Source organism: Bacillus sp. BD59S, from assembly GCF_007363175.1.
GTDB lineage: Bacteria > Bacillota > Bacilli > Bacillales > Bacillaceae_G > Bacillus_A > Bacillus_A pacificus.
In genome coordinates, this window is sequence record NZ_CP034686.1 from 3,016,516 (window position 1) to 3,939,261 (window position 922,746).

The 922,746-nt window shown below is 35.6% G+C and carries 943 protein-coding genes, 30 pseudogenes, 7 riboswitches and 2 other annotated features (1 of these 982 only partly in view); of the genes and pseudogenes, 223 read left to right on the top strand and 750 right to left on the bottom strand.

The features are described from left to right. The 9 genes from gntK to EKQ63_RS17705 form a co-directional block, all read right to left on the bottom strand. Nucleotides 1-1,449, bottom strand: partial view of a gluconokinase gene (gntK, locus tag EKQ63_RS17665; protein WP_087954830.1) — the 5' portion only. Its footprint begins 93 nt before the window's first position; only the first 1,449 of its 1,542 coding nucleotides appear in the window; its start codon is at nt 1,447-1,449; the stop codon falls past the left edge of the window. 131 nt (nt 1,450-1,580) lie between these two features. Further along, nucleotides 1,581-2,906 (bottom strand): gluconate permease GntP, encoded by a 1,326-nt coding sequence (gene gntP / locus EKQ63_RS17670; RefSeq protein ID WP_143881352.1) that lies wholly within the window; start codon nt 2,904-2,906, stop codon nt 1,581-1,583. Between the two features lie 396 nt (nt 2,907-3,302). After that, the gene (gene fsa, locus EKQ63_RS17675; protein ID WP_000667676.1) at nt 3,303-3,971 is read right to left on the bottom strand and encodes a fructose-6-phosphate aldolase; all 669 of its coding nucleotides are present in this window, start codon (nt 3,969-3,971) and stop codon (nt 3,303-3,305) included. Between the two features lie 51 nt (nt 3,972-4,022). Next, nucleotides 4,023-4,916, bottom strand: a complete 894-nt coding sequence (gene gnd, locus EKQ63_RS17680) for a phosphogluconate dehydrogenase (NAD(+)-dependent, decarboxylating) (RefSeq protein ID WP_001195912.1) — start codon at nt 4,914-4,916, stop codon at nt 4,023-4,025. A gap of 112 nt (nt 4,917-5,028) precedes the next feature. After that, nucleotides 5,029-7,023 carry a transketolase gene (gene tkt, locus EKQ63_RS17685; protein WP_143881353.1) on the bottom strand — a complete coding sequence of 665 codons (1,995 nt, stop codon included), beginning with the start codon at nt 7,021-7,023 and terminating at the stop codon, nt 5,029-5,031. A 39-nt stretch (nt 7,024-7,062) separates the two neighbouring features. Beyond that, complete coding sequence (gene zwf / locus EKQ63_RS17690; protein ID WP_087954824.1) at nt 7,063-8,547, bottom strand: glucose-6-phosphate dehydrogenase; 1,485 nt, start codon at nt 8,545-8,547, stop codon at nt 7,063-7,065. Between the two features lie 351 nt (nt 8,548-8,898). After that, the gene (locus tag EKQ63_RS17695) at nt 8,899-9,447 is read right to left on the bottom strand and encodes a glucose-6-phosphate dehydrogenase (protein WP_088328110.1); all 549 of its coding nucleotides are present in this window, start codon (nt 9,445-9,447) and stop codon (nt 8,899-8,901) included. A gap of 89 nt (nt 9,448-9,536) precedes the next feature. Continuing rightward, a complete protein-coding gene (locus tag EKQ63_RS17700) occupies nt 9,537-10,490 on the bottom strand; it encodes an NADP-dependent oxidoreductase (RefSeq protein WP_088328111.1) in 954 nt (317 codons plus the stop codon). A gap of 13 nt (nt 10,491-10,503) precedes the next feature. Further along, on the bottom strand, nt 10,504-11,457 hold the full coding sequence (locus EKQ63_RS17705) for an LLM class oxidoreductase (protein ID WP_143881354.1): 954 nt from the start codon (nt 11,455-11,457) through the stop codon (nt 10,504-10,506). Between the two features lie 419 nt (nt 11,458-11,876). Between EKQ63_RS17705 and EKQ63_RS17710 the strand changes: the two genes are divergently transcribed. Beyond that, complete coding sequence (locus tag EKQ63_RS17710; RefSeq protein WP_143881355.1) at nt 11,877-12,872, top strand: zinc-dependent alcohol dehydrogenase family protein; 996 nt, start codon at nt 11,877-11,879, stop codon at nt 12,870-12,872. Between the two features lie 251 nt (nt 12,873-13,123). Here the strand turns inward: EKQ63_RS17710 and EKQ63_RS17720 are convergent, their stop codons facing one another. From EKQ63_RS17720 to EKQ63_RS17800, 17 genes and pseudogenes are all read right to left on the bottom strand, one after another. Continuing rightward, on the bottom strand, nt 13,124-13,918 hold the full coding sequence (locus EKQ63_RS17720; protein ID WP_000551097.1) for an SDR family NAD(P)-dependent oxidoreductase: 795 nt from the start codon (nt 13,916-13,918) through the stop codon (nt 13,124-13,126). Nucleotides 13,919-14,541: 623 nt separating this feature from the next. Further along, the gene (locus EKQ63_RS17725; RefSeq protein ID WP_087954815.1) at nt 14,542-15,141 is read right to left on the bottom strand and encodes a nitroreductase family protein; all 600 of its coding nucleotides are present in this window, start codon (nt 15,139-15,141) and stop codon (nt 14,542-14,544) included. Nucleotides 15,142-15,528: 387 nt separating this feature from the next. Further along, the gene (locus tag EKQ63_RS17730) at nt 15,529-16,602 is read right to left on the bottom strand and encodes a WD40/YVTN/BNR-like repeat-containing protein (RefSeq protein ID WP_087954814.1); all 1,074 of its coding nucleotides are present in this window, start codon (nt 16,600-16,602) and stop codon (nt 15,529-15,531) included. A 420-nt stretch (nt 16,603-17,022) separates the two neighbouring features. After that, nucleotides 17,023-17,280: pseudogene (locus EKQ63_RS17735) on the bottom strand (tautomerase family protein); the annotation flags it as partial. Nucleotides 17,281-17,322: 42 nt separating this feature from the next. Further along, nucleotides 17,323-17,832 (bottom strand): heme-degrading domain-containing protein, encoded by a 510-nt coding sequence (locus tag EKQ63_RS17740; protein WP_140421311.1) that lies wholly within the window; start codon nt 17,830-17,832, stop codon nt 17,323-17,325. Nucleotides 17,833-18,049: 217 nt separating this feature from the next. Continuing rightward, complete coding sequence (locus EKQ63_RS17745; RefSeq protein ID WP_087954810.1) at nt 18,050-18,472, bottom strand: STAS/SEC14 domain-containing protein; 423 nt, start codon at nt 18,470-18,472, stop codon at nt 18,050-18,052. A 106-nt stretch (nt 18,473-18,578) separates the two neighbouring features. Next, nucleotides 18,579-19,898: an aromatic amino acid transport family protein gene (locus tag EKQ63_RS17750; protein ID WP_001014170.1), complete on the bottom strand. Its 1,320-nt coding sequence runs from the start codon at nt 19,896-19,898 to the stop codon at nt 18,579-18,581. A gap of 1,013 nt (nt 19,899-20,911) precedes the next feature. Next, nucleotides 20,912-21,595 carry a DUF3888 domain-containing protein gene (locus tag EKQ63_RS17755; RefSeq protein WP_140421312.1) on the bottom strand — a complete coding sequence of 228 codons (684 nt, stop codon included), beginning with the start codon at nt 21,593-21,595 and terminating at the stop codon, nt 20,912-20,914. Nucleotides 21,596-21,689: 94 nt separating this feature from the next. After that, on the bottom strand, nt 21,690-22,025 hold the full coding sequence (locus EKQ63_RS17760; RefSeq protein WP_000950600.1) for an IDEAL domain-containing protein: 336 nt from the start codon (nt 22,023-22,025) through the stop codon (nt 21,690-21,692). A gap of 127 nt (nt 22,026-22,152) precedes the next feature. Next, complete coding sequence (gene saiR, locus EKQ63_RS17765) at nt 22,153-22,566, bottom strand: Rrf2-family transcriptional regulator SaiR (RefSeq protein ID WP_087954807.1); 414 nt, start codon at nt 22,564-22,566, stop codon at nt 22,153-22,155. 164 nt (nt 22,567-22,730) lie between these two features. Then, nucleotides 22,731-22,865: a BA3454 family stress response protein gene (locus EKQ63_RS17770; RefSeq protein WP_000573534.1), complete on the bottom strand. Its 135-nt coding sequence runs from the start codon at nt 22,863-22,865 to the stop codon at nt 22,731-22,733. 47 nt (nt 22,866-22,912) lie between these two features. Then, a complete protein-coding gene (gene spxA / locus EKQ63_RS17775; protein WP_087996296.1) occupies nt 22,913-23,308 on the bottom strand; it encodes a transcriptional regulator SpxA in 396 nt (131 codons plus the stop codon). Nucleotides 23,309-23,669: 361 nt separating this feature from the next. After that, nucleotides 23,670-24,407, bottom strand: a complete 738-nt coding sequence (locus tag EKQ63_RS17780) for a GntR family transcriptional regulator (protein WP_000146304.1) — start codon at nt 24,405-24,407, stop codon at nt 23,670-23,672. Between the two features lie 32 nt (nt 24,408-24,439). Then, complete coding sequence (locus EKQ63_RS17785) at nt 24,440-25,501, bottom strand: oxidoreductase (RefSeq protein ID WP_087954801.1); 1,062 nt, start codon at nt 25,499-25,501, stop codon at nt 24,440-24,442. 218 nt (nt 25,502-25,719) lie between these two features. Then, entirely contained in the window at nt 25,720-26,892 is a 1,173-nt protein-coding gene (locus tag EKQ63_RS17790; RefSeq protein ID WP_088328116.1) for a cyclopropane-fatty-acyl-phospholipid synthase, read from the bottom strand. Nucleotides 26,893-27,203: 311 nt separating this feature from the next. Then, a complete protein-coding gene (locus EKQ63_RS17795; protein ID WP_000816333.1) occupies nt 27,204-27,530 on the bottom strand; it encodes a winged helix-turn-helix transcriptional regulator in 327 nt (108 codons plus the stop codon). 189 nt (nt 27,531-27,719) lie between these two features. Next, nucleotides 27,720-28,061, bottom strand: coding sequence for a winged helix-turn-helix transcriptional regulator (locus EKQ63_RS17800; RefSeq protein ID WP_000860823.1), 342 nt, complete (start codon nt 28,059-28,061; stop codon nt 27,720-27,722). 419 nt (nt 28,062-28,480) lie between these two features. Here EKQ63_RS17800 and EKQ63_RS17805 point away from each other — a divergent pair, with 419 nt between their 5' ends. Continuing rightward, the gene (locus EKQ63_RS17805) at nt 28,481-29,491 is read left to right on the top strand and encodes an aldo/keto reductase (protein ID WP_088328117.1); all 1,011 of its coding nucleotides are present in this window, start codon (nt 28,481-28,483) and stop codon (nt 29,489-29,491) included. Between the two features lie 80 nt (nt 29,492-29,571). Then, nucleotides 29,572-29,988, top strand: coding sequence for an SRPBCC family protein (locus EKQ63_RS17810; RefSeq protein ID WP_087954795.1), 417 nt, complete (start codon nt 29,572-29,574; stop codon nt 29,986-29,988). A 44-nt stretch (nt 29,989-30,032) separates the two neighbouring features. On the opposite strand, the gene EKQ63_RS17815 is transcribed toward EKQ63_RS17810, so the two are convergent. From EKQ63_RS17815 to EKQ63_RS17830, 4 genes are read right to left on the bottom strand one after another with little or no spacing between them, the layout of a single operon-like run. Then, a complete protein-coding gene (locus EKQ63_RS17815) occupies nt 30,033-30,599 on the bottom strand; it encodes an SGNH/GDSL hydrolase family protein (RefSeq protein ID WP_088328118.1) in 567 nt (188 codons plus the stop codon). Between the two features lie 15 nt (nt 30,600-30,614). Further along, nucleotides 30,615-31,442, bottom strand: coding sequence for an MBL fold metallo-hydrolase (locus EKQ63_RS17820; RefSeq protein ID WP_088328119.1), 828 nt, complete (start codon nt 31,440-31,442; stop codon nt 30,615-30,617). Nucleotides 31,443-31,467: 25 nt separating this feature from the next. Beyond that, nucleotides 31,468-32,025, bottom strand: coding sequence for a DUF7010 family protein (locus EKQ63_RS17825; protein WP_087996307.1), 558 nt, complete (start codon nt 32,023-32,025; stop codon nt 31,468-31,470). 27 nt (nt 32,026-32,052) lie between these two features. Then, on the bottom strand, nt 32,053-32,901 hold the full coding sequence (locus tag EKQ63_RS17830) for an aminoglycoside phosphotransferase family protein (RefSeq protein WP_143881356.1): 849 nt from the start codon (nt 32,899-32,901) through the stop codon (nt 32,053-32,055). Nucleotides 32,902-33,058: 157 nt separating this feature from the next. On the opposite strand from EKQ63_RS17830, the gene EKQ63_RS17835 reads away from it, so the two are divergent. After that, complete coding sequence (locus EKQ63_RS17835) at nt 33,059-33,268, top strand: hypothetical protein (RefSeq protein WP_000801653.1); 210 nt, start codon at nt 33,059-33,061, stop codon at nt 33,266-33,268. A gap of 178 nt (nt 33,269-33,446) precedes the next feature. Here the strand turns inward: EKQ63_RS17835 and EKQ63_RS17840 are convergent, their stop codons facing one another. From EKQ63_RS17840 to EKQ63_RS17870, 7 genes are all read right to left on the bottom strand, one after another. Next, the gene (locus EKQ63_RS17840) at nt 33,447-34,346 is read right to left on the bottom strand and encodes a PhzF family phenazine biosynthesis protein (protein WP_143881357.1); all 900 of its coding nucleotides are present in this window, start codon (nt 34,344-34,346) and stop codon (nt 33,447-33,449) included. Between the two features lie 11 nt (nt 34,347-34,357). Next, on the bottom strand, nt 34,358-35,134 hold the full coding sequence (locus tag EKQ63_RS17845) for a GNAT family N-acetyltransferase (protein ID WP_140421356.1): 777 nt from the start codon (nt 35,132-35,134) through the stop codon (nt 34,358-34,360). Next, nucleotides 35,131-35,835 carry an SDR family NAD(P)-dependent oxidoreductase gene (locus tag EKQ63_RS17850; protein ID WP_088328298.1) on the bottom strand — a complete coding sequence of 235 codons (705 nt, stop codon included), beginning with the start codon at nt 35,833-35,835 and terminating at the stop codon, nt 35,131-35,133. Before EKQ63_RS17850 ends, EKQ63_RS17845 begins: the two co-directional genes overlap by 4 nt. Further along, nucleotides 35,832-36,395 carry a GNAT family N-acetyltransferase gene (locus EKQ63_RS17855; RefSeq protein WP_088328297.1) on the bottom strand — a complete coding sequence of 188 codons (564 nt, stop codon included), beginning with the start codon at nt 36,393-36,395 and terminating at the stop codon, nt 35,832-35,834. Before EKQ63_RS17855 ends, EKQ63_RS17850 begins: the two co-directional genes overlap by 4 nt. A gap of 159 nt (nt 36,396-36,554) precedes the next feature. Next, nucleotides 36,555-37,103, bottom strand: a complete 549-nt coding sequence (locus EKQ63_RS17860; protein WP_087954784.1) for a GNAT family N-acetyltransferase — start codon at nt 37,101-37,103, stop codon at nt 36,555-36,557. A 166-nt stretch (nt 37,104-37,269) separates the two neighbouring features. Beyond that, a complete protein-coding gene (locus EKQ63_RS17865) occupies nt 37,270-38,772 on the bottom strand; it encodes a class I adenylate-forming enzyme family protein (protein WP_140421355.1) in 1,503 nt (500 codons plus the stop codon). Between the two features lie 134 nt (nt 38,773-38,906). Beyond that, entirely contained in the window at nt 38,907-39,440 is a 534-nt protein-coding gene (locus tag EKQ63_RS17870) for an NAD(P)H-dependent oxidoreductase (RefSeq protein WP_140168670.1), read from the bottom strand. A gap of 124 nt (nt 39,441-39,564) precedes the next feature. On the opposite strand from EKQ63_RS17870, the gene EKQ63_RS17875 reads away from it, so the two are divergent. Next, the gene (locus tag EKQ63_RS17875) at nt 39,565-39,888 is read left to right on the top strand and encodes a winged helix-turn-helix transcriptional regulator (protein ID WP_087996320.1); all 324 of its coding nucleotides are present in this window, start codon (nt 39,565-39,567) and stop codon (nt 39,886-39,888) included. 245 nt (nt 39,889-40,133) lie between these two features. On the opposite strand, the gene EKQ63_RS17880 is transcribed toward EKQ63_RS17875, so the two are convergent. From EKQ63_RS17880 to EKQ63_RS17900, 5 genes are all read right to left on the bottom strand, one after another. Continuing rightward, on the bottom strand, nt 40,134-40,400 hold the full coding sequence (locus EKQ63_RS17880) for an ArsR/SmtB family transcription factor (protein WP_000661864.1): 267 nt from the start codon (nt 40,398-40,400) through the stop codon (nt 40,134-40,136). Between the two features lie 173 nt (nt 40,401-40,573). Further along, complete coding sequence (locus EKQ63_RS17885; protein WP_303393757.1) at nt 40,574-41,995, bottom strand: anti-sigma-I factor RsgI family protein; 1,422 nt, start codon at nt 41,993-41,995, stop codon at nt 40,574-40,576. Beyond that, nucleotides 41,988-42,710: an RNA polymerase sigma factor SigI gene (sigI, locus tag EKQ63_RS17890; RefSeq protein WP_143881358.1), complete on the bottom strand. Its 723-nt coding sequence runs from the start codon at nt 42,708-42,710 to the stop codon at nt 41,988-41,990. Before sigI ends, EKQ63_RS17885 begins: the two co-directional genes overlap by 8 nt. A gap of 581 nt (nt 42,711-43,291) precedes the next feature. After that, a complete protein-coding gene (locus EKQ63_RS17895) occupies nt 43,292-44,053 on the bottom strand; it encodes a glycosyltransferase family 2 protein (RefSeq protein ID WP_087954779.1) in 762 nt (253 codons plus the stop codon). Between the two features lie 156 nt (nt 44,054-44,209). Beyond that, nucleotides 44,210-44,689: a GyrI-like domain-containing protein gene (locus tag EKQ63_RS17900; protein ID WP_087954778.1), complete on the bottom strand. Its 480-nt coding sequence runs from the start codon at nt 44,687-44,689 to the stop codon at nt 44,210-44,212. 110 nt (nt 44,690-44,799) lie between these two features. On the opposite strand from EKQ63_RS17900, the gene EKQ63_RS17905 reads away from it, so the two are divergent. Next, entirely contained in the window at nt 44,800-45,762 is a 963-nt protein-coding gene (locus EKQ63_RS17905) for a helix-turn-helix transcriptional regulator (RefSeq protein ID WP_087996328.1), read from the top strand. Between the two features lie 85 nt (nt 45,763-45,847). Here the strand turns inward: EKQ63_RS17905 and EKQ63_RS17910 are convergent, their stop codons facing one another. The 8 genes from EKQ63_RS17910 to EKQ63_RS17945 form a co-directional block, all read right to left on the bottom strand. Next, a complete protein-coding gene (locus tag EKQ63_RS17910; RefSeq protein WP_087954776.1) occupies nt 45,848-46,219 on the bottom strand; it encodes a DUF805 domain-containing protein in 372 nt (123 codons plus the stop codon). Nucleotides 46,220-46,511: 292 nt separating this feature from the next. Further along, nucleotides 46,512-47,261: an ABC transporter permease gene (locus EKQ63_RS17915; protein ID WP_143881359.1), complete on the bottom strand. Its 750-nt coding sequence runs from the start codon at nt 47,259-47,261 to the stop codon at nt 46,512-46,514. Beyond that, nucleotides 47,262-48,023 (bottom strand): ABC transporter ATP-binding protein, encoded by a 762-nt coding sequence (locus EKQ63_RS17920; protein ID WP_143881360.1) that lies wholly within the window; start codon nt 48,021-48,023, stop codon nt 47,262-47,264. 154 nt (nt 48,024-48,177) lie between these two features. Beyond that, nucleotides 48,178-48,519 (bottom strand): DUF1048 domain-containing protein, encoded by a 342-nt coding sequence (locus tag EKQ63_RS17925; protein WP_001969217.1) that lies wholly within the window; start codon nt 48,517-48,519, stop codon nt 48,178-48,180. Between the two features lie 75 nt (nt 48,520-48,594). Further along, complete coding sequence (locus EKQ63_RS17930; RefSeq protein ID WP_000429483.1) at nt 48,595-48,915, bottom strand: PadR family transcriptional regulator; 321 nt, start codon at nt 48,913-48,915, stop codon at nt 48,595-48,597. Between the two features lie 454 nt (nt 48,916-49,369). Continuing rightward, nucleotides 49,370-50,656, bottom strand: coding sequence for a hydroxylamine reductase (hcp, locus tag EKQ63_RS17935; RefSeq protein ID WP_143881361.1), 1,287 nt, complete (start codon nt 50,654-50,656; stop codon nt 49,370-49,372). Nucleotides 50,657-51,402: 746 nt separating this feature from the next. Then, nucleotides 51,403-52,176 (bottom strand): BcII family subclass B1 metallo-beta-lactamase, encoded by a 774-nt coding sequence (gene bla2, locus EKQ63_RS17940; protein ID WP_087954773.1) that lies wholly within the window; start codon nt 52,174-52,176, stop codon nt 51,403-51,405. 143 nt (nt 52,177-52,319) lie between these two features. After that, the gene (locus EKQ63_RS17945) at nt 52,320-52,601 is read right to left on the bottom strand and encodes a MazG nucleotide pyrophosphohydrolase domain-containing protein (protein ID WP_087954772.1); all 282 of its coding nucleotides are present in this window, start codon (nt 52,599-52,601) and stop codon (nt 52,320-52,322) included. 115 nt (nt 52,602-52,716) lie between these two features. On the opposite strand from EKQ63_RS17945, the gene EKQ63_RS17950 reads away from it, so the two are divergent. After that, on the top strand, nt 52,717-53,007 hold the full coding sequence (locus EKQ63_RS17950; RefSeq protein ID WP_087995715.1) for a DUF3784 domain-containing protein: 291 nt from the start codon (nt 52,717-52,719) through the stop codon (nt 53,005-53,007). A 29-nt stretch (nt 53,008-53,036) separates the two neighbouring features. Here the strand turns inward: EKQ63_RS17950 and EKQ63_RS17955 are convergent, their stop codons facing one another. Continuing rightward, nucleotides 53,037-53,318, bottom strand: a complete 282-nt coding sequence (locus tag EKQ63_RS17955) for a hypothetical protein (RefSeq protein ID WP_087954770.1) — start codon at nt 53,316-53,318, stop codon at nt 53,037-53,039. Between the two features lie 132 nt (nt 53,319-53,450). On the opposite strand from EKQ63_RS17955, the gene EKQ63_RS17960 reads away from it, so the two are divergent. Together EKQ63_RS17960 and EKQ63_RS17965 are read left to right on the top strand one after the other, a co-directional pair. Then, nucleotides 53,451-53,645, top strand: a complete 195-nt coding sequence (locus EKQ63_RS17960) for a hypothetical protein (RefSeq protein WP_087995713.1) — start codon at nt 53,451-53,453, stop codon at nt 53,643-53,645. A 110-nt stretch (nt 53,646-53,755) separates the two neighbouring features. Then, nucleotides 53,756-54,793 carry a serine hydrolase domain-containing protein gene (locus tag EKQ63_RS17965; RefSeq protein WP_143881362.1) on the top strand — a complete coding sequence of 346 codons (1,038 nt, stop codon included), beginning with the start codon at nt 53,756-53,758 and terminating at the stop codon, nt 54,791-54,793. Between the two features lie 35 nt (nt 54,794-54,828). Here EKQ63_RS17965 and EKQ63_RS17970 read toward each other — a convergent pair whose 3' ends face one another. The 3 genes and pseudogenes from EKQ63_RS17970 to EKQ63_RS17980 all read right to left on the bottom strand — a co-directional run bounded on the left by EKQ63_RS17970 (nt 54,829) and on the right by EKQ63_RS17980 (nt 56,162). Continuing rightward, nucleotides 54,829-55,077, bottom strand: coding sequence for a hypothetical protein (locus tag EKQ63_RS17970; RefSeq protein WP_087954767.1), 249 nt, complete (start codon nt 55,075-55,077; stop codon nt 54,829-54,831). A 162-nt stretch (nt 55,078-55,239) separates the two neighbouring features. Then, nucleotides 55,240-55,425 (bottom strand): annotated as a pseudogene (locus EKQ63_RS17975) (oxidoreductase); the annotation flags it as partial. 44 nt (nt 55,426-55,469) lie between these two features. After that, nucleotides 55,470-56,162 carry a cyclic nucleotide-binding domain-containing protein gene (locus EKQ63_RS17980; RefSeq protein ID WP_087995710.1) on the bottom strand — a complete coding sequence of 231 codons (693 nt, stop codon included), beginning with the start codon at nt 56,160-56,162 and terminating at the stop codon, nt 55,470-55,472. Between the two features lie 108 nt (nt 56,163-56,270). On the opposite strand from EKQ63_RS17980, the gene EKQ63_RS17985 reads away from it, so the two are divergent. The 3 genes and pseudogenes from EKQ63_RS17985 (at nt 56,271) to EKQ63_RS17995 (ending at nt 57,709) form a co-directional block, all read left to right on the top strand. After that, the gene (locus EKQ63_RS17985) at nt 56,271-56,717 is read left to right on the top strand and encodes a DMT family transporter (RefSeq protein WP_060631700.1); all 447 of its coding nucleotides are present in this window, start codon (nt 56,271-56,273) and stop codon (nt 56,715-56,717) included. A 13-nt stretch (nt 56,718-56,730) separates the two neighbouring features. Then, nucleotides 56,731-57,195: a DMT family transporter gene (locus EKQ63_RS17990; protein ID WP_087954764.1), complete on the top strand. Its 465-nt coding sequence runs from the start codon at nt 56,731-56,733 to the stop codon at nt 57,193-57,195. A gap of 89 nt (nt 57,196-57,284) precedes the next feature. Beyond that, nucleotides 57,285-57,709, top strand: a pseudogene (locus tag EKQ63_RS17995) (hypothetical protein). A gap of 40 nt (nt 57,710-57,749) precedes the next feature. Here the strand turns inward: EKQ63_RS17995 and aiiA are convergent. Then, nucleotides 57,750-58,502 carry a quorum-quenching N-acyl homoserine lactonase AiiA gene (gene aiiA, locus EKQ63_RS18000; RefSeq protein ID WP_143881363.1) on the bottom strand — a complete coding sequence of 251 codons (753 nt, stop codon included), beginning with the start codon at nt 58,500-58,502 and terminating at the stop codon, nt 57,750-57,752. Nucleotides 58,503-58,689: 187 nt separating this feature from the next. Between aiiA and EKQ63_RS18005 the strand changes: the two genes are divergently transcribed. Continuing rightward, a complete protein-coding gene (locus EKQ63_RS18005; RefSeq protein WP_087954761.1) occupies nt 58,690-59,709 on the top strand; it encodes a zinc-binding alcohol dehydrogenase family protein in 1,020 nt (339 codons plus the stop codon). A gap of 48 nt (nt 59,710-59,757) precedes the next feature. On the opposite strand, the gene EKQ63_RS18010 is transcribed toward EKQ63_RS18005, so the two are convergent. Both EKQ63_RS18010 and EKQ63_RS18015 read right to left on the bottom strand, forming a co-directional pair. Next, nucleotides 59,758-61,149, bottom strand: a complete 1,392-nt coding sequence (locus EKQ63_RS18010) for an amino acid permease (protein ID WP_001284419.1) — start codon at nt 61,147-61,149, stop codon at nt 59,758-59,760. A gap of 573 nt (nt 61,150-61,722) precedes the next feature. Beyond that, nucleotides 61,723-62,922 (bottom strand): multidrug effflux MFS transporter, encoded by a 1,200-nt coding sequence (locus EKQ63_RS18015; RefSeq protein ID WP_143881364.1) that lies wholly within the window; start codon nt 62,920-62,922, stop codon nt 61,723-61,725. 363 nt (nt 62,923-63,285) lie between these two features. On the opposite strand from EKQ63_RS18015, the gene EKQ63_RS18020 reads away from it, so the two are divergent. Then, nucleotides 63,286-63,852, top strand: a complete 567-nt coding sequence (locus EKQ63_RS18020) for a DUF5823 family protein (protein WP_143881365.1) — start codon at nt 63,286-63,288, stop codon at nt 63,850-63,852. A 66-nt stretch (nt 63,853-63,918) separates the two neighbouring features. Here EKQ63_RS18020 and EKQ63_RS18025 read toward each other — a convergent pair whose 3' ends face one another. After that, nucleotides 63,919-64,143: a hemolysin XhlA family protein gene (locus EKQ63_RS18025; RefSeq protein ID WP_000390462.1), complete on the bottom strand. Its 225-nt coding sequence runs from the start codon at nt 64,141-64,143 to the stop codon at nt 63,919-63,921. A 317-nt stretch (nt 64,144-64,460) separates the two neighbouring features. Beyond that, nucleotides 64,461-64,739, bottom strand: coding sequence for a hypothetical protein (locus EKQ63_RS18030; RefSeq protein WP_071679909.1), 279 nt, complete (start codon nt 64,737-64,739; stop codon nt 64,461-64,463). Between the two features lie 700 nt (nt 64,740-65,439). Between EKQ63_RS18030 and EKQ63_RS18040 the strand changes: the two genes are divergently transcribed. Further along, nucleotides 65,440-66,183: an SDR family NAD(P)-dependent oxidoreductase gene (locus EKQ63_RS18040; RefSeq protein WP_143881366.1), complete on the top strand. Its 744-nt coding sequence runs from the start codon at nt 65,440-65,442 to the stop codon at nt 66,181-66,183. Between the two features lie 112 nt (nt 66,184-66,295). Here the strand turns inward: EKQ63_RS18040 and bshB2 are convergent, their stop codons facing one another. Further along, complete coding sequence (bshB2, locus tag EKQ63_RS18045; RefSeq protein WP_000439461.1) at nt 66,296-66,958, bottom strand: bacillithiol biosynthesis deacetylase BshB2; 663 nt, start codon at nt 66,956-66,958, stop codon at nt 66,296-66,298. A 15-nt stretch (nt 66,959-66,973) separates the two neighbouring features. After that, a complete protein-coding gene (locus tag EKQ63_RS18050; protein ID WP_000407039.1) occupies nt 66,974-67,324 on the bottom strand; it encodes a YojF family protein in 351 nt (116 codons plus the stop codon). 251 nt (nt 67,325-67,575) lie between these two features. On the opposite strand from EKQ63_RS18050, the gene EKQ63_RS18055 reads away from it, so the two are divergent. After that, the gene (locus EKQ63_RS18055; RefSeq protein WP_087954757.1) at nt 67,576-68,901 is read left to right on the top strand and encodes an ArsB/NhaD family transporter; all 1,326 of its coding nucleotides are present in this window, start codon (nt 67,576-67,578) and stop codon (nt 68,899-68,901) included. Nucleotides 68,902-68,972: 71 nt separating this feature from the next. Here EKQ63_RS18055 and EKQ63_RS18060 read toward each other — a convergent pair whose 3' ends face one another. From EKQ63_RS18060 to EKQ63_RS18075, 4 genes are all read right to left on the bottom strand, one after another. Further along, nucleotides 68,973-69,200, bottom strand: coding sequence for a coiled-coil domain-containing protein (locus EKQ63_RS18060; RefSeq protein WP_001047304.1), 228 nt, complete (start codon nt 69,198-69,200; stop codon nt 68,973-68,975). Nucleotides 69,201-69,445: 245 nt separating this feature from the next. Then, entirely contained in the window at nt 69,446-70,354 is a 909-nt protein-coding gene (locus EKQ63_RS18065; protein WP_087954755.1) for an iron-hydroxamate ABC transporter substrate-binding protein, read from the bottom strand. Between the two features lie 21 nt (nt 70,355-70,375). Further along, the gene (locus EKQ63_RS18070; RefSeq protein ID WP_087954754.1) at nt 70,376-71,392 is read right to left on the bottom strand and encodes a FecCD family ABC transporter permease; all 1,017 of its coding nucleotides are present in this window, start codon (nt 71,390-71,392) and stop codon (nt 70,376-70,378) included. Beyond that, nucleotides 71,393-72,427 carry a FecCD family ABC transporter permease gene (locus EKQ63_RS18075; protein ID WP_143881367.1) on the bottom strand — a complete coding sequence of 345 codons (1,035 nt, stop codon included), beginning with the start codon at nt 72,425-72,427 and terminating at the stop codon, nt 71,393-71,395. A gap of 275 nt (nt 72,428-72,702) precedes the next feature. On the opposite strand from EKQ63_RS18075, the gene EKQ63_RS18080 reads away from it, so the two are divergent. Next, on the top strand, nt 72,703-73,470 hold the full coding sequence (locus tag EKQ63_RS18080; RefSeq protein ID WP_143881368.1) for a DUF817 domain-containing protein: 768 nt from the start codon (nt 72,703-72,705) through the stop codon (nt 73,468-73,470). 255 nt (nt 73,471-73,725) lie between these two features. Here the strand turns inward: EKQ63_RS18080 and EKQ63_RS18085 are convergent, their stop codons facing one another. After that, on the bottom strand, nt 73,726-75,936 hold the full coding sequence (locus EKQ63_RS18085; RefSeq protein WP_176364519.1) for an MMPL family transporter: 2,211 nt from the start codon (nt 75,934-75,936) through the stop codon (nt 73,726-73,728). A 391-nt stretch (nt 75,937-76,327) separates the two neighbouring features. Between EKQ63_RS18085 and EKQ63_RS18090 the strand changes: the two genes are divergently transcribed. Next, complete coding sequence (locus EKQ63_RS18090; protein WP_143881369.1) at nt 76,328-76,843, top strand: TetR/AcrR family transcriptional regulator; 516 nt, start codon at nt 76,328-76,330, stop codon at nt 76,841-76,843. Nucleotides 76,844-77,085: 242 nt separating this feature from the next. Here EKQ63_RS18090 and EKQ63_RS18095 read toward each other — a convergent pair whose 3' ends face one another. Beyond that, a complete protein-coding gene (locus EKQ63_RS18095; RefSeq protein WP_143881370.1) occupies nt 77,086-77,544 on the bottom strand; it encodes a DinB family protein in 459 nt (152 codons plus the stop codon). Nucleotides 77,545-77,749: 205 nt separating this feature from the next. On the opposite strand from EKQ63_RS18095, the gene EKQ63_RS18100 reads away from it, so the two are divergent. Together EKQ63_RS18100 and EKQ63_RS18105 are read left to right on the top strand one after the other, a co-directional pair. Further along, nucleotides 77,750-78,238 (top strand): DinB family protein, encoded by a 489-nt coding sequence (locus EKQ63_RS18100; protein ID WP_087954750.1) that lies wholly within the window; start codon nt 77,750-77,752, stop codon nt 78,236-78,238. Nucleotides 78,239-78,466: 228 nt separating this feature from the next. After that, entirely contained in the window at nt 78,467-79,015 is a 549-nt protein-coding gene (locus tag EKQ63_RS18105; RefSeq protein WP_087995686.1) for a GNAT family N-acetyltransferase, read from the top strand. Between the two features lie 98 nt (nt 79,016-79,113). Here the strand turns inward: EKQ63_RS18105 and EKQ63_RS18110 are convergent, their stop codons facing one another. The 3 genes from EKQ63_RS18110 to EKQ63_RS18120 all read right to left on the bottom strand — a co-directional run bounded on the left by EKQ63_RS18110 (nt 79,114) and on the right by EKQ63_RS18120 (nt 81,316). Beyond that, nucleotides 79,114-79,590 (bottom strand): DUF2690 domain-containing protein, encoded by a 477-nt coding sequence (locus EKQ63_RS18110; protein WP_087995684.1) that lies wholly within the window; start codon nt 79,588-79,590, stop codon nt 79,114-79,116. A gap of 17 nt (nt 79,591-79,607) precedes the next feature. Continuing rightward, nucleotides 79,608-80,120, bottom strand: a complete 513-nt coding sequence (locus EKQ63_RS18115) for a DUF2690 domain-containing protein (protein WP_000473757.1) — start codon at nt 80,118-80,120, stop codon at nt 79,608-79,610. Nucleotides 80,121-80,422: 302 nt separating this feature from the next. Then, the gene (locus tag EKQ63_RS18120) at nt 80,423-81,316 is read right to left on the bottom strand and encodes a LysR family transcriptional regulator (RefSeq protein ID WP_087954747.1); all 894 of its coding nucleotides are present in this window, start codon (nt 81,314-81,316) and stop codon (nt 80,423-80,425) included. Between the two features lie 122 nt (nt 81,317-81,438). Between EKQ63_RS18120 and EKQ63_RS18125 the strand changes: the two genes are divergently transcribed. Beyond that, complete coding sequence (locus EKQ63_RS18125) at nt 81,439-82,404, top strand: quinone oxidoreductase family protein (RefSeq protein ID WP_143881371.1); 966 nt, start codon at nt 81,439-81,441, stop codon at nt 82,402-82,404. A gap of 264 nt (nt 82,405-82,668) precedes the next feature. Here EKQ63_RS18125 and EKQ63_RS18130 read toward each other — a convergent pair whose 3' ends face one another. The 5 genes from EKQ63_RS18130 to EKQ63_RS18150 all read right to left on the bottom strand — a co-directional run bounded on the left by EKQ63_RS18130 (nt 82,669) and on the right by EKQ63_RS18150 (nt 88,204). Then, nucleotides 82,669-83,451 (bottom strand): putative protein N(5)-glutamine methyltransferase, encoded by a 783-nt coding sequence (locus tag EKQ63_RS18130; RefSeq protein WP_087995670.1) that lies wholly within the window; start codon nt 83,449-83,451, stop codon nt 82,669-82,671. A 275-nt stretch (nt 83,452-83,726) separates the two neighbouring features. Then, nucleotides 83,727-84,437, bottom strand: a complete 711-nt coding sequence (locus EKQ63_RS18135; RefSeq protein ID WP_143881372.1) for a histidine phosphatase family protein — start codon at nt 84,435-84,437, stop codon at nt 83,727-83,729. A 161-nt stretch (nt 84,438-84,598) separates the two neighbouring features. Then, nucleotides 84,599-85,123, bottom strand: coding sequence for a GNAT family N-acetyltransferase (locus EKQ63_RS18140; RefSeq protein WP_074603168.1), 525 nt, complete (start codon nt 85,121-85,123; stop codon nt 84,599-84,601). 6 nt (nt 85,124-85,129) lie between these two features. Next, a complete protein-coding gene (locus tag EKQ63_RS18145) occupies nt 85,130-87,031 on the bottom strand; it encodes an endonuclease MutS2 (protein WP_143881373.1) in 1,902 nt (633 codons plus the stop codon). A gap of 453 nt (nt 87,032-87,484) precedes the next feature. Next, complete coding sequence (locus EKQ63_RS18150; protein ID WP_143881374.1) at nt 87,485-88,204, bottom strand: hypothetical protein; 720 nt, start codon at nt 88,202-88,204, stop codon at nt 87,485-87,487. A 234-nt stretch (nt 88,205-88,438) separates the two neighbouring features. Here EKQ63_RS18150 and EKQ63_RS30590 point away from each other — a divergent pair. Then, nucleotides 88,439-88,525, top strand: a pseudogene (locus EKQ63_RS30590) (exosporium leader peptide); the annotation flags it as partial. Nucleotides 88,526-88,619: 94 nt separating this feature from the next. Here the strand turns inward: EKQ63_RS30590 and amyS are convergent. Further along, nucleotides 88,620-90,161, bottom strand: coding sequence for an alpha-amylase (gene amyS, locus EKQ63_RS18155; RefSeq protein WP_087954741.1), 1,542 nt, complete (start codon nt 90,159-90,161; stop codon nt 88,620-88,622). 203 nt (nt 90,162-90,364) lie between these two features. On the opposite strand from amyS, the gene EKQ63_RS18160 reads away from it, so the two are divergent. Both EKQ63_RS18160 and pepF read left to right on the top strand, forming a co-directional pair. Continuing rightward, nucleotides 90,365-91,156, top strand: coding sequence for an arylamine N-acetyltransferase family protein (locus EKQ63_RS18160; protein ID WP_087954740.1), 792 nt, complete (start codon nt 90,365-90,367; stop codon nt 91,154-91,156). A 117-nt stretch (nt 91,157-91,273) separates the two neighbouring features. After that, nucleotides 91,274-93,061 carry an oligoendopeptidase F gene (gene pepF, locus EKQ63_RS18165; protein ID WP_143881375.1) on the top strand — a complete coding sequence of 596 codons (1,788 nt, stop codon included), beginning with the start codon at nt 91,274-91,276 and terminating at the stop codon, nt 93,059-93,061. 48 nt (nt 93,062-93,109) lie between these two features. Here the strand turns inward: pepF and EKQ63_RS18170 are convergent, their stop codons facing one another. The 7 genes from EKQ63_RS18170 to EKQ63_RS18200 all read right to left on the bottom strand — a co-directional run bounded on the left by EKQ63_RS18170 (nt 93,110) and on the right by EKQ63_RS18200 (nt 100,690). Then, on the bottom strand, nt 93,110-94,156 hold the full coding sequence (locus tag EKQ63_RS18170; protein ID WP_143881376.1) for an agmatine deiminase family protein: 1,047 nt from the start codon (nt 94,154-94,156) through the stop codon (nt 93,110-93,112). Between the two features lie 230 nt (nt 94,157-94,386). After that, nucleotides 94,387-95,208, bottom strand: coding sequence for a MerR family transcriptional regulator (locus tag EKQ63_RS18175; RefSeq protein WP_087954737.1), 822 nt, complete (start codon nt 95,206-95,208; stop codon nt 94,387-94,389). Nucleotides 95,209-95,246: 38 nt separating this feature from the next. Next, a complete protein-coding gene (locus tag EKQ63_RS18180) occupies nt 95,247-96,224 on the bottom strand; it encodes an agmatine deiminase family protein (RefSeq protein WP_143881377.1) in 978 nt (325 codons plus the stop codon). A 196-nt stretch (nt 96,225-96,420) separates the two neighbouring features. Next, nucleotides 96,421-97,359, bottom strand: a complete 939-nt coding sequence (locus EKQ63_RS18185) for a bestrophin family protein (RefSeq protein ID WP_087954735.1) — start codon at nt 97,357-97,359, stop codon at nt 96,421-96,423. A gap of 179 nt (nt 97,360-97,538) precedes the next feature. Next, nucleotides 97,539-97,958, bottom strand: coding sequence for a phosphate-starvation-inducible protein PsiE (gene psiE, locus EKQ63_RS18190; RefSeq protein WP_087954734.1), 420 nt, complete (start codon nt 97,956-97,958; stop codon nt 97,539-97,541). 169 nt (nt 97,959-98,127) lie between these two features. Next, a complete protein-coding gene (locus EKQ63_RS18195) occupies nt 98,128-99,285 on the bottom strand; it encodes an agmatine deiminase family protein (RefSeq protein ID WP_143881378.1) in 1,158 nt (385 codons plus the stop codon). A gap of 277 nt (nt 99,286-99,562) precedes the next feature. Then, complete coding sequence (locus EKQ63_RS18200; RefSeq protein ID WP_087954733.1) at nt 99,563-100,690, bottom strand: serine hydrolase domain-containing protein; 1,128 nt, start codon at nt 100,688-100,690, stop codon at nt 99,563-99,565. Between the two features lie 258 nt (nt 100,691-100,948). Between EKQ63_RS18200 and EKQ63_RS30330 the strand changes: the two are divergent. After that, a pseudogene (locus tag EKQ63_RS30330) lies at nt 100,949-101,179 on the top strand (hypothetical protein). Between the two features lie 194 nt (nt 101,180-101,373). Here the strand turns inward: EKQ63_RS30330 and EKQ63_RS18210 are convergent. Continuing rightward, entirely contained in the window at nt 101,374-102,612 is a 1,239-nt protein-coding gene (locus EKQ63_RS18210) for an MFS transporter (protein ID WP_143881379.1), read from the bottom strand. A gap of 85 nt (nt 102,613-102,697) precedes the next feature. Between EKQ63_RS18210 and EKQ63_RS18215 the strand changes: the two genes are divergently transcribed. From EKQ63_RS18215 to EKQ63_RS18225, 3 genes are all read left to right on the top strand, one after another. Then, nucleotides 102,698-103,549, top strand: coding sequence for a LysR family transcriptional regulator (locus tag EKQ63_RS18215; protein ID WP_143881380.1), 852 nt, complete (start codon nt 102,698-102,700; stop codon nt 103,547-103,549). Next, nucleotides 103,542-104,051, top strand: coding sequence for a DUF3916 domain-containing protein (locus EKQ63_RS18220; protein WP_087954731.1), 510 nt, complete (start codon nt 103,542-103,544; stop codon nt 104,049-104,051). The genes EKQ63_RS18215 and EKQ63_RS18220 overlap by 8 nt, the downstream gene beginning before the upstream one ends. Nucleotides 104,052-104,143: 92 nt before the next feature. Next, complete coding sequence (locus EKQ63_RS18225; RefSeq protein WP_143881381.1) at nt 104,144-104,821, top strand: YdcF family protein; 678 nt, start codon at nt 104,144-104,146, stop codon at nt 104,819-104,821. Between the two features lie 48 nt (nt 104,822-104,869). Here the strand turns inward: EKQ63_RS18225 and EKQ63_RS18230 are convergent, their stop codons facing one another. Both EKQ63_RS18230 and EKQ63_RS18235 read right to left on the bottom strand, forming a co-directional pair. Next, the gene (locus EKQ63_RS18230) at nt 104,870-105,814 is read right to left on the bottom strand and encodes a glycerophosphodiester phosphodiesterase (protein ID WP_087954729.1); all 945 of its coding nucleotides are present in this window, start codon (nt 105,812-105,814) and stop codon (nt 104,870-104,872) included. A 387-nt stretch (nt 105,815-106,201) separates the two neighbouring features. Further along, complete coding sequence (locus tag EKQ63_RS18235; RefSeq protein ID WP_143881382.1) at nt 106,202-107,821, bottom strand: FAD-dependent oxidoreductase; 1,620 nt, start codon at nt 107,819-107,821, stop codon at nt 106,202-106,204. A gap of 507 nt (nt 107,822-108,328) precedes the next feature. Here EKQ63_RS18235 and EKQ63_RS18240 point away from each other — a divergent pair. The 5 genes and pseudogenes from EKQ63_RS18240 to EKQ63_RS18260 all read left to right on the top strand — a co-directional run. Further along, a pseudogene (locus EKQ63_RS18240) lies at nt 108,329-108,670 on the top strand (ArsR/SmtB family transcription factor); the annotation flags it as partial. Nucleotides 108,671-108,843: 173 nt separating this feature from the next. Further along, nucleotides 108,844-109,842 carry an NADP-dependent oxidoreductase gene (locus EKQ63_RS18245; protein ID WP_143881383.1) on the top strand — a complete coding sequence of 333 codons (999 nt, stop codon included), beginning with the start codon at nt 108,844-108,846 and terminating at the stop codon, nt 109,840-109,842. A gap of 177 nt (nt 109,843-110,019) precedes the next feature. Further along, nucleotides 110,020-111,486 carry a protein adenylyltransferase SelO gene (locus EKQ63_RS18250; RefSeq protein WP_143881384.1) on the top strand — a complete coding sequence of 489 codons (1,467 nt, stop codon included), beginning with the start codon at nt 110,020-110,022 and terminating at the stop codon, nt 111,484-111,486. A gap of 257 nt (nt 111,487-111,743) precedes the next feature. Next, on the top strand, nt 111,744-112,838 hold the full coding sequence (locus tag EKQ63_RS18255; protein ID WP_001102715.1) for a Rap family tetratricopeptide repeat protein: 1,095 nt from the start codon (nt 111,744-111,746) through the stop codon (nt 112,836-112,838). After that, on the top strand, nt 112,835-113,023 hold the full coding sequence (locus EKQ63_RS18260; protein ID WP_000592021.1) for a Phr family secreted Rap phosphatase inhibitor: 189 nt from the start codon (nt 112,835-112,837) through the stop codon (nt 113,021-113,023). The genes EKQ63_RS18255 and EKQ63_RS18260 overlap by 4 nt, the downstream gene beginning before the upstream one ends. Before the next feature lie 308 nt (nt 113,024-113,331). On the opposite strand, the gene EKQ63_RS18265 is transcribed toward EKQ63_RS18260, so the two are convergent. The 6 genes from EKQ63_RS18265 to EKQ63_RS18290 all read right to left on the bottom strand — a co-directional run bounded on the left by EKQ63_RS18265 (nt 113,332) and on the right by EKQ63_RS18290 (nt 117,943). Continuing rightward, complete coding sequence (locus EKQ63_RS18265) at nt 113,332-113,937, bottom strand: FMN-binding negative transcriptional regulator (RefSeq protein WP_087954724.1); 606 nt, start codon at nt 113,935-113,937, stop codon at nt 113,332-113,334. A 134-nt stretch (nt 113,938-114,071) separates the two neighbouring features. Then, a complete protein-coding gene (locus EKQ63_RS18270) occupies nt 114,072-114,599 on the bottom strand; it encodes a GrpB family protein (RefSeq protein WP_071722740.1) in 528 nt (175 codons plus the stop codon). Nucleotides 114,600-114,622: 23 nt separating this feature from the next. Beyond that, nucleotides 114,623-114,970: a DUF4260 domain-containing protein gene (locus EKQ63_RS18275; protein ID WP_071722738.1), complete on the bottom strand. Its 348-nt coding sequence runs from the start codon at nt 114,968-114,970 to the stop codon at nt 114,623-114,625. A 38-nt stretch (nt 114,971-115,008) separates the two neighbouring features. Further along, nucleotides 115,009-115,977, bottom strand: coding sequence for a bile acid:sodium symporter family protein (locus EKQ63_RS18280; protein WP_087954722.1), 969 nt, complete (start codon nt 115,975-115,977; stop codon nt 115,009-115,011). A gap of 4 nt (nt 115,978-115,981) precedes the next feature. Then, entirely contained in the window at nt 115,982-117,373 is a 1,392-nt protein-coding gene (locus tag EKQ63_RS18285) for an FAD-binding oxidoreductase (protein WP_143881385.1), read from the bottom strand. 171 nt (nt 117,374-117,544) lie between these two features. Continuing rightward, nucleotides 117,545-117,943: a DUF2871 family protein gene (locus tag EKQ63_RS18290; protein ID WP_087954720.1), complete on the bottom strand. Its 399-nt coding sequence runs from the start codon at nt 117,941-117,943 to the stop codon at nt 117,545-117,547. A gap of 255 nt (nt 117,944-118,198) precedes the next feature. Here EKQ63_RS18290 and EKQ63_RS18295 point away from each other — a divergent pair, with 255 nt between their 5' ends. Further along, nucleotides 118,199-118,702 (top strand): GNAT family N-acetyltransferase, encoded by a 504-nt coding sequence (locus tag EKQ63_RS18295; protein WP_087954719.1) that lies wholly within the window; start codon nt 118,199-118,201, stop codon nt 118,700-118,702. 62 nt (nt 118,703-118,764) lie between these two features. Here the strand turns inward: EKQ63_RS18295 and EKQ63_RS18300 are convergent. The 4 genes and pseudogenes from EKQ63_RS18300 to EKQ63_RS18335 all read right to left on the bottom strand — a co-directional run. Beyond that, nucleotides 118,765-119,891, bottom strand: a pseudogene (locus EKQ63_RS18300) (transposase); the annotation flags it as partial. 47 nt (nt 119,892-119,938) lie between these two features. After that, complete coding sequence (locus EKQ63_RS18310) at nt 119,939-120,241, bottom strand: hypothetical protein (RefSeq protein WP_000717614.1); 303 nt, start codon at nt 120,239-120,241, stop codon at nt 119,939-119,941. A gap of 1,263 nt (nt 120,242-121,504) precedes the next feature. Further along, nucleotides 121,505-122,899 (bottom strand): annotated as a pseudogene (locus EKQ63_RS18330) (IS4 family transposase). 161 nt (nt 122,900-123,060) lie between these two features. Continuing rightward, nucleotides 123,061-124,049: pseudogene (locus tag EKQ63_RS18335) on the bottom strand (ketoacyl-ACP synthase III). 146 nt (nt 124,050-124,195) lie between these two features. On the opposite strand from EKQ63_RS18335, the pseudogene EKQ63_RS30335 reads away from it, so the two are divergent. Both EKQ63_RS30335 and plsY (EKQ63_RS18345) read left to right on the top strand, forming a co-directional pair. Continuing rightward, nucleotides 124,196-124,387, top strand: a pseudogene (locus EKQ63_RS30335) (3-hydroxyacyl-[acyl-carrier-protein] dehydratase FabZ); the annotation flags it as partial. Nucleotides 124,388-124,504: 117 nt separating this feature from the next. Next, on the top strand, nt 124,505-125,137 hold the full coding sequence (gene plsY / locus EKQ63_RS18345) for a glycerol-3-phosphate 1-O-acyltransferase PlsY (RefSeq protein WP_087954715.1): 633 nt from the start codon (nt 124,505-124,507) through the stop codon (nt 125,135-125,137). A 644-nt stretch (nt 125,138-125,781) separates the two neighbouring features. Here the strand turns inward: plsY (EKQ63_RS18345) and EKQ63_RS18350 are convergent. The 6 genes from EKQ63_RS18350 to EKQ63_RS18375 form a co-directional block, all read right to left on the bottom strand. Then, nucleotides 125,782-126,267, bottom strand: coding sequence for a hypothetical protein (locus EKQ63_RS18350; protein WP_143881386.1), 486 nt, complete (start codon nt 126,265-126,267; stop codon nt 125,782-125,784). Between the two features lie 58 nt (nt 126,268-126,325). Then, the gene (locus EKQ63_RS18355) at nt 126,326-126,808 is read right to left on the bottom strand and encodes a tungsten formylmethanofuran dehydrogenase (RefSeq protein ID WP_143881387.1); all 483 of its coding nucleotides are present in this window, start codon (nt 126,806-126,808) and stop codon (nt 126,326-126,328) included. A 383-nt stretch (nt 126,809-127,191) separates the two neighbouring features. After that, on the bottom strand, nt 127,192-127,548 hold the full coding sequence (locus EKQ63_RS18360; RefSeq protein WP_087954712.1) for a hypothetical protein: 357 nt from the start codon (nt 127,546-127,548) through the stop codon (nt 127,192-127,194). 31 nt (nt 127,549-127,579) lie between these two features. Then, nucleotides 127,580-128,032, bottom strand: coding sequence for a helix-turn-helix transcriptional regulator (locus EKQ63_RS18365; protein WP_087954711.1), 453 nt, complete (start codon nt 128,030-128,032; stop codon nt 127,580-127,582). Nucleotides 128,033-128,690: 658 nt separating this feature from the next. Then, entirely contained in the window at nt 128,691-129,623 is a 933-nt protein-coding gene (locus EKQ63_RS18370) for an NAD(P)-dependent oxidoreductase (RefSeq protein ID WP_143881388.1), read from the bottom strand. A gap of 117 nt (nt 129,624-129,740) precedes the next feature. Beyond that, nucleotides 129,741-130,106 carry a MerR family transcriptional regulator gene (locus EKQ63_RS18375; RefSeq protein WP_143881776.1) on the bottom strand — a complete coding sequence of 122 codons (366 nt, stop codon included), beginning with the start codon at nt 130,104-130,106 and terminating at the stop codon, nt 129,741-129,743. A gap of 676 nt (nt 130,107-130,782) precedes the next feature. Between EKQ63_RS18375 and EKQ63_RS30340 the strand changes: the two are divergent. Then, nucleotides 130,783-130,932: pseudogene (locus EKQ63_RS30340) on the top strand (transposase); the annotation flags it as partial. Between the two features lie 162 nt (nt 130,933-131,094). On the opposite strand, the gene EKQ63_RS18385 reads toward EKQ63_RS30340, so the two are convergent. From EKQ63_RS18385 to EKQ63_RS18405, 5 genes and pseudogenes are all read right to left on the bottom strand, one after another. Further along, nucleotides 131,095-132,459 carry an MFS transporter gene (locus EKQ63_RS18385; RefSeq protein WP_143881389.1) on the bottom strand — a complete coding sequence of 455 codons (1,365 nt, stop codon included), beginning with the start codon at nt 132,457-132,459 and terminating at the stop codon, nt 131,095-131,097. After that, the gene (locus EKQ63_RS18390) at nt 132,456-133,028 is read right to left on the bottom strand and encodes an isochorismatase family protein (RefSeq protein WP_088327636.1); all 573 of its coding nucleotides are present in this window, start codon (nt 133,026-133,028) and stop codon (nt 132,456-132,458) included. The genes EKQ63_RS18385 and EKQ63_RS18390 overlap by 4 nt, the downstream gene beginning before the upstream one ends. A 22-nt stretch (nt 133,029-133,050) precedes the next feature. Then, nucleotides 133,051-133,503 (bottom strand): MarR family winged helix-turn-helix transcriptional regulator, encoded by a 453-nt coding sequence (locus EKQ63_RS18395; RefSeq protein WP_088327635.1) that lies wholly within the window; start codon nt 133,501-133,503, stop codon nt 133,051-133,053. 380 nt (nt 133,504-133,883) lie between these two features. Then, a pseudogene (locus EKQ63_RS18400) lies at nt 133,884-134,081 on the bottom strand (IS4 family transposase); the annotation flags it as partial. Beyond that, nucleotides 134,050-134,364: pseudogene (locus EKQ63_RS18405) on the bottom strand (histidine phosphatase family protein); the annotation flags it as partial. The pseudogenes EKQ63_RS18405 and EKQ63_RS18400, both read right to left, overlap by 32 nt. A gap of 11 nt (nt 134,365-134,375) precedes the next feature. On the opposite strand from EKQ63_RS18405, the pseudogene EKQ63_RS30735 reads away from it, so the two are divergent. The 4 genes and pseudogenes from EKQ63_RS30735 to EKQ63_RS18420 form a co-directional block, all read left to right on the top strand. Beyond that, a pseudogene (locus EKQ63_RS30735) lies at nt 134,376-134,522 on the top strand (IS4 family transposase); the annotation flags it as partial. Between the two features lie 134 nt (nt 134,523-134,656). Next, nucleotides 134,657-136,192, top strand: a complete 1,536-nt coding sequence (locus EKQ63_RS18410) for a spore germination protein (protein ID WP_087954705.1) — start codon at nt 134,657-134,659, stop codon at nt 136,190-136,192. Between the two features lie 4 nt (nt 136,193-136,196). Beyond that, nucleotides 136,197-137,297, top strand: coding sequence for a GerAB/ArcD/ProY family transporter (locus EKQ63_RS18415; protein WP_087954704.1), 1,101 nt, complete (start codon nt 136,197-136,199; stop codon nt 137,295-137,297). Continuing rightward, nucleotides 137,294-138,403 carry a Ger(x)C family spore germination protein gene (locus EKQ63_RS18420; RefSeq protein ID WP_087954703.1) on the top strand — a complete coding sequence of 370 codons (1,110 nt, stop codon included), beginning with the start codon at nt 137,294-137,296 and terminating at the stop codon, nt 138,401-138,403. Before EKQ63_RS18415 ends, EKQ63_RS18420 begins: the two co-directional genes overlap by 4 nt. Before the next feature lie 379 nt (nt 138,404-138,782). Here the strand turns inward: EKQ63_RS18420 and EKQ63_RS18425 are convergent, their stop codons facing one another. Further along, nucleotides 138,783-139,727, bottom strand: a complete 945-nt coding sequence (locus EKQ63_RS18425; protein WP_143881390.1) for a helix-turn-helix transcriptional regulator — start codon at nt 139,725-139,727, stop codon at nt 138,783-138,785. 89 nt (nt 139,728-139,816) lie between these two features. Between EKQ63_RS18425 and EKQ63_RS18430 the strand changes: the two genes are divergently transcribed. After that, nucleotides 139,817-140,254 carry a hypothetical protein gene (locus EKQ63_RS18430; protein WP_087954701.1) on the top strand — a complete coding sequence of 146 codons (438 nt, stop codon included), beginning with the start codon at nt 139,817-139,819 and terminating at the stop codon, nt 140,252-140,254. Nucleotides 140,255-140,446: 192 nt separating this feature from the next. Then, nucleotides 140,447-141,327: pseudogene (locus EKQ63_RS18435) on the top strand (IS4 family transposase); the annotation flags it as partial. A gap of 292 nt (nt 141,328-141,619) precedes the next feature. On the opposite strand, the pseudogene EKQ63_RS18440 reads toward EKQ63_RS18435, so the two are convergent. The 5 genes and pseudogenes from EKQ63_RS18440 to EKQ63_RS18460 form a co-directional block, all read right to left on the bottom strand. Continuing rightward, a pseudogene (locus EKQ63_RS18440) lies at nt 141,620-142,068 on the bottom strand (Tn3 family transposase); the annotation flags it as partial. Next, nucleotides 142,064-143,443: an aldehyde dehydrogenase gene (locus tag EKQ63_RS18445; RefSeq protein WP_143881391.1), complete on the bottom strand. Its 1,380-nt coding sequence runs from the start codon at nt 143,441-143,443 to the stop codon at nt 142,064-142,066. The gene EKQ63_RS18445 and the pseudogene EKQ63_RS18440, both read right to left, overlap by 5 nt. A 265-nt stretch (nt 143,444-143,708) precedes the next feature. Then, on the bottom strand, nt 143,709-145,553 hold the full coding sequence (locus EKQ63_RS18450; RefSeq protein ID WP_143881392.1) for an FtsX-like permease family protein: 1,845 nt from the start codon (nt 145,551-145,553) through the stop codon (nt 143,709-143,711). Between the two features lie 15 nt (nt 145,554-145,568). Then, on the bottom strand, nt 145,569-146,330 hold the full coding sequence (locus EKQ63_RS18455; RefSeq protein ID WP_087954698.1) for an ABC transporter ATP-binding protein: 762 nt from the start codon (nt 146,328-146,330) through the stop codon (nt 145,569-145,571). A gap of 42 nt (nt 146,331-146,372) precedes the next feature. Next, complete coding sequence (locus tag EKQ63_RS18460; protein WP_087954697.1) at nt 146,373-146,720, bottom strand: YxeA family protein; 348 nt, start codon at nt 146,718-146,720, stop codon at nt 146,373-146,375. Nucleotides 146,721-147,013: 293 nt separating this feature from the next. Here EKQ63_RS18460 and EKQ63_RS18465 point away from each other — a divergent pair. Continuing rightward, nucleotides 147,014-147,909: pseudogene (locus tag EKQ63_RS18465) on the top strand (Rpn family recombination-promoting nuclease/putative transposase). Between the two features lie 830 nt (nt 147,910-148,739). Beyond that, the gene (locus tag EKQ63_RS30345; RefSeq protein WP_223290762.1) at nt 148,740-149,027 is read left to right on the top strand and encodes a hypothetical protein; all 288 of its coding nucleotides are present in this window, start codon (nt 148,740-148,742) and stop codon (nt 149,025-149,027) included. A 286-nt stretch (nt 149,028-149,313) separates the two neighbouring features. On the opposite strand, the gene EKQ63_RS18480 is transcribed toward EKQ63_RS30345, so the two are convergent. From EKQ63_RS18480 to EKQ63_RS30595, 7 genes are all read right to left on the bottom strand, one after another. Beyond that, a complete protein-coding gene (locus tag EKQ63_RS18480) occupies nt 149,314-149,565 on the bottom strand; it encodes a SunI/YnzG family protein (RefSeq protein ID WP_087954693.1) in 252 nt (83 codons plus the stop codon). Nucleotides 149,566-149,834: 269 nt separating this feature from the next. Beyond that, nucleotides 149,835-151,250, bottom strand: coding sequence for a homocitrate synthase/isopropylmalate synthase family protein (locus EKQ63_RS18485; RefSeq protein WP_143881395.1), 1,416 nt, complete (start codon nt 151,248-151,250; stop codon nt 149,835-149,837). Further along, nucleotides 151,250-152,311 (bottom strand): alpha/beta hydrolase, encoded by a 1,062-nt coding sequence (locus EKQ63_RS18490; RefSeq protein WP_088328220.1) that lies wholly within the window; start codon nt 152,309-152,311, stop codon nt 151,250-151,252. The genes EKQ63_RS18485 and EKQ63_RS18490 overlap by 1 nt, the downstream gene beginning before the upstream one ends. Nucleotides 152,312-152,325: 14 nt before the next feature. Continuing rightward, a complete protein-coding gene (locus tag EKQ63_RS18495; RefSeq protein ID WP_042514318.1) occupies nt 152,326-152,763 on the bottom strand; it encodes a DUF441 family protein in 438 nt (145 codons plus the stop codon). 14 nt (nt 152,764-152,777) lie between these two features. Next, nucleotides 152,778-153,644 (bottom strand): HesA/MoeB/ThiF family protein, encoded by an 867-nt coding sequence (locus tag EKQ63_RS18500; protein WP_087954689.1) that lies wholly within the window; start codon nt 153,642-153,644, stop codon nt 152,778-152,780. Between the two features lie 13 nt (nt 153,645-153,657). After that, on the bottom strand, nt 153,658-154,506 hold the full coding sequence (locus tag EKQ63_RS18505) for a HesA/MoeB/ThiF family protein (RefSeq protein WP_087954688.1): 849 nt from the start codon (nt 154,504-154,506) through the stop codon (nt 153,658-153,660). A 242-nt stretch (nt 154,507-154,748) separates the two neighbouring features. After that, nucleotides 154,749-154,985 carry a hypothetical protein gene (locus tag EKQ63_RS30595; RefSeq protein ID WP_373605219.1) on the bottom strand — a complete coding sequence of 79 codons (237 nt, stop codon included), beginning with the start codon at nt 154,983-154,985 and terminating at the stop codon, nt 154,749-154,751. A gap of 728 nt (nt 154,986-155,713) precedes the next feature. Here EKQ63_RS30595 and EKQ63_RS30355 point away from each other — a divergent pair. Further along, on the top strand, nt 155,714-158,773 hold the full coding sequence (locus tag EKQ63_RS30355; RefSeq protein ID WP_223290763.1) for an NPP1 family protein: 3,060 nt from the start codon (nt 155,714-155,716) through the stop codon (nt 158,771-158,773). 857 nt (nt 158,774-159,630) lie between these two features. Here EKQ63_RS30355 and colA read toward each other — a convergent pair. Beyond that, entirely contained in the window at nt 159,631-162,546 is a 2,916-nt protein-coding gene (colA, locus tag EKQ63_RS18530) for a collagenase ColA (RefSeq protein WP_087954686.1), read from the bottom strand. A gap of 203 nt (nt 162,547-162,749) precedes the next feature. After that, nucleotides 162,750-163,427: an MgtC/SapB family protein gene (locus EKQ63_RS18535; RefSeq protein WP_087954685.1), complete on the bottom strand. Its 678-nt coding sequence runs from the start codon at nt 163,425-163,427 to the stop codon at nt 162,750-162,752. A gap of 291 nt (nt 163,428-163,718) precedes the next feature. On the opposite strand from EKQ63_RS18535, the gene EKQ63_RS18540 reads away from it, so the two are divergent. Next, a complete protein-coding gene (locus EKQ63_RS18540) occupies nt 163,719-164,237 on the top strand; it encodes a GNAT family N-acetyltransferase (RefSeq protein ID WP_087954684.1) in 519 nt (172 codons plus the stop codon). After that, entirely contained in the window at nt 164,234-165,151 is a 918-nt protein-coding gene (locus EKQ63_RS18545) for a GNAT family acetyltransferase (protein ID WP_087954683.1), read from the top strand. The genes EKQ63_RS18540 and EKQ63_RS18545 overlap by 4 nt, the downstream gene beginning before the upstream one ends. Before the next feature lie 21 nt (nt 165,152-165,172). Here the strand turns inward: EKQ63_RS18545 and EKQ63_RS18550 are convergent, their stop codons facing one another. The 5 genes from EKQ63_RS18550 to EKQ63_RS18570 form a co-directional block, all read right to left on the bottom strand. After that, a complete protein-coding gene (locus EKQ63_RS18550) occupies nt 165,173-166,081 on the bottom strand; it encodes a VOC family protein (protein WP_087954682.1) in 909 nt (302 codons plus the stop codon). Between the two features lie 74 nt (nt 166,082-166,155). Further along, nucleotides 166,156-166,947 (bottom strand): amino acid ABC transporter substrate-binding protein, encoded by a 792-nt coding sequence (locus EKQ63_RS18555; RefSeq protein ID WP_087954681.1) that lies wholly within the window; start codon nt 166,945-166,947, stop codon nt 166,156-166,158. 11 nt (nt 166,948-166,958) lie between these two features. Further along, nucleotides 166,959-167,720, bottom strand: coding sequence for an amino acid ABC transporter ATP-binding protein (locus EKQ63_RS18560; RefSeq protein ID WP_173602117.1), 762 nt, complete (start codon nt 167,718-167,720; stop codon nt 166,959-166,961). A 19-nt stretch (nt 167,721-167,739) separates the two neighbouring features. Further along, nucleotides 167,740-168,408, bottom strand: a complete 669-nt coding sequence (locus tag EKQ63_RS18565; protein ID WP_087954679.1) for an amino acid ABC transporter permease — start codon at nt 168,406-168,408, stop codon at nt 167,740-167,742. Between the two features lie 69 nt (nt 168,409-168,477). Further along, nucleotides 168,478-168,584: riboswitch (SAM riboswitch) on the bottom strand. Nucleotides 168,585-168,912: 328 nt separating this feature from the next. Beyond that, entirely contained in the window at nt 168,913-169,824 is a 912-nt protein-coding gene (locus tag EKQ63_RS18570) for a VanW family protein (RefSeq protein ID WP_000488987.1), read from the bottom strand. A gap of 376 nt (nt 169,825-170,200) precedes the next feature. Between EKQ63_RS18570 and EKQ63_RS18575 the strand changes: the two genes are divergently transcribed. Beyond that, entirely contained in the window at nt 170,201-170,527 is a 327-nt protein-coding gene (locus tag EKQ63_RS18575) for a hypothetical protein (protein ID WP_143881396.1), read from the top strand. Between the two features lie 116 nt (nt 170,528-170,643). Beyond that, nucleotides 170,644-171,735 (top strand): DUF3900 domain-containing protein, encoded by a 1,092-nt coding sequence (locus tag EKQ63_RS18580; protein WP_000345047.1) that lies wholly within the window; start codon nt 170,644-170,646, stop codon nt 171,733-171,735. 280 nt (nt 171,736-172,015) lie between these two features. Here the strand turns inward: EKQ63_RS18580 and EKQ63_RS18585 are convergent, their stop codons facing one another. The 5 genes from EKQ63_RS18585 to EKQ63_RS18605 all read right to left on the bottom strand — a co-directional run bounded on the left by EKQ63_RS18585 (nt 172,016) and on the right by EKQ63_RS18605 (nt 175,515). Then, nucleotides 172,016-172,363, bottom strand: coding sequence for a hypothetical protein (locus EKQ63_RS18585; protein ID WP_142391922.1), 348 nt, complete (start codon nt 172,361-172,363; stop codon nt 172,016-172,018). 340 nt (nt 172,364-172,703) lie between these two features. Further along, a complete protein-coding gene (locus EKQ63_RS18590) occupies nt 172,704-173,549 on the bottom strand; it encodes an exonuclease (RefSeq protein WP_143881397.1) in 846 nt (281 codons plus the stop codon). A gap of 190 nt (nt 173,550-173,739) precedes the next feature. Then, nucleotides 173,740-173,940: a cold shock-like protein CspB gene (gene cspB, locus EKQ63_RS18595; RefSeq protein WP_001179150.1), complete on the bottom strand. Its 201-nt coding sequence runs from the start codon at nt 173,938-173,940 to the stop codon at nt 173,740-173,742. A gap of 215 nt (nt 173,941-174,155) precedes the next feature. Next, nucleotides 174,156-175,055 (bottom strand): WD40/YVTN/BNR-like repeat-containing protein, encoded by a 900-nt coding sequence (locus EKQ63_RS18600; protein ID WP_061183438.1) that lies wholly within the window; start codon nt 175,053-175,055, stop codon nt 174,156-174,158. Nucleotides 175,056-175,071: 16 nt separating this feature from the next. Further along, a complete protein-coding gene (locus tag EKQ63_RS18605) occupies nt 175,072-175,515 on the bottom strand; it encodes a flavodoxin (protein ID WP_001062754.1) in 444 nt (147 codons plus the stop codon). A gap of 274 nt (nt 175,516-175,789) precedes the next feature. Here EKQ63_RS18605 and EKQ63_RS18610 point away from each other — a divergent pair, with 274 nt between their 5' ends. Beyond that, a complete protein-coding gene (locus EKQ63_RS18610; protein ID WP_061183480.1) occupies nt 175,790-176,887 on the top strand; it encodes a phosphodiester glycosidase family protein in 1,098 nt (365 codons plus the stop codon). Nucleotides 176,888-176,927: 40 nt separating this feature from the next. On the opposite strand, the gene EKQ63_RS18615 is transcribed toward EKQ63_RS18610, so the two are convergent. From EKQ63_RS18615 to EKQ63_RS18625, 3 genes are all read right to left on the bottom strand, one after another. Continuing rightward, nucleotides 176,928-177,548 carry an acetate uptake transporter gene (locus EKQ63_RS18615; RefSeq protein WP_000070938.1) on the bottom strand — a complete coding sequence of 207 codons (621 nt, stop codon included), beginning with the start codon at nt 177,546-177,548 and terminating at the stop codon, nt 176,928-176,930. An 86-nt stretch (nt 177,549-177,634) separates the two neighbouring features. Further along, nucleotides 177,635-178,030 (bottom strand): NUDIX hydrolase, encoded by a 396-nt coding sequence (locus EKQ63_RS18620; protein ID WP_087954675.1) that lies wholly within the window; start codon nt 178,028-178,030, stop codon nt 177,635-177,637. Continuing rightward, a complete protein-coding gene (locus EKQ63_RS18625; protein ID WP_087954674.1) occupies nt 178,027-178,368 on the bottom strand; it encodes an ASCH domain-containing protein in 342 nt (113 codons plus the stop codon). The genes EKQ63_RS18620 and EKQ63_RS18625 overlap by 4 nt, the downstream gene beginning before the upstream one ends. A 110-nt stretch (nt 178,369-178,478) precedes the next feature. Here EKQ63_RS18625 and EKQ63_RS18630 point away from each other — a divergent pair, with 110 nt between their 5' ends. Then, entirely contained in the window at nt 178,479-179,036 is a 558-nt protein-coding gene (locus EKQ63_RS18630; RefSeq protein ID WP_143881398.1) for a CatB-related O-acetyltransferase, read from the top strand. 47 nt (nt 179,037-179,083) lie between these two features. Here EKQ63_RS18630 and EKQ63_RS18635 read toward each other — a convergent pair whose 3' ends face one another. Beyond that, complete coding sequence (locus EKQ63_RS18635; RefSeq protein WP_143881399.1) at nt 179,084-186,556, bottom strand: DUF7507 domain-containing protein; 7,473 nt, start codon at nt 186,554-186,556, stop codon at nt 179,084-179,086. A 116-nt stretch (nt 186,557-186,672) separates the two neighbouring features. Here EKQ63_RS18635 and EKQ63_RS18640 point away from each other — a divergent pair, with 116 nt between their 5' ends. Beyond that, entirely contained in the window at nt 186,673-187,422 is a 750-nt protein-coding gene (locus tag EKQ63_RS18640) for a (S)-benzoin forming benzil reductase (protein ID WP_087954671.1), read from the top strand. Nucleotides 187,423-187,457: 35 nt separating this feature from the next. Here EKQ63_RS18640 and EKQ63_RS18645 read toward each other — a convergent pair whose 3' ends face one another. The 6 genes from EKQ63_RS18645 to EKQ63_RS18670 all read right to left on the bottom strand — a co-directional run bounded on the left by EKQ63_RS18645 (nt 187,458) and on the right by EKQ63_RS18670 (nt 193,966). Beyond that, a complete protein-coding gene (locus EKQ63_RS18645; RefSeq protein ID WP_143881400.1) occupies nt 187,458-188,291 on the bottom strand; it encodes a GNAT family N-acetyltransferase in 834 nt (277 codons plus the stop codon). Between the two features lie 67 nt (nt 188,292-188,358). Continuing rightward, nucleotides 188,359-189,867, bottom strand: coding sequence for an argininosuccinate lyase (argH, locus tag EKQ63_RS18650; protein ID WP_143881401.1), 1,509 nt, complete (start codon nt 189,865-189,867; stop codon nt 188,359-188,361). A 101-nt stretch (nt 189,868-189,968) separates the two neighbouring features. Continuing rightward, on the bottom strand, nt 189,969-191,078 hold the full coding sequence (locus tag EKQ63_RS18655; protein WP_087954668.1) for a serine hydrolase: 1,110 nt from the start codon (nt 191,076-191,078) through the stop codon (nt 189,969-189,971). Nucleotides 191,079-191,195: 117 nt separating this feature from the next. Beyond that, complete coding sequence (locus tag EKQ63_RS18660) at nt 191,196-192,128, bottom strand: nucleoside hydrolase (protein WP_087954667.1); 933 nt, start codon at nt 192,126-192,128, stop codon at nt 191,196-191,198. A 122-nt stretch (nt 192,129-192,250) separates the two neighbouring features. After that, on the bottom strand, nt 192,251-193,684 hold the full coding sequence (gene panF, locus EKQ63_RS18665; protein ID WP_143881402.1) for a sodium/pantothenate symporter: 1,434 nt from the start codon (nt 193,682-193,684) through the stop codon (nt 192,251-192,253). A 3-nt stretch (nt 193,685-193,687) separates the two neighbouring features. Next, nucleotides 193,688-193,966, bottom strand: coding sequence for a YhdT family protein (locus EKQ63_RS18670; RefSeq protein ID WP_000800722.1), 279 nt, complete (start codon nt 193,964-193,966; stop codon nt 193,688-193,690). Between the two features lie 272 nt (nt 193,967-194,238). On the opposite strand from EKQ63_RS18670, the gene dhaS reads away from it, so the two are divergent. After that, entirely contained in the window at nt 194,239-195,723 is a 1,485-nt protein-coding gene (dhaS, locus tag EKQ63_RS18675; RefSeq protein ID WP_000080304.1) for an aldehyde dehydrogenase DhaS, read from the top strand. A 50-nt stretch (nt 195,724-195,773) separates the two neighbouring features. Here the strand turns inward: dhaS and fabG (EKQ63_RS18680) are convergent, their stop codons facing one another. After that, nucleotides 195,774-196,514: a 3-oxoacyl-ACP reductase FabG gene (gene fabG, locus EKQ63_RS18680; protein WP_143881403.1), complete on the bottom strand. Its 741-nt coding sequence runs from the start codon at nt 196,512-196,514 to the stop codon at nt 195,774-195,776. Between the two features lie 133 nt (nt 196,515-196,647). Between fabG (EKQ63_RS18680) and EKQ63_RS18685 the strand changes: the two genes are divergently transcribed. Beyond that, a complete protein-coding gene (locus EKQ63_RS18685; protein WP_001035808.1) occupies nt 196,648-196,797 on the top strand; it encodes a YfhD family protein in 150 nt (49 codons plus the stop codon). A 72-nt stretch (nt 196,798-196,869) separates the two neighbouring features. Here EKQ63_RS18685 and EKQ63_RS18690 read toward each other — a convergent pair whose 3' ends face one another. From EKQ63_RS18690 to fdhF, 17 genes are all read right to left on the bottom strand, one after another. After that, complete coding sequence (locus tag EKQ63_RS18690; RefSeq protein ID WP_143881404.1) at nt 196,870-198,723, bottom strand: terpene cyclase/mutase family protein; 1,854 nt, start codon at nt 198,721-198,723, stop codon at nt 196,870-196,872. 99 nt (nt 198,724-198,822) lie between these two features. Beyond that, the gene (locus tag EKQ63_RS18695) at nt 198,823-199,248 is read right to left on the bottom strand and encodes a divergent PAP2 family protein (protein ID WP_000447815.1); all 426 of its coding nucleotides are present in this window, start codon (nt 199,246-199,248) and stop codon (nt 198,823-198,825) included. Between the two features lie 79 nt (nt 199,249-199,327). Then, on the bottom strand, nt 199,328-200,269 hold the full coding sequence (gene rarD, locus EKQ63_RS18700; RefSeq protein ID WP_087954663.1) for an EamA family transporter RarD: 942 nt from the start codon (nt 200,267-200,269) through the stop codon (nt 199,328-199,330). 92 nt (nt 200,270-200,361) lie between these two features. Continuing rightward, nucleotides 200,362-200,610, bottom strand: coding sequence for a DUF1294 domain-containing protein (locus tag EKQ63_RS18705; RefSeq protein ID WP_000871349.1), 249 nt, complete (start codon nt 200,608-200,610; stop codon nt 200,362-200,364). A 137-nt stretch (nt 200,611-200,747) separates the two neighbouring features. Then, the gene (locus EKQ63_RS18710) at nt 200,748-201,146 is read right to left on the bottom strand and encodes a hypothetical protein (protein ID WP_087954662.1); all 399 of its coding nucleotides are present in this window, start codon (nt 201,144-201,146) and stop codon (nt 200,748-200,750) included. Nucleotides 201,147-201,188: 42 nt separating this feature from the next. Continuing rightward, nucleotides 201,189-201,413, bottom strand: coding sequence for a group-specific protein (locus EKQ63_RS18715; protein ID WP_087954661.1), 225 nt, complete (start codon nt 201,411-201,413; stop codon nt 201,189-201,191). A gap of 13 nt (nt 201,414-201,426) precedes the next feature. Continuing rightward, the gene (locus tag EKQ63_RS18720) at nt 201,427-202,476 is read right to left on the bottom strand and encodes a P-loop NTPase (RefSeq protein WP_088327568.1); all 1,050 of its coding nucleotides are present in this window, start codon (nt 202,474-202,476) and stop codon (nt 201,427-201,429) included. Between the two features lie 130 nt (nt 202,477-202,606). Continuing rightward, nucleotides 202,607-202,843 (bottom strand): molybdopterin converting factor subunit 1, encoded by a 237-nt coding sequence (gene moaD / locus EKQ63_RS18725; RefSeq protein WP_087954659.1) that lies wholly within the window; start codon nt 202,841-202,843, stop codon nt 202,607-202,609. A 4-nt stretch (nt 202,844-202,847) separates the two neighbouring features. Next, the gene (gene moaE / locus EKQ63_RS18730; RefSeq protein WP_000531876.1) at nt 202,848-203,312 is read right to left on the bottom strand and encodes a molybdopterin synthase catalytic subunit MoaE; all 465 of its coding nucleotides are present in this window, start codon (nt 203,310-203,312) and stop codon (nt 202,848-202,850) included. Further along, on the bottom strand, nt 203,293-204,600 hold the full coding sequence (glp, locus tag EKQ63_RS18735) for a molybdopterin molybdotransferase MoeA (protein ID WP_143881405.1): 1,308 nt from the start codon (nt 204,598-204,600) through the stop codon (nt 203,293-203,295). Before glp ends, moaE begins: the two co-directional genes overlap by 20 nt. A gap of 18 nt (nt 204,601-204,618) precedes the next feature. Continuing rightward, on the bottom strand, nt 204,619-205,635 hold the full coding sequence (locus EKQ63_RS18740) for a molybdopterin-synthase adenylyltransferase MoeB (protein WP_143881406.1): 1,017 nt from the start codon (nt 205,633-205,635) through the stop codon (nt 204,619-204,621). 24 nt (nt 205,636-205,659) lie between these two features. After that, nucleotides 205,660-206,439 (bottom strand): formate channel, encoded by a 780-nt coding sequence (locus EKQ63_RS18745; protein ID WP_087954655.1) that lies wholly within the window; start codon nt 206,437-206,439, stop codon nt 205,660-205,662. Between the two features lie 200 nt (nt 206,440-206,639). Beyond that, nucleotides 206,640-207,656, bottom strand: a complete 1,017-nt coding sequence (moaA, locus tag EKQ63_RS18750) for a GTP 3',8-cyclase MoaA (protein ID WP_087995624.1) — start codon at nt 207,654-207,656, stop codon at nt 206,640-206,642. A 20-nt stretch (nt 207,657-207,676) separates the two neighbouring features. Continuing rightward, nucleotides 207,677-208,474: a formate dehydrogenase accessory sulfurtransferase FdhD gene (gene fdhD / locus EKQ63_RS18755; protein WP_087954653.1), complete on the bottom strand. Its 798-nt coding sequence runs from the start codon at nt 208,472-208,474 to the stop codon at nt 207,677-207,679. Between the two features lie 16 nt (nt 208,475-208,490). Next, the gene (locus tag EKQ63_RS18760; RefSeq protein ID WP_000039582.1) at nt 208,491-208,835 is read right to left on the bottom strand and encodes a Na-translocating system protein MpsC family protein; all 345 of its coding nucleotides are present in this window, start codon (nt 208,833-208,835) and stop codon (nt 208,491-208,493) included. Between the two features lie 115 nt (nt 208,836-208,950). Next, nucleotides 208,951-209,433, bottom strand: a complete 483-nt coding sequence (locus tag EKQ63_RS18765; RefSeq protein WP_087954652.1) for a helical membrane plugin domain-containing protein — start codon at nt 209,431-209,433, stop codon at nt 208,951-208,953. Between the two features lie 12 nt (nt 209,434-209,445). Further along, nucleotides 209,446-212,385 (bottom strand): formate dehydrogenase subunit alpha, encoded by a 2,940-nt coding sequence (gene fdhF, locus EKQ63_RS18770; protein WP_143881407.1) that lies wholly within the window; start codon nt 212,383-212,385, stop codon nt 209,446-209,448. Nucleotides 212,386-212,833: 448 nt separating this feature from the next. Between fdhF and gerSA the strand changes: the two genes are divergently transcribed. The 3 genes from gerSA to gerSC are packed head-to-tail and all read left to right on the top strand — an operon-like array spanning nt 212,834 to nt 216,603. After that, complete coding sequence (gerSA, locus tag EKQ63_RS18775) at nt 212,834-214,372, top strand: spore germination protein GerSA (RefSeq protein WP_087967323.1); 1,539 nt, start codon at nt 212,834-212,836, stop codon at nt 214,370-214,372. Beyond that, nucleotides 214,369-215,466, top strand: coding sequence for an endospore germination permease (locus EKQ63_RS18780; protein ID WP_087967322.1), 1,098 nt, complete (start codon nt 214,369-214,371; stop codon nt 215,464-215,466). The genes gerSA and EKQ63_RS18780 overlap by 4 nt, the downstream gene beginning before the upstream one ends. Then, the gene (gene gerSC / locus EKQ63_RS18785) at nt 215,467-216,603 is read left to right on the top strand and encodes a spore germination protein GerSC (RefSeq protein WP_087967320.1); all 1,137 of its coding nucleotides are present in this window, start codon (nt 215,467-215,469) and stop codon (nt 216,601-216,603) included. A 78-nt stretch (nt 216,604-216,681) separates the two neighbouring features. On the opposite strand, the gene EKQ63_RS18790 is transcribed toward gerSC, so the two are convergent. The 5 genes from EKQ63_RS18790 to EKQ63_RS18810 form a co-directional block, all read right to left on the bottom strand. Continuing rightward, complete coding sequence (locus EKQ63_RS18790; RefSeq protein ID WP_001116178.1) at nt 216,682-216,816, bottom strand: hypothetical protein; 135 nt, start codon at nt 216,814-216,816, stop codon at nt 216,682-216,684. A 57-nt stretch (nt 216,817-216,873) separates the two neighbouring features. Then, complete coding sequence (locus tag EKQ63_RS18795) at nt 216,874-220,236, bottom strand: tubulin-like doman-containing protein (protein ID WP_143881408.1); 3,363 nt, start codon at nt 220,234-220,236, stop codon at nt 216,874-216,876. A gap of 78 nt (nt 220,237-220,314) precedes the next feature. Next, nucleotides 220,315-222,414, bottom strand: coding sequence for a vWA domain-containing protein (locus EKQ63_RS18800; protein WP_143881409.1), 2,100 nt, complete (start codon nt 222,412-222,414; stop codon nt 220,315-220,317). Between the two features lie 257 nt (nt 222,415-222,671). Next, on the bottom strand, nt 222,672-223,010 hold the full coding sequence (locus EKQ63_RS18805; RefSeq protein ID WP_143881410.1) for a VOC family protein: 339 nt from the start codon (nt 223,008-223,010) through the stop codon (nt 222,672-222,674). 71 nt (nt 223,011-223,081) lie between these two features. Then, entirely contained in the window at nt 223,082-223,417 is a 336-nt protein-coding gene (locus EKQ63_RS18810; RefSeq protein WP_088327580.1) for a hypothetical protein, read from the bottom strand. A gap of 133 nt (nt 223,418-223,550) precedes the next feature. On the opposite strand from EKQ63_RS18810, the gene EKQ63_RS18820 reads away from it, so the two are divergent. After that, nucleotides 223,551-223,946 carry a hypothetical protein gene (locus EKQ63_RS18820; protein ID WP_087954642.1) on the top strand — a complete coding sequence of 132 codons (396 nt, stop codon included), beginning with the start codon at nt 223,551-223,553 and terminating at the stop codon, nt 223,944-223,946. A 41-nt stretch (nt 223,947-223,987) separates the two neighbouring features. Here the strand turns inward: EKQ63_RS18820 and EKQ63_RS18825 are convergent, their stop codons facing one another. The 11 genes from EKQ63_RS18825 to EKQ63_RS18875 all read right to left on the bottom strand — a co-directional run bounded on the left by EKQ63_RS18825 (nt 223,988) and on the right by EKQ63_RS18875 (nt 237,021). Continuing rightward, nucleotides 223,988-224,707: a class I SAM-dependent methyltransferase gene (locus tag EKQ63_RS18825; RefSeq protein WP_088327581.1), complete on the bottom strand. Its 720-nt coding sequence runs from the start codon at nt 224,705-224,707 to the stop codon at nt 223,988-223,990. Between the two features lie 111 nt (nt 224,708-224,818). After that, the gene (locus EKQ63_RS18830; protein WP_087954640.1) at nt 224,819-226,525 is read right to left on the bottom strand and encodes a peptide ABC transporter substrate-binding protein; all 1,707 of its coding nucleotides are present in this window, start codon (nt 226,523-226,525) and stop codon (nt 224,819-224,821) included. A 303-nt stretch (nt 226,526-226,828) separates the two neighbouring features. Then, a complete protein-coding gene (locus EKQ63_RS18835) occupies nt 226,829-228,535 on the bottom strand; it encodes a peptide ABC transporter substrate-binding protein (RefSeq protein WP_087954639.1) in 1,707 nt (568 codons plus the stop codon). Between the two features lie 376 nt (nt 228,536-228,911). Continuing rightward, nucleotides 228,912-230,624 (bottom strand): peptide ABC transporter substrate-binding protein, encoded by a 1,713-nt coding sequence (locus EKQ63_RS18840; protein WP_140421244.1) that lies wholly within the window; start codon nt 230,622-230,624, stop codon nt 228,912-228,914. Between the two features lie 348 nt (nt 230,625-230,972). After that, entirely contained in the window at nt 230,973-232,241 is a 1,269-nt protein-coding gene (locus EKQ63_RS18845) for a dicarboxylate/amino acid:cation symporter (RefSeq protein WP_088327600.1), read from the bottom strand. Nucleotides 232,242-232,438: 197 nt separating this feature from the next. Continuing rightward, complete coding sequence (locus EKQ63_RS18850; RefSeq protein WP_087997378.1) at nt 232,439-233,476, bottom strand: LCP family protein; 1,038 nt, start codon at nt 233,474-233,476, stop codon at nt 232,439-232,441. A 17-nt stretch (nt 233,477-233,493) separates the two neighbouring features. Then, nucleotides 233,494-234,492, bottom strand: coding sequence for an anti-sigma factor (locus tag EKQ63_RS18855; RefSeq protein ID WP_087954637.1), 999 nt, complete (start codon nt 234,490-234,492; stop codon nt 233,494-233,496). Between the two features lie 12 nt (nt 234,493-234,504). After that, a complete protein-coding gene (locus EKQ63_RS18860) occupies nt 234,505-235,038 on the bottom strand; it encodes a sigma-70 family RNA polymerase sigma factor (protein WP_088327584.1) in 534 nt (177 codons plus the stop codon). Between the two features lie 131 nt (nt 235,039-235,169). Beyond that, nucleotides 235,170-235,274 carry a VOC family protein gene (locus tag EKQ63_RS30740; RefSeq protein WP_223290764.1) on the bottom strand — a complete coding sequence of 35 codons (105 nt, stop codon included), beginning with the start codon at nt 235,272-235,274 and terminating at the stop codon, nt 235,170-235,172. A gap of 54 nt (nt 235,275-235,328) precedes the next feature. Next, entirely contained in the window at nt 235,329-236,135 is an 807-nt protein-coding gene (locus tag EKQ63_RS18870; RefSeq protein WP_143881411.1) for a DUF2705 family protein, read from the bottom strand. Continuing rightward, complete coding sequence (locus tag EKQ63_RS18875; protein WP_088327586.1) at nt 236,128-237,021, bottom strand: ABC transporter ATP-binding protein; 894 nt, start codon at nt 237,019-237,021, stop codon at nt 236,128-236,130. The genes EKQ63_RS18870 and EKQ63_RS18875 overlap by 8 nt, the downstream gene beginning before the upstream one ends. 156 nt (nt 237,022-237,177) lie before the next feature. Here EKQ63_RS18875 and EKQ63_RS18880 point away from each other — a divergent pair, with 156 nt between their 5' ends. After that, nucleotides 237,178-237,780, top strand: a complete 603-nt coding sequence (locus tag EKQ63_RS18880; RefSeq protein WP_223290765.1) for a TetR/AcrR family transcriptional regulator — start codon at nt 237,178-237,180, stop codon at nt 237,778-237,780. 92 nt (nt 237,781-237,872) lie between these two features. Here the strand turns inward: EKQ63_RS18880 and EKQ63_RS18885 are convergent, their stop codons facing one another. Then, nucleotides 237,873-238,817 (bottom strand): helix-turn-helix transcriptional regulator, encoded by a 945-nt coding sequence (locus EKQ63_RS18885; protein ID WP_143881413.1) that lies wholly within the window; start codon nt 238,815-238,817, stop codon nt 237,873-237,875. An 82-nt stretch (nt 238,818-238,899) separates the two neighbouring features. Here EKQ63_RS18885 and EKQ63_RS18890 point away from each other — a divergent pair, with 82 nt between their 5' ends. Then, nucleotides 238,900-239,343 (top strand): VOC family protein, encoded by a 444-nt coding sequence (locus tag EKQ63_RS18890; protein WP_143881414.1) that lies wholly within the window; start codon nt 238,900-238,902, stop codon nt 239,341-239,343. Between the two features lie 51 nt (nt 239,344-239,394). Here the strand turns inward: EKQ63_RS18890 and EKQ63_RS18895 are convergent, their stop codons facing one another. The 8 genes from EKQ63_RS18895 to EKQ63_RS18930 all read right to left on the bottom strand — a co-directional run bounded on the left by EKQ63_RS18895 (nt 239,395) and on the right by EKQ63_RS18930 (nt 250,303). Then, a complete protein-coding gene (locus tag EKQ63_RS18895) occupies nt 239,395-240,426 on the bottom strand; it encodes an oxidoreductase (RefSeq protein WP_088327589.1) in 1,032 nt (343 codons plus the stop codon). A gap of 169 nt (nt 240,427-240,595) precedes the next feature. Further along, a complete protein-coding gene (gene parC / locus EKQ63_RS18900) occupies nt 240,596-243,019 on the bottom strand; it encodes a DNA topoisomerase IV subunit A (RefSeq protein ID WP_087954629.1) in 2,424 nt (807 codons plus the stop codon). 1 nt (nt 243,020) lies between these two features. Then, on the bottom strand, nt 243,021-244,985 hold the full coding sequence (gene parE / locus EKQ63_RS18905; RefSeq protein WP_087997377.1) for a DNA topoisomerase IV subunit B: 1,965 nt from the start codon (nt 244,983-244,985) through the stop codon (nt 243,021-243,023). 376 nt (nt 244,986-245,361) lie between these two features. After that, nucleotides 245,362-245,775: a CoA-binding protein gene (locus EKQ63_RS18910; RefSeq protein WP_000972424.1), complete on the bottom strand. Its 414-nt coding sequence runs from the start codon at nt 245,773-245,775 to the stop codon at nt 245,362-245,364. A gap of 79 nt (nt 245,776-245,854) precedes the next feature. Next, a complete protein-coding gene (locus tag EKQ63_RS18915; protein ID WP_087954627.1) occupies nt 245,855-247,096 on the bottom strand; it encodes a S1C family serine protease in 1,242 nt (413 codons plus the stop codon). 202 nt (nt 247,097-247,298) lie between these two features. Beyond that, complete coding sequence (locus EKQ63_RS18920) at nt 247,299-247,976, bottom strand: response regulator transcription factor (RefSeq protein WP_143881415.1); 678 nt, start codon at nt 247,974-247,976, stop codon at nt 247,299-247,301. An 18-nt stretch (nt 247,977-247,994) separates the two neighbouring features. Beyond that, nucleotides 247,995-248,447 carry an anaerobic ribonucleoside-triphosphate reductase activating protein gene (gene nrdG / locus EKQ63_RS18925; protein WP_087954626.1) on the bottom strand — a complete coding sequence of 151 codons (453 nt, stop codon included), beginning with the start codon at nt 248,445-248,447 and terminating at the stop codon, nt 247,995-247,997. Then, nucleotides 248,444-250,303 carry an anaerobic ribonucleoside triphosphate reductase gene (locus EKQ63_RS18930; RefSeq protein ID WP_087954625.1) on the bottom strand — a complete coding sequence of 620 codons (1,860 nt, stop codon included), beginning with the start codon at nt 250,301-250,303 and terminating at the stop codon, nt 248,444-248,446. The genes nrdG and EKQ63_RS18930 overlap by 4 nt, the downstream gene beginning before the upstream one ends. 225 nt (nt 250,304-250,528) lie before the next feature. Between EKQ63_RS18930 and plsY (EKQ63_RS18935) the strand changes: the two genes are divergently transcribed. Next, on the top strand, nt 250,529-251,125 hold the full coding sequence (gene plsY, locus EKQ63_RS18935; protein WP_143881416.1) for a glycerol-3-phosphate 1-O-acyltransferase PlsY: 597 nt from the start codon (nt 250,529-250,531) through the stop codon (nt 251,123-251,125). 108 nt (nt 251,126-251,233) lie between these two features. Next, nucleotides 251,234-251,524 (top strand): HesB/YadR/YfhF family protein, encoded by a 291-nt coding sequence (locus tag EKQ63_RS18940; protein ID WP_001054449.1) that lies wholly within the window; start codon nt 251,234-251,236, stop codon nt 251,522-251,524. Between the two features lie 26 nt (nt 251,525-251,550). Here the strand turns inward: EKQ63_RS18940 and EKQ63_RS18945 are convergent, their stop codons facing one another. Then, nucleotides 251,551-251,970, bottom strand: coding sequence for an acyl-CoA thioesterase (locus tag EKQ63_RS18945; RefSeq protein ID WP_087954624.1), 420 nt, complete (start codon nt 251,968-251,970; stop codon nt 251,551-251,553). 109 nt (nt 251,971-252,079) lie between these two features. On the opposite strand from EKQ63_RS18945, the gene EKQ63_RS18950 reads away from it, so the two are divergent. Then, nucleotides 252,080-253,372 carry a glycoside hydrolase family 18 protein gene (locus tag EKQ63_RS18950; RefSeq protein WP_087954623.1) on the top strand — a complete coding sequence of 431 codons (1,293 nt, stop codon included), beginning with the start codon at nt 252,080-252,082 and terminating at the stop codon, nt 253,370-253,372. A gap of 28 nt (nt 253,373-253,400) precedes the next feature. On the opposite strand, the gene tlp is transcribed toward EKQ63_RS18950, so the two are convergent. The 3 genes from tlp to EKQ63_RS18965 form a co-directional block, all read right to left on the bottom strand. Further along, entirely contained in the window at nt 253,401-253,598 is a 198-nt protein-coding gene (gene tlp / locus EKQ63_RS18955; protein ID WP_001133509.1) for a small acid-soluble spore protein Tlp, read from the bottom strand. Between the two features lie 99 nt (nt 253,599-253,697). Continuing rightward, entirely contained in the window at nt 253,698-253,832 is a 135-nt protein-coding gene (gene sspN, locus EKQ63_RS18960; RefSeq protein WP_000527987.1) for an acid-soluble spore protein SspN, read from the bottom strand. Between the two features lie 43 nt (nt 253,833-253,875). Continuing rightward, nucleotides 253,876-254,019, bottom strand: coding sequence for an FbpB family small basic protein (locus EKQ63_RS18965; RefSeq protein WP_001254697.1), 144 nt, complete (start codon nt 254,017-254,019; stop codon nt 253,876-253,878). A 588-nt stretch (nt 254,020-254,607) separates the two neighbouring features. Here EKQ63_RS18965 and EKQ63_RS18970 point away from each other — a divergent pair. Further along, complete coding sequence (locus tag EKQ63_RS18970) at nt 254,608-255,105, top strand: DAPG hydrolase family protein (RefSeq protein ID WP_087954622.1); 498 nt, start codon at nt 254,608-254,610, stop codon at nt 255,103-255,105. Between the two features lie 248 nt (nt 255,106-255,353). On the opposite strand, the gene EKQ63_RS18975 is transcribed toward EKQ63_RS18970, so the two are convergent. Both EKQ63_RS18975 and EKQ63_RS18985 read right to left on the bottom strand, forming a co-directional pair. Next, complete coding sequence (locus EKQ63_RS18975) at nt 255,354-256,301, bottom strand: 3'-5' exonuclease (protein ID WP_087997373.1); 948 nt, start codon at nt 256,299-256,301, stop codon at nt 255,354-255,356. Between the two features lie 117 nt (nt 256,302-256,418). Further along, nucleotides 256,419-256,994 carry a TlpA family protein disulfide reductase gene (locus tag EKQ63_RS18985; protein WP_087954620.1) on the bottom strand — a complete coding sequence of 192 codons (576 nt, stop codon included), beginning with the start codon at nt 256,992-256,994 and terminating at the stop codon, nt 256,419-256,421. A gap of 252 nt (nt 256,995-257,246) precedes the next feature. Between EKQ63_RS18985 and EKQ63_RS18990 the strand changes: the two genes are divergently transcribed. Next, nucleotides 257,247-257,504 (top strand): hypothetical protein, encoded by a 258-nt coding sequence (locus tag EKQ63_RS18990; protein ID WP_087954619.1) that lies wholly within the window; start codon nt 257,247-257,249, stop codon nt 257,502-257,504. 23 nt (nt 257,505-257,527) lie between these two features. On the opposite strand, the pseudogene EKQ63_RS18995 reads toward EKQ63_RS18990, so the two are convergent. Next, nucleotides 257,528-259,244 (bottom strand): annotated as a pseudogene (locus EKQ63_RS18995) (ABC transporter ATP-binding protein). Nucleotides 259,245-259,295: 51 nt separating this feature from the next. Then, nucleotides 259,296-262,019: an aconitate hydratase AcnA gene (acnA, locus tag EKQ63_RS19000; RefSeq protein WP_087954617.1), complete on the bottom strand. Its 2,724-nt coding sequence runs from the start codon at nt 262,017-262,019 to the stop codon at nt 259,296-259,298. 291 nt (nt 262,020-262,310) lie between these two features. Between acnA and sspO the strand changes: the two genes are divergently transcribed. Then, nucleotides 262,311-262,460 carry a small acid-soluble spore protein SspO gene (gene sspO, locus EKQ63_RS19005; RefSeq protein WP_000518052.1) on the top strand — a complete coding sequence of 50 codons (150 nt, stop codon included), beginning with the start codon at nt 262,311-262,313 and terminating at the stop codon, nt 262,458-262,460. Nucleotides 262,461-262,501: 41 nt separating this feature from the next. Here sspO and pdaB read toward each other — a convergent pair whose 3' ends face one another. After that, on the bottom strand, nt 262,502-263,227 hold the full coding sequence (gene pdaB, locus EKQ63_RS19010; RefSeq protein ID WP_123805654.1) for a polysaccharide deacetylase family sporulation protein PdaB: 726 nt from the start codon (nt 263,225-263,227) through the stop codon (nt 262,502-262,504). A gap of 44 nt (nt 263,228-263,271) precedes the next feature. Beyond that, nucleotides 263,272-263,535, bottom strand: a complete 264-nt coding sequence (locus EKQ63_RS19015) for a hypothetical protein (protein WP_001146295.1) — start codon at nt 263,533-263,535, stop codon at nt 263,272-263,274. A 121-nt stretch (nt 263,536-263,656) separates the two neighbouring features. On the opposite strand from EKQ63_RS19015, the gene EKQ63_RS19020 reads away from it, so the two are divergent. Further along, nucleotides 263,657-263,779: a small acid-soluble spore protein P gene (locus EKQ63_RS19020; protein WP_000517649.1), complete on the top strand. Its 123-nt coding sequence runs from the start codon at nt 263,657-263,659 to the stop codon at nt 263,777-263,779. 124 nt (nt 263,780-263,903) lie between these two features. Beyond that, complete coding sequence (locus EKQ63_RS19025) at nt 263,904-264,290, top strand: Hsp20/alpha crystallin family protein (RefSeq protein ID WP_000516732.1); 387 nt, start codon at nt 263,904-263,906, stop codon at nt 264,288-264,290. A gap of 94 nt (nt 264,291-264,384) precedes the next feature. Here EKQ63_RS19025 and EKQ63_RS19030 read toward each other — a convergent pair whose 3' ends face one another. Continuing rightward, the gene (locus EKQ63_RS19030) at nt 264,385-265,623 is read right to left on the bottom strand and encodes an MDR family MFS transporter (protein WP_087954931.1); all 1,239 of its coding nucleotides are present in this window, start codon (nt 265,621-265,623) and stop codon (nt 264,385-264,387) included. A gap of 65 nt (nt 265,624-265,688) precedes the next feature. Beyond that, entirely contained in the window at nt 265,689-266,096 is a 408-nt protein-coding gene (locus EKQ63_RS19035; RefSeq protein ID WP_000965140.1) for a hypothetical protein, read from the bottom strand. 137 nt (nt 266,097-266,233) lie between these two features. On the opposite strand from EKQ63_RS19035, the gene EKQ63_RS19040 reads away from it, so the two are divergent. Then, nucleotides 266,234-267,436 (top strand): alanyl-tRNA editing protein, encoded by a 1,203-nt coding sequence (locus EKQ63_RS19040; protein WP_176364570.1) that lies wholly within the window; start codon nt 266,234-266,236, stop codon nt 267,434-267,436. Between the two features lie 44 nt (nt 267,437-267,480). Here EKQ63_RS19040 and EKQ63_RS19045 read toward each other — a convergent pair whose 3' ends face one another. Continuing rightward, the gene (locus EKQ63_RS19045; RefSeq protein ID WP_087954614.1) at nt 267,481-267,924 is read right to left on the bottom strand and encodes an NUDIX hydrolase; all 444 of its coding nucleotides are present in this window, start codon (nt 267,922-267,924) and stop codon (nt 267,481-267,483) included. A gap of 104 nt (nt 267,925-268,028) precedes the next feature. Between EKQ63_RS19045 and EKQ63_RS19050 the strand changes: the two genes are divergently transcribed. Beyond that, a complete protein-coding gene (locus EKQ63_RS19050) occupies nt 268,029-268,610 on the top strand; it encodes a DUF6434 domain-containing protein (protein WP_087997370.1) in 582 nt (193 codons plus the stop codon). 12 nt (nt 268,611-268,622) lie between these two features. Here EKQ63_RS19050 and EKQ63_RS19055 read toward each other — a convergent pair whose 3' ends face one another. From EKQ63_RS19055 to EKQ63_RS19090, 8 genes are all read right to left on the bottom strand, one after another. After that, nucleotides 268,623-269,714 carry an acetyl-CoA C-acyltransferase gene (locus EKQ63_RS19055; protein ID WP_087954930.1) on the bottom strand — a complete coding sequence of 364 codons (1,092 nt, stop codon included), beginning with the start codon at nt 269,712-269,714 and terminating at the stop codon, nt 268,623-268,625. Next, nucleotides 269,707-271,170 carry an acyl-CoA synthetase gene (locus tag EKQ63_RS19060; RefSeq protein WP_143881417.1) on the bottom strand — a complete coding sequence of 488 codons (1,464 nt, stop codon included), beginning with the start codon at nt 271,168-271,170 and terminating at the stop codon, nt 269,707-269,709. Before EKQ63_RS19060 ends, EKQ63_RS19055 begins: the two co-directional genes overlap by 8 nt. Before the next feature lie 65 nt (nt 271,171-271,235). Next, complete coding sequence (locus EKQ63_RS19065; protein ID WP_087997368.1) at nt 271,236-271,811, bottom strand: biotin transporter BioY; 576 nt, start codon at nt 271,809-271,811, stop codon at nt 271,236-271,238. Between the two features lie 123 nt (nt 271,812-271,934). Beyond that, entirely contained in the window at nt 271,935-273,548 is a 1,614-nt protein-coding gene (locus EKQ63_RS19070; protein ID WP_049111932.1) for a long-chain fatty acid--CoA ligase, read from the bottom strand. Between the two features lie 136 nt (nt 273,549-273,684). Further along, nucleotides 273,685-274,335 (bottom strand): ABC-2 transporter permease, encoded by a 651-nt coding sequence (locus EKQ63_RS19075; protein ID WP_087997367.1) that lies wholly within the window; start codon nt 274,333-274,335, stop codon nt 273,685-273,687. Continuing rightward, the gene (locus tag EKQ63_RS19080) at nt 274,336-275,187 is read right to left on the bottom strand and encodes an ABC transporter ATP-binding protein (protein ID WP_088327594.1); all 852 of its coding nucleotides are present in this window, start codon (nt 275,185-275,187) and stop codon (nt 274,336-274,338) included. Between the two features lie 58 nt (nt 275,188-275,245). Beyond that, nucleotides 275,246-276,034, bottom strand: a complete 789-nt coding sequence (locus EKQ63_RS19085; protein WP_143881418.1) for a helix-turn-helix domain-containing protein — start codon at nt 276,032-276,034, stop codon at nt 275,246-275,248. A 449-nt stretch (nt 276,035-276,483) separates the two neighbouring features. Further along, entirely contained in the window at nt 276,484-276,687 is a 204-nt protein-coding gene (locus EKQ63_RS19090) for a hypothetical protein (protein WP_000810212.1), read from the bottom strand. Between the two features lie 152 nt (nt 276,688-276,839). Here EKQ63_RS19090 and EKQ63_RS19095 point away from each other — a divergent pair, with 152 nt between their 5' ends. Further along, nucleotides 276,840-277,652, top strand: coding sequence for a GNAT family N-acetyltransferase (locus EKQ63_RS19095; RefSeq protein WP_087954608.1), 813 nt, complete (start codon nt 276,840-276,842; stop codon nt 277,650-277,652). Between the two features lie 171 nt (nt 277,653-277,823). Further along, entirely contained in the window at nt 277,824-278,027 is a 204-nt protein-coding gene (locus tag EKQ63_RS19100; protein ID WP_000160408.1) for a CsbD family protein, read from the top strand. A gap of 79 nt (nt 278,028-278,106) precedes the next feature. On the opposite strand, the gene EKQ63_RS19105 is transcribed toward EKQ63_RS19100, so the two are convergent. From EKQ63_RS19105 to EKQ63_RS19160, 12 genes are all read right to left on the bottom strand, one after another. Continuing rightward, complete coding sequence (locus tag EKQ63_RS19105; RefSeq protein ID WP_087954607.1) at nt 278,107-279,093, bottom strand: HoxN/HupN/NixA family nickel/cobalt transporter; 987 nt, start codon at nt 279,091-279,093, stop codon at nt 278,107-278,109. After that, a complete protein-coding gene (locus EKQ63_RS19110; RefSeq protein WP_000185992.1) occupies nt 279,080-279,712 on the bottom strand; it encodes an AmiS/UreI family transporter in 633 nt (210 codons plus the stop codon). The genes EKQ63_RS19105 and EKQ63_RS19110 overlap by 14 nt, the downstream gene beginning before the upstream one ends. Before the next feature lie 18 nt (nt 279,713-279,730). Continuing rightward, the gene (locus EKQ63_RS19115) at nt 279,731-280,552 is read right to left on the bottom strand and encodes an urease accessory protein UreD (RefSeq protein WP_000841917.1); all 822 of its coding nucleotides are present in this window, start codon (nt 280,550-280,552) and stop codon (nt 279,731-279,733) included. Then, on the bottom strand, nt 280,549-281,166 hold the full coding sequence (gene ureG, locus EKQ63_RS19120) for an urease accessory protein UreG (RefSeq protein ID WP_000594924.1): 618 nt from the start codon (nt 281,164-281,166) through the stop codon (nt 280,549-280,551). Before ureG ends, EKQ63_RS19115 begins: the two co-directional genes overlap by 4 nt. Nucleotides 281,167-281,180: 14 nt before the next feature. Beyond that, on the bottom strand, nt 281,181-281,879 hold the full coding sequence (locus tag EKQ63_RS19125) for an urease accessory protein UreF (RefSeq protein WP_087954606.1): 699 nt from the start codon (nt 281,877-281,879) through the stop codon (nt 281,181-281,183). Continuing rightward, nucleotides 281,857-282,312 (bottom strand): urease accessory protein UreE, encoded by a 456-nt coding sequence (locus EKQ63_RS19130; RefSeq protein ID WP_087954605.1) that lies wholly within the window; start codon nt 282,310-282,312, stop codon nt 281,857-281,859. Before EKQ63_RS19130 ends, EKQ63_RS19125 begins: the two co-directional genes overlap by 23 nt. An 18-nt stretch (nt 282,313-282,330) precedes the next feature. Then, nucleotides 282,331-284,043, bottom strand: a complete 1,713-nt coding sequence (gene ureC / locus EKQ63_RS19135; protein WP_087954604.1) for an urease subunit alpha — start codon at nt 284,041-284,043, stop codon at nt 282,331-282,333. Nucleotide 284,044: 1 nt separating this feature from the next. Continuing rightward, complete coding sequence (locus EKQ63_RS19140; RefSeq protein ID WP_087954603.1) at nt 284,045-284,374, bottom strand: urease subunit beta; 330 nt, start codon at nt 284,372-284,374, stop codon at nt 284,045-284,047. 14 nt (nt 284,375-284,388) lie between these two features. Next, nucleotides 284,389-284,691 carry an urease subunit gamma gene (locus tag EKQ63_RS19145; protein WP_001241327.1) on the bottom strand — a complete coding sequence of 101 codons (303 nt, stop codon included), beginning with the start codon at nt 284,689-284,691 and terminating at the stop codon, nt 284,389-284,391. A gap of 137 nt (nt 284,692-284,828) precedes the next feature. Continuing rightward, the gene (locus EKQ63_RS19150) at nt 284,829-285,080 is read right to left on the bottom strand and encodes a DUF2164 domain-containing protein (protein WP_001994665.1); all 252 of its coding nucleotides are present in this window, start codon (nt 285,078-285,080) and stop codon (nt 284,829-284,831) included. A gap of 17 nt (nt 285,081-285,097) precedes the next feature. Continuing rightward, a complete protein-coding gene (locus tag EKQ63_RS19155) occupies nt 285,098-285,550 on the bottom strand; it encodes a peptidoglycan recognition protein family protein (RefSeq protein ID WP_087954602.1) in 453 nt (150 codons plus the stop codon). Between the two features lie 14 nt (nt 285,551-285,564). Next, nucleotides 285,565-286,386 (bottom strand): protein phosphatase 2C domain-containing protein, encoded by an 822-nt coding sequence (locus EKQ63_RS19160; protein WP_140421245.1) that lies wholly within the window; start codon nt 286,384-286,386, stop codon nt 285,565-285,567. A gap of 126 nt (nt 286,387-286,512) precedes the next feature. Between EKQ63_RS19160 and EKQ63_RS19165 the strand changes: the two genes are divergently transcribed. Next, nucleotides 286,513-287,322, top strand: a complete 810-nt coding sequence (locus EKQ63_RS19165; protein ID WP_000251336.1) for a YitT family protein — start codon at nt 286,513-286,515, stop codon at nt 287,320-287,322. 20 nt (nt 287,323-287,342) lie between these two features. Here EKQ63_RS19165 and EKQ63_RS19170 read toward each other — a convergent pair whose 3' ends face one another. Beyond that, entirely contained in the window at nt 287,343-287,714 is a 372-nt protein-coding gene (locus EKQ63_RS19170; protein ID WP_087954600.1) for a VOC family protein, read from the bottom strand. A 235-nt stretch (nt 287,715-287,949) separates the two neighbouring features. On the opposite strand from EKQ63_RS19170, the gene EKQ63_RS19180 reads away from it, so the two are divergent. After that, nucleotides 287,950-289,482, top strand: a complete 1,533-nt coding sequence (locus tag EKQ63_RS19180) for a BA3702 family sensor histidine kinase (RefSeq protein WP_087954599.1) — start codon at nt 287,950-287,952, stop codon at nt 289,480-289,482. 55 nt (nt 289,483-289,537) lie between these two features. On the opposite strand, the gene EKQ63_RS19185 is transcribed toward EKQ63_RS19180, so the two are convergent. From EKQ63_RS19185 to hutP, 12 genes and pseudogenes are all read right to left on the bottom strand, one after another. Next, nucleotides 289,538-290,149: an alpha/beta hydrolase gene (locus EKQ63_RS19185; protein WP_087954598.1), complete on the bottom strand. Its 612-nt coding sequence runs from the start codon at nt 290,147-290,149 to the stop codon at nt 289,538-289,540. A 24-nt stretch (nt 290,150-290,173) separates the two neighbouring features. Beyond that, a complete protein-coding gene (locus EKQ63_RS19190; protein ID WP_087954597.1) occupies nt 290,174-291,112 on the bottom strand; it encodes a ring-cleaving dioxygenase in 939 nt (312 codons plus the stop codon). 384 nt (nt 291,113-291,496) lie between these two features. After that, a pseudogene (gene putP, locus EKQ63_RS19195) lies at nt 291,497-292,975 on the bottom strand (sodium/proline symporter PutP). 296 nt (nt 292,976-293,271) lie between these two features. After that, complete coding sequence (locus EKQ63_RS19200) at nt 293,272-293,760, bottom strand: CcdC protein domain-containing protein (protein WP_087997361.1); 489 nt, start codon at nt 293,758-293,760, stop codon at nt 293,272-293,274. 112 nt (nt 293,761-293,872) lie between these two features. Continuing rightward, a complete protein-coding gene (locus EKQ63_RS19205) occupies nt 293,873-295,447 on the bottom strand; it encodes an FMN-binding glutamate synthase family protein (protein ID WP_087954595.1) in 1,575 nt (524 codons plus the stop codon). A 67-nt stretch (nt 295,448-295,514) separates the two neighbouring features. Next, nucleotides 295,515-296,642, bottom strand: a complete 1,128-nt coding sequence (locus tag EKQ63_RS19210) for an alkene reductase (RefSeq protein ID WP_087954594.1) — start codon at nt 296,640-296,642, stop codon at nt 295,515-295,517. A 591-nt stretch (nt 296,643-297,233) separates the two neighbouring features. After that, nucleotides 297,234-297,695 carry a CarD family transcriptional regulator gene (locus tag EKQ63_RS19215; protein ID WP_172796753.1) on the bottom strand — a complete coding sequence of 154 codons (462 nt, stop codon included), beginning with the start codon at nt 297,693-297,695 and terminating at the stop codon, nt 297,234-297,236. A 261-nt stretch (nt 297,696-297,956) separates the two neighbouring features. Continuing rightward, the gene (hutG, locus tag EKQ63_RS19220) at nt 297,957-298,928 is read right to left on the bottom strand and encodes a formimidoylglutamase (protein WP_087954593.1); all 972 of its coding nucleotides are present in this window, start codon (nt 298,926-298,928) and stop codon (nt 297,957-297,959) included. Further along, the gene (hutI, locus tag EKQ63_RS19225) at nt 298,907-300,178 is read right to left on the bottom strand and encodes an imidazolonepropionase (protein WP_087954592.1); all 1,272 of its coding nucleotides are present in this window, start codon (nt 300,176-300,178) and stop codon (nt 298,907-298,909) included. The genes hutG and hutI overlap by 22 nt, the downstream gene beginning before the upstream one ends. A 12-nt stretch (nt 300,179-300,190) precedes the next feature. Then, nucleotides 300,191-301,849: a urocanate hydratase gene (gene hutU, locus EKQ63_RS19230; protein WP_143881419.1), complete on the bottom strand. Its 1,659-nt coding sequence runs from the start codon at nt 301,847-301,849 to the stop codon at nt 300,191-300,193. A gap of 23 nt (nt 301,850-301,872) precedes the next feature. Then, nucleotides 301,873-303,390, bottom strand: a complete 1,518-nt coding sequence (gene hutH, locus EKQ63_RS19235) for a histidine ammonia-lyase (RefSeq protein WP_087954590.1) — start codon at nt 303,388-303,390, stop codon at nt 301,873-301,875. Between the two features lie 104 nt (nt 303,391-303,494). Then, nucleotides 303,495-303,935, bottom strand: coding sequence for a histidine utilization transcription antiterminator HutP (gene hutP / locus EKQ63_RS19240; protein WP_000926516.1), 441 nt, complete (start codon nt 303,933-303,935; stop codon nt 303,495-303,497). Nucleotides 303,936-304,129: 194 nt separating this feature from the next. Here hutP and EKQ63_RS19245 point away from each other — a divergent pair, with 194 nt between their 5' ends. Beyond that, nucleotides 304,130-305,077 carry a class I SAM-dependent methyltransferase gene (locus EKQ63_RS19245; protein WP_140168778.1) on the top strand — a complete coding sequence of 316 codons (948 nt, stop codon included), beginning with the start codon at nt 304,130-304,132 and terminating at the stop codon, nt 305,075-305,077. Nucleotides 305,078-305,090: 13 nt separating this feature from the next. On the opposite strand, the gene EKQ63_RS19250 is transcribed toward EKQ63_RS19245, so the two are convergent. Together EKQ63_RS19250 and EKQ63_RS19255 are read right to left on the bottom strand one after the other, a co-directional pair. Continuing rightward, nucleotides 305,091-305,663 (bottom strand): DJ-1/PfpI family protein, encoded by a 573-nt coding sequence (locus EKQ63_RS19250; RefSeq protein WP_087997358.1) that lies wholly within the window; start codon nt 305,661-305,663, stop codon nt 305,091-305,093. Then, nucleotides 305,660-306,247 carry an AAA family ATPase gene (locus tag EKQ63_RS19255; protein WP_143881420.1) on the bottom strand — a complete coding sequence of 196 codons (588 nt, stop codon included), beginning with the start codon at nt 306,245-306,247 and terminating at the stop codon, nt 305,660-305,662. Before EKQ63_RS19255 ends, EKQ63_RS19250 begins: the two co-directional genes overlap by 4 nt. A gap of 245 nt (nt 306,248-306,492) precedes the next feature. On the opposite strand from EKQ63_RS19255, the gene EKQ63_RS19265 reads away from it, so the two are divergent. Together EKQ63_RS19265 and EKQ63_RS19270 are read left to right on the top strand one after the other, a co-directional pair. Continuing rightward, a complete protein-coding gene (locus tag EKQ63_RS19265) occupies nt 306,493-306,789 on the top strand; it encodes a hypothetical protein (protein ID WP_000262403.1) in 297 nt (98 codons plus the stop codon). A 103-nt stretch (nt 306,790-306,892) separates the two neighbouring features. Further along, nucleotides 306,893-307,324: a DUF2621 domain-containing protein gene (locus EKQ63_RS19270; RefSeq protein WP_000889382.1), complete on the top strand. Its 432-nt coding sequence runs from the start codon at nt 306,893-306,895 to the stop codon at nt 307,322-307,324. A gap of 131 nt (nt 307,325-307,455) precedes the next feature. On the opposite strand, the gene EKQ63_RS19275 is transcribed toward EKQ63_RS19270, so the two are convergent. The 3 genes and pseudogenes from EKQ63_RS19275 to EKQ63_RS30745 form a co-directional block, all read right to left on the bottom strand. Then, complete coding sequence (locus tag EKQ63_RS19275; RefSeq protein WP_001028639.1) at nt 307,456-307,962, bottom strand: CcdC family protein; 507 nt, start codon at nt 307,960-307,962, stop codon at nt 307,456-307,458. A gap of 90 nt (nt 307,963-308,052) precedes the next feature. Further along, nucleotides 308,053-308,760, bottom strand: a complete 708-nt coding sequence (gene ccdA / locus EKQ63_RS19280; RefSeq protein WP_087954585.1) for a cytochrome c-type biogenesis protein CcdA — start codon at nt 308,758-308,760, stop codon at nt 308,053-308,055. A 16-nt stretch (nt 308,761-308,776) separates the two neighbouring features. Then, a pseudogene (locus EKQ63_RS30745) lies at nt 308,777-308,920 on the bottom strand (peptidase T). A gap of 326 nt (nt 308,921-309,246) precedes the next feature. On the opposite strand from EKQ63_RS30745, the gene EKQ63_RS19290 reads away from it, so the two are divergent. Further along, nucleotides 309,247-310,155, top strand: a complete 909-nt coding sequence (locus EKQ63_RS19290) for an EamA family transporter (RefSeq protein ID WP_143881421.1) — start codon at nt 309,247-309,249, stop codon at nt 310,153-310,155. A gap of 87 nt (nt 310,156-310,242) precedes the next feature. After that, nucleotides 310,243-311,388 carry a M20 peptidase aminoacylase family protein gene (locus tag EKQ63_RS19295; RefSeq protein WP_087954583.1) on the top strand — a complete coding sequence of 382 codons (1,146 nt, stop codon included), beginning with the start codon at nt 310,243-310,245 and terminating at the stop codon, nt 311,386-311,388. A 37-nt stretch (nt 311,389-311,425) separates the two neighbouring features. Here the strand turns inward: EKQ63_RS19295 and EKQ63_RS19300 are convergent, their stop codons facing one another. The 5 genes and pseudogenes from EKQ63_RS19300 to alsR form a co-directional block, all read right to left on the bottom strand. After that, on the bottom strand, nt 311,426-312,370 hold the full coding sequence (locus EKQ63_RS19300) for an ABC transporter permease (RefSeq protein WP_046198981.1): 945 nt from the start codon (nt 312,368-312,370) through the stop codon (nt 311,426-311,428). Beyond that, the gene (locus tag EKQ63_RS19305; RefSeq protein ID WP_000180642.1) at nt 312,363-313,274 is read right to left on the bottom strand and encodes an ABC transporter ATP-binding protein; all 912 of its coding nucleotides are present in this window, start codon (nt 313,272-313,274) and stop codon (nt 312,363-312,365) included. The genes EKQ63_RS19300 and EKQ63_RS19305 overlap by 8 nt, the downstream gene beginning before the upstream one ends. A 124-nt stretch (nt 313,275-313,398) precedes the next feature. Beyond that, a pseudogene (locus tag EKQ63_RS19310) lies at nt 313,399-314,406 on the bottom strand (RNA-guided endonuclease InsQ/TnpB family protein); the annotation flags it as partial. 121 nt (nt 314,407-314,527) lie between these two features. Further along, on the bottom strand, nt 314,528-315,103 hold the full coding sequence (locus EKQ63_RS19315) for an FtsX-like permease family protein (protein ID WP_087954581.1): 576 nt from the start codon (nt 315,101-315,103) through the stop codon (nt 314,528-314,530). A gap of 231 nt (nt 315,104-315,334) precedes the next feature. Then, the gene (gene alsR / locus EKQ63_RS19320) at nt 315,335-316,240 is read right to left on the bottom strand and encodes an acetoin biosynthesis transcriptional regulator AlsR (protein ID WP_000423226.1); all 906 of its coding nucleotides are present in this window, start codon (nt 316,238-316,240) and stop codon (nt 315,335-315,337) included. 152 nt (nt 316,241-316,392) lie between these two features. On the opposite strand from alsR, the gene EKQ63_RS19325 reads away from it, so the two are divergent. Together EKQ63_RS19325 and EKQ63_RS19330 are read left to right on the top strand one after the other, a co-directional pair. Next, entirely contained in the window at nt 316,393-316,758 is a 366-nt protein-coding gene (locus EKQ63_RS19325; protein WP_000872364.1) for a CidA/LrgA family holin-like protein, read from the top strand. Then, a complete protein-coding gene (locus EKQ63_RS19330; RefSeq protein ID WP_000578958.1) occupies nt 316,755-317,432 on the top strand; it encodes an LrgB family protein in 678 nt (225 codons plus the stop codon). The genes EKQ63_RS19325 and EKQ63_RS19330 overlap by 4 nt, the downstream gene beginning before the upstream one ends. Before the next feature lie 12 nt (nt 317,433-317,444). Here EKQ63_RS19330 and EKQ63_RS19335 read toward each other — a convergent pair whose 3' ends face one another. Beyond that, nucleotides 317,445-317,858, bottom strand: coding sequence for an NUDIX hydrolase (locus EKQ63_RS19335; RefSeq protein ID WP_143881422.1), 414 nt, complete (start codon nt 317,856-317,858; stop codon nt 317,445-317,447). A 141-nt stretch (nt 317,859-317,999) separates the two neighbouring features. On the opposite strand from EKQ63_RS19335, the gene EKQ63_RS19340 reads away from it, so the two are divergent. Next, entirely contained in the window at nt 318,000-318,200 is a 201-nt protein-coding gene (locus EKQ63_RS19340; RefSeq protein WP_087954580.1) for a DUF3903 domain-containing protein, read from the top strand. Between the two features lie 417 nt (nt 318,201-318,617). Here EKQ63_RS19340 and EKQ63_RS19345 read toward each other — a convergent pair whose 3' ends face one another. The 14 genes from EKQ63_RS19345 to EKQ63_RS19410 all read right to left on the bottom strand — a co-directional run bounded on the left by EKQ63_RS19345 (nt 318,618) and on the right by EKQ63_RS19410 (nt 334,010). Then, nucleotides 318,618-318,764: a BC1881 family protein gene (locus EKQ63_RS19345; protein WP_000644411.1), complete on the bottom strand. Its 147-nt coding sequence runs from the start codon at nt 318,762-318,764 to the stop codon at nt 318,618-318,620. 163 nt (nt 318,765-318,927) lie between these two features. Further along, on the bottom strand, nt 318,928-320,655 hold the full coding sequence (locus tag EKQ63_RS19350) for an S-layer homology domain-containing protein (protein WP_087994744.1): 1,728 nt from the start codon (nt 320,653-320,655) through the stop codon (nt 318,928-318,930). Nucleotides 320,656-320,870: 215 nt separating this feature from the next. Beyond that, the gene (locus tag EKQ63_RS19355; RefSeq protein ID WP_087954579.1) at nt 320,871-321,437 is read right to left on the bottom strand and encodes a hypothetical protein; all 567 of its coding nucleotides are present in this window, start codon (nt 321,435-321,437) and stop codon (nt 320,871-320,873) included. Nucleotides 321,438-321,443: 6 nt separating this feature from the next. Continuing rightward, a complete protein-coding gene (locus EKQ63_RS19360; protein WP_087954578.1) occupies nt 321,444-322,463 on the bottom strand; it encodes a nuclease-related domain-containing protein in 1,020 nt (339 codons plus the stop codon). Between the two features lie 140 nt (nt 322,464-322,603). Beyond that, a complete protein-coding gene (locus tag EKQ63_RS19365; protein WP_088307134.1) occupies nt 322,604-323,650 on the bottom strand; it encodes a GH25 family lysozyme in 1,047 nt (348 codons plus the stop codon). 131 nt (nt 323,651-323,781) lie between these two features. Further along, entirely contained in the window at nt 323,782-325,545 is a 1,764-nt protein-coding gene (locus EKQ63_RS19370) for an ABC transporter ATP-binding protein (protein ID WP_087954576.1), read from the bottom strand. Next, nucleotides 325,545-327,296 (bottom strand): ABC transporter transmembrane domain-containing protein, encoded by a 1,752-nt coding sequence (locus tag EKQ63_RS19375; RefSeq protein WP_087994735.1) that lies wholly within the window; start codon nt 327,294-327,296, stop codon nt 325,545-325,547. Before EKQ63_RS19375 ends, EKQ63_RS19370 begins: the two co-directional genes overlap by 1 nt. A gap of 123 nt (nt 327,297-327,419) precedes the next feature. Next, a complete protein-coding gene (locus tag EKQ63_RS19380) occupies nt 327,420-327,641 on the bottom strand; it encodes a YneF family protein (RefSeq protein ID WP_001123317.1) in 222 nt (73 codons plus the stop codon). Nucleotides 327,642-327,719: 78 nt separating this feature from the next. After that, nucleotides 327,720-328,160, bottom strand: a complete 441-nt coding sequence (gene sirA / locus EKQ63_RS19385) for a sporulation inhibitor of replication protein SirA (RefSeq protein ID WP_000860645.1) — start codon at nt 328,158-328,160, stop codon at nt 327,720-327,722. A gap of 156 nt (nt 328,161-328,316) precedes the next feature. Further along, on the bottom strand, nt 328,317-330,317 hold the full coding sequence (gene tkt, locus EKQ63_RS19390) for a transketolase (RefSeq protein ID WP_087994736.1): 2,001 nt from the start codon (nt 330,315-330,317) through the stop codon (nt 328,317-328,319). A gap of 303 nt (nt 330,318-330,620) precedes the next feature. Next, a complete protein-coding gene (gene phnE, locus EKQ63_RS19395) occupies nt 330,621-331,424 on the bottom strand; it encodes a phosphonate ABC transporter, permease protein PhnE (RefSeq protein ID WP_143881423.1) in 804 nt (267 codons plus the stop codon). Continuing rightward, a complete protein-coding gene (gene phnE / locus EKQ63_RS19400; protein WP_087954572.1) occupies nt 331,424-332,218 on the bottom strand; it encodes a phosphonate ABC transporter, permease protein PhnE in 795 nt (264 codons plus the stop codon). Before phnE (EKQ63_RS19400) ends, phnE (EKQ63_RS19395) begins: the two co-directional genes overlap by 1 nt. Continuing rightward, nucleotides 332,215-332,988 (bottom strand): phosphonate ABC transporter ATP-binding protein, encoded by a 774-nt coding sequence (gene phnC, locus EKQ63_RS19405; RefSeq protein ID WP_087954571.1) that lies wholly within the window; start codon nt 332,986-332,988, stop codon nt 332,215-332,217. The genes phnE (EKQ63_RS19400) and phnC overlap by 4 nt, the downstream gene beginning before the upstream one ends. An 83-nt stretch (nt 332,989-333,071) precedes the next feature. After that, nucleotides 333,072-334,010, bottom strand: coding sequence for a phosphate/phosphite/phosphonate ABC transporter substrate-binding protein (locus EKQ63_RS19410; protein ID WP_087954570.1), 939 nt, complete (start codon nt 334,008-334,010; stop codon nt 333,072-333,074). A gap of 184 nt (nt 334,011-334,194) precedes the next feature. Between EKQ63_RS19410 and EKQ63_RS19415 the strand changes: the two genes are divergently transcribed. Next, nucleotides 334,195-335,793: a bifunctional metallophosphatase/5'-nucleotidase gene (locus EKQ63_RS19415; RefSeq protein WP_143881424.1), complete on the top strand. Its 1,599-nt coding sequence runs from the start codon at nt 334,195-334,197 to the stop codon at nt 335,791-335,793. 23 nt (nt 335,794-335,816) lie between these two features. Here EKQ63_RS19415 and EKQ63_RS19420 read toward each other — a convergent pair whose 3' ends face one another. Together EKQ63_RS19420 and EKQ63_RS19425 are read right to left on the bottom strand one after the other, a co-directional pair. Next, nucleotides 335,817-336,056, bottom strand: a complete 240-nt coding sequence (locus tag EKQ63_RS19420; protein WP_000948565.1) for a DUF896 domain-containing protein — start codon at nt 336,054-336,056, stop codon at nt 335,817-335,819. Between the two features lie 45 nt (nt 336,057-336,101). Then, nucleotides 336,102-336,758: a YneB family resolvase-like protein gene (locus EKQ63_RS19425; RefSeq protein WP_087954568.1), complete on the bottom strand. Its 657-nt coding sequence runs from the start codon at nt 336,756-336,758 to the stop codon at nt 336,102-336,104. 141 nt (nt 336,759-336,899) lie between these two features. Between EKQ63_RS19425 and lexA the strand changes: the two genes are divergently transcribed. Then, entirely contained in the window at nt 336,900-337,520 is a 621-nt protein-coding gene (gene lexA / locus EKQ63_RS19430; protein WP_000413738.1) for a transcriptional repressor LexA, read from the top strand. Nucleotides 337,521-337,606: 86 nt separating this feature from the next. Here lexA and EKQ63_RS19435 read toward each other — a convergent pair whose 3' ends face one another. From EKQ63_RS19435 to EKQ63_RS19455, 5 genes are all read right to left on the bottom strand, one after another. Then, entirely contained in the window at nt 337,607-338,413 is an 807-nt protein-coding gene (locus EKQ63_RS19435) for a DUF4097 family beta strand repeat-containing protein (protein ID WP_143881425.1), read from the bottom strand. Beyond that, nucleotides 338,414-338,956, bottom strand: coding sequence for a DUF1700 domain-containing protein (locus EKQ63_RS19440; RefSeq protein ID WP_087954566.1), 543 nt, complete (start codon nt 338,954-338,956; stop codon nt 338,414-338,416). Next, the gene (locus EKQ63_RS19445; protein WP_001102622.1) at nt 338,949-339,272 is read right to left on the bottom strand and encodes a PadR family transcriptional regulator; all 324 of its coding nucleotides are present in this window, start codon (nt 339,270-339,272) and stop codon (nt 338,949-338,951) included. The genes EKQ63_RS19440 and EKQ63_RS19445 overlap by 8 nt, the downstream gene beginning before the upstream one ends. A gap of 792 nt (nt 339,273-340,064) precedes the next feature. Then, nucleotides 340,065-340,214 (bottom strand): Phr family secreted Rap phosphatase inhibitor, encoded by a 150-nt coding sequence (locus EKQ63_RS19450; RefSeq protein ID WP_000721300.1) that lies wholly within the window; start codon nt 340,212-340,214, stop codon nt 340,065-340,067. Then, nucleotides 340,211-341,299, bottom strand: coding sequence for a response regulator aspartate phosphatase (locus tag EKQ63_RS19455; protein ID WP_087954564.1), 1,089 nt, complete (start codon nt 341,297-341,299; stop codon nt 340,211-340,213). Before EKQ63_RS19455 ends, EKQ63_RS19450 begins: the two co-directional genes overlap by 4 nt. Nucleotides 341,300-341,872: 573 nt before the next feature. Here EKQ63_RS19455 and EKQ63_RS19460 point away from each other — a divergent pair. The 6 genes and pseudogenes from EKQ63_RS19460 (at nt 341,873) to EKQ63_RS19485 (ending at nt 345,740) form a co-directional block, all read left to right on the top strand. Further along, nucleotides 341,873-342,205, top strand: coding sequence for a hypothetical protein (locus EKQ63_RS19460; protein ID WP_049106735.1), 333 nt, complete (start codon nt 341,873-341,875; stop codon nt 342,203-342,205). Nucleotides 342,206-342,486: 281 nt separating this feature from the next. Next, nucleotides 342,487-343,734, top strand: a complete 1,248-nt coding sequence (locus EKQ63_RS19465; RefSeq protein ID WP_143881426.1) for a WXG100 family type VII secretion target — start codon at nt 342,487-342,489, stop codon at nt 343,732-343,734. Between the two features lie 37 nt (nt 343,735-343,771). After that, on the top strand, nt 343,772-344,122 hold the full coding sequence (locus EKQ63_RS19470) for a hypothetical protein (protein ID WP_000873112.1): 351 nt from the start codon (nt 343,772-343,774) through the stop codon (nt 344,120-344,122). Between the two features lie 171 nt (nt 344,123-344,293). Next, nucleotides 344,294-344,920: pseudogene (locus EKQ63_RS30605) on the top strand (pre-toxin TG domain-containing protein); the annotation flags it as partial. 17 nt (nt 344,921-344,937) lie between these two features. Beyond that, nucleotides 344,938-345,246, top strand: a complete 309-nt coding sequence (locus EKQ63_RS19480) for a hypothetical protein (protein WP_000534160.1) — start codon at nt 344,938-344,940, stop codon at nt 345,244-345,246. A 236-nt stretch (nt 345,247-345,482) separates the two neighbouring features. Further along, nucleotides 345,483-345,740 (top strand): hypothetical protein, encoded by a 258-nt coding sequence (locus EKQ63_RS19485; protein ID WP_143881427.1) that lies wholly within the window; start codon nt 345,483-345,485, stop codon nt 345,738-345,740. Nucleotides 345,741-345,793: 53 nt separating this feature from the next. Here EKQ63_RS19485 and EKQ63_RS19490 read toward each other — a convergent pair whose 3' ends face one another. The 20 genes and pseudogenes from EKQ63_RS19490 to EKQ63_RS19590 form a co-directional block, all read right to left on the bottom strand. Then, nucleotides 345,794-346,849 carry an N-acetylmuramoyl-L-alanine amidase gene (locus tag EKQ63_RS19490; RefSeq protein WP_143881428.1) on the bottom strand — a complete coding sequence of 352 codons (1,056 nt, stop codon included), beginning with the start codon at nt 346,847-346,849 and terminating at the stop codon, nt 345,794-345,796. Next, on the bottom strand, nt 346,846-347,085 hold the full coding sequence (locus EKQ63_RS19495) for a hypothetical protein (protein WP_000461737.1): 240 nt from the start codon (nt 347,083-347,085) through the stop codon (nt 346,846-346,848). The genes EKQ63_RS19490 and EKQ63_RS19495 overlap by 4 nt, the downstream gene beginning before the upstream one ends. Next, on the bottom strand, nt 347,085-347,321 hold the full coding sequence (locus EKQ63_RS19500; protein WP_000398740.1) for a hemolysin XhlA family protein: 237 nt from the start codon (nt 347,319-347,321) through the stop codon (nt 347,085-347,087). Before EKQ63_RS19500 ends, EKQ63_RS19495 begins: the two co-directional genes overlap by 1 nt. A 38-nt stretch (nt 347,322-347,359) precedes the next feature. Next, nucleotides 347,360-353,557, bottom strand: a complete 6,198-nt coding sequence (locus tag EKQ63_RS30365; protein ID WP_223290766.1) for a phage tail spike protein — start codon at nt 353,555-353,557, stop codon at nt 347,360-347,362. Continuing rightward, complete coding sequence (locus EKQ63_RS19515; protein ID WP_143881429.1) at nt 353,554-355,026, bottom strand: distal tail protein Dit; 1,473 nt, start codon at nt 355,024-355,026, stop codon at nt 353,554-353,556. The genes EKQ63_RS30365 and EKQ63_RS19515 overlap by 4 nt, the downstream gene beginning before the upstream one ends. Before the next feature lie 41 nt (nt 355,027-355,067). Beyond that, nucleotides 355,068-357,497 carry a phage tail protein gene (locus tag EKQ63_RS19520; protein ID WP_143881430.1) on the bottom strand — a complete coding sequence of 810 codons (2,430 nt, stop codon included), beginning with the start codon at nt 357,495-357,497 and terminating at the stop codon, nt 355,068-355,070. Between the two features lie 255 nt (nt 357,498-357,752). Continuing rightward, nucleotides 357,753-358,967 (bottom strand): annotated as a pseudogene (locus EKQ63_RS19525) (hypothetical protein); the annotation flags it as partial. Between the two features lie 227 nt (nt 358,968-359,194). Further along, nucleotides 359,195-359,557 carry a hypothetical protein gene (locus tag EKQ63_RS19530; RefSeq protein WP_143881431.1) on the bottom strand — a complete coding sequence of 121 codons (363 nt, stop codon included), beginning with the start codon at nt 359,555-359,557 and terminating at the stop codon, nt 359,195-359,197. A 4-nt stretch (nt 359,558-359,561) separates the two neighbouring features. Next, nucleotides 359,562-360,155 carry a major tail protein gene (locus EKQ63_RS19535; protein WP_001293690.1) on the bottom strand — a complete coding sequence of 198 codons (594 nt, stop codon included), beginning with the start codon at nt 360,153-360,155 and terminating at the stop codon, nt 359,562-359,564. Beyond that, complete coding sequence (locus EKQ63_RS19540; RefSeq protein ID WP_000172073.1) at nt 360,156-360,485, bottom strand: hypothetical protein; 330 nt, start codon at nt 360,483-360,485, stop codon at nt 360,156-360,158. After that, nucleotides 360,482-360,838 (bottom strand): HK97 gp10 family phage protein, encoded by a 357-nt coding sequence (locus EKQ63_RS19545; RefSeq protein ID WP_000065124.1) that lies wholly within the window; start codon nt 360,836-360,838, stop codon nt 360,482-360,484. The genes EKQ63_RS19540 and EKQ63_RS19545 overlap by 4 nt, the downstream gene beginning before the upstream one ends. After that, nucleotides 360,831-361,130, bottom strand: a complete 300-nt coding sequence (locus EKQ63_RS19550; protein ID WP_136997368.1) for a phage head closure protein — start codon at nt 361,128-361,130, stop codon at nt 360,831-360,833. Before EKQ63_RS19550 ends, EKQ63_RS19545 begins: the two co-directional genes overlap by 8 nt. After that, nucleotides 361,127-361,399, bottom strand: coding sequence for a head-tail connector protein (locus EKQ63_RS19555; RefSeq protein WP_000979030.1), 273 nt, complete (start codon nt 361,397-361,399; stop codon nt 361,127-361,129). Before EKQ63_RS19555 ends, EKQ63_RS19550 begins: the two co-directional genes overlap by 4 nt. Nucleotides 361,400-361,401: 2 nt before the next feature. Further along, on the bottom strand, nt 361,402-361,692 hold the full coding sequence (locus EKQ63_RS19560) for a hypothetical protein (protein WP_074569694.1): 291 nt from the start codon (nt 361,690-361,692) through the stop codon (nt 361,402-361,404). 36 nt (nt 361,693-361,728) lie between these two features. Continuing rightward, on the bottom strand, nt 361,729-362,892 hold the full coding sequence (locus EKQ63_RS19565; RefSeq protein ID WP_136997370.1) for a phage major capsid protein: 1,164 nt from the start codon (nt 362,890-362,892) through the stop codon (nt 361,729-361,731). Nucleotides 362,893-362,905: 13 nt separating this feature from the next. After that, complete coding sequence (locus EKQ63_RS19570) at nt 362,906-363,490, bottom strand: HK97 family phage prohead protease (RefSeq protein ID WP_143881432.1); 585 nt, start codon at nt 363,488-363,490, stop codon at nt 362,906-362,908. Then, nucleotides 363,456-364,667, bottom strand: a complete 1,212-nt coding sequence (locus EKQ63_RS19575) for a phage portal protein (RefSeq protein WP_078400380.1) — start codon at nt 364,665-364,667, stop codon at nt 363,456-363,458. The genes EKQ63_RS19570 and EKQ63_RS19575 overlap by 35 nt, the downstream gene beginning before the upstream one ends. A gap of 15 nt (nt 364,668-364,682) precedes the next feature. Continuing rightward, nucleotides 364,683-366,371, bottom strand: coding sequence for a terminase large subunit (locus EKQ63_RS19580; protein WP_143881433.1), 1,689 nt, complete (start codon nt 366,369-366,371; stop codon nt 364,683-364,685). Then, a complete protein-coding gene (locus EKQ63_RS19585) occupies nt 366,368-366,739 on the bottom strand; it encodes a hypothetical protein (protein WP_000985226.1) in 372 nt (123 codons plus the stop codon). Before EKQ63_RS19585 ends, EKQ63_RS19580 begins: the two co-directional genes overlap by 4 nt. Before the next feature lie 166 nt (nt 366,740-366,905). Further along, a complete protein-coding gene (locus EKQ63_RS19590) occupies nt 366,906-367,202 on the bottom strand; it encodes an HNH endonuclease (protein WP_143881434.1) in 297 nt (98 codons plus the stop codon). 332 nt (nt 367,203-367,534) lie between these two features. Between EKQ63_RS19590 and EKQ63_RS29950 the strand changes: the two genes are divergently transcribed. Further along, on the top strand, nt 367,535-367,696 hold the full coding sequence (locus EKQ63_RS29950; RefSeq protein WP_000352022.1) for a hypothetical protein: 162 nt from the start codon (nt 367,535-367,537) through the stop codon (nt 367,694-367,696). A gap of 271 nt (nt 367,697-367,967) precedes the next feature. Further along, nucleotides 367,968-368,390, top strand: a complete 423-nt coding sequence (locus EKQ63_RS19595; protein ID WP_143881435.1) for a type II toxin-antitoxin system HicB family antitoxin — start codon at nt 367,968-367,970, stop codon at nt 368,388-368,390. Nucleotides 368,391-368,476: 86 nt separating this feature from the next. Here the strand turns inward: EKQ63_RS19595 and EKQ63_RS19600 are convergent, their stop codons facing one another. From EKQ63_RS19600 to EKQ63_RS19655, 12 genes are all read right to left on the bottom strand, one after another. Next, nucleotides 368,477-368,902: a hypothetical protein gene (locus tag EKQ63_RS19600; protein WP_046957652.1), complete on the bottom strand. Its 426-nt coding sequence runs from the start codon at nt 368,900-368,902 to the stop codon at nt 368,477-368,479. 120 nt (nt 368,903-369,022) lie between these two features. Further along, nucleotides 369,023-369,301, bottom strand: a complete 279-nt coding sequence (locus tag EKQ63_RS19605) for a helix-turn-helix transcriptional regulator (RefSeq protein ID WP_143881436.1) — start codon at nt 369,299-369,301, stop codon at nt 369,023-369,025. A gap of 239 nt (nt 369,302-369,540) precedes the next feature. Next, nucleotides 369,541-369,675 (bottom strand): hypothetical protein, encoded by a 135-nt coding sequence (locus tag EKQ63_RS30500; RefSeq protein ID WP_001086026.1) that lies wholly within the window; start codon nt 369,673-369,675, stop codon nt 369,541-369,543. A 506-nt stretch (nt 369,676-370,181) separates the two neighbouring features. Continuing rightward, nucleotides 370,182-372,380, bottom strand: a complete 2,199-nt coding sequence (locus EKQ63_RS19615) for a P-loop NTPase fold protein (protein ID WP_143881437.1) — start codon at nt 372,378-372,380, stop codon at nt 370,182-370,184. 289 nt (nt 372,381-372,669) lie between these two features. Further along, nucleotides 372,670-373,173, bottom strand: a complete 504-nt coding sequence (locus EKQ63_RS19620; RefSeq protein ID WP_143881438.1) for a sigma-70 family RNA polymerase sigma factor — start codon at nt 373,171-373,173, stop codon at nt 372,670-372,672. 633 nt (nt 373,174-373,806) lie between these two features. Continuing rightward, nucleotides 373,807-374,283 carry a Pycsar system effector family protein gene (locus EKQ63_RS19625; RefSeq protein WP_143881439.1) on the bottom strand — a complete coding sequence of 159 codons (477 nt, stop codon included), beginning with the start codon at nt 374,281-374,283 and terminating at the stop codon, nt 373,807-373,809. 53 nt (nt 374,284-374,336) lie between these two features. After that, nucleotides 374,337-375,743, bottom strand: a complete 1,407-nt coding sequence (locus tag EKQ63_RS19630; RefSeq protein WP_143881440.1) for an NUDIX hydrolase — start codon at nt 375,741-375,743, stop codon at nt 374,337-374,339. Between the two features lie 3 nt (nt 375,744-375,746). Continuing rightward, the gene (locus tag EKQ63_RS19635) at nt 375,747-376,286 is read right to left on the bottom strand and encodes an ImmA/IrrE family metallo-endopeptidase (RefSeq protein WP_143881441.1); all 540 of its coding nucleotides are present in this window, start codon (nt 376,284-376,286) and stop codon (nt 375,747-375,749) included. Between the two features lie 175 nt (nt 376,287-376,461). Then, a complete protein-coding gene (locus tag EKQ63_RS19640) occupies nt 376,462-376,692 on the bottom strand; it encodes a hypothetical protein (RefSeq protein WP_143881442.1) in 231 nt (76 codons plus the stop codon). A gap of 175 nt (nt 376,693-376,867) precedes the next feature. Beyond that, the gene (locus tag EKQ63_RS19645) at nt 376,868-377,563 is read right to left on the bottom strand and encodes a hypothetical protein (protein ID WP_143881443.1); all 696 of its coding nucleotides are present in this window, start codon (nt 377,561-377,563) and stop codon (nt 376,868-376,870) included. Nucleotides 377,564-377,681: 118 nt separating this feature from the next. Beyond that, nucleotides 377,682-378,056 carry an ArpU family phage packaging/lysis transcriptional regulator gene (locus EKQ63_RS19650; protein WP_143881444.1) on the bottom strand — a complete coding sequence of 125 codons (375 nt, stop codon included), beginning with the start codon at nt 378,054-378,056 and terminating at the stop codon, nt 377,682-377,684. 4 nt (nt 378,057-378,060) lie between these two features. Beyond that, nucleotides 378,061-378,348, bottom strand: coding sequence for a hypothetical protein (locus EKQ63_RS19655; protein ID WP_143881445.1), 288 nt, complete (start codon nt 378,346-378,348; stop codon nt 378,061-378,063). Between the two features lie 136 nt (nt 378,349-378,484). Here EKQ63_RS19655 and EKQ63_RS19660 point away from each other — a divergent pair, with 136 nt between their 5' ends. Then, nucleotides 378,485-378,697, top strand: a complete 213-nt coding sequence (locus EKQ63_RS19660; protein WP_001032092.1) for a hypothetical protein — start codon at nt 378,485-378,487, stop codon at nt 378,695-378,697. Between the two features lie 103 nt (nt 378,698-378,800). On the opposite strand, the gene thyX is transcribed toward EKQ63_RS19660, so the two are convergent. Then, on the bottom strand, nt 378,801-379,547 hold the full coding sequence (gene thyX, locus EKQ63_RS19665; protein ID WP_143881446.1) for an FAD-dependent thymidylate synthase: 747 nt from the start codon (nt 379,545-379,547) through the stop codon (nt 378,801-378,803). Nucleotides 379,548-379,982: 435 nt separating this feature from the next. Here thyX and EKQ63_RS19675 point away from each other — a divergent pair, with 435 nt between their 5' ends. Next, a complete protein-coding gene (locus tag EKQ63_RS19675; protein ID WP_080773562.1) occupies nt 379,983-380,246 on the top strand; it encodes a hypothetical protein in 264 nt (87 codons plus the stop codon). A gap of 374 nt (nt 380,247-380,620) precedes the next feature. Beyond that, nucleotides 380,621-381,094, top strand: a complete 474-nt coding sequence (locus EKQ63_RS19680; protein ID WP_143881447.1) for a CDI toxin immunity protein — start codon at nt 380,621-380,623, stop codon at nt 381,092-381,094. Between the two features lie 50 nt (nt 381,095-381,144). On the opposite strand, the gene EKQ63_RS19685 is transcribed toward EKQ63_RS19680, so the two are convergent. The 14 genes from EKQ63_RS19685 to EKQ63_RS19750 form a co-directional block, all read right to left on the bottom strand. Continuing rightward, nucleotides 381,145-381,717, bottom strand: coding sequence for a dUTP diphosphatase (locus EKQ63_RS19685; protein ID WP_143881448.1), 573 nt, complete (start codon nt 381,715-381,717; stop codon nt 381,145-381,147). Nucleotides 381,718-381,811: 94 nt separating this feature from the next. Continuing rightward, the gene (fbpA, locus tag EKQ63_RS19690; protein ID WP_309252108.1) at nt 381,812-381,961 is read right to left on the bottom strand and encodes a Fur-regulated basic protein FbpA; all 150 of its coding nucleotides are present in this window, start codon (nt 381,959-381,961) and stop codon (nt 381,812-381,814) included. Continuing rightward, complete coding sequence (locus EKQ63_RS19695) at nt 381,937-382,566, bottom strand: hypothetical protein (RefSeq protein WP_143881449.1); 630 nt, start codon at nt 382,564-382,566, stop codon at nt 381,937-381,939. The genes fbpA and EKQ63_RS19695 overlap by 25 nt, the downstream gene beginning before the upstream one ends. Further along, nucleotides 382,563-382,733 carry a hypothetical protein gene (locus EKQ63_RS29955; RefSeq protein WP_088065475.1) on the bottom strand — a complete coding sequence of 57 codons (171 nt, stop codon included), beginning with the start codon at nt 382,731-382,733 and terminating at the stop codon, nt 382,563-382,565. Before EKQ63_RS29955 ends, EKQ63_RS19695 begins: the two co-directional genes overlap by 4 nt. A gap of 17 nt (nt 382,734-382,750) precedes the next feature. Then, nucleotides 382,751-383,581: an ATP-binding protein gene (locus tag EKQ63_RS19700; protein WP_143881450.1), complete on the bottom strand. Its 831-nt coding sequence runs from the start codon at nt 383,579-383,581 to the stop codon at nt 382,751-382,753. After that, complete coding sequence (locus tag EKQ63_RS19705) at nt 383,517-384,281, bottom strand: conserved phage C-terminal domain-containing protein (protein ID WP_143881451.1); 765 nt, start codon at nt 384,279-384,281, stop codon at nt 383,517-383,519. Before EKQ63_RS19705 ends, EKQ63_RS19700 begins: the two co-directional genes overlap by 65 nt. Then, the gene (locus EKQ63_RS19710) at nt 384,278-384,550 is read right to left on the bottom strand and encodes a hypothetical protein (protein WP_113711009.1); all 273 of its coding nucleotides are present in this window, start codon (nt 384,548-384,550) and stop codon (nt 384,278-384,280) included. Before EKQ63_RS19710 ends, EKQ63_RS19705 begins: the two co-directional genes overlap by 4 nt. Nucleotides 384,551-384,563: 13 nt before the next feature. Continuing rightward, the gene (locus EKQ63_RS19715; protein WP_143881452.1) at nt 384,564-385,235 is read right to left on the bottom strand and encodes a DUF1071 domain-containing protein; all 672 of its coding nucleotides are present in this window, start codon (nt 385,233-385,235) and stop codon (nt 384,564-384,566) included. After that, entirely contained in the window at nt 385,232-385,714 is a 483-nt protein-coding gene (locus tag EKQ63_RS19720) for a siphovirus Gp157 family protein (RefSeq protein ID WP_143881453.1), read from the bottom strand. Before EKQ63_RS19720 ends, EKQ63_RS19715 begins: the two co-directional genes overlap by 4 nt. A 14-nt stretch (nt 385,715-385,728) precedes the next feature. After that, nucleotides 385,729-385,893: a hypothetical protein gene (locus EKQ63_RS30370; RefSeq protein WP_223290767.1), complete on the bottom strand. Its 165-nt coding sequence runs from the start codon at nt 385,891-385,893 to the stop codon at nt 385,729-385,731. A 70-nt stretch (nt 385,894-385,963) separates the two neighbouring features. Continuing rightward, complete coding sequence (locus EKQ63_RS19730; protein WP_143881455.1) at nt 385,964-386,281, bottom strand: hypothetical protein; 318 nt, start codon at nt 386,279-386,281, stop codon at nt 385,964-385,966. A gap of 150 nt (nt 386,282-386,431) precedes the next feature. After that, nucleotides 386,432-386,698 (bottom strand): hypothetical protein, encoded by a 267-nt coding sequence (locus tag EKQ63_RS19740; protein ID WP_000483547.1) that lies wholly within the window; start codon nt 386,696-386,698, stop codon nt 386,432-386,434. A 19-nt stretch (nt 386,699-386,717) separates the two neighbouring features. Next, nucleotides 386,718-387,428 (bottom strand): Rha family transcriptional regulator, encoded by a 711-nt coding sequence (locus EKQ63_RS19745; RefSeq protein ID WP_000517004.1) that lies wholly within the window; start codon nt 387,426-387,428, stop codon nt 386,718-386,720. Next, complete coding sequence (locus tag EKQ63_RS19750; protein WP_143881456.1) at nt 387,428-387,673, bottom strand: helix-turn-helix transcriptional regulator; 246 nt, start codon at nt 387,671-387,673, stop codon at nt 387,428-387,430. Before EKQ63_RS19750 ends, EKQ63_RS19745 begins: the two co-directional genes overlap by 1 nt. A gap of 137 nt (nt 387,674-387,810) precedes the next feature. On the opposite strand from EKQ63_RS19750, the gene EKQ63_RS19755 reads away from it, so the two are divergent. From EKQ63_RS19755 to EKQ63_RS19765, 4 genes are read left to right on the top strand one after another with little or no spacing between them, the layout of a single operon-like run. Further along, a complete protein-coding gene (locus EKQ63_RS19755; RefSeq protein WP_000579782.1) occupies nt 387,811-388,239 on the top strand; it encodes a helix-turn-helix domain-containing protein in 429 nt (142 codons plus the stop codon). A gap of 22 nt (nt 388,240-388,261) precedes the next feature. Then, on the top strand, nt 388,262-388,690 hold the full coding sequence (locus EKQ63_RS19760) for an ImmA/IrrE family metallo-endopeptidase (protein ID WP_143881457.1): 429 nt from the start codon (nt 388,262-388,264) through the stop codon (nt 388,688-388,690). Between the two features lie 15 nt (nt 388,691-388,705). Then, nucleotides 388,706-388,873: a hypothetical protein gene (locus EKQ63_RS29960; protein WP_071742730.1), complete on the top strand. Its 168-nt coding sequence runs from the start codon at nt 388,706-388,708 to the stop codon at nt 388,871-388,873. 41 nt (nt 388,874-388,914) lie between these two features. Further along, nucleotides 388,915-390,060 carry a site-specific integrase gene (locus EKQ63_RS19765; RefSeq protein ID WP_000135915.1) on the top strand — a complete coding sequence of 382 codons (1,146 nt, stop codon included), beginning with the start codon at nt 388,915-388,917 and terminating at the stop codon, nt 390,058-390,060. Between the two features lie 114 nt (nt 390,061-390,174). Here EKQ63_RS19765 and glnA read toward each other — a convergent pair whose 3' ends face one another. The 4 genes from glnA to hflX all read right to left on the bottom strand — a co-directional run bounded on the left by glnA (nt 390,175) and on the right by hflX (nt 394,661). Beyond that, a complete protein-coding gene (gene glnA, locus EKQ63_RS19770) occupies nt 390,175-391,509 on the bottom strand; it encodes a type I glutamate--ammonia ligase (RefSeq protein WP_000135331.1) in 1,335 nt (444 codons plus the stop codon). 48 nt (nt 391,510-391,557) lie between these two features. Continuing rightward, on the bottom strand, nt 391,558-391,947 hold the full coding sequence (gene glnR / locus EKQ63_RS19775) for a transcriptional repressor GlnR (RefSeq protein WP_000656783.1): 390 nt from the start codon (nt 391,945-391,947) through the stop codon (nt 391,558-391,560). A 175-nt stretch (nt 391,948-392,122) separates the two neighbouring features. After that, nucleotides 392,123-393,394 (bottom strand): methionine gamma-lyase family protein, encoded by a 1,272-nt coding sequence (locus EKQ63_RS19780; protein WP_087954561.1) that lies wholly within the window; start codon nt 393,392-393,394, stop codon nt 392,123-392,125. After that, nucleotides 393,387-394,661 carry a GTPase HflX gene (gene hflX / locus EKQ63_RS19785; RefSeq protein ID WP_140168509.1) on the bottom strand — a complete coding sequence of 425 codons (1,275 nt, stop codon included), beginning with the start codon at nt 394,659-394,661 and terminating at the stop codon, nt 393,387-393,389. The genes EKQ63_RS19780 and hflX overlap by 8 nt, the downstream gene beginning before the upstream one ends. Before the next feature lie 92 nt (nt 394,662-394,753). On the opposite strand from hflX, the gene EKQ63_RS19790 reads away from it, so the two are divergent. Both EKQ63_RS19790 and EKQ63_RS30505 read left to right on the top strand, forming a co-directional pair. Then, nucleotides 394,754-395,377, top strand: a complete 624-nt coding sequence (locus EKQ63_RS19790) for a trimeric intracellular cation channel family protein (protein WP_000312262.1) — start codon at nt 394,754-394,756, stop codon at nt 395,375-395,377. Nucleotides 395,378-395,476: 99 nt separating this feature from the next. Then, entirely contained in the window at nt 395,477-395,611 is a 135-nt protein-coding gene (locus EKQ63_RS30505) for a hypothetical protein (protein WP_000181496.1), read from the top strand. Nucleotides 395,612-395,643: 32 nt separating this feature from the next. Here EKQ63_RS30505 and spoVK read toward each other — a convergent pair whose 3' ends face one another. After that, nucleotides 395,644-396,600 (bottom strand): stage V sporulation protein K, encoded by a 957-nt coding sequence (gene spoVK, locus EKQ63_RS19795; protein WP_000438184.1) that lies wholly within the window; start codon nt 396,598-396,600, stop codon nt 395,644-395,646. A gap of 113 nt (nt 396,601-396,713) precedes the next feature. Between spoVK and EKQ63_RS19800 the strand changes: the two genes are divergently transcribed. Then, nucleotides 396,714-397,679, top strand: coding sequence for a tyrosine-type recombinase/integrase (locus tag EKQ63_RS19800; protein WP_087954559.1), 966 nt, complete (start codon nt 396,714-396,716; stop codon nt 397,677-397,679). Nucleotides 397,680-397,792: 113 nt separating this feature from the next. Then, nucleotides 397,793-399,791, top strand: a pseudogene (locus EKQ63_RS19805) (Gly-Xaa-Xaa repeat protein). A gap of 80 nt (nt 399,792-399,871) precedes the next feature. Here the strand turns inward: EKQ63_RS19805 and hfq are convergent. Continuing rightward, nucleotides 399,872-400,096, bottom strand: a complete 225-nt coding sequence (gene hfq, locus EKQ63_RS19810; protein WP_000813896.1) for an RNA chaperone Hfq — start codon at nt 400,094-400,096, stop codon at nt 399,872-399,874. 21 nt (nt 400,097-400,117) lie between these two features. Continuing rightward, the gene (miaA, locus tag EKQ63_RS19815) at nt 400,118-401,071 is read right to left on the bottom strand and encodes a tRNA (adenosine(37)-N6)-dimethylallyltransferase MiaA (RefSeq protein WP_000504943.1); all 954 of its coding nucleotides are present in this window, start codon (nt 401,069-401,071) and stop codon (nt 400,118-400,120) included. A gap of 182 nt (nt 401,072-401,253) precedes the next feature. Here miaA and EKQ63_RS19820 point away from each other — a divergent pair, with 182 nt between their 5' ends. Further along, entirely contained in the window at nt 401,254-401,499 is a 246-nt protein-coding gene (locus tag EKQ63_RS19820; protein ID WP_087954557.1) for a hypothetical protein, read from the top strand. Between the two features lie 62 nt (nt 401,500-401,561). Here the strand turns inward: EKQ63_RS19820 and entD are convergent, their stop codons facing one another. From entD to gabP, 8 genes are all read right to left on the bottom strand, one after another. Next, nucleotides 401,562-402,494, bottom strand: coding sequence for a cell wall-binding protein EntD (entD, locus tag EKQ63_RS19825; RefSeq protein WP_087954556.1), 933 nt, complete (start codon nt 402,492-402,494; stop codon nt 401,562-401,564). A 468-nt stretch (nt 402,495-402,962) separates the two neighbouring features. Further along, nucleotides 402,963-404,822 (bottom strand): PTS fructose transporter subunit IIABC, encoded by a 1,860-nt coding sequence (locus EKQ63_RS19830; protein ID WP_087954555.1) that lies wholly within the window; start codon nt 404,820-404,822, stop codon nt 402,963-402,965. A gap of 13 nt (nt 404,823-404,835) precedes the next feature. Further along, nucleotides 404,836-405,747, bottom strand: a complete 912-nt coding sequence (gene pfkB, locus EKQ63_RS19835; RefSeq protein WP_087954554.1) for a 1-phosphofructokinase — start codon at nt 405,745-405,747, stop codon at nt 404,836-404,838. Next, nucleotides 405,744-406,496 (bottom strand): DeoR/GlpR family DNA-binding transcription regulator, encoded by a 753-nt coding sequence (locus EKQ63_RS19840; RefSeq protein WP_087954553.1) that lies wholly within the window; start codon nt 406,494-406,496, stop codon nt 405,744-405,746. The genes pfkB and EKQ63_RS19840 overlap by 4 nt, the downstream gene beginning before the upstream one ends. A 158-nt stretch (nt 406,497-406,654) precedes the next feature. Continuing rightward, entirely contained in the window at nt 406,655-407,818 is a 1,164-nt protein-coding gene (locus EKQ63_RS19845; protein WP_143881458.1) for an iron-containing alcohol dehydrogenase, read from the bottom strand. Between the two features lie 119 nt (nt 407,819-407,937). Then, the gene (locus EKQ63_RS19850; RefSeq protein ID WP_087954551.1) at nt 407,938-408,477 is read right to left on the bottom strand and encodes a DUF420 domain-containing protein; all 540 of its coding nucleotides are present in this window, start codon (nt 408,475-408,477) and stop codon (nt 407,938-407,940) included. 317 nt (nt 408,478-408,794) lie between these two features. After that, entirely contained in the window at nt 408,795-409,133 is a 339-nt protein-coding gene (locus EKQ63_RS19855) for a hypothetical protein (RefSeq protein WP_016718270.1), read from the bottom strand. Between the two features lie 123 nt (nt 409,134-409,256). Beyond that, complete coding sequence (gabP, locus tag EKQ63_RS19860) at nt 409,257-410,651, bottom strand: GABA permease (protein ID WP_087954550.1); 1,395 nt, start codon at nt 410,649-410,651, stop codon at nt 409,257-409,259. A 414-nt stretch (nt 410,652-411,065) separates the two neighbouring features. On the opposite strand from gabP, the gene EKQ63_RS19870 reads away from it, so the two are divergent. Further along, nucleotides 411,066-412,148 carry a chitinase gene (locus EKQ63_RS19870; RefSeq protein ID WP_087954549.1) on the top strand — a complete coding sequence of 361 codons (1,083 nt, stop codon included), beginning with the start codon at nt 411,066-411,068 and terminating at the stop codon, nt 412,146-412,148. Nucleotides 412,149-412,260: 112 nt separating this feature from the next. On the opposite strand, the gene EKQ63_RS19875 is transcribed toward EKQ63_RS19870, so the two are convergent. Further along, entirely contained in the window at nt 412,261-413,154 is an 894-nt protein-coding gene (locus tag EKQ63_RS19875; RefSeq protein WP_143881459.1) for a metallophosphoesterase, read from the bottom strand. 194 nt (nt 413,155-413,348) lie between these two features. Here EKQ63_RS19875 and EKQ63_RS19880 point away from each other — a divergent pair, with 194 nt between their 5' ends. Both EKQ63_RS19880 and EKQ63_RS19885 read left to right on the top strand, forming a co-directional pair. After that, nucleotides 413,349-414,164: a formate/nitrite transporter family protein gene (locus EKQ63_RS19880; protein WP_087954547.1), complete on the top strand. Its 816-nt coding sequence runs from the start codon at nt 413,349-413,351 to the stop codon at nt 414,162-414,164. A 141-nt stretch (nt 414,165-414,305) separates the two neighbouring features. Continuing rightward, the gene (locus EKQ63_RS19885) at nt 414,306-414,578 is read left to right on the top strand and encodes an HU family DNA-binding protein (protein ID WP_001043904.1); all 273 of its coding nucleotides are present in this window, start codon (nt 414,306-414,308) and stop codon (nt 414,576-414,578) included. 19 nt (nt 414,579-414,597) lie between these two features. Here EKQ63_RS19885 and EKQ63_RS19890 read toward each other — a convergent pair whose 3' ends face one another. The 11 genes from EKQ63_RS19890 to EKQ63_RS19940 form a co-directional block, all read right to left on the bottom strand. Further along, a complete protein-coding gene (locus EKQ63_RS19890; RefSeq protein WP_087954546.1) occupies nt 414,598-415,077 on the bottom strand; it encodes a GNAT family N-acetyltransferase in 480 nt (159 codons plus the stop codon). Between the two features lie 169 nt (nt 415,078-415,246). Next, nucleotides 415,247-417,664, bottom strand: coding sequence for a heavy metal translocating P-type ATPase (locus EKQ63_RS19895; protein WP_088327970.1), 2,418 nt, complete (start codon nt 417,662-417,664; stop codon nt 415,247-415,249). Between the two features lie 95 nt (nt 417,665-417,759). Further along, on the bottom strand, nt 417,760-417,966 hold the full coding sequence (copZ, locus tag EKQ63_RS19900) for a copper chaperone CopZ (protein WP_000436973.1): 207 nt from the start codon (nt 417,964-417,966) through the stop codon (nt 417,760-417,762). A 202-nt stretch (nt 417,967-418,168) separates the two neighbouring features. Further along, complete coding sequence (locus tag EKQ63_RS19905; protein ID WP_000509876.1) at nt 418,169-418,471, bottom strand: metal-sensing transcriptional repressor; 303 nt, start codon at nt 418,469-418,471, stop codon at nt 418,169-418,171. A gap of 290 nt (nt 418,472-418,761) precedes the next feature. After that, nucleotides 418,762-418,989 carry a hypothetical protein gene (locus EKQ63_RS19910; protein ID WP_087954544.1) on the bottom strand — a complete coding sequence of 76 codons (228 nt, stop codon included), beginning with the start codon at nt 418,987-418,989 and terminating at the stop codon, nt 418,762-418,764. A gap of 318 nt (nt 418,990-419,307) precedes the next feature. Next, a complete protein-coding gene (locus EKQ63_RS19915; RefSeq protein WP_087954543.1) occupies nt 419,308-420,135 on the bottom strand; it encodes an alpha/beta hydrolase in 828 nt (275 codons plus the stop codon). 15 nt (nt 420,136-420,150) lie between these two features. Next, the gene (locus EKQ63_RS19920; RefSeq protein ID WP_143881460.1) at nt 420,151-420,972 is read right to left on the bottom strand and encodes an ABC transporter ATP-binding protein; all 822 of its coding nucleotides are present in this window, start codon (nt 420,970-420,972) and stop codon (nt 420,151-420,153) included. Between the two features lie 14 nt (nt 420,973-420,986). Next, nucleotides 420,987-422,009: a FecCD family ABC transporter permease gene (locus EKQ63_RS19925; RefSeq protein ID WP_087954542.1), complete on the bottom strand. Its 1,023-nt coding sequence runs from the start codon at nt 422,007-422,009 to the stop codon at nt 420,987-420,989. Beyond that, entirely contained in the window at nt 422,002-423,009 is a 1,008-nt protein-coding gene (locus tag EKQ63_RS19930; protein WP_087954541.1) for a FecCD family ABC transporter permease, read from the bottom strand. The genes EKQ63_RS19925 and EKQ63_RS19930 overlap by 8 nt, the downstream gene beginning before the upstream one ends. Before the next feature lie 27 nt (nt 423,010-423,036). Continuing rightward, on the bottom strand, nt 423,037-424,002 hold the full coding sequence (locus EKQ63_RS19935) for an iron-hydroxamate ABC transporter substrate-binding protein (protein ID WP_087954540.1): 966 nt from the start codon (nt 424,000-424,002) through the stop codon (nt 423,037-423,039). A gap of 300 nt (nt 424,003-424,302) precedes the next feature. After that, on the bottom strand, nt 424,303-425,061 hold the full coding sequence (locus tag EKQ63_RS19940; protein WP_000767600.1) for an exodeoxyribonuclease III: 759 nt from the start codon (nt 425,059-425,061) through the stop codon (nt 424,303-424,305). A gap of 154 nt (nt 425,062-425,215) precedes the next feature. On the opposite strand from EKQ63_RS19940, the gene adaA reads away from it, so the two are divergent. Genes adaA through EKQ63_RS19955 form a run of 3 tightly spaced genes read left to right on the top strand, consistent with a single transcriptional unit; the run spans nt 425,216 to nt 427,231 of the window. Further along, the gene (gene adaA / locus EKQ63_RS19945; protein WP_143881461.1) at nt 425,216-425,806 is read left to right on the top strand and encodes a bifunctional transcriptional activator/DNA repair enzyme AdaA; all 591 of its coding nucleotides are present in this window, start codon (nt 425,216-425,218) and stop codon (nt 425,804-425,806) included. Further along, nucleotides 425,793-426,323 (top strand): methylated-DNA--[protein]-cysteine S-methyltransferase, encoded by a 531-nt coding sequence (locus EKQ63_RS19950; protein WP_044791632.1) that lies wholly within the window; start codon nt 425,793-425,795, stop codon nt 426,321-426,323. Before adaA ends, EKQ63_RS19950 begins: the two co-directional genes overlap by 14 nt. Beyond that, on the top strand, nt 426,320-427,231 hold the full coding sequence (locus tag EKQ63_RS19955; RefSeq protein ID WP_048550006.1) for a DNA-3-methyladenine glycosylase family protein: 912 nt from the start codon (nt 426,320-426,322) through the stop codon (nt 427,229-427,231). Before EKQ63_RS19950 ends, EKQ63_RS19955 begins: the two co-directional genes overlap by 4 nt. Before the next feature lie 37 nt (nt 427,232-427,268). On the opposite strand, the gene pepT is transcribed toward EKQ63_RS19955, so the two are convergent. Further along, entirely contained in the window at nt 427,269-428,501 is a 1,233-nt protein-coding gene (gene pepT / locus EKQ63_RS19960) for a peptidase T (RefSeq protein WP_087954538.1), read from the bottom strand. A 195-nt stretch (nt 428,502-428,696) separates the two neighbouring features. Here pepT and EKQ63_RS19965 point away from each other — a divergent pair, with 195 nt between their 5' ends. After that, nucleotides 428,697-429,335: a YczE/YyaS/YitT family protein gene (locus tag EKQ63_RS19965; protein WP_087954537.1), complete on the top strand. Its 639-nt coding sequence runs from the start codon at nt 428,697-428,699 to the stop codon at nt 429,333-429,335. A gap of 91 nt (nt 429,336-429,426) precedes the next feature. Here EKQ63_RS19965 and EKQ63_RS19970 read toward each other — a convergent pair whose 3' ends face one another. From EKQ63_RS19970 to EKQ63_RS19985, 4 genes are all read right to left on the bottom strand, one after another. Then, nucleotides 429,427-429,744: a hypothetical protein gene (locus EKQ63_RS19970; RefSeq protein ID WP_044791624.1), complete on the bottom strand. Its 318-nt coding sequence runs from the start codon at nt 429,742-429,744 to the stop codon at nt 429,427-429,429. Between the two features lie 323 nt (nt 429,745-430,067). Further along, entirely contained in the window at nt 430,068-430,643 is a 576-nt protein-coding gene (locus tag EKQ63_RS19975) for a histidine phosphatase family protein (RefSeq protein WP_087954536.1), read from the bottom strand. Nucleotides 430,644-430,677: 34 nt separating this feature from the next. Next, entirely contained in the window at nt 430,678-431,493 is an 816-nt protein-coding gene (locus tag EKQ63_RS19980) for an alpha/beta fold hydrolase (RefSeq protein ID WP_087954535.1), read from the bottom strand. Between the two features lie 208 nt (nt 431,494-431,701). Then, nucleotides 431,702-432,091, bottom strand: coding sequence for a VOC family protein (locus EKQ63_RS19985; RefSeq protein ID WP_087954534.1), 390 nt, complete (start codon nt 432,089-432,091; stop codon nt 431,702-431,704). Between the two features lie 421 nt (nt 432,092-432,512). On the opposite strand from EKQ63_RS19985, the gene EKQ63_RS19990 reads away from it, so the two are divergent. From EKQ63_RS19990 to EKQ63_RS20000, 3 genes are all read left to right on the top strand, one after another. Continuing rightward, complete coding sequence (locus EKQ63_RS19990; RefSeq protein ID WP_140421290.1) at nt 432,513-435,236, top strand: sensor domain-containing phosphodiesterase; 2,724 nt, start codon at nt 432,513-432,515, stop codon at nt 435,234-435,236. A 145-nt stretch (nt 435,237-435,381) separates the two neighbouring features. Then, nucleotides 435,382-436,548 (top strand): DUF2515 domain-containing protein, encoded by a 1,167-nt coding sequence (locus EKQ63_RS19995; RefSeq protein WP_087954532.1) that lies wholly within the window; start codon nt 435,382-435,384, stop codon nt 436,546-436,548. Then, a complete protein-coding gene (locus EKQ63_RS20000; RefSeq protein WP_173601311.1) occupies nt 436,511-436,924 on the top strand; it encodes a CBO0543 family protein in 414 nt (137 codons plus the stop codon). Before EKQ63_RS19995 ends, EKQ63_RS20000 begins: the two co-directional genes overlap by 38 nt. 22 nt (nt 436,925-436,946) lie before the next feature. Here the strand turns inward: EKQ63_RS20000 and EKQ63_RS20005 are convergent, their stop codons facing one another. The 8 genes and pseudogenes from EKQ63_RS20005 to EKQ63_RS20045 all read right to left on the bottom strand — a co-directional run bounded on the left by EKQ63_RS20005 (nt 436,947) and on the right by EKQ63_RS20045 (nt 443,663). Then, nucleotides 436,947-437,372 (bottom strand): YfmQ family protein, encoded by a 426-nt coding sequence (locus tag EKQ63_RS20005; protein WP_087954531.1) that lies wholly within the window; start codon nt 437,370-437,372, stop codon nt 436,947-436,949. 21 nt (nt 437,373-437,393) lie between these two features. After that, nucleotides 437,394-438,065 (bottom strand): LrgB family protein, encoded by a 672-nt coding sequence (locus EKQ63_RS20010; protein WP_087954530.1) that lies wholly within the window; start codon nt 438,063-438,065, stop codon nt 437,394-437,396. A gap of 23 nt (nt 438,066-438,088) precedes the next feature. Further along, nucleotides 438,089-438,445 carry a CidA/LrgA family holin-like protein gene (locus EKQ63_RS20015; RefSeq protein ID WP_087954529.1) on the bottom strand — a complete coding sequence of 119 codons (357 nt, stop codon included), beginning with the start codon at nt 438,443-438,445 and terminating at the stop codon, nt 438,089-438,091. A 33-nt stretch (nt 438,446-438,478) separates the two neighbouring features. Next, entirely contained in the window at nt 438,479-439,912 is a 1,434-nt protein-coding gene (locus EKQ63_RS20020; protein WP_143881462.1) for a MocR-like pyridoxine biosynthesis transcription factor PdxR, read from the bottom strand. A 186-nt stretch (nt 439,913-440,098) separates the two neighbouring features. Next, nucleotides 440,099-440,290, bottom strand: coding sequence for a hypothetical protein (locus tag EKQ63_RS20025; RefSeq protein WP_000006463.1), 192 nt, complete (start codon nt 440,288-440,290; stop codon nt 440,099-440,101). A gap of 214 nt (nt 440,291-440,504) precedes the next feature. Next, a pseudogene (locus EKQ63_RS20035) lies at nt 440,505-440,618 on the bottom strand (GntR family transcriptional regulator); the annotation flags it as partial. Between the two features lie 31 nt (nt 440,619-440,649). Beyond that, nucleotides 440,650-441,639, bottom strand: a complete 990-nt coding sequence (plcA, locus tag EKQ63_RS20040) for a phosphatidylinositol diacylglycerol-lyase (RefSeq protein ID WP_087954526.1) — start codon at nt 441,637-441,639, stop codon at nt 440,650-440,652. A gap of 182 nt (nt 441,640-441,821) precedes the next feature. Beyond that, a complete protein-coding gene (locus EKQ63_RS20045; RefSeq protein WP_143881463.1) occupies nt 441,822-443,663 on the bottom strand; it encodes a S8 family peptidase in 1,842 nt (613 codons plus the stop codon). Nucleotides 443,664-443,953: 290 nt separating this feature from the next. Here EKQ63_RS20045 and EKQ63_RS20050 point away from each other — a divergent pair, with 290 nt between their 5' ends. The 3 genes from EKQ63_RS20050 (at nt 443,954) to EKQ63_RS20065 (ending at nt 448,703) form a co-directional block, all read left to right on the top strand. Next, nucleotides 443,954-444,751, top strand: coding sequence for a cell wall hydrolase (locus tag EKQ63_RS20050; RefSeq protein ID WP_143881464.1), 798 nt, complete (start codon nt 443,954-443,956; stop codon nt 444,749-444,751). A gap of 265 nt (nt 444,752-445,016) precedes the next feature. Then, on the top strand, nt 445,017-446,354 hold the full coding sequence (locus EKQ63_RS20055) for an NAD(P)/FAD-dependent oxidoreductase (RefSeq protein WP_087954523.1): 1,338 nt from the start codon (nt 445,017-445,019) through the stop codon (nt 446,352-446,354). Nucleotides 446,355-446,783: 429 nt separating this feature from the next. Then, on the top strand, nt 446,784-448,703 hold the full coding sequence (locus EKQ63_RS20065) for an LTA synthase family protein (protein ID WP_143881465.1): 1,920 nt from the start codon (nt 446,784-446,786) through the stop codon (nt 448,701-448,703). Nucleotides 448,704-448,802: 99 nt separating this feature from the next. Here the strand turns inward: EKQ63_RS20065 and EKQ63_RS20070 are convergent, their stop codons facing one another. Next, nucleotides 448,803-451,586, bottom strand: coding sequence for a dynamin family protein (locus EKQ63_RS20070; RefSeq protein WP_143881466.1), 2,784 nt, complete (start codon nt 451,584-451,586; stop codon nt 448,803-448,805). Nucleotides 451,587-452,168: 582 nt separating this feature from the next. Here EKQ63_RS20070 and EKQ63_RS20075 point away from each other — a divergent pair. Next, a complete protein-coding gene (locus EKQ63_RS20075; RefSeq protein WP_000461128.1) occupies nt 452,169-452,354 on the top strand; it encodes a hypothetical protein in 186 nt (61 codons plus the stop codon). 360 nt (nt 452,355-452,714) lie between these two features. On the opposite strand, the gene EKQ63_RS20080 is transcribed toward EKQ63_RS20075, so the two are convergent. The 89 genes from EKQ63_RS20080 to EKQ63_RS20530 all read right to left on the bottom strand — a co-directional run bounded on the left by EKQ63_RS20080 (nt 452,715) and on the right by EKQ63_RS20530 (nt 552,456). Then, entirely contained in the window at nt 452,715-453,701 is a 987-nt protein-coding gene (locus EKQ63_RS20080) for a choloylglycine hydrolase family protein (protein WP_087954520.1), read from the bottom strand. A 265-nt stretch (nt 453,702-453,966) separates the two neighbouring features. Beyond that, a complete protein-coding gene (gene mutL, locus EKQ63_RS20085; RefSeq protein WP_087954519.1) occupies nt 453,967-455,910 on the bottom strand; it encodes a DNA mismatch repair endonuclease MutL in 1,944 nt (647 codons plus the stop codon). Between the two features lie 8 nt (nt 455,911-455,918). Beyond that, nucleotides 455,919-458,591 carry a DNA mismatch repair protein MutS gene (gene mutS / locus EKQ63_RS20090; protein WP_087954518.1) on the bottom strand — a complete coding sequence of 891 codons (2,673 nt, stop codon included), beginning with the start codon at nt 458,589-458,591 and terminating at the stop codon, nt 455,919-455,921. Between the two features lie 181 nt (nt 458,592-458,772). Then, nucleotides 458,773-459,315 carry an outer spore coat protein CotE gene (gene cotE / locus EKQ63_RS20095; RefSeq protein WP_001288800.1) on the bottom strand — a complete coding sequence of 181 codons (543 nt, stop codon included), beginning with the start codon at nt 459,313-459,315 and terminating at the stop codon, nt 458,773-458,775. A gap of 125 nt (nt 459,316-459,440) precedes the next feature. Continuing rightward, a complete protein-coding gene (locus tag EKQ63_RS20100) occupies nt 459,441-459,872 on the bottom strand; it encodes a YlbF/YmcA family competence regulator (protein ID WP_000870462.1) in 432 nt (143 codons plus the stop codon). Nucleotides 459,873-459,875: 3 nt separating this feature from the next. Continuing rightward, nucleotides 459,876-461,405, bottom strand: coding sequence for a tRNA (N6-isopentenyl adenosine(37)-C2)-methylthiotransferase MiaB (gene miaB / locus EKQ63_RS20105; protein WP_087996546.1), 1,530 nt, complete (start codon nt 461,403-461,405; stop codon nt 459,876-459,878). Nucleotides 461,406-461,832: 427 nt separating this feature from the next. Beyond that, nucleotides 461,833-462,699: a 2-oxoacid:ferredoxin oxidoreductase subunit beta gene (locus EKQ63_RS20110; RefSeq protein WP_000190154.1), complete on the bottom strand. Its 867-nt coding sequence runs from the start codon at nt 462,697-462,699 to the stop codon at nt 461,833-461,835. After that, nucleotides 462,686-464,443 carry a 2-oxoacid:acceptor oxidoreductase subunit alpha gene (locus tag EKQ63_RS20115; RefSeq protein ID WP_087954517.1) on the bottom strand — a complete coding sequence of 586 codons (1,758 nt, stop codon included), beginning with the start codon at nt 464,441-464,443 and terminating at the stop codon, nt 462,686-462,688. The genes EKQ63_RS20110 and EKQ63_RS20115 overlap by 14 nt, the downstream gene beginning before the upstream one ends. A gap of 227 nt (nt 464,444-464,670) precedes the next feature. Then, the gene (locus EKQ63_RS20120; RefSeq protein WP_143881467.1) at nt 464,671-465,594 is read right to left on the bottom strand and encodes a dipeptidase; all 924 of its coding nucleotides are present in this window, start codon (nt 465,592-465,594) and stop codon (nt 464,671-464,673) included. Nucleotides 465,595-465,652: 58 nt separating this feature from the next. Next, entirely contained in the window at nt 465,653-465,913 is a 261-nt protein-coding gene (gene spoVS / locus EKQ63_RS20125; protein ID WP_000404341.1) for a stage V sporulation protein SpoVS, read from the bottom strand. 149 nt (nt 465,914-466,062) lie between these two features. Next, nucleotides 466,063-466,857, bottom strand: a complete 795-nt coding sequence (locus tag EKQ63_RS20130) for a TIGR00282 family metallophosphoesterase (RefSeq protein WP_001221095.1) — start codon at nt 466,855-466,857, stop codon at nt 466,063-466,065. Between the two features lie 162 nt (nt 466,858-467,019). After that, the gene (gene rny / locus EKQ63_RS20135; RefSeq protein ID WP_046198515.1) at nt 467,020-468,585 is read right to left on the bottom strand and encodes a ribonuclease Y; all 1,566 of its coding nucleotides are present in this window, start codon (nt 468,583-468,585) and stop codon (nt 467,020-467,022) included. A 481-nt stretch (nt 468,586-469,066) separates the two neighbouring features. Beyond that, nucleotides 469,067-470,098 (bottom strand): recombinase RecA, encoded by a 1,032-nt coding sequence (gene recA / locus EKQ63_RS20140; RefSeq protein WP_001976711.1) that lies wholly within the window; start codon nt 470,096-470,098, stop codon nt 469,067-469,069. A 144-nt stretch (nt 470,099-470,242) separates the two neighbouring features. Continuing rightward, a complete protein-coding gene (gene cinA, locus EKQ63_RS20145; RefSeq protein WP_042514732.1) occupies nt 470,243-471,481 on the bottom strand; it encodes a competence/damage-inducible protein CinA in 1,239 nt (412 codons plus the stop codon). 20 nt (nt 471,482-471,501) lie between these two features. Continuing rightward, the gene (gene pgsA / locus EKQ63_RS20150; protein WP_001052965.1) at nt 471,502-472,080 is read right to left on the bottom strand and encodes a CDP-diacylglycerol--glycerol-3-phosphate 3-phosphatidyltransferase; all 579 of its coding nucleotides are present in this window, start codon (nt 472,078-472,080) and stop codon (nt 471,502-471,504) included. Nucleotides 472,081-472,143: 63 nt separating this feature from the next. Continuing rightward, nucleotides 472,144-473,055, bottom strand: a complete 912-nt coding sequence (locus EKQ63_RS20155) for a helix-turn-helix domain-containing protein (RefSeq protein ID WP_087954514.1) — start codon at nt 473,053-473,055, stop codon at nt 472,144-472,146. Nucleotides 473,056-473,076: 21 nt separating this feature from the next. Then, nucleotides 473,077-473,862 carry a DUF3388 domain-containing protein gene (locus EKQ63_RS20160; RefSeq protein WP_000574107.1) on the bottom strand — a complete coding sequence of 262 codons (786 nt, stop codon included), beginning with the start codon at nt 473,860-473,862 and terminating at the stop codon, nt 473,077-473,079. 139 nt (nt 473,863-474,001) lie between these two features. Continuing rightward, nucleotides 474,002-474,250, bottom strand: a complete 249-nt coding sequence (locus EKQ63_RS20165; RefSeq protein ID WP_000114454.1) for a DUF3243 domain-containing protein — start codon at nt 474,248-474,250, stop codon at nt 474,002-474,004. A 75-nt stretch (nt 474,251-474,325) separates the two neighbouring features. Further along, nucleotides 474,326-475,039 carry an elongation factor P 5-aminopentanone reductase gene (gene ymfI / locus EKQ63_RS20170; protein ID WP_143881468.1) on the bottom strand — a complete coding sequence of 238 codons (714 nt, stop codon included), beginning with the start codon at nt 475,037-475,039 and terminating at the stop codon, nt 474,326-474,328. A 103-nt stretch (nt 475,040-475,142) separates the two neighbouring features. Continuing rightward, entirely contained in the window at nt 475,143-476,429 is a 1,287-nt protein-coding gene (gene yfmH / locus EKQ63_RS20175; protein WP_087996542.1) for an EF-P 5-aminopentanol modification-associated protein YfmH, read from the bottom strand. Further along, nucleotides 476,430-477,695, bottom strand: coding sequence for an EF-P 5-aminopentanol modification-associated protein YfmF (yfmF, locus tag EKQ63_RS20180; protein ID WP_143881469.1), 1,266 nt, complete (start codon nt 477,693-477,695; stop codon nt 476,430-476,432). 198 nt (nt 477,696-477,893) lie between these two features. Further along, on the bottom strand, nt 477,894-478,853 hold the full coding sequence (locus EKQ63_RS20185; RefSeq protein WP_000008842.1) for an ABC transporter permease: 960 nt from the start codon (nt 478,851-478,853) through the stop codon (nt 477,894-477,896). Next, the gene (locus EKQ63_RS20190; protein ID WP_029439576.1) at nt 478,854-479,912 is read right to left on the bottom strand and encodes an ABC transporter permease; all 1,059 of its coding nucleotides are present in this window, start codon (nt 479,910-479,912) and stop codon (nt 478,854-478,856) included. Continuing rightward, nucleotides 479,905-481,437: an ABC transporter ATP-binding protein gene (locus EKQ63_RS20195; RefSeq protein ID WP_087954511.1), complete on the bottom strand. Its 1,533-nt coding sequence runs from the start codon at nt 481,435-481,437 to the stop codon at nt 479,905-479,907. Before EKQ63_RS20195 ends, EKQ63_RS20190 begins: the two co-directional genes overlap by 8 nt. Nucleotides 481,438-481,545: 108 nt before the next feature. Beyond that, a complete protein-coding gene (locus EKQ63_RS20200) occupies nt 481,546-482,613 on the bottom strand; it encodes a BMP family lipoprotein (RefSeq protein WP_087954510.1) in 1,068 nt (355 codons plus the stop codon). Between the two features lie 90 nt (nt 482,614-482,703). Continuing rightward, the gene (locus EKQ63_RS20205; RefSeq protein ID WP_000114176.1) at nt 482,704-483,429 is read right to left on the bottom strand and encodes a GntR family transcriptional regulator; all 726 of its coding nucleotides are present in this window, start codon (nt 483,427-483,429) and stop codon (nt 482,704-482,706) included. A gap of 233 nt (nt 483,430-483,662) precedes the next feature. After that, nucleotides 483,663-483,764, bottom strand: a riboswitch (purine riboswitch). A 203-nt stretch (nt 483,765-483,967) separates the two neighbouring features. Next, nucleotides 483,968-486,349 (bottom strand): DNA translocase FtsK, encoded by a 2,382-nt coding sequence (locus EKQ63_RS20215; protein WP_087954509.1) that lies wholly within the window; start codon nt 486,347-486,349, stop codon nt 483,968-483,970. A gap of 210 nt (nt 486,350-486,559) precedes the next feature. Continuing rightward, complete coding sequence (locus tag EKQ63_RS20220) at nt 486,560-486,763, bottom strand: YlzJ-like family protein (RefSeq protein ID WP_087996539.1); 204 nt, start codon at nt 486,761-486,763, stop codon at nt 486,560-486,562. Further along, nucleotides 486,760-487,509: a translocation-enhancing protein TepA gene (gene tepA, locus EKQ63_RS20225; RefSeq protein ID WP_087954507.1), complete on the bottom strand. Its 750-nt coding sequence runs from the start codon at nt 487,507-487,509 to the stop codon at nt 486,760-486,762. Before tepA ends, EKQ63_RS20220 begins: the two co-directional genes overlap by 4 nt. A gap of 103 nt (nt 487,510-487,612) precedes the next feature. Then, nucleotides 487,613-489,283: a ribonuclease J gene (locus EKQ63_RS20230; protein WP_000823084.1), complete on the bottom strand. Its 1,671-nt coding sequence runs from the start codon at nt 489,281-489,283 to the stop codon at nt 487,613-487,615. 747 nt (nt 489,284-490,030) lie between these two features. After that, complete coding sequence (gene dapA, locus EKQ63_RS20240) at nt 490,031-490,909, bottom strand: 4-hydroxy-tetrahydrodipicolinate synthase (RefSeq protein ID WP_087954506.1); 879 nt, start codon at nt 490,907-490,909, stop codon at nt 490,031-490,033. A gap of 11 nt (nt 490,910-490,920) precedes the next feature. Then, nucleotides 490,921-492,153: an aspartate kinase gene (gene dapG / locus EKQ63_RS20245; protein ID WP_087954505.1), complete on the bottom strand. Its 1,233-nt coding sequence runs from the start codon at nt 492,151-492,153 to the stop codon at nt 490,921-490,923. A gap of 23 nt (nt 492,154-492,176) precedes the next feature. Next, the gene (gene asd / locus EKQ63_RS20250) at nt 492,177-493,223 is read right to left on the bottom strand and encodes an aspartate-semialdehyde dehydrogenase (RefSeq protein WP_000414855.1); all 1,047 of its coding nucleotides are present in this window, start codon (nt 493,221-493,223) and stop codon (nt 492,177-492,179) included. A gap of 150 nt (nt 493,224-493,373) precedes the next feature. After that, nucleotides 493,374-493,973 carry a dipicolinate synthase subunit B gene (gene dpaB, locus EKQ63_RS20255; protein ID WP_001049480.1) on the bottom strand — a complete coding sequence of 200 codons (600 nt, stop codon included), beginning with the start codon at nt 493,971-493,973 and terminating at the stop codon, nt 493,374-493,376. Next, nucleotides 493,970-494,872, bottom strand: a complete 903-nt coding sequence (gene dpaA / locus EKQ63_RS20260) for a dipicolinic acid synthetase subunit A (RefSeq protein WP_087954504.1) — start codon at nt 494,870-494,872, stop codon at nt 493,970-493,972. The genes dpaB and dpaA overlap by 4 nt, the downstream gene beginning before the upstream one ends. Nucleotides 494,873-495,110: 238 nt before the next feature. Further along, the gene (locus EKQ63_RS20265) at nt 495,111-495,362 is read right to left on the bottom strand and encodes a YlmC/YmxH family sporulation protein (RefSeq protein ID WP_001239749.1); all 252 of its coding nucleotides are present in this window, start codon (nt 495,360-495,362) and stop codon (nt 495,111-495,113) included. Nucleotides 495,363-495,492: 130 nt separating this feature from the next. Beyond that, complete coding sequence (locus EKQ63_RS20270; protein WP_000592994.1) at nt 495,493-496,734, bottom strand: M16 family metallopeptidase; 1,242 nt, start codon at nt 496,732-496,734, stop codon at nt 495,493-495,495. 86 nt (nt 496,735-496,820) lie between these two features. Then, nucleotides 496,821-497,720, bottom strand: a complete 900-nt coding sequence (locus EKQ63_RS20275; RefSeq protein WP_087954503.1) for a polysaccharide deacetylase family protein — start codon at nt 497,718-497,720, stop codon at nt 496,821-496,823. Nucleotides 497,721-497,871: 151 nt separating this feature from the next. Further along, entirely contained in the window at nt 497,872-500,010 is a 2,139-nt protein-coding gene (pnp, locus tag EKQ63_RS20280) for a polyribonucleotide nucleotidyltransferase (RefSeq protein WP_086421443.1), read from the bottom strand. 160 nt (nt 500,011-500,170) lie between these two features. Continuing rightward, nucleotides 500,171-500,440: a 30S ribosomal protein S15 gene (gene rpsO / locus EKQ63_RS20285; protein ID WP_001229392.1), complete on the bottom strand. Its 270-nt coding sequence runs from the start codon at nt 500,438-500,440 to the stop codon at nt 500,171-500,173. Nucleotides 500,441-500,540: 100 nt separating this feature from the next. Continuing rightward, nucleotides 500,541-501,512 (bottom strand): bifunctional riboflavin kinase/FAD synthetase, encoded by a 972-nt coding sequence (gene ribF, locus EKQ63_RS20290; protein ID WP_000766719.1) that lies wholly within the window; start codon nt 501,510-501,512, stop codon nt 500,541-500,543. Nucleotides 501,513-501,555: 43 nt separating this feature from the next. Beyond that, nucleotides 501,556-502,479, bottom strand: a complete 924-nt coding sequence (gene truB / locus EKQ63_RS20295; RefSeq protein WP_061131602.1) for a tRNA pseudouridine(55) synthase TruB — start codon at nt 502,477-502,479, stop codon at nt 501,556-501,558. Between the two features lie 86 nt (nt 502,480-502,565). Then, nucleotides 502,566-502,922, bottom strand: a complete 357-nt coding sequence (gene rbfA / locus EKQ63_RS20300) for a 30S ribosome-binding factor RbfA (protein WP_000776443.1) — start codon at nt 502,920-502,922, stop codon at nt 502,566-502,568. A gap of 15 nt (nt 502,923-502,937) precedes the next feature. After that, nucleotides 502,938-503,219: a DUF503 domain-containing protein gene (locus EKQ63_RS20305; protein WP_000582364.1), complete on the bottom strand. Its 282-nt coding sequence runs from the start codon at nt 503,217-503,219 to the stop codon at nt 502,938-502,940. Further along, nucleotides 503,216-505,276: a translation initiation factor IF-2 gene (infB, locus tag EKQ63_RS20310; RefSeq protein ID WP_000036341.1), complete on the bottom strand. Its 2,061-nt coding sequence runs from the start codon at nt 505,274-505,276 to the stop codon at nt 503,216-503,218. The genes EKQ63_RS20305 and infB overlap by 4 nt, the downstream gene beginning before the upstream one ends. 4 nt (nt 505,277-505,280) lie before the next feature. Continuing rightward, the gene (locus EKQ63_RS20315; protein WP_001286523.1) at nt 505,281-505,592 is read right to left on the bottom strand and encodes a YlxQ family RNA-binding protein; all 312 of its coding nucleotides are present in this window, start codon (nt 505,590-505,592) and stop codon (nt 505,281-505,283) included. Next, nucleotides 505,593-505,865, bottom strand: coding sequence for an RNase P modulator RnpM (gene rnpM, locus EKQ63_RS20320; RefSeq protein ID WP_000071128.1), 273 nt, complete (start codon nt 505,863-505,865; stop codon nt 505,593-505,595). An 11-nt stretch (nt 505,866-505,876) separates the two neighbouring features. Then, on the bottom strand, nt 505,877-506,983 hold the full coding sequence (nusA, locus tag EKQ63_RS20325; RefSeq protein WP_000102609.1) for a transcription termination factor NusA: 1,107 nt from the start codon (nt 506,981-506,983) through the stop codon (nt 505,877-505,879). A 17-nt stretch (nt 506,984-507,000) separates the two neighbouring features. Beyond that, nucleotides 507,001-507,471 (bottom strand): ribosome maturation factor RimP, encoded by a 471-nt coding sequence (gene rimP / locus EKQ63_RS20330; RefSeq protein WP_000359097.1) that lies wholly within the window; start codon nt 507,469-507,471, stop codon nt 507,001-507,003. Nucleotides 507,472-507,803: 332 nt separating this feature from the next. Further along, nucleotides 507,804-512,105 (bottom strand): PolC-type DNA polymerase III, encoded by a 4,302-nt coding sequence (locus EKQ63_RS20335; RefSeq protein ID WP_087954502.1) that lies wholly within the window; start codon nt 512,103-512,105, stop codon nt 507,804-507,806. A gap of 124 nt (nt 512,106-512,229) precedes the next feature. After that, nucleotides 512,230-513,930, bottom strand: a complete 1,701-nt coding sequence (locus EKQ63_RS20340; RefSeq protein ID WP_087954501.1) for a proline--tRNA ligase — start codon at nt 513,928-513,930, stop codon at nt 512,230-512,232. A gap of 109 nt (nt 513,931-514,039) precedes the next feature. Further along, nucleotides 514,040-515,296 (bottom strand): RIP metalloprotease RseP, encoded by a 1,257-nt coding sequence (gene rseP, locus EKQ63_RS20345; RefSeq protein ID WP_139866977.1) that lies wholly within the window; start codon nt 515,294-515,296, stop codon nt 514,040-514,042. Nucleotides 515,297-515,312: 16 nt separating this feature from the next. After that, nucleotides 515,313-516,455 carry a 1-deoxy-D-xylulose-5-phosphate reductoisomerase gene (gene dxr, locus EKQ63_RS20350; protein ID WP_087954499.1) on the bottom strand — a complete coding sequence of 381 codons (1,143 nt, stop codon included), beginning with the start codon at nt 516,453-516,455 and terminating at the stop codon, nt 515,313-515,315. Between the two features lie 23 nt (nt 516,456-516,478). Further along, a complete protein-coding gene (gene cdsA, locus EKQ63_RS20355) occupies nt 516,479-517,270 on the bottom strand; it encodes a phosphatidate cytidylyltransferase (RefSeq protein ID WP_000813584.1) in 792 nt (263 codons plus the stop codon). A 17-nt stretch (nt 517,271-517,287) separates the two neighbouring features. Beyond that, a complete protein-coding gene (gene uppS, locus EKQ63_RS20360) occupies nt 517,288-518,064 on the bottom strand; it encodes an undecaprenyl pyrophosphate synthase (RefSeq protein ID WP_046198502.1) in 777 nt (258 codons plus the stop codon). An 85-nt stretch (nt 518,065-518,149) separates the two neighbouring features. Next, entirely contained in the window at nt 518,150-518,707 is a 558-nt protein-coding gene (frr, locus tag EKQ63_RS20365) for a ribosome recycling factor (RefSeq protein WP_000531503.1), read from the bottom strand. A 2-nt stretch (nt 518,708-518,709) separates the two neighbouring features. Then, the gene (gene pyrH / locus EKQ63_RS20370) at nt 518,710-519,432 is read right to left on the bottom strand and encodes a UMP kinase (protein ID WP_000042663.1); all 723 of its coding nucleotides are present in this window, start codon (nt 519,430-519,432) and stop codon (nt 518,710-518,712) included. 66 nt (nt 519,433-519,498) lie between these two features. Then, nucleotides 519,499-520,386, bottom strand: coding sequence for a translation elongation factor Ts (tsf, locus tag EKQ63_RS20375; RefSeq protein WP_001018581.1), 888 nt, complete (start codon nt 520,384-520,386; stop codon nt 519,499-519,501). A gap of 103 nt (nt 520,387-520,489) precedes the next feature. After that, the gene (gene rpsB / locus EKQ63_RS20380) at nt 520,490-521,191 is read right to left on the bottom strand and encodes a 30S ribosomal protein S2 (RefSeq protein WP_000111483.1); all 702 of its coding nucleotides are present in this window, start codon (nt 521,189-521,191) and stop codon (nt 520,490-520,492) included. Between the two features lie 348 nt (nt 521,192-521,539). Continuing rightward, entirely contained in the window at nt 521,540-522,319 is a 780-nt protein-coding gene (gene codY, locus EKQ63_RS20385; protein WP_000421288.1) for a GTP-sensing pleiotropic transcriptional regulator CodY, read from the bottom strand. Nucleotides 522,320-522,396: 77 nt separating this feature from the next. After that, nucleotides 522,397-523,788, bottom strand: a complete 1,392-nt coding sequence (hslU, locus tag EKQ63_RS20390; protein ID WP_000550082.1) for an ATP-dependent protease ATPase subunit HslU — start codon at nt 523,786-523,788, stop codon at nt 522,397-522,399. A 22-nt stretch (nt 523,789-523,810) separates the two neighbouring features. Beyond that, complete coding sequence (gene hslV / locus EKQ63_RS20395; RefSeq protein ID WP_000526272.1) at nt 523,811-524,353, bottom strand: ATP-dependent protease proteolytic subunit HslV; 543 nt, start codon at nt 524,351-524,353, stop codon at nt 523,811-523,813. A 42-nt stretch (nt 524,354-524,395) separates the two neighbouring features. Beyond that, entirely contained in the window at nt 524,396-525,295 is a 900-nt protein-coding gene (gene xerC / locus EKQ63_RS20400; RefSeq protein ID WP_087954498.1) for a tyrosine recombinase XerC, read from the bottom strand. A gap of 65 nt (nt 525,296-525,360) precedes the next feature. Continuing rightward, a complete protein-coding gene (trmFO, locus tag EKQ63_RS20405; protein ID WP_002028254.1) occupies nt 525,361-526,665 on the bottom strand; it encodes an FADH(2)-oxidizing methylenetetrahydrofolate--tRNA-(uracil(54)-C(5))-methyltransferase TrmFO in 1,305 nt (434 codons plus the stop codon). A 50-nt stretch (nt 526,666-526,715) separates the two neighbouring features. Further along, complete coding sequence (gene topA, locus EKQ63_RS20410) at nt 526,716-528,794, bottom strand: type I DNA topoisomerase (RefSeq protein WP_046198501.1); 2,079 nt, start codon at nt 528,792-528,794, stop codon at nt 526,716-526,718. 144 nt (nt 528,795-528,938) lie between these two features. Then, the gene (gene dprA / locus EKQ63_RS20415) at nt 528,939-529,808 is read right to left on the bottom strand and encodes a DNA-processing protein DprA (RefSeq protein WP_087954497.1); all 870 of its coding nucleotides are present in this window, start codon (nt 529,806-529,808) and stop codon (nt 528,939-528,941) included. 87 nt (nt 529,809-529,895) lie between these two features. Next, entirely contained in the window at nt 529,896-530,798 is a 903-nt protein-coding gene (gene sucD, locus EKQ63_RS20420; RefSeq protein ID WP_000115178.1) for a succinate--CoA ligase subunit alpha, read from the bottom strand. A 19-nt stretch (nt 530,799-530,817) separates the two neighbouring features. Next, nucleotides 530,818-531,978 carry an ADP-forming succinate--CoA ligase subunit beta gene (gene sucC / locus EKQ63_RS20425; RefSeq protein WP_001020785.1) on the bottom strand — a complete coding sequence of 387 codons (1,161 nt, stop codon included), beginning with the start codon at nt 531,976-531,978 and terminating at the stop codon, nt 530,818-530,820. Nucleotides 531,979-532,171: 193 nt separating this feature from the next. Next, complete coding sequence (gene rnhB, locus EKQ63_RS20430) at nt 532,172-532,945, bottom strand: ribonuclease HII (protein ID WP_087954496.1); 774 nt, start codon at nt 532,943-532,945, stop codon at nt 532,172-532,174. A gap of 52 nt (nt 532,946-532,997) precedes the next feature. After that, entirely contained in the window at nt 532,998-533,888 is an 891-nt protein-coding gene (gene ylqF, locus EKQ63_RS20435) for a ribosome biogenesis GTPase YlqF (protein WP_000236700.1), read from the bottom strand. A gap of 20 nt (nt 533,889-533,908) precedes the next feature. Beyond that, the gene (lepB, locus tag EKQ63_RS20440; protein WP_000711857.1) at nt 533,909-534,460 is read right to left on the bottom strand and encodes a signal peptidase I; all 552 of its coding nucleotides are present in this window, start codon (nt 534,458-534,460) and stop codon (nt 533,909-533,911) included. A 101-nt stretch (nt 534,461-534,561) separates the two neighbouring features. Beyond that, nucleotides 534,562-534,906, bottom strand: a complete 345-nt coding sequence (rplS, locus tag EKQ63_RS20445; protein ID WP_001186516.1) for a 50S ribosomal protein L19 — start codon at nt 534,904-534,906, stop codon at nt 534,562-534,564. Nucleotides 534,907-535,052: 146 nt separating this feature from the next. Then, a complete protein-coding gene (gene trmD, locus EKQ63_RS20450; RefSeq protein WP_000686892.1) occupies nt 535,053-535,787 on the bottom strand; it encodes a tRNA (guanosine(37)-N1)-methyltransferase TrmD in 735 nt (244 codons plus the stop codon). Next, nucleotides 535,787-536,302 (bottom strand): ribosome maturation factor RimM, encoded by a 516-nt coding sequence (gene rimM, locus EKQ63_RS20455; protein ID WP_000170268.1) that lies wholly within the window; start codon nt 536,300-536,302, stop codon nt 535,787-535,789. The genes trmD and rimM overlap by 1 nt, the downstream gene beginning before the upstream one ends. Nucleotides 536,303-536,423: 121 nt before the next feature. After that, nucleotides 536,424-536,651 (bottom strand): KH domain-containing protein, encoded by a 228-nt coding sequence (locus tag EKQ63_RS20460; RefSeq protein ID WP_000737398.1) that lies wholly within the window; start codon nt 536,649-536,651, stop codon nt 536,424-536,426. 14 nt (nt 536,652-536,665) lie between these two features. Beyond that, nucleotides 536,666-536,938 carry a 30S ribosomal protein S16 gene (rpsP, locus tag EKQ63_RS20465; RefSeq protein WP_000268750.1) on the bottom strand — a complete coding sequence of 91 codons (273 nt, stop codon included), beginning with the start codon at nt 536,936-536,938 and terminating at the stop codon, nt 536,666-536,668. A 100-nt stretch (nt 536,939-537,038) separates the two neighbouring features. Beyond that, nucleotides 537,039-538,388 (bottom strand): signal recognition particle protein, encoded by a 1,350-nt coding sequence (gene ffh, locus EKQ63_RS20470; protein ID WP_087954495.1) that lies wholly within the window; start codon nt 538,386-538,388, stop codon nt 537,039-537,041. Between the two features lie 12 nt (nt 538,389-538,400). After that, nucleotides 538,401-538,733 (bottom strand): putative DNA-binding protein, encoded by a 333-nt coding sequence (locus EKQ63_RS20475; protein ID WP_000891062.1) that lies wholly within the window; start codon nt 538,731-538,733, stop codon nt 538,401-538,403. A 133-nt stretch (nt 538,734-538,866) separates the two neighbouring features. Then, nucleotides 538,867-539,856, bottom strand: coding sequence for a signal recognition particle-docking protein FtsY (gene ftsY, locus EKQ63_RS20480; protein ID WP_087954494.1), 990 nt, complete (start codon nt 539,854-539,856; stop codon nt 538,867-538,869). A gap of 15 nt (nt 539,857-539,871) precedes the next feature. Next, nucleotides 539,872-543,441, bottom strand: coding sequence for a chromosome segregation protein SMC (gene smc / locus EKQ63_RS20485; RefSeq protein ID WP_087954493.1), 3,570 nt, complete (start codon nt 543,439-543,441; stop codon nt 539,872-539,874). 147 nt (nt 543,442-543,588) lie between these two features. After that, nucleotides 543,589-544,326, bottom strand: a complete 738-nt coding sequence (rncS, locus tag EKQ63_RS20490; RefSeq protein WP_001146876.1) for a ribonuclease III — start codon at nt 544,324-544,326, stop codon at nt 543,589-543,591. A 58-nt stretch (nt 544,327-544,384) separates the two neighbouring features. Further along, nucleotides 544,385-544,618 (bottom strand): acyl carrier protein, encoded by a 234-nt coding sequence (acpP, locus tag EKQ63_RS20495; protein WP_000786062.1) that lies wholly within the window; start codon nt 544,616-544,618, stop codon nt 544,385-544,387. A 69-nt stretch (nt 544,619-544,687) separates the two neighbouring features. Then, on the bottom strand, nt 544,688-545,428 hold the full coding sequence (gene fabG / locus EKQ63_RS20500; protein WP_016718306.1) for a 3-oxoacyl-[acyl-carrier-protein] reductase: 741 nt from the start codon (nt 545,426-545,428) through the stop codon (nt 544,688-544,690). Next, nucleotides 545,428-546,372 (bottom strand): ACP S-malonyltransferase, encoded by a 945-nt coding sequence (gene fabD / locus EKQ63_RS20505; RefSeq protein WP_087954492.1) that lies wholly within the window; start codon nt 546,370-546,372, stop codon nt 545,428-545,430. The genes fabG (EKQ63_RS20500) and fabD overlap by 1 nt, the downstream gene beginning before the upstream one ends. A 14-nt stretch (nt 546,373-546,386) precedes the next feature. After that, nucleotides 546,387-547,379, bottom strand: coding sequence for a phosphate acyltransferase PlsX (gene plsX, locus EKQ63_RS20510; protein WP_000684108.1), 993 nt, complete (start codon nt 547,377-547,379; stop codon nt 546,387-546,389). After that, on the bottom strand, nt 547,376-547,969 hold the full coding sequence (fapR, locus tag EKQ63_RS20515; RefSeq protein WP_000747352.1) for a transcription factor FapR: 594 nt from the start codon (nt 547,967-547,969) through the stop codon (nt 547,376-547,378). The genes plsX and fapR overlap by 4 nt, the downstream gene beginning before the upstream one ends. An 88-nt stretch (nt 547,970-548,057) precedes the next feature. Further along, nucleotides 548,058-550,106, bottom strand: coding sequence for an ATP-dependent DNA helicase RecG (recG, locus tag EKQ63_RS20520; protein WP_087954491.1), 2,049 nt, complete (start codon nt 550,104-550,106; stop codon nt 548,058-548,060). Between the two features lie 288 nt (nt 550,107-550,394). Further along, the gene (locus EKQ63_RS20525) at nt 550,395-552,071 is read right to left on the bottom strand and encodes a DAK2 domain-containing protein (protein WP_087954490.1); all 1,677 of its coding nucleotides are present in this window, start codon (nt 552,069-552,071) and stop codon (nt 550,395-550,397) included. Nucleotides 552,072-552,093: 22 nt separating this feature from the next. Further along, the gene (locus EKQ63_RS20530) at nt 552,094-552,456 is read right to left on the bottom strand and encodes an Asp23/Gls24 family envelope stress response protein (RefSeq protein WP_000021109.1); all 363 of its coding nucleotides are present in this window, start codon (nt 552,454-552,456) and stop codon (nt 552,094-552,096) included. Between the two features lie 378 nt (nt 552,457-552,834). Between EKQ63_RS20530 and rpmB the strand changes: the two genes are divergently transcribed. Beyond that, on the top strand, nt 552,835-553,023 hold the full coding sequence (rpmB, locus tag EKQ63_RS20535; protein WP_000124776.1) for a 50S ribosomal protein L28: 189 nt from the start codon (nt 552,835-552,837) through the stop codon (nt 553,021-553,023). Nucleotides 553,024-553,096: 73 nt separating this feature from the next. Here rpmB and spoVM read toward each other — a convergent pair whose 3' ends face one another. The 17 genes from spoVM to EKQ63_RS20620 all read right to left on the bottom strand — a co-directional run bounded on the left by spoVM (nt 553,097) and on the right by EKQ63_RS20620 (nt 571,090). After that, nucleotides 553,097-553,177 (bottom strand): stage V sporulation protein SpoVM, encoded by an 81-nt coding sequence (gene spoVM / locus EKQ63_RS20540; RefSeq protein WP_001213599.1) that lies wholly within the window; start codon nt 553,175-553,177, stop codon nt 553,097-553,099. A 66-nt stretch (nt 553,178-553,243) separates the two neighbouring features. Continuing rightward, nucleotides 553,244-553,924 (bottom strand): thiamine diphosphokinase, encoded by a 681-nt coding sequence (locus EKQ63_RS20545; protein ID WP_143881470.1) that lies wholly within the window; start codon nt 553,922-553,924, stop codon nt 553,244-553,246. Nucleotides 553,925-554,023: 99 nt separating this feature from the next. After that, the gene (rpe, locus tag EKQ63_RS20550; RefSeq protein WP_000589966.1) at nt 554,024-554,668 is read right to left on the bottom strand and encodes a ribulose-phosphate 3-epimerase; all 645 of its coding nucleotides are present in this window, start codon (nt 554,666-554,668) and stop codon (nt 554,024-554,026) included. Nucleotides 554,669-554,670: 2 nt separating this feature from the next. Continuing rightward, on the bottom strand, nt 554,671-555,552 hold the full coding sequence (gene rsgA / locus EKQ63_RS20555) for a ribosome small subunit-dependent GTPase A (RefSeq protein WP_001113936.1): 882 nt from the start codon (nt 555,550-555,552) through the stop codon (nt 554,671-554,673). 268 nt (nt 555,553-555,820) lie between these two features. Next, nucleotides 555,821-557,794 (bottom strand): serine/threonine protein kinase PrkC, encoded by a 1,974-nt coding sequence (prkC, locus tag EKQ63_RS20560; RefSeq protein WP_087954488.1) that lies wholly within the window; start codon nt 557,792-557,794, stop codon nt 555,821-555,823. 8 nt (nt 557,795-557,802) lie between these two features. After that, on the bottom strand, nt 557,803-558,555 hold the full coding sequence (locus EKQ63_RS20565; protein ID WP_000648696.1) for a Stp1/IreP family PP2C-type Ser/Thr phosphatase: 753 nt from the start codon (nt 558,553-558,555) through the stop codon (nt 557,803-557,805). 4 nt (nt 558,556-558,559) lie between these two features. Beyond that, the gene (rlmN, locus tag EKQ63_RS20570; protein ID WP_000450543.1) at nt 558,560-559,648 is read right to left on the bottom strand and encodes a dual-specificity RNA methyltransferase RlmN; all 1,089 of its coding nucleotides are present in this window, start codon (nt 559,646-559,648) and stop codon (nt 558,560-558,562) included. A 4-nt stretch (nt 559,649-559,652) separates the two neighbouring features. Then, nucleotides 559,653-560,987 carry a 16S rRNA (cytosine(967)-C(5))-methyltransferase RsmB gene (gene rsmB / locus EKQ63_RS20575; RefSeq protein WP_087954487.1) on the bottom strand — a complete coding sequence of 445 codons (1,335 nt, stop codon included), beginning with the start codon at nt 560,985-560,987 and terminating at the stop codon, nt 559,653-559,655. Next, a complete protein-coding gene (fmt, locus tag EKQ63_RS20580; RefSeq protein WP_048550510.1) occupies nt 560,984-561,928 on the bottom strand; it encodes a methionyl-tRNA formyltransferase in 945 nt (314 codons plus the stop codon). Before fmt ends, rsmB begins: the two co-directional genes overlap by 4 nt. Before the next feature lie 23 nt (nt 561,929-561,951). Then, nucleotides 561,952-562,422, bottom strand: coding sequence for a peptide deformylase (gene def, locus EKQ63_RS20585; protein WP_000279468.1), 471 nt, complete (start codon nt 562,420-562,422; stop codon nt 561,952-561,954). An 11-nt stretch (nt 562,423-562,433) separates the two neighbouring features. Then, nucleotides 562,434-564,839, bottom strand: coding sequence for a primosomal protein N' (priA, locus tag EKQ63_RS20590; protein WP_143881471.1), 2,406 nt, complete (start codon nt 564,837-564,839; stop codon nt 562,434-562,436). Then, nucleotides 564,836-566,041 (bottom strand): bifunctional phosphopantothenoylcysteine decarboxylase/phosphopantothenate--cysteine ligase CoaBC, encoded by a 1,206-nt coding sequence (coaBC, locus tag EKQ63_RS20595; protein ID WP_087996526.1) that lies wholly within the window; start codon nt 566,039-566,041, stop codon nt 564,836-564,838. Before coaBC ends, priA begins: the two co-directional genes overlap by 4 nt. A 172-nt stretch (nt 566,042-566,213) precedes the next feature. After that, nucleotides 566,214-566,426, bottom strand: coding sequence for a DNA-directed RNA polymerase subunit omega (rpoZ, locus tag EKQ63_RS20600; RefSeq protein ID WP_000933969.1), 213 nt, complete (start codon nt 566,424-566,426; stop codon nt 566,214-566,216). Nucleotides 566,427-566,428: 2 nt separating this feature from the next. After that, nucleotides 566,429-567,046 (bottom strand): guanylate kinase, encoded by a 618-nt coding sequence (gene gmk, locus EKQ63_RS20605; RefSeq protein WP_001257738.1) that lies wholly within the window; start codon nt 567,044-567,046, stop codon nt 566,429-566,431. Nucleotides 567,047-567,059: 13 nt separating this feature from the next. Then, on the bottom strand, nt 567,060-567,323 hold the full coding sequence (gene remA / locus EKQ63_RS20610) for an extracellular matrix/biofilm regulator RemA (protein ID WP_001251458.1): 264 nt from the start codon (nt 567,321-567,323) through the stop codon (nt 567,060-567,062). Between the two features lie 67 nt (nt 567,324-567,390). Next, the gene (locus EKQ63_RS20615) at nt 567,391-568,266 is read right to left on the bottom strand and encodes a YicC/YloC family endoribonuclease (RefSeq protein ID WP_087954484.1); all 876 of its coding nucleotides are present in this window, start codon (nt 568,264-568,266) and stop codon (nt 567,391-567,393) included. 100 nt (nt 568,267-568,366) lie between these two features. Continuing rightward, nucleotides 568,367-571,090, bottom strand: a complete 2,724-nt coding sequence (locus EKQ63_RS20620; RefSeq protein ID WP_143881472.1) for a calcium-translocating P-type ATPase, SERCA-type — start codon at nt 571,088-571,090, stop codon at nt 568,367-568,369. 105 nt (nt 571,091-571,195) lie between these two features. Between EKQ63_RS20620 and EKQ63_RS20625 the strand changes: the two genes are divergently transcribed. Both EKQ63_RS20625 and EKQ63_RS20630 read left to right on the top strand, forming a co-directional pair. Then, nucleotides 571,196-572,905 (top strand): Rqc2 family fibronectin-binding protein, encoded by a 1,710-nt coding sequence (locus EKQ63_RS20625; protein ID WP_087954482.1) that lies wholly within the window; start codon nt 571,196-571,198, stop codon nt 572,903-572,905. Between the two features lie 344 nt (nt 572,906-573,249). After that, nucleotides 573,250-574,320, top strand: coding sequence for a M24 family metallopeptidase (locus EKQ63_RS20630; RefSeq protein ID WP_087954481.1), 1,071 nt, complete (start codon nt 573,250-573,252; stop codon nt 574,318-574,320). Nucleotides 574,321-574,438: 118 nt separating this feature from the next. Here the strand turns inward: EKQ63_RS20630 and EKQ63_RS20635 are convergent, their stop codons facing one another. Next, nucleotides 574,439-574,807, bottom strand: a complete 369-nt coding sequence (locus EKQ63_RS20635; RefSeq protein ID WP_087954480.1) for a YoqO family protein — start codon at nt 574,805-574,807, stop codon at nt 574,439-574,441. A gap of 15 nt (nt 574,808-574,822) precedes the next feature. Continuing rightward, on the bottom strand, nt 574,823-575,254 hold the full coding sequence (locus EKQ63_RS20640; RefSeq protein ID WP_143881473.1) for a YoqO family protein: 432 nt from the start codon (nt 575,252-575,254) through the stop codon (nt 574,823-574,825). Nucleotides 575,255-575,349: 95 nt separating this feature from the next. Here EKQ63_RS20640 and EKQ63_RS20645 point away from each other — a divergent pair, with 95 nt between their 5' ends. The 3 genes from EKQ63_RS20645 (at nt 575,350) to EKQ63_RS20655 (ending at nt 577,857) form a co-directional block, all read left to right on the top strand. Next, nucleotides 575,350-576,735, top strand: a complete 1,386-nt coding sequence (locus tag EKQ63_RS20645; RefSeq protein WP_143881474.1) for a hypothetical protein — start codon at nt 575,350-575,352, stop codon at nt 576,733-576,735. A gap of 167 nt (nt 576,736-576,902) precedes the next feature. After that, nucleotides 576,903-577,157, top strand: coding sequence for a YbeF family protein (locus EKQ63_RS20650; protein WP_087954478.1), 255 nt, complete (start codon nt 576,903-576,905; stop codon nt 577,155-577,157). A gap of 22 nt (nt 577,158-577,179) precedes the next feature. Then, complete coding sequence (locus tag EKQ63_RS20655) at nt 577,180-577,857, top strand: HAD family hydrolase (RefSeq protein WP_087954477.1); 678 nt, start codon at nt 577,180-577,182, stop codon at nt 577,855-577,857. Nucleotides 577,858-577,896: 39 nt separating this feature from the next. Here EKQ63_RS20655 and pyrE read toward each other — a convergent pair whose 3' ends face one another. The 39 genes from pyrE to panE all read right to left on the bottom strand — a co-directional run bounded on the left by pyrE (nt 577,897) and on the right by panE (nt 621,671). After that, nucleotides 577,897-578,529 (bottom strand): orotate phosphoribosyltransferase, encoded by a 633-nt coding sequence (gene pyrE, locus EKQ63_RS20660; RefSeq protein WP_000711446.1) that lies wholly within the window; start codon nt 578,527-578,529, stop codon nt 577,897-577,899. Continuing rightward, nucleotides 578,526-579,242 carry an orotidine-5'-phosphate decarboxylase gene (gene pyrF / locus EKQ63_RS20665; RefSeq protein WP_143881475.1) on the bottom strand — a complete coding sequence of 239 codons (717 nt, stop codon included), beginning with the start codon at nt 579,240-579,242 and terminating at the stop codon, nt 578,526-578,528. Before pyrF ends, pyrE begins: the two co-directional genes overlap by 4 nt. Next, nucleotides 579,227-580,156, bottom strand: coding sequence for a dihydroorotate oxidase B catalytic subunit (gene pyrD, locus EKQ63_RS20670; RefSeq protein ID WP_001081057.1), 930 nt, complete (start codon nt 580,154-580,156; stop codon nt 579,227-579,229). The genes pyrF and pyrD overlap by 16 nt, the downstream gene beginning before the upstream one ends. Continuing rightward, a complete protein-coding gene (gene pyrK / locus EKQ63_RS20675; protein ID WP_000983358.1) occupies nt 580,153-580,932 on the bottom strand; it encodes a dihydroorotate oxidase B electron transfer subunit in 780 nt (259 codons plus the stop codon). The genes pyrD and pyrK overlap by 4 nt, the downstream gene beginning before the upstream one ends. Further along, complete coding sequence (gene carB, locus EKQ63_RS20680; protein ID WP_001126108.1) at nt 580,929-584,147, bottom strand: carbamoyl-phosphate synthase large subunit; 3,219 nt, start codon at nt 584,145-584,147, stop codon at nt 580,929-580,931. The genes pyrK and carB overlap by 4 nt, the downstream gene beginning before the upstream one ends. Continuing rightward, complete coding sequence (locus EKQ63_RS20685; protein ID WP_000828682.1) at nt 584,132-585,229, bottom strand: carbamoyl phosphate synthase small subunit; 1,098 nt, start codon at nt 585,227-585,229, stop codon at nt 584,132-584,134. The genes carB and EKQ63_RS20685 overlap by 16 nt, the downstream gene beginning before the upstream one ends. After that, nucleotides 585,226-586,512: a dihydroorotase gene (pyrC, locus tag EKQ63_RS20690; RefSeq protein WP_029439620.1), complete on the bottom strand. Its 1,287-nt coding sequence runs from the start codon at nt 586,510-586,512 to the stop codon at nt 585,226-585,228. The genes EKQ63_RS20685 and pyrC overlap by 4 nt, the downstream gene beginning before the upstream one ends. Next, nucleotides 586,496-587,410: an aspartate carbamoyltransferase gene (pyrB, locus tag EKQ63_RS20695; RefSeq protein ID WP_143881476.1), complete on the bottom strand. Its 915-nt coding sequence runs from the start codon at nt 587,408-587,410 to the stop codon at nt 586,496-586,498. Before pyrB ends, pyrC begins: the two co-directional genes overlap by 17 nt. A 148-nt stretch (nt 587,411-587,558) precedes the next feature. Beyond that, a complete protein-coding gene (gene uraA / locus EKQ63_RS20700) occupies nt 587,559-588,842 on the bottom strand; it encodes a uracil permease (RefSeq protein ID WP_000435929.1) in 1,284 nt (427 codons plus the stop codon). Between the two features lie 146 nt (nt 588,843-588,988). Further along, nucleotides 588,989-589,531 carry a bifunctional pyrimidine operon transcriptional regulator/uracil phosphoribosyltransferase gene (gene pyrR, locus EKQ63_RS20705; protein WP_001156491.1) on the bottom strand — a complete coding sequence of 181 codons (543 nt, stop codon included), beginning with the start codon at nt 589,529-589,531 and terminating at the stop codon, nt 588,989-588,991. A 202-nt stretch (nt 589,532-589,733) separates the two neighbouring features. Then, the gene (locus EKQ63_RS20710; RefSeq protein WP_000005835.1) at nt 589,734-590,642 is read right to left on the bottom strand and encodes an RluA family pseudouridine synthase; all 909 of its coding nucleotides are present in this window, start codon (nt 590,640-590,642) and stop codon (nt 589,734-589,736) included. Nucleotides 590,643-590,646: 4 nt separating this feature from the next. Then, the gene (gene lspA, locus EKQ63_RS20715; RefSeq protein ID WP_000642177.1) at nt 590,647-591,105 is read right to left on the bottom strand and encodes a lipoprotein signal peptidase LspA; all 459 of its coding nucleotides are present in this window, start codon (nt 591,103-591,105) and stop codon (nt 590,647-590,649) included. 124 nt (nt 591,106-591,229) lie between these two features. Continuing rightward, complete coding sequence (locus EKQ63_RS20720) at nt 591,230-591,559, bottom strand: TraR/DksA C4-type zinc finger protein (protein ID WP_001004664.1); 330 nt, start codon at nt 591,557-591,559, stop codon at nt 591,230-591,232. Nucleotides 591,560-591,715: 156 nt separating this feature from the next. Beyond that, entirely contained in the window at nt 591,716-594,481 is a 2,766-nt protein-coding gene (ileS2, locus tag EKQ63_RS20725) for an isoleucine--tRNA ligase (RefSeq protein ID WP_143881477.1), read from the bottom strand. A gap of 71 nt (nt 594,482-594,552) precedes the next feature. Further along, nucleotides 594,553-594,777 (bottom strand) — a binding site (T-box leader). Between the two features lie 51 nt (nt 594,778-594,828). Beyond that, entirely contained in the window at nt 594,829-595,335 is a 507-nt protein-coding gene (divIVA, locus tag EKQ63_RS20730) for a septum site-determining protein DivIVA (RefSeq protein ID WP_001131612.1), read from the bottom strand. 89 nt (nt 595,336-595,424) lie between these two features. Beyond that, nucleotides 595,425-596,192, bottom strand: a complete 768-nt coding sequence (locus tag EKQ63_RS20735) for a YlmH family RNA-binding protein (protein ID WP_087954474.1) — start codon at nt 596,190-596,192, stop codon at nt 595,425-595,427. A 15-nt stretch (nt 596,193-596,207) separates the two neighbouring features. Further along, the gene (locus tag EKQ63_RS20740) at nt 596,208-596,471 is read right to left on the bottom strand and encodes a YggT family protein (protein WP_000450919.1); all 264 of its coding nucleotides are present in this window, start codon (nt 596,469-596,471) and stop codon (nt 596,208-596,210) included. Between the two features lie 6 nt (nt 596,472-596,477). Continuing rightward, nucleotides 596,478-596,948, bottom strand: coding sequence for a cell division protein SepF (locus tag EKQ63_RS20745; protein WP_000119138.1), 471 nt, complete (start codon nt 596,946-596,948; stop codon nt 596,478-596,480). 19 nt (nt 596,949-596,967) lie between these two features. Further along, nucleotides 596,968-597,642, bottom strand: coding sequence for a YggS family pyridoxal phosphate-dependent enzyme (locus tag EKQ63_RS20750; protein WP_016718318.1), 675 nt, complete (start codon nt 597,640-597,642; stop codon nt 596,968-596,970). Then, entirely contained in the window at nt 597,639-598,457 is an 819-nt protein-coding gene (pgeF, locus tag EKQ63_RS20755; protein WP_087996512.1) for a peptidoglycan editing factor PgeF, read from the bottom strand. The genes EKQ63_RS20750 and pgeF overlap by 4 nt, the downstream gene beginning before the upstream one ends. 118 nt (nt 598,458-598,575) lie before the next feature. Then, on the bottom strand, nt 598,576-598,860 hold the full coding sequence (locus EKQ63_RS20760) for a YlmC/YmxH family sporulation protein (protein ID WP_048550538.1): 285 nt from the start codon (nt 598,858-598,860) through the stop codon (nt 598,576-598,578). 167 nt (nt 598,861-599,027) lie between these two features. Next, nucleotides 599,028-599,807: an RNA polymerase sporulation sigma factor SigG gene (gene sigG / locus EKQ63_RS20765; protein ID WP_000197753.1), complete on the bottom strand. Its 780-nt coding sequence runs from the start codon at nt 599,805-599,807 to the stop codon at nt 599,028-599,030. Between the two features lie 157 nt (nt 599,808-599,964). Then, nucleotides 599,965-600,684 carry an RNA polymerase sporulation sigma factor SigE gene (sigE, locus tag EKQ63_RS20770; protein WP_000976948.1) on the bottom strand — a complete coding sequence of 240 codons (720 nt, stop codon included), beginning with the start codon at nt 600,682-600,684 and terminating at the stop codon, nt 599,965-599,967. Between the two features lie 19 nt (nt 600,685-600,703). Then, nucleotides 600,704-601,621 (bottom strand): sigma-E processing peptidase SpoIIGA, encoded by a 918-nt coding sequence (spoIIGA, locus tag EKQ63_RS20775; RefSeq protein ID WP_140421291.1) that lies wholly within the window; start codon nt 601,619-601,621, stop codon nt 600,704-600,706. A gap of 460 nt (nt 601,622-602,081) precedes the next feature. Then, nucleotides 602,082-603,236: a cell division protein FtsZ gene (ftsZ, locus tag EKQ63_RS20780; RefSeq protein ID WP_000888991.1), complete on the bottom strand. Its 1,155-nt coding sequence runs from the start codon at nt 603,234-603,236 to the stop codon at nt 602,082-602,084. A 39-nt stretch (nt 603,237-603,275) separates the two neighbouring features. Continuing rightward, nucleotides 603,276-604,583, bottom strand: a complete 1,308-nt coding sequence (gene ftsA / locus EKQ63_RS20785) for a cell division protein FtsA (protein ID WP_001087553.1) — start codon at nt 604,581-604,583, stop codon at nt 603,276-603,278. 400 nt (nt 604,584-604,983) lie between these two features. Beyond that, nucleotides 604,984-605,754 (bottom strand): cell division protein DivIB, encoded by a 771-nt coding sequence (gene divIB, locus EKQ63_RS20790; RefSeq protein WP_000798232.1) that lies wholly within the window; start codon nt 605,752-605,754, stop codon nt 604,984-604,986. A 98-nt stretch (nt 605,755-605,852) separates the two neighbouring features. Continuing rightward, nucleotides 605,853-606,758, bottom strand: coding sequence for a UDP-N-acetylmuramate dehydrogenase (murB, locus tag EKQ63_RS20795; RefSeq protein WP_048550540.1), 906 nt, complete (start codon nt 606,756-606,758; stop codon nt 605,853-605,855). Nucleotides 606,759-606,819: 61 nt separating this feature from the next. Then, nucleotides 606,820-607,914 carry an undecaprenyldiphospho-muramoylpentapeptide beta-N-acetylglucosaminyltransferase gene (murG, locus tag EKQ63_RS20800; RefSeq protein ID WP_001265415.1) on the bottom strand — a complete coding sequence of 365 codons (1,095 nt, stop codon included), beginning with the start codon at nt 607,912-607,914 and terminating at the stop codon, nt 606,820-606,822. A 105-nt stretch (nt 607,915-608,019) separates the two neighbouring features. Then, on the bottom strand, nt 608,020-609,111 hold the full coding sequence (gene spoVE, locus EKQ63_RS20805; RefSeq protein ID WP_000753510.1) for a stage V sporulation protein E: 1,092 nt from the start codon (nt 609,109-609,111) through the stop codon (nt 608,020-608,022). A gap of 90 nt (nt 609,112-609,201) precedes the next feature. Next, nucleotides 609,202-610,554, bottom strand: a complete 1,353-nt coding sequence (gene murD / locus EKQ63_RS20810; protein ID WP_087954469.1) for a UDP-N-acetylmuramoyl-L-alanine--D-glutamate ligase — start codon at nt 610,552-610,554, stop codon at nt 609,202-609,204. Further along, on the bottom strand, nt 610,555-611,529 hold the full coding sequence (mraY, locus tag EKQ63_RS20815; RefSeq protein ID WP_000893058.1) for a phospho-N-acetylmuramoyl-pentapeptide-transferase: 975 nt from the start codon (nt 611,527-611,529) through the stop codon (nt 610,555-610,557). It lies immediately after the preceding gene. Between the two features lie 22 nt (nt 611,530-611,551). Next, a complete protein-coding gene (gene murE / locus EKQ63_RS20820; RefSeq protein WP_087954468.1) occupies nt 611,552-613,027 on the bottom strand; it encodes a UDP-N-acetylmuramoyl-L-alanyl-D-glutamate--2,6-diaminopimelate ligase in 1,476 nt (491 codons plus the stop codon). 208 nt (nt 613,028-613,235) lie between these two features. Further along, nucleotides 613,236-615,152: a stage V sporulation protein D gene (locus EKQ63_RS20825; RefSeq protein WP_001266227.1), complete on the bottom strand. Its 1,917-nt coding sequence runs from the start codon at nt 615,150-615,152 to the stop codon at nt 613,236-613,238. A gap of 81 nt (nt 615,153-615,233) precedes the next feature. Further along, nucleotides 615,234-617,333 (bottom strand): penicillin-binding protein, encoded by a 2,100-nt coding sequence (locus tag EKQ63_RS20830; RefSeq protein WP_143881778.1) that lies wholly within the window; start codon nt 617,331-617,333, stop codon nt 615,234-615,236. 72 nt (nt 617,334-617,405) lie between these two features. Beyond that, complete coding sequence (gene ftsL / locus EKQ63_RS20835; protein WP_000067081.1) at nt 617,406-617,768, bottom strand: cell division protein FtsL; 363 nt, start codon at nt 617,766-617,768, stop codon at nt 617,406-617,408. 15 nt (nt 617,769-617,783) lie between these two features. Further along, a complete protein-coding gene (rsmH, locus tag EKQ63_RS20840; protein ID WP_000481789.1) occupies nt 617,784-618,716 on the bottom strand; it encodes a 16S rRNA (cytosine(1402)-N(4))-methyltransferase RsmH in 933 nt (310 codons plus the stop codon). Nucleotides 618,717-619,084: 368 nt separating this feature from the next. Then, nucleotides 619,085-620,701: a bacillithiol biosynthesis cysteine-adding enzyme BshC gene (gene bshC, locus EKQ63_RS20845; RefSeq protein ID WP_087954466.1), complete on the bottom strand. Its 1,617-nt coding sequence runs from the start codon at nt 620,699-620,701 to the stop codon at nt 619,085-619,087. Between the two features lie 79 nt (nt 620,702-620,780). Beyond that, on the bottom strand, nt 620,781-621,671 hold the full coding sequence (gene panE, locus EKQ63_RS20850; protein WP_087996506.1) for a 2-dehydropantoate 2-reductase: 891 nt from the start codon (nt 621,669-621,671) through the stop codon (nt 620,781-620,783). A gap of 297 nt (nt 621,672-621,968) precedes the next feature. Between panE and EKQ63_RS20855 the strand changes: the two genes are divergently transcribed. Then, entirely contained in the window at nt 621,969-622,442 is a 474-nt protein-coding gene (locus EKQ63_RS20855; RefSeq protein WP_000506708.1) for an N-acetyltransferase, read from the top strand. A 35-nt stretch (nt 622,443-622,477) separates the two neighbouring features. Here EKQ63_RS20855 and EKQ63_RS20860 read toward each other — a convergent pair whose 3' ends face one another. The 3 genes from EKQ63_RS20860 to EKQ63_RS20870 all read right to left on the bottom strand — a co-directional run bounded on the left by EKQ63_RS20860 (nt 622,478) and on the right by EKQ63_RS20870 (nt 623,849). Beyond that, nucleotides 622,478-622,984 (bottom strand): RsfA family transcriptional regulator, encoded by a 507-nt coding sequence (locus EKQ63_RS20860; protein WP_087954464.1) that lies wholly within the window; start codon nt 622,982-622,984, stop codon nt 622,478-622,480. A 129-nt stretch (nt 622,985-623,113) separates the two neighbouring features. Continuing rightward, complete coding sequence (gene rpmF / locus EKQ63_RS20865) at nt 623,114-623,287, bottom strand: 50S ribosomal protein L32 (protein ID WP_001984764.1); 174 nt, start codon at nt 623,285-623,287, stop codon at nt 623,114-623,116. 61 nt (nt 623,288-623,348) lie between these two features. After that, nucleotides 623,349-623,849 carry a YceD family protein gene (locus EKQ63_RS20870; protein ID WP_000872145.1) on the bottom strand — a complete coding sequence of 167 codons (501 nt, stop codon included), beginning with the start codon at nt 623,847-623,849 and terminating at the stop codon, nt 623,349-623,351. Between the two features lie 153 nt (nt 623,850-624,002). On the opposite strand from EKQ63_RS20870, the gene EKQ63_RS20875 reads away from it, so the two are divergent. Beyond that, entirely contained in the window at nt 624,003-625,244 is a 1,242-nt protein-coding gene (locus EKQ63_RS20875) for a nucleotidyltransferase (protein ID WP_176398074.1), read from the top strand. Nucleotides 625,245-625,272: 28 nt separating this feature from the next. On the opposite strand, the gene EKQ63_RS20880 is transcribed toward EKQ63_RS20875, so the two are convergent. Both EKQ63_RS20880 and EKQ63_RS20885 read right to left on the bottom strand, forming a co-directional pair. Continuing rightward, nucleotides 625,273-626,295 carry a SepM family pheromone-processing serine protease gene (locus tag EKQ63_RS20880; protein ID WP_088327857.1) on the bottom strand — a complete coding sequence of 341 codons (1,023 nt, stop codon included), beginning with the start codon at nt 626,293-626,295 and terminating at the stop codon, nt 625,273-625,275. Continuing rightward, complete coding sequence (locus EKQ63_RS20885; RefSeq protein WP_000662598.1) at nt 626,288-627,079, bottom strand: patatin-like phospholipase family protein; 792 nt, start codon at nt 627,077-627,079, stop codon at nt 626,288-626,290. The genes EKQ63_RS20880 and EKQ63_RS20885 overlap by 8 nt, the downstream gene beginning before the upstream one ends. 113 nt (nt 627,080-627,192) lie before the next feature. Between EKQ63_RS20885 and ylbJ the strand changes: the two genes are divergently transcribed. Continuing rightward, entirely contained in the window at nt 627,193-628,422 is a 1,230-nt protein-coding gene (gene ylbJ, locus EKQ63_RS20890) for a sporulation integral membrane protein YlbJ (RefSeq protein WP_087954461.1), read from the top strand. On the opposite strand, the gene coaD is transcribed toward ylbJ, so the two are convergent. Beyond that, entirely contained in the window at nt 628,414-628,905 is a 492-nt protein-coding gene (gene coaD, locus EKQ63_RS20895; RefSeq protein WP_000200598.1) for a pantetheine-phosphate adenylyltransferase, read from the bottom strand. The genes ylbJ and coaD overlap by 9 nt on opposite strands. Further along, nucleotides 628,902-629,468, bottom strand: coding sequence for a 16S rRNA (guanine(966)-N(2))-methyltransferase RsmD (rsmD, locus tag EKQ63_RS20900; RefSeq protein WP_061685628.1), 567 nt, complete (start codon nt 629,466-629,468; stop codon nt 628,902-628,904). The genes coaD and rsmD overlap by 4 nt, the downstream gene beginning before the upstream one ends. 503 nt (nt 629,469-629,971) lie before the next feature. Here rsmD and EKQ63_RS20905 point away from each other — a divergent pair. Beyond that, the gene (locus tag EKQ63_RS20905) at nt 629,972-630,361 is read left to right on the top strand and encodes a DUF7147 family protein (protein ID WP_000616011.1); all 390 of its coding nucleotides are present in this window, start codon (nt 629,972-629,974) and stop codon (nt 630,359-630,361) included. 54 nt (nt 630,362-630,415) lie between these two features. On the opposite strand, the gene EKQ63_RS20910 is transcribed toward EKQ63_RS20905, so the two are convergent. From EKQ63_RS20910 to EKQ63_RS20935, 6 genes are all read right to left on the bottom strand, one after another. Next, nucleotides 630,416-630,682, bottom strand: coding sequence for a YlbG family protein (locus EKQ63_RS20910; protein ID WP_002080814.1), 267 nt, complete (start codon nt 630,680-630,682; stop codon nt 630,416-630,418). 119 nt (nt 630,683-630,801) lie between these two features. Further along, on the bottom strand, nt 630,802-631,254 hold the full coding sequence (locus tag EKQ63_RS20915) for a YlbF/YmcA family competence regulator (RefSeq protein WP_000634351.1): 453 nt from the start codon (nt 631,252-631,254) through the stop codon (nt 630,802-630,804). 115 nt (nt 631,255-631,369) lie between these two features. Beyond that, nucleotides 631,370-631,942 (bottom strand): histidine phosphatase family protein, encoded by a 573-nt coding sequence (locus EKQ63_RS20920; protein ID WP_033692458.1) that lies wholly within the window; start codon nt 631,940-631,942, stop codon nt 631,370-631,372. A gap of 82 nt (nt 631,943-632,024) precedes the next feature. Then, nucleotides 632,025-632,270, bottom strand: a complete 246-nt coding sequence (locus tag EKQ63_RS20925) for a YlbE-like family protein (RefSeq protein WP_001200990.1) — start codon at nt 632,268-632,270, stop codon at nt 632,025-632,027. An 11-nt stretch (nt 632,271-632,281) separates the two neighbouring features. Beyond that, a complete protein-coding gene (locus tag EKQ63_RS20930) occupies nt 632,282-632,725 on the bottom strand; it encodes a YlbD family protein (RefSeq protein ID WP_087954459.1) in 444 nt (147 codons plus the stop codon). Nucleotides 632,726-632,866: 141 nt separating this feature from the next. Next, a complete protein-coding gene (locus EKQ63_RS20935) occupies nt 632,867-633,901 on the bottom strand; it encodes a CAP domain-containing protein (protein WP_087954458.1) in 1,035 nt (344 codons plus the stop codon). A gap of 207 nt (nt 633,902-634,108) precedes the next feature. Here EKQ63_RS20935 and EKQ63_RS20940 point away from each other — a divergent pair, with 207 nt between their 5' ends. Further along, nucleotides 634,109-634,474, top strand: a complete 366-nt coding sequence (locus EKQ63_RS20940; protein ID WP_001160939.1) for a YugN family protein — start codon at nt 634,109-634,111, stop codon at nt 634,472-634,474. A 46-nt stretch (nt 634,475-634,520) separates the two neighbouring features. On the opposite strand, the gene EKQ63_RS20945 is transcribed toward EKQ63_RS20940, so the two are convergent. From EKQ63_RS20945 to ctaB, 7 genes are all read right to left on the bottom strand, one after another. Beyond that, nucleotides 634,521-635,519, bottom strand: coding sequence for a formamidase (locus EKQ63_RS20945; protein WP_143881478.1), 999 nt, complete (start codon nt 635,517-635,519; stop codon nt 634,521-634,523). Between the two features lie 227 nt (nt 635,520-635,746). Next, the gene (gene ctaG / locus EKQ63_RS20950) at nt 635,747-636,652 is read right to left on the bottom strand and encodes a cytochrome c oxidase assembly factor CtaG (protein ID WP_087954456.1); all 906 of its coding nucleotides are present in this window, start codon (nt 636,650-636,652) and stop codon (nt 635,747-635,749) included. Between the two features lie 81 nt (nt 636,653-636,733). Then, the gene (gene ctaF, locus EKQ63_RS20955) at nt 636,734-637,066 is read right to left on the bottom strand and encodes a cytochrome c oxidase subunit IVB (RefSeq protein WP_000985703.1); all 333 of its coding nucleotides are present in this window, start codon (nt 637,064-637,066) and stop codon (nt 636,734-636,736) included. 3 nt (nt 637,067-637,069) lie between these two features. Beyond that, a complete protein-coding gene (gene ctaE, locus EKQ63_RS20960; RefSeq protein ID WP_000557861.1) occupies nt 637,070-637,693 on the bottom strand; it encodes a cytochrome c oxidase subunit III in 624 nt (207 codons plus the stop codon). Then, nucleotides 637,693-639,528 carry a cytochrome c oxidase subunit I gene (gene ctaD, locus EKQ63_RS20965; RefSeq protein WP_011040617.1) on the bottom strand — a complete coding sequence of 612 codons (1,836 nt, stop codon included), beginning with the start codon at nt 639,526-639,528 and terminating at the stop codon, nt 637,693-637,695. The genes ctaE and ctaD overlap by 1 nt, the downstream gene beginning before the upstream one ends. A 60-nt stretch (nt 639,529-639,588) precedes the next feature. Then, on the bottom strand, nt 639,589-640,638 hold the full coding sequence (gene coxB / locus EKQ63_RS20970) for a cytochrome c oxidase subunit II (RefSeq protein WP_087954455.1): 1,050 nt from the start codon (nt 640,636-640,638) through the stop codon (nt 639,589-639,591). A gap of 93 nt (nt 640,639-640,731) precedes the next feature. Next, entirely contained in the window at nt 640,732-641,655 is a 924-nt protein-coding gene (gene ctaB, locus EKQ63_RS20975; RefSeq protein WP_001015058.1) for a protoheme IX farnesyltransferase, read from the bottom strand. 498 nt (nt 641,656-642,153) lie between these two features. Between ctaB and ctaA the strand changes: the two genes are divergently transcribed. Then, the gene (gene ctaA / locus EKQ63_RS20980) at nt 642,154-643,089 is read left to right on the top strand and encodes a heme A synthase (protein WP_001188737.1); all 936 of its coding nucleotides are present in this window, start codon (nt 642,154-642,156) and stop codon (nt 643,087-643,089) included. Nucleotides 643,090-643,165: 76 nt separating this feature from the next. On the opposite strand, the gene pyc is transcribed toward ctaA, so the two are convergent. The 3 genes from pyc to EKQ63_RS21000 all read right to left on the bottom strand — a co-directional run bounded on the left by pyc (nt 643,166) and on the right by EKQ63_RS21000 (nt 648,535). Continuing rightward, nucleotides 643,166-646,612: a pyruvate carboxylase gene (gene pyc, locus EKQ63_RS20985; protein WP_143881479.1), complete on the bottom strand. Its 3,447-nt coding sequence runs from the start codon at nt 646,610-646,612 to the stop codon at nt 643,166-643,168. 331 nt (nt 646,613-646,943) lie between these two features. Continuing rightward, entirely contained in the window at nt 646,944-648,122 is a 1,179-nt protein-coding gene (locus EKQ63_RS20995) for an FtsW/RodA/SpoVE family cell cycle protein (RefSeq protein WP_087954453.1), read from the bottom strand. Between the two features lie 125 nt (nt 648,123-648,247). Continuing rightward, entirely contained in the window at nt 648,248-648,535 is a 288-nt protein-coding gene (locus EKQ63_RS21000; protein WP_000135695.1) for an Fpa/YlaN family protein, read from the bottom strand. A 150-nt stretch (nt 648,536-648,685) separates the two neighbouring features. On the opposite strand from EKQ63_RS21000, the gene EKQ63_RS21005 reads away from it, so the two are divergent. Further along, nucleotides 648,686-649,183, top strand: coding sequence for a molybdopterin-binding protein (locus tag EKQ63_RS21005; protein ID WP_087954452.1), 498 nt, complete (start codon nt 648,686-648,688; stop codon nt 649,181-649,183). Nucleotides 649,184-649,214: 31 nt separating this feature from the next. Here the strand turns inward: EKQ63_RS21005 and EKQ63_RS21010 are convergent, their stop codons facing one another. Further along, entirely contained in the window at nt 649,215-650,543 is a 1,329-nt protein-coding gene (locus EKQ63_RS21010; RefSeq protein WP_000358083.1) for a PhoH family protein, read from the bottom strand. Nucleotides 650,544-650,789: 246 nt separating this feature from the next. Continuing rightward, nucleotides 650,790-651,245 carry a pyridoxamine 5'-phosphate oxidase family protein gene (locus EKQ63_RS21015; protein WP_000024588.1) on the bottom strand — a complete coding sequence of 152 codons (456 nt, stop codon included), beginning with the start codon at nt 651,243-651,245 and terminating at the stop codon, nt 650,790-650,792. A 145-nt stretch (nt 651,246-651,390) separates the two neighbouring features. Here EKQ63_RS21015 and EKQ63_RS21020 point away from each other — a divergent pair, with 145 nt between their 5' ends. Further along, nucleotides 651,391-651,591, top strand: coding sequence for a YlaI family protein (locus tag EKQ63_RS21020; protein ID WP_001995040.1), 201 nt, complete (start codon nt 651,391-651,393; stop codon nt 651,589-651,591). Nucleotides 651,592-651,627: 36 nt separating this feature from the next. Here EKQ63_RS21020 and EKQ63_RS21025 read toward each other — a convergent pair whose 3' ends face one another. The 3 genes from EKQ63_RS21025 to typA form a co-directional block, all read right to left on the bottom strand. Then, nucleotides 651,628-651,903, bottom strand: a complete 276-nt coding sequence (locus EKQ63_RS21025) for a hypothetical protein (RefSeq protein WP_087954451.1) — start codon at nt 651,901-651,903, stop codon at nt 651,628-651,630. A gap of 13 nt (nt 651,904-651,916) precedes the next feature. Next, entirely contained in the window at nt 651,917-652,219 is a 303-nt protein-coding gene (locus EKQ63_RS21030) for a YlaH-like family protein (RefSeq protein WP_000893666.1), read from the bottom strand. A 158-nt stretch (nt 652,220-652,377) separates the two neighbouring features. Next, nucleotides 652,378-654,222 (bottom strand): translational GTPase TypA, encoded by a 1,845-nt coding sequence (typA, locus tag EKQ63_RS21035; protein WP_000914763.1) that lies wholly within the window; start codon nt 654,220-654,222, stop codon nt 652,378-652,380. A 140-nt stretch (nt 654,223-654,362) separates the two neighbouring features. Between typA and EKQ63_RS21040 the strand changes: the two genes are divergently transcribed. Further along, entirely contained in the window at nt 654,363-654,542 is a 180-nt protein-coding gene (locus EKQ63_RS21040; RefSeq protein ID WP_000400127.1) for a DUF5325 family protein, read from the top strand. A gap of 196 nt (nt 654,543-654,738) precedes the next feature. Here EKQ63_RS21040 and EKQ63_RS21045 read toward each other — a convergent pair whose 3' ends face one another. Both EKQ63_RS21045 and EKQ63_RS21050 read right to left on the bottom strand, forming a co-directional pair. Then, nucleotides 654,739-655,530: an inositol monophosphatase family protein gene (locus EKQ63_RS21045; protein ID WP_087954450.1), complete on the bottom strand. Its 792-nt coding sequence runs from the start codon at nt 655,528-655,530 to the stop codon at nt 654,739-654,741. An 88-nt stretch (nt 655,531-655,618) separates the two neighbouring features. Further along, a complete protein-coding gene (locus EKQ63_RS21050; RefSeq protein ID WP_001250168.1) occupies nt 655,619-655,807 on the bottom strand; it encodes a hypothetical protein in 189 nt (62 codons plus the stop codon). A 206-nt stretch (nt 655,808-656,013) separates the two neighbouring features. Here EKQ63_RS21050 and EKQ63_RS21055 point away from each other — a divergent pair, with 206 nt between their 5' ends. Then, nucleotides 656,014-656,640: a YktB family protein gene (locus EKQ63_RS21055; protein ID WP_143881480.1), complete on the top strand. Its 627-nt coding sequence runs from the start codon at nt 656,014-656,016 to the stop codon at nt 656,638-656,640. Between the two features lie 80 nt (nt 656,641-656,720). Here the strand turns inward: EKQ63_RS21055 and EKQ63_RS21060 are convergent, their stop codons facing one another. Beyond that, nucleotides 656,721-656,990: a UPF0223 family protein gene (locus EKQ63_RS21060; RefSeq protein ID WP_087954449.1), complete on the bottom strand. Its 270-nt coding sequence runs from the start codon at nt 656,988-656,990 to the stop codon at nt 656,721-656,723. Nucleotides 656,991-657,356: 366 nt separating this feature from the next. Here EKQ63_RS21060 and speA point away from each other — a divergent pair, with 366 nt between their 5' ends. Together speA and EKQ63_RS21070 are read left to right on the top strand one after the other, a co-directional pair. Continuing rightward, on the top strand, nt 657,357-658,829 hold the full coding sequence (speA, locus tag EKQ63_RS21065) for an arginine decarboxylase (RefSeq protein WP_000084887.1): 1,473 nt from the start codon (nt 657,357-657,359) through the stop codon (nt 658,827-658,829). A 75-nt stretch (nt 658,830-658,904) separates the two neighbouring features. Further along, nucleotides 658,905-659,735 (top strand): protein-glutamine gamma-glutamyltransferase, encoded by an 831-nt coding sequence (locus EKQ63_RS21070; protein WP_000635351.1) that lies wholly within the window; start codon nt 658,905-658,907, stop codon nt 659,733-659,735. A 34-nt stretch (nt 659,736-659,769) separates the two neighbouring features. Here EKQ63_RS21070 and EKQ63_RS21075 read toward each other — a convergent pair whose 3' ends face one another. The 4 genes from EKQ63_RS21075 to EKQ63_RS21090 all read right to left on the bottom strand — a co-directional run bounded on the left by EKQ63_RS21075 (nt 659,770) and on the right by EKQ63_RS21090 (nt 660,753). Further along, the gene (locus EKQ63_RS21075) at nt 659,770-659,898 is read right to left on the bottom strand and encodes a GapA-binding peptide SR1P (RefSeq protein ID WP_087954448.1); all 129 of its coding nucleotides are present in this window, start codon (nt 659,896-659,898) and stop codon (nt 659,770-659,772) included. A gap of 45 nt (nt 659,899-659,943) precedes the next feature. Beyond that, nucleotides 659,944-660,072, bottom strand: coding sequence for a GapA-binding peptide SR1P (locus tag EKQ63_RS21080; RefSeq protein ID WP_000536805.1), 129 nt, complete (start codon nt 660,070-660,072; stop codon nt 659,944-659,946). Between the two features lie 59 nt (nt 660,073-660,131). Then, complete coding sequence (locus EKQ63_RS21085) at nt 660,132-660,260, bottom strand: GapA-binding peptide SR1P (RefSeq protein ID WP_000536778.1); 129 nt, start codon at nt 660,258-660,260, stop codon at nt 660,132-660,134. A 196-nt stretch (nt 660,261-660,456) separates the two neighbouring features. Next, complete coding sequence (locus tag EKQ63_RS21090; protein WP_011040622.1) at nt 660,457-660,753, bottom strand: DUF3055 domain-containing protein; 297 nt, start codon at nt 660,751-660,753, stop codon at nt 660,457-660,459. 127 nt (nt 660,754-660,880) lie between these two features. On the opposite strand from EKQ63_RS21090, the gene EKQ63_RS21095 reads away from it, so the two are divergent. Further along, nucleotides 660,881-661,273, top strand: a complete 393-nt coding sequence (locus EKQ63_RS21095) for a DUF1885 family protein (RefSeq protein ID WP_087954446.1) — start codon at nt 660,881-660,883, stop codon at nt 661,271-661,273. Here the strand turns inward: EKQ63_RS21095 and EKQ63_RS21100 are convergent. From EKQ63_RS21100 to pdhA, 5 genes are all read right to left on the bottom strand, one after another. Next, nucleotides 661,270-661,503, bottom strand: a complete 234-nt coding sequence (locus tag EKQ63_RS21100; protein ID WP_087954445.1) for a hypothetical protein — start codon at nt 661,501-661,503, stop codon at nt 661,270-661,272. The genes EKQ63_RS21095 and EKQ63_RS21100 overlap by 4 nt on opposite strands. Before the next feature lie 236 nt (nt 661,504-661,739). Then, a complete protein-coding gene (gene lpdA, locus EKQ63_RS21105) occupies nt 661,740-663,152 on the bottom strand; it encodes a dihydrolipoyl dehydrogenase (protein ID WP_000260111.1) in 1,413 nt (470 codons plus the stop codon). A 5-nt stretch (nt 663,153-663,157) separates the two neighbouring features. Then, a complete protein-coding gene (gene pdhC, locus EKQ63_RS21110) occupies nt 663,158-664,447 on the bottom strand; it encodes a pyruvate dehydrogenase complex dihydrolipoyllysine-residue acetyltransferase (RefSeq protein ID WP_000863427.1) in 1,290 nt (429 codons plus the stop codon). A 92-nt stretch (nt 664,448-664,539) separates the two neighbouring features. After that, nucleotides 664,540-665,517 (bottom strand): pyruvate dehydrogenase complex E1 component subunit beta, encoded by a 978-nt coding sequence (gene pdhB, locus EKQ63_RS21115; RefSeq protein ID WP_000068166.1) that lies wholly within the window; start codon nt 665,515-665,517, stop codon nt 664,540-664,542. Between the two features lie 3 nt (nt 665,518-665,520). Continuing rightward, nucleotides 665,521-666,636 carry a pyruvate dehydrogenase E1 component subunit alpha gene (pdhA, locus tag EKQ63_RS21120; protein WP_000536893.1) on the bottom strand — a complete coding sequence of 372 codons (1,116 nt, stop codon included), beginning with the start codon at nt 666,634-666,636 and terminating at the stop codon, nt 665,521-665,523. 513 nt (nt 666,637-667,149) lie between these two features. Here pdhA and EKQ63_RS21125 point away from each other — a divergent pair. After that, the gene (locus tag EKQ63_RS21125; RefSeq protein WP_000274562.1) at nt 667,150-667,296 is read left to right on the top strand and encodes a YjcZ family sporulation protein; all 147 of its coding nucleotides are present in this window, start codon (nt 667,150-667,152) and stop codon (nt 667,294-667,296) included. 167 nt (nt 667,297-667,463) lie between these two features. Further along, a complete protein-coding gene (def, locus tag EKQ63_RS21130) occupies nt 667,464-668,018 on the top strand; it encodes a peptide deformylase (protein WP_046197916.1) in 555 nt (184 codons plus the stop codon). 61 nt (nt 668,019-668,079) lie between these two features. Here the strand turns inward: def (EKQ63_RS21130) and EKQ63_RS21135 are convergent, their stop codons facing one another. Then, nucleotides 668,080-668,853, bottom strand: coding sequence for a Cof-type HAD-IIB family hydrolase (locus EKQ63_RS21135; RefSeq protein WP_000998288.1), 774 nt, complete (start codon nt 668,851-668,853; stop codon nt 668,080-668,082). Nucleotides 668,854-669,400: 547 nt separating this feature from the next. Here EKQ63_RS21135 and EKQ63_RS21145 point away from each other — a divergent pair. Further along, the gene (locus EKQ63_RS21145; protein ID WP_000576444.1) at nt 669,401-669,613 is read left to right on the top strand and encodes a DNA-dependent RNA polymerase subunit epsilon; all 213 of its coding nucleotides are present in this window, start codon (nt 669,401-669,403) and stop codon (nt 669,611-669,613) included. A 4-nt stretch (nt 669,614-669,617) separates the two neighbouring features. Then, nucleotides 669,618-671,285 carry a ribonuclease J1 gene (gene rnjA, locus EKQ63_RS21150; protein ID WP_000670368.1) on the top strand — a complete coding sequence of 556 codons (1,668 nt, stop codon included), beginning with the start codon at nt 669,618-669,620 and terminating at the stop codon, nt 671,283-671,285. A 38-nt stretch (nt 671,286-671,323) separates the two neighbouring features. Here the strand turns inward: rnjA and EKQ63_RS21155 are convergent, their stop codons facing one another. The 10 genes from EKQ63_RS21155 to EKQ63_RS21195 all read right to left on the bottom strand — a co-directional run bounded on the left by EKQ63_RS21155 (nt 671,324) and on the right by EKQ63_RS21195 (nt 678,300). Then, entirely contained in the window at nt 671,324-671,989 is a 666-nt protein-coding gene (locus tag EKQ63_RS21155; RefSeq protein ID WP_000504032.1) for a potassium channel family protein, read from the bottom strand. A gap of 84 nt (nt 671,990-672,073) precedes the next feature. Continuing rightward, nucleotides 672,074-672,940: a cytochrome C oxidase assembly protein gene (locus EKQ63_RS21160; RefSeq protein WP_087954444.1), complete on the bottom strand. Its 867-nt coding sequence runs from the start codon at nt 672,938-672,940 to the stop codon at nt 672,074-672,076. Between the two features lie 254 nt (nt 672,941-673,194). Then, a complete protein-coding gene (locus EKQ63_RS21165; protein ID WP_087954443.1) occupies nt 673,195-674,325 on the bottom strand; it encodes an N-acetyldiaminopimelate deacetylase in 1,131 nt (376 codons plus the stop codon). Nucleotides 674,326-674,386: 61 nt separating this feature from the next. Further along, the gene (gene dapD, locus EKQ63_RS21170; RefSeq protein ID WP_000783248.1) at nt 674,387-675,109 is read right to left on the bottom strand and encodes a 2,3,4,5-tetrahydropyridine-2,6-dicarboxylate N-acetyltransferase; all 723 of its coding nucleotides are present in this window, start codon (nt 675,107-675,109) and stop codon (nt 674,387-674,389) included. A gap of 71 nt (nt 675,110-675,180) precedes the next feature. Further along, nucleotides 675,181-676,065, bottom strand: a complete 885-nt coding sequence (locus EKQ63_RS21175; protein WP_087954442.1) for a transcriptional regulator CcpC — start codon at nt 676,063-676,065, stop codon at nt 675,181-675,183. Between the two features lie 142 nt (nt 676,066-676,207). Further along, entirely contained in the window at nt 676,208-676,651 is a 444-nt protein-coding gene (gene cbpB, locus EKQ63_RS21180; RefSeq protein WP_000623566.1) for a cyclic-di-AMP-binding protein CbpB, read from the bottom strand. Between the two features lie 170 nt (nt 676,652-676,821). Next, nucleotides 676,822-677,013, bottom strand: coding sequence for an antirepressor AbbA (abbA, locus tag EKQ63_RS21185; RefSeq protein ID WP_000817794.1), 192 nt, complete (start codon nt 677,011-677,013; stop codon nt 676,822-676,824). 107 nt (nt 677,014-677,120) lie between these two features. Further along, the gene (locus EKQ63_RS21190) at nt 677,121-677,639 is read right to left on the bottom strand and encodes a ribonuclease H-like YkuK family protein (RefSeq protein WP_000896650.1); all 519 of its coding nucleotides are present in this window, start codon (nt 677,637-677,639) and stop codon (nt 677,121-677,123) included. 74 nt (nt 677,640-677,713) lie between these two features. After that, nucleotides 677,714-677,863, bottom strand: a complete 150-nt coding sequence (locus tag EKQ63_RS29965; RefSeq protein WP_000440538.1) for a hypothetical protein — start codon at nt 677,861-677,863, stop codon at nt 677,714-677,716. Nucleotides 677,864-678,063: 200 nt separating this feature from the next. Then, nucleotides 678,064-678,300 carry a YkuJ family protein gene (locus EKQ63_RS21195; RefSeq protein WP_000055151.1) on the bottom strand — a complete coding sequence of 79 codons (237 nt, stop codon included), beginning with the start codon at nt 678,298-678,300 and terminating at the stop codon, nt 678,064-678,066. 233 nt (nt 678,301-678,533) lie between these two features. Here EKQ63_RS21195 and EKQ63_RS21200 point away from each other — a divergent pair, with 233 nt between their 5' ends. Next, nucleotides 678,534-678,770, top strand: coding sequence for a glutaredoxin family protein (locus tag EKQ63_RS21200; RefSeq protein ID WP_000717880.1), 237 nt, complete (start codon nt 678,534-678,536; stop codon nt 678,768-678,770). 109 nt (nt 678,771-678,879) lie between these two features. Here EKQ63_RS21200 and EKQ63_RS21205 read toward each other — a convergent pair whose 3' ends face one another. The 3 genes from EKQ63_RS21205 to fadH all read right to left on the bottom strand — a co-directional run bounded on the left by EKQ63_RS21205 (nt 678,880) and on the right by fadH (nt 681,788). Beyond that, complete coding sequence (locus EKQ63_RS21205; RefSeq protein WP_001233820.1) at nt 678,880-679,368, bottom strand: DUF3993 domain-containing protein; 489 nt, start codon at nt 679,366-679,368, stop codon at nt 678,880-678,882. A gap of 182 nt (nt 679,369-679,550) precedes the next feature. Beyond that, a complete protein-coding gene (locus tag EKQ63_RS21210; protein ID WP_000564304.1) occupies nt 679,551-680,768 on the bottom strand; it encodes an EAL domain-containing protein in 1,218 nt (405 codons plus the stop codon). Between the two features lie 255 nt (nt 680,769-681,023). Continuing rightward, nucleotides 681,024-681,788: a 2,4-dienoyl-CoA reductase gene (fadH, locus tag EKQ63_RS21215; protein WP_143881481.1), complete on the bottom strand. Its 765-nt coding sequence runs from the start codon at nt 681,786-681,788 to the stop codon at nt 681,024-681,026. A gap of 242 nt (nt 681,789-682,030) precedes the next feature. Here fadH and EKQ63_RS21220 point away from each other — a divergent pair, with 242 nt between their 5' ends. Together EKQ63_RS21220 and EKQ63_RS21225 are read left to right on the top strand one after the other, a co-directional pair. Next, the gene (locus tag EKQ63_RS21220) at nt 682,031-682,888 is read left to right on the top strand and encodes a metallophosphoesterase (RefSeq protein ID WP_087954440.1); all 858 of its coding nucleotides are present in this window, start codon (nt 682,031-682,033) and stop codon (nt 682,886-682,888) included. Nucleotides 682,889-682,985: 97 nt separating this feature from the next. Further along, complete coding sequence (locus EKQ63_RS21225; RefSeq protein ID WP_000283744.1) at nt 682,986-683,222, top strand: hypothetical protein; 237 nt, start codon at nt 682,986-682,988, stop codon at nt 683,220-683,222. 159 nt (nt 683,223-683,381) lie between these two features. On the opposite strand, the gene EKQ63_RS21230 is transcribed toward EKQ63_RS21225, so the two are convergent. Continuing rightward, on the bottom strand, nt 683,382-685,490 hold the full coding sequence (locus tag EKQ63_RS21230; protein ID WP_087954439.1) for a polyphosphate kinase: 2,109 nt from the start codon (nt 685,488-685,490) through the stop codon (nt 683,382-683,384). Nucleotides 685,491-685,597: 107 nt separating this feature from the next. Further along, nucleotides 685,598-687,136, bottom strand: a complete 1,539-nt coding sequence (gene ppx / locus EKQ63_RS21235; protein ID WP_087954438.1) for an exopolyphosphatase — start codon at nt 687,134-687,136, stop codon at nt 685,598-685,600. Between the two features lie 177 nt (nt 687,137-687,313). Here ppx and EKQ63_RS21240 point away from each other — a divergent pair, with 177 nt between their 5' ends. Then, nucleotides 687,314-687,772 (top strand): YkyB family protein, encoded by a 459-nt coding sequence (locus EKQ63_RS21240; RefSeq protein ID WP_000804871.1) that lies wholly within the window; start codon nt 687,314-687,316, stop codon nt 687,770-687,772. Nucleotides 687,773-687,803: 31 nt separating this feature from the next. Here the strand turns inward: EKQ63_RS21240 and EKQ63_RS21245 are convergent, their stop codons facing one another. Next, nucleotides 687,804-688,466 (bottom strand): YkyA family protein, encoded by a 663-nt coding sequence (locus tag EKQ63_RS21245; protein WP_087954437.1) that lies wholly within the window; start codon nt 688,464-688,466, stop codon nt 687,804-687,806. Between the two features lie 623 nt (nt 688,467-689,089). Then, nucleotides 689,090-689,731, bottom strand: coding sequence for a diguanylate cyclase domain-containing protein (locus tag EKQ63_RS21250; RefSeq protein WP_000680842.1), 642 nt, complete (start codon nt 689,729-689,731; stop codon nt 689,090-689,092). 164 nt (nt 689,732-689,895) lie between these two features. On the opposite strand from EKQ63_RS21250, the pseudogene EKQ63_RS21255 reads away from it, so the two are divergent. Continuing rightward, nucleotides 689,896-690,125 (top strand): annotated as a pseudogene (locus EKQ63_RS21255) (hypothetical protein). A 31-nt stretch (nt 690,126-690,156) separates the two neighbouring features. Here the strand turns inward: EKQ63_RS21255 and EKQ63_RS21260 are convergent. After that, nucleotides 690,157-690,657 carry a hypothetical protein gene (locus EKQ63_RS21260; protein ID WP_087954435.1) on the bottom strand — a complete coding sequence of 167 codons (501 nt, stop codon included), beginning with the start codon at nt 690,655-690,657 and terminating at the stop codon, nt 690,157-690,159. A gap of 425 nt (nt 690,658-691,082) precedes the next feature. On the opposite strand from EKQ63_RS21260, the gene EKQ63_RS21265 reads away from it, so the two are divergent. The 3 genes from EKQ63_RS21265 (at nt 691,083) to metE (ending at nt 696,230) form a co-directional block, all read left to right on the top strand. Next, nucleotides 691,083-692,624, top strand: coding sequence for an MDR family MFS transporter (locus tag EKQ63_RS21265; protein WP_087954434.1), 1,542 nt, complete (start codon nt 691,083-691,085; stop codon nt 692,622-692,624). A 91-nt stretch (nt 692,625-692,715) separates the two neighbouring features. After that, nucleotides 692,716-693,306, top strand: coding sequence for a PadR family transcriptional regulator (locus EKQ63_RS21270; RefSeq protein ID WP_087954433.1), 591 nt, complete (start codon nt 692,716-692,718; stop codon nt 693,304-693,306). A 319-nt stretch (nt 693,307-693,625) separates the two neighbouring features. Beyond that, nucleotides 693,626-693,814: riboswitch (cobalamin riboswitch) on the top strand. Between the two features lie 127 nt (nt 693,815-693,941). After that, on the top strand, nt 693,942-696,230 hold the full coding sequence (gene metE / locus EKQ63_RS21275; protein WP_087954432.1) for a 5-methyltetrahydropteroyltriglutamate--homocysteine S-methyltransferase: 2,289 nt from the start codon (nt 693,942-693,944) through the stop codon (nt 696,228-696,230). A 37-nt stretch (nt 696,231-696,267) separates the two neighbouring features. Here the strand turns inward: metE and comJ are convergent, their stop codons facing one another. Both comJ and nucA read right to left on the bottom strand, forming a co-directional pair. Beyond that, on the bottom strand, nt 696,268-696,657 hold the full coding sequence (gene comJ / locus EKQ63_RS21280) for a competence protein ComJ (RefSeq protein ID WP_000424015.1): 390 nt from the start codon (nt 696,655-696,657) through the stop codon (nt 696,268-696,270). A gap of 35 nt (nt 696,658-696,692) precedes the next feature. Next, the gene (gene nucA / locus EKQ63_RS21285) at nt 696,693-697,127 is read right to left on the bottom strand and encodes a DNA-entry nuclease (RefSeq protein WP_087954431.1); all 435 of its coding nucleotides are present in this window, start codon (nt 697,125-697,127) and stop codon (nt 696,693-696,695) included. Nucleotides 697,128-697,363: 236 nt separating this feature from the next. Here nucA and EKQ63_RS21290 point away from each other — a divergent pair, with 236 nt between their 5' ends. After that, the gene (locus EKQ63_RS21290) at nt 697,364-698,113 is read left to right on the top strand and encodes a DUF3967 domain-containing protein (protein ID WP_087954430.1); all 750 of its coding nucleotides are present in this window, start codon (nt 697,364-697,366) and stop codon (nt 698,111-698,113) included. A 53-nt stretch (nt 698,114-698,166) separates the two neighbouring features. On the opposite strand, the gene kinB is transcribed toward EKQ63_RS21290, so the two are convergent. Further along, the gene (gene kinB, locus EKQ63_RS21295) at nt 698,167-699,441 is read right to left on the bottom strand and encodes a sporulation sensor histidine kinase KinB (RefSeq protein WP_087954429.1); all 1,275 of its coding nucleotides are present in this window, start codon (nt 699,439-699,441) and stop codon (nt 698,167-698,169) included. A gap of 309 nt (nt 699,442-699,750) precedes the next feature. Here kinB and EKQ63_RS21300 point away from each other — a divergent pair, with 309 nt between their 5' ends. Both EKQ63_RS21300 and EKQ63_RS21305 read left to right on the top strand, forming a co-directional pair. Continuing rightward, nucleotides 699,751-699,951 (top strand): hypothetical protein, encoded by a 201-nt coding sequence (locus tag EKQ63_RS21300; RefSeq protein WP_000929285.1) that lies wholly within the window; start codon nt 699,751-699,753, stop codon nt 699,949-699,951. Nucleotides 699,952-700,074: 123 nt separating this feature from the next. Continuing rightward, nucleotides 700,075-701,238: an aminotransferase A gene (locus tag EKQ63_RS21305; protein WP_048550590.1), complete on the top strand. Its 1,164-nt coding sequence runs from the start codon at nt 700,075-700,077 to the stop codon at nt 701,236-701,238. A gap of 14 nt (nt 701,239-701,252) precedes the next feature. Here the strand turns inward: EKQ63_RS21305 and malR are convergent, their stop codons facing one another. The 4 genes from malR to EKQ63_RS21325 all read right to left on the bottom strand — a co-directional run bounded on the left by malR (nt 701,253) and on the right by EKQ63_RS21325 (nt 706,024). Next, on the bottom strand, nt 701,253-702,275 hold the full coding sequence (gene malR, locus EKQ63_RS21310; protein WP_087954428.1) for a maltose operon transcriptional repressor MalR: 1,023 nt from the start codon (nt 702,273-702,275) through the stop codon (nt 701,253-701,255). Between the two features lie 280 nt (nt 702,276-702,555). Further along, nucleotides 702,556-703,398 carry a maltosaccharide ABC transporter permease MalD gene (gene malD, locus EKQ63_RS21315; protein WP_087954427.1) on the bottom strand — a complete coding sequence of 281 codons (843 nt, stop codon included), beginning with the start codon at nt 703,396-703,398 and terminating at the stop codon, nt 702,556-702,558. After that, on the bottom strand, nt 703,399-704,700 hold the full coding sequence (gene malC, locus EKQ63_RS21320; RefSeq protein ID WP_001194989.1) for a maltosaccharide ABC transporter permease MalC: 1,302 nt from the start codon (nt 704,698-704,700) through the stop codon (nt 703,399-703,401). It lies immediately after the preceding gene. Nucleotides 704,701-704,764: 64 nt separating this feature from the next. Then, nucleotides 704,765-706,024 (bottom strand): extracellular solute-binding protein, encoded by a 1,260-nt coding sequence (locus tag EKQ63_RS21325; RefSeq protein WP_087954426.1) that lies wholly within the window; start codon nt 706,022-706,024, stop codon nt 704,765-704,767. Nucleotides 706,025-706,348: 324 nt separating this feature from the next. On the opposite strand from EKQ63_RS21325, the gene EKQ63_RS21330 reads away from it, so the two are divergent. Beyond that, complete coding sequence (locus EKQ63_RS21330) at nt 706,349-708,109, top strand: alpha-glycosidase (protein WP_087954425.1); 1,761 nt, start codon at nt 706,349-706,351, stop codon at nt 708,107-708,109. Between the two features lie 39 nt (nt 708,110-708,148). On the opposite strand, the gene malL is transcribed toward EKQ63_RS21330, so the two are convergent. After that, nucleotides 708,149-709,825 (bottom strand): oligo-1,6-glucosidase, encoded by a 1,677-nt coding sequence (gene malL / locus EKQ63_RS21335; protein WP_087954424.1) that lies wholly within the window; start codon nt 709,823-709,825, stop codon nt 708,149-708,151. Between the two features lie 261 nt (nt 709,826-710,086). Here malL and EKQ63_RS21340 point away from each other — a divergent pair, with 261 nt between their 5' ends. Beyond that, nucleotides 710,087-711,187 (top strand): ABC transporter ATP-binding protein, encoded by a 1,101-nt coding sequence (locus tag EKQ63_RS21340; protein ID WP_000818928.1) that lies wholly within the window; start codon nt 710,087-710,089, stop codon nt 711,185-711,187. 55 nt (nt 711,188-711,242) lie between these two features. On the opposite strand, the gene EKQ63_RS21345 is transcribed toward EKQ63_RS21340, so the two are convergent. The 3 genes from EKQ63_RS21345 to EKQ63_RS21355 form a co-directional block, all read right to left on the bottom strand. Then, complete coding sequence (locus EKQ63_RS21345; protein ID WP_000218416.1) at nt 711,243-711,752, bottom strand: SDR family NAD(P)-dependent oxidoreductase; 510 nt, start codon at nt 711,750-711,752, stop codon at nt 711,243-711,245. A 64-nt stretch (nt 711,753-711,816) separates the two neighbouring features. Further along, nucleotides 711,817-711,915, bottom strand: coding sequence for a flagellar motor protein (locus tag EKQ63_RS21350; protein ID WP_087954423.1), 99 nt, complete (start codon nt 711,913-711,915; stop codon nt 711,817-711,819). A gap of 176 nt (nt 711,916-712,091) precedes the next feature. Continuing rightward, the gene (locus EKQ63_RS21355) at nt 712,092-712,547 is read right to left on the bottom strand and encodes an RDD family protein (RefSeq protein ID WP_048550602.1); all 456 of its coding nucleotides are present in this window, start codon (nt 712,545-712,547) and stop codon (nt 712,092-712,094) included. 132 nt (nt 712,548-712,679) lie between these two features. Here EKQ63_RS21355 and EKQ63_RS21360 point away from each other — a divergent pair, with 132 nt between their 5' ends. Beyond that, entirely contained in the window at nt 712,680-713,111 is a 432-nt protein-coding gene (locus EKQ63_RS21360; protein ID WP_048550603.1) for a DUF3997 domain-containing protein, read from the top strand. 46 nt (nt 713,112-713,157) lie between these two features. Here EKQ63_RS21360 and EKQ63_RS21365 read toward each other — a convergent pair whose 3' ends face one another. After that, complete coding sequence (locus tag EKQ63_RS21365) at nt 713,158-713,922, bottom strand: hypothetical protein (RefSeq protein WP_087954422.1); 765 nt, start codon at nt 713,920-713,922, stop codon at nt 713,158-713,160. Between the two features lie 36 nt (nt 713,923-713,958). Continuing rightward, the gene (locus EKQ63_RS21370) at nt 713,959-714,687 is read right to left on the bottom strand and encodes a DUF4184 family protein (RefSeq protein ID WP_087954421.1); all 729 of its coding nucleotides are present in this window, start codon (nt 714,685-714,687) and stop codon (nt 713,959-713,961) included. A gap of 148 nt (nt 714,688-714,835) precedes the next feature. Here EKQ63_RS21370 and EKQ63_RS21375 point away from each other — a divergent pair, with 148 nt between their 5' ends. Next, nucleotides 714,836-715,105, top strand: coding sequence for a hypothetical protein (locus tag EKQ63_RS21375; protein WP_088326813.1), 270 nt, complete (start codon nt 714,836-714,838; stop codon nt 715,103-715,105). A 10-nt stretch (nt 715,106-715,115) separates the two neighbouring features. Next, nucleotides 715,116-715,868 (top strand): AAA family ATPase, encoded by a 753-nt coding sequence (locus EKQ63_RS21380; protein ID WP_087954420.1) that lies wholly within the window; start codon nt 715,116-715,118, stop codon nt 715,866-715,868. Nucleotides 715,869-715,898: 30 nt separating this feature from the next. On the opposite strand, the gene EKQ63_RS21385 is transcribed toward EKQ63_RS21380, so the two are convergent. The 3 genes from EKQ63_RS21385 to EKQ63_RS21395 all read right to left on the bottom strand — a co-directional run bounded on the left by EKQ63_RS21385 (nt 715,899) and on the right by EKQ63_RS21395 (nt 718,065). Then, entirely contained in the window at nt 715,899-717,074 is a 1,176-nt protein-coding gene (locus tag EKQ63_RS21385) for an acetyl-CoA C-acetyltransferase (protein ID WP_087954419.1), read from the bottom strand. 139 nt (nt 717,075-717,213) lie between these two features. Continuing rightward, entirely contained in the window at nt 717,214-717,663 is a 450-nt protein-coding gene (locus EKQ63_RS21390) for an NUDIX hydrolase (RefSeq protein ID WP_000540524.1), read from the bottom strand. 108 nt (nt 717,664-717,771) lie between these two features. After that, nucleotides 717,772-718,065: a DUF3928 family protein gene (locus tag EKQ63_RS21395; RefSeq protein ID WP_087954417.1), complete on the bottom strand. Its 294-nt coding sequence runs from the start codon at nt 718,063-718,065 to the stop codon at nt 717,772-717,774. A 173-nt stretch (nt 718,066-718,238) separates the two neighbouring features. Here EKQ63_RS21395 and EKQ63_RS21400 point away from each other — a divergent pair, with 173 nt between their 5' ends. Further along, entirely contained in the window at nt 718,239-718,856 is a 618-nt protein-coding gene (locus EKQ63_RS21400) for an ImmA/IrrE family metallo-endopeptidase (protein ID WP_087954416.1), read from the top strand. A 15-nt stretch (nt 718,857-718,871) separates the two neighbouring features. Here EKQ63_RS21400 and EKQ63_RS30610 read toward each other — a convergent pair. The 4 genes and pseudogenes from EKQ63_RS30610 to EKQ63_RS21420 all read right to left on the bottom strand — a co-directional run. After that, nucleotides 718,872-719,048 (bottom strand): annotated as a pseudogene (locus EKQ63_RS30610) (DNA-binding protein); the annotation flags it as partial. A gap of 89 nt (nt 719,049-719,137) precedes the next feature. Continuing rightward, nucleotides 719,138-719,899, bottom strand: coding sequence for a DUF1129 domain-containing protein (locus tag EKQ63_RS21410; RefSeq protein ID WP_087954415.1), 762 nt, complete (start codon nt 719,897-719,899; stop codon nt 719,138-719,140). A gap of 16 nt (nt 719,900-719,915) precedes the next feature. Further along, nucleotides 719,916-720,680: a DUF1129 domain-containing protein gene (locus EKQ63_RS21415; protein ID WP_087954414.1), complete on the bottom strand. Its 765-nt coding sequence runs from the start codon at nt 720,678-720,680 to the stop codon at nt 719,916-719,918. Next, the gene (locus tag EKQ63_RS21420) at nt 720,680-721,012 is read right to left on the bottom strand and encodes a PadR family transcriptional regulator (protein ID WP_143881482.1); all 333 of its coding nucleotides are present in this window, start codon (nt 721,010-721,012) and stop codon (nt 720,680-720,682) included. The genes EKQ63_RS21415 and EKQ63_RS21420 overlap by 1 nt, the downstream gene beginning before the upstream one ends. 195 nt (nt 721,013-721,207) lie before the next feature. Between EKQ63_RS21420 and EKQ63_RS21425 the strand changes: the two genes are divergently transcribed. Next, complete coding sequence (locus tag EKQ63_RS21425; protein WP_087954412.1) at nt 721,208-721,984, top strand: 3-hydroxybutyrate dehydrogenase; 777 nt, start codon at nt 721,208-721,210, stop codon at nt 721,982-721,984. Between the two features lie 29 nt (nt 721,985-722,013). On the opposite strand, the gene EKQ63_RS21430 is transcribed toward EKQ63_RS21425, so the two are convergent. From EKQ63_RS21430 to EKQ63_RS21445, 4 genes are all read right to left on the bottom strand, one after another. Further along, nucleotides 722,014-722,175 carry a YvrJ family protein gene (locus EKQ63_RS21430; protein WP_087954411.1) on the bottom strand — a complete coding sequence of 54 codons (162 nt, stop codon included), beginning with the start codon at nt 722,173-722,175 and terminating at the stop codon, nt 722,014-722,016. A 75-nt stretch (nt 722,176-722,250) separates the two neighbouring features. Continuing rightward, on the bottom strand, nt 722,251-723,306 hold the full coding sequence (gene mtnA / locus EKQ63_RS21435) for an S-methyl-5-thioribose-1-phosphate isomerase (protein ID WP_087954410.1): 1,056 nt from the start codon (nt 723,304-723,306) through the stop codon (nt 722,251-722,253). Next, nucleotides 723,303-724,484, bottom strand: coding sequence for an S-methyl-5-thioribose kinase (gene mtnK / locus EKQ63_RS21440; protein ID WP_087954409.1), 1,182 nt, complete (start codon nt 724,482-724,484; stop codon nt 723,303-723,305). Before mtnK ends, mtnA begins: the two co-directional genes overlap by 4 nt. Nucleotides 724,485-724,575: 91 nt before the next feature. Beyond that, nucleotides 724,576-724,717, bottom strand: a riboswitch (SAM riboswitch). A gap of 72 nt (nt 724,718-724,789) precedes the next feature. Then, nucleotides 724,790-725,569: a carbon-nitrogen family hydrolase gene (locus EKQ63_RS21445; protein WP_087954408.1), complete on the bottom strand. Its 780-nt coding sequence runs from the start codon at nt 725,567-725,569 to the stop codon at nt 724,790-724,792. A 99-nt stretch (nt 725,570-725,668) separates the two neighbouring features. On the opposite strand from EKQ63_RS21445, the gene EKQ63_RS21450 reads away from it, so the two are divergent. From EKQ63_RS21450 to EKQ63_RS21475, 6 genes are all read left to right on the top strand, one after another. Next, a complete protein-coding gene (locus tag EKQ63_RS21450; protein ID WP_087954407.1) occupies nt 725,669-726,847 on the top strand; it encodes a pyridoxal phosphate-dependent aminotransferase in 1,179 nt (392 codons plus the stop codon). A gap of 64 nt (nt 726,848-726,911) precedes the next feature. Next, nucleotides 726,912-727,017: riboswitch (SAM riboswitch) on the top strand. A 64-nt stretch (nt 727,018-727,081) separates the two neighbouring features. Further along, a complete protein-coding gene (mtnW, locus tag EKQ63_RS21455; protein WP_143881483.1) occupies nt 727,082-728,326 on the top strand; it encodes a 2,3-diketo-5-methylthiopentyl-1-phosphate enolase in 1,245 nt (414 codons plus the stop codon). After that, a complete protein-coding gene (locus tag EKQ63_RS21460) occupies nt 728,323-728,982 on the top strand; it encodes a 2-hydroxy-3-keto-5-methylthiopentenyl-1-phosphate phosphatase (RefSeq protein ID WP_087954405.1) in 660 nt (219 codons plus the stop codon). Before mtnW ends, EKQ63_RS21460 begins: the two co-directional genes overlap by 4 nt. Continuing rightward, nucleotides 728,979-729,617, top strand: coding sequence for a methylthioribulose 1-phosphate dehydratase (locus EKQ63_RS21465; protein ID WP_087954404.1), 639 nt, complete (start codon nt 728,979-728,981; stop codon nt 729,615-729,617). The genes EKQ63_RS21460 and EKQ63_RS21465 overlap by 4 nt, the downstream gene beginning before the upstream one ends. Continuing rightward, a complete protein-coding gene (locus tag EKQ63_RS21470) occupies nt 729,595-730,107 on the top strand; it encodes a cupin domain-containing protein (protein WP_087954403.1) in 513 nt (170 codons plus the stop codon). The genes EKQ63_RS21465 and EKQ63_RS21470 overlap by 23 nt, the downstream gene beginning before the upstream one ends. Before the next feature lie 306 nt (nt 730,108-730,413). Then, the gene (locus tag EKQ63_RS21475; protein ID WP_087954402.1) at nt 730,414-730,689 is read left to right on the top strand and encodes a hypothetical protein; all 276 of its coding nucleotides are present in this window, start codon (nt 730,414-730,416) and stop codon (nt 730,687-730,689) included. Nucleotides 730,690-730,731: 42 nt separating this feature from the next. On the opposite strand, the gene EKQ63_RS21480 is transcribed toward EKQ63_RS21475, so the two are convergent. The 4 genes from EKQ63_RS21480 to EKQ63_RS21495 all read right to left on the bottom strand — a co-directional run bounded on the left by EKQ63_RS21480 (nt 730,732) and on the right by EKQ63_RS21495 (nt 734,475). Further along, nucleotides 730,732-731,064, bottom strand: coding sequence for a DUF3909 family protein (locus tag EKQ63_RS21480; RefSeq protein WP_048550633.1), 333 nt, complete (start codon nt 731,062-731,064; stop codon nt 730,732-730,734). Between the two features lie 5 nt (nt 731,065-731,069). After that, nucleotides 731,070-731,948 carry an NAD(P)-dependent oxidoreductase gene (locus EKQ63_RS21485; RefSeq protein WP_087954401.1) on the bottom strand — a complete coding sequence of 293 codons (879 nt, stop codon included), beginning with the start codon at nt 731,946-731,948 and terminating at the stop codon, nt 731,070-731,072. A gap of 4 nt (nt 731,949-731,952) precedes the next feature. Then, complete coding sequence (locus EKQ63_RS21490; RefSeq protein ID WP_140168686.1) at nt 731,953-733,092, bottom strand: serine hydrolase domain-containing protein; 1,140 nt, start codon at nt 733,090-733,092, stop codon at nt 731,953-731,955. A gap of 90 nt (nt 733,093-733,182) precedes the next feature. Continuing rightward, a complete protein-coding gene (locus EKQ63_RS21495) occupies nt 733,183-734,475 on the bottom strand; it encodes a GGDEF domain-containing protein (RefSeq protein ID WP_140168694.1) in 1,293 nt (430 codons plus the stop codon). A 330-nt stretch (nt 734,476-734,805) separates the two neighbouring features. Here EKQ63_RS21495 and EKQ63_RS21500 point away from each other — a divergent pair, with 330 nt between their 5' ends. The 3 genes from EKQ63_RS21500 (at nt 734,806) to EKQ63_RS21510 (ending at nt 736,598) form a co-directional block, all read left to right on the top strand. Then, complete coding sequence (locus EKQ63_RS21500; RefSeq protein WP_087954399.1) at nt 734,806-735,423, top strand: nitroreductase family protein; 618 nt, start codon at nt 734,806-734,808, stop codon at nt 735,421-735,423. A gap of 394 nt (nt 735,424-735,817) precedes the next feature. Further along, entirely contained in the window at nt 735,818-736,036 is a 219-nt protein-coding gene (locus EKQ63_RS21505) for a hypothetical protein (protein ID WP_000100487.1), read from the top strand. Nucleotides 736,037-736,232: 196 nt separating this feature from the next. Continuing rightward, complete coding sequence (locus tag EKQ63_RS21510; RefSeq protein ID WP_000468015.1) at nt 736,233-736,598, top strand: DUF3915 domain-containing protein; 366 nt, start codon at nt 736,233-736,235, stop codon at nt 736,596-736,598. A 97-nt stretch (nt 736,599-736,695) separates the two neighbouring features. Here EKQ63_RS21510 and ptsP read toward each other — a convergent pair whose 3' ends face one another. The 4 genes from ptsP to glcT form a co-directional block, all read right to left on the bottom strand. Beyond that, complete coding sequence (gene ptsP, locus EKQ63_RS21515) at nt 736,696-738,408, bottom strand: phosphoenolpyruvate--protein phosphotransferase (protein WP_000174221.1); 1,713 nt, start codon at nt 738,406-738,408, stop codon at nt 736,696-736,698. After that, on the bottom strand, nt 738,408-738,671 hold the full coding sequence (ptsH, locus tag EKQ63_RS21520; RefSeq protein ID WP_000411079.1) for a phosphocarrier protein HPr: 264 nt from the start codon (nt 738,669-738,671) through the stop codon (nt 738,408-738,410). Before ptsH ends, ptsP begins: the two co-directional genes overlap by 1 nt. Before the next feature lie 135 nt (nt 738,672-738,806). Further along, the gene (gene ptsG, locus EKQ63_RS21525) at nt 738,807-740,870 is read right to left on the bottom strand and encodes a PTS glucose transporter subunit IIABC (RefSeq protein WP_087954398.1); all 2,064 of its coding nucleotides are present in this window, start codon (nt 740,868-740,870) and stop codon (nt 738,807-738,809) included. A gap of 339 nt (nt 740,871-741,209) precedes the next feature. After that, a complete protein-coding gene (gene glcT, locus EKQ63_RS21530) occupies nt 741,210-742,058 on the bottom strand; it encodes a glucose PTS transporter transcription antiterminator GlcT (RefSeq protein ID WP_087954397.1) in 849 nt (282 codons plus the stop codon). A gap of 165 nt (nt 742,059-742,223) precedes the next feature. Between glcT and EKQ63_RS21535 the strand changes: the two genes are divergently transcribed. Next, on the top strand, nt 742,224-743,030 hold the full coding sequence (locus tag EKQ63_RS21535) for a Cof-type HAD-IIB family hydrolase (RefSeq protein ID WP_000594235.1): 807 nt from the start codon (nt 742,224-742,226) through the stop codon (nt 743,028-743,030). Between the two features lie 70 nt (nt 743,031-743,100). Here EKQ63_RS21535 and phnF read toward each other — a convergent pair whose 3' ends face one another. The 6 genes from phnF to scpA all read right to left on the bottom strand — a co-directional run bounded on the left by phnF (nt 743,101) and on the right by scpA (nt 748,361). Beyond that, on the bottom strand, nt 743,101-743,832 hold the full coding sequence (gene phnF / locus EKQ63_RS21540) for a phosphonate metabolism transcriptional regulator PhnF (RefSeq protein WP_002194085.1): 732 nt from the start codon (nt 743,830-743,832) through the stop codon (nt 743,101-743,103). After that, nucleotides 743,762-744,550: a glucosamine-6-phosphate deaminase gene (nagB, locus tag EKQ63_RS21545; RefSeq protein WP_001024206.1), complete on the bottom strand. Its 789-nt coding sequence runs from the start codon at nt 744,548-744,550 to the stop codon at nt 743,762-743,764. Before nagB ends, phnF begins: the two co-directional genes overlap by 71 nt. Nucleotides 744,551-744,554: 4 nt before the next feature. Beyond that, complete coding sequence (gene nagA, locus EKQ63_RS21550; protein ID WP_011040636.1) at nt 744,555-745,697, bottom strand: N-acetylglucosamine-6-phosphate deacetylase; 1,143 nt, start codon at nt 745,695-745,697, stop codon at nt 744,555-744,557. 208 nt (nt 745,698-745,905) lie between these two features. Beyond that, nucleotides 745,906-746,808: a ComEC/Rec2 family competence protein gene (locus tag EKQ63_RS21555; protein ID WP_087954396.1), complete on the bottom strand. Its 903-nt coding sequence runs from the start codon at nt 746,806-746,808 to the stop codon at nt 745,906-745,908. Nucleotides 746,809-746,886: 78 nt separating this feature from the next. Then, the gene (gene scpB / locus EKQ63_RS21560; protein ID WP_000376224.1) at nt 746,887-747,459 is read right to left on the bottom strand and encodes a segregation/condensation protein ScpB; all 573 of its coding nucleotides are present in this window, start codon (nt 747,457-747,459) and stop codon (nt 746,887-746,889) included. A gap of 158 nt (nt 747,460-747,617) precedes the next feature. Then, on the bottom strand, nt 747,618-748,361 hold the full coding sequence (gene scpA, locus EKQ63_RS21570; RefSeq protein ID WP_001199762.1) for a segregation/condensation protein A: 744 nt from the start codon (nt 748,359-748,361) through the stop codon (nt 747,618-747,620). 169 nt (nt 748,362-748,530) lie between these two features. On the opposite strand from scpA, the gene EKQ63_RS21575 reads away from it, so the two are divergent. Together EKQ63_RS21575 and EKQ63_RS21580 are read left to right on the top strand one after the other, a co-directional pair. Beyond that, on the top strand, nt 748,531-748,626 hold the full coding sequence (locus tag EKQ63_RS21575; protein ID WP_000510194.1) for a YjcZ family sporulation protein: 96 nt from the start codon (nt 748,531-748,533) through the stop codon (nt 748,624-748,626). A gap of 99 nt (nt 748,627-748,725) precedes the next feature. After that, entirely contained in the window at nt 748,726-749,244 is a 519-nt protein-coding gene (locus EKQ63_RS21580) for a DUF309 domain-containing protein (RefSeq protein WP_087954395.1), read from the top strand. A 20-nt stretch (nt 749,245-749,264) separates the two neighbouring features. Here EKQ63_RS21580 and ribT read toward each other — a convergent pair whose 3' ends face one another. The 3 genes from ribT to EKQ63_RS21595 all read right to left on the bottom strand — a co-directional run bounded on the left by ribT (nt 749,265) and on the right by EKQ63_RS21595 (nt 750,540). After that, nucleotides 749,265-749,633, bottom strand: a complete 369-nt coding sequence (gene ribT, locus EKQ63_RS21585; protein WP_088326688.1) for a GNAT family N-acetyltransferase RibT — start codon at nt 749,631-749,633, stop codon at nt 749,265-749,267. A 68-nt stretch (nt 749,634-749,701) separates the two neighbouring features. Beyond that, complete coding sequence (locus EKQ63_RS30380; protein WP_087954393.1) at nt 749,702-749,884, bottom strand: hypothetical protein; 183 nt, start codon at nt 749,882-749,884, stop codon at nt 749,702-749,704. A gap of 218 nt (nt 749,885-750,102) precedes the next feature. Beyond that, nucleotides 750,103-750,540, bottom strand: coding sequence for a peptidylprolyl isomerase (locus EKQ63_RS21595; RefSeq protein WP_000853783.1), 438 nt, complete (start codon nt 750,538-750,540; stop codon nt 750,103-750,105). 187 nt (nt 750,541-750,727) lie between these two features. On the opposite strand from EKQ63_RS21595, the gene EKQ63_RS21600 reads away from it, so the two are divergent. Beyond that, on the top strand, nt 750,728-751,594 hold the full coding sequence (locus EKQ63_RS21600) for a DUF1002 domain-containing protein (protein WP_000850502.1): 867 nt from the start codon (nt 750,728-750,730) through the stop codon (nt 751,592-751,594). 31 nt (nt 751,595-751,625) lie between these two features. Here the strand turns inward: EKQ63_RS21600 and EKQ63_RS21605 are convergent, their stop codons facing one another. The 14 genes from EKQ63_RS21605 to dacF form a co-directional block, all read right to left on the bottom strand. Beyond that, nucleotides 751,626-752,429 (bottom strand): Cof-type HAD-IIB family hydrolase, encoded by an 804-nt coding sequence (locus tag EKQ63_RS21605; protein ID WP_143881484.1) that lies wholly within the window; start codon nt 752,427-752,429, stop codon nt 751,626-751,628. Between the two features lie 96 nt (nt 752,430-752,525). Next, on the bottom strand, nt 752,526-753,998 hold the full coding sequence (spoVAF, locus tag EKQ63_RS21610) for a spore germination protein SpoVAF (protein WP_087954392.1): 1,473 nt from the start codon (nt 753,996-753,998) through the stop codon (nt 752,526-752,528). Beyond that, nucleotides 753,985-754,554 carry a stage V sporulation protein SpoVABEA gene (locus tag EKQ63_RS21615; RefSeq protein ID WP_001254414.1) on the bottom strand — a complete coding sequence of 190 codons (570 nt, stop codon included), beginning with the start codon at nt 754,552-754,554 and terminating at the stop codon, nt 753,985-753,987. The genes spoVAF and EKQ63_RS21615 overlap by 14 nt, the downstream gene beginning before the upstream one ends. Nucleotides 754,555-754,559: 5 nt before the next feature. Continuing rightward, nucleotides 754,560-754,910, bottom strand: a complete 351-nt coding sequence (spoVAE, locus tag EKQ63_RS21620) for a stage V sporulation protein AE (RefSeq protein WP_000345905.1) — start codon at nt 754,908-754,910, stop codon at nt 754,560-754,562. A gap of 3 nt (nt 754,911-754,913) precedes the next feature. Then, nucleotides 754,914-755,930: a stage V sporulation protein AD gene (spoVAD, locus tag EKQ63_RS21625; protein WP_087954391.1), complete on the bottom strand. Its 1,017-nt coding sequence runs from the start codon at nt 755,928-755,930 to the stop codon at nt 754,914-754,916. A 13-nt stretch (nt 755,931-755,943) separates the two neighbouring features. After that, nucleotides 755,944-756,402 (bottom strand): stage V sporulation protein AC, encoded by a 459-nt coding sequence (gene spoVAC / locus EKQ63_RS21630; protein WP_087954390.1) that lies wholly within the window; start codon nt 756,400-756,402, stop codon nt 755,944-755,946. 14 nt (nt 756,403-756,416) lie between these two features. Continuing rightward, nucleotides 756,417-756,833, bottom strand: a complete 417-nt coding sequence (gene spoVAB / locus EKQ63_RS21635) for a stage V sporulation protein SpoVAB (RefSeq protein WP_087954389.1) — start codon at nt 756,831-756,833, stop codon at nt 756,417-756,419. Further along, nucleotides 756,826-757,446 (bottom strand): stage V sporulation protein SpoVAA, encoded by a 621-nt coding sequence (spoVAA, locus tag EKQ63_RS21640; RefSeq protein WP_087954388.1) that lies wholly within the window; start codon nt 757,444-757,446, stop codon nt 756,826-756,828. Before spoVAA ends, spoVAB begins: the two co-directional genes overlap by 8 nt. A 116-nt stretch (nt 757,447-757,562) precedes the next feature. Continuing rightward, nucleotides 757,563-757,661, bottom strand: a complete 99-nt coding sequence (locus EKQ63_RS21645) for a methionine/alanine import family NSS transporter small subunit (RefSeq protein ID WP_000016826.1) — start codon at nt 757,659-757,661, stop codon at nt 757,563-757,565. Further along, nucleotides 757,661-759,187: a sodium-dependent transporter gene (locus EKQ63_RS21650; protein WP_087954387.1), complete on the bottom strand. Its 1,527-nt coding sequence runs from the start codon at nt 759,185-759,187 to the stop codon at nt 757,661-757,663. The genes EKQ63_RS21645 and EKQ63_RS21650 overlap by 1 nt, the downstream gene beginning before the upstream one ends. A 133-nt stretch (nt 759,188-759,320) precedes the next feature. Further along, the gene (sigF, locus tag EKQ63_RS21655) at nt 759,321-760,079 is read right to left on the bottom strand and encodes an RNA polymerase sporulation sigma factor SigF (RefSeq protein ID WP_000350734.1); all 759 of its coding nucleotides are present in this window, start codon (nt 760,077-760,079) and stop codon (nt 759,321-759,323) included. 12 nt (nt 760,080-760,091) lie between these two features. Further along, complete coding sequence (spoIIAB, locus tag EKQ63_RS21660; protein ID WP_001243400.1) at nt 760,092-760,532, bottom strand: anti-sigma F factor; 441 nt, start codon at nt 760,530-760,532, stop codon at nt 760,092-760,094. Next, on the bottom strand, nt 760,533-760,883 hold the full coding sequence (gene spoIIAA, locus EKQ63_RS21665) for an anti-sigma F factor antagonist (RefSeq protein WP_000059133.1): 351 nt from the start codon (nt 760,881-760,883) through the stop codon (nt 760,533-760,535). 170 nt (nt 760,884-761,053) lie between these two features. Beyond that, nucleotides 761,054-762,244 carry a serine-type D-Ala-D-Ala carboxypeptidase DacF gene (gene dacF, locus EKQ63_RS21670; protein ID WP_000831992.1) on the bottom strand — a complete coding sequence of 397 codons (1,191 nt, stop codon included), beginning with the start codon at nt 762,242-762,244 and terminating at the stop codon, nt 761,054-761,056. A gap of 166 nt (nt 762,245-762,410) precedes the next feature. On the opposite strand from dacF, the gene EKQ63_RS21680 reads away from it, so the two are divergent. Genes EKQ63_RS21680 through EKQ63_RS21695 form a run of 4 tightly spaced genes read left to right on the top strand, consistent with a single transcriptional unit; the run spans nt 762,411 to nt 765,808 of the window. Continuing rightward, a complete protein-coding gene (locus tag EKQ63_RS21680) occupies nt 762,411-762,830 on the top strand; it encodes a GntR family transcriptional regulator (protein WP_087954386.1) in 420 nt (139 codons plus the stop codon). Beyond that, a complete protein-coding gene (locus EKQ63_RS21685) occupies nt 762,796-763,677 on the top strand; it encodes an ABC transporter ATP-binding protein (RefSeq protein WP_087996459.1) in 882 nt (293 codons plus the stop codon). The genes EKQ63_RS21680 and EKQ63_RS21685 overlap by 35 nt, the downstream gene beginning before the upstream one ends. Beyond that, nucleotides 763,667-764,731 carry an ABC transporter permease gene (locus tag EKQ63_RS21690; protein ID WP_087954384.1) on the top strand — a complete coding sequence of 355 codons (1,065 nt, stop codon included), beginning with the start codon at nt 763,667-763,669 and terminating at the stop codon, nt 764,729-764,731. The genes EKQ63_RS21685 and EKQ63_RS21690 overlap by 11 nt, the downstream gene beginning before the upstream one ends. Nucleotides 764,732-764,743: 12 nt before the next feature. Further along, nucleotides 764,744-765,808 carry an ABC transporter permease subunit gene (locus EKQ63_RS21695; RefSeq protein ID WP_087954383.1) on the top strand — a complete coding sequence of 355 codons (1,065 nt, stop codon included), beginning with the start codon at nt 764,744-764,746 and terminating at the stop codon, nt 765,806-765,808. A 24-nt stretch (nt 765,809-765,832) separates the two neighbouring features. On the opposite strand, the gene EKQ63_RS21700 is transcribed toward EKQ63_RS21695, so the two are convergent. Beyond that, nucleotides 765,833-766,378 (bottom strand): hypothetical protein, encoded by a 546-nt coding sequence (locus tag EKQ63_RS21700; RefSeq protein WP_087954382.1) that lies wholly within the window; start codon nt 766,376-766,378, stop codon nt 765,833-765,835. Between the two features lie 102 nt (nt 766,379-766,480). After that, nucleotides 766,481-766,900 carry a MarR family winged helix-turn-helix transcriptional regulator gene (locus tag EKQ63_RS21705; RefSeq protein ID WP_001003315.1) on the bottom strand — a complete coding sequence of 140 codons (420 nt, stop codon included), beginning with the start codon at nt 766,898-766,900 and terminating at the stop codon, nt 766,481-766,483. A gap of 159 nt (nt 766,901-767,059) precedes the next feature. On the opposite strand from EKQ63_RS21705, the gene EKQ63_RS21710 reads away from it, so the two are divergent. Next, nucleotides 767,060-767,731, top strand: a complete 672-nt coding sequence (locus tag EKQ63_RS21710) for an SIMPL domain-containing protein (protein WP_087954380.1) — start codon at nt 767,060-767,062, stop codon at nt 767,729-767,731. A gap of 134 nt (nt 767,732-767,865) precedes the next feature. Then, nucleotides 767,866-769,155, top strand: a complete 1,290-nt coding sequence (locus tag EKQ63_RS21715) for an NCS2 family permease (RefSeq protein ID WP_000676248.1) — start codon at nt 767,866-767,868, stop codon at nt 769,153-769,155. A 34-nt stretch (nt 769,156-769,189) separates the two neighbouring features. Here the strand turns inward: EKQ63_RS21715 and corA are convergent, their stop codons facing one another. From corA to spoIIM, 9 genes are all read right to left on the bottom strand, one after another. Then, nucleotides 769,190-770,152, bottom strand: a complete 963-nt coding sequence (gene corA, locus EKQ63_RS21720) for a magnesium/cobalt transporter CorA (RefSeq protein WP_001998197.1) — start codon at nt 770,150-770,152, stop codon at nt 769,190-769,192. Between the two features lie 62 nt (nt 770,153-770,214). Next, nucleotides 770,215-771,519, bottom strand: coding sequence for a pyrimidine-nucleoside phosphorylase (locus EKQ63_RS21725; protein WP_001243081.1), 1,305 nt, complete (start codon nt 771,517-771,519; stop codon nt 770,215-770,217). Nucleotides 771,520-771,526: 7 nt separating this feature from the next. After that, nucleotides 771,527-772,348, bottom strand: coding sequence for a purine-nucleoside phosphorylase (locus tag EKQ63_RS21730; RefSeq protein ID WP_001078446.1), 822 nt, complete (start codon nt 772,346-772,348; stop codon nt 771,527-771,529). A gap of 12 nt (nt 772,349-772,360) precedes the next feature. Beyond that, entirely contained in the window at nt 772,361-773,545 is a 1,185-nt protein-coding gene (deoB, locus tag EKQ63_RS21735; RefSeq protein WP_001046083.1) for a phosphopentomutase, read from the bottom strand. A gap of 425 nt (nt 773,546-773,970) precedes the next feature. Further along, a complete protein-coding gene (locus EKQ63_RS21740; RefSeq protein WP_001993299.1) occupies nt 773,971-774,714 on the bottom strand; it encodes a FixH family protein in 744 nt (247 codons plus the stop codon). Nucleotides 774,715-774,857: 143 nt separating this feature from the next. Then, a complete protein-coding gene (gene xerD, locus EKQ63_RS21745) occupies nt 774,858-775,748 on the bottom strand; it encodes a site-specific tyrosine recombinase XerD (RefSeq protein WP_000390084.1) in 891 nt (296 codons plus the stop codon). A gap of 6 nt (nt 775,749-775,754) precedes the next feature. Further along, nucleotides 775,755-775,985, bottom strand: coding sequence for a YqzK family protein (locus tag EKQ63_RS21750; protein WP_001250432.1), 231 nt, complete (start codon nt 775,983-775,985; stop codon nt 775,755-775,757). A 103-nt stretch (nt 775,986-776,088) separates the two neighbouring features. Then, nucleotides 776,089-776,544, bottom strand: a complete 456-nt coding sequence (locus EKQ63_RS21755) for a ferric iron uptake transcriptional regulator (protein ID WP_000392655.1) — start codon at nt 776,542-776,544, stop codon at nt 776,089-776,091. A 106-nt stretch (nt 776,545-776,650) separates the two neighbouring features. Then, the gene (gene spoIIM / locus EKQ63_RS21760) at nt 776,651-777,268 is read right to left on the bottom strand and encodes a stage II sporulation protein M (protein WP_223290769.1); all 618 of its coding nucleotides are present in this window, start codon (nt 777,266-777,268) and stop codon (nt 776,651-776,653) included. Nucleotides 777,269-777,423: 155 nt separating this feature from the next. On the opposite strand from spoIIM, the gene EKQ63_RS21765 reads away from it, so the two are divergent. Then, nucleotides 777,424-777,975: a GNAT family N-acetyltransferase gene (locus EKQ63_RS21765; protein ID WP_000803491.1), complete on the top strand. Its 552-nt coding sequence runs from the start codon at nt 777,424-777,426 to the stop codon at nt 777,973-777,975. A gap of 24 nt (nt 777,976-777,999) precedes the next feature. On the opposite strand, the gene EKQ63_RS21770 is transcribed toward EKQ63_RS21765, so the two are convergent. Then, nucleotides 778,000-778,539, bottom strand: a complete 540-nt coding sequence (locus tag EKQ63_RS21770) for an NUDIX hydrolase (protein ID WP_087954378.1) — start codon at nt 778,537-778,539, stop codon at nt 778,000-778,002. A gap of 74 nt (nt 778,540-778,613) precedes the next feature. On the opposite strand from EKQ63_RS21770, the gene mciZ reads away from it, so the two are divergent. Together mciZ and lolS are read left to right on the top strand one after the other, a co-directional pair. Further along, nucleotides 778,614-778,742: a Z-ring formation inhibitor MciZ gene (mciZ, locus tag EKQ63_RS21775; RefSeq protein ID WP_061183924.1), complete on the top strand. Its 129-nt coding sequence runs from the start codon at nt 778,614-778,616 to the stop codon at nt 778,740-778,742. Between the two features lie 53 nt (nt 778,743-778,795). Next, nucleotides 778,796-779,710, top strand: coding sequence for an aldo/keto reductase (gene lolS / locus EKQ63_RS21780; protein ID WP_087954377.1), 915 nt, complete (start codon nt 778,796-778,798; stop codon nt 779,708-779,710). 29 nt (nt 779,711-779,739) lie between these two features. Here the strand turns inward: lolS and EKQ63_RS21785 are convergent, their stop codons facing one another. The 3 genes from EKQ63_RS21785 to EKQ63_RS21795 all read right to left on the bottom strand — a co-directional run bounded on the left by EKQ63_RS21785 (nt 779,740) and on the right by EKQ63_RS21795 (nt 781,554). Next, the gene (locus EKQ63_RS21785) at nt 779,740-780,567 is read right to left on the bottom strand and encodes an aldo/keto reductase (RefSeq protein ID WP_087954376.1); all 828 of its coding nucleotides are present in this window, start codon (nt 780,565-780,567) and stop codon (nt 779,740-779,742) included. 129 nt (nt 780,568-780,696) lie between these two features. Continuing rightward, nucleotides 780,697-781,221 (bottom strand): GrpB family protein, encoded by a 525-nt coding sequence (locus EKQ63_RS21790; protein ID WP_087954375.1) that lies wholly within the window; start codon nt 781,219-781,221, stop codon nt 780,697-780,699. Nucleotides 781,222-781,290: 69 nt separating this feature from the next. After that, nucleotides 781,291-781,554 (bottom strand): YqkE family protein, encoded by a 264-nt coding sequence (locus EKQ63_RS21795; protein WP_001976363.1) that lies wholly within the window; start codon nt 781,552-781,554, stop codon nt 781,291-781,293. Nucleotides 781,555-781,754: 200 nt separating this feature from the next. On the opposite strand from EKQ63_RS21795, the gene EKQ63_RS21800 reads away from it, so the two are divergent. Then, the gene (locus tag EKQ63_RS21800) at nt 781,755-783,344 is read left to right on the top strand and encodes a bifunctional metallophosphatase/5'-nucleotidase (RefSeq protein WP_071716089.1); all 1,590 of its coding nucleotides are present in this window, start codon (nt 781,755-781,757) and stop codon (nt 783,342-783,344) included. Between the two features lie 123 nt (nt 783,345-783,467). On the opposite strand, the gene EKQ63_RS21805 is transcribed toward EKQ63_RS21800, so the two are convergent. Next, the gene (locus tag EKQ63_RS21805; RefSeq protein ID WP_000151911.1) at nt 783,468-783,944 is read right to left on the bottom strand and encodes a ribbon-helix-helix domain-containing protein; all 477 of its coding nucleotides are present in this window, start codon (nt 783,942-783,944) and stop codon (nt 783,468-783,470) included. Nucleotides 783,945-784,065: 121 nt separating this feature from the next. Between EKQ63_RS21805 and EKQ63_RS21810 the strand changes: the two genes are divergently transcribed. Further along, nucleotides 784,066-785,064, top strand: coding sequence for an alpha/beta fold hydrolase (locus EKQ63_RS21810; protein ID WP_087954374.1), 999 nt, complete (start codon nt 784,066-784,068; stop codon nt 785,062-785,064). Nucleotides 785,065-785,195: 131 nt separating this feature from the next. Then, nucleotides 785,196-786,515 (top strand): Na+/H+ antiporter family protein, encoded by a 1,320-nt coding sequence (locus EKQ63_RS21815; protein ID WP_000994827.1) that lies wholly within the window; start codon nt 785,196-785,198, stop codon nt 786,513-786,515. Between the two features lie 12 nt (nt 786,516-786,527). Here the strand turns inward: EKQ63_RS21815 and EKQ63_RS21820 are convergent, their stop codons facing one another. Next, nucleotides 786,528-787,397, bottom strand: a complete 870-nt coding sequence (locus tag EKQ63_RS21820) for a LacI family DNA-binding transcriptional regulator (RefSeq protein ID WP_087954373.1) — start codon at nt 787,395-787,397, stop codon at nt 786,528-786,530. 102 nt (nt 787,398-787,499) lie between these two features. Continuing rightward, complete coding sequence (locus EKQ63_RS21825; RefSeq protein WP_143881485.1) at nt 787,500-787,979, bottom strand: GNAT family N-acetyltransferase; 480 nt, start codon at nt 787,977-787,979, stop codon at nt 787,500-787,502. An 81-nt stretch (nt 787,980-788,060) separates the two neighbouring features. Between EKQ63_RS21825 and EKQ63_RS21830 the strand changes: the two genes are divergently transcribed. Continuing rightward, the gene (locus tag EKQ63_RS21830) at nt 788,061-788,984 is read left to right on the top strand and encodes an alpha/beta hydrolase (RefSeq protein ID WP_087954371.1); all 924 of its coding nucleotides are present in this window, start codon (nt 788,061-788,063) and stop codon (nt 788,982-788,984) included. 10 nt (nt 788,985-788,994) lie between these two features. On the opposite strand, the gene EKQ63_RS21835 is transcribed toward EKQ63_RS21830, so the two are convergent. Next, the gene (locus tag EKQ63_RS21835) at nt 788,995-789,240 is read right to left on the bottom strand and encodes a DUF2552 family protein (RefSeq protein WP_087954370.1); all 246 of its coding nucleotides are present in this window, start codon (nt 789,238-789,240) and stop codon (nt 788,995-788,997) included. A gap of 139 nt (nt 789,241-789,379) precedes the next feature. Here EKQ63_RS21835 and EKQ63_RS21840 point away from each other — a divergent pair, with 139 nt between their 5' ends. The 5 genes from EKQ63_RS21840 (at nt 789,380) to ribH (ending at nt 793,653) form a co-directional block, all read left to right on the top strand. Beyond that, on the top strand, nt 789,380-789,586 hold the full coding sequence (locus EKQ63_RS21840) for a CDGSH iron-sulfur domain-containing protein (RefSeq protein WP_001151582.1): 207 nt from the start codon (nt 789,380-789,382) through the stop codon (nt 789,584-789,586). Nucleotides 789,587-789,776: 190 nt separating this feature from the next. Beyond that, a riboswitch (FMN riboswitch) is annotated at nt 789,777-789,920 on the top strand. A 308-nt stretch (nt 789,921-790,228) separates the two neighbouring features. Beyond that, entirely contained in the window at nt 790,229-791,341 is a 1,113-nt protein-coding gene (ribD, locus tag EKQ63_RS21845; RefSeq protein ID WP_143881486.1) for a bifunctional diaminohydroxyphosphoribosylaminopyrimidine deaminase/5-amino-6-(5-phosphoribosylamino)uracil reductase RibD, read from the top strand. Beyond that, nucleotides 791,323-791,967 (top strand): riboflavin synthase subunit alpha, encoded by a 645-nt coding sequence (ribE, locus tag EKQ63_RS21850; RefSeq protein WP_087954367.1) that lies wholly within the window; start codon nt 791,323-791,325, stop codon nt 791,965-791,967. Before ribD ends, ribE begins: the two co-directional genes overlap by 19 nt. 12 nt (nt 791,968-791,979) lie before the next feature. Beyond that, on the top strand, nt 791,980-793,173 hold the full coding sequence (gene ribBA, locus EKQ63_RS21855) for a bifunctional 3,4-dihydroxy-2-butanone 4-phosphate synthase/GTP cyclohydrolase II (protein ID WP_087954366.1): 1,194 nt from the start codon (nt 791,980-791,982) through the stop codon (nt 793,171-793,173). 18 nt (nt 793,174-793,191) lie between these two features. Continuing rightward, the gene (gene ribH / locus EKQ63_RS21860; protein WP_000230889.1) at nt 793,192-793,653 is read left to right on the top strand and encodes a 6,7-dimethyl-8-ribityllumazine synthase; all 462 of its coding nucleotides are present in this window, start codon (nt 793,192-793,194) and stop codon (nt 793,651-793,653) included. Nucleotides 793,654-793,677: 24 nt separating this feature from the next. Here ribH and EKQ63_RS21865 read toward each other — a convergent pair whose 3' ends face one another. From EKQ63_RS21865 to EKQ63_RS21900, 8 genes are all read right to left on the bottom strand, one after another. After that, nucleotides 793,678-793,998 (bottom strand): hypothetical protein, encoded by a 321-nt coding sequence (locus EKQ63_RS21865; RefSeq protein WP_000549777.1) that lies wholly within the window; start codon nt 793,996-793,998, stop codon nt 793,678-793,680. 179 nt (nt 793,999-794,177) lie between these two features. Next, nucleotides 794,178-795,176 carry a biotin synthase gene (gene bioB / locus EKQ63_RS21870; RefSeq protein ID WP_087954365.1) on the bottom strand — a complete coding sequence of 333 codons (999 nt, stop codon included), beginning with the start codon at nt 795,174-795,176 and terminating at the stop codon, nt 794,178-794,180. A 1-nt stretch (nt 795,177) separates the two neighbouring features. After that, a complete protein-coding gene (gene bioC / locus EKQ63_RS21875; RefSeq protein WP_087954364.1) occupies nt 795,178-795,987 on the bottom strand; it encodes a malonyl-ACP O-methyltransferase BioC in 810 nt (269 codons plus the stop codon). Then, nucleotides 795,953-796,693, bottom strand: coding sequence for an alpha/beta fold hydrolase (locus EKQ63_RS21880; protein WP_087954363.1), 741 nt, complete (start codon nt 796,691-796,693; stop codon nt 795,953-795,955). Before EKQ63_RS21880 ends, bioC begins: the two co-directional genes overlap by 35 nt. After that, nucleotides 796,690-797,877 carry an 8-amino-7-oxononanoate synthase gene (gene bioF, locus EKQ63_RS21885; RefSeq protein ID WP_087954362.1) on the bottom strand — a complete coding sequence of 396 codons (1,188 nt, stop codon included), beginning with the start codon at nt 797,875-797,877 and terminating at the stop codon, nt 796,690-796,692. The genes EKQ63_RS21880 and bioF overlap by 4 nt, the downstream gene beginning before the upstream one ends. Next, nucleotides 797,843-798,571 carry an ATP-dependent dethiobiotin synthetase BioD gene (gene bioD / locus EKQ63_RS21890; RefSeq protein ID WP_143881487.1) on the bottom strand — a complete coding sequence of 243 codons (729 nt, stop codon included), beginning with the start codon at nt 798,569-798,571 and terminating at the stop codon, nt 797,843-797,845. The genes bioF and bioD overlap by 35 nt, the downstream gene beginning before the upstream one ends. Then, a complete protein-coding gene (bioA, locus tag EKQ63_RS21895) occupies nt 798,571-800,004 on the bottom strand; it encodes an adenosylmethionine--8-amino-7-oxononanoate transaminase (RefSeq protein ID WP_140168693.1) in 1,434 nt (477 codons plus the stop codon). Before bioA ends, bioD begins: the two co-directional genes overlap by 1 nt. Nucleotides 800,005-800,081: 77 nt before the next feature. Then, the gene (locus EKQ63_RS21900; protein ID WP_140168685.1) at nt 800,082-800,438 is read right to left on the bottom strand and encodes a hypothetical protein; all 357 of its coding nucleotides are present in this window, start codon (nt 800,436-800,438) and stop codon (nt 800,082-800,084) included. Between the two features lie 141 nt (nt 800,439-800,579). After that, nucleotides 800,580-800,800, top strand: a binding site (T-box leader). Between the two features lie 277 nt (nt 800,801-801,077). On the opposite strand from EKQ63_RS21900, the gene nhaC reads away from it, so the two are divergent. Then, nucleotides 801,078-802,451: a Na+/H+ antiporter NhaC gene (gene nhaC / locus EKQ63_RS21905; protein ID WP_087954358.1), complete on the top strand. Its 1,374-nt coding sequence runs from the start codon at nt 801,078-801,080 to the stop codon at nt 802,449-802,451. 49 nt (nt 802,452-802,500) lie between these two features. On the opposite strand, the gene cpdB is transcribed toward nhaC, so the two are convergent. Then, nucleotides 802,501-804,843 carry a bifunctional 2',3'-cyclic-nucleotide 2'-phosphodiesterase/3'-nucleotidase gene (gene cpdB, locus EKQ63_RS21910; protein WP_143881488.1) on the bottom strand — a complete coding sequence of 781 codons (2,343 nt, stop codon included), beginning with the start codon at nt 804,841-804,843 and terminating at the stop codon, nt 802,501-802,503. A gap of 356 nt (nt 804,844-805,199) precedes the next feature. Between cpdB and EKQ63_RS21915 the strand changes: the two genes are divergently transcribed. Together EKQ63_RS21915 and EKQ63_RS21920 are read left to right on the top strand one after the other, a co-directional pair. After that, nucleotides 805,200-805,979 carry a GDSL-type esterase/lipase family protein gene (locus tag EKQ63_RS21915; protein WP_087954356.1) on the top strand — a complete coding sequence of 260 codons (780 nt, stop codon included), beginning with the start codon at nt 805,200-805,202 and terminating at the stop codon, nt 805,977-805,979. A gap of 73 nt (nt 805,980-806,052) precedes the next feature. Continuing rightward, nucleotides 806,053-806,499 (top strand): MarR family winged helix-turn-helix transcriptional regulator, encoded by a 447-nt coding sequence (locus EKQ63_RS21920; RefSeq protein ID WP_000445823.1) that lies wholly within the window; start codon nt 806,053-806,055, stop codon nt 806,497-806,499. 24 nt (nt 806,500-806,523) lie between these two features. Here the strand turns inward: EKQ63_RS21920 and EKQ63_RS21925 are convergent, their stop codons facing one another. The 7 genes from EKQ63_RS21925 to argC all read right to left on the bottom strand — a co-directional run bounded on the left by EKQ63_RS21925 (nt 806,524) and on the right by argC (nt 812,696). Then, complete coding sequence (locus tag EKQ63_RS21925) at nt 806,524-806,730, bottom strand: hypothetical protein (RefSeq protein WP_087996443.1); 207 nt, start codon at nt 806,728-806,730, stop codon at nt 806,524-806,526. Nucleotides 806,731-806,788: 58 nt separating this feature from the next. Further along, a complete protein-coding gene (locus EKQ63_RS21930) occupies nt 806,789-807,349 on the bottom strand; it encodes a DUF2062 domain-containing protein (RefSeq protein WP_087954354.1) in 561 nt (186 codons plus the stop codon). 176 nt (nt 807,350-807,525) lie between these two features. Then, complete coding sequence (gene argF, locus EKQ63_RS21935; RefSeq protein ID WP_087954353.1) at nt 807,526-808,476, bottom strand: ornithine carbamoyltransferase; 951 nt, start codon at nt 808,474-808,476, stop codon at nt 807,526-807,528. Between the two features lie 12 nt (nt 808,477-808,488). Beyond that, nucleotides 808,489-809,649 (bottom strand): acetylornithine transaminase, encoded by a 1,161-nt coding sequence (locus EKQ63_RS21940; RefSeq protein WP_143881489.1) that lies wholly within the window; start codon nt 809,647-809,649, stop codon nt 808,489-808,491. Then, nucleotides 809,646-810,413, bottom strand: a complete 768-nt coding sequence (gene argB / locus EKQ63_RS21945) for an acetylglutamate kinase (protein WP_087954351.1) — start codon at nt 810,411-810,413, stop codon at nt 809,646-809,648. Before argB ends, EKQ63_RS21940 begins: the two co-directional genes overlap by 4 nt. 11 nt (nt 810,414-810,424) lie before the next feature. Next, the gene (argJ, locus tag EKQ63_RS21950) at nt 810,425-811,648 is read right to left on the bottom strand and encodes a bifunctional glutamate N-acetyltransferase/amino-acid acetyltransferase ArgJ (protein WP_140168684.1); all 1,224 of its coding nucleotides are present in this window, start codon (nt 811,646-811,648) and stop codon (nt 810,425-810,427) included. A 10-nt stretch (nt 811,649-811,658) separates the two neighbouring features. Beyond that, the gene (argC, locus tag EKQ63_RS21955) at nt 811,659-812,696 is read right to left on the bottom strand and encodes an N-acetyl-gamma-glutamyl-phosphate reductase (protein ID WP_087954349.1); all 1,038 of its coding nucleotides are present in this window, start codon (nt 812,694-812,696) and stop codon (nt 811,659-811,661) included. 223 nt (nt 812,697-812,919) lie between these two features. Here argC and EKQ63_RS21960 point away from each other — a divergent pair, with 223 nt between their 5' ends. Next, nucleotides 812,920-813,105, top strand: a complete 186-nt coding sequence (locus tag EKQ63_RS21960) for a YqzH family protein (protein ID WP_016086378.1) — start codon at nt 812,920-812,922, stop codon at nt 813,103-813,105. 181 nt (nt 813,106-813,286) lie between these two features. Here the strand turns inward: EKQ63_RS21960 and EKQ63_RS21965 are convergent, their stop codons facing one another. Together EKQ63_RS21965 and EKQ63_RS21970 are read right to left on the bottom strand one after the other, a co-directional pair. Beyond that, the gene (locus EKQ63_RS21965) at nt 813,287-814,081 is read right to left on the bottom strand and encodes an SDR family NAD(P)-dependent oxidoreductase (RefSeq protein ID WP_143881490.1); all 795 of its coding nucleotides are present in this window, start codon (nt 814,079-814,081) and stop codon (nt 813,287-813,289) included. 9 nt (nt 814,082-814,090) lie between these two features. Next, on the bottom strand, nt 814,091-815,044 hold the full coding sequence (locus EKQ63_RS21970) for an MBL fold metallo-hydrolase (RefSeq protein ID WP_000125139.1): 954 nt from the start codon (nt 815,042-815,044) through the stop codon (nt 814,091-814,093). Between the two features lie 165 nt (nt 815,045-815,209). Here EKQ63_RS21970 and proI point away from each other — a divergent pair, with 165 nt between their 5' ends. Continuing rightward, complete coding sequence (gene proI / locus EKQ63_RS21975; protein ID WP_087996438.1) at nt 815,210-816,049, top strand: pyrroline-5-carboxylate reductase ProI; 840 nt, start codon at nt 815,210-815,212, stop codon at nt 816,047-816,049. Between the two features lie 50 nt (nt 816,050-816,099). Here the strand turns inward: proI and sdaAA are convergent, their stop codons facing one another. The 4 genes and pseudogenes from sdaAA to rnz all read right to left on the bottom strand — a co-directional run bounded on the left by sdaAA (nt 816,100) and on the right by rnz (nt 819,294). Continuing rightward, on the bottom strand, nt 816,100-816,978 hold the full coding sequence (gene sdaAA / locus EKQ63_RS21980) for an L-serine ammonia-lyase, iron-sulfur-dependent, subunit alpha (protein ID WP_000489463.1): 879 nt from the start codon (nt 816,976-816,978) through the stop codon (nt 816,100-816,102). 18 nt (nt 816,979-816,996) lie between these two features. After that, the gene (gene sdaAB / locus EKQ63_RS21985) at nt 816,997-817,656 is read right to left on the bottom strand and encodes an L-serine ammonia-lyase, iron-sulfur-dependent subunit beta (protein WP_087954346.1); all 660 of its coding nucleotides are present in this window, start codon (nt 817,654-817,656) and stop codon (nt 816,997-816,999) included. A 79-nt stretch (nt 817,657-817,735) separates the two neighbouring features. Continuing rightward, nucleotides 817,736-817,993, bottom strand: a pseudogene (locus EKQ63_RS30385) (hypothetical protein). 377 nt (nt 817,994-818,370) lie between these two features. Beyond that, nucleotides 818,371-819,294 carry a ribonuclease Z gene (gene rnz / locus EKQ63_RS21990; RefSeq protein ID WP_000397447.1) on the bottom strand — a complete coding sequence of 308 codons (924 nt, stop codon included), beginning with the start codon at nt 819,292-819,294 and terminating at the stop codon, nt 818,371-818,373. A gap of 189 nt (nt 819,295-819,483) precedes the next feature. On the opposite strand from rnz, the gene EKQ63_RS21995 reads away from it, so the two are divergent. From EKQ63_RS21995 to EKQ63_RS22005, 3 genes are all read left to right on the top strand, one after another. Further along, the gene (locus EKQ63_RS21995; protein WP_000656492.1) at nt 819,484-819,735 is read left to right on the top strand and encodes a DUF3932 family protein; all 252 of its coding nucleotides are present in this window, start codon (nt 819,484-819,486) and stop codon (nt 819,733-819,735) included. Nucleotides 819,736-819,922: 187 nt separating this feature from the next. Beyond that, nucleotides 819,923-820,088: riboswitch (M-box (ykoK) riboswitch) on the top strand. 331 nt (nt 820,089-820,419) lie between these two features. After that, entirely contained in the window at nt 820,420-823,125 is a 2,706-nt protein-coding gene (gene mgtA / locus EKQ63_RS22000) for a magnesium-translocating P-type ATPase (RefSeq protein WP_143881491.1), read from the top strand. Between the two features lie 75 nt (nt 823,126-823,200). Beyond that, nucleotides 823,201-823,902 (top strand): MgtC/SapB family protein, encoded by a 702-nt coding sequence (locus EKQ63_RS22005; protein WP_140168682.1) that lies wholly within the window; start codon nt 823,201-823,203, stop codon nt 823,900-823,902. Between the two features lie 41 nt (nt 823,903-823,943). On the opposite strand, the gene EKQ63_RS22010 is transcribed toward EKQ63_RS22005, so the two are convergent. Continuing rightward, a complete protein-coding gene (locus EKQ63_RS22010; RefSeq protein ID WP_048550729.1) occupies nt 823,944-825,182 on the bottom strand; it encodes a DNA polymerase IV in 1,239 nt (412 codons plus the stop codon). Nucleotides 825,183-825,323: 141 nt separating this feature from the next. Here EKQ63_RS22010 and EKQ63_RS22015 point away from each other — a divergent pair, with 141 nt between their 5' ends. Further along, a complete protein-coding gene (locus EKQ63_RS22015) occupies nt 825,324-825,524 on the top strand; it encodes a hypothetical protein (protein ID WP_087954341.1) in 201 nt (66 codons plus the stop codon). A gap of 44 nt (nt 825,525-825,568) precedes the next feature. Here EKQ63_RS22015 and EKQ63_RS22020 read toward each other — a convergent pair whose 3' ends face one another. Next, nucleotides 825,569-826,687, bottom strand: coding sequence for a tripeptidase T (locus EKQ63_RS22020; protein ID WP_000609808.1), 1,119 nt, complete (start codon nt 826,685-826,687; stop codon nt 825,569-825,571). Nucleotides 826,688-826,814: 127 nt separating this feature from the next. Further along, nucleotides 826,815-827,360 carry a GNAT family N-acetyltransferase gene (locus EKQ63_RS22025; protein ID WP_139866734.1) on the bottom strand — a complete coding sequence of 182 codons (546 nt, stop codon included), beginning with the start codon at nt 827,358-827,360 and terminating at the stop codon, nt 826,815-826,817. 190 nt (nt 827,361-827,550) lie between these two features. Here EKQ63_RS22025 and prli42 point away from each other — a divergent pair, with 190 nt between their 5' ends. Beyond that, nucleotides 827,551-827,643, top strand: a complete 93-nt coding sequence (gene prli42 / locus EKQ63_RS29970) for a stressosome-associated protein Prli42 (protein WP_000549038.1) — start codon at nt 827,551-827,553, stop codon at nt 827,641-827,643. A 72-nt stretch (nt 827,644-827,715) separates the two neighbouring features. On the opposite strand, the gene EKQ63_RS22030 is transcribed toward prli42, so the two are convergent. The 18 genes from EKQ63_RS22030 to EKQ63_RS22130 all read right to left on the bottom strand — a co-directional run bounded on the left by EKQ63_RS22030 (nt 827,716) and on the right by EKQ63_RS22130 (nt 846,054). Next, a complete protein-coding gene (locus tag EKQ63_RS22030; RefSeq protein ID WP_070806812.1) occupies nt 827,716-827,955 on the bottom strand; it encodes a DUF3894 domain-containing protein in 240 nt (79 codons plus the stop codon). 66 nt (nt 827,956-828,021) lie between these two features. Continuing rightward, nucleotides 828,022-828,582, bottom strand: coding sequence for a L,D-transpeptidase (locus EKQ63_RS22035; RefSeq protein ID WP_087954339.1), 561 nt, complete (start codon nt 828,580-828,582; stop codon nt 828,022-828,024). A gap of 16 nt (nt 828,583-828,598) precedes the next feature. Next, on the bottom strand, nt 828,599-829,567 hold the full coding sequence (locus EKQ63_RS22040) for an aromatic acid exporter family protein (protein WP_087954338.1): 969 nt from the start codon (nt 829,565-829,567) through the stop codon (nt 828,599-828,601). Between the two features lie 100 nt (nt 829,568-829,667). Then, nucleotides 829,668-830,390, bottom strand: a complete 723-nt coding sequence (locus tag EKQ63_RS22045; RefSeq protein WP_087954337.1) for an amino acid ABC transporter ATP-binding protein — start codon at nt 830,388-830,390, stop codon at nt 829,668-829,670. After that, the gene (locus tag EKQ63_RS22050; protein WP_087954336.1) at nt 830,383-831,042 is read right to left on the bottom strand and encodes an amino acid ABC transporter permease; all 660 of its coding nucleotides are present in this window, start codon (nt 831,040-831,042) and stop codon (nt 830,383-830,385) included. The genes EKQ63_RS22045 and EKQ63_RS22050 overlap by 8 nt, the downstream gene beginning before the upstream one ends. A gap of 36 nt (nt 831,043-831,078) precedes the next feature. After that, nucleotides 831,079-831,858, bottom strand: coding sequence for a transporter substrate-binding domain-containing protein (locus EKQ63_RS22055; protein WP_087996434.1), 780 nt, complete (start codon nt 831,856-831,858; stop codon nt 831,079-831,081). A 499-nt stretch (nt 831,859-832,357) separates the two neighbouring features. Continuing rightward, nucleotides 832,358-832,771 carry a BrxA/BrxB family bacilliredoxin gene (locus EKQ63_RS22065; RefSeq protein WP_001979317.1) on the bottom strand — a complete coding sequence of 138 codons (414 nt, stop codon included), beginning with the start codon at nt 832,769-832,771 and terminating at the stop codon, nt 832,358-832,360. A 129-nt stretch (nt 832,772-832,900) separates the two neighbouring features. Next, the gene (locus EKQ63_RS22070; protein WP_087954334.1) at nt 832,901-833,374 is read right to left on the bottom strand and encodes an NUDIX hydrolase; all 474 of its coding nucleotides are present in this window, start codon (nt 833,372-833,374) and stop codon (nt 832,901-832,903) included. Between the two features lie 69 nt (nt 833,375-833,443). Continuing rightward, nucleotides 833,444-834,148, bottom strand: coding sequence for a DUF421 domain-containing protein (locus EKQ63_RS22075; protein WP_143881492.1), 705 nt, complete (start codon nt 834,146-834,148; stop codon nt 833,444-833,446). A 105-nt stretch (nt 834,149-834,253) separates the two neighbouring features. Next, on the bottom strand, nt 834,254-835,432 hold the full coding sequence (locus EKQ63_RS22080; RefSeq protein WP_016718455.1) for an FtsW/RodA/SpoVE family cell cycle protein: 1,179 nt from the start codon (nt 835,430-835,432) through the stop codon (nt 834,254-834,256). A gap of 340 nt (nt 835,433-835,772) precedes the next feature. Then, nucleotides 835,773-837,092 (bottom strand): dihydrolipoamide acetyltransferase family protein, encoded by a 1,320-nt coding sequence (locus tag EKQ63_RS22090; protein ID WP_087954332.1) that lies wholly within the window; start codon nt 837,090-837,092, stop codon nt 835,773-835,775. Between the two features lie 15 nt (nt 837,093-837,107). Beyond that, nucleotides 837,108-838,091: a 3-methyl-2-oxobutanoate dehydrogenase subunit beta gene (gene bfmBAB, locus EKQ63_RS22095; RefSeq protein WP_000290076.1), complete on the bottom strand. Its 984-nt coding sequence runs from the start codon at nt 838,089-838,091 to the stop codon at nt 837,108-837,110. Nucleotides 838,092-838,104: 13 nt separating this feature from the next. Further along, on the bottom strand, nt 838,105-839,106 hold the full coding sequence (gene bfmBAA / locus EKQ63_RS22100) for a 3-methyl-2-oxobutanoate dehydrogenase subunit alpha (protein ID WP_000852554.1): 1,002 nt from the start codon (nt 839,104-839,106) through the stop codon (nt 838,105-838,107). Between the two features lie 27 nt (nt 839,107-839,133). Next, nucleotides 839,134-840,555: a dihydrolipoyl dehydrogenase gene (gene lpdA, locus EKQ63_RS22105; RefSeq protein WP_087954331.1), complete on the bottom strand. Its 1,422-nt coding sequence runs from the start codon at nt 840,553-840,555 to the stop codon at nt 839,134-839,136. Between the two features lie 4 nt (nt 840,556-840,559). Further along, a complete protein-coding gene (buk, locus tag EKQ63_RS22110) occupies nt 840,560-841,663 on the bottom strand; it encodes a butyrate kinase (RefSeq protein WP_048550744.1) in 1,104 nt (367 codons plus the stop codon). Nucleotides 841,664-841,750: 87 nt separating this feature from the next. Continuing rightward, nucleotides 841,751-842,851, bottom strand: a complete 1,101-nt coding sequence (locus tag EKQ63_RS22115; protein ID WP_000171362.1) for a leucine dehydrogenase — start codon at nt 842,849-842,851, stop codon at nt 841,751-841,753. A gap of 35 nt (nt 842,852-842,886) precedes the next feature. Next, nucleotides 842,887-843,786, bottom strand: coding sequence for a phosphate butyryltransferase (gene yqiS, locus EKQ63_RS22120; RefSeq protein WP_143881493.1), 900 nt, complete (start codon nt 843,784-843,786; stop codon nt 842,887-842,889). A gap of 195 nt (nt 843,787-843,981) precedes the next feature. Then, nucleotides 843,982-846,054: a sigma-54 interaction domain-containing protein gene (locus EKQ63_RS22130; RefSeq protein ID WP_048550748.1), complete on the bottom strand. Its 2,073-nt coding sequence runs from the start codon at nt 846,052-846,054 to the stop codon at nt 843,982-843,984. A gap of 136 nt (nt 846,055-846,190) precedes the next feature. Between EKQ63_RS22130 and EKQ63_RS22135 the strand changes: the two genes are divergently transcribed. After that, entirely contained in the window at nt 846,191-846,424 is a 234-nt protein-coding gene (locus EKQ63_RS22135) for a DUF2627 domain-containing protein (RefSeq protein ID WP_001190188.1), read from the top strand. A gap of 49 nt (nt 846,425-846,473) precedes the next feature. On the opposite strand, the gene EKQ63_RS22140 is transcribed toward EKQ63_RS22135, so the two are convergent. Next, entirely contained in the window at nt 846,474-847,202 is a 729-nt protein-coding gene (locus EKQ63_RS22140) for a glycerophosphodiester phosphodiesterase (RefSeq protein WP_143881495.1), read from the bottom strand. A gap of 51 nt (nt 847,203-847,253) precedes the next feature. Between EKQ63_RS22140 and EKQ63_RS22145 the strand changes: the two genes are divergently transcribed. Further along, nucleotides 847,254-847,400 carry a YycC family protein gene (locus EKQ63_RS22145; RefSeq protein WP_001247671.1) on the top strand — a complete coding sequence of 49 codons (147 nt, stop codon included), beginning with the start codon at nt 847,254-847,256 and terminating at the stop codon, nt 847,398-847,400. Between the two features lie 267 nt (nt 847,401-847,667). Here EKQ63_RS22145 and spo0A read toward each other — a convergent pair whose 3' ends face one another. The 14 genes from spo0A to accB all read right to left on the bottom strand — a co-directional run bounded on the left by spo0A (nt 847,668) and on the right by accB (nt 862,196). Beyond that, nucleotides 847,668-848,462 carry a sporulation transcription factor Spo0A gene (spo0A, locus tag EKQ63_RS22150; RefSeq protein WP_014297988.1) on the bottom strand — a complete coding sequence of 265 codons (795 nt, stop codon included), beginning with the start codon at nt 848,460-848,462 and terminating at the stop codon, nt 847,668-847,670. Nucleotides 848,463-848,749: 287 nt separating this feature from the next. Beyond that, on the bottom strand, nt 848,750-850,048 hold the full coding sequence (gene spoIVB / locus EKQ63_RS22160; RefSeq protein ID WP_002028467.1) for a SpoIVB peptidase: 1,299 nt from the start codon (nt 850,046-850,048) through the stop codon (nt 848,750-848,752). A 118-nt stretch (nt 850,049-850,166) separates the two neighbouring features. Further along, nucleotides 850,167-851,906 (bottom strand): DNA repair protein RecN, encoded by a 1,740-nt coding sequence (gene recN / locus EKQ63_RS22165; RefSeq protein ID WP_000947752.1) that lies wholly within the window; start codon nt 851,904-851,906, stop codon nt 850,167-850,169. Between the two features lie 267 nt (nt 851,907-852,173). Next, a complete protein-coding gene (argR, locus tag EKQ63_RS22170) occupies nt 852,174-852,623 on the bottom strand; it encodes an arginine repressor ArgR (protein WP_001032581.1) in 450 nt (149 codons plus the stop codon). 142 nt (nt 852,624-852,765) lie between these two features. Beyond that, nucleotides 852,766-853,605 carry a TlyA family RNA methyltransferase gene (locus EKQ63_RS22175; protein WP_143881496.1) on the bottom strand — a complete coding sequence of 280 codons (840 nt, stop codon included), beginning with the start codon at nt 853,603-853,605 and terminating at the stop codon, nt 852,766-852,768. 3 nt (nt 853,606-853,608) lie between these two features. After that, entirely contained in the window at nt 853,609-855,501 is a 1,893-nt protein-coding gene (dxs, locus tag EKQ63_RS22180; protein WP_000366448.1) for a 1-deoxy-D-xylulose-5-phosphate synthase, read from the bottom strand. 303 nt (nt 855,502-855,804) lie between these two features. Then, nucleotides 855,805-856,695, bottom strand: a complete 891-nt coding sequence (gene ispA / locus EKQ63_RS22185; RefSeq protein ID WP_000150362.1) for a (2E,6E)-farnesyl diphosphate synthase — start codon at nt 856,693-856,695, stop codon at nt 855,805-855,807. Beyond that, nucleotides 856,695-856,925: an exodeoxyribonuclease VII small subunit gene (xseB, locus tag EKQ63_RS22190; RefSeq protein WP_099683055.1), complete on the bottom strand. Its 231-nt coding sequence runs from the start codon at nt 856,923-856,925 to the stop codon at nt 856,695-856,697. Before xseB ends, ispA begins: the two co-directional genes overlap by 1 nt. Beyond that, complete coding sequence (gene xseA / locus EKQ63_RS22195; RefSeq protein ID WP_000415266.1) at nt 856,915-858,273, bottom strand: exodeoxyribonuclease VII large subunit; 1,359 nt, start codon at nt 858,271-858,273, stop codon at nt 856,915-856,917. The genes xseB and xseA overlap by 11 nt, the downstream gene beginning before the upstream one ends. Before the next feature lie 26 nt (nt 858,274-858,299). Then, nucleotides 858,300-859,160: a bifunctional methylenetetrahydrofolate dehydrogenase/methenyltetrahydrofolate cyclohydrolase FolD gene (gene folD / locus EKQ63_RS22200; RefSeq protein ID WP_000226737.1), complete on the bottom strand. Its 861-nt coding sequence runs from the start codon at nt 859,158-859,160 to the stop codon at nt 858,300-858,302. Between the two features lie 23 nt (nt 859,161-859,183). Further along, a complete protein-coding gene (nusB, locus tag EKQ63_RS22205) occupies nt 859,184-859,576 on the bottom strand; it encodes a N utilization substance protein NusB (RefSeq protein WP_087954329.1) in 393 nt (130 codons plus the stop codon). A 347-nt stretch (nt 859,577-859,923) separates the two neighbouring features. Further along, nucleotides 859,924-860,316: an Asp23/Gls24 family envelope stress response protein gene (locus EKQ63_RS22210; protein ID WP_000807630.1), complete on the bottom strand. Its 393-nt coding sequence runs from the start codon at nt 860,314-860,316 to the stop codon at nt 859,924-859,926. A 22-nt stretch (nt 860,317-860,338) separates the two neighbouring features. Further along, entirely contained in the window at nt 860,339-861,691 is a 1,353-nt protein-coding gene (gene accC / locus EKQ63_RS22215) for an acetyl-CoA carboxylase biotin carboxylase subunit (protein ID WP_000592876.1), read from the bottom strand. A gap of 16 nt (nt 861,692-861,707) precedes the next feature. Continuing rightward, on the bottom strand, nt 861,708-862,196 hold the full coding sequence (accB, locus tag EKQ63_RS22220; RefSeq protein ID WP_000472870.1) for an acetyl-CoA carboxylase biotin carboxyl carrier protein: 489 nt from the start codon (nt 862,194-862,196) through the stop codon (nt 861,708-861,710). A 471-nt stretch (nt 862,197-862,667) separates the two neighbouring features. Here accB and EKQ63_RS22225 point away from each other — a divergent pair, with 471 nt between their 5' ends. Continuing rightward, on the top strand, nt 862,668-862,862 hold the full coding sequence (locus tag EKQ63_RS22225; RefSeq protein ID WP_046957516.1) for a hypothetical protein: 195 nt from the start codon (nt 862,668-862,670) through the stop codon (nt 862,860-862,862). 124 nt (nt 862,863-862,986) lie between these two features. Here EKQ63_RS22225 and EKQ63_RS22230 read toward each other — a convergent pair whose 3' ends face one another. From EKQ63_RS22230 to EKQ63_RS22270, 9 genes are read right to left on the bottom strand one after another with little or no spacing between them, the layout of a single operon-like run. Next, the gene (locus EKQ63_RS22230) at nt 862,987-863,643 is read right to left on the bottom strand and encodes a SpoIIIAH-like family protein (protein WP_000914702.1); all 657 of its coding nucleotides are present in this window, start codon (nt 863,641-863,643) and stop codon (nt 862,987-862,989) included. 15 nt (nt 863,644-863,658) lie between these two features. Continuing rightward, complete coding sequence (gene spoIIIAG, locus EKQ63_RS22235; protein ID WP_000368876.1) at nt 863,659-864,321, bottom strand: stage III sporulation protein AG; 663 nt, start codon at nt 864,319-864,321, stop codon at nt 863,659-863,661. Next, nucleotides 864,311-864,943 carry a stage III sporulation protein AF gene (gene spoIIIAF, locus EKQ63_RS22240; RefSeq protein ID WP_087954328.1) on the bottom strand — a complete coding sequence of 211 codons (633 nt, stop codon included), beginning with the start codon at nt 864,941-864,943 and terminating at the stop codon, nt 864,311-864,313. The genes spoIIIAG and spoIIIAF overlap by 11 nt, the downstream gene beginning before the upstream one ends. Before the next feature lie 12 nt (nt 864,944-864,955). Further along, nucleotides 864,956-866,128 carry a stage III sporulation protein AE gene (gene spoIIIAE / locus EKQ63_RS22245; protein WP_000943695.1) on the bottom strand — a complete coding sequence of 391 codons (1,173 nt, stop codon included), beginning with the start codon at nt 866,126-866,128 and terminating at the stop codon, nt 864,956-864,958. Between the two features lie 10 nt (nt 866,129-866,138). After that, nucleotides 866,139-866,522: a stage III sporulation protein AD gene (spoIIIAD, locus tag EKQ63_RS22250; RefSeq protein ID WP_077317075.1), complete on the bottom strand. Its 384-nt coding sequence runs from the start codon at nt 866,520-866,522 to the stop codon at nt 866,139-866,141. A gap of 23 nt (nt 866,523-866,545) precedes the next feature. After that, entirely contained in the window at nt 866,546-866,749 is a 204-nt protein-coding gene (spoIIIAC, locus tag EKQ63_RS22255; RefSeq protein ID WP_000020914.1) for a stage III sporulation protein AC, read from the bottom strand. 14 nt (nt 866,750-866,763) lie between these two features. Further along, nucleotides 866,764-867,279, bottom strand: a complete 516-nt coding sequence (gene spoIIIAB, locus EKQ63_RS22260) for a stage III sporulation protein SpoIIIAB (RefSeq protein ID WP_087954327.1) — start codon at nt 867,277-867,279, stop codon at nt 866,764-866,766. Beyond that, nucleotides 867,273-868,199 (bottom strand): stage III sporulation protein AA, encoded by a 927-nt coding sequence (gene spoIIIAA, locus EKQ63_RS22265; protein ID WP_087954326.1) that lies wholly within the window; start codon nt 868,197-868,199, stop codon nt 867,273-867,275. The genes spoIIIAB and spoIIIAA overlap by 7 nt, the downstream gene beginning before the upstream one ends. Nucleotides 868,200-868,227: 28 nt before the next feature. Further along, nucleotides 868,228-868,509, bottom strand: a complete 282-nt coding sequence (locus EKQ63_RS22270; protein ID WP_000816054.1) for a YqhV family protein — start codon at nt 868,507-868,509, stop codon at nt 868,228-868,230. 188 nt (nt 868,510-868,697) lie between these two features. Here EKQ63_RS22270 and EKQ63_RS22275 point away from each other — a divergent pair, with 188 nt between their 5' ends. Then, the gene (locus tag EKQ63_RS22275) at nt 868,698-869,276 is read left to right on the top strand and encodes a GNAT family N-acetyltransferase (protein WP_087954325.1); all 579 of its coding nucleotides are present in this window, start codon (nt 868,698-868,700) and stop codon (nt 869,274-869,276) included. Beyond that, nucleotides 869,257-869,559, top strand: coding sequence for a hypothetical protein (locus EKQ63_RS22280; protein ID WP_088326694.1), 303 nt, complete (start codon nt 869,257-869,259; stop codon nt 869,557-869,559). The genes EKQ63_RS22275 and EKQ63_RS22280 overlap by 20 nt, the downstream gene beginning before the upstream one ends. Nucleotides 869,560-869,597: 38 nt before the next feature. On the opposite strand, the gene efp is transcribed toward EKQ63_RS22280, so the two are convergent. From efp to EKQ63_RS22300, 4 genes are read right to left on the bottom strand one after another with little or no spacing between them, the layout of a single operon-like run. Beyond that, entirely contained in the window at nt 869,598-870,155 is a 558-nt protein-coding gene (gene efp, locus EKQ63_RS22285; RefSeq protein ID WP_000626508.1) for an elongation factor P, read from the bottom strand. Between the two features lie 21 nt (nt 870,156-870,176). Continuing rightward, complete coding sequence (gene pepQ / locus EKQ63_RS22290) at nt 870,177-871,238, bottom strand: Xaa-Pro dipeptidase (protein WP_143881497.1); 1,062 nt, start codon at nt 871,236-871,238, stop codon at nt 870,177-870,179. A gap of 4 nt (nt 871,239-871,242) precedes the next feature. Beyond that, on the bottom strand, nt 871,243-871,683 hold the full coding sequence (gene aroQ / locus EKQ63_RS22295; RefSeq protein WP_000757082.1) for a type II 3-dehydroquinate dehydratase: 441 nt from the start codon (nt 871,681-871,683) through the stop codon (nt 871,243-871,245). Nucleotides 871,684-871,735: 52 nt separating this feature from the next. Next, complete coding sequence (locus EKQ63_RS22300; protein WP_140168625.1) at nt 871,736-872,224, bottom strand: YqhR family membrane protein; 489 nt, start codon at nt 872,222-872,224, stop codon at nt 871,736-871,738. 247 nt (nt 872,225-872,471) lie between these two features. Between EKQ63_RS22300 and EKQ63_RS22305 the strand changes: the two genes are divergently transcribed. Beyond that, nucleotides 872,472-873,392, top strand: a complete 921-nt coding sequence (locus EKQ63_RS22305; RefSeq protein ID WP_000807112.1) for a DUF1385 domain-containing protein — start codon at nt 872,472-872,474, stop codon at nt 873,390-873,392. 79 nt (nt 873,393-873,471) lie between these two features. After that, the gene (locus EKQ63_RS22310) at nt 873,472-873,873 is read left to right on the top strand and encodes an SA1362 family protein (RefSeq protein WP_014893520.1); all 402 of its coding nucleotides are present in this window, start codon (nt 873,472-873,474) and stop codon (nt 873,871-873,873) included. On the opposite strand, the gene EKQ63_RS22315 is transcribed toward EKQ63_RS22310, so the two are convergent. The 3 genes from EKQ63_RS22315 to splB form a co-directional block, all read right to left on the bottom strand. Beyond that, the gene (locus EKQ63_RS22315) at nt 873,870-874,532 is read right to left on the bottom strand and encodes an HAD family hydrolase (RefSeq protein ID WP_140168624.1); all 663 of its coding nucleotides are present in this window, start codon (nt 874,530-874,532) and stop codon (nt 873,870-873,872) included. The genes EKQ63_RS22310 and EKQ63_RS22315 overlap by 4 nt on opposite strands. A 53-nt stretch (nt 874,533-874,585) precedes the next feature. Beyond that, nucleotides 874,586-875,014 (bottom strand): transcriptional regulator MntR, encoded by a 429-nt coding sequence (gene mntR / locus EKQ63_RS22320; RefSeq protein WP_001143075.1) that lies wholly within the window; start codon nt 875,012-875,014, stop codon nt 874,586-874,588. Between the two features lie 144 nt (nt 875,015-875,158). Continuing rightward, complete coding sequence (splB, locus tag EKQ63_RS22325) at nt 875,159-876,184, bottom strand: spore photoproduct lyase (protein ID WP_143881498.1); 1,026 nt, start codon at nt 876,182-876,184, stop codon at nt 875,159-875,161. Between the two features lie 156 nt (nt 876,185-876,340). Between splB and EKQ63_RS22330 the strand changes: the two genes are divergently transcribed. From EKQ63_RS22330 to EKQ63_RS22340, 3 genes and pseudogenes are all read left to right on the top strand, one after another. Then, on the top strand, nt 876,341-876,685 hold the full coding sequence (locus EKQ63_RS22330) for a PadR family transcriptional regulator (protein ID WP_087995615.1): 345 nt from the start codon (nt 876,341-876,343) through the stop codon (nt 876,683-876,685). Then, nucleotides 876,663-877,324: pseudogene (locus EKQ63_RS22335) on the top strand (hypothetical protein). The gene EKQ63_RS22330 and the pseudogene EKQ63_RS22335 overlap by 23 nt, the downstream one beginning before the upstream one ends. 200 nt (nt 877,325-877,524) lie before the next feature. Then, nucleotides 877,525-878,373 (top strand): hypothetical protein, encoded by an 849-nt coding sequence (locus tag EKQ63_RS22340; RefSeq protein WP_048550780.1) that lies wholly within the window; start codon nt 877,525-877,527, stop codon nt 878,371-878,373. Nucleotides 878,374-878,401: 28 nt separating this feature from the next. Here the strand turns inward: EKQ63_RS22340 and EKQ63_RS22345 are convergent, their stop codons facing one another. Then, complete coding sequence (locus EKQ63_RS22345; RefSeq protein ID WP_087954316.1) at nt 878,402-879,238, bottom strand: lipoate--protein ligase family protein; 837 nt, start codon at nt 879,236-879,238, stop codon at nt 878,402-878,404. Between the two features lie 170 nt (nt 879,239-879,408). Between EKQ63_RS22345 and EKQ63_RS22350 the strand changes: the two genes are divergently transcribed. Further along, nucleotides 879,409-879,792 carry a rhodanese-like domain-containing protein gene (locus EKQ63_RS22350; RefSeq protein ID WP_000108655.1) on the top strand — a complete coding sequence of 128 codons (384 nt, stop codon included), beginning with the start codon at nt 879,409-879,411 and terminating at the stop codon, nt 879,790-879,792. 39 nt (nt 879,793-879,831) lie between these two features. On the opposite strand, the gene EKQ63_RS22355 is transcribed toward EKQ63_RS22350, so the two are convergent. Beyond that, nucleotides 879,832-880,368, bottom strand: coding sequence for a DNA polymerase III subunit delta (locus EKQ63_RS22355; RefSeq protein ID WP_140168628.1), 537 nt, complete (start codon nt 880,366-880,368; stop codon nt 879,832-879,834). Nucleotides 880,369-880,685: 317 nt separating this feature from the next. On the opposite strand from EKQ63_RS22355, the gene EKQ63_RS22360 reads away from it, so the two are divergent. From EKQ63_RS22360 to EKQ63_RS22380, 5 genes are all read left to right on the top strand, one after another. Beyond that, nucleotides 880,686-881,663 (top strand): LacI family DNA-binding transcriptional regulator, encoded by a 978-nt coding sequence (locus EKQ63_RS22360; protein ID WP_143881499.1) that lies wholly within the window; start codon nt 880,686-880,688, stop codon nt 881,661-881,663. Nucleotides 881,664-881,759: 96 nt separating this feature from the next. After that, entirely contained in the window at nt 881,760-882,341 is a 582-nt protein-coding gene (locus EKQ63_RS22365) for a TetR/AcrR family transcriptional regulator (protein WP_003267456.1), read from the top strand. Between the two features lie 71 nt (nt 882,342-882,412). Continuing rightward, the gene (locus EKQ63_RS22370; RefSeq protein WP_000312349.1) at nt 882,413-882,745 is read left to right on the top strand and encodes a DMT family transporter; all 333 of its coding nucleotides are present in this window, start codon (nt 882,413-882,415) and stop codon (nt 882,743-882,745) included. A gap of 1 nt (nt 882,746) precedes the next feature. Next, nucleotides 882,747-883,061 carry a DMT family transporter gene (locus EKQ63_RS22375; protein WP_000312623.1) on the top strand — a complete coding sequence of 105 codons (315 nt, stop codon included), beginning with the start codon at nt 882,747-882,749 and terminating at the stop codon, nt 883,059-883,061. Nucleotides 883,062-883,076: 15 nt separating this feature from the next. After that, complete coding sequence (locus EKQ63_RS22380) at nt 883,077-883,334, top strand: DUF3975 family protein (protein ID WP_088326701.1); 258 nt, start codon at nt 883,077-883,079, stop codon at nt 883,332-883,334. Between the two features lie 16 nt (nt 883,335-883,350). Here the strand turns inward: EKQ63_RS22380 and EKQ63_RS22385 are convergent, their stop codons facing one another. The 12 genes from EKQ63_RS22385 to gcvT all read right to left on the bottom strand — a co-directional run bounded on the left by EKQ63_RS22385 (nt 883,351) and on the right by gcvT (nt 892,411). Continuing rightward, nucleotides 883,351-883,536 carry a hypothetical protein gene (locus EKQ63_RS22385; protein WP_071726690.1) on the bottom strand — a complete coding sequence of 62 codons (186 nt, stop codon included), beginning with the start codon at nt 883,534-883,536 and terminating at the stop codon, nt 883,351-883,353. 251 nt (nt 883,537-883,787) lie between these two features. Then, nucleotides 883,788-884,414, bottom strand: a complete 627-nt coding sequence (locus tag EKQ63_RS22390; protein ID WP_139304125.1) for an ABC-2 transporter permease — start codon at nt 884,412-884,414, stop codon at nt 883,788-883,790. Further along, entirely contained in the window at nt 884,398-885,021 is a 624-nt protein-coding gene (locus EKQ63_RS22395; RefSeq protein ID WP_088326705.1) for an ABC-2 transporter permease, read from the bottom strand. The genes EKQ63_RS22390 and EKQ63_RS22395 overlap by 17 nt, the downstream gene beginning before the upstream one ends. 32 nt (nt 885,022-885,053) lie before the next feature. Next, nucleotides 885,054-885,686 (bottom strand): ABC-2 transporter permease, encoded by a 633-nt coding sequence (locus EKQ63_RS22400; RefSeq protein ID WP_001186557.1) that lies wholly within the window; start codon nt 885,684-885,686, stop codon nt 885,054-885,056. A 14-nt stretch (nt 885,687-885,700) separates the two neighbouring features. Beyond that, entirely contained in the window at nt 885,701-886,369 is a 669-nt protein-coding gene (locus tag EKQ63_RS22405) for an ABC-2 transporter permease (protein WP_087954309.1), read from the bottom strand. Further along, nucleotides 886,350-887,222, bottom strand: coding sequence for an ABC transporter ATP-binding protein (locus tag EKQ63_RS22410; protein WP_143881500.1), 873 nt, complete (start codon nt 887,220-887,222; stop codon nt 886,350-886,352). Before EKQ63_RS22410 ends, EKQ63_RS22405 begins: the two co-directional genes overlap by 20 nt. 3 nt (nt 887,223-887,225) lie before the next feature. After that, a complete protein-coding gene (locus EKQ63_RS22415) occupies nt 887,226-887,600 on the bottom strand; it encodes a GntR family transcriptional regulator (protein WP_001021351.1) in 375 nt (124 codons plus the stop codon). A 116-nt stretch (nt 887,601-887,716) separates the two neighbouring features. Continuing rightward, nucleotides 887,717-887,908 (bottom strand): hypothetical protein, encoded by a 192-nt coding sequence (locus EKQ63_RS22420; protein ID WP_000535935.1) that lies wholly within the window; start codon nt 887,906-887,908, stop codon nt 887,717-887,719. A 70-nt stretch (nt 887,909-887,978) separates the two neighbouring features. Continuing rightward, nucleotides 887,979-888,182, bottom strand: a complete 204-nt coding sequence (locus EKQ63_RS22425; protein ID WP_000262495.1) for a DUF3929 family protein — start codon at nt 888,180-888,182, stop codon at nt 887,979-887,981. A 292-nt stretch (nt 888,183-888,474) separates the two neighbouring features. Beyond that, complete coding sequence (gene gcvPB / locus EKQ63_RS22435) at nt 888,475-889,950, bottom strand: aminomethyl-transferring glycine dehydrogenase subunit 2 (RefSeq protein ID WP_000795696.1); 1,476 nt, start codon at nt 889,948-889,950, stop codon at nt 888,475-888,477. Beyond that, nucleotides 889,947-891,290 carry an aminomethyl-transferring glycine dehydrogenase subunit 1 gene (gcvPA, locus tag EKQ63_RS22440; protein WP_143881501.1) on the bottom strand — a complete coding sequence of 448 codons (1,344 nt, stop codon included), beginning with the start codon at nt 891,288-891,290 and terminating at the stop codon, nt 889,947-889,949. The genes gcvPB and gcvPA overlap by 4 nt, the downstream gene beginning before the upstream one ends. A 20-nt stretch (nt 891,291-891,310) precedes the next feature. Beyond that, on the bottom strand, nt 891,311-892,411 hold the full coding sequence (gene gcvT / locus EKQ63_RS22445) for a glycine cleavage system aminomethyltransferase GcvT (protein WP_000631771.1): 1,101 nt from the start codon (nt 892,409-892,411) through the stop codon (nt 891,311-891,313). A gap of 391 nt (nt 892,412-892,802) precedes the next feature. On the opposite strand from gcvT, the gene EKQ63_RS22450 reads away from it, so the two are divergent. Next, a complete protein-coding gene (locus EKQ63_RS22450) occupies nt 892,803-894,485 on the top strand; it encodes a DEAD/DEAH box helicase (protein ID WP_087954306.1) in 1,683 nt (560 codons plus the stop codon). Continuing rightward, on the top strand, nt 894,472-895,266 hold the full coding sequence (locus tag EKQ63_RS22455; RefSeq protein ID WP_088326711.1) for a YqhG family protein: 795 nt from the start codon (nt 894,472-894,474) through the stop codon (nt 895,264-895,266). The genes EKQ63_RS22450 and EKQ63_RS22455 overlap by 14 nt, the downstream gene beginning before the upstream one ends. A 36-nt stretch (nt 895,267-895,302) precedes the next feature. Here the strand turns inward: EKQ63_RS22455 and EKQ63_RS30510 are convergent, their stop codons facing one another. Both EKQ63_RS30510 and EKQ63_RS22460 read right to left on the bottom strand, forming a co-directional pair. Beyond that, entirely contained in the window at nt 895,303-895,434 is a 132-nt protein-coding gene (locus EKQ63_RS30510) for a hypothetical protein (protein ID WP_000064669.1), read from the bottom strand. Between the two features lie 96 nt (nt 895,435-895,530). Continuing rightward, complete coding sequence (locus tag EKQ63_RS22460; protein WP_000032699.1) at nt 895,531-895,758, bottom strand: hypothetical protein; 228 nt, start codon at nt 895,756-895,758, stop codon at nt 895,531-895,533. A gap of 73 nt (nt 895,759-895,831) precedes the next feature. On the opposite strand from EKQ63_RS22460, the gene EKQ63_RS22465 reads away from it, so the two are divergent. Both EKQ63_RS22465 and EKQ63_RS22470 read left to right on the top strand, forming a co-directional pair. Further along, complete coding sequence (locus tag EKQ63_RS22465; protein WP_003279814.1) at nt 895,832-895,948, top strand: hypothetical protein; 117 nt, start codon at nt 895,832-895,834, stop codon at nt 895,946-895,948. A gap of 139 nt (nt 895,949-896,087) precedes the next feature. Further along, nucleotides 896,088-896,720: a VC0807 family protein gene (locus EKQ63_RS22470; RefSeq protein WP_087954304.1), complete on the top strand. Its 633-nt coding sequence runs from the start codon at nt 896,088-896,090 to the stop codon at nt 896,718-896,720. 68 nt (nt 896,721-896,788) lie between these two features. Here EKQ63_RS22470 and EKQ63_RS22475 read toward each other — a convergent pair whose 3' ends face one another. The 5 genes from EKQ63_RS22475 to EKQ63_RS22495 all read right to left on the bottom strand — a co-directional run bounded on the left by EKQ63_RS22475 (nt 896,789) and on the right by EKQ63_RS22495 (nt 899,149). After that, nucleotides 896,789-896,989 (bottom strand): YqzE family protein, encoded by a 201-nt coding sequence (locus EKQ63_RS22475; protein ID WP_000106081.1) that lies wholly within the window; start codon nt 896,987-896,989, stop codon nt 896,789-896,791. Between the two features lie 38 nt (nt 896,990-897,027). Further along, a complete protein-coding gene (aroK, locus tag EKQ63_RS22480; protein WP_088326713.1) occupies nt 897,028-897,525 on the bottom strand; it encodes a shikimate kinase AroK in 498 nt (165 codons plus the stop codon). A gap of 118 nt (nt 897,526-897,643) precedes the next feature. Next, nucleotides 897,644-898,294, bottom strand: a complete 651-nt coding sequence (locus tag EKQ63_RS22485) for a 2OG-Fe(II) oxygenase (protein ID WP_142385804.1) — start codon at nt 898,292-898,294, stop codon at nt 897,644-897,646. 175 nt (nt 898,295-898,469) lie between these two features. Then, entirely contained in the window at nt 898,470-898,841 is a 372-nt protein-coding gene (comGG, locus tag EKQ63_RS22490) for a competence type IV pilus minor pilin ComGG (protein ID WP_087954301.1), read from the bottom strand. Then, nucleotides 898,838-899,149, bottom strand: coding sequence for a ComGF family competence protein (locus EKQ63_RS22495; RefSeq protein ID WP_143881502.1), 312 nt, complete (start codon nt 899,147-899,149; stop codon nt 898,838-898,840). Before EKQ63_RS22495 ends, comGG begins: the two co-directional genes overlap by 4 nt. Before the next feature lie 466 nt (nt 899,150-899,615). Here EKQ63_RS22495 and EKQ63_RS22500 point away from each other — a divergent pair, with 466 nt between their 5' ends. Next, nucleotides 899,616-899,969: a YolD-like family protein gene (locus EKQ63_RS22500; protein ID WP_143881503.1), complete on the top strand. Its 354-nt coding sequence runs from the start codon at nt 899,616-899,618 to the stop codon at nt 899,967-899,969. Nucleotides 899,970-900,060: 91 nt separating this feature from the next. After that, nucleotides 900,061-900,435 (top strand): hypothetical protein, encoded by a 375-nt coding sequence (locus EKQ63_RS22505; RefSeq protein ID WP_143881504.1) that lies wholly within the window; start codon nt 900,061-900,063, stop codon nt 900,433-900,435. Between the two features lie 164 nt (nt 900,436-900,599). On the opposite strand, the gene EKQ63_RS22510 is transcribed toward EKQ63_RS22505, so the two are convergent. The 24 genes and pseudogenes from EKQ63_RS22510 to EKQ63_RS22620 all read right to left on the bottom strand — a co-directional run bounded on the left by EKQ63_RS22510 (nt 900,600) and on the right by EKQ63_RS22620 (nt 922,587). After that, the gene (locus EKQ63_RS22510; protein WP_143881505.1) at nt 900,600-901,664 is read right to left on the bottom strand and encodes an N-acetylmuramoyl-L-alanine amidase; all 1,065 of its coding nucleotides are present in this window, start codon (nt 901,662-901,664) and stop codon (nt 900,600-900,602) included. Continuing rightward, the gene (locus EKQ63_RS22515) at nt 901,661-901,900 is read right to left on the bottom strand and encodes a holin (RefSeq protein WP_123805348.1); all 240 of its coding nucleotides are present in this window, start codon (nt 901,898-901,900) and stop codon (nt 901,661-901,663) included. Before EKQ63_RS22515 ends, EKQ63_RS22510 begins: the two co-directional genes overlap by 4 nt. After that, entirely contained in the window at nt 901,900-902,136 is a 237-nt protein-coding gene (locus EKQ63_RS22520; protein ID WP_000398738.1) for a hemolysin XhlA family protein, read from the bottom strand. Before EKQ63_RS22520 ends, EKQ63_RS22515 begins: the two co-directional genes overlap by 1 nt. 38 nt (nt 902,137-902,174) lie before the next feature. Next, nucleotides 902,175-907,019: a phage tail spike protein gene (locus tag EKQ63_RS22525; RefSeq protein ID WP_143881506.1), complete on the bottom strand. Its 4,845-nt coding sequence runs from the start codon at nt 907,017-907,019 to the stop codon at nt 902,175-902,177. Beyond that, on the bottom strand, nt 907,016-908,497 hold the full coding sequence (locus EKQ63_RS22530) for a distal tail protein Dit (RefSeq protein ID WP_143881507.1): 1,482 nt from the start codon (nt 908,495-908,497) through the stop codon (nt 907,016-907,018). The genes EKQ63_RS22525 and EKQ63_RS22530 overlap by 4 nt, the downstream gene beginning before the upstream one ends. Nucleotides 908,498-908,538: 41 nt before the next feature. After that, nucleotides 908,539-910,965: a phage tail protein gene (locus EKQ63_RS22535; protein ID WP_143881508.1), complete on the bottom strand. Its 2,427-nt coding sequence runs from the start codon at nt 910,963-910,965 to the stop codon at nt 908,539-908,541. A gap of 257 nt (nt 910,966-911,222) precedes the next feature. Then, a pseudogene (locus EKQ63_RS22540) lies at nt 911,223-912,431 on the bottom strand (DUF2207 domain-containing protein); the annotation flags it as partial. Between the two features lie 230 nt (nt 912,432-912,661). After that, nucleotides 912,662-913,018: a hypothetical protein gene (locus EKQ63_RS22545; RefSeq protein ID WP_143881509.1), complete on the bottom strand. Its 357-nt coding sequence runs from the start codon at nt 913,016-913,018 to the stop codon at nt 912,662-912,664. Nucleotides 913,019-913,024: 6 nt separating this feature from the next. Next, nucleotides 913,025-913,612, bottom strand: coding sequence for a major tail protein (locus EKQ63_RS22550; protein ID WP_073543549.1), 588 nt, complete (start codon nt 913,610-913,612; stop codon nt 913,025-913,027). Next, complete coding sequence (locus tag EKQ63_RS22555; RefSeq protein ID WP_143881510.1) at nt 913,613-913,942, bottom strand: hypothetical protein; 330 nt, start codon at nt 913,940-913,942, stop codon at nt 913,613-913,615. Then, entirely contained in the window at nt 913,942-914,283 is a 342-nt protein-coding gene (locus tag EKQ63_RS22560) for an HK97 gp10 family phage protein (RefSeq protein WP_143881511.1), read from the bottom strand. The genes EKQ63_RS22555 and EKQ63_RS22560 overlap by 1 nt, the downstream gene beginning before the upstream one ends. Before the next feature lies 1 nt (nt 914,284). Beyond that, nucleotides 914,285-914,638 (bottom strand): phage head closure protein, encoded by a 354-nt coding sequence (locus tag EKQ63_RS22565; RefSeq protein ID WP_033693390.1) that lies wholly within the window; start codon nt 914,636-914,638, stop codon nt 914,285-914,287. A 1-nt stretch (nt 914,639) separates the two neighbouring features. After that, nucleotides 914,640-914,933: a hypothetical protein gene (locus tag EKQ63_RS22570; protein ID WP_143881512.1), complete on the bottom strand. Its 294-nt coding sequence runs from the start codon at nt 914,931-914,933 to the stop codon at nt 914,640-914,642. Between the two features lie 12 nt (nt 914,934-914,945). Further along, nucleotides 914,946-916,109 (bottom strand): phage major capsid protein, encoded by a 1,164-nt coding sequence (locus tag EKQ63_RS22575; RefSeq protein ID WP_143881513.1) that lies wholly within the window; start codon nt 916,107-916,109, stop codon nt 914,946-914,948. Between the two features lie 19 nt (nt 916,110-916,128). After that, nucleotides 916,129-916,911 carry a head maturation protease, ClpP-related gene (locus tag EKQ63_RS22580; RefSeq protein ID WP_143881514.1) on the bottom strand — a complete coding sequence of 261 codons (783 nt, stop codon included), beginning with the start codon at nt 916,909-916,911 and terminating at the stop codon, nt 916,129-916,131. Then, nucleotides 916,895-918,001 (bottom strand): phage portal protein, encoded by a 1,107-nt coding sequence (locus EKQ63_RS22585; RefSeq protein WP_050511386.1) that lies wholly within the window; start codon nt 917,999-918,001, stop codon nt 916,895-916,897. Before EKQ63_RS22585 ends, EKQ63_RS22580 begins: the two co-directional genes overlap by 17 nt. A gap of 65 nt (nt 918,002-918,066) precedes the next feature. After that, nucleotides 918,067-919,725 carry a terminase TerL endonuclease subunit gene (locus tag EKQ63_RS22590; RefSeq protein ID WP_143881515.1) on the bottom strand — a complete coding sequence of 553 codons (1,659 nt, stop codon included), beginning with the start codon at nt 919,723-919,725 and terminating at the stop codon, nt 918,067-918,069. Then, nucleotides 919,722-920,057 carry a P27 family phage terminase small subunit gene (locus tag EKQ63_RS22595; protein WP_143881516.1) on the bottom strand — a complete coding sequence of 112 codons (336 nt, stop codon included), beginning with the start codon at nt 920,055-920,057 and terminating at the stop codon, nt 919,722-919,724. The genes EKQ63_RS22590 and EKQ63_RS22595 overlap by 4 nt, the downstream gene beginning before the upstream one ends. 152 nt (nt 920,058-920,209) lie before the next feature. Next, nucleotides 920,210-920,545, bottom strand: a complete 336-nt coding sequence (locus EKQ63_RS22600; RefSeq protein WP_143881517.1) for an HNH endonuclease — start codon at nt 920,543-920,545, stop codon at nt 920,210-920,212. After that, nucleotides 920,542-920,757, bottom strand: coding sequence for a hypothetical protein (locus EKQ63_RS22605; RefSeq protein WP_073543712.1), 216 nt, complete (start codon nt 920,755-920,757; stop codon nt 920,542-920,544). Before EKQ63_RS22605 ends, EKQ63_RS22600 begins: the two co-directional genes overlap by 4 nt. Beyond that, nucleotides 920,758-920,982 (bottom strand): hypothetical protein, encoded by a 225-nt coding sequence (locus tag EKQ63_RS22610; protein WP_143881518.1) that lies wholly within the window; start codon nt 920,980-920,982, stop codon nt 920,758-920,760. After that, a complete protein-coding gene (locus EKQ63_RS29975) occupies nt 920,979-921,152 on the bottom strand; it encodes a hypothetical protein (protein ID WP_190240621.1) in 174 nt (57 codons plus the stop codon). Before EKQ63_RS29975 ends, EKQ63_RS22610 begins: the two co-directional genes overlap by 4 nt. Nucleotides 921,153-921,191: 39 nt before the next feature. Further along, nucleotides 921,192-921,557: a hypothetical protein gene (locus EKQ63_RS30390; RefSeq protein WP_223290770.1), complete on the bottom strand. Its 366-nt coding sequence runs from the start codon at nt 921,555-921,557 to the stop codon at nt 921,192-921,194. Between the two features lie 391 nt (nt 921,558-921,948). Further along, nucleotides 921,949-922,587, bottom strand: a complete 639-nt coding sequence (locus EKQ63_RS22620; protein WP_143881519.1) for a hypothetical protein — start codon at nt 922,585-922,587, stop codon at nt 921,949-921,951. Between the last annotated feature and the right edge of the window lie 159 nt (nt 922,588-922,746).

Sequence of the window (922,746 nt, forward strand, 5' to 3'; positions counted from 1 at the left end):
CTTTTCCACACTTTCCATGTTTGGTTCATGGTGGAAATTCGCACCTACCATTTCAGAAACTACATGCAACGTATCTACTTCACCTAAACTATATAAACCGAGGATGGCAGCTCCTAAGCAAGAGCTTTCAAAACTTTCCGGAACATATACGTCTTGATGGAAAATATCTGCCATCATCTGCCTCCAAAGTTCCGATCTTGCAAAACCACCTGTCGCTTGAATTTTTTTCGGTTCACCAATTAGCTCTTTTAAAGCAAGAAGAACGGTGTATAAATTATAAATTACTCCTTCTAAAACAGCACGGATAAGATGTTCTTTCTTATGATGCAATCCAAGTCCAAAGAAAGATCCTCGCGCATTTGCATTCCATAAAGGAGCTCTTTCTCCTGCTAAATACGGGTGAAATAATAAACCGTCGGACCCCGGACTCACTTTTGCTGCTATTTCAGTAAGCACTTCATATGGATCTTTTCCTAAACGCTTTGCAAGCTCAATCTCTGAAGTGCCTAATTGATCACGAGCCCACCTGAAAATCATACCACCGTTATTAACTGGTCCACCAATTACCCAATGGTCTTCAGTTAAGGCATAACAAAAAATTCTACCTTTCGGATCTGTTACAGGGCGATTTGTTACAGCACGTATCGCACCACTTGTACCAATTGTAACAGCCACAACACCAGGATCAATTGCATTTACACCTAAATTGGATAGTACTCCGTCACTCGCTCCTACTATAAAAGGAGTAGAAACAAGTACATTCATCTCTTTGGCAAGCTCTTCATCTAATCCTGTTAAACTGTGCGTTGTTGGAACGAGTTTAGAAAGCTTGTCATCTGTAATTCCCGCAACATGTAAAGCCTCTTCATCCCATTTTAAAGATTTCAAATTAAACATCCCTGTTGCTGATGCTATAGAATAATCAATTACATACTCTTTATATAACTTGTAAAAAACATATTCCTTAATAGAAATGAACTTATAACTTTTTGCGAATAATTCTGCCTGTTCATTCTGTAACCAAACTAATTTCGAAAGTGGTGACATCGGATGAATTGGTGTTCCCGTACGCAAATAAATTTCATGACCATTCATATTACTCTTTATTTTCTCAGCCCAGCTTGCACTTCTATTATCTGCCCAAGTGATACATCTCGTTAACGGCTTTCCTTTTTCATCTACAGCAATGATACTATGCATTGCCGAACTAAAAGAGACACAAAGAATATCATTCGGCTGTACATTACTTACTCGTACAGTTTCTTTAATCGTATGTATTACTGCATGAAAAATTTCTTCTGGGTCTTGTTCTGCTATTTCAGGCGTAGGAGAATATAAAGGATATTCAATTCCATGACTTGCAATAACAGATCCATCAGTAGAAAATAGAACCGATTTTGTACTAGTTGTCCCAATATCTACACCAATCATATATTTTGAGCTCACCATTTCTTCCTCCTAACAAAAAATTGCTACAGTATCCTAATCATATAAGAACCATAAAAATATATTTATTTTATCTATTCATAACGTTATGCGCTAAAGTTATCTCTCTCAATTCATATAAAAATATCCTTATTTTAAACAAACATATCGAGTAGTAAAACTCCTCCAAAAGCGATAAATGAAAGTAACGTTTCTAATACTGTCCATGTTTTAAATGTTTCTTTCACTGTTAAACCTAAGTATTCTTTTACCATCCAGAACCCAGCGTCGTTTACGTGTGAAAACATTAATGCTCCTGCACCTGTTGCAATGACGAGCAACTCTAAATTCACACCTGTCGTATTTTCAACGATTGGTGAAACGATGCCCGCTGCTGTTGTTAAAGCGACTGTCGCTGACCCTGTCGCAATTCGAATCAATCCTGCTACTATAAATGCTAATACAATTGGAGATAATGCTAAATGCTCAGACATTTGAGCAATAGCATTGCCTACGCCACTATCGATAAGAATTTGCTTAAATCCCCCGCCAGCACCAATAATCGCAACAATTGAACCGATTGGTAATAAGCTATCTTCTGTTACCTTCTTAATAGCCTTTTTATCGATACCTTGACGAAATCCAAGAAAATAAAACGCTGCAAAACATGCAATCAATAGCGCAATGATAGGACTACCGATTAATGTAACAGTCTTCATCAAAGTAGTAGAAAGAGGCAAATAAGGAGCTGCTGCAGCTAAAACCATTAACATAACAGGTAACAAAATAACTAAAAATGAAACTCCTATTCCTGGTAATTTCGTTGATTTTGTATTTACACGAATCAATTCTGGCTCATTTTCAGGAATTACACGTTTGTGAATCCATTTAGCGAATATAGGACCTGCAATAATCGCTGCAAAAAATGTAATAATGAGTGAATACAATAGTACCTTCCCAAGATTCGCTTTATAAATACCAATTGCAACGATTGCCCCTGGATGTGGAGGAACAAGGCCGTGTACGACAGATAGCCCAGCAATTGCTGGTAACGCTATCAATAAAATATTTTGTTTCGTAGTTTTATGAATTGAAATGACTAACGGCAATAATATTAAAATACCTACTTCAAAAAACACCGGAATTCCAATAATAAAACCTGCAATTAACATTGCCCACGGTAAGTTTTTTATCCCAAAGGATTTAATAAAGAACTCTGCCACTTGCATTCCAGCACCTGACTCTGCCATCATTTTCCCTAAAATTGTACCTAATACTAAAATACCTACTAAATGCCCAAGAACACTGCCAACTCCCGTTTCATAAGCACTCACTATTTTATCCATTGGCATTCCAGACATAACTGCTAAAAACAAACTTGCAACCGTTAAACTAATAAACGCATGCCATCTCCACCACGACACCCCTAAAATAACAATTACAATTGATAATAATGTAATCATTAAAAGGTACATATTCATACTTAATCCCCCTTTATGTAAACCCTTTCAAAAATGCTGTATAATGAAAAGAACCTATATAGTTCTTACTTGATTAAAAGATAGCTTTACATATTGATATGCACTTAAATGCATCCTCACATTATAATGATTTATACAAAAAGAATCTCCCTTATCAGAGATACACTTTAACTCATCTCTCTAATAAGGGGATTTCTCTTTCATCATTATAATGTTATTATGGTAAACGCTTCGCGTAAGCAAATTTTCCTTCTTTAAAAGTGAATGACGCTTTCTTCTCTTGCCGTTTTCACGTCGTAAGACTACAAACTCGGGATCCATTTTAAACGATGAAGTTACTTAGGATTTGTCCTCTCATGAAAAGCAATTTTCGGAAAGCCCCCTCACTTTCATATATTATAATTTAGGAGCTTTCGCCCAATCCGCAGCAAACTTCTCAATACCTTGATCTGTTAATGGGTGCATAGCAAGTTGTTCAATTACTTTATAAGGGATTGTTGCAATGTGAGCACCTGCCATCGCTACACGAGTTACATGATCTGGGTGTCTAACAGAAGCCGCAATAATTTGTGTATCTAATTGATGAACATCGAATAATTCAGCAATTTTAGCAACTAATAATACGCCATCTTCAGAAATATCATCTAAACGTCCTAAAAATGGAGAAACATACGTTGCACCTGCTCTGGCAGCTAAAAGAGCTTGGTTCACAGTGAAAATAAGTGTAACGTTCGTTTTTACACCTTTTTCAGTAAGATAGCGACAAGCTTCTAATCCTGCTAGCGTCATCGGAAGTTTTATTGTAACTTTCTCATCGCCGCCGTTAATCTTAATCAACTCTTCTGCTTGAGCAATCATTTCTTCAGCTGTAACAGCATCTGGCGTTACTTCTGCCGAAACTGATTCAACTTTAGGCACTGCCTGACAAATTTCTGCAATACGGTCTTCAAACTTAATGCCCTCTTTTGCTACTAAAGACGGGTTCGTTGTAACACCAGCTAAAACTCCAAGTTTATATGCTTTTTTTATGTCCTCAAGATTTGCAGTATCAATAAAAAACTTCATGATCTATTCCCTCCATTTTTTAAACGTTAACGAGTTATAATTGTAAGATGTTTATTTCTTTTCTACTGCATGTCCGCCAAATTCATTGCGCAGAGCTGCTACTACTTTTCCTGTAAATGTATCATTGTCTAATGAGCGGTAGCGCATTAATAAAGACATTGCGATAACAGGAGTTGCTGTTTGAAGGTCTAATGCTGTTTCTACTGTCCATTTTCCTTCACCAGAAGAATGCATAACACCCTTAATTTCATCTAATTTTGCATCTTTAGAAAATGCATTTTCTGTTAATTCCATTAACCAAGAGCGAATGACTGAACCATTGTTCCATACTCTTGATACTTTTTCATAATCGTAGTCAAATTCACTTTTCTCTAGAATCTCAAATCCTTCACCAATAGCAGCCATCATGCCGTATTCAATTCCGTTGTGAACCATTTTTAAGAAGTGACCACTACCAGCTTTTCCAGCATATAAGTATCCATTTTCTACAGCAGTATCTCGGAAGATAGGTTCAACGATATCCCAAGCTTCTTGATCTCCTCCGATCATGTAACAAGCACCATTACGAGCGCCTTCCATTCCGCCAGAAGTTCCTGCATCCATAAAGTGAATACCATCTTTCTTTAATTGCTCATATCGGCGAATTGACTCTTTATAATGTGAATTACCCGCTTCAATTAAAATATCTCCTTTTGATAAAAGTGGTGTAACCTCATCAATAACAGAATCAACAACAGCGTGTGGTACCATAACCCAAAGAATTCTTGGTGATTGTAATGACTGAACAAGTTCACTTAAACTAGATGTACCTGTAGCCCCGTACTCTTTCATTTCTTCCACTGCACTTGCATTTAAATCAAATGCTGCTACTTCATGTTTATGATCCATTAAATTTTTCCCTAAATTTAATCCCATTTTACCTAACCCAATTAATCCTACTTGCATAATATAATTCCTCCTCAAATTATCTTTTATTAAAAATTCATATCACTACAATCTGGAATACCTTTCAGCACTGAAATGTTAGTATGTACAGAAAGGTATTCACAGTCATAGCTTAAGAATTCAACACATTTTTTGTAATTTGAACAACATTTTCTGTCGTAAATCCAAATAGATTCATGACTTCAGCCCCAGTGCCTGAAGCTCCAAATGTTTCAATTGATAGTACTTTTCCTTCTTGTCCTACATAACGCTCCCACCCGAGAGATACACCCATCTCAAGAGATACTCGTTTCGTTACAGAAGACGGAAGAACGGATTCTTTATATTCGTTCGATTGACGATCGAATAACTCCCAGCTTGGCATTGCAACGATACGAACAGAAACTTGATCTTCTTCTAATTTCGCTTTCGCACTAGCAGCTAAAGAAACTTCAGAACCTGTCGCAATGAAAATTACATCCGGATTTTCATTTGTTTGTGTTAATACGTAAGCTCCTTTAGAGAGATTCTCTATGTTCGCTTTCGTTTCATGAAACACCGGTAAATTTTGACGGCTCAGTACTAAAACGACTGGACCATCCGTTTGCTGTAATGCATACGCCCACGCACTCGCTGTTTCATTTGCATCTGACGGGCGGATAACTGTTAAACCAGGAATTGCCCGAAGAGCTGCTAAATGTTCAATTGGTTCATGCGTTGGACCATCTTCTCCTACAGCAATCGAATCATGTGTAAATACGTACGTAACAGGTAACTTTTGCAAAGCAGCCAGTCGAATCGATGGACGAAGATAGTCATTAAATACAAAGAATGTACTCACGAACGGTTTTACTCCTCCATGAAGAGCCAGTCCATTTGCTGCCGCGCCCATTGCATGTTCACGTACACCGAAGTATATATTGCGGCCAGCATACGATTCTACTGCATACACTGCTTCACCTTTTATATCTGTCATCGTAGAATGAGAAAGATCCGCACTTCCACCGAAAATAGAAGGAATCGATTTCACATAATGGTTAATAGCTTCCCCACTTGCAACACGAGTAGAAATCGTTTTTTCAGTATCAAAGGATAGAATGTCTTTCGCTTCGATTAAAACCTCACCTGTAATCGCTTTTTCTAATTCATCTGCTAGTGCAGGGTTTGACTCTCTGTATACGTTGAACTGCTCATTCCATTCATTCTCTTTTTCAATACCTTTTTGTTTCAGTTCATTAAAATGAGCTGTTACTTCTTCAGGCACAAAGAAGTCTTCCTCATAATGCCAACCATACACTTGTTTTGTCGCTGTCGCTTCTTCTACTCCAAGTGGATTACCATGGGCTTTGTTCGTTCCAGCAACTTTTGGACTTCCATAACCTATAATGGTTCTAATTTCTATAAGAGTAGGTTGATTCGTATTGTCTTTCGCTAATTGAATCGCTTTTGTAATCGCATCAACATCGTTTCCATCCTCAACTCTTACATATTGCCAATGTGCAGATTCTACTCTTTTCTGAATATCTTCAGAAAAAGCAATGTTTAATTCACCATCGAGTGAAATTTCATTTGAATCATACAGTACAATTAACTTGCCAAGTTTCATGTGCCCTGCCATTGACATCGCTTCATAAGCGACACCCTCCATTAAGTCACCGTCTCCAACTAAAGCGTACGTATTATGATTTATAATAGAGTGACCATCCTTATTGAACTTCGCTGATAAATGCGCTTCTGCCATTGCCATTCCGACAGCATTCGCAATCCCTTGTCCTAACGGTCCTGTAGTCGCTTCAACTCCAGAAGTGTGACCAAACTCCGGATGTCCTGGTGTTTTACTATTTAACTTTCTAAAGCTTTTCAAGTCATCAATTGAAACGTCATATCCAGCTAAATGAAGTAAGCTATACAGTAGGCTCGATCCGTGTCCCGCTGATAAAACGAATCGATCACGGTTAAACCATTTCGGATGATTAGGATTGTGATTTAAATGATTCGCCCATAATGCATAAGCCATCGGTGCTGCTCCCATTGGAAGACCTGGATGACCTGAATTTGCCGCATTAATAGCATCAATTGATAACGTACGAAGTGTATTCACTGCTAATTGATTTATGTTTTGTGTCATAGTAATCGTCCCCCTAAATGCTTTCATGAAAGAAAGTACTTATTTTTCCGTTTCTTGATCTAACCACCATTTAAATCCACTTTCTTGCAATAATTCATTCGACGCATCTGGACCATATGAACCAGACTCATATTCATGAAGTGGTAATAAGTTCTCCTCGAATGCTTCAAGAATTGGTTGTACCCATTCCCATGACAATTCAACTTCTCTCCAATGTGCAAAGAATGTAGCGTCTCCACTCACAGCATCATGAATGAGTCTTTCATACGCTTCAGGTACTCCCACATCCGCTTGCTCACAAGTAAAGTTAATACGCATCGGTTCAATCTCTCCATTTTTCAATGGATTTTTACTATTTAACTGTAATGAAACATTCTCACCTGGGCTAATTTCAATTATTAACAAGTTAGGTTCTGCATTTGGATTATTATCTTGATATTGCTGTTTTAACGTATTTTTAAATTCAATTACAATACGAGTAGACTTTTCTTTCATTCGTTTACCTGTTCGTATATAAAATGGAACGCCAGTCCAAAACGGATTATCGATCCACAATCGAGCAGCAACAAATGTGTCTATGTTAGAAGAAGGATTTACTCCTGGTTCCTCTTTATATGCTACAACTTGCCCGCCATTTATCTCACCTGCACCATATTGTCCGCGAATGATATGGTTTTGAACGTCTTCTTTTTTCACTTTACGAAGCGTCTCCATTACCTTTCGCTTTTCCTCTCGAATTTCACATGCATTAACCTTTTCCGGCAGATTCATAGCAGTCATCATTAATATTTGTAACATATGATTTTGAACCATATCTCGAATGGCTCCTGCCTGATCATAATAGCCTGCTCTTTCTTCAACCCCAACTGTTTCACTAGCTGTAATTTGTACATTCGCTATATGTTCTTTGTTCCAAATCGACTGGAGAACAGGATTTGCAAATTCTAGTGCTTCAAGGTTTTGAATCATCGGCTTACCTAAATAATGATCAATACGGTATATCTCATCTTCTTCAAACGTGCGACTAAGCTTATCATTCAGCTCACGAGCAGATTTGAGATCGTGCCCAAACGGTTTCTCAATCATTAGGCGTTTCCATCCATCCGTTTTATCAAGTCCGCTTTCCTTAATATTTAAAGCAATTGTCTCGAAAAATTCAGGAGCAACGGAAAGATAAAACATTCTATTACCTTTTATATGTAATTCTTCTTCCCTTTCACGAACGACTTGTAATAATCTCTCATAGTCTTCCGGCTTACTCACATCTAATGGACAATAGCGAAAATTATCTAAAAAACCTTCGAGTTCTGGAGTACCTTCTTCTCTATGACGGGAAAACGTCTCTATTGATTCTTTTATTCTTTCTTGAAAATCTTCATGAGATACTTGACGTCTCCCAAGCCCGATAACGGATATTTGCTTTGGAAGCTTTTGATCTCTATATAAGTTATATAGTGCGGGGTAAATTTTGCGTTTCGCTAAGTCCCCTGTCGCTCCAAATAAAACAAAGGTCATTGATTCCAATTTCAGTCCCCCTCTTGTTGTATAATCCTTGTCAATATTTTAAAAATGAATTGTACAGAAACCCGTGTTTTTATAAGAAAACAAAGAGTTATCAAATTCCAATTCCTTTTATACCTTTCGCTTTCTAATTGTCCCCAATATTAATAGTGGCAATTCAAAGCATTTCTACCACAGATTGCTTATTTATCGAACTTAACAAACAAATGTATATTCGATTACTTTTAGTAATTAAATAATCTTATGTCTAGTATATTAACCATATAAATTATTATCGTCAATAAAAATGTCTTGCATTACATACTATTTATTTCGTAATGCTTTTCTAAGTGTATTCCTAATTACCATTCATTTTCAAAGATAATGATTGATATAACAAATGTCAGTTTCATCAAAATATTCAATTATTTTTTCGTTAAACTCACGAGCAGACGTTACATGATAACCAAAAGGCTTCTCTATAATAAGACGGTTCAATCCTTTTGTAGCCCACAATCCACTTTCCTTAATATTTAAAGCAATGACATCAAATACTTCTGGTATAACAGATAAGTAAAACATGCGGTTTTCAGGAATGTTTAATTCTGTTTCACGCCTCTTTACAAGACGCAACAAATCTTGATAGTCCTCTATATTCGCTGTATTTAATTGACAATAACGAAATGTACTAATAAATTCTTCTACTCCTGATTCGTCATCAGTAGATATTCTAGAAAATGTAGCAAGGGATTGTTCTACCTTTGTTTGAAATTCCACATCTGACATTACCCTTCTGCCGATACCGATAATCGAAATAGATTGTGGTATATTTTGATTGCTAAATAGCTTATATAAAGCAGGATAAATTTTGCGTTTCGCTAAATCCCCTGTCGCTCCGAATAAAAGAAATGTCATTGAATCCATTTGTTCTCTCCCTTTTAAAACAATTGCTAGAATAGAATATATAAGTTCATTCGCTACTTAGCACAATACTATCTCTAAAACCTCATACTTTACCAATGTTTCTTCAATACAATTTTCCCAAGAGCACGTTCTGACTCACTTATGTGGTGTGCTTTTTTTACACCTTCTACATGTAAAGGCAACACATGCGTGACAACAGGTTTAATCTTCCCGCTCTCAATTAATTCTGTAATAAGAGAAAGTTCATATCCGTTAGGTTCAGTAAATATATGGTCACTCTCAATATTTTTCTCTCTTGATATCTCGGTTTGCGGAATTTCCATACCTTTCGGACCATAAATAGACGCTAACTTTCCATTTGGTGCAAGTACTTTATAACTATTCTTTAGTACATCCCCACCTAACACATCAAATACAATATTGTAATTATGCAAAAGCAAAGAAAAGTCTTCCGTTTTGTAATCGACGACAGTATCAGCGCCTAGATCCTTTACAAATTGCATGTTTTTCGTACTAGTCGTAGTTGCAACATGTGCACCGAAACTTTTCGCTAGTTGAATAGCAAACGTACCAATCCCGCCAGATCCAGCATGAATTAAAACCTTATTACCTTTTTGAACATTTGCGAACTTCACTAAGCTTTGCCAACTTGTCAAACCTACTAGAGGGATTGATGCCGCTTCTTCAAAGGATAGATTTCTCGGTTTTTTCGCCACATATTTTTCATCTACAGCCACGTACTCTGCGTACGTGCCGTTTCGTTCAATATCTGGCCGACTATATACTTCATCCCCCACTTTACATACTGTTACGTTTTTTCCTATAGCAGCAACTACACCTGCAACATCCCATCCTAAAACGAGCGGGAAGTCATAAGAAATTACGTCTTGAAGTAAACCCTCACGTATTTTCCAATCCACAGGATTTACACCAGCTGCATATACTTCAATCAGTACATCGTTGTCTCCCAATAGCGGTGTCTGCATTTTAATCTCTTGTAGTACGCTTTTATCTCCATATTGCATAAGTCCTATTGCTTTCATTCTTTTCACTCCTTTACAATGCTGGGAAATGCGGTAGTACTTCTTCTCCTAGCTCATCCAATACTTCGTCAGCTGGACGTTGACCATCAAATAGAGCAAGGAATAAATGATTCACACCAATACTTTTATATACATCAAGTAATTCAATTAGTGCCTTACGCCCTGTACGGTAACCTAAACGTATCGGTGTAGGACGTTCATTTGGATCTTCAGATAAATCTAAATGCATCGGTTGGATAAATGGTTTGAATACATCTGGATAATAATCCTCTACTCGTTCTCTCCATTGTCCAATTGCTGCTGCCTGATGCACTGGACTACGTGGATAATACATCCATCCATCTCCATGTTCAGCGAACCAGTCCATATTTTGCTGACTAAAACCTGTAATAAAGGTTGGAACACGTTTAGACGGTTTTGGGACTAAATTTGCACCATGCACTTCTCCTAGCGTCGACTGAATAGACGGGAAGTTTTTATACAAAATCTCTTCCAAGTAAGCAAACGCTTCTCTAAACTTTTCACCTCGTGTTTCATGACTAACACCTAACGCTTTAAAATCTGCACGTCGGTCACCAGATGAAACGCCGAGCATAATTCTTTCCGGAAACAGTTGATCCAATGTCGCAATTTCTTTCGCCACACGTAATGGATGACGAAGCGATAATACAGTTGCCGACGTTCCAAATGCGATTTTCTCTGTTTTGCTTGCTAAATACGTTAAATAAATCATCATATCGTAAATTTGACCTGTTGCAGGATCGCCAAAGTCAGGGTCTTGCAGCAAAACATCGCGAAGCCATACACCTGTAAAACCATATTGTTCTGCTTTTTGCACTAACTCTACTTGTTTTTCCATCGTTGGAGCATGAAACTGATAATTTTCAATCGGAATGTGGACTCCTAATGTAAGCTGATCTTTCGCAAACATACGATTATATCCAAAATGATTCGCAAACTTTTCCATGTGTTTCACTCACTTTCCTTTATTCATATAAATCTATACTTTTTGTATTTCTTCTCAAAATTCATAAACGATACTGTAACACCACATTGTTGCCGATTGTCATCGTTATAACTTTCTTTGTGCTACGAGTGTTATTATAAATCGGTCATAACATGAATAACAGTACGTACTTTAAAGTGATGTAGGCACTTTTAAGTACCTATACTAAGTGAGTAATAATAAACATAATGAATAAATTATGCTGCAAAAATCACATCTATCCTTTCTTCAAAAAGCTGTACTGTTGCTTTTGCAAATACGTTACATTATTTCACGTACTTTCCCTTTCTTTATATAAAATTGTTACTAACCAAATTCAAAATATTATACTTATTTTTCGTACTTTGCTATGCTATAACCACAAACAGGAGGTATAAACAATGAAAGCACAAATTATCCATTCTTTTGGGGATTCATCTGTATTTCAATTAGAAGAAGTTTCAAAACCGAAACTTTTACCAGGTCATGTTCTAATCCATGTAAAAGCAACAAGTGTAAATCCAATCGATACAAAAATGCGTAATGGTGCCGTTTCAGCAGTCGCTCCTGAGTTTCCAGCTATATTACATGGAGATGTAGCTGGTATTGTTATTGAAGTAGGAGAAGGTGTTTCGAAATTCAAATCTGGGGATGAAGTATACGGTTGTGCTGGAGGTTTTAAAGAAACTGGAGGTGCACTTGCAGAATTTATGCTTGCTGATGCACGACTGATTGCTCACAAACCTAAAAACCTAACAATAGAAGAAGCTGCTGCTCTACCATTGGTTGCAATTACAGCTTGGGAATCTTTATTTGATCGTGCAAATATTAAACCTGGTCAAAATGTTCTCATTCATGGAGCTACTGGTGGCGTAGGACACGTAGCCATTCAATTAGCTAAATGGGCAGGTGCTAAAGTTTCCACAACAGCTTCTCAGCAAAACAAAATGGAAATAGCTTATCGTCTAGGAGCCGACATAGCTATTAATTATAAAAAGGAATCTGTTCAAGAATATGTGCAAAAATATACGAATGGCAACGGATTTGAAGTTATATTTGATACGGTAGGTGGCAAAAATCTCGATAACTCTTTCGAAGCTGCCGCAGTTAATGGAACTGTCGTAACAATTGCAGCTCGTTCAACCCATGACCTCTCTCCTTTACACGCAAAAGGACTTACTCTGCACGTTACTTTTATGGCGTTAAAAATATTACATACAGATAAACGTGACGCTTGCGGGGAAATTTTAACTAAACTAACGCAAATAGTAGAAGAAGGAAAACTTCGTCCATTGCTAGATTCGAAACCTTTTACGTTTGATGAAATTGCACAAGCACATGAATATTTGGAATCAAATAAAGCAATAGGGAAAATAGTGTTGAAAAACGTTTGGTAATTTTCACAAAATAATACAAATAACAGCAGGGTCGCTTCGTCTTATCTTTTTCTTAAGAAATGCCACAACGCTAAAAGCTTTCCATCCTTTACAACAAGTAAAAAAAGAACAGCCGAATTTTTCTTATAGTAGAAAATCCGGCTGTTTTCTTATCACAATTTGCTTTTTGTATATTTCTATTAATGAGTAAAATACAACTTATTTGTCTTACCATCTTATCTTCAACAGTATACTATGTTGTTTTTAATTTATTAAAATACACTACGTACTAATCCCCCGTCTATTCGCAACGCGGAACCATTAATCGCTGAAGAAAGTGGGCTGCTTAAGAAAGTGACAAGATTGGCAATTTCTTCTGGTCGAATAAGTCTTTGAATAATAGAGGTTGGTCGATTCTCTTTCATAAATCGCTTCTCAGCTTCTTCTATTGTCAATTGCTCATTAGGATAAAGACTATTTAACATAGTCTCCACTCCTTCCGTTAAAGTCGAACCAGGCATTATAGTATTAACAGTCACATTCGTTCCTGTCGTTAGCTCAGCCAAACTGCGAGAAAGTGAGAGTTGCATCGTTTTAGTCGCACTATAGTGAGCCATTTCTTGAGACGGCATAATAGCTGCTTCGCTAGCAATAAAGATAACTCTTCCTTCTTTTCTTTCAATCATTTTTTTCAAGTACGAGCGAGTAAGTCGAACACCACTCATAATATTGACTTCAAACAATTTAAACCAATCTTCATCAGGGATATCAAAATATTCTACAGGTTCAAAAATTCCTAAGTTGTTAATAAGAATGTCTACTTCAGGGTACTTTTCAATCACATTTTGGCACCCTTGTTCTGTTCCTAAATCAGCTACTACAGGTTGAAGGATAGCCTCCGGATACTGCGCTCGAATTTCGTTTATCGTTTGATTAACATTTTCTTCACGGCGTCCATTAATAAGTACAGTAGCTCCTTCCGCTACTAATGAAGTGGCAATTGCTTTTCCAATGCCTGCCGTAGATCCAGTAACCAATGCTGTTTTTCCTTTTAATTGCATATGCATATAGATCCCTCCAAATTCATGTGCTACATGATTGACTTACGTTGGAATAAATAATTACATTTATATTGTGGTTCACTTCTCTTATCTTTAACAGAAAATAAGCTGATCCACCCTTTTTTCGAAAGAGTATAAACGAAAATTATGTAGCTATTGGACTCTGTACTGAATTAAAAATCGAAATTATCATCATTTAGATCTACTCGATAATTCTGATTCTAATCATTGTCATGTTAAAAAATCACATCAACAGCAGAGTAAAGCTAAAACCAACTAATAAATACCATTATGATATATATTAACGATAAAGAAAATTACGCACTTTAAAGTTCCATAGGAACAAAAAAGTGCCCTATAAACCATAATTTCTAACCTTTTATATTTACTAAAATAGTATCTTTTTCTATCATAGAAAAGGTTGTAAAATCACACATTCTTACATACAGTTATAGGATTATTTTTATCCTAATTAACTAAAAACCATTATACTCCTTTATCACTTTCAAACATGAACAAAAAAACACGAAGACTTTAAAGTCTTCGTGTTTTTTAATATACATATTGCTACATTTGTGATCGAATTCATAACTAGGATCTTTTTACTCATTCCTTATGAATAACGTTTATTACTTATGAAATTTCACACGTTTTTCAAGTGGTTGGAATTCTTTTTCTCCTGGTGCAGCTGTTGGATTACCAAATGGCATTTGTGCAATGAGTTTCCAGTTAGCAGGAACATTCCATTCTTGTTTTACCTCATCATCAATTAATGGATTATAATGTTGTAAAGATGCTCCTAATCCCTCTGCTTCTAAACCTGTCCACACGACTAATTGGTGCATACCTGATGCTTGGTGTGACCAAATTGGGAAGTTTTCAGCATATGCAGCAAATTTTTCTTGAAGCGATTTAACGATAGCTTCATCTTCAAAGAATAGTACTGTTCCATAACCAGCTTTAAAAGAATCCATTTTTTGTTGCGTTCCTGAGAAATCTCCATCTCCAACTACTTTTCTTAATGTTTCAGTTGTAATATCCCATAATTTATCATGAGCTTCACCAAACAATACAACTAATCGCGCAGTTTGAGAATTGAAAGCGGATGGAGTATATTTCACAGCAAACTCCACGATTTCTTTAATTTTTTCATCTGATACTTGTACCTCTTTATTAATCCCATAGTAAGTACGTCTTTCTTTCAGTGCAGTATAGAAATCTTTTGTCATAATTCAATTCCTCCTGAGTTCTAATATTCTTCAAAATGATACATCTCAAAGATAATATGCGTTTAAATGAGTTCATTTTTGAATCATTGAACTCCATAACACCAATTTGCCATTCATTCTAAATCTAACTAAACAGCTGCATTTAAACCACTTCAGTTTACCTAAAAAAACGTCTTATAACATCATTGATACAATCTAGTGACCATTCGATACTATTTTACCCATTCTCTATTCATATATCCTGCGTGTTTCATATTTACACAAATATAACTTTAACCAGCAAAAAAGCCAGGTAGCATGAATAATGCATTACCTGGTTTTTTACATTTTTAATTTAAATTCAACTAAACATTACCAATGAATAGTAGTAATAACTATATCCATCACTTATTTAATGATTAACATCTCATAAGGATGTTGTTCCATAAATCTATTCTCCCAAGGAATCTCTAATGATATCCAATTTGAACCACCATCTACTGACTGATACACTCCTTTATTGCTAAACAGATAGAACGTTCCATCACTTGTTGCCTTTAATACTGGTATGATTGTGCCTTTAGGAGTTGGTAAACCTGTATTCATTTCTGCCCAAGGCTGATCTTTTTCTTTCTTATAAATAAATGATTCACAATTTCCATTATTGTAATCATGCGCTACGTGTGGATTTGAAGATGTCGCGATAATAATATTTTCTGGATCATTTGGGTTAACTGCCATTTGATATGCATAATGATGCTTGAGTCCACTACACATATAGTTCCAAGTCTTACCTCCATCATTACTCTCCGCATACTCTTGACCTGGTTCTTTCAAGAATGAATCACCTAACACCCCGTATAAACGATTTGGAGCATTGCGATGTGATGTAAGAATGTGAATATCTTGAGGATAGTTCCCCTCTTTTTTCTCAGTCCAGGTCTTACCTCCATCTACACTTTTAATTAATCCCCCAACCTCAATCGTTGTATATATAGTTTCTGGATTATTAGCATCAATTTCAATATGTTTTACGTGGTGCGTATATGTTCTTTGAGGAAAGAACCATGATGAATACGATGGCATTTGTCGATAATCCGTTAGCAATTCAAAACTGTCTCCTCCATTTTTGGATACAAACATTGCGCTCGGTTCAGTTCCTACATATACGATACCGTTACCGTCATCACCCTTCACTGAAGATACAGAAACTGCTGTAATAGCTCTCATATGAATAGCATTAGCTCGGAACACTTCACCAAAAGAAGGTAAATTTCCAATCGCTTCCCAAGAACTTCCTCCATCTTTACTTCTCCATAATCCTCTATCAAAAGTACCACAATACATTCTTTCTGGATCGTATGGATCTGAAGCTAACGCAACTGGATTCGCACCTGCAAACTGTGATTGGACACTCCATGTTGAGTCTTTTTTTTCTGCAATTACAAGTTCTCTATCAAACGCTAATATGAATTTTCCCATAACTAAAATCTCCTCGTTTCATAATATATCTACTGTATTATTTAAATTTTCTCCATTACAATTTAAGAGGCGGATTTTATATGCTATAGCATATAAAAGATAAAATTTATAAGCAATATGTGATTAAAAACTTACATTATATAATTTGTTAATTTCACATCAGTACGATGAACAAGATGTCCTGTTAACTCATATAAGTCCATATGCCACCTCCAAATAACTTGCAATATACATGCTATAGCATATATATATTATCGAATGCATGATTACATGTCAAACTTTAATACTGTCTTAAAATCCGTTCTTTAGATCTCCTAAAGTAATTTAAAAGTCATAATATAAACAGAAACATTTTATTAAATAGACAATAAAAAAAGAGTGTAATTTTGCACTCTTTTTACTCATTCTTTAATCTTAGAAATCAACGTTACCAGACGGTGTATCGTAAGACTGTTTTGTCTTCCAATTGGACACCCTACTTTTCTCAGCAAAGGTAGCATCACTTGCTACAGCCCCAGCTTTCCCCCAATTTTCTTTCTCAAGTTCCATTATCAACACTTAAATTTTGTCAGGGACAATTTTTAATCGTTTTATTGTAAGTTCCGTTACATTATAAATGAATTCCTTCTTTTCTTCTGTTGACATGGTTGGCCAAGTATTTAGTTCAATTAATGGCATAGTATTGCCCCCTAAAGTTAATTATTTATTCACTAACTACAACTATTGGTTCAAATGATTTTTAACTGCTCTTACTACCAATTCGTGATCTACTTCTGGCGGCAACCCTGAAACTGTTATCATTCCAATAACCCCTACGTTTTTTATTCTAATAGGAAAGCATCCACCAAACGCAGCATATTCCGAAGTATCTAAAAGATATTTTTCATTATATGAAATTCCAGTTATTTCACTTTGTATCTGCATATAATACGAGCTACGATCATGCAGGGAAACAACTCGTTTTTTACGCTCAATCCATTTCGTATTTTCCGCATTTGTCCCTGTCATCTTGAAATGAAATAATTGCACACCATTTTTCGTTATATCAACAGCAATCAATTTTCCCTCTCGCTTTGCTGTTTCAACGATAAATAAACCTAGTTGCAAGGCATCTTCATTTGTAAAAGAGGAAAATTGAAGTGTTTCCTCCTCTTTTAAAATTTGTTTACTTATTTCATTCAAATTTGAAGTACTCATATCTTTATCCCCCTTACTCACTTTATGCCACATGGATATTTTTAAATTTATGTGACTCTATCCTGCGACCTTTCAATATTACTAGTACTCTCTTCCTCTTGGTGCTAATAAGAATTATATTTAACGCATTCAAAATGTATGTCCCTTAAAATAAAATGCTGCTATACACACTAAACATTTCGTATAGAGACATCAACAACATTACAAGCTAAAAAAACCAATTGCTTAAGCAACTGGTTCGCTAAAATTTTCATATGGGATATTCATTCAACCAAAGGAATGCTTGTCTATAATCATCAAAAAACTTTATGGATTCTTTCGTATTGGATTGTTGTAAATAATTCATGATCTGGCCTTCTTCAAGGAGAAAAGCAATTGCCTTACTGTGATTCAAAATCGTTTCATTAAAAAACTTCTCTTTCCATACTTTTTGAACCGAAAAATGATCTGGTATGTAGCCTTTTCTATCTACCAACAATTTGTATTTCCGTCCCTCGGAAATGAATTGCTGACAAACTTGCTCGAAACCATTAAACCATTCATAAACATCATCTGTTTTAATCTTGCCGATAAGACGAGTAACAATTATATCTCCCGAAACCGTTGTTCTAATATTCAGTTTACTCAATCTGAAATCATCTCCCTTAGCTATAATTATGCAGAAATATCTCATAAAATCAACAAGATAAACTGTAACGCATTAAAAAGGGACAGACCCTCCAAACCGAGAAGCCTGTCCCAAAATCGTTCTATTTTTCATTCGAACTAACAATCGTAAATTAGAATAATGACTTAATACTTGCTAAAACAGTAAGGACACCTACAATAATAACAAATACGTTACTCATTTTCCCTTTGTACTTAGCTAATACCGGTACTTTTTGAATCGCATACATCGGTAATAGACATAAGATAGCAGCAACTAATGGACCGCTTAGAGAATCAATAAGTCCAAGAATACTTGGATTTGTATAAGCAACAAACCAGCATGATAATACAACAAAAGTAAGGATTATTGTCTTAATTGTTTTTTCTTCAATATCTTTTCCACGTGATTTACCAAACTTAATAATCATGTCACGCATTACTTCAAATGCTCCGATATAATGGCCAAGGAATGACTTTGTAATAGCCACAAAAGCAATGATTGGAGCTGCAATCGTGATTACAGGCGAATTAAGCTCATTCGCAAGATATGAAAGAATTGATAAGTTTTGTTCTTTTGCCATTTTTATATCCTCTGGAGTCAAGCTCAATGCGCTACTCCAAACGAAGAACATAACAACAGCGAATGTCATGATATAACAAACCTTTTGTATTTGCGCACATTTCGCATCAGTGGCTTCGATTCCATACGTAGCTCTCTGTTTCACAACAAATGATGAAATCATAGGTGAATGATTAAATGAGAATACGATGATTGGTAGAATCATCAATATCGTCCCAAAATAGCCTGTTCCTGTTGAAGCAGTTGAAACAGCTGAAAAACTAAGCATTGACGTATTCCACTGTGGAATTAAAGATATTGCGATAAAAAGTAGAGAAACTATGAAAGGATACACTAGCATACTCATTACCTTTACAGTAATATCTTGACCAAAATTCAGTATAGCGATAAGACCAAGAACTAATACAAGTGATAAAATAGCTCTTGGAGGTTCTGGCATGTGCAATTGATGCACGATAAAACTACTTGCAGTGTTTGTAAGCGCAACCGAATACATTAGTACGATTGTATAAATTGAACCGAAATATACGATGTTAAAAATGATACTCGCTTTATTTCCGAAATACTCTCTAATTGTACCTGTGATCCCCTCATCAGCAGAATTAGAAGCGTATATCATTTTAGCAAGTGCCCTATGTGAGTAATACATAACTGGATATGCAAGCAATGTAATTAGTAGTAATGATAATAAACCACCTGAACCTGCATTAATCGGTAAAAAGAGCACCCCTGCTCCAATTGCAGTTCCAAATAGACTCAGTGCCCATGTAGTATCCTGCTTATGCCACTTTTTCGGATCTGCATATTGCTCATTTTTTAGTGCGGTATTTTCAGCTTGAACTTCTATTTTCTTTGCAGTATTCCCGTTCATATAATAACTCCCCCTTGTATCTATTCCTGCCTCTCTCTTAATAGCTACCGAATATTTTCCTTTTTGGGAAAATGAATTCCTTACAAGTTGCCCCACATTGTATGTCCTTCATCATAATGAAACCCAATTGAAACATTCGCTAGTTAGCGTCCTAATATAATTGTTAGCGTTCACAAAAAAGTTTACTCGTAATATCCGCTCTTTATATAAAGACCCCTTAAAAGAACAATATGGAATAGACTTCATAAATACGTTGCAACATTTCTAATAACAGTGTATTACTTTAACGGTTTCTCTTTTTTACTTTTAACAGTAATTTTAGCTAAACCAGCCTCTCTTCATTTGCGAGGCATTTCTTTCTCAATTCTATACATTACTTTCATAACTTCGGCAGCACTGATGATATTGCTTACACAAGCCACTGAAGTACTTTACATACATTTCGCCTCTAATCACACACCTTTCTTACTAATAATCGCATTTTTTATATTTTCTCCAGAGACAATAAAATTTCTCTCGACGCCCTCATTATAACGTGTATATTTATAAAATTAATATTTTTATATTTTCAGAAATATTTAGCGAACAAAATTTTATATGGATAATATTTTACAGTTCGTACACAACCCTTATTCCTATCGCTTAAAACTGAATGAATTAGAATAAAATACCTTCATACAATACTTACCAAAGTTACTCATTTTAAAAATACTTATATTCTTTTCTGTCAATAAAATTTGTTTTAATCAAAAAAGATATTCCAATAAATAATTAACGTGGTTAAAAAGAAATATCTTTTTGAATTTGCAAACAAATTTCCAGGATATATATTATCAACATTGCATTCATATACATTTTTAGGAAAAATACTTTTTTAATTCATAGCAATAAGAGGACCGCTAACATTTTACAAAAACCTACGCTACACGAAAAAATAAAATGAGCTGCCCATATTAGGCAGCTCATTGACATAATTATCATTATCAGGAGTGGGCAAACAAATCATTTCAAAGTCATCTTAATTCGAGTTTTTTCAACTCTTCTTCAGGAATATCTCTATGTTTGTAATGAATCGTTTTTACATCATTTCCTTTTATACGAAAAGTAATCGTGTCTTCTCCATAAGGAGGATTGTGTGCGCCCTCAAAGGTTTGAATTTGAACAGTTACATAGAAAATATTATTTGTTTTATCTGTTTTTATTTCAAGTATTTTTTCAGAACCTCGATCCCATAGTTTTGGTTCCTTATAATAGTTTTCAACTTCTTTACTTATCGGTTCTAATAAGAGATTCATGACTACTTCTTTTAAAAACTGTTTTGGTACAGGTATTCTGTTAATTTCCTTTCTTTTCACATCTATAATTTTCCAAAAATCACCGCTCTTTTCAACGGTATAAAGAACATTCGTACCATCAGCTTTCCAAAGATGAAAATAACCTTTATTTCCCTTAATATATAATCGTGGTTCATCAATCCACTCACCTTCTGTTTGGACTATCCCTAGAAACAGTTGAGTAAGTGGTGTTATCTTATAACCTAATTGATTAAAATCACCAAACGAATAAAGTTCATAACCGGTTAAATCTATGTCAAAGCTTTCATTTCTATTATTTTCCATTTTTACAATTGCTTGAGCGGAGATACAGGGTAATAAAAAACTCAGAAAACATATGATGCTAATTATTTTTATTTTCATACAACCAATCACCTCTTTTATTAAAATGCAACAAAAGAGATGATATTATTGATTATTGTACGATTCAACCTATTAAAAGCAAATCATGTAATCTCTAAAACCTCTCGTTAACTAGCTCTTTTATCGAGTTTAATTTTGAAGAAAGCTCGATAAACCATTCTTCGTCTCCTGTTAATAATGCAAGGTCTATAAGATAAAGGATTTGCTCCTTATTGATTACCTTTGATTCAGGGAGTTTGTTAACATGTTTACTAAAGAGTAAAATCGCTTCGTTTTTTGTGTACTTATCGTCCCGTTTCACAATGCTAACTGTAACTACATCTTCCACTTCATCAAGTGATACAATGTAACCAACTATGAATTCGCCCTCATTTGATATTCCACGAACCCAATCTCCTACTTTTAAAACATGGTTATTATTTGACAACATACTTTTTCACCTTCTTATAAATATTTTTTGTGGCGATAAAAAAGAAATAAAAACGAAATCAAACTGTAATATTTTCCATTACATTTAAATAGTAAGAACTTACGGCTCTATATAACAAGTAAGCCGCTTAACGTTCTTGATTGATAAGATCAACAACTTCTTTCATTGTATAGTTCTTTAAGTATTCACCTAGTTGTTCTTCCGCACCTATGAAAATAGCGAAAAGAACTTTTCGCATGTTTGAACCTACAATACACTGATTATTTGACTCAGGACACTTAGGCTGCAACGCACCTTCAGAGGTTATCTGATATATATGCCAAAGGTTAACTTCACTTAAATCTCGAGCAAAAATAAAACCGCCACCAGTCCCCTCTTTCGATTGTATAAACTTATGTTTTTTTAACAAACTTAGCACTTTGCGAATGCGTACTGGGTGAACACCTGCACTTTCTGAAATAGCGTTACTTGTTGACATCCGGTCTGGCTGTAAAGCTAAATAAGTTAAACTGTGTATGGCCAAGGTAAAGTCGCTGCTCATTATTTTCCTCCTACGATCCCAAAAAATTATTTCTCCTATATTCACATACTGTAGCTATAAACATTACAGATAGATTAGCCAAACGTTAAAATATATAAGAACCACTCTTAGCATAAAGAAATAGATTCCATAACTTCATTTAGCTTTTTAAGTTAAACATACATTTAAAGACTCCATTGTTTCTTCACTTGCTCTTCTGCCAACTGTTTAATTTTTTTCCACACTGTATCTTTGCTTACAATAACATTTGTTTGATAATTTCTATCGTTATAATTGACTGTAACACATACTTCAATCATCTTCTGCTTCCTCCTTTCAAAAAACTTTTCTTAAAAAATATTACTTGTTAATTAGCCAACTTTTGCAGTTCAATATTTAAAAATGTTCGAACGCTACGTGGTAAAAATTTACGAATTTCTTCGTCATTAAAACCAATCTGTAATCTTTTCTCATCCAGCATAATTGGGCGACGCAACATTAGCGGATGCTCAATTATTAATTTATAAAATTCATTCAGCGAAAGCTCATCTATATTTATATTTAAGTCTTGAAAAGTTTTGGATCTAGTTGAAATAATTTCAGTAGCACCCTCTTCCGTTAAACGAAGAATGGATTTAAGTTCATCCACTGTCATAGAATGGGATACGATATTTTTTTCAGTATAATCAATTTGATTCTCCTCCAGCCATGCTTTCGCTTTTCGGCATGAACCGCAGCTTGCTGTTGTATATAAAACCACCATATTTCACTCACTCCTTTAATATTTTTTATGAAACTTCAATTTTAAATATCGGTCATTTAAATGTATTAAAAAAAATTACAGTTCAGAATCAAATTCACGTAATGTTATTTATTCGGCAATGTTTCATTTATCTCTATTATTCATTTCTTTTAAAATGCTTCTTCTATACATTTGTTGAAACTACATTTTACAGACGATGACAACTCACTTCTAAAAATCTTACTGTAATTTTAAACCTTACAGTTCAATTAATCAAATGTGAAGTCTTGGAGTAATTAATCATTTTTTTATGTGCATTTCCCCCATAGCGTTATTGAAGACACAAAAATAGGTTGAGGCAATACGTGCCCCAACCTATTTTTTATACCTCTTTATAACTTTTTGCAGTAATAACTGTTTCGAATTCAAAGGTTTCCGGCAAGTGATCGGCGTAAGAGTATTCAAAAGTGCGTCCATCCGTTAAGTAGGCCACCTGTTCCACTCTCATTAGGAAATCTTGATTTGTTAAGTTCATAAACTGCTTTTCTTTATCATCCGGGCGAATTCCTTTAACCCTAACAACGGATGTTCCCACTTGAAGCCCTAGTTTATTTTGAATGTGGGAGTAGATTGATTCCTCTAAAACAGAAACATCAACACCTGGAATGACCGAAATCGGCATCCATGTATGCTCCATAATCGTTGGAATACTGTGAATGATACGGAGGCGAATGATTTTATATACAAAATCCCCTACTGAAATACCCAATTTTTCAGCAATGACTTCATCGGCACCGACAATCGTAAACTCAATAATTTTACTTTCTACCTCACTGCCATAAACAGCTTTCGTACCTGTTAAAGTTTGAATCATTCGCGCCTTTTCTTGCTGACGCCAATCTTGAACGACCGTTCCACTTCCGCGCCGGCGAATGATGTAGCCGTCTCTCACTAACAGATCCAGCGCTTTTTTTATAGTAAGGACAGAAACATCAAATTCTTCAGCAAGGACGGGGCTACTTGGAATTTTTTCGTTAATCTTATATTCGCCGTCTAAAATTTGCTGTTTCATTTTTTGATAAATGCCGAGGTATTTTACTTGTGTGGATCCGCTTGCCATTTCCATACCTCCTTTATGCTGAATTCCCTCTTCTATTCATTTAAGTTTAAAGCCTCAAGTTTGTAAACGGAAGGTGATGGCGCAGCAAATCCGTTTTCTAAGATTTCAATATTCGTTACCGCTTCTTCGTCTTTCACAAGCTTTGGTGCACCATTTACGATTGTTTCATACGCTGCATCATAAAAACGACCGTAATCACCAAGCGGCGTTTTAATTTGTTTTTCAATCCAATCACCGTTTGCATTGCGATATTTCGCAATTCCATAGTACATCGGTGAATCTTCACCAAATCCTGCACTCTCAGGCATGATACTCGCTTTCAGATCATTTTCCTGCTGATCTTCACCGTATTTAATAAACGATCCATTTGTTCCATGAACGATAAAGCGTGGATAATCTTTTGCTACAACATGGTTCGTTTTCAGTTTAATTTTCAGCCTATTTCCGTAATGTAGTCCAACATCAAAATAATTATCAACCGCACCTTCCACTTCATTATTACGAATATCGTATGTCACCGTATCTGGACGGCCAAATAGTGAAATCATACGGTCCATCGTATGAATACCTAAACTATAAAATGAACCTTCTTCTTTCGGACCTTCGCGAGTGATTGAACCCGGACGGAAATAATCAATATGTGATTCAATCTCGACAATATCACCAAGGAATCCTTGTTCCACAACTTGCTTCACCGCTAAAAAATCACCATCAAAACGGCGGTTTTGATACGGCATAACTACTACACCTTTTTCTCGCCCTAAAGCTAACAATTCTTTCGCATGTTCTACTGTATCGCAAAATGGTTTTTCAACGATAACTGATTTTCCAGCTAGTATAACTTTTTTCGCTAATTCGTAATGCGTATGTGCTGGCGTACAGACCGTCACCACTTGAATGTCTTTATCATTCAACAATTCGTCCAAATTAGTAGTGAAACTAACACCTTTTTCCTCATATGGAGCTGCTAATTCTTCATTTATTTGACGTACAAAAATCGTTTTTATTTTTATATTATTACGTGTGTTTACATAAGGTAAGTGATAGCGGTTAGCTGATTTTCCAAATCCAATAAAGCCCATTGTTAATGTCATGTTCTTCAACTTCCTTGCTCATATATTTTTGTTTCTATACTTATTATATATTTTCATTATCAAAAGTATATAGTTTTAGTTTTAAAATTATATATCAAAAAAGTCGAGATGGAAATCATTTTCTGATTCACATCTCGACTTTACGTTATAGACTTATGTCCTACCATCAGTTTTATTTACATTCGATGACTAGTAGATAGCTACTTGGTTACATACTCTTATTCATACATATAAGAACGTGTCATCGGAATTGTATCGTTAATACCTTTTGTAAATACAAATTGATGTAGATCAATATTACCTGTAAAGAACGAAGCTGCACATGCATTTAAATATAAGCGCCACATACGAATGAATCGCTCATCTTTCGTTTTGCGAACTTCCTCCAGTACGTTTTCAAAATTCCGAGCCCAATGTTGTAATGTTTTCCCGTAATGTCTACGTAAGCTTTCCACATCAACAATGAAAAATTGTTCGTTTGTCATGTTCGTGATTAATTCGTTAACAGCAGGAACATATCCGCCAGGGAATATATATTTTTCAATCCAACCATTCGTAGCACCACCATTGGCCGGAGAAGTAATACAATGAAGTAGAGAAATTCCCCCATCATTTAGTAGTGTGTTCACTGTTTCAAAGTATTGCGTAATGTTGTCTTTTCCTACATGTTCAATCATACCTACACTAACAATTTTATCAAATTTACGATTCTTAATATCGCGGTAATCAAGTAAAGATACTTCAACTAAATCCGTAAGCCCCTCTTGTTTAATTCGCTCGGAAGTCTTAGCATATTGTTCCTCACTTAACGTTACTCCCATCGCTTTCACACCGTACTGTTTAGCGGCAGCTGTAATGAGTTCACCCCACCCGCAACCTATATCTAATAATGTATCACCTTTTTGAAGGTTCAACTTTTTCAAAATATGATTCACTTTATTATGCTGAGCTGTCGTTAAAGAATCTTGCTCATTTTGGAAATACGCACAAGAATATGTCATTGTTTCATCAAGCCACAATTTATAGAAATCGTTCCCAATATCGTAATGATGAGCAATATCATCTTTATTTTTTTGTTTTGAGAAATTCCATTTACTTTTGAAATATTGCAACTTACTATCACCTAAAAAGCTATCCTGCCTTTTATAAATTGATTGAATTGCTTTTTCAAGATTCCCTTCTATTTCAAGGTCTCCATTCATATATGCTTCACCGAATGCAATAGAAGGATCCTTAGCAATCTCTTTTTTTGAAAGAGGCTTATGGAACGTTACATGAAATTGAGGTTCCCCTTCTCCATATTGTATTGTTTCTCCATTCCAAAGTGTAATTTGAACTGGATCTGAAAAAAGATTTTTAAGTATTTTTTTATAAAAAAGTTCTTCAACCATATAAACATCTCCTACTAAAGAAATTGAACAAAAAACTATACTAGTTAATAAATCTTTTTGAACATAGCTTAAAACCGTTATGACTTCTTGCTACGAGTGTCATTATAAAACGGTTATATTATGAAGCATAGTACGTACTTTAAAGTGATGAAGGCACTTTTAAGTACCTATGAAAACTTTAATCCATTATTCATCACGGCTAAAACAGTTGTTAATATCGTATAGATCCTTACTTTCTAAATTTTTATACTAAAAAAATCACCACCTCGTCATTAGGTGGTGTTTTCAATATTACATATAGAGATTTCATTTCACTTAACTTTACTATTTTTTCTATCTATGCATCGTTCTCCCCATACGGTCAATTGATTTAATACATTTTGCAAAGACCACCCATAATCAGTTAAGGAGTATTCTACTCGGGGTGGAATTTCTTTATAGATTTCACGTGTAATCACACCATCATCTTCTAGCTCACGTAATTGTTGCGTCAACATTCTAACAGAAATTTCAGGAATTAGACGCTGCAACTCGCTCGTTCGCTTCGTTCCTTTCGTTAAGTGACATAAAATGACGACTTTCCACTTTCCCCCGATAATTTCTAAAGTTGCTTCTATCGGTATATTGTATTGTTTCACGCGATCTCCCTCCTTTTTTCTAAATTTCTTCTCTATTGTTACGTAAAAACAAATAATTTTCTATACGGCACATTTTAGTTCCTACAGCACAAAAAAGTACCTATATTACCAAATAGTAATTATGCCACTTAAAAATCTTCCTATAAACAAAAAGAAAAACGAACGTATTCTCGTTCGTTTTTTTCTTGTTTATTCTGCTGTAATGAGCATAGACGTGTTGCCATTCTTTTCAAGATGATGTTCTCCCCAGTTACAAAGAGAATCGAGTATAGCATCTAAAGAATGACCGTATTCCGTTAACGAATACTCTACTTTTGGCGGCACTTGGTTATACACTTTTCTCTCGATTACACCGTCTTCTTCTAATTCACGTAATTGCTGCGTTAACATCTTTTGTGTAATACCAGACATTAATTGTTTTAATTCGCACGTTCTCTTTTTGTCTTTCTTTAAATGACAAAGGATTACTACTTTCCACTTTCCACCGATAACCTCTAAAGTCGCCTCTACAGGAATATTGTATGTTTTCATATGAAAATCTCCTTTAATAATGTTATAAGGCAATTAAGCTAAAGATTTAAATATTACTTTTAAGTATCTATAGCACCTTAAAATACGTACTTTTTACCCTGTTAAACATGTTTCATAATAGCATACGTAAACAGCAGATGAGTAGTACGGCACTAAAAAGTACCTGTATTACTTTTTAGTATCTATATTACTTTAAAGTACGTACTTTTCATTATGTAAAATACATTTCATAATAGCATTTGTAAGAGTTGAGTGAGTCATGCAGTGTTAGAAATTACCCATGTTATCTTTTAGTGCTAACGTACTTTTTTAACTGTTTATATACTTTTATCATGCCTTTTGTCAGACGACGAAATGACATATATGGATTTTCACAATCATTAATTAATTTTCAAATATATTTTAGGAGGATATGTATAATGAGTAAATTACTAAAAGAAAAAATCGGTTTTGGTACAGCACCACTAGGAAATATGTATCGTAATATTCCAGAAGAAGAAGCAATCGCTACAGTGGATGCGGCTTGGGAGAATGGCGTTCGTTACTTTGATACAGCTCCACTTTATGGATCTGGCTTAGCGGAAATTCGTCTTGGTGAAGCACTGTCAAAAAGAAATCGTGATGATTACTTTTTAAGTACGAAAGTAGGTCGAACGATTTCAGATGAACTAGAAGATCCATCTGCACGTGATTTAGGTGAAAAAGGCGGACTTTTCGAATTTGGCCGTAAAAATAAAATGATCAATGATTATAGCGCAGATGCAACACTTCGTTCTATCGAGCAAAGTTTGAAACGTTTAAAAACAGATCGTCTAGACTTTGTTTTCATTCATGATTTAGCACAAGACTTTTATGGTGATGAGTGGATTTCACAATTTGAAACAGCTCGAACAGGAGCATTCCGTGCACTAACACGTTTACGTGAAGAAGGTGTAATTAAAGGCTGGGGGCTTGGAGTAAACAAAGTAGAATCAATTGAACTTATGCTTGATTTAGAAGAAGCGAAGCCAAATATATCCCTATTAGCTGGTCGTTATTCATTATTAGATCACGAGCGTGCCTTGCAACGAGTAATGCCCGCAGCTGTTAAGCATAATATGGATATTGTTGTTGGTGGCCCATATAGCTCAGGTATTCTTGCTGGAGGTGCTCACTTCGAATATCAAAAAGCATCACCGGAAATTATTGCAAAAGTTGAGAAAATCAAAGCTATTGCAGATCGTCACGCAATTAGCATCAAAGCTGCTGCATTACAATTTTCATTAGCAAATCCAGCAGTTGCTGCCGTTGTTCCTGGTGCAAGTAAACCGGAACGAATTGTAGAAGACCAAAACGCCTTAAATACAGTAATTCCAGCAGCATTCTGGGAAGAAATGCGCGAACAAAAACTAGTAGCATCTAATGCACCACTACCAATCAACGTAAAATAATAATGAAACTTTAATCAGTGGGAGCATCCCCCACTGATTATTTACCCGTAAATACCGGAATGAAAAGGAGCATAATGAATATGGCACACACTACTACATCTATGGAAATTTTCGGTTCACCTGAACAAGTATGGCAATTAATCGGAGGTTTCAACTCCCTTCCAGACTGGTTACCTTATATACCTAGCAGTAAATTAACGGAAGGCGGTCGTGTACGTCACCTAGCTAATCCAGATGGTGACACGATTATAGAACGATTAGAAGTATTCAATGATAAAGAACGATACTACACGTATTCAATCATGAATGCACCGTTCCCAGTCACTAATTATCTATCTACAATCCAGGTGAAAGAAGGTACTGAAAGTAACACATCGGTAGTAGAGTGGTCTGGTACGTTCACTCCTGTTGAAGTTAGTGATGAAGAGGCAATAAACCTATTTCATGGCATTTACAGTGATGGACTGAAAGCATTGCAACAAGCATTTCTAGATTGAGCTATTAAAAACAATGAAAAGCAAAGCGATATCGCTTTGCTTTTTTATAAAATCCCTTTTAACTTTTCACCAATTAACTTCGCTACATACTTATAGCCTTCTGGTCCAAAGTGTAATCCATCTTTTTCATCATTTTCTACAAACCTTTTATAATTCCGTTCTTGAATCATTTCAGCATACAAATTTAGAAAATAGCTTCCTGTTTCTTTCGCCACTTCCTCTACCACGTCTGCATACTGACCGAGTACTTCATTTGTTCTATTATGCTGTCTTTCTTCATCAACTGGTGCAGGACTAATCAGTAGTACTTTATCTGATGAAACTTGGTTCACAATCTTCTCTAAATTTTCTTTATATGCTTGTAATGACACTTGAGAAAAAGAAACTGCATCATTCGTACCAAGAAAAACTGTTACGAAATCTGGTTTATATGATATTACATCTTCTTCAATCCTATTTAACGCATCGAATGTATTATCACCTGGAACACCTGCATTCACTACTATCCAATTCGGAAACACCTCTTGCAAACGTGGTGTTAATCTCGGCATTCCATCAAAAAATGTTTCATCAGCTGTAATACTATCTCCAAAACATACTAACGTTTTCATTAAGCTACTCTCCTTTTACGTATGAAACAACTTTCCTTCTATTGCTTTTATATATCTTTCAGCAGAACGTTCAACTGCCTCATTTGCATTTTCTTTTACTACTCGATGAAAAGCGTTGTATAAACGATTAAACTGTAACGGCTTCACTCGATTCACCATTTCTTCCACTTTTCTCGCTGGTAATGGAATTAAGTTTGGATAGCTGTACATAAAGCTTACCCATCTCTCATCCACTACAACTTGAATAATATCACCTGTTAACAAAATTCCTTTCCCATCATTACCTTCTTCCCAATGTAAGACAGATCCACCTTTAAAATGACCTCCTAAACGATGAATGACCAATCCATCAGCTAATTGTAAAGACTCACCAGACCAATAAATAATACGACTACTCGGGCGCATCACCCACTCTTTATCATCTTCGTGTATATAAATTGGTACATCAAATGTCTCTGCCCATTCTACTTGCGTTGAATAATAATGAGGATGAGACAAGGCAATTGCATCTAATCCGCCAATCTCTTTTATTTTCGCAATTGTCATTTCATCTAAATAAGTAATGCAGTCCCATAGTAAACGATATGATTCTGTTTTCACTACAAATGCTGTTTGACCGATCGCAAACCCTGGTTTTGTCGTAATACTATAAAGCCCGTTTTCTTCTTCAATTATTTCATTTTTATATGTATCACTTATTTGCAAGTTTTCTAAAGTCGTCCAAGACTGCCCTTTCGGATTCACATATTGCCTTTCTTCATCACAAATATGACAACTCACCGGTTCTTCTACACCCGCTGCATACTGTACACCACATGTTGTACAAACGTAATTTTTCATCATAATTCCCCCTATCCCTATATTTTTATTAAGCAGATTTTTTTTGATAATGTTCTGCTTTTTTATTTTCAATTAATAAACTGATAAAAGTAAGTAAATAAACAGCTGTAACCGATAATGGAATCACCGTAAATCCTTTTTCCGCAAAAAGAATCCCGCAAACTGACGTTACGAATACAGTCCCTACTGATAATAAACCATAACTTTTGCTTTCATAAATCCATACGTACGGGATAAAATGAACACCTATTAACATTGCTACTACAAAAGGTAACCATTCTGGAAATTGAAAATAGGCAAGTAATACAAGCGGAATATTCAGTACATTTATCCCACCAATTAATCCTGCCAAAATCCCTAATGGATTTCCTTTCGCAAACATATCAATTTTCAATATAGCAGCTATCATTAAGCCGAAAGGAAACACACATCCCATACCGATTAAATATACCCACACCACTTGTTTTTCAGAAAGAACAAAGCCCGTTATACTCATAACTATCCAAAATAAAACACCAGCTAATATAATCGGTAATCCTCTCTTCGTTTTGATTGCTAAATCCTTTTTCGCTTCTGCAACATTCATCTCACTATCTCCCCCAAAATATTTGTACTATAAAGTCGCCTCAACCTCGTCCATCCAATAACTCCAAGCTGCTAAATAATCTTCTAAATCTTTCGGGTGGTGCCGTAAACACGTATCTATACGCAAATATAATCCTATGACTATTTCTTCATATAAATCACGGTCTTTTTTATGAAATACACATTGTTTCATCGCATAATCAATCGTTTCTTTCGTTAAATCTTCCGGGGTTGAACAGAACGCATAAATTAAATCGTATATAGGATCTCCTAGCACTGGTAGGGGATCAATTACACCATGTAGCATATTTCCTTGAAATATAAAATTATGAAATCCAAAATCACCATGCAATAAAAATGGCTGATTTATTCCAGTCCCCCTACTTGGACTATTTGCTAACGTAAGAACTTTTCTATACTCTTCCTCACTTATGTACGATCTTACATTTTTATGAGCTTCGATCACATTTGTCGTTAAAAATTCATTCCAAGATTGAACCGGGCTTTCTTTCCATCCCCAGCCATCTATACGTGCAACTATTGCATACTTATTAATAACTTCTTTTACTAGGGTACTAAGGGTAATTCGTTTATTTCCTTGTTCGTAAGAAGTACTACCTTCAAGAAAAGAATACACAATATATGTATGCAAGGGGTCCTTATACAAAAGCTTTGAAAACAACGTATTCCCCTCATAAAAAGAGAGAAAATTAGCTTCTTCACGTATTACTTCTGCTTCATTTAGCTTTACAACGTATTTTTCTTCCAACAAATATACAGTACTTGTCGTTCCTCCGTTTAACACTTTTACACTATTTGGATAATGTGAAATCACTTTCTCCTTAACTAGTTGTGTAGCGATTACTGAAATGTCCATTCCCTCACCCTTCAATTCAAAAGACAACTTTACTATTATTTGACAAACAAATGTTAAATCCCTTCAAAAATCTTAATATAACAAAAAATCACTTACTTTTATATTTCAAAAATAAGGAAATACTAACAACAACGTTACATACATATAGGAGGACAATATGAAACCTGAATTTTTAAAAGCTGTACATGATGCCATCGGAAATGTCGAACACATTCATATAGAGGAAAGCGGTGCTGACAGCTTACTTATCCATCATGATGATGCACAGCAGTTACAACAAGTCGCTAAAACGCTAGAAAATAACAATTTTCGCTCTGCTTTAAGAACAACTGGAGATGCTTCGTATATTGAAGTGTTGAACAGATAATGAAAGTCCGGATGTATGCCGAGCTTTCTTTTTTATCCCGCATTAGCAGGCAGTAAGACCCTCACCTCAAAATTCAGCGGAAGCAGAGAAGTTAGGTGGGGGATCAACTGCCAGTAAAAGCCCGATTGGTTCAACTAATAATCAGTGGGGATGACCCCCCACTGATTAAAGTTTCACTTTATATTAAAACTTCAAACTCTTTCACATATACTGCTGTTCCCGCAATATCTATTTGTAAACTCTCATTTTCTACATCTTTTGTTACATAAACCGTTACACGACCATCTTTATGTATTTCCTGTCCTTGTTCAACAATTAACTCCGTTTCATGGTCAAGATCTTTTTCCAAATACGTCGCATAATACGCGCCCATTACACCTGAAGCTGTTCCTGTCACTGGGTCTTCAATCGTTCCAGCATAAGCTGATGAAAAATGACGCCCATGCATATGTACCTTTTCGTTATAAGTTTCTAAACAAACTGGATGAATAGAAGCGTTAGGTATTTCTTTTAATACCGATGGAAACACCTCATTGTTAGGTTTCATTCTCTCACACGCATCTAGATTTTTAATCGGTACAATTACAGTCCAATTACCAGTACTTCCATATACAATCGGTAAAGTTACATCTAAATCATTTACTTCTAAACCGATACTATGAGCTAATTCTTCTGTTGAACCTGTAAATTCTTTAAACTGAGGTGCTGCCTGCCTCATTTTAATAAAGGCTTCTCCATTTTCTTTTACACCTATTTGTATCGGTAAAATCCCAGCCTTGGTTTCAATCGTAAGGTTATTTTTCTCTTCTAATAACCCTCTTTCACGCAAAGCAAATATTGTTGCAACTGTCCCATGACCACATAAATCCATTTCAAAACCAGGTGTAAAATAGCGCATTCTTATATCTCCTACTTCTGAGGAAAGAACAAAAGTTGTTTCGTTATATCCAACTTTTTCAGCAATAATTTGCATTTCCTCTTCCGTTAATCCATCTGCTTCTAATACAATACCTGCTGGATTTCCCTTATTTGGTTTATTCGTAAATGCATCATAATGAACTATGTTTATAGTCTTCATTTTCTTTTCTCCTAACCTTCTTTAAAAATTTTACAATACAGCTCTATCTCCGTTTTCAACGGACAATTATTTCTCCAAAATATCCTCTGCATCTTTTCATTTGAAGTATGTGTGCTTCCGATATAATAAGTAGCGCCCATTTCCTTTAACATATGTAAAGATTGAAGGTGCAGTTGGGAAGAGATTCCTTTCCCGCGATAATAAGGCATTACCCCAAAATAAAATAATCGTCCTTCACTTTCTGTTCCAGTTTCTATATGGGGTATGGACATACCAATTGGCTCAGTTTTATCATAAAAAACAATACATGACTTTTCCCATCCCGTACCTAACTCTGTTTGCACTGAATAAAAATGCTCATCAATAGTTAAAATTGAAGTTTGATTCCCTGAACCCGATATACATTGTTCCCAAATATATTTAAATTCTTTTTCCGATAACGTTCCTTCTGCTATTGATCGATATGTATATTGTCTTTCAGGTCCTTCTACATTGTTCAATTCTCTACATACTTCTATCTTTGCGGCATACAAAGAAAAACCGGCATCAAGTAACACTTTCACACTTGAGTTATAACTACTAAACCTTTTGTTTAATACAATACTCGCTCTTTTTAACTCCCAATTAAAACAAACTTCTTCAAATCTACTTATCTTTTCTTTATAAGTTTGTACATCATAAAGAACATTCTCTTCTATCTCTTCAATCGTTACTGCATTTGGTAAGCCATTTAATACTTTTTTAGAAGGGCCAAATAGATTCTGAATGATTGCAAGATCGTATATCACCACTTCAATTCCCCCACACCAGGCTCAATAAACTTCCCTGAAATATCCTCATTTGAATCTATTACCCAATCATATATATTTTTTGCTCCTTCAGCCGAAGTCATATTCGCATCAAAGGCACCAATATCAGTTTTTAATTTTCCTGGGTGAATGGCAGTTACACAAATTCCTTTATCCTCAAATTCTTGTTGTAAGCAGAGTGTTAACATATTTTGTGCAGCTTTAGCAATTCGATATGAATATGAGAACTGTCCTTGTGGAAACTCTTTGTTCGCCATTTTATGCAATGAACCTAATCGAGAGGACACATTTATGATTCTCGGATAATCCGATTTAGCTAACGCCACATATGTACCTTTTACAGCTCGAATTACACCTAAGCAATGAATATTAAATAAGTCCGTTAACTCTTCTGAATTTGTATGTAAAACCTCAGTCTCCTTCCCAGTAATTCCTGCGTTATTGATAACTAGATCTATATACTCTGTATATTCCTCAAGCTGGTTTTTCATTTGCTCCGTACTCTCATCAATCGATAAGTCTGCCAATATAGGAAAACATCTGCAACTAAACATTTTCTTCAATTGTGTTAACGCAACCTCAGTTCTAACTAACGGATAAACGATATGTCCATTTTCATGAAACACTTTTACTAACTGTAACCCTAATCCGCGATTTCCACCTGTAATTATAACTCTCATATATTCATCTCCTTATTTTTAAAATAAATAAGAAAATCCATCCACTTACCATTCTCTAATGAAAACGCCTCTCTCTTGCATTCAAAAGAAAAACCTGTTCTTTCCGCAAGACGTACTGATGGCTCATTATCAACACGTATATGTAACTCGATTCTATGAAAATGAAGACGATTAAAAAATAACGGTAACGCGGCTTTTACACTTTCTATCCCATATCCATTTTTCCAATATTGATTATGAATAGAGTAGCCCATCATTGCCCACTGATAGTCCATACGTAAAATTTTTATAAGCTCTAACTTACCAATATTAGCTCCGTCTTCTTTACGAAAAATACCTAATACGTACATCTCATCTCGATGTGCTGCTTCATCAAAGCCTCTTATCCATTCTGTGAACCATTCTTTTGTTGCTGATGCCATAACTTGATAACCATCGTCATATTTATACTGCGATGGTAACCTCTTACTAAATCCATCTAACCAACTTTCATAATCATCATTTTGGAACGGACGGACCATGAGTCTCTCTGTCTCTATCTGTAATAGCGGCAGCTTCATTTATATCTCTTCCCTTGATTAATGTTCGAATATTCTTTATTATCTTACACAAAATACAAAATCTAGTAAATTATTATGTTTTTGATAAACATGGTTCTATTAAAATACAAAAGGAAACCCTGTTACAAAGGGTTTCCTTTTGTTATCACACTACCAAACTTATCTGTAATTTAAAACGTTGTATTCTGTCTTTAATATTCCATACACATCAACATCTTCATATGTATTTAATAACAGTCTATTTTGTCTTAATGTGCCTTCTTTACGTAAGCCCGACTTCTCTAACACCTTAATCGATGATTGGTTTCTAGAAATGGCAGATGCCCAAATTTTATTTAAACCTAATTCGATAAAGCCAAAATGAATCATCCTGTTTACAGCCTCAGTTGCAAAACCCTTTCCCCAATAATTCTTACCAATCCAATAACCAAGTTCACCTCTATTGTTACCCTTGTCAATTCTTAATGTAATTGTACCTACAATCTCTCTTGATTCTTTAGAAACAATTCCTAAAGGGTATTCGATTCCTTTCCTTATAAGTTCTGGTTGCATATCAACCCAATCTTGCGCGAACTCCAATTTATATGGGTGCGGAAGTCCAAGAATATTAGCTAATTCCTTGTCATTAGCTAACTCTTTAATTCTAAACACATCATCATTGGTAAAAGGTTCTATACATAAATGCTCAGTTTCTAATTTTATAGACATATTCTCTCCACCTTGTACTGAAATTGGTTAACTCCCTTTATTGTCAATATTACACTAAAAAAACACAAAAATTTTAAAATTTTCACAATATCCATCGACAGAACTATAAACAAAAAATCCAGTTATGTTTTATACATAACTGGATTCCTCATCATCTAATCGCTTTTTATTTTACAAGTACATCTTCTCTTAATTCCCTCTTCAACACTTTTCCTAAAGCATTTTTCGGTAATTTGTCCATAAATACAACTTCTGGTATTTTATAACTTGCCAGTTTTTCTTTACAATGCTGTATAATTTCTTCTTCCGTTAAAGACGTTTGCATATCTTTTACAATATACGCTGTCGGAACCTCTCCCCAAAAGTCATCTGGAACCCCAACTACTGCAACTTCTAAAACACCATGTATTTCATGAATAACATCTTCTACTTGGTCTGGATATACATTGTCACCACCACGTATAATAACGTCTTTATATCTTCCCATTATGTGCAGGAATCCGTCTTCATCTATCATACCTGCATCACCCATGTTAAACCAATTATCTTTTACTACCTTCTTTGTCGCCTTTTCATTATTCCAATACCCTTTAAACATGTATGGACTTCTTACATGAATCTCTCCAACTTCATTTGTTTTTAGTTCATCGCCTGTTTCTGGATGAACAATTTTTACCTCTACATTTTTCAATGTTTTTCCTACAGAAGACATCTTTTCTTTTCCCATCATTGGATGCCATGAAGTTACAACCCAACCTTCTGTACTACCATAGCCTTGCACCATATAGATTCCTTTTTCCATATATTTTTGAATGAGCGTTTCTGGCACTTTTGTTCCACCGCTTTGTGCTACTTTAAAGGTTGAAATGTTACGTTCTTTTTTATTTAGTTCATCAAGCATATAGCTATAAACAGCCGGGAATGCAAGCATCGTAGTAATCTTCTCGTCTTCAATCTTATCCCAAATAAGAGTAGGATTCGAATCAGCTAAGAAAATCATCGTAACACCATGATAAATACAATTTAAAATAGAAAGCACGCCACTCATATGAAATAATGGATGCACGGATAAAAAGCGCTCACCTGCTGGAATTTCTCTTTGTCCTGCAATCTCAGCAAAATAATGATGTAAGTTTTTATGTCCAATTACGCATGCTTTTGCCTGTCCAGTCGTTCCTGAAGTAAATAAGTAAATGGCATCGTCTTCTTCATGAACTTCTACGTTCGGTTCTGTCATTGGCTGTTTTTGCAACTCTAATTCAAATGAACCAAAACCTTCTTTTGTCGTTTGAATTACATAAGGAATTTCTTTAACAGCATCAACCTTTAATAACACTTCACTAAATTCTTCATCAATAACTAACACTTTTAATTTCGCTTCTTTTACAATCGTTTCTAATTCATACACAGTAAGCTGATGATTTAGCGGAATACATACCGCTCCAATTTTTAAACTTGCCATCATAACGCTTGGAAACGGATGATTATTTTTGCATAGTATTCCTATACGATCCCCTCTTTGCACACCATTACGTAACAAATAATGTGCAAGCTGATTTACTCGTTCATTATACTGCTGAAACGAATATCTTTTCCCTCCGCCTACAAGCGCTTCCAAATTTGGTGATTGCATTGCTCTTTTTTGTAATAATTTTTGCATCGTTCTCAAGTAAAACTCCCCTTTATATATGTTAGGGTTTTTATTTTACCAGATTAACTATTAATTTACTAAAGATTACACTTAGTGAATATAATAAGAATATAAAATAGCCATTTACTTCACAAGTAAATGGCTATTTTTTATTATATATTAGAATACTTCTTGTTCATTACATATTGCACATACTCAGGTGCACTTTTATTAATCTCTTCATCACTTAGTTTGTATTCTGCACCATATAAATAAAATGAAGGTATAAATTCCATACCTGTATATAGACATGTAGCTTGGAATGGTTTCGTCAACTCATCCATCGTAATTCCGCTATTTTCATAATCGTTTTCTAATCCACCTATAGAAATAGCTACACCAAACTCTTTTCCCTTCACTTTATCCCCTTTTGATCCGTACGCAAATCCATATGTTAATACATCGTCAAACCATTTTTTTAATAATGGCGGTGTGCTGTACCAGTATAGCGGGAATTGAAATATATATCTGTCATGTTCTACTAGTAACTTTTGCTCTTCTTCAATATTAAACTCCCAGTTTGGTGCCACTTTATATAATTCATGCACCGTGATTTCATCTGAATGTTTCTCAAGTTCTTCTATCCATCTTTTATTAATTTTTGATTTTTCAATATGAGGGTGTGCTACAATTACAAGTGTTCTCATCATTTTCCATCCCCTTTATAAATGAATCAATCCTTTACATATTAGTATGAATGCATTACATATAATTGAAAAGTACGTACTTTCAGGTGCTATAGGAACCTTGAGGTACCTTTGGAGGTGTAATATGAATCAAAATGATAACTGCCCAATTGCAACGACACTCGATGTAATCGGCGGAAAATGGAAAGTTCATATTTTATGTGTTTTGATGGATGGAAAAATGCGTACAAATGAAATCCGGCGAGAAATCCCAAACATTACGCAAAAAGTTCTGACTCAACAACTTCGACAACTTGAGGCTGATGGGATTATCCATCGTGCTGTATATCAAGAAGTACCACCAAAGGTTGAGTACACAATAAGTGACTACGGGAAATCTTTAATACAAATTATGGATGAATTATGCGAATGGGGAAAAGATCATCAAATAAAAAAATTACATGACTAAAAAACCTACCAACTTCTTTGCATACTGTTGGGAACGGCACATCACTATCAAGCTAACAAAAAGACCTTAATAAAAAACTTTCATGTTTATAGTCCATTTAAGAATTAGCTTGATAGTGATACGGCAAGACCCAAATAAAGAAGTATATGAAACAAATTAACAACAAAGCACGGCTGATGTTAATAAGAAAATTATAGTCGCTGAATGTCTTTCTTACTTCATTTTGAAGTTTAAACAATTATCCATTAAGCCAAGCTTAATAATATCGCTTTTGTACGATTATCCGTTACTTCATAATAAATTTCTAACCCTTTTCGAGTACCTGTAACGACTTTAGTAGCTTTTAGTTTAGATAAATGTTGACTAATTGTACTTTGAGGCATTTGTAACATTTCATACATTGTCGTTACGTTAATAGGACCTTTTGCAACCATTATTTTTACTAATGATAAACGGACAGGATGTGCTAATACCTTCAATACTTCAGTGATTTCTTCATACATTTCTTTCATATTTTTTCTCCCCTTTTACATAAATATTAATGATATCCATATATATAATTCGAAAGGATATACGATTTTGTGTCCGTCATTTTAAAAAATCTTTTCAGATGGAAAGAATCCCTCCTCTGTTCAATATTCTATACATTTTTCTTTTACTCGATATTATGTGGTAAGAACTTTCCTTACTGCGATCCTCTTCCATTGTTTTCTTGCTTATGTCCACTATTCCCTTGAGAACCTCTTCCATTATTCTCTTGCTGATTCCCATTATTCCCTTGCGATCCTCTTCCGTTGTTTCCTTCCTGATTCCCATTATTTCCTTGGGACCCTCTTCCGTTGTTCTCTTGCTGGTGCCCAGTATTCCCTTGGGACCCTCTTCCATTGTTTCCTTCCTGATTCCCATTATTCCCTTGCGATCCTCTTCCGTTGTTTCCTTCCTGATTCCCATTATTCCCTTGCGATCCTCTTCCGTTGTTCTCTTGCTGGTGCCCAGTATTTCCTTGGGACCCTCTTCCGTTGTTCTCTTGCTGGTGCCCAGTATTCCCTTGCGATCCTCTTCCGTTGTTCTCTTGCTGGTGCCCAGTATTTCCTTGGGACCCTCTTCCGTTGTTCTCTTGCTGGTGCCCAGTATTTCCTTGGGACCCTCTTCCGTTGTTCTCTTGCTGGTGCCCAGTATTTCCTTGGGACCCTCTTCCGTTGTTCTCTTGCTGGTGCCCAGTATTCCCTTGCGATCCTCTTCCGTTGTTTCCTTGCTGCAATTCTCTTCCGTTGTTCTCCTGTTGATTTCTATTATTTTCTTTTATTTGCTTCGGTTGTTGTGCCTTAGATTGCTGTTGTTCTATATACTCTCCCTTCTCGTTGCTTTCTTCTTTTACAGGAGATGCGTCCGATGATACATCAGAAGATGACTTTTGCTGTTCTTGATGAGACGGCGGTGCAGGTGGGGTAAGCAACTTTTTCTTCTCATTTTCTTGTTTTATATAAACACCCGTTCCAACTCCTGCTTTCTTGGCATCCTCCCGCATTTGCATCGTACTGCTTTGATATTCGACTGTAATATGTTTGAACTCATATTCTTTCTTTAATTCCAGCATAGCCTTTTCCAACTGTGGTTCTAACGACTTGTCCTTTGCAATAGCTGTTAGCATAACTTGCTTATCATTCGTTAAATATTTATCCTCTTGACTTTGCTTTATAATAGTGCGTATCACATCTTGCAGATGCTTATTTTCCCACCGTTTCATTTCTTTTAAAATACGCCTTCCGTCATCATTACAAGCCCGCAAATCTATAACACGAAGATCCTTCGTAACGCTCGCCTCTAAACTTGGATTTATATCAACTGAGACGTAAGCAAACACCTTTTCTTCTGGTTGATTGTAGAAAAATAACAGCCCACATAGAAAACAAGCAGCAAGTAATGATGCCGGCTTTAAGAAATAAGGGATTGAAAAACGAGATGCTCTTTGTTCTTGTTCTTCAAACGAGATTTCCTCTCCAATCATGCAAGAATCCCCTTTTCTTTTACACGTAATAAACTCTCCATTTGGTGTTAAAACAACTACGCTATGCTTTTTTATATCCATCACAATTCCTTTATTCATCATGCTTTTCTCCTCTTATGTAATCAAGAATATATGTATAGTTGTTTGCAAAAATAATACACATTGCAATAATGTATTTTCTATGTCTTTCCAACGTTTTACGACTTACCCTCACACGTGGTTCAATACGTTTAAGCGGTAACTTTTTCTTTCGGAACAGCTCTTCCATCATGTCCTCTTCTTTTATAATAATCTTTACAATTTCTATTACATGCTCACGCGTGTCACGATGCTTAGGAGATTCTTTCGCAAGCTCTGAAAATGTGATTTTAAACTCAGCTAACACACTTTGAAAATGAAGAATTTCCTCCTTACGGTTACTATTGTCCATCTCTTTCATATACTCCGTAAGCGATACTTGCTTTTCTAACATTTCCTCTTGCTCATCTTCTTTTAAAAAGACACGGTTATGCTTAGACTCCTTGCGTATATAGTCAATTACATCTCTTTTTATAAGAAGATCAGCAAACGCTAGAAAAGATTTCCCTTTTTTATATGAATACTGTTCAATTGCTTCGTTAAACGCAAACAATCCAATACTATATTCATCATCCTGTTCTGTAATATATCGGCGGCAGACAGACGAAATTGATTTTCTAACAAACGGCTGATACTGAACGATAAAGGCTTCCTTATCTTCTCCGTTGTTTTGTATGTTACATACGATATCTTCTATTTTCGGTTTTCTTAAGATCTTCATTACTAAACTTAACACTGGTGATCTCTCAGCCTCCTTCTGCTTTAAATAGAAAAATGGTCACTAAACAAGCGACCATTTAACCACATTTTGGTAGTACTTTTCTTTGGTCTTTTCTTCTTGCTGTTGGTTATATTTTTCAAGTCTAACTTTTCCCAACGTTTTCTCTCGGTACTAAAGTTAATCCTATATTTTAAGGTACTTTCTTATTTTCTACCGTTCGTTTTTCTTATTCTTTTTCTATTTTATAGGCAATCCTTAAATAACTCTTCTCTATATCATTGGTAATTTCATCCTTTTATTTTGGATGTTCAACTTAATCTAGTAATTTTTATTAATACTTCAATATTCTTTCATAATCATTTTTCTTCTATTTTATTTTTCCACTATATATATTCGGAGGAATACATCGTTTTATGGGGGTCAAAAAATATTTTTTATAAAAAATAGATATTTATTTCAAAAATAAAAACCATTAATTTGAAGAAGAGCTAATCAAATTGATGGTTTTTTTGTAGTATCTATTAAATTAAGTTGTGCTCTCATTATATATTAGAAAATCAGCTGTTCTCACTATTTCCTACCGATTTTCTCAAGCGTTACCTTTCTTGATTATCATAATATGTCTTATCTGCATATTTTCTATCATTTCCTTTTAGATAAGCTAAGATTACTTTTGGATTTTTAAGTAAGGCCCAGTCTCCATATGTATCAAATCTCCTGCATGAAGTTATCATTCCATTTTTAATGGTACCGAATTTCTTATTATTCCGCTTTCCCCATTCTTTTAACCGTTTAGCAAAATCTGCATCTTCTGCCATCAGCATGTTTTCATTAAATCCGTTAATTGCCATGAAATCTTTTTTATAGCACCAAAAAATCCCTACAGATATAGCTCCGTATTTAAAAAGTAAGGGGATTATTATTAACATTGCGGACAGAAATATTCCTAAAGATATTCTTTCGAACTTCCCATTTACCCCACCACCAATGTATTTACCTGAAGCTAAATATGTATCTACATTAGACAACATAGACTCTGTCATTATGGTATCAGCGTCTATAGTAACGATTATTTCTCCACTAGCTATTTCAGCCCCTGCATTTCGAATTTTAGATAAGTTTTTATCATTATTTTTTAATGTAATACAATGATAAGATTTTGCTATTTCCTCTGTTTTATCGGTGCAACGATTTAAAACAACTATAACTTCCGTTTGCTCTTTATATGCCTCTGATGCCTTTACAATTGAATCTAAACATTTTCCAATGTACTTTTCTTCATTATGTGCAGGAATTATAATAGAAAATTTCACATCTTTTTTCAAATTGCCTCCTGAAGGTTCGTTTGTCTCAGTCATAATATCCCCCTTATTTCATAAGATAAATATCTGTTATACATAACGTATATTAAAATTTATTAAGTTATATTATTAAAAAAGTAATTAAAACAATATGGACATCAAAAAGGCCAACAATGCAAAATTGTTAGCCTCTACTTTTCATATTCGTACCCTTTACTTCCTAACAACTGGAATCCACATTTCACCAAACACTAAACCATTTCTTTTTCCCATCTCAACCGTTGTATTTGGCCCACCAACATAGGCAAAATCTTTTGCATCTGGTAAAGCTTGACCAAAGGCGATGCCAGTCAGCTTATTGCTTAGCTCTTCAGCCGTTTTGTCTTCACCCTTCACTACTAAGTATTCTCCCTTAGGAAACTGAATCACTCTAGATTCTTCTTCTATTTGCGCTTCTGTCATAACACCAGCATAATACATCATCTTGTTATTCACCGCTTCGCTCACAGAAAAAATGTATTCATTTGTAGCTAAGGCTTTTAAATTATCCAGTCTTCCATCTTCTTTAACGGCCGACCAAAAGTCTTCCTTTTCTTTATTTATTCCCACAAAGTCTGTATAGTCACTTTTAATTTCAGTTCCAATACCTAGCACAATAAAGCTATCTTTTTCTTCAATCGTATAATTTTTCATATTCAAAACCTTCCTTTTTTTTAAATGAATCAAACAATTTATCTTTTCATCTGATACGTTTATAATACCTTTAAACCATGTCAAAAAATGATACTGTTTAGGAGACCAAAATGAAAAAAGTTGAACGGATTAATACAATTATGCGGTATATCAATAACCGCTCCCACTTTACAATTTCAGAAATCATACGAGAATTTAACATATCACGATCAACAGCTATTAGAGACATTAGAGACATAGAAGCTATGGGCATGCCACTTGTCGCTGAAGTTGGGAGGTCTGGTGGATATTTTGTCATGCATAATTCTATCCTACCCGTTGTTCGCTTTACTGATAACGAAGTGAAAGCTCTTTTTATTGCCTTTATGGCTACAAGAAATCAACAACTTCCCTATTTAAAGAGTCGGCAATCTTTAGCGGAAAAGTTACTAGGACTCATCTCTGAAACCCAGCAAGATGACCTTGTTCTTTTAAATCAACTTTTGCTTTTTGAAGGGACTAACCCTCATAATCCCGATCTCCTTGAGCTTTCTGACCTCCCCCATCCGATGTTAGAAAAACTCATTCAAATGCTTCTTTTAGATAGACATTTATTGATTACCATTAAAGAAGAGAAAGAAATCAAGTCTTATTCCATTTATCTATTACACCTGTATCAAGAAAAAAGCCAATGGATCATTGAAGGGTTTGACTTAAAAGAGGAAAAGAAGAGGATGTTTCCTGTCGATTATCTCATCCATATCGAACCATACGCGACGAAAAAAAAGCTAAATAAGAAAAAGATTTTAGAAAAACTAAGTAAGAAGGATGAAGCGATTAACCTTGTACTTGAACTTGGTCCAAAAGCAATTGCCCAGTTCAAAAAATACCACCCTTTCAAAATTTCAATATCTTATACAAATCCTTACCAATCCACAGCCATTTTAAAAACATTTATCAATGTTAACAATTCGGATGAAGTAACGGAAATAGCAAATTGGCTACTTTTCCTAGGTAAAGATATTACAATTAGAGAAATGCCTGAAGAAGTATTAAAAGATTTACAAGAGCGATTATGCTTATCCACTTCTTAACGAGGCTTCTATGAATAATACAACAAAAAAGGTGTGAACTAACTTTTAGTCCACACCTTTTATATTAGAGTTTCCTATACATACATTAAATTGCTTGTTTAAGATTTGAATGTGGATTTGGTCCATACTTATTCTCACCTTCATCACTTTCAATGATACAAAACACAAGTAGAACCGCTCCTCCAAATGGCACCAAATTTAATAGCTGCCACCATCCTGTTTTTCCACTATCATGTAATCGTCGAGCTTCCACTGCCAGAGTAGGAACGATAAAAATTGCTATATATAGCAAGGTAATATTGGCTCTTAAATAGAAGACAGACGGAGAATATGAGGCAAAATATATTAATGACCAAAACGTAACCTTATTAACTAAAGTAAAAATCCAGTACTCTTTTCTCGTAGCTCTCCCACTAAATTTCGCATAGTTTTTGAGAGTATATAAATACCACTTCATTCAAACCTCTCCCTTTTCCATCCCCTAAACAATTAGGTTATACATTATATACCTTATAAGTATAAATATAACATCTTTAACCTCTATTTTTATATAGAATATTCCGTTTATTTTTAAGTTATTTTTGTGAAGCGTTACATACCATACTTCAAAGCATGTGTATTCGATTTATTATTCTCCTATTTACTTTAAAACTACTACAATTAAGCGAAGTATAAATGTATGATTAAAGCACGGAAAATCTTCCCGTGCTTTTTCAAAAATATATATGATTTCGGACGATTTATTTCACTTACCCTAACTGACGTTTAAATGCTTTACTAGCGAAAAAGTAAGAAATGATCATGATACCTACGCACCAAGCGAGCGCAATCCAAATATCGTTACCAACAGTTCCTTCATATAATAAAGCACGAATCGCATTCACGATTGAGGTTACAGGCTGATTCTCAGCAAATGCACGAACAATTTTTGGCATCGTTTCAGTAGGTACGAAGGCTGAACTGATAAATGGAAGAAAAACGAGTGGGTACGAGTATGCTGTCGCTCCTTCCATAGACTTCGCTTTCAGCCCTGGAATGATAGCTAGCCATGTTAGCGATAACGTAAACATTCCTAGTATCCCAGCTACTGCAAGCCAATCTAGCATATTCGCACTGGAACGAAATCCCATTAAGAGTGCAACAAGAATAACCACCACGATAGTAAGTACATTAGCAACAAGAGAGGTTAATACGTGAGCCCACAATATCGATGAGCGCTTAATAGGCATCGTAATGAAACGTGCCATCAGCCCACTCTTTACATCCGTAAATAGTCGAACGGAAGTGTAAGCTACACCGGATGCGATAGCCATTAGCAAAATTCCCGGCAATAAATAATTTACGTAGTTTTCCGTTCCTGTTTTTATTGCGCCGCCAAACACGTAGACAAATAATAGCATCATCATAATCGGTGTAATCGCTACCGTAATAATTGTATCCGGACTACGCATAATGTTACGCATTAAACGACCTAGTAATACCCCTGTTTTGCTTTTCATTTACATCTTCTCCTTTTTACCGATAATAGCAAGAAAAATCTCTTCCAATGTCGGCTGCTTCTCGATATACTCCACTTTAGCTGGTGGGAACATCTCTTTCAGTTCAATAAGAGTACCTGTCGTAATAATTTTTCCGCCATGTAAAATAGCGATACGGTCCGCCAGTTGTTCTGCTTCCTCCAAGTACTGAGTCGTAAGCAAAATCGTTGTGCCGCTACCAGCAAGTTCCTTCACTGTATCCCAAACTTCAATCCGCGCTTCCGGATCAAGCCCTGTCGTCGGTTCGTCAAGAAAAATAACTGCTGGCGCCCCAATCAAACTCATGGCGATATCAAGCCGGCGCTTCATCCCTCCTGAATACTGATCTGTCCTTTGGTTGGCCGCATCTGTCAGGCTAAATCTGTCAAGCAAATTGTCAGCAACTTGAGCAGGATTGGAAACACCACGTAACCTAGCGATCATTACTAAGTTTTCTCTCCCAGTTAACATGCCGTCTAAAGCTGCGAACTGCCCTGTCAAACTGATACTTTGACGAACATGATCTGGTTGACGCTGAATATCAAACCCGCAAATACTTCCTTCACCACCATCTTGTTTCAGTAGCGTCGAAAGGATGTTGACCATTGTCGTCTTTCCCGCTCCATTTGAGCCTAGCAGCGCGAAAATTTCTCCACGCTGCACCTCAAAATCCACTCCCTTTAAGACTTCTTTATCTCTAAAAACTTTTTTTAACCCTTTTACAGAAATCGCTGCATTACTCATACTTTTTCCCCCTTATTAAAATAGGTTACCTACACCTCTATTTAGTATCACTGATAATCCGTATTACTTAGTAGTGGTTTAAAAATATAACTGAATAGCGATGGCGGCAGTTCACAATTGTAACCAGCTAATCAGTCGGTATTACTTATTGCATTCATTTTTTTCTCAATTTCTTCATAATACTTTCATTTAAATCTTCACGATACTTAGAGACATACGTTTTAGCGTTTGCCACTAGTTCATCAGCAAAGGATGCTACGTCCTCCCCAGTAATGTCAAGCACTTGTCTTCCTTCCGCTGCACCCGCTTCGAACAAATCAATTAATTCATACTGTATGTGTAACATATCCATCCCGTTACCCGCTGAGAAATTCCACATGTAGTTTTGAATTTTCTTAAATACAAATTGGTAGTCCTCTGGCAGAGCCTCAACTCGTGCCATCATCATTTTGTACTCTTTTTTATCACCAATTAACTTTTTGAACATTTCCAACATCTTATTTTCCTCCTTTTTTATAAAGCAGAACAAGAAACTCTCCAAATATGAGCCGGAACATTTTATATTATGAAGCTAGTTTGACTTCAAGACGTTAATTTTTGACGATACAAAATCCCACTTTTTCCAAAACAATTCAAGTTCCTGACGTCCAGCTTCATTTAATGAATAAAACTTACGAGGCGGTCCCATATCTGATGGTTTCTTTTCAATATTTACAAGCTTTTTCTTTTCCAACCGCACAAGGATCGTATAAACCGTCCCTTCCACGACTTCGGTAAACCCAAGATCATTCAGGTGGCGAGTAATCTCATAGCCATACGTTTCACGGCGGCTAATGATTTCCAGCACACACCCTTCCAGTGAACCTTTCAGCATTTCAGTTAAATTTTCCATGTTCTGATCCTCCTTTACCCCCTATTCTGTCTGACTTATATTCAGTATTACAGAGTACTAAGGCGAATTTTTTACCGAATAGTTTTTGTTAATCCGAACTATTCCGTATCACTTATTACATCTACATTGTATGACTAAGTAGTTGTAGATGTCAACTGATTTTCAAAATTTTTCTAAAATACGCTATTACCTATTGTCTACTGAAAATTTTTGAGAAACAACACTACTCAGTATTACCTATTACAACTACATTGTATGACTAAGTAGTTGTAGATGTCAACTCGATTTTTATATTTTTCTAAAATCAACTGATACAGTCGATTTTTTTTTAAAAGAAATTTCATCACATACCTATCCCTAGAAAAGAAAATACCCCAAAACAAATATGCTACATTTTGTTTTGGGACGCTATAGACTAGCGATTCTTATTCATAAAGATAGATTATCCTTTTTGTTACGATAACATCATATCCATATCTTCTGCTGCAGTTGTAATTAGTTTTAAACCGAATGTTTCTTGTAATACATCAAGTACGCCAGATGAAATAAATTCAGGCGCCTTTGGACCGATGCGAATATCTTGAATACCAAGACTAAATAGTCCAAGTAAAATGGCAACCGCTTTTTGTTCAAACCATGATAGGACAATACTTACTGGCAATTCGTTCACTTCACATTGGAAAGCATCAGCTAATGCAGCCGCTATTTTCACTGTAGAAATGGAATTATTACATTGTCCTAAATCAATGTAACGTGGAATCCCCGTACCAGGTACAACACCGTAATCCACATCATTAAAGCGGAATTTCCCGCAAGAAGTCGTTAAAATAACCGTTTCTGGAGGAAGTGACGTTGCTAATTCACGATAGTATTCCCCACCTTTCCCTGGTGCATCACAACCTGCAATAACAAAGAAACGCTTAATCTTTCCTTCTTGTACTGCCTCAATAATTTCTGGGGCTAATGATAATACTGTATTATGATGAAACCCTGTTACTAACTGCTCCTCCGACTCCATATGTACTTCTGGAAGTTCTAACGCTTTTTGAATCAATGGTGCAAAATCATCATTTTCAATTTTTTGTACACCTTCTAAACCTGCAATATCATATGAAAAGAATCGATCAGAGTATGATCCTTTAATTGGCATTACACAATTCGTTGTCGCTAATATGGCGCCTGTAAATTTTTCGAAAAGACGTCTTTGATCATACCATGCCTTACCAATGTTCCCTTTTAAATGCTTATATTTTTTCAGCTGCGGATAACCGTGCGCTGGTAACATTTCAGAATGCGTATAAATATTAATTCCTTTTCCTTCCGTTTGCTTTAATAGTTCTTCTAATGCAAATAAATTATGGCCTGTAACTACAATAGCTTTACCCTCTACATGGTTTTGTGTAATTTGAACAGGCTCTGGCACACCAAAGTGATTCGTATGTGCCTCATCTAACAACTCCATTACTCGTAAAGCTGATTTCCCAACTTTCATAGCCATATCAATATGCTCTTGTTCATTAAAATTAGAATTTGTTAATGTCATGTACAGTGCTTCTTGCGTCGTAGCATCTACAAAAGCATCTGTATATCCTAGCTGAGCAGCATGCGTACGATAGGCAGCAATTCCTTTTAATCCAAACACAATCGTATCTTGTAAACTTGCAATTATTTCATTTTTACCGCAAACACCTATTACTTTACATCCACCTGTTGGCGTTTGTTCACATTGATAACAAAACATATCATCCCACCCTTTCCCAATCATTCATTACACCTTAAGCATAATACCCATTGAAAAAAAGTGATGTGATATCAATCACAATAATATATAAAGATTTGTGACAGTTCATATTGTTGACATAATATTTTTATTGACATCCGAAAAATATACATTAGTGTGCACACATCTTTCGATACTTTTAAATAGCTAAATAATTAATTTGGAGAAATATATACAACGAAAAAATTTTTTGAATCCCTTATACAAATAGTTGCAATTCATCACATATGAAAATAGACATACAAATACGCTATTCTTTCTATCATTCAATAGAAAGAATAGCGTATTTTTTATTTTAAGGAACTATGATTTTTTTATTAAAGCCTTTATTGTAAACCTCTTTCTTCACAATACATTTACATTATCTTAACATTATTTACATTATTTATATGATATATTTATATAGAATCTACTTAAGAAATTTCATGTACATTGTAATCTTTATAATCTCTTATCTAATTAATAAGAGATTATGTTTATATTTTTATACCAGGGGTGAATGAGGATGACTGAAACTTTAAAAACACTTATAATGCTTGATGCTACTTACGTTGTTATAGCAATTATGACGGTACTGGTATTTGTATACTTGGAATTAAAATCTCAGTAATATATGCTGACGTAATCAACAGATTCAGCATTTAAATATAGTTAGAAGAAAGAGAGGAGAAAATTATTTCTCCTCTCTTTTGTATTTCTACAATTTCTTATTTTAATAAATCTAATGTATGTAAAAGTAATCCCCTGTCCCCTACTTCTCCATGACCAGGTACTACCAAATTTATATTTCTATATCGCTTCAGCACATTCTCAATCGATGTAGACCATTCATTTACATAAGCATCAGCAACGTTTCCTAAATCTTTGGCATCTGCAGATTTTACTAAACAACCTCCAGCTAAAATGTTATATTGCGGTAACCACACGACGATATTATCTCCTGTATGTCCTTTCCCTGGATAAAATGTTTCTACTTTCATATTTCCAAACTTCAAATTTGTAACGGTTTGTAAGTCTCCAAGTGGTTCTTCATATCTATTTTTCTTTGCTAGTGCTGCAGTTAGTGCTGTACTATGCGCTTTAATGCCTCTTTCTTTCAACGTTTTTATTCCGCCAATTCGATCAGCGTGTGCATGTGTAATAATGACATCCGTTACGCGCTTCTTAAATTTATTTTCTACCATCTCTATTAATTCCTTCGTTAACTTATCATCCCAAGAAGAGTCGACAAGTACTAACCCTTTAGAAGTAGTAAGAACTAGACCGTTCGAAGGAACTGCTTCCCCGTTAAAATAACCTACCCCCGTATGAACCCATACATTTTTGTTTAACTGAGAAATTGAAATAGTTCCTGTCTCATTTTTTATTACTTTTTGCTCTAGCTTTTGTTCCGCTTTCACAGAAGAAATTGTACTAACAAATTGAGTTGTTCCTAGTAAACTAACACATACCCCTAATTTTAATAATGTATTCTTTTTCATTTTCTCCACCCTTTCTTTCAAACGAAATAGTTATTACCTATAATAGACAATTCATCTTCAGTGTTTGTTCCATCTTTTCTTACATATTTTTCATAACATAAATAAAAAGCGCACAAAATTTTGTGCGCTTTTTAACTTCCCTTTTACCATTCACGTTTTTTATTTATCATCATTTTTTCTTCAAACGCCTTCTCCAAATCAATTTCTAACTTGTTTGCTAAATCACATATATTCCAAATTACATCAAACATTTCTAAACCGATTTCTCTTTTTGCATCTTGTATTTTATCGCGCTTTAATATAACTTCCGCTAATTCCCCTAATTCCGCCATTGTATACATTGTACGCTCTTCAATTGTTGTATCTTGAAATCCTTTTTCTTTACTGAAATTTGATACATATCTCTGGAATTCCACAATATTCATACTTAATCCCCCTTCATGATACATACTCCATTTTCTATTACACTTAAATCTATTTTGTTAAATTATAACATTCATACTATAATTTATTTATAACTCTTTAACGGAGGTGTTTTCAATGACTCTCTTCGCCTCTCCATCATTATTCATACTTGCAATCATTTCATTTGCACTAGCTTATTTCATCGGAGTAAAACAATACACTTGGCTCTTATCAGGATTCAACGAACGCCTGGTGCTTAATAAAGTGAAGTTATCAAAAATAGTTGGTCTTTATAATTTAACTGCCGGTGTTATCGCCACAATTGGTAGTGTCTTCTCTACTCCTAATGTCAAAATCTTAGTTCCTATCATTATAATTGGCCACGTTATAATCGCTACTTATGTAAACACACGTATGGTGCATTGAAAAAAGATCACCCAAATGGATGATCTTTTTTATAATCTATCAACATATTGCTTCGCTTCTAGTAAAGAAAACCCAAAAGCTTCTCTTACTCTCTTAACTGCTGTAACTGTTTTTCCTTCTTCCATAAGCTGACGTAACTCTTTATTAATTTCAGGTTCTCTATCTATAATTCCCATTTCTTTCGTAATTAACTGTAGTCTATCTTCCATCCTCTTTAAACGCGCATCCGTTTTCTTTTCAATTTTATTTAATTTTTCAACGATATAAATAAACCCAAAGACAGCTATCGGTATGATCATCCAAAATTCCATGACTATCTCTCCTCATTAGCTTTCATTTGTTTTATTTCACTAACTTATGTAAATTTTACCACAAAACACATTTAATGTATAATAGTAATATACAACATTGTTGATAAAACCTTTTATTTTAGGAGGCACTTCATGAAAAGATTTTTTAAGACGTTACTACAATTTGTAGTTCTTTCAATTGCACTACATGTATTATTTGATATAGTTGGTTGGCTTGTTTTCAATGCACCAATTAAAAACAAACAAATCATTATTTCTTTAATTACAACCTCATGGCTTATGTACATGTACCGAGATAAATTTTTTAAAACATTCACTTCGAATTAACTAAAAAAACTTCATCGATAAAAGATGAAGTTTTTTCTTTTCTATCATCCTCTCTATTAAATACTATATAATAGAACTAATATTCTGTCTCTTACAAGAAAGGAGTCACTATGAACTTAAAAAGTAACAATATACACGAGAAAATGAACCAATATTCCGTTGCAGGTTTAAGTCTTGCCGTTATACGCGACGGTAAACTAGACGAAGCGATTGCTTTCGGAACACTTGAATCCGGAACAACTAGAACGGTAACTACGAATTCTATATTCAATTCTTGCTCAATTAGTAAATTCATCACTACAATGCTCGTAATGACATTGTCAGATCAAGAAATCGTGCATTTAGATGAAGACATAAATGATAGACTCACATCTTGGAACATACCTACCAATCTACTTACCTCACGGAAAAAAGTCACATTGCGAAACTTATTAAGTCATCAATCTGGAATGATTGATCCTCCTAATAGTTTTGAACATTATACACTTACACAAGGGCAACCAAACATGTCTGAACTCCTTGCCGGTAAAACATTATATTGCTCCGTACCTATTGAAGTAACTTATAAACCAGAAAGTGAATTTCACTACTCTGATGCAAACTTTTGTATTATCGAACTACTACTTGAAGATATAACTGGAAAATCATTTAACCTTTTACTAGAAGAATATATATTTCAACCACTGCAAATGAAGAATAGTACAATCTTCTCTCCTGAAGACATAGGTAAAACCAATGCTTTTGCTTGCGGGCATAATAAAGATGGCACCGTTACAAATGAGAAGTATCCATTTTATCCATTCGCAGCTGCTTCAGGTATTTGGACAACACCAACTGACCTATCAACTTTATTAATTGAAATTATTCATTCCTTACAAGGAAAGGGTAAACTAAAACTTTCTCAAAAAACAGTTCAAGATATGATTTCTCCTCAAGGTTGCTCAAAATGGACTGGACTAGGTGTTTTTCTAGATGATTCAAATGAAGACTTACAAATATATTCACTTGGATGGGGCGTTGGATTTCAATGTATGATGGTAAGCTACCCATACCGAGGTAATGGCGCTATTATAATGACAAACACTGAATTAGGTGTCCATCAAATGGAAGGGATCATTGGCGAAGTTGTAAAAATGTTATCCTTATAATGAAAAGAAAGAAGCTGTTCCTTTCAGCTTCTTTCTTATATAACATTTTTCGCAACAATTTTTATATGTTCCGGTGCGATAATCTCCGTTATACTTTCTTGGAAATCTTCCTGCAACATTTCTTCAATATGTTCTAGCTGCACTTCAACATGTGTGCATTCCAAATTATGTATATTCAATAATCCATAATGATCTTTTTTCTTAATTACTAAATATTGATTTTCCTCTGTTACAAGTACAGAACCTAATCGTACTCCTAGTAGACGTTGATCATCAAACTTCATAATTACCTCTCCCTCCTTCACATAGATGTAATTAACATTATTACAATCACATTTATGGAAATACGTATCCTTTAGACTATATCATAATCTATTATAATAAAGTTAATAAATGTTTGACCTCTCCTAATTCATGTACATATGGATGATCAGTAGCTGCTGTTGCTACTGATCTATTTTTTTGATTTCAGAAAGCAAATATGCTGCATCCTTTCCTACACCACAAATAAGTGCAGAACCCCTTTGAGATTGCCATGGCAAGCCGATATAATTTAATCCTCTTACTGGACTTATTCCCTTTACATAATTAGGCAATCCATTCTCATTCACTGCCTTTTCTATTTCAATCCATATCAAAAATTCTAAATATAGGTGTTATCATTTATACTCTCCTCCTATTTATAAACATCCGCCGCCAATTCCCTCAAAACATCCACATTCACTACTTCAAAGCATCCATCGTTCTTCTTTATTATCTCTTTATCACAAAAAACATTTAATGTGCGCAACAAATGCCGATAACTCGTCCCTAACAATTCCGCTGTTTCCGTTAAATTCCCACTAAACACAATTCTATTTCCATGCTGTACTGCCCGTTCTCCTGCTGCTAACATATAACTCGCAAGTCTATTTTCAAGTGGATATAGTAAATTAATGGTACTATTTTTTGAAAGTCGATTTAACTTATGTGCTAACGATCCGCAAATACATCTTAAAAATTTCGCATCATGAAATAGCTGGTTTCTCACTTTTCCTAATGGTAAACCAACACAATATGAATCTGCCATTACTTGTACGTTTGAAGTGATCCTTTGAGAATGAATTAACTCCACATCTCCAAGTAACTGCAAACTATCATAAAAACACAGTAATACGGATTTCCCGTTACTTAATGTGTTAAACGCTTTTGCTTTTCCTTCTACAAAGAAATATAAATAGTTTATTTCTTCATTTTCTCTACAAATAAACTCATTCTTCTTAAAAAATATAAGTTCCATGTATGGTTTCATATCATTAGTAAAAAATGAATCAATGTTATTTTGTTTCATATACTCTGCTAGTTTAATTGAATTACATATTTTCTTCATAGTCCCCCGCCTTTACAACTCATCCCCATTGTAATCAAAATTTTCTTCTTCCACTATGACATATGTCATAGTAATACACAATTTCAGCATGATACAGTCATTACAAATATGAAATATAAAGGGGATATTACATTGTATAACTTTCTTTCTGTCTTTATTGGTGTGCTCATCGCCGTTATGCTTCCATTGAATGGAATTTTATCTGAGTTAATTGGCAAGTATACAGCAAGTGTTGTCATTCACCTTGTCGGTTTAATTGCAGTTATTTTCGTTTTAATCATAAACAAACATAAAATCCATTTTGATAAAAGCATTCCACTTTTTTTATATAGCGCTGGAGCGATTGGGGTCTTCACTGTTCTTTTTAACAATATAAGTTTCTCTGTCCTTGGTGCCTCTATTACGATCGCATTAAGTTTACTCGGTCAATCCATTGCTTCCATCGTTATTGATCATTTCGGTTTATTAGGAATGAAAGTTGTTAAATTTGAAAAGAAAAAACTAATTGGATTATGTTTCATCTCTTCTGGAATTATAATCATGACAATTTATTAATGGAGGCAAGAAAATGTTATATGTTACGATCGCTATTTTAGCTGGTGTTTCTATCGTCGTTGCTAGAATTATTAACGCGAATTTAGCAAAGAAAATTGGCAATTGGGAAGGTACATTTTTTAATTATATTACTGGCTTATTTTTCTCTATGTTATTTTTAATTTTCAGTTCAGATTCATTGTATATTCCAATGCATACGTTACACTCCATACCTATCGCTGTATATTTAGGGGGATTAGTAGGCGTTATCGTTATTTCATTATCGAACTATATTACTCCTAAAATATCAGCATTTTATTTAACGTTACTCATCTTTATCGGACAGTTATTTGCAGGGACTATCATTGATTTCTTCCTAACAAATGAACTCTCAACTGGAAAGATTATCGGCGGTGTTTTCGTATTAATTGGGCTTACTTACAATTTACTCGTTGATCGCCCCCTTAAAACTGTTAAGAATAGCCACGTTCAACTATAATACTTTACGCTTACCTATCATATATTAATAGAAAAGCTCTTCATACGAAGTAATAGAGAGGAGAATATTCTATTAAGAAAATTATTTTACTGCTTTGTAGCACATTGATTATTTGTGGAATCGTATGGTTTGTAAACTCTGGAAAGTCTATTCAAGACTTCTATACAGAAAATAAACCAAAGAAGAAAATATACATGTCGAATCCATTAAAACAAAAAAAGATATCTTCCTCACAAAAACAGATGAATTAAAAACGTTTATTAATAGTATGGATACCGCAAAAAAAGGAAAATTAACATTAGATGAAGAAGGATCAGATTTAGTAGATTGTGATATGTGGATTACTTTTGAGGATGGAACTTATAAAAAATATTTCATATGGGTAGTTGATCATCACAGTAACGAAGTGATGATTGCTCAGCAAGATACTCCTGATGATGTAAACCTCAAGTACTATCAATTAAATGAAGATAGCTCAAAAAAGGTTTATAACTTATTCAAAAAAATTATTTAACCGAAAAAGTCATGAGCACGTAAGCTCATGACTTTTTGCACTATATATATTCCGGGAACACTTTACAACCCTTTTCCTGCTCTATATCATGGCCAAAGAAAATAATTGGTTTCTCTTTCGCCACAACTTCTTTTAAACGTTTAATTGAAGATAAAGCTAATTCTGAATTAAACCCTGCGAACGGCACTTCATCTTCAAAATTCTCTTTCGTGTACGATGCATCAATCGTTAATAATACAGGACCGGTTTTTTCCGTCTCAATTAATAATGACTGATGTCCTGGAGAATGTCCTGGTGTATACAATAACCGAACACCAGATACCGCTTCATAGTCACCTTCAATAATTTTGTAGTTTAAATTTGGCAGTATACACTCTTTCAAATATTCCTCTCTATACTGTGCCGCCTCGTATTCAGCACGCTGTATAATGATTGGCGTATTCAAAAAAGCACCGTTTCCTCCTGCATGATCAAAATGCAAGTGCGAACTAATAATATATAGGAGATCATCTGGCTCATACCCTACACGTTTTAATATATTCACGATTCTATCTTCTTCAGTCATTTTCGGTAAAATCTGCCCTTCAACAAATGTACCTTTAAAAAGCCCTTCATTATTAACTGCACTTTCTGGCATACCTGTGTCTACTAAAATAGGACCTTCTTCCGTCTCCAAAAGATAACACCAAACCGGCAAATTTAATAGTTTTCCCGGTGTTAACGCACTGTTAACAGACGAATGATCCAACATACAACGACCTGCTGGGATGAAATAAAGCTTCTTTACTGTCATTATGTATCCACCTTTACATTTAGTTTGGGATAAAGTAATACAGTAAAAAATTCTTCTTTTTAGAAATAAACTCCTTCTAGACTATCAGTACAGCTTACATAAAAAAGAGGGTATTTTTTTACATAGCAGTATTTCACCATCTATAATATAGAAGTAAAGAATTCTTACTTTAATGGAGGGAATATAAATGAAAGCAATTGGTTTACATGAATACTTACCTATTGAAGAAGAAAACAGTTTAATTGATATGGAAGTTGAAAGACCTGTTGCTACAGGGAGAGATATACTCGTTAAAATTAACGCTATTTCCGTTAATCCAGTTGATACAAAAGTTCGATCTCCAAAAGAGAAAAAAGAAGATGTAGCGAAAATACTTGGCTGGGATGCGAGTGGTGTTGTCGTACAAACCGGCGAAAATTGTACGTTATTTAAAGAAGGCGACGAAGTGTTTTACGCTGGAAGCATTACGAGACAAGGTACATATAGTGAATACCACCTAGTTGATGAAAGAATCGTTGGTAAAAAACCAAAAACGTTAAGTGATGCTGAATCTGCAGCACTTCCGTTAACAGCTATTACAGCTTGGGAAGGTTTGTTCGAACGTTTAGGTATTGATTATAATAAGAAAGATACGAACTCCTTTAAAAACATTTTAATTATAGGCGGTGCTGGTGGTGTAGGTTCAATTGCCATTCAACTTGCAAAATGGGCTGGACTGAATGTTATCACAACTGCATCCCGCAATGAAACGATACACTGGGTTGAAAAATTCGGTGCTGATTATATCATTAACCATCACCAACCTTTACAAGATCAAATATTAGAGTTCGGGCTAAAAGATGTAGATTATATTTTCTGTTTAAACAATACAGATCAACATTGGCAAGCAATGTGTGACCTCATTAAACCACAAGGAAAAATTTGCTCTATCGTAGAAAATGAGCACCCTCTTGAGATGGGTATTTTAAAAAGTAAAAGTGCTACACTCGTTTGGGAGTTTATGTTTACAAAAGCGATGTATGAAACTGGAGACATGATCACGCAGCACGAACTATTAAATAAAGTAAGCGAACTACTAGATGAAGGCATTTTAAAGACTACTTTAAATGAAACATTTACACCAATTAACGCTGAAAACGTAAAGAAAGCACATGCACTACTTGAAAGCGGAAGTACAATTGGGAAGATCGTTTTAGAAAAGTTTTAATAACAAAAAGTCCGATTTCCAAATGAGAAATCGGACTTTTTACTATCTTTATTTACTTGAAATCTCTTGATCATTTTGAACGTCTAACGGAGTTCGCTTTCCTATTCCGAAAGCATAGAAACTAATTGTAACGATAGCTAAGAAAATAATACCTACAACTAATGAAATGCGCGTATCATCGTTAAACCACATTCCGATTAATACCATAATTAAAAAGGCAATTGTTAAATAGTTTGTAACAGGAGCAAATGGCATTTTGAACGGATGATCCTTCATCTCTGCCCCTTTTTCTTTTCTAAAATTAATTTGACTAATTAAAATAACGAACCATGGTACCATACCAGGAAGTACACTCGCACTATATACATAGACGAATAAGTTTTTCGGTGCAATATAGCTTAATACAACACCGACCGCTAAACCGATGATTACGCCAACTGTACCGAATAAAGGCACACCATTTCCAGAAAGTTTCGTGAAATATTTCGGTGCTTGTCCATTTACACCTAACGTATACAACATACGACCCGCACTATAAATACCACTATTACAACCAGACATCGCTGCTGTGATAACAACAAAGTTAATAAGTCCAGCTGCTGCCGTAATACCAACCTTCGCAAAAGTTGCTACGAACGGGCTACCAATTGTACTTAATTGATCCCACGGATACACAGTTACAATAACGAAAATTGCACCGATGTAGAAAATTAAAATACGCCAAATTGTACTTTGAATCGCTCTTGTAAGTGTCTTCTTCGGATCCTTCGCTTCACCAGCAGTAATACCGATTAATTCCACACCTTGGTATGCACCAACTACAAGTGATAAAGCAAAGAAGAATCCTGAGAAACCACCTGTAAAGAAACCACCATTTGACCAAAGATTTGATATACCAATTGCTTCTCCGCCGTTACCAATCCCAAAGAAAATAAGTCCAAATCCCGCAATAATCATTAATAGAATCGTAACGATTTTAATCATCGCAAACCAAAATTCAAATTCACCAAATGACTTAACAGAAATTAAGTTAGCTGCCCCAAGAATAACCATTGCAATTACACCTGGTATCCAAGCTGGTAAGTCAGGGAACCAATATTGCATATACGCCCCAACCGCGATAATCTCTGACATCCCAACGATAACCCACTGGAACCAGTTACTCCACGCTGTCATGTAACCAGCTAGCGGGTGAATATACTTATGACCGAACGTTGCAAATGATCCTGTACTTGGCTCCATATACAACATTTCTCCCATGGCACGCATGATGAAGAAGATAAAAATACCTGCAATTGCATAAGCAAGCATTACTGACGGACCTGTCCATTTAATCGTGCTGGCTGAACCCATAAACAAACCAACACCAATTGTTCCGCCTAAAGCAATCATTTGAATATGACGTGCTTCTAAACCTCTTTTCAATTCTTTGTTTGCCACTTCACTTCCCCCTCTTAGATGATTCATAGCCGCATTTTAAACCAAGATGCTTTCCCCTAATTCCTTTCGGCCCTGAAAATGATGAAGCAAACGTCATTTTACACTAGCTTTAAAGCTATCCTAAAATCGTTTTGTGCTCCTAATAAAATTCTCAAAACCTTTCATCTTCCAATATTCTATAAATCTTAAAATTACTTACCTTATATTAATTCATTAATCTGAAAAATTCAATTATTTTTTCAATAAATTATTATACATAAGTCTGATTAATTTTTAACTAAATTAACAATAAAATACATCTATTCAATATGATTCCGGCATGTATATTATTACAATATAAATAACCGAGGAGAGCATTTTTTCCTCGGTTTCACATCTCATGTACTTCAATCGTTATAGTTGATAACGTAATTTCCCACGCGTCCGATTCATATACCAACCAGAAATTTAATATATTAATAAACTACTAACTTTTTTAATCTAATTTTGAGGCAGGAATCTTACTGCCTCAAAACAGCGGGATAAAATATAAAAGAGTCTCATTTTTAATGAGACCCTTTTACCATTACATATTTAAATCGTTTTTGAAGTTTGTTTACCTAAAATAAACACTTTAGTAAACACTATCATGATAACGACTATGGCCAGAAAATAAAGTGGCATCACTAGTAACGAGCCCGTATGCAGCTGACTCATCCCCAAAATTGTCATCGTTACAATTACATAATATCCTAAACTAAACAATGCTCCGGCTGTACCAATAACATCTTGAAAATCTACTAACGCTAAACTTAAACAGTTAGGCAACGCTACTCCAATTCCTAATAGCAATATAAACATCGCTACTAAAAATCCAATCATATATATTATGTTTGGATTTAATCCAACAAACGTAATAACAGACAAAAGAATAGCTCCCCCTGTCATTACAAGACAACCAATATATATAATTTTCTCTGGTTTATAAGTAGCCAGCAATCGTTTTGAAACTTTCGCTCCAACAATAGAAGCAGACGCAACAACAATTCCTAGAAATCCATACATACTAGGCGATAGCTGAAAATATTCAATAAAGATAAATGGTGCTTCTGCATAATAGCTAAATAAAACACCATTCGCACCTCCAATTAATAGCCCATATGTTACAACTTTCGGATTTGTCATTAACCTCTTCAAGACTGAAAACACATTTATCTTATTCGTTACTGAGTCCGTTTTTGTTTCTGGAAGAGAAACAAACGTATACAGAAAAATACCGATACTCATAACTACTAAACTTAAAAATACGATTTTAAATCCAAACATTTGATCAAGAAATCCACCAATTAACGGTCCTATCGCTGGTGTAAAAGCAATAACTGCCGAAATTTGAGCAAACATAACGTGGCGCTTATGCCCCTCTACACTTTCACGTAGAATCGTTTGTGTCACAACAGAACCGGCACTTGCTCCAAACGCTTGAATAAAACGACTTACTAATAAAACTTCAATGGAATTTGTAATAAAGCATAAAAAACTCCCAACGCCATATACGACAATTCCAAATAACATTGCTGGGCGACGGCCAATTATATCTGATAACCATCCAATAAAAAATACACCTAAAGCAAATCCAGCAAAATACACACTAAGTGTTAACTGTACCTCATTATTACTTACATGTAACGCCCTTGAAATATCAGGCAAAGACGGTGTGTAAATCGTTTCACTAATTTGCGGAAATGCGACAAGAATGATCATTAACAAAAGTGATGGTACTGAGACTTTTTTCATTTTTCATACCCTCCTATAACTTTGAAAATCTCAGAAATAAAAAGACTTTCCTTAGCTACGGAACAGGAGGGGCCATTATAGAAATTCGATCATAAAACAACAAAGAAAACACCTCAATTACGTATGTTAATACTTATAGGAGGGTAATATTAACATCGATTTTTAAATATACTTTTTCAATTATATTACATATTGCGGTTCTTTTTCTAGTGCTCCGCCTTGGAGGATTGTTAAAAAAGATAACTTGATGAATCCACCTTTTTACGGAATAATTAGAAATAGTTTGAATTCATAAGTTTAATTATTAAATGATAGACTAGCATATTTTAATGTCACAAGCTTACAAACAGGAGGCCTTTTGTAATGATTGAAATTTTAAGGACAGTAATAAATTTCCTAATCTCTCTATTCTCAGGAGAATTACCACTTGTCTATTATGTGTGGATTATCGCTCTATTTATCATGCAAATAATCCAGACTACTCTCAGCTATAAGCTCTTTAAAAAGAAAGATAATTTCAGCACTTATATATCGGAAGGATTACTCGCTTTTATTATTTTATTGTTTGGAGGAATATTAGTATCTAAGTTACTTGCCTACATAATAGACGATCCTACTATTAGTATGACGAATGTAACACATTATTTTGTTTCTCTTATCATATTAACTATATTTATCGTAATAACCTGTGTTAAAGACTTTATAGAGACATCTATAAAGAATAAAAATATATCTCTTTTGAGCTTTTTAGTAATTTCCTTAATAACAAGTATACTTTCATTCAAGTTTTTATCACCTTTAATTGAAGGTTCTTTTTCTCTTTCTAAATCTTTTATAACTACTTTAATCATTCTAGTAACCGTATCCATTCCTCTATTAATTTCTTTAGAGGAGAAATATGCAAGTGAAGAGGAAACGGAAAATTTATAGCTTCTCATTTACATAAAAGAAAGAGGGAGCTCCCCTCTTTCTTTTATATCGTTCTATTTCACAAGACTAAATCATTCCTTTTAATATCAATCCTAAAACTGACATTATTATCGCGCTAATAATAATTCGCAAAATCCAAGTTGTGTTTGTACTTATTTTTTCTAATTGCTTATTGATTGTTGCTATGTCTTTCTCATTAATAGTAGTACGCGTTTCTAAATTTCGAATGTCTCTCATAATTTCTTTTTGCTCCGCCTTGAGACTGTCAATTTTAGCGTAAACATCTTCCATATATTCACACCCTCTGTTCATCTTAATAGAAAAATCTATATATATTATGAGACAACCCTCTTACCTGTGAATACATTGCGTATATCCGCGTACCAAATTATTTGTACAATCTAATTGAATTACTCACATGTTTCCATTCTTCTATTTATAAATTAGCGTTAAGATACATTAAAATTTTAAAAGGAATCCCTTGTTTATTTAACAACAAACAAGGTGCAATCCAACATTCTGAAACACCTACGATAATTTCTATTGTTTTCATATTTACACTCAATATAATCAGTATGATTTTCTGAAAAAGTCACTTTTTGAACTGCTTAAAGTATACTAATATGAATACGAAATAGCTGTATTGATAAACTCTCTAGAACAATAAATATACTGGCTGACACGGATCTATATCCGATATTTTTTCCAGTAACATGAATGTTTATTTCTGATAAATGCGTTTGTATATCATTGTTTTCAAAAATTTCATCCTCAACCTTTACAATATCTGCTTCACAATCTACTTCTTTAAAAGTTTTCAATAATTTTGTTTCCAATAAACTACAATCAAAATTCTCATCTTTTATTACGGCAAATTTAACCTTCATATCGATTTCCCCATTTTTAACAAACCAAAATCATTAAATCAATATAAATATATATTATTCTATTAAATAATTCAAAATATACGCTTCTTATATACATTATTAAAAATCAGTTCTAAAGAATTAAATGCAAAAAGAAATTACATATACAAATCCCCTATTTCAACTGAACTTTGTGTAATAATGCATATTTCAAATACATTATTTCCTTTCACTCATATTTTTATCTTTGAGTTTTTATTCACAAATTCGTAACACATATATATATGAGTTATTATGCTAAAATTTGTTTATTCACAAGAAGAAGTTATTCTTAATAAATCAATCATTTTTAATACCCTGTTTAAAGCCTTGCCCCCCTGCAAGGCTTTTTCCTATTTAACTAGAGTAGTAGTTTTCGTTATGCATCTCTCCCCTTTGTTCCTTACCCTACAAATAATACTGAATGTTTATTTTACTTTTTCAACCTCCTTACTCGCTCTGTTCGAGAGCTCTTTACCAAATATTCAATCTAATGATAAAATTGACCAAATTAATATTTTCGTCCATAACTGTATCAAAAGTACACTAAAGAAAAAATAGCACTCTCACGATTAAGTAAACGCGAGCTTTTTTCTTCTATCTACTTACTATTTTAGGTTAATAGTTTAGTAACAAGATTTAAAAATTCGACTTAAATTCATTAATGAATGGAGAGGTTTATATGAAATTAAAAGACAAAGTAGCAATCATAACTGGTGGTGCAAGTGGAATTGGCGAATCTACTGTTCGTCTTTTTATCGAAGAAGGTGCAAAAGTAGTTATTGCTGACTTTTCTGAACGTGGAAAAGAACTATCAGATGAATTGAATGCACATGGATATAATACGTTATTTATTAAAACCGATGTAACAAAAGAGGCAGATATTAAACAGCTAATTCATGAGACAGTAAGTACATACGGGAAATTAGATATTATGTATGCCAATGCCGGCGTTGCTGATGATGCATCGGCAAACGAATTATCCTATGAAAAGTGGAAAAGAACTATTGATATTAATTTGTCTGGGGTATTCCTTTCTGATAAATATTCGATTGAACAATTTCTTAAACAAGGTACAGGTGGTGTCATCATTAACGCTGGTTCGATTCATAGTTTTGTTTCATTACCTACCCCAACAGCATACTCCTCTGCAAAAGGTGGTGTGAAACTATTAACTCAAAATTTATGTACTGCCTACGCTAAATATGGAATACGTATTAACGCGGTGTGCCCTGGTTATATTGACACCCCTTTACTAGGTAGTGTTAATCCTCAACAGAAAGAATATTTAGCTTCACTTCATCCACAAGGCAGACTTGGAACACCAGAAGAAGTCGCTAAAGCTGTCTTATTTTTAGCAAGTGATGATGCTAGTTTTGTTAACGGCACAACACTTCTTGTTGATGGAGGCTATACTGCACGTTAATTTAAAAATTTTGAAGCACCCTAAAAAATATATAGTCTTCAACAAGAAAAAGCACCCTCACAAATGACGGTGCTTTTTCTATGTAAGAGCTACTAGAAGATACCCTTCTAGCCTACTCCCATTTATAAGTCCAAAATTGTTCAAGTTGCAACCATTTTAATGTTGCTGCATCTTTGTTTTTGATTTTCGCGTGTGTTTCTTCAAGCATCGCTTCTGTTTGCGAACGGTGCGCACCTAGTGCAGCTAATTTATGCTCAAATACTTCACTAATATTATTTACAACATCCGGCTCACCGAGTACAGCTTCGCGATTTTTCGTAATCGCAACCGCATGAATAACTGGACGTTCTTCTTTTGACATACGTGATACGGCGCGAACTACAGCGCGGCCAAATGCATCATGATCTGGATGTACGCCGTGCTCTGGATAAAATGTAATAATTCGAGATGGATTTACTTCTTGAATAATCGCTTCAATTTTGTCTGCAACGAAATCAACATCTTCAAATTCTAACGTTTTATCATGGAAACCAAGCATTCTTAGATCTTTGATTCCCATCGCTTCACATGCATCTTTTAATTCTTTTTCACGGATATTCGGAATCGTTTCACGGTTAGCAAATACGTTCTTACCCATGTTACGTCCCATTTGTCCTAGCGTACCACACGCATACGTTACAGGTACTCCTTGATCTGTTAATAAGCGAATTGTTCCTCCTGCAGCAAATGCTTCATCATCTGGATGCGGAAATACAACAAGTACATGTCTCTCCATAAGTTTCCCTCCTTCTTACTTAAATGGCGTTAAGCTTAACTCAAGTGCAACTGCTAAGCGGCCTTGATTATCGTGCCCTGCTAGTAATAAACGCTCTTTATCGTCTACTTCCCAGTGCGTAATACCTTCTGCATATACCCAGCCATGATCCATCTTTAGACCAACTCGGTATGGGTTTGTTCCAGTAATCTTTCCGCGCTCAAAGCGAATAATTGCATTTCGAATGAATGCTCCAACTGTCATCATCTTTTCATTAAAGTGTGACGCGTACGCTCCGTTCGTCGTTTCTAAATGAATATATACATCTTTATTTACAAAACGTTCAATTTCATTTTGAATAAGAGAACTATCTTTTACTATTTCCATCGGAATTCACCTCTTTAAACCATTTTACGCAAAAATAATGTAAATTGCTATCTCTATATTAGAGGACAACTCTCACTTTTCCTAATAATTTGCACTGTGTTTCTTTATTTTTTTATATCATATGTAAAAAACACATTTTTTCCTTCACTTTGTTAAATAGTTTTCTTTCTTTTTTGAATTTGCTACAATATAAATTATGCAGAAGGATGCATGTTTACAATTGAATACATACTTTAAAGAAGGTGACATGATTGGAACAATCAGCACATGAAGTAGCAAATTGGCAATATTATTTTGCAATTGCCGTATTTTTAGTCACGTACGGATTTATTATTTCTGAGAAATTGAATCGTGCTGTAATTGCACTATTCGGTGCTGCTATTATGATTATTTTTGGAATTGTAGATTTACATACCGCTTTCACATCACATATTCAATGGGAAACAATCACCCTTTTAATTGGGATGATGATTCTCGTACATATTACGAGTCAATCAGGCGTTTTTGAATTTGTGGCCATTAAAGCAGCGAAGGCAGCTGGCGGAAAACCAATCCGCATTTTATTATTGCTATCCCTATTAACTGCTGTCGGTTCAGCATTTTTGGACAACGTAACAACCGTCTTATTAATCGTACCTGTTACACTATCTATTACACGTATTTTAAAAGTAAACCCTGTTCCTTATTTAATTTCAGAAGTACTATTTTCAAATATAGGCGGAACAGCAACATTAATCGGTGATCCACCTAACATTATGATTGGATCAGCAAATAAGCATTTAGATTTTAATGCCTTTTTACTAAACTTAGCTCCAATCGTAATTATTATTTCTATCGTGACACTTGGCATTATTTACTTCCTGTATCGTAACAAACTAAAAACAACACCTGAGCAAATCAAAAAATTAATGGCATTAAATGAAAAAGATTATATTAAAGATCAAAGCCTCCTTTTAAAATCCATTTCGATTTTAGGACTAACTATTTTAGGCTTTGTACTTCATTCGATTATTCATGTAGACGCTGCGGTTATCGCGATGACAGGCGCTACACTTCTTATGTTAATCGGTGTGAAAGAACATGATATTGAAGATGTATTTGCCCACGTTGAATGGGTAACTATTTTCTTCTTCGCTGGACTATTTGTTCTCGTTGGCGGGTTAATTGATATCGGACTTATTTCTTCACTCGCAAAAGAAGTACTCGACGTAACGAATGGTGATATCGGTTTTGCCGCTATACTTATTTTATGGGTATCAGGCATCGCATCTGCGACAATTGACAATATCCCATTTGTCGCAACGATGATCCCACTTATTCAAGATTTAGCTACAGGGCTCGGACTATCTGTCGATTCTCCGCAAATCGAAGTACTATGGTGGGCATTATCACTTGGAGCTTGCTTAGGAGGAAACGGAACGTTAATCGGAGCATCAGCAAACGTAGTCGTTGCTGGTATTGCAAAACGTGAAGGACATGCTTTCTCTTATATGGACTTCTTAAAAATTGGTTTGCCGTTAACAATCATTGCATTACTATTATCACATGCTTATATATATTTACGTTATTTAATATAAAAGTTGTATTGCATGAAATTATATCGTCTCATACAAAAGGTTTGCAGCAAAGTGCTGCAAACCTTTTTTCATCACCAAAATATACCGATAATTGCTAATCCACCTAAAATCATACCACCAATTTGTCCAACGATTGTTGGCGATAGTTGAACACCTTTCCTTACTTCTACAACTGGTCTTTCATGCCTTAGTTGCTGCACTTCGCTTTGAAGTTGATGTACACTTCCGTGTAATTCTTTAATTAGTTCCTTTAATTCAGCGACCTCTTCATTTACTGGTTTTGCTTTTTCTAAATTCATTTTGCATAGCTCCTTATAAATTCAATCAGTTCACTGTAAATTTTCGCCAATTACCATTATTTCTCCTGCATACTACATATTTGATTCCGAATATACCTTCTAACCTTGCAGCTCTATCCATTAATTCCATGATATTCCTTAATTGCACGATTAATACATTACCTATCTCCTCGAACTGTTTTTCACAGAAATCTTTCCATCAGAAAGCCCCCTCTAACATTAGAGGGGGCTTTCACGAATCATTTTTATTTTGTAAACATTTTCTCCGCTTCATCCATTGCCATTTTGTTACCTAAAGCAGAATAGTCAAGCCATGGTTGGTCATTGATAATATATACATGCTTGCCTTTAACAGCTTTTAAGTCTTTCCAAATTGGTGTTTCTTGAAGTTGTTTAAATGCAGCTTTTGCTTTATCGTCTCTGTTTACAACAACAAAAATAGCATCTGCATCAAAGTCAGGTAATACTTCTTGTGAAATGACTTCGAAAGGACGGTTTCCATCGATTTTCTCTACACCATTTGCAGGTTGTAATCCTAAGTCTTGGAATAAAATTGGTCCCATCGGTCTTTTCGTACTAAATACACGTAATTCTTTGGCAGTAACGCGAATTGCCATTACTTTTTCGTTATTACCTAGCTCTTTATCTATTAAACCTTTTACTCGTTTTGCTTGCTCTTCGTAATCTTGAATATATGTATCCGCTTCTTTCTCACGGTTTACAAGTTTACCAACTTGCTTTAAATGGTCTCTCCACGTGCCTTCATCTAAATTGAAAGTATGTGTTTTTGCAATTTTTTCGTATTTCGCTACATCTTTGCCAGCATATTTTTCATCCACATAAATTTCAGAGGGCTTTAATTGAAGTAATGCTTCCATATTCGGATCAGTTACAACACCAAGTTTCTTCGTATCTTTCAGTTGTTCTTTTGCATGCGGTAAAAAATCTTTTAAATCTCCACCAATTACAGAACCTACTGGTGTAATCCCTAATGCAAGTAAATCATTTGTTAAATGAATAGACATTGAAGCAATTTTTGGGTCATTACTTTTTTTCGTTTTTTTCGTTGCCTCTTCATTAGATTTCGTTTGACCACATGCTGCTAATACTAAAATACACATGATGCTAAATAAAATAGTAAGTTTCTTTTTCATATGTTCTCCTCTTTGAAGTATTTATTTTGTTTTTGTAAGTAAATAAAGAAAATACGGTGCTCCTAAAGCGGCCACTACTACACCAGCCGGAATAGAGTTTGGCTCAAATATAGAACGGCCTATCGTATCTGCTAGTACTAAAATAATCATTCCAATAATGCCAGCTAGCGGAAGGAAATGCTGATAGGTAGTACCTACTAACTTTCTTGCAATATGCGGAGCAACTAAACCGATAAAGCCAATCCCTCCTGCCATCGATACACTCCCGCAAGATAATCCAACCGCTGTAGCCAAAAGTAATAACCGTTCTTTTTGAACAGAAACACCAAGTCCTGCTGCCACACTATCACCTAGTGACAATGCATTTAACGTTTTAGATTTTAACCATGCATACGGGGTTAGTATGAAAATCCAAGGTAATAATGCAAGGACATGAATCCAATCCCTTCCCCACACGTTACCAACTAACCATCTAGAAGCGAATGTATATGTCTCATCATTTAACTTGAGAGAGAAAAATAACGAAATTGCACTAAAGCCAGCTGAAACTGCAATACCAACGAGAATAAGTCTAATAGGAAGTAAACCTTTCGACCGATCACTCGCAAGTAAAATAATAAGAAATGCAGCTAATACTCCTCCGCCAAATGTAAATAACGGTATTAAAATCGATGCATTCTCATTAATAGAATGAAAGAAAGTAACAAATATAATTAGTCCGAAAGATGCACCTGAATGTAGTCCAAGAATACCAGGATCGGCCAACACATTCCTTGATAACCCTTGCAAAATTGCACCGGAAATTCCAAGGCCAATACCAGCTAACATTGTGATTATAATTCTTGGCATACGGTAGTCGTATAGCACTGTTGCACTCTCAAAATCACCATAACCGAAAAGTGTTTGAATTACTTTAAGTGGCGCTATGCTTAGTGTCCCTGTATTTAAGCTAAGCAAAATAGCAGCGAGACCAATACAACCAAATATTGTAGTTACAGTAACGGCTCTCTTTTTATCCGTGTTTAAAATCTTCTTCACTTACAACTCCCTCCCAACTTTACGTGCTATATAGAGGAAGAACGGAACTCCAACAAGAGCTACCATAATCCCTATTGCAAGTTCTTTAGGAGGATTTACTGTTCTTGCCCCTAAGTCAGCTAAAACTAATAACATAGCTCCTAAAAATGCTGACATAGGAATAATGAGTCGATAATTCACACCAACTAATTTTCTAGCAATATGCGGGATAACGAGTCCTACAAATCCAATAGAGCCAACAGCTGAAACAGATACCCCTGCAAGAATGACTACTATAATCATCCCTAGTATTCTCGTTCGGTTTGTTTTCACTCCTAAATTCGTAGCCACATCATCCCCCATTGATATGAGTGAAATAGACCGCCCTAACACTGTCGCAAAAACAATTGTTATGAGAATAATAGGAACTAAAAATTTCAAATGTTCCCACTTAACCCCAGCAACACCACCAGCGTACCAAAACGCTAAATCTTGACTTAAATCATAATAAATTGCAACACCTGAACTTAACGAATGCAAAAGCGCAGCCATAACGGCTCCAGCAATCGTTAACCTCATCGGTGTTAATCCGCCTGATGTTGCTGATCCGATAATAAAAATGAGTACTGTACTTAAAACCGCTCCAATAAAGGAAACAATCATCAAATAGGAATATGGCATATGCGGAAAAAAGGCAAAACTAAGTGCTACTACAAACATCGCTCCTGCATTTATGCCCAGTACACCTGCATCCGCTAAAGGATTTCGCGTTACTCCTTGCATAACAGCTCCAGCCACCGCAAAAGCCGCTCCTACAACTGCTGCACCAATTACCCTTGGGAGCCTTAATCCATAAATAATTTGGTGCTGCGTTAATTTCGGATTATAATCAAAAACCGCTGTCCATACGGTTTGCAAATGGATATCCTTTGCACCAAATGCAACAGCTAAAAATATAGAGCCGATTAAACATAAAATTGTTAAGCTCATGAAACATATGAACTTAATATGTAGCCAGCGATTATTGCCAGCATATACAGCAGGCTTATGTAACATGTTTCATTTCATCCTTTATATTCAGTTGTTTTTTATAAATATTTTTTATTGATAATTATTATTGATAATAATTATCAATTTCATTTAGATATTATATCTCCACTTTTTTTAAATAGCAAACTATTTTTTCACTTCGCTAAATATTAAAATACCTATTACAACGCCCTTCCAAAACTTACAAATACACGCCAAATAGACTACTAGCTTATTTTTAAAAGTGTAGTATACTTAATCATTATTTTGAGTTTTCAAACAAAAACAATGAAGGTGACCTAATGTTATATATAAAACAACTACTACACTTCACTTACGAGCAAGCATTCTCTTGCTTATTCCCAGTCGTTATTTTCTTAACACTAGCCTTTTCAAAAATCGTTTCGATCCCTGGTTTATACCGCTATGATTTCATACTTATCGTATGTCTTCTTATGCAGTGGATTATGTACAAGACTGGACTTGAGACGAAAGATGAATTAAAAGTAATTACTATCTTCCACTTCATCGGCCTTTTACTAGAAATATATAAAGTTCATTTCGGTTCATGGAGTTATCCGGAAGAGGCATATTCAAAGGTTTTTGGAGTTCCACTTTACAGCGGCTTTATGTATGCAAGTGTTGCAAGTTACATATGCCAAGCGTGGAGAAGATTGCATTTGCAAATGCATCATTGGCCGAAAGCTATTTTTGCAATACCTCTAGGAGCAATGATTTACTTCAATTTTTTCACACATCATTTTCTATATGACTTTAGATGGGTATTAACTTTACTTCTATTCATCGTTTTCTTTCGGACATTTGTGGAATTTTCATTACGAGGCATTACATATAAAATGCCACTCGTTCTCTCCTTTTTCCTTATCGGTTTCTTTATTTGGATTGCAGAGAACATCGCAATATTTTTCGGAGCATGGCAATATCCAAATCAACGTGAAGCGTGGAATCTCGTTCACTTAAGCAAAATTAGCTCATGGTTTTTACTCGTTGTTATTAGCATTATGATTGTTACACAACTCAAATATTTGAAGGAGTCGAAAAAATATTGATGATAATGTCCTCTTTTTTATACATTCTAAAATTATAAACTCTATAAAAAATTCTATTTTAATATATAATCTTATGCTTTAAGAAGAAGGATATTATAAAAATACAGAAAGTGTTGATGGTAATAAAAAAAGATATATGTTCCTTGCTCAAGCTCGGAAATACAGAATGACATGATGCTACATACTTTTTCTAAAAAAACCGCTTCTCTTTTATAGAGAAGCGGTTTTTTAACTGAATACAACTATGAATTAACTTTAATTGTTCTGTTTATATATCTTTTCACTTTTGTCCTCCTTGTGATGTATAATGCTTTCTCCTTCAACATCAATGTTAGGCAACATTTTATCCAGCCATTTTGGCAAGTACCATGCTGACTTACCCATTAGAGTCATGACCGCGGGCACGATTGTCATTCTCACAATAAATGCGTCAAAGAAAACACCGAATGTAAGTGCCAAGCCTATGGATTTAATGATAGTATCAGGTGCCAACATGAATCCAATAAATACAGACATCATAATTAACCCTGCTGCGACTACGACTCTACCGCTCTCTTGCATTCCTTCTAAAATAGCTCTCTTCGGGTCGCCTGTATGCGTATATACTTCCCGCATCTTGCTCACTAGGAACACCTCATAGTCCATGGCGAGTCCGAACAGAATGCCAATCAGAATGACAGGCAAGAAGGCTAAGATTGGACCGGCTGCCGGGAAACCAAATATATTTTGGAAATGCCCATCCTGCACGAAAAATACCACAGCTCCCAACGTAGCACCAAGAGAAAGTAAAAACCCTAATACTGCTTTTAATGGAATGAGCAGAGATCTAAACACTAGAACTAAGAGTACATATGCAAGTCCCACAATAAGGGCAGCAAAAACTGGCAAGGCATCACTTAGCTTTTGCACAATATCAATATTCATCGCTGCTGTCCCTGTTACCATTAGTTCAATTCCATTTTCTTTCTCGGTCTGGTTCGATCTGTCCCGGATCGCTTTTACCAAATCCTTTGTCTTTGTATCGTCAGGCCCTGTTTTTGGTGCGACGGAAATCATATAAATCTTTCCAGAAGGCCCAGGAATGGCTGGTGTCACACTTTTCACGTCAGATAGGTTACCCAATTCTTTTGCAATAGTGTTCATAGCATTTTGCATTTCAGTTGTTGCTTCCTCTGATTTTGCCACTACCACTAAAGAAGCATGAACTCCTTCTCCATATGCTTCCGTCAATAAATCATATGCTCTTCTTTCTGTTGTTTCTGTAGACTTTGTTGTTCCATCAGAAGGAAGGCCAAGGTTCATATGGAAAAATGGAATCGTAATTACTACAAGTAGTCCGATTGCAAAAACTGTAACAATCAGAGGACGTCTTATGACAAACTCTCCCCATTTATTTGAACCAGCATGTTTCTTACCTGCCCCAGTCATCTTTTGCAAGAATCGATTTTGTTTAGATGGTGCAATCTTATGGCCGACAAGACCTAAGATTGCTGGTAATATGATGACAGAAAGCAACACAGCTATAAGCACAGTAAAGGCTGCGGATACGCCCATCGCTATCAAGAATGGGATTTTTGTAACAGACAGTCCCAAAAGACCTATAATAACTGTTAACCCTGCAAAAATCACAGCACTTCCTGCTGTTCCCGTTGCGATGGCAACAGATTCCGAAACAGAATCTCCTTTTGCAAGTTGCTGTCTAAAACGATTGATAATGAAGAGCGCATAGTCAATGCCTACTGCGAGTCCCAGCATAGCAGCCAAGGATAAAGAAACTGATTGGATTTCCACATAATTGGTCCCAATCATGATTCCTAGCATCCCAATCGCTAATCCAATTATCGCAGTGAGAATTGGCAATCCAGCTACCAGAAAAGACACAAAGGTAAATGCCAAGACTACAAAGGCAACAAGTACTCCGACAATTTCAGTCATACCTGAAGTATCTGAGTCAGAAAACTTAATATCACCTCCTGATAACTCCGTTTGAATGCCAGCATCCCTTGTTGTTTCAATACTATTTAAAAGCTTATCCTTAGAAATTCCTGTGACCTTTTCCGCTTTCATTTTGTACGTAACAACTGCATATCCAATTTTCTTATCTTTACTAAGATTCTGCAGTTGCATCGGTGCTACCACAGAATCAACCGCTGAATCTTTTTTTATCTCATCAAGAACTTCTGCAATTTTCTGTTGTACTCCCGCTGACTCCAAAGTTTCGTTTTTTTGTGCTTTAAACACTACTTTTACTTGGACACCTGCTGGTTGCATCTCTTTAAACTCTTTTTCAATTACTTTTCCTGCTTTATCTGCCGGTGTGTTTGGAATGCTTAGCTCATCCCTGAAAGCGGAACCCATGTTGATTGCAAAAAGCACTAATGCAATAAGAATTGCAAGTGTACCGAATACAATCTTTATCCTATGTTTTACTGCCCAACACCCTAAATTATACAAATATTTCGCCAATTAAAACTCACCCTATTCTTGTTAAAAATTTTTCTTGTTATTACGTTGCAATCTAGAAATACAATTACATTTATTTTTATAATTAATATATAAGGATTATAAAATTTTAATTATAAATTATATCCGAATATATCTCCCTATTTATAGCTTGCAGAATGGCGCCAAATTGCCAATAGGAAACAAAGAAGATGGTACACATTGACAGCAATAATGTCCTTTTATACAATTGTTATCACCATGCTAACAATTGTACTTACATGTGTAAGTATAACAGTGGATTTTCATCTTTCAAGCACTATGTGATGATTTTCACTTAAAACGAACAGAATGAAGGGATGTGTTAGCTTTGAGAAAGTCAAGGGAAGACAGTATACACTCTCAGACATACATTATGGAGGCATTAAGCGCCCTGTTGCACGAACATAAACTGCAAGATATAACTGTAACAGCTATTTGTAAAAAGGCTGGAGTTGCCAGAGTCACATTCTACAAATACTACCGCAACGTTTACGACGTCGTGCAAGTATCTGTGGATGAAATTGTTCAACAATTCTTGAATGAGGTTGATAGTTTGGATCCGTATGAAAGTATGCAGCTAATTATTGAATATATCATAGAGGGATTTGTGTCTGCACAGAAACCATCCGGAAAATTGCTGGATTCAAATATATCTAATATGATGCTTAATTATTTGAATTACACAATGGAAAAGGTCTTTCAAGCAGATATTACGCGCAATCATGAAATAAGTAGAATGCAGATCCTATTTTTAGCAGGCGGTATCTATAATATTGTTAACGATTGGCTTAAAAGAGGGACAAAGGAATCTCCCCAAGCACTTGCTGCAAAAATATACGAGATTCTTCCATACGGGACAGCAGATACCAGAAATTTTACAAGCTCCTGATACAACTATTCCATCTTTTATTACATCTCAAAAAATGTGCATTACATACAAAGCTACGAGTAGTTCATCTAACCATAAACGACCGTTAATGGAACTCTAGTTATTTCTACTCAAGAAAACTCATGACCAAAAACAAAAGACCCTAACATATTAGCCATGTATAATATGTTAGGGCCTTTCTATTTTTAGTATTTTTAATTTAGCTCTTAATAATTTTAAAACTGTAGGACCTTTTTACATATTTATTTTCCTACTTTAATAATACGTTCCATCGCCTTCATCTGACCAATATGATCTGCTTCATGATAAAGCATCATACCGTAAAGCTCACCAACTGTTTCTAGTCCTAGGAACGGCTCTGGCAGTTTATTCTCAAATGCTTCTGCTGGAATTTCGTTAATACGCTTTGCTTGTTCTTTTAATTGGGCCATTAATACTTCTAATGACGGTCCTTCTGTTTTCCATTTAGATGGTCTTGATCCATACCCAAACATACCCGGATATTCCGTTGGTAATTGTTTGAATTCTTTTCCAAACATGAAAACTTCTGCTGCCGTTAACACATGACCGATATGCCAGCGAATTGTATTGTTAAAGCCATCCGGCTGCGTATCCGCAGTTTTATCATCTAACGTCTCCATAAATTTAAGTAATGCCCCGCGCGTTATTTCAAATTGTTTTAAACCAACTAGTCTATTCATTTAATCGTTCTCCTTCTTCATGTACCATTTATCATGAACTAAGAATGTTCATTTTATTAAAGTTTCACCTTGTTTAATCTATCAGAAACAATGAAGAAATACATCTAATATGCTTAGTAAAAATATTTAAAAGGTTCACCCCTAATAAATATAGAATTACTTACTACACGGTTAGTTTAGTAAATAATAGAGGAGTGTCAGTTACATGTTACATGTTTTAAAACAGCAATATCATCTTATTAGCGCTACAAGAGAAACTCTATTTTCATTTTTGGAAGAAATCCCACTAGAAAAATTACATAGCACTGTTCCGAATTTCGGGAACGGTAGCATTATAAAGACGCATATTCATGTAGCCGATTGCTATCGATACTGGCTTGGGTCATTCGCATTTAAGCAAAAGCGAGCAGATTTTTCATTTGCTAGTGATGATGAAATTGAGCATGCAGATGTGGAAAAAGTTCGCGCTAGATTTAAGTTAGTAGACGAAACTGTACAACGTTTTGTAGATGAATACAATGACCGTTGGCTCGAAAATATAGCAAATGAAGTAAAGTGGCAAAAAGAACCTTGGAGTACAACTCCGCTATGGCTTTTAACTCATACGGAGACACATGAATTTCACCATAAAGGACAAATTGTATCTATGGCTCGTCATCTTGGATACAATCCTCCTGACACAGACCTTAGTTAATACATTCGTGTTCATTTAAAAGCGGAATGAGCAGCAATAATAATAGTATTATCAAAAAACTCGTTGCTACATTTTGTTGTGTATAAAACTTTTATTATTTGTTTTAGGTATACCATACCATTATAAAATTCATGTAACATCGAATTAAGATTTATATTTTTTATGTAACTCATTGAAGAAAGTTTAAGTATTTATACATTCAATTACTAACTCAAGGAGAAAATTATAATGAGATTAGAGAGCGAAAGAATTTATTTAAGGCCTCTTTGTCAGCTAGATGCTCCTATTATTTTAGAAAGTACAATGGATGATGAAATAAGATGTATGACTGGAACTAAGTCTACTTTTTCATTGGAACAAATTACGAAACATATAGATCATATAAATAATGATTCAAGTCGCTATGATTTCGCTATTTGTTTACAAAGCACTGACGAGATGATTGGAGAGTTGTCGCTTTTAGATATCGATGAGGAGAACAAAAGAGCAGGATTCAGAATATCAATGCTTTCCATAGCATTAACAGGACAAGGTTATGGAACTGAAGCTATTAAAATCGTTTTAAAATTTGTTTTTGAACAACTATCATTAAATCGTTTACAGTTAGAAGTATTTAGCCATAATTTACGCGGAATTAAAGCTTATGAAAAAGTTGGTTTTATAAAAGAAGGAACCTTACGTCAATCTTTATTTTATAACGATACATACTCAGATGAAATTATTATGGCCATACTTAAAAGCGATTATAGAGAGACCTTTGTAAATGACTGTACTTAATCTATGAAACAATTTTAAAGAACCTTACCACAATAAAATGTAGTAAGGCTCTTTCTTTTTTATATCAAATAACAGCTCTTAACACATTTATAATCGTATTAATACCAAATAGTCTCCGCATAATTATAAGCATCACTATTCGGAATGGCATGTTTCCCCTGCGCTTGTGCCTTTCTTGGATCTAAATCATAGACCATTGGCGTATAGCATGATGTTTGCCCTTTATTCACAACACCATTTCCTCCAGCACTTCCGCAAGTATATGCCTTTCCATCGGTTTTTCTGACGATCCTTGCATCAGCTTCGTTATTATAAACCGCTGCACGAGTTACAGTAACCTTTGCCCACGCTGTTTTACACGTCGTGCTAAATTTTAATTCCACATATGAATTAGAATCAATCCACTTCTTTTCTTTCGTTACTGCTGATTGATCACAGCTATTGTAGTAAGGGCTTTTCCCATCATATGAATGGTCTTCTGCAAATGCTTTATCATTATTCGTCGTACTAAAAACACTAGTTATGACGAGCAATGCCAGACAAAGACATGCGCTTACCTTTTTAAAAAGGTTCATAGAATTCCACTCCTTTATTAATAACGTCCAGTTTTCCCGTAGCCATTATTAATCGTCACCGCTTCAGCATCAGCTGTATAACCAAAATCAGCAGTTAAATCAAATACCATTCCTGTATACGTACTCGTTTGTCCTGTTTTAATTGCTCCATTGCCACTATTAGAGTCTACTGATTTTTGGAATACACCATTTTTATATTTATTAATAACAGCGTAAGCATATACCCCTCCAGAAACAGAAGGTGCTGGTTGATCTAAAACAAGCTTAGACCATGCCGCGTGACATTTATTACTGTAACGTAAATACACTGTCCCTACTTTTTTACTACCTTCATAAACTGCTGTAGACTTTGCATTAAATCCATCTGCATCACACGTTGTACTGCCTCCGTATACTTTCGTTGTTGCTGGATTTTTCCCATCATAATAACTACTCAGATCGGTAGCTGCAAATGTACTTCCTTGAAAACTAAATAATACCCCTACACTCGCTACACTTAACACACATACTTTCATTAACTTTTTAAACATTGTAAATCTCCTCCCTCAAAATAAGTACGTATACTAAAGACAATCTATCCCCTATGTACGCCCCTCCTTTCACGCTTCCTAGAGGCATCTTACAGAAACGAATAAAAGTTGTAAATTCCCTTACGATTATTGGAATATACGAAGAAATTTACTTATCCTTGTAAGAAAAAAAGTTGAGAAATACACATTTTATAGCATTCTATATTTAAAACATAAAAGAACCGATACTTGTTATATTCAAGCATCGGTTCTTTATACAAAATTGCCATTTTTTCTTTTATATAAAATAAATATTTCTCCACTTAATCCGTTGTAAAAAACTCCCTAGTCACATCAATAAATTGCTGCAGTGGCACTGTCATCCATTTATCTTTATGCCAAGCAATTTGTGTAAAAATTGGATTGATAGTATTTTCTAGATGTAACTCTTTTATCGTACCCTCTCGTATATCTTTTTCTACTACTATTGCCGGTAAAACCGCTATACCCAAATCTGCAATCACACATTGTTTAATTGCCTCGACACTAACAAACTCAATCTTATTTGCTGGATATATGTCTTTCACACGAAATAACTCCTCAAATAAAGTCCGATATGAGCACCCTATTTCTGTTAATAAAAGTGTTTCCTTCTCTAAATCTTTTATAGAAACGGAAGTTTGCTGGAATAAATGATGCCCTGAAGCAGCTACTACTTTTAATTCTTCTTTCATAAGAGGCTCCACATGTAAAGCATCTTCTGTTTTACATTCATCCAAAATAAATGCAAGATCGACTTTTCCCTCCATCAATTGTTCCTTCGCATCTTTATTGGAATGCGCTGGTTTAAATATAAGCTTTATTTGAGGAAATTGCGCTTTGAACCTCTTTAATATAGAAGGAAGTCTATATGTACATTGGCTTTCTTGCGCACCGATTATTAACGTACCAGCTATTTCTTCATCATCTTTCACAGCCATTTTCGCTTCATTACTAAGTGCAATCATCTTGTCGGCATATAATTGAAACTTTCTGCCTGCTTCCGTTAAAAAAAGACGTTTCCCTAATCTTTCAAATAACGGCGTACCTAGCTCAGTTTCTAACGTTTTAATTTGCGCCGTTACGCTCGATTGAGCAAAGTTTAATTTCTTCGCAGTTTGGGTAAAGTTCAAAGTATCTGCCGCTACTTTAAATGTAATTAATTGTTTTATCTCCATTTATTATCCCTCTTTTCAATCGATATTTCCGATTGGTTCCATCGAAATAATCCTCTTTGTCTATTGATATTTATATTGTATGATAAGGAGCATCGAAAAACAATAAAATGGAGGTATTCCATATGAAAGCACTTTGTTTCGAACAGTTTGGGAGTCCAGATGTACTACAATATAAAGAACTAAATGATCCAATCATAAATCCAAATGAAATTCTTGTCCGCACGAAAGCAATCGGTTTAAATTTCGCCGATATTTATAGACGCCGCGGTGATTATCATCTCGCTGGCAATCCACCTTATATATTAGGTTATGAAGGCGCTGGTATTGTTGAAAAAGTAGGAGCTGACGTTACGAATATCAACCCTGGAGACCGTATTGCATTTGCTGACGTTCCATTTGCAAATGCAGAATTAGTTGCCGTTCCATCAGAAAAAGCAATCCCACTTCCGGATTCTATTTCTTTTGAAACAGCCGCTTCTGTCTTATTGCAAGGTTTAACAGCACATTATTTAACGAAAGATAGTTATCAAATAAAACAAAGTGATATAGCTCTAGTACATGCTGCGGCTGGCGGCGTTGGTCAACTTCTTATTCAAATGATAAAACTACTGGGCGGAAAAGTAATCGGCCTCACGTCATCAAACGAAAAAGCAAAGATAGCCACGTTAGCTGGTGCTGATCACGTATTTTTATATACGGAAGCATGGCATACAAAAGTAGTTGAAATAACAAATGGTGATGGAGTAAATGTTGTGTATGAATCAGTAGGTTCTACATTAGAGGAAAGTTTTAGCGCTACTATAACTGGTGGTACTGTCGTATTTTACGGAATGGCCGGTGGTAATCCTGCGCCAGTTGATCCTCGTATGCTTATGGATACTTCAAAAACTTTAACTGGCGGAGACCTTTGGAACGTGCTTACTACTTTTGAAGAACGAAAAAAACGCTCTACTCAATTATTTGATTGGATCGCAAGTGGAAAATTAAACATTGCGAGCCCTACTACATTCTCTTTACAAGACGGTGCCCGTGCACATGAATTATTAGAGAGCAGAAAAAGTACAGGGAAGATTTTATTAATCCCTTAATCGTTCCCATTTAAAAAGGAAGATAGGTTAAATTTTATCAAAACCTAAATTGAAAACAGTTAATAAATGAAAGGACATAACATATTTTATATAACTAATATGTTATGTCCTTTCTTCTTAAAATAACGAGCCCGTGTAGCTTTGGAATAAATTTTGTGCTCCTTACTCACTTAAAACGCCCTTTAAGTGAATATAGATTTTTTATTTGTATATCGCTAGGAAATTATCATTCCACTTGTAAATAAGACTACGTACTGATTTATGCTAAAAACGAGAATTCACTCCTATAACAACAGTAGCGTCTAGTTCCTCGTCTCTAGCCACTTTCGGAGTAAGCCCAGCACCCGCAAAGATTTCACAGGTGTGAGTTGCCTGCATTTCACTCGTCTCTATTAAAAGATGGCCTCCCGGTGCTAGCCAGAGAAATGCTTCTTTTGCTACTCTTCGCTGAATGTCAAGTCCATCCTCTCCTCCGTCAAGCGCCACCTTTGGTTCATGTAGGCGAGCCTCCTGTGGGAGCAGCTTTATTGCCTTGGTAGGAACATAAGGTGCATTTGCAACTAGGGTGTTCACGCGACCTTTAAGTGAGTAAGGCAAAGCTTTATACAAGTCACCTTCAAAAACATGGCCACCGAAATCTGTTACGTTGCGGCTTGCACATCTTACTGCGACAGGATCAATGTCAACGGAATACAGTTCAATTCGTCCTAAAACTGCTACTAGAGCTGCACCCACAGCCCCTGACCCACAACATAGATCAACGACGATATCACCAAAACATGACAGAGCTTCTGCCTGGTGAACAAGAAACTCTGTACGTTGACGAGGTACGAAAACACCTCGGTCCACTTCTATCCGCAATCCACAGAATGCTGCATATCCAACAACATATTCAAGTGGTAAACCATCGACTCGCATTTCCACCATTTTCTTTAAGTCCTCTGGTGTTTGTGCCTCTGACATAAGTAACCGGGTTTCATCTTCTGCGAAAACACACCCCGCGCTCTGAAGCCTGTTAATGATATATTTTTCCGTTTTATTTTCCAAAAAGAAATTAAATTCTCTTCCTATTTATCTCACCACTTTTTCTTATTTATAACCCTTTATTCGTTAAAAATTGGAGATATCCTCTTCAACAAAATGGCCCTATGCAAAAAAATACACCCTTATTCAATCAAAGGATTCAATTGTCGAACAAAGAAACACTTTACATAATAGATATATTCACCAGGATATCCCAACCTGTTTTTATAATTGATATACTAAATAAGAAAAGGAAGCTAGATTTCTCTACCTTCCTTTTCTTATTTCTATATGAATTTTTATATTTCCACACTTTCTTTCCCTTTTGCAACATAACTCATATCTCCAACAGACTCGACGATATATTCCCCATCTTTATATAAAATTTTCGTTACACTTGCATTCTCTACTCCAAGTTTTGTTTTACTACTGTCTAGCATTTCAATTAATGTAGTAATCAAAAGCCCATGAACGACAACTAAAACGTTGCCGCCTCCATTTGCAGCAGCTTCTTCACTAATTTTATCAATCTCTACTTTGATACGAGTAGAAAATAATTCCCAATCTTCCGCTTGTTTCGTAGGATCTGCTGCTCTAATCAGATTAATCACTTCTTGAATAGAAAACTTCATAAGTTCTTCTGGTGATGTAACACCCGCAGCTTTTCCAACCACATCCCACATATTTTCAAGCTTTTCACCTTCAAAAATACCGAAATTTAATTCTCTTAAATTTTTCCTTTGCTCAAGTTTCAATTTTGATTGCTCACTATATTTTAATACTAAATTAGCAGTTTCAATCGCTCGGCCGCTATCACTACTATACGCATTCATAAAATGAACATCTTTTAATCCCATTCCTAAATTCGCGGCAACTTCCACACCTTTTTCTACTAACGGAGAGTCTGCCCAACCTTGCGCGCGATGGTTTGTATTTAATATTGTTTTACCGTGTCTTGTAACATATAACGTAACTACATTCTCATTGCTATTTGTTTCTCGATTCTTCATTCAATTCTCTCCCTTTACATTTCTATATCAATTTTACCACCTTAATTATTCATTGAGCAAAATATATGTAAGTAGCTTCACTTAATAAAAAACGCTACCTTTCTGTATATCCCTACAAAAAGATAGCATCTTTTATGATTACATTTTTTCAAACAATACTCCTACTCAGCAAATGCACTCGAATATTGCACAACTCCTTCTATACCTTGCAGAGCGTTCTCACTTAGCTCAACCGCCATAAACACTTCATCTGGCACTTCAAATGGTGCTTTTATATTCCACTCACTTGCTTTCTTAAAACCAAATTTCGGATAGTACTCTGAATGTCCTAATACTACAACTGATCCGTATCCAAGTTCTTTCGCTTTCTCTAACGCAGCTACTATAAGTTTTCCACCAATTCCTTTTTTCTGATAGTCCCTAGCAACTGAAACTGGTGCAAGTGCTAATGAATCTACAGAAGCTCCATCTTGTTCTATCGTAATTTTAGATAACATAATATGACCGACTATTTCTTCATCTACTGCAACGATTGATAACTCTGGAATAAATGCGTCACACTCTCTAATACGTTTTACAAGTTCATGTTCCTTTTTATCACTAAATTCTTCATGTAAAAATGCTTGTTGTACAACTTCTTCCGTTTTTCTATAATCGGTTTGTCGTTCTTGTCTAATCGTTACCATTTTAATTTATCCTCTATTTTTTCTTATTTCTTTTTGGATTTGACGAAGTGCTTTTTTCGATCCACGCTCAATGTCGTGTTGCATTTTTCTCTCTTTATAATCGACAAATAGTGTATTTAAATCATATCCCTCTGGATATAATTCTTTTGCTGCTACCTCCAAAGTAATACGTTTTACGTTAACTTCAACGAATTCACCGTTATAATATACAACGACGTTATAAAAATTATCTATTTCCTTATAGATAATACCAAAATCATCGTAATCTAATAAATTTACACGATCGCCGATTTTGTACTCGTAATGGTTTTCTCTTTTTTCCTGCACAAATTTTGGTTTTCTAATTTTACTTTCATTCAGTTTTTCTAAAGCATATTCTTTATTTTCCATATATTCTTTCGCTCTTTGTAGTACACGCTCTCTTACGTTCATTTTATTCGCAATCCAAAGTGCATTACTTTCACCTGATTTACCGATCACTAATTGATAAAGCGGTTCTAGTGTCTCACTATTAAATTGCATCGCTGCGTTCATGAAATCATCGTGCATTTCTGAGAAGCGTTTAATTTCACCGTAATGCGTACTCGCAACTGTAATACATCCTGCAAGATAAAACTCCTCTAAAATAGAAATTGCAAGTGCTGCTCCTTCATTCGGTTCAGTCCCGCTTCCTATTTCATCAAATAGTAGCAACGTATTATTATTTGAAATCCTCATAATCTCAGATAAATTTTTCATATGTGATGAAAATGTACTTAGTGCATTCTCAATACTTTGATTATCACCAATATCTACAAATACATTTTCAAAAATAGCAATTTCTGTTTCTTTATCTCCAGCAATATGCAAACCTGACATTGTCGCTAATGTTAACAATCCAATCGTCTTTAACACAATTGTCTTCCCGCCCGCATTCGGCCCTGTAATAATTAAACTACGATAGTTTTGACCGATTTCAAAGTGTAATGGTACTACTTTTCCACTTAAAAGTGGATGCTTACAATTTACTAAATGAACGTAGCCATGATCATTTAACTTCGGCTCTATTCCATCAATCGATTTACTAAACTTTGCTTTCGCAAACACCATATCATACTGACTAATCAATTCCATATTAATTTTGATATGATAAATATTTTCTACTACCATTCCTGATAAAGTCGCTAAAATTTGATATTCTTCCATCGCTTCTTCTGCTTTCAAACTTGTGAGTTCCACATTTAACTTTGTAACCGTATGTGGTTCTATAAATACAGTAGAACCTTTAGCGGAAGCTTCAACTATACTCCCCGCAACTTGATTTTTATAAGAAGATTTAATCGGAATCGTGTACCTATCGTCCTTCTTACTAATAAAGAATTCTTGAATATACTTCTTATTTGCACTACTATTTAAAAACTTCGTTAAACGTTCTTTTATTTTCCCATCTACCGAATCAATGTTATTTCGAATTCGTTTTAACTCTTTACTAGCGGCAGAATCAATACTATTTCCTTTAATTGAAAAGTTAATTTCCTCTTCAATACTTTTATATTCAGTCATTGAATTTGCATAAGAAGCTAATACTGGCGCAAAAAATTCTTTATCTAACATAAACTTTTTAATCTTTCTACATCCACGTAAAAAATCTGAAACACTTACTAATTCTTCTGGATCTAAAATCATCCCTTTTTCTAATTTTTGAATTGTACTTGCGATATTTGAAATACCGAAGAAAGGCACATGCCCTTCTGCATCTAATATAGCTCGTGCTTCTGTCGTTTCATTTAATCGATTCCTTACTACTTTTATACTCGTACTCGGCTCTAATTTATTTATTAATTCTTTTCCTAATCCACTTACACAATAAGATTTCACTATATCCTTTAATTCGTTATATTGTAACTTTTCAAAAGTCATCGTATTCATTTTGTTTCTCCTCACTATGATTGATTTCTATCATAAATGAAGATACCTACTCATTAGATTCCAATGAGTTTTACATTATTCAATCACCATTTTTATACATTTAAAATATACACAAAAAAGCTGCGGGGATACCGCAGCTTTTACATTTACAAGGCATGAGTAATAAACATATGAGGAAATAAACCATAAAAACAGATGGCAATCCCCTTATTACACGCTTTATAAAGTATTGTAGGTATCTTCATAGGTATTGAAATAAATCCATGACAAAATTAGGGGTAAGATATACATAAAAATCCCCTGTTCTTATCCGATTCATTTCATTCAATTTTTCCTATTTAGTACCTACCGCACTCACAAAAAGCACCTCTCATTAATTTATATTATAGTCATTGAAATCTAATTTACTGAAATCATCATACTATATGTTTTGTAAGAAGTAAAGGTGTCAAACTATTGCCTTGCAGATTGTAAAGCTTTCATATAATCAACTTTTTTCTCAAGGGTCTTTTTCGCATCTTCAGCTGTTACTATATAATCTACCGCAATATATTGCAATACGTCCTTATTATCATTTGGCAACTGAATTATAATATCATCCACACTACTCCTACTATTTTCAATCGTTTTATTAAATTCCTGAATACTTCTCGCAACTTCCGCTAATGTTTCCATATGTGCCCGGTTGTCTAAATCCAAAAAGATATTACTTCTGAAAACCGCCGTAATATAATGCTTCGGATGTTTCTTCGCTATTTTTTTCTCTGCATCCTTACCGAAAACAGTGTCCCCTGTTTGCATTTTCTCGAAAGTAAGCATAGTATTATTCCCTTTTTCTTCATAATATGTATTGAATCTTTCTCGTAAATCATTCGCTTCTTTTTTTATTTTATAGTTATCATTATTTACCTTTGGAGAGGTTCGTCCATCGAAATACATTTGAAATTGCAAATATGGTTCATCTACTTGCTGTACATAAGCTATTCGTATATCTGGTCCTAAAAAATCCTTTCCTTGACTCGGTATTTCAATTCGATCTAGTTTTACAGAAATACCATGCTCCGACTTTGTATAACTTTGTGCTTTTTGTTCAATTTCTTCACCTGATATATCACATGATGTTAATAGTAATAAACTACACATTATGCTATATTTCATTATTGTTCTTTTCATATCGCCTCTCCTTTTGCTACTACTACCTATACAGAAATGTCCTTATGGATTTTAATTTACGATTTATATAAAAAACTTCTTCTAATAATCATATGTATAACAAAACTATCAGTTACTACTTTACACTTATAGTGTAATTTTACACTATAATGATTTTATCGTAAAGCAAATATAATATCTATTTAAATCACATTAAAAACATACTAATATTTAGTTCTACAGCAATCACAGTAAGGAGATGTTCTTCAAGTACGAATAAGAGAAATCACGGGTGACATCATTTATTCCAATGCATCTCTTGTTGTTTCAAAAGTCGACTAGTTCCTTTATTAAAATAAAGATTTAGGAATGATAACAATATAAAAAGAAGAGGAAAACTTATATTTCAGTCTACCTCTTCTTTTCTATGAACAATTCACTGCTGAACATATATGGAAACTGATCCTCCACTTACTTGGAACTGTCCCCAACCATCCTTATTAATTGTTACAGTATTTGCTTGATTACCCGTAATATCGTACCATACTTCCCCTGCGTTATTCTTTCCAACATCCATCCACTTTGACCCCCCTGGTCCATCAGAGATTAATGTTGCTAAACCAGAATTAGCATGTACACTATCACCTTCTCTTGTCCAGCCAATCACATCTGGATGATCAAAATAATCACGCTGCGTACCATATGCAAAGTTTTTTCGTGCCGTCAAAATTGGATCAATTTTGTCCTTTAACGCTGGAATTTCATAGTTACTATTTCCTTTTGTACCATAGTAATCACCATAGAAAACAGAAGGATATCCCTCTGCACGAGTTAAAATAAATGCATATGCCAAAGGTTTGAACCAAGGACTCACTACAGATTCCAATGACTGACCAGGCTGTGAATCATGATTTTCAACTAGCGTAACTGCAAGTGTAGGGTGATTCGCAACTACTGTTCCTTTTAAAATATTTCTCATATCATAATTTCCATTTCCTGTTGAAGCATAATGAAAATTATAATGAAGTGGTGCATCAAAAACAGATTGATTATAATTGACTTTCGCTAGATAATTATTTAAAGTTTGAATATCATTTTGCCAATATTCAGCAACTGTAAACATTTCTTTCCCTGTTTGCTGTCTGACATGATTTACCCAATCGCGTAAATATTCATGATCAATATGTTTAACAGCATCTAAACGAAAGCCATCTAAATTTAATTCATTCGCATACCACGTCCCCCAATTTTTCATCTCATTCGCAACATCTGGATGATCAAAATCAAGGTCTGCATACATCAAATAATCATAATTTCCATTCTCACTAGACACTTCCCAGTCCCACGCTTTACCTATACCCCTAAATTTATAAATTCGATTTAATTTCCTTCCTTCATCCCAATCCGTTCCATCAAAATGATACCATTTCCATTTAAAATTAGAATACGTATCTCCGCGCCCAGGAAAGTTAAACCCCGTCCACGCATTAATTTCATAATCACCTGATACCTCAATATTTCGATTGTTACGGTCTACCTCAACAGCTGTTACAGTTTCAGTATAATCTGCTCCACCTTTATGATTCATAACTACATCGCCGTATACATCGATGTTTTGCTTATGTAAAGCTTCAATTGCAGATTTCAATTGTGCTTTCGTACCATATTTCGTCCGTACGGTTCCCTTTTGATTGAATTCACCCAAATCATATAAATCATATGCTCCATATCCTACATCATTTTGCGTAGTTCCTTTATATGCAGGCGGTATCCAGACAGATGTAATTCCTTTTTGAGCTAAATTTCCAGCATCCGAATGCAAGCGGTTCCAATGATTCCCATCATTTGGAGCATACCACTCAAAATACTGCATTAATGTTCCATTGTTAACCGTATCTGCATACGCTTTACTCCCCCCATATATACTAGGTAAAAACATAACAACTGACAATCCGACTATTGTTATTCTTTTAAACATCTGTACTCCATCCCCTCCCAAGAAAACGTTTGCATAGTTTATCAGAATTATTATAATATTCGTCCCTCTGTTAGTAAAGTATCAATCTCTCACTCTTCCACATTATTTTGAATCAAACTTCAAATATTCAACGTAGTTTTCATTTCACATCCCATTCAAGATTGTTTACAATTTATCTATAAAAGCATAACGGAGGGATTTCTATGACCGACTTTCAAAAACAATTTTTTGCACGATTACATATAGTAGAAAAACACAAAGTTTCATTTGAAGATTTACCTAACATTATGTACGCGATGGCACAAACTGTCCCTTTTGAAAACTTAAATATACTCGAAAACACCTTTACAGAAATATCAAAAGAAAATCTAAAAGAAAAAATTTTAGTAAACAACCGTGGCGGTCTTTGTTATGAACTTAATCCTACTATGTATTACTTCCTTAAAGACACTGGATTTGATGTCCATCTCGTTTCAGGAACAGTATATAACGCCGCAAACTCCATATGGGCCGTTGATTCCGGACATATTGCAACTGTTTTAAAATATCAGGATGCATTTTATTTAATTGAAGTTGGTTTCGGATCATACTTACCTCTTGCACCTGTTCCTTTCTCAGGTGAAGTCATTCACTCCGTTACAGGAGATTATCGTATTCGTAAAGAAATGACCGAAAAGGGAAACTACATGTTAGAGATGCGTAAAAACAATGAGTTTTTGGATCAATCTTCTGCGGATGATTGGACGTTAGGCTATGCATTTTATATAGAAGAAGTGGATGAAGAAAAAGCAAATGCGGCACAAAAAATTATTGTTGAACATGAGTGCTCACCATTTAACAAAGTACCTCTTATTGTAAAACTAACTGCAGATGGGCATGCATCTTTAACAAAGGATAGTCTCACAATAGCGAAAAACGGTAAAAAAACGAAAGAAAAAGTTACAAATGGGCAATATAAAAATCTTTTACATTCAAAATTCGGAATTACATTATAATTTTTCAAGCCTTGCCATTTTAGCAAGGCTTTTCAATTTTCAGCAGGGATTTTTTGCAATTTGTTGTATTTCATAGTTATATAGGAATATAACTACATATTTAGAAAGGAAATGATTATGACAGAACTTAAAGATCGACTAGAAGTAGCTGATAAAGAAAAATGGGATTTAACGGATATTTACGATACCATTGAAGATTGGGAAAGCGATTTTCATAAAATTGAAGTATTAACGAAAGAATTACACGAGTTTAATGGAAATATTCACGATGGCAATAGTTTATTAGCCTATTTAACAAAGAGTGAAGAAATTTCTAGCATAATAACTTTAATGTTCGCTTATGCACGATTACAATCTGATCTTGATACACGCGATACTGACGCTCAATCTCTTGTCGATAAAGTAACACAATTACAAGTGAAAGTAAGTGCAGCTAAATCTTTCTTTTCTCCATTCTTACTTAGCGTAGATGAAAACACATTACAATCTTACATAGAAGAAGCAGAGGGCTTACAATATTATAAAGAAGACTTATTTGAATTATATCGTTATAAAAAGCACGTATTAAATAAGGACCAAGAAGAGATTTTATCACAAATGGGCGAAGCGCTCTCCTCTCCGCAACATACATATGGCATGTTAAATAATGCAGATATATTATTTGGTGAAGTGACTACTAATGAGGGAGAAAAAGTTACTTTAACACGAGGAATGTATGCAAAGTTAATAGAAGATGAGAACCGCGAAAAACGTAAAGAAGCCTATAAAGCTTATTACAAACCATACGTTCAATTAAAGAATTCTATCGCTTCTACTTTATCTGCTACTATTAAAAATAATTTTACTGTTTCTAAGCTAAGAAAATATCCATCAGCCCTAGAAAAATCATTATTTGGTGATATGGTTCCGAAAGAAGTATACGAAAACCTAATTGATACAACGAAAAAAAACATTCAATCTTTACATACTTATAATAAACTTCGAAAAGAAAAATTAAATGTAGATGAACTACGCCAGTACGATTTAAGTGTTGATTTAGTATCTGGTGTAAAACAAGACATTCCATACGATAGAGCGTTTAACATAATGATTGAATCACTAGCTCCTTTAGGTGAAGAATATATTGAAACATTAAAGAGCTTTAAAGATAAACGTTATATCGATGTGAGAGAAACGCCAGGAAAACGTTCCGGTGCTTATAACTTTGGTGTATATGGTGTTCATCCTTTCATTCTTTTAAATCATCACGATGATTTAAATAGCCTTTTCACTCTTACTCACGAATGTGGGCACGGTATGCATACGCACTACTCACACGGATATCAACCAAGAATTTCTGCACACTATACTATTTTCGTCGCAGAAGTCGCTTCTACAGTAAATGAAGTGCTATTAATTCATCATTTATTAAAAGAAGCAAAGGATGCTGATGTACGTAACCATTTAGTAAACCATTTCATCGAGAAATTTAAAGGCACTTTCTTTACACAAATCATGTTCGCTGAGTTTGAAAAAATCACACATGAAATGGCACAGCAAGGTAAACCATTAAATGCCCAAACCTTTAGCGAGGTTTACGAAAACTTGTTTAGAGAATATAATGGCGACTCCCTCGTATTTGACGAAGAAGTAAAATACGGATGGGCTAGAATACCGCATTTCTATCGTCCATTTTACGTGTACAAATATGCAACTGGATTCGCTTCTGCAATCCAAATTGCCGATAAGTTATTGAGCGGCGATCCAAATGCTCAAAAACATTATATTGAATTCCTTAAAGGCGGAAGTTCAGACTACCCATTAAACTTATTGAAAAAAGCTGGTGTTGATTTAACTACGCCAGAACCGATTGAAAGTGCATTAAATCGTTTTAGTGAACTTGTTGAAGAATTTTCAGCATTATAAAAAGCATGCAGAGTATATACTCTGCATGCTTTTTTCATTTCGGTTACTTTATACTAAATGTTGCTGCGTCACACAGTGAATCATGCCACCATACGCAAACAGTTCATTTACATAAATACCGACAATTCTTCTTCCTGGAAACTGCCCTTCAATGATTTGAAGCCCTAACTTATCATGTTCATCACCATATATAGGAACTAATACAACTTCATTTCCAATATAAAAATTCAAATATGAACCCTTACATTCTGCTTCTTTCACCATTTTTCTTGTCACCGGTACTGGTATGAGCTGAAATGGTTTTCCATCTATATTTCTTGTTTGTCGCAATTCTTGATAATGCTTTTCGTACGCCTCCAAAAGGTATGGTTCACCTTCCCCGAAAGGATCATATTCATAAAGAATCGTATTTTCATTTACAAAACGTGCAGCCCCATCAATATGGTAGTCTGTATCTTCATCATAATTATCCTCTCCTCGAATACCAGTTATCCATATAAAATTCGTGACCCCTAAATGCTTCGTTAACTCTATTTCAATCTCTTCCTGACTTAGTGTAGGATTTCGATTTTCATTTATAATAGAAGTTTTTGCCGCCATTAAGGTTCCATTTCCGTTTACCTCAATTCCCCCGCCCTCTATACAGACATTAGATTCAACTTTTGGAACGCTATACCTTTCACTTATTTTAGTTGGTATAATAGCATCTTTTCCATACGGATATTTATCTCCCCAACCATTAAATACCCAGTGTGTTAGGCGCAGATTTCCATCTTTATCTTTTACAAAAATCGGTCCATTATCTCGTACCCAGACATCATCAGTTTCTTGTACTAAGAAATCAATTTTATCCATATCCACTTTCGCTTCCATTAACTTCGATTGCACATGTACTTTTTCTTCCTCATCAAATACCACAATATGAACAGTTTCTCCGTAATGAAGCTCCTTTGCTATCGTTACCCAAATATCATCTAGCTTAGCTCTGTACCCTTCACCTCTATGAGCTTTATCATGAGGCCATTGGAGCCATGTCCCCTCATGTTTCTCCCATTCTGCAGGCATATAAAACAAACTATTTTCTATATTCCTCATACATGTTCCCCCCTTCTCTGAATGTAAGTACAGTCTATACTTTGACATCGTGTTAAGGTCAACAGGAATATATTACTTTACTTATAACCGATTTGTAAGACTACTCTTTGTTTTCTGTAATTAGATTTTCATGAAAACTTTCGCGTCTAAATTTTTATCGACACTCCTTTCAATAATTACTTTTGTAAATAAAACGAGGATTGACATTAACATTATGTCAATCCTTATTCTCATTCTATTTTCGTAACTAAAAAACAAATTTGTGTCACATACTCTTCTACTAAACAATCACATTCAGGTCCCTTTATATACACTTCATATGGATGGTCATCTATTATATAACCGTTCTTTTCCACCCACTCTTCTAATGCCATATAGGCATAACCTATATAGTCATAGCTACCATAATGCATAGCAGTAACAATTTGATGTTGGTGTATCTTTTTTATTTCGCATCCTTGTAATGCATCTTTACCGTCCCCATCCATAATCGGAATTCTTAATTCAATATCGCTGTGACCCGGCATAAATTCTTCATCATAAAAAACGGTATAAGGAGAACCTACTATTTGCAAACTATTTCTTTGTACTTCTTCATATAAATCATAAAAATAATCATCCATATGTTCTATATCTATTTGTAACCTTTGAGCAATTACGGTTATTTCATTTCTCGTCCCATTTAATATATCGTAATTTCTATGGCGAGCAATATTTAAATCCTGATTCATATTGACCATTTCATTCATTTCAGAAATAACCTGTAAATTTTGTTTCACTTCATGAGACAACTCAATGATTTGCGCTTGCATATGGTGAATAAATGAATCTTGATCTGATGACTGCAGTATTACTTTAATTTTCGGCAAAGGAAACTTGTACTCTCTGAGCTTTTTAATTTTCAGTGCTATTTCTAGCTGCCCTTGCTCATAAAATCTATATCCATTTACCGGATTCACATATGCCGGTTTCAATATTTCCTCTTTATCATAATGTCTTAGCATCCGTGTACTCATTTTACAAATCCGCGAAAACTCAGTAATTGTATACATATACTTACCCCTTGAATACATTTTCTTATACGCTTATTTTAAAACCAATCAAAAATCTTCCTAACTGAAAAATCTTCATTCTGATTGTTCAATCTTTTCATTTTTGAAGGTAACAAATGCGAAGGACAATACCACGTTAAACAATTCATTGCGCCTCCCATAGTTGAGATTTCTCCTACATGAATTTGAATAACTTGTTTCTCTGTATGTTGTTGAATATATCGTAAAACTTCTCTATCTTTAGCTAGCCCAAACATAGGGACGTAAAGAGCATCACATGTTTCTAACATATTTATATATAATCCTTTTGCCGACGCTATTTCTTGATCATATTGCCCTTTCTCTGTATATGACGAAGGAACAACTATAAATTTAGCTTCTGGCATTTGCTCTTGAATAATCTCTTGAACATGATATCTAAATTCATCATCCCCTAAAAAATCACTAATAAACATCGTATGTTCATCAATAAATTTAACCATTCCATCCGCGTGTGCAAGTACGTCCCCTTCTTCAGCAGGAATAATAATAACTCGGCTCACATCCAAATCCCATTCCAGTTGCTCTATAATTTCTTCTTCTGTCCAATCATAATTATCATCAAATATGCGTTCTGTTAAAATAACAGTATCTTTTTTATTCCAAATAAGATTACCACCGTCCAATATTAATGGTGATTTCACATACTCAAAGTCGTTCTTTTTCAACCACTTATTAAATTGTTGATCTAAATATCGCCCTTGATCCTCTGGCAAATAATTTGGTCGATATTTAAATTTAACAAGATGATTCGTTACAACTGGCGCAACATCCCTTAACCAAATATCATCATACTCAAAAAAGATCGTATGGAATTCTTGTTCTTCAACAGATAAAGAAATAAGTTGGTCTGTAGCCCCCTTTTTTTCATTTAAATTTTCATTAAAATAAATAAGTTCTTCATAAAACGGTTCATAATATTCATTTGATTCATTCGGTATCGCAGTAAAAATAATTCCCTTTTGTTTGTGTTCCATTTTCTTTCCCTCGCTTTTTTATAATAATTAAGTAGCCCGCCCTTCCTCAACATTTCTTGAATGGATTATAGCACGATGAAATATTATATATTTATATAAAAAATATAAAGCCGTCATTGAGCTGTAAATTGACTCTTGACAAGATTTTCAATAAAGTTTTTTATAGCAACATTCTAAAATTAATAGTCGTACACATTTAACAATTAGATAATTTTTTATCCTGCTTCATATCTATCACTTCGAACAAACCGTTTTGATTATATAAATTTAATAAATGCGTTTCTATTCCTATACAAATCCCTTCTAACGGAAGGTCATTTGGATCTTGACCAAAAGGATCTTCAATTTCAATCCCTATTGCTTCAATCCCTATAAATGCAAAACTTATAAACGTAGTTGCAAGTACTGTAAACCAACCAAGACTATCAACAAGACCAATCGGTAAAGTCCCGCAAAATATGAGCAGTAAAATTTTAATATGAGCAAAATAGGCAAAAGGAATAGGTGTTGTTTTTATACGATCACATCCACCCACAGCCGTAAGCAACTTATTCAGGTCGGCTTCCATATTAATTATTGCATTTGAATGAATCTGACCCTTTTTCAAACCTTTTGATAGTATAGTTTTTAACAGAAAAACTATACTAATTGGTAAATGAATAGACTCTGTCAATATTGCTTGCTCCTTCTCAGAACAAATATCAAGCAATTCTTGTATCTCATCTAAATCTTTTTCATCTCTCAAATGTCCTTTCGCTATTTTAGGAAAAGCAATTAGTAAATGTAAAAACTTTAGTTTTTCCTGATCGTTCTTTTCCCCTTCTGACTCCCAATAACATAAAAGACTAACTGCTAAATTTCTAGTAGAGGCACCAATCGTGCCAAACAGCTTCCTACCTTCCCAATATCTATCATAGGCAGTATTAGTACGAAACACTAACAGTAGACCTAAAGCTCCTCCAACAATTACCCAAGGTGTTTGATTGATATGTATTTCTGCATAATAATAATGAATCACAGCTACTACCGTTGAAATACATGTATATACTAAAATTTGCGGGAAAATATCTCTTATAATCGTTCCCTTTAATGTAAATATTTGATGTAAACTATTTTGATTATTGTAATGCACCATATTTACAAAAACCTCTTCCCTTATTAACTTTTTATTCTTTAAAATCATGCGAGTATACAATTAAATAGTAGAATCATAAACCCTATCATGACGAAACTCGTTAAAATTATTTCTTTCAATACCGTTACTCCTTTTTTCGCCAAAAGATATAGCTCTTTTTACATTCAAATAACAAACATTCACTCTTCTAAATCACGACGCATTATTCTAGAATTTGCAATGAATAAGGCACTAATTAGTACAAGAATCGCACAGGCGTATAACAATGAATCTATCGAACTATCGTGATCAATAATAATGAGACGAACGATAGCTGTTATACCTATATAAATAAAATATCGTAATGGGAAATGAAAATTCATTTGAAAATACTTTATAATCATTACAATAAATTCAAAATATAAAAAGAATACGACGATACTATCAATCAAATGATAACTAGATTCTTCACCATTTATTTTCAGCTCTTGTATAAATTGAATGACTTCTTTCATTAGAAACACACTTAATACAATCCCTAAACAAATCAAAGCTACATTTAAAATGTACTGTAGAACGATAGGGAAAAACAAAAATACTATTTTAAAATTCTTTAACACAGAAACCTTTCTCCTTTTCCATATAAATCGAAAATTGAATACACACTATAATTCATTTATCATTGCATTTATATTTTTTATTGTTATAAATAATAAGGAATGACAAAATAGGAAAAGATAATCTTTCACCTATTTTGTCTATATAGCAGCACAACGTAATTCCAATCCATTACTTCAATGCAATCGGTTGTTGCTGTGTAACACAATGAATCATACCGCCATTTTTATAAAGCTCTCTCACATCAATACCAACTACTTTACGATCTGGGTATAATTTCTGAATCGTATCGTTTGCGATTTTATCATTTGGATCATTATAATTAGGCACCAATACCACTGTATTCCCAATATAATAATTGATATATGACCCTTTATAATCGAGAGTTTTTCCATTTTCTAATACAACTTTTTCTTTACTAAGCGGTAAGTATTCATACTTATATTTCTTTCCTACAGCATTTTTTGCATCTAATAATGTAGCCATATCTTTATTAGATAGACCCCATTCAGCAAGGTCATCTTCTTTCATCGTTACAATGGTAGATTTATTATGGAATTTAGCAAACCCATCAATATGAAAATCAGTAATATCTAAATTCGGCACTCCATCTAACCAAATAAAGTTTGATACCCCAAGGTCACTTATATATTTTTCAATTTCCTTTTCTGATAAATCAGGATTTCTATTTTTATTCGTTACCGCACTTCGAGTTAATAAAGCAGTCCCATTGCTATCTAATTCAATTGCGCCACCTTCAAGGACAAACTTCCCCCAATCAATTCTTTCAATCCCTGCTTGTTTACTCACATTTTCACGTATACGAGCATCATTTTTGTACGGCGTTTTCTTACCCCACCCATTAAATGCTGGATCTAATATTTTTAAATTTTTATTATTGTCATAAACAAAAATCGGTCCACTATCTCGTGCCCATACATCATCAGTAGGAGCGATAAAGAAATCAATTTTATCCATATTCAGTCCTTTATCTATTAAAAGTTTATTGATTCGCTCTTTCTCCTCCTCATCGTATGCAACAATATGGACTTTTTCCCCCTCAGTTAAAGCACTTGCCATCTTAACCCAAATCGGTTCAACTTCCTGCTTATACTCTTCACCATATGTGTATTCATGAGGCCATTGTAGCCATGTACCTTCATGTTTATCTTTTTCATCTGGCATCGTATATTTCCCGACGGTTTTCTGTACCTCTACTTTTTCATTCCCTTTCCCTTTAGCATTTTCATTGTTCCCCTCAAAAGAGCATCCACTAATAATCGTTGTAGATAATGTAGCCATTAAGCAAAACTTTACTATTTTTTTCATTTTATAAACCTCCTGTTCTTGTCTCCAATAATGTAAAGCTTCACATAGTGTTAAGCTCAAGCTTTTTTATCGATGTAAAATTTACCAATTAATCTTCCGCATAAATTCATTACGAATAGATGAAATTCACACAGTAACTTTCCTATATTTAACATCCATATCATTTAACTTCCTAAATAAAATTATTCTACTATTCCCCCTTCACAGTTACTTCTTCGTTGAACATTCAAAAAAAATCGGTATTGATAAATTCATATCAATACCGATTTAAAAATCATTATTTTGCTTCTATTAAATCACTCGCCATTTTCCTAAACTCTTGATTAAATGCATCATTCATACCATTTTGGACATTAGAGAATAATATGACAAACGTTTTTTTATCCCAGTTAAAATTATTAAAAGTATTCCAACCTGCCAATACGCCGTGGTTATGATAATAATCTGGATACGTATAGAAACTAAATCCATATTTTCTTGCAGGTGATGCCGTAAACATATCTAATACACTTTGTTTAGATAACAGTTTTCCATCCATTATTGCCTCATCTAATCTTTTCATATCTTCAACAGTCGTATACATTTCACCACACCCATACAACCAGTTCATTTTTAAGCGGGGTGCAGCTATTAATTCATTATCTTTTCTCGTATAACCTTCTGCTAAAAAAATATCTTCTGGGAGAGTCGCCCCCATTCCAGATTCATGCATGCCAGCAGAAGTAAAAATATTTTCTTTGACGTATTCAGCGAGCGGTTTATTCGTAATTTTTTCTACAATATATGCAAGCACCATATAATTATAGTCTGTATATTTCCAGCCTGTCCCTGCAGGAAATTGCAATTTTTGCGCTCCAATCCATGTTACTAACTTTAAACGTGACCCCGCATCCACCCTACCTTGTCCTTGATCTGGCAAGCCAGATGTGTGTGTTAATAGATTTCGTAACGTAATGTTTTTATCTGCTGGAAACGATGGAATATACTTATTTACATTGTCTTCAATGTTTAATTTTCCTTTTTCTTTTAGCTGCATAATAGATATTGCAACGACCGTTTTCGTAATAGAACCAATACGATATTTCGTTCTTGGCGTTGTTACTACTTTATCTTTCACATTCGCATATCCATAACCTTTTTGTAAAATCACATGATCTTTACTAGCTACAAGAACGCTCCCATTAAACCCTTTATCTTTTAAATATTGATCTAGTTTTCCAGCTACAGCTTCATAGCGTTTTTTCTCAGTCGCATTAACTTCTTGCATATCGTCCTTTTGCTTACTATTTACATTAGAAAATGCCTTTATATCATATTTCTTACCTTTATTTGCATGTATGAGTGCAACGACACTCCCACAAAAAATAGCAAAAATAAAGAAAACGATTAACCATTTCTTTAACATAATAGGAACCCTCTTTTATATAGTTTCACTTAACGTACATCCATTCTGTTCTATATCTTTTAATTTTCAAATATTTTATAATACTACCTATTATTCACCTAAATGAACTAGATTCCTTTTTCTCATATTCAGTTTTTGGCTACTCTCTATTGTATTTCTTTCTTGCAAAATTTCCACCTTACAATCGGATGCACCCTACTATAATTTCAACATCTTATGTAACATTTGTTACACACGATAAGAAACGGAGTTGTTACGATGAAAAATACTGACAAACGCAATCGCTTAAATGATAGGATGTTTCATTACAGAGTAACAAAAAACAACATAGTTTTAATTTAATATTACGGAAAACAGATTATGATATTAAATTAAAATGACGCTAAAAAAATTTTATACAAAATAAATCATGCACATAACGATACAGAAAAACAACTCATTATGGCTAAAGTAACAGGCAATTTCAAAAGAGGAAACGAACGCAATTGAAAATAAATCTCATTTACGTTTTAATTATACAACATATAAAAAAAGAAATGTCGCTCATTCGGCATTTCTTTAGACTTTCTTCATAAAAAATTTACATTGCTAACTTTCTTTTATTTTTACTATATAAAGTGAAACTTTAATCAATGGTGTTTTGTCCGTCCCCCACTGATTATTAGCCCACCCCAATCCGGCTTTTACTGGCTGCCTGGCAAATTGCGGGATAAACTCACTGCCGAAATACTTAGTAATGCCACTATACACAACCATGCATACGTATACCCTTTCGCGTCCACAATATAACCAAATAAAACAGGTGCAATAATAATCGCAATTTGATTTAATGTAAGCGCTAAACTCACTGTTATTCCTACAGATTCTTCACTTGCCAATTCAGCAACTTCGGCTATAAAAAGACTAAACCATCCAATTGAAAAGAATCCTAACAATGCACTTACACCATACAATACTCCACTCGTTATTATATGTATACTCATTACTAACAATAGAACCAATCCGATAGAAGCACAGACAGTTATAAATAAAGGTATGCGCCGATTTCCCTTATAAAACACATCACTAATAGCTGCTAATACAACACGACCAATCATTCCAGAAAAGAACATAACTGAAAATACTGTTCCAGCTACAATAGATGTAATAGATTGTTCCCTTACTAAAAATTTCATGAAGTGTCCAACTAACACCATTTGTAATGAAATCATGCAAATACCCGTCATATAAATTGGATACAACTCTTTTTTGCATATCACTACTTTTAGGTGTGTCCAAAAAGAAACTTTAATATGTTCTTTCCTTGCTTCCGCCTGAACACATGGCTCTTTATAAAACACAAAAAATAATAGCCCTCCCATAATACAAATGCATGCAATACTATTTATCGCGTAAGTCATATTATATTGTATTGTTAGAAACGGGATTAGCACTCCCGCTAACGCGCCACCAATCGGTATACCAGCTTGCCTTATTCCCATCGCTAACCCACGATTTTCTTTTGGGAACCATTTTAAAATCACTTTACTTCCTCCTGGCTGGGAAACACTATAAAACATGCCCATTAATAAAAGTACAAATAATAACCCATTAAATCCACTTACTATATTAGTCAATAAAAGCGAACTCCCTAGCAAAAATGAACTGATAGAAATTAATATTTTTTCATTATATTGATCAAGTAGCCGACCGACAAAAAGCATACAAAATAACGGCCCAACATTTACAACACTTACTAACAATCCACTCTCCATATTCGTAAGCGCATATTCTTCTTTCCAAAATAAAGCGAAAACCCCGACACCATATGTTATAAGTGTCGCTGTTGTTTGAGCAAGCGTCGCAACAATTAACATCACCCACTTATAAGTACTGTTCATCCTTTCTTGCATTAACACAATAATCCCTCCATCCTCTTCCATTGTATGAAAGTTCTGATATCATATAAAATAAAGATTCATCATATAATCCATCAAAAAAATTGATACCTTTCCGGAGGGATGATACGTGGACATAAAAGATTTAACTGTATTTTACGAGGTCGCGAAGGAAAATAATATTTCTCACGCAGCGAAAAATTTGAACTACGTGCAATCAGGCGTAACAATGCGTATGAAACAACTAGAAAATGAATTAGGCGTGCCTTTATTTTACCGTAACGGAAAAGGTGTAACTTTAACTTCTAACGGTGAGATTTTATTAACGTACGCCAAACAAATTATCCACTTAATGGATCAATCTATAAAAGCGGTTCAAAGTAATGGAACTGATCCTAAAGGCACTTTGACAATCGGATGTACAGAATCTACAACTGCGGTAAGGCTTCCCTCTATATTAACGGCCTACTATGAGAGGTACCCAGAAGTCGAATTGATTTTGGAAACAAATACGACTGAACAACTAATTAAGCTTGTATTAGAGCGAAAACTAGACGGAGCGTTTATAGCTGGCTCTACTCAGCATACTGAACTCCATACAACTGTATTTCATGAAGAAGAATTGGTTCTCATTAGTAAAAAACCTTTATCCTCTCTTAAAGACATAGAAGATATGAATTTACTCGCTTTTAGTCACGGGTGCTATTATAGGGGTTTATTAGAAGACTGGCTTCAAGAAGAAGACATCTCACCTAAACGAGTTTTAGAATTCGGGACAATCGAAGCTATACTTGCATGTGTAAAATCAAGTATGGGCGTAGCGATTATGATGAAATCAATTTTAAAGGGACATGAACATGACGTATCATTCAACCCTTTACCAAATAGCTTCAAAAAGGTTCCTACTACTTTCATTACTAGAAAAGACATATTTCGCTCAGCTGCATTACAAAAATTTATGGAGATGACTCACAATGCATGAAAAGAAAATACGTGGGATAAAACGAAAAACAAACACTATGATTAAACGCATTGAGGAACATACAAAAATATTCCCTTCTACTTTCTATAACGATGAATATTGGTATATGCCTTTACCCGTTTCTCAAACTTTTATCGAGTCTCATAAAACACCTAAAAAAGTAAAACGATTATGTATCCAAACCTTAATAGATCGAGTGAATCATTTAATAAAAATAAAACCGAGTGATACACATACATATCGAGTTGTTACTTTAATTTCTATAGAGAATTTATGGGAATCGCAAATTATCGTATTCAAAAACGATGACTATTTTCATAACTTTTTCAATAGAAATAATGAATTTCAAAAATGGATTTCTCTTTCAAATGAAATTGATTTTTGGAAAACATGGGGAATTTCAATTTGTCCTACTGCCCAAATTTTACACTTTCAAGAAGTCATTTATGATGAAGATGCAATCGATAAAAAAGAGATTTGGTTTATTGGAGAGTTATCTTAAAAGGGGTACTTTGAAATGAAAAGCTTCCCTTTTTTCACTTAATAAAATCGCTATATAATGAATTTATTATTTACTATATAGGAGGTTTTCACATGGTAATACCTAAATATCCTGATGTCCCTACTCTTACGAAAAAACAAATCGATCAAATTACAGAAATCGTTTTTCTAAAAGAAATAACAACACAAAAATGTGATGCTATTTTCGTTTTCGGCGGTTCTCATCCCGGCAATTGGCAAGCTCCTCTAGAAGCTTATCGACAAGGTTTAGGAAATCAAATTATCGTTACAGGTGGTACTAGTTTGCATGGCATGAAACATCCGAGCTGGAATTACGGGGATTTGTCAGATGCAGAAGTAATTGTAACTAAATTAATGGAACATGGCGTACCAAAAGATGCTATCCTATTCGAGAAAAACTCCCTCCATTCTATCGCGAATGTAATGGAAGCGAAAAAGATTTTTGATTTCACAAAGATTAATCAGCTACTATTTGTTTGCAAAAGTTTAGGCGCTGGTCGGCAATATCGAGTATTAAAAAAACATTTACCTAAAACTATTACTTGTATCCCCTATACATTTGATACAAGTTTCGATGGTAAGTTTACAATTAATAGATATAATTGGATGGAAAATGAGGAAAGCCGCTCTATGATTTTTGGAGAATACTTGAGAAATGTTTGCTACGGTAGAAAAGGTGGCATTGAACCACCGGAAAAAGAAGTTCAAGGTTTAGAAGAATATGTATCCTACTACTATAATCTAGCATAATAGAAAAAGGTATACTAAAACGTCGGTATACCTTTTCTCCTATCTCACTTATTTTTCTTTTAGTACACTATGTAATCGATCAGGGTAATTTGTAAACATTCCTGTAGCACCCCATTTTATTAACAATCTCATATCTGGTTTCTCATTAATTGTATAAGGATGAATTAGCAGTCCATTATTTCTAGCCATTTTCATATATGACTCATCAATAATTAGTTCTCCGTTATCATTACGTAAGTTTGGTCCAATACCAACTGCATACTTTTTAATTTCTTGAAAATCTTCATTTGTTACACTTTTCGGTTCATGTGTAATGCCAGACCATTCAACAATCTCATTGTTTTCATTTGGATAATACCAAAGCAGTTGAACTAACGGAATATTTTTATTCATACTATGAATCTTTGTTAAACTATCTTTACTAAATGACTGAATCATAACACGGCTAGAAGACATGTTTTGACCTATTAAATTATATTTTTCTAATAAAGCTAATAATTTCTCTTCCATTCCTGGATACACATCTGGTGATTTTGTTTCAATGTAATACTTCATGCTTCTTCCGTACTTTTGGAAGATTTCTTCAAGAGTCGGAACTTTTTGACCAACATACTCTTGCTTAGCCTTTTCTGGATAAGCTTTATTGAACCACGATCCTGCATCTAAACTCTTTATTTCACTTAATGTTTTATCTCGTACTTCCCCTGTACCATTTGTAGTTCGATCAACGGCTGTATCATGCATTGCAATCAACTGGCCGTCCTTAGTTAACTGAATATCTAACTCCAAATAATCCGCTTTCATTTTTTTCACAAGATCATAAGAAGCAAAAGTATGCTCAGGTGCATGTCCACTTGCTCCGCGATGTGCAATATTTAAAAACTTATTCGTATTCCCTTCATGCTTTCCTTCTGCTTTCGCATGAACAGCTCCCCCAGCAAAGATACTTCCCATCATAAAGAAAATAACTAAAACGCTAATAATCTTTCTCATCCTTCTAACCCTTCCTACGTTGTAAATTTCAACAAGTTAATGAGATTCACACGAAATAGAAGATATATTTTCATTATTTTTATAAGCTTATATTAAAATTTCAGTCTTACAAATATACTTTCCCTATGTTATTAATATAGAAAACTATTTATTTTCTATATCTCTCCTTTCCACATGTAACTTCCCTATTGTGTGCGATTCTTCCAATAAAAAAAACCATAATTTATTTAGAGGACACTTCTGTATCCCTAAATAAATTTATGGCTTATCTCACATATCTCCGGCCTCGATTAACTTGTCGAAATTAATCATACCAAACCTATTAAAATTTGTGAATATTATTTTTTCAGTAAAGTGAGACATATAAGAAAGTATTTCCGTAGTTACTTAAAAATCACATAATACATTTCTCATTACCTCTTCCAGCATTACCGCTGGATTTACCACTTCTTGTTCCGAACGCCATCCAATAAAGCCATCTGGTCTAATTAGTACAACTCCTTCATTCTCTATTCCATATAATTCACAAAAAACATTTTCTTGAGTAATAAAGTCTCCCCTTAAACCAACGCTGTAAACTTTTATATTTATTCCTAATTTAGATGAAACATCAAATACAGCTTCAGCCCAAGAGCTATTGTCTACTCCAGTAAGTAATACAAAATTGTTACCAAATACGTCTAATATAGAAGCTTCTTTCCCTTTATACATCCCCCAAAAGTGCGGCGCTCGCGTTCCAGGTCTCCCGTTCAACTCTACGCTATCCATTCTATGTGGAGTGACTGAGTCATCTATAATCGCCTCTGAACAATACTGATATCCAACTGTAACAGCTAAACCATCCATATTATTCAAACTGCCTTCCTCTCTCTTCGCAGCACGAAACAGTAAACTACTTGCATAAGCTGTCGTTAATTTTGCAACAGGGTATCTCTCTTCATGATATGTTTCTAACAATTTTGGTTTTGCCTTGCCTTTTATAACAGCCCCTAATTTCCAAGCTAGATTGTGCGCATCTTGTATTCCTGTATTGGAACCAAACCCTCCAGTTGGCGGCATAATATGTGCAGAATCACCAACTAAAAAAACGCGATTATCTTGAAATTTTGTAGCAGTACTTTCAGTCGCTTCCCACGGTAAAACACTTACTATTTCTGACTCAATATTTGTACTTCCAATTGCGGTTTGAATAATTTGTTTACAACGTTCTATAGTGAAATCCTCTGGTCTCTCTCCTTTTAATGGATCATAGGATACATGGTAAATCCATCTTCTTTCATTATCGACTGGAATGAGTGCACCAAGAACTTCCGGATGAAGTACCATAGTAAAACCAAATGCATCTCCTTGTATAAATTCGCTTAAATCCGCTTCAAAATAAATATTCATATAATAACCGCCAATGGTTCCACGACCCTCAGTTGTAATCCCTAATTGCTTACGTATTTTACTTTGTGCTCCATCTGCTGCAATTACATAGTCACAATGTATGACACTTTCTTTTTCTGTTTCACGATTTCGAATCGTTGCTTTTACCCCGTTTTCATTTTGTTCAAATGAAACTAATTCATGATAAAAAGATAGTTGCCCGCCTAGCGTTTTCACTTCTTGTAACATCATCTCTTCTAAAATTATTTGATAACACGCAGTTTGTTTTGATGGACTAATCTTTTCTATTTTTTGAAGTAACTCTTCATCGTTTCCGTATTGCGTCGCTCTCATTTGTTCCAATTCTTCTTTATTCGCCTTAGCTATTGTATGAACTACTATTCTTCCTCGGCAGTTCTCTAATGCTTTACCTGCCAATTTAATTCTTTGTTCCAAACCTAATTCTCGAAATAACTCCATTGTACGTAAAGTAAGACCGCCTGCTTTCGGATGAATGGCAGTAGACGGATGCCTTTCAATAAGTAAGTACTCAATGTTATGTTTTGCAAGAAATAACGCAGATGCTAACCCTGATAATCCCCCTCCAACAATTAAAACTGGTACATCATTCGATTTCATATATTTATCCTCCACATCATTGTTCTGAGCTCAGTGATATAAATATAATCAAAAAAACAACAAAGATATAGACTTATATTTCATTTTAAATTATCATATAGATAGATTACGCCCCAAATTATTTTTACTTTTTCATACATCTATAATCTGCTTGTATTATGTATGTATGAAAGAGTAAAACGAAACAACTCACTTTAAAATAATAAAAACATGATAAGCGGTCGTAACCCTAAAAATTATCCAGGGTTACGACCGCTTAATTTTTTGTTCAATGGCTTAACTATCCTCACCTGGAAACAACGTAGTATTAAATCATTTTCTACTTTAAAACTTTATCCATTCTAATATGTAATTCTTTTCTACCCCCTTATCATTTTCAACATAAAAAATTCATTCGTCTCGATTTTCTTTCCCAATATTGCAGTTCATACAACAATCATGTAGCATTACCGTATCGATGTAATGGTTCATCATCTTAAACCTTTTGACTAATTTTTTGGAGGTAAAGTGATTGAAATGAATAAACAAGAACAATTAAATGTTATAAAAAAAGATTTTATTGATTCTCAAAAAGTATTATTGGCAATTGGCGATGAAACACGTCAAGCTATTTTGTTAGTTCTCATGGAAACGGAATGTCAAACCGGATTACGTGTAGGAGAAATTACGAAACAAACACACCTTTCTCGGCCAGCGGTATCACATCACCTAAGGATTTTACGGGAAGCCGGTATTATTTTAATGCGAAAAGAAGGTACAAAAAACTTTTATTATATTGATATACGTACAAAATTAAGTTTATTAAAAAATCTTGTATTAGATATTGAAAAGCTATTGCACAACTTTTATCCCACTTTAACGGGCAGTAAGACCCCACCTCAAAATTCAGCGAAAGCAAAGAATTTAGATAGGGGATCAACTGCCCATAAAGGTCCGATTGGTGAGGGCTGATAATCAGTGGGGGATGAAGAACCCCCCCACTGATTAAAGTTTCACTTTATTGAAATTTGGAGGTATAAGAAATGAAAGCGATGATAATTGATAAGTACGGAAAAGTCCCAATGCGTATGGCCGAGGTACCTACTCCTGAAATAAATGAGTATGAAGTGCTCGTAGAAATTCATGCAGCTAGTATTAATCCAATTGATTTTAAAATACGCGATGGAAAGGTAAAAATGTTACTGAAATATGAAATGCCGCTAATCCTTGGGAATGACTTTTCCGGTGTCATTACGAAGGTTGGATCAAAAGTAACTCGTTTTAAAGTCGGTGATGAAATATATGCTCGTCCAAGAAAAAATAAGATTGGTACTTTCGCGGAATATATAGCCATTCATGAAGATGATATAGCCTTAAAACCGAAAAATTTAAGTTTTGAGGAAGCTGCTTCAATTCCACTCGTTGGCTTAACATCCTATCAAGCTTTGCATGACATCATGCACTTACAAAAAGGTCAAAAGATTTTAATTCACGCTGGATCTGGTGGTGTTGGTACTTTCGCAATTCAGTTAGCAAAAATAATGGGTGCTACTGTTACAACGACTGCTAGTGAAACTGGTGCGAATTTAGTAAAGTCACTTGGTGCAGATGAAATTATTAATTACAAAACAGAAAAATTTGAAGAAATACTAACAAATTATGATGCAGTATTTGATACAATTGGCGGTACAACACTTGAAAAATCATTCAACATTATAAAAAGCGGTGGCAACATTGTTTCCGTTTCAGGTATGCCGAATGCTCGATTCGGTAAAGAATTCGGTTCAGGATTTTTCAAAACTCTCTTATTTTCATTAGCAAGCAAAAAACTTACTGCACTTGAAAAAAAGCATAATGCGCAATATTCATTTTTATTTATGAAGCCAAGCGGCGATCAATTACGCACTATTGCAAACTATATTGAAGCTGGCAAAATCAAACCGGTAATCGATCGCGTTTTCCCTTTTGAAGATGCTCAAAAAGCAATGGAATATTCAGAGGCTGGAAGAGCAAAAGGAAAAATAATTGTAAAAATGAAATAATAATAAACCCTCCATTTTCTTAAAATGGAGGGTTTATATTTGCTGTTAAATAGACATAGTGCAGTGAAGTCCTTACAATAGATTGCAAGGGGAAATATCATATTATACTTTTAGCTAATTTTACAAAGAATACATACGTACAAATACATAATAAAAAATAAACAAGGAGGAGATAAAATGACTAAAAATAATGAAGCAGGTTGGAATTTAGACAATAGTTATGCTACTTTGCCACATTCATTTTATACAGAAATCCCCCCTACTCCCGTAAGTTCACCGGAGTTAGTTAAACTAAACCATTCACTTGCGATATCTCTTGGCTTTAATCCGGAAGAACTGAAGAAAGAAACTGAAATTGCGATTTTCGCCGGTAATGCACTACCAGAAGGAGCTCATCCATTAGCGCAAGCATATGCTGGTCATCAATTTGGACATTTTAATATGTTAGGCGACGGTCGTGCTCTTTTAATTGGTGAACAAATTACTCCTTCAGGTAAACGTTTTGACATTCAGCTGAAAGGTTCTGGCCCTACTCCTTATTCACGCCGCGGTGATGGTCGTGCCGCACTCGGTCCGATGCTACGTGAATATATTATTAGCGAAGCAATGTATGCACTTGATATCCCAACTACCCGCAGTTTAGCAGTTGTCACAACTGGTGAACCAACCTATCGTGAAACAAAGTTACCTGGAGCTATTTTAACTAGAGTCGCAAGCAGCCATATACGCGTCGGCACATTTCAATATGCTGCAGCTCGCGGCTCAATCGAGGATCTTCAATCGCTAGCTGACTATACAATAAAAAGACATTACCCAGAAATTGAAGGTCATGAAAACCGATATACTGCATTGCTACAAGAAGTCATCAAAAAACAAGCAAGCCTCATCGCTAAATGGCAACTTGTTGGATTTATTCACGGTGTAATGAATACTGACAATATAACGATTAGCGGTGAAACGATTGATTACGGCCCTTGTGCATTTATGGATCATTACGACCAAGGAACTGTATTTAGCTCTATTGATACACAAGGCCGCTACGCATATGGAAATCAACCATATATGGCCGCATGGGACCTCGCGCGATTAGCAGAATCTTTAATACCAATTCTGCACGAAGATGAAGAAGAAGCATTAAAAATTGCTCAAGACGAAATTTCAAAATTTAGCGTACAGTATGAAAACCTGTGGTTCCTTGGAATGAAAAAGAAATTAGGACTATTTAGCAACGAAGAACAAGATCATTCACTTATTGAGCAACTTTTAAAAATGATGGAGAAATATAAAGCGGATTACACAAATACATTCCGTTCATTAACTCTTGATACGTTAGAAAATACGCCTCTATTCGATAGCCCTGAATTTAAAGAATGGTACAAACTGTGGCAATCTCGATTAGAAAAACAAGAAGAATTGAAAGAAAATGCCTACGAAATGATGAAAAATAATAACCCATCCATCATCCCTAGGAACCACCGTGTAGAAGAAGCATTAGAAGCAGCTGTCACAAATGGCGACTATAGCGTAATGGAGAAACTCCTTGAAGCTCTAGCAAATCCTTATGCTTATTCCACAGATCAAGAAGAATACTGCGTTCCGCCTGCGCCTACGAATCGTCCTTATCGTACTTTTTGTGGGACTTGATTGTTTAATCTGTAAAAAGGTGTGTTCATACAAATTGTGTGAACGCACCCTTTTTTATATTTTCACCTCTCAACTAGAAATTTAAAATGCCCCCTCCCCCGACACCTTTTCTTTACTCCAAAACAAATTAATACTATTCCAATCGGCTTACTGAAAAGTTTGTTAAACAAATATTGAGAAATAAAAATCGTATTTCTAAATATTGTTATTTTTGATACTATATTTTATAAGAATATTCAAAAAAGCGAGGGGATTTCATGAACGTTCAACTACAAGGTAATGAACAAATCACAAAATTATTTAATGATTGGTATTTAGCTATGCTAAAACAAGATGTGTCCCAGGCAACAAACTTAAAGCATGAAATTGAGGAAAAAGAACTAAACTTTGAAGAAGATGAAAACTTAGCATTATACTATTCTCTACTAGATTTTCGTTTCAAAGTTTTAACTGATGGTTTAAGCATCACAAAAGACAGTTTTAATAAAATAGATTCTTACGCGATTTCACCTAATCACCAACTTTCTTACTACTATCATTTATTTAAAGCGATTCATGCTACTTTAACAACAAATTATAATTTAGCAAGTGAACATTACGAAAATGCTGAAAAGCTATTAGTTAATGTTTCAGATAAACTAGAGGAAGCTGAGTATAATTACCGATTCGCTATCTTTAATCAACATTTTTATAAACCGATTGATGCAATTCAGCAAGCAACAAAAGCCAGAAACATCTTCATGACTGAAAATGGATTTGAGATAAAGTTAGCACTTTGCGACAATATAATAGGTTCCTCATGTGTATTCCTAAAACAATATGAACAAGCAGAGGAAAAGTTCAATTCTGCTCTTTCAATTTTACAAAAACTAAACGAAAAGGATTTAGTATTAAGCGTTCGCAATAATCTAGGTTGGCTCTATGCAAGTCAAAACCTGTCTTCTCTAGCGATTCGACATTTATCAGAGGTAACAACCAAAGTGCCTACACACTTTAAAGCACTCTTTTTACAAGCCAGAGAGCATTATAAACTTGGTGAAATAAACATTGCTGAAGAATTTATTAAAAAAGGATTGGGAGTTTGTACAGAACTAAACAATATTGAATATATACTTCATTTTAAAATTTTAAATTCCCTTAACAATAATGAGACAACTGAAGATCTAGAAAAGATTATTCTTGAAGGAATTACGTATTTCGACAAAGAATCTTTATATAACTACACTCAAGAATATTCAGAGAAATTAGCAACTAAATTTTATGATGAAAATAATCATGTGAAAGCGAGTGAGTATTTTCATAAAGCGTTACAAGCAAAAGAAAAAACGTTTGAGAAAGGAGCTCTAAAATGATTAAAAAAATTAGTTCTGTCGTTCTAGGACTGTCTGTTATCGGTATTATTTCTATTGGGATAAATAGTTCTTTTACATATCAAGCAAGTCACGCCGATCTCCCTGCACCACAAAGACCTGATTTTGTTCAATCTGTTGACGTAAGTAAAGACTACAACTCAACCACAGCTGAAAAAACACTTTAAAGAACGAAAGACCTTCATTTAAGAGGGTCTTTTTTTAATGCGCTTATTTAGATGTAATCGAATACTTCTTCATACAGAGGTTTCCATATGCCTCCGACGGGATTCGAACACGCTTCCCTACGGAATTTCACCGACAGGAATTCCACCTGTCTCAGCTTATTTGCTTTTCGGTGCTTCTGAAACCTTCGCCTTGCGACCCGGTGCGACATGTTTTCCGGCGCTCTTCCCTTCTAGAGCTACCGAGGCATTTTTCTTGCAAGTAAAATATATTTCTACAAAATTAGTAAATCACCTTTATTTTACCAAACTCATTTTGTTTCTTTCATCAATTCCGCAATCCCCTTACTCCCCTCACTACCAACCTTCTCAAGCTTCTCCACAACTAATTTTCTTCTTTCCACAGAATGATTTTGACTCAACTTCGCTTTTCCTTCTATTTTATTTATCTTTATTTTGAACCCAACTATTCCCTTACTTAATCCTGCCATATAATTCGGATCTACATCGTCTAATGAGTACGTGCTCTTTGAATCTTCATATTTATGTACTAATTTTTGAAGAGAGTCTATTAATTCCTGTTCATCTTCAACAATTTCTAATTCACCATATACATGCACCGCAACGTAATTCCATGTTGGCACCGCATTGTTTGTTTCATACCATGACGGTGAAATATAACTATGTGGCCCTTGAAATATAGCAAGTACTTGTTGATTCCCACTATCTTTCCACTGGTCATTCGGACGTGCGAAGTGACCATGTAACGTGAGTTTTTCTCTATTTAGCAATAATGGTAAATGCGTTGCATAGGGTTCCCCATTATGTTGAGAAAATAATGTCGCAAAGCTATTTTGTTCAATTATTTCGTACTTCATCTCTTCATCTTGTATTGCAAAGTATTTTGGTATGTACATAATCTCCCTCTTTTCCGGTCTTTTATTTCTCATTATATTTAAATCTCGTAGCATTCAACAGGGCCAGTTTGTATTTGTTTTATAATGGCAGCGTTCTACTTCAAAAAAATAAGCAGCATGTATTCCATGCCACCTTAGTTTATTTCTTCTAATATATTTGTAATAAATTTCGTCTTACCTTCACTATAGCTCGTTCTACTTTTTGATTCTCTTGCTAACTCTTCCTTTAAATGTCCATATTCAACAGCAACACCGTCATGTTCACGAAGGTAATCACGAAACGCTATATGTCTTCTTAACTCTTCACTTTCTTTATCACACACATACAAATGATGTTCCATCCAATCTGTATTTTCTCCGTCCCACGGAACAAAAGCGTCCTTTCTGCCAAACGCCTCTCTCCCTTTGCAACTCCATTCTGCCTGATGATAGTATCCTATTGCTTCAAGCTTTGTTACTACTTCTGGAAAAAATTTATAATCTTCCATTACAATATCAATATCTAATATTGGTTTTGCTGCAAGCCCTTTAATAGATGTACTCCCAACATGTTCAATGGATAAAATGCTGTCTTCCATTACATCGTTAATGAGAGTTTGTAGCTTATTAAACTCACTTTCCCATTTGATGTTATATTCTTCGATAGTAATTCTCTGTTTCAACGTATCCCTCTCCTCAAAAGCAATTATAATCTTTGAATATGGGTATCCTTAAAATCCGTCTCATATTTCAACCCATATCCAAACATTCGATCCATTCCGATATGTGCTGTCCATATTAGGCCAATCATAATAACGGTATCTATCTTAAAATAAACACCAATGATAACAATTAATATCGATATGATATATGTGTGAAATAAATTATAAATGTTAGCCCCAACATGATTATTGATCCCATACGCTAACATAGATAAATCTGGCGCTAATAGGAATATCAAAAATATAATCCAACTAAATTCATTTAATGAATACATATAAATCGCAGCTACGAATACAACTAAGCCTTCAAAATGTACAATGAGTTTTTGCATTCTTTTTCATTCCTCAATTCCAACTACAAATTGCTCTCCTATTTTTCTATAATTACCGATATATTTTCATTACCAAAAGTATCCTTTGCATTTTTTGACCAGATGGTTGCTAATACTGGTCCTGCAATGTTATGCCATACTGCAGCTAATACACTTGGGAGTGCGGCAGCTGCTCCAAAATGTGCAGTTGCTAGCGCAACACCTAAACCTGAATTTTGCATTCCTACTTCTATTGAAATAGCCCTTCTTGTCCCTTCGTCTAGTCTAAGTATGAATGCTGTTATATATCCGAGTAAAAAACCAAAAGCATTATGAAGCATAACGGCAATTAAGATAAGAAGGCCTGAAGAAGTAATGCTACTTACATTCGCTGAAACAACTGCAGAAACAATAATAATAATTGCTAAAACTGATATGAAAGGGATAACGGTCATTCCCTTCGTAACAGTTTTAGGGAAAAACTTCTTCACTACTAATCCTAGAATAATCGGTATGATAATGACTTGTACGATAGAAAGAAACATGGACATAGCATTCACTGGCATCCATTGTCCTGCAAGTAATAATAAAATAAGAGGTGTAGCAATTGGTGCTAGTAACGTTGATAATGACGTCATTGCAATAGACAACGCTAAGTTCCCTTTTGCTAAATAAACCATAACATTTGATGCAGTGCCACCCGGTACTGAACCGAGCAACACTAAGCCAGCTGCTAATTCGGCTGGCAGATTCATAACGTAGGCTAGTACGTATGCGACAAGTGGCATAATAATGAACTGAGCACATACACCGATAATAACTGGTAATGGTTTTGTAGCTATGATTTTGAAATCAACAGCTTTCAATGTTAATCCCATCCCAAACATGACAACCCCAAGTAAAATCGTTATGTAACTAGTTAACCCCAGAAATGGAGTAGGAATAAAATATGCAATAGCTGCAATACAAATAACCCAAAATGCAAAATATTTTCCAGCTATATTACTTATCGCTTCTAGTACTTTCACCCCATCATCCCCTATCCTTTAACTGAAAAACTTTATTCGGATTCAAAATATTTTGCGGATCAAGAGCTTTCTTTATTTTTTCCATTACGAGTAATGCCGCCCCATGTTCTTCTTCTTGATACTTCCGCTTTCCGATTCCAACGCCATGTTCTCCCGTACACGTTCCCCCTCGTTTAAGAGCATATAAAACGATACTTTCATTTATTTCGTCTGCCTTTTCCACTTCTTCTTTATCATTAGGATCAACCATTAAAAGCACATGGAAATTCCCATCTCCTACATGACCAAGAATACCACCAACAAGACCAACCTTATCTAATGTCTCTTTCGCATGTTGAATTGCCCCAGCCAATTCTGAAATTGGTAAACATACGTCTGTACTCATTAATTTTTTACCAGGATAACTATGCACATAAGAGTACGCTAAGTTATGTCTTGCATCCCACAGTTTATTTCTCGCTGCTGTCTCCGTCTCAAACGCAACTTCTTTACATTTATGATCAAAAACAATTTCTTTCGTAAACTCAATATCTTGCTTTAGCCCTGCTTCATTACCGTGAAACTCTAAAAACAGCGTAGGCTCTTCTCTGTAACTTGTTTCACTATAATGATTGACTTGTTTCATAGATAGTTCATCAACGAGTTCAATTCTCGCAATCGGAATACCCGCTTGTAATATGTTAATAACAGCTTCTACTGCATCATTTATAGTCGGAAACGATGCTCTTGCGGCCATAACATGCTCTGGTATACCGTATACTTTTACAGTTAATTCCGTAAAACATCCAAGCGTCCCTTCTGAACCTACGAAAATACCATTTAAATGATAACCTGATGACGACTTTGCTGCTAAATTCCCGGTATGTATTACTTCTCCATCAGCAAGAACGACTTCTAAATCACGAACTTGATCACGCATTACCCCATACTTAACCGCTGTCGTTCCACTTGCATTTGTAGCAGCCATTCCACCTAACGTTGCATCTGCTCCTGGATCCACACTAAAAAACAATCCATACTTTTTCAATTCTTTATTAAGCTGAGAGCGAGTCACTCCTGGTTGTACTCTCACTAGAAAATCTTTCTCTCTTATTTCAAGAATTTTGTTCATTAATGAAAAATCAACTGTAATCCCTTTTTCATAAGGAATTACGTGCCCCTCTAAACTGGACCCTACTCCAAACGGAACGACAGCTGTTCCGTGCTGACTCGCTACTTTCATTATCGCGCTAACTTCTTCGGTCGTTTTCGGAAAAACTACTACATCAGGTAAACTACTAGCATGATAAGATTCATCTTTACTATGTAACTCTCTTACTGTCGTATTCACAACTACTCGATCGCCAGGAAGTACACCCTTTAATTCATTTACTAAACGCTCTACTGTTATCTCCATCGTACATTCTCCTACTTTCTATAAATTAGAATTACAAAATATGTTAAGTGTTTCATACATAATAATCCGAAAAATTAAATAATTCAAGTTTTCCATATACGAAATTCGTTTCCTACTGTCGAATAAACGAAAAGAACTTGCAGCAATTGCTGCAAGTTCTTTTCTATAAAACTATATTTTAAACGACTTCTTTATTAACAACATAAACCAAATTAAAGTAACTGCCATCAACGAATGAGAAAAACCAACAATATAAGTTAACCCTTTAAAATCCGCTCCATTTAACTGAAGAAGCCCTCTTGCTGCCAATGAGCCTAACATTAATATTAATGCGATATTATGTACAACAAACCACTTATTAAAACTTTTCGCTTCATGAAACGCGAATACTTTTGCTAATCCTAAAGCAATTAAAAAGAAGAAAAAGCCAAGTACAAGTGTATGGGTATGCAAAAGATTTAACAAAGTGGATCCTAAAATCCCTTTATACTTACCATACTCCCTAGCGAAAATCCCGGATAATAAACCAATAATCAAATACGTAAACGATGCATTATATAATTTCTTCATTATATACCTCCTTGAGTAGAATATGTAGTGTGTCATATTTAGTAATAATGATAGTTATATAGTAAAAACTCCTAGTCACCTAGGAGTCATTGTATAAGCATCTCACTCTTTACAATCAAATCTAATTATAAAATATCCTTTTATACAAAACAAACGAACTTTATGTGAACAAACAAAGCTCCATTAAAATATGTTGCACTTTTGTATTTCGCAATCCATACTAATTGTTATAACTTTTAAAGGTGGTGCAATAGATTGATAGTTCTTGAAACTGAACGACTCACTCTTCGTTGGCTTGATATAAAAGACGCTCCGTTTATTCTCGAGTTAGTAAACGATCCTGCATGGATTCAGTATATCGGTGATAAAAGGATTAAAAACTTAGAAGATGCAAAAAAATACATCTTAAACGGACCCGTCGATATGTATAATAAAATGGGCTTTGGTCTTTACTTAGTAGAACGAAAAGAAGATCTCACTCCACTCGGTATGTGCGGTCTTATTAAAAGGGAGTCATTAGAACATGTTGATATCGGATTTGCCTTTTTAGAGAAATTCCGTTCGAAAGGATATGGCTACGAGTCAGCTTCTGCTGTAATCGAATACGGAGTACAAAAACTAGGTCTGAAACGAATTGTAGCAATTACTACTATAGATAACATCAATTCAGGAAAGCTTTTAGAAAAAGTAGGATTGCAGTTCGAAAAGATCATTTCGGGCTCAGGAGAAGATTTAAAATTATTCGGCTATAACGCGTAAAAAAGATGTTGAAAGAAAAACCCTTGATTTGTCTACGCTAAGCAGAAAATCAAGGGCTTCATTTATGTTCTAAGGGGGCGTAATGATCGAATAGAATGGGAACTGTTAATATCGAATTTATATTGACCTAAGAAATTTATATGCGCCCAACCTAAAGGTGAAATATGGGCAAGTAAAGACTCCTGATGTTTTCCTACTTCCATCATATGCTCAATCGCTCGGGATAAATATACGGTATTCCAAATGCTAATTGCATTTATAATAAGATTTAATGCACTGGCTCGCTGTAATTGGTCTTGCAGTGCACGCTCTCGAAGTTCACCATGTTTTCCAAAGAAAATAGCTCTTGCTAAGGCATTCATTGCTTCTCCTTTATTTAATCCCTTTTGAATGCGCCGACGTAACGTTTCACTAGAAATATAGTCTAAAATAAATAAAGTTTTTTCAACTCGTCCCATTTCTCTTATCGCTTTTGCAAGACTATTCTGCCTAGAATAAGAACCAATCTTCCCCATAATAAGAGACGCAGACGCTGTTCCTTCCCGAACGGAATGTGCTAACCTTAACACATCATCGTAATTCTCTTGAATGACTTTTTTATGAATCCTTCCGCGTAACAATTTCTCCATATCAGGATATTGTTCAGGCTTTTCAAATGTGTAAAGTTTCGAGTCCAAAATATCTCTTAATCTTGGGGCAAAGCGATACCCTAGCAAATGATTAAGACCGAATACTTGATCTGTATATCCAGCTGTATCAGTATAATGCTCTTCAATATGTAAATCTGTTTCGTGATGTAGTGAACCATCAATGACATGAACGGCATCCCTAGCATTCGTATTAATCACTTTTGTATAAAGTGAAACTTTAATCAGTGGGGGTTTTCTTCATCCCCCACTGATTATTAGTTGAACCAATCGGACTTTTATGGGCAGTTGATCCCCCACCTAACTTCTTTGCTTTCGCTGAATCTTGAGGTGGGGGTCTTACTGCCCATTAAAGTGGGATAAATGGTAGCACCTTTACCTGTTCCGTAATGTAGATTTGCGTCTGCATGTAAAGATGAAACCCCAATTTGCATGCGCATCCCATCTGAAGACGAAGTGGTACCATCTCCCTAATAAGAAGCTAAATCTAGTTGGTGCTAGTAATTTACTAATGTTGCTTGTGCCTTATTCATTGAATCTTCACCACTCGTTTTTTATCGGACTTCTTTTTACTGTACTTTTATTTTCTTTATGAGTTATTAGAAAAATAATTGTCTATATAAGTCTTTATTTTTTCAAAATCCTTTTCCATAAATAAGATTGCTGGTACTTCAATTATTGGAAGATTATTTTCATTATCAAAAGGTGGACACGGTTTGGGAACTACCAAATAGTCAACTGAGTTTTTATCCCTAATATAATTAATCGAAACATCATAATACTTAGAAAAATATTCCTTCAAATCATCCTGATTCCTTAAAAATGGTAGAGAAAATATTGAACCATAATTTATACCAGCGTCGACAATTAATACAAAGCATATTTTTTTCATGATACACCCTCCTCGTATAATAAGTTTTAAGTTAATAACTGTTCCTTGAAAATTAAATAGTTTTTATCTTCAAGAGCTACATCAAAAAAATGATGTATGGGTAAAATTTAGTCTTGGATACCGGGGGATTTCCCCAGATAATGGAAGTATAGAAATGGATCCATCGGGAATATGCTTACTCCTCCTGTAGTTCGAGCACGTTAAAAGACTGTGACCCAGACCAAAATGCACTGCATACGCACAAGCTGTATCGGTTTCCTTTTTCTTTATATTCAATTAAATTATATCATTATTTTACATAAATTTACAGAATTTGTTTTTTTATTTTATTGGTAAACTTATGCTTAGCATGAATTGGAGGGATATATATGATAGATTAATAATTTCAAGAGAAAACTATTCAAATAAGATTGGAGAGCTTGTAACAATGCTTGAACATACAAGAGATGTTACATTGAGCGAAATCTCCAATTTAAACCAAAGGGTGCTTTACTTGAGAAAGTCACTAGAAGAATCAAATGATAACTATGAACTTCCCCCAATTGCTAGGTTTTGTTTAACAATTGGGGCAGTTCATTTATAGCGCATAGGTAATCAGCTTTTTGTTAGTCATGCGGTAGATATTTTTAACTAAAAAACCAATAATGGAAATATACTACAGCTTATGACCCGTTTTTACACATATCTCGGCTGAGCCCCTGATAATCTTTATATTTATAAAGATTATCAGGGGTTCAGCTCTTGTTGATATGCTTGAGTTAGAGGCAAAAAGATTAAACTTTTTAGAGATTATCACAGAGGCCAGTATTACTGCCAAGTCATTCTTTAAACACAAAGGGTACCACGTAATCTGTTCACAAATTATAGAACGTAAGGGCATTAAATTAACTAATTATTGAATGGCTAAAAAGATAATAGCATATTTTCACTCTACTACTAGCTATATACTCTATAAGGGCACCCATATTTTGAAACCACAATTTACACCAAAGTAGCTGTTTGGCCCCAGGTTAAAAAAACAACTATAAATTCATCACTAAGCTAAAAACCGATTTCCTTAGCGTACAGGAAATCGGTTTTTTCTTTGCTAGAAGTTGCTTAGCGTATAATTTCCGCGTTTCGTCGGGAGGACCCCATCGCTATCAAGCTAAGCTTATGCAAAGTCAATTTTAGGCGAGATTGTTTCTTTTTTCTAAAGGGCAAGTGTAGGTAATTTAAAAATTTGCATACGAAATAAACCCTAATGGGTTTCACTTTTTTGAATTAAGCGGCTTGATTATCAGACATGGTACAATTGTAAACGACACCTAATATATCAAAGACCGTTTTTTTCTCATATCGATGAGATTTCCGCCCGTTTTGCTGTAGGAGATTGAACAGGCGAAGTAGCACCTTTGATAGCTCTTGGGTGTCTTTTTGAATAGTTTGGAATAGAAGAAGAAAATAGTCTTTAATCATATATATTGCTTTATACTCACTAAGCTCTCGTTTTTTCTTCATGAGGAGCAATTGGCGCATTTGAAACATGATAGAAGAACAGAGTAGAATGGCAATCAATTGACCATATAAATGGCACTCCAATCGTTCTGGTTTTATCTTTTTACAATGATGGATTTGAAAGAATGACTTCCACGTTTTAAATAAAATTTCGATTTGCCAACGCAAAGAATACCAGTCATGTACCTGTCCCATCGGGACAATATCTGTAGGGGTGTTTGTCATATATACATTGATACCACTGAGTCGTTTACTACGAGAAGAATACTTCATTCCTTTCTTTTTTTCTCTTACAGCTTGATCTTGTAATCGTTTTTGTTGTTGTTCTTCTGTTAGCCGATGAACAATCACACGAGTTGAGACTTTATCATTCATTCCTACATAAGCGTTGAATATTTCACATGTTTGTCCTGGTTGAAAAGAGTTCATTAACGTTTCCATATCTATCTGTATATACTCTGTACCTTTCTTGATTCTGCCATCTTGAAAATAATCAGGGTTAGGATTTTTTGATAAATACGTGTATTCGATTTGATACGTGAGATATAATATGCCTTTTTATCTTGTATATGTTGAAGATCTTTCAAGTGAAAATAACCTAAATCACGGATACATAAATCATTCGCTGTCACAGTTGGGGCACATAGAGAACCATAGGTTCGATCATGTTGTTTACCTGGGCCTGTATGAATATGTAGGAACTGCCCACTTAATAAATCATACTCAAGCTGAATCTTCATCCCAGCTGTATGACTGCATCCTCCTGCACCTGGATAAACAGATGAAAATACATCGGGAAGTTGAAAGGCAGTTGAATCTAGGATACGAATACGCTTGAAAATAGAAGCGTATGGAGAAGTGAGCATCTTAGTTGAAGATAACTTTTGATTGGGAAGTTCGGCTAACACTTGTTGTAGAAATTGCACGACTGTGGCATTAAATCGTTGATGCTTCTAAACAGCTACATAAATGAGTTAAAGAGGTTTTAGCGACATTTTGACTGATCCATACACATAAAGCGACTAAATCTTTTGCTTGATACTTACTGGTTCTTTGTACAAAACCAACATTTCTAGCAAGATCTCGTAAGAAATTTGGAGATAAAAAGTTTTGAATCTCTTGAGCAAATAGTTGTAATTCATCCGATACAGAAATAGACATACAAAAAACGCCATCCTTTCCTATGATTCTACAGAAAGGATAACGCCTTTTTTGCTTTAGAGGTAGTGCAAAAACTTAGCTTTATAGCGATGGAACAGAATCCCTATAAAGATTTTTAATGTAATAAAATACGTTTATGTTACTATTGCATATTTCATCTCCTATTCCTTTGCTAAATGCCATTTAATGATATGTCCAGCGTGTGTAAGACCTCCTCCAAACCCATAGAGTAAGAGAGTGTCCCCTTTTTTCACCTTTCCTTCATTCATACCTATGTCTAATGCTAATGGAATGGAGACAGAAGAAGTATTTCCCATGTATGTTACACTTGTTAACGTTTTATCCAGTGGGAAACCTGATTTTTCACATATAGATTCAATCATTCGTAAATTAGCACTATGTGGAATAAACCAGTTCACCTCTTCCAGCTGTAACTCTGCTTGACATAACAATTCTTTGATACCAATTGGTAGTGTCCGTGCTGCCCACTTATATACTTCTCTTCCATTTTGAACTATCTTCCCATGTGTTCTTAAAGGATTTCCAAACATGGTAGTAGATAAATTTTTACGATATACATGCATGCCTCCTTCCCCATTTGTCCCAATATGGGTAGCTATAAAGCTAGACTCTTCTTCATCTTTCTCTACTAAAACAGCTGCGGCTCCATCTCCAAATAAGATACATGTAGTTCGATCTGTATAGTCTGTAATCTTAGATAAGGTTTCTGTCGTTACAATTAAAATCTTGCGATGAAGGCCAGATGTAATTAAACCATTCGCCAGATGTAATCCGTATGTAAAACCAGCACAAGTCGCATTGAAATCAACAGCACCTGTATGTTGAATATTATAATACTCTTGTATTTGGCAGGCTACACTTGGAAAAGTGTAGTCAGGCGTAGTTGTTGAAATGAGAATACAATCCACGTCGACAAGACTTTTATGATAACGTTCCACTAAGTTTTCAATAGCTTTAAAAGCTAATGTAGAGGCATATTCGTTATCACCAGTAATTCTTCTTTCCTTCATCCCAGTTCTTTGTACAATCCATGCATCATTTGTATCTACTAATTTTTCTAAATCATCATTGGTCAGCTTTTTTCAGGTACATAGGTACCAATAGCTGTAATTCTTGCTTTTGATTGCATACATTTATCCCCCTTTACTATTTTCACACTTAGTTATATAATCAAACAATAGTACTAGGTACTAATTGTTGTAAATATTCTGACATTTTATTTCTGGAAATTAAACTAACTAAAATATCTAGCTATGGTATAAAGGAAAGACATTCATGCTCAATATTCAACAAATTGAAGAAATTATTCCCCATCGTTATCCCCTTTTATTAATTGATCGGATCATTGAAGTAGAAGAAGGAAAGCGTACAGTTTAGATCTAAAATGTTGTAACTAATGAAGGATTTTTCACCATTCATTTTTCTGACTATTCAATCATGTCCAGCATCCTTATTGTAGATGCCCTTTTAACATGAATAAATAAGTAGAAGTTTATTGAAAAAGTTTCTGGAGAAGAACAATGCTAAAACCCTGTATTGATGTAGAAAAAAAGAAATTCAGAATAATGTAAAGGGAGAAGAGTGATGATTGATATTTTTAAAATTTTTGCTGCCTTAGCTTTGGGCTACTTTTTAGGCAGCCTTAATACAGCGGTGATTGTAGGGAAAATATACGGAAAGGACATAAGAAACCATGGAAGCAAAAGCGCCGGGCTTACCAATACCCTGAGGGTACTTGATAAGTCTGCTGCAGTATTTGTTCTTGCTGGAGATATATTAAAAGGGATAATTGCCTGTTTTATAGGATTGTTCCTTAGCGTTTACTTTTATTCAGGAGAGGCTAAAGATTGCGTAAGCCTTTTAGCGGCAGGCGCAGGAGTGATTATAGGACATAACTGGCCGATATATTTTGGTTTTAAAGGGGGCAAAGGAGCACTTACGGGAGTAGCTGTGATGTTTATGATCAACTGGGTTATGGCCATTTTATGCATTTGTTTTTTTGTGATGATAGTAGTTTTTACCCGTTATGTTTCTTTAGGCACAATATGCGCTACAATGCTTTTTGCAGCCATCTCATTTGTTCCAGTTTTCGGGAATACCATATATTTTTATATATTTGCTTTCCTTATGACGTTTATAGTTATTTTCAAGCATAGAGAAAATATAAAAAGGTTACTTTCAGGAACAGAAAATAAACTTATTTTTTCGCGGCGTTGAGCATGTCGTCAAAATGGAAAAAATTTAAAGTTAGTTAACCGTTTAAGGAGGACGGCAACGATTCTTTACTTTTGGAGCCACTCAAGAAAAATGTACTTTATAATCCTATTTTTGGTATATCTCCTACCTTAGTAGCAATAAAGGGTTAATATACGTCATCACATCATGCGTAAATATTAACGTACACATTGAATAGAAGAAATCAAAAAATACGTTATCCTTTCCTATGATTCTACAGAAAGAATAGCGTATTTTTTATTTTAGGGGGGTATTTTGTTTTTTTAGCTTGATAGCGATGTGGTGCTACCCCATTTACCCAACATCAAAAATTTTTATGACTGGGACCAAAACATTATATTAATACATAAAACGCTCAGAACGACCAAATTACTAAAGAATAGCACTACTTTCCGGCTTCTCTATGAATATATAGCAGCCCTCTAATGATGGATTATATATAATGGCAAGAATAATTCTCTTAGAATTACTATCTCAGCAATAATTAGGGAAGTTTCATTTTCTATAACTATTTAGATTGAGCTCTCCTTAACTGCGGTTTCCCTTACTATTCCTTTTTAACTTAAATTTCTATTGCAATAACTATCGGATAACCTGTAGATATAAGAGAATCTCTCATGGTTAGGTTACTTAGATTTTTTTAATTCTTTGTTTGCTTTATCAATTAACTTAGAAGCAGTCTCTAATCTTTCAACCCCTGCATCAACTTCATTTTCTTTACCCTTATCTAAACCTTCTTGTATGATTGCCACTCCATCTTTTACATGAATCATCGCTACACCTACATTATGTTGTACAGGGTGATCTTTTTCTTGATACTCTAACTTACTTATTTTGTCCACTAACTCTAAATATGGTTTAGATACTTCTTTTAACTTTTCTGACTTTTTCTTCATTGACTTGCTACTTTTTACAATACCGTCTATTCCCTTAGATTGTTCGGAGAAATCTTTCATTAAATATTCTAGGTTTTTACTGAAGTCTTCTTTTTTATTCTGTTTAACAGAAGCTTCCATTGCTTCATCTTTCTTAACCTTTGTCTCACATCCAACCCCAGTTAACATTAACATTGGAACTACTACAAAAGATAAAATTTTACGTTTCATTGACATATACCCCTTTGTTTTAGAATGCTTTTTCTATTCTTCCAACTTATTTATTAATTTCCATCTATTTAATGTCTTTCATCAACTCGTTGGCTTCATCTATCTTCTTAGAAGCTTTGACTACTGCATCATTACCTATTTCTATTAATTTTCTATCTTTTAATTCTAGACCATCTCCAATTGATTTAATTGACATATCTAATAACCCCATAGCAGTATCCATTGTAAACTGCACATCTTTATACTTTTCGTCATGCTTTAACTTTTTAACCTTTTCAGATGTTTCAAGTAAGTCCTTAGAAGCTAAATCAAATTCTTTCTTCTTCTCTTCTACTGACTTTTGGCCTGTTAATATGTCACTTACGACCTTGGACTGTTCAGAAACATCTTTCATCAGATAGGCTAAGTTTTCTTCATAGTCCTCTTTCTTATTTTGCTCAATAGAAATTTTACTGTCTACTTGTTTTTCTTTTGTAGTACACCCTGCTGCTCCCCCTGCTACAAACATAAGTGAAAATGCTAATAATATTAGATTCCTTACCTTCAAACCCCTACACCCCTTCTGAAAAATTGTAAGTAATTAACATATGAAAACATAACATAAATTACGTAAATAGACTATAAAAAAATAGCGATTCTTACGATAAATTTTAAGCGTTCTAACAACTTTAAAATATGTATCCCAATTTAAAATATCTGGTTCCATATACTTTTTTAGTAATCCTTTATTCAACTTCTAAAGTTTAGTGTTTGTTGCTATTTTTATGCTTCCTGGAATACTGTCTGCATTTTGCAAAATAACCTATGCTATGCGGAAAAATAAAATAAGCTGCCTATGTGGCTAGCTTATTTACATAATTATCGTTATTGGAAGGTGTATGGAATTGTCCTGTTTACAGAAAAAAAGAGTCTGGATCCAGACTCTTTTTTTTATTTTTGATTATAAAGGAATTTTGCTGTTAGAAATGCTGTAATTACATTAATTACAAGAGCAACAATATTTAAAAAATCGATTGTTGGCAAAAGCACAATAATCAATGATGTTACTGATACAAATAATGGAATTAATTTATTTGTATTTGCGATTAGTTGCTGCTTATGAAAATGTCTTAGTGTGAGATAAATCCCCACTAAAATTGGTGCAGTAAAGAATACTCCTAAATATCCTACTCCATCTTCAATAAACCAAGGGAAAAAACGCATGCGTGAAGTGAAAATAAACAGGTTTAGTATGATAGTTCCTAATAATATGCTATTTAATATAATGACTCTCTTTTTTTTATCCATTGTAATTGTTCCTTTCTCCTTTGAAGTTTAATTATTCATTAACTAATTCATGAAAATGATTCATAACTTCGTCTTCTTCAAACGTGCTATACCATCTATAATCATTATCATCTAAAATACGAAAATGTTGACTAATCACATTTTGTTGTACTCGAAATTTACCTTTTTTTGCAATCTCATTCCAAAACATTTTGCCTCCTAATGTTTTTACTTTTGGAGTATTCATATTATCGTGAGCTAGGATTTCGATTACTTCAAATGGTTCTTCTCCTAAACTGTGTTTTAGAACTTGACTATCTTTAAATAAGGCACAAACTACAACTGCATTTGTCCAACCAATTGATGTTCTTTCTTTTTCAACTTGAACCAGTGTCTTTTTAGAAATCCCTAGAACAGTAGCCATTTCTTCTTGAGAATATCCTTTTTCAAGACGAATTAGTCGAACATTTTTAGAAATCAAATTAATTACAGTTTCTTTATCCAAATAATATCACCTTCATAAATGAGTGTTTAATTCTACTAATAGTGTAATTTTACACTATTAGTTACCTTTTGTAAATAGGAAGGATTGAGTCACTATACATAGTTATTAAGCTAACAAATCTAATTAATATATCTCATTTATTTACAGGAACGATTTGAGTTAATGGAAAATTAACTTTCAAGAGTAAATCATTTTTTTGTTGTTATCTCCACTTATAAATACAGGTTGTCCTTTTAAACGCTGGAACAGGATATGAATACTTATTCATATCCTGTTAACGTAACGTCCTATTATTGGTAGCAATGAAAAAGGGGAATCCTTACTCTCAGAAGAAATCCCCTTTTTTATTTTCTATAAAGCTATTCATCTTTTTATACATTCCTATTATGGCGTGGTTTAGGGTTTCTCGTTTATTACTGGATTGGCCGAAAAACTGTATAAAATCTTGAATACTCTTAGCGTGGCTATTTTCCAAAATGCTGGCGGTACCCCATCGCTATAAAGCTAAGAAAATACAACTACCCCCAGAACAAGATTTTGTGCTAATTTGTAATAAAAAAGCTCATTTTTTCGGTTTGAGGGTATCTTCTTTTCCTTAGCTTAATGGCAATGTTTCCGTGCCCTATTATAGGCCATCCCGAAAGGAATGGCCTATTTTTTATGAACGAATATCGGGCTTTTTGAAGATTTCAATGAGGCTGGTGAAGCTATCACTGGCATGGCCAGTCTTCATGCCGCTTCTGAAGACTTCCAAAACAGTTGCTGGCAAAGCGATGTCGATGCCAGATTCTTGGGTAGTATGAACAACATGCTCAACGCTCGCCAAGCCCATTGCTAGTCTGTCCACGTCACCAGGGTGCTCACCCTCGTCGAGACGCGGGGTATAGAACTCTACGAATTTCGGCAATGACGACATCATCGCCGAAGCGTATGGTAGGAATTGCTCCGCCGTAATGCCGTTTGCGTTAGCGATTGCAAGAGCATGTAGGTAACTCAGCATTGCCGTCCAGAATATATCCATCTGTATCTGATAGTATAGCATGGCTAATCCGGGGTCCTCGCCCCGGTAATCGGTACTTGTTAACACTTCCAAGGTCTCCCTGTGAGCCTCAAAGACCACTCGCTCACCACTATAATATGTGTAAGATTCCGATTTACCTATGCCTGACGGTGGAACTTGCACCCCTCCAGTAATATGCCGTGCTCCACGGTCTTCCAACCATTTAGCCGCCTCACGAACTTTTTTCGGGGTATCCGAACTCAAGTTAACGAGCACCTTACCAAATAAATTCTCAGAAGCTGGTTCCAGAATAGAGTACATCACATTGTAATCTGTAAGGCTAAGGATTACCAGCTCGTTAGCAGCTAACGCCTCGTTGACTGTGGACACCCTGATGGCTCCTTTTGCTACAAGCTGGTCTGCTTTACTTGAAGTCCGATTCCACACGGTCACCGAGTACCCGTATTCCAGAAAAACGCCTGCCATCGCCTGACCCATCGGCCCTAATCCTATGACTGTTACTGATTTTCGGTTCCCAACCGTGTTTGTAGTTTCAGAACCATTTTTCTCATTTTGGCTATTACTTTTCAATGAAAAAACCCCTTTCAGATGAAATTAAGTAAATCATAAAGGATTACACTAGTGTCAATGTCAACACAAACAAAAATGGCCCCGGAGCGATTCATCATGCTCAGGACCATGTCTACATTAAACAGTTCTCTTTTTCCTAATCGTTAAAGCGATTTGCCTCTCCAGTAATCTCTTTAATCCATGAAGTGCTTCGATTTGATAATTCACATTACTTAGCTTTTTTTCATACGTTTCCAGCATCTCTTCGCAATATTCATATTCGTCAGGATTTGCCGATTCGCTCTTGAACAATACTTTAATCTCATCTGCTGTTAATCCAAGCTTCAAGTATAACTGAATTGCTTTGACTCGTTCTATGGCCGATTCGTCGAAATCCCGGTAATCGTTCTCCAACCTATTGGCGTTTAGAAGTCCTTTATTTTCATAATGCCGGATGGATCGTATGCTGACATTGGTCAATCTTGCTAGTTCGCTTATTTTCACTCCTAACAAGCCCCCTTGCATGTTCATAATAAATTGATTATACAACGCTGGTTTTCCATTATTATTTCGCCTGAATGAACTTGAAGCATCTGTAAAATAAGTTTTTCCCAAAAAGTAATTTAAAGCAACTCTAGCATAACAAGCAGTTTACAATGGTGTTTGCAAATTTTCTTCCAAAACTCCCCTTTATTTGTGATACAATTCACCGTTCTAGATTTTAAACTATCCTCCATGATTTATATACACAGTTTATGAACATATTTCTAGCTAAAACGGACGAAAACTTCACCCATATGAGAATATTTTTTTGGGGTTTTTACGAGTATACTGGATTAAGAGGATAAAAGAAAACTGTATGATTTTTAGACCTATCTAGGGGTACAGAAACATCGCCATCAAACTAAAAATACAAATACCTCCAAAACGAAAAAAACAAGCCGTTTTCTGTCAAAAATACATGAAATTTTCATCATAGAGTGTTATATAATTCTTAAGTTGATGGGTATGTGGCAGGACCCCATGCCTATCAAATTAAGAATTCAGAATTATCCCCGAACGAAAATTTTGTGCAGGTTGCTAGTATTTATTGTTTTGGTATAACTTGTTCTTTTTAGCTTGATAGTGAAGGGGTATTGCATATTTAAGGTGCATATTAACAGACTATCCGTTTCTGGAAAAAATGCTCTATAAATTTAGAAAAGAAAAATTCGAGCGAAGCTTCGCAGATTCAAAAGAACTGCATGGGCTACGCTATTACAGATTAAGGGGATTACACCATGCGAGTGAGTAAGTGCTACTCACTGCAGCGTGTCAAAATATGAAATAGATTGCAACCCACCTAACGAGGCTAGGATAAGGGAAAGCGATCTGTTTTATTCAATTTTTTATTAAGAAATTCTAATCGTGAAAAAAAGAAATAAGACTAAATAAAAAAGCTTGTGAAGAAAAAAGTGTATCTTTCTCTACAAGCTGAGTGACCTTTATAGGTCTACCCTTTAAGTGAAGCTGCTTTTGAGAATTTCATATTCATGAGGACACTTATGATACTAACAGCAATCATGACTGAACCAAGGATTTCAAAATGTCCTGGGGTAATTTCTTCCCCAAAAACTAATCCAAGGACGACAGAAGATAATATAGAGCCAAGGTAACGGCATGTTTGAAAAAGTCCGGACGACGTTCCAACTATATTAGCTGGAGATGCATCAAGCATGGCTACCTGTAAGGCGACATTTCCAATTCCATAGCTAATACCAATTAGCATAAGAATTAGGCACATAATAATTAGCGGAACGTGAATAAAGAAAATCGTTAACAAAACAGCTCCAATAAGCATAAGAAAGGAACCAAATACAATCGGCTGTCTTGTTCCAGATTTCTCCACCCATTTAGCTGAAATCGGAGAAAAAACAATGCTGATACCTGACATAAATAGCATAAGTAGTCCGCTTTCTTTTACACTAAAGTGCATTTCATCCTGAAAATAGGTTGGCAAGCCAAAAAACAAGCAATAATTAAATAAATTAAGCAGGATAAATTGTAAATACACCCATGTTAAAGTAGGATGTGATTTAAAAAGTCGTATATCAATAAACGGTGTACTTGCTTTTAGTTCTCTCCATACAAAAGCACCGAGAAATAACACTCCAAAAATGCCTGATACATAATGAGGGGTGGTTTTAAAAGACAATAAAAACCATAACAATAATATCATTCCTACAGCAAACAGCAGGATTCCCATAACATCCATTTGTGTAATCAGTGCTTTCAGATTCATTTTATTTTCTTTAGAATCCTTCGGTAAGACATACCATCCAAGTACGAAGCTCAGGAAAATAAATGGAAAATTCACTAAAAAGATGGATGGCCAGCCTCCCCAAACGATTAGAAAACCACCGACTGTCGGTCCAAGTGCAGCCATTGCAGATGAAAAGATTGAAAGAACAGCCAGAGCAGATGCTTGTTTTTCTTGAATATGCGTTCGAACTAGACCAATACCTGATGGATAAACTGCACTACTTCCAACTGATTGAATTAGTCGCATAATCAATAATATTGAAAAAGTAGGAGCTAGTGGTGCACCAAATGCTGACACAGCTACTAAGACCAAACCAATTAGAAACATTCGTTTTCTTCCGATAAGGTCTCCTAGCTTTCCCGTAACTGGCTGCCCGATTGCACTAGCTAAGTAAAAGGAAGAAATAAGCCATGAAACAGTCGTAAAAGAAAGCTGAAAATCCTTTTGTATACTATGGAGAGCAAGTGATATCATAGAAGAATTCAGCGGATTTAGCATCGTGCCAGTTGCTATAGCAGTTAGAAATAGGCCCCGCTTTTTTTGCCAATTTTTCATTCATTCACCTGATCTAAAAATTGCTCTGTTGTACGAAGTTGACCTATCCTAGGAAAAATATAGCGCACCGACATATCATGCTCTTCCGGACTAAAGGTTGTCATTGCATCTGTAATAAAGATTTGATTGTATCCATGTTGAAAGGCCTCACGTGCCGTACTTTCCACACCAATATTTGTTGCGATACCACAAAGTACAATGGTATCTATCTCACGTCGTCTAAGCTGAATATCTAAATCTGTTCCAAAAAATGCTCCCCACTGACGCTTCGTCACCACATAATCATTGTCCATGACATTTAATCTTTGATCCAACACTGCCCAGTCTTTAGGCCTTTCCATCGTACTACCACTTGTTTGGTTATCTATTACAGGTTTTAGTGAATCTTTTCCATCTTGAAAATCAACCTTAACAAAAGCTATAAATCCACCTTTTTTGCGAAAACGTTCAACAAGCTTTACCGATTTTTCTACTACTTCATCTCCTCCAGGCATAGCTACAATTCCTTTTTGTAAATCAATTAATACTAGAGCTGTTTTATCGAAGTTAATATTTAATGATGATTTCATATTTAGCCCTCCTGTTTAATCACTATTGTAATTTTCTTCTTTTTTCAATTGCTCGATTTAAACGAGTTAATAAACTTGCGAAAATATTTTTTTCATCCTCCGACCAATCTGCCAATACTTCCATATAACTTTCCCATCTGTACTTACTCGATGATTCTAATTTATTTTTTCCATCATCAGTCATACTGATGATACTAACTCTTGCATCAAATTCCTCCGGCTTTCGATTTACTAGTCCGCCTGATTCCAGTGTTCGTACCTGTCGACTTACAGTAGACATATTTAAATGGAAAATCTCCGCGATCACTCTTATTGAAAGCGGACCCTCAGCAGCCAAAAGCTTTAATATTAAATAACCAGAACGATCCAAGCTGTCTTTATGTCCATCCAAAGTTCGCTTAAAATCAGCTCTACGCATAAGCGTGACGATTTCATGCTCAATAATCTCAATGCTATCTTTCTCTTTTTTCCCCATTTCATCCTTCCCTTCTTACAAATTAACAAGTAAACAATTTGAATTTTGTACAATACGTATTATATTTCAAATTACTTGCATGATGCAAGTAATATCCACCGATTATTCATAATTGGATAGCACCACATCACCCATCAAGCTAAAGTTTTTATGTACCCCCTAAATGAAAATTTTCTTTTTCTATAGTTAATTACTTTGAGAAGTCAGCGCACCTTTTCATTTTCGGGATGTTTTCTTTCCTTAAGTTGATGGATATGTGCTCCTACCCTATCCCCATCAACTTAAGAAGGAAAATAAAATGAACGAAAAAAAATTCAAATATTTTGTATCCTTAAAAATGAACATACCAAATAAACCTAGATAGGTATCATTTTTAAAACTTATGCTACTTTCTTTTGTTTTCCAAGTCCACTATACTCATAGACAACACCCATAATATCAAGGACTGTCTTTTTCTCATATCTATGAGATTTCCGTCCGTTTTTCTCTAAAAGGTTGAACAGACGTAGGAAAATCTTCGATAATTCTTGGGGCCCCTTTTGTAATACTTGATAAAACAATAGATAATAATTCTTTATCCGACATTCGTTCCTCTTCAGCAATAAAAATTCTCTCTTTCAAGTCCTCAAATACTAAAACTTCTTGTCCTATTTGCTTCGCTAACTGCTGAACAGTTAGAATTGAACGATTGTATGGACTTGAGGTAACAACGTCGATTACCTTGTAATGCATCTGTTATTCGTTGAACATCTAATTTTCCTTTTTCAGTTAATCCTCTTGTTTTTTTATTTTCCAGATTTTTGTTAAACTCCCATATATCACCATATATATATATATGGGAGTTTTCGTAATTCCCTCCATTTTTTAAAATTTCTTTACGATTAGGAGATTTATGTATTCATGATTTGGGTTATTTTTCATTGGTAGACTTAGATCAAATGGATTAACGAGGTACATACTATTTTTCTCGTTTGAAATTAAACACGAATGTATATGTGAAAAAATCTAAACCTGGATATCCCAGTCAGTAGTTGGGATTAGATTTGGCTTACTACGTTAGGGGAAATTTCCAAATCAGTAAATAGTGGAATAAATCTCAATAAAATATACACAATAAACATATTGAAAAGTTTTTTCGAGGGGAGTCTATGTTGTGTTTCCTATTTTTAAATTTTTGAAACAAGGACGTTATTCTATAGATAATCAAGACAATAGAACTTCAAATATACAGAAAGAAAATGTAGAGAATCATAACATCAACTGTGACTTATTCCAAAACATAAATAATCTTCAAAAAAATTTTCAACAAGCTCCAGATCTGATAATTCGTCAATTTCAACTAGTAAATAAATCAGAAGCTGCTCTAATATATTTATCAGGATTAACAGATACACAATCTATTCATAATAATATACTGTCCCCTTTGATGCATACAACGTTTGAAATTAGTAATGGTCTCCCTGTCACAATAGGAGAAGTTCAAATAATTAATACTTGGAATCAATTCGAAAATGCTATTTTTCAAGGGGACAGCATATTATTAGTTCACGGTCTAGACGTAGGATATCAACTAAATACAAAAGGGTGGCCACAAAGAGATATAACAGAACCTAAAAATGAAATCTCTCTAAAAGGGACTCATCAAGGATTTGTAGAAACGTCTAGTCAAAATATAGCTTTAATACGAAGGTATATTCCTAACAGAGAATTAGTATTAAAAGAGGTTTTTATTGGTAGTAGAGGAAAGACCAAAGTATCTATTTTATATTTAAGAGATGTAGCTTCTGAAGATGTACTTAAGGAATTGGAAACTAGAATTCAAAATATTGAGGTGGACTCGATTATTAATACTGGTGAAATAATTGAGTTTATTGAGGATAACCCTTATTCACCATTTCCACAGTTCATCTTGACCGAAAGGCCTGATTCAACTGTATCTCACATTCTTCAGGGGAGATACGTCATTGTTGTGGATCGAAGTCCAAATGTATTGATTGCCCCCGTAAATTTCATTTCTTTCTTTCAAGGGATAGATGACTACAACACACGTTGGTTAGTATCTTCCTCTGTTAGATTACTACGTTTTATAGGCTTTTTTATAGCTTTATTATTACCTGCAACATATGTAGCGTTTATTTCATTTAATTATGAAGTTATCCCTGTACAGCTCTATTTATCAATTGCAGAATCAAGAGAACGTGTTCCGTTTCTTCCAGTGATAGAAGCTTTACTTATGGAGATTACCTTAGAAATGATGAGAGAGGCTGCCCTTCGTTTACCCACTCCCATTAGTCAGACCGTAGGGATTGTTGGAGGTATTGTGATTGGACAAGCTGCTGTTCAAGCAGGGATTGTGAGTAATATTATGATTATTATTGTTGCTGTTACAACTATAGCTTCTTCTATTGTTCCTAATTATGAAATGGGTTTGGCAATAAGATTATTACGTTTTCCTATGATGTTATTAGCTTCTTTATTTGGAATGGTAGGAATTATTATCGGGTGGATGACTATAATTGCACATCTTGTAAGTTTAGAATCCTTAGGTACTCCTTATGGTAGTCCTTTGTCCCCTTTTCACATTTCAGGTATGAAGGACACGTTTGTTCGCTTTCCTTTGTGGTCAATGAAGAGAAGATCCAAAAATATTACAAAGAATCACAAAGAAACTAATCCTGATAAAGGGTGAAAATATGAAAAAATATGCACATAATGACATCACTGTCATGCAATATATTTTTATTATTAATGCCTCACAAGTGGGAACTGGAGTCCTATCCCTTCCAAGGGTACTTGCAGAAAAAGCTGGCACAGATAGCTGGATAGCACTATTTATTGGATGGTTTTGCGCTATGACCTCCAGCATTTTACTAATTCAAACAGCGAAACACTATCCAAATGATACCTTATATGAAATTCTTATTCGATTTTTTGGGAAAATCATTGGTAGCATGGTAATTATTCTTTATATGATATATTTTGCTTTTTACGCATGGACAGTTCTAATTAATGGCATGCTTTATATTAAGGCATGGCTTCTTCCAAAAACAGCCGACTATATTATTTTGTTTTTGTTCTCTATTCCAACCTTTCTGGTTGCACGCAATGGTGTTCGGATAATAGGTCGATACTGTGAATTATGTTTTTATATGACAATGTGGATTCCATTTTTTTTCTTCATACCATTAAAAGATAGCAATTGGTTACACTTTCTTCCATTATTAAAGGAGGGCTGGAAACCTATATTTTCGGCTGTTCCATCTACTATCTTTTCCTTTATAGGATTTGAAATGGCATTTTTTCTGTATCCTTTTTTACAAAAAAAGCAATATGCAACGCAAGGCATTATTATAGCAAATACCTTAACATTTGTATTTTATCTATTTACTATAGTTATTTGCTTTTTATACTTCAGTCCAGATGCAATTTTAGAATTTAATCAACCCGTACTAAACTTACTTAAAGTTATTGAATTTCGTTTTTTAGAACGGTTTGACATGATTTTATTATCTATTTACTTACTTGTCGTCTCTACTGCATGGATTCCTTGTGTATACGGAGCTGCGTTTTGTTCTAGTCGACTAATTGGAAAACAAGATCATACTCTTCAAGTATCTATTTTATTATTGGCAGTAATTATAGTAACGTTTTGGATTCATCCCTCATGGAATGAATCTGAACTATTTCAAAATCTCACATCGAAAGGTGGACTTGTATTAGCTTTCTTATTCCCTGTATTTTTATGGATATATAACTTAATCTACAAAAAATACTTTCGGAGGGAAGCAAATTGAAGCAAAAAATATTATGTTGTGTTTTAATTCACCTACTGTTACTCACAGGGTGTTCAGATTTAGACCAAATGAATGTAGAAGATGTTACACTCACGCTTATACTGGGTTTAGATTTGGATGAAAATGATAATTTGAAAGTATACTTATCCAGTCCTGTTTTCAATAAAGAGGCTAAGATTAAAGAGGAACAATATGGTGTAAAATCTGTTACTGTGCGAAACTCTCGTGAAAAATTTGATACCATGGTTATGGCCTTGACATCAGGGAGCAAGACACAACTTATTTTGATTGGTAAACGACTTTTAAAACAAAAGAAGTGGGCTGATTATTTAGATCCTTTTTATCGAGATCCCAAAAACACGGTTACTTCAAAAATTGTTGCTGTGGATGGACCTGTTTCAGACATAATTTATTATGCTCCTAAAAATAAACCTCGTCTTCCTATATTTTTGACAAAACTAATTGAGACTGGACATAGAAGAAATATTACTGTAAAAACGACTCTTCAAGATTTTCATAACCAAACAAAAGAAAAAGGAATGACAGCGAGTATAAGTGTACTTAAAAAGGATAATAATTTAAAGTTGACAGGTTCTACATTACTTGATGAACAGAATAGATATAAGCTAACTATTACACCAAAAGAAAATTTATTATTAAGCATTTTACAAAATAAGATACAGGGAGAATTTCCATTTACTATTGCTATACCGCTACAATCTGAAAGCAAAGAAAAACATTGGTTAAGTTTTAATGCTCAAGGTACCAAAGTAAAAACAAGCGTACAATACAAAAAAAATTTTTTGTTTAATATAAATGTACATACGAGAATTTTAATTTCAGAACGACTGTTCCCTTTTAATGTTAGGGATAAAGCGGAGAGATTAGAAAAAAGCATTGAAAAGGAGTTGGAAAGTGATTTAGAACATTTCATAAAGAAAATACAAAAAGCAGAAATTGACCCTATAGGATTTGGAGTGTATGCACGAGCGTATACATATAAGGATTGGAAAAGGGTCCAAAAACAATGGGGCAAAGCATTATCGAAGGCTGATGTTAAAGTTAATGTACATGTTAAAATTGGTGGAATGGGTACAATCAAGTAAGATGAACTCAAAATAATAATTTTTAAGCACTTCTTGGGTAGCACCCATGCCCATCAACTTAAGAAATCCGACTACCCCCAAGTGTAAAAAAACGTTATTCTTTCTAAATGTAGTGTAGTGCTTTGAGAAAAAATGATAAATCTTTTACAAAAAAAATACCCCCCTACTTTCTAAACCAATAGTAGGGGATTATGGCGTTTTAATAGACTTAGGAAGATAAATACAATTCGTTGCTAATAGGAACATCATCCGTTGTGGGTTTGAAATAAGTTTGATTATTTTTTATCTATTTTATGCCACAATTGCACCCTTTAGTTGAATAAAGGAACAATTATCTAAGCGATCCATCCTAGTAGTATAAAATTAAATGCAAATTAAGCTACAAGTTATTATATTTTGTTATCACTGATTTAGCCCTTTCAATAAGCTTATTTTTTATGAAAACAGGTTCTATTATTTCTGCTTCAGGTCCAATATTCCAAAGTAGTTCAACATAAAACCACTCTTCTGAAGGGTTAATATTCTTTGTTACTTTCGCGGTTCCATCTGAATTATATTCCATATTATCTCTTAACCATGATATACCCTCAGCTTTTCTTTTTCCCTCTTTGCTTAAACTCACTTCGAGCTTTATGGGATTAGATTCATACTCAGAATATAACCATTCTTTAACATTAAAATGGATATTAGTGGAATGAGAGTCAGAATTAATAATTGTTTTTTTTATTCGATCTACTCTGAAAAGCCTTATGCCTCTTCTCATTCTACAGTAAGCAGGACAATACCAATGCCCGTTATATACATATAAGCCCATAGGTTCTATCTCTCTATAGAGTTCATCTTCTGTTGTTTCATATAAGATATTTACAGTTTTTTCTTCTATAGATGCATCATAAAGGTTTCTTAGCGTCTTTTTATCCACTTTAATATTTGGTTGCCACATCAAGATTTTGTCTCTAGTATTCTCAATTGCATCGGAAGTTTCTTGAGGAATCATATTGAATAGTTTATTTAAAATTACTTCATATGAAGAAGAAAAAGGAGTGGAGCCAACATATTGCATGGCATCTATTGCAAAAAATAAAGCTATTATTTCATCCTCACTAAACCAAATGGGAGGGATCATTTTATTTTTTAGTGTACTAAATCCTCCATTTCTACCTCTTTCTGAATAGACTGGAAAGTAAATTTCACTTAGCTCCTGTATATCTCGGAGGATTGTTCTCTCTGAGACTCCTTCGGATTTAGCAAGTTCCTTTGCAGTGATGGAATTATTATTGTTTAATGCCAGCATTATTCTAATGATACGTTTAGTCTTAGACATTTAATCACCTTTTTCAAAAAATATGACAAAATCTGTCTTATTTATAGTATAAGCTAATTTTAAACCTAGTGAAGGAGGCTAATACAAAAATGAATACCATCGAATATATTACTGAAGCGAAAGAAGTTTTATTTTCACGTAAAAACTTAAAAAATGAAGAGCTATCTGCGAGATTAATAACCGATTACATTGTAAGTAATGGTGTAGTTTACGAGAATATAGGCTCTTGGATTGATGATGTAGTGAGAATTAAACTTAAAAAGTTGGAGGAAGAAACAACTTACCTAAATCAATCAAAGAAATACAACTTTAGATGTGTTGAATACCGAAAATATGAAGATGATCCATCGCAAAGAGAGGTGCTTCATGTTCTTGAGAAAGAAAGTACTTCTGATTTACTACCTCATCTTTTAATTTTTAATCCTGCTCTACAGGGGAAGCCATTAAAAAGATGTGCATCAGAAATAGATGAAGATCGGGAAATATTTGTTGTATATTATTTAGATGATTGCGAATGTGCAAAATGAAGCGTATGCTAAAAAGCCTAATTTCTCGGTATTGAGAAAAGGCTTTTATTTTTCAGAACTCACATTTAAAAATAAATGTACATTAGTTCTCTTTAAATTATATATTGATTATTTTCTTTATTCATTATTATCTATTCTACAGCTATAAATTAAAGACTTAAATTAGTAGCCTTAGAAAGGATGATGTTTTTTATGAATCTTTCGATTCAGAGTGAACTACAATTATTTGCTGAAGAATTATATGAACATCTTACTCCTTCATTTTTGGAAAATCTCGCTAGAGAACTAGGTTTTGTACAACGGAAACGTAAATTTTCAGGGCATGATTTAGCTACTATATGTGTTTGGATTAGTCAACGAGTAGCGAGTGATTCTTTAGTGAGACTGTGTAGTCAACTTCATGCTGTTACAGGAACAATTATGAGTCCAGAAGGACTCAATAAGCGCTTCAATAAAAAGCTGTTTGCTTTTTAAAACATATTTTCTCTTCGTTATTAAAAAGTAAAATTTGTGAAACATCATTTATTCCTAGTTCTTCAATTGCTTATTTTCAACGAATTCGTATTTTAGATGCAACGATTTTTCAAGTGCCAAAGCATTTATCTAGCGTGTATCCTGGATCAGGTGGTTGTGCTCAAACAGTGGGTATAAAAATCCAGTTAGAATATGATTTACATAGTGGCCAGTTTTTAAATTTCCAAGTGGAACCAGGAAAAAATAATGATAAAACCTTTGGAACAGAGTGTTTAGCAACCTTACGACCAGGAGATTTATGTATTCGTGATCTAGGTTATTTTTCACTGGAAGACTTAGATCAAATAGATCAACGTGGTGTGTACTATATATCAAGGCTGAAATTAAACCATACGGTGTATATGAAAAATCCGTCCCCCGAATACTTTCGAAATGGGACAGTAAAAAAACAATCACAGTATATTCAAGTTGATTTAGAGCACCTGATGAACACGTTAAAACCAGGACAAACGTATGAAATAAAAGAAGCGTATATTGGAAAGGAACAAAAACTAGTTACAAGAGTGGTTATCTATCGATTAACAGAAAAACGGGCGGAAATCTCATCGATATGAGAAAAAAACAGTCTTTGATATTATGGGTGTTATCTATGAGTATAGTGGATTGAAAAAACAAAAGAAAGCTGCATAACCTTTAAAAATAATACCTACCTAGGTTTATTTAGCATGCTCATTTTTAAGGAGAAAAAGTGTTTTAAGAGTTTTTTAGTTTATTTGAACAAAAGTTCATTTTGCTTCCGTTCTTAAGTTGATGGGCATGGGTACCGCCAGCATTTCAGAAAAAAACCACGCTAAGAGAATAAATCTGAAAAAAGAGCCGAATTTTACCCCGTTAAGAGTAAATCGGCTCTTTCATATTTAAAGGGCGTAAGGATTGTAAACTTGTTGAATGCAATCCCTCAAACTTATATTCTCCTAAGAAATTGATGTGTTCCCAACCTAAAGGTCATATAAACGGCATTAAATCTTCTCGAAATTCCCCTGTACATTTTAATTCTTCTACGGCTTTTCCATATAGACCGTATTCCATACACTTATCGCATTAATAATAATGTTAAGTGCACTAGCCCGTTGTAATTGATCTTGAAGGGCTCGCTCTCTAAACTCTTCCCTCTTTCCGAAAAATATGGCTCTGGCTAGGGCATTTGTGGCTTCACCCTTATTTAAGCCTTTTTGTATTTTTCTTCTCATCGATTTACTTGAGATATAGTCTAAGGTAAAGATAGTTTTTTCTATTCGTCCCATTTCACCAAGGGCGGTTACTAATTTGTTTTGATTACTTAAAAATCTTTCGCAAAATTTTAATTTTGTCCCTATATGGCGGAAATACAATCCCTAAGTCTATCCTTGAGCTTTTCTTTAAAATGCTTTTACGATGTGTAAAAGCATCAAAGCTATGTTTCCCATGATAGGCACCAAACCCCGCACTTCCTACTCCACCAAAAGGCAAGTGGAGATTAGCCATATGTGACATTGTATCATTGACGCATCCTCCTCCAAAAGAAATCTGGCTTAATACTTGTTTTTCAACGCTTTTATTTTCAGTAAACACATATAAAGCTAGCGGTTTAGGATGGTTGTTAACCATATGGATAACCTTATCTAAATCGATGTACTCCATTATTGGTAAAATCGGCCCGAAAATTTCTTCTTTCATAGCTGCAACATCCCATGATTTTACTTCAAGAAGTGTTGGTTCAATATATAAATGACTTCTAGATGATTTACCACCAAATATTATATGACTTTGGTCTTGTTCTAATATAGAAATAAGTCTATCGAATTGTCTCTCATTGACAATTCGACCATAATCTTTGCTTTTTAATACATCTGATCCATAAAAGCTTGTGATGATTTCTTTCATTTTCGAAATCAGTTTTACCCTAACAGATTCGTGTACAATAACATAATCAGGTGCAATACAGGATTGCCCAGCATTTATGAACTTTCCCCAGATAATCCGTTTGGCAGCTATATTGAGGTTAGCTGTTTCATCGACAATAGCTGGTCCTTTGCCACCAAGCTCTAATGTTATTGGTATAAGATTTTTCGCTGCAGCTTCCATAACAATTTTTCCAACTTGAATGCTACCTGTAAAAAAGATATGGTCAAATGGTGCATGAATTAATAAAGAAGTTATTTCTCTGTCTCCTTCAATTACACGAATATATTGCTTATCAAATGTTTCACTTATCATTTTGTTAATTACCGCTGAAACATTGGGTGCATTTTCTGAAGGCTTGAGAACTACACAATTTCCTGCCGCTATTGCACCGATAAGAGGTTCCATTAATGATTGGAATGGATAATTAAAAGGTCCAATAATTAGCACTGTACCATAAGGCTCTTTTATTATGTAGCTTTTGGAAGGCAAAGAATGAATAGGTGTTTTTACTTTTTGAGGTTTCATCCACTGTTTTAAGTATTTCATTATAAAATTGATACTGTTATAGGCGAAACCAATTTCTGCAGCATATGCTTCAAACTCGCTTTTGTGTAAATCTTGATATAATGCATTCAGCACTTGATTTTCATATTTTTGAATAGAATTTTTTAGCTGTTTTAACTGTTCAAGCCGGAATTGAAGACTTCTTGTATAATCATGATGGAAAAATTGTTTATGTTCTTGAATAAGTTGTTGAATATTATCAACCAATACGGAACCCCTCCAATAACAATAAAATATTTACATACTATGTACATCAATTTTAAAAACGATTTGTATTACAAAATCCCAATCTATTTATTGTACGTATTGGTTAGACAAATCATTCTTTCTATTAGGGGTCACCATATAGGAAATATTCGCTTAAATCAAACCTAGCTACCTTGTTAACTAAAAGAAAGTTAACAAGGTAGCTAATAAATATTGGATATCCTAATTAAGTATAAAGCATATACAGTAAAACATCACATTCTCATTACTTTTTTTCAGGAAGAACAATTCCTTTATATAATTGAACTGTAATAAGATAATAGATTGAATAGATAACTACGAAAATCAAGATTGGTAACCAAATACGGAAATATGGGTCAATTAAGATGAAACCAAAAATCTTCATACCCAATAATACATGAATCATACCTACTATCCCTGGAAATAAAAATACTAAAAATAACTCTTTATAAATGGATTTTGCTAATAATTCATGACGGACTCCAATTTTACGAAGCATTTCATAGCGTACAATATCTTTTGATGCACCCGAAAGAATCTTAAACATTAGGCAGCTTGCCATCATCGCAAGGAAAGCAATACCTAAGAAGAACCCCATAAATACTGTTCCGCTGGCACTGGCGTAAATCATAGTGTATATTTGATATTTGCTGAAGATATCTTCAACTGTGATATTTTTATATTTAACTAGCTGCAACTCGTCAATTTTTTTCCATTTATCTAAATATGTTACAAAATCCTCAGTTTTTCCAATTACAACAATGTTTTCTTTTTCTTGTATGCCATCGTACATTTTTTGATCTACTATTTTTTTTACTTTTTCCATGTAATTTAAATAGGTTGGTTGAAGAGAGCGTAAAGCGTCATCCCACTCTTCTGGGATAATATTGGTATTCTCCTCACCATATTTTGAAATGGCTCCTACAGGAAGATTTTCAGAAACTCGTTTTACTTTCTTTCTATCTTTTTTTTCTGTTCCAGATTGCACAAGTGGACGATTTCTCTCTAAATCTTCTTTTAAGTAGTAAACATATTTTTCATCTACTTTATAGTGATATTCATTCTTTTCTTTAAATGTAATACCCTCTAGAATATTCTTTTCTTCAGCTTTTGGATTATGAATGACTGTATCGTATATTTCAAGTTGATCCGTCGATTGAATTACGTTATTTTTGAAGGCCATCCCACCTGAAATCGCCCCCGCACCAAGTGCTACTAACATTGCTACTGTTGCGAGTACCTTTGTTAAACTATTAATACGAAAGTTTAATTGAGCAAATGTAAAAGCATTAAGACCTTTCTCACTACGCTTTTTATTACTCTTTAATTTTTTAATGATAAGCGGAAGGACAGAAGTAAATAACAAATACGTTCCCGCTGTAGTTGTAAGCATCGCAATCATAGGACCTTGCTCTTTTAACTCATCCATATAAATCATCGAAGCATATCCAATTCCTAATAAGATAATGGCTAAAAATGAAACAATCCCAGTCCACTTACCTTTAATCATTGTACGTTCTGCTGAAGCATCTGCATGTACAAGTTGCAGAACGGAGATGCGTGATAATTTCACACCATTCATAATGGCAGATAACACAAATAATACCAAAAAGAACATACAAGTAACTAACATAGATGGTACATAAAACCCTTGGTAACCACTCGCAGTAAAATCCAGTTGCTTCATGAGGAGTTTACCAATCCCTTGTGAAAGCCCTATTCCTACTGTAATTCCAATTACTAAGGATACTGCCCCAATAATAATCGTTTCTAGAAACATAAGTAATGTAACCTTATGTTTTTTTGCACCTAACATCATATACATCCCAAATTCTTTTTGGCGAAGAGACATTAAAAAAGAATTTGCATATAGAACATAGAAGAATGTAATGATCGCTAATAGAGCTGAACCTGTTTGAAAAACAGGCGCAATTGACCGAATAGTAGTATTTGCTTCAACAAATGTTTTATTTAATGCTAGCGTTTGAAACATGTAAAAAATTGAAATTGACATAACAAGACCAACTAGTAAGACAATATAATCTTTTAGCTTACTTTTTAGCCCTGACATAGAAAGTTTAAATATCATGGTGGACGTCCTTTCTTATCCTTTTTGTGTACCTAAATCCGCAAGTACATCTAAAATTTCTTTATAGAACGCCTCACGTGTACCAATACGATGTATTTCTTTATATAACTCACCATCTTGAATGAACAAAATGCGTTGGCAGTAACTTGCACTATATGGATCATGCGTAACCATCATAATCGAAACATCTTGTTTTTCATTTAGATTTTTCATTGCTTCTAAAAGGCTTTTTGCATTTTTTGAATCTAGTGCCCCTGTTGGCTCGTCCCCTAAAATAATTGCTGGTTCATGTACAAGCGCGCGTGCTGCTGCAGAACGTTGTTTTTGTCCGCCAGATACCTCGGATGGGTATTTTTGAAGTATTTCCGAAATCCCTAACATATTGGCTACCTTCTTTACTTTTGGACCAATCTTACGCGATGGGACTCCTTGAAGTGAAAGTGGCAGTGCAATATTTTCATAAATAGATAGATTCTCTAATAAATTGAAATCTTGAAAGATAAATCCTAATTTTTGAGAACGAAAATCTGAAAGCTCTCCTTGCTTCATTTTAGTTATATCGATACCAGCAATTTCAACAATGCCGCCCGTTACTACATCTAATGTTGAAATTACATTTAATAAAGTTGTTTTTCCTGAACCAGACGGTCCCATGATTCCAACAAATTCTCCCTCTCGAATCGAGAAAGATACATCTCTTAAAGCGTGTGACTGATTTTCACCTTTTTTACCGTACACTTTTTGAACATTTTTGACATTTACAACTGAGTGGTTCATAATATTCTCCTACCTTTGTTTTTAACTTCATAAATTCATTATTTATTTTTCAAGTTTTTCTTTTGCTTTCTCAGGAACTTCTTTTTCCTGCACTTTCTCAAATTTGTAAACATACTTTCCTTTTACATGAACCTTTAAATAAGAATCTGGATAATCATCCTTACCAGAAACCCCTACTTTAATGGTATTTTCATCGCCTGATTCATCAACTCCGTTTAACATGTAAAAATATCTTTTACCATCAGGTTTTGCTTCCCCTTTTGTAAGGACGTACACATCTTTTTCTTTCACTAATGGATTAAATCTATCTATTGTTTCTCCTCCCATATAAGTTAATAATCCCCCCCCTACAACAACTAATCCTGACACTGCAATCCAAGCTTTTTTCATCTTTCATTTCCACCTTTCTTTTTCTTATATGATTAAGTGTGATTTCATTCATTTTTCAAGTTTAAATAAGAAGAATCTTTAACGCATTTCCAAGTATAAAGAGCATTTCTTAATAAAAAGTGGAGGAGCTTCTTAAGATTTTCTTAACAAACAGTTTCCTATTGTAAAAAAGAACCCTTCCTTTAAGAGAAAGATTTATCCCTATATAAATCATAGGGGATTGTTTGCATATTGACTTTAGTTTTATGTACAATAAAGGTAAAGATATAGTCTGAAACAGGACGAGGAAAACCATGTCCAATTCATTAGTAAATTTACGTATCCATTTTGCATTTAAGCAGTTATTTGGCACAAATGGGAATGAAGATATTTTAGTTGCTTTTTTAAATGCCATATTAAAAGATTCTTTAGAATCACCTATTGTTGCCTTACAATTAGAAGATCCACATTTGCATCGAGAATATGAAGAAGATAAATTATCGATTTTAGATATTTCGGCTACATTAAATACAGGTACAAAGGTAAATGTAGAAATACAATTGAATAATAATCACGATATGATTAAACGAAGCTTGTATTATTGGGGAAGGTTATACACCTCTCAATTGCAAAAAGGAATGCCTTATAGCTCACTTCATAAAACGATTACCATAAAATTATTAAACTTTGTGATGTTTCCAGAATATGAAGCGTTTCATACAACAGGAATCCTTTGGAATCAACAACAACAAAAGTTATTAAGTGATGATATAGAAGTTCATATTGTAGAGATTCCAAAGTTACTACAGCAATGGCGTGAAGAAAAAGTTAATCCGTGGGAAGATTCGTTTGTTCGTTGGTTATTATTGTTACCAGCGAATGAAGATGAGTATCTCACACAAACATTGGAGGACATTGCCATGAATCAAGATCCGATTTTACAAAAACAATGAATAAGTGGGAACGTATGAGTCAAGATTCTTCTTTTCGTCAAGCATATGAAGCAAGAGAAAAGGCCTTAATGGATGAGGCTGCAAAGTTTGCTCATGCTCGTAATGAGGGAAAAAAAGAAGGAATTCAAGAAGGGGTTCAGCAAGGGAAAATACAGATGATTAAAGGTATGCATGAACTTAGTGTACCACTTGAAACGATTGCTAAAGCCAGTAAATTAGGCATAGATGAGGTTGAACGTATTTTAGCACAAAAATAATCAACAACAAAAAAGAGCCTATTAATTAGGTTCTTTTTTGTTGTTGATTATTTGTAACAATTTTTATCGTTTTCCGACAGAAGACTCCTTCCTCAAAAATGTGAAGGTGTGAAACACTAATTTTGGGTGGGAGATGCATGTCGGTTGGCATAAGCCAACATGTTTGCTACCATATATTTGTACAGATTGCTCTTTGAAAACCTTATATCTTCTTCTAAAATCTAATGTGATTCTTAGAGAAGTGGAAAAGTGCCGGTTTGAAAAAGTCTAATCGTTTATAAAAAAGATGAATTGCAATAACTTAGGGGTCTGTTTAGCCATGGAACGAAATCATGCAATAAGCATTAGTAAACATTCAAAACAATACCGAAGGTATTAGCTGAATGAGTATGAGACACCGATATCGTACATATTTCAGAGAAATGTCGGCAAAATTTTTTCAAGAGCTAATCTCATTGTTTACAATAAGTCACATTGACAAATATGAGTATATTAAATATAGTACTATTTGATAATTATTATATTATTTATAGACTTGACCCGTCGGCACGAGGAGGATATATAAAATACATGCATTCAAACAAAAGTCCATTAAACTTTCCATTTTAGGTATAGTTATTTTTTTAGTATTAGGGGGACTAGGACTTTTCCTCATCAATAAGGGGTTTATTTCAATTTTCCAAGATAAGGTTTATAAACAAACTGATAAAAATCCAATCCATTTTGAAGAAATTGATACGTTTTTATTTACTACACATATACCAGAGGGGCATGAAGCGATTTGGAACCAACTACAACAATATGAAGAGCAAAAAGATTTACGAATCAGCATGGCAAACTTAGTAGATATAAAATCCCAACAAACAAGAGAATTAACCACGAAAAAATACAGTCCTTACTTTCATGTATCAAATTATTCAGAAAGTAAGGTACCCATAAAGGTAACATTATATAAAAATCATGAAGTCAAGTATGAAAAGACATTGCAACCAGGTGATATGTTTGAAAGAAACGAACAACTAGGTCGAGGTAAATATAGTCTAAAACTAGAATGTATAGGTCAAGGTTATTGCAAAGCTAAAGGAGCTATAACTACTGGGGATATTAATTGGGATTAGGAAAAAGCTAAGGAAGACTTTCTCATTTTGAAAGTCTTCCTTTTTATATAAGTTTCATCTAGCTTCCAAGATAATATTCTTTTTGAACTGTTTCTCTTTAAAGTATTGCATTTGTGATTCTCTTTATTCCTTTTTTCAAGAATGTAAATTCATTTACACAACTTCGCAACAGAACCTAAGAAACCACGGATTTTTTAGAAAAAGCTTGGTAGTTTTCACAACCCATTTACTACTGATATAAAGGTCAATTTTGTACCAGAGCCTTTTAAAGTATTTTTTACAATAATTAAAGGTTGATTTTATTTAGAAGTGCTACCTTATTAGTTGTAAATAATAAGTAATCTAATTTCTTTGTTCTAATAAAGATATGTTCTGAATACTGAAAGCATTTTCCGATATTCACCACTTTGGTAGTGTCTGTAATATTATTATTATTTTTATAAACATTAAGTATGTCCTCTAAGGGAATACTTATCATTGCACCTTGCCATATAATAGTCATTGTTTCTTTTGATTTTATAATTTCAATTTCTCTCATATTACTATTAACTCCCTAATATATTTAAGTTTGTTTATATAATATAAAATAAATATTAAGAGCATAAACCCTCCAATTTCACTTATATTTTCACAGCCATTTTGTAAATACAAGTATTTATGATAAAAGAGGATAAATTAATTTTGTACTCATTTATTTTGAGAAAGGACGCTATAGGGACGCGGCAAAAATTCCTTCTTTTTGGGGCCATTCAAAGAAACAGATAGGATTCAAAAAATCAATTGGATCCCATCTGTTTCTAATCTTTGTTAATATATATATAATTTCGAAAGATCTTCTTCTAACAAACTTGAATTATAATTAGGGGCTAGTACAATGTTTGTGTATGTTCCTACACCTGAAAGGTACTTGTATTTATGTTTAAAACCGGATGGAATAAAAACAGATGCAGGGCTTTCAATGATTTCCACGTCTCCTTCGATTTCCACTTCACATATAAGCCCTGTCCCATCTATGTTATTACCCCAAAAAATAAAAGCACTATCACAATGATGTGCATGATAATCCACATGCCCTTCCAAGTTTTCGTCCATATGTTGATTACAGAATATACGTTGTATTACATAAAATGATGCACGCTCATCTGTTCTATGATCCATTTGTACCCATCGTTCCCCTGGTCCATCCCTATGATACAAAAGTTCAGACGCCCCTTTTACAAATGGTTTGCTAACGCGTAAATTCTTTGAAAGGCGAGGGCTTTTTCGTTCTACCCGTTTTTGTTGTATCTTTCTCACTCTTCCTATCATTTCAGGTTGAATTCCTTCATATGCTAAAACATTATGATTCACAGCTTTTATGTGATAAGGTGCTATATGTGTAAAAACATTTTTTCCAATGATAGGTCTCCAATGATCAACTTTACAACCTGTAGCCAATTGAAGAGATTGTGTTAATTCTGGAATCATTTTTAATTGAAAGTATTGATTATATTTTTGTGATAACAGAACAGATAAATTTAGTAAATCAACAATCCCAGCCCGTTCACCTATCCCGCATAAAGTTGCATCAATGACAGAAGCCCCAGCATCAATAGCCGCAAGAGCATTCGCTAGTGCTAGTCCTAAATCATTATGTAGGTGTACTTCAATTTCACAGGGGAATGTTTCAACCGCTTTCTTGACTATGGTTGCACACTCATTAGGTTCCCAAATTCCCACCGTATCAGCTAAGCTAATTCGATTTGCTCCAGCTTCAGATGCAATGTGTCCAAGGTAAGCGATATCTTCCCAGGTAGTTCTGGAAGCATCTTCAATTGTAAATCTGGTTTTCATTCCTAAAATGTTAGCTTCTTCAATTGCTTCCTTCACTTGGCTTACCACATAATCTTTTGATCGATTGGTATACTTTGTTTGCAAAGAAATTGGATTAATAGACGCCCAAATTCCTACCCAATCGGCACCTGCTCGATAAGCAGCATGAACTTCTTCTTTTTTTGCTCGAGCATGCATTAAAATATCAGCATGTTCTGCAGAGGCAGCAACCTCTTGGCAGATCTCCTCTTCTTCACGAGAAACCCCAGGATGTCCAACCTCAATTAAGGTGATTCCAAAATTCTCCAGCATATGAAGCAGGTTAATTTTATCTTCTTTTGAAAAACGGACGCCACATTGTTGTTCGCCTTCGCGTAAAGTGGCATCTAATATTGTTATATTCTGGCTCATTACTCTTTTCCTTCTTTCATTTCTATAAAGTTCAATACTTGTTCAAATAGTATAGGGTGATTTTTTTCATAAACAGCCCAGTGCGTAGCATCAGGAATCACAACTTCCTTTTTATGTTTGGTACCTGTTAATTTTGACAACATATCTCTATTGGCAAATAAATCATCTTCTCCATAAATAACCAGCACAGGAGAAGTAATCTGAGATGCATCATATAAAGGACGGTTATTCCAAATAGAATATAAATCTTCAAGAGGCCCCATCGGTCGACGAATTATGCCATTATTTTTCTCGCTAATTGGATCTGAGCGAAGAAATACTTCTTTTACAGAATCCATAGCTTCATTTGTTACAATTTTTTTCTCGCCCATCATCATATGCCAGTGATGCATTCCTTTATCAAAGTCTACAGCTTGATAAGAGGGTGCATGAGGATTAAATTCCCCTCGCTGTAACGGATTGTCAAAGGGCTCTGTCATCATTGGAAGCGTAAATCCATGCATGTATCCATATAAAACAAGTTTATTAACATCATTAGAATGTGATATTGCATAATTTCCAGCTACCACTCCCCCATATGACCAGCCAACAAGATGAATTTTTTTTACATTCCTTTTACTTTTAATCCAATTCACAACCGTTTCTAAATCTTTTGTTGCATCGTCCAAATGAATGATTGGTTTATTTTGGTTAGGCGGTTCTGACATTTCTTTCGGTCTTGAAGATTGCCCAAATCCTCTAAAATCCATTGCCCACGTGTCATATCCTTTTTTAGCATACGCATCCATCCATGAGTATTTTGATACATCAAAAGCTTCTGCAGTAGGAACGCTAAACGGTTCTAAAAACAAAATGATTTCGTCAGATGTATACTGTTTTTTGGTATTTATACTTTTATGAAGTAAAAATAATGTTTCGTCTTCTTGTGAAATTTTATATTCTTCTTTTGCTATTTTAGATTCTTTGCTCTTCTTTGGAACCTCTTGGTGATTAGAACAGCTAGACAGTAAAAGAATAAAGAATACTCCTATTAAACTTATATATTTCCAATTTTTCTTCATTTTTAAATTCCCTTTCATTTCATAGAAATGATGGCTATAATTCCAGCTGCAATAATTAATCCAGCTGGTAACCCCTTTGTAAACAATACGGCAATCAGAGTACCAATTAAAACGCCTAATAATATGGTAGGATTCATAGGTAGAACCCCTACCCCTTTTCCTCCTATAAACGAAACCATAAAACCCGCTAAAATTGATCCCAAACCAATAGGAGAGGTAATACATTTTATTATGTTTTCAATGGTAATCTTCCCAGATGTGATGGGCACTAAAAGAAATAACATGAGAAAGAAAATTCCAATCGGAAAGGCATATTGTTGAATATAATGCAATATCGCTTTTTGCCCAATAGCAAGCAACACACCTAGTAAACTTGCGGCACTAGCTAATGCATAATCTTTAATAACCAAAGCAAGTATAAAAATAATTCCTAGCAGTATAAAAGAAACCATATATTTTTCCTCTTCTATAAAGTTGTATAATTCCAACTGCCGTTTTCAGGTTCACATACCTGTACCATATTTGGATCTGAAAGGTTAATTTGTATAATATTTGGACTGGTTATAGGTTGTAAATCTTCTCGATTTACAATAAACTTGAATGCTTCAAAGCTTGCTAGAATCCCAACAATATTTGCAACAGGAGATAGTACAGCCCATGGGCGATCTTTTTTCACATAGCTATTCGCCCACTGTTCATCTGCACCATGTTTGATAGAATACAGGGCCCGTCCATCTTTTAAACTATGAATTCTATTTTGCATTTCAGGCGTCAGTTCTTGTTGATAAGAAGGATATCCTAATGCAATTTCATAAGGGACAGATTCAGGGGTTAATGACATTACCCCACCTCTAAAAGGAGGAGTAACAGCAATCCAGATAGAAGGGATTCCTAAAGCTTGAGCCGTACGGTGAATAATAACCCTTGCGACCAAATTATCAGTAGCATCTATAATGATATCTGTATTTGCTAGCAGATCTTTTGCGTTATTTTCTGTAACAAACTCTTGTGTGATCTTTACTTGTAGTAAAAGATTAATGTCTTTTAAGGTTTCTAGAGCCACAAGTGCCTTTGACTTCCCTAAATTACTTATAGAGCTAAGCATTTGTCGATTAATATTACTCGCTTCAAAAACATCCTGATCAATCACATGAAGATTTCCTATCCCCATTCGTGCCAACTGGATAAGTGTAATCCCCCCTACTCCTCCAGCACCCACTACAGTAACACGAGCATTCTTTAATTTCTTCTGTTCTTCTATAGAAATTACACCAATATTTCGTGTAAAGCTCTCTTCATATATATTTTGTGTATTTATATTTTCAGTGAACAAATTTGCTTCCCCCTTATAATGTTGCATAATCCCAACCGTTTTCTGGTGCGTCTTTTACCTGGACAGGAGTGAGACTATCTACATCTATAACTATGCCCTTTGGTGCTCTAGCTAAAGGTTCACGACCTGTTAGCACTTGAATTGCTTCATGAAAACTAAAAAGTGATAAAAGATGAGCACGCATAGGGGTAATAATCCATCCTACTTTTCCGTCGCAAAAATCTTGTGCCCAATCTTCTGGTGCTCCTTTTTCGACTGAATACCATGCTCTTTTTTTCTTGACATCAGTAATTTGTTGCCTTAGTTTAGGATCTGTTAATTTTGAACCTACAATCGACACATTCAATGCCTCCTCATAAGGAATTCCAGTTGGATAGAATGTAGAAACAAATCCTCTTGTAGGTGGACTGCCTGACATCCCTACACTCGGTATACCTAATTCCCTAGCTGTTCTATGTATAATTACCCTGGAAGGCATATCATCTACAGCTTCTACCACAATATCGTGTCCTTTTATCAGTTCCATTACATTGTCTTCATCTACTTTTGCTTGTAAGAAGTTTGTTGAAATATAGGGATGTATATCTTTTACTACCTGTTCTGCAACTTTTGCTTTTGGTGTTCCCACCACACTAGAAAGGGCTAACATTTGTCTGTTTATATTAGATATTTCAAATTCATCTGGATCGACCCCTGTAATATGCCCAATCCCCATCCTAGAAAAGAGGATTGCTTCGTAACCTCCTACTCCCCCTAAACCAAAGATAATTACTCTTTTATTCCTAAGACATTCTTGTTCCGCTTTTGAATAAACACCAATATTCTTTTTTACCATTTCCCAGTAATAGGAATCCATATCCATTTCAAAACCTCCTGTATATGTAATAATTATTTTGAAAAAGACTAGCTATATAAAATAATCATTACATATAACAATAAGATTGAAATATGTTACTTTTGTGAGTTATCTGTAAAAAAAAATAAAATTTTCAAGTTATTTATCTTTTGGGTTCTAATGCTGGAGATAAAAAACTTTGAATCTCTTGAGCAAATAGTTGTAATTCATCAGATACAGAAATAGACATACCAAAACGCCATCCTTCCCTATTGCCATTGCACCGTTAGATTGTAAATAGTACCAACTTCTATTTTTTGTAACCAATTTGTTTTCATTGATCCATTTGCATTTAAGTAGTACCAATTGTTATTTTCTTTCAACCATCCAGTAGACATAGCGCCGTTATTATCAAAGTAATACGTTTTTCCATTCATAGTATTAAATTTTGTAGCATTGGGACCTTTTTCATAAAAGTAATACCATTTTCCATTGATATTTTCCAATCTTTAACCATCATTCCATCTTCGTTACATTGTAGATATCATTACACATCTAGTAGCTTAAGAAATTAATTGTCCCAAAAATGAAAAATATAAGTCAAATTCTCATTAATAACTGTAAAAAGATAGTATTTTCGTTATTAAAACTTTTTAGCAGAACCTGTTAACCTTCGAAAATCATCGATGCCATCTTTTATTTTTTAATAATTCTGATATATCGTAGACAAATTTCGACAATATATGCTATATTTTACCCAAGCATCAAATGGTTAGAATCTTTAAATTAATTTGGTAGTAAATAAAATATTTGTTTGAAATTTATCCCATCTTGATGCTGTTTGTGAAGTAGCTCTATATTCAACTAGAGAGGAGGAAATGTAAAAAGGTATAAGAATGATTAACCATTATGAATATGCATTACATCAACTGTTTCGGATGATTCAGAAGGATTTTAGACAGTGGCTTCTAATTAAATTCAGTGATTAGAGTAGATTGATTGTTTTTACTTTATTACTAGTAAATGATATTAGCGCTTTCACCAGAAAAGAAGATGTTGGAAATGATGCAATTGTTTATGTATCGTATATTTTGAAAAATTTATCATGATGATTTTTTAAAGAGGACTTATATAGAAAGGAGAGTTTTATATATAAGTAATATGAATTCTGGATAAACTCAGCTAAGTTCTGTTGTAACTATCGATTAAATTCATTTCATTTAGGAGGAGTAATATGAAACTAATATCAAAGATAGTAATGATTGCGTTAATTGTATTAAGTACATTTGCATTCAACTTGGGTGGACAATTTGATAAGGGTTATCTTTCTAGCTCAAAAGCATATGCGGATGTAATCAAGGCACTCCCACAAAATGCGTCAAATATAGAGTTAGAGTATGCTCCTGTGTATGACTACGACACAGACGGGTGTTATGCGACTGCAGCAATTTCTCCAGATGGCACGACTAACCCTGGTCTAAGTTTGGGCGGTTCGCTGAGCGGTAACTGTAGAGATCTTCGCCAACTAGAAAATTCAAACACTTATTCTCGGGCCAAATCAAATAATGGTTGGACTGCAATTATGTATGCGAGTTACTTTGAGAAAGATCAAATGACTCCCAACGCTGCTGTGGGTGGACATCGACATGACTGGGAACACACAATAGTTTGGGTTAAAGATGGTCAGGTTCAATATGTAACTTATTCAGCACATGGTAACTGGTACACTAATCCTCGCTCAAGCGTCAGATTCGATGGAAAACACCCGAAAATTGTATACCATAAGGACGGCTGGGGGACACATGCTTTTCGCCTAGCTAATAGCAATGACGAGCCGCCAGAAAACCATTATCACCAGTGGCTCCATCTACCAATGGTTGGTTGGAATGGCTATCCAAGCCTAGCTATTCGAGAAAAACTAATGACTACGAACTTTGGATCTGCAACAATTGAAATCAAAGATGGAAATTTTGAAAAATCCCTTGAGGAAGCAAAGCCACCTATTAGCTTTGACCCTTACGCACCGGAACTGGAAGATGGTGGTACTTACCAAATAGTTTCTACTTTAAATAATAGTAGTGTCGTTGACTTAAATCAAGCAGATGGAAATGTTCTGCTGTGGCAAAATGGCAACGCTAATAATCAAAAATGGAAGCTAGTATATGATTCAAATAAAAATGCATATCAATTTAAAAGTGTCACAAATGAAAATTTAATATTAGCCTGGAATGATTCTAATGGTTCCAATAATGTAGTTGCTACATCTAATCAAAATAAGGAAGAGCAATATTGGATACCAACAGAAGCAGGAAATGGATATTATTATGTAAGGAATAAGAAGGATCCAAACAAAGTGTTAGATGTAAGTGGTTCTGGTACTGCAAATGGAACAAATGTTACAGTATATAATTTCCATGGTGGTAATAATCAAAAATTCAAATTATCTAATGTAACAGGAAATTTAACAAGAGAGATAGATTCACTTTATCGTGCGCAGCCTGGTCAAAGCAGCAGGTCAAGTGATAATTTTTCACTTGATCATCTTGCGGCAGGTACCAAAGTACGAGTTGTTTTGGAAGGAGAAGGTGCTACCTCTTTGTCATTTGGTGTTGCAAAAGATATACGTAATGGTTCAGACCGTGGGATTTGGTCAAATGTTAGAGATGGTTCTATTCTAACGATCCCTTCAGGAGATGATAGAAAGAATTTGATGTATGTTATTTATATAACTAGGAGGGGGAACATGAAATTAATATCAAAAATAGTAATGACTGCGTTAATAGTATTGAGTACATTTGCATTCAACTTAGGTGGAGAATTTGATAAGAGTTTTCTTTCTACCCCAAAAGCATATGGGGATGTAATCAAGGCACTTCCACAAAATGCGTCAAAGATAGAGTTAGATTATGCTCCTAAGTATGACTACGACACAGACGGGTGTTATGCGACTGCAGCAATTTCTCCAGATGGCACGACTAACCCTGGCCTAAGTTTGGGTGGTTCCCCGGAAAGTGTCTGTAGAGATGTTAACCGACTGGAAAATTCAAACACTTATTCTCGGGCTAAATCAAATAATGGTTGGACTGCCATTATGTATGCGAGTTACTTTGAGAAAGATCAACAAACTTCGGGCCCTGTTGCGCTTGGACATCGACATGACTGGGAACACACAATAGTTTGGGTTAAAGATAGTCAGGTTCAATATGTAACTTATTCAGCACATGGTAATTGGTACACTAACCCTCGCTCAAACGTTAGATTCGATGGAAACCACCCGAAAATTGTATACCATAAGGACGGCGGCTTGACACATGCTTTTCGCCTGGCTAATAGCAATGACGAGCCGCCAGAAAACTATTATCACCAGTGGCTCCAACTACCAATGGTTGGTTGGAATGGCTATCCAAGCCCAAATATTCGTGAAAAACTAATGACTACGAACTTTGGAGATGCAACACTTGAGATCAAAGATGGAAGATTTGAAAAAGCCCTTGCTAACGCAAAGCCACCCATTAACTTTGACCCTTATGCACCGGAACTAGAAGATGGTGGTACTTATCAAATAGTTTCTATTTTAAATAATAGTAGTGTCGTTGACTTAAATCAAGCAGATGGAAATGTTCAATTGTGGCAAAATGGCAACGCTAATAATCAAAAATGGAAGCTAGTATATGATTCAAATAAATCAGCATACCAAATTAAAAATATAGCAAATCAAAATTTAGTATTAGCTTGGAATGATCTTAATGGTTCTAATAATGTAGTTGCTACATCTAATCAAAATAAGGAAGAGCAATATTGGATACTAACAGAAGCAGGAAATGGATATTATTATGTAAGGAATAAGAAGGATCAAAACAAAGTGTTAGATGTAAGTGGTTATGGTACTGCAAATGGAACAAATGTTACAGTATATAATTTCCATGGTGGTAATAATCAAACATTCCAATTGTCTAATGTAACTGGGACTTTAACAACAGAAGTGGAGTCACTCTATAAGGCACAGCCTGGTCAAACCAGTAGATCAAGTAATAATTTTTCACTTGAACATCTCGCGGCAGGTACCAAAGTACGAGTTGTTTTAGAAGGAGCAGGTGCTACCTCTTTGTCATTTGGTGTTGCAAAAGATATACGTAATGGTTCAGACCGTGGGATTTGGTCAAATGTTAGAGATGGTTCTATTCTAACGATCCCTTCAGGAGATGATAGAAAGAATTTGTATATCGCAGGTCCTCCTAGCGGATATACTTCTAACGGTACATTTAAAGTGAAATTTTACGCTCTTCCAAACTAAAAAATATTATAACGTTTCTATTCCTTTTATATTAATCTAATTAGAAAAGGAGTATGCATATTTCAAAAGTTTTTTTCGGCTTGCTCGATTGGATTAACTATATTAATAGGAAATATAGTATTCTGTTGCAAAGTTTTTTTTATGAAATAAAAAGGTGAGATTGAGTACAGCTGAAAAACCGAAGTCTGAGCTATGACTTCGGTTTTTCAGCGTATAATGAATTACAACAATTATTAACGATTGCATAAAATCCATTTGCAATCATACCAACTTTTTCTCTGTTAAGAAACTTTGTAACAGAGCCCTTTTTCTTCTAAAAAAACAACTTTCCACTTTTCCAAATAAAAATCCTCCTTTAGGGGTCACCATACATACCTATCAACTTAAGAAAAGTAAACACCCCAAAACAAAAAAACGACCGACTTCACAAAATAACTAACTGTAGAGAAAGAAAACTTTAGCTTGATGGGCATGGGGTCCTCCCGCATGCCCATCAAGCTAACCAAGTAAATTACTAGATACGAAATGATCCTTGTTTCAAAACTAGCAAGTGATAAAAAAGTAGGCATGCTAAATAAGCCTATTAAAACGCTATTTTTTCGCTAGGCAGCTTGTCTATGCTTCACCGTCGTTTTATACACAATCCCTAGAATATCAAAGACGGTCATCTTCTTATGTCTATGCGGGAGGACCCCTTATATGAAATCTTGTATAATATCGTATTGAATTTAAGTATGCCTAAATGGACTGCACATATGGTAGCTACGTTATTTTCTCTTGGTAGTGCCTATCAAGCTTTTGTAAATTTTTTTGTATAACACGCAACAAAAAGGTCGCCACTCACGGCGACCTTTTTACTATTTTACTTCTACCGTATAATTCCCTGTTCCCCCGCCATACTGATACACATGTAAATAATACTTTCCTGGATACGTGTAATAACTTCCTACTAACTTATTTCCCTCTTGCTGTGCATACGTAACATAATTATTTAAATCTGCTTCCGAATAAAGTACCCAATTTACTCCGATATTATTTTCCTTCGTTACATTAATTTGCAGGTTTTTCGCTGTTTCCACATTTATTTCAAAGAAATCACTCGTATCACCATTTCCCAAACTAGCACGTAAAACTTGATTGAATTGCAGTTTATTTGCTGTCTGGAATGAATTATTTGGTTCTTTTTCTATACTATTATCTTCTTTCTTTTGAACCGTTACATTCGTTGTAACAGTATTCGTTAATCCTTTGTCATCTGTTACTGTTAATTTTGCTGTATACGTTCCTTCTTTTGTATACACGTGAGTCGGATTTTGTTCATTACTTACCGTACCATCGCCAAACTCCCATTTATAAGAAACAATTTTCCCATCTTCATCTTTTGATCCATCGCTTTTAAACGAAATTGCTTCATTTACATTTCCGCTATATGGACCATTTATAACCGCAAGTGGTGCTTTATTCACAGCACCTTCTTCTGTATTGATACCATGGAATATAACATCATATTCAAATTGTCCTGCTGCATTTACACGATAATTTACGAAGTATGCTGTTACTGTTTTATAGCCTGTCCATTCTTTCGCACTTAAACGTTTTAACGTATCATTCACGTTTTGTGTAATTGTCTTCCAGTCTTCATATTCTCCTTTTGCAGTAGTACCTGTGTATGTTCCTTGTAGTGTAAATGTATGAAAGAACTGTGATTTATTTTTCTTAACTGATACATTATTTAATTTTGCTTCTGCTGTAATTTCTGCCGCAATATCTGAAACTGGTTTCGGTGCGTGAGTTGCTAAATAATCATCTGATACTAACGGAACATTATATTTCTCACGGTTATCTACTAACATTTGCATATAATCTTGATATTCTTTATTTAAATTCGCATCTTTACTTAAAGCAGAGCGGTATGCATCATATGCTGTTACATCATTTTTCCTAATAAGATCATGAATTTTGTCAAACATATCATATCTCTTATTGTACATGTACGATTGTAAAGCGAAGGAATAATTATAGAAATCCCACGTTCCATACTTTGCGTTTAACGTTCTCTCTGCTGTATAACGTTCTGCTGGATTTGAAGATATTCCTCCTATAATGCTCTTTCTCGGTACAACATTATCTGTTCTCGTTGCCCCTGCAAAAAACTCTGCATTTCCTTCTTCAAACCAAGATAATCTCTCATTCTCATACATCTTCCCTTGTCCCCAAAGTCCTGGCACTTCATATCTACCTTGTAAGTAATGTGTGAACTCATGTCGGAACAATTCTTCTAAACTATAAATACTTTCTTCTGGCGTACGTTCATAAGTAAAGAACGTACCTGTTCCTTCTATATAAAGACCGCCGTTATTCGTTTCATACCCGTATAATTGACGGTTAAATTGATATTCAGCTGGGCTATTATAAATAACCATCGTTAATACATCATCAGGATTGCCTTTTTCTAACGGCTGGTCACTTTCAACCGTACGATGGAATTGTGCCTTCACTTCTTTTGCCGCCCAATATAGACGTTTTACTTTTTCTTCTGTCACCTTATCTCCAGCTTTTAACACAATTGCTCCATCATCAAACGTATACGTTTTCGGTAAATATTTTTTCTTACCATCTTCTCTTATTTGATCTAGATCAACCACTTTACCATTCGCATCTTTCCCGCCATAATTCGTCGCAATTTGCTCAGCAGCTACGAAATATTGCTCACCTAAATACGGATAGATTTTCATGGCATCTGTTACAACTTGTAATCCTTTCGTTCCTGTACTATGGAACGTACCAAGTCTACCTGTATAATAAATACCATTATTAATTAACCAACCATTTTTCGCTGTCACCGTTCCAATTAAGGCAAAACGACTTAATTCATTAATATAGCTATCAATTTTTTGATACCATATTGTATCTTTCGGTGCTTTTCTCGTATCGTATAAATACGATTGAATATCGTAATCAACACCTTGCATAATATCGTAAATCGCATTTCCGGCTGATAGATTGTCTACCAATGTAGAAAAATTATCATTATACTGTTTAAAAATCTTTGCAGCTGATGTTATCGTTTCCACATCACTCGAAGCATTTCCTATTAATTTTCCGTATGATGATACAACTCTATTTTGTTCTAACGTACCGAGTTTGAAATTCGGGTTATTCGCAATCGTTTTTAATGCAGGTAAGCACTTATCATGATAGCTCCGCTCATTTAGTTTACTTAATTCTGTATGATAAAATCCTAAATAAAATCCTGATCGTAATACTTCTACTAAAGTTTCAATCCCTTTGGAATCATCTTTCGTATAAGCTTGTCCTTGCTGCTTCAATTTATCAATAATTGCCTGCATCCTACTATCATTTTGATAGAATGCAAGGCTATCCTTATTAAATTGAAATAGACCCGTAATTTGCTCCCAATCAATTGTTACAAGTAAATCTACTAACTGCTGATTGCTTAATTGATTTAATTCAGCAATTGTATAAGTTTTCGCTGCAGCTAATTGCTTACTTTCTTTTTTCACTTCAGGCGGTCTTTGCGACAAATCAGCAAATTGCAGCCTTTTCTCAAAAGACTTATTTTCAAGCACTTTTGATGAATGAGCTAATTCTTGCACTGGCAGTTGTACACCAACTGGCTCCATTTTGAGCACATTCCGATAAGAAGCTTGCTCTCCCTTTGTACTTTCTGCCAATGTGCTCCCTTGAAAACTCCCTAACATAAAACTAGCAAAACTTACCCCTACTAACACTTTTTTTGAATAGCCTTTCATGCTCTCCCCTACCTTACATTTTTTAGTGTCCCTCACCATTATTTTACTATTCTTACTTTTTATTCTGTATTGAGAAAAAACAAGGGAACGTTCACACATGTATCCATGCCTAGCAAAATTAACACTTGACTTTATGTGAATTTTACATCAAAAAAAGATAGATAATAGCGAAATTCCTGCTACATCTATCCCCGTTTTCAACGCTATGATTTTAACTTTATAAACGTAATTTCCGGTAATGTTTGCATATACTGAATCAATTCATTTTTTTCTTCTAATGATATATTTTTCAGCTGCATCCTTACCTTATAAACAGTTTCTGCTCCTTGCTGTAAAGCTTCCACTTCATATGAAAGTGTTGGAATGCCTTTCACTTGTAGCGTTTTTACTATTTCTTGTACCACTTCATGTTTATTTATATGTATTTGCACTGTTATGTTTTGAGGAAATAAAAATTGCACCTTAAAAATACGGCTCACAATCTCTAAACCAATTAAAACAAGAATCGTCGCTCCAATTCCTACTACATACATGCCAGCCCCAATTGCTAATCCAATTCCTGCTGTAGCCCATAAACCAGCCGCTGTCGTTAATCCTTTCACCGCCTGCTTTTGAATAATAATTGTACCTGCACCTAAAAACCCTACTCCACTAACAACTTGCGCTGCAATACGGCTCGGATCAAGAGCCATATGTTCTTCATTCATAATATCTGAAAAAGCATATTTCGAAACCACCATTATTAAAGCACTTCCTACCGCTACTAGGAAATGTGTTTTTAATCCTGCCTCTTTTGATCGAATTTCCCTTTCAATACCAATTATTGCTCCTAACAAACCCGCAACACCGATTCGTATAATAAAATCAATATTTACACTCACGAGCCCTTCCCCCTTTCGTTCATTATAGATAGATAAAACCAAAATTATCACACACATCGATTTATTGATATGAAGGAATTTTACTAAAATACACTTAATACCTAGGATATTTTATGTTAATATTTTAAATATTAACATAAAATAAATAACTTCTAATTTTAAACATCCACTCATTTTCTTGAAAAAACAAAGGTGGATTACATGAAATAAGGTTGAGAAAGTATCGAAAACGCTTTCATTTTGTTTTGTAATTTTTTATACATTCTACATAAATAAAGGAGCTTGCTAACAATGAACGTCTCTTTGATTACACCTACTACCGATTTACAAGACGAATACTTAGATTTTTATAACGAATGGAAAGATAGCGGTGAAACGATGATTCCGTGGGTTATTACAAAAGACCCTTCTAACTTCCCCGCTATGGTACAAGAACTACTCGATGCACATAACGGAATAAATCTTCCTGAATCTTGGGTACCAGATTCTACGTATTGGCTCGTTACAGATCATAATAGAATTGTAGGCGCTGTTAATATACGTCATAGTTTAACCGAACATTTATTTAACGCTGGCGGTCATATCGGTTATGGCATTCGCCCTTCTGAAAGAAGAAAAGGTTATGCTACGAAGTTATTAGAATTATCTCTAGAAAAAACGAAGGAATTAAACATCGAGAAAGTACTTGTCGTTTGTGACGAAGTGAATACAGCTTCTGAAAAAACAATTTTACATAACGGTGGGCTTCGTGATGATGATTTCACTGAGGAAGATGGGAATGTAGTAAGAAGGTTTTGGATTGAGCTATGAAGAAGTCCACCAATAAACATACTCTTGTTATAGAGAAGTATAGTAGAAGTAATGAGCTACAAGTAAAACAACTTATTGATTTATATAATGAAGAATCGTATCTATTTCACTTATTACGAGAGAATAAAACTAAATGTGCGTATGCTGCCTACTATAAAAAAGATGTAGTAGGTATCTTTTTCGCCTGGGGGAGTACCTTCCATCCATACTGCACATACTTTCGAATATATACGAATCCTTTCTATTCAGAGCTACACATTGAAAAATTTTTATTAAACGAGATTTCAAAAAGAGAAAACTTCAAACTACCATTACAAACCTCTATATGGGAAACATCAGCTCATTTAAAAGCGTTTTTTGAAGAACATAATTTTACGGAAATCCGAAGAACATATATGCCAATATTAGACGTACCAAAAATCATAACTATCGATACAATGCTTCATTCAAATTATGCTGTACAAATTTTATCAAACATTTCATCCAATACTAGCTTCTTTGAAAAACTAGCCTACGTAGTAAAAATGAATTATGAAGATACTCACTTAGCAAACCCAGTTGCCTCATTCCCGCTCGAAGCTTGGAAAGAACAGATCTTAGCTGATGATGTGTTACTAGATGGGAGCTTTGTAATAATAGATGAAGAGACTGAAATTATTGCGTACTCTTTCCTCCATACATCAGAAAAGGATAATACAGTAGAACTAGGATGGTGCGGGACTCACAATACAGAAAATGTATCCTTACTGAAACTTCTCGTTTTCAAACAAGCTATGTATGCAAATACACACGGTTATTCTTTCGTTCAAGGTGAATTCGATTCAACAAGTATATATGCAATGGAGATATTAAAATCCTTTCCTTTCAATCCTTGTGCTACCTGGATTACGTATCAAAAAGAAATCGGAAGGTAATTATACACCTTCCGATTTCTTTTATGCTGTTTCTATTTCAAACTGTACTGTAATACCACTCGGGTCTACTACAGTAAATCCATTTAAAATCTCATTTATTCCATGCTGTTTTTCTATTAATCTTTCTTTCACTTCATCTAACGCTTCTTTATGCGGTAATACAATTGTATACACTTTAAGTCCAGTAGCATGTGCGGGTGGGTGCGGATTATTTACTCCGTTCCACGTATTTGCTCCTATATGGTGATGATATCCTCCTGCAGAAATGAATAAGCAGTCATCTTCGCGTTGCTGTACTTCAAAGCCTACTGTATCTACATAAAATTCATATGACTCCTCTACATCGGCTATCCGTAAATGCACGTGTCCAACGACAGTATTAGCAGGTAATCCATCAAATTCATAATTAACAAGCGTTGCTAGTTCTTTTAAATCAAGCGGGGTACTTCCTCCTGGTCCTTCTCCCCATTGATCGCGCGGACGATCCGCATAAATTTCAATACCATTTCCCTCTAAGTCTTGTAAATAAAACGCTTCGCTATATGTATGATCGCTTGCGCTATTAAACCTTGAAATTGGTAAAATTTCATTTGAATATGTATAACGTCCCTCTTGCTCAGCCGGACTATCAATTACATTCTTATTACGAATCACACCAAATAATGCCGAAGCAAATGCCTCACGAGTGGGAACTAAAAAGGCTACATGATATATACCAGTCGTACGCGGCTCTTGCAGTACCCCGTCCTCTAACTTTTCAAGAACAAGTAACGTGTTCTTTCCACCTTTTCCAGATAAATACGCTTTATTCCCCTCTTGCTTAATTACTTCTAAACCTACAACATTCTCGTAAAAAGCAATTTGACGTTCTAAATCTAACACCTTAAATTCAACATGACCAATACGTGTTTTTGGATGAATTTGTACCATGAATAACTTCCTCCCCAGTTTCCTTTTATTTTTATATAAGTTGATGGACAATAGCCACATTCAACGAACATACATTAATTTTGTTTTTTTGTAGCATCAACTTTCAGCCATTTTTTTGATATTTCGCTTAATGTCCCATCTTGTTCTAATTCTTTCAACGCTTTATTTATATCTTCTAACTTTTCGCTCTTTTTGGCAAATGGAAATGCAATCTCTCCCCATTTAAGTGGACCAAATCCTACTTTCACATTATCTAAATCTGCCTTTTTAATTGTTGTTTCTACTTGTACTTTATCATTATAGTAAGCATCTACACGACCAAGTCCTACTTCATTCAATTCTGCTGTTGGATCTTCTGAGAACGTTTTAATTGTAAAAGCATTATTTTTATTTAAAGCTTTTAATTCTTGTTCCCCGGCTGTACCAAGCCCAACGCCTACAGTCTTTCCTTTTAGATCTTCTAGTGATTTAATTGTATTATTATCCTTCTTCACTGCGAAAACAGATCCCGAATATACATATGGGATTGAAAAATCATATTTCTTTTTTCTTTCCGGAGAAACGGATAATTCATTCGCAATTGTATCAATACGATCTGAGTCTAATAAACCGAATAATCCTTCAAAATCAGAAACATTCCATTCAACTTTATATCCAGCTTTTTTAGCAGCTGCTTCAATAATTTCAGCATCAAAACCTTTTACTTTCTCACCCTCTTTAAAAATAAATGGACTACGCCCTGCAGACGTCCCAACTTTCACTACTTTTTCATCTGTTTTTTTGCTCGCTGTATCTGAATCACAAGCAGATAAAAGCCCAAACGATACTGTTAATGCCAATGTTAGTAATAATGATGTTTTCCTCATAATTTTTCCTCCTAAATAACGAAATGATTGCCTTCTTCTGAAGCATTCAATTGTCGTAAAAACTTTTTCGTACGCTCATTTTGTGGATTCCGAAAAATTTCTTCCGGTGTTCCCTGCTCTACAATAATGCCATCAGCCATAAATATAATATGGTCTGCTACTTCTTTTGCGAAATTCATTTCATGTGTGACAATAACCATCGTTACATGCTGCCTTGCCAAATCCTTAATGACTTGCAATACCTCGTTCACTAATTCTGGATCAAGTGCAGAAGTCGGTTCATCAAACAATAATACAGCGGGATTTAAGGCCATTGCCCTAGCAATACCTATTCTTTGTTGTTGCCCACCTGATAACATCGTTGGGTAGAAATTTTCTTTTTCAGCTAAACCTACTTGTTTTAATATTTCTCTTGCTATTTTTTTTGCTTCTTCTTCACTTTTTTTCTGTACAACTGTTAATGGAGTTGTAATATTTTGCAATGATGTTTTATTTTTAAATAAATTATAGTTTTGAAAAACCATTGCTGTTTTTTGGCGTAATTTTATTATTTCCTTTTTATAAAGCTTCTTCGCATGAATCTCTAAATCTTCAATTCTAATACTTCCATCCTCTGGGTGTTCTAATAAATTTAAACATCTTAATAGTGTCGATTTACCTGAACCAGAAGGTCCAATAATGACTACTACCTCCCCTTTACCGACAGTAAGTGAGATTCCTTTTAGTACTTCATTTTGTTTGTAAGACTTATACAAATCTCTTACCTCAATCACACATATCACCTCATTTCTATTACAAGTATGGTGCATCAAGTTTCTTTTCTAACCTTTTCTGCCCCCAGCTAATTACAATTGTAATAATCCAATATACAATCGCTACTGCTAAGTAACTTTCCATATAACGATACGATTGTGCCGCTAACATTTTCGCTTGCGCTAAAATTTCAGCCACCCCAAGTGCAAAGGATAACGAAGATTCTTTTAACAATCCAACAAAATTATTTCCAAGTGATGGTACTGCAACACGAATAGCTTGTGGAAAGATAATCTGTTGCATAGCTTGCGCCTTTGTCATTCCAACTGATAAACAAGCATCCATTTGTCCTGATTCCACAGCATTTAATGAACCCCGAATAATTTCTGACAAATACGCTGCATTATTTAAACTGAGACCAATTAAAGTCGCTTGCATCGCTGTAAGTACTGTAAAGGTTGGGAATATTTGCGGCAATCCGAAATACAACACGAACAATTGAACTAATAAAGGTGTTCCTCTAAAGAAAGATATATACACTCTTGCAATAGAATATAAAAATTTCGTTTTGTTTTTCGTTATGATCGCCAAACCTATCCCTATAACAAAAGAAATAATCATTGAAACTACAGTAATTCCTAAAGTTATGTATACATACTTAAATAATTGCGGAAAACTTTCTAAAAAATACGTTACATCAAACTTCACTCTATCCCCCCTCTCTAAATAAAAAACTCTTCTTACACATATAAGAAGAGTTGAATGTTAATCCATTTCCCCTCATCTTCCAAACGCTTCATACGTTTGCTGGACTTAGCACAGTACTTTTATAGCCTGTTGCTGAGATTTCATCGGGCCAGTCCCTCCATCTCTCTTGATAAGAAAACTAATAAATTTTTCCATTTATTAAGTTGTTATTATGAAGAATACAGTTAATCATTCATAATGTCAATAGGAAAACTAAGAATTAAATTCGATAATGTGAAACTTTAATCAGTGGGAGTTTTCTTCATCCCCCACCTAACTTCTTTGCTTTCGCTGAATTTTGAGGTGGGGGTCTTACTGCCCATTAAAGCGGGATAAATTCCCGAACATCTTGTTCCTCACATTCACCTAGTCTTGAAATGTATCACTAATACTGAATAAACTACACAGAAAAAGCCATTATTTCTATTGTTAATAGAAATAATGGCTTTTTCTAGATTATTATTCTTATCGCATTTTATGTACTTCAGCAACTAACTTTCCGCCCTGAATACCCATATAAAGTTTCACAGGTGCATCATTCGTGTTTTCAAACACTAAATCTAAGTATGGATATGCAATTGTAGCATCTCTTCCTTGTGGAACGTAACCTACCGTTTTAGAATGTGTTGTTCTCTCTACCATTTTCAAACCAGCTTGATCTGCTGCATTGTATAATGTTGATGATGTTTGACAAACACCACCGCCATATCCATCTACTAACTTACCATCTACAATTTCTTTTCCTAATTGATATCCTTTATCCGGTGTTGTATCACCAATTAATGCATTGAAAGAGAAACTGTCCCCTTTCGCTAATACAACTCCATTTATACTCGCTGCTGATAAACGAATATTTTCAATACGTCCACCTGTTGAGCCACCTAAATTCGTTTCATATCTACCAATTACCGTGCCGCTTCCTTGCGCATCACTTAATGTAGCGGTAGGTTTTTTCTCAACAATAGGTAATTGATAGGAAGAATCCCACATACCTACGTTTAATAATTTATTTACTAATTCTTTTTCCATTAATTCATAAGAAGGTTTTCCTTCTTGCCAACTTCCATCAGGTCCTAGACGTGAAGGGACCATCTTTTTGTCAACATTTTTCCCAACTTCCCTAGCAACCTTCTCAACTGATTTTTTAAATTTCGCTTCATCTTCAAAATAACCTAGACTCGACAAATCTAGCTTTTTCACTTCCGTACCTGTACGACCATCTACTAAACTAATAGAATCCTGTACTTCTGCTTTAGCCTCTACCGTGTGGCCACCAATATCACTTACTAATGCAACATCACTTACTTTTGTACCACAGCCACTCACTACAGCTACACATAAAACCCCAACTAATATACCCTTTACTTTACGGAACAATATACTCTCCCCTTTTCCCCAATACTACTTTTATGTATTATTTCATTTTTATGTATGTTTTGTTACAATCATTTTACAATATATTTATAAATTGTTACAAGTTATTTTTTACTCTATATAAATTACTCTTTTCTTTTCCAAATGTCTATACATATTTACATAAAAGTTTGAGTTTGATAGAATTGTAACTTTTATGTAACCTCTCCCTATTATCCAGTATATACCATAAAACGAACGAAATTCAAATGTAAAACTCCATATTCGTATTTATAAAAAACATCCTGTGAACATAAATAGGTATTTGCCGTGCCACACTCCGCTTTTACACATACATTATGGTGAATTAACCTATTTTAAAGAAATGGAGGATGTTTTTATGTACCCCTACAATCCATACGATCCATATAACCAAAATGGTTATCAGCCTCAATATGATTTACAGGCACAATACCAACAATATATAGATCCAACAGAACAAGTTAATCCATATGATCAAACTCGACAATTCCAACTTCCAATCTCTTTTCCTGGTACTGGAAACCGTCAGTTAGAAAGACGAGTAAATGAGCTGGAACAAAGAGTACGTCAATTAGAAAACACGGTTGAGCGTAATACACGTAGATTAAACCGCTTAAACCAACGTTTACGTACAGTAGAAAACAGACTGAACATTCCATTTTCAGCATTAGAAGACGGATTTTAATTTCGGAAATAAAAAATATATAAGGAAGGGGGCTTCCCCTTCCTTATATAAATTGACGAAAGTTTTTTCCATCTCTATACTGATAAGAGTTAATGAAATGAAACAAGGTGATAAATATGGATTTTGAAATAAATTATCTTTCCTTTTATGTTGTACAAGTAGAAGGAAAAGGTGAAGCTGTTGATAAACGCTACAAACATTTTCAAACATTAGACGCTGAAGAGTATGAAGATAGCTCCTTAAAAGAATTTTTGAATGGAGAATTATTAAAAATTTCAAAGAGAAAAGTAGAACGTCATGCGAAAACAGAACAAGCACCGACAAAGATCGGTCGCTTTATTGTAGAAGAAGGGCACGAACTTGATTCAAACCCTCATTACAACTTATTTAATCGCATCCGCTTTGCAGAAACGAAGGAAAACTTCAAAGATATGAGCGAACCTCTCGTTTATACATATCTTGACACAAGTGCTGTACGCGGTGGTGTATTTTTAATTGCGCAAGCAAAACTACGCAAATACTTTGATGATCCATTCGTTTTCGTTATGAAATGTGACTTCGAGCCGAAAGTCGCTTCCATTTCCGATGAATCCACACTGATTCGTAACGTTGAAATGGCCATCACAACAAAAAATATGAAATCTATTCAATATCCGTACATGCCCGAAGAAGGTATGGTCGAAGTGGGCGAGCTAAAAATTCACCAAGCATCACACGCCCGTTACTTTGAAGACTTCTTAAAATTCGTCGAATACGAACGCTCTATGCCTGAAATTATGAAAACACAAGTAATGGACATGGTATACGACCAAATTGAAGATGTATTTGAAGAAGGTACGGAAGAGCGCGAACAGTTCGACCAAGCGATGGAAGTATGGGCTGCCAGTCCGAAACGCGAAATTATGGAACAATTTTCAACCGAAGAAGTAATGGAAGCTACCGCTCAAATCGTCGAGCACGCGCCTGAAGTAGAATTAAAGCTAAAAGCAGATCATATCTCTGTAAAGGCCCTGCTTGCTGATTTCGGAGATCAAATACATATCGCAAAGGTAAATGATCGATACGTATTAATGATTGAGGCTGATACACTTACGTTTGAGAAAGGCTTCTCTCCTATTGAATTCCTGAAGCCAGACGAGTTGCAAGATGTGATTGAGCGGATTGAGAATAAGCAACAGTATTCTTATGATCCGAACGGGATTGAATAAACCATTCTATATCCCTATTTTTACGGAGCACTTTTAATAAGCTCTCTTTTATTTGGAACACAGTTGACAGTTATAAAGCAGAAAAACCGATTCTTAGTAGAATCGGTTTTTCTGCTTTATAACAAAATATGCTTATTTTTGATTCAAGAGGACATTTGTTGCAGTATTAAGAATATCGCATCCTTGTTGTACAAGCCCATTTCCATTAAAAGTATCTGCTTCAATATTTCTAGTTGACCGAGTCCTTCTAGTCACTATGTATGTTGTTCAAGTGAAAATGTCACTTCACTATCTCAAATTTATTGTACTCGTAGAAAGATAATTGAAAACGATATTCTGGATGCTCTCTCACCCAATCATAAGCTTCTTCTAAAATATCCATTTTGTTTTGTAAGTCATTAAGGTCACTACATTCATCCCTTTTTTGTTTGCACAGAGGGCAGCATCCATTCACTATTTCAGCACTTGTCGCCCTAATTGTTTTACTTTCTAAGTCAACTACTAGACGGAGAAGAAGTGAATGCTCTTCTGTTGTAGTCACTGTCATTTCAGCAACTCCATCCTCATTCCAAAAGACTCCGTTTAATTCCATCTGTACGTTGACATCTTTAATATCCAAGTCTATCAATGTCACACACCCCTATTATAAAATTCTTATCTTGCTCTCTAATTTTAATCTTTAATACAACACGAGTTAAAGATGTATTAAGCGTTTTTCAATTTTTCTTCTTTTCTATGAGAAGAAGTTATAATAACAGTAAAAACTAAAACTGTTACAATGTTAAAGATTGCTTCTATTTAACTCTATCCTTATTCTAATAATATATTATAAATCCTTAATACACCTTAATTTTCAAACTAATTACAATGAACAAATCACAACAAATCAATTCCTATTTATATGAATACTTTATTCATCCATCAATACAATGACAGTAAATTTATGTAGCTAGAAATAGAGAAGAATGTCATTTAACCTCTACATTCTTCTCCATCTCAGCCAAATACCTAATCTGCCTTTCCGCTTTTCTAACGGCCGTACGAAAATGTTTTTTCAGAAGTTCTATTGTAGGTTCACTTATATAATATCTTTCCGTTATACTTTCCCACGTGTCACTACTTTCAAATGTACTCCAAACGAAAGGACGCTCTGTATTTTTTCTCATTTCTTTAAATACCCATTTTCGCATCTTTTTTTTCGCTTTTTCTGTTAGTTTTCCATTCTCTACAAGTTCAAGTTCACCATGCCTTTTATACCTTTTAGTAATATCTCTCTCGCTATATGCTTTAAGAAGTATGTTCGCTGTATTCTCAGCATCCGCTAAAGCACGGTGCTGCTTTCCTTCCCATGTTAAACCGAGTTGTTCTACTGCAGATTGTAAATTTGGTGTATGCTCAAATAAGTCTTCATACGCTTGGAAAACAAATTTTTGCAAATCCATTCTTCTTTCTTTGTCCATACGTGGACATTCTACACTATGTAACGTACAATCATGAGATAGAAACCGATAATCTTCTTTTCCCCATGTAACAAATATAGAATCTTCTCCGATAAACTGAATAAATTTCTCTATAATTTGCGGAAATTTCTCTACACCCATTAAATCTTTCTTTGTAATTCCCGTTAATTTTGTCGTATGACGAGTAAGTCGTGCCCCCGGTTTTACTAACTCCGAAAATTCTCCAATTATCTTCATTGTACTTACTTCTATTTTTACAGCTCCAATATCAACTATCTCTGACGGATCTTCTGATTTATACGGCCTAAAATTTCTCTCTATATCAAACACAATAAAATGTGTAGCGTTTTCCAATTTTTTTACCTCTTTCTACATTCCTTTTCACACACATACTTTATTTTCAGTATTTATTTATTCATACACTTTATGCATGTAATACTTCGTCTAAAAAACGAAAATTCAATCTCATTATGCTATGTACATAGGAGGGTATTCAATAAAAATGCCAAAAAAAAAGAAGGGCAAGCCCTTCTTTTTTCCGTAATTACTTCTTGTTAACGTTAGTAGCTTGAGGTCCACGGTTACCTTGTTCTACTTCGAAAGTAACTTCTTGACCTTCTTCTAAAGTTTTGAAGCCTTCGCCTTGGATAGCTGAGAAATGAACGAATACGTCTTCTCCGCCTTCAACTTCGATGAATCCGAAACCTTTTTCTGAGTTAAACCATTTTACTTTACCGTTTTGCATTTAAAAAATCCTCCTACAATGTACCTATATGTACATATTCATTTTCAACCACTTTACAAAAATAAGTCAGACATTAAAAAAACTGCAACTCTGAGGAGATTTAACATTGCTATCCTCCTCGGAAGTTACAGCTCATTTAAATCTCTATATTATTAAAAGTAAAATGGTTTAAATATAATATATCATATCAATATAATAAAAGCAAAGTTTTTTTACTATACTATTTTTTTCTTCCATTGCATTGCTTTTGATTCACCTGACCCAGCTACAACATAGCCTTCTTTTTCGTTCACGATGCGCCAACCATGCCCTTTAACTGAGTCACATACTGTAACAATTCCTTCTTCTAAAAGTACACGACAAACCGTACTAATCCCCGCCTTATTTTGCGTTGACGTTGTATATAGCACATGTTGATCTACACTTAAGTCTAAATAGCTACTTGCTTTCTGCTCACTTTGACATGTGTGCCAATATGTTTTTTCACTCTCTATACTTTCATCTATTTTACAAAAAGAAATATTACCGCTAATCCCCTTGCATGATCCACTTGCTGCTACTAAATAAGAATTGTGTAAATTCAACGCTGAAATCATCTGATTCATCACAATTTTAATCCTCTTTAATTTACGTGTCTCCAAATTAAAGAGCCAAACACCACCATATTTAGCATGTATTTTCGTACCGATAAATAAGTAATGTTTGTATAAAAATAACGATCGAATAGACGGTGCCCCACCACCATACTCAAGAAATGGATGAATGGTTTCCCATGTCGAACCAAAATCATTAGAATGATACAATGTTTTATCTCCATGGGCAATGACAGTTCCTTGTACATTACTACACACATTCCAACTCGTTGCTTTTGTTGGAAAACGCTGAACCGTCCAGTTCTCTCCACCATTCATACTACGAATAAAAATTCCTTCGTCGCCTACACCATACACTACATTACCTTCGCTATGTAAATCCCTAATTCGTTTTTGAAAACCATTTAATATCGGTTTCCATTCTCCGTCTTGTTCAATAAATAAGCCATTATATGTAGTAGCTAACATAAGCTTTCCATCTCTTAACTTTGTAATAGCGGTCGCACTTAACATTGTCTCCACGTTGACACTCCCATTCTTAGAACTTCTCAGCAAATGCAATTGCAAAATTACTGCACTTTTCAACATCCTCTTCATCTTCTGGAGCTAGTTCAATTTTCAATCCTTCTTGTACAAGCTCTGCACCGCGCTCTACAAGGCGTTCTTCAAATATCGTTACCGCTTCACAAAACAGTTCATACGCCGTATCACCTGATCCGAATACCGCTGCTTTCTTCCCTGATAAATCTATATTTTCTAAGTCATCATGGAAATCTTCCGCTTCAAATGGTAATTCCCCATCTCCCCACGTATAAGACCCTAAAATGATTCCATCATAAGCTAATAATTCTTCAGCATCCATGCCTTCCATTTCTTGCAATACTACTTCATGATCAAAGGCATCTAAACTAACTTTAATTAAATCAGCAATACTCTCTGTATTTCCTGACATACTTGCATAAGCTATTAAAATTTTTGCCACTTTGGCATCCCCCTCTAACAATAAATGATTATCATTCTCATTATATTAATAATGAGAATCAATTTCAATTATTTTTTTCTTCTATTTACATTTCACATCTGACTATTTATATTTCATTTTAAACATCTACATTCATATTCAACTATTGCCAAATCTCTCTTCAAACCTTATTGTATTATCATCATTTCACATTACTTATTTCAAATAAAAATGTGTGTGTATCATGCTCAATCATTATTCAACTGTTCACTTTACAGAAAGAGGAGTCCTTATGATGAGAAAGTATTTTATTAGATTTTTAAAAGCCATCTCCCTTTTAACAATATTCCTACTAATAGGAGCTGCTATTATTTTATTCGGTACTTCATACGGTCATAATTTACGTGTTATCGCAGCCGAGAGCATTTTAACTTCTCAGCATCCACAATATGCAAAATTCACGTTATTGTCTGATAAAGAATTAAATGATATTTCTCAATCCATCACAAATCCAAAATGGAAAAATAGTGAATTTTTAACTTCTAAACTTTCAAAAAAAGAGTTAGAAAGACAAAAAGATTTGCCACTAGATGTTTCTATTGAAACAATAAAGAAAAAATATAATGATCATTTTTTCGAAGGGAAATTAATGACAATTAGTAATCCATTCAACGTAAAACTTGTTACCCAGCAAGGTTCAGAAGGTAAAGACGTCGGAGAAAAAATATACGTAATGGCAAAGCGAAACCATGCAGTTGCCGCTGTCAATGCCAGTGGTTTTTGGGATGAAACCGGGCATGGTGGTGGTAAAACCGGAATCGGTATTGTTATTGAAAACGGTAAAGTTATAAACACGCCGAAAGATATTAATACCCCTACTCTCATCAGTGGACTTACAAAATATGGACAAATGGTTTCTGGGGAATTTTCTGCTAGCCAATTGTTAAATAAAAATGTTGTTTCCGCTGCTGGATTTATGCCTCAGCTAATTGTAAATGGAGAAAAAATGATTACAAATGATGGTGGTTGGGGATATGGTCCTCGAAGCATTATGGCTCAGAAAAAAGATGGCTCGATTATGTTTTTCGTCATTGATGGTAGACAACCTCACAGCATTGGTGCTTCCTTGAGAGATTGTCAAGATATTCTTTATGAAAAAGGTGCTGTCAATGCGATGGCAATGGACGGGGGATCATCCGCAACATTATATGCAATGGGAGATATTTTAAATATCCCTTCCACCTTATCTCATAAATCACGCTATTTACCAAACGCATGGGTAGTTACAGCGAACCCTAAGCAACAAGTTCATGTAACAATAGACGGTAATTCTGCGAGCTCTCAAAAAATTTCTGCATTAACAAATACGACCGCTATAGCTACCAACAAATAAAAAAAGCACAGATGACTATACAATCATCTGTGCTTTTTTATTACTTTTTAAAAATACCAAACGGCTTTCCAACTGGTAAAACAACTTTTCCAAAGTGTGTGTTTAACACTGCTGCTGCTGAACCATAGAAAGATAATAATGAAATAAGAAGTTCAGAATATGCTGCTAAATTATGCATTGCATGCGGCATAACACCTAAAGTACTTAATGAAAGACCAATAAATAAGAAATCAATAAGGACGAAAATCATAAATAATACTTTATGTGTTTCCATTGCACCAATTGTCATAAAGATTGTGAAAATCAAATATCCGATAAAGGCTACACCAAGCTGTTTTGAATCTGCAGCTTGTGCTAATTTTTCGCCAAATACTCCAAGTTGAATTAACCAAGTCATTCCAACGCCTAGCCAAAATAGGCCATAAGCACCGAAAGCTGTTGTACCGAATGTATTGTTATGCTTTGCATCGTGAATGCAAGCAAAGATTTGTGCAAATCCTCCTAAAAAGATTGCCCACGGTAATACGAGTGAAACACCATCTGTTAAGCCTAACTTTTGAGATGATGCTACAAGTGTTACCATCGCTAATCCAAATAGACCAATTCCAGATGGATCTGCTGTTGTCATTTTTACATGATGTGTAGTTGTTTGATTGCTCATATAAACCTCCTGATTATAAACATACTCGAATACAATACTTAAATCAGAAGACTATGTCAATGGTTTTTTTTGTATGTTGTCAGACCTTATATTTTATAATGATTGAATATATTTCCAACCACTTCATACGGTTTTATATTCACTTTTTCCAACTCGTATATCGGCAACCATAAAGGAATATAACTCCCTCTATCTTTCAGTTCGAATTCTTTAGCTTTACCACTACCGAAAACCCCACCTATAATATGGGCATTAAAATAATACTCCGTCCCTTTCAACTCGACCTCCGTAATCAGATGCCCCACTTTTATATGTACACCTAACTCTTCATAAGCTTCCCGCTTCGTTGCTTCTTCAGGTGTTTCTCCTTCTTCAATTCCTCCGCCCGGAAAAACATAATATGTTTCCCCTTCTCGAATACGTTTTATAAGAGCGATTTTTCCTTCCTGCACAATGATCGCCACACCGCGATTTCTTATCATTTTATTACCTCAATACCAATCGCAACTGTTCCCCAATTTTTTTCTTGTTCTTTCGTATATATTTCATATGTATTTTCTAACATTTCCTCTAAACTATCATTTTCACAATCCAATAATTTTTTATCAATTTGTTCGTACATAGCTTTAAAGCTCTCGTATCGCTTTATTTCCGTTACTTTTACCGTCATCATTTGTTTTGTCGTAAGATTCGTAAATACAATTTCATCGCCTTTGTTTATTAGTTGACGTTTTTTATCATATAAGCGCACTTCATACACTTTTTTTCCTGATTGAATTGACTGAAAAGGTTTAGTATATAATCCCATTTCATATCTCATACATTCCACTCCCATTTATTCATTTTACCTATTAACACTGGTCACCTTACTACACCTTGCATATAATATTCCACGCTTATTGCTTGATTGAGAAAGAAGGTTGAAGAATCATGTTATATTTAAATCAAAAACCTGAATATAGTAAGTATGATATCGGTGATTATACTTATAGTAAAGTAGGTCCAACTATTTTTTCTTGGAATGATGAGACGAAATTAAAAATAGGTAAGTTTTGTTCATTAGGAGAAAACGTTATTTTCATACTTGGCGGAGAACATCGCGCGGACTGGATAACAACTTACCCATTTAATGCACTTTTTGATGAAGGAGCACATATTACTGGTCACCCTTCTTCAAAAGGTGATATCGTAGTTGGTAATGATGTATGGATCGGTTATCAATCCTGCATTTTATCTGGTGTTACAATCGGTAACGGTGCCATTATTGGTGCAAAAAGTGTTGTTACAAAAGACGTCCCTCCATATGCAATTGTGGCTGGTAATCCAGCAAAATTTATTCGATATCGTTTCCCGCAAGAAACAATTGACAAACTAGAGAATCTCGCATGGTGGGACTGGGACATTTCTGTTATAAAAGGAGCCATTCCATTACTACTCTCCGACAAAATCGACGAATTTTTCACCTCGCCCGAAAAAGACCCTATATGATTAATGCAGAAAGAGCATCCTTCTCTTACAGGATGCTCTTTCTGCATTTATTTTTTCTTTATTTGCAAGTGATCACACGGAGAACATTGAAAAGGAATTTTCCCTAAGCAATTAAAATTCGTTTCGCAAATTTGTTCAATTGTTGGAACGAATGGAATGACAACTATGTTACTTTCTACTATTTGTGTAACAGGTGGCAATACTGTACCTACTTGATGTTCGAAACGAATACTCGCTTGATTAATATAATTTCCTGAACCACTTGGCGCGCTCTGAACTACTACTTGGAACGAAACCGTCCGTGCTTCACCTGGATTTAAATTTCCTATAAGAAATCCTGATACTGGATTTACATTTGGCACTGGCGTATTATCAACCGTTACACTTCCAAGGACAAATCGGACACTACTATCTAACATATCTTGAAAACGAATAGTTTGCATGACAGTATCGCCCGTATTTGTAATAACTGTCGTAAACGTAATAACATCACCTATTGTTGCTACCTGTAAATCTGCCGTTTTTACGACTGTTGTTGAGACATTTTGAGATATAAACGGGATAACAACTGTATTGCTATCACCTTCAACTACTACTGGCGGCTCATTCGGATTTACAATTGCGAGCCCATTTGCTATAGCAGTATTTGTAACTAAATTATTTATTTGTCCTCCTGTTATTACAACTTGGAAATTTATAATTGCAGCATCATTTGGCTGAAAATCACCTAACGGAATACCGGTATTCGGATTAGCAAACGGAAAAGGTACATCATTTACCGTTACCGTGCCATTTATAAATAACGTATTTGGATCAATGATGTCTGTTAAAACAATATTCGTTACTGGAACTGTACTATCATTTATAACAGCAATTCCGTAAGTGACAACATCTCCTACCATTGCTACTTCAAAGTTTGCTCCTTTTGCAACAAATAAAATTGCAGTATTTACCGTTACTATAACTGTATTACTCGTGTCCATCACTGTAACTGGCGGTTCCCCTGGTACTAAAATATATTCTGCTGATGCCCCAGCAACGTTTACTACTGTACCACCATCTGGAAAACTTGTAATTGTAGCTTCATATGTTACAATCACCGTCTCACCGATCGGAATGTCTGGTATCGTAAATCCGGCCTGTGGATTTACCCCTGGCTGCGGAACTCCATTAATTGTTACACTATTTGGTACAAAAACAGCTTCTGGAGATAGTACATCGATAAATTGAACATTCATTGCATCAGCAGTACCAGTATTTAATATACGAACAGTATACGTTACCGTTTCTCCTAATCCAACAATTGGATGGTCTACTTCCTTTTGCATATCTAAACTGCCTCTATTTACTGGTGTGACTGTCGTATTACTTGAATTCGTCATTGTAAACGGAGGTTCTCCTGGAATCAATTCGAAATCACCCGTTACTCTCGCTGTATTCATAATGCTACTAGAAGGCGGAACCGCAATTACATTTACTTCAAATGTAATTAGTACGCTATCTCCTACTGCAAGATCTGGTAACGAAAAGCCTACAAATGGCTCTAAACCTACTTGCGGAATTCCATTTATTTGTACACTTCCAGGAACGAATTCTAAACTAGGTGATGGAACATCAATAAACTGAACATTCGTCGCTGTTACCGTTCCCGTATTTGTAACTTGCACACTATACGTTAACGTATCTCCTAATCGCGTTGCTTGTTTATTTACTGTTTTTATTATATTGAAGCGCCCTCTATTCACCCTCGTTATTGTCGTATTACTTGGCTGATTTACTATAACTGGTGGCTCTCCTGGCACTAAAGTAAAGCTTCCTGTTATATTTGCAACGTTCGTAATTGTTCCTGATGACGGTATGCTTGTAACTGTCGCTTGAAACGTCACTATAACTGTTTCACCAACTGGGATATCTCCAACTCCAAATCCAGTAATCGGATTTAAGTTTGGTTGCGGGGCTCCATTTATCGTTACACTATTTGCTACAAATGACGCACCTGTTGAAATCGTATCAGTAAACTGAACATTGTTAGCTGTTACTGTTCCTGTATTCGTTATTTGTACTGTATACGTCAATATATCTCCCACTAGAGTAGCGGCTCTATTTACTTGTTTAATAACATTAAAGCGTCCTCTATTTACAGTTGTGAGTGTTGTATTACTTGGCTGATTTACTATAACTGGTGGTTCTCCTGGTACTAATACAAAGCTACCTGTTACATTTGCCGTATTGGCAATTGTTCCGTTTGATGGAACACTAACAACGGTTACTTGGAATGTGACTTCTACACTTTCTCCTGGATTTATATCTGGAAGCGGGAATCCATTATTCAGATTGAATCCAGGTTGTAACACACCGTCTATCATTACACTGTTCGGCACGAATGCTATAGAGGAAGGTAGTACATCATTATATTGAACATTTGTTGCTGGCACTGTCCCTGTATTTTGAACTACTGTTGTATATGTGATTGTATCGCCTACCGCAACAACCGGCTGACTTACTGATTTTAAAACATTTAAACCAGATTCATTTATTTCTGTTAATGTCGTGTTACTTGTCGTTGTTTCCGTAATAGGCGGCTCTGTTTCACTTACTGCAAATGTAGCTGTAACGTCTACAAAGTTAACAACTGTCCCACCTTCTGGTATGATTTTTACCTTCTCTTGGTATGTGACACGTACAAAATCACCTACAGGTATATTTGGAACTGTAAAACCACTAAAAGGATCTAATCCTGGTGCCGGTACCCCATTTATGCTCACACTTCCTGGTACAAATTCTACACCCGCGGAAGTAGTATCGATAAATTGAACATTCGTCGCTGCCACTGTTCCAAAATTAAAGATAAATACATTATAAGTTAAAATTTCTCCTACAGTTGCTACTTCTTTATCTACTATTTTCAATGGGAAAATAAACGCTATATTAATTGTCGTAACGACCAAATTTGTTAATATCGTTTCCGTAATCGGTGGTTCCTGCGGATTTGGTTGTGAAGTAAATGTAACATCTGCATCATTTAATATGACTTCATTATCTGGAATTTCTGTAATCGTCACTTGGAACTTTACCTCAATACTTCCACCATTAATTAATAATGGAGTAACTGTAAATCCTATTTCTGGATTAAATCCAAGTTGCTGCACCCCACCTATCGTTACACTATCTTCTACAAATGTCGTTCCTTCTGGTATGACATCTTGGAAGAACACATCTGTAACTGGTATAATTCCTACGTTTGAAATGAGCACGGTATACGTTAATACATCCCCAACCGCTCCAGTTGCAACGTCAACTGTTTTAGTTGCTGTTACTTCACCAGGAGGAGGTAACGGTATTGTAACTACCGTTGTATTACTTGAATTCGTTGTTGTTACAGGTGGTTGTAAAGGATTTAATAAGAAAGTAGCTGTAGCAGACGCTGTGTTTAGAACTGCCCCAAGCGTTGATGGTGCAACAACTATCACTTGAAACGTTACTGTCAATGATGTACCAGCCACAATATTAGGAAGCGTGAAACCTATATTCGGATCGAATCCAGGTTGAGGCGTTCCATTTATCGTTACACTATTTGCTACAAATGTTGTTTCTGGAGCAATTGGATCAAGGAATGAGACATTCGTTGCTGTTACTGTACCGTTATTTCGAATGACAACAGAATATGTGTAAGTTTCTCCAAGTGCTGCTTGTTGTACAGATGCAGATTTTTGTATATTTAATTGTGCTGTGTTTACTTGCGTCACTACAAAATTACTATTTGTAATAGTCGTTATTGGAGGGTTTGCTGGATTTATAAGAAAACTTGCAGTAACGTTCGATTGGTTTCGAACATTTCCACCGCTCGGAATACTCTTCACTGTAACTTGAAACGTAATCGTGGCCGTTTGTCCGACCGGAATATTTGGTACTGAGAATCCTGCCATAGGATCCGCACCTTGCTGAACGACTCCATTTATCGTCACACTATTTGCTACAAACGCAGTCCCAGGCGGAATCGGATCTTGAAAAATAATATTTGTTGCAGGAACAGTTCCTGTATTTTGAATAAGAATCGTATACGTTAACGTATCACCTACGCCCGCTTGTGGCGTATTTACACTCTTCATCACATTAATTGAACCTACATTTACTCGTGTCACAACAATATTACTAATCGTTACAATTGTAACTGGCGGCTGGAGAGGACTTACTTGGAAATCCGCAGTTACATTCGCGTTATTCGGAAGAACCCTATTTGGTGGTACACTCGTGATTGTCACTTGAAAAGCAACTGTTACCATCCCTCCTACTGGAATATTAGCAAGTGGAAATCCAGTTGTTGGGCTTAAACCTGGTTGAGGTGTTCCATTTATTGTTACACTATTTGCTACAAATGTTGTTCCAGAAGGAATCGGATCAAGGAATGATACACTTGTTGCTGCTACTGTTCCACTATTTTGTATACGAACTGTATACGTTAACTTATCTCCTACTCCTGCTTCAGTAGCGCTTACACTTTTCATTACATTTAACCCTGAAGAATTCACGACTGTCATAACAGTATTACTTGGTACCGTTACAGTAATCGGTGGCTCTATTGGATTTACAAGGAAATCTCCAGTGACATTCGCATTATTTACAACATTATTTCCTGGGGGAATTTCATCAATTAACACTTCAAACGTAACAATTACATTCGCGCCAGTAGGCAAATCATTTAATGGGAATCCAAGTTCTGGATCTGCCCCTTCTTGTAAAACACCATTAACAAATACACTGTTTTCAATAAATAATGTCCCTTGTGGAATTGAATCTTGGAAAAATACATTTGTAGCTGGTACACTACCTGCATTTATGATTTCAATTGTATATACTAAAACATCCCCTACCGTTGCAACATCCGTATTCACTGATTTCACAACTTCAAAATTGCCTGATTGTACAGTTGTATTCACAACATTACTCGGAACATTGATCGTTACTGGCGGTTCGCTCGGATTCACTTGAAAACTGGCTGTTACATTTGCTTGATTTAAAATATCTTCATTTTCTGGATCCTGTACAATTAATACGTCAAATGTGACTACAACTGTTTGAGCCGCAGGAATATTGGGAAGAGAAAATCCTGTATTCGGATTCAATCCACTTTGCGATACTCCATTAATTGTTACAGAATTTGCAACAAATGAAACAGCAGTAGAAATAGGGTCTTGGAAAAATACATTTGTTAGCGGAACATTCCCTGTATTTTGAACGGCAATCGTGTATGTTAAAGTATCCCCCACTGCCGCTTGAGCGGTATTTACTTCTTTTATTACATTTAAACCGCCTGTATTAACTTGTGTCACAACTGTATTCGTTTGTCTATTAATCGTTATCGGTGGCTGATTCGGAATAACGACGAAATTAGCAGATACATTTCCACGATTCGCAATCGTACCTCCTGATGGCGTAGATGTTACTCGTACTTGAAATGTAACTGTCCTAGTCCCACCTGGAGATATGTTAGCAACTGTAAACCCAGTTGCCGGATTTGCCCCAGGTTGCGAAATTCCATCTACAGTTACACTATTTGTGATAAAAGTCGTTCCAGTTGGGATTGGATCTTGAAAAATAACATTCGTCGCAAGTACATTTCCTGTATTTTGAATTGTTACCGTGTACGTAAGAACGTCGTTAACCGTTGCAAAAGCTTTATCCACTGTTTTTCTCGTTGTTATATCAGCTATATTAATTGTAGTAACTACAGTATTACTTGTCGCTTGCCCTGAAACTGGTTGTTGACCAGGCACTGGAGTAAAGTTAAATGTTACACTCGCACGGTTTGGAATTGGATTGACAAGAGGGTTTGATGTTACTCGAACTTGAAAGCGCACTACAGTCGTTTGCGATGCATTAATACTTCCTAGATTAATACTACTTGCTGGATTTGCTCCTGGACGTGCTATCCCATTTACCGTAACACTATTTGGAACAAATGTTGTGCCAGCAGGGATACTATCAACAAAAATAACATTGTTTGCAGTAACATTTCCATTATTCGTCACATTAACCGTGTATGTTAATACATCATTAAGTGTTGCTGTCTGTAAATCTACAGATTTTTGCATACTTATAGTTGCTTGATTCACTGTCGTTTGTACTGTATTTGAAGAAGACGTACTTGTAATAGGTGGACTACCGACGAAAGGACGGAATTGATAGGACGCCATTGCGCGATTTGGAATAGGATTTGGGTTCGGGAATGATGTTATTCGAACTTGAAATGTAACAATTCTTTGCGTGTTATTTGGGATTGTTCCTAAATTAATTCCATTAGCAGGGTTTGCACTCGGCTGTGTTACTCCACCTACCGTTACACTACCAGCTATAAATGTTGTGCCGTTCGGAATACTATCTTGTAATACAACGTTGTCCGCACTTCCTGTTCCTGTATTCGGAACTGTAATCGTATAAGTGAGAATATCTCCTATACCTGCAACTGCTTTATCAACAGATTTGACAGGATTTATAATCGGTCCCGTCGCATCAATTTGAACACCAAAACCAGCCGCTGCATAACCATCACCATTTGTAACGAACCGAACGGTTGCTGACGTTTGATTATTTACTAATGATGATGAAGCATCTACGTTTGTAATATCCCACCCTTGTCTTCGAACAGCCAAAGCTATCCCTAATGGCTGATTCAAATCTCCAAACGTTCCGGTTGTATCTAATTCCCCAAAGTCATTACAAATTTGAGATTGAAAGAAATTATTTGCCGGATTTCTCGGTCCGAATAATGCAACTGTAGCATTTGGGTTTGGTCCAAAGCGAAGTTGATCTCCAGAAATGTTGGAATCTCCCTCTTGAACAGTTACGAGCACTCTTCCTGTAACAACTCCTGTAGCTGGAGTAGCAAATCCTGAAATAGTAGCATCAACTGGCGGGGATGAAGCCTCAATAATTTCTTGTCCTGCATACACTGATAAATTCCTTAGTGGTAAACTCGCATTTTGATAAACTACCTCAAGCGTCCAGCCAACTGAACGACTAATTGTTGAATCAGCTGATGTTCTTGCTGCAGGCACAGCACCTGTTGTATATGTGCCGGCCCCAGCCGCACTAACAAGGTTCGTTACATTAGCAGAGCGACTATAATAAAACTGCTTCCCTACTGAACCTTGCTGCGCAGTTGCTGGGTCTGGTGCAACAGAAAATGTTCCCACTGGTGTTGTAAAGGTGATATCATCATTTAAAAACGCAGTAACATCCTCCGTATCAGTCCGGTATGTGCCAGCCCACACAAGTTCTGCGTATAAGACGCTACTTCCTGCTGGAAGATTCAAAATTGCACTTGAAGAATTTAATGGCCAATCATTCGTCGTTCCTGCTGGGAATCCAGGTACTTGAAGTGATGTATTCACCGTTGTGAATACATCAATCGTACCAAAGTTATTACCTGGTGCAGGTGATGTCGGACTTAGTCCTAACGTGTTCCCAGTGAACGTGACGGCACCAGTTACTGTTGTCGTAAAGCGATTCATAAAAGGCACACAATCATCTCATTTCATTTATAGTAAAAAGTGCTCTATACTATAAAATGTAGACAAACTATACAATGTACGTTGTCCAACAAAATTCCGCACATGTGAGAGGAGTTTATAAAACTATGCGCTACGTTATCATAACAGGAACTTCACAAGGTTTAGGTGAGGCTATTGCCACACAATTGTTAGAAAAAAATACAACTGTCATCTCTATTTCTAGAAGAGAAAATAAAGAGCTTACGAAACTCGCAGAACAATATAATAGCAATTGTGTTTTCCACTCCTTAGATCTTCAAGATGTACATAATTTAGAAACGAACTTTAACAAAATCATTTCATCTATTCAAGAAGACAGTGTATCTTCTATTCATTTAATTAATAATGCGGGTACGGTTGCTCCTATGAAGCCAATTGAAAAAGCAGAAAGTGAACAATTCATTACGAACGTTCACATTAATTTACTTGCACCTATGGTTCTCACCTCCACTTTCATGAAACATACGAAAGAATGGAAAGTAGATAAACGTGTTATAAACATCTCTTCTGGTGCAGGAAAAAACCCTTACTTTGGCTGGGGCGCTTATTGTACAACGAAAGCTGGCGTAAATATGTTTACACAGTGCGTAGCAACCGAAGAAGCAGAAAAAGAATATCCAGTAAAAATCGTCTCTTTTGCACCCGGTGTTGTTGATACAAATATGCAAGCACAAATTCGCGAAACAAATAAAGAAGACTTCACAAATTTAGATCGATTCATCGCATTAAAAGAAGAAGGAAAGCTATTATCACCCGAATACGTTGCGAAAGCTATTCGTAACTTACTAGAAGCCGAAGACTTCCCTCAAGGCGAGGTTATTAGAATTGATGAATAACAAAAAGGCGTGCTATTTTAGCACGCCTTTTTGTTCTACTTCTCTAAAAATATAAGCACAGACTCCGCAATTTGCTCATAACCAATTTCTTGATAAATTTTATTCGATGTCGGATTCGCTAGATCAGTATATAACGTAGTCGTATTGTACCCTTCATCTAACATACGTTGACTAAGTGCCGCTACACAATTAGATGCGTATCCCTTTTTCCTTCCTTCTTTATGCGTATATACGAAATTAACTGTTATATTATTTTTGGTTGGACGTGTTTTTGCTGCTACAGAAACAAGTTTTCCGTCTACTTCTAGACCAAATAAACGATGATTAATGATTAATGTCTGTGCCGTTTGTTTTGCTTCTTCTTTCGTAGTAGGAAGATTCACATCTTTGCAAAATTGATATATCCATTTTTCTATTAATGGTATCTCATCACTATTTATTTCTCGAAAGGCTCCATCTCCGTTCCACTTTTTCTTCACTTGTTTTAATTCATATATACCTTGCTCCATTACAACATTCGCTTTCTTATTTTCTAACACCGCAATCTCTTCCGCTAACTTCTGTACAACTTTCTTATTACCAATTAATCCAGGAATATCCGGATATATTTTCGTTAACTCTGTTGCAAGCTCCTTGATAGCTACTCCCGAAATTTCAGAAGTTGCAACAATGATTTGTTTCTTCTCTTCTGTTTGAAGAAATACAACTGCAATTTCTTCTCCTTGTTTTGCTATCCCCATAAATATCGGTTGCCGGACCATTTGTAATACGCCTAATATGAGATTATTTTCCTGCTCATTCTTTTCTAGAAATGATGTAACCTCTTCTTTAAAATTAACAATCTCTTCATATACATGCAATTGAATCATCGACAATCTCTTCCCTCTATTTATAGTTTTATTAAGGTATTGGCGATTAATTCACTAGATTCCTCTTTTACGATTCAATAATATTTGAAGCTAACGTATTCAAATTATTTTCAGCTTGTAAAATTCTCTGTTTTTCCTTTTCAAATACCTCTTCTTCTTGTCGAAATGACTCTTTTCGATTGTTAATCATGCGCTCCATTTCTTTTTTACTCGGCCCACCGTATACATTTCTTTTTTGTATAAAAGCTTCTGGCGATATAATTTCTTTCCACTCTTTTTCTAATAAAGTTATATTAAATTTTTCTTGTAAGTACATATTCACATCTTTCAAATGTAATTCATGAAGCTCCTTTTTCTGCTCCAATGACATACTTGCAATAACACTTGCTGCATGATGCGCATGCCGGAATGGAATTTCATAGTTTTTTGTTAAAACATCTGCGAAATCAGTTATCGTAATTGCATGTTTATAGGAACGATTTTTCAACGTTTCTTCCGCTACTTTCATCGTTCGAATAACTGCATTCATAATAGAAAAAACACGAATAGCCTTTTCAATCCCTTTATATAAATACGGCTGCAAATCATCCTCTGTATCAACAATATCACCAAACGGTGTATTATGAATTATTTGAAATACTGTAAATGATTCCCCTAAAGCACTACTGGTAATTGCACGGGCGTGCTCAATTGAAACTGGATTTCGCTTTTGCGGCATAATACTACTAATCTGTACATATGGCTTTGCAACAGTAATACCATCATATTCTTTCGTCGCTAATAGTAAGAAGTCATGAATCCATCTACTCATATTCGTCATCATTACCATAAGTAACGAGCTAACCTCTAATAAATAATCCGCTCCAGCGACAGCATCATATGAGTTCTCAATTACATTAGTAAATCCAAGTAAATCTGCAACTCGCTCTCGTTTAATTGGGAAACTTGTTGTAGAAAGCGCAGCGGCTCCCATTGGGGACTGATTTAAAAGTTTGTACGTTTTTTTCATGCGTTCTAAATCTCTCTGCATCGTATCATAAATCGCTAACGCATAATGACCAAATGTTGTTGGCTGTGCTGGTTGTGTATGTGTATACGCTGGCATAATCGTTCCCTTATGATCAGCAGCAAGTTCCAATATACTCTCTTGCAATAACAAATGATGTTCCATTAATCGTAATACATATCGTCTTAAACTCATGCGATACATCGTTACACCCATATCATTTCTACTTCTACCAATATGCATATTACTTACAAAATCGCTTTTCGCTTCTTGAGAAATTAAATGTTCCACTAAAAAAAAGAGATCTTCATGCTGCTCTGTATAAAGCAATTGCTCTTTTGGCATTCCCTCTACCTTTTTTAATGCGTGTAATATAACTTTAGCTTCTCCCTTTTTCATTAAATTTTCTTCCGTCAGCATCGCAATATGCGCTTTATGCACTTGAAACATATCATTCAATAAGTAATTTCGCTGAAATTCAAATACATGTTGTAATACACAATCTACATATGTTTTCCCAGGGAAATTAGCGCCTTCACCCTTTATAAACTCTTCTTTACTTTGTTTCATCACCTTTTCCCCTCTCACCTAAGTATTACTACCCATCATACCCAGAGATAGGAAAAAAGTGCTTGTATACAAAAGTAAACTCGATGCAGAAAGCACCGAGTTTACTTAATAAAAGTCGCATCATACTTATCACTTTGCAACACTTGGAAATGTAAGTTCGCTAAATGTTTTCGTATTTCTGCACTGTCGTCCTCATTTAAATTATTTGCTAAGAACACAATTTCTGTACAGTTCCCGCGTTTATCCATCGCATAAACTGCTTTTGTAACTGTCCATGGCGTATAACCATTTTTTTGCCCTGCATGTCTAAATGTTTTACGATATTTCTTAGCGCTCATATCTGTTTCAACGATATTCGCCCATACTTTTTCTTCTGCTTCTGTCAGGCCACCTTTATGATTTGCCTTTTGAAGCAGTACCATATAATCGTTTGCAGAAGCAGCTGGCAATCGATCTGACCAAATTTTATCATAACGTTCCTCTAAATAAAGTGGAATTTCCTTCTGTAATAATGGCCCTTTCTTTTTTAAGCGTTCATGAATAATCATTGCATATTCACGATATTGCTCTTGAGACATTTCTTTTAACTTTTTCTCTATTTTATATTTCGGAACATGTAATTCTTTATGCAAATATCCTGGAATGTATAAAGATGAAACGATTGGAAATAGCGGCTGATGTGCTGGAAGCGATAAACTTTGTAAATTCCGATTAATATTATCTAATCCTAACACTTCCATTAAATATTCAGCATTCGCATTCGAACTAAACTTAACCATTCCTTTTGCCACTTCTTCTAAAGAAACCGCTCCTTCAGTTATCTTGCCTGTCTTCTCCAAATATCTTTGCCATCTATCTTGCGCACCACCATCTGTATTCGGTACATAATACCGATTCACGTCATTAATGGAAACAAAACTAGACGAATCAATTTTCCCTTCCGTAACTTGTTTCGTATATTCAAGCGCCACAATTAATTTCATTGTACTAGCAACTGGCAATACAACGTTAGGATTGACAGAATAAACAACTTTATCATTTCTCTTTACTAGAAGCGCACTATTTTTTTCATCTTTATGTTCTTCAATAAAGGATGCGATATACTGTGCATCATCATTATTTGAACTCCACACTTTTTTCACTAAAAAGTTACCCGATATTAGCAAAATGAAAATACCCACAATCACTGCGCATACTATAGTTTTTTTCAAGTAAAATTCCTCTCCTATTGTGTAACTCGTCTCTATCTATCTCTTACAAACAAAATAATGGAGATGATTATTTTAGTAATCATCTCCATTATTTTAACTTGTATTCTCCCATTATGTCTACGTCATAATTTTAACGAAATCTTCGAGGAATTTTTTATAATGTAACGACCAACCAATTCGCACCCAATTTTTTAATGCTTTTGAGTCAGGTTGAGGCCGGAAATCAGCAATACTCTCTCCTTTTGCAATTCCAACTGTATCTACATCGACTCGGCGATATACATAATCCAAAAGGGACGGATTTGCTGCAACCATCATTGTAACGACGTCATGTACTGGACTACCTGTTATTTTCGGGTTTAACTTTTTATATGCTTTATAATAATACGTAAATATCGGCTCGATCAACTTATTAAAACTCGTTTTAGAGTGTTTTGTAATATATTTTACCATTTCCGGCGTAATAATAGCTTCAGATGTAACGTTAAGTGGCACTAATGTCACATTCTTAGCATTTTGCATCACTAATTGTGACGCAATGGGATCACCATGAAAATTCGCCTCTGCGACTGGTGTCACATTTCCAGGCATTAAAAAAGCACCGCCCATTATATAATATTCTTTCACATACTTCATCATCGGCTTTTCTAAAATAAATGCTGTCGCTAGTGTCGTTGACCTACCTGCATCAACTATAATTAATTCTCCTTTATACTTTTCAAGAATATCAAAAAAAGCACAAAAAGGTTTTATATTTGGTGAAAAAGTTTTTGGAGGTTTAATTGGTCCTAAACCGTCTGCCCCATGAATTTCTGGATAATACGTTGTAACATCTCCGGATAAAGGGATTTTTGCACCATTAATAACAGGTATATCTTCTCGCCCTGCCATTTGCAATAAATATGCTGCATTACTCGTTGCCTTTTCCTGTGTTACATTTCCATATCCCGTTACAACACCAACAATATCAATATCAGGATGCATAATTCCATACATGATGGCTAAAGAGTCATCAATTCCCGGGTCTCCCAAAAATAACACTTTTTTCATCGACCTCAACTCCATCCCCTCAATTGTTATTAATTTATGAATAGTCATAGATATACAGAATAAAAAAGAACAAATTCATACGAAAAAACGCAGTCCTATAAAGACTACGTTCTTCCTCTAACCTATACTTTTTTTTTCATAGCACTCATACTTCCAATGATGTAAGCGATACACGCAAAACAAATCGGGAAGACAACTGTATGTATACCGAACGGATTCGGATAGAAAAGATGGATACACATATATGAGCTTACCCCAACTAAAATAGAGGCAAGCGCTCCTGTTGCATTTCCTTTTCTCCAATATAACCCTAATACGATCGGCCAAATGAATGCTGCTTCTAATCCACCGAAAGAAAATAAATTTAACCATATTAAAAAATCTGGTGGTTTAATTGCTGCTGCATAAACGAGCAGTCCTACGATAGCAGTAATCCATAAACTTCCTTTTCTAATCGTACTATCTGCTGCATCTTTATTTATGTAATTTACGTATATATCTTTAATGATTGATGAACTTACAAGTAGCAATAACGAGTTTACTGTAGACATAATGGCTGCCATTGGTGCAGCTAAGAAAACACCGGCTAACCAAGGTGGTAACACTTCCATCGCGAGTAGCGGCATGACTTTATCCGGTACCGTTATACCCGGAAGTACAACTCGTGCAAATACACCTGTTAAATGCATACCAATCATAATTGTACCTACAACAACTGTTCCAATTATTAATGCTTGATGCATCGCTTTTGAATTTTTATAAGACATGGCACGCACACTAATTTGCGGTAAACCAACAACGCCAATTCCAATTAAAATCCAAAATGATGTCACGTATGATTTTGTTAAACTACCATCTGCTCCGAATGGTGTAATTAAATTCGGATTGATTTGAACAAGTTCCTGCATAATCTTTTCAATTCCACCACCGGCAACGACAGTAGCGATTAAAATGATTGTCGTTCCAACTAACATAATGATACCTAATAACGTATCTGATAAAGCAACTGCACGAAATCCACCAATTAATACGTAAACAAGTACAGAAAAAGTAAATAAAAATAGTGCTGTTGTATAAGAGAGACCCGTTAGTGACTCAATTAATCGGCCACCGCCGACCCACTGAGCTACTGTTGCTGAAAATAAAAAGATAATAATACATAACGCAGAAAGTATGACAACTGCTTTATTATTGTATCTTCCCTTTAAATAATCGATAAGAGTAATAGCTTCCATCTTCCTAGCAATAATGGCAAACTTTTTACCGATAACCGTTAAAACGATATACCCTGTTACAACTTGAATCGCAGATAACAATACCCATCCAAGCCCCATATTATATGCTATACCAGGGCCACCAATGAAGCTACTAGCACTACCGTACGTAGCAATCATTGTCATTGCTAATAATAAACCACCGAGCTCACGCCCACCTAAAAAATATTCTTGCAAAAATTTATTATGAGCAGTCGCTTGTACACGTCTTGAAGCATATACACCAATTAAAAATACAACGATAAACGAAATTATCATTGGAATGATTACATACCAATTCATCTATTATTCCTCACTTTTTTCTTCCTCATCGAGTGAAATATCTTGAAATACAAAACGAACAACTAAACTAAGTAAAATAACCATAACGATAAATCCAACGATACAGCTATAAAAAAACCATGCTGGAAAACCAAATACATATGTATATTCACTTGGATTTTTACTACCAAGCCCATAAGCAAATCCGTACCATATTATAAAATTGATAATAGCAAGTCCAAGACCAATTAACGCTTCTCTATGGGCGATTCGAAAGCGTGGATCATCATGATAATTCTTCATTTTTCTCCCTCCTCTCACGATGTATTATTGTACCACTGTTCTTCTAGTTTTTCCTACTAGAAAGCAAAAACAAGCAGGATTTTTTATAATCATATAGAAGATTCTCTTACATTACATATTTTTTACAATTGTAACACAAATGAAATTTGAATTTTCAGTATTTGTTAATTATGATTTTAATTAGAGGCTTTCCATCTAGTTCCTACATCCTTGATTTCGGAATAAACGCCGTCTCGTACTGCGTTTAATTATATTTTCAAGGGGGTTATACAATGAGTCAACTAGCTGTAAATCTTCATGAAAAGGTAGAGAAATTTCTTCAAGGTACAAAAAAGTTATATGTGAATGGATCATTCGTTGAAAGCGCTTCCGGAAAAACATTTAACACACCTAATCCAGCAACTGGCGAAACACTTGCCGTCGTTTCTGAAGCTGGTCGCGAAGATATTCATAAAGCTGTAGTTGCAGCTCGCATGGCTTTTGACGAAGGTCCTTGGTCTCGCATGAGCACTGCTGAGCGAAGCCGGCTTATGTACAAGTTAGCTGATTTAATGGAAGAACATAAAGAAGAGCTTGCACAACTTGAAACGTTAGATAACGGAAAGCCAATCCGTGAAACAATGGCAGCAGACATACCACTCGCAATTGAACATATGCGCTATTATGCCGGCTGGGCGACGAAAATCGTTGGTCAAACAATCCCTGTTTCCGGTGATTACTTTAACTATACACGCCATGAAGCTGTTGGTGTCGTTGGTCAAATTATCCCTTGGAACTTCCCACTTCTTATGGCAATGTGGAAAATGGGAGCAGCGCTTGCTACAGGATGTACAATCGTTTTAAAACCTGCAGAACAAACTCCACTATCCGCTCTATACTTAGCTGAATTAATTGAAGAAGCTGGATTCCCGAAAGGTGTTATTAATATCGTTCCTGGATTCGGTGAATCAGCTGGACAAGCTCTTGTTAATCATCCACTCGTTGATAAAATTGCATTTACTGGTTCTACTCCAGTCGGTAAGCAAATTATGCGCCAAGCATCTGAAACATTAAAGCGCGTTACACTTGAGTTAGGCGGTAAATCACCAAATATCATCCTGCCAGATGCTGATTTATCTCGCGCGATTCCTGGTGCACTTTCTGGTGTTATGTTTAACCAAGGACAAGTATGCTCTGCTGGATCACGTTTATTTGTTCCGAAGAAAATGTATGATAATGTCATGGCTGACCTTGTCCTTTATTCTAAAAAATTAAATCAAGGTGCTGGATTAAGTCCAGAAACTACAATTGGTCCTCTCGTTTCTGAAGAACAGCAAAAACGTGTAATGGGCTACATTGAAAAAGGAATTGAAGAAGGTGCTGAAGTACTTTGCGGAGGAAGTAATCCATTCGATCAAGGCTACTTCGTTTCCCCTACTGTATTCGCTGACGTTAATGATGAAATGACAATCGCAAAAGAAGAAATTTTCGGTCCAGTTATTTCTGCAATACCATTTAACGATATTGATGAAGTAATTGAACGTGCAAATAAATCACAATTCGGCTTAGCAGCTGGTGTGTGGACAGAAAATGTTAAAACAGCACACTACGTTGCAAGTAAAGTACGTGCTGGTACAGTATGGGTAAACTGTTATAACGTCTTTGATGCAGCATCTCCATTTGGAGGATTTAAACAATCCGGTCTTGGTCGTGAAATGGGATCTTATGCATTAAATAACTATACAGAAGTGAAGAGCGTTTGGCTTAACTTAAATTAAGGAGAAAGAACCTGACCTATCCGGTCAGGTTCTTTTCATTATGTATTCCTTTAAACTTGCAGTCCTCCGCTCACATTTAATACTTCTCCTGTAATATAGGATGCGTATTCTGATGCTAAAAAGGCTGCTGCGTTCGCAATATCTTCTGGCGTTCCAATTCTACCAACTGGAATCGCGCCAACCATCTTTTCTTTCACTTTATCTGGTATCGTTTTTGTCATATCTGTATCCATAAATCCTGGACAAATTGCATTACACGTAATACCGAAACTTCCAACTTCTTTCGCTGCCGTTTTCGTTAAACCTACAACGCCTGCCTTCGTAGCTGCATAATTCGCTTGACCTATGTTTCCTTCTCTACTAATTGAAGATATATTAATAATGCGTCCATACCCTTGTTGTCTCATGTAAAGAAGCGCTGGTTGCATACAATAAAAAACACCAGTTAAGTTCACTTGTAATACTTGTTCCCAAGCAGACTTCTCCATTTTATGTAACATTGCATCTCTTGTAATGCCAGCATTGTTCACCAAAATATGTAATGTACCGAATTTTTGAACCGCATATTCAATTAACGATTTCGCTTCATTTTGATTACTCACATCACATCGATATGAGCACACTTCATATCCTTCGTCCGATAACTCACGTGTCGTTTTTTGTAGCTCCTCTTCATTTACATCGCTAATTAATACTTTCGCCCCTAGCTTTGCATAAACCCTTGCAATCTCTTTTCCAATTCCCTGTGCAGCTCCTGTTACAACAGCTGTTTTCCCATTTAAAAACTCCATTCCTATCCCCCATTTCTATTACTTATACTGTATATTTCGGCTTTTTACTTTCCAATTCCTCTTTGTATAAAAAAGTCTATTTGTGTCAAACTAACTTTGCAACGTCGCATAAAGTGCAAGGAGATTGTGTCGAATGAACAAAAAAAATTTCAAACAAAACAAAGCTACTGATGGCATTGATGTAGAGTTCTCTCGTGAACTTGCTGACCACAATGACTTAGAAGCAAACGCACGTGCAAATGCCGCTGATGCACGTCAAAAACGCCAGTCAACTGAAAAATAAGGAAAGCACAACCTTATTCTTTTCAACAGGGACCTACTACCCAACAAAATAAACCGAGAGATATCTCTCGGTTTATTTTCTATATTTTTTTATATAATGTGCCAAAGTAAGTAGTGGATATATATGAGCATAGCTATGGTAACGAATATAAAACCCTCCTGGTAAACCTGTTCCAGTAGGATATTTTTCATTCACATAAGGATTCGCAAGCAAATATGAAATACCCTTTCGAATAACTGGCGTCTCTATATCATAGTAAGAAATGAGAGCATCTAACGCCCATGCTGTTTGGGATGGTGTACTAAATGGTAAAGTAACGAACCTTTTCTCCACACTACTGTGGCATGATTCTCCCCATCCACCATCTTCATGCTGTATATGTTCAAGCCATAAAGCTGCTCGTTTTAATGATGGATTACTAGATGGAATTCCGAATGACCGTAATCCTGTCATAACAGCCCACGTACCATATATATAACAAATCCCCCATTTCCCATACCATGATCCATTCTCCTCTTGTACATTCATTAACCAATTTATCGCACTTTGTTTTTGTTTCTCAGGTAATTCATTTTGCGCATATGTCCCGAAAAACTCTAACACCCTCCCTGTAATATCTGGTGTAGAAGGATCTGTAATCATATCGCTTGCATTTTCGATTGGTAAATTTGCTAATATATTGCTCGTCACACCTTTTTCAAAAGCTCCCCAGCCCCCATCATTATTTTGTAATCCTTTAACCCAATCAATCCCTTTCTGCCAAGCATTATTTACCTTTTCATTCTCTCTACTTCTTGCCAACACTCTTAGTACAGCTGTTGTATCGTCAACATCTGGAACTGTCGTATTTACATCTGAAAAACCCCAACCACCTGGAATAAGCGCCGGAGCATGTACGCTCCAATCAGCTTTTTTTGTATGCTGTTTTTTTAATAAATATGCTGTTGCATTTTGAAGCATTTTATTATCTTTCGGAACGCGGGCCTCTTGTAACGCATAGCTGAGTAAAGCTGTATCCCATACGGTTGAAGGAGAGTTTTGCAAGTGACCCCCTCTTTCCATCTTCCATATATAAGATGTTATCCCAGCTATAGCCTTTTGAATCAGTGATGATTGAGGAGAATGCCCTAACGCAAGTAAAGCATAAATCATATAAAACGAGGCAGTTGCGTAACTATATAACGTTCCATTTTCATCAATACGCTCTTTCATAAAACGTTCGACTTCCTCATATCCTTTATGATGTAACGAAAGTGGGTACGAGATAATTTGTTTTACATCACTTAATAACGTTTGAAACAACGGAGACCGATCCTCCCGAAACCATTCTCCGCCCCCGCCCGCAATGTGATTTAAATTTGGCAATAACTTTTTCCCTACTCGAAATCTTTTATTTAAACACACCATCATCGGAATTAAATGGATACGTGCTGAGCTACTCAATTCAAATATACTGAGGGGGGAATCATTCTGTAGAAACATGATTGGTGTTGGTAAATGAAAGAGTGAAGGATATTCATATTCTCCATGAATTGCTAATAAAAACTTCGTCATAAAATGAGCACGCGCCACGCCTCCGCGTTCCTTAATAAAATTTTCCGCTCGCTTCATGTTCGCATCTTCTTTTGTATATTTTTTCGATGCAAGTAAGGCGGCATAAGATTGAATGGTAGCTGATAAATTACCTCCCACTTCATCTTCATACAATTTCCATGTTCCTTCATTTGTTTGAAGTGATGCTAATCTTTTTACAAACGGTTCTATCTCTTTATCTCTACCTAATAATTTTAATAAAAAAATCATATGGCAATCTGTTAATGGAGCTCCTTCAAAACAAAATTGCCACGTACCATCTTGCCGTTGCATCGTTTGAAGTGCAGTTGCTCTTCTCGCTATTTCTTCATGCGCTTTTTCATATAATAACAAGTTACTCACCCACCCTTTCGAAATCCGTATAACGATATTCAAGAAGGTCGCTGAATATGTATAAATACAAAGAAAAGCAGAACATATAAAATGCTCTGCTCATAAACAATATCCTACTCCGACAATAATCCCTAATAAAGCACCAACTACTACTTCATACGGTGTATGCCCGACAAGTTCATTTAACTTCTTATATTCTGTTTGTCTACCGTGAAAAAACTCATTCAATATTTTCGCCTGTTTACTTACTGCAAGCCTTACTCCTGAAGCGTCATACATAACTATAATGGCAAAAATAGCAGCAATTGCAAATAAAGTACTTTCCACACCTTCCACAACGCCAACACCTGTCGCCAGTGCTGTAACAGTTGAAGCATGAGAACTTGGCATCCCACCTGAAGCGAAAAACTTTGCGAAATCAAATTCACCCGTTTTAAATAATTTAAAGACTACTTTCGTTAATTGTGCTAAAAACCATGAAATTACAGCGGCCATAAGCGGATCGTTATGTAAAATTGTTTCCACGTTCTCAGCTCCCTACTAGCTATAATGGAAATCCTTTATAGTATCAGTATAAAGAAAAATGCGTAGAAAATACTACGCATTATGATACTTTTGCTGATTTATTTTTTATAAATTTCGGTTGTTTCTGCACTAAGAACTTTGTTTTCGCTACCGAGAATACAAATAATGCAACCCATATACAGAAAAATGCAATCATATGAGTAGATGTGAAATGTTCACCAAATACGAATACACCTAAAATCAAACTAATTGTTGGTGCAATATACTGTAAAAAACCTACCATATAAAGCGGAATAAGTTGGGCTCCTTTTGCAAAATAAAAAAGTGGTAACGCTGTAACAATGCCCGCTCCTATTAATAGTAATGTCGATAACATTGAGATAGAGCCAAATGAGCCAAAACCATGTACTCCTGTCATTACTAGATAAATAATTGCAAACGGCGTCACTAACATCGTTTCCATCGTAAGTCCAATTGTCGCATCATAGTTTAACAATTTTTTCGTTAATCCATATAGGCCAAATGAAAGGGCAAGTGATAAAGAAACCCATGGAATAGCACCGAAACGTACTGTTAAAATAATAACTCCTACTCCAGCTAAACCAACTGCAACGTATTGCCAAAAGTTTAACTTTTCCTTTAAAACGACTGTACCAAGTAAAATACTAATAAGCGGATTAATATAATAGCCAAGACTTGCTTCAATGACATGATTATGATTAACGGCCCATATGTAGACAAACCAGTTTCCACTAATCAAGACTGAAGCTATTGTTAATGACATTAATAATTTAGGTCGTTTAAAAAGATTCACGAACTCCCCAATAAACTGACGAAATCTCTTCGTAACACCTAATACTAGTAACATAAACACGAACGCCCAAACGATGCGGTGTGCTAATATTTCATCTGCAGGGACTTCCTCAACCCATTTCCAATAGATTGGTAGTATTCCCCACATCGTATACGCACCAGCCGCATATATAATCCCTTTTTTTTGCTGTGCTGATTGACTCCCCATCTTCCTTTTTCTCCTCTTCTCATTTTTTCTCCATTATACGGTCTTACATGCTCACTTTACCAATAATCAATCTGCATTTCTTTCGACATTTCTCATACAACGAATAATAAACATACCGTTATTACAACAAGTAACGGTATGCCGAAAACAAATTTCTTTTTATGAGTTTTATGATGAAACATATACATACCGATCCAAGCTCCAACTGCTCCCCCAGCTGCTGCTGATAAAAACAACGTACTTTCTGGCGTTCTCCACTGTTTCTTCTTCGCTTTTCGTTTATCAAGACCCATAAGGCTAAAAGCTATAACGTTAATAATAAGAAAATAAATCCATTTCATCGCTTTCTCTCCCTATGAAAAATTCGCTTAATGGTAACATGAAAAAACGATGGAAACAACTGAAGAACGCTTTTTATTGATTCGTTACCTTCATATTTACATAGCCAATTAAACAGAAAGATGTTATGGGCAAAATCTTATATTTCATTCCCTTCCCCCACTACCATAGCATCGAAAAAACTTCTCTCAATCTCTTTTTCATCAAAATGAAGAACTACGATTAGCCCCATATATAAAGAAACGAAATTTAGAAACCATTCCTCATTATCATCTTTCTTAGCTAAACATTTAAATATCTCTTGAAATTGCATACGCTCGTCTACAGCAATAATCGGTCGCACGCCAAAATATTTCAATACAAGATGTAGGTTTAGCTGCACGGATAATGATAAAATATACTTTAATAGCTCCGTATAATGAGCAACATTTTTTTGACTATATAACTTCACAAGCTCTTGATGTAAAGTAGAAATCGATAATTCTTCTTTAGTCACTTTTGTTGCTTCTATCATTTCAATCATCTTTTTCATATCCATTACATTTACCCCTCCTGTTACAAAACAAAAGTCAAAGTGTATTTATTTTATAATCAGCAATAATTGAGTATTTCTCGTCTCTCTTTCTTCTTCACTTACTAAGTCATATTTTTTCAAAAGATGAAATACATCATTTAGCATTTCTTGTGAGTGATTACCTTGTAAAAAATTTTTTAACCCTTTAAAAATCTCTTCAGTTAAAAAACTCTTTTGACTTTCAAGTTTATTCATTACATCTTCAATAGAATGATCGATATTACACGCCATAAAAATTCCTCCTCTATCCTTTATAAATAATATCTTCTGCTAACGATGTAAACACTTCTCCAACAAGAGAATCTTCATCATATACAGATGAACCGCCATTTTCTTCACGTTTCACAAAAGGTACTTGTGCGATTACTTCTGTTTGCAATTGTTCTGCTAACATTTCGCCGCCGCCTTTTCCAAACAGATAATTTTTCGATCCATCTTGTTCTTCATAATAAGCCATGTTTTCCACAATACCTAAAATCTCGTGTTTCGTATGTTTTGCCATTACGCCTACTCTAGATGCTACGAATGAAGCTACATTATGTGGTGTTGTAACAATAATTTCTTTCGCCTGCGGAATCATTGCTGCAACATCAATGGCAACATCTCCTGTACCAGGTGGTAAATCAAGCAGTAAATAATCTAACTCTCCCCAGTGCGTATTCACAAGGAAGTTTTGAATCCATTTATTTAACATCGGTCCGCGCCACATAACCGGATTATTTCCTTCTGTAAAAAATCCCATCGACATGATTTTAACACCGTGACTAATAACTGGAATTGCTGTTTGATCAATCATCGTTGGTTTTTGATGCGTTTCCATCATAGCTGGAATGCTAAAACCATATATATCTGCATCTAATATCCCCACTTTTTTGCCCATACGAGCTAAAGCCGTTGCAAGATTAATTGTTACAGTTGATTTTCCGACTCCACCTTTTCCGCTCGTTACAGTAATAAATCGTACTCCTGAATCAGGACGAAGCATGCTCGGCATACCAGTTTCTGTTCTACTATTTTTCTTTAACTTTTCTGTTAGCGCAGCTCGTTCTTCTTGTGTCATAGAACCAAACGTCAAATCTACTTTAGATGCACCAATTGCCTGCAGAGACTCTTCTACATCTTGTTGAATTTTTGCTTTTAACGGACAACCTTGAATCGTTAGCACTACTTCAAGTTTAACCTCTGTTCCATTCATTTGTATATTTCTAACCATGTTTAACTCTACAATACTTTTGTGTAATTCTGGATCCTCTACATGCTTTAATGCGTTCATTATTTGTTCTTGAGTAATCATAAAACTCATCCCTTCTCGTATTTGAATTTATCCGACTTTAACTAATAATCAGTGGGGGATGAAGAAAACCCCCACTGATTAAAGTTTCACTTTATATACAACATCTTCTTGCCGTTGCAAGAAACACTTATTATCCACCACTAACAGGCGGGATGAATGCGACGATATCTCCAGCTTGTATCACCTCGTCATTCGTTACAAACTCTTCATTAACAGCCACCATCACTCTATCAAGCGATTGTAAACTATAGTTTGCTTTGAGCCATTCTTTTAATTGCTGCACTGTCATTTCTTGTTTTTCTGAAATTACGAATCTATCTAATCCGACTTCCTCACGCAAATTTGCAAACAGTAAAATTGTAATCATTTTCTCATTCTTCCTTCTTCGGTTTTCCTGCTGGATATGGTGTATTTTCAAGTTGATCTCCAATCCACATCGTTCCATCTTCCCAAAATTCTTTTTTCCATATTGGGACGATTCGCTTTATACGTTCAATTGCGTATTCATTCGCTTCATAAGCTACTTTGCGATGCGGTGATGAAACTGCAATGACTACCGCAATATCCATTATTTCTAGCCGGCCTACTCGGTGAGTAATTGCTACTTTTGCATCCGGCCATCTTTCACTAATTTCTTCACCAATTCTCATAAGTTGCTTTACTGCCATCGGTTTATATGCTTCATACTCTAAATGTAGCGTTCGTTTTCCTTTTGTTAATTCTCTCACTGTACCAATAAAAGTTGTAATCGCACCTGCCTCTCTTCTTGCAACTTTATTCGTTACTTCTTCAACTACAATCGGTATATCAACAATCTCAAATAGCACTTGTCCCATTGGAACCACCTCTCACTTTGCGAAATGTCCAAGGCCATTCACTACCTTCGTTATCTTCCAATAACAGAACATCCACAAACATATCTTTTTTATATCCTCTTGTCCCGCCTGGTAATACGATAAAAACATTCGATTCTGCTAATGAAGAGACCGAGCTAGATTTATCAAATCCTGAAGGACAAGCAATTAACTGCCCTTCGTTATATGTCAGTTTCGCTCGTACAAATCTTGTAAATGGATTTGGCTTTAGAAAGTCTTCTCCTAATAACGCTTTTTCTCTCTTTAAATGTGCTTTTTCACTAAACATATACGTCCGAATACACGGTCTTACAAATAATTCAAATCCTACATAACAAGCAGATGGATTTCCTGATAAACCAAATAATAACTTGCCATTTAATTGTGCTACAGTCGTAACACTTCCTGGCCTCATTGCAACTTTATTGAAAAGAACTGATGCACCTAACTTTTCATATATAGCTGGTAAATAATCGTAATCCCCTACTGATACACCGCCTGTTGTAATGAGCATATCTACTTGGCCAAGCGCTTCTTTTACAGCTTTGAAACATGTATGAAAATCATCGCTAAACTGCCCAAAATATTTTACTCTTCCGCCCGCTCTTCGAATTTGAGACAATATCATATACGTATTACTGTTTCGGATTTTCCCTGGCTGTAATGAATCGTTTACGTCCAGTAATTCACTTCCAGTCGCTAATAGTCCAATTACAGGCTTTCTAGCCACCGGTACCTCGCTATACCCAAACGTAGCAAGAAGAGCTGAAATGCCTGGATGAATGTATGACCCTTTCTTTGCAAGAACCGTGCCTTTACGAGCATCTTCACCTTGAAAAGAAATATTGTCGCCCGTTTTGAATGATCGCTTCACTTCCATATATTTGTTACCATCCTCCTCATATTGAAGAGTTAGCTCTAACATAACAACCGCATCACACCCATTCGGAATTTGCGCTCCTGTCATAATTCGAACTGCTTGAAATGGACCTACTTTCTCATCGAATAGCGATCCTGCACCGATTTCACCCACTACTTCAAATACAATTGGAGTTTCATAACTTGCTAAATCCGTATCTTTTGCTCTAATAGCAAATCCATCATACGGCGAACGATTAAATGACGGCACATCATGGTCAGCTACTAAATCCTCTGCTAATATACGTCCATAAGCTAATTCAATAGGTAGTAGCTCCTTTAAACCGTTATGAGCAAATCCCATCACTTTACAAACAGCCTCTTCAACTGTGATTGGTACTCTTCTTTCCATTGTTGACAACCCTTTCTATTAGCCGAATACGCGATAATATAATTGTTTCGCTTTCGAAATATCATTTGTGCCATGAATAAAAACACGATCATCCCGAAAAACAACGATGCGGTACTCATCTAATTGGCAAGATAGTAAATGCGGATTCCGATCTACTTCCCCCACTTTTTTTAATACTTTTTCTATATCATCAAAATTGTATTTTCTATTGTCTACTCGTCTAATTTGAACTGTATTTCTTCCGCATAAAACAGCTACCTTCGTTTGATTTTCGTATGATAAATAAGGATAAGTTCGATTTAAGCCGCACGAAGGGCAATCGTCTGCTTTAATTTTTCCTAGTTTTATAAAATGGTTTTGATTACTCCATATATCAAACATGAAAAATGTTTTTCTAACTGCTGAGAAATCTCCTACTAAAATTTTGAATGCTTCCGCAACTTGATATGCTGCGACGATTTGAACAGTCGGGCTAATAATTCCAGCGGTATCACATGTCACACTTGTAACAGGAACATTCTTCAGCACACAATGTAAACATGGTGTCTCTTGCGGAATAACCGTATAACTCATACCGTACGATCCAACGCAAGAACCATATACCCACGGAATATTATGCTTTTGTGATAAATCATTTATTATAAATCGGATATCGAAATTATCTGTTGCATCAATGATTACATCGACATTTTCTAATAGCCCTTCTAAGTTTTCTACACACACATCCATTACGAAAGCATGTATTTGTACTTCCGAATTAAGTTTTTCTAGCCGATTTTTAGCAGCGATTGCTTTTGGCAATTTCTCTCTTGCATCTTGTTCAGAGTACAATTGTTGCCTTTGTAAATTACTCCATTCAACGTAATCACGATCTATAATGGTCAACTTGCCAATACCTGCACGTACGAAACTTTCAGCACTTGCACTTCCTAATGCGCCTACTCCTACAATTAACACATGTTTATTTCGAATTTCTTCTTGCCCTCTACTCCCAATTGGTTTAAACAAATGTTGTCGTGAATACCGCTCAGCCATTACTTACCCTTCCTCTCACGAACTCTATTTCATATTAGAATGTTGTTTTTGATAACAAGCAAAGTACGCAAATCCAACAAAACCAGCTCCACCAATTACATTTCCGATAAAGACAGGAACAAAATTTTTAGCAAGGTCCATCCATGTCAGATGACCTGCAAAAATAACTGCTGAAATGACAAACATATTTGCTACCACTTGCTGAAATCCAATCACTACAAATGCCATAATTGGAATCCAAATTCCGATTATTTTTCCGACAAAATCACTCGTCCCATAAGCGAGCCAAAGAGCAAGACAGACGAGCCAATTACAACCAATTGCTAAAATTAAAGTTCTCCCAAATGATTCATGTAACTTCCCTTCTGCTATCGCTACTGTTTTATTTAAATACTCTCCCTCTGTTAATCCGCCAAGATGTCCAAAGCAATACGCAACGAAAATTGCCCCAATAAAATTCATGAGAGTAATCCAAACCCAGTTATTCAGTACACTTATCAATGTAATTTTCTTTGCATAAAGCGCCATAGACAGTGACATCATATTTCCCGTAATTAATTCTCCTCCTGCTAATACTACGAGCATGAGTCCAACAGGAAATACTGCTCCTCCTAAAACATTCACTAGACTCCCCCAGCGCTCAGGTAAATTCCCTAAAACTCGAATGTTAAGTAAAAAACCTATCGCAATAAACGCTCCTCCTAAAAAACCGAGAATAAGCATTGCTGGCAAGGTCTGACTTACTTTTTGAACACCGGCCTCAATGACAAGCTCAGCAATTTGTTCCGGTTTATGAAATGCCATTACTAATTCCTCCATTTTCTCCAAATAAAAAAGCAGCTTCAAAAAACCTCCTCAAAATAAAGGTTTTTGAATGCTGCTTAATTTCTCTGCACATCTTTTACAGAGAGATCAATCATCACTTTTACTATAAAATAGAAAATCTACAAACGTTGCACATCTTCCATTTTGTATATACTTCATCATAGTCTCACGCTTATATATCAACCACCAATATGTGACATTTCAATTTTAGGTGCTCTTTTTGTACTTGTATGACTTAAGCGTTCATCTGAATAACGATCTTCTCGTTTGTTCCATATATCGCGTACGGCATCTGTTATTTCCTCGTCAGTGTATTCAGATCGAAGCATTTCTCTCAAATCATTTCCTTTAGAAGCGAACAAACAAGTATATAACTTTCCTTCTGCAGAAATACGGGCTCTCGTACATGAGGAGCAGAATGAATCTGTTACTGATGAAATAATACCTATTTCCTCATCGCTTCCTATATAACGATACCTAGTAGCCACTTCACCAGAATAATTTGCTTCTATCCGTTCTAACGGCATAACTTGATGAATCGTATCTACTATTTCTTGTTTAGAGACGACCTCTTTTAAATCCCAACCATTATAATTTCCAACGTCCATATACTCAATAAAACGAAGAATATGCTTATTTTCCTTAAAGTATTGCGCCATCTGCAAAATGTCCTGTTCGTTTTTTCCCTTTTGAACGACCATGTTTATTTTAATTTTCATACCGACTTCAGCTGCAGCTTGTATTCCTTCCAAAACCCTTTGTACTTTGCTTCTATTACCATTCAAATAGAAAAACCGCTCTTCTTCTAAGGAATCTAAACTAACTGTCACACGTGATAAACCCGCCTTATATAAATCAGGAGCAAACTTTTTAAGTAACGATCCATTAGTTGTTAAACCGATATCCTCCACACCATCTAGTTTATTAAGGCGCTCGATAAGCTGCGGAAGACCTCTTCGAAGTAACGGTTCTCCGCCTGTAATCCGTAATTTTCTAACACCTAAAGAAACGAAAATACGTGTTATCCTTTCAATTTCATCAAAAGATAAAATTTTATCATTAGACAAAAACGAGTAATCAGGACCAAATATTTCTTCTGGCATACAATATCGACAGCGAAAATTACAGCGATCAGTAACTGAAATACGTAAATCCTTTAAAGGACGTTGTAGTTTGTCTAATGTGACAGATTTCATATTTATTGCCTCGCTTTTACTTATTTTATATTTAAAACACGCTCCGGATGCGTATATACATTTAAGGATTGATTCCGAATAAATCCTATCGTAGTAATACCTAATTCTTCAGCTAGCTGCAAAGCCAACTCAGTTGGAGCTGATTTTGACAGTATGATTTCACAACCAATTTTTGCAACCTTCAATAGTATTTCCGAAGAAATACGACCACTAAAAACAATGATTTTATCTCTTATAGAAATATTATTTTTTAAGCAATAACCGTAAATTTTATCTAACGCATTATGTCTACCAATATCCATTCGACTTAAAATAATACCATTCACATTGCACAAAGATGCATTATGAACGCCACCTGTATGATGAAATGTCTCTGCAGATTGCTGCATTTCTTTCATTAATCGAAAACAGTCTTCTGCAGCAACCTGTACATGAACGCCATTCATTTTCTTTGCGCTTAATGCATCATTTGCAAAAACAAACCCTTGTCTACTCATACCACAGCATGAAGTAATATAGCGTTTATTTTGCATTTGTTCGTAATACGGATTTACTTTTGTTGTGGTGACATGTACAAATCCTTCTTTCTCTTGTACCCATATATCATCAATATCTTCATACTTCCGAATAATTCCTTCCGATGCTAGGAAGCCTATTACCATATCTTCTATATATTCTGGAGTACTAACCATTGTAACAAACTCCTGTCCGTTCATTTTAATCGTGACTGGAAACTCTGTTACAATGCTGTCCTCTATATATTTAAACGCCCCTTGTTCATAACGAAAGATTTCTCTTTCTACCTGTATCGGTTTCACGATCAGTATCCTTCTCTCACGTTATATTTTTATCAAAAACAAATACCGAAACTGCAATATCTTCTTCTACTTTCATATCTGAAAACAAATTCACCAATTTCGCTCCAACAAGTTCCTCCAAATGTTCACGGGAATTCGCAGCATACACTTCTTGAATCATTTTCGTTCTAGCCATATGAACCATTTCCGCACCGTCCATCGTACTTGAAATGAATTTTTCAGTAGGTGTTAAGTTTCCGTAAAGAGTCGCAATCGCCATATTTTCAGCAAAAACAGTATGAATTCGTTCTGGCCCTTTTCCGAAAAGTTCCTTTCGAAGTTTTCGTATCATATCATTAAATTCATGTACTTTTTTTGACATACCATTATACCTCCCAAAAGCCTCATTTTACTTTATTATATATTTTACCAAAATGAGCCTTCCGCCCAAACTATTTCGTACAAATATTCGGGCGAAAAGATTCACTTCGTGAAGGTTACTCGTCTTTTAACCCTTTACCCATACCTTTTAAGAAATGAAGCCCAAACCCGATAGCACGGTTAATGTCTGGATCTTTCAATACTTTCATAAGATCGAATACCCCTACTTTTTTATTACTCTCTAGATGTTCATTACCTTCTTCTAGACCTACTAATAAGCTACCTATAAGCTTTTTCGTAAGTTCCGGATCAAGTTCTGTTAAAGCACCCGCAGCCCCCATCATATTATTAATTAAATTTGTAACCGGCTCACGAGTCACTTGGCCAAGAACAATCTTTGCGATTGGTTCTTTCGCCTTTAGCATAGAATTTGCAGCTTCTAACATGCCAATATCATTCAATTCCCCTACTATGTTAAACATTTGATTTAGAGAGTCTTCATTATTAGCTAGAAGCTCTTTTAAATCATCTAATTTTTTCTGTTTTATTTCTTCCTCAGTTAATTCTTGTTTTTGAATCATTTTTATAGGTGCAGCCATATTTTTCTCCTCCTACTTATCCGTTAAATGCACATACCCTGGACGTGCCCACTTACGATATACCTCAATGCCAGCTTGAGGGTGACGTTTTTTATTACGCGGATTCGCTTTTGGCATCGGATTTTCGCCATCAACTTCTAGCACTTCCATACGCACTTTCGTCTGTTTATAAGCAGGTGTGTTCGTACGCGTATCAACGGCAGGACCTGTTAAGAAATTAATTGCTGTTTCATTATCTGTAGAGTTCATCGGTAAATATAACTCATTCGCTTTTACACGGTCTGTTACAAGTGCACGTAATTTTAACGCTCCAAACGGAGAGACAAGACGGACTAATGAACCAGTTTTCACTCCACGTTCTTTTGCAAGTGCTGGAGAAACTTCAACGAAAACGCCAGGTACTTTCGTTTGAATACCTGTTGATTTATTTGTCATATTCCCTTCATGGAAGTGCTCAAGCATACGACCATTGTTAATATGAAGGTCGAATTCAGCTGGGAAATCAGCTGGGCGTACCCAGTCAGCAATCGCAAAACGAGCTTTTTTATCTGGGAAGTTAAATCCATCTTGGAAAAGAAGCGGTGTATTCGTTCCATCAAAACTTCCCCAATGGAAACTATTCCATCCTTCCAATACTTCATAGTTTGCTTGTGAAAATAGTGGTGATAAACTTGCCATTTCAGCAAAAATTTCACTTGGATGGCTATAACTCCAGTTTGCACCTAATTTATTCGCAACTTCCTGCACGATCCACCAGTCTGGCTTCGCATCTCCAAGCGTAGGAAGAACTTGATATAGTCTTTGAACACGACGCTCTGTATTAGTGAAAGTACCTTCTTTTTCAAGAGATGGCGCTGCTGGTAATACAACATCTGCATATTGAGCTGTTTTAGATAAGAAAACATCTTGCACAACGAAGAAATCAAGGCTTGATAACACTTCATGTACATGGTTCGCATTAGAGTCTACAAGAGCCATATCCTCTCCAACAAGATACATAGCTTTCATCTTCCCTTTATCAATCGCGTGAAGCATTTCAATATTATTCAGACCTGGTTCACTATTAATTTTCACTCCGTAAGCCATTTCAAATTTCGCACGTTCCACATCGTTCGTAACGTGCTGATATCCAGGAAGCCATCCTGGTAAAGTACCCATATCACAAGCACCTTGTACGTTATTATGGCCTCGAAGCGGATATGCACCAGCGCCTGGACGACGATAATTACCTGTTGCAAGTAGTAAGTTTGAAATCGCAGCGGAAGTATCAGATCCACCTGTATTTTGCGTTACACCCATTCCCCAAAGGATACATGTACCGTCTGCATCACGAATCATTTCAGCCATTTGAATCAGTGTTTCTTGCGAAATACCAGTCACTTCTTCTGCATATTCAAGTGTATATGCTGTAAGGCTCTCTTTGAAATCTTCAAAGAAATTTACATTCTCATCAATAAATCGTTGATCGTGCCAGCCTTGATCAATCATATATTTCGTAACAGCCATTAACCATACTTGATCTGTTCCTTGTTTTGGACTAATAAAGACATCTGAACGCTCTGCCATTTCTGTTTTACGAAGATCAGCCACAATTAATTTTTGTCCGTGTAATTTATGTGCACGTTTAATACGTGTAGCTAAAACAGGATGACCTTCTGTCGGATTACAACCTACAATAATAACAAGACCAGATTGTGCAATATCTTTAATCGTTCCAGCATCTCCGCCCATACCAATTGTACGGAATAATCCGTCTGTCGCTGGTGATTGACAATAACGTGAGCAGTTATCAATATTATTCGTTTCAAATACTTGTCGAGCTAATTTTTGAATCACATAATTATCTTCATTCGTAATTTTAGATGAAGAAATAAAACCGATAGCATCTTTACCGTACTCTTCTTTAATCGCTCCTAATTTACTTGCAACTACATTCAATGCTTCTTCCCATGTAGATTCAACAAACGTTCCATTTTTACGAATTAAAGGTTTCGTAATTCGTTCTTTAGAATTTACGAAGTCCCAACCGAATTTTCCTTTTACACAAGTAGAAATTGCGTTAACTGGCGCATCAGAAGAAGGTTGTACTTTAAGAATTTTACGTCCTTTCGTCCACACTTCAAATGAACACCCTACACCACAAAATGTACATACTGTTTTCGTTTTCTTCGTACGAGTATCACGCATGGCCGCTTCCACTTCTGATACCGCAAAAATACCGCTATATCCAGGCTCAACTTCTTTAATTAAATCTACCATCGGTTCAAGAATATCTGGTTTTAATCCCGTCATAAATCCAGCTTCACCAAGCATCGTTTTTTCCATTAAAGCGTTACAAGGACAAATCGTTACACATTGACCACAGCTCACGCATGAAGAATCATTAATATTTACTCCTTCATCCCAAATCACTCGTGGTCGCTCCGCTTCCCAGTCTATCGATAACGTTTCATTTACTTGTAAGTTTTGACACACCTCAACGCATTGACCACATGCAATACATTGATTCGGGTCATAGCGATAAAACGGATGCGTCATATCAACTTCACTTACATCTACTTTCGGTTCATAAGGATATTTTTGATGTTCGATTTCCATTAATTCTGCTGTATTATGCAGTTTACAGTTCCCATTGTTGTTGTCACATACTGTACAGTATAATAAATGATTTTCTAGTAACCGATCCATCGCCTCTGTTTGTGCTTCTTTCGCACGAGTAGAATTACGTTCAATGTTCATACCTTCTGTCGCTACTGTCGAACAAGAGCGCATTAACTTTCCGTCAACTTCTACAATACAAGTGTCACATGTTTGAATAGGATCTACTTCTGGCACGTAACAAATTTGCGGATGTTCAATCCCGTTCTCATTAATAACACCCAATATCGTTGAACCGGGCTCCGCTGTATACTTTTTTCCGTCAATTGTAATATGAACCATGTTGTTATTCATGGTCTTTCCCCCTTTTTGAGAATAAAAAAACTCCACCACGAAAATATACGCACCACATTTCGGCACGTTATTATCATGGTGGAGTAGTTTATTAGCACATCTTGCTAAAATACCAATCCATTTATTCATAAATAAAACGATAGAGTCATAACAGGTCATATCACGATTCCATCTTTAACACTATAATTATAGCGTTAAAGTTAAAAATATACAATATAAAATTTAAACTGCGCATATGTCAGCTTGGAACTATCCATAATAACCCATATAAAGTGAAACTTTAATCAGTGGGGGGGTTTTCTTCATCCCCCACTGATTATCAGCCCTCACCAATCGGGCTTTTATGGGCAGCCCGACCCCTACTTAACCTCTTTGCTTCCGCTAAATTTTGAGGGGGGCTTACTGCCCATTAAAGCGGGATAAAACATAACAAGGAGTAAGCGAACAAATGGGGTCTTTTAATAAATGGATTCGTGGTGAAAAATCTTTTTCTACCCAAGAGCAAGCTAATCACACATTAAATAAATCTATTTCTTCTTCCCTTTCCCTTAATTTAAAGCACTTGTCCAAACTGTTTAGCGGTATTCCAGAATTAATAACACGCACTTTTCCATTAAAAAACGGACAGGAAGCTGCACTTATATATATGGAAGGACTTGTAGACAAAACTGTTATTAACGTAAACATTCTTCGTCCTCTCTTATTTAAAGAGTGGAATGAAGACGATTTTTGGGAAGCCTCTGTTTCTATCGGAAATATTAAAAAGGTTGAGCAGTGGACAGACATTGAACAGTCCCTTTTACATGGTAAAAGTATTTTATTCATAAATGGACAGCTTACAGCGTTAGAACTAGATACGCAAGCGGCGCCAAAAAGAAGTATTGAAGAACCTACAACAGAAACTTCCATAAAAAGCTCACACGAAGGATTTAATGAAGTAGCGAGCGACAGCCTTGCACTTATTCGTCGATATATTCCAAATCGCGAATTGAAAGTGAAGGAGTTCACTGTTGGTGAACGAGCTACTTCAAAGGTTTTTTTGCTGTACTTAGCAGACATTGCAAACGAAGATGTCGTACAAGAGATGGCCTGCCGCATCGAATCAATCAAAGTGGATGCCATTCTTACTACCGGAGAATTAGAAGGATTTGTTGAAGATAATTCCTATACTCTCTTTCCGCAACTATCTATCACTGAACGCCCTGACACAACAGCACATCATATTCTAGATGGGCGAATTGCTGTTGTTGTAGATCGTTCACCAGGCGTATTAATAGGACCTATGACCTTTTCAGCTTTTTTTCAGACGATAGATGATTACAGCTTCAGACCAATGATTCCATCTTTTATACGATTACTTCGTTTCACTGGATTATTTATTGCAATTTTTGCTCCTGCTCTTTATATTGCTATGATTTCCTTTCATTATGAAGTGATTCCACTTAAATTATTGTTAACGATTGGAGAATCTCGAGCTAAAATTCCTTTTCCTCCTATATTAGAAGCACTTTTGATGGAATTAGTACTTGAAATGCTCCGCGAGGCTGCAGTTCGGCTTCCTGGTCCCGTTGGACAAACGATTGGCGTCGTAGGAGGGATTGTCATTGGACAAGCTGCAGTTCAAGCAGGAATAGTAAGTAATGTCATGGTTATCGTCGTATCTATTACTGCAGTCGCTTCTTTCATCATCCCTAACCTAGAAATGTCTGCAGGAATTCGACTTCTTCGATTCCCAATGATGATAATTGCCTCTTTATTTGGTGTCATTGGAATTATGGTTGGGATGGCAATCATTATTATTCATATACTTTCTATGGAATCTCTTGGTGTTCCTTATGGTAGTCCTTTTTCTCCGTTATTTGCTTCAGATTTAAAAGATATTCTTGTACGTTTACCATGGAAAATAATGAAGAAACGCCCACTATCCCTTAACTTAAAACAAGAGAATCGGCAAAGCGATATAGAAGGAACGGAGGAAGATAAGTGACAAAGCGTACAAAGAGGGAGATTAGTTTATTTCAATACATTTTAACGATTAGTGGTGTTCAAGTAGGATTCGGTGTACTTACACTGCCACGTGAAGTTGCACAAGGGGCGAATACAGATGGCTGGATGTCTATTATTATTGGATGCGCTATCACTACTTTAGTCAGTCTATGCATTGTAAAAATCATGGAAAAGCATCCTGGATATACTTTACTTGATGTACTGACTCGTTATCTGGGGAAATGGCTAGGAAGAGTAGGAATGATTTTTTGGATTTTATATGCTGTCCTTGCAGCTATTTCCTTAATTTTTTCCCTCTTATACGTTATTCACATTTGGATTTTACCTAGAACTCCAATGTTTTTAATTATGATTTTACTATCTATTCCAATGTTGATGCTCGCATGTAAAGGCGTTCTTATTATAAGTCGCTACGCTGTTTTCACTGTATTTTTCACACTGTGGATGCCTTTTCTATTGTTTATTCCGCTTAAAGATGGGCATTGGATTTATCTTCTTCCTCTCCTTAAAGAAGGCTGGATACCAGTTTTAAACACAGTAAAATCAACTATCATTGCGTTTCTCGGATTTGAGTTTGCATTTGTCCTTTATCCTTATCTCAGTAATAAATCATCTGCAAAAAAAGGAATTGTTCTTGCGAATTTGATTACGCTATTTATTTATCTTCAAGTCACGTTTGTCTCTTTTGTTTATTTTAGTCCAGACGGTATAACAAAGTTTTTATGGCCTACTCTTTCTCTTGTTACCCCATTTCACTTTTCATTTCTTGAACGGTTTGAAATTATCTTTTTATCTTTTTATCTCTTCATTATTTTTGATTCTTGCATTCCTTACATTTTTACTGCTTCAGATGGAATCAATCAATTACTTAACAAAAAAGGGAGTTCCTTACCTATTTGGTTTTTATTATTCGGGTGTATTGTTGTCTTATTCTTTTATATCCCTTCCTCTTACCAAATAAGTGCTTTGCGAGACTTTTGGGGAACTGCCAGTTATTTTATCGTTTTTCTATTCCCAGTCGTATTTCTCTTATACATGACACTTTATCAGCATTGGAAAAGGAGAAGAGTTTAAATGAGGCGCTTTATTCATTTCACTATACTTTACTTTCTCATAACCTTTTTAACAGGCTGTGGAGATCGACTCGACTTAGAAAAACAATCGATTTCATTAATTTACGGCTTTGACGCAAAAGCAAAAGGAAAATTAATTGTGTACCACGTAAACCCTATTTTTAATGAAGACGTAGAAAAAAAGTACGAAACACATGAAGCGAAAGTACGTACACCTCGAGAAGCAAAAGCAACGTTTAATAGTTCAAGTGGCGGTTTAGTATCTACAGAAAAGTTACAGCTCATTTTATTTAGCACAAATTTTTTAAAACAAGAAGGGGCTATGCCTTACCTTGATGTTTGGTATCGTGATCCTAAAAACACTGGAAACATGCGTATGGTTGCAGTAGACGGTCCCATTTCTTCCGTTATATATAATAACTTTAAAGATAAGCCTGCCCTTCCCGAGTATTTAACAGATTTAATTAATACGAACAAACTGTACAATCGGACCGTTTTTACGACATTCCATGAATTTCACAGGCAAACTTTTAATAAAGGTATCACACCTGCTATTTCAGAAATAAAAAAAGGTAAAAAAGATGTTATCGTTACCGGTTCCGCGCTATTAACTTCTCGCGGAATTTATAAAATGTCATTAAATCGTTATGAAAGCGCCCTTCTTCTTTTGTTACAAAAGAAAGCGAATACACCGGTTTCGCTTACATTGAAAATCCCTTCTACTTCAGTTGAAAGTAATAGTGATTTAAAAGATACCGATGGCGGCGATTTCGTAACAATAAATGTTCTTAGCATGAATCGTGATATCCATACAGACTATAGCGATAACCACTTCAAATTTAATGTTAAAATGGATTTAAAAATTGCTGTATCTGAACTTACATTCAACATGGATATAGACAAAGATAGAAAGAAATTAACTTCTCTTATTACAAAACAACTAAACAAAGATTTGAACGATTTAATCCACAACATTCAAAAACAAAAACTTGATCCATTCGGATTTGGTGATTATGCGAGAGCATTTCAATATGAAGAATGGAAAAAAGTTGACGACGATTGGCCGAGTGCCTTTTCAAAAGCTAACGTGAAAGTAGCACCTACTATTAAAATTTTAGAAAATGGGATTATTAAATAGCAAAACACGCTACTTGTTCTTATACGTTTAAAGAACAAGTAGCGTGTTATCATTTTTATTTTGAAAATTCCTGTATAGTTACGCTTCTGTTTCCGGTTCTTCGTTTTCCGCTTGTTCCAATCTTTGCTGCTCCGCAAGTTCAGCTGAAATCATTCCATAATAAATTTCTGGATACAATCCAAATATTTGATATACACTTCCTAAAAACGGCATCAGAATCCCTCTTTTCTAAAGTTGTATTGCCACTTTTAAGGATTCCCTTTTCATTCATTATACATTCGTTTTTGGCGTTTCTTCTTCATCATGAACGCTTAATAAATTTTGCCATTTTTTATAAGGCGCACTATTTGGATCTACGTATCCTTTCGCGTACGAACGATCCCACAATTGTTTAATAAACATTTCTTTCTCTTTCTTCGCAACCATATCCGCACCTGTACCGTAATAGTTTTGGAAATATAACTCAATTTCATCAAGGAATAGCCTTAATAATTCATCAGAAGTTTCCTCTAACGTTGGATCATATTTCGCTTCACGGTCATACATTAAAATCATATCTAAAATATTATGGACATGCTCTTTACGTAGCCATCTAATATCTTGAGCACCTAATACAAATGGATGTGTATATAAATGTCCACCTTGTATCATCGCCTTTTCTTGTTCTTCTTCAAATCTGGACAAGATGTTTTCATAAATAAATGGGTTATGAAGCAATGCTCTGTGTAATTTATAACTTTCGCTTGAAATATTTTTCCCCATCGACTGAATTAAGAAGCTACGTCCAACGCCGTTATATTGATACACGAACTGGCCATCAACAGCAACTAAACTTATCCAGCGATACATATACGCGTATAGAAGAGCTCGATTACATTTATCATAATCTAACTTCGTTTGCGTTGCATTTAAGTCTGGCATGAATGCCGGTAAGTGCCAATACTTATCTAAATGCGGCGTTAAACTAGATTTTTTACTATTCAACTTATTTACTCGGCGATAGTACGACTGAAAATAATCACCTTTATCATTCATAAATCCATTTGCAATATGTCCAGACGAAAGCTTAGGAAAGTCTTGCAATGACAAACCGTAATGCGCACGATAACAAATGACCTCAAATGGTGAAAAAGCTTCATGTACTGTATCTTTTTCTTTAAACATTTCTTGCATTAATTCCTCTTGCAGTTCTTTCTTTAAAGATGGATGTATACCCCAATATTGTAATTCCCTATGATGAGAAACTTTCGGCACAAATGGACTTGCTAAATGGAACAAGTCTTCAATTTTTTCACGAACATATTCATCACGATCACGCTTCTTATAATCCGCTTCTTTTCTTAATGCTTCAACGATGTTCAGCTCTAATTTATCGCGATAGCGTATTTGTAATTCATCGTAACAATAGCTTAGTATGTGCTCACGATAAAAGTCTTCTACCTTTTTCGATTGAATCTCTTCTGTTTTCGCATCCCGGCAATATTCCCCGTATAAGCTCATATAAATTTCCGCACATATATCTTTCGGTAATACACCTAAATTTAAATGTTGTTGCATATCTTGCCATATCTTTTCTTGTAACTTCTCTTCAGCTAATACGTATACATTCGTTGGGTTTGTTTTCCCTTCAAATTCCTTGCTTCGTTTTTGAATTTCGAACAATAAATTTTCACGTGTTTCATGTAGATTATCAAAAAATCTTTCCCAATATTGAATCATTTTATTAACTGCTTGATATAGCGATTGATACACGAGTTCTAATAGCATTTCTTTACGGTATTCGTTTAATTTGTGTACGTACTGCGTTACAATATCTTCAAATTCCTTTTTAAATAAACGCTGCTGGTTATTAATCATTTTTCCAAACCAACCTTGTTGTTGCGCAATTTCTACTCGGCGTACAGCTGTTACCGTTCCATCAATGTTACTCACATTAAATTTCTTATCGTAGTTTTGAATTAAATTACGCTTCTGTTCATTATTTTCATGTAAACGATTCATTTTCTCTACTAACTGCTTTCGAATTTCATACAACATAAAACGAGCTGCTACTGGATGAACAGAGTCCGTTTTCTTTAAAAACCATGTATTTAGTTGATATGACTGTCCTTCAGAACCACTTGGTGAAAAACGGTCTGATTCAATCATGTCATATAAAAGTGTCGTTACATGTTCATGTACACGGCTCGGAATCGCATACGCATATAAACGAACCGCATGATCGACCCTTGCTACTTCACCTTTCATTTGTTCCATCATTTTCAGTTTCGCAGCCGAAATTTTACACTCATGCTGCAGACGATTTAATTCCTCGTCTTTTTGCACCGTACGCTGTACATAGCTTTCTACAGCTTCTAAAAACAGTTTAGATTTCGCAACACCGACCTTACCACCCTCTGCTCCTTCACGCGTTTCGTTATACATTTGTCTATAGAAAATATGAGCCTGCTCTGGACGAGTAGCAAGATGTTCTAAATCTTCTAAATAACTCTTCCCACGCTCTGGCTTTTCACGCTGCATACCACGTTTTACATCTTGATCGTATCTTTGTTTCTTTTCTTGAAACAGTTGATCTAAATGAAGCCACGATTCATCTAAACCTTGCACAGCCCATTTTAAAGCACAATATTTTAACACGTGCTCATACGGATAAATAATCTTTGCTGTTCCTGCCCCGCAATATCGCCCTTTTCCGCTTGATTCTGCCAATTGCTGAATTTGATTATCTTCCTGTGCAAAGTGATTTGCAGACATCGGACTAAATAACTGTAAATAAATCGTATTTGCCATTTGCTCCATATAATCTGATAAATTGTGCAGATGGTGTCCATGTAAATTTTCGTAATCGTATAAGAAACAATAATTGTACGGTAAATGATGTTGTTTAATTGTATGATTCGTTCTCCCATCCTCATCTACTTGATCCGGTCGATACTCTAATTCAATCGTAACCCCGCCGCGTTTTGATAATTCTCCAGTAGAACCGAGCGTAATGGCATGTAATTCTTTTAACGAGGCATAGCCATTTGCTTGCACCGTTTCAAACTCTTTCGCACTAACCGTTCTCGTCTTCACTAACACATCCGGCATTAGAAACGCACCGCGTATTAAAATGTTGTGATGCTGCAGTTTTTTTCGAAGCATTTCACGTAAATATAATGCAATTTGTAGAAACATCCCTGAACCTGTTCCGCCCGCTAGTGATGTTACGATAATGACACGCACTCCATATTCCGTTTGATCGCTTGTAACCGGAAAAATCTTCTCAATTTCTTGCCAAAAGGAGGTTAATTTATCTTCTTTCATCGCAGCACGTAACGCTAAACGAGAAATAACGCGTAACTGTCCTGCCCCTTCTGTCAGTGGTTTATCAAGTATAGTCGGGTCCATTGGAAACCACTCTGGAATCGTTGGATCTCCTGCAATATACTCCCTAGGCGTTTTGCTCGAACTCGTTTGCGTCTTAAACTTTCGAATATGATCAAATTTACTCAATGTATTCACATCTGTATCAAATACGTGCATTGCTACTTTTTTTCGGCGCTCCTCAGGCAGCCTTTCATATATTTGATGTGTCACAGTACTACCGATTCCACCTAAGCCAATTAATATCGTTGGAACTTGTAACGTCATGTGAATCACCTTCCTATTCTTGCTTGTTTGAAAAAAGGAGGGAGAGAAAGCAAAAAACCTCCCTCTTCACCCTATCTACTATTCACACTCGTACCTATAAATTTCTTTACCGTATCCTCTATCAATTACTAAAAGTTCATTTGGATACAGCGTCTTATGTTCCATTCCAACCTCATCCTCTGTTATAAACATCCCATCAATAATCATTCCTACTACTTGTGACTCTTTCGCTACAAATATCGATTTTGATCCTTTCTTTGCTATAAACGTAACGGATTGCACTGTCTTCCTTTCCGCTCTAAACGGAATGCCAAAATAATGTTTCCACCATTTATTTTTAAGTAATTCTGGCTCAGATTGATATAACCAATCTTTCGCTACTTCTTGATCCCATTCGTAATACAATAATGCTTTCCGGTGAAATCTTGGACGGACAATCCATCCTAAAACGATTATCCCTACTATTAACAGTAATACAGTGATAGGAATAACAAACTTAAAAACAAGCGCATATTTTTCATAAAACGGTGCATTTTGAATATGGAGTGTTATGTCTTTCTTTACTTCTTGTAATTTTGAATCCTGCACTACGATGGTAGCTTCTACGGTGCCTGTATCTGTAAAATTGAACGTGTCGGAGTAATGAGGTCGAGGATAAATATGAATTTGATTACCATGTTGTTTTATTTCATAGTTGATTGATTGTTTAGATGTGACACCAGTAGATTTTAATAGTTTTTTTACAGCCTCTTCTGTCATCGGCTTATCATCTAACTGTGGTTGTATAATAAATGGTTTACTATTCTCTAAATTCGTTACTTTTTCTTCATAATCTTTCGTGACAGTTTGAAGTGATAATTTAGGCTTTTTCGTTGTTTCGATTTTAAATTCTTTCGTCTGTCTGTAAAATCCCTTTATGTTCATATGAACTTTCCCGCGTACTAATCCTTTAGTAAGCTTCGTTTCGTAATAAAATACATGTCTTTTATCGTCCCACTTCATCGCATATTGCTTCCCGTCTATTTCTACTTCTGCCTGAAAGTAAGAAGACTGAACTGGCAATTCAGTAGGTTTTGCTTCAATAACAACCGTCACACCTTCATACAGTTCCTCAACATTTTTTCTATCCTTATCCTCTTTGTCATAAGTGGAAACAGTATAATTAAGCGCCGGTTCGACTAGTACTTGTAACCCTTCTTTCTCAATATCTCGGTCCACTTCTATCGTATAAGTTCCTGGTTTAATAACTTCCTCATTTTCCGTACTTATATGAACTATATTTCCGAACAATTTTGCTTCGCCTGGTGCATGTATGGAAAAAGAAGATTGTAATTGTAATGGTTTAGAAATTTGTGTGACCTGATAATTAGACAAAGAAGGCGATTGTCGTACAAGCGTCATACGCTTTAACGGAAATGGTGTTGTAATCTCTACTTTCTTTCCTACTACTTTCGTTTTTACAATTGATTCAACAGAGGAGAACGGATCACGATTTGCGACTAATGCCGCCACTTGATTGACGCTTTTTACAATACCATCCTCTCCACTAGATGGCATCGTAACTCCGTTGAGCTCTTTCTTCCATATTTCTTTAAACGTATTTAGTTGTGCTTTTTCTTGTTGCCCTAAATCCTCTTCCATCGTAATTAAAATTGGATGTAGCGATATCTTTTTTGCATCCATATCCTTCTTAAACTGTGCTAACTTCTGTGTAATTTGTTCTTTTCCGCCAACCTTATCTTTCTCTAAATCATTAAATGCCCCGTCAGTTAAGACAATAAGCCAAAATTCACGTTTTCCATCTATATCTGCTTCCTTTTTTATAGATTGCATCGCCGTTTCTACTGCACTAAACGGAGTATTTAAATACGTTTTCCACGCTCCAATTCCCTCAATTTCTGTTTGTCTCTTATCCTTCGTTAACGAAATGTTTAACGGATCATTCGGCTTGCTCATTGGAACGTAAGAAAATGCATCTTTTTCATCTAATAGCGCAACTAAACTTTGCAAAGCGTAATTGGCATATTTCCAGCGATCGTTATTTCTCATGCTGCCCGAATCATCATATACAAGTGAAACGACCCTTTCCTTTGCCTCCTCTCCTTTTGCAAAAGTCCAAAAAGGATGTAACCATATAAATAGAAACAACATGAATGTGGCACAAATTCGAATTTTCATGATGAGGCTTCGCCACCTTTGTAGACAAATTCCTATGTTTAAATTTATGAGAGGATACAAGATATATGACTTGTATTTTAGGACAACGAACACAGCATAACTTTATTATGTAAACAGTTATAAAAACTGAATATGATTCCTTCTAGCGTTTTCTATCCGATACTATAAGTAAAAAAGCCTGTTTAAGCTCTACACTTAAAACAGACTTTTCCTACTTTTTATTTTAAAAACACATGACAAAAAGTTTGATTTTTGACTTAACACATCACTTCTATTGTAAATCCACCAGGTGCTTCCACATAAAACGTATACGCATGTGTATGCTTAGGAGGTTCGACCAAAAATCCATCCTCCTTCAACCTTTGATTCATTTTATTTACTTGTTCTTCACTTTCTTGAGGAAAACCTACGTGAAATGTTTGCGGATAATGTACGTCTTTCCCTTTCATTAACGTTAATATAAATCCATCATTATCACGCATAACTGCAAAGCCTTTTCCCCTTGCTCCGCTACAAGTTAAATGAAAATATTTTTCTAAAAACTCTCTCGCGGCTACTACATCTGAAACTGTTAGATTAAGATGTTTAATTTTCAAATCATCACCATCTTTCTTAATTTTCTAACATTTTATCATAAAATTAAAAAACACGCCTTTCACAGCGTGTTTCATTTCTTCACATACACTTCAACAATCGGATTATCTTTATGATCCGCATGCAAGCGTATATTCTCTTCACTTGTACGATAAATGCTAGCTAATAACATAATTGTTAACACGTTAGGAGTTTTTGCATCGCTCCCGTATTTCCTTTCCAGCGTTTCCTTATACTCAAAATCCACGTCCCCCTGCACATATGTATACACCTCAAAACCATCTTCTAAATTGCAAACTACTGTATCAATAATATCTGCCCCTACTTGCTTCTTCATTTCCTCTCGCAATGCTTCAATAAATTCTTCCCACGGTACTTCGTATATCTGAAACTGATCTGTAGATTTCATATCTTTTCCTCCTTATATATCCTCTTCCTATATTTCCCCTTTCCTATAACAATTATGATAGTTAGGGCATTCGTACAAGCCGCACTTGTCCCCTTTACATATCGTATTACTGTAATGGGAAGGAGGAAAGAACATGCATAGACAAAAATGTTATGATACGTGCCGACGTTATTTTGGTAAAGTCGTTCGCATTGAAGATCGTGATGGTCGCATCCATTTAGGCAAAATAATTGATGTGACAAAAGACTCTGTATGGATTGAACCAGTGCAACAGCACTCATCTTTTGATTCAGGATTCGGATACTATGATGCATATGCAAACGGTGGTTGCGATCTTTGCGGCGGCCTTAGCAGATGTGATAGTTGCGGATTTGGTTGTGGTGGTGGATTCAGCGGCTGTGGATGTGGCGGTCGTGGTTGCAGTAATTGTGGTTGCGGCGGCTGGGGCGGTGGCGGTTGTGGCTGGGGTGTTGAACTTGGATTTGGTTTTATCTTTGGAATTACATTAGCTGCATTATTTTTCATTTAACATAAGTAAAGAGTTGACTATTTTTAGCCAACTCTTTTTCTTTATTTTTCACATATAAAAATACGATGACCTAAAATATGTTGATACATAAGCCTTATATTTTCATGTTGCACCCATGCCTCATATAACTCATTCGGAATAAATTGTGATACATTCCATTCCGGCTCTTCTATATAAGCAGAGATTGTTTCTGCAATTGTACCACCGCCAGCAATTGTAACCCGCTTAAAGTTTGCTTTCTGAAATAATTGTACCCACTCGCTCTCAGTTAATAGTTCTTTCATCCCGTATAATTGAGCGATTTTTTCTTCCTCTCCCTTATCAATGTGCCTATCAATAATCATTTCAATGACAACAAGCTTACCGTCTTTCTGTAGTACACGATAGCACTCCGAAATAACCCTTTCTTTGTCTGTAAAAGCGAGTATCGATTCTCCGAGTACGAACTCAAATGATTCATGCACACAAGGTAATTGCTCTACATTTCCTTCTATTAATTGAATGTCTAGTCCTTCAAACGACCATCTATCTTTCGCCTTTTGAATCATAATTTCATTCTTTTCCACCGCCGTTACTTTATATCCAAAATTCTTCGCCATATATGCTGCGGTTTTTCCCGTGCCACAACCTATCTCTAGGACATTCGCTCCATGTCTAAAAGGCAGTTGTGCTAACAGTTGTTTCGTTAACGTAAAACCGCCAGGATGAGCACTCCCTATTCCGTAATAAGCTAAGAAATCGATGTATGTGTTTCGTTTCATGGGATTCTCCTTTAAATTTTCTATAATACATATATTCATCCATCAATAAATCGTGCACAAAAAAAAGCATTTCCAAGTGCTATACCGCAACTTGAAAATGCTCTTTTCTTTTTATTTCTCTTCAATATATGCCCATTTGAAGCTATATTCCGGACTAATATTATGTTTCACAATTCCCTTTACATTCGGTTTCATAACATATGATTTAGCACTTTGATATAAAGGTACAAGTGCTACATCTTCCTCAAGTAACAATTTCTCTGCCTTCCCTAGCTCTGTCCAACGTTTTTTTGCATCAGCCATCCATTCTGTCTTACTTTTAGTAATAATGTCATCATATTTTGAATTTGAGTAGCTCATCTGGTTCTGAGAGTTTTTCGTTTCAAACATATCAAGGTACGTCATTGGATCAGCATAATCTGGATTCCAGCCACCATATGAAAAATCATAATCTTGATCTGATTCTAATTTTAGTTTTTGCTTAAATGGTTGCAGTTTAATATTTACTGTCACACCTTTTAAATTCTTTTCAACTTGATCTTTTACATACTCCCCAACTTTTTTCGCATTACCAGTATCATAATTCAGCAGTTCAATTGTTACTTGATCTTTTCCAAGTTCTTTTTTCGCTTCTTCCCAAGCTGCTGCTGCCTTTTTGGAGTCTTGTTTTAAACCATTCTTGAACGTTTCTGCGAAATCTTTACCGTCTGGTCCACTTGCTAAACCTTTTGGTACTAAGTAATCCACTGGTTTTGAACCATCATTTAAAATGACATTCGTTAAAGCTTTCTTATCAATTGATAAAGCAATTGCTTCACGTAGTTTTTTACTCTTTAACGGTGTATCTTGCCCACCGCGTTTTTGATTGAGGCGTAAGTAAAACGTACTTGTTTCCGAATATGCGCCAAACTCTTCTTTATTATTTCTATACTTATCAACAAATTCTCCTGATAAAAGTGCGAAATCAATTGCACCTGTATCAAATAAGTTTACTCTTGTAGCTACTTCTTTTACTACACTATAGTTGATTTCATCTAGTTTTACAGTCTTTTTATCCCAATACTGATCATTTTTCTTTAATTTCCAGCCTTGCTCATGTTTCCAATCAGTAAGCACAAATGGACCATTATACAGTGTTGTATCAGACTCTAAACCGAATTTATTTCCTTTTTCTTTTACGAACTTTTCATTTAATGGATAGTATGACGCAAATGCCATTAAGTTCAAGAAATATGGTACAGGTCTTTCTAGTTCCACTTCAAGTGTATAATCATCTACCGCTTTTACACCTAATGTAGAAACTTCTGCTTTCCCTTGATTAATGGCTTCTGCATTTTTAAGATAGTAAGCGATAAATGCATATTCAGCAGCTGTTTTTGGATCTACTAGACGTTGCCATGCAAATACGAAATCTTTCGCTGTTACAGCATCACCGTTTGACCATTTTGCATCTTTCCGTAATTTAAATGTATATTTTTTACCATCCTCGCTTTTTGTGCTAGATTCCGCTACAGCTGGGATTGGCTTATTATCTTTATCAAGGCGATATAAACCTTCCATTGTATTCCCTAAAATTTGTGAGCCAAGTGTATCTGTATTTTTGGAAGTATCCATCGTCGGAATTTCATTAGTTTCTGTACGATTTAGCACTTGCTTTGCCGCATATTTAATATCAGACTTCTTCTCTTCTCCACCATTATTAGATGTCGTTGTCGTTTTCTTCTCCCCACCAGAAGATCCAGAACACGCTGTTAACGCCATACTCATCGCTAAAACTGGTGCTACAACCGCCGTAAACTTTTTCATCTTTTTCTTCATTTTTGTACCCTCCCCAATTATATGTACGAAACTAACTTTGAGAGATTTCTATTTTAAATTATCTGAAAATTATTACTAATTACTATTCTACTAATTTTCCTTGGATTGTAAAGTATTTTTAGAAATATTCATAATAATTAATTTATTTACTTCAATAACAATCTATTACTACTATACGAATTCTCCCCCATCTACTATATGTAAGTACCACTTTTCTTATTCTTCTCTATTTATTTAAATTTAATTGAATAGTAAAAGAGCGTTTAAAAAAATAAATAATATATTTTTTAAACGCTCTTTTTCTTATTTCCCTTCCGTTACATACGCCCACTTAAAGCTATATTCCGGACTGATGTTATGTTTCACAATTCCTTTTACATTCGGTTTCATTACATACGCTCTTCCTGTTTGATATAAAGGAACTAGTCCAGCATCTTCTTCAAGGAATAATTTTTCTGCTTTCCCTAACGTTTCCCAACGCTTCTTCGCATCACCCATTAATTCATTACCTGCTTTTTGTACCATTTCATCGTATTTTGTATTTGAATAACTCATTTGGTTATATGGGCTCTTCGATTCAAACATATCAATAAATGTCATTGGATCCGCATAGTCTGGACTCCAACCTGCATAAGAAATTTCATAATCTTGTGCAGTCTCTAATTTTAATTTTTGTTTGAACGGCTGAATTTTTGTATTAATCGTTACACCTTTTAAATTTTTCTCAATTTGATCTTTAACATAATCAGCAATCTTTTTCGCAGTTCCATCATCATAACTTAGTAATTCAATTGTAACTTGATCTTTTCCAAGTTCTTTTTTCGCTGCTTCCCACGCTGCTGCACCTTTTTTCGGATCATATTTCAGACCATTTTTAAATGTATCTTGGAAGTCTTTACCGTCTGGTCCTGTCGCAAGTCCTTTTGGAACCAATTGATCTGTTGCTTTTGAACCATTATTTAAAATAACGTTTGCCAGTCCTTTTTTATCAACCGATAATGCAATTGCTTCACGAAGCTTTTTGCTCTTTAACGGTGTATCTTGTCCGTTACGCTTTTGATTTAAACGTAAGAAGAATGTACTTGCTTCTGAATACTCACCGTACTCATCTTTGTTCGATTTATATTTATCTACAAACTCTCCTGATAGTAGTGTGAAATCAATTGATCCTGTATCATATAAGTTTACTTTTGTCGCAACTTCTTTTACTACACTATAGTTAATTTCTTCTAATTTCACAGTATTCTTATCCCAATACTTATCATTTTTCTTTAGCTGCCACCCTTGTTCATGTTTCCATGAAGACATCACGAACGGCCCGTTATACACCGTTGTATCTGCTTCTAAACCGTACTTATCTCCTTTTTCTTTTACGAATTTTTCATTTAACGGATAGTATGACGGGAATGCTAGTAAATTCAAGAAATATGGTACTGGCTTTTCTAATTCTACTTCTAGTGTATAATCATCTACTGCTTTTGCCCCCAAATCTGTTAGAGGTTTTTCACCTTTATTAATTGCTTCTGCGTTTTTAATATAGTAAGCAATAAATGCGTATTCTGACGCTGTATTTTTATCAAGTAAGCGTTGCCATGCAAATACGAAATCTTTCGCTGTTACAGGATCACCATTCGACCATTTTGCATCTTTACGTAATTTAAATGTATATTTTTTGCCATCCTCGCTTTTCGTACTAGATTCTGCAGCAGCTGGGATCGGCTTATTATCTTTATCTAATCGATATAATCCTTCCATCGTATTCCCTAAAATTTGTGACCCTAACGTATCAGTAGATTTAGACGTATCCATCGTCGGAATTTCTTGATTCTCTGTACGATTTAATACTTGTTTTGCTGCGTATTTAATTTCAGATTTGTTCTCTTCTCCACCACCACTAGACGTCGTAGTTGATTTCTTCTCCCCACCAGATCCAGAACACGCTGTCAACGCCATACTCATCGCTAAAACTGGCGCTACAACCGCCGTGAACTTTTTCATCTTTTTCTTCATTTTTGTACCCTCCCCAATTATATGTACGAAACTCATTTTGAGAGATTTTCTAATAACTAGTTATCAGAAAATTCTTATTAATTAATATTCTACTAACTTTTCTATTTTTGTAAAGTTATTTTTAAAATATTCTAAAAATTATTTTTTTGTGATAGTAACGAGTATTCTTTTCAATTATCACGATACAAGTTCTTTCCTACATCTATCTATTTATTCGCATGTATTCTCATAATAAAAGAGCATTCCAAAAGTAAATAGTCTACTTTTGGAATGCTCTATCATTTTATCTTTCTATTGTGGACAATGAGATTCTCATTACAAAATAAGCTAAGAAACCTATATACATCCACTTAAATATAGCCTCACTGCTTAAAAATTATTTTCCATCTTTTTCAGTCATGTACGCCCACTTGAAGCTATACTCTGGGCTAATGTTATGGTGAACGATGCCCTTCGCATTTGGTTTTTGAACGTATGCATCACCACGTTGGTATAAAGGTACAAGTGCTACATCTTGCTCAAGAAGTAATTTCTCAGCTTTTCCTAGCTCTTCCCAACGTTTCTTCGCATCACCCATTAATTCTCCGCCAGCTTTTTTGATCATATCATCATACTTAGGATCAGCGAAGCTCATTTGGTTATGAGAATGATTAGACTGGAACATATCTAAAAATGTCATTGGGTCAGCGTAGTCAGGTCCCCAACCAGCATATGATAAATCATAATCTTGCTCTGTTTCTAATTTCAGTTTTTGTTTGAATGGTTGAAGTTTAATATTAACAGTTACACCTTTTAAGTTTTTCTCAATTTGATCTTTTACATATTCCCCAACTTTTTTCGCATTACCAGTGTCATAGTTTAATAGCTCAATTGTAACTTGGTCTTTTCCAAGCTCTTTTTTCGCTTCATCCCATGCAGCTGCTGCCTTTTTCGCATCTGGTTTAATACCATTTTTAAATGTTTCTTGGAAGTCTTTGCCGTCTGGTCCAGTTGCTAATCCTTTCGGTACTAAGAAGTCCGCAGGTTTAGATCCATCGTTCAAAATAACGTTTGATAGATTTTTCTTATCAATTGAAAGTGCGATGGCTTCACGTAATTTTTGGCTCTTTAACGGTGTATCTTGTCCGCCACGTTTTTGGTTCATACGTAAGAAGTAAGTACTTACTTGTGAGTATGTACCAAACTCTTCTTTATTATTTCTATACTTATCAACGAATTCACCTGATAATAGCGCAAAGTCAATTGCATTTGTATCATATAAGTTTACTCTTGTAGCTACTTCTTTTACTACACTATAGTTAATTTCATCTAGTTTTACAGTCTTTTTATCCCAATATTGATCGTTTTTCTTTAATTTCCAGCCTTGCTCATGCTTCCAATCAGTAAGAACGAACGGTCCGTTATATACTGTTGTATCAGACTCTAAACCGTATTTATCCCCTTTTTCTTTTACGAACTTCTCATTTAATGGATAGTACGATGGGAATGCTATTAAGTTTAAGAAGTATGGTACTGCTTGTTCTAATTCAACTTCTAAAGTAAGATCGTCTACTGCCTTTACTCCTAGTTCCGTTACAGGTTTTTCACCTTTATTAACCGCTTCTGCATTTTTAATTGGGAATGCGATAAATGCATACTCAGCAGCTGTTTTTGGATCTAATAGACGTTGCCAAGCATATACGAAATCTTTTGCTGTTACAGGATCACCATTTGACCATTTTGCATCTTTACGTAATTTGAATGTATATTTTTTACCATCCTCACTCTTCGTGCTTGATTCTGCCGCAGCTGGGATTGGTTTGTTATCTTTATCTAATCGATATAAACCTTCCATTGTGTTCCCTAAAATTTGAGAACCTAATGTATCTGTATTTTTAGAAGTATCCATTGTTGGAATCTCATTTGTTTCAGTACGATTTAGTACTTGTTTCGCTGCTAATTTTTCTTCTGATTTGCTATCTCCGCCAGAGCTAGAATTTGTGCTTGTTTTCTTATCTCCGCCTGATGTAGAACATGCTGTTAATGCCATACTCATTGCTAAAACTGGTGCTACAACTGCTGTTAGTTTTTTCATTTTTTTCTTTTTCACTTTCTGTACCCTCCCTAATTCTTAACGCTCTCATTTAAGAATTTTCTGATAATTCTGTTTTTCTTTATATATTTATCAGAAGATTCTTATTAACTATTATTCTACTAATTTTTTGAGTTTTGTAAAGTGTTATTATTGAAAATTTTTAAAAAATTATTTTTTTACAGTAACATTCATAAAAATTCCATAATCTTTTAAAACACTATACCTCATTGAATTCTATGTATTGATTTAATAGTCTTTATATCCCTTCGCCATAAAATACTTGTAAATTATTGTTAATAAATAATGTATATCGTAGCAAACCTCTTTTCTACAAAAATAAAAAAGTCAGCAAAGCTGACTTTTTTATCCGGCCATTTTCTCTCTTCTCATTTCCTCTACTACCCTCGTATACTTATTATCATCAAATTCATTTTCACTTTTTGCAACAACTACAGTCGCAATACCGTTACCAATTAAGTTGACGATAGCACGTGCTTCCGACATAAAACGATCTACACCAAGTAATAGCGCTAACCCTTCTAATGGAATAACATTCATCGCAGATAAAGTAGACGCTAGTACAATAAAGCCTCCACCTGTTACTGCGGCTGCTCCTTTAGATGTAACTAACAAAATAGCTATTATCGTTAATTGTTGACCTAGTGAAAGATCGACGTGAAAGACTTGTGCTAAAAATATAGTGGCCATCGATAAATAAATTGTTGTTCCATCTAAGTTAAAAGAGTACCCCGTCGGAATGACTAAACCTACTACCGGCTTCGAACATCCGAAGTCTTCCATCTTTGTCATCATTCGCGGCAATACTGATTCTGATGATGATGTCCTAAGAACAATAAGTAATTCTTCTTTAATATGCGACAAATATTTCCATAAACTGAATTTGTAAAATTTACAAATGAAATTTAAAACAATAAAAACAAATAATTCCATTGTTGCATATACACAAATCATTAATTTACCAAGTGGAATAAGTGTACTTAAACCATATTTTCCAATTGTAAATGCCATTCCACCGAATGCTCCAACCGGTGCTAATTTCATTACAATGGATAAAATGTTAAAAAATACTTTCGATAATCTTTCAAAAAAGTCGATTACCGGTTGTCCATTTTTCCCTAACATCGTTAACCCTGCACCGAATAAAATGGAGAAGAACAGAACTTGTAAAATATCACCTTTTGCAAAGGCTTCAAACATGTTAGACGGCACAATATGTAAAAAGAAATCCATCCATTTCATTTCTTGCCCGCTTTGTACATATTGTGAAACATCTCCGCCCTTTAGTTTCGAAGGATCTAACCCATCTCCTGGACGTACAACATTCGCTACGATGATACCAATAATTAAAGCCGCTGTTGTAACAATTTCAAAATATAATAGTGCCTTCCCACCAACACGACCTACCTTTTTCATACTTCCCATACTCGCAATACCGAGAACAATTGTTAAAAAGATAATTGGTGCAATAACCATTTTGATCATATTGATGAACGTTTCACCAATTGGCTTCATCTCTTGTCCAACACTCGGCCAAATTGCTCCTACTGCAATACCACAAATAATGGCCACAACAACTTGAAATGTTAAATTTTTACAATTATCATTTTTAATACTCACCTGTTTCTTTTATTTCTCCCATACTATTTCAATAATTGCTAATGATACATTCTATATAATAGCCCCCCTGTTATTTAACTTAAACTATAACTTTACGTTACACTATTATCTTAAATTCGAAAATAGTATATAACATTCAAAAATAAACGACATACTATTGTGCACAATAAAAAGCAGACATTTCGTTCGCTTTAATTCTCCTCAATCTGTTTTTCACTTAATCCTAAATGTGTTCTAAGCGTATTACTCAAACTTTGCAAATCTTTTTTATTAGGATTATAATAATATACACGTTGCCCATTTGGACCATTAGGTAAGTATAAATCATCACCTGCTAATTGAATTTTTTCAATCGAACAATTTAAACCGTATTTATAAAAAGATAAAATATCATCCATTGCTAAATTTGTTTTAAAATCACCGTCAACCGCCTCAACTATTTTTTCTAGCTTTGTAATCGATCCTACACTTTTTAATTTACTTAAAATCGCTTCCATAACAAGTTGTTGGCGCTGTCCTCTCATTGCATCACTATCAATATGACGCGTTCTTGCTAAGGCAAGTGCTTCTTCCCCTGTTAATTTTTGTAGTCCTTTTTTCAAATGAATCGCGTCAGGTTCATCTTTACTATTTTGCTCCGTAAATTCAACTGGGACATCTACTTCAATCCCATCTAATCTATCAACAATTTTAGTAAATGAATTAAAATTAAACTTTACAAAATAATCAACAGGCACTTGTAATAACTTTTCTACCGCTTCCACTGAAGCTTGCGGCCCTCCATCTTTACCATTTTTAACGAAACCACTTCCATATGCATGCGTTATTTTATCTTTTTTCTTTTCAACCGGAACATATGTGTATGTATCACGTGGTATACTCGTTAATTTCACAGTCTTATCATCTTTATTAAAAGTAGCTAACAGCAGTGCATCTGTATGAAATGCACCATTATACTCCTTTTGTCGTTCTTGATTTTCATCAATTCCCATAATTAAAAGTGAAACATTATTCGTAATCGGTTTTACCGTTTTCTCACGTAAATTTGATTTTTCACCACGTGCTAAATTAACATTTGATTTTTGTACGAGATTAGAAGTTTTCATATATACGTAAGTGCCATATCCCAATCCGCAAAATAGTAATATCGCTAACAATACACTTATTATCGTTGTCTTTTTATATTTTCGTTTATTTTTCTGTTCTCTTGAAGAAGAATGATTCTCCATATAATTCCCTCCGTTTTCTATTCATCCAATATATTTTTCACTTTCTCATAATTAGCGCTTTCCTTTTGAAATGTATTCTCTTTCAATCCTTTGTTTATTTGTATCCATTCTGTTGTAATCGAATATTGAATCATACCTTCATGGAAACTAAGGAATTTTAGCATAATCCCTGTATTTTTCTCTACAACCATTTCAAATTTCCCTCTTAAATCTTCAGATGTACTTACAGGCGTTTCTATATGTATTGTCCCTTCTATTTTGTAGCAATCAAGTCCAAGATACTTCGTTTCTTTATAATTCCAATCTTTATATCGAATTAATAGATCCGCAAATTCGGATTGAATACTATACTTCGCGAATCCCACATATTCATCATCATATCTTTTTTTCTCACCTGATTTTCTCAATACCCTTTCCGTAGGATTTAATTTTAATAGTTCATAGTTTCTTTCTTTCGGGCTCCATTTTGTTTCTTTGTATGTATACTTCTCGTCATCAAACTCTTTTTTCTTGCCCTCGTTATATATAATGGTTCGTTTTTTCGCTAGTTTATCTTCTTTCGAAGAGATACCTCTTTGTTGCTCCGTATCAATCGCATATTTGTATGTTGTAGCAATTCTTGACGAACTAGAATATTCCTCAAATTGTCCTGAAATATTATTAAAATGATCAATGGAATCTAGCATCTTTTCATGAATCTTTTCTCTATCTGGATAATTTGCATTCGCTTTTATTTCCTCTTCGTTTTCGTAATCAGAAAATGCCTTTTTCTTTACATATTCAAACACTCCGCCGTTTTGAGCAAAAATTTGATCAGAAAACTCCGACATAGACACAATTGAAAGTGCTAGAACAGCTGCACTTATAACTATCATATAAACTCTGTAACCTTTCTTTTTTACCGGAAGACTATGTAGTGTACGATTAATCTTTTCATTTAACTCTGGCGGTACTATAACATTCTCTTCGTTTATTCTCTTTTTTAATTTCTCATCAAATATTTTTTCATTATCCATCCTTTGCACCCCCTATTCCATCTTTAATCGTTTCTGTAGTTGTTCCCTCGCACGTGCCAATCTCGATTTCACTGTTCCTTTTGGTACTTCTAAAAGCTTTGCTATACTGTCTTGATTCATATCTTCATAATAATAAAGCACCGTAACAGCTCTTAACTCTTCATGTAACGATTGAATCGCATTACACAAATCTATATCTTCATACTGATCGCACGCACTCATATTATAATCATTCTCTTCTGTCACAATTATCTTTTTATACGTTCTAATAATGTTATTACATTCATTCATTAAAATTCGAATTAACCAAGTTTGAAAAAACTCTTCTTTCTTTAATTTTTTTATATTTTCATAGGCTTTTAAAATTGTTGTTTGTATCGCATCCTCTATATTTGTCTCATCACGTAACATAGCCTTTGCAATACGATACATCTTTACTTTTTCTGTATGTATAAGCGCCATAAATGCTTCATGATCACCTTTTTTCGCTAAAGAAACATCCGTTTCTTCTTTTACAATCATTTTATATAAAGGGATTACTTTCACAATTGCTCCTCCTGTTTCATCCTCACTTCAAATTTAACTTTACATGTATTAGACGGATGAGCCTAGGAAAAGGTTCATTTTTTTGAATATTTTCATAAAAAAAGGTAAACATTCTTCATGTTTACCTTTACTTAGATGTGATCCTGAGGAAATCCCATTTGAATCGACAACTTTAAACCAATTATTTTCTTATAAAACAATAATGACTTTTCTACATCATTTACATATAGCTGCACTCATTCGTTTCCTCCTCATCAAAAAAAGCCCACTCTATCAGTGGACTTTCTACTTTACAACGGTAAATCCCTCTTCTTAAACACTACAATCGCTACTATGAAAATACAAAGTGCTCCAGCGGTTAAGCCTACACTCACTGGCCATATGTTATACGTTCCTTCAGCAATTTCTTTCGGACGAAATAGTGTAAATAATGATATTTTTTTCATCCACTCTAACTTATCGCTTAATTTACCTACCATATTTAATACAAAAAATAAGATAGTTAAGCTTGCTGAATAGCTAAGTGCTTTTCTTTCATCATTACATATACAAGAAAAGAAAAATGAATAAGCACTAACGACTAAAAATATGAGCCCTCCGACTACGTTTAGCTTCAGGAATAATTCCTCATTTAAGTTATTATCTTCCAAAAACCATTCTGCACCTACTAAACCCGCTACATACGTAACAGCAACAATAATCAGTAGTCCCAATATAAGAATAGACGCTTGCGTGATTGCAATTTGCACTCTAGATACAGGTGTTGCTAACAAGTATGCCATCGCTCCTTTATCTACATGACGAGCAATTAAATGCGTTGCAACTGTTACACAAAAAATCGTTAAAATAATAATAAACAATAGACTATAATATTCGCCAGCTAAAAAATCCATTACGTTTTGAATTGGACTTTCCATGCCAACAATTTTTTTTACACTATCAGGCATAGCACTTATTAATTCATTTAATCCTTTCGCCGATACCATGGAAGGGAAGATCCAAATTAACAACCATAAATATAGAGCTGCACCAGTTGCATAACTCAAAATACTTTTTTGTGTTTCTTTCAAACTAGCTAAAAACAATTGCTTATTCATGCTTTACCCCTTCTTTCTTATCGTAATAATGCATAAATAAATGTTCTAAATCCATTGCTCTCGTTTGAAGTGCGGTTACATTATAGTTTGAAAGTGTTTGTAAAACAGCTTGATAATTTCCTTGTACAATAATCGATGCTTCTCTTCCTTTCACCGTTTCAAATTGCAAATTACATTGTGTAAGAGAGTCAATCTCTGCCTCTGATGATACAGTTACATCTATCACCTGTCGTCTCATACTTTGTAAATCATGAATATTTTCAACCGTGACAAGGCGACCATCTTTAATAATCGCTACCCGATCACACGTACGCTCAATTTCAGTGAAAATATGCGACGACATAAGAATTGTTTTTCCTCTTTGCTTTTCCTCTACTATTAAATCTATAAACACTTGCTGCATAAGTGGATCAAGTCCTGATGTCGGTTCATCTAAAATTAACACCTCTGGATCATGCATAAATGCAGCGACAATCCCTACTTTTTGCTTCATTCCTTTAGACATTTTTCGAATTGGTGTTTTCACATCAAATTGAAGACGTTCTATTAATTCATCTCGTCTTTTCGTATCCTTTAGCCCACGCATTCCTTGCATTAACTTCAAAAACTCTAATCCGTTCATTCCTTCAATAAAAGAGATTTCTCCTGGTAGATAGCCAACTTCTCTTTGAATTTTCGCTGCTTCATTCCAACAATCCAATCCAAAAATTGTCGCTTTACCATCTGTCGGTTTTATAAACCCCATTAAATTACGAATTGTTGTGGATTTCCCGGCACCATTTGGTCCTAAGTAACCGAATACTTCCCCTTCTTTCACTTCAAATGTAATATGAAACAAACCTTTTCCATTTGAAAATTTTTTTGTGACATTTTGAACTGAAATCATAATTCCACCTCATTTTTTGAAATATTTAATATATGATATTTCAAAATTATTGTACTCCTCATCTTTCATATTCGCAACAACTTTTTTGAAATATTTATATGTCCATATTTCAAAATTATTGTTTTCCATTATTTTTTCTTGTATATTTTAATTGAGGTGATTGCATTGAACGGCTTTGAAAAAGTGAAAGAAAAGAAAAAACGTGCTATTAAAGAGGCAGCCTTCTTATTATTTTCAGAACGCGGATTTAATGAAGTGAAAATAGAACATATTGCAAAAGAAGCAAACGTTTCTCAAGTTACCATTTATAATCATTTCGGAAGTAAAGATGCGTTATTTCGAGAGCTTATACAAGAATTTATTATATCTGAATTTCAATATTATAAAGATCTTGCAGCGGAAAAATTACCTTTTCATGATATGATGCAAAAAATGATTGTAAGAAAAATGAATACTGGTGGGTTATTTCAGCCGGATATGTTACTACAAATGATGCAAAGAGATGAAGAGCTCCGAAAGTTTATTTATAGTTATCAAAACGAAAAAATCTTGCCTTGGTATTTAGAAATATTAGAACAAGCACAGCAAAAAAATGAAATTAACCCTCACCTTACTAAAGAAATGATGTTGCTATACATTCAAATGTTCACTAAATTAGGTGATGATTTCGGGGCACAGCTTCTTGAAGGAGATCGTGAAAAACATATACAAGATATCGTTACGATGTTCTTTTATGGACTGTCCGTCCCAGAAAAATAATTGTATCTAAAGAACAAATAAAATCAACAAAAAGCCCTTTGATATTTAAATCTCAAGGGCTTTTCATGTCAAATAAATGGCTAAAACTAACTTTATCTTAAAGAAGTGAAATGCTGCTTTATAGATAACACCTTATTATAGATTAACTCTTTTAGCATAACAGGCTGAATTGAGATAATCGTTTCACCGAAATTCAGAAAATAGTTCGAGATAAAATCAACTTCTTGTTTATTGAAATACCCTGTTATAATATAATGTTCATTTTCTTTTTGTATCCTCATGGAAGGATAATTCTCTTTATCAAAAATATCTTTTCCTCTTTGATTAACAATGACAATAAAATCAATTGCATCAGGTTTTCTGTGAAAAGTAGCAAGATAATTTAATAATTCCTCAAGATTTTTTGGATTCGTATTACTTGTTTCCACAATAGAAAGAATTTTATCACATCTAATTATTTGAACATGATTTGTCTCAAAATTAAAGATTTTAGCATACCACTGGCCAAATTTAGATTCTATTCGAATAAATTGGGCAATCAAGGCTTTCTCCACATCTTTTTTTAAATATGTTAAATGATAAACTCGCTCAGCAAAAATCCCCTGCAAAATTTCTTTTAAGAACGGACTAAAATTACTATGATTTGTTACTTCAAAAGAAAGTGTTCGTTCCATAATTGAAATATTTTTACTCACATTTTCAGGTAATACATGCTTAAATTTATTTTCAAGCGCAATACTTTCTATATTAAATGGTTTTGTCTTGTATCCATTTAATGTGAGAATCGAAAAGTATAACGCATACATTTCATCCACACTAAAATAAATTGGTGACAGCACACTATTTTCTATAATTTTATAACTTCCATTTCTACCTAATTCAGAATATATTGGTACACCTATTTCTTCCAATGATTGAATATCTCGTAAAGCTGTACTTTTAGAAATAGCATATCTAACCATTAAATCCTTTAAATTAAAATGCCTTTTATTATTTAAGAAAATAAGCATATCATTAATTCGTTCCGTTTTTTTCATATTTCCCTCCCGAAAGGTGTCATGTATTGAAACCTTTTTAGTCTATATTATAATTATTAACTAATAAAGGAGTTATAAATTTATGACATTAGAAATAGCTATTTTTCTTTCAATGAGTGGGCAAGCAAAGGAGGCAATTCATTTTTATATACGTAATTTAGAAGCCAAAAAGTTAATGATTGTTACGTATGAAGAACTGGCAAAAAGAGATCGTTCTTTTAAAATTACAAATGAAAATAAAGATCATATTGCTCACTCTGTATTACAAATTGGGAATACAAAGCTAATGATAGCAGAAGATACAATGAATCCTAATGAACGTTATAACGTTGGAAATAACATGTCACTTTGCATTCAAAGCGCTAATTTAGAAGAAATAAAAAGGTTTTATAATAATTTAATTTCCGATAAGCATGTAAAAATAATCTCTCCGCTAGAAAAAAATATATTTAGTGAAGCATATGGTATTATTGAAGATCCTTATGGCATACAAATCCAATTAATGTATGATAAACGATTAAACTAAATAATTAGCCATATTCACATATTCCTAATAAAATAGACACGATTTTCGTGTCTATTTTATAGAAATGACTCTCCCCTTTTCACTGCTTTCAATCGCTAATTGAATCAGTTTAATAACATCTAAACCTTCTTTTGCTGTTACAGGTGGTTTCTCCCCATTTAATATACTATCTCGTACACCTTTATAATAATTATCATAACAACCGACTTCTGTTGGAATACGTACGAACTCTTCTTCTGTTTCTAAAGTAGCAAAATTCTCTTCATCGTCTACTCCATAACCGTTATCACCTGGCTTCATTCCATTTTTTAATTGCTCTTCCTGTGAATCCATACCGTATTTCACGATAGAACCTTTCTCTCCATGCAGTGTAAAATGTGGACCTGCCTTTTTCACATAACTGCTACTACGTAAAATGACACGTTTAACTCCGTAGTGAAGTACTATGTGGAAATAATCATCCACCTCTGCACCTGGTCGTTGTTTGATTAGATCTGCACTTATCGCATTTGGTTTCCCAAATAATGATAATGCTTGATCAATTAAATGCGATCCTAAATCATACAGTATACCTGATCCTGGTAAATTCTTTTCTCTCCATCGATCACGTACATGTGGACGGAAACGATCAAAATGCGCTTCATATGTGTATAGATTCCCTATTCTATTTTCTCCTAGTAATTTCTTAATCGTTAAGAAATCATTATCAAAACGACGATTATGATATACGCTTAACACTACATTATGTTGCTCTGCTAATGAAATAAGCTCTTCTCCTTCTTCAATTGAAACAACAAATGGTTTCTCTACTACCACATGCTTACCGTTTAATATTGCTTCTTTTACATATGGAAAATGAGTTGTATTTGGTGAAGTAATGACGACTAAGTCAATATCAGCTCGCTTCACCAATTCATCAATTGTACGAACGACGTTAGCATTCGGTAATGTTTCTTTTACTACCTCTTCTTTTGAAGATAATACGGCACGAATATCGTATTCTTCTATCGTTTGTAACAACGGGATGTGAAATGTTGTACTAGAAAATCCAAAACCTACAATCCCTACACCTATTTTTTTCATGTTGCCCCTCCATTTATCCCGCTATTTGTGGGCAGTAAGACCCCCACTCATTTAAGTTTCACTTTATGAGAACGATTTCATTCAGTTATTATAACAAGATTATTATTATTTACATAATAAATTGCCTAGAAAAAAGCATCTTGCCATTATTCATGGCAAGATGCTTTTTTTATTCCGGTCGTTTTTTCGTCCACGTTTCAATAACTTCACCAGTATCATTAACATCTAGTACTAAACTACCGTTACTATACCTGTCCTTATTCCGATACGCTTTCGGATCAATTTCTTCTACGATATGTTTCTCTGTCTTCATGTAAACTAGTTCATCGTCTCTAACGATTTCAATACCGACAATGCGGTATGGATTACGTTTTAACTCTTTGAAAATAACAAGACCTCGCTTCGCCCTCGTTGATTTCTCAATTTCTGATGCTTTTAGGCGTTTTACAGCACCGCGCTGCGTTACGAGAATAAGTTGATCTTTTTCACCATTTAATGGTTTACCAGAAGCGACATAGTCATCTTCTTTTAAATTAATTGCTTTCACACCAGCGGCTCTTACACCGACTGGACTTACTTCATCTTCGTGGAAAATAAGTGCATATGCACCGTGTGTAGCAAGAACGATATCACTCGTTCCATCTGTCGCAAATATATCAACAACTTCATCATCTTTTTTCAAGTTTACAGCAACGAACGCTCTTGAATAACGCTGTACTTTATATTGGTTTAATTCTGTCTTCTTAATCATACCATTCTTTGTTACAAATACGATAAATCGCTTTTCTTCCTCAAAGTTCGGTACGACAGTTGCCCAAATAATGGTTTCATCCCGGTCGAGTGAAACGATATTAGCAACATGCTGACCTAAATCTTTCCAACGAATATCTGGCATTTCATATACTGGCAGATATATATAGTTTCCTTTATTCGTAAATAAGAGGACTGTCTCTGTCGTATTCGTATCGAATCGTTCAAGTAAGATGTCACCCTCTTTCATACCGAAGTCTTTGCCATTTGAGGCATTATGTGAGCGCCATCCAGTACGTTTCACATATCCTTCTTTCGTTACAGTAACGATGACATCTTCTTGTGGGATCATCACTTCTACATCGATTTTAATTTCCTCGATTTGATCTTCAATAATCGCGCGTCGATCATCACTATATGTTTTCTTAACTCTCTTTAAATCTGTTTTAATTACTTGAAGTAATCTTTTTTCACTTTGTAAAATTGCCTGTAGCTCAATAATTTTCTTATTAAGCTCATCTGCCTCTTGTTGTAGTGCTGTAATATCTGTATTCGTTAAACGATATAATTGCAAGGATACAATTGCTTCCGCTTGCGCTTCTGTAAATCCAAATTTCGCACTTAAATTATCTTTTGCATTACGCTTATCTTTTGAAGCTCGAATCGTTTCAATAACTTGGTCTAAAATCGATAATGCTTTCTTTAAACCTTCCACAATATGTTGACGATTTTCTGCCTTTCGTAATTCATATTGCGAACGTCTCGTAACAACTTCTTTTTGATGTCCAATATATGCATCTAAAATTTTCGGTAATGTCATAAGCGTTGGACGGCGATTATTAATCGCTACCATATTAAAGTTATATGGTATTTGCAAATCTGTATTTTTATATAAATAATTTAAAATACCTTCAGAATTTGCTTCTTTTTTTAATTCTACGACAATGCGAAGACCTGTACGATCTGTCTCATCACGCACTTCAGCAATGCCATCTAATTTTTTATCTAGACGTAACTCATCCATTTTCTTAACAAGGTTTGCTTTATTTACTTCGTATGGAATTTCAGTAATTACGATTTGCTGTTTCCCACCACGAACCGTTTCAACTTCTGCTTTCCCGCGAATAATAATTTTACCTTTACCTGTTTCATACGCCTTTTTAATACCGTCAATCCCTTGAATAATACCACCTGTTGGGAAATCAGGTCCTTTCATAACTGTTAATAAATCATCAACAGTACTATTCGGTTTATCAATACGCATCATTGTAGCGTCAATAACTTCTCCAAGATGATGCGGAGGAATTTCTGTTGCATAACCAGCGGAAATCCCTGTAGATCCGTTCACTAATAAGTTCGGGAACGCTGCTGGTAAAACAACCGGTTCTTCACTCGTATCATCAAAGTTTGATACGAATTCTACTGTTTCTTTATCAAGATCACGTAATAACTCAGATGCAATTGGTGATAAACGGGCTTCTGTGTAACGCATTGCCGCAGCTGGATCACCATCAACGCTACCGTTATTACCATGCATCTCAACTAAAACATTACGCACTTTCCAAGTTTGACTTAAACGTACCATCGCTTCATATACAGAAGAATCACCGTGCGGATGATAGTTACCAATAACGTTACCGACTGTTTTAGCTGACTTACGGAACGCTTTATCATGTACGTTTCCTTCTACATACATAGAATATAAAATACGTCTTTGTACTGGTTTTAAGCCATCACGAGCATCTGGAAGCGCGCGATCTTGAATAATATATTTACTATAACGTGCAAAGCGGTCACCTAACACGTCTTCAAGCGGGAGGTCATGAAACTTCTCTGCTTGCATGTTATTCCACCTCCGTCTCCATAATCATTTCATTTTCTAAAATATTTCCTTCTTCTTGCATACCGAACTGCACATTACGCTCAATCCATTTACGGCGCGGTTCTACTTTATCACCCATTAACGTTGTTACGCGGCGCTCTGCTCTTGCTGCATCATCAATTTTCACGCGAATTAATGTACGCGTTTCAGGATTCATCGTTGTCTCCCATAATTGATCTGCATTCATTTCACCAAGTCCTTTATAACGCTGTAACATATAGCCTTTTCCGACCTTCTTCGTTACACCGTCTAATTCTTCATCTGACCAAGCGTATTCAATTACTTCACTCTTACCTTTTCCTTTACTTACTTTGTATAAAGGAGGAAGTGCAATAAACACTTTACCAGCTTCAATAAGTGGTTTCATATATCTGTAGAAGAAAGTTAATAACAATACTTGGATATGTGCTCCGTCTGTATCGGCATCGGTCATAATTACAATTTTATCGTAATTAATATCTTCCACATCAAATTCATTTCCTACGCCGCCACCGATAGCATAAATGATTGTATTAATCTCTTCATTTTTAAATATATCAGCAAGCTTTGCTTTTTCTGTATTAATTACTTTACCACGTAATGGTAATACCGCTTGGAAACGTCGATCTCGTCCTTGTTTCGCAGAACCACCGGCAGAGTCACCCTCTACTAGGTACAGTTCATTTTTCTGCGGGTTACGTGATTGTGCGGGTGTTAACTTACCACTTAATGTACCTTCTGATTTCTTTTTCTTTTTACCAGTACGCGCTTCTTCTCTCGCTTTACGAGCGGCTTCACGTGCTTGCGCTGCTTTAATTGCTTTTCTCACAAGAAGTGTAGCTACGTCCGGATTTTCTTCTAAAAAGTAAGCTAAATGCTCTGATACGATAGCATCAATTGAAGAACGCGCTTCACTTGTGCCTAGTTTTCCCTTCGTTTGCCCTTCAAACTGAAGTACTTCTTCTGGTACACGTACAGAAACGATAGCCGCTACACCTTCACGAATATCTGTACCTTCTAAGTTTTTATCTTTTTCTTTTAATAGTGAAACTTTACGAGCATACTCATTAAACACACGCGTCATTGCTGTCTTAAATCCAGCTTCATGTGTTCCACCATCTTTTGTACGTACATTATTTACAAACGATAGAATATTTTCTGAGTAGCCATCGTTAAATTGAAATGCTAGCTCTGCCTCAATTCCATTTTGTTCACCAGAGAAATATACAACTGGATGAATCGAATCTTTCTCTTCGTTTAAGTATGTAACGAAAGCTTCAATTCCTGTTTCATAATGAAACACATCTTCTAAATCATTTCGTTCATCTTTTATTGAGATTTTCATCCCTTTTAATAAAAATGCAGATTCGCGTAATCTTTCACATAAAGTTTCATAGTTATAATTTGTTGTACTGAAAATTGTTGTATCTGGTTTAAAATGCATTGTCGTACCAGATTCTTTCGTCTTTCCGATTTTCTCAAGCGTCGTTACAGGAACACCACCATTTTCAAAGCGTTGTTCATAAATATTTCCGTCACGTTTAATCGTTACAACTAACCATTCTGATAAGGCGTTTACAACTGATGCCCCAACACCGTGTAAACCACCACTCGTTTTGTAACCACCTTGACCAAACTTACCACCGGCATGAAGTACAGTTAAAATAACTTCAGGTGTAGGTTTCCCAAGTTTATGCATTCCCGTAGGCATTCCTCGCCCTTTATCAATAACGCTAATACTATTATCTTTATGTATTACGACAGAAATTTCGTCGCCAAATCCCGCTAACGCTTCATCAACGGAGTTATCTACTATTTCGTATACTAAATGATGCAATCCACGGCTGTCCGTGCTCCCGATATACATACCCGGGCGTTTTCGAACGGCTTCAAGTCCTTCTAACACTTGAATCGCATCTTCATTATATTGGAACTGATGCTTCGCCAAACTCCTTGCCCCTTTCCTAATCCAAAATCAGAACATATGTTTCTATTATAGAATAACGCCTCGACTATAGTTTTGGCAAGTTATCTTATCTCTTTTATATACCATTTTCAATAGAAAAATCCTTGTTTTTTCACAAGGATTCCTCTAGGCTACTATTTCAGAAAAATAATCGTTTGTCAACGAGAAATGGATATGTATGCCAAGATTACATATTCCAAACCTTTATTATGATCCAAATGATCAAGATCCAAAACGGGATTACAAGTAACAATCCCCAAAAACAGCCTTTAAAAAATCTCATGATGAACACCTCGTTCATCGGCCCTACTTATCTATAATAAGGGCTGAAGCAATCTTTCTAACTTTACAATCAATACTATTTTGTCATTGCATGTTCTACTTTTATGCAACGATCCATGATTACAGTATAGTCTTTTTCTTTTAAAAGTTGATATGTATCTTCATCTTGTACTCCTAATTGTGCCCAAAAAACATCTGCATCAATCTCCACAAATTCTTTTGCAACATCCATTAAAAATTCTGAACGGCGGAATACATTTACAATGTCAACATGTTCCTTAATATCTTTTAGTGAAGCAACTGCTTTCTCTCCTAGCACCTCATCTACTGTTGGGTTTACTGGAATAATGCGGTATCCAGCATCTTGCATTGCTTTTGAAACCATATACGATGTACGTTCTGGCTTATCCGATAAACCAACAACCGCAATTGTTTTGCTTTTCTTTAATACTTCACCAATTTCCGTACGAGTTGGGTTTTCAATCATCATAATTAATCCCTCCTATTCCTTTAGTATAGCCGATAAAGAAAGTCTCTTTCAATATGAAAGAGACTTTCTTTTATTCCGATTATTGATTCTTTGTAGCTGAGTTATCTGCTAAAGTAGCTGTTTTCGTCATTTTTTGACCGTTACGATAGAATGTAACTTCCACTTTCTCGCCTACTTTTTTCTTCTCATATAAATATTTACGGAATTGAAGAGCATTCTCTACTTTTTGATTATCTAATGCTACTACAATATCATATTGCTCTAAACCAGCTTTTTCGGCCGGTGATATTGGGTAAATTTTACCTAATACAACACCATTCGTTACTTCTTTCGGTACTTTCAATTGATTTACTGCATAAGCTTGCACATCTTCTAATGAAACAACACCTACTCCAAGGGCTGGACGTTTCACTACTCCGTCTTTTTCAAGTGATTCAATAACTGGCTTTGCGATATTAATTGGAATAGCAAATCCAATTCCTTCAACTTCTTGTTGTGCAATTTTACTTGAATTAATCCCAATTATTTCACCGTTTTGGTTAAATAACGCACCACCACTATTACCAGGATTGATCGCTGCATCTGTTTGAATAACTTGTGCTTGCCAATCTGGACGTTTGTCCCCATCAATATCAACTGGAATTTCACGTTCTTTACTACTGATTATACCTTCCGTTACACTTCCATCAAACCCTAGTGGGTTACCAATCGCAATTGCTTTTTCACCCGCACGGATTTTACTTGAATCACCTAAAGTGGCAACTTTATTTACATTAGATCCATCAATTTCTACAACCGCTAAATCTAACCAAGGGTCTTTCCCTACAAGCTTTGCATCTACTTTTTTACCATCACTTAGTTTTACAGCAAGTTTATTTGCTCCATCTACTACGTGGTTGTTTGTTACAATATATGCTTTATTTCCTGCTTTTTTATAAATCACACCTGACCCTGAACCAGCTTGTTGTTCTTGACCTGTCGGTTGCATTGCAAATGGATCAATGCTTTGTTGCATATTAATAACACCTACAACAACATCTTTCGCGCCTTCAATCATCCCAGGTAAATCAGTCTCATTTTTTGCTTTATTGACAACAGGAACTACAGTACCTTCTACTTTCGAATCTGAACTAAATGATGATACCGCCGCTCCATTATTTTGAGCCCATGGCATATATGGTGCTGCAAAACTAATTGAAACAGCCCCAACTACAGCTCCGACTAAACCTGTGAAAAAATAACCTTTTTTACTTCCTGATTTTCTCACTTCTCTCGTTTCACTATGCTCTTCATTTAAATTTGGTCCGTCGTAATATCCCATGTTTACTTCCCCTCTCTGGTGAATTCGTATTTTCAGTATAGTCACGTTTTGTGTCCTTCTTGTGAACTCATCGTGAAATCCAATTAAAAAAATACTCTTATCTAACATTGTAGACAAGAAATGTATTTTTTGTACATTCTGCCTGCCAAAGAGGATATAAAAATCGACATTTCCCTAGGCTAAAGTACACAATCCGTTACGATTATTCTTCAAACTTATAACCTACTCGAATAACAGTACCAATATGCTTCGCTTTATCTCCTAGCTTATTTCGTAGTTTTTTAATATGAGTATCAACCGTTCGGTCATCACCGTAATAATCATATCCCCATAACTGATCTAATAAATGTTGACGTGATAACACAATTCCTTTGTTCTCCATTAAATAAACGAGAAGTTCAAATTCTTTATGTGTTAATACAATTTCTTCTCCATCTACTAAAACGGTTCTAGATAGACGATTCACTTCTATTCCAGCTAAAGACATAGCATTTTCTTCTGCTACTCCTACCACGCCATCCGCACGTTTCAATAACGTCTTCGCACGAGCTACTAATACTTTCGGGCTAAAAGGTTTTGTTACATACTCATCTGCACCTAATTCGAACCCTAGTAATGTATCATCCTCATCCGAACGTGCTGTTAGCATAATAATTGGTACTGCTGATTCTTTTCTAATTCGTCTACAAACAGACCATCCATCTATTTCTGGTAACATAATATCTAACATAATTAAATCAATTTCATGCTCTGCAAATAATTCTAGCGCTTTTTTTCCGTCTTCTGCTTCGATCACTTCAAAGCCTTCGTTACGAAAATAATCACTAACAATTTCACGTAATCTTCTTTCATCTTCAACAAGTAATACTGTTTTATTCATATCATCTATCCCGCCTTTTTACTCTTTCAATCGAATAATACGTTGATTGGAGCTTCCGCGAAATGGAAGTGTTAAATCTTTTTTCTCGATTTCAAATCTTCCATCGACTAAAACATCCCCATAATGTAACAACTCTATCATATCATTATTTTGAGAACTCTGTATCTCTTCTAACGTATAACCTGTATACATCCATAGATTTTTTTTCAAATCCTTCACAGCTTTTGCTATTTTTTTCACTTCAGCAGCTTGAAAAAATGGATCCCCACCTGAAAATGTTACATCAGTTAATGGATTACTTGCAATCTCTTTCACAATTTCTTCTACTGTCATTTCAGTTCCATTACAAATATTCCACGATTTCGGATTATGGCAACCGAAACAACGATGCGGACAGCCCGCAAAAAACACGACTGTCCGCAACCCTTCTCCATCTACTACACTATCATGAATGATGTTCATCACTTTCATTTATGCTTCACCCGATCCATCTCTTCACTACGTTTCGCACTATTCCACTTCGACATATCTCCTACAAGATAACCTGTTATGCGGCGAATTCTTTCTATATTGGCCTCATCTTCATTTCCGCAGCTTGGACATTCATTTCCGATAACTCCGTGATAACTGCAGCACTTACAACGGTCAACAGGATGATTAATTGAACCGTATCCAACGCCATGTTCTGCCATCGCTTGCACAATTTGTTTTAACGCCTTCTTGTTATGCATAGCTGCTCCGTCTAGTTCAATATACGTAATGTGCCCCCCGTTACATAGAGCATGGAAAGGTCCTTCTAAACGAATTTTATTTATCGCTTGCATGTTATAGTAAACTGGGATATGGAATGAATTCGTATAATAATTATGGTTCGTTATACCGCTAATCACGCCAAATTCTTCCCTATCCTTTTTCACAAACTTCCCCGATAACCCTTCTGCAGGAGTTGCAATGACTGAGAAATTCAGTTCATGTTCTTCTGTCGCTTTATCCATTCTATCTCTCATAAAGGAAATAATTTCATATCCGAGTTTCCATGATTCTTCATCTTCTCCGTGATGCTTTCCTGTTAAAGCTACTAAACACTCCGCAAGACCGATAAAACCAAGACTTAACGTCCCTTGCTTTAAAATCGATGCTACAGAATCTTCAGGCTGTAACTTTTCTCCACCGCGCCATACGCCCTGTGAATATAAAAATCGAAAATCTCTTGCTCGCTTCGTACATTGATACTCAAATCTCTCTAATAATTGCTGGATTCCTACATCTAAGTAATAATTTAACGCTTCAAAAAACGCTTCTTGTGAACCACTAATGAGCGCTAATTTCACTAAGTTAATAGACGTAAAGGATAAATTCCCTCTTCCAATCGCCGTTTCTTCTCCATGTATGTTAGACATAACACGAGTACGACATCCCATGTAACATACTTCACTTTCCGGTCTTCCATCATAATACACAGCATTAAATGGCGCATCTAAAAATGAAAAGTTAGGGAATAATCGTTCAGCCGTTGTCTCTAACGCTAATTCAAATAAATCATAGTTCGGATCACTTTCTACAAAGTTCACACCTTTTTTCATTTTAAAAATTTGAATAGGAAAAATTGGTGTTTCCCCTTTACCAAGACCAGCTTGTGTCGCTTTTAAAAGTTGTTTAATTAAAAGTCTTCCTTCTTTCGATGTGTCTGTTCCATAATTAATAGAAATAAACGGTACTTGCCCCCCGCCCCTACTATGCATACTATTTGAATTATGAATGAAAGCTTCACAAGCCTGATACGTATCATTTTCTGTTTCTTTCCACGCAAATTCTTCTATTTGTTCTTTCGTAAGCGGATATGACTGTAATCGTTTCTTATGTCTCTCTACTGTTTTTCTCACATATGGAGCTAAATCAACATCAAAGAGTGCAAACGATTGACCACCGTGCTGCATATTTTGATTCGCTTGAAAAATAATAGATGAAAGAGCTAATGCACTTTTAATGTCTTGCGGTTGTCTCATATGTCCATGTCCGGTATGAAAACCGTTCGCAAGCATTTGCGCTAACGGAATTTGTGAACAAGTCGTCGTTCCTGTCGCATAAAAATCTAAATCATGTGGATATAATATATTTTCATTTATCGCTTTTTTCACTTGATCTGACAATAAATTTTCAACAGCGTAATATTTCGCACTCTCAGATGCGAACGTTCCCATTACTCCCATCGGAGAGCGGCCATCTACATTTGCATTTTCTTGCATTAAATCTTGTTCATTGCCGTGGACTATTGTCTCAAACACTTTCATTAATTCTTCTTCTCCACGTGTATTATTTTGTAACATTTATAACCCTCCACCAATATGTTGTTGTCTTTTGATTAAAATGTTACTACATATAGTCTTAGTGTTTCTGTGAGAAATGTAACATTACTGTGAAATTTTTTTCACGAAATAATGAATTTTTCATTTACAAAAAAGAAATGTGCTCTTTACAAATGTATGGTACAATATACGGGAAAAACTCTTTTTACCCTTTATCAACACATTTGAATAAAGGAGACTGAACTTATGGTTACTACATATCTTTTATTTATCGTTGCCTACTTACTTGGCTCGATTCCATTTGCACTAGTCGTTGGAAAGGTTGGTTATGGAATTGACATTCGTGAGCACGGAAGCGGTAATTTAGGCGGAACAAATACATTCCGCACACTAGGGAAAAAAGCAGGTTTTATCGTTACAATTGCTGACATTTTAAAAGGTACATTAGCAACGAGTCTACCGATTATTTTCGCGTTAGACGTTCATCCACTATGGTTCGGATTAGCAGCTGTTCTTGGACATGTGTATCCGATTTTCGCGAAATTCCGTGGTGGTAAAGCAGTTGCAACTTCTGCTGGCGTGCTATTATGCTACTCACCAGTTGTTTTTGCAATATTAGCTGTTGTCTTTTTCAGCCTTTTATTTACAACAAGATACGTATCACTTTCTTCTATGGTAACAGCTGTCGTTGCCGTTATCGCATCAATTGTTAGCGGGGATAAAATCTTCATTATTGCGATGTGTTTATTAGCAGGTATGGTTATTTATAAACACCGTGCAAATATTGGACGAATTATAAATAAAACTGAACCGAAAGCAAACTTTTCAAAAAAGCAAAAATAAGATCGTAACCCACATAACGCAAAAAGAAAACGTGAAGCATATTAATAGCGTCTTTTTGCGTTATTTTTTATACTAAAGAAAAAGCAACATAATTTGGAGGAACTATACATGAATCTTTCCGTAACAAAAGAAGCAGCACAATGGTATAAAAACGAATTAAACTTACAATCGGGTGAAACACTGCGCCTTTTCGTACAATATGGCGGTTGCAGTACTGTGCAAAAAGGACTTTCTTTAGGTATTCGTAAAGATGATCCTGCACATCCTGCTGTTCAAACTCAAGAAGAAGGTATTAACTTCTTTATTGAAGGCGATGATGAGTGGTTCTTCGATGGACATAATTTATCTGTTACATTTAACGACGGTGATGATTTCCCGCAATTTAATTATGAAAAATAAAAAACGTGGCATCTGCCACGCTTTTTTTATTTTTTCTTAATTTCCTCATATTTCGCATACCACTCAGGATAGAACTTTTTAAATGATACGGGCCTGAATCCTTCTTTTTTCGCGCAAATATTTGTCGTACTTGCAGTAATACAAAGATCACCTTCACCATTATAAATTTCATATCCATATACAACGCGAAGCGGGCTCACAGTGTCTACCCACGTTTTCACAATTGCTTTTTCACCGTAACGCATCGCTTTACGGTATGAAATTTGCAAGTCTAACACAGGAGAAATAATCCCCTCTTTCTCCATTTCAACATAGGAAAATCCTAAATCTTGTATAAGTTTTGTACGGCCTAATTCAAGCCACACTAAATAGTTTGAATGGTAAACAACACCCATTTGATCTGTTTCCGCATAACGGATTTCAACTTCATGTTCTGCTACAAACATATGTATTCGCCTTCTTTCACTTCTGCTACCTTGCATACATTTAATCATAATACAGTGACATCAAAAATAAAATAAAAACAGTGAATCTTTTCCCGAAAGGAGCAAGCATATGATTCAAATTGTAACGGTTCGGAGCGGTGATAGCGTATATAGCTTGGCATCTAAATATGGGTCAACACCTGACGAGATAGTAAAAGACAATGGGCTCAATCCAGCTGAAACACTCGTTGTTGGTCAGGCACTAATTGTGAATACGAAAGGAAATAATTATTATGTACAGCCTGGCGACAGCTTATATCGAATCTCTCAAACATATAACGTTCCTCTCGCTAGTTTAGCTAAAGTGAATAACTTATCTTTAAAATCCATTCTCCACGTTGGACAGCAATTATATATACCGAAAGGGACGCAACGTGCAGTAGAATCCATCGCTTATTTACAACCTTCCACTATACCCATTAAAGAAAGTTTAGTTAATGCTACACGTGCTATTAATCCATTTTTAACATACTTAGCTTACTTCAGCTTCGAGGCAAAAAGAGATGGTACGTTAAAAGAACCAACTGAAACAGCTAAAATCGCTAATATTGCAACGCAAGGTAATACCATCCCTATGCTCGTTATTACGAACATCGAAAACGGAAATTTCAGTGCCGATCTGACATCAGTTATTTTACGGGACGCAACAATCCAAAACAAATTTATTACAAATATTTTGCAAACTGCTGAGAAGTACGGTATGCGAGATATTCATTTTGATTTTGAGAGTGTTGCACCCGAAGATCGCGAAGCGTATAATCGTTTTTTACGAAATGTGAAAACACGCTTACCTAACGGATACACATTAAGTACAACGCTTGTACCGAAAACAAGTTCCAATCAAAAGGGAAAATTCTTCGAAGCTCACGATTATAAAGCACAAGGACAAATTGTTGATTTCGTCGTCATTATGACATATGACTGGGGATGGCAGGGCGGACCACCGATGGCAATCTCTCCTATCGGTCCTGTAAAAGAAGTACTTCAATACGCAAAATCTCAAATGCCTCCTCAAAAAATTATGATGGGGCAAAATTTATACGGATTCGATTGGAAACTTCCGTTCAAACAAGGAAACCCACCAGCAAAAGCAATTAGCTCTGTCGCAGCTGTTGCACTAGCTCGTAAATACAATGTTCCGATCCGTTATGATTTCACAGCTCAGGCTCCTCATTTCAATTATTTCGATGAAAATGGTGTACAACACGAAGTTTGGTTTGAAGATTCACGGTCTGTTCAAAGTAAGTTCAATTTAATGAAAGAACAAGGTATTGGCGGTATTAGTTACTGGAAGATCGGTTTACCATTCCCACAAAATTGGCGTTTACTCGTTGAAAACTTTACGATTACGAAAAAGGGCTGACAAAAGTCAGCCCTTTTTGTACATTCTGTTAAGATTCATCTTTGATTTCACTTTTTAATGAGTCAATACTTTCTAAACGTCTTTGATTTTTTGCTTCAATAGCAGAACGATCTTTTTCATTAGAAAGTTCCGCTGTTTCTTTTGCTTCATTAAAGTTATCAATTGTATTTTGCACCATTTCTTGTAACTTTTCAGCGTTATCACTTCGATTATCTGGATTTGGCATGTACTTCCCTCCTAATATTGTATATACACACCATCTTAAGTTACCTATCTTCCCTCAAATTTATACATAAAAAAGGAGAATACAATATTCTCCTTTTCTTTAACCGTTATCAACAATCGGTTGTTTACCCGTTTGGTCTTGCATTTGCTTTCCTTTATTGCCACCAGCTTTTTTTGATTGTGTTCCAATATGATTCGGTGCAAAGTCTTTTGAATTCTTTTTCGGATTACCCATTACTATCGCCTCCTTAACAGTAGTATCGTACTAGTGTTAAGAATTATTCAGCTTGCTTAAAAAGTTTCATTTCATAACGTTTTTCAATACGCTCTTCAATGCGATCGATTGCATCGCGATCGCTTAATAATTGTTGTTTATTTTCTTTCACAAGCTCGTCAAACGATTTACGGCGACTTCTTCTCATGCTGTTCACCCTCTCTCCTTCGCATTCTTACTATACATAGTATGAGCAAAGCAAAAACTCTTTAATCAGATTTGCAAGAAAATTTTATTTTTTAGTACTCCTAAAAAACTCTGTGTACAATAAATTGCAACACTCACGAAATCTGGACACATATCAAAACACCTAAACCATCCGCTGCAATTCACTTGGTACTTTTGACATATTCCCAGAATGGTATCCTTCTTTATATATAACGATAAGTTTGATTAATCCATATCTTAATTCGAAAAATATTTTAACTTCCAAGCAAATGTCCCTAGACTAAAATTGGCTTTAGTTGTATTATCCTTTATCGTATACAATCCACTCCTTTTTCATATATTAATTTAGTTCGTGCATTACGTATTACTTCTTTAGTACGAGCTATACGTAACTTAGTGTCTTCTCCCCCCAATTTTTACCTCATAAATTTTTTTAGACATATTTTTATAAAGTGTTCAAAATACAACAGATCGGCTATTTCTGTTTATTGAACACATGAAATATGCAAACTATAATAACAATATAAATAACCAACACTATGTTGATTAAAAAATAGGAGGCACTAAAATGAAAAACCAAGTATCAATAGTAGTTGAACATGAATTGAATAACGTAACACCAGAAATGATTGACTGGTGGTGGGACAATATTGATAACTCTGAACGATATAAACTATGGCACCCAGAAGAACATGTTGATTTTAAATGGTTAGTTGATCCTAAAGTACATGGGCATGTAGGAGCGATATCAGCTTCAATTGAATCTGCTGGGGGCGGACTAGAATTTCCGCTAAGAATTAGATGGGAAGATCCTAAAAATTGTCCTATAAGTACACATTACAGCCATGTTTTAATGGGTTCATGTTTAGATGATAATGACGATGTAATTTCGCAAGTAATACATCAATATGAAAAATCCGATAACGGTACAGTAATGACTTCTACATTCATTTTCCCGAAAGGATTACCACCATTTATTAATCTAAGTGGTTTATATAAACATAACGTAGAAGAAATGAGTGAGTTCAGTAACTTTTTACCAGAACTTTTCAAAGAAAATTTGTAAGGTAACGAAACAAATTTTCTTTGAATAAGTGACTAACTAAAAAACAAATTAGCCCCCATCATTTTAGATATGCCTAAAATGATGGGGGCTTTCCTTATCAAACCAATCACAATATTTCTTCTCAGTAATGCACTCTGCCCTTCAACTGAAAAACACCTCCGTCAAATTTACATACTTAGTATGCGAATTCAGGAGATGTTTTTGCTATACCTCGATTCGGGTTCACTTCAAAATAGCACACGGAGTTTTTATACCATAACGTTTAAATACTCTTTTAATTTCTCTTCTGCATTCACTTCACTTTCTTGATATTCACGCAACGCTTGCAGTATGAAATCATACTGTTCTAAAATATAACTTTCTAATTTTAGGACATCCTCTAAGCTATTAAGCATAATTCTCGTATTACCAACTTCACTTTTTAACGCCGGTTCACATACTAAACTCGTACATATTTCTTTCACATCATCTTCTAATATGTCTGTTAATACGTATTTCTTTCGCCCTTTCACTTTTACCCTCATCACTGGATAAAACGCTTTTATATCTAAATAGCTTCCCACATTCATACAACGTACCCATTCAATATCACGTTTATTTCGTACAAGTATCCCTTTTACTGCTTCATATACTGCGGTTTCATCAAGTACTTCTGTATTTAATTTCCTTTTCGCCTCTTCTTCAATAAAGGCGCATTTTTGATAAACTGCTGCACAAGTAATACAATCATCAAATGCATTATGAGAACTTAAACGAATTCCAAGCATTCGCTTTAACGTTTCAAGTTTATGATTAGGCGCGTGCTTCATATATTTCTTTGCTAGAAACACAGTATCAATCACTTTATTTTGTGGTTCCGGTAAACCAAGCATATTCACATTACTTTTCAAAAAGCGCATATCAAAAGATGCATTATGAGCGACAATTACATTTGTATGTAAAAATGCTAAAAATAAAGGTAACACTTCTTCAATCGTCGGTGCATCCGAAACACGATAATTTGTAATACCTGTTAAACTTGTTATTCGGTCCGGAATTGGACGCTCCGGATTCACATAGGAAACAAATTGATCTACTAGTTCATGATTACGATATTTCACTGCTGCCACTTGAATGATCTTATCATTATAAGGATTAAATCCTGTTGTTTCAAAGTCAATTACAACATAATCTAACGGTAAGGATATATTCCCCACTCCAAATACACTCCTTTATCTTTCAACGTTTATATTTCTTTTATCATACCATGCAGTTATCACTACGTGAAAAAGAAAAGGCAGAAATGATTATATTTCATCTCTACCTTTTCACTGTTATTTTAATTTGGCAATCCGTTTCTCCATCTCTTTTTGCGTCATCGGCCCAATAAACTTATCTTGAATGACACCTTTTGTATCTATAAAATACGAAGTTGGGATCGTAATGACTTTATACGCTGTTGTTACATCAATGTTCTTATCCAATAAAATAGGAAAAGTAATTCCTTTTTCCTTAGCAAAATTACTTACCTTTTCTATCCCCCCGCCTTTTTCTGAAGGCGTATAATTTATTGCTAAAATTTCTACATTTTCTTTATGTTCTTTATAGAAAGCCTCCATATCTGGCATTTCTTGCTGGCAAGGCCCACACCACGTTGCCCAAAAGTTTAAAATCACTTTCTTTCCTTTTAAATCCGATAACTTTACATTCGTTCCATCTAACTTCGTTAATTCAAAGTCTGGCGCACTCTTTCCTATTTCAATACCATTATTTGCAATCATTTCTTTCATAGCAGCTTCACTTTTTTCCTGCTTCCCTTGTACTACTTGATCTTTCTTACCAAACTGTTCATAAGCTGCATATCCCGCTAAACAAAGTAACACTACAATAATCGTAAGCTTTCGCCACATGTTATATCACCCTAACGTGTTTATCTTCTTATAACTTAATCACTCAAATACTATATACCTTATTTTAGCTTATACGGACAAGCTTGGAAATATTCACAGCCCGAATAATCAGAATATTCTTATTTAAAGTGTATTTTTTTCCTTTTTATCATATAATTAGACACACAAATAAAGTGTTGTTTATCTTCTTATGGGACCATTCACCTTTTTACTTTCGTAGTTATATAAACTTCAACAAAAGGGGGATTTATTATGAATTCATTCGAAAAAATAACATTATATATTCTTAGTTTTCTTTTATACCCAATCGGTATTATTACATGGATCATTTCACTCTTTAGTAACGATCTTGAAAAAAAGAAAGTAGGGCGTATTTGTCTCTACGTTTCTCTAGTCTCATTCGTCCTTTTCTTAATTCTTGGAATTGTAACTTTCCTTATGACTGCTACTTTTAACGTCGATCTGAATCATTCAGAATCTATCGAGTATCAAATAAATGACGCTGAATAAAGATAAGAGCATTGCTCTTATCTTTATTCACATCTCTTAAAAAATGAATGACTATTTATTAATTTTTGAGGACTTCCACATGCTACAATACTTCCTTCTTTCATGATGACAACGCGATCTGCTAGTATTACTTTCTCTACATCATGTGTCGCTACAATTCTCGTTACATCGCTTCCTAGCCCTTCTATCATATTCCAAACAACTTCTTGATTGCTCGGATCTAATCCGGCAGTCGGTTCATCTAAAATAATAAGATTTGGATTAGAAACAATTGCTCGCAATAATGCAAGGCGTTTTCTTTCTCCTCCTGAAAACTCTTCACCGCTTTTATGTAGTACAGTTTGAAGACTTTCCGGTAACCCCCTAATAATTGGCGTTACATTTACAAGTCCAGCATTTTTTTCTAACTCGTTTTCTAAGTCCTCTTCCTCAAAATACATATTCTCTTTTACTGTCGTCCGAAAGAAGCGCGGTTCTTGCCACACTGTAGTCAATCGAGCCTCATTTCCATAATAAGCAACGCTACCGTTAGATGGTTTATACAAGCCTGCCATTAATTTTAAAAGCGTTGTTTTTCCTGCACCACTTTCTCCGACAATGATAACGAATTCACCAGGATTAATTTGCAAATCAATATTATGAATTCTATATTTTTCTTCTACACTCTCCTGAAATGAAACATTTGTTATCGCCATCCCCATCGCTCTTTCTACATTGCTATCTGCCACTCTTTTATCTAAAAAAGAAAAAACTCTATTTGCCGAAGCGGCTGCAACTTGTGTCATCATTAATACATCGCCCACGTAACGGACTGGGAAAAAGAGCATTTCAATTGTAGCTAACACTGCAACAAGTGAACCAACTTCTATTTCCCCCTTCATTATTTTTTGCGCGCCTACAATGAGAACAACGATATACGCTCCTGTTTCAATAACTGTTCCAACCACTCCAATGCAGTGTTGCATCATCGTCTTCTTTACTTCTGTTTTATAAGATTGCGCCGTTACTCCTTTAAATAAGCGAATAGCCCATTTTTCTTTTTGCAAACTACGTAAATCTTGTGCACCTTTTACAAACTGTGAAACCATCTCTACAACACTTGATTGATTTTTTTGAGCAATGCTTGCGATATTTCTTACCTTCTTCCCTAAAAGCATTGGAATCGTTGCACTAAAAAATAAAAACGGAGTTATCCACCAGATAAACTGTGTATCTATATGTTGCAACGCTATGATCGCACCGATAAATTGCGCAACGGCGTGTATATATTCTATTAATATAGAACCATATAATCTGACCCAGTTTGGAATATCAGACACGACTAACGTTTCTAACTCTCCTTGTTTGATTTTCTCACTCTCTTCAAACGGTAATAGGAAAAAATGGCGTAATACATCTAAACGCTTCTCTCGTAATATTCGCTGACTTGCTTTTGAGCTTACATAATCGAATGAAAGATTGTTTATCCACATCATCAAGCGGCTACCCGCAAACAATGCGATGTACAAATACGCACCTTTTAATTCCCGTTGAATAAGGTTATCTATCATTAGTCCCATAAATATTGGACGAGATAAATTTAAAATAGCTGAAAAAAGCCCGCTGCATACAGCTGCTATTACTAATATTTTTTCTTTCTGTAACGGTAATAAAATTCTTTTATATTCTTTCATGACGTTTCCTCCATTTTTTTATAGTAAAAAGAAAGGGATGAAACCATTTGGTTTCATCCCTTTCCATAAAATAAGGAAGCTAACAGTTGTTAGCTTCCTTATCGCTCATTTCAATTATTTAGTTCGACACTTTTGACTCTTCAATTTTCTCACGAAGAACCATTTGCAGAATACCACCGTGACGGTAGTAGTCAATTTCTACTTCACTATCGAAACGAGCTACTACTTCAAATTGTTTTTCATTGCCATCTGCATCAGTTGCAACTACTTTTACAAGATCACGCGGTCTAACTGTTTTGTCAATTTGAATTTCAAATGACTCATTTCCAACAAGACCTAACGTTTCAGCACTTTCGCCATCTTTAAATTGAAGTGGTAATACACCCATTAATACTAAGTTACTGCGGTGAATACGTTCGAAGCTTTCTGCGATTACTGCTTTAATACCTAATAAGTTTGTACCTTTTGCAGCCCAGTCACGAGAACTTCCCATACCGTAATCTTTACCAGCAACAACTAGAAGGCCTGTGCCATCTTCTTTATATTTCATAGCAGCATCATAGATTGATGTTACTTCACCAGTTGGCCAGTATGTTGTATATCCGCCTTCTGTGCCTGGTGCAATTTGGTTTTTAATACGGATGTTCGCGAATGTACCACGCATCATAACTTCATGGTTACCACGACGAGAACCGTAAGAGTTAAAGTCAACTGGTTGTACGCCGTTTTCTAATAAGTAGCGTCCAGCTGGTGTATGCTTACCGATTGAACCTGCTGGTGAAATGTGGTCTGTCGTTACAGAGTCACCAAATTTACCAACTACGCGTAAGCCTGATAACGTTTCAACTTCACCTGGTTCTTTAGATAAGCCTTCAAAGAATGGTGGATTTTGAATGTATGTTGAATCATTATCCCAAGTATATAACGCTTCGTTTGAAGTTTGGATTTCATTCCAACGCTCATTGCTATTAAATACTTGTGCATATTCTTTCTTGAACAGTTCAGATGTAACAACACTTTGGACTACATCTTCAATTTCTTGAGCTGATGGCCAAATGTCATTGAAGTAAACAGCATTGCCATTTGCATCTTTACCAATTTCATCATTTTTCAGGTCAATATCAACAGTACCTGCAAGTGCATATGCCACAACAAGTGGTGGTGATGCTAAGTAGTTTGCTTTTACAAGTGGATGAATACGACCTTCAAAGTTACGGTTACCAGATAAAACAGATGTTACTAATAAGTCATTTGCTGCGATTGCTTCTTCTAATTCTGGCGCTAATGGACCAGAGTTACCGATACAAGTCGTACAGCCGTAACCAACTGTTTGGAAACCTAATTGATCTAAATATGTTGTTAAACCAGACTTATCTAAGTACTCTGTAACAACTTTAGATCCTGGTGCTAATGATGTTTTTACGTACTCAGGTACTACAAGTCCTTTTTCAATTGCTTTCTTCGCAACTAGACCTGCTCCAATTAATACGTATGGGTTTGATGTATTTGTACAGCTTGTAATTGCAGCGATTGCAATTGCACCTGTTTTCATCGTTACTTCTTTATCTTCTAATGTAACCTTCACTTCTTTATCGAACTCTTGCTCATTAAATCCAAGTCCTTGTGTTCCAACTGGTGCTACAACAGCTTTGTGGAACGCATCTTTCATATCTGAAAGTGGAATTAAATCTTGTGGGCGTTTCGGTCCAGAAAGGTTAGATTCAATTGTATTTAAATCAATTTCAACAAGATCAGTGTAAATTGGATCTTTGCTGTCTGCTGTATAGAATAAGCCGTTCGCTTTACAGTATTCTTCAACAACGCGAATTTGTTCTTCATCTCTACCTGTTAAACGTAAGTATTCTAATGAAATATCATCGATTGGGAAGAATCCACAAGTTGCGCCATATTCTGGTGCCATGTTTGAAATTGTTGCACGGTCAGCTAAAGGCATGCTCTTTAGTCCATTACCGAAGAACTCAACGAATTTACCAACTACACCTTTTTGACGTAATACTTGTGTTACTTTTAATGCAACGTCAGTTGCTGTAGTACCACTTGGAAGTGTACCAGTTAATTTCACACCGATTACTTCAGGTACTGGGAAGTATGAAGGCTGTCCAAGCATTCCTGCTTCTGCTTCAATACCACCAACGCCCCAACCAAGAACGCCGATACCGTTAATCATTGTTGTATGTGAGTCTGTTCCAACTAATGAATCTGGGTATGCAATTAAGTCACCTTCAGCATTTTTCACAGCGTGAACAACTGGTGCTAAATATTCAAGGTTTACTTGGTGTACAATACCTGTAGCTGGTGGAACTGCACGATAGTTATCAAATGATTTTTGTGCCCAGCTTAAAAATTTATAACGTTCTTCATTACGTTTAAACTCTAAGTCCATGTTGAATGCAAGCGCGTCTGCCGTACCCGCTCTATCAACCTGTACAGAGTGATCAATTACAAGGTCTACAGTAATTTCCGGATTAATTTTATCAGGATCCCCACCCATGTCTGCCATTGCTTTACGAAGCGAAGCCAAATCAACAACAGCTGGAACACCAGTGAAATCTTGTAAAATTACACGAGATGGTTTAAATGGAACATCGATATCTTGCACATCTTTCGTTCCCCATTTCGCTAAATTTGTAACATGCTCTTCTGTGATTACACGTCCGTCTACTTGACGAAGTACTGATTCAAGTAAAACTTTCACGGAATATGGTAATTGAGATACGTTGCCAACCCCTGCGTTTTCAAGCGCTTTCAAATCATAATAATGATACGTTTTTCCATCTACTTCAAAAGTTGCGCGTGATTGAAATGGATTATGTTTGACCATTATGTTTCCCCCCTGTTAAACGTGACTAAGTTGTCTGAATATAAAATGTAGACAAACTTTTCAATACCTTACGATAATATCTTATTACAACTTTCTAAATAAGTAAATAATAAGAAACTTATAGATTATCATACGTTTTCTTTATGTTTCTAAATTTGAATAGTGTTCATGCTCCTTATGAATACTATTACCATAAAGTAAAGTGCTCTATTAGCGCTTTCTTTACAGTTCATACATACTATGAACTGCTTATCATTCAACTTACAAAAAAAGTTATAGAGGTGAAATAAAATGGGTAAAAGAAAAGCAAATCATACTATTTCAGGAATGAATGCGGCATCTGCACAAGGACAAGGTGCTGGTTATAACGAAGAGTTTGCAAATGAAAACTTAACTCCTGCAGAACGACAAAATAATAAGAAACGCAAAAAGAACCAGTAACAAAAAATCCCAAAAGGAACATTCACCTTTTGGGATTTTTTCTAATGTTTATAACGTAACAATTCCGAAACCTTTACAAATCGATAACCTTGCTTTTGAAGCTCCGGTAAAATTTTTGCTAGCGCTGCTACTGTTTGACTACGATCATTTCCTCCATCATGTAACAATACAATATCTCCACTTTTAGCATTTTTCACTACATGATTTACAATGGACTCAACACCTGGATTTGCCCAATCACGTGGGTCTTGGTGCCATGACCATAGTACAGTTTGATACCCAGCTTCTTTCGCTGTTTTAAATACAGCATCGTTAATATATCCACCAGGTGGACGGAATAACAAAGGTTCTTTTACCCATTTTTCAAAATATTTCTTTCCATCTAAAATATCTTTTTTTAATTTTTCATCTGATGAACTATTCGCATATAAATGATTCATCGTATGATTTCCAATTTCATGTCCCTCTTTCAACACTTGTTTTACTAAATATGGATTGCGCTGCACTCGAAATCCGATCATAAAAAATGTTGCTTCCGCTTTATATTGACGTAATAAATGTAAAACTTGTGTTGTATAAGTTGGATCTGGTCCATCATCAAATGTAATGGCAATAATCTTTTCATTATTAGGTACTTCCCACGTTACATAGCCAGTTGGTTCTAGCTCTTTTCTGAGCAACATTTTCGCTTCCACTTTTTCCACTTGAAATATATGTACTGCGCATAGTAAAGAAAAAATTACTAAAAAAACTTTCTGTTTTAGCATAATATTCATTAAAGTAAGAGGTTGTCGAATACCAACAATCTCATTTACTTTTCTAATTGATCTACATTTCGCATAATGTTTTGGAGATTATTTTCATATTGCTCAAGTTGTGGGCGTTGTGTTTCCGAAGCTACTTCTAGTGCATTTTGAATCTGTTCATATGCTTCCTGAACCTCTTGGCGTAATTCTTTTAAATCATGACCGTAGTTTGGATCATTTTTCACAATGTTGTTAAATGCATTTTCTGCTTGTGTAACGCCTTGCTGCGCTGCTTGAAAAGCTTGTTGCTTATCTTTATGATATGGCATTATACAATCCCCTTTCCATAATAGTTAGTCCCACTTATCTTTACCTTTTTTTCTAAAAACATTCTCGTATAAATTTACAAACTTCTCTCATTCTAAAAAGAAAGAGGAGGTGTCACAGACAATGGGCAAAAACAATCGTGAAGCCAAAGAAAAAAAAGGACAACCCGAACCATTAAGCGGATCTCATAAAGTAAAAAACCGTAACCATTCACGCCAAAAACATCATGCACATCATGATATGTAAAACAAAAAATGCACAATAGCTACCTTTTCCACATACAATGTTTATATTTTTCCATTTATTCTTCACCCCTACTTCATTCATGCATAACATAGTATGAATTGAGATTTTACGGAGGGTGTCTTACATGGGCAAGAAAAAGAAGGATTGTCTTTTTCATGTTGATGGTTTCGAAGAATGGATGGATCAGTTTTGTTCTGATTCTTGTAGCAACTTTAGTTTCCCAAATCAAATTCATATTGACCTTTGTGAAACGGAACAAGAATACATTTTGGAAACAGATGTACCAAATGTAAAAGAACAAAATGTAGTCATTAAAAAGATGAAGACAGGCCTAAACATTTGCATACTTCATAAAAATATTTCTTTGCAGAGAATCATTCCTTTACCCGATAATATTATTTATAAGAAGATGCTAGCCTGCTTAGAGAATGGATATTTAGCCATTCATATTTCCAAAAATGAAGTTGCTCATAAACATGAGGAAAAAGTTCTTTTTCAAATTGAGAATTAAAATAAAGTAAAACTTTAACCAACAGGAGTTTTACTGCCCGTTAATAGCGGAATAAATACAAAAAATAAGCCCCAGCAGATGACTGGGGCTTATTTTATTTCGCATGTAACTCTAAATTACAATTTCCACCATGCCTTTTTTTCAATAAACCTTTCGTAATTAAAAGTACAGGAAATGCTACAGTTGAAAATATAGCTAACGCTGAAAATACAATAAATCCATTTTGATATCCGTAGTAGTCGAGAAGTACTCCCCCGAACCACGGACCAATTACTGCTCCAATTCCTGAAAAGCCCATCGCTCCGAAGTATGTTCCTTTTAGATGCGCAACAGCAATATCATCAATAAATACATCCGTCATTGAAAACATTAAGACTTCTCCAATTGTAAAAATAATTGTACAAACGGCAGCACCTAGCATAGATTCTACTATTCCAAAGCCAAATAATCCTCCGCTCACAAATAAAGTCCCCACCATAATTGATATTAACGGTGTATACTTTTTGCACATTTGAATAACAGGATATTGAATAATCACTACAACAACTGCATTTAAAGCGAGCATATATGAGAATAGCTTCACTCCATCCTGGAATATATGTGCATTTGCAAAATATTGAGATACTGTCGTCGTCAAATGTGAAAAACCACAATTACTCAAAATAATACCGACTAAAGCAACTAAAAATACTATATCTTTTCGCAATATACGCATTGCATTTAGCATTGTAACAGGTTTTTCTGTACTCACTTTCTTTTTTCCCATTGGATACTTCTTAAATTGGAACGCTAGTATAGCTGTATATAGAATATATACCCCAGCTGCTACTAAAAAAGGAATTGTTGATTTTGCACTTCCAATCTGTAATCCAACAATTGGTCCAATTGCAACTCCAACATTTATTGCACCGTATCGTAAGTTATAGACGAGTAACCGATACTCAGGCTTTGTTAAATCTGATAATAACGCTCTTGATGTTGGCTCAAAAAACGACCTACATAATCCATTTAAAGCGTTTAATAAAAAGAAACTTAAAACATGATCTGCAAGTGAAAAACCTATAAACACAAAAATCCAAACGATCATGGACCAGAGCATAATCATTTTCCGGCCAAATCGATCTGATAAATTCCCTCCGATAAAACTAGCAAAAACACCAACAAGTGCACTCGTTCCAATAATAGCACCAGTCATTCCAGCTGATACACCTTTAACAGTCGTTAAATAAATCGCTAAAAAAGGAATACTCATTGAGGTAGCAAACCTAGCAAACAATGTCCCTAAAATAATACTCATTCCAAGCGGATGAATATGCTGTAACTTCCCCTTCATCGTTAAACCTACTCTCTCTATTTTCACAAAAAAAGAAAGCAAAGGATTTGCTCTCTTTTCCCCTTTTATACTTGAGCTGTTGATACTCGAGCTGTTCTCGTTATATCCATATCTATGCCATATGTAAACTGTAATTCTTTACAAACATCTTTAATTAAAATTGCTACATTATACTTTTCATTAAATTGTAAAACGATGTTTTCTACTTCTTCATATGTATACTTATATTCCCCTGTAATAACACTTTTTAGATCAAAGCATTCATTTATACAAAGTTGCACAAGTAGCTGGTCATATTTCTCGATTACATCTTCTTTCTTCCACAGTACCTCTTTTACATATAACCGATCAAACTTCACACTTTCTCGATTACAATCCGTTAAAATCCGGGTCATTTCATTTAATTCTCGATACAATTCAGAAATATTTTTGCTTAAACTAAGCAGTTTATCTACGCCATTTTCATATAACATATTCATTCCACCCCCGCATTTTCTTTCCCTTATTATAGCAAGAAAATTCTAAAAAAATTTTCTTTCTTCTGAAATATTAGGAAACTAATTTCGATTGCTTTACAATGAAACTAGTGAACACGAAAGGGGAAAGAAAATTGGAGCAAAAATTATATTACACTGACACTTATAAACAAGACTTTACTACTAAAATTATAAAGCAAGATTATGATAAAGAAGGTAACTTATACGTTGTTTTAAACGAAACAGCATTTTATCCGACAGGCGGCGGACAACCACATGACACTGGAACTTTAAATGGTATTGCTGTACTCGATGTTGAAGAAGTCAATGAAGAAATCCGCCACTTCATTACAGAAGAATTACATACAGAAGAAGTAGAAGGTAAAATTAATTGGGAGCGACGTTTTGATCATATGCAGCAACATGCGGCTCAACACATTTTATCTGCTGCTTTTTGGGATCATTTTAACATACCTACAATTGGATTCCATCTTGGTAGAGAAACGGTAACAATTGATTTAGAAACAGAAAATCTGCATACAGAAACGGTTGAAAAAGCAGTACAAATTGCAAACAATATAGTTTTTGAAAACCATCCAATCCGTATAGAGTGGATGAATTTAGAAGAAGCGAAAACGTTACCCCTTCGTAAAGAACCGACTATGACTGAAAATATACGCGTTGTTATTATCGAAAATTACGACTACAACGGATGTGGTGGAACGCATCCGAAACGAACTGGTGAAGTTGGTCCTATCCAAGTACTAGGATGGGAGCGCAATAAAGGTGGTATACGCTTAACGTTTAACGCTGGCTGGCGCACACTTAAATTAATGGGGCAACAACAACAAATTATGAAAGATGTTTCTAAACAATTAAACAGTAGCGAAACTGATATTCCAGCAAAAGTAGCACAACTGCTTACTTCTCAAAAGGACAACGAAAAAACAATACAAACAATGAATGAAAAATTATTGTTTGCAGAAGCAAACGAACTACTTCAACAGCCTATGGAAATACATGCTGGCATACTTATTTCTAAAGTATTTACAAATCGTTCTATGCAAGAAATCGCAAAGCTTTCTGCTATTATTACAGAACAACAAGAGCATGCCCTTACATATTTCGTCATTGAAAATGATGACAAACTACAATGCATCCTCGCTTGCGGAAAAACAGTCACGCTTGATATGAATGCTCTTTTAAAAGATGCTCTTCCTACAATTGAAGGAAAAGGTGGCGGAAATAAAAAGAGTGCGCGCGGTGGCGGAAAAGCGGTTATGACTGGGGACGAGTTTTTAAATCAACTTGTGTCTTCTTTACAGTCCGCATTATAAAACATGTTTATGAAGGATAGCTAACTGCTATCCTTCAACTATATTTACAGGCCTATATTTTGTTTCAACCCTTGATAACTCCCTGCATTTGCAAACCCCTCACTTACCAGTTTTATAAAAGATTCAGAAAAATCATAGTGACTTAATTCTTTAATCGGTACCATTTGCACATCATGAATCGGATTATGATCAAACTCGTTAGAAGGTAACGTAATTTCACCTTCAATCCTTTCAAGCAAAAACGTAATATGTAATAAAGATGGGCTAGTATCTGGTTTATCACAAACATAGAGTAGCTTCTTAATTTTAACTTCTAACCCTGTTTCTTCTCTCATTTCTCGAATCACCGCTTCTTCTAACGTTTCACCATTCTCTACCCTTCCTCCAGGTAAAGACCAATTTCTATTAGCAACTCTTTGCTTTACTAGCAATACTTTTTCATCTTCAATTAAAATTCCGGTAACACGAACTTGCATTACATTTTCCATATGTAATCTCCTCTTCCCATTATATTTACAAATTAATCCTTCCATAAAAAGAACGTACGTTTTATAATTAAAGAAAATTATGGAAGAAAGAAGTTGTTACATTCATGCGTCCACCTTTAACAAAGTCTATATCACTTGAAGATTTCCAAAACTATTATTGGTTAAAAACAGAACTGCAAACATTTTGCCGTGAGCATGGGTTGCCAGCTAGTGGCTCTAAGATCGAAATAACCGAACGTATCTCTCATTATTTACATACTGGTAAAATATTAAAAAACAGCTCCGGTCAAAAGGCGAGTAAAGCCTCCCTATCCTATAAAGATCTTTCACTTCAAACTGTTATTACTAACAATCACCGCTGTAGCGAAGATGTTCGTGCTTTTTTCAAAGAAAAAATCGGAGCAAACTTCCGCTTTACAGTAGCTCTTCAAAAATTTTTTAAAGAGAATGTTGGAAAAACATATGAAGACGCGATAAGGTTTTGGTATGAAGAAACCAAACGAAAAAAAGATCCTACATACAAAACAACTATTAGCGTGCAGTTTGAATACAATCGTTTCACTCGCGACTTTTTCGAAGATCCAAATAACAAAGGAAAATCAAAAGCTGATGCGATCGCTGCTTGGAATGAAATAAAAGCAAAACCTGGTAGCAATGCTTATGTTCCTCAAAAAGTAGAAGACTAACTAGTTAACTCGTTAGTCTTCTACTTTCTCAAATAATAAAGCAAGCCCTATTCCCCCCCCTATTCCCAATGTCACAATTCCATATTTCATATACTCTCTTTGCGCTTGATAAAACAAACGTGTTACGAGCATAGCACCCGATGCACCGTACGGATGACCGAGCGCAATTGCCCCGCCATTTACATTTAATTTTTCGAAAGGAATTTGTAACTCCTTTGCACAAGCAACAACTTTTGAAGCAAATGCTTCATTTATTTCAAAATAATCGATGTCCTCTACTTTCATATTCATTTCGTTTAATAATTTGTTCACCGCAAATATCGGACCAGTCCCCGGAAGATTTGGATCCACTCCAACTACAGCACTGCGGACGAAACGAAGAACAGGCTTGTATCCTAATTTTCGAGCTTGCCCCTCTTCCATGACAAGAACAGCACATGCTCCATCATTTATGCCGCACGAATTACCTGCCGTTACTGTACCATTTTGCAAAAATGCGGGCTTAGTTCTTTTAATCATTCTTTCATAATTTATTTCTCGCTTTATAGCTTCATCTAGTAATCCATTAAATGATAGTATTTCATCTTGTAAATGTCTATTTTCTAATGCTTGCAGTGTCCTTTTATAACTAAGACAAGCGTATTCGTCTTGCATTTCTCGTGTTATATTATAGCGCTCTGCAACATATTCAGCCGCCACTCCCATATTAGGATCTCCAATTGTTTCAGGTGAAAATCGCGCTCTATTTTGAAAAGGTGATGTACTTGTACTCTCTACTCCTCCTGCAATATAACAATTACCTGCACCACCTTGAATGAAATGACATGCAGTGCGAATGGCTTCCAATCCGGCACCACATTGCCGATCAATCGTTACACCAGGAATATGATAACCGAGCCCCGCCTCTAAAGTAGACAGCCTTGCAATATTTCCTCCTGGTCCAACAACATTCCCTAATATAACATCGTCTATTTCTCTCTCAATTCCTTTACTTAAAAACGAAAGAAGTGGTGCTGCTAAATGCTGAACTTCATAATCTTTCAACATCCCATTCTTCTTACCAATCGGTGTTCTTTTCGCCTCTACAATAACTGCCCTATTCATATATCTTCCCCTGATTTTCAATCATATTTTTCGCTGCAACACGAGCAATCTTCCCGCTATTTGTATATGGTATTTCATCAACAAAATGCCATTCTTTCGGTATTTTAAAAGAGGATAATCGTTGTAAGCAAAAACTCTTTAATTGTTGCTTCGTAGCACTTCCTTTTACGATAGCGACAGGCTTTTCCCCCCAATAACTATCTTCTACACCAACTACAACTATTTCATTAACAGCTGGATGTGTCTGTACTACACTTTCTATTTCTTCTGGGAAAATATTGATTCCTCCAAATAAAATCATATTCTTCTCTCTACCAACAATATATATGAAACCTTCTTCATCTTGATAGCCTACATCTCGCACTGTCATCCAGCCAGCTGCAGTCAACTCCGGAACTAAAACCCCTTCTATTATGTATCCCATAAAAAACTGATTACTTTTCACATAAACAGTTCCTATAACACCTGTCTGTACTTCTTCTCCTACTTCATTACATATTCGAACTTTCACATTGTGACAAGGTTTTCCTACTGAATTTGGCTTTCTATCGCCCTCTTCATCGACTAATGCTGTTACAAAGCTTAACTCCGATGCACCGTAAAATTCATATTTTTTCGCACAAGGAAATATACTCTTTATTTTTTCTTTCGCTTCAGCTTCCCACTTCGCTCCTGACGAAATAATTTTCATTTCATTTTCTATTACTCTATTTTCTTTATATAAAGATTCTAGCATTGTCGGGACTGTATACATGACCGAAATATTTTCAGTTTTCAACTTGTCTAACACTTGATCTGGAATAAACTTTCTCATAATGTGCACCGTTTGTCCTACATACAATGCACTTATTGCGCCGTATAAGAAAAGAGAATGAACAAGTGTCCCAGCTATAATAATAGAATCTTCCTTTTTCATATGAAAGTCTTGTACATTACAATCAAAACTATGAACCCACGATTGTTGTGCACGTAAAAATGCTTTTGCTTTTCCAGTTGATCCTGATGTGAATCCCATATAAAAAGGAGCTTGTTGTACATTTTCTTCAGGGTAATCAGTAGGAATATAGTTCTCTATCATTCTTTTCCATTCATCAATTACAATTACTCTTCCTTCTTCACCCGAAATATCATTTAACTTATACCGTTCTGTCACAACCATATCCGGATTACTGATTGCTAGTCTTTCCTTTAGTTCATCCTTTTTCCATTTTATATCTAATGGCACACAAATCCATCCGGCCATGGCAGCACCAGCAAATAGTTCTAAAAACTCCATACGATTTTCTAACACGATTGCTATCGTTTTATTCTTCGATTCTTTTTCATCCAACCAGCTTGCTACTTTACACACTGACTCAAACCACTCTTTATATGTTAAAACTCGATCATTTTCCTTTATTGCTATTTTATTCGATTGTAAGGAGGCATGCTTTTTATATTCTTTTGTAATCCCCATATGAGACGTCCTTTCTCTTAAAAATAATAAAAAGAAACACGCAATGAACGTGTTTCTTCTCTTTTTTATCCCACATTTGTATATTTCCCACTCTTTAAAGCAGGCGTAATAATATGTTTCAATGAACGGTGTAATTTTGTTACAAGAACTGCTGCAATAATTGCTTTTATACAATCCCCTGGTAAGAACACAGCACTTACTTTCATCGTTTCCCATACAGAAACATCCATTAAGAAAGCTTGTACAGTGATACCAAACACATAAACTACGAAAATACCACCAATTATATTAATGCATAATACTTTTATTATAGAAACTTCACGTAAACGCTCAATTAAATAACCAATGACAAACGCTCCAACAATATAACCAAGTAAATATCCTGCACTTGGCCCAACAAATACACCAAAGCCACCACGTCCACCAGCAAGTAATGGTGCTCCAACTCCTACTATAAGTAAGAAAACAAGTTGACTTAATGCACCAAGACGTGATCCTAACAGTCCACCAGCAAGCATAACACCAAGTGATTGTAATGTAATTGGAACTGGTGTAATAGAAAGAGCAATTGGAGGAATTAACCCTAACACTCCCATAATAGAACTAAATAAAGCGACGAAAACTAAGTTTTTTGTATTCATATTTGCTTCTCCTATTTGTAAACTAAAAACGATTTTCAGATAACATATTATAGAAGTTATATTATATTTCTATCTAGAATTTGTCAACTTGTTTTTATAATAGGTTTACAAATGTGAATTCCTTTATTTTTCTTTATGCAAATGCTCAAGTTCTTTCCGAAGCGCTTGTTTTAAAAACTTCCCAACAGATGTTTTCGGTATTTCTTCCATAAATACAATATCGTCTGGTAACCACCACTTCGCAAACTGTGGTTTTAAAAACTCATATATCTCTTCTTTCGTTACTGTACTATTTTTCTTTTGAACGACGCAAGCAACTGGGCGCTCTTGCCACTGCGGATGAGGAACGGCCACGACAGCCGCTTCAAATATAGCATCATGTGCCATTAAAGCATTTTCAAGGTCAACTGAAGAAATCCACTCTCCTCCGCTTTTAATCACATCTTTCGTACGGTCAACAATTTTCACGCAACCTTCCTCATCGACTGTGACAACATCTCCTGTATATAACCATCCATCACGAAACCCTTCGACAGTACGCTCATCGTTATAATAGCTTTCAGCGATCCATGGTGCTCGTAAACAGAGTTCTCCCATCTCCGTACCATCCCACTTCACTTCACCATTTGTGCCGACTACTTTCATCTCTACACCAGGGACAAGATACCCTTGTTTTGATCGAATTTCTAGTTGCTCTTCATACGATAATTCTGTTTCATAACTTTTTAAACGCGCAAGTGTTACGAGTGGGCTTGTTTCGGTCATACCATATGCATGGATGAAAGGAACATTGTGTTTCTGTTCAAATGCTTTAATAACACTTTTCGGTGCAGCTGCACCACCACATAGTATTCTCGTCATACTAGATAAATCGTAACTATTATTTTCTAACTCTTGTAATACACCAAGCCAAATTGTCGGCACACCAGCAGCTAACGTCACTTTTTCAGATTGGATCATTTCTAATAAAATTTTTGGCGTAAACATCGGTCCTGGAAGAACTTGTTTTGATCCAAACCAAGTAGCAGCGAAAGGAAGTCCCCAAGCATTCACATGGAACATCGGTACAATCGCCATTGCTGCATCACTTTCCGATAAAGCAGCTGTATCTGCTAAACCAAGTGCCATACAATGCAATACAGTACTACGATGCGTATATACAACACCTTTTGGATTTCCTGTAGTCGCCGACGTATAACACATACCAGCAGGTGTGTTTTCATCAATATCTTTTACAAATTGGAAATTTGGATCACCTTCTTCTAATAGCTTTTCATAATGATATACAGGTTCTAGCGTAGTATTTGGAAGTTCATCTTTATCAGTCATAATAATGTAAGCTTGTACAGCTGATAGTTGTGATTGAATATTTTCAACGAGCGGTACGAGATCTTCATCTATAAGTAGAATGCGATCTTCTGCGTGCTGAATAATATATGAAATATGTTGAGGAGATAAACGAATATTAATTGTGTGCAAAACAGAAGCAATACCTGGAATAGCAAAATACGCTTCCACATGTCGATGATGATTCCACGCTAACGTTCCTATACGCTCGCCTTCTTTAATTCCTAATTTTTTTAACGCACTGGAAAGCCTTCTCGTCCTTTCACCTAACTGCTTATACGTTAACGTCGTAATTGTATCATGTGTCCGTGAAACAATTTCTTTCTTTGAAAACAGTTTTTCTGCTCTTTCCATCATAGAACTAATTGTTAGCGGTACATTCATCATCATATTGGTTATATCCCCCTTTAAAGCGTTTTCATTTTTTGTTTATTATAACAGACTCCTACAAATAATGACGACATTTTTCTGTATTTTCTGAATTATTTCTTTGGAAATAATTCAGAAAATACTAAGAGAAAACACATTAAAACTCCTTCTTACGATATATAAATACCGAAATAACAAATGAAAAGATATATATGATAACGCCAAATATTGTATATAAAATTGAAATATATACAGATTCATTTAAGTTTGATATTGGAAATTGTTCTATTATATAGCCAATTACACTTTGTAATCCAAAATAAGTAACAAGTCCCCCGCATGCGCCTCCAATTGTAATAGCATCAGATTTTTCTGCTCCAAAAATATAGAGGAGTGGATAGGCTATTGCTCCAGCATTAAGGATGATGAACATCCCTAAAGAAACACTCTTAAATATATCATCATCAATTGGCGTATCTGAAACTGAAGCATGTACGTAAAATATGCTATACGATAATAAAGTACCAATAATTACAACTATAAAATAGAAAAGGTAGTGACTTTGCACAATGTTATTTCTAGTAACCGGTAAAGTAAGTACATATTTTTCATAACCCGACTTACTCTCATACTTAATAACTTCAAGTGCAGGAATTGCAGCAAATAAGATAATGAATGTAGCAATTAAACGGTACATTGAAGCATTACCAAAATAAAAAACAAATCCCGATCCTAATATCGCTATTCCCATAAACATAAAGAAAGTTCGATACACTAGATAATAGTTTGTCAATAATAAACCTTTCATTTATTTTTCACTCCTTGTTAATAAAACACTTATTTCTTCTATCGAAATGGTTCTATGAGCAATCCCATTTGGTAGTTTATGCACATCTGATATAAGTACATTGAAATAAGAACCATTATTCCTTTTCACCTCAACTATATCTTTGTTGATTAAAGTTAGTTGTTCCTCATCAACATCTACAATGGCATAATTGTCCAAAACCTTATCCTTTTCTTCATTCAATAAAATTTCTCCATCTTTTATCACAATAAGGTGACTAGCTATTTTTTCTACATCACTCATAATATGTGAAGAAAGTAATATACCACCATTACTTTTATTCACAAAACTTTTTAATTCCTCTAACACCTGCTCCCTAGATGAAGGATCAAGACCTCCCGTCGCTTCATCTAGAATTAATAATTTGGCATTATGTGACAACGCAACAGCTATAGTTAGTTTCATTGACATTCCACGCGAGAATTTATCTACTTTCTCATTAGTAGGTAAAGAAAAAGTATTAACTAATCGATAAAAATTATCTTGATCCCAAAATTCAAACATCTTTTCAAAAACTTTGTTTAGTTGCTTTATTGTAAGATGAGCCGGTAGATTCATAGCATCAAATACGACTCCTATCTTCCCCTTATTCTTGGCATCTTTATTTATATTTTCTTCACCAAATATTTTGACTGTACCACTATCTTTAGAAATTAATTGTAGTACTGTTTTAAAAGTTGTGGATTTCCCTGCCCCATTGTCACCAATGAATCCAACAATTGCCCCTGATGGCACATTGAAGGAAATATCTCTTAAAACCACTTTGTTTCCAAATGATTTACTCAAGTTTTTAATTTCTAGAAGATTTGACATCATTACACTCCTATCTTAACTTTTAATAAAAAATCGAATAAAAATAGGTTTTCTCCTATTAAAAATTATCCACTTTTTCTCTCACTTTCTTTTTCAGTTTAAAAATAAGACGATTACTATATTCTTTATTTTCTACTAAAATTCGATACACCTCTAATGCTCCTAACACACGAATAAAAAGATAGACTCCAATTGCAATAAGTACAACACAGTAAGGGTAATACTGCACTAATTCTCCTGAAGTGATATGCTTTTTCTCAAACAAAAACGGGATTGCGCCTGCGGCTATAAAACAAAATCCAACGATCACTACTGCCGCATACTTTTTCTTAATAATCGCATATCTTTTTGTCAATTCTTTTAGGAAGTTTTGATCAAATAGTAGTTCTTCCTTTTTCAATACATTGTATCGACTCTCTTCTATCGTTACAGGTACCATCATCGCTCCAATTCCAAGGACAGCAACAATAATGACAAGGAATGTCAACATTGTTGCATTTTCTTTAAATAATAAATACGGTATTGTAGATAAAATGAGCAAACTAAATCCTAGCGCTATATATTTAGAAATTTTTTGTCCATACACTACATACCCTTCTGCCATTTCCTGACTTACATAATAGCCATCCCCATTTTCATTACTTTGCTCAGCAGTTTCTTTTAATAAATAGTCGAGTGATACTTCAAATACATTCCCAATCATTATTAACTTTTCTGTTTCAGGAAAACCTTGACCGTTTTCCCATTTACTAACCGCTTGCCTTGTCGTGTTTAATTTTTCAGCTAATGCTTCTTGAGAAAGGCCCTTTTCCTTTCTTAACTTAAAAAGCTTTTCACCAAATCCCATATGTGTGTCCCCCTTTGTTTTCTTAACTCAATTGTATGTAAACATTCTCCTTATCTCTATCTTCCTGCGGTTGCACTTTGTCAACTTACGGTTGCGATTGTGTTATATAGCGGTTTTTCATACGATTTAGCTATTTTTCTTCTAAGATTGTGGCGTTAATAAATCACCCTCTCCTAATAACTAATTATAACAATTACAGGTAATTATTGTTATAAAATACAAAAACCCCCTTATTCATTTAAAGGAGTTTTCGATATGAAATATTCCAAGAAGGGCTAATTTCCCTTCTCATATTAATTCACAATTTCTTCTATACATTTTTGCATGTTGTGCAACGATTAATAAGCATCCCACACAGTATATGTTGTCATCTCTTTATATAAGGCGTATTCATATATATGTAAAATATTACTCCTATTAACTTCTCTAATAAAACCACTTCTCAATAATCATAACGGCTTCTGCTTAAACTTTTCATAATGTCGTACTTTTAATAAAAGGACATTCCCGCAATCTGTACAAATATAAGCATCTACCGGTGAAGATGTGAACATCGTCTCCTTTTTCCGTATTTGTGCATAACCGACAAACTCACCTTCTCCTATATTTTGAGAACCACAATTAGAGCATGTCTGCACGTCTTTCTGTTTCATGAGAGCACCACCTTTAATCTGTTTCTACTCCCTTCGACAGTTCACTTCCATTTCCCTTCCAAAAAACCTCTTATTCTCTTACATTTCAACAGGAATCTCAGAACAAACATCGTATAAGTACTATGAAATATATTTATTAACGGAGGAACTTTATGAGTACGATTATGACGCTTAATACAGCTCAAGAAATTGAAAACGCAGAAATACATATGCTCTCTTCTAGATTAACGCTATTACAAGCAATAAACGGAAATCCAATGCAAGTACAAATGAAAAAGTTCGGTAGTACCACTGCCTTTTCATCAAAAGTAATTGCTGGTCCGGCTTTTAATACGGTAAAAGGTATTACATTTACAAATACAGCTGAGTTAGATGAAATTATCTCTTATTATCAATCACTACAAATCCCTTGTCGTTTTGAAATTACACCCGCTCAAGGTACAGCTGAACTATTTCATTACTTATCTGAAAAAGGTTTTTATCAATCTAGCTTCCATACCGCTTTATATAGTATACCGAGAGAAGATCCATCCCTTCTTCCTTCTAACATTTCAGTACGCCAACTAAAAGAAAATGAATTTCATATTTTTGCAGACATATATGTACGTGGATTTAACATGCCATCCTTTACAAAAGATGGTGTTCGCCAAAATAACGAAATTCTTTACGATAAACCAGGATGGTATTTTTTCATAGCCGAAGTTCAAAATACTCCTGCAGGCATTGGTGTCCTGTACATAAATAATGGGATTGCTTCATTAGCTGCTTCTGCTACTTTGCCAGAATTTCAGCGTAAAGGCTGTCATACTGCCTTAATTCAAAAACGAATTGAGACAGCTATTGAATCCAATTGTCATTTAATAGTCGGACAAGCAAAATTCGGTAGCGGCAGTCAAAATAATATGGAACGTGCCCATATGAAAATTGCTTATACAAAATCAATATGGACTGCAAAAGACATGTAATTAACATTCCTTCTCCTCCCATTACAATCTTATACATTCTATGACAATTCCTTTTCTATACCATTAATCATTTGAATATTCAAACTGCATTTGTTAAGCTATTACTAGATACATCATTCAACTTGCAATATGAAAAGAGAACTCTAATCAAACTACAAGGAGGAGAAATGTATGACTAAACATGATCATGGTTTAAAAGAAAAAGTAGAAGGTGCTATTGATAAAGTAAAAGGCGAAGTAAAAGAAGTTGTCGGGAAAGTAACTGACAATAAAAAATTACAAGCTGAAGGAAAATGGGATAAAGTAAAAGGCACTGCTAAAGATACGGTTGGCAATGTGAAAGAAAAAGTACATGAATATAAAGAGCATAAATAATAAAAACACGTTAGATGTATTTTCATCTAACGTGTTTTACTTTATATACATAATGAACCACATAACATATGATATATTTTTACTTCTCTATACTTTTTGTAAGTGGCTCTTTAAAGGCATTTCTATTCCATACAACAAAAACAATAAGAGAAATAATAAAGAATACAACAAGACATATACCCAAATAATCAAAATTAACTACCTGTATGAGATTCCAAAACGGTCCCTGTAAATTATAGCTTTCAATAAGCAAAGATAATAGTTGATATCCCCCTATTAAAAAAGCCGTTATAACAGATATTAAGGTAATTAATACATTATACGAATTTCTTATTCGATTATTTTCCATTGCCCACTTATAATTCGTATTCATGAATGTACTATCTAATGTATCCATCAATGACATTCCTGCAGCAAATAAAATGGGGAAAGCAAATATACTTACAAGTGGAATAGATTGACTTGTTGCAGTTACTGTAGAAAGAGCAATTAATCCAATTTCACTTGCTGTATCAAAACCGAGCCCAAATAAAAAACCGATCATATACAATTGCTTCTGACTATTAATAAAACTAAATAAACGTTGTGCGAAACGATATATAAACCCCAAGTTTTCTGGTTGCTTATCTTCTTGGCTCCGTAACACTTTAATAAGATACAACAGATTGGTAAGACCGATAATAATAAGGAATGTGCTAGAAACGATTGTACCAATAATACCGCCTATAGTAGAAAAACTCTCCATTCCATGTTTTGCCGTTTTTCCAATTAAAGCAATTAATACAATCATCACAAATACTACTGTAGAGTGTCCTAATGAGAAGTAAAATCCCACCCCCTGTGAGTTTTTACCTTTTTCAATTAATTTCCGAACAGTATTATCAATTGCGACAATATGATCACTATCAAACGCATGACGCAATCCTAAAGAATATGCAATAATAGCCATTCCAATTATGCTATTACCTTTATACAGTGCTGGTAATAATAAGAGAATCCCAAGCACATGAAGAAATATAATAATAAAAAAAAATTTAGTTGCCTTCTTCAGTTCACTTTTCCACATAGTTACTAGCCCTTTCTACTTTAAATTGAATACTTTTGAAAACGAAAAGTGCCATAATAAAAACTACGATCGTTATAATAGTCGCTAAAATAATTACAAAATTATTTAACACATCTGTATGATTTGTAAGTGTTAACAGAGCTGGTACTGTTGCAGTAATCCAAGATTCAACGAAGCATACAATTCCTACATAAATATGAATCTTCTTTTTCAACCCATCTTGCAGGAAAAATAAAAACCAAAGGAATGCCCAAAAGAACCAAATTATTGTACTTTGTAGGCCTCCACTCTCATGTAATTGATTCACTATTCCCATAACCGTTGCAATGATAGCAACCCAAAGAGAATAGTAACCTACACCTGAAGAATCAAGTTTTAGTATATTTGTAAGACCAACATATAAATAAGTAAAACCAAATAAAAAGATAGTTCCATTAGATAGGATAGTCCACTCATCGGATTGACTTCCTGTAAATAATAAATATAATGGTGTCAAAGTTTGTAGTGCCCCTACAAATAAATTAAAGTACCCTACACTTTTGCTATCAATGAGTTTAAAAGCTGCTAGTGAATTCATAAATAGAACTGCACCAACAAATAATAATCCCACGTTAGTCATAGTATCCCCTTCTCCTACTTAATATTTTCGATAGGATGTTAATTCTTCATGCAGACAATTTTCTCTAACAAAACGATGACACTGAAAAAATATAGACTCCATATCCTCTGTATTATGACTAAGTATGCGTATGACAAAGCCTTTACATGTCGTAGAAGCTATTCCAATCTTCATATTGTTAGTGTTAGAAAACGATGTTTTTAATGCTGCAATTAAGTCATTTGTAACGTTCTCATTAATAACTATGAAAGTACCATAATGGGAATATTGATTTAATATTCCCATTTGATCTAATGACTCTTTAAAAGGGTTTAGCAATAAATGATCATATACTACAAGTTTATTTTCCATATATATTTTTGTTAGCGAATCAAAATATTGGTATGTGAACTTCTCCATATTCGGCGACCAGCCAGGCGTAACTGAATCACATAAAATCAATGTAGAATTATTTTGCATATATATATTTGTTTTTTGCTTATATGCTGCGTCCTTGTACATAATTAACGGATCTGGTAGATATTCCATAGCAGCATTCTGACCAATATAAAAATTCAATTCTTGCAAAGCATAACTATTTGGAGTCTTGTAAACTTTCGTTGCGGATTGGCTTGTTATATATGTTTTCGCATCTTTACCAACATTTATATTTATAGAATAGAAATCTCCTTTTAAATAGCCTCCACCAGAATTCATAATATAGTAATATGCTCTACCATACTTGTCCAAATATATCGGCTGCGTTACTTTTAAGGCATCTTTATGATAAACCTTAATAGGTACGGTTTTATCTCTCTTTTCCATCACATCAATGTTTAAGACACCTGTAGGAGATTTCATTTTTTCAATCCTTCTAACATAATGTTTTGTCGCATCCAATTTATTAATTCTTGTAAACCTTCCTCATCCTTCAAATTTGTAAAAAAGTATGGTTTATTATGTCGGTAATGTTTTGTATCCTGCTCCATAACTCCAAGATCTGCCCCTACATAAGGTGCCAAATCCGTTTTATTAATTACAAATACATCAGATTTAATCATTCCTTGCCCACCTTTCCGTGGAATCTTTTCTCCCTGCGCCACATCAATAATATAAATTGAAAAATCCACTAGCTCCGGACTAAATGTGGCAGCTAAATTATCACCCCCACTTTCAATAAAAATAATATCTAAATTATTATGTCTAATCATGAGTTCTTCAATTGCTTCAAAATTCATAGAAGCGTCCTCTCGAATTGCTGTATGTGGACACCCTCCTGTCTCTACACCAATAATTCTATCTTCTGGTAAAACACCTGTTTTCAATAAAATCTTTGCATCTTCTTTCGTATAAATATCGTTTGTAATTGCTGCAATTTCATAATCTGTATTTAGATGTTTTGTTAACTTTTCAACTAACATTGTTTTCCCAGCACCTACCGGGCCACCGATACCAATTTTAATAGGCTTTATCATTTTATTTTTCCTCCCTATGACATGAAGACCCTTACATTTACATCTTCATGTTGCATTTGATTTATTTCGAATTCAGGATCATTCAATCCAAAATCATCTAATGAAAGTATTTGAATTCTATCAATAGATTCACAGATTAATCCATGACATTCTTGTAATAGTTTTTGACCGTCTGTTTGTCCAAGAGGAATGGCTCTCACACCGTTTTGAATTATACTTCCAACACTTGAGTATAAGAAAACTAAGAGGGTTTCTTCTATTGTCATTTTCAATTCCGCTGCTAATATTCCATATACGATACTCGGATGACCTTGTAATTTATTACCTATAACATTTTCTTTATATATATTTAAATTTGAAAATGAAAACAATTCACACAATAATTTAGAAGTACTTTTACTAATCATTCTATTTGCTTTTCTACATTCAAAAGGCAATGTTTGTGCTGTTATTAAATCATCTAAAAATGTAATTTGTTCTCCCTCATTATTCTTAATTGCTTCGTAAGTATATTTGCAAATTAAGCCGTCCGTGTATGTTAATTGCACTTTTATATATCGATTCATCCATTTGAAAAATCCGGCTTTATTTGTAACTTGTCCCTCTTGAATAAACGTCTCTAATCCAAAAGAGTGACTAAAACTCCCTGTTGGGAAGTTCGAATCACTAATTTGAAGTAGGTTAAGTAGGTTAAATATGTTTGTGTGAAGCATGCTTGAACGGTTTTGGTAATACTCTATTTTCTTTTTGATAAGGAACACCTTCCTTTTTAAGTAAATCTTCTACTAAGTAGTCATTCGCCAAAATCATGCACCCTTCATCGAATTGTGCTGGTAAATGTCTATTGCCTAAGTTATGAGCAATGATTCCCATTTCTTTTATTGATGTTGGAGTAATTACAATTACTTCTTCTGGTAATACTTCAATATATACAATTCGATTTTCATCTTCATATAAAATATCACCGTTCTTTAATGTTTCTCCACTACCTAAAGACATCCCAATTTCAAAACCAGATTCTGAATATAGTTTCTGAACCCTCTTCAGTAAAAGCTCACTAGAAATCAATATTTTATCAAGATGCTTTTTTGTATTTGAAAAATCATCCATATTGCATACGTTGTTATTAATTTTTTCAATAATCATTTTATCTCCCCCGTTATATCAAAATAAAAAATATCTTTGAGCCATAGGCAGTACATCTACTGCTTCACACGTGATTACTTTTCCATCAACTTTAACTTCATATGTCTGCGGATCTACTTCAATTTCTGGTGTTGCATTATTTAGCTTCATATCTTGCTTCGAAATCTCTCTCGTATTTTTAACAGGTAATACAACTTTATTTAAACCTAATTTGTCTTTAATATTATTCTCATAAGCTACTTTCGATACAAATGTAATCGAACTGGACTGTACTGCTTTTCCATATGCACCAAACATCTTTTTTTCATAATATGGTTGTGGTGTAGGAATCGAAGCATTCTCGTCTCCCATTAATGCCATCACCACCATCCCGTTTTTCAAAACCATATCTGGCTTAACACCAAAAAATTGCGGATCCCATATTACAAGGTCAGCATACTTTCCTACTTCAATAGAGCCGACATATTCTGAAATCCCATGTGTAATAGCTGGATTAATTGTATACTTCGCTATATAGCGTTGAATTCTATTATTATCGTTATATTCTTTATCTCCCTCTAAACTACCAATCTGCTTTTTCATTTTATCGGCGGTTTGCCAATTGCGAATAATAACCTCTCCAATCCTTCCCATCGCCTGTGAGTCAGAGCTAATCATGCTGAAAACCCCTAAATCTTGCAAAATATCCTCTGCCGCAATTGTTTCTTTTCGAATTCTTGAATCTGCAAACATTACATCTTCTGGAATATTGGCTTTTAAATGATGACATACCATAAGCATATCTAAATGTTCATCCAGCGTATTCACTGTATATGGCAAGGTCGGGTTCGTTGAAGATGGTAAAATATTATTTAGTGTAGCAATCTTTATAATATCTGGTGCATGCCCACCTCCAGCCCCTTCAGTATGGTACGTATGAATAACACGATTATCAATAGCTTTTATCGTTTCTTCCACAAAACCACATTCATTTAACGTATCGGTATGAATAGCGACTTGAATATCATATTTATCAGCAATCTGTAACGAGTGATTAATTGCGGAAGAAGTCGCTCCCCAATCTTCATGAATTTTCAATCCGATAGCCCCTGCAAATATTTGTTCTTCCAAGGCAGGTAGACTTGAACTATTTCCTTTCCCTAAAAATCCAAGGTTTATTGGAAAAGCTTCTGCTGCTTCTAGCATTTTTCTTAAGTTCCAAGATCCAGGTGTTATTGTAGTTGCCTTAGTCCCTTCTGCCGGTCCTGTTCCCCCACCAATTAAAGTTGTTATACCTGAAGCTAATGCTGTATCAATTTGTTGTGGGGATATGAAATGTACATGTGTATCGATACCTCCAGCTGTAACGATTTTCCGCTCACCAGAAATTACTTCCGTCGATGTTCCAATGATGATATCAATATTATCCATAACCGAAGGATTACCACTCTTACCAATTGCTGAAATTTTCCCATCTTTTATACCAATATCCGCTTTATATATTCCCGTATAATCAATAATAATTGCATTCGTAATAACAACATCCACAACCCCCTGTTCCCTTGTAAGTTGTGAATTTTGTCCCATACCATCCCTAATTGATTTTCCTCCGCCAAAGACAGCTTCATCACCATATACAGTGGCATTTCGCTCAATGTGTGCGAATAATTGTGTATCCGCTAAACGAATAGAATCTCCTGTAGTTGGACCGTATAAATCAGCATATTGTTTACGTGACATCTTAAAACTCATGCTATCTCCCTCTTTTTGTGTAAGATTGAATATCGCCATCCACTTTATTTTTAAATCCATACACTTTTTGTTCCCCGGAATATGGAACTAATTCAATCGTTTTTTCATCTCCAGGTTCAAATCTTACAGCTGTACCCGCTGGAATATTTAAGTGTTGTCCAATTGCTACACTACGATCGAATTTTAATGCCTCATTCACTTCATAAAAATGGTAATGAGATCCAATTTGAATAGGTCTATCTCCCTGATTTAACACCTTAACTTTCGTTACTTTTTTATCTCCATTACATACTATGTCTTCTTTCGCAAGAATATATTGCCCTGGAATCATAACATTCACTTCCTTTAATGAATTGGTTGATGAATAGTTACTAATTTTGTTCCATCAGGAAAAGTTGCCTCGACTTGAATATCTGATATCATGTCTGCAATACCATCCATAACATCTTCAGCACTTAAAATATTTTTTCCAAGCTCCATTAATTCCGCCACATTTTTACCATCTCTTGCTCCTTCCAAAATTTCATACGTAATAATAGCTATACTTTCTGGATAGTTTAACTTAAGCCCCCTCTCCTTTCGTCGATAAGCTAAATCAGCCGCAACAACTACTAGCAGTTTATCAATTTCTCTTGGCGTTAATCTCATTACACTCTCCCTTTCTGAAGTATTTTAAAACTAAGAATATTCTAAAAACAAAAGGTGTATTTTCAATGTCCTTCCCGTGTTTTCTCCATGTTTTTTCTATCAATCAAATAAAAAAAGACTAGAATTTCTAGTCTTTTTTATTTCCCTTCATTCTTCTCTAACACATACAAATCTTCTTCGATATTAGATAATTTCTCTGTTACAAGCTTTCTAGCATCTCCAATTGCTTGATTGTATGCAAATGGTCCTACTAATTTAATCATTTCTTCTATTAAACGCTCTGCTTGGAAGCGTCCAATTTCATCTAAATCTTCTTCAACGAAAAATTGCTGAATTTGTGCTACTAGCTCTTCTTTTTTATCATTTGGTATTTTTATATTCATCATCATTTGTTACTCCTCTATATTTATAATAGTACGTTTCTTAACTCTACCATAGAAAAACGCTTTCCAGGACAAGTTTTTGTAACCCCTTCTAGCTCTCTATGACCGAGTATATTTTCTTTCTTTATAGCAAACTGCTTCATAAACATTTTACATAAAGAATATAATGCATTCATTTGTGCAGGAGTTGGATCGTATTTATCAAAATTACCCGTCATACATATTCCAATTGTATCCCTATTATTATCTTTCGCATGTGCTCCAATATGTAAACCCCGTCCTTCAACTATGGTTCCATCTTCTTCAATAAAATAATTGTAACCAATCCCGCTCCATCCTCTTACTTTTTGATGAAACTCATGTGTTTGATATACATCCCATCCATCTTCGGATGTATGGTGGATAATCAGTTTATTCACTTTTTCTAAAGGAACTAATTCATCTTGAAAGGTTAAATTAACACATTTAATTTCCATTTGAACATCCTCCCTTAAAAATCAATCATCATCATTGTTTTATCATCTGGTCTTATTCTCTTTTCTCCTTCTAACTTTTCGATAATTGCTACATATTCACTTATACTATTCTTTCTTATATATGCAACAGCTTGTTCGAGCGACCAATCTGGGTGAAATAATCCGTCTGAACAAATAAAAATTCCGCTCACTTCATCTATAGGTAATTCACCATGCTGTAAATAATGTATTGCTTCTTTCATTCCGTTTGCAACGGAATACCCGCCCTGCATATTTGCAAGATAACGATTATATTTTAACTGTTCTCGCACATCTTGAAAAACATGTTCTTCTAGTACAGATAACCCTTGTTTACGATCTTCTTCTCTCTTCTTTTTTGCTCGTTTGCTAATTCCTTCAACTGTGTCTTTCGTTAATACTTGTATTGTTCCATTTCGAAGTATTGCGACAATCATACAGTCCCCTAACTGTGCGTATTCAATTTTCTCTCCACTTATTTGAACTGCCGCAATACATGTGCACCACAAATGCTCTTTTTTTCTCGTATCTACCTTATATTCTAACATTTTTCTTTGCAATGCCTCATTTGCTTTTGCAACTGCAACTGGTAAACTATGATTTTCACGTAATGAAGCAAAATAACTTGCAAATAAATGCGAAGCGATGTATGCTCCATTATGTCCCTGTTCATCACGAAATGGGACGAGAGGTGTTGCACCGTCACATACACCATACATCTTATTTTCTTCATTACAAAAATAAGAATCCTCACATTCTTGCTTCAACGGGCTTTTCTGTTGATATGTTTTTATCTTCACAACTGTATCCCCTTTCAAATGATAAAATACTCAAATTCTTTTGATTAATCAAATTTCCCGAAATAAACTGTTTTTACCCAAAACTTTCAATATCATATATAATCTTGAAATAATATGAATTTTTTAGTGAAGGACGGGAAAGAGATGGTCAGATTTCTTGGTGTTATTATTGGTTCTATTATTATTGCGATTGCCTTTAATCTTTTCCTTATCCCCCACAAAATTTTAAGTAGTGGAATTGGCGGAATTGCTATTATTTTAGGGATTGTAACTCCTGTAAACACAGGTATTATTAACTTTGTATTAAACTTACCTATCCTTATTTTAGGATACATAGGCCTTGGAAAAAAAGTAATTTTTAACACCATTGTCTCTGTTATTGTATTATCTGTTGCATTATACTACGTTCCAGTAAAAGTCGTAGCAACAGATCCACTTTTATCTTCTATCTTTGGTGGTGTCATTGCCGGAGCTGGTATCGGTCTTGTTTTTAACTGTAATGGATCAACTGGTGGATTTGATATTATCGGTATGTTGTTGTCTCGCAAAAGAGACATTAAACTTGGTGGATTCCTTATTATTTTAAATGCAGTCGTTGTTATTATTGCAGGATTCTTCTTCACTTGGGATGTTGCCCTTACAAGCTTACTTTCCATTTATGTAACTGGTAAAGTTATCGATGCTATTCATACGAAACATCGAAAGGTTACACTTATGATTGTAACAAATGAAGCAGAAAAAATGAAAAAACAACTTCTTTCAACTGTTGTACGTGGAATTACATTACTTGATGGCGAAGGTGCTTATTCTAGCGAAAAGAAACGTGTACTTATGACCGTTGTTTCTCGAGAAGAATTAGCAAGTATGAAATTAACAATTTCTGAAATTGACCCTCATGCATTCGTTAACATTACCGAAACGGTTGAAGTATTAGGATTGTTTAGAAAAGGTTAAAAAACTAGGTGGATTTCCACCTAGTTTTTATTTTCCATAAATTCAATTCGATTTCCGAACGGATCTGATACGTAAAATCTAATTACATCTGGACGTGCATGGTCATCTATTACTTCCATACCTTGCTTTATTAACTCTTGTTTAAATTCATCAATTTTTAAAACATAAAAAGCTGGATGCGCCTTTTTTGCTGGAATGAAGTTTTGCTCAACTCCGATATGAATCTCTTGATTTCCACACTTAAACCAACATCCACCACGCTTCTTTAATTCCTCTGGCTTCGGGATTTCCTCCATACCTATTTTTTCACCATAAAATTCTCGTGCTTCTTCTTCACACCCTACAGGCGCAGCTACTTGTACATGATCGATCCCTTGAATATAATTTCTCATTTTCTCTCCTCCTCTTCTACCCTAATGTTATAAGGAAAACCTACTCCTGTAACTTACAAATAATTTATAAAATAATATAAGCTCCTCTTATTATCACCTTGCACTCACTTTGCAAAAAATAAAAAAACAAAATTTATTCTATAACTTCCATTTTTTATAGAAATACACATTACATCTATATTATAGTTATGAATAGACAAATCTTTTTAGATGCTATTTGTACGGAGGAACTATTATGAGTCGTAAAAAATATTCATCAACTCAAAGAAAACGTCATCCGAAAATTTCTAGACGTTTACGCAACCATATACAAGATTGTTCATTAACAGAAATGTACGCATCTCTGTTCGAACACAACCCTGATGGTATTATTTCATTAAATTTAGAGGGAATTATTATACACACTAATCCTTCTGCTGAAAGAATACTAGGTTACACTTCTTCAGAATTAGAGCGGAAAAGCATTACCTCTATTTTAGAAGCTCATATTTCTGAGCAAGTATTACAAAATATAAAGAATACGGAAGCGGATAATCAACAAGAGTATATTTTATCTATTTATCATAAAGATGGATTCTTATTAGACGTCGTGACAAAACTAGTTCCTATTTTTGTCCAAAATCGTCTAACTGGCGTATATGCCATTATGAAGCCTCTTGAAAAATCAGAAAGAATTGAGAAAAAGCTTAAAGAAAGTGAGAAGAGGTTACGCACATTAGTAAACTCCATGCCTGCGTTTGTTATATTTAAAGATCATGAAGGGCGCTGGCTTGAGGCAAATGACTACGCACTTTCTTGCTTCAATTTCCATCATGTACCTTACCACGGAAAAAAAGATAGTGAACTCATTCAATATAATGAAGCGTACCGAGAAGCTTTTTTACATTGTGAAGAAGTCGATGAATTAGCATGGCAACAAAGACAAATTCTTCATGGTGAAGAATTTATTATTCATAGAGATGATTTCGACCTAATCTTAAGTATATCGAAAGTTCCTCTCTATCACCCTGACGGCTCCCGTAAAGGTCTTATCGTAATGGGAAGAGATATTACTGAGCTAAAGGAAACGGAAAAGTTATTACGAAAATCTGAAAAGCTCGCAGTAGTCGGACAACTGACAGCTGGAATTGCTCATGAAATTCGAAATCCACTCACTTCTCTAAAAGGTTTTCTAACATTGCTACTCCCTGAAATAAATGAGGAGCAGAAGTGGTATATCGATGTTATGTTAAGTGAAATTTCACAGATGGAATCTATCACGAGTCAATTTATGGCGATGTCTAAACCACAAGTATTAGCAATCCAAACTTGTAACATACAAACTTTAATTGAAGAGGTAGTTACATTTATTTTACCAACCGCAATTATGCATAGCGTTCATATCATTATGGATCATTTTGATTACGTATATGACATTCAATGTGACGGTAACCAATTAAAACAAGTTTTTATAAATATATTAAAAAATGCGATTGAAGCAATGCCAAATGGCGGAAATATTTTCATCCAAACAAAACCATTAGCAAATAATTTCATCTTAATACGGATTATCGATGAAGGTTGCGGTATCCCAGAAGATCGTATCTCCCGTTTAGGCGAACCGTTTTATAGTTTAAAAGAAAAAGGCACAGGGCTAGGATTAATGATGTGTTACAAAATAATTGAAGAACATCATGGTAAATTACACATTTCAAGCGAATTAAATAAAGGTACGGTCGTTGATATTCACCTACCACTTTCTTCACCTCATCTTGCAATCCAGTCTTAAATAATAAAAGAAGCATCTGCTAACGATTAGCAGATGCTTCTTTTATTATTTATACTTATAGAACTGTTTTTCCATACCATTCTTTTGCTTTTTCTACTTCACCCATCGTTAATTGATGTCCTCTATTTTCCCAATGCATTGTTACATTAGCATTTGCATTTTGTAATAGTAGCTTCAACTCCTCTGACTCAGAAGATGAACAAATTGGATCATTCGTCCCAGCAGCAATAAACACGGATTTCCCAGCTAAATTAGGCAATTGCGTTCCTCTTCTAGGCACCATTGGGTGATGAAGCACAGCACCTTTTAACGCATTTTCGTAATGGAATAATAAGCTTGCCGCAATGTTTGCTCCATTTGAATACCCGATAGCTACAATGTTATTTCTATCAAATTCATATGCTTTTGCAGCTTCATCTAAAAACTCATTTAATTCCTTCGTACGGAAAATCAAATCTTCTTCATCAAAAATGCCTTCTGCCAATCTACGGAAGAAACGTGGCATGCCATTTTCTAATACATTTCCCCTAACGCTTAATACCGACGCTTCCGGATCAATTATTTCTGCAAGTGGTAATAAATCTAATTCATTACCACCTGTACCATGAAGTAATAACAACACTGGTTTTGACGTATCTTTTCCTTTTTGAAAAACATGTTTCATCATAATCCTTTTCCCCTTTCAATCACTTTAATCTAAATGTCTCACTTCAAACGGCAAAAGCGTTTGTTCAATCTGTTTTCTATGCTGTTCATATTGTTCCGGTAATTTTAATTCCTCACCCATCGTCTCTAACGATTCATCATGAGCGAAACCAGGAGGATCTGTAGCAATTTCAAATAAAATTTCACCGTGTTCTCTAAAATAAATTGCGTTAAAATAATTACGATCTTGTACAGGAGTTACGTGGTATCCAAAACGGGACACATGCTCTTTCCAGTCTAGCTGATCAGTATCGTCGCTCGCTCTCCAAGCAATATGATGCACTGTACCAACACCCATTTGGCCACGACCGATTGTTGATAACCTCAAGTCGATAATATTTCCAATCTTAGCAGAAGAACGGAATCGAACGAATTCACCTTCTTCTCCAATTTTCTCAAGACCCATAATATGTTCTAACAGTTCAGCAGTTTTTTGAGGCTGTGCCGATAATAGAACCGCACCACCAAATCCTTTAATTGCTACTTCTGGCGTAACTTCTCCAAAAGTCCAATTATTTAATTCACCCTCTTCTCTTTCTACTAATTCTATATGCAAACCATGTGGATCATCAAATTCTAAATACTGCTCTCCAAATCGAGTCATTTTTGTATACGAAACATCGAATTTTTCTAATCTATTTTCCCAAAACTCCATTGCACCTTTTGGTACAACATAAGAAGTGATCCCTACTTGACCGTCACCAATAACTCCTTGACGAGCACCTGCCCATGGGAAAAACGTAATAATTGTTCCAGGCTTTCCTCCTTCATTACCAAAATAAAGATGGTACGTACCCGGATCATCAAAATTTACTGTTTGTTTCACTAAACGTAAACCTAATACACCAGCATAAAAATCTACATTTTCTTGTGGATGTCCTACAATTGCTGTGATGTGATGTATCCCCATTGTTTTCTTTTCCATTTCGTCCACTCCTTTTTAATTCATTATAAAAATTGCTTTACATTAAAATTCATTATTCATTTTGTCCATACTAGAAAGTAAAATCCGTCACGATAATTTTATCTCGAATTCGAGATATTAATTATAAAATTACACATTAACGTTTAGCTTATCGAAATTATCTCGATTTCGAGATAATTTCCAAAAAACATTTCCTCACTTTAATACCATAATCAGTGAGGGTTTTACTGCCCATTAAAGTGGGATAAAACTTAATTTAGAATATCATTTACCTTGAACTTAACACTTATTATAAGTTACTTACTTTTCATTGTCAACAAGTTACTTATTTCATTTAAAATGAAAAGGGAGTAAACGCTATTCACCGTTTACTCCCTTTTCAAATCATTTCGTTTCTTCTTCCAGCACTGCTTCCATCTCATTAAATTCACGATGAATTGCTTTAACTGGTTCTTTCGTTAATAAACTTACAACAATTACAGCAAATAAGCTACAGAAGAATCCAGGTACCATTTCATACATAGTCGCTTTTAAACTTGGAATTTGTACCCAACTAATTACAACTAATGCACCAACAATCATCCCAGCAAGAACGCCCCATTTGTTCGTTCTTTTCCAATATAAACTTAATAAAATGGCAGGTCCGAATGCTGAACCAAATCCTGCCTAAGCATAACCGACAAGTGTTAAAATTGTATCACTTGGATGATATGCTAAAACAACTGCAATCATAGCTACTACTAAAACTGACAGTCTACCGATAAATACAAGTTCTTTATCACTTGCGTTACGACGGAAAAATGTTTTATAGAAATCTTCCGTTACTGCACTTGAAATAACAAGTAATTGCGAGGAAATACTACTCATAATAGAAGCTAATATAGCTGACAATAAAAACCCAGTAATGTACGGATGGAATAAAATGTTTGAGAATGTTACAAAGACCATTTCTGGGTCTTGTAATGTCCCATTATTTTTAGCATAGTAGGCGATACCAACCAAGCCAGTGAGCATTGCACCTATAATTGAAATCGCCATCCAACCGATACCGATTCTACGAGAAGTTTTCAAATCTTTAATAGAGGTAATTGCCATAAAGCGGACAATAATATGTGGTTGACCAAAATACCCAAGACCCCACGCCAAAAAGGAAATAATACCCAACACTGTGGTCCCTTTAAACATATCCAAATGCGATGCATCAACTTGCTTAATCGTATGGAATGTTTCTGTTACACCACCGACATCTGTAAAAGCAACAATTGGCACTAATACGAGAGCAATAAACATAATACAACCTTGCACAAAGTCAGTCCAACTTACTGCTAAAAAGCCACCGAATAATGTATAAGCAACAACGACACCGACAGTTACAAATAAACCAATTTTATAATCAAGGTTAAAAGAATTTTCAAACAAACGTCCACCTGAAACTAAACCAGCCGACGCATAAAATGTGAAAAATACTAAAATGACGATAGCGGAGACAAAACGAAGTATTTTCGTACGATCCTTAAACCGATTTTCTAAAAAGTCCGGAATCGTAATTGAATCATTTGCCACTTCTGTATACGTTCGCAAACGTGGGGCAAGAATTAAATAGTTTGCATAAGCACCTATTAATAAGCCTATCGCAATCCATACACTTGATAATCCCGTTGCATACATCGCACCAGGTAATCCCATTAGCATCCAACCACTCATGTCAGAAGCACCAGCCGATAAAGCTGTAACTGCTGGACCAAGTCCCCTACCGCCTAACATATAATCTGATAAATCGGATGTCTTCTTATAAGACCAATAACCAATATACAACATACCTGCCATATAAATAGCAAGCGAAACCATAATCTCAATCTTCACCAAATCTCTCCCTTAGTTACATAAGCCATTCAAAATTTCGAAAAATGACTTTTTCTATTTTCTTGTTTTCGCTTATGGTTCCCTACCTTAACAAACATTTTTTGTTCTTTCAAGTGAACAGGTGCTTTTTACTACATGTGAAAACCTTTGTAAACGCCTTTATCCCAGTGGATTACCCGGTTTTCAAAAGAAATTAAAATATAAATATTCAGAAAACAAAACGCTTTTTCACTCCTTATTCCCATTTATTCATCCTATAAATTCCCAAAAGAAAAAGCCATACAAATGCATGACTTTTAGCTTATTGGCATCGTAATTCTCTCTTTCTCTACGTAAACTTTACGAAATTTTATATAGCAGCCAATACGCCAAGGTACTATATAACAAACCGCAAGGGTGTAGAAAAGAATGCCGATTGACTTTGGATCTAAACCTTGTAAATGTCTTCTAAAATAAGCACGTAAAAGAACGATAACTAAAAATGTAGCAATAAAAGCAATACTTTTTTCCGCATAAATTTGACCATCTTCTCTCACTTCATATCCAGTTAAAATAATAAGTGGAATTGATAATAACAATCCAATCCCAGCAGCCACCCAAATTTGCCAATCAGCAAGTTGTATCGGTGCCGCATATAAAGAAAAAGCTGGTAATAAAAAGAATAATGGAAATAATAGTCGTCTTCCTTTATTTTTAATTGGTCGATTCATGGAACGCATACGTCCAAATATAACGAGTCCTATGACGAGTAAAAAAATTGTAATACTGTACGAACCTTGATCCAAATGAATCTCTCCCTAAAAATAGTCATTTTTAAAAACCTTTCCCATTATACTCTTAATATTTTCTAAAGAATATGATTATTCCTTCAAAAAATTTTACATATAAAATATATTTTTAGGTTTGATTTATTATAGGAAACAATTCTGAAAGAGGTACCACCCGCCCCACCTCATCTTTAAACACAATATGCTCTCTCGTTAAATAACGCGGACTCTTTACTCCCGCTGCTGCTGCAAGTGAGAACAAACTATATCTCATACTAACAACATAATTCATTACGCGCCATTTCTTCTCATACGGGTCTAGCGCTTTTTGATAGTGCGGATTTGTCGTGGCAACTCCAGATGGACATTGTCCGGAATTACACTGAAGCGCCATTATACAGCCACTTGCCATCATAAAACCACGTGCTGAATTTACAGCATCTGCACCAATTGCTAAAGCAATCGCCACTTTATCTGGTGTAATTAATTTCCCCGAGGCAAACACTTTGAATTTATCCCGAACATCATAATAATTCGCTGTATCAATACATGTTAGTAACGCTGGAATAAGCGGCATCCCCATACTATCTGCCATCGATTTATATGTTGCTCCTGATCCACCTTCTGAACCGTCAATTGTAATAAAATCTGGATAGATATTTAATTCTTTCATCGTTTTAAATAAATCTTCCAACGGCTGCTGCTGTCCGATTACAATTTTCATACCGATTGGTTTACCGCCAGTTTCTTGCAAACGCTGAATAAAATAAAGTGTATCTGCTGCATTGTTCAAAAATGAAAATCGATTCGGAGAATTAATCGTCTCTCCTACTCGTACATTCCGAACAGAAGCAATTTTCTCATTTACTTTTTGCCCCTCTAAATGACCACCACGTATTTTCGCACCTTGCCCAAATTTCAATTCAAATGCTTTAATATTACTTTCTTTCACTTTCTCCATAAATTTCTCCATTGAAAAATTCCCGTCCTCATCACGGTATCCAAATAGCCCTGGACCAATTTGCGCAACGATATTCGCCCCTGTATGTAAATGTTCTGGAATAACGCCACCTTCACCAGTATTAATCCACGATCCGCCTGCCATTTTCGCTCCAAAGCCGCTCGCTAAAATATAATTTTCGCCAATCGCACCGTAAGAAGTTGCAGATGCCCCAAACATGCCATACAGTTTCCACGGATATTTACGATTTTCGCCGACGATAATTGCATCATCTTCTTCGTACAGCCAAAGATTCGTTGTATCCGCTGTCAATTTTTCTCTCCGTGAAAATAATCCTTCTTTATGAATCACATACTTTTTCCCTTCACGCTCTTGCGTTACGTTCACACTTAATTCTTCTGTTAATACCGGAAACAACGTATTAGCAATATAATAACCAGATGCTTCAAAATCTCGTTTCGATCCAAAACCAAGTATTTCAGAGCGATACTTCGCTAAAAACATAACGCTTTGAAAATCGTAACGTGAAAAAGGTTTTCCATCTGTATCGTGATCAAACCAATATTGCCGGAATTCCGGCCCTATCTTTTCCAGTAAGTAACGCATTCTTCCTAAGTATGGATGTATTTTTAAAATAGAATGATGCGTCCGTTTTTTTATAAAAAATGTGATAATAAAAAAGACGATTAAAAGCAACATTAATAATAGTAATATACTAATAATAACGAGTAGCGTTTCACTCATCTCGCTTCCCCCTATGAAATTCCATAATAAAAGGAGAACACTCTATGTGTTCTCCTTTTATCTTTATTCAAATTAATGTAGCAAGATGCTCTTTCGCGTCATATTCAACTAAACTTTCAGCATGTTTAATTCGATGAACAAAATCTGGATTAGCAATTAACGGTCTTCCGAATGCAGCTACGTCAATTGTTCCTTCTTGTAGTGCTTCTTCTGCCTCTTTCGGATTCAAATTACCAACCCCAACAATCGTACCATCCCAATATTTTCTTACTAATTGATGAAAATTCTTTCCGTCAGCAATCACTTGCGTATAATTCATCGTTGAAGGGTGAATCATCGTTAATCCAACTTCTTTAAACATATTTACGAATGTTTCAATTGCCAGCTCAGGGTTTTCCCACATATAAGTAGGATTATCCCCTTTAAAAGCAGAGAAACGAAGAAGTGTTTTATCAGCTCCAACTGCTTCTATTACAGCCTCAGTTACTTCTTTCATAAACGTTAACCTTTGCTTTAAGTCACCGCCATATTTATCAGTACGCTTATTAGCAAACTCATAAGTAAATTGATCAATTAAATATCCGTGTGCACCATGAATTTCTACCCCATCAAACCCAGCTTCGATCGCGTTTTTCGCAGCCTGCGCGTATTGACTGATAACTTCTTGTATTTCTTCTAACGTCATTGCTTCTGGTGTATCAAATGGTTTACGAAAACGTGGAACATTCCCTTCTGCAGCGATTGCAGAAGGCGCTTGCGGCATTTGCCCACCAATTATTTCGTGATGACTCATACGTCCAACATGCCATATTTGAGCAATAATCGTCCCGCCTTCTTTATGTACTGCCTCTGTAACAGGTTTCCAAGAATTGATTTGTTCTTGTGTATAAATCCCTGGTACTCCTGGATTCCCTTTCGCTCTCGGACTAATGACAATTCCTTCTGTAATAATTAACCCAACTCCGTCAGCAGCACGTTTTCCATAGTATTCCGCTACATCAGCACCAACTACTCCAGTTTCATTATCTGCAAAGCATCTTGTCATCGGCGCCATCGCTATACGATTACGAAGAGACCAAGCTCCAACTTGAATTGGATCAAACAACTTTGTTTCTTCCGTATTTTCAAAATATCCCCAATTGTTTACATTTGTTCCTTCATAAATACTTGCCGCTTTCTTGTTCGAACTTGTCATGTTTCTTCCCCCTAAAAAAATTCTTACTACAATCGCATCATACTTACTTTTAGATAGTAACGTCAATTTATACGCTTCAACTACAAAACATTCGAATATTTAAAAATAAAATATTATGAATCAACAAAAAAAGGTTTCCTTAACTAGGAAACCTTTTTTTGTTGACCATATATGGCTGTCAATTTGTTTATCTCTCTTATATAAAAAATTATAATCTCTTCACATATAAAAAATCTCTTATCAATAGAAACGGGAATGGTTCAATATTCTTCTAAAAATAATAACTTATAAACCTAAAACAATGAAAGCCCTACCTCTCTTTCATCCTTACGGCTCCTTGTCCGTGCCAGTGTGAATCAGGATTGCAAAAATCAAGTAACTATTTTATCGAACTATTTAATTAAACTTCTAACATTCGTAAAAGAATTAAAAAATAAAAATGGATTTGATTGTAGTAATAACAAAAGAGGTTAATGCTCTAAAAGTGGTTTGAAAGAGTTGAATGTCTTTGAAATGATTGATTCTCTATAATTACGTTCCCAAAAAATTCAAGATCTTTTTTGGGATGCAATACATTATTTGTAATGAATCTTAACAAAAGCTTTTTATTTGATTTTCTGTGATACCTTCAATTAATCCCAGTTCACTAATCAAAAATTCATGTGCGTTATCTAACATTTTCTTTTCGCTTGCATTAAGTGCCTTTTCTTTCTGTATACGCATTAAATCACGCACAACCTCAGCACCTTCTTGCATTTTACCTGTTTTTATTTTATCAGTGTTCACTTTGTACCTTTGTTTCCACGTAAGTAATCTATCTGATTCTCCATGCTGAAAAATATCTATTATGTGTATTAATGCCGTGATATCTGTAACTGGTCGTATATTTGAATTCAATATTTTCCCTTCAGGAATCATTATTTCCATATTACTAGCCGACATTTTTATAACATAATACTGTTGTTTTTCCCCTGCAATTTCCTTCTCTTCTATGGCTTTAATTATACCTGCTCCTTGCATTGGATAAACAATGTTATCGCCAATTTGAAACAAATAATCCACCTCCATATATGGTAACCTTCTCAAGCTTAACACACTTTTAGTTTTTTATCAAAATTTTTATTTTATCATAAAATTATTTTACACGTCAACACTTCAGAAGCAAGAATTTAAATTCACACAATACACTGTAAAAAACCGCAATTTTATTAACTGTTCCACACACATTCATTCTCTTTTAACATAAAAACACATCACTACATTTGAGTAGTAATGTGTTTTTGATATGGCATAAATAAAAATCTACTTTTCCGTCTATATACTAACCTGCTTACTAACTGTCTCTCTCGCCAAAAGAAAACTCATAATCACTTGTGCAGCTACTCGACTCGTCATATCTCTGAAATCAAGGGTTGGATCAATTTCTACAATATCCACCCCTTGAACAAGCGGCTCTTTGCCAAGAATTTCAATTGCATCAAGTAAAGTCGTACTGTCCATTCCGCCAGGACCAATCGCTGGACACCCTGGCGCAAATGCTTGATCTAGTACATCCATATCAAGAGAAATGTAAATAGAAGTCACGCCTTGCTTTCTTAATACTTCAATACTTTCCGTCATAATATCTTTTATTTCTCGCTCTCGTACATCTTTCATTGTATACACTGTCACGCCATGTTCTTTTGCATATTCATGGTACGCTCGTGCATTTGAAAAATTACGAATACCGATTTGAACGAGTTGTTTTCCTGTAATAACACCATTTTCTAGTAAACTACGGAACGGTGTACCATTTGACGGACCACCATCTTCTAAATTACGCAAATCATGATGGGCATCAAATTGAATAATACCGATTTTCCCTTTACTGTTTGCAAATCCTGTTATACTCGGAAAACTAATCGAGTGATCCCCACCAAGAACGATTGGTATCATGTTCGGATTTACTTTCGTTACATGACTTACTGTTTTTGCAATTCGGTTATGACTTTCTTTTATATCCGTCACATGCATCGTAATATCACCGCAATCATATAAGACACTTTCTTTCATATCGTGTTCTTCTGTAATTGCGTACGTGCTATATGCATCTAACATCGCACGAATTGTTTTTGGAGCAAAACTTGCTCCTGAATGACTAATAGACGGTTTAGAAAGGGGTGCTCCAATTAAGGCCGCACCGAATATTTCCACGCCTTCCTCCCAATCTTTAATCATTTCACTCCATTTTGTCACTTCACGATCGATAAACTTGGCATTTCTCTTTAAATAGTGGCCGTGCTCCACGATTGTTCACCTCTTGTATATGCGATATTACCATTCTTCCATACTGTATTTACATGACTTACGCCGTAATGGTACGGTACGTAAGCATAGTTATAAGCATCCCATAACACTAAATCTGCCTTGCGACCTATTCTAATTTTCCCAGCTACATCACCACGATTAATTGCGTAAGAAGAGTTAACTGTTACGGCGTTCCAAACTTCTTCTGGTGTCATTTTCAGCTTGAGCATTGCGATGCTCATAATAAGCTGAATATTTTCCGTTGGACAGCTGCCTGGGTTAAAGTCTGTAGCTAACGCAACTGCAACACCTTCATCAATCATTTTTCGGCCGCGTGCAAAACTTTCTTTATTTAAATAGAAAGTTGTTCCTGGTAATAAAGTGGCTACTGTATTAGAGTTTGCAAGCATTTCAATTCCTTTATCAGAAGCACCAACTAAATGGTCTGCTGATGCTGCACCGATTTCTGCCGCTGCTTCCGCACCACCAAGAGGGTCGATTTCATCTGCATGAATTTTCACATCAAAGCCAAGCTCTTTCGCTTTTAATAAAAATTCTTTTGATTCTTCTACTGAGAACACACCTGTTTCACAGAAAATATCAACGAACTCCGCTAATTGTTTCTCTTTCATTTCTGGTAATAGGTCTAACATCCATTGTAAAAATTCTTTCGATCTACCTTTATATTCTTTCGGAACTGCATGAGCCCCTAAAAATGTGGAAACTAAATCGACTGGATGCTCTTTTTGTAATTGTGCAGTTGCCTCTAATTGTTTCCATTCCGTCTCATCATCTAATCCGTAACCGCTCTTCGCTTCTACAGTAGTAACTCCGAAAGATAGCATACGGTCTAAATGGAATTTCGCTTTTTGAACAAGTTCTTCTTTCGACGCCTGTTTCGTTGCATTGACAGTTGAAAGAATACCTCCGCCTTGTTCTAAAATTTCTAAATACGGAACTCCTTGTAATTTTAGTGCGATTTCATTTTCACGAGACCCACCAAATACAAGATGAGTATGCGGGTCGACAAGACCAGGAGAAACCATTTTCCCGTCGCAATCAATAACTTCTTTCGCCTGAAGTCCTTTCGCTTCTTCCACTGTTCCAACGAAAGTGATTACACCATTTTCAATTCCAACCACACCGTTTTCGATAACGGGAAGCGTGTTCATCGCTTCCCGTCTTAACAAGCCATCTTCTTGATCCATTGTTAGTAATTGACCGATATTTATTAGTAAAGTGTCCAGCATGTTTTCTCCTCCTTATTTCATCATTGGAATGTTAACGCCTTTTTCTTTCGCAGTTTCCACTGCTAAGTCATACCCTGCATCAACGTGACGAACAACACCCATACCAGGGTCAGAAGTTAATACGCGCTCAATACGTTTTGCCGCTGCTTCTGTTCCATCTGCAACGATAACCATTCCAGCGTGAAGTGAATAACCCATACCAACGCCACCACCGTGGTGAACAGATACCCAGCTTGCACCGTTTACACTGTTAATTAATGCATTTAAAATTGGCCAGTCTGCTACTGCATCACTACCGTCTTTCATCGCTTCTGTTTCACGGTTTGGAGATGCTACTGATCCGCAATCTAAATGGTCACGACCGATAACGATTGGTGCTGATAATTCACCATTTGCAACCATTTCATTAATTATGCGGCCAAATTTCGCACGCTCACCGTAACCAAGCCAGCAAATACGTGATGGAAGACCTTGGAATTCAACTTGCTGACGAGCCATACGAATCCAATTACATAAATGCTCATTATCCGCGAATTCACGTAAAATTACTTCGTCTGTTTTATAAATATCTTCTGGATCACCAGAAAGTGCTACCCAGCGGAATGGTCCTTTTCCTTCGCAGAATAATGGACGGATAAATGCTGGAACGAATCCTGGGAAATCGAATGCATTTTTCAAACCTTCATCGAAAGCAACTTGGCGAATGTTATTTCCATAATCAAATGTAATTGCGCCTTTTGCTTGCATAGCAAGCATTGCTTCCACATGTTTTGTCATGCTTTCTTTTGATAATTGTACATAACGTTCTGGATTTTCTTCACGAAGTTTTGCTGCTTCTTCTAACGTGTAACCTACTGGAGTATAGCCATTTAATGGATCATGAGCAGATGTTTGATCCGTAACTAAATCTGGCGTAATATTACGCTTCACTAACTCTGGTAAAATTTCTGCCGCATTTCCTAATAAACCAATTGAAATTGGTTCTTTCTTCTCTTTATACTCGTTCGCAACCGTTAATGCTTCTTCTAATGATTCTGTATACATATCACAGTATCTCTTTTCAATACGACGATCGATGCTGCGCTTATCAACATCAATAGCAATAACAACACCGCCGTTCATCGTTACAGCAAGAGGTTGTGCACCACCCATACCACCTAAACCCGCAGTAAGTGTTAATGTCCCTTTTAATGAACCACCGAAATGTTGACGTGCCGCTTCACCAAACGTTTCATATGTTCCTTGTAAAATACCTTGTGTTCCGATGTAAATCCAGCTACCTGCTGTCATTTGTCCATACATCATAAGACCTTTCTTCTCTAGTTCACGGAAGTGATCCCAGTTTGCCCATTTTGGTACTAAGTTTGAGTTCGCTAACAGAACGCGCGGTGCATCTTCATGTGATTTAAAAATAGCAACTGGTTTTCCTGATTGAACAAGTAACGTTTCATCGCTTTCTAACGTTTTTAATGAATCTACAATCGCCTGATAGCTTTCCCAGTTACGAGCTGCACGGCCAATCCCGCCATATACAACTAATTCTTCTGGTTTTTCAGCAACTTCAGGATCTAAATTGTTCATTAACATACGAAGTGCAGCTTCTTGCACCCACCCTTTCGTTTGTAACTCAGTACCTCTTGGCGCGCGAATTGTTTGTTGTACTTTTTCCATTTCAATCTCTCCCTTTTCTCATTTTATAGTGCTGCGTTTACATCTAATCTTTCTTTTATTGAATAATTCGTTTTTAACCAATACGCAATATTTTCAATATCCGTTGAGAATATGCGGTCATTAGTAATAGAAGGTACTTGTTGACGACCTTGATGATAGAAGCTCTTCGTCACTGTACTCATATTTTCAATACCGCGATATTCTGCTGCTTGCATTGCACAAATCATCTCAATTGAAAGAACACGTCTTGCATTTTGAATAATTTGATGCGCATGGCGTGAAGCAATTGTTCCCATACTTACATGATCTTCTTGGTTAGCAGAAGACGGAATTGAATCTACACTCGCCGGATGTGCTAACGTTTTATTTTCAGAAACTAGTGACGCTGCAGCATATTGCATAATCATTGCACCTGACTGTAATCCTGGTTCTGGACTTAAAAATGGTGGTAAATCATTTAATTGCGGATTTACTAAACGTTCAATACGGCGCTCCGAAATATTTGCAAGTTCCGCCATTCCTACTTTTAAGAAGTCCATCGCAAACGCAATCGGTTGACCATGGAAGTTACCACCTGAAATTACTTTTTCTCCGCCATCAAAAATTAACGGATTATCTGTTGCTGCATTCATTTCAATTTCTAATTTTTCTTTCACATAATTTAAAACTTGCCAAGAAGCACCGTGTACTTGCGGGATACAACGAAGTGAATAGGCATCCTGTACACGTAGTTCTCCTTGTTTTGTTGTTAACTTACTATCATGAAGAATGTCACGAATTCTGCTTGCTACATCCACTTGCTCTTTATAACCACGTGCTTTATGAACATTTTCATCAAATGCATCAATAATGCCTTGTAACCCTTCAATTGTCATCGAAGCAATTAGTTCAGCTTGATACGCCGTTGCTTCTGCTTCTATATAAGAAAGAACTCCTTGCGCTGTCATCGCCTGCGTACCATTAATTAACGCCAGACCTTCTTTCGCTTCAAGTTCAATTGGCTCAAGCCCTTCTTCTGTAAGAGCAACCATTGCATGAACGCGTTTCCCCTTATAGAACACTTCACCTTCGCCTAATAATACGAGCGCAAGATGAGATAAAGGCGCTAAATCACCACTCGCACCAAGTGAACCTTGTTGCGGAACGACTGGGTGAATTTTACGATTTACAAACTCAAGAAGCATATTTACAACGAGCGGTCTAACACCAGATACTCCTTTAAGCATCGTGTTCGCTCGTAAAATTAACATACCGCGTGATACTTCTTCAGGGAATGGCTCGCCTATCCCACATGCATGTGACTGAATTAAATTGTGCTGAAGTGACTTTACATCATCTTTTTGAATTAGCACGTCACTGAACTTTCCAAATCCAGTTGTAATACCGTAAACGACTTTTCCGTCCTCTACAATTTTCTCAACTACTTCTCGGCACTCTGCCACCTTTTGCATACTAGTTGGACAAGCTGTTACACCTTCCCCTTCATGTAACAACCTCTTCATTTCTTCAATTGTCAATGTATGTCCTGTTAATGTAATCATTCTTTTTCCTCCTTAAAAAGGCAAAAGGGGGCCTTATCTTTTTAAGACAGACTTCTGTCCTAAAAAAAGTAAGGCCCCCTTCTAACTAATAGACTATGGGCAAATCATATGTGATTAATTCCTAAACCAATCGCCTCATGCTCAGATCCTTTTACAGGTGCACCAATCGTTCCATATAATGCAACAGCAACCCATTCGCCTTCTTTTTTTCCGTCGTATGGTGTACCGCGCACAATCGCAAAGCGAAGTCCTACTGTACGAAGAACGTCTGCTAACTGAATTTGACCTCTCGTCACTCCGTACAAAGCTTCCATAATTGCGTGATAAAGTGCATGTGTTTCTCTGTAAACGTCTGTTTCAATAACTTGGTTGCTCTTAGCCGCTGTTTCCATTGCTGCGACAACCTTTTGCGAATTCATCGAACCCACTTTCCCCGTACAATACTTCCAACCTTTTGGAATAGATAATACAGGGCTTTCATTCTCATCCGCAAGTGCCAACAGCATGGCCATACGACCAATTCGATGTGTTCCTTGAAGAAGCATGTGACTCTCTCATTTCTTTTAATTATTTGAATATTTCTTAATTTAAGAATATATGAAAACGGTTAAATCGTCAATAGTTTAAACTCACATTCAAATAATTTTTTCATCCCCTCCATTTGTGTACACAAATAATTTACACAATTTTTTCAGGCATGCTATAGTCTCACTAACAGATGCAAAGGAGCGAATTTTCAATGACAAAGCGAAAAGATATTCATTTTCGAATTGAAGAAAAATTACTTGAAAGGTTTGAAGCTGCACTCCATTACGAAGACTTAAAGAAAACCGACGTATTAACACATGCGATTCAGCAATTTTGCACGAAGGTGGAGTGTGAAAAAATGAATGATGTAAAACGCCAATACAACGTAAGTAACCATTTACAAACACGTATTGATACGCATAAACATTATGAAGAAAAACAAGTGAATTTAGATAAAGTCGTCATGGAACATTTACAACTTCAAGGAGACGAAAAAATATTAGAGGTTGGGTGCGCTAATGGAAATTTCCTTTCCCTTTTACAAACTAACGGTCATAAAGGACAACTAACCGGTTTTGATCAATCGAAAACGATGCTTTCTGAAGCTGTAATAAAGAATAGCATAATTGAATGGAGACAAGGTGACGCTGGTAAACTTCCTTTCGAAGCTAATGGCTACGACTGGATTATCGCAAGACATATGTTATATCACATGAAAAATGTCGAAAAAACACTTCAAGGATTCCATAAAGTAATTCGTCCCGGTGGCTCACTTTTAGCTACAACAAATTCTAACGTTACACTACCTCGTATAGTTGAAATGTGTAACCGCATGTTAGACGCATTTGATTTACCGAAAACAACATCATCAGTCACTCCATTTTGTTTAGAAAACGGTAAAGAGATATTACAATCTGTTTTTCCAACTGTTGAAGAAACAGTTATTCATAATGCTCTTATTTTTCGTCAGGCTACTCCGATTGTAAACTATATTTCTAGCATGTTTCCGTCGCTAAATATACCTGATAATACATACCTTCACGCCGAAATGAAAGAATGGCTAAACGCAGAAATAGAAAATGAATTGTCACTTCATAACGGTATATGGCGCGATCCGAAAACGTTAGCCATTTATCGATGTCAAAAAGAAAAAAGCTAGCATTCGCTAGCTTTCACACGTTTTCTGGCAAAAGCTTCTCCATCATCACATTGCCCTTACCACCATAAAAATTTGTATTATGTTCATTCGCTACTCCAAAATAAGAGGCAATCGCTATTCCGAATGGTACAAATGCATGCCCCTGTGCTGTAATAATATTTGAGTGTTGCACAACTTCTTCATACACAAAATTTTCTACTGGAAAACAATCTAATTTTTGATAATCCATAGTCACCGTATACGAGATTTCTTTGAATAAGCCTGCTTTTGCTAGCGCATACGGTCCAGCACAAATAGCAGCTATTAATTTTTCTTGTTCGTGAAATTGACGGATAACTGAAAAGAGTCCGTCTGCATCCTTCACATGTATCGCATCTCCGCCTGGAATAATAATCCCCTCATATTCTTCTACACGTACTTCACTTAATTCTATATGCGGTTGCACTTGCAAACCTGTTTCACTTATAATCAATTCTTTCTTTAAACTCGCTGTAATGATTTCATATTTGTTTTTCAACAATGCCGTTGCTACAGTAATTTCAAACTCAGCAAATGTTGGATATACAAATAAAAGTATTTTTTTCATATCCCTCTCTCCTTTAACCAATCCATAAAATATACCTCTAACTCTTCCGCTGTTAATCTATTCGTGTCCACATAAGTTACAGGAAATTGTTTATACCAATCTTTTTCAGTTTCTACTAATTTAAATTGCTCCTCAAATGTACTTCGTTTTCTAGCTCTATCATTATTTTTTCTATCATATACATTTTTTTCCGTCACATCTAAATAAAAAATCGCATCCGAACGGCATTCTCTTAATTTATATAATTCATCTTTTAATTCGGTTTCTATATCCCACTCTTCTCCTATAATCGTTGGATAAAAGAGTGTAAAAAACTCAATGTCTTCTGGCCCGCGATCAAAAATCACAACTGCATCTTTTACATTTTGAAATTCCTTTATTTTTGCTTCCATAAACATTTTTTGATTTAGAATAAACCCTTCTTTTGAATTCATATCCAAATTTAATACTTTTCGCTTTTTTACAATTGGATAAGGATTTTCATATATAACTGAAAGCCCTTTTCGCTCTAGCCTTTTAGCCAATGTCGTTTTTCCGCTTGCCATCGGTCCTTGGAGTGAAATTACATATGCCATTCCTCTCATTCCCTTGCACTTTAGTAAAACTATAATATACTGAATTTTTAAAACCATCAACAAAATATATATCATCTTGTTTCTTATTCTTATGTAACTTATAATAAAAAATAGAGATTATGACGGACGCATCAATAATGTAAGCTTGGAAATCCAAGCTTACATTATTTTTTGCTTTCCCTTTTCTAATAAAAAGAGTATACTAGATTAGAACGTATGTTCTTAATGATTACATACAGTAAGGAGATAGAACAATGGTATACGACACAAAAGCAATTTCTTGGAACGAGTCTTTAAAACAACTTCAACGCCGCTATACAAACAAACAAGTTGACCGAAAAGAATTTGAGGATATTGAACTGATGGAATTCTTCCGCGATAACGACTACATTTCTTTACCTACACATATAAGCGGCCTATCAACAGCACGTTTTACTTCTTACTCTATTTTCACAACTGAAGATAAAGATCGTAAAGTTGGCACATTAATCATTGAATATGTAGAAGATGATAATAATAATTTATGTGTGGAACAACTATACTTTGTTTAAATGATAACGCTTGGTCAAAATGACCAAGCGTTCTTGCTTTCTATGAATCCCACTGTTTATAATATGAATAAAAGAAAACCGCAATCATTAAGGGGGGATACACTTGCTCGAAGGATGGTTCAGTTGGTTTATTGTGCTATGGACTGTTATTTTATTAGGACTTATGTCAATCGGTGGATATTTTATGTTCAGAAAATTTTTAAAACGATTACCAAAAGAAGATGGTATGTCCATTTTAGATTGGGAAGAGCACTATATTAATAAAACGAGACATTTATGGGATGACGAACAAAAACAATTGTTAGAAGAGCTCGTAAGTCCTGTTCCAGAACTATTTCGCGATGTTGCTAAATCTAAAATTGCTGGCAAAATCGGAGAGCTTGCATTACAAGAAAAAGCCTCTCAAATTACACAAGATTTAATTATTAAAGGGTATATTATCGCTACACCGAAACGTGATCATAAATTTTTAGTAAAAAAACTACAAGAAAAAGAGATTGATTATTCAAATTATAAAACTTTATTAGCAAAATAATCTTCATTTTTCAAACACTTTAACCGCAAGACTAAACAATTTATACGTTGCGATTGGAACAAAAAATCATTAATAATATCAATAAAAAAAACAGCGTCTTTGACGCTGTTTTTTCTGTACAGATATATACTTCACGTTAATTTCATATCTTTTTCATTATAAAAACCATCTTCTTTTTCCATTTCCTTCTGTAATTTCGTAAAGGAACGGTACATCGCAATTCTCCATGACACAATCATCGCAAATGCCAGTAAGAAGAACATACCACTAAGTTGTCCTAAATCAAGAGATTGGCTTAAGTATGTTTTAAATACAATCCGCACGACAAGTAATCCAATTAATATAAAAACAAATGCTTTGGAACGCTTCAAATAAATCTCTTGTCCTCTAATTTCAAATTTAGATGTTTTAATAAGAAAGATAGAGAAAAACAAACCGACTCCAATTGCTTCTAACATTTCTGCTGGAGTTAATCGAAATTCAGGAAAAACATACATCAATGCTCCCGTACTCATAAAAAATGGTGGAAGTATAATTTTTTTCAATGTTGCAGGTTTCTTAGCTGCTTTCAAGCGGATAAACATCGCACCAACGGCCATACAAACAGCAACGATACTGGATAAAACAACTATGTTCATATTTTCTCATCCTTTTTTGTGGCTATATGCAAAATATACTTTCATTATATGCTTTTCCGTTAGTATTTCCAACATTTTCACAGAATAATACTAAAAACCAGTAAAACCACCAAATAAACTTGAGAAATATACAATAATCTTTGTCATCCAGTTAAAGTATAAGAAGACACCCATGATAATCATAACGTATCCCCCAATTTTCATGAACTTCATACTATTTCTTTTAATCCAAGACATTTTCGTAATAAAGAATGATAGTACGAAAAACGGGATAGCGAATCCAAGTATGTATGCAATCATATAAATCATTGCAGACTCTGGGTTCGTTGCTGCTAATCCAATTACCGATACTAAAATAGGTCCAGTACAAGGAGTCCATCCTGCGGCAAACGCCAATCCAATTAATACGGATCCAAAATAACCACTCGGACGATTCTTAAATGTAAATTTACGGTCTTGCATTAAAAACTTCGGCTTAAATACACCGATAATAATTAAACCGAACACGATGATAAATATACCACCTAACTGTCTAATTAAATCTTTATAATTCGTAAAAATGCCCCCGATAAAGCTTGTACCAAATCCAATTGCAATAAATATAATTGAAAATCCAAGTAAGAAAAACGCTGTATGTATCATACTTCTTTTGCGAAGCATTGCATTTTCTTCTTTCAACTCAGAAACCGACATACCTGTTATGTACGATAAAAATGCCGGATAAAGCGGTAAGCAACATGGGGAAATAAATGATAAAAACCCAGCGCCAAACGCTAAAAAAATACTAATATCTTGCATTATTCCACTCCTCTCCTTACATATTGTAGCAAAAACATATAAAAATACTATGAACAATTCGTGAAATCACTTTTCCAACGTGATAATAAGAAAAACTATCCTTTCACACTTTTTCTAAAAAAACGTTTTCATTCCCTTCTATTATATAGAAAAATCTCAATTAAACTACAAAACCTCTCTAATGTTATTAACATAATAAAGGTAATATAGTTTCTCAAATGATTAGCATGTTATTCATACGTCTATATACGTATTGATTAAAAAATATTTTTTTCAAATGCTGTCTTTATACAGTACAAACCTGATTTTACAATACTTCTATTATTACTAATTTCAAGATTATGCATAAATATCATACTTTTATTATTATTCTATAAAATGTCACACTTTTCTTTTATTTGACCCTTCATTTTTAATTTTGTATACTTCCCTCTAGTTATATATGTCCGTTACGGAACAATTTCATATAGATGGGAGGAATTTTTCATGCTTCGTTATTCTCTTTTAGTTTTATTAGGAGCGTGTAGTTATGGGATTTTAGCTATTTTCGTTAAACTTGCATATGCAGAAGGATTTTCACTTGGAGAGGTAATTGGCAGCCAATATTTGTTCGGTTGGATTATTTTGCTTGCTATTACACTTCTATTTTCTAGACATCATGTTCCATTAAAACAAGCATTAATTTTATTCGTTGCAGGCACATCTGCAAGTTTCACTGGAATTTTTTATTATGCTTCATTAAAAACTGTACCAGCATCTATCGCCATTATACTTTTATTCCAGTTCGTTTGGGTCGGAATTATTATTGAAGCAGTCGCAACAAAAACTTTACCTTCAAGAGAAAAAGTTATTTCTGTTATTTTCTTACTTGCAGGTACATTTTTATCAAGTGGTTTACTAGAAAAATCAGCAGGTGATTTCGATACGACTGGAATCATATTAGGTTTATTATCTGCTGTTACATTTGCAACATACATTTTCGTGAGCGGAAAAGTTGCTGTTGAAGTACCTTCATTACCACGCGGTGTTCTTTTAATGGCTGGTGCTTTAACTTTAGTAATGATCGTATTCCCTCCAACATTTATTTTTAACGGTGCAATTTCTGAAGGACTTTGGAAATACGGTTTAGGTTTAGGAACATTCAGTATCGTCATTCCTTCTATCGCCTTTACAATTGGTATTCCAAAGATTGGTTCTGGCTTAGCAACTATTCTTGGCGCTGCGGAACTACCTGTTACAACAATTATGTCTGTATTCATTTTAAAAGAAGCTGTACTATCTTCACAATGGTTCGGTGTATCACTTATTTTAATCGGGATTGCAATCCCGCAAATTGCTTATACAATGCGTGGACGTTATCGTAAACATCATACACACAAAAAATTGGCAGCATAAACGAGAGAGGATTTTCATTTGAGAATCCTCTCTTTTAATATTGTATACTTAATGTAAATACTTTATTTAAGAAAGAAGGCATTATAAGTGGCAGCAAATCTAGAGCAATTAACTGAGACGCTAATTTCTATTCTTCGAAATTTACATGAGCATCCAGAACTATCATACGAAGAATTTGAAACGACGAAAGCTATAAAGAATTGGTTGGAAGAGAAAAACATTACGATTATAAATTCTAATTTAAAAACAGGCGTTATTGCTGAAATTTCAGGGAATCGTAACGGACCACTTATAGCAATCCGTGCTGATATTGATGCCCTACCTATTCAAGAAGAAACAAATTTGCCGTACGCTTCAAAAATTCACGGTAAAATGCACGCTTGTGGACATGATTTTCATACAGCTGCTATTATAGGTGCCGCTTATTTATTAAAGGAAAAAGAGTCTTCTCTTAGCGGAACTGTACGCTTTATATTCCAGCCGGCTGAAGAAAGTAGTAATGGTGCTTGCAAAGTCATCGAAGCCGGGCATCTACATGGTGTGCAAGCTATTTTCGGTATGCATAATAAACCTGATTTACCAGTAGGTACAATCGGTATTAAAGATGGTCCACTGATGGCCGGAGTTGATCGATTTGAAATTGAAATTCACGGAGTTGGTACACATGCAGCTGTACCAGATGCTGGGGTAGACCCTATTGTCGCGTCCTCTCAAATTGTTATGGCACTCCAAACAATTGTAAGCCGAAATATAAGTTCTTCACATAATGCCGTCGTTAGTGTCACAAACATCCATTCAGGAAATACGTGGAATGTTATTCCTGAAAAAGCAACGTTGGAAGGAACTGTACGTACATTCCAAACGGAAACACGTGAAAAGATTCCCGCACTCATGAAACGTATTATTCAAGGAGTTTCTGATGCATTAGGTGTAAAAACAGAATTTCGTTTTTATGCAGGTCCTCCTGCTGTTCATAACGATACCTCTCTAACAAACTTATCGACTCAAGTTGCAGAAACAATGAATTTAAATATCATCTCCCCTACCCCTTCAATGGCCGGAGAAGATTTTTCTTTTTATCAACAAGAAATACCTGGTTCATTCGTCTTTATGGGAACGAGTGGTACACATGAATGGCATCATCCAAGCTTTACAGTAGATGAGCGAGCGTTACCTATAAGTGCAGAATACTTCGCTTTGTTAGCTGAAAAAGCACTTAAACACTTTTCCTAAAAAAGGAGCCGTTAAGAAATGCTTAACGGCTCCTTTTTTAAGTTAAATCACGTTTTAAAAATACTGTATAGGAAATGATTAAAAATACAAATAAATACAGTAATAACATACATGATGCAAACGGGAATGTTACTCCATCAATAAAACTTCCATTCTTTGCAATACTGTATAAATCTGTGTTTGCTGGCAATAAATATTTTGCCCAATCATATCTAGTTGCTGCTAGTAATGCGATGTTTCCTGATAAAGCAAGAAATAGTGAAATACCAATCGCGCCTCCGCTAGATCTTGTTAGCACAGAAATCATAAATGCAAACGCTGCGTACACAATCGTCGGCAACCACGATAAAATATAATACTTACTAGCTTCTACAAAAATATTTTGTTTTATAATATTTCCATCTTGGAAAATAAACTCGCTCCATGCAGGCTGCTGGAATTTATAAATAACAAGCCCACATAAAATGGAAAAAATCATATTAAATATAAACAATAACGCTGCAAATATGACAATTGCTAAAAATTTAGCTGTCAAAATTTTAAAGCGACTCGCTGGTCGTATTGTTAAAAATTTATATGTTCCCCAGCTATATTCATTCGCAAAAATTGTACTTGCATACACGAGGATAAACGGAAGTAATATTGGAAATACGATAAAGCCTGTATCTCTCATGAAAGAAAGTGGAGAACTACTTGCCGGTGCTGTATCTGTATCTAAATGCTTCATCTTAAGCTGATATTCCTTTACAAGCTCATCCCCAGATCGTTCCGCTAAAATTGCTTCTTTTTCCATGCCTAGCTTTTTCTCAATTTCTACAGTTCGTTCTGTATAATCAGCTTTCCATCCTTTTGTTTCCGGCTCCAAATACTTTACAGTAACCCATCCTAATCCGATTATTAATACTGCAATAACTGCAAATGGAATAATCGTTCGCTTTCGCTTAAATATTTTATACAATTCGTTATACACTAAATTAAACAATATCTTTTCCCCCTGTTAATTCTAAAAATTGCTCTTCTAACGTTTTTCTTTCTTCATATACACGATACACTTGAATGTTTTTCTCAAGCAATGTACGAATAACATTTGGGATTTCTTCATCTTTTACATGAATAAGTAAATCATTACCTTTTATTAAAACATCTTGGTCTAACATTTCTGCCGCTTTATTCGCATCATCTACGCGTATACGGATTGTCTCCATCTCTTCACTTTGATTATGCTGAATATTTTGCGTCGCGACATATTCTCCGTGCTGAATAATGATAACTCTATCACACATTAATTCAACTTCTGAAAGTAAGTGACTAGATACAAGAACAGCTTTTCCTTGTTCATGTGCAATTTTCTTTATGTACATTCTCATTTCATGTATTCCACTAGGATCTAATCCATTCGTTGGTTCGTCTAATATTAATACATCTGGATCATGAATAAGCGCTTGAGCAATTCCTAAACGTTGTCTCATGCCGAGTGAATATGCTTTTACTTTGCGGTCAATTACTTGTCCCATTCCTAACAATTTCACTACTTCATCGATACGTTCTTCTGTCACGTTCCCATTCATGCGTCCGAAATATGTTAAATTTTCATAGCCACTCAAGAAAGGATAAAATTCCGGTGTCTCAATTACTGCTCCAATTTTCGAAGCAGTACTTTCAAATTGTTGTTTTACAGATTGACCATCAATCCAAACTTCGCCCTCTGTCATACGAATCATGCCGACCATCATTCTCATTAAAGTCGTTTTTCCAGCGCCATTTGGTCCGAGCAAACCAACTACTTCACCCTTTTTAACTTCAAAACTAATATTTTCTACAAGTGTCTTTGAACCGATTCGCTTCGTTAACCGCTCGACCTTTACAATTGATTGTTCATTTGTCATTCTATACAACCTTTCCTTCCCATTCTTTGTCAGGTCTTTACACTGTAACATGATTATTTTTCTGTGTAAAATGAACACTCCCCCACTTAGCAAAGCTTGAAGTGGGGGTTTCTAACGTTTCGACCTAACGGACGATTAACGTCAGGGGAGTTAACACATTAGCGAGCTGTTTCACGCCTAACCCCTCTATCCCATTTGTCCTTGCATTTGGGATTACTTTTCGTAAAATGTTAGCCGCAGCACTTACATCTGCATGAATTAAAGTTTTATTTGCTGAACGATATATGCCGCGCTTTATTCGTTTTCCTGAAAAAGTTGTATTTTGGTCATTTTCTCCATACGTTGGAATGAAGTCGTTATCCAGAAAACTTGCTTTCGATGTATATGATTCTTCAGTTACAACAACTTGAATACCTACAGCATTTGCTTTGTATGTAATCATTTGAATCAGTAAATTATGCGGGATATGACAAAACGATTGGTTATTTCTTTTTCCCATATTCGTTTCTTGTTTCCACCTTTTGTTTTGACCAATAACGATTTTACAAACTTCTTCTTCTTGAGCTAGTTTTACGATATGGTGACTAACTTTATGGAAGACGTCTTTTATTTTCAAGTAACGTTTTTGATGAAGTTTTTCTATCCTTTTAGAAGTAAAAGGTCCTTCATTCGTTTGTTTTCCATTTCTAAGAATGCTTGTAAAATGACTCTTCATTTTGTTGTAATATTGATTTATGCTTTTGACATGTTTGCCCTTAACAAGGACAGGTTTCATACCTGTGTTTGTTACGATGGTTGCAAGGTTATCAATCCCTAAATCAATACTCATATAACGAGCATTCTCTTCAATCATTTGTTGTTCAGAAAGAACATCAATTACCAATTCCACTACATATTCATTGTATTTTGGAATCACACGAACTTGTTTCAGTTTACCTTCAGTGAAACCTAGTTTCCCAATATTTAATTGCAATTTCGTCTTTGGAAACTTTAAAAATCTACCGTTTTTAATGATGCAATCTTGGTTTGTATACAGAATCTCTTTTTCAGAAGAACGAATATACTTTGGAATCCTAGGCATTCCAGCATATTTGTTTGGATTCTTTTTATAGTCTTTTAAACTAGCAAAAAAGAACGTACGTTTCTGTTTTTCTTGAAAATAAAATATTTCTTTTGATTCACCTCACCACCTTCATTTACGTTTAGGGGTGGGAGTCCTCTCGAAAGGCATTTCAAGAAAAAGGCATGATTTCTCATGCCTTTTTCTTGAAATGAAACGAATTTTTATCTTGTAAACTTTGAACAAATCGAAAACATTGCACCATCGATAATAGAAGGATAACGATCATAATTATACTAACTACTACTATTGCATATATTGTAATCGGTGCACTATCTATCCCTTGTATTCCTGCTATTTTCATACAGATAATCGTAAACAATTTTAAAAATAACATCCCATTAACTAACCCAAAAACAAACGCTACTCCATAAATAAATAATTGCTCCTGACATAATAAACATAGTACATCATTTCTCTTCCCATTCTCTGCTACATAAGACTTCATTTCTTCTTTCCTCACTTGCAGAAGAGAATACGTCATTTTATATGTAATAAACATACATATGAAAATGACTACGATAAACAACATGTAAAAACACATTTGAAATAAAAGTGTAGTCCCTAATTTCCCAACAACTACTTCATTAAATTGTAGCGATATCATAAAAAACAAAATCATAGTACTCATAGCAATCCACATAAATTGCTTCATCCTTTTGGTAGCAAATGTTCTTATATTTTTTCTCGCTAACCGACATAAAGACATAAAATTCTTCCCCTACCTTATTACATACGCATTCTATACTACTAGTGTATAAAAATATGACATTTTAAACATCGCACTACAATCGGAATTTCCTCTAAGTCTTTAGTCCTAGAAAACAAAAATGAACATGTTTATCTCTTTAGTATAGAACTAAAAAAAGAACACTAAAGCGGAAAGGCAATTATATTGCCTTTCCGCTTTAGTGTTTAATGAGGTGTACTTTTTAACAACTTAATTAATCTCATCCTCAACTTCTATTCTTTTCTTCTCTCTTGCAATTTTTAAAAACTCTAAAAGCTCTGGATTGCTATTCATTTTTTTGTAAGCTACTGACATTTCTGCAACAAAATTAGAATCATATAGCTCCTTATATACAACTTCTGTTTTATATAATTTATTTGCCGATACAGGTATGACTGTAATTCCAATCCCAGCTGCTACAAGTCCCATAACTGTTTGATACTCCGTTGCTTCTTGCACAATACGCGGGCTAAATCCAACTTCTCTACAAAGAGATAATATTGTATCATACAAAGCTGGCCATACTGGTCTCGTAATAAATACAAACGGTTCATCCCGTAAATCTTCTATATGTATTTCATCTTTTTCTGCAAGTGGATGAGCCTTCGGTAAACATAAAGTACACGATAGTTTTTGAATTGGCTCTAATTCTAATAATTGTGTTGGGATTGGTGGACGCAAAAATCCAATATCAATACGATTATCATGAAGTGCATGCACTTGATCTGGAGTAGATAATTCATGTAATGCAACAGACACCCTCGGAAATTTCTTTCTATACTCCCTTACGATAGATGGTAAAATATCATATATCGCCGCACCTACAAAACCAATTGAAAGTGAGCCCACTTCTCCCCTTTGGGCACTTTGTGCAATCTCTACCGCTTTTTCAATTTGTTCGAACGCTTTTTTTACTTCTTTCAAAAACATTTCTCCAGCTTCTGTTAATTCAACCTTTCTCTTCGTTCTTGAAAATAACATAACTCCCATTTCTTTTTCTAATTGCTGAATTTGTTGACTAAGCGGTGGTTGTGTCATTTGTAAACGAGCAGCCGCTCGTCCAAAGTGTAACTCCTCTGCCACTACAACAAAATATTGCAAATGCCGTAATTCCATTTTGGACACCCTTTTCCATTTCAATTAATACGTCTAATATATTAATAACATATAATTTATATATTAGACAAATTTTTCGAATGAACGTATAGTAGAAATTGTTAATTCTTTTTTACAATTTTTATGTAAAAAAAGAAAGAGGTGGTTACTGTATGAAATGGTGGAAATTAAGCGGACAAATTTTACTATTATTTTGTTTCGCTTGGACAGGTGAATGGATTGCAAAACAGGCACACCTCCCAGTTCCAGGAAGTATTATCGGTATTTTTTTATTATTAATCTCATTAAAATTTAACCTAGTGAAAAAAGAGTGGATACAGGACGGTGCAGACTTTTTATTAAAAGAACTTATTTTATTTTTTATTCCTTCTGCAGTCGCTGTCATACGCTACAAAGATACACTATCACAATATGGAATCGATCTCATTTTAATTATTATGATTAGTACACTTTGTGTCACTCTCGTTACAGGACTCTTAACAGAATTGCTACTAAAGCGGAAAGGATCCGTGCAATGATCGGCTTTCTTTGTTTACTATTAACACTATTCACATATTGGATATCGAAGAAAATGTATCAACGCTGGAATTGGAGCTTACTTTCTCCTCTTCTCGTCTGCCCTATTATTTTAATCGCTTTATTACTCGGACTAGACACATCTTATGAAACGTATGAAACTGGAGGCCACTGGTTAACAGAATTATTAAAACCTGCAACAGTTGCTTTTGCATGGCCAATCTATAAATACTTTGATTTACTTAAGAAACATGGAATGGCTATTTTACTTAATGTCATTGTCGGTTCGTTTCTATCAGTTATTACTTCAGCACTACTAGCAAATTATTTTCAAATTGATTCATCGTTAGAACATAGTTTAGCACCTCATATTGTAACGACGCCAATTGCAATGGCCATTTCAGAAATGATTGGTGGTATGTCACAATTAACAGCAGTATTTGTTGTTTTAACTGCGTTAACAGGAGCATTGCTCGGACCTTCTCTTATTCGTATATGCCGTATTAAAACAGCAATTGCAAAAGGTATTATGTTAGGAACGAGCGCAAATGGAACTGGCACATCAAAAGCTTTCGAAATCGGTCCTGTAGAAGGAACGATTGCAAGTTTATCTATGCTTTTAACTGCAGGAGCTAGTTTAGTTATCGTTCCGCTTTTCTTATCGTGGATACATTGAAAAAGCAAGTGTTTACACACTCGCTTTTTTATTTATGTATTTGTTTAAAATCTCATAATTCTCCGGGAAAGATAACGTTAATTCCTTCATTTCATCTATCCTCTTCCAAGCAATTTCATGTATTAACTCATCAGGATCTTGGATTTTCATACTACCACCTATTTTTTTTACGACATAATAATGAACGTATACAGGAACCCCATATGTAATACCTTCTTTTTCGTATATTTTACTTACAACTTCCACATTGTAACCTGTTTCTTCCCAAACTTCTCGGATACAACATTCCTCTAGTGTTTCTCCTTTTTCAAGTCCTCCACTTGGGACGGACCACCTTTTTTCTTCACCCTTTTGTCCTTGCAATACCATTAAAACTTCATTTCTTTCATTTACACATACTGCTGCACAACCTATCCATCTTTCCATATACACCCCTCCCCTACTACTATTCGGTTCCTTTTTCCTTTTCTCCTTGAAAAAAGAGGAAAAAAGGAAAACGATGACGAAAATTTACATCAACTTCATAGGCAGTTCCTTCTTAGAAATTAAAAGCGGAAGGATGAAAGCATGATTTCTAAATATGTTGTGGAGTGTGTCTTTTGCGAAAAAAACCGAAAACCTCGTCAGGCTATCGTCACAGTTCCAGCTACTACTCAGCTACTAGCTATTGAAAAAGTGCGTGCAGAATGTAAACGTCGTTTCGGAAAAGCTTTATTATTACAAACTGAAATTAAAGAAGAAATAATTTTTGAACCAAAAGAAAGCTGACCATAAATTGGTCAGCTTTCATATCCGATCATATTTTCACATGAAGATTAGGGGCATCCTCTTTAAGGATCGGGATTTTCCCATTATGTACGTTCCATAATGGTCATCGAACAATATATTTCTACACAATTAAATATTGAATAGAATAGGGCAAAACTTGTTCGCATTTTTAGAAAAGGGATAGGGATATAATTCAAGTAGTACTTCGAATACTCGAACTTTACACTCATTATATTAAAGCAAATCCTTTTATATGGGAAATATGAATTACTTACATAATTCATTCGTAAAACATATTAGTTTGCTATATTATTTTCACTCCATTAATAACATACATCCAACTAGAACTGGTGTCATAATCATTGAAAACTTTAAAAGCATCCTAGACGGATGCTTTTCTACATTAATACTATGTACTTAATCTTGATTAATTAAAATAACCGCGGGGCCAGCGACTACTACTCCAGCTACTTCGATTTTTTCAAATTCCTTTACTGTAATAGATATAACGCCTTCTCTTTCCATCAATTCTTTACTCAGGACATCAGTCGGTATAGCTTTCACCGTCTTACCTCCTTTTCATTTATACAATATGCAAAAAATAACTTAACGCATCTATATATATGCATCACCTCCGCTTTCATTCCTTATTCCACTCAATAGACTTCCCTCCCTGCCATAACATATTGAAAAATAAAAAAGCACTCGCAAACGCGAATGCCCTTCATTATTTACTCTCTATTACTTTTAACATTCTATTAATAAATGCTGCCGATTCTCCACGCGTTGCAGAACCTTTCGGCATAAATTCATTATTTTCATTTCCTTTTACAATGCCTAATCCATAAACACGTTGTACAGCTTGTTTATCATATGCTAAATCTTGATCTGAGAATGGTAACGAAACTAATTTACCTGTAATCTTTTTATATTGCAGTGCACGGTCAATCATGATAACAGCTTCATCTCGTTTAATCGTATCGTTTGGAGCAAATATACCATTTCCTCTACCACTTATTATCCCGGCACTTGCTGCACGATTAATACCATCTATTAGTGATGGATGTGCTGTATTTAAGTCACTAAAATTCGATGACCCTTCAGGTAACTGCAATGATCTTGATATTAAATTTGCAAATTCACCACGTGTTACGAGACGCTCTGGCCAATAAGAACCTTTTCCATCTCCAACCATAATGCCCCGCTTATCTAATTCACGAATGTCTGCTTCGTACCAACCACCCGTTATATCATCTTTATGGTTCGCATCATAATACATTTTTGTTCCTTGTAAGAATGGTTCCCACCCATTATTTTTAATCATAATAGCCGGACAAATCTTCCCGCTCCAAAATTGATGCTTCTTCACATTTTCTAAAGGGATATTTAATTCCCCCATTAAATAAGCTGCTAGTTTACGAGCATTTTCAACAGCTTTATTATAATCACCATCTTCGTTTACAGCAATTTCAATCGCAATTGATTCTCGATTCCCAGTTCCTTCTGCTCCATCCCCAGCATGCCAAGCATTTTCGTTTAATGGAAGGTGTTGATAAATCTCTTTATCGTCTACCGTAAAGTGCCACGACGCTGAACGATCTTCCGTTCCCGTTGCTTGGTTATATAAATATATCGCATGGTTTCTAGCATTTGCCCCAACACTATAATTATCTGTCTCATGAATCGTAATATACTTCGGGTTCATCGCGTAACCTGGACGAATATTTTCATTTCCTTTTGGTACAATCATTTCTTTTAAAGGGACACCATAAATATCCGTTGTTTTCTCTTCTATTGGTGTAGCATACATAGCTGCTGCACGTTTTGTACGTGTTGGTGCTGCGTCTTGTATAAGCGAAGCTTTTGTTCCTTCAAATTTTGCTGAAGGTGAATGAATCCATTTTATCTCATTATTTATTTTTACTTGGAACCATTCTCCCGCCTGTCCAATTGCTTGAATAGTTTGCGGCTCCAGTACATTTTCTTCTTTGTATGAAGTAAATGGTTCAGAATAAGTAGAGCTTTCTTCATTAATAACTAACTTTTCACTTAATAATGGGTGAATTTCTTTAACCTCTACATTTCCATCACTATTTTGTATCCATCCCGTTCCCGATGAAGTTCGAACATAGTAAGCGTTTCCTTTTCTCTTCTCAGCCTTTACGACTTGATTCGAAATACGAACCCCTGTCTCTTTTTGAAAATTACTAGAATCATATAAAGGTACTTCTCTCACTATATGTACAAGAAACTCACCTTGCACTTCATTTCTTACTCCTTTATCTTCCCCTCGACCATCTTCATCTTTCATATGGTTTTCAATACTTTTTAAAGCTTGTTTATCAGATGAAACTGTAGCAGTTTTTTCAAGCTCATTAGCATAGGAATAATTTGGAATCGTTACCATACTAAATACAATTGATGCAGCTAAAACATTATAAAATCCTTTTTTCATCATAATACTTAACACGCATATCATTAAATTCGTGTTAAAATTCCCCTCCTCAACCAAAATATAGATTATCTACTAAACTATTAAGCAACATAACCATTTACAATATAACAGAATCATTTCAATTCGTATAGATAGGAATGACTACTATTTGCCTACATTTACTATATTGGAATATGAAAAAGAAGCTATAATATATAGCTTCTCTCTACGTTTCTTCAATCTTTATGCACCTTATATTCCACAACTTTACCATCTCTATCAAATTGTAAAACAAGATGTTCACTATCTATGGGAATAAAGCCACGTTCAGTTCCAAGATAGTACGAAGTGATAACCCCGTTTTCTCCATTTCTCGTTTCAGTAGGCGTTCCTAATAATTGTGTAATTTCTTCATTTGATTTTCCTGTTAATTTATATTTTTGCAATAGATCATCTACCATATATACCCGTTTATCTTCAGCATGTAACCACCGATCTTGGTTAAACTTGGAAGTGTACGTATTCATACTTAATTGTGCAGTACATACTACTAATGGAATAAGTGCTACTATTAACACTCCCGACATTTGCTTCTTTTCTTCATTACGATTTTTAGCAACATATAAGATCGACTTTTGAATCATAACTAATAAAACAAATGGCATAACTATTATAAAAATGCTCGTTACACTTAATGACGTATGAGCCATACCAATAATAAACATAAAAGCAAGATACATGAGTATATACAAACAAATATAAACATACAAAATACCCCTTAATATAGCACTCAGAAAGCCCACCTCTTTTTAATTCATTATATAATTCATTCGATTAATGGTTTCTCGAAGTTTTTCTAACTCTTGACCTGTATATATTACTTTCCCCGTTAAGAATTCATTTCTGAAGAACGATACAATTTGCTCTCTATCTTTTAATCTCGGCGTTTTTTCTTTAGAAAGATCTAGCACTTCTTTCCCATTCTCATTATAAAAATATACAATCGGTTTTATGTTTTCCTTTACAATATCAACTTGCATTTCTTTCAAACAATTGTATAGAATATGAGACAGTTTCTTCGCTCTATATACTGGGTTCCCTTCATTTTTCACTTGTATCGTTAATGAATCTTCACCTGTAATATATTCAAACGTCTCTTCTTTCTCTATCTCTTGTTGATACTTGCCAATTTCATCAATCATAAATGAATATGTACTAGCATTTTCTTTCGTTAAGCCATGAATTAATTTCCCTGTCCATTCTTTCGTCTCAAGTACATACATACCCGTTTTACTTAAAACAAGATGATGAATTCGAAAATCATTTCCACCTTGTTGATTTTTAATAAAAACATTCGGCATAATATGAAATTCATGATCTTGTATTATGCCTTGCTCTACGAAACCACGCTTCATATATTGTAATGTTTCGTGTGTACTCATTTCAGCTCCATTTTTCGTATACTCTCGCAAATCTGCAATTAACTTTTGAAACATATGTATTTCATTACTATGTTTTTCTTGCATTTCACTGCGTTCTTTACTATGTTGCACAGCTAATTGATTTTTCATCATACGCATATTTTCAAGTTCTCTAGCTGCACTTATTTGTAAATCATTGTATTTTTTCTGTTCCATATTTTTTAATGTATTTTGCTGCTCTTTATGTTCTGTAACCGCAGCTGCAATTTCATTTTCGTACGTTTCAATTGCTTGTTTCTTTTCAAATTCTACTTGCTGACTCTCTGATTCTAGCTGTTTATTTTTATAAAACAGCACAAATGCTACAGCTAATAATATTAAAATCGCACCTATTAGCACATAATTCATATTTTTACTCCTTTATTTCATTTTCGATTATTTTTTATAAATATATCTATTATAGTATACTATGGTTTCGATATAGACTTTGTAAAATTTGTATATTTTTAATAAAAGGTACCTCTGAAGAGATACCTTTTATTTCCACTCTATTGTACACCATACTGAATATAACTTGAATCGTAGTATATCCATTGATTTGTCCCTAAGCAAAGCCATCCATCTTGCTTACTCCATACTCGATACGATTCACCATGATATAACTGTCTTATAACATTTCCATTTAATGATGGAGCATCACGTAGATTTACATTATCACCAGTAATAGTCGCCACATAATGTTTATACTGAATATAACTCGAATCATTATATACCCACTGATTTGTCCCTAAACAAAGCCAACCACCCTGTTCTCCCCAAACTTCATATGCTTCGCCACGATTCAATTGGCGAATTACACTAGACTGTAAAGATGGTCCACTTCTCAAATTCACATTATCTCCATTAATTATAGCAACTCCGTACACTGGAGTTGCACTATTAAGCGGGGAAACATTACCTCCACCACTTGCTCCATTCCCTTGTAAAGCTTCTAATGAAACTGCAGCTGATACATCACAATTTCCTACGCCTGAAATTTGTCCAGAATCTGTGTATTGCCATGCTGTCCACTCTGTCCATCCACCAGCATCAGCAGGCGGTGTACTCGAGTATCTAGCAATCCAAAGCGGAATATCACTTAATCCGCTAATTCCGAACTCATTAATATACCAAACTCCTGTATATAACATTACATCTTTTCCAGTAGCCTGTTTCACATAATTTATGAAGCTTCTTGCCCAATTCGATATAGCGTTACCAGTTAAATTACTGTTGCTCGGATCTGTTGGTGATTCTAAATCCAGAACTGGCATTAAGTCTGTGTGGTTACTTTGTAATATACTCACAAAATATTTCGCCTCTGAAATTGCATCATTTTGTTCTGGGCGTGCAAAATGGTATGCACCAATTAATACATTCGCATTTCGTGCTGCTTGTACATTCTTAGTAAAAGTAGGATCAATGTAATTTACACCTTCTGTCGCTTTTGCATACGCCGCTGAAATACCGGATCCCTTCACTGCATTCCAATCGATATTCCCTTCCCAATGGGACACATCAATAAACGTAATATTTGAACTAGATCTATCTTGCATATAAAAGCTCCTATCAATTTTTTCATTTCGTATACATACAATATGTACAACTTTATTAAAGGGTGACGACGTTTATACTATAGACGTAAAGAGCAAACATATTTTATAAACAAAGTAAAAAAGCCTTGTAATTACAAGGCCTTTTGTAAACTTCCTTTATTTTGTAGTAAATACATATTATAATACAACCCTTGTTCACTCAGTAATTCTTGATGTGTCCCTCTTTCTACTATCTCTCCATCATGCATAACAAAAATTTGATCTGCATCTTGTATGGTAGATAATCTGTGTGCAATTGCTATCGTCGTCCGTCCTTTTCGCATTTGCTGTAACGCTGTTTGGATTGCATCTTCAGTTTCTGTATCAATATTTGCTGTTGCTTCATCCAATACTAACACTTTCGGATTCGTTGCTATCGTTCTAGCAAAAGCAATTAATTGTCGTTGACCACTAGAAAATGCAGCTCCTCTTTCTACTACTTCCGTTTCATACTGCTCTGGTAACTTTTCAATAAACGTATTCGCTTGCACAAATTGTGCTGCTTCTTTTACTTCTTCATCCGTAATTTCTTCATTATACATGCGAATATTTTGTTTTACATTTCCCGCAAATAAAAATGCATCTTGCAATACAAGTCCTATTTTCTTTCTAATTTCTTGTTCTTCAAATTTATCTAACTCTACACCATCTATTACAATATTTCCGGACTTAATATTATAGAATCTCAGTAATAAATTCATAATGGTACTCTTTCCGCTACCAGTGTGCCCAACGAAAGCAACCGTTTGCCCTTGTTTCACGTGAAAAGATACATTTTTTAAAACATTACGTTTTCCATCATACGAAAAAGTAACATTTTTAAATTCAATATCTCCATTAATAACTTGAGGATTTCCATCCCCTTTTTGAACTGGCGCTAAATCTTTCTCATCCATTAAATGAAATACACGTGATGATGAAACCAGTGCCTGTTGGAAAAATGATAATTTCATCATCATCTCATTTACAGGCTGGAAGAAACGATGTATATAGTTAACAAACGCATATAAAACGCCTACTTCAACAGGACTCTTCAAAGCATCAATTCCAAATAAACCAAGTACTAACGCAATAGCTACAATATGAACTAAATCCGTTGCTGGACGTAAAAGCAATGCATCTAACTTTAATGTACGTCGCCCTGCACTATAATGTTTATTATTCACTTCTTCAAACTCTTTTCTCATGCGCTTTTCTTGTCTGAACACTTGAACAATATTCATCCCTTGAATGGACTCGTTTAACTTTGCATTTAACACACTTAATTGATTACGGACTTCTAAATAAAAAGCTGCACTTTTCCGGCGATATAGCACCATAATCGCAAACATAATCGGAATTAATACGAGAGAAAATAGCGCTAATTTTACATTTAATAAAAACATCGCTACTAAAATCCCTACTAAAAATACGATATTTTTAACAAATGTTGATAATACACTGACATAAAAATCTTTAATTGCTTCTGTATCATTCGTTATGCGCGATACGAGCGTACCAATCGGCGTACGATCAAAGAAACTTAATGACAACTTTTGAACATGCTCATATACTTCAACACGCATATCTTGAACAATTTTAAAAGCGATATTTTGAAAATATAACAAGTCTAAATAAGTAAATAATACTTTTAATAAGTGAGCAACAATATACAATACAAATAGAGTAACAAGTGCTGATTGATCAAAGTTACGTGGTACTAAGTGTTCATCAAGAAATTGTTTAATTAAAAACGGACCCATCATTTCTGTTATAGTTGCACCAACTAGAAATAAAAATGCTAATGCTAATAGTCCTTTATATGGCCTCATATAAGACAATAATCTTCTTAAATCGCTCTGTTTTTTCGCAGCCATCATACGCCTCCTTTCTCGACTAATGCTTCTAACTGCTGGCTCTCATACATTTCTTTATACCAACCATGTTCCTTCATTAGTTGTTCATGTGTACCTCGTTGCACAATTCTGCCCTCATCCACAACAAGAATGAGATTGGCATGCTGAATTGCACTTAAACGATGGGCAGTAATAATTGTCGTTTTCCCTGCTCTTTCCCTCTTTAAAGCATTTAAAATTGTTTCTTCTGTTTTTGCATCTACTGCTGATAAACAATCATCCAAAATTAAAATTTCAGCATTTGTTAATAAAGCACGAGCAATAGAGATTCGCTGCTTTTGACCACCAGATAATGAAACGCCTCTTTCTCCTACTACTGTTTCATATCCTTCTGAAAATTGGAGGATGTCATTATGAATACAAGCAATCTCTGCAGCTTGGGTAATTTCATTGTACGTAGCATCCGCCTTTCCAAAGGCAATATTCTCACCAATACTTGCTGAAAACAAAAAATGATCTTGCGGCACGTATGAAATGGCAGAACGGACACCATGAAGTGTTATATCTCGAATATCTCGCTCCCCAATTTTTAATTCACCATTAAAGTGATCATACTCACGGATTAAACATTTTAATAAAGTCGTTTTCCCTGCGCCTGTACGTCCTACAACTCCTAGCGTTTCGCCCTTCTTCAAATCAAAGTGAATATCGTTTAAATGTAACAATTCATTTTTCTTATACGAAAATGAATCAACGGCAAACGAAACATTACCGCTCGCTATTGTATGTACAGCATTTTCGCTATTTACTACATCTGATTTTTGTGAAAGAATTTTTTCTACACGGTCATATGAAGCACGCCCACGCTCCATAATATTGAATAACCATCCAAACGCTAACATTGGCCAAACGAGGGTACCTAAATATGTCGTAAATGTAACGAGATCACCTACTGTTAATTCACCTCTTACAACTAATACCGATCCGTAACATACTGCAATTAAAAAAGAAAAACCTACGATAAGAGCGATTGTTGGATCAAATAACGAATCAATACGTGCAACTAACATATTTTTATGTACGACATCTTCTGATTTTTTTCGGAACGCTTGTAAATCTTCTTTTTCTTGTCCAAGCGATCGAATTACCTTCATTCCACTCATACTCTCTTGCACTTTATCATTGATTTCCGAAAACGATTGCTGTGCTTTATGAAACCTTTTATGTAATAAAGTGCCGTAATAATTTGTCGATATTGCTACAATCGGCATTGGAATTAAGCTTAACAATGTTAACTTCCAACTAATTGTAAAACCCATCGCTACGAGTACACATCCCCCAACAGCCAATGAATCAACAAGTGTTAAAACACCCGCCCCAGCAGTTTGCTGAATTGCTTGAATATCATTGGTCGCGTGCGCCATTAAATCACCTGTTCGATTTGACTGATAGAAAGATGGACTCATCTTTGTAAAATGTTCATACAAATTTTTCCGTAATTGGCGAGCTAACTTTAATGAAGACCCAAAAATCATAATACGCCACACGTAACGTAATATGTACATCGTAATACCTACGAGTACTAAGAGTACAACCCATTTTAGTAACTTATCAGTCGTTAATGTTCCATCGTTAATTTCATCTACAACAATCCCAATCACTTTTGGTGCTACAAGTTCTAAAAGTGCAACGCCAAATAATAAAATAATTCCGGTTATGTACGCTCGTTTTTCTTGTTTAAAAAACCACGCTAAACTCATAAACACTTTCATATTTTTCCCCCTCCCTTAAAATGAGCGATGTTTTCAGTTTACCAAAAATACAGAATTTTTAAAAGTTTTAAACTCTGTCTATATCAAAAAGAAAAGACACTCTTAGCGAGTGTCTTTTAGCGCTTATTTCATTTGTTGCTTGTTCATCGCGCTCATCATTTGATTGATTTTCTTTTGGGAAGGTTTTTGTCCCATTTGCATCATCATCATTTTTAACATTTGTTCGTTAATTGGTGGATTTTTTTGTAAGTAATTCATCATGTATTTGCGGGCAATGAAAAATCCTAACGCCACGCCTGCTACTAGTGCTACTACGCCCACTAGAATACCTAACCAAATTGGCATATATTTTCCTCCTTCATGTTGTCTACCTTACAGTGTACTAAAACCTTTTCAATAAGACAAGATACAATTCGACATTTTTTACACATATGTTCGTACTTGTTTTAGAGGATTCAGCCATCCGTACTTTGTATTTTCATAATCCATAGCTAAAAATGTTAATTCACACTTCCGAAGCACCTCAAAGAAAGTCGTTTCCATAGAAACATTTCCAGAGGTATTCATGCGAATATAGTGTGGTTTCACCATTATTTCGCCATATTCTGCCCCTGTATAAAGTGTATGTGTATGATGTGTTCGATCATATTTACCAAGAACGCGCAAAGCTTGTTCTAATTTATGATGAATTTTCATTACTTGCAATGGCATCGTTATATACATCATTTGCTTATATAACACTTTTTTCTCCGAAAGGGACCCAGATTCTGAAAATCGAGCAAATAAATCAAAAAACAAATATTCACGACCAAAATAAGCTTTCGCAATATCCTCTTGAATTAAATACAATTCATACGTTTTCATTTTTCCACTCCCAATCTGGACAACCTTTTCTCTTCATTATATATAAGAAAATTTGCAATGATTGTCTGACTGCGGAGAGAGAAAAAACTTTTTCTGTCGAAAAAACTCATTTACATAGAAAAACCTCTCCATGCTGGAGAGATTTTTCTGAAATCATTAAAGCATTTCTTTTACTTTACGAACAACGTTCTCTACAGTAAATCCATACTCTTCCATAATCTTCTCACCAGGAGCAGAAGCACCGAATGTATCGATACCTAACACATCTCCTTCAAGACCTACGTAACGGTGCCATCCGAATGTAGCACCCATTTCGATTGCGAAACGTTTTGTTACTGCTTTTGGTAATACAGATTCTTTGTACTCTGCAGTTTGAGCTTCGAAGCGATCCATAGATGGCATGCTGACAACAGCTGCGTCAACGCCGTCTACTGCTAATGCTTTTTGAGCTTCAACAGCTAGGCTTACTTCAGATCCAGTTGCAAGTAAGATTACATCAGCCGTTTCTTTCTTGCTTGCAGAAACTACATATGCACCTTTTGCTACTTTTTCATACGTATCATCTTTTGCACCTTCTAATGTTGGAAGGTCTTGACGAGTCAAGACTAAAGCAGTTGGTTTGTTTGTAGATTCTAGAGCTAGTCTCCAAGCTGCAACAGACTCGTTACCGTCAGCTGGACGAATAACAGATACATTTGGCATCGCACGTAGCGCTGCTAATTGCTCGATTGGTTCATGTGTTGGACCATCTTCACCAACAGCGATACTGTCGTGTGTGAATACATACGTTACCGGCAATTGCATTAATGCTGCAAGACGAATTGCTGGACGTAAGTAGTCAGAGAATACGAAGAACGTACCACCGTAAGTTTTTAAACCACCATGTAGTGCAATACCGTTCATTGCTGCACCCATTGCGAACTCACGTACACCGTACCAAATGTTCTTACCGCTGTAATCATCTCTTGTAAAGTCTTTTTCGTTATTCATGTATGTTTTGTTAGAACCAGCAAGGTCAGCAGATCCACCGAAGAATGATGGTACAGATTCTGCAATTGCATTAATTACAGCACCAGAAGAATTACGAGTTGCTGCTTTTGATCCTAATTCATAAGTTGGTAAGTTTTTCTCCCAACCTTCTGGAAGTTGACCGTTCATTGCTGCTTGGAATTCGTTTGCTAATTCTGGGTATGCTTGTGCATATTCACCTAGCATAGTGTTCCACTCTGCTTGCGCAGTTTCACCAACATCTTGTACTGTTTTACGGAAGTTGTCGTATACTTCTTCTGCTACGTGGAAGTCTTGCTCAGCAGTCCAAGCATATGCTTCTTTCGTTAATTTTGTTTCTTCTACACCAAGTGGAGAACCATGTGAAGCTGATTTTCCTGATTTGTTTGGAGAACCGAAACCAATTGTCGTTCTTACTTCAATTAGCGTTGGGCGTTTTTCGTCAGCTTTCGCTTCTTCAATTGCTTTTGCGATTGCTTCAATATCGTTTCCATCCTCAACACGGATCACTTGCCATCCGTATGCTTTGTAACGATCTTCTACACTTTCAGAGAATGAACGATTTAAATCGCCATCTAATGAAATATCGTTTGAATCATAAAGCACAACAAGACGACCTAATTGTAAATGAGCAGCTAATGAAGATGCTTCAGCAGAAACGCCCTCCATTAAATCTCCATCACCACAAATAGCGTATGTATAATGATCTACTACATTATACGCATCACGGTTATATTTAGCAGCTAAATGTCTTTCAGCCATTGCCATACCTACAGCTGTTGCAATACCTTGTCCAAGTGGACCAGTCGTTGCATCTACACCAGCTGTATGACCGTACTCAGGATGTCCTGGAGTTTTGCTTCCCCATTGACGGAAGTTCTTTAAGTCATCCATTGTTACATCATAACCAGATAGGTGAAGTAGGCTGTATAATAACATTGAACCATGACCTGCAGATAATACGAAACGATCACGGTTAAACCACGTTGGGTTATTTGGATTGTGTTTCATAAATTGAGTCCATAATGTATAAGCCATTGGTGCTGCACCCATTGGCATTCCTGGGTGACCAGAGTTTGCTTTTTCAATCGCATCGATGGATAATGTGCGAATCGTGTTGATAGAAAGTTGTTCGATTGAATGTGACATGCTATTCTTCCCTTCGCTTATATTAGTAAACGTTTTATACATTTATATGATAGCTTCCCACGCAAGATTATACAACATGTATCGACAAATATGTTGATGTTTTTTTGATTTTTTATAAAAAAATCAATGTTTCCGGGAATGTATGGGCATTCAATATGACATACTTTTTCATTATTTTTATTTTGAAAAGAAAGGGAATTATCTGTATATTTATACAGATATACAAAATTCTTCTATACTAACTTTTTCAATCCGCTTTTAAAAGTACAAAAAAGCATCTAAATTCGATGCTTTTCAAATCAGTTAAACAATCCGTTTCCGAATCGAACTTGAAATAAAATCAATGATAATAACCATTAAAATGATGCCTAATAAAATAATTCCTACACGAGACCAATTGCGTGAACTCAGTGCAAAAATTAAAGGTGTGCCAATTCCACCTGCTCCAATAACACCTAAAATGGCAGCGGATCGCACATTAATTTCGAACCTGTATAACGTATAGGATAGAAAATCTGGTAATACTTGTGGCAATACTGCATACCAAAGTATTTGAAAACGATTCGCACCTGTTGCTATTAACGCTTCCGTCGGTCCTTTATCTATATTTTCAATTCCTTCTGAATATAATTTCCCTAACATTCCAATAGAGTGTAACCCTGAAGCTAGAACGCCGGCAAAAGAACCTGGTCCAACAGCTTTTATAAATAAAAGAGCCATAACTAATTCAGGAAATGTACGGACAAAACTAAGTACAAATTTCCCAGTTCCCGAAGTTAATTTTCCACTACTCATATTCGTCGCCGCCCAAAAAGCGAATGGAATAGATAAAAAGGCAGAAATAAATGTACCTAATATCGCAATTGCCAACGTATCAATTAAACCATGTAATAAATCTTCACCATCTGGCAAAGATACATACGACCAATCTGGATTCAATACACCTGTCATAATTGCTTTTGTAATTTCTCCCGCCGTATCCTTGATTCCTTCTAGCGGTACTCCTGAAAAAGCCCATACATAAACAAATGTAAGTGCTATGAAAATAATCCAGCGATACATACTCGGTTTCTTCGGTTTTGGTACGATTAACGTCGTTTTACTCATTATAATTTCTCCCGCAACAATGTACTTACATAATCAATTAACAATACAACAACAAGGGTATAGATAATAATAGATGCAGTTTGTTGATATTGTAAAAACCCAAGTGTACGGTCATAATATAATCCAATACCACCTGCCCCTACTAAACCTAAAACAGCTGCTGCACGTACGTTCACCTCAAATGTATAAAGAACATAGGAGACAAAATGTGCTTTCACTTGCGGAATTACCCCATAAACAATCCATTGCACCTTATTTGCTCCTACTGCTGTCATCGCTTCTAATGGGCCTGGATCAATCGATTCAATTGACTCATACAACAATTTCGCCACGAGCCCAATTGAGAAAAAAGTAAGAGCTAAAATACCTGGAAGTGGTCCTATTCCAAAAATAGCTACAAAAATCGCCGCTAATAATAAATCTGGTATCGTTCGGATAAAATTTAAAATCAATCGAGCTGGACTGTACAAAAATGCACTAGTAAACACATTACTTGCCGCAAATAGTGCCAGTGGAATAGCTAATATCGCTCCTAAAGTCGTCCCGATAATCGCCATACGTATTGTATCTAACATTGCTGTTGTAATAACTTGAAAATAACTCCAATCTGGTGGCACCATCTCTTTTAACAAATCCATCATATTAGGAAAACCAGCTACTAGTTTTGAAAATGATGCGTCGACCTGTATACTACTTCCCCACAACAGTAAAATGACTAGAATTAACGTTAACATATGTTTTAACTTACTCGGCGGCTTCGGTATCGATTTCGAATATATCGTCACATCATTCATTTAACTGCCACCTCTAACAATTCACTTTTCTGCGCTACGTCACCATAAATTTCAGCAAATTTTTCATCCGTTGCCTCTTCTACTAGGCCATCAAAAACAATTTCGCCTGCATGTAATCCAATAATACGTGTCGCATATTGCCTAGCTAAATCAATAGAATGTAAGTTTACAATTGTTGTAATTCCAAAATCTTTATTAATTTTTTTCAAATCATCTAATACTTGCTTTGTTGTTAGCGGATCTAACGACGCAACAGGTTCATCTGCCAATATGATTTTTGCTTCTTGCGCCAACGCTCTAGCAATTGATACACGTTGTTGTTGTCCTCCTGATAATTCATCAGCGCGCGCATATGCTTTTTCTAAAATATTTACCCTTTTTAACGATTGAAAGGCAAGCTCCAAATCTTCTTTCGGAAATAAGCCTAACGTTGTACGTAGTGTCGAATGATACCCGACACGGCCAGCTAATACGTTCTTTAATACCGTTGATCGCTTTACAAGATTAAAACTTTGAAAAATCATACCAATATCCCGGCGCATGCGGCGTAATCCTTTTCCTTTTGCAGCAGTAATAGACTCACCTTCAATCATGATTTCACCTTCTGTAATCTCATGAAGACGATTTATCGATCTTAGAAGTGTAGACTTTCCAGCTCCGGACAACCCTACCATTACAACAAACTCACCTTTTTGAATTTTCAAATTTATATGATTCAATCCTTTTGTACCATTTGGATACACTTTGGAAACATTTCGAAACTCTATCACACATCTTACCTACCTTCTATGAATTCAAAACGGCAAACTAACTGAAAACATACCTTTCCAGCTAGCTGCCATTTCCATATGTATTATTGCGTTTTTACTTTCTTCCCATAGTCACGAACGATATCAAATTTACTATCATCAGATTTAACATATCCTTCATGTGAATATACTTCTTTAATGATTTTATGACCTTCCTCATTCTTTCCAATTTCAATGAAAGCATCCTGTAATTTCTTGCTCCACTCTCCATCTAAATCAGAACGTACCGAAATCGTATCGTTTGGAATCTTCTCCGTAAATTTCACTATTTTCGTTTGATCAAATATATTCGGATAATCTTTTTTTACAATATTACGAGCATCTTGGAATACAACAGCTGCGTCTACATCACCATTTAAAAGAGCAATAAGCGACTGATCGTGACCTTTTAATGTAACAGGTTTCACATCTTTTAGCGGATCAACGTCCTCTTTTAATAGTACAGCCGCAGGCCACACATACCCCGCTGATGACGTTACATCTTGATAACCAATTTTTTTACCTTTTAAATCTTTTACACTATTAATATTTGAATCTTTCTTAACAACAAATTCAGACTTATAAAAGTCTACTAAATCCTTTGTAGGAGCTCCCGTTTCATCATCTACTCCAAAACGTTGTGCTTGTAAAATTACGTTTGCAGCCTTTTTCTCATGTGCTAGCACATACGCTGTTGGAGGTAAAAACCCTACATCTACTTGCTTAGATGCCATCGCTTCTACAATTGTATTGTAATTCGTCGAAATACTAACTTTTACTGGAATATTTAACTTATCACTTAATAGCTTCTCAAGTGGTTTTGCCTTCGCCTCTAACGTATCTGCATTTTGAGAAGGAACAAATTGAACATTTAAAGTCTTTGGTACATACCCTTTTTTCGTATCTTCATTTTTACTTGCGCTTGATTCCTTCGTTCCACAGCCACTTAATAAACCCGCTGCTAGTACAACTGTTGTACTCATTGCAAAAACTTTTTTCAACATGTTAATGCCTCCATTTTTCTTGTTATAAAATAACCTTCCGTAAACATGAAGAAATATATCACACATTTTCACGAATAATTGCTTATTTACAGAATCTTTACACATTCTATACACTCACATTAAAATTCTCTTCATATATTTGATATGCTTAATTGGTAGATAATAATAGAAAAGGTGAATGATATTGAATCAAAATCAAATTATAACTTTAAACATCTTATTAACAAGTGATATACATGGTACTGTTTATCCAATTCACTATCAAGATAACTCCAAAGCTGAAATTGGTTTAGCTAAAATTTCTACTCTTATAAAAAAAGAACGTTCCGAAAATAGAAACGTCCTATTAATTGATAATGGTGACTTCATACAAGGAACACCCTTTACTTATCATTACGCTACATATGAAAAAGATAAGAAAAACCCAATGTCATTAATAGCAAACTATTTACGTTATGACGCTGCAGTGATTGGAAATCATGAATTTAATTACGGAATTGATGTCTTAAATCATGCTATTTCTACTGCCAACTTCCCGTATTTATCAGCAAATATTTTAGATAAAAACAGCAAAGAATCTTATTTCGGAAAACCATATATAATAAAACACATTGAATCAAATATAAAAATTGCTATTTTAGGGATGACAACGCATTACATTCCAAATTGGGAACAACCCCATCACATTAAAGACTTACAATTTGAAGATGCGTTAGAAACAACAAAAAATTGGGTTGCTTACATTCACGAACACGAGAAACCAGATTTACTAGTCGTAGCGTATCACGGGGGATTTGAACGCGATTTACAAACTGGAGAACCGACTGAAGTTTTAACAGGGGAAAACCAAGGGTATGCAATGTGTCATGAAATTGAGGGCATAGATATTTTATTAACAGGCCATCAGCACCGAAAAATTGCTCAAACAGTGGGTAATGGTGTAACAATTTTACAGACTGGATGTAATGGACATTCAGTTGGAAAAGTAACTATAACATTTGAAAAAATGAAACAAGAGTGGGTAAAAAAAGAGAGTTATTCAGAACTATTGACTGTGCAAGAAATCGAGGCAGATCCAGATGTTCTTTACTTGGTAGCCGATTATGAAGAGAAAACACAAAAATGGCTTGATCAACCTATTGGAACCATCCACGGTGACATGCAAATTTCAGATGCTATGCAAACTCGTTTGAAAGACCATCCTTTTATTGAATTCATAAATAAAATACAGATGGATATTGCTAATGTTTCCATTTCTTGTACAAGCCTATTCCATAATACATCTCCAGGTTTCCCGGAACATGTAACAATGCGTGACATCGTTTCTAATTATATTTATCCAAATACATTAAAAGTAATTAGAATAACTGGCTCAGATATAAAAGATGCTCTCGAACTCTCTGCTTCTTATTTCACATTAAAAGAAGATGGATCTATCATCGTAAACCCTACCTTTATAGAACCAAAGCCGCAACACTATAATTACGATATGTGGGAAGGAATTTCGTACGTATTAAACATTTCAAAACCAATTGGCGAAAGAGTAGAATCTTTACAACATAAAGGCACTCCTCTTAATATGAACGAAGAATATGACGTCGTTATGAATAATTATCGCGCAAGCGGCGGAGGGAACTTCTTTATGTTTCAAAATAAGCCCGTAATAAAAGACATACCAACAGATATGTCTGAACTTATCGCTAACTATATATTGAAACATAAAAAGATAGAAGCAACAGTTAATAACAACTGGAAAGTTATTACTAACGATTATAATAAATAAAAAAGATGGGCTTCGCCCATCTTTTAGTTTAATTTTGCATTATCTTGCTTTTTTAAAGCTTTTAATTTCGCCGGTGTAACATCAGTACCTTGTTCGTTAACGACTTTAATTCCTTTTAGTTCGTTTAACATATTTTGACGAAATCCTTTTAAATATTGTTCACGTAGCGATTGACGCTCACGTTGTTCTTCTTCAGTTAAACCTTCAGCTTTTGCTTTTTTCGCTAAGAAGTTAATGCGTTCAACGAGTTCGTGACTAAGCATCTCGAATCCCCCTTCTAATCAAAACTGATTATTATCATACAATAGTTACTCTTCTTTATCAAGCAATTGCTTTGTATACTCTACATATCTACGATGTACCGTCGCTTTTGAAACATTATGACCAAAGCCACGTAGTGTTGCTGCAATTTCTTCAAAAGTAAGTTCACTCTTACGCAAACGTACAATTTCCTCAATTGGCACTTCTTTCTTCTCTCGTCCTACACTTAAATGACGATTCTTTAAATTATTTTCTGGACGATAGCCTTTTTCTACTGCTCGTTGCATACCACGTTTAATTTTTAAATTATGAATCTTTCTTTGATACTCTTCAACAATACCAATAATATCTAATACCATTGAATCAGAATCCGACAATTGCAATTCACCATTATGTGTATGCGTATATACTTTTATTCCTTCTTTATGTAAACAGTGCATTAACGCAATCTTTGCATTCCCCCTACCAAGGCGCGTTTCATCTTGTATAAGTAGCACATCAATTTGTTCGTCTCGAATTGTATCTAACACTTCTAATATGCCGTCACGTTCAATTGTATAGCCACTAGCCTGTTCCTCAATCACCTTAGTAACATTCATTTGATAGCGCTCCGCTAAATGCAATAATTCATCTTTTTGACGTACTAATGATGTTTCTTGTGCTTCTTTTGTTGTACTCACACGCGCATAAATAATTGCATTCATTATGAACCCCTCTTTCTCACTATAATTTCCCTTAAGTGTAACATAAATTCGCCTTTTGTTCGAACTTATGTTTGTAGAATGTTTTTTCACATGTTATACTTATTAATAAGAAAAATGAAAGAAAACGAGGTGTTAGAAAACATGGAAAAGTTAACGAAACGCCAGCAAGACATTCTCGACTTTATTAAGCTAAAAGTACAAGAAAAAGGATATCCACCTTCCGTACGTGAAATTGGTCAAGCAGTCGGCCTCGCTTCTAGTTCTACAGTGCACGGACATTTATCAAGATTAGAAGAAAAAGGATACATTCGACGCGATCCAACAAAACCACGTGCAATTGAAATTTTAGGTGAAGACCGAATGGATACAGAAACACAATCTGTTATTCAAGTTCCAATTGTCGGGAAAGTTACTGCTGGATTACCAATTACAGCAGTCGAAAGCGTTGAGGAACACTTCCCTCTTCCAGCTAGCATTGTCGCAGGAGCAGATCAAGTGTTTATGTTACGTATTTCTGGAGATAGTATGATTGAAGCTGGTATTTTCGATGGAGATTTAGTTGTTGTTCGCCAACAACAGTCTGCATATAATGGTGAAATTGTAGTCGCTTTAACAGAAGATAATGAAGCAACTGTTAAACGTTTCTATAAAGAAAAAGACCATTTCCGTCTACAACCGGAAAACTCTTCATTAGAACCCATCATTTTAAAACAAGTGTCAGTTATCGGTAAAGTAATTGGCGTATATCGTGATTTACATTAAGAATATAAAAGAAGATAATTACCCTATTCATATACGGTAATTATCTTCTTTTTTGTATTTTGATAGATTTTCATACATTCTATTTCTTATGAACGCGTTTCAATCGTCACATCGCCCGCAGCTGTTTTACCACTAATCTTTTTACTCCCCTTGCCAATTGTTACGTCTTTATTTTCTTTATTAAAAATTGTTACATCCCCGGCAGCACTTTGCCCAGTAATTACCGCATCTTTTGGTTTTTCCGATAAAGTAATATTTATATCTCCTGCAGTTGAACTTGCTTCTAGATTATACGTAGAATCATGATCTAGAATATTTATTTCCCCACTGGTCGTTTTTGCAGTCACTTTCCCTATTACTTTTTTAAAGTTTACTTCACCAGCTTTTGTAGATCCCTCCACATTCTTAGCCGTTACATGCTTCAAATCCACTTCTCCAGTAAGTGTTCTAGCACTTACACGGTCACTTTTCACATCACTTATTTCAATTTGTCCAGCAGATGAATTTACTTTTACATCTTGGTAAGAGCGTTCAGGCACAAGGAGAGTCACTGTAGACGTTTGAAACCTAAAATCGTAAAAGGAAAAATCAAATGAAGCACCTTTTTCTCTTTCTCCAATGATTTTTAATGTGTCACCATCTTCAGTAATACGAATCTCTTGTTTACGCGCATCTCCTGATTGCTTTACATAAAAAGAAGCGTCAGGAGATTTTTGGACAACAATATCCCTGACATCTAACTTGACTTCTATATTTTTTAGTGTTTCGTTTTTAATTATATCTTCTTTGTTTCCTTCTTCTGCAGCTTGCACTGCTTTTTCATATGTTTGTGAAATCCCAATTACTCCAATAATGATACAAGCGATTGCTGCTAACAATATTTTTTTCATCATCTACTCCCCTTTTATCATTTTGAAGTTCCATATTACATAACGTACACAAAGCCTTTTAAACCACTTCGTACTATAATAAGCAATCATACATAACAACAAACCTACTCCAACAAAAGTTATACTAACGAATAAATCCAACCATATAAAAGTACCCACAAAAACTTTTCCAATAACAAAAAATGGTGTCACTACACTAGCAATCCCACCGACCCAAAAAGAAAATATAAAAGCAATAATTGCAACTAAAGGGCCTAACACAATAATAAAATTAAACAAACTAAGTCCAATCGCTGCCATGACAGCTCTTGTCACATTTGAAGTTGACGGGTCTTTTTTCATTTCATCGAAACGATATAAAGCGAGTAATTCTTTTGCAATTACTTTCGGAGAGCCAAGCCCCTTTATTATTTCCGATTCAGTTTTCCCCTCTTCTATCCCAAACTGAAAATGCTCTTCATAATCAAATAAAATATCTTTTCTTTCTTCGTCCGGTAACTTTCTAAGGTGACTTGATAATTCCTTAAGAAACTGTTCTTTACTCATCCCATTCCACCCCTTCAATAATTTCTTGTACACCTTTCGCAAAATCACGCCACTCTGTTACTAACACATTCAGTTGCGTTTCCCCTTGCTCAGTTAGTTGATAATATTTGCGAGGTGGCCCCTCCGTAGATTCTTTTAAATACGTTTGAAAATATCCTTCTTTCGTTAAACGGCGTAATAAAGGATATACTGACCCTTCCGATATTAAAAATTTATTTGAGATTTGTTGAACAAGTTCATAACCGTAACAATCCTTACGTTTCACAAGTGCCAATACACACAGTTCTAACACACCTTTTTTAAACTGAACGTTCAAGGACAATCCCCCTTTCTCATTTCAGTACTGTTCAATACACGGTACCAGACATATCCATAATATACCACTTAGTATTATTTATTGCAAGGTACTATAGTTTTAAACAATCGAACTTTAGTATTAAACATATCCAATACCGAACACAACATATCGTACAATTTTTTATACCCATAGATATTACGCATGTTACTTTTACTTATCCACCCTTTTGGAACACAAAGCAATTCGAATTTCACCACGTTACATTAAAGATATGGAATAGAAATTCAAATACCGTCATATTTTTTTCAGGCATCTATTCAATTCATTTCAACTAACACCTATATTGCCGACAAATAAAAAAGCCCTGATACCGTAGTATCAGGGCTTCCTCACCTCTTAGTATAGAGACATATATTGATCGCGTTCCCATTGGTGAACTTGTGTGCGGAATATATCCTCTGAATTCATCAAGATTTAAAGAGTGCCAAAAACGTTGATTTATCAAGGTTTTATAAAAGTGATGTTTCATAGTGATTCATCACTTTTTTTTATTTTGTGGGTGAATTGTGGGTGAGATTGTGGGTGCCCCCCACAAAATGAAACAAACCTAAATAGCTTAGGCTTGTTTCATTTTTTTATCTGTTCTTTCCTATTTAAAATAACCTCTAAAAAAATCCGTTAAAGTTCAATATTTTTTCACAATTAAACAAAGCAAGATGTTGTCATCATCTTGCTTTGTTTATTTTTCTATTTTACTGCTTAGTAATTATTTATTTCTTTAATAACTGATGGGGGTAATTTTCTTATTTATTAAATTCCTGTACCATGTTCTGAATATGAAATAATATTTTCTTGTTTCAGTGTAGGTGCTGCACTTTTTTCAATACTAGGACTATTTAAACCAAACGATAATACTGCAATACCGATTAAACCCATTAATGTAATTTTAATCTTTTTCATTTTAAACGCCCCTTTTCTTTTAATAAAGTTCTCGCTTCATGACCTAAATGATAATACTCACACGCCTTTTCCTTTGCACCCACATTATACCATTTCTCTGCTAGTAGTTCGGTATAAATTTGAATGTCTTTCCACAGTTCTTGTTCTTTAAAATACGAAAGTGATTCATTTACAATTTCCTCTAACTTCTCTATAGATTCATTATTATTTATACACTCCAAAATATTTAAGTGATAACTATATTCTTGATTACAATCCTTCAAGCCCTCTTTAATATAAAAAGTTGCATCATTATGCTGTTTTAATTTAATATGTTCCCGAGCTAATAGGAATAATACCCTTCTTTGATAATGCAATTTTGTATGTTGACACGCTTTATATACTTCTTCTAAATGACGTATAGCTGAATCTGATAAATTTTGTTCGGCATACAGTACTCCTAAATTACTACGAACTTTTAAAACTAGCGATTGTTCATCAAGTTTTTGAAACATATTTAAAGCAGAAATTAGATATTCCTCTGCTAATTCAAATTGTTCTAAAGTAATACAAGCCATACCTAATGTATTTTCACACGCTCCTTTTTTAGTCTCATAGCCTTCATGGCTTGAAAAATAATCGAGAGCCTTTGTAGCATAATTAATAGCTAAAGTAGGTTGTGAAATATAATATTTATATAGCGCAACACGATAATTGTACTCTGCTTTTTCTTTTTCATCGGACATCATATCTAATAAATCACTTGCAGATTCAAGATGTTTTTCTGCACTATTGTAGTTTCCAACTTCTGTTGCATAAATAAATTTAAAGAAGTGATAGTAATATTTTAGTAAACCATCTGGCATACCTTTTATGTATTCTAGCCCTTCTAGCCCTTTTTCAAAATTCCCCTTTAACATTTGATACCTGAATCTTAACAGAGAGTAATAAATAAAAGAGTCTGTATTTTCTTTAACCTTATTAAATATATTATCTGCTTCAATTTTTAAAATACTTGCCTTCTCTATATGCTGAGCAAGCATTTCATGATACCATTCTTCTAATAGTTCATAACCCTTGCTAGTAATAGAAATTTTCGTCTCCATATAAATCCCCCTTTTCTTAGATTATTATCTAAATATTATAACAAATAAACCTATCAAATCACATATCATAACAATTACTATTTATTGATAAAAAAATATCTGATTATTCAATCTATTATCGATTATAATAACACCATTCACTTTGAAAATACAGTGTATACATCCTTGATATGATTTATTTAGTTTAAGTGGCCGATAATATGAAGGTTATAAAATCTATATTTAACGAATTTAGTTTATTAAGTAAAATCATAAATCCTATATTAAAAATATTGTCTAAAAGTAAATTCTAAATATCTTAACATTAAAAAACACCGAATCTTTAATTGGAATCGGTGTTTTTATTTTATGGTACCTCTACATATGTTCAACTAGCTTTAATATAGAAAACACTAATTTTTGAGTTTTTCACTTTATATTTGGGTGAACCATCCACTAATACTTTATCAATAATTGACTAATGAAATCTATGTGGAGGGAAAATATGCATTCGAACTGAATATTGATAAATAATACCAATATCTCAAATGTTTGATATAATGATTTTATTATTACTTATCGGGAGGTTATGTCATGAGTTATGATACAGTCGCATCCTTACAACGTATGCAACAATTACAACAATCTGAAGCTGCTGCTGGGGATAGATTAATTTTAAAAAGAGCTGATTCAAAAGCAGAACTTATAATAACTGTTTCTGCAATAGTATTAATTCCTTTCACATTAGGAATATCCCTTGTATTATTCGCAATTTGGTTCTTAATAAAAGAACTTACAGCTAAAACGTATTTAGTAAAAAATGTAGCTACTGGTGAGAAGTTTAGAGTTGACCGGAATGACTTTAAACAATATAAAAAGGACTTTAAAGCCAAAGAAAAAGAAGTAAAGAAAATCTCAGACTTATAAGGTATGAGAATGAGGGGGCGTTAATCTTATGAAAGTTATTCGTTCAATCTTTAACGCATTTCGTTTATTGAGTAAAATCATAAACCCTATATTAAAAGCATTATCTAAAAGTAAATTTTAAATATCGTAGCAAAAAAGCCGACTCAAGCGAGTGGGCTTTAAATTTATTTATATGATCAAAATTATCCTCTAAAATGCCCCTTAATACAGTAATACGAATTTTCTATATTTACATTTTTTCTTCTTGCCTCATAATTTTAATCGGGAGCGTGAGGAAGAAAATGGTTCGAATAAAAATTACACCTGAAGAATTAGAACAAGTTGCAAAACGGGCTAATGATACTAGGCATGCATTAGAATCCATACATAATAATTTATGCAATCAAATTGATTACATGTGTTTTCAATGGACAGGTGCATCGAATCAAAACTTCGTTCAAATGTTTAACAATGCAAGACCATCCGCATTCACAGCTATCAATGCACTTGTGCATGTTGAAGAAGAATTAAAGAGAATTGCTGAAAAATTCCGCGTTGCAGATAACGAAGATGTAACGACTCCAAAAGAAACTACACCTAGTAAATCACCTGAAAAATCTTTCTTAGGAAAAGTTTGGGATGGTATAGTAGACGGTACAGGAGCTGCTGTTGGAGATACAATCGACGGTATAAAAGCATTAGGTGACTGGGAAACTTGGAAAGGCATGGGCTACACTGTCACCCATTTAGATGAAGCTTTACCTGCAATGTGGGATGCGTTATCCGACTCTTATAATAAAGATGTGATAAATGGGGATGCAGAAACACGTGCAAGATGGGGATCGTATGCTTTAACACAAATTGGATTAGGTCTTCTTGGAGATAAAGGGGTCAGTAAGGCTGCAAAGCTAGCACAAGGTGCTAAATTCTCTCAAGGTATATCAAAAGCTGGTCAATTATTTAATAAAGGTGACAACTTTGCTTTTGCGGGTAGTAATGGTATCAAATCTGTATTTGACAATACTACTTTTAGACAAGCCGAAGAAAAACTATCAACTTATCAGTTTGCTAAAGGTGAAGGGAGTCCTGGAAAGAGTAATTCTTTTGAAGAAAATCATACGCCACCACTTTCTAATCAGGAAGCCATTTCTAGTCTACAAGGAACAGAAAACTTCAAACCAAATGGACTTAAACATATCCTAGAAGGTGAAATAAATAGAAGTGGTAAGGCAGTTGGTTATCATTCTGAAGCATTAGAAAATACACCTGGGAAAATTATTAGAGGAACAGAAGAAATAGTAAATGATCAGGGCATCTATAAAGCTAAAATAGAAGTAAATGGAACTCCTAAGACTGCAAATGGAGGGTTCTCCACATTTTTCCCTAAAGAATGGAGCTCACAAAAGATTGTAGATAATGTCAATGAAGCATACAATACTAAAAGGCATATAATCGGTAATACATACAAAGGAGTAGGTTCAGATGGTATAGAGATAACCATGTATATAGATAGCAACGGGAAAATTATCTCTGCTTTTCCAAAAGAATAAACTCTATTTTCAATAAATTTAAGGGAGTATATTAGAAATGAAATATGAATATAGTTTTGAAGTGCTTGATAATGACGTATTAATCATGAGATTACCAAAGGAAATTGAACTTGTCGGAACCTTTGTATATGTTGAAGTTTCCGCTTTTGGAGATTGGATTTTAGAAGAAATACATAGTGTTTTAAACGGAGAAAAGGATTACGGGGAAGTAAACGGCAATATTTGTGGTTTAGAAATTCGAAAAGATACAACTACCGTTCTAGACAATTTGGCCGAAGATGATAAAGGTGCATTTTGCGAGATAGAAACGATTGAATTAGTAAATTTAATTCATATTTGGCTCGACAAACAAAAAGAATTTAAAAAAGAAAAAAATAAAGAATTGTAATAATTTAATTGGCTGACTTCTACATGAAGTCGCCTTTATTTATTTTCCCATACTCTTCCCACTATCTTTTTCCCCTTTGAAATTATTAATTAAGATTGATATTTTACGTTTTATATCCATTTTCCTTAGAGAATTATCAGCGAAATGAATACGTATATCCGACGCGCTTGAAACGGTATTGATCCCTCTACTGGCGAAAAACTTTCAACTTGGGAAAGGTTTTTAGCTGGAGGAATGGCAGTAGCAGGAGTTACACTTGTCGGAAAAATCGCAAAAATTGGGAAAGGCGTAAAAATGACTGCAAAGGCTGCTGAAGCTGTAAATACAGCTAAAAATGCAGAACACGCTTCAGATATAACAAAGTTTTATTCTGGAGGAAGAAGTTTTGTTGTACAATTCATGGAAGGTGAACAACGGGTCGCAAAAATGTACGATGAAATTAGGGGTAATGCTTCTGATATTGCTGCGATTTCCAAAAACACTGGTTGGTCAGATAAAAGAATACAACGTATTAAAGATCATCAGTTACCAGATAATAGAGTTGGTAAGTTTGATCCTGATTTTGGGATAGCGAGAGCTTAGCAACGCCTAGAACAAGGTATTCATCATGAAAATGATATCAAACTATTAAAACACGAATATTTCGAATCTCGTTTTGAAGGTATTTTTAAAGTTGATTATGCGACAGCTCATGCTAAAACGGTTGAATCTGGTCGCCCTTGGAAGGCTCCCGATTCAGAGCCTTTCAACCCACTGGACGAACACTTTAAAATCCCTTTAGATAAAGCATTTGATTAATTAAGGAGTGAATTGAAATGGGAAGATACCCAACGATTACAATAATAAAAGAATTAGATAATAGCGAATACACGATTTACAGTTTTGGTCCTACTATTGATATTTGCGAGCAATACCCAGAAATGTATGAAAGATGGCGTTTTAAAATTTTGAAAGATAAAACAACCTTTGAAGAAGGCTATGTTTTACTTGATGATTTGCCTAAGGAAGATTTTCAATTATTTTACAAGTGTGCCTTTAAGATATATAAGCAAGTTGATGAACATGGTGGAATGGAGAATATTAAAAATATTGATTTACCAAATCAAATTTCATTTATTATTTAAAAGATATAATAGAGTAACCTAACCATAAAATAAAAGGGCTGTTCCATCTGAAGGCGCCCTTTTATTTTACAAACATCCACTTTGCATATACTATTAATTCTTTTAGTGAACCTCCATATCGGTCTATTAAAAGAAGACTATTCATTCCCAATAATTTCAAAATAGAAATTAGGAGATCATTTTTTCTCAGATAACTCCAATCATAAAATTCATTATAAATAAAGAGGCCTATATATATGGCAATATGTTTATTAATGACTAAAAAATATGAAGATGAAGAGATTGTTGTTTATCAATACTATCCTTCTGAATCACCCGATAAAATAGGTAAAATGTATTATAATAAAAAAGAACGAATGTTTCATGACTTAGAGCAAGCTCTAGTAGATTCAGAAACAATGAGAAAACATTATTTTAATTGTGCATGTACTAGAATTGTGCGATGTCTTAAAAGAAACGAAGACTTTCCTGATAGCATGGCATATGAAGCATAGTAAAATGAACAAATATATAAGTCGGCTCCTTTAATAGGAACCGGCTTTTCCTATCACTTCACATATACATAGGTTTCATTTGCCGTAATATAGTATGTTTTCCCTTTACTATTGTGCACTCTGTATTGTGGGCATTTGTTAACACTTACCTTTGCATCAATTGTAAACCCTAATCCTTCAGCAACGGTACCTACAACATCTTTATCCTGCCAAGATGGAGATTCATAGAAACGTAAATTGTCTACTTTAGAAATAACCCTTTTACCAGTCATAGTAGAAGCATCTGTCCCGTTGTAACGGATGTATGAGGTGTCATAATAAATCCATTGGTTACCACCAAGATTTAACCAGTTCCCTAATTTACCCCATACTTTATAAGCCTCTCCTTTTTGTAATTTACGAATAACACTATTATCTGTTGATGGTCCAGAACGAAGGTTTACATTGTACCCCTCAATATACGCAACACCATTCACTTCTACTGTACCAGGTACTTCATTTGGTTTTTGTGGTTTAGCATCCACTGTAACAGAGTTCCCATTATAAGCCTTTAACACGTCTGCTCGGAATTTAGCCTCTGATACACCATGACTACGAAGATAATCAAGTGGGTCTTCATGGTCTGTCCCACCTAATTTATAAGTAATATCCTTATGTGTCCACAACCCTTTTGAAGGATGAATATTTCGTTCACGCAAGATTTCTCCTATTAACTCTACATATCGTTCGTAAGAACGTTTGAATTTCATCGGATCACTTGTTTCACACAATTCAACGTGAACAAATCTAGCATTAGCTACTGGACCTGCACCCCATGCACGATATTTAGTAGATGCAATTTGAATCTTTTCATCCCAATCAACTGCGTAGTGAACAAAAGCTGAACGCCATGTACGAGACTCATATTTTTGAATATTAATAGCTGGAGCTTCTGGGGTAGCTGTAGAATGCGCTACAACACCTTCATAAGCACCAACACCATTACGGTATGGTTGTTTTGGTAAATCAGGAATAATCAAAACCCTATCAGCAAATACGTTTGTTCCAATTGATAATACTAAAATCATAGCGACAACTATAGATGAAATATGTTTCCACTTCTTTTTCATTTTACATCGGCATCCTTTTTTATAATTTTTGTGTGGTCAAATAATCCACTCGCTGACAGTCCAATAATAATTCCTTGAAATATATTTGTTTTGATATCTTGAGACAAAAATAAAACGCCTAGCGTAATGCCAAGCGTTAAATTTAATAACGGAACATATTTTGTTTGCATCCCAACTGTTTTTGCAATTTGTGATAATCCTACAACAACACCAATCATTACCGTAATTTCAAACATTACATACCACCTCCTTTCAATAAGAAGGTCAGAGCCGCCGCAATAAGCCCACCAACAATAAGGCGTAAGATCCAAGTTGTATTAGCGCTAATCTTATCTAATTGTTTATTGATATTGATAATGTCCTTCTCGTTACCTGTTGTCCGCATTTCTAAACTTTTAATCTCTAAGCGAATGTCCTTAATATCTTGCTTTATTTCTTGAACATCACTTCTTACTTCTTGTAATCCTTCCACTTTGATCACCCCTTTTTAGACAATAAAAAAAGACCAGCTTATGGCTGCTCTGGTTTCTTATCAATTAATTGTTGAAGTAGTAATCCTTCTAGACGTGCAATTCTGTCCTCTTGACTGGCTACTTGTGATTTTAGATATTCAATTTCATTATTCTGACTGGCAACTTTCGATTTAAGATTACTTAGTTCTTTCTCATGAACATCTTGTATAAACTTAATCTTTTGAGTAGCATCTAAATGGAGAGTTACAAGAGTGTACAGGTTGATTCCATCCCCCAAATCAGCATGGAAAGTTTCATCTGTGTCCTCCAAGATAAGACCATACTGTAGAGGAATATCTCTTGTAGTGTGTAGCTTTCCTGTTCCCTCAGCTTCCTGTCTCATTTTGTAGAGTTTCTCTACATCACTTTTGAAGTTATATTGCTTTACTTTCAAGCTCATAATTTTTTCTAAGGCATTAATCTCTAAATCACGAATATTGGACTTAATCTTACGAGATGAACGGTTTGTCAGACTTGTGTAACTTATGTTCCCTGCTTGTAATCCTGCTGTTGGTGTATTTTCACCTACTGGGATAAGCTGTAATGCACTTTGGTATCCTGAAACATGTGAGCCTCTGATACGTATATATGCTAGGCGTAGATCAGCATTGTTATTGTCATCTTGTAAAAGCATATTGTTACCTGAGGTTTTGTTCTTATTTTCAAAGTAGAAGTTACCATTTCCATTTCTAAAAGTATGATTTGTCCTTACAGTTGATAGGTGGTATCCGTTACCTTGCAGGTAAATGTTATTACCTGCTATAACTTCAAAATCTAGCGACGGCTGAATTTTAATAGAAGTATTTTGAGCTACCGTATCAGTCTTGATTACTATCTCACCTTGACGAGAAGCCGAGATAGTTACAGTGTCCTTACCATATAAATGGACTTTTCCTCCCCAAGTCTGTTCTAATCCTGAACCATATAGGAACAAATTAGAATTACTATTATAGGATTCTACTACTCCTAGAGTTGAATAAGATTCTCGGAAGTTATCATTTCCATTCCCATCAATGGGAGTTCTATGGTAGAGAGCTGTTGCCCCCTCAATACCACCTGATTTAGAACGCCCCATCACAAGAGCAGGCGTTATAGCTGTTCCATCTTGACTATTAAAGAATTTCAATTCAGCTCTAGAAATATTTTTATCATACAGCTCTAAGAACTGTCTATTGAGTTTTACAAAACGCTGTTCACTGTTAGGAGCAGTTTTAATAGTAACCCCAACTAGTTCTTGAGCTTTCAAGTGCTTCGCTTCAATGTAACCGTCAAGCATAATTTTTTGAGCTTGGATCAATACAGATTGAGCTGTTTGGTTGATTGTAGAGGCGACTTCATTGTTTTTAACTCGTTGAGTAATTTCTCCTGCCATTAAAGAAATAGAGCTTGTATGAGAATCTACAATAGACTTACTTCCAAATTGACCGTTAGCTTCTTTTTTTGTGTAAACGTCCGTTTTTTCTGCCTTTAACTCAATACTTTTAGACTGCTGATTTATGCTCGTTTCAAGAGTTGATACCTTAGAATTAAATTCTGTAGTAGCTACTTTCTTAGCAATCTCTCCTACAAGTTGATCATAGTTAGCATAGTCTTTCGGGTTTTCCATAAATGCCGAAGGTATAGCACCTTGTTGAAATTGTGGTTGAGACACCCAGATAAGTCCATTTCTACGTATCCATATATAACCCTCTACGTGAGTAACAGCTTTTGAAGGAACCTCAGCAGTAACAGAAACGAGTGTCCATGCACCGTTATTCAACTTATCTTTTAGGTCTACACTACTAGTTGTAACTGTAGTTGAACCATTTAGGAACTTAATCTCTAAAGCTCCACCTTGATCTATACCGTCCTTGTTATATGTAAAAACCCATGCAGATAATACTAGTTTTCCTGAGCTAGATGTAACAGGGAATAATTGACTAATACCTGTCCAAGCATTTACAGTCAGCCCCGTCGCTTGAATCTGAGCCGAATTATATCCGTCATGTTGCCTTGCTGTTGTAGGTGTAACAGCTACTCCCGATACAGTAGCTACTACTTTCCATTTGCTAAGGCTCGGGGTTCTAGAAGTAACAATACCAGAGCTAGGGGTAATTATCCTATCTTCAAAAGCAGAGTTCATATATAAGTTTGTACTACCCAGACCACCCACATAATCTTGCATTTGAGTATCGGAAACTTTAGAGCTGATTTGATTGTTCAACTGGGTAATCTCACTCGTATTCTTTTGGATTTGTGTAGTGTGATTACCTTGCGTTGCACTAAGAGAAGTAATTGTAGCTCGATTGCTATCCACGGTTTGCTTAATAGCGTTGGTTTTAACTGTCAGATCATTAAGTCCATGCTGAGTAGAGAAGTCATCAGTAGATAAGTTCCATCCTGTAACACGGTCCCCCAATTCCACCTGAGGCATTCTATAGTATATGTCCCCATTATGGAATAAAGCTAAACGGAATCCACCTGAGACGATATCTGCTGTCTTTGGCTTGATAGTTCTGACTATACGTGTCCACTTGCCTGTTGTGATATCTGCTAATTCGTCTGCTGTAAGTTGTACGTCTTGGTATTGTACTCTCACGCCTGCTTCATTGAAAAATTCTATGATGTAAGCATATTTAAACTTAAAAGTAGCTACGTTAGGAACTTTCATGTAAGCACTGAACGTGTACTCTTGGTTTAATGTTACAGAAAATTTCGTAGAAAAACCATTTACAATGCTATTAGGGGCTGTTTCCGCTAAGTTAGTACGATTAAAGCGAATTACTCCTGCACGCTTATCGTCAGCCCATGGCATTTGGAAGCTCGTCACATCAGGATGAGTAAATGCCCAACCTACAGGTAATCCTGTATCTCTTTGTAGAAAGCTTGAGTTGTAAACTAAATTAGTCCCCACTATGCCCTTACCCTCGATAACTGTAATAGTAGTTTTCACACCATCCACACTTTTTTCAATCTCGTTTGTTTTCGATTGAAAGGCTCCTTGTGTTACCCCATCTTCAGGAGCAAGATTCCAAGGTTCAAGTAAGTCTCCGAATGTAACCATTATCCCTGTAAATGTTGCATCTACAGTAGTTGTATTACCAGTAGCGATATTTACACGTACTTCTTTTAAATTACCTGTGTAATTCGTTGTATCGAAAGGAATGGAAATTCGATTCCAACCATTTGTTACTACTTTTTGCTGAATAATAGCATAATAATGTTGATCTTTCCCATTCTGATCATACGTGAATCTCATATATAGGCGCGGATATTCTGTTGTGGATGTTACAGCCTTTACATCAACATAACAGGATGCCATCCCCTTTTTCTTTATAAACTGATCTAGGCTTAAGTTTTGGTAGATATAAGCTGCATTGCTTGTTATTTGTAATCCTTTCTTAATACCTGATGCATCTGATATATTAACGTCAATAAATTTGAAAGTTGTTGAATTAGTAATACCATTCCATAAATTTTTTTCATTAGAAAAATCTGAGTTAATTACATAGTTTCGAACACTTACTTCTCGTTTTTCTATATTAGAGAGTTTTTCGGTAATCTTACCTGCTTCCTCTCTAATTTCAGTTGTCGTTTTTTTGAGTGACTTTGTATCAGATTGTATATCCGAAATCGTCTTTTTCGTGCCCTCCAGAGTTGATTCAACCGTATTTAATTTATTACTAATTTCACTATCTTTTTTTGTTAACGATTCAATGGATTGTTTAAACCCATCTGCAGTTTGTTCTGATTTAGTAACTCGTTCTGTAAGCTTTCCTTGTTCGTTTTGTACATTTGATACAGAAGTATTTATTCCTTTAATAGTAGTCTCAATTTCTACTGTTTTTTTAGTGAAATCAGTTGTGGATACTTGATCTTCTGGTGCTGGTGTCCATGCAGTTGATATTGTGCCAATTTCTAATTTAAGCTTTTCAATTAACACGTCCCCCGTGAAGTCACGTGCTAAAGCGTAAACTGAAATCTCTTTAATAGGTTTATCCATTACTACAGCACTCGCTGTGAATCTTTCCTGGTTATACTGTTTACCTAGTGTTAGGCGGTTTTCTATGCGACAACTCGGATAATGAAATGTATTATCTGTGAAAGTAATCTTCACTTCGAAACCAGCCCATTTATTCGTTGTTCCCCATGCAGTAACTTTACCTGTAAACAGGAAACTCATAGCAAGATTCTTACCCTGCATTAAAGTAGCTGCATCCTTTGCTAAATCAAAGTAGGTATGCTGCTTGTTTTCCCCAGTCTTCACTGAATGTGATTTAGTAGCTGTTTCTAGTAATAGATTTCGCCCACCAACTTGAATATTATCAACTTGAGTTTTCAGATTAGAAATTGTCTGCTTCGTTCCATCTGCCGTTGATATAATCTCATTGGTTTTACTTTCAAGCTGGGACAAACCATCATTAATTTTCGTTAACTCCGACTTCTCTACTTTTTGTTTAAGAGCTTCATTTGTTTGACTAATAGATGTATTAATATCCTGGAACTTCTTAACGTTACCATTCTTATCCGTTTCATAGATTTGTTTTCCTATAAAACCATCTTTAATTTCATCTTTCGTATAAACGCCGGATTTATCAGCCTTATCTTTTAATTGATTATTAATCCACGTTTGATCAACTTTGTCATTAACCTGCTTTTGAACATCAACTATTTGTCCAGCTATTTCTTGCGCTTTACCTTCCACACTTAGAACCTTTTGATTTAATTCCGTTTTAGCTGTTTCAATATCTTTCTTAACATCCTTAATACTTTGTTGTAATGGAGCCGTATCTGGAACAACTGATTCCCATGCTGTACCTGTCCATATTTTTAAAATACCAGGCTTACCATTACTAATATCACGCCAGAGTGTTTTATTTGCTTTGAGATCAGTAGTAGGTGGTTTAACACTTTCTATAATATCTACAAGATTTTTCTCCATGTAATCTTGAGTTGCTTCTGCTAAGTCTTTAGCCGTTTTACTTTCCTGTTGAGCTTGTTTTGACTTATTGATAGCATCTTGAATGTCTAGACTTTGATCTTTTACTTTGTCCTTTAAAGCATCAAACCACCCTTGAGGTACTTTATCTTGTAATGATGCTAAAATTTTTTGGTACATTCTACGTAGCTCTTCATTCGAATCAACAATTTCACGATAATCACCAAATACATACTTATCTTGTGTGGGGTCTTTAAAAGATTCATCACCAGCGATAGCACGTGCTTCAAGGTATAACTTAGGTGTGAACCCTCTATCTATGATTCTGATTGTATCGCCTTCATTAATTAATTCATGTGCTAATCCAAATACTTGCCCTATACTTTGTGCTTGAACTTCGTAAGAAACAGAAGTATTTATACGTTTTTCTATTTCTGTTTTCATAAGAGTTTTAAGTCGTTCCGGAGTCATATCTTGATTCTCTGTCTCTGGGCTATAGAAGCCGAATTTCTGTTGCCCCTTTTCATTCCAGCGTTGAAAAGCACCGTCATCCACAAGATAAGGTACGCCGTTATTTATTTCCGCAATAGTAATAAATTCTCCGCCTTCTTTTTTTACGAAGCCTAATAGGGCTGTACAAATGTTTTGAGAGTTCTCAATACGTTTAATTCCCATTAAATCTTTACCAAGAGTTACTTCTTTCTTTGTATCTCGTCCTCGCTTCTTGACCATATCTACATAACGACCAACGATTTGAGATCCTACAACTTCAGCACGATATTGAATTTCTAATTCAAATGAAGAAGCAATCTGTTTAAGAAATGTCAGTGGATCAGTAAATTCATCAACCGTCATAGAATGTGATCCATTATGCTCTGTTTTACCTATTTTCCACTTAGTACCTGCAAGAGCAATTCCCATACATTCATTTAACGTTTTACCTTCAATTTTTTGCGGATTAATAATCCCTGCTTTGGCAAGCTGAATCCATTCACCAGATGCATAAGCAACCACTGACCTATCTTTAGAATCTTTTTCCGCTTCAGTTATTACATATGGAACAATTCGACCATCACGCACTTCTTTTAATACTAAATTTTGTTGTAAAAGCGTTGTCGCATGTTCTGTATTATCAAACACCCTAAACTCTAATGTATCTATATTATTCTTGATTTCCCAATGGCGTTTGTCATCCCAATAATCTTTCGGTTGTATAGCTGAAACGATTTGACTAGTTTTAAAATCAACAATATGTAAGATTCCACTTGGTCTTCTCATCTAAATCGCTCCCTATAGCTTAGTTTTGCTATTCCTATATTAGCTGGGCGTACTATAATTTCATTCATCCCTCTTTTTACAATAGGAAATGAACTGAATATGTCTTTCAATCCAATCACATTTTTTCCGTTAATTGTTACTAATGATCTTTCAGTATCTATTTGTATTTTATCTCCTATATCAAAAATATAAGGAGTCTCATCTATGGTTAGAGTGTTTACCTTCCAAAACTTAACATCTTCAATAAATGCAATATCAACTGGTGGATTAGAACCATAAACAATACATCCTACAGCTATTTTGGCTACTGGTCTAGCTGTCATAGGATTACTGTGAGACTCATCTCTCCATGTACGGACAAAACTAGCATCATCTATCTCCGTATTCTTTCGATATTTAGCAAAATAGAAACTCCATTCTTTGCCCCTGCGAGCTACTGCAACATGTCCTCTGAAGTCGTTAAATGTATCAGAGTACATTCCCATTTCGTCAGAGATCCACTTTCTAGAACCTCCTGAATCAATAATTGCTTGTGCTGTTGTCATTTCATGGCTCATATAATCATCAGCCATCGCTAGTTCCACTATTACGTTATCGTTAGCATCTAAAAGCATAACTACAGTTTTCCCCATTCTGTTCCAGTGTTCAGACTGAAAACTCATTTGCACATCAAGTCTAAAATCTTGGATAACACCGCCTGTATTAGGAATAGTTCTCTTCATAAAAGGACCATGCCACTCGGTATCTGTTCCCGTTCCGTATGAGTCAGGTGTAAAGGCGTACCCTTGCCAAACCTTCATGGCCCCTGAACTTTTATAAATTCCTATTTGACCAGTTACAGCATTCCAAGTAGTTAAACTCTTCATTTCATCCCATATGAGACGCTCATTTTGTTTCACAACACGAGTTTTAACACCTGTGGGATAACCTAACCTAAAGTATTCGTCACCATTCCATACATCAAGGAAAGGGCTCTGTGCTCCCACAGTTATATCAATAATGGGATTAGACTCTACAGAACCATTGTTACGTAATGAAGCTTTTAAGTCCCCCTTCTCAATAGCCAGTATTTTCTCTTGTATAGCTCCCAACTTATAAGGCATTGGACAAATAAATTTAATTGTTCCTGTACCAAGGGCTACAAATTCATCTGGATCAAAGCTATCATCTACAATTGCTAAATATGTTCTATTTGGTTCTATATCAAAAATAAGTTCTGCCGGTTGATCTGTTATTAACCACCCTGCAAATTCTTCTTTCAGCGTTTCTAAATCAGATCCATCAGGAACTATAATTCCCACAGGAATAGAAAGAACCCGTATTTCAGTTTGTGTGTTTAATAGTCTTGCACCAGGATACCCTGGAATACTTAATAAATTTCTTTTCAATGGTGCCCAAGTAGGTCTTTTGAAGCCTTTTGCAATTTGGACAAATTCTTTACGTTCGTTGTTAAATGTAAAAGAGCTCATTTCGACACCCCATTTCTCTATAAAATAAAAGAAACTCAAACCTAAAAGGCTGAGTTTCTTTGCTCTTCTCTTTCTTGGTATTCTTTTGTATATCGATAAGTACCGCGTGCTAAGTCTCTACCATCTAAAATAACTGGTACTTCAATTACTAAATCGCCGCTTTGTGCTGAAATTACTTCATTACCACCAGTTTGCCCTGATGAATAATTAAATACTTGATTTGCGATATTACCAGCCATGGCTTGTCTACTATTCGATATACTTCCATACACACCACTCATAACAGACTTTAATCCTGCTAATTGACTCATAGAACTAGCCATCATCCGACTCATATCACCCATTAATTGATTCATAGTCCCAGTAATACCGAGTGATTTTTCTTTCGATGATAAAGGTGTAACTGTAATTGAATTCCCCTTCTTCGTAAATAACTCCGGTCCGGCTTCTCCTGTGATAAATGAACCATCACCTACAGGTTTTCCACCTTTAGCAAGCATCGGTACATGCGGAATAGTTGGTGCACTAACTCCTGGAATTTCATTTAATAACTCTGCGGGTGTGTTAAAGCCATCTATGAACTTATTAATAATACGAATAATTCCGTTGATAGCTGTACGAATACCACTCTTAATTCCATCCCACACACCTAATACTGCTGATTTCATTCCATTAAATGCCCCACTAACAGCGCTTGTTACCCAACGAACAGGGGTCATAATGGCGTCTTTTAAACCATTCCACACTGAAGATGCTGTGGATTTAATGCCATTCCAGATACTTGAAAGTGTAGACTTAATACCATTCCATACGCTACTACTTGCACTACTAATCATATTCCAAACAGTTGAAATAGCTGATTTAATGCTATTAAAAATTGAGCTTGCTGTGGAAACAATTGAATTCCATAAGCTAGAAAGATAGCTTTTAATCGCATTCCATACGGCACTCGTAGTAGAACTAATAGTATTCCAGACGTTCACAATCCAGTTTTTGATTGCATCAAAAATTGGAGTTACAATAGCGACTAATCCATTCCAGCATGCTTGTAAAAAATTCTTAACTGCATTCCACACAGCCATCGTCGCTGAACTGATTGTATCCCACACACTAACAATCCAAGATTTGATTTTTTCAAAGATTGGCGTTACAAATGACACAAGTCCATTCCAACAAGAAACTAAGAAATTCTTAATCGTTTCCCATACAAGACTTGTAGTAGATTTAATCTTATTCCAACACTCAGAAATAAAATTCTTGATACTTTCAAATAGTGGAGTAGCAAAGTATAAAATAGCCGTCCAAATCGCTTGTAAGTATTGGCTAATGAAATTCCATACAGCTTGGATCACTGTGGAAATACCATTCCAAATCATAGAGAAGAAATCAGCAATCCCTTGTAAAACAGGAGTTACAAAAGCTACTAATCCATTCCAAGTCTCTTGAAAGAAAGTAGAAATAGAGGTCCATATTTCTGTAAAGAAAGTCGCTATTCCCTGCAAAACTGAAGTTAAATATTCAACTATCCCATTCCAAATTTCCATACAGAAATTAAAAATGGATGTCCAAATACCAACGTACGTTTCTAGAATAGCGGTTCCCCAGGTTACAACAAACTCTACAATGCCATTCCATATACCTATTAAAAATTCCTTAATTGAGTTCCAAATTGCTGATGTGGATTCACTAATGCTATTCCACGCTTCACTTGCCCATTGCACAATCCCATCCCATATTCCTACTAAGAACTCTCCAATTGCATTCCAAGCATCAATGGTCCATTGTTTTATAGAATCCCAATTTTGATAAATTAGTACGCCTAAGGCAACTACAGCGGCTACAACCACAGCTATTAACGCTACCCATCCCATCATTGCAGCCCCTACACCCGATATGACGACAACTATTGGTGCTAAAGCCATAAACGCCCCTGCGATTACTCCAATAGCTACTGCAATGGCTGCCAATGTGGCTGCTAGTTTAGGATTATTAGAAATCCAGTCAGCAATTTTAGCAACAACATCGGCTATTACTCCCAGTACTGGTTTTAGAGCCATTTGTAAATCTTGCATTGCTTTTTGAAACTTAACTGCTGGATTTGCATCCATTTTTTTAATAGAACCATTCAATTGTTCTTGATTCTTTTGGAAATCAACTGTTTTTTCTTTCGCACCCAGCAAAGTATTAATAATGTTTTGCCCTTGATCTTCATACATTGTTCCGAAAAATTTAACGCCTAATTCATTACGCTTTGTTTCATCATCAACTTGTGATAAGGCTTGTGCAATCTCAGTCATAGCCGCTGAACCTTCTTTACCACCATTAGCTACAGCTTGACCCCATTTTTGAACTTGTTCCGCTGAAATATTAGTGCCTTCAAGAGCTTCTTTCATAGCTTTATCGACACCTTGACCGAACTCAGCCGCTTTAATACGCCCTTCTTTTAATCCATCTAACAGGTTATCAATCATGAATATTCAACGTGATTCGCAAAGTCACGCCCGTTCGTTATGAACTGCTATACGTCACCGCATAGATTAGACTATATCTTCAACTCTTTGAGTTGCCCCCTGTTTCGAGTGTCATTTGCTTACACCCTACGTCTCTCGACTAGTCGTTGCACGTTCCTTTATTAAAGGCTTCGCTCAGCATTGTCTCTTTTGAGAGTTTCACTGAATTAAAGGGGTTTTGCATTGTACGTCACCATACAAGGGAACTATAAATTAATTCCAAGTACCTGTTTCAACACCAGCCTCCATAATTGCCTGTACTTCTTCAGCACTATATCCAGCTCTTGTTAACTGTCCTCCATACTCAGCAATAATGTCTAATTGTTCAGGTGGAAATCCCATTTTTAGCAACGCATTTGTTAAACCAAGCGCACCATCTTGCGAAATACCTAATTCGTTTCCAATTTCATTCGTTTCTTGAATTAATTCAGTAAAATCTATTCCTTCATAAGATTGTGCGATTGCCGCTGCTCCTTTAACAACAGCTGCATTCGCTTCATCACTTACATTCTTATTTAAAGCCCACTGCCTACGTACACCTTCTAATGATGCCTCCGCATCCACACCATAAGCGGTTACTCCTCTTACAGCCGCCTCTACTGATTGCTTCGAGGATTCTGGAACATCAAAAGTTATATCAATTTTCGTTTGCAACTTTGACATATCCATTGCTTTTTCAACCGCACTAGCAATACCGCCACCTGCCGCCATACCACCTATGACATTTTCTAATCCTATCTTTAGCCCTTCAAACTTCTTCTCCGTTCTTCCGGCTTCTTGCTGTAAATCTCTTAATTCATTTCGCACTTGTTGTATTGAGTTTCCAGCATCCACCGATCGAAGAGCTCGTTGTAATTTCTCTATATCGGTTTCTGCTCCTAATGCTTCCCGGCCGATAATTCCTATTGCTTGTTCCAATTGTCGACTTGTAGCCGTACCACTTTTAATTGCATTCACAAGACGATTTCCTAATGCTCCCGCAAAATCATCAACACTTTTCCCAGTAGCACTAAACAATGTTTCTAATTGTCTTGTTGAACTTGCTACACTATCTTGCTCAGCCTTCATGTTCCCAAGCTTATTCTTTAGGCCATTAAGCGATCCTTCTGTAAATTCAATTTCACGCCTAAATGCGCGGTATTGTTCTTCGGAAATTTTTCCGTTTTGAAACTGCGCTTGGACTTGTTGCTCAGCTGCCTTTAATTTATCTAGCTTTTGTGTAGTGTTTTCAATTTGCTGAGTCAGTAACTGTTGCTTTTGGGCTAAAGCTTCAGTATTACCTGGATCAAATTTTAATAATCGCTCAACATCTTTAAGCTCTTTGGTTAAATCATTACTACGCTTATTAACATCTTTTAACGCATTTTGAAGTCCCGTGGTTTCACCATCAATTGAAATACTAATCCCTTTAATTCTTCCTCCTGCCATCATCTCACCCCTTTCTTAGAATGAATCGAAGTCTTTTTGATTTGCTTTACGAGTTTTCTCTTTGTCTGGGTTCTCCATTTCTGCAAATTCAGCAATATAATCAAAGCAATCACCGATTGTCATTACTTCTAAATCCCAACTCGTTAATTTTGCTTTATAACAAAGAGCAAGGAACAAATCAGTGGTGAATTCTTCATCACTGAAAGCCCCTTGCCCTGCATTACTTTGCTTTAGTTTTTTTTTGCTCCCATTGTACTTTGAATCATATCGTTAATCTCTGGAATGATTTCATAAATGGGAAACTCTTCAAATCCATCTAACCATGTAACTGGATCCGGAAGATTCGGATCAGCGGTTTTAGCATATAACCAAACTAAATCATAAATAACTTCAAAATCTATTTTCTTTAAATCTACATTTGAGAGGTCAATAGAAGGCTGAGAACCATCTTGTGGTGTAAACGTACCAATAGCTCCTAAAGCCATCATATCAGCAAACAAATCACGTCTAAATTGCGCTTTGTAACGCTTAACAGTTGCTGCTGTACTTTTTAGTCGAACTTGCTTACCATCTATTACAATTGTTTTTTCCATTTAATTACGCTCCTTTTGGTGCTGTTGGTGTTTTCACATAGACCTTTTTGTACCAATTATCATGGATTGCCGGTGTAGTTTTAGAAGTTGTCTTTGTCTTAACCATCGGTCTACCACCAGTTGCTAGAATAATTGGGCTTGCGACGAATTTAAGCTCGTTTGTATTCGGTTCAGCTGAATTCGTTTTTGATTTTGATGAAATATTAGGGCGACTCGCTGAACAGTTATACATAACATGACGGGTTGCTTTCACATCACCATCAAACTCAAATAACAGTGCGAATGGTTTCCCTTTTGCATCAGCTAACTCATTTAATACACCATCTGTCTCATCTAATTGTTCACCTAATGCATCAATTGCAAATTGCTCCGGAAGGAGTGCAATATTTAACGTTCCTTCATAACCTTGGTTATTATCTGCTGAGTAATAAAGCATGTCATCGGCATAGAATTCAATTAAATCACCGCGTGGTTCATTTGTTAGTTCAACCGCACCAGGTAATGGAATCGGTGTTCCAAATGTAACTACCCCATCTTTTGTTTCATATGTTGCATAATGGACATTTTTCAATCCAAAACTTACTTTGTTCTCACTCATTTATATCAACCTCGTTTCATAATTTTTTTGAAATAGGTTTTCAGTTTCAATAAAAACCTCATAGGATTCATAAGGAATCTCATAATTGTCTAAGATTTTTTCAAGATTTGCTTCAGCAATTAAATCTTTTTTATTTGTATAAAGCTCGATACTTAAGTTATTTATCTTGTGATATACCTTGTTATCAGCCATTAAATTCGCTGATCCGTCCACAAGAAAACAAATATAAGGTGGCGCTGGAACTGGATTAGTTGGCGTTGCTGTGAAATGTGAATAAGCCACAGGATAACCTGTAGCATCAAGGATTTTCTTTAATTCACCTAATGTCATTGTTGAATCGCCCTTTCGACACGTTCAATTAGTTCATTTATTGCTTTTTCTTCTGCCGGAGCAATGTGAACCTTAGCTGCTACACGGCCACCATTTGCTTTAGCATGTCCCTTTTCCAATAAATGTGTAAGTTGTGGTTTCAATGCATTATAAACAATGATTGCACTGCCATCCTTCTTTTTCCGCCAGCCTTTACCATACTTCCCTGTTTTCTTAGGACTTTTCTGTTTCAATTCATTCACAAGATTGGTCGCAACCTTTTCTTTAGCATCTTCTATATCTTCTTCTACTAGGTTAGCGTATCTTTGCAATTCCCTAGCAATATCACTTGCAAGAGTATCAATATTAGACACCGGCTTTCACCTCACAATAAAGTTCGACCTTTTCATCGTCTCTTTCATACGTGCGGTAAATGCTATATTCTTTATCTCGATACTTCACTTTTCGTTCATCTTGGTAGTCCCAGACATGAACAATTAATATATGACTAGCCTTGATATTACTTTGTCCAGCTTGAAAGAATTCAGATTGAGGAACTGATTTTTTCTTGCAAAATACCTGTCTACTAAACACTTCATTTTCCTCAACTTGACCTAATTCGTCTTTAGTAATTGTTATTACTGGGAATAGTAAAATATCATTCATTTATAGTCACCCGCTAAAGTTAGATGATTTTTAAGCATGTTATAAGATGCTAAAAAACGTTCTGCCTCTTTTGCGTCTGAAATAAAATTAGCTTTTACATACGTAATAATTGCTCTTTTAATTAAAGGATCAGTGTCATCATTTGCCTTGAGATGAGAAACACCAGATAACTTCAAATCATATCGAGATGCTTCAATTAAATCTTCAAGTTCATCATCAAGAGCACTATGTGAGATCCGTACCGCTTTCTTCACAACATCAAGCATCATATTCATTCACCAACTTGCTCTAGCTGTTTTAAAGCTTCCAGAGCGGCATCTTTACCCTTAATCTTTTCACCATTTGGAAGTTCGTAATACCCTCCTCCAACATGGACTGGTCCTTTTGAGCCTTCTTGTTTTACTATAATTCTTTCTTTATTCAAGAAACCTTCATCTTGTAGATACATTACACGTTCTGCGTCATTTGATTCATATGAATCGGCAACACTATAATGAACGAAAGTGAATTTATCTCGAAAAGCTCTTTTTACAACATATTTATTCAACGGTTTCCCACTCACTGTTAAACCTCCTTATACCATAAAGAAAAGCAACTATTATACAGTAGCCGCTTTCTTCACTCGTAAGAATCCATTTTTAGAAATTACGTTACCACCTGCAAAAACAGAACCTCTATGAGCAATCATACCTTGCTTGAATTTAAAGTCTGTAGATCGTTGAACGTCCATATCTGAGAAAATAGTAAGTTGATAGTTTGATAAAGGACCATATGCCATGCTATATTGTCCAGCTGTTGTTTTAGCATCAGAAATAGCCTTACAAGCACTATTAATAATGAATGGTACCCCATCAATTGTTCCAGAATTACCTTGTGATACTACGTTATATACCTTTTTACCATCAGAAGTACGAAGCTTAGCAAATGCTTTTAAATCTAGTTTATTTAAAACCAATACTGCCGCATCTTCTACATCTTCATCCCCACCATAGCTATAGATAATCTCATCCAATGTAGATGCATCAATTGCTGAAATTTCTAAATCTGTTTCTGAATCAATTGCCGTAGCTGCTGCTGAGAAAATACCAACAAGTCGATTTGTAGCACCTGTCCCAATTAAAATTTCACGAGTTAACTTTTTACGAGTAGCTACCGTAATCCCCTTCATTACTTCAGCATCGTAATCAGCTGCTGGTAATTTTTGAAGCTCTTCTGTGTCTTCTGAATAAGCTGTAACTTTTGCTTTTGTGATATCTGCATATCCAAACGTTGTTTCTGATGTATTATAGTCATTACCCTCAGTTGTGTAATCACCTTCTCCATAACTTTTAATGTACGGCTGTTGGTAACTCTCTCCACCTTTTAAAGTTTTAGAAGAAACTCGATCAATCAGTGTAGATACTTCATTGAAAGTTGGACGAATATCCGTTGCACTATGCTTAGGTAAAACTACATTACCACTTCCAACTGTAACAGCACGGTTTTCCATTAGAGCCTGTCCACGCTTTTCAGAAGTCTCTAATTCTACGTCTTGTTTTTGAGGTTCATTGTTAAATGTTTCAACTGTACGCATTTCAGGCATTTGATTATTATTAATCTCCTCTGCTTCTTTTAATAATCTTTGTCGTGTTTCAATTTGTTTTTGTGTTTCTTCAAGATCTCTTAATTCTGTTTCTAATGCTGCTAAATCTACTTCCTTATCACTTTGTAACATTGAGCGAATTTCTGATTTTCTAGTTAAAATTTCTTGTAATGTTTTCAAATGAATCTCTCCCTTATAAATATGTTTTTAAAATTAGTTTTTTACGTAATTCTTTTTGATTGCGTTCCTTCACAAATTGTTTATATGGGTCATGACTTCTAGCTGAAACTTGCGAATCAGGATAAGCCGGGAAAGCTACTGGACTAATCTCTAATAACTTAGCTTTTGTTACACTACGAACTACATTGTCCGGATCTGATTCATCCCATTCTTCTTTGACCATTTGGAACCCAAAGGAAACACCGTCTACATCACCGCGTTTAATCGTCTCGTATGTGTCATTTCCGAGTGTTGTATTGGCTAAGTCTAGTTCAAACCTTAGTCCAATCTCATCTTCAAATAAACGAAGAGTACCATTTTTAGTTCTTCCTAACACTTGCGAAGTGTCATGGCTCCATAAGGCTAATTGATCATCTTGAGTTAAGGACTCTGTAAAAGCTCCTTTTTTAAACTGCTCTTTAAATCGTTGCCAATAGCCCATTGTTACAGATTTCATTCCCCATTTAACTGCATAACCAGAAATTGTTCGAAGGCCATTTTCTAATTCCCTAATTTCAAGAGCACTACTCAGTAGTTCCCTCTTTTCCGTCTTGTTCATTGTCATCACCTCCTTCATCAGTGACATTTCCTTCTTTAACTAAAGCTGTATCTAATCTTCTAATCGGCTTAGATCCACCTTCAATTGGTCCAAGTGAAAGAATTGAACGCCATTCATTTGGTGTCATAGCTCCTCTATCAACCATTTGAACTAAGTCCATCTTTGTACTTAAAGAAGCGTATTGAAGTGAAGAGGATTCAAAGATAATCTTGTTACCAAATCCCCTTTCTCGACGCGAAAAAAGCTTCCTGGTATATTCCCCAGCAAGCTGCATTGCAAATGGCTCAATTTCTGATTCATAATAAGCTGTCCATTCATCCTCGTTGTATTTACTTTGGATAATCTTTTCGTTTGTATTAAAAAAATTATAAATACGTTGTACTGTTTCTTGCATCTGCTTTGAATCTGGTACAAACGCTTCAGGTTTTACTTGTTCTAAATCATATCGCGGATCAGAAGAAGCTGCTCCACCATCATTTGAGATATTCAAATAGTTATTCACAAAGTTTTTAACCTGACTATCAATATCTTCTTGTTTTAATACTGACTTAAACTTAAGAATCCACTTTACTACTGCACTATTTTTAATTGCTTTAACAATACCTTGATCAGTAGTTGTAACAATCTCCATTAACTGAGCTAATGCATTACCAGGATGTTCTCCGAAAAAGTCATTATCATTAAAGTCTTTACGCAAATGAATGATATCTGTATACGGAATCGTCATCTGCTTACCATTTTTAAAATAAAACTTTAAAAAGATGTCTCCCTGTGCACCTTCTACAACTTCAACTGTCGTACATGGAATAGGATAAATCTCAGTAGGATAGCCAAAATCGTCACGCTTAATATAAGCGAATGCATTATGATTCAACTCTAATTGAACAGCCATTTTCTCTTGAAACATTTGTCCTGTCATCAATGGATTAGGCTCTTCCAGTAAAAATCTCATATAGGAATCTGGATTCACCTTAAATTCAGTAGAGTTATCTCGTATATGCTTGGCTATGAGCTTACCAACCGCTTTCGCTTTAGGACGTATACAAGCTCGTATAATGTCACTTTGATAGATGTCCCCATTCCACGCAAAAAAACCTCCACCATTATCGTTTATCATTTCAAAACGAGTTGTAGTAGGAGCCTGTTTCTTTCCAAATATCTTATCAAACAACCCCAAATTCTCACCTCCTTCTTAAATCATATTGAGGTAGTCATTTCGTTTATCTTGAAGAACTACATATGCATTTAAAAGCGCTGCTGTGCCATCAATACGACGTCGTTGGTTCTTTGTTTTATTTGGTTGTATATTTAAATTTTTATCAACATCTATGGCTGTGTTGGAAAGACACCACTTGTCAATCGTGTGGTTATTATAGTTTATTAGCTTAGATTCTAAGTCAGCCCCTAAAAGTTTCATCGGGCTAGAAAGGGTCTGTTTACCTTGTGCGATAGGAATCATCGCTTCCTTCCCGAAATACCCTTGCATGTCCTCAACCCAGTAATTCGCTGACCATTTATCATAGCCAATCCAAGGTAGATAAATGCCATATTCATCTCGTATTTCTAAGAACCATTTCGTGACAAATTTATAATGAACGGAATTTCCCGGTGTTGTTCTTAATATTCCTTGCTCGTGCCATAAATTATATGGAATTTTATCTTCTTTACTTCGCTGCTCCAATAAATCTTCAGGAAGCCAATACATCTGCTTCACATAAATATGCGGGTCCTCTGGAACCATAAAAATAACCTTCGCTGCTGTTAAATCGGTAGTTGAAGATAAATCGCAACCACCAATTCCATAGGAAGGCTTTAGCTTTTCTATATCAAAAGTTTCAGGATTATTTAGTTGTTCAAAAGTCAGCCATGCCTCTGTTGATGTTTCTCTTATATTAAAATCTTTTGTTAGTAAGTTTTTTACTAGCAAAGAATTTGCTTTTGCCTTGTTTACTTTTGTTTCAAGTTGGTCTACCTTTTTTATCGTTCCAAGCCCAGGGTTGGCTTTCTTCCACTTTGACGGGTCAGTCCATTCTTCTCGTTTATCCAGCTCGTAGATTATGGGTAGAAAACGTTCATCTTTATATCCATCCGGATCATCGAGTCCATTTAACAACATTTCTGCTTCTTCATACTTCATATCATACACTGACTCTCGGACAGTCCCCGCTGTTGTAATCATAAATATCATTGGCTGTTCTCGTGAAGAAGTACCATCTACAATAACGTCATATAAGTTTTTATCTTTCCAAGCATGAATTTCATCCATCATTGCTCCATGTACATTAAGTCCATCTAAAGTTTCACTATCAGAACCAAGTGGTTTAAATGTACTATCATTCCATTCAGAAACCATTTCAGATACTAAAGGTTTAATACGCTTTAATAGTGCTGGTGACTTCTTTACCATTCGCTTTGATTCTAACCACACTAATTTCGCTTGGTCTTTCTTAGTTGCTACCGCATAAACTTCTGAACCCGGTTCCCCATCTGCTATTTGCAAATACAATCCAATACCTGAACCAACAGTAGATTTTCCGTTTTTACGAGCAACTACAAGTAATACTTCTCTGTATTTTCTTGTGCCATCTATTTCATGTACAAAACCAAATGCTGCTGCAATAAATGCCTTTTGCCATACTTCTAAAACAATTGGTTTTCCGCCCCATTTTCCCTTTGAGTGCTTACAAAAGTTTTCGATAAACTCAATGGCATGGTTCGCTTTCTTTGAGTCGTATTCATATATACTTTCTTTATCATCAATATCACTTACTAATTTCTTATATATTCTACGAACTTTTTCACTAACAATTTCTTTTCCCGATTCAATAAGGCTGTAATATTCAATGATGGGGTTATAAGACAAAGGATATTGTATCCTCATTTATTCATCACGAAGTCATCAAACCCATCGTCCTTCTCCTTACTTTCAATCGGTTTTTTAGGTATGTAATCACCCAACTGCTTCATTATCGTTTGATAACTTTTATTCATAGCTATATATCTTCTTGCCGCTGGTCTTTCTCTTTCATAAGGCTCTTGATTCTCTGATTGTGAGAACATTTCATCGTAACCATTTTCATCAAGATCTTTACGGACATCTTCTAGTCGGACACGCAAATCTGCCGCTTCAACAATTAGCCCCTCTACTACCAAGAGGGTATCTTTTGGCATTTCTTTATATATACGTTTAAGTCTGTTTATTTCTTTGTTAACCCGCTCTTCTTTTGTTAATTCTTTCTTTATCGCCATAAATAACACCTCATCTCTTCTGCATTTTGGGTAGGGGGGTCACGCGAAATGACCTGTATATTACGTGAAGGTACCTCATCGGTCCTTCGAGAACTCGAAAAAGATTTTGAAATGGGGGGGCTTTTATTTCTTTGGAAATATCAGCGTTCATTTTTTATTTTGATTTTTATTCTTTTTTTATTAAATCCCCACTCTCATCAAACATTACTCCTTCAACAACTGGACTATTCTTCTCATGATGTTCACGATTGTGGCAATCCTGACATAAAAGTTCTAAGTTATGAAAGTTCAATGTAATCTCTGGGTTATTTATATTCTCTGGTGTTATGTAATCCTTATGATGAACAATCTTTCCTGTCCCCTTGCACCTCTCACATAATCCAAATTTAAATTTAAAATATGAATCCCTACACTTCTTCCATGCTGTGGATTTATAAAACCTCTTTGCATATTCCTTTGCCATGCATCCACCTCAAAACAAATAACCGCTCAATGTTGAACGGTTATCCTTTATATAAAGTTATATGAAACCCAATACGGTAAATGAAGTTTTATATAACATAATTGTCTTTAAACCCTATCTATTATTAGGTGGCTTTTGTACGACAAAAATAAAGCTTTTATCTCTTATTGAACAAACTTATATTGAATGCAAATACTCTCAATCACTTCCCTTTCAACATTATATATCCTTATATTATTTTATAAAAAAACATAGATTAATTAACCAAATTACCTTTACACGTATTATAATACGTGTTATAATAAGAGTATAGAAAGGAGGGAATAAGGGAGATGGACATTCTAGATATTTTAGACAAAGTAAGCGGGATTTCTTCTTTCATCTTAGCGATATACATACTTCTCAAAGAAAGCAAAGAAGAAAAAAATAAGCGTCCTCAACGCAAAGGTTCCAGCCGACCAAGCAGAAAACCTAAGCGAAGAAAACGCAAGTAACCCATTGGGAAACTCAACCAACTGGTTGGGTTTCTCAAAAAAATATTATCATCTCCCATATCTATATGTCAAAAACTTCATTGATTTTAAATACTATTTGTTTGTTTTTAACAATTCGTTTCTTTATTGTTACCGACTTTTCTAATTTACAAATGTTAGACATTATCTACCTAATAGTTATTATTTTATGGATTCTGGTCTTCACCATTTCGATTATCAAAAAATTGAAGAAGTAAATCCATTACACTATATTTAGCAGGAGGAAAAGCAAATGAGCACTTACCAAGATCGCTACATCTACCCATCTATTTTTGATTTTTCTGATGAGCAGGTTACTGTTACATTTCCTGACTTAACAGATTGTCATGCTAATGGTAATAACTATGAGGATGCTTTTGAAATGGCTAAAAAGACATTAGCAACTCATCTATATGAAATAGAAGAAAATAAAGGCGCTATTCCGCCAGCATCTAATCCAACTTCTATCCAAACTAAAGACAATCAAGTTATTGGCTTAATAGAAGTATGGATGCCACCGTTCCGTAGTGAAATTGAAAATAAGGCAGTAAAGAAAACATTAACTATTCCTCATTGGCTTGATAAAATGGGAAAAGCTAATAATGTAAACTACTCACAAGTGTTACAAGATGCACTAAAAAAGCATTTAGGTGTTACTGAAAATAAGGATGTATAAAAGAGATGAATTATCTTCATCTCTTTTTTCTATCTCCATAATCAATGAAATAACCCTTTATATTAGGTTAATTTCTTCAACAAATCTTATTCGAATGTCTTTTTAATAATTTCATGAGTACCCCTTAAAGATAAACCTAACAAAACTGTCCCAAGAAGAAAATAAACTATAAAAATGAAATAATACATATACTTGTTAGAATCTATCGGTAAATACGGGAACCAAAAAATAGTTAGTAAAAAGAGTAGTGCAATAAGCATTAGCGTCAAATAATTCATATAAAAGTTTTTGTTCTCTTTTCTAGCTTCTAGACTTTGAAAAGCTATACAAGCAATTGCAATCCCAATTAAACCTATTATTATGCTTATCCCTAACTTAGAAGTCTCCTGAATCATCCCTACTAACATTTCCATATTTCCTATAGCATTAAATACTACAAATAATAGTGTAAAAACCGCCAACAATATAACTAATTGGGCGATTGCTTTAATGTCTTTACGCAATTTCCTCATACAAATCAACCTCCTCTATACAAGAATAAAAGGAGGTTGAAATAAAATCAATAAAACTTAATATAAAGTTAAAATACTTTATATTAATATCTATCTTAATTAAGCTTTCTACAAAAATGACTATTCCTCTTCATATGGTCTATATTTACTACGCAGGACTTCTAGTTCTTTCTTCTTCTCTTCAATGTCTTCACGTAGAAATAAGCTCACTCGTTCCATTTTCTTAAATGGTACAAGTTTACCATCTTTAATCATTTTACTAATTCTCGCTTTACTAATTCCTAAAACATCAATTACCTCTGGTGTCGTTAATACCTCATCATGTAAAAAAGAAAGCAGTTGCTCTTTATCCTCAAACTTGTACACTTTATTCACCTCTTTTTTCTTTAAAAATTCCATAGAGTCTCAATGACGTATTTATTATATAAAGGACTAAAAGAATGATTAACACGATATCCAAAACAGTTTTAAAAATACTCGCTTCGATCGAATCTCGAAAATAAGCAAAGTAAAACAGTGTAACGAAGATAATTAAGATGTTCGATGAATTACTTGTTTTCTTCATATTGTTTACAAATTGGCAAGTTGTTATAATGTGTATAGAAGAGAGAAGGTGGGCTTCTCTCTTCCGCTCAAAATCATTTTCGTTTACGTCTGGCTGGGCGTTTTCGTTTGGTTTTGAGCTTTTTTACTTTTTCGTGGATGACTAGGACTTTTTCAATGATTGTTAATGCTGTAAGTATCATTCCTAGTATCAGTGCTAACTTTGCCAATTTGTTTCCCCCCTTTCGTTCTTTCTATATTTATTATAACACATCTGTTTACCTAAGTAAATAGATTACATGCATTTTCTGATTGTTTTTTGATGTTTTTATCAATTTTATTTCTAATCAAATATACGTTTCTCCTTTGATATTTTACTTATCTACTACCAGAAACCAAAACAAAAAGCACCCAATCCGGATGCCTTTTGTTCAATAGAAAAGACTATATAATACCCTTATTTTTAATGGTAATTTAGATGCTATTTAAAATACTCAGCATCATCATTATTCCACGTTAAGCACTCTTTCCCACAAATTACACAATTACACAATTACTCATTTTCTTATCATTAAACAGATAGCCACGTAATATCCCTTGTTCTTTTCTAGCCTTTTCTTTTATCTCATTATCTCATTAAATTATAGACATATTAACGGAGTTAGATAAATCGAGCAAAGAATGAATGGGAAATTTATACTCAAGATTACAAAACAATGGATTTTAATAAACTTGATTAAACAACTGTATCAAGTCCATCCAGATATACATTATATCCATATCTTTTGAGAATACTTGTTAGTTCTTTACCATCCCAAAGTTCAATATTGTGATTTTGCGCATATGTTTTAGCCAATCCTTCAAAATACCCATGTGTAATTAGTATCCCCTTTTCTATCTGTTGTTTCTGCATAACATCGAATACATACTCAACAGAATGAACATCGACCATATTAAACATTTTTTCTACATTCACTAAAAGATACTTTCCATTTGACAATGAAATTTGAAGATCTTTTCCCCAACTCTCTTCATTTAAAATTGTTATCTTCCCAGCCCCATAAATTTTCTCTAATAATTCATTAACTAAATCTAAAAATTTTTCTTGTGATAAACTTCTTAAAATAATAGGAGGTGTACTCAACGAACTATCCAGATTATTTCGGAATCTATAAACCGGTTCACCAATCTTAAAAAGTTCCCCAAAACTACTATATTCTAATCCGAATCTTTGAATTAGATCTTTATCAATTTGACCATCAGGATTTTCACATCCTTCTCGTAATAGTTTAATTAAGTTCCCCTCACTTCTCCATAATCCAAACTTTTTAGCAATATTCTCATCCACCTCATCGTATGTGAATTGCAGGAAACCTTTGATGAAATCCACATTATCAATTGCTTCTGTCATAAACTGAGGCCATTTTAAAGATATAGCTATTAATTTACCAAGCTGTTCCAATGATAAACCTATTAACTGTCCTTTTGAGTCTTTAGGCTGCCTTAAGAGTCCCAATTCATCTGAAAGATATGCATATAAACGAAATATATTAAGAAATTGTTTAATTCTTCTTGGATTATAATCTAAATAAGGGGCAATCATTACTATAACGTTTTTAACCGAAATTGAATCTTCAGCCTCTAAGAACACCCTTAAATCATCTTGATGCACTTTTTTCGCACCCATCGCAGTTTCTTCTTGTTCAGTTAATTCTGATGATACGGTAGAATTAACATTATTTCTATCAAAAGCCCAAGCCAAAGTTCGCCTACCTATATTAAGCATTTTATTTTTAATTTTTAAATTTTGTTCAGTTTCGTTTGACCTTATTGCTACTTTATCTAAAAATCTTTTAAAATCAGTTTGATTTGGCTTTGGTACCCGAAATGGAACTTGAATAAATTTTTCTATGTAAGAATATCCATATTGAAGCCCTTGCTGAGCAACTGACAGAGGATTAGTTTTTCCCTCTTCATCTAATGCACTAGGCGCTAAATAAGTTAATAGCTTTTCATGATGCATCGCATATCCTGCTGCAACCTTTTTACGATCCATTGCTATAATAAATATAATTTGAGGATAGTCATGAATCATCATATTAATTGCTTGCATTATCTCCGCAGCTTTACCTGCATCACATCTATCTAAATCGTCGATATACAAATAAACTCGACTATTACCAACATAATTTTCAATCATTAAACGAAAATCTTCGTGAAATTGATTTATTAACTCTAAGTGATCTTGGTATTTTGGATTATTAATATATTTATTAAGGTTTTGCTCCAATAGCCCTGAAACAGTAGTTCTCAACTCCTTAAAAACTATTATCAACCATGGGAAAATAGGAACAAATTTCACAGCTAATTCAATCAATGGTTTATTAGTTGAATCTATCGGACTTAAGTTTAAGAAAACATCCCAAATGGGTTGGGCGACTGTATTAAAATAAACAATTGGTAAAGCAATCAAGAATACTAAGAAAATAATATCAAAAAGCCAAATCGGGATTCGATGAAATAAATTCGCCCAAAATTTAGATTCTTTAGTTTGTAACTTTTTCCATCTTAGCCTTCTTCTTAACCATGGACGAATCAGAAATGAACGTTGTTCAGAAATTTGTTGAAGAAAACTGAGAGCAAAAGCTGCCCACACTTCTTCTTGCTTATTATATCTCCAAGAATCAAACCAAACAGAATAAGAATTAGGTTCAGATTTTTTCAGATTCCCTTGCAACTGTTTCATAAATGATGTTTTTCCAGCCCCCCATTCACCTTCAATTGAAATTGTAAGTGGTGCTTTCGTTGCAGGATCTCGAATAAAGTTTGCAATTCCTTCTATATATGGTTTAAACCCCAAAGAATCATCTGAACTTGGGCTATCATTAATAAAATTACCTCCAACAGATTCCCTTTGTTCGTTTTGTGCATACACTTGTTTTTTCCCTCCTACAAATTACTACATTTTGTAACATTTTTCAGTTTACCATATTGTTGAAATTATAGATATGATATACTTATACTTTTAAAATATCAATTAATTTCCAAATCCCCAAAAGCTCCATACCCCAATGAATCTATATTAACTACTGTCCACACTGTTTTAGATTGAAGCAATCAGTCTAAGGATTCGAGTGATAAAAAACCATACTAGGCAATACAAAATGACCTAGAAAAAGCAAGTCAAACCAGATATTTTATATACAGACAAATAAATGAGAGTCTCATCCACAATTGCAGAAGAGGCTCTCATTTACCTGTCTTGCTATTTTCTTTTCAGCACGTTCTATCATAGATTGTACTGTACTGCATGTAATGTTAAGATACCTAGCAATCTCTCTATACGTTAAACAATATCCCCTAGACATTAAATAAACTTCCTTCTCCCGCTCTGTTAACAATGATAAAGCATCTTCTAACCTAATCTTATCCCATTCACCAATTGCATGTTCTTGTTGATGATTATCCCACTCATATAAGTTATCATCCATGCTACGAAAATATCTTTGCATCAGTAACGGATCGCATGCTCTTTCCCTTTGATATGCCGCTAACCTTTCAACCCCTCTAGGATTTCCCGGTCTTCTCGCCTTTTTCATCCATTCTAAGGAATAAGAAATGTCACTTATCATATCAGTTAGAATCTTTACATCTTCCTCTTTAGCATCTTTTTGGGCTTCTCTTAATTGCTTTAAAGCCGTATTATATTGGTTAATCAAATCCTGCATAACCAATCCCCTCCTTATAAACAAAAAAGAACACCGTATATAGACTGTACTTCTCTACATAACAGTGTTCTTTTATTACTTTCATATTTAATTTCTACGCTTCTCTCACTAAACAAGTGACTTACTACTTATATAGTCAGAGAAACGGAAAACCGTTCCTCATAGACACAAATCTGTAAGTGTAGCTAATTGCTTCTAATTAGTTTGGTAAAGTTCAAGAGAGAAATAAAGTGTTGAGGTGCCCCACGCCTCTTTGAACCGAGGAAAGTATGGTTAGCAATTGGACATTCGGAAGGAACATCCTCGGCTCAAAGAGAGGTGTAACCCTCTCCCTCGTTGGTCGGACCCTTACTTACGTTTATTCGTGAGTAAACTATAATTAATTGCCCTAGCCCGAGAAATTTAGATAAATCAAGAAACAACATACAGTACCATTTCCGTGGCAGTTCTTATGACACCTTTAATGATACAGGAAATTTATAAATGTTATTATCAAATTTTTATCAAATTTTTATTGAATATTTATTGAATATTTATATTCTTGCTTACTAAAATTAATACACACTTTCTACCATTTTTTAGTTTGATATAAAAAAAGCATCTATTAGATGCTTTTTTATGTAAATTTAAATTTTAAATACTTTTAAAAAATACTATGATGACAGAAACAATCGGAATTAAAATTCCACTAAAAGTAAAGTATAGCCCTAAATTAAAATATCTTAATTTAACATGTGTAATTTGAGATAATGTTACTATTTGTGTAGCCAAATCAATATTTTTTTCATTTGATGTTAAATTATATTTCCCTGCAACTGTATCTAAATAAGCTTGAGGATTAAAATCCTTAATTACTTCATAAAACATCAAATTCCCATTAGCCTGAGATCCATTAACAACATTATTTTGTATTTTTGAAGATGTATTGAATTGTGGTAAAAATGAAACAAGATTAATAATAATACTTATTAAAATAATTGCACACCCCATAATCAAGGCTGTTTTAATAAATGAATCACTTGCCTTATCCACAACCTTATCAAAAATACCAAATACAATCACTCCATTAAAAGTTAATAATGCAGCATTTTTTGTTTCGGCAAATTTCAACCATTCTCTGATATCTTCATATATGCTTTTTAAAATTTCTATACACCTCACAACTACAATAATATTTTCTGATTTAATTCAGGAAAATGTTCTTTTGCTGCTTCACAAGCCGCTTTTACACTTTTGTCAAAATCATCTACATATTCACTAAGGTTAATCCCTGCTAAATTTTCAGGATTAAACCATTTCACTTGATCATGACCATTATTTTTGATATGTCGATCATTAGTTCGAGCAATAAATATAATACCTGATATTCTCCTCGATGGGTTAGGAATATCAAATGTACGTACAGGCCTCAACTCATTCCCAAAATTAATTTCTATTTCAAAGTCTTGTTTATAACTCTCAACAAGAGCTGTTTCAAAATCTTTAAACACATTTAATTGCCCGCAACCAAACTCCCACTTGCCAGCCGCCGTACGTTTTGTTTGTGGACGTTTACCCAATAAAATATGTCCATCATTATTAAAACAAACTGCTACACAATGAACTTCGGATATCCTCTGAACAGGTACTAACGGGGTAATTGTATGCTCATCATTTAATGGTCTTGTATCTTCTATTATTTCTATGAATTTTTGTACTTCCTCATCTTTTCCTAAATCCTTAAAAATTCTATCTATGTATTTTATTTTTGATTCAGGATTCTCATTTTGCGATAACATGTCGATCAATAATGGTGACTTATTAATAATGTCATCATAATCGAAAGTCTCATCTATTTTATTCCACTTATCATAAAAATAAACTATTGGGTAAAGCCTATCATTCCAAATACCTTTTAACTTTTGATAGTTTACTATCCTAAAAGCCTCATCAACATTATATTTTTGCTCACTTTCAGCCTTAGCTTCAAGATCTCGTCTTAATGATAAGATATATACTAATTCCGGACTTACTACAATCTTCCGTTTATGTGCATATCTTGAAAGGCGAAATCCCCTATCTATATCTGGTCCTAAAAAATCTTTTGCTCCTTCTCCTCTTACTCCATCTACAAGGAATACTATATTTTTTGAAGATCCACCTATATTCTCTTCCTTAGTTTTATCTTCGACTTGCGCGAGCCAAATAGTTGATTTACAGTCAAGATTCTTTTTAGTTATTGGAAACTTCCTATTCAACTCTTGATTTAATGCTTTAATTACATCTAAAGCATATTTAGGCGCGTTATAAAGCTCCCTTAGGTCTGTTACCCTTTTATAAAATAAAACCTCATCACCAATATGTTTCCAAACTTTTATACCTTCGTGTAATAGTGTCAATTTTTCCTTAATCATTAAATAAAAATCTTCTACAACAGGCGGCCAATCATCTGAAAACTTAGCTTTAAAACTAGTAGAATTAACAAGGTCAAATGAATAAAAAATATATATTCCAGATAAATTTGCCTCTGTACCCATAATTTTTTGAACAGCCGTCAGTTTTCCTGTAACTGCAGAAACATCTATTTGCACAACTTAATCCTCCCAACTAAATAAACCTAACCATCTTCCTCTCGTTTTTACTGCTGGAACAGATACATTAAAATATTCAGCAATTGGCTCTAAATAGTATTTACCATGTCGGAAATTTTCATTTGCAAATTTAATAAACTGCTTTTCTGGCATTAAAAACGCTCCAGCAAATTCATTTGCCTCATTTTCTTCTGTGCCATATCCATACCGATAATAAACCGAATCTTTGTATTCCTGACTTTTATCCCACTCTTTTTGATCAATTAAATACTTCATATGAATAAACAAATGACCAAGTTCGTGAGCGATAGAAAACCTTCTTCTTTTTTCACACGCTTCTCTTTGTAGAGTAATTCTAAATTTCTTTTTATTCTCCGAAGATAATCTTTCGATTTTAGCTTCCATTCCATCTTCTAAACTATCAACATATCGAAGTTCTCCACCTAATGCTCCTGGAATCTCTTCAATTTCAACTGGTATCTCTAAATTGAGTATATCATGCAAGTTATAAGCAAGCTCATTAATCGCTTCTCGTCTAGACATAACATCACATCTCCCCTCTATTTTAGTATATCATACACAACGTACACTTGTTCACCTCCTTTTCTAATTTTAAATTATGTTATTATAATATATTTTAATCACCTTATTTTCCTGTTTACACCCATATAATAAACCGATATTTATTTTCAAAGTATTTATCAGAATAACATTACCTTTAAGTTATATTTTCCCCTGAACATCCCTTAAGTTGTTCAATAGCTATCTTCTCTGCATGCTCCTCACTATCTATCAAAGAGAACCCTTGATCAATAGAACTCCAAAACTCATATCCACAATCCTCCATCCACCTATAAACTTCTGTTGTATACAAATTATCTTTTCTTTTTATAATTTGTACTTTATATTGTTTACTTGGTGAAAAATACTCTCTCACAACTTGTTCCATTATTTCATTCTCTCCTTAAAAGTATTCCTACTGTTAATTTACAAAAAAAAGAAGTCATCTATTTATACGGATAAATGACTCAATTTGGTTGATTATAAGGTTAAAAATTCTCACATAATGCCTATATATATCTATACATAAAAACAAACTATCTCGTACCTCTTTATTTAACTTTCTACTTCCATGTCAAAATTTTATTAAAAAAAGTAGATACATAGGTTTCCTTTGTTATATCCATAAAAAAGATTTTCGCCGGCCCCTCTGGATTAAAATGTCTTCTAGCGGTCTCCAACCCTCGAACCATTACATATAAGGCTCCATAAAAGGTAGTGTAAGTAGCCACTTTGATTCCCATAATAGTCGCTGGCTTTTGTAAAAACTCTTCTATAAAGATTAATCCTGTCGTTACTAAAATTATTAAACCAAGGCTATACTCGAATAATCCATATAGAAATACTGTACTCTTATTTTGTTTTAATCTATAAAAAACATGAGAAACTTTTAAGAAAATACACATAAAAACCCCCAATATAATACAGCTGATAAAGGTTTTAAAATTAATTGTTCCACCAACATTTTCTGCTATAAAGTAAAAACTCCATTTCACTCCCAGCAAATAAAATAAAGCAGTAAAAATATATAGTGCATATGCTGCACCTACAGGTAATATAAATCTAAATATATTTATCTTCGAGTTCTTTTTTTTAATGTCCTCTTTATTTCGGGACTCCTTACAAACTTTTCCTTTTAACTCTTCTATAATAATATTTTTAACCAAAGGTTTTATCTCACTTTTTATTTCAACTTTAATTTCTTCTCTGAGTTCCTCTATAGCCTCCTCCAAAATATTTTCTATGATTTTTTTATTCATCAGAAACTTTATCTCCCTCTTTGAATTTTTTCACCAGTGGCTTATTTCACTTAAAAGATTATCTCACAAAAAACCTAAAATCAATATATAAAAATAAAACATCATTTGGATTTTCATATTATTCTTCAACTTCAATTTCCAACTTATAAGCCAACTCACACAAAGCCTTATTCCTCTTCCTATAATAATCCGGCTGAGACATATTCAATAGCCTACACATCTTTATCCAACTAGGCTTCTCTTTCCCTAGATAAGCTAACTCAATAAGTTGCTTATCCCATGCATCCAGCTTCTCTACACCTTTTCTTATTTCTTGGATATAGTTGATTCGTTCTAAAAGCGTTTTACTCATGCCGATCACCTTACCATTTTGTACACGTTCAATATCCCTTTCATCTATACTTGATAAAAATAAATGATACTTTTTCAAAGCTTGAAGCACATTCTTTTTCGTCTGCTCTTTGTTAAGAACAGGTAGGGCAATATCCAACATACTCTCACTCCTTCACTATTTTCAAAAATGTATCCAACGGCATAACTACCAACCACGGTTTTCTATCCGCTTTTATTGCTAATGCATCTGGCTGTTCACGTTCATCCTCTAACCAGTTATATAACGTCTTGAATCCCTCTTTCCTCGCTTTTACTTCCCATTCAAGACCTAAACCCTTCACATCGTTTGAATACCCGTCCATCGCACCAGAGAGCGGTACACGAGTACCACCTATCAAACTAGCAAATTCTCTTTCACGTCTCATACCTTTATCTCTTTGACTTTTCCCCATTTATAAATCTCCATTTCTTTAAAAAGATTATTTTGTTAATTTCCAATATGCAATATTGCATATTCTGTACTTTCAATTTTCATACATGCAATAATTTATTTATAAAAATACAAAGTTCTGTTAAGGGTGATTTTATATGAACAAGTTCAGAAAGAAGATAATTAAATCTTTACAAACATTTTGGGGATGCTTAGCATTCGGTGGATTAATGTTTGCTATCTTCTTAATTATGGATCTAACAGATACACCTTTAAATACATTAGGCTGGAGAGACTGGCTAGGTTCTGCAGTAGGTGCAGCCATTGTAGCTGTTGGAATATTTAGTTTAAATAAATTGGATTTAAAATAAATATTCCGTCAATACTATAGATACACCAGTCTCCAATTCCCCTGGAGATGAGCAGTTAGCTTTTGCTAGCTGCTCTTTTATTTGTAATCTTTCTAGACTTCTGTTACTTTCCACTTCCGAAAAACTCGTCTACCCACTTTTCAACTTTTACAACTTCTTGCCTTAATTGCTCTGCCAACTCTGCGATTTCAGCTTGAGCACCTTTCCCTTTTCGACGCTTATTGTAGAAATCTAAAAGCCCCCGTAAATTGACTGTTAATACTAGATTAGTTGTAGCTGCGTTTGGAAGTACGCTACGAGCATCCTCAGCAGGAATTCCTAATGTTCTAAGCAGATCATAATCACTTTGTAGTTTGCACATCATCTCATTGTAAGCTTTAACTACTTGTTCTCCTTTTGCTTTAACCGTTTCAGGCACTACAAAATCAAATCCACCTATCTTATCATCGCTTCCCATGCGTACATATCTTTGAGATTGGACTGAGTAACTGAATCCTACACGGTGACGGGTTAACTGTGTAAGTAATGCCCTACTAACTCCTTCTACTGCGAAGGTATATGTTAAATGCTCCAGTGTTGAAGTATGTCCAGAACCTACAATATGTCTAATGAGCCGATCTACTTCTTTTCCACCTTTCCCATCAGTTGCTTTTCCTTTGAAGTACTTCTCTCCCTCTAAAGTTGCAATCCTACTAGGTCTATTTGGCGAGTAGCACGTACGGATTGCTGATAAAGCTATCACTTGCCCATGGGTAGGATCAAAACCTTCCTCTCCAATACCAGATACAAGTGATAAATAATTAACAAATTCCTCAGATAATTGCGTATGTGCTAGTAGCTTTACATCCATATTTGAATTCTCCATTTCTTAATGAATTTGTAACCTTGTTAGACAAGTTTTCATATGCTGTAATTAGTCCTTTCTTATAAATTAAGCTCGTCACTTGAATTATAAAAATGGGTTTACATCCTATAACCTTTTCAGGAATCATCCATATTTTATTTCTGAAAAAGTGCTTTTGTTTTACTGAAAGGTGGTTGCGGAAACAACCGCCTTTTTATTTATGACACAATGAAATGTTTATAGAAAATACACACAACTAAATCTACATAATTTCATATGATAGATTGCATCATTTCTTTTTAGAGTGGATAGTCGTTACAGAAGGGCACTTTTCAACGTGCTCTTCTATTTACATACCAAATAGCGTTTTTTTAAATTACTCTGATTCAATTCCCTCATGGTATAATCTGTATAATTCATTTTTCGGGAAAGGATAACAAAATGAGAGAATACTTTGGTTTTATTTCAATGTTTTTAACTTCAATCGTGTTTTTTGCTTCATTATCTGGGCATACAAACAATTACTTAATTTATTTAATACCTATCTCAATTGTTTTAGCTATTCTTGCCCCAAAAGGAGATACAGCGAAAAAAATTACTTTTGCTATGTTAATTATTTTAGGTATTTTAATTACTTGCGCATTAATTATTGGTGCTATTATTGGCGCTGGAATGGCTGAATCGCAACTACAACATTTGAAATAATTCTTTTTCTCTCAAATAACTATTTTGTTTAAATTTACCTAAATTCACATTGAATTTTCTTAACATTCGAATTAACGACTGTATAATATAATTAAACTATTTGTATGAGAGGTGATTATTATGAACTGGAAACAAAAATACAATCCAAAATATCTCTTTTACCGCATGTATAGCTATATTTATAAAGCCCTTGATGATATATCATGGTCCTTAAAATAATTTAGATTGTTATGAGTACACATTTTCTGTGTGCTCTTTTCACATTTCTATAAAATAACGCTTTTGTTTAATTTATATTTTAAAAATTTATTTTCATAAGACCTGCCCTTATATGCTATACTCATTCTTAAATAATTTTATAAGGAATGTTAAAAATGAATGATAGATCCTCAAGACAATGGAAAATGCAACAAAAATTAAAGAAATTGAAAACAAAAAACAAAACCGATACAAATCCTTTGTTTACTGAATGTCTTGAATCCTTAGGAGACAAAACCCTAATTTTCTCTCAGGAGAAAAGCCAGCAGATTGCTAATAATTTAATTAATTTATTTCCTATAACCGTCTCTGGAAAAATAGATTGGGAACAGATAGACAATCAATTAATAGCCTCAAATAAAGAACAACTAATTTCCCTGATTAGAGCAAATCAACTAGATTTTGATGAACAGATTTTTATATTATGGGATAACTATGAAATTCCTGTAGTAAGTACAAATCTTGATAAAGTATTCCAATCACTCATTGACATTGATGCAGTTAGTTTTTATTACTGGCTATTAGATAAGGAATATAAATTCGTAATTGAAATAAAAGATGAAGAAATGATTAGAGTTGGTTTTCGCTAATACTCTAATCATCTTTCCTCATTCTGTTGTTCTATAAAATTCAAATTTCATTAATATCCGTTATCCTGTCTCTCAAAGTTTTCCGCATTCTTTTCCTTATATGAATCAATAACATCCTCATAGGTAAATCCATACAAATAACAAATACGAAAGAAGATACCAAACGCTCGTCTTAAATGTCCCATCGTTGTAGTTAAATCTCTGTACTGACACCATGCTCTTTTTGCGGTTAACACATCTTGCATGTACCATTCAAACAGCATATTTACATTACTTGTATCTTTTCTCATAATCGATTGCATACTGAACGATGGAATGAGTTCATGTCTCCATGTACACTTATCTAATTCAATTACAATGTTCATGAGAAAGTGGAGACCATCAATTAACTCTTCTAATAGTCCATTCTTAGGAACTCCAAATCCTGTACTCCACATCTTAAACGCTCGAGTTTCATTCCATGCTTCACCAATTTCCACCAGTAATGCACGAAATAACATATCCATTTTGTCATTTCCTTTATATCCAATTCGTTTATCCAGTTCTTTTTGCATTTCGAATAGTTCTGTAATATCAAAGTTTTGTTTCTTCTCTTCAGATGTAATTGTGTGTAACTGAATCATTATAAGTTCACTCCAAGTTTGTATTTTAGTAAGAATATAGTCACACTGATTAAAAGCCAGCTGACTAAAATGATCGCCATTTCCTTTTTAAAGCTCACTCTTCTCCCTCCAACAATTCCACTAACTCCTCAAACGAGCATTCGAATAAATCTCGAAGCCCGTCCTTGGATTTATAAATACCTCTATCAATCAGTTGATCTATGATGTGTTGATGCAAAATTACCCCACCATGTCCTCGACACAAAATTGTAATTCCATACTTTTCACTGGAAAGTATTTTACTGGAGTATTTTTTTCATTAATTGCTACACAACCTAAAACACCCTCAAATTTGTTATCCTCAGTCTGAACAACTACTTTATATAGGACATCTTCACGTTCACAAATGTCACCTAATTTAAACTCGTCCATTTTACGATCTTTCTTATAGAACACCATGAAACGCTCAAATTCTTCTAACTCTTCATCTGTTGCCTTTCGGAATGTACGTCCCTGATATCTTTTGAAAGAACATCCATTTTCATAGAAACGATATTCTCCTACTTTTAACCCCATGATTAAGTAATACTTAGTTTGAGTCTCTTCTTTTAAAATTCCGTACCATTTCCCATTTGAGCTTTCCATTACAAACATTTCACCGTACTCTAAATTCAATGGCTTTTCATAATCTACAAACTCGTTTTCAAAAAAGAAGTTCATACCGATGGCAGATGGTACAATACGCTGACTACTAATTCCCAAAACTTCATGCTTCCCTTTTTTTAATGTGTGTGCAAAATAATCATTTTTTTCTTTAATCCAATTTGTTTTCATTCTTTCAATCGCTTCAAATCCTGTATATGTTTTCATTCTTTCCCCTTCGCTTTCTTTAACATTTCTTCAATCCGTTTCCCCGTTGTGTTTTTATAGTCCTCACATGACCATTCAGCGTTATTTGTCGGAGATGGTGTAAATACCATCCCCCAACTACTAACGCTTGAAATATGGACATTAGGACGAATTACAGTAATAGTCATATCAGTTCGTCTCCCCTTTAAAAAGGTAACTTTCTTTTCCGCTTATCTCTTGTATACTTAAACTCAATATGTCTGTATGTATTGAACATACGTGACGTAATACGTTCGTCGTAAGCTTTCATCACAGCTTCACCTGTTAGGTTTGTTGTAATGATCGTTTTCTTTCCCTGTCTTCCATCAAAGACTTTAAACAGTACACGATTCACAAATGCAGTCGCCTTCGGATCAGCAGCATCCATATCACCTAACTCAGCACCCAAATCATCAATGACTAATAAATCTGCACTAATTAGTAAATTAACAATGCTATGTTCAGATTCCTCAGATTGCCCATTGAACGTAGAACGTATATAGTCAAATAGTTCTGATACAGAAACATAAAGAACCGTTCCTGCGCTATTCTCATTCATTTCATGAGCAATTGAATAAGCAAGATGACTTTTACCAGCACCCACTTTTCCTACTAGAATTAAATTAAACCTCACATCATCCAAGTAATCTTCAAGTGCTCGTTTTGCTAAGGTGTAATTCTTTTCATCCTCTTCACAATCAGATTTAAAAGTTGAGAATCTAGCAAGTTTAATTGTTTCATCTTTAATCAAGCTCTTATCGTAAAACATACTTTTACGTTTTCTCTGTTCCTTCTCATCTCGAAATACATTCATTTCGGCTTCTAGCTTTTGATTCTCTTCTGCCAACTTACATACCGGGCAAACTACTTCACCATTTATCTTCATGTATCTAACAGTACGTTTACGTTCTTTTTTACAAACCTCACATGTATCAGAAAGGAAGATCATCTTCTTCGAAAGGGTCTTTGCTATATCTGTTACCTTTACTAGAGCCATGTTTTCCTTCCACCTTTCCTTGTTGTAAATAGCCTTCAAACTTTGTACCAAATAATGTTTCTGGTCTTAGATACTTTGCTTGTTCCGTTCTTAGCCATTCTTTAGCTTTTGTATCAATCACAGTTTTAAAGTTATCCACAGTGAATCCTTCTACTAATCTAGTTTTAATTAATGACTGTGTTTTCTTAGATGTTGAACGATAACTACTACCACACACGTCGTTGAGATAGTTTACTATCTCGACTATATATTCTTTTGCTGTAGTCTCTGTTGTTACTCTCTGTGTATTCTCTGGTATTGGTCGGTTCAAATTGACCTCTTCCATCAGGTCAACTTGACCTGCTCGTGGGGTCAAATTGACCTCATCGTCGGTCGATTCTAACTGACGAAGAAATGTATAATCTATTGAGTACCATTTCGTTTTATCAAACTTTTTCTTGTTATAGTTGCCGATAACCAATACATTGATATTTTCAAGATTTTTAATGGTTCTTTTGATGGTTGATTCTCCCCAAAAAGGAAACTGTTCTTGCCATTTTGGAATGCTATTATAAATCCACGGTCTTCCATCATAAAAATGTTTGGAACGCTTTAACCAATAGTGTATCTGTTGTAAAAATATAGCTTCATTCAATCCAATTTTCGTTGCCAACCCCGGAAGAACAAGTAATGGTTCTTCATGAATTAATAAATTGCTCATCCCTTCACCTTCCTCATAACAACTTCATAATAGAATCCACGGTCACGATCCATCACAAGGCAACCTTTAAACAGATGAGGATTTTCATCATTTCTATGTTTAACTGTTTCTAACACCTTTCGAATAGGAAATAAGTAATCAAACCCTTCATTCTCTAAGCGACGACAGCGCTTAAGTAATTCAGATAACCTTTTATCACGTAAATACCGAGTACCTAAACTCCTATTCAAAGCTATTGGCATTGAACCATCTCTTACTATCGTTTTCATTTCAGTCACCCACCTATTGTGCTTGCTGTTGCTTTTCTTTCGCTTCGTTTAACCACGATGTTATTGTTTTTTGTAACTGAGATGCTTGTTGCACTGTCATTCCTTTGAAAGATTGAATTCCTAATGACTGTTTTACAGTATTTTTTGTTTCTTCAAATGGCATGTTATACACTTCTGATAACTCTCTAATTTGCACATGAATTGCTTTTATTCTTTGTTCATTTGCGACCTCTGTCTGTCGAGCTTGCTCCTGTTGCGGAACGTTATCTAGTTGCTTAGCTGCTTGTTTTGGTTCATCATCTTGTGGAATATCCTCACCCGAGTAGATATATAAACCCAAACCATGTAGTGCTATGGCTTTTGCTAGACACCTTTGAATCGAGGTGTTTATTTGGAATGACGTAGGTTTTGCGATTGGCTTATTATAGTTATCCAATACAGGATGAATTTGCGAACGTGTGATGTTATTTACCGTTACTTCAACTTCTACAAAATACCCAACTTCTGTTTTCATATAAGGTAATCCATCAAATCTAACAACTTGCCATGTAGCATCAGGATGTTTTTTCAAGAGTTGGTCTACAGCCCATGACCAACTCAGATAACTAAAACGGCCTTTCTTCTCTACATGCTTACTAACGTCAATAGATGCTAATTCTGCAAAGTAATTTTTAATCTCATTCATCGGATTCTCACACTCTCACCTTGTTTTAATGAAATACCATCCCACTTCATGCCATTCTTAATCGCTAGTAATAATGCTTTTTTATCTATCTTCGGATTCTGCGGAATCATGTATTCTGGTGGAATAATTGCATCCTCTGCAATATCTAAACTTGCTGGATTCTTTTGAATACCTACTGTTATCAATGCACCTTTAATACGTTTTTTATCCACAGCAACCATCTGATGATATAAATAATCCTTAATATTTTTACAGCTGTTCTCAAAAGACTTACGACGTTCAGCCAAGCGATTTTCTTCTCCCTTAATCACTTCAACTTGCGCTTCTATATTACGAATCAATAACGCTGCACCTTGTACTTTATCTTCAATTGCTTCACTGATTGATTGAAGTGTATCGTTAATTACCTCTGGATCTACCCCGTCTTCAATCATTTGCTGTAATTGATTGAAGTTACTTGTTAATTCGTACAGTTTCATAGTTTTATAGCCTCCTAAAACGGCATACTGCCATATGGTTTATTAGTTAATATGGTAATCACATAATCTATATCTAACTTTCTACAGGTATCTGCTTCTTGTGCGGATATAAGTTTCAAGCTACTTACAGCCTTTTCAACCTTCTTTTGTAATAATTGATTTTCTATTGTCTCTTCCACGTAATCACCCCATGTGATATACTGACTTTGGATTTGTTTTTCAATGGAACCCACTGCAATGGGTTTCTTTTTATTTATATAAGACCTTTTGAATAACATCCTCTTTAATTCCAATCTCTCGCATACGCTCTACAACGTGCTGAACTCTATCATTTTCTTTCTTTTTAAATATCAATTCCTTTAATTGCTTATCACACTCTTTTGCCTTTTCTCCACATGCCTCATACTCTTTACAAGCCTCATAGAATTCTTTCGTTTTACCCTCTACATTTTTCTTACTTGCAATACGAGTTAACAAAAATTGATTCTTTATGTAGTTCTCCTTCTTATTACGTAAAGATTTCGCTAACTCCGTATCCTCTGGTAACACTAAATTTTCAATTCCCACTAGATTCACCAGCCTTTTTAAAAAGAGCATTTAGACATACAAACCTATTCTCTATTAATCGACGCTGCTTTTTATTTGGCAATTTATAATGTGCTAGTAGTCTAAGATAATCAGATACTTTTACATTGTTGTAATCAATTGTAAACATCATTAATCCATCCTTTCCTCTGCCCATTCCACTAAAAATGCTTGTACTTGTTTTGCTGGGAAATACCATTTCTTACCCACTTTGAATTTTGGGAAGCGTGGATCAAAGAAAAACTGATCCTGAATTGTATTCCACGACATACATACACGTTTTTTAAGCTCCTTAGTATCCCAAAAGGCTAACTCAGCATCGTACTCTTTAACCTTCTTTTGAATTTCTTCCACACATAATTCCTTCACAACATTTTCATCTATTTGAACATTAAACATGATTGTTCCCTCCTTATTTTTAAACCATTGGTCTCCAGCCGTTTATAAAGTTTAAAGCTTCCTCAAAATCCTTCTTCAAAATGTCACGGTAACTATTTACATTGAATGCATCTTTCAAATTACGTCCTAGTAATCCAAATAGCTTACGAGTTGAATCATGAACTTCCCTATCTATATGTTCGTTCTCCCATAAAAAATAGATTCGTTTGGCTTTCGTTTTTTCAATTACTCTTTGTTGTCCGTAATCTACAGTTAATTGCTTTTCAACTACTTGCTCTAACGAAGAAACTCTTTTATTTAAGTTACTAGTTCCTGCTGCTATCAACTCGATTTGTCCAAATGTATCCCCAGGAATTTGCATTCTTTTTTCGATGTGTTCTTTCATTCTTTTAAACTCTCGTAAAAACTCTACTTTCATTTTCATTGCCTCTGGAGTCACATAGGACATTGCTACAATTGCAAATGCATCTTCTGTTAATAAATATTTTTTATACCATTGTTTGTTTTGAGGATGTTGATACTGGGTCTGCCCAAAGTTGAGCGCCCCCCACTCTGCTTCATTTGCTTCTGCCAATTTTTCTAATTGCACCTCAATATCACGATTTACATTCTTGTGTTCTTTTCCAAACATTTCAGCAACAGTTAAGCTATCTGTTACAACCTCTCCATTGTTTTCAAAAACTAGTACATTATTTTGTTGTTTGTCACTCACTAACGCTAATTTCCCCATTATGAAACCTCCTTTTTATTTTTCTCAGACCAACACGCCACTAAAAAGAACTTAAAGTTCGATTTGTTACTAAAAAAAATATCATCGATATTCATATCAAAAAACTTTGCAATCTTCTTAGCTGTTTCCATTGAAGGCGTTCTTTCTTTTTGATCAATCATTCGAATATATCGTTCAGTAACTCCACAATGACTTGCAATTTCTTTATATAAGTTTTTTTGTGGGTAGTTTAATTTGTTTTTCATTTAGTCACCTCCAAAAAGAACTATATGTTCTAAATACAGATTACAGAACTTTTTGTTCTATGTCAATGCAAAAAAGAACAATTTGTGCTAAACTTTTTCTAAAGTGAACAATTAGTTCAATTAGAGAGGTGAACAATATGATAGGTCTTAGAATAAAATCTTTACGAAAAAAAGAAAATTTAACACAAAAACAGCTCGCTGAAAAAATCGGAGTATCCCAAAGGATGATAGGCTACTATGAATCAGAAGAAAGATTCCCTCCACATGATGTCCTAAGTAAATTAGCTGATTGTTTTTCAGTTTCTGCTGACTATCTACTAGGACGAGCTGTTACAGACCAACCCAAAGAGCAATTAACACAAAAAGATGATAAAGACATAGCAAAAAGAATGGAAGAAATAAAAAGAGATCTTCAGGGGGAAGACGGATTAATGTTCTCTGGTGAGCCTATGAGTGAAGAAGCTGTGGAATCTTTATTAGATGCAATGGAGTACATCGTGAAACAAACTAAAGTAATCAATAAAAAATACGTTCCTAAGAAATATCGTAGTACTGACGATAACTGATGCGAGCTTAGGAGGGAAAACATTGAAATTCGTCATAAGAGATCTAGTCCAACAACTTTGCACAAAATACAACACGAATAACCCCTATGAGCTTGCAGATTACTTAAAAATAAATGTACTAACTTGGGATTTACACGAAGAAATAAACGGATTTTATAAATATGAAAAAAGAAATCGTTTCATTGTTATTAATAATCATTTGTCTCCATCCATGCAAAGAACTGTTTGTGCACATGAATTAGGACATGCAATCCTACACACTCATGCAAACACACCTTTTCTTCGTAAGAATACATTCTTTTCAGTTGATAAATTAGAGATAGAAGCAAATACGTTTGCTGCGCTTTTGTTAATTGATAAAAAGACCATTCAACCTGGTGATACAAAAGCATGTATAGCATACAAAAATGACATTCCAGTTGAACTGTTAGAATTTTATAAGCCTTACTAAAGGAGGTAAGATATTTTGATTATTGATTTAAACGCCGAACGAGAAAAACGAAAGAAATCCACCATCAAACAAGTAGAATTTAAAAAGGTCCCTATCGTTGAGAAAATCCATATTGTTGATGGTGAAATAAAATATGAAGTTTCAGGTTATAAAGAGACTCCTGTGAAGTGGTTGGATGAGTAATCTAGCCACTTTACAATTATAAGGAAAGAGGGAATGTTATAATGGCTAGCTTCAGAAAATTCGGAGATGTTTGGGAATTCCGAGTGAGATTTAAAGACCCTTATACTCAAAAATATAAAGAGAAATCAAAACGTGGATTCAAGACGAAAAAAGAAGCACAACTTGCGGCTGCTGAAGAAGAAAAGAAATTATTAAACGGTTTAGAAGTTGAGATTACTCCTACTTCTTTAAAACATTACCTTAGAGACTGGTTAAAATTATTTAAGCAAGACAATGTAAGAAAAAACACCTTTATCTTGCATGAACGTAACATCGAAAAGCATATCATCCCCTACTTTCAAAACATGAACATAAAAGAACTCAAACCAATGATGTATCAAAAATTTATTAATTCCTTAACTGATCAGGGTTACAGTAAACGAACTGTTCAAATTATCCACGGAACAATGAACAATGCTATGAAAAAGGCTGTTAGCTTAAAAAAAATCGAGAACAACCCTTGTGAAGAAGTCGTTATTTCAAATAAGAACAATAAAGAAAGAGAAGGGCTAAAATATATGCGAAGTGAGGACATTCCCCTTTTCTTAAAGACTTCTTATCAATACAACTATATTTATTACATCTTTTTCAAGGCACTTCTGAATACTGGTATGCGTAAAGGTGAAGCTGCTGCTTTACAATGGAAAGACATAAATTTAAAAGAACATACTATTACTATTTCTAAAACATTGGATTTTACAGCTAAAACAAAAGAAGAATTATTCGGGGATACAAAAACATTTACTTCTAAACGTACTATCATGATTCCTAAATCATTAGTTGATGAACTGCTGGCACATAAAAAGTGGCAAAATGCTAATAAGCTTGTTTTACAAGATGCGTATGAACATGAATTAGATTTAGTCTTTTCACGAGTAGATGGAAAGTTCTTACCGAAGTCAACATTGTTCAATGCATTCTCACGCATACTTAAGAAAGCAAATTTACCTAGATTAGAAATACATTCATTACGACACACCCACGCGGTTCTTTTATTAGAGTCTGGTGCCAGTATGAAATACATTCAAGATCGACTAGGTCATAAGAGTATAGAAATTACTTCTAACGTTTATTCTCATATTAGCGACAAAATTAATAAGGATTCTATTTCGGGGTTTGAAGCTTATATGAATAATGTATTGGGGTAACTTTGGTTTTTTTGTGGGTGTTTTGTGGGTGAATTACTCTTCTTTCAAATAAAAGTGTTTTACCCACAAAATAAAAAAACCCTCAACACATTGTGTGTCAAGGGTTTGAGCCTCTTAGTATAGAGACATATATTGATCGCGTTCCCATTGGTGAACTTGTGTGCGGAAGATATCCCACTCAATTTCCTTCGCTTCGATGAAGTGCTCAAGTAAATGGTCACCTAGTGCACCACATACCACTTCATTTGATTGTAACGTAACTAAAGCTTGCGCTAATGTTGCCGGTAAATCAACGATACCTGCTTCTTCGCGCTCTTCTTTTGTCATTACGTAGATGTTACGATCTACTGCAGCTGGTGGAGTTAATTTGTTTTTAATTCCATCAAGACCTGCTGCTAATAATGTTGCCATTACTAAATACGGGTTTGCAGCTGGGTCAACACTACGTACTTCTACACGTGTGCTAATACCACGAGATGCAGGGATACGTACTAATGGACTACGGTTTTGTGCAGACCATGCTACGTAACAAGGAGCTTCGTATCCAGGTACTAAACGCTTGTAAGAGTTTACAGTTGGGTTTGCTACCGCTGTAAATGCTGGTGCGTGTTTTAAAATACCTGCGATGAAGTGACGAGCGTCATCACTTAATTGTAAGTCACCGTTTTGATCATAGAATACGTTCTCACCATTTTTGAATAGTGATAAGTTACAGTGCATACCTGAACCGTTCACACCGTATAATGGTTTTGGCATAAATGTTGCGTGTAAACCGTGTTTACGAGCAATTGTTTTTACAACAAGTTTGAATGTTTGAATGTCATCACATGAACGAATTGCATTTGCATATTTGAAGTCAATTTCGTGCTGCCCTGGAGCAACCTCATGGTGAGACGCTTCAATTTCAAAGCCCATTTCTTCAAGTTCAAGAACGATATCACGACGACAGTTTTCCCCTAGATCCATCGGCGCAAGGTCGAAGTATCCACCGTTATCGTTTAATTCTAATGTTGGATTTCCTTTTTCATCTACTTTGAATAGGAAGAATTCTGGCTCTGGTCCAAGATTGAAATCTGAGAATCCTAAAGCTTCCATTTCTTTTAATACACGTTTTAAATTGTTACGTGGATCCCCTTCAAATGGAGTGCCATCTGCATTGTAAATATCACAGATTAATCGAGCTACTTTACCTTTTTCAGCTGTCCAAGGGAAAATCACCCAAGTATCTAAGTCTGGATATAAGTACATATCAGATTCTTCAATACGTACGAAACCTTCAATAGAAGATCCATCAAACATCATTTTGTTATCAAGAGCTTTTGTTAATTGGCTCACTGGAATTTCTACGTTTTTAATTACCCCTAAAAGGTCCGTAAATTGTAAACGGATATACTTTACATTCTCTTCTTTCGCCAAACGGAAAATATCTTCTTTTGTGTACCTAGCCATTATAAATTCCTCCTTAGTCCCTCTAAACACCTTCAGAATCAGTTCTCTTTAGTGAAAAAACCTTGAAATATCACCTTGTCGCAATGAAGTTCGATTAAATCTACCTGTATGTTGTAGTTCATCTCGAAGTATTTTGCGAAGCTCAGTTTTTGAAATTTCTTTCGTTTCTTCTTTTACTTTCACTGCTTCTGTTTGATTTTCTTTCATTAGTAACACTTGTTTAATACCAGCCATATTCAAGCCTTGATCTAATAAATCTTTAATCTCTAACAACTTATCTACATCGTTAAATGAGAATAATCTACGATTCCCCTTTGTACGGGTTGGAGAAACAAGATTATGCTCTTCATAGTAGCGAATTTGACGTGCAGACAATTGTGTTAAATCCATAACAATACCAATAGGAAACAGCGGGGCAGAACGTCTATCTTCTTTCATTGTTTCAGTTCCTCCTTCGCCTTAACTGCTTCTCATTTTATACCATGTTATGTTTAGTGTCAATAGATGTTAGCTTTTCTTACATGATTTTTTAAAAAAATTTTTCATTCTTTTTTCTAATGAAATAAATCATTACTTTCACGCAAAAGAAGCTGTCGAAATCGACAGCTTCCCTTTAAGAAATTGTTAATAATTCTTTTTCAATTAATGCATCAATTGCAGAACAAATCGCAATCTTCACATGTGAATAAGTTAGCCCACCTTGTACGTAAGCAACATAAGGCGGACGAATTGGACCATCAGCCGACAATTCAATACTTGCACCTTGAATAAACGTTCCCGCAGCCATAATTACATCATCTTCATACCCCGGCATATAGTTGGCATATGGAGTGAAGTGAGAGTTAATCGGAGATGCATATTGAATTGCTTGGCAGAATGCAATCATGCGATCTTTGTCATCAAATTGAACAGATTGAATTAAATCCGTTCTTGGTGCATTCCACGCTGGTGATGTATTCATTCCTAACTTTTCTAAAAATGCAGCTGTAAAAATCGCACCTTTTAGCGCTTGTCCTGCTACATGCGGCGCTAAGAAGAAACCTTGATACATTTCTTGCAGACTGTATAAAGATGCCCCTGCTTCCGCACCGATTCCTGGAGATGTTAAACGATATGCACACGCTTCAACATACTGTTCTTTACCAACAATGTAACCACCAGTTTTAACAATTCCCCCACCCGGGTTTTTAATAAGCGAACCTGCCATTAAATCTGCACCAACATGACATGGCTCTTGCTCTTCAATAAACTCGCCATAACAGTTATCTACAAACACAACAACATCAGGTTTAATTTCTTTAACAAACGCTATCATTTCTTTAATTTGAGAAATAGTAAACGACGGACGAGTAGCATAACCTTTTGAGCGCTGAATACCGATCATTTTCGTATTACTATGAATGGCAGCCGCAACAGCTCCAAAATCAACAAGCCCCTCTTCAGTAAGCGGAACTGCATTATAACCAATATTATATTCTTTGAATGACCCTACACCTTTTCCGCGCACACCAACAATTTCCTCTAACGTATCATACGGCTTACCCGTGATGTACAATAACTCATCTCCTGGACGTAAAATACCAAATAGCGCTGTTGAAATTGCGTGAGTACCTGAAATAATTTGCGGACGAACAAGACCAGCTTCCGCTCCAAATACATCTGCATACACTTTTTCTAACGTATCACGGCCAATATCATCATAACCGTAACCTGTCGTCGGAATAAAATGTGAATCGCTAATTTTGTTTTTACGAAAACTTTCTAATACACGAAACTGATTGCTTTCAATTACTTCATCCGCACGTTTATGTACTTCTGTAATTTGGCTCTCTACTTCTTTTACGATTGGAGCAATTTTTTCTCCATTTTTCAAACGATCAAACATTTTTATTTTCTCCTTCTTCCACTAAAAATCTCTTTAATTGTACATTAAGCGATGAATGAGCAAAAATATACCCCGCGCAATCATATACAAATTTCTCTTCCAAAAACTCCATTTTCGTTAATAGTGTCTCTGTCTTTAATAGAGTTAATAACTTACCTTCACTCGGAGGTATTTCCACTTGATAACGATTCATTTCTTCCTTCATTTTCTTTTCTATCGCTTCTTTTATATGTAATAGATCCTTTTCTTCAAAAGCACTAGTCATTAAAAAATCACTTTTCGGAAACGGAATAAAGTTTTGATGTAATTCATCTTTTTTATTATATAGCGTAATGATAGGAATATGATTAATTTCGAGTTCTGACAATAATTGTTTTACTGTTTTCTCATGCCCTATATAATTAGGGTCTGCAGAATCCACAACATGTAAAATAACATCCGCTTCACCAGCTTCTTCTAATGTCGAACGGAATGCAGCAATTAATGACGTAGGTAAATCTTGTATAAAACCAACCGTATCAGTTAGTAATACTGTATAACCAGAAGGTAACGGCATCTTCCTTGTCGTCGGGTCTAGCGTTGCAAACAACAAGTTTTCTTCAAACGTATCAGCTTCCGTTAATCTATTAAACAACGTAGATTTTCCCGCATTCGTATATCCTATTAATGAAACCTGAAATACTTTATTATCTTTTCTTCTTTCACGATATCTTTTTCGATGTTCCACAACAACTGCAAGTTGCTTCTTTATTTCATCAACGCGCGATCGAATATGACGACGATCAGTCTCAAGTTTCGTCTCACCCGGTCCTCTCGTTCCAATACCACCACCAAGACGTGATAAAGACAATCCTTGTCCCATAAGACGCGGCATTGTATATTGCAATTGGGCTAATTCTACTTGAAGCTTCCCTTCTCTCGACTTCGCACGTTGCGCAAAAATATCTAATATGAGTTGCGTTCGATCAATTACCCTCGCATCTAATACTGCGGATAAATTCCGAATTTGACTCGGCGTTAATTCGTTATTAAAAACGATAACATCCGGTTCTAATTCTTCAGTTAACATCGTAAGCTCTTCTAATTTACCTTTACCTATATAAGTCGCCGGATGAAACTTCGGTCGTTTTTGCGTTGTAGACACTAACAATTCTGCTTGCGCAGTCTTCGCTAATGATGCAAGTTCTTTCATGGAATGCATAAATTTTTCATCATCATCTTGCGGCAATTGACAGCCCACTAATATGACTTTTTCTTTTTCTTCCATCAAATATGTTCACTCATCCTTTTCGAAATTTAAACCTTCTAATATAATAGCAGAGGAAGCACATTTCATCTAGTTAGCGGGGGAGAAAATTCATGGCATGGGAGATTTTTAGCATCATAGGCACAATTGCTTTCGCATTAAGCGGAGCCATTGTTGCAATGGAAGAGGATTATGATATTTTCGGGGTGTATATTTTAGGAATGGCAACCGCATTTGGGGGAGGTGCCCTTCGTAATTTATTAATCGGCTATCCGATTGTCGCGTTTTGGCAACAAGACATGTTATTCCAAATCGCACTTTTATCAATGACGATTATTTTTCTTTTTCCAAATAAATTAATTAAACACTGGAAAAAGTGGGAAAACATTACTGATGCTATCGGCTTATCAGCATTTGCCGTACAAGGGGCATTATACGCTCAAAAATTAAATTTACCAATTAGCGCTACAATCGTAGCAGCCGTTTTAACCGGCATTGGAGGCGGTATTATCCGCGATCTTTTAGCCCGTAGAAAACCTCTCGTTCTTCGAGCTGATGTATATGCTTTTTGGACGATTCTGGCAGGTTTCTTAATCGGCGCTCAAATTATTGTTAGCGATTGGGCTCTATACACCTTATTCATTTTAATTGTTTGCTTCCGCATGGTTTCTATTCATTACAAATGGCATTTACCGCATAGACGCATCGACACAAACGAACGTTCAATGCATAAATAGCAATCCAACCTCTTTACAAATCGTAAAGAGGTTTTTCTTTTCTAACGAGTTTTTCCTCACATAATGTTTATACTAATTCTCAAAGCGAGGTGAACACAAATGACAAACCATGTGAATAAAGGGGCTCAAAAAAGCTCAGTAGGTCAAATTGGACATGATCCTAATTCTGCACACGAAAAAAGCGCTAAAATGGAACGTTTCCATAAATCTTATCAAGAAAAAGCAAAAAAATAATAAAGCACTTATATAAAAAACAGACGCACAGTTTACGTACTGTGCGTCTCCTCTTCAAGCATCAAATCACTACTTGATATTCCAATCAAATCATATTTATCATACGCATCCTCTTGTAACAACCGCATAGCTTGTGTACGAATTGATTTTTCAACAATATTCCGGACGTATCGCCCATTACTAAAGGATGTAATTTGCGATGAGTACTTTACAGCATGTAAATGATCTCTAAATTTCCATTCAGCCTCTTTCGATAACTGATATTCACGTTCTTCATACATCCTCTTCCCTATTTCTAACAGCTGATTTACTGAGTAATCCGCAAACTCAATTATAAACGGAAAACGAGATTGTAGTCCTGGATTCAATGAAAGAAAGTGATTCATCTCTCTGGAATATCCAGCTAAAATCAATACAAAACCGTGTTGTTTATCTTCCATATGTTTTACGAGCGTATCAATTGCTTCTTTTCCAAAATCTTTTTCTCCCCCTCGGGCTAATGAATACGCCTCATCAATAAACAAAATTCCTCCCATTGCTTTTTTTATTAAATCTCTTGTTTTTTGAGCTGTATGACCGATGTACTCTCCTACAAGATCCGCACGTTCAGCTTCAACTAGGTGCCCTTTTGATAGAATATTCATCTCAAATAATAATTTCCCTATCATTCTAGCAACAGTTGTCTTCCCTGTACCTGGATTCCCTTTAAATAACATATGAAGTACTTGTTTCTCAGACTTCAATCCTATTTCTTGTCTTTTTTTATTCACATAAATCCAAGCATATATTTCTTTTATTATCTTTTTTATATCATCCATCCCAACGAGTTTTCCCATCTCTTCTTCAATTCTTTGCAACATCTCGTGTTTCGTAGTAGTTTCACTCGAAATTACTGTTTTATTTTCTGCAGCCGGTAAAGAAATTTTCTTTCGATGATTTAACACAATGTTAATTTGATTATTATTTTTCTTTCGCATCGATTGTTCCATACAATCACCTCATTTTATCCACTCACCAAATATTATTATTCTTGTCTCCCTTGCAAATGACTATTTTCAGAAAAGTTTGCTATAATAAAAGAAATAATGAAGGTGGTGGGACTATGGAGACAACGGAATTCCATGATACAATACAAGCCTTTTCTATTTTTTTATTGAATAAAGGCCGAAAACCTTCAACCATTAAACGTTATGTTTATGACATTGAAGATTTCGGACATTGGTTAGAAAAAAACAAAAAGCTCCCTTCCAGTAATATATGGGCTACACTTTGTACAAAAGACTACGAAGATTACTTTTCCGACTTAAAAAAGAATCGACATTACTCAGAAAAAACGATGCACCGCGTATTTATTGTATTAAATAGAATGCATCATTTTCTAAACATTCCTAACCCATTAAAGAACATGGAAATTTCTATTCAACCAGACCGCACACTCCGCAATGAAGATTTCATTTCATCTGATGAAGAAAAAAGATTAAAACATATAGTCACTTCATTGGAAGGACTTTCAGAAAAGCAACGTCCTGTACGCCCTTTATTGATGGATCGTAATACCGCTATTTTGAATTTATTAATTGACTATGGATTATCCTTACAAGAACTTACAGCATTAACTATGCATCATGTCCACTTTGAAACTAACACTTTATCTATACCTGCAACCGCAGGTGTAGAAAGAACAATTACATTAACCAGCAAAGACAAAAAACAACTATATACTTATTACAAAAGCATCCCTGAACCCGTTCGTCCAAAATACCATAGTAATGACCCATTATTTGTCGCATTCGATTTTAATCGCGGAACATACAGGTGGGTATACGAAAATGACGCACCAAAAGGATTAACAGAAATCGCAATCCAAAAAATGATTCGCCTTGAAGTATCTAGAGCAAATTTACGCAAAGGAATCTCAGGACAACACTTTCGTAACACCTATATTTTAAACTTAATAAAAAAAGATACTCCGGAATCAGAAATTATAAAGCTAGCTGGGTTCAAATCAAAGATTTCACTAAAACGATATTATCAATACGCAGAAAATAGAAAAAACGCCTTATCATAAGGCGTTTTTTCTATTTTTTCTTCAAACAAACGATTTTACTATGACCATTTAACTAATTTTTGCATCTACTATGATGAGTTTCGTTCATATCCTCATTAGAAAGGAGAGATTTAATGTCTCATTATAACGACAGTCAGAACAAATTCTCCAAACCATGCTTTCCAAGTAGCGCTGGACGAATCCCCAACACCCCATCAATCCCAGTTACTAAGGCACAACTTAGAACATTTCGCGCAATCATTATCGACTTAACAAAAATAATCCCAAAACTTTTCGCAAATCCATCTCCCCAAAACATTGAAGATCTAATTGATACATTGAACCTACTAAGTAAATTTATTTGTTCACTAGATGCTACTTCCTCCCTGAAAGCACAAGGGTTAGCAATTATTAAAAACTTAATAACTATATTAAAAAATCCAACCTTCGTAGCAAGCGCTGTATTTATCGAGCTTCAAAATCTAATTAATTATTTACTATCCATTACAAAACTATTCCGAATTGACCCTTGCACACTTCAAGAGCTCCTTAAATTAATTGCAGCATTGCAAACCGCCCTAGTTAATTCTGCTTCATTCATTCACGGACCTACTGGACCTACCGGGCCAACAGGCGCTACCGGACCTCGAGGTAACACTGGCGCTACTGGGGCCACTGGGCCTCGAGGTAACACTGGCGCTACTGGACCTACCGGACCTCAAGGTAACACAGGCGCTACCGGCGCTACCGGACCTCGAGGTAACACAGGCGCTACTGGCGCCACTGGACCTCGAGGTAACACAGGCGCTACCGGCGCTACCGGACCTCGAGGTAACACAGGCGCTACTGGCGCCACTGGACCTCAAGGCGTTCAAGGTAACACTGGCGCTACTGGCCCTACCGGACCTCAAGGTAACACAGGCGCTACCGGCGCTACCGGACCTCGAGGTAACACTGGCGCTACTGGCCCTACCGGACCTCAAGGTAACACAGGCGCTACTGGCGCCACTGGACCTCGAGGTAACACTGGCGCTACTGGCCCTACCGGACCTCAAGGTAACACTGGCGCTACTGGCGCCACTGGACCTCGAGGTAACACTGGCGCTACTGGCCCTACCGGACCTCAAGGTAACACAGGCGCTACTGGCCCTACCGGACCTCAAGGTAACACAGGCGCTACTGGCCCTACCGGACCTCAAGGTAACACAGGTGCGACTGGCGCTACCGGACCTCAAGGTAATACAGGGGCTACTGGCGCTACCGGACCTCAAGGTAATACAGGGGCTACCGGCGCGACTGGTGCCACTGGACCTCAAGGTGTTCAAGGTAACACCGACTGGTGCCACTGGACCTCAAGGTGTTCAAGGTAACACAGGTGCCACTGGTGCTACCGGCGCCACTGGACCTCAAGGCGTTCAAGGTAACACAGGTGCCACTGGTGCTACCGGCGCTACCGGACCTCAAGGTAACACAGGCGCTACTGGCCCTACCGGACCTCAAGGCGTTCAAGGTAACACAGGTGCCACTGGTGCTACCGGCGCTACCGGCGCTACCGGACCTCAAGGTAACACGGGGGCTACCGGCGCCACTGGACCAACGGGGGCTACTGGTATAGGAGTTACCGGACCTACTGGACCTTCCGGTGGGCCTCCTGGACCTACTGGACCTCAGGGCGTTCAAGGACCAACAGGTGCCACTGGCGCTACTGGTATAGGTGTTACCGGACCTACCGGGCCTAGCTTCCCTGTAGCAACAATTGTTGTAACAAACAACATTCAACAAACAGTACTACAATTTAATAACTTTATTTTCAGTACTGCAATTAACGTAAACAATATTATCTTTAATGGCACAGATACAGTTACAGTTATCAACGGTGGTATTTATGTAATTAGCGTATCCATTTCTACAACTGCGCCAGGATGCGCTCCACTTGGAGTAGGAATTTCAATTAATGGAGCAGTTGCAACTGATAACTTCTCTTCAAATTTAATAGGCGACTCACTATCATTTACTACAATCGAAACATTAGCAGCTGGTTCAAGAATTTCTGTCCAATCTACTCTTAACGAGATTACGATCCCTGCGACAGGAAATACTAACATCCGCCTTACTGTATTTAGAATCGCTTAATTTTCACGATTTATTATTTATGGCAAATAAAAAAAGAGCGAGAAACTCGCTCTTTTTTTGTTATGTACAATAATTCATTACTACTCTAATTCAATTGAAACATTTTTTTGTGGTACGAATGTAGAAATTGCATGTTTATAAATAAGCTGTTGCTTACCTTCTGTTTCCAGTAGGACTGTAAAATTATCAAATCCTTTAATTAATCCACGAAGCTGGAAACCATTTAATAAGTACAGCGTAACAAACGTATTCTCTTTACGGAGTTGATTTAAAAACTGATCTTGAATATTGATTGATTGCTTCATGTCGAATCCTCCTCTTTTTCTCTACTTACTATTATTCGACTTTAGTTGTAGCTTTCCTTCTATGTATCGTAAAATTTCTGACGTTTTTTCACCGTCTGTAACATCAAACCATGTGACATCCATCTTATTACGGAACCACGTTAATTGACGTTTTGCATAACGACGTGAATTCGTCTTTAATTGTGATACCGCTTCTTCTAAAGATACACGACCCTCAAAATAATCATATATCTCTTTATAACCAATCGCTTGAATAGATTGACAATCTCTTATCCCTCTATTATATAATCCTTCTACTTCTTCTAATAAACCTTGGTCCATCATTATATCAACTCGTAAGTTAATGCGATCGTATAGCATTTCTCGATCCATTGTCAAGCCAATTAAGGAAACATCGTATAATAACTCGTTTTCTTGTTTTTCAAGTTGATCACTCATTTTTTCACCCGTCGTGTGGAAAATTTCTAACGCTCTAATGACACGGCGTACATTATTTGTATGAATACGCTCAGCGCTTTCTGGGTCTACTTCTTGTAATTTCTTATGTACATATTCCACACCACGTTCTAATGCTAACTTTTCCATTTGTTCTCGGTATATAGCATCACCAGCATCATCCGTAAACTGATAATCGAATAAAACAGATTGTATATACAGACCAGTTCCACCAACGATAATTGGCAATTTACCACGCTCTGTAATCTCTCGAATATGCTTACGAACACGTTCTTGAAATTCGGCAACTGAAAATGATTCTTCTGGATTTTTTATATCGACCATATAATGTGGAATTCCGTCCATCTCTTCTTTCGTCACCTTTGCGGTTCCAATATCCATCGTACGATAAATCTGCATGGAATCTCCACTTATAATTTCACCATTTAACGCTTTGGCAAGGTCAATACTTAACTTCGTCTTCCCAACAGCAGTTGGTCCAATGATGACAGCAACTTTTTCACGTTGCACTTCTCCCATATCATTCAACTCTCTTTATGTAATGTACTCCATCTATTGATTATATCCAATCTTACCAATTTTAACGGCATGATTGCAAGTTCTTTCATTACGGTACATGAAATTATAAATAAAAAAAGAACATAGTTTGTCCAATTCCGCATATACATGATTAAAAATACCTTCGAGAGGATGAGTTAACTATGAAACAATCCACTATCAATTTTTCATCTTTGACAAAAGACCTCATTTTAGCCACTGCTACAAAAGAACAAAATTGTTCACAAGAAGAATTATACTTCGCCTTAAATTGTTTACTACGTTCTTTTCATTCTACTCTTCAAGAAACAACATTATATCCAGAAAATAAAGATACCGAGTATATACAAAACCAATTTTGCAGTGCCTATAAAATTATTACAGGTAAAACGATTTATCCTTTTCAATAATCCATAAAAGGCGGTTGCTTACATACTTTCAAGCAATCGCCTTTTATATTAATACACATACACTACTCTATAACTTTCACTTTAACTGATTTGCGCCCCCAGCTATTAGCAGTACCATCTGAACCAACTAGAACATCAATACGATTTCCTTTAATCGCACCACCAGTATCTCCAGCAATCGCTTCTCCGTATCCTTCTACCCATACTTTTGATCCAAGTGGAATTACTTTAGGGTCAACAGCAATTACTTTCATATTTGGATTCGCTGTTAAATCATGCCCCATTGCAGTTAATACACGACCACCATACGAACCATTCTCACTCGGATCTGCTGTATACGCTGTCGCCTCTACTGTTATTTCACGTCCACCAGCAGGTGCACTTGTTTCATTAGATTTTGCAACTTGTTTCGTAGTTGACTGCTGTTTTGCCACTGATTTACTTGATTCTACATTCTTAACAGACTCTTTGTTCTTAACTACTTTATTATTTTTAACCGGCGTATTTACTTTTGCCGGTACTTCTTCTTGCGTTACAACTTCTTTCTTCTCAATTACAGGTGCCGTCCCTGTTAAAAATGGCACGTGAACATATCCTGTTTTTCCATTGTAGTCAAATTGTAGCCATTCATTTTGAACTTGATTTGTCGTTTCAATTACATCGTCTTTATTCAATTTACCAAGAATTTCAGAGTCAGTATTCGCTCCAGCACGAACATTTAACACGCCTGCCGTTACATAATATGTACTTTTTGTAAATTCAGCACTTACAAACGCTTCTTGACCATTTAATTTAATTTTTGTCCATCCGTTTTCTGTATTTATAACATCTAATTTATTTCCACTTAACATTTTACCTACAAGCTTTGACTCTATATTTGGGTTTTCTCTAACATTTAATACATCTGTTGTTACAATCGTTTCCGCTTTCGCAGAACCTGCAAAAATCCCAAGACCAAAAACTGCCGCCGTTGCTATACCTAATAATTTTTTCATGAATAGCCTCCATTTGCTTTGTTTTCGTATTTTCATTATAGCAACGGATTTTTAAGATTTTTAGAAAACACACAATTACAAACCATTCGTAATATACGATTAATGAGCTGTAACATAAATTTCCATATTAATGAATTACATTTCCAATAGAATTCCCAATAGTTTTCATATATTTTCCACATACAAGCACCAGAATTTTTTTCCAGAAAAAATTACAGTATTACTTTTTTGTTACAAAAAAATCATATTTCATTACATCTTTTACCAAAATTCATCATTCTCCAACTATTAACCTTCTTTTTTGTAATAAAGTGAAACTTTAATCAGCCCTCACCAATCGAACTTTAATGGGCAGCCCGACCCCCACCTAACTTCTTTGCTTTCGCTGCATTTTGAGGCGGGGGTCTTACTGCCCATTAAAGTCGGATAAAAGGGAGCAGCTAATAAAAGCTACTCCCTTTACACGTATTATTTAACTTTCTTTTTCCAAATCCCCATCATAAGAGCAGAAACAACTGCCCCTATCAATATCGAGAAAATATATAACACTGGTTTATTTACTAATGCGATAACAAACAATCCACCATGCGGTGCCGGTAATGTAATTTGGAATAACATAGATAATGCACCTGCAATACTTGAACCGACAACACAACTGACAATTACTCGAACCGGATCTGCTGCCGCAAATGGAATCGCACCTTCTGTAATAAACGACGCCCCCATAATATAATTTGTTAAACCAGATTTACGTTCTGCTTCAGTAAACTTTGATTTAAAGACGGTAGTTGCGAATGCAATCGCTAATGGCGGTACCATACCACCAGCCATAACTGCTGAGTGCACGCCAAAATTCTGTGCTTCTATTGCAGCAATACCAAATGTAAATGCAGCTTTATTAATTGGACCACCCATATCAATTGCCATCATACCACCTAATATAAGACCTAGTAATATAGCATTTGTACCGTTCAAACCATTTAACCATCCTGTTAACATTTCATTCAATGCTACTACAGGCGGAATTACTACTTTTTGCATAACAACTCCCGTAATCAACAATCCAAAGACCGGATATAACAATACAGGTTTAATTCCTTCTAATTGTACTGGTAGTCCTGAAAATAATCTTTTCAACCCTAAAACAACATACCCAGCTAAGAAACCAGCTATTAATCCACCTAAAAATCCAGCATTCGCATGTGCTGCTAAAAATCCACCGACAACACCAGGCATAAAACCAGGACGATCAGCAATAGAACTCGCAATAAATCCAGCTAAAATTGGTACGAGGAATAAAAACGCCCCTGTTCCCCCTCCACCAATAGACATTAACAACTCAGCCAATGGTCCTTCTGCTTTTATACCACCAACCCAAAATGCTAATGCAATTAAAATCCCTCCACCAACAACGAATGGAAGCATATTACTTACACCGCTCATTAAATGCTTATAAATCCCTAATCCTTTTTCTTTCTCTGCACTTTCTGTCTTTCCATCTTCTTTTATTCCTTTAAAGATTGGTGCATCTTGTTTTACAGCACGATTAAGAAGTTTTTCCGTTTTTCTAATCCCGTCAGCGACTGGCACTTGAATGACATGTTTACCAGCAAAACGATTCATTTCTACTTGTTTATCTGCCGCAACAATTATAGCTGTTGCGCGTTCAATATCCTCTTTCGTTAAACCGTTTTTTATACCTGTTGATCCATTCGTTTCAACTTTAATTGCAATTCCTAGCTCTGCTGCTTTCGCTTTCAAGCTATCCGCAGCCATATATGTGTGAGCGATTCCAGTTGGACAAGCTGTAACAGCTAATACGTACGGTTCATTCCCTTCTGGTTGTGCAACTTCTACCTCTTCTTCTTCTTTTTCATTTTCTTTTTCATCAAATAGACGAAGAAGTTCCTCTTCATCCTTTGCTTCTAACAATTGCTTACGAAATCCTTCATCCATTAATAGTGTAGATAGGCGTGATAACGTTTCTAAATGCGTATTATTCGCCCCTTCACTCGCAGCAATCATAAAGAATAAATGCGCAGGCTGTCCGTCAAGCGATTCAAAGTTGATACCGCTTACACTTCTACCAAAACAAATCGCTGGTTGCTTAACAGCTTTTGTTTTCGCATGAGGTATAGCAATCCCTTCACCAATGCCGGTTGTACTTTGTGACTCCCGCTTTAAAATAGCTTCTTTAAATTCAGCTTTACTATTTAAACGATTTGCCCCGTTTAATTTCTCAACTAATTCATCTATGACAGCTTCTTTATTTGAAGCTGTCAAATTCATAATAACTGTATCCCTTTTTAATAGTTCTGTAATTTTCATATGTTGCTTCCCCCTATCGCTTAGTTACAATTACTTGCGACAATAATTCTTCTACTTTTTCCTTTTCACATAAATCAGCTGAAAATGCTGTTGCACTCCCTGTAGCAACGCCATATTGAAATGCCTTTTCAATATCATTTGTCTGTTCATATTTACCTACAAATCCCGCAACAAGAGAATCTCCAGCCCCAACCGAATTAATTACAACACCTTTTGGAACCGTTGCTTCATATATACCTTCTGCTGTAAACAATAAAGCTCCATCACCGGCCATTGATACGATAACGTGCTCTACACCTTGTTCAATTAATTTTCTTCCATACGGTAAAATATCTTCTGCTGTTGAAATTTCTACTCCAAATAACTCACCAAGTTCATGATGATTTGGTTTTATTAAAAATGGTTTATTTTTAACTACATGTTGCAGCGCACTACCACTTGCATCTACTACTACACGAATACCTTTTTCCGCTCCGAACACTGCAATTGATTCATAAAAAGTAGTGGGGATAGACGCCGGTACACTTCCAGCTAATACAATACAATCTCCTTGCTTCATACTTTCAATTTGTTTCATTAATTGTTCAAATTGTTCATTTGTCACACTAGGCCCTTGCCCATTTAATTCTGTTTCTTCTTGCCCTTTTATTTTCACATTGATTCGAGAATCTCCATCTACTTGGACGAAGTTTGTTGTTACACCTTCCGCCTGTAATACATCTTTAATAAATCCACCGGTAAATCCACCAGTAAATCCAAGCGCTACATTTTCAACACCTAAACGATGAAGAACGCGAGAAACATTAATTCCTTTTCCTCCAGGAAACTTCATATCTTTCTCCGCTCGATTTACCGCGCCTAAATCTAAAGAATTAACTTGTACTACATAATCAATAGATGGATTTAAAGTTACTGTATAGATCATTGTTTATCAGCCTCAATTACATTGGTTTGTCTTTTATATTTTTCTAAATCAATTTCTAAATGGTTTGTAATAATATTTGCCTCTTCAACATTGGCAATTTTCGCAAACGCAACTTCTGAAAACTTACTTTCATCAATTAAGAAATATCCTTCATTTGCTAATGTTAATGCCATTTGCTTTAAAAGTGCCTCTTCCGGATCTGGTGTTGTAAAACCAAGCTGTTCATGTACACCATTCGCCCCTAAAAAACATTTATCAAAACGATACTTCTGCATACTTTCCTGCGCCATTGCACCGATTAAAGCTTTCGTCCTACTCTTCATCATTCCGCCTAGTAAATATGCACGAATATTATTTTCAACTAGAGCTTCAATATGCATAAGTCCATTCGTAACGACTGTAACATCTTTATTTATTAAAAATGGAATCATTTCAAATGTTGTACTTCCTGCATCTAAATAAATGCAATCACCTTGTTCAACTATGTTAGACGCATATTTTGCAATTTGTTGTTTTATTTGAATGTTTTTGGATGATTTTTCAACCATCGTTGGCTCTTGTCCTTTTCCTGTTAAAACAGCAGCACCACCGTGAACTCTTTTTAATAATCTTTGCTTTTCCAATTGTGCTAAATCACGACGAATTGTTGATTCAGAGCTTTCTGTTCTTTCCACTAATTGTTGTAATTTAACAACCTTCTGCTCTTTTACAAGTTGCAATATCATTTGATGACGTTCAGGAGTTAACATTTCATTCACCTCTTCTTTGATTACAGTATAATGAAAACGATCACAAAAATCAACCATAAACATTCATAAGTAATCAAAAACATTCAAAAACAGTTATAAATAACAGAAAAGAAACCCATTTGATATAACAATCAAATGGGTTTCTTTTCTCGATTCACTTATAAGGAAGATTTATATATGCTTAAAACATCGTCTTTATTTAATTTTTTAAAGTTACCAAATTCACCATAAGCCATCGCTTTATCCGCCATTACATCAATTTCATTTTCACCAATAGCGTAATCAGATAACTTTACTGGTGCCTCAATTGAAGTCCAAAATTGACGTAACGCCTCAATTCCTTCTAGCGCAATTTCTCGATCAGTCTTTCCATCTGTTTCTACATCGAATACACGAATAGCGAACTGTTTAAAACGACTTACATTTTCATCTACGACATGCTTCATCCAGTTCGGGAATAGAATCGCAAGGCCACCCCCGTGTGGTATGTCATGAACCGCAGAAACTGCATGCTCAATATTATGAGTTGCCCAGTCTCCTTTTACCCCCATCGCTAAAATGCCATTTAACGCCATAGTACCGCAATATAAGATCGTTTCTCTATGCTCATAATTTTCTAAATCACTTAAAAGCTTAGGAGCTGTCTCAATTACTGTTTTTAAAACAGATTCACAATAACGATCTTGTAATTCTGTATTTGTTCCATGATGGAAATATTGCTCTAATACATGTGACATAATATCTACCATACCGTAAATTGTTTGATCCCTTGGCACAGACGCAGTATGGACCGGATCTAAAATTGAAAACTGCGGGAAAGTAACTGGGCTACCCCAGCCATATTTTTCATTCGTTTCCCAATTTGTAATGACAGAACCAGCATTCATTTCAGATCCTGTTGCCGCAAGCGTAAGCACCGTACCAAATGGTAATGCCTCATTAGCAAATGCTTTTTTCGTTACAATATCCCATACATCTCCATCGTACTTACTACCAGCAGCAATTGCCTTCGTACAGTCAATTACACTTCCTCCACCAACTGCTAAAATAAATTCAACACCATTCTCTTTACAAATTTGAATTCTTTTCTTTACAGTCGACACACGAGGATTTGGTTCAACGCCTGTCAATTCAAATACTTCTGCATTTATATCTTTTAAAATAGAAATTACATTATCATAAATACCGTTTCTTTTAATACTGCCTCCCCCGTATACGAGAAGAACTTTTTTACCGAACTGTGGAATTTCAGTTTTTAACTGTTCTAATTGATCTTTACCGAAAATAAGTTTCGTTGGATTACGAAATACAAAATTTTGCATATCCCTTTACCATCCCTTCTATATGAAAAGCAACTATACTTTTGTATACCATATTTTTTTCATTTTACAAAAATATTTGCCTAACGAAAAAATCCCAGCCTATAGGCTGGGGTTTTTTATTAATAATAAGGTGAGATCATTAAGTAAACAATAACACCAGATAAACTTACATATAACCAGATCGGCATCGTCCAACGTACAATTTTACGATGACGTGTTAATTGATTTGTAAAACCGAATACAAGTGCAAACAATGCAAGTGGTACAATAATTGCTGCTAGGATAATATGTGTAATTAAAATGATGAAATACACATATTTAATGAATCCTTCTCCACCAAAATGTGTTGCCGGCGCTAAGTAATGATACGATAAATAAGAAACACAAAATAGCAATGTCGTCGTAAATGCTGCTAGGATAAAACCACGGTGCATTTTCACATTCTTCTTAATAATAGAGTATAGAGCTGCTAATAAGAATACGAACGTAAAGCTATTAAAAATTGCATTTAACATTGGTAAAATCGTTACATCAAAATGTACTTCTCCTTCATAGCCAACAGGTCCAAAGAACAAAAATAAAATAATCGCATTTACAATTACAGAAAGCGTTATCACAATAGGAGCATAGCTTTTCTGATTTGTTGATTGATCCACCAAAATGGTCACTCCCTCTTCCTTCAAATATGTATACGTAACCTCACTATTTTAACATACTATTCACAGTGTAAATGTGACAATAGTTTGACACAGCAAGACAAAACAAAGAAAAAATCCTTCTTAATAAAACTTCTTAAGAAGGATTTTATCGCTTTATTATTCAAATAGCAATGCGATTAGTTTTTATTAAAAAATGTATCGCTATATGCTTGAAAAATTTCAGACACTTGATATCCCATTAAAGAAATTGCTGTTAATGAAAAGAAACCAATCATAAGAAATCGAAACCACATATAAATCTCCTCCTTGTATTTAGCTTAAAAAACATTCGCTATATTACAAGTTGAATGGCACTCTTCATCGTCACTTTCCTTTTTCTTTACAATTGCTGTAATAAATCGAATCATAAAGAAAAATACAAAAGGAAATTGTTCGTAATTTACCTTGGCATAGTTTAGCAACGGCTCGCGTTGCATATCGAACGGGGATGAGAAGGAATAGAACATACCTTGCTCTTCCATATATACAATTACAATTTTCATACAAAATACGATTCCTAGAAACGAAACAATATCTTGCCATTCTGTCGTATATAACAGGTTATACAGCTCTAATACGTAATCTTCCATCGTCATCCCCCCTTCCTTTTTTACCATTCTGCTCGCCTTCGTATAAAAAGTCAAGAAAAAAGTTTATATTCACTATGACAATAGTAATTACTTGTTTCTATGATTCTTTTATAGCAATGATTGGGTGTGACTCTATTCTAAAACAAGAAATTAGAATCGAACAGATTCCTCATTCTTACTTGTAGTATTCGATACTGTACTATTTTTATTTCTATTAAAAATAAAATAAGAAATTATGATAAGAACAGTAACAAGCATCGTCAAAAGTGCTTGTGAACGTAAAGATTCAATTGCAAGCATCGCAACTAAAACTGCTATAATAGCGGCAATTGTAACATACGTTACATACGGGAAAAACCACATTTTCACTTTCAAATTTTGTTGTTCTACTTTCCCCATTTTTTTACGAATCTTTAAATGCGAAACAGCTATAACGAGATAAACGAGTAACGCAATTCCGCCAGATGCATTGACTAAAAATAAAAAGACTTTATCTGGAGATATGTAACTAAAAACAACTCCAATATAAGCGAAGAACGTTCCGAATAAAACGGCCCGAACTGGAACACCACTACTATTCAATTTCAAAAATGCCTTTGGAGCATCTCCTCTTTCTGCCATTGAAAAAAGCATTCTTGAGTTCGTATATAAACCAGAATTCAAACAAGAAAGTACAGCTGTTAAAACGATAAAATTCATAATTTGTGCTGCCGCTGGTATCCCTATATGTTCCAGTACCGCTACAAACGGACTTTTTAGTATGTTCGCTGAATTCCATGGAAGAAGTGTAACAACTACAGCAATCGATCCAATGAAAAATACGAGAATACGCCAAATCACACTATTTGTTGCTGTTTTTACTGCTTTTACAGGTTCAGCAGATTCTCCAGCAGCTACTGCAACAATCTCAGATCCCATAAATGAAAATATAACGACAGTAATTCCAAGTAGCACCGAACTTATACCGTTTGGCATAAATCCTCCTTGTCCTACTAAATTTGAAGTGCCAGGTGCTTCCGTTCCTGGTACAAATCCTAAAATAACAGCTAGTCCAAGACAAAGGAACAAAACGATACTTATTACTTTAATAAAAGAAAACCAATATTCAAACTCTCCAAATGATTTCACCGAAAAAACATTCGTCAATGTTAATAAAATCGTTAATATTAGGCTTAATAACCAAAGTGGGATTTCTGGAATCCAGTATTGAATAATACCAGCACCTGCTGTGGCTTCTATTGCAATAACAATTACCCAGAAAAACCAATATAGCCACCCAATTGTATAACCGGCCCATGGACCAATTGCTTCTCTTGCATATGTTGCAAATGACCCACTTGTCGGGTTAATAGCTGCCATTTCCCCAAGCATTCTCATAACGAAAATAACAAGAAGTCCTGCTAATGCATATGAAACGATAGAACCTGGTCCGGCTGAATGTACAACCGCCCCACTTCCAACAAACAAACCAGCTCCTATTACGCCACCAATTGAAATCATTGTAATATGGCGTATTTTGAGGTCTTTCTTAAGATTTTTATCCAACTCTTGTACATCCCCTTCCAAACGTAAATTTGAAATTTACCCCGCATTAACGGGCAGTAAAACCTCCACCTCAAAATTTAGCGGAAGCAAAGAAGTTAGGCGGGAATCTACTGCCCGTAAATGCCCGATTGGTTCAACTAATAATCAGCGGGGATGCCCCCACTGATTAAAGTTTCACTTTATGTAAGAGTATTATGCGAAAAACCTTGTCCTATACTTTAAAATATATCAAAATATTCTGAATTTAACAATCATAATGCAAACTCCTACATAAGTTATTTCATTAAGTTCAATAATTTCCCATATACAATTGTTGAGAAAATTATAGTCACCTTACAAAAGAATGAATTTTCAGATATCATTAAATAAACAAGATTATACATCTAGACAACTTTTTTGTATAGGAGTGTTGATATGTTAAACAAGTTCAAATTCATTTGTTGTACGTTAGTAATTTTTTTACTGTTACCACTAGCCCCCTTTCAAGCACAAGCAGCAAACAATTTAGGATCAAAACTACTCGTTGGATACTGGCATAACTTTGATAACGGTACTGGCATTATTAAATTAAGAGACGTTTCACCAAAATGGGATGTAATTAATGTATCTTTCGGGGAAACTGGTGGTGATCGTTCTACTGTTGAATTTTCTCCTGTGTATGGTACAGATGCAGAATTCAAATCAGATATTTCTTATTTAAAAAGTAAAGGAAAGAAAGTAGTTCTTTCTATAGGTGGACAAAATGGAGTCGTTTTACTTCCTGACAATGCTGCTAAGCAACGTTTCATTAATTCCATACAGTCTCTAATCGATAAATACGGTTTTGATGGAATAGATATTGACCTTGAATCAGGAATTTACTTAAACGGAAATGACACTAATTTCAAAAACCCAACGACTCCTCAAATCGTAAACCTTATTTCGGCTATTCGAACAATCTCAGATCATTACGGTCCCGACTTTCTATTAAGCATGGCTCCTGAAACAGCTTATGTTCAAGGCGGTTATAGCGCATATGGAAGCATCTGGGGTGCATATTTACCGATTATTTACGGAGTAAAAGACAAACTAACATACATTCACGTTCAACACTACAACGCTGGTAGCGGGATTGGAATGGACGGTAATAACTACAATCAAGGTACTGCAGACTACGAGGTCGCTATGGCTGATATGCTCTTACATGGTTTTCCTGTAGGTGGTAATACAAATAACTTTTTCCCAGCTCTTCGTTCGGATCAAGTCATGATTGGACTTCCTGCAGCACCAGCGGCCGCTCCAAGTGGGGGATATATTTCTCCAACTGAAATGAAAAAAGCTTTAGATTATATCATTAAAGGAATTCCTTTTGGAGGAAAGTATAAGCTTTCAAATCAGAGTGGCTACCCTGCATTCCGCGGCCTAATGTCTTGGTCTATTAATTGGGATTCAAAAAACAACTTTGAATTCTCTAATAACTATAGAACATATTTTGATGCTATCCCCTTGCAAAAATAATAAAAAACAACAATAGGTTTTATATGACCTATTGTTGTTTTTTATTTACCACCAATTAACATCGCTCGTTCATCAAAATCAAATTGATAATGATGATGTGAAATTAAATACATTAGTTACTATTTTGCTTCAATACAAATACTGAAAGTTCAGGTACACTCCAAAATCTAACAGGCATTCGGGTTGTCCCAATACCACGATTTACATATAAATATAACGGCTTATTCTTCCCCTCTACTTCATACATACCTTCAACATGACTCTCAGCTAGTTTTGTCGTAATGAATGGACCGATAAAAGGAATTTGAACTTGTCCTCCGTGACTATGGCCTGATATTTGAAAATCAACTGGGTAACGTGCTACTTTGTCTACAACATCCGGCTCATGTACTAATAACATATTGAAATCTTGTTGCCTTACTTGTTTTAAAGTCGCGTCTATCTTTGGCTTTCCTAATAAAAAATCATCCAAACCTGATATTGTAATATACTTGCCGTTTTCCGCTTTAATTTTCTGCACTTCATTGACTAACACCACGAAACCAGCTTCCTCCATATATTTTTTATAAAATAAACTACCTCCCCCGCCTCTATCATGATTTCCAAACACTGCATATTTCCCTAAGGGCGCATGTATTTTTTGTAAAATCCCTTTCGCTTCTTCTCTTTCGGCTTTGTACGATCCAAACTTATCTATTAAATCCCCTGTGAAAAGGACTACATCTGGACTTAATGCATTCATCTTCTCCACCAAATTTTCTAATTGTTTCAGTGTGAATTCTGGTCCTAAATGTACATCTGAGAACTGCAATATTTTTTTATTATGAAACTCTTTAGGAATTGTAGAAGCCTCTATTTCATTCCACGTAACTGTTACTAGTTTTCGTTCTATTTCTGTCGCATAGAAATACAAACTTATAGAAATCATTACTATACTTACGAAACTGATTATAGATATCTTGACGATTGATTTTTTTTGTTCTTCTTTTACGTGATGCGTATTCATGTTCTCACCTCTAGAAGTACTTTAAAGCCTTATTGTTACATGAATGTGACAAAGCGAAAAACGTTAGTTATATCCAATTCCATCCCTGCACACTTTGACAAATTTATACAGAAGTCATAACATATTTTTATAATACATAGATTCTTAAAAATGTTCCATTTATTTTTTATTATTTTATTAAGGAGAGATTATTCATGTCTGTATTTACACCAGAAGAAATTACGGAACTTGCTGCTAATTCCGGAAGAAAAAAAGCTCATTTATCATTACTCCCTATGCTAATTCTCGGATTTTTTGGCGGTGCTTTCATAGCATTAGGGTATTTACTCGATATTCATGTTATTGGAACAATGCCAAAGTCTTGGGGATCATTTACTAGCTTTCTAGGTGCCGCTGTATTCCCTATCGGTCTTATTCTCGTTATTCTTGCAGGCGGTGAACTAGTAACTGGTAACATGATGACAGTTTCCATGGCCTGGCTTCAAAAGAAAATTACTTTATTTTATTTCATACGAAATTTAATTATTGTTACATTGAGCAACTTCATAGGTGCTGTATTCGTTGCTTATTTTTTCGGTCATATCGTCGGATTAACAGAGGGAGCTTTTTTAGCGAAAACGGTTTCTATTGCGCAAGCTAAACTACAAGATACACCACTACAAGCCTTCATTTCTGCAATCGGATGTAATTGGCTCGTTTGTTTAGCTGTTTGGCTCAGTATGGGAAGTAAAGAATTTATCGGAAAGATTATCGGCATTTGGTTCCCAGTTATGACTTTTGTTGCGATTGGATTTCAACACGTTGTAGCCAATATGTTTGTCATCCCAGCTGTAATTTTTGCAGGTCATTTAACTTGGTTTGAATATTTTCCAAACTTCATTTTTGTTTTCTTCGGAAACTTAGTAGGAGGTATGTTATTTGTAGCGTTACCTTATTTCATATCTTATAATAAGAAACTACCTTCTACTAAAGAACAAACGGAATTAAAGAAAAAATCTGTATCCGCTTAAATTGAACGACTATACAGCAATCCTGAAAAATATTACAAATTCCATTTTTTTTACGAATATATGTGCGTACACTTGTTCTCGAATGTTTTATACGTTATAATAACAACTTAAATAGCATTATTTACATATGAGGTGAAAAACATGAACAAAACAGAATTAATCAAAAACGTAGCACAAAATGCTGAGATTTCTCAAAAAGAAGCTACTGTAGTTGTACAAACTGTAGTAGAATCAATCACTAACACTTTAGCTGCTGGTGAAAAAGTACAACTTATCGGATTCGGTACATTCGAAGTTCGCGAAAGAGCTGCTCGTACAGGCCGTAATCCACAAACTGGTGAAGAAATGCAAATCGCAGCTTCTAAAGTACCTGCTTTCAAAGCTGGTAAAGAACTAAAAGAAGCTGTAAAATAATGAAAAATAGCCTTCTCGTTTACGAGAAGGCTATTTTTTTCATTATATAATTAATAAAAATCTGACCATTATGCTGTTTCTTTTGTTCCTTGATGCAAATAAAACCTTTACTTTCAAAGAAAGGTTTTGCTGTAATACTCGCTTCTGTATAGATCTCCCTATGCCCTAGGTTTGCTGCTTCTCTTTCTAACTTCTGTAATATGTAGGAAGCTATCCTTTTGCCTTGATAATCTTTATGTGTAAATAAACGATCTACGTAATGATCCTCATTATAATCTCCAAATCCAACTATCACACCGTTATGATCCGCTACATAACTAATGTTCTTCTCTAAAGACTGTAACCAGCTTTCTCTATCTAGTCGCTCTGGTGCCCATGCCTGTAGCTGTAATACGTTATAATCTTTAGCATTAATTGTATGAACTGTTTCATAGAACAACTGTAATACTTGTTCTAAATCTTCTTTATGGAATGTTCTAATGATCGTATCTTTTAACATATATGAACCTCCTTACTACACTATCATTTAATTTTTCTACCATCTAGTATTCAATATTTCTGCTTTATTATATCTTTTTTCTTTCTATATAAACAAAAACAATACTTATTTCAAAGTATTGTTTTTTGTATAAACGCCTATGCAATTACTCTATAGATTTAAATTTTTATTATTTTAACTTCACTCTTTGCAATCGTAATGCATTTAATACGACCGATACAGAACTAAATGCCATAGCCGCTCCTGCAACCCAAGGTGCCAAGAAGCCGAACGCTGCAATCGGGATTCCTAAGCCGTTATAAGCTAGTGCCCAGAATAAGTTTTGCTTAATATTTCTTATCGTCATCTTACTCATAAAGATTGCATCCGCAATACTATTTAAATCACCACGGATTAACGTAATATCTGCCGCTTCCATCGCTACATCCGTTCCTGTTCCAATTGCCATACCGATATCGGCCGTTGCAAGAGCAGGAGCATCATTTATTCCATCCCCAACCATTGCTACTTTCTTACCTTGTGCTTGCAGTTTTTTCACTTCTTCTGCTTTTCCTTCTGGTAATACTTCTGCAATTACGTGATCAATACCAACTTGCCCCGCAATTGCCTGAGCAGTTTGTGTATTATCTCCTGTAATCATAACAACGTCTAGACCCATTTTCTTAAGTCTTGAGATAGCTGCTTTTGAAGTATCCTTTACAGTATCTGCAACGGCAACTATTCCAGCATACTCCTTATCTATTGCTATTAACATTGCTGTTTTTCCTTCTCGTTCTAGCGCTTCCATCGATTTAGAAACTTCTTCAATATTAATATTGAATTTCTTCATTAATCGGCGTGTACCAATTAATAATTGTTTCCCTTCTACAACTGATTCGATGCCGAATCCCGGAATTGCTTCAAATGTTTCTGAACTTGGGATATCAATTTTCTTTTCTTTAATTCCTTCTACAATCGCTTCTGCAAGTGGATGTTCAGAATTTTTTTCTGCTGCACCTACTAAGCGTAGTATTTCTTCTTCGTGGAATCCATCTGCTACAATTACATCTGTTAACACCGGTTTCCCATTTGTCACAGTACCTGTTTTATCTAGAATAACTGTATCTAATCGATGCGTTGCTTCTAAATGCTCCCCACCTTTAAATAAAATACCATACTCAGCTGATCTTCCTGATCCCGCCATAATAGATGTAGGCGTTGCAAGACCTAATGCACATGGACAAGCGATAACAAGTACTGCTATCATTTTCTCAAGTGCTCCGCCAAAATCGCCTGGTGTAACAAATATCATCCACACTGCAAATGTGATAATCGCGATTCCAACTACAACTGGTACAAAAATACCAGAAATTTGATCAGCTACCCTTTGAATAGGAGCTTTTGAACCTTGTGCCTCTTCTACTACTTTAATAATTTGAGCTAATGCAGTATCTCTTCCTACCTTAGTTGCTTTCACTTTTAAAAATCCATTTTTATTCATTGTAGAACCGATTACTATATCCCCAATTTTTTTGTCAACTGGAATACTTTCACCTGTTAACATCGATTCATCTATGGCTGACTTTCCTTCTATAATCTCACCATCTACCGGAATTTTTTCACCAGGTTTTACATAAACAATATCACCAGCTACTACTTCTTCGATTAAAATTTTCATTTCTGTTCCATCTCGCACAACTGTAGCTGTCTTTGCTTGTAAACCCATCAACTTTTTAATTGCTTCTGATGAACGTCCCTTTGCTTTTGCTTCAAATAATTTACCTAAAATAATTAGTGTAATAAGTACCGCGCTCGTTTCAAAATATAAATCTGTCATATGTTCCGAAGAACCGATAGATTGAATGCTTAAATATACACTATAGAAATAGGCGGCGGACGTTCCAAGTGCCACAAGAACATCCATGTTAGCACTTTTATTACGTAACGCTTTATAAGCCCCAACATAAAACTGTCCACCAATGATAAATTGAACTGGCGTTGCAAGAGCTAGCTGCACCCAAGGGTTCATAAGCATATCAGGTAAATAAATAAACGATGTAAATGAGAAGTGACTTACCATTGCCCACAGTAACGGGAATGATAAAATAAACGAAATGATAAACTTCCTCTTTTGTCGCTCAATTTCTTGTAAGCGATGATCAGTTGATCCATCTTGCTCATCTGATTTCACTTCTAATTTATATCCTAATTTCGTAATTGCACTCTTCATTTCATTTACATTAATCTCATCAGGATTAAAATCTACTGTAGCCGATTCCAAAGCGAAATTTACTGTCGCCTCGTTCACACCTTCTAACTTATTTAAACGTTTTTCTACTCTATTGGCACATGCTGCGCATGTCATTCCTGAAACAGTAAATTCAGCTTTATCACTTACAATTCCATATCCTAATGATTCAACTTTTTCTTTAAACTGTTGCGGATTTGTTTTTTGGGGATCATACATTATTTTGGTTTTTTCAAGTGCAAAATTTACATTTGCATCATGAACACCTTCTACTTTTTTTAGACCTTTTTCAATTCTATTTGCACATGCTGCACATGTCATTCCTGATATTTGAAGATTGGCCTCTTTTTGTTCATTCATGTCTCTCACCTCTATATACCCTTATGAGGTATAATTATTAGCAAAATAAATCGTACTTCCTATAAAGTACGATTTATTTCCATATCTAAAAATAATTATTGAACATCGTATCCTTGATCTTCAATTACAGCAACGATATCTTTTAATGTTACAGCAGACGAGTCGATAGTAACTTCAACAGTTCCTTCTGCTAATTGAACTTTTACTTGCTCAACACCGTTTAGTTCTTTCACACTACTTTCGATAGCATTTACACAATGTCCACAAGACATACCTTCAACTTGTAATGTTAACTGTTCCATTTAAAATCCTCCTCTTATTTCTTCATTGTTTGTTAACCACACCCTCATCTTACCATACCCCCCTAAGGTAATCAACGGTTTTGTGTCATGATTTTTCAATTATTTTCTAAAAGTTTATTTTACATACACTTTTTCACATCAATACCCCGAAACCTTATATGAAAGTAAACAAAAAACAAGCCAGTTACGTACTAGCTTGTTTTTATGCTTTTGAAAAACGTTCAAATACTGTCATTAATTCTTCGATTGCTTCGTCACCATTACCATCTTTAATTGCACCTGAAACACAATGACTTGTATGGTTTTTTAATACACCCATTCCTACTTTTTTCATCGCTGCATTAATCGCTGAAATTTGCACTAAAATATCCACGCAATACCGATCATTTTCAATCATATTTTGAATACCCCGAACTTGCCCTTCAATTCTCTTCAATCTATTTATAATTTGCTCTTTTTCTTTTTCTGATCTATGTGTTACTGCTTCATGCTCTTTATGCCCCATATTATCACCTTCTTAAAGTTTCTCTTCATCCAATAAAACAATTGCTTTTACGAGTATACCAATTATAGCATTAAATATCTATGCATGATACCCCATATGAGTATATTTCCACTTTATGATTATTCTTAACAAATTGTTAGCTTCTCAGTCTCAATTTTCATTATACCCTTTCCTTTTTTCAAAAAACAATAATAAGCGGGGATTTTCCATCCCCGCTTATTATTCATTTCCAAATATAAAAGTCTCAATCTTCACACGTGTAAATTGAGACTTTTTCTTCCTATATATAATTATTGCTTATCACATACTTTTGTATCATTCACTACTGAAGTTCCTTCAACAGTTACCGTATGAAAACAGTCATTTACACGAACTGTCACAACATTATCTTGCCGATCAATGATATGATATTCATTAAAATTTTTATTCAGAGCACTACGAATTTGTTCTCCTTCATAAATTGGGATGCCATGCGATAAAACCCAAATAAGTCCAGCGATAGCAAGAATAGTTTTCATACGATCTACCTCCTTGAGAATATAGTGAACTTTTCATCCATACTTTTTCAGCTCTACGAATCATGATTGGAATGAACCAAGCTTTTTGGAAATAAGTTCATTTCGTCTATTTTATGTTTATGCTAATTGTGAACGAATTGTGACAACTTTTTGTCTCTTCAGACGAAAAGTTGAAACAAAACTTTCAAAAAGGACAATTCTACTTGAACAACACAAAAGGCTATGGAGGATTTCCCCATAGCCTTGCGTTTGCATTTTATTAGATGATCACTTTATTAACTAACCTAAAAATGTGGATTCACTCCAATCATTAGCCTTTTAATCACTGGATACATGACTAATAAATCTCAACCCTTTACTTAAAGAAGTCGGCACAACAGATGCATGATTCTCTCCTTCTGCTTCATAAAACATAAATCTAAACTGATCGTGTTTTACTTGGAGAAGGCGCTCTGACAATTCATTTGCACCTACAACCATATGCTCTCGTTCAAGTGAACCAACTGTAAGAAATACTCCTGTTTTAACCTTTGCATTGTTTAATTCATTTATAAGATACTCTTCTTTTTCAAGCACAGATTGGTTATTCCACCAAATTGACGGACTACTTATAAAATAATTTTGAAAAGCATTTAGCTTTGTAAATAATATATGTAAAGCAAATAGTCCACCTAAAGAATGCCCAAATAGTGTTTGCTTTCCTTTATCAATTTCAAAATTCTTTTCAATTTGCGGCTTTAATTCTTCTTCAATAAAAGTAAAGAAATGATGTGCTCCTCCTGTTTTAGGCCACGGTTTACCATCTGGCTTTAAAGGTGCATCATTTGAAATTACGCTAGGCGTAAAATCATAGCATCTTTCTTCACCTGAAAATGCCCCTTCAATTGGATAGCCAATACCTACTATAATGGCTGGTGAAACACCTGTTTTTTCTGCTCTAACTGATTGTATTTTAACTGCTTCATGGAATGTTTGAAAAAAGGCATTTCCATCTAATACGTATATAACAGGATACCCTGACTTGGGTGCTGGCTGCCTCGGCTTTGAAATATAAATTTGATATTCATTACATTCTAATTTTGAATACATGTTCCACTGTTCTGTATTAGATGTTTTAATCTGCTGTTTTTCAATAGTAGTATTCACCCTATATCCCCCCTTTTAACTTGTTACATATATTTCTACTTTTTCTTCTTGAGATACAACGCTATCATAACCGAAGCAAACAGGAGCCCCGTTATACGGATCGATCATGACACGCGCATCAATATGAAATACTTCTTTTAATACTTCATTTGTAATAATCTCTTCTGGACTACCAGTTGTAACAATTTCCCCTTCCTTCATTGCAATAATCTCATCTGAAAACCTTGCTGCATGGTTAATATCATGTAGTACCATTACGACCGTACAATTATGTTCTTTATTTAACTTCTCCACAATTTGTAATACATCTAATTGATGAGACATATCAAGGTATGTAGTTGGTTCATCTAGTAGTAACACTTCTGTCTCTTGTGCTAAAGCCATCGCCAGCCATACCTTTTGCCTTTGACCACCAGATAGATTTGCTATTTGTCTCGTTCGAAATGCAGATGTTTTCGTTATATCTAAAGCCCAATCAATCATCTCTTTATCTTTTGAATTTAACTTATTTACGTTATTCCGATGTGGATAGCGTCCATAAGAAATTAATTCTTCTACTTTAAGCTCTCCTGGCGCAATTGGAGTTTGCGGAAGTAAAGCTAACTGCTTCGCAATTTCTTTCGTTGGAATTGTATTTAGATCTTGCCCTTGCAAATAGACTTTACCGCTCTTTTGCTTTAAAATTCTTCCCATTGTTTTTAACAATGTTGATTTACCGCACCCGTTTGGCCCTATAATTGTCGTTACTTTTCCTTCTTGTATTTCCACATTTAAATCGCGAAACACTGTAAGCTTTTCATAACTCGTTTCTAAATTTTTTGCACTTAAAATACTCACTTTTATTCCTCCCCTTACGCTTTCGCCTTATAAAGTAAATATAAGAAATACGGTACACCGACAATAGAAATAACGATTCCCACTGGTAACTCTACAGGTGTGAAAACTGTTTTTGCAATAAAGTCTGAAGCAATTACAAGAAACATTCCGATTACTCCGCACGTAGGAATGATATGCTTATGTTGAATACCGACAAGTCTTTTCGCTATATGCGGTGCCATTAATCCAATAAAACCAATACTCCCTGAAACAGCAACACATGCGCTCACAAGTCCGATACTACTTAATAGTAAAATTGATTTCTCTCTTTCTAGCGAAACACCTAAACTTGTAATACTCGTTTCTTCCAACTGAAATAAATCTAATAAATAAGCTTTCTTTTGTATGAGAGGAATTAATATGATAAGCCACGGCAACATGGCAATAATGTACTTCCAATTTGCACTATATATACTTCCAGACACCCATACTGCAGCCATTTCAAAATCCGTTGACTTCATTTTGAGTGATAAATACATAGAAAATGCCCCAAATCCTGATCCAATTGCAATCCCTGTTAATAAAAGACGTTGCGAATCTAACTTACCGTTTTTCCAAGAAAACAGATAAATGATGATAGCTGCACCTAATCCACCTACTAAACCAAACATTGGCATCATCATAATAGAAACCCAGTCCGTGCTCTTTAATTGGCCTTGAAAGAAAAACATAAAGATGACGATCGCTGTTCCTGCTCCCGCATTTACTCCTAAAATACCTGGGTCTGCCAGTCCGTTTCTTGTAATCCCTTGAATTACAGCACCTGCAACGCCTAGGCCTAATCCTACTAATCCAGCAATTACGATGCGCGGAAGACGAAACTCAAAAATAACTAAATCATGGTCCGGTACTGGATCTATTCTAAGGAGTGTTTTACATACATCTGTAATCGTAATGTCAAACGTACCATTCGTTAAACTAATATAAATAGCACATAGTATTAAAAATATAAGTATCCCCATCGTCATTCCGAAACGTTGATTTGAGCTTTTAAGCATGTCTCTCTCCTCCTCTTGTACGGATTAAATACAGGAAGAAAGGAATTCCAATTAAGGAGGTAACGACTCCAATCGGTGTTTCAAATGGATAGTTTACAAATCTACTTAAAACGTCACATAACGCTAGAAAAACGCCACCAATAACGCCTGCACATGGCAAAATCCACTTATAATCTACCCCAATTATAAAGCGAGTAATGTGCGGAATAATTAAACCTACAAAACCAACTTTCCCCACTAAAGCAACTGCCGTTCCTGTTAAGAAAATAACTGATAAAATTGCCATCGCTTTAACTAGTTTTGTACGTTGCCCTAGATTAATAGAAACTTCTTCGCCTAAAGAGAGAATCGTAATAGAATTTGATATGAACAGTGCTAAAATTATTCCAATTATCCCAAACGGCATCGTAATTTTAATGATATTAGGATCAACTTGATCTAATTTTGCATTAAACCAAAAACTAACATTTTGAGAAATTTGGAAATACGAAGCCATTGCAGCCGATACACTGCTTAAAAATGTTCCAATAACTGTTCCGATAATTGCCAACCTAACTGGTGATAAGCCATTTTGAAGGAGTGAACCAAAACCAAATACGATACCAGCTCCTAGTGCAGAACCAATCATTGAACATATCACCATACCAATGGATGACATTCCTGGGAGAAAAATCATACAAAGTGTAATAACAAAGGCTGCTCCATCCGTCACACCCATAATAGAAGGGGATGCAAGATAGTTTCTTGTCATCCCCTGCATAAGTGCTCCTGATATGGCTAGAAATGCTCCGACTAAAAGAGCTGCAACTACCCTTGGTAAACGTGAAGTAATAATAATATTATGATTTACATCACTTGAATCAAAATGAAATAATGCGTTCCACACCGTTTCAGCATCAATACTTTTCGCCCCATACAAAATAGAAAGTATAACTGTAAATAAGATGAGTATGGGTGCTATACATAATATAGTTACTGGTACTGCATTTGTTTTCTGCATATCATTCAACGCACCTTACTTATTGTATTATTTAGATAAATTTTTCACTGCTTCTTTTAAGAATGCTGTTTTACTCCAAGCAGTACCACCTTGTGCCATTGGATCCACAACGTTTACAAATACTTTCTTTTCTTTCGCAGCATTCATACTTTGCCAAATTGGATTACTTTCAATTTCTTCTAGCACTTTCGGGTTTTTATTTTCAGTTGTTTCATATTGTAAGAAAATATAATCTGGGTTAAGTTCAGCAAGTTTTTCAAATGAAATCTTCTCTTGTGCTTTTACAGTTTTTAATTGTTCTGGAGCAGTTAGTCCAAGATCTTTATAAATTACAGGGTTGAAGTATACTCCTTCTGGATATAGGAATAATTCGTTTGCTCTTAGTCTAATAACAAGTACTTTTTTGTCTTTTAACTTATCTCCTAGTTTTGCTTTTGCTTTTTCAGCGTCCGTATTGTAATCTTTAATAATTTTTTCCGCTTTATCTTTTTTGCCAGTTAATTCTCCCATTAACTTTAAGTTATCTTCCCAATTTGTTGAAACATGTGATACCGGGAATGTAGGAGCTACTTTCGTAAATTTTTCAGCTGTTTCTGCTGGGAATTTCGTACTTGATGTAATAACATCTGGCTTTAATTGAAGTAATGTTTCGAAATTTGGTTCCATTTTCTCACCAACAGATTTTGCACCCTCTAAATCTTTCTCAAGATACTTCGGTAATTTACCACCAACAGTAATAGCACCTACTGGCTTAATACCAAGTACCGCCGCATCTTCCATTGACTCTAAACTAGCTGTCGCAATTTTATCTACTTTTGCCGGCACTGTATATTCTTTACCTAAATATGTAATTTTTCTTTTTTCGTCCTTTTTCGTCTCACTAGCTTTTGGCTGTTGCGTTTTTTCTCCTGATGTTTTATCTGCACTATTACATGCTGCTAGTCCTACACTTAAAACTGTAACCATCCCTAATGTAAATAACTTCTTATTCATCTTTATATATCTCCTCTCGAATTTTCAAAACTATATTCTCAATAAAATTTAACTATATGAAAATTGTCTTACATATATATTTCATTAGATTAATAATTCTATCCAGAACTCATTCTCGTTCACTTCCCCTAAGCTATAATTCTATTACACCTCACCCATTGATAATCCTTTTCATTGATAATGATTATCGTTACTAATTATATATTTAATATGCAATTATTTCAAGAAAGATTTGAAAAATTTTAACAAACTGAATTAAAAAAGAAGTATCCGCCTACTGTCAGGTGGATACTTCTTTTTTTAGAAATTTATATGTAATTCAACTGGGCAATGGTCTGATCCCATTACTTCACTATTAATTTTCGCCTCTGTTATTTGGTCTTTCATTCTTTCAGAAACAACAAAATAATCTAAACGCCATCCAATATTTTTTGCTCTCGCTCCCATTCGATACGACCACCACGAATATGCGCCTTCTTGATTAGGATATAGATAACGATACGTATCAATAAATCCTTCTTCTAAAATACATGTAAACTTCTCTCTTTCTTCATCAGAAAACCCAGGATTTTTACGATTACTTTTTGGATTTTTCAAATCAATTTCTTTATGAGCAACGTTTAAGTCTCCACAAAAAATAACTGGTTTTTTCTCATCTAATCGTTTAATATACACCCGGAAATCATCTTCCCATTTCATTCTGTAATCTAATCTTTCTAATCCACGTTTTGAATTTGGTGTATATAATGTAATGATGTAAAAATCTTCGAATTCTAAAGTAATAACACGTCCTTCTTGATCATGCTCTTCAATGCCTAAACCATAAGTAACAGAAAGTGGTTCTTTTTTCGAAAAAATAGCCGTCCCTGAATATCCTTTTTTTACAGCATAATTCCAATATGTATAATATTCTTCTAGATTTAAATCAATTTGCCCATCTTGTAATTTAATCTCTTGTAAACAAAATATATCAGCATTGGATTCCTCGAGATATTCTAAAAATCCACCTTTTGCGATAACTGCTCGCAAACCATTTACATTCCACGAAATTAACTTCACTTATAGTCCTCCTCTTGATGTTTCTTTCCAAATTTCATGCTATCACAAAATAGAAAAACAATCATATTTTCACCTTTGTAATCTTGCTCTTACATTTATGAATACATACATACGCACTTTATTCAGGTTATACTAATTTCAGAGGTGATGTTCTTTGCACAATGAAGGAGTTACGTTAACAAATGAACATTGGCAAGCAATTATCCATAATGACTCTTCCTATGATAGCAAATTCTTTTATGCTGTGAAATCAACTGGAATCTTTTGCAGGCCATCATGCAAATCAAGAATACCGAATAAAAACAATGTACGAATTTTTCATCATGCAGAGCAAGCGTTAAATGAAAACTTTCGCCCGTGCAAGCGTTGTAAACCAAATGGGCTCAATTTACCTAATGAAGAGTGGGTAGAACAAATAAAAGTTTATATCGAAAAACACTTTGATGAATTATTAACTCTCGACATACTTGCGGAAATGTGCCATGGTAGCCCCTTTCATTTACAACGCACTTTCAAAAAAATGACAGGAATAAGTCCAATAGAATATATACAGCATTTCAGAATTGTTAAAGCGGCAGAACACCTTTTACAAACCAATCACTCCATTAAAGAAATTAGTACTGCCGTCGGGATAGAAAACCCAGAGTATTTCGCAACTTTATTTAAAAAGAAAACCGGATTTACGCCTACTGAATATCGAAAAAAGAATGAAATGAAAGAGGGATACAATAATGAATTCCTATAAAAATAAGTTTATATATTGGATGCTACTTACACATAAACATTTTCAGTTTCATATTGCTGCAACTGAAAATGGATTATGTTTCATTGGGTCTCAAAATGAAAACTTTGAAGAACTAAATATATGGGCTAGAAAAAAATTGCCCCAACATATTTTGACCTGTAATCCCAATTATCTACAAACATATACGAAAGAAATTATCGAGTATTTAGAAATCCAGCGAGAAGCTTTTACATTCCCTATCGATGCTTACGGAACTGAATTTCAATTATCTGTTTGGAATGCGGTACGTGAAATTCCTTATGGGGAGACATACTCTTATTCAAAAATTGCCGAAACAATACAAAAACCTACTGCTGTACGTGCCGTTGCTACCGCTATTGCTGCCAATCCTCTTCTTATTACAATTCCTTGCCATCGTGTTATTGGAAAGAATGGTAAACTAACCGGCTTTAGAGGCGGATTAGAAATGAAGAAAGCGTTGCTTACATTAGAAAAGTCGCAGGTAGAATGCATATGACAGCAAACTATACTAGCGCATTAATTTTAGCAGTTCCAACAGAATTTAGTTTCCAAGAAAATTTACGCTATTTATCGCGTTCTAACAATGAATGTATGTTCCACATTGAAGATAACAAAATTTATAAAGTTATCCCTGTTCACGATGTAAATCCTTTAGTTGAAATTAGTATGAATATAGATGGAAATATTCAAATACGTTTTTTAGAAGAATTATATACATCTGAAGAATCGATACACGAAGCTATAGCTAACTATGTGAACGAGTGGTTTGATTTAACTACTGATTTAACTCCCTTTTATACATTGGCTAAACATGATGTACTCCTTCAAAGACCAATTGAACAATATAATGGCCTTCGCACCTTAGGTATTCCAGACTTATTTGAAGCACTTTCCTGGGGAATTATCGGTCAACAAATTAACCTCACATATGCTTATACGCTAAAAAGAAGATTAGTCGAGACATTTGGAAGTTATGTAGAATGGAACGATAGAAAACATTGGATATTCCCTTCTCCTGAAACGATTGCCAATTTACACGTAGAAGATCTCAAAAATTTAAAAATGACGACTCGAAAGTGTGAATATTTAATCGGTATTGCAAAGCTTATTACAGAAGGAAAACTATCAAAAGAATCTTTACTACAAACACAAGATGTAAAGATTGCTGAAAAACAATTAACTGCTATACATGGTGTAGGTCCGTGGACTGCCCACTATGTTTTAATGCGCTGTTTACGATTCCCTTCTGCTTTTCCAATTGACGATGTTGGTTTGCACAATGCAATTAAATATATAACAGGTTCCGAAAGTAAACCAACTAAACAGGAAATAAAAGATTTTGCGGCAAATTGGATCAACTGGGAGTCTTACGCAACTTTTTATTTGTGGCGAGTATTATACTAAAAAACCAAGTAGCGCATCCGCACTACTTGGTTCTTTTTTAAGCTTGTTCTTCGAATCGTCTTGCGATTTCCACAATAACTTGAACAGCTTTTTCCATAACATCTACCGAAACATACTCAAATTTACCGTGATAGTTTTCACCACCTGTGAAAATGTTTGGGGTTGGTAATCCCATATACGATAGTTGTGATCCATCTGTTCCACCGCGAATCGGATGAATATTTGGTTCGATATTTAAACTTTTCATTGCCTCATATGCAATATCAACAATTTCTCTCACTGGTTCGATTTTTTCAAGCATGTTATAGTATTGATCATTCATTTCTAAAACGACTGCATCTTGTCCATACTTCTCTTGCATTTGCTTCACAATATTTTCAACGTTATGTTTACGCGCTTCAAAATTTTCACGATCAAAATCTCGAATAATATAATACGCTTTACTTTGCTCAACATCACCATGTAAAGAAAGTAAATGATAGAATCCTTCATACCCCTCTGTATATTCTGGTGCCTCTTCTACTGGTAAATAGCTATTAAACTCCATCGCAAGTTTAGTTGCGTTACGCATTTTATTTTTCGCTGTTCCAGGATGTGTATTCGTTCCGTTAAACGTTAACTTAGCGCCTGCAGCATTAAAGCTTTCATACTCTAAACCACCTAATGGACCTCCATCCATCGTATAAGCACATGATGCACCAAACGCTTCTACATCAAAATGCGCTGGCCCACGACCAATTTCTTCATCCGGCGTAAATGCTACTCTTATTTTCCCATGTTTAATTTGCGGATTATGTATTAAATAGTTCATTGCAACCATAATTTCAGTCAGACCAGCTTTATCATCTGCTCCTAGAAGTGTCGTACCATCAGTTGTAATAATGGTATGTCCTTTATATGATGGTAATTCTGGAAACTGTTCTGGCGTTAACACAACATTTAACTCTTCATTTAACGTAATCGCATTGCCATCAAAATTTTCATGAATTTGTGGTTTTACGTTTTTCCCTGTAAAGTCTGTTGCCGTATCTAAATGTGCTAAAAAGCCGATGACTGGAACATCCTTATCCGTATTAGCAGGAAGTGTTGCCATTACATAACCGTTATCATCCATCGTCACTTCTGTTAACCCAATTTCTTTTAGCTCTTCCACTAATAACTTACCAAATTCAATTTGTCCAGGTGTTGTTGGCACTGTATGACTTTCTTCATTTGATTGCGTATCAATTTTTACATATCTCGTAAATCTTTCAATAAGTTCTTGTTTCAAACTCGTTCACTCCCTTTTATATTTCTTTCTCTATTATAATCCTTGAGACGAAATATTTTAACTTTTTTGACTGTGAATACATATATTTCATTTGTATTTTAGCTATTTTAAATACCGGTTGAAAAGTCGTAATATTTGTACATTAAAACTCTTACATGTAATATACATAATTATACAATATGGGAGGTTTTAAAGATGAGGCTAACTCTCTTTCGCTATTTTCTTTTTTTCTTAGGATTAATTTTTTTCGGCCTTGGAAATGCTCTTGCAGTAAAAGTTAAATTTCTCGGTTTACATCCTTGGGAAGTTTTAAACATGGCTCTCTACCAAAGGTTTGGATGGACTATTGGTACGTGGAGTGTCATATGTGGATTATGTCTCGTTCTCATTTCTTTACTAGTAGATCGAAAATATATAAATATAGGCACATTTTTAAATGCACTACTTATCGGTCCGATTATGGACTTTTTCTTACAATCAAATATTCTTCCAAACGCTAGTGATTATTTATGGTTAAACTTACTCATTCTATTTTCTGGTATCACCATTACAGGTATCGGGGGAGGGATGTATGTTGCGGCTGGAATCGGCGCTGGACCTCGTGATGGATTCATGCTTACTATTTCCGACAAAACCGGTCTATCTATTAGCCGTGCTAGAATCATAGTAGAATGTATTGTACTAGTTATTGGATTTATGCTAGGGGGTCCTGTTTTTATCGTAACTTTTCTGTATACATTTATTCAAAGTCCAATCTTTCAGCAATCATTTAAGGTATTTCAAACACTTCTACATACTCTACATAACAAAAAAAAAATTAGTGAACATATTTAAAGTACAGTTTAATACAAGTAAATTCACCCTATTTACGATTCTCACCGCAAATAGGGTGTTTCTTTTTTATTCCATAATTTAAGAAGATATACTAATCATTCACAATAAAAGTATATACATCGTCATAAATACAGCCATTTACTTTAATCACATACTTCCCTGGTTTACTAAAACGAATTGTGTATTTGTTTAGCTGAATTGCTTCTTTATCTCCAGAAAGAACATCAATGCTTCTGCCACTTAATACATATAATTCATTTAGATTCATCGATACATCAATTGCATTGAAATTCTCCTCTTTCACTTGCTGTACTTCCGCAGCGCTTACACTTGGTTCTAAAAACAGTAGTCCACTTAATCCAATCGTCCCCGCTAAAGCAACTCCCGCAAACTTTTTAATTTGTTTCATTACAATGACCTCCTTATAGATTTTGCGTAAAGGTGATGTCCCCCCTTACACCACAAAGCCTATATGTAATGAAATAAAAAGTAAACGAGGACAGTAAGACAAAATTCTACATCTTTTTCTCCTATTGAATATAAATTCAACGTTTGGAGTTTTGTCACATTTAAAATTGTTTACTTAAACCAACTTTCAATTATATTATTCAGAAACTGAATAATTACTTATTGATTTAACATTCTAAAAATAGTTGATAAAAATACTTTCTATTCAAATAAGAAGATTTTGCTATAAAAGTAACTTTTACAATAAAGCCCATACAACCAATTTTATTCTGCTTTCCATAATCTCTCTACATTCATTAATTGTTCCTCTTTAAACTCCATCTTATATATATCTGGTTTTGACGTATTCATTAAAAATTCAAACCCGTATTGCTTATCAAAATAATTCATCATGAGTGTCATGACAAGGCCATGTGTACCAATTACAATTTTTTGTCCTTGAAAATCCATTAAGATTTCTTTTAATACTTTCACTACCCTTCTTTGGCAATCCGCATATGACTCTCCTTCCGTTCGTGCAAAATCCGCTTCAGAGAACATCTTCTTTACAAGTGGATACACCTCTTTATCTGATATAACTTGATCGCCACTGGAAAACATACACTCTTTAAGATTTTCATATATTAATATTTCTTTTTCATAGAAATCGGCTGTTTTTTCTATCGTTAATACAGCTCTCTTATATGGACTTGAAATGAAAGTATCGATTCCCTCTGTTTTTAATATATTTGTTACTCTATGAGCGTCTAAACTTCCCTTTTCAGTTAAACCACGTGTTCTTTCACCCTCTTCTAATTTTGGTGATTCACCATGTCTAACCATATAGATATATGTACTCATACTTCCTCCTTGAAAATATTAATTCATTCATCTTTTATAAACTTTGCTGATTTGTCCGTTTAATCCATTCTCCTACTAAACTCTCGAATAATTCAGGTTGTTCAATTTGTAAATTATGCCCTGCCATATCTAACACGGCTAATGTCGCTCTTGGATAATCATCAATAATTTCTATAATATCTTGATAACCTACCGATATATCTTGTCTTCCAGCTAGTAAAAGAACGGGTTTCTCATATTTCATATGATGAAAATTCATAGTAAGAGAGTAATTCTTTTGCAACCTTTCAATAAACTCATAATTAGCAACATCTAACCCTGGTCTAATTTCTTCTTGAAATCGCTTATATGTATATTCGTTTGCTACTACTGCTAACTCACAAAATGCCTCTCTTTCCGTAGAAGTGAGCTTATTTAAAAAGTCCTCATCTTGTAAAATTACCTGTTTATCTGGAAGAGTCCTTTTTTCTGGATCCGCTACTACAACAGGGCAGACTAATAGTAATCCATTAACTCTTTCAAACAGCTTTGTGAGTATACCTCTAGCTAAATATCCCCCATAAGATTCTCCTACTAATAAAAAGTTTTTCGTCGGAATGATTTCTTCAATACATGCAATTAACAGTTCTAACATATGATCTGAACTATTTATCCAATCTGGAGCATTCGATTTCCCCATGCCAGGTAAATCAATATATATTCTTTGGTAACCTTTATATTTTTCGAATACTGATTCCATGCACCTCTGCATTAACCTATGATCAGGTGCACAGCCATGTATAATAATGACAGGTTTTCCTTCGCCAATGATTTCATAATATATTTCTGCATCCTTAATCCGGCATATCATAAAAAAGTCCCCCTAGTGTTCTATTCATCTTTACAGACACCCCTCTCAAACCCATAGGAGTACACGTTCTTATTTTATTACTTTCCAGAATATAATTTCAAATTTTATTTTTCAGATTTCATACAAAAAAACCTTCCATGAGTGTCCCCCTCAAAAGAAAGCCCTTTTACGTATTTCCTCCTACTTGAACTTCAAGCATAATTACACATTATTCTTCTAATTTCATCAACACAATTCTCCAGCCATCTGGATCCTCTATCGTTATCCCCTTGTCTTTCCAGTATGGATTTTCAGGTTCCAACTCATCATATCCCAATGTATACAGCCTTTTACTTACCTTTTTCATTTCACTATCTTCACTCATATAAAATACAAGTAAATTATCTTTGGTCGGAGCTGGACAAGGACTCCCGTCAAAATGTCTTGTAAATTCTAAATGATACTCTTCATCTGGGAGTCCAAACATGACCCCATCATAGCCTTCATGATCATAGAATTCACCTATACGTTTTAAGCCCAATCCTTTTTCATAGAATTCTATCACCTTTTCAAACTGATCAGTTGGACGTGCTATTCGAAACTTCACCCAATTCTTCATACTTTTCCTCCCATACTAAATGTTTTATATATGCTTACGTACTATTGTATATACGTAACATCTTTTTGAAATCCCTCATTCGTATGAGAATAGATACATACAAAAGTTTAGTTTATACTTTATAACATTCAATTTTATATAAAATTGAATGTTATACCCTTATGCAATTATACATATTCACTTGCGAACCACTAAAAAACCTTTAAAATTCAAAGGATGACTAAATATACAATTTCTATTTAAAATCTTGATGTAATACATACTATCAAACGCCATGTTTTTTTAATTTTAAGAAGTATTAAACTCTTCATCACTTTCCTTATACGCATGATTTTTATAAGGAAATCTGATACAATTCTTAAATAATATTATTATGTATAGATATTACGAATATAGTACATAATTAAAGAAGGTGATTTTATTGAAATTAAATAAAAATTTACAACTATGTATATTAATTGCGACATTAATATGCTATTCAATCTATTTTATGTTTTTCTATCTGTTCCCTACTCATTTTTCAAATTCAGATGTACGCTTCGCTTCACTTATTGTTGAAGCTATTACATTTGTATCACTCATTTACTCTATATATTCTAAAAAAGTCAGTTCAAATCCGTTTTGGATATGTATCACAATAGCAATTGGTAGTTTTTTATTAGGAAAAATAGTATATACATATCAAGATAGCTTCTTCGAAATTCCAATACATCGTTTTACAATTTCTGATGTATTTTACATGTTTTTTCTACTCTTTTGTCTTATCGCTTTCTGCTATAAAATCTTAAAAGAATGCGATAAATGGGAAAAAGCGTTCTTTATTTGTGATATATGCATAGTACTTACTTCCATATTCACATTGGAGTGGTATTTATTTAATCAACCAAATTTAAATATATTCTCTCTTTCACTAGGAGATGTTTTCCTTTCATTTCTATATCCAATTGCAGATTTATTATTTCTTCTACTAGGTGTTAGTCTCTTTTTCCGTCCAACAATTTTTAATTCCAAACGGAAAATTTATATCTTTATTTTTGTATTAATAAGTTCTGCAACTTTTAACTATATTTATTTTTACCTAAATAATCATTTATCAACTGAAACGATAACATTATTACGTCTTTTATATAGAATACCTGTATTGCTTATTGCAATAGCTGGATCTATTTCAGAAGATCATAATAGCCATAAAAATTATTTCATTGTTAACCCTATAATAGGAAAGAAGGCTTTAGTTGTATTTCCTTATCTTGCCGTTGCAATACTAATCGGGTTTACGTTAAAAGAACAAACAGCATCTTCCACTCTCATTACGGGAAATTGTATTACTTTTATTTTCGTACTCATTCGTCATTCTATTGTACGTATGCAAAACAATTCCCTAACCAAACGTTTACAAGTATTTAATGCCCAATTAGAAGAAAAAGTTACATTACGGACTTCAGATTTAGTTCATAAATCAGAGGCTCTATCTCAAAAGCAACAAAAATTCAAATCATTATATGAATATCACCCTGATCCTATTTTTACAATTGATTTAAATGGTGTATTCTTAAATGTAAATAAAGCTGGAAGTATACTACTTGGAGCACCAACGAACGAGTTACTTGGTGAAACATGTTTTTCAATTATTTTAGATGAAGATAAACATAAACTAGCATCTGCATTAGAAAAAGTGAAACAACAAGAATCGGCATCCTTACAACTTAGTTCTCAATATAAAGATGGCTTTACTTATTTTTTATACGTTACTATCGTCCCTATTATGATAGACGGACAAATTTCAGGAAGCTATATTATGGTGAAAGATATTACTGCATTAAAAAAACAGCAAGAAGAAATAAAATATTTAGCATTCCATGATACTGTAACGAAAATTGGGAACCGTGCCTTTTTCCATAAGAAATTAAAAAGAATTATAAAAAATGCTAAAACGACAGAAAGCGAGTTTGCATTATTATATTTGGACTTAGATCGCTTTAAAGTAATTAACGACACACTTGGACATTCTTCAGGGGATTACATATTAGAAGAAGTAGCAAAGCGATTCCAATCATGTCTTCCATCACATATTCATCTATCAAGAATCGGCGGTGATGAATTTACAATCTTAATTGAAAACTATACTGACGAAGATTCCTTATTCGAGTTATGTAATCAATTATTTGAAAGTATGGAAAAACCCTTTGTCATACATGAGCATACATTAACTTTATCACTTAGTATCGGCATCGCTATTTATCCACATTCCGGAATCGATATCACCACACTATTAAAAAACGCTAATGTTGCAATGTATGATGCGAAGGCAAAAGAGCTTAACTCCGTCTCTATTTATGACGATGTAATCGCTAGAAAGATTGAAAGACGATTACGATTAGAAAAAGATTTACCAAACGCAATACAAAATGAAGAATTGTTCCTTTTGTATCAACCTCAAGTTGATAGTGAATCTAATAAAATTATTGGTGCAGAAGCTTTAATTAGGTGGAATCATCCTGAATTAGGTATTATTTCTCCATACGAATTTATTCCGATTGCAGAAGAAACACTACAAATTATTCCAATAGGAAAGTGGACATTGAAGCAAGCCTGTGAGCAAATGAAACGTTGGCACGCACTCGGATATTCACATTTAAAAATAGGTGTAAACTTATCTGCTAAAGAATTTGAACAAGAAGATTTTGTAAAATCTATTTCTGCAACATTAGCAAATACAGGCTTACCAGCAAGTTCTCTCGATCTTGAATTAACAGAGCGAATTGCAATGATGGATGAGCGAGAAACATTAATAAAACTACGTACACTAAAAAGTTTAGGGATTCATATTTCAATCGATGACTTTGGTACAGGCTATTCTTCGCTAGCTTACTTACCTTTATATCCAATCGATACGTTAAAAATCCCACGAGAATTTATTACAATGTCTGAAACATGTGACGATGGAATGGAAATTATTAAAACAATCATCACATTAGCAAATACATTAGGAATGTCAGTTATCGCGGAAGGTGTAGAAACGAAAGAACACGTGAGTTTCCTTCAAAAAAATAATTGTCAATTTATTCAAGGCTACTACTACAGCAAGCCTATTCATGCTGATTCATTTTCTACTCTTCTCAAAAAAGGTGTTCATTCTCTGTAGCGTAAATACATACACGAAAAGGAAAGGAGAGACGGACTCTTCTTTCCTTTTTTGTACTTTGCAACTTTTCATTTCCTCCACATATCATTTATGTAAGTAGTTACTAATATATTTATGATAACAGACTTGAATTGGAGGGAATTACATGCACCACGACAATCCAAATCATAAACTTTACAAAAACATTCCTCTATCCCTCTTCTCAATAAAAAACGAGCTAAAACAAAAATGCATCAACGTAAATAACTTCCTTTCTCCCCTTTCGAACGAAGAAGAAGTATTCATACACACAATTAAAGAAAGAACAAAATTATTGAATCAAAATAATGTTACAAGAACTCGTGCTTACTATCAATTTTACAAAAGATATCCTGAAATACATTGGGCATTGCTTGGACATATGGTATCGCGGAACGGCGGTTGGAACATGACAGATTTAAAGGGGGATTTATATACGAAATTGTTATCTGAGAAAGATCAATTTACTTTCTTTTCTTTTTTAGAACGGGGTAATTGGCTTATCTTTCAAGATGTGTATCCACAATTTTTATTATATGAACAGAGTGTTAAAAAAAACAAAAATCTTTTTCATCTCCTCCCTCACCTCAATGTGTCAACATTCATGGAAACGATGTGGAACTTTTTTTGGAAAACTGGAAACAAACAAATATTAACGATTGCGACTATTATTAATGAACAAAACTACTTAGAAAAAAGAGTGATTCAAAATAAATACTTCAAAAAAAATGTACTAAATAGTATTGGATTTAAACTTTTTGATTTCTTTCAATTTAATCATATTCTCTTCCCTTTCTCTGAAGAAAATACTGGACAAAAAACATTATTAATTGGTGATACAATGAAACATTTCACTTCCTTACACGAACGAATTTTGCTCGGAAAACGATTATATACATTATTGTTTCATGATGAACACGTTTTAGCTCGTATACTACAATGGGCTGACACTCATCCACATACTGGATCCCGAAAAGATTATTGGCCACATTTATTTTCAAGTGTGAATGAATCCTTTTCAAGAGAGTTTTATAAACGAAGAATAAAGAAATGCCAATTAAAAAGTGATGCCCACCGTATATATAGCCCTGCACTTATGTATGCATGGAAAAATATGAAACATGAAGAAACAGAACATGCAGATTGGTTTAACGACTGGCAAGTCATACATTATTTAACCGATAAGGAGGAAAGGATACATGGACAAATTACAGAAGACTACTGTAAAACACTCGAAAAAATTGAGTTGGCAATTCTTGCAAAGAAAAACGTCCTCCTTCGAGAAGAAGAATAACCTTTTTGCATTAGTTATTACAATCTTATTCTCTTCTATTATCGGAACTTTCTTAGATGCTTTCTTTGTTGCGAAACAAATGTATTCCTTTCCGGTTAGACCTTTCTCATCCATATTTTCAATTAACATTGGCTTTACTTTATTTGTACTACCAATTTTAACAACGATTTTCATACAAATTTCAAAAACATTATCTACAGTTTCTAGAATTCTATTTATTATTTCAATAGGTATTTGTGCTAGCATTTTTGAACAGATTTCTGAAAGATTCGGTTTCTTTATTCATAGTTTGGATTGGAATCATACATATTCTTTATTTGGCTATATGATTTTCTTTTCTTTTATCTGGAAAGTATATCATTTCATACAAAAATAAAGAGACCGTTATAGATCTCTTCTTAAGCATAATCTTCAGTTATTGCTAATGATGTAGGATTTTGAAGGCGTTTTGAACGCAAACGATAGGCAACGATTTTCTTTTTATATTGCTTGATTACATCAACATGTTCCTCATGGCTATACAGAGAAAATCGAATCTCTTTATTCCCTTTCTTCGTGTTAATAACGATTGGTGTTCCTTCCCCGTGCGGCGGAAAATAATGTTTATCTAAAAATAAAGCTTCGTTAAATTCATGAATAACTTGTAGTTTCGTTTCCCCCTCTATATTTTTTCCGTCTATCAATATAGTGGTATTCTCTTCCTCAAGTTTTTGATGCAATTCAAATCTACTAATAATTGATTCTACAACAGAAGTCGGCATACTAGAAACTAGTACTTTAATCGCACCAAAAATAAATAATGTAACTATAAACCATGTTGTCATTTTCATCATCTCCATTACATTTTAAAATATAAATTTCGTTCCATACGGTATGATTATACTAATAAGTATTCCGGTTACAATCATCGTCACCGAACCAATCGTCGCTTCTTTCTCGCCTTCCTTCACGAGACGACTCACACCGATCATATGTGATGCGCACCCCATCCCCACTCCTTTTCCAATCGCACTTGTTATTCGGAAAAACTTCAGTACTGTCGGTCCGATAATAGCACCTGTTATTCCTGCAACTACTACGAAACTAGAAGTCATAGATGGAATACCACCAATTTGATCCGCTAATGAAATGGAAATAGGCATCGTCGCTAATTGCGGCAGTGTCGTTAATATGAGTTCCTTATCTATATTTAACATCTCACCAATCACTACATTCATACTCGTTAAAGCCACTATACCTACCGCTACACCGATAAGTATCGACAAAAAGTTTTTCATAAGTATTTTTCGCTCTTTAAATAAAGGTATCGCTAATGCTACAATTGCAGGACTCAATAAACTAGAAAGAATATCTCCACCATTTTCCCTATACTCATGATGGGAAATATCAAAAGTCAGAAATAAACAAATCATAATTGCCGTAACTGTTAACACCGGTAACATAAATGGAAACGTAAATTTTTTATATAACTTTGTCGCCAATACATAAATTACTATTGTAATAATAATGAAGACCATTTGGATCGTGCACCTTGTCGATTTTATTTTTTTGATGTTACTAATAATTGACTTATATAACCTGAAACAACTAAAGTTACTGTCGTGCTTGCAACTACTAAAAGGAATATAACACTCCCCTTACTGAAAAGAAAAGACCCATATTCCATCAGCCCTGTTGTCGAAGGAATTAGAAATAACGGTAAAAATACGATTAATTTTCCCGCCCCTTCCTCAAACCACTTTAATGGTAAAATACGAGTATAGAGGAGTAGAAACAGCATTAACATCCCAATTAAACTCCCTGGCATTGATAGATGGAATTCTCCCTGAATCCACGTACCAACTAAACTAAATACATAGAGCACACCTACTTGAAGTAAAAGTGTCACATACTTCATTTCTTTCCCTCATTTCAATATTACGCATCACCATTATGAAATCTCATTTAGCGTTTCCGCGAATCTCGTAATTCCCAGTTGTATTTGTTCGATATCTACTCTCCCAAAAGTAAAACGAATATATTCACTTTTAGTACCTAAAACACTTCCCGGAACAAACGCTACACCATTTCGTATAGATTCGCCTAATAAATGATATTCATCAAACGTTCCTTGCACTTTGCACCATAAATGTATTCCACCCTCTGGAACAAAAAATTCAACCTGATCCCCTAATATTTCTTTAAGCTTTCTAATTAACGCATCTCTTCTTTCTTTCAATTGTCCACGAAGCATTGTAATATGTGCATGAAAATCTTCTGATTCTAAAAATTGATTTGCCACCCACTGTGTAAATACGCTATGGCCAAAATCAACTTGCTGCTTCGCATCCGCTAAACGCTCTATTACACGCGTAGGGCCAATTACCCAGCCAATCCGTAATCCTGATGCCACAATTTTTGATAGTGAACTTATATAAAGAACATTCCCGTTTTGATCCATTGATTTTAATGTTGGATTCACTTCACCATTAAATGAAGTTAAACTATACGGATCATCTTCTACAATCGGTATGCCAAATTCAGAAGACAGTTCTAAAATCTTTTTACGTCTTGCCAATGAAAGCACGGTTCCAGTTGGATTTTGATAATCCGGATTTAAAAATACCATACGAATACGATGCTTTTTATGCAAATCAATTAAGTCATCTGGATTCATTCCATGCTGATCAACAGGTAAATGGAATATTTTTAAGCCAGCTGATTTAAATATCGGCAGTGAAAAACAATACGAAGGGTCCTCAATTGCAATCGCATCACCAGGTTTTAATAAGCATTGAACGATAAGATTAAGTGCCTGTTGTGCTCCAGATGTAATAAGGATAGAATTCGAATCTGCTTCAATTTGTTTATATTGCTGAACATGTGCCGCAATTGTTTTTCTCAACATTTCATTTCCAAGTGGATGATCATAACCGCGGTTTTCCATAAATGTTTTCTCCGACAAAATCGTTCGAAATCTATCACTCGGAATTAATTCTGGTGACAATTCACCACTCGCTAAATTAATTAAGTCATTTTTTTGTGTTTCCGTTCGAATTTGTTGAACAAGTGGTACATTAGGTAAGAATGACCCGTCCTCGACGTACCTACCCCAGTTTGGTATTCGTTTATGTGAAACACCCCATATGTCTGTATTCACCCTCGTTCCGCTTCCTTTTTGCCGTTCTACTACTCCAAGTGATTTTAATTCTTCATATGCAGCTACTATCGTACTCCTATTCACCTGTAATTCTTTTGCTAACATACGCTCAGAAGGTAACTTACTGTCAGAAGGAAACTCACCTGAAGAAATACCCCTTTCAATATAATCCGCTATTTGTTTATATACAGGCGTCTTATCTGCACGATTTGGTTTCCATTCCATATAGTTGCCTCCTTTCAAAACGAACTATCCTCAATTTATTACTAACAGTATTCACCGTAAAAATAGTATTAATTAGTCACATTTTCTCATCCAAAAATGGATATATTAAAATAGCTCCGTCTCTAATTACTCGATAGCTTCTGAAATTCCAGCTTCATGCTCTCGTTGCAGTTCTGTTACAAACTATCAAATTATTACCGCATACCATGTTACCCCTAGCAGTAGAACAAAAAGAAGGACAATATAGATTGCAGATAAATTTTTCACATTTCTCTTTGTGGACTTGCCGTAATTCTCCTCTACATTTCGTGCAACTAGCACGGTCCCAAACAGTGATACAATTACAATAATAACGACTAGTGAAATCGCAAAGCTCATTGTATTTTCACCTCTCTAAGGCCAGTCTATTTTTATTAAGAACTTCCTCTTTAAAACGTTGATAACATACTACCTTTCTTCTCTTATCATAATAGATGTTTGCAAAAAACGGACCAACCACTTTTATATTTTTTCGCTCATCCACTTTAAAAATAAAAAGCAACTGAACACTTATGATCAGTTGCTTTTTCGTAAAGTTAATGATATTCATTTTTCACTTAAAATTGACCCAATTTAAAAGTTTGGCCTTTTCATAATGAAACATCGATTGAGATAACTCGAAAATTGTTCCATTTCCAAGATACACTGTATTTTCAATAAGAAGCGACGTATTTTATCGCTTCTTACTCTCATCATCTTTATTCTTTTATAAGTGACTTATTCGCTCTTATAACTTCTTGATACAGCAGTGGTGACCACTTTTCATTTATATAGTCTTGAATAATCCAGCCTACTCTTGTAGGGTTATTTTGTTTTATATAGTTTGCAATTTCAGGATTTATATAAGAGGCATAGTAATATGGACTATTCCATGCTGTACCACCAGAAGACAAGCTTGTAAAATTAATATATAGATGATTTAAATCCTCACTATCGTTCATCGTTTCATTTATCGTATCTTTAATAGATTTTACTTTCTCATCATAACTCACTTTATATTTATCTTGTACTGTTACATGTACATTTTGATTTACAGTTGTGGTAAACGTCTCATTATCTGGCCAATAGAAATTATTATATCCTCCAGATTCATTACTACCACCATATCTTTTTAGTAGTACAATTTTCCCACGAGCATCTCCCAATTTTATATTTCCTTCTGTTTTTAAAAAGATAGGATCCACAAAATAACTTTTTTCAAACGTATTACTAAAGGAACTTTCTGCTCCTTTCATATCCTCATACTCTTTTTTTAAAGACATAATAATCGTTTCACTTGGGTTATCTTTTAAAAATTGTTTCGCTTCGTTTATGAATTCATGCAGTGTTACATAAAGATATAATGGCCCATGATGAAGGACTATCGTATTATCATCTGTTAAACGTCCTCTTATATCAAAAATACGAGCTCCATGATCCATTTGGTAACGAAAATCATATTCTTGCGTCATTCCCCATACTTGCTTTATTGGATTTTGTAATTTGAACGTCCCGCTATCATGTGTTCCTGGAATTGAAATTCGTGCTAATGGGATATTATCAGGTATAGGTTGCATCCACTTTGACCAATTTTCAAACTCATTAACAGAGCTTGCTGCAACTACTTGCTTATCATGTAAAGCAAATACAAAGGTGATAAATATCGTACTACATATGAATAATTTCAAAATAAATTTCTTACTGCTCATTATTATTCCTCCTTTTTCTGTTTTATATCAAACTTATTGAATATAATATAATCTGGTGAGTAAAAAATAAATAACATTTCATAAATATGAAATATTACATAGAAGTAAAGTTAAAAAATCATTCACATATCCTAAATTAGAAAAATTTAAAGGAACTTCACCTGAAGTTCCTTTCGTTTACTTTATATTCTATTCAATACATATGAACCATCTTTATTCTCATACTTATAGACGTATAAATAATATTTACCTGGCTTTGCATTATAAGTACCTTTAACTACATTTCCTTCATTTTCACCATATGCTACATAGTTATTTAAATCTAATTCATGATGAAGCACCCATGTCATCCCAATGTTTTGTTCATTTAATAGAGAAATAGTAATATTTTCTGGCGAGTCAATTTGGAAAGTAAATACATCTACTCTATCACTATTATATAGTGTCCCTTTCATCGGTGTATGAAAGTTAACTTTATTTGCCTGTATACGTTCATTATTTGGTTCATTTTCTGTTACTTGTAACTCATTTCCACCGTTTGGTTTTCTTTGTCCATACCCTAAGTTTACTAGTATAGACTTCAAATCTGGTAAAACACCAATTCTATCTGAATATGGATCTTTAGATTTTGTTCCTGTATTCTGGTTGCTTAATATTGCTCTTAGTTCACTCGGTCTATATGGTTGTCCTAAGTTTTCTTTAGCAATGCTTTGTACTAAAGTCGCTGCTCCGGCAATAATAGGTGAAGCACTTGACGTGCCACTAAAGCTAGATGTATAAAGATTTACAGCACTTCGACTTTGCTCAGCTGTAGTTGTATCTACGTTTTCTCCCCAACCATACACATCAATACGGCTTCCATAATTCGAAAACCACATACGTTCATGAGGGAAAGATGAAGAGCCCGCTCCTACCATAATTGCACCTGAATCTTTAAAATCTTTACTATTACGATTTAAAATTTGTTTACCATTTCTATCTTTAAATTGATCTAAATCATTCCAACCATTCGCTCCAGCTTCTATAATGACAACACCTTTATCTGTACCAGCACGAATTGCATCAAAAATATCTGGTTGTACCTCAACAGGTAAATATTTATCACCATACCCATCAAAGGAAGCTTGTGCCTCTAATAATAAAACATCCCCAGCTTCTAACTGATTTATAGCACTTAATATTGCATCAGCTGTATTATACTGTCCGTTATCTCTTATTTGAGAAATCACCTTTGCTTTCGCTTTTGGCGCAATCCCAATATTCCCAACTTCATTGTCCTCAGAGGATACAATTCCTAGTACAGACGTCCCATGACCGACATGTTGATCTATATTTCTTCCAGACATTAATTCAATATTTTGATGTACTAAATCCTCATGATTTAATAACCATCCATATTCCATATCAACAAAGGTTACATCACTTCCATTACCGCCTCGGACTCCCCAGGCGAAAGGTGCATTAATACCAGATGGTGCTGCTTCAAGATAACCTTGTTTTTCATATCTAGGATTGTTATTAGGATTAAAAGATACACTTAATGGCTGTACTTCCGGTGGTGTTATTTTTTCTTGTTTCTTTATATACACATCTTCTATTAAAGAAGATGTCTTTAACTTATCTACTTGTTCTTCCTCTTGCCCAGCATGTTGAGTTTGAAGAATATAGTAGTTTAATAAACTTGTAGATACATTATTAGGTGCTTTCACTTCAAGGTTTTGTATTTGTTCCGGGCTTACAGATGTGAATAAACGAGTAAATGTTACATCTGGGTATTCTGCCAAAAGATCTTCTATTACTTTATCGTTCGTTTGAGATTGTATTTGTTTTTCAATACCATCTTCATATGGAAATTTCAAATCCGCTTTAAATTTTACAATGATTTGCTTATCTGTTTCTTGTTCTATTCCTAATTTACTCTGCTGTTCTATAGAATCAGCATGTACACTATTGACAGTGCCTCCTATTCCTAAAAGTGTTGTAATAATTACAGTTGACGTACACATTTTTTGAAATATTTTCATTACATCAATCCTCCTATTAATAATAATTAATCATTATATTAATCTATAATGATTTTATTTATATAACATATTCCCTTTCTACTAAATAGATTATAGTAATCAGCAATATGAACTTCAATGTATTTTCATATGCAATATTTCATATTCGGACTCTACACTAAATAAATAAGAAACTTATAATGATTATTTATTTTATATGTGCTAATATACTTACATTAAAATATTATATATAGACATTTTGAACTACATTTCTTAACCGTTTTACCTTATTTTTCCTAGGAGGATTTACAATGAAATTATTAAAAATAAAACATATAATCCCTTTATCTGCAGCTGCAATTACATTCGTATGTAATCAAAGTACAGCTGAAGCTTCTACCATTCACACAGTAAAAAAGAATGATACATTTTGGAGCATTAGTAAACAATACGGCGTTTCAATACAATCCATTAAACAGGCTAATAATAAAGGAAACGATCAAACTTTCATTGGCGAACAGTTACATATCCCGGGTTCCGTCAACTCAAATGAAATCACTGTTCGCCAAAACGCCAAGCCTGCGAACATTTCTGGACAAATTATTTATCAGGTACAACCGGGAGATTCATTAGAAACGATAGCAAAGCGTTACAATGTTACCGTTCAATCTATAAAACAAATGAACAACACAATCGAAAACAAGCTTTATACAGGACAACATTTAAAAATCAACTCAAGTATTTCAGAAAAAGAAAAAGACTTAATGGCACGCTTAGTTACCGCTGAAGCAGGTGGCGAATCGTATAAAGGAAAAGTAGCAGTAGCGAAAGTTATACTAAACCGTGTAAACGCAAAAGGTTTTCCAAATACAATAACAGGCGTTATTTATGAACCTATTAAATACGGATATGCATTTACTCCTGTTACAGATGGAAGAATTAATCAGCCTGCAAGCGCAGAAGCAAAAATGGCTGTAGAAGAGGCTATCTCCACAAATGGAATACATTCTGATTGGCTTTATTTCTATAACCCGAAAACATCAACAGACAAGTGGATTACGACACGTCAAACAATAGCAGTAATTGGTAACCACGTCTTCGCTAAATAACATTTAAAATCATTAACAGACCTCTTCACTTAAAAGGTCTGTTTTTTTGTATGTAAGAATTTATTTATCATGTGATATAGTGGTCTTTGAAAACTAATTCTTCTTGTAAATAAAGACACTTGTATTTACTTCATCACTCTAAGAAATTAAAAAAGCATCAAGTTCAAAAACTCCCCTTTATTAATAAAATTTATTTCTTACCTTCATAAAATTGTTATACACTAGAAAAATAAAAAACAAACTATTCGTTAGCAGGTGAAAGAATATGTATGATGTTACAATTATCGGTGCTGGAGTAAGTAGCATTTTTATGGCTTATTCACTAGTTAAAAGTAACAAAAAAGTTTTAATTCTTGATAAAGGTAAAGCGCTAGGAGCTCGCCATTGTCCTTTAGACGAAGGAAAAGCGTGTAATTGTACTACATGTGATAAATATTTCGGATTTGCTGGTTTAGGAAAATCTGAAGGGAAATTTAATTATACAAACGGATTTGGTGGAGAACTTGAGCAAAAAGTTGGTAAAGAGGGCTTTATACAACTTATGGCTGAAGTAGATGAAATTCTATGTCAGTTCGGAGGAAATTCAGTTTCAAAATATTCTACAGAAAATCCAAATCTCAATAAGAGAGCTGAATCGTGTGGTTTACAAATGCTAACAACAGAAGTACGGCATCTTGGTACTACCCTTTCAAATGAAATTTTTCAGCAACTCTACGAATTTTTACTTACGAAAATAAATATACAATTTCATATAGATGTACAACATATTATGAAACAGAAAGATCATTTTACTATAGATACAAATGAAGGAACATTTCAATCTAGGCAACTAGTATTTGCAACTGGGCGTTCCGGAGCAGATTGGTTAAAGGAGATGTGCACTTCTCTACATATTTCTCAGGAACAAACTCGTGTAGATTTAGGTATTAGAGTAGAGATGAAAGAACACCAATTACGTTCTATATTAAAAGATACATTTGAGACTAAACTTTCTTATGAGCATGAGGATTTCACAGCGACTACGTACTGTATGAATCCAAAAGGACGCATTATTAGAAAGTACGAAGAAGGTTTAGTTATGCCTGACGGTCAAAATTTTCGAGAGAAAGGAACTGGCACACCTAACTTAAATTTCACTTTATTCATCCCGCGCTATTTTCCAACTCTCAAAGAAGCAAATATATATGCAAGTTCAATTATTAAAAACATTAACCAAGGACGAGATCGGATTGTTATACAGCGCTTAGAGGACTTACTAAATAAACAGCCTACAATAGCGAACGACATGAAATATAACCGTATACAACCTACGCTACAAGGAGATTATGGAGATTTGAATACAGAAATTCCTCCGTTATATATTGAAGGACTTAAAGAATTTTTATTACGATTAGAACAATTCATCCAAGAACCGATCGATACAGATACTTTATTATATGGAATTGACGGAAAGTTTTATGCCCCTACGATAAAACTCAATAATCATTTTGAAACGAGTATACATGGTCTATTTTTAGTTGGGGATTGTTCAGGCGTCACTCATTCATTATCTCAAGCTGCTGCAAGTGGGTTGTATGTTGGAAAATATTTATCTCACATTTAATTTCCTTCATTCAGATTGCAATTAAATATTTTAACTTCCATGGTAATAACTTACTATTTCCCCACAAAAAATCAGGGTTTTATGAGATACATATTTAACATAGCCATTGACATTCAATTCTAACAAATTGAATGTCAACAGTTTTAAAATCCTCTATTCATTTCCATTTTCATTTGTTCGATATTTTGTAACATCATCATAGTGTTTAATATGTTAGGATGTCTATAAGTATTTTTTACTACAACTATGACTTTTTCTGCTCTATTCTAAAAAATAGATTTACGCTTTAAAATTCCTCATTGTACGTATGTGAATACTTTATATTATTACCTTTAGAAACCATTAACTAAATGGTTCAGCATACTATAATAGTTATAAAAACATAATATATAACACAAGTTAAATAAATTGCAAAAAAAAGGAGTAAAAATGAAAAATAAAATCAATTTACAAATGCAAAATATAAGCTTTGTTTTAATAATTGCTTTAGCAGTATGGTTAAAAACATATCTTATTACAAGGTTCAGTTTTGATTTAAAAATTGAATCTTCTACACAAGAGCTTATTTTGTTTATTAGTCCACTCGCTACATCATTAGCTTTTGTCGGATTAGCATTATTTGCAACCGGTGAAAAAAGAAATTATATCGCGCTATGTATCAACTTCGTATTAACAATCGTACTCGTTGGAAATGTAATGTTCTATGATTTTTATAGCGATTTCGTTACGTTACCAGTACTTGGACAAACATCAAACTTCGGACAATTAGGCGGCAGTATTATAGAAATATTGAACTACAGAATTATACTCGCATTCGTAGACATTATTTTCTTCTTTATTTTGTTAAAGAAGAAGTCATTAGTCTTCCAAACAGGACGTGTAACTCATCCGGCACGCTTGTTATATTTTCTTTTAACGATTGGTGTATTTTTTGCTAATCTACATCTTGCAGAAAAAGAGCGACCTGAACTATTAACAAGATCATTTGATCGAGTTATGCTTGTTAAAAATTTAGGACTATACACGCATCAAGTTTATGATTTAACACTGCAAGTAAAAGCAGGATCACAAAAGGCACTTGCTGATAGTAGCAAATTACAAGAAACTGAAAACTACGTGAAGGCAAACCAAAGTGAGCCGAACCCTAATATGTTTGGTGTAGCGAAAGGAAAAAACGTAATTGTTGTCACTCTTGAATCCCTGCAAACCTTTTTAATAGGAGCAACAGTTAACGGACAAGAAGTTACACCATTTTTGAATGAATTCATAAATGAAAGCTATTACTTTGATAACTTTTTCCACCAAACTGGGCAAGGAAAAACATCCGATTCTGAATTTCTAATCGATACGTCATTGTATCCATTAAATCGTGGAGCTGTATTCTTCACACACGGTAACAACGATTATACGGCGACTCCAGAAATTCTACGTCAGCAAGGTTATTTCACTTCTGTATTCCATGCGAATAACGCCACATTTTGGAATCGTAACATCATGTACTCTGCTCTCGGTTATGATCGTTACTATAATGAACTTGATTACAAAATTACGCCCGAAACAAATTTAAATTGGGGCTTAAAAGATATCGAATACTTTGATCAATCAGTAGATATATTAAAAACTGTTGATCAACCATTTTACGCTCGTTTTCTTACTTTAACGAACCATTATCCATTTACGTATGATGAAGATACACAATTCATTGAACCATATAACTCTGGTAATGGCGTATTTGATCGTTATATCGTAACAGCACGTTACTTAGACGAATCAATAAAAAAATTTATTGAGCGTTTAAAAGCCGAGGGAATGTATGATGATTCTATTATTGTTTTATATGGTGATCATTATGGCATTTCTGAAAAACATAATCGCGCAATGGCACAGTTTTTAGAAAAAGATCAAATAACAGAATTTGATACTTTAAATTTACAACGTACACCTTTATATATTCATGTCCCTGGACAAACAGAAGGTCAAACGATTTCAAAGCCTACGGGACAAATCGATATGAAACCGACTATTCTCAATTTATTAGGAATTGATACTACGAACGATATTCGTTTTGGTCATGATATGTTTTCAGATGAATATACCGGTTTTGTTGTTTTACGTGATGGTAGCTTCATTACAGACAAGTATGCATACAAAAACAATATTTTCTATGACCGCATAACAGGTGAAATTGTAGATTTACCAAAAAAAGAAGCACAAGCACTCATTAACCGTGCACAAAATGAATTACGAATGTCTGACAAAATTATTGAAGGAGATTTACTACGTTTCTCAGAAAGTAATAAAATTAAAACTGGCGAAGTACAAACTAAAATTAAAGAAACTGAAAAATAATGTGAATATGAAAAGGGAGCAACTCATTACAGTTGCTCCCTTTTCATCTCTTATAACACATGATGCTATTTCAAATGAAAAACCTCATATCTTTTACTTTTATTCTGCACTTGTTTCTAAAGTTACATCTGTATAAGTATGATCATCACCTATATGTAAAATTACTTCACATTGACGTAATCTCAATTCAAAGAGCATGATAGAATCATGATAAACTTCAGGATTTGATTTCATTTTATGTAACATCTCTTGTTTTTCTTGTATTTCTAATTGCATATTTTCTACAGCTTGTTTCAAGGAGTTAAATGGATTCCTAAAGAATATATGAATATCTCGCTCTTGTGTGTTTTCAAACAGCTCAAATTGCAAGAAAAATTTCTTCCTAATAGAATCCGTTACCTCGGTATAATCTTCATTTTCTACATACTGTTTGTATTTGTTATATAGCATAGTTTTGTTTTTCGGAAGAACTCCAAATAATTTACCGGCACTTTTCAGTAAAAATTGGGCTGGCGTAAATCGACGTAAAATATTTACTTCATCCATTTGTATTCTAGCCGTCATTCTGTCAGTATCTCTGCGCCAGTCATCAAGCACTTTAAAATCACATTCTAACTGTATTCGATTTTCTCCAAATAAAGAATTAAGTCCTTCACTAAGTTCTTCTAAGTACGACTGACTTTGAATGAGCTCATTATGAGAAGTTGCAATCCAATTTTGCATAGAAAGAGCAAGATTAGGTAATACAGTTTGTTCTAAATATTTATGCACTCTTTCATTCATTGCTTTATTTAGTTCCATATCCATGTGACCGAAATCGCTTTCTTCACTCATTAAATCAGAACAACTCTGTAATATCTTCGGAATATTTCCAGTAAGATCATTCGTAATTTCAGTTTTCATTGTACGATATGATTGTGTAATGAAATGAATTTTTTCCCTCTCAAATGCAGTAAGGTTATTCATGCTACCATTTAGTTTCACTAGCATATCTTCATTCCACTTAATCGCATCCACGAGATTGTTTTCTTTTTCAACGCGTTTAGCTAAAAGATATGTAATTGTTTTTCGGATGAAGAACAATAGCTTTTCAGTACGTTCTGCATCAATATTTTTATAATTAAAGTTAAAATGAATAAACTCAGTTAACTCATTCAATTGTTGATTACTGGTATATAACGAAGAGTAAGGGAGAATCCTCGCATGCGGGAAATATGTGTTTATTCTCGCTGCCGTATCATGTAATACTCTTTTTACTTCTGCTTCACTATAAATGTTATCGATTTTATTTAATAAGAAATGAACTTGTAAATTTGGTGTATGTTCTTGAATGCTTAATAAAATATCACGCTCTTTATCAGTAAAAGGTGAATCCGCATTCAATACAAACAATAATTCATCTACGGAATTTAGATATTCAAATACTTCATCCCTAGTGTCGTTATTCCTATTAAAGCCGGGTGTAACTACAAATGTAATTTTATTTTCACTTAAAAATCTGCATGGTAATTTAAATTCAACACATGCTCTATCTCTATACGTTTGATGGTGTTGAGACATCATATTATGATAATCAGAGATATCTTCCGTTGTTGTAATTGCAGCATCTGTTATGGCGTTAATTTCTGTATGAGCATCATTTTTTAAAACTACTACATTTGAAATTGATTTTTCTAATATATTTTCTCCTAATATAGAGTTGATAAATGTAGTTTTTCCGTTCCCTGAAGTTCCTGTTACTAAAATACGATTTGTTCTTAAATCTGCAAGTTCGTCAACTAACCATCTAAATCGTTGACCTATTTCTATATTGTTCTTTTGTGCCCACTGTGTAATAGATTCAAAAAGATGTAGGCTGTACTCTAAACCATTCACATGATTCATAGAATATGACAGTAGCTTCTCCGCATGTTGTATATCGCCTGAATCTATTTTAGATGGAAAAATCTCATCCCATGCCAATACAGCTGCTGATGGAAATACAGCATAAGACGGATTAACTACTTTTAACCAATTTGTTAAAAGACTTGGAATGATATCGTGTAATTGTTTAAGCATATATTGCCCTTGAATTAATGCAAAGTATGTTTCTTCGTAAAGAGAAGAAATTTTGTCCCATATATCGGACGACTCTATTTCAATATGTAAGAAAAATTCATTTATTGTGTTAAGCCACAATAAGTAATTTTGTTCATTTTTATAACTGTTCCAAAGTGATGAAACCATTTGCGTAAATTGTACTTGATCTACATGATTTAATGTAACTAATGCATCATAAAAATAATCTGGTGAAATATGTTTAGTAAATCCTTTATCGATATATCCTTTTAACACCTCAAACCACGGATAAGATTCTGTTCGAATTAACTCATTCACAGCAAGCTCTACTGCACTATCAAAATCTTGCTGCTCCTCATAAAAGGAACGGGCAATTTTTGTGACATTCAGATAATCAGGATTTAAAGAAACCGCTTCTTTAATAACAGCGAAAGCGGAATCAAAATTATTTTGCTCTATGTAAAGAGAAAGTAATTGCAGCCTAATTTCTGTCATCAATATTATATTATCAGTAGCAATGGAAGTATAAACATTTTCAGCAACTGCTAATTGATTCAGTTCGAAATAAGCATCCGCAATATTTTTTTGTGCCCATGGTGCTAATTCATTACTAACCTTCTCCCATTTAAAAATAGCTGCTTCAAAATCTTGATGCTGATAATAAAATTCACCTTGCGCAAAACGAATATAAGACCCATCAGAAATTTCATTTTTTTCTTCATTTACATAAGCTTCTCCAAGTACGTCAAGAGGTGATTTTGTTACATTCTCCATTAGAAATGTTTCATAATACATCTTTTTTATTAATTGTTTTTCTATTCTCATCTTTTCCCCCACTATATCTTGAAAATACATTTTTAAGATATGTCAATACTTTTTTGTATGTATGCTTTTTATCTTAACAAAGAATATCTTTTGGAAAATTTCATTTTCCTTTCATTTTTAAAGTAAGATTGAATTTTTATGAGAAAAGTTTCAGTTTTTTTTCAATTCCCTTTCAGTTATGAAACAGCATTAAATGTTCCTAATAACCTAATAACACTATAACCCACCGCATTATATTATCAGGAAAAACCTATATAAACCATATTATAAAAACAATTTATAACGAATATATATACATGATTCACTTCACCTATACATAAAAGAGTTCGTCATATAGTGCTTGTTTGATAGACAGATATACTAGGTCTCTTCAGAATTCCACATACACCATGATAATTTAAACAACAACAATAGTGAGTAGCTATTCATACAATATCTTTCTCGAATTGTTTTGCCTTAGAACACTTCAGTAGTTTCGTAATTAAATTCCATTAACCTATATAAATAACTAGTCCAAAAAAAATCTATATGCATATCATGTTATAGTAAAGAATTCAGGAAATCCTAAAAGGAGGCATTTTCATGTTTGAAGATAAATCTAAAATAAACTACCCATATGAATTTACTGAAACTACAACAATCCCGCTAAAAAACCCTATCAATAAAAATTTCAAAAACGGCTCTGGTACACATACTTTCCCAATTAAGAAGCATTATAAAGAGCAGGTGCTATATACGGAAAAAATTAATAATAATAAAAATAAATAAGCGTATAGGCTCTTATAACAATTAATTAAATAAGAATCTATATTAGACCTTGCATAGTTATAGGTAATATATAAGTCTTTCTTATACAACTCATGTACTTTTAAAAAGTGCTGATATACAGCGCTTTTTTATACATAGATAATGGAAGAACAAAAAAGGTATGGATATTTTCCACACCTTTTTTGTTCTTCACTATTTCTAAATAAAGCCTACCAGCAAAACTTTACTTGTTGGAGTCATCGGAGCAAGGAGTAGATTTATGATAAATCACAAAGTTAAAGAAGCACCCATGAATTATATAGGCCATTATTGCTCTATTATATATATTTAAAAATTTACCAAACGTTGTTTCAAAGCTACTTAGTTTTCATAAAATATTTTTTGTGTCCGTTGGAACGGATAGGCTTTAATCTCATCTGTATCTAAATTTTCATGAAATAAATGAATAGCTATAATTTGTCTACAATCGTAAGTATGATAATAATATGTTCCGGACTCCATACACATTACGCTTGTATATATGGTATTATCTAATGCACCTTCTTCTGTTATGACTCCACCTTTAGGAACCTCGCAATTTGATAAGATATGAAAAAGGGCTGATACTCCCTCTTCTTCGCTATCTATACCTTGAATGTTTTGTTTGCCATATGCTGCCCGCACAAACCTCGATGGCGGGGTGAAATCCCCTGGAAGTCCCATTGAGCCTGAGCCCTGGCCAAAAGCACTTAATCGTACATTACTCCACTCTGTTGGCGCGAATGGCTGCGATTTAAGGCCAATATATTGTCTTAAATTTTGCAAATGCCAATTAAACTCCGGACTATTCGTCATCACTCCTATTGGGTTGTCATACATTTTTAATCCTTCATTTGTCGGCTCCAGTACAATACAATCTCCCCATTTATCCGCTAAAATCCAATGTAGCGGTGGCGTAAGTCCTAAATCCGGTAATGGTATATCCAAAAAGATAAGGCTATCTACAGATTCCTTTAACTCTTTGACAGAATTGAATTGTGTCAGACTCCAAGTTACAAAATCAAATGGAGCTAAATTCGTTTTATTGTCATCTATGCTTTGACTATACGTAGCGAATCCTGGAAAATAGAGTGTTGCACATGTCATACCTGCTTCATTTACTCCGTCCGCCATAATGATCCTTCCTTGATGATTAATTCCCATTCCGACCGTAGCATGTTTCGTATTAATGATTTCACCAGTTATATTATTCCACTGGTAATGTCGAGGGATGATTATTACTTCTTGATTCATATCTAATGTGAAGTCCATCGTTCTTGCAAAAAGATGCTGACCGTTTTTTGTCTTTAATGTCAAACTAGTACACATAAAGAACACCCCATTTTATGGTTTTATCTACACTTTACATAATTCCGATAAGTCTGTAAATTAAAAAAACTCTTCCCTTACAAAAAATTGAGAAAGCACATATAAAGTATACATACGTTGAGGTTATCTCTAGTTTATAAATTTTTAAAATATAGTTGCAAAAGAATTATATGAAAAAGGAGCGAATTGTTACTATCGCTCCTTTTTATTTCTTTCTATATTTTATTAAAATAACCAGAGACCATTTTCTCTATGAACAGTATCCCTACATAACCCTCTTAAACATCTTCTCCAATTCATAAGTAGAATGATGCACAAGAATCGGTCTTCCGTGCGGGCATGTGTATGGGTTTGTTGTTGTACGAAGTTCTTCCAGTAAAGCGAATATTTGATCGTTCGTTAAATATTGATTCGCTTTAATGGACGCCTTACAGCTCATCATGATGGCTGCTTCTTCACGTAGTTTTTTTATATCAACTTTTTTTAGTTTAACGACTTGTTCCATCATTTCGTCGATAATTTCTGTTTCTTGTCCTTTCGGGAACCAAGTTGGATGAGAGCGGACGATAAAGGATTGATGGCCGAATTGCTCCAAAAATAGTCCAACTTTTTTTAGTTCTTCTAGTTGCTCTTCGACACGTAAAAATTCGGTAAGAGATAAATCGATACGGTATGGTACGAGTAGTTCTTGTACTTCTTGTGCTACTCGTCCTACTTTATCACGGAAGTATTCATAATTAATACGTTCCTGCGCGGCATGCTGATCAATCATATATAAGCCTTTATCATTTTGAGCGAAAATATATGTTCCGTGCATTTGTCCAATTGGATAAAGCGGCGGTAAATCATTACCGTTCATTTCAATTTCTTCTATTTCTTGAACTTCTTCTTCCAATTCCTCTAATTCAAAGTCTTCATCGTTACTGTTCCACGATTTCTCTTCTCGAATCGGTTCTTCTATTATCGGTTTTGTAGATGGTTGCCAATTTTGTTCTTCTCTTACGAGCGATTGTGGTGGTTGCCATTCTTGCTTCGGCGGTTGCCACAGTTGTGCTGGCTGCTTCACTTCCAGTGGTTCTTCTCGTTTTTCATCCATGCCCGTCGGTAAATTGATATCCGGCATGGATGGTTCTTTCGGCTTCGCATGCTCAAACTGGAACTGTTCTTGCACACTTTCATCTTTTTCTTTTTTCTTCGTTGTTACACCCGCATCTGGAATGAGCTGTATTTTTTTGAATGCTGCTTGCAATGTTTCTTCGATAAGCTTTAGCAATTCTTGTTCTTTACTAAAACGAACTTCTAATTTCGCAGGATGTACGTTAACGTCAACTAGCATTGGATCCATTTCAATCGATAAGAAGCCGATTGGATATCGTCCGACTGGCAATAATGTATGGTATCCTTGCTGAATAGCTTTCATTAATACGAAATTTCGAACGTAACGACCATTTACAATCGTTGACATATAATTTCGAGATGCTCTCGTTACTTCTGGTAATGTTACATAGCCTTTAATTGTGAAATCTAAAGATTCCGCTTCAATTGGAACAAGCTTCTTTGCAACTTGAATGCTGTAAATCGATGCAAGTACTTGTCTTACATCACCATTTCCTGATGTATGAAGCAATTTCTTTTCATTATGAAATAGCTTTAATGATACTTCTGGATGTGACATTGCAATACGATACACGATATCTGTAATATTACCAAGCTCTGTATGAATGGTTTTCATATATTTAAGACGCGCTGGTGTATTAAAGAATAAGTTTTGTACTGTAATATCTGTTCCTTTTCGGCTCGCTGTTTTCTCCTGCTTTATAATGTCTCCACCTTTAATAATAAGGTGCGTACCAGGTGCATCACCTGTGCTAGTGATTAATTCTAATTCACTAACTGAGGCAATACTCGGCAATGCCTCACCGCGGAAACCGAGTGTTCTTATGCGAAACAGATCGTTTTCATCTTTAATTTTGCTCGTCGCATGTCGTTCAAAAGCGACGATACAATCTTCTTCTGCAATACCATCACCGTTATCAATGATACGGATTTTCGATAACCCCGCTTCTTCTAAGTGGATTTCAATAGATGTACTATTCGCATCGATAGAATTTTCCACAAGTTCTTTTACGACTGAGGCAGGGCGCTCTACTACTTCCCCTGCCGCAATTAAGTTTGAGAGTTGGTCATCGAGTTTGCGAATTTTCCCCATCTACTTACTCATCCTTTCTTTAACTTTTTCTGTAAGCGATACAGTTCATTCATCGCTTCTAAAGGTGTCATATCAAGTAAATCAATTTTTTTAATTTGCGTAAGTACTGCCGTTTCTTTTGCATCTAGAACTGGCTTGTCTTGTTTTTTCGGGGACTGTTCTCCACCAAAGAATGATAGTTGTGATTCTTCTTCAGTCTCTACCTTCGTCTCTTGTATTTCTACTGGTTCTTCTTTTACAACTACAGGCTCTGGAGTAACTTCTTGTACTTTCACTTCTGTACGCTTTGGAATAATAATTTCTTCCTGTCCTTCTAGTTGTGCTAACACTTCTTTCGCACGAGCAATTAAGCTATCTGGAAGCTCCGCAAGTTGCGCAACATGAATCCCGTAACTTTTATCTGCTGCCCCATCTTGAATTTTATGAAGGAATACTACTTTTCCGTTCTCTTCAATAGCTGAAACGTGTACATTTTTCAGTTGATCTAAACTTTCTTCTAACACTGTCAATTCATGATAATGCGTAGAGAATAACGTTTTCGCCCCAATTTGGTCATGAATATGTTCAATGATTGCTTGTGCAAGTGCCATACCATCATACGTAGATGTACCGCGTCCAATTTCATCAAATAAAATTAAACTTCTTTCTGATGCGTTTGCAATTGCATTTTTCGCTTCTAACATTTCGACCATAAATGTACTTTGACCTGAAATTAAATCATCCGCTGCGCCAATTCTCGTAAAGATTTGGTCAAATACAGGTAATACTGCTTCTGTTGCTGGTACGAAACAACCAATTTGCGACATAACCGTTACTAGTGCTAATTGTCTCATATACGTACTTTTACCAGACATGTTCGGTCCTGTAATTAAAAATACATCCATATTCTCTGGCATAATACAATCATTCGGTACATACAATTTCCCGTTCAATACTTTTTCAACGACAGGATGACGACCATCTTTAATGAAAATTTCACGCTTCGTTGTTAGTACAGGTTTTACAAACTGTTCCTCTTCACTCACTGTCGCAAAACTTTGCAGTACGTCTAATTCACTAATCACTTTCGCTAAATGCTGTAATTTCGGAATAAATACTTTTACTTCTTCACGAAGCGCTGTAAATAAATCGTATTCTAGTTGTACAATTTTTTCTTCAGCTTCTAAGATTAATGTTTCTTTTTCTTTTAGTTCATCTGTAATGAAACGTTCCGCATTAGCAAGCGTTTGTTTACGCTCGTAGCGGCCTTCTGGTAATGCTCCAAGGTTCGCTTTCGTTACTTCAATGTAGTAACCGAAAATACGGTTGTATCCGATTTTTAACGATTTAATTCCTGTAATATCACGTTCTCGTTTTTCAAGTTCAGCAATCCACGTTTTTCCGTTTTTACTCACGTAACGATATTGATCGAGCTTGTCATTATAACCATCTTTAATAATATCTCCATCTTTAATAGAAAGCGGTGGATTTTCTTGAATACTTCTTCCTAGTAATTCTGTTAAGCTCTCACATGGATCTGCACCTTGAATTAATCTCGCTGCATACGCGTTATCTAACAAACTAATCGCTTCTAAAATAGCTGGTACTTGCAGTAAAGATCGTCTTAACTGTAATAAGTCCCTTGCATTAACATTACCAAATGCAACTTTCCCTGCTAAACGTTCTAAATCATATACTTCTTTTAACTTTTCTTTTAAATCTTCACGCAAGAAGTAATCATTTACAAACGTTTCAACCATTTCTAAACGCTCTTCAATTCGTTCTTTCTGTATAAGTGGACGTTCCATCCACTGTTTTAACATACGACCACCCATAGCCGTTTTCGTCTTATCTAATAGCCATAATAATGATCCTGTTTTTTCTTTCGTTCGAAGTGTTTCTGTCAGCTCTAAATTTCGCTTTGAATGCACATCAATTTTCATAAATTGATTCGTATAATAAATTTCCACTGGCTGTAAATGATCTAATGAACGTTTTTGCGTTCTTATCACATAGTTAAATAAGCGTCCAACTGCTTTAATTAACTTTGCTTGTGAAACGTTTTTCACAAGATGTTCTAGCCCTTCAGGAATTGCCGTTGCATCTTCATATGAAATCGTCATTTTTAACGTTTCCGTTAACTTGTTTAGTTCATCTTTAGAAAAGGAAGAATCTACAACAATTTCTTTCGAACCAGTTGCATACACTTCTAATAAAATATCTTCTACTGAACCAGTCAATAACGTTACTGTATTTTGTCCAGTCGTTAAATCGTTACAAGCTAACGCATATGATCCATCTTCAAAATGTGTTAATGCGGCTAAGAAGTTATTTTCTTTCTCATCAATCGTACGCCCTTCCATCATCGTTCCTGGCGTAATTAATTGTACGACTTCACGGCGCACTACACCTTTAGCTGTTTTTGGATCTTCTACTTGCTCACAAACCGCTACTTTATATCCTTTTTCAACAAGTTGTTCAATATAGTTTTTAGCCGCATGATACGGTACACCGCACATCGGTATACGTTCACTACTACCACCGTCTCGGCTCGTTAATGTAATTTCTAGTTCGTGGGCTGCTTTAACTGCATCCTCAAAGAACATTTCATAAAAATCACCTAAGCGGAAAAATAAAAAGGCATCTTGATAGTCTGCCTTAACTTTTAAATATTGCTGTATCATAGGGGTATATTGCGTCATACTTCTCCTCCATAATTCTTACATAATAATCTATATTCATATATGTCACATTTCACGGACATCCATATCTCCTATTTCAGGAGTCTTTCTTCATTATAGCACATTTCATTAGGAATCATGTTCATTCAAGCACCACTTATGTAAAGTAAAAAGCTAGGAAGAACTTCTCCCTAGCTTTCTATTACTCTTCTTCTGCGTCAACGATAAAGTTCGGATCTAACTCTTCAAACTCATCATCATCGATTTGGAAATCTTCGTCTGATTCTACACAACCTTCAGGGTTTACACTTACACAAATTTTCGTTTCGCCAACTACTTCTGTTACAAATTCACGTTCTACCGTTACAACAATTTTATTACCATTTGGTGATACAAGAGCTTCTAAACAATTTGGTGGCTGAATAACACGAGCAATAATTTCTAAATCATCACCAGAAAAGTTTTTATCACGATATCCAATGCTTACTTCATCTGTGTAGTTTACACGTTCTGTTACAACTTCTGTCTTTGTATTGCCATCGAATGAATACCAAGTGTTCACATCATAGAAACCTTCAATTTCCACATGTTTTCCATTCTTTCTTGCTTCGTACGAGTGGTTAATTACCCAGCACCCTAAAATACTTGTTGGCTCATTATTCGATTCACATGTATGCGTTGACTTTGTATACTTACGTCCTTTTCCAACCACTGCTTTTGTAATAATCTCTCTAAATTCGGACATTCGTAACCCTCCTCAATCACTATTCACTTAATCATATGCGTGACAATAGCGGAATGTGTCATTCTTTTTTTGAGAAGAACTTACGTTTAATTCACTAAAAAAAGAGATGTCATTTCGACATCTCTTTAACAACCACAATTTCCTTTTTTACTTTCTACCGCTGCGCCCGTTTCACCCTTCAATACATCGCCATTAGTTGAAATTAATATTTCATCTGTTACGTTGTTAGAAATCGTACTTGCAACTAGCTGTAGTAAGTCATTTACATATGTTTGTGAAGATTTAAATTCTTGTACAACTGGGATACTATCTAGCTTATCTTGCAGGGCATCAATTTCAGCTTCTACTTTTTTCAAAGCTTCCCATTTCCCGTAATGCTGCAAGTTTACTGCTTGTTTTTGCAGTGCTTTAATTTCATCAATTGCGCGCTTCACATTTTCATTTTTATGAATTTGTGCCTCTGCTTTCTTAAAGAAATCAACTTCTTCTGTTTCAGAAATCATTTTGGCTAATTCTTTCGCTTGCTCAACAATTTCATCTTTTGAATATACTTTCATCTATTATTCCACCTCAATCGGCTCTTCAACTAATTCTCCGTTAAGAGACCAAGTTTTCGCATCCGTTACTTTTACTTTCACAAGCTGACCAATTAAAGACTTTGGAGCAACGAAATTTACAAGTTTATTCGTACGAGTATAACCTGCAAGTACTTCTGGATTATTTTTACTTTCTCCATCAACTAACACTTCTACAATTTGACCTTTATAACGATCATTCTTTTCAATTGCCAATTTATTTACTAATGCATTTAAGCGTTGAAGACGTTCTTTCTTTACTTCCATCGGTACATTGTCTTTCATTTTTGCAGCTGGTGTACCTTCACGCGGAGAATAAATAAAGGTAAAGGCAGTATCAAACCCTACTTCACGATATAACGACATCGTTTCTTCAAATTGCTCATCTGTTTCATTCGGGAAACCGACGATAATATCAGTTGTTAATACCGCGTTTGGAATTGCTTCTTTAATTTTTCTTACAAGCTCTAAATAATGCTCACGTGAATATTTACGCGCCATAATTTTTAACATTTCTGTGCTTCCAGATTGAACTGGTAAGTGAATATGTTCTACTAAGTTGCCGCCTTTTCCAAGCACTTCAATTAAGTGATCATCGAAATCGCGTGGATGGCTCGTTGTAAAACGAATACGGGCAATATCAACTTTACGGAGTTCGTCCATTAAATCGCCAAGACCGTATTCTATATCTTCAAAGTCTTTACCATATGCATTTACGTTCTGTCCAAGTAACGTAATTTCTTTATAACCATTCGCAGCTAAATGACGAATCTCTTGGATAATGTCTTCTGGACGTCTGCTTCGCTCTTTTCCGCGTGTATACGGTACGATACAATATGTACAGAACTTATCACAGCCATACATAATATTTACCCAAGCTTTAATATCACCACGGCGTACTTTCGGAAGGTTTTCAATTACGTCTCCTTCTTTGGACCAAACTTCAACTACCGTCTCCTTCGAGAACATTGCATCTTTTAGAATGTACGGTAATCTATGAATATTATGCGTTCCAAACACCATATCTACATGTTGATTTTTTTGCATAATTTTATTTACAACAGATTCCTCTTGAGACATACAACCACATACACCAATTAAAAGGTCCGGATTTCTTCGTTTTAGTGACTTTAAATGACCTAGTTCACCGAACACTTTATTTTCAGCATTTTCACGAATAGCACAAGTATTTAATAATACTACATCTGCGTCTTCAGTTGAAAAGGTTGGTTCATATCCAAGTGCAGTGAAAATACCCGCCATTACTTCTGTATCATGCTCATTCATTTGACAACCATATGTACGAATATAAAACTTTCTTCCTGTACCAAAATTGCGAAATTCGTCAGGTAAGCCAAAATCCCGTTCAATTTTAACTTCTTCTTTCCCTCGCTTTTTCGCGTCTTTTAAGGAAGGTGGTTGGTATACACTTTCAAAGTATTTGCTATAATCTTTCTCTTCTTTTTTCGTAGAGGAATTCACTTGTTGACTTGCTAATCGTTGTTGCTCGTTCATCGGTAATCTCCTTTCACCCTTAACTATACACACTCTATAGTCCATTTTAATGCGCTTAGACCCACCTCAAAAATGGTTAGATAGCTTGAGAGATACTTGTCCTTTGAAACTTGAGTAATCAATCTAATCATCTATAAGAATGAAGTCTTCCCCACACAAATAGACATTCCCTTTTTGTATTTCTTTTGTCCTACTCAAAAGCATATTGCTTTATCCCTATACACATTACCATAGTATGAAGTGTTTCGCCAATTTTTACAAAGAAGAAGGCTTATCCTATTATTACATTTCCTAGTTAATGAACATGCAATTTTCATACAACGATTTATATATTATTTTACCATTCTGAATTTTCTAAGTAAATAAGACTACCTTATATTTTTACTCATTAAAAAAGGCTGCCAAATGGCAACCTCCTCTTCTTACATTACATAAATTCAGCAACAAGCTCATCAAACATTTTCTGATCCATATTTAAATCAGATTGCACTAAAGGCTTCTCACTATAGCCTTTTACTAGTTCTTGGTATGAAGGTTGCGCTGTATTTTGATAAATTAACCCTGTTACTAATCCGTTGTTTTCCATTAATGTTTGCATAGCCATCATGCGATTAGACGGATCATATCCCTCTACTGTACTTAGTTTTGTTAAATTCTCTTTAAACCAATCGTAAGTATTTACTTTATTGTAAGTAACACATGGGCTGAACACGTTAATTAATGAAAATCCTTTATGGTTAATACCAGCTTCAATAATTTGTGTTAATTCTTTTAAATCACTTGAAAAGCTTTGCGCCACAAATGTTGCACCAGCTGTTAAAGCCATTTCCATAACATTTAGTGACGGTTCAATTGAACCTTGTGGTGTACTTTTCGTTTTAAATCCAGCTTCACTACGTGGTGAAGTTTGCCCTTTTGTTAATCCGTAAATTTGGTTATCCATTACGATATACGTAATGTCAATGTTACGACGAATAGAATGGATCGTATGTCCCATACCAATCGCAAATCCATCACCGTCACCACCTGATGCGATAACTGTTAAATCACGGTTTGCCATTTTCACACCTTGCGCAATTGGAAGGGCGCGACCATGAATACTATGCACACCATATGAATTAATATATCCTGAAATACGACCTGAACAGCCGATACCAGAAATAACAGCAAGTTCATCCGGATTTAGGCCAACGTTAGCTGCCGCACGTTGAATTGCAGCTTGCACTGAGAAGTCTCCGCAACCTGGGCACCAGTTTGGTTTTACACTGTTACGAAAGTCCTTAAATGTTGCCATTTAATACAACCCCTTTTTTGCATTCGTTGTAAATCTCTTTCGGCAAGAATGGGTTTCCATCATATTTTAAAAGACTAGAAATTTTCTCACCGCTACCAAGATTCATTTTCATAATGTTAGCAAGTTGACCTGTTGCATTGTTTTCTACCACTACAACACGCTTCGCATTTTTCACAAGTGGATCGATTTCAGCTGTTGGGAACGGATGAATTAAACGCACATGAGCATGGTTTACTTTCATACCCTCTTGTTCTAAGCGCTCCATTGCTTCTTCGATCGCACCACGAGTTGAGTTAAATCCAACAAGCAATACATCTGCTTCTTCATGCTTAACATTTTTATACACAGGGGTATTAAACTTCAAGTTCTCCATTTTACGGAAACGTTTGTCCATTTGATCTTTACGGTTTAATGCTGATTCAGATGGTTTACCAGTTTCATCATGTTCTACACCTGTAACATGGTGAACGCCATTTTTCATACCAGGTAAAACACGTGGTGAAACGCCATCTTCTGTTACTTCATAACGCTTGAAGTATGCTTTATTTTCACGTTCTGGTAATTCCGCTTCTAAATCGAGCTTACCACGACGAATTTCCACTTTATCTAACTTAAGTGGTTCTACCGTTTGTTTCCCTAAAGAAAGCTGTAAATCTGTTAAGAAAATAACAGGTACTTGATACTCTTCAGATAAGTTAAACGCTTCTACAATATCATAGAAAGCTTCTTCTACTGTACTTGGCGCCATTACGATTTTTGGAATTTCACCGTGCGTACCGTAAATCATCGCCATTAAATCAGACTGCTCTTGTTTCGTAGGTAACCCTGTACTTGGACCACCACGTTGTGTATCAACAATGACTAACGGCGTTTCTGTAATACCCGCTAAACCGATCGCTTCCATCATTAAAGATAGACCCGGACCAGCAGATGCAGTTAATGTACGAACACCAGCATAGTTTGCACCGATTGCCATTGTACAAGCTGCGATTTCATCCTCAGTTTGGATTACTGTTCCGCCGACTTTTGGCAATTTTTTAATTAAGTATTCCATAATTTCAGATGCAGGTGTAATTGGATATGCAGACATAAAGCGAGCACCACCAGCTACTGCACCAAATGCAATTGCATCATTCCCAATCATAAACATGCGCTTCTGACCATCAGCTTTTTCAAGCTGCATCATGTTTACTTTCTCACCTAGTAACTCTTTCATATATTGAGAGCCGCGCTTAATTGCGTCCATATTCTTTTGAACAACTTGCTCTCCTTTACGACCAAAGATCTCTTCAACAACATCTAAATAAGCTGTTTCATCTAATCCTAATACCGCACTTGATGCTCCAACAGCAACCATGTTTTTCATTAATGATGTGCCTAATTCTGAAGCAATATCTGTAAACGGTATCACATATAGATTTACATCTGTATTGTCAGGTATTGTCGGATTAAATTTCGCATCTGCAACTACAATCCCACCCGGACGTAGTTCGTGGAAGTTAAAATCAATTGTTTCTTGATCAAAAGCAATTAAAATATCTAAATCATCTGAGATCGCGCGTACTTCTGTTGTACTTACACGAATTTTATTATTTGTATGGCCGCCTTTAATACGTGATGAGAAGTGGCGGTAACCGTATAGGTAATATCCTAATCGGTTTAATGCAATACAGAAGATTTCTCCTGTACTTTCAATTCCTTCACCTTGTTGGCCTCCAACTTTCCATGAAAGTTGACTAATCATCTCCTACACCCCTTTTGGCTGCATTCATTGTAGTGTATTTTTTTACAGTAATAGTTTAGCATTTTTTATGCAAATAAACTACAATGGACGCAAATTATGCCTCTTCTGATTTCCCTGAATCTTTAGTATAAAGCTATTTTGTTTTTCATTCTAGTATTAGGTCTTAAAAAAAGCAATAATATCAAATGAATTAATTCTAATTTTTCTGGATTTTTAAAACAAAAATCTTAAAAGCCAATATGTTCAACAAAATTACCATATAAAAATCGCTCTACAGTAGATGCAGCATAGTGTTTACAAAGCTCATTCATTACATTTTCATAATCTCGATACGCTGATACATTTACAACTGTTTCTACTATCCCATCAAAATCTGAACCAAACCCTATATTGTTCTCTCCACCTAATGAACAAATATATTCGATATGTCTTACTATATCTGCTACATTCGCTTGTTTTTCATTTGTTAGAAACTGCGGTACAAAAGTGACGCCGATCATGCCATTTCGCTTTATAAGAGCTTTAAGTTGTTCATCGTTTAAATTACGTGGGTGCTGGCAAAGTTTCATACAATTTGAGTGGGAAGCAATAGGATTTTTTGCAATTTCTATAACATCCCAAAAACTTCTTTCATTCAAATGAGACACATCAGTCCATACATGTAACGCATTCAGTTCTTGTACAACATGTTTACCAGAAGTCGTTAAACCTGCCCCACGTGTCTCTAGCGCACCATCAGCTAATAAATTGGCATAATTCCATGTTAATCCAAAAGAACGTACTCCTAGGCGATACAACAACCGTAATTTCATTGCATCTTTCCCAAGTGCTTCGCATCCCTCTAGTGTTAATATCGCTCCAATCTCGTCCTGTTTTAACATGTTAATATCATCTTTTGTTTGAATAAACTTCACACCTGGTAGGGATAAAATTTCATTATAAAAAATATCTACCATTTGTAATGCTACTTCAAATCGGTTTTCATATGCCACTGTTTCTGGCACATATATAGCAAAACATTGTATACTTCCTTTTCTGTTCTTTAACTGTTCAAATGTAATATGTAATTGCGAATCATGTTTAAAATCCTTTCTCCCTTGTGCACTCCATAACTGAAGAAGCACATCACAATGAGCATCAAAAATTTTCATTTTCATTCCTCCATTATAAAAACAACCTGTTTGCATACTGCAAACAGGTTGTTTAAACTTAACGAGGTTCTACAATTAATTTTATTGCTGTACGTTCTTCCCCATCAATCATGATATCCGTAAACGCTGGGATACAAATCAGGTCCAAACCACTAGGCGCTACAAATCCTCTTGCAATTGCTACTGCCTTTACCGCTTGGTTCAATGCACCTGCACCAATGGCTTGAATTTCTGCTGTTCCGCGTTCGCGAATAACACCTGCAAGTGCACCAGCTACAGAATTAGGGACCGACGTTGCTTTAACTTTTAATATTTCCATTCCGCGTTTCCTCCTCGTTTCTTTAAAAAGTATTAGCAATTATTTCACTTTAACTTATATTCACGAGGAATGGCGCGTATTCCTGCTAAATTTTCGTAATTTTTCTAAAAAATTAAAATATAATAACTTATCTAAATTTTAACGAAAATTTACTCGAAAAATGGTTGATCGTCATTAATTAAAATACGTTCAATTTTCTTTGCTTTTCCTGTATTTGGATCCACATCAATTAACACTGCACTTAATTGCGTTCTACCATTTGTTACTTCAAATCGTACCGGTAAGTTTGTTAAAAACTTCTTCAATACTGCTTCTCTGTCCATACCTAATATTCCATCATACGGCCCTGTCATCCCAACATCTGTAATGTATGCCGTTCCGCTTGGTAAAATACGATTATCTGCTGTAGGAACATGCGTATGCGTACCTACTACCGCTGTAGCACGACCATCTACATACCAACCTAACGCTTGTTTTTCACTTGTAGTTTCCGCATGGAAATCAACAAAGATAATATTCGTACGTTTTTTCGCAATGTTAATTAATTCATCCACTTTACGGAATGGACAATCAATTGGAGGAAGGAATGTACGTCCTTGTAAGTTAATAACTGCAACTTCTGTTCCATTACAGTTCACAAAAATAAGCCCTTTTCCTGGAGTTCCTTCTGGGAAGTTAGCTGGTCTTGCAAGATATTTTGCATCATCGATGAATTCAAATACTTCACGATTATCCCAAGCGTGATTTCCAAGTGTAACCGCTTGTGCTCCGCACTCTAAAAAGTTACGGTATATTTTTTCTGTAATTCCACGGCCACCTGCTGCGTTTTCTCCATTAATGATTGTTACTGTAGGTGTATATTTTTTCTTTAATGCCGGTACGTATTGTTGAATCATACCTCTACCAGGAGATCCTACTACATCCCCAACAAATAATATTCTCATATGTCTTACCCTTTCTATGTACTGCATTTTTTATTGCTATAGCATTAAGTAAATTCCTTATAATATGTTTATTATAAGTTTGTTTTACTTTTATGCTATATAACTAACTGTCTTTATTTTATCCAATTCCAACACAAAAAAATAAAGTGGTGTTTCACCACTTTATTTTGCGTATTCCACTGCACGTGTTTCACGAATAACAGTTACTTTAATATGTCCTGGGTAATCCAGTTCATTTTCAATACGTTTTCGGATATCACGAGCTAAACGATGAGCTTCTAAATCATCGATTGTATCTGGTTTTACCAAAATACGAACTTCACGTCCTGCTTGAATTGCAAATGATTTTTCAACGCCTTCATAAGACTCTGAAATCTCTTCTAACTTTTCAAGACGACGAATATAGTTTTCAAGTGTTTCACTACGAGCTCCCGGTCTTGCAGCTGATAAAGCATCTGCTGCTGCAACTAAAACTGCAATGATAGAAGTTGGTTCTGTGTCACCATGGTGTGATGCGATACTGTTTATAACTACAGGATGCTCTTTATATTTCGTTGCGAGTTCAACACCAATTTCAACGTGGCTACCCTCTACTTCATGATCAATCGCTTTCCCGATATCATGTAATAGACCAGCACGTCTTGCTAGTTTTTCATCCTCGCCAAGCTCTGCTGCCATAAGTCCAGTTAAATATGCAACTTCCATAGAGTGTTTTAAGACGTTTTGACCATAACTTGTACGGTATTTTAAACGACCTAAAATTTTAATTAAATCTGGGTGTAATCCGTGAACACCCACTTCAAACGTTGTTTGCTCTCCGACTTCGCGAATATACTCGTCCACTTCACGTCTTGATTTTTCGACCATCTCTTCAATACGCGCTGGGTGAATACGTCCGTCCTGTACTAGTTTATCAAGAGCGATACGAGCTGTTTCACGACGAATTGGGTCGAATCCAGAAAGGATTACCGCCTCTGGTGTATCATCGATAATTAAGTCAATACCCGTTAACGTTTCTAACGTACGAATATTACGACCTTCACGCCCGATAATACGTCCCTTCATTTCGTCATTTGGAAGATTTACAACCGAAACGGTTGTTTCAGCAACATGATCAGCTGCACATCTTTGCATTGCAAGAGATAAAATCTCTTTTGCTTTCTTATCCGCTTCTTCTTTCGCACGAACTTCACTTTCTTTTACCATTACGGCAATTTCATGAGAAACTTCACTTTCTACTTTACCAAGAATAATTGCTTTCGCTTGTTCGCGTGTCAGATTGGAAATGCGCTCTAATTCTGTTTGTTGCTTTTGAACTAACTCTCCCACTTTGCTTTCCAACTCTTCAATCTGTTGTTGTCTCGCTACAAGAGAATCCTCTTTCTTTTCTAACTGTAGCTCGCGTTTATCGAGCGTTTCGTCTTTACGATCAAGGTTCTCTTCTTTTTGCATTAAACGATTTTCTTGTTTTTGTAATTCGCTTCTACGGTCACGAATTTCTAATTCAGCTTCTGTACGAAGTGTATGAATTTCATCCTTTGCTTCTAAAAGCGCTTCTTTCTTAAGTGCTTCAGCCTCACGATTCGCTTCATCTATAATACGTTTCGCTTCATTAGCTGCACCATTAATCTTCGCTTCAGCAATAGACTTTCGAACAAAAAAGCCAACAACTGCACCGACTGTTGCAAGCAAAATGGAGATGAGTATCCAAACTGCAGTACTACTCATGATTTCACCTCCCCTTGCTATGAATGAAAAAAGACTGTCGGCATGTACATTGAATACCAACATACAGCAAAGACCGTCGTCCCGCTTTTTTAAGGGACTTTCTTCATTTCACAATTAAAATGTCATATTATTATTTCGGCAAGATTTAAGTCTTACTCCGAATATTACTTCTCTTCTTGAGAAGAGTGTTTCGTATATAAGAAAAAATATACATTCTCATTGTATCTATCGCAATTTTCATTGTCAAGCGTTGTCTACTTTTACTTTCTTTACCTTCAGTCCTAATTTATATATGAATGTAAAAAGCAGACAGCATATTATCCTGGAAAACCTTAGTAAATTCCAGTTTATTTATGTAAAACGTGCATATATCCCTCTTTATACATAATCTTTTAGGTAGATTAAATATTTTATCTCCAACGATATAGAACGCTTTCATAATGATACAAAAATAAAAGACACGAAGCCGTGTCTTTTATTTTTAATCAAGAAGACTTGGATCTTCCATACCTTCAGCACCTGAATCTTCGCTAATTCCGTGATGCTCACGAATAAAGAAGGCAATTTCTTCTCTTAAATCCGTATTTTCTTTTAAGAACTGCTTCGAATTTTCACGACCTTGTCCTAAGCGTTCTTCATTATAAGAGTACCAAGCACCGCTCTTTTGAACGATATCAAGTTCAGAAGCCATATCCAAGATTTCACCTTCTCTTGAAATACCTTCTCCGTACATAATATCAACTTCCGCAACACGGAATGGTGGTGCCACTTTATTTTTAACTACTTTTACTTTTGTTTTATTACCAACAATGTCGTTACCTTGTTTTAATTGCTCCGCACGACGCACTTCAAGACGAACAGTTGAATAGAATTTCAATGCACGACCACCTGGAGTTGTTTCTGGGTTTCCGAACATAACCCCAACTTTTTCACGAATTTGGTTAATAAAGATTGCGATTGTTTTTGATTTATTGATTGCACCTGAAAGTTTACGAAGTGCTTGAGACATTAAACGAGCTTGTAAACCTACGTGTGAGTCACCCATGTCTCCTTCAATCTCAGCTTTCGGTACAAGAGCTGCTACAGAGTCAATTACGATAATATCAACCGCACCACTTCGTACAAGTGCTTCCGCGATTTCTAAACCTTGCTCCCCTGTATCAGGTTGTGATAATAGTAATTCATCGATGTTAACACCTAATTTTTGTGCATATACAGGATCCATTGCATGCTCCGCATCAATGAATGCTGCTTGTCCACCTTGACGCTGTACCTCTGCAATTGCATGTAATGAAACTGTTGTTTTACCTGAACTCTCAGGTCCATAAATCTCGATAATACGGCCGCGTGGGTATCCGCCTACCCCTAATGCCACATCAAGTGCTAAAGAACCACTAGAAACTGTAGAAACTCTACGCTCCGCTTGTTCTCCTAATTTCATAATTGAACCTTTACCGAATTGCTTCTCTATTTGTTTTAACGCCATATCTAATGCCGCTTGACGATCACTCATTCAAAATTCCTCCTTAACTGAATTGCTAATCTTATTATACCTATTTTCAATTCAATTTGCCAACAAAAATCGAACATTTATTCGATTTTTTTATTTTCCATTAAATAAAACCGCATTTAGCCATTAAAAAAAGCTAAAAGAGACTTATATCTCTTCTAGCTTTTTATACAAATGATAAAATCCATATTTTGCTGAGCGTTCCCTAATTTGTTGACGACTTCCGCTTAAATTTAGAGGAAAGACTACAGTTGGTTCATCTTTCATCGCCAATCCAACAAATACTGTTCCCGGCTCTTTATGTTCTGAAGCATCTGGCCCTGCTACCCCAGTGAAACTAATTCCGATATCCGCTTTTAATAATTCTTTAACATTTTCCGCAAGATAACGAGCACATTCTTTACTAACTGCACCGTCAGTAGACAACACTTCCTCAGGTACATGTAAAACATGTTGCTTCACATCATTATGATAACAAATGACACCGCCTTTAAATACGGAAGACACACCAGCACTTTCTGTTACTTGATTACCGAAGAGACCACCTGTTAAACTTTCTGCACATGCTAAAGTTAATCCTTTTTTCTTCAATAACTCTATCGCCTTATAGTGCAGAAACTCTTGGTCATACCCGTAGAAAAATTCTCCTACTCTTTCTAAAATCAAATCTTCCATATGCTGAATGAGTTTCTCCGCTTCATGAGCATTTTGATGCTTCGCAGTTAAACGTAATGTCACTTCTCCATCACTCGCAAGCGGGGCGATTGTCGGGTTCGTTTGTCCATCAATTAAATCTTGAACTTTCACCTCTAATTGAGATTCCCCAATTCCAAAGAAGCGAAGCACGCGAGAATAAATGTTTTCTCCTGTTGTAAAGTTACGTAAAAAAGGCTCTACATAACTTACATACATTGGCCTCATTTCTTTCGGCGGTCCTGGTAATAAGATATAAACTTTTCCGTTCTTATTTAAACCCATACCAGGTGCCATACCGTGATCATTTGCAAATACAGTTGCTCCATTTAAAACGAGTGCCTGCTTTTTATTATTTTCAGTGAACTCACGACCTGTACGCTTAAAATAATCGCTTATTAATGCTAATGCATTTTCGTCATATACAAGCTCTTCCCCTAAGCTAGACGCAATTGTTTCCTTCGTCAAATCATCTTTTGTCGGGCCTAATCCACCTGTAAAAATAAGCATATCCGCACGTTCTTCTGCAACTTCAATCGCCTGCTGTAATCGTTTGTTATTATCTCCAACTACAGTATGGTAGTACACATTAATGCCAATTGAAGCTAACTTTTCAGATAAAAACTGGGCGTTTGTATTTGCAATTTGTCCAAGTAATAATTCCGTTCCAACCGCAATAATTTCAGCATTCATCCCAATTCCCCCATAAACTTCTATTTTGAGTTTACAAAAGCAGCTCTATTTTTCCAGAAATAATCCCATCCTGAAATAACAGTAAAAATTAATGCAATCCATATAAAGATATCAGCAACCGGAATATGGATTAAATTTAAAGGTACATCGTGTAATAAGTATGCCGCAATCGCGATAATTTGTGTCCATGTCTTAATTTTCCCTAGCTGATTTGCCGCAACTACTTCCCCTGTTCCAGCAAGTACAAGACGTAAACCAGTTACCGCAAACTCACGGCTTATAATAACAATAACGATCCAAGCAGGTACATATTGCATCTCAACTAACGTGATAAGTGCCGCTGAAACAAGTAATTTATCCGCTAACGGGTCAAGGAACTTCCCTAAATTCGTTACAAGATTATACTTTCTTGCGTAATGTCCATCAATCCAATCTGTAGCCGAAGCAACAATAAAGATAAGCGCTCCTACTAAATGTTGAATTGGTAAATCAACATCACCAATTGTGTATGAACCCCAATCAAAGGGTGCTAACATAATTACCATAAAAATTGGAATTAAGCAGATTCTAGATATTGTAATTTTATTTGGTAAATTCACAGCTATTCCTCCATCATATCAAAAACATTTGTTCATTGAAAAAAGTCATCGAAGCGATGACTGTTATTGTGCAGGTTGCTCTACCCCTTGGTTTTTTATCACCAATCTTTGGTGAAGTTCTTTTTCTGGATCCAATGGGTAAGCGACCACTTGGCCATTCAGTTTAACTTCAACATTCGTTGCATTTCCAATATTAAGTCGCACTTCTTTTGCTGTTGATAAATCTCGTTTTTCTGTTTGACCATTTTGTACTGTAGTGTTTAAAATTTCATTACCCGCATCATCTTTAACATCTACATAACTCGCACCTTTACCCGATATTTCCAGTTCTAATGTTTTATTATTATGAATTTCCAAAGTAGATACTTTACCAGTCGTCCCAACCACTTTTACTTCTTGTTGTCCAGTTGGCTGTGCTGGTTGTTCCTCTTTCTTCGGTTCTTCTTTCTTTGGTTCCTCTTTTTTTGGCTCTTCCGCTTTCACTTCATCTTTCTTCGTATCTAACGGAGAGTTTTCCGCTTTTTTAACTTCAATTTTCTCACTTTGAGCATTCGGAACTTTCTCATCACTTTTTCCAGTTAACGCTTGGAAAACAAACCAAATTACCACTCCAACTGCGATTACTAACAGCGCAACTAAGATTTTTGGCATATGATCTGCAATTGGCCATGATGAAGATTTTTGCATTGTTTCTTGCGTTTTTTGTCCTGTTGATACTTGTGGAACGTCACGTTTTTCAGATTGTGGTATCGTACTCTGATATTCTACAAGCAGTTCCTCTCCATTTAATCCAACCGCATCTGCGTATTGTTTAATGAATGCACGCGCATAAAAAGCTCCTGGCAATACATCATAATTGCCTTCCTCAATCGCTACTAAATGGCGTTTTTGAATTTTTGTAATCTCATGCAGCTGATCAATAGACAAGCTTTTCGTTCCTCTTGCTTCTTTCAGCTTTTGTCCTAATTCTGTCACTACTAACACCTCAATATTTCTTTAAAAGTCAAACATAGAGAAATTATTTTGCGTACCTTGCTCAATTTCATCTACTAAATTATATTGAATTTCTTCATCATAATCGTTACGCAACTCGATAATATAATCAAAATCATCCAATGTGTATTCTGACTGGCTCACAAATACGTCAGGATGTTCCACAACTTTCGTTGCAGGCAATCTCATAATTTCACGAACAAGCTGCCAATGCCTTTCGTTAGCACGCTTTGTTGACACGATTCCATCTAAGATGAAAATATTGTCGTCGCTATACTCATCTTCAATCAATTGACTACGAACAGTTTGCTTAATAAGAGTAGACGATACAAATAACCATCTTTTATTTGCACAAACACTTGCGGCAACAATGGATTCTGTTTTCCCGACACGAGGCATTCCTCGTATACCAATTAGTTTATGACCTTCTTTTTTCATTATTTCAGCCATAAAATCTACAAGTAACCCTAATTCATCACGCACAAACCGAAATGTCTTCTTATCATCTGCATCTCGTTGTATGTACCTACCATGTCTAACCGCTAGCTTATCTCTTAGCTTTGGCGGACGATATTTCGTTACCGTTATGTTATCCATCGTATTTAAAATTGATTCCAGTCTAGAGATTTGCTCTTGATTATCACACATAAGGAGTAATCCACGCCTTGCGTTATCTACACCATTAATTGTGACAATATTAATGCCGAGCATACCGATTAACGAAGAAACGTCACCAAGCAAGCCAGGTCGGTTTTTATGTATTTCATATTCAAAATACCATTCAATCATCCAAGATCACTCCCCTTGCTTACTTTACACCTACGTACTATATTATATGATTTCACCTTAATAGGGAAGCTAAATGTATAATCTATCCCTTTCAATTATTATACAAAAAAAATAGAGAGGAGATTCTCCTCTCTATTTTTTACTTATGTTGTACAAACTTTACCATTAAGTTTGCGATTGTATGTTGCTCTTGTTCGTCAGCAACTTTCCAAAGCTCAGCTAATAGTTTCTCTTGATCGTTGCGTGCTTCTACTTCATTCGCTAAATAGTCACCAACACGAAACGCCATATCTGATACAGCACCACCATCAAGACCTTTTCCTTGCGCTTGCTCTAAACGTTCTCCTAAAAAGCTCTTCCATTGATCAAAATTATCTAAAACTGACATGTGTAAGCACCTCACTACTTAGTAATAGAATCATGCTTAATTTGTACAGTTTTTCATTTTTTATGTAAGAAATTTTTAGCAATGCCAACCGCCGTTCACTCCGATAATTTGTCCCGTTATATAAGATGCACCTGGTGATACGAGAAATGACACAGTTTTTGCTACTTCTTCCGGTAATCCTATTCGTCCTAACGGAATCTCTTCCGCAATTTCATTCTTATCCTCTTCTGAAAACACGTTTAACATTTCCGTTTCAATTGCACCTGGCGCCACCGCGTTCACTCTTATTCCACTTAATGAAACTTCTTTTGCTAAAGCTTTCACATAGGAATTTTGCGCACCTTTTACCATCGAGTAAAGCACTTCACATGATGCACCAATTTGTCCCCATATAGACGAAACAAGTACAATATTACCGCTTCTCCGTTGAATCATAGATGGGAGTGCCATTGATAATAATTTATAGATACTCTTCACTTGAAGTTCTACCATATCATTCAATTCATCGTTCGTTACATCTGTTACGAGTCCAAATATACTCTTCCCAGCTGCATATACGATAACATCAAGAGGATGTTCAATTTGGTTCCACAATTGCTCTGCCCCATCAGTAGAAGCTAAATTCGCTTGAACAGGAATTACTTCATCCCATTCTCTCTGTAACTCATTCACTTTCTCTTCACTGTTATTATAATGAACATATACTGTATATCCATCTTGAATTAATTGTTTTGAAGTAGCAGAGCCAATCCCTCCACTTCCTCCAGTTACTAATGCATACTTTTTCATACAATTCCTCTCTTATCCCAAAAAAATCTTTTCCCTACAAATAAATAATACCCTCATCTTACAATTTATCAATGATAAGATAAGGGTATTATTGTGAAACCTTTTATTTTTTCGGTAAAACTTGACAAACGCTCATTTTTTCTTCTGATAATAATAATTTTGCTACTTCTTGTAAATCTTGAACCGTTAAACTTTCTAATACAGTCAATGCATCAAACAGACTCGATTCGTTAAACGCATATCGTGTAAATTGATTTGCAATATATTCTGGTGAATTCAAGGAGCGTAAAAAGCCACCTATTTTCTTTTTCTTTACTCGTTCTAATGCCGCCTCATCTAATTGATCATAATTTGTGTTTAATAAAATACCTTTTAAACGCTCTTCCAGCTCATCAGGTTGCTTCGTATCGCCGCCAACCATTGCAAAACCGAAGTTATTCTCTTCCGTATAATCATACGAGAACGAATCATCAATGAGTCCTTCATTATATAAAGATTCGTAATGAACAGAACTTTTCCCAAATAAATAATCTAAAAGTAACGTAAGCGCAATTTCTTGTTTTAAAAGGGCTTCCCCTTTTTCTTTTAAGTTTGTCGCTTTAATACCAACTAAACATTTCGGTGTTTGTACAGGCATTGAAATAATTTTCTTCTTTTCATTTACCTCATCTGGTTCTTCTTCGAATGAACGTATTATTTCTGGTTGGTTTTTATAATCTTTTTTCGCTTGATTTTCACGTATTAAATCCATCGTTTTCTCTGGATCAATGGCCCCTACAACAAACATTAACATATTGCTTGGATGATAAAACGTTTCATAACATTCATATAGTAAGTCTTTCGTAATTTTACTAATAGACTCAATTGTACCTGCAATATCAATTTTAATCGGGTGCTTTACAAACAAACTATCAATTAATCCAAAATATAAGCGCCAATCTGGATTATCTTGATACATTTGAATTTCCTGCCCAATAATACCCTTCTCTTTTTCAACAGTTTTTTCAGAGAAGTAAGGCTCTTGTACGAAATTTAACAATGTATTTAAATTTTTTTCTACATTTGATGTACATGAAAAAAGGTAAGCTGTTCTTGTGAATGATGTGAAAGCATTTGCTGATGCCCCTTGTTTACTAAACAATTGGAACGCATCGTGATCTTCTTTTTCAAATAATTTATGCTCAAGAAAATGAGCAATCCCATCCGGCACACGAATCATTTCTTCTTTACCTAGTGGTACGAATGTATTATCCACAGAACCATATTTTGTCGTAAACGTTGCAAATGTTTTATTAAATCCTTGCTTCGGTAAAATATATACATCTAATCCATTAGGAAGTTTTTCATAATAGAGTGTCTCTTTTAATTGCTCATAAACAATTTTCTCCATTTATTCTCCCTCCGTTCCGTGTAAAAAGTAAATTGTATCTAGTTCAATATTTTTAGCAACTTTCACAATCTCTTCTTTCGTCACACTTTCAATGCCTGTAAGCCATTCTTCAACCGGACGCGTACGGTCTGAAATAATACCATGATACAGCATTTCCACAAATCCGCGCGGTGTATCAATTGCTTCTAATATTTGATTTTGAATGACACTTTTCGTTTGATGCATCTCTTCTTCAGAAAAATCACCATTTTGCATTGCAAGCATTTGCTCTTTAATAATCTCAACAGCTTTTTCATAATTTTTCGCTTCGATCCCTGACATGACAAATAATAAGCCTTTATGACTTTCAAAGCGGGATGCTGCATAGTACGCTAAACTATTTTTTTCACGAACATTAACGAATAACTTCGAATGAGAAAATCCTCCAAACAATCCATTGAACAATTGCAGTGCAAAATAATCTTCATCTTTATACGTAATAAACGTACGATAACCGATGTGTAATTTACTTTGTTTTAATTCTTGTTTTTCCACAACTTCTTTTTCTTCATTATTTCTCTTATGAAGAAGTACATTTCTTTCCCTCACAGGGCGTGCTGAAATAGAGAAATACTTACTTACAAGATCAACTGCGTTTTCTGAAATAATGTATAGATCCATTTCATCTTCCGCTAACACTTTTTGATAATATTGATACAAACTTTCATTGGTAATAGAAGAAACACTCTCTTTTTTCCCATTTGCACTTAAACGATACGGTTCTACTTTGCACATTTCTTCAATTAAACGCTCGTTTGCATAACGCATTTTATCATCATAAGTCGCTTCAATTCGTTGCAAGAGCGCTCTCTTTTCACTTTCTACGATAGAAGGTAGAAAACCATTCCCCTCTGTCGCTGGATGTAAAACGATATCCGATAACATAGAAAGCGCTTTTTCAAATAACGGTGGTGCATCATGTAAATATACTTCATTTGCAATGTCTACATAAATAGAGATGATATGGTCTTCTCCTTTTTTACTTACATCTACTGCCAAAGAAGATCCGTATAATTCTTCTAAATATTGACGAAGACGAATTACAGAAGGAAGCTTTTCTGTCGCACTTTGCAATACATATGGCAATAAGGCACGCTCTGTCACCGTCTCCTCATTTAAAGGTGCTTTCAAACGAAATACAAATGTATTTGTTTTATATTTATCAGTTGGAATAATATGTACTCGTAAACCACCTAACTCATGTAACTGTTGTTCCATTAGTTTCATTTATAGCCCTCCTTTACGTATATAGGAATATTCCTCTTCAATATACAGTTTTTAGAAATGAAAAATCAACTTTTCTTCCTCACTATACTTACATTAGGCCCTTTCTAAAAACTGTAATATGTAAGGAACATAGTGAAATTCCGTATTAAATATAGTCTATGTAAAAAAGCCCGCACTAATGTGCGAGCTTTTTTATACTTATCGTTTTCCTTTTTCATAAGGAGTTCCTAATGCTTTCGGAGCTTCAGAACGACCTACAAAACCAACAAGTGCTAATATTGTGAATACATACGGTAATATCGTTAAGAATACACTTGGAATTTCTTTTAGTACTGGAATTGTACCACCTGTTATTCCTAATGATTGAGCAAATCCGAAGAACAGAGCCGCTCCAAGAGCACCGAGTGGATTCCATTTACCGAAAATCATTGCTGCTAACGCCAAGAAACCTTGTCCAGTAATTGTAGCACCTGAGAAGTTACCAGAAATCGACATAGCAAAGACCGCTCCACCAACTCCTGCAAACATTCCAGATATAGCAACTGCAATATAACGCATTTTATATACGTTAATCCCCATCGTATCCGCTGCCATTGGATGTTCACCAACCGCACGAAGACGAAGACCGAACGGCGTTTTATAAATGATATACCAAACGACAAACGCTAAAATAATAGCAATATATGATGTTAACGGTACATTAGAGAAAAAGATTTTTCCGATTACCGGAATATCCGAAAGACCCGGAACATCAATTTTTTCAATGCGGTATTGAATGAAATCTGTTTGTCCTTTGCCAAAGATTTTCTTAATCGCAAATACTGTTAAACCAAGTGCTAAGAAGTTAATCGCTACTCCACTCACTACTTGATCCGCACGGAATGTAATAGATGCTACTGCGTGAAGAAGTGCAAATAAGCCACTACCAATCGCTGCAAATAATAGCGCAATCCAAGGAGTCATCGATCCCCACGTATCACCCATTAATAACGTTGTAACAATACCAATAAATGCACCAAATAACATTAAACCTTCTAACGCTATATTTACAACTCCAGAACGTTCACTGAACACTCCACCTAACGCCGTAAAAATAAGTGGTGCTGCCGTATATAACGTACCCGTCACAAGAATGGCTAAAATATCTAAAAAGCTCATTTATTTCCCCTCCTTGCTCATGCGTGTAAGTGCCCAGCGTAAAACATAACTGCACGCTACAAAGAAAATAATACATGCAATAATAACGTTGATTAACTCCGAAGGTACATCTGCTTCAAAATTCATTTGTGGTGCTGCACTTTTCAAACCACCAAACAGTAAAGCTGCTAATAATATACCAAAAGGATTATTTCCGCCTAAAAGTGCTACCGCAATCCCATCAAATCCAATACCAGTAAAAGAAGACATTGCTGTCATACTTTGGAATGTCCCTAATCCTTCCATAGCTCCACCAATTCCTGCAAAAGCACCAGCAATTGTCATTGATAATACAACATTACGCGATACTTTCATTCCTGCGTATTGAGAGGCATTTTGGTTAAAACCAACCGATTTTAATTCATACCCTAACGTTGTTCTATCTAATAAGAACCACATTACAATGGCAATGATAATAGCTACAACAATTCCCCAGTGTAAACGAGATCCATCTGTCAATGAAGATAACCAATCAGAAGCTAACGAAGCACTTGCTTGTACATCATAAGACTTTTCATTACCTTCATGGATAAAACGTTTAATAAGATCATACGTAACATAAAGTGCAATGTAGTTCATCATAATTGTCACAATTACTTCATTTACTTTAAGTTTTCCTTTTAAATATCCAGGTATAAAACCCCATAAACCGCCGGCGATCGCTGCCACTAAAATAGATAACGGAATATGCAAAATTGCTGGTAACGACACTGCATATCCAAACCAAACAGCAGCAAGCCACCCAACTAATAACTGTCCTTCCACACCAATATTGAAAAGACCTGTACGAAACGCAAATGCTACTGAAAGACCAGCTAATACAAGCGGAATCATTGTACGCAACGTCTCACCGATAGCTTGTGGATTACCAACCATCCCTTCCCAAAGCGCGGCATATCCAACAATTGGATCATATCCACTAACTAACATTACAATGGCACCAACAAGTAAACCGAAAACTACGGATAACACAGGTACTAAAATATTAATTGTTCGTTCTGTTAAAAATTTTTTAGCCATTTGTGTTCACCTTCTCTTTCCCTGTCCCGCCGGCCATTAATAATCCAAGCTGTTGTTCATTTGTTTCTTTCGCATCGACAATCGCTACAATTTTCCCTTCATATATAACAGCCACTCGATCGCTTACATTTAAAATTTCATCCAGCTCTAAAGATAAAAGCAATACTGCCTTACCATTATCTCTCTGCTCAATTAATTTTTTATGAATAAATTCAATCGCACCTACATCTAAACCACGTGTCGGCTGTGCTGCAATTAATAAATCTGGATTACGATCTACCTCACGTGCAATAATTGCCTTTTGTTGGTTTCCACCAGATAGAGCGCGAGCTAACGTGTGTTCACTAGGTGTACGTACATCAAACTGTTCAATAAGTGCTTTTGCTTTTTCTGTAATTTTACTAAAATTCAAAATCCCTTTCTTTGAAAATGGATTTTTATAGTATGTTTGTAAAACAATATTGTCCCGAACAGAAAAATCGAGAACAAGTCCGTGTTTATGACGGTCTTCAGGAATATGACCAATCCCCTCTTCTGTTATTCTTCGAACAGGCCAATTCGTTATTTCTTTTCCTTTAATTGCAATAGAACCTGACTCAACTTTTCGTAAACCAGTAATCGCCTCTATTAATTCGCTTTGACCATTTCCATCAATCCCTGCAATCCCAACGATTTCTCCTGCACGAACAGTTAAGTCAAGGCCTTTTACAGCAGGTAACTTGCGCGTATCATGAACAATTAGGTTTGCAATAGATAGTACTTCTTCCATTGGTTTAGCTTCTATTTTTTCTGTTTTAAAATTCACTTGACGTCCGACCATTAACTCTGCAAGTTTATGCTCATCCGTTTCCGCTACATCAACAGTACCAATCCCCTTACCTTTACGAATAATTGTACAACGATCGCAAACTTCCATAATTTCTTTCAACTTATGTGTAATAAGGATGATAGATTTCCCCTCTTGCACAAGCTTTTTCATAATTTGAATCAACTCATGTATTTCTTGAGGAGTTAACACCGCGGTTGGCTCATCAAATATTAAAATCTCAGCACCACGATAAAGAGTCTTTAATATTTCAACCCTTTGCTGCATCCCAACAGAAATATCTTCAATTTTCGCATGTGGATCAACGGCTAAACCATACTGTTCAGATAATTGCTTAATTTCTTTTGCAGCTTCTTCAACAGCAATTTTCCCGTTTTTCTTCGGCTCATTTCCAAGAATAATATTCTCTGTAACTGTAAAATTATGAACAAGCATAAAATGCTGATGGACCATCCCAATACCAAGGTCATTTGCGATATTCGGATTTGTAATTTTTACAGGTTTTCCTTTAATTTTAATTTCACCTTGTTCTGGTTGGTACAAACCAAATAGTACATTCATCAATGTGGATTTCCCTGCACCATTTTCTCCAAGTAAAGCATGTATTTCTCCCTGTTTTACTTGCAGCGTAATATCGTCATTCGCTACAATGCCTGGGAATACTTTTGTAATATTGTTCATCTCAATTACGTATTCCATTTTGTTCCTCCTTTTAGCAGGGAACACTCCCTAATTACACTCTATTAAAAGTATTTTTATATATGCAAAGGTTAGTTCTACGAACTAACCTTTGCTATTTCTCTATTATTATTTCTTTAGAGAAGCTTCATATGTTTTATATTCTTCGTCAGTTGCAGGGACTTTAATTTCACCGTCAGTGATTTTCTTCTCAAACTCTTCTACTTTTGTTAAGATTTCTGGATTTACTTTTTTCACATTGTCAGTAGTTTTCGCAATACCAACACCGTCATCTTTTAATCCGAATTCTTCTACTTTACCGCCTTTTAATTTACCATCTTTCGCTTCTTGTGCTACTTTTGCTACTGCAATATCAACACGTTTTACCATTGATGTTAAAGTTACGTTTTCAGGCATACCTTCTTGATTTTGGTCACGGTCAACACCGATTACCCAAACGTTTTCACCTTTTTTCTTACGGTTTTTCGCTTCTGTGAATACACCGTTACCAGTTGCACCTGAAGCATGATAAATTACGTCAACTCCACCACCGTACATTGCTGAAGCTAATACAGAGCCTTTTTCTGGTTTATCAAATGCATCAGCATATTGTGATACGATTTCAATATTTGGATTTACTGCTTTTGCACCAGCTTTAAAACCTGATTCAAATTTTGTAATTAATGGGCTTTTTACACCACCAACAAACCCAACTTTATTTGATTTTGTCGTCATCGCTGCTACAGCACCAACTAGGAATGAACCTTCATGGTCTTTAAATGTAATACTTGTTACGTTTGGCTTCTCTACAACTGTATCTACAATCGCAAATTGCTCTTTTGGATATTGTTCAGCTACCTTTGTAATTGATTTTTCCATTAAGTAACCAATACCAAATGTTGTGTTATAATGATCTTTCGCAAATTTCGTTAAATTCGGGATATAATCCGCATCTTTACTAGATTGAAGATAACGATATCCTTCATTTTTCTTTAAGTCGTTGTCTTTACCGAACTTCGTTAAACCTTCCCAAGCTGATTGGTTAAATGATTTGTCATCAACGCCCCCAACATCTGTAACCATACCAACCTTAAACTCTTTTTTGTCGCTACTCGCTTTATCTGAGTTACCACATGCACCTAAAACCGCACTTGCTGCTAATGTTAATGATAATAAAAGACCTGTTTTTTTCTTCATACTAGAAACCCCTCCTGAAATGATTTGTCTATTTTTTTATACACTGCTGTCCCTAACTTCTTGCTGTCACCTCCCTAAAAAGGAACTCACCTACATACGTTTTCTTAATACGTGGAAGCTAAACTTATCAGCTCTAAAGTAATTGATAGAATATAAGATTGGCTCATCATTTTGATCATAGTGCATTTGTTTTAACACTAGCAGTGCCGTTTCCGGTTCACATTCCAAAATCGGTGAAATTTTTGGATGATAGCCAATCGGCTCAATATGAGCAACTGCGTATGTGATACGTTTGTGCGTATTGTTATGTATCACTGTAAGCAATGATTCTTCGTTGTATCCTGATAAATCTGGCAATATCTCTTTTGCAAGTTTATCGATACAATATACAACAGGTTCCCCATCTGCTGTACGCACACGCTCAATCATCACTGCATTAAAACCATCTTCACTATTAAACTTCTCTTTTTCTTCTTCTGTTAAACTTGTTGTAGATGATGATAAAAAGATAGTTCCTGGTGTTTTCCCCACACTAGAAATCATATCTGTAATACTAGAAAGTTGTTCAATCCCAGAAGAAAATAACGGCTTTGCATTTACAAATGTTCCTACACCATGTCTGCGAATGACAACATTTTCTTCTTCTAAAATACGCAGCGCTTCCCTTAAAGTCGCTCTACTTACGCCAAGTTCTTTCGCTAAATCAAACTCTGATGGTAACTTTTGTCTTTCTTTGTAAGCCCCATCTTTAATTTTTTCTTTGATGTGATCAATCACCCGTAAATATAGGTGACGGCTATCGGATTTTACTGACATAAGACTCCCCCGCATTTCAATTATTCGACCTCTGATGTAAGACTTCTTTTCTCTTTTTTCAACTTACAACATAATAAAAATTGCTAAATACTAAAAACAGGCATAATTGTCGAATAAATATTAATAATTTTTTAAGATGAAATTTTCACTCTTTACTGCATAAAAAAAACTTTGCACCATAAACCTTCCTCATTTCGAGAAAAAGTTCGGCACAAAGATCTCTTACATCCTTTGTTACACACTTTTCCCCTCATAGTCTAGCAATTCATGGTTGCCAGGTAGAAACTTATGGACCTTATCTCCAAGATTATATGAGGCAGTGATTCTTTTCGAAGTAATCTTACCACTTGCTCCCATACGTGTCAACAAAATTTAACAATTTTCTACATTAAATATCGAACGTTCACAAAAAACCACACCAAAGTATTCGTATTCTAAAGAATCGCCTTAAATGTAAGCCCTTTCTTTATTGCTGAATATAGTATATAACAAAACCAGCATATAAAAAAGCCTAATTGTAAAAACAATTAGGCTTTTTTTATGAACTTTTTTCTTGTACATCATTAATGAGCACTTCACGTGGTTTACTACCTTCATACGGACCTACTACACCATTCATTTCCATTGCATCAATTAAACGGGCAGCACGTGTATAACCAACTCTAAACCTACGTTGCAACATAGAAACCGATGCTGTTTGCATTTCCACTACGAGCTGAACTGCTTCATCATATAATTCATCTTCTACTTCCTGCTTCGTATCAGGAACATCTTGCGGAATCATATCTTCTTGATATTGCGCTTTTTGTTGACCAATAACATATTCTACAACTCTCTCAACTTCATCATCTGATAAAAACGCACCTTGTACACGTACAGGCTTCGATGCACCAATTGGTATAAATAGCATATCTCCACGACCTAGCAGTTTCTCTGCACCACCGCCGTCAAGAATTGTACGAGAATCTGTTTGAGAAGATACAGCGAATGCAATACGTGATGGAATATTTGCTTTAATAACTCCCGTAATGACATCAACTGACGGACGCTGCGTTGCAATAATTAAATGAATACCGGCAGCACGAGCCATTTGCGCTAGACGCATAATCGCATCCTCTACATCCGATGAAGCAACCATCATTAAATCTGCTAACTCGTCCACAATTACGACAATATAAGGTAATTCGGGTTGTTTCGCTTCTGATTGATTATTATGCTCTTTTATATAGTCATTATATCCTTCAATATTTCGCGTGCCACTATGAGCAAATAATTCATAACGGCGCTCCATTTCACTCACAACTTTTTTCAATGCTTGCGATGCCTTTTTCGGATCCGTTACAACTGGTGTTAACAAATGAGGCACACCGTTATATACATTTAACTCTACCATTTTCGGATCAATCATCATTAATTTTACTTCATGTGGTTTTGCACGCATTAAAATACTAACAATAATACCGTTAATACATACACTTTTCCCGCTACCTGTCGCACCTGCCACTAGTAAATGGGGCATTTTATTTAAACGGGCTAATACAGCTTCACCTGTAATATCTCGTCCAAGACCTATTAACAACTTCTCTTCCGGATGATTGTTAGCTTTAGAATCAAGAACTTCTCTAAGCGTTACCATAGAGACTTCTGAGTTCGGAACTTCAATTCCTACAGCTGATTTCCCGGGAATAGGTGCTTCAATACGAATGTCTTTCGCCGCTAACGCAAGTGCTAAATCATCACTTAAACCGACGATTTTGCTTACCTTTACTCCCATATCAGGATACACTTCATATTTTGTAACTGCAGGACCTCTATGTACTTTTGTTACTTTCGCTTTCACTCCAAAACTTTGGAAAGTACGTTCTAATTTACGAGCATTCTCATAAATTTCCGCATTTTCATTTGTAACTTGCTTATTCTTTGGAAATTTCAATATATCAAGCGCAGGAAGCTTGTAATCTTTATTTTCTACATTTGAAAATTGCATAGGAGGTGCTTGTGTTTCCCCCTCTAGCGATTCAACGATTTTTTCTCCACGCTTTTTCTTCGGCTCTTCAACTGGTGGAGCCTCTTCAATAAACGGTGAAGTGATTAACTCTTCTTGCTCTACTTCAATTCGTTTATCCTCTTCTTCATTTACAGGATAATTCTCAGTGAAATTTGAAATAATCGGAGGATCAATTGAGATGTCTTCCATCGGCTCAATAATTTCTTCTTGTTCTGCAGCACGTTTGCTCCTTGTGCTTCTTGTTGTTTTTTTCTTTTCTGTTTGTTCAGCCGTTCTTTTAGCTCTCCAATCTTTATAGTCCCCTTGCATCACTTGAAATTGACTTCTAAGAATTCTACCAACTGGAGCTAACACTTCTCCAATATGCTTATTTGTTATACAAAGTATACCGAGAATAACTAAAATAATACCAATAATATAAGCTCCTACTTCATCAAATAAGAAGTAACAAGTCGCGAACATAAGTGCACCAAACATGCCACCACCTAAATGAACGCTATCTGGCCCTTTTTTCATTTCAAGAAAGAAATTATCTTTCGTACTTACAATAACAGAAGTATTTTGCACTGCTCCATCTTTCGTAAGAAGGTTAAATAATGTAATATGACTAAACATTAATATCGCCAATACTATTAAATAAAAACCGATTAACCGTTTATTTAAAAGGTTCGGCCATCCACGTTTTATAACGAATGAAACTGATAAAGCTATTACACCTAACACACCAATTATGTACCACTCACCAAAGAAGAAGCGAAAAAATAACACAAACGATTTTCCTACAACGCCTAGCTGTAAAATCGTAATGATTGAAAGTGCAAAAAGAGTTAAACCGACGATTTCATAATACAAAGTTGGCTTTATCGTACGTCTTGCCTTTGCCTTCGTCCCTCTTTGCTTTTGTTTTGCCATTTCTTCACCTCGTGTTCTACATATAAGTAAAACTCCCTAAAAACTCTGCTTATATGTTTGTTTTCTCTATTTTTTCAGGTCTTTATATCTTCTATTTTTACACTTCTTGTAAAATGTTAAATAAACAGAAGAAAGCAGCCCTCTCATGGCTGCTCAACCGTCTTGTTTTTTATATTATACCATAGCTTCTAAACAAAATCCTTCTTTTTGCTAAAAGGTTATTTTCTGTCCCGGCTCAAACTCTAAGTAGTGAAACGGATCCGTACTTAACACGCGTACAATAGAATAACACCCATGTTCTTCTTCTGCAACCATTAATTCAACACCATTTATGTTTACGACTTTTTGACTTTCACATTGCGAATAATCGGCTGGATACACGAGTTGCTCTGGCATAATTGTATATAAAATCATTGTAACATTGCCCCTTCTGCATGATCATCCGCGCGACCATCTATCAATTCGTTTAATTTTCGAATCGCATTTCCGATACCACCGACATCATCTATAAGACCATACTTCACTGCATCTCCACCAATTACATTCGTACCAATATCTCGCGTTAAATTTCCTTTCGCAAACATAAGCTCTTTAAAACGATCTTCCGTTACTTTCGAATGCTTCGTCACAAAGCGAATGACTCTTTCTTGCATTTTATCTAAATACTCAAATGTTTGCGGCACACCTATAACAAGACCTGTTAGACGAATCGGATGAATTGTCATCGTCGCAGTTTCTGCAATAAATGAATAATCCGTAGAGACAGCAATTGGTACACCGATAGAATGCCCTCCGCCCAGAACAAGTGATACCGTTGGTTTTGAAAGCGAAGCTACCATCTCAGAAATTGCTAGTCCAGCTTCAACGTCACCTCCGACCGTGTTTAATATTAAAAGTAAACCTTCAATTTTCGGATTTTGTTCTATCGCAACAATTTGCGGAATAATATGCTCATATTTTGTTGTTTTATTTTGCGGTGGCAACTGAACATGACCTTCCACCTGTCCAATAATTGTTAAACAATGAATACGTGATTCATTCATTTGTGGTACATTCGTTTGTCCAAGCTGTTGAATTTTTTCCACTATTGAAGCTTCTTTTCCGGTTTCTTTCGGTTCAGCCTCTTTCTCTTCATTTGTATAACGATCACGTTCTGTCATATCGCATCCCCTTTCACTCGTATATAACTAGTATTTCTTAAGTTATAAATTTCATTCGATAGAGTTAAAAAAGAAAAAAGATCACCCGTAAAGGTGATCTTTTTTATACTTCCATAATAATCGGTAAAATCATAGGTTTTCTCTTCGTCTCTTCGTACAAGAACTGCCCTAATAATTCACGAATATTTTGTTTTAACATAGACCATTCAATTGAATATTCTTTAATTGATTGCTCAACAATCATACGTACAATCTCTGTAGAGCGATCAATTAACGCTTCTGATTCACGTACATACACAAAACCACGTGAAATGATTTCTGGACCAGATATAATTTTCTTTTCATCTTTACCCAGTGTTACAACAACTACTAATATTCCATCTTGAGATAACATTTTTCTATCTCGAAGAACGATATTACCAACGTCACCTACACCTAATCCGTCAATTAACACATTGCCAGCTTGCACTTTGCCAACTAAGTTCGCTTCATCATCACCAAAAGCAATTACATCGCCTTTTTCTACGATAAAGATATTTTCTCTTGCAATACCTACATCTTCAGCTAAGTATGCATGTGCTTTTTGCATACGGAACTCACCATGTACGGGTACAAAATATTTCGGTTTCATTAAATTTAACATTAATTTTAATTCTTCTTGACTACCGTGACCTGAAACGTGAACTTTTCTTTCACCGTAATAAACAACTTCAGCTCCCGCTCTAAATAACAAGTCAATAATTTTTGATACAGATATTTCATTACCCGGAATTGGAGAAGCCGCAATAATAACCGTATCACCTTTACGAATTGAAATTTGTTTATGAGCTTGCTTCGCCATTCTAGAAAGGGCTGCCATCGGTTCCCCTTGGCTACCTGTCGTTAAAATAGCTACCTTTTTCTCTGGGAAATTGTCTACTTCTTGTAGTGAAATAACCATACCTTCCGGAACATCTAAATAACCAAGACGTCTTGCGATATCTACCACTTTCACCATACTACGTCCTACAACCGCTACTTTTCGTCCTGTTTCAGCAGCTGCATCAAATACTTGTTGAATACGATGTACATTCGATGCAAATGAAGCAACGATAATACGTCCTTCTGCGCCGTAGAACACTTTAGAAATTTCTACACCAACTTCTTTTTCAGAACCTGTATAGCCTGGACGCTCAGCATTTGTACTATCAGATAATAAGCATAGAACGCCTTCATTTCCGATTTGAGCCATTTTCCCAAGGTCTGCTCCACTATTTCCAATTGGAGTTTGATCGAATTTAAAGTCTCCCGTATATACGATCGCACCTTTTGATGTATGGAAACAAACACCAACAGAATCCGGAATACTATGTGTCGTTCCAAAGAATGACACCGTTGTAGTATTAAACTCTACTGTTGAATTTGAATCGATTGTTTTTAAGTCTACACGACCTAACATACCCGCTTCGCCAAGTTTTTCTTGTATAAGTCCTACCGTTAATTTCGTTGCATACACTGGAATTGATAATTTACGAAGTACGTAAACAATACCACCAATATGATCTTCATGACCGTGAGTAATAAATAAACCTTTTACTCGCTCTTGGTTTTCTACTAAATATGTAATATCAGGAATAACGATATCAATTCCAAACATTTCATCTCCCGGGAACATTAACCCTGCATCTACAATAAAGATTTCAGAATCAATTTCAACACAGTACATGTTTTTCCCGATTTCACCTACTCCACCAAGAGCAAATACTTTAACAGACTCATTCTCTTTTCTCTTCATGTTGTTGCCTGGTTTAAAAATCTTTCAAACACTGATTTCACTAAAATTGCAGAGACACCAGGGGAAACTCTACAACCACCATATATTCACCGTCCAAGACGAATGTCCTTACCGTTATGCGATATCATGTCCTTGTTTATTTTTTAAACCAGGTTTCACCTCTCTTTCATTATATAAATCAAATATCTTATTCGATATGATATGAAAATGTAATCAAATTATAATTTTTACCAATTTTGCTAAGCATACCCGTACTAAGCTACTTAGCCATATTATACCTGATACAAGAAATAGAACACAAGTTAAATCGTGCGAAAGAAAAAGTAAAAGAACGGAATTATAACAAAAGTATCAAATGAAGTTCTTCGATTTTATACTACCTATTATTTTGAAGAAATAGCCATACATACGTTAAATTCATTTCATAATATGGCGTTTCAAGACCTAATTTTCTAAAATTGAACAAAAATACTTATAAAATGGAGTTTTTTTATGAATTACGTCACATTTAAGGGGATTTCTCCGAAAAACAGAAGCGGTGGTTTATTACGTTTGTACAAATGTTGACTCTATAATCACTTTCGTTTTTGATTCATTTTAAGAGAGACGATTATTTTCTTATACATGTTGTAATTCATAATGAAGAAACGGTTAATGATCTAATAAGAACACATATAGGTGAGAAAAGAGAAGAAAAGACTTTCATCCTATAAAAAATGACCTAGTTCTACACTAGGTCATTTTTTATTAACGAGGGATAGATTGCATAACAGATTGTAACGTTACTCTTTCTTCTTCTGTTAACGGAAGAAGTGGTAAACGTACAGAACCTACGTCTAATCCAACCATTTGTAATGCTGTTTTTACTGGTGTTGGGCTTGGCGCCATAAATAATGAATCCGTTACTCTTACAAGTAATTGATGTAATTTTTGCGCCTTCTTAAATTCACCTGCTTGGAATGCTGCAATCATTTCTTGCATTTCATTTCCGATAACATGAGATGCTACAGAAACGATACCTTTCGCTCCAACTGCCATAGCTGGTAACGTTAAACCGTCATCACCGCTGTATACTGCGAAGTCGTCCGCTGTTTTTTCAATGATTTCTGTCATTGTTAACACATCGCCGCCTGCATCTTTAATCGCAACAATGTTTTCTATTTCTGATAAACGAACAACTGTATCAACGGAGATTTGTACAATAGATCGTCCCGGAACGTTATATAGCATAACCGGAAGCGGCGTGCTTTCAGCAATTGCTTTAAAGTGCTGATACATTCCTTCTTGACTCGGTTTGTTATAATACGGCGCTACTAGCATTACTGCATCAACACCAACCTCTGTTGCTTTTTTCGTTAAGTCAATAGAAGCATGCGTATTATTGCTACCTGTTCCAGCGATTACGGGCACCCTTTTATCGACAACAGATACGACATGGCGATATAACGCTACTTTTTCTTCTGAAGTTAATGTAGGAGATTCTCCTGTCGTTCCTCCTACCACGATTGCTGTTGTACCGTTATCAATTAAAAAATTTACCAATTTCGTTGTCTTTGCAAAATCGATATTGCCGTTTATATCAAACGGTGTTACCATCGCGGTTGCAATTGTCCCAAAATCTATCATGGTCTCACTCCTTATTGTTCCAGTTGCTTTTCTTTTGAAAGCTCAAACGCACTATGTAATGCATTTACAGCCTCCACTAAATCAGTTTCTTTTACAAGAACCCAAATTGTCGTATGGCTATCTGCTGATTGCAGAATTTGAATACCTTTTTCAGCTAAAGCTGTAACGATTTTCGCAGTAACCCCTGGGTATCCTGCCATTCCAGCTCCTACAATAGATACTTTCGCACAATGCTCTGTCACAATTGGCTCATATCCAAGGTTCTGTAATAATTCAACTGCACGATTTGATACATTATCACTCACCGTATAAGCTACCCCAGTAGGTGAAATGTTAATTAAATCGACACTGATTCCTTCATTCGCCATTTCTTTAAACACATGCTGCTGCAAATCATATGCTGTTTCTTTTGCAAGCACTTTAATTTGCGTCACATTTGGCACATGAGCGATACCTGTAACAGGACGTTCTTCTACATCTCGGCCTTTTGTAGCACCGTCCGATGCTGAAATAAGCGTACCTTCACTATCAGAATACGTAGAACGTACACGAAGTGGCACTTTCGCATGCATCGCAATCTCAACTGCACGTGGATGAACGACTTTTGCACCTTGGTAAGCCATGTTACAAATTTCATTGTACGTTACAGTTTGAAGATGACGTGCATCTTTTACAATGCGAGGATCCGCAGTCATCACACCTTCTACATCTGTGAAGATATCGATGTATTCAGCATGAAGCGCAACACCTAATGCAGAAGCTGACGTATCGCTACCTCCGCGTCCAAGTGTTGTCGTATCACCTTTTTTCGTTTGCCCTTGGAATCCTGTAACGACGATTACATCTACATTTTCTAGCTCTTCATGTATACGATCGCAATTCATTTCAATAATCTTAGCATTTGTAAAATCATCATTTGTTACAAACCCAGCTTGTGCACCATTTAATGCAGCTGCTTTTATACCATTCTCATTTAACATATTAGAGAAGACGATTGCTGAGATTAATTCTCCGCATGATAATAATAAATCTTGCTCACGATTAGAAATGTGAGATTCCTCTTGATTTACAAGACTTAACAGCGTATCAGTTGCATATGGTTCACCTTTACGACCCATAGCAGATACGACAGTTACTACTTTATAACCCGCATCTAGCGATTTTTTTATATGATGAAGCGCATGCTTACGTCCATTTTCATCACGTACAGATGTGCCACCAAATTTTTGAACAATAATTTTCATATTTTGCACCTTCTCTTAGCCGTTTACACTAATTGTAATTTTACTAAGCGCTCTGCAATTTGAACAGAATTCCATGCGGCGCCTTTTAATAAGTTATCAGATACGACCCAAAGATGGAATCCTTTATCGTTATTTAAATCTTTACGAATTCTTCCAACGAATACTTCGTTTTTACCTACTGCAGTAGCTGGCATTGGATATAATTGCTCTTCTGGGTTATCTTGCAGAACGATACCTTCCGCATTTGCAAGTAAGTTCTTTAATTCTTCTACTGTTACGCCTTCTTTTTCTACTTCAATGTAAACAGACTCAGAGTGACCTGATACAACTGGTAAACGTACACATGTTGCCGCTACTTCTAGCTCTGGCATATGCATAATTTTTTTCGTTTCATTAATCATTTTCATTTCTTCAAACGTAAATCCATTATCTTGGAACTTATCAATCTGTGGAATTGCGTTGAAAGCAATTTGGAAATGTTTCTTATCACCTGATACAGGTAAAACATTCGCCTTTACTTCTTCACCATTTAAGATTGCTTGTGATTGTTCATGAAGTTCTTCAATCGCTGCCGCACCAGCACCTGATACAGCTTGATATGTGGAAACGATTACTCGTTTTAAACCATATTGCTGACGAACTGGCTCAAGAGCTACTACCATTTGAATTGTAGAACAGTTTGGATTTGCAATAATACCATTATGTTCTTTTAAGTCGTTTTCATTTACTTCAGGTACAACAAGTGGCACGTTTTCTGTCATACGGAATGCACTTGTATTATCAACAACAATCGCACCGCGCTTTGCTGCTTCTGGCGCTAATTGTTTTGATACAGATCCACCAGCACTAAATAGTGCGATATCTACTCCTTCAAAACTTTCAGGAGTTGCCTCTTGAACTGTAAATTCTTCGCCTTTAAATACAAGTTTCTTACCTGCAGATCGTTTAGATGAAAGTAACGTTAACTTCCCGATTGGAAATTCTCGTTTCTCTAAAGTATTTAACATTTGTTCACCAACTGCGCCGGTTGCTCCAACTACAGCGACATGAAAAGTTTTTTGCTTTTCCATCACTATGCCCCTTTCTAGATACCAATCCTTCTATAACTTAGAATGAGAAGGAGTATACAATACCCCTTCTAATCTTAATAACGTTAATTTTATCATATTCTACAGTAAGAATGATGGTTTCATCGAAAATTGTCCGTTTTTTTTCGTTTTTTAATTCATATATCTGAATTTTTCTACGACAACCGGTTGCAATTGCTTCCCTTGCAGCGCTTCTAATACTGTATCTTCCAGTAACTCCATGCGAGCTACCATTGAATTTGGTTTTTTCTCTGGTGCATCTTGACCGAATGGGACGAAGTAGATGTTTTTTGTTGCCATTAGGCGCATGAGGTTGACGCCATTAAGCCCTAAAGCATCATTCGTCGAAACAGCCAACACAACTGGCTTGCCATTTCTTAGCGTCGCTTTCGCTGCCATTAATACCGGAGAGTCTGTCATTGCATTTGCAAATTTACTCATAGAATTGCCAGTTAGCGGTGCAATTACCATACAATCTAGCGGAATTTTAGGTCCTAGTGGTTCTGCGCCAACGATTGAATTAATCGCTTTAAAACCTGTTACTTCTTCAATCTTTTTAATCCATTCTGCCCCTTCGCCAAATCTCGTATTTGTTGATTGAACAGTGTAAGAAACAACTGGACGCACTTCAGCTCCCTCAGCAATTAACTTTTCTAAATGAGGCATTACTTCTTCGTACGTACAATGTGAACCCGTAAAACCAAACCCTATTCTTTTCCCTTTTAAATTCATTCCCCATTCTCCTTTCTTGCGATTACATCTTCTGCTAATAGCTGAGAAAGAACGTTCGCTAAAATTTGTCCTGCTGTTTTTGGAGCAACAATACCTGGTAATCCAGGTGCTAACAGCGCTTTGACTCCTCTTTTTTCCGCATATCTAAAGTCGGTACCGCCTGGTTTAGAAGCTAAATCAATTACTAACGTATGAGCCGGCATTTTTGAAATGACATTTGCTGTCACAACGAGATGCGGAATTGTATTAATGACAATATCGATATTCCCTACTTCTTTCTCAATGTTCTGCATATGAAAAGGAGAAAACATCATTTCTGTAATACGTGCAATATGTTCCGATCGTCTTGCTCCAACTTTGACATGGGCTCCTAATGATTGAAATGCTCTGGCAACGCTCATCCCTGTTCTACCAAATCCTAAAACCATTACATTAGAACCATGAATTGTATAGTCGGTATGTTGAATTACCATCATTAATGTACCTTCTACAGTTGGAATAGAATTGTAGATTGCCACATCATCACGATCAAATAATTTAATTAGTTTACGGTTTGTAGTAGATACGAGATTTTCCAAGTAAGGCGTACCAATACCTGAATATATAGTAAAATGTTCTGGTGTATTTTCAATTTGTTCTTTCGTTATAGAAACTTTTTCGTTTGAAAAAATAGTATCTACTTCTCCCTTGGGATTTGTACCTGCAACTGGCAAAATAATTGCATCTACAGAAGTGAAATCTAAATTTTGTATACTTTCTTTTGCTGCCCCTGTGAAGCCATGGTCTAACTGATCAAACCCTATCAATGAAAGTTTCGCATCCAATTCAACGAGCTTGCGAATTACTTCTAGCTGTCTTGCATCTCCTCCTATGACAGCAATATGCATCTCAGTCAACATTCCCTAATTCACCTTCTTTTTCTGTCATTTATAAGAAAAGTGCCTACTTTTTCTTTTTCCTCCACATCATATGTAATGTACGAGTTTTAGGTGATTGAAAAACAAAAAGCACCTATCATGTATCCCGCTATTTGTATGCAGGAAGGCTCCCTCCTCGAATTCAGTATAGGAGAAGACATTATGTTGGATTTTGCTTTAAGTAAAACGAACAAAAAAAGATGACCAAAATGGCCATCTTTCACTTCGAATTTGAACGATCTGTAATATCACAAAGAATCATATCATGCCCCACTTTTTTAATTTGCCTCCATGCTACTCTTATTTCTTGTGGTTCCTTTTTGAAACCTCCCCATTTCCCAGCAGGTATAATAAGAGCCTGTATTTGTCCATCCTTTTCATCAATCTCTAAATCGACATACCCTAAAACCCCCATTTTTTCTGCTCTTTCTAAATTTACAATCTCTTTCCCACTTAATTCACTTAATCGCATACACTCTCCCCCTAACGAAATTATGAATGTAAGTTATCTATAATTAGTACCTATTCTGTATATCTAAAAAAAATAACCGTATCTCGTTTAAACGAGATACGGTTATTTTTACATACTTCATATAAAGCAATTATAGTTTTATTCCTTTTGGAAGTTTTCCATCTGGACTAATTAATGCAGCAGAGAATTCATCTGTAAACATGTTACGAATTAACTCATCAACATTTTCTTTCGTTACAGTGTTTACACTTTCAATAATCTCATCAAGTGAACGATGCTTACGAAGTAGCAATTCATTTTTACCATTACGGCTCATACGGCTATTCGTACTTTCTAAACTTAACATTAAGTTTCCTTTTAATTGTTCTTTACTATTCATAAGCTCTTTTTCTGTAATACCTGTATTTTTCAATGTTTCTAATGTTTCTTGCATTGTTTCATACAGTGTATCTAATTGTTGGCTACCTGTTCCACCGTACAGTGTTAACATACCTGTATCTTCATAAGAAGAATGGTAAGAAAATACTGAGTAAGCTAACCCGCGTTGCTCACGTACTTCTTGGAATAAACGGCTACTCATACTACCGCCTAAAACGTTATTTAATACAATTAAGTTATAAATATCTTCGTGTCCCATTTGTAAGCCTTTATATCCTAGACATAAATGAGCTTGTTCTGTTTCCTTTTTACGTGCTACCTTATTAAAATGGAAAATTGGGCTATGTACTTGTTCACGGTTTGTCGTTCCTTCATAACTACCGAAATATTGCTCTACCGTTTGTAAAAAGGCTTCATCAATATTTCCTGCAATTGATACAACTACATTTTCAGGTGTGTAATGATCCTTAATATATTGGCGTAGCGTATCACCTGTAAACGTATTAAGCGTTTCTTCTGTTCCTAAAATAGGATATCCAAGCGGATGCGTTTCATATGTTGCTTTCGTTAACATATCATGCACAATATCATCTGGAGCATCTTCGTACATTTTAATTTCTTCACATACGACATTCTTCTCTTTTTTCAGTTCTTCTTCATCAAATGTTGAATTAAAGAACATATCTGCTAATACATCTAAAGCATATTTAGCATGCTCATCTAGTACTTTTGCATAGTAACAAGTGTATTCTTTTGAAGTAAAAGCATTCACTTGCCCACCAATGCTATCAAATGATTCTGCAATTTCGCGTGCACTACGTGTTTCTGTCCCTTTAAAGAACATATGCTCTAAAAAGTGAGAAATCCCGTTATTTTTTTCATTTTCATTTCTTGATCCTGCATGGATCCAAATACCAATCGCAACCGATCTTACAGTTGGTATATTCTCCATAACTATTCTTACACCATTTTTACAAGTATATTTTTTAATCAAAAACTTTCCTCCTACTGCCAGTTTCTCTAAATAAGTGCTATTATTTAATGATAACAAGTTTAAGGATGAATGTCATGCAAATGTATTTAATCTACACGTTTTTCATCTAGTAATTCTGTTATATTCCCTACTTTATATCCTTGTTCCTTCAATTTCGTAATCATTGTATCTAATGCTTCTGTTGTGGACGAAGTAGGATGCATTAATACGATAGCACCTGGATGTATTTTTCTCATGACTCTCTGCAGTAGTACATCTGGCTCAGGTCGCTTCCAATCAATTGTATCGACAGTCCACATAATCGTTCCCATTTGAAAATCATCTGCAATTTTCACGACTTCATCCCGAAAACTTCCACTCGGCGGTGCAAACCATCTTACCTTTTGATTCGTAGCTGCTTCGATCATTCGATTTGTTTTTTGTAACTGATCTCTTATTTCATCAGACGATAACGTTTTCATATTAGGGTGTGTGTAAGAATGATTTCCGACTTCTTGCTTTGCATCGACAATCATTTTTGCAAATCGTAAATTTTCTTTCACCCAACGTCCTTCTAAAAAGAAAGTCGCCTTTACATCATGTTTTTTCAATATTTCTAATATACGAGGCAAATATTCATTTCCCCATGCCACATTTATTGTTAATCCTACCATCTTTTTATTGGGATGCCCTCTGTAAATTGGTGCTGGTGATAAATCTTCTAAGTGGACACTCGGCGATACTTCCTTAAATTCAAGATGTTTTTGATCAAATTTCTTTAACTTCTTCATATTGTTATAGGATGCTTCCATATCAACTTGTCTTCCATTATATCCTGGTGTTGCTTTCCATATCTTATCAATCATCGCATTTTGCGGTGCAATCTCATATTGTTTTGCATGCTTTTGAATTTCTTCATATAAGTTATCCTGTGCAAAAACGGAATAAGAGCCTACACTGATATATAAAAAGAATATACATATGTATGCCAGTATACGAGCTTTCATATAAACCCTCCCATTAACTATATAAAAACCATTTTTCTTCTTATCTTTGTTAATTTGAGCGTTATAATGAAAACTATACCTATGCTGACATAAAAATATATGTAAATCATATTTTTACATAACAAAAAAAGCCAGTTAAACTGGCTTTTACTTATTGCTGCTCTTGTTTGTTTTCTTCTTTAGCAGCTTCTTTTTCTTGCTCTTCTTTTAGCAATACTTTTCTAGATAAATTCACGCGACCTTGCTTATCAATCTCGATAACTTTAACTGTAATTACATCACCGATTTTCACAACATCTTCTACTTTACCTACACGCTCAAGTGCAAGTTCAGAAATGTGAACTAATCCATCTTTACCGCTGAATAATTCAACGAAAGCACCGAATTTCTCAACACGTTTCACTTTTCCTTCGTAGATTTCACCTACTTGTACTTCGCGAACGATATCCTCGATAATTTTCTTAGCTTTGTCGTTCATTTCTTGATTTATCGAAGAAATGAATACTGTACCATCTTGTTCGATGTCAATTTTAACGCCAGTTTCTTCAATAATTTTATTGATTTGTTTACCGCTTGGTCCGATAACGTCACGGATTTTATCTGGGTTAATTGTCATTGTAATAATCTTTGGAGCGTACGCTGATAATTCAGTGCGTGGCTCTGCAATAACAGATAACATATGATTTAGAATGTGCACACGACCAACTTTTGCTTGTTGTAATGCCTCTTCTAAAATTTCACGAGATAGACCATCGATTTTAATGTCCATTTGTAATGCAGTTACACCATGTGCTGTACCTGCTACTTTAAAGTCCATATCACCTAAATGATCTTCCATACCTTGAATATCAGATAAAATTGTGTAATGCTCACCAGTTTTAACTAGCCCCATTGCAATACCTGCAACTGGAGCCTTTAGTGGAACACCAGCATCCATCATTGCTAAAGTACTACCACAAATACTTGCTTGTGAAGTAGAACCATTTGATTCTAATACTTCAGATACAAGACGTACTGTGTATGGGAAATCTTTTTCAGACGGAATTACAGGCTCAAGAGCACGCTCTCCTAGTGCACCGTGACCAATTTCACGACGACCTGGTCCACGCATTGGTCTTGTTTCACCAACACTAAATGATGGGAAATTGTAATGGTGCATAAAGCGTTTTGATTCTTCTACACCAAGGCCATCTAAAATTTGCACATCGCCTAATGCACCTAATGTACAAATACTTAATGCTTGTGTTTGTCCACGTGTGAATAAACCAGAACCGTGTGTACGAGATAAAATGCCAACCTCTGATGCTAATGGACGGATTTCGTCACCTTTACGGCCATCTGGGCGGATTTTCTCAACTGTAATAAGACGACGTACTTCTTCTTTTACAATTTTATATAAAATCTCATTTACTTGTCCTAATGTATCAGCGTCAACTTCCTGCGCTTCGTAATGCTCAATTACACGCTTTTTCACTTCGTTAATTGCATCTTCACGTGCATGTTTCTCATGTACTTGAATTGCAGAATGCATATCCTTTTCAGCCATTTCACGTACAGCTTGGTTAAGATCAGCGTCAACTTCATAAAGTTTCACTTCTGATTTCTCTTTACCTACAGCTTGTACAATCTCTTCTTGGAATGCAATTAGACGTTTAATTTCGTCATGTCCAAACATAATTGCTTCTAACATTGTTTCTTCAGGCACTTGATCTGCTCCTGCTTCAACCATGTTAATTGCATCTTTCGTACCAGCTACAACAAGGTGAATATCACTTTGTTCTTGCTGTTCTACTGTTGGGTTGATAACGAATTCGCCGTTAATACGACCAACTGTTGCACCAGCGATTGGACCTTCAAATGGAATGTCTGAAATCGATAACGCTAATGAAGAACCAAGCATAGCTGCCATTTCAGAAGAACAATCTTGATCAACACTCATTACGATGCTGACAACTTGTACTTCGTTACGGAAACCATCAGCAAAAAGTGGACGAATTGGACGGTCGATTAAACGACTTGCCAAAATTGCTTTTTCACTTGGACGACCTTCACGTTTAATGAAACCGCCAGGAATTTTTCCGACTGCATATAAACGCTCTTCATAGTTTACTGTAAGTGGGAAGAAATCTACATTTTTTGCTTCTTTTGATGCAGTTGCTGTAGATAGAACCGCTGTATCGCCATATCTTACTAATACTGCTCCGTTCGCTTGCTTTGCAAGCTGACCTGTTTCAACTGTTAGCTGGCGACCAGCTAAATCTATCGAGAAGACTTGCTTTTCTTGACTCATTTAAGTACCCCTCTCAATTTAAAGTATTCAATTCTTCTATGTAAATGGATAGTATATCACAATATTCTACCTCTAGTATTACCGAAAATGAAGTAAGCTATAAAGAGTAGAAGATATATTTTTACCTAACAAAAAAGCGGGAATATTCCCGCTTCTTTGACTATCGACGTAAGCCAAGCTTTGTGATTAATTCACGGTAACGTGTGATATCGCTATTACGAAGGTAAGTTAGTAAGTTACGACGTTTACCAACCATCTTTAATAGACCACGACGTGAATGATGATCTTTCTTGTGAGTACGTAAGTGCTCGTTTAGAGTGTTAATTTGCTCCGTTAGGACAGCAATTTGAACCTCTGGAGAACCAGTATCAGTCTCATGAGTTCTAAATTGTGCAATGATTTCATTTTTACGCTCTTGTGTTAAAGCCATCCTATTTCACCTCCTATTAATTAAACCCCCGATTACCTAGCAAGCGTCGGTGAGTCGCAATGCCAAGCAATGGTTGTCATAAAGTACATAACATAGAATACTACTTTTCATTTGAAAAAGCAAGTATATTCTTTTCGTTCGCAAAATATTCTTGTGCTGTTTTCTTATCTTTTGCGATTTGTTCAACTAACTCATCGATGCCATTGAATTTCTTCTCTTCTCTTATACGCATATGCCACTCTACTGTAACATTTTGATCATATATGTCTTTGTTAAATTCAAATAAGTGCACTTCAATGGATAGTTGGCGCTCATCTTCTTTAAAAGTTGGTTTATATCCAATATTACATACACCATCGTACCATTCATCGTGAACTTGTAATCTCACTGCATAAACACCTACAGGTGGTAATAGATACTCATCACTTAAACCTACATTAGCTGTTGGGAAACCAATTTGACGTCCACGTTTATCACCGTGTACAACCGTTCCCGCTACTGTATATGCTCTACCTAAAATAGATGGAATTTGCTCCATTTCGCCATTTCGAATTAACTTTCGTAATGCTGTAGAACTTACTTTCTCTTCTTGAAATTCAACTTTTTCAATCACAGTCTGTGTAAACTCCCCTCTTGCATGAAATGGTAAAGTCTCCATCTTTCCTTTTCCTAAACGTCCATATGAATAATCAAATCCTGCTACTACATGCTTTACATTTAAACCAATAATATAATCATCTACAAATTGTTGTGGCAATAAGCCTGCAAATGATTCATCAAATTTAACAACATATAATATATCGATACCTAAACTCTCGACTATTTTTTCTTTATCACACATTGGTGTAATATACTCGGCATGCGCTTCTTTTTTACCTAAAACAACAGATGGATGCGGATAAAATGTCATCACTGCACTTTTATATCCTCGTTCATCCGCTATTTGTTTCGCAGTTCGAATCACACATTGATGTCCTAAATGAATGCCATCAAAAAATCCTAATGCCATTACAGTAGGTGGTAATTCTAATTTATTTTGTTCATGTGGATGAGTTAAATGAATAAGTTTCACGCTTGAATTCACCTTTTTCTGTAATAATCCTTCCAATAATTCATTATAGCTTTAGTTCTTGATTATTCACAAGTACTTTCATCGGCTTTAGCATACCAGGGTGTTTTGGATGGTGCTCATAAATTGCAAGGCAACGATCGTTTTTATCAAACACTGTTATAAATGGCGCCGTTATTTGCAATTCATTTTTTAAGAACATACCATTTTTTATTTTTTCTGCTTGCTTTTCATCTACAACCATTTTCGGGAACTTACTTAATGCTTCATCAATTGAAATGAAGATAGACTCTACTGTTCCATTTTGCACGTTTTCTTCAATTTCTTCAAATGATATGCAATCTTCTAATAAAAATTCACCAGAAGCCGTTCTTACAAGGTGAGACATATGTGATGGAAAACCAAGTTTTTCACCAATCATTACCGCTAATGTTCTTACATATGTTCCTTTACTACAAGTTACACGGAAACGGAATGAAATATTTTCTCCTTCAAACACTTCACGGTCATCTAATAATACAAATTCATGAATTGTAATTGTACGAACTGGACGTTCAACCTCTTGTCCTGCTCTTGCATATTCATATAATTTTTTCCCGTTAACTTTTACAGCCGAAAACATCGGAGGCATTTGCTCAATCGTACCTGTTAATGCCGCAAGAACCTCTTCCACTTCTTTACGAGTAATAACACGATCTACATGTTTCGTTTCCACAACTTCACCAGAAGCATCTTCAGTTGTTGTTGAAAATCCTAATGTCACTTCGCCTTCATATGTTTTCGTTTCACTTGTTAAAAATTGTGCAATCTTTGTTGCTCGTCCAACACAAATAGGCAATACTCCTGTTACATCCGGATCTAATGTTCCCGTATGACCAATTCGTTTTTCACGCAATATCTTTCTTAATTTAAATACACAATCGTGTGATGTCATGCCTTTTGGCTTATGTAATAATACTACACCTTCCATATATGTTCACCTCATCGTAATTCTTTCATAATCATTACCTAAAACTTATTTTACATTGAAAAAATGGATAGACAAATGTCTATCCATTATTCTTCACGTTTACCTTCTTTATTAATTTCATGTAAAAGTGTATCAATTCGATGACCATATCCGATAGATTCATCAAATTCAAAGGAAATTTCAGGCGTTTTACGAAGACGAATACGTTGGCCAATTTCTGAACGAATGAAGCCTTTTGCCTTCGCTAAACCTTTTAGTGTACTTTCTTTCTGTTCTTCATCACCTAAAACAGAAATATACACTGTAGCAATTTGTAAATCTCCACTCACTTGTACATCTGTTACAGTAACAAATCCGACACGTGGATCTTTAATTTTACGACTGATGATGTCGCCTAATTCTTTTTTCATTTGCTCGCCTACACGGTTTGCACGTAATTTCATAACTCTTCACCTCATTCAATACCATTCCAATTGTGTTATCGTACGTTCAATTTCAGGAAATGAATCGATGTACTCAAGTACACGATTCATTTCTTTTTCACAAATAACACGATTAGAGGATACAGAAACAATTGCAATTTCCGTACGTTGCCATACATCTTGATGCCCCACTTCTGAAACAGCTACGTTATAACGCTGCTTCACTCGAGTTAGCACCCGTTGCAAAATTGCTCGTTTCTCTTTTAAAGAATGCACATCGTAAATCATACACTCGAATGAGAGTGAAGCGATTATCATCGCTTCACTTCTTCCATAATGTATGCTTCAATAATGTCCCCTTCTTTAAGATCATTATATCGCTCAATTGTAATACCACACTCATAGTTTTGTGCAACTTCTTTTACGTCGTCTTTGAAACGTTTTAACGTATCAAGTTGTCCTTCGAAAATTACTACGCCATCACGGATAATACGCACGCCACTATCACGTGTAATTTTACCGTCTGTTACGTAGCAACCTGCGATTGTTCCAACTTTTGTTACTTTAAACGTTTGACGTACTTCTGCTTGACCGATTACTTTTTCTTCGAATTCTGGATCTAACATACCTTGCATCGCTGCTTCGATCTCTTCGATTACTTTATAAATAATGCGGTGTAAACGAATATCAACGTTCTCTAATTCAGCTGTACGCTTCGCATTCACATCTGGGCGTACGTTAAATCCAATTACAATTGCATTAGATGCAGAAGCTAAAATGATATCAGATTCTGTAATCGCACCTACACCTGTATGGATAATTTTAACTTTAACACCTTCAACATCAATTTTACGTAGTGATGCTGCCATTGCTTCTACAGAACCTTGTACGTCTGCTTTCACAATTAAGTTAATTTCTTTTACATCGCCCTCTTGGATTTGTTGGAATAAATCTTCAAGGCTTAATTTAGATTTTTCACCACGTTGAGCAAGTAACGCTTCTTGTGCACGTGATTCACCGATTTGACGAGCTTTCTTCTCATCAGCGAATGCCATGAAACGATCTCCCGCTTGTGGTACTTCGTTTAAACCTGTAATTTCAACAGGAGTTGATGGACCAGCAACTTTTACACGACGACCAATATCACTTACCATTGCACGAACACGTCCGAATGAAGTACCAACAACGATTGGGTCTCCAACTCGAAGCGTACCGTTTTGAACAAGTAATGTCGCGATAGTTCCTTTACCTTTATCAAGCTGTGCTTCAATTACAGTACCAGTTGCATAGCGGTTTGGATTTGCTTTATATTCTTCTACTTCACTTACAAGAAGAATCATTTCTAGTAAGTTGTCAATTCCTTCGCCTTGAATCGCTGAGATTGGTACGAAGATTGTATCTCCACCCCATGCTTCTGGAACTAATTCATATTCTGTTAGTTCTTGCATTACGCGATCAGGATTCGCAGCTGGTTTATCCATTTTATTCACAGCAACGATAATTGGTACTCCTGCTGCTTTCGCATGGTTAATTGCTTCAACTGTTTGTGGCATAACACCGTCATCAGCTGCAACAACAAGGATTGTAATATCCGTTACTTGTGCACCACGAGCACGCATCGTTGTAAACGCCGCGTGACCAGGTGTATCTAAGAATGTAATCTTCTTGTCATTTACTTCAACTTGGTATGCACCAATATGCTGAGTAATTCCACCTGCTTCGCCAGCAGTTACTTTAGAGTTACGGATAGAGTCAAGTAATGTTGTTTTACCATGGTCAACGTGTCCCATGATTGTAACTACAGCTGGACGCTCTTTTAAGTTCTCTTCATCATCTTGCTCATCGATAAATGTTTCAAACTCAGTCTCGCTGACAATTACTTCTTCTTCTACTTCAATACCGTAGTCGTTAGCAATTAACTCAATTGTGTCTTTGTCTAAGTCTTGGTTAATTGTTGCCATAATTCCAAGCATGAAGAGCTTCTTAATAATTTCAGATGGCTCTTTGCTTAATTTCTTAGCAAGATCACCTACTGTAAGGCTTCCAGAGAAAGTAATTTTATCTGGTGTTTCTACAGTTTGTGTTTGTTGTCTTCCAGCAAAGTTCTCTTGACGCTTGTCTTCGTTTCCTTTGCCTTTTTTCTTTTTCTTATTGCTGTTCTTTTTACTACGAACAACTTTTTCTTCTACTTCAAACTCATCTGCAACAGAAGGTTTTTCAGCTTGATACTCATTATCTAATTTGTTTACTACTTCATCGTCTAACATTGTCATATGATTCGAAACCTCGATATTCATTTCTTTTAGTTTTGTCATAAGATCTTTACTTGAGATATTATGTTTTTTCGCATATTCATGCACTCGAATTTTACTCATACCTTCACCCCCGGTAATTTGTATCGAGCATGCTACGCAGCTTTTTCGCAAAGCCCTCATCTAACACAGCTACAACGACTCGCTCATCTCTCCCAATCGCATGCCCTAATTGTTGTCGATTTTCGACCTTTCTCATTGGTACGTTGTAGTACGTCGTTTTATCTGTGATACGCTTTGTAGTATTTACTGACGCATCTTCAGATAGCAACACAAGTTTTGCTTTGCCACTTCGTACTTCCTTTAAAACGAGTTCTTCACCCGAAATAATTTTTCGAGCCCGGTTTGCTAGTCCTAAAAACGATTTCCAATCGGACACTTATTTCGACTCCTTCTCAACAAGCTCAAGAAGCTCTTCATAAAGAGAACTGTCGATTTTCGCTTTTAGATGATGTTCCAAAACATTTTTCTTTTGAGCTTGAAGAATGCTCTCTTTATCTTTTGATAAATAAGCACCTCGTCCTGATTTCTTTCCAGTTAAATCAATAGACACTTCTCCCTCTTTGGAACGAACAATGCGAACGAGCTCTCGTTTTGATTTCATTTCTTGCGTTGCAACACATTTTCGTAACGGAACTTTTCGATTGCTCATACTCATCACCTCTATTCGATTTCGTCTTCAACTGAATCGAATCCGAATGCGACTACGCTATCTTCTTCTGTTACAATACCAAGTTGTTTCGCATCAGACTCACTCTTAATATCAATTTTCCAACCTGTTAATTTAGCTGCAAGACGTGCATTTTGTCCACGTTTACCGATAGCTAATGACAGTTGGTGGTCTGGAACAACAACAGTTGTTGCTTTCTCTTCTTCGTCTACAAGTACTTTAACAACTTGTGATGGGCTTAAAGCATTGGCAACATATTCTACTGGATCATTTGACCAGCGAACGATGTCAATCTTTTCACCTTTTAGTTCGTCTACAATGCGTTGTACACGTTGTCCTTTCGGTCCTACACAAGAACCTACTGGATCAACATCAATGTTCTCTGCATGTACAGAGATTTTAGAACGATCTCCTGCTTCACGTGCTACAGAACGAATTTCAACCGTTCCATCATAAATTTCAGGAACTTCCATTTCGAATAAACGTTTTAAAAGACCAGGATGTGTACGTGATACGTAAATTTGTGGTCCTTTTGTTGTTTTTTCTACTTTTGTAATGAATACGCGAATACGATCATGTGGTTTGTACTGTTCGTTCGGCATTTGCTCACTTACAGGTAATAAAGCTTCTACTTTCCCTAAGCTTACATAGATGAAACGAGCATCTTGACGTTGTACGATACCAACCATGATATCTTCTTCACGATCACTAAACTCAGAGTAAATAACACCACGCTCTGCTTCACGCACTCGTTGTGTTACAACTTGTTTTGCAGTTTGTGCTGCAATACGACCGAAATCTTTTGGTGTTACTTCAATTTCTAGTACGTCACCATCTTGATAGTTTGGATTAATTTGTCTTGCTTCTTCAACAGAAATTTCAAGACGTGGATCAAACACATTATCAACAACGTCTTTACGTGCTAAAACTTGGATTGTTCCCACTTGTGGGTTAAAGCTCACACGAACGTTTTGTGCTTGGTTAAAATTGCGTTTATAAGCAGAGATTAACGCTGCTTCAATCGCATCAATAATAATATCTTTGCTAATTCCTTTTTCTGACTCTAATACGAGCAAGGCATCTAACAACTCAGTGCTCATGAAGATCCCCCTTCTAACTAAAACGTAACAGCAAGTCGCGCATTTGCAACTTTGTCCATTGGAATTTGGATTTCTTTTTTACGTGTTTTAATTGTTAATAATAGTGTAATTGTAGTACCATCGTAGGAAAGCATTTTTCCTTCAAACATCTTTTCACCATCAATCGGCTCATATGTTTTAATTGCCACTTGTTTTCCTACCGCTTGCTGGAAGTCTTTCTCTTTCTTTAATGGGCGTTCTGCTCCAGGAGATGACACATCCAAAAAGTAAAGATGAGGAATTGGATCCTCTTTATCTAAAGCTTCGCTTAAACGTTCACTCACCGCACCGCATTCTTCAATGTCGACTCCCTTTTCAGAATCGATGAATACGCGTAAGAACCAGTCTTGTCCTTCTTTCACATACTCTACATCTACAAGTTCAAGATTTAACTCTTCAACGATTGGCTGCGCAAATGCTTCTACAACTTCTGTGACTTTCTTATCCATAAACAGCCTCCTTCCTGCCGCCATGTACCATTTACAAGAAAAGACCCCGCCCATAGAACGGTCTATCTTATTCTTTCTCGTTAGCTAACAAAAGCCCCTGCCGTTAAGCAGGGAATATCTGTCTTAGTATTACCAAATTTAAGAAGTAAAACTTGTAACAAAATATGTATATACGACAGAAATTTCTTACCTCTCCACATCAATAAAATGTAGATAGTAACACGAAAGAGTGGGTTTCCCCACTCTTTTTTTCACACAATATACATGACATGGTTATCTCGGTTAATAGTATACCATAGCAAATGTTGATTTGCAAAGACTTTTCCTACCTATTAGAACAGTGATAACTGGTTTTGGTCCGGCAAATCACCTAAACAACCTTGACTATCTAAGTACTCAATAATTGTTTTCGAAACCTTACTACGCTGCTGCAAGTCTTCTTTTGATAAGAAGTCTCCATTCTTGCGAGCTTCCACAATACTTAAAGCGGCGTTCGTACCAAGACCAGGTACCGCATTAAATGGAGGAATTAATGAGTCTCCATCAATAATAAAGTCTGTTGCATGTGAACGATACAAATCAACCTTTTGGAATGAGTATCCACGTTCACACATTTCAAGTGTCATTTCTAATACTGTTAATAAACTCTTCTCTTTCGGCGCTGCATCTAAACCTTTTTGCGCAATTTCATCAATTCTTGCACGTATAGATGCTGAACCTTTCGCCATCGCTTCTACGTCAAAGTCATCTGCACGAACCGTAAAGTATGCCGCATAGAATAGAAGCGCGAAATGTACTTTAAAGTACGCAATACGCACAGCCATAAGTACATATGCAGCCGCATGGGCTTTAGGGAACATGTACTTAATCTTCTTACATGAATCAATATACCAACCTGGTACATTATTACTTTTCATGTCCTCTTCCCATTCTTCTGGTACACCTTTACCTTTACGTACTGACTCCATGATTTTGAAAGCTAATGATGGGTCTAAACCTTGATAGATTAAATATACCATGATGTCATCACGACAACCGATAACTTCACTCAGCGTACATGTACCGTTATAAATTAACTCGTTTGCATTACCTAGCCATACGTCCGTACCATGTGATAATCCAGAAATTTGGACTAACTCTGAGAATGTCGTAGGTTTCGTCTCTTCTAACATCTGTCTTACGAATTTCGTACCAAACTCTGGTATACCAAGTGTACCTGTTTTACAGTTAATTTGTTCTTCCGTTACACCTAACGATTCTGGCCCTGAGAAAATTTTCATTACTTCTGGATCGTCCGTTGGAATTGTTTTCGGATCAATACCACTTAAATCTTGTAACATACGAATAACTGTCGGATCATCGTGCCCTAGTATATCAAGTTTCAATAAATTATCATGAATAGAGTGGAAGTCAAAGTGTGTTGTTCTCCACTCAGCCCCTATTGAATCTGCTGGATACTGTATTGGTGAGAAATCAAAAATGTCCATGTAATCTGGCACAACGATAATACCACCTGGATGCTGTCCTGTTGTACGTTTTACACCGGTACATCCTGCTACTAAGCGGTCAATTTCTGCATTTCGAATCGTTAAGTTATGATCATTTGCATAACCTTTTACATATCCATAAGCAGTTTTTTCCGCAACTGTACCAATCGTTCCCGCACGATATACATAATCTTCACCGAACAGTACTTTCGTATAGTTATGGGCACGTGGTTGGTATTCCCCAGAGAAGTTCAAATCGATATCGGGTACCTTATCTCCTTTAAATCCAAGGAACGTTTCGAACGGAATGTCATGTCCATCTTTTACATATGGAATATTACAAGTTGGACATTCTTTATCCGGTAAGTCGAAACCAGACCCTACAGAACCATCATTAAAGAATTCTGATTGCTTACACTTCGGACATACATAGTGTGGTGGTAAAGGGTTTACTTCTGTAATTTCCATCATCGTTGCAACGAATGATGAACCTACCGACCCACGCGAACCTACTAGATATCCGTCTACTAACGATTTTTTCACCAGCTTATGTGAAATTAAATAAATTACGGCGAATCCATGTCCAATAATACTTTTTAATTCTTTTTCTAAACGCGCTTCTACAATTTCAGGTAACTCTTCACCATAAATGCTACGCGCCATTTTATAACTCATATCACGTGTTTCATCATCTGCACCTTCAATTTTCGGTGTATATAGATCATCTTTTACTGGATGAACATCGCCAATTAATGATGCAATCTTTTGTGTATTCGTTACGACAATTTCTTTCGCTACGTCTTCACCTAAGAATGAGAAACACTCTAACATTTCATCTGTTGTACGGAAATGTACAGGTGGTAATGAATGTCGGTTTAACGGATTTGCTCCACCTTGTGAACTAACTAAAATTTTACGATACATTGCATCTTCTGGATTTAAATAATGTACGTTTCCGGTAGCAACAACTGGTTTATCTAACGTCTCACCTAGTTTTACTAAGTTCGAAATAATTGTTTTTAATTGCCCTTCATCTCGAACGAGTTCACGCTCTACCAAATGACGTAGCACTTCTGGTGGCATTACTTCAATGTAATCATAGAACTGTGCAATTTCTTCTACCTCTTCAGGAGCTTTTTGCATCATCGCCTCAAATACTTCACCTTTATCACAAGCCGTTCCTACTAAAATTCCTTCACGATATTTTTTTAATAGTGATCTCGGTACACGTGGTACACGGTAAAAATAATTCAGGTGAGAATATGAAACAAGTTTATATAAATTTTTTAATCCAACATCTGATGTAGCAAGTAATGTCATATGACTTGGACGCCCGCGCTTATACGCATCTCCTTGTCCCATGCTATCATTTAATTGGTCATGATATTCAAACCCTTTTTCAATCACATCTTTTAACATTTTTACTAGTAAGTATCCCGTTGCTTCTGTATCATAAATCGCACGGTGATGCTGAGTTAATTCAATGTCCATCTTTTTACACAACGTATTTAATCGATGATTTTTCATTTCCGGGAATAGGAATCGTGCAAGTTCTAACGTATCAATTACTGGGTTATTCGTTTTTTCTAACCCCGCCTTTTTAAAACCTACGTTAATGAAGCCCATATCGAAACTTGCGTTATGAGCAACAAGTGTATGGTCGCCCATCCATTCTTCAAACTTTTTAAATACTTCGTCTACTTCTGGTGCGTCGGTTAACATATCATCTGTAATACCTGTTAATTCAATGATCGTTGCCGATAATGGTTGATGCGGATTTGCAAAAGATTCAAAGCGGTCAATTATTTCGCCACCTTTTACTTTTACAGCAGCTAACTCAATAACTGTATCGTATACAGCTGATAAACCTGTCGTCTCAACGTCAAAAACAACATACGTTTCCTCTGCAAGTAAACGATGCGCTTCGTTATACGCTATTGGTACACCGTCATTAACTAAATTCGCTTCTACACCGTATATAACTTTAACTCCAGCCTTTTTCCCCGCAGAATATGCTTCCGGGAACGACTGAGCCACAGCATGGTCTGTAATCGCAATCGCCTCATGTCCCCATTTACCTGCTTGGGCAACAAGTCTAGAAACAGGAGTAACAGCATCCATTTGACTCATTGGCGTGTGAAGATGCAGCTCTACACGTTTTTCGCCTTCTGGGGCTTTATCTTTACGAGACGGTCCTGTTATTTCATTAATATCATTTGCAATCATTACTAAATCTCGAACAAATGTATCATTTTGAACAGAACCACGAGCCTTCACCCACATTCCCTTTTTCAAGGATTGTAGCATTGGAATATCTTCTTTATCACGTGAGAACATTTTGATCATAATCGAATCTGTATAATCCGTTATTTTTAAAGTTAATAACGTACGCCCACTACGAAGCTCTTTCGTTTCCACATGGAAGACATATCCTTGAACTGTTTTTCTTCTTTCTTCATCTTGAATTTCTCGCATCGGTGTAATCTCTTCATCTGGCTTAATAAGATACCCGAGTGTGATCGGCCCTTCATGCACAACGCTGCTTTCTTCAGCTTGCTTCTTCGCCATTTCTTCCATAGCTTGTATAACACGCTCGCGGTCTTCTTGCTGCGTTTGCTCACGAAACTTTTGCATTTCTTCTGTATTTTGCTGTATATGTGTGTCTAACTGGAAACGCGGGAATCCAAAAGCCTCGTATTGATCCCCTACTGGCTTCGCAACGTTTTTCTTTAAAGCCGTAGATTCCAGCTCATTATTCACATTTATAAGTAACTTCACTCCATTGACCTGCGGAAGCTGCTTCTTTAAATAAGCAAACATAGGTGAAAATGTAATTCGTTCCGTACAAAGTGGCCAATACGCCCTCACTTCTTCTTCAGTAAATTGTTTGTTCTCTGTTTCTAATGCAAATGTTGTTCTTGCAATATGAGAAAATGATTGCTTAAGCTTTGTTTCTAGCAATTCATATAATTCTGTAGGCAAAATACGTGGCACTTGTAAATCAAAATGCCAACTTTTATTCGCTTTATCAATAACTAACTTTTCAATGCCGCCGCCTTGTAAATATTGATTTATAAGGTCTTCTGGTATTTGCAACTGCTGGAGCAAAATTTGAAATCGCTCTTGTTGTTCATTTGTTAAAGACATAAGCACTCTCCTTCCATTTGCTATTATAAATTGAAACGTACTACAAAGAAAGATTTCTCCCTTCTTCTTTTACAAAATACGTTTACAAAGAAAGAGAAGGTACCTCATTATGAGGTACCTCTTCTTATTTTAAAATATTAGCAATATATGTTTGAAGCTCTTCTACTTTCACTTCTTCAGACTCACCTGTAGCACGTACTTTCACTTCTACAATACCTTCGTCTGCTTTTTTACCAACTGTCACGCGAACTGGAAGGCCGAATAAATCAGCATCAGCAAATTTAACGCCTGCACGTTCTGCACGATCATCTAGTAATACTTCATATCCTTGCTCTTGTAATGAGTTATAGATGTTTTCACCCATTTCACGTTGTGCATCAGATTTCATATTTACTGGAATTACATGCACATGGAACGGTGCAACAGCTTTTGGCCAAACTAAACCGTTCTCATCATTAAACTGCTCTGCAATTGCTGCCACTGTACGAGACACACCAATGCCGTAACAACCCATAATAAGTGGTTGTGTTTTTCCGTTTTCATCTAGGAATGTTGCATTCATTGCTTCACTATAACGAGTTCCTAATTTGAATACATGACCAACTTCAATTCCGCGTGCGAAAAGAATCGTTCCGTTTCCGTCTGGAGATTGGTCTCCTTCTTGAATGAATCGTAAATCCGTATATTGACTTACTTTAAAGTCACGTTCTGGATTTACATTTACATAATGGAACCCTTCTTCGTTCGCTCCTGAACATCCGTTGACAATTGCTGCTACAGCGTGATCAGCGATAATTTCGATATCACCTGTTACACCAATCGGACCTAATGAACCAACTTCACAATTTAATAATTCTTTTACTTCTTCATGAGAGGCAAGCTCAACAACTGAAGCACCGTATACATTTTTCACTTTTACATCGTTTACTTCATGATCACCACGAACAAGTACAACTACTAATTTCTCATCTACTTTAAATACCATAGACTTAATGCACTTTTCAGCTTCGATGTTTAAGAAGGCAGATACTTCTTCAATTGCTTTTTGGTCTGGTGTTGCTACTTTTTCAAGCGCTTTTTCTGCTTCGTCACTCTTCGTATACGTAGCTACAACAGGAGCCATTTCGATGTTCGCTGCATAATCAGATGTATCAGAGTATGCAATTGTATCTTCACCAACATCAGATAATACCATAAATTCATGTGTATCTTTTCCACCCATTGCTCCTGAATCAGCAATAACCGCACGGAAATTCAAGCCACAACGAGCGAAAATGTTAGAGTATGCTTTGTATAAGCGATCGTACACTTCATCTAAGCTCTCTTGTGTAGCATGGAAAGAGTATGCATCTTTCATTAGAAACTCTCTTCCACGTAATAAACCGAAACGAGGTCTTTGTTCATCACGGAATTTTGTTTGAATTTGATATAATGTTAACGGTAATTTTTTATATGATTTCACTTCATCACGTACAAGATCCGTAATTACTTCTTCATGTGTCGCTCCTAATGCAAATTCACGAGCGTTACGATCTTTCATACGCATTAATTCAGATCCGTAAGAATACCAACGACCTGACTCTTGCCATAATTCTGCAGCTTGCATCGCTGGCATTAATAATTCTACAGCACCTGCGCGCTCCATTTCTTCTCGAACGATTCGTTCTACTTTGTGTAGCACTTTTAATCCAAATGGTAAAAAGCTATAAATACCAGAAGCATTTTGACGCATAAAACCTGCACGAAGTAATAACTGATGACTCTTAATTTCAGCATCAGCTGGAACTTCACGTAATGTAGGACTAAATACCATACTTTGTTTCATTTATTCGCACCTCTTCATTTTACTCTTATACGCAGGAAAACCCCTCACCTCGAGTTAGGTGAGGGATTTTATTCTACGAGCTCTATTTCATTATAAGTTTCACTTTATTTTACAAGAAAAACTTACGAATGTCATTCCAAGTTACTACTAACATAAGTAACATTAATAATGCAAAACCAATAAAGTGAACCATTCCTTCTTTTTGACGGTCAATTGGTTTCCCACGCAATGCTTCAATTAAGAAGAAGAACAAACGTCCACCGTCTAAAGCAGGAACCGGTAGTAAATTAAATAAACCAAGGTTAATACTTAAAACGGCTGCTAAACTTAATACACGCGTAAATCCATAATCTACAACTTGATCTGTTAGATTATAAATTCCTACTGGACCTGACAACTCATTAATAGAGAATTGGCCCGTTACTAATTTCACAAGAGACTCAAAAATTAGTTTCGTCCATTGGTATGTTTGTTCAAAACCTGATTTAATAGAACCTATCACTGTTTTCTCTACAGGAGAATAAACACCGATTCTACCAACTTCTTCTTTACCTTCTTTATCAAGCGTTGGCGTTACTTTCACATTAAACTGTTCACTATCACGCTTTACTTGTAACGTAATTTCTTTATTCGGATTTTCACGTACAATGGTAACAACATCTTTCCATGTACTTGTGTTTTTCCCATCAATAGCTTGAATTGTATCATTTTCTTTTAATCCAGCTTGCTCTGCTGCACTATTCTCCATCACTTTTCCGACCATTGGTTTGTCAACAGGAACACCTTGTACAAATCCAAGAATCACAAAAATAACAAATGCTAAAATGAAGTTCATTGCAGGACCTGCAAAGATCGTTAAAGCACGTTGACCTAATTTCTTAGAGCCAAACTGTCTATTATACGGAGCAATTTGAATTTCTTCACCGGCAGTAATAATACGAGCCTTCTCATTCACTCGGAATGTTTGAAGCTCTTCCTCGTACTCTTCATAACCCGAAATTGTTAAATTATGCTCTAAATCAGCTTGTTCGACTTCAATAACTCGAACATTTGGATACTTTTCATATCCATCAAAAACTAATTTTACAACTTCGTCTTTTTCGTTTAATACAAGGCCAACCTTTTTCCCAGGCTTTAACTCGACTGTATCTGCATCCTCGCCAGCCATTCTTACATAGCCACCAAGGGGCAGTAATCGAATCGTATACACCGTTTCATTCTTTTCAAATGAGAATATTTTCGGACCAAAACCAATCGCAAACTCACGGCATAAAATACCTGCTCTTTTTGCGAAATATAGATGCCCTAGCTCATGGAAAAATACGAGTGCACCGAAAATTAATATAAAGGCAATCGCTGTATTCAATTCCATACCACCTTTGCTAAATTTGTTCCATCACAAACCGTCTTGTGGTTGCATCAATTTCCAGAATTTCCTCTAAGCTCGGACGTGCAATGACATTGTGATGGTTCATTGCTTTTTCAATGAGGTCTTCCACTGTTAAGAAACCAATTCGCTTTTGTAAAAAAGCTTCAACAGCTACTTCATTCGCTGCATTCATTACAGCTGGCATACTTCCACCTGTTTTTCCAGCTTCATACGCAAAGCGCAAGCAACGGAAACGTTCTTGGTTCATTTTCTCAAAATGTAATGTACCCATTTCCCATAAATTTAACTGCTTTGTGTCTGAAAGAGGTAATCGATCAGGATATGTAAGTGCGTATTGAATTGGTACTCGCATATCAGGTGAGCCAAGCTGTGCCATCACACTACGATCTTCAAATTCAACCATAGAATGAATAATACTTTCTTTATGTAAAACAACATCGATTTGCTCGTAAGGGATACCAAAAAGCCAATGTGCTTCAATTACTTCTAGCCCCTTATTCATCATTGTAGCAGAATCAATTGTAATTTTCGAACCCATTGACCAGTTTGGATGTCGAAGCGCATCTTCTACGGTCACATGATGCAATGCATCTCTCGTTTTATCACGGAAACTTCCACCAGAAGCCGTTATAATTAGTCGAGAAATTCTTTTTTCATTTTCACCATTCAAGCATTGAAAAATAGCTGAATGTTCACTGTCTACTGGAAGTAACGAAACATTATGTTTTCGCGCTGCTTCCATTACAAGATGCCCTGCAGTTACTAACGTTTCTTTGTTTGCAATTCCAATTGTTTTTTTCGCCTCAATTGCACGAAGTGTTGGTAACAACCCTACGCTACCTACAACAGCATTTACTACGATCTCCGCATCTGGATGTAATGCTACTTCTAAAAGTCCTTCACTACCATATACAATTTTTGTATTACCAGAGACAGCTTGTAATTTTAAAACATCTTCCTCTCTTTGCACAGAGACAATTTGCGGAGAAAATTCTTGAATGACCTTTACTGCGTAGTCAATATTTTTCCCTACAGAAAAAGCAACGAGACGGAATTGGTCTGGGTGCGAGCGTAATACATCTAAAGTTTGTGTACCAATTGATCCGCTTGCACCTAATAAACTAATGTTTTTCATGACTCCAACCCCTCGTTCATTTATTAATTGTATTGTAATAAGAAGTAGAGAATTGGTAAAACGAATAACCAACTATCTGTTCGATCTAATATACCACCATGTCCAGGTAAAATTGTACCTGAATCTTTTACGCCATAATGACGTTTAAATGCAGATTGTACTAAATCACCAATTTGTCCAAAAATAGAAATGATAATTGTCAGCACAATTAAAATTACTACATTCGATTCCACTGGGAAAAACATGTTGTAAACAAGCGCTACAATAATTCCACAAACGATGCCGCCTAATGAACCTTCAATCGTTTTATTTGGACTAATTTCTGGCCATAACTTTCTTTTTCCTAATGCTTTTCCTACGAAATATGCGCCTGAATCAGTAGCCCATATAACAAATAATGCGCAAAACACATATTTAATTCCTAAAATTCTCGTTTCATTCAAATATAAGAATCCCATTGCAACATATGTTGTTGCCATTAGTAAAAACGAAGCATTGTCAAAAGTAAATGTATTCTTAGAAAGGACTGTATATGATAAAAGTAATAAAACAATCACAAATGTGATTTCTAATTTACCTAATCCAATCCAAGTAAACAGTTCTGATGCACTACTTGGAATTAAAATAATCCATAATAATACTGCAGCTAAAACTGTTGGCACTGAAATAAGCGTAAGCTTATTCATACGAATTAATTCATATAAACCTATAGAAGCAAGTGCATACACTAAAACCGTAAAAGGCACGCCACCGTAAATTACGATGGGAATGAATAGCGCGGCAGCAACCACTCCAGTAATAATTCTCTGTTTCACTACCAAACCCTCTCTTTCTACACGCCTCCGAATCTGCGCCCTCTATGTTGAAAGTCTGTAATCGCATTTAGCAAATGTTCCTCGGTAAAATCTGGCCAATACACATCTGTAAACCAAAATTCCGAATATGCAATTTGCCATAACATGAAATTACTAATACGTAGCTCTCCGCTCGTACGGATTAACAACTCTGGGTCAGGTAAAGAACTCGTCATTAAGTAGGAAGAAAGCATTTCTTCGCTTACATCTTCAACACGAACTTTTCCTTCCTCATGATCTTTCATCATATGTTGCACAGCAGAAACGATTTCATCTCGACTTCCATAGTTTAACGCGAAATTCAGAATTAATCCCGTATTCTCTTTCGTCTCTTCCATGGCCTTCTCCATCGCTCTGCGTGTATGCGTAGGAAGACGATCTTGTTGCCCTATTACTCGGACTTGTACGTTCTCTTCAATCAATTCTGGTAAAAATGTACCTAAAAATTCTTCTGGAAGCTTCATTAAATAATCAACTTCCTTTTTTGGTCTTTTCCAGTTCTCAGTTGAAAAAGCATAAAGAGTTAATACTTTCACATTAAGTTTGCTTGCAAATTTTGTGATTTTCTTTACAACTTGCATGCCTTCATGATGTCCCGCAATACGAGGCATCGCTCTCCTCTTTGCCCATCTTCCATTACCATCCATAATGATGGCAATATGCTCTGGGATGTATCCTTTTTTCACTTCTTCAACGAGATGATCAAACGATGTGTCCTTTTTACCTTTAAAAAAAGGAAAGTTTTTAAACATCATTCATACCCTCCAGCAAGCAGACGTATGCCTAAAAGTGTAAAAAGACCCCCTTAAGAAGAGGGTCATATTTGCGAAAGTATCGCTATTACACTTCCATGATTTCTTTTTCTTTGTTTTTTGCGATTTCGTCAACTTTTGCAATATATTTATCTGTTTCTTTTTGGATATCTTCAGTATATCCTCTTAAATCATCTTCTGTAATCTCGCCAGCTTTTTCAAGCTTCTTAAGATCATCGTTACCGTCACGACGTACGTTACGAACAGCAACTTTCGCTTCTTCAGCATATTTTTTCACAACTTTTACAAGATCACGACGACGCTCTTCTGTTAATGCAGGGAACGCAATGCGAATTACAGTTCCGTCATTAGAAGGGTTTAAGCCTAAATCTGCTTTTAAAATTGCTTTTTCGATATCGCCAATAGAAGTTTTGTCATACGGTTGAATTACAAGTAAACGTGCTTCTGGAACTGTAATGTTCGCTAATTGCACAACCGGTGTTGGTGCACCATAGTAATCAACTTGTACTTTATCTAATACAGACGCGCTTGCACGGCCAGCGCGAACTGTTGCTAATTCACGAGAATAAGCAGCAACTGCTTTTTCCATTTTTTCATTTGAAGACTTTAATACTTGTTGTCCCATATTTATTTCCCCCTTACAACTGTTCCGATATTTTCGCCTAAAACGGCACGTTTAATATTACCTTTTTCCATAACTGAGAATACAATTAACGGAATATCGTTATCCATACATAGAGAAGAAGCTGTAGAATCCATTACACCTAAACCTTCTTTTAATACATCTAAGTAAGTAAGCGTTTCGTATTTCGTAGCTGTTGGGTCAATAGATGGGTCCGCATTGTATACGCCATCTACATTGTTTTTCGCCATTAAAATTACGTCTGCTTCAATTTCTGCCGCACGTAATGCTGCTGTTGTATCTGTAGAGAAGTATGGATTACCTGTACCTGCTGCAAAAATAACAACACGTTTCTTCTCTAAGTGACGAACTGCTTTACGACGAATGTAAGGCTCTGCCACTTGACGCATTTCAATTGAAGTTTGTACGCGAGTTTGAATTCCGATATTCTCCAAGCTATCTTGAAGAGCTAATGAATTCATAACTGTCGCTAACATGCCCATGTAATCTGCTCCTGCACGATCCATGCCCATCTCACTTCCAATTTTCCCACGCCAAATGTTACCGCCACCAACAACAACAGCAACCTCTACATCAAGTTCTGCAATTTCTTTCACTTGTTCCGCAACTGATTTAATAACAGCTGGGTTAATTCCAAATCCTTGCTCGCCAGCTAAAGCTTCTCCACTCAGCTTTAAAACGACACGATTATATTTCGGTTTACTCATAATGAACCTCCAATTGCTTACATCTTTATTTTAAAAAAGGGAACACAATGTGTTCCCTAATCTGTATTAGTTACTACCTTTTACTTGGTTCATTACTTCTTCAGCAAAGTTGTCTTCGCGTTTTTCGATACCTTCACCAACAGCGTAGCGAACGAATCCTTTTAATGTTCCGCCTTTAGACTCAACGAACTGACGAACTTTCATATCAGGGTTTTTAACGAATGCTTGGTCAAGTAAGCAAATTTCTTCGAAGAATTTGCCAAGACGACCTTCAACCATTTTTGCAACGATTTTTTCAGGCTTGCCTTCGTTTAATGCTTGTTGTGTTAATACTTGACGCTCATGCTCAACTTCTTCAGCTGTTACAGCATCGCGGTCGATGTATTTAGGGTTAACTGCAGCGATGTGCATTGCAACATCTTTAGCAGCCGCTTCATCAGTAGAACCTTCAAGAACTGTTAATACACCAATGCGTCCACCCATGTGTAGGTAAGCGCCGAATGCATCTGCATCAGTTTTTGATACGATTTCGAAACGACGAAGTGTTAGTTTTTCACCAATTTTAGCGATTGCTTCGTTGATGTGCTCCTCAACTTTTTTACCGTTTTCCATTGTTTGAGCCATAGCTTCTTCAACGTTAGCTGGTTTGTTAGCTAATAAGTGAGCAGCTAATTCTTTAATTAATGTTTGGAAACCTTCGTTTTTCGCAACGAAATCAGTTTCAGAGTTTAATTCTAAAATTAAACCGTCGTTACCGTTTGTTTCGATGAAAGTTAAACCTTCAGCAGCGATGCGGTCTGCTTTTTTAGCAGCTTTCGCGATACCTTTTTCACGTAAGAAGTCAATTGCCTTCTCCATGTCGCCGTTAGTTTCTGTTAAAGCTTTTTTGCAGTCCATCATACCTGCGCCAGTTTTTTCACGTAATTCTTTTACCATTTGTGCAGTGATTGCCATACTTTTCATCCTCCTAAAATATGTATTTATACCTTTTATAAAGGTGTTTATACCTTAAAAAAGGTGATAAAAGGCCGAACCCCTTATCACCTTTCCAACTTTGTTACGCAGTAACAGTTTCTTCACCTTGTTTTGCTTCAAGGATCGCGTCTGCCATTTTAGATGTAAGAAGTTTTACAGCACGAATTGCATCATCGTTTGCTGGGATAACGTGATCGATTTCGTCTGGATCACAGTTTGTATCAACGATACCGATGATTGGAATGTGTAATTTGCGTGCTTCAGCAACTGCAATACGCTCTTTACGAGGGTCTACTACGAATAATGCACTTGGAAGACCTTTCATATCTTTAATACCGCCTAAGAATTTCTCAAGACGCTCTAACTCTTTTTTAAGTTGAACAACTTCTTTCTTAGGTAGTACTTCGAAAGTACCATCTTCTTGCATTCTTTCGATGTCTTTAAGACGCTTGATACGCTTTTGGATTGTTTGGAAGTTAGTTAAAGTTCCACCTAACCAACGTTGGTTAACGAAGTACATACCAGCACGAGTTGCTTCTTCTTTAATAGCTTCTTGTGCTTGTTTTTTAGTACCTACGAATAAGATGTCTCCGCCTTCAGCAGCGATGTCACGCATAACTTTGAAAGCTTCCTCAACTTTTTTCACAGTTTTTTGTAAGTCGATGATGTAGATACCGTTACGCTCTGTGAAAATGTAACGCTTCATTTTTGGGTTCCAACGACGAGTTTGATGTCCGAAATGAACACCAGCTTCAAGCAATTGCTTCATAGAAATTACTGACATAATATAGTTCCTCCTAAATGGTTTTTGATATCCTCCGTTTACTTCATCTCTAAGCGAAACTACAAACGTAGCACCAACACTTAAATCAGTAAACGTGTGTACTTTGTACTGACACCACTGCTTACTATATCATACTGAAATATTACAATCAAGTCGAAAATGCGAACAATGTAAAACTTTCTTTGTTCATACTCGAATTCTAGTATTACCAACCTGCATTTCTTTTAAGCAAAAAAGTGAAATGCAATTTATAGTTTTTCAAAAAATGCGATTATGCCGCTATTTACTAACAGCATCAATCTTTTATACACAAAAAACTCTCCTCAAAAATGAGGAGAGTTTTATAAATTAGTTTGTTTTTAATTTAGCAAGTTCATGTAAGAATTTGTCGTTTAATACTTTAATGTATGTTCCTTTCATACCTAAAGAACGCGACTCAATTACACCAGCACTTTCTAATTTACGAAGTGCATTTACGATTACTGAACGAGTGATTCCTACGCGGTCAGCAATTTTACTTGCAACAAGTAAACCTTCTGTTCCGTTTAATTCTTCGAAGATGTGCTCGATTGCTTCTAACTCACTGTAAGATAATGAGCTGATCGCCATTTGAACAACAGCTTTGCTACGTGCTTCTTCTTCAATTTCTTCTGCTTTTTCACGTAAAATTTCCATACCTACAACAGTTGAGCTGTACTCAGCAAGAATTAAATCATCATCTAAGAACTCTTGACCAAGACGAGCTAAAACTAATGTACCTAGACGCTCACCGCCACCAACGATCGGTACGATTGTAGTTAAACCTTGACCAAATAATTCTTTATTTTCTACTGGGAATGCTGTGTAAGCACTGTTTACATCTAAGTTTGAAGATGTTTCTGTAATGTTGAATAAGCTTTGTGTATACTCTTCTGGGAATTGACGCTCTGCAAGCATTTGTTTCATACGCTCATTCTCGATTTGTTGGTGAATTGCATAACCTAGTAATTTACCACGACGGCTTACTACGAATACATTCGCTTCGATTACTTCACACATTGTGTCAGACATTTCTCTAAAGTTTACAGGCTTTCCTGCTGCGCTCTGTAATAACGCATTTAATTTTCTTGTTTTTGCTAATAATTCCATTTCAAAAGTTCCTCCTACATGTTACTCACATATTTTTTCATCACTTGGAAACTAGGGCGAGTCACCTGATGACACTATTACAAAATAAACTGGCTCACATCTTTATTTTTAGCAATCGTTGCTAATTTCTCCTCAACGTATTGAGGTGTTATCGTTATTTTCTCTAACGTAATTTCAGATGCTTCAAACGATAAATCTTCAAGGAGCTTCTCCATAATCGTATGAAGTCTTCTTGCTCCAATATTATCTGTATCCTGATTAACTTGATAAGCAATCTCAGCAATCTTACGAATAGCTTCGTCTGAAAATTCAATTTCTATACCTTCAGTCGCTAATAAAGCCATATATTGTTTAATTAACGCATTGTCAGGCTCGATTAATATTTTAACAAAATCATCAGTTGATAATTTTGTTAATTCTACTCGAATCGGAAATCTCCCTTGCAATTCCGGAATTAAATCTGACGGTTTAGACATATGAAACGCTCCAGCTGCAACGAATAAAATATAATCCGTTTTTACTGATCCGTATTTTGTCGCAACATTTGATCCTTCTACAATTGGTAAAATGTCACGTTGCACACCTTCACGTGATACATCTACACTATTCGACTGCTTACCAGCAATTTTGTCAATTTCATCGATAAAAATAATCCCGAGCTGTTCAGCACGATAAACAGCCTCTTGTGTAACTTCATCCATATCAATTAAGCGCTGTGCTTCCTCATTTGTCAAGACTTTTCTTGCTTCTTTTACAGAAAGTTTACGTTTTTTTGTTTTTTTCGGCATAAAACTTCCTAATGCATCTTGGAAATTCATTCCCATTTGTTCCATGCCAGTTCCTTGCAACATATCAAACATGGAAGACTGTTGTTCAGTCACTTCAATTGATACAATTTCATCTTCAAGAAGTCCTGCAGCAAGCTTTCTTTCTACATCTTGACGTTTCTTTTCGATTTCAACATCTTCCTGTGAATCTGTTGTTTGATTCGAATTTTGAGCGCCACCAAATAGCATTTCTAATGGGTTTTTAAATCCAGATTGCTTCTCCGGACTCGGTACTAAAATTTCAACAAGACGTTGGTTCGCTTGTTCTTCTGCTTTGTCTTGTACTTTAACTACCATTTCTTCTTTCACAATACGAACTGACGTTTCCACAAGGTCACGTACCATCGATTCTACATCTCTACCTACATATCCAACTTCTGTAAATTTCGTAGCTTCAACCTTAATAAAAGGTGCTCCAACGAGTTTCGCCATTCGTCGTGCTACCTCTGTTTTACCAACACCTGTTGGACCAATCATTAAAATATTTTTAGGTGCAATTTCATCACGTAGATTTTCAGCTAATTTACTTCGGCGGTATCGATTTCTTAAAGCTACAGCAACCGCTTTCTTCGCATCTTTTTGACCGATAATGTATTGATCTAATTTTTCCACAATTTGACGCGGAGTAAAATGTAAATGCATATAAAATGCCTCCCTTACGATTCTACAATTCTTCCACAATTATGTTGTGGTTTGTATAAACACAAATATCGCCAGCAATTTCTAAACTCGCTTTCGCAATTTGCTTCGCTGTTAAATGTTCACTTGCATATTGTTTTAAAGCACGACCTGCTGAGAGCGCATAATTCCCGCCAGATCCAATTGCTAAAATACCATCATCCGGTTCAATCACTTCTCCCGTACCTGAAACAAGGAGCATAGTTGTTTTATCCATGACAATGAGCATCGCTTCTAGCTGACGTAACATTTTGTCACCGCGCCATTGCTTCGCCATCTCAACAGCAGCACGCTGCAAGTTTCCATTATACTCTTCTAATTTCCCTTCAAACATTTCAAAAAGAGTAAATGCATCAGCAACCGAACCCGCAAAACCAGCTAAAACTTTCCCTTGAAAAAGTTTACGAACCTTACGAGCTGTATGTTTCATTACAACAGCATTTCCCATTGTCACCTGGCCATCTCCAGCCATTGCACATTCTCCATTATGATGAACTGCAAATATCGTTGTAGCATGGAAATTTCCCATAGAAAAAACTCCTTTATATGTTTTTATAGCTTTAAAAGCAATTTATGCCCGTGGGTGATGCTTCATGTAGACAGAACGCAATCTTTCTTTAGAGACATGCGTATAAATTTGTGTCGTAGACAAATTTTCATGACCGAGTAGCTCCTGTACAGTACGTAAATCTGCCCCTTCATCTAACATATGTGTAGCAAATGTATGCCTTAACATATGAGGACTTATCCGCATTGTCAGTGAAGCTTTCTTAATGAGTTCATTTAATACATAGCGTACTCCTCGACTTGTCAGCGGCGTGCCTTTCGCATTTAAAAATACCATATGAGATTGTTCTTCAGTTTTCTTGGCTAACTGTTTTCTCCCGTTCTCTATATAAGTAATTAAAGCATCTTGTGCATAGCTCCCGAACGGAATATACCTTTGTTTTTTTCCTTTTCCCGTTACTAAAATTGTTCCCACCGCGAAGTCAATATCGGTAAGTTGTAAATTGACACATTCACTCACACGGATCCCAGTCGCATACATCAACTCTAATAAAGCTTGATTCCTTTGACCTAGCGGCGTTTCTGTGTCGGAAACTTCAAATAATTCCTCTAATTCTTCAGCATATAAAAACTTTGGGATTGACAATTCTTTTTTGGGGAGTGACGCAAGTGCAAACGGATTATCTTTCAGATAACCTTCACGCATCAAAAAACGATATAAACTTCTTAAGCTTGATACTTTTCTTGCGACAGATTTACGGGCTAACTTTTCATCGTGCAACGTCGTTAAGTACAAACGAACATCCGCGTATGTAATATCTAAAAAAGAGGATATGCCTTCTTGCTCCATAAATTGCACAAAATGTTCTAAATCATTTTGATAACTTGCAATTGTATATTTTGAATAATTTCTTTCAATTTGTAAATATCCAACGAATAATTGTAACAATTTCTTCACATTCACACAATTCACCTCAATAAAGGCTACTAAATCGTATCACAACTTAGTAGCCTTTGCAAGAAATTTAACTAAATATTTACAAAATTTCGAATCGTTTCTAAAGCGCGTGTTGCATAGGCTTCATTACGTTCTGCTTTCTTCTTAATTTTCTTCTCTAACGGTGCAAACAGACCGAAGTTTGCATTCATCGGTTGGAAATTTTTCGCATTTGTCGCAGTAATATAATTCGCCATACTTCCCATTGCAGTTACAGGCGGTAATACAACCGGCTCTTCACCTTTCACAAGTCGAGCAGCGTTGATACCTGCTAGCAATCCTGAAGCTGCCGATTCAACATATCCCTCCACTCCAGTCATTTGACCAGCGAAGAATAAATCATCACGTTGTTTATATTGGTATGTTGGACGAAGCAAGTTAGGTGAATTAATAAACGTATTACGATGCATTACACCATAACGGACAATCTCTGCGTTTTCCAGTCCTGGAATCAACTGTAACACTTCTTTTTGCGGTCCCCATTTTAAATGCGTTTGGAAACCTACAATATTGTATAACGTTCCCGCTGCATCATCTTGGCGTAACTGAACAACAGCATATGGCGTTTTCCCTGTTTTCGGATCTTCTAATCCAACAGGTTTCATCGGTCCAAATACTAGTGTTTGTCTTCCTCTACTTGCCATAACTTCTACTGGCATACAACCTTCAAAGAAAATTTCTTTTTCAAATTCTTTTAAAGGTACTGTTTCAGCAGCGATTAAAGCCTCGTAAAAACGGTCAAATTCCTCTTCCGTCATTGGACAGTTTAAATATGCCGCTTCACCTTTATCGTAACGAGATTTTAAATATACTTTATTCATATCAATGCTGTCTTTCTCAACAATCGGTGCTGCAGCATCATAGAAATAAAAGTAGTCTTCACCCGTTAACTCTTTTAATTGCGCAGAAAGATCAGGCGACGTAAGTGGACCTGTCGCGATCACTGTAGGACCTTCTGGAATTTCAGTAATTTCTTCATTCACCACAGTTACGTTCGGATGGTTTTTCACATATTCCGTTACTTTTGCCGCAAATTCATGACGATCTACCGCTAAAGCCCCTCCTGCTGGTACTGAGCACTCATCAGCTGCACGAATAATAACAGAATCCATTAAACGCATTTCTTCTTTAATAACACCAACAGCATTTGTTAATGTGTTTGCGCGAAGCGAGTTACTACATACTAATTCTGCAAATTTATCTGTGTGATGAGCTGGCGTTTGCCTTACCGGTCTCATTTCGTATAATCTTACTTGGACACCACGTTTTGCAATTTGGTAAGCTGCTTCACTTCCTGCAAGACCTGCGCCAATGACGTTTACTACTTGTGTTGTCATATATTTATCACCTTTCCTTTTCTTCCCGAAAAAAATGTGAGCAGTTACGCTCACATTTGTTGTTCTTCTTCATAATCACACGAAATACATTGTACTTGTACGCCTTTTTTCAACTTCTTCTCTACTAGCATACCTTCACACTTCGGACATTTACGGCCAATCGGCTTATCCCAAGATACAAAGTCACACTCTGGATACGTACCGCACCCATAGAAAAGACGTTTCTTTTTATTACTACGACGTTCAATAATTTGACCTTTATCACATTTCGGACAAGTAACACCGATTTCTTTCACAATCGGTTTTGTATTACGACAATCTGGGAAATTCGAGCAAGCCATAAATTTCCCGTATTTACCCATTTTAAAGACCATTGGGTGATTACATAATTCACAATCTTCCCCAGCTGGTTCATCTTTAATTTCCACTTCGCGCATTTCTTTTTCCGCTTTTTCTAAACGCGGTTCAAATCCTACGTAGAAATCATCAACAATTTTTACCCAATTTGCATTTCCTTCTTCTACTTCATCGAGGCTTTGCTCCATGTTAGCAGTAAATTCAATGTTAATAATTTCTGGGAAAAACTCTAAAATAAGTTCAATTACTATTTCACCTAGTTCAGTTGGAACGAAGCGTTTATTATCCAAACCTACATATCCACGTTTTTGAATTGTTTCAAGTGTCGGTACGTAAGTCGACGGTCTTCCAATTCCAAGCTCTTCAAGTGTTCTTACTAAACGAGCCTCTGTATAGCGCGGCGGAGGTTGTGTAAAGTGTTGCTTCGGTTCTAAATCCTTCGAAAATACGGTTTCCCCTACTTCTAAAGGTGGCAACATCTTATCCTTTTCTTCAGCCCCATCATCTTTCGACTCTACATACACTTTCATAAATCCTGGAAACTTTACAACCGATCCACTTGCACGGAACTGAACATTATTATTAATGAGTCTCGCTGTCACAGTATCCATTATAGCAGACGCCATTTGACTTGCAACAAATCGCTCCCAAATCAATTTATACAATCGAAGTTGATCCCGACTTAAGAAACTCTTTAGTTCCTCTGGCTTTCTCATTACCGAAGTAGGACGAATTGCCTCATGCGCATCTTGTGCGTTTGACTTCTTCGTTTCTTTCTTCTTTTCTGTTCCTATGTATTCCGTACCAAACGCCTCAGTAATATACGTACGTGCCTCTGTTTGAGCTGTTTCTGAGATACGTGTTGAATCAGTTCTCATATACGTAATAAGACCTACAGTTCCTTGTTTTCCAAGATCGATTCCTTCATACAATTGCTGCGCAAGCATCATCGTTTTCTTTGCTCGCATGTTTAACTTACGCGCTGCCTCTTGTTGCAAGGAAGATGTTGTAAATGGTAATGCAGGATTACGTTTTCGCTCTTTTCGCGTTACATTTTCAACTGAGAACGCATTATCTTTCAGCCGTTCAATTATTTCATTCACTTGTGTTTCATTCGTTAATTGAACTTTTTCACCATCTACACCGTAAAAGCTTGCTTCAAATGTGTCTTTCCCTTTCACAAATTCTGTCTTAATTGTCCAGAATTCTTCAGGCTCGAAACTTTGAATTTCTCTTTCACGTTCGATTATTAAACGAACTGCTACAGATTGTACGCGTCCTGCACTTAATCCTTTTTTTACTTTCTTCCATAATAAAGGACTAATATTGTAACCAACAAGACGATCTAGTATACGTCTTGCTTGTTGTGCATCTACTAAATCCATGTTAATCGCACGAGGATGTTTGAATGATTCCTTTATTGCATCTTTTGTAATCTCATTAAACACAACTCGGCAATCTGATTCAACGTCCACATTTAACGTATTAGCTAAATGCCAAGCAATAGCTTCCCCTTCACGGTCTGGATCGGCCGCGAGATAGACTTTCTTTGCTTTTTTTGCTGCTGATTTTAAGTCTTTTAAGACGGGACCTTTACCACGAATGGTAATATACTTCGGGGTGAAGTTGTTCTTTACTTCTATCCCCATTTGGCTTTTAGGTAAATCGCGAACGTGTCCCATAGACGCGACAACTTTGTATTTTTTCCCTAAATATTTCTCAATGGTCTTCGCCTTAGAAGGCGACTCCACGATTACGAGGTAATCTGACATGCTAGTGCCTCCTTAAGAGGTGGATTCAAGTCTTCATTAATCTTATTGATTTCTCTTGTTTTTGTCAATCAAGAATGAATATACCATACAGTGCCTATCTACCATTTGTCAATAATTGTTTAATAAAAACATAAAAATATAAGGTTAATTTAAAATCTCTTCCAGTATATCTTCTGCATTTCTTACTAGTTTCGCTCCTTGTTGAATGAGATGATTTGTTCCTGATGCACTATCTATAAATATAGGTCCAGGAAGTGCAAATACCTCTCTATTTTGCTCTAGAGCAAGGTCTGCGGTAATAAGTGTTCCACTTCTCGATTTCGCTTCTACAACTAAAACCCCTTTACTTATACCACTAATAATCCGATTCCTTTTTGGAAAATACCATTTTTTCGGTGCATAGTGCGGAGGATACTCTGTTAATAACAATATATATTCATTCCACACTTCATATAAATATTGATTCTCTTTTGGATATATATACGATAATCCATGTCCTAGTATCGCAATTGTCGGGCAATGCCGTCTTACTGTAATTTCATGAGACATCGTATCTATCCCTCTTGCAAATCCACTGACAATAAGCCATTCCTTTTCTAATAATGGATGTAAAATAAATTTCAAACTTTCATATCCATATAAAGTCGGTTCTCTCGTTCCAACAACCGCTAATTTGTTCGCTTTATTGAGGAAATCCTTCTCTCCTTTTCCATATAACACAAAGGGAGGATCTTGTATTTCACGTAATAATTTTGGATACTCTTCATCCCATATTGTCATATAAAAGAATCGATTTTTCTCTAAATAAGATATATATTGTGGGAGATTTGAACTTTGAAGAAAATTTACTAATTCTGAAGATTTTTTTGAGGATATTCCAGTGTAACATTCAATTTGTTTTGCATTAAAATTGTATATTTCCTTTAATTCTGGATCGACATATAATAGCCTCTCTATCGCCTTCCAATGGTCTGCTAACAAGTAATGTAGATGTAATAATCGTTCTCTTTTCATCTCAATTCTCCTTACCCATAATTTTTATTATGTAAACAAGAATTTGGTAAAAAGACACCTTCAAGCAAGAAGGTGCCTTTCAACAGATTAGTAGTTTTTACAAGTCTCAAATAGACCTTTTTCTTTTAAGACAGAGATTAGCGTTTCACCCATAACTGCTGGAGTTTCCGCTACTTTAATACCACAAGCTTCCATCGTTTTAATCTTTTCTGCAGCAGTTCCTTTGCCGCCAGAAATGATTGCGCCAGCATGACCCATACGCTTGCCAGCAGGCGCTGTTTGGCCGCCAATGAAGCCTACAACAGGTTTTGTCATATTAGCTTTCACCCATTCAGCTGCCTCTTCTTCCGCTGTACCACCGATTTCACCAATCATAATTACAGCATGTGTTTCTTCATCTTCATTAAATGCTTTTAACGCATCAATAAAGTCTGTACCGTTAACAGGGTCTCCGCCGATACCTACAGCCGTAGATTGACCAATACCTTCTTGTGTTAACTGATGTACAGCCTCATACGTTAATGTACCAGAGCGAGATACGATACCTACATGACCTTTTTTATGAATGTATCCTGGCATAATACCGATTTTACATTCATCCGGCGTGATAACACCTGGGCAGTTCGGTCCAAGTAAACGTGTATGTTTACCAGCCATATATCTCTTTACATTTACCATATCTAATACAGGAATTCCTTCAGTAATACATACTACTAAATCAATTTCTGCATCAACTGCTTCCATAATTGCATCAGCCGCAAAAGCGGGTGGAACGTATACAACTGAAGCGTTTGCGCCTGTTGCTTTCACTGCATCTTCTACAGTATCAAATACTGGTACACCTTCAATATCAGTGCCACCTTTACCTGGCGTTACACCACCGACAATTTTCGTACCGTATTCAATCATTTGTTTTGTGTGGAATAACCCTTGAGAACCTGTAATACCTTGAACAATAACTTTTGTATCTTTATTAACTAATACGCTCATTTTTCTCCCCCGCTTTCTATTAGCCCACTAGTGAAACAATTTTTTGTGCACCGTCTGCCATAGATTCTGCTGCAACAATATTTAAGCCAGACTCATTTAAAATTTTCTTACCTAACTCTACGTTTGTACCTTCAAGACGTACAACTAAAGGCAATTCAAGACCTACTTGTTTCGTTGCTTCAATAACACCTTCTGCAATAACATCACACTTCATAATGCCACCAAAAATGTTAACGAAGATACCTTTTACATTTTTGTCAGAAAGGATAATTTTGAATGCTTCTGTAACTTTTTCAGCTGTCGCACCGCCACCAACATCTAAGAAGTTAGCTGGATCGCCATGGTAATGTTTAATGATATCCATAGTAGCCATCGCTAAACCTGCACCATTAACCATACAACCGATATTTCCATCTAAAGGAATGTAGTTTAAGTCATATTTAGAAGCTTCGATTTCTTTTGCATCTTCTTCATCAAGGTCACGAAGTTCTAAAATGTCTTTATGGCGATATAAAGCATTAGAATCAAAGTTTAGTTTCGCATCTAATGCCATAACTTTACCGTCACCTGTTGTAACAAGTGGGTTAATCTCCGCGATAGAGCAATCTTTTTCGATAAACGCACGGTATAAGCCCATCATAAACTTCACAGCTTGTCCTACAAGCTCTTTTGGAATATTGATGTTAAATGCAATTCGGCGTGCTTGGAAGCCTTGTAAGCCTACTGCTGGATCAATATATTCTTTAAAGATTTTTTCAGGTGTTTTTTCTGCTACTTCTTCAATTTCTGTTCCGCCTTCTTCAGATGCCATTAAAACAACTTGAGAAGTTGCACGGTCTAAAACAAGACCTACATAATATTCTTTTTTAATATCGCAACCTTCTTCGATAAGTAAGCGTTTTACTTCCTTACCTTCAGGACCTGTTTGATGTGTCACAAGTGTAGTTCCTAAAATGCTCTCTGCATATGTACGAACTTCATCTAAATTTTTTGCAACTTTTACTCCGCCAGCTTTGCCGCGTCCACCAGCGTGAATTTGTGCTTTCACTACACATACATCCGTTCCTAATTCTTTCGCCGCTTCTACAGCTTCTTCTACTGTAAATGCAACCTTCCCGTTCGGAACGCTAACCCCATAGCTTCTAAGGACTGCCTTACCTTGGTACTCATGGATATTCATGGTCCCATCCTCCCCTGTTTTCCTGTTTTACTCGAAAAGTTTTTTAATGTTTAAAAAACATTACATTGCCATTGTATAAGATGATTGGCACGCTGTCTACAATAAAGTGTCAGAAAACTGAAATCGCTTTATTCTTTTTGGGAAATAGTAATGTTTATATGTCAAAATAAAAAATAAGCTGCGTTTTCGCAGCTTATTTTTGAATCATATCTTTAATTGGCGCAAACGATTTTCGATGTTCTTCTAATATGCCATGCGCTTCAATCGCTTCTAAATGTTGTTTTGTGCCATATCCCATATGTTGTTCAAATCCATATGCAGGATACTTTTCTCCAAGCTCTTTCATCATACGATCTCTCGTTACTTTCGCAATAATGGATGCAGCTGAAATAGAAATACTTTTTGCATCACCTTTAATAATAGATGTTTGCGGAATTGGTGTAGGGAGTTTCATCGCATCAATTAATAAATATTGTGGTGTACAAGATAAATTCGCAACAGCATCTAACATCGCTTGTTTCGTCGCTTGATAAATATTTATTTCATCAATAACTTGCGGTGATACAATTCCAACTCCAATTGCAATTGCTTGCGCTTTAATTTCATCATAAAAACGTTCTCGCTTCGCCTCACTCAGCTTTTTCGAATCGTTTAATCCTGGAATATAAAAGCCTTCCGGAAGAACAACAGCTGCCGTCACAACAGGCCCAGCTAGCGGTCCACGACCTACTTCATCTATACCTGCGATATATGTGAGACCTTTTTCACGTAACGCATTTTCATACTTAGACATTTCCAAAAATTTTTCTTTTTCCTTTTGTGCTAACTCTTTTTGTTTATACCACTTCGAGATGAGTTTTTGTACCCCTTTACGTTCATCTTTTATTAATATCTGAAAGCGGTCGTCCTCTTCACTCCTAATTTCTTGTAGTAAATGTTCCGCCTCTTGAATAGTCACTTTTTGCATTCATGCCACTCCTTTTATATACAAAAAAAGAAAAGACGTACAAACGCACGTCTTATACTTCTTCTACTTTTTCTGCATCTTCTGTCTGCTCCGCAAACTCTTCTGGTGTTTCAAACGTCATTTTTCCAAGTTTGCCACCACGAAGCTCACGAAGTACAAGTTCAGATGTTTTATCATAATCAATCATTCCGCCGCCCATTAAACAGCCTCTATTTTTTCCAATCGCATCAAATAACTCCACGATGTCTTCTGGAATGTCATTTAAATTATAGCGCTCTTTTAATCGCTCTGGGTAATGTTTCTCCATAAAACGTAGCGCATAAACAGCTACGTCTTGTAGATTTAAAATAGAATCTTTAATTGCACCAGTCGTAGCTAGACGTAACCCAACTAATTGGTCTTCAAATTTAGGCCATAAAATACCTGGCGTATCTAACAGCTCCATTTCTTTCCCAACCTTAATCCATTGCTGAGCTGTTGTCACACCAGGACGATCCCCTGTTTTAGCAATATTTTTCTTCGCTAACTTATTAATCAACGTAGATTTACCAACATTCGGTATCCCTACAATTAATGCACGAATCGCTCTCGGTCTAATACCTTTTGCAACCATTTTATCAAATTTCTCTTTCACTAACACTTTACAAGCCGCTGCAATTTCCTTCATGCCTTGTCCAGCCTGTGCGTTAATTGAAATTGCCATATGACCTTTTTCTTTAAAATATGCGATCCATTGCTTTGTTAAACGATCGTCTGCCATATCCGCTTTATTTAAAACAACAAGCCTCGGTTTATGTGTAATAATCTCATCGATCATCGGATTTCGAGAAGATAAAGGTAATCGAGCATCTACAAGCTCAATTACAACATCAATTAACTTTAATTTTTCTGTTACTTGGCGTCTAGCCTTTGCCATATGTCCTGGGAACCATTGAATTACCATGTTGCCACCTTCTTTTTCTTTTATTTCACAATACGAGCATCTTTTAACGGCCAATATAGTATATTTGCCTTTCCAATCACTTGGTCCATTGAAATTGTACCAATGGAACGGCTATCTTTACTAAAACGACGATTATCGCCTAAAACAAATAATTGACCTTCTGGAACAGTTTTCTTCCCTGTCATCTCTTCAAGAGTGAAATCATATGTAAGCGGTCCGTCAGCAATTTGTTTTTTCTGCTTGTCTAAATACGGCTCCTCATAAGCCTTTCCGTTAACATATAGTTTATCATTACGATACTCTATTTCATCGCCTGGTAGGCCGATAATACGCTTAATATAATCTTTATCTTCCGTTGCTCGGAATACAATAATATCAAATCGTTTCGGATCTCCTATGTGATAACCAATTTTATTAACTATCATTCGATCGCGATCATGTAATGTGGACGCCATCGATACTCCATCTACGAGAATTGGCGCAAAGAAAAACTGTCTAATAACACCTGCTAATACAACAGCTATCAAAATTGCCTTGATCCATTCCCAAAGTGAACTCTTTTCTTTCTTCATGCTTTTCCCCTCCACGATTATGTAAGCTGATCGTATTATATCAAAATTTTATATAGATTGGAAAAAGGGAGCTTGTGCATTTACAAGCTCCCATACATGTCTTATCGAATTTCTTTAATACGTGCTTTTTTACCGCGAAGGTTACGTAAGTAGTATAACTTAGCACGACGTACTTTACCACGGCGAAGTACTTCGATTTTCGCGATTCTTGGCGTGTGAACTGGGAATGTACGTTCTACACCTACACCGTAAGAAATCTTACGAACTGTGAATGTTTCACTGATTCCGCCACCACGACGTTTAATTACAACACCTTCGAAAAGCTGAATTCTTTCACGAGTTCCCTCAACTACTTTTACGTGTACACGTAAAGTGTCTCCAGGACGGAATGAAGGAAGGTCAGTTTTTAATTGGCCTTTTGTAATTTCTGCGATTAATTGTTGCATATTAAATTCTCTCCTTTAAACAGATGCTCTTATAAAGTCTAAATAAATTACAGCGGAACATCGTTAATACGGCCACTGATTTCAGTAGCACAAGTGTTATAATAGCATATTGCTAGGGCTGTTGCAATAGAAAATATATCAAGCCCTTATTTGCCTTCTTTAATCTGTTCTAGCCATTTCTTTTCTTGCTTAGACAATTCTCGTTCTTCTAGTAAATCCGGTCTACGCGTGTACGTACGACGCAACGATTCTTTATGTCGCCATTCATCAATATTTTTATGATTTCCCGACATTAATACATCTGGCACTTTCATACCACGAAAATCAGCTGGACGTGTATAATGAGGGTGCTCTAATAAACCTGTACTAAACGAATCCTCGACTTGTGAAGCATGGTTTCCTAGTACTCCTGGCAGGAGACGTACGACACTATCAGTTATAACCATAGAGGCTAACTCTCCACCCGTTAATACGTAGTCACCGATAGAAATCTCATCTGTTACGAGATGTTCACGAATTCGTTCGTCATATCCTTCATAATGCCCACATACAAAGATTAAATGTTCTTCCTCTGCAAGCTCTTCCGCTTTCTTCTGAGTAAACCTTTCACCTTGCGGACACATTAAGACAACTCGCGGCTTACGCTCTGTCTCTTTCGTTAAATCTTCTACAGCATCAAAAATAGGCTGAGGAGTTAATACCATCCCAGCGCCGCCACCATACGGATAATCATCCACACTATTATGCTTACTCGTTGTATAATCGCGGAAATTGACAACACGAAGCTCTACCGCTTCTTTTTCTTGTGCTTTCTTTAAAATTGAAGATCCAAACACACCTGTAAACATATCTGGAAACAAAGTTAAAATGTCAATTTTCATTATAGTAGCCCTTCCATTACATGAATGGTTACTAATTTATTTTCAATGTTAACTTGAAGTACAACATCATCAATATAAGGAATTAACAGATCTTGACCTTTTGGGCGTTTAATTACCCAAACATCATTTGCACCAGGAGATAAAACTTCTTTTATTGTCCCTAACGCTTCTCCTTCTTCCGTTACAACGTTGCAACCAATAATTTCATGATAGTAGTATTCACCTTCAGCTAGTTCGCCTAATTGATCTTCAGGCACTTTTAAAAGAGAACCTTTAAACTGTTCTACTTCATTTACATTCCCGTATCCTTCAAATGTCAATAAGTCAAATGTTTTATGTTGACGATGAGAAGTAATCTTTACTGGGAAAGGCTCTCCACCTTTTTCATTCGATATGTATAACGTATTCCCTACTTTATATCGCTCTTCTGGAAAATCAGTACGAGAAACCACGCGAATTTCTCCTTTTACGCCATGAGTATTTACAATTTTCCCTACGTTAAACCATTTTGTCATAAACAGTATGTCACCCCTGGTTTCTATATAAATTAAGCATCCCCATTTCACATATGGAACATGCAACTTCTCTTTAAATGTTAAAAAAGGGAGAGGAAATAACTCCTCGCCCTTTTTACGTTTATTGAATTTCCAGTGTTACTTTTTCACTATTGTGATGTCCCACTGAATACAAGAGCATTCGAATTGCTTTCGCAACTTTCCCTTGCTTTCCAATGACTTTTCCAACATCCTCAGGATGTACAGTTAATCGATACTTTATCTCTCCGTTGTAAAGTTCCTGTGTAACTTTTACATCTTCAGGATGATCGACAAGAGGCTTGACAATCGTCTCGACTAACTTCTTCATAGTCATTGCCTCAATTACTTACCTTGTTTAGATAAGTGGAATTTCTCCATGATACCTTGGTTAGAGAATAAGTTACGAACTGTATCAGATGGTTTAGCACCATTTCCTAACCATTTTAATGCTGCTTCTTCGTTGATCTTAACTTCAGCTGGTTGAGCAACCGGATTGTAAGTACCGATTTCCTCAATGAAACGTCCGTCACGAGGAGAACGAGAATCTGCAACAACTACACGATAGAAAGGAGTTTTTTTAGCTCCCATACGTTTTAAACGAATTTTAACTGCCATTTATAAAGCACCTCCGAATTTATTTCACACAGATAATTATATTAGCAAAAAGACTATTGCTTTGTAAAGTATTTTTTCTTAACAGAGCCATCTTTTTTCCTTACATGAATGGAAACTTCAATCCACCTAGTCCTTTTTTCTTACCTTTTTGCATCCCAGTCATCGTTTTCATCATCTTTTTCATATCATCAAATTGCTTGATTAAACGATTGATTTCTTGTACCGTTGTACCGCTACCTTTGGCAATGCGTTTTTTGCGACTAGCATTGATTATTTCCGGTTGTTCTCGCTCTAATTTAGTCATAGAACGAATAATCGCCTCAATATGCCCAATTTGTTTTTCATCAACTTGTGCATTTTTCAGCCCTTTAATTTTATTTGCACCAGGAAGCATTCCTAACAATTCATCAAGCGGTCCAAGTTGACGCACTTGTCCAAGTTGTTCTAGGAAATCGTCAAGTGTAAACGAAAGCGTACGCATTTTTTGCTCAAGTTCTTTTGCTTTCTCTTCATCAACTGTAGCTTGCGCTTTTTCAATTAATGTTAAGACGTCTCCCATCCCTAAAATACGGGATGCCATACGTTCTGGATGGAACGCTTCAAGTGCATCTAGTTTTTCACCCATACCAGCAAATTTAATTGGCGTATTCGTAACAGCTTTAATAGACAATGCCGCACCACCGCGCGTATCACCATCCAGCTTCGTTAATACAACCCCTGTTAAACCTAACTGTTCATGGAAACTTTGTGCAACATTAACCGCGTCTTGTCCTGTCATCGCATCGACAACAAGGAAAATTTCATCCGGTTTCGCAACTTCTTTCACTTTCGCTAATTCATCCATTAGTTCTTCATCAATATGCAGGCGACCTGCTGTATCAATTAAAACATAATCATGATGTTCTTCTTTCGCTTTTGCAATCGCTTGTTTCGCAATTTCAACAGGACTTACTTGATCTCCTAAAGAGAATACAGGCATGTCCAATTGCTTCCCTAATGTTTCAAGCTGTTTAATCGCTGCAGGACGGTAAATATCTGCCGCAACAAGCATCGGTTTACGATTATGCTTTTTACGAAGCAAATTCGCAAGCTTACCTGTCGTCGTTGTTTTACCTGCACCTTGCAGACCAACCATCATAATAACAGTCGGTGGCTTATTAGCAACAGCAATTTTGCTTTGCTCTCCGCCCATAAGTTCTGTAAGTTCTTCCTGTACAACTTTAATTACTTGTTGTCCAGGTGTCAAACTTTTCATTACATCTTGTCCGACAGCACGTTCAGATACACGCTTTACAAAATCTTTTACTACTTTAAAGTTAACGTCCGCTTCTAAAAGAGCTAGACGAACTTCTCTCATCATTTCTTTCACATCGGCTTCAGAAACTTTTCCTTTGCCGCGGATTTTTTGCATCGTCTGTTGAAGTCGGTCGGCTAATCCTTCAAATGCCATATTGCCGCCCTCCTAATCTAATTTTTCGATAGCTTCAACAACTTGTTTCATTTCTTCATTCACATGCTCTTCTTCGCTGATTAGCTGTTTTAGCTTTGCAACAAGTCGCTGTCGCTCTTGAAACTTTTGAAGTAATACTAATTTTTCTTCATATTCTTCAAGCATCGCTTCAGTCCGTTTAATGTTATCATACACGGCTTGGCGACTTACATCAAATTCTTCCGCAATTTCACCAAGAGATAAATCATCTAGATAATAAAGCGACATATAACTTCTTTGTTTTTGCGTTAACAACGATTGATAAAAATCAAATAAATAGTTCATTCTCGTTGTTTTTTCGAGCATGTTGGATCATCCTTTGTTAAGTGATTTCCCTTTACATGAATTAGTTTACATGGAGTACAAAAGAGTGTCAAGTTTTTTTCTTAACATCGCATATTTTTATAGAAAAAGAAGCGGAAAATACCGCTTCTTTCACTTATACTTCTTCTGTTTCTACTAAGTTCGCAAATAAACCATACACATATTGTTCTGGATCGAACTGTTGCAGATCATCCATTTGCTCTCCTAATCCAACGAATTTCACCGGTACATCCATTTCGTTACGAATTGCTAATACAATGCCACCTTTAGCAGTTCCATCTAATTTCGTTAAAACAATACCAGTCACATTCGTTGCTTCACGGAATGTTTTCGCTTGACTTAAACCGTTTTGTCCTGTTGTTGCATCAATAACAAGTAATACTTCATGAGGAGCTCCTGGTACTTCACGCTCAATTACACGCTTTACCTTCTCTAACTCTTTCATTAAGTTTACTTTATTTTGTAAACGTCCTGCTGTATCACATAGTAATACATCTACTTTACGTGCTTTTGCAGCTTGTACAGCGTCATACATAACCGCTGCTGGATCAGACCCTGATCCTTGTTTAATCACTTCTACCCCAACGCGATCGCCCCATACTTCTAATTGTTCAATCGCTCCAGCACGGAATGTATCTCCTGCTGCTAATAAGACAGACTTGCCTTCTGATTTAAATCTATGAGCCATCTTACCAATTGTTGTCGTTTTACCTACACCATTCACACCAACAAATAAAACAACTGTCAAGCCATCCTTTTGCACATTAATTTCATTAGTAAAATCGCTGTCACCTTTATAAATTTCTATTAATTTTTCCGAAATAACAGCTTGTACTTCTTTTGGATCTTGAATATTACGGCGTTGCACTTCTTCTTTCAGCTGGTCGATTAATTCCATCACTGTCGAAACGCCAACATCTGCACCGATTAAAATTTCTTCTAATTCTTCGAAGAAATCTTCATCTACTTTACGGTAACGAAAGACTAAATCATTTACTTTATCTGCAAACGAATTTCTCGTTTTTTCTAATCCTTGTTTAAACTTCTCTGTTACCGTATCTGTTTGTTTTGAAATTTTTTCTTTTAGTTTTTTAAAAAAGCTCATACTGTCCCATCCTTCCTATTTGCTTGCAACTAGTTCTTCTCCATCATCTAAACGAACCGAAACAAGTTTAGATACCCCTGACTCTTGCATTGTTACACCGTACAATACGTCAGACTCTTCCATTGTACCTTTTCTATGTGTAATTACAATAAACTGTGTCTCATCACTAAATTTCTTTAAATACTGAGCAAAACGGGCAACGTTTGCCTCATCTAGAGCAGCCTCTACCTCATCTAATACACAGAATGGGACTGGGCGCACTTTTAAAATACCAAATAGCAGCGCAATTGCCGTTAAAGCACGCTCTCCACCTGAAAGTAAACCTAAGTTTTGCAGTTTCTTCCCTGGCGGTTGCGCTACAATATCAATACCAGTATTTAATAAGTCCTCTGGATTTGTCATAACTAAATCCGCTCTACCGCCTCCAAATAATTCAGAGAACACCGATTGAAACTCCATTCGAATTCCTTCAAACGTAGTAGAAAAGCGTTTTTTCATTTCTTCATCCATTTCAGTAATAAGTTGGTGCAATGTCGTTTTTGCTTCTTCTAGATCATCTTTTTGCTCTAGTAAGAATGTATGACGCTCTGCCACACGCTCATACTCATCAATTGCTCCTAAGTTTACTGTGCCTAACTCTTCAATGGAGAGTTTAATTAGTTTCACCTTTTTACGTGCATCCTCAGCAGGCATCACCATTGTATACTTCAGTTTTGCCGCTTCAAATGAAATCGTATATGTTTCACGTAAATGTTGTAATCTATTTTCTAACTCTACATCAAGTCGGTTTATTTTTACCTCTTGATCTTTTAACATCTCAAGAATGTATTTATGTTTACCTGTTGTTTCTTTCAGGTTACGCTCTAACTGTTCTACTCTCTCTTGTAACGATATACGTTGCTCACGACGAGAGCGAATTAACTCTGAAGTTTGATTACGATCATATGCTTTCTTCTCAATCATATTCGTAATTTGTTCTTCACCACTTGAATTCGATGTCATTTCTTGTTTTAAGAATGCTAAATCCTCTTTCGTTTTGACAAGTGTTGCATCGGTTTCTTCTTTTTCCTTCGTCAATCGTTCTACTTTTTCTTTTTGATTAGATAAGCGTTGTTGCTTTTCAGCTGCTAACACTTTTAACTCAGTCATTTCTTTTTGAACTTTTTCTTTCGAAGAATGTTGCTCACTTTTTTGTTTTGTTAAAGCTGTGATTTTGCTATCTAATTCCGTAATCTCTGCCTGAAGAGTCGCCAAAATCTTTTCTAACTCTTCTTTACGGCCTTGCATTTTCACTTGGTCTTGCAAGAATCCTTCAATCTCTAAATCGTAAATAGATAAACGATCATTAATACGATGTTCTTCTAATTCTAAGCGATTAATTTCTTCTCTTAATTTCTGTTCATCTACACGCTCTGCTTCTACACTTTGCCTTAGTTCGCGTATTTGCACTTCTTTTTCTTGAATCTCTTGCTTTACTGCTTTAACAAAGTTTTCTAACTTCGTCGTTTTTTCTTCCATATCAGTTAACTTGCTCGTCCACTCTTCTAATTCACGTTGACGTCCTAATAAAGAAGATTTCGCTTGTTTTACCGCTCCACCTGTCATAGAACCGCCAGGGTTTACTACATCACCTTCGATTGTTACAATGCGATAACGGTATTGTAGTTGTTTCGCCAACTCATTCGCTCCGCGTAAATCTTTCGCAACAATAACAGTACCTAATAAATTTGAAACTACATTTTCATATTTATTGTTATATTGCACAAGTTCTGCCGCCACACCTACAAACGATGGATGCTGATTTACAATACGTAATTGCTCAAATGATAACGATCTACCTTTAATAACAGCTTGCGGTAAAAACGTTGCTCGTCCATGTTTATTCTGTTTTAAAAACGCAATTGCATTACGAGCATGTTCTTCTTTTTGTACAACTATATGCTGCATCGCTGCACCTAGAGCGATTTCCATTGCAATTTCATATTCTTTCGGTACCGTTAGCAGTTCTGCAACAGCACCCTCAATACCTTGCAACCTATTTTCTCTAGCTTTTAATACTTCACGTACCCCTTGATAGAAACCAGAGTAGTCCTCTTGCATCTCTTCTAGCATTTCTTTGCGAGATCGTGCCTGTTGTACAAATTGATACGCTTGATACAGTTTTGTTTCGTTTTCACTATACTGCGCCTTGCATTTCCCAAGTGCCGCTTCTGTCTTTTGTATATTAGAAAGAATTCCAGCTACTTTTTCTTTTACTTGTTCATAACTTTCCACAAGTTTTGTCTTTTTCGCTGTAATTTCCATACGCATTTCTACATATTTCGCATTTTCTTCATCAAGGCGTTCATTTTTTGAGTTTTGTTGTTTAGATTGTTCTTCAATCATAGATAACTCATTACGATGACTAGCTTGTTGATTTAAAAGTTCAATATAGTCACCTTTTAAATTCTCAATTTGTTCCTCTAAATTGTCAGCAAACGTTGCAAGTAATTGCTCATTATCATGCAATTTCGTCTCTAACTCTTTTACATGATTTACAAATTGCATCAATACTTCTGTACTCGATTCAATTTCACCATCATAACTTGTAGCTTTCTCTGTTAATTCAACAATTAACTGTTCGAGTTGTGCACAATGCGTCGTTGCATTTTGCTTTCTCTCTTTTAATAGCTCACGCTGTCCTTCTAACTTTTCTAGCTCTTTACTAGAAAGTAAAAGTACTTCTTGCAGGGAATCTACAGACTCATCTACTGCTTGTAATTGACCTCGTAATTCCTCTAGCTCTTCTTCACCTTTTTGTAAATGCGTTGACATTTTAGCTTCTTCGTTTTTATTATGCCCAAACTGATTTCGAAGCGCTTCCCATTTCTCATGCAATTCTTCAATTTCATGTACAATAAGTGCCGCTTCTACTTTCTCTAATTCTTCTTTTTTCTCGAGATAATCTTTCGCAATAGAAGCTTGTCTTTCTAAAGGTTCTACTTGACTACTTAATTCGTGAATTATATCTTGTACACGATTTAAGTTTTCTTGTGTGTCTGCTAATTTTCCTTCAGCTTTCTTTTTACGAAGTTTGTATTTCAGCACTCCTGCTGCTTCTTCAAATACACCACGACGTTCTTCTGATTTACTACTTAAAATCTCTTCAACTTTCCCCTGACTAATAATCGAAAACGCTTCTCTTCCCATACCAGAGTCCATAAATAAGTCGATAATATCTTTCAATCTACATGATTGTTTATTAATATAAAAATCACTATCACCAGAACGAGATACACGACGCGTTACACACACCTCATTATATTCAATCGGTAAACGTTGATCCTCATTATTTAAAGTTATCGTTACTTCAGCAACATTAACTGCTCTTCTCGTATCACTGCCTGCAAAAATAATATCTTCCATCTTTGCACCACGTAATGATTTTGCCGATTGTTCACCAAGTACCCAGCGAATGGCATCCGTAATATTACTTTTCCCGCTTCCATTAGGTCCTACTACAGACGTTACACCTGGGACGAAATCAACAGATACACGCTCAGCAAAAGACTTAAATCCTGCTATTTCTAATCTTTTTAAAAACACGAAAGGCCTTCCTCCTATTCTCCGTTGCTATAAATGTTGTTTATACAAAAACAAACTATTATACGGATTTTATTTCCTTACATTTACAAACGAAAGGAAAGTTTCATTCTATGCACAAGGAATCCCCCTCATTCAAAGGGGGATTCCTTATAGTTGTTCTTTTAACTTTTTCAACGCTTCTGCAGCAGCTTGTTGCTCTGCTTCTTTTTTCGACTTGCCACTACCAAGTCCTAAAGCCACGTTATTTAACGTAACACGTGACACAAATTCTCGATTGTGGGCCGGTCCTTTTTCTTGCAAAATTTGATACTCAATATTGCCACTACCATCACGCTGAATCAACTCTTGTAATTGACTCTTATAATCCATCACATGAGAAAAAGCACCCTCATTAATTTTAGGGTATACAATTTCTTTTAAGAAGCCCCATACTGTTTCTAGCCCTTGATCAAGATAAAGGGCACCAATAAACGCTTCAAAGACATCCGCTAATAAAGCTGGTCGTTCACGTCCGCCTGTCATTTCCTCACCTTTTCCTAATAAAACAAGGCTACCAAATGACAACTCGTTTGCAAAACGAACAAGAGATGGTTCACATACAATAGCTGCACGTAGTTTTGTTAACTCTCCTTCGCTCATTGTCGGATATTTTTGAAACAGATACTGCGATACAGTAAGTTCCAATACTGCATCTCCAAGGAATTCGAGACGCTCATTGTCTTCATGCGGTTTTTTTCGATGCTCATTCACATACGATGAATGCGTAAATGCTTGAATCAATAATTTTTCATCTGTAAACGTAATACCTATCTTTTCTTGAAATACTTTAAACGCTTCACGATATTTTGTTTCGTATTTTTTTTCTCTATATTTACGGTACGGCATAGGTCCCTCCAGATATAAGCCGAGAAGCCCCGCTAAAAAACGGGACTTCATTCAAGCATTATAGATGACTCTCTATGTAAGTCACAGCATCGCCAACAGTAGCAATCTTTTCAGCATCTTCATCAGAAATTTCCATTTCGAATTCGTCTTCTAATTGCATTACAAGTTCTACTACATCTAGGGAGTCTGCTCCTAAATCTTCCTTGAAGCTTGCAGCTGGTACTACTTCTGTTTCTTCTACTCCTAAACGATCAACGATGATTTTTGTTACACGCTCTAAAACATCTGCCATTCCATTCACCTCCCCTCAAATATTATATTAAATATTGTCCAAAAAAACTAGCTGAAATCGATTCTTTTATTACATTACCATACCGCCATCAACATTTAACGTTTGACCTGTAATATATTTGCTTTGATCAGAAGCAAAAAACGTTACAGCATTCGCGATATCTTGCGCCTCACCAAACTGAGCTGCAGGAATTAATTTTAACATTTCAGCTTTTATATTTTCATCTAATACGTCTGTCATATCTGTCGCAATAAATCCAGGAGCAATTGCATTTACAGTAATATTACGGCTCGCTAACTCTTTTGCTGATGTTTTTGTTAATCCAATTACACCCGCTTTAGCAGCAACATAGTTTGCTTGTCCTGGGTTTCCCGTTACTCCGACAACAGAAGCGATATTTACAATACGTCCATGACGTTGACGCATCATATATCGAGATACTGCCTTTGTACATAAGAATACACCTTTTAGGTTTGTATTAATAACTGTATCCCATTCTTCTTCTTTCATACGCATTAATAAATTATCTTTTGTTACCCCTGCATTATTCACAAGAATATCAACTTGTCCAAATGCATCTACAGTTTGTTTCACCATAGTTGTAACGTCTTCAGCATTTGCAACATCTGCTCTTACTGCAATTGCATCCGAACCTAATTTCTTTATTTCATCAACTACTTCATTTGCCTTTTGCTCGTTACCAGCATAATTTACTACAACATTTGCCCCTTGTTTTGCTAAATCAATCGCAATTGCACGACCAATTCCACGTGAAGCACCCGTTACTAATGCTACTTTCCCTTTTAACATCAGTTTTCTCCTCTCAAATTCGAAATGGTATCTTGTAATGTCTCTTCATCGTATATCGCGTATGCTTTCACTGATGAATCAATTGACTTCATAAGTCCAGCAAGTACTTTCCCAGGTCCAATCTCAATAAATGTATCTACCCCTTGACTCACCATATATTCAATGGATGGGTACCATAAGACAGGCGAATAGAGCTGTTCGATCAGCTTTTCTTGAATATGCGCACCACTTGTAATAACGTCTGCTGTTACATTTGCGATTACCGGAATATTCGTATCTTGAATTGTAATTTCATTTAAGACACTTTGGAATTTCTCCGCCGCTGGCTTCATAAGCGCAGAGTGGAACGGTCCACTTACTTTAAGCGGAATTGCTCTCTTCGCACCATTTTCTTTCGCTCTTTGAGAAGCAATCTCGACTCCTTGCTTTGTTCCAGAAATCACAATTTGCTTCGTACTATTCATATTAGCAATTTGTACTGCATATCCTTCACTTGTTACTTCTTCTGTAACTTGTTTCAGCATATGTGGGTCAGCACCTAAAATAGCCGCCATTGCACCTTCTCCGCCAGGAACAGCTTCTTCCATATATTCCCCACGTTTCCTTACAGCATATACTGCATCCTCAAAAGTTAATGCACCTGCTGCTACAAGAGCGCTATACTCACCTAAACTATGCCCTGCGACAAAGTCTGGTGTAACATCATACTCTTTTAAAGCTGTCAAAATAGCAAAACTCGTTGTTAATAAAGCAGGTTGCGCATTTGTTGTTAACGTAAGCTTTTCCTGCGGCCCTTCAAAAATCACTTCTGAAAGTGAGTCTTGCAACACCTCATCTGCTTTTGCAAATACATTTGCAACCTCTTTATTATTCTCTGCTAACTGTTTACCCATTCCAACTGCCTGTGAACCTTGGCCCGGAAAAAGAAATGCTAGTTTTCCCATTTCAAATCCTCCTCTTATTGGAGTGGCTCTTTCTCCATTACGCTTGAAATAGTAGGAATCACTTCTTTCGCTACCATTTCTCTCGTCTGACGAATCGCACTAAATATCGATTGGTCATTGGAAGAACCGTGAGCCTTAATGACAGGAGCCTTCAATCCAAATAATGCCGCTCCTCCATACTCCGAATAATCCATTTTATCTTTTAATACCATAAGTTTTGGCTTTAATACCGCTGCTGCTAATTTGCTCGTAAACGAACTCATTAACTGTTCTTTTAACATAGAGAATAATGCAAGTGCTGTTCCTTCTAATGATTTCAGTGCTACATTCCCTGTAAAACCATCACATACAACAACATCTGCTACACCTTGCAATAAATCTCTTGATTCAACGTTCCCAACGAAATTAATTGGGGCATCTTTAAGCATTGCAAAGACTTGTTTTGAAAGCTCGTTACCTTTACCATCTTCTGTTCCAACGTTCAAAAGTCCAACGCGAGGATTTTTAATTCCTCTTACTTTCTCAGCATATACAGATCCCATTACTGCATATTGATATAAATGAATTGGTTTTGCATCAACGTTCGCTCCAACATCTAACATAACAAAACCTTCTCCATCAACAGTTGGCATTGTAGGGGATAAAGCTGGACGCTCAATTCCTTCCATACGACCTACAACAAACAATCCAGCCGCCATTAAAGCTCCTGTACTACCGGCTGATATACAAGCATCCGCTACACCGTCTTTCACTTGCTGCGCCGCAAGTACCATTGAAGCTTGTTTTTTTCGACGAACCGCTCTTACTGGTTCATCTGTCGATTCGATTTTTTCATCTGTATGAAGTATAGTAATTCGTTCTTCACTCGTTAAGTATTGACGAATTTCCTCTTCTTTCCCCACTAACGTAATATGTAAATCAGAATATTCCTTAATAGCTTTCATTGCTCCTAGTACGACAGCCTTTGGAGCATGATCGCCGCCCATTGCATCTATTGCGATTTTCATAAGTTGTTACCTTCCTCACTATAATTACTAGATCGATACATTTCAAAAGTGCCTGTGAAAACAAGTTCTTCTCCAACAAAGCTACGCACTTTGACAACCGTCCGCCCTTTATCATTCTCTACATCTTCCACGCGCGCTTTTGCAACAACACGCTCTCCTAATTTTACAGGACGAATGTATCGAATGGTAGACTTTGCAGTTAAAGCTAATTCTTCATCAATAACTGCAACAGCTAGTGAGTTTGCTTGTGCAAACAAATGATGCCCACGGGCAATTTGATTCCTTTTAAATACGTGTTCTACCTTCACTTCAAAGATAGAAATCGCATGTCTATCTAATTCTATATCAATAATTTCTCCGACAACCTCTTCTAATGGTAAAGATTTCACATCTTCTTCATGTTGCTTTGTAGCTACATGTTTAATTCTTTCTCTTAATTCAGGAATAGACAATTCCATACGATCAAGACGTACGGTTTGTATGCTCACTTGAAATTTTTCTGCTAAATCTTCATCCGTAATAAAAGGATTCGTTTCTATCGTTTGTTGTAATAATTCTTGTCTTTCTTTTTTACTTCTTCTTTTTTTCATACCGCACCATCCATTTTTATGACTAGGTACTAACAGTAGTATATAATCATTAAAAGTAGAATGCAACAAAAACTTTTGTTGCCTCCCTTTAATCGAGCTTCTCTCCCTGGAACACACCTGTCCCGTCAAGATACGTACGCAATGACGCATATTGATCATTATGCCAAAAAGCTTCTGAATCTACTAGTAACGCCGCATCTTGTCTAGCTGTTTCTAACGCCCGATAATCATGTACCATATCAGCAACCTTGAATTCTGGTAAACCACTTTGCTTACTCCCAAAGAAATCTCCAGGACCTCTTAACTCTAAATCTTTTTCCGACAATACAAATCCATCATTCGTTTCGGTCATAATACGCATTCGTTCTTTTCCCGTTTCCGATTTTGGATCCGCGATTAATAAACAATACGATTGTTCACTACCACGCCCAACACGTCCTCTTAGCTGATGAAGCTGTGATAAACCGAAACGCTCTGCATCATAAATAACCATTACAGTCGCATTCGGTACGTTCACACCTACTTCAACAACTGTTGTCGACACAAGAATTTGCACTTTATTTTCACTAAATTGCCCCATTATCTCTTCTTTTTCTTGAGATGATAATCTTCCATGCATTAATCCGACTTGACATTTCCCCTGATAATGATGAGTCAGCATACTATGTAAGTCAATTGCATTTTGTACATCAAGTTTCTCAGATTCTTCAATAAGGGGACAAATAACATATGCTTGTCTTCCTTTTTTTATCTCTTTCTCTACAAAACCGAGAACACGATCTAACATGTCATGTTTTGCCCAGTATGTTTCAATTACCTTTCTACCAGCTGGCATCTCATCGATTATAGAAACGTCCATCTCTCCAAATGCAGTAATTGCTAACGTACGTGGAATTGGTGTTGCTGTCATAAATAGTACATCTGGACTTTCACCTTTCTCACGTAAAACTCGTCGCTGCGCTACACCAAATCGATGTTGTTCATCAGTAATCACGAGACCTAACCTATGAAAAATAACTTCATCTTGAATTAAAGCATGCGTTCCAACAAGGATATCTATTTCTCCTTGTTCTAATTTTGCCAAAATCTCTCGGCGTCTCACGCCTTTAACTGAACTTGTTAACAATTCAACCTTCATACCAAAGTGCGAGAACGTCTCTGCAAGCGATTGATAATGTTGTTCTGCTAAAATTTCTGTTGGAACCATTAAAGCACCTTGATAATGCGCTAATTTCGCTGCATAAAGACCAATTGCAGCAACCACCGTTTTACCAGAACCTACATCACCTTGCAACAGACGATTCATTCGATAAGGAGATGTCATATCTTTCATAATTTCATCTACAACTCGGCTTTGCGCACCAGTTAACGGAAACGGAAGTGCATCAATAAACTCTTGCAATTCTTCTGAAGGAATTTCTTTTTTCGTCCCTTTCGAATTTTCCCTCTCCATTTTTCGTAACGTTTGCATTTTTAACTGAAATAAGAAAAACTCCTCATATACAAAACGGCGACGCGCTTGCTTCAAGTCTTCCTGCCCCGCTGGAAAGTGCAAAGCCCGAAGCGCTTCATAACGTGGCAGTAATTTATACCGACTTAGCAATCCATCTGGTAACACTTCAACTATAGAGTCTCCATACTCCTTTAACGCTTGTGCAATAAAACGGCGCATCTGTTTTACTGTAAGTTTCCCTTTCACTGAGTACACAGGCTCCACTTCTTGTTGACGTACAACCGGTCCAAAATGAAGTTCTGATACCGCAATCGTTTGACGATGCTGGTCCCATTTACCAGTAATCGTTACCGTTTCATCTAAATTTAACTTCTGCTTATAGTACGGCCTATTAAAACATACAGCTGTAATTAAATAACGACCTACGAGGACACGAACCGTAAGACGCGACTTCTTCTTCCCATAATATTGCAGTAAAGGAGCACTATGAACTTTCCCCTCAACTGTTACACGTTCATCATGCTTTACTTCTGCAAGATCTTTCATCGCATAGTCTTCATAACGGTACGGAAAATGTTCTAATAGATGAGAAACTGTATAAATTCCCATCTCGTGTAGTAATTCAGATGTTTCTCCTCCGATTCCCTTTACATCCGTAACAGGAACTTGTACAACTTCATTCAAGATTCTCACGCTCCGTCACATTATTTTTTGATTCATTATCCATTAACATGATTGACATCTGTAATCGCTCTCTTTCACCCTATATATTCTATCATAGGCATTCTAAGAGAAACTACTCAAATCCCTCATAAGTAACACGAAAGAAAAGAGCCTCACTTTTAGCAGCAAGGCTCTTTTTTATCTTCAATATGCTAGCCTTTTGAATAAAAACTAGTAATAAACTTCATATTACTACTTCTTATCCATTAGCAAGTAAGTAATCCATTTATTTTCAAAACGAATTTTTTCTTATTCTACAGAGAAGATGAAAGAATACACCGGTTGGTTTCCAGTATGTACTTCTACTTCTGCATCTTCAAAATTCTCTTCTACAAACTCAACTAATTCAGCTACCTCTTCGTCAGTTGCATCTTCACCTTGTAGAATCGTTACGATTTCAGAATCTTCATCAATTAGTGCTTCTAGTAATTGCTTCGCAGCCCCTACTTTTTCAGCATTTGTTGATACGATTTTTCCATCTGCGATACACATGAAATCATCTTTTTGAATTGCCACACCATCAATTTCCGTATCACGTACAGCATACGTAATTTGACCTGTTTTCACATGAGATAAAGCTTCTTTCATGTTTTCTTCATTTTCTTCTAGCGTTCCAACTGGATTAAATGCTAACATTGCAGCCATACCTTGAGGAACTGTTTTTGAACGAACTACAATCACTTCTTGATCCACAACTGACGCTGCTTGTTCTGCTGCCATTACGATATTCCCGTTGTTCGGTAAAATAATGATTTTTTCAGCGTTTGCTTCTTCAATCGCTTTCACGATGTCCTCAGTACTCGGATTCATCGTTTGGCCACCTTCGATAACTTTCGTCGCGCCAATGCTTTCAAATAAAGTTTTAATACCAGATCCCATAGCTACAGTTACGATACCATATGGTTGTTTCTCTTTAGGCTGGCTAGTTGGCTCAGGCATCATAGCAGGCTCATCTAATAAAGCAGTATGCTGTTCGCGCATATTCTCTACTTTAATCTTGATTAAACTACCGTAACGTTGTCCGTAGTTCATAGCGTCTCCAGGATGCTCTGCATGAATATGAACTTTTACAATTTCATCATCAGATACAACTAGTAATGAATCACCATACACACTAATATCTTCACGGAATTTTTGTTCAGAGAAATTATGTTCTTTCACTTTATCAGCTTCTAATTTCACCATGAACTCCGTACAATATCCATACTTAATATCTTCTGTACTCAATTGGCTTTGTACACTACGGTGATGTTCTGCGCGCACCATTTCATTCATAGATGGTTGGGCAGGTGCATCAGAAGAAATCGTTTCTCCTTTTAAGTCAGCTAAAAACCCTTCGTATACTACTACAAGACCTTTACCACCGCTATCTACAACGCCAACTTGTTTTAATACAGGTAATAAATCTGGCGTACGATTTAACGATGCATTTGCTTCTTTCACAACGTCTTCCATAAACAAAACAAAGTCGCGCTGTTTTTTCGCAACTGTTACTGCATATTTACCCGTTTCTCTTGCAACCGTTAAAATCGTTCCTTCAATCGGTTTCATAACCGCTTTGTAAGCCGCCTCTACTCCAGCTTCTAAAGCTGCAGCAAAATCAACTGTTGTTAATTCTTCTTTTTGTTCAATGGATTTTGAGAAACCACGGAACAACTGAGATAAAATAACTCCAGAGTTACCACGAGCTCCCATTAATAATCCTTTGGCTAAACTTACACCGACTTTACCAGCATGTTGTGAAGGATTTGCTTTCACTTCACGTGCGCCTGAAGTCATAGATAAGTTCATGTTTGTACCGGTATCGCCATCTGGAACTGGAAATACGTTTAATGCATCAACAAGCTGAACATTATTTGTTAAATTATTCGCTCCTTGAATGATCATTTGTGATAAACGTTTTCCATCAATTTTTTGAATTGACACAGATTTTCCTCCTTAATGCACATTACAAGTTTATTACTTTAACTCCTTGTACGTAGATGTTTACAGAATCTACTGCTAGTCCTACAGTTTGATCTAATGTATATTTCACTTTCGTCTGCACGTTATGTGCTACTTCTGAAATTTTCGTACCATAGCTCACAATAATATACATATCAATATGTACTTCATCTTCATCTTTACGAACAATAACACCTCTAGTGAAATTTTCTTTTCGTAAAATGTCTGTTAATCCATCTTTTAACTGATTTTTTGATGCCATACCTACGATACCGTAGCAATCTACCGCGGCACCTCCAGCAATTGTTGCAATTACATCTGTACTAATATCAATTTGACCGTACTTCGTTTTAATTTCAATTGACATCTCGTTTTCCCCCTTCATAAATGGTGAAAGTGAGTTAGACTACTTTAGTTACTATCATATAATCTTTTTAAAGAAAATTCCATCGTTCTTTCTTTTTCACTCTCATATTTTATGTTGAAAACTACACTTTTTTATGATGAGCAAAATAGTCCATTGTTATTATACAACATGTATCACTATAATATGTCAAGCAATTTTTCTTGATTTCAACTTTTCTTCATTGACATATAGTGTCAAGTAATTTTTCTTGATTTCTTTTTTCTACAGTGTTGCATTCTCTTTTTAGTTGTGTTAAATTATAGTAGTGTTTTTAGCATCGCATAAAAGACTAACATTGAAAAATTACGTATGGTAAGGTATCAAGGGAGGGAAATATAAATGGCTCGTGTTTGTGCTATTACTGGAAGAAAAGCTCGTTCTGGTAACTCTCGTTCTCACGCAATGAACGCTACAAAACGTAAGTGGGGCGCTAACCTTCAAAAAGTTCGCGTACGCATCGACGGAAAAGTTCAACGTGTTTACGTTTCTGCTAGAGCATTAAAATCTGGCAAAATCGAACGTGTTTAATAATAAAAAAAAGAGCCGCTAGGCTCTTTTTTTACTATACCAATGGAAAAAGCACCGGTAATAGGTGCTTTTTTTAATCTTTTTTGAAGGTATTTAACATGGCACGAACAATTCCACCAAGAAATTTAGGTAACTTAATTGTATAAAATCTCATGGTTTCCCTCCTAATCCCCATTACTCCACTTGTTCACTATATGATGTAAGGAGCAAAATTGTTTCTTTAATCAGTGCTTCTTATCACCATTAATATGCCAGAAGTAAATGAAAAAGTACCTTTTTCCTCAACGAGTTCATTACTAATACAAAGTGTTGATCCCCACTCTATTTTTTTATTCGTTAGAGGATATTTAAAACCAAGTAATGTAATCCCTTCCACTATTTCAGTAACAGGCACAAAAGATATATAAGGGAAATTTTTATTTTCTTCAATTATATGTGTACCCTCTCTTTTTACACTTATTTCATTTTGATTATCTACAATACACATTTCTATTCCTACTTCTAATCCTTTTAAAAGCATCTGTATATTCGCTAAACCGTGATCAAGTCTTCCGCCAGTAGCACCAAAAATACGAATGAGTGCCGGATTTTGTTCTAACGCCCAGTTAATCGCAATTTCTAAATCTGTTTGATCTTTTTCACGAGGAACAATATGTAAATCATTTGTTTGTTGCCCCATCCACGCTAATTCTTCTTCCGTAACCGAGTCATAATCTCCAAACGCAACAGCAGGAGTAATACCTCTTTTTAATAAACGATATACTCCTCTATCAACTGCCGCCCACACTACTTTCTCATTTTCATATGGAGAAAAATCTGCACAATATTCCGCAGGTCCTCCCGCTAAAATATGAATAATCATGTTTCCTTCCCCTTCTATTGTAAAAAGGCAATCTGCCATTCGGTAGATTGCCTTTTTACATATTTTTTCTCTATCCTTTATAAATAGTGAAAACTTACTATACTAGAAGATTCACTGGGATAAAGACTCGTTCATTCATTATCCACGAATGACACGAATTGCTTCACCTCGGTCTTTTTGATTGTATACTGCTGACCCAGCTACAAGTACATTTGCTCCTGCTTCCACACAAAGTCTTGCTGTTTCAGCGTTTACACCACCATCAACTTCAATTTCTACTTCTAGATTGCGCTCTTTAACCATTTCTGCAACTTGTTTAATTTTCGGTAATACAGAATGGATAAATTTCTGTCCACCAAATCCAGGGTTTACTGTCATAAGTAATACCATATCAATATCTTCTAATACATGCTCAATCACTGAAACTGGCGTATGCGGATTTAATACAACTCCTGCTTTAATGCCATGAGATTTAATTAACTGAATTGTACGATGTAAATGAGGACACGCCTCTACATGAACAGTAATAATATCCGCTCCCGCTTTTGCGAAAGTCGGGATATAGTTATCAGGATTTTCAATCATTAAATGTACATCTAACGGTAACGATGTGATTGGACGGATTGCTTCTACAATTAATGGTCCAATCGTAATATTTGGTACGAAATGTCCATCCATTACATCGACGTGAATGTAATCCGCTCCGCCTTTTTCTACATCTTTAATCTCTTCCCCTAATTTTGAAAAATCTGCTGATAAGATCGATGGTGCAATTTTAATCATAACTAATACCTCGGCTTTCTCTCTCTAATTTCTTCTACAAATTGTTTGTAATTCTTATAACGATATTCTGTAATCTTCCCCTCTTCAACCGCAGCCTTCACAGCACATTTCGGTTCAGAAAGATGTGTACACCCTCTAAATTTACAGTATTGGCTCGCTTCTTTCAACTCTGGAAAACAATATGTAAGATCTTCTACCTCTATATCTATGAAATCGAGTGAACTAAAACCAGGTGTATCTGCAACTAGTCCGCTTCCAATCGCAATTAATTCTACGTGTCTTGTCGTATGTTTCCCGCGTCCTAAATGTGAGGAAATATCATTCGTTTTCAGTTCTAATTCTGGACGTAAGACGTTAAGCATAGAAGATTTTCCAACACCAGATTGCCCCGCAACAACGGAAACACAACCTTCTAAGAACGGTTTTAAAATATCAATACTTTCCGATGTATTTATAGAAGTAAATAATACATCATATCCCATCTCACGATAGTCATTTGCATAAGATTCAACAGTCTCTCTCATTTTTTCATCCACTAAATCCATCTTACTAATGCAAATAATCGGCTTAATGTTATGATATTCAATCAGCACTAAAAATCGATCTAACAGTCCCGGATTAAAATCTGGTTCTACTGCTGAAAAAACAAGAATTGCTTGATCAACATTAGCAATAGGAGGCCTGACAAGTTCATTTTTTCGATCAAATACTTCAAGCACGTATCCTTCACTTGGATTATCAGCCTGAAAAACAACTTGGTCTCCTACCAGTGGTGTAATTTTATTTTTTCTAAACACACCACGCCCGCGACATTGTGTAATCCCTTCTTCATGCTGCACATAATAAAATCCACTTAGAGCTTTTACAATTTTTCCTTCTGGCATATAATTCTCCTTTATTCTGTATAAAGTGAAGCTGTAATTCATATTGAATGGATTATCATTCTTTAAATAAAGATTTCAAAACCGGTCATATATACACATTAATATATTTAATCTACCATCAAATTTAAAATATTATTTATAACAGTATCACTTTTATATCTTTTTGAATCATATATTTTTGCCTGTTATACAGTCCACTATATGTAGACAGCATAACAGGCAGAAGTAATACATTCCATTCTCTCTAAAAAGAAAATGGAATTCATTATTATTGAGTTGGATATGGTACTTCTTTGTCAATAATCGTTACACCATCTCGTACAATTTTATAATGTCCTTTTGTACCTTCTTGAATTACAAATTCTAATGAAATAGTTGCCGACTCTGAAATTGTTCTAGTTTCAATTGGTCTATCCATTTTTTGTTGCATATCTTCTTTATAAATTTCTATCGTTTGCGGTTTTTTCTCACCTATTATAGAAGACTCATACGGAATAGAAATATTATCTACTTTCACTGTTTTCGTTACTTTCGGCTTAGGACCTTCTGAGATGACAATCGTCACTTTATCTCCTTCTTTTAACGGCGTTCCTGGTTTTGGAGATTGCGAAATTACAAGTCCTTTATCAACAGTATCAGAATACTCTCGTTTTATATCTGGAGTTAGTTTCCTCTCATTCAAATAACCATTGACACTATTTTCAGTCCATCCTGAAAAGTCACCTGGTCTAATTTGATAAGGACCCTTACTTACCCAAATTTTCAAGTCTTGTTCCGCCTCTACTACCATTTGATCCGGCGTCGGAATTTGCTCAACGATTTCACCTTTTGGTCTATCATTTTCAATATAATTTATTGTAACTTGTTTATATTTTTCTTCTAATTCAGACCTTATGCTCTCAAAATCTTTTCCTGTGAGATCACTCATCTTATTTTTCTTTTTCCCACCCGATTGATAGATAGTAATTTTAGAGTTCTCTTTCACGACTCTTCCGGCCGCAGGGTCTGTTTTTAGAACACCACCGACCTCTACATCATCTGTATATACAATATTAGGTTCCGTAACCTCAAAACCCTTTTCAACTAATGTATTTACTGCAGTCGTATATTTCATACCAGACACATCAGGGACTTTTACATCTTTTGGAATAAAGAATCCTGGAATAACAGTAAGGGCTAACGTTATTCCGATCGCTAAAAGTAAAAATGTTGTAATTAAAATTTTGAGCCATTTATTACTTCGTTTTTTCTTCTTACTTAATTCTACTTCTTCTTTTCTGTTCTGTTCATCCACTTTACTTCCTTTTAAAACAATTGTTTCATCGGTTATATTTTCGAATAATTGTTCTTGTTGAATAATCGGAATCGCTTTCGTCGCTTCCATATCTTCCGGTATGTAAAATGGCTGCTCATTTATCCTCTCTGGATATAGCGCAGTTTCAATATCTCGTTTCATCGCATTGGCAGATTGATATCGATGAAACGGATCTTTCGCAGTTGCCTTTAATATAATATTTTCGACACTTTGCGGAATATGTTCATTCCATCTTCTCGGAGATGGAATTTCACTTTGTAAATGTTTTAAAGCTATAGCAACAGCAGATTCACCAGAAAACGGTTGTCTTCCTGTTAACAACTCAAACATAACAATCCCTAGGGAATAAATATCTGATTGTTTATTTGCTATCCCGCCGCGTGCTTGTTCTGGTGATAAATAATGCACCGAACCGAGTACTGAATTTGTATGTGTAATTGTTGTTGCACTTGTAGCTGTCGCAATTCCAAAATCTGTTACTTTTATTACTCCATCAGCTCGAATTAAAATATTGTGCGGTTTAATATCGCGGTGCACAATTTCAAAATGATGGGCGTGTGCCATGGCGGATGTTAACTGCTCCATAATATCAAGAGCTTCTCCTATCGGTAACATCCCTCGCTCAATTATGTATTGCTTCAATGTTTGTCCTGGTACATACTCCATTACAAGATAATATATACCATCTTCTTCTCCGACATCATACATATTCACAATATTTGGATGCGACAACGTTGTAACAGACTGCGCTTCTCGATGGAAACGTTTAATAAACTCTTCGTTATTTGAATAGTCGAGTCTTAATATTTTCACCGCTACATCTCGGCCTAGTATATCATCATGAGCTAAATACACATTGGCCATTCCACCGCCACCAATCATTTTCAGTAGCTTATAACGGTCATTTAAGCGTTTTCCAATCAGCACGTTGCACTTCACCTACTTTCGTTTGTCGAACCCGCATAATCAATCAGAACAAGGGTGATATTATCTTCCCCGCCACGATCATTCGCCAATTGAATGAGACGCTGTCCCTTAGTTTCTAGCTGTTCATTTAACTGTAAAACTTGTTGCATATCAGCAATAGAAACTTTGTTAGATAGTCCATCAGAGCAAAGAAGTAACTGATCATCTTCCTCTAGCACTAATGTTTTCACATCTAATCCGACTTTCTCTTCTGTTCCTAATGCCCTTAACAAAACATTCTTTTTCGGGTGATATTCTGCGTCTTCTTTTGAAATTTCACCATGTCTCACAAGTTCATTGACAAGTGAGTGATCTTCCGTTACAAGCGAGATTTCCCCCTCTGATACCATATAACAACGACTATCTCCTATATGACCTATCGTCACAAAATTTGGTGTACAAATCGCTATTATAAGTGTTGTTCCCATACCGTTACATTCTACATGTTGCTTAGAGTATTCATATATACGCTCATTAATAATCCCCACACTAGTATGTAACCACTCTTCTACTTTTTTTGGCTCGTTCATATTATGCGTTTGCTTCCAATAATCATGGAATAATTGAATGGTCATCGAGCTAGCTACATCACCAGCTCGATGACCTCCCATTCCATCTGCTACTACCGCTAAAATATTTCCATCTAAATTGTGAAAAACTCCTGCACTATCTTCATTATGTTGACGAACTTTTCCTTTATCTGATAGAAACACGGCTTTCATCTCGTCACCTCGTCTCTTCTTTGCGCTCCTTCGCACGCAACTGACCGCAGGCTGCATCAATATCATGACCTTGTTCACGGCGAATCGTTACATTTACTCCACGATCTTTTAACGTTTTTTCAAATAAGAAAATTTGTTCACGTGGCGTACGTACATAATCACGTTCAGGTACGTAGTTTACCGGAATTAAGTTCACATGACATTTTACACCTTTCAAGAGCGCAGCAAGCTCTTCAGCGTGCTCAACTTGGTCATTTTCGCCTCCAAATAGTCCATATTCAAAAGTAATACGACGCCCTGTTCTATTTACATAGTATTTTATAGCCTCCATCAAATCTGGTAGCTTATAAGCACGGTTAATCGGCATTAATTTTGAACGTAATTCTGAGTTTGGAGCATGCAGTGAAATCGCAAAATTAATTTGTAAGTCTTCTTCAGCGAACTTATAAATTTTTGGGATGATTCCACTTGTCGAAACTGTCATATGTCTCGCACCAATATGCAGTCCTTTTTCATGGTTAATGATACGTAAGAATCCCATTAAATTATCATAGTTATCAAATGGTTCTCCAATTCCCATAACGACAAGAGAACTTACACGTTCTTCTGATTCATCAAGTGCACGTTGCACTTCTACTACTTGTGCTACAATTTCTCCAGCTTCTAAGTTTCGCTTTAAACCGCCAAGCGTTGAAGCACAGAACGTACACCCAATACGACAACCTACTTGTGTTGTTACACAAATGGAATTTCCATATTCATGTCGCATTAATACCGTTTCAATAGAATATCCATCATATAATTGGAATAAGAATTTAATTGTTCCATCCGAAGACGTTTGTTTTACTAACGTATTTAAAGTAGTAATATCAAAGGAATTCGACAATTTTTCACGCAATCCTTTAGAAAGGTTTGACATATCCTCATAATTTTTTACACGTTTTTTATATAACCAATCAAAAATTTGTCCAGCACGGAACTTTGGTTCTCCTTGCTCCTTTAACCAATCTTGCATTTCATGAAGTTGTAAAGAGTAAATTGATGGTTTTTTCGTTTCTAAATTTTTCTTTTGTTTTCTCACAGTCGTTTCCACGATGCTACACCTTCTTCCTTAAACAAGCAATATAAAAGCCATCTGTTGCAAAATAATGCGGTAAAATTTGTACTTGACCTTCATCAATATACGGACTTAGCTTTTCTGGCATACGCTCTTTTATCGTAGTATCCCACTCGAACTCAGGATGCTCTTGTAAAAATCGTTCTATTACTTGTTCATTTTCTATTTTCTCAATTGTACACGTACTATAAACAAGGCGACCACCTTGTTTTAATAACGGTGCGATTTTTTCTAGTATTGCAAGTTGAATCGTCGATAATCTTTCACTATCGCCTTTATCTTTACCTAACTTAATATCAGGCTTACGTCTAATCACACCAAATCCAGAACATGGGGCATCTACTAATATTTTATCAAACGTTTCATTTGCAAAGTGTTCTTGCACTTTTCTAGCATCTAATGCCTTTGTTTCGACATTTCCTAGACCAAGTCGCTCTGCTTGTTGTTTAATTAAACGTACTTTGTGTGCATGTAAATCAAGGGACATGACTTGACCAGTTCCTTTTAATCGCTCTGCAATATGCGTTGTTTTTCCACCTGGAGCAGCACAACTATCAAGAACTACATCTCCCTCATCTGGTTCTAAGGCACGTGCTACCAGCATAGAACTTTCATCTTGAATAGAAAGAAAACCTTTTTTAAACGCATCTGTGTGCGCTACATTTCCTTTTTCAATTTGAATTGCATCATCTGATAAATCGCCACGCTTCGCTTCTATACCTTCACTAGCCAATAATGTAATTGCTTCTTCTACTGTTATTTTATCAACATTTACACGCGCTGTTGGTACAGGCGGTAACATGTTCACTTCACACATTTTCTCAGCAATTTCTAAACCATATTCTGAAGCCCATTCTTGGACAAGCCAAACTGGATGACTTGTTGCAATTGCCAAGCGTTCTACTGGATCTTTGATTTCATCTACAGAAGGTACACCTTCTCTTTGAATCGAACGTAATACACCGTTCACCATACCAGCAATTCCTTTATGCCCGCGACGCTTTGCAATCTCAACCGCTTCATGAATAGCCGCTCTTTCGGGCACTCGGTCTAAATAAATCATTTGATATAAAGATAAGCGAAGCAATACTCTTACCCACGCTTCAACCTTCTTTTTTAAAAAAGGCTGTAAATAATAATCTAATGTGTCACGACGTTGGATTGTTCCATATACAATTTCAGTTAATAAACCAATATCTTTTCTATCAATTGTACTTTTTTCAATTAGATTATTTAAAAGTAAGTTACTGTATGCACCACTTTTTTCTACTTGAATTAAACCATCAAGAGCTAATTCACGAACATTTTGTCTCATGCATTTTCTCCTAACTTCGTTCCAATTTCAGGTTTTGTGCCACGTAAAAATTGCGCACAACTCATACGCTTTTTACCAGAAGGTTGCAATTCTGTAACTTTAACACCCGTTTCATTACCAGTTGCTACAACAAAACCATCTTCTTCGATCGCAACAATCGTACCTGCTTCAGCTGATTTCGTTACAGGTACTTTTTCTCCCCACCATACTTTAACAACTTGTCCCGCTAAAGTTGTATAAGCAACTGGCCATGGATTCAATCCGCGAATGTGATTGTATACTTCTTCACCTGTTTTTGTCCAATCAATTTTCTCTTGCTCACGTTTTATATTATATGCAAACGTTACTTCTTCCTCGTTTTGTTTAATTGGTTCTAACTTACCTTGAATTAGTAAAGGTACTGTTTTAGATAGAAGATGTGCCCCTGCTTCACTTAACTTATCAAATAACGAGCCTGTCGTTTCACGCTCTTCAATTTCCACTTCTACTTGTGTTAAGATATCACCAGCATCCAATTTTTCTACCATATACATAATTGTAATACCTGTTTTTTCTTTCCCTTCCATAATTGCATAATGGATTGGTGCACCGCCACGAAGTTCAGGAAGTAAAGAAGCGTGGACGTTAATACATCCATACTTCGGTGCTTCTAAAATTTCATTTGGTACAATTTGACCGAACGCAGCTGTTACAATTAAATCTGGCTCTAATGCCAATACTTTTTCATATTCGTCTTTTTCACGAATTCTTAACGGCTGTAACACCGGAATACCATGCTTTTCTGCTTCCACTTTAACAGGTGTAGGTGTTAATACTTTTTTTCTACCTACCGGACGATCTGGTTGCGTCACAACACCTATTACATCATAGCCATCTTCAATAAGACGACGAAGCACCGGCACTGAAAAGTCCGGTGTTCCCATAAATACTACTTTTATCATTTAAAAACCGCTCCTTTTAATACCTATTCTAATTCGTTTTCCTCATAATATCTTGTCACTTTCGATGTAAATAACACACCGTGTAAATGATCGATTTCATGTTGAATTGCACGCGCTAAAAACCCTTCTGCTTCTAGTAAAAACACTTTACCTCTGCGATTTTGCGCACGCACTTTAATATAATCCGCACGTTCCACTTCACCATAAAGTCCCGGGAAGCTTAAACAGCCTTCGGGACCTACTTGTTCACCACGTTTTTCTAGTATCGATGGATTAATTAACTCGATTTTCCCAGTATCATCACCGATATCAACTACCGCCACTTGCAAGCTTACCCCTACTTGAGGCGCAGCTAAACCGACTCCGTCCGCAATTAACATTGTTTCATGCATATCTTTCAACAATTTCACTAACTTTTTATCAAAGTTAATTACTCTTTCACACGGTGTTTCTAACACTTCATTTGGATGCTTTACTATTTCTAAAACTGCCATATTTCCCTCCGCTACATTAACATTGTTGGATTAAAATCAATTGAGATTTGTAGCTCTTTTTGCATTTCTGCTTGATAATGTTCATTTACCATTTTGAGCACGTTCTTTAAGTTTGGTTCCCGTTTGTATTTTATCATGCATTGATAACGATATCTATCTTTTATCCTTGGAATTGCTGAAGCAACCGGTCCTAACACCATTGTTTGCTGCGAACAGTGCGACCGTAAATGACCGACAATTTTTTCCGTCACTTGTACCGCCTTTAATAATTCCGGATGAGATACCGTCACAAGTACAACATAGTAATAAGGTGGATATTGTCTCGTTCGTCTCATTTGCATTTCTTGGTCAAAAAACACATCATATTGTTGGTTCTTTGCTAACTCTATACTGTAATGTTCTGGCGTATACGTTTGAATGATAACTTCCCCTGGCAATTCATGTCGGCCTGCTCGCCCACTTACTTGCGTCAATAACTGATAAGTCTTTTCACTCGCCCGAAAATCAGGTAAATGAAGCATCGTATCAGCAGTTAAAACCCCAACAAGCGTTACTTTTGGAAAATCTAACCCTTTTGCAATCATTTGTGTTCCAAGTAATATATCTGCTTTTTCTTCCCCGAACGCCTTTAATAATTTCTCATGCATCCCTTTACGACTCGTCGTATCTACATCCATTCGAATGACTCGTGCCTCTGGAAATAGTTTGGTAATTTCCTCTTCTACCTTTTGCGTACCTGTACCAAAGAAACGAATGTATGTACTTTGACAAGCAGGACACGCAGTCGGCATATTTTCTTCGTAACTGCAATAATGGCATTTTAAACGATGGTTCATTTTATGATATGTCAGCGAGATATCACAATGCGGACATTGTACAACGTACCCGCAATCACGGCACATAACAAATGTAGAATGCCCCCTTCTATTTAAAAAGAGCACCATTTGTTCTTTCTTTTCTAACCGATCTGCTATTTTTTCATGCAGCGCCTTTGAAAACATGGAGCGATTCCCGTCACGAAGTTCTTCACGCATATCAACAATCTCTACTGTCGGTAAAGCTTGTTCGTTCATACGTTTTTCCATCGTCAGTAATTCATACACCCCTTTTTTCGCTCTTGCAAACGATTCAAGCGTCGGTGTTGCACTACCAAGAACGATAGGACATTTATGATATTGTCCCCTCCACACAGCTACATCCCTTGCATGATACCTCGGATTATCTTCTTGCTTATAGCTCGATTCATGTTCCTCATCAATAATAATAATCCCTAAATTTTCAAAAGGAGCAAATACAGCTGAGCGTGCACCAACTACGACTTTCACTTCTTTTCTTAAAATCTTACGCCATTCATCATATTTTTCTCCAACAGACAGCGCACTATGAAGAACTGCAACTTGTGAGCCAAATCTACCTTTAAAACGATCTACCATCTGAGGCGTTAGTGCAATTTCAGGAACAAGTACAATAGCTTCTTTTCCTTTCTCGAGCACCGCTGCTATAGATTGTAAATATACTTCTGTTTTTCCGCTTCCTGTAACACCATATAGTAAAAATGGATTGTAAGTTTCATTTGTAATTGATGATAAAATCGGTGTAATAACTTGCTTTTGTTCCTCAGTAAGTGGGAATGGTTTCGTTTGTTCAAAATCGTCATCGTCATACGGATTTCGGTACACCTCCACATACTTTTCTGAGAGTAGCCCCTTTTTAACAAGTGCTTTAATTGGAGCATCTGTTATTTGCAACTCTTCTGTTATTACTTTCAACGGCATACTTTTATAATTTTCCACAAAATAATAGAGTACATCTTGTTGTTTTTTACTTTTCAGTTCAAATGCTGCTAATTCCAATTTATCTTCTGGCAACTCCGGTTGAACGATTCTTTGTTTCTTCTTTTGTACTTTATCTTTTACGTGATAAACGACTTCAATCGTGCCATGTTTAATTTCTTGTTGAATCGTGCGGTATAGATGTGGCTGCGTCTCAATCGCTTCCCAATCTATCGCTTCTTTGTCCTGAAATAAAAACAGTAGTTCAGGTGCTACTTCTTCTTGTTTACGAAGCTGTAGACGTTTTTTATATGTTGCTTTTATCGCCGTTGGAAGCATAACTTGAAAAGCTGAAATCATATAACATAACGTTTCACTTGTAAGCCAATACCCAAGCTTTAACAACTCTTCATTTAAAACCGGTGTTACATCTAAAATTTCATGGATTGTCTTTAACTTCTTATTTTCTACTTCAACAGAATCTTTAATCCCAATAATAAAACCTTGCAATTTCCTTGGGCCAAACGGAACTACTACACGCATGCCTGTCTGGACAATATCTTCCCATTTTTTAGGGATAATATAATCAAATGGTCGATCTGTCTGACGTGCAGGTACATCAACAATTACACTTGCAAATTTCATAGACGATCATCTTCTAACATCATTTCAATTTGCTTTAATATTTCATGAGCAACCTCTTTCTTCGTTAAAAGTGGCAACTCTATAACTTCTCCATCTTTTCTATACATTGTTACAATGTTCGTATCTGTACCAAATCCAGCTCCTTGCGCCTTTACGTCGTTTGCAACAATCATATTCGCATTTTTCTCACGTAATTTTTTCGTTGCATATTCCTCTACGTTTGTCGTTTCAGCCGCAAAACCGATAAGTAACTGTTTGTCCTTCATCTCACCTAATGTTTTTAAAATATCTACTGTTCTCTCAAGTTCAATTACAGCATCGCCATTTTTCTTTTTCATTTTATTATCATGAACATATTTCGGGCGATAATCTGCAACTGCTGCTGTTTTAATAACAACATCTACGTCTTGATAATGTTGAATAACTGCCTCTAACATATCTTGTGCCGATTCCACTTGCACTGTAGTTACATGTAATGGTGGATGTAATGCTGTCGGTCCCGAAACGAGTATGACGTCAGCACCTAAGTTCGCTGCTACTTCCGCAATCGCATATCCCATTTTTCCAGAAGAAAAATTAGTCATAAAACGAACTGGATCAATCTTTTCACGCGTTGGACCAGCAGTTATTAATATTCTTTTTCCATGTAATGGTTTTTGTTCTGAAAAAGCCTCTTCTAACCGTGCGATAATCGCTTCAGGTTCTTCTAATCTTCCTTTCGCTACATAACCACACGCTAAAAAACCTTCTCCGGGCTCAATAAATGTATATCCTAACGTTTTTAACGTCATCATATTTTTTTGAACAATTTTATTTTCATACATATGCACATTCATAGCAGGTGCAATCCACACTGGGGCTGTAGTAGCTAGCAAAGTAGTTGTAATCATATCATCTGCAATACCGTTAGCTAACTTTCCAATACAATTGGCTGTAGCAGGTGCAACAAGTACAACATCTGCCCAATCTGCTAAATCGATATGAGCAATAACAGCTGAGTCTTTCTCATCGAATGTATCCGTATATACATCATGGCGAGAAAGCGCTTGGAATGTAAGAGGTGTAACAAATTTCATTGCCGACTCACTCATCATTACTTTTACAATAGCACCAGCTTGTGTCAATTTACTCGTTAACGCAGCCGCTTTAAAGACCGCAATGCCTCCTGTTACACATAAAAGTATCTTTTTCCCTTTTAGCATATGGCTCGTCCTCTTTCTTTTTCAAACTTATAATACTGAAACAAGATTATCAGCTCATCAGTATCAATATTTCTTCCCTACCGTAAAAAAATAACAACCTACTTGTAAATAGGTTGTTACCGTTACATAGAAAATTATAAAGTCTATGTTTTAAATTGTCGAAGACAAAGTCTTATTCAGTTACTTTATCTTCACTTGGTACGTAGCTTAACGCTTCAATATCGATTTCTTCTAATGCTTTACCTACACATTTATGAGAAACTGGTTTTTCTACAACACAGTTATTAGCAAGTTGCATTTCGCGCGCACGTTTTGCAGCCACTGTTACAAGTGTATATTTAGAATCGATTTTTGTTAGTAATGAATCAATTGATGGATTTAACATAATTATAGACCCTCCGTCATTTCTTTATAATATTTTGCTACTCTTTCGCGGCGGCAATGTTCGCCAACCACAATTGCTTTAATTCTTTCACAAGCTAGTTCAACTTGGTCGTTTTCTACAACGTAGTCGTAAGCGTCCATCATATCAATTTCTTCTTTCGCTACCGTTAAACGATTTTCAATAACATCTTCAGTTTCTGTACCACGACCGACAATTCGGTTCTTTAGTTCAGATAAACTTGGAGGTGCTAAGAAAATAAATACACCTTCTGGGAAAGCTTTCTTAACTTGAATTGCTCCTTGCACTTCAATTTCTAAGAATACATCTTTTCCTTCTTGTAATGTTTTTTCAACGTAGTCAATTGGTGTTCCGTAATAATTACCTACGAACTCAGCCCACTCAAGTAATTTTTCATTACGAATCATTTCCTCAAATTCTTCTCTCTCTTTAAAGAAATAATCCACACCATCCACTTCACCTTCACGTGGCTTACGTGTCGTTACTGAAATGGAGTACTGAAAACGTGTATCCTCATGACTAAACAGCTCTTTTCGAACCGTTCCTTTACCAACCCCAGAAGGTCCTGAAAGAACGATGAGCAATCCTCTTCTACTTCTCATAAATATGTAAAACCTACCCTTCCTCACTTAACTCTTCTTTATTATTCAAACGATGTGCAATCGTCTCCGGCTGAATTGGACTTAATACAACATGCCCATCATCCATAACAATAACCGCCCTTGTTTTTCTCCCATACGTAGCATCAAGCAAAGCATTATGTTCGCGTGCTTCCTGTACTGTTCGTTTAATAGGAGCTGACTCCGGACTTACAATAGCAATAATTCGATGAGCAGATACAATATTTCCGTATCCAATATTTAAAAACCGCATGGCCATAGTTTGCGCCTCCTAGTAAGTCTATCCGATTTCTCCACCACGTATAACTTTATATATTTTTTGAAAGCTACTCAATATTTTGTACTTGTTCACGAATTTTTTCAAGGTTATTTTTCATTTCTACAACATATTTTGAAATTGTTAAGTCATTTGCCTTAGAACCAATCGTATTAATTTCTCTATGCATCTCTTGCACGATGAAATCCATTTTCCTTCCAACAGGCTCTTCAATCTGCAGTGTTTCATGGAATTGTTCTAAATGACTTTGCAAACGAACTAACTCTTCGTGAATATCACAACGCTCAGCAAAGATTGCAACTTCAGTTAGCAATCTTTGTTCATCTAAATCTTGATTATGTAATTCCTTTAAGCGATTTTCTAATCGTTCACGATATTTTTGTGTAACAATTGGTGCATGCGGAATAATAGCATTTACACAATTGTGAATCTCTTGTAAGCGATACGCTATATCTTTATGTAATCGTTCTCCTTCGCCATCTCTCATCGTTTTTAACATATGAGCAGCTTGGCGAACAGCCTCATATAAACTGTTCTCAAATTGTTCATTTACGTTTTCTACCTCTTCAATCGCTGTTACTTCTGGCATTGCCATTAATTGCTCGAGTGTAATAGAATCTTGTAATTGAAATTTCCCTTTTATATCTTTCATAATCGATTGGTACTGCTCAAGAAGCGACCAATTCACACTTAATTTTCTTTCAACAAGCCCTTCACCCGCTATACTAATAGACACTTCAATACGTCCACGGCGAACTTGCTGTGCAATTATTTTACGAATTTTGTCTTCAAATACCATCATTTGCTTCGGTAGTCGAATACTCATCTCTAGAAAACGGTGGTTCACCGATTTCATTTCTACTGTAATTTGAAAAGTATCACTCTCTACTTTCGACCTTCCAAATCCTGTCATACTACAAATCATTTTTTATCACATCCAAGCCATGAAATAACTCAATGAAAAAGGTAATAGAGACAAGGCTCTACTACCTTCTGTAAATTATATCACATTTTCATATCATTGACTATTTCAAGTTTAATCCCTTCTTATATAATATTGACTTTTCCTTCTTCCCCTTTTTCCCTGTTAATAAAGAGCCTACTAATAAAAAGGTCGGAATTGACGATAAACCTCCAATTAGCAACCAATCTCTCGCTTGTATTGGCATCGTGCTAAAAATCGGTTGTAACGGTGGATAATATATAACGACTAGCATGAGTAGTAATGAAATGATAACCGCTCCTACTAAATACACATTTCCAAACGGATTGCGGTGGAAAACAGAATGCTCACTTCGGCAATCAAATACATGAATCAGCTGAGCAAGTACCAACGTTGCAAACGCTACAGTTTGTGCATATTTCAGTTCATTTGGATGTTGATTATACGCAATAATAAATGCTACTAGCGTCACTGCCCCAATTAGAAAGCCACGACTTATAATTTTCCAGGCAAGCCCTCTAGCAAATACCCCTTCTTTCGGATGACGCGGCGTTCTCTTCATCACGTCTCCCTCGGCCTTATCCAAACCTAATGCCATCGCCGGTAAACCGTCAGTAACTAAATTCACCCATAAAATTTGAATTGGAACCATCGGCAGCGGTAATGCAAGTAACATGGCAAATAACATGACCAAAATTTCTCCAACGTTCGATGCTAATAAATAACGAATAAACTTACGTATGTTCTCGTATATATTTCTACCTTCTTTAATTGCTGATTTTATCGTAGCGAAATTATCGTCCAGCAATACGAGAGAAGAAGCTTCTTTTGCAACATCTGTCCCTGTAATTCCCATCGCTATCCCAATATCCGCAGTTTTTATAGCCGGAGCATCGTTTACTCCATCACCTGTCATCGCGACTATATGTCCTTTATTTTGCAACGCCTTAACAATTTTCAATTTATGTTCTGGTGATACACGAGCAAATACATACGTATCTTCTACAACATTTTCTAATTCTTCTACATCCATAGTTGCAAGTTCTACCCCTTCAACAACGCGTCCACCTGGTGGCAAAATGCTTAATTGTTCTGCAATCGCCATTGCAGTCACTTTATGATCACCTGTAATCATCACTGTTCGAATACCAGCTTCTCTGCACTCTTTTACTGCCTGCTCTACTTCTGGTCTTGGCGGATCAATCATTCCTTGTATGCCAACTAACATAAAATCTTTTTCAACGTCTCTTTCATGTTCAATTGAGTCTGTTACTTTTAAAGGCTTAAAAGCAACTGCAATGGTTCGAAGTGCTTGACTACCTAAGCTATGAATAGCCGCCTGTACTTCTTTTCTATACAACTCACTTAATGGTTGCTGCTTATCCCCCCATAAAATCGTTTGACTCATTTGCAGAAGGACATCTGGTGCTCCCTTCGTAACGACAAACTTTTTACCCTCTCGATCTCGTACAATAACACTCATCATTTTTCGAGTTGAATCAAACGGAAATTCACGAATAATTTCAAATTTCCCTTTCAGCGCCTCACGCGTTATCCCCGCTTTCATTGCTGCAGCTACAAGCGCTCCCTCAGTTGGATCTCCATCTAATACATACGCCTTTTTCTTTTGAATAATATTTGCGTTATTGCATAACGAACCAAATGTAAGTAGTTGATAAAGTGATTTCATCTTAGCTGGATTAATTTCTTTTTCACCTTTCATAAACGAGCCATTAGGTTCATACCCTTGGCCTGTCACTTTCCACAACTCTCCACCTGACCACATATGTGTTACCATCATCTTGTTTTGCGTCATCGTTCCTGTTTTATCAGAGCATATAACAGAAGCGCAACCTAACGTTTCTACTGCTGGTAACTTTCTTACAATCGCTCTCTTTTTTATCATACGCTGTACACCAAGCGATAAGGCTACTGTAACAATTGCTGGCAATCCTTCTGGAATTGCAGCAACAGCTAGCGACACACCCGCTAAAAACATATGATACACTTCATTCCCTTGATACACACCGGCTAACACGACAAGCGCTGTCAAAACAAGAGCGACAATAATTAATATTTTTCCGAGTTGCTCTAATCTTCTTTGCAGTGGTGTTTCCATCTGCTCTGCATTTTGTAACATATTTGCAATTTGTCCCATCGCTGTATTCATACCCGTTGCTACAACGACTCCTGTTCCAGACCCTCGTGTAATCATCGTACCCATAAAAGCCATATTTTTTTGATCACCAATTGAAACATCTTGCCCTTGCAATGCTTCTACTTTCTTCTGCACGGGTACTGACTCTCCTGTCAAAGCCGATTCTTCAATATATAAACTCGACGCCTCAACAAGACGTACATCAGCTCCAACACGATCGCCACTAGAAAATTTAATAATATCACCTAAAACGAGTGCTTTAGACGGTGCCTTTACCCACTTTCCATTTCGCAGTACAGTTACTTGCGGGGCGGCTAGCTCTTTTAAAGCTTCCAATGACTTTTCAGCCTTTCTTTCTTGAAAAAAGCCGAGAATACCATTGATAATAACAATTGCCACAATCGCAATAGAATCAATGTATTCCCCTAAAAAGGCCGAAACGATTGTTGCACCAAACAAAACAAGCACCATAAAATCTTTAAATTGCGCCAAAAATACCATTAGTGCAGAAGGCCTTTTCGCTTCATCTAGTTCATTTGTACCAAATTTTTTTATTCGCCCTTCTGCTTCTTTCTCTGTAAGTCCAACCTTCACATTCGTATTCGTTCTTTCTTCCACTTCATGTGCACGCATTCCATACCAGTTCATCCTGCTATCGACCTCCTGATTCCAGACATACTCTATTGAAAGCTTATTCAGCCTCGTCCAAAAAAATGCTATAATTAACTTTTAGTTAGAAAGGAGTGTTCAATTATGGCATTCGATGGATTATTTACAAGAGCGATTACACATGAAATTGCAAATTCTCTTTACACGGGAAGAATTTCAAAAATATATCAACCTTCAAAATACGAGATTTTATTACATATTCGAGCAAACGGAAAAAATCAAAAACTGATTCTTTCCGCTCATCCGACATATGCACGTTTACACTTAACAAATCAAAGTTACGATTCACCTGCACTTCCACCAATGTTCTGCATGCTTCTTCGTAAGCATTTAGAAGGTGGATTCATTGAAAAAATTGAACAAATTGATTTAGAGCGTATTATTCAAATTACCGTTCGTAGCAGAAATGAAATTGGTGATGAATCGCTAAAAACATTAGTAATTGAAATTATGGGACGACATAGTAACATCATTTTAGTAGACACAAAAACAAACAATATTTTAGATAGCTTAAAACACGTTTCTTTAGCAGTAAACCGACATCGAACTGTATACGCTGGGGCTGAATATATTGCACCACCAGCACAACATAAAATTAACCCACTTCAGATCGAAACAAATGATGAATTTATTAGACCGCTAGACTTTCTATCTGGAAACATGGATAAACAGCTAGTCGGAACCTTTACCGGAATATCGCCATTATTCGCAAAAGAAGTCGTGAAAAAAGCAGGTATGGTAAATGAAAAAGCATTAGCTGACGCATTTTTCTCCATACAAAAACCATTATTAACTCATACATATTCACCAACAATGACTACTTCAAATGGGAAAGAATTTTTCTACCTTTTCCCTCTTGCACATTTGCAAGGGGAAAACAAGACGTTCTCATCTGTTAGTGAATTGCTAGACCGTTTCTTTTTCGGAAAAGCAGAGCGCGACCGTGTAAAACAGCAAGCTCATGATTTAGAGCGCTTTATGCAAAACGAAAAAAATAAAAATGAGAAAAAACTCATTAAACTAGAAAAAACATTACAAGATGCTGGAAAAGCAGATAAATATCAACTATTTGGAGAACTACTTACAGCCAATATGTACGCTTTGAAAAAAGGCGATAAAGATATTGAAGTCGTGAACTATTATGATGAAAATGGCGGAACTGTAAAGATCGCATTAGATCCTTTAAAAACGCCATCTGAAAATGCACAACGCTATTTCCAAAAGTACCAAAAAGCGAAAAATTCAGTTGTTGTTGTAGAAGAACAAATCGAAAAAACAAAGGAAGAAATTCTTTATTTCGATAGCTTACTTCAACAAATGGAAGCTGCTTCTTCAAAAGATATTGAAGAAATTCGTGAGGAATTAGCTGAAGAAGGTTATATGCGCAATCGTAAAACGAAAAACGGAAAGAAAAAGCCTACTAAACCAGTATTAGATAAATATTTGGCTACTGATGGTACAGAAATTTTCGTCGGTAAAAACAATAAACAAAATGATTATTTAACAACGAAATTTGCCCGCCGTGATGAAATTTGGTTACATACGAAAGACATACCTGGTTCTCACGTTGTCATTCGTTCTTTAGAACCTGCTGAAGAAACTTTACTAGAAGCCGCCAAAATTGCTGCTTATTACAGTAAAGCAAAAGAGTCTAGTTCTGTACCTGTTGATTTCACCAAAATACGCCATGTGAAAAAACCGAGTGGTGCAAAACTTGGTTTTGTTACGTACGACAATCAGCAAACTGTTTATGTAACACCAGATGCTGATACTGTAATGAAATTAAAAGCTTAAATAAAAAAATGCGCTGCTTGTATGCAGCGCATTTTTTATATGTTTTCAATTTCTTTGCTATATCCATTCAATATTGTCAAAAAAATTGACAGTATCATTTCACATTTGTATAAATTTTTTTACAGTATGTAAATAAAGTACAAATGTAACTCCAATCATTGCTTTTCCCATCCCCCTTGCTATTTATTAAAGCAATCTGGATTTTATGAACAAACCGTCTCCCACAAATTGCGGGCTATATTTTATCTCCCCTAAAATATATGTTGTCCCTACTACCCTTTCTTCAAATCTACATTTTGGCACGCTATTTGCTTTATTCAATACTATGAATAGGAGGAATTAACATGACTTTAAAAATCAATAAAATCCAAAATCAACTACAGAACTACGAAATTGACGGGTTACTTATTACAAAAAAAGAAAACCGCCAATATGCAACAGGCTTTACAGGTAGTGCTGGCGTCGTCTTAATCTCTGCCGATCAAGCTGTTTTTATAACAGATTTCCGCTATGTAGATCAAGCAAAGTCACAAATACAAGATGCTGAAATTATTATGCATAAAGGAATTTTAGAGGAAGAAGTTGCAAATCAAGTATCGAAATTAAACATTCAAAAACTTGGAATCGAAGAAAACAACATGACATTGCAACAATATAAAAACTTGCAAAAATACGTACAGGCGGAAATGATTCAAGTATGCGAAATTATCGAAAATATTCGTATCATTAAAGACACGTCTGAAATAGAAACAATGAAAATTGCAGCTAATATCGCGGACGAGGCATTTCATCACATCCTTACGTTTCTAAAACCGGGAATAAGTGAACATGATGTACGAGATGAGTTAGAATTTTTCATGCGAAAAAAAGGTGCTGCCTCTTCATCATTTCAAATTATTGTAGCTTCTGGCGTTCGTTCTTCTCTTCCACATGGAGTTGCATCAAATAAAATAATTGAACGAGGCGACATCGTGACATTAGATTTCGGTGCACTTTATGACGGATACTGTTCCGATATAACACGTACTGTAGCAATCGGGGAACCATCAGAAGAATTTAAAAAGATATACAATATTGTACGAGAAGCATTAAAACGCGGAACTGAAGCGATTAAACCTGGAGAAACTGCAAAACGTATCGATGATATAACGAGAAACTACATTACTGAGCATGGATACGGTCAATATTTTGGACATTCTACTGGTCATGGTCTTGGATTAGAAATTCATGAACCACTTCGCCTATCCCAAGAAAGTAAAGCTACTTTAGAAGAAGGTATGGTCGTTACAGTTGAACCAGGTATTTACATACCAAACTGGGGCGGTTGTAGAATTGAAGATGATATCGTCATTACAAAAGATGGATATGAAGTTATTACAAAATCAAATAGAGAACTAATTGTAATCCCTTGTTAATATTTCGAAATTTTCAACCTGTTTTTTCTCTACACATAGAATTCCTTCTCTGGAGTATTCCGTTTAAAGAGGGGAATTGTAAATGAGAAAATGCCACCGAATAAGATGGCATTTTCTTTTATTCATTAACGAATAACTTTTCGTTTACTGTTTTAGTGACTACCGCTACCAACATTAAAATGCAAATTAAATATAGCAATTTCGCAAAAAATAGCCACCCTTGAAACATTACAATCCCATCTATTATCTCATTTCCCGTCAGTAACAAAAACGAAATCATACTAATAATAATGACAAACTCGATGCTGAAAACAATTTTCTTTTTTCGGCTGTATGCTTTCCACTCGTCCCAGCGATACATAGGAGCAAAAACCAATCCCCCTATACATAATATAACTGGCACCCATGCACTGTTAAGAAATTGTCCTGAAATAACTGATAATAGCAAACAAACGAGCACACCATAATACCCTATTTTCTCTCTCATTCATACTCCCCCATTCTACTTCTCCCTTAATATGTAACTTGCTATACTTATAACAATTCTTAGAAAAATAACAACTATAATTACAAGATAAAGACCTTTTGCAGAAGACATCCATTCTTGAAAATTAGACATTTTCTCCATTTGTTTCTGACCCTCTATTAAAATACCCCCTGCGAACAATGAGCAAACAACGATGATACCTATCATAATTCCGATACTTTTCTTACTATATTGTTTCATACCATCCCAGTTATATAAAAGTATAAATACAAACCCGAAAACAGGTATAATACCGATCCATTCATTGTTTGTAAATAGCTTTAAAATGATTAATAGAATACAAGATATGATAAATCCCCAAAATCCAATTTTTTTGTGCATAAGCCCTCCTTTAATTCCATTTTTAGGATTAATTGTATTGTAACATCCATTTTTTATTCTTACCATTACATGAAATTTCACCTTTTTTCTGTTTCTTATACTCACATACTTTCACTACTTTCATACAATAAACTACACGATTGCCTAAGGATGTGAATGTTATGGGAGTTGAATTAACGCTATTACACGCTCTCTATATTATTTGTTTACTCACTATTATTACCTTTTTTATTCTCCGAAAAGATACGACAATTATTTGTATCGTTTTTATCTTTTTATTAGCATTAACTGCTACAAGTTCTATCCCTCTTGCTATTAGCGGTATTTTTCAAAGTTTTATTTACGCCATTACTGAGCTATTACCAACTATATTAATCATTTCCATTATCGTATCCATGAGCAATTTACTCGTTCATACCGGCATAAATGATACGATGATTTCACCATTTACAAAGATGATTCGTACCCCTACCCTCGCCTACTGGATTATCGGCCTTTTAATGATGACAATTTCTTTCTTCTTTTGGCCTTCTCCAGCTGTCGCCTTAATGGGAGCTATTTTATTACCGGTTGCTGTACGCGTCGGTCTCCCGCCAATTGGAGTGGCAATTGCTATGAACTTATTCGGTCATGGGATTGCTTTATCCGGCGACTTCGTTATACAAGGCGCACCAAAATTAACCGCAGACGCTGCTGGTCTCCCTGTTTCCAGCGTCGTATCTGCAAGTGTTCCACTCGTTATCGTTATGGGCGTTGTGACAACTTCCGCCGCTTTTTTCTTCTTACGAAAAGAGTTCCATACAGGCTTATCTATACAAAAATCTATTCCATCAACTGCGTCTTCTAAAACGCTCACTTCATTATCTCCTCGTATAAAAAAATGGCTCGCTATTTGTATTCCGATCGTATATATCATTGATATCCTTTGCATGATTCAATTTAAACTACAAGGAAGTGACGCAACTGCACTTATCGGTGGAACAACTGTTATTATGATTATCATCATTTCTCTCATCGCCTACAAAGGTAATGGATTAAATAAGACGACCGATTATTTTATAGAAGGGCTCCAATTTGGCTTTAAAATTTTCGGACCAGTTATTCCTATCGCTGCACTCTTTTATTTAGGAGATAGTGGCTTTGTGAAAATTATCGGGGACTATTTACCGAAAGGTTCACACGGAATCATTAACGACTTAGGGATCGCCTTATCTCAAACTGTTCCTTTAAATCAATATGTATCGGCAGGGACATTAACTATCGTTGGTGTCATTACCGGCTTAGATGGTTCAGGCTTTTCAGGGATATCGCTTGCTGGTTCCATTGCCAATCTTTTCGGAACAGCACTTGGACATGGAACAGCTACATTAACAGCACTCGGGCAAATTGCAGCTATTTGGACCGGGGGCGGGACGTTAATTCCTTGGGCACTTATTCCTGCCGCTGCTATTTGTAAAGTGGATCCATTTGAACTCGCGCGTCGAAACTTTTTACCAGTTTTGATTGGCTTAATTGTCACCACGATCGTTGCGATGTTTATTCTATAGCGTAAGCAAGTTTTCTCCTGCTTACGTTTTTTGCTTGTAAAATTCATCATGAATTATCAGTTTTCAAGAGGGATTCGTTATTACTTAGCGAAATTATATTAGGAGAGTAATTATTTCAAAACGTTTACGAGAAACAGATTACTGCAATTAGAAAAGGGGACATACCTATGAATGAATTGATTTTCGTCTTATTAATTTGTCCGTTATTTATCTTTATCCTTTCTGTTGTTGGAACCCGCAAGACGAAAACGTATTACGTCATGCCGATTGTAACGTTTGCTAGTTTTTTAATAATAGGTGTTATCGCCTTTACTCCGAAGTTTTTCTTTTGGGTTGGCATGTATAGCATCTTCTCATTTATTGTTTCTTATATGACTCTATTGTTTGTGAGAGGTTATGAAGTTGTGGAAAACGCTAAATAGTTCTTAACAAGGAGATTATACTATGATTTTCTTTGATATTGATGGAACTTTACTTAATTACGACAATGCTGAGGAAAATGGCATCTCACATTTCTTCCAAAAGTATAATGATATTTTTTTAGGAAACGAATTAGAGGCCATGAAGCTATGGCATGAATTATCCGATAAATATTTCAACAAATTTTTATCCAAGGAATTATCTTTTCAAGAACAACAAGGGATGCGAATGTATCATTTATTTAAAACATATGGAGTAAACGTATCACCCGAAGAATCTCAGCATAGATTCAATCAATATATAGAACTATATAAGAAAAACTGGACCCTGTTTGAAGATGTACTCCATACATTACAAACCTTACAGCAAAGAGGACACTCATTAGGTATCATTAGTAATGGTGACTATGAACAACAAATCGAAAAATTAACTGCTCTAAACATTCTACAATATTTCAAATATATTTTTACTTCTAGTGAACTCGGGATATCAAAACCAGACCCTGAAATATTTCACAAAGCCGTATTACAATTGAATCTTGAAATGAAAGATTGCTATTATATTGGCGATCGATTAGAGACTGATGCAATTAGTAGTACAGCAGCTGGAATGCAAGGGATATGGTTAAATCGGGATAACTCGCAACCCAAGTACAATATTCCTACTATATGCTCTTTACATGAAGTTTTAACAGTGATATAAAAAGACGACCGCGTTCCCCCGCAGTCGTCTTTTTTCGTGTTACGCTGTGATCCAAGCTTCGTTAGCTGGATCTTTACGCCACTCTTGTAATTTTTTCGTTTCAGCTTGTCCGATCATACCTTTTTCTGCTGCAACTTCAGTTAATGCACTGTAGTCGCTTAAAGAATATGATGCTACGTTAGCTGCTTCTAATTTTTCTTTTCCTGCTTCAAGCTCGTATGTGAAGATTGATACGATTCCTAATACTTCACAGCCAGCTTCGCGAAGTGCTTCAACACATGTAATAGCACTACCGCCAGTTGAAATTAAGTCTTCTACGACTACTACTTTTTGACCTTTTTCAGCTTTTCCTTCGATTTGGTTCCCTTTACCGTGACCTTTTGCTTTACTACGTACGTAGCACATTGGTAAATCCATACGATCGCTTACCCATGCAGCGTGCGCAATACCAGCAGTTGCTGTTCCTGCAATAACTTCTACAGTTGGGAAGTGCTCTTTAATTAACTCTTCTAATCCAGCTGCAATTGCTTGACGTACTTTTGGATAAGATAAAGTTAAACGGTTATCACAATAAATTGGTGATTTCATACCTGAAGACCATGTGAATGGATCATTCGGTTGTAAAAATACTGCTCCAATTTCTAATAAATGCGATGCGATTTCTTTTTTCATACTGTTACACCTTCCCACTGTTGTTTTACTGTTTTATACGCTTCAAGCGGATTTTCTGCTTTTGTAATACTACGTCCAACTACGATGTAGCTTGAGCCAAGTTCCCTCGCACGTTTCGGTGTTGCTACGCGCACCTGGTCATTTACATCATCGCTTGCAAGACGAATCCCCGGTGTTACTGTTACAAATTCATCTCCGCATACTTCACGTAATTTTGGAACTTCAAGCGTTGAGCAAACAACGCCATCAAGTCCACTTTCTTTCGTTAATTTTGCATAATGAGCAACCGCTTCTTCTAACGTTTTCGCAATGCCAATCTCTTTTTTCATCATAGCTTCCGAAGTGCTTGTTAGTTGTGTAACTGCAATACAAATCGGTCTCTCTCTTCCTTCTTGCTTACCTTCCTCTAATCCCTCAATCGCAGCTTTCATCATGCTGCTTCCCCCAGCAGCATGAACATTTACCATATCTACATCTAGACTAGCTAGGCTACGCATAGCGCTTTTTACTGTATTCGGAATATCATGAAGTTTTAAATCTAGAAAGATCTTATGTCCTTTTTCTTTTAAGTACGTAATAATTGCAGGGCCTTCTTTATAAAATAACTCCATACCAACTTTGACAAATAACTCTTCCCCTTCAAAGTGGCGCAAGAATTGTTCTACATCTTGTTTCCCTGGAAAATCTAGTGCAACGATTAACGACTGTGACATGTTTGCTTCCAGCTCCTTCCTTGACATTCCGAAATGTGATCAAATCCTAATTCATCTAGTAATGCTGGTAACTCTTCAATAATTGTCGGACATACGAACGGATCGATAAAGTTCGCTGTACCTACTGCAACTGCGCTTGCGCCAGCGTAGAAGAATTCAATTACATCTTCCGCTGTTTCAATACCGCCCATTCCGATAATTGGAATGTTAACCGCTTGACTTACTTCATGTACCATACGAATTGCTACTGGCTTAATCGCAGGACCTGATAATCCGCCTGTACGGTTTGCTAAAATTGGTTTAGCTGTTTTTAAATCTAGACGCATACCAAGCAATGTATTAATCATCGTTAAACCATCTGCACCTGCATTTTCAATCGCTTTTGCAATTTCCACAATGTTTGCCACGTTCGGTGACAACTTCACGTATACAGGTACTTCAGAAACCTCTTTTACCCGCTTCGTTAAATCAGCAGCAATTTCAGGATTTGTACCAAAGGCGATACCACCTGTTTTTACGTTTGGACAAGAAATATTTAATTCTAGTGCATGGACATTAGGCGCTTTAGAAATTTCCTTTGCAACCGCTACGTAATCCTCAGCTTGTGAACCTGCAACGTTTGCAATGATTGGAAGGTCAAATTGTTCTAACCATGGTAATTCAGAATTCATTACTTTTTCTAATCCTGGGTTTTGAAGTCCGATTGCATTTAACATGCCTCCCGGTGTTTCAGCAACACGAGGCGTAGGATTTCCATAGCGTGGTTGTTCTGTCGTCGCTTTAATCATGATTGATCCTAGTACACTTAAATCGTAAAACTGTGCATATTCACGACCAAACCCAAAGCATCCAGATGCTGGTATAATTGGATTTTTTAATGATAATCCCGGTAATTCAACTTGCAATCTGTTCATAGTACAACCTCCCCGATTGGAAATACTGGTCCGTCGCTACACACCTTCTTGTAAGAATGTCCACTTGGATCTTCTTGTAAGTGGCATACACATGCGAAACAAGCTCCAATACCACAGCCCATACGTTCTTCTAATGAAATATAGGCTTTTTTCTCTTTGTAACGTCCTTCTAATGCACGAAGCATCGCTAACGGACCACATGAATAAAGAATATCAAAGTCAATTCCGTAATGATCAATTACATCTGTGACAAATCCTTTTGTACCGTGTGTACCGTCTACTGTCGCAACGTACGTATCACCAAGTTCTGCAAATTTTTCTTCATAGAAAACTACATCTTTCGTTTGAAAACCTAAGATGTGAATCACACGTACACCTTTTGCAACGAGGCGCTGTGATAATTCATAAAGTGGTGGTACACCAATTCCCCCGCCTACTAGTAAAGCTGTTTGACCAGCTTCTGCTTCTTCTACAGGAAAACCGTGTCCTAATGGTCCTAATACATCTACCATTTCACCTTGTTTTCTAGTTGCTAATGTTTTTGTCCCTTGTCCTTCCGCACGATATAGCATTGTAAATTCGTTCTTCTCTTGATCTACATTACAAATACTAATTGGGCGGCGCAGAAGGGGTGCAATGCCCTCTGCCACCTTAATGTGTACAAACTGCCCTGGTTCGTTCATTTGCTGTACTAAAGTTCCTTGAAGCACTAATTCGTAAATGTTTTTTGCGATTTCTTTTTGATTAACGACGATCATATTTTGCTTTTGCATCATGCATGTACCACCTCGTGACGCTTTGTTTGCGTAATTTCTTTCATTGAATGAGCTGAGAATGTCATAGATTCTAATACTCGTAAGATTGCTCTCGTTGTATCAAGTGATGTTAAGCAAGCCACACCATTTTCTACTGATTCACGGCGAATGCGGAAACCATCACGCGCTGGTTGTTTGCCTTTTGTTAATGTATTGATTACAAACTGTGCTTTTCCTTGACGGATAATATCAAGTAAGTTGTATTCTTCAGAATCAATTTTATTAACAACTTGCACTGGAATGTTTTGCTCTGCTAACGATTGTGCTGTTCCAGCTGTTGCTAATAAGTTATAGCCGATTTCGTGGAAACGTTTTGCAATTTCCATTGCTTCTTCTTTATCTTTATCCGCTACAGTAATGATTACTGATCCGTGCGTTGGGATGTTAATTCCTGAAGCAACTAACCCTTTGTATAATGCTTTTTCAAGCGTTAAATCTTTACCCATTACTTCCCCTGTTGATTTCATTTCAGGTCCTAATGTTGTATCAACTGAGCGTAGTTTCGCGAATGAGAATACCGGAGCTTTTACATATACTTCTTTCTCTTCTGGGTGATAGCCCGTTCCGTATCCTTGCTCTACTAGGTCTTGCCCTAAAATAACTTTCGTTGCAACGTTTGCCATTGGTACACCTGTAATTTTACTTAAGAATGGTACTGTACGGCTCGCACGTGGATTTACTTCAATTACGTACACTTGATCTTTGAATACTACAAACTGGATATTTAGTAATCCAACAATGTTTAATCCTTTTCCAAGTGCAATAGTATGTTCAATGATTTGTTCTTTTAATTTTTCAGATAAGCTTTGTGGTGGATATACTCCAATTGAGTCACCAGAGTGAACTCCAGCGCGTTCAATATGTTCCATAATACCTGGAATGAATACATTCTCACCGTCTGAAATTGCATCTACTTCAATTTCTTTACCGACCATGTAACGGTCGATTAATACTGGGTGATCTGCGTGAACTTTAACTGCATTTTTCATGTAGTGCAGTAGTTCTTCTTGACGATATACGATTTCCATCGCACGTCCACCTAGTACGTAAGATGGTCTTACTAATACTGGGTAACCAATTTCTTCTGCGATTGCTACCGCTTGTTCTACAGTCGTTGCTGTTTTACCAACTGGTTGTGGGATACCAAGTTTTGTTAAAGCAGCTTCGAATTTATCACGATCTTCTGCACGGTCTAAGTCTTCAAGTGATGTTCCTAAAATCTTCACACCATGTTCTTCTAATTTTGCCGCTAAGTTAATTGCCGTTTGTCCACCGAACTGAACGATAACACCTTCTGGTTTTTCTAAATCGATGATGTGCATTACATCTTCAATCGTTAATGGTTCAAAGTATAATTTGTCAGAAATACTGAAGTCTGTTGAAACAGTTTCTGGGTTATTGTTAATGATAATTGCTTCATATCCAGCTTCTTTAATTGCCCATACTGAGTGAACTGTTGCATAGTCAAACTCAACACCTTGACCAATGCGGATTGGACCAGATCCTAGAACTACTACACTCTTACGATCTGTTACAATTGATTCGTTCTCATCAGCGTATGTGCTGTAGTAATACGGTGTTGCAGATTCAAACTCTGCCGCACAAGTATCTACCATTTTGAATACTGGCGTCATATTATTTTCTTTACGCATATCGTAAATTTCGCGCTCCGTTTTGTTCCAAGCTGCTGCGATGTAGTGATCGCTGAAGCCCATTTCTTTTGCAGTTTGTAGTACTTCCATATTTCCTACATTCGCTTTTACTTCGCGTTCCATATTTACGATGTTTTCAACTTTTTGTAAGAAGAAGAAGTCCATTTCACACCATTCGTTAATCTCTTCTTTCGTTACACCTTGACGAATTGCTTCTGCTACGATAAACAGTCGCTCATCATCTGCTTTAATAATGCGTTTTTTCATTGTTTCTTTATCAAGTTCTTTTAAGTGGTCTAATTCTAAGTGATAAATGCCAAGCTCTAAAGAACGAACCGCTTTTAATAATGATTCTTCTAAGTTACGTCCGATTGACATAACCTCACCAGTTGCTTTCATTTGCGTTCCAAGTGTTCTGTTCGCTGATTCAAACTTATCAAATGGCCAGCGTGGAATTTTTGAAACAACATAGTCTAATGCTGGCTCGAAGCAAGCGTAAGTTTTTTGTGTTACCGGGTTTACGATTTCATCTAATGTTAAGCCGACTGCAATTTTCGCTGCTAATTTCGCAATTGGATATCCAGTTGCTTTAGATGCCAATGCAGATGAACGACTTACACGTGGGTTTACTTCGATTACATAGTATTGGAAGCTATATGGATCTAGTGCAAGCTGAACGTTACATCCACCTTCAATTCCTAGTGCACGAATAATTCGTAATGAAGTATTACGTAACATTTGGTATTCACGGTCGCTTAGCGTTTGGCTCGGTGCTACAACGATAGAATCACCTGTATGAACACCAACTGGATCGATGTTTTCCATGTTACATACTACAATCGCGTTATCATTTGAATCACGCATTACTTCATATTCAATTTCTTTACAACCAGCAATACTTTTCTCTAATAAACATTGTGTTACTGGGCTATGTTTTAAACCACTTGTTACGATTTCAATTAACTCTTCTTCGTTATGGCAAATTCCGCCGCCCGTTCCGCCTAATGTGAATGCTGGACGAACGATTACTGGATAACCAATTTCGTTTACAAAGCCATATGCTTCATCAAGGTTATGAATAATTTCACTTGGTGGTGTTGGTTCATTTAAATCTTGCATTAATGTACGGAATAAATCACGATCTTCCGCTTGCTCGATTGCTGATAATTTTGTTCCTAAAATTTCAACTCCGCATTCTTCAAGTACGCCTGATTTTGCAAGTTCAACAGCCATGTTTAAACCTGTTTGACCGCCTAATGTTGGTAAGATTGCATCTGGACGTTCTTTACGAATGATTCGGCTTACAAATTCTAATGTTAAAGGCTCAATGTATACTTTATCTGCTGTTGCAGTATCTGTCATAATTGTCGCTGGGTTAGAGTTAACAAGGATTACTTTGTAACCTTCCTCTTTAAGAGATTGACAAGCTTGTGTTCCAGAGTAGTCAAACTCCGCTGCTTGCCCAATTACAATTGGTCCTGATCCGATTACTAAAATTGTGTTAATGTCTAGGCGTTTTGGCATAACTCTTCCCCTTCTTTCTTGAAGTTTTCAATCATTGTTAAGAAATCTTCGAATAAATCATTTGCATCTTCTGGTCCTGCTGAAGCTTCTGGATGGTATTGAACTGTAAATGCTGGGAACTTCTTATGACGAAGACCTTCTACTGTTCCATCATTTAAAGCAACATGTGTAATTTCAAGTTCTGTATTTTCAACTGATTCTTCTTCTACTGCGTAACCATGGTTTTGAGATGTAATTGCTACTTTTCCAGTTGCAAGATTTTTTACTGGATGGTTTAAACCACGGTGACCGAATTTTAACTTACTTGTATTCGCACCAGATGCTAAAGCGAATAGTTGGTGTCCTAGGCAAATTCCGAATAAAGGAACTTTACCGATAATGTCTTTTAACATTTCGATTGCTTCTGGTACATCTTTTGGATCCCCAGGTCCGTTACTTAACATAATTCCATCTGGGCTAAGGCGTAAAATTTCTTCAGCTGTCGTGTTGTAAGGAACTACAATTACATCACAATCACGTTTATTTAATTCTCTTAAAATACCATGTTTCATACCGAAGTCTACTAATACAACACGATGTCCGCGGCCTGGGCTTGGGTATGGATCTTTCGTTGATACGCGTTTTACATGGTCTGTAAATACTGTCGCTTTTAATTGGCTTACGATGTATTCTACATCTGCATCCATGTTACAAAGGCGTCCGCGTAATGTACCGTATTGACGAATTTTTCTCGTTAATTTTCTCGTATCAATTCCTGCTAATCCTGGAATGTTTCTTTCTTTTAAATAGTCATTTAACGAAATTTCATTACGGAAGTTTGATGGGTGATCACAAATTTCGTTTACGATTAAACCATTTACAGATGGGTGAATCGATTCAAAATCGTCACGGTTGATGCCGTAGTTTCCGATTAATGGGTACGTGAATGTTACAATTTGACCGCAATATGATGGATCAGATAATGTTTCTTGATATCCAGTCATTCCTGTTGTAAATACAACCTCACCTGACTTTTCGATTTCTCCTCCGAAACCTGTTCCAATTAATACTGTTCCATCTTCTAAGATAAGTTGTCTTTTCATACTAATGCACTCTCCTTTTGCCATGCGATCTTACCACCAACGATTGTCATTACCGGCCATCCTTGGCATTTCCAACCTGCGAATGGTGTGTTTTTTCCTTTTGATAAGAATGTTGTTGGATCAATCTCTTCTTCTTGTTCTAAATCAATGATTGTAATATCAGCTGTTCTACCTTCTTTCAGGCGACCTGCTTCTAAGCCGAATGTATCAGCTGGCTTTTCTGTTAAGAATTGAATTAACTGTTCTAGTGTAATAATTCCTTTTTTCACAAGGTTTGTGTATAGAAGTGGGAATGCTGTTTCAAAACCAGTAATTCCGAACGGTGCTCTTTCAATTCCTTGCGCTTTCTCTTCCGCTGTATGCGGTGCATGATCAGTTGCAATCATATCGATTGTTCCATCTAATAAACCTTCAATTAATGCTGCATGATCTTCTTTAGCGCGAAGCGGTGGGTTCATTTTAAAGTTAGGATCAGCTGATGGGATATCATCTTCACATAACACTAAGTGATGGGGTGTTACTTCTGCTGTTACTTTAATTCCAGCGCGTTTCGCATCACGTATAACACGTACAGATCCTTTCGTACTTACATGACATACGTGATAGTGACAATCTGCCGCTTCAGCAAGCAGTATATCCCTTGCAATATGTACAGATTCACATACTGATGGGATACCGTTTAATCCGTGTTTCTCAGAAAACTTCCCTTCATGTACACAACCTTTATTAATAAGAGTATTCTCTTCACAGTGCGCAACTACTGCCATATTTAATTTCGCTGCACGTTTCATAGCAGCTAACATCATGCTAGCATCTTGTACACCTACACCGTCATCAGTGAAAGCAAATGCTCCAAGTTCTTTTAACGTTTCGAAATCTGTCATTTCAGAACCCGCTTGACGTACTGTAATTGCTCCATATGGTAGTACGTTAACATGCGCTTTTTCTTTAATACGATTTTGTAAGTCTTCCATATGTTCTCTGCAATCTGGTACTGGGCGTGTATTTGGCATTGCGCAAATTGTTGTGAATCCACCTTTTGCCGCTGCTAGCGTACCTGTTTCAATTGTTTCTTTATGTTCACCACCTGGTTCACGAAGGTGTACGTGTACATCTACTAATCCAGGTGCGATTAACTTTCCGTTCACATCGATTACTTCAGCATTATCTGCCGTAATATTTTCTGCTACCTTAGCGATTTTACCGTCTTGTACGAGAAGATCCGTTGCTACGATTTTTCCTTCTTCATTCATATAACGACCATTTTTAAACAAATAATTCATGTTTCATTCCTCCTAATACATTTGGTAAGGCGCGTTTTAGTACAGCCATTCTTACGTAAACTCCATTTTCCATTTGTTTAAATATGCGTGAACGCTCACACTCAACAAGTTCACTTGCAATTTCAACATCTCGGTTTACAGGAGCTGGATGCATAATAATGCTTCCTTCTTTCATACGCTTTTCTCTTTCCACTGTTAATCCGTGTTTCTCATGATACTCTTTCATAATGTCTGTTTCATAGTGATCATGACGCTCATGTTGTACACGAAGTAACATCATTACATCCACTTCCGGAACAAGTTCATCTAATGGTTTGTATGTTCCAAATGTGTTGTCTTCATCTTTCCACTCTTCTGGACTTGCAAAGTAAATTGTTGCACCTAGCTTCGTTAATGCTTCTGCATTAGAACGCGCTACTCGGCTATGACGAACATCTCCTACTATTGCAATCTTCAAACCTTCAAATTTTCCAAACTCTTGTTTAATTGTAAGAAGGTCGAGTAGGCACTGCGTTGGGTGGTTTCCACATCCATCTCCAGCGTTTAAGATCGGGATATTCACCTGATCTTTTAGTTCATCGAAGTAGCGATCTTGCTCATGGCGGATGACCACTGCTTTTGTTCCGATTGATTCTAGTGTTCTTATCGTATCGTATAAAGTTTCTCCTTTTTGTACGCTAGATGCATCAGCTGAAAAGTTTAAAACATCAAGTCCTAATCTCTTCTCAGCAACTTCAAAGCTAAATCTCGTTCTCGTACTATTCTCAAAGAACAAGTTTGCAACAAAAGTTTGCTCTGTCGTTTTGCTCTCTTTTCCATTCGCAAAATCTTCTGCGTCTTTTAGGATTTCTGAAATTTCTAATTCCGATAATTCACTCATCGTTAACAAATGGCTCATCGTCATCCCTCATCTTTCTGATTTTTATGTTACCACTTTTGTATTTTTATAACAACATTTGCATAAAAATACCCTAATCGTGTGAGACTAGGGTGCAAGAAAGAAGCCACCCTTTCCGGTCTCACAGGACTGAATTAAAAGGTTATTATTATGAAGCAATCTGCTTAGATTGTTTTATTTGTTTCGTTTCTGGTAGTAGTAGATTTAACAGTACACCTACAATTGCTGCTAGTGCCATTCCTTCTACTTGGAATGATTCTCCTACGTGAAGTACCGCTCCACCAATACCGATTACTAGTATTACTGATGCAATCATTAAGTTTCGTTTGTCACTTAAATCTGTTTTATCGTCTACCATCATGCGTAATCCGCTTGATGCGATTACACCGAATAGTAAGATTGATACACCACCCATAACTGGTGTTGGGATCGAATGAATCAGTGCAGAAATCTTACCGATAAATCCGAACATGATTGCGAATACCGCTGAACCGATGAATAAGTATACACTGTACGCTCTTGTAATTGCTAGCACACCGATGTTTTCACCATACGTTGTATTCGGTGGTCCACCGATTAGTGATGCGATTAATGTGGCTACTCCATCACCGAAGATTGAACGGTGTAAACCTGGTTTTTTAATTAAATCTCTTTTAATAACATTTCCTAATACAATTTGATGTCCGATATGTTCTGAAATTGTTACTAGTGCAACTGGTACCATCAAGAGTACAATCTTCCATGAAAACTCTGGTGTGTATGTTACAAATGGTACTGTGAAATCTGGTACAACAAACCATTTTGCCTCAGCTACCGGCTTTAAGTCTACTAGCCCTTGGAAGTAAGCGAAAATATATCCGCCGATAATGCCAAGTAACACTGGTATTATACTGAAAAATCCTCTTCCGAATATTGAGCATATGATTGTAATTGCTAATGTTACTAATGCTACTGAAAAGTGTGTAAAGCTATATTTGCCATCCGCACCATTCATCGCCATGTTAACTGCTGTATGTGCTAAAGCTAGCCCGATTACCATTACTACTGGACCAACTACGATTGGTGGTAGTAATTTCATAATCCACTCTGATCCTGATTTCTTAATTCCGAGTGAGATTAAGATGTATACAAGTCCTGCTAGCAAACCACCAAGCATTGCTGCTCCGGGTCCCCCTGCCGTTTTCGCTGTTATAATCGGTGCGATAAAGGCGAATGATGATCCAAGATAGGCAGGTACTTGACCTTTCGTTATAAGAAGAAACGCTAACGTTCCTAATCCACTTGATATTAATGCTACTGACGGATTCAATCCTGTTAAAAACGGAACAAGCACTGTTGATCCAAACATTGCGAACAAATGTTGTATACTTAAAAATAACCATTTTCCCGGTTTCGGTACTTCATTAACGTCTAACACTGGCTTTTGTTCCATTGTTACATCCTCCTTCAGTTTAAATCTTTGCAATAAAAAAACTCTTTGTGCCTGTGCACAAAGAGTCCTACACTTTCGTATGCCAAATTTGACATATGAAAGCCAAGACCCTTTGGCAGCCTCACAGGACTACATTTAAAAGGGCTTTACTTATCGTATATGCTTACTCGATCTTGTTGATCTGTCTCTTGCAAATCAACTTCGATACGCTCTTCACTTGATGTTGGAATGTTCTTTCCTACATAATCAGCGCGAATTGGTAGTTCACGATGACCTCTATCAACAAGAACCGCTAGTTGGATTTGTGATGGTCTACCTAAATCCATAAGAGCATCCATTGCTGCTCGAACAGTTCTGCCTGTATATAATACATCATCCACAAGGATAACTTTTTTCTTCGTAATATCTACAGGGATATCAGAACCTTTTACAAGTGGTTCTTTATTTTTCGATTGTAGTGTTAAATCATCTCGATATAACGTAATGTCTAACTCTCCAACTTCCATTTCTTTTCCTTCAATTTGACCAATTCGTTCTGCCAAACGTTGTGCAATAAAAATTCCACGAGTTTTAATTCCGACAAGAACACAATTATCGACACCTTTATTTCGTTCCACGATTTCATGACTAATTCGTGTTAAAGCGCGGCGAATCATTTGGTCATCTAAAACGACAGCTTTCTCTTGCATGCTCTACACCTCCAAGCTTTTTTCTTGCGTGAGAGTAATGGTATAAAAAAAGTCCTCTCAGCGTGTGCGAGAGGACTTTTGAAAAAGGGTACAGCATACCCTATGTATTTCAAACCGTTACCTTCTCAACCTCACGGGGCTGTGTTAAAGGATCATTATTTAACTGTTGTCAGTATCTCAGTTTTCTTATGATTTGTCAATACTATTTTCGTAAAATATTTAATGCGTCTTCAAACACTTCTGGAATCGGTGCCTCAAACTGAATATATTCACCAGTACGAGGATGGTCAAATCCTAAAATACCTGCGTGAAGTGCTTGTCCATTCATGTCTAATGTTTTCTTTGGTCCATACTTTGGATCTCCTGCAAGTGGATAGCCAATATATTTCATATGAACACGAATTTGGTGTGTACGCCCTGTTTCTAAGCGACATTCTACAAGTGTGAAATCTTTGAATCGCTCTAACACTTGGAAATGCGTAACAGCATGCTTACCATTTTCATCAACCGTCATACTTTGACGTTCTTTCTTATCACGAGCAATCGGAGCATCAATCGTTCCTTTATCATGCGGAATAACACCGTGTACAATCGCTTTGTAACGTCTCGTTACTGTTTTTGCTACAAGTTGATTTACAAGTGATTCGTGTGCCATATCATTTTTAGCAACCATTAATAAGCCTGATGTATCTTTATCAATACGATGCACGATACCTGGGCGCATTACACCGTTAATGCCCGATAAGTCTGTACAATGGTGCATAAGACCGTTCACAAGCGTACCACTTGTATGACCAGGCGCTGGATGTACAACCATACCACGTGGCTTATTAACAACTAATACATCTGCGTCTTCATAATAAATTTCTAAGTTCATATCTTCTGGCTGAATATCTAACTCTTCTGGCTCAGGAATCGTCACTGTAATTTCATCATTTTCTTTAACTTTATAATTCCCTTTTACAGCTTTTCCATTAACTGTCACAACGTCATCTTTAATCCATTGCTGTACTTGTGTACGTGACCATTCATTATTTATTCCTGCAACGAATTTATCAATTCGCTCATTTTTTTGTTCTTCTGCAACTGTTACTTGTACTACTTCACTCATTCAATTACTCCTTCGTTTTCTTGCCTTCTAATAATGTTTGAATAATAATTAATACAACACCAATACATAATGCCGAATCAGCGATATTGAATACTGGATAGTTGTACGAGAAAATATACACGTGAATGAAATCCACTACTTCTTGTCTAAATACACGATCAATAAAATTACCAATTGCTCCGCCTAAAATTAGACCTAATGAAATTCCTAGAAGCTTGTCTGTTTTTGCATATTTTTTCATATAAAATACGATAAATGCTACAAAAACGACTGTAATAATGTAGAAAAACCACATTTTATTTTCTAAAATGCCCCAGGCAGCTCCTCTATTTCGATGTGATGTTATGTATAATACATTATCGATAATCGGAATGCTCGTACCCAATTCCATGTTCTTTACAATTAGCCATTTCGATATTTGATCGATGGCAATGACAAATAACGCTATTACATAATATATCATTTTCATTTCCCCCACAAAGACAGTGTACCTCAAAATTTTAGCATAGCTGCAACCTTTTCACAATGAACCTTTATAGAAGAATAAAATAAATTAAAAAAAGGTAATATAATATCGTTGTGCCCATTCATACATTTACTTTTTCATAGAAAAATTCATGAATGGTACGTGCAGTCGGCATCGTTTTCATTTGTTTTACCGACATTACTCTCCCTGTGTCTTCACAAATACCATACATATCTATTTCCATTTTAAATAATGCACGTTCTACATCTTTTAAATCCTCTTTTATATCATGTAATAATAGTTTTTTCTTTATCTCTTCCTTAATTTCATACCCAAGCTCTTCGCTAAACTCTGTATTATATTTGTACATAACCTCTTTAGCTAGCCTCTCTTGTAACTCTTTTCGCATCAATTGCAATTCTTCTTTGATTTCCATATACATTTCATTCACGTGTACATTCCTCCCAGTTGCAATGTACGATTAGTGTGTCCGAAATTTATATGCTTACCTCTCACACATTTTTCCTTCATAGGAAAGAGAGTGAAAGTTATTTCGATATACTGTTAACCAAAAAAATGACTGCACTTTACGTGCAGTCACCCCTTATTATTTTACATAATTTTCTTTAACAACCGTTGCACAACGCTCACATAATGTTTCATGTTCAGCATCTTTACCAATTGTTTCTGAAACTACCCAACAACGTTCACATGTTTCACCAGTTGCTTGAGCAACAACAACCGCTGTATGTTCATACTTCGGTGCATCTGCTGGCGCTTCTTCCATCATGCCACCAAGTTTGTACTCAGAAACGATGAATAATTGCTTTAAGTCTTCGTTAATAGACTCTAACATAGCTTTCATTTCTGCAGTTGGATATAGCGTAATGCTTGCATTTAATGACTTACCGATTACCTTTTCATTACGAGCTACTTCTAACGCTTTTAATACGTCATCACGCAATGTCATAAATGCATCCCATTTTGTTTTCAATGCTTCTGCACCATCTAATTGTACAGCTTCTGGCATATCAGTTAATTGTACACTTTCTTCTGTTACACCCGGAATGTATGGCCATACTTCATCAGCTGTATGCGGTAAGATTGGTGTTACAAGTTTCGTCAATGCAACAAGAACATCATATAATACAGTTTGAATTGCACGACGATCTTCATGGTTTGCACCTTCAATATATAAAATGTCTTTTGCAAAGTCTAAGTAGAATGAACTTAAATCAATTGTACAGAAGTTATGAATTGCATGATATACAGCAGCGAAGTCGTACGTCTCATATGCTTCTTTTACTTTTGTAATTAAGTCATTTAATTTCACCAACATATAACGATCTACTTCACGAAGTTCAGCTACAGCTACTGTATTTTCACTTGGCTTAAAGTCGTCTAAGTTTCCTAATAAGAAACGGAATGTGTTACGGATTTTACGATACACTTCTGCTACTTGTTTTAAAATATCATCCGAAATACGTACATCAGATTGATAGTCAACAGAAGATACCCATAATCGTAAAATATCTCCGCCTAATTGATCCATAATTTTCTTCGGTACGACGATGTTTCCAATCGACTTACTCATTTTACGTCCTTCACCATCTAATACGAAACCATGACTTAGTACGCCTTTATATGGCGCTTTTCCTGTTACAGCAACTGCTGTCGATAATGAAGAGTTAAACCAACCACGATATTGGTCAGATCCTTCTAAATATAAATCTGCTGGACGTTGTAAGTCATCGCGCTCTTCTAATACCGCTTGGTGAGAAGAACCTGAGTCGAACCATACATCCATGATGTCTGTTTCTTTACGGAATTCACCATTTGGGCTACCTGGATGTGTAAATCCTTCTGGTAATAGATCTTTCGCTTCACGCTCAAACCATACGTTAGAACCGTGTTCACGGAATAAATCAGCTACATGGTTAATTGTTTCATCCGTAATAATTGGATCACCATTCTCAGCATAGAATACAGGAATTGGCACACCCCATGCACGTTGACGAGAAATACACCAGTCACCACGGTCACGAACCATGTTATGAAGACGCGTTTCGCCCCATGCTGGTACCCATTTTGTTTCCGCAACAGCTTCTAATAGCTCTTTACGGAATGCTTCAATAGATGCAAACCACTGTGCTGTTGCACGGAAAATAATAGGTTTTTTCGTTCTCCAATCATGTGGATATGAATGCGTAATGAATGTTAGCTTCAGTAATGCGCCTACTTCTTCTAATTTTTCTGTAATTGGCTTGTTAGCTTTATCATAGAATAAGCCTTCAAATCCAGGTGCTTCCTCTGTTAATACACCTTTATCATCAACTGGGCAAAGTACTTCTAAGCCATACTTTTTACCAACAATAAAGTCATCTTCCCCGTGTCCTGGTGCTGTATGAACACAACCTGTACCTGCATCTGTTGTTACGTGATCTCCTAGCATAACTAATGAATCACGATTGTAGAATGGATGCTTTGCAACTGTATACTCAAGTTCGCTACCTTTTACCGTTTTCACAACTTCAGCGTTTTCCCACTCTAACGTTTTTGCAACTGTCTCAAATAGTTCAGAAGCAATAATATATTTTTCATCATTTACTTTCACGATGCTGTATTCAAGTTCTGGGTGAACAGAAATACCTAAGTTTGCTGGCAACGTCCAAGGTGTTGTTGTCCAGATAATGAATTTCTCATCACCTTCTAATACGTTCTTTCCGTCTTTTACAGGGAATGCTACGTAAATAGATGCTGATTTTTTATCTTGGTATTCAATTTCAGCTTCTGCTAAAGCTGATTCACTCGTTGGTGACCAGTAAACTGGTTTTTGTCCTTTATAGATATAACCTTTTTTCGCCATATCACCAAACACTTTAATTTGTTGTGCTTCATAAGCTGGCTCTAAAGTAATGTATGGGTTATCCCAATCAGCACGTACACCTAAACGCTTAAATTGCTCACGCTGACGTTCTACTTGTTCATATGCATACTCTGCACATAACTTACGGAACTCAGCAACTGTCATTTCTTTACGCTTTACACCTTTATTTGTTAAAGCTTGTTCAATTGGTAAACCGTGTGTATCCCAACCTGGGACATATGGTGCACAGAAACCAGTCATTGATTTATAACGAACGATAAAGTCTTTTAATACTTTATTTAATGCATGTCCCATATGAATGTCACCATTCGCATATGGAGGTCCATCATGCAGTACAAATAAAGGACGACCTTTCGTATGTTCTTGTACCTTTTCATAAATATTCATTTCCGCCCACTTTTCTTGCATTGCAGGCTCACGTTTTGGTAAATTCCCACGCATTGGGAACTCTGTTTTTGGCATTAGTAATGTATTTTTGTACTCCATGCTCAATTCCTCCTTACATGTATAAAAGAAAGACCTAAAAAACGGAATAAAAAAGAGACTTTCTCATCCCAAAAAGGGACGAGAAAGTCTCCCGCGGTACCACCCTAGTAGATCCTATACGTATGTATACAATCCTCTTTATATTCTTAACGCGAATATACGCCTACGCTTACTCTATTTGTTCAGCGCGGAACTCCAGGGTGATATTCCCATTATCTCCTTATCCTGAGCTTACACCATCCTCAGTTCGCTATATAAGGTATGAAAAAGGTACTTATCCCTATCTTCGTTTTTCTTAATAAATATGTTGTTTAAAATTATATGTAATAATGAGAAAAACGTCAAGCTTACACTGTTTCTTCTTTTTTCAACAGCTCGTCTACTTCGTCTTCTAACTCAATTAGTTTATCCCAATCATCGTTGTTTAACATTTCAAGCTGTGTTTCTAATAACATACGGAAACGAGTGCGGAATACTTTCGCTTGTTTCTTTAGCTCTTCAATATCAAAAGCAACTTTTCTTGATTTTACTAAAGCTTCGTTAATAATACGGTCTGCATTCTTTTCAGCTTCACGTACAATTAATTTTGCCTCTTTTTGCGCATTACGTTTTACTTCTTCCGCTGCTTCTTGTGCAACAACGATAGATTTGTTTAACGTATCTTCAATATTAGAGAAATGATCTAATTTCCCTTCTAATTGCGCAACTTGTTCTTCTAAAGCTTTTTTCTCACGAATGACTAATTCATAATCTTTGATAATTTGATCAAGAAACTCATTTACTTGATCCTCATCATAGCCACGGAATCCGCGACCAAATTCTTTGTTATGAATATCTAATGGTGTTAACGGCACAACGCCACCTCCAAGTAGTTATCTAAATTTCCTCTTTCAATTATATCTTTTCTTCGACAAAATAGGAGGATTTCCTTCTAAAAAACCAATCATTTTAGTATACCATACAAAATTCTCCATTTGTCGCGCTTTGTTCTACCTTCTACAGAAAACAATTTACTGCGTCCATATCCTCTCACTGAAAAAACATCTCCTGGATAACATTCATAAGAGGTTTGCTCCACTGTTTTCCAATTCACTTTTACTAAACCATTTTTTATGAAAGGTTGTACTTTTTGCCTAGATATATGTAACATTTCAGCTAACATAACATCTAAACGAAGTGAAGAAACTGTTCCGGATTTCTCCCCCCACGTTTCTTGTATCTGTAGAATTTTTTCCCCTTGCACTGGTAATAAGGAGACTTTCACTTTTCCTATAGATTGTAAGTTCATCTCAATATAAGATACAACTTCTTTCGCGACTACAATTTGGGCACGATCTTCTTGAAGCAAAATATCACCACATTTTTCTCTCGTTAAACCGAGAGACATAAATGTACCTAATATTTGCCTATGCTCTAGCGTATAAAACTTGGAAGGATAGTCAATTTCCAATACTTCTACTTGAAATTCCTCTTCATTTACTACTAGATAGTCCGGATAAATGAGTGCTCTTTTGCGCTCTGCTTGAGACGTTGCACCATCAAACTGTACAGCAACATCTCCTTGCCCTATTACCATCGTGACAATTTGTTGTTGTCTTGGATCAAGAAAGTCTGTTAACTTCACTTGATGGTACTCCGCTGCTCGCTTCCACTCTAACACTTTATCCACAAAGACCACTTCATCAGGTCTAAAATGCTCGTAGATGCTCATGTATTTAACCTCTTACTATAAGAAATAGCCGAATAAAGTTACTAAACCACTTGTAGCAAGTCTCAACGCAAAAATCGCAACAAGTGGTGAGATGTCAATCATACCAAGCGGCGGAATAAATCTGCGAAATGGTTCTAAATACGGTTCACAAATACGGGCAAGAAAATCTCCGAAAGTTGATTCCTTTGCACCTGGGAACCATGATAGGAGAATGTAAATAATAAGTGCCCACGAGTAAATCTCGATAGCAGTAACTAAAAGCCTTAAAACTGTTTCCATGGCGTATTACCACCTCTTTATATTTGTGTCTTCTTCTTCACCGAATAACTCTGAAATTGCCCCAACTATATCTACATTTTCAGGCGTACACATAAATGTTTTCGGTCCTATTTTTTGAATGTCCCCGCCTATAGCGTATACAGTACCACTTAAAAAGTCAACGATACGTACAGCTTGATCCGTAGACATTCGTTGTAAATTAATCACAACAGCTCGTCTACCTTTTAAATGGTCCGCAATTCCTTGCGCTTCCGAATATGTGCGTGGTTCTAATAAAACAACTTTTGAAGATTGCTTCGCTGTTTCAATACTCACAACATTTTGTTTCGTTTGCGCTTTTGGAAACGTAACATCTTGTTGTTCTGGCGGATCTTGCTGCTTCTTCATGTCTGTTTGCTCCTTTTCATAACTATATTGAGCTGCTTCTTTTTCTTCAGGTGTATCAAAAAAGAAGTATTTTACTTTTGACCAACTCATAATAAGATTCTCCTTCCTTTTACGCTTTTCCTACTAAAATCGTCCCCAAACGAATGTATGTAGCACCTTCTTCAATTGCAATGGTGTAATCATTAGACATTCCCATTGATAATTCTTTACATGGCGCATGTAATAATTCTAACTCCTGTACTTCTGTTTGTAGCATACGTAATGTCTTAAAACAGCGTCTGATTTCTTCCTCTTCTTCTGTAAATGGAGCCATTGTCATTAGTCCAACCACTTCAATCTTATCCAATTCTTGCAAACTTTGAATAAAAGAAACGGTTTCTTCTATTGCCAATCCTTGCTTTGATTCTTCAGATGATGTTTTCACTTGAATAAAACATTTCACTTTCTTATCCGCACGTTTTTGAATTTCTTTTGCAAGTGAAAGACGATCTAATGAATGTAAATAATCGATTTCATTAATGATTTCTTTTACTTTTCTCGTTTGTAATGAGCCAATAAAATGCCAATTCACTTTTGAACCGAAATGTTCGTACTTCTGTAAGAAACCTTCATTTCTATTTTCACCTAAATCGATAATTCCTGCTTCAATTACTTCGTTTGTTTTTTCAATTCCTACCGTTTTTGTAACCGCAACGAGTTTAATATCTTGCAACGAACGTCCTGCTCGTGCGCAAGATTGTTTAATTGATTCGTTTACAGTTGTTAAATTTGTTTGTACTGTCACTTGCTTTCTTCCTCCTTAAAACCTATGAAACTCAACATTCTTCCCGTCTTACCTTGATCACGACGATGAGAGAAAAAGAGTTGTTCTTCACAGCTTGTACAAAGAGATGACATTACAATATTCTCTTCTTTTATACCTACTTGTAAACATAATATACGATTAATTTCTTTTAAATTAATTGCATACTGTCCGTCAGTAATTTTTTTATAAGGGACAGAACCGTTTACTACTTGCTCTGCTGCTGTTAACACTCGATCATCAACAACGTAACAACAAGATCCAATTGCTGGTCCAATCGCAACATGAATTTCATCACTTGAAATCCCTTCTGCATTCCATTTTTGAATCATTTCTTTTGCAATCTCTTTTACAGTCCCTTTCCATCCAGCATGCGCAAGTCCTATCATACCATGTGATGGTGCATAAAAATAGAGTGGAACACAATCCGCGTAACAAGATGTTAGAAGAACATCATTATTAGTCGTATAAATGCCATCTGTTTTTGAAATGCCGTCTTCATATGAATAAACGCCACTTCCTTTTTCCTGTTCTCCCACTTTTTCAACATGATGATCATGAACTTGTTCAGAGCAAATCCAGTTTTCTAATGGTTTTTGTAACTTATTTGCTAAAATGCGTCTATTTTCATGAACGTTCTCCGCAATATCATTCACATGTAATCCTAAATTCATCGCATGAAAGGAGTCCGTACTTACCCCACCATCTTTTGTCGTAAATCCAGCAGTAATGTTCCCAAGTTCTTTCCACGCTTGTAAATACAGTATACCGTCCACATATTTAAATGGCTCTCTCATAATAGCGGCTCCTTTTAATTAAAATAACATAAAAAAGCATGGTACTTCCTGTCTATTTTACCATACTTTTATTTTTTCATAATCCTAACAGAAAAAAAAGAGGAATTTGTAATATTCTTTATGAAATTGTCGGTGTTTGTATTGATTCTGTTACAGAATTAACAGAACTTACTCTAACAAGTATGACATCTTCCCCAATTTTCACAATTTCTTTCCAAGGAATTACAATTTCTATATCTTTCCCAAAAATCCCTAACATACGTGTCTGTTTGGAAATAATAATAGACTCGATTTTTCCTGTGTTCATATCGATTTCGATATCTCCAATATTACCCAGCCTTTTTCCGTCTGAAACATTTATTATATCTTTCATCTGTAATTCCGAAATTCGTATCACTTTCATCCTCTCCCTTATATATGACGACTCGAAAAAAAATTGTTTCTCAAATGAACAGGAAGCACCCTCTTGCCAACCTCATATTATTTTCATTATATGAACACAGCTCCCCTACTATGAGCGCAAACAAACTATATGACATATAAAAAGGTCTCACCATAAATGGTGAAACCTTATCCTTGAATCGTCTTATTCATTTGTTTAATAGCTGATTTCTCTAAACGTGACACTTGCGCTTGAGAAATACCAATTTCTTCTGCAACTTCCATTTGTGTTTTTCCTTGGAAGAAACGTTTTCGAATAATCATTTTCTCACGATCATTTAAACGCTTCATTCCTTCTTTTAGAGCTAACTCTTCAACCCACTGCTCGTCCTTTTGTTTTTCATCACTTAACTGATCCATAACAAAGATAGGATCTCCCCCATCGTTATAAATCGGCTCAAATAATGAAACTGGATCTTGAATCGCATCTAAAGCAAAAACAATTTCTTCATGAGTCACTTCAAGCACTTTTGCAATATCCATTGCTGTCGGTTCTTTTGAATTTTCTGCAATCAATTTTTCTCTTACTTGTAACGCTTTATACGCAATATCTCGTAAGGAGCGAGATACGCGAATCGGATTGTTATCACGCAAATATCTGCGTATTTCCCCAATAATCATCGGCACAGCATACGTTGAAAATTTTACATTTTGGCCTAAATCAAAGTTATCAATGGATTTCATAAGTCCGATACAACCAACTTGAAATAAATCGTCAACATATTCTCCTCTGTTATTAAATCTTTGGATGACGCTCAGTACAAGACGTAAGTTTCCATTCACTAATTTCTCTCTTGCGCTTATCTCTCCACTTTGCATTTCACGAAATAATTTACGCATTTCATCATTTTTTAGTACGGGAAGTTTAGCTGTATCAACACCGCAAATTTCTACTTTGTTTCTCGTCAAAGTGTTCCCTCCTATCGGGAGTTGCTGTACAGTGTAAAGTATTTCCTTTGAAGGGGATTTTATGCATGCGGTTTTCTCTTCATTTTTTATTTTAGTTGTCCTTCCTTATACAACTAAATAGAATAAGACCAGCCTAGATAACGGCTGGTCTTATTCTTTACACCATTTTATTAAATTCTTTTCGTAATCTTTTTATGATTCTTTTTTCTAAACGCGAAATGTATGACTGTGAAATCCCAAGCATATCCGCTACATCTTTTTGCGTCTTTTCCTCTCCTCCAGCAAGCCCAAACCGAAGTTCCATAATTTGTTTTTCACGATCATTTAATTGATGCAATGCTTTCATTAGAAGATGACGATCCACAGTCGCTTCTAAATCTTTCGTAATAATATCATCGTCTGTACCTAATACATCTGATAATAAAAGTTCATTTCCATCCCAATCGATGTTAAGCGGTTCATCAAAAGAAACTTCTGAACGATTTTTATTATTCCTGCGCAAATGCATTAAAATTTCATTTTCGATACAACGTGAGGCATATGTTGCTAATTTTATTTTCTTTTCTGGATTAAATGTATTCACCGCTTTAATAAGACCGATTGTTCCAATGCTAATCAAATCTTCAATATTAATCCCTGTATTTTCAAATTTTCTCGCTATATATACGACTAGCCGTAAGTTGCGTTCAATCAGTAACGATCTTGCCGCCTGATCTCCTTTTGGCAATTTATTTAAAAGAACTTCCTCTTCTTCTTTCGTTAACGGCGGTGGTAACGCTTCACTTCCACCAATGTAATAAATTTCATCGGTCTTAATTCCTAATTTCAGCAATACTTTATACCAAAGGTATACTAAATAAAATTTTAATTTCATCATATTATCCCGCCTCCCATTATTAAGCGATTACCATTTTTTGAGAAATCAACATTTTCGGATGCACAATACATTGATACTCTCCATTGGTTGACAACTGTTGTGTATTTAACCCAATCAATACTTTGTTCACAACAATAGAACTTCCTTCATGATAAATTTGTACACTGTCTGGCTTAATTGCCCATAAAAATTGACTTTCTACTCCCACTGCTCGGAAAGGAATTAAGCGTAATTTTGTCGCCCACCCAGAATCATTTTCTGGTATTTGAGGAATTTCTGTTTTGGAATAAATTTGTTCTGTTAACCAAGCTGGCAAACAATGTTCTAACGATGAAATATGCATAATCATAACAGGTGTTTTCGTTAACGGGTCATAAAGTTGATTTCCACTATCAATTAAGCCTGCAAGTTCTAGCTCCTCTTCAGCTAATTGAATTTTCAATTTCACAATTTGATCATAGTGTATTTTTGTAACCTCTACGCTTTCAATACGCTTTTTAGAAAAATAATAAATGACTGGAAAACCAAAAATAACAAACAACCAGCTAATTGGGTCACCGTAAGAAATTGATTGAGATTGAACCAACCCATTTACCATTTCATTCGTTTGCAAAAAGAAATGAGTGCCCATTAACCCTCCGCCAACCATAAAGGTTACAAAATAAAAAGTAAAAACAGTTTGTGCATAATTTCTAAATGTTGTAAACCCAAATGCTGTATACACAATAAGTAACGAGTACAGTAGTTTCATAATTGGATGTGTCATCACAGAAGCAAAAGGAGTAAAGGCAAAAATAACAATGGTTGAACCTATCAATGCCCCTAACACAAGCCTCCATCTTTTGATCTTCTTTTTTAACACGGTAGCTGTTAATAAAAGTAAAAGAAAATCAATGCAGGCGTTTAACAACCAAACAACGTCGGCGTAAACAACCAAACAATTCACCTCTTTTTTTAAGTTGAGACTAGTATAATGCATATCCAATAGGAAAGTGTGTCAATTTGCGGAGGTGTTTTTTTGTTATTTTGTGCTTTCTAGACATAATCTGTCGGTAAAAAATAAAAGTATATGCTTCATAGAATACTATACTTTTTTATTTACATATAAAGTGAAACTTTAATCAGTGGGTGTTTTCTTCACCCTACTGATTATTAGTTGAACCAATCGGGCTTTTACGGGCAGCCCGACCCCCACCTAACTTCTTTGCTTTCGCTGAATTTTGAGGTGAGGTCTTATTACTCGTTAATGCGGGATAAAGTAAGATTTCAATCGACCCTCATCAATCGGACTGCACAAAAATTAGCGGAATCAAGTGAAATATATAACAAAAAAAGACCTGCTTAGCAGATCTTTTCCCTGTATAAAACAAAAAAGGAGCATAAATGCTCCTTTTCTTTTATCGTCTACGACGATTACGTAAGAATGCTGGAATATCGATATCATCTGAATCTGAATGACGCTCATGTACAACCGGCTCTTCACGCTTCATTTCACGTTTTACTTCACGTTGTTTTGGTGGTTGAGCTACTGGCTGTTGCTGTTGTTGCGTGTGATTCACATTCGGACGGATAATTGGTTTTGGTGGTTGAGTTGCAATTGTATCATCAAAACCAGTTGCAATTACAGTTACAACGATATCATCTTTTAATCCTTCATTAATAACCGAACCGAAGATCATATTTACTTCTGGATCTGAAGCTGAAGCTACAATGTCTGCCGCTTCTTGTACTTCATATAAGCTTAAGTTAGCTCCACCCGTAATGTTCATGATAACACCTTGAGCTCCATCAATAGATGTTTCTAATAATGGACTAGAAATCGCTTTTTTCGCAGCTTCAGCAGCACGATTTTCTCCATTACCAGAACCAATACCCATTAAAGCAGAACCTCTATTAGACATAATTGTCTTTACGTCTGCGAAGTCTAAGTTAATTAAACCTGGTGTTGCAATTAAATCTGAAATACCTTGAACACCTTGACGTAATACGTTATCTGCTTCACGGAATGCCTCTAACATTGGCGTGTTTTTATCAACAATCTCTAATAAGCGATCGTTTGGAATTACAATAAGTGTATCTACATTTTCTTTAAATGCCGCAATACCAGATGCCGCTTGTGTTGCACGCTTACGTCCTTCAAATGTAAATGGACGTGTTACAACACCAACTGTTAATGCACCTAATTCTTTTGCCACTTGAGCAACAACTGGAGCTGCACCAGTTCCAGTTCCGCCGCCCATACCAGCAGTTACGAATACCATATCAGCACCACGAAGTGCTTCTTGGATCTGTTCTTTACTTTCTTCTGCAGCTTTTTTCCCTACTTCAGGGTTTGCACCTGCACCAAGTCCACGTGTTAATTTTCCACCAATTTGCATTTTCGTTTCAGCTTTTGATAGATTTAATGCTTGTGCATCAGTATTAACAGCGATAAAGTCTACACCTTGTACACCGTGTTCAATCATACGGTTTACAGCATTGTTTCCGCCACCGCCGACACCGATAACTTTTATATTCGCTAATTGATCTTGAGTAGTATCAAACTCTAACATGTCGAAATCCCCCTAGAACCTCATTTTTCGTGTCCAATTTTAATCCCATAAATAACGGAATACACGTTTTACTTTTGACATCATACGGTCATCATTTTGATTATTATTGTTTTGATTACGCGTTTTTTGTTTCGCAGGTTGCTGTTGTACCGGCGTTGGAGCTGGTGCTGGTACTGGTTCAAAATGCTCTTGTTTTTCCTGTACATTTTTCCCACGCAACTTAGCTTTTTGATAAGAATGTTTAATTAATCCTACTCCACTTGTATATTGGGGCTCACGCACGCCAATATAATCAGGAGTTGCTATACGAACATTTTCATGTAAAATATCATATGCAAGATCAAGAACACCTGGCATAGAAGCAATTCCACCAGTTAGTACATAACCAGAAGCTACTTGCTTTACTCCTAACTTACGCACTTCATCTTGAACAAACATTAAAATTTCCTCTACACGAGCCTCTATTATATCCGATAATTCCAACTGAGAATATTGTTCTGTTTGATCGCTTCCCATAATAGGAACCGTAAACATCTCTTCTTCAGACGCTGTATCATAAAAAGCATGTCCATATTTCAACTTAATTTGATCTGCATTTTCTGTTGAAGTTTTCAACCCAATCGCAATATCCTTCGTTATATGGTCTCCACCTAATGGTAATACGCTCGTTGCTTGTAACTCTCCATCTTTAAAAATAGATAAAGTTGTAGATCCTCCCCCCATATCAACAAGGGCTACTCCTCTATTTTTTTCATCTGAAGATATAGCAACTGTTGCAGCCGCTAAAGGTTGAAGACAAATATCAACAATTTCAAGACCTGCTTTTTCTACACAACGAAGTAGGTTATGTAGTAAAGTTCTTGAGCCTGTAATAAGTGTACCTTCCATTTCTAATCTTACACCGATCATCCCGCGCGGATCGTTAATCTCGTCAAGACCGTCTACAATGAACTGTCGAGGTACCACATCAATAAACTCACGTTCTGGAGCAATTGACACAACTTGTGCTGCATCTAGAACGCGTAAGACATCTTCATTCCCGATTTCACGATCTTCATTTGAAACAGCGACTACTCCGTGACAAGGAAGTAGCTGTACCTGGTTTGCATTGACACCTACTACAACTTGCTCAATGTGGATTCCCACCATGCGCTCAGCTTGTTCAATTGCTTTTTTAATTGATCGAACAGTCTCGTCTATATCAACTATCGATCCCTTCTTTAAACCATTTGATTTTACATTTCCAACACCAATAATGTTTAAGCTGTCATTAACCATTTCACCAATGATGACTTTAACATTGGATGTACCGATGTCAAGACTAACATATATTTCATTGCTGTTCATTCTTTGGCACCTCCTTCTTTATTTATACCATACAACTCAATATATGGAACAACAATCGCAACTTTACTATTTATAAGAAAAATATTCAACGTCTTTATACGTTTCCCTTTTTTAACCCTATATTTTTCTTATTTTTATTTAACATTCATTTAAGAATATCGCAGTAAACTGTGAATAACTGCTTATCTTGAAATAATTCTATTTCAAGTGTAAAGATTACCGCCAAGTATAAGTCTACACTAAGATGTACTCATAGAAAAGTGAAACTTGTACCAATCCTAGTATGAATCTAAGAATTTTTACATATTTTTCATCAAATGAACCATTCTTGTAAATTCCTATGCACCAAGCAGAACGTTCGTTTCGTTTTTTCTACAATAACGTAGTAAAAACTATCATTCTATTCTTTTTTTTCTTCTGCTCCTAATTCTTTCGTATACGCCCCTACTTCTAAGTCAATTAATACCTTTTTACCTGGCTCAATTGTTTTTAAGATAAGTGGATAAGCTTCCATACGTTTTGCGAAATTTTGAATCGTAGTGCTCACTTCATACCCTTCATTCATATATAAAGTAAGGTGGTCTTCATTCGCATTCGTCGGTGAATAACGAATTTCAGAAATAGACCTTAAAATAGTTGGTGTTAATTTTTCAAGCTCAGCAATTAACTCCTTCATTTTCTCCTCTTTAAAAGGTTCAAAAATTGGCGCTGCAACAGGAAGTTTTCCGTTCGGGAGTACATCAAGTGTTTTCCCGTTCTCTAATAACGGTTGTAATTTCCCATCTTTGTTTATATAACCAATCGTTAAATATTCTTCAATATGAACGTCAATTTTATTTGGAAAACGTTTCTTTACATTTACTGCTTTAATTTCTTTTCGTTTCGTTAAGTTTTCTTCTGCTTTATGTGCTGTCACTCGGAAATAACTTGTATCATATGTCACACCTGATTCCTTCATCACTTGTTCATCTGTCATGTAATGATTTCCAAACACGCTTATTTTTTTTATATTGCTAAGCGGAGACCGAAAATAAATTAAAAAGAGCACTAATAAAAATAAAATTGATATGTATAAAATCAACCGATGATTAACATTTTTCTTGTTTTTTTTCTGTTGATTTTTTAACTTTGGTACACGATCCTGTAGTTTAATCACTTTACTATTTTTCATGTACGATCCCCCTACGTAACATAAAGAACGGCATGTTCCTCATGCCGTTCTTATCTTCTTATTATAACATAAATGATAATGAGCGGAACGAATAACCGTTATCTTCCAATGATTTCTACTTCTGTATGCATTTCTACGCTAAATTTATCCTTGATTGTTTGTTTTACTAATGCTATTAAAGATAATACATCTTGCGCGCTAGCTCCACCAGTATTAATAATGAAGTTCCCATGCATTTCAGAAATTTGAGCTCCACCTATTTGATAACCACGAAGCCCCGCCTTCTCTATTAAATCTCCTGCAAAGTATGGAATTGGATTCCGAAACACACTTCCTGCACAAGGGTGATTCCATGGCTGTGTTTCACGGCGGTAATCTTTATTCTTTTGCATGACACTTACAATTCCCTCACGCTCTCCTATCTGTAATTGAAACTCAGCTTCCAAAACAATACCAGGACGTTTCGTTTGCAATACAGATGTACGATAGGAAAACTCCATTTCTTCATGCGTTAACCAGTCGATTGTTCCATCTTCAAACAAAATAAGAGCTTTTGAGAATATGTTTGATATATCCGATTTATGTGCTCCTGCATTCATATACACTGCACCGCCAACACTTCCTGGAATACCACTTGCGAACTCCAGACCAGCTAACCCTTGACGACTAAGTAAAGTTGATAATTTAATCAGGGGATACCCACCACCAACTCTTACTCTATGTTTTTCGACTTCTAAGTGGTCTAATCCTTCTCCTAAACGAATAACGACACCTTCTATACCTAGATCAGATACAAGAAGGTTTGAACCACGACCAATTACAGTCCACTTTGTTTTATATTTCTTTACTAACTGCAACGTTTTTTCAATACCGGCAACATGCTTTGGCACAATTAAAATATCAGCTGGTCCACCTATTTTCATAGTTGTATAACGTGCTAACGGTTCATCCACTAACACACGACCAACATTTGCTTCTATAAGCTCATTTACTAATTGCTCCATAAACAATCTCCCCCATACTAAGCATCCTTATTACAGTAGTATGCAGGGCGTTCAACTAACGTTATTTTTTTACAAGCTTATTCATTACTTCATACAACTTATTTGCTGCATCTGGAATACCTAATTGCCCAGCAGCAAGCTTCATATTTTGTAATGTTTGTGCATCTAATAAAATCTCGTCAATATCACGAATAAGTGTTTCAGCTGTTAAATCTTTTTCAAGCAACATTTTTGCTGCTCCTTTATCGACAACAGAACGTGCATTTTTTTCCTGATGGTTATTTGTTACATAAGGACTCGGAATTAACACACTTGGCTTACCTAACGCTGTTAATTCTGCAAGTGTTGTTGCTCCAGCCCTTGAGACAACCAGGTCTACACCTGTAAGTACTTCTGGCATATTATGAATGAAAGGTTTAATAATAACATTATTCGGATTCCCTTTTTGCTTCACTGCATCCATCACTTTGTCGTAATGAACTTCACCTGTTACATACAATATTTCGTAACTTTTATTTCCAAACTGTTCAATTGCCTCTACGAAAGCATCGTTAATTGGTCTAGCCCCACGGCTGCCACCAAAAATAAGCACGGATTTTTTAGGAAGAGATAAACCTACTGAACGTTTTCCTTTCATTCCATTTTGATCCATTACTTCTGACGCTCGTGGGTTTCCTGTCATGACCACTTTTGACTGCGGAAAATGTTCTGCAGCCGCTTCAAAACAAACTGCAACTTTATCAACATAGCGGCTTAAAAATTTATTCGTTACACCAGGTACACTATTTTGTTCATGTACAATAGTTGGAATACCTAATTTTGCCGCAGCATATACAACAGGTCCACATACATATCCACCTGTTCCAATTACAATATCTGGATTAAAACGACGAATATATCGTTTACTATCTTGTACACCTTTTAGGAAACGCATCACCGTTTTCACGTTATCTAACGATATTTTACGCTTAAATCCACTTATAACTATAGATTGAAACGGTATACCTGCTTTGGGCACGATTGTGCTCTCTAATCCATTCTCCGTACCAATATATAAAAACCTTGCTTCCGGATTTAATTTTTTTATTTCTCTTATTAAAGCAAGAGCCGGATAAATATGACCTCCAGTGCCCCCACCACTTACTAATACACGCACTACTAACTCCTCCGCTTCTCTTTTTCTTATTACAGTCGTATTTATTTCTATATACATATTGTTTCTTCGTACACATACGAAAAACCCTGTCTTATAAAACAGGGTTTAGTAGCGAGAATGGCGACTTATATTTAATAATACACCTACTGCCATTAACATTAATGTCAAACTTGATCCACCATAACTTAAAAACGGCAAAGTAATACCCGTAACAGGCATCAATCCTGTTACAACACCAACATTAATCATTACTTGAATCGCAATCATCGCCACAATACCTACTGCTAAAAACGTACCATATAAATCTGGCGCTCCTAAAGCTATACGAATTCCACGCCATAATAATAGACTAAATAATAATAACACAAATGAACCACCAATAAAACCTAATTCCTCGGATAAGATTGCAAATATAAAGTCTGTTTGCGGTTCAGGTAAATAAAGAAACTTTTGTCTACTTTGTCCAAGTCCAAGCCCGAATAATCCACCTGGTCCAATTGCGAGTAACGATTGAATAATTTGAAATCCACTTCCAAGCGGATCTGACCACGGGTCTAAATATGATGTAATACGTTTCATCCGATACGGTGCTGATGCAATTAGCCCTACAAATCCTGCTACACCAAGCAAACCAAACATTGCAAAGTGAAAGACCCTTGCTCCTGAGATAAATATCATAATGATACATGTCCCAACCATTACCGTTCCTGTACCAAGGTCCGGCTGTAACATAATCATTCCGAAAGCAAGAAATACAAAACCTAGAGCTGGTAGTAAACCACGTTTAAAAGAGGTAATTAATTTCTGTCGTTCCGCTAAAAATTTCGCTAAGAAAATGATCATCGCAAATTTCATAAATTCGGACGGTTGAATGGAAAATGCCCCGATTCCAATCCAACTTCGCGCTCCTCCTCGAACAAGACCTACTCCAGGAATAAGAACGAGAATAAGAAGAATGAAGCACACTAGCAAAATTACTTTTGAATACGTACGCCACACCCAATAATCAATTTTCATAATAAAAAACATAGCCACTACACCAAGACCTGCGAATAGCAATTGCCTTTTTGCAAAAAAGAATGAGTCCCCCATTTTATAAGAGGCCCAAACCGCACTCGCACTATAAACCATAATCATTCCGATTGTTAACAACGCAAGTGTAACGATGATGAGAATAAAATCAGGCGTTTTCTTCATTACCCATAAACACCACCTCTTTAGGCAGAAACTTTTGCCCTATGTAACAAAACATCAGTAGGTGTTAGCCTACTGATGTTTTGATTTACTTTATATAAGTTTATGCACAGCTTGTATAAAAATGTCTCCTCTTTCTTCAAATGTTTTAAATTGATCCCAGCTTGCACATGCTGGAGAAAGAAGAATTACATCGCCATCTGTAGAATGAGCATAAGCTTTCACTACAGCTTCATCTAAAGTATCGACACTTTCAATCGTATCTAATCCCGCTTTTTGTGCAGCTCTTACTAATTTTGGAGCTGTTTGTCCAAATGTTACAATCGCTTTAACATTTTTGAAATACGGAATTAAATCATCGAATTCATTTCCACGATCCAGCCCACCTGCTAATAACACAGTCGGTTGTGTAAACGCAGATAAAGCTTTCTCTGTCGCTAACATATTCGTTGCTTTTGAGTCATTATAAAACTTACGGTTGTTTATAGTTGTTACATATTCTAAACGATGTTTTACACCTGTAAAACGTTTTAGCACCGCCGTAATCGCTTCATTAGAAACACCCAATAATTTTGCGATACTCATCGCTGCTAAAATATTTTCTAAATTATGTTGACCAGGTAAAACGATATCGCCTACTTCAACAACTTTTTCACCTTTAAAATAAAGAGCGTTATCTTTTATACACGCACCATCTTCAATTTCTTTCGTTGTTGAGAAGAGTACTTTTTGACCCTTACTATAAGCAGATAAAGCCATCACATCTGCATCATCTGCATTTATTACACTATAATCATTTTCTGTTTGGTTTTTAAAAATATTTGCTTTTGCTAAACCATATTCTTTCTTCGTCCCATGATAATCTAAGTGGGCCTCAAATAAATTTAAAAACGCAGCAATTTTAGGTTGGAACAATTCTACTCCCATCAGTTGGAACGATGAAAGCTCTGTAACTACAACTTCATTTTCTTTTGCATCCTGTGCTACTTCACACGCTACAGTTCCAATGTTCCCTGCAATTATAGGATGCTTTTGTCCTTCTTTTAGCATTTCAAATGTAAGCATTGTCGTCGTCGTTTTACCGTTAGACCCCGTAATCCCAACAAATGGTGCTTCTGAAATACGATATGCTAATTCAACTTCCGTAACAATTGGAATTTGCTTTTCTTTCGCAGCAACTAATATTGGATTAGAATACGGGATTCCTGGATTTTTTACTACAAGAGCAATATTTCTCTCTAATAATTCTAAAGGATGACCACCGCATACAACATCCATTCCTTTTGCTTGTAATTCTGCAGCAAGTACATTCTCTGCCAAAGGCTTTCCGTCATTTACAATAACATTTGCCCCTAACTTTTGTAACAATGTAGCTGCTGCATAACCACTTTTTGCAATGCCTAATACAAGAATATTCTTATTTTGAAATTCAGTTACAGTTTTCAATTACATCCACACCCCGATATAAATTCCTAACACAGCTAATAAAAATCCTACAGACCAAAACGTCACAACAACACGCCATTCTGACCAACCACATAATTCATAATGATGGTGTAATGGGCTCATTTTAAAGACACGTTTTCCTGTTGTTTTAAACGAAATAACCTGAATAATAACCGATAAAGTTTCCATTACGAATACTCCGCCAATGATTACAAGTAGCAATTCTTGTTTTAATAAAATTGCTACAGCTGCAATGGCTCCACCTAAAGCTAATGAACCTGTATCTCCCATAAACACTTTTGCTGGATTCGCATTGAATACTAAAAATCCAAGTACAGCTCCTACAACTGCCATACAGAATATTGCTACTCCAAATTGCTCTTGTGCCACAGCAATAATACTAAATGCTCCAAATGCAATAGCAGCTGTTCCTGATAATAAACCATCTAAACCGTCAGTTAAGTTAACTGCATTTGATCCACCAATAAGCATAAATAGTACAAGTACAAAATACGCCCAACCTAATTCAAACTTAACATCCGTTCCCGGAATCATGATGTATGTGTGGAACGCTTGCCCTTTTCCAATTAAAAAGAACGCAATAGCAATAACAAGCTGACCTACTAATTTTTGTTTTGATGTTAAACCAAGATTTCTCTTCTTCACTACCTTTATGTAGTCATCTAAAAATCCAATCAATCCGTAACCAAATGTCACTAATAGTAATAACGATACCTCTGCACCTAAATGATTAAACTTAATCGCCATAATAAGTGAAGTTACCATCATAGATACGTATATGACGATACCACCCATTGTCGGTGTCCCTGATTTTTTTTGATGTGATTTTGGTCCCTCATCACGAATACTCTGTCCGAACTTTAATTTTCTTAAAAATGGAATAAACAATGGCGAAAGGGCAACAGAAATTAAGAATGCTACCCCAGCCGTTACTAATAAACCTTGCTCAAGCACATGTAGTCCTCCTCTCACGTTGTTACTCTTCGTTGTTTAAACGCTCTGTAATTGCTTCTTTAGCGATTTCACGATCGTCAAAATGATGAACATCTTTACCAATAATTTGATATGTTTCATGACCCTTACCAGCAATAATGATAATATCTTCAGCTTTTGCGTTAGCAATTGCATGGTATATCGCTTCTTTTCTATCAATAATTACTTCGTAATTTTTTCCATTTGCACCATGTACCATATCATCTAAAATAGCTCCTGGCTCTTCACTTCTTGGATTATCTGAAGTGTAAATTGCGTGAGTTGCATATCGTGTTGCAACACTTGCCATGATTGGTCTCTTCGTTCTATCTCTATCACCGCCACAACCGACGATGCAATATACGTCACCTTTTGCAAACTGTTTTGCTGTTTTCAATACATTTTCTAAGCTATCTGGCGTATGTGCATAATCAACAATAACTGTATAATTTTGTCCACCATCAACGACTTCAAAACGTCCTGGAACTCCAGCTAGTTCCTTTATTACATCGATGATTGTTTCTAAACTTACACCGGAAACAAGTCCTGCCGCTGTCGCAGCTAGTACGTTATATACATTAAATTTCCCAATTAATTTCATCGTAACATCTACACTCTCATACGGTGTTACAAGCGTAAATGTAGTTCCACCACTTGTCATAACGATATCTTTGGCCATAACATCACTTGTTGTATCAATTCCATACGTTACAACAGTTGCTGCAGTACTTCTCATATATTCCGCTGTTACAGCATCATCGTTATTCAATACCGCGTATTTTTCACGATTATGATTATAACTATTGCCAAGTTGCGCAAATAGCAACCCTTTTGCATGTTTATATTCTTCCATCGTTTTATGATAGTCTAAATGATCTTGTGTTAAATTTGTAAACACCGCTACATCATAATCACATCCATGTACACGGCCAAGATCTAAAGCATGTGACGAAACTTCCATTACTGTGCTATCCACACCGTGTTCAACCATTTTTGCAAACGTCTGTTGAAGTGTTAGTGCATCTGGTGTTGTATTTTTCACCTCAAATGTTTCATCACCGATTTTCATATTAATCGTTCCAATTAGCCCCGTTTTATGACCATGTGCGCGCATAATCTCATCCATAATATGCGATGTTGTTGTCTTTCCATTTGTACCTGTAATACCGATTAAATGTAACTTGTGTGTTGGTTGACCATAAAAATAATCAGCTAAAACCGCTAACGAACGAAAAGTATTTTTCACAAGTACAACTGGAACGTCAACATCAATTGGTCTTTCCGCAACAATAGCAGCCGCTCCTTGTGCCGCTGCTTGCTTAGCAAAATCATGGCTATCAACCGTATATCCTTTCATACATACAAATAAGCTTCCTTCTTTCACTTTACGTGAATCAGCTTCTATAGATGTGATTTCTGGATTTTCTTTTGGAACAACTGGAAAATCATGCAAACATGATACAAGTGTATGCAACTTCATTTCACTAAACCCTCTCTACATTGTGTATTTATCTCTTTTATTAATAAGCAACACGTTACCTCCTAATTATGTAAAATAGGAGGTAAGTGCTACTCTGTCTAATAAATAGACCTATTTATAACCGAGACTCTTGCGGTCTCAAATTAAGTAACTCTTCTATAAAGAACTCACTTCCACCAATTGTACCATAAAACGTACTAGGTTACCTTTAATTCCCGAAGTAAATTCTAATTTTTGAGCCTTCTTTCACTTTAGCTCCTGCTTCTGGGGACTGCTTAATGACTTTCTCTCCGTCTCCACTTATATCAAGCTTCAAATCGACGAGTTGCGTCTGTAAGTCTTTCTTTTTCATACCAATTAAATTCGGAACTTCCACAGTTGGTGTATCGCCCCATTTATATTCTCTCTCAACTTGTTCTTTTCTCGGTTTCACTCCCATAACAGGAAGTGCATCCCGAAGAATATTCCCAACAATTGGAGCTGCTACTACTCCACCAAATTGCGTTACACCTTTCGGATTATCAACAGCAACATAGACAACAATTTCTGGATCATCTGCTGGAGCAAAACCGATAAAAGATACAATATAATTATTCTCTAAATATTTACCATCTTTCACTTTTTGAGCCGTACCTGTTTTCCCACCTACACGATACCCATCAATAAAAGCACCTTTACCAGATCCCTTTGCTACAACATTCTCTAATGCATACCGAACTTTTTCTGAAGTTTCCTTGGAAATAACTTTTCTTTTTTCCACAGGTGTCTTTTTACTTACAACTTGATTGTTTTTCGGATCAATAAATTCTTTAGCTATATACGGTTGATACAATGTTCCACCGTTTACAGCTGCTGCTACCGCCGCCACTTGTTGAATTGGCGTAACAGAAACACCTTGACCGAATGAAGTTGTTGCTTGCTCGACTGGACCGACTTTGTCTAAATTAAATAAAATCCCACTACCTTCACCTTGCAGGTCAATTCCGGTTTTTTGTCCAAAACCAAAATTACGAATGTATTTAAACAATCGGTCTTTACCAAGACGATCACCCAGCTCGATAAATCCTGGGTTACAAGAGTTTTGAACTACTTCTAAAAACGTTTGGCTACCATGGCCTCCTGCTTTCCAGCATTTCAATCTTGCTCCACCAACTTCAGCTGCTCCATCATCATAAAACGTATCTTTCTCTAAGTCTACTAAATTTTCATTCAAAGCTGCGGCTAACGTAATGATTTTAAATGTTGAACCAGGTTCATACGTACTCCATACTGGTAAATTTCTATTGTACACTTCTGGAGAAACACTTTGAAAATCTGCCGGATCAAAACTCGGCCGACTCGACATACCTAAAATTTCACCATTTTTCGGATTCATCGCAATCGCAATCATACCATCTGGATTATATGTCGACTCTGCGATATTCATTTCTCTTTCCATAATTCTATTAATACGTGCATCAATTGTTAATCCTAAATTCAAACCAGCTTCTGGTTTTTTGAAATCATCACCAACATTAGGCATCCTTTGCCCTTTTGCATCTGCAAAAAAGCGCACATGACCTTCATCACCATTCAGTTCTTTATCATAATATTTTTCTAGTCCCATAAGACCTTGGTTATCACTACCTGCAAACCCTAATACGTGTGATAAAAAGTTGCCAAATGGATAGTACCGGATAGAGTCCTCTGCGATATAAACACCTTTCAAACTTAATCCTCTTACCTCTTTCGCCTTATCATGTGATATTTTCCTTCCGCCTTTATCTAACCTTACAATAGATTCTTTTTTTGTAATCCTCTTATAAATCTCATCTTTTTCCACACCTAATACTGCAGCTAACTTCTCTGCAGTCTCTGCTGGTTTTTCAATTTGCCTCGGTACAACAAAGACAGTTGGAGCACTTTTATTCGTGGCAAGTTCCACACCATTTCGGTCTAAAATTTTCCCACGTTCAGGTTCAAAAGTAATATTACGACTCCATGAATCTTTCGCACGATCCGTTAACATATTCCCAAGAAAAAATTGCACATATCCAAGACGAATATCGATGATAGTGAAAATAAGTATACCTGATATGAGTATAAAAATAAGTCGTTTTCTAACTGTTACATTTGATACACGCATATTGGAACAAGCCTCCCTTACGCCTAGCTTGTTCCAATATATGCTTGTACTTATTTAATTAGAACTTCTTCTCTTTTACCATTACGGCTTTTCTGCTTCTTGTTGTGGTTCAAGTGGCGGTACAAGTGTTACACCTAACTCTGTACCAGGTTGCAACAACGTTCCTTCTGGTACACTTTGTTCGGTTACGTATCCTGTACCAGTAGGTTTTAGGTTAAGCTTTAATGTTTTTGCTAAATTCATAACATCACGAAGTGCCCAGCCTTGTATATTTGGCATTGTAGGTTTATCTCCCACTAAGAAGACTCGGTCACCCTTCAATGTTTGTTCAGTCGCTTTCGGTACTTGTTGCTGCACTTTCCCTTCACCTAATACGATTGGACGAAGTTTGGCTTTATCAATGGCTTTTTTCGCTTCTTCCATCGTTTTTCCCGTTACATCTGGAACAGCAGTTTGCTGCTCTTTCACATATTTCTTCGGATCTTTCACTTCATTAGGCTTAATCTTTAAATACTCTAAACTATTCTTCGTTACATATTTAAAAATATCAGCTAAAGGTTGTGCGCCGCTCTCATCATCTTTCAATTTGGGCTGTTTAACAGCTAGATACACAACAAGTTGCGGATCGTCCATAGGTGCCATCCCTAAGAATGAGAATATATAATTCTCTCTTCCCGTCATATAGCCTCCTTTTCCATCCGGAATTTGCGCTGTTCCTGTTTTACCACCAACTGAATAGCCATCGACTTTATAAGCAGTTCCTGTTCCTTTCGGCGATGTAACAACGCGTTCTAATAACTGTCTTACTTGCGCTGCTGTCTCTTTTGTAACAGGTTTGCCCACTTCTTCTGGCTTATGTTCTAATTTTACTTCCCCTGTTATCGGATCTACAATTTTATCAATTGTATAAGGTTTCATCATTTTTCCATCGTTCGCAATAGCAGTTGCAGCTTGTACAAGCTGAATTGGTGTTACAGTAGAGCCTTGTCCAAAAGCTGTTGTTACTTGCTGTATTTGCTGATCGAATAAAATGGTATTTGAACCTTCACCAGGTAAATCAATATTCGTTTTTTCATCTAATCCGAAAGCATGGATATACTTTCTGAAACGGTCTGGACCAAGTTTTTGATCACCTAAAATAGCAAACGCTACGTTGGAAGAGCGCTCTACCCCTTCATCAAATGTGATAGATCCCCATCCAGCGCCGCCATTATGATCTTTTATTTTGCGGTTCCCGACTTGATATGTACCAGACTGGTAATAATCTTGTCCCTTATACACGCCTTCATTAATAGCTGCTGCTAGCGTGAAAATTTTCATTGTTGATCCAGGTTCAAATGCATTTGCAATCGCATCATTGAAGAAATATTTAATTTGACGATCATTTGGATCATAACTAGGTTTAGTAGACATCGCTAATATTTTCCCTGTTTTTGGATCCGCAACAATTCCTATTAAGCTTTCTGGATCATAATGTTTACTCGCTTCTTTCATTGCGTCTTCTAAATAACTTTGAATACGCTGGTCAAGCGTTAAATATACATTTTCTCCATTTTTAGGTACCTTTACATTCACTTTCCCGCCATCAAGAGATACACCTCTACGATCGCCTGTATAAGCTACTTCTCCGTTAGAAGCACTTAAATATTTATCTAAGCTTTGTTCTAAACCAAAATAACCTACTGAGGTTCCTTTATCATTTGGTTTTGCATGTCCTATGACGTAAGATGCAAAATCACCGTTTGGATACACTCTTGCATTTTCAGTAATAAATGATATACCTGGCAATTTCAATGCTTCTATTTGTTCCTTCTGTTCCTTCGTCAAATCTTTACCTAGCGTTCCAAATTCAACCTGACTTTTATCCTTTTTATTTAACGTATCTAAAATCTTCTTTTCATCTTTTCCGAGTACGCCCGCAATTTTCTTGGCGGTATCCTCTTTATTCTCAACCGGCTTCGCACCTTTTAGTTCCGCTACAAGTTTATAAGAGTTTGCATCTTGCGCTAACACATGACCGTTTTGATCATAAATCGTCCCGCGATTTGCTTCGAGAACTCCTGTTTTACTATGTTTTTGCTGAGCGAGTTTATCCAAATCCTGATTATGCACTGTTCCTGTCGCTTGTATGTAAAAAAATCGGGCTAATAACAGCAAAAAGAGCAGGAGGAATAAAATCATAAAATACCCTGCTCCCTTATTGGTATGAAATTTAGTCATATTTCTCTTCATTTTTCCTTCACACCTATTGCCTTATTTGAGGCCTTTCACATTATTCGCATTAATTTCTAGCCCGTGTTTTTTTGCAACTTCAGCGATTCGTTCATAACGACTTAACTTCTCTACTTCAGCCTGTAACTCTTGATTTTCTTTTTGCTGCTGTACAATTTTTTGTTCTATTGTCGCAGCTTCTACATTAACTTGATAAAGGCCTGCTTTATTTCCAATAAACGCTACACAGGCATACAATAAAAAGCCAATAAACGCTACATACAACAGTTTTTCGATTCTTGTAATCTTCGCTTTAGCTTTTGGCTGAACCATCTGCTGTGGGGGCGTTTGAATCTGAACCTCTTCTTGCGCTTGTTGCTTGTACTTTACAGCTAAGTTACTCATACCTCTCTCCCCTTTTTATCGTTTTTCAGCGATTCTCAATTTCGCAGAACGCGCTCGATTATTTTCTTCTAACTCTATATCAGAAGGTAAAATCGGTTTTCTTGTAATAAGCTTTAATTTCGGCTTAAATTCATCAGGAATAATTGGTAATCCTGGCGGCAATTGTGGCGTTGTACTATTTCGCTTAAACGTCGTTTTGCAAATACGGTCTTCTAAAGAATGGAATGTTATAACACTAACTCTTCCGCCCGGCTTGACCATCTCAATTGCAGATTCCAACGCTTCTTCAAATACTTTCAATTCATCATTTACCGCAATACGGATTGCCTGGAACACTCGCTTCGCAGGATGTCCACCCGTTCTACGAGCAGGAGCTGGAATACCCTCTTTAATTAGCTCTACTAATTCCCCTGTCGTTTCAATAGCTTTATTCTCACGATACGCTTCAATTTTTCTTGCTATTTGTTTTGAAAATTTCTCTTCGCCATACTGGAAGAAAATTCTTACAAGTTGTTCATATGACCAGCTATTTACAACATCATAAGCTGTTAATGGGGCATCTTGATCCATTCGCATATCTAACGGTGCATCATGATGGTAACTAAAGCCACGCTCTGGTGTATCTAATTGCGGGGATGAAACACCTAAATCAAATAAAATACCGTCTACTTCTGTTATACCTAATTCCTGTAGTTTTTCAGATAGGTAACGGAAATTACTCTTTACTGTTATGAACTGTTCACCGTATGAAGAGAATTTTTCTTTCGCATTTTGAATTGCTATCTCATCTTGATCAAACGCGATTAATCTTCCGCCTTCAGTTAATTGGGATAATAAATAAGAACTATGTCCTCCTCCCCCCAGTGTACAATCTACATATGTACCACCTGGCTTTATATCTAAGCCATCTACTGTTTCCTTCAAAAGCACTGTTACGTGATTAAACATTGTTGCACCTACTCTTTTTCCAATTAATTATGTTGAATGTATCTCCTCCTCTAAACGCATATTTTACGACTAGAGAACGAAATACTATGAAAGAACGACTCATTTAACTTGCCTACAAAGGCAGCATACTATACAAATCGCTATTTTCTTTTATTATATACTAAATTTTATCATCTTTTGCGGGAATTTAAATAAAAAACTGTCGAAAAAGATAATAATACGTTTACATTTTGTGCTATTTTGTCATATATTTAAGTATCCTGCATAATTACGATATTAACCTCTTTGAAATTAATAATTCAGAAAAATTTCACTTCACAGTAAATTCAACGGGATAAAAATAAAATCCTGCTCCTAAGAGCAAGATTCTATAGTTTTATAACGTGATGTTTTCCATTCCAAGAAAACGGTTTTTCCATTACACGATCAACGAAATCCAAACCGAACTGATTTAAGTAGTAACATACATTCCACACACGCTCTTGCGGCGCTCCCAATGGACGGATTGCAAATTGTATACGACGGAATTTATTTAGTTCCACTTCATGTTTTTTCTCAACATTTCTTTTCAACATTCTTTCCAACAATTCAATTTGTTCATTAATTTTGAACTCATTTTTCCCTGCAAACGAACTTAATCCAGGATCTATTTTCTTCACAAATTGTTGTAATGACTTATGAATATCAATTATTTCTTTTTTCGCCTCTACAAATCGTTCATCTATCGGTTCCTCTATTTGATTAGATAGCCAGTTTTCACGCAACTTATCTACGTTATTTAAAAACGGGTCACTCTCTTGCAATTGTAAATCGTGTAAATCTGTCGCTATATCCCTCTCAATATAAGTGATTGTAATACGAGGAACGACAGGCGGCATTCGGAAACCGATAGTATGGAAGACTTGTTGTAATTCACTCCAGTAAGCTAATTCCCCTGGACCTCCAATAAACGCCAGCGTAGGAAATAGATACTCTTGCATAAGAGGGCGCGTTACAACATTATTACTAAAGCGCTCTGGGCTTCTTTCCATCTCTTCAATCAATTCCTCATATGAAAAGGAATACGTCCCATCCTTCCCAACAAACTTCCCTTGATTGTCTTCAAGCAACACTCGCTCATTATCAATTTCCATGAATATATGTACTGCATTAGACTTTGTTTCAATAATTGGCTTATATCCTAATTCTTTAATTACTTCCTGTTGGTTATGAAGCCCCTCTTGCACTTCTTTATACTTACTTACAATTTGTTTAAAAAACGGCACTTCTAATTTTCTTAATTCAGGATGATGCGAATCGACAAGAATTAAACCAGAATTCACGAACATTTTCATAATAAGGTGACCAAAGAAATCTACATACGTATTCGATTCCCTTAAAGAATCATCAATAAATTGCAGTACATCCTTTGTAAAATTCGTTTCAGGGTATGTTTTAAAAATTTCTTCAATCCACTTTCTACAGTCTTCCAAAGAAAGCTCAGACTCTGAAGCACTCGCCTTTTTCGGATTACGATCATGAAAAATGGTCTTTTTTATTTTTTTATTCTTCGTTACAAAAGTATGATTAATTTCATCCATATCATGGTCTTCACCAGCAATCCAGAAAACAGGAACAACTTTAACACCTAAACTTTCTTCCTTTTCCTTCGCAAGCTGTAAAACTGAAATAATTTTATGAATTGTATAAAGTGGTCCAGTTAATAACCCAGCTTGTTGTCCAGCTATAACAACATATGTATCTTCATCTCCAAGCGCTTTTACATTTTGAATTGTAGCTTCTCCCGCTTGTAATTTTGTATTATATTCTAATAAATGCGCTACTAAATCTTGGCGGAAAAACTCCCTCTCACGCAAATCTTGTACACGCTGTTTAAAAGCATCTTCTGTTAACATATAATCAAAACACGACTGTATCTCTTTTTTACCGTTCATATAGTCCGCTACAACACCTTGTTGCGGAACAGAGATTTCTTTTATCTCCATATAATTCTTCCTTTCGTATCCTGTTCTCTCACCAATCCACATTGTAGTCAATGTTTCACGTAAAAGCAAAGAATTACACTTATACTTTTACTTCTAACCCTTTTATTGCATCGAACAAAAATTGAAGTGTCGGAACGGATCGTTGCTGTTTCTTAGCTTCTTCTAATACATATCCAACAATCGCACCAATCTCTGTTTGTCTATTCGCCCTTACATCTGCCAGCATAGATGATGTATTATGAGCCGTTCTTTCACATACATGACGTACCATTTCCCATACCATTTCTTTTTCTTCTTTAACGAGAAAAACGACTTCCTGAAATACTTGCTCCATCATCTGATAAAAAAACGGGTTCGTAATCAATTCTCCGTTCTTGACCTGTAATAATGCCGTCAATGGATTGATACATACATTCACTACTAATTTTTTGTGCATAACATCCTTCCAATCATCTTCTATTCGAATTGGAAAATGCGGAAAAGGAAAGCAATTACATATTTTTTCAAAATGTATAGACCGACCGCGCACGATTCCAAACTTCGTTACACCTATCCCTGTATGATAAACGGTATGCCTTTCTTCCTTTTTTGCACCGTGCTCCACAATTCCAACTGCAATATTGTCATTATCTATTTTCTGCATAACATGAAGGTGCGACATTCCATTTTGCAAAAAGACTAATGAGGATTTCCCTCGCACAAAAGGTAGTATGTCAGTTATATGATATTGCTTAACAGCAATAAATATATAATCTAGCTGCTGGTCTAGCATACTATTTATTGGTAATACTGGCGGGAATACCGTTTCACGTTTCCCCTCCCTAATACAAGTTACACCCGTTATATTTAATTCGTCAGCCTGCTTAGCTGTCCTTGTAAACAACGTAACATCTTGATTACTTTTTTGTAAATAAAATGTATACAATAGACCAATAGCTCCTGGTCCCACAACTCCGATTTTCATTTTCACGTAAGGAACTCATCTGAACACGATACACAAGTCCCTTTTTCCCCTCCCTTTTTATTCCTCAAACACTCGATTCGATTCGTGCGGAATCATAATTAACTAAAGATGAACAAATGCCACTTCTTCTTCCAATATGTATAGACTACTTATTACTATGCTTCTACTCTTAGTTTAGCAAATCCTCAAAAAATAATAAAAGAAATACACTATCATCTTCATAAAAATAAAAAAATGAGTTATAATATTATTATAAATATTTTCACTTTTCTGCATTCAATGAGACAAAAAGGATGTGATGTTATGGGATTCCCAAAAGTTGAGCGCTTGCTCATCAATTATAAAACATTAGACGAGTTTAAAAAATTTAAAGGCTGCGGAGCTCAAGAACTATCCATGTTAGAAGAATTACAAGCAAACATTATTGAAAACAATAGTGAATCTCCATTTTACGGTATTTATTATGGTGGATCACTCATTGCACGTATGAGTCTATACATGAAAAGGAACGGCGGGGAACCATTCGAAATTACAGGTACTTACCTAGAACTTTATAAACTTGAAGTATTACCAACTTTCCAAAAACAAGGGTTTGGAGAAATGCTTGTAAATTATGCAAAGGGACTGCAGTTCCCAATTAAAACGATTGCACGTATCCATTCAGCTGGTTTTTGGGATAAATTAAATTTCCAACCTGTGTCAGTACCTGATGGTGATTTTTACGTTTGGCATCCAGAAACAAATTTGAATACGGTTACAAATGAAGAGTCTGCATAAGAAATAAAAAAAACAGCTACATAGCAGCTGTTTTTTTATTTCTTTACCTTCTCTAATTTCCCATTCGAACGAGCGCTGTTTCTTTCCGCCACCATTACACTTCTTTTTTGATCGATATAATCAAGCAATGTTCTATATTCTTCCTCATATACTGATAATCGCTCTAACAGGCTCTCTTTCTCTGTTTGTAACGATTCAATTTGCTGTTGCAACACCACTAAAGAGTTTTCATCTTTATAATTTTGCAAGAAATCAATAACATCATTTAATGTAATTGACGTAGGTTCTAACACCTTCGTCTCTTTCACTTCATAATTTTCCACTTTACGCAGTTGCTTCGCTTCTTCAATACGTTCTTTGTATTGCTTTCTAACGTAAGAATTCCATCTAAAGCCACATGCTGCTGGTGTACGAGATAAATGTCTTCCTACTTCTTTAAAGGCAGATAATTGCGTTCCACCTTCTCGAATATGCCGGAGTACTACTTCTGCCAGAAGCAAATCTTCATCATCAGTCCAAGCATCTTGTCTTGTTGTCGCCATCTCTCTAGTCCTCCCTATGCATTTTTTATTAAACATATGCAGTTACTAGAAAAGATAGAATACAACAAATGAAGAATAAGACAAAAAAAATAAACGTAGAAGATATCTTCTACGTTTATTTTTCCGCAATTACTTGCTGATTACTTCTTTACCTTTGTAAGTACCGCATGCTTTACATACACGGTGAGCTAATTTCGCTTCACCACAGCTTGGGCACTCTACCATACCAGGTACTGATAATTTGAAATGCGTACGACGCTTTCTTTTTACTGTTTTAGAAGTTCTTCTAAAAGGTACAGCCATTCTTCCCACCTCCTTAAAAGAAATAGTTATTTTCATATGAAGGCCTGAACCAGTCTTCCGATTATTTGTCAAAAAACTTTGCAAGTCCTGCCAATCTTGGATCAACAGGCTTTTCTTTGTCTTCTTCCGAAATCACTTGCCAGTCTTGACCTTGCGTCGGTGCTCCACCAGAAACATCATCACTGAAAATTTGCATTGGAATCTCCAAAAGTATATTTTCCTTGATTACGGGCAGTAAGTCAAGTACTTCTCCTTCTAAACAATGAATTTCAGCTTCGGTTTCAAATTCTTCTTGTGAAGTTTGGAACACCTCAGTTGTTTTAATGTCAAATGGTAATGTCACATCTACTAAAGAGCGAGAACATGGTAAAACCATGCTTCCAGTTATATGTAGATGGAACGTAAACTTACCGGAGCCAAAATCAACTCTTCCTGTTACGTGAACAGGATTAATTTCACGAATATCTTTCTCGACCTCTTTTAGCTCACTTACATCTACCATCTCATCCAATGTCAATCCTTTATTTCTCAATTTATTCAATTGATGGATGGACCATTTCATATCATATCACCTCAAGGCAACAAACAAAATTATAGCTAGCCATTTTATATTTGTCAATGTTTTTTCTTTACACTATAATGAAGTCATCATAGTAAATAATATATAGAGTATCACGTTTTCCAAAAAGATGCTACATCGAAAGGAGAGATTAACATAAAAGCCAGTGGTATTGTCGTTGAATATAACCCTTATCATAACGGTCATGATTATCATGTGCAACAAACAAAAAAGTTAACACACTCTGATATTACAATCGCTGTTATGAGTGGCCCTTTTTTACAACGTGGTGAGCCGGCACTCGTATCCAAATGGTATCGTACCAAAATGGCCTTAGCATGCGGTGTAGACCTCGTTGTAGAGCTTCCTTATGCCTTTTCAACGCAAAAGGCCGAAACCTTTGCAAATGGCGCTATTTCTATTTTAAACGCCCTACACGTTTCTGAAATTTGTTTCGGCAGTGAAGATGGACAAATCGAAAATTTTTATAACACCATCTCTGTGCAGAAAAATGAAGAAGAGACTTTTAATCGTCTTGTAAAGCAATTCATGAACGCAGGTAATAGTTACGCAAAAGCTACATCTGAAGCTTTCCTACACATTTTATCTTCTGAAAAAAATATAGACATGTCACAACCAAATAACATTTTAGGCTTCCAATACATAAAAGCCATTCTAATGCAAAATAGTTCTATGCAAGCACAAACGATAAAAAGATTCGCATCTCATTATCATGATAAAACCTTTAACGACCAACATATTGCAAGCGCAACAAGTATTCGCAAACAACTTTTTAGCGAAAATAGTTCCTTTACAGAAATTGAGCCTTTCATCCCAAAAGAGACTGCTTCTCTTTTAGCGAGTTATAAACAAAACTACGGGACATTACATAATTGGGAACAATACTTTTCATTTTTCAAATACAAACTTATGACAATGTCTCCAGAATACTTACGACATATATATGAAATCGAGGAAGGTTTAGAGCACCGTATTTTATCAAAAATACAAACCAGTTCCTCCTTCCATTCATTCATGGAAGCACTAAAAACGAAACGTTATACGTGGACTAGATTACAAAGAGCTTGTACACATATTTTAACAAATACAACAAAAGAAGAAATACATTGCGCAAATATAGAGCAACATGCACCGTACATTCGTCTATTAGGCATGTCACAAAAAGGACAAACGTACCTTTCAAAAAACAAGAAAAAAATAGAGCTTCCAATCCTTACGCATACAAAAACATTTGACCATCCTACTTTACACATAGAGCGAAAAGCCAATTCTGTATATTTCTCCATCATACAAGAACCATTACGAACACAACTACTAAAACAAGATGCAACACATCACCCAATTCGTTACGATGAAACAACTGCAAAATTCCTATAAAAAAATCTCTCTTTTCAGAGAGATTTTTTTATTTTTTTCCCATTTTCTCCAAATACATTAATGCATCATCCAACGTATCAACTGGCACAACTTTCATTTTCGTTTTAATATCTTTCGCAGCCTCAAGTGCATCTTTATAATTCGATTTCTCCGCACCTTTTTCATTTGGTGCAAAAAACACTTCAGCGCCAGCATCACTTGCAGCAACCACTTTTTGCTGAATACCACCAATCGGGCCAATTTCTCCCTTTTCATTAATCGTACCTGTTCCAGCTATTTCATGCCCTTTCGTTAAATCCTCGTCCACCAGCTGATTATATATTTCTAATGTAAACATTAGACCTGCCGATGGTCCACCTATTTCATGAGAGTCAATTTTCACTTTCGGATCTACCACTAATTCTCTTTCCGTAACGATAGAAACACCTATACCAACACGCCCATTTCCATTCGGAATAGTCTTTACACTTAAATTTTCCTTTAACTGTTTCCCATCTCTCTTATATTCAATATTTACTGTATCTCCTTCCTTTTTCCCTGTCATATATTCAATAAATTGTTCCGTCTTTTCAAATGTTTTTCCGTCGACAGCAATGATGACATCACCAAGTTTAAGCTTCCCTTCTGAAGGCATCCCTTTCGCTACACCAGCCACCAACACACCTTTGTTTTCAAAAGAAACAGTACGATTTGCACGTTTATAAGCATTATAAATCGCTGCATTTTGCGAATCTTTCATCGCATAATTTTGGCGAAATTGATATTCTTCATCACTTTCACCTTTTTGCAATATTTCTTCCGCTTTTGAAATATGTGTATATTTATTAAACTGTGCCGCTATTAAATTCACTACATTTGCCGGTCCCATTGAAACCGTAACAAGCATAAAATCACCAGATTCTTTCGTTCCCCCCTCAACTTGAACGTAAGGCTCTAATTTAGCAGCCATTCCTGGTTTCGTTACATAATATGGCAGGCGTACATAAACAAGTAACATTGCCAATATAACCCCTATTAAAATTGCATATACAAACCGAAAACGCTTAAACATTATGTTTCTCCTTCCACTGCTCAATTAATAAATGAATATTTGCAACATGCTTTTCCGCTTCTACCTCTCCAACTCGAATAATGTCTTCAATGTTTGTAAAAGCACGGGAACTAAATTGCTCTACAGCCGGGCGCATCATTAAGTCAGATGCAATTTGCCGATTTATCACAAGCTCATGTTGCATAATTTCAATACTCTGCATAATTACATCATAAATAGACGTAACCTCTCCATTTACTTTAATCGGGGATACATCAACAGCAATGACAATATCGGCACCTAACTCTTTCACAACCGATACTGGGATGCGATCAATTACTCCACCATCTACCAATAATCGTCCATCTATTTTCTCTGGCACAAACACTCCAGGTACAGAAATACTAGCTCTCACCGCCTCTGCAACTGGACCACTTGTAAAAACTACTTTTTCCCCCTTTAAGATATCAGTAGCCACAACAGCCGTCGGGATATCTAATTCTTCTAAATTTTTATTATATGTAAACATTTTAATCATATCTTTGACACGTTTTCCAGAAATAAATCCCATTTTCGGAACCGTAAAATCTAAATAATATTTCCTCTTAAAAACATTTGCCAGTTTATACAGTCTTTCAACGTTTGAACTAGCCGCATAAAATGTACCTACTAAAGCCCCCATACTACTTCCTGCAATCATATGAATCGGTATATCATTTTCCCTTAAAACCTTTATAACACCAATATGAGCAAAACCTTTTGCGCCCCCAGATCCAAGAGCTAAGCCAATTTTCGGTTCTTTCACTTTTCTCACCCTTTAATTTTTTTCGTTCCTTTTTCATACTTATGGTCTAAATTCACTACGTATCCACGTATACTGAAATGAACGTTTTTTGGGACAAAGGGGGATTTACTTACATGTATGAAAAATGGAAAACGACTTTCCTTACCATATCAACACTTTTTTTAACCTTTTCTCTTGTACTCCACCCCCAAGCTGCTTTACAAGCTTCCATTCGAGGGTTAAATATATGGTGGGAAGTTGTATTCCCTTCACTTTTACCGTTTTTCATCATTGCCGAACTTCTCATTAGTATTGGTGTTGTAAAATTTATAGGCGTTATATTAGAACCACTTATGCGACCACTTTTCCGCGTTCCAGGAATAGGCGGATTTGTTTGGGCAATGGGAATGGCTTCAGGCTTTCCCGCAGGCGCCAAATTAAGCGCTAGACTGCGCAAAAGCAATCAGCTAACACAAATTGAAGCAGAGCGCCTCGTATCTTTTACAAACTCATCCAATCCACTTTTTATTTTTGGCGCTGTTTCTATCGGTTTTTTCAATAATCCGAAATTAGGAATCGTATTAGCTGCTGCACATTATTTAAGTAATTTTGCTGTCGGGTTACTGATGCGTTTTTACGGCAATAACAACAGTTCCACGCATGATAAACATGTTACAAAAAAACGCCCTTTTCAAAACCCTTTTTCAATTCTACACGAGACACGTATGCAAGAAAAAAGACCAATAGGAAAATTACTTGGGGACGCTATCGTTTCTTCTATTCAAACGCTACTTATGATTGGTGGATTTATTATTTTATTCTCTGTTTTAAATAAAATGATTACTGTATTTCATATTACAGCAGCCCTTTCTTTTATTATGCAACATATTTTATCATTCTTCCAACTAACTACTGAATTTAGTATCCCAATATTATCTGGCATGTTTGAAATGACACTTGGAAGCCAAATGATTAGTCAAATAACTGAAACACCCCTCCTGCAGCAAGCTATGGTAACAAGCTTTATTTTAGCATTTAGCGGCCTTTCTATTCAGGCACAAGTCGCTAGCATATTAGCTGAAACAGACATTAGATTTAAGCCCTATTTTTTCGCACGAATTATCCAAAGTATTCTTGCTCCTATTTTTACTTTTATATTTTGGAAACCATTTTATGAAAAAGTAAGCTCTTTTTCACCTATGCAAAAAGATATCCCTGTCTTTTTATCGAATCATTCTTCTATTCTGCATGAAATTTGGACATCTTTTATACACTACGGACCGATATTTACATTATTTTGTTTATATGTATATGTCATCTTATTATTTTTTCGGAGCAACAAAGAAAAACCCCGTTCACTTTAACGGGGTTTGAAACTTTTCTTTTAAAGCACGTTCTACAACAGGAGGTACAAGATCTACTACACTTCCTCCATATCTCGCAACTTCTTTCACAATGCTCGAGCTTAAAAATGAGTATTGATTGTTTGTCATAATAAAAAAGGTTTCAATGTTTTCATCTAATTTTCGATTCATAGAAGTAATTTGCATCTCATATTCAAAATCAGAAACTGCTCGTAACCCACGTAAAATCGCGTTCGCATTACGCATTTTCGCATACTCAACTAGTAGTCCACTATGTGAATCTACTTTAACATTAGGAATATCCTTTGTTGCTTCTCGAATTAAATCTAAACGCTCTTCCACTGAAAAGAACGGTTTTTTTGACGAGTTGTTTAAAACTACTACGTATACCTCGTCAAATACTTTTGCTCCCCTTTTAATAATATCCAGATGCCCAAGGGTAATTGGATCAAAACTTCCCGAAGAAATAGCTATACTTGTCATTCCGTCCCCTCACCTTCATACTTATAAATCGATATCGCTGTAATACCATAATTCTCAGCTCGCACTTTTACAAGTCTTCCTATAGACTCGGGTAAAACTACATCATTACCATGCTCCGCCATAATTAAACCATCGTTATGTAGCAATCCATGTTGATCCATTACACTAATTAAAGATATAATTTTTTGATCTTTATATGGAGGATCAATTAATATAAGATCAAATGATATTTCACGTTTTATAAGTGCTTTTATCGCACGTTCTGCATCATTCCGATATACTTCAGCTTGTTCCTGTATTCTACAACTTTCTAAATTTTGATGGATTACCTTTATCGCTTTATTGTCTCGATCAACAAAAATTGCTTTATCAATCCCTCTACTTATAGCTTCGATTCCAAGACCACCGCTACCACCAAATAAATCAAGAGCGACACCCCCATCAAAATAAGGGCCTATCATATTAAAAATGGATTCTTTTACTTTATCAGTCGTTGGACGTGTTGTATTACCTGGCACCGCTTTAAGCGGGTGTCCTTTACATTTTCCTGAAACTACTCTCATCTGTTGTCACTACCTTTATTTCAATCTATCGAGCAATTATAGAAAGCCCTTCTCCATTCGGTAACCGCTACCAAACTTTACGATTCCATTCATCTTCCAACGAAGACTAGAAGAACTTAGCTTAAAATAACCGCTCTGCATTTTTATGTATTCATCTCACCATTCGCTAACACGAACTATTCGTTTCACTTTATCTTTTTTATCCTATCATAAAATAAAAAAAAGAAAAATAAAAAGCCCAACATAAAATTTAATTTCATTATGTATATCTTCATTTAGATTGGACATAAATAACTATAACAACATCACCTTCGATGTTGTTGCCAACCGCGGAGAAGACTTACGTTTCCCCATAAGTTCTTCCTCCGGTTTCTCCTCTCCCTTTGCCTTCTTACTAGTATATGCTAGTATAAGAAGGGCCCTGCTTTGCAGGGTTTTTTTTCTTTGTCTACTTTTCATTTAAAAAGTGAGATGGTACAGTAAAAGAAAGAGGAGGAAAAGATATGATTCAACGCTTTATAGAACTCGGAGAGGGCTACTCTGATTTATATGAATTACTTGAAATTGCCAAAGCAAATCAAGAACGTATAACACATATGTTACAATTTGAAACAATTAAAAATGAAAAAAAAGTGTGCTCACTTGTTGTAATATTAAAACCAACTACTACTGGTGATTTCCAACCATTATACATATGTCGTGAAGGCATTCCTGTACTTGAAAATAAAAAAAGTAAACGCGTCATTTTATTTGAAGAAACAGCAGAACAACTTGGAAAAAAAGTGACTACCTTTACAGTAAAACCATCCACAACTTTCCCAGAAAAAGAACTGTTTTTCAATCATTTAATTGGTATTTTACGAATGAATAATTTTATTCCTCCAATGAAATAATGTGTTATTTCAAATGAAAAATCCCCTGCTAAAATTAGCAGGGGATTTTTTCTATTAGCTATAATCGTATTCTTTTGCCCGATCAGGACGCGAATTTTCAAATTCCGTTTTTAAATACGGGCGGTACGACTGTTCTATCTTTTTCACAAAAGGAAGTTTGTTCAACTTTTGCATCATATGCTCAATTTGTTCCATATCACAATATACTACTGCATATTTTAAACGTTTTGATATGTAATGTATGTTACCATATTTTCTTAAAATCTTGGCATGTTTCAATGAATGTAAATAAACAATCATACTTTGTCGTTGCCCGAACATAATCTTCTCCATCTTCTCCTTTTAAAAACTTATATTTTATGAAAACCAATCAGAAATTTATGACATTACAGGACAAACTCTGTATACATTTTCTTCTATCTTCTAAAAAACGGGGTGATTTACCCCGTTTTTTTACAACCGCAACCTCCGCCGGTACCACAACCTCCACCACAGCCACCAGCATCAAAAAATGGATTTCCTGTTGGAACTTTGATGGAAGAGGACACCTCAGAACCGATTGCTACACTCACTTCATCTAACAACTTTTGTAAAGCCGTTTCTACTCGTTTAAAAGCTGCAATCTTATCATGTAAGTCTACAGAACGCTTCAATTCCCTCATTTTCGTTGAAACGAAAGTATAGTCAGGATGATATTTACCGAAACGTTGCACTTCCTCATATCGTTCTTTCATCGCTGTAAATTGCTGAATTAACGTCTGAACTTCCATATCTTCATGCAAGTCTTTATAACATTTACGGTAATCTTCTGCTATATCTGAACAGATGATCGCTTTTGCAAGCTGCTCTGCCTTATCTAATATTAATACGCTTTCTAGCGTCGCTACAATCATGAGAGACACCTCCGAGTATTTATCATACCACATTTAGAATAGAACTACTAATTGAAGTGTCTCACTAAACAGAAAGATATCATTCTAACTATTTTTTAATAATTTCAGTACACATTTATACATTAATATGTTCCGCAATGTTGTATTTAAGAACATCCCACTTCCCACTATTTTCATTCACATAACTAATACATGCGTTTTTTAACGGTGTCTTAAACGAAATATCTTCCGGAGCAATTGCATGTAAAATTGCTTTTATCGCATGTGAATGGGCTACAATAATAATACGTTTGCCAGAATGAGTTTCTGCAACGTCTTTTACCGCAGCAAAACAACGAGCTACAATTTCTTCATCTTGCTCCATACCTTCTACTTTACCTTCTGCAATTAATTCCCTAACAGTCGCAACCGGCTTCCCAGAAGCTTCACCAAAATTACGTTCAACAAATCGCTCATCTAATAAAATTGATTGTAATCCAGTTGCCCCTGCAATTTCCTTAGCTGTTTCTTGCGCTCTAATTAATGGGCTACTTATAATTATATCCCATGCCTCCGCTTGCAAAGCAGCTGCACTTTGACTTGCTTGCTTCTTCCCCACCTCATTAAGCGGAATATCTTCACGTCCCTGAATAATCTCTTGAAAATTCCAATCAGTTTGTCCATGTCGTACTAAACAAATTTCCGTCATGCTCATGCTGCAACTCCTTTTTAAATAATCCGCTTCTATTGTATCAAAAGTTCTGCATGACGGACATAGTTTTCCCTTCCAATTATGTTGCATTTTGCTGCTTCATATACTGAAACATATCAATCATAATGGAAGCAACTGCCAATTGATTTTGAAATTTCTCAACTTTATCTGGTATCGTTTTTTTGAAATGTTGCATAGCTGCTAACTCAAATGCCTCTTTTTCTTCAGGGTTTCGCGTTAGTTTTCTATACCAGTACGGTTGCTCCCTAATATAGCGAGATAAATCCTCATCAGCCTTTATAAACTCCATAATTTCTGCTCTCATCCGCTTTCCTCCTAATCCTTCTGAAAGAAAAATGGATTATTTTCGGAAGTACTCTCTTCTTGCTGCGTGCGTTTTCCTTGAAATTGTTGAAAAACTTGTTGCACACTACCAATAGCACTCGTCACATTGGCTAAATGATGTTGCATTTGTTCCACGTCTAACTTTTTAAAAAAAGTAAGCATTTGTCCCATCACATCAGCAGTTTTTTCCTCTTCAGTTCGAGTATCCTTTTCTTTTCCTTTTTTCTTTTCTTTTACCGAAGAAAAAGCAGGCGCTCCATCCGGTCTAAAAGTTGCCCATATTGGATCTTCTTCACCAAGTAAGTACCATTCCTCATAAAACTGTTGCCAAGTTTTATGACCACTTCTAACTTCATGAACCATTTTAGGGTGATGGTTTACAAACTCTTTAAACTGTTGAACCGATGGATGTAACGGTCCTTTTGTTGTCGGCATAATCCTCACCTCTTCATGTATATCTACTATATAATAAGAAAAAAAAGGCGCATGGTTCGCCTATTTTTAGACGATTCATGCACTTTTTTATCCTACTATTTGCATAGGGGAAGATTCCCATCCACAATTTACAGTTTCATTTTATTTCCGAATAAAATTTTGTGTGTAAAACTTATCGTATACGCCAACACCTAATCCTGTAAATTGTTCATTCAATAAATTCTTTCGATGTCCCTCACTATTTAACCAACCTTGCAATGCCGCAACTCCATCACTATGTTGCGCCGCTATGTTCTCACCGGCAAGTTGAAATCCTACTTTCCCGCGTTGTAAACGATCTCCTAACGTACCTAACGTAGGTGAATCGTGTGAAAAGTAATTATTATCCTTCATATCTTTACTATGACCGATTGCCACTTCTGCCGTTTGTTGGTCCCACGCTAACAACGGTAAATTATGACGACTTCGAATAATATTTGTTAAATCAAAAATTTGTTGCATATTCCCATTCTCTATTTGTTTCATTTTATCTGGAGTTAATGGTTGTTCTGCCAGTAATTCACCTGAATAAACGAGCTGATACGGTCTTTGACGTAATAACGTTTCGTCATCCATATAACGAACACCGACAAGCTCATGCGTAAAATGATCAAAATATAATTGTGCCCAGCCATCTTCTACTGGTATTAATGGTTGCTCCATCACTTCAGTATCAGATAACTCAAATTGATAACTACTCTTCCCTCTTTTTAATGAAATCTCATGCGAGAGTGGATTCTTTTTATACACATCTTCATACTTTTCATTTATATAATAAGGTGGCACCTTAACTTGCTCACCAGCAACATACGCCGTTACAACTTTACGCTCAGCAACCCCAAATTGAACATACTGAGATAAATCTTGATTGTATACCCACCATTCATATCCGTAAGCAGATGGCTCTATTCGAGAAGGTTCGCCCCATTTTGCTAATAAAATTTCAGAGTCCCCACCAATCATATTTAAAACCGTATCGGCAGAGTCTTCATTTACTTGTTTTTTCTTTTTCACAATTTTATTTTCTTGCTTTGATTGGGATGGGGTTAATATATATTGTGAAACGAGTAATTTCCCGTATAAATCAACAGCTAAAATTAAAATTGTAATCATTACGATACGCAATAATTTCTTCAATCGATATACCTCCTGCACAAAACATAAAATTGAGATATACACAAATCCTTTTCTTTCCTTTTTTTGTGTGTACCGTACTCTTTTCACTATATCATATTTTCGCAAAAAAAGTCTGGATTATCCCTTTTCTCTCAATATGAATTGCATTTTCTTATTATTCATACTATTATAAAAATAATGATGTAACATTAAAAAAGGAGGTATTTTATGCAATTTACAAATACAAAATTTAATGGGGCAGTCGTTGATTTAACACTATTAACAGAGATTATGGAAAAGAACCATTTTGTACTTGCTGGACAGTGGGATTATGAACGAGTTACATACGATTATAAATTCGAAATATTAAACGATGTTTATTATTTACGTGTACAAGGTTTAGCTGTTGAAGGTGACATTGGTAGTAGACACGCTGAAATAAAGCTACTTCCTCCCTTATTAGGTAAACACTATTATCCTCACGGCGTTGAATATGGTGATGGTGAAATTTTCCCAACGAATGTACTTCAAAAAAGCGAACAACTCCTACAAAATGTCGAAAAAGAGTTAAAAGAATTCCAAATCATTGAGTAAATAGAACAAGCGCATCAATATGATGCGCTTGTTCTATTTATCTTCCTTAAGAATGAATCGTCTTTTTGACTGGATACCCATAAATAGTTCCATCCTTTACTTTAATCTCATCTTCCCAAGGAACCTTATATTTACCTTCAGCTAAATCTTTTACAAACGTATATGGGTTTTCTTTCACCCCACCAGGAGTCGCTACATATCCCCTTGAACCTAAATTATATATATTATTTTCGAGACCCCATCCTAATCTAGCTTGATCTGCTAGCTCTGGATATACTTCAGCAGTAACAATCTCCCAAGGATTTCGGTGTCCTTGCACTAAAGTAGTCCCATCAAAATTACATACTTGTCCTTCACCAAAATAATAAAATACACCATCATAACCGGCTAAGTTCACCGACAATGTATACATTAAATTTTGCCATGCATTCGAACGATTAGTTAACATCCATTGTTCACTAACTTGTGTGCTATATCCAGAAATACGAATCAAGACATTTGCACCTTTATAAGCTGCTTCACGAGCTACTTCAGGAAACATACCATCATGACAAATACAAACAGCTAATTTACTTCCTCCAGGTCCATCACAAACAGGTAAACTTAAATCTCCAGCCTTCCAAGGTTCAACTGGCACCCAAGGATTTAGCTTACGATACTTCAAAATCATTTCACCTTGTGGATCAATAATTATTGCTGTATTATACGGTTCTCCACCATCAGGATTTCTTTCCATTATAGAAAAAACACCATATACTTCAGACTCTTTACATGCCTCAGCAAACAAGTCTGTTTCTGGCCCAGGGACTGTACATAAAAACTCTTCTGTAGTCCATTTTTTTGTATTAAGCCCTTGCGTACTGTATTCTGGAAATACTATCAATTCCAATCCAGGATACCCTGCTTTAGTTGAATGAATTGTTTTTATGATCTGTTTAATTTGTTTATCAATGTCTGCACGTGACTCTACTACCGGTACCGGATATTGTATTAATGCTGTTAAAAAACCACTAATTGGCTTTACCATACTTCCACTACTACCCATTTAAATTCCCCCTTAAAATAGTCCTTGTTTTATTAAAGATAACAATATAAATTTGTAACTCTCTAAAAAACTTGTACTACACATGGAATTATTATGCATTAAAGCTAGTAGTAAATCTTATATCCACTTTTAGTACATGCCTACACTAACTTAACATAAATAATTAGAAAATTCAATCTATTAAAGTTTAGTAAAACTAAAAAAGTGTATGGAAACCCATACACTTTTTACTTCGTTTGTAAATACGGCGGCAATTGTTGTAACTGCTCTTTATCCTTTTCACGCTCTCGACGCGCCCATCGAAAGAACACATAACCAATAATTGTACCGTACACTATTTCCTGGACAATTTTCATAATGATGCCGCCTGTTTGTTGGTCTTGTAAAACTGGCATCCAGTGTAAAAATTCTGGTCCAGTTATATTTAAATCAGATAAAGTTCCCGCTGGTACACATAGTTCCATCGCCTTCATCCAAGCAGCTGGATCCGTATACGTTGCAAACAACGGTGCCGTCGCAAAAATGATTAACGCACAAGCTGGCGTTAATAATATACCATTAGCAAACATATAACCAAGTTTCTTTATATCACTCAACGTTTGATATTCTGGTAATGGATTTAGCATCGGCCACCACATCATGATTGCCGTAAAGAATAATATAGCGAGACAAATAGGATGAGCAATTTGACTTTGTTTTACTGCATCAAAAACAACTGGTAAATGATAAAAAGAAAACAGGCCATTAAATACAAACAATGCGATAAGTGGCTTAGTAAATATCTTCAATATAATTTGAACGAACTTAAAAGAAGTAATATAACGATATAACCAAACTGGTATACCAAGCAACAATAACGGCGGAACGGCAATATACATGACTGCCATTTCAAACATATGTGCACTAAATATAATATGACCAATTAAATCAATAGGCCCTCCCTTTACAAAATACAAAAGTACAATCCCGGTCGTAAAATAAAAAACTTGCTTCTTACTTACCTTCGTCGCATGTTCAAATCGCATTCTATATGGCCCAATAATTAAAAAATATCCAATGAGGATCGAAAGCATAAATAATAAAAAGATTGGACTCCATAGCGCTTGAAAACCAAATATCCACAAGTTACTCATTGTCACACCTACCTTCTTAAGGTTATCCTTTCACATAATATGAAGAGGGAGCTGTGACAACACAAGCTCCCTCTTCACTTTTCAAATCCACACAATTGTCATAAAAGCTAAAATTGTAATTAACCCGATTAACAGACCAGAATAAAGAAAGAAACTCGCTGCTTCATGTCCTTTATGACTCATATGCATAAAATAGTACAATTGAAAAATTACTTGTACCACCGCTAATAGTAAAATAAATGGTACTGAGAAAGTCGGACTAAAAGTTTTCGGATATGCTACTGCTACAAATGCAACTAATGTTAAAAATATCATTAATGCAAATGTAATAACTTGATGCTTCATTTCCTCCGCACTTTTTCTCTTCCGATAAACGAGATCAACTTTAGGATTATTCGTTTGCTTTATCGCCATTGTTTATCCCACCATTCCCATTAAATATACTACAGTGAAAATAAACACCCAAACTACGTCAATAAAGTGCCAATAAATTGATGCAACATAAAACTTCGGTGCATTGTATAAATTTAGACCTCTCTTCGCATTTCTAAAGATTAATGTTAAAATCCAACACAATCCAAACAATACGTGGAGTCCATGTGTACCAACAAGAGCATAAAACGCAGAACCAAATGCACTACTTCTCATAGTATGCTTAAATTCATGTGTATAATGGTAAAACTCATAGATCTCAAACCCTAAAAACCCTAATCCTAGCAGCACTGTTACTAGTAGCCAAAGTTGCATTTTCTTAAAATTAAAGTTTTTCATATGATACATCGCATATACGCTCGTTAAGCTACTCGTTAATAAAAGCATCGTCATAATGAAAACGAGTGGCATTTGGAACATCTCTTGAGATGTTGGTCCGCCATTTGTAGAATTCTTTAACGCTAAATATGTGCCAAATAAGGAAGCGAACAATACTGTTTCGCCTCCAAGAAATAACCAAAAACCGACAAACTTATTTTTCCCCTCAAGGGTTGCTTTTTCAGGCTCTGCTGGAAATGTTTCATTCGTTAATTTTTCATCTACATGCATTACGCCTTGCCCCCCTTATCTTCTAAATCTTCTTTATGAATATGATATCCATGATCATCAATTACTGAACGTAGGAACATTGTACCAAACGTAATAATTAAACCGATAATTGCTACTAATAACCAAAACTTATCTTTTCCACCCTGCATATACATTGCACCGAATGCTGCTATAAACAATCCTAAAGAAATGATAAATGGTGAAAATGATGGATTTGGCATATGAATATCACCAACTGGTTCCGCCGCTGTCATCTCTTTATTCCCTTCACGTTTTTCAATCCAAAACGGATCTAACCCGCGAACAAATGGTAATTGTTTAAAGTTATATTCTGGTGTAGGTGCTGGCATTGTCCATTCTAATGTACGTCCATCCCACGGATCACGACCAGCCTTCTCTTTTGATACTGTTGTTTTAATTACATTGAATAGAAGAACAATCGTTCCAAGAGCCATAAATACCGCTCCAATAGAACTAATCATATTGCCCATTTCCAACCCTTGACCTTCAAGATATGTGTAGTAACGACGTGGCATACCAATTAATCCTAGGAAATGCTGAATGAAGAACGTTAAATGGAAACCGATAAAGAATAACCAAAATGTTATCTTTCCTAACGTTTCATTCAATACTTTATTAAACATCAGCGGCCAATAATAATGGGCTCCTGCAAGTAAACCAAATACAACACCGCCGACAATTACGTAATGAAAGTGAGCTACTACGAAATAGTTATCATGAAATTGATAATCAGCTGGTGCAGATGCTAGCATAACACCTGTAACTCCTCCCATTACGAATGATGGAATGAAGGCTACTGCCCACATCATCGGTGTCGTAAAACGAATACTTCCGCCCCACATTGTAAAGAGCCAGTTGAATATTTTAATACCAGTCGGAACCGCAATCGCCATTGTTGCAACTGAGAAAATAGCATTTGCAACTGGACCAAGCCCAACAGTAAACATATGATGCGCCCATACCATAAATCCTAAAAATCCAATTAATACTGTCGCAAACACCATCGACGAATAACCAAATAATCGTTTTTTCGAAAACGTCGCGAATATTTCTGAGAATATTCCGAAAGCTGGGAGTATAAGAATGTATACTTCTGGATGACCGAAAATCCAGAATAAGTGCTCCCATATAATTGTATTCCCACCCAGTGCTGGATTAAAGAAACTTGTTCCAAATAAGCGATCTAACATTAAAAGTCCTAATCCTACAGTTAACGGCGGAAAAGCAAATAATATTAATGAAGATGTTACAAATGTCGTCCATGTAAACATCGGCATACGCATATACGTCATCCCTGGCGCACGCATATTAATAATGGTTACAAGGAAGTTAATGCCTCCAATTAATGTACCTATACCGGAGATTTGCAAGCCAAGCACATAAAAATCAACACCATGGCCTTTAGAGGCTAAAGCTAAAGATGCATAAGATGTCCATCCTGCATCAGGTGCTCCACCTAAAAACCAACTTAAATTCAAAAATACTCCACCAAAGAAAAATAACCAAAATCCGAGTGAATTCAAAAACGGGAACGCTACATCACGTGCACCAATTTGAAGTGGTACAGCGGCGTTCATAAATGCAAACACGAGTGGCATAGCTGCGAGGAAAATCATTGTTGTACCGTGCATCGTTAATACTTGATTATAAGCATCCCCAACAAGAAAAGCGTTGTTAGGAATCGCTAATTGAAGGCGAATAAATAGAGCTTCTATTCCGCCTATTATAAAAAACAATCCACCTGCAATTAAATAGAGAATGGCAATCTTTTTATGGTCTACTGTCGTTAAATAATCCCATATGACAGCACCCATCCCCTGTTTTTTTGCTACAGAACTCACGTTTTCAACCTCCCCTTCGCGAATAATCCCTCTTTACTTTTCAACTTTTAACGTTTGTAAGTATGCATTTAATGCATCAATTTGATCGTCTGTTAAGTTGCCATATTTGCCAGTCATTTTGTTTCCTGGCTTCATATTTTCAGGATCTTTCAGCCATTTTTTTAAGTTTTCTTCATTGTTTTCGGCAATACCGGCAACCATATCGCGATCCGCAAAATTTGCTAAGTTTGGTGCGATACGAGCGGAAGGTGGTCTACTATCATTAGATCCAACTGCGTGACAACCAATACAGCTTTTATTAAATATTTCTTGGCCTTCTTGCGCCTTTGTTGAAGCTACTTCTTTCTTCCCATCAATTTTCTTCATATCAGCAAGCCACTTTTTGTACTCGCTTTCATCTAAAGCTTTCACTTTGAATTGCATTAAAGAATGTGATGGGCCGCAAAATTCTGTACAAAAACCATTATAAGTGCCCGATTTATCTGCCTTTAACCACATTTTGTTCACATTATCTGTATTTGTATCCATTTTCCCAGCTAAAGATGGAACCCAAAACGAATGTTTAATATCGGCACCCTTCAAATTCAAATACACTTTCTTACCTGTGGGGATGACTAAATCTTGAGAAGTTACTATCTTTTCTGATTTATAAGAAAATTCCCACCAATAAAGATTCGCTGTTACATCAACAACGATAGTATCTTTATCAATATTCTTTTTCTCCATCGCACTTACATCAGCAAGTTTGAATGTATATGTAACCGTCGGAACAGCTAAGATTAGCAAAAGAATAATCGGAATAACTGTCCATATAATTTCTAGTTTGTGATTCCCTTCAACTTGCTCCGGAATATACTCTTCCTGACCTTTCTTTTGTCGGAAACGCACAATTACATATAAGAAAATAATAGTAACTACTAGTACTACTCCTACCATGATCGCACTTGCTAGTAAGAGCAGATCATATTGCATTTTTGCTACTTCTCCTTGCGGAATTAAAGTAGATTGAAAGGCTTTACCGCATCCCCCTAACAGTAAAGCCAGCAGTGAAACGAACGAAAGCAGTCGCCACTGTTTCTTCATACAAACAACCCCCACTTTCCTTGTGAATTAGATTGTACTTTATAGTTAAGTAAAGTAAATCTCAACGTAAAGAAATCCAATTATGTCGTTGTCTTAGAAGAATGTAACTACAATCATTGATACAAATAAGATTGTTAAATAATTTAGGGAATAAACAAACATTTGCACAGACCATTTGATGTCATCTTTCTTACGGAAGCCATAAAATCCTAAAACGATCCATCCGATGTTAAGCAGTGTTGCAATTACCATAAATGTTATCCCTAGTCCACTCATATAAAATGGTAGTGGTAACAAACATACTGTCCAAATCATAATTTGGCGTTTCGTAATTTCAAATCCATGAACTACAGGAAGCATTGGAATTCCTGCATTTCGATATTCATCAACACGTTTCATTGCTAATGCAAGGAAATGTGGGATTTGCCAAATAAACATAATTAAAAATAACATCCAAGCAATTGGATGGCCTAAAGATGGATCGATTGCTGCCCATCCAATTAAAGGTGGAACTGCACCAGATATACTACCTACAACAGTATTTAGTGTATACTTTCTCTTTGTCCATAAACTATATAGAACAACATATGTGAAAGCACCAATAAATCCCATTAAGACTGCCATTGGTGTTGTTAATAATAAAAATACAAAACCAAGAAGTAATATAACTAGTCCAAATGTAAGTGCAAATCCTGGTTTATACTTTCCAGTAACCGTTGGACGGGTCTTTGTTCTTTCCATTAATGGATCGATGTCTCGATCAATGTAGTTGTTTAAACAACATACCCCTGCCATAACTAATCCAGAACCAACGATTGTAAAGAATAACTTATCCAGATTGTCCATCACACTTAATCCATTAAAGTGTAATGCCAACCAAAATCCTGTAAATACAGTAAGTGTATTTGAGTTTACAATCCCCATTTTAACGAGCGCTTTTAAATCTTGTAACCGAGTTGTTTCCGGTACGCTTGTAACAGCAGACTCATCATGCAGCTCACTTGTTGCATGGTTCATCACTTTAACCCCCTCTTAAAACTTTCATCTTTCTTTTTGCGCCTATTTCAAATTGAAATATTTCGCTTCTATATAGCAATATTATTACAGTAGAAACATTGTTAACCCATTCTACTACTAATCTACGCCCATACTCCAATATATTAAATCATATTTCCCGAACATTTTGTGAAGAAAACATGAACTTTTTGTGTCGAACATAAAAAACTTAATTGTTTCTTATCCATATCATAACATGATGTTACCTTCTATAATAAACTTTTTTGTCATATTTCACACGTATTCTCCCCATTTCTTTTCAAAATAGCCTATTTTTCACCTAAAAATTTCCTTATAAACCTTATTTCCACACCCGTTTTCTCTTCCCTGTCTTCCCCCTCCATTTCTTTGCTATTTTATTATTTTTTATATATCATAGGAACTAGCGCGTTTTATTCTATACATAATGGAATGAAAATATTTCGCAATAACTTCATAGCAGAAAGATGGTGAAAGAGATTGCAACGCTTTATTAAATGGTTAGCAGTCATTACGAGTCTTGATTTATTAATAGTTTTATTAGGAGGCGCCTTAGTTACAAAAACAGGCTCTGGCCAAGGGTGCGGTAAATCATGGCCACTTTGTAACGGCGAATTTGTTCCATCTAATTTATCAATGGAAACTATTATTGAACTAAGTCATCGCCTTACATCAGGATCAGCAGGAATTCTTGTCACTCTCCTTTGTATTTTGTCCTGGAAATATTATAAACATGTGCGCGAAACAAAAACGTTAGCAATTTTATCCTTCGTATTTTTAGTTGCACAAGCATTAATGGGAGCCGCAGCGGTTGTTTGGGGGCAAATGCCAGCTGTACTTGCTATCCATTTCGGTATTTCCTTAATTTCATTTGCTTCTGTCATTTTATTAACGTGTCTTATCTTTGAAATTGACCAAAAATTTGATGCACGTTCACTTATTATGGACAAAAAAATGAAATTTCATATTTATGGTGTAACAATTTACAGTTATATTGTCGTCTACACAGGAGCTTTAGTACGTCACGAACGAGCTAGCTTAGCCTGTCCAGACTTTCCTTTATGTAGCAAAAATAGACCTATGCCAACTCAATTACATGAATGGGTTCAAATGGGACATAGAGTTGCAGCGATGTTAATTTTCGCTTGGATACTATACGCGATGATTCTCGCTATCCGCCATTACAAACAGCAGCCTGTCGTATACTGGGGATGGATCATCTCATTTATCCTTGTTACACTTCAAGCTATCGTAGGAATTTTAGTCGTATTTACAAATGCTAGTTTATCAATGGCATTATTGCATTCACTATTCATTTCTTGCTTGTTTGCTGTACTATGCTATTTAGTTATGTTAGGTACAAGAAGTAAAGTGAATGCAAAAGAAGCTGCATCAACTTCTAAACAAACAAAATAAATGAAAATACCTTGCCGAATTGGCAAGGTATTTTTTCGTAATAAAAAAGAGCTGTGTTTCCACAACTCTTTTTATTTTAGTGATCTAATTCAATGAGTAAGTCGCCCGTTTGAATTGCATCTCCATCGTTAACATATACTTTTTTCACTTTACCATTGAACGGCGCTTGAACTGTCGTTTCCATTTTCATCGCTTCTGTAATTGCCATAGAATCGCCTTTTTTCACTTCATCGCCTTCTTTTACAACTACTTTAATAACCGTTCCTGGCATTGTTGCGTTAATGTGGTTTGGATTTTCACGGTTTCCTTTCACACGTTGTGCAACTGTTGCTTTCACACTTTCGTCTTTCACAACAATCTCACGTGGTTGACCGTTAAACTCCAAGTAAAGAACACGATTTCCATCTGGCTGAGGCTCTCCAATTGATACTAGTTTAACCATCAATGTTTTACCTTGTTCAATTTCCACATCGATTTCTTCACCAAGTCTCATACCATAGAAGAATGTCGGTGTATCAAGCACAGATACATTTCCATAAATCTCAGCAACTTTTTCGTAATCCATAAATACTTTTGGATATAATGCATATGCAACTACATCAAACATCGTCACTTCGCGTCCAAGTTTATGGAATAGCTCTTCTTTTAACGCGTCGAAATCTACTGGTTCTAATAATTCACCTGGTCTTACTGTTAATGGTTCTTTCCCTTTTAAAATAATTTCTTGTAACTTTTTCGGGAAACCACCATATGGTTGTCCTAAATCTCCAGAGAACATTTCAACAACAGATCCTGGGAAGTCCATAGAATGTCCACGCTCTAAAACATCTTGTTCTGTTAAGTGATTTTGAACCATGAATAATGCCATATCACCGACAACTTTAGATGATGGTGTTACTTTAACAATATCACCAAACATGTCATTCACACGGCGGTACATTACTTTTACTTCATCAAAACGATCGCCTAAGCCAACCGCTTTCGCTTGTTGTTGTAAATTACTATACTGTCCGCCTGGCATTTCGTGCATATATACCTCTGTATGAGGAGCATTCATACCGCTTTCAAACGGTGCGTAGTATTTACGTACATCTTCCCAATAATGAGATAGTTTTTCTAATGAATCTATATTAACATCTGGCTGTCTTTCGTTTCCGCCTAACGCATAGTATAGCGTGTTCGCACTTGGTTGTGACGTTTGACCAGCCATAGAACTTACTGCTACATCGACAATGTCAACACCTGCTTCAATTGCTTTCGTATACGTTAATATACCATTCCCACTCGTATCGTGTGTGTGCAGGTGAATCGGAATCGATACCGTCTCTTTTAATGCTGAAACTAAATCATATGCTGCATTTGGTTTTAGTAAGCCCGCCATATCTTTAATACCTAAAATGTGAGCTCCTGATGCTTCTAATTCTTTTGCTAAATTTTTATAGTAATTTAAATCATATTTACTACGTAACGGATCATGAATATCCCCTGTGTAACACATAGTTGCTTCTGCAATTTTACCAGTATCTCGTACAGCATCAATCGCAACTCTCATACCTTCTACCCAGTTTAAGCTATCAAAAATACGGAACACATCAATTCCAGCTTGAGCAGAACACTCCACAAACTTTTGAATTAAATTATCCGGATAGTTTTTGTAGCCAACTGCGTTTGAAGAACGAAGTAACATTTGGAATAAAACGTTTGGCATTTTTTCACGAAGATCTAGTAATCGTTCCCATGGATCTTCCTTTAAGAAACGATATGCAACATCAAACGTTGCACCGCCCCACATTTCCGCTGAGAATAAGTTCGGTAACATTCTCGCTGTCGGCTCTGCAATTTGATGTAAATCTTTTGTACGAATACGCGTCGCGAGCAATGACTGATGCGCATCACGGAATGTTGTATCTGTTAAAAGTACACGGTTTTGATCTTGTACCCACTTTACTAATCCGTCTGCTCCACGCTCATCCAAAATTTGTTTCGTTCCATTTTGGATCGGCTCTGAATGTAATACATTCGGTATACGAGCATCTGGGAAAATTGGTTTCTCTTTTTTCCCTACTCCCGGGAAGCCATTTACTGTTACTGTCCCAATGTAATTTAACATTTTTGTTCCGCGGTCTTTACGTTTCGGGAACAAGAATAGTTCAGGTGACGCATCAATAAATGAAGTGTCATATTCCCCTGATAAGAAGTTTTTATGTTTTACTACATTCTCTAGGAATGGAATATTTGTTTTAATACCACGAATACGGAATTCTTTTAAGTTACGTTCCATTTTTGCAGCAGCTTGTTCAAAAGTAAGCGCCCATGTTGTAACTTTTACAAGTAAAGAATCATAGTACGGTGTAATAACAGCACCTTGGAAACTATTACCTGTATCAAGACGAACCCCAAAGCCACCACCTGATCGATATGCCATAATTTTTCCTGTATCCGGCATGAAATTATTTAGTGGATCCTCAGTCGTTACACGAGATTGTATTGCAAATCCATGTACAACAACCTCCTCTTGCTTTGGAACACCCACAAATTTGCTATGTAATGCATGTCCATCCGCTATTAAAATTTGTGATTGAACGATATCGACTCCTGTAATCATTTCTGTAATTGTATGTTCTACTTGAACACGCGGATTTACTTCAATGAAATAGAAATTATCATCTTTTACAAGGAATTCAACTGTTCCTGCGTTTAAATAATTTACATTTTTCGTTAATTTCACAGCAGCATCACAAATACGCTGACGCAAATCATCTGAAAGCGACACACTAGGTGCAATTTCTACTACTTTTTGATGACGACGTTGTACAGAACAGTCTCGCTCGTATAAATGAACAACATTGCCTTCTTCATCTGCTAAAATTTGAACTTCTATATGTTTAGGTTTTTCAACGAATTTTTCTACGTATACTTCATCATTACCAAAGGCTGCTTTCGCTTCTGACTTCGCTCGATTATACGATTCTCTTAATTCTTCACTAGTACGTACAATACGCATACCACGACCGCCACCGCCAAGGGAAGCTTTAATAATAATCGGGTAATCATACTTTTCAGCAAATTCTTCAACTTCTTCTATTGAATCTACTGGACCATCACTACCAGGAATAACTGGAATTTGTGCTAGCTGCGCTTGTGTTCTTGCTTTCACTTTATCTCCAAACATATCTAAATGCTCACTTTTTGGGCCGATAAAGATAATCCCTTCTTCTTCACAACGTTTTGCGAATTGAATATTTTCTGACAAGAAACCATATCCAGGGTGGATTGCATCTACATGATTACTTTTCGCAATCTCAATAATGCCCTCAATATCTAGATAAGCATCAATTGGCTTTTTTCCTTCCCCAACTAAATAGGATTCATCGGCTTTATAACGATGATAAGAACCACTATCCTCTTTAGAATAGATTGCAACTGTTTTTAACCCCAGTTCCGAACAAGCTCGAAACACACGAATTGCAATCTCTCCACGGTTAGCTACCAATACTTTTTGAATACGTTGCAGCTTTGTCATGATTTTCCCCCTCTACTTTCCTACCACTCTAGAGATAAAATATATACACACCATAAAGAGCGTGAAGTTCTTCACTTTCTACATTATATTATACTTAGAAAGCTTCACTTTATTTTTATCCATCATACCTTATTTTTTAACAAATGATAAGTTTTCTGAGCAATTTGTCTCACAAAAATAGTATAGCATACCTCTTCCTTTTCTAACAACTTAATTGTATATCACTTTTATCTAAATGTGATATACCCTTTGCCGAAAAGAGAAATTAATACATCACATTTAAAACTACTTAAAAATAAAAAACACATCATGCTCTAAAGCACAATGTGTTTTATTTTACAACTACAAGATGTGGTCCACCTTGTTCTCTTTCTTTAACTGTCTCGTTCTGTTGTTTCTCTTGTCGTTTTACATGACTAGCAATATTGAGTAATATCCCCATCGCGAGTAGATTAGCTAATAAGGAACTCCCGCCATAACTAACAAACGGTAAAGGAACTCCTGTAAGTGGTATTAACCCAGACATACCACCAACATTAACAAATGTTTGGACTCCAAACAAACTTGCAATTCCGATAGCTATTAAACTTCCAAATGGATCTTTACACTTTTGTGCAACTCTAAACGCCCGAATAATTATAAGTAATAAACAGATTAAAATAATAGCCACACCTATAAAACCAAGTTCTTCAGATATAATTGCCATTATAAAATCCGTTTGTGGTTCTGGTAAGTAACCATACTTTTGTACACTATTTCCTAATCCTCTACCATTTAGCCCTCCCGAAGCAATTCCAATAAACGAATTTATTAATTGAAATCCATCCTTTTGTGGATCGCTAAATGGATCAAGAAAAACGGAAAACCGCGCTTTTTGGTACTGACTTAATTTATAACTCCCAAGGAAATACAACGCCGGAGCCCATACTATAGACGTTAACAAGAATCTCTTTATCCACAAATTAACATTAACTCCTGAACAAAGAAACATAATTCCTACTGTTCCCGCAATTAACATATCGGTACCTAAGTCATTTTGCTTTAAAATTAAAAACATGATTAAACCAACACCCAAAAGTACTGGTCCTGATCCTTTAAAAACAGACGTATTCGTTTCTTGCCTTTTCGCAAAGAAATGGGCCAATACGAGAATAACTGTTATCTTAACAAATTCCGCAGGCTGTATTCCAAATATCCATCCATTTGCACCATTTACTGCTTTAGCAAAGAAGGCAGCTGCTGCTAATAACGCTACACTAATTCCATAACTTCCCAATAAAAAGATTCGTTTTCTCCACACTTTATATGGAATAATAGCAAGAATTATTAATACTATTGTCCCAGCGGCTAAAGTAATTAATTGTCTTTTAAAAAAGAAATTTGCTGGTTTATCAAATCTCGAAATCGCAACAATGGAACTCGAACTATATACCATTATAACTCCCAGCACACATAAGATAACAAGAGGAAGTAACAATGAATAATCCATTGATTTCCATACTCTTTTCATTTCATTTCCTCTTTCTGTTTCAATTTAATTATTGTTGTATTCCATATGTATATTGATTCTTCCTGCTTTATTATACAAATAAAAAGCTCAAACTTTTTCAGTTTGAGCCCCCTTATTTGAACCCGTTATTGTTGTTTGTTTGTAAATGCTTCATGAAGTGCAGATAACTCACGTTCAAGCTCTCCTAACATTGCCTTCCCTTGTTCTTCTGCAATAAGACCAAGGCGAACTGCAAAATCGACTTCGCGGGATAGTCCAAACATTTGTGTGTCTAACACTTCTTCATATAATGGACATTGCGGCATTGTAAGATGGTCCATTTGCACCTTAATAAGTCTTAAAATCTTCTCCGCATCCGCTTGTAGAAGGGCTAGTGCCTTTTCCTGATGATTTGATACTGTCTCAGACGCCAAATTGATTCCCTCCGTTTCCGTCCTACTCTCTCCTATCTATTAATATTAGCGATAGTTTTAATAAATTGCAATAGAAACATTTTTTGTGACAATAGTGCCTAATACTATTATACTGAAAAGTGGGAGTATAACACAAATGGGGGAACAACAATGAGCGAAATTTTATTTATTAATGGAAAAGTTCGTTTTCCAATCACTATCGATCCAACCGTTTGGATCTTTGATGATCGAAAAGTAGATTTGACAACTTACTTTGATGAAACGAGAGAAAACACTTCAGAACTAGAAGCTTACTTAAAAAACACTTCAGAACATTGGGATCGCGAAATCCGTGATGGTGCTGCTTTCCCACCGATACAACAAAGTGTAAAGAAATATAAAAAAGAACAGCTAATTACTGGAACGTTCGGTATACCATTTCAACCTTTTCTTGCTAACGCCGAAATTTCAGATGATGCTACGCAAGTCGAGATTGAAACAGTAGATGATACGATAACGCTTCCATTAGAAACAGTCAAACATGCTATTCTTGGTTTTTCGAAAGAAGGAAAACCATTAAAAGAAGACGGACCTGTTCATTTATATTACAATGATGGATCTAATAGACAAAATCCAATCCGTAACATCCGCAAATTTACAATTATTTAAAGAAAAGGAGTGAGCTTCAGCTCACTCCTTTTTATAATAAATCTGCTGCTAGTTGAGCTAAATTAGATCGCTCCCCTTTTACAAATTTCACATGACCACTAATACGTTGCTCTTTAAATTTCTCTACAACATATGTTAAACCGTTATTATACTCATCCAAATACGGATGATCAATTTGCTGAGGATCTCCCATTAATACGATTTTACTTTTTTCTCCTACCCTCGTTAGTATCGTTTTCACTTCATGCTTCGTTAAATTTTGTGCTTCGTCAATTATAATGAATTGATCTGGAATACTTCTCCCGCGTATATACGTAAGAGCTTCTACTTCTATCGAACCCATTCCAGCTAAAATAGCATCTAACTCTCCTGGTTTTTTCGTATTAAATAAATACTCTAGATTATCAAAAATCGGTTGCATCCACGGCCTTAACTTTTCTTCTTTTTCTCCCGGTAAATAACCGATATCTTTCCCAACTGGAACAATCGGCCGTGCAACGAGTAGTTTTTTGTATAACCCTAAATCTTCCGTTTGCATGAGCCCCGAAGCTAAAGCTAGTAATGTCTTTCCTGTACCAGCTTTCCCCGTTAACGTGACTAGCGGAATATCTTCACGAAGTAACAATTCTAATCCCATAATTTGCTGCACATTTCGTGGTCGTATTCCCCATACTTGTTCATTGTGAAAAATAAGTTTCTTTACCTTCTTACCTAAATGATCCACAATACCTAGTGCTGAACTAGATCCACCTAATGCATCTTTCATTACTACAAACTGATTTGGATAAAAAGGATGATTTGCAATTTCGGATAAAGGCAATTCGCCTTTTTCATAAAAATAATCCAATTGTTCTTTTGATATATATCCTTCTAAAAATCCTGAATATATATTTTCCACTTCAATGACCCGATCACTTAAATAATCTTCCGCCTTTAAACCTATTGCATCTGCTTTTACCCTTACGAGCACGTCTTTACTTACTAAAATAACAGACTTCCCGTCCTCTTTTTCTTGTTCTTCTAAAGATAGGTTTTTTGCTACAGCTAAAATTCGATTATCATTTGTTTTTTCTACAAAAATATCTTGTAGTTGGACAAACGAACGATGATTTAATTCAATACGAAATGTACCGCCGTTTTCTAGCGGAATACTTTCATGCAGTTTTCCTATTTCACGAAATTTGTCTATTAACTTAGATACATAACGAGCGTTTCGTCCTACTTCATCCATATAACGTTTTTTCGAATCAACCTCTTCTAATACAACTGCTGGAATCACTACTTCATTGGTTTCAAATGAAAAAATAGATAAAGGATCCTGCAAAAGTACATTCGTATCTAACACATAAATTTTATCCAACCTGTTACCCCCTGACTCCACTTTTAAATTTGTAGAACAAGGGTTTCATCCATAAAATATGGACGAACCATTGTTATAATTATATGTACCGTATAAACGAGGTAGAATCGAAATGTATAGCCATTAAACCTTTTATTTATTTTTTATTCATTTCTATTCAATATATTACTTTTAATTATAATTATTAACATAAAATCACAATAAGTGATTACAAAAGTTAATAACTGACTTTCTTATTTATCACATTTATAATTCTTTCATTCCTGCTAACACTTGGTTATCGAGCTTTTTAGCTGCACGAAGATCATACGTTTTTTCATATGTTGGCTCAATTGCAAGTTTTGCACCATAAAACATAACATCACGTACTTCTTGTACATTTACTTCTATTACAGTTAATTTTAGAGGAATGCCTTCCATTCTATCAGTCAAAATTTCACCTGCACCACTTATGGAAAATACGGATTCATTCGCCATTATAGTCAATACCACTCCCGTACTATGTCTTATATTTTCCACAATACGTGAACGTTGATCTACTGCAAATCGAATACTAGTTTTACTCACTGCATACACCCAAGAAATAGCACTTACGTTAGGAACTTGTTTTTCAAAATCTGTTGTTGCTACCATAACAATACACTCTTTACGTAACGTTTGTACTAAATCATCTGTTAATGTGGGCTCTACTACATTCGCCATATTTCCACCTCCAAATATACTTCATATATCCTTATCATAACCTATTTTTCGAATTGCGAAAATATTATTTTTTCCCGCTATTATTCAAAAACATTACACTTCCATGATATACTTATACTGATAGAATTCGTATTGAGGTGACGAAATGAGAGTCAAATGTATGATTTGTGATAAAAAAGATATGTTAGATGATGAAAATCCTATGGCAAAAAAACTGCGTAATCGCCCTATTCATACATATATGTGCATGGAATGTTCGGAACGAATTGCTGAACGTACGATGGAACGTCATGCAAGTGGTAATTTCCGATTATATCGTGATAAAAAAGTCGAAGACGATTGGTAAAATATAAATAAGTCCTTTATCAATATGATAAAGGACTTATTTATATTTTTCAGGTTCGCGATTCATTTGATCCAAAAAACAATCAATAACTTCTAATGGAAACCTTACAGATTTTCTTTCTCCATTTATTTCATATGTAACTAAATACATTTCCTCGTCCTTCTTAACTTCCACATTTCTCAATTTATGTTCTTCATATATCATATTTCGAAATAACAAATACGTTTCTTTTGCAGCACTATCATCCGGACGTGCTTCAGCAACTGTTTTAATTGTTAACCAATTATATAACGCATCTTGTACTGAACGCATAAAACTTCCCCCCTCATCCCGCTTTTTGTTGTCTCGCTTGACGTAATCGCAACCTATAAATTCCAAGTACAATTGCCGCTACAACAAGCCCCTCTCCAACAGGTAAAAAAACTGCAAAGAAAGTTAACACTGTACACCCAATCGCTAACGATATATATATCACTATATTTTTTATTATAGATAGTTTTCTTGCAAAACCTAAATTATACACAAGTGCACTTAATATAATAATGACGCCATACAGTAACCACATCCCTAGTTCTGGATTTTCATCAACTTTACATAACTTCGCAAAAAACGACATTCTTTCTAACACCATTTATCCCCCTTCCTCATAAATCAAACCATTTTTCTTTATGTACTTAATACAAGAGTAACCTGTGAAAAAAATACTGTCCACAAAAAGAGTAAATATTCTAAAAAAATAAACATAAAAAAACAGCTACCTTAATTAAAGGTAGCTGTTTTACTATTTTACGCTTCTACAGATTTCTTTTTCTTAGCAGCTCTTTCACGTTCGCTCTTATCAAGAATCTTTTTACGTAAACGAATTGATTCTGGAGTTACTTCACAGAACTCGTCATCGTTTAAGTACTCTAATGATTCTTCTAAAGTCATTAAGCGTGGTTTTTTCATTGTTGAAGTTTGATCTTTCGTCGCAGAACGAATGTTAGTTTGTTGTTTCATTTTCACAACGTTAACTGTTAAGTCATTCTCACGAGTGTGTTCTCCGACAATCATACCAGCATATACTTCTGTACCTGGTTCAACGAAGATTACACCACGGTCTTCAACTTGCATAATACCGTATTGTGATGCTTTTCCTGTTTCAAGTGAAACTAGAACACCTTGACGACGTCCACCAACTTGTCCAGCGTGTACTGGTTGGTAGCAATCGAATGTATGGTTTAAAATACCGTAACCACGAGTTAATGTTAAGAATTCTGTTGTGTAACCAATTAAACCACGTGCTGGAACCATGAAAGTAAGGCGAACTTGACCGTTTCCGTTATTCACCATATCTAACATTTCACCTTTACGTGCACCCATAGATTCCATAATAGAACCAGTATATTCTTCAGGTACATCGATTTGTACACGCTCTACAGGCTCACATCTTACGCCATCAACTTCTTTAATAATTACTTCTGGCTTAGATACTTGTAGTTCATAACCTTCACGACGCATGTTTTCAATTAAGATAGATAAATGTAGTTCCCCACGTCCAGATACGATCCATGCATCAGGAGACTCTGTATTATCTACACGTAAACTTACATCTGTTTCTAATTGTGAACGAAGACGCTCTTCAATTTTACGAGATGTAATGTATTTACCTTCACGACCTGCAAATGGACTGTTATTTACAAGGAACGTCATTTGTAGTGTTGGCTCATCAATACGTAATAATGGTAACGCATCTTGATGTTCAACTGGACATACTGTTTCACCAACGTTAATGTCTTCCATACCAGAAACAGCTACTAAGTCTCCAGCTTTTGCTTCTTCAATTTCTTGACGTTTTAATCCCATGTAACCAAATAATTTTGTTACGCGGAATTGTTTTACGCTTCCGTCTACTTTCATTAAAGCAACTTGTTGTCCAACCTTCATTGTACCGCGGAATACGCGTCCAACTCCAATACGTCCAACATAGTCGTTGTAATCAAGAAGTGCTACTTGGAATTGAAGTGGCTCTTCGCTATTATCAATTGGTGCAGGAATATGTTCAATAATTGTATCAAATAATGATTTCATATTCTCTTCTTGATTTGCTGGGTTTGAATCTAAGCTTGCTGTTCCGTTCATTGCTGATGCAAATACAACTGGGAACTCTAATTGATCTTCGTTTGCACCAAGTTCGATGAATAAGTCGATTACTTCATCAACTACTTCATCAGGGCGAGCGAAGTCACGATCAATTTTATTTACAACTACGATTGGAGTTAAGTTTTGCTCAAGAGCTTTCTTTAAAACAAATCGTGTTTGTGGCATACAACCTTCATATGCATCAACAACAAGTAAAACACCATCAACCATTTTCATAATACGTTCTACTTCTCCACCGAAGTCAGCGTGACCTGGTGTATCTAAAATGTTAATTCTTTTATCTTCATAGTGAATCGCAGTATTTTTCGCTAAAATTGTAATACCGCGCTCTCTTTCTAGATCATTTGAATCCATTGCGCGCTCTTCAACGTGTTCGTTCGCACGGAAAGTCCCCGCTTGACGTAACAATTGGTCAACAAGTGTTGTTTTACCATGGTCAACGTGGGCAATAATTGCTATATTACGTAAATCTTGTCGTTTTTTCAACATGTCCAACTCCTAATGTCTTTTTAATCCTTCTCTATTATAAGAGCGAAGGGGATACAATAGCAATTAAAATAAAAGCAAGAATGAAAATATAGTTGTATTCTTACTTTTGTGAAAGTAAAATGAGATTGGAGGGTGAAGAAATGGAACACATTCAATATCGCTTTTTATTAACGGCAATTATCGGTGTTATTTTCTTAATTGGTATCGGCATTATGATTGCTGAAAATAGTCCAATCGGTATTATTATTTGCATTATCGGCACATTTGTTACAGTTGGATACGGTTTTGTAACAAAAAGAAAAATGCGTAAATCGCAATAACGTCAAAAAGTAAGAAGCCTATATATAGCCTCTTACTTTTTTTGTTACTTGGATATAAAGTGAAACTTTAATCAGTGGGGGTTTTCTTCATCCCCCCTGATTATCAGCCCTCACCAATCGGGCTTTTCTGGGTAGCCCGACCCCCACCTCACTTCTTTACTTTCGTTGAATTTTGAGGTGGGGGTCTTACTGCCCATTAAAGCGGGATAAACGATAACACTTCTTCATACACCCCTGGCTTCGCAACTAATACGCTACTCTTCTCTACGATAGAAAGTGGCGCTCCGGAGAATGTTGTTACCTTGCCTCCAACTTCCTCTACAATTATCTGTCCCCCACCAAAGTCCCATGGTGATAATCTAGGCGTTACATATGCATCGATTCTTCCAGTTGCAACGTATACCATCTCTAAAGCTGCACAGCCATATGATCTCGTGCCTCTTGCTTTCTTAACAAGTGCCATCATACTTTCCATATTAAGCAATGGATTGTCGGTAAGCCATATCGCATTTAAAGCTACAATACCTTGCTCTACAGTACCTTTTTCTAATAAAGGTATTGGTACTTCATTGCAAAATGCTCCAGCCCCTTTTAACGCATGATATAATTCATCATGAACTGGATCATAAATAAGTCCAATCTTTCCGATACCGTTCTCATAAATTCCAATTGAAATTGCAAAATTTCTTTTTTGGTGAACAAAGTTCATCGTGCCGTCAATTGGATCAATTAACCAAACAACCCCGTCAGAAGAAGTTACCTCGTCTCCATAGCCCTCTTCACCTAAAATATGATGATGTGGGAATGTTTCTTTAATTTTCCCAATTAAAAACTGTTCTATTTCTCGGTCCATATTTGTTACTAAATCAGCTGCATTTGATTTTGTTTCTATAATAAGTGCTTTTTTCATTGATGCCATTAAACGCTCTCCCGCATCCCGAATCCACTGTTTGGCGTGTGCATCGATGTCTTTCCATACTTCTTGCATGTTTAAACACTCCGATCTATACTGTTCACAGAAAAAACGAACCCTTTATAAGGTTCGCACCAACTAATTTTTTATACATATACTATTATTACGCTTCTAAACGAATCATTTCAAGTCTTAACACTTCTAACTTTTGTACACACTCTTCTTTTTTCTGTTTATCATTTTCCATCATCGCATCATATAAAGTCGCTAATTCATAATCTAGCTCCAAACGTAGCACCGGTATTCTCTTTTCAGCATCTGTTCTCTTTAACGCATTAATCACCTGTCTCATATTATTTGCCTCCTCCCAATATTCGTCTGCCCTCGGACTAGAATTGATTAAATTTTCTGATTTTTTGTTTTATACTATACTATGTTGGATAAATCATCTATGCAACAAAATTATATTTTTTTATTTAAATTTTTTTGTGCTGTTTTTTTTATGAATAGTACAAGCTATGCTAAAATAAAAGCAAAATAGGAGTTGGAGGAACAATCATGACACTACAAACATTCAAATCAACTGATTTTGAGGTCTTTACAGTTGATGGTCTCGAAGAACGAATGAGTGCAATTAAAACGAACATTCATCCTAAGCTAGAAGCTTTAGGGGAACAGTTTGCAGCGTATTTATCCAAACAAACTGATGAGAACTTTTTTTATCATGTAGCAAAACACGCACGTCGCAAAGTCAATCCACCAAACGATACTTGGGTTGCTTTTTCAACAAATAAACGCGGATATAAAATGCTACCACATTTCCAAATTGGATTATGGGGTACTCATGCCTTCATATACTTTGGTTTAATCTATGAGTGTCCACAAAAAGTGGAGACGGCTCACGCCTTCTTAGAACATATAAATGATTTAAAAACAAATATTCCAAATGACTTCGTTTGGTCCATTGACCATACTAAACCAGGTGTAAAATTACATAAAACACTTGAAACAAATGATTTACAAAAGATGATTGAACGTCTAGCTACTGTGAAAAAAGCAGAATTATTAGTTGGTATTCATATATCACCAGAGGAGTTTTCAGCAATGACCAACGAACAATTCCTTGCTAAGATTGAATCTACGATGCAATCACTCCTTCCTTTATATGCACTTTGTAATAGATAGTAGAAAACGGACAATTTATATTGTCCGTTTTTAGTTGTTATCACATTATATCACTTCAGTTTTTATTTTTCAAAATTTTTTTACATTTTAACAAGCTTTTTTTCTTCAATTTCTTTAGCCTTTTGAATCGCACGGTATATAGAATATCCACTTACTTCTTGAAACTCTTTATCAATTTTCTTTTCTTCTGCTTTCGATGGAACAATCTCTTTAAAACGACGATATAAACCCATTAATTCTTCTCTTACAATTCCTTTTTCATATGCTTTCTCAATCGCTTCATAAAACTTCACAATTGTAACCATTTCCTCATTGGACCAATCATAATCTAACGGATATTGATATTCCATTTCGCACCTCATTTATCATTTCTTCTTATTTCAATACGCTATCTTAAAGTGATTTTTTCTACTTCACTATAGCCACTTTGCATTATACACTATTTATTCATTTTAATGGAATTGCCTTCCACTAGAAGTTAGTAGTAAGCAACTATTTAACATACTCACCGTAAAAATATTTTTTGCTATACATCTATAATTATTGGTGATATAATGCTTTTGTTTTATAGAAAATAAAGTGAAGCTCCCATCTCAAAAAAGCTTTTGTGAATGGCAGAAAAACAAGTCTCATTCTAAAAAAGAACGTAACTTTTTTAGAACAAGATTATATAAAACAAACTCTAATAAATATTAAAAAAAGAAGGGGTGTATAGATTGTCCCAATACGAAACACCATTGTTTACCGCTTTAGTTGAGCACAGTAAGCGAAATCCAATTCAATTCCATATTCCAGGGCATAAAAAAGGACAGGGCATGGATCCTGAATTTCGCGAATTTATTGGGCATAATGCATTAGCAATTGATTTAATTAATATTGCGCCGCTCGATGATTTACATCATCCAAAAGGTATGATTAAAGAAGCACAAGATTTAGCAGCCGCTGCATTTGGTGCGGATCATACTTTCTTTTCTATTCAAGGTACAAGTGGCGCAATTATGACAATGGTGATGAGCGTTTGCGGTCCTGGTGACAAAATACTAGTACCACGAAACGTGCATAAATCAGTAATGTCAGCTATTATTTTCTCAGGTGCAAAACCTATTTTCATGCATCCTGAAATTGATCCAAAACTTGGTATTTCACATGGAATCACAATTCAATCTGTCAAAAAGGCACTTGAAGAGCACTCAGATGCGAAAGGCCTACTTGTTATTAACCCAACATACTTTGGCTTTGCTGCGGACTTAGAACAGATTGTACAATTAGCACATTCTTACGATATCCCTGTACTCGTTGATGAGGCTCATGGTGTTCATATTCATTTTCACGATGAACTGCCGATGTCAGCGATGCAAGCCGGTGCAGATATGGCAGCAACAAGTGTTCACAAATTAGGTGGATCTTTAACGCAAAGTTCTATTCTTAATGTAAAAGAAGGTCTTGTGAACGTAAAACATGTTCAATCTATTATTAGCATGCTTACGACTACATCAACGTCTTACATCTTGTTAGCCTCCCTAGATGTTGCTAGAAAACGTCTTGCTACAGAAGGAACGGCACTCATAGAACAAACAATACAATTAGCGGAACAAGTTCGTGATGCTATAAATGATATTGAACATCTTTACTGTCCAGGGAAAGAAATGCTAGGTACGGATGCTACTTTTAACTATGATCCTACAAAGATAATTGTATCTGTAAAAGATTTAGGTATTACAGGCCATCAGGCTGAAGTATGGCTTAGAGAGCAATATAACATTGAAGTAGAGCTCTCAGATTTATACAACATACTATGTCTTGTCACTTTTGGGGATACAGAAAGTGAGACAAATACACTTATTGCAGCATTACAAGATTTATCAGCAACATTTAAAAATAAAGCTGATAAAGGTGTTCAAGTGCAAGTAGAAATTCCAGAAATACCTGTTTTAGCACTTTCTCCTCGAGATGCTTTTTATTCGGAAACAGAAGTCATCCCATTTGAAAATGCAGCAGGTCGTATTATAGCTGATTTCGTTATGGTTTATCCGCCAGGGATTCCAATCTTTACTCCGGGGGAAATTATTACACAAGATAACTTAGAGTATATTCGTAAAAACTTAGAAGCAGGTTTACCTGTACAAGGTCCTGAAGATATGACATTACAAACATTACGCGTGATTAAAGAGTACAAGCCTATCAGTTGATAGGCTTTTCTTTCACCCTTTTGGCCTTTTCTCATACGATATTATGTAATGTAACGTATAGGTGGGGATACTATTATGATTGTAATAGGCCGTTCTATTGTACATCCTTATATCACAAATGAATATGAGCCATTTGCAAATGAGAAACAACAAATTTTATCTATAATGGCAGGAAATCAAGAAATCTATTCCTTCCGAACATCTGGTGAACTCAGCTTTGATCTAAATTTGCGTGTTAATATTATTACTTCTGCATTAGAACTTTTTCAAAGTGGTTTTCAGTTTCGCACATTTCAACAATCTTTTTGTAACCCTCAGTATTGGAAAAGAACATCTCTTGGAGGATTCGAGCTCCTTCCAAACATACCCCCTTCCATTGCCATACAAGATATTTTCAAAAACGGAAAACTATATGGAACTGAATGTGCCACCGCTATGATCATTATTTTTTACAAAGCTTTACTAGCATTATATGAGGAAGAAACCTTCAACCGTCTCTTTGCAAACCTTTTACTTTATACGTGGGACTACGATCAAGATTTAAAGCTCATAACAAAGACGGGTGGCGATCTTGTCCCAGGTGATCTCGTTTACTTTAAAAATCCACAAGTGAACCCAGCTACAATCGAGTGGCAAGGAGAAAATACAATCTATCTAGGAAATTTCTTTTTTTATGGGCATGGCGTAGGTGTAAAAACAAAAGAAGAAATTATATACGCGTTAAATGAGCGACGAGTCCCTTACGCTTTTATTTCCGCTTTCTTAACCGATACTATTACCCGTATTGATAGCCGTCTTATGAGCTACCACGCTTCTCCTAGCACACCACAGACATCCATAGGATTTATTCCGATTAGAGATGATGCCATTGTTGCAACAGTTGGCAACACAACTACAGTTTATTAAAAAAAGCACCTACATATGTAGGCGCTTTTTTTATTTAAGCTTTTGTATGTTCTTTATGGTTACAGTCGCAATGAGATCCACATTTCCCGTATAGTACTGTTGATTTTTCATCTTCAAAATGTCCGATTGTTCCTTCACATACTTGGCATACGATTGTTCCCATTTTTCATTTCCCCCTGAGTTTTAATAGTAATCTATTTATTTATCATTAAGCTTTCGCATTATCTCTACTAGCACAGTCACAATTTGTTCCGCATTTTCCGTAAAGCACTGTCGTTTTTTCATCTTCAAAATGTCCGATTGTTCCTTCACATACTTGGCATACGATTGTTCCCATTTTTCATTTCCCCCTAAGTTTATGGTCCTAAAAACTTTCAGCTGTCCATTTCCTATCAATTATTGGGCTTTTGTATGCTCTGTGTGATCACATCCGCAAGATCCACATTTCCCGTAAAGTACCGTTACTTTCTCATCCTCGAAGTGTGCAATTGTACCTTCACAATCTTGACATACGATTGTTCCCATTTTTCATTTCCCCCTAAGTTTATAATCCCAAAAACTTTTTTGTAACCGCTTAACTTTCTGTCTTTATTTTAATATGTTATACTTTTTACGTCAATAGGTTTTTAGTATAACACATTAAATATTTTAATTTTAAATTAGTATGCGATATTCAAACAAAAAAACAGCCATATTTATACGTACGACTGTTTTACATTATTTATTCTTCGTATTCCGCATGCAAAGATGTAGATGGAACTAGAAATGAGAAGAACTGAGCTAACTCAGCTGCTTCCTCTTCTGAACCTAATTTGAACACTTCCTGCAAATGTTGAACATTCTCTACATCATCTCGTCCAAGTAAAGTAGACCTTCCTGTTTGCATACAAACAATAAGTGGCTTTCCAAAAAACATATTTGTATAAATAACACCAAAATCATAACGAGTATCATGTGTCATAAACCCCAAAAATCGTACCTTCACACTTTCATGCTCATCATACAATTTTTCAAACATCGGTTTCCACCTTTCTATATCACCTTTCATTAGTATATTAAACAAAAAAAGGAATACTCCTTTTAATTGTCAAAAAATTCAGTAGGATGTAGAATGGTAGTATTCTACTAAGTTAGGGGGAACTTATATGCAACATGCCTTTATTACGCTTGTACCTAAATCCAATCAACAATCTGTTTCAATAGATGATATAAAACAACTTTTTCATTATTATAAAACAGTTACTTCCAAAACTGGTGTTCAAATTAATTACGCTTATACAAATACCGCTTTTCCGTATGAAATTTTAGATACATCAGCAACAACATTCAAACTACAATCTACTCACGATCGATATGACTCCATTTATGTTGGTGTCGGTATAGAAAAGGAACAAACTTATATTCAAGTTTCTTTACCACCTAATGCAACATTTGGTGATAAAGGAAAAGCAAATGAATTTTGCCGTTTTCTAGCGAAGAAATTAGAAGGAGAGTTACAATTATTTAATGGAAGAACAATGTATTTCTATACACGTTAATTTAAAAAAATAGAAAATATAATTAAGAAAAGTATGCAATTTGAACACGTAAGAAATAATGCCTGCTTTCTAATTTGCAATACAAAATATGCGATCACATATGCTAAATAAAGAAATACAAAAAATAGAATGACTTTATAATGCAACTTATCACCATTTGACAATGATAATACAACGGAAAAACCACTCCATAATAAAAAATGATAAAATATAACATGTAATATTCTCATGGAACCTTCTCCTTTGACATGCTCTATTTTATTAATATATGGTATTAAGTTTGAATCAATTACATATTACACGAAAGCATATATATGGCTTTTGGATTATAAGTTTTAACGATTCAATTAAATTATTATATATTCATTCGACAAGTACGTATAAAGACCTTGCAAGCCATTTTTATTATAAAGTAAAAAATAGCCCATCTCTTTAAATAAGAGATGGGCTATTTTCATTACTTAAATTATTTTACAATGTGAATTGGCATTCCAAGAGCAACTTCAGCTGCTTCCATTGTGATTTCACCTAATGTTGGGTGAGCGTGGATTGTTTGAGCGATATCTTCTGCTGTCATTCCAGCTTCGATAGCTAAACCAATCTCAGAAATAATATCAGAAGCGCCTGCACCTGCAACTTGAGCACCTACAAGAAGACCATCTTCTTTACGTGTTACAAGTTGTAAGAAACCGTCAGTGCTGTTTAATGATAATGCACGACCGTTAGCAGCGAATGGGAACTTAGATACAGTTACAGTCATTCCAGCTTCTTCAGCTTGTTTCTTAGTGTAACCAACAGATGCTAATTCTGGATCAGTGAAGCATACTGCAGGAATTCCGATGTAATCGATAGCTGACGCATGGCCACTAATTGCTTCTACAGCTACTTTACCTTCGTAAGAAGCCTTGTGAGCTAATGGTGGTCCAGGAACGATATCACCGATTGCATAGATATTTGGTACGTTTGTACGACATTGCTCATCGATTTCGATGATGCCGCGGTCAGTCATTTTAACTCCAACTTGCTCAAGACCGATTTCTTGAGTGTTTGGACGACGACCTACAGTTACTAATACGTAATCTGCTTCTACAGTTTGGATTTCACCTTTAACTTCGAAGCTAACTTTTACGCCAGTTTCTGTTTCTTCAACGCCTTTAGCCATAGCTTTTGTATGGATTGTTACGTTACCTTTTTTCTGTAGAGCACGTTTAACAACAGAGCTCATAGCTTTTTCGAAACCAGCTAAGATTTCGTCGCCAGCTTCTACTACAGTAACTTCTGTACCGAAGTTAGCATATGCAGTACCTAATTCCATACCGATGTAACCGCCGCCGATTACAACAAGTTTTTTAGGAATTTCAGGTAAGCTTAAAGCGCCTGTAGAGTTGATAACACGTTTAGAGTATTTGAATCCTGGAATTTCGATTGGTGTAGAACCAGTTGCAAGAACAGCATTTTTAAACGTATAAGTTTGAGCTGCATCTTCAGTCATTACGCGTAATGTGTTAGCGTCTACGAAGTAAGCTTCACCGCGAATGATTTCAACTTTGTTACCTTTAAGAAGGCCTTCAACACCGCCAGTTAATTTCTTAACTACGCCGTTTTTCCATTCTTGAACTTTTGTAAAGTCAACTTTTACGTTCTCTGCAGTGATACCCATGTCATCAGAATGCATTGCATTCTCATAACGATGACCTGCATTGATTAACGCTTTTGAAGGAATACATCCAACGTTTAAGCATACGCCACCAAGGTTAGCTTTTTCAATGATTGCTACCTTTTGACCTAATTGTGCTGCACGAATTGCCGCAACGTATCCACCAGGACCTGCACCAACAACGACTGTATCTAATTCAATTGGGAAATCTCCTACTACCATTGTTATTACGCCTCCATTACTAATAATTGTGGGTCATTCAATAGACGTTTAATTTGGTTTAATGCTTTTTGAGCAGTTGCGCCGTCAATTAAACGATGGTCAAAGCTTAGAGATAATGCTAATACTGGAGCTGCAACGATCTCACCATTTTTCACAACTGGTTTCTCAGCGATACGGCCGATACCAAGGATTGCTACTTCTGGGTGGTTGATAACTGGAGTGAACCATTGTCCACCTGCAGAACCAATGTTTGTAATTGTGCAAGAAGCGCCTTTCATTTCAGCAGGAGCTAAACGACCTTCACGTGCTTTACCAGCAAGATCATTGATCTCGTTAGAAATTGTGAAGATAGACTTGCGATCTGTATCTTTAACAACTGGTACTAATAGACCTTTGTCTGTATCAGCTGCGATACCGATGTTGAAGTAATGTTTATGAACTACTTCTTGAGAAGCATCATCTAAAGAAGTGTTTAACATTGGATATTCACGTAATGCAGATGTTAAAGCTTTAACAACGTATGGAAGGTAAGTTAATTTAATACCTTTGTCAGCTGCAACAGCTTTGAACTTCTTACGGTGAGCAACAAGTTCAGTTACATCTACTTCATCCATTAATGTTACGTGAGGAGCTGTATGTTTAGAGTTAACCATTGCTTTCGCAATTGCTTTACGGATACCACTCATTTTCTCACGAGTTTCTGGATATTCACCAGCTGGAATTGGTTGTGCTTTTGGTGCTTCTTCTTTCGCTGCTGCTGGAGTAGCTTCTACTGCTGCTGGAGCCTCAGTTGCTGCTACTGCTTGTCCACCATTTGCAAATGCATCGATGTCAGCTTTTACGATACGACCGTTCTTACCAGAACCAGCTACTTTATGAATGTCTACGCCGTTTTCACGAGCATATTTACGAACAGATGGCATAGCGATTACGCGCTCATTTACTACTTCTGCAGTTGCTGCTGGAGTAGCTTCAGCTTTAGGAGCTTCTTCTTTTGCTTCTTCAGCTTTAGGAGCTTCGTCATGATCGTCGCCTTTAAATTTAAGGTTTTCGTATCCAGGAGCATCAAATTTAATTAATGTATCTCCAACTACTGCAACCGTACCTTCTTCTACAAGTACTTCAAGTACTTTACCTTTAACAGGAGAAGGAATTTCTACTACTGCTTTATCATTTTGTACTTCAAGAAGTACGTCGTCTTCGTTTACTTCGTCGCCTGGTTTAATAAACCATTTTACGATTTCACCTTCGTGGATACCTTCACCGATATCTGGTAGTTTAAATTCAAATGCCACGGAATTCAGCCCCCTGATTCATTTCTTTATTATGGAATATGGCAAAAGAAATCAGCATGTGCTGATTTCTTTTGCACATGAATAAGTAAAAATTAGAAGTTCATTACTTTGTTAACAGCTTCAACAATATCTTTGTGGTTTGGTAACCATACGCTCTCAGCTTGAGAGAATGGGAATACTGTATCAGCAGCTGCAACACGTACAACTGGAGCTTCTAAGTTTAAGATTGCACGGTCGTTAATTTCCGCTACAACGTTAGCTGCAATACCAGCTTGTTTTTGAGCTTCTTGAACTACAACTACGCGGCCTGTTTTTTCAACAGAAGCGATGATTGTTTCGATATCTAATGGTTGAACTGTACGTAAGTCAACAACCTCTAAAGAGATACCTTCTTTTTCAAGTTCTTCAGCAGCTTTTAATGCAGCGTGAACCATAGCACCGTAAGCGATAACAGATACATCTGTACCTTCACGTTTGATATCAGCTTTGCCTAAATCAATTGTGTATTCGCCTTCTGGTACATCTTGACGGAATGAACGGTACAATTTCATATGCTCTAAGTAGATAACTGGATCGTTGTCACGAATCGCAGAGATTAAAAGACCTTTTGCATCGTATGGAGTAGATGGAATAACAACTTTTAGACCAGGTTGTTGAGCCACTAAACCTTCTAAGCTATCAGCATGTAGTTCAGGAGTATGAACACCACCACCGAATGGAGAACGAACTGTTACTGGAGCAGTCCAACGTCCACCAGAACGGTAACGCATACGAGCTAATTGACCAGAAATTGAATCCATTACTTCATAAACGAAACCGAAGAATTGGATTTCTGGAACTGGACGGAATCCTTCAAGTGCAAGTCCAACTGCAAGTCCACCAATACCAGACTCTGCAAGTGGAGTATCCATTACACGGTCTTCACCGAATTCAGCTTGTAAACCTTCAGTAGCACGGAATACACCGCCGTTTACACCAACGTCTTCACCAAACACAAGTACGTTAGGGTCATTTTTCATTTCAACGCGTAAAGCATCAGTGATTGCTTGAATCATTGTCATTTGAGCCATGGCTTACTTCGACTCCTTTTCTTTGTAAATTTCATATTGTTCAGCTAAGTTGTAAGGCATTTTTTCGTACATGATTTCCATTAAATCAGTAACTTTTTGTTTTGGAGCTTGGTCAGCCTTAGCAATTGCTTGTTTGATATCTTCTTTTGCTTCTTCGATTACTTTCTCTTCAACTTCTTGAGACCATAGGCCTTTGTTTTCTAAGAATGCACGGAAGCGTACGATTGGATCTTTTTGTTCCCATTCGTTCTCGATATCTTTTGTACGGTAACGAGTTGGGTCATCACCAGCCATTGTATGTGGACCGTAACGGAATGTTAAAGTCTCGATTAAAGTAGGACCTTCGCCATTTACTGCACGCTCACGAGCGAAAGCAGTTGCTGCGTATACAGCTAATGGATCCATACCGTCTACTTGGATTCCGTAAATACCTGCTGCTACTGCTTTTTGTGCTACAGTTTTAGCTGCAGATTGCTTTTCTACTGGAGTAGAGATTGCATAACGGTTGTTTTGTACAACGAAGATTGCTGGAGCTTTGAATGCACCCGCAAAGTTCATACCTTCGTAGAAGTCACCTTGTGAAGCACCACCGTCACCAGTGTAAGTAATTGCAACAGATTTTTTACCACGTAATTTCATACCTAACGCAACACCAGCAGTTTGGATGATTTGCGCACCGATGATGATTTGTGGAGCAAGTGCATTTACGTTCTCAGGCATTTGGTTACCCATGAAATGTCCACGAGAGAATAAGAATGCTTGGTATAATGGTAAACCGTGCCATACTAATTGTGGCACATCACGATATCCTGGTAAGATGAAATCTTCTGCTTCAAGTGCGAAATGACTTGCTAATTGAGAAGCCTCTTGTCCAGCTGTTGGTGCGTAGAAACCTAAACGTCCTTGACGGTTTAAAGAAATAGAACGTTGATCTAGTACGCGAGTATACACCATACGGCGCATTAATTCTTTTAATTGATCATCAGATAATTCAGGCATAGCTGCTTCATTCACAACTTCGCCTTTTTCATTTAAAATTTGTAATGTTTCAAATTGAGCTGCGATAGCTTTCATTTGCTCATCAACATTAAATAGGGTCTTTTTTGTTTTAGTACCCATTCCGTTCACCTCTTCCTCTCTTGAACCATATTCTGAAACGCTTTCACTATCTATTCGCTAGATGGAAACCGCAACAATGTAAACCAACAAATTTATTTGTCGGTTGAGAATAATTTTGTGTACCTAACAATCTGTACTAATGTTTTTTCAGAAACATATTAATACAATCTTGATCACGTTTTTTAGTTTACAACTATTCTAATTACGATGTCAATTACTTTGAATACGTTTTTTTATAAATAATCTGCAGGTTTCTCCTACACAAACGTGTTTTTATTTTTCACATCTGTATTAGTAAGCATTAACCTACTGTTATATTATTCCCTTTTTAACTTGTTTTTTCTCTTAGAATAATATGTAAACGATTTAATTCCCTTTAGTTTTTCTCTCTTCTTAGCAAAAATATACAAACTCTTCTTCCTTTTATAGGTAATTACCCATACATTTCTACTCTTCCCTCCATACATTATAGTAACCGCAGTATTAGCGGGAAATGATAAAGGAGGTCATCTCATGTACGGATATTCATATTGCTATCCAACTTGTTCATATCCTTCCTACGGTTATGGCGGTTCTTGTGGTGGGTCTGGACGCGGCTTCGCCTTAATCGTTGTGTTGTTTATTCTTTTAATTATCGTTGGTGCTGCTTGCATTCGCTAATGTAAAATGAAACAACTATGGAAAGAAAGAGACGGCTCTGCCGTCTCTTTCTTTTTATTCCTACATAACCGATCTATAGTAAAATGCTTTCCAAATCGCTTCTCCTTACTTGCCGATGACTTTTTCCATCTCCTTTGGTAGACTAAAGGGGAAAGGAGAGATTACATATGCTTACAATGAAAGATGTAATTCGCGAAGGAGATCCTATTTTGCGAAACGTTGCAGAAGAGGTAGTACTACCAGCAAGCGAAGAAGATACAAATACCCTTAAAGAAATGATTGAATTTGTAATAAATAGCCAAGATCCTGAAATGGCTGAAAAATATAGTTTACGCCCTGGAATCGGATTAGCGGCTCCGCAAATCGGTATTTCAAAGAAAATGATTGCGGTTCATGTAACAGATACGGACGGTACGTTATATAGTCATGCATTATTCAATCCAAAAATCATTAGCCATTCTGTTGAACGTACATATTTACAAAGTGGTGAAGGCTGTCTATCAGTAGACCGTGAAGTACCTGGTTATGTCCCTCGTTATACAAGAATTACAGTGAAAGCAACTTCTATCAACGGCGAAGAAGTAAAATTACGTTTAAAAGGGTTACCAGCAATTGTATTTCAACATGAAATTGACCATTTAAATGGTGTTATGTTCTATGACCACATTAATAAAGAAAATCCATTTGCCGCTCCTGACGATTCAAAACCTCTGGAGCGATAGTAAAAAAAGGCGGAATATACTCTTCCGCCTTTTTACTATATGAAATAGATTCCATATTCACTTATAGCAACCCAGCCCATTTTAAACCGTGATATATACCGTCTTCACTAACATCCTTTGTCACATGATTCGCAAGTTTTTTCAAGTCTTCATGACCATTCCCCATCACAATACCTGTCCCAACCGCCTCAATCATTTCTAAATCATTTAAGCCATCCCCAAATGCATACACTTGTTCACGGTTAAATCCTAATTTTTCAATGAATTTCTCAATCCCTTTTGCCTTAGAACCACCATTTGGAATAATATCCATTGAATACGCATGCCAGCGAATAAAATGAAAGTCTGGATACTGATTTATAAACTTTTCTTCTTCATTTACTTCACAGAAAAGAAGTGTTTGATAAATATTACGCTTCTCATAAAAATCAGGTTCATATGCCGGATGCTCAAAATGTAAACTGCCAAACCCTTCTTTCACATAATCATGATATTCCACTGATGCTCTCATTTCTTGATGATCAAGATATACAAGCGGATATCCTTCTTGTTTTGCAAACTGAGTAAACTTATGTAGAGCAGCTGGATGTAATGGGTTATTAAATACTACCTCATCTTCAAATACAACGTACTGTCCATTAAAGCTAACATAATTGTGGATATTCAGTTCCTTACGAATATCTTCAAACATAAATGGTGCACGTCCTGTCGCAATTGCTACATGCACGCCTTTTTCTTGTAACTGTCTTACTGCATCTCGTGTAGATTGCGGAATCTTCTTATCATGATCTAATAATGTTCCATCAATATCAAAAAAGACAATTTTATCATTCATTTGTCAAAATCCTTTCTGTTACTCTATATTCCTATTTTGATTATCGCTTTTCAAATGCTAAAAAAAAGTATAACATATTAAACATCTGTGAAGAAAGCGTTCACTTTCTGACCTTATTTATGAAACCTGCATATATATATTAGTAAAAAATGTGGATACTTGTTCGTATGAATTTTCTTTTCTATTCTTTCTCATACTATATCTATAACTAACGGCTACTAATCGTTACTATAGAATAGCTTTCTCTGTATGAGAAAAGACAAGATTCAACATTCACTTTTGTCCTCTTTCTTATATCAGAGACGGCGTTTTCACTAGTAATATGCATGTTTAAAATAAGGAAAGGAAGGAGTAATCATGCTGAAGAAGCTGAAGAAAAAGCTGAAGCGTTATTTAAAAGATCTAGTCCGTAAAAAGACGATCGCTTAAATTGTGCCCATTTCGGGCTTTTTCTTCATTCTCATTCGAAAAAACATGAAAATCGTGACTGTTTGCTTTATAATAAGTAACAGATAATGCAAAACATAGACAAGGAGAGGTTTTCCAAATGATTTTTAAAGTATTTTATCAAGAAAAAATGACTGAGGTTCCAGTACGTGAAAATACAAAAGTTTTATATTTAGAGGCTACGTCTGAGAAGGATGTTCGTACAAAATTAAATAAGTTCGCATATAATATCGAATTCGTTCAGTCTGTGACTGGCAATCATCTTGAATATGAAAAAGAAAACGCTGATTTAACATTAGCGGAAATCGTATAGTCATATGAAATTTCTAAAGAATGATCAAGCAGCCGTTTTTGCTTTAGGTGGACTTGGTGAAATCGGTAAAAATACATATGCTGTTCAATTTCAAGATGAAATTATTATAATTGACGCTGGAATTAAGTTTCCAGAAGACGAACTCCTCGGAATCGATTATGTAATACCAGATTACACTTATTTTGTGCGAAACGAAGATAAAATTAAAGGATTATTCATTACACATGGTCACGAAGATCATATCGGTGGAATTCCTTACTTATTACGTCAAGTGAACATTCCGATTTATGGCGGAAAATTAGCAATTGCACTAATCAAAAACAAATTAGAAGAGCACGGATTACTTCGTAAAGCAAAGCTTTATGAAATTCAAGAAGATGATGTTATTAAATTTAAAAAGACATCTGTTTCCTTCTTCCGTACAACTCACAGTATCCCAGATTCATACGGAGTTGTTGTGAAAACACCTCAAGGACAAGTGGTTCATACTGGAGATTTCAAATTTGACTTCACACCGGTTGGTGAACCAGCGGACTTAACAAAAATGGCTGAAATCGGAAAAGACGGTGTACTTTGTCTCTTATCTGACAGTACAAACAGTGAAGTTCCAAACTTTACAATGTCTGAGCGCCGTGTTGGTGATAGTATTCAAGATATTTTCCGCAAAGTAGAAGGTCGTATTATCTTTGCAACCTTTGCATCAAATATCCATCGCTTGCAACAAGTCGTTGAAGCGGCTGTTGAAAACAATCGTAAAGTGGCTGTATTTGGCCGAAGTATGGAGGCAGCAATTGAAATTGGACAAAACCTCGGTTATATTCGCTGTCCGAAAGATACATTTATAGATGCATCTCAATTAAATCGTCTACCGGCTAATAAAGTTGTTATTTTATGTACAGGTAGTCAAGGAGAGCCAATGGCAGCACTTTCACGTATTGCTAATGGTACCCATCGTCAAATTCAAATCATTCCTGGCGACACAGTTGTTTTCTCTTCTTCACCAATCCCTGGTAATACAATTAGTGTAAGCCGTACAATTAATATGTTGTACCGTGCTGGTGCTGATGTAATCCACGGAAAACTGTCAAACATTCATACGAGTGGACACGGTGGACAAGAAGAACAAAAACTAATGCTTCGTCTAATTAAACCGAAGTATTTCATGCCAATTCATGGTGAATATCGTATGCAACGTATGCATATGAAATTAGCAAATGATTGTGGTATTCCAGAAGAAAACTGTTTCATTATGGATAATGGTGATGTTCTTGCCTTACGTTCAGATGAAGCAAGTGTAGCTGGTAAAATACCATCTGGATCTGTCTATATTGACGGAAATGGTATTGGAGATATCGGTAATATCGTATTACGCGATCGTCGTATCCTTTCTGAAGAAGGACTTGTTATTGTCGTTGTAAGCATTGATATGAAAGAATTTAAAGTTGCAGCAGGGCCTGATATTATCTCACGTGGTTTTGTTTATATGCGTGAAAGTAGTGATTTAATTAATGATGCTCAAACATTAATTACAACTCATTTAGAAAAAGTAATGGAACGTAAAACAACACAATGGTCTGAAATTAAAAATGAAATTACAGATACATTAGCACCATTCCTATATGAGAAAACGAAACGTCGTCCAATGATTTTACCAATCATTATGGAGATATAAGAAAAAGGACAATACCTTTATGGTATTGTCCTTTTCTCTTATCTTAAAAAGTGCTTGAAACGATCTACTTCATCGTCATGACCAATTACAATTAATATATCTCCCGCTTGAATGTTTTCCGTAGCTCGAGGGGATACAATAACTTCTTTACCACGTTTAATCGCTACAATATTCAATCCAAACTTCGCACGAATATCTAATTCGATTAAAGAATGACCATCAATTTTTTTATTTGCAATAATCTCTACAATACTATGCTCGTCTGAAAGCTCAAGATAGTCTAATACATTACTTGATGCAATATTATTAGCAATCCTTTTTCCCATATCGCGCTCTGGGTGCACAATGTGATCTGCTCCTATTTTACTTAATACTTTTTCATGATAATCATTTTGAGCTTTTACAGTAATATTTTTTACACCTAACTCTTTCAGAATTAACGTTGTTAAAATACTTGAATTTAAATTGTCTCCAATCGCAACGACTACATGATCAAAATTACGAATACCAAGACTTTTTAATACCATCTCATCTGTTGAATCTGCAATTACAGCATGTGAAGCTATATTTGCAAACTCATTAATTTTATCCTCATCTGAGTCAATTGCCATTACTTCCATACCTAATTGAGCAAGTTCCCGACAAATACTTCCACCAAAACGCCCAAGCCCAATGACAGCAAATTCTTTCTCTTTTTCACCCACAGAAATTCCTCCAATAACATCGAATACTATGTATTTTTATTGTAACATACTTTAGATTTGCTACAAAAACCTGTATATCATTCTTTATTTTTGTTTTTGCATATAAAAATACTGTTGTAAATAAAATGCGATACCGAAAATTAACATACCAAATACAAATATGTTTCCGAATGAACTAAATGTTTCAAAAACGAATAATAACGTTTCTTGTCCGAAAAAAGCAAATAATAGTTGTGTAAATGCGAATAGCAATGCCAATATGTAATGATGTTGATGGAATAAGTAATGCGTTGTACCTAAAAAAGCGATAAACGAAAGAATGAAAATCCACCAATTTTCTAAAAACAGTTGCCAATTAGTAAATTGATACCCATTTACTAATATCGCAATAATTGCTATAACCGCCATCGTTGGCACACTCCATAACAATGCACGCCCTCTAAAGAAATGAGTGCCTTTTATATCTCCCTTTTCATTTGCAATGTATGTTAGCACAACAGTACTTATATACAAAACAGAGAGAATTGTTAAAACAATTATGAGCCAAAAATGCAACTGATAATATTCATGTTCTATATTCGTCACGATAGCAGCTAACATACACGGTATTAGCATTCCCGTCCAACCATCTACTTTTCTCTCATTCCAAAATACCGTATTACCAATACGAATTCCTAATAGCATAAAAATAATGATACCTAGTACAAATAATGTAGTCTTATTTCCTACTAAGCTCGTTGAAAAAGCAATTAATCCAATAAATAAAAAAAGAACAAACCCATTCATAATTTCTAGTACAGGTGATAAATACCTTTTCACCCAGTTGTATGTCTCTTCATATTCATTATTATTCGCTAAACGGTAGGCATAAAAACTTATCCCAAAATAAACCGCTGCAATAATAACATATGTATATAAAACAAAACATAAAATCGCACTGCTAATCTGCACGTAATTCCCCACCCTTTTTTCTACGTTTCACCTTGATTTTACACACTCTCCACACGAATTGTAAACATATATAAGCTAGTTAACTAATCATCTTCTCAATAAGCGATAATGAATAATGAGCAGCGGCTCAAAACCACTGCTCATTATTTTATCCATTTGTATGCCGATGTGTATCCAAAACAAATATAAAAGATGTTTTCACCTTGGAACTAACGAATACCCACTTTAAATTGTTACCAAGTTGGCGAGCAAATTTACTTTCTAGTTCCCTTCCACTTTACATATTGATCTAAAAATACGATAGCTTTCTCAATAGCCTCTTCATCTGGCTTTAATTTTGCATGATGTAAACCATATTCTGAATTTACCCCAAGCCAAAACATAAATCCAGGAATCTCTTGAAGCATATAACCAAAATCTTCACCTGTCATTGCCTCGGTACATGTAATTACTTTCATATCAGTTTGTTCACTTACAAATTGCATAAACTCTCTCGTTAATGCTTCATGGTTATATACTTGATGATACATCGCTCCGTAGTCAATAACCGCTTTACATTGGAAGGAAGCTTCTATACCTGCAACAATTGCCTCAATCCTACTTTTAACACGACTCATTGATTCCACTGATAACGTTCGAATCGTTCCTTCTAACCGAGACTTTTCTGCTATGATATTTTGAACTGTACCGCCTGTTATTTTTCCGATTGTAATTACTGCACTATCAAGCGGGTTTACATTACGACTAATAACGGACTGAAGCTGTGTAACAAGGTGACTAGCTGCGACAATCATATCATTTGCAGTATGAGGATAAGCTGCATGTCCACCTTTCCCCTTTAAATCAACATATAACTCTGATGTATTTGCAAATAATAGCCCCTCTTTTGTAGCAATTGTTCCTACAGGGTATTCAGGTGCAATATGAAGGCCGAGAATAATATTCGGCTTCCATTCTTTTAACTCTTCACTCTCTAACATAGGAAGGGCCCCTCCAGGCCCTTCTTCAGCTGGTTGGAATAGAAATACAAGGTCATCATCTATTCTTTCTGTTACAGCTGCTGTTAGGAGGCCTAAACCGATTGTCGTATGTAAGTCATGTCCACATGCATGCATCATTCCTTCATGAACAGAAGCGAACTCATATCCAGTTTCCTCTGTAATTGGTAAACCGTCTATATCTGCGCGATAACCTATAACTTTTTCTGGATTTCTTCCCTTTACTTTAACAATGACACCTGTTCTCCATACTTTCACTTCCACATGTTCATTCGAAAGCGTTCCTATGTAATCTAAAATATACTGTTGTGTTTTCCACTCTTTAAATCCAATTTCCGGTATTTTGTGTAAGTCTCTACGAATTTGAACAAATTTGCTTACTACCATTTTTGCACCTCTATCTATAAAAAGCGTAAGAGCCTGTTTATGCTCTTACGCTTTTTTGTTTTTATTTCTCTGGGTTTAATTGACGAAGCTCTTGTTTAATTTCAGTTTTTGCTTTTGTCTTCTCATCAATCTCTTTAATTACACGTGCTGGAGTACCTGCTACAACTGTATATGGAGGTACATCTTCTGTCACAACAGCTCCTGCTGCTACAACTGCACCTTTACCTACTGTAACTCCCTCTAACACAACTACGTTAGCACCAATAACAACATCGTCTTCAACGATAACTGGTTTTGCTGAAGGTGGCTCAATAACACCTGCAAGTACTGCGCCTGCACCTACGTGACAGTTCTTACCAACAGTTGCACGTCCACCAAGTACCGCGTTCATGTCGATCATAGACCCTTCACCAATTACAGCACCGATATTAATTGTTGCATTCATCATAATAACAGCGTTGTCGCCGATTTCAACGTGGTCACGAATAATCGCACCTGGCTCAATACGAGCTTTAATACCTTTTAAATCAAGCATTGGAATTGCAGAATTACGACGGTCATTTTCAACAACGTAATCAACAATGTACTTGCTATTTTCATCTAGAATTGTCTTAATTTCAGACCATTCTCCAAATAATACACCAGACTTTTTATTTACAAATGCTTGTACCGTTTCAGGGAATGTTACTTCTTTTAAATCCCCTTTTATGTATACCTTTACAGGAGTTTTCTTTTCACTTTTTTGAATAAACGAAATAATTTCGTTAGCGTCCATCATTTTCATTCTTGTTGCCTCCTAAATCCATTTATAATGTTACTCTACCAAACGATAGAGCGAGTAGCAAGATAATAATCCTATTTTTCCATTTGAATTTCTTCTATAATTTCTAAAAATGCTTGTACTTGCTTCAATTGTCTAGCTGATTCACTCGTCAATAACCATGTTTCTCTCGTTAATTGGACAGGTGTTTTATACATATTTTCCTGTACTTCTTTTAAAACAGTAGAAGGTAAAAGAGCATAACCTATACCATTTAAAACGAGTTGTTTGCAAGTCTCAATTTGATCAACGACAATTGTTCTCTTAGGTGGATTAGAAAATAAACCATACCACCAATTTTGTATTTGTCCATAATAAGTCGAATCACTTTTAAATTGAATAAATGGTCTATTTGTTTCTTTTAACATCGAAATATCTTTTATTTCTTTATCCACTAAATAAAGTTCATCTTCAAATAATTGTTGCTTCTGGCCTTTATATTCTTGTGTTCCTCTCAATATAGCAACATGAACGTCTCCTTCATAAAATTGCTTTTGCACTTCACTACTCCAGCCAGTAAACAGCGATATTTTCACAGAAGGATATTTATGTACAAACCTCTTCAAAACAGGAGGAAGCCAATATTGACCAATAACTGATGCGACAGCTATTTTTAACGTCCCATGAGTTTCTGTTCTAAAAACAGCTAGCTCACTTTTAATATCCTCTTCCCTTTGTAGCATTTCTTTTGCGTAATTTGCGACTTTTTCCCCTTCAGGTGTAATTGTCAATCCTTTTTGCGAGCGAATAAAAAACTTCATTCCCCATTGTTTCTCCATAGATTGTAATCGTTGACTAAGCGCAGGTTGTGAAACAAATAAACGTTCCGCCGCTTTTCTCATATTTGATTCCTGTGCTAACACAACCATCATTTGAAAATCATCAATTTGCAACTTTCTCCCTCTTTCCTTAGCTTCCATACACCTTATCTCAATAAGCTTTTCATCCTTAATTTAACTACATACGCTTATATTTTTTATCTTTTTAAATATAATACATACACAACTGATATGCACGAAAAAAAAGTGACTTCTTCGGTTCTATGAAGTCACTTTTCTCACATTATCGATTATGTTGCCTTACTTTTTTATTCAACAATTTTAAAATCGCTCGACGCGTTAAAATCCCCTCAAAATACCCATCTTCATTAACAGCGCAAATAAATGGGTGATCAATAGTCATTTCTAATGCTTTTGCAAATGAATCTTCTAACTTAAGAACCGGAATATCTTTCTTCATTACTTGCTCTACTTTCATTTCGTCAAGTCTTTCAAACTCAATGCGTTCTAGCCCTAACATACCGTCTAAAATCATAGCAGTACTAATTAACCCATGCAATTTGTACATCGGGTCCAAAACAGGTATCGCCGAATATCCAGATTTCACAAGTACGAGTAAAGCATGCTCTAAACCATTCCCTATTTGGACGTGTGCTACTTTTTCTGATGAAATCATTAAATCTTTTACAAAAATTTGTTGAAACTCGTCTTTTGGAATACTAATCATATTACATCCCCCATTTTCCCTTTTTCCTGCTTATAATTACCGGCTCTATTCACATTTTATGACAGCGTTTTCACATTATTATTTTGTCCTTACATTCTTTCAGTAAAAAACAAAATTACACAGCTATTTTAGCATATAACACAAAAAAAAGACTACCATTCCGGTAGCGCTTAATACCCTTTATTTTTTAATCTGTAAAATAACCTTGTGATTTTTTTATATTGCATCACGTCAGTCTTTTTTAAACCATTCTCAATATCTGTAAGTTCCACAGCTAAAATTTCACTCGCATAATTTTGCTGAAATAAAATATCTAGTAACAAACTTTCCTCTTCTTCCGTTAAAACAAATTCCCTTTTCATATACCCCTCTCCTTATACTCGCATCGTTACCATTATTATATAAAATTTTCAGCCTATTTAATAGATGTAATATTCAGTTTTTAGTGGAGGGAATATATAAATTGTTTTTATTTCGTATATCGATTTGCATAACTAAACGCCGCATAAGCATCTGGCTTAATTTTTGCAGTTAATCCCATCGCTTGAATTTTCGCTGTCATATCTAGAATAAACTCTTTTGTTAAACCATCATTTCCGATATCTAAGTGAATCTCCATTATAAAACCAGCCCCATCTTGAGCATATGGATGCAATAAATCCCATATGGTTTGTATATGATTTGGAGTAAATAGGCATGCAATTTCTTGACTAAACTGCGTCTCTAAATATATTTTCTCGCGTAAAGTTGCTGGCTTATCTTTTACTGATTGATGGTGTAAACATCCCCAGGCTCCTTTTCCAACGCGATGAATATGAATTGCCGTAATAAACCTCGTATCCTTTTGATGTGCTTGTGAGTCTGTCCCAATGGATAAACGATATAAATTTCGCGGATCCTTTTCAATGAAATTACAAATACGGGTAAAGACCATATCAAAATTTAAATGTCTCTCTGAAACATTATAAAATTTATGTTCACCGGCCACATAGTCACGTCCTTTCAATTAGACAGACTTTTCGTATTCTCATTGTATGGGACAAAAACAAAAATTATAACTCCCTACCCTTTATTCGTTTCAATATTCCGAATTACATATTGGCAAACTTGGCACGTATAAATTACGTTTTGATTCGATTGAGCCGTTAGTACATGAATAATCTCAGCAGAATTGTGACAATTAGGACAAATCACAACTGGTAAACGTTCCATATAACACACCTCCTCACTATTTTCATCCTGCTATTTACAATTGGTGATGGATAATAAACAGTATAGGCCGAAGAAACCCTACTAATTACACTTTCACTTTATTACCATTGTAGGAAAAATGAAAAATCCTTATACATATATACTAAAAGTAATAGAACTAAAAAAGGTGTTGCCCTATGGCAACACCTTTTTTATATGTATCAAGAAATGATATCGTAAATCTCAATTGCAACCATGTCGATATTATCGAATTGATACACTTGAGGTTTTTCACCTTGTTGATACACTTCTAACTCATACATTTCACTTTTATCGAAAAATTTCACGCTACATTTGCGCTCACCGTTCACTTCAAAATAGCGTTGTGCTACTTCACCGCTTTCAGCTTGTTCTTGTAGACTAACAAGTCGAGTTAAAATTCCTTGGAGTAGAGACATGAAATCTCTCCTTTCTCTGATCTTCCTACCAATAGGTTTTACAGCTATACTCATTCTATCCGTCATAGCAGAAAAAATGTTCCACACTCTAGGATAAAGGTTATTGGCCAGAAACTCAACTAAAAATTTGTCGAAATACGAAGGAAAAAACAGAAAGAACATCTTTTCCCTTCTTTATTGCGATTTTTATACTGGAAGAATATAATAAAAAACAGTAAAAAGGAGGAATTGCAATGAAAAAAATTGAGGTTTACACACAACCTGATTGTCCGCCATGTGTTATTGTGAAAGAATTTTTAAAGCATAATAACGTTGTATACGAAGAATTTGACGTAAAAAAAGACGCCGCTGCTCGCAATCGTCTTTTATATGACTATGATTCTTATTCAACTCCGACGGTTGTAATTGATGGAGAAGTTGTTGCTGGTTTTCAAATTGAAAAATTACAACAACTTCTTAATATAGAATAGGAATAGGTAAAAACCTATTCCTATTTTTATCCCGCTATATTTTGGAAGTATGCATCTGAGTGTGGCAAGTTCATATTAAACGGAATATGCCCCTGATTAAAGTTTCACTTTATAATTGTTGTAACCTTTTTATTTCAGTTAAAAGTTCTTGGCTTTCATGATATCCAGCCAATTTCCATTTCCCTTGATCTCTTTGCAATGTTACAATTTGATATTGTCCACTTTTCGCCCGCTCATAAACATATAAAATTTTATGCTCTTCATCATATGACATTTTCGTTTCTGAATTAAAAGAAAATGGCGCTTCTTTTGCTGGAAGTAAATATTCACCACTTTGTTTATCACTTCTACTATTTTCATCTGTAAATACTTGAAGGAAATTCTCTGTAAAATATGGTGATAACGTTTCTATCATCTTATTCATCGGCAAGCGCTTCCCACGAATTGAAAATTGGCTTTCATAGCCTTTTTGTATCGTTACAAACACTTCTTTCCGATCGACTTTCACTTCCTCTTTTCCTAAAACAGTTGTAACACTATAACCAACTAGAAAGGCAACGCATACAAATAGAACTAACCATATTCCATATTTCCTCATTTTTTCACCTTCCTTTTAAGAAAACTTGTCTTTGTAGTATTCATTGTAACAATGATTATGCAAAGAAAGGGCTGGTTTCGTTCGTAAAATCTTTACAACGATAGACAGCATTTTCAGCACCATTTTCACTATTACCAATTTATGATAAAAACAAACAAAAAATGCACGAATCTCTTCGTGCATTAAAATAAAACATCTTCTTCATATAAATATTCATAGGATAAATCTATAAATAAAAAGTTTTCATCATCAATCGGGAAAGAGAATGTTCGTACCATCTCACCGGTTTCAATATCAGCATATAAATCTGAAAGTCTTGCCTTATTCTCAAAACGCATTTTCATAATATTCTCTAGAAAATACGGGCGCCAACTCCAGTTTTTCATGTAATACTCAGGCATCACAATCCATTCCCCATCTTTTTTCATAACGTTTCCTGATTGTTGGAAACCATCTTCGTTACAAATAAATATACGAAAACTACATTGTGATACACTTTGGCTAAATTGTAATAACCAATCATTTATATCTTCATTCTTTTTCTGTTTCGCTAAAACATCGCCAATTCGATCACGTAACATTTCTGTTAAATTATAAATCTTTTGTAGTTTTTTCTTCTCATGTTGAATAAATTGATGACACTCATTACCAAGTCGTTCTTTCAAAACGTTCGTTTCAATAAAATCAGGTAAGCATTCTTTCAAATAGTTCCCTTGATAGTACCTACCACCGTTTTTCCATGCATATTGTAATTGATAAAAAGCATCTATTTCTTCATATAACAATGTCGCACCAATTCTTCTAGCAAGTAATGATAAAGAATATAAAATATCTTGATAAGATTGTAAAAGTGCAGTTTGCCTTAAATTTGTTAAATCTACTTTTAAAATATCAGGTGCTAACACGCTAATACGTTCTAAATTACTTGTACCTGTTCCGACTTTATTAATCGAAATTTGAATACCATATGTACGATAATACATAAGCAAATGATTAAATTGCTCTATATCTTCTTTACATTCATGTTCTGTAATCTCTAAAACAATGTTTTTCAAATTTAAACCTTGTTTTTCATACATCAATAAAAGTTGAAGCAAACTTTCATCATCATCGTTCATTAATACGTTAGCATTCCGATGTATAAATAATAATAGTTTTTGATCACTTTCTAAATAACGATTTAAAGCTTTTTCTACTATAATGTTATCCGCTTCTAGTTGAAACTCACTTGGAATAGAGTCATCATGAAAGAAAGAAGCTAAACTTTGGATGCCCTCTTCTGTTTGAATACGCCCTACTACTTCATATCCAATTACAGTATGTTCATCAGCACTAAAAATTGCTTGATAATAAGGAAGGACTTTATCCAAGTTACTCATTACATCTAATGCATCTATCAACGTGCTTCCCTCCCTTTACTTTTCAAAAATTATAACATGATATTTACGGAAAAATAATAAAAAATCCCTTCAGTTTTCCTGAAGGGATTAGAGGGGTAAAATGCTAAGGGGAATTAGCAATTCTACTATGAAGAAAAAAGAGGTCTTAAATATAACGTATATATGACCTCTTGTAAACACTTTTCTTTCATATGTCACAATTCCGTCACATTTAACCGTGAAAAAATGAATGAAACATTCATTTTTTTATCCCTTTTAAAATGGATATTGATGTAAATGTTGTCCTCCATCCATTGTCATACAAGTTCCATTTATGTACGCAGCTTCATCTGAACATAAATAATAAGCTAGCCCTGCAATTTCTTCTGGCGTACCAAGTCTTCCAAGCGGAACACTTTGTATCGTACGCTTAGCCATTTCTTCTGAAATCCATAATTTATCAGCACCGCCCGTACGTTCAATTGGTCCTGGCGCAATAGCATTAACTCGGATTCCATATTTACGTCCCCACTCAACAGCGAGTGTCTTCGTCATTGCTAATACTCCAGCCTTCGCTGCAGCCGAATGAATAACTCCCGGACCTGCATCCCACGCATATGTTGCTACCATGTTAATGATATTTCCTTTTATACCTTTTTCAATCCAATATTTTCCGACAGCCTGACTACAGTAAAATGTACCGTTTAACACAATATTAATAACCGAATTCCAGCCGTTCACGGATAAATCTTCTGCTGGACAAATAAAGTTTCCAGCTGCATTATTTATTAAAATATCAATTCGTCCAAACTTCTCATCAATCTGTTCAATCATTTTCTGAATATCATCCGTATTTCTTACATCCATTTGTACCGGTAATATTTGTCCTGGAAATTGTTCAATTTCCAATTTTGTTTCCTCTAGTTTTTCCTTTGTACGTCCTGTAATAACAACTCGTGCCCCTTCTTTTGCAAAGCGAGTCGCCATTCCTTTTCCCATTCCGCTCGATCCACCTGTTATAATAACTACTTTTTCTTCCATATATATCCCCTCCCAAAAATGAATACACATTCATTTTATCATTTTATTTAATAGAAATCTTTATATTTTTAAACTTTTCTGATATTTTAACGTAAAGAGGTTTCTTTTTATTCGTTTTTTCGTTTTCTATACTACTTTTACATGATTTAAAATATATTAAAAAAAAACGAAAGGAGATTTGAGTAACCTGTAAATGTAACGAACACATATAATATAAACCAATTAGGTATTCTCATATTTTTATGAAGAAAATTACGAGAAGAGATTTTCTAAAAACTGGAATGCGTACGTGTCTATATTCAATTATAACGACTAGCGTCGGATACTATTACGCTAAATATATTGAGCCTCATCTACTCTCTTTTACAGAACATACATTGAAATCACAACTCATACCAAAAAGTTTTCATGGTATGAAGATTCTTCAATTTAGTGATTTACATCTCGGATACTATTTCTCTCTCCAACATTTATCTCAAATCGTTTCTAAAATTAATGCTGTAAAACCCGACATTGTTCTCTTTACTGGTGATCTCATTGATAATTATCAAACATATACTGACACTCCTTTCGTTGCATCCATTTTAAAAAATATACAAGCACCCTTCGGTAAATTTTCTATTTATGGTAACCATGATCACGGCGGATATGGAACGGAATACTACGAACACATCATGCGTGAATCTGGATTTGAACTGTTACTAAACAGTGAAAAGAGAATCCGTCTACTGGATAATAGTGAAATTTCAATTTTCGGTCTTGATGATATACTATTAGGCAAACCAAAAATAAAGGAGACACTACAGCGCGCTCGGAAAAACATTTATAACATTGTTCTTGTTCACGAACCAGATATTGCACCGCAAATTGCTACATATCCAGTTAACTTACAACTTTCTGGTCATAGCCATGGCGGACAAGTACAAATCCCTTTTTTAGGCGCTATTATTACCCCAGCACTTGCTAAAAACTATGTAGAAGGTTTCTATACGATCCAAGATTTAGCTCTCTATGTCAATCGAGGCCTCGGCAGAACACGTGTCCCATTCCGATTTATGGCAAAACCTGAAATAACAATTTTTACGCTCCAACATTCGTAATCATTCGCCTATTTTCTTACATATCCTTTCTTGTACGCGCTCATCCATGTTTCATTTACCATATGATAAAAGTGAGTCCAATAAAGGAGGTTTGTTCATGTATCCATATTATCAACCAATCCCAGTCCGTTCAGCACCTATTGGTCCAGTAGGCGACTCACGCTTCTTTCCGTTTTTTGGCGTCCCATTTCTAGCTGGTATTGCTGGTGGACTGCTTGGCGGAGCATTAGCTTTCGGTCCTAGACCGTATTACCCACCATATCCACCACCTTTCCCACCGCCGACACCTTATCCTTGTTATGGTGGACCTTGTCAACAACCATTCTATTATTAATGTACCGCAACAATTCTACTAATGTTATTTCCTTTCTTAACCGATTCATGATCCATTAACATGCTTATAATAAAAAGTATTCTCTCTACGCATCCTTTATAATAAGTAGAGAACAAAGTAAAAAACCTCTTAAAAAAGAGGTTTTTTACTTTGTTCTCATTATTCAGCATCTGTATTTTGATACGCCATCTTAAATAACTTCACTTGGCTATCAATTTCTTCTGTACTACTATTAATAACATAGTAATAGTCACCAGATTTATTCTGTTCACGTGTTTTCACATTATCAGCTAAAGTAAGCTGTAAAATCGCCTTAATTCGTGCCTTCATTTCAATATCTAATATCGGGAAAGAGATTTCTACACGTTTCTCCATATTTCGTGTCATCCAGTCAGCTGAAGATAAATATATTTTCTCTTCTCCATTATGATGGAAATAATAAATACGGCTATGTTCTAAATATCTCCCCACAACACTAACTACCCGAATATTTTCACTTACATTTGGAATGCCAGGTCGTAGGCAGCATGTTCCTCGAACGATGAGTTCTACCTTTACTCCAGCTTGTGATGCTTCATACATTTTTTTAATAAGTGGTTTATCAGTTAATGAATTCATTTTAGCAATGATATATCCATTTCCATATTGCCTATGATAACGAATTTCTTCATCTATTAACTCCATAAATTGCTCTCTTATATCAAATGGCGCAACCGATAAATGATGAAAATGTGGCTTTGTTGTATAACCACTCAAATAATTAAAGAAATTTGTTGCATCGACCCCAAAGTCTTTCCGTGATGTAATATAGCCAAAATCAGTATATAGCTTTGCGGTTGCATCATTGTAATTTCCGGTTCCAAGATGTACGAACCTTTCAATTTTTCCGTTTTTTCTTCTTACAACTAGCGTAATTTTACTATGTGTTTTCAAATGACTTACACCGTAAATAACATGACAACCCGCCTGTTCTAATTCTTTAGCCCAATGCACATTATTTTCTTCATCAAACCTTGCCTTTAATTCAACCAACACCGTCACTTGTTTCCCTTTTTCAGCCGCTACCTTTAGCGCCTGAATAATTGGAGAATCACCACTTACTCGATATAATGTTTGTTTGATCGCAAGTACATTCGGGTCGTCTGCCGCATCACGAACAAAATCAACTACTGGCTGAAACGATTCAAAAGGATGATGTAATAAAATATCATGTTCGATCGCCTTTTCAAATACATCTTCCTCATCACCTAAGTCTTGAGGAGGTTGCGGAATAAGAGCCGGATATACAAGATGTTCATATAAAGGCGCTAGTTTTTTATATAAAGAAAATAGACATGTTAAATCTAACGGTCCATCCATTATATACACATCTTCATCTTTTACTTCCAACACCTCATATAATAACGCTAATACTCTTTCATCAATGTGTTCTTTGCCGACTTCTAAACGTACAGCAGCTCCCCACTTACGCTTTTTTAATTCTTTTTCAATTACTTTTAATAAATCTCTCGCACCTTCTTCATGAATCGTTAAATCCGCATTGCGTGTAATACGGAAACGAGTAACAGATGATACTTTATATCCAGTGAATAATTTATGAGTAAAACCACTAATTACATCTTCTAATAAAATAAATTTATGCTTTTGCCCTTCACTCGGTAAAAATATGAAACGTTCAAGTAATGAAGGAACTTGTACAATTCCTAACTTCGTACGGTTTTCTTCCTCCACTTGTTTCTCATCATATAACAGAGTAGCTAAATTCAAACTTTTATTTAATAACATAGGAAATGGACGATACGCATCGATAGCTACAGGTGTTAAGACCGGGAAAATTTGCTCATCAAAATACTCTTCTATAAATTCTCTTTGTTCTTTCGTCAAATCATGGAATGTTAAACGCTCAATCCCCTCTAGCTCCAACGCTGGCAACACATAATTTTTAAACGTATCATATTGTACAGTCATTAATTCATGGGCCTTTATCGCAATTTTATTTAATTGCTTTTTTGGTGTTAAGCCAGCCTTATTTTCTGGTTGGTTAAACCCAGCGCTCACTTGATCCTTCAATCCTGCTACACGTACCATAAAGAATTCATCTAAATTGGAGCTAAAAATGCTAATAAACTTTAATCTTTCTAAGAGCGGATTCATTTCATCCTGTGCTTCTTGTAGTACACGTTCATTAAATGCTAACCAACTTAGTTCTCTATTGTTGTAATAAGCTGTATCATTTAAATTGACTATATTCCCCTTCAACATTTCCATCCTCTTCACACTTCCCTTGAAACTTTTTTACTATAATTTAGTTACTTTCATTTTAACAAATTACAATATTCCAAAGTGTTAATTTTTTGTAAAGACATCCGTACAACTTATTGTTTTGATTCAAAGAATAAGTTAATATTCGTTTTCAATACTCTTTCCAGCTGCTTTTTTTGTTTTTCAGCTTGCACTTTTTCCGCTAATGCCGATTGTTCACATACAATTTTAAATGTTAATCCTTCTTTACTTTCTGTTATAGATATCGATTCAACAAGCGATCTTTGTCTTATATTTAGAGCTGCTGAAAATTGTAAAACAGCCCCTAATAGGCGGATTTTTTTTTGTTCGTTTTTATCAAACCATCCTTCAAACGGAGACAGATGTTGTTTGAATAACATTTTTGATTTATAAGACGCAATAAGCGCTAATCTAACTCGCTCTTTATGCATCATACCATCAATTGTTTTATTTGCTAATAAATAAAACGTATGTAAGCGGCTCGCTTCTTCGTCTATATATTTGCCTATATTAAATACTTTCGCTGCTTGATGAAATACTTCCCAGTCTTTTATTGACATAGAAATCAGCTCTGTTTCTTCAAGCTGTTGACAAATTAATCTTCCATGTTTAATAAGCTGCATTACAAATTCCATGTCCATTTCATATTCATGTGATAATAAATACAAACTTTCTTCGACCACGTTCGGATAATATGAAATCCCCAAATCTTTTGTCAACTCTTCATAGAAAACACCTTCTCTTAATCCTTTTCTACTTAATACAAATGCTGGCGCCTCTATAACATTAACAAGCGTATGAAATACTTCGACTGCTGGAACAATTGTATCCGCTCGATCTTTTGCCAATCCTTCCAATTTTTGAAGTTCTATGAACGACAATCCTTCCAATTCTTCTTTCACATTTTTAATATCTTCTTTTTTCATCTTGTATAAATGTACTCCTGCTATAGGATAACAAATTAAATTTTGATGAATTTTCACTAAGTTCCTCGCACTACCACCAATTGCAATAAGGGGCAATTTCTTATCAATTAACCATGGTAATGTTCGAAATTGATATTCTAGGTACGTTTGAAGCTTTTCCATCTCTTCTTCAGTAGGTATATCCTCTTTAATAAATTGTTGCTTTAAAGAAAGTGCCCCAAAGGGAAAGCTATGATACTCTAAAATCTCTCTATTTCGAAAGTATGTAACTTCCGTACTTCCTCCACCAATATCTACTGTAATCCCTTCCGAGAACGAAGTTGAATTCATAACCGCTAAATAGCCGTAACGTGCTTCTTCATATTCTGATAATACTCTAAGAGTAAAGTCTGTTTGTCCTTCAACAAGTTTTTTAATTTCCTCTTGATTCTCAGCCTGCCTAATTGTTGCTGTTGCAACACAAAGTACATGGCGCAACTGATGGAATCGTGTACTTTCTTGAAATTGAAATAATGTTTGTAACAATACCTCTATTCCTTCTTCAATCAACATACCATCGACTAAGTAATTCCTTAACCTTGCAACCACTTTCGTATTTTCAATCTCTTTATAAAAACCTCCGTTTTGCTTTTCATAAATAACTAAACGCATTGTATTAGATCCAATATCTATAATGGCATATTGCTGTTTTAATATTTCTTTCAAACTTCTCACTCTTTCATTATCAAATTTCTAAAACACATTCTATTACTATTATACAAAATAGTTGTTTTTTGTAACAATATTGCTTTAATATTGAAAATATATACAATCACTTTTTGCATATAATAAAAATCGCTTTTACTTATGGTATAATAATGAAAAATTGAAAGGAGATTCAATATGAAACCTTCACAACCACAATCTCAATTACAAAACCAACATTCTATTAATCGACTAGCTCAATCTGTTTTCGTTGTGAATCGTCATGCTAAAGCTGCAACTAATCCGAAGTATTTATACTGGTTAAAAAAGACAGCTTTAGAACGCTTAATTACTGAAAAAAAAGCTATTAAAGAAGGATTACATTTCTCTAGAAATCCACGTTTTAGCCAACAACAATCTGATGTTCTTATACGTTTAGGTGATTACTTTTTCCATATTCCTCCTACAAAAGAAGATTTTCGAATCCTACCACATCTCGGTCATCTTGAATCCTCCTATCGAAATCCGAAAACAACCTTATCTTTAACAGTAGCAAAAAAAACACTTCAAGATTATATTGGTCCTGAAGCGCTAAAACAAGAAAAAAAATTAAGTGAACCTGTCCCATGGTATAGTCGTACCTATACAAAAAAATAAAACAGTTTGGCCAATTGTAGGCCAAACTGTTTTATTTTTTCTCTTCTTTAATTTTAATATTTGCTTGTTTATAAAAAGCTATTTTTTCTGTATTATAAGATTTCGTAAATTCATTAAACTTGTCTTTTTCTGATTCAATATCTTTATAAGACTGATTTACTACTTTTACTTTTTCACTAATATCTTTTAATTTTGTCCCTTTATCTTGTAGCATTGTATATAATTCTTTTTCTTGTTTTAACGATTTATTATAGCTATCATACATTTTGTTAAATGAATCATGTCGTTTCTCATATGTGCTTTTCACTTTATCCGCTTGATCTTTCAATTTCTTATCTTCAATTTTCTTCACATATTTATCTGCCGATTTCACTTCTTCTTGTGCCTTATTTAAAGATTCTTTTTCTTTTTTAAGCACTTTTTCTCGTTCATCTGTATTTTTCACTGCTTGGTTTAGTTTTTCCTTAACAGTTTGATTATTATCTTTTCCTTCTTGAACAATCTGGTTATATAATTCTTGTCCCTGTTTCTCTAAAGTTTCAAGTTTTTTTGCATCTTCAAACATTGTTTTTTCTTGCTTTGCAGCATTTTCAAATGCAACATATAATTCCTCTTCTGGTTTCGGCCCGAAACAACCCGCTAGTAAAGTCATTGATAATGCAGTTACAATTGCTAATTTACTATATTTCAACATCTTTTTCCTCCTACTTATATACGATCATCGTGTAAAAAGCTATGAAATTATATATCCTTCTATAAACTCCACACTCGCACCTTTTTCACGAAAATCATTCATATTGTTTATAATGCTTGTACAAATTGTATTACTTGAAATTACATTTTCCGTTTTTGGACTAGATAGCAGTTCCATATCCATCTTTTACTTGGCACTTTTTAAAACCTATTAATATTATGTATTACATAAAAGTACAACGGAATTCATCACAACCATAATAATTTGAAGAACAACAGTAATCATTCACCTGATAAAAGATGTTCGTTGTTCTCTCACGTCTATCATTCCCTTTCCCGCTTTCTATCAAATAATCTCTTTGTTCATTTTACACAGTATAAATGCTATCTTGCAACTATTCCCTAAAAAGGAAAAGTGTAGAGTATGCTTTCCTCTACACTTTTAAAGTGAAACACATTGTGCAAAATGCATTGACACATCCATCATAATTATATGCCTATTTCATATATTTTTAAAGACTTTTATTACAAAAAAAGTTCTTTTTGTAATAAAAGTCAAAAAAATGTTACAATCAAAAACTTCTTCATATCATATTTCTTTACATCAAAGTTTTACTTATTTTCTTACGAATTTCTATGCTGGTACAATTGATTTTGTGCCTTTCTTAACAATTCTTCAAACGTTTTTCCTTCTATTGGATAACTAGCAGCCCCAAATAATAGAGTCATACTTAACAAGCCATTTTCTATTTCACTTTCAATATTTTTCATTAATCGGTTTGTTATTGTCGATTTTTCATGTCCGTTATCGATCGCCACAATAACATACTTATTTTCATCCCACTTCGTAACGACATCGCCTTTACGAATTGTCTTTACAATCGTACTCTCCAATTTTTGTACTAACACCTCCAATTTTTTTTCTTGCACTGTTTCTTTTAATCCTTTCCATTCTTTCACAGAAAGAATGTACACTGTAATATTATGAGAATCCCGTTCTGATAAAGCAGCTACTTTCTCAAAAAAATCAACTACAAAATCATTACTTGCCATTCCCCCTACTTCCGTATCCATACGCCCACTCGCTCTTTTATCATACCAATGTCCAAAATAATAGCTGAGTATCATTTGCAATATATAAATAATAAAGACGGTATAAAATGATCGCGAATCCAGTTTTGTAATTACATCCTGAAGCGCAATCCATTCTGTAACTGCCACTGTATTCCCAAGTAATAATCCACTAATTTTCCCTTTATGTTTCATACTTCTCCTCCCTTCTATACCAATATATGTTTCTATAACAATTATGTTTTTCTACAAAATAAAAAATGTACATATTGAGTGTATATTTCCGCTTAAGCTTGTCTACCATTTCTATTCTATTTCATATATATACCATACATTATTTTAGAAATATGGTGACCTACATGCTACAAAAGAAGAATCTATCAGATATTATACGTTTACTATCAGGTTTTCTGTTGTAGCTAAAATTATTATTTAATTCTTTCGGAGTAAACTTCATTACATACAATCAAATTGACGCTATTGTAAATTTTGTTCCCTTTCTTTTCATTCCATCTTTAGTTATACAAATATGGAATGAAAAGAAAGGAATCGAACAAAAAAGGGACTCAAAAAGGAAAACCTGCACTAAAAAAGGAACCTTTCATACAGGTTCCTTTTTATCATTGTCGCACCACAACTTCATTTGTTTGCAGCGGACCATATGATACTCCGTTATATTGAAATGTATATGTAGCCTGAAATAGTGTGTTTTTGAGTTCTTTATCTTTATTTGCTTTTATTTTACAAATTAATTCTACCTTCTCATTTGGTAATAAATTATCGATTCTCCACCTTACAAGCTGGAACAGAAACTCGCTCATTCCCTTATCCGCCTTTAATGAATTTGGAATATATGCAAAATAATCTCGAATCATATGACTTACTACAACTCGTGAAATCATTTTCATTCCTTTATTTTCAACTTCAATTCGAATAATAAGTATGTCGTTTACATCATAGGTCAGTTCATATGAAAATTTTTCTTTATACATACTACGGATTTGTAATGTAACTGCTACGTTAGGACATTCGTTTTCCTTTTTTGAGCCATCAATCCATAATACCGGTTGTAGCGGTATTGAACGCCTTCCTTGATCCGGAATTCGTTTCCATATTTTCATAATAATATTCACCCCATTTCAGATGCATCATATCCATACGACCTTATTCTGCCTCTCTACACAATATTAATAAAGCTCGTTACAAACTATATATAGTTATTACTCTTCCTTTTATCCTATTCGACAAAGTAAAGAAAAAACCATTTTTCATCTGTTAACAGCAGGTATTCTTACTGAAATATTTTTTTACAATTTCCTTCATTGACTTTTTACCAATACTAAGTATTACTCACTCTTTCGCTGTCCATACAACAGAATATTTTGACGGAAGAAAAAGTTTGCCTTTTAGTCAAATTTGACTATAATATTCTTTATGGCTTTGTCAGTGCACTTGTGTAAATTGATTTTTAAAAATATATTTATAATTTTTATACGCTGCACTCAAAACTTAATATAGTTTACTTATTATTAAAGGAGGGTTATCTTTGGAATCACAATTATCAAAAAAAGACTCCAGCAAGACAAAATTTGTTGTTGCGGGTTTACTACTTGGTATTTTAATGGCGGCAATGGATAATACAATCGTTGCAACAGCAATGGCAACAATCGTTGGAGACCTAGGAGGATTTGACAAGTTCGTTTGGGTCACGTCTGCATATATGGTTGCAACAATGGCAGGAATGCCTATCTTCGGAAAACTTTCTGATATGTACGGACGGAAACGCTTTTATATTGGTGGCCTTATTCTTTTCTTGTTCGGTTCTGCACTTTGCGGAACAGCATCTAGTATTGAGCAACTAAGTATTTATAGAGCAATTCAAGGAATTGGTGGCGGCGCTCTTATGCCTATCGCCTTCACTATTATGTACGACATATTCCCACCAGAAAAGCGCGGAAAAATGACAGGGCTATTCGGTGCTGTTTTCGGGACATCTAGTGTATTCGGCCCTTTATTAGGTGCTTATATTACAGACTATATAAGTTGGCACTGGGTCTTCTATATTAATATTCCATTAGGACTTATCTCCTTCTTCTTCATTACGAAATATTACAGTGAATCTCTAGAATTTAGAAAACAAAAAATTGATTGGGCTGGCGCTATTACACTTGTTGTTAGTATCGTTTGCTTAATGTTCGCCTTAGAACTTGGTGGTAAAGAATACGCATGGAATTCCACTGTGATTATCGGCTTATTTACAACAGTTGTTATTATGCTTATTATTTTCTTCTTCGTAGAACGAAAAGCAACCGAACCTATCATTTCTTTCCATCTATTTAAAAAACCTTTATTCGCAGCTAGCCAAGGTGTTGCCTTTTTCTATGGTGCCGCTTTTATCATCTGTACAGTTTATATCCCAATCTTCGTTCAAGGTGTTCTCGGCGGTTCAGCCTCAAATGCTGGATTAATTTTAACACCTATGATGGTTGGCTCTGTAATTGGAAGTCAAACAGGTGGACAGTTAGCTTCTCGAACAAGTTATCGTAACATTATGATGGCATCTGGCTTTTTCTTCGTTCTTGGTATTTATTTACTAAGCACTTTAACAATGGACACACCACGCCTACTCGTAACACTATTTATGGTTCTCGCTGGACTTGGTGTTGGTTTCTCTTTCTCAGTTTTAAGTATGTCTTCGATTCACAAATTAGAAATGAGAGACCGTGGTTCTGCTACATCAACAAACTCATTTTTCCGTTCACTCGGTATGACTCTTGGTGTAACGATTTTCGGTACAATTCAAAATCACATTTTTACAGATAAACTAAACACTCTCTTCCCTCCTGAACTAGCAAAATTAGCTCCAAAGGGTGGAGACACAAGTTTCTTATTATCACCAGGTGCTACCGATAAAATACCAGCTGAAATATTAACTGGTATTAAAGAAGCTCTAGCTACATCTATTGCCAGTACATTCTTCTGGGCACTGATTCCAGCTGTACTAAGTATTATTTGCATTTTACTTATGGGAAATGAGCGTCTTTTTACAGGACCAAAAACGAAACAAAAACAAAAGCAAGTAAGCTAATATATAGAAAAGAAACGGCATATCCCTTTATGAAAACGGATATGCCGTTTATAATATGTATAAAGTTTTTATATATAGGAGTTGAGACAGCATGAGCATGAAATTAGTCATTCTCGGCTTGCTACTCGAAGGAGATAAACATCCATATGAAGTGCAACACATCATGAAAGAACGACAAATGGACTGTTACATTAAATATGCAAAAGGATCACTTTACTATGCCTTCGAGCAATTAGAAAAACAAGGGGCAATTCGTGTTACAACTATTGTTCGAGATACAAATAGACCAGATAAAACAATTTTTCATATAACAGATGAAGGTAAACGGTTATTTCACACGTTACTATTAAAACAATTCGAGGCAAAAAATCAAATATATAAACCAATTTATTCGGCACTCTCTTTCGCGCATTTTGGTGATGATCAAGAGTTAATTCCCATTTTAGAAAAAAAGAAAAATGATACCGTTCAATATTTACATAACATGCAAACTATTTATGACTGTAGCAAAGGAAAAATCCCACGCGCACAACTATATATTTTGCAAAGCGTTATTGAACATATTACAGTTGAATTGCAATGGTTAAACACCCTTCTTGCAGATGCTGTTGTCGGGCGACTTTCAGAAATTGATATAGATGAAGGTTTAACTTATAAAGACGAAACTGTAAAAAGACAATAAAGTTATTTTATTTCAAAGTCTAAAACAAGTATAAACCCCTTCTAATTTAGGATGGGGTTATACTTGTTTAATTTTCTATATAAGATGAACAGATTATTTAATAACATAACTGGCATCTTATCTATGTACAGGTACTCTTTTCTTTGTAAATTTAATCGCACTCCCTTTCAATCCCCCTCATTTTTCTTACCTTTAAAAAAGTTAGAAAAATAAAAAAAATCAAAATAAAAAACTTTAGAATTTTCTTATTTCAAAACAGTAGACAAAATTCTAAAAATTGTGTTAGAATTTGTTTCAATATCATATCGCTTGTTAAATTCCTTTCAAAAGGAAAATGGGTACACGAACAGTTTGTTTCGTGTTTAAAAGGGAAGCTTGGTGAAACTCCAACACGGTCCCGCCACTGTAAATGCTGAGATTTCTTTTTGATGCCACTGTGAAAACGGGAAGGTGAAAGAAATCATATGAAGCATAAGTCAGGAGACCTGCCTGTTTTAACAACACTGATAGATTCACGGATGATGATGAGGTGTTAAAACAAAAAGGAAGGCTTATTTTCTATGCCTTTATGCTTTTTGTTATAGGTATTTCCTAGTAAACGGAAATGCTTACTTTCAATTAGGGAGGAATTTGAAATGGCAATTCAAACAAGTAACTTAGGTTATCCACGTATCGGACTACAACGAGAGTGGAAAAAAACATTGGAAGCTTTTTGGTCTAATAAAATCGATGAAGAACAATTTTTAACAACAATGAAAGAAATTCGTCTTCAACACGTTAAAGCACAGCAAGAAAAAGGAATTGAACTTATTCCAATTGGAGACTTTACATATTACGATCACGTTTTGGATACTGCTTATATGCTAGGATTTATCCCATCACGTTTTTCTGAGTTTACATCTTACCTTGATGTATATTTCGCAATGGCGCGTGGCTCTGAAGATCACGTAGCTTCCGAAATGACAAAATGGTTTAACACAAACTATCATTATATCGTTCCAGAATATGAAGAGGGATTACAAATCTCTTTAAAAGATAATCGTCCACTTCGCTTATACGAAGAGGCAAAACAAGAATTAGGAGTAGATGGAAAACCTGTTATTTTAGGACCATATACTTTCTTGAAATTAGCTAAAGGCTATACACAAGAACAATTCGCGACTATTTTAAAACAATTAGTTGCACCATACGTACAATTGCTTTCAGAACTACATGTAGCTGGTGCACAAATCATTCAAGTTGATGAACCGATTTTCGCTTCTTTAACGAAAGAAGAAATCCAACAAGCAAAAGAAATTTATGAAGCTATTCGTAAAGAAGTTCCAAATGCGAATCTTCTTTTACAAACATATTTTGATAGTGTAGAAGAAAACTATGAAGAAATTATTACATTCCCAGTATCAAGTATTGGATTAGATTTCATTCATGGTAAAGAAGGTAATCTACGTGCTATTTCAAAATATGGATTCCCAGCTGATAAAACTTTAGCTGTTGGTTGTATAGATGGCCGTAACATTTGGAGAGCCGATCTTGATGAAGTTCTTACGTTATTTACAACGTTACAAAAACAAGTCCAAACGAAAGATTTCATCGTTCAGCCTTCTTGTAGCTTATTGCATACGCCAATCGATAAAACAGAAGAAACTCACTTATCGACTGAGCTATTTGATGCGTTGGCATTTGCAAATCAAAAATTAGAAGAGTTAGTTCTTATTCATTCCGCTCTAACTCAAGGTACAGAAAGCATTCGTAATGAGCTGGAAACATATCGAAATGTACATCATACAATTCGTTCATCTGCTGCACGTAACCGAGAAGATGTCAAAGCAGCACGAACAGCACTAAAAGAAGAAGATTTTTCACGACCTCTTCCATTTGAAAAACGATATGAATTGCAACAAGTTGCCCTGAAGTTACCGTTGTTACCAACAACAACTATCGGTAGCTTCCCGCAAACAACTGAAGTTCGCCAAACGCGAAAAGAATGGCGTAACGGTGTTATTTCAAATGAACAATACGAACAATTTATTGAAAAAGAGACAGAAAAATGGATTCGTTACCAAGAAGAAATTGGTCTTGATGTTCTTGTACATGGTGAATTTGAAAGAACTGACATGGTCGAATATTTTGGTGAACGCCTTGCTGGTTTCTCATTCACTAAAAACGGTTGGGTGCAATCATACGGTTCCCGCTGTGTAAAACCACCCGTTATTTATGGTGATGTAGCCTTTATTAACGGAATGACTATTAAGGAAACTGTTTATGCACAAAGCTTAACAGAGAAAGTTGTAAAAGGAATGTTAACTGGACCGGTTACGATTTTAAATTGGTCCTTCGTTCGAAATGACATTCCAAGAAAAGAAGTTTCATATCAAATTGCATTAGCTCTTCGTCATGAAATTGAACTACTTGAATCTTCCGGAATTCGAGTAATTCAAGTCGATGAGCCAGCACTTCGTGAAGGAATGCCACTAAAAGAAAAAGATTGGGACGCTTATATTACATGGGCAGTACAATCCTTCCTTTTAGCCACTTCATCTGTAGCAAATGAAACACAAATTCATACTCATATGTGTTACAGTAACTTCGAAGATATCGTTGATGCGATTCGCGCATTAGATGCAGATGTGATTTCTATCGAAACATCAAGAAGTCACGGTGAATTTATTGATACATTAAAACATACAACATATGAAAAAGGCATCGGTCTAGGTGTATATGATATTCATAGCCCACGTGTACCAAGTAAAGATGAAATGTATAAAATCGTAGAACAATCTTTAAAAGTATGCGATCCTAAATATTTCTGGATTAATCCTGATTGTGGTTTAAAAACGAGAAGAACAGAAGAAGTTATTCCAGCTTTAGAGCACATGGTGCAAGCGGCAAAAGACGCTCGTTCCTTGCTAAAAACAAACGCATAATAAAAATGGGGTATCCTTTTTGAGGATACCCCATTTTTTATTCTTTACTTTCAAAAAAGAATTCATATTGTATTTTATATAATTCATCATCCGTTGGTTCTTCAAGAGGTGTTGCTTGTAATACAACCGTATACTCACCATTTGGAATAGGGATTTGAAATTTATTTGAAAGAATACTTGTTACAACGATACATTCATTTTCAACTGTAAAAGGAACTGTAACCGTTCTAATCACTTCTTCTTTCTCAATATGTTTCCCTGGGGTCACTTTTACTTCACAAGTATAATCAGAGAGTGCTTCAAAAATAACAGTTCCGTCCGCCTTCGCATAACCTCTCTCAAAATCCTCATCCGTCCAGTCAACGTAAGGCTGATCACCGTCATAGTTCATCAACATTAATTGCGAATACGAAATTGTTAACTCCATCGTTCCCTTCTCCTTCATTATGAAATATGCAACTACTACTTTACGTCAAATTTCACACGCGTACCATCTGGGTATTTATCTAACTTATTCCCTACCCAAGAGCCTGCTCCGCGGTTATCGGCTGGACTTATATATTCAATATGTGCTCCTTTTCCACCTTCTTTACACATCGCCATTGGCCATTCATCACGATCATACCCTTTTTTTGATGGGTATGGAGCTAACGATAATTTTCTTCTATCCGCAGCGCCACCACGGTCGATTGTACAAACTTCTGAATGTCCTTCTTTTATAGCATCCGTAATATGTTTCCCTGTCTCTGGATATCGATCTTTCGGAAATTCTAGAACTTGATCATACGCATTTGTTTTTTTAATACTTGTTTCCTCTGGAACAAGCACTTCATACACCGCTACTAGAATAGAAAGAATTGCAATAATTGAAATGATAATACCTTTTAATTGTTTCATGTATACCTCCGTGATTCTACCTGTTTCTTTTCCTCAATTATTATAACAAACTTCTCCTGTATATGTTTTCAGACATTATTTTAGCTCTTCTTCGCCATTCCGCCAAAAACTCTCATTTTTCTTCATCTTTTCACTAATGCTGTAGAAAACTAATAACCTTCCGACATTCTTTTTCAAAGGAAGTCCTCATAAAAGATTGAAATGATATATACGATACTTTTTGGGGAGGAAATATCATGGAAGCTACCTATAAAACGAAAGATGTGACGAATAAAACAGGCATCCCAAAACATATAGTCCGCAAATATAGTCAACTGTTAGAGGAACATGGTTATATGATTTCCAAAACAGCTGATGCTCGTATTTATAAACTTGATGATTTAAAACTATTGAAATCTATACACGAAAGAGTTGCTACATTGCAAGAGGACCTTTCAGAAACGATACCAATTATTTTAAAAGAAAAAGAAGCCCCACCTGTACCAGTTATACAAGATAAGCCAGAGATACAACCGAAAGAAAAAGAAGATGGGCGTAACTTTGAGGAGTTCATGTTAAAACTTGAAATGCTTGCTCAGTTAAACGAAGCAATTATTCATCAAAATTCTACTCTTATTACCCAAAATCGTTTAAAAGATGAAAAGCTAGATGAATTGATGCAACAAGTTTATGTAAAAGAAGGCTCTCAAGAAAAAATGCTACAAGAGTTAGTGGATCATGCCGCTCAAACAGATGCCCTGCAAAAAGAAAAGATGGACTTATTAATGAATCATATGTATAAACGAGAATCTAAACAAGAAGAAAAAATGAATAAACTCGTAAACCAAATTTATAATAAAGATAGCAACCGTGATGCACAACTTATGCAAGTAATTCGCGAAATTCAAGAAACAAAAAGATTAGTCGCCGCTTCAAAAGAACAAAGCTTTTTCCAATCATTTAGAAGTTTATTTAGCCGAACAAAACAAGAAAAAACAACTGAATAACATAATATATTTTTTCTAATATAAAATAAAAAGTTACCTTCTATCGGTAACTTTTATTCCTTATTTCTTACAGCTGGCAATATAATAATCGCTTCCGTTCCTTTCCCACTTTCGCTTTTATATTCCAGCGTACCATTATGCGCTTGTAAAATACTAAATGTTACCATTAGCCCTAATCCTGTCCCTTTTTCTTTTAAAGAATAATACGGTTGTCCGAGCCTTGCTAATTGTTCTTTCGTCATCCCAACACCACTATCTTTAACTCTTATTACAATCGTTTCATCTTTTTGCATAGCCGTTACTTTTAAATATCCTTTATTTCCTTGAATTGCTTCAATACCATTTTTAACAACATTCATAATAGCTTGTTTCAATTTCGTTTTATCACCGATCGTATAAAGACTTTCAGAAATCTCAACTTGCAAATATACACCTTGCATCGCTGCAAATGATGACATAAGAGTTGTCATCTCTATTAATTGAGCGGATAAGCAAATATGTTCTTTTTTCTCAATTTGTGGTCTTGCTAAATTTAAATAATCTGAAATAATTTGTTCTGCCCGGTCCAATTCAGCTAATACGAGACGCATATAATCCTTATTCTTCACATCTTCCGTACTTTCTAGCAATTGAATAAAACCACGAACAACAGTGAGCGGATTTCGAACCTCATGTGCAACACTTGCTGCTAACTCACTTACAATATTAAGTTTCTCTGACTTTTGCATCTCTGTACGTAGTATTGCATTTTCATTTAAATATTCTGTTAAGTACACCTGAAATACCATTGTCATAACCATAATAAGCGAAGCAAATATATATCCGCTATATAAGTGCGAAACATATGGTGTAAACCCCGTTTCTAACAGAACGTTAATCATGCCAATCACTAAAGAAACAAGTACGTACAATGATGAAATTATAAATGCTAAAATTAACTTCTTATCCCTTGAAAATAGAGACCATTTCTTTGATAAAAATAATGGAACTATCAATAGGAATATTACTTCTATGACTGGAAGAAGGTTTATGCCCTTTAGTGCCCATTCATAGGCAACATAAATAACGGCCGGGATTAAACCAACAATCCCACCATATAGAAAACCACTAACAATCGGGATTGGGTGAAAGTTATACCCACAAACGTCCCCAAAACAAATAGAGTATGTCATAGAGAGAACGAGTGTAATGCTAGATAAAAACATAATAAAGTAGCGGTTCGGCTTCGGAGGCATTTCTTGATAACGATTTAAACGAATCGCTTCGTATAAAAATAGTGGCAAAATAATGATGGCAATTTGGATCATTAAATCACGGATAAGCTCCATAGCCTCTCATCCCCTATATGTATTTTGATATGATTATATCATTTTACAGGTTTATTTGTTTTAAAATTTTGATTTTTCTTAACATATTTGTTAATTCTTTGTTAACAACGCATAATAATTGTTACAGATTTTCGAAATGAATGTAAACCCTGTACCAAATTTCTGCCCGACAGTATACAATGAATACGGATTACAAAGAAAATAAAAAATACTTCATGAGATGGACAACTATAGCAAAATACAGCATATAATCCATACTATCTATGTTTACAAATAAGTGATCATTATTTTAGTAGGAGGAAGATAAATATGGCGGGTACTACGCTTGTTTTAAAAGAAGAAAATTTGGTTGTTCTAGAAAATGTTGAAAAATCAGTATATGAAGAGTTACAGCATAAAACAGGAGAAGAAAATTGCACATGCGCTGTGAATGAATCAGTTGTTCACCTTGGCAAAGTATCCTCTGTACTTTGGAATGAAGATGAAATAGATTGGGAGTACGGATATTAAAAAGTCGCTTACAGCGGCTTTTTTTCTATTATCCCTCTCTTTCTACGTAACATATACGCAAGCGAAATCATAGAAAATATGTTAAAATGAACTTAATTTTCAAACGGAAGAAAGGGAGATACAATGGAACAATTCATTAACCCTAGAGTGAAGGACATCCAAATTTCTGGAATCCGTCAATTCTCTAACATGATTCAAAACTATGATAATCTTATCTCTTTAACAATTGGACAACCTGATTTTCCTACACCTTCTCTCGTAAAAGAAGCGGCAAAACGGGCTATTACAGAAAATTATACAAGCTATACACATAACGCTGGTTTACTAGAATTACGCAAGGCAGCTTGTAACTTTGTAAAAGATAACTACGATTTACATTATTCACCTGAAAACGAAACCATCGTTACAATCGGTGCTAGTGAAGCAATTGATGTTGCATTTCGAACGATTCTAGAGCCAGGAACAGAAGTCATCTTACCTGCTCCCATTTATCCAGGATACGAACCTATTATTCGATTATGCGGTGCAACGCCTGTATTTATAGATGTTCGTGAAACTGGCTTCCGTTTAACAGCCGATGCACTAAAAAATGCCATTACAGAAAAAACAAGATGCGTCGTACTTCCATATCCTTCTAATCCAACTGGTGTAACTTTATCAAAAGAAGAACTACAGGATATTGTAAATGTTTTAAAAGATAAAAATATTTTCGTCCTTTCTGATGAAATTTATAGCGAACTTGTATATGAACAAACACATACATCGATCGCTCATTTCCCAGAAATGCGCGAAAAGACTATCGTCATTAACGGTTTATCAAAATCGCATTCTATGACTGGCTGGCGTATCGGTCTATTATTCGCACCAGACTATTTAGCTGGGCATATATTAAAAGTTCATCAATACAACGTAACGTGCGCTACTTCAATCGCTCAATATGCTGCAATTGAAGCATTAACAGCTGCTAAAGATGCACCAAAAATGATGCGTCATCAATACAAAAAACGCCGTGATTACGTATATAATAGACTCATTCAAATGGGCTTAACAGTTGAAAAGCCAACCGGTGCATTTTACTTATTCCCATATGTTGGCCATTTAACATCTTCATCATTTGATTTTGCACTTGATCTTGTGAAAGAAGCTGGACTTGCCGTCGTTCCCGGAACAGCATTCTCTGAATATGGGGAAGGCTACCTTCGCTTGTCCTATGCGTATAGTATTGAAACTTTAAAAGAAGGCTGTGACCGTTTAGAAGCCTTTCTACAAAAAAAAGCTAAGAGTTAAACTCTTAGCTTTTTTTATGCATAATGATCACAAGTTTGACGCTTCAGTAATTTATGCGGAATAATGATACACTTTGCAGTAGACTCTGCATTCTCTACTTTATCAACTAAAGCTTTTGCAGCTTCATATCCTAGCTGATATATATTCACATCAACTGTTGAAAGTGGCGGACTCGAAATTTCTGATAATAAAGCATTATTAAAACTTACAATTGAAACATCCTTCGGTACAACAAATCCTTTTTTAGAAAGTGCACTTAGCACACCAAGTCCAATTAGATCATCCGTTGCCATAATTGCTGTCGGTGGTTGCTTCAATCCCATTAATTCCTCCACGGCTTGTTGACCACTTTCTCTTGAAAAATCAAAATGTAAAATATACTCTTTTGGTAATACAATGTCTGCTAATTTTAAAGCATCACTCATACCAGCCAAACGATCCCTCGTTACAAGTAAATCTGATCCACCGCCGATGAACGCGATTTGTTTATGACCTAATGAAATTAAATATTCTGCCACTTCTCTTGCAGCTGTATAATTGTCATTATCTACATATGTAATTTCATCTTTTCGATCATATGGTTTCCCAATTAAAACAAACGGGAAATTTTGTTTATGTAAATATTGAATAATCCGATCATTCTCTCTTGAATATAAAAGAATAATACCACCAATTTGGCGCCCTTGCACCATCTTTACAACACCATTAAAAATTTCATCTTCCGTTTCACCTGTCGACATATAAAGTGCATACCCTTCCACATGTGCAAATGAACTAATCCCTCTTATAACTTCTGGGAAAAACGGATTTTGAAAAGCTTTACTTGCAGAACTTGGCATAACAAGGCCAAGTGTTTTTGTTGTTTGGTTAGCTAGGTTTCTTGCGTTTAAATTAGGATGATACCCTAGTTCACTCATTACTTTCCGAACACGACGCTTTGTTTTTTCACTTATACTTGGATTATCAGCAATTACACGAGAAACGGTAGATGGTGCTACATTCGCCTTCTTCGCCACATCTTTAATTGTAACTGTCATAAAAATCCCCCTCCTTTCACTTCTCTGCCATTTTATATATTTTCATCTTGCACCCGTTGCAAGTAATAGGAGAAGTCATAAACTTTCATTGATTCTATCTTGTAAAACCTATCATATTCTCCCTCTCCATGTATTGTAAGGGATAGAGCTCTTTTTTCCTATACTATAATATACTATTTATTTCACTTCTTTTCATATGGGATGTCAAATCTCTTTTCATCTCCCTATAAACTTATTTATAGGGAGATGAAAAGAAAAATGGGACATAATGTCCCATTTTTCATCCTTTCGTACCTCCAGCAGTTAAACCAGAGATAAAGTATTTTTGTAGTGATAGGAATAAAATTGAAATTGGGATTGCAATCAATACTGAACCCGCTGCGAACGTTGTAAATTCATTTCCAAATTTCTTCGCCACCATTTCATATAATCCAACTGCTAACGTATAATTTTCTGGTGTGCGCAAAATAATACTCGCTAAAATGAAATCTGTAAATGGACCGATGAAAGTGAATAACGCTACAACCGCTACGATTGGTTTTGCAAGTGGCATAATGATTTGCCAAAAAATACGGAAATGTCCTGCTCCATCCATACGAGCTGACTCATCCAATTCTTTCGGGATCGTATCAAAATACCCTTTCATAAGCCATGTATTCATTGGAATTGCCCCGCCTACATAAATTAAAATTAATGCAAGGTGCGTATCAATTAATCCTGTTAACTGCGCTAATACGTATAAAGCGATTAACGCTGCAAAGTTTGGAATCATTTGCAAAATTAAAAATGTTAGTAAACCATTTTTTCTTCCAACAAAACGGTATCTCGAAAATGCATAAGCAGTAAAACTAATTGCTAACACTGAGAAAACCATCGTTAAAACACTTACTTTTAATGTGTTTTTATACCATAGTAAATAATTACTATTCTCTAAGTCTAATAACTTACGATAATGATCTAGCGTTGCATTTTGCGGAATAATACTTGATCCAGATAAACTATCACCCGGATTAAACGATGAGCCAATAATCCATAATAATGGATAGAAAATGATGGCACACATTACGAAAATAACGAGATAACTTAATGAGAGACGTAACATCTTTTGTCTTTTAATATTCATTTACATCATATCCTCTTCTTGGAATGATTTTGTTCTCTTAAATTGCCATAACGCAACTGTAATAACGATTAACGATAAGATCATTGTAAGAGCTGCTGCTTTTCCGTACTGCGCGGAAGTCATCGTTAACTTATAAATCCATGAAATTAAAATATCTGTTCCACCTGCGTCTTGTCCAGCTACAGCAGGACCTCCGCCGTTAAATAGATAGATGATACTAAAGTTATTAAAGTTAAACGTATATTGCGTAATTAATATTGGTGCTGTTGCATATAGAACAAGTGGCAATGTAATTTTACGAAACTGTTGCCAAGCTGTAGCCCCATCTACTGTAGCCGCTTCGTATAATTCTCCTGGAATCGATTGCAGTATACCTGTTGTCATTGCAAAGACGAACGGGAATCCAAGCCACGTTTGAATCATAATTAAAGCAATCTTCGCCCAAAATGGATCTGTCATCCAAGCAATCTTTTCAATTCCGAATAAAGCTAGTACTTGATTGTTAATTGCTCCAAATGTTTCATTAAACATACCAGAGAAAACAAGAATAGATACGAATGCTGGGACCGCCCACGGTAAAATGAAGATTGTTCGAATAATCGCCTTCCCTTTAATACCAGGCTGATTTACGATAATTGCTAAGAAAATACCAAGCGCAACTTGTAATGTCGTTGCAACGAATGTCCAAATGACAGTCCAAGAAAATACACTTAAAAATGTCTCTCTCCACATCGGTAATGTAAAGATATCAATAAAGTTTTTAAACCCTACCCAATCTACTAATTTAGCTGGAGGAGAATGATATAAATCATAGTTCGTAAATCCAATTAAAATTACGAAAATGATTGGAAAGACAACGACAAAGATAAGTAATAGAAACCCTGGTGAAACCATTAAATATGGAAAACCTTGATCTAGTAAATTACGGTATTGCTCTTTTACAGAGTTTAAAGGTGTTCCTATATCCCGTTTCTTCCCGTTTTGGTATGCATCATATAAATTAAATGCATATATTCCAAGTCCAAACACGATGACGATGAGTGCCAAGATTCCCTCTACTAATAGAAAGACAGAATGGTCACGTGGAACTTCTGTACCAAGCGTTACAATTCCCCATAATCCCATATTTAATAAATCAGCAAAGGCTACAATAAATGAACCTGTTAAGACTAGAAAAATAAGACCTTTTACAAATTGCTTGTTATACATTTGGCCCACGCCTGGAATGATAGATAACATGGTTGCCATTTTCCTATGTTTTGAACCGTTTAAACCGTTTGCTGGTTCCATAGATGTTTGCATGTTCCTTCCCCCTTTTTTCTGGGAGAGAATTCGTGCCCCTTATATGAGAGGCACGAATTTCACCTTATTTTTTCTTACTATGATTTGCCTCAATATTACCTTTAATTTGCTTCACTGCATTGTCAAGTGCTGCTTTTGGTGCCTCTTTTTCCGTAACAACTAATTGAAGTGCATCTCCAGCTGGTTTCCATACTTCTTGCATTTCTGGAATGTTCGGCATTGGAATTCCATTTTCAGATTGTGTTGCAACTGCTTTTGCAGCTTCGTTGTCTTTAATGATTGGATCTTCCATTACTGCTTTTACTGGAGGAATTTCTTTCGTTTTCTCAAATCGAATTTTTGCGTTCTCTTCATTTGTTACCCATTCAGTGAACTTTGTAGCTAAATCATTTTGTTTAGAGAAACTTGTTACATGCCATCCTTTAACACCAACAAATGTTTTCATTGGTTGACCGTTTGGTAATTTTGGCATTGGAGCAACGCCATAATCAATTCCGTTCTTTTCCATTGCTTGGAACGCCCATGGACCGTTCATGATAGATGCTGCTTTTCCTTCGTTAAATAGTCCATCAGCAGCAGGTCCACCAGATTCACCGATAATACCTTTCGGGAATAACTTTTCTTTGTACCATTTTTGAAGATATTCAGCACCTTGTACTGCTCCGCTATTATTTAATCCAACATCACTTGCATTTGGCTTTCCATCTTTTTCACCAAACACATAACCACCCATACCTGCCATGAATGCATTAGCAAAGTAGAAGTTATCTCCTAGCGTTAAGAACCCGTATTTGCCATCTTTCGTAAATTCTTTTGAGAAGTTAAACAGCTCGTCCATCGTTTCTGGTGCTTTTGGCATTAATTTTTTATTGTAAATAAAGATTGGTGTCTCAATTGCTTTTGGTAAACCGTATAATTTTCCGTTATATGTCTGTGCTTCTATTGATGAATCAGTAAATTTACTCTTTACAGCATCGTCAGCTTTCACTTCAGAAAGTAAACCTTCTGTTACTGCATTTCCGATTTGATCATGTGGCAATGTTACAACATCTGGTCCCGTCCCCGCTGGTCCATCAAGGCGTAACTTCTTCACTTGATCTGTCATTTGCATTTCAACAACTTTTACTTTTACTTTATATTTTTCCTCAAAGCTTTTCACTGCTGGTTCTAAACCAACACCTTTTTTATCATCTTCCCAAACGAGTAGATCATAATCTTTCTTTGCTTTACTTTCTTCTTTTTTCCCTGAATCTTTCGGTCCACATGCAGATAACATACCAATTGATAATGCTGAAACCGTTAATAATGATAATGCTTTCTTCATCCCAAAAACCTCCCTGAATTGTATATGTACCCTACTAATTGAAAACGTTTGCATTGAATGGTTTAATAGAAGCGCAAACAATATCTCAATCTATGAAAACGTTTGCGCTATTTGTCTATCATTATACATTCTTTTATTCATTTTGCAAATATTAATTTTAAAAATATTATTACTATACTCTTTGTACATTGACTTTATACGAAATGAATACTACTCTTATAAGCAATATTAAAGCTATGCAAAAGGCAATCGTTTGCAACATATGCTTTATTATGATACTTAAGGGAACAATATGCATAGAGATAGTAAAGGGGGATTTTTTATATGCTTAAAGACGCCATCTATCATAGGCCAAAAGATAATTACGCATACGCTTACGATGAAAAAACGATTCATATCCGAATACGTACGAAAAAAGACGATGTTCAAAGCACCAATCTTATTTATGGTGATCCTTATGAATGGACAGACGGGAAGTGGATTTCTTTAAGTGCACCGATGAAAAAAACTGGTTCTACTGCATTATTTGATTATTGGTCCATTTCCATCGAGCCGAAATTTAAGCGCTTACGTTATGGCTTTGAATTAAAAGCAGAGACAGAAACGCTTATTTATGCAGAACGCGGATTTTTTTCCAGCATTCCAAATGATGACGTTGGTAACTTTTTTTGTTTTCCATTTATTCATGCAAATGATGTATTCAAAGCACCTTCCTGGATTAAAGATACTGTTTGGTATCAAATTTTCCCAGAACGGTTCGCTAATGGAGATCATACGTTGAATCCAGAAAACACCCTTCCTTGGGGAAGCGCTGAACCAACTCCAACTAATTTTTTCGGCGGAGATTTTGCTGGTATTATGCAAAAACTCGATTACCTTGTTAAGCTTGGAATTTCGGGAATATATTTCACACCTATTTTCAAAGCACATTCAAACCATAAATATGACACAATTGACTACATGGAAATCGATCCGCAATTTGGCACAAAAGAAACATTCAAAGAACTCGTTGAGGCATGTCATACACATGGTATAAAAGTAATGCTCGATGCCGTATTCAATCACAGTGGATACTTTTTCGATAAATTTCAAGACGTACTAGAAAATGGTGAACAGTCAGCATATAAAGAATGGTTTCATATTCATGAGTTCCCTATTAGAACTGAGCCACTTCCGAATTATGATACTTTCGCGTTTACACCGTATATGCCAAAATTAAACACTGCACACCCGGATGTAAAAGAATACTTACTTGAAGTAGGGCGTTATTGGGTAAAAGAATTCAATATAGACGGGTGGCGCCTTGATGTAGCAAATGAAGTCGATCATAGCTTTTGGAGAGAATTCCGAAGCGAGATAAAAGCATTAAATCCTGAAGTATATATTTTAGGAGAAATTTGGCACGATGCACTTCCATGGTTACAAGGAGATCAATTTGATGCTGTAATGAGCTATCCTGTCACAAATGCTCTACTATCTTACTTTGCCAACGATTCCATTAAAGCAAATGAATTTATGAAACAAATTACAGAATCTCTCCATTCCTACTCTATGAATGTAAATGAAGCAGCATTTCATTTATTAGACAGTCATGATACACCAAGAATATTGACAACATGTAACGGAGATAAAAATAAGTTACAGTTACTTTATGTATTCCATCTTTCTTTCATCGGCTCTCCTTGTATTTATTATGGAGACGAGATTGGCATGGACGGTGGTATGGATCCAGCTTGTCGCAAATGTATGATTTGGGATACGAAAGAACAAGATCATCTATTACTTACACATGTACAAACATTAATTTCATTACGAAAGCAATATAAAGCATTTGGAGGACATGGTACTTTCCAATTTATCGAAGCAAATGATGAACATAATTATATTTCTTATACGAAAACATACGAAGATGAAACGATCTTTTTCGTTTTAAATCCGACTAATAGTGACATTACAGCTTCACTCCCTCTCCATGTTACTGGAAAGAAAATCATTAACATTTATACAAACGAAGAATTTTCAGCGGAAGCAAGTGTATTACAAATTACACTTCCTCCATATGGATTCTCCATATTAAAATGGTAGTAAAAAAATCCTTATACCAAAACGGTATAAGGATTTTTCTTATTTCAATTTGAATACTATTGCTTCATACGGACGTAATGGTATGTTTTCTATAGGTCCATTCTCTACGTCGTAATTGTGTATGAGTAACTCTACTTCACTATAACTAACGTCCTCAGGCAATTCAAATATACATTCTTCCGCAGTAAAGTTTGCAATAACAAGAAGTTTTTCATCTCCATATGTTCTTACGTATGCAAAAATAGATGGATTATTCTCCAATATTAAATCATATGATCCATACACAACTATTTCATTATTTTTGCGTAACTCAATTAATTTTTTATAATAATAAAAAATTGAATCTTTATTTTGGATCGCTTGTTTCACATTAATTTCTTTGTAATTAGGGTTTACCGTAATCCAAGGTTCACCTGTTGTAAATCCAGCGTGATTCTGATCATCCCACTGCATCGGAGTTCTAGCATTATCACGACCCTTTATATAAATAGATTCCATTACTTTTTCTATATCTTCACCACGGTCTATCACTTTTTCTTTATACATATTTAACGTTTCAATATCTCGATATTCATCAATCGACTCAAATCGGACGTTTGTCATTCCAATTTCTTCTCCTTGATAAATATACGGTGTTCCTTTCATCATATGAAGCACCGTCGCTAACATTTTCGCAGATTCAATGCGATACATTCCATCATTACCAAAACGAGATACAACGCGAGGCTGATCATGGTTATTCCAATACAGACTATTCCAGCCTGTATGTTCTAATGCTTTTTGCCACTTCGTTAAATTCTCTTTTAAAGTAAAGAGTGAACATGGTTTTACATCCCATTTTCCGCCTTCTCCTGAGTCTAAATCCATATGTTCAAATTGGAATACCATCTGCAGTTCTTTTCGTTCTTCCCCGGTATACAATTTCGCTTCTTCTGTCGTTACACCAGGCATTTCACCAACCGTCATAATATCATAATGAGACAATACTTCTTCATTCATTTCATGTAAATATTTATGAATGTTTGGACCGTTCATAAAATGCTTATGACCTGAAACATACCCCTCTTCTTCTGTTTCAACAGCTGGTAATCCCTCTTCTTTAGAAATAAAATTAATAACATCCATACGGAAGCCATCAATTCCTTTTTCTAACCAAAACTTCATCATTTCATAAACATCTTGCCTTACCTTTTCATTATCCCAATTTAAATCTGGCTGTTTTTTAGAAAACAAATGTAAATAATATTCATCTGTCATTTCATCATACTGCCATGCTGATCCACTAAACGCTGCTCCCCAGTTATTCGGCTCTTTTCCTTCTTTTCCAGGGCGCCATATATAGTAATCTCTATATTTATTATCTTTTGATTTACGTGATTCAATAAACCAATTATGTTCATCAGAAGTATGATTAACAACTAAGTCCATCATAAGTTTCATATTACGTTCATGCATTTCATGTAATAGCTCATCCCAATCTTCCATTGTTCCGAACTCATTCATAATTTTACAATAATCACTTATATCATAACCATTATCATCATTTGGAGATTCATAGACTGGTGATAACCAAATTACATCAATCCCTAATTCTTTTAAGTAATCTAACTTTGAAATAATACCGCGAAGATCCCCGATACCATCACCGTTGCTATCCATAAAGCTACGAGGATAAATTTGATATACTACACTTTCTTTCCACCACTGTTTTTCCATTATGCTACCCCATTTCATTCATAATTCGATTTTCTCTTTTCAAGGCGCAAACGTTTTCATTAATGAATGATAACAGATTCTATCTTAATTTAAAATAGCGCTTACAACTTTTATTCTTATTTTTCTAAGAAAACATACGAAATTTACTAATATTCTTCTAATTTATGAAAACGTTTTATTTTTTTGTTTATTTTTTGAATCTATTCGTTTATAATGAACTCAAAGAAAACGTTTGCATAATTATTTCTAGGGGGAAATACCATGGCAGAACTGAAATTAGAAAACATTTATAAAATATATGATAATAACGTAACAGCTGTAACAGACTTCAATTTACACATTCAAGATAAAGAATTTATCGTATTTGTCGGTCCTTCTGGATGCGGAAAATCTACAACATTACGAATGGTGGCTGGACTTGAAGACATTTCAAAAGGAGAGTTTTCAATTGATGGTAAGCTAATGAATGATGTCCCTCCAAAAGATCGCGATATCGCAATGGTCTTCCAAAACTATGCTCTATATCCACATATGAGTGTATATGATAATATGGCATTTGGATTAAAACTTAGAAAAATACCAAAAGATGAAATTGATCGTCGTGTGAAAGATGCAGCAAAAATTTTAGGACTGGAACAATATTTAGATAGAAAACCGAAAGCTTTATCCGGTGGACAACGTCAACGTGTTGCGTTAGGGAGAGCAATCGTTCGAGACGCGAAAGTGTTCTTAATGGACGAGCCTTTATCTAACTTGGACGCTAAATTACGTGTTGCAATGCGCTCAGAAATTTCTAAGTTACACCACCGCCTTGGAACGACAACAATTTATGTAACACATGATCAAACTGAAGCGATGACAATGGCTTCTCGTCTTGTTGTTATGAAAGACGGAAAAATTCAACAAATTGGTACTCCAAAAGAAGTATATGAAACACCTGAAAATATTTTTGTTGGTGGATTTATCGGCTCTCCAGCGATGAATTTCTTCCGTGGTAAATTAACTGAAACCGATTTCGTTATAGACAATGCTGTAAAAATTAAAGTAACTGAGGGAAAAATGAAGATATTACGTGAACAAGGCTATGTAAATAAGGATATTGTTTTAGGTATTCGTCCTGAGGACATTCATGATGAACTATTATTTTTAGAAGCTTCACAATCTACTGCCTTCACAACAAAAATTGAAGTTGCTGAGTTATTAGGTGCTGAATCTATTTTATATATGAAACTTGGAAATCAAGATTTTGCAGCACGTGTTGATGCAAGACATACATTTTCACCTGGTGACCAAATTAAACTAGCATTTGATATGAATAAAGCGCATTTCTTTGATAGTCAAACCGAACAACGCATTCGTTAAAAAATAATTTTCATACAAAAAAACCGTCCACATATATTGAGGGCGGTTTTCACTATTATACGAGGGCTTCTACTGTATGAAATGATTGTCCTTTCGTGCCAATAATACCGAAAATCGGTAAGTCACTCAGCACCACTTCTTCTTGCTGTTTCATAAAAGATGACGTTAATTGTTTTATCTCTATCCATACGTCATTAATACAAAGTACATTGGAATCGTTCTCTTGTTGGCGTGAAAATATAGAATCTATTTTATATAAACCAGCATTTTGAAAAAGCATATCAATGCGACTGAATGCATTCAAAGTAATGCTGATTACGCGCTGCCAATCTCCTTGTTTTTCCATATCATAGGATACAAAAAGTGCTTCTCCGCCTAGATTCGTAATTTCCTCCACTGTTGCTTGTCCACTTTCTTGATCGATATCCGTCACAATTACTTTTGCGCCTTGTTTAGCCAACAAAAGAGCTGTATTACGTCCAATACCGATGCCACCGCCAGTTACGATGGCAACTTTTCCTGCAAGCTTCATTTTCATTACCCCTTCTATAAGTCTTACCGTCATTCAGTATACCCCTTTATGAGATTAGTCTGCAAGCAAGAAAAGTTGCTTATTCATTTGTAAGCGATTACTTTTTTACTTCTTCTTTTTTCTTACTATTACGCTGATCGAACACTAAACCGATGAAAATTAAAATCCCCCAAAAGATTACGCTACCTCCAGTCATTTCAATTTCCTCCTTATTATATAAACATATTATTTTAATCATTATAACATTTTCTTAATTTTCAATCTATTGAACCCAAAAATGATATAGATTAACTTTTTCCTTGTTATATATCCATTAAAATATATTTGTATAACAAAAAAGAGACCTTTTTATATAAAAAGGTCTCTTTTTTGTTATACAAGACTTATCACTTTCGTTTTTGTAATTAAATCCTGAAAACCACAATTATCTTTGCGGAATAACATCATATATACGTTACACAACACCGGAATTCCAAGTAGTAATATGTTCGGTAATAACAATACAAAAAATCGAATCGTTAATGTTTGTAATGTTAACTTTTCACTCTTCAATGAAATTAATTTTATTCTCGTTACCTTTTTACCAAGTGTTACACCGTTCCAAATAAAGGGTAGCAAAATAAAATATATCGCCATTAATATAAAAACTACTGCAAGATCATATCTATAATCGCCAAAACTAATATTAAAGCGATTAAAAATAGCACTATAATTTCCAGTCATAACAGCTACTACTGCACCATACATAACCGAGATTAAAAACATGTCAATTAGGGAGGCACCTATGCGATTCATTACAAGCGCTGGACGATGCATCTTTAACTTCATTTTTATGTCGACTCCTTCATATCCTTCTTTACCCGTCTCATCGTACCACTTCTAAAAAACATTGTAAACTAGCGTTTCTCTTACTTTTCTTGTACAATGTGTTACAACAGCATTGTAAAGGAGGTTCCCATATTGAAAAAATGGATAATCCTATTCGTCGCATTCCTATTAGCCGGTTGTTCTGGAAATACAAATCATATAACATACACGATTAACGATGAATACGAGCTCATACGTACTTCTGGAAATGCATTTGAACTTTTCCCCACGCAAGATGCTGTATACGCCACACAATACATTCCTGCAAAAATTACAGACATAGCCTGGGATGATAAATACATTATTGCAAAACAAACTGAGGAAAAGTCAGATCCGAATAATCCTGACGGGGCAATTGCAAATAAAAAAAGCGAGCATTATTGGATTATTGACGTAAAGCATAATAAACGTTTTGGCCCCTATAATGAAAAGCAATTTGATGAACAAAAAGATGCGTTTAAAATTAAGGTGCCTTTTCAAAGTGTAGATTCATACATAGAAGAACGGAAAAAACAGTCAGCATAATAGTTTGAGCGCTGACTGTTTTTTCTTACATATATTTAAAAACAACTTACTCAGAAAGTGAGATGTTAAAAGTTTGTGGCTCTTTTACAACATCTTGCGTTTCTGTATCTGCTGCGATTACATTATCTGTTGTAAATTTAATATCCTTTACCTTTTCTTTTCCATCATCAAGTATTAGGCCGATAATACCATCTCTTGTTTCACCAGGCTTATAGTCTTCCCTTGATACATTTTTTGTACCAACGAGCGTATCTTCATCATATAAAAAGTTTTGCGTTGCTACTTTAAAATGTTGTTTATCATTAATCGCAACATCATTCATAGAGAAAAATTGTATATTTTTATTCCCGCTATTTTCCACCTTATATGTAATTTCAACGTAACGAATCGTATCACTAATCTCTGTACCACTTAGCGATGCATATAACTCCGCATCTTCTTGACTGACTTTATCTCCTAATCTACGCTTTACTTCTTCAGGAGTTAATGCCGTATATACTTTTAATGTATTTTTTGCGTCTTTACTCATCTGCGATAAAGAGATTACTTTCACATCTTGTACGTGAATTTTCATTGGTGCTACTTCAAATGTTTGATTTACTGAATGAATCTGTTCTAACTTAAAAGTACCCCAGCCAGTTTCTTTCACTTTTTGTCCTACTTTTTTCAGCTCACGCCCACCATATTCTTTTGTTTCAGGAATAGATTCTTTCTTCTTCGGTTCAACTTTCTTTTCTTCTTGATGGAAGCAACCACTTAACATAAGAAGAAAACTACATAAAACAAAAATACTTTTCCATGCTTTCATCATATAATTTCTCCTAACACTATCATTCATTAATATTAATTAGTCCTTTGCTTTGTAAACTATGGAAACAATGAGAAGTCCACAAAACGAACTTGTTAGTCCAGATACTATTATACCTCCTATTTGGAAAATATGAAAATAGGGATCTACGAACGTGTGAACGACAAATATAAGAACTGCCACAATGATTGCCGAAATCCAATACTTCCTTTTTTCTGAAGCTATCATCATATCTTTTCCTGTTTCATCTTTATACTTCCATAGTACGTACAATAGTAATAATAAACCGACACATGTACTCCCATGCTGCATATATTTATACACTGGAATACTATATAATTCTCTTTGTAAAAATGGTATTTTCATAACGAAGTAGCCTGTATGATGAGTAAATGCATCCCAAACGACATGCGTGAGCATACCAAATAAAGCGGAATAGCAAAATACAAAGAAATCTTTCCATGTATGAAGCCCCCACCTCTCATCTACCGCATAAATATAGTAGCCAGCAAATGGTTTAGGTAAATGCGTTATAAACGGCTTTTTTAAAATGTAATGATACATATATGCGAGCAGAAATACAAGTGGTAAATTTAAATATAAGAACCCAAGCCATGTATGGCCAATAATACCATACGGTCTAAAGTGTAAAAAATATTCAAAATCAGGCGCCATACTCCCTAATATAAGAGCCGTTACTGAAATAGATTTGGACTGTTTTTTCATAAAAGGAAGAACTGCTGCTGGATGTGCAAATGTAAACGGCATGTTTTGGCTCCTTTTTAGAATTACAATAGATTACATACTATCATAACGATATGAATAATATCCATGCAATATTTATTTTCACATTGGAATATGATAGTTTAAATGATATAATCCACATGAAATATTCAGAAAATAAGGAGGGGTTCACGTGTCATTAACACTTGTCTTTTTTCTTGTTCTGTTTACCTTGTTTTTAAGTACATACATTGGATTTTTTCTATGGAATCATTTAAAAATTATAAAATACACGCCCACTTTCGTTGGCTTTATGAGCGTTCTTTTCATTTTTATATGGAAGAGGATAACTTTCGGTTGGGAAGGTCTCGGTTTTGGCGCACTTCAGTATACAATTTTCGCTACAAGCTGTCTTAAACTTGTATTTGCTGCCTTTTTAGAATCAAAATCTGTTATGAATTGAGGTTTCTATATTGATTGACGTACCCTTTTTAAAAAATGTCACATTAAAAAAAGAAAATATCCCTAGTTTTTCCGTATATCCTTACTGTCTACCCGCTATCCGAACATTACAATCACTAGCTTTCCACCCAAATGTAACATTCATTATTGGAGAAAACGGGACGGGTAAATCAACATTACTCGAAGCGATTGCAATTGCTTTAGGATTTAATGCAGAAGGTGGAACGAAAAACTTCCACTTTAGCACAAACAATTCACATTCATCTTTACATGAATACCTTCGAATTTCCAAAAGTTTCAATACACCAAACGACGGTTTCTTTCTTCGCGCTGAATCGTTTTATAACGTTGCTTCTTATATTGATGAAATGGATGCCGATTCATACGCACGTGGAAATCCAATTATTGACTCATATGGTGGTACCTCACTACACGAACAATCACATGGTGAGTCATTCTTCTCCTTATTTATGAATCGTTTTTCAGGACAAGGTTTATACATTTTAGATGAGCCCGAGGCCGCCCTATCACCAATGAGACAACTTTCTATGCTCATTCGAATGCACGAACTAGCGGAACAAGGTTCACAATTTGTTATCGCGACGCATTCTCCTATTTTAATGGCTTATCCTGAATCCACTATATACTCTTTAACACAAGAAGGGATTCACGAATCCACATTAGAAGAAACTGAGCATTACCAAACGACGAAACTTTTCTTTGAAAATCGCGATCGATTATTTCATCATTTATTTGATTCTTAAAAAAAAGAAGCAGCGATTGCTGCTTCTTTTTTATAGTGCTTCTATAAATAATGCTACCCCAATACCGCCGCCGACGCATAGAGAGGCAATTCCTTTTTCTAACCCACGTCTTTTCAATTCATGAATTAAACTTACAGTAATACGAGCTCCTGTGCAACCAATTGGATGTCCAAGTCCTACACCACTACCGTTTACATTCACTTTTTCACGATCTAAACCTAATTCTTTCTCTACAGCTAAGTATTGCGCAGCGAAAGCTTCATTAATTTCCAGTAAATCTGCATCTTCTAATGACCAATCTACTTTTTCTAATCCTTTACGAATTGCTGGTGCTGGTCCAATACCCATAATTTTCGGATCCACTCCAGCTACTGAATACCCAACAATTCTAGCTAACGGTTGTAAGCCTTTTTCTTTCGCTTTTTCTTCGCTCATTAATACTAGAACCGCACTTCCGTCATTCAGGCCAGATGCATTCCCTGCAGTTACTGATCCGCCTTTACGGAAAGCTGGTTTTAATCCAGCTAATTTTTCTGCTGTAATATCAGCACGTGGATGTTCATCCTTCGAAAATACTACTTCTTTTCTACGTTCTTTTATCGTAATAGGAACAATTTGATCGTCAAAGTATCCAGACTGGATTGCCTTCAGTGCCAATGTATGACTGCGAAGCGCAACTTCATCTTGTTCCTCTCTTGTAATTTCATATTGTTCAACTAAATTTTCCGCTGTTTCCCCCATCATAATATGATGAATCGGATCTTCTAACACTTCCCACACCGTATCACGAATTTCTCCGTGTTGTAGGCGTTGTCCCCAGCGGTGTTGTTTCAATGCATAAGGGCTTGAACTCATTGCTTCTACTCCACCTGCAACGACAACTTCACTTACACCTAATTGAATTTGCATTGCAGCCGACATAATTGCTTGCATACCTGAAGAACATTGGCGTTGGATTGTATAGCCCGTAACTGTGTCAGGAAATCCTGCCGCTAATGCAGCTGTTCTCGCCGTATTTGCTTCATCAGTTCTTTGAATACAATGGCCTAAAATCACTTCATCAACTTCGTGTGGTTCTACCCCGCCCCGTTTTACAGCTTCCTGAAGTACAGGAACAGCTAATTCTACTGGCGTTACATTTTTTAGCGCTCCCCCAAAAGTTCCAATTGGCGAACGAACTGCAGCTGTAATAACAACATTATGCATTTTGCACTTGCCCCTCTCTTATGTACCCTAGTCAGTTTTTAGGTGAAATTCCATAAGATGTATGTCTACACTTATCATACTATAAACATACTAAAAAATCAAAATATTTAATATAATAAAAATAGAAGGAATTAACCCTCTATTCTGTTAATGCGTATAGGAATTTTTGTAAAATCTTCTCTGTTGTTTTATTCAAATTCGGTAACTTATCTACCGGAAAATATTGAAGCTGTAATCCTTCATGGTCAAGCCTTAATTCTCCACTCACATGATGCCCCTGATACAGATGTATGACATTAAAAATTTCATCTCCATTTGGATATTGGAAGTACACTTCTTTTCCCGAAAGAACCCCGATAAATTGCATAATTTTCGCATTTAGTCCCGTCTCTTCAAACAGTTCTCTGCGAGCAGTTTCTTCTGTCGTTTCTCCTAGCTCCATCGCCCCGCCAGGTACACCCCAATCATATGTATCTGAACGATATTGAAGCAATACTTCTTGATTATCATTTAAGATAATAATTGCTGATCCTACTAGAATAAGCGGCCTTGTACCAACGACTTTGCGTAACTCTTCAATATACCCCAATATGTAAACTCTCCTTTCCTCACCCTTCCTTATCATAACAAAATTTTTCTCCTTTTGTTGATATAATTTTAAAGAAAAAAAGGAAGCTTTCGCCTCCTTTTTTCACCTTTATTTCTTAAAACTTTCATATTTTACAGCTTCAAAAGCTTCTTCAATTTCATCATTACGATAATGGACATATGTAAAACGCCCTAGTTCTACTAATCTTGCTATTTCTTGTAACGCTTTCTGTTGCTCATATGTTCCCTCAAGCTTAATATGTACATAAAATTTCATTAATGGATGTTCATATAAAGGTTCTCCCACCTCTACATATACATCTTCCACCCCTTGAACAACTCTTACATAACTTGCAAATTGATAAAGAGCTTCTCTGTCTGAAACGATTTTTAATGTATACATATATTCTCCCCCTTTTCTTTACTATATCAAAAAGATGATCACACTACGTTATAGAACTATGAAATTTTTTCGACTTGTCATCTATATATTCAATAAAGAAGGCGTTTATCCATACATGACATCTTTTCCCCACATATATTATAGGAAGAACTTTTTCAGTTGAGGTGTTCCTTATGGATCCATACGTCAATATATGTATTTGCATTACTCCAGGCGCCGATATTTCTGATGACCGTATCGCAAAGGATTTAGCGGTTGCAGAGTCAATTTGGCACCCGATTACATTTCAAATTCAAGAAGTAATTATTTTAAATGAAATTTTCCGTTTTTCTGACCGTGAAATTAGTTATAAAAATTCTATTCAAAGTCAGGAAAAATTAGCATCCTTTTTCCAAACTTGTGTAAATGAAGCTCCTGCTTGCGACCTTTACATTTGTTATATTGGCAGTGATTATTTCAAAGAAACAGCAGTAATTGCCTGCGCTTACTCTTTAGCAAAACAGCAACAACTTACAGGGTATATCGTTTTAACAAACTCGGCTGCTCCTATGAAAAATATATATACGCTCGCTCACGAAATCGGTCATATTTTATTTACAAGACGTGTTCACGGAAAACTTACTCACGCAGATCCTCATTCTCCAATTGGCTCGGAGCATCATCCTTCCCCAACAAATCTTATGTACCCGATAGTCCCGCGCCCTGAAAATGTTCCTATTCATTCTCTATTAACGAACGAACAAAAAGCACTCTCTTTACAAAGCTCTTTATTGCAAAGAAAAAAACAGTAACAATTTTGTTACTGTTTAAAATAATATATTCCAATCAACAAACCAAATTCCGGCTGCAACGGATGCAAATATACAACTAAACATAAATACAATTACTCTAAAAATCTCTATATGATATTTCTTTGGAAATAATTTTTGGCATATCCAGAGCAGCCCTTTACCTATTAAACCGAAGGATAAAACATAACCTGAAAATTGCTAAACCTAAAAATACAATAGACAATATACCTTAAAATATACTTTGCATATTTGTTCTCCTCTTAATAAAAATTAGCATTCAACTAGTTTACACTTTTTCTCTCTTCAATTTTTAAAGACCATCTCATTAATCCATATAAACTTCCGTACAGAAGTAAAGGCTCTAACATTCCCAAATACGGGTTTTGCTTCCCTAATTCTTTAAATACAAACATAATAAATAGCGGGAAAATAACAGCTAATATCCCAATCCAGCCAAGTATGTACGCTTCCCCAATTAACAGTACTAACAAGATAACTCCAGCTAGTATATAACTTTGTATAGTCGTTAATTGTAATACAGGCGTCCCATACCATTTATTCATAAACATTAATAATACTAGTAATAAAATTGGTAGCAATGCTGCTACATAAATAATGCTAAATTCTTTTACTTTGCTCTTAAATGATGACATTTTAAAAGCAAATATAATTCCTACAATCGTAATCATTAATACAATTGGGTATCCAATTAATTGTACATTCGTTAATGTGAATTCATGATTTGGGCTTTCAAATAAAATATTTGTAAGTAACCAATATCCCCCTATTCCAATTATCATTCCTAAAATAGTCTTTATACTCCCGCCTTTATCCTTTTCCATCTCCTTCGCTAATTCTTCCGCATACTCTTTTGGCGAATCACCAAATATATCACTTACCGTTTTTCCTTCTTTCTCACCTTCAATTAAATGAATCTCTGCATCTTCTAAAAAAGCATCCACATCTTCTTCTTTCATTCCTTTCGTTATTAAATACACTTTCGTATCAATTAAAAACTTTTCTCCTTCTTTCGAAATCTTCATGATAATCCCTCCCTTATTAAACCGTCTCTCTTCTATTCGTCTTCATCATAATTTCAAGGAAAATTAAAATAAACAAACTTCCGTATAAACATATAATTTGAAATAACATTGGAACAAGGTCTTCTGATGTAAATGTTTTAAACAGTAACATAATCGAAAGTGGAATAATTAAATATAAGTTTTTAAACCATCCATCAAAATATATATTGATCGCTACTGTAATGATGAAAACACCACCAGCTAATATATAACTTTGCAACTCGGTGAATGTAAATATTTTTGTAGGATATATCACATCTAATACCGTAACAACCCCCATTAAAAACATTGGCGCGATCATAACTAAAAACCACATAGAAAACCACGTTTTTGTAAAACTTGTTACAAAGGTCATTTTGCGCAGTAAAAAATTAGGACCTATAACAACTAAAATCAATGACAAACTATACCCCACGCACTGAATAAGTGACATCTGTAATAATCCGTTATTCACTATTAGGATAGAAGCAATAATCCAAAACGATACGATATTCATTACTGTAAAACCAATTTGCTTCCACGTTTCTTGTCTATCTCTTTCCATCACTTTTACAAGTTCATTTGCATATTCTTTCGGTGAGCTTCCGAAAATTTCTTCTACGCTTTTCCCATCAATCTCACCTTCTATTAAATGAAGTTCTGCGTCTTCAATAAAGCTTTCCATATCGGTTTCTTTCACACTCTTTGCAGTCAAAAACAATCTCATATCTAATAAAAATTTTCGTGCTTCATTTGATAGCATTATTTTCTTCTCCCCTTCCCTTCAAGTAGACGTTCCACACTACTTTGCATCGCTTCCCAGCGATCCATAAATTCATTCAGTGCATCTTCGCCATTTTCTGTTAACGTGTAATACTTCCGTTTTGGACCAGATGAGGATTCCTTCATTACACTTGTTATAAATCCTTCCTTTTGCATTCTTATTAATAACGGATAAATACTTCCTTCACTCGCCATTGTAAAGCCATACTTTGCTAGCTTCTCACTCATTTCATAACCGTATATTTCACCTTCAGAAATAATAGCAAGTAAGCATCCTTCTAAAATTCCTTTTAGCATTTGACTTGTCGACATAATTCAAATCCTCCCACTATCTTGTTTTACAAGATAGATAAGCATTAGTATCTTGCTTTACAAAATAGTATAGCAGAGACTATTTTGCAAAACAAGATAGCTAACAATATTTTCCCAAATCTTTGCAGGATTTTTATTATCCACTATCTAAATAGAGCAATATGAGAACTTTATTACGAAGGGATGTTTTTCATCATGGTTACAAATCGAGTTGTTTTTTTAACAGGTGCTGCAAGTGGTATTGGTTATGAAATGGGAAACGCTTTTGCAAAAGAAGGTGCAAAAGTTGTTATTACCGATCGTCTTGAAGAACGTGCAAAAGAAGCTGCCAGCCAACTACAAAAAGAAGGCTATCAGGTTATCGGTTTAAAATGTGATGTTACATCTGAAGAAGAAATAGAAGCATCCATTTCCCAAACTGTTAATCATTTCGGTTCATTAGACATATTAATTAATAACGCAGGAATGCAGCACGTTTCACCAATTGAAGATTTTCCAACCGAAAAGTTTGAACTACTTATTAAAATTATGCAAATCGCTCCTTTTATCGCAATTAAGCATGCCTTTCCGATTATGAAAAAACAAAAATATGGTCGTATTATTAATGTTGCTTCGATTAACGGACTTGTTGGATTCGCCGGAAAATCTGCCTATAATAGCGCGAAACATGGCGTAATTGGATTAACAAAAGTTGCCGCTTTAGAAGGGGCTACTCACGGAATTACTGTAAATGCCCTTTGTCCTGGTTATGTCGATACACCTCTCGTACGTAACCAACTACAAGACTTAGCTACTACACGAAATGTACCACTTAAAAATGTTTTAGAGGATGTCATTTATCCACTCGTACCACAAAAGCGCTTATTACAAGTACAAGAAATTGCTGATTATGTGATGTTTTTGGCGAGCGAAAAAACTAAAGGAATAACTGGACAAGCCGTTGTTATCGATGGCGGTTATACTGCTCAATAAAAATAAAGTTTGCTCACGAAGAGCAAACTTTATTTTTTATCTCGAGGATCATTATACTGTAGTAATTGCCGCGGCAACTTTTCTATTGCAACAATGACCCCATCTAATTTACTTTCAATCCGATGGAGCAAATATAATGTTACAACAATTGGAAACCCTACATTGCCTATCATCTTGATCCACTCTTCCATCTTTTTCGCCTCCTTTCATTATATAAATAAGAGAAAAGAAAACATTTAGGCATAAAAAAACAAGCTATTATTGTATTAGCTTGTTTTTTCAAACAGTGATGCAATTTCTCGCTTATAATCTCCACGTATAATACCTTTCTCTGTAATAATACCTGTAATTAATTCATTCGACGTTACGTCAAATGCAGGGTTAAAAACATCAGTTCCAATTGGTGCCACTTGTTTCCCAAAAATTTTCGTAACTTCTGTTTCGTCTCTTTCTTCAATAACAATTTCAGCCCCTGTTTGTTTCGTAATATCAAATGTAGATAACGGAGCTGCAACGTAGAACGGGATACCGAAGTACTTTGCTAATATAGCTAAATTCATTGTTCCGATTTTATTTGCTGTATCTCCATTTGCGACAATTCGGTCCGCTCCTACAATAATTGCGTTGATTTCTTTCGTTTGAATAGCATGAGCTGCCGTATTATCTGTAATAAGTGTTACATCAATATTTGCCTGTTTTAATTCCCAGGTCGTTAAGCGCCCGCCTTGTAAAACTGGTCTCGTTTCACATGCATATGCATGTAAATGTACACCTTTTTCTTTCCCAATATAAAACGGTGCTAATGCAGTACCATATCTAGCAGTTGCGATACTGCCAGCGTTACAAATTGTTAAAACGTTATCACCATCTTGAAAACATGTTAATGCATGTTCTCCAATACTCCTGCATACTGCTTCATCCTCTTGCTGAATAAGAAGCGCTTCTTCTTCTAATATTTTTTGCGCTTCTTTTATTGTAGTAATTTCTCGAATGGATTCTCTCATACGATCGATTGCCCAAAATAAATTGACTGCTGTCGGGCGTGATGTTCCTAAATAATTACAATCTCTATTAAACTTCTTTTGAAATTCTTCAATATGTACAGTATCATATTTTTTTGATGCAAGCGCCAAGCCAAATGCAGCTACAATCCCAATTGCCGGTGCTCCTCGTACTTCTAGCATGACAATACTTTTCCATACCTCTTCAATCGTCGTTAATGTTTTGTATTCTGTGCTATGCGGTAACTTTGTTTGATTTAATACTGCAATAGCATTCCCTTTCCAACTGACAGACCTCGGAATTGTAACAATTGTACTCATGCTTTTACCCCTCCAGAAACTGTCTGTTGGAATAATGATCGGAACAGTTGAATATCAGCGTTTTTAGATTCATATTTTATTAGTTCTTTACCTAAGGATAACGCTTGTTTCTTAGCTTGAATTCTTGTTTCTTTATTTGTTATTTCATCTAAATCAGCTACATGCGCTAGGCCAATTGTTCTACGGATAAGCTCACATCCAGCAAATCCAACAGCATCAGTAAAGATATTTTGCAAAATAATTGGTAACCATTGTTTTTCTTTCGTATATGCTTCTACACCTTCTCCAATCCATAACTTCGTAAAAGTTTCTACAAAATAACTCCATGTCTTCTCTATATGGAAAAATACTACACTTCTCTGTTCTTCTTCTCTAGATAAAGCATTTAATAATAAATTTGCAATAAATTGACCGATGTCAAACCCAAATGGGCCATATGTCGCAAATTCTGGATCAATCACTTTCGTTTCAGAAGGTGATGAAAAAATACTACCTGTATGTAAATCACCATGAATAAGAGTTTCTTTTCTTGTTAAGAACTTATATTTATATTGCCCTACTTTTAGTTTTAAAGTTTTATCACTCCAAAGTTCATCAACAGCCAATTGTAACTCCGGCTCATAATCATTCGTATCGTAATGTCCAAACGGATCTGTAAACACTAAATCTTCTGTAATTTTGCAGAGGTCTGGATTTACAAATGTACCTTCTAGTACCCTTTTCTCTTCTGACTGTAAACCAAAATCTGAAGTGTAAAATAAAACATTTGCTAGAAAACGACCGATATGCTGGGATAAAAGTGGATATTCTTCTCCGTCTATTAATCCTTTTCTTGTAATTGTTAGTCTTGATAAGTCTTCTATTACCGTTATCGCTAACTCTTCATCATGACTGTACACTACTGGAACATAATCCGGTACATACTTCGCAAAAATTTTCAGTGCCTTACTTTCAATTGTCGCTCTTTTTATAGATAACGGCCAGCTTTCACCAACTACTTTCGCATACGGTAGTGCCTGTTTTATTATAATAGACTTCTCTCCATCATCTAATTTGAACACGTAATTTAAATTTCCATCTCCAATTTCATGACAAACTACATTTTCTTTCTTTTCAAAATAACCGTGTTCTTTCGCATATTGTATAGCTGTTGTTTCAGTTAATGCATAATATCCCATCGTCTTCTCCCCCTTTTTTATATTCAGAGGTTTTTCTGACGTAGAAAAACCTCTTTCCACTAAGAAAGAGGTTTGAAGTTTATCTTCTCCCCTCTTATCTGCCAGAAAGTTTTACTTTCTGCTGGAATTAGCACCGTGCCTTTTGGCGTCATAAACGCCCCATTTCACAATGGTATTACGGTCGGTTGCTGGGCTTCATCGGGCCAAATCCCTCCACCTGCTCTTGATAAGAGTTGTATAATTTTTTAGAATTTTTAACTTTATGTTGAAGACTATACCAAGAATAAAAATCACTTGTCAACATTTTATTTGTATAATTCTGGACGTCGATCTGCAAAAACTGGAATTCCTTTGCGTACTTCTTTAATTTTCTCGAATGTAAGCTCTCCAAATAGAATTGATTCTTCTTCATTCGCTTCTACAACAACTTCGCCCCAAGGATCGACAATTAAAGAATGGCCGGCAAACTCATTATTTGGATCCTTCCCTGCCCTATTACATGCTACAACATAACACTGATTTTCAACTGCTCTTGCTTGTAATAATAAACGCCAATGCGCTAAACGAACGAATGGCCATTCAGCTACAACAAATAAAACTTTTGCACCTTTAGCAGTATGAACGCGCATCCACTCTGGAAAACGAATATCATAGCAAATGGTGCCGGCGCACTCTACATCATCTAACTTAAATTCACCAGTACTATTTCCAGCGATTAAATATTTATGTTCATCCATAAGCTGAAATAAATGCACTTTACTATATTCATTGACTAGTTCTCCTTTATTCGTTACAACATACATTGTATTTGTAACACCTTGCTCCGTTTGCTTTGCTATAGAACCACCAACAATATGTACACCATATTGTTTCGACCATTCTATCAACTTTTCTTTCGTTTCCAATCCATCCCTATCTGCAATTTCAGAGAGTCTCGTTAAATCATAACCTGTTGTCCATAGTTCTGGTAAGACGATAACATCTGGTCTTTCTTTCATCGCTTCGTTTATTTTATGTTTAGCATTCTCAATATTTTTTTCTACATCTCCAAAAACAATATCCATTTGAATACATGCGACTTTCATTTTGTCAGCCCCATCCTTAATTTTTTTCTTTACAAAATACTGGAAAGATTATATCATTTGTCACTAGAATTGTAACAACTTTCAAAAGAGGTGGAAAGCATGAAATTATTTCAACCTTCTGAGATCGTAACATCATTGCCTACACAATTTTTCGCTTCACTTGTTGCAAAAGTTAACAAAGTCGTTGCAGCAGGGCACGATGTTATTAATCTAGGACAGGGTAATCCAGATCAACCAACACCACAGCATATCGTAAAAGCTTTACAAGATGCTGCTGCAAAAGCGATTCATCATAAATATCCGCCATTTCGCGGACATGAAAGTTTAAAAGAAGCTGTAGCAACATTCTATCAACGCGAATACGGCGTAAAATTAAATCCAAAAACGGAAGTTGCTATTTTATTCGGCGGAAAGGCTGGGTTAGTAGAATTACCAGTTTGTTTTACAAACCCTGGTGATACGATTCTCGTTCCAGATCCAGGTTATCCAGATTATTTATCAGGAGTTGCTTTAGCAAAAGCTCAGTTTGAAACAATGCCACTTATTGCAGAAAATAACTTTTTACCAGATTATACGAAAATTGATGACTCTATTGCCGAGCGTGCAAAATTAATGTTTTTAAACTATCCAAATAATCCTACAGGTGCTACTGCATCAAAAGATTTTTTTGATGCAACGATTCATTTTGCTAATAAACACAATATATTAGTTGTTCATGATTTCGCTTACGGTGCTATAGGGTTCGACGGTCAAAAGCCTGTTAGTTTCTTACAAGCAGACGGCGCCAAAGATACGGGAATTGAAATTTATACATTATCAAAAACTTTCAATATGGCTGGATGGCGTATTGCCTTTGCAGTAGGGAATGAAAGTGTGATTGAAACAATTAACTTATTACAAGATCATATGTATGTTAGTATTTTTGGTGCAGTTCAAGATGCTGCCCGCGAAGCATTATTAAGTTCACAGTCTTGCGTAGGAAACCTCGTAAATAGTTATGAATCTCGAAGAAACGCTCTTATTTCTGCTTGTCACTCGATTGGTTGGAATGTAGACATTCCAACCGGATCATTCTTTGCATGGCTTCCTGTTCCAAAAGGATATACATCTGAGCAATTTTCTGATATTTTACTAGAAAAAGCACACGTTGCAGTTGCTCCTGGTGTTGGATTTGGTGAGCATGGCGAAGGATACGTCCGTGTTGGTCTCTTGCATACAGAAGATAGATTACGAGAAGCCATTAATCGAATTGATAAATTAAATTTTTTCAAAAAGTAATTGACAACATGAAAAATATCTGACAAAATTCAGTTATCTTAAAAATTTAAACTTTTCTAAATACTTCTTATCAAGAGCAGGTGGAGGGACGAGCCCGACGAAACCCGGCAACCGATCTACAATTGTAGACACGGTGCTAATTCTCGCAGCATTACGCTGACAGATAAGGAGCTGGTTGTAAAAAAACCTCTCCTTAGCTGAGAGGTTTTTTTATTTAACTAGGAGGTTATAACAATGAGCGGAATTATAGCGACGTATTTAATCCATGATGATTCACATAACTTAGAAAAAAAAGCTGAGCAAATTGCACTCGGTTTAACAATTGGCTCTTGGACTCATTTGCCACACTTATTGCAAGAACAATTAAAGCAGCATAAAGGCAGCGTCATTCATGTTGAGGAATTAGCTGAACATGAACATACCAATTCGTATTTACGTAAAAAAGTAAAACGCGGAACTATTAAAATCGAATATCCGTTATTAAATTTCAGTCCGGATTTACCAGCAATTTTAACGACTACATTTGGAAAGCTCTCACTTGATGGCGAAGTAAAATTAATTGACTTAACTTTTTCAGACGAATTAAAAAAACAGTTTCCTGGTCCAAAATTTGGGATAGATGGTATTCGAAATCTTTTACAAGTACATGATCGTCCCCTTTTAATGAGTATTTTTAAAGGAATGATTGGACGAAATATTGGGTATTTAAAAACGCAATTACGCGATCAAGCAATTGGTAGTGTAGATATCGTAAAAGATGATGAAATATTATTCGAAAATGCATTAACACCACTTACGAAACGCATCGTATCTGGAAAAGAAGTTTTACAATCCGTATATGAAACATACGGGCATAAAACGTTATATGCCGTAAATTTAACAGGACGAACTTTTGATTTAAAAGAAAATGCGAAACGTGCAGTGCAAGCTGGAGCTGATATTCTATTATTTAACGTATTCTCTTACGGACTAGATGTACTACAATCACTTGCAGAAGATGATGAAATCCCGGTTCCTATTATGGCACACCCTGCTGTAAGTGGTGCTTATTCCGCATCCAAGTTATATGGAGTTTCATCTCCATTATTACTCGGGAAACTACTCCGTTATGCTGGGGCTGACTTTTCATTATTCCCATCTCCATACGGAAGTGTTGCGCTAGAAAAAGAGGAAGCTCTTGCTATCTCAAAATATTTAACTGAAGACGATGCATTTTTCAAAAAGAGCTTTTCTGTTCCGTCTGCTGGTATTCACCCTGGTTTCGTTCCCTTTATTGTACGAGATTTCGGTAAAGATGTTGTTATTAATGCTGGTGGCGGAATACATGGACATCCAAATGGGGCGCAGGGCGGCGGTAAAGCTTTCCGTGCTGCAATTGATGCTACTTTGCAAAATAAACCACTCCATGAAGTAGATGACATAAATTTGCATAGCGCACTACAAATATGGGGAAATCCCTCTCATGAGGTGAAATTATGAGTATTCAAGTATTTTGTGATTTCGATGGCACGATTACAAATAATGATAACATTATGTCCATTATGGAAAAATTTGCACCACCAGAAGCTGAAGAAGTAAAGAATAGAATTTTATCACAAGAGCTATCTATTCAAGAAGGTGTTTCTCAATTATTTCAATTCATACCTACTAATCTGCACGATGAGATTATTCAATTTTTAATAGAGACTGCTGAAATCCGTAGTGGTTTTCATGAGTTTATACAATTCGTAAAGGAAAATACCATTTCTTTTTACGTAATATCAGGTGGAATGGATTTCTTCGTCTATCCACTCTTACAAGGAATCATTCCAAAAGAGCAAATTTATTGTAATGAAACAGACTTTTCAGCAGAGTTTATTACAGTTAAATGGCCTCATTCTTGTGATGATCATTGTCAAAATCATTGCGGATTATGTAAATCATCATTAATCCGTAAATTAAGTGATACAAATGACTTTCATATTGTAATTGGAGATTCTATTACTGATTTACAAGCCGCGAAACAAGCTGATAAAGTGTTCGCTCGCGATTTTCTTATTACAATGTGTGAAGAAAATCATATTGCTTATACACCGTTTGAAACATTTCAAGATGTGCAAGCTGAATTAAAACATTTGTTGGAGGTGAAATTATGAAACAACTTTTTCGTCAATGGTATGACTTAAGCGAGATAAAAAAAGAATTAACAACACGCAATTGGTTTCCAGCAACGAGTGGTAATATTTCTATAAAGGTTAGTCATGAACCACTGACTTTTCTCATTACAGCAAGTGGTAAAGATAAAACAAAAACGACTCCAGATGATTTTCTATTAGTAGATCATCTAGGGATTCCCGTATTAGAAACTGAATTACGTCCTTCAGCAGAAACAATCTTGCATACACATATTTATAACCATACGAATGCTGGGTGCGTCCTTCATGTTCATACAACCGATAACAATGTTATCACAAATTTATATAGTGATGCAGTCACACTTCAAAATCAAGAAATTATTAAAGCTCTCGATATTTGGGAAGAAGGTGCAACAATAAACATTCCTATTATCGAAAACCATGCCCATATCCCAACGCTTGGAGAAAACTTCCGAAAGCATATACAAGGAGATTCGGGAGCAGTATTGATCCGTAACCATGGTATTACCGTATGGGGTCGAGATAGCTTTGATGCTAAGAAAAGATTAGAAGCTTATGAGTTTTTATTCCAATTTCATATAAAACTATTATCAATTCAAGGAGGCGTTTCTAATGGCGCAAATTCGTATTCATGAAGTAAATACTCGTATTGAAAATGAAGTGGAAGTATGTAAATTTCTACAAGAGGAAGGCGTTTTATATGAGAAATGGAACATCTCTAAGCTTCCTACTCATTTAAATGAAAGTTATTCTTTAACAGATGAAAACAAGGCTGAAATATTAGCTGTGTTTTCAAAAGAAATTGCTGATGTTTCATCACGCCGAGGTTATAAAGCACACGATGTAATTTCACTTTCAAATAGCACACCTAACCTTGACGAACTATTAATTAATTTCCAAAAAGAACACCATCATACTGATGATGAAGTTCGCTTTATTGTTAGTGGTCATGGCATCTTCGCCATTGAAGGAAAAGATGGGACATTTTTTGACGTTGAACTTGAGCCAGGCGATCTCATATCTGTTCCTGAAAATGCAAGACATTATTTTACCTTGCAAGATGATCGTCAAGTTGTAGCTATTCGTATTTTTGTTACAACTGAAGGCTGGGTTCCAATCTATTAAGGTAGTTAGTTGAATAAAAGGCCTTGGACCCCCTTTTCCAACCTTTTATTCACTCTACATATATACATCCTCCTATGGAGCAGGCTTATTTCAAAAAATGAAATAAGCCTGATTTTTTATCGTTCTAATCGTATTATTCCTTCCGTTCAGTACAATCTCTCCCTTCAATTTTTCAAGTGTATTTATTAATACTTTTTGAACATTTATTGAACTTTTTTCGAACTTTTTCTGAAAATTCTGTTTTATATATGATATACTACAATTAACTAAGAAGGAAAAGAAAATCGCAAACAGAGGGGGAGAATCATGAGTTTACTTATCGCACTTATACTAGGAGTTATGTGTGGAGCACTTCCTGTTATTTTAGGAGCCATTATGGAAGAGTTAGAAGTTGGTGTTTTAGGTTTTGTTGCATCTTGTGTAAGCGCTTTACTTTTTGGTTTGTTCGGTGCTATTCCTGTTTCAATTCTCTGTGCATTTTATATAGTACGCCATGCTCGTGCAAAACAATTCGGTCCTAATCACATCGCGCAAGTTATTCCATTCCCAATCGAACGATGCCGCCGGGCTTCTAGCTTATAATTACAAAATTAAAAATAAATAAAAGTCCTCAAATGAGGACTTTTATTTATTTTCTTCTAGAAATTGAAACAATTCTTGTAGATGCAAAGCGTCTTCACTATAGCTAACAGATACATGATATATACCGTCAATCTCCGCTTCCATGTAAAGGTCAACTCCATCTCGATCATATTTCAATGCCAAATAAAATTCCATTTCTTCTAGCATCTTTTTTGAAGTTCGAATAACGTAATGCCCTTTCTCATCTCTTCCATATTCGAAATTCGGTTCAAAATCATATTTTTGTTTAAAAGCTTCTTTTTGTTTTTCATTAATTTGTATACATGTTGCTCTTTGTACAGTATCAATTATCTCATCAAATTTTTGAAGATCCATCTCATTTACCCCCTTACGTATTTTTTGTATAACACTTGTGTTCCGCTATTCTCTTCCCCATCTTTTATTAGCTCTTCATACAATTCCTTCGCCAAACTTAAACCTGGTACTGGTAATTGTAATTTTTCAGCCTCATCTAACGCAATCTTCATATCTTTCATAAAATGCTTTACATAAAACCCTGGTTCAAAATCTCCCTTTAGCATTCGAGGAGCCAAATTACTTAATGACCAGCTACCTGCAGCACCCGTTGAAATGCTCTCTAACACTTTATCTGGATCCAGTCCAGCTTTATTCGCGTAAGCAACAGCTTCACATACACCAATCATGTTGGAAGCGATCGCAATTTGATTGCACATTTTTGTATGTTGTCCACTCCCAGCTGCTCCTTGCAACTGAATATTTGTTCCTAACTTTTCAAATAACGGTAAACATCTATCATATATTTCTTTTTCTCCACCAACCATAATCGCGAGTCTTGCTTCTTTCGCACCAACATCTCCACCAGATACAGGCGCATCTAACGTATATATATTCTTACTTTTACCAGTTTCATTAATACGTTTTGCCAATGTTGGTGTAGATGTCGTGAAATCAATTGCTATCGTGCCTTCATTTGCATTCTCTAAAATTCCATCTATCCCAAAGTACACTTCTTCTACATCATGTGGATACCCAACCATAGTCATTACAACATCAACTTGCTTTACTAACTCTTTCGGTGTATCACACCAATTTGCACCATCTTGCACTAAAGAGTCTGTTTTCGATTTTGTTCTATTATATACATATACTGTATGACCGTCTTGCATGAAATGACGCACCATACTTTTTCCCATTACACCAATACCAATGAAACCAATTGATACATTTTTATGTTTCATTTTCTCATCCCCTTTGTTCTAATAAATCACTTACCATCTTTCGGAAATCTTTATTAAAGTCATCATCCATACTATTTTTCACATTTGAAAATAAAATAACAAAAGTGCCTTTTTCTTTATTAAAATTATTGAAAGTGTTCCAACCAGATAGTACACCATGATTATGAAAATAATCCGGATATATGTAAAAACTAAATGCATATTTTCGTTCTTTTGAAGGTGAAAACATCGCTTGTATACTTTGTTCAGAAAGAAGTTTTCCATTTATAATTGCTTCGTCTAATTTCTTCATATCTCCAACTGTCGTATACATCTCACCACAACCATATAGCCAATCCATGCCTAACTTCTGCGCCGGTACAAGCTCTTGATTTTTTTTCACATAACCCTTTGTAAAATTTTTATCTCCAGGTACCATATTTCCCATACCAGATTCATGCATATCTGCTTTTACAAATATATTTTCTTTTATGTAATCTCCTAAAGGTTTTTTCGATATATGTTCTATTATATAGGCAAGCACCATATAATTATAATCTGTATATCTCCAACCTGTTCCTGCAGGAAATTCTAAATTTTGACGTCCAATCCAATTAATTAACGGTAAACGGGAAGCAGCATTAACATTGCCTTTTGCGTGTTCAGGTAAACCAGAGGTATGCGTTAATAAATGATATAACGTAATATTTTTATTCTCCGGAAATGAAGGAATATATTTATTCACATTATCTTGAATATTTAGCTTCCCTTGATCCTGCAGTTGTAAAATAGATGTAGCCACAACTGTTTTCGTAATAGAACCAATACGATATTTTGTGTGAGGCGTATTTTCTATTTTATTTTGAACATCAGCATACCCATATCCTTTATTCAATATAACATGCTCTTTATCTGTTACCAAAACTGTTCCATTGAATTGCTTTCCGACTAAATATTGATCTAATTTTTGAGATATGCTAGCATAATCAATTTGCTTTTCTTTTTTTTCTTCTTCTATATTCTCTTGCACTTCTGATTCAACAGCAGGATTCACCTTAGTTATTAATTCTTTACTTTCCTTTATATTAGGATTATAGAGAAAATAGTATACTCCTCCACAAACTACAGCACATATTGAAACTATCATCATTATTTTTTTCATCATATTGTTCCTCCATAATTCCTTCGTTCAAAATCCCTCCTACACTCTATTATCAAGTAATAAAAAAAAATCGCAACAATTTGTTGCGAAAAATCACTTTTTTTCTTTTCTATATACACACACTTGATTTTTCCCATTTTTTTTCGCTTCATATAATGCAATATCCGCTCGTTGCATTAATTCTTCTCTTGTAATCCCTTTTTCATATAATGCAACTCCAAAGCTCGCTGTTAATTTCGAAATTCCTGAGAATTGCTTTGTTTCAATGAAAAATCGTAATGACTCCGCAACTTGAAATGCTTCTTTTTCTACTGTATTCGTTACTAAAATAATAAATTCTTCTCCTCCCCACCTAGCAAATACATGTTGCTGCTCCACTTTAGATTTCATGAGCTCTGCAAGCTCAATTAATGCTAAGTCACCAAAATCATGGCCATATGTGTCATTTACTGCTTTAAAATTATCTATATCAAACAAAATAAGTGCTATGTTTTCATTATTACGCATCGCATTATCCCATTCTGCCTCGAGTATTTTTTGGAATTTCAAACGATTATAAATCTCTGTTAACGAATCTATCATAGCAAGTCTTTCTTGTTCTTGATAGATTTCATCTAATTCGGTAATCTCTGTACACTTCACAATAAATCTTGATAAATCTTCTGGCAATGGTGTCGCACGCAATAAAAAAGTTGACACTTCCCCTTCATAGTTGGACATCTTAATTCTTCTATCATATGATAATGTATCATCTAACCATGTTATATCATGAGTTGTTGAATAGTATCCATTTTCTCTAATAAGATGTTCAGCAAATACTAAATGTTGCTCACGATAAGCAAACAAATTTTCATATCCGAAAAACTCTAAAAAATTTGTATTACAATCAACAATCTCATCGTCTTCTACTATAAACAATAGATCATTTCGAAAATCAAACATCGTTTGAAGTAGTTCTTGTTGCAAACTTACTTGCCGCACTAAAGAAAGCTGATATAAACTTTTATTCACTTCCTCTAACACCATTTGCGGAGTCACAGGGGCTATCACAATATTACGTATTCCTAACGTAAGCACCTCTGCAAACTCACTTGTTATTTGTTGATCCCAAATGACAATAAATGTACTCTGCGTGTTATACATATTCTTTATATATTTTATTTGAGAAAAATCTGTTACATACATAATTATAATATGTGGTTTAGTCCTCTGAAATAATACTTCTCCTTCTTCAAAACTATTTGCTATAAACATACATTTTGGATGGATATTTTCTATCGTTTGTTGATGTGTGCATCCATTTTCTATATAAAGGACATTTAACTGAAGATCTTGTAATACATTTTGGAAAACCGTATTCTCTAATAAAAAATGTAGTATGTTCATCACTAGTCTTCACTCACTTCATATATCTTGTTCTACTGAATTCCTCACAAACATTTTATAAAAACCGTTCTCTAAAAATTTTAATGAGTGAGGGATACATGTTAACAAGCTAATTGAGAATGTTCTCTTCGTTTTTCACTCTATAAATTCCTTTTTTAGTGTATGATTATAGGAATTGTATCGTTTGTATGAATGCCCTAGCTTCCGCTTTAAAACTTGACAATTAAAATAAAGATATTATATTCTTAAATTCGACAACTTACAAAATGTAAGTAGAATATATTACATTTGTTTTTTTCATAATTTGATATGTAATTTGGAGGATATATAATGACAAACGAAAACTTTTTTAATGTTCTATATGAACGCACATCTACACGTGCATTCAACCCAGAGAAAGAAATTTCATCTACAGAGTTACACGAGATTTTAAAGGGAGCTGCTCAAGCACCTTCTGCTTGGAACTTACAGCACTGGAAATTCCTCGTATTCCAAGGTGAAGATGTACAGAAACGATTACATCCAATTGCTTATAACCAACAACAAATTCTTGATGCTTCTGCTGTAGTCGCTATTTTAGGTGATTTAGAAGCTTATAAAAATGTTGAACAAGTTTATGGTCCAATTGTAGAACAAGGATTTATGAAAGAAGAAGCAAAAGAGCGCTTAGCTAAAAATATTGAGTCTGCATATGCCCGTGAGCAATTCCCAAGAGATGCAGCCTTTTCAAATGCATCTTTAGCAGCAATGCAACTTATGCTTGCAGCTAAAGCAACTGGCTGGGATACTTGTGCGATTGGTGGTTTTAACCCACAAGCACTTGCAGAAGAATTCAATGTTTCATCTCGCTACGTACCAATTATGCTTATTACAATTGGTGAATCAACTTTAAAAGGTCACCCTGCACCACGAATGAGCGTAGAACAAGTGAGTGAATGGGCAAAATAATAAAGTGAAACTTGAATCAGTGGGGGGTTTTGTGCATCCCCCACCTAACTTCTTTGCTTCCGCTGAATTTTGAGGTGGGGGTCTTACTGCCCGCAAATAGCGGAATAAAATGAAGCTTTAATCAATATGAGGGTCTTATTTCCCTTTCATACGAATAAAAAAGAAACGAAGGTAATTTCATTACCTTCGTTTCTTTTTTATTCTGTCACACATCCGTAATACTAGAACGTATGATTCGACATCCGGACATAAAAAACAGTAAATTTCATGCTATTCGTATACACATAAATGACGTTTCGTGTCGAATTTTGTTAAAGTATCGAAATATAACCGTGTGTTTTTGTTACAATTATGATACAATGATAACAAATAGATAACAAGAGAGGGATTTTCATTGAGTTCATACGGAAGCTTTATTGCACTTTTATGTTACATAGTAACTGTACTGCTTCTATATTTTATTGGCGATGCTGCAAATATTTCAGTTTTACAATTTCCAAAAGAAGAAGCATTCCAATTAGAATCAGAAAAACATACTGCACGATCCATTGTACCGCTACTGTTAGCTCTTCCTGTATATATCATCGTTTTATATAAAAGCAAAAAAGTGTAAAGGCTACCTATTTCATTCATTTCGGTGGTCTTTGCACTTTTTTGTGATATCTATCCTATTTTAAACATCATTCCGTAATAAACACCCAGCTAGTCTTTTAAAATGAGAAATTCCCCTAGAAAAAATTCCACTCTCTGTCCAGTCACTCACTACCGAACTTACATAGATTATAAGTGTGAAGGGGGTGATGAGGATTATGTTTGGATCATTTGGATGCTGTGATAACTTTAGAGACTGTCATCATCATGAAAGAGAGTGCAGACATCATGAGAAAGAGAAAGAGAGAGAAGTAGTTAGACCACAACAACCAGCTGTATGTAACGTACTTGCTAACATTTCAGTTGGAACAGAGCTTTCTCTTTTAAGCATTAGAGGTAATGGCACTTTCAACAATGTAATTTTTGAAGGTTTCGCTAACGGTGTTGCTCTTTTCTCTGCTTTAGCTCGTAATAACAAAGACAACAAAGATAACAATAAAGACGATAAGAACAATCAAAACCGTAATACTTTTACTGGTATTTTACGTGTATGCCCAACTGATATCGTTGCTATCGCTATCTAATTCTGTTCCTTATCCTCTATAGTAAAAAAATAAGATTTACTTTTCTCATAGAAAAAACCTGAGACCGATTTCAAATCGACTCAGGTTTTTTTATTGATTATATGCTTTTAACTAGTTCAACAACTTCTTCAGCAGTTGACATCATTAATGCTTTTTCTGCTAATGTTTCCATTTCTGCTTTTGACAACTTGCTTAGTTGTGTTCTTGCAGGAAGAATAGATGTTGCACTCATACTGAACTCATCTAAACCTAATCCTAATAATAATGGGATAGCAAGTGAATCGCCCGCCATCTCACCACACATACCAGCCCATTTGCCTTCTTTATGAGCAGCATCGATAACCATTTTTACAAGACGTAAAATAGATGGGTTATATGGTTGGTATAAGTAAGATACTTGTTCGTTCATACGGTCTGCAGCCATTGTGTATTGAATTAAGTCGTTTGTTCCGATAGAGAAGAAATCAACTTCTTTTGCGAATTGATCTGCTAATACGGCTGAAGCTGGAATTTCAACCATCATACCAACTTCAATAGAATCAGAAACAGTTGTACCCGCTTCTACAAGTTTCGCTTTTTCTTCTAATAAGATTGCTTTCGCTTGACGGAACTCATCAAGAGTTGCAATCATTGGGAACATAATTTTTAAGTTACCGTATACGCTAGCACGAAGTAATGCACGAAGTTGTGTACGGAACACATCTTGCTCATCAAGACATAAGCGAATTGCACGGTATCCTAAGAATGGGTTCATTTCTTTTGGTAAATGTAAGTATGGAAGCTCTTTATCTCCACCGATGTCAAGTGTACGAACAACAACAGGTTGACCTTCTTTTACACCTTCAAGAACTGCTTTATACGCTTCGAACTGCTCTTCTTCTGTTGGAAGATTGTCACGGCCCATGTATAAGAATTCTGTACGGTATAAACCAACGCCTTCTCCGCCATTATCGATAATACCTTGTACATCATTTGGTGTTCCGATATTTGCAACAAGCTCAACGTGATGTCCATCACTTGTTACAGTAGCTTGGTCTTTTAATTTTGCCCATTCAGCTTTTTGCTCTTCAAATTTCGCTTTCTTTTCTTCAAACGAGCGAAGAGTTTCTTCTGATGGATTAACAATTACTTCTCCATCTAAACCATCGATGATTACGATATCGCCGTTTTGGATTTTCTCCATAACAACTTTCGTACCAACAACAGCTGGAATTTCCATAGAACGAGCCATAATTGCAGAGTGAGATGTACGTCCACCGATATCAGTTGTAAAACCTTTTGCATACTTACGGTTTAACTGAGCTGTATCAGATGGTGTTAAATCTTCAGCAATAATGATTACTTCTTCAGAAATTGTACCAGGATTTGAGAAGTTAATGCCTAGTAAATGTGCAAGAACACGTTTTGTTACGTCACGAATGTCCGCAGCACGTTCTTTCATATATTCGTTATCCATGTTTTCAAACATAGAAATAAACATTGATGCAACTTCATCCATTGCAAATTCAGCATTTACTTTTTCACTATTTACTTTATCTTTTACTGGGTTTACTAGTTCTGGATCATTTAACACTAATAAATGTGCTTCAAAGATCGCAGCTTTGTCAGCACCTAGCTCAGCAAAAGCGTGGTCCTTAATAGCTTCTAATTCAGTTTTTGCTTTCTCAAGCGCAGCTTCTAAGCGTGCAATTTCTGCAGCTTCGTTTGTAATTGATTTCTTTTCGATGTTAAATTCAGGATTTTCAAGTCTGAAAGCCTTTGCAATAGCAATCCCACTTGATGCAGCGATCCCTTGAATGTTAAGAGTCATTATTCTCCTAATCCTTCGTTTTTCATAGTTTCTTCGATAGCTGCTAGTGCTTGAGCTGCATCATCACCATTTGCAGTGATTTTAATTTCCGCGCCTTGTTGAATACCTAAAGACATAACGCCCATGATTGATTTTAAGTTAACGTTCTTTCCGTTATACTCTAAGTTAATGTCAGAACCAAATTTGCTTGCAGTGTTTACAAGTAGAGTTGCTGGACGAGCATGAATTCCTGAGTCGCTAGTTACTTTAAAGATTTTTTCCATGATAATTTATCTCCTTTAAATTACAGTATTTTTTAGTTGTATAGACGTGAGTACTACATCATCTATTGTATATAATAGGCGATGTCCGGTCAACCACATCGCCTATTATAATTATAAACATTTTGCGTCAAATTCCTACTGAATGTCAATAATAGCGTTTTCGCCCTTCTTAACATTTCCATCTTTTTTCAATTCGACTTGTTGCCCTTGTTGTAAATTCGTAAATACAATTGGTGTAATGATAGATGGTGCATTTTCTTTTACAAATGCAAGATCTACTTTTAATAATGGTTGTCCTTGTTTCACTTTGTCACCTTGTGCTACAAGTGCTTCAAAACCTTCACCATTTAATTTTACAGTATCAATACCGAAGTGGATTAAAATTTCTTTTCCACCTTCAGATTGAATACCAATTGCATGCTTTGTAGGGAATACGTTGACAATTTCACCGTTAACTGGAGAAACTACTGTTCCTTCTGTTGGCTCAATCGCAAATCCGTCTCCCATCATTTTTCCTGAGAATACTTGATCAGGCACTTCTGTAATTGGTAGAATTTTCCCTTCAATTGGTGAAACGATTGTTTCATTTTCATCAACTTTTTGAGGAGCTTCTTCTACTTTTACAGGCTCTTCTTTTTCAACATGAGGTGTACGACCTGACATAATATCATGAATTTGTGATTTTAGTGTATCAGATTTCGGTCCGAAAATAGCTTGAATGTTATTTCCAACTTCAAGTACACCAGCTGCTCCAAGCTCTTTTAAGCGATCTTTGTTTACATTCTTTTGTTCGTTAACTTGAACACGTAAACGAGTAATACAAGCGTCTAAAGAAGCAATGTTTTCTTTACCACCAAGTGCTACTAATACTTCACGAGGAAGTTCACCAGCTTCTGCTTTTCCTGCACCTTCATTCGCATTTGTAACTTCACGACCAGGTGTTTTTAAATCCCATTTACGGATTGCAAATCGGAATCCGAAGTAGTAAATAACTGCTAGTACAAGACCAACAATAATTACCCACCACCATGCCGTACGGCCTGGTAGTACACCGAATAATAGGAAGTCAATTAAACCACCAGAGAATGTCATACCAATTTTAACACCTAAAATTTGCATTGTCATAAATGATAGACCAGCGAATACTGCGTGAATTCCGAATAATACTGGTGCTACGAATAAGAATGAAAATTCAAGTGGCTCTGTAATACCTGTTAAGAAAGATGTTAATGCAGCAGAACCTAAAATACCAGCTGCTAATTTTTTGTTTTCTGGACGTGCTTCATGGTACATTGCTAAAGCTGCTGCTGGAAGACCGAACATCATGAACGGATACTTACCAGTTGTAAATGTACCTGCTGTTAATTCTACACCGTCTTTTAACTGTGCCATAAAGATTTTTTGGTCACCACGAATTAATTCGCCAGCCGCATTTGTATACTGACCGAATTCGAACCAGAACGGTGAATAGAAAATGTGATGTAATCCAAATGGAATTAATGAGCGTTCAATTAAACCGAAAATAAATGCTGCTAGCGTTCTATTTGCATCAATCATTTGATGTGAGAACGTATTTAAGCCACCTTGAATGTATGGCCAAACGAAGCACATGATAATACCTACTATTAAAGAGAATGTTGCAGTTGCGATCGGTACGAAACGCTTACCTGCAAAGAAACCTAAGTATGATGGTAATTCAATGTTGAAGTATTTATTGTAACAATATGCCGCTACTATCCCGACGATAATACCACCAAACACTCCAGTTTGTAGCGTTGGAATTCCTAATACGTTTGCATACGCTGGATCTGCAAATCCAATTTTTACTGGGTCTGCTCCAGAACTTGTTACTTTCACTAGCTTATCTACTTCTAAGAACACACTCATCGTTTTGTTCATAATTAAGTAGCCGACGAATGCTGCTAAACCAGCTACTCCGTCTCCACCAGCTAAACCTATTGCTACCCCAACTGCGAATAGTAATGCAAGGTTAGCGAAAATAATATCACCAGATTGTTCCATAATTTTTGCTACCATTACGAACCAATCTGCTTTTAAAGCAGGAATAACATTTGTTAACTGTGGATTTTGAAATGCATTACCAAATCCAAGTAAAATACCTGCTGCCGGTAAAATCGCTACTGGAAGCATAAGCGCTTTTCCGACTTTTTGAAGAACACCAAAGATCTTCTTAAACATGGAAACCCTTCCTCTCTTATCTATATTGATACCTTCCGACAAACGCCAAAAAGGCATGAGGAAAAAAAGATAGAACGATAGCTATACAAAGGGTAGTATATCCCTTTCTCTAGCTTACATTCCTTACTTTTCTCCACTCATGCCTGATCGAATCAGTAACACGTGTCAAAAATAGGTTTACGTATAAGTTCACTATAATTAAGGCAAACGTTTTCGTTTTATACCTTAATGTGTTTGTCGAAATTTGTATAACTTTGCAATAGTTATTATACATAACTATTGTAAGCGATTCAATGATTTTTTTTAACGTTTTCATTTTAGACAAAAATATAGGGCTTTTTACACATGCTCTGCCTTCACTAAGCGCTGCAGGTGCATCGTTAAATATATACTCTCTGCTTCATAAACAGGAAGTTGCAGCTCTTTTTGCATGACCTTAACTAGCTTCCAAGCTAAATTATAACAGACAGGATATTCCGCCTTTAATAAATCAGCAAAACTTTGTGATTCCTCTACTTTCTCCCCTTTTTTCACCCGTTCAATAGCATACTGCAAATGACGAATAAGGCGTAAATAGTGAATACTTTCTTGGTCTAATGTAATTTGTAAGTTTGTCTCAATTAAAGATACAAGCTGTGCAATGAGACGAGAGTTTTGATTAACTGAAGATAAATCTGAATTTGTAAGTGAACTGTAAATATGGAGTGCAATAAACCCAATTTCTCCTTCTGGCAATGTAATTTGCAAACGAGAATTTAAAAGGTTTACAACACCTTCAGCAATTTCATACTCTTCTGGATAGAGCATTTTCGTTTCAACTAAAAAAGGATTATCAATTGTAAGTCCTTGTTTTAAACGCTTAATTGCAAAAGAAATATGATCTGTTAAAGCGATATGAATATGTTCATTCAATGGCGATTTTGCTTTTTCTTGAATATAGAACATAATATCATTCATTAATTCAATTAATTTTTCACTCACATGTGGAACGAGCAGTTTGTATTGTTCACGATCACGTTCATTTTTTAGAACAAACATTTTTTCAATTTGTTCTTGCTCCAATACATCTTTCGCTTTTTTCCCAAATCCAATTCCTTTACCAATCACTACTACTTCCTCATGTTCAGGATGGCTAGCAATGATGACATTATTATTTAAAACTTTTTTAATTTCTAGATAATTACTCATATAACACCACCCTCGTACTTAAATAGCCTGCTTTTATGTTACAGAACATTCTTCTTTGTCGTCAATGTAAAACATCTACCATTTCATAAAAATTCATTTTTTAGACATGTTTATATATGATGCGTATAATGTAAGAGCAACTGTACATAGAAAGGAGATAGCAACATGATTAAAATGTTTGTAAGTGATATCGACGGTACAATGATGCAACACGGAGGTTTAATTGACGAACAGGATATTGTAGCACTTCGTAGTCTTGCTGAACAAAATGTGATTCTTTGTTTCGCTTCTGGCCGACTTGATAATGAAATTGCAGACTTAATGAAAGCTGTAAATACAAATTTCCACCGCATTAGTGTTAATGGTGTTTTTGTATATACAAATGAAAATAAGCAGCTATTATCTGCAACTTTTGATTCCAGCATTCTTCCTGAGTTGTTACACATGACGAATGAAGATCCTTATTTCCGTTATGTTAGTGATGAACATAATTACTACATTGAAGAAAAAACACCGTTTATTCATGAACTTGAGCAACAAGTAACGATGACTTCTGTCGAAGAACCAAATTTATTACAGAAAATAGATGATACAATTTTCCCGAATAAAATTTCTGTCGGTGGAACAAAGGAGAGCTTACAACTCCTTCAGAAAAAAATTGATGAAAAATTTCATGGAAAAGTTAGTACGTTCATTTCAGCAGAACAATGCTTAGATGTAATGCCACCTAATATTAGTAAAGGTTCTGCTATTTCTGTTTTATTAAAAGAGTTTCAATTACAACCAGAGGAAGTTGCTTGCATAGGGGATTCTTATAATGATATTCCAATGTTTGCTTTAACTCCTCACAGTTTTGCTATGGCTCAAGCAGATGACGCAGTAAAAGAACACGCTCACTATGTAGTAAATACAGTTAAAGATGCTGTTAACCACGTAATTGCTCATAATAAAAATACGACTCACTCCTTGTAAGGATGAGTCGTATTTTTTCTTTACATGTTAAACAATTTGACATTTACTGTACTTCACAAACTGAAATATATTATTTGTTACGTGCGATGTTTGTAATAAACTTATAACGATCTCCACGATAAATACATTTCACATACTCTAACGGTACTTCACCTTCTGAATATGACCATTGACGCATGACAAGCACTGGCGCCTTTTTAGGAATATGCAGATGTTCCGCTTCATTATCCGTTGCAATTGAAGCTTCAATTGATTGAGTAGCGCTAACAAGTTTGAAGCCCAGTTTTTTCTCTAAATGTTCATATAAAGATTGTTGCAATATTTCTTCGTTAATATCTTTTACAAGAGCTGGCGACAAATATGTCGTCTCAAAAGCAATCGGTTCATCATCAGCTAAGCGAATACGCCTCACTTCATAAACCGACTCTCCCTCCTGTATTCTCAGCCGGTCCGCTATTTTCGCAGTAGCTGGAACTAGGCGGAAACTTAATAATTGACTACTTGGGTTCATCCCACGAGAAATCATATCTTCTGTGAATCCTGTCATTCCTTGCAATTTTTGTTCCACTTTCGGAAGTTGGACAAACGTACCGATTCCACGTTTCCGATATAAATAACCTTGTTCCACTAAATTATTAATCGCCTGTCTGATTGTCATACGACTCACTTCGAACTTATCGCAAAGTTCATTCTCAGATGGGATTTTATCTCCCGGCTTCCATTCGCCGTCCTCAATTAGCTGTTTCACCCACTCTTGAATCTGATAATAGATCGGAAATGGTGAATACTTGTCGATGTTCATCAGCAATCGCCTCACTGCATAAAGATAGAGCTTCTTGATCAGCGATTACGGTTACATTCGGATGACGTTGTAAAACTGTAGCAGGACACGCTTCACTATATGCACCTTGCAATAATTCTTTAACCGCTTCTGCCTTTTTAGAACCCATAGCAACAAGTAGAATTTGTTTCGCTTTCATAATGCTCCCAATTCCCATTGTAATTGCATGAGTTGGCACATCTTCTTCTTTTTCGAAGAAGCGAAGGTTTGCTTGGCGTGTAGATTCTGTTAATTCAACAATATTTGTTGGAGAATTAAACGGTGTTCCTGGTTCGTTAAATCCGATGTGACCGTTTTCACCGATTCCAAGAATCTGTAGGTCAACTGGGTTAGCAGCTAGAATGCCCTCGTAACGTTTGCACTCTTCCTCTAAATCACTTGCCATCCCGTTTGGTACATAAGTTTGTTTAAATGGAAGATGATCAAACAACTGTTCTTGCATGAAATAGTGATAGCTGTTTTTATCTTCATGTGGTAAATTTACGTACTCATCTAAGTTTACAGTGGTTACACGGCTTGTATCAAGTTTATTTTTTCGCATTTCTGCATAAATACCTAATGGAGAGCTTCCTGTAGCCATTCCTAATGTTGGATTTTCTTTTGTTTTTACAACTTCTTCAATTAATTTATAACCTGCTTCTGCTAGTTCTTCTGGAGTTTTTACAACAAGAATATTCATTTCATTACTTCCCTTCCTTCATATGAATTCCTAAACGAACCGTATCATATACATGTAAATCTTCATTCATCACAACAAAGTCTGCATCTTTTCCTACCGCTAATGCACCTTTATTATTTAATCCAAACTCTTCTGCTTGGTTCACTGATGTCATTAGTACTGCTTCTTCGATTGAACAACCTGTAAATTCAATTACATTTCGGAAAGCTTGATCCATCTTTAGAATACTACCAGCTAACGTTCCATCTTCTAATCGAGCACTACCATCTTTTACATGTACTGGCTGTCCGCCAAGCTCATATAATCCATCTTCAAGACCTTTTGCACGCATTGCGTCAGTAATAACACTTACTTTTTTCGGTCCTTTTAATTTATATGCTAATTTCACCATATCAGGGTGAATGTGAATACCATCTGTAATTACTTCAACCATTACATCTGGATTTAATAACACATGACCAACAACTCCTGGTTCACGGTGATGTAATCCACGCATTTGATTGTATAAATGCGTTGCATGTGTAATGTTTCTATTTTTTAGTTGCGCATCAATTGCATCGGTATGTCCCATTGTGCCAACAACACCAGTTTCAGCAAGATACTGCTCAAACTCTAACGCACCTTCTTCTTCAGGTGCATATGTTACTAATTTAATTAAATTCCCGCTTGCTTCCTGCCATTGTTTAAATTGTTCAATATTCGCAGGAACAATATGTTCAAGTGGTTGTGCACCTGCACGTTTCTTTGAAACATACGGTCCTTCTAAGTGAATATATTCGAAATGTGCTCCTTTTTCTTTCGCTTCCTTTGCAGCATGTAGTGCTGCTTCGATTGCTTCTGGAGCTTGTGTCATTGTTGTTGGGAAGTAAGTTGTAACTCCTTCTTTTAACATTTCTTTACCTAGAGTTACTAACCCATCGCTATTTGCATCCATCGCATCAATATCGTATCCACCATGAATATGAACATCAATCATACCTGGAATCACAATTTTTCCTGCCGCATCTAAAACCGCTTCATTTTCTTGTGATACATATTGAGCCATCAAACCAATTTCTTTAATTGTTTCTGCGTAACGAATAAATCCGTTTTCCACTACTTCTTGACCTGTATAAATTTTGGCATTGATGACAACTTGCGTTTTCATTTTCATCGATCCTTTCCCATGAAATACCTACTTGTTATTATTACCTTATTCGCCTAATCCCATCTTAATATATGCACGAGTAGTTGTCTATACATTCTAATGAAATTTCCTCTTTGTTTAACAAAAAGGAAGCTTAGTACGTCTCTCACAATTATAATATATGTTATTCATTTTTTCCAAAAAGGAACAATATCATCTATCGCATGAATCACTTAAGTAACGGCATTAATCCGCTAGACCCAATTGTAATATGTTCGCCGTCTGTTTCCATTTCTACTGTACGCTTATTTGTTCCATACATCATTATACCACGCTGTTTTAATCGTCTCACTACACTTTGATGAGGATGTCCATACGGATTTCTGCTACCATAAGAAAGAATCGCGAACTGTGGTTCTACCTTCTTTATAAATCTTTCACTTGTTGAAGTATATGAGCCATGATGTCCCACCTTTAACACATCTGCATGTACATCAAATCGCTTTAATATTTCAGTTTCCGTCCGCACATCAGCATCACCCATTAGTAAAAAATCTGCCTTACCATACCGAATCTTTAATACAATTGAAGATTCATTATTTTCATCTTTAGACTTCCCGTTGTTTAACACTTGTATGGAAACATGCGGATCTAGCGGTATGTATTGGCCCTCTTTTACTGAAATGAAAGGGATTCCCCTTTTCTTTATATGATTTCGATACGTATGATAAGTAAGAGAACTATATGTTTTTCCACTATCTAATATAAGTGATACCGGCATTTGCTCTACAATCGGAATGAGTCCTCCAATGTGATCCATATCCGGATGAGTACTGACGATAGCATCTAAATGGTTAATTCCTTTTTCAATTAGTTTTTGGATGATAACCTCACCAGCTTCATAAGGTCCTCCATCAATTAACATCGTTTGTCCATTTGGCAATATAATAAGTGTTGCATCACCTTGTCCAACTTTTAAGAAACTCACTTTCATTTTACCAAAATGTTGCCGCTGCATATGTAAAGGAGACGCGGTATGAATAGACATCATATACCTTTTGGCAGATGCACTATTTAAAGAAAAGCATAACAAAACAGAAACTAATAATAAAACACTTCGTATACCTCTCATAACTCGTCTCCTTTTTTCAATTAGTATGGCACGGTATATAATTGATATACAAAAAAAGCTTAGCAAAATGCTAAGCTTTTATTTCGATATCTCTTGTAAAGAACCGAAGAATAAATCCGCTTCATTCATTTGTTCGTTTTCTTCAGAAAGCGGAGGTAAATCATCTAATGTTTTTAATCCAAACGTGTCTAAAAATTCTTTCGTCGTTCCATATAAAATAGGACGCCCAGGTCCTTCTGCTCTTCCCATTTCTTTTATAAGTAGGTGTGATACTAACGTTTGTAACGCCTTATCGGTTTTTACCCCTCTAATCTCTTCCATTTCAGTTCTTGTAATGGGTTGACGATATGCAACAATCGCTAACGTTTCTAGCGCGGCCTGAGAGAGTGAAGCAGCTGTTGGGATATCTATTAGTTTTTGATAGTACGACGCATGTTCTTTCTTTGTAGCAAAACGATATACTTTTGCATACTGTACAATTTGCAAACCTCGGTGTGCACCTTCACATTCTTTTTGCATTTCTTCTAAAATATCGATTACTTCGTTTCCTTCAATTTCAAGGACTTTTGCTATTTGTTCAGGATAAATCCCTTCATCACCAGAAACAAATAAAAGCCCTTCAATGATTGATTTCTGTTCTGTTCTATCCATCTTACGAGCTCCTTCCTCCTATTTTCTCCATAAAAATACACAGCAAAAAACCGAATCACAATCAATGCGTTCGGTTCAATATTTTTTCTCTTGTTCCAAACGATACATTCAAACCTAGCATGAGATATACTATTTCTATCCCATTTTCCATACTAACTCTATGCAGATTTAGTATAGCTTGATACGAAAATTTCATCAAAATTATGTTCTTGTTCAATTACGATTTGTTGATTTTTCATAAGCTCAAGAACCGCTAAAAATGTTACAACCATTATTTCCCTTTCATCATCAACAAACAAATCATAAAAACTTTGACGACCACCTTGTATTTCTAACTGCTTTAAAATATCCGTCATACGCTGTTCAATTGGTATTTCTTGACGAGTAATACGTGTTGTCACAGGTTTCTTTGCTTTTTTACGGCGCATTAATTTTTGAAATGCCGCTAGCATATCATATAACGTAACATCAAGAGGCAAGCTTGTCTCCTCTTCTTGTTGCAATGATGTAAAATCAATTGGCGGACGTGTATATAGCTGTGCTCTTTCTTGTTCTCTTTCTTTTAGTTCAGTAGCAACTTGCTTATATTTCTTATATTCAATTAACCTCTCCATCAATTCTTGACGAGGATCATCTATAAAGTCATCACCGTTATCAAGTACATCTTCTTCATGTTTCGGCAACAACATTTTACTTTTAATTTGTAATAACGTTGCAGCCATTACTAAATACTCACTTGCAACATCTAATTGTAGTTCTTTCATCGTATGAACATAAGATAAATATTGCTCTGTAATTTCCGCTACAGGAATATTATATATATCAATTTCATAACGATGTATTAAATGTAACAATAAATCTAAAGGCCCTTCAAAAGCCTCTACTTTAAAATTATACTGCACAAAGCATCCCACCACATTTTTTCTATAACAACATAAGTATAGAGCATACTCATGTTCTATCCAACCTTTTTAAGAAATTTAATTAAAAATAGACCTATGCCTATGGCATCATGCCCACCACTTCATATGATAACAGTGTAGTAAGAACAATGTAGGAGGTCAAAAAACTATGGGTCACGTTGATTGTGGTTTTAGCGGTGGGTTCGCATTACTTGTTGTATTGTTTATTTTACTAATTATTGTAGGGGCAGCTTGCTTCTGCTAATATGAACAATAAACGACTAGGGAGAAATTCCCTAGTCGTTTATTGTTCATATTTCTATGATAAACTTATACTTATAACCGTTAGATAGGGGCGAAGAAAATGTATCCTACGGAATACATACAGTTTTTAATTCATTTTCACGGAGATTATGATTATTTTGAATGTCACGAAATACTGGAAGAGTATTGGAAAACAAAACCGAGAGGAAATCGGGATAATTATTTAGTCGGCCTCATTCAAATTGCAGTTTCTTTATACCATCACAGACGCTCTAACTGGAATGGCGCAGAGAAGATGATGAAAAGCGCCATAACGATTTTAGAAAAAAACAGTGCACATTTACTTCGTTTAGGAATAAATGAGGTACAACTTCTGTTCTTACTCAAAGATAAATTGCAATCTATCCAGAAAGAAGAAGGTTTTACACCGTTATTTTTACCATTGTCGGATACAACATTAGAAAAGTACTGCATAGAATTATGTCAGAAACAAAACCTTCCTTGGAAAGACGTGAATGCTACTTCTAATGAATTTATAATACATAAGCACACATTACGTGATCGAACAGAAGTCATCGCTGAACGAAACGAACAATTACAAAAAAGAAAGCAGAGATAATAAACTACTTATCTCTGCTTTCACGAATGTATATTTTGTTCAAGCCCTTTACACTTTTTGCAAAAACTTGCTGTTTGCTCATTTCCGCAAATTGTAAAATCAAGAAATTTACTCTTTAACTCTTGAACCATCTTCGTCCCAATACCCATATGACGGTGAGATGGGTTCACACTCAAATGCTGAATTTCCAAAACTTGATTCTCTTTTTTTACAATCCCCATTATCCCAACAAAATCTTCGTTTTGTTTCCACAAATACAATTGCCAATCATCCTTTGCTTCATAATCTTTCATAGTCAATTGTAATGTTTTCACATCTTTTTCAGTTGGCATAAATGAAAGAAGCCCCATTGCAATCTTTTCATAACTTTTTTTAAAACGAATTAACATAACCCTTATCCCTTCTTACAAAAGTTACAAACTATTAAATCCCCTCAATCACTCTTTTCATATCACATTCATTTTACAATATTTTCAACAGAGTGAGAAGAGCTTAAAACAACTTGATAATCATACAAAGCGAAAAGAAGAAAGTCAAATATACATTTCATTACTATTTTTGTTAAGTAGATAAAAGAAGAAACGCTGTTATATGAAAATGAAAAGAAACATCCACCGCTCATTATCACTTCACTATTCATCACCTTAGAGCAGATGAATTCTAGCAAAATGAATGTAACAAAAAATCTTTATTGAAACGTGTAATCTAATGTATTCTATGTAATTTGTTAATATTTTGTTCTCATAAGCGACTTATTTTCACTACAGTCACATTACTACTTGTATCATGTACCTTAAACGAAATACCCATTCCTATTAAAAATAAAAAAGAGAGCAATAGCTCTCTTTTCTCATTCACTTATTCTTCCCAAACTTTAACTTCTTTCATTACATCACCTTGACGCATGTTTAATACTGTTTCAATACCGCTTGTTGCTTTACCAAATACAGTATGTACACCATCTAAGTGTGGCTGTGGCTCATGAACGATAAAGAATTGACTACCGCCTGTGTTACGGCCAGCATGAGCCATAGAAAGTGATCCTACAAGGTGTCTATGAGGATTTCCATCAGTTTCACATGGGATAGAGTAACCTGGGCCACCCGCACCTGTTCCTGTTGGATCTCCACCTTGGCTTACGAAGCCAGGAATAACACGGTGGAATGTCACACCATCATAAAATCCTTGCTCTGCTAGTTTTTTAAAGTTTTCTACTGTTTTTGGTGCCTCTTCTGGGAAAAATTCTAAATCGATTTTTTCACCATTTTCCATTAATATGTATCCTAAAGTTTTCATACGTATATGTCTCCTTTCAACTATCTCAGCACTATATTACCACATTCATGACTAGAAACAAAAAGAATCCGACAATCTACATACTTCTTTTTTGAAATGTGGAAAAAGCTAGGTGACAAATAAGAAATATATACTATAATAACTGTGTTGCCCGAAAATTTTAGAAAGAGAAAGGGAGCGATTTTTCGTGAAAACGAAATTACTAGCTCTGCTATTAGCTGTAGCAGTATTTATTATGCCAACAGCTTCGTTTGCAGACATCATCGAAGGAGAATCAATTGTTACACTAGGAGAAAACTTGTCTGAACAACAAAAACAAGATCTGTTAAAAGAAATGAAAGCACCAAAAGATGCTACAATTATTACTGTGTCTAATGCGGAAGAACATAAATTTCTAGAAGGGATTGTTCCAAAAGCGCAAATTGGTACGAGAGCAATTTCCTCTTCTATGATCACATACACAAAGCCAGGTTCTGGTCTCATTGTACGTTCAAAAAACATTAATTCAATAACAGATGCAATGTACACAAACGCACTTATTACAGCAGGTGTGAAAGATGCAGAAATTCAAATTACTGCACCATTTAAAGTTTCTGGAACTGCTGCTTTAACTGGCTTAATGAAAGCCTATGAAACGACATCAAACAAAGCAATTCCTGAGGAAGTAAAAAAAGTAGCCAATGAAGAAATGGTGCAAACATCCCAGCTCGGCGATAAAATTGGTGAAGAAAAAGCTGTTCAACTTGTTGCGAAAATTAAAGAAGAAATTGCCAAAGAACAGCCAAAAACAACTGAAGATTTACGTTCATTAATTAAAAAAATTGCAGATCAACTTGGTATTACATTAACGGATGAACAGTTAGATAACTTAGTTGCGCTATTTGATAAAATGAAAAATCTTAATATCGATTGGAATCAAGTTGGCAGTCAGTTAAATAAAGCAAAAGAACACGTTTCTGCCTTTTTAGGATCTGAAGAAGGGCAAAGTTTCCTAGATAAAGTGAAAGATTTCTTCTCAAGTATCATTGATTTTGTTAAATCTTTATTCAAGTAAAAAGAAGCTCGTCAGTGACGAGCTTCTTTTCTTATACAAGTAACGGCAATTTCATAATAGCTTCTTCAACCGAACGAACTATATGATTTGCCTTCTCCTTCACATATGGATGAGCATGATGCAGAGTGAATGAATGTGGGGTTACTTCAAACATAGAAATATCATTGAAAGAATCTCCAATGCATGCAACTTCATTTGCTTCAATTTGCAAATGTTCCATTAGTCGTCTTAAAGCACTCCCTTTGCTTACTCCCCTGGGCATAATGTCAACATAGCGTGTACCAGACATAAAAACTTCCGCTTCGTTTTGAAAGGTATCTCGTAATTCTTGATCTAATGCTTCAATTGTCTCTTCTTCCCCAAAAACAAACAATTTCGCAGGATGTACAGTTTTACCAAATTCCTCTTCTAATGCTTCTATTTCAGCGATATGCACACCCATATACGTTTCAAAATTATGGTGATGTTCATTTTTTCTTTTTGTATACCGTTGCTCATTTGCACAAACAATATCTGCTAGTCCCTTTTTATGGATATATCGATATATTTCCTGGGCAATCCCATCTTCAAAACTTGATTCATGAAATATTTTCCCATCCGGTAGTAACATCGTCGCTCCATTTAAACTCGTTGTGTAATACGGGAATGCAAACCTATTTACGACTTCATCAATTCGATGAGTAAAGCGGCCTGAGGCAAAACAAATATTTGTCCCTTTTTCAGCTAACCAACAAATTGCACGTTCATCTTCTTTTTGCATATCATTCACATTGTAAACGAGCGTGTCATCTAAATCACTTACAAATAATTTAATCATGTCCTCTTCCCCTTCCATACACAATATCTACTCTAAGTGTACACAAAAAATGTTTGATTTTTGTTAAAAAACAATAAATTTTTGCTAAAAAAATAAACGGGTGTGTAATCCCGTTTATTTTTGTCTTTTTACATTTTGAGGTCTTACAATACTTGGTCGTACTTTTAAACTAGACATCGTCGGACGGAGTAGAATTTTTGTTAATGCGCCCCAATCAAATGGTAAAAACGGCCATAAATAAGGTGTTTGCAAACTTTTTATAGACGTTAAAAATAAAATCAATATCGTCATACCAATTACAAAGCCCATTTCATGGAAGAGACCTGTTAAAATAATAACAAATAATTTTCCAACCTTATTCCCTAGCCCTAACTCATAACTCGGTGTCGCATATGCACCAATCATAGAAACTGCTACATATAAAATAACTTCTGGTACAAACAAACCTACATCGATTGCTATTTGACCAATTAATATAGCGGAAATTAATCCTGCTGCAGACGATAACGGCGTTGGAGTATGAATGGCAGCCATCCTTAAAAACTCAAGCCCGACCTCTGCCATTAATACTTGTAATAAAATTGGTAAATGTGTCATCTTAGTCGGTCCAATAAAAGCAAGATTTTCTGGTAAAAGAGTTGGATCAAATACAAACACTAACCAAAATGGTAGTAAAAACAAGGAGAATAAAACACCTAAAAAGCGTACCCAGCGTAAAAATGTCCCAACAGCTGGATTTTGTCTAAACTCTTCTGCATGCTGTAAATGATGGAAATATGTTGTTGGCGTAATCATAGCACTCGGTGATGTATCAACTAGTACTAGCACATGCCCTTCCAATAGATGGTTTGCCGCTACATCCGGTCTTTCTGTATATCGAATAAGCGGGAATGGATTATAGCTTTGCTTTACAACAAATTCTTCCACTGTTTTATCCGCCATCGTAATGCCATCAACATCAATGTTATTTAATTCTTGTTTTATAATCTTTACTAAATCTTGATTTGCAACATCTTGTACATATGTAATACAAATATCCGTTTGCGATCTATCCCCTACTCGAACAATTTCGTTTCGAAGACGTGGATCTCGAATTCTCCTACGAATTAACGCTGTATTTACAACGATATTTTCAACAAATCCATCTCTCGCACCGCGTACTACTTTTTCGGTATCCGGCTCTGTCGGTGTTCGCCCTGGATAGCTACGAACATCTATCGCGAATGCTTCTGTTTCACCCTCTACAAATATAATAATAAGCCCTGATAACGCTTGAACCATTACTTCATCCATCGTTTTCACTTTACTTACTTGCTGATGAATTAAACGATTCTCTAAAAGCTTTACTGTATCTTCTTCAACATCCCTTATTTCATTTGTATCCACAGCTTCTTCTAAAATAGGAATGATATAATTTGTATCACAAAGTCCATTTACGAATAACACAGCAATTTCTTTATTCAAAATTTGAAATTTACGAATACCAACATCAAATGTAACGCCTAATCCAACCGTTTGTTTTAAATAATTTTCATTGTCACTTATGAAAGTTGAAATAGGGATATCTATTTTTTTAGGCTTCGTCATAAAACCCACTCCTTTCCAAAATTAACTGAATTGCTTTTTTCGTAATTGGTGAGCCTCTCTCCCATTCATCGTTTCCACACATCTTACCAATATCACCAATTCCAACAATGACAGGAACATTCAAATCATCTAGACAATAAATTGTATCTCCGCTAATTCTGCCAATTTCACCATCTGGGAGTCCAAACTTATCAACGCCATATTCCGTTAAATTCCCGTTTCGATCCACGCTTACATCTACACGTGCCCATTCCCAATGATGTGTATTAGACGCTACAGCCAAAATCCCAAGCACATCAATTTGTTTATGCGTGGCTACATATTTTAAAGCTTTTTCACCAGATCCTTCTCCAATAAATCCACTGTCATCAAACATGACAAATACAGGGTCATATGGCGTTTGCATAATAAGCTCAACAACTTTTTTCCCTGTCAATTTGGTTGGATTACTTTGTGATGCTGAAATACACCTTCCCCCAAATTCCTTCGTTAAAAGCTCAATTGTTCGCTTTGCATATTCATCTCCATCTGTGACCAAAACAACCCTTCGTCTCATTTGATTTATCCTTTCGGTTTACATATAAGTGCTATAAAAAATGAAAATAATATCGCTGCAGAAATACCTGCAGACGTTAAACTAAACATACCCATACCAATCCCTATATATCCGTGTTTCTCTGCGGCATGCATTGCCCCGTGTAATAGGGAATGTCCAAAACTTGTAATAGGAACTGTTGCCCCAGCACCCGCAAACTTTATAAGCTTATCGTACAATCCAAATCCATCTAAAACTGCTCCTATCACTACAAAAGTAGCCATTAAATGAGCCGGTGTTAACTTTGCAAAATCTAACAATACTTGTCCAACTAGACAAATAGCGCCTCCTACAAGAAATGCATATATAAAATCCACAATTCACTCTCCCTTCACTCTCTCAAATACGACACCATGTGCAATTGTTGGGATTGTTTCTTTCTGCTGCATCATCATCGGGCTTAATAAAGCACCAGTAGCAACGACAAAAATTCGTTGTAAATTCCCTTTTTGCATCTCGCTTAATAAATGACCATATGTGACAACAGCTGAACAAGCACAACCACTACCACCAGCAAATACTTCTTCTTGACCCGAATCATAAATCATTAATCCGCAATCATTATATATATGCTCAATATCATAACCTTCTTCCAGTAACAGTTGTTTCGCGATTGGTGTCCCAATAGCTGATAAATCACCGGTAACAATCAAATCGTAATCGGCTGCACTTCTCTTCAAATCTTCAAAATGTTGCTGAATTGTATGAGCTGCAGCAGGTGCCATCGCCGATCCCATATCTAAAGGATTGGCAATTCCTAAATCTTGCACTTTTCCAATCGTAGCTGACGTAATTTTAATGGCACTTTTTTCTTTACTAATTAATATGGATCCCGCACCTGTAACAGTGGAATTTGCTGTCCCTGGTTTTTGTCCCCCATACTCTGTTGGATAACGAAACTGTCTTTCTGCTGTTGCATTATGACTACTTACCGTCGCTAAAACACGATTTGCGAATCCACCGTCTATAAAGGCTGATCCGACCGCTAAAGTCTCCATCGAGGTCGCACAAGCACTAAACATGCCTAAAAAGGGAATTCCCCACTTACGCGCAACGTAATTTGCTGTTACTGTTTGGTTTAATAAGTCACCCGCTAAAAAGAAATCAATTTGTGATGTTTCTACATTTGCTTTTTGCATGACTTGTTGAATAGAATCTGACATTAATCTTCGTTCCGCAAGCTCCCAGTTTTCCTCTCCGCAATGTAAATCATCATATGAAATATCAAATTCCTTTCCAAGAGGGCCTTCAGCTTCTTTTGGACCGACGGCAGTACCGGTTGCATTCACATAAATATCATTTTGAAATACCCACGTTTGTTTTCCTGTCAACCTCATACTAGCCCCTCCTTTAGGACATCAAAATTTGAAATGTATATCTTATTAACCCAATAATGTATGCCCCAACAACCCCAAAAACGATTACACTTCCCGCTAGCTTAAACATGTTTGTAGCAACCCCAAGCACAATTCCTTCACTCTTATGCTCTAGCGCAGCACTTGCCATAGAATTCGCAAATCCCGTAACAGGTACGGCCGACCCTGCTCCAGCAAATTGCCCGATTTTATCATATACACCACAACCTGTTAAAATCGCCGATAATAGTACAAGAGTTGCGACTGTTGGATTCCCTGCCTCTTGTTCACTAAAATGAAAATAATGTATATAAAATTTCATCAATACTTCTCCGATTGTACAAATGAGTCCACCTACAAAAAATGCCTTAACACAATTTATAAAATAATTTGGTTTCGGATGGTATTCCTTCACTTTATTTACGTAATCGTCCTTTAGTTTTCGCCCTGTCATTTATATATTGCCTCCTACTTTACGAAATAAATCCAGTGAAACAACGAGCCTATTACTTTTCCAAGTACAAGAGCAACGAGTAAAACAACTATTTTCCCCTCTACCCCTACTCGTTTCGCTAAAATAGGTAAAACATTTAACACTTCTGTTAATGCGGCAGCGAGCATTCCAATGAATGTGCCACAAAATACTCCTAATATAACAAGCCAATATTGCGATGTTTGAAATGTAATATTTTTCAAACTACACCAAGCTCCTGTTAACGTACCTGCAATAACTGCCCACTCAAAATATTGAATGTGCTTTCCACTTCTCGTTAATTGAGCTAGACGAGGGATTATACCAAGTACAGCTAAAAATGCGACATATCCGCTACCTACTGCAATTCCTCCTGCTAAAGCAATTAAAATAACGAATCCAGACTCAATCATCGGTAAGTTGTTTCATATTATCCTTGTTTTCATGAACAATTACATATTGGTCAAGTGACTGCTGGTATTGGAACATCTCCACTTCTAACGGACTCGGTTCTTCATTAATACGCTTTTGAAATACATGATTAAAAAATAAAACCATACCTAACCCAAGACCTAATGAATAAGGAATTTGAAATAGAAGTGGTTGCGCCTTAAATTCTCCCGTAATCATGTAATATAATCGTTGGTGCACTTGTTGCATACTTACATCTTCATGGAAATAAATGATCGCAAGGGCCGCTCCAATGAAAAGTAACAACCATACAAGTCCGAAGAAAATCGGATGTACTTTCTTTTTTTCATATATAATTTCAACAAGAGTTTGTCCAGAACCGAGTAAATTAATTTGTATATGGGCCACCTTTCGCCTAATAATCTCAATAATTTTCATAACATCAATTACAACATGCGTCTTATCATGCGCTGTTATTTTGTAAACTACCTCATCCTGTAACGACTGAACTACCAGAGCATCTCCGGCAAGTTGAGCAACATCACCGAGCTTTACTTCATACGTAGGAGAAACTTTTAATCGATTACGCATTTTAATATAAATTGTTTGTTCCAATTTCCATTCACCTCTTCACTCTTCCTCGTAGTTGTAGTATGGTTATTGAATTTTTTTCTAATACAATTTTTTCATAAAAAAACATCTGTACCAATTCGGTACAGATGTTTTTTAGTTTATGCCTTTTTCTTAAATAAATTTGCAATACTTAATGCGAGCCCTCCCCAAATGACTACTATTCCAATAACCATCATCATAATCGCTGATCCACTCATTATGAAACACCCCGATCTTTCCATTCTTTTTCAAGCTTAGCAGAATCTGAATGTATTTGTGTATTCCATTTCTTTAAACTAATAATTAACGCAACGATAAGGAACGCTGCTGCAATTGACCAACCATACGTAACGACAAACTCTGTTGGGTAATCTCCATAGTTCTTTTTAATATTTTGGAGTGTACCATCAATTAACATGTACCCTAACATAAGCGGAGTAATAACGAGTAAACTCACCCTCCAAAACGTCCCTAACTTAATATCAGATACGAAGTTTGCATGGTTTTGATAAACCGGTAAACGACGTAAAATGAGTCCTATCGTAACTACTTCTGCTAGCGCAATTGTAATTAATCCGAAGTTATTAGCGAAGTAATCCACAACATCTAGGAACATAAGACCGCCACGTGTCGCAAAAACGAGAGAAACGAGTACGAGAAGCGTCCCCATAATTCCAATTGTTTTTTGGCGGCTTAAACTAAACTTTTCAGATACGGCAGCAAAACATACTTCCGCAAGCGAAATGAGGGATGTAATCCCAGCAACCGTTAATGATAAGAAAAATAATACGCCAAATAAAGGTGACATTGGTAATTCATTAATAATTTGCGGGAATACTACAAACGCAAGCCCTACACCAGCACTTGCTACTTTATCAACCGGTACTCCCATATTGTTTGCCATAAATCCAAGAGCTGCAAAAACCCCAATCCCTGCTAATAATTCAAATCCTGAGTTGGCAAAGCCCGTAATAAAGGCATTATTTGTTGTATCTGAGTTTTTCGGTAAATAACTAGAGTACGTAATCATAATTCCAAATGCTAAAGATAAACTAAAGAAAATTTGACCGTAAGCAGCAAGCCATACTTTCCCATCAAAAATACGACTCCAATCCGGTTTAAAGAATGCATCTAACCCTTGCATCGCACCTTCCATCGTCACTGCACGAACTACGATAATAAGGAACATAACAACTAATAAAGGGATGAAAATACGGTTAACAACTTCGATTCCTTTTTTAACTCCTTTGAATGCAACACCAAGCACAATAATCCAAACGAGAGCTAACGGAATTAACACTTCTGGTACAAGTCCCCCAAATTGTCCTGGCTTATCTGCAACCTGTAAATACTCTTTAAATAAAAATGATTGCGTGTCTTTCCCCCATGCTCCAGTAATTGCAAAGTACGTATATGAAATAGACCAAGCAATAATTACTGCATAATATGTTGAAACGATAAATGTTACGCACATTTGCCACCATCCGATGAATTCAGCACGCGGATGAATACGGAAGAACGTAAGTGGCGCGGAACCACGGTGACGATGCCCAAGAGCAAATTCAAACGCTAATAATGAAATACCAGTCGTTAATAATGCGAATAAGTACGGTAAAAAGAATGCGCCTCCCCCATTTTCATACGCTGTATAAGGAAAACGCCATATGTTTCCTAATCCAACGGCAGAGCCGACCGCTGCGAAAATAAATCCGGCCCTCGTTCCCCATTGTTGCCTCGTTTCCATATTTCCTTCCCCCTTTGTGACAAGTTCATAATTGGATTATATTTTAAATTTACTAAATTATCAATAAATTCTGTTAATTTTTACGAAAGTTTACAATCTCCTCCTATTAAAGGCATAAAAAAAGATCGAATAGCTATTCATCTATTCGATCTTTCATCTGTTTTAATATTTTCTTTTCAAGTCTTGAAACTTGTACTTGCGAAATGCCTATTCGCTCCGCTACTTCCGATTGGGTTTGGTCTTTATAGTAGCGTAGATATACGATTAAACGTTCTCGCTCATCTAATTCTCTAATTGCCTCTTTTAAAGCAATTTTATCAAACCATTTCGTTTCAGATTGATCTGCAATTTGATCTAAAATAGTAATTGGATCCCCGTCGTTCTCATACACCGTTTCATGTATAGATGAAGGGGCACGACTCGCTTCTTGCGCCAGAACCACTTCCTCTGGTGTTAGTTCTAACGCTTCGGCTACTTCATTAATCGTTGGGGCCCTTCCGAATTCTTTCGAAAGCTCGTCTCTCATCTTTCGAATTTTATTTCCTGTTTCTTTTAAAGATCTACTTACTTTCACTGATCCATCATCACGTAAAAATCGTTGTATTTCTCCAATAATCATGGGAACTGCATATGTTGAAAATTTCACGTCGAAAGATAAATCAAATTTATCTACCGATTTTAAGAGCCCAATACATCCAATTTGAAATAAATCGTCTGGTTCGTATCCTCGATTAAGAAAACGCTGCACAACCGACCATACGAGACGCATATTACTTTGAACGATTGTATCTCTCGCTTGTTGATCTCCATCTTGACTTTGTTGAATTAACGCTTTTAGCTCGTGGTCCTTTAACTGAGGTTTCTTCTTCTCATTTTTGACCTCTATGTCCATAGGCTATTCTCCTTAATTGCATAGAGCGTTACTATTTGATAAGTATTTTGTCAAATGGATTGTTGTCCCGAAAGATTCGTTTGAAATAACTTCTACTTCATCCATAAAATTTTCCATGATAGTAAATCCCATTCCGGAACGCTCTAATTCAGGTTTAGTTGTAAAAAGGGGTTGTCTCGCTTCATCTAAATTAAAGATGCCAATCCCTTCATCTCGAATCGTGAGTTTCACCATTGCTTCTTCCAAAATTACAGAAATATAAACAACACCTTCTGCATTTCCTTCATACCCATGAATAATTGCATTCGTAACCGCTTCTGACACAACTGTTTTAATCTCTGTAAGTTCTTCCATCGTAGGATCTAGTTGCGCAATGAAAGCAGCTACTGTAACGCGAGCGAACGATTCATTTTGACTTAACGCTGAAAATTGAAGGTTCATTTCATTTCTCATTTATGCCACCCCCAACGTCGCGAGCGCATGCGCTTCACTTTCTTCTAAGCGAACAATTTTAAATAAGCCCGACATTTCAAATAAACGCTTAACAGGCGGTGAAATTGCACAAACAACCATTTCTCCACCTAATCCCTTTACATGCTTATATCGGCCTAATATAACACCTAAACCAGAACTATCCATAAACGATAAGTTCTCTAGGCTCAAAACAATATGATGAACACCATGTGTCTCAATCATATCTGTTACTTTCGTTCGCAACTCTTCGGCAGTATGATGATCTAATTCACCCGCTAGCCTCACACATAGGACGTCACGTTTTACTTCTAATTGCATGGAAAGACTCACACGATTTCCTCCTTATGCTCAAACTTTACTGATTTACATACATAAAGATTTTCGTGATACAACATAAGAATCCTTCCTACTGACAAAAGAAGAACTATTTCGCCATAAAGTGAAACCATTCAGCAATTATTTACTTACATACGAATAGAAAAGCGGCAAAATGTTTGCCGCTATTTTGATGTTGAAAACATCCCAAAACTTCTTTTAAATAACTCCCACCAGCTCGCTGCAGCAACATCTTCTTTTGCTACAATTGTTTGTTTTAATAAAACATCTTTATCTTTCTTAATAACAAGTGTACCAAGTGCATCGCCCTTTTTAATCGGCGCTTTCACTTTCTTTTCAGCAATTACTTCTTGCTTTACCTTGTCCATATTTTCGCCCTTCTTCATAAGAAGAGATACATTGTCGGAGGCTACTAAATCTACTTTTTCTTTTTTCCCTTTTCCTACTTGGACAGTCTTAATCTTTTCGCCTCGTGTATACAATTTCTTTGTCATATATTGACCAAATGCGTAGTCAAGAAGCTTCGTTACTTGATTGTTCCGTTCTTTCGATGTAGGCGCTCCCATAACAACTGAAATAACACGCATCCCATTCTTTTCAGCCGATGCTGTTAAACAATATTTTGCTTCTGTCGTAAAGCCCGTTTTTACACCATCTACTCCAGGATAAAAACGTACTAACTTATTCGTATTCACGAGCCAAAACTTCTTATCCGTATCTTCACGTAAATAGTCTTCATATTTTCCTGTGTATTTACGAATAAGTGGATATTTCATCAACTCTTTCGCCATTATAGCCATATCATTTGCTGTAGAATAATGGTCTTTAGCCGGCAGACCTGTCGGATTTTGAAAATGAGTATTTTTCAGTCCTAAATCTTTCGCTTTTTTGTTCATCATATTTACAAACCCTTCTTCTGAACCAGCGATATGCTCCGCTACTGCAACAGATGCATCATTTCCAGATGCAATAGCAATACCCTTTAGCATTTCATTTACGGTCATCTCTTCTCCAGGCTCTAAAAAGATTTGTGATCCACCCATTGAAGCTGCATGCTCACTTGCTCTAACTTTATCGGTCAGTTTTAATTTTCCTTTTTCAACTTGTTCCATAATTAATAGCATTGTCATAATCTTCGTCATACTAGCAGGTGGTAACTTCTCATTTGGATTTTTATCAAACAAAACTTTACCTGTATCTTGTTCAATTACAATTGCTGATGACGCTTGTTCCGCTAACTTCGGCGTTGTTTCTTCTGTTTTCTCCTGCTTCGTCTTCTCAGATTGTGCGAAACTAACTGAAGTACCAGAAAGCAATAACATGAAACAAACAAGTATTCCAAAAACTCGCTTCATGACTAACCCTCCATTCTATATCAAACCTATTTTTTCCAATTTACTGTTTTTTAATACCATATTTTTCTAACATTTTCAGTTGACAAACACATTCATCACCTTTATTGTATTAAGTGTATTACACACAGTAGTACACTTAATACAAGTCAGAAAGGAGACATTGCTCTTGCATATTCAACTTGATCCAAGAAGCAACACTCCGATATGGGAACAAATTGTTCAAAATATAAAAGAACTCGTATTAAAGAACATGTTAGCTCCAAGTGACAAACTACCTTCTGTACGCGAACTCGCTTCTTTACTCGTTATCAATCCAAATACAGTGAGTAAAGCGTATCAAGAGTTAGAGCGACAAGGGATTATTGAAACATTACGAGGAAAAGGAACATTTGTATCCCAATCGATTACCCCAACATTAGACGAAAGGAAAATCGCTATGGTTGAAAAGCAATTTCATCAATTACTATTAGAAGCCTCTTATCTTGGTGTTACGAAAGATAAAATTCATGATTGGATAGATTCATACTATAAAGAGATTGGAGGAAATGCGGATGCTGAAAGTGACAAGCTTGAAAAAGACAATTGATAATCAAACAATTTTAGACGATGTTTCTTTCACATTACATAGAGGAAGTATCATCGGGTTACTAGGAAGAAACGGTGCGGGGAAAACAACTTTATTACGAACGATGGTCGGTATTTTAGACCCTGATGCAGGGACTGTTACATATGAAGATACAAACATTCATCAGTGTCCTGAAATAAAGCAAAAAATCGTATATGTTCCGGATTCTACTAACATACTGAACGGCTATACGGTAAAAGAAATTGTAAAGTTTTATAAAGCCGTTTATACAGCATTTGATGAACAGTATTTCTATGAACTGTTAGAACACTTTAACTTACCAAACAAACGAATTCGTAGTTACTCAAAAGGAATGAAAGCACTGCTTGCGATCATTTTAGCCGTTTCTACAAAGGCCGAATATATCATTTTAGATGAACCGACAAATGGGCTTGATCCTATCGTGAAACGGCAGATCCTCCAATTTCTCGTTGGAGAAGTTGCAGATAAAGAGATTACCATTTTTATCTCAACTCACCATTTAGATGAAGTGGAACAAATTGCAGATACAATCATTATATTAAAAGGCCATACTATCTCGTCTATTACATCACTAGACGATGCCAAATCACGATTTGCTAAAATACAAGTTGCTTACGAACGATCACTACCTCAAAAACTAGAAAACTTAAGCAATATTAAAATATTAAATCAAACAGGAAAAGTATATACAATCTTAATTGAGGGATATGTAGCTACAACACTGGAGAAGTTTTATAAAGAACAACCTATACTCATTGAAGAATTAACAATGTCACTTGAAGATGTCTTCGTTACGACACTGGAGGAGGATGGGTATGTTTCATAAAGCGTTGTGGATGTGGAATTGGAAGCGTGGGAAATATGCTGTGTTACTATTCTTCTTTAGTTCGCTTTACTTATTATCTTTTGGATACTATAGAAGTGCGCAGAGACAACTTGATGCGTATTACGAATTACAAGAAAAGGGGAAACAGTATTATTATTTTTATACCTTTTCGCAAGGGGAAGGTAATAGTTTTTGGTTAACTGTTCTTATCATTGCTTTAGCCTGCTTATTGATAGGGTGGGAACGTAGTAACCAATCTAATACGCTACTTATGACAATGCCATTTAAAAGAAAAGATGTTTTCTTATCTAAATGGGCTTTTGGTTCCTTTTGTATTGTAAGCTCGTTACTTATAAATTGGATTCTTATGTATGTTATTTATAGAACAACCATTCATTTTGATTATCAATCATTTAGTCCATTTCATCGATACTTTCTTTATGCAATTGTTTCTTATGTTGCAGTATATACAGCTGCACTTTGCATCGGTACTTTTACTGGAAGCATTGTTTCTCAGGTCATTTTTTGCATTCCATGGCTACTAATGGGGCTTACATTTATCCCACTAGTTTACACTTTTACGATAAATCATTTAGAATATACCGATTCTAAAAATTATAAGCTACATGAACAACTTTATGAAATCAATAAAAAAACAAATATAGTTGCACCAATATATAACTTCACGATTTATTACCATTATAATCCTGAATCACGTAAAAAAGAAAATGACTCAACTACTTTAAGAGATCCAGCATCTCATACGTATTATTCAACAAAATCAATGTTAGTCCCTATTTTTTATACAATAGTTTACTTACTACTTGGAACATATTTATATAGACGATCGCCAAATGAAAACAGTCAAAAGATATTTATTTTCCAAAAACATTTAAAAATATGGATATGGGGGACAACCATTTACTTTGCATTACTAGGTGGCTATAAAATCAATCAATTTTTTTTCTTACCTAACTACTATATCAGTTTGTTTCTCGCTGGAATCATTACTTATGTTGTATTATCACGCCTAACAAATTATAAAGTTTTTTAAAGGAGAGATCCTATGTTTCAAAAAGCACTATGGCTAAGAACATATCAACAAAGTAAATATGTTGTATGGTTATTTTGGCTCGTCAGCTTCTATACTTTGTCATATAAATACTATATGACTTCTATTCAACAGCAATATTTTCTAAATATGAACAAAAAATGGAAAGCTATATATCATTACAGTTTTGATTTAACACTTCTAGATTCTATCATGCTGTTAGGTAGTTTGCTAATCGTTCTAGCTTGTACGTTAATTGGATGGGAAAGACAAAATAACGCTAGCGACTTGTTATGGTCTATGCCCTTCAAACGTTCACATCTTTATATAACAAAATGGTTATTTGGAATCTGTAATATCGCCGCCGTTGTCGTTTTAAACTGGGGACTATTTGCTATTATGAAAAAGTTGACTTTTCATAATAAATATCAAGTATTCTCCCCCTTTCATAGTTACTTTATATACATGTTAATTGTATTAATTGCTATTTATACACTTGCCTTATGTATAGGAACAATCGCTGGAAATGTTATATCGCAAGGAGTTCTCACTGCCGCTCTATTCATGTTTCCATTATTACTTCCAGCACTTATTTCAGGCGTCATTGCTGTTCACTCGAATGCCGACTTTCATGAGAACAATGGCATTATACATGATGTTATGGAAAACATACGTATTTCTAGTCCAGCAGAAGATTTTAATATTTACTTTAATTATGATCCACAAAGCGCTTATACTGATCAAAATGGAGTACGTCATACCGAACCAAACTTTACAAAAATTCCCCCGACAAAAACATTGCTTGGCCCTATCGCACATATCATTATTTTATTACCACTCGGTATATATTTATATGCCCGTTCAGTCAATGAGCGAAATGGTAACTACTTATTATATCCAAAACTACAAAAAGTAGTTTTAGCTTGTGCGATTTTCTTTGGTGGGATCGTTGGAGGTTTAATACTAAGTCGAGCGCACTCATTGTCCAGCTTTTACATCGGATTTTTAGTGACTAGTTTCATTACGTATTTCTTCCTACCTAAAATATTAAAATGGAAAGTCTCTTGGAATTTCAAATGAAATAACCTCCTCTTGATGAGGAGGTTATTTTACATTCTCTCTTCTTTTCCCATATTCTTTTTCTTGCTTCGTTCCAAACCCATCACCATTTGCCACGATTTGATCGGTTGGAGCAACTATGCTTTCAGCAATTCTCCATTCTCCCCCTTGTTGAATAAACACTTGCATAAAATAATTCATTCCATTTAATTGGTACGGGTTCTCTTTTTTCACTTCATAACGGGCCGCCACATAATACACCTGCACATTTTCAGCCTCAAACTTAGAAATATATTGTGATAATCTAGGGATGTACTGCGATGCTTTCTGAAGTGGAAGTTGTTTTACTTTTACAAGAGAAGACTTTGTTACATTGCTTATCGTATCTTCATGCCGAATGTTATCACTGTGATGAAATAAAATAGCATTTTGCATAGAGCGAATCCATAGTTTTGAATATAAAACAGGTTGCTTATTTGAAATATGTTGTAATTCTTTCTGAACGACTTGGAGAGGTGTTGCGGCGTCTGCGAATTGATGAAAGCAGAAAAAACTTCCAATCATAATGAAAAGCGTACAAACACGTTTCATAATTTTTCACTCCGATTCTTTTTAATTAAAGTATCGGAGTTTCAAAATATTTTTATTCAAAAGAAAAAGGATAGGAATGCTTTCGCTTCCTATCCTCATTTATTATAATACGCGGCCAAATAGCTCTAATACCATTTCTATTTCTTGGTCGCTCCAACCTTTAAATCTCTCTTTATAATATTCTTTTCGTACAGCTTCTAGTTTTTCAGTTACTTCTCTTCCGTGCTCTGTAATTTCTAAGTACACAATACGACGATCTGAATTAGAACGTTTTCTTTCTACTAATCCTTTTCGTACGAGACGATCTGTAACAGCTGTAATATGACTGGAGGTTACGTTTACTTCACTCGCAATTTGCGAAGCCATCTGTGGACTGTTTAAAAATAACGCGCGTAATACAGAAAATTCATTATATGGCATATGTTCTGCAAAACGTGTATTAATATCATTTTGTAATAAACGTATCATCTTTCGAAATGATCCGGATAACTCTAAAATCAGTGTTTCTCTTTTTTCGTTCACTAGCCTCGTCCCTTTTTTATCATATTTACACATATTATAATCTATAAATACCTATGTTGTATATGCTTTCTTCCCTCAACATTCTCATTTATGTAACTTTTTTCATATAAATTTCTTTTTTGTTCACACATATACATATAAAAAGGATGGTGATGGAAAATGCAGGGTGGAATGAATCCTTATTTACACAATGTACGTACAGCTAATACTGGTAAAGAAGCGACTATTACTGTACAAGGTGAAGGTGTTGTCAAAGCGAAACCCAATGTTGTTATACTAACACTTGGCATTCGAACTGATAGTAAAAATGTGAAACAAGCGCAAGAAGAAAATGCAGTGCAATCAAAACAATTGCTGGATGCACTTAAACAACTTGGTATTGCTGATAAAGATATAGAAACGATTTCTTATACGATTACTCCTCAATACGAGTATGTAAATGATAAAGCGTTACTACAAGGATACCGCGTGGAACATTTGTATGAAATTACCGTTTTAAATGTACAAAAAGCAGGGGAAGTATATGATATAGCCGTTTCAAATGGAGCAAACGTAGCAAAAGGATTACGTTTTAGAATATCTCACCCAAATAAATATTATGAGCAAGCTCTCATTCAAGCTCTGCAACAAGCGGTAGAAAAAGCTCGTGCTATTGCGAGTACATACAATTTAAACATTAATCCTGTTCCACTCTCATTCGTTGAAGAATCTGCTCAATTACCACGAGAAGTTGCATCCTATGCTGCTTTACATGCACAAGCAGCTCCTCCCATTCAATCGGGAGAATTAGAGATCATTTCGACAATACGAGCGATTTTTACGTATTTATAAATAATTTCATTTATAAGTAAACGTTATCATTTTCCTTGTTGTAAAAACATGATGTTCTGATATAATAAAGGACGGTGAGCTCTTACAAAAGAGATATCACGGGTGGGAGAGGGATATGAAAAAGAAGGTTTAACATGAAAGGAATACTTGAAAGAACATTTAAATTAGGTTTACACGAAACATCACCAAAACAAGAAGTTTTAGCTGGAGTTACGTCATTTTTTACGATCGTATATATTATGATTGTAAATGCATCCATTTTATCCGATGCTGGCATTCCTCTTGAAGCTGGAATTTTAGCAACTGTTTTCAGTTCATTTGTCGGATGTCTGCTCATGGCATTTTGGGCAAATGCACCTGCTATTCTTGTCCCTGGTATGGGTGTAAATGCATTCTTCACGTACACTGCTGTGCATACGCTCGGATTAACTTGGCAGGAAGCATTAGCAGCTGTCTTCATCTCTGGTATTATTTTTGCAATTGCTGCGTTTACACCAATCGCTCGCGTGCTTTCAGTATCGATTCCAAAGTCACTAAAGGAAGCTATCACTGTCGGCATCGGATTATTTTTAGCATTTATCGGATTGCAAAAAGGTGGTTTAGTCGTTTCGAATCCAAATACTGCTGTTGCAATGGGTAAATTAAGTAACCCTGTCGTTCTTGCGACCGTGCTTACTCTTATCGTTGCACTCGTATTATTTATTCGTAACGTACGTGGAAACTTTTTATGGACGATTGCAATAGGAACTGGTATTGCATGGCTATTTGGCCTTGTTGATACAAGTCAAATCGGAAATAGTTCATTCTCATTCGCTAATTACGGCGATGTGTTTGGGGCTATGTCATTTGGCAAACTTTCTTCCTTACCATTTTGGATTGCAACATTCTCCTTAAGCATGGTGCTTATTTTTGAGAACATGGGACTTCTGCACGGTTTATTAGAAGATGACCGTAAATTCCCACGTGCTTACCAAGCCAATGCAATTTCAGCAATGACATGTGGTCTATTTGGCACAAGCCCTACCGTATCAACAGTAGAGAGTGCCGCAGGTATTACTGCAGGTGGAAAGACAGGTCTGACGTCTATCGTTACAGGGTTGTTATTCTTCGCGTCACTGTTTGCACTTCCGTTTGTCAAACTAATTCCTGATAGTGCCATTGCACCAATCTTAATTATTATTGGCGGCCTGATGATTACAAGCATTCAGCAAATTCCTTTGAACGATTTTTCAGAAGGATTTCCAGCGTTCTTAATTATCGTCATGATCCCGCTCACATATAGTATCGCTGATGGCATTGCGTTCGGATTTATTGCTTATCCTATCTTAAAAGTTGCTCTTGGAAAGCGTAAAGAAGTCGCACCGTCTATGTATATCATTACATGCTTATTCTTAGCCATGTTCGTATTACATGCTATCGGTTAAGTAAAAACACCGAGGAATTTCCCCTCGGTGTTTTTTATTTAAACCATCCTTTTTTATAAAACCAAGCCATCATGCCGCCGCCAATTAGCGCCATAATAAGTAAACAAATAAAATAACTATATTGTCCACCAAGCTCTGGCATATGCGTAAAGTTCATTCCGTATACTCCCGCAATAAATGTTAATGGCATGAAAATAGTCGAGAACACAGTTAATGTTTTCATAATGTTATTCATATGATGTGAGTTTAATGAAAAATAACTATCTCGAATATCTGCCGTTAATTCTCGGCTTGCCTCAATCATTTCTGTCAATTTAAGCAAATGGTCATGTATATCTTTAAAGTAAATTTCATGATCACTTATACCGTAAAAACGAGTCGAATTTAAAATACGATACAATAAATCACGCATCGGAATGATTGTACGCCTTAGCTTCGATAAATCTGCACGTATATCAAATACTTCTTCTAGTACACTACCTGCTGTCTCACCCGTTAAATTATCATCAATTGCATTTAGGTGATCCTCAATGTAATATACAGGCGCAAAATAGTCATCTACAATTTGGTCGATAATTGTATGTGCTACGTGCAGGGGACTATTTTTAATACGCTTCTTTTCTCCAAGTGTTTTCCATACTCTTTCAATTGCATTATTATGAGAAAAATGGAAAGAAACAATATAACGATCACTAATAAATAAGTCGATCTCGTGCGGTTCTAGTCCATCCTCACCAAATGCATGAAGAACTAAAAAGTTATATCCATCATAAAAATCAACTTTTGGCCTCTGTACATATTCTATACAGTCTTCAATTGCAAGGGGATGGAACTTAAAATGATCTTGCAAAATGTATGTATACTCTTCTTTCGTTGGCTTATATAAATCTAGCCAATACCATACAATATGGTCTTTCTTTGTTTCTTCTAGCGAAACATCATATAATACTTCATCTGTTTTTGTTATTGCACAAATTCTAATCATATTTTCACCCATTATTATTATAAACAAAAAATAGTAAAAAAAGCCAAGGAGAAATACTCCCTGGCGCTTCTTTATTATTCAGTAACGATGCCGTGCACTAATGTTGGTGCATCTACATGCTCTTTAGAGATCTTCATGTTCTCATAAATTTTTGCTTTTACGTCTTCTACATTTTCACGGTTTGCGTAAATGGTAACAAGAGATTCACCTTTTTTCACGCTGTCCCCTACTTTTTTACGAAGCATTAAGCCAACTGCTAAATCAATTTCAGATTCCTTCGTCGCACGTCCTGCTCCTAAAAGCATTGCTGCTGTTCCAATTTCATCTGCAACGATTTCTGATACATAACCGTCTTCCTTCGCTTCCACTTCAACTTTAAACTGTGCTTGTGGTAATTTAGAAGGATCATCAACAACAGATGCATCTCCGCCTTGCGCTGATAAGAACGTTTTAAATGATTCTAGCGCTTTACCGTTGTTCATTACTTCAATTAATTTCTCACGTGCATCTTCTAAAGATGAAGCTTGTCCAGCAAGGTATACCATTTGACTTCCAAGTGTTAAACATAACTCTTCTAAATCTTTCGGTCCTTTACCTTGTAATGTATCAATTGCTTCTTGTACTTCAAGTGCGTTACCAATCGCCTCACCAAGTGGTTGACTCATATCCGAAATAACAGCCATTGTATTACGACCAACGTTATTCCCAATGCGTACCATTGCTTCTGCTAAACGTTTTGCATCTTCATCTGTTTTCATAAATGCACCTGCTCCAGTTTTTACATCAAGAACAATTGCATCTGCACCAGCAGCAATTTTTTTACTCATAATTGAGCTTGCAATAAGCGGAATTGAGTTTACTGTTGCCGTTACATCACGAAGTGCATACAATTTTTTATCCGCAGGTGTTAAGTTTCCACTTTGACCAATAACTGCGATTTTGTTTTCATTTACAAGACGCATGAATTCATCATTTTCGATTTCAACATGGAATCCTGGAACTGCTTCTAATTTATCAATTGTACCACCAGTATGTCCTAGACCACGTCCAGACATTTTTGCAACCGGTACACCTAAAGCGGCTACTAATGGACCTAATACAAGTGTTGTTGTATCACCAACACCACCTGTGGAGTGCTTATCTACTTTTACTCCTTCAATAGCTGATAAGTCGATTGTATCACCGCTATTTACCATTGCCATCGTTAAATCAGCACGTTCTTGATCGTTCATATCTTGGAAGAAAATTGCCATTGCAAGTGAGCTTACTTGATAATCAGGAATATCACCATTTGTATATCCTTCAACAATAAAGTTAATTTCTTCTGTCGTTAATGCATGTCCGTCACGTTTTTTTGCAATTAGGTCCACCATTCTCATTGTGAGGTCACCCCTTCATTTGTTTTACGATTGCTTTTACTAATGCTAAGAAGTTAGCTTTAACACGTTCTGTCGTTTCGATTACTTCATCGTGGTGAAGTGGCTGATCTAAAATACCAGCTGCCATATTTGAAATACAAGAAATACCAAGTACTTTCATACCAGCGTGACGCGCTACAATTACTTCAGGTACTGTTGACATACCAACTGCATCTCCACCAAGTGTACGAAGCATACGAATTTCAGCAGGTGTTTCATATACAGGACCTGTCATTCCAACGTATACACCTTCTTGTACTTTAATATTTAAGTCTGCTGCAACTTGTTTTGCCATTTCGCGAAGCTCTACTGTATATGATGTAGACATATCAGGGAAACGTACACCCATTTCAGAATCATTTGGTCCGATTAATGGATTTGTACCCATGAAGTTAATGTGATCTGAAATTAACATAAGATCGCCTGGTTCGAATGATGTATTTACACCACCAGCTGCATTTGTTACAACAACTGTTTCTACACCTAGTTCTTTCATAACACGAACTGGGAATGTTACTTTTTGCATATCGTATCCTTCATAGAAGTGGAAACGTCCTTGCATTGCTACTACTGTTACACCTTGAAGTGTACCGAATACTAGTTGACCTGCATGGCCTTCTACAGTTGAAACTGGGAATTCAGGGATTTCACTGTAAGGTACTGTTACTGCGTTCTCAATTTCATCTGCTAATACACCTAGTCCAGATCCAAGGATTAGTCCTACTTGTGGTGTCTCTTGAAATTTCTCTTTTAAGTATGAAGCTGATTTTGTAATAAGTTCACGATTCATTTGTTTATCCCCCTATTTCTTTAGCTCGTTTAAGAAGCTTGTTCCGTATTCTGGCATTTTCACACCGAAGTTTTCTGCTACAGTTGCACCAATATCAGCAAATGTTTGGCGAAGTGGTAATTCTTGTCCGCCTTCTTTCATGCTTGGGCTATATGCTAATAACGGTACATATTCACGTGTATGATCAGTACCATGATGAACTGGGTCATTACCGTGGTCTGCTGTAATTAATAATAGATCATCTTCTTTTAGTTTTTCGAATACTTCTGGAAGACGTGCATCATATTCTTGCAGAGCTTCTCCGTATCCTTGTGGGTCACGACGGTGACCAAATAGCGCATCAAAGTCAACTAAGTTTAAGAAGCTAAGACCTGTAAAGTCCATATTTAATGTATCTACAAGCTTATCCATTCCATCCATGTTAGACTTCGTACGAAGTGATTCAGTTACCCCTTCACCATCATAGATGTCAGAGATTTTACCGATAGCAATCACATCATAATCACTATCTTTTAATTCATTCATTACTGTACGGCCGAATGGTTTTAATGCATAGTCATGACGGTTCGGTGTACGTGTAAAGTTTCCAGGCTCACCAACGAATGGACGAGCGATAACGCGGCCTACCATGTACTTCTCATCTAACGTTAATTCACGTGCAATTTTACAAATTTTATATAACTCATCAAGCGGCACTACTTCTTCGTGTGCTGCGATTTGTAATACGCTATCGGCAGAAGTGTAAACAATTAAAGAGCCTGTTTCCATTTGTTCTTGACCAAGTTCATCAAGAATTTCAGTTCCAGAAGCTGGTTTATTACCGATAATTTTACGGCCTGTTTTTTCTTCTAATTCATCAAGTAATTCTTTTGGGAATCCTTCTGGGAACACTTGGAATGGTGTATCAATGTAAAGACCCATAATTTCCCAGTGACCTGTCATTGTATCTTTACCAGTAGATTTCTCTTGCATTTTTGTATAATATCCAAGTGGTTTTTCTACTTTAGAGATGCCTTTCATTTCACGAATGTTACCAAGACCTAATTTCACCATGTTAGGCATTTGTAACCCATTCATATGCTCAGCAATGTGACCAATTGTGTCAGATCCTAAATCACCAAATTGTTCAGCATCTGGTGCTTCACCGATTCCAACAGAGTCCATTACGACTAGGAATATACGTTTATATTTATTCATAACTGCGACCTCCTATAAGTTCAGTTCTACTTCTTGTAGTATGTTCAAAACGCTATAAAGTGAAACTGTTCTCCATAAGAATTATCTTTCGTTCTCATTATCAAACAGTACTTCTTTAAATCATTCTCTAACCTATTTCGTTTACCTTGAAACGACTCAAAAACATTTCTAGTTTTTTCTAAGTCAGATGTCAGACATCTGATACTGATATCATAACATGTTTACGCTTTCTTTTTAATACATTTTCGTAGAATTTCTCATTTTCTTCACACTTCTATTGTAATCCATTATGCACAGAAGTGCTAATCATTTTATGATTTATTTCTTCATATAAAGTGAAATTTTAATCAATGGCGGTTTTGTTCTTTCCCACTGATCATTTGTAGGATAAAAATAAAAAAAGTAGCTCTAAAGAGCTACCTTTTTTATTTTACTTCTACCGTTTCTTCTTTATGTTCATGCAATTCGCCTTTTTTAACATGAACTTTCACTTTGTAAGAACCCTTTTCTTTGAAAGTATGTTTCGTTTCATACTCCCCTTTATTTCCTTCTTTTGCTGGAATGAATTCGTGTTTTTCAACACCATCTTTCCAAATCTCAAGTTGTACTTCAGCACCAGTTAATGCTTCTTCCTTTTGTTTTAAATGAACTTTCATTGTTGATTCAGCATTTGCTTTTATGTCACCAGCCATAAGGTGAATCATTGTATCGCTTTTATGATCGCCATGTCCTGCACCGTGATCACTATTTTCTTTTTTTGCATCTTCTACTTTCGCATTTCCTACAGCCACTTTTACTTCTGGCATAACATGCATTTCACGTGCATTTGTGTGAGCAATAATGTGGTATACTCCATCCGTTTCGAACGTTTTCTCTACAGCATAAACACCTTTTCCTTTATGCTTACCTTCTAGCATCTCGTGCTTTTCGTCGCCAGCTTTCCAAATTTCAAACTTTACATCATCAGCATCTGTTACCTTTTCTTTTCCTTGTGTAACAAGTGCTTGTACTTCTGTTTTTTCACCAGGTTTAATTTCTTTCGGATTTGTTTGAACTGCTACTTTTACAGCTTCTAGTTTCTGTTCTTTTTTCGGTTCTTCTTTGTTTGTATTACAGCCAGCCAATGCTAGCATCGCGATAAATAAAGTCATAATAAGTTTTTTCATCATCATTTCCTCCTTCATACTTTATTTAGTATAGAGGAAAAACATTGTAATATTCTAGTCTTCTGCTGAAAACAATGTACGAAATGTTTGTGAAGTTTCTGTGAAGTGCTATAACCTTTTGAATCTATGAAAAAAGAGCATAGTATCTATGCTCTCGGATGAAACTGTTTATATACATCTTTTAATCTAGTTTTTGAAACATGCGTATAAATTTGTGTCGTTGAAATATCTGCATGTCCAAGCATTTCTTGCACAGCACGTAAGTCTGCTCCATTTTCTAATAAATGCGTAGCAAAAGAATGACGCAACGTATGAGGTGTAAGCTCTTTTTCAATATTTGCTTCTTTTGCTAATCGTTTTAAAATTTTCCAAAATCCTTGTCTTGATAATCGATTTCCATGATGGTTTAAAAAGAGTGCATCTACTACTTTTTTCCCCATCAATTCTCTTCTTCCCTTTTCAATATACTTTTGAATCGCTTCCGTCGCTAAACTTCCTAGTGGAATAATTCTTTCTTTATTCCCTTTCCCTATGCATCGAACAAATCCCATCGTTAAATGCACATCTTCTAAATTTAATGCAATTAATTCTGAAACACGAAGTCCTGTTGCATACAATAACTCTAGCATCGCTTTATCACGAACCCCAAAAGCGCTCGTCATTTTTGGTGTCTGAAGTAACGCCTCTACTTCATCAACTGACAATACTTTCGGTAATTTCCGTTCACCTTGCGGCGTTTCAATATGTACGGATGGATCGTGCTCTACTGCTCGTTCACGAAGTAAAAATTGGTGAAACGAACGAATCGATGCAATATGACGTGCTAATGTTTTCGAAGATTTTCCGTTTTCTTTTAAGTGCTGCAGAAAATTAACAATGTGCAAGCGTGTCACTTCGTGAAAGCTTTTCGCTTGTTCTACATTTTGCAAATACTTTACATAACTTTTCAAATCACGTTCATAAGATACTACCGTATTTTTCGCTAGCCCTTTTTCGACAACCATATAATGAATAAAATCTTTTAATTGATCTTCCAATCTACACTACTCCCCATTTTCATAGAAAAACATCATTCTATTTACGAAAGCATCCTTTGCCGGCTCTTCATTCCCTGATACTTTTTCTACAGTCTCTTCTTTTGGCTTTTCATAACGATGATAGCTTTCATATTCTTCATTTATCCATAGTATAGCGAAATAAAACAAAATCGTACAACTTGTAAATAATAAAAATACTTTTATCCCATCAAAAGTTAATTTTAAAGCTCGGCGCATTGTAAATTCCTCCAAAATATAAGTTATTACAACATATGCCAAGCTTTCACCAATTTATACCTTATTCAAATAAAAAACCTCTTCCTAGTTAAATAGGAAAAGGTTATTTTTCATCCGTTTCATTTTCTTGACAATTTTTACAAATCCCATGGAATGTTAAACGATGATCCTTCACCTTAAAGCTCCAGTCATGTTCTACTTTCCTTTCCACTTCACCAAGTAAATCTTCTTGTATTTCTTGTACAGCACCACATTGTGTACAAATCAAATGATGGTGGAAACGCTGCGCACCTTCTTGGCGTAAGTCATAGCGTGAAACACCGTCTCCGAAGTTAATCTTATCGACAACTTTTAACTCAGATAATAGTTCTAAAGTTCGATAGACGGTTGCTAATCCGATCTCTGGCGACTTTTCTTTTACAAGGAGGTAAACATCTTCTGCGCTTAAATGATCTTCTTCATTTTCTAGCAGCACACGAACTGTTGCTTCACGTTGCGGTGTTAACTTGTAGCTCGCTGCATGTAATTGCTTCTTAATTCGTTCAATTCTTTCTTCCATTCGGTACTACTCCCTCCTCGCCACTCTTACACCATTATATCAGAAGAAGGGCTTCTGTCAAAAGAAAAACAATAAAAACAAATTGATAATTATTCTCATAAAGTATTTATTGTTTATTAATAGCTTCAACGACTTCTTTCATTAAAACTGGTGATGCATAAGCCTCTACACTAGAAGCAAGAGCTAGCACCGCTCCAATTACAAGAAAGAAGCATGTATAACGAATTAATAATGGTAATAGTGGCTGAGTTATTTTCCGTATAAATTGATGCCTAATCATGCGTAAAGAAAAACTTGCGGCAATGGTTGTCATAACGAGAAATACTGGGATGATAATGAGATTTTGTGGCAATACAGAAACAAATGCTAATAATAATCCATTCCATCCATGCTGACTTACTAAAAAACCTACTGTAAATCCGACAACTACTCCTTTTACAAATAATAAAATAAAAATAAGTGGCAATCCAATAATTGAAATCCCTAAAATCCAAATAAATCCAATGTATTTTAATTGTGAAAAGTAACTTTCTCGAAACATTTCGCCTGCAATAGCAAATTCTCCTTTAGAAACTTGTCCAAAAAAACGTTGCAAATAAAATGATAAATCTTGTTTTTGATTTAATTGTAAACTATTTACAAGAATCGCTCCAAATATTACTCCCATCAATAACAAAACAGCGTTAAATATATATAATGAAGAGTTTTCCTGTATGTGAGACATTACACGGTCTTGCCAAGTTTTTCTCCACATTTTTCTTCCCTCCGTTCACACTCTTACTAAAAATGTATGAAAGAAAGAAAAAAGTATGACGAATTAACATTGAAATTCCGCTCTACTTTGCTAAACTAAAAAGTAGAGAATAGGAGGGATTTCTCTTGAAACCATTATTATTAGATTTTCCAACATTATTTCAAACTGAACGCTTACAAGTTCGTAAGCCATTTCCAGGTGATGGTGCAGAAGTGTATGAAGCAATCCAAGCTTCTCTAGAAGACTTAGTACCGTGGATGCCAATTAACGCTGAAACAGAAGAAAGTGCTGAAGAAATCGTTCGTAACGCTCACGGACAGTTTTTACTTCGTGAAACACTTGATTTTCACTTATACGATAAAGTATCAGGTACGTTCATCGGAGCTATAACGCTCAAGCCTGAAAACTGGGATATTCCAAAGTTTTCACTTCACTTCTGGCTACATAGCGCTTATACAAAACAAGGCTATATGACCGAAGCTGTGAAAGGTGCCATTCAATTTGCCTTTGATAAGCTAAGCGCTCGAAGAATTGAAATTCGTATTGATGCAACAAATACAAATGCATGTAACTTAGCAGAACGTTTAGAATTTATTCTAGAAGGTACAATGGAAAATGATTTCATAGCACCAGATGGTAGCTTACGTGATGCACGCGTATATGCAAAAATTAATTAAAAAACACTCGCCTTTGGCGAGTGTTTATTTTTGTAGTTGTAAATATTGTACTGCAAACATCGTCTTCGCATCATGAATACGAAGGTTTTTCATAAGAGTAATCGCTTCTTCTAATGATACTTCCATCAATTCCACAAATTCATCTTCATCTAACGCAGCTTTATTTTCTTTTTTCGTCAAACCTGTCGCTTTATATACATATAAAATTTCATCTGCAAATCCTGGAGATGTATAGAAAGAAGTAATAAGCTCCATATTTTCACATACATAACCTGTTTCCTCTTCTAATTCACGAACTGCTGTCACCTCAGGTTTTTCACCTGGTTCTAACTTGCCGGCCGGAATTTCTATAATCGCCTTTTCAAGCGCTTTACGATACTGCTCAACAAGCACAATTTTCCCCTCATCAGTAATAGCAATAATAGCAACTGCACCAGGGTGATTTACAATTTCACGTTTACTTATTGCTCCATTTGGTAATACTACATCATCAACACGAACTTTTATAACTCTACCATCAAAAATCGGCTCAGTTTTTACTGTTCTCTCTGCAAGATTACTCATACTACTTCATCTCCCTGTTCTATTTCCTATTCTTTCCTCATACATTTTACCACATTGAAAGGAGCGTGATAGAAATGAAAGTTTATATTTTACCAAATCGCGTCACTTTAGTCGGAAAAGCATGGCAAATTCGCCATAAGCTAAAACAATACAGCAAAGAGTATACAACTGTACAAGAGTGGATTACAGCAACTAAAAAGTAAACGTTTGTCAACCTCTTTTCCCTTTCGTACAATAAAGGTAAGGAGGTTGAACTATGAAAAAACGTCAATTAGGAAACTCAGATTTATTTGTGACAGAAATGGGACTTGGCTGTATGTCCCTCGGTACATCTGAAACAGAAGCCCTGCGTATTATCGATGAAGCAATCGATTTAGGAATCAATTTTTTTGATACAGCAGATTTATATGATTATGGATTAAACGAAGAATTTGTTGGAAAAGCCTTAAAAGGAAAACGAGACCAAATTGTTCTTACAACGAAGGTTGGAAATCGATGGACAGAAGAAAAAAACGGCTGGTCTTGGGATCCTTCTAAAAATTACATAAAGGCTGAAGTGAAAGAAAGTTTACGTAGACTTCAAACTGATTATATTGATCTTTATCAACTTCACGGCGGGACGATTGAAGATCCTATAGATGAAGTAATTGAAGCCTTTGAAGAATTAAAAAAAGAAGGCATCATTCGCCATTACGGTATTTCTTCTATACGTCCAAATGTCATCCGTGAATATGCACAGCGTTCAAATATCGTTAGTGTTCTAATGGAATATAGCCTTTTGAATCGTCGTCCTGAAGAATGGTTCCCACTTCTTAATGAACATCAAATTAGCGTCATTGCTCGCGGACCACTTGCGAAAGGAATTTTAACTGACAATAATGCAAGAAAAATAGAAAGAGTAAAAGAAAAAGATTATCTTTCTTATTCTTACGATGAATTATATGCGACGCTTGCGAATGTAAAAGAAATAATTGGAGAAAACTCCTTAACTGGAACAGCTATTCAATATTGCTTACATAACGAAACTGTTGCAGCTGTTATACCTGGTGCAAGCTCTATTGGGCAATTACGAGAAAATGTACAAGCTAGTAAACAAACACAGTTAACAACAGCAAAATATACACAACTTCAGCAAATTGCGAAATGTGATACGTACGCATTACACCGTTAAAAAGACGCTACCATACTGGTAGCGTCTTTTTATAACGTATCATATTTATCAGGATTCGTTCCTACATGTAAATTACGATTTAACGTATTAATTTGAGTCATTTCTTCTTCCGTTAGTGAAAAATCAAAGATAGAAAAGTTCTCCTGAATGCGAGATGGTGTAACAGATTTAGGAATCGTCACAACCCCGCTTTGAATATCCCATCTTAATATAACTTGCGCAGGTGTTTTTTCATATTTCGTAGCAATAGCCTGAATAATCGGGTGCTCAAATACTTCCCCGCCCCGCATTAATGGACTCCAAGCTTCCATTTGAATTTGCTCACCTTGACAGAAATTACGCAATTCAAATTGTGTTAACATCGGATGAAGTTCCACTTGATTTACCATCGGTTTTACTTTGCAATTTGGTAATAGCAGTTCTAAATGATGTTTATGGAAATTAGAAACGCCAATCGCGCGCACTTTACCTTCTTCATACAGTTTTTCTAACGCTCTGTACGTATCAACATACTTCCCTCTTATTGGCCAATGTATTAAATACAAATCTACATAGTCCATTTGTAATTTTTTTAAGCTTTTCTCAAACGCCTCAAGTGTTTCCTCGTATCCTTGATCGTCATTCCAAACTTTTGTTGTAATAAAGATGTCTTCTCTCGGAATCCCTGATTCACGAACCGCTTCTCCGACACCGCTTTCATTTTCATATACAGTTGCTGTATCAATCGAACGGTATCCAACTTCTAACGCTGTTTTTACTGCTTGTTTTACTTCGTCGCCTTCTTTCGCTTTATAAACGCCTAAACCAATCATCGGCATTTTTACGCCATTATGAAGTGTAGTTGTTGGAATGTGCACAGTCGTCTCCCTTTCATTATTACATTTTTTTATAAGCCACCACTTTATTTGAACAAGATTCAACAAAAAAGTCAAAACATATGTACAGTTTACATAATAAATTTATACACATTCAAAAATAATGCGAACTCATTCATTCACATTATTTTCTATCCATTTCTTCGCTTTTTTATCAACATTACGTACGAACTCAGTTTTCCCTTCCGAATATAACGCACCATCATATGTATACTTTTCAGCTAATTCTTTCTTTAAAGTTGCATATGCCTCAGCTTCTTCACAATGAGCCATCATATAATCACGAAATGCTAAATGCCTTACTATCTCAGGATTTCCTTTTTCAAACACGTGTAAGTGATACGAGCGTTTTTCCTCCGTTCCATGAATGAAATAGCGGCGGCTTGAAATACCATTCTCCCCTTTTGCTATGTAACCAAGCTTTTCAAAATATTCATTCCAATGATCTACTCTGTCGATACTCTCTACTTCCATAATCATATCTATAATCGGTTTAGCTGCCAGTCCCGGCACTGACGTACTTCCAATATGATGCATTTTCACCGTTTCTGGCATCGCTGCTTTTAATCTTTCAGCCTCTATTTGAAATTTTTCACCCCAATGATTTTCATGCGGAACAACTACAATTTTTCTCATTCTAACTCCCCTTTTCTTACAAGCTCGTCAAAAAAATGATCAGCGTTATTTCACTGATCATTTTCGTTATTATTTAAAGTCTTTCCAAGTAAGGTTACTTTCACTTAACAGTTCTTCAAATGATTTATTCTTTTCACGTTCTTTTTGTTCTTGACGCTTTCTTTCCAATTCTGCTGCCTCTTTTTTCTCTTCTCTCACTTGCAATTCTTTCTTCTTATTTTTTAATTGCTGCATGAGTGAATCGTTTAATTGATCACCTAATGTAAGAGATTCTTTCTTTGGTTGATTCACTTGCGATTGTCTTTGCATTTGTCTTTGTTTCTTTTTCTTCATGTTGCTCACCTTTTACTTTTTTCTCCATTATAGTAGATACACCATGAAATCGACAACAAAAAAGGAGCGTTACTCTATTATTCACTTTTGTAAATATGTTAATTTTTCGAAAAAACTAAATTTTTATATAGATATAATCCTATGAATCTATTAAAATTATGTCGTATGATGTCAGATTATAAAAAAAGGAGAATTATATTATGTGGAAGAAAATTATTCCTACTGTTGCCGTTTTAAGTACCATTACTTTTTCAAGCGTATTTGCCGCTCCCCCATCTCAGACTCCAGCTGAACAAAACCGCTACATAGACGTACAAATGCTTGGTATTAATGATTTCCATGGACAACTAGATACTATTAAAAAAATTAATAACAAAGAAGCTGGTGGTGCTGATTACTTAGCTACTTATTTAAAAGAACGTAAAAAGCAAAATCCTAATACACTTCTCGTACATGCTGGCGATATTGTCGGAGCTAGTCCACCAGTTTCAGCGTTGTTACAGGACGAACCAACGATTGAATTTTTAAATGACTTAAAGTTTGATGTTGGTACAATTGGAAATCACGAATTTGATGAAGGTATCGATGAAATGAATCGCCTCATTTACGGTGGATATCACGAAAAAACAGGCAATTTCAAAGGAGCTAACTTCCCTTATGTCGCTGCAAACTTCTATAATAAATCCACTGGCCGCTTATTTTTACCGCCATTTACTGTAAAAATGGTAAACGGTGTGCCTATAGGATTCATTGGCGTCGTTACAACTGATACACCAAATGTCGTGATGCCTACTATGCTTAAAAATGTAGAAATCACTGACGAGGTAGAGGCAATTAATAAATCAGCGCAACAATTAAAACGTCTTGGTGTTAAATCCATTGTTGTCCTTGCTCATGTCGGTGGAACAACTGATGAGTCTGGTGTTACAAATGGAGACCTTACTCGAATTGCAAATGAAACAGATCCGGAAGTTGATGTTATTTTCGGTGGGCATAGTCACACGTATGTAAATGGTACTGTAAATAATAAACTAATCGTCCAAGCGAACTCTTACGGAACAGCTTTCTCAGACGTAGATGTAACAATTGATCGTAAAACAAAAGATATTGTAAAGAAAAAAGCTGAAGTTGTTACAACTTACCATGAAGGTGTAGAACCTGATAAACAAGTAAAGAAAAAATTAGATCAATATAAAGAAAAAATCGCACCACTTGTAAATGAAGTTGTCGGAAAATCTACAGCACCTATCGACCGTAAACAAAATGATGCTGGTGAGTCCACTCTTGGAAATTTAGTTGCCGATGCCCAGCGCCAAACGATGCAAACTCAAATCGCACTTATGAATCCGGGTGGCATTCGTAATGACTTAGATGCTGGAGATATTACATGGGGCGAATTATACGGCATTCAGCCTTTTGGAAACCAATTAATTAAAGTAGATTTAACAGGCCAAGATATTCGTGACATTTTAAATCAACAATGGCAAAAAGGTACGACGAGAATGCTTCAAATTTCAGGTATTCAATATACGTGGAATGCAAATAAACCAAACGGTGAAAAAGTTACAAATATACGTTTAACAAACGGAGAAGAATTATCTCCATCTAAAACGTATAGCGTAGTTGCGAATGCTTTCTTAGCTTCTGGCGGTGATGGATTTGTATCATTTAAAAATGGCAAAAATGCAGAAACTGGTCCAAACGACTTTGAAGCGCTAGTCGATTACGTAAAACAATTAAAAGAACCTATTCAGCCAATTATCGATGGTAGAATTCAAAAAACAAATTAAGTACACTCTTAATAAACTATCTTAATTTTTCATCGTAAAAGATACACATAAACCTTTTATCCATCATATATGTGAAACCTAAAAAGGATACTCGTTCTTACAATGAACATAGTATCCTTTTCTTTAATTATCAATATGTGATGTGTTGTTAAAATCATATTGCTGTAAAAATTGTTGTAACGCCTCTTCTACAAGTTTAGATTTTTGAATTCCTTTCGATTCTGATATAACGTCTAGTTTTGCTAATATTTCTTTATTGATAGAAAAGGTACGTTTCTTTTTTTCTGTACTTATATTCATCATGGGCGCAATTACTTCTTCTTTCTTTCTTAATAACTCATAAATACTTTGTAATTGTTCATAAATTAATAGTTGATAATCTGTTTTCGCATATTGAAGGGCTGTCGCTTCTTGGAGTTGTAAGTGACGCGGTTCTTCTCCATCTCCTACAAAAATACGCTTTTTCTGTTCTCCATCATATTCGTATCCAATCAATCTTAATTTCTTCGATAATGTATACGGGCTTATTTCAAGACGTTTTGCTATAATAGCGATGGATTCACGCCTATTTAAACAATCGATAATTTCTCCAATCGTCACAATTTCCCTCCTCCCGTGTTGAAATGACACTAGTATGGTATGTTACAATGATTTTCTAACAGTATATGCAAAACGAATAGCCTGTGCGATTCATACGATTTTAGAAAAGGAGGTTTTCAATATGCTTTTTCGTAGCAATACCCCGCAGTTCTATAATGAAAATAAAAAACTCATGCCTAATAGTATCGCTACGATGGAAAGCGTTATGATTAACAACCGAAAACAAACTCTCCTTATGCGCGGGCAAAACGTAGAGCAACCTATTTTATTATGCTGTCACGGTGGACCAGGCATGGCACAAATCGGATTTATTCGTCATTTTCAAAAAGAATTGGAGAAACACTTCATCGTAATTAATTGGGATCAGCGCGGGGCAGGTAAATCCTTTTCAATGAAAGATTTCGGAGCAAATTTTACAATCGAACAATTCATTTCCGATGCAAAAGAAGTGATTCAATATGTACTTAAAAAGTTCAGTAAACAGAAACTATTTCTCGCTGGTCATTCTTGGGGAAGTATTATCGGGCTTAACATAGCACACCATTATCCACAATATATCGAAGCTTATATCGGTATTGGGCAAATTGTACATATGAAACAAAACGAAGAATTACTATATCAGCATTTAATTCGTTCTGCAAAAAAACATAATCATAAAAAAGCATTAGCGTCCCTTTTAAAATTAGGAAAACCGCCATTTTTAGATACGAGACGCCTTATTATTCAAAGAAAATGGCTTGGCACATTCGGAGGAGCAATCCAAAACGGATCTTCCTTTTCGTTCATACGAAAAGGCTTCTTTTCCCCTGAATATACGCTATTAGATTGGTTCAAGTTTCTCGCAGGGAATTTAAAATCTGGCGTTTTATGGGAAGAAATGTTGAAAATCGATTTCTTTTCTTCTATTACGAGTTTATCTATTCCAGTTTATTTTTGTTCTGGTCGCTATGATTATCAAACTCCTTATGCACTCGTTCAGGAATATTGTGATGTAATAGAAGCACCGATAAAAAAGATGATTTGGTTCCCAAATTCAGCACATTCTCCCGATTTAGAAGAACCAGAATTATTCGCTCGTTCTTTACAATCCATTAAACAAGAGCTAGCTTTTCACCATTAGTAACAAAAGGCTCTTTTACATTTCATAAAAAACAATTTATAATAATATGTCGCAACTATGTATAAATCTAGCAAGGTGCTTCATATTTACTTACCTTAACACAATAAAATTTTGGGGAGATTACATTTATTATGAATGCTGTACTCGTTGCAGTAGCAGTTATGCTATTGCTTAGTTTGTTACGTGTCCAGGTCATTGTCGCCATCATTGTTGGAGCTTTAACAGGCGGAATTATCGGCGGACTCGGTATTTCAGAAACGATTAATACTTTTACAACTGGTCTTGGAAATAGTGCTCCAATCGCTTTAAGTTATGCAATGCTTGGCGGTTTCGCTATTTCTCTTTCCAAAACAGGACTTCCAGATGCCATGATTCAAACTGCATTAAAATGGATTGGCAATGAACAAGACACGAAAAAACAAGTTTATTCTAAAATACTTATTCTATTCATCATTTTAACGATGGCTTGTTTCTCACAAAATGTGATTCCTGTTCATATCGCTTTCATCCCCATCTTAATTCCAGCACTTTTAAAAGTATTAAATGAGCTGAAAGTGGATCGCAGACTTGTTACATGTATTATTACATTCGGATTGATTACTCCTTATATGTGGATTCCAGCAGGGTTCGGAAAAATTTATCATGACGTATTACAAACAAATGCTGCGCAAAGCGGTCTTACATTTGATGTCGCGCTTATTCCAAAAGCAATGACAATTCCAGCAATCGGTATGATTATCGGATTATGTGTAGCGGTGTTCATTACGTACCGAAAACCTCGTACGTATGAAACAGAACAAATTCATACTACCGCAAATGAAATCGTTCCCTATACAAAACGTAGCATTACTTTCGGATTATTATCTATCATAGCCACATTAACTGTTCAATTAGCAACAGAATCAATGATTTTCGGTGCTTTAGCTGGGATTATCGTCTTATCAGTAAGTGGTAGTCTACCTCTTAAAGAAGCAGATGCGATATTAACAAGCGGAATGCGCATGATGTCCTTTATTGGTTTTGTTATGATTGCGGCCGCTGGATTTGGAGCTGTGCTTCGAAAAACAGGACATGTTGAATCCCTTGTGCAAACGAGTGCACATATAATTGGAAATAACAAACCACTCGCTGCATTTCTTATGCTTGTAATTGGACTTCTCGTTACGATGGGAATTGGTTCATCCTTTTCAACCATCCCTATTTTAACAACAATTTTTGTACCCCTTTGCATGCAGCTTGGATTTAGTCCAATGGCCACCATTGCAATTATCGGTACAGCCGGAGCGCTAGGAGATGCAGGATCTCCAGCATCAGATAGTACACTTGGACCAACATCCGGTTTAAACGCTGATGGTCAACACCATCATATATGGGATACATGTGTACCAACTTTTTTACATTACAATATACCGTTACTAATATTCGGCTTTATTGCCGCCATTACATTATAAAAGGTGCGTTTTTTACAACGCACCTTTTATTTTTCCAATTAATTTTTGAAAAGCTATTTCCCCATTTTCTTGGACATCACTTTCCATTATCGATAGTGATGGACCTATCCATCCGTACTCTATATACCCGTTAGGCCCAACAATTTGTAATTTATCTAGTATATTGATATTCAATAATTTCGCTGCTCGGATTAACTCAATAGCAATTTTATCATTTGAGATTACAATTCCATCTATATACGGGTGATTTTGTAATAATGTCATGAACTGCTTATTCGTATACCCTTGTACACTTTCTTCTCGATAAGAGATTCCTTCCTCCCAAACAGCGTCTAAAAATCCTGACACATGGTCTTCTTCTTCCTCACTTTCATCTCCCTCACCGATATAAGCAAGAAAGTGACACCCTTTCTCTTTCAATACAGAAACAGCTCTTTGTCCACCTTCATAATAATCTGTAAGAGATTGTTTTTCATCAATCACTATAAACGGAAGTGGGATTTCCCCTAGATTTTTAAAAACTGCTTTCGTCAAAATAACACCTGCAACGTTGTTTTGCTTTAACATATGTATATATTTATCTTTATTCTCTATATTACAAACAATTATTTGATATCCTTCTTTATATGCTAGTTCTTCAATACAATGTAGCAAAGTGATGTTTGATGGTTCATATAGATTATCTACAAGTAATGCAATTATCGTTGAATTCTCTTTAAATAGTGGCTTTGCTGCACTATTTGGCCTATAACGTAATTCCTCAATTGCTTCCTTTACTTGTTTTACTGTGTCCTCATGAACGTATCCTTTTTCATTTATAACTCGTGAAACGGTTGCGACTGAAACACCTGCCAATTTTGCAACATCACGTATAGTTGCCACATCGTCACCCCTTAATATGGTAATAGATTACAATTTTACGGTAACCTAAATTACAATATTCGTCAAGGTTAATGACTTATATTTCTGAAAATTGTTACATCATTACACTAAACTATATTCTAATTGAATTTCATGTAAAATCGGGATAGTATCATACCCAATGCGCGGAATTTCTTTCTTTATTTTTCGTGCCTCTTCAACTGCATTTACATATAAATTCGTCATCAAAAAATTACGTTTTTGGTAAAAACGTAACGCATTCAAATTATCATTTGTTGTTATAAGCCAAACCTGCCTGCACTGTTCTTCTTCTGCAACTTGTAATACACAATCCACAAGTTTTGTCCCTATTCCTTTTCTTTCTTCAAAGCTATCTAACGATACAATTTCGCACATATTTCCGATCAATTCATACGTTATAATTCCGATTATTCTGTCTTCTGAGAACGCAACAAATCCTGGCAACTCTTCTAACTGATGCCCCTTACCACGTGAAACCATCAATGAACTCCCCCAGTTCTCACGCATGAACATTCGGATTGTTTCTTTCATAGCTGGCGTAATTTTTTGTATATGCATCATTTCCTATTTCTCCCCTTTTCTATCCTTGTGATACAATATAAGTGTATCACATGTAACGGTATTTGGAGGATGAGGTAAAGTATGAAACGTTTTTTTGCAGCATTGTTTACTATACTAGGTGCGATAACTGCCCTTGGGATTTTCTTTACAAATAAGGTGATGTACTTAAAGAAAAAAACAGAGGAAGAAATACTCGAAAGAGAAACGAAAAAACATTTTCGTATAGAGGATTTTGATGCTCTTCATAAAGAAGAAATTCATATTCCTTCGCAATTCGGATATGATCTTCACGGATATTACATTCCTGCTGGTCATTCCAATAAGTTTATGATTTTCTGTCACGGCGTAACTGTAAATAAAATGAACTCTGTAAAATATGCAAGGTTATTTTTAAACAGAGGATATAATGTCGTTATTTATGATCATCGTCGGCATGGTAAAACTGGCGGAAAAACAACAAGCTATGGATACTATGAAAAGCATGATTTAAAATCTGTAGTTGACTGGCTAAAAGGTCGTTTTGGAACAAATATAACACTCGGTATTCATGGTGAATCGATGGGCGCTGCAACACTTCTTCAGTACGCAGGACTTGTAGAAGATGGTGCTGACTTCTATATTGCAGATTGTCCTTTCTCTGATTTCTACGGACAATTACAACACCGTTTAAAGGTTGAATTCCATTTACCGAAATGGCCTTTATTACCTTTAGCAAATGCTTTCTTAAAAGTGCGTGACGGTTATACAATTCGTGAAGTTTCACCAATCGATTGTATAAAAAACATTAATAATCCCGTCCTCTTTATTCATAGTAAAGATGATGATTATATTTTAGCTGATATGACGAAAGCACTCTATGAAGCAAAAGAAAACAATAAACAGCTTTATATTGCAGAACACGGCGCACACGCTTGCTCTTATAACGAAAATAAAGAAGAGTATGAAGCAGCCGTCGATCAATTTTTAAACACATATGTGAAAGAAACAAAAAACAGGCTTGCATAAGCCTGTTTTTTTATTGCGCTAAAACGTCTGTAACTTGTTCCATATTTTCAGAAATCCACTTTATTGCATCATCTAACATTGGAAATTCTGTCGTTTGAAATGTTACCTCATCTTGCAGTAACCAAACATCCTTTGACTCTTGTCCTACACCAGCAATGGACCAGTGTAACAAACTATATGGATGATTATCATTCAAAAATGATGCCCACGTGCGCTCATTTGCAATGTTTCGTAATGTATGTAATTGTTTATCCATCTCTCGTCACCTTACTCTAGTCAGTTATGAAAACTATTATAACACTCTCTTCTTTCTCAAACAAAGTGCTCTTTTTATATTGTCAAGCACTTCCCTTGATTATATGATGAAATTAAGCGTTTGGGAAGGAGGGATAGCGTTGGCTAAAGTACAAATTAAAGTAAATGATAATGGCTCTTTTCGCGTTACAGGGGACGTGGAATTAGTTGATTCACAAGGGAATGTATTCCCAGCAAAACCGGCATTTTCTTTATGCCGTTGTGGTTTATCAAAAAATATGCCTTATTGCGATGCTTCGCATAAAGGAAAATTCGAATCTGTTGTTAGAGCACCAGAGGCAGAATAATTTCACATGTGACATGCACATTTTTTTGTGCATGTTTTTTCTTTTGATCAACTCCATTACATCCCTTCTCCTTACAACATTTCTAATACTTCTGTCCTCATGCCAGCATACATATATTTTCACACAATTCTTCACATTCGAACATTTTTCACTAGCCTTTTTTCTTTTTTGTGCTATAATTTGAGCAAACAACATCCTTCGGGGTCGGGTGAAATTCCCAACCGGCGGTGATGAAGTGCAAACTTCTAAGTCCGTGACCCGTTTTCAACTCGAAAACGGTGGATCTAGTGGAACTCTAGGGCCGACAGTATAGTCTGGATGGGAGAAGGATATGTTTTCTAGTAATTTTATATAGCGAATACACTTTTATTTCAGTATGCATATTTTTAAGTTTCATTTTGAATCTTTATATATGTTTTATTTTGTATACTTATGTTTCTATACTGGAATAAAAAGATACGACTAGCGTTTGAAAATTCGATATTTTGCTAGGTTTTTTCCTTATGCCAAAATATCAATCATCGCTAGGTTTCTTTCCTATACTTTCGTATTCGAACTATATTTCTAGAAATCACGTCTCCCAAACCCCAAGGATATAAAATCCTTGGGGGTTTTTTGATTTTTTCAGGAGAGGTGAAGAGAATGACAGATCAAGAATATATGAGGATTGCCCTACAGTTAGCAGAAGGAACATCCGGACAAACAAGTCCAAATCCTATGGTTGGTGCTGTTGTTGTAAAAGATGGAAACATCGTCGGCATGGGAGCTCATTTGCGTGCTGGCGAAGAACACGCAGAAGTTTATGCTCTTCATATGGCTGGTGAAAAAGCAAAAGGAGCTACCGTTTATGTAACACTTGAACCGTGTAGCCATTTTGGAAAAACACCACCTTGCTGTGAATTGCTCATCAAAAAAGGAGTCAAACGGGTTGTAATTGCTACTCTTGATTGTAATCCGCTCGTTTCTGGAAATGGAAAAAGGAGATTAGAAGAAGCTGGCATCGAAGTAACGACTGGTGTTCTTGAAGCAGAAGCAATTTTATTAAATCGCTACTTTTTTCACTACATGAAAACGAAACGTCCATTTGTAACAATAAAAACAGCAATGAGCTTAGATGGAAAAACAGCAACTGTAACTGGTGAAAGTAAATGGATTACAGGTGAAGAAGCACGGGCTGATGTTCATCAATATCGTCATACACACGATGCAATTCTTGTTGGAGTGAATACAGTTATATCTGATAATCCGCATTTAACAACAAGAATTCCTAACGGAGGGCAAAATCCTATACGCATTATTTTAGATACCCATTTACGAACGCCACTATCTTCTCATGTCATAACAGATGGTTTAGCATCGACATGGATTTTTGTCGGTAATGGTGTAGATAAAAAGAAAATAGCTTCTTATGAATCTGAAAATATAGCTATATTCCAAATGAAAACGAAACAGATTGAAATACAAGATGTTTTACACCTACTCGGCGAAAAACAAATTCTTTCTCTTTTCGTCGAAGGTGGTCAAACAGTTCATGCAAGTTTCTTACAAACAAAGTATTTCAATGAAATTATAACTTATATAAGTCCAAAATTAATTGGTGGAAATGATGCCCCTACTTTATTTGGCGGTAATGGTTTTTCAACATTACAAGATGCACTTTCCTTGGAAATTCAAGAGATGAAACAAATTGGCGATGATATAAAAATTGTTGCGCATACCCGAAGTGAGGTGACGGAATGTTTACAGGAATTGTAGAAGAATTAGGAACGATTGCAAACATGCAACAAAGCGGCGAAGCGATGAAGTTAACGATTCATGCCAATAAAATTTTATCAGATGTTCACTTAGGTGATAGCATCGCGGTGAACGGTATTTGCTTAACTGTAACGAGTTTCACAACAACTTCATTCACAGTGGATGCAATGCCCGAAACGATGCAATCAACATCACTCCGCATGCTTAAACCGCAATGCAAAGTAAATTTAGAACGTGCAATGTCGGCAAATGGACGATTCGGTGGACATTTCGTTTCAGGACATATCGATGGCATCGGAACGATATTAAACAAAAAACAACACTATAATGCCGTCTATTACAAAATAGCTATTTCTGATGAATTGCTGCGCTATTGTTTGCATAAAGGGTCCGTTGCTGTTGATGGAACGAGTTTAACAATATTTGATATAGACGAATCTTCCATTACCATTTCACTCATCCCGCACACAGTAAGCGAATCTGTTATTGGGGAAAAGAACGCCGGTGACATCGTAAACATTGAGTGCGACATGATTGGTAAATATATCGAACGCTTTATTTCTAAACCAGTAAAACGAACAGGTTCAATGACCGAAAGCTTTTTACAAGAAAACGGATTTCTATAAGGGGGAAGCATGATGTTTCATCGTATTGAAGAAGCTCTAGAAGATTTAAAACAAGGAAAAGTCGTAATCGTATGTGATGATGAAAACCGTGAAAATGAAGGCGACTTTATCGCTTTAGCAGAGTATATTACGCCAGAAACAATTAACTTTATGATTACACATGGGCGCGGTCTCGTTTGTGTACCAATTACAGAAGGATACGCAGAACGTTTACAATTAGAACCAATGGTAGCTCATAATACAGATTCGCATCATACTGCATTTACAGTGAGCATTGATCATGTTTCTACAACAACTGGGATTAGCGCGCACGAACGTGCAACTACGATACAAGAATTATTAAATCCTGCATCAAAAGGTGCTGATTTCAGCCGTCCTGGACATATCTTTCCATTAATTGCGAAAGAAGGCGGTGTTCTGCGTCGTGCTGGTCATACAGAAGCTGCTGTCGATTTAGCACAGCTTTGCGGAGCAGAACCAGCTGGCGTCATTTGTGAAATTATTAATGAGGACGGTACGATGGCACGCGTACCTGATTTACTACAGTGCGCAAAACAATTTGATATAAAAATGATTACAATAGAAGATTTAATTGCTTATCGCCGCCACCATGAAACATTAGTGACGCGAGAAGTGGAAATTACATTACCTACAGATTTCGGTACTTTCCATGCGATTGGCTATTCTAATTCCTTAGATTCGAAAGAGCATATTGCACTCGTAAAAGGTGATATTTCAACAGGAGAGCCTGTGCTTGTACGCGTTCATTCAGAGTGCTTAACAGGAGATGTATTTGGCTCGTGCCGCTGCGATTGCGGACCACAACTCCATGCCGCCCTTGCTCAAATTGAGCGTGAAGGAAAGGGCGTTCTTCTTTATATGAGACAAGAAGGACGAGGCATTGGGCTTCTTAATAAGCTTCGCGCTTATAAGTTACAAGAAGAAGGCTTCGATACTGTAGAAGCAAACGAAAAGCTTGGCTTCCCTGCTGATCTTCGTGATTACGGTATCGGTGCTCAAATATTAAAAGATTTAGGTTTACAACATTTACGATTATTAACGAATAACCCGCGAAAAATTGCTGGCTTACAAGGTTACGATTTAGAAGTAATCGAGCGTGTACCGTTGCAAATGCCAGCAAAAGAAGAGAATAAAACATATTTACAAACGAAAGTAAACAAATTAGGACATCTACTAAACTTATAATTAAGGGAGAGATTTATTATGGTATTCGAAGGTCATTTAGTTGGTACAGGATTAAAAGTTGGAGTTGTTGTTGGACGTTTTAATGAATTTATTACAAGTAAGTTACTTGGCGGCGCTTTAGACGGATTAAAGCGTCACGGTGTAGAAGAAGCTGATATCGATGTTGCTTGGGTTCCTGGTGCATTTGAAATTCCTTTAATTGCTAAAAAGATGGCGAATAGCGGGAAATATGATGCTGTTATTACGTTAGGCACTGTCATTCGTGGTGCTACAACACATTACGATTACGTTTGTAATGAAGTAGCAAAAGGTGTTGCATCTTTATCACTACAAACAGACATCCCTGTTATTTTCGGTGTATTAACGACTGAAACGATCGAGCAAGCGATTGAACGTGCAGGCACGAAAGCTGGTAATAAAGGCTATGAATCCGCCGTTGCTGCGATTGAAATGGCTCACTTATCAAAACAATGGGCATAAAAAAAAGAGGCTGCGGCCTCTTTTTTATTTCTTCACTTTTCTCCGTACATCTTTTATTAATTCATCCATTGTCTTTCCTTCTGTTTGTATACGAAGCGTTTGTGCTGTTTTCCATACATTCTCTCTTTTCTTCGCTTCTTCTATAATAGTAATTTCTTTTCGTACTTCCTTTAAATCTTTCCCTTCTGTTTTCAATCCAAAATGTTCAGCTTTCGTTCGAAAATGTTGTTCAATTCGTTGTTGCATCTCTTTTTGTTCAGGATTTTCGGCGGCCTTAACTGGATCAGCACTTATTGCTTTTAGTAAAATGAGACAAGTCATAATCGCTAATATATATTTGTGCATGTAAAATCCTCCAACCCAATATAAATTACATATTTACTATGTACAATTGGGGCTTGGAAAATTCGTCCACCAAAATTCTTTTTCCACTCAAAAGCCAATAGTATCAAGCGTTTACAATTATTTATTACATTTTATTTACAAAAAAAGCAAACTCTTTTACAAGTTTGCTTTTTTCTATTTTATAATGCACATTCCTCAATCTCAAATCCTAAATCTTCAATCATACCCCAGTCTGCAGTCGGTTCTTGTCCAGCTGTCGTTAAGTAGTCTCCAACAAAAATAGAGTTTGCTGCAAATAAACCGATTGGCTGTACAGAACGTAAATTAATTTCACGCCCTCCTGAAATGCGAATTTCCTTCGTTGGGTTTACAAACCGCATCATCGCCAGCACTTTTAAACATTCTACCGGTGTTAACTCCTTTTGTCCTTCAAGCGGCGTACCCTTTACAGCAACAAGGAAATTACATGGAATGGAATCTGCATCTATACGTTGTAATTCGAATGCAATTTCAGCGCGCTCTTCTATTGTCTCTCCCATTCCAAAGATTGCCCCAGAACATGGTGAAATACCCGCTTGTTTCGCTTTTTGAACTGTATCAACACGATCATCATACGTATGAGTGGAGCAAATGCTTTCGTAATTATTCGCATGTGTATTTAAGTTGTGGTTATAACGATGTACACCCGCTTCCGCTAAACGTCCTGCTTGATCTTCGTTTAAGAAACCTAAACAACAACAAATCTTTAAATCTGTCGTTTCACGAATCTCTTTAACTGCTCCAATTACGTGATTCACCTCTTTATCAGTCGGACGACGACCAGATGCCACAATACAATATGTACCCGCTTTACGGCGAATTGCTTCGTGTGCTCCTTCTACAATCTTTTCCTGCGTTAGCCATGCATATTTATCAATCGGTGCTTCTGAAATAATAGACTGTGAACAATATCCGCAATCTTCAGGGCATAATCCAGACTTCGTATTAATAATCATATTTAATTTTACTTTCTTACCAAAGTGATGATGGCGAATGATATACGCAGCATTCATAATTTCTAAAATCTCTGTATCGTCAGCCTCTAATATCGCTATTGCATCTTCTTTCGTAATCACTTTCTCTTCTAATACGTCGTATGCAAGTTTTTTCCAATCCCTTTTTGTTTGTACTTGTTTCATTTCATCTCTTCCCCTCTTTTGTTATATGCACAAATAAAGCATGATACGTTGCCATTATCCCTTCATTTCCCGTGAAGTCTCTTTCGTATATGCGAAGCATCGCACGAAAGAGTGAGGGACTTTGACAATATGATTCTTCATTACTATTGGTCGCTCCTACTTTACGAATAGACTGTAGAAACTCCCTAACTTCTGTAAATCTCTCTATGTAACATGTTTCAGAAACATGTACATCCCCTGTTTCTATCTCACATATATGGTGCAACTGATTTTTCGAATAAAATCGTTGCCCAATCGATGTTTCATTTTGTATATTTTTTTCTTCTTTCGCCCGCTGGAACGAAGCATGCAATTCTTGAAATGTTTCCTGTCCAAACGTTGAAAAGAGTAATATCCCCTCTATAGATAAATGACGAAATAAATTTGTTATCACTTGTTTTAAATCATTTAGCCATTGAAATGTAGCATTTGAAATAATGACATCATACGTTTCTTCTAGTCGTAATCTTTCAATATCCTCACAATAAAATGTTACATTGTTTACATTTTGTCTAGTTTTCGCAACTGCAATCATACTTTCAGCAAAATCAATAGCTGTAATTTGTGCTTTCGGAAATAAGTTTGATAATTGCTCTGTAACATATCCTGTCCCGCATCCAAGTTCTAAAATACGTATCGATGAATTTGCACTATATCGCCGATTCAATGTAGAAAGTAATGAATGCGCCATCTTTTTTTGTACATTTGCAAATTGATCGTAGGATACAGCTGCCACGTTAAATCGTTTTTGTAGTAACGTTTTGTTGATCATGTCGTATCCCCTCTACAAATTGAATTATCTCATTTGCGCAATATTCGAAATTCGTTACGCATAATGCATGTCCAGCCTTATTTACTACCTTGAGCATAGCAGTCTCATTCCTAGCCATATTACGTGCTGCAGACAATGGACATATTACATCCTGCTCTCCATGAATAAGCAGTATAGGTACTTTCATTTCTTTCAGTTCTTCTCTCATATCTGTTTCTATTAAATAATCTAAACCTAATTGTAAAGAATGAATAGAATCACCTTTAAAGTGTTTTATCATATCTTCAAACCTTTTATTCTCTTTCAACTCATCTTTCGTAAACATATTTTCATAAAACCGCTTGAGCGTATCTTCTTTCTTTCTCGCCACATTCTTTTTCAGCCGCTCTACATGCAAAGCATTCCATCCATTACTATAGTCACTTGCATTTGTAAATTTAGCAGTGCCACCAATTAGTACGATACCCTTTGCCTTAATTTTTTTATAAGCTTGAATTGCCGCTAACGCTCCTAGTGACCATCCAACTAAAATTACTTTGTCATCCTGTGCTACATCTATAATCCGATCCGCAAACTCACTTTGTTCTTTCACATTACGCCAATCAATGCATTGAACAGGATATTTTTTAAAATGCGGAAGTACTAAATCCCAAATATTTTCTTCCATTCCCCACCCAGGGATAAAAATAATCTTCAGCTCTTTCATACAAAAAGCTCCTCTTCTTTCGCAATGTGGATAATTCGGTCAATAGCCCATTTTAAATCAGCTATTGTATGTTGAGATGTAACTGCAAAGCGAATTCGAGAACTATTGATTGGTACAGTTGGCGGACGAATTGCAATAGCTGCAATACCTGCCTCTTGTAACCTTTTGCTAAACCGTAAAGCTGTTTCATTTGAACCGACTACGATCGGTACAATGTGAGTTGAGCTATTTCCAATATCAAAACCAGCTTCTCGTAAATGGTTTCTGAAATATGCTCCATTCTCTATAAGTCTCTCTCTTCTTTCATTATCTTCTTTTACAATTTCAATTGCTTTTTGTACCGCTCCTAATGTTCCTGGCGGTAATGCAGTAGTAAAAATAAAACTTCTCATCATATTGTGTAAATACTCTATATAAATTGCATCGCCTGTCAAATACGCACCATAACACCCTAAAGCCTTACTAAACGTCCCCATATGTATATCTATTTTTTGAGCAAGATCTTCTTCTATATGAGATAATCCAGCTCCGCCATTTCCATATATTCCACTGGCATGTGCTTCATCAACTATAAGAATTGCCCCGTATTTCTCTTTCAGCTCTACTAACTCCCTTACATACGCAGTATCACCATCCATACTAAAAACAGTATCTGTTACGATTAATTTCCGCTTTTCAGGTGACGCTGTTTTCAACAACTTCTCTAAATGATCCAAATCATTATGACGATACCTTTTATGCTCTGCCCCACTTAATATAATTCCATCAACAATGCTTGCGTGATTTAATTTGTCACTAAACACAATATCGTGACGACTCACTAATGAAGAGATCACTCCAATATTTGCGGTATATCCACTATTCACAACTAAGGCTTTTTCAGTGCCTTTCCAATCGCATATACTTCTCTCAATCTCTTCATACAGTGAATAGTTTCCTACCACGAGCCTTGATGCTGTCGCCCCAGTTCCATATTTTCTTGTACATGCGATAGCAGCTTCTTTTAACCTTTCATCTCCAGCTAACCCTAAATAATTATTTGACGCTAAATTTAGCATCCTTTTCTCATCTCGAATAAGCCATGTCTCTTCTGCTTGTTCTGTTACATGCAAATTACGATACTGCCCTCGCTCATGTAATTGTTGCAATTTAGATTGAAGATGTGTGCGCCACGTTTGATTCATTTCGGATAAGCTCCTCTAATTTTGAAATCATTATATATTCTTTAGCAGATTCCAAGACTTCTTCTTTTGTAAACTCACCTGCAAAGAATGGTAATAAACCTAAAACCGGTACCCCACTTAGCTCTTCAATCATTTCTTTATTTTCTTGCACTCTTTCCATTTCGCATTCTTTGCAGCCAGATAAAATGACACCTGCTACTGTTAAACCATATGCCTTTGCATAAGCGATCGTTAAAACTGTATGATTTACTGTTCCTAATGTAGGGCGTGCTACTACAATAAGTGGAAGTTGTAATTCTTTTGCGAAATCAATTACTAAAGCGTCCTCTGTATATGGAACAGCTAATCCACCTGCTCCTTCTACAAGTAGACTATGAAACTCTTTTAATCGTTCATTATAGTGGTGAATAATATCTTTTAACGTTACTGTCCTTCCAGCTCTTTTCATGGCAAGTCTCGGGGCAAGCGGCTCTTCAATAGAGTAAGGGCAAATTTCATCTTCTTTTGTCGGTACACCTGATAATGCTTTTAGCCTTGCTGCATCTCCCTCTGGATTTGATGCAACATATCCACTTTGCAACGGTTTATATACCCCGATGTTATATCCCAGTTCTCTAAATACACCCGCTAATGCACCGGCGACTACAGTTTTCCCCACTTCAGTATCCGTTGCTGTTATAAAAAAACCGCTCATTATTCTCCCTCCGTAACATCCGAGATTGCTTTATATAAAATACGTAACATATCATTAATCTCATCAATTGTAGAAGCAAGAGGGGGCATAAATACAATCGTATTACCCAGCGGGCGCAAAATCATACCCAGCTCTCTTGAGCGTTTACATACTTGAACACCGACTCTCTCTGTCCATTCAAACGCTTCTTTCGTTTCCTTATTCTTCACAAGTTCAATTCCAACCATTAACCCGCATTGACGAATATCCCCTACATGTTTATATGCAAAGAGGTCTTCTAATTGCGTCGCCACATATTCTGTTTTACGTGCCACCTCTTCTATTAAATTTGTTTTCTCGTATAGTTCTAGATTCGCAATTGCTACCGCACACCCTAACGGATTCCCTGTATAACTATGTCCGTGGAAAAATGTTTTTTGTTCTTCATAGCCTCCTAAAAAGGCATTATAAATTTCATCTGTCGTTACAGTAATTGCAACTGGTAAATATCCGCCTGTTAAACCTTTTCCGGCTGTCAAAATATCCGGCGTTACATTTTCATGTTCACATGCAAACATTTTTCCAGTACGCCCAAATCCAGTCGCTACCTCGTCTGTGATAAATAATACATTGTATTTTGTACATAAATCGCGCAGTCCTTTTAAGTATCCTTTTGGCATTGTAATCATCCCGCCAGCACCTTGCATTAGCGGTTCCACAATGATGGCAGCTATTTCTTCATGGTTTTCTTTTAACAATTCTTCCATTTCTTCTAAATGCTTCTTCACAATTTCTTCCTTATCGTCTCCATAAGGAGAACGATATGTATATGGATATGGCATTTTAATTGCTTCAAATAAAAGTGAACTATACACTTGGTGAAACAAGTCTATTGCTCCCACTGAAACAGCTCCAATTGTGTCACCATGATACGCTTCTTTTAATGTAACAAATCTTTGTTTCTTCGGTTTTCCTTTATGCTGCCAATATTGAAAGGCCATCTTAATTGCAATTTCAACGGCGCTAGAACCGGAGTCTGAATAAAACACTTTCTTCAAACCTTCTGGTACAACTTCAATTATTTTTTCGGCTAATAAAATAGATGGAACGTTAGCAAGCCCTAGCATAGTAGAATGGGAAATTTTATTTAATTGTTTACGAATTGCCTCATCTAGTTCCGGTACTTGATGTCCATGAACATTTAACCAAATAGACGAAACACCGTCCCAATATTCGTTTCCATTTACATCGTATAGCTTTCTTCCCTCTCCCCGTTCAATAATGACAGGATCTTCTTCTAAATAATCCTTCATTTGTGTAAACGGATGCCATACATAGGCTTTATTTTTTTCCGATAACTCTTCATATGTATAAGATGGTTTGTCAGTCGTACTCTTACTAAAAGTCACAATTTTCACCCCTAATGTTAACTGGTTTATAAATATAGTTAACATTAAAACCAAATGACTGTCAATTATTTTCAAACTAATCAGTTCTTAAAAAAGAACAACTTATCATACGATAAGTTGCTCTACTTTCCATGTTGTATCTTTCCGATTTCTAAAATAATCTCTTCATCCTTTTTTCCTTCTGTATCAATTCCAAGTTGCTTCGCATGCTCAATTAATAAATCATGACGCTGCTCAAATCTAGCCTTATTTACTTCTTTCGTAATTTCTTCTTTTGTTTTTCCATCACTAGAAACCCCTAGTTTCGTAGCTGCTTTCTCCATCGACTTCTTCTCTTCAGCTTCTTTCGCTTTTTTCACTTCTAACTGCTGTATTTGCTTTTGCTTCGCCTGCTCTGATTCAGCTGCAAAAGCTGTGTAAATTCCAGCACTTCCGCCAATGACTAGTAAAGTGGTAAAAAGAATTATTTTTTTCTTCACTCTTCCCTCCCCTTTCAAATTCATTATAACGCACATTTTCCCAGGATTAAAATCGTTCTCCTTTATTTCCCTAAAAAATTATTGAATATTTTTATTGACATGTGAGACGAATATATGATAAAAATTTAACTAACATCATATGAATCGGCATTGATAGGATTTAGTAGTATTTCGATTTCTGATTTCAGAGAGCTGGTGGTCGGTGCGAACCAGTACAGAGCGAATTATGAATTACCCCCTGGAGCTTCTTTTACGAAACGTAAGGAGTAGTGAAAGACGGTTATAGACCGTTATATCTAAAGAGTGGTGAAACGACACTGTTTCACAATTTAGGGTGGTACCGCGAATTTTTCGTCCCTGCATATATTGCAGGGGCGTTTTTATTTTATTAGCGCATACCATACGACCCTTTATTTTGTGATACATTCATTTCACAAGCTAGGGTGGTACCGCGATTTCTTCGTCCCTGCATAATTATATGCAGGGACGTTTTTTTATCCAATCATTTCCGTATCATATTAAAGAAACAACAATTACCAGTAATTTGTCACAAAATTCTAAAATTTAGAAGGAAATAAACAATATTGGCGAATTTTATATAAAAAAGAGCTATTTTAGATTACTTAGGAGGGGAAAACAATGGTTTCAAAAATTGAATCTGTTCTTTTAACAGTATTTATCTTTTTCTGCATTGGCTTTAGTGTTATCAAATTAGAAGTTTCACCACACATCCCAATTTTATTTGGTATCATTCTTTTATTAGCATTTGGATTTATGAAAAAAATTGATTGGTCTACTATGGAAAAAGGAATGATAAGTAGTATTTCAGCCGGTATTCCATCTATTTTTATATTCTTACTTGTAGGTGTATTAATTAGTGTTTGGATCGCTGCTGGAACAATTCCAACTTTAATGGTATACGGCTTCCAGCTTGTATCTCCAAAAATTTTCATTCCAACTGTTTTTGTTGTTTGTGCAATTGTTGGCACAAGTATCGGTAGTGCCTTTACAACTGCCGCAACTGTAGGACTTGCCTTTATGGGCATGGGTAGTGCGCTCGGATACGATCCTGCTCTAATCGCTGGTGCAATTATTTCTGGTGCATTCTTTGGAGATAAAATGTCTCCTTTATCTGATACAACAAACTTAGCGCCAGCTGTAACGGGTGTAGATTTATTTGAGCATATTCGTAACATGCTTTGGACAACAGTTCCAGCTTTCATTATTGCTTTTATCGCATTTTTCATTTTAGGAAGCGGTACTAGTGGAGACGTTGACTTCACAAACTTTATTAGCACATTAGAGAAAAATGCAACGATTTCTATCGTTACACTTATTCCAATATTATTACTGTTCCTATTCGCATTTAAAAAAGTTCCAGCAGTTCCAACATTACTTGCTGGAATTATAGTAGGGATCATTATCCTCTTTATATTTAAACCTAGTACTTCTTTAACTGATTTAATGAAAATTATGCAAGACGGTTACGTTTCTAAAACTGGTATGAAAGATATTGATAGCTTATTATCTCGCGGTGGCCTGCAAAGTATGATGATGTCAATCGCTCTTATTTTCCTAGCTCTTTGTATGGGAGGATTATTACAAGGAATGGGTATTATTACGCAGCTAATGAATATCATTTCTAGCTTCGTAAAAACTAGCACACGCTTAATTATTTCTACTGCTTCAACTGCAATCGGTGTGAACTTCTTACTTGGTGAGCAGTACTTATCTATCGTTTTAACAGGACAAGCATTCGCTAATAAATATGATGAAGTCGGTTTAGAACGTCGTAATTTATCACGAGTATTAGAAGATGCAGGTACAGTTATTAACCCACTCGTACCATGGGGAGTAAGTGGCGTATTCTTATCGAACGTCCTTGGTGTTCCGACATTTGATTACGTTCCATTCGCAATCTTCTGCTTAGCTTGTCCAGTCGTAACAATTATTGTTGGTTTCACTGGATTTGGCCTTTCATGGAAGAAAGAAAAAGCAGTAACACTTTCATAATATATTAAAAAGGATTACCTGAATCGGTAATCCTTTTTATATTTCTCCACTATCTATTTGCTTTTTTTCTTCTAAATAAAAGAAGGAATCCCGCTCCAATAAATGCCAATCCAGCTCCAATTGTAGAAGCAACACTTGTACCTGTTTTCGGTAAATCACGTTCTTCTTTCTTTTCACTTACAGTTGTTGTTTCTTTTGCATTTTGATTATCCGTTGTAGTTTGTCCAGATCCTGCATTATTACCTTCATCTGTTGGTGGTGTCGTTGGATTTCCTCCATTATTTCCTTCACCTGTTGGTGGTGTCGTTGGATTTCCTCCATTATTTCCTTCACCTGTTGGTGGTGTCGTTGGATTTCCTCCATTATTTCCTCCACCTGTTGGCGGTGGTGTTGGATTCTCTCCACCAGTTTCCTTATCATCATCGTTCTTCTTCGTTATATCAATTGCATATTTAGCAAATTCATTCTCAGATGGTCCAACATATGATATGTTCCCATCTTTCTTTATATATTTTTGTGCATTTGGTGAAGAATCAAATGTTGTATGTAATTTATCTGCAACAATCGGTTTAAATGTCCAATTTTTATCTGCTGCTGGATCAATAACTGGTGTTTCTTGCATATACTTCACAATGATTTGACGTGTTTCATCTTGTGATTGGTATACAACTTCCCCTTTACTTACACCCGGGAACGTTTGGCTACTTCCGCGATAGTTATTTGTAGCGACGATGAACTCTTGATTGTCAGCTACTGGCTTCCCTTCATATGTCATATTTATAATACGATTCGTATTTGCATTTACAACTTTTCCATCTTTATCGTATTTTGCTGGTTGTGTTACATCAATTTCGTATTTTAAGCCATCTAAAATATCGAAGTTATATGTAGGATAGCCTATATTTACTAATGGTTGTTCTTCTGTTTTCTTTGGATCGATTTGATTAAACTGACCTGCAGACATTTCAAGCCATTCTTTCACTTGTGCCCCATTTACTTTTACAGCATATAACGTATTTGGATATACATATAAATCTGCAACGTTTTTAATTGCTAACGTTCCAGCTGGAATATCCGTATAATATGTAGCACCGTTTCGGCCACCTGCTTTAAATGGTGCGCCTGCAGATAAAACTGGAATTCCTTTATATTTGCTATACTGTCCATTTTCAGCAAATAACTTTTCTACATACCATTTTTGTGCATTTGTTACAAGTTGTACAGAAGGATCATCTTGTACTAATGAGAAATAACTATTGATTGGCGCTGTCGTTTTTCCTACAGCTGTATTCACATAATCAATTGTCGCTTGGTGATCATCTTTAATTTCATTAACTAATTTTTCATCAGATTTTACTAATGGGTTCCCTTTACTATCAGCAATCGGACGAAGTTGCGGCTTCGATTGCTCTTTTTGTACTTCCCATTTTCCGTTTACCTTTTTCAATTGCATATCAATAATACCTAAGTTACTTCCAAAGACACCAGGCATTACAACTGGAACACCATTAAATACGTCCTTCACTTCAGTATGTGAGTGTCCCATTAACACTGCATCTACACCAGGAACTTCTGTTAAATAATACGATGCGTTTTCCATGCCAACGTTGTATCCACTCTTATCAACACCGGAATGTGCTAGTGCAACGATAACATCTGCACCTTCTGCTTTCATTTTTGGCACCATTTTCTTCGCTGTTTCAACTATATCTTTCGCTTTCACTTTTCCTTCTAAATTTGCTTTATCCCAGTTCATAACTTGAGGTGGAACAAATCCCATTACGCCAATTTTCACTTTTTGTTTTTGACCTGATTCATCTTCTACTTCTTTTTCAAAAACATGATATGGTTTAAAGTAATTTTGATCATTCTCTTCATTATTATCTTTATCATCTTTATAAACGTTCGAGTTAATAACCGGGAATTCTGTTTTACTAATTACTTTGTTTAAATAATCTAAACCGTAGTTAAATTCATGATTCCCAAGAGAGATGACGTCATACTTCATTAAATTCATTAAACGATATAATGGGTGTGTATAACTAGGATCCACAGGCTTCTTCGGATCATTTATTTTATTCGCTACATAATCTCCAAGCGGTGTCCCTTGTAATGCATCTCCATCATCAAATAGGACAGAGTTCTTCGCTTCTTCACGTGCTTTATTCACAAGTGTTGCAGTTTGCACGAGACCTACTTTATTATCGGTTTTCGTTTGATAATAATCGTAATTCATTAAGTTAACGTGAATATCTGATGTTTCTAGAATTCGTAAGTTAACCGTACTCTCCCCAGTTTGCTCATCCGCATGAGCTGTTGCTGGCAATACTTGCGGCGCTATAACGCCAATAGCAAGAGTTGCTCCAGCTAGCATTTTTTTTGACTTTTTCACAAAAAATCCCCCTTATACAATTACCAAAAATAATGAAATGAATCCGTCTCTAATCACATACCTTTTTTCTTCTATTGGAGATAAGATTTTCATTTCATCCTGCGCTAATGAGTAGTCCTCTTAAACGCTCGATTGGTGAGATTTTACTCATCGGGAAATAAAGCCCTACTAATTAAAATTTCACCTTATCTGACATTATCATATATAATGTACTTTCATATCGTCAATATTTTTTGACATACTTCTACAAATTTTCTGTAAAGTTATTGTAAACTTTTCATAAACATATAATATGCCCTTACATTGTTAATACTGCTGAATATGATACAATTACCAATTACAAGGAGGATGAATTTATGAAAAAAGTCATCTTAACAATTGTTTGTCTCCTCCTTCTAATCATTTCTTATTCTTATTTTGAAAAGAACGATGAGACAAAACAAAATGAACCCGAAGAAAAAACAGAAAAAACATCTACTCCAAGTTGGATTGATAAGCAAACAAACGATTCCTTTTATCATCTCGTACTAGGTGATTCGCTCGCCAAAGGATATGGATCGACACAAGGCGGATTTGCTGAATTAGCCTCTAAACAAATAGAAGCACAAATTCATAAACCAATTACTGTAGAAAACCTTGGGATAAACGGTCTTACAACAGATCGTCTCGCTAAAAAAGTTCAATCAGAGGATGTAAAACAAAAAATTAGAGCAGCCAATATTATTACAATTAATATTGGGGGAAATAATTTGTTTCGCTTAAATCGTGATGTCGGTGTTATAGACGGTATTAAAATGTTAAATAAAGAAAAAGCTCATTTTGAAGCGGATGTAAAAAATATTGTAAAGACAGTCCGAGATCAAAATCCGGATGCTTTACTCATTCTTTCTGAACTCTATAACCCGTTACAACTCGATGACTCCATCGCAAGTTATGCAGATATGTTTTTAGATGGCTGGAATGAATCTGTTTATTCCATTGCAAAAGCAAATCAACCATCTATCGTTTTACCAATTCGCAAATTAATATCGAATGATAAGAAAGAATTACTCTTTGACCAAGTACACCCAAATGATAAAGGCTATTCGATTATTGCTGATTCCTTTACAAAAAAAGTGTTGGCCTACAAATATTAAAATTCACATGAAACAATTCTATTTTTATAACATGTCTTTTTTGTTACAATGAGAGTGGAAGGGGGGCCTTTATATGGAATCACGCGAGTGGGAACGTATTGTTGATCATCTTCTTTCGCTAGTGCCTCTTTTTTATCGCAAATTTATGCTCCCTGGAGAATTTTCTTCTCAAAGACATATGCCGCCATCACATACACAAGTATTACTGCTTCTGCATGAAAATGGTACATTAGCAGTTTCCGAAATCGGCAAGCGGCTAGCGATTTCAAGGCCTAACATGACACCTCTTTTAAACAAACTGATTCAAGAGGAACTAATAGAGCGTCATTATAGCGAAAAAGATCGACGGGTCATTTTAATTTCCCTAACAACTGAAGGGAAATTGTTAGTAAATCAGTATCAACAATTCATTTTAGACAAATTAAAAGAAAATTTCCAAACATTATCTGAGGAAGAACGTGAAAAGCTCATTCACTCTCTTCAAACCATTCAAAATTTAATTTTGAAAACAAACGCATAAAGCTGCTTCTAAATAGAAGCAGCTTTATGATTCGTAATAATTACCATAGTATACATTTGAATATGGCCATGTCGTTAAATATGGTTTGTGTTCTTGCATAGGCTGTTGTTGTGGTATTTGTGGTATTTGCTGAAATTGTTGCTGTGGGTACCCTCCAAATTGCTGCCTCATATCATTTACTGGATAATAATTTGTATATGGGTATACTCGAGGTACATAGTAATAATACATCCATTCTCTCCCCCTTTTTCTTAAACATATTCAAAGGAGAAAATGAATGTGCCATTCTTTATATTTGCATGAGTGGTTCTCTCACTTTTTTCTTTCTATTCTTCAAACGTAACTTACGGTTCTTTTCATACAAATAATGCACAACAAAATATGAAATTACCCCAAACACAACCCCTAAAATCGTCATTCCAATTAATACATACACTTCACTTTGTAATAACCCCTTTAATATCGTAAAAATGTGACTCGAAAACAAGTCCGATATCGTAAAGGGTTCATGATGTATTTTTTTTACATGAAATGGATAAATCATTTTTCCTAACGCATAAGCAAATGGAAATAAAAATACCGGTAAAAATGATATTTTCCCGATAATATTGCCAATCACCGCAGCAGGAAAAGATCCCTTTGCTAACCTGACGATTGGATAAAATATTAAATAGACGAGCGATGCCGTATATATAACCAACATCTCTAAACCAAAACCAATCGCAAACCCTAACGATACTTTCTTTGCGCCTTCTGGCGACCGAAGCAACTTATAATATTGAAACTTTAACATTCTCCACATCCGCTGAAAAAACGAATATGTTTTCTTAGTTGTTTTCACCCTCATCATCTCTTTAACTATATTTTTTTATCTAGTATGTCCTTACATGATATGAAAAACAAATTTAGTTTACTCTTTTTATTATAAATGATATAAAGACGGTTAACCAAATATACATACGACATTTCAATATAAAAAAGCACACCTCCAGTTATTTATATCTAACAACTGGAGGTGTACATCATTTAGAAAAGCTCTTCTACATTTTTAAATAAACTTACTAATAATGCTTTTTGCGCATGCAGTCGATTACCGGCTTGCTCAAATACGATAGACTGTGGTCCATCTATAATTTCGCCTGTTACTTCTTCTTCACGATGGGCAGGTAAACAGTGTAAGAAACGATACGTTTGCTTCGCATGCTTAACAAGTTCGTTATTGATTTGGTATGGCTGAAATAAAGTATATTTCTCTTCTTCGCCCTCTTGCCCCATGCTCATCCAAACGTCAGTATAAATGAAATCTGCTTCATTCACCGCTAGTTCAGGGTTATGCAAAATTTCAATTTTCGCTCCTGTTTCTTCAGCAATCGTTAACGCTTTTTTTACAATTTCCTCATTTGGTTCATACCCTACAGGCGTTGCAACAGTCATATGCATTCCGACTTTTGCACTCGCTAGCAACAATGAATGACATACATTATTTCCGTCACCTACGTAAGCCAATTTTATTCCTTTAAATGTATTTGTTTCTTCATATATCGTCATGAGGTCTGCCAATGCTTGACAAGGATGATGATCATCCGTTAAACCGTTAATAACAGGAATACTCGATTCTTTTGCAAGCTCTTCTACATCCGCGTGTGAGAATGTACGTATCATAATCCCGTCAATATACTGTGATAATACTTTCGCAGTATCTGAAACGGTTTCTCCTCTTCCCATTTGCATCTCTTTTCCACTTAAAAACATACCATGTCCCCCGAGTTGTACCATTCCCGCTTCAAAAGATACACGAGTACGAGTTGAATGCTTATCAAAAATAAGCCCTAATATTTTGCCTTGTAATAAAGGCTCTTGCTTATTCTTTTTTAAATATATAGCGAACTCAATTAAAGAAATAATTTCTTCTTTCGTTAATTCTTCTAGTGTTAAAAGATCTTTCGTATTTAATTTCGGTACTTGTACAGTTGACATGAAACTTCCCCCTTATATGATTGATACGTTTTTTGTACAAACTACTTTTTTTATTATATATACTGCCTGTTCTAACTCTTCATTCGTGACAATGAGTGGCGGTAATAGTCTTATAACATTAGGGCCTGCTTGTAATACGAGAAGTCCCTCTTTTTCTAGTTGTTCTATAAAACTTGCAACTTCATGCGTACATTCAATTCCAACCATAAGCCCCTTATCACGTATATTTTGAATACATTCGACATGTCGTAATTCCTCTTGCAACTTCTGTAATACGTACTCGCCCTTTTCCTTTACTTCTTTTAAAAACGATGGTTTCTTAGTTATTTGCAATACTTCTTTCGCCGCAGCCATTGCAATATAATTTCCACCAAACGTTGAACCATGTGACCCTGCAGGAAACGATATTCCAAGTTCTTTCCGGCCAATCATTGCTCCAACTGGAATGCCATTTCCAAGCGCCTTAGCGGTAGTAACGATATGAGGTGTTATTCCCATTTGTTCGTAAGCAAATAATGTCCCTGTTCTTCCTATCCCCGTTTGTACTTCGTCTATAATAAATAAGGAACCGAACTTATTACATAATGTTTCAATCTCTTTCAAAAAAGATAGATCAGCAGGTATTACTCCTCCCTCTCCTTGAACAACTTCTACCATTACCGCCGCAACTTCTTCATTCATTACTTCCTCTAATACTTTAATATCGTTAAAAGGGATATGTAAAAAAGATGGAAGTAATGGACCAAATCCTTCTTTTACCTTATCTTGGCCCGTTGCACTCATCGTTCCAAATGTTCTACCGTGAAAAGACTGCTGGCATGTTACGACGAGAGATTTTCCAGTATGCTTACGTGCTAACTTTAAAGCCGCTTCATTTGCCTCTGCCCCACTATTACAGAAAAACACATAATCTAATGCTCTATTTTCTGTTAATAATGACGCAACTTCTTCTTGTAAGCTGTTTGTAAACAGGTTAGATATATGCCATATATCATCAAGTTGCTCTTGTACACCTTTGAGAACAGTAGGGTGACAATGTCCTAAATTACATACGCCAATTCCTGATGTAAAATCTAAATACTCCTTACCTTTATTATCAATAACTTTCGTTCCAGTTCCCTTTACAAACTCAATAGTTCTTCTGCCATACGTTTGAAAAAGATGACTCGTCATGCAATACTCACGCCTTTCGTTACCGTCGTTCCAATACACTCTCCCGTAACCTCAGTAAAATCTTTTGTACCATTCACAATACTTATCTTTTGCACTCCCATTTTTAATGATGCTAGTGCCGCCTGTACTTTCGGAATCATCCCACCTGTAATAACACCTGTTTCTATAAAAGTTGCAATTTCAGATTCATCCGTTTCCTTTACCAAATTCCCTTCATGTAATATTCCATCTACATCCGTAATAAAAACAAGCTCTTTTGCCCCTAACGCGGCCGCAATCCCAGCTGCAGCATTGTCCGCATTTATGTTATAAATTTCATTACCATTTACCCCGATTGGAGCAATAACAGGAATATACCCCATATTTATTAATCCTTTTAATAAGGCTGTTTCTACATAACTTACTTCTCCCACATATCCTATCTCCTCGCTGACAGGTTGAACTTGAAGTAAATTGCCGTCACACCCTGAACAACCTACAGCAAGTAAATTATGCTTTTGTAAATTCATTACGAGTTTTTTATTCGTACTTCCGCATAGCACCATTTGAACAACATCCATAACTTCTTTTGGTGTTACGCGTAATCCATCTCTTTTTTCTACGTTGATGTTACAATCTTTTAATTTGGCATCAATTTCTGGCCCACCACCATGGACAATCACTACTTTATACTTCTGTTGCAATTTCTTTATACATTCAAAAAACACACCATGTAATTGATTCAACATACTACCGCCGCATTTCACTACAATATAATCGCTCATCTTCTCTCTCCTTATGTACGATAACAAGCGTTTATTTTCACATATTCATAGCTTAAGTCACAGCCCCAAGCTGATCCTGTCTCTTCACCTAAGTGTAAGTACACATTAATCACTATTTCATCTTCTTGTAATCTCTCTTTCATTTCTTCTTCAGAAAATATTTGAGGCTCACTATTTTTTAATACCGATATAGATTGAAGAGTGATGTCAATTGTGTTCGGATTAATAGCTACTTCACTTTGTCCAATACTGCTAATAATTCGCCCCCAGTTTGGGTCTTCACCATATATTGCTGTTTTCACAAGACTCGAACCGACTATTTGCTTTGCAATTTTTTTTGCCTCTTCATTCGTTTGAGCTCCTAGCACATTTACTTCTATTAACTTCGTAGCGCCTTCACCATCTTGCGCAATTTTTTTTGCTAAATCTTCACATACCTTCTGTAAAGCAAATACGAAAGTTTCCCAATCTGTATGTTCCATATTTATCGGCCTTGTTTCTGATAATCCACTTGCCATAACGATGACCATATCATTCGTAGAAGTATCTCCATCTACCGTAATTTGATTGAATGTATGATTCGTGATTTGTGATAATGCTGTTTGTAATACGTCATGCTCTATATGAGCGTCTGTCGTAATAAAACTTAGCATCGTTGCCATATTTGGATGAATCATCCCTGAACCTTTCGCAACACCAGCAATCAGCACTTTCTTCCCATCAATCATCATCTCATAGCAAGTTTCTTTCGTTATAAGATCCGTCGTTAAGATTGCTTCAGAAAAAGAATGGGCTTCCCTTTCTTCCTTCGCCGGGATAAGAGTTGCAATTCCCTTTCGGATTATCTCCATCGGCAGCGGAACACCAATTACACCTGTTGAAGCTACTGCAACGTAATTTTCTTTCACTCCAAAATGTTCCGCCCCTAATGCACGCATCTCGTATGTATCTTGTAATCCTTTCATTCCTGTACAAGCATTTGCATTTCCACTATTGACGATAATAGCTTGTAATTTCCCCTCAGTCGCTATACTATCCTTCGTTACTTGCAAGGGTGCTGCTTGTATTTGATTCGTTGTATACACAGCGGCACATGATGCTGGTACATCACAAACGATGGCACCTAAATCCTTTTTCTCCTTTTTCAAACCATTTGCAGTACCAATTGCCGAAAAGCCTTTCGGCGTTACAATTGAACCATTTTCTAATTTTGTAATAGACGCTACTTTAATCATCATGTCCCCCTTATAGATAAAGCGGCATATGTTGTAAACCTGTTGTCTCTTCTAGTCCCGCTATTATATTTGCATTTTGAATCGCTTGCCCAGCCGCACCTTTCATCATATTGTCTATAACAGAAACGACTGTCACTCTTCCTGTTCTTTCATCGTAAGCTATCCCCATATCACAATAATTTGAGCCCCTCACTTCTTTCGGACTTGGAAACTCTCCTTGCGTACGAATTCGAATGAAAGGCTCTTGTTCATACGTTTCTTCATATAATTTTTGAAGTTGTTCTATTTCCATTTCTCGTTTTACTTTCGCATAAAGTGTAACCATAATTCCCCGTGATATCGGTATTAAATGTGTACTAAACGTGATTGGCTTCGTTTCCCTATTCCACTCCGCAAGCATTTGCTCAATCTCAGGAACGTGTTGATGCTCATTTACTTTATAAATACGCAAGTTATCGTATAACTCAGGAAAGTGAGTCATTGTTGTTGGCGTTTTGCCTGCTCCAGATACTCCTGATTTCGCATCAATAATAATGGAATTTTCTTCAATTATGTCGCTACGAACTAATGGCAATGTCGCTAATAATGCAGCTGTAGCAAAGCATCCCGGATTTGCAATTAAATTTGCCTTTTGAACCTCGGACCTTTTCCATTCACTTAGCCCATATACAGCTTTACTAAGAACTCCTTCTTTTGCAGCTGTCCTTTTATACCACTGTTCATATATGAAAGGATCTTTCATACGAAAGTCTCCAGATAAGTCAATTACTTTTAAACCTACTGCTAATAATTTTGGAGTTAGCTCCGCTGATACTCCTGCCGGGGTTGCCAAAAACACAATTTCTGCTTCTTTCACTATTTCCCCCGCATCAATTTCTTGTAACGTATGAACAAGAACATTTTGAAAATGCGGATATACATTTGTTATACACTCGCCAACTTGGGAAAAAGAATGAAGAGATGCTATCGAAAAATATGGATGTTGCTCTAATAACCGAATTAACTCAATACCTCCATACCCAGTTGCTCCAATAATCGCGACTTTCATATGCTCCTCCTCATATCGATTCTTTAAATTAAGTATGATTATAATATTGTATATTTATAGAGTCAATTAAATATTTATAAATTTTACAAACTTAAAAAACTTAATTTTACTAGAAAAATAATATACACCACTGAATTTTTATACAAAAATAGTGCATAGTAGTTTTTTTGTTTCACTTCAAGTACAATAAAACAATACATACGTACATACAGGCGGGGAAAACATGAATGAAAAATTAATTGAGAAAATGATTATAAAAAGTTTTCAGCAATATCAATGTAATCCTATGTCAAATGAGGATCAGGAAATGCTTATTAAACATATTCAAACGATCATTCATTCAAATACTAAAATTGATGTATACGAGGCAGTTGAGGATATCGTTTACGATTATGTGACTGGAAAATAAAGTGAAACTTTAATCAGTGGGGGTTTTCTTCATCCCCCACTGATTATTAGTTGAACCAATCGGACTTTTATGGGCAGTTGATCCCCCACCTAACTTCTTTGCTTTCGCTGAATTTTGAGGGGGGGTCTTACTGCCCATTAAAGCGGGGTAAAAAAATAGGAGATTTCCATATGGAAATCTCCTATTTTTTACTTAATGATTTACCTGCAACACGCTCAAATAAACCTGGGAATAAAGCATAAAGTTTCGGACCAATGCCCATCCATTTCGGTAAGTTTACTTCACGCTTTTTCGTTTGCATCGATTTTACAATTTGCTCTGCTACATATGTTGGTTTTAACATGTATCGTCCCATATTTTTCACATATGTACCGGATTGATCAGCTATTTCAAAAAAGTTTGTATCTATCGGACCTGGATTAATCGCTGTTACGAAAACATTCGTACTAGACAACTCCATGCGTAAACTATTCGTAAATCCTAATACTGCATGTTTCGTCGCTGCATATGCACTCGATTTCGGCGTTGCAATTTTCCCAGCAAGTGAAGCAATATTAATAATATGTCCTTCGTTTCTTTTCACCATATAAGGTAGTACCGCTTTCGTACAAGCTACTAATCCAAATACATTTACTTGGAACATATCTTTCACTTCATCCATTGACGCATCTTCAAACGTTTTAAAAATACCAAATCCCGCATTGTTTACTAATATATCAATACGTCCTACCTCTTGTAATACTTTTGAAAAAACAGATTTTACCCCCGTCTCTTCACTTACATCTAATACATAATAATAGCAAGGCGTATTATAAGTTTCTTTAATTTTGTCTACTAATGCTTTTAATTTCTCTTCTGTTCTAGCCATTAATACTGGAGTCGCCCCTTGCTCTGCAACCTGCATTGCAACTTGCTCTCCAATTCCACTAGAAGCACCTGTAATGACGATTACTTTATTTTGTAAACGTCCCGTCATTGCTGTCACCTACTTTGCATAATAAATCAATTGTTGCGAAGATTCATCAATCATCACTTGTTGATTATATGCTAAAAAGTCTAATTGTCCAACCGTTTCTGAAATAGTAAGTGGTAATTGTTCCTTATACAATACCGGAAATAGTTTTACACATACTTCAAATGCTGTCATTGGTTTTTCCTTTAATAACTCAAGCACTTTAAATGCACGTGTTTCTTGCTTTTGTAATCTCGTTTCAATAAGTTGCTTCACATTGAGAACATCTTCTCCATGTCCTGATAAAATGCGCGAAATATTCATTTCACTTAAACGCTTTAACGTTTGATTATATTGTAACAATGGGCGCGCCCTTTCTGTTTGTCCTTCATATGGTGGTTCTAATATTGGATTCGAAGAAATATGACTAATGAGAGCATCCCCTCCAATTAGTATTCCATCAGATTCTCTATATAATGAAATATGAGTGGAAGCATGACCTGGTGTTTCAATTACTGTAAACCCAGGCATTGAATCAATACGATCTCCCTCTCTCACAGTATGCGTTAACGATCTATTACAAGAATATTTCAGTGTCCTTGTCGTCAATAACGCCTCGTCTTTCAAAAATGCTGCTGGAACACCAAATTGTAAAGCCGTCTCTCTAAAAAACTCATGATATCGCTTTAAAAATTCTGGATTTTGCGTGATCCACGGCTCATTCCAAGGGTGTCCAATAATGTTCGTCTTCTCAGAAAATATATTTAAAAGCCCACAATGATCCGCATGATGATGCGTAATAACTACTGTTTTAATATCTTCTATCGTATATCCTAATGTACCTAATTGACTTTCTAACGCATTTCTTGCCTCTTCTGTATTCGTCCCTGTATCAATTAATGTTAATGTCTCCCCCTCAACTAAAAACACATTCACAGTTTCAACTGCAAATGGCACAGGAATCTCCATTCGATGAATCGCCGTCATGCTTAGCCCCCCTGTCTCTTTCCGGTTCAAAAATGAATACTTCTTCAGTTTACAACTTCTATATATATTTGTCATTATTTTCAGACAAAAAGAGGTGTTTCCTATTTAAAAACGAATGTATGTACATTTATAAGAATTTCTAACCAAATTTAAAGGAGGAACATCATGTCTATTCAAAACATTTCCTTTCTCGGTGCAGGCTCTATTGCTGAAGCGATTATTGGTGGCTTATTACATGCAAATGTTGTGAAAGGCGAACAAATTACTGTAAGTAATCGTTCTAACGAGGCAAGGTTACAGGAGCTACATAACAAATATGGTGTCAAAGGTACACATAATAAAAAAGAACTACTTACTAATACAAATATTCTGTTTCTAGCAATGAAGCCAAAAGATGTCGCAGAAGCGCTTACCCCTTTTAAAGAAGACATACATAATAACCTGCTTATTATTTCGTTATTAGCAGGTGTTTCTACTCACTCGATTAGAGACCTACTTGAAAAAGACATTCCGATTATTCGTGCCATGCCCAATACATCTGCAGCTATTTTAAAATCAGCTACTGCTATCTCACCTTCAAAACATGCAACAAAAGAACATATTCAAACTGCCATAGCTTTATTTGAAACGATTGGTCTCGTCTCTGTTGTAGAGGAAGAAGATATGCATGCTGTCACTGCATTATCTGGAAGTGGGCCTGCTTATATTTATTACGTAGTAGAAGCGATGGAAGAAGCTGCAAAAAAAATCGGTTTAAAAGAAGATGTTGCAAAGTCACTTATTCTCCAAACGATGATTGGTGCTGCCGAAATGCTAAAAGCAAGTGAAAAACACCCGTCTATTTTGCGAAAGGAAATTACCTCTCCTGGTGGAACGACCGAAGCGGGCATTGAAGTATTACAAGAACACCAATTTCAACAAGCGCTTATTTCTTGTATTACACAGGCAGCGCAACGATCACATAATCTTGGGAAAACGTTAGAACAATTAACAAAAGGAAACTAAAAAATGGAGCTCAATCTTACTTGAGCTCCATTTTTTATAAACATATATTTTTAGTTATTCGTCTTCCCAAAAATCTCTTCTTGCAGACGGCGACCAGTCGGTGTTGCTGCAAGTCCACCTTCAGCTGTTTCACGAAGTGCTACTGGCATCGTTTGTCCGATTCTAAACATCGCCTCAATTACTTCATCACATGGAATAGTACTCGTTACACCAGCTAATGCTAAATCAGCTGAAATCATCGCATTTGCAGCTCCTGCTGCATTACGTTTTACGCAAGGTACTTCTACAAGTCCTGCAACAGGATCGCATACTAAACCAAGCATGTTCTTTAATGAAATTGCCATCGCTGTAGCTGCTTGCTCTTGTGTTCCACCAGCCATTTCAACTGCAGCTGCAGCTGCCATTCCACTTGCTGAACCAACTTCAGCTTGGCATCCTCCCGCTGCACCAGAAATACAAGCGTTATTCGCAACAACCATACCGAAAGCTCCCGCTGTAAATAAGAATTCAATCATTTCTTCACGTGTAGGCTGCAATTTTTCTCTTAGTGCAAATAGTACACCTGGCACTGTTCCAGCAGAACCTGCTGTTGGTGTTGCACAAATAATTCCCATCGCCGCGTTTACTTCATTTGTTGCAACAGCTTTACTCACTGCGTCCAAAATCGTATCTCCAGATAAGCCTTTTCCGCTCTTCATATACGCCTGAACTTTTACAGCATCTCCACCAGTTAAACCAGTTGGTGATTTCACTCCGCGAATACCACGTTCTACTGCTTGCTCCATCACGACTAAGTTCTTTTCCATACCAGCAATTACTTCTTCACGTGAAATACTTCTTGTTTCCATTTCACATTGAATCATAATTTCTGCGATTTTTACATTTTGTTCTTTAGCTTGCGCCACTAGTTCCGCTGCGTTCCGAAACATGGTGTGTCCCCCCTGCAATTATTCCATAATAGTTACTTGACAAATATTTTGTTGCGCTTTTATTTCTTCAATCACTTCATCTGCTAATATTTCATCTGTTTCGATGACCATAAGCGCTCTTCTTCCTTTTTCTTTACGAGAAACACTCATTGTACTAATGTTAATCTCGTGTTTCGCAAGGATTGAAGCTACTGCTGCAATAGCACCGAAGCGATCGTTATTTACAATAAGTAGTGCTGGACTCGTGCCTGATAATTGAAGATCGAATCCGTTTAATTCTACAACTTCAATTTTACCGCCACCAATTGAGCAAGCAACAACTTCAATTTCTTCCTCACCTTTATACAAACGAATTCTCGCTGTATTTGGATGCGGTGCATTAGCATCTTCTTCAATAAATTCTACTTCGATTTTGCGCTCTTTTGCTATGTCTAGCGCCTCTGGAATACGTAAGTCATCTGTTTCAAACCCTAATATCCCACCGATTAGTGCTACATCCGTACCATGCCCACGATACGTCTTTGCAAATGATCCATATAATGAAATGCTTACTCTTTCTGGTTCATGACGAAACAGCTGGCGAGCAACTTGCCCCATTCTTGCTGCGCCTGCTGTATGTGAACTTGATGGACCAATCATAACTGGACCGATAATATCAAATACTGAGCGATACTTCATCATAACTCCCCCTAAACCTCTATGAAAAAATTTTTTACTATTCTATTAAGCTACCGAATTGGTTGCTTTTCCAGTTGTACTACGAATTTGTTCCGCTATACGAATTGGATCGTTTTTGAATAACAATGAAACAATCTATCCTGAAATAATACTAGTTGTCATATGAAATAAGAAACTTAGCATTACCTTCATTTAAAAATAATATAAGCTAATCCACAATAAAGTCTGGTAGCAATCCAAAGTTTAACACAGAACCACTTACAAGGATAGCATAAACAAGTGAAACTATAATCAGTGGGAGTTTTGTCCATTCCCAATAATTATTAGCCCACAACAATCGTGCTTTTACGAGCAGGTATCTCTCGCCTAAATTCCTCGCATTCGCGAATTTTGAGGTAGAGTCTTACTGCCCATTAAATTGGGATAAATTATAATCTGCCCTCATTATAACTTGTTTTTAATAAAACGCTTACTTTTAATGAATTTTAAAAGTTCTGAATAAAATTCCGTTTTTGCTATTTGTATCATTCGTATGTCGTCTGACTTATATAACAGTTTTTCTAAATAATCGATACTATGTATTTTTATCCTATATCTTCACATCATTAAAAATTTCTGTTTCATCTAATATAAGCATAAAATGATAACAGTTTTATTTTATTTTTTTTAGAAAAAAAAATGGCAACCTCTCGTCGCCATTTTTTCATATCATTATTATCTTTCTACTGGAAATGATTTTAAATCCGTTGCTATTTCTGTATTAGAAAATAGCTCTCTTGCCTCTTTCAATAATTCCTTATACGTATCCCCTTGATAACGAGAACTAATATGAGTCAATATTAATCGTTTTGCATTTGCCTGAAGTGCAATACTCGCAGCTTGCTTAGATGTGGAATGAAAATAATCATACGCTTGTTGTTCATCTTCTGCCGCAAAAGTTGCTTCATGAACTAGTACGTCAGCGTCTTGTGCCAGCTCTCTACTCGCTTCACAAAATCTTGTATCACCTAAAATGGTAATAATTCTTCCTTTTTGAGGTGGGCCGATAAAATCTTGTCCGTTTAGTATCGTACCATTTTCCAATTCAACCACTTCTCCATCTTTTAAACGCTTAAAGAGTGGACCTGGTTTCACACCCATCTCCAGCAATTTATCGACTAAAAGGGCGCCTTGTATATCTTTCTCTATAATACGATACCCAAAACATTCAATACCGTGTGACAATCTTTTCGTTTCCACATGAAATTCATTATCTTCAAACACAGTACCTTCTTCTGTTATCTCAACAATTTCAAGTGGGTATTTTACATGTGTCGTACTTACTGATAATGCTACTTCAATAAATTGTTTAATTCCTTTTGGTCCATACACTGTTAAAGGGGTAGTCCCTCCTTGAAACGAACGGCTTCCTAATAAACCAGGCAATCCAAAAATATGATCACCATGTAAATGCGTAATAAATATTTTTTCAATGCGGCGTGGACGTACTGATGTATGTAATATTTGATGTTGCGTCGCCTCGCCACAATCAAATAACCAAGTTTGTCCTCGTTCTTCTAACAATTGCAAAGCAATTGCTGAAACGTTCCTTCCTTTCGAAGGAACACCTGCACCAGTTCCTAAAAATACAAATTCCACTTTCTTTCCTCCAGCTCTTTATATAATCTACCTTTCATCTTACGGAATGTTATTTCAAATGGCAAATCGAATTTACACAACCAATCATCTAGACAACTATATATCACGAACGTTATACTCAAAAAATTTAGATATTGTTCGTGTTTTATGTTAAAATGATTATATTACATTTTAAGGGAGCGTTTTATTATGAAAGAAGCATTTCGTTTACAAACTGATTTTTCATCTTCATTTGATCGCTGGGTAAGTTCTTTCGTGTCTGATCACCCAGCACAATTAGAATGGACGACTTTGAAAGAGTTAATCCATGAATATACAACAACACATACAAATGATTCGTTACCAACATATATTTCTTCAGCTTTAACATATTATGCACAACGCGTTTCAACTGCAAACAGTTCAGAGATTGTTATTTTTGAAAATGCTACAATCTCATAATCTATAACAAAAAGCACTGTGATCAGTGCTTTTTGTTTATGTTCATTACAATATTTATTTTCCAACCTTATTTCAAAAAAACTCCGCTTATTTCCTACTATATAGCCATCATAAACCTATTTGATTTTTCAAAAAAAAGATATTGACACTATAAATTTACAGTGCTAACATTCAAATTGTAATTGAATATGGTCTCTGTTAGGTGAGGCTCCTGTATAGAGAAACGCTGCTGCCCAAAAATGTCGAGAGACGCCAATGGGTCAACAGGAAAGGTCGGAATGAAGGCCTTTTTTAACGTAGCTGGTTTCAGTACCTATGCTATACAGTGCTAAAACTCAACGAGGGAGAGGTGCGTATATTTTGTCATACACAAAACTGTTTTGATCTATATTTACTAACAGTCTTTGTTGTGGACTCTTTTAACTGCGAATTCAGACCTTTACTCGTTTTGAGTAAAGGTCTTTTTACGTATTATGCACCTTACTATGAAACAAACATAGCATATTCAGAAACTACTAAATTGTACGGAGGTGAGGAACAGTTGGCAATTGATGATTCGGCCCAGATACCCATATGTTTTACGTTAATATTTCATCATGGAGGTAGGAAAGAAACTGTTCCTCCTAATTTTAAATAGTCGAGTAACAGCTTGTTTCCTCCTCCATGAAAAAGGAGGAACTACCGATGTTAAATTTACAAAGACAAGAAACGACACATTCATACGATCAAGATTGTATGAAAACAAATAACAAATTATTAGTGGAAGCCGCAACGCAGGATACAAACAAAGCGTTACAACTTTTAGAAACAACAGAAAATGGACTCTCTAAAGAAGAAGCGTCTCGTAGACTTTCTTTATATGGCCTTAATGAAGTAGCTCATAATAAAACATCACCGTGGTACATTCAATTTCTGCTGGCATTTAAAAATCCATTTATTTTTGTTTTATTAGCTCTCGGCGCACTTTCTTTTTTCACAGATGACATACAAGGAACTATTGTCGTATCTGTAATGGTAATGCTAAGTGCAACGATTCGCTTTTTACAAGAATTTCGTTCTCAAAAAGCTGCGGATCAGTTAAAGGCTATGGTTCGAACAACGGCGAGTGTCTTTAGAATAGATAGATTTGTACACGAAACAAAAAATGTAAAGATTTTAAAGCAAACTGATACAACGGAAATTCCAATTGAGGAACTTGTACCTGGCGATATTATCTCACTTTCAGCCGGAGACATTGTTCCAGCTGATGTGCGTATTTTATCGGCTAAAGATTTATTTGTAAATCAGTCTTCTTTAACGGGGGAAGCACTACCTGTAGAAAAGTACGAAAACTGCTATCATACAGAAAATAAACATCTATTACCGAAAAGCACGAAAAAAAATTACAATCCACTCGATATGGAAAATCTTTGCTTCATGGGGACAAATATTGTAAGTGGTAGCGCAAAAGCTGTTGTCGTCTCCACAAGTACTGATACGTATTTCGGCTCTTTAGCAAAAAAAGTAATCGGTAAACGCGTAGAAACAAGCTTTGATAAAGGCGTAAACAAAGTAAGCTGGCTCTTAATTACATTCATGCTTATTATGGCACCTATCGTTCTTCTCATTAACGGATTCACAAAAGGGGATTGGCAAGAAGCTTTCTTCTTCGCTATTGCAATCGCAGTTGGTCTAACACCTGAAATGTTACCAATGATTGTGACTGCTAATTTAGCTAAAGGTGCCGTTAACATGTCTAAACAGAAAGTAATTGTAAAACAGCTGAATTCTATTCAAAACTTAGGTGCTATGAACATTCTTTGTACCGATAAAACAGGAACTTTAACAGAAGATAAAGTTGTACTTGTTCGGCACTTAGATCCTAATGGTAATACATGTAATCGTGTACTACAATTTGCCTATTTAAATAGCTTCTATCAAACAGGATTGAAAAATTTAATAGATAAAGCCGTTATAAAACATACAGAAGAAAATCAAAAATTTGATCCATCCGTTTTTCAAAAACTAGATGAAATTCCATTTGATTTTGCTCGCCGGCGTATGTCTGTCATCGTGAAAGATATTTCAGGTGAACATACAATGGTTTGTAAAGGGGCAGTAGAAGAAATTTTATCTATTTGTAACTACACTGAAGTAGATGGCAAAGTTGTTTCTCTTACCGATGACATGCGCGTAAATGTAAAACAACTAAGTGAGACATTAAATAGTGAAGGTATGCGTGTTATTGCTGTAGCTTATAAAAAAGATAGACCAATACATGATACAGAGTACGCGGTACAAGATGAAAATGATATGATTCTCGCTGGATATATTGGCTTTTTAGATCCACCGAAACCATCTGCCGCTACTGCCATTCAAGCATTACAGAAGCATGGAGTACAAGTGAAAATTTTAACTGGCGATAACGAAATCGTGACAAGAAAAGTTTGCAAAGAAGTTGGATTAAATATCGGTGAGCCTGTCCTTGGTTACGAAATCGATTCTTTACCTGATAAAGCATTAGCAAAATTAGCCGAAGAAACAACTGTATTCGCTAAACTAAATCCAATGCAAAAATCTCGCATTATACGAGTATTACAAGGAAACGGACACACTGTAGGTTATATGGGAGATGGCATTAACGATGCCGTAGCGTTACGTGAAGCTGATGTTGGCATATCTGTTGATACTGCTACCGATATTGCAAAAGAGTCTTCCGACATTATTTTACTTGAAAAAAGTTTAACGATATTAGAAGCAGGTATTTTAGAAGGACGCACTACATTCGGAAATATTTTAAAGTATATTAAAATGACAGCTAGCTCTAACTTTGGAAATGTATTTAGTGTGTTGGTAGCAAGTGCTTTCATTCCCTTCTTGCCGATGCTTGCCATTCACCTTTTAATTCAAAACTTGCTTTATGATATTTCACAACTTTCTATTCCATGGGACAAAATGGATAAAGAATTTTTAGAAAAACCAAGAAAATGGGATACTGCCAACTTACGAAACTTCATTATTTGCATCGGTCCCATTAGTTCCATATTTGATATCATCACATATGTAGTCATGTGGAACGTCTTCGGCGCAAATACAGCTAGCGAACAATCATTATTCCAATCTGGTTGGTTTGTCGTTGGATTACTAACACAAACTTTAATTGTTCACATGATACGAACACAGAAGATTCCGTTTATTCAAAGTACTGCATCAGTACCGGTTCTTTCATTAACCGCTTGTATTATGGCAATCGGAATTTACATTCCATTCTCGCCACTTGGAGCAGCCGTTGGATTACAAGCATTACCACTTAGCTATTTCCCTTGGTTAGTAGGAATACTATTAGGCTATGCTTTCTTAACACAGTTCCTAAAAAAAATTTATATTAAAAAGTTTCATAGCTGGTTATAAAAATGAGAATGAGCGGGTGCTTCCCGCTCATTCTCAAAAACATAACTTGGACTTATATGTATGGAGGTGACCATGATGGTATGGTATGACATTGTACTAAGATTATTTATTGCAATTATTGTAGGTGCTTGCATCGGAATGGAACGACAATGGAGACATAGGATGGCTGGGCTACGGACAAATGCTCTCGTATCACTTGGTGCCTGTATATTTGTTTTATTATCCGTCATGATTGATCACGATGCTAGCCCTTCACGTATTGCCGCTCAAGTCGTCAGTGGGATTGGTTTTTTAGGAGGCGGCGTTATTATCCGCGATGGTTTTAGTATTAGGGGGCTTAATACTGCGGCTACCCTATGGTGCGCTGCTGCTGTTGGTACTCTTACAGGCGCTGGTTTTCTCATTGCAGCTATATTAGGTGCAGCTGGCGTTTTACTAGCAAATATACTACTTCGCCCAATCGCTCTCTTTATGAATCAGAAATCAAAAGAAGAATCACCTGAACAAACGAACTACTTCCTTTCTCTTACTTGTTCAGAAGAACATGAAGCCCATATTCGTTTTTTACTTATGCACATGGTAAGTTCTGAAGGCATCGGTTTAAAAGAATTGTATAGTGAAGACGTAGATTCTAAGCAAAAAGTGTGTATACAAGCTACATTACATTGCAATACAAATGCAGCAGTCTTAATTGAAAAAATAGTGAGTAGAATGCTATTAGAAGCTGGCGTTACTGCAGCTGGGTGGAAAACTTCATTAGATTTAGAAGCAAGTTAAAAATGAAAGGTGTCATGATATTTACATCTTCATGGCACCTTCTACATAAACTTATTTTCTAATTTTTGCTGAAAAGACTTTTCTTGTTTACGTAATAATTGACTACCTCGTTGTAAAATCGGCATTCCATACTTATCATTAATTTGATCAATGACAGCAAGTAGCGGCTCTTCTTTCGCATCTTCTTCAAATGAAAACAAATCTAATTGCTTCACCGATTCAGTCTTCCACTCTATTTCAGTAGCTGTAACACCTAATAAACGAACGGAATCACCGTCCCAATGTTGCTTCCATAAACGAGATGCTGCTTGAAAAATATCTCGTTCTTCCCAAATGGCATTTTTCAATTGCTTACTCCTTGTTACTGTCCGCCTATCATGATATTTAATCATAATCTGAATATTATAGCTGACAAGAGTTCGCTTTTGTAATCTTTTACTCACTGATTTCGATAGCCTTTCTAACATATCAAGTAATTCTTTCTCTTCCTCCATATCCTTTGAAAAAGTCATCGAATTACCAACGCTTTTATGTTGTCCCATTTGACTCGGATCAACTTCTCTATCATCCACACCTTTTGCCCGCTTTTGTAAATCAACACCATGCTTTCCAATTTTAGCACGAATGATATGTTCGTTCCCTTTCGCTAACTGCTCAATTGTTTGTATATGAATATCATTTAATTTCTCAGCTGTTTTTTCTCCAATCCCATGCATCGCTCCAACCGGAAGTGGCCAAATCATTTCTGGAATATCTCGTTTTCGGAGCACGGTAATACCGAGAGGCTTTTTCATATCAGAAGCTGTTTTTGCTAGGAAAAGGTTTGGAGCAATTCCGATGCTACACGGCAACTGTAACTCTGTTAATAACGCTTGCTGAATCATCTTTGCTATTTCAAGAGGTGAACCGAGTGCGTAACAATCTGTAATATCTAAATATCCCTCATCTATTGATACTGGTTGTATTTTTTCCGTAAAACGGGAAAGGATTTGAAACATTTGAAATGAAGCTTCACGATATAATGTAAAATTAGGGCGCCTTACAACTAATTGTGGACATAACCTTTTCGCTTCCCAAAGTGGCATCGTTGTACGTATTCCATATTCTCTCGCCTCATAACTACATGTGATGATAATTCCTTTTCTTTCTTTTTCATTTCCAGCAACCGCTAACGGCTTCCCCTGTAATGATGGGTCATGAGCAATTTCAACAGATGCAAAAAAACAATTCATATCTACATGTAAAATAACACGGCCCTTTTTCGGATACATTTCTCGCATAGTACTCACTCCCTCCAAAGAACATTTGTTCCTTCATTATACCAAATTCATGTACAATATAATAATTACTTATTCTTTTTATCCTTATTTTTGCTATACTTAATATAGATATGGATATTTTTGTAAAAGGAGTGATCTATTATGAAATCAAACAGTAACCTCAATTATACATTTCTCATTATTATATTAATCATCTTAATTAATTATTTATTACTCCCTATTTTTGATATTAACGTAGCAGGGATTCTTCCAAGTCTACTAGGCATTATAACAAAGGACATACTGCCATGGATTTTCTTGTATTGGCTGATCCGCCTTGTAAAAGCAATCGAATCAAAATAAAAAGCGTGTAAATCAGTTGTGATTTACACGCTTTTTCTATTATATTACTTCGCTACTTCTTCAATAATTGCAACAACTAATTCTGCTGTTTTCGCTAATTCTTCAACAGGAATCTTTTCATTTGTTGTATGAATTTCTTCATAACCAACTGCTAAGTTAACTGTTGGAATACCGTGTCCTGCAATTACGTTTGCATCACTTCCGCCACCACTTTGGTGAAGAGAAGGTGTACGACCAATTTTTTCAGCTGCACGTTTTGCAACTTCTACAACGTGATCGCCATCAGCAAATTTAAATCCTGGATACATAACGTTTACTTCAACGTCTGCATGACCGCCCATTTCTTTTGCAGTTGTTTCAAATGCTTCTTTCATTTTCGCAACTTGCGCTTCCATTTTTTCATTGATTAAAGAACGCGCTTCTGCAAAGATTTGTACGTGATCGCAAACGATATTCGTTTGTGTACCACCTTCAAAACGTCCAATATTTGCAGTTGTTTCAGAATCAATACGGCCAAGTGGCATTTTCGCAATTGCTTTCGCTGCGATAGTAATTGCAGATACACCTTTTTCTGGTGCTACACCAGCATGAGCTGTTTTCCCGCGAATAATCGCATTCACTTTCGCTTGTGTTGGAGCTGCAACAACGATTTCACCAACTTTTCCATCGCTATCTAATGCGTAACCGTATTTCGCAGTAATGCGCTCACGATCTAATGCTTTTGCACCAACAAGACCAGATTCTTCTCCAACTGTAATAATAAATTCAATTGTACCATGAGGGATATTTTTCTCTTTTAAAACACGGATTGCTTCGAACATGGATGCTAATCCTGCTTTATCATCTGCACCTAAAATCGTAGTACCATCTGATACGATATATCCATCTTTAATAGAAGGCTTAATTCCATTACCAGGAACTACTGTATCCATATGAGAAGTAAAGTAAATTGTATCAACACCATCTTTTGTTGCTGGTAATGTACAAATTAAGTTACCTGCACCATGCCCAGTAACAGCCATTGTGTCATCTTCAAATACTTCTACACCTAAATCTGTAAATTTCTTTGTTAATACTTTGCAAATTTCTGCTTCAAATTTCGTTTCAGAATCTACTTGTACTAACTCCATAAATTCATTTACTAAACGTTCTTGATTAATCATAAGACTGCGCCTCCTGCACTACCATTATGTATGTAACACTATTAATTATAACAGAATTTCGCAAAAGTTTCGAAATACAAGACAAAAAACAGACGGTTTATATGTCTAGATAACCATCTGCTTTCTATTACTCATTTAACAATACCCAGCGCATATGATCTTCCCACACTCCATTAACCATTAACATCTTCCTAGACACGCCCTCATACTGAAAACCTATCTTCGTCACGACTTGTATAGATGCTAAATTTCGTGGCATAATCGGTGCTTCTATACGATGTAATTGAAATTCCTCAAAAGCAACTTGAATCGCTTTTCTAAGCGCTTCTGTCGTATAACCTTTGTTTAACTCTTCCTTATCTAATTTATAACTGAGTACACAAGATTGGTAAATTCCACGAACGATTAAATTAAATGAAATACATCCAATTATTTTCGTATCATCACCCTTTTTAAAAATCCATAATCTAATGATTTTACCTTCTGCGAACTCTTTTCTATCCTTTTGTAACTTTTTCTTTTGATAATCTAACGTAAAAAAATCCTCTGGTCTATACTCTTCCCAGGCTTTTAAAAATTCACGATTTCTGTCGTAATATTGAAGAACTTTTTCAGCATACGACTCATCAATTTCCCTTAAATGTAAACGATTTGTTTCATATATTTTCATCATCGTATCTCCATTCTTCAGCTTGCATAACAAAAAACTTATACCCTATCATTCTTATATATTCTCTACGTACATACAAATTTCCTGTTATACTTTACACGCACTTCTCGAATTTTGTCATTTCTCTCCCCCTTGTCCACAATATCATTTCTCGTTACAATGATATTGTACTGATTTGCAAGGAGGTTTAACGATGCATAAAAAAGCTCAAAAAGTTATGATTTATGTAATGCTAATTTCTATGCTTGTAACAACATTACTTGCTGGCGCAAGTATGTTTTGGTAAAAAGGACGATCTGTTCGTCCTTTTTTTACTTTTTACACATAACAAAATAAACCATCTCGAAATCGAGATGGTTTATTTTATGTAAAGCACAATCGCTACAATACTAAAGGAAAATGACATTACAAGTGCTAGCACAAAACTTGTATATTGTTTCTGCTGAAATGCCCCAATAACAAAAGTAAGATTAAGTAATGCCATACATACAATCGCTACAAGATAAGAACATATATTAAAAGTTGCCAATATGAATGTAATAATAAATAGAAATCCCATAAAAAACTGCATATACGAAAGTTTTGGATTCAAGTACATATGAGCAACTCCTTTATCTAATTTAATCTTTCTATACTCTCATTAACGCATGGTTATGTACACATGTCAAGACAACTTATTACAATAGAAAAAACCAACTTTTTCGTTGGCTTTTTCATATGCAATGGCTCCTTTTTCTTTTGCCAATTGCTGAAATGACTTTTTCGATTTTACAATCCACACTTTCGTTCCAATTGGAATACGATCAAATAAATACTCCACATCATTTTTCTTCATTCTTATACACCCTTGTGAAATATACTTTCCAATTGAACTCGGTTGGTTTGTTCCATGTATTCCATATTTACTCCCATCAGTTCCTCGTGCATTAAATCCCATCCACCTAGATCCAAGTGGATTTTTCGGTGATCCCCCTGGAATATCTTTTGCAATATAATACGGATCCTTTGCTTTCATTACAATATCAAAAGTTCCCTCTGGGGTTAATTCATTTGTTTTTCCTGTCGCGACTGGAAAAACCTTTTGAATCTTCCCATCGTCAATATAAGCTAGTTTATTCGTCGCTTTATTTACAATAATAAAAGGATCACCGGCACGTGGATTATCACCAAGGGGCCAAATAGGCGATAAAGAAAGACATAATAGGAGAGAGAGAAGATACGGCATAAATAATTCCTACCTTCTATATAAGTTCTTTTATATTATCCTTTCCCTTAAAACGACTTTTAATGAGTAAATATTGTTCCATTTCGTATACAAGTTGAACAAGTTTCGCACGTATCTCAAATTCTTCACGTGTAGCCGGCAATGGCATCGCTCTAAATAATTCTCTCATTTCTTGAAGCTGTCTTAAAGAAATAACCCCGGTACTCTGAGGGCTAATAGCATTACTAATGTTTTCAACCACATCCGCAATCATGTCAGCTTGTTCATATGTCCACGATAAAGAAGCTGCTAACGGAATCATTCGCTCTAAAATTTCGAATTGTTGCATGCGCATATTAAAATAACGATAGTAATAGTCATCTTCTCGCATAAATGCATTCTCAAGTTTCTTAAACGATAAATCTCTAGCTTCATTTAGCATCTGTTCAGTCTCAATAAGTTCTGCCCCGCTCCAACTACTTTCTCGATTTCGTAAATACACAACCATTTCAAACAAAATCGTTTTAAAATTACTTTCTATTTTACCTTGATACTCTTTTAGCTTACTTTCACTACTTGGCATATACATATTCACTAAGAGAGCCACGCTAATCCCTACCGTTAATATCGCAATTTCATTTCCAACAATAAGCCATGTAATTTGTTTCAATGAATATAGATGCATCACAATAACTGAACTCGTGACAATACCTTCTTGAATTTTAAGCATAACTGCCGTCGGAATAAATGTAAGTAATAATACGCTAATTGCTAGTGGTGTATATCCAATTGTTTCAAAAATACAAAATGCGAACACCATTGATAATACACAAGCTAAAAAACGATGTAACGATACTTGAAGAGATTTACGTTTCGTATTTTGTACACATAATATAACTAAAATACCCGCTGAACTATAAAATTCTAATCCTAATAACTGAGCAATAAAAACGGCTGCGCCTGTCCCTATCGCTGTTTTTACTGTACGGTATCCAATTTTGAACATAGCATTGCTCCTATATGTATAAACGTATTTACAGTTAGTATAAAAAAAGGATGACACAATGTCATCCTTTTCTACTTATTATTCACGTATCCTTTACATATTACAATATTTTTTGTAAAAATTGTTGTGCACGCTCACTTTTCGGTGCTGCAAAAAATTCTGCTGGCGCACTATCTTCTACAAGTTTTCCACCATCTAAAAAGAGAACACGATCTGCTACTTCTTTTGCAAATCCCATTTCATGTGTAACAATTGCCATTGTCATTCCTGTCGTAACTAATGATTTCATAACTTCTAGCACTTCTTTTACCATCTCTGGATCTAATGCGGATGTTGGTTCATCAAATAACATTACTTCTGGTTCCATCGCTAGCGCTCTCGCAATTGCTACACGTTGCTTTTGTCCTCCCGAAAGACGATTTGGATACGTATCTTTTTTATCTAATAAACCGACCTTTTCTAAAAGTTTCTCGGCTTTCTTTTCAGCTTCTTGTTTCTGTACCCCTTTTACATTGATAGGAGCATACGTAATATTTTCTAATACAGTCATATGAGGAAATAAGTGAAAATGCTGAAATACCATTCCGACATTTTCACGAACGTGCATAATATTCGTTTTCGGATTCGTTACTTCTTCCGTTCCAATCCAAATGTGACCATTTGTCGGTGCTTCTAACACATTCATACAGCGTAAAAATGTCGATTTCCCTGATCCAGACGGTCCAATAATTGCTACTACTTCCCCTTTTCCAATCGTTGTTGTAATTCCTTTTAATACTTCGTTTTTTCCAAATGATTTATGAAGGTTTTCAATTTTAATCACTTTTCTTCATTCTCCCTTCAATTGCCTTCCCGACTAATGTAAGAATAATGACTAGCATATAATAAATGAATCCAACAAAAAGTAATGGTTCAAGATATTTAAATGTCTCCCCGCCTACGATGTAAGCACGACGCATTAAATCCGTCGCTCCTATTACTGTTACTACAGCCGATTCTTTCGTAAGTGTCGCAAACTCGTTCACAAGCGCTGGTAATATATTTTTTAATGCTTGAGGGAAAATAATATTTCGCATCATTTTCCCGTAAGGAATCCCTAAAGCCATCGCTGCTTCTGTTTGTCCTTTATCAACCGCTTGAATGCCGGCGCGAATTACCTCTGACATATATGCACCTGAATTTAAGCTAAATGCTAATACAGCTGCTACGAATGCCGGTATTTCATAGCCAATTATTTGCGGGACACCGAAATAAATAATCATTAATTGCAATACAAGTGGTGTACCACGGAAAATTGATGTATAAAAATCTGCCACTATATTTAATGCTCGTATTCTAGCAATTTTGCAAAGCGCTAATAACGTTCCTAAAATAAACCCAACTAACGCTGATACTGCTACAATTTTTAAAGTAACTTCTAGGCCTTTTAATATATATGGTATCGAAGGCGTAATTGCCGAAAAATCTAAGTTCATTCTTTTCATTCCCCTCACAGAAAAGTGAAAGGCAGCTTATTTTTCGCTACCAAACCATTTCTTCACTAATTTATCCATTTCTCCATTTTCTTGCATTTTTTTAATTACTTTATTAAATTCAGCTGTTTTGTCACTGTTTTTCGGAAGGGCAATTGCTGCTCCAACTTCTTCTGGCGCTTCTTTAATTTCAATTCCTTGTAAATCTTTCATTTTCTCTAAATAATTTTTAGCAACTGTGTCTTCTATAATTGCAGCGTCAAAACGACCAGCTTTAATTTCTTGTACGATTTCTGGTATACGGTCACGTCCCTCAACTTTGAAATCTACTTGTTTTTTAAATTCTGCTGCTTTCTCTTCTTGAATAGACCCTGTTTGTACTCCTACTTTTTTCCCTTTTAAATCCTCTACAGATTGAATGTTAGAGTCCTTTTTAGAAATGACCATGTTTTTCGCAACAAAATAAATATCTGTGAAATCAACATTATTTTTACGCTCTGCAGTTGGCGTCATACCCGCCATTACGAAATCAACTTTTCCTGAGCTAAGAGATGCTAATAAACCACCAAAATCCATATCTTTCACTTTCACTTCATAACCAAGTTCTTTTCCGATATATTTAGCGACATCGACATCAAAGCCGATAATTTCATCACTTTTTGAAGCTTCTACGTATTCATATGGTTTATAATCTGCTGAAGTCCCCATAACCAGTACTTTTTTATTTTTTCCAGTAGCCTTTTCTTCCCCATTACTACAAGCACTGAACATACTTATAATTAAAATAAGTGCAAACGATATTGATAATAACTTCTTCATCTTTCTTCCCCCTAATAATGTATATTTAAAAGCTTAATAGAATATTTATTCGATGTTTGTATTGTATCAGCACTTTTATTTTTATGCAATATATAAAATAAAAATAAAAAAAATCATTAAAATAGCTGTTAGTTATGCATAAAATAATGCATAAAAAAAAAAAAAAAAAAAAAAAAAAAAAAAAAAAAAAAAAAAAAAAAAAAAAAAAAACTTTTTAAATTATAAAAAAAAAAAAAAATATAAACAATAACATAATGTAATAATTTTTATTCAGTTTTGTATTTTTTCAGCCTTTTTTTTTTAAAGCAAAAAAAAAAAAAAAAAAAAAAAAAAACAATAAAAAAAAAAATAAAAAAAAAAAAAAAAAAAAAAAAAAAAAAAAAAAAAAAAAAAAAAAAAAAAAAAAAAAAACAAAGTAATGTATATCCTATCGTTTTGAATCATAAATAAAAAAGGCGCTACACCCACTTAATTGTGAGCGTAGCGCCTTTTCAATTATTTATAGTTCTTCGCAATTCTCTTCGAAATACGATTGTAGTTTTGCAATAACTTGCATCGGTTCATGACCTTCAATTTCATGACGCTCTACCATCGTTACAATTTTTCCATCTTTTAATAAAGCAAATGACGGAGAAGATGGTGGATACCCTTCGAAATATTCACGAGCTCTTGCTGTCGCTTCTTTATCTTGACCTGCAAACACCGTTACAAGATGGTTAGGTCGTTTATCATAATGTACGGAATGCGCAGCAGCAGGACGAGCAATACCGCCTGCACAACCACATACAGAGTTTACCATTACAAGTGTTGTTCCATTTCTTTTAAACGCTTCTTCTACTGCTTCTGGCGTCGTTAATTCTGTATATCCAGCAGAGACAATCTCTTCACGAGCTTGGCGGACAACATCATTCATAAAAAAGTTAAAATTAATCAATCTTTTCCCTCCTCTAAAACTACCTATTTGTATCTTACCAGTTAATGTTTATGAAATACAAGTAAGTTTACTTGTATTTGGGTATAGAAAAGGTGTTAGAACCGTGTTCTAACACCTTTTTGTCACTTTTTCCATAATCTTCATATATTCACTAATCATTTTTTTATGCGACCCAACAATATAGTCAGGTAGTTCTGTTAGTGGGAAGAATTTAAGCTGAACCGCTTCTTCTTTGTTCATAACAAAATCTCCATCGTATTCGTCCGTATAATAAGCAGTCGTTACAGATTGAAATTCATCACCGTTTGCTAATTTTGTAAAATAGTTCGCTCCAGAAAACACATTGATTAATCGTAGGTTCTTCACCTTTATTCCTGTTTCTTCGTATACTTCACGAAAAGCAGTTTCTTCTGGGGATTCACTAAGCTCCATTAATCCGCCAGGCAGCCCCCATTTTCCGTAAGGCTCTGTTCTTTGTTGTAATAATACGTATCTATTTTCATTTATAACGAGTACAACAGCACCAACTAAAATTAAAGGGCGATGACCAACTATTTTCCGTAATTCTTCTACATATCCCATCGTTTCCCTCCTTTTTCGTTGTCCACACTATTGTATCATATGTATGAAACGACAAAATGCGTATATTTTTCATTTTTTTAACAAAATATTTATTTTATGTGCTTCATCTACTGTAGCTAACAAAATGGATTCAACTTCTGCGTTTTTCTCTAGAAATTCTCTCGCCCATTCTTCTGTTTTCCCTAATAAAGCAAGAACATCTTGCTGAATCCTCCCATCCTTTACTAATACAAAAGAAACTGGAGATTTTTTTCCCGCCACTTTCAGGTCAAACCGCGAAACTCCCTCATATTCTGGATACCGAAATATAGAAACGACACCGTTCGCTTCCCATAATGCTAATTTGATCGTTTGAATATCGCTCACATTTCGCATACGAAGTTCTGAAAATAAATATTCCACCGTAATTCTCGCTTTTTTCAAATTGCTAAAATCAATGGAACCATTGTGTATAAGAATGATAGGTGCTGGCTCTAAAAAGCGTCTCCATCTATCCCATTTCAACATTAAAACTGAACTTATAATATGAAGTACAACGAGTATAAACGTTGTAATCATCGAGCCCATTAATCCTACTTTTTCATCAGACAATGCGTTAGAAATATTTCCGCCAAGCAATAACACTAATACAACATCTAAAAAGCGAAGTTGTGCGATGGACCTTTGTCCCATTGCTTTCGCAACTAATATTAAAAATATGTATGCTATGATAGCCCGAATAACCCATTCACTATTAGAAAGATGCCGTGCTCCCTCAAAAATATGCATATGCATCACTTTGCACTCCTTACATCCCAAACTGCTAGTCTGTTTTAGTTTGCAACGTTTATGAGTATATATGTAAAAAAGCTGGTTCGTTTAAAAACGAACCAGCTTTTTTTACTTAACGGAAAACATATACTTTTTATACGTTTTTCGTACCGATAATATGAGACCCATCATAATCATATTCGAGAACAAGGAACTTCCCCCATACGATAAGAAAGGTAATGCAATCCCTTTTACAGGCATTAATCCAACGATCATACCGATGTTTTGGAATATTTGAACCGTTAATATCCCAATCGATCCAGCACATAATAATGTACCGAATAAATTATCAGCAGAATAACCGATAATAATTGTTCTATATAGTAGTAATAGGAACAAGAATACAACTAACGCTGCTACGATAAATCCACCTTCTTCGGCAATTGTAGCGAAAATAAAGTCTGTATGCTTCTCAGGGATATAAACGTTCCCTTCGCCAAACCCTTTCCCTTCCATACCGCCACTACCTACAGCTAAAATTGATTGCTGTGTTTGATAACCTTGATCTGTATGTTCAAATGGATCTAACCAACCTAAAATACGTGATTGTTGGTGCGGTTTTAGTAGCGTAACTAACTTATTAAAGAAGAAATCCTCATACCTTACGTAAATAAATATTAACGTAGATAGTATGGTGACTGGAATAACTGTACATAACGCTATCAATTTCTTCTGAATACCTGACATAAATAAAATACATGCAATTGCAGCAGCATATAAGAACACCATCCCTGTATCCGGTTGGCTATATACAACAGCAATAGGCGGGAGGGATACTAGTACAATTTTACCTACTAATTTTAAGTCCGTTTGGAATGTCCTTGCCATATACTGTGCATTATGTTTCACTGCTATACTTGCTACTACGAGAAGCAATGAAATTTTGAAAAACTCAGATGGTTGAATTTGTCCAACTAACGGAAATACAAACCATCTTTTTGCACCTAATTTTTCAGGTGTGAAAGTGGAAACCGGTAGTATTTTCAAAAGAATAAGTGAAGCAAATCCAACGATATAAAGTGGCCAAGACAATTTTTGCAATTGATCTAAGTCAATGCTTGCAACAAGCAATAACAATACAACCCCAATTATGTAGTTCAAACCCTGTTTCATCGCAAAGTTTGCCTCTCCATATTGGCCAGTTTGCTGACTGCTATATATAGCAGCTATACTCGTAACACATAATGCTAACAAAATTAATATTAATTTTACATCTAAACTTTTTAGAAACTCGGTACTTCTTTTCATGACATCCTCCTGAAACATTGTTACAGCAAAATAAAAAACCAGGAGTCAACATTCTTCATGTTTTGACGACTGATTACACATTATCTATAAAACACTTATATAGAATAACTCTCTTTTTCATACAATACAATATATTATACTACAGTTTCATCAGTAAGATTTGCCAAAAAAATTATTCTTTTCTTATTTTATATCCATATACCATATATCAGCAATGTATTTTCATAAATTCCTAATACATAATCGTTCATTGTAAGATTACTGGGAAAGGTATTATACATATAGTAGGATGTAGATGAAGAAATAGGATGATAAAAAGCTCGCATAAGCGAGCTTTTCATTAATATACAGACGTATTATTTTCTGACGTATTTTCTAAAATTTCTTTTACACGTCCTAAGAACTTACCACAAATTAAGCCATCTAGTACACGGTGATCAAGTGATAGACATAAGTTAACCATGTCACGAGCACCAAACATGCCATTATCCATAATTACTGGGCGTTTTACAATTGATTCAACTTGTAAAATAGCCGCTTGTGGGTAATTAATAATCCCCATAGATTGAACAGAACCGAATGATCCTGTGTTATTAATTGTAAATGTTCCGCCTTGCATTTCGTCCGCTTTTAACGATTTCGTACGTACTTTTCCTGCAAGTTCTGTAATTTCACGAGCGATGCCTTTAATTGTCTTCTCGTCCGCATGTTTAATTACTGGTACAAATAGTTCGTCCTCTGTTGCAACAGCGATAGAAAGGTTAATATCTTTCTTCTGAACGATTTTATCGCCAGCCCACATTGAATTAATTTGAGGGTATTCTTTTAACGCTTGTGCTACTGCTTTTACGAAGAAAGCAAAGAACGTTAAGTTAAAGCCTTCACGCTTTTTGAAATCACCTTTAATTGAATTACGGTATGACACAAGGTTTGTCACATCTACTTCAATCATCATCCAAGCGTGTGGCGCTTCGTGTTTACTACGTAACATGTTCGCTGCGATTGCTTTACGCACACCTGTTACTGGAATTTCGATATCGCCAGGCACTGTTGGTACAGAAACTGGTTTTGTAGCTTCTACTTTTTGCGCTACTGGCGCTACTTTTGGTGCTTCTGGACGCGCTTCTACTACTGCCGCTACCGCTTCCTCTTTCTTCGCCGCACCTGCTTGCGGAATATTTCCAGATTCCACTAGCTTTAAAATATCTTTACGAGTGATACGGCCGTTTGCTCCTGTACCTTCTACTAGATCTAAATCAACGTTATGCTCGCCCGCAAGTTTTAACACAGCTGGTGAAAAACGAGGTTTTCCATCAGTTGGTTGTTTTGCTTTCGGTGCTTTTTCAGGCGTAGCTACTTCTGCCTTTGGTTCTTCTTTTGTTTTTTCCTCAACTGCTGTTGCTGCTACTTCATCTGCGCCTTCTACTTGAATCACACAAACTACTTCACCTACAGCTAACGTATCACCTTCACCAGCGATTAACTCTTTCACAATACCAGTGAAAGAAGATGGTACTTCAGCATTTACTTTATCAGTCATTACTTCTGCAAGCGGATCATATTTGTTTACGTGATCGCCAACATTCACGAGCCATTTACTAATTGTACCCTCTGTAACGCTCTCCCCGAGCTGAGGCATTGTAATATTTTCTACAGCCATGTATAGTCCCCCCGATTAAAATTCCGCAAGTTCACGCATTGCTTTTTCAACTTTATCTGGATTTACCATAAAGAATTTTTCCATTGTTGGTGCATATGGCATTGCTGGAACGTCTGGACCTGCAAGACGTGCGATTGGTGCATCTAAATCAAACAGACAGTTTTCAGCAATAATTGCTGCCACTTCACTCATAATACTTCCTTCTTTATTGTCTTCTGTTACAAGAAGAACTTTACCTGTTTTAGAAGCTGCTTCAATGATTGCTTCTTTATCTAATGGATATACAGTACGTAAATCAAGAATGTGTGCAGAGATGCCATCTTGTGCTAACTTTTCAGCCGCTTGAAGAGCAAAATGAACACATAGTCCGTATGTGATAACAGTAATATCATCACCTTCACGTTTTACATCTGCTTTTCCGATTGGTAATACGTAATCATCTTCTGGCACTTCACCTTTAATTAAGCGATATGCACGTTTATGCTCAAAGAATAATACTGGATCTTCATCACGAATTGCAGCTTTTAGTAAACCTTTTGCATCATATGGTGTAGAAGGGATAACAATTTTTAAACCAGGTTGGTTTGCAAACATTGCTTCTACAGATTGTGAATGATACAACGCGCCGTGAACACCGCCGCCAAATGGCGCACGAACTGTAATTGGACAAGTCCAATCATTATTAGAACGGTAACGAATTTTTGCTGCCTCAGAAACAATTTGGTTTACTGCTGGCATGATGAAATCCGCAAACTGCATTTCAGCGATTGGACGCATTCCATACATTGCTGCACCAATTGCGACCCCAGCGATTGCAGATTCTGCAAGTGGTGTATCTAGCGCACGATCTTCACCAAATTGATCATATAATCCGTGTGTCGCTTTAAATACGCCACCTTTTTTACCAACATCTTCACCTAAAACGAATACTTTCTCATCGCGTTCCATTTCCTCGCGCATTGCTAATGTAATAGCATCAATATAAGACATTACAGCCATGAAACGTTCCCCCCTATTCTGCGTATACGTGCTTCAATGCATCTTCAGGTGCTGCATACGGAGCATTTTCTGCATATTCTGTTGCTTCATTTACGATATGCATAATTTCGTCTAACATTTGTTTTTCAGATTCCTCAGTCAACACGCCAACCTCTTTTAAATAAGCAGCAAATGTTATAATTGAATCATTTTTCTTCGCTTCTTCTACTTCTTCTTTATCACGATAAACACGATCATCGTCATCACTTGAATGTGCTGTTAAACGATATGATACTGTTTCAATTAAAGTTGGGCCTTCACCGCGTCGGCCACGGTCTGCTGCTTCTTTTACAGCTTTATATACTGCAAGCGGATCGTTTCCGTCTACTGTATATCCAGGCATACCGTATCCAATTGCACGATCTGATACATTTTTACAAGCTAATTGTTTTTCAACTGGAATAGAGATTGCGTATTTATTATTTTCACACATGAAAATAACAGGTAACTTGTGTACGCCAGCAAAGTTTGCACCTTCATGGAAATCACCTTGGTTAGAAGAACCTTCACCGAATGTAACAAACGTTACTAAATCTTTCTTTTCCATTTTTCCAGCTAATGCAATACCAACTGCATGTGGTACTTGCGTTGTTACTGGAGATGAACCTGTCACAATACGATTTTTCTTTTGGCCGAAGTGACCAGGCATTTGACGACCACCAGAGTTTGGATCTCCAGCTTTCGCGAAACCAGATAGCATCAGTTCTTTCGCTGTCATACCAAACGCTAATACAACACCCATATCACGGTAGTATGGTAATGCATAATCTTTCTCTCTATCAAGAGCGAATGCTGCTCCAACTTGTGCTGCCTCTTGTCCTTGACAAGAAATTACGAATGGAATTTTACCCGCACGGTTTAATAACCACATACGTTCGTCGATTTTACGTGCAAGTAACATCGTACGGAACATTTCTAATACTTGCTCATCACTTAAGCCAAGCTCTTCATGGCGCTTTTCTTTTACTTCTGCCATTTTTCATAACCTCCTAAATCCACATTTTTATGCGTGTAATGCTTTTCCATCTACAGCTAACGCTGCTTCACCAATCGCCTCAGATAATGATGGATGCGGATGAATTGTATGTGCTACTTCCCAAGGTGTTGCATCAAGTACTCTTGCAAGACCAGCTTCAGAAATCATATCTGTTACATGTGGTCCAATCATATGAACACCGAGAATGTCATTTGTTTCTTCATCAACTACAAGTTTTACGAAACCATCTGATTCGCCGTATACAAGCGCTTTTCCGATTGCACGGAATGAGAACTTACCTACTTTTAACTTATAGCCTTTTTCTTTTGCTTCTTGTTCTGTTAAACCGACAGAAGCAACTTCCGGACTGCTATATACGCATTTTGATACCATAGAATAATCAATTGGTGTAACTTCTTTACCAGCAATATGTTCTACTGCAGCAATTCCTTCATGAGAAGCAACGTGAGCAAGCTGTAAGCCACCGATTACATCACCGATTGCGTAAATATGAGTTTCTTTCGTTTGATAAAACTCATTTGTTTGAATGTATCCTTTTTCCACAACGATATCCGTATTCTCTAAACCAATATTTTGCGTATTGGCTTGTCGTCCTACAGATACAAGCATTTTTTCTGCTTTAAATTCTTTATTCTCACCGTTATGTTCAGCTTGAATTGTTACTCCATTATCTTTTACCAATGTTTCTGGTAATACTTTTGCACCAGTTACCACTTTAATACCTTTTTTCTTGAATAGACGTTGCATTTCTTTTGAAACGTCTTGATCTTCTAGTGGTAGAATCGTTTTCGCATACTCTAATACTGTAACTTCTACACCGAAGTCAGCAAGCATAGATGCCCACTCAATACCGATTACACCGCCACCAACGATAATAATTGAACTAGGAAGCGTTTCCATTTTTAGGGCATGATCGGAAGACATTACGTACTCTCCGTCTAATTCTAAACCTGGTAATGAATTTGGACGAGAACCTGTTGCAATAAGTACATTTTTTGGAATTAACATTTCATTCTCTTCTCCACTTGCAAGTTCAACTGAAATTGTCCCTGGCATCGGAGAGAAAATAGATGGACCAAGAATACGGCCAATACCTTCAAACACATCAATTTTACCTTGTTTCATTAAATGTTGAACGCCTTTATGAAGTTGCGTTACAATCTTCTCTTTACGCTCTTGTACTTTTGCAAAGTTTAGTTCTACATTACTTGCAATAACCCCGAACTCTTCACTTTTCTTAGCAGTTGCATATACTTCCGCACTACGTAAAAGAGCTTTACTAGGAATACATCCTTTGTGTAAACAAGTACCACCAAGATTTTCTTTTTCGACTAGTGCAGTTTTTAACCCTAGTTGTGATGCACGAATTGCAGCAACATATCCACCAGTACCGCCGCCAACGATGACTAAATCATATTCTTTTGCCATTATCTCAACCCCTAGCTACCGTTTCTTTTTCACGTACAACATATTCTTTTGGAGCTTCTTCTTCACGTAATACACGAAGTGCTCCTTCTGCTAATGCTTCTAACTCATCTTCGCCTGGATGTACGATAACATCTGCAATCCAGTCCACTCGCTCTTTTATTTCATCGACAAGAATTTTACTGTAAGCAAGTCCGCCAGTTAATACGATTGCATCGATTTTCCCGTGAAGTACTGCGCTAGCCCCGCCAATCTCTTTTGCAACTTGATACGCCATTGCCTTATAAATAAGAGTTGCTTCAGGATCACCTTTTTCAACCATTTGCTCTACTTTAATCGCATCATTTGTACCGATTAAACTTACAAGTCCACCTTGTCCGACAAGTTTTTTAATCATTTCATCTCGGTAATACTCACCAGAGAAACACATTTCTACTAGTTGTCCTACTGGTACTGTACCAGCGCGCTCTGGACTAAATGGGCCTTCTCCGTTTAAACCGTTATTCACATCGATTACTCTTCCTTTTTTATGAGCACCAACTGTAATACCGCCACCCATATGTGTAACTAATAAATTTAAATCTTCGTATTTGTGATTTAACTGTTGAGCTACTTTACGAGCAACTGCTTTTTGATTTAATGCATGGAAAATACTTTTACGTTCCATACCAGCAATACCACTTATACGAGCAACCGGCTCCATTTCATCTACAACGACAGGGTCTACAATGAATGCGGGAATATTTAATCCAGAAGCAATTTCATATGCTAAAATGCCCCCAAGGTTTGAAGCGTGATGACCGCTAAACCCATTTTTTAAATCTTCTAACATCGCATCGTTTACTGTGTATGTTCCGCCCTCGATTGGACGAAGTAATCCCCCGCGTCCACAAACTGCGTTTAACTTTGAAATGTTAATACCGTGAGAATGTAGAACTTCTAAGATCGTTTCTTTACGAAACTCATATTGGTCAATAATTCGCTTATATTTTCCAATCTGTTCTTCGTCATGACGAATCGTTTCTTCTAAAACGGGTCTTTCATTATCAAAAACACCGATTTTTGTGGATGTACTACCCGGATTAATAACAAGAATTCGATTTAAAGACACTGTTGCTACCTCCACTAATAAATTCAAAAGGAGGTGGAAACCTCATAAGAGGTCACCACACCTTTTGTAAAAGTAATATATGAATGATTAGCGACGGCTAATAATGTCGTGACCGTTGCGTAAGTATGTGCTACGAGAGTTTTTCAAGCTTGCAATGCGCTCTTCAGCTAGACGATCAGCTGCTACATAAGTTGCAATGCCATCGCGTTTTGAAATTTCGATTACTTTTGCAATTGTGTCATAAATTGACTCAACGCGTTTTAATGCACGTTCTCTATTGTATCCATATAACTCGTCTGCTACGTTAATTACGCCACCTGCATTAATTACATAATCTGGTGCGTATACGATACCCATTTCATGAATGATGTCGCCGTGACGATCTTCTTTTAATTGGTTATTCGCAGAACCAGCGATTACTTTTGCTTTAAGTTGTGGGATAGTTTCGTCATTAACTGTTGCGCCTAATGCACATGGTGCGTAAATATCACATTCAACACCGTAAATTTCATTTGGCTCAACTGCTGTTGCACCGAATTCTTCTACTGCACGTTGTACAGCTTCTTTATTAATATCTGTCACGATTAGTTTTGCTCCTTCAGCGTGTAAATGTTTGCATAGGTGATATGCTACGTTACCAACACCTTGAACAGCAATTACTTTTCCTTCTAAATTATCAGTACCGAAAGCTTCTTTCGCAGCAGCTTTCATACCACGATACACACCGTATGCAGTTACTGGAGATGGGTTACCAGAAGAACCGAATGATGGTGAAATACCTGTTACAAAGTCAGTTTCTTCGTGGATAATATCCATATCATCTACTGTTGTACCAACATCTTCAGCTGTAATGTAACGTCCGTTTAACCCTTGAATGTAACGTCCTAATGCACGGAACATTGCTTCGCTCTTATCTTTACGTGGATCACCGATAATTACTGTTTTCGCACCACCTAAGTTTAAACCAGCTGCTGCGTTTTTGTATGTCATCCCTTTTGCAAGACGCAATGCATCTTCAATCGCCGCTTCTTCAGAATCATATGTCCACATTCTTGTTCCACCAAGAGCTGGTCCAAGTGTTGTATCATGAATTGCAATGATTGCTTTTAAACCAGATTCTTTATCTTGACAAAATACTACTTGCTCATAATCATATTTTTCTAAGTATTCGAAGATTTCTAATGTCATTGTCGTTTCCCCCTAATTGTTTTACCCTATTTGGTTTATTTTGAAGCAGTCGCAACTGCCAATGCTAATGAATATACTTTTGTTTCTGCTGAATCAGCACGAGATGTTAAAACAATCGGTGCTTTTGCGCCAGCAATCATTGCTCCTACTTTTGCATCTGCAAAGTATACGAGTGATTTATATAGCACATTTCCAGCTTCAATCGTTGGGACGAGTAAAATGTCTGCCTTACCTGCTACATCACTTACTATGCCTTTATGTTCTGCTGCAATTTGTGATACTGCATTATCTAAAGCAAGTGGTCCATCAACGACACAATTTTTAATTTGTCCGCGGCGATTCATTTGAGTTAACATCGCTGCATCAATTGTCGCTTGCATCGCAGGATTCACAACCTCTACTGCTGTAATTGGTGCTACCTTTGGCAAATCCATTCCTATTGCCCGGGCAACTTCTACAGTATTCTGTATAATAGCAGCTTTCTGTGTTACATCAGGTGCAATGTTCATCGCTGCATCTGTAACAAAAATGAGACGATCGTAATTTGGAACTTCAAATGCTGCAACGTGTGAAAGTACGCTACCTTTACGAAGTCCCCACTCTTTATTTAATACAGCTTTCAAAATATTTGCTGTTGGGATGTTTCCCTTCATGAGCACATCTGCTTCGCCATTTCTTACAGCTTTCACAGAAAGTTCTGCAGCCTCAGCACTTGACTGTGCTGCAATCACTTCAATATGTTCTGAAGTTTGTAAATTATGTTCTTGTAACATCCCCATTATTTTTTCTTGGTTTCCATATAGACGAAATTGAGCTAGCTGTAATGCAATTGCTTTCGCTACAGCTTCAATTACTTCATGATCTTCAGCTACTGCTACAGCCACAGTTTTTTTAGGCTGGCCTGCCGCTTGATCAATTAAGTGTTCTAACTTCATATTTTGTAATCAACCCTTTCCGTCGTCCCTCGTCTTTTTATTAAGCAAATACCGTGCCAACTTTTTAAAGTGGTCTTACCAATAATGAAAACGCATTCAAAACACAGTAAAATCAATGCTTTGAAAAATAACAAAAGATTCTGTCTTATTTTGTCGCTTTTTGTATACCATGCAATAAATTGCACAGTACGCAATTTATTGCATGCTATTTTTTGCACACTCATACTTTTCTAGCTTGTAATATAAATTTCGAACCGAAATTCCTAACGCTCTTGCCGTTTGTGTTTTATTTCCACCAAATCTCTCTAAATATTCATGAATGATATTCCCTTCAAACTCCGTCACTAAATGTTCAAGTGGCTTTTCTTCTAACTCAGGTAATAAATGAGCTTGCTTTGACTCCACCTGCTCTTCGTTATGTAATGGGGGTAAATGTTGTACATCAATATAAGTCTCGTTATAATTCATAAAGATAATAGCTCTCCCCAAAATATTTTCAAGTTCCCTCACATTCCCTGGCCATTCATATGATTGTAAATATGAAATAGCAGAATTAGTGAGCCCCTCTATATTTCTGCCATAATCTTGGTTGATTTTTTGAATTAATCTGTCTGCGATTGCCGGTATATCCCCTTTACGCTGACGAAGAGATGGAATTTGAATTGGAATTTTATTTAATCGATAATATAAATCCTCCCTGAACTCTCCTTCTAAAATGGCTTTTTCTAAATTCACGTGCGTCGCTGCAATCACTCTGACATTAATAGGGATTGCTTTCGTTCCACCAACTTTTACAATCTCTTTTTCTTGCAAAACGCGAAGGAGTTTCGCTTGCGTATTGGCAGATAGTTCGCCTATTTCATCTAAAAAGATACTGCCGTTATTCGCTTCCTCAAAGAATCCACGTTTTCCGCCTCTTTTCGCGCCAGAAAATGCACCTTCCTCATAACCAAATAATTCACTTTCTAACAACGTCTCTGAAATAGCCGCACAGTTTACACGAACGAACTTATTATATTTTCGATTACTTCCATTATGGATAGCATGTGCAAACAATTCTTTACCTGTCCCTGACTCCCCGCGTAGCAATACTGTTGCTGGTGTATTCGCCCCCAGTTTTGCCTGCTCAATAGCAGCCGTTGTTTCATCTGAATTTCCGACAATGTCATCAAATGAATATTTCGCTTCTAACGTTCGAATAATTTGCCTTGCTCGATTCAATTCATTTGTTAACTTTTGAATTTCTGATACGTCACGAATTACACCAACGCTTCCTTTTAATATTCCATCTACAATGACCGGTGCTACGTTTACAATTACATCTCGCTTTTTTTGGCCAATCTTCATATGTATTCCTCGTACCGCCCTGCGCGTTCGAAGTACTTTCATATGCATACTTTCACCTTCTACAATATCAGTTGTAGCTGGCTTTCCAATAATGTCCTCTTCTGTTAAACCTGTTAATTTCGTATATGCAGGGTTAATTACTAAACCTCGACCTTTTTCATCCACGACCGAAATGGCTTCCTCAGACGAGTTAATAATCGCCTCAAGTAACGTTTGAATCTCCTTTAAATCTGTAACTTCTTCCGCAAGATCTACAACCTCTGTTATATCTTTAAAAATCGCAAATGCCCCTTGCACTTCTCCTCCCTCTTTTAATATTGGAATACGGGTTGTAATAATTTTCTTTCCATTCTCAAGCGTCAGTTCATAATTTACTTCTATTTGTTTCGTACGTATAATACGAAGCAACTTACTAGTCGGAATAACTTCTAAAATATATTTGCCTACCGCATCTTCTTTTTTATACCCGATAATACGCTCTGCACTTTTATTAAATAGGCGAACTTGTCCTTCTTGATCAATCACTATCATACCATCATGCGTAGAGTTTAAAATTAAATCACCTTGCTGTGTTTGTTCTTCTAACTTTCCAATTAAATCTTCCTTCTCATGTGCTAATCTCGTAACAATCTTTGCAATATCACCTGGTATAAGAAGAGTATCTTTATGCTTTTTCTTTAATAACTCTTTATGTAAATCATCATCACCTGTCATATCAAACATTACATCAATGTGCATAGAAAGAAACGGCGTTACACTCTCTCCAATGGTAACCCCGTATTCCTTAGCCATTTGCAATCCTTTTGCTACCGGATTTATATCAATAATCCCTATAATTTGAAATATATTCGAACTTTGCAACAGATTCAGCAATGTACTGCCACCTTCACCTGCACCAACAATTAAAACTTTTTGTTTCATATATTACACTTCCTCTCGAAGTATCTCTGCAAAATTTTTCACACCCTTATCTTACTCGTTCAGCCCCCTCTTGACAAACCCCCTTTTCATATAACATCATTAAAATAAACAAAATAATCTGAAAAGGAGAGTTTATATGCAGCGTTACCTTGCTCTATTATTAGCACTCATCCCTATTTCATTAGCTGTGTTTGGCATCAAATTAATGAGAGATACTGTATTCGGGATTCTATTTCCTCCACTCTCCATACTTTGGTTACAATTTTTAATTGGTGCTCTTTGCTTCGGACTAGGGTTTTATATTTTTGGTGGCTTCGTCTTACACCGAGACCGTAAACGAAATAAAGTACAAGCGCGCTTTAGAAGATAGGAAATTCCTACTACTTATCAATAAAAAAACGAGACCGTTACACGCGGTCTCATTTTTTTATTGGCAATAACGTTCTTGCCGTTTCAGGATAATCCGTAATAATCGCCGATATATTCATATTAAAATATTTACGCATAAGTGTTTCTTCATTAATTGTATAGGGCCGAACTTCTACATCACTTTCCATCGTTAATTCAGCAATGGCATCTTGAAGATAACGATAATTCGGATGCACTGCTGTAGCGCCCATTTTTTTCGCATATGCCCACGGGCTATGCAAGCCTTCACGATATAAAATCGCTGTTTGAATATCAGGAGCCATCATATGACACCTTTTCATGCTGTAGTGATTAAATGAAGAAAATATAACACGATCTTCTAGATTAAATTTCCGTACAAGCGTTATAACTTCTTCCTCTAAACCTCTGTATGGAATTTTATTGTTTTTAAGTTCAATATTAAGTAGCAACTTTGTTTTTTCAATCCATTCTAACACCTCTTCTAAAAGAGGTATTTTACAAAATCCTACTTTATCACCAAATTTATAGCTCGCATCTAATTTACATAAATCCTCATATACATAATTTCGGACCGCACCTTTTCCATTCGTTGTCCGGTCCACTGTTTCATCATGAATGACAACAACCTTTCCGTCTTTCGTTAATTGAACATCAAGCTCAATTCCATCTGCCTTAAAAGATTCAGCTGCTTCAAATGAAATCATCGTATTTTCTGGGTACGTTCCCGCTGCACCACGATGTGCAAATATAAGAGTCATCCTCACTCCCCCAATCTTTATGCTATACTATACGAAAAAGGAGGTACTTCTATGAGACCATTACAAATTTCTCCAGACACTGCAGTCCGCCTATCAAAAGCATTAGGTGTTCCACTTGAACAACTTATGCATATGCCGCAGCACATTTTAATTCAAAAGTTAGTTGAATTAGAAAAACAAAATAAAGACGAAGAATAATACAGTCCTGTTTCACAGGACTTTTTATTATTTTCTATTATATCATGGATGACTTGCTTGCTAAAATCCCTCATTGGATATACCGTGATTCAATTTAACCCTCGCTTCAAACATGTATATTAAATTAAAGTAAATAAAAAGACCAATGAATTCTAACATTCATTGGCCATGAAATAAAAAGTTCATTGGTTTTACATTTAATATCAAGCATCAATTTCAAGAATGATTAAGCTTTACTAAAACTTATATCTCTTACTATTTTTACTCTCAGCTAGCCTTATGTTCAAGTCTCAGCTTATCCGCAACCATTGCGATAAACTCTGAGTTCGTAGGTTTTGCTTTTGACATAGATACTGTATAACCGAATAAGGACGAAATAGAATCGATATTCCCACGACTCCATGCTACTTCAATTGCGTGACGGATTGCACGCTCGACACGGCTTGCTGTTGTATTATATTTCTTCGCGATATCTGGATACAATACTTTCGTAATAGATCCAAGTAATTCGATGTCATTGTACACCATAGAAATTGCTTCCCTTAAGTACATGTACCCTTTAATATGAGCAGGCACACCAATTTCATGAATGATACTCGTAATGCTTGCATCTAAGTTTTTCGGTTTTCCATCTACTGTTGTTGCTGATCGGAAAGATGGCAGTGGACGTTTAATAGTAGCGTTCGCTTTACCGCTCACTTGACGAATATGACTCGTTAAATTCTCCATATCAAATGGTTTTAATATGAAATATGACGCACCTAAGTCAACTGCTTTTTTCGTCACATCTTCTTGCCCAAACGCTGTCAACATAATTACGCTAGGCTGTCTTAACCTTTCAATATGGCGCATTTTCTCTAGTACAGCTAACCCATCTAAATGTGGCATAATAATATCTAATACAAGTACATCCGGCTGCTTATCTTTTAATAAATTTAAACACTCTTGACCATTATAAGCAGTACCGATTACTTCCATATCCTCTTGAGCAGCTACATAACTCTCTAGCATTGATACTAATTCTTTATTATCATCCACAAGACATACTTTAATTTTCTCCACAGCTTTTCCTCCCTTACCGAATCGATTCTCCGACATGTGTATCCTTCTAGGCTACATGAATTGTTCGACAATTGTGTGAAAATTCCCTTTTAAAGTTTGTTACTTTCCGATAAAATCACAAAAAAATATGTTTATCGTTCATTTATTCCTTTTCGCAACACATTCCATCATAGAAAAACAACGAAACGTTCAACCCTTTCCTTTTATTTTACAACAAAAAACACCTCTTGCGGAGCTTTTACAAAATTTCAACGAATTTTTCAATAGAAAAACGAGCTAATTATTAATTAGCTCGCTTTTCTTTCTTGATCATAAATGTTAATTCCAGCCTCATGTAACATCCATTCAATATGAACACCATATCCTGATGTTGGATCATTTACAAATACATGTGTAACAGCGCCAATTACCTTTCCATTTTGTACAATTGGACTTCCGCTCATCCCCTGTACGATACCACCTGTTTTCGCTAATAAACGTTTATCTGTTACTTTTATTACCATGCCCTTTGTTGCCGGAAACTTTTGCGGTACTGTACTCACAACTTCGATATCAAACGCTTCCACTTTATCTTGATCAATAACTGTTAATATTTTTGCTGGTCCTTCTTTTACTTGATGAGATAGTGCAATAGGCATTGCTTTATCCATTACGCCATTTGTCATATTTGTATTCAATTTGCCAAAAATACCAAATGGACTATTTATTGTAATATTGCCAATCACTTCACGATCAGGTGAGAACCTCGCTAATTTCTCCCCTGGATTCCCATGACTACCTCTTTCAATTGATGTAACTGTCGAACGCATAATTTGTCCATCTTCGACTTGAATCGGCTTTTTCGTATCATTATCAGAAATGACATGGCCAAGTGCCCCATATTTCATAGAATCAGGATGAACAAATGTCATTGTTCCGATTCCAGCTGCCGAATCACGAATATATAAACCAATGCGATAAGACGATTCTCCACTGTCTTTTTGTGGTGTTAACTTAGTGCGGATATGCTTTCCATCCCTTAACAAAACGAGATTTAGCGGTTCGCCTGTTTCCCCACTATTATGAATAAATGGTGCTACATCACTCATTCTTTCAATTGTTTTACCATTAATTTCAGTAATCATATCTCCAATTTGCACACCGGCTGTTTCACCAGGAGATACTTTCCCTTTTTCAGTTTGAATTAAATGATGGCCTACAACAAGTACCCCTTTTGTGTTTAACTTTACACCAATTGATTGTCCACCTGGAATAACTTTGAAATCTTTTAATACTCTCACATTTACTTTTTTCACTGGAAAACCAGCAAGCTGAAACACCATATCTGCTTCACCATTTTGATGAGAATTTACCATAAGTCCTTGTTTTTGTTCATTTGAACTTACTGTAAACACATGACGATCTGTAGATGAAGCTTTAAACACTGGTAATGAAGCTATTTCTGATTGTTGTCCTTCAAAAACAACAAGTTGCTTCGGAGATGAAATAAACGTCCGAAGCGGCTTAAAACACCCAATAAAAACTAAAGAAACAAGGAGAAAAATACCTATTATTTTGCGAAATCTTTCTAATTTCAATTTGTTCACTCTCCTCGCTCCTACCCCACATTCAGCCTTTTGGCTTCACTTTTTAATCTCTCCTTGCAATGCTTTATTTATAACCGGAAGAATTAAGAAATCATCATTTGAGAAAAAAAGCTATCCATTACTGGATAGCCTCTGCTGTCTGTTTAAAATGATGCGCTTGCGTAAGTAATTCTTTCGCATGTTCTGTCGTTAAATCTGTAATTTCCACACCAGAAATCATTCGAGCTATTTCTGTTACTTTATCCTCCATAGTTAAAACGGTAACTGACGTAATCGTTCGATCATTTGCTACTTGTTTTCGAATAAATAAATGAGAATCCGCCATTGAAGCTACTTGAGGTAAGTGCGTAATACAAAGTACTTGTGAGTTTACTGATACTCGATAAATTTTTTCCGCAATAGCCTGTGCGACCCGGCCACTTACACCAGTATCCACCTCATCAAAAATTACAGATGCAACACCTTGATGCTTAGAAAAAATACTTTTTAAAGCTAAAATAATACGAGATAACTCTCCGCCGGAAGCAACCTTTGAAAGTGGTTTTAGCGGCTCACCTGGATTTGTTGAAATATAAAATTCCACATGGTCATAGCCATCCGCCGTAAGTCTTACTGGTGCTCCCTCCACAAGAGGCTCTTCAGCATTTCCTTCTCTCTTCATAATTCTCACTTCAAATTTTGTTTTTTCCATATATAATTCTTTTAATTCCTGATGAATGGCATTTGTAAGATGCTCTGCAAGTTCATGACGCATATTACTTAACAACGTTGCTTCTTTCAGAATAACACTTTCTAATTCTTTCAACTGTTTCTTCGTCGTTTCAATATGAACGTCTTTATTTTCAATCGTAAAAATTTCTTGTTCAATTTTATCAGCATACGCTAAAATCTCTTCTACAGTATTTCCATATTTTCTCTTTAGCATACGAATTTCATTTAAACGCGTTTCAATTTCGTCTAAGCGATTCGGATCATATTCCATCATATCGAGCTTTTCTCTTAGTTGATACGCAACTTCTTCTAATAAATAATAACTATTGGCAATGGAATCATGATTTTCTTGATACACTTCATCTAAATGTGTAATACTCTCCATTTGTCCCATTGCGCTTCGTACATTATCTAGCCCTTGTCCATCAGCACTTAACGAGCGATACGCGTCACCTAATGCTTTATAAATCTTTTCGAAATTAGAAATTTGCAATCGTTCTTCAGTTAAGTCATTTTCTTCATCCATCTTTAAATCCGCTTTACGGATTTCTTCATGCTGGAATTGAATTAAATCTAAACGATGTGCCATTTGTTGTTCATTTTCACTTAACGATTTCAACTGTTTTTTTAATTTCTCATAGTCAGCATATACGTTTTGGTATATATCTAATTGTTTAACGATACGCTCTCCATCAAAATGATCGAGCATAAATAGATGACGTTCTTCATTCATTAAGTCTTGCGTTTCGTGTTGCCCATGGATATCAACAAGTGTTTTTCCAATTTCTTTTAATACACTAAGGGTAACTAGTTTTCCATTTACACGACATACACTTTTTCCGTTTGCAGCGATATCACGCTTCAAAATAATCATGCCGTCTTCTATTTCTATATCCAACTCTTCTGCTTTTTCAATACATGGATGCTTATCATCTTCCACATAAAATAGTCCCTCTATCTCAGCTTTTTCTGTTCCGTATCGAACAAATTCTGCTGAACCACGGCCACCTACAAGTAAACTAATCGCATCAATAATAATCGATTTTCCGGCCCCTGTTTCACCACTTAAAACCGTTAATCCTTTTTGAAAAGAAATATTTAATGCCTCAATAATAGCAAAGTTTCTAATCGATAATTCCGATAACAATGCCCCATTCACCTCGTTATAAACTAATCCCCTATGAAGGGCTTTTCTCAGTTCTTTATTCAAATAGTCATACTATATGTTTGTATGTATAAATTACTTTTCTAACCGCTCCATTGTACCAAACATTTGTTTTACGGGTCAATCCACCTATTTCCTAATTTTATTCAAAGAAAATATTATATTACAATTAAGAATTCACGTTTTTAACCAATAAAAATATCCTGTTCACTTTCCACTTTACAGAGGAAAGCAAACAAGATTTTTTTGTTACAGCATATTTAAGAAACGATCAGAGACAACACCTGTGTCTTCAGGTGTACGGCAAATAATTAAGCAAGTATCATCACCACAAATGGTTCCGATGATCTCATCCCACTCTAAATGATCAATAAGTGCTCCAAGTGAATGAGCGTTACCAGGCAATGTTTTTAGCACAAGCATATGTCCTGCCGTGTCTAATTTTACAAATGAATCCACTAGATTGCGTTTTAATTTTTGTAACGGGTTAAATCGTTGATCTGCTGGCAAGCTATATTTATAGCGCCCATCATGTAATGGCACTTTCACTAAGTGCAATTCTTTAATATCGCGCGATACTGTTGCTTGCGTTACATTAAATCCCTCATTACGTAGAATATCAACTAATTCATCTTGTGTTTCAATTTCTTTGTTCGCAATAATTTCCCTGATTTTAATATGGCGCTGACCTTTATTCATACATTTGCACCTCACACTATCTCTTACCATAGTTTAAACATTGGTATACTTCACTTATTTATGTTAACTTATAATTCGTTACTTGTACACAATTGTTTTTACAATCATTATACAATTACAACAAAAAGAGGAACAACATATGTTATTCCCCTTTCCCTTTTTGTTTTAGGACATCATGTGCCTCTGTAACTACTTGCTCAACAGAAACTGGAGAATGATTTTCGCCATTCTCACGTTCACCATGCCATTTCAGATGAATTAAAAATTCAATATTACCATCCCCGCCCGTAATTGGTGAGAATGTTAAACCTTCTACGTCGTATCCTTCTTTTATAGCAAAGTCGACAATCATTTCTACGACAGCCTCATGTACTTTTCGATCACGAACGATACCCTTTTTACCAACTTGCTCTCTTCCAGCTTCAAACTGCGGTTTAATTAACGCTGCTACATCCCCATTCGGCATAAGCATTGTTTTTAAAACTGGCAATATAAGCTTTAATGATATAAATGAAACATCAATACTAGCAAATTGCGGTAAACCACGTTCTAAGTCTGCTGGTGTTACGTAACGGAAGTTTGTTCGTTCCATTACGACAACACGCTCATCTTGACGTAATTTCCACGCAAGTTGATTGTACCCTACGTCTAATGCATAAGATAATTTCGCTCCATTTTGAAGCGCACAATCGGTAAAGCCACCAGTTGATGAACCAATATCTATCATAACTTTATCTTGTAAATCAAGATGAAATGTCTCTAATGCCTTTTCAAGTTTATAACCACCACGGCTTACATACGGCATAACTTGCCCCTTCACCATAATCTCTGTATCTTGTGGGATTTTCTCTCCTGGCTTATCCAATCTCATCTCATTCGCATATACAAGGCCGGCCATAATGGCGCGTTTTGCTTTCTCACGTGTTTCTATAAGCCCTCGCTCTACTAATAGTACATCTACTCTTTCTTTTTTCGCACTCATTTGTTACGCCCTTTTTTGTTTTGATGGAATCATTGTATGAATACGGTCTACAACAGCATCTGTCGTTAAACCGATTTCTTCTAATAATTTTGTTACACTACCGTGCTCTATGAATCGATCTGGAATACCCATTCGTTCAACTAACGCACTATGGTACCCGTTCTCAGACGCAAATTCAACTACTCCTGTTCCAAAACCACCAATTAAGCAAGCTTCTTCAATCGTTAAAATTGGTATGTTTTTTCCTAAGAGATCATGTAAATATGCTTCATCCATTGGTTTAATGAAGCGAGCGTTCACTACTTTTACTGAAACTCCAGCCTTTTCAAGACGCTCAGCCGCTTCCATTGCCATTGGTATTGTCGTACCAAATGTTAAAATAGCTGCTTGTGTACCTTCTTTTAACGTTTCCCATGAACCGATTGGAATCGCCTTTAATTCTTCATCCATATGAACGCCTAGTCCATTACCTCGTGCATAACGTAATGCGATTGGTCCATCTTCATATTGCATCGCCGTGTATACTAAATGTTGCCCTTCATTTTCATCTTTCGGCATCATAAGTACCATATTCGGCAAGTGACGTAAGAATGAAATATCAAATACACCTTGATGCGTTTCACCATCTGCTCCTACTAAACCAGAGCGATCGATTCCGATGAAAACATTTAAATTTTGGCGGCATATATCATGAACAACTTGGTCATATGCTCTTTGCAAAAATGTTGAATAAATCGCTAAGAATGGTTTCATACCTTGCGTTGCCATACCCGCTGCCATTGTTGTAGCATGCTGTTCTGCAATACCTACATCAATCATACGATCTGGGAATTCTTTTTGGAACTTCTCAAGTTTTGATCCAACAGGCATTGCAGGTGTAATTGCAACGATACGCTCATCCGTTCTCGCTAACTTAAGTACTGTTTCACTAACAACAGCACTCCATGCTGGTGCAACCTCTTTCGGTTTAACGAAGTCACCTGATTCAATTTTATAAGGTCCTGTTCCATGCCAAGTGCCAATAACATCACTCTCAGCTGGTTTGTAACCTTTTCCTTTTTTCGTAATAACATGAACAAGCACCGGGCCTTTTGTTTTCTTTGCATATTGCAACGTTTCGAATAACTTTTCATAATCATGTCCATCGACTGGACCTAAATATGTAAAGCCTAACTCTTCGAAAAAGACACCGGATACTAGTAAATATTTAAGACTATCTTTTATTTTCTCTGCTGTCGCAGCAACTTTCCCACCGACAGCTGGGATTTTCTTCAAAATATACTCTAGCTCGTCTTTTACCCAATGGTATTTTCCTGCGGTACGTAGACGTCCAAGCACATTATGAAGCGCACCAACGTTTGGCGCAATTGACATTTCATTATCATTCAAAATAACAATCATATCTGTTTTTTCATGTCCAATATGGTTCAATGCCTCTAAAGCCATTCCGCCCGTTAAAGCACCATCACCAATGATTGGTATAACATATTCTTTCGTTTTCTTTAAATCACGTGCTAGAGCCATTCCCATTGCAGCAGATAATGATGTCGAGCTATGGCCAGTTTCCCATACATCGTGCTCACTCTCACAACGTTTTGGGAAACCACATAGACCTTGATATTGCCTTAATGTGCCGAATTCTTTTGCACGCCCAGTTAAAATTTTATGTACATAGGATTGATGTCCTACGTCCCATAAAAATTTATCTTTCGGACTATCAAATAATTTATGCAGAGCAATTGTGAGTTCTACTACACCTAAATTAGGCGCAATATGTCCACCTGTTTGAGAGAGCTCTTCAATTAAAAACTTACGAATATCCTCACTCAATCCCTCTAGTTCACTGATAGACATATCTTTCAAAAAACTAGGGTTTTGAATTTGCGTTAGATCCACATGGATCACTCACTTTCATTTCATAATCTGTCAACATGTCAAATATTATAAAAAACATTTACACAAAACAAGAAATTCTCTTTTTTTTATTTTTCACCTTGTCCTGCTATTAACCAGTCTATTGCGCCCTAATCTTATTATAAACTATATTTCTTTAGGCGATGAAAAAAATAGCCGCTAACACGAAGTGATAACGGCAATGTAATCTACATATATTTTTGCCAATAACAAGAAAAGAAAAACCTTTTCCTACATTTATATCATAAAATGATGAATGACTCAACAAATGAAAACGCTGTTATATTAGTTATTACGTTTTGCAATCAAATCGCAAATAGATAGTAAATATTCATCTTGTAATTGCAAGGAACTAATAGCATCTTTTGCTTTTGCAATCGTTTCTTCTAAAATATCCTTCGCTCTATCTACAGTAAATAACGTCGTATATGTGCTCTTTTCGTTGGAAACATCACTACCAATCGGTTTTCCAATCTCTTCTTCGGTTCCTTCCACATCTAAAATATCATCTCGAATTTGGAAAGCTAGGCCGATATATTTTGCAAACTCAAGTAATTTTTCTTCCTGTTCTTCTGTGGCATTAGAAAGTATCGACCCTGCTAGTACAGCGAATTCAAGTAGTTTCCCAGTCTTATGCTTATGAATATATTCTAGCTCATCGATCGTAAGCTGTTTCCCTTCCGCTTCCATGTCTGCTACTTGTCCGCCAACCATTCCCTCTGGTCCTGCCGCCTTTGCAAGCTCAAGTACAAGTCTTACTTTTTTCTCAGCTGAGATTTCCTTTTGTTCATATGCCATAATAACTTGAAAAGCATATGTCAACAAACCATCTCCTGCTAAAACCGCCATCGCTTCACCAAATACTTTATGATTTGTGGGCTTCCCTCTTCTTAAATCATCATCATCCATACAAGGTAAATCATCATGAACTAATGAGTATGTATGTATCATTTCAAGAGCACAAGCTGCACCTACACCAAGATTTTTTTCTTTACCAAACGCTTGTAATGTTGCAAATAAAAGTAACGGGCGGAGACGCTTTCCACCCGCTTCCAAAGAATATGCCATCGCTTCACGAAGTACATTTGGACATTGTAATTCATTTGCATAGCTTACAAGCTTCTCTTCTACGAAAGTTTTACTTTCTTTCAAAAAAGTATCAAAAGCAATTGTCACTATGCTTCATCTCCTAAAGCAGTAAACGGTTCAAGCTTTCCATCTTCCCCAAGAATAACTGCCATTTGTTCTTGTACGTTCTTCAACTTCTCATCACAAAGCTTAGATAATTCCATACCCTCTTTAAAATAAGAAATTGCTTCTTCTAAAGGTACGTCACCTTGCTCTAACTTAGAAACGAGGTGCTCAAGTTGCGAAATTGCCTCTTCAAAGCTTAATTTATTTTCCATTATTCAATTCACGCTCCTCTATTCCTGATACGCTACAATCTAGTATTCCATCTTGTAATTGAACTGAAACAGCATCTCCAAGGCTAACATCTTTCACACTTTTTAACACTTGCTTCTCTTCATCATATACAAGCCCGTACCCTCTCATCATTACTTTAAGCGGACTTAGCGCTTCAAGTTTTTGAGCAGCTCTTACAAAGGCAAATTCTTTCGTTTGGAGTAACGTTTGCATTTCACGTTGCAATTGCTTTTGCAACGTTTCAACTGCTACCTTCGTTTGCATAATTTTTTGAGATGGGTGGTGCTTCTCTAAATAAAATGAAAGCTGTTTTAACTGATTTACCTTTTTATCAATATAGCGCTCTTTCGCTAACACAAGCTGTTCTAACGCTCTATCCAATTGCTCTTCTTTTTGCTCATATACTTGTCTTGGATAACGGAACGCATAAGATTTTTGCAATACTTGTAGTTTTTCTTCTTTTTTATGTACTAACTCTCTCATTGCTCTTTGCAACCTTAGAGTTCTTTGTAATACCTTTTCTTGTAACTCGATAATATTAGGCGCTGCCAGCTCAGCCGCTGCAGTTGGTGTTGGTGCTCTTAAATCGGCAACAAAATCCGCAATTGTAAAGTCTGTTTCATGGCCTACTGCTGAAATAATAGGGATCTCACTCTTGAAAATAGCTCTTGCAACCATCTCTTCATTAAACGCCCACAATTCCTCAATAGAGCCTCCACCGCGCCCAACGATTAGGACATCTATCCCTTCCATTTCATTCGCTGTACGAATCGCTTGTACAATTGAGGGAGCTGCTGACTCCCCCTGTACAAGTACTGGAAACACAATAACATTTCCAATTGGATAACGACGTTTAATCGTTGTTATAATATCACGAATCGCTGCCCCTGTTGGTGACGTAATCACACCTATTGTTTTCGCGTAAGGAGGGATTGTTTTTTTGTAAACTTGAGAAAACAATCCTTCTTCCTCTAAACGAACCTTTAATTGTTCGTAAGCTAAATGCAAGTTTCCGACTCCGTCAGGCTGCATGTCTTGAATATAAATTTGATAAGAACCACTCGCCTCGTAAACAGAGATTTTCCCTTTCACGAGTACCTTCATCCCATTTTCAGGTCTGAATTTAATATTACGATTATGACCCGCAAACATAACCGCTGCGATTCTTGCATTTTCATCTTTCAATGTAAAATACATGTGGCCACGGCTATGATTTTTAAAGTTGGAAATTTCACCTTTTAACCAAACAGACTGCAAATGCGGATCATATTCTATTTTTGTTTTTATATAGCGTGTTAACGCTGTAACGGTTAAATATTGTTTCTCCATTTCTCTCTCCTCATAGCCGACTCAAATTATTTACAAACGACACCTGCACGCTTAGCCGATTCAACAGTATTATGAAGAAGCATTGTGATTGTCATTGGACCAACACCCTTTGGCACAGGTGTAATGTAACCTGCAACATCTAACACGTTGTCAAAGTCAACATCACCACAAAGTTTTCCTGTTTCTAAACGGTTTACACCAACGTCGATTACAACTGCTCCTTCTTTCATATAATCAGCTGTTACCATTTTAGGTCGTCCTACTGCTACGATTAAAATATCAGCTAATTTCGTTAACTCTTTCATATTTTGCGTCTTAGAATGACAGTATGTGACAGTTGCATTTTCATTTAAGAACAATTGTCCCACTGGCTTGCCGACAATATTACTTCTTCCAATTACTACAACATGTTTTCCTGAGATATCAAGATTTGTTTCTTTTACTAACTCTACAATACCATGCGGTGTACATGGAAGGAATGTATCTTGTCCCGTCATCATACGTCCTACGCTGATTGGGTGAAATCCATCTACATCTTTTTCTGGTGAAATTCTTTCAATGATAGCTTTTTCTTCAATATGTTTTGGTAAAGGTAATTGCACTAATATGCCATTAATGCGGTCATCGCCATTTAAGCGATCGATTTCAGCAAGCAAACGCTCCTCCGTAATTGTTTCAGGAAGTTCAATTAGCTCTGAATAGATTCCTACTTGTTCACAGCCCTTTTCTTTTCCTTTTACATAAGAACGAGATGCTGGATCTTCTCCAACTAGAATAACTGCTAATCCTGGTACAATCCCTTGCTCTTTCAACTTCACAACTTCTTCTGTTAATTGTGCTCGTTTTTTCTCCGCAACTTCATTTCCTTTGATGATTACTGCTACCATTTTAAGATTCCCCCTTAAAGAAATTACAGTGTATCTTTTATATTAGATAAAACGCCGTTAATAAAACGACGAGATTCCTCATCCCCAAATGTTTTAGCAATTTCAATTGCCTCGTTAATTGTTACGTTGTGTGGAATTTCTTCCATATATTTCATTTCACACACAGCTACACGTAAAATACTGCGATCAACAATACTAATACGCTCAAGCTTCCATTTTTTTAAGTTTTGACGAATCGCTTCATCAATTACTTCTTTATTTTCTACAAAACCTACTACAAGTGATTCTAGAAACTCATTTGTTTCTTCACCTTCATCTAGCGTGTTTTCCACCGCTACTTTCGGTTCTAATTCACCTGTAATATCCATTTGATATAATGCTTGCATAGCTCTTTCTCTAGCCGTCCTACGTTTCATTGTAACTCTCCTTTATGCTTCAAGTCTTTCCTTATGCTTTGTTATATTATTATAATTTATAAGCCGTCAATTCACTTACTCTTACAGTTTTCATTGATTTTCCAACCTTATAATACAATGATAATAACACAATTTATCGTTTCACACACGGGTTACAAGGCTGAAAAATAATAAAAAGATTAACTTCAAGTTCCATATCTTATCACAATGTACGTTTTTTGGTAAAACGAAACATTTTCTTTTTTATTTCTCATTTTTTGAAATAGTATAATAATTAGAGGGTTGTAATTTGTGAAGAAACGAAACGATAAAAAAGATGCCTATGTTACTAGGCACCTTTTTCATTCTTACACTGGTTCGATTTCTGTTTTTTGTGTTTCGAATGTTACGCCAACGATGTGAACATTCACTTCTTTTGGCTCAAGCCCTGTCATTGTAAAGAGTGCTTGGCGGATGTTGTCTTGAATCTTTTGTGCAACAACTGGAATTGCTACGCCAAAATACATCACAACATAAAGGTCAACGATAATATCTTCGTTTGCTAATTCAACCTTTACACCTTTACCATGATTTTTCTTACCTAACTTCTCAACAACATCTGTAGCAAAATTACCACGCATTGCCGCTACGCCTTCTACCTCAGCAGCTGCAATACCTGCGATTACTTCAATTACTTCTGGTGCAATTTCTACTTTACCAAGAGTTGTATCTTGACCCATATCTAACATATGTTCAGCCATGAAAAAAACCTCCTTTAATGTATCACTGCGTCACAAGTTCATGCTCTTCCAAAAATTTCGTATTAAACTCACCTTTTACAAAATCAGGATGATCTAACAATTGCAAATGGAACGGGATTGTTGTATGTACGCCTTCAACGACAAACTCACTGAGTGCACGCTTCATTTTTGCAATTGCCTCTTCACGTGTTTTTCCGTGAACAATTAATTTAGCAACCATCGAATCATAGAAAGGTGGGATTGAATATCCCGGATATACAGCTGAATCGACGCGAATACCAAATCCGCCTGGTGGTAAGTACATTTCTACTTTACCTGGAGATGGCATAAATTTTTTGGCAGGGTTTTCCGCATTAATTCGGCATTCAATTGCCCAACCATTAAATTGTACTTCTTCTTGCTGTAACGATAACTTTTCTCCAGAAGCAACAAGAATTTGTTCTTTAATTAAGTCCACCCCTGTTACCATTTCAGTAACTGGATGCTCAACTTGGATTCTCGTATTCATCTCCATGAAATAAAAGCTTTTCGTTTTATATTCATAAATAAACTCAACCGTACCAGCACCTGTATAATCAACCGCTACCGCCGCTTTAACTGCCGCCTCACCCATCTGCTTACGCACATTTTCATCAAGTGCTGGTGATGGACTTTCTTCTAGTAGTTTTTGCAAGCGGCGCTGAATTGTACAATCACGCTCTCCTAAATGAATGGCATTTCCGTGTGTATCTGCCATTATTTGAATCTCAACATGGCGGAAATCTTCAACGTACTTTTCTAAGTATACACCAGGGTTCCCAAAAGCGGTACTAGCTTCTTGCTGTGTAATTTGAATTCCTTTTACAAGCTCTTCTTCATGGCGCGCAACACGAATACCTTTTCCGCCGCCACCTGCAGTCGCTTTAATAATAACAGGATATCCAATTTGATTCGCAAGTTCGATCGCTTCTTCGGTATTTTTAATAATTCCTTGTGAACCTGGTACAATCGGAACCCCTGCTTCTTTCATTGTATCACGAGCAACGTCTTTTGTGCCCATCTTTGAAATAGCTTCTGGACTTGGACCGATAAAAATTAAGTTACATTCACGGCATAGCTCTGCAAAATCTGCATTCTCTGCTAAAAATCCGTATCCTGGATGGATCGCATCGCAGCCTGTTAACTTCGCAACACTAATAATGTTCGTCAAATTTAAATAGCTTTCTTTCGAAATCGTTGGTCCTACACAGTACGCCTCATCAGCAATTTGTACGTGAAGTGACTCTTTATCTGCTTCTGAATAAATTGCGACTGTTTCAATATCCATTTCTTTACAAGCACGAATAATTCGTACAGCAATTTCCCCACGATTGGCTATTAATACTTTTTTTATCATCACAAAGACTCCCTTATTACGCTTTTACAAGAAATAGCGGTTGTCCATACTCAACAAGCTGTCCGTTATTAACAAGAATCTCAACAATTTCTCCATCTACATCTGCATCGATTTCGTTAAATAACTTCATAGCCTCGACAATACATACGATAGAATCTTTCGATACTCTATCCCCTACACTTACATATGGAGGCGTATCAGGAGAAGAAGAAGAATAGAATGTACCTACCATTGGTGATGTAATTTTATGTAGGTTTTCATTCTGAACAGCTTTTTTCTCTTCTTGTTTTGGCACTTCCACTTGCGCTGCCGCTACTGTTGTTTCAACTTCAACAGGTGCTACTGGTTGCACGGCTTGTTTTGCTACAGGTGCTTGCACCGCAACAACTTCATTACCACGCTTTTTCATTTTGATTGTCGTACCATCTTTTTTGTATTCAAATTCATCAATATTAGAGCTATCAATTAATTTAATTAATTCACGAACTTCTTGAATTTTAAACATGTAAAATCCACTCCCATACTCTTGTTTGTCCCGTTTTTACAGATTTCTCGTCACTAAAAACTAGATTGACTGTAAAAATACGATGTACTCTATTAGAAAATGTATTTCATTTACTAATAGAAATAGTTACTATTTCCATCTTACGATAAATTTTTTAAACATTCCAATTTATATTTCTTTATAATAAATCGAAATTCCTGTACAAATGTTATCCCAACAAAAATTTAATACCTAGTAATAATACCAAGTTTCACATGAAATTGGCAAGACCACTTCCTAAAAAACATCCACTACTTATTCAAAACTGTACATAGTAAACACCCCACTCCCGCTCTACTCTTCGCCACATCTACAGTCAATAACGTATTTTTACCAAATATTATTTTTTTGTTTACACGTCGTTCATCATTCCTTCATATAAGAATAGTATGTTCAAAGTGTAGAAAATATATTGTATCGAGGTGTGGACATATGATATGGCTCATTCTCTTCTTACCTGCCGTAATGGTCTGGGCATTCGTTCTCTTCATCCACGTCAAATCCGGAAAAAGTAATCATCGCTACCATGAACCACTAATCTTTTACTCACAACGTATTTCTCCGTTCCGAGTTGAACATAATAAAAACAATTACAAAGACGAAACAGAAAAAAGCTATCGAAAATGATAGCTTTTTTCTGTTATTATTTTCACTCCACTGATTAAAGTTCTACTTTATCTAACTATTTTCAAACAATCCGATTCTTAAAAACTAATAATCCGCGAGGGATTTCCCCGCGGATTATTAGTTTTTATTTTGTTGGTGGATCAAATTTCACACCTACATCTTTTGATCCGCCTTCACTTCTTACAAGTTGTATAATCTTATTCGCTTCTTTTTGTGAATGCTTTGCTGCTTTTACAGTTACTTTAATGTCAGTTCCATCAGCTCTTACAAGAGCATCTTTATATCCACCTTGAGATTTAATTACTGTCTCAAGTAATTCTTGTTTCGTTTCCATTGTCGTAATTGCATCAAAATTATCTTTTGCTTTACTCTTTTCTGTTGCTGAAGATTTTGCTGAATTCATCACTTCTTGTAATCTTGCTTTTTGTTCACTTCGCTGATCTTCCATTTGCATACGTAATGCTGTAAAATTTTCATCACTTGATTGAACTGTTACGTTAGCTTCTTTTTTACTTGTTTCTTTTGTAGCACTCTCTTTTTTATCTGTTTCTTTGTTTGTTTCTTTATTTGATGTTTCCTTGTTTGTATTTTCTTTTTTAGGCGTTTCTTTAGGCGCTTCGTTTGTTACTGCTTTATCAGTACCTTGTTTTTCTTGTCCAATCTTTTCACCTGTTGCCGGCGATGCTGTATTCATTTTGTCTGGAGTTGTTACGTAATACACAGATAGTACAACAACTAAACTTAACATCGTTAATAGCCAAACCGTTTGTTTTTTTAACACTTTATTTCCTCCCTATCAATTTTTCGGTGAAACTGAAACGCGATGGGCTGGCACATCTAGCAGCCGTATTACAGCTTCTTTTACCATCGCTTTAACTTGTATATTATCCACTCCCTTTGCTACGACAAGAACACCTCGCACTTTCGGTTTCTCTGTTCGTAAAACAACGGGAGTTTCTTTATCCCCTTCACGTATAATGACTGTCTTTTCATCAAGAGACTCGTCTTCTACTTCCCTCTTGCCGCCTGTTTTATCTGTTTCACCTGTTGTTTGTGAACGTTTCACTGTATTTTTTTCTAATATTTTTTCCTCTGATGAATCTAAATTCACATTAATCGTTACATCTTTTACTCCTGCTATTTCTTCTAAGGCTGCTTTTAATTCTTGTTCATACGCTTTTTCATATTTTTCTACATTTGACATATTATCATTATTTTTTTGTCCAAAAGTTGGTACATCTTTTTCTTGGTTTTGCGTTTTTTGTTCTTTAAATACAGGTACTTCTTCTTTTTTACTTGAAAAAAAACTACTAGAAAACATAAGCAACATTCCAAGTATGAGTAGGACAAGTAAGAACTTAGGTGTTACCTTTTTTCCCTTCTCATTACTTTCTTTTTCATCTCCATTCAATAAGTTTCGAAAAAATGAGAACTTCGAATTTTTATCTTTATTGTCCATTTACTCTACCTGTCCTCCCTTCCATTTGAACTTGGATTTGTTTATTCTCTAGTTGCCACCTGCTTGAAAAGAAGTCTTTCATTTCTACATTCGTTTCCTCTACTTTTTTCGATGGTTCTTTCGTGTTAATTTCAACTGGTTTTACTGTTTCGATTGCATCATTTTTACTACGTTCCTTTTCTTTTAACGTCACAACAACAGATTGAATATCTTTCGCTGACTTTACTTCCGCTGTGCTTTCCGCCGCGACTATTTGTATTTCAGAGACTGACATACCATACTGTTTCTCAAACTCTTTTCCTACTTCTTTTTTCATTTTGGTAGCCATCTCTTCTAAACTATATGCACGTGTTAGAGCTTGTATTTCTTTTTTCTTCGAATCTATTGAATTTTTTACAGATCCTTCTGCTACGTACTTCTCTTCATTAAAATTTGCGATTACTTCATTTACATCTGTTTGCAATAGTTTAAAAAGCGGCGTTAAAATTAAAACAACTAATAATAGACTTACAACGAATTTAACGTACTTTTGCAAATTAGAATTTGGAAGAATAAGATGAAGCATTGTAGCTAAGAGTAAAAAAACGATAATATTTCGAATCCACTCTGTAACAAATTGCATACCCTTCACCTCCTACCGCATCATAAGTGTAATGTTCCCCGCAGCAATAATAATTGTGATACTTAAAAAGAACATAAACGATACGATAGCTAAGCAAGCAAATACATAAATAATGCTCCGTCCAATGATATCTAAACATTGAATAATTGCTCCGCCGCCAACTGGTTGCAATACTGCTGCTGCGAACTTATAAATAAATGCGATGCAAAAAATTTGAATCGCTGGAAAAGCGACAATTAAGCATAGAATGACGAGCCCGATAATTCCGACTGTGTTTTTTAATAATCCCGACGCACTAATAACTGTATCCGCTGCCTCGGTAAACATCCTTCCTACCACGGGAATAAAGTTCCCTGTTACAAATTTAGCTGTTTTCACAGCGATTCCATCAGCAACAGCTGTCGCTGTTCCTTGTACAGATAATACACCTAAAAAAATCGTTAAAAAGATACCGATAATCCCGACGCTAACGTTTTGGAGAAGCTTGGACAATTTCGTAACTTTATATTGGTCACTCATCGTACTTACAATACTTAATATCGTTGCAAGTAATAAAAGTGGTAGAACGATATAATTCATCAGAAGCCCACTCGTATTCATTAAGAAGATGATAATCGGATGAAAAAACGATACGGATACAACACCACCGCCTGTCGCTATGAGTGCAAGCAAGATAGGCAATAACGCTAATATGAAATCTACCATTGTTTGTATCGTTTCTCTTGCATATGTCATGACGACATAAAAGCTATTTAAAGCGAAAATAATCAGTACCATATATACAACTGCATCAGCAATTTTACTTACACTACTCTTTGAAAATGCCGATTGCAGTGATTGCAATAATGCACTAAAAATTGTGAGCATAATGAGCGTTCCAAGTAGTTTCCCATTTGCAACAAGCTCGTGAAATAAGTACTTTAATAAACCTAACATCCACTCTTTTATAGAAATTTCTTTTTCTCCCTTTACAAACTCCATAAAGCTACCTTTTTGACTCTCTGGTAAGTAACCTCCATATTTTGTAACAAGCCCGTCCCAAAATTGCTTCACATCTTCAATTCCGAGCTTATCCAATTGTTGATCAACGACGTTTGTTTCTACAGGAGAAGCTTGTACAACAACCGGTAAAGAAAAGAAAAGGAAGCAAGCAAATAGCAGCTTAGCTCCAAACCCCCTCAACATTCACTCCCCCTTATCCCGTCGGTAAAAATCCGAGAATAGTTTCAATTACAACTGTCAAAATAGGGATCGCCATAACGAGAATTAAAATCTTTCCAGCCAATTCAATTTTCGAAGCGATTGCCCCCTGCCCTGCATCCTTTGTAATTTGCGCTCCAAACTCAGCAATATAAGCAATCCCAATAATTTTTAGCAACGTTTCTACATATACGTTGCTAACTTTCGCTTCACTCGCTACTCTCTCAATCATTTGTAAAATAGCGTGAATTTGATCGATTAAAAGAAGGAACATTACGCTACCTACGAACACAATAAATAATGACGTAATGCTGGATTTATGCTGATTCAATACAGCTGCTAAAAACGTAGCAACGAGGCCTAATCCGACAATTTGTATAATTTCGATTCGAACCGCCCCCTTTACTGGAAGAGAAAGACACTTTTAATCTTGTCGAATAGCGTATTAATTAAAAATGCGACATGAAATAAAATAACGACAAAACCGACAAGGATAACCCAATTTGCAATATCCTCACGCTTTAATTCTTTTAGTACAGTATGAATGAAAGCTAAAACAATGCCGATTCCGGCGATTTGAAATATTAATCCAACATCAATGGACATCGTCTTTCTCCCTCCTATAGCAGTAAAATTACGATAAGTAGCCCCGCTAGTACTCCTAAGCTCTTAATCATCTTTTCATATTGCAGTTGTAATGCTTTCGCTTCTTCTTCTTCTCTCTCTAAATGTGTAATACATAAGCGAATATGTTTTTGCTGTGATTCACGATCATGTTGTCCAAGCGTTTCACCAAATTGCTGCAAAATCTCATACTCCGTTTGTTGAAATGCTGTTAGCTTCCAATTTTCTTTCAAACTATCTATCCAAGCTTCTCTTACTGTTTGTTCTCCGCTTTCTAGCCTGCTAGCGAAACTTTGAAATATCCAATTTAACGGCTTCGGCATTTGTTTTACTAATCGCTCAGCGGCTTCAGACAAAGGTGTATGCCCATACATAATTTCTGCCTCTAATGATTGAAGTGCCGCTTTTAATAATCTAAGTTGCCTTGGCCTCTCACTGTATCTTTTAGCGTATGAAAACCCGAAGAAGGTGCTGACCACAACGATTAACACTGCACCAAATATTTTTACCATACGCCCTCAGCCTTTCTATGAGGTAATACCGATTTTCCATTCTTATCTTTCACTTGCATAACTGTTCCTGGCCCTCTTGCTTTTGACAATTCCACAAACCTATCAAAAATGCCGAGCTCTAGCACTGCCTTTAATGATGGGCGTTTCACAACATCATCATAAGAAAATCCATGTGCACTTATAAAAAGCTGAACTCCTGCATGTACTGCCTCCATAATTGCTTCACTATCTTCTTTACGACCAATTTCATCCACAATTAATATATCCGGGCTCATAGAACGAATCATCATCATCATTCCTTCAGCTTTTGGACATGCGTCTAACACATCTACTCGTGTGCCAAAGTCATATTGTGGGATACCTTTCACGCAGCCAGCAATTTCTGACCGTTCATCAACGATCCCCACTTTACACGAAGGTATTTTCGAAGCACTTACACCTTGACTCATGCAACGTGCTACATCTCTTAAAAGTGTTGTTTTCCCCGTTTGTGGCGGGCCAATTACCATCGTGTTTAACCATCGTGATTCATACAAATAGGGCAAAAGCGGTTCAGCAATTCCTATTTTTTGACGAGCAATACGAATATTAAAAGAAGAGACATCTCGAATCATTTTCACTGTGCTTTTTTCTGTAATGACTTTTCCTGCTAAGCCAATTCTATGCCCACCTCGAAGTGTTACATACCCACGCTTTAATTCTTCTTCCATCGTATAAATTGAGAAGTGACTTAACTTATTCAATAGGTAAAGAGCATCCTCTGCTGTAACGATATAGTCATAAAAAAACACTTCACCATGAGCAATACACTCTAGCGGTCTTCCAATTCGAACACGGATTTCCTCTAGAGCATCGTACTGCTTACAATTTCCCACTAACTGCTTCATCGTTTTTGGTAAAACTTCTAATACTTCTTTCATCAGCTTCGCCCCACTATACTCGACTTACTTATTTCAACAACGCGATAAAAATGCAGCCAATTCCAAGCGCTAGAAAAAAGAGTTTCAAGAAAGAGATCTCACTTGCCACACTCGCTATGCCTATTGTCATTGTTAAAATTAATACGGTCGGTCCAACAAACGCCAACATACCATTTATAAACAATGCTTTCTTCGCATCATTCACATAAAGCATAAGCAAAGCGGCGAATATTTCCGCGCTACCTGAAAACAACCGAAGCAGCCCCATTACAAGCACAGATGTTTCCATTGCCGCTAGCCACTGTTTCATTCTCCCACCTTCTCCCATAACGGTTACTAGTGCGTGTGCTAAAAAAGAATATATTTGTACAACCATATGCAGAGGTTGTCTATTTCAGAATTAAAAACATAATTTTTATCTACCGTCTTCCTTTAATCTGAATATTCTTATTTCTGATTTTTTATTATGGTATATTTAATTTAAAAGGGGAATAGACGATGCAGCAAGTTACTTTAGTACCACTAGATTTACGCTATGCAAATGCGATTTTCAAGCTATCAAGTGATCCACATATAAAAAACGCATTAGGAATAAAAGTAGAAACAATCGAAGACACGAAAGCATTTCTTCTTTTCACAATAGAAGAAGAACGCCAAAAGAGATCTTTATCAAGAATAGTTGTAAATGAAGAAAATGAAATAATTGGTCTCACCACACTTAAACATATTAATTATGAAAAGAAACAATCTCACATTGGTAGTTGGCTCGGCTATCCGTACTGGGGAAAAGGATATAATCAGGCTGCAAAAAAAGAAATCTTGAAAATCGCCTTTTTAGACTTACAACTTTCCTACGTATTTGCTGGTGCTAAAACGAATAATATTCGCTCTATAAAAGCACAAGAAAAACTACCTTATATTTCATTGCATGTGGAAAACAAGTTTCCAGACGAACACGCTGCACTAGAGAAAGAAGTAAGGTCACCTTGCTCTCTGCACGTCGTGTCACGCGAAAAATTTTTAAACTGGTTGGAATTACAAAATGAGGAGGAAAAATATGAAGGCATTGAAAATTAGTGTAACCGTTGTAGTAGAATTAGCTCTTATTTATCTTTTTTCATTATTGGTCGGCTGGTCATTTATGGAGGCCTTTTTCCTTGGTAGTTTAGCGATATTCGGGGCAATTTGGCTCATTGCTTTAAATATAAATCAAAATAACAACATCGATCACACTATATATAAAACAGGTACGGTAAAACCTTTTCAAATGACATGGGGTCCTTACACAACAGGTGCTGCTAGTCTTACAGCTTTCAGTTTTATAATAACCACTATTTATTATCTGCCCTATTTCCTATAAATAAAAAAGCACTCGTGATTATCACGAGTGCTTTTCTACTATGCACGAGAAACGTATTTACCTTCACCAGTGTTGATGATAAGTGTTTCGCCTTCGTTAATGAAGATTGGTACTTGTACAACAAGGCCAGTTTCTAATGTAGCTGGTTTTGTTACGTTAGAAGCAGTATCACCTTTAATACCTGGCTCTGTTTCTGTAACTTGTAATTCAACTGTGTTTGGAAGTTCAACACCAAGTACTTCGCCTTGGTAAGTCATAATAGATACTTCCATGTTTTCTTTTAGGAATTTAAGCTCGCGCTCGATTTGTTTTTCACCAAGTTCGATTTGCTCATAAGTTCCGTTATCCATAAATACGTGAGCCTCACCGCTTGCGTATAAATATTGCATACGACGGTTTTCGATGTGTGCTTTTTCTACTTTCTCACCTGCACGGAATGTTTTCTCTTGAACAGAACCTGTGCGAAGGTTACGTAGTTTAGAACGAACGAATGCAGCACCTTTACCTGGCTTTACGTGTTGGAAATCAAGTACTTGCCAAAGGCCATTATCCACTGCAATTGTTAAACCTGTACGAAAATCGTTTACTGAAATCATGTAAAAAAATCCTCCTGTATGTTACAAAATAATAAGTTCTTTTGGTGATTTCGTAATTACTTCATTACCTTCACTTGTTACAATGATATCATCTTCAATACGTACGCCGCCAATACCTGGAATATAAATACCTGGTTCTACTGTTACAGCCATACCTGATTCAAGTACTGTATCAGAACGGAATGCTAAACCTGGTGCTTCATGGATTTCAAGACCGATTCCATGACCAGTAGAATGTCCGAAGTATTCACCGTATCCTTTTTCCGTTATGTAATCGCGCGTTAACGCATCCGCTTCACGACCAGTTAAACCAGCTTTAATACCGTTCACACCACGTAATTGTGCTTCTAAAACGATATTATAAATTTCTTTCAATTTATCAGATGGTTCACCAACTGCTATCGTACGAGTAATATCAGAGCAATATCCTTTGTAATAAGCGCCGAAGTCTAATGTAACGAAATCTCCTGTTTCTATCACTTTTTCAGATGCCACGCCGTGCGGTAATGCCGAACGAAGACCTGAAGCAACGATAATATCAAACGAAGAAGATGTTGCTCCTTGTTTTCTCATGAAAAATTCAAGTTCATTTGACACTTCAATTTCAGATACTCCCGGGCGAATGAATGATAGAATATGTTCAAAGGCAGCATCTGCAATCTGTGCAGCTTCCTTTAATATCTTAATCTCTGAATCAGTCTTTATCAAGCGTAACTTTTCTACAAGCCCAGAAGTTGGGATAAATTCAGCATCGATTGCTTCTTTATGCGCTGAATAAGAACTATATGTAAGAATATCTTGCTCAAAGCCAAGCTTTTGAATTCCTAATTCTTTCACTTGCTTTGCAACTTCATCAATGATTAGTCCTGCATGCTGTACAATCTCGTATCCAACCGCTTGTTTAGTAGCTTGCTCTACGTAACGGAAATCTGTAATAAATTGAGCGCGGTTTTTCGAAATGAGTACAACACCAGCTGTTCCTGTGAAGTTAGCCATATATCTACGACTATGTTCATTTGTTAACAAAATACCGTCAATACCAGCCTCATCAAATGCACTTCTTAATCTTTCGATTTTCTCCATTACTTTATGCCTCCCTCAATTTCTCCATTAATGCAAATAACGCTAACTTATAGCCATAAAAACCAAATCCAACAATTTGTCCCGCACAAACAGCTGCCGTCACAGATTCGTGACGGAACGACTCACGCTGGTGAATGTTAGAAATATGTACTTCAATAACAGGAATCGAAATGCTCGCAATTGCATCTCGAATCGCATAGCTATAATGCGTAAATGCTCCAGGATTTAAAATGATTCCTTCATATATATCTTCTGCCTCATGAATACGATCGATAATCGCACCTTCATGATTCGATTGGAAACATTCTAACTCCACTCCCATTGCTTCTGCTTCTTGCTTCATATCTGCTTCAAGTGTCGCTAGCGTGCCCTTTCCATATACATTTACCTCCCTGACACCGAGGCGATTTAGGTTAGGACCGTTTACGAGGAGTACCTTTTTCATATGCTTAAAACTCCTTAATATTAAATATCTATATAACATTTTAACATAGGAGTTACTTATTTGAATAGTTTGTCTTCTCTTCCCCTTCTCGCTCAACTTTATTCGTATTTACTGCGTAGGAAACAGAGTATGCTATAAACACACCATACAATATAAAGATGCATATTGTCGTCACAATTGTTTCTTTCGGTAAATGGAGTGCACTTTTAATAGCAGGAGCTATTAACCCCACTCCGAAAAATAGTAACGCCCACCAAAATAGACCATAAATCATCCCTGGAAGAATTCCTTCAAACTTTGCCAAAAACGCTTTATACAAAAAGGCAATTAAAATCGAAAGTAGTGCCATACAAACAATTCCTGACACATTGCCCCATACCCCTTCTTTCCAGCTTCCAAAGGCAAATGGTAATAATAAATAGTTCGGTCCCGCTTCTGTAAATGAAAATATATGAAGGAAATACCATATCCCTCCCCAAAACAATCCACCAAATAAACCAATTTGTACAAAATTCCTTGTTCCTAATTGTTCTTGACTCACATCGACACCTCCACTCAATAGTATGCCCGAAACTATTTTGAACCATGTTTAAATACTGCGAAATTTGTCTATAAAAAGAATAAGAAATGTCCGACTCTCGTAACATTTTTCCTTGTCATATACTTGTATTTGTCGATAAAATAAAGGAAACTCGGTGATTGTCTTATTTCAAAATGACAGAACCCAGTATGACAATTGCCTCTTTTTCCACATAAGAGAGAAACAAATACAGGTTGGTGTTAATAACATGGCAGAAGAGTCAAAACAAATATATGGCGGGCAAGCAGTCATAGAAGGAGTTATGTTTGGCGGTAGAGAATATACTGTTACAGCGGTTCGTCGTAAAGATAAATCGATTGAATTTTATCGATTACCACGCGTTCGTAATAAAGCATTATCTATCCTGAAAAAAATTCCATTTTTACGAGGGATTGCCGCTATTGTGGATGCAAGCGCGAACGGAGCAAAACATTTAAACTTTGCTTCAGAACGATTTGATGTTCACCCAGAAGAAGACGAACAAATTGCAAATAAAAAAGAAGAACAATCGAAGTTAACGATGGTATTAGGAGTTGCAGCAGTTGGCGTTTTATCTTTCATATTCGGTAAAGTCATTTTTACAGCAGTTCCTGCATTACTAGCTGAATTAACGAGACCGATTTTCCCATCTCATACAGGGCAAATCATTGTCGAAAGTGTCATTAAGCTCATGCTATTATTGAGCTATATATACTTTATTTCTTTAACGCCACTCATTAAGCGGGTATTTCAATACCATGGTGCGGAGCATAAAGTAATTAATGCCTATGAGAATAATCTTTCATTGACTGTAGAAAATGTTCAAAAACAAACTCGCCTTCATTATCGTTGTGGCAGTAGCTTCATTATATTTACAGTCATTATTGGAATGTTTGTTTATTTCCTTGTCCCTACAGATCCACTTTGGGCCAGAGTGGTAAACCGAATTTTATTAATTCCAGTCGTTCTCGGCATTTCTTTTGAAGTGTTACAATTTACGAATCGATTACGCGATATTCCAGTATTACGCATACTTGGATATCCCGGATTATGGCTACAACTATTAACAACGAAAGAACCAACAGATGATCAAGTGGAAGTAGCCATTGCATCGTTTGAAGAATTATTACGTTTAGAAAACAAACAATAATTATTTAAAAATGGTGTTCAACTCCTTTCCTCATCGTTAATATACTAATTTTAATATATGTTTTTAGGAGGTGTTCCTTATGAACGGTCGTTCGTTTACTTTCGCTATATTTGTGCTTATTATCGGATTAGCAATATTCGGCCTTGTTTCATCTGTCATTACAGATCCAATGGGAGTGTTAAGAAATATTGGTATCATGTTGGCTGTCGTTGGTATCTTTTATTTACTCTACAAAATGTTTACAAACTCTAGCGGTTCAGCAAATTCGCAAAGCTCATATAAGCGTGCTGCAAAACAATCGAGCCGCAAACATGGGAAACAAAATGTAGCACCCCTAAGCAATTCTTTCTTTAAATCAAACGCTTCTAATGACAAAGGGAAAAAAGGTACTCCTTCCACTTTGAAGCGAAAAAGAAAACAATCTCATTTAACTGTCATTGAAGGTAAAAAAAACAAAAAGAAAGACCGTGCTTCCTTTTAGGAAATACGGTCTTTCTTTATATTTTGCAGTACTTCTTTCAAACTTTTATCTTTCATACTTTCAATTCGAAGGTGATGATTTGCAAATGGTAAATTACGTGTCACATCATTAGGTACAACGACGCACGTTAACCCTGCTGCAATCGCTGCTTTCAATCCGTTTAACGAGTCTTCAAATACAACCGCTTCAGACGGATTAATCCCTAAATCTTCTATCGCAATTCGATAAAGTGCTGGATCTGGTTTTACCTTTTCAACATCTTCTCTCGTTTTAATGATTTCAAAATAATCTCGAATTTGTAGCTCTTCCAAAAAAGGAATCACCCATTCTCTAGATGAACTAGAAGCTAACGCGATTTTTAATCCCATTTCTTTCGCTTCTTGTAAGTATTCTTTTACCCCGTCACGAGCTTCTGGTATTTTCATTTTCTCTTTATGTAAAGCTTTCACTTTTTCTTTTAATGCATGCTTGTTAAACTTCTCTTTTAATTGGTCATTTAAATATGCATACAATACATCATCTGTCGTTCCAATACACTTTGCAAATTCTTCTAAAGGTAACTCCCCACCGTACTCACGAACGGCGTCTCTGAAAGAGTGAAACCATATTGTTTCTGTGTCCACAATTAATCCATCAAAATCAAAAATAATTGCTTTCATAATTCTCCCATCCTTTTCGATTGAAATAAAAAAGGAAACGACTTACGTTCCCCTTAATTACTTTTCTCTTCATTTGCTTTTTGAACGCCACGAAGTGTTTCCACTCGAATCTCATCTTGTTCAAAGTATTGTACTAAATCACCAATGCGGTCAATTGCTTCCCAGCTTAAATGATGTTCAATTCCTTCTACATCATTGTAAATCTTACTTTCATCCACACCGATAATACGCATAAATTGTTCTAACAATTCATGACGATATACGAGACGTTCTCCAATTTTTTTACCTTTTGATGTTAATACAAGCCCTCTATATTTTTCATAAATTAGATATTCATCTTTGTCTAATTTTTGCACCATTTTTGTTACAGAGGATGGATGTACACTAAGCGCTTCAGCAATATCAGATACGCGGGCATAACCCTTTTCATCAATCAACAAATAAATTTGTTCAATATAATCTTCCATACTAGGGGTAGGCATCGGTTTCCTCCATCCAATTTCATTTTGCTCATTCCGTACGAAGCAATCAATAAAATGATACACCAGAAAGAATAACGTGACAAGTTGAAAACAAGCCTAAATATATAAAACAAAAAAGAATCTGTATTTGCATACAGACTCCTCCTAAGTAAAGTATTGTATTTCTGCATCAGGAAAAAACTCATATATATAACCTCTTATCGTTTCTTCCAATACTTCCGCATCATCTTTTTTATATACATATTTCCCGATGCCATATCGTCCCCATTTATATTTACGCTTCTCTTCATCCATTTCAAGCTTCGTACTCGGATAACGCTCCTGAATGACCTTTTTTGCTGGTTTTGTAAAGCGATGTTGAATTAATTCAAATGTTAAATTCGGTATGTACAAATCTTGTAGTGCATTGTACAGTCGCTCAAATAGTTCACGATATCCTTCTTCCCATCCTTCATGCATATAAAGCGGCGCAACTATAAATCCAAGTGGATAACCCGCGCCTGCCACTTTACGAGCAGCTTCAATTCTTTCTTCAAATGGTGATGTCCCTGGCTCAAAATTTTTAATTACATACCGTGAATTAATACTAAACCTAAAACGAGTTTTCCCGTTATGTTTTGCATCTAATAAATGATCAACGTGCGAATATTTCGTAACGAAACGTAAACGCCCATATTCACTTTCTCCAATAAACTCTATCGTCCGCTTTAATGCATGTGTTAAATGATCAATTCCAACGATATCTGATGTACAAGCAGCTTCGAATTTTGTTATTTCAGGTGCTCTTTCATCCATATATTGCTTTGCTTTCTCAAATATTTCTTCAAGATTCACATACACGCGAACGTAAGGCTTACTCCCAAGTGTCGTTTGTAAATAACAATAATGACAATGTCCCATACATCCTGTTGCAAGCGGAATCGCATATTCAGCTGACGGTTTTGACGTATCAAACTTTAATGTCTTCCTCACCCCAACGACAAGCGTTGATTTTGCATTACGATACTTTTGCAAATCATTTTCACCCGGCAAATTTCTAATTTGATTATGGGATGTCGTTTCACGAATCTCTAGTCCCATCTTCGTAAACTTCTCATACAGCTCTTTTCCAAGTGGGTATTCAAGTGCCTTCGGTTCAAAATAAACAAGTTTTGGCATAAACGGTTTCATATGCTTCCCTCCTCTCGTTATTATGGGAAACGTTTAAAAATTAACACGCATTAAAGTTTTCCACTTCAGTAACTTGCGTTGCAAGTTACTGAATGTTATAATTCGGATAACAGCTACCTTGCACAGCAAGTTACCTGAGTAAAAGGTGGTGAAATCATGCACAGCCAAATGTTAAAAGGTGTGCTCGAAGGTTGCATCCTATACATCATTTCACAAGAAGAAGTGTACGGATATGAACTGAGTACAAAATTAAATAAACACGGATTTACATTCGTAAGTGAAGGAAGCATATATCCGTTATTGTTACGTATGCAAAAAGAGAAATTGATTGAAGGAACATTAAGAGCCTCCTCACTTGGCCCAAAGAGAAAATATTATCACGTAACGGATAAAGGGTTAGAACAGCTTGAAGAATTTAAACAAAGCTGGGGAATGGTTTCAACAACGGTGAACAATTTATTACAGGGGAGTGATGGGGATGAATGCACAAGACATGATTAAATTGAACAACAAAAAACGCGAACTTCTAACACCTGAAAATGAAGTTGCTTATAGCGATATGTTAGTTTATCTAACGTGCCAGAGCAACAAGTAGAAGAACTATTACTAGAAATATTAGATCATCTCATCGAAGCACAAACAGAAAATAAAAATGCTTATGACATTTTTGGTGATGACTTACAATCTTATTGTGATGAACTCATATCGGCTTTGCCGGTTCAAACAATGTTAGAAAAAACTTCTTTAATCGGCTTTGTTATTAGCTTACTTCTCGCTATACAGTTTGGAATGGACACCATTGCTTCTCTTTTCATTTTCTTTTTTGAAAAGAACACCGAAATAATAAGTCCACCTTTTAGTATCCTTGGAACTACTTTGTCTGTTTCAATAATTATACTAGGTATACTATTTATTTTATATTTATTAAAGCGGTACTCCTTTGATCAGAAAATGAATTGGAAAAGAAGAATTCTATTTGGGTTCGCATTTGCTATCCCGTTTTGTTCCGCTATATTCTTAAATATTTATTTTAAAAAACAACCTTATCTCATTTATCATCTAACCTTTTGGCAAAATGCTTTAATTGCTATATTATTTTTCATTTTATATAAATTGCTATACAAAAAATCAAATTTTTAGCAGCCCTTCAAAAGGCTGTTTTTCTTCTGTCTAATTTTACAAATCGAAAAATTTCATAAAGAAAATAAGAAAAATGCAAAATAATTAAAGTTAATTGTTGACGTGATGCTTTTATTATCGGTATCATAAATCTTCGTGAGCAATTATTTTTCGTTATACGATTTTTTTATTATTACTGAATTTTTGAGAGGAGAAATTAGATGTCAGTTAAGAAGAAAACGCAAGTACGCACCGGCAAAATGGTACGTGAACTAATGTTAGCAGACGAAGATGTAAATGCTTCGCTAATTATGGTATATAGTGAAAACGGTGTAAACGCAGAAATTAAAATCGAGGGCTTAACGCCGAAATGTAACGAAGAATTATTTTTGAGCGGAAACGTGGATTGGAACAAGAGTGTTATTTATAAAATTGTTGATTTCACTGGAAACGCTGAAGTTGGTAAAGTTACATTAACAGCGATGAACAAAAATAATGTTTCTCTAGAAATAGAACGCGTTATGTGGAGTAAAGAAAATAAAGAGGCAGCTGAACAAGAAGAAACAGTTGTAGAAGCTACTCCGAAAAAAGAAGTAGTTGTAGAAGCTCCTAAAGCAGTTACACCTGCTCCCAAGCCTATTACACGTGTAGAAACACCTGTTACAGCACCAACACCGAAGCCTACTCCGGCACCGACACCGAAGCCAGTAAGTGTAGAAGCAGCTGTGGAATTATCTACTCCAGCACCTGTGAAACGAGAAGTACCAACTCCAGTTACAAAGCAAGAGACAGCACCGGTCGCGCCTGCAAAACCGAAACAACCTGCTTTGACTGAAACAAATTCAAAACTACAAGAAAATTATGTGAAACTCGTGAAAAAGACAATTGAAGTTTGTCAAGATTACGAGCTTGGCATCGACATAGATGATTCTATTGAAGGGTTAAAAGAAGAACTACAAAGCCAAGGTATTAGCGTTACATTTGACAAAGAAATTATGGACGTTGTAAATCGCCTTCGTTCTTTACAAGATAAAGGAATCAAAGTAGAAAAAGTACTTAATTTACTATAAAAAAATAAGAGGCGGCAATTGCCACCTCTTATTTTTTATAATTCCATTCTTTACTTTCATACTTTTCTTTCGCTAATGTTTGCACTTCATGTAATTGTTCTTCTGTTAATTCATACGGAACAAGCTCTACATCTAATCCTTTTTCAAACCCAACCTCAAACGCTTTAGTTAACTGCTCGATTGTAAACGTACGGTCTGTTAATTCGTTAATTGCTACCGCTTTAGATGAGAACATACTCTTCATACGTTCTTTCACACGTTCATTCGGGAATAAAAACAGATCATATAACTCATCTAAATCTATTTCTAATGGAATCGACCCGTGCTGTAAAATAACACCTTTTTGACGTGTTTGCGCACTACCAGCGATTTTTCTTCCTTCTACTACAATTTCATACCAAGACGGCGCATCAAAACATACGCCTGAGCGTGGATTTTTTAAATTTTCACGATCTGCTTCTGTTTTTGGAACTGCATAATACGCTTCTAACCCTAATGCTTTAAAACCATCTAATAAACCTTGCGAAATAACACGATACGCTTCTGTAACTGTTTTTGGCATATTCGGATGATCTTCAGACACAATAACACTGTACGTTAATTCTTTATCATGTAGTACACCCCTACCACCTGTTTGACGACGAACGAATCCATATTTCTTTTCGTTAACTACATCCATATTAATATCTTTTTCAACACGCTGGAAATACCCGACTGTTAATGTTGGTACTTCCCATTCGTAAAAACGAATGGTTGGTGGCATTTTCTTTTCACTTTGCCAATTTAATAAACATTCATCTAACGCCATATTAAATGCCGGTGAACATTGACCAGAGTTAATATAACACCATTTTTCTTTTCCCATCCTGCACCTCATATAACCAATTATTTTTCACATTCTCTAGTCTACCAAATTCGACAAAATTTGTGAAAGAATACGAAATTTCTTCTTATATACAAATGAATCTGTTGCATAAATACATACGGGCATTATAATATTGAAAGTAGGATAAGAAAAAAGGGAGCGATAGAATCGTGTCAACAACTTGGATTATTTTATTAGCCGTAATCGTAGCGTTCATCGGTTACACTGTATGGATGTATTTCTATCAGAAAAAATTAATTACAACACTTTCAGAAGAAGAGTTTCGCGCTGGCTACCGTAAAGCACAGCTTATCGATATTCGCGAAGCAGACGAATATACTGCAGGGCATATTTTAGGCGCACGTAACATTCCGTTATCACAAATTCGCCTTCGTCATAAAGAACTTCGTAAAGATCAACCAGTTTACTTATACTGTCAAAGTGGATTCCGTACTGGCCGTGCAGCTCAATACTTAAAGAAACAAGGCTACAAAGATTTCTACCAATTACAAGGTGGATTTAAAACGTGGACTGGAAAAATTAAAAAGAAATAATAACATACAAAAACTAGCTGAATGATTCAGCTAGTTTTTTCATTCCATATTATTTGCAATGTATAATAAATTTTTCTTAATCACATCTTTATCATTTTCTTGTGCATTACGATACAGGAGCTGATATTCAAGTCCTTTCTCTTTCCATATAAGCGCAGCAAATTCGTCTCCTCGCTCGGAGTCATCCTTATTTTTAAAATAAGCGAATGCTCCATTATTCAATTTCATTTGTTCTTGAAATCGTTTCTCTTCCACAAGATCTGGAAAACTATAAGGAAAGTTCGCAACATTTAACTCAATATACTCATTTCTACTTGGATCCTGCTGTTTATATTTGATCATTAAGACAGCGTTCTTTTTTCCAATCGTTCTGACTTCTCCCTTCACATCACTCGTAATGTCATACGGTAAAAACGCCGGCACTTTAAATTTCACTGGAAAATATTTCGAAAGCTCCTTCAGCGGAATTGGATCCGTAACACGATCCATAGCTCCCCCTGTTGTTCCCACAAATTGTTTTTCTTCTTGCATCGTTTGCTGAAACGAACATGAACTTAGCACTAGACTAGAAAACACGAAACAAATGATTCCTTTTTTCAATTTGTTTCCGCCCTTTCATACCGCTATCTTTATGAACCAAGTGTTTATATGCTATTCATATTCGCCTCATTAACAAACTCCCCCTCTGAAAACTTTCCATGTTATTCCCACACATTTTGACAAAACTTCTTTTATAGACGCAAAAAAGACCCCCTATCATTCTCACGCTCAAATAAAAAGGTTACGCGAATAACAGAAGTCCTATTTATAACATAGTTTGTGAAAAGCTTTTCAGGTCAAGATTTTTTCATTCTTATTATTTTCCCTTTATAATAAGGAGAGAGGTGATACATATGGCCAATATAAAACAAATTGCAAAAACCGCTGGTGTATCCATATCAACTGTTTCTCGCGTCCTGAATAATCACCCTTACGTAAAAGAAGAAAAACGTAAACGTGTTCTAGACGCTGTTGAAGAATTGAACTATGCCAAAAATATAAATGCTATTCACTTAATAAAGGGAAAAACATATACGATCGGTGTTATGCTCCCTTTCATTAACCTTCCATACTTCAGTACCATTATTGAAGGAATCGGCAACGAAGCGTTAGCAGCTGGATATCACATTAATTTATGTCAAACGAATTACGATAGTATCGAAGAAATTCGTGTTCTTGAAATGATGAAAATGAAACAATTCGACGGGATGATTATTTGCTCTCGAACGAGTTCATGGGAACAAATTGAACCTTTCGCAAAATTTGCTCCTATTATTTCATGCGAAAAAATGAAGCACCCCCTTATTTCATCTGTCTACGTAGATCATTATGAAGGCTTCCGTCTTGGCACCACCTATTTACTCAATAAAGGCCATGAAAAAATCGGGATTTGTTTAGCAAGAAAAACAAGTGTAAATTCCATGGAACGTGAAAAAGCGTTTGCTGATACACTTCGTAACGAAGGTAAAACGTCACATCCCGAATGGATTTTTCACCAATGCTATACAATGCAAGACGGTGCAAAAATACTCCATCGTATTTTAAACATGAAAAATCGTCCAACCGCTATTTTTACAGCGAACGATCAAGTTGCAGCTGGTTTATTAACAGAGGCTCGAAAGCAAGGTCTTCGAGTACCCGAAGACCTCGCTATCCTCGGATTTGATAATCATGAAATTTCAAAGGCGTTAGAAATTTCAACAATTGAACATCCCGGTCTCGAAATGGGCTCACATGCGTTTTCTTTATTCCATAAACAAATCCAAAGTGAGCAAATTATCGGGAACGCAAAAGAGCTTTCATTCCATTTAATTGAGCGAGATACTGTCTAAAAAGAGCGTTACCTATAGCGCTCTTTTTCAGTTCTTCACCTATTGACTTTATATTTTTACTCGCATATAATGAACCTAACGAACGGTAGGTAGGGGATGAAAATGACAGCAAACCGCATTAAAGCTGTAGCACTTTCTCATTTCGCACGCTACGGCTACGAAGGAACTTCATTAGCAAATATTGCTCAAGAAGTCGGGATTAAAAAACCATCAATTTACGCACACTTTAAAGGAAAAGAAGAGCTATATTTTATATGCTTAGAATCCGCTCTTCAAAAAGATTTACAGAGCTTCACAGGCGATATCGAAAAGTTTTCAAATTCGTCTACTGAAGAATTGCTCTTACAGTTACTAAAGGGCTATGCAAAACGATTTGGTGAAAGTGAAGAATCAATGTTTTGGTTACGAACTTCTTATTTTCCACCTGATGCATTTCGCGAACAAATTATTAATAAAGCAAATGTACACATTGAAAACGTCGGAAAACTTTTATTCCCTGTATTTAAAAGAGCAAGCGAACAAGATGAGTTGCATAACATTGAAGTAAAAGACGCCTTAGAGGCTTTTCTATGCTTACTTGACGGTCTTATGGTTGAACTACTATACGCAGGTTTAAATCGTTTTGAGACACGTTTAGACGCTTCTTGGAAAGTATTTTGGCGTGGACTTTCAAACTGACGGATTGCTCCTTTGCAATGCGTCGTTTTTAAGCCCTTTACCTAACGACTGGTAGGAAGGAGAAATGACATATGGCATGGATTTATGTAATCTTAGCTGGTATTATTGAAATCTTTTGGGTAATTGGATTAAAACACGCGGAGGCTCCACTTGAATGGGCTGGTGTTGCGTTATTAATTACAATTAGTTTCGTCTTATTATTTAGAGCTTATAAAGATTTACCTGTTGGTACTGTATACGCAGTCTTCACTGGAATTGGAGCTGGCGGAATCGTTCTTACAGAAATTTTCGTTTTCGGAGAGCCATTCTCTATCGTAAAAGTATTATTAATTGGTTTAATCTTCTTTGGCGTAATTGGTTTAAAACGAGTAACAGAAGAAAAAGAAGCGAAGGAGGCCGCATAAAATGGCTTGGGTATTTTTAATTCTAGCTGGTATTTGTGAAATTATTGGTGTACTCTTTATGAAAGTAGCCACTGAAAAGAAAGGCTGGGCACCAAAAGTTATTTTAATCGCTAACTTCGGCGTAAGCTTCTTCTTCTTATCCCTTGCGATGAACACATTACCGATGGGAACTGCTTACGCGATTTGGACTGGAATCGGAACTGCCGGAAGTGCACTTCTAGGTATTCTTATTTTCCGCGAATCAGCGGATTGGCGCCGTCTTGCCTTCTTAAGCTGCATTCTATGCGGCGCTGTTGGCTTAAAACTATTAAGCTAACGTGAGGTGAATGTCATGTGGAAAGAAAAAGGGAAGCAACTGTTAGCATGGATCACACTTAGTATCGTCATTCTATTACAAATCAGTTTTCATATAATAGAATGGTTGTTTCATAAAGTAGTATCCATTCTCACATTCCTTCCTAACATGACACTTGAAATGATATCAATCGTTTGGTCCATCATTGCCTCCATTGCAATCTTCATTATATGGAGTATCGCCAAGCTATGGAATACGTTATTTAAAAAGGACAGTTCTTCTGAAAAAGAGTAACTGTCCTTTTTTATATTCATTCAGACTTTCTGTAGAAGTTTGATGTGATAAGACAAAGAAGACCAACTATGACAATACTTATACCAATCCCTTTATGCAAATTAGGAAATGGTGATGGGATATCTGAGTAAAAATTTGCTAATATGAGACCAATTGAAAATAAAAATACCCCTATTCTATATAACCATTTTCTTTTGTTCATCATTCTTCCCTCCTAACATTTTTCATACACTCCTTTCTTTTGGACATACTACCTAAAAAAGGAGTGAATAATATGCAAAATTCTATACATAAGCAGATCCTATTTTTATTTTTCCTCTTTCTCATTCTCGTTATCGTTTTCAGCTTTATATTACATACTCCGAAAGATGTTGTACCGAGTAACCTCTCTGTTTATAAACTTTTACTTTCCTATTGTCGTTATTGAAGAAGGTGCCTTTTATAGGGCACCTTTTAAAATTCTCTCTTCTCATACAATTTCACTGAAACGAAGATAGATATTATAAACATGCATATTGAACTAATGAATAACACGCTGTTATATAGTTGAATTTGTTCTAGGTTGATTCCAAAGAAAATAGAAGAAACGGCCATAGGTGCTATTAGTATAAAAATCGCAATAAAAATAGTTTTTTTATAGGCCAACCAAAACGATATCGGTAAAACAAAGCTTAAATACACTAAAATAAAGCTAATACTAGCAACCATTGTCGTTTCAATAAATTCAAATAGGTTAACCCCATTCTTCATTCCCATCGTAAAACAACCGACCATTACACTTATAAAAAGAATAATAATTGCTACTATATATTTTGCAAATACAATATGTTTTTTCAATATTGGTAAACTATTTACTATAACTTCACTCTCATTTTTACTATCTGCTTCAAATGTTTTTACTGTTGCCCCAATTGTAATAATTACCGACATAATTATGAACAGATTTTCCGTATCTGTTAAGGCCATATAAAAGAAAACAGGATACAATATGTACCAAATTAAAAATTTCCATTGAATGATGAAATCTTTTAAAATTAGTTGTTTCAACGCTATTTTCCTCCTCTCACAGATCACGTTCATTGTACAAATGAATTGAGAAAAACATGGACATAACATATAAAAGAAGCAATCCTGCTATAAAACAAATATTTACGACTAAACTCGTGTTCCAAGCATTTTCTACATCTAACCAAACGTTACTTACAATCAATCCACTCAAATATCCCAATGCAAGTCCGGCGAACGGAGCAATTTGTTTGGCACTGCTATATCCTACTGAGAATTCAATCGGAAGTACAATTATGCTACAAACAAACCCACCTGTTATACCTCCGAGAATTTCTCCCCACAGCATAAATCCAGTCATATGCTCATTTTGCAACTGTATGAAACCAACCACTAGTGAGAAACATCCACCTAGAGCAACTAAAATACTTACAAATATGTATTTCCCTATGACAAGATCTTTACGGTCAAACGGTAAACTATTTACTATCAGTTCACTTTTATTTTTCCCCTCATAACTCATTGACAGTATCATGCCAAGAGCAGGTACAAACATACTAAATGTCATCAAAAAACTATCACTACTAAAATCAACAATGAGCAGGAACAAAAAACATATAAGATAAACAAACCCTAACTTTCTTTGCATCATCATATCTTTTAAAACTAATTGCTTAATCATGTATTGCACCTCCTAATATGAAAATGTCCCTTCTATAACTCTGCCTGCTGAAACATTTTCATTGAGAGGAACATTGATATGAATATACTCACTAATACTCCAATACCAAGAACACCCATTGCTTGTGTAGCCTCTTGAGAGTGAAGTACTTTTAACATAATTGTTTTATCACCAAAAATATTGCACATAAGACCAATCATACCTATTAAAGGAAACAGCATAATCAAATTCAAGACTGTAATAACTTTATATCCCCCAATGTAATTAGTCGGTATCGTTACTACACAATAAATCAAAGTTGCTACTATCGCTGAAAACACTGCATATCCAGGCATGACTATATCCCTGTCCAATAAAATATTTCCTAATATTACGACTATAAAAGTTACACTTAAACCAGCCATAATAAATAATGTGCTTGAAATATATTTAGCTATAATTATCTCTTTTCTCGTTATAGGTAAACTCACTAATACTTTTTCCGCTTTACTTTTCTCGTCATAATAAAAAGAAATATATATAATCGTACTACATGTTATAAATAATCCTATTGCAATCCCCATTGGTTCGACGGAATTCTTAAAGATAGATAAAATAGGGATTAAAAAATAGAAAGGAAACATCTTCTTCTGTAAAAAAAACTCCTTCAAAATCAACTGTTGCATATGAATTCTCCTCTCTATAAATCACGCGTTTCATAAATTTTAATTGTAAGAAGCATAGAAACGATATAGACACTAGCTAATATAATTCCTCCAATTATAAATACACCAATATGCAGCGGATTCATAATCCACTCAATGAATGAAGGTGCTGTTTCATTCAGCCCATCACTAATAAACATCCAAAAAATTACACCTACTCCCATTGATGCTGCTGATACTATACTTCTTACTATCTTCGATTTTGTACCGTAATAACTAGGGAAAAGTATCACAACAAAAAACAAGGCGTAAATAGCTCCATTTATTACTTCATACCATGGAATTTCAATGTATAGATTAGGATGATAGGCACCAATATCACCAATGACCACAATACCTCTTATAAGAAAAACAACTAACATCGTAGAAAGCATGCCACCTACAATAAATATTGCACAGGAAATATATCTAGCAATGACGATATCCTTTCGACTTACCGGTAAACTATTTATAACAATGTCACTTTTATTCCTTTCATCCATAAAGATTAACGTCATAACCGAGGAAAGTGTTATAAATAGACAACTCATCGGAAATAACCCTTCACCATTTGGATCTAACATAAATAACAAAAGTGGCATAACAAAATTCACTAACCACGTTACCCGAAAAAAGAACAAATCTTTATATACGAGCTGACGCATAGGCATCTCTTCCTTTCGCGGTGTAAACGATAATATCGTCTAATGTAGGCTTTTCTAGTACAACCTCATTTCCAAACCAATCTATAATTGCTTGTTTATCCTTCGCTAAACCTTCAAAACCAAACTTATTTTTTCGTAATCCAACAAATAGTTCTTTTCCTTCTCGGTCTAATAAATCATTACTTCCTTTTACGATTACGTAGTTCTCCATTAAGTCTTCTTTTTCACCAGTAAATATAATTTCTCCATCGTTGATAAACGTAATATAATCTGCGATGCGCTCTAAGTCTGTTGTAATGTGCGTTGAGAATAAAACAGATACTTCATCTTCCATTACAATTTCTTGCAGCATATCAAGTAATTCACTTCTAACAACTGGATCTAATCCTGCTGTTGGTTCATCCATGATGATAAACTCTGCGTGGTGCGAGAGCGCGATGGCAATCGCAAATTTCATTTTCATCCCTTTTGATAGTTCTTTAATTTTTTTATACTTTGGAACTTGCAATCTATGCATATACGATTGATACAGCTCTTCGTCCCACTTTTTATATAACGGTGCAATAATACGTTTCATTTGCTCACACGTTAAATCTTCGTAATAATGATTTTCATCATATACAAAGCCGATATTTTGTTTTATTTCCTTTTCAGCTTTCTTATTGTCCTTGCTAAAAATTTTTATATCTCCACTATCTTTTCTAATTAAATTCATAATCATTTTAATCGTCGTACTTTTCCCGGCTCCGTTCGGTCCGACAAATCCCATAATATATCCGCGTGGTAATGTAAAACTTATATTTTTCACTGCAAAATCTTTATAACTTTTACAAACATTTTTTAGCTCTAACACCCTTTATTCCCCCTCATATAAACACGCTATCATCTGCTGTAAATCTTCAAGTGAAAGCTGCAACGCTTTACTTTCATTCACAATCTCTTCCGCTTTACTTTCCAATAGGCGAAGCCGCTGTTCTTTTAATAGTTCATTATTTTTACGTGAAACATAAGTCCCCTTCCCAGCAACGGTTTCTATATATCCTTCTTTTTCAAGCTCCTCGTACGCACGCTTCGTTGTAATTACACTAATTTGTAATTCCTTCGCTAAGCTACGAATAGACGGTAATTGGTCTCCACCCTTTAAACCACCATTTAAAATAAGCTGGCTTAATTGTTTTCTTATTTGTACATAAATAGGGTCTTGGGAAGAATTCGAAATAATAATATTCATGTTTTCCTCCAGTGTGTATATACTGTACATACCTTATATATACAGTATATACACACCATCCTATTTTTGGCAAGAAAAAAAGACCAACATTTTCCTGTTGGTCTTTCGTATATGTATCACTTTTCAAAGCGATCTAACATCTCATCTCTCATTCCGAAACTCACTACCGCAATTCCTACATACATAAACAGAAGGAACGCCGGATGAACTGTGTTGTACCAAGTGCTATCAACAATTAAATAAATCGTTAATGCCACAACAAGAACAAACGCTAAGATAAACATATAAAAGTGTCTTGTACTACCCATGATAAACTCCTCTCTTCTCACTTCACCATTCAACAGTATATTTTATCGAATAATTCGATATGACTCAAGGTTAACTTTCTGTTATGTAATCAAGTTCCACCTTTACAATGTCCTCACATGCTATTGAAATGATCGTTCCTTGCTTATCAATTGCCGTCACTTCTCTATTATCCATTACACGATGCGCTACTCTTTCTAGCACTTTTCCTTGGTCCCGGTAACAAAATTCTTTTACATCTTTAATTGTTTCTCCATTTTCTAAATGGTATACCATTCTATAACATCGATAGCCCACACTTTCACCCCCGTCTTGCTCGTTTTTTCACATATACATAAAAATGAGTAATTTTTGCCTCATCACATCTTCTTAATTTCAATAAAATTCTAACAAAAATAAATACTTTTATCAAACCGACTTTTTCAACAAAACTACCTATAAAACTACACCTTTACACCATTAGGGAACAAAAAATATAATTTTTTAACATTTCTTTCACTATTTCTGCACAAATTCTCCATACAAAAAAAAGAACCCGCCGCAGCGAGTTCTTTTTTTATTATTCTAATTAAACTTGTACAGGAGCTGGCTTTTCATAACGTAAAACTGGTTTACGTGCAGCCATCGTTTCGTCTAAACGTTTAATGACTGTTGTATGAGGTGCTTCTTGTACAACTTCTGGATTTTCTTCTACTTCTTTAGCAATTTGAATCATCTTATCAATGAAACCGTCTAAAGTTTCTTTTGATTCTGTTTCTGTCGGCTCAATCATAATACATTCTTCCACATTTAATGGGAAGTAAATTGTTGGTGGATGGTAACCGAAATCAAGCAGGCGTTTTGCGATATCTAATGTACGTACACCAAGTTTCTTTTGACGACGACCTGATAATACAAACTCATGCTTACAATGTCTATCGAACGGAAGATCATAGAATGGTGCTAATCTTCTCATCATATAGTTCGCATTTAATACCGCATACTCCGTTACTGCACGTAGTCCATCTGGACCCATAGAACGAATGTATGTGTATGCACGAACGTTAATTCCGAAGTTACCGTAGAATGGTTTTACACGCCCAATTGCTTCTGGACGATCATAGTTAAAGCGATAGCCATCTTCCGTTTTCTCTAAAATTGGTTTTGGTAAGTACGGAATTAAATCAGCTTTCACACCTACTGGACCAGAACCTGGGCCACCGCCGCCGTGAGGACCTGTAAATGTTTTATGAAGGTTTAAATGCACAACGTCAAATCCCATATCTCCTGGGCGCGCTTGGCTTAATACCGCATTTAAGTTTGCACCATCATAGTATAATTTACCGCCTGCGTTATGGACGATTTCTGCCATTTCTAAAATATTTTCTTCGAATAAACCTAATGTATTAGGGTTTGTTAACATAAGTGCTGCTGTTTCTTCATTTACAACACGTTTTAAGTCTTCTAAGTCAACAAGACCATGTTCATTTGATTTTACCGTAATTGTTTCAAAACCAGCTACAGTTGCAGATGCTGGATTCGTTCCGTGAGCAGAGTCAGGAACAATTACTTTCGTACGGTTAAAGTCACCATTTGCTTCATGGTATGCACGAATTAACATTAAGCCTGTCCATTCTCCGTGTGCACCAGCTGCTGGTTGTAATGTAACAGTATCCATACCTGTAATTTCAATTAAATGCTCTTGTAAATCGTACATTAATTCCATTGCACCTTGTACCGTCTTTTCGTCTTGCAACGGATGAATATTTGCAAATCCTGCGAAACGAGCTACACTCTCATTAATTTTCGGATTATATTTCATCGTACAAGATCCAAGTGGATAGAAGCCAGAATCAACACCGTGGTTACGGTTTGAAAGTGCTGTATAGTGGCGCATAATATCAAGTTCAGATACTTCTGGTAGCTCTGCATCTTCTACTCGAATATAATCGCTCTCAAACACATCTTCTAGTTTCACTTCTTCTACATCTAATTTTGGTAAGCTATATCCTATGCGTCCTTCTTTACTCACTTCAAAGATAAGTGCTTGGTCTTGGTTCTTCATTGGATAGCCCCCATTTCGTTTACAAGTGTGTCAATTTCCTCTTTTGTACGAAGCTCAGTTACTGCTACAAGCATATGGTTCTCATGCTCTTTATAATCACGGCCTAGATCGTAACCGCCGATAATATTCTTTTGTAATAATGCATCGTTTACTTCTTTCACTGGGCGCTTGCAATCTACAACAAACTCATTGAAGAATGGTCCAGCAAATGTAACTGTGAAGCCTTTGGCTTCAAATTGACGTTTTGCGTATTGCGCTTTAGAAATGTTTTGACGCGCCATTTCTTTCACACCTTGTTTACCAAGTGCTGTCATTGCAACAGAAGCTGCTAATGCATTTAACGCTTGGTTTGAACAAATGTTAGACGTCGCTTTATCACGACGAATATGCTGTTCACGTGCTTGTAACGTTAATACAAATCCACGTTTACCATCTGAATCTACAGTTTGTCCAACAAGACGTCCTGGAATTTTACGCATAAATGCTTTCGTTGTTGCAAAGTAACCACAGTGCGGTCCACCAAACTGCGTTGGAATACCGAATGGTTGTGCATCACCGATTACAATATCAGCACCAAATTTCCCTGGTGGTGTTAATGCGCCTAATGATAATGGATTTGAAGAAACGATAAATAATGATTTTTGTTGATGAACGATTTTTTCAATATCAGCTAATTTTTCAACTTGTCCAAAGAAGTTTGGATATTGAACGATTACACAAGCAACTGTATCATCTACTTCACTTTGTAATACGTCTAAATCTGTTATACCATCTTTATGATTAATTTCAACAACTTCAAGATGTTGACCTTTTGCATACGTTTCAAGTACTGCTCTTGATTCTGGGTGCACTGCACTAGATACAAGAATTTTCTTTTTACGAGTATGGCCAGCCGCTAGCATTGCCGCTTCAGCTAAAGCTGTACCTCCGTCGTACATAGAAGAGTTTGCTACATCCATTCCTGTTAATTCACAAATCATTGTTTGGAATTCAAAGATCGCTTGTAATTCCCCTTGTGAAATTTCTGGTTGGTATGGCGTGTAAGCTGTATAAAATTCTGAGCGAGAGATAACATGATCTACAATTACTGGAGCGTAATGATCGTATACGCCTGCTCCTAAGAAAGAAGCGTATTCTTTTAAGTTCGCATTTTTACTAGCCATTTGAGATAACTCTTTTAAAAGCTCTGGCTCTGATTTTGCTTCTTTAATTTTTAAATCCCCTTTAAAACGAACACTCTCTGGAATATCAGAGAATAACTCATCGATCGTTTGAACGCCGATCGTTTGTAACATTTCTTTTTTGTCTTCTTCTGTCATTGGAAGATAACGATGCAACATGAAATCTACCCCTCTCCCCGTTACTTTGAACGTTTATAAAATGGTGTTGGAACAACTACTGCTTTGACGCGTTTATTACGAATTTCAATTTCTACTTCTGTATCAACTGCTGCGTATTTTACATCAATTAGTGCTAAACCAATGCTTTTCTTTAACGTTGGAGATTGTGTACCACTCGTTACTTCCCCAATTTTTTCTTCTCCAATAAATACAGGGTAATGCGTACGAGGAATTCCACGTTCAATTACTTCGATGCCGACTAATTTGCGAGGTGCACCGTTTTCTTTTTGCTCTTTTAACGTTGCTTTTCCAAAGAAGTCTGCTTCTTTATTTGGTTTTACCGCAAAGCCAATTCCAGCTTCAATCGGTGTAATATCTTTTGATAATTCTTGACCATAAAGTGGTAATGTTGCTTCGAAGCGAAGTGTATCACGAGCACCTAAACCACATGGTTTTAAGCCCTCTTCTGCTCCAACTTCAAGAAGTTTCTCCCAAAGTTTTGCAGCATCTTCACTCTTACAGTAAATTTCAAATCCATCTTCACCTGTATAACCTGTACGAGATACAAGTGCTGGAATTCCATCTACAAGAATATCGTTTTTAAATTTAAAGAACTTAATTTCTTTCAAATCTTCTGACACAACTTTTTGTAAAATGCCTTCTGCTTTTGGTCCTTGAATTGCAAGCTGTGCAACTTCACTAGAAACATTGACTACTGTCGCATCGCCAATTACATGGCTCGCTAACCATTCGTAATCTTTCTCGATATTTGATGCGTTGATAACTAATAAATAGTCTTCTTCACCACGTTTGTAGATTAATAAATCATCTACTGTACCACCATTTTCGTAGCACATTGCTGTATATTGTGCGCCCCCTACCTTTAAGGTAGAAACGTCATTTGTAACAACACGTTGTAAAAATGCTAAACTATCTACACCTTTTACCTCAACTTCTCCCATATGAGACACATCGAACAAACCTGCCGCTGTACGTACAGCTTCATGTTCTTCTTTAATGCTTGAAAATTGAACTGGTAACTCCCAACCACCGAAGTCGATTGTTTTCCCACCATACTTCGCGTATACATCAAATAACGGTGTACGTTGTAATGTAATCATGCTCTCTCCCCCTTATGCTCTGACAAATCAATAAAAGTTGTTTCCCTTATCTAAACATTTTCACTCTGAAAAGATAGGATATACGGAATCTCATTATATTTTTTTATGAAAGCGTAAATAAAAAATCACTTTCTTGGATAAAATACGAAAGATTCCACACATTTCACACCATTATCCTAACATTATTCGCTATATTTCATCAATATTCTAGCATAAAAAATAATTTAGAATTTTTTATGCTTAATCTTATTACATACAGTTTTTAAGATTTAGTCCTTTATCTTTACTTATTGTTTACCTTTCAGTAAGTGTAATAGTGCCTTATTACAAGGCTTATATATTAAAGATTTTTTCATAATTACTTTAGTTTATAAAAGGTGGGAGAGTCGTAATGAATGTCGATATTTCCATAGATCGAACGTGGCAAAACAATTTTTTAAATAGAATTGACGAAGATGGTCCTTGGACAAACTGGGATTTATATCATTTAGCTTATGAAACAGAAAAATCGTTACTTGTCCCTACTTTTGATGGATTACAAGCACCGAAACATTTATCTCATTTCACACCACTTCCTCATCAATTAGAAGTCGCTCAAAATGTTATTGAACAAATGAATGGTAAAGCGATTCTAGCAGATGAAGTAGGACTTGGAAAAACAATTGAAGCTGGACTTATTTTAAAAGAATATATGGTCCGCGGTCTTGTGAAAAAAGTACTTATACTCGTCCCAGCCTCTCTCGTATCACAATGGGCATACGAATTAAATACAAAGTTTTTCATTCCAGCAGTAGCCCAAAAGAAAAGCTACTCGTGGGAACAAGCCGATGTGATTGTATCATCAATTGATACTGCAAAACGTTCACCACATCGTGATATCGTTTTGAACTTAGAATATGACCTTATTATTATCGATGAAGCACATAAACTTAAAAATAATAAAACAAAAAACTATGAATTTGCACAGCGATTAAAAAAGAAATTTTGTTTATTATTAACCGCTACTCCTGTCCAAAATAAGATTGATGAAATTTTCAACCTCGTTTCTTTATTAAAACCAGGACACTTAGGCAATCAATCCAATTTTGAAGAATATTATGCTTCAAAAAATCGTTCAGCCGAATCTGATGAAGATTTAAAAGCTCTTATTAACAAAGTAATGGTCCGAAATCGGCGTCATAATACCGGGATAGATTGGCCAAAGAGACATGTACGTACGATTTTTGTCGAGTTTAATGAAGAAGAGCAAGCTTTGTATAACAATATTGAAAATTGGCGAGGACAAGACGCCTTCACATCGGCTTTCTCATCGTTAACTTTAAAACGGGAAGCGTGTAGTAGTCGTGAGGCCGTTTACTATTCATTAAAAAAACATGTAGAAAAACGACAGAAGGAAAATGAACATTACGTAAAAGATCCGCATATCGATGTGCTAATGGAGAAAATTAATCATATTCCTTTTAACTCAAAAGCAAATAAAGCGCTAGAGCTTATAAAAGAAATTGATGATAAAGTCGTCATCTTCACAGAATATCGAGCGTCACAAATGTACTTACAATGGTTTTTACAACAACACGGTATTTCTTCCGTCCCATTCCGCGGCGGATTTAAACGCGGGAAGAAAGATTGGATGAAGGAACTTTTCCAAAATCATGCGCAAGTGCTAATCGCAACGGAAGCTGGTGGTGAAGGAATTAACTTACAGTTTTGTAGCCATATGATCAATTATGATTTGCCATGGAACCCAATGCGTCTTGAACAAAGAATCGGACGTATTCACCGTCTTGGTCAAAAGAATGATGTTCATATTTATAACTTAGCTACAAAGCACACTGTTGAAGAACATATTTTGAAACTGTTATATGAAAAAATTAATTTATTTGAGCGTGTGATCGGTGAACTTGATGAAATTTTAACGAGAATTAATATGAAAAACATCGATGCACACATTCAAGAAATATTTACGCAGTCAAAAAGCGAAGGAGAAATCCGAATTAAGATGGAAAACTTAACATCTATTATCGACTTTGCGAAACGAAATGAAGCTGAGGTGCAAGGCTATGCAGCAACATGAAATTCATAATTACTTATACAATTTTTTTGAGGCGAATAACTGTGAAATTTTAGAACGTTCTCCTCATCTATTGGATGTGCAATTAACAATTGAGATGGATAAATTATTAATGAACCGTCCTTTTTATTGGCACTATCTTGAAAAAACAGGAGGCGTACCGAATCCGATGCGCCTTACTCTTATTACAAATCCAGAAAATGAAGAAGACGATGGCGAGCTTATTCACTATGGTTCACCACGCCTTCATCAAATTTTCCAAACAACAAAAGAATTAGGCTCTTACATACGTTTATATGAAGAAGTACGGCATAGCGGAGCAACGCATACACCGCTCCATCCGTGGCTCGGTGTAAATATAAAAGTTTCCTATCAATGTGATCGAAAAAAAGATATTCTTCACTCGATTGGCATTCATCTTATTTCTGGCACAATGATTGCAAACTTTCATGAAACATTAACTAAAATTAAACTTACACCGAAAATACCTGATTTTTGTTTTACGCTCTCGCCTATTATTAAACCGCAAAGTGGTTTACAACGTATAGAGGATGCTTTAAAAAATATTATTGCAGAAGATGACCATACGTGGGCGAAAGAAGCAAGAGTGCGCTGGAATCACGATTTGGACCTTTTAAATCGTTTTTATGAAGAAAGTGATGAACTTCCTGAAAGCTATGAAATTGAAAAACAAGCACTGCAAGAACAATATGAACCCCGCATTACAGTGCAAATTATTAACGGTGGACTCTTTTATGTTACCGCGAATCATTTTCTAACTTAAAAAGCCCCTTCATTTTTTTGAAGGAGCTTTTTTGAATTATCCTCTATCGCCATTACGCTCTTGTTGTTTTTGCTTTGCCATACGTTTTTGATACGCACGATCCTTTGCACTCACATGATTTGCATCAGTTGGAAGATTTTCTTTTGAACGGCCAATTCCATTACTCATCTTTTCCACTCCTTCTTATGTCTTTCAAAATACACCCTTATTTTCAGCTAGAGATACAATCCTTATACAAAAAATAAGAGCAGCCATTGGCTCCTCTTACTCGCTCACGTATTTTTGAAACATATCATGGATGCCTTTATTTACTAGGTTCGAGATCTGCTCGTCAGATTTATTCGGATAACGATCACGCAATCTGATAGATGCCTTCACCATTAAATTTTCTAATACAGAACGGCCGCCTTCTCCATAAATAATTTCAGCATATTCAACAAGCCTTCCATCCTCTACTGTTGCTGGATTATGATTGAAGAAAAATTTACTCATTGTCTCCACCTCTCTCTTTTGATAACGTTTACATTTATATAAATTATTTATGTTATTTATTTCACAATATTGTATGCATGTATATTTAATTAGTTTCATTATAAAGCAACATATCGATAGTAAATATGTGATTTTCCGTCCATTTTGTGAACAAACTAAAAATGAAAGCGTTTCCTTTATTATATACTAAAAAAACTTACTACGCTAGGGGTATTTTTTCAATCTACTACTTCCTCAAAAAGTGATATATTTTTCCTTTTCCTATTAAACCTTATACAATTTTCAGAAATTATATTATAAAATATATGTATGACTTAAGGAGGATTTGTATGAATCAAAATAAAAAAGCTATATTAGATCTTGTCTTTTATCTCGTAATCCCATTCCTCATTTGGAAATTTGCAAAACCTTATATCGATCCTTATTACGCGATGTTACTTTCCTCTGTTCCAGGGATTATTTATACACTGTATACCTTTAAAAAAGAAAGACAGTTTAACGTAACAGGGTTCTTTATTTTAATTACACTCATTTCTAATACAACGGTAGATCTATTATCCGGATCAGCTGAACGAATGTTGTGGAACGATGCGTATTATCACATCGTACTCGGCATTATCGTCATATGTACAATTTTTATAAAAAAACCACTTATGTTATATTTCGCAGCAGATATTGCTGCACTGCAAGGCCATGACCGTGATAAAAGTCGTGAACTGTATCGTGATAGTCGTATCTATCCAGCATTGCAATATTTAACGCTATTTTTCGGTCTACAATTCATATTAAAAAGCTTCTTAAAGATTTATTTCATCTCTGTTTTCGGTGTAGATGGCTACGGTGAAATGAGAGCGATAATGACGGCTGTTGGATGGGGCATTTCCATTTGTATCGGAATAGGGTTCGTATGGGTGAACAATAAAATACATGCCGTTACAGAAGAAAAGGAATCTGTGCAGTAAATAAAAAATCCCCTAGTAGTATGATGCTACTAGGGGATTTTCACTTTGCTACACATATTACGAAATCGTTAACTTGATTTTTTTCTTTTATTTTTTACGTTTCGATAAAACAAAGCAGCACTAAGCGGCATAACACCAAACCACTTATTCATAAATGGCTCCTTTTCAGCACGGCGTTGTTCTTTCTTTTGTTTACGATCTTCTTTTGGAGCATCCATATACGACACAAACTGCTGCGTCACAAAGCGAACATAATCATTAGTAGACATATTATCATCACCTCTACTTGATTAGTATGTCCACTTTTTTATCCATTAATCTTTTCTTTTAATTCATTCATAATTTGCTTTACAGACTTATTCGTCGTATCGATATGAATATGAGCCTCTTCATAATAAGCTCGGCGCGATTCGAATTTCATTACAAATGCATCTATATCTTTCTTCTGAAATAGTGGACGTGTCGTATCTTCACGAAGCCTCTCTGCAATTATGTGTGGATCACAATATAAATACACGACAGTGCCATTTTCCTTCATCCACTTTCGGTTTTCCTCTCGCTCAATGATTCCGCCGCCAGTTGTAATGATTACATTTTCAACAGGTAGTGCACGTAACATCTCACTTTCATATTCCCGAAAAGCCATTTCACCTTCTTCAGCAAAAATATCACGAATCTCCTTCTCTTGCTTCTCTTCAATTTTTTGATCTGTATCTATAACATCCATATGAAGTTCTTTACTTAATGCTTTTCCAATTGTTGTTTTCCCAGCTCCCATATAGCCGGTTATGTATATAGATTTCATGTTCGTTCCTCTCAATCATCCGTTATTATTTGTTATTATAACGAAAGATTACACTATTTAATAAAAAAACGTCTTGTTCCCATTATGCAATGAAGAACAAAACGTCACATACATGCTTTTACTTATAAGTACCTCTTCTCACCCACTGCGTTGCAATCCATTTCTCACCTTTCGTTACAGGTGCCCCTCCGTGTAACGTAAGCTCATTTAATGATTGGTCTTGATAAAAATACTCAAAGTATACTGCCATTCCCTTTCTAGGATGCACAGAAAGATTTAATTTCGGAAAGAATGTTTCTCCGCCTTCTTCTACATCATTTAAATACATGACAAGCGTACTAATACGATTATTAGCGGCTGATCTACTATGTTCCGCAAAATAATCATAGTGTGCTTTATATTGTTGATCCACTTCATAATTTAAAATGTGTAATCCTTCTCCATGCGAAACAGGAACATTCATGATAGATGAAATTCGTTTTTCAATCTTCGCAGTAAGTTCATTATCATCTAAAAATGCACCACTACTCGTTCGAATATCATTTACATCACGTGATGAACCAACTTTAGAACGTGCTAATTTATTTTTAGACAATTCGATTAATTCGTCACACTCTTCATCACTTAATACATTTCCTAACACGACAATAAGAGGTTCTTCAAATTTTGAAATAATTTGTATTTCCCTATCTTCTGTCATAATTGCATTTCCTTTATGATCAAAAATAGTTTGCTCCTTATTTTCACCTATTTGATTGTTGTTTGTCATTTCCCTATTCTCCCTAAAAATAATGATTGGATAGCATGAATATATCATATTCTTTCTACCTTTCTCTTTTTTGAGAAAATTTAAACTTTTAATTGTTTTATTTATCCATTCCCTTTTAAAAAACAGCCAATTTTCAAATGATAAATCATGGTTTTTTATCCATATATTTCACATACTATCCTTCTATCCAATCGAATATTTTCTCATCCTTTTTTCTATACCGAAAGCTTACTTTATAGAATACTTCTTGTTTGATTTTGCACTGTAACGAAACGAGAATAACGTCGTTTTCAAATACGTAATTTCCACTCGCTTCGCCCTTTTCATATGAAAAGAAAAAAGTATCTTCCTTTTCTTTTTGCAGTAAGTCTTTTTTTATATTTGTAATAGATTGATTTAGTATTTCCTCCAGTACAAACTTTTGCTCTATTTCAATATAAAATCTTTTATCTATAAGCAACATATTCGTTTCGTATATAAAGAACGAAGTTAATAATATAAGAAAAATGATTGTTCCTGGCATCGTAAATCCATCTTGTTTTATCATACATGTATTCCCATTTCGCTATACCTTATAGCTACACCTTCATATATTTTCCCGCTCCTATCTTTCACATTGATAAAGAGCAAATGAGGTGTTACTTCATACGAAACCATTTCAACATTTTGTAATATAACTTCTCTTCCGCGCATGTTCACTTTTCTTATAAGGTGATTATTCAATTTTTCATACGTCACTTCATCTCCAGTGCGAAGACGGAAGCGCAACATACTCTCTCTATTTTCAGGAACTATTTTTTCCACAAATGATACTTCACGAAACTCTAACTGTACTTGTCCTACAAATAGATACAACCGTTTTCTTTGCTTTTATACCATTGTAAATACCCTATTAAATCAGCGTTCTTTCTTATTTCCTTTTCTTAATGTTTTCTATCTTTTTCTATAAAGCGGGGCAAAGGTGGGGCATTACTAAAAAATGGGGCAAAAGAGCTGGATTTATATTCAGCTCTTTTTTATTAAATTGAAGAACAAAAAATAAAACTATATCAAATCACACTTTTAAAATATTGTATAAGTTGGTATGATTTACTTAATTTAAGGGGGATTATTATATGAAGGTTTTCCAATCGATATTTAGAGGATTTCGTTTGATCGCTAGGATTGTTAATCCAATACTAAAGGCTTTATCTAAAAGTAAATTTTAATTACATAAAAATAAAAAAGAGCCAAATCATAAAGGATAGGCTTTTTTTGCACCTTCAAAAAGAACGTACGTTTGTGTATAATAAGGCTAAATAGCATGAATCGGGGGATTATTATGGATAATACAAATTGGGGAACACCGAAACTGAAAGGGCGTGGCATGGTAAAATGGAGACCATTTGCTTCACTTCCAGAACAGTACATAGGAATTAATGAGATGCTTAACGATTTAAATAAAGTTTCCAAACCAATCGTTAGCGAAGATATGCGTGAACAGATTGAACGAGGACTTCTTTATTCGATGCAAAATAAACAGGAAATATTAATTTCATATTACCGTGACGGAATAGTTCATCACATGTACATAAATGTATCGCATATTGATCCGATGACAAAAACTGTGTATTGTACGGATGCATTTGGACTCGAAACGGAATTTAAATTTGATGAATTGGTAAGTATTAATTAAAACAAACGTCAGTTCCTATGATAAGAACGTAAAAACGGGATAGTATTCACTAATATATTCCAATATGATAAAAGAGTAAGGAGAGATGAATATGGAAAAAGATATAGTAAGGAGAAACCAAGCTGGAGCTATTATTTATGATAATATCAATGACTTTCAGTATTTGAACATACCTATGATTCTTAAAGAAGAGGATGCAACAGTATATGAAGTTCTTAGTGTTGGTACTGCTGGAAAGGACGACGTTGCAGCGGTTTCGATGGATAGGATTACAATGTCAAGGACCGTTATATCGGTAGCGACGATTAAAAATAATGACGGTAGTGTTCAAGCATATCGTTTGCCAATGGAACTAGAAGAATGGGTTCAGCATTGTATGAATGCAGCACTAGAAGGGTACAAACTATACCCGTGCAAAGTAGCATTTGGAATCATTGATAATAAGTATTACGTTGAATTCAAATAAAAAAAGCCGCCCAACTGATGTGCACCCCAATTGTTAGACACAATTAACAATTGGAGGTGTATTTTGAATGAGTCCAGTACAATACCGGACTCAAATCCAATCAGTCGCTTAACTTCTTTGTCTAACTTTTTGGGGTCAGTTCAAACAGGACGGCTCTTGTTTTTTTACTTCACATACACATAGGCTTCACTTGCTGTGATATAGTATGTTTTACCTTTGCTATTGTGTACTTTGTATTGCGGGGATCCATTGACGTTTATTTTCGCATCAATTGTAAATCCTAATCCTGCATCTACAGAACCAGCCACATCTTTATCCTGCCAAGATGGAGTATCATAGAATCGTAGGTTATTAACTTTAGAAACAACGCGCTTACCTACGATAGAAGAATCTACTGTGCTTTTCTTACTAAACTTCACATAAGATGGATCGTTCTTAATCCATTGTTCACCGCCAAGGTTTAACCAGCCATCTTTTTCGCCCCATACAATGTAAGCTTCTGGCTTGTTTAACTGGCGAATCTTAGAATAGCTTGTACCAGGTCCTTTACGTAAGTTCACATTGTAACCTTCAATATAAGCAATACCATCTGTTACAGCCGTTGGAACTTCTGCTGGTTTAGATGGCTTATCAGGAACAGAAACATCCACACTAGAATTATTGTATGCTCGTTGTACATCAGCTCGGAATTGAGCTTCTGACACGCCATGAGATTTTAAGTAATCAAGTGGGTCTTCATGATCTGTACCACCAAGATATTTCGTCACATCGTAGTGAGTCCACAGTCCTTTTTCTACTGATATTCCACGGTCACGAAGGATTTTAGCCAATAACTTAACGTACTTATCATAGCTTCGTTTGAATTTCTCATAATCTCTTGTTTCGCATAATTCTACGTGAACAAATCGTTTATTTGCTCCTGGTCCTGCGCCATAGGCAATGTATTTCGTATCAGCAATTTGGATTGTTTCATTCCAATCAACTGCATAATGCACGAATGCTGAACGCCACGTACGAGACTCATACTTTTGAATATTAATAGCTGGCGCTTCAGGAGTTGCTGTAGAATGTGCTACAACGCCCTCATAAGCACCTACACCATTACGGTATGGTTGTTTCGGTAAATCAGGAATAATCAGTGTTCTATCAGCAAAAGCACTTGTTGCAACGGATAAAGCAAAAATAACAGCAAAGAGTACAGAAGAAATATGTTTTAATGTTTTTTTCATTTTATATCAGCATCCTTTTTCATAATTTTTGTGTGGTCAAATAATCCACTTGCTGATAGACCAATGATGATTCCTTGAAATACATTTGTTTTGATATCTCCGTCCAAAAATAAAACGCCTAGCACAATGCCAAGCGTTAAATTCAATAACGGAATATATTTTGTTTGTAATCCAATTGTTTTTACGATTTGTGAAAGACCAACTACAATTCCAATCATTACAGCTAAACTAACCATTACATACCACCTCCTTTCATTAAGAAAGTGAGAATACCGCCGACAATTCCACCGACAATAAGTCGCAAAATCCATGTGGTATTGGCGCTGATTTTATCTAACTGTTTGTTGATATTGATAATGTCTTTCTCGTTACCGGTTGTTCGCATTTCCAAGCTTTTAATTTCTAAACGAATGTCCTTGATATCTTGCTTGATTTCTTGAACATCGCTTCTTACTTCTTGTAATCCTTCCACTTTGACCACTCCTTTTTAGGCAATAAAAAAAGACCAGCTTATGGCTGCTCTGGTTTCTTATCAATTAAATTTTGAACTAACAATTGTTCTAACACTTCAATTCTACGGTTCATTTGTTTATTCTCTTCTTTTAGCTCTTCAATTTCAGCATCTTTAGCAAGTTTCTCTTCTTGAAATGCTTTTATTTGAATTGCTAAAGAAGAATATATTTCAGCTGCATTTTTTTCTTTTGTAACAAAACACCCAGGAGTATTTTTATCATCTGCAATCCACCCATAGTGAGTTTCTATATCGTTTGTTGTAAGAATTGGATTCCCTTCAACACGATTCATACGCTTCTCATATAAGTCTTCTATATCTGTTTTCAAGTTATATTGTTGAATTTTGAGCGCCATAATTTTTTCTATTGCATCAAACTGTACATCGCGAATATTTGTTTTGTACTCGCGTTTCGATGCTGTTTGAAATGAAGATGCTGTAACAGCATTAAAAGCGTTTCCTGTTCCATCTTTAACTTGAAGTGTTTTGTATCCATCAACGTTACCATTACGCAAAGTTACTGTTTGGAAGCGAAGATCAGTTTCAGCGTTGGGCGTTGCAACTATATCAAGCATATTTTTACCCTTTAAGTTGAAAACAATAGAAGACTGACAGTCCATCCATACAGATTTGGCCCCGCCTTTTAATGTGACTCCGTCTGTTGCTTCTGCCCAGAACGAACCACCTTTCGCATAATGTCCTATACCTTTACCAGAGTTAATAGTTACATTCCCATTCATTCCGGCACTAAGATTCAAATCACCTGATCTTTTGAAAGCAACTGAGCTTACAAAATAAGGGTCTCCGTTAGAATCTTTTCCGTTTATTATTCCTAAAAATCCTTGTGTTGACTGTTTACTTAGGACAACCGAACCGTCTTGAAAACTAGAATCTCCGCCCAATACAACTGTTGGTTGAATTTGACCTGCGCGATCATTATAGTACCCAAGGTAAACCCTACATAAAGCCGACTCCATTAAACGGATAAATTGCTTTTGAATATGAACGTAGTTCGAACTATTGTCTGTTCGTATTGTAGTCCCTTTAAGTTCCTGCGCTTCTAGATACTTTGCTATAGTTGTTCCATCTAACTCTATTTTACCCGCTTGAATTTTAATAGTTTCTGCTGTTTGATTGATAGCTGAAATGATATCGCCTTTTTTCACAGTACTAAGGATATTGGTCTCAGTAATGTGAATACGTCCTTCTAAATCTCTTACATAGGAATCCTTAGCAAATTGTCCATCTGCTTGTATCCTCGTATATACTTCTGTCCTTTTCGCTGCGGCATTGATACCCTGTTCATTAATAGTGAAACGGTTATCAATCATAGTCATTTTCTGATTAAATTGCTCAGTTGCAAGTTTATTAGCTAATTCATCTAATAAAACTTCTTTATTTTGATCAACAGTCTGCTTCAACTCAGGTATCTTAAACCCAGCAACATAGTCCTCTACTTGTTTTAGCTCGACTTTTGCATTGATTGCGGTTGCCTGTTGTTCAAGTTTCGTATTAGCTTCAGTAAGCTTCTTCCCTTGATCTGATACTACATTATTTAAATTACTAACTGTGGAAGATAATCCACTTGCTGTTTGTTCCACTGTAGACATACGCTTTTCAAATCCAACTTGGCTGTTTTGAACATTTGTTACAGTGGTTTTTACGCCATCCACACTTTTTTCAATCTCGGTTGTTTTTTTGGTGAATTCATCGGTTGTCACTTGATCTTCTGCCGCTGGTTTATAGTCTGTTGCTTTATTTCCAATTTCAATTTGCCATTCTTTTAATTCAATCATGCCTTTAACATTACGTAATAGCGTTTGCGGAGAGAAAACTTCAATTGCTTTATCTTTAAGATTGTGAGTAGCAGAATATGTTTTCCATTCTTGGTTTGCGTTAACATTACTTTCACAACGCACACTAGGCCATAGTTGTTCACCATCTTTATACTTTACCCACACTTCTGCCCCAGCCCATGGATTCGGCGTTCCCTTTTCATATCCAATAGTTCTAGCTTTAAAACTAATAGTAAACTGTTGCCCTTGTAGCATCGATAAACCATCCGGCACAATTTTAAATGTCTTATTTACTATATTAGACACTGTTGTTCCTGTGTCAGATTTAAGTGTACCACCTGTACTTAACAGAATGTTACGTCCACCAATCTTCATATCATCAAACTTTTTCTCTACGCTAGTCAACTTTTCGGTGATTTTCCCTGCTTGTTCTTTAATTTCAGTTGTTGTTTGCTTTAGTTCACCTGTTGTTTGTTGCACGTCAGAAATAGTCTTTTTTGTGCCTTCCACAGTTTGCTCTACTGCATTTAATTTATTGCTAATATCATTATCTTTTTTCGTTAACGATTCAATAGAAGTTTTAAATCCATCTGCGGTTTGCTCTGATTTTGTTACACGTTCAGTAAGCTTTCCTTGTTCGTTTTGAACATTGGAAACAGTAGTATTAATCCCCTTAATAGTAGTCTCAATTTCTACTGTCTTTTTAGTGAAATCGGTCGTTGTCACTTGGTCTTCTGGCGCTGGTATCCATGCAGTTGATATTGTGCCAATTTCTAATTTAAGCTTTTCAATTAATACATCCCCTGTGAAATCACGTGCTAAAGCGTAAACTGAAATCTCTTTAATAGGTTTATCCATTACTACAGCACTCGCTGTGAATCTTTCCTGGTTATACTGTTTACCTAGTGTTAGGCGGTTTTCTATGCGACAACTCAGATAATGAAATGTATTATCTGTAAAAGTAATCTTCACTTCGAAACCAGCCCATTTATTTGTTGTACCCCATGCGGTAACTTTGCCTGTAAATAGGAAGCTCATAGCAATATTCTTACCCTGCATTAAAGTAATTGCATCATTGGCTACACCGAAATAAGTATACGGCTTATTTTCTCCAGTCTTCACTGAGTGCGATTTAGTAGCCGTTTCTAACAATAGATTTCGGACACCAATTTCTGTATTGTCAACTTGTGTTTTAAGCTCAGAAAGCGTCTGCTTCGTTCCATCTGCCGTTGACTTAATCTCATTCGTTTTCGTCTCAAGTTGTGACAAGCCATCATTCGTTTTCTTTAACTCTGATTTCTCAGCTTTCTGTGTAAGAGCTTCATTTGTTTGACTAATAGATGTGTTAATATTTTGGAACTTCTGTACGTTCCCTTGCTTATCAGTTTCATAGGTTTGTTTACCTATAAAACCATCTTTAATTTCATCTTTTGTATATACACCAGATTTATCAGCCTTATCTTTTAATTCGTTGTCAATCCATTCTTGGTCAACTTTGTTTTCTATTTCCTTTGATACATCAGCAATTTGTCCAGCTATTTCTTGTGCTTCACGTTCCACAGCTTGAACCTTTTGATTTAATTCTGTTTTTGCGGACTCAATATCTTTATTGACCTGTTCAAGTGTCTCTTTCTTGACCGATTCCACATCAGGAACTACCGGGTCCCAAATACCATCTTTCCAGAGCTTTAAAATGCCCGGCTTACCATTAGAAATATCTAACCACAATGTTTTTCTATCTTTAAGCCCTGTTGTTGGTGGATACTTAGATTCAATGATTTCAACGGTATTATTTTTAATATTCTCCTGCACTTTTTCAGCCAGTGTTTTTGCTGCTTCTGACTCCTTCTTTGCATTACTAGCCGTTTCATTGGCTTCTTTCACTAATTTATCTAGCTGATCTATCATTTCTTGTTTATTGCCTAGCGAACTAAGGATACGATTGTAAATCTTTCTTAATTCCTCATTCGGATCAATAATTTCATGATAATCCCCAAATACATATTTATCTTGCAATGGATTTTTATATGATTCATCACCAGCAATCGCCCTTGCTTCTAGATACAATTTAGGTGTAAATCCTGTATCTTTTATTCGGATTGTATCTCCATCATTAATTAACTCATGATTAAGTCCGAATACACGACCGATTGATTGTGCTTCAACTTCATAAAAAACAGAAGAATTCACACGTTTTTTTAACTCTGTATTCATAAGAGTCATTAAACGTTTTGCATCCATGTCTTCGTTTTCTGTCTCGGGACTATAGAATCCAAATTTATGTTGCCCTTTCTCATTCCACCTTTGAAATGCATCGCTGTCCACAAGATAAGGGACACCACCATTTATTTCTGCAATAGTAACAAACTCTCCACCTTCTTTTTTTACAAAACCTAGTAAGGCTGTACAAATGTTTTGAGAGTTTTCAATCCTTTTAATCCCCAACAAATCTTTACCAAGGGTTATTTCTTTTCCTGTTTCTCGACCACGCTTCTTTACCATATCTACATAACGCCCGACGATTTGAGAGCCTACAACTTCAGCACGGTATTGTATTTCTAGTTCGAATAATGATGCTATCTTTTTTAGAAAGCTTAATGGATCAATAAATTCATCAATAGTCATAGAACGGAAACCAGCATATTCTAAATTTCCTTTTTTCCACTTCGTACCTGCAAGAGCTATATCCATCATTTCTATTACTGTCTTACCTTCTAATTTTTGCGGAGGGATAATTCCAGCTTTAGCAAGTTGAATCCATTCACCAGATGCATAAGCGATTACTGACCTATCATCAGAATTCTTTTCAATTTCAGTAATTACATAAGGAACGATACGACCATCTCGCACTTCTTTTAACACTAGGTTTTGCTGCATAAGTGTGGATGAATGCCTTGTATTATCAAATACATGAAACTCTAATGTATCGATGTTATTCTTGATTTCCCAATGTCTTTTATCATCCCAATAATCTATAGGCTGAATAGATGCTACAATTTGTTCTGTTTTAAAATCAACAACATGCAATTCACCACTTGGCGTTTTCATCTATATCTCTCCCTGTAACTGATTGTAGCTGCAACATCTGGTGGCATAATATCAATACGATTATCTCCACGTATGATTTTAGGAAACTCGCTGAATATATCTTTAATATTGATAGCGTCTTTCCCATTAATCGTAACAAGACTTCTTTCTGTATCAATTATCACTTTGTCTCCTGCATCGAAAATATAAGGCTTTGTATTAGAAGGAACTTTATTTATTTTCCAAATCTTTAAATCATCTATTTGTATTACATCAACAGGTTGGTTGTTATCCCACTTACATACCGCAATCATAACTTGTGCAATTTTTCGGTTAGTCATCGGATTTCCCGTTTCATCGATCCAACGCTCAACAATTGAAGCATCATCGATTTCTGTCCCATCTCTGAAACGAGCTACATAAACAGTCCACTCTTTACCTCGTCTCGCAATACGTAACCTACCGTAAAATTGATTAAATGTATTAGGGTGCGCTCCACTTGTGTCTACTAGTTTTCGTATACTATTGGGTGTTCCGGCATTTCCAATTCGCATGTAAGCTTTTGTGATTTCAGCATCCCAATATAAATCGCTCATGTTGATTCGTGCGACAATATTACTTGCATCATCCAAAAGCAATACCTCGACACGCCCCATTTCCCCAATACTTTTAGATTTCAAACGCATCCATGCTTCCATTTCGAAATCTTGAATAGGGCCGCCTGGAATGTTTTTCTTAGCTATTGCTCCGTGGAATCCTTTCTCTTGTCCGTAATCTTCACAATATAATGCGTAACCATCCCTTGATTTAAAACTACCTGTACCTTTCATTTCTTCAACTTGTCCCGTAACAGGTGTCCACCCTATAGGTGAAGCCATTTCATCCCATAACACACGCTCACGCTCTTGTACCGTTGTTTCCTCCACAGTAAGGGGATAACCAATACGGAAATAGTTTCGTTCTGAAGGATATTTACCAAACCATACATCTAAAAAGGTGCTTGGTTTTTTTACAGTCATTTCAATTAATGCTGGAGCTTCTACGCTTCCTTTATTCGTGAAATAAGAAGTAATCTCAGTAGACCAACTTTGTTTGAAAGTGTGAGTCTGTACTTTCCCTAATTTATAAGGCATCGGACAAATAAATTTAATTGTACCAATTCCAAGTGTTGCAAATTCATCTGGATCAAAGCTATCATCTACAACAGCTAAATATGTTCTATTTGGTTCTACATCGAAAGTAAGCTCTGTTGGTTGATCAGTAATTAACCAATCTGCAATTTCTTCTTTTATGATTTCTAAATCAGATCCATCAGGAACGATAATTCCTACAGGAATAGATAAAACACGCATTTCCGTTTGTGTGTTTAATAGCCTTGCACCTGGATAACCAGGAACACTTAAAAAATTCCTTTTTAATGGCGCCCAAGTTGGTCTTTTCCATCCTTTTGCAATTTGAATAAAATCTTTTCGCTCGTTATTAAATGTAAAAGAACTCATGTTGACACCTCATTTCTTTATAAAACAAAAGAAACCCAAACCTAAAAGGCTGAGTTTCTTTGTTCTTCTCTTTCTTGATATTCTTTCGTATATCGATAAGTACCGCGCGCCACATCTCTTCCCTCTAAGATAACAGGAACTTCCACAACTAAATCACCACCAAGCATTGGAATTACTCCGCCGCCAGACGATTCAGACGAATAATTAACTACTTGATTCGATACGCTACTTGCCATAGCTTGTCTGCTATTAGACATATTTCCATATACACCACTCATAACAGTTTTCAAGCCTGATAATTGATTCATAGAACTAGCCATCATACGACTCATATCACCCATTAATTGATTCATAGTTCCAGTAATACCAAGTGATTTTTCTTTTGATGATAAAGGTGTAACCGTAATGGAATTACCTTTCTTAGTAAATAATTCTGGTCCGGCTTCTCCAGTAATAAATGAACCATCACCTACAGGCTTTCCGCCCTTAGCAAGCATCGGTACATATGGAATCGTAGGAGCGCTCACACCAGGGATTCTATTCAATAATTGTGCTGGTGTATTAAATGCATAAATGAATTTATTTATCATATAAATAAGTCCGTTAATAGCCGCTTTTATACCACTTTTAATTCCACTCCACACAGCCAGTATAGCTGATTGCATACCTTGGAACGCGCCAATAACAGCCCTTGTTACCCAGTTTACAGGTGTCATAATTGCATCTGTCAATCCACTCCATATTGATGCTGCTGTATATCTAATCCCATCCCAAATACTCGCAAGAGTAGATTTAATACCATTCCATACACTGACGCTTGCACTACTAATCATATTCCAAACTGTTGAAATAGCCTCTTTAATGTTATTAAAAATAGACCTCGCTATAGAAACGATTGAATTCCATAAACTAGATAAGTAGTTTGTTACAGCGTTCCATACCGCACTTGTAGTAGAACTAATCGTGTTCCATGTATTTATAATCCATCCTTTTATCGAATTAAAAATTGGTACCACGAATGCAACTATTCCATTCCAGCATGATTGCAAGAAACTCTTAATTGCATTCCATACATTTACTGTTGTTGTACTGATTGTATTCCACACCGCAATAATCCAAGACTTGATTTGCTCAAAAATCGGCATAACAAATGCTACAAGTCCATTCCAACAGGAAACTAAGAAATTCTTAATCGTTTCCCATACAAAACTTGTAGTAGAACTAATGGTATTCCAACATTCAGAAATAAAATTCTTTATACCTTCAAATATTGGTGTAGCAAAGTATAAAATAGCTGTCCAAATCGCTTGTAAGTATTGAGTAATGAAATTCCATACAGTTTGAATCACTGTAGAAATACCATTCCAAATCATAGAGAAGAAATCAGCAATCCCTTGTAAAATAGGAGTTAAAAAGGCAACTAAACCATTCCATGTCTCTTGGAAGAAGGTTGAAATAGAAGTCCATACTTCGGTGAAGAAAGTTGCTATTCCTTGTAAAACAGAAGTAAGGTATTCCACAATTCCATTCCAAATTTCCATACAGAAATTAAAAATAGAAGTCCAAATACCAATGTATGCTTCTAAAATGGCGGTTCCCCAAGTTACAACAAACTCAACTATTCCATTCCATAAGCCTATTAAAAACTCCTTAATTGAGTTCCAAACTTCCGACGTAGTTTCACTAATACTATTCCATGTTTCGCTTGCCCATTGTACTATGCTATCCCATATTCCTACTAAGAACTCTCCAATTGCATTCCAAGCATCAATGGTCCATTGCCTTATAGAATCCCAATTTTTATAAATAACTACCCCTAAAGCGACAACAGCCGCTACTATTATTGGAATAAGAGCAATCCATCCTGTCATTGCCCACCCTATACTCGTTATGACAGCAACAATTGGCGCTAACGCCATAAACGCTCCTGAAATCACACCAATTGCTACTGCTATAGCTGCTAATGTAGCCGCTAACTTTGGATTATTAGAAATCCAATCCGCAATTTTAGCAACAACATCAGCTATAACTCCGAGAACAGGTTTGAGAGCCATTTGTAAATCTTGCATCGCTTTTTGAAACTTAACTGCTGGATTTGCATCCATTTTCTTAATGGAATCATTCAATTTATCTTGTTGCTTCCCAAAATCAATTGTTTTATCTTTTGCACCTAGTAAAGTGTTAATGATATTTTGTCCTTGATCTTCATACATCGTACCAAAAAATTTAACACCTAGTTCATTACGTTTTGTTTCGTCATCGACCTCTGATAAAGCCTGCGCAATTTCAGTCATAGCTGCGGAACCTTCTTTACCACCGTTAGCTACAGCTTTCCCCCACTTTTCAACTTGTTCTGCTGAAATTTTTGTACCCTCAAGAGCTTCTGTCATAGCTTTATCGACACCTTGACCGAATTCAGCTGCTTTAATACGCCCTTCTTTCAGGCCATCTAAGAGATTATCAATCATTTAGATTCAACGTGATTCGCAACGTCACGCCCGTTCTCTTATGAACTGCTATACGTCACCGCATAGATTAGACTATATCTTCAACTACTTGAGTTGCTCCCCATTTCGAGTGTCATATGCTTACACCCTACGTCTTTCGACTAGTCGTTGCACGTTCCTTAATTAAAAGGCTTCGCTCAGTATTGTCTCATTTGAGAGTTTCACTGAATTAAAGGAGTTTTTCATTGTATGTCGCCATACAAGGGAACTATAATCTAATTCCAGGTTCCTGTTTCAACCCCAGCTTCCATAATCGCTTGTACTTCTTCAGCGTTATATCCTGCACGTGTCAGTTGCCCACCATATTCAGCGATAATATCTAATTGTTCTGGTGGGAATCCTATTCTAAGTAAAGCATCAGCCATACTAAGAGCGCCATCTTGCGAAATCCCTAATTCATTTCCAATTTCATTCGTTTCTTGGATTAACTCAGTAAAATCTATCCCTTCATAAGATTGAGCAATTGTCGCTGCGCCTTTTACGATTGCTGCATTCGCTTCATCACTTACGTCTTTATTTAAAGCCCATTGTCTTCGTACACCTGCAAGAGATTCCTCAGCATCTAATCCATAAGCCGAAATACCTCTTACAGCTTCTTCAACTGATTTTTTCGATGACTCTGGAACATCAAAAGCGATATCAATCTTTGTTTGTAGCTTTGACATATCCATCGATTTTTCAATAGCGGCTGCAATTCCGCCACCTGCCGCCATTCCACCAATGACATTTTCTAATCCTATTTTTAAGCCCTCAAATTTCTTCTCTGTTCTACCAGCCTCTTGCTGTAAGTCTCTTAACTCATTTCGTACTTGTTGAATAGAATTACCAGAATCTACAGATCGTAGCGCTCGCTGTAATTTTTCAATGTCACCTTCTGCTCCTAACGCCTCACGACCAATAAGACCAATCGCTTGGTCTAATTGTCTACTTGTTGCTGTTCCGCTTTTAATTGCATTCACAAGACGATTCCCTAATGCTCCTGCAAAATCATCAACACTTTTCCCAGTTGCGCTAAACAATGTTTCTAATTGCCTTGTGGAACTCGCTACATTATCTTGCTCAGCCTTCATATTTCCAAGCTTATTTTTCAGACCATTAAGAGACCCTTCTGTAAATTCAATTTCACGCCTAAAAGCGCGATATTGTTCTTCAGAAATTTTACCGTTTTGAAATTGGGCTTGTACCTGCTGTTCTGCTGCCTTTAATTTATCTAATTTCTGCGTTGTATTTTCTATTTGTTGTGTGAGTAACTGTTGTTTTTGAGAAAGTGCCTCAATATTCCCAGGGTCAAACTTTAGTAACCGTTCAACATCTTTCAACTCTTTTGTTAAATCATTACTACGTTTATTTACGTCTTTTAAAGCATTTTGAAGACCTGTGGTTTCGCCACCAATTTCAATCGTAATACCTTTAATTCTTCCTGCCATTTTCTCACCCCTTTCTTAGAATGAATCGAAGTCTTTTTGATTTGCTTTTCTAACTTTTTCTTTGTCTGGATTCTCCATTTCAGCGAATTCAGCAATATAGTCAAAACAATCACCAATTGTCATATCTTCTAAATCCCAACTCGTTAGTTTCGCTTTATAACAAAGAGCAAGGAACGTATCAGTGGTTAATTCTTCATCACTGAACGTCCCTTGCTCTCCATTACTTTTCTTTATTTTTTTTTTGCACCCATCGTACTTTGAATCATGTCCATAATTTCTGGAAGAATCTCAGAGATAGGGAACTCATCAAAACCATCTAACCATGTAATTGGATCAGCAATTTCTGGATTTGCTGCTTTCGCATATAGCCAAACTAGATCATAAACAACCTCAAAATCTACTTTACTTAAATCTGCATTCGATAAATCAATAGTAGCGCCAGCTTGAGGATTTGAAGGAGCAATAACTCCTAATTTAAGCATATCTGCAAACAAATCACGTCTAAATTGTGCTTTATACTTTTTAACTGTTGCCGCCGTACTTTTTAATCTGACTTGTTTTCCGTCTATTGTAATTGTCTTTTCCATTTACTATTACGCTCCTTTTGGTAATGCTGGTACTTTTGTATAAACTTTTTTGTACCAATTATCATAAATTTCTTGTTTTGATTTAGTTGTAGTTTTCGTTTTAACCATACGTTTTCCATTAATATCAATAGGGCTTGATACAAATTTAAGCTCATTTGTATTTGGCTCTGCTGAATTAGTTTTCGTTTTAGATGCAAGTGTTGGACGACTCGCTGCACAGTTAAACATAACGTGTCGTGTCGCTCGTACATCTCCGTCAAATTCAAATAACAACGCAAATGGTTTTCCTTTCGCGTCAGCTAATTCGTTTAACACACCATCTTCTTCGTCTAATTCCTCTCCTAATGCATCGATTGCAAATTGTTCTGGAATAGTCGCAATAGATAGCGTCCCATCATAACCTTGGTTATTACTAGCTGCATAGTAAAGCATGTCATCAGCGTAAAATTCAATTAAATCCCCTCGTGGATCAAACGTTAATTCAACTGCACCTGGTAATCGAATCGGTGTACTAAAGGTAACTACACCATCTTTAATATCATAAAGTGCATAGTGGACGTTTTTCAGACCAAAGGCTACTTTGTTTTCATTCATTTATATCAACCTCGTTTCGTATATTTTTTGATACATTTTTTCAGATTCAATAAAAGTCCCATACGAGTCATAAGGAATCTCATAATCGTCTAGGACTTTTTCAAGTTTTGCTTCTGCACCTAAGTCTTTTTTAGTTGTGTAAAGTTCAATATTCGCATCGTCTATCTTGTGATAAACCTTGTTATCAGCCATTAAATTTGATGATCCGTCCACAAGGATACAAATATAAGGTGGCGCTGGCACTGGTTTACCCGGCGTTGCTATGAAATGCGAATAAGCCACAGGATAACCTGTAGCCTCAAGGATTTTTATTAATTCACCTAATGTCATTATTCAAGCGCCCTTTCAATCCGTCTTGGTAATTCATTAATTACATACTCTTCAACTGGACGAATATGCACTTGAGCCGGAACACGTCCACCACCAGCCTTTGCATGACCATTTTCCAAAAGATGCGTGAGTTGTCCTTTTGTATTATGGACAACAACACTATTACCCTCTTTCTTCTTACGCCACCCTTTACGATAAGCACCTGTTTTTTTAGGACCACTTTGACTTAATTTACTTACAGCTTGATCAGCTACTTCTTCTTGTGCTGTCAGTAATTCTTCTTCCACAACATTTGCATATCTTTGTAATTCTCTAGCAAGTTCGCTCGCAAAATCGTTCATATTAAACATGCTCCTTTGCGATAATAGTCAATGTTTGATACATTTCATCATCATTCATTGGCGGTTCGATAATATCAAAGATACGACCTTTCATATTAATTCGCATTAATTCTGTAATACCTGTTGTATAAGGAATTACAAACCGATAAATTCGTGTGGACTGTGAAGCTGAAGCTTCAATATACTCCGAACCTTTTACCGTTTTTATCATTGCCCACGCTTTTTTTACTTCTTGCCAATTACCTGTTTCAACTTCTTGATTCAAATCATCTTTTATTACTTCAGGTTGTTCAATGATAATTCGATTTCTACAATCACCTGTATTCAGTGGTTTCTTGTACTGAAAAGGACGCATATTAATCACCGTCCAACTTAATTTCTTCTAATGCTTTATCGATTCCTAAACTATTAATTTGACTTAAAAAATTCTTGTCAAAATACTCTAATGCATCGTTATAAACATAACGAGAGCGTTCAAAGACTAATTCCTTGAACTCCTCGTCATTATTTATATCATAACTTCCACAAATCCTAAGTAATGCCTTATTAGATGTAGAAAGGATGCGCTTTAGGTTATCATCTTCATCATCACCCAAGTGCATCCTATCTTTAAATTCTTGTAATATTTCAGTTGAAATCACTGTATCCATTCACATCATTCCTTATTTAGTTTCTGGAGTTGTAGGTGGTGTGAAAGAAATGTTCAAGTCATATACAAGAGCTGCTTTATTATCTTTTGGTTTACCATTAGCAAACTGTTTGATTGTATAAAGCGTAGCATCTTCGAAAGCTAACGTTTGATCAAATTCTTTTAATTTATATCCTCCTGCAATTGCAGCAATATATTGTCCTTTTACAAAGAATAATGCTTTACCAACAGGGACTTCCTCACACTCAACAGGTTTAATGTTATAAGGCAATGCCATTACCCATTGACCTGTTGATGTCTGGATTGTATTACGTGCTTGTACACCAATCGCATCAATCGGGTTAACTACCATTACAATTTTATTTAATACTTTTCTAGATTTTCCTTTTGCATCAACAGATAAAGCTTTTACTACTTCATAAAGTTCACCTGCTACAATTTCCCCTTTATCAGACGGAGCAAATGTTAATTTACCAGAAGATTTTTTATCAGTAACAGCGCCTGTTTCTGGATTTACATCTTTCATTAAACCAACAGGTTGGTGTGCTACAGATCCGCCACCATTAATAAAACCAAATTCTAGACCGACGGAATATGTTTCTACTAAAACAGTTCGAACATAACGTTCAATCCATTCCGGTCCAAGCTCCTTCATATCATTCGGAATTGCTGCAAATGCTGTTAATTTAAGTTGGCCAATTTTTTCTTGCTTGAAGATGGCATCAATTTGCCCACGGATTTCACCAAATAATTCGCCCCATACATACGCCTTCGTTGCATCAGAATAAATAAACTTCGTAACTGCTCCTAAATCTTGCAAACCAATTTCAGCTAATAAGGGATGTTCTGTAACTAAATCTTCAAACACACGCTCTTGAGTCGTTACAGGAAGGATTGATCCATCTGTAAATCCACCTTCTTTAACAACTGCATTAAAGAATTTTGTTTCTGCTGAAGTTAAAACATTTTGACCACGTTGCTGCAAAATCGAACGATCAAGCATGTCGTTATTTACTTGTTCACGAACTGTATTTGCTACATCTGTTTGTAGTGCATCAAAGAAACCTTCAAATGCTGCTGTTTGTTCTTGTTCTGTACTTTCCGCGTTAGTTAAAGTGTCCGTCAATTTTGCTTTTGCCTTATTAAATGCTTCAGATTTATTAAATTTAATAACCATTATGTGTTTCCCCCAATTTTTATAATTTTAAAAGGAGACCTTTAATCCCACTGTTTTTTACAGGTTTAGGATTAGGCTCCTTTGGTTGTTCTTCTATATTGTTTTGTAAATCATTCAGGATTTCATTTTTTAACCCTGATAATGCAGCGTTTAAATCTTCTTTTGTAATCCCGCCAGTTTTACCTTTATTAAATGTTCCATTTCTAAAACCATCGATAACTTTCTGCGGAAGCATGGCAGCAGTAGCAGTTGAAGCTGTCATTTTAACTGGATTGTCCATAAACATGATTTCATCCACAAAATTATTTTCTAATGCTTGTTGTGGGCCCATCCAAGTTTCTTCAGCCATCATATTAAGTAGTTCTTCTTCTGATTTACCACTCTTAATGACATAGGCATTTACAATTGCTCGATCTGTTGTCTTTAACATTTCAGCCGCTTTTGACATATCACGATGATCTCCACCATTCCACATAGAAGCATTATGAATCATGATTTGTGCTGTTGGTGAAATGCGAACCTTATCTCCAGCCATCGCGATTACAGATGCTGCACTTGCTGCTAAGCCGACGATTTGAACTTCAACTTGGCCAGGATAATTTTTTAATGCCGTATAAATTTCTGATCCTTCGTGTACATAACCGCCTGGGCTATTAATTGATACGATGATATCTTCTCCATTAGCATTAGTAAGTTCTTTTGCGATTCTTCCTGGACTTGTCGCATCCATTTCAAACCATTCATAAATCCAAGCTTCATCACTTGAAATGATTGGACCTTTAACCTCAATTTTCACTGTCATTTTCTTTCTCACCTCCTTCGGATTGAGTTAACCTTGTATAGTTTTTCGTAATATGATGTGTGTTTAAGTTAGGATCATCAGAAACTTCATATCCTACTTCTAATCGAATTTCATTCCCTGTAAATGCACTTGAAGAAATGAGTTTATCGATACTTGTCGCAAGATCAAATATACTTTGATAAGAAACGGCCTTAATTTCAATCTTTTGGCCTGAAAGGTACTCTTCTTGTTCAAAAAATTTAACATTTGCTTCATCTGAAATCTTTTTTAATAATGGTTTCACTGTGAAAAGCATGTAATTTTTCGTTTGCTTTTCTACATCAGCCATTTCCCCATATAACAAAGCAGTCGGAATACCAAAAGCCATTGCTACTTGATTTAAGAAGCCATTCGTTACTTTATTGATTTCCTCCACACTCTGACCAGAATTCCCCCCAGCTGAGGTTTCAGCATACTTAAAACCTGGTTGTTGCGGAATAATAGCAACGTCTTTTTCTCCAATCGCTTTATACATGTTATCAATGAACTCTTGCAGCTTTGATTGGTGTTCTTTGCTCTTTGCAGCAAGCATGTCCATATCAACTGTTCCGCGAATTTGATTTTTACGCTTTTGAGAACTTAATATTCTACCAAATAAATCACCATAATCAGCAAACAAACCATCAATAAGAGGTGATAACTTGTCATTCCGATATCTTAAATGAATGACTTCACTTTGTTTAAAACTTCTTTTAAACTGATAATCTTTTACTGTGACATTTGTAAAAGTATCTTCAAACACAGCATATTCGTTATGTTCAAAGTCATCAGCAATAAGTAGATCACCATCATCAGCTTGTATAATTAGAGATTCATTATCATAAATAAGTTTGTAAATGAACCTTTCCCAAAAGGTACTTGCGGTCATATTCTTATTAGGTCTAACATTTAATCGGTAGTAAAGCTCATTTTTTTCAAATTCTTCACGGTTTTTCACTCTAAATTCTGACTGGCTGATTGTTCTACCTAAAAATGATATACAGGTATCAATTGCTAGTCGTTTCATGTGTACTCTATTTGCTTTCTCAATAAACATTTCCACATCAAACATAAATCCTACTTCACTATTTCTTTTGAATACCGCATCCAGCCATCCAATGATTCTCACCCCCTTTATTAGAATTTAATACCATCTAGCATAAAGTCGAATTCATCCACGAGAATGTTATCCGCTTGCCATAGTGCATGAATAAAAGCTTGGAATCCATCCGTTTTGCGCTTAAATTCATCTTTTTTCAAATATTCTTTGTTGCCGTCTTTTTTGATGTGGACGTAGACGTTGTTGGTGTACCAACGCATTAATGGATTATCTCCAAAAATAATACGATTGTTTGCAAATAACGTTTCGACCCTTGGAGCTAATAAAGAATGAATAGCTTTTGGATTACGAATGTATAACAATGTGAATCCTTCAGCTTCAAGTGCCGTTTTAACAAGATCAAGACGGAAAGTATCGGCTACAATCGTATTAACACCGTATAACTCACGCATTTCTACAAACCAATCTACAATGTGAGAAATATTAATTACAGGTTCATCCACAATAGTTAACAAACCCTTTTCAGCCCATTCATAAATTGGTGCTTTTAATTTCACCTTATCTAAGAATCCTTTTCTTACAAATGAATGACTTTTCCAAATATAATCCTCACCATGTTTAAATAGTAAACCGACCGCCGCGAAGTCTTTGATGCTGGCGAAATCCAGTCCACCCACAGCTACTTTGTGTTTTAAATCTGGAACTTCTCTGAGTGTTTCTCCATCCTCTTCAAAACCAGTACGCATGATTTCTTCCCATGAAGCTACAGACTTTGTTAGGTCTGTTTCGGGATAGTTCATACGTTTTGTTATGAACTCTTCACGGTTTGAAGGATTATTTTCTAATTGTTTATATTGGGTTAATACCTTTTTAAATAATTGTTTAGCATAAGAACTTCTTGGCTCACTAAACATCGGATTCGCTTTTTCCCACAAATCAGGATTATCAATTTCTTCTGGATTATCAATCTTGCAAATGAAAGGAAACAACGGATCTTCTAAATCTTTTCCCTTTAGAATATTCATCGCTCGCTCTTTCGTCTTATCCAGAAATCCGTCGCGAACAAATCCATCTGTACCAATAAAAAATTCTCTAGCATTTGGCACTTTTCCAAGTCCGCTAGAGAATACATTTACTACATCAAAATTTTCATATCGATGAATTTCATCGTAAATAACACAACCGTCACGAAGTCCATCCTTAGAACCAGCATTAGATGTATGATATTGCATAATACTTTGGGTATCATTACTAAGTATTTCAACCTTAGTACGATAAAACATATCTTCTAATATTTCTTCCCCTTTAATAGCATCATAGACCTCACGGAAAGACACTTTTGCTTGCTTCTCATTGTTGGCCACAATTGAAACATTGTATCGATCTATTCCATGCAGCGGACTAATAAAGAAATGACATAACGATGAAATTAAACCATTTTTACCGCCACCACGAGCCATCATAATTAAAAATTGCTCATAAAAAACAGAATCGTCTTCTTTATAAAAAAGAAAAACAAATGCTGTTAGGAATTTTTGAAACGGCTGCAATTCAAAATACCATTTCTCAGTAAATTTTATATAGTCCTCATGCATTTCATTATCGAAATACAAATCATCACGTACGAAGATGTATTTCTCCAGGTACTCAATTAGCATTATGCGCTCTTTATTTAGCTTAATTTTCCCTGTTCGATACATCTCAATATATTCGATAACATACTGATTTTGAATCATGTCAAATCTTTCGCAGAGCGCTTAGGTTTTAAAGGTGTTTTCTGTTCTTCGGCCGACGCTTCCAAGCCAAGTGCATCCAAAATCTTTATCATTCGATCATTGGTTTTATGTAAATCATTAATAGAAGGATTGGATTTCGGACCGTGCATGCCAGATACTTTTATTCCTGTTTCTTCAATATCATCAACAAGAATACACTTTAAATCCCACAACGATAAATAGTCTTGAATTAAGTCAGTATAATGATTACCTATAATCTTTTTTTCTTTCAATTGATTTGTTAAGTCCTTTTCAATCCTTTTTCTCATTGTTTCACGCTTTACTCTAGCCACAATATCCCTCCCTTCTAATTTACATCGTTTTCCAATTTGATATAACGCGCGAATTTGCTTATAAATTTAGAAAATCGACCCCCTCCTCCGGTGCCCCTTAGAGCATTTTTTGACGAAATTTTTTAAGGGGGGGTGTTATAGTTGATTCTTTTTTACCACTTTTCATCATGTTCCCATTTATTCTGTTTCTTTTCGAATACTCTACCGTGTTCTTTATTATGGCAATCCACACAGACTGTTTCTAGATTATCCATTTCTAATGCAAGTTCTGGATGATGTTCTAGTTCTTTTATATGATGGACAACAAGCTGTATCTTCTTACGCTTGGCACTCTCACTGTATTCATTTGTATCTGTTTGAACCCGACCGTTTCGTTTACATTCCTGACACTCATAGTTGTCACGCTTCTTTACTTGTTCACGTATACTCTTCCACTCACCACTGTCATAGAACTTACGCTTTTGTTGTTTGGTTTTGTATTGCTTCACTGTTCTTCATCTTCTAATATCTTATGAATGAATTTGCTTACAACACTTTCACTAGCTTCCCTCATTTGATTTAGTGTTGAGTTATTGACTATGTTATCTAATTCATTCTCTATTTGTTTAAATATATCATTACCTTTATCACGTTCTCCCTGACTTAAACCTTGAATGAATGCACTAAGAGCAATCGCTACCTCTAGTTTAGTTAGTTCCATTTACCTTAACTCCTTACTATTAATGAATTCATCCATTGCCTTACCAAGCAAACTAATCATCGCTTCTCTCTTTTGCTTTGGTGTTGTGTTATCTTCTAACTCATTAAAGATTGGAATTGCACTTTCTAATTTCTGTTTATCGATACGCTCATTTACAAGATCCTGTCCTAACATGGCAATGAATGTTCCAATTGCAACCGCTTGTTCTTGTTTAGTTAGTTTCATTCTTCGTCATCCTTTTCAATTAAATGTTCAAGACCTTTTAATGCTTCTTCACCATTCACATATATCGTTATATTTTTTAAAATAGAAATTACATCATCTAATGATTGGATTTTATTCGGATCAATCTTATATTGCTTTATAGGTTTTAATACTAATGTTTTAGATTCCATCCTTCATCCTCCTCCAAAATAAAAAGAGCAGCAAATTAGCTACTCTACTTCTTCCACATACCAAATATTACGCAAATACTTTCCTCCACTCGGTATGACCTCGTTCTTTTGTACTACCTTTCTAATTAGATACTTCTTGTTTAATGTTTCTAGTGCATCGATAACTTGGTACAGTTCATCTAAGGATGTAATTTGCTTTTTATATTTGCTCATTTCTTCTTGCTCCTTCTCATCCTTTATAGATTTCAATTGTGCCATTTCCTTTTCAACCATCTTATCAATGGGATCATGAACTACAATTAAAGTAGGTTTGAATTGTTCGTGATTAGTACCTTTGCATAATTGAATGATTTGTTGAAAAAGAACCTTAACATCATATACAAACATCTTAAATATCCTAAACATACGAACCACCACCTCTTAATCCAAAATAAAAAGCACCCGAATGGATGCCTTTCTTACAAATATTCATTTATGTCTCAATTATGGTACGTGAAGTTTTATTCTTTTTCCAGTTACCTAATGTTTTTTGCGCTCATCTGCCCCTAAGTTATTAAGGAACTGGAAGAAGAGCAAAAGCTCTTCTCCGTTTACACAACAGATTTTGACTTTGGCATTGAAAACAAGAAACAACATCTCATTCAATCCTCAACCATCACCCATAGCCTAACGATCCATTTGAATTATAAAGGAACGTGAAAAATGTTTTCCGCCACTTCTCACAATACAAATATATCACGTTGATTTCAAAACAAACGGCACATTTCCTGCCAAAAAGCGGTCACGACTCTGCCACTTAATTTACATCTCTCCATTTTATATTTGAAGCGGTAGTCTTAACTATTTTTTCGTTTTTCCACAACTTCTTAATAACATAAATACTTTGAAGGATTTCTACTACCTCTCCATTTTTTGATGTCATTTTATTTTCATATATCATTTTTTCATTCGCTAATGTTGTGTACTCTACTTGCAGAATTAACGTAGGATAAATCATAGTATTATGAGATTTCATTGGAATATATATTTCTTCGTCATTATTCAGTACATAAAGCTCTAAGTCCATATACTTTTCTTTTTCAGTGGAGTTTTGTTTTATTCCTTGTATTCTTAATCCAAAGCAGGGATTTGGGCTTATATTTTTTATCTTCAAAAAGTTAGGTCGCAATTTAATTTCATCAGTTATTCCACTTTCTTCAACCTTAATTTTTGCTAGCTGCTCTTCTAACTCATCAGTAACAACTATTTTCGATCCTTTTTTAAAAACCCCATCATTTAGATTAGCTGCCACTCTTAAAACTTCAACGTATGCCCTTACCCCTACCTTTTTACTCTTGTTGGTAACATATGTATTAACTCCTAATGCTATAATTGCTCCAATAAAACCCCACATTGGTCCAATTTTAGTAATATAATTTAATATTTCTTCTCCCATATAAATAGCACTCTCCCTAAAATTAATACAATTTAATATACAACATCGTAATTTTATCATATAAACCCTTTACTTAGTTACCCATATCTTATATTGTGTGTAACTGACCCCTTCGCCGAATCCCTTGGTATCATTGACTTAATTAAACTTTACCTTTTG

What these genes read in the sequence shown, in the direction of transcription:
- gntP (WP_143881352.1), bottom strand. Translation starts at nt 2,906, where the DNA reads ATGAATATGTACCTTTTAATGATTACATTATTATCAATTGTAATTGTT.
- fsa (WP_000667676.1), bottom strand. Translation starts at nt 3,971, where the DNA reads ATGAAGTTTTTTATTGATACTGCAAATCTTGAGGACATAAAAAAAGCA.
- gnd (WP_001195912.1), bottom strand. Translation starts at nt 4,916, where the DNA reads ATGCAAGTAGGATTAATTGGGTTAGGTAAAATGGGATTAAATTTAGGG.
- tkt (WP_143881353.1), bottom strand. Translation starts at nt 7,023, where the DNA reads ATGACACAAAACATAAATCAATTAGCAGTGAATACACTTCGTACGTTA.
- EKQ63_RS17695 (WP_088328110.1), bottom strand. Translation starts at nt 9,447, where the DNA reads ATGGATTCAATGACATTTCTTTTATTCGGAGCGACAGGGGATTTAGCG.
- EKQ63_RS17700 (WP_088328111.1), bottom strand. Translation starts at nt 10,490, where the DNA reads ATGAAAGCAATAGGACTTATGCAATATGGAGATAAAAGCGTACTACAA.
- EKQ63_RS17705 (WP_143881354.1), bottom strand. Translation starts at nt 11,457, where the DNA reads ATGGAAAAGTTTGCGAATCATTTTGGATATAATCGTATGTTTGCGAAA.
- EKQ63_RS17710 (WP_143881355.1), top strand. Translation starts at nt 11,877, where the DNA reads ATGAAAGCACAAATTATCCATTCTTTTGGGGATTCATCTGTATTTCAA.
- EKQ63_RS17720 (WP_000551097.1), bottom strand. Translation starts at nt 13,918, where the DNA reads ATGCATATGCAATTAAAAGGAAAAACAGCATTGGTTACTGGATCTACG.
- EKQ63_RS17725 (WP_087954815.1), bottom strand. Translation starts at nt 15,141, where the DNA reads ATGACAAAAGATTTCTATACTGCACTGAAAGAAAGACGTACTTACTAT.
- EKQ63_RS17730 (WP_087954814.1), bottom strand. Translation starts at nt 16,602, where the DNA reads ATGGGAAAATTCATATTAGCGTTTGATAGAGAACTTGTAATTGCAGAA.
- EKQ63_RS17740 (WP_140421311.1), bottom strand. Translation starts at nt 17,832, where the DNA reads ATGTGGCATAAAGTGAGTAAGGGGGATAAAGATATGAGTACTTCAAAT.
- EKQ63_RS17745 (WP_087954810.1), bottom strand. Translation starts at nt 18,472, where the DNA reads ATGAGATATTTCTGCATAATTATAGCTAAGGGAGATGATTTCAGATTG.
- EKQ63_RS17750 (WP_001014170.1), bottom strand. Translation starts at nt 19,898, where the DNA reads ATGAACGGGAATACTGCAAAGAAAATAGAAGTTCAAGCTGAAAATACC.
- EKQ63_RS17755 (WP_140421312.1), bottom strand. Translation starts at nt 21,595, where the DNA reads ATGAAAATAAAAATAATTAGCATCATATGTTTTCTGAGTTTTTTATTA.
- EKQ63_RS17760 (WP_000950600.1), bottom strand. Translation starts at nt 22,025, where the DNA reads ATGTTGTCAAATAATAACCATGTTTTAAAAGTAGGAGATTGGGTTCGT.
- saiR (WP_087954807.1), bottom strand. Translation starts at nt 22,566, where the DNA reads ATGAGCAGCGACTTTACCTTGGCCATACACAGTTTAACTTATTTAGCT.
- EKQ63_RS17770 (WP_000573534.1), bottom strand. Translation starts at nt 22,865, where the DNA reads ATGATTGAAGTATGTGTTACAGTCAATTATAACGATAGAAATTATCAA.
- spxA (WP_087996296.1), bottom strand. Translation starts at nt 23,308, where the DNA reads ATGGTGGTTTTATATACAACAGCAAGCTGCGGTTCATGCCGAAAAGCG.
- EKQ63_RS17780 (WP_000146304.1), bottom strand. Translation starts at nt 24,407, where the DNA reads ATGGCAAGCGGATCCACACAAGTAAAATACCTCGGCATTTATCAAAAA.
- EKQ63_RS17785 (WP_087954801.1), bottom strand. Translation starts at nt 25,501, where the DNA reads ATGACATTAACAATGGGCTTTATTGGATTTGGAAAATCAGCTAACCGC.
- EKQ63_RS17790 (WP_088328116.1), bottom strand. Translation starts at nt 26,892, where the DNA reads ATGGTTGAAGAACTTTTTTATAAAAAAATACTTAAAAATCTTTTTTCA.
- EKQ63_RS17800 (WP_000860823.1), bottom strand. Translation starts at nt 28,061, where the DNA reads ATGAAAACATACAATATTCCTGTAGAGGCGACTTTAGAGGTTATCGGT.
- EKQ63_RS17805 (WP_088328117.1), top strand. Translation starts at nt 28,481, where the DNA reads ATGAGTAAATTACTAAAAGAAAAAATCGGTTTTGGTACAGCACCACTA.
- EKQ63_RS17810 (WP_087954795.1), top strand. Translation starts at nt 29,572, where the DNA reads ATGGCACACACTACTACATCTATGGAAATTTTCGGTTCACCTGAACAA.
- EKQ63_RS17815 (WP_088328118.1), bottom strand. Translation starts at nt 30,599, where the DNA reads ATGAAAACGTTAGTATGTTTTGGAGATAGTATTACAGCTGATGAAACA.
- EKQ63_RS17820 (WP_088328119.1), bottom strand. Translation starts at nt 31,442, where the DNA reads ATGATGAAAAATTACGTTTGTACAACATGTGGTGTACAGTATGCAGCG.
- EKQ63_RS17825 (WP_087996307.1), bottom strand. Translation starts at nt 32,025, where the DNA reads ATGAATGTTGCAGAAGCGAAAAAGGATTTAGCAATCAAAACGAAGAGA.
- EKQ63_RS17830 (WP_143881356.1), bottom strand. Translation starts at nt 32,901, where the DNA reads ATGGACATTTCAGTAATCGCTACACAACTAGTTAAGGAGAAAGTGATT.
- EKQ63_RS17835 (WP_000801653.1), top strand. Translation starts at nt 33,059, where the DNA reads ATGAAACCTGAATTTTTAAAAGCTGTACATGATGCCATCGGAAATGTC.
- EKQ63_RS17840 (WP_143881357.1), bottom strand. Translation starts at nt 34,346, where the DNA reads ATGAAGACTATAAACATAGTTCATTATGATGCATTTACGAATAAACCA.
- EKQ63_RS17850 (WP_088328298.1), bottom strand. Translation starts at nt 35,835, where the DNA reads ATGAGAGTTATAATTACAGGTGGAAATCGCGGATTAGGGTTACAGTTA.
- EKQ63_RS17855 (WP_088328297.1), bottom strand. Translation starts at nt 36,395, where the DNA reads ATGAAGCTGCCGCTATTACAGATAGAGACAGAGAGACTCATGGTCCGT.
- EKQ63_RS17860 (WP_087954784.1), bottom strand. Translation starts at nt 37,103, where the DNA reads ATGTCTATAAAATTAGAAACTGAGCATTTATGTATAGAACCTTTTACC.
- EKQ63_RS17870 (WP_140168670.1), bottom strand. Translation starts at nt 39,440, where the DNA reads ATGAGAACACTTGTAATTGTAGCACACCCTCATATTGAAAAATCAAAA.
- EKQ63_RS17875 (WP_087996320.1), top strand. Translation starts at nt 39,565, where the DNA reads ATGAATCAAAATGATAACTGCCCAATTGCAACGACACTCGATGTAATC.
- EKQ63_RS17880 (WP_000661864.1), bottom strand. Translation starts at nt 40,400, where the DNA reads ATGAAAGAAATGTATGAAGAAATCACTGAAGTATTGAAGGTATTAGCA.
- EKQ63_RS17885 (WP_303393757.1), bottom strand. Translation starts at nt 41,995, where the DNA reads ATGAATAAAGGAATTGTGATGGATATAAAAAAGCATAGCGTAGTTGTT.
- EKQ63_RS17895 (WP_087954779.1), bottom strand. Translation starts at nt 44,053, where the DNA reads ATGACTGAGACAAACGAACCTTCAGGAGGCAATTTGAAAAAAGATGTG.
- EKQ63_RS17900 (WP_087954778.1), bottom strand. Translation starts at nt 44,689, where the DNA reads ATGAAAAATTATACGATTGAAGAAAAAGATAGCTTTATTGTGCTAGGT.
- EKQ63_RS17905 (WP_087996328.1), top strand. Translation starts at nt 44,800, where the DNA reads ATGAAAAAAGTTGAACGGATTAATACAATTATGCGGTATATCAATAAC.
- EKQ63_RS17910 (WP_087954776.1), bottom strand. Translation starts at nt 46,219, where the DNA reads ATGAAGTGGTATTTATATACTCTCAAAAACTATGCGAAATTTAGTGGG.
- EKQ63_RS17915 (WP_143881359.1), bottom strand. Translation starts at nt 47,261, where the DNA reads ATGAAAAGCAAAACAGGGGTATTACTAGGTCGTTTAATGCGTAACATT.
- EKQ63_RS17920 (WP_143881360.1), bottom strand. Translation starts at nt 48,023, where the DNA reads ATGAGTAATGCAGCGATTTCTGTAAAAGGGTTAAAAAAAGTTTTTAGA.
- EKQ63_RS17925 (WP_001969217.1), bottom strand. Translation starts at nt 48,519, where the DNA reads ATGTTGGAAATGTTCAAAAAGTTAATTGGTGATAAAAAAGAGTACAAA.
- EKQ63_RS17930 (WP_000429483.1), bottom strand. Translation starts at nt 48,915, where the DNA reads ATGGAAAATTTAACTGAAATGCTGAAAGGTTCACTGGAAGGGTGTGTG.
- hcp (WP_143881361.1), bottom strand. Translation starts at nt 50,656, where the DNA reads ATGTTTTGTTATCAATGTGAACAAACGCCAACAGGTGGATGTAAAGTA.
- bla2 (WP_087954773.1), bottom strand. Translation starts at nt 52,176, where the DNA reads ATGAAAAAGAATACATTATTAAAATTAGGGGTATGTGTTAGTTTACTA.
- EKQ63_RS17945 (WP_087954772.1), bottom strand. Translation starts at nt 52,601, where the DNA reads ATGAATATTGTGGAATTCCAGAGATATGTATCAAATTTCAGTAAAGAA.
- EKQ63_RS17950 (WP_087995715.1), top strand. Translation starts at nt 52,717, where the DNA reads ATGACTCTCTTCGCCTCTCCATCATTATTCATACTTGCAATCATTTCA.
- EKQ63_RS17955 (WP_087954770.1), bottom strand. Translation starts at nt 53,318, where the DNA reads ATGGAATTTTGGATGATCATACCGATAGCTGTCTTTGGGTTTATTTAT.
- EKQ63_RS17960 (WP_087995713.1), top strand. Translation starts at nt 53,451, where the DNA reads ATGAAAAGATTTTTTAAGACGTTACTACAATTTGTAGTTCTTTCAATT.
- EKQ63_RS17965 (WP_143881362.1), top strand. Translation starts at nt 53,756, where the DNA reads ATGAACTTAAAAAGTAACAATATACACGAGAAAATGAACCAATATTCC.
- EKQ63_RS17970 (WP_087954767.1), bottom strand. Translation starts at nt 55,077, where the DNA reads ATGAAGTTTGATGATCAACGTCTACTAGGAGTACGATTAGGTTCTGTA.
- EKQ63_RS17980 (WP_087995710.1), bottom strand. Translation starts at nt 56,162, where the DNA reads ATGAAGAAAATATGTAATTCAATTAAACTAGCAGAGTATATGAAACAA.
- EKQ63_RS17985 (WP_060631700.1), top strand. Translation starts at nt 56,271, where the DNA reads ATGAAATATAAAGGGGATATTACATTGTATAACTTTCTTTCTGTCTTT.
- EKQ63_RS17990 (WP_087954764.1), top strand. Translation starts at nt 56,731, where the DNA reads ATGTTATATGTTACGATCGCTATTTTAGCTGGTGTTTCTATCGTCGTT.
- aiiA (WP_143881363.1), bottom strand. Translation starts at nt 58,502, where the DNA reads ATGACAGTAAAGAAGCTTTATTTCATCCCAGCAGGTCGTTGTATGTTG.
- EKQ63_RS18005 (WP_087954761.1), top strand. Translation starts at nt 58,690, where the DNA reads ATGAAAGCAATTGGTTTACATGAATACTTACCTATTGAAGAAGAAAAC.
- EKQ63_RS18015 (WP_143881364.1), bottom strand. Translation starts at nt 62,922, where the DNA reads ATGAAAAAAGTCTCAGTACCATCACTTTTGTTAATGATCATTCTTGTC.
- EKQ63_RS18020 (WP_143881365.1), top strand. Translation starts at nt 63,286, where the DNA reads ATGATTGAAATTTTAAGGACAGTAATAAATTTCCTAATCTCTCTATTC.
- EKQ63_RS18025 (WP_000390462.1), bottom strand. Translation starts at nt 64,143, where the DNA reads ATGGAAGATGTTTACGCTAAAATTGACAGTCTCAAGGCGGAGCAAAAA.
- EKQ63_RS18030 (WP_071679909.1), bottom strand. Translation starts at nt 64,739, where the DNA reads ATGAAGGTTAAATTTGCCGTAATAAAAGATGAGAATTTTGATTGTAGT.
- EKQ63_RS18040 (WP_143881366.1), top strand. Translation starts at nt 65,440, where the DNA reads ATGAAATTAAAAGACAAAGTAGCAATCATAACTGGTGGTGCAAGTGGA.
- bshB2 (WP_000439461.1), bottom strand. Translation starts at nt 66,958, where the DNA reads ATGGAGAGACATGTACTTGTTGTATTTCCGCATCCAGATGATGAAGCA.
- EKQ63_RS18050 (WP_000407039.1), bottom strand. Translation starts at nt 67,324, where the DNA reads ATGGAAATAGTAAAAGATAGTTCTCTTATTCAAAATGAAATTGAACGT.
- EKQ63_RS18060 (WP_001047304.1), bottom strand. Translation starts at nt 69,200, where the DNA reads ATGAATTTAGAAAAAGCAAAACCAGTAAATGAAGAGGTCGCTGAATTA.
- EKQ63_RS18065 (WP_087954755.1), bottom strand. Translation starts at nt 70,354, where the DNA reads ATGAAAAAGAAACTTACTATTTTATTTAGCATCATGTGTATTTTAGTA.
- EKQ63_RS18075 (WP_143881367.1), bottom strand. Translation starts at nt 72,427, where the DNA reads ATGTTACATAAGCCTGCTGTATATGCTGGCAATAATCGCTGGCTACAT.
- EKQ63_RS18080 (WP_143881368.1), top strand. Translation starts at nt 72,703, where the DNA reads ATGTTATATATAAAACAACTACTACACTTCACTTACGAGCAAGCATTC.
- EKQ63_RS18090 (WP_143881369.1), top strand. Translation starts at nt 76,328, where the DNA reads ATGGAGGCATTAAGCGCCCTGTTGCACGAACATAAACTGCAAGATATA.
- EKQ63_RS18095 (WP_143881370.1), bottom strand. Translation starts at nt 77,544, where the DNA reads ATGAATAGACTAGTTGGTTTAAAACAATTTGAAATAACGCGCGGGGCA.
- EKQ63_RS18100 (WP_087954750.1), top strand. Translation starts at nt 77,750, where the DNA reads ATGTTACATGTTTTAAAACAGCAATATCATCTTATTAGCGCTACAAGA.
- EKQ63_RS18105 (WP_087995686.1), top strand. Translation starts at nt 78,467, where the DNA reads ATGAGATTAGAGAGCGAAAGAATTTATTTAAGGCCTCTTTGTCAGCTA.
- EKQ63_RS18110 (WP_087995684.1), bottom strand. Translation starts at nt 79,590, where the DNA reads ATGAACCTTTTTAAAAAGGTAAGCGCATGTCTTTGTCTGGCATTGCTC.
- EKQ63_RS18115 (WP_000473757.1), bottom strand. Translation starts at nt 80,120, where the DNA reads ATGTTTAAAAAGTTAATGAAAGTATGTGTGTTAAGTGTAGCGAGTGTA.
- EKQ63_RS18120 (WP_087954747.1), bottom strand. Translation starts at nt 81,316, where the DNA reads ATGGAGATAAAACAATTAATTACATTTAAAGTAGCGGCAGATACTTTG.
- EKQ63_RS18125 (WP_143881371.1), top strand. Translation starts at nt 81,439, where the DNA reads ATGAAAGCACTTTGTTTCGAACAGTTTGGGAGTCCAGATGTACTACAA.
- EKQ63_RS18135 (WP_143881372.1), bottom strand. Translation starts at nt 84,437, where the DNA reads ATGAAGAATCGAGAAACAAATAGCAATGAGAATGTAGTTACGTTATAT.
- EKQ63_RS18140 (WP_074603168.1), bottom strand. Translation starts at nt 85,123, where the DNA reads ATGGTAACGATTAGACAAGAACGACAAACCGATTATAGAAAAACGGAA.
- EKQ63_RS18145 (WP_143881373.1), bottom strand. Translation starts at nt 87,031, where the DNA reads ATGAATACGATGACTTTTGAAAAGTTACAATATAACGAATTAAAGGAT.
- EKQ63_RS18150 (WP_143881374.1), bottom strand. Translation starts at nt 88,204, where the DNA reads ATGAAAAGAACAATAATGAAATATAGCATAATGTGTAGTTTATTACTA.
- amyS (WP_087954741.1), bottom strand. Translation starts at nt 90,161, where the DNA reads ATGTTTAAAAGAATAACAATAGTCGGATTGTCAGTTGTTATGTTTTTA.
- EKQ63_RS18160 (WP_087954740.1), top strand. Translation starts at nt 90,365, where the DNA reads ATGACCGACTTTCAAAAACAATTTTTTGCACGATTACATATAGTAGAA.
- pepF (WP_143881375.1), top strand. Translation starts at nt 91,274, where the DNA reads ATGACAGAACTTAAAGATCGACTAGAAGTAGCTGATAAAGAAAAATGG.
- EKQ63_RS18170 (WP_143881376.1), bottom strand. Translation starts at nt 94,156, where the DNA reads ATGAGGAATATAGAAAATAGTTTGTTTTATATGCCTGCAGAATGGGAG.
- EKQ63_RS18175 (WP_087954737.1), bottom strand. Translation starts at nt 95,208, where the DNA reads ATGTATACAATTACTGAGTTTTCGCGGATTTGTAAAATGAGTACACGG.
- EKQ63_RS18180 (WP_143881377.1), bottom strand. Translation starts at nt 96,224, where the DNA reads ATGGAACACAAACAAAAGGGAATTATTTTTACTGCGATACCGAATGAA.
- EKQ63_RS18185 (WP_087954735.1), bottom strand. Translation starts at nt 97,359, where the DNA reads ATGGTGCATTACAATAATCAAAATAGTTTACATCAAATATTTACATTA.
- EKQ63_RS18195 (WP_143881378.1), bottom strand. Translation starts at nt 99,285, where the DNA reads ATGAAAAAAATAGTAAAGTTTTGCTTAATGGCTACATTATCTACAACG.
- EKQ63_RS18200 (WP_087954733.1), bottom strand. Translation starts at nt 100,690, where the DNA reads ATGTTAAAGAAATGGTTAATCGTTTTCTTTATTTTTGCTATTTTTTGT.
- EKQ63_RS18210 (WP_143881379.1), bottom strand. Translation starts at nt 102,612, where the DNA reads ATGGAAGAGGATGGAGGGATTATTGTGTTAATGCAAGAAAGGATGAAC.
- EKQ63_RS18220 (WP_087954731.1), top strand. Translation starts at nt 103,542, where the DNA reads ATGCATGAAAAGAAAATACGTGGGATAAAACGAAAAACAAACACTATG.
- EKQ63_RS18225 (WP_143881381.1), top strand. Translation starts at nt 104,144, where the DNA reads ATGGTAATACCTAAATATCCTGATGTCCCTACTCTTACGAAAAAACAA.
- EKQ63_RS18230 (WP_087954729.1), bottom strand. Translation starts at nt 105,814, where the DNA reads ATGAGAAAGATTATTAGCGTTTTAGTTATTTTCTTTATGATGGGAAGT.
- EKQ63_RS18235 (WP_143881382.1), bottom strand. Translation starts at nt 107,821, where the DNA reads ATGAAATCGAATGATGTACCAGTTTTAATTGTTGGAGGGGGATTATCA.
- EKQ63_RS18245 (WP_143881383.1), top strand. Translation starts at nt 108,844, where the DNA reads ATGAAAGCGATGATAATTGATAAGTACGGAAAAGTCCCAATGCGTATG.
- EKQ63_RS18250 (WP_143881384.1), top strand. Translation starts at nt 110,020, where the DNA reads ATGACTAAAAATAATGAAGCAGGTTGGAATTTAGACAATAGTTATGCT.
- EKQ63_RS18255 (WP_001102715.1), top strand. Translation starts at nt 111,744, where the DNA reads ATGAACGTTCAACTACAAGGTAATGAACAAATCACAAAATTATTTAAT.
- EKQ63_RS18260 (WP_000592021.1), top strand. Translation starts at nt 112,835, where the DNA reads ATGATTAAAAAAATTAGTTCTGTCGTTCTAGGACTGTCTGTTATCGGT.
- EKQ63_RS18265 (WP_087954724.1), bottom strand. Translation starts at nt 113,937, where the DNA reads ATGTACATACCAAAATACTTTGCAATACAAGATGAAGAGATGAAGTAC.
- EKQ63_RS18275 (WP_071722738.1), bottom strand. Translation starts at nt 114,970, where the DNA reads ATGCAAAAACTCATTGTACATTTTGAAGGCTTAGTTGTATTCGTAGCT.
- EKQ63_RS18285 (WP_143881385.1), bottom strand. Translation starts at nt 117,373, where the DNA reads ATGGAGATAACAGTAGAGCGTTTAGTAAATGAATTAAAGGGTGTACTT.
- EKQ63_RS18290 (WP_087954720.1), bottom strand. Translation starts at nt 117,943, where the DNA reads ATGAAGAAATTATATAATGCATCGTTTACGTATTTGATTATTGGTTTA.
- EKQ63_RS18310 (WP_000717614.1), bottom strand. Translation starts at nt 120,241, where the DNA reads ATGAAAAAAATATGCTTTGTATTAATTGTCGACGCTGGTATAAATTAT.
- plsY (WP_087954715.1), top strand. Translation starts at nt 124,505, where the DNA reads ATGATTGATATTTTTAAAATTTTTGCTGCCTTAGCTTTGGGCTACTTT.
- EKQ63_RS18350 (WP_143881386.1), bottom strand. Translation starts at nt 126,267, where the DNA reads ATGTCAATGAAACGTAAAATTTTATCTTTTGTAGTAGTTCCAATGTTA.
- EKQ63_RS18360 (WP_087954712.1), bottom strand. Translation starts at nt 127,548, where the DNA reads ATGGATAAAAAAAAGAGAGTCATTATATTAAATAGCATATTATTAGGA.
- EKQ63_RS18385 (WP_143881389.1), bottom strand. Translation starts at nt 132,459, where the DNA reads ATGAAAAATTGGCAAAAAAAGCGGGGCCTATTTCTAACTGCTATAGCA.
- EKQ63_RS18390 (WP_088327636.1), bottom strand. Translation starts at nt 133,028, where the DNA reads ATGAAATCATCATTAAATATTAACTTCGATAAAACAGCTCTAGTATTA.
- EKQ63_RS18395 (WP_088327635.1), bottom strand. Translation starts at nt 133,503, where the DNA reads ATGGGGAAAAAAGAGAAAGATAGCATTGAGATTATTGAGCATGAAATC.
- EKQ63_RS18415 (WP_087954704.1), top strand. Translation starts at nt 136,197, where the DNA reads ATGAAAAAATATGCACATAATGACATCACTGTCATGCAATATATTTTT.
- EKQ63_RS18425 (WP_143881390.1), bottom strand. Translation starts at nt 139,727, where the DNA reads ATGTCTAAGACTAAACGTATCATTAGAATAATGCTGGCATTAAACAAT.
- EKQ63_RS18430 (WP_087954701.1), top strand. Translation starts at nt 139,817, where the DNA reads ATGAATACCATCGAATATATTACTGAAGCGAAAGAAGTTTTATTTTCA.
- EKQ63_RS18450 (WP_143881392.1), bottom strand. Translation starts at nt 145,553, where the DNA reads ATGATATTTAAACTTTCTATGTCAGGGCTAAAAAGTAAGCTAAAAGAT.
- EKQ63_RS18455 (WP_087954698.1), bottom strand. Translation starts at nt 146,330, where the DNA reads ATGAACCACTCAGTTGTAAATGTCAAAAATGTTCAAAAAGTGTACGGT.
- EKQ63_RS18460 (WP_087954697.1), bottom strand. Translation starts at nt 146,720, where the DNA reads ATGAAAAAAGCTTGGATTGCAGTGTCAGGATTAGTTGTTGTAGGGGGG.
- EKQ63_RS30345 (WP_223290762.1), top strand. Translation starts at nt 148,740, where the DNA reads ATGGCAAACTTAGTAGATATAAAATCCCAACAAACAAGAGAATTAACC.
- EKQ63_RS18480 (WP_087954693.1), bottom strand. Translation starts at nt 149,565, where the DNA reads ATGAGAGAAATTGAAATTATAAAATCAAAAGAAACAATGACTATTATA.
- EKQ63_RS18485 (WP_143881395.1), bottom strand. Translation starts at nt 151,250, where the DNA reads ATGAGCCAGAATATAACAATATTAGATGCCACTTTACGCGAAGGCGAA.
- EKQ63_RS18490 (WP_088328220.1), bottom strand. Translation starts at nt 152,311, where the DNA reads ATGAAGAAAAATTGGAAATATATAAGTTTAATAGGAGTATTCTTTATT.
- EKQ63_RS18495 (WP_042514318.1), bottom strand. Translation starts at nt 152,763, where the DNA reads ATGGTTTCTTTTATACTGCTAGGAATTATTTTTATACTTGCTTTGGTT.
- EKQ63_RS18505 (WP_087954688.1), bottom strand. Translation starts at nt 154,506, where the DNA reads ATGGATATGGATTCCTATTACTGGGAAATGGTAAAAAAGAATATTGGT.
- EKQ63_RS30355 (WP_223290763.1), top strand. Translation starts at nt 155,714, where the DNA reads ATGAAACTAATATCAAAGATAGTAATGATTGCGTTAATTGTATTAAGT.
- colA (WP_087954686.1), bottom strand. Translation starts at nt 162,546, where the DNA reads ATGAAAGGCTATTCAAAAAAAGTGTTAGTAGGGGTAAGTTTTGCTAGT.
- EKQ63_RS18540 (WP_087954684.1), top strand. Translation starts at nt 163,719, where the DNA reads ATGAACGTCTCTTTGATTACACCTACTACCGATTTACAAGACGAATAC.
- EKQ63_RS18545 (WP_087954683.1), top strand. Translation starts at nt 164,234, where the DNA reads ATGAAGAAGTCCACCAATAAACATACTCTTGTTATAGAGAAGTATAGT.
- EKQ63_RS18550 (WP_087954682.1), bottom strand. Translation starts at nt 166,081, where the DNA reads ATGGTACAAATTCATCCAAAAACACGTATTGGTCATGTTGAATTTAAG.
- EKQ63_RS18555 (WP_087954681.1), bottom strand. Translation starts at nt 166,947, where the DNA reads ATGAGGAAAACATCATTATTACTAACATTGGCATTAACAGTATCGTTT.
- EKQ63_RS18575 (WP_143881396.1), top strand. Translation starts at nt 170,201, where the DNA reads ATGTACCCCTACAATCCATACGATCCATATAACCAAAATGGTTATCAG.
- EKQ63_RS18580 (WP_000345047.1), top strand. Translation starts at nt 170,644, where the DNA reads ATGGATTTTGAAATAAATTATCTTTCCTTTTATGTTGTACAAGTAGAA.
- cspB (WP_001179150.1), bottom strand. Translation starts at nt 173,940, where the DNA reads ATGCAAAACGGTAAAGTAAAATGGTTTAACTCAGAAAAAGGTTTCGGA.
- EKQ63_RS18610 (WP_061183480.1), top strand. Translation starts at nt 175,790, where the DNA reads ATGAGAAAGTATTTTATTAGATTTTTAAAAGCCATCTCCCTTTTAACA.
- EKQ63_RS18615 (WP_000070938.1), bottom strand. Translation starts at nt 177,548, where the DNA reads ATGAGCAATCAAACAACTACACATCATGTAAAAATGACAACAGCAGAT.
- EKQ63_RS18620 (WP_087954675.1), bottom strand. Translation starts at nt 178,030, where the DNA reads ATGATAAGAAATCGCGGTGTGGCGATCATTGTGCAGGAAGGAAAAATC.
- EKQ63_RS18625 (WP_087954674.1), bottom strand. Translation starts at nt 178,368, where the DNA reads ATGAGATATGAAATGGGATTATATACTAAACCTTTTCAGTCAATTCAA.
- EKQ63_RS18630 (WP_143881398.1), top strand. Translation starts at nt 178,479, where the DNA reads ATGTTATATTTAAATCAAAAACCTGAATATAGTAAGTATGATATCGGT.
- EKQ63_RS18640 (WP_087954671.1), top strand. Translation starts at nt 186,673, where the DNA reads ATGCGCTACGTTATCATAACAGGAACTTCACAAGGTTTAGGTGAGGCT.
- EKQ63_RS18645 (WP_143881400.1), bottom strand. Translation starts at nt 188,291, where the DNA reads ATGATTCAATTGCATGTATATGAAGAGATTGTTAATTTTAAAGAAGAG.
- argH (WP_143881401.1), bottom strand. Translation starts at nt 189,867, where the DNA reads ATGAAACAAAGTAAAGAAGAGTTTATAAAGGGTGAAGGCGCTAATTTC.
- EKQ63_RS18660 (WP_087954667.1), bottom strand. Translation starts at nt 192,128, where the DNA reads ATGAAAAAAGTGTTATTTTTGGGAGACCCGGGAATTGATGACTCTTTA.
- panF (WP_143881402.1), bottom strand. Translation starts at nt 193,684, where the DNA reads ATGAATTGGTATGTAATCATTCCAATGATAATTTCGTTTATCGTTGTA.
- EKQ63_RS18670 (WP_000800722.1), bottom strand. Translation starts at nt 193,966, where the DNA reads ATGAAGAATTATCATGATGATCCACGCTTTCGAATCGCCCATAGAGAA.
- dhaS (WP_000080304.1), top strand. Translation starts at nt 194,239, where the DNA reads ATGAGTCAACTAGCTGTAAATCTTCATGAAAAGGTAGAGAAATTTCTT.
- fabG (WP_143881403.1), bottom strand. Translation starts at nt 196,514, where the DNA reads ATGGAGTTTTTAAATGGGAAAACAGCTGTTGTAACAGGAGCTGCACAG.
- EKQ63_RS18685 (WP_001035808.1), top strand. Translation starts at nt 196,648, where the DNA reads ATGAACAAAAAAAATTTCAAACAAAACAAAGCTACTGATGGCATTGAT.
- rarD (WP_087954663.1), bottom strand. Translation starts at nt 200,269, where the DNA reads ATGGGGAGTCAATCAGCACAGCAAAAAAAAGGGATTATATATGCGGCT.
- EKQ63_RS18705 (WP_000871349.1), bottom strand. Translation starts at nt 200,610, where the DNA reads ATGAAATGGATTTATTTTCTTATTATTAACGTTATAGCTTTTAGCCTT.
- EKQ63_RS18710 (WP_087954662.1), bottom strand. Translation starts at nt 201,146, where the DNA reads ATGGATATGAAAAAGATGATTGAAATGATAGAAGCAACAAAAGTGACT.
- EKQ63_RS18715 (WP_087954661.1), bottom strand. Translation starts at nt 201,413, where the DNA reads ATGGCGTGTAATATCGATCATTCTATTGAAGATGTAATGAATAAACTT.
- EKQ63_RS18720 (WP_088327568.1), bottom strand. Translation starts at nt 202,476, where the DNA reads ATGATTACTCAAGAACAAATAATGAACGCATTAAAGCATGTAGAGGAT.
- moaD (WP_087954659.1), bottom strand. Translation starts at nt 202,843, where the DNA reads ATGATTACAATTTTACTGTTTGCAAATTTGCGTGAGGAAGTCGGATTA.
- moaE (WP_000531876.1), bottom strand. Translation starts at nt 203,312, where the DNA reads ATGGGACAAGTGCTATTTGAGATTGTTGATATACCGATTGTAGTTGAA.
- glp (WP_143881405.1), bottom strand. Translation starts at nt 204,600, where the DNA reads ATGGAAAGAAGAGTACCAATCACAGTTGAAGAGGCTGTTTGTAAAGTG.
- EKQ63_RS18740 (WP_143881406.1), bottom strand. Translation starts at nt 205,635, where the DNA reads ATGGCTGAGCGGTATTCACGACAACATTTGTTTAAACCAATTGGGAGT.
- EKQ63_RS18745 (WP_087954655.1), bottom strand. Translation starts at nt 206,439, where the DNA reads ATGGCATTTCATAAACCGGAACAAATTGCTGAGCTTGTCATTGAGGCC.
- moaA (WP_087995624.1), bottom strand. Translation starts at nt 207,656, where the DNA reads ATGAAATCTGTCACATTAGACAAACTACAACGTCCTTTAAAGGATTTA.
- EKQ63_RS18760 (WP_000039582.1), bottom strand. Translation starts at nt 208,835, where the DNA reads ATGTCAAAAAAAGTACATGAATTTAATGATATGATACGAAAACTTCGA.
- EKQ63_RS18765 (WP_087954652.1), bottom strand. Translation starts at nt 209,433, where the DNA reads ATGGCTGCACCTATAAAAATGATTCAAAAACAAGAATTAACTGAGGAA.
- fdhF (WP_143881407.1), bottom strand. Translation starts at nt 212,385, where the DNA reads ATGAATAACAACATGGTTCATATTACAATTGACGGAAAAAAGTATACA.
- gerSA (WP_087967323.1), top strand. Translation starts at nt 212,834, where the DNA reads ATGGGGTCTTTTAATAAATGGATTCGTGGTGAAAAATCTTTTTCTACC.
- gerSC (WP_087967320.1), top strand. Translation starts at nt 215,467, where the DNA reads ATGAGGCGCTTTATTCATTTCACTATACTTTACTTTCTCATAACCTTT.
- EKQ63_RS18790 (WP_001116178.1), bottom strand. Translation starts at nt 216,816, where the DNA reads ATGCCGTTTTTAGGAAGTGTATATCAAATATTTGGATTGTATCCAGAA.
- EKQ63_RS18795 (WP_143881408.1), bottom strand. Translation starts at nt 220,236, where the DNA reads ATGACGTTACAAGTTCCAACGATATTAATTGGCTTAGGTGGAATCGGT.
- EKQ63_RS18800 (WP_143881409.1), bottom strand. Translation starts at nt 222,414, where the DNA reads ATGAAAATTCGAATTTGTGCCACATTCATGTTGTTTCTATTTATATGG.
- EKQ63_RS18810 (WP_088327580.1), bottom strand. Translation starts at nt 223,417, where the DNA reads ATGAAATCTACAGATCAGTTTCAGATATACGAAGTACCGTGGGAAGAA.
- EKQ63_RS18820 (WP_087954642.1), top strand. Translation starts at nt 223,551, where the DNA reads ATGCATAGACAAAAATGTTATGATACGTGCCGACGTTATTTTGGTAAA.
- EKQ63_RS18825 (WP_088327581.1), bottom strand. Translation starts at nt 224,707, where the DNA reads ATGAAACGAAACACATACATCGATTTCTTAGCTTATTACGGAATAGGG.
- EKQ63_RS18830 (WP_087954640.1), bottom strand. Translation starts at nt 226,525, where the DNA reads ATGAAGAAAAAGATGAAAAAGTTTACGGCGGTTGTAGCACCAGTTTTA.
- EKQ63_RS18835 (WP_087954639.1), bottom strand. Translation starts at nt 228,535, where the DNA reads ATGAAGAAAAAGATGAAAAAGTTCACGGCGGTTGTAGCGCCAGTTTTA.
- EKQ63_RS18850 (WP_087997378.1), bottom strand. Translation starts at nt 233,476, where the DNA reads ATGGAGAATCATTCTTCTTCAAGAGAACAGAAAAATAAACGAAAATAT.
- EKQ63_RS18855 (WP_087954637.1), bottom strand. Translation starts at nt 234,492, where the DNA reads ATGGATAATGAAAAAATATTTGATGAGAAATTAAAAAAGAGAATAAAC.
- EKQ63_RS18870 (WP_143881411.1), bottom strand. Translation starts at nt 236,135, where the DNA reads ATGAATAAGCAATTGTTTTTAGCTAGTTTGAAAGAAACACAAAAAAGT.
- EKQ63_RS18875 (WP_088327586.1), bottom strand. Translation starts at nt 237,021, where the DNA reads ATGATTTCAGTTCAAAATGTCACAAAAAAATTTTCAAATGGAAAAGGT.
- EKQ63_RS18885 (WP_143881413.1), bottom strand. Translation starts at nt 238,817, where the DNA reads ATGAAAAAAACGGAACGAATTAATGATATGCTTATTTTCTTAAATAAT.
- EKQ63_RS18890 (WP_143881414.1), top strand. Translation starts at nt 238,900, where the DNA reads ATGACATTAGAAATAGCTATTTTTCTTTCAATGAGTGGGCAAGCAAAG.
- EKQ63_RS18895 (WP_088327589.1), bottom strand. Translation starts at nt 240,426, where the DNA reads ATGAAAAAAATAGGTGTAGGGATTGTAGGTTTTGGATTTTCTAGTACA.
- parC (WP_087954629.1), bottom strand. Translation starts at nt 243,019, where the DNA reads ATGCAAGCAGAGAAGTTTCATGACCTCCCGCTTGAAGACGTGTTAGGT.
- EKQ63_RS18910 (WP_000972424.1), bottom strand. Translation starts at nt 245,775, where the DNA reads ATGATGATTGAAAACCCAACTCGTACGGAAATTGGTGAAGTATTAAAG.
- EKQ63_RS18915 (WP_087954627.1), bottom strand. Translation starts at nt 247,096, where the DNA reads ATGGGATATTACGACGGACCAAATTTAAATGAAGAGCATAGTGAAACG.
- EKQ63_RS18920 (WP_143881415.1), bottom strand. Translation starts at nt 247,976, where the DNA reads ATGAATAAAACAGTATTACTTGTTGAAGATGAAAGAAGATTACGTGAA.
- nrdG (WP_087954626.1), bottom strand. Translation starts at nt 248,447, where the DNA reads ATGAAAGTGATGAACATCATTCATGATAGTGTAGTAGATGGAGAAGGG.
- EKQ63_RS18930 (WP_087954625.1), bottom strand. Translation starts at nt 250,303, where the DNA reads ATGTTACAAAATAATACACGTGGAGAAGAAGAATTAATGAAAGTGTTT.
- plsY (WP_143881416.1), top strand. Translation starts at nt 250,529, where the DNA reads ATGGTTACTACATATCTTTTATTTATCGTTGCCTACTTACTTGGCTCG.
- EKQ63_RS18940 (WP_001054449.1), top strand. Translation starts at nt 251,234, where the DNA reads ATGAATCTTTCCGTAACAAAAGAAGCAGCACAATGGTATAAAAACGAA.
- EKQ63_RS18945 (WP_087954624.1), bottom strand. Translation starts at nt 251,970, where the DNA reads ATGTTTGTAGCAGAACATGAAGTTGAAATCCGTTATGCGGAAACAGAT.
- EKQ63_RS18950 (WP_087954623.1), top strand. Translation starts at nt 252,080, where the DNA reads ATGATTCAAATTGTAACGGTTCGGAGCGGTGATAGCGTATATAGCTTG.
- tlp (WP_001133509.1), bottom strand. Translation starts at nt 253,598, where the DNA reads ATGCCAAATCCAGATAATCGAAGTGATAACGCTGAAAAGTTACAAGAA.
- sspN (WP_000527987.1), bottom strand. Translation starts at nt 253,832, where the DNA reads ATGGGTAATCCGAAAAAGAATTCAAAAGACTTTGCACCGAATCATATT.
- EKQ63_RS18965 (WP_001254697.1), bottom strand. Translation starts at nt 254,019, where the DNA reads ATGAGAAGAAGTCGCCGTAAATCGTTTGACGAGCTTGTGAAAGAAAAT.
- EKQ63_RS18970 (WP_087954622.1), top strand. Translation starts at nt 254,608, where the DNA reads ATGAAAAACCAAGTATCAATAGTAGTTGAACATGAATTGAATAACGTA.
- EKQ63_RS18985 (WP_087954620.1), bottom strand. Translation starts at nt 256,994, where the DNA reads ATGTGGCGAAAGCTTACGATTATTGTAGTGTTACTTTGTTTAGCGGGA.
- EKQ63_RS18990 (WP_087954619.1), top strand. Translation starts at nt 257,247, where the DNA reads ATGAATTCATTCGAAAAAATAACATTATATATTCTTAGTTTTCTTTTA.
- acnA (WP_087954617.1), bottom strand. Translation starts at nt 262,019, where the DNA reads ATGGTCAAACATAATCCATTTCAATCACGCGCAACTTTTGAAGTAGAT.
- sspO (WP_000518052.1), top strand. Translation starts at nt 262,311, where the DNA reads ATGGGTAAAAGAAAAGCAAATCATACTATTTCAGGAATGAATGCGGCA.
- pdaB (WP_123805654.1), bottom strand. Translation starts at nt 263,227, where the DNA reads ATGCTAAAACAGAAAGTTTTTTTAGTAATTTTTTCTTTACTATGCGCA.
- EKQ63_RS19015 (WP_001146295.1), bottom strand. Translation starts at nt 263,535, where the DNA reads ATGCCATATCATAAAGATAAGCAACAAGCTTTTCAAGCAGCGCAGCAA.
- EKQ63_RS19020 (WP_000517649.1), top strand. Translation starts at nt 263,657, where the DNA reads ATGGGCAAAAACAATCGTGAAGCCAAAGAAAAAAAAGGACAACCCGAA.
- EKQ63_RS19025 (WP_000516732.1), top strand. Translation starts at nt 263,904, where the DNA reads ATGGGCAAGAAAAAGAAGGATTGTCTTTTTCATGTTGATGGTTTCGAA.
- EKQ63_RS19030 (WP_087954931.1), bottom strand. Translation starts at nt 265,623, where the DNA reads ATGAAGGGGAAGTTACAGCATATTCATCCGCTTGGAATGAGTATTATT.
- EKQ63_RS19035 (WP_000965140.1), bottom strand. Translation starts at nt 266,096, where the DNA reads ATGTTATATGAAAATGGCGTAGATAAACTGCTTAGTTTAAGCAAAAAT.
- EKQ63_RS19045 (WP_087954614.1), bottom strand. Translation starts at nt 267,924, where the DNA reads ATGGAAAATGTAATGCAAGTTCGTGTTACCGGAATTTTAATTGAAGAT.
- EKQ63_RS19050 (WP_087997370.1), top strand. Translation starts at nt 268,029, where the DNA reads ATGCGTCCACCTTTAACAAAGTCTATATCACTTGAAGATTTCCAAAAC.
- EKQ63_RS19055 (WP_087954930.1), bottom strand. Translation starts at nt 269,714, where the DNA reads ATGAATAGGGCAGTTATTGTAGAGGCGAAAAGAACACCGATTGGTAAG.
- EKQ63_RS19060 (WP_143881417.1), bottom strand. Translation starts at nt 271,170, where the DNA reads ATGGGGATTACAAAAGAATATAAAAAGCATGCCTCCTTACAATCGAAT.
- EKQ63_RS19065 (WP_087997368.1), bottom strand. Translation starts at nt 271,811, where the DNA reads ATGAATACAAAAAACTTAGTTTTCGTCGCTTTATTTAGTTCTATTATG.
- EKQ63_RS19070 (WP_049111932.1), bottom strand. Translation starts at nt 273,548, where the DNA reads ATGATGATGAATGTACCGCTAACAATTAGTTCTATGATGGAAAGAGCA.
- EKQ63_RS19075 (WP_087997367.1), bottom strand. Translation starts at nt 274,335, where the DNA reads ATGAAAGGTTTATTATTGACAAACTATTATCTAGTGTATCGAACTTTC.
- EKQ63_RS19080 (WP_088327594.1), bottom strand. Translation starts at nt 275,187, where the DNA reads ATGTCAAATCTTCTAGAAATTAAAAACTTGAGTAAATCATTTGGAAAC.
- EKQ63_RS19085 (WP_143881418.1), bottom strand. Translation starts at nt 276,034, where the DNA reads ATGGGATTTGGTGAAAAGCTTTTTAAGTTAAGAAAGGAAAAGGGCCTT.
- EKQ63_RS19090 (WP_000810212.1), bottom strand. Translation starts at nt 276,687, where the DNA reads ATGAAACAGAAAGACGTGCAGACATGCTCTAATTGTGGTTCTCAAAAT.
- EKQ63_RS19095 (WP_087954608.1), top strand. Translation starts at nt 276,840, where the DNA reads ATGAGTACGATTATGACGCTTAATACAGCTCAAGAAATTGAAAACGCA.
- EKQ63_RS19100 (WP_000160408.1), top strand. Translation starts at nt 277,824, where the DNA reads ATGACTAAACATGATCATGGTTTAAAAGAAAAAGTAGAAGGTGCTATT.
- EKQ63_RS19105 (WP_087954607.1), bottom strand. Translation starts at nt 279,093, where the DNA reads ATGTGGAAAAGTGAACTGAAGAAGGCAACTAAATTTTTTTTTATTATT.
- EKQ63_RS19110 (WP_000185992.1), bottom strand. Translation starts at nt 279,712, where the DNA reads ATGACTAACGTGGGATTATTATTTGTTGGTGCAGTTCTATTTATGAAT.
- EKQ63_RS19115 (WP_000841917.1), bottom strand. Translation starts at nt 280,552, where the DNA reads ATGAAATCTCCTACAGGTGTCTTAAACATTGATGTGATGGAAAAGAGA.
- ureG (WP_000594924.1), bottom strand. Translation starts at nt 281,166, where the DNA reads ATGATAAAGCCTATTAAAATTGGTATCGGTGGCCCGGTAGGTGCTGGG.
- EKQ63_RS19125 (WP_087954606.1), bottom strand. Translation starts at nt 281,879, where the DNA reads ATGCTTCACACAAACATATTTAACCTACTTAACCTACTTCAAATTAGT.
- EKQ63_RS19130 (WP_087954605.1), bottom strand. Translation starts at nt 282,312, where the DNA reads ATGATTATTGAAAAAATTAATAACAACGTATGCAATATGGATGATTTT.
- ureC (WP_087954604.1), bottom strand. Translation starts at nt 284,043, where the DNA reads ATGAGTTTTAAGATGTCACGTAAACAATATGCTGATTTATACGGTCCA.
- EKQ63_RS19140 (WP_087954603.1), bottom strand. Translation starts at nt 284,374, where the DNA reads ATGATTCCAGGGCAATATATTCTTGCGAAAGAAGACATAGTATGTAAT.
- EKQ63_RS19145 (WP_001241327.1), bottom strand. Translation starts at nt 284,691, where the DNA reads ATGAGATTAACGCCAAGAGAAATTGATAAACTGCTAGTAGTTGTTGCG.
- EKQ63_RS19150 (WP_001994665.1), bottom strand. Translation starts at nt 285,080, where the DNA reads ATGATGATGAATATAAAAATACCAAATGATAAAAAAGAAGAGCTAGTA.
- EKQ63_RS19155 (WP_087954602.1), bottom strand. Translation starts at nt 285,550, where the DNA reads ATGGAAATTAAATGTGTTAATTTAACCTTTCAAGATGAATTAGTTCCT.
- EKQ63_RS19165 (WP_000251336.1), top strand. Translation starts at nt 286,513, where the DNA reads ATGGTCAGATTTCTTGGTGTTATTATTGGTTCTATTATTATTGCGATT.
- EKQ63_RS19170 (WP_087954600.1), bottom strand. Translation starts at nt 287,714, where the DNA reads ATGAGAAATTATATTCAAGGGATCGATCATGTACAAGTAGCTGCGCCT.
- EKQ63_RS19180 (WP_087954599.1), top strand. Translation starts at nt 287,950, where the DNA reads ATGAGTCGTAAAAAATATTCATCAACTCAAAGAAAACGTCATCCGAAA.
- EKQ63_RS19185 (WP_087954598.1), bottom strand. Translation starts at nt 290,149, where the DNA reads ATGATGAAACATGTTTTTCAAAAAGGAAAAGATACGTCAAAACCAGTG.
- EKQ63_RS19190 (WP_087954597.1), bottom strand. Translation starts at nt 291,112, where the DNA reads ATGGAAAAGAAAACAATGGGGATACATCACATCACAGCAATTGTAGGA.
- EKQ63_RS19205 (WP_087954595.1), bottom strand. Translation starts at nt 295,447, where the DNA reads ATGAGTGAAACGCTACTCGTTATTATTAGTATATTACTATTATTAATG.
- EKQ63_RS19210 (WP_087954594.1), bottom strand. Translation starts at nt 296,642, where the DNA reads ATGACAAGTTCGAACAAGAAAGCGGCAAGTATTTATGAAGGAACAAAT.
- hutI (WP_087954592.1), bottom strand. Translation starts at nt 300,178, where the DNA reads ATGCTGGACACTTTACTAATAAATATCGGTCAATTACTAACAATGGAT.
- hutU (WP_143881419.1), bottom strand. Translation starts at nt 301,849, where the DNA reads ATGGAAAAAGTACAACAAACAATTCGCGCGCCAAGAGGTACTGAGTTA.
- hutH (WP_087954590.1), bottom strand. Translation starts at nt 303,390, where the DNA reads ATGATTACATTAACAGGACATACATTGACAATTGAAGAAATGAAGAGG.
- hutP (WP_000926516.1), bottom strand. Translation starts at nt 303,935, where the DNA reads ATGCTTCTTCAAGGAACACATCGAATTGGTCGTATGGCCATGCTGTTG.
- EKQ63_RS19245 (WP_140168778.1), top strand. Translation starts at nt 304,130, where the DNA reads ATGACAAAGCGAAAAGATATTCATTTTCGAATTGAAGAAAAATTACTT.
- EKQ63_RS19250 (WP_087997358.1), bottom strand. Translation starts at nt 305,663, where the DNA reads ATGAAAAAAATACTTTTATTTGTATATCCAACATTTGCTGAGTTTGAA.
- EKQ63_RS19255 (WP_143881420.1), bottom strand. Translation starts at nt 306,247, where the DNA reads ATGAGAGGAATGGCATATGTAATTTCACTCCAAGGACCGATGGCAAGC.
- EKQ63_RS19265 (WP_000262403.1), top strand. Translation starts at nt 306,493, where the DNA reads ATGGTATACGACACAAAAGCAATTTCTTGGAACGAGTCTTTAAAACAA.
- EKQ63_RS19275 (WP_001028639.1), bottom strand. Translation starts at nt 307,962, where the DNA reads ATGAACATAGTTGTTTTATCCAGTATCGTTGCTGTTTGTATGGCCGTT.
- ccdA (WP_087954585.1), bottom strand. Translation starts at nt 308,760, where the DNA reads ATGCAAGATATTAGTATTTTTTTAGCGTTTGGCGCTGGGTTTTTATCA.
- EKQ63_RS19290 (WP_143881421.1), top strand. Translation starts at nt 309,247, where the DNA reads ATGCTTCGTTATTCTCTTTTAGTTTTATTAGGAGCGTGTAGTTATGGG.
- EKQ63_RS19305 (WP_000180642.1), bottom strand. Translation starts at nt 313,274, where the DNA reads ATGACAAATGAACAATCAATTGTAAAGGTCGAGCGGTTAACGAAGCGA.
- EKQ63_RS19315 (WP_087954581.1), bottom strand. Translation starts at nt 315,103, where the DNA reads ATGTCTTTATGTCGGTTAGCGAGAAAAAATATAAGAACATTTGCTACC.
- alsR (WP_000423226.1), bottom strand. Translation starts at nt 316,240, where the DNA reads ATGGAATTACGGCATTTGCAATATTTTGTTGTAGTGGCAGAGGAGTTA.
- EKQ63_RS19325 (WP_000872364.1), top strand. Translation starts at nt 316,393, where the DNA reads ATGAAATGGTGGAAATTAAGCGGACAAATTTTACTATTATTTTGTTTC.
- EKQ63_RS19330 (WP_000578958.1), top strand. Translation starts at nt 316,755, where the DNA reads ATGATCGGCTTTCTTTGTTTACTATTAACACTATTCACATATTGGATA.
- EKQ63_RS19335 (WP_143881422.1), bottom strand. Translation starts at nt 317,858, where the DNA reads ATGGAAAGATGGATAGGTTGTGCAGCAGTATGTGTAAATGAAAGAAAT.
- EKQ63_RS19340 (WP_087954580.1), top strand. Translation starts at nt 318,000, where the DNA reads ATGATTTCTAAATATGTTGTGGAGTGTGTCTTTTGCGAAAAAAACCGA.
- EKQ63_RS19350 (WP_087994744.1), bottom strand. Translation starts at nt 320,655, where the DNA reads ATGAAAAAAGGATTTTATAATGTTTTAGCTGCATCAATTGTATTTAGT.
- EKQ63_RS19360 (WP_087954578.1), bottom strand. Translation starts at nt 322,463, where the DNA reads ATGAATTATGTGCTAATAGGTGCGATTTTAATATTATTAGCTGTAGCA.
- EKQ63_RS19365 (WP_088307134.1), bottom strand. Translation starts at nt 323,650, where the DNA reads ATGCAAGATAGATCTAGTTCAAATATTACGTTTATTGATGTGTCCCAT.
- EKQ63_RS19370 (WP_087954576.1), bottom strand. Translation starts at nt 325,545, where the DNA reads ATGGCTGCGAAAAAACAGAGCGATTTAAGAAGATTATTGTCTTATATG.
- EKQ63_RS19375 (WP_087994735.1), bottom strand. Translation starts at nt 327,296, where the DNA reads ATGAAAGTGTTTATGAGTTTAGCGTGGTTTTTTAAACAAGAAAAACGA.
- EKQ63_RS19380 (WP_001123317.1), bottom strand. Translation starts at nt 327,641, where the DNA reads ATGCCAATTTGGTTAGGTATTCTAGTGGGCGTAGTAGCACTAGTAGCA.
- sirA (WP_000860645.1), bottom strand. Translation starts at nt 328,160, where the DNA reads ATGAAAACGTATGAATTGTATTTAATTCAAGAGGATATTGCGAAAGCT.
- tkt (WP_087994736.1), bottom strand. Translation starts at nt 330,317, where the DNA reads ATGTCACATTCAATCGAACAACTTTCTATCAACACGATTCGCACATTA.
- phnE (WP_143881423.1), bottom strand. Translation starts at nt 331,424, where the DNA reads ATGAGTAAAACGACGTTAATCGTACCAAAACCGAAGAAACCGAGTATG.
- phnE (WP_087954572.1), bottom strand. Translation starts at nt 332,218, where the DNA reads ATGAATGATGTGACGATATATTCGAAATCGATACCGAAGCCGCCGAGT.
- EKQ63_RS19410 (WP_087954570.1), bottom strand. Translation starts at nt 334,010, where the DNA reads ATGTTGAAAAAAGTTTTTGCAATGAGTACAACAGTTGTACTAGCAGCG.
- EKQ63_RS19420 (WP_000948565.1), bottom strand. Translation starts at nt 336,056, where the DNA reads ATGCTTAGTCACGAACTCGTTGAACGCATTAACTTCTTAGCGAAAAAA.
- EKQ63_RS19425 (WP_087954568.1), bottom strand. Translation starts at nt 336,758, where the DNA reads ATGAATGCAATTATTTATGCGCGTGTGAGTACAACAAAAGAAGCACAA.
- lexA (WP_000413738.1), top strand. Translation starts at nt 336,900, where the DNA reads ATGGAAAAGTTAACGAAACGCCAGCAAGACATTCTCGACTTTATTAAG.
- EKQ63_RS19435 (WP_143881425.1), bottom strand. Translation starts at nt 338,413, where the DNA reads ATGATGAAAAAAATATTGTTAGCAGCAATCGCTTGTATCATTATTGGA.
- EKQ63_RS19440 (WP_087954566.1), bottom strand. Translation starts at nt 338,956, where the DNA reads ATGAGTAAAGAACAGTTTCTTAAGGAATTATCAAGTCACCTTAGAAAG.
- EKQ63_RS19450 (WP_000721300.1), bottom strand. Translation starts at nt 340,214, where the DNA reads ATGAAAAAGATTAAAATTACATTAATGGGTTTAATCGGTATTGCAGTA.
- EKQ63_RS19455 (WP_087954564.1), bottom strand. Translation starts at nt 341,299, where the DNA reads ATGGAGACGAAAATTTCTATTACTAGCAAGGGTTATGAACTATTAGAA.
- EKQ63_RS19460 (WP_049106735.1), top strand. Translation starts at nt 341,873, where the DNA reads ATGAGTTATGATACAGTCGCATCCTTACAACGTATGCAACAATTACAA.
- EKQ63_RS19465 (WP_143881426.1), top strand. Translation starts at nt 342,487, where the DNA reads ATGGTTCGAATAAAAATTACACCTGAAGAATTAGAACAAGTTGCAAAA.
- EKQ63_RS19470 (WP_000873112.1), top strand. Translation starts at nt 343,772, where the DNA reads ATGAAATATGAATATAGTTTTGAAGTGCTTGATAATGACGTATTAATC.
- EKQ63_RS19480 (WP_000534160.1), top strand. Translation starts at nt 344,938, where the DNA reads ATGGGAAGATACCCAACGATTACAATAATAAAAGAATTAGATAATAGC.
- EKQ63_RS19485 (WP_143881427.1), top strand. Translation starts at nt 345,483, where the DNA reads ATGGCAATATGTTTATTAATGACTAAAAAATATGAAGATGAAGAGATT.
- EKQ63_RS19490 (WP_143881428.1), bottom strand. Translation starts at nt 346,849, where the DNA reads ATGAAAAAGAAGTGGAAACATATTTCATCTATAGTTGTCGCTATGATT.
- EKQ63_RS19495 (WP_000461737.1), bottom strand. Translation starts at nt 347,085, where the DNA reads ATGTTTGAAATTACGGTAATGATTGGTGTTGTTGTAGGATTATCACAA.
- EKQ63_RS30365 (WP_223290766.1), bottom strand. Translation starts at nt 353,557, where the DNA reads ATGAGAAGACCAAGTGGAATCTTACATATTGTTGATTTTAAAACTAGT.
- EKQ63_RS19515 (WP_143881429.1), bottom strand. Translation starts at nt 355,026, where the DNA reads ATGAGCTCTTTTACATTTAACAACGAACGTAAAGAATTTGTCCAAATT.
- EKQ63_RS19520 (WP_143881430.1), bottom strand. Translation starts at nt 357,497, where the DNA reads ATGATTGATAACCTGTTAGATGGATTAAAAGAAGGGCGTATTAAAGCG.
- EKQ63_RS19530 (WP_143881431.1), bottom strand. Translation starts at nt 359,557, where the DNA reads ATGGAAAAAACAATTGTAATAGATGGTAAGCAAGTTCGACTAAAAAGT.
- EKQ63_RS19535 (WP_001293690.1), bottom strand. Translation starts at nt 360,155, where the DNA reads ATGAGTGAGAACAAAGTAAGTTTTGGATTGAAAAATGTCCATTATGCA.
- EKQ63_RS19540 (WP_000172073.1), bottom strand. Translation starts at nt 360,485, where the DNA reads ATGACATTAGGTGAATTAAAGAAAATCCTTGATGCTACAGGTTATCCT.
- EKQ63_RS19550 (WP_136997368.1), bottom strand. Translation starts at nt 361,130, where the DNA reads ATGAATGATATTTTACTATTCCCAGTAATAACAATTACTAAAGACGAA.
- EKQ63_RS19555 (WP_000979030.1), bottom strand. Translation starts at nt 361,399, where the DNA reads ATGATGCTTGATGTTGTGAAGAAAGCGGTACGGATCTCACATAGTGCT.
- EKQ63_RS19570 (WP_143881432.1), bottom strand. Translation starts at nt 363,490, where the DNA reads ATGAACAAGACGGAAAAGAGGGAACTACTGAGTAGTGCTCTTGAAATT.
- EKQ63_RS19580 (WP_143881433.1), bottom strand. Translation starts at nt 366,371, where the DNA reads ATGAGGATACAATATCCTTTGTCTTATAACCCCATCATTGAATATTAC.
- EKQ63_RS19585 (WP_000985226.1), bottom strand. Translation starts at nt 366,739, where the DNA reads ATGGCGATAAAGAAAGAATTAACAAAAGAAGAGCGGGTTAACAAAGAA.
- EKQ63_RS19590 (WP_143881434.1), bottom strand. Translation starts at nt 367,202, where the DNA reads ATGGCAAAGGAATATGCAAAGAGGTTTTATAAATCCACAGCATGGAAG.
- EKQ63_RS29950 (WP_000352022.1), top strand. Translation starts at nt 367,535, where the DNA reads ATGGACATTCTAGATATTTTAGACAAAGTAAGCGGGATTTCTTCTTTC.
- EKQ63_RS19595 (WP_143881435.1), top strand. Translation starts at nt 367,968, where the DNA reads ATGAGCACTTACCAAGATCGCTACATCTACCCATCTATTTTTGATTTT.
- EKQ63_RS19600 (WP_046957652.1), bottom strand. Translation starts at nt 368,902, where the DNA reads ATGAGGAAATTGCGTAAAGACATTAAAGCAATCGCCCAATTAGTTATA.
- EKQ63_RS19605 (WP_143881436.1), bottom strand. Translation starts at nt 369,301, where the DNA reads ATGGAATTTTTAAAGAAAAAAGAGGTGAATAAAGTGTACAAGTTTGAG.
- EKQ63_RS19620 (WP_143881438.1), bottom strand. Translation starts at nt 373,173, where the DNA reads ATGCAGGATTTGATTAACCAATATAATACGGCTTTAAAGCAATTAAGA.
- EKQ63_RS19635 (WP_143881441.1), bottom strand. Translation starts at nt 376,286, where the DNA reads ATGTCTAGACGAGAAGCGATTAATGAGCTTGCTTATAACTTGCATGAT.
- EKQ63_RS19640 (WP_143881442.1), bottom strand. Translation starts at nt 376,692, where the DNA reads ATGGAACAAGTTGTGAGAGAGTATTTTTCACCAAGTAAACAATATAAA.
- EKQ63_RS19645 (WP_143881443.1), bottom strand. Translation starts at nt 377,563, where the DNA reads ATGAATAAAAAAATCATAGAAAATATTTTGGAGGAGGCTATAGAGGAA.
- EKQ63_RS19650 (WP_143881444.1), bottom strand. Translation starts at nt 378,056, where the DNA reads ATGTTGGATATTGCCCTACCTGTTCTTAACAAAGAGCAGACGAAAAAG.
- EKQ63_RS19655 (WP_143881445.1), bottom strand. Translation starts at nt 378,348, where the DNA reads ATGGGGAAAAGTCAAAGAGATAAAGGTATGAGACGTGAAAGAGAATTT.
- EKQ63_RS19660 (WP_001032092.1), top strand. Translation starts at nt 378,485, where the DNA reads ATGAACAAGTTCAGAAAGAAGATAATTAAATCTTTACAAACATTTTGG.
- thyX (WP_143881446.1), bottom strand. Translation starts at nt 379,547, where the DNA reads ATGGATGTAAAGCTACTAGCACATACGCAATTATCTGAGGAATTTGTT.
- EKQ63_RS19675 (WP_080773562.1), top strand. Translation starts at nt 379,983, where the DNA reads ATGAGAGAATACTTTGGTTTTATTTCAATGTTTTTAACTTCAATCGTG.
- EKQ63_RS19680 (WP_143881447.1), top strand. Translation starts at nt 380,621, where the DNA reads ATGAATGATAGATCCTCAAGACAATGGAAAATGCAACAAAAATTAAAG.
- EKQ63_RS19685 (WP_143881448.1), bottom strand. Translation starts at nt 381,717, where the DNA reads ATGATTCAGTTACACACAATTACATCTGAAGAGAAGAAACAAAACTTT.
- EKQ63_RS19695 (WP_143881449.1), bottom strand. Translation starts at nt 382,566, where the DNA reads ATGAAAACATATACAGGATTTGAAGCGATTGAAAGAATGAAAACAAAT.
- EKQ63_RS29955 (WP_088065475.1), bottom strand. Translation starts at nt 382,733, where the DNA reads ATGACTATTACTGTAATTCGTCCTAATGTCCATATTTCAAGCGTTAGT.
- EKQ63_RS19700 (WP_143881450.1), bottom strand. Translation starts at nt 383,581, where the DNA reads ATGGCTCTAGTAAAGGTAACAGATATAGCAAAGACCCTTTCGAAGAAG.
- EKQ63_RS19705 (WP_143881451.1), bottom strand. Translation starts at nt 384,281, where the DNA reads ATGAGCAATTTATTAATTCATGAAGAACCATTACTTGTTCTTCCGGGG.
- EKQ63_RS19710 (WP_113711009.1), bottom strand. Translation starts at nt 384,550, where the DNA reads ATGAAAACGATAGTAAGAGATGGTTCAATGCCAATAGCTTTGAATAGG.
- EKQ63_RS19715 (WP_143881452.1), bottom strand. Translation starts at nt 385,235, where the DNA reads ATGAATGAGATTAAAAATTACTTTGCAGAATTAGCATCTATTGACGTT.
- EKQ63_RS19720 (WP_143881453.1), bottom strand. Translation starts at nt 385,714, where the DNA reads ATGAAACTGTACGAATTAACAAGTAACTTCAATCAATTACAGCAAATG.
- EKQ63_RS19740 (WP_000483547.1), bottom strand. Translation starts at nt 386,698, where the DNA reads ATGTTTAATGTTCAAATAGATGAAAATGTTGTGAAGGAATTATGTGTG.
- EKQ63_RS19745 (WP_000517004.1), bottom strand. Translation starts at nt 387,428, where the DNA reads ATGGGGAAATTAGCGTTAGTGAGTGACAAACAACAAAATAATGTACTA.
- EKQ63_RS19750 (WP_143881456.1), bottom strand. Translation starts at nt 387,673, where the DNA reads ATGAAAAACAAATTAAACTACCCACAAAAAAACTTATATAAAGAAATT.
- EKQ63_RS19755 (WP_000579782.1), top strand. Translation starts at nt 387,811, where the DNA reads ATGATAGGTCTTAGAATAAAATCTTTACGAAAAAAAGAAAATTTAACA.
- EKQ63_RS19765 (WP_000135915.1), top strand. Translation starts at nt 388,915, where the DNA reads ATGGCTAGCTTCAGAAAATTCGGAGATGTTTGGGAATTCCGAGTGAGA.
- glnA (WP_000135331.1), bottom strand. Translation starts at nt 391,509, where the DNA reads ATGGCTAGGTACACAAAAGAAGATATTTTCCGTTTGGCGAAAGAAGAG.
- glnR (WP_000656783.1), bottom strand. Translation starts at nt 391,947, where the DNA reads ATGAAAGAAGATAGACGTTCTGCCCCGCTGTTTCCTATTGGTATTGTT.
- EKQ63_RS19780 (WP_087954561.1), bottom strand. Translation starts at nt 393,394, where the DNA reads ATGTTTGATCGTTTGAAAAATGGAGAAAAAATTGCTCCAATCGTAAAA.
- hflX (WP_140168509.1), bottom strand. Translation starts at nt 394,661, where the DNA reads ATGGAAGAAAAAGAAAAAGTCATATTAGTGGGCTGTCAATTGCCGCAA.
- EKQ63_RS19790 (WP_000312262.1), top strand. Translation starts at nt 394,754, where the DNA reads ATGGCATGGGAGATTTTTAGCATCATAGGCACAATTGCTTTCGCATTA.
- EKQ63_RS30505 (WP_000181496.1), top strand. Translation starts at nt 395,477, where the DNA reads ATGACAAACCATGTGAATAAAGGGGCTCAAAAAAGCTCAGTAGGTCAA.
- spoVK (WP_000438184.1), bottom strand. Translation starts at nt 396,600, where the DNA reads ATGGAACAATCGATGCGAAAGAAAAATAATAATCAAATTAACATTGTG.
- EKQ63_RS19800 (WP_087954559.1), top strand. Translation starts at nt 396,714, where the DNA reads ATGGAGACAACGGAATTCCATGATACAATACAAGCCTTTTCTATTTTT.
- hfq (WP_000813896.1), bottom strand. Translation starts at nt 400,096, where the DNA reads ATGAAGCAATCAATCAATATTCAAGATCAGTTTTTAAATCAACTCCGT.
- miaA (WP_000504943.1), bottom strand. Translation starts at nt 401,071, where the DNA reads ATGGGAGAAGTGCAACGTGAAAAAGTTGCTGTCATCATTGGACCAACT.
- EKQ63_RS19820 (WP_087954557.1), top strand. Translation starts at nt 401,254, where the DNA reads ATGAAACAATCCACTATCAATTTTTCATCTTTGACAAAAGACCTCATT.
- entD (WP_087954556.1), bottom strand. Translation starts at nt 402,494, where the DNA reads ATGAAAAAATTATTAGGTATAGCAACGGCGGCAGTTTTTGGTCTTGGG.
- EKQ63_RS19830 (WP_087954555.1), bottom strand. Translation starts at nt 404,822, where the DNA reads ATGAAAATTACAGAACTATTAAAAAGGGATACAGTTATTATGAATTTG.
- pfkB (WP_087954554.1), bottom strand. Translation starts at nt 405,747, where the DNA reads ATGATCTATACAGTAACTTTAAATCCATCTATTGATTATGTAGTACAA.
- EKQ63_RS19840 (WP_087954553.1), bottom strand. Translation starts at nt 406,496, where the DNA reads ATGTTAACTCCTGAACGTCATCAAATGATATTGCAACTTGTAAAAGAG.
- EKQ63_RS19845 (WP_143881458.1), bottom strand. Translation starts at nt 407,818, where the DNA reads ATGCAAAATTTTGTATTTCGTAATCCAACGAAACTTATTTTCGGTAAA.
- EKQ63_RS19855 (WP_016718270.1), bottom strand. Translation starts at nt 409,133, where the DNA reads ATGGTAAAAAAGGAAGGGGGGATGACGATGGAAGATTACGTATTAGAG.
- EKQ63_RS19870 (WP_087954549.1), top strand. Translation starts at nt 411,066, where the DNA reads ATGTTAAACAAGTTCAAATTCATTTGTTGTACGTTAGTAATTTTTTTA.
- EKQ63_RS19875 (WP_143881459.1), bottom strand. Translation starts at nt 413,154, where the DNA reads ATGAATACGCATCACGTAAAAGAAGAACAAAAAAAATCAATCGTCAAG.
- EKQ63_RS19880 (WP_087954547.1), top strand. Translation starts at nt 413,349, where the DNA reads ATGTCTGTATTTACACCAGAAGAAATTACGGAACTTGCTGCTAATTCC.
- EKQ63_RS19885 (WP_001043904.1), top strand. Translation starts at nt 414,306, where the DNA reads ATGAACAAAACAGAATTAATCAAAAACGTAGCACAAAATGCTGAGATT.
- EKQ63_RS19890 (WP_087954546.1), bottom strand. Translation starts at nt 415,077, where the DNA reads ATGTTAAAAGATACGATCATTAGAACATTCCATAAAGAAGATTTAGAA.
- EKQ63_RS19895 (WP_088327970.1), bottom strand. Translation starts at nt 417,664, where the DNA reads ATGAATGAACAAAAAGAGGCCAATCTTCAAATATCAGGAATGACATGT.
- copZ (WP_000436973.1), bottom strand. Translation starts at nt 417,966, where the DNA reads ATGGAACAGTTAACATTACAAGTTGAAGGTATGTCTTGTGGACATTGT.
- EKQ63_RS19905 (WP_000509876.1), bottom strand. Translation starts at nt 418,471, where the DNA reads ATGGGGCATAAAGAGCATGAAGCAGTAACACATAGATCAGAAAAAGAA.
- EKQ63_RS19910 (WP_087954544.1), bottom strand. Translation starts at nt 418,989, where the DNA reads ATGAAAACTATTCTTGCTATCGCTGGACTTATTTGGGTTTTATCGCAT.
- EKQ63_RS19925 (WP_087954542.1), bottom strand. Translation starts at nt 422,009, where the DNA reads ATGCTTAAAAGCTCAAATCAACGTTTCGGAATGACGATGGGGATACTT.
- EKQ63_RS19930 (WP_087954541.1), bottom strand. Translation starts at nt 423,009, where the DNA reads ATGCAGAAAACAAATGCAGTACCAGTAACTATATTATGTATAGCACCC.
- EKQ63_RS19935 (WP_087954540.1), bottom strand. Translation starts at nt 424,002, where the DNA reads ATGAATAAGAAGTTATTTACATTAGGGATGGTTACAGTTTTAAGTGTA.
- EKQ63_RS19950 (WP_044791632.1), top strand. Translation starts at nt 425,793, where the DNA reads ATGAATTCCTATAAAAATAAGTTTATATATTGGATGCTACTTACACAT.
- EKQ63_RS19955 (WP_048550006.1), top strand. Translation starts at nt 426,320, where the DNA reads ATGACAGCAAACTATACTAGCGCATTAATTTTAGCAGTTCCAACAGAA.
- EKQ63_RS19965 (WP_087954537.1), top strand. Translation starts at nt 428,697, where the DNA reads ATGAGGCTAACTCTCTTTCGCTATTTTCTTTTTTTCTTAGGATTAATT.
- EKQ63_RS19970 (WP_044791624.1), bottom strand. Translation starts at nt 429,744, where the DNA reads ATGAAACAAATTAAAAAGTTTGCGGGAGTTGCTTTAGCGGGGACGATT.
- EKQ63_RS19975 (WP_087954536.1), bottom strand. Translation starts at nt 430,643, where the DNA reads ATGAGTACATATATCTATATGGTTAGACATGGTGAATCACCAAAATTA.
- EKQ63_RS19980 (WP_087954535.1), bottom strand. Translation starts at nt 431,493, where the DNA reads ATGATATGCCGGATTAAGGATGCAGAAATATATTATGAAATCATTGGC.
- EKQ63_RS19985 (WP_087954534.1), bottom strand. Translation starts at nt 432,091, where the DNA reads ATGAAGAATTGGGTGAAGTTTCGAATAGCACGTCCAACTGATCAGTTT.
- EKQ63_RS19995 (WP_087954532.1), top strand. Translation starts at nt 435,382, where the DNA reads ATGCACCACGACAATCCAAATCATAAACTTTACAAAAACATTCCTCTA.
- EKQ63_RS20005 (WP_087954531.1), bottom strand. Translation starts at nt 437,372, where the DNA reads ATGACAACATGGTTTATAGTTACATTATTTATTTTTGGTGCGATTAAA.
- EKQ63_RS20010 (WP_087954530.1), bottom strand. Translation starts at nt 438,065, where the DNA reads ATGGTCTTCATTATTATTACAATAGTAATTTATGTATTGGCGACAAAG.
- EKQ63_RS20015 (WP_087954529.1), bottom strand. Translation starts at nt 438,445, where the DNA reads ATGAAGTATGTGACACTTTTACTTCAAGTAGGTGTGCTCTATGTATTT.
- EKQ63_RS20020 (WP_143881462.1), bottom strand. Translation starts at nt 439,912, where the DNA reads ATGGAATGGAAACCAAATCGTGCAGATAAGACGCCTGTATATAAACAA.
- EKQ63_RS20025 (WP_000006463.1), bottom strand. Translation starts at nt 440,290, where the DNA reads ATGAGCTTTGCGATTTCACTAGTCGTTATTATTGTAATTGTATCACTG.
- plcA (WP_087954526.1), bottom strand. Translation starts at nt 441,639, where the DNA reads ATGAGCAGTAAGAAATTTATTTTGAAATTATTCATATGTAGTACGATA.
- EKQ63_RS20045 (WP_143881463.1), bottom strand. Translation starts at nt 443,663, where the DNA reads ATGAAAATATTTCAAAAAATGTGTACGTCAACTGTAATTATTACAACA.
- EKQ63_RS20050 (WP_143881464.1), top strand. Translation starts at nt 443,954, where the DNA reads ATGAAATTATTAAAAATAAAACATATAATCCCTTTATCTGCAGCTGCA.
- EKQ63_RS20055 (WP_087954523.1), top strand. Translation starts at nt 445,017, where the DNA reads ATGTATGATGTTACAATTATCGGTGCTGGAGTAAGTAGCATTTTTATG.
- EKQ63_RS20065 (WP_143881465.1), top strand. Translation starts at nt 446,784, where the DNA reads ATGAAAAATAAAATCAATTTACAAATGCAAAATATAAGCTTTGTTTTA.
- EKQ63_RS20070 (WP_143881466.1), bottom strand. Translation starts at nt 451,586, where the DNA reads ATGAGAATAGAAAAACAATTAATAAAAAAGATGTATTATGAAACATTT.
- EKQ63_RS20075 (WP_000461128.1), top strand. Translation starts at nt 452,169, where the DNA reads ATGTTTGAAGATAAATCTAAAATAAACTACCCATATGAATTTACTGAA.
- EKQ63_RS20080 (WP_087954520.1), bottom strand. Translation starts at nt 453,701, where the DNA reads ATGTGTACTAGTTTGACATTAAAGACAAAAAACGGTCAGCATCTTTTT.
- mutL (WP_087954519.1), bottom strand. Translation starts at nt 455,910, where the DNA reads ATGGGGAAAATTCGCAAACTCGATGACCAACTCTCAAACTTAATTGCG.
- mutS (WP_087954518.1), bottom strand. Translation starts at nt 458,591, where the DNA reads ATGACGCAATATACCCCTATGATACAGCAATATTTAAAAGTTAAGGCA.
- cotE (WP_001288800.1), bottom strand. Translation starts at nt 459,315, where the DNA reads ATGTCCGAATTTAGAGAGATTATTACAAAAGCAGTGGTTGGAAAAGGA.
- EKQ63_RS20100 (WP_000870462.1), bottom strand. Translation starts at nt 459,872, where the DNA reads ATGAAAGTATATTCAAAAGATGAAATTGTTGAGCAAGCGAAAGAATTA.
- miaB (WP_087996546.1), bottom strand. Translation starts at nt 461,405, where the DNA reads ATGAACGAGCAACAACGATTAGCAAGTCAACAAGTGAATTCCTCTACG.
- EKQ63_RS20110 (WP_000190154.1), bottom strand. Translation starts at nt 462,699, where the DNA reads ATGGCAACATTTAAGGACTTTCGTAACAGTGTAAAACCAAACTGGTGC.
- EKQ63_RS20115 (WP_087954517.1), bottom strand. Translation starts at nt 464,443, where the DNA reads ATGATTAGTCAACTTTCATGGAAAGTTGGAGGCCAACAAGGTGAAGGA.
- EKQ63_RS20120 (WP_143881467.1), bottom strand. Translation starts at nt 465,594, where the DNA reads ATGAAAATTTTTGATGCTCATTGTGATGTGCTTCTTCAGTTATGGAGT.
- spoVS (WP_000404341.1), bottom strand. Translation starts at nt 465,913, where the DNA reads ATGGAAATATTAAAAGTTAAAGCAACGTCGGTCCCTAATTCTGTAGCT.
- EKQ63_RS20130 (WP_001221095.1), bottom strand. Translation starts at nt 466,857, where the DNA reads ATGAGAATATTATTTGTTGGGGATGTAGTAGGATCTCCTGGTAGAGGT.
- rny (WP_046198515.1), bottom strand. Translation starts at nt 468,585, where the DNA reads ATGAGTAGTACTGCAGTTTGGATACTCATCTCCATTTTGCTTGCAACA.
- recA (WP_001976711.1), bottom strand. Translation starts at nt 470,098, where the DNA reads ATGAGTGATCGTCAAGCGGCATTAGATATGGCGTTAAAACAAATAGAG.
- cinA (WP_042514732.1), bottom strand. Translation starts at nt 471,481, where the DNA reads ATGAATGCTGAAATTATTGCGGTTGGAACGGAATTATTACTTGGACAA.
- EKQ63_RS20160 (WP_000574107.1), bottom strand. Translation starts at nt 473,862, where the DNA reads ATGATTGAATGGTATTTTGAATATGAAATACATAAAAACCGACCTGGC.
- EKQ63_RS20165 (WP_000114454.1), bottom strand. Translation starts at nt 474,250, where the DNA reads ATGTCAGTTTTAGATAATTTTGATCAATGGAAGAGCTTTTTAGGAGAA.
- ymfI (WP_143881468.1), bottom strand. Translation starts at nt 475,039, where the DNA reads ATGAAAAAGTATGCATTAGTAACTGGAGGAAGTGGAGGGATTGGCTCT.
- yfmH (WP_087996542.1), bottom strand. Translation starts at nt 476,429, where the DNA reads ATGGAGAAAATTGTTTATGAGCAATTAAAAGAGACACTCTATTATGAA.
- yfmF (WP_143881469.1), bottom strand. Translation starts at nt 477,695, where the DNA reads ATGAAACTAATGGAACAACAGTTACATGAGTTAGGTGGTTTACGAGTA.
- EKQ63_RS20185 (WP_000008842.1), bottom strand. Translation starts at nt 478,853, where the DNA reads ATGAGCTTTTTAGATATTTTAGCCATTCTTGTGACGGGTACGTTATAT.
- EKQ63_RS20190 (WP_029439576.1), bottom strand. Translation starts at nt 479,912, where the DNA reads ATGGCTAAAAAATTTTTAACAGAACGAACAATTAATATTTTAGTACCT.
- EKQ63_RS20195 (WP_087954511.1), bottom strand. Translation starts at nt 481,437, where the DNA reads ATGGAATACGTAATTGAGATGAACAATATTACAAAAGTATTCCCAGGC.
- EKQ63_RS20200 (WP_087954510.1), bottom strand. Translation starts at nt 482,613, where the DNA reads ATGAAGAAAAAAACAGGTCTTTTATTATCATTAACATTAGCAGCAAGT.
- EKQ63_RS20205 (WP_000114176.1), bottom strand. Translation starts at nt 483,429, where the DNA reads ATGTCAGTAAAATCCGATAGCCGTCACCTATATTTACGGGTGATTGAT.
- EKQ63_RS20215 (WP_087954509.1), bottom strand. Translation starts at nt 486,349, where the DNA reads ATGGCAAAACAAAAGCAAAGAGGGACGAAGGCAAAGGCAAGACGTACG.
- EKQ63_RS20220 (WP_087996539.1), bottom strand. Translation starts at nt 486,763, where the DNA reads ATGATTTTATATACAATTATGCCAGAGCAACTCGTGTATCCAGCCGAT.
- tepA (WP_087954507.1), bottom strand. Translation starts at nt 487,509, where the DNA reads ATGACAGAACGTGATCGTTATACAAATGAAGAGAAAGAGGCTGAACCG.
- EKQ63_RS20230 (WP_000823084.1), bottom strand. Translation starts at nt 489,283, where the DNA reads ATGAAGAGAAAAGAGAATGAGTCTGTTAAAGTATTTGCTCTTGGTGGA.
- dapA (WP_087954506.1), bottom strand. Translation starts at nt 490,909, where the DNA reads ATGATAGATTTTGGGACAATTGCAACCGCGATGGTAACACCGTTTGAT.
- dapG (WP_087954505.1), bottom strand. Translation starts at nt 492,153, where the DNA reads ATGAAAATTATTGTTCAAAAATTTGGTGGCACATCTGTACGTGATGAA.
- asd (WP_000414855.1), bottom strand. Translation starts at nt 493,223, where the DNA reads ATGGAAAAGCAAAAAACTTTTCATGTCGCTGTAGTTGGAGCAACCGGC.
- dpaB (WP_001049480.1), bottom strand. Translation starts at nt 493,973, where the DNA reads ATGAATTTAAAAGGGAAAAGAATAGGGTTTGGTTTTACGGGTTCACAT.
- dpaA (WP_087954504.1), bottom strand. Translation starts at nt 494,872, where the DNA reads ATGTTGACTGAGATGCATATTGCTGTCATAGGAGGAGATGCAAGACAG.
- EKQ63_RS20265 (WP_001239749.1), bottom strand. Translation starts at nt 495,362, where the DNA reads ATGCGATTAAGTGAATTAAGTGGGAAAGAGATTGTAAATTTAGAAAGA.
- EKQ63_RS20275 (WP_087954503.1), bottom strand. Translation starts at nt 497,720, where the DNA reads ATGAAAGCTCGTATACTGGCATACATATGTATATTCTTTTTATATATC.
- pnp (WP_086421443.1), bottom strand. Translation starts at nt 500,010, where the DNA reads ATGAGTCAAGAAAAGCAAGTCTTCTCGATAGATTTAGCTGGTCGCCAG.
- rpsO (WP_001229392.1), bottom strand. Translation starts at nt 500,440, where the DNA reads ATGGCTTTAACACAAGAGCGTAAAAATGAAATCATTGCACAATTTAGA.
- truB (WP_061131602.1), bottom strand. Translation starts at nt 502,479, where the DNA reads ATGGAAGGTGTAGTATTATTACATAAGCCAAAAGGCATGACATCACAC.
- rbfA (WP_000776443.1), bottom strand. Translation starts at nt 502,922, where the DNA reads ATGAAATTACGTGCAAACCGTGTAGGCGAGCAAATGAAAAAAGAATTA.
- EKQ63_RS20305 (WP_000582364.1), bottom strand. Translation starts at nt 503,219, where the DNA reads ATGATAATCGCTTCACTCTCATTCGAGTGTATGATTTACGATGTGCAT.
- infB (WP_000036341.1), bottom strand. Translation starts at nt 505,276, where the DNA reads ATGAGTAAAATTCGAGTGCATGAATATGCGAAAAAACATAATATCTCA.
- rnpM (WP_000071128.1), bottom strand. Translation starts at nt 505,865, where the DNA reads ATGAGCAATCGAAAAGTTCCGTTACGAAAATGTGTTGCAACGCAAGAA.
- nusA (WP_000102609.1), bottom strand. Translation starts at nt 506,983, where the DNA reads ATGAGCACTGAGTTGTTAGATGCCTTGCTCGTATTAGAGTCAGAAAAA.
- rimP (WP_000359097.1), bottom strand. Translation starts at nt 507,471, where the DNA reads ATGGATAAGAAAGTCACAGAAGTTGTAGAAGCATTTGCGCAGCCAATC.
- EKQ63_RS20335 (WP_087954502.1), bottom strand. Translation starts at nt 512,105, where the DNA reads ATGTCTTTAACAAATGAACAACAAGAGCGATTTCAAATTTTGCTCCAG.
- EKQ63_RS20340 (WP_087954501.1), bottom strand. Translation starts at nt 513,930, where the DNA reads ATGAAACAAAGTATGGTATTTAGTCCTACATTACGTGAAGTTCCAGCT.
- dxr (WP_087954499.1), bottom strand. Translation starts at nt 516,455, where the DNA reads ATGAAAAACATTAGTTTATTAGGTGCAAGCGGATCAATTGGTACACAA.
- uppS (WP_046198502.1), bottom strand. Translation starts at nt 518,064, where the DNA reads ATGATGTTTAAAAACTTTCCTTTTTTTAAAGGTAAAAAGGACACATCG.
- frr (WP_000531503.1), bottom strand. Translation starts at nt 518,707, where the DNA reads ATGGGACAACAAGTATTAAAGTCTTCAAATGAAAAAATGGAAAAAGCA.
- pyrH (WP_000042663.1), bottom strand. Translation starts at nt 519,432, where the DNA reads ATGAGTAAACCGAAATATAATCGTGTCGTTTTAAAGCTGAGTGGAGAA.
- tsf (WP_001018581.1), bottom strand. Translation starts at nt 520,386, where the DNA reads ATGGCAATCACTGCACAAATGGTAAAAGAATTACGTGAAAAAACTGGC.
- rpsB (WP_000111483.1), bottom strand. Translation starts at nt 521,191, where the DNA reads ATGTCAGTAATTTCTATGAAGCAATTGCTTGAAGCTGGTGTTCATTTC.
- codY (WP_000421288.1), bottom strand. Translation starts at nt 522,319, where the DNA reads ATGGAATTATTAGCAAAAACAAGAAAATTAAATGCGTTATTACAGAGC.
- hslU (WP_000550082.1), bottom strand. Translation starts at nt 523,788, where the DNA reads ATGCATTTACATTTTACTCCGCGTCAAATTGTGGAAAAATTAGATCAA.
- hslV (WP_000526272.1), bottom strand. Translation starts at nt 524,353, where the DNA reads ATGGGAAATTTCCATGCTACAACGATATTTGCAGTTCATCATAATGGA.
- trmFO (WP_002028254.1), bottom strand. Translation starts at nt 526,665, where the DNA reads ATGACAACACAAGTAGTAAACGTCATTGGCGCAGGTCTTGCAGGAAGT.
- topA (WP_046198501.1), bottom strand. Translation starts at nt 528,794, where the DNA reads ATGTCAGATTACCTCGTAATCGTGGAGTCGCCTTCTAAGGCGAAGACC.
- dprA (WP_087954497.1), bottom strand. Translation starts at nt 529,808, where the DNA reads ATGAAAAGAGAACGATTATTACATCTACATTACTTGTTAGCAGACCAT.
- sucD (WP_000115178.1), bottom strand. Translation starts at nt 530,798, where the DNA reads ATGAGCGTATTAGTTAATAAAGATACAAAAGTTATTGTTCAAGGTATT.
- sucC (WP_001020785.1), bottom strand. Translation starts at nt 531,978, where the DNA reads ATGAATATCCATGAGTACCAAGGTAAGGCAGTCCTTAGAAGCTATGGG.
- rnhB (WP_087954496.1), bottom strand. Translation starts at nt 532,945, where the DNA reads ATGCAAAAAGTGACTATTCAAGAGGCGGAACATTTACTACAAGAAATT.
- ylqF (WP_000236700.1), bottom strand. Translation starts at nt 533,888, where the DNA reads ATGGTAATTCAATGGTTCCCAGGACATATGGCAAAGGCTAGACGCCAA.
- lepB (WP_000711857.1), bottom strand. Translation starts at nt 534,460, where the DNA reads ATGAAGAAAGAAAAGAGTTCACTTTGGGAATGGATCAAGGCAATTTTG.
- rplS (WP_001186516.1), bottom strand. Translation starts at nt 534,906, where the DNA reads ATGCAACAATTAATCGCAGAAATTACAAAAGGCCAATTAAAAACTGAC.
- trmD (WP_000686892.1), bottom strand. Translation starts at nt 535,787, where the DNA reads ATGAAAATTGACATTTTAACTTTGTTTCCAGATATGTTTACAGGTGTG.
- rimM (WP_000170268.1), bottom strand. Translation starts at nt 536,302, where the DNA reads ATGACAAAATGGTTTAACGTAGGGAAAATTGTAAATACTCATGGCGTA.
- EKQ63_RS20460 (WP_000737398.1), bottom strand. Translation starts at nt 536,651, where the DNA reads ATGAAGAAGTTAGTCGAGACGATTGTCAAGCCTCTTGTCGATCATCCT.
- rpsP (WP_000268750.1), bottom strand. Translation starts at nt 536,938, where the DNA reads ATGGCAGTTAAAATTCGTTTAAAACGTATGGGAGCTAAAAAAACTCCT.
- ffh (WP_087954495.1), bottom strand. Translation starts at nt 538,388, where the DNA reads ATGGCATTTGAAGGATTAGCCGACCGACTTCAACAGACGATGCAAAAA.
- EKQ63_RS20475 (WP_000891062.1), bottom strand. Translation starts at nt 538,733, where the DNA reads ATGCTCGAAAAAACAACGAGAATGAACTATTTATTTGATTTTTATCAA.
- ftsY (WP_087954494.1), bottom strand. Translation starts at nt 539,856, where the DNA reads ATGAGCTTTTTTAAAAAACTAAAAGAAAAAATTTCAAAACAAACAGAT.
- rncS (WP_001146876.1), bottom strand. Translation starts at nt 544,326, where the DNA reads ATGCCGTACCGTAAATATAGAGAAAAAAAATACGAAACAAAATATCGT.
- acpP (WP_000786062.1), bottom strand. Translation starts at nt 544,618, where the DNA reads ATGGCAGATGTTTTAGAGCGTGTAACAAAAATCATCGTTGATCGTTTA.
- fabG (WP_016718306.1), bottom strand. Translation starts at nt 545,428, where the DNA reads ATGTTAAAAGGGAAAGTAGCATTAGTAACGGGTGCTTCACGTGGAATT.
- fabD (WP_087954492.1), bottom strand. Translation starts at nt 546,372, where the DNA reads ATGGGAAAACTAGCATTTCTTTTTCCGGGCCAAGGTTCACAGGCAGTT.
- plsX (WP_000684108.1), bottom strand. Translation starts at nt 547,379, where the DNA reads ATGAAAATCGCAATAGATGCAATGGGCGGCGATCATGCTCCAAAGGCT.
- fapR (WP_000747352.1), bottom strand. Translation starts at nt 547,969, where the DNA reads ATGAAAAAAAGAAGAAGTAAAAAAGAAAGACAAGAATTATTACAACAA.
- EKQ63_RS20530 (WP_000021109.1), bottom strand. Translation starts at nt 552,456, where the DNA reads ATGTCAATTGAAATTAAAACGAAGTACGGTCAAATTGATATTAGTACA.
- rpmB (WP_000124776.1), top strand. Translation starts at nt 552,835, where the DNA reads ATGGCTCGTGTTTGTGCTATTACTGGAAGAAAAGCTCGTTCTGGTAAC.
- spoVM (WP_001213599.1), bottom strand. Translation starts at nt 553,177, where the DNA reads ATGAGATTTTATACAATTAAGTTACCTAAATTTCTTGGTGGAATTGTT.
- EKQ63_RS20545 (WP_143881470.1), bottom strand. Translation starts at nt 553,924, where the DNA reads ATGGCAGATTGCCTTTTTACAATAGAAGGGGAAGGAAACATGATTATT.
- rpe (WP_000589966.1), bottom strand. Translation starts at nt 554,668, where the DNA reads ATGATTAAAATTGCACCATCGATCTTATCAGCAGATTTTTCAAAATTA.
- rsgA (WP_001113936.1), bottom strand. Translation starts at nt 555,552, where the DNA reads ATGCCAGAAGGAAAAATTGTAAAAGCTCTAAGTGGATTTTATTATGTG.
- EKQ63_RS20565 (WP_000648696.1), bottom strand. Translation starts at nt 558,555, where the DNA reads ATGAAAGCCGTGTTTCTATCAGATAAAGGAAAAGTTCGTCAACATAAT.
- rsmB (WP_087954487.1), bottom strand. Translation starts at nt 560,987, where the DNA reads ATGAGACAAAATGTTCGTGAATTAGCTCTTGATGGTTTAATTCAAGTA.
- fmt (WP_048550510.1), bottom strand. Translation starts at nt 561,928, where the DNA reads ATGATAAAAGTAGTATTTATGGGAACACCGGACTTTTCAGTGCCGGTG.
- def (WP_000279468.1), bottom strand. Translation starts at nt 562,422, where the DNA reads ATGGCAGTTTTAGAAATAGTAAAGCATCCAAATGAAGTGTTAGAAACA.
- priA (WP_143881471.1), bottom strand. Translation starts at nt 564,839, where the DNA reads ATGAAATTTGCAAGTGTAATTGTTGATGTACCTGCACGTCAGACAGAT.
- coaBC (WP_087996526.1), bottom strand. Translation starts at nt 566,041, where the DNA reads ATGCTAAAAGGGAAAAAGATACTTTTATGTGTAACAGGAGGCATTGCG.
- rpoZ (WP_000933969.1), bottom strand. Translation starts at nt 566,426, where the DNA reads ATGTTAAATCCATCAATTGATTCATTACTAACAAAAATCGATTCTAAA.
- gmk (WP_001257738.1), bottom strand. Translation starts at nt 567,046, where the DNA reads ATGAGAAGTAGAAGAGGATTGCTCATCGTTCTTTCAGGACCTTCTGGG.
- remA (WP_001251458.1), bottom strand. Translation starts at nt 567,323, where the DNA reads ATGGCCATGCGGTTTTTAAATATTGGATACGGAAATATTGTATCTGCT.
- EKQ63_RS20615 (WP_087954484.1), bottom strand. Translation starts at nt 568,266, where the DNA reads ATGATTTGTAGTATGACAGGATTTGGAAGGTCGAAAGTAGAGAGTGAT.
- EKQ63_RS20620 (WP_143881472.1), bottom strand. Translation starts at nt 571,090, where the DNA reads ATGAACTGGTATGGAATGCGTGCACATGAAGTGGAAGAAAGAACGAAT.
- EKQ63_RS20625 (WP_087954482.1), top strand. Translation starts at nt 571,196, where the DNA reads ATGGCATTCGATGGATTATTTACAAGAGCGATTACACATGAAATTGCA.
- EKQ63_RS20630 (WP_087954481.1), top strand. Translation starts at nt 573,250, where the DNA reads ATGACTTTAAAAATCAATAAAATCCAAAATCAACTACAGAACTACGAA.
- EKQ63_RS20635 (WP_087954480.1), bottom strand. Translation starts at nt 574,807, where the DNA reads ATGAGAGAGAAAATAGGGTATTATGGTGTGCTCGTTTGTTTGCTATTA.
- EKQ63_RS20640 (WP_143881473.1), bottom strand. Translation starts at nt 575,254, where the DNA reads ATGGTAAGAATAAAAAATGGATGTTACAATACAATTAATCCTAAAAAT.
- EKQ63_RS20645 (WP_143881474.1), top strand. Translation starts at nt 575,350, where the DNA reads ATGGGAGTTGAATTAACGCTATTACACGCTCTCTATATTATTTGTTTA.
- EKQ63_RS20650 (WP_087954478.1), top strand. Translation starts at nt 576,903, where the DNA reads ATGAATGAATTGATTTTCGTCTTATTAATTTGTCCGTTATTTATCTTT.
- EKQ63_RS20655 (WP_087954477.1), top strand. Translation starts at nt 577,180, where the DNA reads ATGATTTTCTTTGATATTGATGGAACTTTACTTAATTACGACAATGCT.
- pyrE (WP_000711446.1), bottom strand. Translation starts at nt 578,529, where the DNA reads ATGAAAAAAGAAATCGCATCGCATTTATTAGAAATTGGAGCAGTATTT.
- pyrF (WP_143881475.1), bottom strand. Translation starts at nt 579,242, where the DNA reads ATGTCACAGTCGTTAATCGTTGCACTAGATTTTCCAGGGAAACAAGAT.
- pyrD (WP_001081057.1), bottom strand. Translation starts at nt 580,156, where the DNA reads ATGAACAGATTGCAAGTTGAATTACCGGGATTATCATTAAAAAATCCA.
- pyrK (WP_000983358.1), bottom strand. Translation starts at nt 580,932, where the DNA reads ATGATGCAAAAGCAAAATATGATCGTCGTTAATCAAAAAGAAATCGCA.
- carB (WP_001126108.1), bottom strand. Translation starts at nt 584,147, where the DNA reads ATGCCAAAACGCCTAGACATTAACACAATTTTAGTAATCGGATCAGGA.
- EKQ63_RS20685 (WP_000828682.1), bottom strand. Translation starts at nt 585,229, where the DNA reads ATGAAAAGACAACTTATCTTAGAAGATGGAACAGTATTAATTGGAACA.
- pyrC (WP_029439620.1), bottom strand. Translation starts at nt 586,512, where the DNA reads ATGAATTATTTGTTTAAAAATGGTCGTTATATGAATGAAGAAGGAAAA.
- pyrB (WP_143881476.1), bottom strand. Translation starts at nt 587,410, where the DNA reads ATGAGCCATTTGTTAACGATGAGTGAATTATCGGAATTAGAAATTTCA.
- uraA (WP_000435929.1), bottom strand. Translation starts at nt 588,842, where the DNA reads ATGGAACAAAAGCCAGTGTTAGACGTTAATGAAGTACCGAAACCGGGA.
- pyrR (WP_001156491.1), bottom strand. Translation starts at nt 589,531, where the DNA reads ATGCAAGAGAAAGCTGTCGTTTTAGATGACCAAATGATTCGCCGCGCT.
- EKQ63_RS20710 (WP_000005835.1), bottom strand. Translation starts at nt 590,642, where the DNA reads ATGAGTGAAGTAGTACAAGTAACAGTTGCAGAAGAACAAAAAAATGAG.
- lspA (WP_000642177.1), bottom strand. Translation starts at nt 591,105, where the DNA reads ATGATATATTATGTAATAGCGTTATTTGTCATTGCCATCGATCAAATA.
- ileS2 (WP_143881477.1), bottom strand. Translation starts at nt 594,481, where the DNA reads ATGGAGTACAAAAATACATTACTAATGCCAAAAACAGAGTTCCCAATG.
- EKQ63_RS20735 (WP_087954474.1), bottom strand. Translation starts at nt 596,192, where the DNA reads ATGAGCATCTACGAGCATTTTAGACCTGATGAAGTGGTCTTTGTGGAT.
- EKQ63_RS20740 (WP_000450919.1), bottom strand. Translation starts at nt 596,471, where the DNA reads ATGGAAACAGTTTTAAGGCTTTTAGTTACTGCTATCGAGATTTACTCG.
- EKQ63_RS20745 (WP_000119138.1), bottom strand. Translation starts at nt 596,948, where the DNA reads ATGAGTTGGTCAAAAGTAAAATACTTCTTTTTTGATACACCTGAAGAA.
- pgeF (WP_087996512.1), bottom strand. Translation starts at nt 598,457, where the DNA reads ATGAGAGAGCCATTTAAATATGTGGACGGTATACTGTATTTACAAGCG.
- EKQ63_RS20760 (WP_048550538.1), bottom strand. Translation starts at nt 598,860, where the DNA reads ATGAAAGTGATACGAATTTCGGAATTACAGATGAAAGATATAATAAAT.
- sigE (WP_000976948.1), bottom strand. Translation starts at nt 600,684, where the DNA reads ATGATGAAATTAAAATTTTATTTAGTATACCTTTGGTATAAAGTATTG.
- ftsZ (WP_000888991.1), bottom strand. Translation starts at nt 603,236, where the DNA reads ATGTTAGAGTTTGATACTACTCAAGATCAATTAGCGAATATAAAAGTT.
- ftsA (WP_001087553.1), bottom strand. Translation starts at nt 604,583, where the DNA reads ATGAACAGCAATGAAATATATGTTAGTCTTGACATCGGTACATCCAAT.
- divIB (WP_000798232.1), bottom strand. Translation starts at nt 605,754, where the DNA reads ATGAAAAATAGTAAAGTGATTAAACTACAGGATCGTGTACCAAAGTTA.
- murB (WP_048550540.1), bottom strand. Translation starts at nt 606,758, where the DNA reads ATGGAGCAATTAGTAAATGAGCTTATAGAAGCAAATGTTGGTCGTGTG.
- spoVE (WP_000753510.1), bottom strand. Translation starts at nt 609,111, where the DNA reads ATGAAGAAAACGCCTGATTTTATTCTCATCATCGTTACACTTGCGTTG.
- murE (WP_087954468.1), bottom strand. Translation starts at nt 613,027, where the DNA reads ATGAAGTTGCATACACTTGTATCATGTTTGCATGATTTTCCAGTTGTT.
- EKQ63_RS20825 (WP_001266227.1), bottom strand. Translation starts at nt 615,152, where the DNA reads ATGCGTGTATCAAATGTAACAGTTAGAAAACGACTTATTTTTATACTC.
- EKQ63_RS20830 (WP_143881778.1), bottom strand. Translation starts at nt 617,333, where the DNA reads ATGATTTTATTCCTCCTGCTCTTTTTGCTGTTATTAGCCCGATTTTTT.
- ftsL (WP_000067081.1), bottom strand. Translation starts at nt 617,768, where the DNA reads ATGAGTAACTTAGCTGTAAAGTACAAGCAACAAGCGCAAGAAGAGGTT.
- rsmH (WP_000481789.1), bottom strand. Translation starts at nt 618,716, where the DNA reads ATGTTTAATCACGTAACAGTGCTTTTGAAGGAAACAGTAGATGGCTTA.
- bshC (WP_087954466.1), bottom strand. Translation starts at nt 620,701, where the DNA reads ATGGAGATAAAAGAAATCTCTGTTCCGCAACAAGGTGTTGTAGCGGAC.
- EKQ63_RS20855 (WP_000506708.1), top strand. Translation starts at nt 621,969, where the DNA reads ATGGGATTCCCAAAAGTTGAGCGCTTGCTCATCAATTATAAAACATTA.
- EKQ63_RS20860 (WP_087954464.1), bottom strand. Translation starts at nt 622,984, where the DNA reads ATGGCGACAACAAGACAAGATGCTTGGACTGATGATGAAGATTTGCTT.
- rpmF (WP_001984764.1), bottom strand. Translation starts at nt 623,287, where the DNA reads ATGGCTGTACCTTTTAGAAGAACTTCTAAAACAGTAAAAAGAAAGCGT.
- EKQ63_RS20870 (WP_000872145.1), bottom strand. Translation starts at nt 623,849, where the DNA reads ATGAAATGGTCCATCCATCAATTGAATAAATTGAGAAATAAAGGATTG.
- EKQ63_RS20880 (WP_088327857.1), bottom strand. Translation starts at nt 626,295, where the DNA reads ATGTTTAAGCGTTTTCGGTTTGTATATGCAATTTTAATAGGGGTTATA.
- ylbJ (WP_087954461.1), top strand. Translation starts at nt 627,193, where the DNA reads ATGTATGAAAAATGGAAAACGACTTTCCTTACCATATCAACACTTTTT.
- coaD (WP_000200598.1), bottom strand. Translation starts at nt 628,905, where the DNA reads ATGACAAGTATAGCTATTTCTTCGGGAAGTTTTGATCCAATTACCCTT.
- rsmD (WP_061685628.1), bottom strand. Translation starts at nt 629,468, where the DNA reads ATGAGAGTAGTTTCAGGAAAATGTAAAGGACACCCGCTTAAAGCGGTG.
- EKQ63_RS20905 (WP_000616011.1), top strand. Translation starts at nt 629,972, where the DNA reads ATGATTCAACGCTTTATAGAACTCGGAGAGGGCTACTCTGATTTATAT.
- EKQ63_RS20910 (WP_002080814.1), bottom strand. Translation starts at nt 630,682, where the DNA reads ATGTTCGGGCAACGACAAAGTATGATTGTTTATTTACATTCATTGAAA.
- EKQ63_RS20915 (WP_000634351.1), bottom strand. Translation starts at nt 631,254, where the DNA reads ATGATTGTAGCGACGCTAGAAAGCGTATTAATATTAGATAAGGCAGAG.
- EKQ63_RS20920 (WP_033692458.1), bottom strand. Translation starts at nt 631,942, where the DNA reads ATGACGGAAATTTGTTTAGTACGACATGGACAAACTGATTGGAATTTT.
- EKQ63_RS20925 (WP_001200990.1), bottom strand. Translation starts at nt 632,270, where the DNA reads ATGAGAGCAGAAATTATGGAGTTTATAAAGGCTGATGAGGATTTATCT.
- EKQ63_RS20930 (WP_087954459.1), bottom strand. Translation starts at nt 632,725, where the DNA reads ATGCCGACAACAAAAGGACCGTTACATCCATCGGTTCAACAGTTTAAA.
- EKQ63_RS20940 (WP_001160939.1), top strand. Translation starts at nt 634,109, where the DNA reads ATGCAATTTACAAATACAAAATTTAATGGGGCAGTCGTTGATTTAACA.
- EKQ63_RS20945 (WP_143881478.1), bottom strand. Translation starts at nt 635,519, where the DNA reads ATGGGTAGTAGTGGAAGTATGGTAAAGCCAATTAGTGGTTTTTTAACA.
- ctaG (WP_087954456.1), bottom strand. Translation starts at nt 636,652, where the DNA reads ATGAGTAACTTGTGGATATTTGGTTTTCAAGCGCTATGGAGTCCAATC.
- ctaF (WP_000985703.1), bottom strand. Translation starts at nt 637,066, where the DNA reads ATGGCGATAAAGCAAACGAATAATCCTAAAGTTGATCTCGTTTATCGG.
- ctaE (WP_000557861.1), bottom strand. Translation starts at nt 637,693, where the DNA reads ATGCATGTAGATGAAAAATTAACGAATGAAACATTTCCAGCAGAGCCT.
- ctaD (WP_011040617.1), bottom strand. Translation starts at nt 639,528, where the DNA reads ATGGGTGCTGTCATATGGGATTATTTAACGACAGTAGACCATAAAAAG.
- coxB (WP_087954455.1), bottom strand. Translation starts at nt 640,638, where the DNA reads ATGAAGAAACAGTGGCGACTGCTTTCGTTCGTTTCACTGCTGGCTTTA.
- ctaB (WP_001015058.1), bottom strand. Translation starts at nt 641,655, where the DNA reads ATGAACCATGCAACAAGTGAGCTGCATGATGAGTCTGCTGTTACAAGC.
- pyc (WP_143881479.1), bottom strand. Translation starts at nt 646,612, where the DNA reads ATGACAAAGCTGCAACGTATTCAAAAAGTATTGGTAGCTAACCGTGGA.
- EKQ63_RS20995 (WP_087954453.1), bottom strand. Translation starts at nt 648,122, where the DNA reads ATGAAAAGAGTATGGAAATCAATGGATTATTCATTGTTACTTCCTCTT.
- EKQ63_RS21005 (WP_087954452.1), top strand. Translation starts at nt 648,686, where the DNA reads ATGAGCGAAATTTTATTTATTAATGGAAAAGTTCGTTTTCCAATCACT.
- EKQ63_RS21015 (WP_000024588.1), bottom strand. Translation starts at nt 651,245, where the DNA reads ATGGCGAATGTAGTAGAGCCCACATTAACAGATGATTTAGTACAAACG.
- EKQ63_RS21020 (WP_001995040.1), top strand. Translation starts at nt 651,391, where the DNA reads ATGAGAGTCAAATGTATGATTTGTGATAAAAAAGATATGTTAGATGAT.
- EKQ63_RS21025 (WP_087954451.1), bottom strand. Translation starts at nt 651,903, where the DNA reads ATGCGTTCAGTACAAGATGCGTTATATAATTGGTTAACAATTAAAACA.
- typA (WP_000914763.1), bottom strand. Translation starts at nt 654,222, where the DNA reads ATGTTGAAAAAACGACAAGATTTACGTAATATAGCAATTATTGCCCAC.
- EKQ63_RS21040 (WP_000400127.1), top strand. Translation starts at nt 654,363, where the DNA reads ATGGAACACATTCAATATCGCTTTTTATTAACGGCAATTATCGGTGTT.
- EKQ63_RS21045 (WP_087954450.1), bottom strand. Translation starts at nt 655,530, where the DNA reads ATGCAAGAAGTATGGAAAGACATCGATGCACACGCCAAACAGTGGATT.
- EKQ63_RS21050 (WP_001250168.1), bottom strand. Translation starts at nt 655,807, where the DNA reads ATGAGACAGGTGATTAATGCGTTAAAGAGAACAGATGCTGAAAAGAGA.
- EKQ63_RS21055 (WP_143881480.1), top strand. Translation starts at nt 656,014, where the DNA reads ATGACACTACAAACATTCAAATCAACTGATTTTGAGGTCTTTACAGTT.
- EKQ63_RS21060 (WP_087954449.1), bottom strand. Translation starts at nt 656,990, where the DNA reads ATGGAATATCAATATCCGTTAGATTATGATTGGTCCAATGAGGAAATG.
- EKQ63_RS21070 (WP_000635351.1), top strand. Translation starts at nt 658,905, where the DNA reads ATGATTGTAATAGGCCGTTCTATTGTACATCCTTATATCACAAATGAA.
- EKQ63_RS21075 (WP_087954448.1), bottom strand. Translation starts at nt 659,898, where the DNA reads ATGGGAACAATCGTATGCCAAGTATGTGAAGGAACAATCGGACATTTT.
- EKQ63_RS21080 (WP_000536805.1), bottom strand. Translation starts at nt 660,072, where the DNA reads ATGGGAACAATCGTATGCCAAGTATGTGAAGGAACAATCGGACATTTT.
- EKQ63_RS21085 (WP_000536778.1), bottom strand. Translation starts at nt 660,260, where the DNA reads ATGGGAACAATCGTATGTCAAGATTGTGAAGGTACAATTGCACACTTC.
- EKQ63_RS21090 (WP_011040622.1), bottom strand. Translation starts at nt 660,753, where the DNA reads ATGTTTGAAAAATTGTATGATGAGCATGAAAGTGTGAAGGTACGATTT.
- EKQ63_RS21095 (WP_087954446.1), top strand. Translation starts at nt 660,881, where the DNA reads ATGCAACATGCCTTTATTACGCTTGTACCTAAATCCAATCAACAATCT.
- EKQ63_RS21100 (WP_087954445.1), bottom strand. Translation starts at nt 661,503, where the DNA reads ATGAGAATATTACATGTTATATTTTATCATTTTTTATTATGGAGTGGT.
- lpdA (WP_000260111.1), bottom strand. Translation starts at nt 663,152, where the DNA reads ATGGTAGTAGGAGATTTCCCAATTGAATTAGATACAGTCGTTGTTGGT.
- pdhB (WP_000068166.1), bottom strand. Translation starts at nt 665,517, where the DNA reads ATGGCTCAAATGACAATGATTCAAGCAATCACTGATGCTTTACGCGTT.
- pdhA (WP_000536893.1), bottom strand. Translation starts at nt 666,636, where the DNA reads ATGGGTACTAAAACAAAAAAGACCCTATTTAATGTTGATGAGCAAATG.
- EKQ63_RS21125 (WP_000274562.1), top strand. Translation starts at nt 667,150, where the DNA reads ATGTACGGATATTCATATTGCTATCCAACTTGTTCATATCCTTCCTAC.
- def (WP_046197916.1), top strand. Translation starts at nt 667,464, where the DNA reads ATGCTTACAATGAAAGATGTAATTCGCGAAGGAGATCCTATTTTGCGA.
- EKQ63_RS21135 (WP_000998288.1), bottom strand. Translation starts at nt 668,853, where the DNA reads ATGAATGATAAAATTGTCTTTTTTGATATTGATGGAACATTATTAGAT.
- EKQ63_RS21145 (WP_000576444.1), top strand. Translation starts at nt 669,401, where the DNA reads ATGATTTTTAAAGTATTTTATCAAGAAAAAATGACTGAGGTTCCAGTA.
- rnjA (WP_000670368.1), top strand. Translation starts at nt 669,618, where the DNA reads ATGAAATTTCTAAAGAATGATCAAGCAGCCGTTTTTGCTTTAGGTGGA.
- EKQ63_RS21165 (WP_087954443.1), bottom strand. Translation starts at nt 674,325, where the DNA reads ATGGTAGTAAGCAAATTTGTTCAAATTCGTAGAGACTTACACAAAATA.
- dapD (WP_000783248.1), bottom strand. Translation starts at nt 675,109, where the DNA reads ATGAAAATGATGGACGCTAACGAAATTATTTCGTTTATTCAAAAAAGT.
- EKQ63_RS21175 (WP_087954442.1), bottom strand. Translation starts at nt 676,065, where the DNA reads ATGGAAGCTAAGGAAAGAGGGAGAAAGTTGCAAATTGATGATTTTCAA.
- cbpB (WP_000623566.1), bottom strand. Translation starts at nt 676,651, where the DNA reads ATGATTAGTATTCCAAAAGACGAGTTTCAACAAATTTTTGTAAAAGAT.
- abbA (WP_000817794.1), bottom strand. Translation starts at nt 677,013, where the DNA reads ATGAAAAGGGAATTTGTTTTAACGGAAGAAGAGGAAAGTTTGTTACTA.
- EKQ63_RS29965 (WP_000440538.1), bottom strand. Translation starts at nt 677,863, where the DNA reads ATGGAACGTTTACCAGTTGTGATTTGTCCTAATTGTCACAATTCTGCT.
- EKQ63_RS21195 (WP_000055151.1), bottom strand. Translation starts at nt 678,300, where the DNA reads ATGTCTCTACTCCAAGGAATTTTAACTCGACTTGTTAGTCTACAAGAA.
- EKQ63_RS21200 (WP_000717880.1), top strand. Translation starts at nt 678,534, where the DNA reads ATGAAAAAAATTGAGGTTTACACACAACCTGATTGTCCGCCATGTGTT.
- EKQ63_RS21205 (WP_001233820.1), bottom strand. Translation starts at nt 679,368, where the DNA reads ATGAGGAAATATGGAATATGGTTAGTTCTATTTGTATGCGTTGCCTTT.
- fadH (WP_143881481.1), bottom strand. Translation starts at nt 681,788, where the DNA reads ATGGAAGAAAAAGTAGTTATTATAACAGGTGGATCGAGCGGAATGGGA.
- EKQ63_RS21220 (WP_087954440.1), top strand. Translation starts at nt 682,031, where the DNA reads ATGAAGAAAATTACGAGAAGAGATTTTCTAAAAACTGGAATGCGTACG.
- EKQ63_RS21225 (WP_000283744.1), top strand. Translation starts at nt 682,986, where the DNA reads ATGTATCCATATTATCAACCAATCCCAGTCCGTTCAGCACCTATTGGT.
- EKQ63_RS21230 (WP_087954439.1), bottom strand. Translation starts at nt 685,490, where the DNA reads ATGGAAATGTTGAAGGGGAATATAGTCAATTTAAATGATACAGCTTAT.
- EKQ63_RS21240 (WP_000804871.1), top strand. Translation starts at nt 687,314, where the DNA reads ATGAAACCTTCACAACCACAATCTCAATTACAAAACCAACATTCTATT.
- EKQ63_RS21245 (WP_087954437.1), bottom strand. Translation starts at nt 688,466, where the DNA reads ATGTTGAAATATAGTAAATTAGCAATTGTAACTGCATTATCAATGACT.
- EKQ63_RS21250 (WP_000680842.1), bottom strand. Translation starts at nt 689,731, where the DNA reads ATGAAACATAAAGGGAAAATTAGTGGATTATTACTTGGGAATACAGTG.
- EKQ63_RS21260 (WP_087954435.1), bottom strand. Translation starts at nt 690,657, where the DNA reads ATGAAAATATGGAAACGAATTCCGGATCAAGGAAGGCGTTCAATACCG.
- EKQ63_RS21270 (WP_087954433.1), top strand. Translation starts at nt 692,716, where the DNA reads ATGAGCATGAAATTAGTCATTCTCGGCTTGCTACTCGAAGGAGATAAA.
- metE (WP_087954432.1), top strand. Translation starts at nt 693,942, where the DNA reads ATGGCAATTCAAACAAGTAACTTAGGTTATCCACGTATCGGACTACAA.
- comJ (WP_000424015.1), bottom strand. Translation starts at nt 696,657, where the DNA reads ATGGAGTTAACAATTTCGTATTCGCAATTAATGTTGATGAACTATGAC.
- nucA (WP_087954431.1), bottom strand. Translation starts at nt 697,127, where the DNA reads ATGAAACAATTAAAAGGTATTATCATTTCAATTATTGCAATTCTTTCT.
- EKQ63_RS21290 (WP_087954430.1), top strand. Translation starts at nt 697,364, where the DNA reads ATGGAAGCTACCTATAAAACGAAAGATGTGACGAATAAAACAGGCATC.
- kinB (WP_087954429.1), bottom strand. Translation starts at nt 699,441, where the DNA reads ATGGAGCTTATCCGTGATTTAATGATCCAAATTGCCATCATTATTTTG.
- EKQ63_RS21300 (WP_000929285.1), top strand. Translation starts at nt 699,751, where the DNA reads ATGGCGGGTACTACGCTTGTTTTAAAAGAAGAAAATTTGGTTGTTCTA.
- EKQ63_RS21305 (WP_048550590.1), top strand. Translation starts at nt 700,075, where the DNA reads ATGGAACAATTCATTAACCCTAGAGTGAAGGACATCCAAATTTCTGGA.
- malR (WP_087954428.1), bottom strand. Translation starts at nt 702,275, where the DNA reads ATGACAGTTACAATTAAAGATGTGGCGAAGAAGGCGAATGTAGCACCA.
- malD (WP_087954427.1), bottom strand. Translation starts at nt 703,398, where the DNA reads ATGAATATTAAAAGACAAAAGATGTTACGTCTCTCATTAAGTTATCTC.
- malC (WP_001194989.1), bottom strand. Translation starts at nt 704,700, where the DNA reads ATGCAAACATCTATGGAACCAGCAAACGGTTTAAACGGTTCAAAACAT.
- EKQ63_RS21325 (WP_087954426.1), bottom strand. Translation starts at nt 706,024, where the DNA reads ATGAAGAAAGCATTATCATTATTAACGGTTTCAGCATTATCAATTGGT.
- EKQ63_RS21330 (WP_087954425.1), top strand. Translation starts at nt 706,349, where the DNA reads ATGCTTAAAGACGCCATCTATCATAGGCCAAAAGATAATTACGCATAC.
- malL (WP_087954424.1), bottom strand. Translation starts at nt 709,825, where the DNA reads ATGGAAAAACAGTGGTGGAAAGAAAGTGTAGTATATCAAATTTATCCT.
- EKQ63_RS21340 (WP_000818928.1), top strand. Translation starts at nt 710,087, where the DNA reads ATGGCAGAACTGAAATTAGAAAACATTTATAAAATATATGATAATAAC.
- EKQ63_RS21345 (WP_000218416.1), bottom strand. Translation starts at nt 711,752, where the DNA reads ATGACGGTAAGACTTATAGAAGGGGTAATGAAAATGAAGCTTGCAGGA.
- EKQ63_RS21350 (WP_087954423.1), bottom strand. Translation starts at nt 711,915, where the DNA reads ATGACTGGAGGTAGCGTAATCTTTTGGGGGATTTTAATTTTCATCGGT.
- EKQ63_RS21355 (WP_048550602.1), bottom strand. Translation starts at nt 712,547, where the DNA reads ATGAAGTTAAAGATGCATCGTCCAGCGCTTGTAATGAATCGCATAGGT.
- EKQ63_RS21365 (WP_087954422.1), bottom strand. Translation starts at nt 713,922, where the DNA reads ATGATGAAAGCATGGAAAAGTATTTTTGTTTTATGTAGTTTTCTTCTT.
- EKQ63_RS21370 (WP_087954421.1), bottom strand. Translation starts at nt 714,687, where the DNA reads ATGCCGTTTACATTTGCACATCCAGCAGCAGTTCTTCCTTTTATGAAA.
- EKQ63_RS21385 (WP_087954419.1), bottom strand. Translation starts at nt 717,074, where the DNA reads ATGCATAATGTTGTTATTACAGCTGCAGTTCGTTCGCCAATTGGAACT.
- EKQ63_RS21395 (WP_087954417.1), bottom strand. Translation starts at nt 718,065, where the DNA reads ATGTATACATTAAAAATCGTTTCAGACAGAGAAGCTCTTTATCAATTT.
- EKQ63_RS21400 (WP_087954416.1), top strand. Translation starts at nt 718,239, where the DNA reads ATGGATCCATACGTCAATATATGTATTTGCATTACTCCAGGCGCCGAT.
- EKQ63_RS21410 (WP_087954415.1), bottom strand. Translation starts at nt 719,899, where the DNA reads ATGAAGATTTCGAAAGAAGGAGAAAAGTTTTTAATTGATACGAAAGTG.
- EKQ63_RS21415 (WP_087954414.1), bottom strand. Translation starts at nt 720,680, where the DNA reads ATGCTATCAAATGAAGCACGAAAATTTTTATTAGATATGAGATTGTTT.
- EKQ63_RS21420 (WP_143881482.1), bottom strand. Translation starts at nt 721,012, where the DNA reads ATGTCGACAAGTCAAATGCTAAAAGGAATTTTAGAAGGATGCTTACTT.
- EKQ63_RS21425 (WP_087954412.1), top strand. Translation starts at nt 721,208, where the DNA reads ATGGTTACAAATCGAGTTGTTTTTTTAACAGGTGCTGCAAGTGGTATT.
- EKQ63_RS21430 (WP_087954411.1), bottom strand. Translation starts at nt 722,175, where the DNA reads ATGGAAGAGTGGATCAAGATGATAGGCAATGTAGGGTTTCCAATTGTT.
- mtnA (WP_087954410.1), bottom strand. Translation starts at nt 723,306, where the DNA reads ATGAGTACAATTGTTACAATTCCGAGGTCTGTCAGTTGGAAAGGGAAT.
- mtnK (WP_087954409.1), bottom strand. Translation starts at nt 724,484, where the DNA reads ATGGGATATTATGCATTAACTGAAACAACAGCTATACAATATGCGAAA.
- EKQ63_RS21445 (WP_087954408.1), bottom strand. Translation starts at nt 725,569, where the DNA reads ATGAAAGTCGCATGTATTCAAATGGATATTGTTTTTGGAGATGTAGAA.
- EKQ63_RS21450 (WP_087954407.1), top strand. Translation starts at nt 725,669, where the DNA reads ATGAAATTATTTCAACCTTCTGAGATCGTAACATCATTGCCTACACAA.
- mtnW (WP_143881483.1), top strand. Translation starts at nt 727,082, where the DNA reads ATGAGCGGAATTATAGCGACGTATTTAATCCATGATGATTCACATAAC.
- EKQ63_RS21460 (WP_087954405.1), top strand. Translation starts at nt 728,323, where the DNA reads ATGAGTATTCAAGTATTTTGTGATTTCGATGGCACGATTACAAATAAT.
- EKQ63_RS21465 (WP_087954404.1), top strand. Translation starts at nt 728,979, where the DNA reads ATGAAACAACTTTTTCGTCAATGGTATGACTTAAGCGAGATAAAAAAA.
- EKQ63_RS21470 (WP_087954403.1), top strand. Translation starts at nt 729,595, where the DNA reads ATGGCGCAAATTCGTATTCATGAAGTAAATACTCGTATTGAAAATGAA.
- EKQ63_RS21475 (WP_087954402.1), top strand. Translation starts at nt 730,414, where the DNA reads ATGAGTTTACTTATCGCACTTATACTAGGAGTTATGTGTGGAGCACTT.
- EKQ63_RS21480 (WP_048550633.1), bottom strand. Translation starts at nt 731,064, where the DNA reads ATGGATCTTCAAAAATTTGATGAGATAATTGATACTGTACAAAGAGCA.
- EKQ63_RS21485 (WP_087954401.1), bottom strand. Translation starts at nt 731,948, where the DNA reads ATGAAACATAAAAATGTATCAATTGGTTTCATTGGTATTGGTGTAATG.
- EKQ63_RS21490 (WP_140168686.1), bottom strand. Translation starts at nt 733,092, where the DNA reads ATGATGAAAAAAATAATGATGATAGTTTCAATATGTGCTGTAGTTTGT.
- EKQ63_RS21495 (WP_140168694.1), bottom strand. Translation starts at nt 734,475, where the DNA reads ATGAACATACTACATTTTTTATTAGAGAATACGGTTTTCCAAAATGTA.
- EKQ63_RS21500 (WP_087954399.1), top strand. Translation starts at nt 734,806, where the DNA reads ATGACAAACGAAAACTTTTTTAATGTTCTATATGAACGCACATCTACA.
- EKQ63_RS21510 (WP_000468015.1), top strand. Translation starts at nt 736,233, where the DNA reads ATGTTTGGATCATTTGGATGCTGTGATAACTTTAGAGACTGTCATCAT.
- ptsP (WP_000174221.1), bottom strand. Translation starts at nt 738,408, where the DNA reads ATGACTCTTAACATTCAAGGGATCGCTGCATCAAGTGGGATTGCTATT.
- ptsH (WP_000411079.1), bottom strand. Translation starts at nt 738,671, where the DNA reads ATGGAAAAAATCTTTAAAGTAACTAGCGACTCAGGAATTCATGCTCGT.
- ptsG (WP_087954398.1), bottom strand. Translation starts at nt 740,870, where the DNA reads ATGTTTAAGAAGATCTTTGGTGTTCTTCAAAAAGTCGGAAAAGCGCTT.
- glcT (WP_087954397.1), bottom strand. Translation starts at nt 742,058, where the DNA reads ATGAGTAATTATCTAGAAATTAAAAAAGTTTTAAATAATAATGTCATC.
- EKQ63_RS21535 (WP_000594235.1), top strand. Translation starts at nt 742,224, where the DNA reads ATGATTAAAATGTTTGTAAGTGATATCGACGGTACAATGATGCAACAC.
- phnF (WP_002194085.1), bottom strand. Translation starts at nt 743,832, where the DNA reads ATGAACATCGACAAGTATTCACCATTTCCGATCTATTATCAGATTCAA.
- nagB (WP_001024206.1), bottom strand. Translation starts at nt 744,550, where the DNA reads ATGAATATTCTTGTTGTAAAAACTCCAGAAGAACTAGCAGAAGCAGGT.
- nagA (WP_011040636.1), bottom strand. Translation starts at nt 745,697, where the DNA reads ATGAAAACGCAAGTTGTCATCAATGCCAAAATTTATACAGGTCAAGAA.
- EKQ63_RS21555 (WP_087954396.1), bottom strand. Translation starts at nt 746,808, where the DNA reads ATGAGAGGTATACGAAGTGTTTTATTATTAGTTTCTGTTTTGTTATGC.
- scpB (WP_000376224.1), bottom strand. Translation starts at nt 747,459, where the DNA reads ATGGATAGAACAGAACAGAAATCAATCATTGAAGGGCTTTTATTTGTT.
- EKQ63_RS21575 (WP_000510194.1), top strand. Translation starts at nt 748,531, where the DNA reads ATGGGTCACGTTGATTGTGGTTTTAGCGGTGGGTTCGCATTACTTGTT.
- EKQ63_RS21580 (WP_087954395.1), top strand. Translation starts at nt 748,726, where the DNA reads ATGTATCCTACGGAATACATACAGTTTTTAATTCATTTTCACGGAGAT.
- ribT (WP_088326688.1), bottom strand. Translation starts at nt 749,633, where the DNA reads ATGTTAATTCGTTTTAAAAAAAGTTATGAAAAGATTGCAATGGGGCTT.
- EKQ63_RS30380 (WP_087954393.1), bottom strand. Translation starts at nt 749,884, where the DNA reads ATGAATAGTGAAGTGATAATGAGCGGTGGATGTTTCTTTTCATTTTCA.
- EKQ63_RS21595 (WP_000853783.1), bottom strand. Translation starts at nt 750,540, where the DNA reads ATGAAAACTTTAGGATACATATTAATGGAAAATGGTGAAAAAATCGAT.
- EKQ63_RS21605 (WP_143881484.1), bottom strand. Translation starts at nt 752,429, where the DNA reads ATGGAAGGGGAAGAGGACATGATTAAATTATTTGTAAGTGATTTAGAT.
- spoVAF (WP_087954392.1), bottom strand. Translation starts at nt 753,998, where the DNA reads ATGACGAAGCCTAAAAAAATAGATATCCCTATTTCAACTTTCATAAGT.
- EKQ63_RS21615 (WP_001254414.1), bottom strand. Translation starts at nt 754,554, where the DNA reads ATGAGACGAAGGGTTGTTTTGGTCACAGATGGAGATGAATATGCAAAG.
- spoVAD (WP_087954391.1), bottom strand. Translation starts at nt 755,930, where the DNA reads ATGAGGTTGACAGGAAAACAAACGTGGGTATTTCAAAATGATATTTAT.
- spoVAC (WP_087954390.1), bottom strand. Translation starts at nt 756,402, where the DNA reads ATGACAGGGCGAAAACTAAAGGACGATTACGTAAATAAAGTGAAGGAA.
- spoVAB (WP_087954389.1), bottom strand. Translation starts at nt 756,833, where the DNA reads ATGATTGAGTCTGGATTCGTTATTTTAATTGCTTTAGCAGGAGGAATT.
- EKQ63_RS21645 (WP_000016826.1), bottom strand. Translation starts at nt 757,661, where the DNA reads ATGAGTGGATCAGCGATTATGATGATGGTTATTGGAATAGTAGTCATT.
- EKQ63_RS21650 (WP_087954387.1), bottom strand. Translation starts at nt 759,187, where the DNA reads ATGGAAACGAGGCAACAATGGGGAACGAGGGCCGGATTTATTTTCGCA.
- sigF (WP_000350734.1), bottom strand. Translation starts at nt 760,079, where the DNA reads ATGGACATAGAGGTCAAAAATGAGAAGAAGAAACCTCAGTTAAAGGAC.
- spoIIAB (WP_001243400.1), bottom strand. Translation starts at nt 760,532, where the DNA reads ATGAGAAATGAAATGAACCTTCAATTTTCAGCGTTAAGTCAAAATGAA.
- dacF (WP_000831992.1), bottom strand. Translation starts at nt 762,244, where the DNA reads ATGAAGCGAGTTTTTGGAATACTTGTTTGTTTCATGTTATTGCTTTCT.
- EKQ63_RS21685 (WP_087996459.1), top strand. Translation starts at nt 762,796, where the DNA reads ATGCTGAAAGTGACAAGCTTGAAAAAGACAATTGATAATCAAACAATT.
- EKQ63_RS21690 (WP_087954384.1), top strand. Translation starts at nt 763,667, where the DNA reads ATGTTTCATAAAGCGTTGTGGATGTGGAATTGGAAGCGTGGGAAATAT.
- EKQ63_RS21695 (WP_087954383.1), top strand. Translation starts at nt 764,744, where the DNA reads ATGTTTCAAAAAGCACTATGGCTAAGAACATATCAACAAAGTAAATAT.
- EKQ63_RS21700 (WP_087954382.1), bottom strand. Translation starts at nt 766,378, where the DNA reads ATGAAACGTGTTTGTACGCTTTTCATTATGATTGGAAGTTTTTTCTGC.
- EKQ63_RS21710 (WP_087954380.1), top strand. Translation starts at nt 767,060, where the DNA reads ATGCAGGGTGGAATGAATCCTTATTTACACAATGTACGTACAGCTAAT.
- EKQ63_RS21715 (WP_000676248.1), top strand. Translation starts at nt 767,866, where the DNA reads ATGAAAGGAATACTTGAAAGAACATTTAAATTAGGTTTACACGAAACA.
- corA (WP_001998197.1), bottom strand. Translation starts at nt 770,152, where the DNA reads ATGGGTGAAAATATGATTAGAATTTGTGCAATAACAAAAACAGATGAA.
- EKQ63_RS21725 (WP_001243081.1), bottom strand. Translation starts at nt 771,519, where the DNA reads ATGAGAATGGTGGACCTAATTGCAAAAAAACGTGACGGACATGCATTA.
- EKQ63_RS21730 (WP_001078446.1), bottom strand. Translation starts at nt 772,348, where the DNA reads ATGAATCGTGAACTTATTACAAAATCAGCTTCATACTTAAAAGAGAAA.
- deoB (WP_001046083.1), bottom strand. Translation starts at nt 773,545, where the DNA reads ATGAATAAATATAAACGTATATTCCTAGTCGTAATGGACTCTGTTGGA.
- EKQ63_RS21740 (WP_001993299.1), bottom strand. Translation starts at nt 774,714, where the DNA reads ATGATGAAAAAACTTATTATGACTTTATTTATCGCGATGCTAGCATTG.
- EKQ63_RS21750 (WP_001250432.1), bottom strand. Translation starts at nt 775,985, where the DNA reads ATGCGCCGAGCTTTAAAATTAACTTTTGATGGGATAAAAGTATTTTTA.
- EKQ63_RS21755 (WP_000392655.1), bottom strand. Translation starts at nt 776,544, where the DNA reads ATGGAAGAAAGAATTGAACGAATTAAGAAGCAATTACATGCAGCGAGC.
- spoIIM (WP_223290769.1), bottom strand. Translation starts at nt 777,268, where the DNA reads ATGTCTCACATACAGGAAAACTCTTCATTATATATATTTAACGCTGTT.
- EKQ63_RS21770 (WP_087954378.1), bottom strand. Translation starts at nt 778,539, where the DNA reads ATGAGTAATCTTGCAGAGAGAACAGTAAAAACTGAGCCGATTTTTGAT.
- mciZ (WP_061183924.1), top strand. Translation starts at nt 778,614, where the DNA reads ATGAAAGTTTATATTTTACCAAATCGCGTCACTTTAGTCGGAAAAGCA.
- lolS (WP_087954377.1), top strand. Translation starts at nt 778,796, where the DNA reads ATGAAAAAACGTCAATTAGGAAACTCAGATTTATTTGTGACAGAAATG.
- EKQ63_RS21790 (WP_087954375.1), bottom strand. Translation starts at nt 781,221, where the DNA reads ATGAGAAAAATTGTAGTTGTTCCGCATGAAAATCATTGGGGTGAAAAA.
- EKQ63_RS21795 (WP_001976363.1), bottom strand. Translation starts at nt 781,554, where the DNA reads ATGAAGAAAAAGAAACAAAGACAAATGCAAAGACAATCGCAAGTGAAT.
- EKQ63_RS21800 (WP_071716089.1), top strand. Translation starts at nt 781,755, where the DNA reads ATGTGGAAGAAAATTATTCCTACTGTTGCCGTTTTAAGTACCATTACT.
- EKQ63_RS21810 (WP_087954374.1), top strand. Translation starts at nt 784,066, where the DNA reads ATGCTTTTTCGTAGCAATACCCCGCAGTTCTATAATGAAAATAAAAAA.
- EKQ63_RS21815 (WP_000994827.1), top strand. Translation starts at nt 785,196, where the DNA reads ATGAATGCTGTACTCGTTGCAGTAGCAGTTATGCTATTGCTTAGTTTG.
- EKQ63_RS21825 (WP_143881485.1), bottom strand. Translation starts at nt 787,979, where the DNA reads ATGATGCATATACAAAAAATTACGCCAGCTATGAAAGAAACAATCCGA.
- EKQ63_RS21830 (WP_087954371.1), top strand. Translation starts at nt 788,061, where the DNA reads ATGAAACGTTTTTTTGCAGCATTGTTTACTATACTAGGTGCGATAACT.
- EKQ63_RS21835 (WP_087954370.1), bottom strand. Translation starts at nt 789,240, where the DNA reads ATGGATAAACAATTACATACATTACGAAACATTGCAAATGAGCGCACG.
- ribD (WP_143881486.1), top strand. Translation starts at nt 790,229, where the DNA reads ATGACAGATCAAGAATATATGAGGATTGCCCTACAGTTAGCAGAAGGA.
- ribE (WP_087954367.1), top strand. Translation starts at nt 791,323, where the DNA reads ATGTTTACAGGAATTGTAGAAGAATTAGGAACGATTGCAAACATGCAA.
- ribBA (WP_087954366.1), top strand. Translation starts at nt 791,980, where the DNA reads ATGTTTCATCGTATTGAAGAAGCTCTAGAAGATTTAAAACAAGGAAAA.
- ribH (WP_000230889.1), top strand. Translation starts at nt 793,192, where the DNA reads ATGGTATTCGAAGGTCATTTAGTTGGTACAGGATTAAAAGTTGGAGTT.
- EKQ63_RS21865 (WP_000549777.1), bottom strand. Translation starts at nt 793,998, where the DNA reads ATGCACAAATATATATTAGCGATTATGACTTGTCTCATTTTACTAAAA.
- bioB (WP_087954365.1), bottom strand. Translation starts at nt 795,176, where the DNA reads ATGAAACAAGTACAAACAAAAAGGGATTGGAAAAAACTTGCATACGAC.
- bioC (WP_087954364.1), bottom strand. Translation starts at nt 795,987, where the DNA reads ATGATCAACAAAACGTTACTACAAAAACGATTTAACGTGGCAGCTGTA.
- EKQ63_RS21880 (WP_087954363.1), bottom strand. Translation starts at nt 796,693, where the DNA reads ATGAAAGAGCTGAAGATTATTTTTATCCCTGGGTGGGGAATGGAAGAA.
- bioF (WP_087954362.1), bottom strand. Translation starts at nt 797,877, where the DNA reads ATGAATCAAACGTGGCGCACACATCTTCAATCTAAATTGCAACAATTA.
- bioD (WP_143881487.1), bottom strand. Translation starts at nt 798,571, where the DNA reads ATGAGCGGTTTTTTTATAACAGCAACGGATACTGAAGTGGGGAAAACT.
- bioA (WP_140168693.1), bottom strand. Translation starts at nt 800,004, where the DNA reads ATGTTAACTATATTTATAAACCAGTTAACATTAGGGGTGAAAATTGTG.
- nhaC (WP_087954358.1), top strand. Translation starts at nt 801,078, where the DNA reads ATGGTTTCAAAAATTGAATCTGTTCTTTTAACAGTATTTATCTTTTTC.
- EKQ63_RS21915 (WP_087954356.1), top strand. Translation starts at nt 805,200, where the DNA reads ATGAAAAAAGTCATCTTAACAATTGTTTGTCTCCTCCTTCTAATCATT.
- EKQ63_RS21920 (WP_000445823.1), top strand. Translation starts at nt 806,053, where the DNA reads ATGGAATCACGCGAGTGGGAACGTATTGTTGATCATCTTCTTTCGCTA.
- EKQ63_RS21925 (WP_087996443.1), bottom strand. Translation starts at nt 806,730, where the DNA reads ATGTATTATTACTATGTACCTCGAGTATACCCATATACAAATTATTAT.
- EKQ63_RS21930 (WP_087954354.1), bottom strand. Translation starts at nt 807,349, where the DNA reads ATGATGAGGGTGAAAACAACTAAGAAAACATATTCGTTTTTTCAGCGG.
- argF (WP_087954353.1), bottom strand. Translation starts at nt 808,476, where the DNA reads ATGTCAACTGTACAAGTACCGAAATTAAATACGAAAGATCTTTTAACA.
- EKQ63_RS21940 (WP_143881489.1), bottom strand. Translation starts at nt 809,649, where the DNA reads ATGACGAGTCATCTTTTTCAAACGTATGGCAGAAGAACTATTGAGTTT.
- argB (WP_087954351.1), bottom strand. Translation starts at nt 810,413, where the DNA reads ATGAGCGATTATATTGTAGTGAAATGCGGCGGTAGTATGTTGAATCAA.
- argJ (WP_140168684.1), bottom strand. Translation starts at nt 811,648, where the DNA reads ATGATTAAAGTAGCGTCTATTACAAAATTAGAAAATGGTTCAATTGTA.
- argC (WP_087954349.1), bottom strand. Translation starts at nt 812,696, where the DNA reads ATGAAAGTCGCGATTATTGGAGCAACTGGGTATGGAGGTATTGAGTTA.
- EKQ63_RS21960 (WP_016086378.1), top strand. Translation starts at nt 812,920, where the DNA reads ATGAATGAAAAATTAATTGAGAAAATGATTATAAAAAGTTTTCAGCAA.
- EKQ63_RS21965 (WP_143881490.1), bottom strand. Translation starts at nt 814,081, where the DNA reads ATGACGGGACGTTTACAAAATAAAGTAATCGTCATTACAGGTGCTTCT.
- EKQ63_RS21970 (WP_000125139.1), bottom strand. Translation starts at nt 815,044, where the DNA reads ATGACGGCGATTCATCGAATGGAGATTCCTGTGCCATTTGCAGTTGAA.
- proI (WP_087996438.1), top strand. Translation starts at nt 815,210, where the DNA reads ATGTCTATTCAAAACATTTCCTTTCTCGGTGCAGGCTCTATTGCTGAA.
- sdaAA (WP_000489463.1), bottom strand. Translation starts at nt 816,978, where the DNA reads ATGTTTCGGAACGCAGCGGAACTAGTGGCGCAAGCTAAAGAACAAAAT.
- sdaAB (WP_087954346.1), bottom strand. Translation starts at nt 817,656, where the DNA reads ATGAAGTATCGCTCAGTATTTGATATTATCGGTCCAGTTATGATTGGT.
- EKQ63_RS21995 (WP_000656492.1), top strand. Translation starts at nt 819,484, where the DNA reads ATGAAAGAAGCATTTCGTTTACAAACTGATTTTTCATCTTCATTTGAT.
- mgtA (WP_143881491.1), top strand. Translation starts at nt 820,420, where the DNA reads ATGTTAAATTTACAAAGACAAGAAACGACACATTCATACGATCAAGAT.
- EKQ63_RS22005 (WP_140168682.1), top strand. Translation starts at nt 823,201, where the DNA reads ATGGTATGGTATGACATTGTACTAAGATTATTTATTGCAATTATTGTA.
- EKQ63_RS22010 (WP_048550729.1), bottom strand. Translation starts at nt 825,182, where the DNA reads ATGCGAGAAATGTATCCGAAAAAGGGCCGTGTTATTTTACATGTAGAT.
- EKQ63_RS22015 (WP_087954341.1), top strand. Translation starts at nt 825,324, where the DNA reads ATGAAATCAAACAGTAACCTCAATTATACATTTCTCATTATTATATTA.
- EKQ63_RS22020 (WP_000609808.1), bottom strand. Translation starts at nt 826,687, where the DNA reads ATGATTAATCAAGAACGTTTAGTAAATGAATTTATGGAGTTAGTACAA.
- EKQ63_RS22025 (WP_139866734.1), bottom strand. Translation starts at nt 827,360, where the DNA reads ATGATGAAAATATATGAAACAAATCGTTTACATTTAAGGGAAATTGAT.
- prli42 (WP_000549038.1), top strand. Translation starts at nt 827,551, where the DNA reads ATGCATAAAAAAGCTCAAAAAGTTATGATTTATGTAATGCTAATTTCT.
- EKQ63_RS22030 (WP_070806812.1), bottom strand. Translation starts at nt 827,955, where the DNA reads ATGTACTTGAATCCAAAACTTTCGTATATGCAGTTTTTTATGGGATTT.
- EKQ63_RS22035 (WP_087954339.1), bottom strand. Translation starts at nt 828,582, where the DNA reads ATGCCGTATCTTCTCTCTCTCCTATTATGTCTTTCTTTATCGCCTATT.
- EKQ63_RS22040 (WP_087954338.1), bottom strand. Translation starts at nt 829,567, where the DNA reads ATGTTCAAAATTGGATACCGTACAGTAAAAACAGCGATAGGGACAGGC.
- EKQ63_RS22050 (WP_087954336.1), bottom strand. Translation starts at nt 831,042, where the DNA reads ATGAACTTAGATTTTTCGGCAATTACGCCTTCGATACCATATATATTA.
- EKQ63_RS22055 (WP_087996434.1), bottom strand. Translation starts at nt 831,858, where the DNA reads ATGAAGAAGTTATTATCAATATCGTTTGCACTTATTTTAATTATAAGT.
- EKQ63_RS22065 (WP_001979317.1), bottom strand. Translation starts at nt 832,771, where the DNA reads ATGAATGATGTTGTCCGCCAAGCTCGTGAAGAGATTGTCTCTGCTGGA.
- EKQ63_RS22070 (WP_087954334.1), bottom strand. Translation starts at nt 833,374, where the DNA reads ATGGGATATGTAGAAGAATTACGGAAAATAGTTGGTCATCGCCCTTTA.
- EKQ63_RS22075 (WP_143881492.1), bottom strand. Translation starts at nt 834,148, where the DNA reads ATGCATATGCATATTTTTGAGGGAGCACGGCATCTTTCTAATAGTGAA.
- EKQ63_RS22080 (WP_016718455.1), bottom strand. Translation starts at nt 835,432, where the DNA reads ATGAAAAGAAGTACCGAGTTTCTAAAAAGTTTAGATGTAAAATTAATA.
- EKQ63_RS22090 (WP_087954332.1), bottom strand. Translation starts at nt 837,092, where the DNA reads ATGGCTGTAGAAAATATTACAATGCCTCAGCTCGGGGAGAGCGTTACA.
- bfmBAB (WP_000290076.1), bottom strand. Translation starts at nt 838,091, where the DNA reads ATGGCTGTAATGTCTTATATTGATGCTATTACATTAGCAATGCGCGAG.
- bfmBAA (WP_000852554.1), bottom strand. Translation starts at nt 839,106, where the DNA reads ATGGCAGAAGTAAAAGAAAAGCGCCATGAAGAGCTTGGCTTAAGTGAT.
- lpdA (WP_087954331.1), bottom strand. Translation starts at nt 840,555, where the DNA reads ATGGCAAAAGAATATGATTTAGTCATCGTTGGCGGCGGTACTGGTGGA.
- EKQ63_RS22115 (WP_000171362.1), bottom strand. Translation starts at nt 842,851, where the DNA reads ATGACATTAGAAATCTTCGAATACTTAGAAAAATATGATTATGAGCAA.
- yqiS (WP_143881493.1), bottom strand. Translation starts at nt 843,786, where the DNA reads ATGAAGTTAGAACACTTAATTGATCAAGCGGCAGGCCAGCCTAAAAAA.
- EKQ63_RS22130 (WP_048550748.1), bottom strand. Translation starts at nt 846,054, where the DNA reads ATGAAACAAAAAGTTTTAATTGTTGGTGCAGGTGAAGGTGGCAGTACA.
- EKQ63_RS22135 (WP_001190188.1), top strand. Translation starts at nt 846,191, where the DNA reads ATGCAGCGTTACCTTGCTCTATTATTAGCACTCATCCCTATTTCATTA.
- EKQ63_RS22140 (WP_143881495.1), bottom strand. Translation starts at nt 847,202, where the DNA reads ATGACTCTTATATTTGCACATCGTGGTGCAGCGGGAACGTACCCAGAA.
- EKQ63_RS22145 (WP_001247671.1), top strand. Translation starts at nt 847,254, where the DNA reads ATGAGACCATTACAAATTTCTCCAGACACTGCAGTCCGCCTATCAAAA.
- argR (WP_001032581.1), bottom strand. Translation starts at nt 852,623, where the DNA reads ATGAATAAAGGTCAGCGCCATATTAAAATCAGGGAAATTATTGCGAAC.
- EKQ63_RS22175 (WP_143881496.1), bottom strand. Translation starts at nt 853,605, where the DNA reads ATGAGTGCGAAAAAAGAAAGAGTAGATGTACTATTAGTAGAGCGAGGG.
- xseB (WP_099683055.1), bottom strand. Translation starts at nt 856,925, where the DNA reads ATGGAAAATAAATTAAGCTTTGAAGAGGCAATTTCGCAACTTGAGCAC.
- xseA (WP_000415266.1), bottom strand. Translation starts at nt 858,273, where the DNA reads ATGGAGAAACAATATTTAACCGTTACAGCGTTAACACGCTATATAAAA.
- folD (WP_000226737.1), bottom strand. Translation starts at nt 859,160, where the DNA reads ATGGTAGCAGTAATCATCAAAGGAAATGAAGTTGCGGAGAAAAAACGA.
- nusB (WP_087954329.1), bottom strand. Translation starts at nt 859,576, where the DNA reads ATGAAACGTAGGACGGCTAGAGAAAGAGCTATGCAAGCATTATATCAA.
- EKQ63_RS22210 (WP_000807630.1), bottom strand. Translation starts at nt 860,316, where the DNA reads ATGGCTGAACATATGTTAGATATGGGTCAAGATACAACTCTTGGTAAA.
- accC (WP_000592876.1), bottom strand. Translation starts at nt 861,691, where the DNA reads ATGATAAAAAAAGTATTAATAGCCAATCGTGGGGAAATTGCTGTACGA.
- accB (WP_000472870.1), bottom strand. Translation starts at nt 862,196, where the DNA reads ATGTTTAAAATTCAAGAAGTTCGTGAATTAATTAAATTAATTGATAGC.
- EKQ63_RS22225 (WP_046957516.1), top strand. Translation starts at nt 862,668, where the DNA reads ATGATATGGCTCATTCTCTTCTTACCTGCCGTAATGGTCTGGGCATTC.
- spoIIIAG (WP_000368876.1), bottom strand. Translation starts at nt 864,321, where the DNA reads ATGGACAATAAAGATAAAAATTCGAAGTTCTCATTTTTTCGAAACTTA.
- spoIIIAF (WP_087954328.1), bottom strand. Translation starts at nt 864,943, where the DNA reads ATGCAATTTGTTACAGAGTGGATTCGAAATATTATCGTTTTTTTACTC.
- spoIIIAE (WP_000943695.1), bottom strand. Translation starts at nt 866,128, where the DNA reads ATGTTGAGGGGGTTTGGAGCTAAGCTGCTATTTGCTTGCTTCCTTTTC.
- spoIIIAC (WP_000020914.1), bottom strand. Translation starts at nt 866,749, where the DNA reads ATGTCCATTGATGTTGGATTAATATTTCAAATCGCCGGAATCGGCATT.
- spoIIIAB (WP_087954327.1), bottom strand. Translation starts at nt 867,279, where the DNA reads ATGGTAAAAATATTTGGTGCAGTGTTAATCGTTGTGGTCAGCACCTTC.
- spoIIIAA (WP_087954326.1), bottom strand. Translation starts at nt 868,199, where the DNA reads ATGAAAGAAGTATTAGAAGTTTTACCAAAAACGATGAAGCAGTTAGTG.
- EKQ63_RS22270 (WP_000816054.1), bottom strand. Translation starts at nt 868,509, where the DNA reads ATGAAACAGTGGCTAGCGGCAATGGAAACATCTGTGCTTGTAATGGGG.
- EKQ63_RS22275 (WP_087954325.1), top strand. Translation starts at nt 868,698, where the DNA reads ATGCAGCAAGTTACTTTAGTACCACTAGATTTACGCTATGCAAATGCG.
- EKQ63_RS22280 (WP_088326694.1), top strand. Translation starts at nt 869,257, where the DNA reads ATGAAGGCATTGAAAATTAGTGTAACCGTTGTAGTAGAATTAGCTCTT.
- efp (WP_000626508.1), bottom strand. Translation starts at nt 870,155, where the DNA reads ATGATTTCAGTAAACGATTTTCGTACAGGTTTAACAATTGCAGTGGAT.
- pepQ (WP_143881497.1), bottom strand. Translation starts at nt 871,238, where the DNA reads ATGGAGAAAATCGAAAGATTAAGAAGTGCATTTGATGAGGCTGGTATT.
- aroQ (WP_000757082.1), bottom strand. Translation starts at nt 871,683, where the DNA reads ATGAAAAAGGTACTCCTCGTAAACGGTCCTAACCTAAATCGCCTCGGT.
- EKQ63_RS22305 (WP_000807112.1), top strand. Translation starts at nt 872,472, where the DNA reads ATGGCAGAAGAGTCAAAACAAATATATGGCGGGCAAGCAGTCATAGAA.
- EKQ63_RS22310 (WP_014893520.1), top strand. Translation starts at nt 873,472, where the DNA reads ATGAACGGTCGTTCGTTTACTTTCGCTATATTTGTGCTTATTATCGGA.
- EKQ63_RS22315 (WP_140168624.1), bottom strand. Translation starts at nt 874,532, where the DNA reads ATGAAAGCAATTATTTTTGATTTTGATGGATTAATTGTGGACACAGAA.
- mntR (WP_001143075.1), bottom strand. Translation starts at nt 875,014, where the DNA reads ATGCCTACCCCTAGTATGGAAGATTATATTGAACAAATTTATTTGTTG.
- splB (WP_143881498.1), bottom strand. Translation starts at nt 876,184, where the DNA reads ATGAAACCGTTTATGCCAAAACTTGTTTATTTTGAACCGAAGGCACTT.
- EKQ63_RS22330 (WP_087995615.1), top strand. Translation starts at nt 876,341, where the DNA reads ATGCACAGCCAAATGTTAAAAGGTGTGCTCGAAGGTTGCATCCTATAC.
- EKQ63_RS22340 (WP_048550780.1), top strand. Translation starts at nt 877,525, where the DNA reads ATGTCAGTTAAGAAGAAAACGCAAGTACGCACCGGCAAAATGGTACGT.
- EKQ63_RS22345 (WP_087954316.1), bottom strand. Translation starts at nt 879,238, where the DNA reads ATGGGAAAAGAAAAATGGTGTTATATTAACTCTGGTCAATGTTCACCG.
- EKQ63_RS22360 (WP_143881499.1), top strand. Translation starts at nt 880,686, where the DNA reads ATGGCCAATATAAAACAAATTGCAAAAACCGCTGGTGTATCCATATCA.
- EKQ63_RS22365 (WP_003267456.1), top strand. Translation starts at nt 881,760, where the DNA reads ATGAAAATGACAGCAAACCGCATTAAAGCTGTAGCACTTTCTCATTTC.
- EKQ63_RS22370 (WP_000312349.1), top strand. Translation starts at nt 882,413, where the DNA reads ATGGCATGGATTTATGTAATCTTAGCTGGTATTATTGAAATCTTTTGG.
- EKQ63_RS22375 (WP_000312623.1), top strand. Translation starts at nt 882,747, where the DNA reads ATGGCTTGGGTATTTTTAATTCTAGCTGGTATTTGTGAAATTATTGGT.
- EKQ63_RS22380 (WP_088326701.1), top strand. Translation starts at nt 883,077, where the DNA reads ATGTGGAAAGAAAAAGGGAAGCAACTGTTAGCATGGATCACACTTAGT.
- EKQ63_RS22385 (WP_071726690.1), bottom strand. Translation starts at nt 883,536, where the DNA reads ATGAACAAAAGAAAATGGTTATATAGAATAGGGGTATTTTTATTTTCA.
- EKQ63_RS22390 (WP_139304125.1), bottom strand. Translation starts at nt 884,414, where the DNA reads ATGAACGTGATCTGTGAGAGGAGGAAAATAGCGTTGAAACAACTAATT.
- EKQ63_RS22395 (WP_088326705.1), bottom strand. Translation starts at nt 885,021, where the DNA reads ATGATTAAGCAATTAGTTTTAAAAGATATGATGATGCAAAGAAAGTTA.
- EKQ63_RS22400 (WP_001186557.1), bottom strand. Translation starts at nt 885,686, where the DNA reads ATGCAACAGTTGATTTTGAAGGAGTTTTTTTTACAGAAGAAGATGTTT.
- EKQ63_RS22405 (WP_087954309.1), bottom strand. Translation starts at nt 886,369, where the DNA reads ATGCGTCAGCTCGTATATAAAGATTTGTTCTTTTTTCGGGTAACGTGG.
- EKQ63_RS22415 (WP_001021351.1), bottom strand. Translation starts at nt 887,600, where the DNA reads ATGAATATTATTATTTCGAATTCTTCCCAAGACCCTATTTATGTACAA.
- EKQ63_RS22420 (WP_000535935.1), bottom strand. Translation starts at nt 887,908, where the DNA reads ATGGGTAGTACAAGACACTTTTATATGTTTATCTTAGCGTTTGTTCTT.
- EKQ63_RS22425 (WP_000262495.1), bottom strand. Translation starts at nt 888,182, where the DNA reads ATGGTATACCATTTAGAAAATGGAGAAACAATTAAAGATGTAAAAGAA.
- gcvPB (WP_000795696.1), bottom strand. Translation starts at nt 889,950, where the DNA reads ATGAAGAACCAAGACCAAGCACTTATCTTTGAAGTGAGTAAAGAAGGA.
- gcvPA (WP_143881501.1), bottom strand. Translation starts at nt 891,290, where the DNA reads ATGTTGCATCGTTATCTTCCAATGACAGAAGAAGACAAAAAAGAAATG.
- gcvT (WP_000631771.1), bottom strand. Translation starts at nt 892,411, where the DNA reads ATGATTACATTACAACGTACACCGTTATTTGATGTATACGCGAAGTAT.
- EKQ63_RS22450 (WP_087954306.1), top strand. Translation starts at nt 892,803, where the DNA reads ATGAATGTCGATATTTCCATAGATCGAACGTGGCAAAACAATTTTTTA.
- EKQ63_RS22455 (WP_088326711.1), top strand. Translation starts at nt 894,472, where the DNA reads ATGCAGCAACATGAAATTCATAATTACTTATACAATTTTTTTGAGGCG.
- EKQ63_RS30510 (WP_000064669.1), bottom strand. Translation starts at nt 895,434, where the DNA reads ATGAGTAATGGAATTGGCCGTTCAAAAGAAAATCTTCCAACTGATGCA.
- EKQ63_RS22460 (WP_000032699.1), bottom strand. Translation starts at nt 895,758, where the DNA reads ATGAGTAAATTTTTCTTCAATCATAATCCAGCAACAGTAGAGGATGGA.
- EKQ63_RS22465 (WP_003279814.1), top strand. Translation starts at nt 895,832, where the DNA reads ATGCATGTATATTTAATTAGTTTCATTATAAAGCAACATATCGATAGT.
- EKQ63_RS22470 (WP_087954304.1), top strand. Translation starts at nt 896,088, where the DNA reads ATGAATCAAAATAAAAAAGCTATATTAGATCTTGTCTTTTATCTCGTA.
- EKQ63_RS22475 (WP_000106081.1), bottom strand. Translation starts at nt 896,989, where the DNA reads ATGTCTACTAATGATTATGTTCGCTTTGTGACGCAGCAGTTTGTGTCG.
- aroK (WP_088326713.1), bottom strand. Translation starts at nt 897,525, where the DNA reads ATGAAATCTATATACATAACCGGCTATATGGGAGCTGGGAAAACAACA.
- EKQ63_RS22485 (WP_142385804.1), bottom strand. Translation starts at nt 898,294, where the DNA reads ATGACAAACAACAATCAAATAGGTGAAAATAAGGAGCAAACTATTTTT.
- comGG (WP_087954301.1), bottom strand. Translation starts at nt 898,841, where the DNA reads ATGATAAAACAAGATGGATTTACGATGCCAGGAACAATCATTTTTCTT.
- EKQ63_RS22500 (WP_143881503.1), top strand. Translation starts at nt 899,616, where the DNA reads ATGGATAATACAAATTGGGGAACACCGAAACTGAAAGGGCGTGGCATG.
- EKQ63_RS22505 (WP_143881504.1), top strand. Translation starts at nt 900,061, where the DNA reads ATGGAAAAAGATATAGTAAGGAGAAACCAAGCTGGAGCTATTATTTAT.
- EKQ63_RS22510 (WP_143881505.1), bottom strand. Translation starts at nt 901,664, where the DNA reads ATGAAAAAAACATTAAAACATATTTCTTCTGTACTCTTTGCTGTTATT.
- EKQ63_RS22515 (WP_123805348.1), bottom strand. Translation starts at nt 901,900, where the DNA reads ATGGTTAGTTTAGCTGTAATGATTGGAATTGTAGTTGGTCTTTCACAA.
- EKQ63_RS22525 (WP_143881506.1), bottom strand. Translation starts at nt 907,019, where the DNA reads ATGAAAACGCCAAGTGGTGAATTGCATGTTGTTGATTTTAAAACAGAA.
- EKQ63_RS22530 (WP_143881507.1), bottom strand. Translation starts at nt 908,497, where the DNA reads ATGAGTTCTTTTACATTTAATAACGAGCGAAAAGATTTTATTCAAATT.
- EKQ63_RS22535 (WP_143881508.1), bottom strand. Translation starts at nt 910,965, where the DNA reads ATGATTGATAATCTCTTAGATGGCCTGAAAGAAGGGCGTATTAAAGCA.
- EKQ63_RS22545 (WP_143881509.1), bottom strand. Translation starts at nt 913,018, where the DNA reads ATGGAAAAGACAATTACAATAGACGGAAAACAAGTCAGATTAAAAAGT.
- EKQ63_RS22550 (WP_073543549.1), bottom strand. Translation starts at nt 913,612, where the DNA reads ATGAATGAAAACAAAGTAGCCTTTGGTCTGAAAAACGTCCACTATGCA.
- EKQ63_RS22555 (WP_143881510.1), bottom strand. Translation starts at nt 913,942, where the DNA reads ATGACATTAGGTGAATTAATAAAAATCCTTGAGGCTACAGGTTATCCT.
- EKQ63_RS22560 (WP_143881511.1), bottom strand. Translation starts at nt 914,283, where the DNA reads ATGAACGATTTTGCGAGCGAACTTGCTAGAGAATTACAAAGATATGCA.
- EKQ63_RS22565 (WP_033693390.1), bottom strand. Translation starts at nt 914,638, where the DNA reads ATGCGTCCTTTTCAGTACAAGAAACCACTGAATACAGGTGATTGTAGA.
- EKQ63_RS22570 (WP_143881512.1), bottom strand. Translation starts at nt 914,933, where the DNA reads ATGGATACAGTGATTTCAACTGAAATATTACAAGAATTTAAAGATAGG.
- EKQ63_RS22575 (WP_143881513.1), bottom strand. Translation starts at nt 916,109, where the DNA reads ATGGTTATTAAATTTAATAAATCTGAAGCATTTAATAAGGCAAAAGCA.
- EKQ63_RS22580 (WP_143881514.1), bottom strand. Translation starts at nt 916,911, where the DNA reads ATGACAGTGAAAATTGAGGTTAAAGGTCCAATCATTTCAAGTGATGAA.
- EKQ63_RS22585 (WP_050511386.1), bottom strand. Translation starts at nt 918,001, where the DNA reads ATGTTTGATGTGGAAATGTTTATTGAGAAAGCAAATAGAGTACACATG.
- EKQ63_RS22590 (WP_143881515.1), bottom strand. Translation starts at nt 919,725, where the DNA reads ATGATTCAAAATCAGTATGTTATCGAATATATTGAGATGTATCGAACA.
- EKQ63_RS22605 (WP_073543712.1), bottom strand. Translation starts at nt 920,757, where the DNA reads ATGGAACTAACTAAACTAGAGGTAGCGATTGCTCTTAGTGCATTCATT.
- EKQ63_RS22610 (WP_143881518.1), bottom strand. Translation starts at nt 920,982, where the DNA reads ATGAAACTAACTAAACAAGAACAAGCGGTTGCAATTGGAACATTCATT.
- EKQ63_RS29975 (WP_190240621.1), bottom strand. Translation starts at nt 921,152, where the DNA reads ATGGAATCTAAAACATTAGTATTAAAACCTATAAAGCAATATAAGATT.
- EKQ63_RS30390 (WP_223290770.1), bottom strand. Translation starts at nt 921,557, where the DNA reads ATGTTTAGGATATTTAAGATGTTTGTATATGATGTTAAGGTTCTTTTT.
- EKQ63_RS22620 (WP_143881519.1), bottom strand. Translation starts at nt 922,587, where the DNA reads ATGGGAGAAGAAATATTAAATTATATTACTAAAATTGGACCAATGTGG.